Annotated in this window: 775 protein-coding genes, 8 tRNA genes, 3 rRNA genes, 34 pseudogenes and 3 riboswitches (2 of these 823 only partly in view); of the genes and pseudogenes, 505 read left to right on the forward strand and 315 right to left on the reverse strand. The window is 70.3% G+C overall.

Features of this window, described 5'->3' with window-relative positions; all coding sequences use genetic code 11:
* From OG878_RS30910 to OG878_RS30930, 5 genes are all read left to right on the forward strand, one after another.
* Nucleotides 1-2009: the 3' portion of a molybdopterin-dependent oxidoreductase gene (locus tag OG878_RS30910; protein WP_328889817.1), read on the forward strand. The gene continues 262 nt to the left of window position 1, outside the view; only the last 2009 of its 2271 coding nucleotides appear in the window; its start codon lies off the left edge, out of view; the stop codon is at nt 2007-2009.
* A gap of 121 nt (nt 2010-2130) precedes the next feature.
* Nucleotides 2131-3552, forward strand: a complete 1422-nt coding sequence (locus tag OG878_RS30915) for a CitMHS family transporter (protein WP_328889818.1) — start codon at nt 2131-2133, stop codon at nt 3550-3552.
* Between the two features lie 2 nt (nt 3553-3554).
* Nucleotides 3555-4808 carry an MFS transporter gene (locus tag OG878_RS30920; RefSeq protein ID WP_328889819.1) on the forward strand — a complete coding sequence of 418 codons (1254 nt, stop codon included), beginning with the start codon at nt 3555-3557 and terminating at the stop codon, nt 4806-4808.
* Between the two features lie 136 nt (nt 4809-4944).
* Nucleotides 4945-6318 carry an ABC transporter ATP-binding protein gene (locus OG878_RS30925; RefSeq protein WP_328889820.1) on the forward strand — a complete coding sequence of 458 codons (1374 nt, stop codon included), beginning with the start codon at nt 4945-4947 and terminating at the stop codon, nt 6316-6318.
* 75 nt (nt 6319-6393) lie between these two features.
* On the forward strand, nt 6394-8280 hold the full coding sequence (locus tag OG878_RS30930) for an ABC transporter ATP-binding protein (RefSeq protein WP_328889821.1): 1887 nt from the start codon (nt 6394-6396) through the stop codon (nt 8278-8280).
* A gap of 25 nt (nt 8281-8305) precedes the next feature.
* Here the strand turns inward: OG878_RS30930 and OG878_RS30935 are convergent, their stop codons facing one another.
* The 3 genes from OG878_RS30935 to OG878_RS30945 form a co-directional block, all read right to left on the reverse strand.
* The gene (locus OG878_RS30935) at nt 8306-11614 is read right to left on the reverse strand and encodes an ATP-binding protein (RefSeq protein ID WP_328891442.1); all 3309 of its coding nucleotides are present in this window, start codon (nt 11612-11614) and stop codon (nt 8306-8308) included.
* A 158-nt stretch (nt 11615-11772) separates the two neighbouring features.
* Nucleotides 11773-14709 (reverse strand): FG-GAP-like repeat-containing protein, encoded by a 2937-nt coding sequence (locus OG878_RS30940; protein ID WP_328889822.1) that lies wholly within the window; start codon nt 14707-14709, stop codon nt 11773-11775.
* Nucleotides 14709-17276, reverse strand: coding sequence for a S8 family serine peptidase (locus tag OG878_RS30945; RefSeq protein WP_328889823.1), 2568 nt, complete (start codon nt 17274-17276; stop codon nt 14709-14711). The genes OG878_RS30940 and OG878_RS30945 overlap by 1 nt, the downstream gene beginning before the upstream one ends.
* A gap of 314 nt (nt 17277-17590) precedes the next feature.
* Between OG878_RS30945 and OG878_RS30950 the strand changes: the two genes are divergently transcribed.
* From OG878_RS30950 to OG878_RS30960, 3 genes are all read left to right on the forward strand, one after another.
* Nucleotides 17591-18985: an aldehyde dehydrogenase family protein gene (locus tag OG878_RS30950; RefSeq protein WP_328889824.1), complete on the forward strand. Its 1395-nt coding sequence runs from the start codon at nt 17591-17593 to the stop codon at nt 18983-18985.
* Nucleotides 18986-19025: 40 nt separating this feature from the next.
* A complete protein-coding gene (locus tag OG878_RS30955; protein WP_328889825.1) occupies nt 19026-20105 on the forward strand; it encodes a Zn-dependent alcohol dehydrogenase in 1080 nt (359 codons plus the stop codon).
* Between the two features lie 221 nt (nt 20106-20326).
* Nucleotides 20327-21664, forward strand: coding sequence for an MFS transporter (locus OG878_RS30960; RefSeq protein ID WP_328889826.1), 1338 nt, complete (start codon nt 20327-20329; stop codon nt 21662-21664).
* 111 nt (nt 21665-21775) lie between these two features.
* Here the strand turns inward: OG878_RS30960 and ppk2 are convergent, their stop codons facing one another.
* From ppk2 to OG878_RS30975, 3 genes are all read right to left on the reverse strand, one after another.
* Nucleotides 21776-22807: a polyphosphate kinase 2 gene (gene ppk2 / locus OG878_RS30965; RefSeq protein ID WP_328889827.1), complete on the reverse strand. Its 1032-nt coding sequence runs from the start codon at nt 22805-22807 to the stop codon at nt 21776-21778.
* Entirely contained in the window at nt 22734-23753 is a 1020-nt protein-coding gene (locus OG878_RS30970) for a DMT family transporter (protein WP_328889828.1), read from the reverse strand. Before OG878_RS30970 ends, ppk2 begins: the two co-directional genes overlap by 74 nt.
* Before the next feature lie 83 nt (nt 23754-23836).
* On the reverse strand, nt 23837-24511 hold the full coding sequence (locus tag OG878_RS30975; protein ID WP_328889829.1) for a TetR/AcrR family transcriptional regulator: 675 nt from the start codon (nt 24509-24511) through the stop codon (nt 23837-23839).
* A gap of 65 nt (nt 24512-24576) precedes the next feature.
* Between OG878_RS30975 and OG878_RS30980 the strand changes: the two genes are divergently transcribed.
* Nucleotides 24577-25728 (forward strand): acyl-CoA dehydrogenase family protein, encoded by a 1152-nt coding sequence (locus tag OG878_RS30980; RefSeq protein ID WP_328889830.1) that lies wholly within the window; start codon nt 24577-24579, stop codon nt 25726-25728.
* Nucleotides 25729-25771: 43 nt separating this feature from the next.
* On the opposite strand, the gene OG878_RS30985 is transcribed toward OG878_RS30980, so the two are convergent.
* Nucleotides 25772-26347 carry a hypothetical protein gene (locus OG878_RS30985; RefSeq protein ID WP_328889831.1) on the reverse strand — a complete coding sequence of 192 codons (576 nt, stop codon included), beginning with the start codon at nt 26345-26347 and terminating at the stop codon, nt 25772-25774.
* 130 nt (nt 26348-26477) lie between these two features.
* Here OG878_RS30985 and OG878_RS30990 point away from each other — a divergent pair, with 130 nt between their 5' ends.
* Both OG878_RS30990 and OG878_RS30995 read left to right on the forward strand, forming a co-directional pair.
* The gene (locus OG878_RS30990) at nt 26478-26768 is read left to right on the forward strand and encodes a YiaA/YiaB family inner membrane protein (protein WP_277325330.1); all 291 of its coding nucleotides are present in this window, start codon (nt 26478-26480) and stop codon (nt 26766-26768) included.
* A 95-nt stretch (nt 26769-26863) separates the two neighbouring features.
* Complete coding sequence (locus OG878_RS30995; protein WP_328891443.1) at nt 26864-27487, forward strand: TetR/AcrR family transcriptional regulator; 624 nt, start codon at nt 26864-26866, stop codon at nt 27485-27487.
* A 42-nt stretch (nt 27488-27529) separates the two neighbouring features.
* Here the strand turns inward: OG878_RS30995 and OG878_RS31000 are convergent, their stop codons facing one another.
* The gene (locus OG878_RS31000) at nt 27530-27991 is read right to left on the reverse strand and encodes a MaoC family dehydratase (protein WP_277325328.1); all 462 of its coding nucleotides are present in this window, start codon (nt 27989-27991) and stop codon (nt 27530-27532) included.
* A gap of 149 nt (nt 27992-28140) precedes the next feature.
* Between OG878_RS31000 and soxR the strand changes: the two genes are divergently transcribed.
* Nucleotides 28141-28614: a redox-sensitive transcriptional activator SoxR gene (gene soxR, locus OG878_RS31005; RefSeq protein WP_328889832.1), complete on the forward strand. Its 474-nt coding sequence runs from the start codon at nt 28141-28143 to the stop codon at nt 28612-28614.
* A gap of 31 nt (nt 28615-28645) precedes the next feature.
* Here soxR and OG878_RS31010 read toward each other — a convergent pair whose 3' ends face one another.
* The gene (locus OG878_RS31010) at nt 28646-29257 is read right to left on the reverse strand and encodes a hypothetical protein (protein WP_328889833.1); all 612 of its coding nucleotides are present in this window, start codon (nt 29255-29257) and stop codon (nt 28646-28648) included.
* Between the two features lie 249 nt (nt 29258-29506).
* Here OG878_RS31010 and OG878_RS31015 point away from each other — a divergent pair, with 249 nt between their 5' ends.
* Entirely contained in the window at nt 29507-32335 is a 2829-nt protein-coding gene (locus OG878_RS31015) for a penicillin acylase family protein (RefSeq protein ID WP_328889834.1), read from the forward strand.
* A gap of 235 nt (nt 32336-32570) precedes the next feature.
* On the opposite strand, the gene OG878_RS31020 is transcribed toward OG878_RS31015, so the two are convergent.
* On the reverse strand, nt 32571-33848 hold the full coding sequence (locus OG878_RS31020; protein ID WP_328889835.1) for an exo-beta-N-acetylmuramidase NamZ family protein: 1278 nt from the start codon (nt 33846-33848) through the stop codon (nt 32571-32573).
* Nucleotides 33849-34032: 184 nt separating this feature from the next.
* Here OG878_RS31020 and OG878_RS31025 point away from each other — a divergent pair, with 184 nt between their 5' ends.
* From OG878_RS31025 to OG878_RS31040, 4 genes are all read left to right on the forward strand, one after another.
* Nucleotides 34033-34797 carry an SDR family oxidoreductase gene (locus OG878_RS31025; protein ID WP_328889836.1) on the forward strand — a complete coding sequence of 255 codons (765 nt, stop codon included), beginning with the start codon at nt 34033-34035 and terminating at the stop codon, nt 34795-34797.
* On the forward strand, nt 34794-36470 hold the full coding sequence (locus OG878_RS31030; RefSeq protein WP_328889837.1) for a class I adenylate-forming enzyme family protein: 1677 nt from the start codon (nt 34794-34796) through the stop codon (nt 36468-36470). The genes OG878_RS31025 and OG878_RS31030 overlap by 4 nt, the downstream gene beginning before the upstream one ends.
* 41 nt (nt 36471-36511) lie before the next feature.
* The gene (locus OG878_RS31035) at nt 36512-37105 is read left to right on the forward strand and encodes a TetR/AcrR family transcriptional regulator (RefSeq protein WP_328889838.1); all 594 of its coding nucleotides are present in this window, start codon (nt 36512-36514) and stop codon (nt 37103-37105) included.
* 425 nt (nt 37106-37530) lie between these two features.
* The gene (locus tag OG878_RS31040; RefSeq protein ID WP_328889839.1) at nt 37531-38658 is read left to right on the forward strand and encodes a hypothetical protein; all 1128 of its coding nucleotides are present in this window, start codon (nt 37531-37533) and stop codon (nt 38656-38658) included.
* A gap of 89 nt (nt 38659-38747) precedes the next feature.
* Here OG878_RS31040 and OG878_RS31045 read toward each other — a convergent pair whose 3' ends face one another.
* Complete coding sequence (locus tag OG878_RS31045; RefSeq protein ID WP_328889840.1) at nt 38748-39962, reverse strand: acyl-CoA dehydrogenase family protein; 1215 nt, start codon at nt 39960-39962, stop codon at nt 38748-38750.
* Between the two features lie 8 nt (nt 39963-39970).
* Entirely contained in the window at nt 39971-40993 is a 1023-nt protein-coding gene (locus tag OG878_RS31050) for a phosphotransferase family protein (protein ID WP_328889841.1), read from the reverse strand.
* Between the two features lie 152 nt (nt 40994-41145).
* Between OG878_RS31050 and OG878_RS31055 the strand changes: the two genes are divergently transcribed.
* Together OG878_RS31055 and OG878_RS31060 are read left to right on the forward strand one after the other, a co-directional pair.
* Nucleotides 41146-42435, forward strand: a complete 1290-nt coding sequence (locus OG878_RS31055; protein WP_328889842.1) for a glucarate dehydratase family protein — start codon at nt 41146-41148, stop codon at nt 42433-42435.
* A 104-nt stretch (nt 42436-42539) separates the two neighbouring features.
* Nucleotides 42540-43475 carry an NADP-dependent oxidoreductase gene (locus tag OG878_RS31060; RefSeq protein ID WP_328889843.1) on the forward strand — a complete coding sequence of 312 codons (936 nt, stop codon included), beginning with the start codon at nt 42540-42542 and terminating at the stop codon, nt 43473-43475.
* 73 nt (nt 43476-43548) lie between these two features.
* Here the strand turns inward: OG878_RS31060 and OG878_RS31065 are convergent, their stop codons facing one another.
* From OG878_RS31065 to OG878_RS31080, 4 genes are read right to left on the reverse strand one after another with little or no spacing between them, the layout of a single operon-like run.
* Complete coding sequence (locus OG878_RS31065) at nt 43549-43860, reverse strand: DUF202 domain-containing protein (protein ID WP_328889844.1); 312 nt, start codon at nt 43858-43860, stop codon at nt 43549-43551.
* Nucleotides 43857-44252 carry a YidH family protein gene (locus OG878_RS31070; RefSeq protein WP_328889845.1) on the reverse strand — a complete coding sequence of 132 codons (396 nt, stop codon included), beginning with the start codon at nt 44250-44252 and terminating at the stop codon, nt 43857-43859. Before OG878_RS31070 ends, OG878_RS31065 begins: the two co-directional genes overlap by 4 nt.
* A gap of 9 nt (nt 44253-44261) precedes the next feature.
* Nucleotides 44262-44807: an NUDIX hydrolase gene (locus tag OG878_RS31075; RefSeq protein ID WP_328889846.1), complete on the reverse strand. Its 546-nt coding sequence runs from the start codon at nt 44805-44807 to the stop codon at nt 44262-44264.
* Nucleotides 44808-44858: 51 nt separating this feature from the next.
* On the reverse strand, nt 44859-45752 hold the full coding sequence (locus OG878_RS31080; RefSeq protein ID WP_328889847.1) for a DMT family transporter: 894 nt from the start codon (nt 45750-45752) through the stop codon (nt 44859-44861).
* Nucleotides 45753-45967: 215 nt separating this feature from the next.
* Here OG878_RS31080 and OG878_RS31085 point away from each other — a divergent pair, with 215 nt between their 5' ends.
* The gene (locus OG878_RS31085; protein WP_328889848.1) at nt 45968-47626 is read left to right on the forward strand and encodes an FAD-binding dehydrogenase; all 1659 of its coding nucleotides are present in this window, start codon (nt 45968-45970) and stop codon (nt 47624-47626) included.
* A 22-nt stretch (nt 47627-47648) separates the two neighbouring features.
* On the opposite strand, the gene OG878_RS31090 is transcribed toward OG878_RS31085, so the two are convergent.
* On the reverse strand, nt 47649-48095 hold the full coding sequence (locus tag OG878_RS31090; RefSeq protein WP_328889849.1) for an ASCH domain-containing protein: 447 nt from the start codon (nt 48093-48095) through the stop codon (nt 47649-47651).
* Between the two features lie 249 nt (nt 48096-48344).
* Here OG878_RS31090 and OG878_RS31095 point away from each other — a divergent pair, with 249 nt between their 5' ends.
* The 4 genes from OG878_RS31095 (at nt 48345) to OG878_RS31110 (ending at nt 52385) form a co-directional block, all read left to right on the forward strand.
* Nucleotides 48345-49304, forward strand: coding sequence for a hypothetical protein (locus OG878_RS31095; RefSeq protein WP_328889850.1), 960 nt, complete (start codon nt 48345-48347; stop codon nt 49302-49304).
* 87 nt (nt 49305-49391) lie between these two features.
* Nucleotides 49392-50954 (forward strand): APC family permease, encoded by a 1563-nt coding sequence (locus OG878_RS31100; protein ID WP_328889851.1) that lies wholly within the window; start codon nt 49392-49394, stop codon nt 50952-50954.
* 137 nt (nt 50955-51091) lie between these two features.
* The gene (locus OG878_RS31105; protein WP_328891444.1) at nt 51092-51757 is read left to right on the forward strand and encodes a molybdopterin-dependent oxidoreductase; all 666 of its coding nucleotides are present in this window, start codon (nt 51092-51094) and stop codon (nt 51755-51757) included.
* The gene (locus tag OG878_RS31110; protein ID WP_328889852.1) at nt 51699-52385 is read left to right on the forward strand and encodes a cytochrome b/b6 domain-containing protein; all 687 of its coding nucleotides are present in this window, start codon (nt 51699-51701) and stop codon (nt 52383-52385) included. The genes OG878_RS31105 and OG878_RS31110 overlap by 59 nt, the downstream gene beginning before the upstream one ends.
* Here OG878_RS31110 and OG878_RS31115 read toward each other — a convergent pair.
* On the reverse strand, nt 52382-53779 hold the full coding sequence (locus OG878_RS31115) for a GntT/GntP/DsdX family permease (RefSeq protein WP_328889853.1): 1398 nt from the start codon (nt 53777-53779) through the stop codon (nt 52382-52384). The two genes, OG878_RS31110 and OG878_RS31115, sit on opposite strands and share 4 nt — an antisense overlap.
* 11 nt (nt 53780-53790) lie before the next feature.
* Nucleotides 53791-54300 carry a gluconokinase gene (locus OG878_RS31120; protein WP_328889854.1) on the reverse strand — a complete coding sequence of 170 codons (510 nt, stop codon included), beginning with the start codon at nt 54298-54300 and terminating at the stop codon, nt 53791-53793.
* A gap of 144 nt (nt 54301-54444) precedes the next feature.
* On the opposite strand from OG878_RS31120, the gene OG878_RS31125 reads away from it, so the two are divergent.
* Nucleotides 54445-55146, forward strand: coding sequence for a FadR/GntR family transcriptional regulator (locus OG878_RS31125; protein WP_328889855.1), 702 nt, complete (start codon nt 54445-54447; stop codon nt 55144-55146).
* Nucleotides 55147-55266: 120 nt separating this feature from the next.
* On the opposite strand, the gene OG878_RS31130 is transcribed toward OG878_RS31125, so the two are convergent.
* Nucleotides 55267-55995: a TetR/AcrR family transcriptional regulator gene (locus tag OG878_RS31130; RefSeq protein WP_328889856.1), complete on the reverse strand. Its 729-nt coding sequence runs from the start codon at nt 55993-55995 to the stop codon at nt 55267-55269.
* A gap of 100 nt (nt 55996-56095) precedes the next feature.
* Between OG878_RS31130 and OG878_RS31135 the strand changes: the two genes are divergently transcribed.
* The 4 genes from OG878_RS31135 (at nt 56096) to OG878_RS31150 (ending at nt 61172) form a co-directional block, all read left to right on the forward strand.
* Nucleotides 56096-57601, forward strand: coding sequence for an APC family permease (locus tag OG878_RS31135; RefSeq protein ID WP_328889857.1), 1506 nt, complete (start codon nt 56096-56098; stop codon nt 57599-57601).
* 46 nt (nt 57602-57647) lie between these two features.
* Nucleotides 57648-59291, forward strand: coding sequence for an amidohydrolase (locus OG878_RS31140; RefSeq protein ID WP_328889858.1), 1644 nt, complete (start codon nt 57648-57650; stop codon nt 59289-59291).
* A 166-nt stretch (nt 59292-59457) separates the two neighbouring features.
* On the forward strand, nt 59458-60543 hold the full coding sequence (locus OG878_RS31145) for an S-(hydroxymethyl)mycothiol dehydrogenase (RefSeq protein WP_328889859.1): 1086 nt from the start codon (nt 59458-59460) through the stop codon (nt 60541-60543).
* Nucleotides 60543-61172: an MBL fold metallo-hydrolase gene (locus OG878_RS31150; protein WP_328889860.1), complete on the forward strand. Its 630-nt coding sequence runs from the start codon at nt 60543-60545 to the stop codon at nt 61170-61172. Before OG878_RS31145 ends, OG878_RS31150 begins: the two co-directional genes overlap by 1 nt.
* 10 nt (nt 61173-61182) lie before the next feature.
* Here OG878_RS31150 and OG878_RS31155 read toward each other — a convergent pair whose 3' ends face one another.
* Together OG878_RS31155 and OG878_RS31160 are read right to left on the reverse strand one after the other, a co-directional pair.
* Nucleotides 61183-62118, reverse strand: coding sequence for a pseudouridine synthase (locus tag OG878_RS31155; protein WP_328889861.1), 936 nt, complete (start codon nt 62116-62118; stop codon nt 61183-61185).
* Nucleotides 62119-62289: 171 nt separating this feature from the next.
* Nucleotides 62290-65196: a glycoside hydrolase family 2 TIM barrel-domain containing protein gene (locus OG878_RS31160; RefSeq protein ID WP_328889862.1), complete on the reverse strand. Its 2907-nt coding sequence runs from the start codon at nt 65194-65196 to the stop codon at nt 62290-62292.
* 613 nt (nt 65197-65809) lie between these two features.
* Here OG878_RS31160 and OG878_RS31165 point away from each other — a divergent pair.
* From OG878_RS31165 to OG878_RS31175, 3 genes are all read left to right on the forward strand, one after another.
* A complete protein-coding gene (locus tag OG878_RS31165) occupies nt 65810-66649 on the forward strand; it encodes an SDR family oxidoreductase (RefSeq protein ID WP_328891445.1) in 840 nt (279 codons plus the stop codon).
* Nucleotides 66650-66854: 205 nt separating this feature from the next.
* Entirely contained in the window at nt 66855-68342 is a 1488-nt protein-coding gene (locus OG878_RS31170; protein WP_328889863.1) for a cytochrome ubiquinol oxidase subunit I, read from the forward strand.
* Nucleotides 68339-69382, forward strand: a complete 1044-nt coding sequence (locus OG878_RS31175) for a cytochrome d ubiquinol oxidase subunit II (RefSeq protein WP_328889864.1) — start codon at nt 68339-68341, stop codon at nt 69380-69382. Before OG878_RS31170 ends, OG878_RS31175 begins: the two co-directional genes overlap by 4 nt.
* A gap of 264 nt (nt 69383-69646) precedes the next feature.
* On the opposite strand, the gene OG878_RS31180 is transcribed toward OG878_RS31175, so the two are convergent.
* The gene (locus tag OG878_RS31180; RefSeq protein WP_328889865.1) at nt 69647-71470 is read right to left on the reverse strand and encodes a glycoside hydrolase family 15 protein; all 1824 of its coding nucleotides are present in this window, start codon (nt 71468-71470) and stop codon (nt 69647-69649) included.
* Nucleotides 71471-71835: 365 nt separating this feature from the next.
* Here OG878_RS31180 and OG878_RS31185 point away from each other — a divergent pair, with 365 nt between their 5' ends.
* The 3 genes and pseudogenes from OG878_RS31185 to OG878_RS31195 form a co-directional block, all read left to right on the forward strand.
* Nucleotides 71836-72756, forward strand: coding sequence for an aldose 1-epimerase family protein (locus OG878_RS31185; protein WP_328889866.1), 921 nt, complete (start codon nt 71836-71838; stop codon nt 72754-72756).
* A 96-nt stretch (nt 72757-72852) separates the two neighbouring features.
* A complete protein-coding gene (locus tag OG878_RS31190) occupies nt 72853-74643 on the forward strand; it encodes a cation:proton antiporter (protein WP_328889867.1) in 1791 nt (596 codons plus the stop codon).
* Between the two features lie 45 nt (nt 74644-74688).
* Nucleotides 74689-74793 (forward strand): annotated as a pseudogene (locus OG878_RS31195) (hypothetical protein); the annotation flags it as partial.
* Between the two features lie 266 nt (nt 74794-75059).
* Here OG878_RS31195 and OG878_RS31200 read toward each other — a convergent pair.
* Nucleotides 75060-75147: transfer RNA gene (locus tag OG878_RS31200), tRNA-Leu, on the reverse strand.
* A gap of 183 nt (nt 75148-75330) precedes the next feature.
* Here OG878_RS31200 and OG878_RS31205 point away from each other — a divergent pair.
* The 3 genes from OG878_RS31205 (at nt 75331) to OG878_RS31215 (ending at nt 78017) form a co-directional block, all read left to right on the forward strand.
* Nucleotides 75331-76656, forward strand: a complete 1326-nt coding sequence (locus OG878_RS31205; protein ID WP_328889868.1) for a M20/M25/M40 family metallo-hydrolase — start codon at nt 75331-75333, stop codon at nt 76654-76656.
* Between the two features lie 141 nt (nt 76657-76797).
* A complete protein-coding gene (locus OG878_RS31210; protein ID WP_328889869.1) occupies nt 76798-77031 on the forward strand; it encodes a chaplin in 234 nt (77 codons plus the stop codon).
* Between the two features lie 137 nt (nt 77032-77168).
* Nucleotides 77169-78017, forward strand: a complete 849-nt coding sequence (locus OG878_RS31215) for a chaplin (protein ID WP_328889870.1) — start codon at nt 77169-77171, stop codon at nt 78015-78017.
* A 70-nt stretch (nt 78018-78087) separates the two neighbouring features.
* Here OG878_RS31215 and OG878_RS31220 read toward each other — a convergent pair whose 3' ends face one another.
* A complete protein-coding gene (locus OG878_RS31220; RefSeq protein WP_072484370.1) occupies nt 78088-78276 on the reverse strand; it encodes a DUF5703 family protein in 189 nt (62 codons plus the stop codon).
* A 47-nt stretch (nt 78277-78323) separates the two neighbouring features.
* On the opposite strand from OG878_RS31220, the gene OG878_RS31225 reads away from it, so the two are divergent.
* The gene (locus OG878_RS31225; protein WP_328889871.1) at nt 78324-78983 is read left to right on the forward strand and encodes a hypothetical protein; all 660 of its coding nucleotides are present in this window, start codon (nt 78324-78326) and stop codon (nt 78981-78983) included.
* Nucleotides 78984-79056: 73 nt separating this feature from the next.
* Here OG878_RS31225 and OG878_RS31230 read toward each other — a convergent pair whose 3' ends face one another.
* Both OG878_RS31230 and OG878_RS31235 read right to left on the reverse strand, forming a co-directional pair.
* A complete protein-coding gene (locus OG878_RS31230; protein ID WP_328889872.1) occupies nt 79057-81321 on the reverse strand; it encodes an ATP-dependent RecD-like DNA helicase in 2265 nt (754 codons plus the stop codon).
* A complete protein-coding gene (locus OG878_RS31235) occupies nt 81318-82301 on the reverse strand; it encodes an aldo/keto reductase (protein ID WP_328889873.1) in 984 nt (327 codons plus the stop codon). The genes OG878_RS31230 and OG878_RS31235 overlap by 4 nt, the downstream gene beginning before the upstream one ends.
* 140 nt (nt 82302-82441) lie before the next feature.
* On the opposite strand from OG878_RS31235, the gene OG878_RS31240 reads away from it, so the two are divergent.
* Together OG878_RS31240 and OG878_RS31245 are read left to right on the forward strand one after the other, a co-directional pair.
* Nucleotides 82442-83491, forward strand: a complete 1050-nt coding sequence (locus OG878_RS31240) for an LLM class F420-dependent oxidoreductase (protein ID WP_328889874.1) — start codon at nt 82442-82444, stop codon at nt 83489-83491.
* 210 nt (nt 83492-83701) lie between these two features.
* On the forward strand, nt 83702-84490 hold the full coding sequence (locus OG878_RS31245; protein WP_328889875.1) for a ferritin-like domain-containing protein: 789 nt from the start codon (nt 83702-83704) through the stop codon (nt 84488-84490).
* Nucleotides 84491-84523: 33 nt separating this feature from the next.
* On the opposite strand, the gene corA is transcribed toward OG878_RS31245, so the two are convergent.
* A complete protein-coding gene (corA, locus tag OG878_RS31250) occupies nt 84524-85519 on the reverse strand; it encodes a magnesium/cobalt transporter CorA (protein WP_328889876.1) in 996 nt (331 codons plus the stop codon).
* A gap of 60 nt (nt 85520-85579) precedes the next feature.
* Between corA and OG878_RS31255 the strand changes: the two genes are divergently transcribed.
* From OG878_RS31255 to OG878_RS31275, 5 genes are all read left to right on the forward strand, one after another.
* Nucleotides 85580-86278 carry a histidine phosphatase family protein gene (locus tag OG878_RS31255; RefSeq protein WP_328889877.1) on the forward strand — a complete coding sequence of 233 codons (699 nt, stop codon included), beginning with the start codon at nt 85580-85582 and terminating at the stop codon, nt 86276-86278.
* Nucleotides 86279-86386: 108 nt separating this feature from the next.
* A complete protein-coding gene (locus OG878_RS31260; RefSeq protein ID WP_328889878.1) occupies nt 86387-86977 on the forward strand; it encodes a DUF3090 domain-containing protein in 591 nt (196 codons plus the stop codon).
* Nucleotides 86941-87786, forward strand: a complete 846-nt coding sequence (locus OG878_RS31265) for an SCO1664 family protein (RefSeq protein WP_328889879.1) — start codon at nt 86941-86943, stop codon at nt 87784-87786. Before OG878_RS31260 ends, OG878_RS31265 begins: the two co-directional genes overlap by 37 nt.
* A 313-nt stretch (nt 87787-88099) precedes the next feature.
* Nucleotides 88100-89329: a cysteine--1-D-myo-inosityl 2-amino-2-deoxy-alpha-D-glucopyranoside ligase gene (gene mshC / locus OG878_RS31270; RefSeq protein WP_328889880.1), complete on the forward strand. Its 1230-nt coding sequence runs from the start codon at nt 88100-88102 to the stop codon at nt 89327-89329.
* Nucleotides 89330-89438: 109 nt separating this feature from the next.
* Nucleotides 89439-92483 carry an NPCBM/NEW2 domain-containing protein gene (locus OG878_RS31275; RefSeq protein WP_328889881.1) on the forward strand — a complete coding sequence of 1015 codons (3045 nt, stop codon included), beginning with the start codon at nt 89439-89441 and terminating at the stop codon, nt 92481-92483.
* A 65-nt stretch (nt 92484-92548) separates the two neighbouring features.
* On the opposite strand, the gene OG878_RS31280 is transcribed toward OG878_RS31275, so the two are convergent.
* Nucleotides 92549-93616, reverse strand: a complete 1068-nt coding sequence (locus tag OG878_RS31280) for a PAC2 family protein (RefSeq protein ID WP_328889882.1) — start codon at nt 93614-93616, stop codon at nt 92549-92551.
* A gap of 256 nt (nt 93617-93872) precedes the next feature.
* On the opposite strand from OG878_RS31280, the gene OG878_RS31285 reads away from it, so the two are divergent.
* The 5 genes from OG878_RS31285 (at nt 93873) to OG878_RS31305 (ending at nt 99702) form a co-directional block, all read left to right on the forward strand.
* On the forward strand, nt 93873-95219 hold the full coding sequence (locus OG878_RS31285) for an enolase C-terminal domain-like protein (RefSeq protein WP_328889883.1): 1347 nt from the start codon (nt 93873-93875) through the stop codon (nt 95217-95219).
* Nucleotides 95216-95995 (forward strand): SDR family NAD(P)-dependent oxidoreductase, encoded by a 780-nt coding sequence (locus tag OG878_RS31290; protein ID WP_328889884.1) that lies wholly within the window; start codon nt 95216-95218, stop codon nt 95993-95995. The genes OG878_RS31285 and OG878_RS31290 overlap by 4 nt, the downstream gene beginning before the upstream one ends.
* Nucleotides 95996-96083: 88 nt before the next feature.
* Complete coding sequence (locus OG878_RS31295; RefSeq protein ID WP_328889885.1) at nt 96084-97124, forward strand: sugar ABC transporter substrate-binding protein; 1041 nt, start codon at nt 96084-96086, stop codon at nt 97122-97124.
* 2 nt (nt 97125-97126) lie between these two features.
* Entirely contained in the window at nt 97127-98653 is a 1527-nt protein-coding gene (locus tag OG878_RS31300; RefSeq protein WP_328889886.1) for a sugar ABC transporter ATP-binding protein, read from the forward strand.
* A complete protein-coding gene (locus OG878_RS31305; protein ID WP_328889887.1) occupies nt 98650-99702 on the forward strand; it encodes an ABC transporter permease in 1053 nt (350 codons plus the stop codon). Before OG878_RS31300 ends, OG878_RS31305 begins: the two co-directional genes overlap by 4 nt.
* Before the next feature lie 57 nt (nt 99703-99759).
* Here OG878_RS31305 and OG878_RS31310 read toward each other — a convergent pair whose 3' ends face one another.
* The 5 genes from OG878_RS31310 to OG878_RS31330 form a co-directional block, all read right to left on the reverse strand.
* Complete coding sequence (locus OG878_RS31310; protein ID WP_328889888.1) at nt 99760-100431, reverse strand: FadR/GntR family transcriptional regulator; 672 nt, start codon at nt 100429-100431, stop codon at nt 99760-99762.
* A gap of 312 nt (nt 100432-100743) precedes the next feature.
* Nucleotides 100744-102354, reverse strand: a complete 1611-nt coding sequence (locus tag OG878_RS31315; protein WP_328889889.1) for a glycerol-3-phosphate dehydrogenase/oxidase — start codon at nt 102352-102354, stop codon at nt 100744-100746.
* Between the two features lie 5 nt (nt 102355-102359).
* A complete protein-coding gene (gene glpK, locus OG878_RS31320; protein WP_328889890.1) occupies nt 102360-103886 on the reverse strand; it encodes a glycerol kinase GlpK in 1527 nt (508 codons plus the stop codon).
* Nucleotides 103887-103941: 55 nt separating this feature from the next.
* Nucleotides 103942-104733 (reverse strand): MIP/aquaporin family protein, encoded by a 792-nt coding sequence (locus OG878_RS31325; protein ID WP_328889891.1) that lies wholly within the window; start codon nt 104731-104733, stop codon nt 103942-103944.
* A 230-nt stretch (nt 104734-104963) separates the two neighbouring features.
* Complete coding sequence (locus OG878_RS31330) at nt 104964-105728, reverse strand: IclR family transcriptional regulator (RefSeq protein WP_328889892.1); 765 nt, start codon at nt 105726-105728, stop codon at nt 104964-104966.
* 239 nt (nt 105729-105967) lie between these two features.
* Here OG878_RS31330 and metH point away from each other — a divergent pair, with 239 nt between their 5' ends.
* From metH to OG878_RS31345, 3 genes are all read left to right on the forward strand, one after another.
* Nucleotides 105968-109480: a methionine synthase gene (metH, locus tag OG878_RS31335; protein WP_328889893.1), complete on the forward strand. Its 3513-nt coding sequence runs from the start codon at nt 105968-105970 to the stop codon at nt 109478-109480.
* 120 nt (nt 109481-109600) lie between these two features.
* On the forward strand, nt 109601-110302 hold the full coding sequence (locus OG878_RS31340) for an HAD family hydrolase (protein ID WP_328889894.1): 702 nt from the start codon (nt 109601-109603) through the stop codon (nt 110300-110302).
* 363 nt (nt 110303-110665) lie between these two features.
* Complete coding sequence (locus tag OG878_RS31345; RefSeq protein ID WP_328889895.1) at nt 110666-112267, forward strand: ABC transporter substrate-binding protein; 1602 nt, start codon at nt 110666-110668, stop codon at nt 112265-112267.
* A gap of 45 nt (nt 112268-112312) precedes the next feature.
* On the opposite strand, the gene OG878_RS31350 is transcribed toward OG878_RS31345, so the two are convergent.
* Both OG878_RS31350 and OG878_RS31355 read right to left on the reverse strand, forming a co-directional pair.
* Complete coding sequence (locus tag OG878_RS31350; protein WP_277325265.1) at nt 112313-112984, reverse strand: response regulator; 672 nt, start codon at nt 112982-112984, stop codon at nt 112313-112315.
* A 9-nt stretch (nt 112985-112993) separates the two neighbouring features.
* Nucleotides 112994-113839, reverse strand: coding sequence for a RecB family exonuclease (locus OG878_RS31355; RefSeq protein WP_328891446.1), 846 nt, complete (start codon nt 113837-113839; stop codon nt 112994-112996).
* 171 nt (nt 113840-114010) lie between these two features.
* Here OG878_RS31355 and OG878_RS31360 point away from each other — a divergent pair, with 171 nt between their 5' ends.
* The 3 genes from OG878_RS31360 to OG878_RS31370 all read left to right on the forward strand — a co-directional run bounded on the left by OG878_RS31360 (nt 114011) and on the right by OG878_RS31370 (nt 117114).
* Nucleotides 114011-115255, forward strand: coding sequence for a site-2 protease family protein (locus OG878_RS31360; RefSeq protein WP_328891447.1), 1245 nt, complete (start codon nt 114011-114013; stop codon nt 115253-115255).
* A 115-nt stretch (nt 115256-115370) separates the two neighbouring features.
* Nucleotides 115371-116276, forward strand: coding sequence for a tRNA (adenine-N1)-methyltransferase (locus tag OG878_RS31365; RefSeq protein ID WP_030918422.1), 906 nt, complete (start codon nt 115371-115373; stop codon nt 116274-116276).
* 256 nt (nt 116277-116532) lie between these two features.
* Nucleotides 116533-117114: a hypothetical protein gene (locus OG878_RS31370; protein WP_328889896.1), complete on the forward strand. Its 582-nt coding sequence runs from the start codon at nt 116533-116535 to the stop codon at nt 117112-117114.
* Between the two features lie 39 nt (nt 117115-117153).
* Here the strand turns inward: OG878_RS31370 and OG878_RS31375 are convergent, their stop codons facing one another.
* Nucleotides 117154-117465 carry a ferredoxin gene (locus OG878_RS31375; protein WP_277325263.1) on the reverse strand — a complete coding sequence of 104 codons (312 nt, stop codon included), beginning with the start codon at nt 117463-117465 and terminating at the stop codon, nt 117154-117156.
* 241 nt (nt 117466-117706) lie between these two features.
* On the opposite strand from OG878_RS31375, the gene arc reads away from it, so the two are divergent.
* From arc to prcA, 6 genes and pseudogenes are all read left to right on the forward strand, one after another.
* The gene (gene arc, locus OG878_RS31380) at nt 117707-119473 is read left to right on the forward strand and encodes a proteasome ATPase (RefSeq protein ID WP_328889897.1); all 1767 of its coding nucleotides are present in this window, start codon (nt 117707-117709) and stop codon (nt 119471-119473) included.
* A 236-nt stretch (nt 119474-119709) separates the two neighbouring features.
* Nucleotides 119710-121221, forward strand: a complete 1512-nt coding sequence (gene dop, locus OG878_RS31385) for a depupylase/deamidase Dop (RefSeq protein WP_356122202.1) — start codon at nt 119710-119712, stop codon at nt 121219-121221.
* Between the two features lie 120 nt (nt 121222-121341).
* Nucleotides 121342-121560, forward strand: a complete 219-nt coding sequence (locus OG878_RS31390; RefSeq protein ID WP_037701567.1) for a ubiquitin-like protein Pup — start codon at nt 121342-121344, stop codon at nt 121558-121560.
* Between the two features lie 91 nt (nt 121561-121651).
* Nucleotides 121652-121849: pseudogene (locus tag OG878_RS31395) on the forward strand (endonuclease domain-containing protein); the annotation flags it as partial.
* Nucleotides 121801-122646, forward strand: a complete 846-nt coding sequence (prcB, locus tag OG878_RS31400; RefSeq protein ID WP_328889899.1) for a proteasome subunit beta — start codon at nt 121801-121803, stop codon at nt 122644-122646. The pseudogene OG878_RS31395 and the gene prcB, both read left to right, overlap by 49 nt.
* A gap of 59 nt (nt 122647-122705) precedes the next feature.
* Nucleotides 122706-123524, forward strand: coding sequence for a proteasome subunit alpha (prcA, locus tag OG878_RS31405; RefSeq protein ID WP_328889900.1), 819 nt, complete (start codon nt 122706-122708; stop codon nt 123522-123524).
* Between the two features lie 55 nt (nt 123525-123579).
* On the opposite strand, the gene OG878_RS31410 is transcribed toward prcA, so the two are convergent.
* The gene (locus OG878_RS31410; RefSeq protein ID WP_328889901.1) at nt 123580-124611 is read right to left on the reverse strand and encodes a LacI family DNA-binding transcriptional regulator; all 1032 of its coding nucleotides are present in this window, start codon (nt 124609-124611) and stop codon (nt 123580-123582) included.
* 141 nt (nt 124612-124752) lie between these two features.
* On the opposite strand from OG878_RS31410, the gene OG878_RS31415 reads away from it, so the two are divergent.
* The 12 genes from OG878_RS31415 (at nt 124753) to OG878_RS31470 (ending at nt 136808) form a co-directional block, all read left to right on the forward strand.
* Nucleotides 124753-126012, forward strand: a complete 1260-nt coding sequence (locus OG878_RS31415; protein ID WP_328889902.1) for an MFS transporter — start codon at nt 124753-124755, stop codon at nt 126010-126012.
* A 9-nt stretch (nt 126013-126021) separates the two neighbouring features.
* The gene (pafA, locus tag OG878_RS31420; protein WP_328889903.1) at nt 126022-127383 is read left to right on the forward strand and encodes a Pup--protein ligase; all 1362 of its coding nucleotides are present in this window, start codon (nt 126022-126024) and stop codon (nt 127381-127383) included.
* A 126-nt stretch (nt 127384-127509) separates the two neighbouring features.
* Entirely contained in the window at nt 127510-128454 is a 945-nt protein-coding gene (locus OG878_RS31425) for an FKBP-type peptidyl-prolyl cis-trans isomerase (RefSeq protein ID WP_328889904.1), read from the forward strand.
* A 43-nt stretch (nt 128455-128497) separates the two neighbouring features.
* Nucleotides 128498-128869, forward strand: a complete 372-nt coding sequence (locus OG878_RS31430) for an FKBP-type peptidyl-prolyl cis-trans isomerase (RefSeq protein ID WP_277325255.1) — start codon at nt 128498-128500, stop codon at nt 128867-128869.
* A gap of 137 nt (nt 128870-129006) precedes the next feature.
* On the forward strand, nt 129007-129960 hold the full coding sequence (locus tag OG878_RS31435) for a helix-turn-helix transcriptional regulator (RefSeq protein ID WP_277325254.1): 954 nt from the start codon (nt 129007-129009) through the stop codon (nt 129958-129960).
* A gap of 15 nt (nt 129961-129975) precedes the next feature.
* Nucleotides 129976-130932: a helix-turn-helix transcriptional regulator gene (locus OG878_RS31440; protein WP_328889905.1), complete on the forward strand. Its 957-nt coding sequence runs from the start codon at nt 129976-129978 to the stop codon at nt 130930-130932.
* Nucleotides 130933-130950: 18 nt separating this feature from the next.
* Nucleotides 130951-131220, forward strand: coding sequence for a hypothetical protein (locus OG878_RS31445; RefSeq protein WP_328889906.1), 270 nt, complete (start codon nt 130951-130953; stop codon nt 131218-131220).
* Between the two features lie 42 nt (nt 131221-131262).
* Nucleotides 131263-131460, forward strand: a complete 198-nt coding sequence (locus tag OG878_RS31450) for a hypothetical protein (protein WP_266745226.1) — start codon at nt 131263-131265, stop codon at nt 131458-131460.
* A gap of 240 nt (nt 131461-131700) precedes the next feature.
* A complete protein-coding gene (tatA, locus tag OG878_RS31455) occupies nt 131701-131991 on the forward strand; it encodes a Sec-independent protein translocase subunit TatA (protein WP_277325251.1) in 291 nt (96 codons plus the stop codon).
* Nucleotides 131992-132054: 63 nt separating this feature from the next.
* Nucleotides 132055-133005, forward strand: a complete 951-nt coding sequence (gene tatC / locus OG878_RS31460; protein WP_328889907.1) for a twin-arginine translocase subunit TatC — start codon at nt 132055-132057, stop codon at nt 133003-133005.
* Between the two features lie 18 nt (nt 133006-133023).
* Nucleotides 133024-133914, forward strand: a complete 891-nt coding sequence (locus OG878_RS31465; protein ID WP_328889908.1) for a diacylglycerol kinase — start codon at nt 133024-133026, stop codon at nt 133912-133914.
* Between the two features lie 50 nt (nt 133915-133964).
* The gene (locus tag OG878_RS31470) at nt 133965-136808 is read left to right on the forward strand and encodes a DEAD/DEAH box helicase (protein ID WP_328889909.1); all 2844 of its coding nucleotides are present in this window, start codon (nt 133965-133967) and stop codon (nt 136806-136808) included.
* Nucleotides 136809-136970: 162 nt separating this feature from the next.
* Here OG878_RS31470 and atzF read toward each other — a convergent pair whose 3' ends face one another.
* From atzF to OG878_RS31490, 4 genes are read right to left on the reverse strand one after another with little or no spacing between them, the layout of a single operon-like run.
* On the reverse strand, nt 136971-138632 hold the full coding sequence (gene atzF / locus OG878_RS31475) for an allophanate hydrolase (protein ID WP_328889910.1): 1662 nt from the start codon (nt 138630-138632) through the stop codon (nt 136971-136973).
* A 9-nt stretch (nt 138633-138641) separates the two neighbouring features.
* Nucleotides 138642-142166, reverse strand: a complete 3525-nt coding sequence (locus OG878_RS31480; RefSeq protein WP_328889911.1) for a 5-oxoprolinase/urea amidolyase family protein — start codon at nt 142164-142166, stop codon at nt 138642-138644.
* Nucleotides 142163-142786 (reverse strand): urea amidolyase associated protein UAAP2, encoded by a 624-nt coding sequence (locus OG878_RS31485; protein ID WP_328889912.1) that lies wholly within the window; start codon nt 142784-142786, stop codon nt 142163-142165. Before OG878_RS31485 ends, OG878_RS31480 begins: the two co-directional genes overlap by 4 nt.
* Nucleotides 142783-143601 (reverse strand): urea amidolyase associated protein UAAP1, encoded by an 819-nt coding sequence (locus OG878_RS31490; RefSeq protein ID WP_328889913.1) that lies wholly within the window; start codon nt 143599-143601, stop codon nt 142783-142785. The genes OG878_RS31485 and OG878_RS31490 overlap by 4 nt, the downstream gene beginning before the upstream one ends.
* Nucleotides 143602-143760: 159 nt before the next feature.
* Between OG878_RS31490 and OG878_RS31495 the strand changes: the two genes are divergently transcribed.
* Nucleotides 143761-144393 carry a TetR/AcrR family transcriptional regulator gene (locus OG878_RS31495; protein WP_328889914.1) on the forward strand — a complete coding sequence of 211 codons (633 nt, stop codon included), beginning with the start codon at nt 143761-143763 and terminating at the stop codon, nt 144391-144393.
* A 250-nt stretch (nt 144394-144643) separates the two neighbouring features.
* Here OG878_RS31495 and OG878_RS31500 read toward each other — a convergent pair whose 3' ends face one another.
* The 6 genes and pseudogenes from OG878_RS31500 to OG878_RS31525 all read right to left on the reverse strand — a co-directional run.
* Nucleotides 144644-145099 carry an SPW repeat protein gene (locus OG878_RS31500; protein ID WP_328889915.1) on the reverse strand — a complete coding sequence of 152 codons (456 nt, stop codon included), beginning with the start codon at nt 145097-145099 and terminating at the stop codon, nt 144644-144646.
* Nucleotides 145100-145209: 110 nt separating this feature from the next.
* Nucleotides 145210-145416, reverse strand: a complete 207-nt coding sequence (locus OG878_RS42370; protein ID WP_443049182.1) for an ADP-ribosylglycohydrolase family protein — start codon at nt 145414-145416, stop codon at nt 145210-145212.
* A 335-nt stretch (nt 145417-145751) separates the two neighbouring features.
* Nucleotides 145752-147320 (reverse strand): amino acid permease, encoded by a 1569-nt coding sequence (locus tag OG878_RS31510; protein WP_328889916.1) that lies wholly within the window; start codon nt 147318-147320, stop codon nt 145752-145754.
* 49 nt (nt 147321-147369) lie between these two features.
* The gene (locus tag OG878_RS31515; RefSeq protein ID WP_328889917.1) at nt 147370-148389 is read right to left on the reverse strand and encodes an isopenicillin N synthase family dioxygenase; all 1020 of its coding nucleotides are present in this window, start codon (nt 148387-148389) and stop codon (nt 147370-147372) included.
* Entirely contained in the window at nt 148389-149237 is an 849-nt protein-coding gene (locus OG878_RS31520) for a hypothetical protein (protein ID WP_328889918.1), read from the reverse strand. The genes OG878_RS31515 and OG878_RS31520 overlap by 1 nt, the downstream gene beginning before the upstream one ends.
* A 189-nt stretch (nt 149238-149426) precedes the next feature.
* Nucleotides 149427-149537 (reverse strand): annotated as a pseudogene (locus OG878_RS31525) (fasciclin domain-containing protein); the annotation flags it as partial.
* Between OG878_RS31525 and OG878_RS31530 the strand changes: the two are divergent.
* Nucleotides 149538-149858: pseudogene (locus tag OG878_RS31530) on the forward strand (DUF1295 domain-containing protein); the annotation flags it as partial.
* Between the two features lie 16 nt (nt 149859-149874).
* Here OG878_RS31530 and OG878_RS31535 read toward each other — a convergent pair.
* The gene (locus OG878_RS31535; RefSeq protein ID WP_328889919.1) at nt 149875-151239 is read right to left on the reverse strand and encodes a cryptochrome/photolyase family protein; all 1365 of its coding nucleotides are present in this window, start codon (nt 151237-151239) and stop codon (nt 149875-149877) included.
* A 12-nt stretch (nt 151240-151251) separates the two neighbouring features.
* Nucleotides 151252-151523 (reverse strand): annotated as a pseudogene (locus tag OG878_RS31540) (anti-sigma factor); the annotation flags it as partial.
* Nucleotides 151524-151698: 175 nt separating this feature from the next.
* Between OG878_RS31540 and OG878_RS31545 the strand changes: the two are divergent.
* From OG878_RS31545 to OG878_RS31555, 3 genes are all read left to right on the forward strand, one after another.
* Entirely contained in the window at nt 151699-152361 is a 663-nt protein-coding gene (locus OG878_RS31545) for a PadR family transcriptional regulator (protein ID WP_328889920.1), read from the forward strand.
* A gap of 234 nt (nt 152362-152595) precedes the next feature.
* Nucleotides 152596-153609, forward strand: coding sequence for an ATP-binding cassette domain-containing protein (locus OG878_RS31550; protein ID WP_328889921.1), 1014 nt, complete (start codon nt 152596-152598; stop codon nt 153607-153609).
* Entirely contained in the window at nt 153606-154385 is a 780-nt protein-coding gene (locus OG878_RS31555; RefSeq protein ID WP_328889922.1) for an ABC transporter permease, read from the forward strand. The genes OG878_RS31550 and OG878_RS31555 overlap by 4 nt, the downstream gene beginning before the upstream one ends.
* 116 nt (nt 154386-154501) lie before the next feature.
* On the opposite strand, the gene OG878_RS31560 is transcribed toward OG878_RS31555, so the two are convergent.
* Together OG878_RS31560 and OG878_RS31565 are read right to left on the reverse strand one after the other, a co-directional pair.
* Entirely contained in the window at nt 154502-155344 is an 843-nt protein-coding gene (locus tag OG878_RS31560; protein WP_328889923.1) for a siderophore-interacting protein, read from the reverse strand.
* 46 nt (nt 155345-155390) lie between these two features.
* On the reverse strand, nt 155391-156299 hold the full coding sequence (locus tag OG878_RS31565; RefSeq protein WP_328891449.1) for a 5'-3' exonuclease: 909 nt from the start codon (nt 156297-156299) through the stop codon (nt 155391-155393).
* A 227-nt stretch (nt 156300-156526) separates the two neighbouring features.
* Between OG878_RS31565 and OG878_RS31570 the strand changes: the two genes are divergently transcribed.
* The 4 genes from OG878_RS31570 (at nt 156527) to OG878_RS31585 (ending at nt 161712) form a co-directional block, all read left to right on the forward strand.
* Nucleotides 156527-157654: a quaternary amine ABC transporter ATP-binding protein gene (locus OG878_RS31570; protein WP_328889924.1), complete on the forward strand. Its 1128-nt coding sequence runs from the start codon at nt 156527-156529 to the stop codon at nt 157652-157654.
* Nucleotides 157647-160274 (forward strand): ABC transporter permease/substrate binding protein, encoded by a 2628-nt coding sequence (locus OG878_RS31575; protein WP_328889925.1) that lies wholly within the window; start codon nt 157647-157649, stop codon nt 160272-160274. The genes OG878_RS31570 and OG878_RS31575 overlap by 8 nt, the downstream gene beginning before the upstream one ends.
* A gap of 152 nt (nt 160275-160426) precedes the next feature.
* On the forward strand, nt 160427-160972 hold the full coding sequence (locus OG878_RS31580) for a helix-turn-helix domain-containing protein (protein WP_328889926.1): 546 nt from the start codon (nt 160427-160429) through the stop codon (nt 160970-160972).
* 23 nt (nt 160973-160995) lie between these two features.
* Nucleotides 160996-161712: a helical backbone metal receptor gene (locus OG878_RS31585; RefSeq protein ID WP_328889927.1), complete on the forward strand. Its 717-nt coding sequence runs from the start codon at nt 160996-160998 to the stop codon at nt 161710-161712.
* Here the strand turns inward: OG878_RS31585 and OG878_RS31590 are convergent.
* A complete protein-coding gene (locus OG878_RS31590) occupies nt 161651-162793 on the reverse strand; it encodes a TDT family transporter (protein WP_328889928.1) in 1143 nt (380 codons plus the stop codon). The two genes, OG878_RS31585 and OG878_RS31590, sit on opposite strands and share 62 nt — an antisense overlap.
* 70 nt (nt 162794-162863) lie before the next feature.
* Here OG878_RS31590 and OG878_RS31595 point away from each other — a divergent pair, with 70 nt between their 5' ends.
* Nucleotides 162864-163793, forward strand: a complete 930-nt coding sequence (locus OG878_RS31595; RefSeq protein WP_328889929.1) for a LysR family transcriptional regulator — start codon at nt 162864-162866, stop codon at nt 163791-163793.
* A gap of 260 nt (nt 163794-164053) precedes the next feature.
* A complete protein-coding gene (locus tag OG878_RS31600; RefSeq protein ID WP_328889930.1) occupies nt 164054-165025 on the forward strand; it encodes an aminoglycoside phosphotransferase family protein in 972 nt (323 codons plus the stop codon).
* A gap of 18 nt (nt 165026-165043) precedes the next feature.
* Here the strand turns inward: OG878_RS31600 and OG878_RS31605 are convergent, their stop codons facing one another.
* Nucleotides 165044-165739, reverse strand: coding sequence for a gamma-glutamyl-gamma-aminobutyrate hydrolase family protein (locus OG878_RS31605; RefSeq protein WP_328889931.1), 696 nt, complete (start codon nt 165737-165739; stop codon nt 165044-165046).
* Nucleotides 165740-165848: 109 nt separating this feature from the next.
* Here OG878_RS31605 and OG878_RS31610 point away from each other — a divergent pair, with 109 nt between their 5' ends.
* The 4 genes from OG878_RS31610 (at nt 165849) to OG878_RS31625 (ending at nt 170387) form a co-directional block, all read left to right on the forward strand.
* Nucleotides 165849-167210, forward strand: a complete 1362-nt coding sequence (locus tag OG878_RS31610; protein ID WP_328889932.1) for a glutamine synthetase family protein — start codon at nt 165849-165851, stop codon at nt 167208-167210.
* Between the two features lie 8 nt (nt 167211-167218).
* Nucleotides 167219-168583 (forward strand): aldehyde dehydrogenase family protein, encoded by a 1365-nt coding sequence (locus OG878_RS31615; RefSeq protein WP_328889933.1) that lies wholly within the window; start codon nt 167219-167221, stop codon nt 168581-168583.
* A 6-nt stretch (nt 168584-168589) separates the two neighbouring features.
* Nucleotides 168590-169378 carry a 3-oxoacyl-ACP reductase gene (locus OG878_RS31620; protein ID WP_277325223.1) on the forward strand — a complete coding sequence of 263 codons (789 nt, stop codon included), beginning with the start codon at nt 168590-168592 and terminating at the stop codon, nt 169376-169378.
* A gap of 97 nt (nt 169379-169475) precedes the next feature.
* Entirely contained in the window at nt 169476-170387 is a 912-nt protein-coding gene (locus OG878_RS31625) for a DUF2510 domain-containing protein (RefSeq protein WP_328889934.1), read from the forward strand.
* A gap of 18 nt (nt 170388-170405) precedes the next feature.
* Here OG878_RS31625 and OG878_RS31630 read toward each other — a convergent pair whose 3' ends face one another.
* The gene (locus OG878_RS31630; protein ID WP_328889935.1) at nt 170406-171608 is read right to left on the reverse strand and encodes an amino acid deaminase/aldolase; all 1203 of its coding nucleotides are present in this window, start codon (nt 171606-171608) and stop codon (nt 170406-170408) included.
* Between the two features lie 531 nt (nt 171609-172139).
* On the opposite strand from OG878_RS31630, the gene OG878_RS31635 reads away from it, so the two are divergent.
* Both OG878_RS31635 and mycP read left to right on the forward strand, forming a co-directional pair.
* Nucleotides 172140-173027 (forward strand): hypothetical protein, encoded by an 888-nt coding sequence (locus OG878_RS31635; RefSeq protein WP_328891450.1) that lies wholly within the window; start codon nt 172140-172142, stop codon nt 173025-173027.
* Nucleotides 173024-174229 (forward strand): type VII secretion-associated serine protease mycosin, encoded by a 1206-nt coding sequence (mycP, locus tag OG878_RS31640; RefSeq protein WP_328889936.1) that lies wholly within the window; start codon nt 173024-173026, stop codon nt 174227-174229. Before OG878_RS31635 ends, mycP begins: the two co-directional genes overlap by 4 nt.
* An 83-nt stretch (nt 174230-174312) precedes the next feature.
* Here the strand turns inward: mycP and OG878_RS31645 are convergent, their stop codons facing one another.
* A complete protein-coding gene (locus tag OG878_RS31645) occupies nt 174313-175239 on the reverse strand; it encodes a serine hydrolase (protein WP_328889937.1) in 927 nt (308 codons plus the stop codon).
* Between the two features lie 120 nt (nt 175240-175359).
* Here OG878_RS31645 and OG878_RS31650 point away from each other — a divergent pair, with 120 nt between their 5' ends.
* Nucleotides 175360-176091, forward strand: coding sequence for an SseB family protein (locus OG878_RS31650; protein ID WP_328889938.1), 732 nt, complete (start codon nt 175360-175362; stop codon nt 176089-176091).
* 94 nt (nt 176092-176185) lie between these two features.
* Here the strand turns inward: OG878_RS31650 and OG878_RS31655 are convergent, their stop codons facing one another.
* Nucleotides 176186-176548 carry a DUF1844 domain-containing protein gene (locus OG878_RS31655; protein WP_277325217.1) on the reverse strand — a complete coding sequence of 121 codons (363 nt, stop codon included), beginning with the start codon at nt 176546-176548 and terminating at the stop codon, nt 176186-176188.
* Nucleotides 176549-176904: 356 nt separating this feature from the next.
* On the opposite strand from OG878_RS31655, the gene infC reads away from it, so the two are divergent.
* The 9 genes from infC (at nt 176905) to OG878_RS31700 (ending at nt 186896) form a co-directional block, all read left to right on the forward strand.
* The gene (infC, locus tag OG878_RS31660; protein WP_277325216.1) at nt 176905-177603 is read left to right on the forward strand and encodes a translation initiation factor IF-3; all 699 of its coding nucleotides are present in this window, start codon (nt 176905-176907) and stop codon (nt 177601-177603) included.
* 120 nt (nt 177604-177723) lie between these two features.
* On the forward strand, nt 177724-177918 hold the full coding sequence (gene rpmI, locus OG878_RS31665) for a 50S ribosomal protein L35 (RefSeq protein ID WP_030918579.1): 195 nt from the start codon (nt 177724-177726) through the stop codon (nt 177916-177918).
* Nucleotides 177919-178032: 114 nt separating this feature from the next.
* On the forward strand, nt 178033-178416 hold the full coding sequence (gene rplT / locus OG878_RS31670) for a 50S ribosomal protein L20 (protein WP_003970214.1): 384 nt from the start codon (nt 178033-178035) through the stop codon (nt 178414-178416).
* A 134-nt stretch (nt 178417-178550) separates the two neighbouring features.
* Complete coding sequence (locus OG878_RS31675; protein ID WP_328889939.1) at nt 178551-179393, forward strand: TrmH family RNA methyltransferase; 843 nt, start codon at nt 178551-178553, stop codon at nt 179391-179393.
* A gap of 132 nt (nt 179394-179525) precedes the next feature.
* On the forward strand, nt 179526-180656 hold the full coding sequence (locus OG878_RS31680) for a sensor histidine kinase (RefSeq protein WP_328889940.1): 1131 nt from the start codon (nt 179526-179528) through the stop codon (nt 180654-180656).
* A 145-nt stretch (nt 180657-180801) separates the two neighbouring features.
* Entirely contained in the window at nt 180802-181941 is a 1140-nt protein-coding gene (pheS, locus tag OG878_RS31685) for a phenylalanine--tRNA ligase subunit alpha (RefSeq protein WP_328889941.1), read from the forward strand.
* On the forward strand, nt 181941-184454 hold the full coding sequence (gene pheT, locus OG878_RS31690) for a phenylalanine--tRNA ligase subunit beta (protein ID WP_328889942.1): 2514 nt from the start codon (nt 181941-181943) through the stop codon (nt 184452-184454). The genes pheS and pheT overlap by 1 nt, the downstream gene beginning before the upstream one ends.
* Nucleotides 184455-184960: 506 nt before the next feature.
* Entirely contained in the window at nt 184961-186301 is a 1341-nt protein-coding gene (locus OG878_RS31695) for a transcriptional regulator (protein ID WP_328889943.1), read from the forward strand.
* A gap of 64 nt (nt 186302-186365) precedes the next feature.
* Nucleotides 186366-186896 (forward strand): NUDIX hydrolase, encoded by a 531-nt coding sequence (locus OG878_RS31700; protein WP_328889944.1) that lies wholly within the window; start codon nt 186366-186368, stop codon nt 186894-186896.
* A 95-nt stretch (nt 186897-186991) separates the two neighbouring features.
* Here the strand turns inward: OG878_RS31700 and OG878_RS31705 are convergent, their stop codons facing one another.
* The gene (locus OG878_RS31705) at nt 186992-187852 is read right to left on the reverse strand and encodes a 3-hydroxybutyryl-CoA dehydrogenase (RefSeq protein WP_328889945.1); all 861 of its coding nucleotides are present in this window, start codon (nt 187850-187852) and stop codon (nt 186992-186994) included.
* A 189-nt stretch (nt 187853-188041) separates the two neighbouring features.
* On the opposite strand from OG878_RS31705, the gene OG878_RS31710 reads away from it, so the two are divergent.
* Nucleotides 188042-189343 (forward strand): glycoside hydrolase family 10 protein, encoded by a 1302-nt coding sequence (locus OG878_RS31710; protein WP_328889946.1) that lies wholly within the window; start codon nt 188042-188044, stop codon nt 189341-189343.
* Between the two features lie 62 nt (nt 189344-189405).
* On the opposite strand, the gene OG878_RS31715 is transcribed toward OG878_RS31710, so the two are convergent.
* Together OG878_RS31715 and OG878_RS31720 are read right to left on the reverse strand one after the other, a co-directional pair.
* Nucleotides 189406-189618, reverse strand: coding sequence for a DUF1918 domain-containing protein (locus OG878_RS31715; RefSeq protein ID WP_328889947.1), 213 nt, complete (start codon nt 189616-189618; stop codon nt 189406-189408).
* Nucleotides 189527-190609, reverse strand: coding sequence for a DMT family transporter (locus tag OG878_RS31720; protein ID WP_328889948.1), 1083 nt, complete (start codon nt 190607-190609; stop codon nt 189527-189529). Before OG878_RS31720 ends, OG878_RS31715 begins: the two co-directional genes overlap by 92 nt.
* Here OG878_RS31720 and OG878_RS31725 point away from each other — a divergent pair.
* The 4 genes from OG878_RS31725 to OG878_RS31740 all read left to right on the forward strand — a co-directional run bounded on the left by OG878_RS31725 (nt 190608) and on the right by OG878_RS31740 (nt 194419).
* Nucleotides 190608-192086 (forward strand): aminotransferase-like domain-containing protein, encoded by a 1479-nt coding sequence (locus tag OG878_RS31725; RefSeq protein ID WP_328889949.1) that lies wholly within the window; start codon nt 190608-190610, stop codon nt 192084-192086. The two genes, OG878_RS31720 and OG878_RS31725, sit on opposite strands and share 2 nt — an antisense overlap.
* The gene (locus OG878_RS31730) at nt 192083-192529 is read left to right on the forward strand and encodes a GNAT family N-acetyltransferase (RefSeq protein ID WP_328889950.1); all 447 of its coding nucleotides are present in this window, start codon (nt 192083-192085) and stop codon (nt 192527-192529) included. Before OG878_RS31725 ends, OG878_RS31730 begins: the two co-directional genes overlap by 4 nt.
* A gap of 49 nt (nt 192530-192578) precedes the next feature.
* On the forward strand, nt 192579-193154 hold the full coding sequence (locus OG878_RS31735) for a histidine phosphatase family protein (protein WP_328889951.1): 576 nt from the start codon (nt 192579-192581) through the stop codon (nt 193152-193154).
* A 113-nt stretch (nt 193155-193267) separates the two neighbouring features.
* Nucleotides 193268-194419, forward strand: coding sequence for a serine hydrolase domain-containing protein (locus OG878_RS31740; protein WP_328889952.1), 1152 nt, complete (start codon nt 193268-193270; stop codon nt 194417-194419).
* Nucleotides 194420-194557: 138 nt separating this feature from the next.
* Here OG878_RS31740 and OG878_RS31745 read toward each other — a convergent pair whose 3' ends face one another.
* From OG878_RS31745 to OG878_RS31760, 4 genes are all read right to left on the reverse strand, one after another.
* The gene (locus OG878_RS31745; RefSeq protein WP_328889953.1) at nt 194558-194749 is read right to left on the reverse strand and encodes a DUF1059 domain-containing protein; all 192 of its coding nucleotides are present in this window, start codon (nt 194747-194749) and stop codon (nt 194558-194560) included.
* Nucleotides 194750-194842: 93 nt separating this feature from the next.
* Nucleotides 194843-195583, reverse strand: coding sequence for a Clp protease N-terminal domain-containing protein (locus OG878_RS31750; RefSeq protein ID WP_328889954.1), 741 nt, complete (start codon nt 195581-195583; stop codon nt 194843-194845).
* A gap of 229 nt (nt 195584-195812) precedes the next feature.
* Nucleotides 195813-196310: a peptidylprolyl isomerase gene (locus OG878_RS31755; RefSeq protein WP_328889955.1), complete on the reverse strand. Its 498-nt coding sequence runs from the start codon at nt 196308-196310 to the stop codon at nt 195813-195815.
* A gap of 185 nt (nt 196311-196495) precedes the next feature.
* Nucleotides 196496-196684 (reverse strand): hypothetical protein, encoded by a 189-nt coding sequence (locus OG878_RS31760; RefSeq protein WP_328889956.1) that lies wholly within the window; start codon nt 196682-196684, stop codon nt 196496-196498.
* 285 nt (nt 196685-196969) lie between these two features.
* Here OG878_RS31760 and OG878_RS31765 point away from each other — a divergent pair, with 285 nt between their 5' ends.
* Nucleotides 196970-198244, forward strand: coding sequence for a hypothetical protein (locus OG878_RS31765; RefSeq protein ID WP_328889957.1), 1275 nt, complete (start codon nt 196970-196972; stop codon nt 198242-198244).
* Between the two features lie 12 nt (nt 198245-198256).
* On the opposite strand, the gene OG878_RS31770 is transcribed toward OG878_RS31765, so the two are convergent.
* Both OG878_RS31770 and OG878_RS31775 read right to left on the reverse strand, forming a co-directional pair.
* Complete coding sequence (locus OG878_RS31770) at nt 198257-198757, reverse strand: SMI1/KNR4 family protein (protein ID WP_328889958.1); 501 nt, start codon at nt 198755-198757, stop codon at nt 198257-198259.
* Nucleotides 198758-199013: 256 nt separating this feature from the next.
* Nucleotides 199014-199571, reverse strand: a complete 558-nt coding sequence (locus OG878_RS31775) for a TetR/AcrR family transcriptional regulator (RefSeq protein WP_328889959.1) — start codon at nt 199569-199571, stop codon at nt 199014-199016.
* A 127-nt stretch (nt 199572-199698) separates the two neighbouring features.
* Here OG878_RS31775 and OG878_RS31780 point away from each other — a divergent pair, with 127 nt between their 5' ends.
* From OG878_RS31780 to OG878_RS31790, 3 genes are all read left to right on the forward strand, one after another.
* Nucleotides 199699-200382 carry an SDR family oxidoreductase gene (locus tag OG878_RS31780; protein ID WP_328889960.1) on the forward strand — a complete coding sequence of 228 codons (684 nt, stop codon included), beginning with the start codon at nt 199699-199701 and terminating at the stop codon, nt 200380-200382.
* Between the two features lie 66 nt (nt 200383-200448).
* Nucleotides 200449-201510, forward strand: a complete 1062-nt coding sequence (locus OG878_RS31785) for a hypothetical protein (RefSeq protein WP_328889961.1) — start codon at nt 200449-200451, stop codon at nt 201508-201510.
* Nucleotides 201511-201757: 247 nt separating this feature from the next.
* The gene (locus OG878_RS31790; protein WP_328891083.1) at nt 201758-202987 is read left to right on the forward strand and encodes an IS110 family transposase; all 1230 of its coding nucleotides are present in this window, start codon (nt 201758-201760) and stop codon (nt 202985-202987) included.
* A gap of 211 nt (nt 202988-203198) precedes the next feature.
* On the opposite strand, the gene OG878_RS31795 is transcribed toward OG878_RS31790, so the two are convergent.
* The 5 genes from OG878_RS31795 to OG878_RS31815 form a co-directional block, all read right to left on the reverse strand.
* Entirely contained in the window at nt 203199-203828 is a 630-nt protein-coding gene (locus tag OG878_RS31795) for a TetR/AcrR family transcriptional regulator (RefSeq protein WP_328889962.1), read from the reverse strand.
* Nucleotides 203825-204505 carry a DUF4166 domain-containing protein gene (locus OG878_RS31800; RefSeq protein WP_328889963.1) on the reverse strand — a complete coding sequence of 227 codons (681 nt, stop codon included), beginning with the start codon at nt 204503-204505 and terminating at the stop codon, nt 203825-203827. The genes OG878_RS31795 and OG878_RS31800 overlap by 4 nt, the downstream gene beginning before the upstream one ends.
* Nucleotides 204502-205293, reverse strand: a complete 792-nt coding sequence (locus OG878_RS31805) for a hypothetical protein (RefSeq protein ID WP_328889964.1) — start codon at nt 205291-205293, stop codon at nt 204502-204504. The genes OG878_RS31800 and OG878_RS31805 overlap by 4 nt, the downstream gene beginning before the upstream one ends.
* Before the next feature lie 315 nt (nt 205294-205608).
* On the reverse strand, nt 205609-206607 hold the full coding sequence (gene gap, locus OG878_RS31810) for a type I glyceraldehyde-3-phosphate dehydrogenase (RefSeq protein ID WP_328889965.1): 999 nt from the start codon (nt 206605-206607) through the stop codon (nt 205609-205611).
* A 103-nt stretch (nt 206608-206710) separates the two neighbouring features.
* Nucleotides 206711-207667, reverse strand: coding sequence for a GlxA family transcriptional regulator (locus OG878_RS31815; protein ID WP_328889966.1), 957 nt, complete (start codon nt 207665-207667; stop codon nt 206711-206713).
* Between the two features lie 227 nt (nt 207668-207894).
* On the opposite strand from OG878_RS31815, the gene OG878_RS31820 reads away from it, so the two are divergent.
* Entirely contained in the window at nt 207895-210105 is a 2211-nt protein-coding gene (locus OG878_RS31820; protein WP_328891451.1) for a HelD family protein, read from the forward strand.
* 188 nt (nt 210106-210293) lie between these two features.
* On the forward strand, nt 210294-211709 hold the full coding sequence (locus OG878_RS31825; protein ID WP_328889967.1) for an MFS transporter: 1416 nt from the start codon (nt 210294-210296) through the stop codon (nt 211707-211709).
* A 235-nt stretch (nt 211710-211944) separates the two neighbouring features.
* On the opposite strand, the gene rox is transcribed toward OG878_RS31825, so the two are convergent.
* Nucleotides 211945-213372, reverse strand: coding sequence for a rifampin monooxygenase (rox, locus tag OG878_RS31830; protein ID WP_328889968.1), 1428 nt, complete (start codon nt 213370-213372; stop codon nt 211945-211947).
* 1093 nt (nt 213373-214465) lie between these two features.
* Here rox and OG878_RS31835 point away from each other — a divergent pair.
* Both OG878_RS31835 and OG878_RS31840 read left to right on the forward strand, forming a co-directional pair.
* Nucleotides 214466-214741, forward strand: coding sequence for a hypothetical protein (locus OG878_RS31835; RefSeq protein ID WP_328889969.1), 276 nt, complete (start codon nt 214466-214468; stop codon nt 214739-214741).
* Between the two features lie 252 nt (nt 214742-214993).
* A complete protein-coding gene (locus tag OG878_RS31840; RefSeq protein ID WP_328889970.1) occupies nt 214994-215602 on the forward strand; it encodes a TetR/AcrR family transcriptional regulator in 609 nt (202 codons plus the stop codon).
* 72 nt (nt 215603-215674) lie between these two features.
* Here OG878_RS31840 and OG878_RS31845 read toward each other — a convergent pair whose 3' ends face one another.
* Nucleotides 215675-216439 (reverse strand): SDR family NAD(P)-dependent oxidoreductase, encoded by a 765-nt coding sequence (locus OG878_RS31845; RefSeq protein WP_328889971.1) that lies wholly within the window; start codon nt 216437-216439, stop codon nt 215675-215677.
* A gap of 406 nt (nt 216440-216845) precedes the next feature.
* On the opposite strand from OG878_RS31845, the gene OG878_RS31850 reads away from it, so the two are divergent.
* Nucleotides 216846-217517 (forward strand): DinB family protein, encoded by a 672-nt coding sequence (locus tag OG878_RS31850; protein WP_328889972.1) that lies wholly within the window; start codon nt 216846-216848, stop codon nt 217515-217517.
* 331 nt (nt 217518-217848) lie between these two features.
* Here OG878_RS31850 and OG878_RS31855 read toward each other — a convergent pair whose 3' ends face one another.
* On the reverse strand, nt 217849-218457 hold the full coding sequence (locus OG878_RS31855; protein ID WP_328889973.1) for a hypothetical protein: 609 nt from the start codon (nt 218455-218457) through the stop codon (nt 217849-217851).
* Between the two features lie 311 nt (nt 218458-218768).
* Between OG878_RS31855 and argC the strand changes: the two genes are divergently transcribed.
* From argC to OG878_RS31880, 5 genes are all read left to right on the forward strand, one after another.
* On the forward strand, nt 218769-219797 hold the full coding sequence (gene argC / locus OG878_RS31860; protein ID WP_328889974.1) for an N-acetyl-gamma-glutamyl-phosphate reductase: 1029 nt from the start codon (nt 218769-218771) through the stop codon (nt 219795-219797).
* 88 nt (nt 219798-219885) lie between these two features.
* Nucleotides 219886-221040 (forward strand): bifunctional glutamate N-acetyltransferase/amino-acid acetyltransferase ArgJ, encoded by a 1155-nt coding sequence (gene argJ, locus OG878_RS31865; RefSeq protein ID WP_328889975.1) that lies wholly within the window; start codon nt 219886-219888, stop codon nt 221038-221040.
* Complete coding sequence (gene argB, locus OG878_RS31870) at nt 221037-221966, forward strand: acetylglutamate kinase (protein ID WP_328889976.1); 930 nt, start codon at nt 221037-221039, stop codon at nt 221964-221966. Before argJ ends, argB begins: the two co-directional genes overlap by 4 nt.
* Entirely contained in the window at nt 221963-223174 is a 1212-nt protein-coding gene (locus tag OG878_RS31875; RefSeq protein WP_328889977.1) for an acetylornithine transaminase, read from the forward strand. Before argB ends, OG878_RS31875 begins: the two co-directional genes overlap by 4 nt.
* Nucleotides 223175-223184: 10 nt before the next feature.
* Nucleotides 223185-223721 carry an arginine repressor gene (locus OG878_RS31880; protein ID WP_328889978.1) on the forward strand — a complete coding sequence of 179 codons (537 nt, stop codon included), beginning with the start codon at nt 223185-223187 and terminating at the stop codon, nt 223719-223721.
* 16 nt (nt 223722-223737) lie between these two features.
* Here the strand turns inward: OG878_RS31880 and OG878_RS31885 are convergent, their stop codons facing one another.
* The 3 genes from OG878_RS31885 to OG878_RS31895 all read right to left on the reverse strand — a co-directional run bounded on the left by OG878_RS31885 (nt 223738) and on the right by OG878_RS31895 (nt 226027).
* Nucleotides 223738-224445 carry a L,D-transpeptidase family protein gene (locus tag OG878_RS31885; protein ID WP_328889979.1) on the reverse strand — a complete coding sequence of 236 codons (708 nt, stop codon included), beginning with the start codon at nt 224443-224445 and terminating at the stop codon, nt 223738-223740.
* A gap of 196 nt (nt 224446-224641) precedes the next feature.
* Nucleotides 224642-225229 carry a pyridoxamine 5'-phosphate oxidase family protein gene (locus OG878_RS31890; RefSeq protein ID WP_328889980.1) on the reverse strand — a complete coding sequence of 196 codons (588 nt, stop codon included), beginning with the start codon at nt 225227-225229 and terminating at the stop codon, nt 224642-224644.
* Nucleotides 225230-225382: 153 nt separating this feature from the next.
* Nucleotides 225383-226027 carry a HEAT repeat domain-containing protein gene (locus OG878_RS31895; RefSeq protein WP_328889981.1) on the reverse strand — a complete coding sequence of 215 codons (645 nt, stop codon included), beginning with the start codon at nt 226025-226027 and terminating at the stop codon, nt 225383-225385.
* 27 nt (nt 226028-226054) lie between these two features.
* On the opposite strand from OG878_RS31895, the gene OG878_RS31900 reads away from it, so the two are divergent.
* The 4 genes from OG878_RS31900 (at nt 226055) to OG878_RS31915 (ending at nt 230804) form a co-directional block, all read left to right on the forward strand.
* Nucleotides 226055-227248, forward strand: coding sequence for an argininosuccinate synthase (locus tag OG878_RS31900; RefSeq protein ID WP_328889982.1), 1194 nt, complete (start codon nt 226055-226057; stop codon nt 227246-227248).
* An 89-nt stretch (nt 227249-227337) separates the two neighbouring features.
* The gene (gene argH / locus OG878_RS31905) at nt 227338-228771 is read left to right on the forward strand and encodes an argininosuccinate lyase (RefSeq protein WP_328889983.1); all 1434 of its coding nucleotides are present in this window, start codon (nt 227338-227340) and stop codon (nt 228769-228771) included.
* Between the two features lie 71 nt (nt 228772-228842).
* Nucleotides 228843-229814 (forward strand): aldo/keto reductase, encoded by a 972-nt coding sequence (locus OG878_RS31910; RefSeq protein ID WP_328889984.1) that lies wholly within the window; start codon nt 228843-228845, stop codon nt 229812-229814.
* Nucleotides 229815-229913: 99 nt separating this feature from the next.
* Nucleotides 229914-230804, forward strand: coding sequence for a sigma-70 family RNA polymerase sigma factor (locus OG878_RS31915; RefSeq protein ID WP_328889985.1), 891 nt, complete (start codon nt 229914-229916; stop codon nt 230802-230804).
* A gap of 39 nt (nt 230805-230843) precedes the next feature.
* On the opposite strand, the gene OG878_RS31920 is transcribed toward OG878_RS31915, so the two are convergent.
* Nucleotides 230844-231359 (reverse strand): hypothetical protein, encoded by a 516-nt coding sequence (locus OG878_RS31920; protein WP_328889986.1) that lies wholly within the window; start codon nt 231357-231359, stop codon nt 230844-230846.
* Nucleotides 231360-231443: 84 nt separating this feature from the next.
* Between OG878_RS31920 and OG878_RS31925 the strand changes: the two genes are divergently transcribed.
* Together OG878_RS31925 and OG878_RS31930 are read left to right on the forward strand one after the other, a co-directional pair.
* Nucleotides 231444-231995: a TetR/AcrR family transcriptional regulator gene (locus OG878_RS31925; RefSeq protein ID WP_328889987.1), complete on the forward strand. Its 552-nt coding sequence runs from the start codon at nt 231444-231446 to the stop codon at nt 231993-231995.
* Nucleotides 231992-233536 (forward strand): MFS transporter, encoded by a 1545-nt coding sequence (locus tag OG878_RS31930; protein ID WP_328889988.1) that lies wholly within the window; start codon nt 231992-231994, stop codon nt 233534-233536. Before OG878_RS31925 ends, OG878_RS31930 begins: the two co-directional genes overlap by 4 nt.
* Before the next feature lie 128 nt (nt 233537-233664).
* On the opposite strand, the gene OG878_RS31935 is transcribed toward OG878_RS31930, so the two are convergent.
* Nucleotides 233665-234336 (reverse strand): lysophospholipid acyltransferase family protein, encoded by a 672-nt coding sequence (locus tag OG878_RS31935; protein WP_277325173.1) that lies wholly within the window; start codon nt 234334-234336, stop codon nt 233665-233667.
* Between the two features lie 235 nt (nt 234337-234571).
* Here OG878_RS31935 and OG878_RS31940 point away from each other — a divergent pair, with 235 nt between their 5' ends.
* The 3 genes from OG878_RS31940 to OG878_RS31950 all read left to right on the forward strand — a co-directional run bounded on the left by OG878_RS31940 (nt 234572) and on the right by OG878_RS31950 (nt 236970).
* Nucleotides 234572-235750 (forward strand): glycerophosphodiester phosphodiesterase, encoded by a 1179-nt coding sequence (locus OG878_RS31940; protein WP_328889989.1) that lies wholly within the window; start codon nt 234572-234574, stop codon nt 235748-235750.
* A gap of 121 nt (nt 235751-235871) precedes the next feature.
* Entirely contained in the window at nt 235872-236420 is a 549-nt protein-coding gene (locus OG878_RS31945; RefSeq protein ID WP_328889990.1) for a sigma-70 family RNA polymerase sigma factor, read from the forward strand.
* 46 nt (nt 236421-236466) lie between these two features.
* Entirely contained in the window at nt 236467-236970 is a 504-nt protein-coding gene (locus OG878_RS31950) for a GNAT family N-acetyltransferase (protein ID WP_328889991.1), read from the forward strand.
* A gap of 19 nt (nt 236971-236989) precedes the next feature.
* On the opposite strand, the gene OG878_RS31955 is transcribed toward OG878_RS31950, so the two are convergent.
* Nucleotides 236990-237421 (reverse strand): hypothetical protein, encoded by a 432-nt coding sequence (locus tag OG878_RS31955; protein WP_328889992.1) that lies wholly within the window; start codon nt 237419-237421, stop codon nt 236990-236992.
* 2 nt (nt 237422-237423) lie between these two features.
* On the reverse strand, nt 237424-237783 hold the full coding sequence (locus OG878_RS31960) for a hypothetical protein (RefSeq protein ID WP_277325168.1): 360 nt from the start codon (nt 237781-237783) through the stop codon (nt 237424-237426).
* Nucleotides 237784-237854: 71 nt separating this feature from the next.
* Here OG878_RS31960 and OG878_RS31965 point away from each other — a divergent pair, with 71 nt between their 5' ends.
* From OG878_RS31965 to OG878_RS32005, 9 genes are all read left to right on the forward strand, one after another.
* Nucleotides 237855-238502 (forward strand): HAD-IA family hydrolase, encoded by a 648-nt coding sequence (locus OG878_RS31965; RefSeq protein WP_328889993.1) that lies wholly within the window; start codon nt 237855-237857, stop codon nt 238500-238502.
* Nucleotides 238503-238894: 392 nt separating this feature from the next.
* The gene (locus OG878_RS31970; protein ID WP_328889994.1) at nt 238895-239974 is read left to right on the forward strand and encodes a methionine ABC transporter ATP-binding protein; all 1080 of its coding nucleotides are present in this window, start codon (nt 238895-238897) and stop codon (nt 239972-239974) included.
* Complete coding sequence (locus OG878_RS31975; protein WP_328889995.1) at nt 239971-240642, forward strand: methionine ABC transporter permease; 672 nt, start codon at nt 239971-239973, stop codon at nt 240640-240642. The genes OG878_RS31970 and OG878_RS31975 overlap by 4 nt, the downstream gene beginning before the upstream one ends.
* A gap of 75 nt (nt 240643-240717) precedes the next feature.
* On the forward strand, nt 240718-241584 hold the full coding sequence (locus OG878_RS31980; protein WP_328889996.1) for a MetQ/NlpA family ABC transporter substrate-binding protein: 867 nt from the start codon (nt 240718-240720) through the stop codon (nt 241582-241584).
* Nucleotides 241585-241686: 102 nt separating this feature from the next.
* Nucleotides 241687-242364 carry a GNAT family N-acetyltransferase gene (locus OG878_RS31985; RefSeq protein ID WP_328889997.1) on the forward strand — a complete coding sequence of 226 codons (678 nt, stop codon included), beginning with the start codon at nt 241687-241689 and terminating at the stop codon, nt 242362-242364.
* A 119-nt stretch (nt 242365-242483) separates the two neighbouring features.
* Nucleotides 242484-243713, forward strand: a complete 1230-nt coding sequence (cbiE, locus tag OG878_RS31990; protein ID WP_328889998.1) for a precorrin-6y C5,15-methyltransferase (decarboxylating) subunit CbiE — start codon at nt 242484-242486, stop codon at nt 243711-243713.
* Between the two features lie 333 nt (nt 243714-244046).
* Nucleotides 244047-247379 (forward strand): nicotinate-nucleotide--dimethylbenzimidazole phosphoribosyltransferase, encoded by a 3333-nt coding sequence (cobT, locus tag OG878_RS31995; RefSeq protein WP_328889999.1) that lies wholly within the window; start codon nt 244047-244049, stop codon nt 247377-247379.
* 302 nt (nt 247380-247681) lie between these two features.
* Nucleotides 247682-248938, forward strand: a complete 1257-nt coding sequence (cobA, locus tag OG878_RS32000; protein ID WP_328890000.1) for a uroporphyrinogen-III C-methyltransferase — start codon at nt 247682-247684, stop codon at nt 248936-248938.
* 65 nt (nt 248939-249003) lie between these two features.
* A complete protein-coding gene (locus OG878_RS32005; RefSeq protein ID WP_328890001.1) occupies nt 249004-249822 on the forward strand; it encodes a TrmH family RNA methyltransferase in 819 nt (272 codons plus the stop codon).
* A gap of 21 nt (nt 249823-249843) precedes the next feature.
* On the opposite strand, the gene OG878_RS32010 is transcribed toward OG878_RS32005, so the two are convergent.
* On the reverse strand, nt 249844-251163 hold the full coding sequence (locus OG878_RS32010) for a serine/threonine-protein kinase (protein WP_328890002.1): 1320 nt from the start codon (nt 251161-251163) through the stop codon (nt 249844-249846).
* A gap of 206 nt (nt 251164-251369) precedes the next feature.
* On the opposite strand from OG878_RS32010, the gene OG878_RS32015 reads away from it, so the two are divergent.
* The 6 genes from OG878_RS32015 to OG878_RS42375 all read left to right on the forward strand — a co-directional run bounded on the left by OG878_RS32015 (nt 251370) and on the right by OG878_RS42375 (nt 255402).
* Nucleotides 251370-251627 (forward strand): hypothetical protein, encoded by a 258-nt coding sequence (locus OG878_RS32015; protein ID WP_328890003.1) that lies wholly within the window; start codon nt 251370-251372, stop codon nt 251625-251627.
* A gap of 189 nt (nt 251628-251816) precedes the next feature.
* Nucleotides 251817-252026 (forward strand): hypothetical protein, encoded by a 210-nt coding sequence (locus tag OG878_RS32020; RefSeq protein ID WP_328890004.1) that lies wholly within the window; start codon nt 251817-251819, stop codon nt 252024-252026.
* A gap of 405 nt (nt 252027-252431) precedes the next feature.
* Complete coding sequence (locus OG878_RS32025; protein ID WP_328890005.1) at nt 252432-253439, forward strand: phosphotransferase family protein; 1008 nt, start codon at nt 252432-252434, stop codon at nt 253437-253439.
* A gap of 68 nt (nt 253440-253507) precedes the next feature.
* Entirely contained in the window at nt 253508-253792 is a 285-nt protein-coding gene (locus tag OG878_RS32030) for a TFIIB-type zinc ribbon-containing protein (protein WP_277325154.1), read from the forward strand.
* A 166-nt stretch (nt 253793-253958) separates the two neighbouring features.
* Nucleotides 253959-255305 carry an L-lactate MFS transporter gene (locus OG878_RS32035; protein ID WP_328890006.1) on the forward strand — a complete coding sequence of 449 codons (1347 nt, stop codon included), beginning with the start codon at nt 253959-253961 and terminating at the stop codon, nt 255303-255305.
* Nucleotides 255286-255402, forward strand: coding sequence for an MFS transporter small subunit (locus OG878_RS42375; RefSeq protein WP_443049183.1), 117 nt, complete (start codon nt 255286-255288; stop codon nt 255400-255402). Before OG878_RS32035 ends, OG878_RS42375 begins: the two co-directional genes overlap by 20 nt.
* 85 nt (nt 255403-255487) lie before the next feature.
* On the opposite strand, the gene OG878_RS32040 is transcribed toward OG878_RS42375, so the two are convergent.
* From OG878_RS32040 to OG878_RS32060, 5 genes are all read right to left on the reverse strand, one after another.
* Nucleotides 255488-255562 (reverse strand) — tRNA-Val (locus OG878_RS32040).
* 23 nt (nt 255563-255585) lie between these two features.
* Nucleotides 255586-255657, reverse strand: a tRNA-Val gene (locus OG878_RS32045).
* A 19-nt stretch (nt 255658-255676) separates the two neighbouring features.
* Nucleotides 255677-255748: transfer RNA gene (locus OG878_RS32050), tRNA-Val, on the reverse strand.
* 1 nt (nt 255749) lies between these two features.
* Nucleotides 255750-255823: transfer RNA gene (locus OG878_RS32055), tRNA-Cys, on the reverse strand.
* 37 nt (nt 255824-255860) lie between these two features.
* Nucleotides 255861-255933, reverse strand: a tRNA-Gly gene (locus OG878_RS32060).
* 163 nt (nt 255934-256096) lie between these two features.
* Between OG878_RS32060 and OG878_RS32065 the strand changes: the two genes are divergently transcribed.
* The 3 genes from OG878_RS32065 (at nt 256097) to OG878_RS32075 (ending at nt 258865) form a co-directional block, all read left to right on the forward strand.
* Nucleotides 256097-257131 (forward strand): chorismate-binding protein, encoded by a 1035-nt coding sequence (locus OG878_RS32065; protein WP_328891452.1) that lies wholly within the window; start codon nt 256097-256099, stop codon nt 257129-257131.
* Nucleotides 257131-257952 carry an aminotransferase class IV gene (locus tag OG878_RS32070; protein ID WP_328890007.1) on the forward strand — a complete coding sequence of 274 codons (822 nt, stop codon included), beginning with the start codon at nt 257131-257133 and terminating at the stop codon, nt 257950-257952. The genes OG878_RS32065 and OG878_RS32070 overlap by 1 nt, the downstream gene beginning before the upstream one ends.
* A 73-nt stretch (nt 257953-258025) precedes the next feature.
* The gene (locus tag OG878_RS32075; RefSeq protein WP_328890008.1) at nt 258026-258865 is read left to right on the forward strand and encodes a GNAT family N-acetyltransferase; all 840 of its coding nucleotides are present in this window, start codon (nt 258026-258028) and stop codon (nt 258863-258865) included.
* Nucleotides 258866-258921: 56 nt separating this feature from the next.
* Here OG878_RS32075 and OG878_RS32080 read toward each other — a convergent pair whose 3' ends face one another.
* Nucleotides 258922-259437 carry a DsbA family protein gene (locus tag OG878_RS32080; RefSeq protein ID WP_328890009.1) on the reverse strand — a complete coding sequence of 172 codons (516 nt, stop codon included), beginning with the start codon at nt 259435-259437 and terminating at the stop codon, nt 258922-258924.
* 201 nt (nt 259438-259638) lie between these two features.
* Between OG878_RS32080 and OG878_RS32085 the strand changes: the two genes are divergently transcribed.
* The 3 genes from OG878_RS32085 to OG878_RS32095 all read left to right on the forward strand — a co-directional run bounded on the left by OG878_RS32085 (nt 259639) and on the right by OG878_RS32095 (nt 261946).
* Complete coding sequence (locus tag OG878_RS32085; RefSeq protein ID WP_328891453.1) at nt 259639-260094, forward strand: hypothetical protein; 456 nt, start codon at nt 259639-259641, stop codon at nt 260092-260094.
* A 555-nt stretch (nt 260095-260649) separates the two neighbouring features.
* Nucleotides 260650-261621 carry an acetylxylan esterase gene (locus OG878_RS32090; protein WP_328890010.1) on the forward strand — a complete coding sequence of 324 codons (972 nt, stop codon included), beginning with the start codon at nt 260650-260652 and terminating at the stop codon, nt 261619-261621.
* Nucleotides 261622-261790: 169 nt separating this feature from the next.
* The gene (locus OG878_RS32095; protein WP_328890011.1) at nt 261791-261946 is read left to right on the forward strand and encodes a hypothetical protein; all 156 of its coding nucleotides are present in this window, start codon (nt 261791-261793) and stop codon (nt 261944-261946) included.
* A gap of 27 nt (nt 261947-261973) precedes the next feature.
* Here OG878_RS32095 and OG878_RS32100 read toward each other — a convergent pair whose 3' ends face one another.
* Nucleotides 261974-262546, reverse strand: a complete 573-nt coding sequence (locus OG878_RS32100; RefSeq protein ID WP_328890012.1) for a CGNR zinc finger domain-containing protein — start codon at nt 262544-262546, stop codon at nt 261974-261976.
* 353 nt (nt 262547-262899) lie between these two features.
* On the reverse strand, nt 262900-263313 hold the full coding sequence (locus tag OG878_RS32105) for an SsgA family sporulation/cell division regulator (protein WP_003959770.1): 414 nt from the start codon (nt 263311-263313) through the stop codon (nt 262900-262902).
* 190 nt (nt 263314-263503) lie between these two features.
* Between OG878_RS32105 and OG878_RS32110 the strand changes: the two genes are divergently transcribed.
* Nucleotides 263504-264007, forward strand: coding sequence for a TIGR02611 family protein (locus OG878_RS32110; protein WP_328890013.1), 504 nt, complete (start codon nt 263504-263506; stop codon nt 264005-264007).
* A 54-nt stretch (nt 264008-264061) separates the two neighbouring features.
* Nucleotides 264062-264133: transfer RNA gene (locus OG878_RS32115), tRNA-Val, on the forward strand.
* Nucleotides 264134-264799: 666 nt separating this feature from the next.
* Here the strand turns inward: OG878_RS32115 and OG878_RS32120 are convergent.
* Entirely contained in the window at nt 264800-267286 is a 2487-nt protein-coding gene (locus OG878_RS32120) for an SCO7613 C-terminal domain-containing membrane protein (RefSeq protein WP_328890014.1), read from the reverse strand.
* Nucleotides 267287-267370: 84 nt separating this feature from the next.
* On the opposite strand from OG878_RS32120, the gene OG878_RS32125 reads away from it, so the two are divergent.
* Together OG878_RS32125 and OG878_RS32130 are read left to right on the forward strand one after the other, a co-directional pair.
* Nucleotides 267371-267817, forward strand: coding sequence for an SRPBCC family protein (locus tag OG878_RS32125; RefSeq protein WP_328890015.1), 447 nt, complete (start codon nt 267371-267373; stop codon nt 267815-267817).
* 39 nt (nt 267818-267856) lie between these two features.
* Nucleotides 267857-267928: transfer RNA gene (locus OG878_RS32130), tRNA-Val, on the forward strand.
* A 125-nt stretch (nt 267929-268053) separates the two neighbouring features.
* Here OG878_RS32130 and OG878_RS32135 read toward each other — a convergent pair.
* Nucleotides 268054-268779 carry a 3'-5' exonuclease gene (locus OG878_RS32135; protein ID WP_328890016.1) on the reverse strand — a complete coding sequence of 242 codons (726 nt, stop codon included), beginning with the start codon at nt 268777-268779 and terminating at the stop codon, nt 268054-268056.
* A gap of 212 nt (nt 268780-268991) precedes the next feature.
* On the opposite strand from OG878_RS32135, the gene OG878_RS32140 reads away from it, so the two are divergent.
* The 3 genes from OG878_RS32140 to thrS all read left to right on the forward strand — a co-directional run bounded on the left by OG878_RS32140 (nt 268992) and on the right by thrS (nt 272943).
* On the forward strand, nt 268992-269558 hold the full coding sequence (locus tag OG878_RS32140) for a DUF4365 domain-containing protein (RefSeq protein ID WP_328890017.1): 567 nt from the start codon (nt 268992-268994) through the stop codon (nt 269556-269558).
* A complete protein-coding gene (locus OG878_RS32145) occupies nt 269558-270838 on the forward strand; it encodes a hypothetical protein (protein WP_443049184.1) in 1281 nt (426 codons plus the stop codon). The genes OG878_RS32140 and OG878_RS32145 overlap by 1 nt, the downstream gene beginning before the upstream one ends.
* A gap of 128 nt (nt 270839-270966) precedes the next feature.
* Nucleotides 270967-272943, forward strand: coding sequence for a threonine--tRNA ligase (thrS, locus tag OG878_RS32150; RefSeq protein ID WP_328890018.1), 1977 nt, complete (start codon nt 270967-270969; stop codon nt 272941-272943).
* Between the two features lie 85 nt (nt 272944-273028).
* Here thrS and OG878_RS32155 read toward each other — a convergent pair whose 3' ends face one another.
* Nucleotides 273029-273706, reverse strand: coding sequence for a potassium channel family protein (locus tag OG878_RS32155; RefSeq protein ID WP_328890019.1), 678 nt, complete (start codon nt 273704-273706; stop codon nt 273029-273031).
* Nucleotides 273707-273772: 66 nt separating this feature from the next.
* Here OG878_RS32155 and OG878_RS32160 point away from each other — a divergent pair, with 66 nt between their 5' ends.
* The gene (locus OG878_RS32160; RefSeq protein WP_328890020.1) at nt 273773-274333 is read left to right on the forward strand and encodes an HIT family protein; all 561 of its coding nucleotides are present in this window, start codon (nt 273773-273775) and stop codon (nt 274331-274333) included.
* A gap of 69 nt (nt 274334-274402) precedes the next feature.
* Here OG878_RS32160 and OG878_RS32165 read toward each other — a convergent pair whose 3' ends face one another.
* Nucleotides 274403-276073, reverse strand: coding sequence for a hypothetical protein (locus tag OG878_RS32165; protein ID WP_328890021.1), 1671 nt, complete (start codon nt 276071-276073; stop codon nt 274403-274405).
* A 148-nt stretch (nt 276074-276221) separates the two neighbouring features.
* Nucleotides 276222-278447, reverse strand: a complete 2226-nt coding sequence (locus OG878_RS32170) for an elongation factor G-like protein EF-G2 (protein WP_328890022.1) — start codon at nt 278445-278447, stop codon at nt 276222-276224.
* A 268-nt stretch (nt 278448-278715) separates the two neighbouring features.
* Here OG878_RS32170 and pgsA point away from each other — a divergent pair, with 268 nt between their 5' ends.
* The 15 genes from pgsA to OG878_RS32245 all read left to right on the forward strand — a co-directional run bounded on the left by pgsA (nt 278716) and on the right by OG878_RS32245 (nt 294358).
* A complete protein-coding gene (gene pgsA / locus OG878_RS32175) occupies nt 278716-279387 on the forward strand; it encodes a phosphatidylinositol phosphate synthase (RefSeq protein WP_328890023.1) in 672 nt (223 codons plus the stop codon).
* On the forward strand, nt 279384-280319 hold the full coding sequence (locus tag OG878_RS32180; protein ID WP_328890024.1) for a phosphatidylinositol mannoside acyltransferase: 936 nt from the start codon (nt 279384-279386) through the stop codon (nt 280317-280319). The genes pgsA and OG878_RS32180 overlap by 4 nt, the downstream gene beginning before the upstream one ends.
* Entirely contained in the window at nt 280316-281476 is a 1161-nt protein-coding gene (locus tag OG878_RS32185; protein ID WP_328890025.1) for a glycosyltransferase family 4 protein, read from the forward strand. The genes OG878_RS32180 and OG878_RS32185 overlap by 4 nt, the downstream gene beginning before the upstream one ends.
* A gap of 264 nt (nt 281477-281740) precedes the next feature.
* A complete protein-coding gene (locus OG878_RS32190) occupies nt 281741-282286 on the forward strand; it encodes a hypothetical protein (RefSeq protein WP_328890026.1) in 546 nt (181 codons plus the stop codon).
* A 260-nt stretch (nt 282287-282546) separates the two neighbouring features.
* A complete protein-coding gene (gene pdxS, locus OG878_RS32195; protein WP_030968722.1) occupies nt 282547-283467 on the forward strand; it encodes a pyridoxal 5'-phosphate synthase lyase subunit PdxS in 921 nt (306 codons plus the stop codon).
* A 6-nt stretch (nt 283468-283473) separates the two neighbouring features.
* Nucleotides 283474-284067, forward strand: a complete 594-nt coding sequence (gene pdxT, locus OG878_RS32200) for a pyridoxal 5'-phosphate synthase glutaminase subunit PdxT (protein ID WP_328890027.1) — start codon at nt 283474-283476, stop codon at nt 284065-284067.
* A 62-nt stretch (nt 284068-284129) separates the two neighbouring features.
* Nucleotides 284130-284882, forward strand: coding sequence for a YebC/PmpR family DNA-binding transcriptional regulator (locus tag OG878_RS32205; RefSeq protein ID WP_328890028.1), 753 nt, complete (start codon nt 284130-284132; stop codon nt 284880-284882).
* Between the two features lie 195 nt (nt 284883-285077).
* Complete coding sequence (ruvC, locus tag OG878_RS32210) at nt 285078-285650, forward strand: crossover junction endodeoxyribonuclease RuvC (RefSeq protein WP_328890029.1); 573 nt, start codon at nt 285078-285080, stop codon at nt 285648-285650.
* A complete protein-coding gene (gene ruvA, locus OG878_RS32215; RefSeq protein ID WP_328890030.1) occupies nt 285647-286273 on the forward strand; it encodes a Holliday junction branch migration protein RuvA in 627 nt (208 codons plus the stop codon). Before ruvC ends, ruvA begins: the two co-directional genes overlap by 4 nt.
* A gap of 71 nt (nt 286274-286344) precedes the next feature.
* Entirely contained in the window at nt 286345-287418 is a 1074-nt protein-coding gene (ruvB, locus tag OG878_RS32220) for a Holliday junction branch migration DNA helicase RuvB (RefSeq protein WP_328890031.1), read from the forward strand.
* A gap of 165 nt (nt 287419-287583) precedes the next feature.
* A complete protein-coding gene (yajC, locus tag OG878_RS32225; protein WP_328890032.1) occupies nt 287584-288063 on the forward strand; it encodes a preprotein translocase subunit YajC in 480 nt (159 codons plus the stop codon).
* A gap of 147 nt (nt 288064-288210) precedes the next feature.
* Nucleotides 288211-289944, forward strand: a complete 1734-nt coding sequence (gene secD, locus OG878_RS32230) for a protein translocase subunit SecD (protein WP_328890033.1) — start codon at nt 288211-288213, stop codon at nt 289942-289944.
* A 1-nt stretch (nt 289945) separates the two neighbouring features.
* Nucleotides 289946-291046 (forward strand): protein translocase subunit SecF, encoded by a 1101-nt coding sequence (gene secF, locus OG878_RS32235; protein WP_328890034.1) that lies wholly within the window; start codon nt 289946-289948, stop codon nt 291044-291046.
* Nucleotides 291046-291597 (forward strand): adenine phosphoribosyltransferase, encoded by a 552-nt coding sequence (locus OG878_RS32240; protein ID WP_328890035.1) that lies wholly within the window; start codon nt 291046-291048, stop codon nt 291595-291597. Before secF ends, OG878_RS32240 begins: the two co-directional genes overlap by 1 nt.
* Nucleotides 291598-291871: 274 nt before the next feature.
* On the forward strand, nt 291872-294358 hold the full coding sequence (locus OG878_RS32245; RefSeq protein ID WP_443049281.1) for a RelA/SpoT family protein: 2487 nt from the start codon (nt 291872-291874) through the stop codon (nt 294356-294358).
* A gap of 96 nt (nt 294359-294454) precedes the next feature.
* On the opposite strand, the gene OG878_RS32250 is transcribed toward OG878_RS32245, so the two are convergent.
* Together OG878_RS32250 and OG878_RS32255 are read right to left on the reverse strand one after the other, a co-directional pair.
* Nucleotides 294455-295684 (reverse strand): DUF349 domain-containing protein, encoded by a 1230-nt coding sequence (locus OG878_RS32250; protein WP_328890037.1) that lies wholly within the window; start codon nt 295682-295684, stop codon nt 294455-294457.
* A gap of 201 nt (nt 295685-295885) precedes the next feature.
* Nucleotides 295886-296677: a peptidylprolyl isomerase gene (locus OG878_RS32255; protein ID WP_328890038.1), complete on the reverse strand. Its 792-nt coding sequence runs from the start codon at nt 296675-296677 to the stop codon at nt 295886-295888.
* A gap of 159 nt (nt 296678-296836) precedes the next feature.
* Between OG878_RS32255 and OG878_RS32260 the strand changes: the two genes are divergently transcribed.
* The 4 genes from OG878_RS32260 to OG878_RS32275 all read left to right on the forward strand — a co-directional run bounded on the left by OG878_RS32260 (nt 296837) and on the right by OG878_RS32275 (nt 301220).
* Nucleotides 296837-297523: an MBL fold metallo-hydrolase gene (locus tag OG878_RS32260; RefSeq protein ID WP_328890039.1), complete on the forward strand. Its 687-nt coding sequence runs from the start codon at nt 296837-296839 to the stop codon at nt 297521-297523.
* A gap of 14 nt (nt 297524-297537) precedes the next feature.
* A complete protein-coding gene (gene hisS / locus OG878_RS32265; protein WP_328890040.1) occupies nt 297538-298800 on the forward strand; it encodes a histidine--tRNA ligase in 1263 nt (420 codons plus the stop codon).
* Between the two features lie 335 nt (nt 298801-299135).
* The gene (locus OG878_RS32270; protein WP_328890041.1) at nt 299136-299771 is read left to right on the forward strand and encodes a vitamin K epoxide reductase family protein; all 636 of its coding nucleotides are present in this window, start codon (nt 299136-299138) and stop codon (nt 299769-299771) included.
* A gap of 66 nt (nt 299772-299837) precedes the next feature.
* Nucleotides 299838-301220 carry a replication-associated recombination protein A gene (locus OG878_RS32275; RefSeq protein ID WP_328890042.1) on the forward strand — a complete coding sequence of 461 codons (1383 nt, stop codon included), beginning with the start codon at nt 299838-299840 and terminating at the stop codon, nt 301218-301220.
* A gap of 17 nt (nt 301221-301237) precedes the next feature.
* Here the strand turns inward: OG878_RS32275 and OG878_RS32280 are convergent, their stop codons facing one another.
* Nucleotides 301238-301939, reverse strand: a complete 702-nt coding sequence (locus tag OG878_RS32280; protein ID WP_328890043.1) for a DUF2470 domain-containing protein — start codon at nt 301937-301939, stop codon at nt 301238-301240.
* A gap of 188 nt (nt 301940-302127) precedes the next feature.
* Between OG878_RS32280 and rpsD the strand changes: the two genes are divergently transcribed.
* Nucleotides 302128-302742 carry a 30S ribosomal protein S4 gene (gene rpsD / locus OG878_RS32285; RefSeq protein ID WP_277325114.1) on the forward strand — a complete coding sequence of 205 codons (615 nt, stop codon included), beginning with the start codon at nt 302128-302130 and terminating at the stop codon, nt 302740-302742.
* Between the two features lie 17 nt (nt 302743-302759).
* Here rpsD and OG878_RS32290 read toward each other — a convergent pair whose 3' ends face one another.
* Nucleotides 302760-305009, reverse strand: a complete 2250-nt coding sequence (locus tag OG878_RS32290; RefSeq protein ID WP_328890044.1) for an ATP-binding protein — start codon at nt 305007-305009, stop codon at nt 302760-302762.
* A 174-nt stretch (nt 305010-305183) separates the two neighbouring features.
* On the opposite strand from OG878_RS32290, the gene OG878_RS32295 reads away from it, so the two are divergent.
* From OG878_RS32295 to nusB, 13 genes are all read left to right on the forward strand, one after another.
* Nucleotides 305184-305633, forward strand: a complete 450-nt coding sequence (locus tag OG878_RS32295; RefSeq protein WP_328891455.1) for a DUF948 domain-containing protein — start codon at nt 305184-305186, stop codon at nt 305631-305633.
* A gap of 7 nt (nt 305634-305640) precedes the next feature.
* Nucleotides 305641-305994: a DUF6167 family protein gene (locus tag OG878_RS32300; protein WP_328890045.1), complete on the forward strand. Its 354-nt coding sequence runs from the start codon at nt 305641-305643 to the stop codon at nt 305992-305994.
* Complete coding sequence (alaS, locus tag OG878_RS32305; protein WP_328890046.1) at nt 305994-308663, forward strand: alanine--tRNA ligase; 2670 nt, start codon at nt 305994-305996, stop codon at nt 308661-308663. Before OG878_RS32300 ends, alaS begins: the two co-directional genes overlap by 1 nt.
* Nucleotides 308664-308671: 8 nt before the next feature.
* A complete protein-coding gene (gene ruvX, locus OG878_RS32310) occupies nt 308672-309145 on the forward strand; it encodes a Holliday junction resolvase RuvX (RefSeq protein ID WP_328891456.1) in 474 nt (157 codons plus the stop codon).
* Between the two features lie 94 nt (nt 309146-309239).
* Nucleotides 309240-311033 (forward strand): endolytic transglycosylase MltG, encoded by a 1794-nt coding sequence (gene mltG / locus OG878_RS32315; RefSeq protein ID WP_328890047.1) that lies wholly within the window; start codon nt 309240-309242, stop codon nt 311031-311033.
* Nucleotides 311030-311857, forward strand: coding sequence for a shikimate dehydrogenase (locus OG878_RS32320; RefSeq protein WP_328890048.1), 828 nt, complete (start codon nt 311030-311032; stop codon nt 311855-311857). The genes mltG (OG878_RS32315) and OG878_RS32320 overlap by 4 nt, the downstream gene beginning before the upstream one ends.
* A gap of 147 nt (nt 311858-312004) precedes the next feature.
* Nucleotides 312005-313189, forward strand: a complete 1185-nt coding sequence (gene aroC / locus OG878_RS32325; protein WP_277325108.1) for a chorismate synthase — start codon at nt 312005-312007, stop codon at nt 313187-313189.
* Nucleotides 313186-314832, forward strand: coding sequence for a 3-dehydroquinate synthase (gene aroB, locus OG878_RS32330; protein ID WP_328890049.1), 1647 nt, complete (start codon nt 313186-313188; stop codon nt 314830-314832). The genes aroC and aroB overlap by 4 nt, the downstream gene beginning before the upstream one ends.
* Complete coding sequence (aroQ, locus tag OG878_RS32335) at nt 314829-315269, forward strand: type II 3-dehydroquinate dehydratase (RefSeq protein ID WP_328890050.1); 441 nt, start codon at nt 314829-314831, stop codon at nt 315267-315269. Before aroB ends, aroQ begins: the two co-directional genes overlap by 4 nt.
* Nucleotides 315270-315407: 138 nt before the next feature.
* Nucleotides 315408-316229: a Pro-rich N-terminal domain-containing protein gene (locus OG878_RS32340; protein ID WP_328890051.1), complete on the forward strand. Its 822-nt coding sequence runs from the start codon at nt 315408-315410 to the stop codon at nt 316227-316229.
* Nucleotides 316230-316363: 134 nt separating this feature from the next.
* Nucleotides 316364-317470 (forward strand): aminopeptidase P family protein, encoded by a 1107-nt coding sequence (locus OG878_RS32345; protein ID WP_328890052.1) that lies wholly within the window; start codon nt 316364-316366, stop codon nt 317468-317470.
* Between the two features lie 49 nt (nt 317471-317519).
* Nucleotides 317520-318086: an elongation factor P gene (gene efp, locus OG878_RS32350; RefSeq protein WP_030918902.1), complete on the forward strand. Its 567-nt coding sequence runs from the start codon at nt 317520-317522 to the stop codon at nt 318084-318086.
* A gap of 2 nt (nt 318087-318088) precedes the next feature.
* Nucleotides 318089-318520 carry a transcription antitermination factor NusB gene (gene nusB, locus OG878_RS32355; RefSeq protein WP_030918905.1) on the forward strand — a complete coding sequence of 144 codons (432 nt, stop codon included), beginning with the start codon at nt 318089-318091 and terminating at the stop codon, nt 318518-318520.
* Between the two features lie 879 nt (nt 318521-319399).
* Here nusB and bldD read toward each other — a convergent pair.
* Nucleotides 319400-319900, reverse strand: coding sequence for a transcriptional regulator BldD (bldD, locus tag OG878_RS32360; protein ID WP_014157378.1), 501 nt, complete (start codon nt 319898-319900; stop codon nt 319400-319402).
* 198 nt (nt 319901-320098) lie between these two features.
* Here bldD and pyrR point away from each other — a divergent pair, with 198 nt between their 5' ends.
* The 14 genes from pyrR to OG878_RS32430 all read left to right on the forward strand — a co-directional run bounded on the left by pyrR (nt 320099) and on the right by OG878_RS32430 (nt 336779).
* Nucleotides 320099-320683, forward strand: a complete 585-nt coding sequence (pyrR, locus tag OG878_RS32365; protein ID WP_328890053.1) for a bifunctional pyr operon transcriptional regulator/uracil phosphoribosyltransferase PyrR — start codon at nt 320099-320101, stop codon at nt 320681-320683.
* A gap of 91 nt (nt 320684-320774) precedes the next feature.
* Nucleotides 320775-321752: an aspartate carbamoyltransferase catalytic subunit gene (locus OG878_RS32370; protein ID WP_328891457.1), complete on the forward strand. Its 978-nt coding sequence runs from the start codon at nt 320775-320777 to the stop codon at nt 321750-321752.
* Between the two features lie 2 nt (nt 321753-321754).
* Complete coding sequence (locus OG878_RS32375; RefSeq protein WP_328890054.1) at nt 321755-323041, forward strand: dihydroorotase; 1287 nt, start codon at nt 321755-321757, stop codon at nt 323039-323041.
* Nucleotides 323038-323619, forward strand: a complete 582-nt coding sequence (locus OG878_RS32380; protein ID WP_328890055.1) for a PH-like domain-containing protein — start codon at nt 323038-323040, stop codon at nt 323617-323619. The genes OG878_RS32375 and OG878_RS32380 overlap by 4 nt, the downstream gene beginning before the upstream one ends.
* Nucleotides 323616-324758 carry a glutamine-hydrolyzing carbamoyl-phosphate synthase small subunit gene (gene carA / locus OG878_RS32385; protein WP_328890056.1) on the forward strand — a complete coding sequence of 381 codons (1143 nt, stop codon included), beginning with the start codon at nt 323616-323618 and terminating at the stop codon, nt 324756-324758. The genes OG878_RS32380 and carA overlap by 4 nt, the downstream gene beginning before the upstream one ends.
* A complete protein-coding gene (carB, locus tag OG878_RS32390; protein WP_328890057.1) occupies nt 324751-328059 on the forward strand; it encodes a carbamoyl-phosphate synthase large subunit in 3309 nt (1102 codons plus the stop codon). The genes carA and carB overlap by 8 nt, the downstream gene beginning before the upstream one ends.
* A 64-nt stretch (nt 328060-328123) precedes the next feature.
* Nucleotides 328124-329233, forward strand: coding sequence for a quinone-dependent dihydroorotate dehydrogenase (locus OG878_RS32395; RefSeq protein WP_328890058.1), 1110 nt, complete (start codon nt 328124-328126; stop codon nt 329231-329233).
* The gene (pyrF, locus tag OG878_RS32400; RefSeq protein ID WP_328890059.1) at nt 329230-330069 is read left to right on the forward strand and encodes an orotidine-5'-phosphate decarboxylase; all 840 of its coding nucleotides are present in this window, start codon (nt 329230-329232) and stop codon (nt 330067-330069) included. The genes OG878_RS32395 and pyrF overlap by 4 nt, the downstream gene beginning before the upstream one ends.
* 244 nt (nt 330070-330313) lie before the next feature.
* Nucleotides 330314-330637, forward strand: a complete 324-nt coding sequence (locus OG878_RS32405) for an integration host factor (protein WP_003970367.1) — start codon at nt 330314-330316, stop codon at nt 330635-330637.
* A 38-nt stretch (nt 330638-330675) separates the two neighbouring features.
* Nucleotides 330676-331293, forward strand: a complete 618-nt coding sequence (gene gmk / locus OG878_RS32410; protein ID WP_328890060.1) for a guanylate kinase — start codon at nt 330676-330678, stop codon at nt 331291-331293.
* Between the two features lie 83 nt (nt 331294-331376).
* Nucleotides 331377-331649, forward strand: a complete 273-nt coding sequence (rpoZ, locus tag OG878_RS32415; RefSeq protein ID WP_003970369.1) for a DNA-directed RNA polymerase subunit omega — start codon at nt 331377-331379, stop codon at nt 331647-331649.
* Nucleotides 331650-331802: 153 nt separating this feature from the next.
* Nucleotides 331803-333005: a bifunctional phosphopantothenoylcysteine decarboxylase/phosphopantothenate--cysteine ligase CoaBC gene (gene coaBC, locus OG878_RS32420; protein WP_328890061.1), complete on the forward strand. Its 1203-nt coding sequence runs from the start codon at nt 331803-331805 to the stop codon at nt 333003-333005.
* A gap of 240 nt (nt 333006-333245) precedes the next feature.
* Nucleotides 333246-334469, forward strand: coding sequence for a methionine adenosyltransferase (metK, locus tag OG878_RS32425; protein ID WP_328890062.1), 1224 nt, complete (start codon nt 333246-333248; stop codon nt 334467-334469).
* A 165-nt stretch (nt 334470-334634) separates the two neighbouring features.
* The gene (locus OG878_RS32430) at nt 334635-336779 is read left to right on the forward strand and encodes a primosomal protein N' (RefSeq protein ID WP_328890063.1); all 2145 of its coding nucleotides are present in this window, start codon (nt 334635-334637) and stop codon (nt 336777-336779) included.
* Between the two features lie 156 nt (nt 336780-336935).
* Here OG878_RS32430 and OG878_RS32435 read toward each other — a convergent pair whose 3' ends face one another.
* Nucleotides 336936-337481 (reverse strand): hypothetical protein, encoded by a 546-nt coding sequence (locus OG878_RS32435; RefSeq protein WP_328890064.1) that lies wholly within the window; start codon nt 337479-337481, stop codon nt 336936-336938.
* Between the two features lie 229 nt (nt 337482-337710).
* On the opposite strand from OG878_RS32435, the gene fmt reads away from it, so the two are divergent.
* The 4 genes from fmt to OG878_RS32455 all read left to right on the forward strand — a co-directional run bounded on the left by fmt (nt 337711) and on the right by OG878_RS32455 (nt 342485).
* Nucleotides 337711-338643: a methionyl-tRNA formyltransferase gene (fmt, locus tag OG878_RS32440; protein WP_328890065.1), complete on the forward strand. Its 933-nt coding sequence runs from the start codon at nt 337711-337713 to the stop codon at nt 338641-338643.
* Nucleotides 338644-338915: 272 nt separating this feature from the next.
* Nucleotides 338916-340349 carry an RsmB/NOP family class I SAM-dependent RNA methyltransferase gene (locus OG878_RS32445; RefSeq protein WP_328890066.1) on the forward strand — a complete coding sequence of 478 codons (1434 nt, stop codon included), beginning with the start codon at nt 338916-338918 and terminating at the stop codon, nt 340347-340349.
* Nucleotides 340350-340607: 258 nt separating this feature from the next.
* Nucleotides 340608-341291 carry a ribulose-phosphate 3-epimerase gene (rpe, locus tag OG878_RS32450; RefSeq protein ID WP_328890067.1) on the forward strand — a complete coding sequence of 228 codons (684 nt, stop codon included), beginning with the start codon at nt 340608-340610 and terminating at the stop codon, nt 341289-341291.
* A 177-nt stretch (nt 341292-341468) separates the two neighbouring features.
* Nucleotides 341469-342485 (forward strand): sugar-binding transcriptional regulator, encoded by a 1017-nt coding sequence (locus OG878_RS32455; RefSeq protein ID WP_328891458.1) that lies wholly within the window; start codon nt 341469-341471, stop codon nt 342483-342485.
* Nucleotides 342486-342663: 178 nt separating this feature from the next.
* Here OG878_RS32455 and OG878_RS32460 read toward each other — a convergent pair whose 3' ends face one another.
* Nucleotides 342664-343686 (reverse strand): terpene synthase family protein, encoded by a 1023-nt coding sequence (locus OG878_RS32460; protein WP_328890068.1) that lies wholly within the window; start codon nt 343684-343686, stop codon nt 342664-342666.
* Between the two features lie 306 nt (nt 343687-343992).
* Between OG878_RS32460 and OG878_RS32465 the strand changes: the two genes are divergently transcribed.
* Nucleotides 343993-345459 carry a GuaB1 family IMP dehydrogenase-related protein gene (locus OG878_RS32465; protein WP_328890069.1) on the forward strand — a complete coding sequence of 489 codons (1467 nt, stop codon included), beginning with the start codon at nt 343993-343995 and terminating at the stop codon, nt 345457-345459.
* 227 nt (nt 345460-345686) lie between these two features.
* Here the strand turns inward: OG878_RS32465 and OG878_RS32470 are convergent, their stop codons facing one another.
* Complete coding sequence (locus OG878_RS32470; protein ID WP_328890070.1) at nt 345687-346745, reverse strand: GDSL-type esterase/lipase family protein; 1059 nt, start codon at nt 346743-346745, stop codon at nt 345687-345689.
* A gap of 158 nt (nt 346746-346903) precedes the next feature.
* Here OG878_RS32470 and OG878_RS32475 point away from each other — a divergent pair, with 158 nt between their 5' ends.
* The 3 genes from OG878_RS32475 (at nt 346904) to OG878_RS32485 (ending at nt 350212) form a co-directional block, all read left to right on the forward strand.
* Entirely contained in the window at nt 346904-347359 is a 456-nt protein-coding gene (locus OG878_RS32475) for an Lrp/AsnC family transcriptional regulator (protein WP_328890071.1), read from the forward strand.
* Nucleotides 347360-347648: 289 nt separating this feature from the next.
* On the forward strand, nt 347649-348446 hold the full coding sequence (locus OG878_RS32480) for a carbon-nitrogen hydrolase family protein (RefSeq protein ID WP_328890072.1): 798 nt from the start codon (nt 347649-347651) through the stop codon (nt 348444-348446).
* A gap of 59 nt (nt 348447-348505) precedes the next feature.
* Nucleotides 348506-350212 carry a flavin monoamine oxidase family protein gene (locus tag OG878_RS32485; protein WP_328890073.1) on the forward strand — a complete coding sequence of 569 codons (1707 nt, stop codon included), beginning with the start codon at nt 348506-348508 and terminating at the stop codon, nt 350210-350212.
* 58 nt (nt 350213-350270) lie between these two features.
* Here the strand turns inward: OG878_RS32485 and OG878_RS32490 are convergent, their stop codons facing one another.
* Complete coding sequence (locus OG878_RS32490) at nt 350271-350990, reverse strand: DUF5995 family protein (RefSeq protein ID WP_328890074.1); 720 nt, start codon at nt 350988-350990, stop codon at nt 350271-350273.
* Between the two features lie 242 nt (nt 350991-351232).
* Entirely contained in the window at nt 351233-352624 is a 1392-nt protein-coding gene (locus OG878_RS32495) for a uracil-xanthine permease family protein (protein WP_328890075.1), read from the reverse strand.
* A gap of 266 nt (nt 352625-352890) precedes the next feature.
* Here OG878_RS32495 and OG878_RS32500 point away from each other — a divergent pair, with 266 nt between their 5' ends.
* Complete coding sequence (locus OG878_RS32500; protein WP_328890076.1) at nt 352891-354186, forward strand: alginate lyase family protein; 1296 nt, start codon at nt 352891-352893, stop codon at nt 354184-354186.
* 50 nt (nt 354187-354236) lie between these two features.
* Here OG878_RS32500 and OG878_RS32505 read toward each other — a convergent pair whose 3' ends face one another.
* Entirely contained in the window at nt 354237-355463 is a 1227-nt protein-coding gene (locus OG878_RS32505) for an MFS transporter (protein ID WP_328890077.1), read from the reverse strand.
* A gap of 149 nt (nt 355464-355612) precedes the next feature.
* Between OG878_RS32505 and OG878_RS32510 the strand changes: the two genes are divergently transcribed.
* The 11 genes from OG878_RS32510 (at nt 355613) to OG878_RS32560 (ending at nt 366225) form a co-directional block, all read left to right on the forward strand.
* Nucleotides 355613-356803 carry an ROK family transcriptional regulator gene (locus tag OG878_RS32510; protein ID WP_328890078.1) on the forward strand — a complete coding sequence of 397 codons (1191 nt, stop codon included), beginning with the start codon at nt 355613-355615 and terminating at the stop codon, nt 356801-356803.
* 538 nt (nt 356804-357341) lie between these two features.
* A riboswitch (FMN riboswitch) is annotated at nt 357342-357472 on the forward strand.
* A 158-nt stretch (nt 357473-357630) separates the two neighbouring features.
* Nucleotides 357631-358731: a bifunctional diaminohydroxyphosphoribosylaminopyrimidine deaminase/5-amino-6-(5-phosphoribosylamino)uracil reductase RibD gene (gene ribD, locus OG878_RS32515; protein ID WP_328890079.1), complete on the forward strand. Its 1101-nt coding sequence runs from the start codon at nt 357631-357633 to the stop codon at nt 358729-358731.
* A complete protein-coding gene (locus OG878_RS32520) occupies nt 358732-359340 on the forward strand; it encodes a riboflavin synthase (RefSeq protein WP_328890080.1) in 609 nt (202 codons plus the stop codon).
* Nucleotides 359337-359981, forward strand: a complete 645-nt coding sequence (locus OG878_RS32525; protein WP_277325075.1) for a nicotinamide mononucleotide transporter family protein — start codon at nt 359337-359339, stop codon at nt 359979-359981. The genes OG878_RS32520 and OG878_RS32525 overlap by 4 nt, the downstream gene beginning before the upstream one ends.
* Nucleotides 359978-361267, forward strand: coding sequence for a bifunctional 3,4-dihydroxy-2-butanone-4-phosphate synthase/GTP cyclohydrolase II (locus OG878_RS32530; protein WP_328890081.1), 1290 nt, complete (start codon nt 359978-359980; stop codon nt 361265-361267). The genes OG878_RS32525 and OG878_RS32530 overlap by 4 nt, the downstream gene beginning before the upstream one ends.
* A gap of 29 nt (nt 361268-361296) precedes the next feature.
* Nucleotides 361297-361782, forward strand: a complete 486-nt coding sequence (gene ribH, locus OG878_RS32535) for a 6,7-dimethyl-8-ribityllumazine synthase (RefSeq protein ID WP_030919009.1) — start codon at nt 361297-361299, stop codon at nt 361780-361782.
* 35 nt (nt 361783-361817) lie between these two features.
* Nucleotides 361818-362090, forward strand: coding sequence for a phosphoribosyl-ATP diphosphatase (locus OG878_RS32540; protein ID WP_018524273.1), 273 nt, complete (start codon nt 361818-361820; stop codon nt 362088-362090).
* Nucleotides 362091-362163: 73 nt separating this feature from the next.
* Complete coding sequence (gene hisG / locus OG878_RS32545) at nt 362164-363012, forward strand: ATP phosphoribosyltransferase (RefSeq protein WP_328890082.1); 849 nt, start codon at nt 362164-362166, stop codon at nt 363010-363012.
* An 84-nt stretch (nt 363013-363096) separates the two neighbouring features.
* The gene (locus OG878_RS32550) at nt 363097-363561 is read left to right on the forward strand and encodes a PH domain-containing protein (RefSeq protein WP_328890083.1); all 465 of its coding nucleotides are present in this window, start codon (nt 363097-363099) and stop codon (nt 363559-363561) included.
* 184 nt (nt 363562-363745) lie between these two features.
* Nucleotides 363746-365116 carry a hemolysin family protein gene (locus OG878_RS32555; RefSeq protein WP_328890084.1) on the forward strand — a complete coding sequence of 457 codons (1371 nt, stop codon included), beginning with the start codon at nt 363746-363748 and terminating at the stop codon, nt 365114-365116.
* Nucleotides 365113-366225, forward strand: coding sequence for a hemolysin family protein (locus OG878_RS32560; RefSeq protein WP_328890085.1), 1113 nt, complete (start codon nt 365113-365115; stop codon nt 366223-366225). Before OG878_RS32555 ends, OG878_RS32560 begins: the two co-directional genes overlap by 4 nt.
* Before the next feature lie 113 nt (nt 366226-366338).
* Here the strand turns inward: OG878_RS32560 and OG878_RS32565 are convergent, their stop codons facing one another.
* The gene (locus OG878_RS32565; protein ID WP_328890086.1) at nt 366339-368258 is read right to left on the reverse strand and encodes an AAA family ATPase; all 1920 of its coding nucleotides are present in this window, start codon (nt 368256-368258) and stop codon (nt 366339-366341) included.
* A 359-nt stretch (nt 368259-368617) separates the two neighbouring features.
* The gene (locus OG878_RS32570; protein ID WP_328890087.1) at nt 368618-369247 is read right to left on the reverse strand and encodes a uridine kinase family protein; all 630 of its coding nucleotides are present in this window, start codon (nt 369245-369247) and stop codon (nt 368618-368620) included.
* Nucleotides 369248-369422: 175 nt separating this feature from the next.
* On the opposite strand from OG878_RS32570, the gene OG878_RS32575 reads away from it, so the two are divergent.
* Both OG878_RS32575 and OG878_RS32580 read left to right on the forward strand, forming a co-directional pair.
* On the forward strand, nt 369423-370796 hold the full coding sequence (locus OG878_RS32575) for a peptidase C39 family protein (protein WP_328890088.1): 1374 nt from the start codon (nt 369423-369425) through the stop codon (nt 370794-370796).
* A gap of 116 nt (nt 370797-370912) precedes the next feature.
* Entirely contained in the window at nt 370913-371062 is a 150-nt protein-coding gene (locus OG878_RS32580; protein ID WP_328890089.1) for an SCO1431 family membrane protein, read from the forward strand.
* Between the two features lie 69 nt (nt 371063-371131).
* Here OG878_RS32580 and OG878_RS32585 read toward each other — a convergent pair.
* Nucleotides 371132-371658, reverse strand: a pseudogene (locus OG878_RS32585) (glycosyl hydrolase family 18 protein); the annotation flags it as partial.
* Between the two features lie 558 nt (nt 371659-372216).
* On the opposite strand from OG878_RS32585, the gene OG878_RS32590 reads away from it, so the two are divergent.
* A complete protein-coding gene (locus tag OG878_RS32590; protein ID WP_277325064.1) occupies nt 372217-373389 on the forward strand; it encodes an acyl-CoA dehydrogenase family protein in 1173 nt (390 codons plus the stop codon).
* A 492-nt stretch (nt 373390-373881) separates the two neighbouring features.
* On the opposite strand, the gene OG878_RS32595 is transcribed toward OG878_RS32590, so the two are convergent.
* Complete coding sequence (locus tag OG878_RS32595; protein WP_328890090.1) at nt 373882-374280, reverse strand: hypothetical protein; 399 nt, start codon at nt 374278-374280, stop codon at nt 373882-373884.
* Between the two features lie 203 nt (nt 374281-374483).
* Here OG878_RS32595 and OG878_RS32600 point away from each other — a divergent pair, with 203 nt between their 5' ends.
* The 4 genes from OG878_RS32600 (at nt 374484) to fxsA (ending at nt 378592) form a co-directional block, all read left to right on the forward strand.
* Nucleotides 374484-374924, forward strand: coding sequence for an Lrp/AsnC family transcriptional regulator (locus tag OG878_RS32600; RefSeq protein ID WP_277325062.1), 441 nt, complete (start codon nt 374484-374486; stop codon nt 374922-374924).
* A 67-nt stretch (nt 374925-374991) separates the two neighbouring features.
* Entirely contained in the window at nt 374992-376638 is a 1647-nt protein-coding gene (locus tag OG878_RS32605; protein ID WP_328890091.1) for an amidohydrolase, read from the forward strand.
* A gap of 539 nt (nt 376639-377177) precedes the next feature.
* Nucleotides 377178-377945, forward strand: a complete 768-nt coding sequence (locus OG878_RS32610; RefSeq protein ID WP_328890092.1) for a polyprenol monophosphomannose synthase — start codon at nt 377178-377180, stop codon at nt 377943-377945.
* A gap of 56 nt (nt 377946-378001) precedes the next feature.
* Nucleotides 378002-378592, forward strand: coding sequence for an FxsA family membrane protein (gene fxsA, locus OG878_RS32615; RefSeq protein WP_328890093.1), 591 nt, complete (start codon nt 378002-378004; stop codon nt 378590-378592).
* Nucleotides 378593-378916: 324 nt separating this feature from the next.
* Here the strand turns inward: fxsA and OG878_RS32620 are convergent, their stop codons facing one another.
* The 4 genes from OG878_RS32620 to yczE all read right to left on the reverse strand — a co-directional run bounded on the left by OG878_RS32620 (nt 378917) and on the right by yczE (nt 382443).
* Nucleotides 378917-379291 carry an RNA polymerase-binding protein RbpA gene (locus tag OG878_RS32620; RefSeq protein WP_007262928.1) on the reverse strand — a complete coding sequence of 125 codons (375 nt, stop codon included), beginning with the start codon at nt 379289-379291 and terminating at the stop codon, nt 378917-378919.
* Between the two features lie 265 nt (nt 379292-379556).
* Nucleotides 379557-380933: an MFS transporter gene (locus OG878_RS32625; protein ID WP_328890094.1), complete on the reverse strand. Its 1377-nt coding sequence runs from the start codon at nt 380931-380933 to the stop codon at nt 379557-379559.
* 44 nt (nt 380934-380977) lie between these two features.
* Nucleotides 380978-381742 carry a glycerophosphodiester phosphodiesterase family protein gene (locus OG878_RS32630; protein WP_328890095.1) on the reverse strand — a complete coding sequence of 255 codons (765 nt, stop codon included), beginning with the start codon at nt 381740-381742 and terminating at the stop codon, nt 380978-380980.
* Nucleotides 381739-382443 carry a membrane protein YczE gene (gene yczE / locus OG878_RS32635; RefSeq protein ID WP_328890096.1) on the reverse strand — a complete coding sequence of 235 codons (705 nt, stop codon included), beginning with the start codon at nt 382441-382443 and terminating at the stop codon, nt 381739-381741. Before yczE ends, OG878_RS32630 begins: the two co-directional genes overlap by 4 nt.
* A 102-nt stretch (nt 382444-382545) precedes the next feature.
* On the opposite strand from yczE, the gene OG878_RS32640 reads away from it, so the two are divergent.
* Nucleotides 382546-384045 carry an SCO1417 family MocR-like transcription factor gene (locus OG878_RS32640; protein WP_328890097.1) on the forward strand — a complete coding sequence of 500 codons (1500 nt, stop codon included), beginning with the start codon at nt 382546-382548 and terminating at the stop codon, nt 384043-384045.
* 73 nt (nt 384046-384118) lie between these two features.
* On the opposite strand, the gene OG878_RS32645 is transcribed toward OG878_RS32640, so the two are convergent.
* Together OG878_RS32645 and OG878_RS32650 are read right to left on the reverse strand one after the other, a co-directional pair.
* Nucleotides 384119-385750: an ATP-binding protein gene (locus OG878_RS32645; RefSeq protein ID WP_328890098.1), complete on the reverse strand. Its 1632-nt coding sequence runs from the start codon at nt 385748-385750 to the stop codon at nt 384119-384121.
* A 39-nt stretch (nt 385751-385789) separates the two neighbouring features.
* Entirely contained in the window at nt 385790-385984 is a 195-nt protein-coding gene (locus tag OG878_RS32650) for a hypothetical protein (RefSeq protein ID WP_328628654.1), read from the reverse strand.
* A gap of 313 nt (nt 385985-386297) precedes the next feature.
* Here OG878_RS32650 and OG878_RS32655 point away from each other — a divergent pair, with 313 nt between their 5' ends.
* The 9 genes from OG878_RS32655 (at nt 386298) to OG878_RS32695 (ending at nt 403295) form a co-directional block, all read left to right on the forward strand.
* Nucleotides 386298-386690 carry an ankyrin repeat domain-containing protein gene (locus OG878_RS32655; protein WP_328890099.1) on the forward strand — a complete coding sequence of 131 codons (393 nt, stop codon included), beginning with the start codon at nt 386298-386300 and terminating at the stop codon, nt 386688-386690.
* Between the two features lie 217 nt (nt 386691-386907).
* Complete coding sequence (locus OG878_RS32660) at nt 386908-388326, forward strand: HEAT repeat domain-containing protein (protein ID WP_328890100.1); 1419 nt, start codon at nt 386908-386910, stop codon at nt 388324-388326.
* A gap of 141 nt (nt 388327-388467) precedes the next feature.
* Nucleotides 388468-389700, forward strand: coding sequence for a glycosyltransferase family 4 protein (locus OG878_RS32665; protein WP_328890101.1), 1233 nt, complete (start codon nt 388468-388470; stop codon nt 389698-389700).
* Nucleotides 389697-390860 carry a glycosyltransferase gene (locus tag OG878_RS32670; protein WP_328890102.1) on the forward strand — a complete coding sequence of 388 codons (1164 nt, stop codon included), beginning with the start codon at nt 389697-389699 and terminating at the stop codon, nt 390858-390860. Before OG878_RS32665 ends, OG878_RS32670 begins: the two co-directional genes overlap by 4 nt.
* 248 nt (nt 390861-391108) lie before the next feature.
* Complete coding sequence (locus OG878_RS32675) at nt 391109-391981, forward strand: SGNH/GDSL hydrolase family protein (protein WP_328891459.1); 873 nt, start codon at nt 391109-391111, stop codon at nt 391979-391981.
* Nucleotides 391978-395631: a hydantoinase B/oxoprolinase family protein gene (locus tag OG878_RS32680; protein ID WP_328890103.1), complete on the forward strand. Its 3654-nt coding sequence runs from the start codon at nt 391978-391980 to the stop codon at nt 395629-395631. Before OG878_RS32675 ends, OG878_RS32680 begins: the two co-directional genes overlap by 4 nt.
* Before the next feature lie 159 nt (nt 395632-395790).
* Nucleotides 395791-397317 (forward strand): hypothetical protein, encoded by a 1527-nt coding sequence (locus OG878_RS32685; RefSeq protein WP_328890104.1) that lies wholly within the window; start codon nt 395791-395793, stop codon nt 397315-397317.
* Between the two features lie 121 nt (nt 397318-397438).
* Complete coding sequence (locus OG878_RS32690; protein ID WP_328890105.1) at nt 397439-398359, forward strand: hypothetical protein; 921 nt, start codon at nt 397439-397441, stop codon at nt 398357-398359.
* A 52-nt stretch (nt 398360-398411) separates the two neighbouring features.
* A complete protein-coding gene (locus tag OG878_RS32695) occupies nt 398412-403295 on the forward strand; it encodes a hypothetical protein (RefSeq protein ID WP_328890106.1) in 4884 nt (1627 codons plus the stop codon).
* 26 nt (nt 403296-403321) lie between these two features.
* Here OG878_RS32695 and OG878_RS32700 read toward each other — a convergent pair whose 3' ends face one another.
* Nucleotides 403322-403765, reverse strand: coding sequence for a hypothetical protein (locus OG878_RS32700; RefSeq protein ID WP_328890107.1), 444 nt, complete (start codon nt 403763-403765; stop codon nt 403322-403324).
* A gap of 401 nt (nt 403766-404166) precedes the next feature.
* Here OG878_RS32700 and OG878_RS32705 point away from each other — a divergent pair, with 401 nt between their 5' ends.
* The 4 genes from OG878_RS32705 to OG878_RS32720 are packed head-to-tail and all read left to right on the forward strand — an operon-like array spanning nt 404167 to nt 408519.
* Nucleotides 404167-407046, forward strand: a complete 2880-nt coding sequence (locus tag OG878_RS32705) for a sensor histidine kinase (protein ID WP_328890108.1) — start codon at nt 404167-404169, stop codon at nt 407044-407046.
* The gene (locus OG878_RS32710; protein WP_328890109.1) at nt 407043-407486 is read left to right on the forward strand and encodes a roadblock/LC7 domain-containing protein; all 444 of its coding nucleotides are present in this window, start codon (nt 407043-407045) and stop codon (nt 407484-407486) included. The genes OG878_RS32705 and OG878_RS32710 overlap by 4 nt, the downstream gene beginning before the upstream one ends.
* Nucleotides 407487-407495: 9 nt before the next feature.
* On the forward strand, nt 407496-407933 hold the full coding sequence (locus OG878_RS32715) for a DUF742 domain-containing protein (RefSeq protein ID WP_328890110.1): 438 nt from the start codon (nt 407496-407498) through the stop codon (nt 407931-407933).
* Nucleotides 407914-408519 carry a GTP-binding protein gene (locus tag OG878_RS32720; RefSeq protein ID WP_328890111.1) on the forward strand — a complete coding sequence of 202 codons (606 nt, stop codon included), beginning with the start codon at nt 407914-407916 and terminating at the stop codon, nt 408517-408519. Before OG878_RS32715 ends, OG878_RS32720 begins: the two co-directional genes overlap by 20 nt.
* A 93-nt stretch (nt 408520-408612) precedes the next feature.
* On the opposite strand, the gene OG878_RS32725 is transcribed toward OG878_RS32720, so the two are convergent.
* The 4 genes from OG878_RS32725 to OG878_RS32740 all read right to left on the reverse strand — a co-directional run bounded on the left by OG878_RS32725 (nt 408613) and on the right by OG878_RS32740 (nt 411611).
* Complete coding sequence (locus tag OG878_RS32725) at nt 408613-409803, reverse strand: lipid-transfer protein (RefSeq protein ID WP_328890112.1); 1191 nt, start codon at nt 409801-409803, stop codon at nt 408613-408615.
* A complete protein-coding gene (locus tag OG878_RS32730) occupies nt 409800-410288 on the reverse strand; it encodes a Zn-ribbon domain-containing OB-fold protein (RefSeq protein WP_328890113.1) in 489 nt (162 codons plus the stop codon). The genes OG878_RS32725 and OG878_RS32730 overlap by 4 nt, the downstream gene beginning before the upstream one ends.
* Nucleotides 410289-410337: 49 nt before the next feature.
* A complete protein-coding gene (locus OG878_RS32735) occupies nt 410338-410685 on the reverse strand; it encodes a DUF962 domain-containing protein (RefSeq protein WP_328890114.1) in 348 nt (115 codons plus the stop codon).
* A 119-nt stretch (nt 410686-410804) separates the two neighbouring features.
* Entirely contained in the window at nt 410805-411611 is an 807-nt protein-coding gene (locus OG878_RS32740; protein WP_328890115.1) for a M15 family metallopeptidase, read from the reverse strand.
* A 121-nt stretch (nt 411612-411732) separates the two neighbouring features.
* Between OG878_RS32740 and OG878_RS32745 the strand changes: the two genes are divergently transcribed.
* Nucleotides 411733-412248, forward strand: a complete 516-nt coding sequence (locus tag OG878_RS32745; protein ID WP_328891460.1) for an NUDIX domain-containing protein — start codon at nt 411733-411735, stop codon at nt 412246-412248.
* Nucleotides 412249-412254: 6 nt separating this feature from the next.
* On the opposite strand, the gene OG878_RS32750 is transcribed toward OG878_RS32745, so the two are convergent.
* Nucleotides 412255-414609 (reverse strand): glycoside hydrolase family 31 protein, encoded by a 2355-nt coding sequence (locus OG878_RS32750; RefSeq protein WP_328890116.1) that lies wholly within the window; start codon nt 414607-414609, stop codon nt 412255-412257.
* A gap of 220 nt (nt 414610-414829) precedes the next feature.
* On the opposite strand from OG878_RS32750, the gene OG878_RS32755 reads away from it, so the two are divergent.
* Both OG878_RS32755 and OG878_RS32760 read left to right on the forward strand, forming a co-directional pair.
* Entirely contained in the window at nt 414830-416809 is a 1980-nt protein-coding gene (locus OG878_RS32755; protein WP_328890117.1) for an acetoacetate--CoA ligase, read from the forward strand.
* A gap of 67 nt (nt 416810-416876) precedes the next feature.
* Nucleotides 416877-417803, forward strand: a complete 927-nt coding sequence (locus OG878_RS32760) for a hypothetical protein (RefSeq protein ID WP_328890118.1) — start codon at nt 416877-416879, stop codon at nt 417801-417803.
* Between the two features lie 61 nt (nt 417804-417864).
* On the opposite strand, the gene ptsP is transcribed toward OG878_RS32760, so the two are convergent.
* Nucleotides 417865-419535 carry a phosphoenolpyruvate--protein phosphotransferase gene (gene ptsP / locus OG878_RS32765; RefSeq protein ID WP_328890119.1) on the reverse strand — a complete coding sequence of 557 codons (1671 nt, stop codon included), beginning with the start codon at nt 419533-419535 and terminating at the stop codon, nt 417865-417867.
* A gap of 74 nt (nt 419536-419609) precedes the next feature.
* A complete protein-coding gene (locus OG878_RS32770) occupies nt 419610-420059 on the reverse strand; it encodes a PTS sugar transporter subunit IIA (protein ID WP_328890120.1) in 450 nt (149 codons plus the stop codon).
* Nucleotides 420060-420738: 679 nt separating this feature from the next.
* On the opposite strand from OG878_RS32770, the gene OG878_RS32775 reads away from it, so the two are divergent.
* The 13 genes from OG878_RS32775 (at nt 420739) to OG878_RS32835 (ending at nt 435936) form a co-directional block, all read left to right on the forward strand.
* A 16S ribosomal RNA gene (locus OG878_RS32775) occupies nt 420739-422264 on the forward strand.
* A gap of 297 nt (nt 422265-422561) precedes the next feature.
* Nucleotides 422562-425685, forward strand: a 23S ribosomal RNA gene (locus OG878_RS32780).
* 79 nt (nt 425686-425764) lie between these two features.
* A 5S ribosomal RNA gene (gene rrf, locus OG878_RS32785) occupies nt 425765-425881 on the forward strand.
* Together the 16S, 23S and 5S rRNA genes form the textbook arrangement of a ribosomal RNA operon.
* 144 nt (nt 425882-426025) lie before the next feature.
* A complete protein-coding gene (locus OG878_RS32790) occupies nt 426026-426634 on the forward strand; it encodes a CDP-alcohol phosphatidyltransferase family protein (protein ID WP_328890121.1) in 609 nt (202 codons plus the stop codon).
* Nucleotides 426635-426747: 113 nt separating this feature from the next.
* The gene (locus tag OG878_RS32795) at nt 426748-429243 is read left to right on the forward strand and encodes a mannose-1-phosphate guanyltransferase (RefSeq protein WP_328890122.1); all 2496 of its coding nucleotides are present in this window, start codon (nt 426748-426750) and stop codon (nt 429241-429243) included.
* A gap of 97 nt (nt 429244-429340) precedes the next feature.
* The gene (locus OG878_RS32800) at nt 429341-430261 is read left to right on the forward strand and encodes a DUF881 domain-containing protein (RefSeq protein ID WP_328890123.1); all 921 of its coding nucleotides are present in this window, start codon (nt 429341-429343) and stop codon (nt 430259-430261) included.
* Nucleotides 430258-430590, forward strand: coding sequence for a small basic family protein (locus OG878_RS32805; RefSeq protein WP_003970459.1), 333 nt, complete (start codon nt 430258-430260; stop codon nt 430588-430590). Before OG878_RS32800 ends, OG878_RS32805 begins: the two co-directional genes overlap by 4 nt.
* Before the next feature lie 5 nt (nt 430591-430595).
* Nucleotides 430596-431384 (forward strand): DUF881 domain-containing protein, encoded by a 789-nt coding sequence (locus tag OG878_RS32810; RefSeq protein ID WP_328890124.1) that lies wholly within the window; start codon nt 430596-430598, stop codon nt 431382-431384.
* Nucleotides 431385-431574: 190 nt separating this feature from the next.
* Nucleotides 431575-432348, forward strand: coding sequence for an FHA domain-containing protein (locus tag OG878_RS32815; protein WP_328890125.1), 774 nt, complete (start codon nt 431575-431577; stop codon nt 432346-432348).
* 17 nt (nt 432349-432365) lie between these two features.
* On the forward strand, nt 432366-433109 hold the full coding sequence (gene ftsR, locus OG878_RS32820; RefSeq protein WP_328890126.1) for a transcriptional regulator FtsR: 744 nt from the start codon (nt 432366-432368) through the stop codon (nt 433107-433109).
* Nucleotides 433110-433162: 53 nt separating this feature from the next.
* The gene (locus OG878_RS32825; protein WP_030921587.1) at nt 433163-433636 is read left to right on the forward strand and encodes a bifunctional nuclease family protein; all 474 of its coding nucleotides are present in this window, start codon (nt 433163-433165) and stop codon (nt 433634-433636) included.
* Nucleotides 433637-433804: 168 nt separating this feature from the next.
* On the forward strand, nt 433805-434419 hold the full coding sequence (locus tag OG878_RS32830) for a MerR family transcriptional regulator (protein ID WP_328890127.1): 615 nt from the start codon (nt 433805-433807) through the stop codon (nt 434417-434419).
* 56 nt (nt 434420-434475) lie between these two features.
* Complete coding sequence (locus tag OG878_RS32835) at nt 434476-435936, forward strand: DNA polymerase IV (protein WP_328890128.1); 1461 nt, start codon at nt 434476-434478, stop codon at nt 435934-435936.
* On the opposite strand, the gene OG878_RS32840 is transcribed toward OG878_RS32835, so the two are convergent.
* Nucleotides 435861-436229: a PRC-barrel domain-containing protein gene (locus OG878_RS32840; protein WP_328890129.1), complete on the reverse strand. Its 369-nt coding sequence runs from the start codon at nt 436227-436229 to the stop codon at nt 435861-435863. The two genes, OG878_RS32835 and OG878_RS32840, sit on opposite strands and share 76 nt — an antisense overlap.
* Before the next feature lie 111 nt (nt 436230-436340).
* Nucleotides 436341-436438, forward strand: a riboswitch (glycine riboswitch).
* Between the two features lie 194 nt (nt 436439-436632).
* Here OG878_RS32840 and gcvP point away from each other — a divergent pair.
* On the forward strand, nt 436633-439518 hold the full coding sequence (gene gcvP, locus OG878_RS32845) for an aminomethyl-transferring glycine dehydrogenase (RefSeq protein WP_328890130.1): 2886 nt from the start codon (nt 436633-436635) through the stop codon (nt 439516-439518).
* Nucleotides 439519-439602: 84 nt separating this feature from the next.
* Here the strand turns inward: gcvP and OG878_RS32850 are convergent, their stop codons facing one another.
* Together OG878_RS32850 and OG878_RS32855 are read right to left on the reverse strand one after the other, a co-directional pair.
* Nucleotides 439603-439809 (reverse strand): DUF5999 family protein, encoded by a 207-nt coding sequence (locus OG878_RS32850; protein ID WP_328890131.1) that lies wholly within the window; start codon nt 439807-439809, stop codon nt 439603-439605.
* 319 nt (nt 439810-440128) lie between these two features.
* Nucleotides 440129-440725, reverse strand: a complete 597-nt coding sequence (locus OG878_RS32855) for a hypothetical protein (RefSeq protein ID WP_328890132.1) — start codon at nt 440723-440725, stop codon at nt 440129-440131.
* A gap of 483 nt (nt 440726-441208) precedes the next feature.
* Between OG878_RS32855 and OG878_RS32860 the strand changes: the two genes are divergently transcribed.
* Complete coding sequence (locus OG878_RS32860) at nt 441209-442717, forward strand: glutamate-cysteine ligase family protein (RefSeq protein WP_328890133.1); 1509 nt, start codon at nt 441209-441211, stop codon at nt 442715-442717.
* A gap of 222 nt (nt 442718-442939) precedes the next feature.
* Here OG878_RS32860 and OG878_RS32865 read toward each other — a convergent pair whose 3' ends face one another.
* The gene (locus tag OG878_RS32865) at nt 442940-444730 is read right to left on the reverse strand and encodes a substrate-binding domain-containing protein (RefSeq protein ID WP_328890134.1); all 1791 of its coding nucleotides are present in this window, start codon (nt 444728-444730) and stop codon (nt 442940-442942) included.
* 184 nt (nt 444731-444914) lie between these two features.
* Between OG878_RS32865 and OG878_RS32870 the strand changes: the two genes are divergently transcribed.
* Nucleotides 444915-445694: a CPBP family intramembrane glutamic endopeptidase gene (locus OG878_RS32870; RefSeq protein ID WP_328890135.1), complete on the forward strand. Its 780-nt coding sequence runs from the start codon at nt 444915-444917 to the stop codon at nt 445692-445694.
* Nucleotides 445695-445753: 59 nt separating this feature from the next.
* Here the strand turns inward: OG878_RS32870 and OG878_RS32875 are convergent, their stop codons facing one another.
* The 3 genes from OG878_RS32875 to OG878_RS32885 form a co-directional block, all read right to left on the reverse strand.
* Nucleotides 445754-446575, reverse strand: coding sequence for a PhzF family phenazine biosynthesis protein (locus OG878_RS32875; RefSeq protein ID WP_328890136.1), 822 nt, complete (start codon nt 446573-446575; stop codon nt 445754-445756).
* An 84-nt stretch (nt 446576-446659) separates the two neighbouring features.
* Entirely contained in the window at nt 446660-447481 is an 822-nt protein-coding gene (locus OG878_RS32880) for a class I SAM-dependent methyltransferase (protein ID WP_328890137.1), read from the reverse strand.
* A gap of 213 nt (nt 447482-447694) precedes the next feature.
* Nucleotides 447695-448120, reverse strand: coding sequence for a nuclear transport factor 2 family protein (locus OG878_RS32885; protein ID WP_328890138.1), 426 nt, complete (start codon nt 448118-448120; stop codon nt 447695-447697).
* A gap of 86 nt (nt 448121-448206) precedes the next feature.
* Here OG878_RS32885 and OG878_RS32890 point away from each other — a divergent pair, with 86 nt between their 5' ends.
* Nucleotides 448207-448773, forward strand: a complete 567-nt coding sequence (locus OG878_RS32890) for a TetR/AcrR family transcriptional regulator (RefSeq protein ID WP_328890139.1) — start codon at nt 448207-448209, stop codon at nt 448771-448773.
* A gap of 641 nt (nt 448774-449414) precedes the next feature.
* Here the strand turns inward: OG878_RS32890 and OG878_RS32895 are convergent.
* On the reverse strand, nt 449415-449708 hold the full coding sequence (locus OG878_RS32895; protein ID WP_328890140.1) for a hypothetical protein: 294 nt from the start codon (nt 449706-449708) through the stop codon (nt 449415-449417).
* A gap of 188 nt (nt 449709-449896) precedes the next feature.
* Between OG878_RS32895 and OG878_RS32900 the strand changes: the two genes are divergently transcribed.
* Nucleotides 449897-450499: a PadR family transcriptional regulator gene (locus OG878_RS32900; protein WP_328890141.1), complete on the forward strand. Its 603-nt coding sequence runs from the start codon at nt 449897-449899 to the stop codon at nt 450497-450499.
* Nucleotides 450500-450563: 64 nt separating this feature from the next.
* Here OG878_RS32900 and OG878_RS32905 read toward each other — a convergent pair whose 3' ends face one another.
* The gene (locus OG878_RS32905; protein WP_328890142.1) at nt 450564-450995 is read right to left on the reverse strand and encodes a type II toxin-antitoxin system Rv0910 family toxin; all 432 of its coding nucleotides are present in this window, start codon (nt 450993-450995) and stop codon (nt 450564-450566) included.
* Between the two features lie 78 nt (nt 450996-451073).
* Entirely contained in the window at nt 451074-451268 is a 195-nt protein-coding gene (locus OG878_RS32910) for a hypothetical protein (RefSeq protein WP_328890143.1), read from the reverse strand.
* A 245-nt stretch (nt 451269-451513) separates the two neighbouring features.
* On the opposite strand from OG878_RS32910, the gene OG878_RS32915 reads away from it, so the two are divergent.
* From OG878_RS32915 to OG878_RS32925, 3 genes are all read left to right on the forward strand, one after another.
* Nucleotides 451514-452044 carry a Clp protease N-terminal domain-containing protein gene (locus OG878_RS32915; protein WP_328890144.1) on the forward strand — a complete coding sequence of 177 codons (531 nt, stop codon included), beginning with the start codon at nt 451514-451516 and terminating at the stop codon, nt 452042-452044.
* Nucleotides 452045-452125: 81 nt separating this feature from the next.
* A complete protein-coding gene (locus OG878_RS32920) occupies nt 452126-453181 on the forward strand; it encodes an EamA family transporter (protein ID WP_328890145.1) in 1056 nt (351 codons plus the stop codon).
* Between the two features lie 159 nt (nt 453182-453340).
* Nucleotides 453341-454297, forward strand: a complete 957-nt coding sequence (locus tag OG878_RS32925) for a DMT family transporter (protein ID WP_328890146.1) — start codon at nt 453341-453343, stop codon at nt 454295-454297.
* A 106-nt stretch (nt 454298-454403) separates the two neighbouring features.
* On the opposite strand, the gene OG878_RS32930 is transcribed toward OG878_RS32925, so the two are convergent.
* Nucleotides 454404-455099, reverse strand: coding sequence for a pyridoxamine 5'-phosphate oxidase family protein (locus OG878_RS32930; protein WP_328890147.1), 696 nt, complete (start codon nt 455097-455099; stop codon nt 454404-454406).
* Nucleotides 455100-455134: 35 nt separating this feature from the next.
* Between OG878_RS32930 and OG878_RS32935 the strand changes: the two genes are divergently transcribed.
* Nucleotides 455135-456466, forward strand: a complete 1332-nt coding sequence (locus OG878_RS32935; RefSeq protein WP_328890148.1) for an aminotransferase class I/II-fold pyridoxal phosphate-dependent enzyme — start codon at nt 455135-455137, stop codon at nt 456464-456466.
* On the opposite strand, the gene OG878_RS32940 is transcribed toward OG878_RS32935, so the two are convergent.
* Nucleotides 456457-457476, reverse strand: coding sequence for a DMT family transporter (locus tag OG878_RS32940; protein ID WP_328890149.1), 1020 nt, complete (start codon nt 457474-457476; stop codon nt 456457-456459). The two genes, OG878_RS32935 and OG878_RS32940, sit on opposite strands and share 10 nt — an antisense overlap.
* 74 nt (nt 457477-457550) lie before the next feature.
* On the opposite strand from OG878_RS32940, the gene OG878_RS32945 reads away from it, so the two are divergent.
* Nucleotides 457551-458480 carry a LysR family transcriptional regulator gene (locus OG878_RS32945; RefSeq protein WP_328890150.1) on the forward strand — a complete coding sequence of 310 codons (930 nt, stop codon included), beginning with the start codon at nt 457551-457553 and terminating at the stop codon, nt 458478-458480.
* 55 nt (nt 458481-458535) lie between these two features.
* Here OG878_RS32945 and OG878_RS32950 read toward each other — a convergent pair whose 3' ends face one another.
* Complete coding sequence (locus tag OG878_RS32950) at nt 458536-459006, reverse strand: pyridoxamine 5'-phosphate oxidase family protein (protein ID WP_328890151.1); 471 nt, start codon at nt 459004-459006, stop codon at nt 458536-458538.
* Between the two features lie 137 nt (nt 459007-459143).
* On the opposite strand from OG878_RS32950, the gene OG878_RS32955 reads away from it, so the two are divergent.
* Nucleotides 459144-459797: a cysteine hydrolase gene (locus tag OG878_RS32955; protein ID WP_328890152.1), complete on the forward strand. Its 654-nt coding sequence runs from the start codon at nt 459144-459146 to the stop codon at nt 459795-459797.
* Here the strand turns inward: OG878_RS32955 and OG878_RS32960 are convergent.
* On the reverse strand, nt 459781-460233 hold the full coding sequence (locus OG878_RS32960) for a Rieske (2Fe-2S) protein (RefSeq protein WP_328890153.1): 453 nt from the start codon (nt 460231-460233) through the stop codon (nt 459781-459783). The genes OG878_RS32955 and OG878_RS32960 overlap by 17 nt on opposite strands.
* 65 nt (nt 460234-460298) lie before the next feature.
* On the reverse strand, nt 460299-462449 hold the full coding sequence (locus OG878_RS32965; RefSeq protein WP_328890154.1) for a prolyl oligopeptidase family serine peptidase: 2151 nt from the start codon (nt 462447-462449) through the stop codon (nt 460299-460301).
* A 100-nt stretch (nt 462450-462549) separates the two neighbouring features.
* On the opposite strand from OG878_RS32965, the gene OG878_RS32970 reads away from it, so the two are divergent.
* The 7 genes from OG878_RS32970 (at nt 462550) to OG878_RS33000 (ending at nt 468636) form a co-directional block, all read left to right on the forward strand.
* Nucleotides 462550-463434, forward strand: coding sequence for a HipA family kinase (locus OG878_RS32970; RefSeq protein ID WP_328890155.1), 885 nt, complete (start codon nt 462550-462552; stop codon nt 463432-463434).
* Complete coding sequence (locus OG878_RS32975; protein WP_277324998.1) at nt 463431-463814, forward strand: DUF3037 domain-containing protein; 384 nt, start codon at nt 463431-463433, stop codon at nt 463812-463814. Before OG878_RS32970 ends, OG878_RS32975 begins: the two co-directional genes overlap by 4 nt.
* A gap of 203 nt (nt 463815-464017) precedes the next feature.
* On the forward strand, nt 464018-464779 hold the full coding sequence (gene fabG, locus OG878_RS32980; RefSeq protein ID WP_328890156.1) for a 3-oxoacyl-ACP reductase FabG: 762 nt from the start codon (nt 464018-464020) through the stop codon (nt 464777-464779).
* A 20-nt stretch (nt 464780-464799) separates the two neighbouring features.
* Complete coding sequence (locus tag OG878_RS32985; protein WP_328890157.1) at nt 464800-465555, forward strand: SDR family oxidoreductase; 756 nt, start codon at nt 464800-464802, stop codon at nt 465553-465555.
* A gap of 118 nt (nt 465556-465673) precedes the next feature.
* A complete protein-coding gene (locus tag OG878_RS32990; protein ID WP_328890158.1) occupies nt 465674-467254 on the forward strand; it encodes an ABC transporter substrate-binding protein in 1581 nt (526 codons plus the stop codon).
* 78 nt (nt 467255-467332) lie between these two features.
* Nucleotides 467333-468016, forward strand: a complete 684-nt coding sequence (locus OG878_RS32995) for a uracil-DNA glycosylase (protein WP_328890159.1) — start codon at nt 467333-467335, stop codon at nt 468014-468016.
* A gap of 128 nt (nt 468017-468144) precedes the next feature.
* A complete protein-coding gene (locus OG878_RS33000; RefSeq protein ID WP_328890160.1) occupies nt 468145-468636 on the forward strand; it encodes a hypothetical protein in 492 nt (163 codons plus the stop codon).
* Here the strand turns inward: OG878_RS33000 and OG878_RS33005 are convergent.
* The 3 genes from OG878_RS33005 to OG878_RS33015 form a co-directional block, all read right to left on the reverse strand.
* Complete coding sequence (locus tag OG878_RS33005) at nt 468624-469076, reverse strand: hypothetical protein (RefSeq protein ID WP_328890161.1); 453 nt, start codon at nt 469074-469076, stop codon at nt 468624-468626. The genes OG878_RS33000 and OG878_RS33005 overlap by 13 nt on opposite strands.
* Before the next feature lie 140 nt (nt 469077-469216).
* On the reverse strand, nt 469217-469729 hold the full coding sequence (locus OG878_RS33010) for a DinB family protein (protein ID WP_328890162.1): 513 nt from the start codon (nt 469727-469729) through the stop codon (nt 469217-469219).
* A 41-nt stretch (nt 469730-469770) separates the two neighbouring features.
* A complete protein-coding gene (locus OG878_RS33015) occupies nt 469771-470448 on the reverse strand; it encodes a TetR/AcrR family transcriptional regulator (protein WP_328890163.1) in 678 nt (225 codons plus the stop codon).
* Nucleotides 470449-470528: 80 nt separating this feature from the next.
* Here OG878_RS33015 and OG878_RS33020 point away from each other — a divergent pair, with 80 nt between their 5' ends.
* The 3 genes from OG878_RS33020 (at nt 470529) to OG878_RS33030 (ending at nt 473170) form a co-directional block, all read left to right on the forward strand.
* The gene (locus OG878_RS33020) at nt 470529-471749 is read left to right on the forward strand and encodes an FAD-dependent monooxygenase (RefSeq protein ID WP_328890164.1); all 1221 of its coding nucleotides are present in this window, start codon (nt 470529-470531) and stop codon (nt 471747-471749) included.
* On the forward strand, nt 471746-472645 hold the full coding sequence (locus OG878_RS33025; RefSeq protein WP_328890165.1) for a Gfo/Idh/MocA family protein: 900 nt from the start codon (nt 471746-471748) through the stop codon (nt 472643-472645). The genes OG878_RS33020 and OG878_RS33025 overlap by 4 nt, the downstream gene beginning before the upstream one ends.
* Before the next feature lie 177 nt (nt 472646-472822).
* Nucleotides 472823-473170: a hypothetical protein gene (locus OG878_RS33030; protein ID WP_328890166.1), complete on the forward strand. Its 348-nt coding sequence runs from the start codon at nt 472823-472825 to the stop codon at nt 473168-473170.
* Here OG878_RS33030 and lnt read toward each other — a convergent pair.
* The 4 genes from lnt to OG878_RS33050 all read right to left on the reverse strand — a co-directional run bounded on the left by lnt (nt 473165) and on the right by OG878_RS33050 (nt 478556).
* Nucleotides 473165-474772 carry an apolipoprotein N-acyltransferase gene (gene lnt / locus OG878_RS33035; RefSeq protein WP_328890167.1) on the reverse strand — a complete coding sequence of 536 codons (1608 nt, stop codon included), beginning with the start codon at nt 474770-474772 and terminating at the stop codon, nt 473165-473167. The genes OG878_RS33030 and lnt overlap by 6 nt on opposite strands.
* A 190-nt stretch (nt 474773-474962) precedes the next feature.
* A complete protein-coding gene (locus OG878_RS33040) occupies nt 474963-475460 on the reverse strand; it encodes a nuclear transport factor 2 family protein (protein ID WP_328890168.1) in 498 nt (165 codons plus the stop codon).
* A gap of 112 nt (nt 475461-475572) precedes the next feature.
* Nucleotides 475573-476436 (reverse strand): universal stress protein, encoded by an 864-nt coding sequence (locus OG878_RS33045; protein ID WP_328890169.1) that lies wholly within the window; start codon nt 476434-476436, stop codon nt 475573-475575.
* A 314-nt stretch (nt 476437-476750) separates the two neighbouring features.
* Nucleotides 476751-478556 carry a pectate lyase gene (locus OG878_RS33050; RefSeq protein ID WP_328890170.1) on the reverse strand — a complete coding sequence of 602 codons (1806 nt, stop codon included), beginning with the start codon at nt 478554-478556 and terminating at the stop codon, nt 476751-476753.
* A gap of 434 nt (nt 478557-478990) precedes the next feature.
* On the opposite strand from OG878_RS33050, the gene OG878_RS33055 reads away from it, so the two are divergent.
* A complete protein-coding gene (locus tag OG878_RS33055; RefSeq protein ID WP_328890171.1) occupies nt 478991-479815 on the forward strand; it encodes a hypothetical protein in 825 nt (274 codons plus the stop codon).
* A gap of 252 nt (nt 479816-480067) precedes the next feature.
* On the forward strand, nt 480068-480226 hold the full coding sequence (locus OG878_RS33060; protein ID WP_328890172.1) for a hypothetical protein: 159 nt from the start codon (nt 480068-480070) through the stop codon (nt 480224-480226).
* 143 nt (nt 480227-480369) lie between these two features.
* Here OG878_RS33060 and OG878_RS33065 read toward each other — a convergent pair whose 3' ends face one another.
* The gene (locus tag OG878_RS33065) at nt 480370-480570 is read right to left on the reverse strand and encodes a CsbD family protein (protein WP_328890173.1); all 201 of its coding nucleotides are present in this window, start codon (nt 480568-480570) and stop codon (nt 480370-480372) included.
* Between the two features lie 454 nt (nt 480571-481024).
* Here OG878_RS33065 and OG878_RS33070 point away from each other — a divergent pair, with 454 nt between their 5' ends.
* From OG878_RS33070 to pdxR (OG878_RS33090), 5 genes and pseudogenes are all read left to right on the forward strand, one after another.
* Nucleotides 481025-481231: a hypothetical protein gene (locus OG878_RS33070; RefSeq protein WP_328890174.1), complete on the forward strand. Its 207-nt coding sequence runs from the start codon at nt 481025-481027 to the stop codon at nt 481229-481231.
* A 236-nt stretch (nt 481232-481467) separates the two neighbouring features.
* Nucleotides 481468-482907 (forward strand): cytochrome ubiquinol oxidase subunit I, encoded by a 1440-nt coding sequence (locus OG878_RS33075; protein WP_328890175.1) that lies wholly within the window; start codon nt 481468-481470, stop codon nt 482905-482907.
* Nucleotides 482904-483905 (forward strand): cytochrome d ubiquinol oxidase subunit II, encoded by a 1002-nt coding sequence (locus OG878_RS33080; protein WP_328890176.1) that lies wholly within the window; start codon nt 482904-482906, stop codon nt 483903-483905. The genes OG878_RS33075 and OG878_RS33080 overlap by 4 nt, the downstream gene beginning before the upstream one ends.
* A pseudogene (locus tag OG878_RS33085) lies at nt 483896-484608 on the forward strand (3'-5' exonuclease); the annotation flags it as partial. The gene OG878_RS33080 and the pseudogene OG878_RS33085, both read left to right, overlap by 10 nt.
* 961 nt (nt 484609-485569) lie before the next feature.
* Complete coding sequence (gene pdxR / locus OG878_RS33090; RefSeq protein WP_328890177.1) at nt 485570-487009, forward strand: MocR-like pyridoxine biosynthesis transcription factor PdxR; 1440 nt, start codon at nt 485570-485572, stop codon at nt 487007-487009.
* A gap of 125 nt (nt 487010-487134) precedes the next feature.
* Here the strand turns inward: pdxR (OG878_RS33090) and OG878_RS33095 are convergent.
* Nucleotides 487135-487670: pseudogene (locus tag OG878_RS33095) on the reverse strand (LOG family protein).
* Between the two features lie 575 nt (nt 487671-488245).
* Between OG878_RS33095 and OG878_RS33100 the strand changes: the two are divergent.
* Both OG878_RS33100 and OG878_RS33105 read left to right on the forward strand, forming a co-directional pair.
* Entirely contained in the window at nt 488246-490735 is a 2490-nt protein-coding gene (locus OG878_RS33100) for a SpoIIE family protein phosphatase (protein ID WP_328890178.1), read from the forward strand.
* A gap of 489 nt (nt 490736-491224) precedes the next feature.
* A complete protein-coding gene (locus OG878_RS33105; protein ID WP_328890179.1) occupies nt 491225-492304 on the forward strand; it encodes a PP2C family protein-serine/threonine phosphatase in 1080 nt (359 codons plus the stop codon).
* A 190-nt stretch (nt 492305-492494) separates the two neighbouring features.
* Here the strand turns inward: OG878_RS33105 and OG878_RS33110 are convergent, their stop codons facing one another.
* Entirely contained in the window at nt 492495-493076 is a 582-nt protein-coding gene (locus OG878_RS33110; protein ID WP_328890180.1) for a GNAT family N-acetyltransferase, read from the reverse strand.
* Here OG878_RS33110 and OG878_RS33115 point away from each other — a divergent pair.
* The 3 genes from OG878_RS33115 to OG878_RS33125 all read left to right on the forward strand — a co-directional run bounded on the left by OG878_RS33115 (nt 493027) and on the right by OG878_RS33125 (nt 495552).
* Nucleotides 493027-493395, forward strand: a complete 369-nt coding sequence (locus OG878_RS33115; RefSeq protein ID WP_328890181.1) for a GNAT family N-acetyltransferase — start codon at nt 493027-493029, stop codon at nt 493393-493395. The genes OG878_RS33110 and OG878_RS33115 overlap by 50 nt on opposite strands.
* 391 nt (nt 493396-493786) lie before the next feature.
* A complete protein-coding gene (locus OG878_RS33120) occupies nt 493787-494092 on the forward strand; it encodes a DUF427 domain-containing protein (RefSeq protein WP_328890182.1) in 306 nt (101 codons plus the stop codon).
* A 533-nt stretch (nt 494093-494625) separates the two neighbouring features.
* A complete protein-coding gene (locus tag OG878_RS33125; RefSeq protein ID WP_328890183.1) occupies nt 494626-495552 on the forward strand; it encodes an NADP-dependent oxidoreductase in 927 nt (308 codons plus the stop codon).
* A 541-nt stretch (nt 495553-496093) separates the two neighbouring features.
* On the opposite strand, the gene pdxR (OG878_RS33130) is transcribed toward OG878_RS33125, so the two are convergent.
* Complete coding sequence (gene pdxR / locus OG878_RS33130) at nt 496094-497437, reverse strand: MocR-like pyridoxine biosynthesis transcription factor PdxR (RefSeq protein ID WP_328891461.1); 1344 nt, start codon at nt 497435-497437, stop codon at nt 496094-496096.
* 1022 nt (nt 497438-498459) lie between these two features.
* On the opposite strand from pdxR (OG878_RS33130), the gene OG878_RS33135 reads away from it, so the two are divergent.
* The 8 genes and pseudogenes from OG878_RS33135 (at nt 498460) to OG878_RS33170 (ending at nt 506627) form a co-directional block, all read left to right on the forward strand.
* Nucleotides 498460-499737, forward strand: coding sequence for an MFS transporter (locus OG878_RS33135; RefSeq protein ID WP_328890184.1), 1278 nt, complete (start codon nt 498460-498462; stop codon nt 499735-499737).
* A 316-nt stretch (nt 499738-500053) separates the two neighbouring features.
* Nucleotides 500054-501991, forward strand: a complete 1938-nt coding sequence (locus OG878_RS33140) for a SpoIIE family protein phosphatase (protein WP_328890185.1) — start codon at nt 500054-500056, stop codon at nt 501989-501991.
* A 491-nt stretch (nt 501992-502482) separates the two neighbouring features.
* Nucleotides 502483-503154 (forward strand): TetR/AcrR family transcriptional regulator, encoded by a 672-nt coding sequence (locus OG878_RS33145; protein WP_328890186.1) that lies wholly within the window; start codon nt 502483-502485, stop codon nt 503152-503154.
* Nucleotides 503155-503844: 690 nt separating this feature from the next.
* Nucleotides 503845-503946 (forward strand): annotated as a pseudogene (locus OG878_RS33150) (hypothetical protein); the annotation flags it as partial.
* Between the two features lie 268 nt (nt 503947-504214).
* Nucleotides 504215-504379, forward strand: a pseudogene (locus OG878_RS33155) (sigma factor-like helix-turn-helix DNA-binding protein); the annotation flags it as partial.
* Between the two features lie 363 nt (nt 504380-504742).
* Nucleotides 504743-505327 carry an RNA polymerase sigma factor gene (locus tag OG878_RS33160; RefSeq protein WP_328890187.1) on the forward strand — a complete coding sequence of 195 codons (585 nt, stop codon included), beginning with the start codon at nt 504743-504745 and terminating at the stop codon, nt 505325-505327.
* A gap of 596 nt (nt 505328-505923) precedes the next feature.
* Nucleotides 505924-506307 carry an MmcQ/YjbR family DNA-binding protein gene (locus OG878_RS33165; RefSeq protein ID WP_326607657.1) on the forward strand — a complete coding sequence of 128 codons (384 nt, stop codon included), beginning with the start codon at nt 505924-505926 and terminating at the stop codon, nt 506305-506307.
* Between the two features lie 8 nt (nt 506308-506315).
* The gene (locus OG878_RS33170) at nt 506316-506627 is read left to right on the forward strand and encodes an MmcQ/YjbR family DNA-binding protein (protein ID WP_328890188.1); all 312 of its coding nucleotides are present in this window, start codon (nt 506316-506318) and stop codon (nt 506625-506627) included.
* 303 nt (nt 506628-506930) lie between these two features.
* Here the strand turns inward: OG878_RS33170 and OG878_RS33175 are convergent, their stop codons facing one another.
* Together OG878_RS33175 and OG878_RS33180 are read right to left on the reverse strand one after the other, a co-directional pair.
* Nucleotides 506931-507335: an LmrA/YxaF family transcription factor gene (locus tag OG878_RS33175; RefSeq protein WP_328891462.1), complete on the reverse strand. Its 405-nt coding sequence runs from the start codon at nt 507333-507335 to the stop codon at nt 506931-506933.
* A gap of 5 nt (nt 507336-507340) precedes the next feature.
* Nucleotides 507341-507754, reverse strand: coding sequence for a Rid family hydrolase (locus OG878_RS33180; protein ID WP_328890189.1), 414 nt, complete (start codon nt 507752-507754; stop codon nt 507341-507343).
* 533 nt (nt 507755-508287) lie between these two features.
* Here OG878_RS33180 and OG878_RS33185 point away from each other — a divergent pair.
* The 5 genes from OG878_RS33185 to OG878_RS33205 all read left to right on the forward strand — a co-directional run bounded on the left by OG878_RS33185 (nt 508288) and on the right by OG878_RS33205 (nt 513491).
* A complete protein-coding gene (locus tag OG878_RS33185; RefSeq protein ID WP_326607661.1) occupies nt 508288-508842 on the forward strand; it encodes a carboxymuconolactone decarboxylase family protein in 555 nt (184 codons plus the stop codon).
* 521 nt (nt 508843-509363) lie between these two features.
* Nucleotides 509364-510188 carry an isocitrate lyase/PEP mutase family protein gene (locus OG878_RS33190; RefSeq protein ID WP_328890190.1) on the forward strand — a complete coding sequence of 275 codons (825 nt, stop codon included), beginning with the start codon at nt 509364-509366 and terminating at the stop codon, nt 510186-510188.
* A gap of 60 nt (nt 510189-510248) precedes the next feature.
* Nucleotides 510249-510896 carry a nitroreductase family protein gene (locus OG878_RS33195; protein WP_328890191.1) on the forward strand — a complete coding sequence of 216 codons (648 nt, stop codon included), beginning with the start codon at nt 510249-510251 and terminating at the stop codon, nt 510894-510896.
* Nucleotides 510897-511572: 676 nt separating this feature from the next.
* Nucleotides 511573-512472: an NADP-dependent oxidoreductase gene (locus tag OG878_RS33200; RefSeq protein WP_328890192.1), complete on the forward strand. Its 900-nt coding sequence runs from the start codon at nt 511573-511575 to the stop codon at nt 512470-512472.
* Between the two features lie 674 nt (nt 512473-513146).
* Nucleotides 513147-513491: a molybdenum cofactor biosysynthesis protein gene (locus tag OG878_RS33205; protein WP_328890193.1), complete on the forward strand. Its 345-nt coding sequence runs from the start codon at nt 513147-513149 to the stop codon at nt 513489-513491.
* Here the strand turns inward: OG878_RS33205 and OG878_RS33210 are convergent.
* Nucleotides 513488-514605 (reverse strand): annotated as a pseudogene (locus OG878_RS33210) (IS630 family transposase). The gene OG878_RS33205 and the pseudogene OG878_RS33210 sit on opposite strands and share 4 nt — an antisense overlap.
* Before the next feature lie 79 nt (nt 514606-514684).
* On the opposite strand from OG878_RS33210, the gene OG878_RS33215 reads away from it, so the two are divergent.
* Complete coding sequence (locus tag OG878_RS33215; protein WP_328890194.1) at nt 514685-515770, forward strand: IS630 family transposase; 1086 nt, start codon at nt 514685-514687, stop codon at nt 515768-515770.
* Between the two features lie 54 nt (nt 515771-515824).
* On the opposite strand, the gene OG878_RS33220 is transcribed toward OG878_RS33215, so the two are convergent.
* From OG878_RS33220 to OG878_RS33230, 3 genes are read right to left on the reverse strand one after another with little or no spacing between them, the layout of a single operon-like run.
* Nucleotides 515825-516133: a DUF6510 family protein gene (locus tag OG878_RS33220; protein ID WP_328890195.1), complete on the reverse strand. Its 309-nt coding sequence runs from the start codon at nt 516131-516133 to the stop codon at nt 515825-515827.
* Nucleotide 516134: 1 nt separating this feature from the next.
* Complete coding sequence (locus OG878_RS33225; RefSeq protein ID WP_328890196.1) at nt 516135-516881, reverse strand: ferredoxin reductase; 747 nt, start codon at nt 516879-516881, stop codon at nt 516135-516137.
* On the reverse strand, nt 516851-517450 hold the full coding sequence (locus OG878_RS33230; protein WP_328890197.1) for a sulfite oxidase-like oxidoreductase: 600 nt from the start codon (nt 517448-517450) through the stop codon (nt 516851-516853). Before OG878_RS33230 ends, OG878_RS33225 begins: the two co-directional genes overlap by 31 nt.
* A gap of 919 nt (nt 517451-518369) precedes the next feature.
* On the opposite strand from OG878_RS33230, the gene OG878_RS33235 reads away from it, so the two are divergent.
* Nucleotides 518370-518804: an RraA family protein gene (locus OG878_RS33235; protein WP_328891463.1), complete on the forward strand. Its 435-nt coding sequence runs from the start codon at nt 518370-518372 to the stop codon at nt 518802-518804.
* Between the two features lie 246 nt (nt 518805-519050).
* On the opposite strand, the gene OG878_RS33240 is transcribed toward OG878_RS33235, so the two are convergent.
* A complete protein-coding gene (locus tag OG878_RS33240; RefSeq protein ID WP_328890198.1) occupies nt 519051-521390 on the reverse strand; it encodes an ATP-binding SpoIIE family protein phosphatase in 2340 nt (779 codons plus the stop codon).
* A gap of 298 nt (nt 521391-521688) precedes the next feature.
* Between OG878_RS33240 and OG878_RS33245 the strand changes: the two are divergent.
* Nucleotides 521689-521793 (forward strand): annotated as a pseudogene (locus OG878_RS33245) (peptide-methionine (R)-S-oxide reductase MsrB); the annotation flags it as partial.
* Nucleotides 521786-522034 carry a peptide-methionine (R)-S-oxide reductase gene (locus OG878_RS33250; protein WP_328891464.1) on the forward strand — a complete coding sequence of 83 codons (249 nt, stop codon included), beginning with the start codon at nt 521786-521788 and terminating at the stop codon, nt 522032-522034. The pseudogene OG878_RS33245 and the gene OG878_RS33250, both read left to right, overlap by 8 nt.
* A 37-nt stretch (nt 522035-522071) precedes the next feature.
* Here OG878_RS33250 and OG878_RS33255 read toward each other — a convergent pair whose 3' ends face one another.
* Both OG878_RS33255 and OG878_RS33260 read right to left on the reverse strand, forming a co-directional pair.
* Entirely contained in the window at nt 522072-522944 is an 873-nt protein-coding gene (locus OG878_RS33255) for an IS3 family transposase (protein WP_328884813.1), read from the reverse strand.
* The gene (locus OG878_RS33260; protein WP_390838786.1) at nt 522941-523252 is read right to left on the reverse strand and encodes a transposase; all 312 of its coding nucleotides are present in this window, start codon (nt 523250-523252) and stop codon (nt 522941-522943) included. Before OG878_RS33260 ends, OG878_RS33255 begins: the two co-directional genes overlap by 4 nt.
* Before the next feature lie 525 nt (nt 523253-523777).
* On the opposite strand from OG878_RS33260, the gene OG878_RS33265 reads away from it, so the two are divergent.
* Nucleotides 523778-524062, forward strand: coding sequence for a hypothetical protein (locus tag OG878_RS33265; protein ID WP_328890199.1), 285 nt, complete (start codon nt 523778-523780; stop codon nt 524060-524062).
* Nucleotides 524063-524493: 431 nt separating this feature from the next.
* On the opposite strand, the gene OG878_RS33270 is transcribed toward OG878_RS33265, so the two are convergent.
* The 3 genes from OG878_RS33270 to OG878_RS33280 form a co-directional block, all read right to left on the reverse strand.
* Nucleotides 524494-525231 (reverse strand): flavodoxin family protein, encoded by a 738-nt coding sequence (locus OG878_RS33270; RefSeq protein WP_326813871.1) that lies wholly within the window; start codon nt 525229-525231, stop codon nt 524494-524496.
* A 535-nt stretch (nt 525232-525766) separates the two neighbouring features.
* Nucleotides 525767-526339 (reverse strand): HD domain-containing protein, encoded by a 573-nt coding sequence (locus OG878_RS33275; protein ID WP_328890200.1) that lies wholly within the window; start codon nt 526337-526339, stop codon nt 525767-525769.
* 12 nt (nt 526340-526351) lie between these two features.
* Entirely contained in the window at nt 526352-527467 is a 1116-nt protein-coding gene (locus OG878_RS33280; RefSeq protein WP_328890201.1) for a helix-turn-helix domain-containing protein, read from the reverse strand.
* A 212-nt stretch (nt 527468-527679) separates the two neighbouring features.
* Here OG878_RS33280 and OG878_RS33285 point away from each other — a divergent pair, with 212 nt between their 5' ends.
* Complete coding sequence (locus OG878_RS33285; protein ID WP_328890202.1) at nt 527680-528216, forward strand: hypothetical protein; 537 nt, start codon at nt 527680-527682, stop codon at nt 528214-528216.
* Between the two features lie 274 nt (nt 528217-528490).
* Nucleotides 528491-529138, forward strand: a complete 648-nt coding sequence (locus OG878_RS33290; protein WP_328890203.1) for a hypothetical protein — start codon at nt 528491-528493, stop codon at nt 529136-529138.
* Between the two features lie 396 nt (nt 529139-529534).
* Here the strand turns inward: OG878_RS33290 and OG878_RS33295 are convergent.
* Nucleotides 529535-530727, reverse strand: a pseudogene (locus OG878_RS33295) (UDP-N-acetylglucosamine--N-acetylmuramyl-(pentapeptide) pyrophosphoryl-undecaprenol N-acetylglucosamine transferase).
* A 350-nt stretch (nt 530728-531077) separates the two neighbouring features.
* Here OG878_RS33295 and OG878_RS33300 point away from each other — a divergent pair.
* The 5 genes from OG878_RS33300 to OG878_RS33320 all read left to right on the forward strand — a co-directional run bounded on the left by OG878_RS33300 (nt 531078) and on the right by OG878_RS33320 (nt 536223).
* Nucleotides 531078-531590 carry a hypothetical protein gene (locus OG878_RS33300; RefSeq protein WP_327123589.1) on the forward strand — a complete coding sequence of 171 codons (513 nt, stop codon included), beginning with the start codon at nt 531078-531080 and terminating at the stop codon, nt 531588-531590.
* A gap of 428 nt (nt 531591-532018) precedes the next feature.
* On the forward strand, nt 532019-532249 hold the full coding sequence (locus OG878_RS33305) for a hypothetical protein (protein WP_328890204.1): 231 nt from the start codon (nt 532019-532021) through the stop codon (nt 532247-532249).
* A 131-nt stretch (nt 532250-532380) separates the two neighbouring features.
* Nucleotides 532381-534936 carry a tetratricopeptide repeat protein gene (locus tag OG878_RS33310; protein ID WP_328890205.1) on the forward strand — a complete coding sequence of 852 codons (2556 nt, stop codon included), beginning with the start codon at nt 532381-532383 and terminating at the stop codon, nt 534934-534936.
* 116 nt (nt 534937-535052) lie between these two features.
* Nucleotides 535053-535211, forward strand: coding sequence for a recombinase family protein (locus OG878_RS33315; RefSeq protein ID WP_327123586.1), 159 nt, complete (start codon nt 535053-535055; stop codon nt 535209-535211).
* A 385-nt stretch (nt 535212-535596) separates the two neighbouring features.
* On the forward strand, nt 535597-536223 hold the full coding sequence (locus OG878_RS33320) for an N-acetylmuramoyl-L-alanine amidase (RefSeq protein ID WP_328891465.1): 627 nt from the start codon (nt 535597-535599) through the stop codon (nt 536221-536223).
* Nucleotides 536224-536432: 209 nt separating this feature from the next.
* On the opposite strand, the gene OG878_RS33325 is transcribed toward OG878_RS33320, so the two are convergent.
* Entirely contained in the window at nt 536433-537305 is an 873-nt protein-coding gene (locus tag OG878_RS33325) for an undecaprenyl-diphosphate phosphatase (RefSeq protein ID WP_328890206.1), read from the reverse strand.
* Nucleotides 537306-537548: 243 nt separating this feature from the next.
* A complete protein-coding gene (locus OG878_RS33330) occupies nt 537549-538262 on the reverse strand; it encodes a TVP38/TMEM64 family protein (RefSeq protein ID WP_328890207.1) in 714 nt (237 codons plus the stop codon).
* A 136-nt stretch (nt 538263-538398) separates the two neighbouring features.
* Between OG878_RS33330 and OG878_RS33335 the strand changes: the two genes are divergently transcribed.
* The 4 genes from OG878_RS33335 to OG878_RS33350 all read left to right on the forward strand — a co-directional run bounded on the left by OG878_RS33335 (nt 538399) and on the right by OG878_RS33350 (nt 541626).
* Nucleotides 538399-538566: a hypothetical protein gene (locus tag OG878_RS33335; protein ID WP_328890208.1), complete on the forward strand. Its 168-nt coding sequence runs from the start codon at nt 538399-538401 to the stop codon at nt 538564-538566.
* A 92-nt stretch (nt 538567-538658) separates the two neighbouring features.
* On the forward strand, nt 538659-539834 hold the full coding sequence (gene tuf, locus OG878_RS33340; RefSeq protein ID WP_328890209.1) for an elongation factor Tu: 1176 nt from the start codon (nt 538659-538661) through the stop codon (nt 539832-539834).
* A 78-nt stretch (nt 539835-539912) separates the two neighbouring features.
* Nucleotides 539913-540758, forward strand: coding sequence for a patatin-like phospholipase family protein (locus OG878_RS33345; RefSeq protein WP_328890210.1), 846 nt, complete (start codon nt 539913-539915; stop codon nt 540756-540758).
* 22 nt (nt 540759-540780) lie between these two features.
* The gene (locus OG878_RS33350) at nt 540781-541626 is read left to right on the forward strand and encodes a spermidine synthase (RefSeq protein WP_328890211.1); all 846 of its coding nucleotides are present in this window, start codon (nt 540781-540783) and stop codon (nt 541624-541626) included.
* On the opposite strand, the gene OG878_RS33355 is transcribed toward OG878_RS33350, so the two are convergent.
* Together OG878_RS33355 and OG878_RS33360 are read right to left on the reverse strand one after the other, a co-directional pair.
* Entirely contained in the window at nt 541588-542910 is a 1323-nt protein-coding gene (locus tag OG878_RS33355) for an MFS transporter (RefSeq protein WP_328891466.1), read from the reverse strand. The two genes, OG878_RS33350 and OG878_RS33355, sit on opposite strands and share 39 nt — an antisense overlap.
* 123 nt (nt 542911-543033) lie before the next feature.
* Nucleotides 543034-544110, reverse strand: coding sequence for a hypothetical protein (locus OG878_RS33360; protein ID WP_328890212.1), 1077 nt, complete (start codon nt 544108-544110; stop codon nt 543034-543036).
* A 141-nt stretch (nt 544111-544251) separates the two neighbouring features.
* Between OG878_RS33360 and OG878_RS33365 the strand changes: the two genes are divergently transcribed.
* On the forward strand, nt 544252-544689 hold the full coding sequence (locus tag OG878_RS33365) for a DUF4442 domain-containing protein (protein WP_328891467.1): 438 nt from the start codon (nt 544252-544254) through the stop codon (nt 544687-544689).
* Between the two features lie 157 nt (nt 544690-544846).
* Nucleotides 544847-545506: a DedA family protein gene (locus OG878_RS33370; RefSeq protein WP_328890213.1), complete on the forward strand. Its 660-nt coding sequence runs from the start codon at nt 544847-544849 to the stop codon at nt 545504-545506.
* A 103-nt stretch (nt 545507-545609) separates the two neighbouring features.
* On the opposite strand, the gene OG878_RS33375 is transcribed toward OG878_RS33370, so the two are convergent.
* Nucleotides 545610-546140: a gamma carbonic anhydrase family protein gene (locus OG878_RS33375; RefSeq protein WP_328890214.1), complete on the reverse strand. Its 531-nt coding sequence runs from the start codon at nt 546138-546140 to the stop codon at nt 545610-545612.
* 191 nt (nt 546141-546331) lie between these two features.
* Here OG878_RS33375 and OG878_RS33380 point away from each other — a divergent pair, with 191 nt between their 5' ends.
* A complete protein-coding gene (locus OG878_RS33380; RefSeq protein ID WP_277324972.1) occupies nt 546332-547069 on the forward strand; it encodes an acyltransferase in 738 nt (245 codons plus the stop codon).
* A gap of 57 nt (nt 547070-547126) precedes the next feature.
* Here OG878_RS33380 and OG878_RS33385 read toward each other — a convergent pair whose 3' ends face one another.
* A complete protein-coding gene (locus OG878_RS33385; protein ID WP_328890215.1) occupies nt 547127-547993 on the reverse strand; it encodes a DMT family transporter in 867 nt (288 codons plus the stop codon).
* Between the two features lie 93 nt (nt 547994-548086).
* On the opposite strand from OG878_RS33385, the gene OG878_RS33390 reads away from it, so the two are divergent.
* Complete coding sequence (locus OG878_RS33390; protein ID WP_277324970.1) at nt 548087-548659, forward strand: helix-turn-helix domain-containing protein; 573 nt, start codon at nt 548087-548089, stop codon at nt 548657-548659.
* A gap of 44 nt (nt 548660-548703) precedes the next feature.
* Nucleotides 548704-549264 (forward strand): YbaK/EbsC family protein, encoded by a 561-nt coding sequence (locus tag OG878_RS33395; protein WP_328890216.1) that lies wholly within the window; start codon nt 548704-548706, stop codon nt 549262-549264.
* A gap of 102 nt (nt 549265-549366) precedes the next feature.
* Here the strand turns inward: OG878_RS33395 and OG878_RS33400 are convergent, their stop codons facing one another.
* A complete protein-coding gene (locus tag OG878_RS33400; RefSeq protein WP_443049282.1) occupies nt 549367-550173 on the reverse strand; it encodes an aminoglycoside N(3)-acetyltransferase in 807 nt (268 codons plus the stop codon).
* A gap of 97 nt (nt 550174-550270) precedes the next feature.
* Complete coding sequence (locus OG878_RS33405; RefSeq protein WP_328890218.1) at nt 550271-550696, reverse strand: CoA-binding protein; 426 nt, start codon at nt 550694-550696, stop codon at nt 550271-550273.
* A 59-nt stretch (nt 550697-550755) separates the two neighbouring features.
* Between OG878_RS33405 and OG878_RS33410 the strand changes: the two genes are divergently transcribed.
* The 3 genes from OG878_RS33410 (at nt 550756) to OG878_RS33420 (ending at nt 556020) form a co-directional block, all read left to right on the forward strand.
* Nucleotides 550756-551382 carry a YigZ family protein gene (locus tag OG878_RS33410; protein WP_328890219.1) on the forward strand — a complete coding sequence of 209 codons (627 nt, stop codon included), beginning with the start codon at nt 550756-550758 and terminating at the stop codon, nt 551380-551382.
* A 397-nt stretch (nt 551383-551779) separates the two neighbouring features.
* On the forward strand, nt 551780-552946 hold the full coding sequence (locus OG878_RS33415; protein WP_328890220.1) for an exonuclease SbcCD subunit D: 1167 nt from the start codon (nt 551780-551782) through the stop codon (nt 552944-552946).
* Entirely contained in the window at nt 552943-556020 is a 3078-nt protein-coding gene (locus OG878_RS33420; RefSeq protein ID WP_328890221.1) for an SMC family ATPase, read from the forward strand. The genes OG878_RS33415 and OG878_RS33420 overlap by 4 nt, the downstream gene beginning before the upstream one ends.
* On the opposite strand, the gene OG878_RS33425 is transcribed toward OG878_RS33420, so the two are convergent.
* The gene (locus OG878_RS33425) at nt 556010-556456 is read right to left on the reverse strand and encodes an Lrp/AsnC family transcriptional regulator (protein ID WP_328890222.1); all 447 of its coding nucleotides are present in this window, start codon (nt 556454-556456) and stop codon (nt 556010-556012) included. The two genes, OG878_RS33420 and OG878_RS33425, sit on opposite strands and share 11 nt — an antisense overlap.
* A gap of 93 nt (nt 556457-556549) precedes the next feature.
* Between OG878_RS33425 and OG878_RS33430 the strand changes: the two genes are divergently transcribed.
* Entirely contained in the window at nt 556550-557038 is a 489-nt protein-coding gene (locus OG878_RS33430; protein WP_328890223.1) for a rhodanese-like domain-containing protein, read from the forward strand.
* A 171-nt stretch (nt 557039-557209) separates the two neighbouring features.
* Here OG878_RS33430 and OG878_RS33435 read toward each other — a convergent pair whose 3' ends face one another.
* Complete coding sequence (locus tag OG878_RS33435) at nt 557210-558895, reverse strand: DUF885 domain-containing protein (protein WP_328890224.1); 1686 nt, start codon at nt 558893-558895, stop codon at nt 557210-557212.
* Between the two features lie 358 nt (nt 558896-559253).
* Nucleotides 559254-559760 carry an Lrp/AsnC family transcriptional regulator gene (locus OG878_RS33440; RefSeq protein WP_328890225.1) on the reverse strand — a complete coding sequence of 169 codons (507 nt, stop codon included), beginning with the start codon at nt 559758-559760 and terminating at the stop codon, nt 559254-559256.
* 59 nt (nt 559761-559819) lie between these two features.
* On the opposite strand from OG878_RS33440, the gene OG878_RS33445 reads away from it, so the two are divergent.
* Nucleotides 559820-561031: a trans-sulfuration enzyme family protein gene (locus OG878_RS33445; protein WP_328890226.1), complete on the forward strand. Its 1212-nt coding sequence runs from the start codon at nt 559820-559822 to the stop codon at nt 561029-561031.
* Here OG878_RS33445 and OG878_RS33450 read toward each other — a convergent pair.
* From OG878_RS33450 to OG878_RS33470, 5 genes and pseudogenes are all read right to left on the reverse strand, one after another.
* On the reverse strand, nt 560967-562415 hold the full coding sequence (locus OG878_RS33450; RefSeq protein WP_328891468.1) for a GNAT family N-acetyltransferase: 1449 nt from the start codon (nt 562413-562415) through the stop codon (nt 560967-560969). The two genes, OG878_RS33445 and OG878_RS33450, sit on opposite strands and share 65 nt — an antisense overlap.
* A gap of 240 nt (nt 562416-562655) precedes the next feature.
* Nucleotides 562656-562826 (reverse strand): hypothetical protein, encoded by a 171-nt coding sequence (locus OG878_RS42380; protein WP_443049185.1) that lies wholly within the window; start codon nt 562824-562826, stop codon nt 562656-562658.
* A gap of 119 nt (nt 562827-562945) precedes the next feature.
* Nucleotides 562946-563167: pseudogene (locus OG878_RS33460) on the reverse strand (SWIM zinc finger family protein); the annotation flags it as partial.
* 83 nt (nt 563168-563250) lie between these two features.
* Nucleotides 563251-564831 carry an alkaline phosphatase D family protein gene (locus tag OG878_RS33465; protein WP_328890227.1) on the reverse strand — a complete coding sequence of 527 codons (1581 nt, stop codon included), beginning with the start codon at nt 564829-564831 and terminating at the stop codon, nt 563251-563253.
* A gap of 201 nt (nt 564832-565032) precedes the next feature.
* Nucleotides 565033-565863 (reverse strand): alpha/beta fold hydrolase, encoded by an 831-nt coding sequence (locus tag OG878_RS33470; RefSeq protein ID WP_328890228.1) that lies wholly within the window; start codon nt 565861-565863, stop codon nt 565033-565035.
* A 199-nt stretch (nt 565864-566062) separates the two neighbouring features.
* On the opposite strand from OG878_RS33470, the gene OG878_RS33475 reads away from it, so the two are divergent.
* Together OG878_RS33475 and OG878_RS33480 are read left to right on the forward strand one after the other, a co-directional pair.
* Entirely contained in the window at nt 566063-566947 is an 885-nt protein-coding gene (locus OG878_RS33475) for an RNA polymerase sigma-70 factor (protein ID WP_328890229.1), read from the forward strand.
* Between the two features lie 256 nt (nt 566948-567203).
* Nucleotides 567204-567971 carry a GntR family transcriptional regulator gene (locus OG878_RS33480; RefSeq protein ID WP_328890230.1) on the forward strand — a complete coding sequence of 256 codons (768 nt, stop codon included), beginning with the start codon at nt 567204-567206 and terminating at the stop codon, nt 567969-567971.
* Nucleotides 567972-568015: 44 nt separating this feature from the next.
* On the opposite strand, the gene OG878_RS33485 is transcribed toward OG878_RS33480, so the two are convergent.
* From OG878_RS33485 to OG878_RS33495, 3 genes are all read right to left on the reverse strand, one after another.
* The gene (locus OG878_RS33485; protein ID WP_277324953.1) at nt 568016-569173 is read right to left on the reverse strand and encodes an ROK family transcriptional regulator; all 1158 of its coding nucleotides are present in this window, start codon (nt 569171-569173) and stop codon (nt 568016-568018) included.
* A gap of 99 nt (nt 569174-569272) precedes the next feature.
* Entirely contained in the window at nt 569273-569923 is a 651-nt protein-coding gene (locus OG878_RS33490) for a response regulator transcription factor (protein WP_328890231.1), read from the reverse strand.
* Nucleotides 569924-569932: 9 nt separating this feature from the next.
* Nucleotides 569933-571102, reverse strand: coding sequence for a sensor histidine kinase (locus OG878_RS33495; protein WP_328890232.1), 1170 nt, complete (start codon nt 571100-571102; stop codon nt 569933-569935).
* Nucleotides 571103-571210: 108 nt separating this feature from the next.
* Between OG878_RS33495 and OG878_RS33500 the strand changes: the two genes are divergently transcribed.
* The 3 genes from OG878_RS33500 to OG878_RS33510 all read left to right on the forward strand — a co-directional run bounded on the left by OG878_RS33500 (nt 571211) and on the right by OG878_RS33510 (nt 573481).
* Nucleotides 571211-572149: an ABC transporter ATP-binding protein gene (locus OG878_RS33500; RefSeq protein ID WP_328890233.1), complete on the forward strand. Its 939-nt coding sequence runs from the start codon at nt 571211-571213 to the stop codon at nt 572147-572149.
* Nucleotides 572150-572151: 2 nt separating this feature from the next.
* Nucleotides 572152-572889, forward strand: a complete 738-nt coding sequence (locus OG878_RS33505; RefSeq protein WP_328890234.1) for an ABC transporter permease — start codon at nt 572152-572154, stop codon at nt 572887-572889.
* A 157-nt stretch (nt 572890-573046) separates the two neighbouring features.
* Complete coding sequence (locus OG878_RS33510) at nt 573047-573481, forward strand: hypothetical protein (RefSeq protein WP_328890235.1); 435 nt, start codon at nt 573047-573049, stop codon at nt 573479-573481.
* A gap of 32 nt (nt 573482-573513) precedes the next feature.
* On the opposite strand, the gene mug is transcribed toward OG878_RS33510, so the two are convergent.
* From mug to OG878_RS33525, 3 genes are all read right to left on the reverse strand, one after another.
* Nucleotides 573514-574071 carry a G/U mismatch-specific DNA glycosylase gene (gene mug / locus OG878_RS33515; RefSeq protein ID WP_328890236.1) on the reverse strand — a complete coding sequence of 186 codons (558 nt, stop codon included), beginning with the start codon at nt 574069-574071 and terminating at the stop codon, nt 573514-573516.
* A gap of 19 nt (nt 574072-574090) precedes the next feature.
* Nucleotides 574091-575533: an adenylosuccinate lyase gene (purB, locus tag OG878_RS33520; protein WP_328890237.1), complete on the reverse strand. Its 1443-nt coding sequence runs from the start codon at nt 575531-575533 to the stop codon at nt 574091-574093.
* Between the two features lie 110 nt (nt 575534-575643).
* Nucleotides 575644-576933, reverse strand: a complete 1290-nt coding sequence (locus tag OG878_RS33525; RefSeq protein WP_443049186.1) for an APC family permease — start codon at nt 576931-576933, stop codon at nt 575644-575646.
* Between the two features lie 375 nt (nt 576934-577308).
* On the opposite strand from OG878_RS33525, the gene OG878_RS33530 reads away from it, so the two are divergent.
* The 3 genes from OG878_RS33530 to OG878_RS33540 all read left to right on the forward strand — a co-directional run bounded on the left by OG878_RS33530 (nt 577309) and on the right by OG878_RS33540 (nt 580045).
* Nucleotides 577309-577935 (forward strand): RNA polymerase sigma factor, encoded by a 627-nt coding sequence (locus tag OG878_RS33530; protein ID WP_328890238.1) that lies wholly within the window; start codon nt 577309-577311, stop codon nt 577933-577935.
* The gene (locus tag OG878_RS33535) at nt 577932-578702 is read left to right on the forward strand and encodes a hypothetical protein (RefSeq protein WP_328890239.1); all 771 of its coding nucleotides are present in this window, start codon (nt 577932-577934) and stop codon (nt 578700-578702) included. The genes OG878_RS33530 and OG878_RS33535 overlap by 4 nt, the downstream gene beginning before the upstream one ends.
* 194 nt (nt 578703-578896) lie before the next feature.
* Nucleotides 578897-580045: a glycosyltransferase gene (locus tag OG878_RS33540; protein WP_328890240.1), complete on the forward strand. Its 1149-nt coding sequence runs from the start codon at nt 578897-578899 to the stop codon at nt 580043-580045.
* 220 nt (nt 580046-580265) lie between these two features.
* Here the strand turns inward: OG878_RS33540 and OG878_RS33545 are convergent, their stop codons facing one another.
* From OG878_RS33545 to OG878_RS33560, 4 genes are all read right to left on the reverse strand, one after another.
* Entirely contained in the window at nt 580266-581108 is an 843-nt protein-coding gene (locus OG878_RS33545; protein WP_328890241.1) for an SGNH/GDSL hydrolase family protein, read from the reverse strand.
* Nucleotides 581109-581284: 176 nt separating this feature from the next.
* Nucleotides 581285-582304: a hemolysin family protein gene (locus OG878_RS33550; protein WP_328890242.1), complete on the reverse strand. Its 1020-nt coding sequence runs from the start codon at nt 582302-582304 to the stop codon at nt 581285-581287.
* Nucleotides 582301-583638, reverse strand: coding sequence for a hemolysin family protein (locus tag OG878_RS33555; RefSeq protein WP_328890243.1), 1338 nt, complete (start codon nt 583636-583638; stop codon nt 582301-582303). Before OG878_RS33555 ends, OG878_RS33550 begins: the two co-directional genes overlap by 4 nt.
* A 236-nt stretch (nt 583639-583874) precedes the next feature.
* Nucleotides 583875-584318 carry a GNAT family N-acetyltransferase gene (locus OG878_RS33560; RefSeq protein ID WP_328890244.1) on the reverse strand — a complete coding sequence of 148 codons (444 nt, stop codon included), beginning with the start codon at nt 584316-584318 and terminating at the stop codon, nt 583875-583877.
* A 411-nt stretch (nt 584319-584729) separates the two neighbouring features.
* Here OG878_RS33560 and OG878_RS33565 point away from each other — a divergent pair, with 411 nt between their 5' ends.
* The gene (locus OG878_RS33565) at nt 584730-584885 is read left to right on the forward strand and encodes a hypothetical protein (protein ID WP_328890245.1); all 156 of its coding nucleotides are present in this window, start codon (nt 584730-584732) and stop codon (nt 584883-584885) included.
* Nucleotides 584886-584902: 17 nt separating this feature from the next.
* Here the strand turns inward: OG878_RS33565 and OG878_RS33570 are convergent, their stop codons facing one another.
* Entirely contained in the window at nt 584903-585787 is an 885-nt protein-coding gene (locus OG878_RS33570; protein ID WP_328890246.1) for an LLM class F420-dependent oxidoreductase, read from the reverse strand.
* A 120-nt stretch (nt 585788-585907) separates the two neighbouring features.
* On the opposite strand from OG878_RS33570, the gene OG878_RS33575 reads away from it, so the two are divergent.
* Together OG878_RS33575 and OG878_RS33580 are read left to right on the forward strand one after the other, a co-directional pair.
* Nucleotides 585908-586135 carry an antitoxin gene (locus tag OG878_RS33575; protein WP_328890247.1) on the forward strand — a complete coding sequence of 76 codons (228 nt, stop codon included), beginning with the start codon at nt 585908-585910 and terminating at the stop codon, nt 586133-586135.
* On the forward strand, nt 586132-586503 hold the full coding sequence (locus OG878_RS33580) for a fic family toxin-antitoxin system, toxin component (protein WP_328890248.1): 372 nt from the start codon (nt 586132-586134) through the stop codon (nt 586501-586503). Before OG878_RS33575 ends, OG878_RS33580 begins: the two co-directional genes overlap by 4 nt.
* A gap of 68 nt (nt 586504-586571) precedes the next feature.
* Here OG878_RS33580 and OG878_RS33585 read toward each other — a convergent pair whose 3' ends face one another.
* From OG878_RS33585 to bioB, 4 genes are all read right to left on the reverse strand, one after another.
* Nucleotides 586572-587249 carry a class I SAM-dependent methyltransferase gene (locus OG878_RS33585; protein ID WP_277324935.1) on the reverse strand — a complete coding sequence of 226 codons (678 nt, stop codon included), beginning with the start codon at nt 587247-587249 and terminating at the stop codon, nt 586572-586574.
* Nucleotides 587250-587392: 143 nt separating this feature from the next.
* Nucleotides 587393-588088 carry a dethiobiotin synthase gene (gene bioD, locus OG878_RS33590; RefSeq protein ID WP_328890249.1) on the reverse strand — a complete coding sequence of 232 codons (696 nt, stop codon included), beginning with the start codon at nt 588086-588088 and terminating at the stop codon, nt 587393-587395.
* 3 nt (nt 588089-588091) lie between these two features.
* Complete coding sequence (locus OG878_RS33595; protein ID WP_328890250.1) at nt 588092-589396, reverse strand: adenosylmethionine--8-amino-7-oxononanoate transaminase; 1305 nt, start codon at nt 589394-589396, stop codon at nt 588092-588094.
* The gene (bioB, locus tag OG878_RS33600; protein ID WP_328890251.1) at nt 589389-590573 is read right to left on the reverse strand and encodes a biotin synthase BioB; all 1185 of its coding nucleotides are present in this window, start codon (nt 590571-590573) and stop codon (nt 589389-589391) included. The genes OG878_RS33595 and bioB overlap by 8 nt, the downstream gene beginning before the upstream one ends.
* Nucleotides 590574-590717: 144 nt before the next feature.
* Here bioB and OG878_RS33605 point away from each other — a divergent pair, with 144 nt between their 5' ends.
* Nucleotides 590718-591860 carry an 8-amino-7-oxononanoate synthase gene (locus OG878_RS33605; protein ID WP_328890252.1) on the forward strand — a complete coding sequence of 381 codons (1143 nt, stop codon included), beginning with the start codon at nt 590718-590720 and terminating at the stop codon, nt 591858-591860.
* A gap of 33 nt (nt 591861-591893) precedes the next feature.
* On the opposite strand, the gene OG878_RS33610 is transcribed toward OG878_RS33605, so the two are convergent.
* A complete protein-coding gene (locus OG878_RS33610; protein WP_328890253.1) occupies nt 591894-592100 on the reverse strand; it encodes a DUF397 domain-containing protein in 207 nt (68 codons plus the stop codon).
* Between the two features lie 27 nt (nt 592101-592127).
* Nucleotides 592128-592985, reverse strand: a complete 858-nt coding sequence (locus OG878_RS33615) for a helix-turn-helix domain-containing protein (protein WP_328890254.1) — start codon at nt 592983-592985, stop codon at nt 592128-592130.
* Nucleotides 592986-593189: 204 nt separating this feature from the next.
* On the opposite strand from OG878_RS33615, the gene OG878_RS33620 reads away from it, so the two are divergent.
* Nucleotides 593190-593621, forward strand: coding sequence for an ATP-binding protein (locus OG878_RS33620; RefSeq protein ID WP_277324928.1), 432 nt, complete (start codon nt 593190-593192; stop codon nt 593619-593621).
* A gap of 65 nt (nt 593622-593686) precedes the next feature.
* On the opposite strand, the gene OG878_RS33625 is transcribed toward OG878_RS33620, so the two are convergent.
* The 3 genes from OG878_RS33625 to OG878_RS33635 all read right to left on the reverse strand — a co-directional run bounded on the left by OG878_RS33625 (nt 593687) and on the right by OG878_RS33635 (nt 595621).
* Entirely contained in the window at nt 593687-594166 is a 480-nt protein-coding gene (locus tag OG878_RS33625; protein ID WP_328890255.1) for a C40 family peptidase, read from the reverse strand.
* Between the two features lie 3 nt (nt 594167-594169).
* Nucleotides 594170-594342: riboswitch (cyclic di-AMP (ydaO/yuaA leader) on the reverse strand.
* Nucleotides 594343-594669: 327 nt separating this feature from the next.
* Nucleotides 594670-594978, reverse strand: coding sequence for a hypothetical protein (locus tag OG878_RS33630; protein WP_328890256.1), 309 nt, complete (start codon nt 594976-594978; stop codon nt 594670-594672).
* Nucleotides 594979-594985: 7 nt separating this feature from the next.
* Nucleotides 594986-595621, reverse strand: a complete 636-nt coding sequence (locus OG878_RS33635; RefSeq protein WP_328890257.1) for an ATP-dependent Clp protease proteolytic subunit — start codon at nt 595619-595621, stop codon at nt 594986-594988.
* 94 nt (nt 595622-595715) lie between these two features.
* Here OG878_RS33635 and OG878_RS33640 point away from each other — a divergent pair, with 94 nt between their 5' ends.
* Entirely contained in the window at nt 595716-596009 is a 294-nt protein-coding gene (locus OG878_RS33640; RefSeq protein WP_328890258.1) for a type II toxin-antitoxin system Phd/YefM family antitoxin, read from the forward strand.
* A gap of 131 nt (nt 596010-596140) precedes the next feature.
* On the opposite strand, the pseudogene OG878_RS33645 reads toward OG878_RS33640, so the two are convergent.
* Nucleotides 596141-597129 (reverse strand): annotated as a pseudogene (locus OG878_RS33645) (ABC transporter permease).
* A 104-nt stretch (nt 597130-597233) separates the two neighbouring features.
* Between OG878_RS33645 and OG878_RS33650 the strand changes: the two are divergent.
* The 8 genes from OG878_RS33650 to OG878_RS33685 all read left to right on the forward strand — a co-directional run bounded on the left by OG878_RS33650 (nt 597234) and on the right by OG878_RS33685 (nt 604228).
* Nucleotides 597234-597851 carry a TetR/AcrR family transcriptional regulator gene (locus tag OG878_RS33650; protein WP_328890259.1) on the forward strand — a complete coding sequence of 206 codons (618 nt, stop codon included), beginning with the start codon at nt 597234-597236 and terminating at the stop codon, nt 597849-597851.
* A 139-nt stretch (nt 597852-597990) separates the two neighbouring features.
* Nucleotides 597991-598293, forward strand: coding sequence for an urease subunit gamma (locus tag OG878_RS33655; protein WP_199919267.1), 303 nt, complete (start codon nt 597991-597993; stop codon nt 598291-598293).
* Nucleotides 598294-598305: 12 nt separating this feature from the next.
* Nucleotides 598306-598617, forward strand: coding sequence for an urease subunit beta (locus OG878_RS33660; protein ID WP_328890260.1), 312 nt, complete (start codon nt 598306-598308; stop codon nt 598615-598617).
* Nucleotides 598610-600331 (forward strand): urease subunit alpha, encoded by a 1722-nt coding sequence (locus OG878_RS33665; RefSeq protein WP_328890261.1) that lies wholly within the window; start codon nt 598610-598612, stop codon nt 600329-600331. Before OG878_RS33660 ends, OG878_RS33665 begins: the two co-directional genes overlap by 8 nt.
* Nucleotides 600332-600344: 13 nt before the next feature.
* Nucleotides 600345-601007 carry an urease accessory protein UreF gene (locus tag OG878_RS33670; protein WP_328890262.1) on the forward strand — a complete coding sequence of 221 codons (663 nt, stop codon included), beginning with the start codon at nt 600345-600347 and terminating at the stop codon, nt 601005-601007.
* Nucleotides 601008-601043: 36 nt separating this feature from the next.
* Nucleotides 601044-601721 carry an urease accessory protein UreG gene (ureG, locus tag OG878_RS33675; protein ID WP_328890263.1) on the forward strand — a complete coding sequence of 226 codons (678 nt, stop codon included), beginning with the start codon at nt 601044-601046 and terminating at the stop codon, nt 601719-601721.
* Nucleotides 601718-602482, forward strand: coding sequence for an urease accessory protein UreD (locus tag OG878_RS33680; RefSeq protein WP_328890264.1), 765 nt, complete (start codon nt 601718-601720; stop codon nt 602480-602482). Before ureG ends, OG878_RS33680 begins: the two co-directional genes overlap by 4 nt.
* 168 nt (nt 602483-602650) lie before the next feature.
* On the forward strand, nt 602651-604228 hold the full coding sequence (locus tag OG878_RS33685) for an alpha/beta hydrolase (RefSeq protein ID WP_328890265.1): 1578 nt from the start codon (nt 602651-602653) through the stop codon (nt 604226-604228).
* A 70-nt stretch (nt 604229-604298) separates the two neighbouring features.
* On the opposite strand, the gene OG878_RS33690 is transcribed toward OG878_RS33685, so the two are convergent.
* The 3 genes from OG878_RS33690 to OG878_RS33700 form a co-directional block, all read right to left on the reverse strand.
* The gene (locus tag OG878_RS33690; RefSeq protein ID WP_328890266.1) at nt 604299-605348 is read right to left on the reverse strand and encodes an NAD-dependent epimerase/dehydratase family protein; all 1050 of its coding nucleotides are present in this window, start codon (nt 605346-605348) and stop codon (nt 604299-604301) included.
* A gap of 64 nt (nt 605349-605412) precedes the next feature.
* Complete coding sequence (locus tag OG878_RS33695) at nt 605413-606123, reverse strand: lysophospholipid acyltransferase family protein (protein ID WP_328890267.1); 711 nt, start codon at nt 606121-606123, stop codon at nt 605413-605415.
* 327 nt (nt 606124-606450) lie between these two features.
* Entirely contained in the window at nt 606451-607341 is an 891-nt protein-coding gene (locus OG878_RS33700; RefSeq protein WP_328890268.1) for a helix-turn-helix transcriptional regulator, read from the reverse strand.
* 258 nt (nt 607342-607599) lie between these two features.
* Between OG878_RS33700 and OG878_RS33705 the strand changes: the two genes are divergently transcribed.
* The 4 genes and pseudogenes from OG878_RS33705 to OG878_RS33720 all read left to right on the forward strand — a co-directional run bounded on the left by OG878_RS33705 (nt 607600) and on the right by OG878_RS33720 (nt 610107).
* Nucleotides 607600-608616 (forward strand): zinc-dependent alcohol dehydrogenase family protein, encoded by a 1017-nt coding sequence (locus OG878_RS33705; protein ID WP_328890269.1) that lies wholly within the window; start codon nt 607600-607602, stop codon nt 608614-608616.
* An 88-nt stretch (nt 608617-608704) separates the two neighbouring features.
* Nucleotides 608705-609370, forward strand: a complete 666-nt coding sequence (locus OG878_RS33710) for an SDR family oxidoreductase (RefSeq protein ID WP_328890270.1) — start codon at nt 608705-608707, stop codon at nt 609368-609370.
* A gap of 77 nt (nt 609371-609447) precedes the next feature.
* A pseudogene (locus OG878_RS33715) lies at nt 609448-609621 on the forward strand (carboxymuconolactone decarboxylase family protein); the annotation flags it as partial.
* Between the two features lie 72 nt (nt 609622-609693).
* Nucleotides 609694-610107 carry a (R)-mandelonitrile lyase gene (locus tag OG878_RS33720; RefSeq protein WP_328890271.1) on the forward strand — a complete coding sequence of 138 codons (414 nt, stop codon included), beginning with the start codon at nt 609694-609696 and terminating at the stop codon, nt 610105-610107.
* A gap of 261 nt (nt 610108-610368) precedes the next feature.
* Here OG878_RS33720 and OG878_RS33725 read toward each other — a convergent pair whose 3' ends face one another.
* From OG878_RS33725 to OG878_RS33755, 7 genes are all read right to left on the reverse strand, one after another.
* Nucleotides 610369-610692, reverse strand: a complete 324-nt coding sequence (locus tag OG878_RS33725; RefSeq protein WP_328890272.1) for an SDR family NAD(P)-dependent oxidoreductase — start codon at nt 610690-610692, stop codon at nt 610369-610371.
* Nucleotides 610693-610875: 183 nt separating this feature from the next.
* Nucleotides 610876-612711 (reverse strand): glycoside hydrolase family 15 protein, encoded by a 1836-nt coding sequence (locus OG878_RS33730; protein ID WP_328890273.1) that lies wholly within the window; start codon nt 612709-612711, stop codon nt 610876-610878.
* A gap of 387 nt (nt 612712-613098) precedes the next feature.
* Complete coding sequence (locus tag OG878_RS33735; protein WP_328890274.1) at nt 613099-613257, reverse strand: hypothetical protein; 159 nt, start codon at nt 613255-613257, stop codon at nt 613099-613101.
* A gap of 66 nt (nt 613258-613323) precedes the next feature.
* Nucleotides 613324-614274: a cytochrome c oxidase assembly protein gene (locus tag OG878_RS33740; protein ID WP_328890275.1), complete on the reverse strand. Its 951-nt coding sequence runs from the start codon at nt 614272-614274 to the stop codon at nt 613324-613326.
* Between the two features lie 111 nt (nt 614275-614385).
* Nucleotides 614386-615411 carry a 6-phosphofructokinase gene (locus OG878_RS33745; protein ID WP_277324907.1) on the reverse strand — a complete coding sequence of 342 codons (1026 nt, stop codon included), beginning with the start codon at nt 615409-615411 and terminating at the stop codon, nt 614386-614388.
* 140 nt (nt 615412-615551) lie between these two features.
* A complete protein-coding gene (locus tag OG878_RS33750; protein ID WP_328890276.1) occupies nt 615552-616280 on the reverse strand; it encodes a type 1 glutamine amidotransferase in 729 nt (242 codons plus the stop codon).
* Between the two features lie 34 nt (nt 616281-616314).
* Nucleotides 616315-617553 (reverse strand): Mur ligase family protein, encoded by a 1239-nt coding sequence (locus tag OG878_RS33755; protein WP_328890277.1) that lies wholly within the window; start codon nt 617551-617553, stop codon nt 616315-616317.
* Nucleotides 617554-617667: 114 nt separating this feature from the next.
* Here OG878_RS33755 and def point away from each other — a divergent pair, with 114 nt between their 5' ends.
* The gene (def, locus tag OG878_RS33760) at nt 617668-618213 is read left to right on the forward strand and encodes a peptide deformylase (protein WP_328890278.1); all 546 of its coding nucleotides are present in this window, start codon (nt 617668-617670) and stop codon (nt 618211-618213) included.
* A 13-nt stretch (nt 618214-618226) separates the two neighbouring features.
* Here def and OG878_RS33765 read toward each other — a convergent pair whose 3' ends face one another.
* Nucleotides 618227-618877: a TetR family transcriptional regulator gene (locus OG878_RS33765; RefSeq protein ID WP_328891470.1), complete on the reverse strand. Its 651-nt coding sequence runs from the start codon at nt 618875-618877 to the stop codon at nt 618227-618229.
* Nucleotides 618878-619062: 185 nt separating this feature from the next.
* Here OG878_RS33765 and OG878_RS33770 point away from each other — a divergent pair, with 185 nt between their 5' ends.
* Nucleotides 619063-620289, forward strand: coding sequence for an acyl-CoA dehydrogenase family protein (locus OG878_RS33770; RefSeq protein WP_277324902.1), 1227 nt, complete (start codon nt 619063-619065; stop codon nt 620287-620289).
* Between the two features lie 41 nt (nt 620290-620330).
* On the forward strand, nt 620331-621422 hold the full coding sequence (locus OG878_RS33775; RefSeq protein WP_328885146.1) for an IS630 family transposase: 1092 nt from the start codon (nt 620331-620333) through the stop codon (nt 621420-621422).
* Between the two features lie 202 nt (nt 621423-621624).
* On the opposite strand, the gene OG878_RS33780 is transcribed toward OG878_RS33775, so the two are convergent.
* The 3 genes from OG878_RS33780 to OG878_RS33790 are packed head-to-tail and all read right to left on the reverse strand — an operon-like array spanning nt 621625 to nt 623339.
* Entirely contained in the window at nt 621625-622113 is a 489-nt protein-coding gene (locus tag OG878_RS33780; RefSeq protein ID WP_328890279.1) for a glutathione peroxidase, read from the reverse strand.
* Nucleotides 622114-622162: 49 nt separating this feature from the next.
* Nucleotides 622163-622744, reverse strand: coding sequence for a GNAT family N-acetyltransferase (locus OG878_RS33785; protein WP_328890280.1), 582 nt, complete (start codon nt 622742-622744; stop codon nt 622163-622165).
* A 13-nt stretch (nt 622745-622757) separates the two neighbouring features.
* Nucleotides 622758-623339, reverse strand: a complete 582-nt coding sequence (locus tag OG878_RS33790) for a helix-turn-helix domain-containing protein (protein WP_328890281.1) — start codon at nt 623337-623339, stop codon at nt 622758-622760.
* Nucleotides 623340-623488: 149 nt separating this feature from the next.
* Here OG878_RS33790 and OG878_RS33795 point away from each other — a divergent pair, with 149 nt between their 5' ends.
* The 3 genes from OG878_RS33795 to OG878_RS33805 all read left to right on the forward strand — a co-directional run bounded on the left by OG878_RS33795 (nt 623489) and on the right by OG878_RS33805 (nt 626519).
* Nucleotides 623489-623935, forward strand: coding sequence for a DUF7144 family membrane protein (locus OG878_RS33795; RefSeq protein ID WP_443049187.1), 447 nt, complete (start codon nt 623489-623491; stop codon nt 623933-623935).
* Nucleotides 623936-624037: 102 nt separating this feature from the next.
* Nucleotides 624038-625549, forward strand: a complete 1512-nt coding sequence (locus OG878_RS33800; RefSeq protein ID WP_328890282.1) for an MFS transporter — start codon at nt 624038-624040, stop codon at nt 625547-625549.
* Nucleotides 625530-626519, forward strand: coding sequence for a glutathione S-transferase family protein (locus OG878_RS33805; protein ID WP_328890283.1), 990 nt, complete (start codon nt 625530-625532; stop codon nt 626517-626519). The genes OG878_RS33800 and OG878_RS33805 overlap by 20 nt, the downstream gene beginning before the upstream one ends.
* A gap of 60 nt (nt 626520-626579) precedes the next feature.
* On the opposite strand, the gene OG878_RS33810 is transcribed toward OG878_RS33805, so the two are convergent.
* The 3 genes from OG878_RS33810 to OG878_RS33820 all read right to left on the reverse strand — a co-directional run bounded on the left by OG878_RS33810 (nt 626580) and on the right by OG878_RS33820 (nt 629448).
* Nucleotides 626580-627146 carry a hypothetical protein gene (locus OG878_RS33810; RefSeq protein WP_328891472.1) on the reverse strand — a complete coding sequence of 189 codons (567 nt, stop codon included), beginning with the start codon at nt 627144-627146 and terminating at the stop codon, nt 626580-626582.
* 20 nt (nt 627147-627166) lie between these two features.
* A complete protein-coding gene (locus OG878_RS33815; RefSeq protein WP_443049188.1) occupies nt 627167-628657 on the reverse strand; it encodes an ATP-binding protein in 1491 nt (496 codons plus the stop codon).
* A gap of 101 nt (nt 628658-628758) precedes the next feature.
* On the reverse strand, nt 628759-629448 hold the full coding sequence (locus OG878_RS33820) for a response regulator transcription factor (RefSeq protein WP_328890284.1): 690 nt from the start codon (nt 629446-629448) through the stop codon (nt 628759-628761).
* 247 nt (nt 629449-629695) lie between these two features.
* Between OG878_RS33820 and OG878_RS33825 the strand changes: the two genes are divergently transcribed.
* From OG878_RS33825 to OG878_RS33845, 5 genes are all read left to right on the forward strand, one after another.
* Nucleotides 629696-630616 carry a DUF3152 domain-containing protein gene (locus OG878_RS33825; protein ID WP_328890285.1) on the forward strand — a complete coding sequence of 307 codons (921 nt, stop codon included), beginning with the start codon at nt 629696-629698 and terminating at the stop codon, nt 630614-630616.
* A gap of 355 nt (nt 630617-630971) precedes the next feature.
* Nucleotides 630972-631856 carry a hypothetical protein gene (locus OG878_RS33830; protein WP_328890286.1) on the forward strand — a complete coding sequence of 295 codons (885 nt, stop codon included), beginning with the start codon at nt 630972-630974 and terminating at the stop codon, nt 631854-631856.
* 364 nt (nt 631857-632220) lie between these two features.
* Nucleotides 632221-633627: a peptidoglycan-binding protein gene (locus OG878_RS33835; RefSeq protein WP_328890287.1), complete on the forward strand. Its 1407-nt coding sequence runs from the start codon at nt 632221-632223 to the stop codon at nt 633625-633627.
* Nucleotides 633624-634346, forward strand: a complete 723-nt coding sequence (locus OG878_RS33840; RefSeq protein ID WP_328890288.1) for an ABC transporter ATP-binding protein — start codon at nt 633624-633626, stop codon at nt 634344-634346. Before OG878_RS33835 ends, OG878_RS33840 begins: the two co-directional genes overlap by 4 nt.
* A complete protein-coding gene (locus OG878_RS33845; protein ID WP_328890289.1) occupies nt 634343-635698 on the forward strand; it encodes an ABC transporter permease in 1356 nt (451 codons plus the stop codon). The genes OG878_RS33840 and OG878_RS33845 overlap by 4 nt, the downstream gene beginning before the upstream one ends.
* 128 nt (nt 635699-635826) lie before the next feature.
* Here the strand turns inward: OG878_RS33845 and OG878_RS33850 are convergent, their stop codons facing one another.
* Entirely contained in the window at nt 635827-639672 is a 3846-nt protein-coding gene (locus tag OG878_RS33850) for a S8 family peptidase (RefSeq protein WP_443049189.1), read from the reverse strand.
* 448 nt (nt 639673-640120) lie between these two features.
* Between OG878_RS33850 and OG878_RS33855 the strand changes: the two genes are divergently transcribed.
* On the forward strand, nt 640121-640300 hold the full coding sequence (locus OG878_RS33855; RefSeq protein WP_328890291.1) for a hypothetical protein: 180 nt from the start codon (nt 640121-640123) through the stop codon (nt 640298-640300).
* 137 nt (nt 640301-640437) lie between these two features.
* Here OG878_RS33855 and OG878_RS33860 read toward each other — a convergent pair whose 3' ends face one another.
* From OG878_RS33860 to OG878_RS33900, 9 genes are all read right to left on the reverse strand, one after another.
* The gene (locus OG878_RS33860; protein WP_443049190.1) at nt 640438-641793 is read right to left on the reverse strand and encodes a diacylglycerol/lipid kinase family protein; all 1356 of its coding nucleotides are present in this window, start codon (nt 641791-641793) and stop codon (nt 640438-640440) included.
* Between the two features lie 22 nt (nt 641794-641815).
* The gene (locus OG878_RS33865) at nt 641816-641959 is read right to left on the reverse strand and encodes a hypothetical protein (protein ID WP_328890292.1); all 144 of its coding nucleotides are present in this window, start codon (nt 641957-641959) and stop codon (nt 641816-641818) included.
* Nucleotides 641960-641985: 26 nt separating this feature from the next.
* Entirely contained in the window at nt 641986-642645 is a 660-nt protein-coding gene (locus tag OG878_RS33870; protein WP_328890293.1) for an HdeD family acid-resistance protein, read from the reverse strand.
* Between the two features lie 388 nt (nt 642646-643033).
* On the reverse strand, nt 643034-643231 hold the full coding sequence (locus tag OG878_RS33875; protein ID WP_328890294.1) for a hypothetical protein: 198 nt from the start codon (nt 643229-643231) through the stop codon (nt 643034-643036).
* 125 nt (nt 643232-643356) lie between these two features.
* Nucleotides 643357-643887, reverse strand: a complete 531-nt coding sequence (locus OG878_RS33880) for a hypothetical protein (RefSeq protein WP_328890295.1) — start codon at nt 643885-643887, stop codon at nt 643357-643359.
* A gap of 10 nt (nt 643888-643897) precedes the next feature.
* Complete coding sequence (locus tag OG878_RS33885; protein WP_328890296.1) at nt 643898-645535, reverse strand: MFS transporter; 1638 nt, start codon at nt 645533-645535, stop codon at nt 643898-643900.
* A 224-nt stretch (nt 645536-645759) separates the two neighbouring features.
* The gene (locus OG878_RS33890; protein ID WP_443049191.1) at nt 645760-648498 is read right to left on the reverse strand and encodes a LuxR C-terminal-related transcriptional regulator; all 2739 of its coding nucleotides are present in this window, start codon (nt 648496-648498) and stop codon (nt 645760-645762) included.
* A gap of 312 nt (nt 648499-648810) precedes the next feature.
* A complete protein-coding gene (locus OG878_RS33895) occupies nt 648811-650247 on the reverse strand; it encodes a DUF2252 domain-containing protein (RefSeq protein WP_328890298.1) in 1437 nt (478 codons plus the stop codon).
* Nucleotides 650248-650353: 106 nt separating this feature from the next.
* On the reverse strand, nt 650354-651040 hold the full coding sequence (locus OG878_RS33900; protein ID WP_328890299.1) for a hypothetical protein: 687 nt from the start codon (nt 651038-651040) through the stop codon (nt 650354-650356).
* A gap of 70 nt (nt 651041-651110) precedes the next feature.
* Between OG878_RS33900 and OG878_RS33905 the strand changes: the two genes are divergently transcribed.
* On the forward strand, nt 651111-651341 hold the full coding sequence (locus OG878_RS33905; RefSeq protein WP_328890300.1) for a DUF6011 domain-containing protein: 231 nt from the start codon (nt 651111-651113) through the stop codon (nt 651339-651341).
* 9 nt (nt 651342-651350) lie between these two features.
* Here OG878_RS33905 and OG878_RS33910 read toward each other — a convergent pair whose 3' ends face one another.
* The gene (locus tag OG878_RS33910) at nt 651351-652223 is read right to left on the reverse strand and encodes an acyl-CoA thioesterase (protein WP_328890301.1); all 873 of its coding nucleotides are present in this window, start codon (nt 652221-652223) and stop codon (nt 651351-651353) included.
* Nucleotides 652224-652272: 49 nt separating this feature from the next.
* A complete protein-coding gene (locus OG878_RS33915) occupies nt 652273-654786 on the reverse strand; it encodes a DEAD/DEAH box helicase (RefSeq protein ID WP_328890302.1) in 2514 nt (837 codons plus the stop codon).
* Nucleotides 654787-654925: 139 nt separating this feature from the next.
* Here OG878_RS33915 and OG878_RS33920 point away from each other — a divergent pair, with 139 nt between their 5' ends.
* Nucleotides 654926-655717 (forward strand): metal-dependent hydrolase, encoded by a 792-nt coding sequence (locus OG878_RS33920; RefSeq protein ID WP_328890303.1) that lies wholly within the window; start codon nt 654926-654928, stop codon nt 655715-655717.
* Between the two features lie 202 nt (nt 655718-655919).
* The gene (locus OG878_RS33925; RefSeq protein WP_328891475.1) at nt 655920-656456 is read left to right on the forward strand and encodes an HAD domain-containing protein; all 537 of its coding nucleotides are present in this window, start codon (nt 655920-655922) and stop codon (nt 656454-656456) included.
* 30 nt (nt 656457-656486) lie between these two features.
* On the opposite strand, the gene OG878_RS33930 is transcribed toward OG878_RS33925, so the two are convergent.
* Together OG878_RS33930 and OG878_RS33935 are read right to left on the reverse strand one after the other, a co-directional pair.
* Complete coding sequence (locus tag OG878_RS33930; protein WP_328890304.1) at nt 656487-658268, reverse strand: ABC transporter ATP-binding protein; 1782 nt, start codon at nt 658266-658268, stop codon at nt 656487-656489.
* Nucleotides 658265-660226: an ABC transporter ATP-binding protein gene (locus OG878_RS33935; RefSeq protein WP_328890305.1), complete on the reverse strand. Its 1962-nt coding sequence runs from the start codon at nt 660224-660226 to the stop codon at nt 658265-658267. Before OG878_RS33935 ends, OG878_RS33930 begins: the two co-directional genes overlap by 4 nt.
* 198 nt (nt 660227-660424) lie before the next feature.
* Between OG878_RS33935 and OG878_RS33940 the strand changes: the two genes are divergently transcribed.
* Nucleotides 660425-661162, forward strand: a complete 738-nt coding sequence (locus OG878_RS33940) for a L,D-transpeptidase family protein (protein WP_443049192.1) — start codon at nt 660425-660427, stop codon at nt 661160-661162.
* Between the two features lie 58 nt (nt 661163-661220).
* Here the strand turns inward: OG878_RS33940 and OG878_RS33945 are convergent, their stop codons facing one another.
* Nucleotides 661221-664145: an FAD-binding and (Fe-S)-binding domain-containing protein gene (locus tag OG878_RS33945; protein WP_328890306.1), complete on the reverse strand. Its 2925-nt coding sequence runs from the start codon at nt 664143-664145 to the stop codon at nt 661221-661223.
* Nucleotides 664146-664264: 119 nt separating this feature from the next.
* The gene (locus OG878_RS33950; RefSeq protein WP_328890307.1) at nt 664265-664708 is read right to left on the reverse strand and encodes a MarR family winged helix-turn-helix transcriptional regulator; all 444 of its coding nucleotides are present in this window, start codon (nt 664706-664708) and stop codon (nt 664265-664267) included.
* A 117-nt stretch (nt 664709-664825) separates the two neighbouring features.
* Between OG878_RS33950 and OG878_RS33955 the strand changes: the two genes are divergently transcribed.
* Nucleotides 664826-666631, forward strand: a complete 1806-nt coding sequence (locus OG878_RS33955) for an ABC transporter ATP-binding protein (protein ID WP_328890308.1) — start codon at nt 664826-664828, stop codon at nt 666629-666631.
* A gap of 60 nt (nt 666632-666691) precedes the next feature.
* Here the strand turns inward: OG878_RS33955 and OG878_RS33960 are convergent, their stop codons facing one another.
* Complete coding sequence (locus tag OG878_RS33960; protein WP_328890309.1) at nt 666692-667744, reverse strand: NAD(+)/NADH kinase; 1053 nt, start codon at nt 667742-667744, stop codon at nt 666692-666694.
* Nucleotides 667745-668486: 742 nt separating this feature from the next.
* On the opposite strand from OG878_RS33960, the gene mltG (OG878_RS33965) reads away from it, so the two are divergent.
* The gene (gene mltG / locus OG878_RS33965; protein WP_328890310.1) at nt 668487-669329 is read left to right on the forward strand and encodes an endolytic transglycosylase MltG; all 843 of its coding nucleotides are present in this window, start codon (nt 668487-668489) and stop codon (nt 669327-669329) included.
* A gap of 37 nt (nt 669330-669366) precedes the next feature.
* Here the strand turns inward: mltG (OG878_RS33965) and OG878_RS33970 are convergent, their stop codons facing one another.
* The 6 genes from OG878_RS33970 to OG878_RS42385 all read right to left on the reverse strand — a co-directional run bounded on the left by OG878_RS33970 (nt 669367) and on the right by OG878_RS42385 (nt 674717).
* Nucleotides 669367-670494, reverse strand: a complete 1128-nt coding sequence (locus tag OG878_RS33970; RefSeq protein ID WP_328890311.1) for an NAD(P)-binding domain-containing protein — start codon at nt 670492-670494, stop codon at nt 669367-669369.
* A gap of 38 nt (nt 670495-670532) precedes the next feature.
* Nucleotides 670533-671741 carry an LLM class flavin-dependent oxidoreductase gene (locus OG878_RS33975; RefSeq protein ID WP_328890312.1) on the reverse strand — a complete coding sequence of 403 codons (1209 nt, stop codon included), beginning with the start codon at nt 671739-671741 and terminating at the stop codon, nt 670533-670535.
* Complete coding sequence (locus OG878_RS33980) at nt 671738-672766, reverse strand: ABC transporter substrate-binding protein (RefSeq protein WP_328890313.1); 1029 nt, start codon at nt 672764-672766, stop codon at nt 671738-671740. The genes OG878_RS33975 and OG878_RS33980 overlap by 4 nt, the downstream gene beginning before the upstream one ends.
* A gap of 54 nt (nt 672767-672820) precedes the next feature.
* Nucleotides 672821-673579: an ABC transporter ATP-binding protein gene (locus tag OG878_RS33985; RefSeq protein WP_328890314.1), complete on the reverse strand. Its 759-nt coding sequence runs from the start codon at nt 673577-673579 to the stop codon at nt 672821-672823.
* On the reverse strand, nt 673552-674436 hold the full coding sequence (locus OG878_RS33990) for an ABC transporter permease (protein ID WP_328890315.1): 885 nt from the start codon (nt 674434-674436) through the stop codon (nt 673552-673554). Before OG878_RS33990 ends, OG878_RS33985 begins: the two co-directional genes overlap by 28 nt.
* A gap of 197 nt (nt 674437-674633) precedes the next feature.
* Nucleotides 674634-674717: a putative leader peptide gene (locus OG878_RS42385; RefSeq protein WP_311307964.1), complete on the reverse strand. Its 84-nt coding sequence runs from the start codon at nt 674715-674717 to the stop codon at nt 674634-674636.
* Between the two features lie 92 nt (nt 674718-674809).
* On the opposite strand from OG878_RS42385, the gene OG878_RS33995 reads away from it, so the two are divergent.
* Entirely contained in the window at nt 674810-675235 is a 426-nt protein-coding gene (locus tag OG878_RS33995) for a secondary thiamine-phosphate synthase enzyme YjbQ (RefSeq protein WP_328890316.1), read from the forward strand.
* Between the two features lie 890 nt (nt 675236-676125).
* Here the strand turns inward: OG878_RS33995 and OG878_RS34000 are convergent.
* From OG878_RS34000 to OG878_RS34010, 3 genes and pseudogenes are all read right to left on the reverse strand, one after another.
* Nucleotides 676126-676500, reverse strand: a pseudogene (locus OG878_RS34000) (AMP-binding enzyme); the annotation flags it as partial.
* 570 nt (nt 676501-677070) lie between these two features.
* Nucleotides 677071-677649, reverse strand: coding sequence for a CoA-binding protein (locus OG878_RS34005; RefSeq protein ID WP_328890317.1), 579 nt, complete (start codon nt 677647-677649; stop codon nt 677071-677073).
* Nucleotides 677646-678818, reverse strand: a complete 1173-nt coding sequence (locus OG878_RS34010; protein ID WP_328890318.1) for an ATP-grasp domain-containing protein — start codon at nt 678816-678818, stop codon at nt 677646-677648. Before OG878_RS34010 ends, OG878_RS34005 begins: the two co-directional genes overlap by 4 nt.
* Nucleotides 678819-678917: 99 nt before the next feature.
* Between OG878_RS34010 and OG878_RS34015 the strand changes: the two genes are divergently transcribed.
* The 5 genes and pseudogenes from OG878_RS34015 to OG878_RS34035 all read left to right on the forward strand — a co-directional run bounded on the left by OG878_RS34015 (nt 678918) and on the right by OG878_RS34035 (nt 685128).
* Nucleotides 678918-679943 (forward strand): ATP-binding SpoIIE family protein phosphatase, encoded by a 1026-nt coding sequence (locus OG878_RS34015; protein WP_328890319.1) that lies wholly within the window; start codon nt 678918-678920, stop codon nt 679941-679943.
* A pseudogene (locus tag OG878_RS34020) lies at nt 679919-680495 on the forward strand (serine/threonine-protein kinase); the annotation flags it as partial. The gene OG878_RS34015 and the pseudogene OG878_RS34020, both read left to right, overlap by 25 nt.
* A gap of 199 nt (nt 680496-680694) precedes the next feature.
* A complete protein-coding gene (locus OG878_RS34025) occupies nt 680695-680868 on the forward strand; it encodes a hypothetical protein (protein ID WP_328890320.1) in 174 nt (57 codons plus the stop codon).
* 301 nt (nt 680869-681169) lie between these two features.
* Nucleotides 681170-681472: pseudogene (locus OG878_RS34030) on the forward strand (DUF2201 family putative metallopeptidase); the annotation flags it as partial.
* A 662-nt stretch (nt 681473-682134) separates the two neighbouring features.
* Nucleotides 682135-685128: a GH59 galactosidase gene (locus tag OG878_RS34035; protein WP_328890321.1), complete on the forward strand. Its 2994-nt coding sequence runs from the start codon at nt 682135-682137 to the stop codon at nt 685126-685128.
* A 51-nt stretch (nt 685129-685179) separates the two neighbouring features.
* Here OG878_RS34035 and OG878_RS34040 read toward each other — a convergent pair whose 3' ends face one another.
* Nucleotides 685180-686367 (reverse strand): substrate-binding domain-containing protein, encoded by a 1188-nt coding sequence (locus OG878_RS34040; RefSeq protein WP_328890322.1) that lies wholly within the window; start codon nt 686365-686367, stop codon nt 685180-685182.
* 199 nt (nt 686368-686566) lie between these two features.
* Here OG878_RS34040 and OG878_RS34045 point away from each other — a divergent pair, with 199 nt between their 5' ends.
* The 6 genes from OG878_RS34045 to OG878_RS34070 all read left to right on the forward strand — a co-directional run bounded on the left by OG878_RS34045 (nt 686567) and on the right by OG878_RS34070 (nt 693265).
* On the forward strand, nt 686567-687586 hold the full coding sequence (locus OG878_RS34045; protein ID WP_328890323.1) for a hydroxyacid dehydrogenase: 1020 nt from the start codon (nt 686567-686569) through the stop codon (nt 687584-687586).
* A 52-nt stretch (nt 687587-687638) separates the two neighbouring features.
* Nucleotides 687639-688907 (forward strand): ABC transporter substrate-binding protein, encoded by a 1269-nt coding sequence (locus OG878_RS34050; protein WP_328890324.1) that lies wholly within the window; start codon nt 687639-687641, stop codon nt 688905-688907.
* Entirely contained in the window at nt 688904-689848 is a 945-nt protein-coding gene (locus OG878_RS34055) for a carbohydrate ABC transporter permease (protein ID WP_328890325.1), read from the forward strand. Before OG878_RS34050 ends, OG878_RS34055 begins: the two co-directional genes overlap by 4 nt.
* Nucleotides 689845-690756: a carbohydrate ABC transporter permease gene (locus OG878_RS34060; protein WP_328890326.1), complete on the forward strand. Its 912-nt coding sequence runs from the start codon at nt 689845-689847 to the stop codon at nt 690754-690756. The genes OG878_RS34055 and OG878_RS34060 overlap by 4 nt, the downstream gene beginning before the upstream one ends.
* Before the next feature lie 3 nt (nt 690757-690759).
* Nucleotides 690760-691536: a hypothetical protein gene (locus OG878_RS34065; RefSeq protein ID WP_328890327.1), complete on the forward strand. Its 777-nt coding sequence runs from the start codon at nt 690760-690762 to the stop codon at nt 691534-691536.
* Between the two features lie 61 nt (nt 691537-691597).
* Nucleotides 691598-693265 carry a heparinase II/III domain-containing protein gene (locus tag OG878_RS34070; protein ID WP_328890328.1) on the forward strand — a complete coding sequence of 556 codons (1668 nt, stop codon included), beginning with the start codon at nt 691598-691600 and terminating at the stop codon, nt 693263-693265.
* 1013 nt (nt 693266-694278) lie between these two features.
* On the opposite strand, the gene OG878_RS34075 is transcribed toward OG878_RS34070, so the two are convergent.
* Nucleotides 694279-697056, reverse strand: a complete 2778-nt coding sequence (locus OG878_RS34075; RefSeq protein WP_328890329.1) for a glycoside hydrolase family 15 protein — start codon at nt 697054-697056, stop codon at nt 694279-694281.
* Between the two features lie 256 nt (nt 697057-697312).
* Here OG878_RS34075 and OG878_RS34080 point away from each other — a divergent pair, with 256 nt between their 5' ends.
* The 4 genes and pseudogenes from OG878_RS34080 (at nt 697313) to OG878_RS42390 (ending at nt 701912) form a co-directional block, all read left to right on the forward strand.
* The gene (locus OG878_RS34080) at nt 697313-698533 is read left to right on the forward strand and encodes an ROK family transcriptional regulator (protein WP_328890330.1); all 1221 of its coding nucleotides are present in this window, start codon (nt 697313-697315) and stop codon (nt 698531-698533) included.
* A 291-nt stretch (nt 698534-698824) separates the two neighbouring features.
* The gene (locus OG878_RS34085; protein ID WP_328890331.1) at nt 698825-700714 is read left to right on the forward strand and encodes a carbohydrate-binding protein; all 1890 of its coding nucleotides are present in this window, start codon (nt 698825-698827) and stop codon (nt 700712-700714) included.
* 68 nt (nt 700715-700782) lie between these two features.
* Nucleotides 700783-701577, forward strand: a pseudogene (locus OG878_RS34090) (ROK family protein); the annotation flags it as partial.
* Nucleotides 701578-701705: 128 nt separating this feature from the next.
* A complete protein-coding gene (locus tag OG878_RS42390; RefSeq protein ID WP_443049193.1) occupies nt 701706-701912 on the forward strand; it encodes a hypothetical protein in 207 nt (68 codons plus the stop codon).
* Between the two features lie 98 nt (nt 701913-702010).
* On the opposite strand, the gene OG878_RS34095 is transcribed toward OG878_RS42390, so the two are convergent.
* The 6 genes and pseudogenes from OG878_RS34095 to OG878_RS42395 all read right to left on the reverse strand — a co-directional run.
* Entirely contained in the window at nt 702011-702937 is a 927-nt protein-coding gene (locus OG878_RS34095; protein ID WP_328890332.1) for a carbohydrate ABC transporter permease, read from the reverse strand.
* A gap of 3 nt (nt 702938-702940) precedes the next feature.
* Nucleotides 702941-703843 carry a carbohydrate ABC transporter permease gene (locus OG878_RS34100; protein WP_328890333.1) on the reverse strand — a complete coding sequence of 301 codons (903 nt, stop codon included), beginning with the start codon at nt 703841-703843 and terminating at the stop codon, nt 702941-702943.
* An 88-nt stretch (nt 703844-703931) separates the two neighbouring features.
* Nucleotides 703932-705254 carry an ABC transporter substrate-binding protein gene (locus tag OG878_RS34105; protein ID WP_328890334.1) on the reverse strand — a complete coding sequence of 441 codons (1323 nt, stop codon included), beginning with the start codon at nt 705252-705254 and terminating at the stop codon, nt 703932-703934.
* Between the two features lie 51 nt (nt 705255-705305).
* On the reverse strand, nt 705306-707042 hold the full coding sequence (locus tag OG878_RS34110; protein ID WP_328890335.1) for an alpha-glucosidase: 1737 nt from the start codon (nt 707040-707042) through the stop codon (nt 705306-705308).
* A gap of 74 nt (nt 707043-707116) precedes the next feature.
* On the reverse strand, nt 707117-708304 hold the full coding sequence (locus tag OG878_RS34115) for an ROK family protein (protein WP_328890336.1): 1188 nt from the start codon (nt 708302-708304) through the stop codon (nt 707117-707119).
* Between the two features lie 452 nt (nt 708305-708756).
* Nucleotides 708757-708949, reverse strand: a pseudogene (locus OG878_RS42395) (IS110 family transposase); the annotation flags it as partial.
* Between the two features lie 389 nt (nt 708950-709338).
* Between OG878_RS42395 and OG878_RS34125 the strand changes: the two are divergent.
* Nucleotides 709339-709929: a hypothetical protein gene (locus tag OG878_RS34125; protein WP_328890337.1), complete on the forward strand. Its 591-nt coding sequence runs from the start codon at nt 709339-709341 to the stop codon at nt 709927-709929.
* A 39-nt stretch (nt 709930-709968) separates the two neighbouring features.
* Here the strand turns inward: OG878_RS34125 and OG878_RS34130 are convergent, their stop codons facing one another.
* Together OG878_RS34130 and OG878_RS34135 are read right to left on the reverse strand one after the other, a co-directional pair.
* Nucleotides 709969-710520: a TetR/AcrR family transcriptional regulator gene (locus OG878_RS34130; protein ID WP_328890338.1), complete on the reverse strand. Its 552-nt coding sequence runs from the start codon at nt 710518-710520 to the stop codon at nt 709969-709971.
* On the reverse strand, nt 710517-712019 hold the full coding sequence (locus OG878_RS34135; protein ID WP_328890339.1) for an MFS transporter: 1503 nt from the start codon (nt 712017-712019) through the stop codon (nt 710517-710519). Before OG878_RS34135 ends, OG878_RS34130 begins: the two co-directional genes overlap by 4 nt.
* Nucleotides 712020-712355: 336 nt before the next feature.
* Here OG878_RS34135 and OG878_RS34140 point away from each other — a divergent pair, with 336 nt between their 5' ends.
* Nucleotides 712356-714587 (forward strand): serine/threonine-protein kinase, encoded by a 2232-nt coding sequence (locus OG878_RS34140; protein ID WP_328890340.1) that lies wholly within the window; start codon nt 712356-712358, stop codon nt 714585-714587.
* A gap of 698 nt (nt 714588-715285) precedes the next feature.
* Here the strand turns inward: OG878_RS34140 and OG878_RS34145 are convergent.
* The 5 genes from OG878_RS34145 to OG878_RS34165 form a co-directional block, all read right to left on the reverse strand.
* A complete protein-coding gene (locus tag OG878_RS34145; protein WP_328890341.1) occupies nt 715286-716305 on the reverse strand; it encodes a TolB-like translocation protein in 1020 nt (339 codons plus the stop codon).
* Nucleotides 716302-717582 (reverse strand): MFS transporter, encoded by a 1281-nt coding sequence (locus tag OG878_RS34150; protein WP_328890342.1) that lies wholly within the window; start codon nt 717580-717582, stop codon nt 716302-716304. Before OG878_RS34150 ends, OG878_RS34145 begins: the two co-directional genes overlap by 4 nt.
* Before the next feature lies 1 nt (nt 717583).
* Complete coding sequence (locus OG878_RS34155; protein WP_328890343.1) at nt 717584-718474, reverse strand: alkaline phosphatase family protein; 891 nt, start codon at nt 718472-718474, stop codon at nt 717584-717586.
* A gap of 553 nt (nt 718475-719027) precedes the next feature.
* Entirely contained in the window at nt 719028-719567 is a 540-nt protein-coding gene (locus OG878_RS34160; RefSeq protein ID WP_328890344.1) for a nucleoside-triphosphatase, read from the reverse strand.
* 338 nt (nt 719568-719905) lie between these two features.
* Nucleotides 719906-721003, reverse strand: a complete 1098-nt coding sequence (locus tag OG878_RS34165; RefSeq protein WP_328890345.1) for a baeRF2 domain-containing protein — start codon at nt 721001-721003, stop codon at nt 719906-719908.
* A 35-nt stretch (nt 721004-721038) separates the two neighbouring features.
* Between OG878_RS34165 and OG878_RS34170 the strand changes: the two are divergent.
* The 13 genes and pseudogenes from OG878_RS34170 to OG878_RS34230 all read left to right on the forward strand — a co-directional run.
* A pseudogene (locus OG878_RS34170) lies at nt 721039-721421 on the forward strand (transposase); the annotation flags it as partial.
* Nucleotides 721422-721459: 38 nt separating this feature from the next.
* Entirely contained in the window at nt 721460-722527 is a 1068-nt protein-coding gene (locus OG878_RS34175; RefSeq protein ID WP_328891478.1) for a penicillin acylase family protein, read from the forward strand.
* Complete coding sequence (locus OG878_RS34180) at nt 722521-723276, forward strand: penicillin acylase family protein (RefSeq protein WP_328890346.1); 756 nt, start codon at nt 722521-722523, stop codon at nt 723274-723276. Before OG878_RS34175 ends, OG878_RS34180 begins: the two co-directional genes overlap by 7 nt.
* 306 nt (nt 723277-723582) lie before the next feature.
* Nucleotides 723583-723729, forward strand: coding sequence for a hypothetical protein (locus OG878_RS34185; RefSeq protein WP_328890347.1), 147 nt, complete (start codon nt 723583-723585; stop codon nt 723727-723729).
* Between the two features lie 639 nt (nt 723730-724368).
* Entirely contained in the window at nt 724369-724938 is a 570-nt protein-coding gene (locus OG878_RS34190; protein WP_328890348.1) for a dihydrofolate reductase family protein, read from the forward strand.
* Nucleotides 724939-724946: 8 nt separating this feature from the next.
* Nucleotides 724947-725888 (forward strand): GNAT family N-acetyltransferase, encoded by a 942-nt coding sequence (locus OG878_RS34195; protein WP_328890349.1) that lies wholly within the window; start codon nt 724947-724949, stop codon nt 725886-725888.
* Between the two features lie 100 nt (nt 725889-725988).
* The gene (locus OG878_RS34200; RefSeq protein ID WP_328891479.1) at nt 725989-726657 is read left to right on the forward strand and encodes a CatB-related O-acetyltransferase; all 669 of its coding nucleotides are present in this window, start codon (nt 725989-725991) and stop codon (nt 726655-726657) included.
* Nucleotides 726658-726837: 180 nt separating this feature from the next.
* On the forward strand, nt 726838-727731 hold the full coding sequence (locus OG878_RS34205) for a Vgb family protein (RefSeq protein WP_328890350.1): 894 nt from the start codon (nt 726838-726840) through the stop codon (nt 727729-727731).
* An 86-nt stretch (nt 727732-727817) separates the two neighbouring features.
* The gene (locus tag OG878_RS34210) at nt 727818-728165 is read left to right on the forward strand and encodes a YciI family protein (RefSeq protein ID WP_328890351.1); all 348 of its coding nucleotides are present in this window, start codon (nt 727818-727820) and stop codon (nt 728163-728165) included.
* A gap of 228 nt (nt 728166-728393) precedes the next feature.
* A complete protein-coding gene (locus OG878_RS34215; protein ID WP_328890352.1) occupies nt 728394-731078 on the forward strand; it encodes an ATP-binding protein in 2685 nt (894 codons plus the stop codon).
* A 247-nt stretch (nt 731079-731325) separates the two neighbouring features.
* On the forward strand, nt 731326-732324 hold the full coding sequence (locus OG878_RS34220) for a L,D-transpeptidase (protein ID WP_328890353.1): 999 nt from the start codon (nt 731326-731328) through the stop codon (nt 732322-732324).
* 246 nt (nt 732325-732570) lie between these two features.
* Nucleotides 732571-732816, forward strand: coding sequence for a hypothetical protein (locus OG878_RS34225; protein WP_328890354.1), 246 nt, complete (start codon nt 732571-732573; stop codon nt 732814-732816).
* A gap of 53 nt (nt 732817-732869) precedes the next feature.
* A pseudogene (locus tag OG878_RS34230) lies at nt 732870-733847 on the forward strand (MFS transporter); the annotation flags it as partial.
* Nucleotides 733848-733975: 128 nt separating this feature from the next.
* Here the strand turns inward: OG878_RS34230 and OG878_RS34235 are convergent.
* Nucleotides 733976-735046, reverse strand: coding sequence for a helix-turn-helix transcriptional regulator (locus tag OG878_RS34235; RefSeq protein ID WP_328890355.1), 1071 nt, complete (start codon nt 735044-735046; stop codon nt 733976-733978).
* A 217-nt stretch (nt 735047-735263) separates the two neighbouring features.
* Between OG878_RS34235 and OG878_RS34240 the strand changes: the two genes are divergently transcribed.
* Nucleotides 735264-738671 carry a pyruvate carboxylase gene (locus tag OG878_RS34240; RefSeq protein ID WP_328890356.1) on the forward strand — a complete coding sequence of 1136 codons (3408 nt, stop codon included), beginning with the start codon at nt 735264-735266 and terminating at the stop codon, nt 738669-738671.
* Between the two features lie 54 nt (nt 738672-738725).
* Here the strand turns inward: OG878_RS34240 and OG878_RS34245 are convergent, their stop codons facing one another.
* Entirely contained in the window at nt 738726-739946 is a 1221-nt protein-coding gene (locus OG878_RS34245) for a saccharopine dehydrogenase family protein (RefSeq protein ID WP_328890357.1), read from the reverse strand.
* Between the two features lie 135 nt (nt 739947-740081).
* Between OG878_RS34245 and OG878_RS34250 the strand changes: the two genes are divergently transcribed.
* Entirely contained in the window at nt 740082-740795 is a 714-nt protein-coding gene (locus tag OG878_RS34250) for a TetR/AcrR family transcriptional regulator (RefSeq protein ID WP_328890358.1), read from the forward strand.
* Between the two features lie 109 nt (nt 740796-740904).
* Here OG878_RS34250 and OG878_RS34255 read toward each other — a convergent pair whose 3' ends face one another.
* Nucleotides 740905-742431 (reverse strand): ArnT family glycosyltransferase, encoded by a 1527-nt coding sequence (locus OG878_RS34255; RefSeq protein WP_328890359.1) that lies wholly within the window; start codon nt 742429-742431, stop codon nt 740905-740907.
* Nucleotides 742432-742892: 461 nt separating this feature from the next.
* Between OG878_RS34255 and OG878_RS34260 the strand changes: the two genes are divergently transcribed.
* The 3 genes from OG878_RS34260 (at nt 742893) to OG878_RS34270 (ending at nt 745930) form a co-directional block, all read left to right on the forward strand.
* Nucleotides 742893-743387: a lamin tail domain-containing protein gene (locus OG878_RS34260; protein WP_328890360.1), complete on the forward strand. Its 495-nt coding sequence runs from the start codon at nt 742893-742895 to the stop codon at nt 743385-743387.
* Nucleotides 743388-743825: 438 nt separating this feature from the next.
* Nucleotides 743826-744689 carry an SDR family oxidoreductase gene (locus OG878_RS34265; RefSeq protein ID WP_328890361.1) on the forward strand — a complete coding sequence of 288 codons (864 nt, stop codon included), beginning with the start codon at nt 743826-743828 and terminating at the stop codon, nt 744687-744689.
* Between the two features lie 110 nt (nt 744690-744799).
* Nucleotides 744800-745930 (forward strand): PP2C family protein-serine/threonine phosphatase, encoded by a 1131-nt coding sequence (locus OG878_RS34270; protein WP_328890362.1) that lies wholly within the window; start codon nt 744800-744802, stop codon nt 745928-745930.
* A gap of 206 nt (nt 745931-746136) precedes the next feature.
* On the opposite strand, the gene OG878_RS34275 is transcribed toward OG878_RS34270, so the two are convergent.
* A complete protein-coding gene (locus OG878_RS34275) occupies nt 746137-748680 on the reverse strand; it encodes a polysaccharide lyase family 8 super-sandwich domain-containing protein (RefSeq protein WP_328890363.1) in 2544 nt (847 codons plus the stop codon).
* A gap of 165 nt (nt 748681-748845) precedes the next feature.
* On the opposite strand from OG878_RS34275, the gene OG878_RS34280 reads away from it, so the two are divergent.
* Nucleotides 748846-749766, forward strand: coding sequence for an adenosine kinase (locus tag OG878_RS34280; RefSeq protein ID WP_328890364.1), 921 nt, complete (start codon nt 748846-748848; stop codon nt 749764-749766).
* Between the two features lie 57 nt (nt 749767-749823).
* On the forward strand, nt 749824-750264 hold the full coding sequence (locus OG878_RS34285; protein WP_328890365.1) for a GNAT family N-acetyltransferase: 441 nt from the start codon (nt 749824-749826) through the stop codon (nt 750262-750264).
* Between the two features lie 20 nt (nt 750265-750284).
* Here OG878_RS34285 and OG878_RS34290 read toward each other — a convergent pair.
* Nucleotides 750285-750746, reverse strand: a pseudogene (locus OG878_RS34290) (alpha/beta fold hydrolase); the annotation flags it as partial.
* 149 nt (nt 750747-750895) lie between these two features.
* Entirely contained in the window at nt 750896-751363 is a 468-nt protein-coding gene (locus OG878_RS34295; protein WP_277324801.1) for a DUF5709 domain-containing protein, read from the reverse strand.
* 348 nt (nt 751364-751711) lie between these two features.
* Here OG878_RS34295 and OG878_RS34300 point away from each other — a divergent pair, with 348 nt between their 5' ends.
* Entirely contained in the window at nt 751712-752461 is a 750-nt protein-coding gene (locus OG878_RS34300; RefSeq protein WP_328890366.1) for a DUF4118 domain-containing protein, read from the forward strand.
* Nucleotides 752462-752515: 54 nt separating this feature from the next.
* On the opposite strand, the gene OG878_RS34305 is transcribed toward OG878_RS34300, so the two are convergent.
* The gene (locus OG878_RS34305) at nt 752516-754504 is read right to left on the reverse strand and encodes an amino acid transporter (protein ID WP_443049194.1); all 1989 of its coding nucleotides are present in this window, start codon (nt 754502-754504) and stop codon (nt 752516-752518) included.
* 323 nt (nt 754505-754827) lie between these two features.
* On the opposite strand from OG878_RS34305, the gene OG878_RS34310 reads away from it, so the two are divergent.
* Entirely contained in the window at nt 754828-755511 is a 684-nt protein-coding gene (locus OG878_RS34310; RefSeq protein ID WP_328890367.1) for a response regulator, read from the forward strand.
* Nucleotides 755512-755527: 16 nt separating this feature from the next.
* Nucleotides 755528-758071, forward strand: a complete 2544-nt coding sequence (locus OG878_RS34315; protein WP_328890368.1) for a sensor histidine kinase KdpD — start codon at nt 755528-755530, stop codon at nt 758069-758071.
* A 169-nt stretch (nt 758072-758240) separates the two neighbouring features.
* Here the strand turns inward: OG878_RS34315 and OG878_RS34320 are convergent, their stop codons facing one another.
* Both OG878_RS34320 and OG878_RS34325 read right to left on the reverse strand, forming a co-directional pair.
* Nucleotides 758241-760424 (reverse strand): discoidin domain-containing protein, encoded by a 2184-nt coding sequence (locus OG878_RS34320; protein WP_328890369.1) that lies wholly within the window; start codon nt 760422-760424, stop codon nt 758241-758243.
* Nucleotides 760425-760646: 222 nt separating this feature from the next.
* Nucleotides 760647-761558 carry a metallophosphoesterase family protein gene (locus tag OG878_RS34325; RefSeq protein WP_328890370.1) on the reverse strand — a complete coding sequence of 304 codons (912 nt, stop codon included), beginning with the start codon at nt 761556-761558 and terminating at the stop codon, nt 760647-760649.
* Between the two features lie 111 nt (nt 761559-761669).
* Between OG878_RS34325 and OG878_RS34330 the strand changes: the two genes are divergently transcribed.
* Entirely contained in the window at nt 761670-762662 is a 993-nt protein-coding gene (locus OG878_RS34330) for an aldo/keto reductase (protein ID WP_328890371.1), read from the forward strand.
* A 35-nt stretch (nt 762663-762697) separates the two neighbouring features.
* On the opposite strand, the gene OG878_RS34335 is transcribed toward OG878_RS34330, so the two are convergent.
* Together OG878_RS34335 and OG878_RS34340 are read right to left on the reverse strand one after the other, a co-directional pair.
* The gene (locus OG878_RS34335) at nt 762698-763093 is read right to left on the reverse strand and encodes a nitroreductase family deazaflavin-dependent oxidoreductase (protein ID WP_328890372.1); all 396 of its coding nucleotides are present in this window, start codon (nt 763091-763093) and stop codon (nt 762698-762700) included.
* A 221-nt stretch (nt 763094-763314) separates the two neighbouring features.
* Nucleotides 763315-763971: a hypothetical protein gene (locus tag OG878_RS34340; RefSeq protein WP_328890373.1), complete on the reverse strand. Its 657-nt coding sequence runs from the start codon at nt 763969-763971 to the stop codon at nt 763315-763317.
* Between the two features lie 200 nt (nt 763972-764171).
* Here OG878_RS34340 and OG878_RS34345 point away from each other — a divergent pair, with 200 nt between their 5' ends.
* Nucleotides 764172-766325: a hypothetical protein gene (locus tag OG878_RS34345; protein WP_328890374.1), complete on the forward strand. Its 2154-nt coding sequence runs from the start codon at nt 764172-764174 to the stop codon at nt 766323-766325.
* Nucleotides 766326-766726, forward strand: a pseudogene (locus tag OG878_RS34350) (IS5/IS1182 family transposase); the annotation flags it as partial.
* Between the two features lie 15 nt (nt 766727-766741).
* Here OG878_RS34350 and OG878_RS34355 read toward each other — a convergent pair.
* Together OG878_RS34355 and OG878_RS34360 are read right to left on the reverse strand one after the other, a co-directional pair.
* Nucleotides 766742-767329, reverse strand: coding sequence for a histidine phosphatase family protein (locus OG878_RS34355; protein WP_328890375.1), 588 nt, complete (start codon nt 767327-767329; stop codon nt 766742-766744).
* Between the two features lie 138 nt (nt 767330-767467).
* The gene (locus tag OG878_RS34360) at nt 767468-768040 is read right to left on the reverse strand and encodes a hypothetical protein (protein ID WP_328890376.1); all 573 of its coding nucleotides are present in this window, start codon (nt 768038-768040) and stop codon (nt 767468-767470) included.
* Between the two features lie 232 nt (nt 768041-768272).
* Here OG878_RS34360 and OG878_RS34365 point away from each other — a divergent pair, with 232 nt between their 5' ends.
* Nucleotides 768273-770165 (forward strand): APC family permease, encoded by a 1893-nt coding sequence (locus OG878_RS34365; protein ID WP_328890377.1) that lies wholly within the window; start codon nt 768273-768275, stop codon nt 770163-770165.
* Between the two features lie 139 nt (nt 770166-770304).
* Here OG878_RS34365 and OG878_RS34370 read toward each other — a convergent pair whose 3' ends face one another.
* Nucleotides 770305-772251: a discoidin domain-containing protein gene (locus OG878_RS34370; RefSeq protein ID WP_328890378.1), complete on the reverse strand. Its 1947-nt coding sequence runs from the start codon at nt 772249-772251 to the stop codon at nt 770305-770307.
* A gap of 198 nt (nt 772252-772449) precedes the next feature.
* Here OG878_RS34370 and OG878_RS34375 point away from each other — a divergent pair, with 198 nt between their 5' ends.
* From OG878_RS34375 to OG878_RS34385, 3 genes are all read left to right on the forward strand, one after another.
* Nucleotides 772450-773472, forward strand: a complete 1023-nt coding sequence (locus OG878_RS34375; RefSeq protein ID WP_328890379.1) for a LacI family DNA-binding transcriptional regulator — start codon at nt 772450-772452, stop codon at nt 773470-773472.
* A 246-nt stretch (nt 773473-773718) separates the two neighbouring features.
* Nucleotides 773719-774642 (forward strand): SDR family oxidoreductase, encoded by a 924-nt coding sequence (locus OG878_RS34380; protein WP_328890380.1) that lies wholly within the window; start codon nt 773719-773721, stop codon nt 774640-774642.
* Nucleotide 774643: 1 nt separating this feature from the next.
* Nucleotides 774644-775510 carry a MaoC/PaaZ C-terminal domain-containing protein gene (locus tag OG878_RS34385; RefSeq protein WP_328890381.1) on the forward strand — a complete coding sequence of 289 codons (867 nt, stop codon included), beginning with the start codon at nt 774644-774646 and terminating at the stop codon, nt 775508-775510.
* A 90-nt stretch (nt 775511-775600) separates the two neighbouring features.
* On the opposite strand, the gene OG878_RS34390 is transcribed toward OG878_RS34385, so the two are convergent.
* Nucleotides 775601-776395, reverse strand: a complete 795-nt coding sequence (locus OG878_RS34390; protein WP_328890382.1) for an acyl-CoA thioesterase domain-containing protein — start codon at nt 776393-776395, stop codon at nt 775601-775603.
* A 120-nt stretch (nt 776396-776515) separates the two neighbouring features.
* The gene (locus OG878_RS34395) at nt 776516-777148 is read right to left on the reverse strand and encodes a TetR/AcrR family transcriptional regulator (RefSeq protein ID WP_328890383.1); all 633 of its coding nucleotides are present in this window, start codon (nt 777146-777148) and stop codon (nt 776516-776518) included.
* A 298-nt stretch (nt 777149-777446) separates the two neighbouring features.
* On the opposite strand from OG878_RS34395, the gene OG878_RS34400 reads away from it, so the two are divergent.
* The 5 genes from OG878_RS34400 to OG878_RS34420 all read left to right on the forward strand — a co-directional run bounded on the left by OG878_RS34400 (nt 777447) and on the right by OG878_RS34420 (nt 783840).
* Nucleotides 777447-778619 carry an acyl-CoA dehydrogenase family protein gene (locus tag OG878_RS34400; RefSeq protein ID WP_328890384.1) on the forward strand — a complete coding sequence of 391 codons (1173 nt, stop codon included), beginning with the start codon at nt 777447-777449 and terminating at the stop codon, nt 778617-778619.
* Nucleotides 778616-779770: an acetyl-CoA acetyltransferase gene (locus OG878_RS34405; protein ID WP_328890385.1), complete on the forward strand. Its 1155-nt coding sequence runs from the start codon at nt 778616-778618 to the stop codon at nt 779768-779770. Before OG878_RS34400 ends, OG878_RS34405 begins: the two co-directional genes overlap by 4 nt.
* A gap of 5 nt (nt 779771-779775) precedes the next feature.
* Nucleotides 779776-780174 (forward strand): Zn-ribbon domain-containing OB-fold protein, encoded by a 399-nt coding sequence (locus OG878_RS34410; protein WP_328890386.1) that lies wholly within the window; start codon nt 779776-779778, stop codon nt 780172-780174.
* Entirely contained in the window at nt 780171-782294 is a 2124-nt protein-coding gene (locus OG878_RS34415) for an acetate--CoA ligase family protein (protein ID WP_328890387.1), read from the forward strand. Before OG878_RS34410 ends, OG878_RS34415 begins: the two co-directional genes overlap by 4 nt.
* A 217-nt stretch (nt 782295-782511) precedes the next feature.
* Nucleotides 782512-783840, forward strand: coding sequence for an MFS transporter (locus OG878_RS34420; protein ID WP_328890388.1), 1329 nt, complete (start codon nt 782512-782514; stop codon nt 783838-783840).
* 2 nt (nt 783841-783842) lie between these two features.
* Here OG878_RS34420 and OG878_RS34425 read toward each other — a convergent pair whose 3' ends face one another.
* The 8 genes from OG878_RS34425 to OG878_RS34460 form a co-directional block, all read right to left on the reverse strand.
* Nucleotides 783843-785333 carry an MFS transporter gene (locus OG878_RS34425; protein WP_328890389.1) on the reverse strand — a complete coding sequence of 497 codons (1491 nt, stop codon included), beginning with the start codon at nt 785331-785333 and terminating at the stop codon, nt 783843-783845.
* Nucleotides 785334-785472: 139 nt separating this feature from the next.
* Nucleotides 785473-788343: an NHLP bacteriocin export ABC transporter permease/ATPase subunit gene (locus OG878_RS34430; protein ID WP_328890390.1), complete on the reverse strand. Its 2871-nt coding sequence runs from the start codon at nt 788341-788343 to the stop codon at nt 785473-785475.
* 1 nt (nt 788344) lies between these two features.
* On the reverse strand, nt 788345-790624 hold the full coding sequence (locus OG878_RS34435; RefSeq protein WP_443049195.1) for an NHLP family bacteriocin export ABC transporter peptidase/permease/ATPase subunit: 2280 nt from the start codon (nt 790622-790624) through the stop codon (nt 788345-788347).
* Complete coding sequence (locus tag OG878_RS34440; RefSeq protein ID WP_328890392.1) at nt 790621-791427, reverse strand: HlyD family efflux transporter periplasmic adaptor subunit; 807 nt, start codon at nt 791425-791427, stop codon at nt 790621-790623. The genes OG878_RS34435 and OG878_RS34440 overlap by 4 nt, the downstream gene beginning before the upstream one ends.
* A 73-nt stretch (nt 791428-791500) precedes the next feature.
* A complete protein-coding gene (locus tag OG878_RS34445) occupies nt 791501-791728 on the reverse strand; it encodes a type A2 lantipeptide (RefSeq protein ID WP_328890393.1) in 228 nt (75 codons plus the stop codon).
* Nucleotides 791729-792828: 1100 nt separating this feature from the next.
* On the reverse strand, nt 792829-793527 hold the full coding sequence (locus tag OG878_RS34450; RefSeq protein ID WP_328890394.1) for an HAD family hydrolase: 699 nt from the start codon (nt 793525-793527) through the stop codon (nt 792829-792831).
* A 25-nt stretch (nt 793528-793552) separates the two neighbouring features.
* Nucleotides 793553-794038: an Lrp/AsnC family transcriptional regulator gene (locus OG878_RS34455; protein ID WP_328890395.1), complete on the reverse strand. Its 486-nt coding sequence runs from the start codon at nt 794036-794038 to the stop codon at nt 793553-793555.
* 90 nt (nt 794039-794128) lie between these two features.
* Nucleotides 794129-795547, reverse strand: a complete 1419-nt coding sequence (locus OG878_RS34460; RefSeq protein ID WP_328890396.1) for an APC family permease — start codon at nt 795545-795547, stop codon at nt 794129-794131.
* Between the two features lie 627 nt (nt 795548-796174).
* On the opposite strand from OG878_RS34460, the pseudogene OG878_RS34465 reads away from it, so the two are divergent.
* From OG878_RS34465 to OG878_RS34485, 5 genes and pseudogenes are all read left to right on the forward strand, one after another.
* Nucleotides 796175-796555 (forward strand): annotated as a pseudogene (locus OG878_RS34465) (FUSC family protein); the annotation flags it as partial.
* A gap of 294 nt (nt 796556-796849) precedes the next feature.
* Nucleotides 796850-797593: pseudogene (locus tag OG878_RS34470) on the forward strand (IS5 family transposase); the annotation flags it as partial.
* A gap of 4 nt (nt 797594-797597) precedes the next feature.
* Entirely contained in the window at nt 797598-798053 is a 456-nt protein-coding gene (locus OG878_RS34475) for a hypothetical protein (RefSeq protein WP_328890397.1), read from the forward strand.
* Between the two features lie 362 nt (nt 798054-798415).
* Nucleotides 798416-798661, forward strand: a complete 246-nt coding sequence (locus OG878_RS34480; protein ID WP_328890398.1) for a hypothetical protein — start codon at nt 798416-798418, stop codon at nt 798659-798661.
* 350 nt (nt 798662-799011) lie between these two features.
* Nucleotides 799012-800403 carry an IS1380 family transposase gene (locus OG878_RS34485; protein WP_328885304.1) on the forward strand — a complete coding sequence of 464 codons (1392 nt, stop codon included), beginning with the start codon at nt 799012-799014 and terminating at the stop codon, nt 800401-800403.
* Between the two features lie 310 nt (nt 800404-800713).
* Here the strand turns inward: OG878_RS34485 and OG878_RS34490 are convergent, their stop codons facing one another.
* Nucleotides 800714-802474: a hypothetical protein gene (locus OG878_RS34490; RefSeq protein ID WP_328890399.1), complete on the reverse strand. Its 1761-nt coding sequence runs from the start codon at nt 802472-802474 to the stop codon at nt 800714-800716.
* Nucleotides 802475-802742: 268 nt separating this feature from the next.
* On the opposite strand from OG878_RS34490, the pseudogene OG878_RS34495 reads away from it, so the two are divergent.
* A pseudogene (locus OG878_RS34495) lies at nt 802743-802976 on the forward strand (HNH endonuclease); the annotation flags it as partial.
* Nucleotides 802977-803531: 555 nt separating this feature from the next.
* Here OG878_RS34495 and OG878_RS34500 read toward each other — a convergent pair.
* Both OG878_RS34500 and OG878_RS34505 read right to left on the reverse strand, forming a co-directional pair.
* A complete protein-coding gene (locus OG878_RS34500; protein ID WP_328890400.1) occupies nt 803532-804599 on the reverse strand; it encodes a CU044_5270 family protein in 1068 nt (355 codons plus the stop codon).
* Nucleotides 804596-805249 carry an RNA polymerase sigma factor gene (locus OG878_RS34505; RefSeq protein ID WP_328890401.1) on the reverse strand — a complete coding sequence of 218 codons (654 nt, stop codon included), beginning with the start codon at nt 805247-805249 and terminating at the stop codon, nt 804596-804598. The genes OG878_RS34500 and OG878_RS34505 overlap by 4 nt, the downstream gene beginning before the upstream one ends.
* A gap of 124 nt (nt 805250-805373) precedes the next feature.
* Here OG878_RS34505 and OG878_RS34510 point away from each other — a divergent pair.
* Together OG878_RS34510 and OG878_RS34515 are read left to right on the forward strand one after the other, a co-directional pair.
* Nucleotides 805374-805709, forward strand: a pseudogene (locus OG878_RS34510) (hypothetical protein); the annotation flags it as partial.
* Nucleotides 805710-805734: 25 nt separating this feature from the next.
* Nucleotides 805735-806955 (forward strand): annotated as a pseudogene (locus OG878_RS34515) (damage-control phosphatase ARMT1 family protein).
* A gap of 925 nt (nt 806956-807880) precedes the next feature.
* Here OG878_RS34515 and OG878_RS34520 read toward each other — a convergent pair.
* From OG878_RS34520 to OG878_RS34540, 5 genes are all read right to left on the reverse strand, one after another.
* Nucleotides 807881-808762 (reverse strand): ABC transporter substrate-binding protein, encoded by an 882-nt coding sequence (locus OG878_RS34520; RefSeq protein WP_328890402.1) that lies wholly within the window; start codon nt 808760-808762, stop codon nt 807881-807883.
* A 325-nt stretch (nt 808763-809087) separates the two neighbouring features.
* On the reverse strand, nt 809088-810227 hold the full coding sequence (locus OG878_RS34525) for a muconate/chloromuconate family cycloisomerase (RefSeq protein WP_328890403.1): 1140 nt from the start codon (nt 810225-810227) through the stop codon (nt 809088-809090).
* 54 nt (nt 810228-810281) lie between these two features.
* Nucleotides 810282-811214: a PDR/VanB family oxidoreductase gene (locus OG878_RS34530; protein ID WP_234432993.1), complete on the reverse strand. Its 933-nt coding sequence runs from the start codon at nt 811212-811214 to the stop codon at nt 810282-810284.
* A gap of 263 nt (nt 811215-811477) precedes the next feature.
* Nucleotides 811478-812251: a dioxygenase family protein gene (locus OG878_RS34535; RefSeq protein ID WP_052190296.1), complete on the reverse strand. Its 774-nt coding sequence runs from the start codon at nt 812249-812251 to the stop codon at nt 811478-811480.
* A 417-nt stretch (nt 812252-812668) separates the two neighbouring features.
* The gene (locus OG878_RS34540) at nt 812669-813598 is read right to left on the reverse strand and encodes a LysR family transcriptional regulator (RefSeq protein ID WP_052190278.1); all 930 of its coding nucleotides are present in this window, start codon (nt 813596-813598) and stop codon (nt 812669-812671) included.
* Between the two features lie 462 nt (nt 813599-814060).
* Here OG878_RS34540 and OG878_RS34545 point away from each other — a divergent pair, with 462 nt between their 5' ends.
* From OG878_RS34545 to OG878_RS34580, 8 genes are all read left to right on the forward strand, one after another.
* Nucleotides 814061-815740, forward strand: a complete 1680-nt coding sequence (locus tag OG878_RS34545; protein ID WP_328890404.1) for a cytochrome b5 domain-containing protein — start codon at nt 814061-814063, stop codon at nt 815738-815740.
* 807 nt (nt 815741-816547) lie between these two features.
* Nucleotides 816548-817438, forward strand: coding sequence for an NAD(P)H-binding protein (locus OG878_RS34550; RefSeq protein WP_328890405.1), 891 nt, complete (start codon nt 816548-816550; stop codon nt 817436-817438).
* A gap of 319 nt (nt 817439-817757) precedes the next feature.
* Nucleotides 817758-818540: a CoA transferase subunit A gene (locus OG878_RS34555; protein ID WP_328890406.1), complete on the forward strand. Its 783-nt coding sequence runs from the start codon at nt 817758-817760 to the stop codon at nt 818538-818540.
* Nucleotides 818540-819184 carry a CoA transferase subunit B gene (locus OG878_RS34560; RefSeq protein ID WP_030980847.1) on the forward strand — a complete coding sequence of 215 codons (645 nt, stop codon included), beginning with the start codon at nt 818540-818542 and terminating at the stop codon, nt 819182-819184. Before OG878_RS34555 ends, OG878_RS34560 begins: the two co-directional genes overlap by 1 nt.
* Before the next feature lie 559 nt (nt 819185-819743).
* Nucleotides 819744-820517, forward strand: coding sequence for a dioxygenase family protein (locus tag OG878_RS34565; RefSeq protein ID WP_052190296.1), 774 nt, complete (start codon nt 819744-819746; stop codon nt 820515-820517).
* Nucleotides 820518-820876: 359 nt separating this feature from the next.
* The gene (locus tag OG878_RS34570; protein ID WP_030975775.1) at nt 820877-821635 is read left to right on the forward strand and encodes a dienelactone hydrolase family protein; all 759 of its coding nucleotides are present in this window, start codon (nt 820877-820879) and stop codon (nt 821633-821635) included.
* Nucleotides 821636-821819: 184 nt separating this feature from the next.
* On the forward strand, nt 821820-822935 hold the full coding sequence (locus tag OG878_RS34575; protein ID WP_063756398.1) for a maleylacetate reductase: 1116 nt from the start codon (nt 821820-821822) through the stop codon (nt 822933-822935).
* Between the two features lie 406 nt (nt 822936-823341).
* Nucleotides 823342-823626: a muconolactone Delta-isomerase family protein gene (locus OG878_RS34580; protein WP_030975779.1), complete on the forward strand. Its 285-nt coding sequence runs from the start codon at nt 823342-823344 to the stop codon at nt 823624-823626.
* 337 nt (nt 823627-823963) lie between these two features.
* Here the strand turns inward: OG878_RS34580 and OG878_RS34585 are convergent, their stop codons facing one another.
* The 3 genes from OG878_RS34585 to OG878_RS34595 are packed head-to-tail and all read right to left on the reverse strand — an operon-like array spanning nt 823964 to nt 825648.
* A complete protein-coding gene (locus tag OG878_RS34585) occupies nt 823964-824476 on the reverse strand; it encodes an Imm21 family immunity protein (protein ID WP_328890407.1) in 513 nt (170 codons plus the stop codon).
* A 10-nt stretch (nt 824477-824486) separates the two neighbouring features.
* Nucleotides 824487-825227: a HEAT repeat domain-containing protein gene (locus OG878_RS34590; protein WP_328890408.1), complete on the reverse strand. Its 741-nt coding sequence runs from the start codon at nt 825225-825227 to the stop codon at nt 824487-824489.
* Nucleotides 825228-825255: 28 nt separating this feature from the next.
* The gene (locus tag OG878_RS34595; protein ID WP_328890409.1) at nt 825256-825648 is read right to left on the reverse strand and encodes a CPCC family cysteine-rich protein; all 393 of its coding nucleotides are present in this window, start codon (nt 825646-825648) and stop codon (nt 825256-825258) included.
* Nucleotides 825649-826190: 542 nt separating this feature from the next.
* On the opposite strand from OG878_RS34595, the gene OG878_RS34600 reads away from it, so the two are divergent.
* Both OG878_RS34600 and OG878_RS34605 read left to right on the forward strand, forming a co-directional pair.
* Nucleotides 826191-826376 carry a helix-turn-helix transcriptional regulator gene (locus tag OG878_RS34600; RefSeq protein ID WP_328890410.1) on the forward strand — a complete coding sequence of 62 codons (186 nt, stop codon included), beginning with the start codon at nt 826191-826193 and terminating at the stop codon, nt 826374-826376.
* 254 nt (nt 826377-826630) lie between these two features.
* A complete protein-coding gene (locus OG878_RS34605; protein WP_328891481.1) occupies nt 826631-828142 on the forward strand; it encodes an FUSC family protein in 1512 nt (503 codons plus the stop codon).
* Nucleotides 828143-828368: 226 nt separating this feature from the next.
* On the opposite strand, the gene OG878_RS34610 is transcribed toward OG878_RS34605, so the two are convergent.
* Nucleotides 828369-829526, reverse strand: a complete 1158-nt coding sequence (locus OG878_RS34610) for a tyrosine-type recombinase/integrase (RefSeq protein ID WP_328890411.1) — start codon at nt 829524-829526, stop codon at nt 828369-828371.
* 84 nt (nt 829527-829610) lie between these two features.
* Between OG878_RS34610 and OG878_RS34615 the strand changes: the two are divergent.
* Nucleotides 829611-830765, forward strand: a pseudogene (locus OG878_RS34615) (FUSC family protein); the annotation flags it as partial.
* Nucleotides 830766-830902: 137 nt separating this feature from the next.
* The gene (locus tag OG878_RS34620) at nt 830903-831955 is read left to right on the forward strand and encodes a lactonase family protein (RefSeq protein WP_328890412.1); all 1053 of its coding nucleotides are present in this window, start codon (nt 830903-830905) and stop codon (nt 831953-831955) included.
* Nucleotides 831956-832089: 134 nt separating this feature from the next.
* Here the strand turns inward: OG878_RS34620 and OG878_RS34625 are convergent, their stop codons facing one another.
* A complete protein-coding gene (locus OG878_RS34625; protein WP_328890413.1) occupies nt 832090-833013 on the reverse strand; it encodes a sirohydrochlorin chelatase in 924 nt (307 codons plus the stop codon).
* Nucleotides 833014-833156: 143 nt separating this feature from the next.
* A complete protein-coding gene (locus OG878_RS34630; RefSeq protein ID WP_328890414.1) occupies nt 833157-834164 on the reverse strand; it encodes an N-acetylglucosamine kinase in 1008 nt (335 codons plus the stop codon).
* Between the two features lie 381 nt (nt 834165-834545).
* Between OG878_RS34630 and OG878_RS34635 the strand changes: the two genes are divergently transcribed.
* A complete protein-coding gene (locus tag OG878_RS34635) occupies nt 834546-835223 on the forward strand; it encodes a uracil-DNA glycosylase (RefSeq protein WP_277324737.1) in 678 nt (225 codons plus the stop codon).
* 185 nt (nt 835224-835408) lie between these two features.
* Here OG878_RS34635 and OG878_RS34640 read toward each other — a convergent pair whose 3' ends face one another.
* The 5 genes from OG878_RS34640 to OG878_RS34660 all read right to left on the reverse strand — a co-directional run bounded on the left by OG878_RS34640 (nt 835409) and on the right by OG878_RS34660 (nt 839689).
* Nucleotides 835409-836197, reverse strand: coding sequence for a VOC family protein (locus OG878_RS34640; RefSeq protein ID WP_328890415.1), 789 nt, complete (start codon nt 836195-836197; stop codon nt 835409-835411).
* Nucleotides 836198-836466: 269 nt separating this feature from the next.
* Complete coding sequence (locus OG878_RS34645) at nt 836467-837012, reverse strand: TetR/AcrR family transcriptional regulator (RefSeq protein ID WP_328890416.1); 546 nt, start codon at nt 837010-837012, stop codon at nt 836467-836469.
* Nucleotides 837013-837024: 12 nt separating this feature from the next.
* Nucleotides 837025-837606, reverse strand: a complete 582-nt coding sequence (locus tag OG878_RS34650) for a sugar O-acetyltransferase (RefSeq protein ID WP_328890417.1) — start codon at nt 837604-837606, stop codon at nt 837025-837027.
* Between the two features lie 335 nt (nt 837607-837941).
* Nucleotides 837942-838886 (reverse strand): ornithine cyclodeaminase family protein, encoded by a 945-nt coding sequence (locus OG878_RS34655; protein ID WP_328890418.1) that lies wholly within the window; start codon nt 838884-838886, stop codon nt 837942-837944.
* The gene (locus OG878_RS34660; protein ID WP_328890419.1) at nt 838883-839689 is read right to left on the reverse strand and encodes an IclR family transcriptional regulator; all 807 of its coding nucleotides are present in this window, start codon (nt 839687-839689) and stop codon (nt 838883-838885) included. Before OG878_RS34660 ends, OG878_RS34655 begins: the two co-directional genes overlap by 4 nt.
* A 128-nt stretch (nt 839690-839817) precedes the next feature.
* Here OG878_RS34660 and OG878_RS34665 point away from each other — a divergent pair, with 128 nt between their 5' ends.
* The 4 genes from OG878_RS34665 to OG878_RS34680 all read left to right on the forward strand — a co-directional run bounded on the left by OG878_RS34665 (nt 839818) and on the right by OG878_RS34680 (nt 844336).
* A complete protein-coding gene (locus OG878_RS34665; protein WP_328890420.1) occupies nt 839818-841164 on the forward strand; it encodes an amidohydrolase family protein in 1347 nt (448 codons plus the stop codon).
* Nucleotides 841161-842234: a dipeptidase gene (locus tag OG878_RS34670; protein WP_328890421.1), complete on the forward strand. Its 1074-nt coding sequence runs from the start codon at nt 841161-841163 to the stop codon at nt 842232-842234. Before OG878_RS34665 ends, OG878_RS34670 begins: the two co-directional genes overlap by 4 nt.
* A 384-nt stretch (nt 842235-842618) precedes the next feature.
* On the forward strand, nt 842619-843101 hold the full coding sequence (locus OG878_RS34675; RefSeq protein ID WP_328890422.1) for an ATP-binding protein: 483 nt from the start codon (nt 842619-842621) through the stop codon (nt 843099-843101).
* Nucleotides 843102-843154: 53 nt separating this feature from the next.
* Nucleotides 843155-844336 (forward strand): PP2C family protein-serine/threonine phosphatase, encoded by a 1182-nt coding sequence (locus OG878_RS34680; protein ID WP_328890423.1) that lies wholly within the window; start codon nt 843155-843157, stop codon nt 844334-844336.
* Between the two features lie 257 nt (nt 844337-844593).
* On the opposite strand, the gene OG878_RS34685 is transcribed toward OG878_RS34680, so the two are convergent.
* The gene (locus OG878_RS34685) at nt 844594-845010 is read right to left on the reverse strand and encodes a VOC family protein (RefSeq protein ID WP_328890424.1); all 417 of its coding nucleotides are present in this window, start codon (nt 845008-845010) and stop codon (nt 844594-844596) included.
* Between the two features lie 420 nt (nt 845011-845430).
* Between OG878_RS34685 and OG878_RS34690 the strand changes: the two genes are divergently transcribed.
* Nucleotides 845431-845904 carry a DUF5990 family protein gene (locus OG878_RS34690; protein ID WP_328890425.1) on the forward strand — a complete coding sequence of 158 codons (474 nt, stop codon included), beginning with the start codon at nt 845431-845433 and terminating at the stop codon, nt 845902-845904.
* A 126-nt stretch (nt 845905-846030) separates the two neighbouring features.
* Here OG878_RS34690 and OG878_RS34695 read toward each other — a convergent pair whose 3' ends face one another.
* The 3 genes from OG878_RS34695 to OG878_RS34705 form a co-directional block, all read right to left on the reverse strand.
* Nucleotides 846031-847119, reverse strand: coding sequence for a WD40/YVTN/BNR-like repeat-containing protein (locus OG878_RS34695; RefSeq protein ID WP_328890426.1), 1089 nt, complete (start codon nt 847117-847119; stop codon nt 846031-846033).
* A gap of 154 nt (nt 847120-847273) precedes the next feature.
* Nucleotides 847274-848107 (reverse strand): hypothetical protein, encoded by an 834-nt coding sequence (locus OG878_RS34700; protein WP_328890427.1) that lies wholly within the window; start codon nt 848105-848107, stop codon nt 847274-847276.
* Between the two features lie 308 nt (nt 848108-848415).
* Entirely contained in the window at nt 848416-849474 is a 1059-nt protein-coding gene (locus tag OG878_RS34705) for a LacI family DNA-binding transcriptional regulator (protein ID WP_328890428.1), read from the reverse strand.
* A gap of 215 nt (nt 849475-849689) precedes the next feature.
* Between OG878_RS34705 and OG878_RS34710 the strand changes: the two genes are divergently transcribed.
* From OG878_RS34710 to OG878_RS34770, 13 genes and pseudogenes are all read left to right on the forward strand, one after another.
* Nucleotides 849690-850937: an extracellular solute-binding protein gene (locus tag OG878_RS34710; RefSeq protein ID WP_328890429.1), complete on the forward strand. Its 1248-nt coding sequence runs from the start codon at nt 849690-849692 to the stop codon at nt 850935-850937.
* A gap of 2 nt (nt 850938-850939) precedes the next feature.
* Nucleotides 850940-851869, forward strand: coding sequence for a carbohydrate ABC transporter permease (locus OG878_RS34715; RefSeq protein ID WP_328890430.1), 930 nt, complete (start codon nt 850940-850942; stop codon nt 851867-851869).
* Between the two features lie 4 nt (nt 851870-851873).
* A complete protein-coding gene (locus OG878_RS34720; RefSeq protein ID WP_443049196.1) occupies nt 851874-852767 on the forward strand; it encodes a carbohydrate ABC transporter permease in 894 nt (297 codons plus the stop codon).
* A gap of 52 nt (nt 852768-852819) precedes the next feature.
* Nucleotides 852820-855210: a glycoside hydrolase family 3 N-terminal domain-containing protein gene (locus OG878_RS34725; protein ID WP_328890431.1), complete on the forward strand. Its 2391-nt coding sequence runs from the start codon at nt 852820-852822 to the stop codon at nt 855208-855210.
* 95 nt (nt 855211-855305) lie between these two features.
* Nucleotides 855306-856406, forward strand: a complete 1101-nt coding sequence (locus tag OG878_RS34730) for an endo-1,4-beta-xylanase (RefSeq protein ID WP_328890432.1) — start codon at nt 855306-855308, stop codon at nt 856404-856406.
* 37 nt (nt 856407-856443) lie between these two features.
* The gene (locus tag OG878_RS34735) at nt 856444-857712 is read left to right on the forward strand and encodes a glucarate dehydratase family protein (protein WP_328890433.1); all 1269 of its coding nucleotides are present in this window, start codon (nt 856444-856446) and stop codon (nt 857710-857712) included.
* Nucleotides 857713-857773: 61 nt separating this feature from the next.
* Nucleotides 857774-859315, forward strand: a complete 1542-nt coding sequence (locus OG878_RS34740) for a sodium:solute symporter family protein (protein WP_328890434.1) — start codon at nt 857774-857776, stop codon at nt 859313-859315.
* Nucleotides 859316-859409: 94 nt separating this feature from the next.
* The gene (locus OG878_RS34745; RefSeq protein WP_328890435.1) at nt 859410-862592 is read left to right on the forward strand and encodes a glycosyl hydrolase 115 family protein; all 3183 of its coding nucleotides are present in this window, start codon (nt 859410-859412) and stop codon (nt 862590-862592) included.
* A gap of 29 nt (nt 862593-862621) precedes the next feature.
* Nucleotides 862622-863002, forward strand: coding sequence for a hypothetical protein (locus OG878_RS34750; RefSeq protein ID WP_328890436.1), 381 nt, complete (start codon nt 862622-862624; stop codon nt 863000-863002).
* A 161-nt stretch (nt 863003-863163) separates the two neighbouring features.
* Nucleotides 863164-864261, forward strand: coding sequence for an NADH:flavin oxidoreductase/NADH oxidase (locus OG878_RS34755; RefSeq protein WP_328890437.1), 1098 nt, complete (start codon nt 863164-863166; stop codon nt 864259-864261).
* Nucleotides 864262-864355: 94 nt separating this feature from the next.
* Nucleotides 864356-864481, forward strand: a pseudogene (locus tag OG878_RS34760) (hypothetical protein); the annotation flags it as partial.
* 257 nt (nt 864482-864738) lie between these two features.
* Nucleotides 864739-865166: pseudogene (locus OG878_RS34765) on the forward strand (glycoside hydrolase domain-containing protein).
* Nucleotides 865167-865402: 236 nt separating this feature from the next.
* A complete protein-coding gene (locus tag OG878_RS34770; RefSeq protein WP_328890438.1) occupies nt 865403-868657 on the forward strand; it encodes a LamG-like jellyroll fold domain-containing protein in 3255 nt (1084 codons plus the stop codon).
* Nucleotides 868658-868850: 193 nt separating this feature from the next.
* Here the strand turns inward: OG878_RS34770 and OG878_RS34775 are convergent.
* A pseudogene (locus OG878_RS34775) lies at nt 868851-869405 on the reverse strand (AbfB domain-containing protein); the annotation flags it as partial.
* A gap of 275 nt (nt 869406-869680) precedes the next feature.
* Entirely contained in the window at nt 869681-872125 is a 2445-nt protein-coding gene (locus tag OG878_RS34780; protein ID WP_328890439.1) for a beta-L-arabinofuranosidase domain-containing protein, read from the reverse strand.
* Between the two features lie 545 nt (nt 872126-872670).
* Between OG878_RS34780 and OG878_RS34785 the strand changes: the two genes are divergently transcribed.
* The 6 genes from OG878_RS34785 (at nt 872671) to OG878_RS34810 (ending at nt 879997) form a co-directional block, all read left to right on the forward strand.
* A complete protein-coding gene (locus tag OG878_RS34785; protein ID WP_328890440.1) occupies nt 872671-873756 on the forward strand; it encodes an ABC transporter substrate-binding protein in 1086 nt (361 codons plus the stop codon).
* A gap of 181 nt (nt 873757-873937) precedes the next feature.
* Nucleotides 873938-875698: a sugar ABC transporter ATP-binding protein gene (locus OG878_RS34790; protein ID WP_328890441.1), complete on the forward strand. Its 1761-nt coding sequence runs from the start codon at nt 873938-873940 to the stop codon at nt 875696-875698.
* The gene (locus OG878_RS34795; RefSeq protein ID WP_328890442.1) at nt 875695-876669 is read left to right on the forward strand and encodes an ABC transporter permease; all 975 of its coding nucleotides are present in this window, start codon (nt 875695-875697) and stop codon (nt 876667-876669) included. The genes OG878_RS34790 and OG878_RS34795 overlap by 4 nt, the downstream gene beginning before the upstream one ends.
* The gene (locus OG878_RS34800) at nt 876666-877730 is read left to right on the forward strand and encodes an ABC transporter permease (protein WP_328890443.1); all 1065 of its coding nucleotides are present in this window, start codon (nt 876666-876668) and stop codon (nt 877728-877730) included. The genes OG878_RS34795 and OG878_RS34800 overlap by 4 nt, the downstream gene beginning before the upstream one ends.
* Nucleotides 877731-877819: 89 nt before the next feature.
* Nucleotides 877820-878863 carry a LacI family DNA-binding transcriptional regulator gene (locus OG878_RS34805; RefSeq protein ID WP_328890444.1) on the forward strand — a complete coding sequence of 348 codons (1044 nt, stop codon included), beginning with the start codon at nt 877820-877822 and terminating at the stop codon, nt 878861-878863.
* Between the two features lie 51 nt (nt 878864-878914).
* Complete coding sequence (locus tag OG878_RS34810) at nt 878915-879997, forward strand: aldose epimerase family protein (RefSeq protein WP_328890445.1); 1083 nt, start codon at nt 878915-878917, stop codon at nt 879995-879997.
* Between the two features lie 50 nt (nt 879998-880047).
* Here OG878_RS34810 and OG878_RS34815 read toward each other — a convergent pair whose 3' ends face one another.
* From OG878_RS34815 to OG878_RS34825, 3 genes are all read right to left on the reverse strand, one after another.
* A complete protein-coding gene (locus tag OG878_RS34815; protein WP_328890446.1) occupies nt 880048-883068 on the reverse strand; it encodes a carbohydrate binding domain-containing protein in 3021 nt (1006 codons plus the stop codon).
* A gap of 256 nt (nt 883069-883324) precedes the next feature.
* Nucleotides 883325-884857: a glycoside hydrolase family 3 protein gene (locus OG878_RS34820; protein WP_328890447.1), complete on the reverse strand. Its 1533-nt coding sequence runs from the start codon at nt 884855-884857 to the stop codon at nt 883325-883327.
* 83 nt (nt 884858-884940) lie between these two features.
* Nucleotides 884941-885861 carry a GNAT family N-acetyltransferase gene (locus OG878_RS34825; RefSeq protein WP_328890448.1) on the reverse strand — a complete coding sequence of 307 codons (921 nt, stop codon included), beginning with the start codon at nt 885859-885861 and terminating at the stop codon, nt 884941-884943.
* 168 nt (nt 885862-886029) lie between these two features.
* On the opposite strand from OG878_RS34825, the gene OG878_RS34830 reads away from it, so the two are divergent.
* Both OG878_RS34830 and OG878_RS34835 read left to right on the forward strand, forming a co-directional pair.
* Nucleotides 886030-887106 carry a serine hydrolase domain-containing protein gene (locus tag OG878_RS34830; RefSeq protein WP_328890449.1) on the forward strand — a complete coding sequence of 359 codons (1077 nt, stop codon included), beginning with the start codon at nt 886030-886032 and terminating at the stop codon, nt 887104-887106.
* Nucleotides 887107-887181: 75 nt separating this feature from the next.
* The gene (locus tag OG878_RS34835; RefSeq protein WP_328890450.1) at nt 887182-888129 is read left to right on the forward strand and encodes a MurR/RpiR family transcriptional regulator; all 948 of its coding nucleotides are present in this window, start codon (nt 887182-887184) and stop codon (nt 888127-888129) included.
* 63 nt (nt 888130-888192) lie between these two features.
* Here the strand turns inward: OG878_RS34835 and OG878_RS34840 are convergent, their stop codons facing one another.
* Complete coding sequence (locus tag OG878_RS34840; protein ID WP_328890451.1) at nt 888193-889101, reverse strand: N-acetylmuramic acid 6-phosphate etherase; 909 nt, start codon at nt 889099-889101, stop codon at nt 888193-888195.
* Between the two features lie 287 nt (nt 889102-889388).
* On the opposite strand from OG878_RS34840, the gene OG878_RS34845 reads away from it, so the two are divergent.
* From OG878_RS34845 to OG878_RS34870, 6 genes are all read left to right on the forward strand, one after another.
* Nucleotides 889389-891221: an ABC transporter substrate-binding protein gene (locus OG878_RS34845; RefSeq protein WP_328890452.1), complete on the forward strand. Its 1833-nt coding sequence runs from the start codon at nt 889389-889391 to the stop codon at nt 891219-891221.
* 132 nt (nt 891222-891353) lie between these two features.
* A complete protein-coding gene (locus OG878_RS34850) occupies nt 891354-892352 on the forward strand; it encodes an ABC transporter permease (RefSeq protein WP_328890453.1) in 999 nt (332 codons plus the stop codon).
* Nucleotides 892353-892354: 2 nt separating this feature from the next.
* A complete protein-coding gene (locus OG878_RS34855) occupies nt 892355-893266 on the forward strand; it encodes an ABC transporter permease (protein WP_328890454.1) in 912 nt (303 codons plus the stop codon).
* Nucleotides 893266-894360 carry an ABC transporter ATP-binding protein gene (locus OG878_RS34860; RefSeq protein WP_328890455.1) on the forward strand — a complete coding sequence of 365 codons (1095 nt, stop codon included), beginning with the start codon at nt 893266-893268 and terminating at the stop codon, nt 894358-894360. Before OG878_RS34855 ends, OG878_RS34860 begins: the two co-directional genes overlap by 1 nt.
* Entirely contained in the window at nt 894357-895373 is a 1017-nt protein-coding gene (locus tag OG878_RS34865) for an ABC transporter ATP-binding protein (protein ID WP_328890456.1), read from the forward strand. Before OG878_RS34860 ends, OG878_RS34865 begins: the two co-directional genes overlap by 4 nt.
* 78 nt (nt 895374-895451) lie before the next feature.
* Nucleotides 895452-896606, forward strand: coding sequence for an anhydro-N-acetylmuramic acid kinase (locus tag OG878_RS34870; protein WP_328890457.1), 1155 nt, complete (start codon nt 895452-895454; stop codon nt 896604-896606).
* Between the two features lie 166 nt (nt 896607-896772).
* On the opposite strand, the gene OG878_RS34875 is transcribed toward OG878_RS34870, so the two are convergent.
* From OG878_RS34875 to OG878_RS34885, 3 genes are read right to left on the reverse strand one after another with little or no spacing between them, the layout of a single operon-like run.
* Complete coding sequence (locus tag OG878_RS34875; RefSeq protein WP_328890458.1) at nt 896773-898803, reverse strand: S9 family peptidase; 2031 nt, start codon at nt 898801-898803, stop codon at nt 896773-896775.
* An 11-nt stretch (nt 898804-898814) separates the two neighbouring features.
* Complete coding sequence (gene lysA, locus OG878_RS34880) at nt 898815-900248, reverse strand: diaminopimelate decarboxylase (RefSeq protein WP_443049283.1); 1434 nt, start codon at nt 900246-900248, stop codon at nt 898815-898817.
* Nucleotides 900179-900802 carry a cupin domain-containing protein gene (locus OG878_RS34885; RefSeq protein ID WP_328890460.1) on the reverse strand — a complete coding sequence of 208 codons (624 nt, stop codon included), beginning with the start codon at nt 900800-900802 and terminating at the stop codon, nt 900179-900181. Before OG878_RS34885 ends, lysA begins: the two co-directional genes overlap by 70 nt.
* Before the next feature lie 114 nt (nt 900803-900916).
* Here OG878_RS34885 and OG878_RS34890 point away from each other — a divergent pair, with 114 nt between their 5' ends.
* The 20 genes from OG878_RS34890 (at nt 900917) to OG878_RS34985 (ending at nt 922079) form a co-directional block, all read left to right on the forward strand.
* Nucleotides 900917-901819, forward strand: a complete 903-nt coding sequence (locus OG878_RS34890) for a MurR/RpiR family transcriptional regulator (RefSeq protein ID WP_328890461.1) — start codon at nt 900917-900919, stop codon at nt 901817-901819.
* Nucleotides 901819-903180 (forward strand): M20/M25/M40 family metallo-hydrolase, encoded by a 1362-nt coding sequence (locus OG878_RS34895; RefSeq protein WP_443049284.1) that lies wholly within the window; start codon nt 901819-901821, stop codon nt 903178-903180. Before OG878_RS34890 ends, OG878_RS34895 begins: the two co-directional genes overlap by 1 nt.
* A 146-nt stretch (nt 903181-903326) precedes the next feature.
* Nucleotides 903327-905171 (forward strand): ABC transporter substrate-binding protein, encoded by a 1845-nt coding sequence (locus tag OG878_RS34900; RefSeq protein ID WP_328890463.1) that lies wholly within the window; start codon nt 903327-903329, stop codon nt 905169-905171.
* 73 nt (nt 905172-905244) lie between these two features.
* Nucleotides 905245-906306 (forward strand): ABC transporter permease, encoded by a 1062-nt coding sequence (locus OG878_RS34905; RefSeq protein ID WP_328890464.1) that lies wholly within the window; start codon nt 905245-905247, stop codon nt 906304-906306.
* Nucleotides 906303-907208 (forward strand): ABC transporter permease, encoded by a 906-nt coding sequence (locus tag OG878_RS34910; protein WP_328890465.1) that lies wholly within the window; start codon nt 906303-906305, stop codon nt 907206-907208. The genes OG878_RS34905 and OG878_RS34910 overlap by 4 nt, the downstream gene beginning before the upstream one ends.
* Before the next feature lie 2 nt (nt 907209-907210).
* Nucleotides 907211-908203, forward strand: a complete 993-nt coding sequence (locus tag OG878_RS34915; RefSeq protein WP_328890466.1) for an ABC transporter ATP-binding protein — start codon at nt 907211-907213, stop codon at nt 908201-908203.
* Complete coding sequence (locus OG878_RS34920; RefSeq protein WP_328890467.1) at nt 908200-909183, forward strand: ABC transporter ATP-binding protein; 984 nt, start codon at nt 908200-908202, stop codon at nt 909181-909183. Before OG878_RS34915 ends, OG878_RS34920 begins: the two co-directional genes overlap by 4 nt.
* Nucleotides 909173-909970, forward strand: coding sequence for a hypothetical protein (locus OG878_RS34925; RefSeq protein WP_328890468.1), 798 nt, complete (start codon nt 909173-909175; stop codon nt 909968-909970). Before OG878_RS34920 ends, OG878_RS34925 begins: the two co-directional genes overlap by 11 nt.
* The gene (gene menC / locus OG878_RS34930; RefSeq protein ID WP_328890469.1) at nt 909967-911097 is read left to right on the forward strand and encodes an o-succinylbenzoate synthase; all 1131 of its coding nucleotides are present in this window, start codon (nt 909967-909969) and stop codon (nt 911095-911097) included. The genes OG878_RS34925 and menC overlap by 4 nt, the downstream gene beginning before the upstream one ends.
* Nucleotides 911098-911101: 4 nt before the next feature.
* The gene (locus OG878_RS34935) at nt 911102-912241 is read left to right on the forward strand and encodes a M20/M25/M40 family metallo-hydrolase (protein ID WP_328890470.1); all 1140 of its coding nucleotides are present in this window, start codon (nt 911102-911104) and stop codon (nt 912239-912241) included.
* The gene (locus OG878_RS34940) at nt 912238-913176 is read left to right on the forward strand and encodes a S66 peptidase family protein (protein WP_328890471.1); all 939 of its coding nucleotides are present in this window, start codon (nt 912238-912240) and stop codon (nt 913174-913176) included. Before OG878_RS34935 ends, OG878_RS34940 begins: the two co-directional genes overlap by 4 nt.
* A 327-nt stretch (nt 913177-913503) precedes the next feature.
* On the forward strand, nt 913504-914112 hold the full coding sequence (locus OG878_RS34945; protein WP_328890472.1) for a helix-turn-helix domain-containing protein: 609 nt from the start codon (nt 913504-913506) through the stop codon (nt 914110-914112).
* A 107-nt stretch (nt 914113-914219) separates the two neighbouring features.
* A complete protein-coding gene (locus OG878_RS34950) occupies nt 914220-915536 on the forward strand; it encodes an MFS transporter (RefSeq protein WP_328890473.1) in 1317 nt (438 codons plus the stop codon).
* Nucleotides 915537-915549: 13 nt separating this feature from the next.
* The gene (locus OG878_RS34955) at nt 915550-916941 is read left to right on the forward strand and encodes an FAD-dependent oxidoreductase (RefSeq protein WP_328890474.1); all 1392 of its coding nucleotides are present in this window, start codon (nt 915550-915552) and stop codon (nt 916939-916941) included.
* The gene (locus tag OG878_RS34960; RefSeq protein WP_328890475.1) at nt 916938-918125 is read left to right on the forward strand and encodes a CaiB/BaiF CoA transferase family protein; all 1188 of its coding nucleotides are present in this window, start codon (nt 916938-916940) and stop codon (nt 918123-918125) included. Before OG878_RS34955 ends, OG878_RS34960 begins: the two co-directional genes overlap by 4 nt.
* Nucleotides 918122-918919 (forward strand): enoyl-CoA hydratase-related protein, encoded by a 798-nt coding sequence (locus OG878_RS34965; protein ID WP_328890476.1) that lies wholly within the window; start codon nt 918122-918124, stop codon nt 918917-918919. The genes OG878_RS34960 and OG878_RS34965 overlap by 4 nt, the downstream gene beginning before the upstream one ends.
* Before the next feature lie 13 nt (nt 918920-918932).
* Nucleotides 918933-919286, forward strand: a complete 354-nt coding sequence (locus OG878_RS34970; RefSeq protein ID WP_328890477.1) for a dihydrodipicolinate synthase family protein — start codon at nt 918933-918935, stop codon at nt 919284-919286.
* Nucleotides 919287-919291: 5 nt separating this feature from the next.
* Nucleotides 919292-919825, forward strand: a complete 534-nt coding sequence (locus OG878_RS34975; RefSeq protein ID WP_328890478.1) for a hypothetical protein — start codon at nt 919292-919294, stop codon at nt 919823-919825.
* Nucleotides 919825-920604 (forward strand): SDR family oxidoreductase, encoded by a 780-nt coding sequence (locus OG878_RS34980; protein ID WP_328890479.1) that lies wholly within the window; start codon nt 919825-919827, stop codon nt 920602-920604. Before OG878_RS34975 ends, OG878_RS34980 begins: the two co-directional genes overlap by 1 nt.
* A gap of 35 nt (nt 920605-920639) precedes the next feature.
* Nucleotides 920640-922079 carry an aldehyde dehydrogenase family protein gene (locus OG878_RS34985; protein WP_328890480.1) on the forward strand — a complete coding sequence of 480 codons (1440 nt, stop codon included), beginning with the start codon at nt 920640-920642 and terminating at the stop codon, nt 922077-922079.
* Nucleotides 922080-922315: 236 nt separating this feature from the next.
* Here the strand turns inward: OG878_RS34985 and OG878_RS34990 are convergent, their stop codons facing one another.
* Nucleotides 922316-922746: the 3' end of an ABC transporter substrate-binding protein gene (locus OG878_RS34990; protein WP_328891483.1), read on the reverse strand. 1375 nt of this gene lie beyond the right edge of the window; only the last 431 of its 1806 coding nucleotides appear in the window; the start codon falls outside the window, past its right edge; it ends in the stop codon at nt 922316-922318.

A 922746-nucleotide genomic window follows, 5' to 3' on the forward strand; every position in this document is an offset into this window, starting at 1 on the left:
CGTTCGACGCGATCGCCGCCGCCCTCCCCGCACTGAGCGCGCAGCACGGGCAGCAGGCCGTCGGGCTCGTCCTCGGCAACCCGAACGTGCACACCATGGCCGGCGCGCTCTACCCGCCCGCCCTGCTCGCCGCGCTCCGCACCCGGGCCTTCTTCACCGCGAGCACCCTCGACCAGATGCCCAAGCACGTCTCCAGCGGACTGCTCTTCGGCGACCCGAACGCCATCGCGGTGCCGGACCTCGACCGCACCGGCCATCTGCTGCTCCTCGGCGCCAACCCGCTGGAATCCAACGGCAGTCTCTGCACGGCACCCGACTTCCCGGGCAAGCTCAAGGCGCTGCGGCGTCGTGGCGGCACCCTCACCGTCGTCGACCCGCGCCGCACCCGCACCGCCCGCCTCGCCGACCGGCATGTCGCCATCCGCCCCGGAGCCGACGCCCTCCTGCTCGCGGCACTCACCCACGTGCTCTTCGAGGAGAAGCTCACCGACCCCGGCGCGCTCGCCGACCATCTCGCAGGAATCGACGAAGTAGCCGAGGCCGTCCGGGAGTTCACGCCAGAGGCGGTTGCCGGGGCGTGTGACGTGGACGCCGCGACCATCCGTACGATCGCCCGCGAGCTGGCCGCCGCCCCCACGGCCGCCGTCTACGGGCGCATCGGCAGTTCCACCGTCGCGCACGGCACCCTCGCCAGCTGGCTCGTCGACGTCCTCAACATCCTCACCGGCAACCTCGACCGCCCCGGTGGCGCCCTCTTCCCGCTCTCCGCCACCTCCCGCGCTCCCCGGCCCGCCGCTCCCGGCAAGGGCTTCACCCTCGGACGGTGGGCGAGCCGCGTCTCCGGACATCCCGAGGCCAAGGGCGAACTGCCCCTCGCCGCCCTGGCCGAGGAGATCGAGACCCCGGGGGAGGGACGGATCCGCGCCCTGATCGTCCTCGCCGCCAACCCCGTACTCTCCGCACCCGACGGCGACCGCCTGGACCGGGCGCTCGGCGAGCTGGACTTCATGGTGAGCGTCGACCCCTACCTCAACGAGACCTCGCGCCACGCCCATGTGGTGCTGCCCCCGCCGCCGCCCTCGCAGAGCGCCCACTTCGACTTCGCGTTCAACGCGCTCGCCGTGCGCAACCAGGTCCGCTACACCCGTCCCGCCGTCCCGCTCGGCGACGGCCTGATGGACGAGAGCGAGATCCTCGCGCGGCTCGTCCTCGCCGTCTCCGGGATGCACGGAACGGACGCGTCCGCCGTCGACGCGACGATCATCGACCGGGTGCTGTCCAAGGCCGTCGCCGATCCGCTCTCACCCGTGCACGGCCGAGTCCCCGCCGAACTGGCCGCCGCGCTCACCGGCCGCACCGGACCGGAACGCCGGCTCGACCTGATGCTCCGCCTCGGCCCGTACGGTGAAGGCTTCGGTGCCGACCCCGACGGCCTCACCCTGGACCGGCTGCTCGCCCACCCGCACGGCATCGACCTCGGCCCGCTCCGGCCCCGCATCCCACAGGTCCTGACCACCCGCAGCGGCCGCATCGAACTCCTCCCCGCGCCGATCGCCGCCGACCTGCCGCGGCTCCGCAGCGCCCTCGCCCACCGGCCGGGAGCCGACGCGCTCGTCCTCGTCGGCCGCCGCCATCTGCGCTCCAACAACAGCTGGATGCACAACGTCGCCGCGCTGGGCGGCGGTACGAACGTCTGCACCCTCCAGATGCACCCGGCCGACGCGGCCCGGCTCGGCCTCGCGGACGGCGCCGCCGCCACGATCACTGCGGCCGGCGGCGCACTGACCGCACCCGTGGAGATCACCGAGGGCGTACGGGCCGGTGTGGTGAGCCTCCCGCACGGATGGGGACACGACCGGCCCGGCACCCGGATGTCCGTCGCCTCCGTGGTCCCCGGCGTCAACGTCAACCAGCTCCTCGACGGCACTCTGCTCGACCCGCTGTCCGGCACCGCCGTTCTCAACGGCATCCCCGTCGCGGTGGCCCCCAGTGCCGCACCAAGTCGCTGACCTGGGGTTTTGCTCGTATTGCTCACGTGTCAACGTCTTGTTAACGCTACGAGGGGCGACCTAACGTCATCCGGACCGCCGACTCCGGTGGGAGTTCAAGGGTGAACGATAGGTATCCCACATGCTGACAATCCTCGGCTTTGCCATGATTGCGACCTTTCTGGTCCTGATCATGATGAAGAAGATGTCGCCGATCGCGGCGCTGGTCCTGATCCCCGCACTGTTCTGTGTCGCCGTCGGGAAGGGGGCCGAGCTCGGCGACTACGTGATCGACGGCGTGGGCAATCTCGCGCCGACCGCCGCGATGCTGATGTTCGCCATCGTCTACTTCGGTGTGATGATCGACGTCGGTCTCTTCGATCCGATCGTCCGGGGCATCCTGCGCTTCTGCAAGGCCGACCCGATGCGGATCGTCGTCGGTACGGCGGTTCTCGCCGCGATCGTCTCGCTGGACGGCGACGGCTCCACCACCTTCATGATCACCGTCTCGGCGATGTACCCGCTCTACAAGCGCCTCAAGATGAGCCTGGTCGTGATGACCGGTGTCGCCGCCACGGCCAACGGTGTGATGAACACCCTGCCCTGGGGCGGTCCCACCGCCCGCGCCGCCACCGCGCTCAAGCTGGACGCGGGCGACATCTTCGTCCCGATGATCCCCGCGCTCGGCGTCGGACTGCTCGCGGTCATCGCCCTCGCGGTCGTCCTCGGCCGGCGCGAGCGCAAGCGGCTGGGCATCCTCACCCTCGACGAGGCCGTGGCCCAGGAGCCCGAGACCGTCCTCGTCGGCGCGGGAGCCGGCGGCGGCGACCGCACCCGCAAGGCGTCCGGCGGAGCGGGTACGGGCGCCGATGCCGAGCGCACCACGGTGGCCCACGACGGCGATGCGGACGACGACGAGGGCTTCAAGGGTCTCGACCCGAACCGTGCCACCCTGCGGCCCAAGCTCTACTGGTTCAACGCCGGGCTCACTGTCGCCCTCCTCACCGCGATGATCATGGAACTGATGCCGATCCCGGTGCTCTTCCTGCTCGGTGCCGCGCTCGCCCTCACCGTCAACTTCCCCCACATGTCCGACCAGCGGGCCCGCATCGCGGCCCACGCCGACAACGTCCTCAACGTCTCCGGCATGGTCTTCGCCGCCGCAGTCTTCACCGGTGTGCTCTCCGGTACCGGCATGGTCGAGCACATGGCGGACTGGCTCGTCGGCGCGATCCCGGACGGCATGGGCCCGCACATGGCGCTCGTCACCGGCATCCTGAGCATTCCGCTCACCTACTTCATGTCCAACGACGGCTTCTACTTCGGCGTCGTCCCCGTGCTCGCCGAGGCCGGTGCCGCCCACGGTGTCTCCCCGCTGGAGATCGCCCGCGCCTCCCTGGTCGGCCAGCCGCTGCACATGTCGTCCCCGCTGGTCCCCGCGGTCTACGTGCTCGTCGGCATGGCGAAGGTCGAATTCGGCGACCACACCAGGTTCACCGTCAAATGGGCCGCGGTCACCTCCCTGGTGGTGCTCTGCGCCGGCCTCCTCTTCGGCATCATCTGATCATGACCGACACGACCGAGCCCGGCAGGAGCTGGCTGCTGCGCCTCGTCATCGCCTTCGCCTTCGCGCAGGGGGCGGTGTCGATGGCGCGGCCCGCCGTCTCCTACCGGGCTCTCTCGCTCGGCGCGGACGAGCGCGCCATCGGCGTGATCACCGGGGTGTACGCGCTGCTGCCGCTCTTCGCCGCCGTCCCGCTCGGACGCCGGACGGACCATGGCAGGTGCGCACCTCTGCTGCCCCTCGGTGTCGTCCTGATCGCGGGCGGCTGCGCCCTCAGCGGTACGTCGGGCTCCCTCCCGGCGCTCGCGGCGTGGAGCGGTGTGATGGGGCTCGGCCACCTCTGCTTCGTCATCGGCGCCCAGTCGATCGTCGCGCGGCAGTCCTCCGCGGCCGAACAGGACCGCAACTTCGGCCACTTCACCATCGGTGCCTCCCTCGGCCAGCTCATCGGGCCGATCGCCGCGGGGTACGTCATCTCCGAACGGGACGGTGCCCTGGCCCGTACGAGCGCACTCGCCCTGGTCGTCTCGGCGGCCGTCGCCGCCGCGTCGTTCGTCTCGCTCCGGCGCATCGAGCACCGCACCGCGCCCGGCGCCCGCGCGGCGGCCCGGGCCGACAAGGTGCCCGTCGGCCGCATCCTGCGTACCCGCGGTGTTCCGGCCGGCATCTTCATCAGCCTCGCCGTGCTCTCCGCGACCGACATCCTCACCGCCTATCTGCCGGTCGTCGGCGAGCACCGCTCCATCGCCCCCGCCACCATCGGCCTGCTGCTCAGCCTGCGGGCCGCCGCCACCATCGCCTGCCGTCTGGTGATGACGCCGATGCTGCGCGTCCTGGGCCGTACGACGCTGCTCACGGCGACCTGTCTGCTGGCCGGTCTGCTCTGCGCGGGCATCGCCCTGCCGGTCCCCGTCTGGGCGCTCGCCACGATGCTGGCCGTGCTCGGCTTCTGTCTCGGCGTCGGCCAGCCGCTGTCGATGACCACCGTCGTCCAGGCGGCCCCGGCGGAGGCACGCTCCACCGCGCTGGCCCTCCGGCTGACCGGCAACCGGCTCGGCCAGGTCGCGGCCCCCGCGTCCGCCGGTGCGATCGCGGGCGTCGCGGGCACCGCCGCGCCGTTCGTGATGCTGGGTGCGCTTCTCCTCGCGGCGGCGGGGCTGGGGATCCGCGGAGGGCGTGCCCGTACGGCCGGCGCGGCCCCGGTCGTGTCCGGGTCACGGCCCGGAAATCCCTCGTTGAACCGGAATCGCGCCTGACACTTCCGGCTCATCCACCCCAGTACTGCACAACCTTTGCACGAGTCATTCCCACCACCCCGACCGGTGGGCTAATTTCAGCGCACTGCAGCCGCTCCCCACCGCGCCACTTCACCAGCCACCCGGGCGGAACCACATGACTCGCGCGATCTCCCTGCACAACGTCAGCAAGGCGTACGGACGGTCCCCACGTGCCGTCGACCGCTTCTCGCTCTCCATCGACCCCGGCGAATTCGTCGTCCTGCTGGGCCCGTCGGGGTGCGGCAAGTCGACCGTGCTCCGCATGATCGCCGGCCTGGAGGAGATCACCGAGGGCGAGCTCCTGCTCGACGGCGAACCGGCCAACGACATAGAGCCCCGCGAACGCGGCATGGCCATGGTTTTCCAGAATTTCGCGCTCTACCCGACCATGACCAACCGGGCCAACATCGGTTTTCCGCTGAAGCTGGAGAACCCGCGCCAGGACAACAGGGAGCGCATCGAGAACACGGCCAGGCTGCTCGGCATCGAAAGCGTCCTCGACCGCTACCCCGGCCAGCTCTCCGGCGGTGAGCGCCAGCGCGTCGCCATGGGGCGGGCCATCTCGCGCCAGCCCTCCGCGTTCCTGATGGACGAGCCGCTCTCCAACCTCGACGCGAAGCTGCGCAACCATCTGCGGGCCGAAATATCGCAGCTCACCAGGGAGTTGGGCGTCACCACCGTCTATGTGACGCATGATCAGTCCGAGGCGATGTCCCTCGGCGACCGGGTCGCCGTGATGCGTGGCGGACGGCTGCAGCAGGTCAGCCCGCCGCGCGAGGTCTACGCCCTGCCGGAGAACGTCTTCGTCGCCGCGTTCATCGGCACCCCGCGCATCAACCTCCTCCAGGCCGTCGTCCACGCCCCCCTCGAAGGGCGCATGTCGATCGACCTCGGCCGCCAACGGCTGCCGCTGCCCGAACCGCTCAGCCCCGACCACCAGTTGCTCCGCATCCAGCAGGGTCGCCAGATCATCGTCGGACTGCGCTCGGAGGCGGCCAGAATCGCCGCGCCCAGCCAGGCCCGCCCCGGCGAGGTCGCACTGAGCGGCATCGTCGAGCACGTCGAGTACCAGGGCCACGAAGCGCTGGTCCACCTCAACACCGGGTCACAGCCCACCGTGGTGCCCGACCTCGAATCGGCCCGCCCGGGCCGGGCCGCCCCGCGCCGCCGCCGCGCCGCCGGTGGTGCCGGATCGCGCGGTGGAGTCGGCGTCCTGGAACGGCTGAGGGAACGCGCCACCGGCCACATCAGCGGCCCCGTCGTCACCCTCGACGATCCGGTCCCCGATTTCGAGCAGCCCGCCACCCGCAGCCCCGACCGCCCCGCGATCACGTCCAGCGACCTCGTCGTCCGTACCGGCCCCGACATGCGGCTGCGCATCGGCGGACAGGTCCCGCTCCTGGTCGACCTCGCGCATCTGTACGTCTTCGACCACTACGGCCGCCGGATCTGCCCCCTGCCCAAGGACATTCCGGGCCTCGACGTGTAGCCCGTCTCCGCAGGACCGGTCCGCGCGGACCGGGACGGTTGACCTCAAGTCCGCTGGAGGTCGTACGTTCCTTCCATGAGTATGGAAGCCACCGCGTGGACGCAGCTCCACAACGTCATGACCGCGCAGCAGGACCGCCGCCCCTTCGACCGCACCACCTTGCGGCGCATCGCCGCGTTCGCCCGCCCGCACCGGCGCCGGGTCGCCCTGTTCCTGGCGCTGAGCGTGGCGACCGCGCTGCTCGCGGTCGCCACCCCCGTCCTTGCCGGGCACGTCGTGAACGCGATCGTGACCGGCAAGGAGGCGGGGACCGTCACGCGGCTGGCCGTGCTCATCGCCGTGATCGCCGTCGCGGAGGCGGGACTCGGGCTGGCCGGCCGCTGGCTGTCGGCGACCCTCGGTGAAGGGCTGATCCTCGACCTGCGGACCGCCGTCTTCGACCATGTGCAGCGCATGCCGATCGCGTTCTTCACCCGTACCCGCACCGGCGCGCTCGTCAGCCGCCTCAACAACGACGTCATCGGGGCCCAGCGCGCCTTCAGCAACACCCTGTCGGGCGTCGTCAGCAACGTGGTCACACTGCTTCTCACCCTCGGCGTGATGCTCAGCATCTCCTGGCAGATCACCGTACTCGCGCTGGTCCTGCTGCCGGTGTTCGTGCTGCCCGCACGCCGGATGGGAACGCGGATGGCGAGACTCCAGCGCGAAGCCGCGGCCCACAACGCCGCGATGGGCACCCGGATGACCGAGCGCTTCTCCGCGCCCGGCGCGACCCTGGTCAAACTCTTCGGCCGGCCCGCCGACGAGTCTGCCGAATTCGCCGCCAGGGCGGGCCGCGTACGGGACATCGGGGTCCGCACGGCCATGGCCCAGTCCGCGTTCATCACGGCGCTCACCCTGGTGTCGGCGCTGGCACTCGCCCTGGTCTACGGGCTCGGCGGGTACTACACGCTGCGCGGCCGACTGGATGCCGGAGAGGTCGTCGCGCTCGCCCTTCTGCTGACCCGGCTGTACGCGCCCCTCACCGCTCTCGCCGGAGCACGCGTCGAGGTGATGAGCGCGCTCGTCAGCTTCGAGAGGGTCTTCGAGGTCCTCGACCTCAAGCCGCTCATCGAGCAGAAGCCGGATGCGCGGGCGGTACCGGAGGGGCCGGTGTCCGTGGAGTTCGACAACGTGCGCTTCGGCTACCCGTCCGCCGACAAGGTCTCCCTCGCCTCGCTCGAGGACGTCGCCACCCTGGACACCCGGGGCGGTACCGAGGTGCTGCGCGGGATCTCCTTCCGCGCCGGACCCGGCCAGACGGTGGCCCTGGTCGGATCGTCCGGCGCGGGCAAGTCGACCATCGCCCAGCTGCTGCCCCGGCTGTACGACACGGACGAGGGTTCCGTACGCATCGGCGGCATCGACGTACGCGACCTGACCGCCGACACCCTGCGCGACACGCTCGGCATGGTCACCCAGGACGGCCACCTCTTCCACGAGTCGGTCCGCGCCAACCTCCTCCTCGCCCGCCCCGGGGCCACCGAGGAGGACCTCTGGGACGCACTGCGCCGCTCGCGGCTGGACGGCCTGGTCGCCGCGCTGCCCGACGGCCTCGACACCGTCGTCGGCGAACGCGGCTACCGGCTCTCCGGCGGCGAACGCCAGCGGCTCACCATCGCCCGGCTGCTGCTGGCCCGCCAGCGTGTTGTGATCCTCGACGAGGCCACCGCCCACCTGGACAACACTTCCGAGGCGGCCGTCCAGGAGGCCCTGGCCGAGGCGCTCCAGGGACGCACCGCGGTGGTGATCGCCCACCGGCTCTCCACCGTACGGGCCGCGGACCTCATCCTCGTCGTGGAGAACGGGCAGATCGTGGAGCGGGGTACCCACGACGAACTCCTTACCGAAGGAGGCCGGTACGAGGAGCTCTACCGCACCCAGTTCGAGCGTCCGGGCGCGGAGCCGGCGGAGCTCGGCTGACAGGCGGGGCCGCCGGTGCCGAGGGTCAGCCGGGGAATCCCGGACGGGTGGCCCAGTCTGCCCCGGCGGCCTGCTCCACCGCGAACGCCCCTGCCGGATAGGGGAGTTCCGCCGCGAGGGCGGCAGCCCGGCCGAACTCCTCGCGCGCCTCCCGGGCCCGGCCCAGTGTGGCGAGGGCCGCCGCGTGAACCGTGCGGGCGTCGGTCGACGACAGCTGCTCGCCTGCCCTTTCGGCGCGTGCGGCCTCATCCGCCGCCAGTCGCACCGCACGCTCGGGGCGTCCCGACAGCAGCTCCGCCCACGCCAGCAGTGCGGCCGAGCCGGGACCGCTGTCGTCGGCCGGCAGGGCCAGAGCCTCCCGCGGGCGGCCCGCGCGCACCAGGAGTTCGGCCTGCGCCGTCCGTACCTCGTACACCGCCTGCCGGTCGCCCTGCGCCTCGGCCACTTCCGCGGCGCGGGCCAGCAGCTCCGCGGCGCCCGGTTCATCCGTCCTCATCCGGAACCGGGCCAGTGCGGCCAGCGCGTACGGCGTGCACCATGCGGGCTGCCCGTCGGTCTCCCGTGCCGCGGCCTCCGCATGCTCCCGCGCCTCCGTGAACTCCCGTAGCAGCAAATGGAGTTCCGCGAGGTTGGCCCGCTCGAAGGCGACCGCGGTCGGGTCGCCGGTGTGCTCGGCGAGCCGCTGGGCCCGCCGGCCGAAGGAGACCGCCTCGGCCAGCCGGCCCGATCGCCGGGCATGCTCGCGTAGTACGGAGACGACGGTGGCCAGCAACTCCTGGTCGCCGTACGCCTCGGCATGCGGCAGGGCCAGATCGGCCGCCTCGCGGGCCTGCGCGAACCGGCCCGCGAGACCGAGCGAGGTCGCCTGCATCCCCAGGGCCCGGGCCAGCAGCCCCCGGCGTTCGCTGCCCGCGATGGCGTCCGCGGCGTCCTGCGCGGTACGGGCGGCGGTGTGCGCCGACGCATACCGGCCGGTCACGAACCGCAGGACCGCCGCCGCCAGATGGTGGGTCGCGGCGGCCAGCGGCAGGGTGCGCGGACCGGGCGGGTAGGTGCGCAGCAGCTCCTCGCCCTCGTCGGTGCCGCGGTACTTCACCAGCACCTCGGTCAGCCGGGCGGCGGCCAGCACCTGACCGTCCTCGTCGCCGCGCCGGACCATGTCGTCCAGCGCCTCGCGCAGCACCGCCGCCGCCTCCTGGTAGCGGGCCATCCGGCGCAGCACGACGGCGCGGTCGATCCGTGCCTGCGCCGCGTCTGAGGCCAACGCGTCGAGCCGGGCGGTCAGTTCGGCGTAGTAGCGGTCCGCAGTGTCATTGGCGCACAGGGCGGCCGCACGCTCGGCGGCCTGCCGCAGATAGTGGGTGGCCCGCGGGTCGTCGGCGCGGGCCAGATGCGAGGCCAGGGTGTCGACGGCGTCCGGCCTGCGCCGCAGCACCGCCTCCGCGTACGCCGAGTGCAGCTGCCGGCGACGGGCCGCGGACAGGCCGTCGTAACAGGTCAGCCGCACCAGCGGATGCCGGAACGCGAGACCGGGCATGGGCCGGCCGCCGACCACCACGGTCCGCTCCGCCACCACCGACGCCGCGACCGCCGCGTCAACGGCGTCCGTCGCTTCGGCGGACGACAGGGGCGGATGGAGCCCGTGCTCGGCCATGTCGAGCACCTCGGACAGCGCGGCGCCGCCGCCTGCCACGGAGACGGCCTCCACGACCCGGCGCGCCGCCGGTCCCAGCCGTGCCAGCCGGGCGGCCACCAGCTGCCGCACGCCCTCCGGCGCGCTGAGCGCGGCGGGGTCCGCACCCTCGTGGACGGTCCGGGCCAGTTCCAGGGCGAAGAGGGGGTTGCCCAGCGACAGCTCCCAGACCCGGTCGAGCCCGGTCCTGGCACCTGCGTCCGCCGCGATCGCCAGACACTGCGCACGGTCGAGCCGCCCCAACTCCAGCGTGCGGGCCAGTCCTTGACGCACCAGCCCGTCCAGCGCGGTGCGCCTGGGGTCCACCGCCGCGAACTCCTCGGCCCGGTACGTCACGGCGAACCGCCAGTCCGCGCCGGTGGCCACCGCCCGCCGGGCCAGATGACTGAGCAGCTGGTACGTCCCCGCGTCGGCGGCGTGCAGATCGTCCAGCACGAGCAGCACCGGCGCGGTGGCCGCCAGATCGCCCAGCAGCCCGGCCGTCGCCCGGAACAGCCGGTCGCGCTGTTCCTCCGGGCTGCGTTCCGCCCCCGCATCGATCTGGCCCAACGAGGGCAGCAACGAGGCGAGTTCGGGGTACTCGCCACCGATCCTGGCCCGTTCGGCGGACGGCCGGTCGGCCATCCAGGCGTCCAGTGCCTCGACGAAGGCGCCGTACGGCGTGTGGCCCTCGGCGTCATGGCCCGCGCCCCACAGCACGGTCGTCCCGTCCTCGGCCGCCCGCCGGGCCGCCTCCGCCGCCAGCCGGGTCTTGCCCACCCCGGCCTCACCGCCGACGAGGCGCACCGGGGGCCCGTCGGCGGCCAGCAGCACGCCGAGTTCATCGGCCCGGCCCCGCAGCGGCGGGCCCGGCGGGGTGCGTATCGCGGCCGGCAGCACGGGAGCGGACACGGCGGGAAGCAGGGTCGTGGACGCGTCCAGCGCGAGCAGATGCAGCTGTTCGGTGGCTGGGCCCGGGCGTACGCCGAGCTCCGCGTCGAGCGCCTCCCGGCACAGGTGGTACTGGCGCACGACCTGCCGGCGGAGCCCCTGGCGCAGATAGGCGTCCATCAGCACCCGGTGGGCACGCTCCTCGGCCGGCGCGGCGGCCACGGCACGCAACGCCACCTCGGTGGCCAATTCGGTCTCGCCGTCCGCGAGATGGGCCTCGGCGAGCGCCAGCCGTACCCGGTCGCACATCGCGGAGAGCTCCTCGCGCCGGGCCTCGGCCCAGGGTGCGTACCGGTCCTCGGGCAGCAGCTCGCCGGTGAACGCGGCGAGCGCGGCGGCCAGCGCCTCGGCCGTACCGTCGGCCAGGGCGCGCTCGGCCAGGGTTTCGGCCTCGTCGGCGTCGATCATCACGGTCTGCGGATCGAGCCGCAGCAGTGTGCCCTCGCCGGTCAGATAGGAAGAGGAGGCGCGGGGGGCCAGCTCCGGTTCCAGGGCGCGGCGGGCGGCGTGCAGGGCCACGCGCAGGCTGCCGAGCGCGGACGACGGGTCGGCGTCGGGCCAGCAGATGTCCATGGCCTGTTCGCGGTGGAGGCTGTGGCCGGGCGAGATGGCGAGGAGCTTGACGAGGGCGCGGGCGCTGGGGCGGGGCCACTTGTCGGCGAGTGGCGCACCGCCATCACGTTCCACCTTGAAGCCGCCGAAAAGGTACACACGAAGCAAAGGGGGTTCCCCGGTGGAACCTGCGTCGTGTGTGAATGCCCTGGCCATAGGGGCAGTAACTGTAATCGCTGCGGCTGTGAACGGCTGCAGGCCCCCGGGTCGAGGACTCGGGGGCCTGCGGTGACCCCGGCGGGGTCAGGGGCTACGGATCAGGACGGGTCGATCGTCGCCGTGATCGTCTGGCGCATCGCGGTGAACGGCGCGGTGAGGCCGCCGCCCTCGAGCCCCGCCGTGCGGTCGATACCGAACTCGTCGGAGTTGAGCGAGACGATCTCGTCGACGCCGTCACCGGTCAGGTCGCCGGTGAAGACGTCCTTCCCGCCCAGCGCGCCGAGGTGGACCGGGGGTACCGGGTAGTCCACGCCTGCGGTGAGGATCGACGGGTCGTACGTGCTCAGGCCGCCCTGCTCACCCGAGACGAGGATGCGCCGGCCACCGGGTCCTGTCGCGAAGGACGCCTTCTGCGAGTCACCCCAGGTGTACACCCGCGAGTCCTTGCCGTTGGGACCGAACGTGCGCAACGCCACCTGGCTGGCCATGGTCAGGCCGTCCGGCCCGGTCAGCCAGTTGCCGAGACCCCAGGGGCCGCCGCCGATGCCTTCGTGGAGCAGCTCGCCGGTGCGGCCGTCCCGGATCTGCACCAGCGTCACCAGCGCGCCAATGGAGGAATCCCTGGTGAAGGAGGTGAAGACAACCGCGTGCCCGTCGGCGTACGGAATGCCCGACGAGGCGAACGTGCCGGCCTGCAGCGGAGCCCCGTAGAGCTTGCCGTCCGTGCCGGAGCCCGGCTGCGGGGTGAACGACCAGTCGACTGCACCGGTCCTGCCATCCAGGGCGACACCACCCACCACGCTGGTGAGCATGCTGTCCCCGGTGATCTTGCTGGCGTACTGCGCGTACACCTTGCCGTCGGCGAACGACACGTCCGCGAAGACGACGTCGCCCGCGGACGCGGGCGCGGCGTACTCCCAGAGCTTCTTGCCGGAGGCGTCGTAGACGCGCACCTTGTCGGTGGCCACGACGATCTCGGCCTTGCCGTCGCCGTTGATGTCGGCGGCGGCGACGGTGCGGACGAACTGGCCGCCGCCGTCGATCTTGGTGAGGACCTTGCCCGTACGGGAGTCGAGCACCGCGGCAGCCGAGTCCGCGGCAACGATCGTCTCGTCGCGGCCGTCACCGTTGACGTCGGCCTTCACCAGCTCGTGCACCTGGCCGGGGACGGTGGCCGTCCACAGCAGCTTCGGCGTGCTGGACACCATCGAGGGGCCGTCGTAGGCGAAGACGCCGTTGGAGAGGCCGCCGAGGATCAGGTCCTGCTTCTTGTCGCCGTTGATGTCCGTGGAGACGGAGGCATAGACCGCGGAGCGCAGCGGGAGAAGGTTCTCCTGCTTGCCGCTGCCCATGTTGTACGTGCGGACGTTCTCGTTCGTGTCCACCGTGCGCAGGTGCCAGCCGTTGTTCTTGTAGAACGGCTGCGACCACATCTGCGAGACGGTCGCACCGCGCTGCTCCCAGCGCACCGAGCCGTCATTGCCCGCCAGTACGGCGAGACGGCCGTAGCGCCCGGAGCTGCGGTTGAAGGCGGTCTCGCTGTCCTTGTCGTCCTGGTAGGAGGCGATGACCTTGTGGTCGACCACCTTCAGGCCCCAAGCGGCGCCCGTGTTGTGCGAGTTGGCCGGATCGCGCTTGACGGTACGCGACCACAGCTCGCTGCCCGTGTCGCCGTCCAGGGCGCGCACGGAGTTGGTGTTCAGGTACCTGCCGGTGTAGTCCAGCGTGGCCTCGCTGACCGTGTACTCGGGCTTGGAGCCGCCCTTGAGGTCACCGATGACCAGGTCGAGCGGCACCGCGTTGATGCGCCGGTCGACGGTGGTGCGGGTGCCGTCGGCGAGCGCGTACGAGGCGATCTCGTAGACGAGGCCGTCGGTCGGGTCCGACTGCTCCAGCGCGACGATGGTCTTGCGGGCGGCGTCGTAGTGCAGCTGGCGCGAGTAGAGGCGGTTGGTCTGCTTCCACTTGACGCTGCCGTCCTTCGAGTCGAACACCATGGTGGTGCCGAACGGGGCAGCGGTGGCGCTCAGCTTGCGCTGGTCCCACGAGGCGGCGAACAGGCCGGAGTCGCCCAGCGGCTCCAGGCTCGCCCAGCCCGAGCCGAGGAAGGCGCCGGTGTCGTACGACCAGGTGTCGGAGGGGGTGAGCGCTCCGTCGGCGTACGAGAAGCGGATGCCGCTCAGCGTGGTCGTGGAGGTCTTGGGCGCGTTCAGGTTCCAGTACGGCGAGTCCGCGACGATCAGCGTCTTGCCGACCAGCTTGATGTTGTACGCACCCGTGTACAGCTTGGACCACAGCGTCTTGCCGGTCTTGCCGTCCAGGACCGTCACGAAGGTGCCGGTGGGCAGCGTGGAGCCGGGAGAGGTGAACGGACGGTAGGGGTAGGCGCCGACGCTCGCGGTGAAGACCACGTCGTCCACGCCGTCACCGGTCAGGTCACCGGTGGCGTAGCCGTCGTCGGCGGACAGCGTGGAGGGGCCGACCGCGTTGTACCCCATGGAGATGCGCGCCGGGTACGGCTCGCTCTGCCAGGGACGGACGTTGGTGACCTTCCAGTCCGTGTAGAGCGACGCGTTGTCGCGCTTCCAGACCTGCTTGCCGTCGGCGGTGAAGCGCTGGACGATGCCGAGCGCGTCGAGCGCGAAGTAGTCACCGTCGGTGCCGGCCACCGGGGTGGTGTCGACCATGGCGTAGTCGCCCTCGATGGACGACTTCGGGTTGATGGCATAGGAGCCTGCGGTCGCGTCGGCGGTGGTGCCCGTGCCGCTGGGGTCCGTGGTCGCGTCCGTGGTGGGCGCCGTGGCGGCGTCCTCACGGGTGCCGACGCCCTGCGGGTCGTACGCCTGGTCGGGCGCGTCGCCGTACGGGTTGAGCTGGGCGTTGACCGACAGGTCGGCGGCCTGGCTGTCGGTGAGCGTCAGCAGCCCGCTGTCACCGTCGTCGGCGAACGCGACGGTCGGCGCGGCACTCAGTACCAGTCCGGCTGCCACCAGGGCGGAGGCGAGGCGTACGCCTCTACGGTTGATGTTCTTCATCACGCGGCCTTCGGGGAGAAGCGGATCGCGGAGGCGTCCGTGAGGACGGACTCGTTGAGGGAGTACTGGAGGGCGTCCGTGCCGGCCTGGTTCTCGATGCCGACGGTGGCCGAACCACCGGTGCTTCCAAGGGCCTTGTACTGGAGAGTGATGGCCCCGGTCGCCTCGTCGAAGACAGCCTCGAAGGTGAGGCGTACCGACGTGTCGGAGACGAGCGCGGCGTTGTTCCAGACGATCGCGAACCTGCGGTTGCCCGTGGTGCCCGTGGTGGCCGTCTGGACACTCGACTTCTTGTCGAGCGTCAGGTCGTCCCAGAACGCGGCCACGATGCCGTCGGGCTGATCGGCCAGGGGCAGCGCGGTGTTGGCGTAGTCGCCGAGTCGCGGCGCCAGGAAGTTCACCAGTCCGTTGGTGGTGACACCGGCGCTGGTGTACGAGACTCCGTAGTACGTCACCGCGAACGGCAGGGCGACGGACTTGGCGTTCTCGTCACCGGACAGGTCGACCTTGGTCTGGCCGCTGATCCAGCTGTACGCACCGGGGGTGCAGGAGTACGTGCCGGCCGCGTCGGTGCGCGGCGGCAGGGAGGCCGTGACGGTCTCGTTGCCGTCGACGGTCAGCGCGCCGGACCAGGTGCCGTTGCACATCACCGGGGCGGCGGGCATGGCCGACAGGTGGAAGGAGCCCTCGGCGACGGACGGGAAGGTGTACGTGCCGTCGGCGCCGGTGGTGACCGGGGCGAGGGGCGCGTCCGTGAACTTCACCGTGGCGCCCTTGAGGGGCTTGCCCGAGACGTCGAGGACCGTACCGGAGACGGAGTGGTGCGCGACGGCGGTCAGCGGCAGGTCGAGCGTCATCGTCTCGCCGACGGTGATGGTGACCGTGTCCGTGCGGGTGGCGAAGCCGTAGCTGGTGGTGGTGACGGTGTACTCACCGGCGGGCAGGTGCAGCCTGTACGCACCCTTGGTGTCGGTGACGACCGACCGCTGGAAGTCGGCGTTCTGCGCGGTCACGGTGGCGTTCGGCGCCGCGCCCGTGGCCTGGTCCGTCACGGTGCCGGAAAGGGTGCCGGCGGAGCGCGGGGAGTCGGCGATCGACGCCAGGATGTCCAGCTTTCCGCTGCCCCAGACGTTGTTCATGGCCGCGGTGCCACCGCAGTGCGTGTCGTCGACGTCGACGGAACCCTCGTCGAGGAGCGCCCGGGTCTCGTCGATGTTCCCGATCAGCGACGGGGCCGCGGACCACAGGAGCGCGACGGCGCCCGCGACGTGCGGGGTGGCCATGGACGTACCGGAGATGGTGTTGTACGAGCTGCCCGGCCACGTCGAGCGGATGCTGACGCCCGGCGCGGAGATGTTCGGCTTCATCGAACCGTCGAAGGCGGAGGGGCCGAAGCCCGAGAAGCGGGCGATCTTCCCGGTGGAGTCGTACGCACCGACACCGTACGAGTCGGCCTGCGAGCCCGGAGCGTGCCCGGTCGAGCAGGTGGTGCCGTCACCGTCGTTGCCCGAGGCGAAGGCCTCGAAGATCCCGGCGGCGTTCCAGGCCTGGACGATGTCCTGGTAGAAGTTCGTGTCGCCGCCGCCCCAGGAGTTGTTGACGATGTCGGGGGCGAGGTCGGGGCGCGGGTTCTGACCGTTGTGGTCGGTCGGCGCCAGGATCCACTGACCGGCGGCGAGCAGATTGTCGTCCGCGCACCGGTCGGTCTCGCAGCCCTTGGCGGCTATCCACTTGGCTCCGGGTGCGACACCGACCCCGCCCTGGCCCACCATGGTGCCCATGGTGTGGGTGCCGTGACCGTTGTTGTCACAGGGCGCGCTGGTCGGGCACTGGCCCGTCGGGTCGTACCAGTTGTAGTCGTGGTTGAAGGTGCCGTCCCCCAGGTTGCCCCGGTAGTTGCCCACCAGGCTCGGGTGGTCGAACTGCACACCCGAGTCGACGCTGGCGATGACGATGCCCTCGCCGCGGTCGTTGTACTGGTCCCAGACCTGGTCGGCCTTGATGTCCTTGACGCCCCACTCGGGGGTGACCGCCGTCGCACCGGAGTCGGCGTCGATCTCGGTGCCCGGAGTCGTGGTCGCCTCGAGCTTGTCGAGCTGGTAGGACCGCTCCTTGACGAGGCTCGCGACGTCCGCCCGCTTGGCCAGCTCGTCGACGAGCTTCTGGTCACCGGTCACCTTGACGGCGTTGGTGATCCAGAACGACTCGTAGCCGACCTTCTCCTTGTCGAGGAAGGCGGAGAGCGACTTCTGCGAGCTGTTCGCCTCGGCGCGCAGCGCGGTGTAGGCGGCCTGCGCCTTCTCCTTGTGCGAGTGCTTGCCCTTGGCGGCCGACAGGTCTGCCTGCTGCTTCAGTACGACGAAGAAGGTCGACTCCTTGCCCTTCGCGACGGCGTCGCGCAGAGCGGAGTCGATCTTGCCGGCACCGATGCCGCTGCCGGACCCGGCAGCGGCATCGGTGCCCGTTTGGGCGAAGGCGGGGGCAGGACCGATGAGGACGGCCGCCGCCGTGATCGCGGCCGCCGCCCACGCGGCGGTTCTGCGCCGGGGAGATAGGGGCAGTTGCATGGGAGTGCTCCTCCTGGGTGGTACGGGGGAGCCCGCACCGGACCGCGACTACGGGGGAGTGCGGAGGAGGCGGGCTGATCCCGGACGCTAGGAGGAGGCCGTTACTGGCGAATTACTGGAGCTCGGAAGCGCCGGCGGACGAACAGCGGCGGAACGTCGCACGGACCGCCGGGGCACCGGCGGACAGACTGCCGGACGGATTGCCGGACGGATTGCCGGACCAGGCGTGACCGGCGTCTCTGGCATGTGAAAACTAACGGCGCTAGTTTGGGCGCGGACGACATCGTCCGTACCCAGGCCCGGGAGGAACAGCCATGAAGGCCCACGACGGCATGTACATCGGCGGGGAGTGGCGGCCCGCCGCAGGACGGGACACGATCGCGGTCGTGAACCCGGTGGACGAGCAGGTCATCGCCCATGTCCCGGCCGGAACGGCCGAGGACGTCGACGCCGCGGTACGGGCCGCCCGCGCCGCGTTCCCCGGCTGGGCCGCCACCCCGCCCGCCGAACGCGCCGCACGGATCGCCGCCCTGCGCGATGTCCTGGTGGCCCGCCAGGACGAGATCGCCGCCACCGTCACCGCCGAACTGGGCGCACCGCTCCCGCTGTCGCAGGCGGTGCATGCGGGTGTGCCGATCCTGGTCGCCGGTTCGTACGCCGAACTCGCCGCCTCGTACCCCTTCGAGGAGAAGCACGGCAACTCCACCGTCCTGCTGGAGCCCGTCGGTGTCGTCGGGGCGATCACCCCGTGGAACTACCCGCTGCACCAGATCGTCGCCAAGGTGGCTCCGGCGCTCGCGGCCGGCTGCACGATCGTGCTCAAGCCCGCCGAGGACACCCCGCTGACCGCGCAGCTCTTCGCCGAGGCCACCGAGGAGGCCGGCCTGCCCGCCGGTGTCTTCAACCTGGTCACCGGTCTCGGCCCGGTCGCCGGACAGGCCCTCGCCGCGCACGAGGACGTCGACCTGGTGTCGTTCACCGGCTCCACCGCCGTCGGGAAGCAGATCGGCGCCACCGCGGGCGGCGCGGTCAAGCGCGTCGCGCTGGAGCTCGGCGGCAAGTCCGCCAACGTCATCCTGCCCTCGGCCGATCTGGCCAAGGCTGTCAACGTGGGCGTCGCCAACGTGATGTCCAATTCCGGCCAGACGTGCAGCGCCTGGACCCGGATGCTCGTCGACGGCGAGCGCTACGAGGAAGCCGTCGCTCTCGCCGCCGCGGCCGTCGCCAAGTACGTACCGGGGGAGCGGGTCGGCCCCGTCGTCAACGCCAAGCAGCAGGCCCGGGTGCGCGGTTACATCGAGAAGGGCATCCAGGAGGGCGCCCGGCTCGTCGCCGGAGGCCCCGAGGCCCCGCTCCCGGCCGGGTACTACGTCAGCCCCACCGTGTTCGCCGACGTCACCCCGGAGATGACCATCGCCCAGGAGGAGATCTTCGGCCCGGTCGTCTCGATCCTGAAGTACGAGGACGAGGACGACGCGCTCCGGATCGCCAATGGCACGGTGTACGGGCTCGCGGGCGCCGTATGGGCCGCCGACGACGCGGAGGCCCTCGCCTTCGCCCGCCGGATGGACACCGGACAGGTCGACATCAACGGCGGCCGGTTCAACCCGCTCGCCCCGTTCGGCGGCTACAAGCAGTCCGGCGTCGGCCGCGAACTCGGCTCGCACGGCCTGGGCGAGTACCTCCAGACCAAGTCCCTCCAGTTCTGAACCACCCCCGATGCACTCCCGATCAGCAAGGAGCCGGTCCGTGGTCCGCGCCGCCGTACTGCCCGCCGTCGGAGCCCCCCTGGAGGTCACCGACATCGAACTCCCGGAGCCCGGCCCCGGACAGGTGAGGATCCGTCTCGCCGCCGCCGGGGTCTGTCACTCCGACCTGTCCCTGTCCAACGGCACGATGAGGGTGCCCGTCCCCGCCGTCCTCGGTCATGAGGGAGCGGGCACCGTCCTCTCCGTGGGCGAGGGCGTCACCCATGTCGGGCCGGGCGACGGTGTCGTCCTCAACTGGGCGCCGTCCTGCGGCACCTGCCACCACTGCGGGCTCGGCGAGGTCTGGCTGTGCGCCGACGCGCTGACGGGTGCGGGCAACATCCACGCCCGTACTGCCGACGGCACCGAACTCCACCCCGGCCTGAACGTCGCGGCGTTCGCCGAGGAGACGGTGGTCGCCGCGAACTGTGCGCTTCCCGCCCCCGACGGCATCCCGCTGACCGACGCCGCGCTGCTCGGCTGCGCGGTCCTCACCGGATACGGCGCGGTCCACCACAGCGCCCGGGTCCGGGCCGGCGAGACGGTCGTCGTCTTCGGTATCGGTGGCGTCGGTCTCGCCGTGCTCCAGTCCGCCCGGATCGCCGGAGCCTCGAAGATCATCGCCGTCGACGTCTCCCCGGAGAAGGAGGAGCTCGCCCGCCGGGCGGGTGCAACCGACTACGTCATCGCCTCCGACACCACGCCGCGCGCGATCCGCAGGCTCACCGGAGGGCAGGGCGCGGACGTCGCCGTCGAGTGCGTCGGCCGGCCCGCGACCATCCGCGGTGCCTGGGACTCCACCCGGCGCGGCGGTCGCACCACCGTCGTCGGCATCGGCGGCAAGGACCAGCAGGTGACCTTCAACGCCCTGGAGATCTTCCACTGGGGGCGCACCCTCTCGGGCTGTGTCTACGGCAACGCGGACCCCGCGCGGGACCTGCCCGTCCTGGCGGACCACATCCGCGCGGAACGGTTCGACCTCAGCGCCCTGGTGACGGAGCACATCACTCTCGACGGCATCCCGGCCGCGTTCGACAACATGATCGCGGGCAAGGGCGGACGGGCCCTGGTGGTCTTCTAGGACCTCTCGCCGATGCCGGGAAGCGACCCCGGCCGCCTCGGCGGCGGCCGGGGATTTCGGCGTGCCCCGCCTTCCTCGTCGCGGTCGCCTGAATGTCATATGCAGGTAAAAACTGCTGCTGCACGACCCGTTGACCTCCATACCGTCCGGTCAGTACGGTCCCCGGACCGGCGGATCAGCCCCGCCGGACCCCGTCCCCGCACCCACCGGAGTGTGCACGCATGGACACACCGCCAACCGCTCGCCCAGGCACCACCGACACTGTCCCGGCCGCCACCGAAACGCGGGCCCGCCGCAAGGTGGCAACCGCCGCGGCGCTCGCCTCCGCCGTGGAGTGGTACGACTACTTCGTTTTCGGCATCGCCGCCGCCCTGGTCCTGGGGGACCTCTACTTCCCCGCGGGCAACGGATCGGCCGGTGTCCTCGCCGCGTTCGCGACCTTCGCCGTGGGCTTCCTGGCCCGTCCGCTCGGCGGCATCATCGCGGGCCAGCTCGGCGACAAGCGCGGTCGCAAGCCCATGCTCGTCCTCGCGCTCACCCTGATGGGCCTGGCCACCACGGGCATCGGCCTGCTCCCCACGTACGAGACGATCGGCATCGCCGCTCCGGTGCTGCTCGTCACCCTGCGCGTCGTCCAGGGCATCGCGGTCGGTGCCCAGTGGGGCGGCGCCATGCTGATGGCCACCGAGTACGCCCCCGAGGGCAAGCGCGGCGTCTACGGAAGCCTCGTCCAACTCGGCGTCCCCATCGGTGTGGTGACCGCCAACACCGTCTTCCTCGTTGCGGGCGCCGTCACCAGCGACAGTGAGTTCGCCGCCTGGGGCTGGCGGCTGCCGTTCCTGATCGGCCTGCTGGTCCTGGTCCTCGCCTGGTACATCCACACGCGCGTCGAGGAGACCCCCGAGTTCCGCGAGGCCGAGAGGAAGCTGGCCGAGCAGGAGGCGAGCCGCTCCGCACGCTCCCCGCTGCGCACCATCGTCCGGGAGCACCTCGGCACGGTCTTCCTCGCGGGCGGCTCATTCGCGGTGAACACCGCGACCTTCTACATCATCATCACGGGCGTCCTGGACTACACGACCCGGGAGCTCGGCATGAAGCGCGAGGCCGTCCTCGCGGTCTCGCTCTGCATCAGCCTCACCCAGCTCGTCCTCATACCGGCTTCGGCCGCGCTGTCCGACCGCATCGGACGGCTGCGGATCTACGCGCTCGGGGCGGCCGGGCTCGCTGTGTGGGCGGTGCCGATGTTCCTGCTCATCGACACCAGGTCGTTGCTCTGGCTGGCCGTTGCCACCTTCGTCACCAGCTGCTTCCTCAGCATCATGTACGGGCCGCAGGCGGCGTTGTTCGCCGAGCTGTTCACGGCCGAGATGCGCTACACCGGCGCCTCGCTCGGCTACCAGATCGCGGCGGTGTTCGGCGGCGGCCTCGCCCCGTTCGTGATGGTGCTGCTGCTGGAGGCGACGGGCACGTCGATGGCGGTGGCGGCCTACATCATCGGCCTGGCTGTCATCGCCCTGATCTCCATCAAGGTCCTTGCAGGACGGGCGAGTTCACGCTGATCGCGACTCCCGGACCCGGTCCGGCCCCGGCACCGGTGCCTCCCCCACCGGTGCCGGAGCCGTGATCGCGGGCAAGGGCGGCCACGCCCTCGTGCTGTTGCGGCACCGGGCTCACGCCGTCCGCCCGGCCTCCGCCCGGTGCGTGGTGAGTAGCCGGGCATCCATCTCTCCCTGCTCGAAGAGCCGGGAGGCCGGGCCCACGATCAGCGGGTCCGGCTCGCGGACCACGCTTGTGTCCTTGTCCGGGTAGTCGAAGCGGTGCAGCACATGCCGGATCGCCTCCAGCCTGGCCCGCTTCTTGTCGTTGCTCTTCACCACGGTCCAGGGCGCGTCCGCCGTGTCCGTGTGGAACAGCATCGTCTCCTTGGCCTCCGTGTACGCGTCCCACTTGTCCAGCGAGGCGAGGTCGACCGGGCTCAGCTTCCACTGCCGTACCGGATCGATCTGGCGGATCATGAACCGGTTGCGCTGCTCGTTGCGGGAGACGGAGAACCAGAACTTCACCAGGTGGATGCCGTCCCGGGCGAGCATCCGCTCGAAGCCCGGTGCCTGGTGCATGAATTCGAGGTACTCGCGGCTCGTGCAGAACCCCATCACCCGCTCCACACCCGCCCGGTTGTACCAGGAGCGGTCGAAGAGCACGATCTCCCCGGCGCTCGGCAGGTGCGCCGTGTACCGCTGGAAGTACCACTGGGTCCGTTCGCGTTCGGTGGGCTTCTCCAGCGCCACGACTCGAGCGCCACGGGGGTTGAGGTGCTCGGTGAAGCGGCTGATCGTGCCGCCCTTGCCGGCCGCGTCGCGCCCCTCGAAGAGAATGATGAGCCGCTCGTTGTGCTCCTTCACCCAGTGCTGGAACTTGAGCAGCTCGATCTGCAGCGCGCGCTTGTCCTTCTCGTATGCCTTCCGGCCCAGCTTGTAGTCGTACGGATAGTCCTCGCGCCAGGCGTCGCGCGCCCGGCCGTCGGGCATCACCAGGACCGGCTCGTCGTCCCCGCTGTCGGTCACGCCCAAGGCTTCCAGCTCGGCGCCGCCGTGCCGGGCCGCCCAAGCGAGAGCGGCCTCCCTGTGGTCAGCGTCGTCGGCCGCCTTCTTCTTTTTCTTCACTTTCCTGCGGCTGCTCGGATCCCTGGCGCTCCGGGTCATGACGGGGTCCCTCCACCGGCTGTGCCGGACTATTTCGGGTCCGTCCAGTCTGCGGACGCATCCGGGACACCGCCACCCCTGCCAGACAGAGCAGGCCGCCACCGACCGTGAACAGCGCGGGCACCTCGTCGAGCAGCAGCCACGACATCAGCACCACCAGTGCGGGCACCGCATAGGTGGTGGCGCCCATCCGGCCGGCCGTGGTGCGGGCGAGTGCATAGGCCCAGGTGGTGAAGGCCAGGGCGGTGGGGAAGACGCCCAGATAGATCATGTTCAGCGTGGCGGACACCGGCGCGTCGGCCGCCTCGGAGACCAGCACGCCGGAGAAGGGCAGACAGGCGACCGTACCGACCAGGCAGCCGAACGCGGTGATCTGCAGTGCCGAGCCGTGCCGCAGTGCCGGCTTCTGGGCGACGACCCCGGCCGCGTACGCCACCGCCGCCAGCAGGCAGAGTGCCACGCCGAGCACCGAGGAAACCCCGTGTCCCGACATGGAGAGGCCGACCACCACGGCGCCCGCGAACGACACGGCCATTCCCACCAGCAGCATGCGCGGCAGACCCTCGCCCAGCAGCCGGGCGCCGAGCAGGGCGATCAGGATCGGGCCGATGTTCACGACCATGGCCGCCGTGCCCGCGTCGACCTGCTGCTCGCCCCAGTTGAGCACCACCATGTAGAGCCCGAACCAGAGCAGTCCGGACGCCACGATGCCCGGCCACGCCGCCCTGGCCGGCAGCCCCTCGCGGCGTACGAGAAGGATCACGCCGAGCGTGAGTGAACCCGCCAGCAGCCGGCCGAGTGCGAGCGCACCGGGGGAGTAGGCGTCGCCCGCGCTCCGGATGGAGACGAAGGCGGAGGCCCACAGCGCCACGGTGGTGCAGGCCGCGGCGGTCGCCCGCCGGTCGGGGCCTGCTTGTGTGGAGGCCGGTGCGGGTGTCGTCGTCATGCGCTCGACTCTAAACGAACAACGGTTCGACTCTCGCCGAATTGTTGAGCGGGGTGAGCCGGAGGATATCCGCTCGGGAGACGTCAGGAATGCTTCGGTGCCGGCCGGGCCGCATCCGGGGTGCGGGGCGGCCGGTACTGCAGGGCGAGGCCGTCGAGCAGGGCCCGCAGCCCGGTCTCGAACGCACCCTCGTCGACCTGCTGGCGGCGTTCGGCCAGCAGGTGCGCCTGGCCGAGGTGCGGATAGTCGGCGGGGTCGTACGCCGTCTCGTCGTCGACGAAGCCGCGCGCGAACGAGCCCAGTGCCGAGCCGGTGATGAAGTACCGCATCAGTGCGCCGATGTACGTGGCCTGGGCGGGCGGCCATCCCGCGCGGACCATGGCGCCGAAGGCCGCGTCGGCGACCCGCAGCCCGGCCGGACGGCGGCCGGGGCCCTGGGCCAGTACGGGGACGATGTGCGGGTGCGCGGTCAGCGCCGCACGATAGGAGACCGCCCAGTCGTGCAGGGCGGCACGCCAGTCGCGGCCGTCGGACTCGTCGAACATCGACAGATCGACCTGTGCCGACACGGCGTCCGCGACCGCGTCCAGGATCTCGTCCTTGTTGCGGAAGTGGTTGTACAGCGAGGGTCCGCTGACCCCGAGTTCGGCCGCGAGCCGGCGGGTGGAGACGGCGTCGAGCCCCTCGGCGTCCACGAGTGCGCTCGCCGCCTCGACGATGCGGTCTCTGCTGAGGAGGGGCTTGCGCGGTCGGGCCATGCGGCACATAGTAGGGCCTGCCAACGAAAAACTAGCAGTGCTAATTAAAAGCGGGAGGACCGAGGATGAACCTGGAGCTCAGCGAGGAGCAGGAGGCCGTCCGCCGGCTGGCCGAGGACTTCGTCGCCCGCGAGATCGCCCCGCATGTCGTCGAGTGGGACCGTGCCGAGAATGTCGACAGGTCGATCGTCAAGAAGCTGGGTTCCGTCGGCTTCCTCGGGCTGACCGTTCCCGAGGAGTACGGCGGCTCGGGCGGCGATCACCTGGCCTACTGCCTGGTCACCGAGGAGCTCGGCCGCGGTGACTCCTCGGTCCGCGGCATCGTCTCGGTCTCCCTCGGCCTGGTCGCCAAGACGATCGCCGCGTGGGGTGACGAGGAGCAGAAGCGGCGGTGGCTGCCCCGGCTCACCGCGGGGGAGGCGATCGGCTGCTTCGGACTCACCGAGCCGGGCACCGGCTCCGATGCCGGGAACCTGACGACGAAGGCCGTCCGCGACGGTGACGTCTATGTCATCAACGGCACCAAGATGTTCATCACCAACGGCACCTGGGCCGATGTCGTGCTGCTCTTCGCCCGCACCGGCGACACCCCCGGCCACAAGGGCATATCCGCCTTCCTGGTGCCCACCGGCACCCCCGGACTCACTCGCCGCACCATCCACGGCAAGCTCGGCCTGCGCGGCCAGGCCACCGCCGAGGTGGTGCTGGAGGACGTCCGCATCCCCGCCACCGCGCTCATGGGCCCCGAGGGCAAGGGCTTCTCGATCGCCATGTCGGCCCTGGCCAAGGGGAGGATGTCGGTCGCGGCAGGCTGCGTCGGGATCGCCCGGGCCGCCCTCGACGCCGCCGTGGGGTACGCGGGCGAGCGCGAGCAGTTCGGCAAGCCCATCGCGGGCTATCAGCTCGTCCAGGAACTGATCAGTGACATCGCGGTGGACGTCGACGCCGCACGGCTGCTGACCTGGCGGGTCGCCGACCTGATCGACCGCGGCGAGGAGTTCGCCACGGCCGCGTCCAAGGCGAAGCTCTTCGCCTCCGAGGCCGCCGTCCGTGCGGCCAACAACGCCCTCCAGGTCTTCGGCGGCTACGGCTACATCGATGAGTACCCGGTCGGCAAGCTGCTGCGCGACGCCCGCGTGATGACGCTCTACGAGGGCACCAGCCAGATTCAGAAGCTGATCATCGGGCGGGCGCTCACGGGGGTCTCCGCCTTCTGAGCGGGACCCGGGCCCGGGGCGCGGTGTCCGTACGGGGTGCGTCCTACCCGGTCGGGGAGTCCGGCCGGATCCCGTACGCGGCGAGCCAGGCCAGAACCTCGCTCCGGGACGCGCGGACGAGGCTGCCCCCGGTGAAGCGCGCGTCGTCGGTGACCTCGGCGACGCACTCCGGGGGAGGCGCAAATGCTTCCGCCTCCGCGTCGTCGGTGAACTCCGCCTCCGCCATGACCAGGCCGTGCAGCGGAGGGCCGAATACGTCGACGCCCAGGGGAGGGATGCTGAAGCGCGTCTTGACCAGCACCGCGGCCGGCAGGGAGGCGAGCAGCCGATATTCGTCCAGGGACAGGTACATGTTCGTCGTCAGGCCCTGAACGGGTCCCGGCAGGCCGGTGGGCACCTTCTGGGTGAGCTTGTACGTACGGGCATCGAGGTCCGGACTCTCCACGCACCTCAACCGCAGACGTGTGCCCACCAGATAGCGATCGGTGAGCGACCGGACGGCGACGGCGGACGACGGGCTCGGCGGCCCCGCGAGCAGGAACCGCCTCTCCCGTTCGACCCGCGCGTACTTCCCGTCACGGACACGTTCTCCGTCTACCGCACCGCTCTTCCCGGTCATGGAAGAAGCTTGGCAGCACCTACCGCCCCGACGCCTGCGCCGAGCTCCGATCACCCGAACGGGCGACTGAGTACCGAACTGAGTACGGGGGCGGATGTGGCGGGCGCCACAGCGGCCGATGCTGTCCACCATGAGTGAGACGACAACGGTCAAGCAGCAGAGCACCGCGGCCTTCTACGGGCAGGCCGTCGCATCCTTCGGCGTGGCGATGGGCGCGGTGGCCCTCGGCATCTACTTCCTCGATGCGAACGCCTGGGTGCGGGGCTTCCTCGCCATCGGCGTCCTCTACCTCGTCACGTCCTGCTTCACCCTGGCCAAGGTCATCCGGGACCGCCAGGAGGCGGGGCAGATCGTCAGCCGGGTGGACCAGGCCCGGCTCGAGAAGATCCTTGCCGAGCACGATCCCTTCCAGAAGCTCTGACGCTCCCGGTCACCGGAACCCGCGGACATTCCCTAAGCGCTTGCTCAGGTTCGGGGTATGGTGTGCGTCCTGCTGAAGGGAAGGGGTCGGTGACGATGAGCACGGCGGAGGAGACCGGCGGCGACAGCGCGCCGTGGGGCGAAGTGACGCCGGAGGCGGCCAGGCGGCTCCTCGTCGCGGCCGTCGACGCCTTCGCCGAGCGCGGGTACCACGCGACCACCACCCGTGACATCGCGAGCCGCGCCGGGATGAGTCCCGCGGCGCTCTACATCCACTACAAGACGAAGGAAGAGCTGCTCCACCGGATCAGCAGGATCGGTCACGACCGGGCCCTGCTGATCCTGGAGACGGCCGCGGACGGTGACGGCACGGCGTCCGAGCGGCTCGCCGACGCCGTGCGCTCCTTCGTCCGCTGGCACGCCGAAGGGCACACCACCGCCCGCGTGGTCCAGTACGAACTCGACGCCCTCGGCGCGGAGCACCGCACCGAGATCGTCGCGCTGCGCCGCAGGAGCGATGCGGTGATCCGCCGGATCATCAGCGAGGGCGTGCAGGCGGGGGAGTTCGACGTCCCGGACATCCCGGGCACCACGCTCGCCGTGCTCTCGCTGTGCATCGATGTGGCGCGCTGGTTCAGCGCGCAGGGGAGCCGGACGCCGGACGAGGTCGGCGCACTGTACGCCGACCTCGTCCTGCGCATGGTCGCGGTCCAGCGGTAGGGCGGGGCCGGGCCCGCGGGCCCGGCAGCCCGGTCCGCGGGCTCAGAAGTAGTAGCGCGACACCGACTCGGCGACGCAGACCGGCTTGTCGCCGCCCTCGCGCTCGACCGTGACGACGGCCGTGACCTGGACGCCGCCGCCGGCCTCCTCGACGCTCTTGAGGGCGGCCGTCGCCCGCAGCCGCGAGCCCACCGGCACGGTGGACGGGAAGCGGACCTTGTTGGTGCCGTAGTTGATGCCCATCTTCATGCCCTCGACCCGCATGATCTGCGGGACGAGCGCCGGCAGCAGCGAGAGCGTGAGATAGCCGTGCGCGATCGTCGTGCCGAACGGGCCGGCCGCGGCCCGCTCCGGATCGACGTGGATCCACTGGTGGTCACCGGTGGCGTCGGCGAAGAGATCGACCCTCTTCTGGTCGATCTCCAGCCAGTCGCTGTGACCCAGCTGCTCGCCCACCCCGTCGCGCAGCTCCTGCGCGGACGTGAAGATCCTCGGCTCTGCCATGTCCCTGGTCCTGCCTTCCCGCTCTTGACCGTCCGTCGTCATGCGTGGTCATTCATCGCCTACTGTCTAAGCGCTTGCTCAGCATGGTTGGGCAGTGCGTTCCTGTCAACGACGGACCCTTCCCGAGGAGTGCACGTAGGGTTCGAGGGGTGCCCCAGATCCCACAGACACTCCAGGAACTCACGGTCGGCCAGCTTTCCGCGCGCAGCGGCGCCGCCGTTTCGGCCCTGCACTTCTACGAGAGCAAGGGCCTGATCAGCAGCCGCCGCACCAGTGGCAACCAGCGCCGCTACAGCCGGGACGCGCTGCGCCGGGTCGCGTTCGTCCGCGCGGCCCAACGCGTCGGCATACCGCTGGCCACGATCCGCGACGCGCTGGCCGAGCTCCCGGAGGAGCGCACCCCGACCCGCGACGACTGGGCGCGGCTCTCCGGGGCGTGGCGCTCCGAACTGGACGAGCGGATCAAGCAGCTGGGCCGGCTGCGCGACCACCTGACCGACTGCATCGGCTGCGGCTGCCTGTCGCTGGAGACGTGTGTGCTCTCCAACCCGAACGACATCACCGGCGACACGATCAGCGGCTCCCGTCTCATGCCGGAGCGCAGGTCCGCGGACTGCCGATAGCGGCGGCCCGGGCCGCCGCCCCGGCGCTCCCTCATGCCGCGGACGCCAGGCCCGTCCGCCGCAGCCGCCGCGCCCTCGCCAGCGCCCCCGGCGTGAGCACGGGCTGCGGGACCACGATCCCGCAGCCCGTGCAGACCGGCCCCGACCGCGGCTCGTGGCCGAGGTCATGACGCCAGACGATCCCGGTGGCCGCACACACCGGGCAGGCCGTGCCCGGCTCCGACTCGAGGGCGGCGATCAGCCGGCCCAGCACCTCGCCCAGCGGTGCGGTCGGATGGACCGCCGGATCACCGCAGCGCGCCACCCCGTTCCCGCCCCAGATGCGCCGGTGCCAGTCGTCGAATGCGCCCGGCCGGCGCAGTCCGTCGTGCTTCTCGCGCCTGCGGCGCTCGGCGAACCCCGCCTCGTACCCCAGCCAGACGGCCCGGGCCTCCTCCAACTCCTCCAGGGCGTACACCAGTCGCACGGGGTCGGGAGCCCGGTCCTCGGGCTCGATCCGGTGCCGGGTGCACAGATGGTTCCAGGTCGCCCGGTGACCGTAAGGGGCAAACCTCTCCAGGCACTTGCGCAGCGAGTACCGCCGCAGCGCCAGGTCGACCCGCGGATCGCGGACCTGTCTCGCAAGACTCCGGAAACCGGCCATTGCACTGCCACCTCCGTCGCTCGTACTTCGACGTCAAGGAATGGACGTACGACTACCCGATCCGGCTCCATCGATGGCTGATGCGCGTCCATCGACTGAGACGGCCCTCGTCACAGGAGGCCGGCCGGTCTCATGCCGGGCCGGGGCGAGGCGACGTGTGATGATTCGGAAGAGGTGACCGATGCTCACCTTACCGACGAGTCATACCGTCAGTAACCTCCGGCGCACAGGCCTTCCGGAGGAGCGCGCATGCCCCCACGCACCGTCACGTCCAGAGCCGCGGCCATCGCGGCGGTCGTAGCCCTCGGTACCACCCTGCTCACGGCCTCGCCGCAGTCCGGCGCCGAGGCAGCGGAACCCGTCCCCGTCGCCGACTACTGCCAGGGGCAGTGCGACGACATCCTGCCGCCCGGCGAGAACGGCAACGCCACGCTCGTCGAGATCCTCGGCAACCAGGCGTTCGGTACGCACCCCGCGCACAGCGACGACCAACTCGACCGGTACAACGGCCTGGTGGCCGGGCACACCGGTCTCACCGACCAGAAGCTGACCGACTTCTTCAACGACGCCTCGTTCGGCGTCCCGAAGGACCAGGTCGAGTCCGTCGTCTCGCCCCGCGCGGACGTGACCATCACCCGCGACAAGGCGTCCGGTGTGCCGCACGTCAAGGGCACCACCCGTTACGGCACCGAGTTCGGCGCCGGGTTCGCGGCCGGGCAGGACCGGCTCTGGCTGATGGACCTCTTCCGGCACATCGGGCGCGGGGAGTTGACCTCCTTCGCCGGCGGCGCCCTCGCCAACCAGGGTCTGGAGCAGCAGTTCTGGCCCCAGGCTCCGTACACCGAGTCCGATCTCGAAGCCCAGGTCGACCACATCAGGACCCACGAGGGCGCCCCGGGCGAACAGGCCATGGCCGACGCCCAGGCGTACGTCGACGGCATCAACGCATACCGCGAGAAGTCCAAGAAGGGCCGCTACTTCCCCGGCGAGTACGTTCTCACCGGCAAGATCGACGCGATCACCAACATCGGTGAGATACAGCCGTTCAAGCTGACCGACCTGATCTCGATCGCCTCCGTCGTCGGCGGCCAGTTCGGCGGCGGTGGTGGCGGCGAAGTACAGGCGGCGCTCTCGCTGCTGTCCGCACAGCAGAAGTACGGGGTCGCCGAAGGCACCGAGGTCTGGGAGTCGTTCCGGCAGCGCAACGACCCCGAGGCCGTGCTGACGATCCACGACGGGACGTCGTTCCCCTACGCGGGCAAACCCGCCGAGGCGCGCGGCACCGCTCTTCCCGACCCGGGCTCCGTCACCGCCGAGCCGCTCGTCCACGACCGCACCGGCTCCGCCGGCACGAACGCGAAGGCCCCCGTCAGGGCGCCGGCTGCGCTCAAGCAGGCCCAGGGCATCTACGACGACGGCGTCATCCCCGAGGGATCGCTGCCCGGCTCCGGCTCCGGCGCGCAGCGGCGCGGCATGTCCAACGCCCTGCTGGTCTCCGGCCGGCACACCGCGAGCGGAAACCCGATCGCCGTGTTCGGCCCGCAGACCGGCTACTTCGCACCCCAGCTGATGATGCTTCAGGAGCTCCAGGGTCCCGGCATCAGCGCGCGTGGTGTCTCGTTCGCCGGCGTCGGCATGTACATCCAGATGGGCCGCGGCCAGGACTACGCGTGGAGCGCCACCTCGGCGGGCCAGGACATCACCGACACGTACGCCGTCGAGCTGTGCGAGCCGGACGGCTCCACGCCCACCAAGGACTCCACGCACTACCTCCACCACGGCACCTGCACCGCGATGGAGACACTGGAGCGCACCAACTCGTGGACGCCGACCGTGGCCGACTCCACGGCGAAGGGTTCCTACCGGATGCAGGTCCGGCGGACCGCGTACGGCATCGTCACCCACCGCGCCACCGTGGGCGGCAAACCCGTCGCGTACACCTCGCTGCGCACCACCTACCGCCACGAGGCCGACTCGATCATCGGCTTCCAGCTGCTCAACGACCCGGCGTACGTGACCGACGCCGCCTCCTTCCAGCAGGCGGTGAGCAACATCGACTACGCCTTCAACTGGTTCTACGCCGACTCCCGCACGGCCGCCTACTACAACAGCGGCATGAACCCGCTGCGCGCCGCGGGCGTGGACCCGGCCCTGCCCGTCAAGGCCGAGAAGGCGTACGAATGGCAGGGCTACGACCCGGTCGCCAACACCGCCGACTACACCCCGTTCGCCGCGCATCCGCACTCCAGCGGCCAGGACTACTACGTCTCCTGGAACAACAAGCAGGCCGAGGGGTACGCCTCCGCGGGCTTCGGCCTCAGTGCGGTGCACCGGGCGGATCTGCTCGACGAGCGGGTGGCGAAGCTGGTGGAGCAGGGCGGCGTCACCCGCGCCTCGCTCACCCGGGCCATGGCGGACGCCGCCCTCACCGATCTGCGCGGCGAGCAGCTCCTGCCCGAACTGCTGAAGGTGCTCCGCTCCCAGCCGGTCACCGACCCGGAACTGAACGCGGCGATCCAGAAACTGGAGTCCTGGCGGGCTTCGGGCTCGCAGCGCAAGGAGACGAGCCCCGGCTCGCACACGTACACCGACGCGGACGCGGTACGGATCATGGACGCGTGGTGGCCGAAGCTGGTCCAGGCAGAGTTCGGGCCTGGTCTCGGCGCCGACCTGTACGGGGCGCTGACCGCCGCCCTCGCCACCGACGAGTCCCCGGCCGCCAGCCACGGCCCGAGTGGTGCGCACAGCGGCTCGGCGTTCCAGTACGGCTGGTGGGGCTTCGTGGACAAGGACCTGCGCCAGGTCCTCGGTCAGCCGGTCAAGGGGCCGCTCGCCAGGACGTACTGCGGGAACGGCGACCTGAGCGGCTGCCGCGACACCCTGCTCGCCTCCCTGAAGCAGGCGGCCGCCGAACCGGCCACCGAGGTCTACCCCGGTGATGACACCTGCAAGGCCGGCGAGCAGTGGTGCACGGACTCGATCGTCCACCGGGCGCTGGGCGGAATCAGCCAGAAGGCGATCCACTGGCAGAACCGCCCGACGTACCAGCAGGTGGTGGAGTTCCCCGCCCACCGATAGAGCGTGGCCACGGGCCGCGCGCCCTCGATCGCCGGGCGGGCTCACTCCTCGGGCCCGTCCGGCGGCCGACCGCAGCGCGCAGTGAACCACCCCGGCCCGCAAGGCGGTTCACCGCATCCCGTGCGGCGTCCGAGGACGGAAGCGCACGCCGGGCGGGCCCGGGCCTCCGGGCCCGCCCGGCGAACCACCGCAGCGCGTCCGGCGACGGAAGGGCCGGCCGCCGGACGCCCCGGGCTCACCGGTACTGCAAGTACTTCTTCCGCATCGCCCGGAACGCGGCGAGATCCGCCGCCCAAGCCCCCACCACCTCATCCGTGTCCGCGCCCGCGTCGATCATCGTGCGGACCCGCGTGTTCCCGGTGAGCTTGTCGATCCAGTTGTCCGAGCGCCACGCGAACCCGCTCCACGACTGCTTCGCCGTTATCAGCAGTGCGATCCCCGTGTGTACCGGGTCGAACACCTCCCGGTCCTGCACGTGCAGCTGCACCCCGCCGACCGTCTTTCCCTGGAACTTGGAGAACGTCGGCGCGAAGTACGCCTCACGGAACGCGACTCCGGGCAGGTCCAGCGCGTTGGCGGCCTCGGCCCACCGGTGGTCGATGCCCTCCGCGCCGAGGAGTTCGAACGGCCGCGTCGTGCCGCGCCCCTCGGAGAGGTTCGTGCCCTCGAAGAGGCAGGTTCCGGAGTACACCAGTGCGGTGTCGGGCGTCGGCATGTTCGGGCTCGGCGGTACCCACGGCAGCCCGGTCTCGTCGAAGAAGTCCGAGCGCCGCCACCCCGACATCTTCACGATGTCCAGCTCGACCGGCCGCTCGGCCAGGAACTCCGCGTTGAAGAGCAGCGCCAGCTCGGTGACCGTCATGCCGTGCGCTTGTGCGATCTCCCGGCGCCCCACGAACGTCGAGAACGCCGGGTCGAGGACCGGCCCGAGTGCCGCCCGCCCGGTCACCGGGTTCGGCCGGTCCAGCACGACGAACCGCTTGCCCGCGAGGGCCGCCGCCTCCATGCAGTCGTACAGCGTCCAGATGTATGTGTAGAAGCGCGCGCCCGCGTCCTGGATGTCGAAGACGATCGTGTCCACGCCGGACGCGGTGAAGACATCGGCGAGCGGCTGCCCGCTCTTCAAATACGTGTCGTAGACAGGGAGCCCGGTCGCCGGGTCGTCGTACCGCCCCTCGGAGCCACCCGCCTGCGCGGTGCCGCGGAAGCCGTGCTCGGGCCCGAAGACCGCGACCAGGTTCACCCGCTCGTCCGGGTGCATCACATCGACGATGTGGCGGACATCGGAGGTGATCCCGGTCGGGTTGGTGACGACCCCGACCTTCTGTCCCTTCAGCAGCGCGTAACCGTCCGCGGCCAGCCGGTCGAAGCCGGTGCGGAGCTGGTTCCGCCCGGCGCCCTGTCCCTTGCCGGGCACGGGTCCCGCTGCCGCCGTTCCGGTTCCTGCAGCCGTCGCTGCGACGGCTCCCACTGCACCACCGGCGGCCAGCAAACCGCGTCTGGACAGGCTCATTCGGCTACCTCCATGATCGCTTCAACTGTCATGGTCACGCACGCTAGCGCGCGGAAGCGCTCCGCGGAACGTGCCGGACGCTACTGCTGTGACAGGAGTGGCGACAACCTGGGCCAAGCCCTTCCCCGACGACATACCGACTGGTTAGTCTGCTGGGGACGTCGGCTGAGAGAGGTGGAACCCGATGAGTACGGTGCAGGGCGCGGGCGTGGTGGTCACCGGAGCCGGAGGCGGCATCGGCGCCGCTCTGGCCCGCAGATTCGCCGCGGAGGGTGCGAGGGTCGTCGTCAACGACCTCGACGAGGCCCGGATCAAGGCGCTGGCCGAGGAGATCGGCGGCACCGCCGTCGCCGGTGACGCCTCACGGATCGTGGACGCGGCCCGGGACGCGCTGGACGGCACCGTCGACATCTACTGCGCCAACGCGGGCCTCGCCTCGCCCGGTGACGTCTTCGCCGACGAGGAGGTCTGGGCGGCGGCCTGGGACGTCAATGTGATGGCCCATGTCCGCGCGGCCAGGGCCCTGCTGCCGGACTGGCTCGAGCGCGGCAGCGGCAGGTTCGTCTCCACCGCGTCCGCCGCCGGGCTGCTGACGATGATCGGCGCGGCGCCGTACAGCGTCACCAAGCACGGGGTCGTCGCCTTCGCCGAATGGCTCTCGCTGACCTACCGCCACCGCGGCATCAAGGTCCACGCGATCTGCCCGCAGGGCGTGCGTACGGACATGCTCACCGCCGCGGGTTCGGCCGGCGAGCTCGTGCTCGCCCCCAGTGCCATCGAACCGGAGGCCGTCGCCGACGCGCTCTTCGACGCCATGGCCGAGGACCGCTTCCTCGTCCTGCCGCACCCCGAGGTCGCCGGGTACTACCGGGCCCGCACCAAGGACACCGACCACTGGCTCGGCAGTATGAACCACCTTCAGCAGAAGTGGGAGGAGACCGGCGCATGACCGAGTCCGACACCGACACAGGGTCCGTCTACACGGCGAAGCCCTGGATCTCCCTGCTCAGCGAGGCCCAGCGGGCCCCTGTCAGCCCCGCCCCGACCCTGGTGCACGCCTTCCGCGCCTCCGTCGCCCGTGCTCCCGAGCACCCGGCGCTCGCCTACTTCGACGGACGGCTCGGTTACCGCGAGACCGACGTGCTCTCCGACTCCGTGGCCGGGCATCTCGCCGCGAAGGGTGTGGAGCGCGGCGACCGGGTCGCGATCATGCTGCAGAACTCCCCGCAGTTCGTGCTCGCCCTGCTCGGTGCCTGGAAGGCCGGCGCGACCGTGGTCCCGCTCAACCCGATGTACAAGTCCGGCGAGGTCGGCCATGTACTGAAGGACGCCGAGGTCACCGCGCTGATCTGCGCGGACCGGGCGTGGGAGGCGTATCTGCGGGACACCGCTGCGGACGCCCCGTCCGTGCGGTTCGCGCTCACCGCCTGCGAGCTCGACCTGCAGAGCCGGAACGACGAACGGGTCCTGGATTTCGAGCGGCTGCCCGTCCCCGGCGACACCGACGACCTGGTGGCCGTCGCCCGCAGCGGGCTCGCCGCCCCCGACGGCCGTGAACTCGACTCCGCCGATGTGGCGCTGATCAGCTACACCTCGGGGACCAGCGGCACCCCCAAGGGCGCCATGAACTCCCACGGCAACATCATGGTCAACGCCGAGCGCCAGCGCACCGGACACCCGGTCGCCGAGGGCTCCGCGTACTTCGCGCTCGCCCCGCTCTTCCACATCACCGGCATGGTGTGCCAGCTGGCGGCCTGTCTCACCAACGCCGGCACGCTCGTCCTCGCGTACCGTTTCCACCCCGGTGTCGTCCTCGACGCGTTCGCCGAGCACCGTCCCGCGTACACCGTCGGTCCGTCGACGGCCTTCATGGCGCTCGCCGCCACCCCGGGCGTGACACCCGAGCACTTCGCCTCGTTCCGGATGCTCTCCTCCGGCGGCGCACCGCTGCCGCCCGCGCTCGTGGAGAAGTTCCGGGACGGCTTCGGCCCGTACATCCGCAACGGTTACGGCCTCACCGAGTGCACGGCGCCCTGTGCGTCCGTACCGCCCGAGCGGGAAGCCCCCGTCGACCCGGTCTCCGGGACGCTCTCCGTCGGTGTTCCGGGCCCTGACACGGTCGTCCGGATCCTCGACGAGAACGGCGACGAGGTGCCGTTCGGTGAGCAGGGCGAGATCGCCGTCCGAGGCCCCCAGGTCGTCTCCGGCTACTGGCGGCTGCCCGAGGCGACCGCTGCCGCCTTCCCCGACGGTGAGCTGCGGACGGGCGACATCGGCTTCATGGACCGCGACGGCTGGCTGTACGTCGTCGACCGCAAGAAGGACATGATCAATGCCTCCGGCTTCAAGGTCTGGCCGCGCGAGGTGGAAGATGTCCTGTACACCCACCCGGCCGTGCGGGAAGCGGCCGTCGTCGGCGTCCCCGACGCGTACCGCGGCGAGACGGTCCGGGCGTACGTCAGCCTGCGGCCCGGAGCGGTGATCGAGCCCGGTGAGCTGGGTGCGTACTGCAAGGAGCGGCTGGCGGCGTACAAGTATCCGCGCGAGGTCGAGATCCTGGCCGAACTCCCGAAGACGGCTAGTGGGAAGATCCTCAGGCGGGAACTGCGTTCGGCGCAGTAGCGCAGCGTATGCACGGATCGGACGGAAGGCAGGTGGCGGCAATGGCCAGAACGACGGACGGGAACGATGCCCCGGTTCCGCAGCGGCTGCTGGCCGCCGCCACCAGGCTCTTCGCCGAGCGGGGCTACGACCGCACGTCGGTCCAGGAGATCGTCGAGGCGGCGGGCGTCACCAAGGGTGCGCTCTACCACTACTTCGGGTCCAAGGAGGATCTCCTCCAGGAGGTCTACGCCCGGGTGCTGCGCCTCCAGCAGGAGCGGCTCGACGCCTTCGCCGACGCCGATGCGCCGGTCGAGCAGCGACTGCGGGACGCGGCGGCGGACGTCGTCGTCACGACGATCGAGAACCTCGACGACGCGTCGATCTTCTTCCGGTCCATGCACCATCTGAGCCCGGAGAAGAACAAGCAGGTGCGGGTGGAGCGGCGCGGCTACCACGAGCGGTTCCGGGCGCTGGTGGAAGAGGGCCAGCAGAGCGGGGTGTTCTCGACGGCCACCCCGGCGGATCTGGTGGTGGACTACCACTTCGGCTCGGTGCACCACCTGTCGACGTGGTACCGCCCGGACGGCCCGCTCAGCCAGCAGGAGGTCGCCGACCATCTGGCGGATCTGCTGCTGCGCGCGCTGCGACCGTAGGCACCGGGGCGGTGGTCGCCGCCTCGTCCTCCATCGCCGGACGGGCTTGAGTTCCCCCGCCCGTCCGTGGCTGTGAGTGCGTCCGGGCGACCCGTTCCGTCCTCGATCGCCGGACGGGCGCGAGGGCCGGCCGTGGCGCGGCCGTGTCCGTTGCGAGTCCGGGACGCGGGCCGCGGGCCTGATCGTGCCCGCACGGCACCATCGAGCCCGTCCGGCGTTCGAGGACGTCATTCGGCCTGTCCGGCTGCCGAGGACGGGAGCGGCGACCGTCCGGCTCCGGCTCCCCGAGCGAGGTCCAAGGCCCCACGGCCACCGACCGCTGCGCCTTGCCCCGGTACGCACTCTTGCCGACTTGGTCTGTACCTGCCACGCTGCCTGCGCCGCCCCCCGCGTCCCGTCGGCCACTTCCTCCCCCGGAGGTTCGGATGCGCCCCCACGTGCCCCGCTTCAGCAGACTCCGCCCCAGGCCGCTCCGCCGGCCCCTGCTTGCCGTCCTGAGCCTGCTCCTCGCCGTGCTCGTTCCGCAGTCCCCCACGGCCTCGGCCGCCACCGTCACACCGCCGCAGATCTACGGAGCCTGGCACTGCAGCGACGATGCCTGTACCTGGGGCACCGTGCGCAGCGCCGCCGACTTCGACTCCAAGAACCACTGGCTGATCGACCGCGGCGACGGGCGCCCCTCGGTCAACCTGGTGGTGCTCAGCTTCGTGGAGCCGCAGCGACTGCTCCACCGTACGGACGACGCGACCACTGCGGGCGGGCTGCCCAAAGGTATGACCCGCGAGGTCGTGCAGTACTTCACCTCGCACGGCATCCGCGTAATGCTCTCCATCGGCGGCATCACCTACACCGACGCATGGGACGCGGCGCTCGCCGAAAACGCCACTCAACTCGGCCTGAACGCCGCCGTCGTGGCGAGCGACCTCGGTGTCGGCATCGAGATCGATTACGAGCAGAACACCGACCCCGACCTCACCGGACTTCAGTCCTTCGTCGACGCCTACCGCTCCGTCCACCCCTACGATGCGTCGGGCAGCGATCCGGCCGCCCGGCTCACCATCGATACGGCCGCCGGCGACCGCTGGCTGATCGGCATCAACCGGAAGGCGACCGCCGACTGGCTGCGCACCGACACCCCGGTCCTGGACTACGCCAACGCGATGGTGTCCGCGCGCCAGCCGTCGGCGAGTACGGCGATCGCCAACTGGCAGGAGCACGTGGACGGCAAGCCCACCTACGCGCCGCCCGTTCCGCCGCTCGCTCCGGCCAAGTTCACCGGAGCGGTCTACATCAGTGACCAGACCAAGTCGCTGCCGGAGTGCACCGACTTCGCGAACTCGCTGCAGAAATCGACGGGTACGTTCGAACAGAGTGTCGTGCCGAACGGGGCCGGGACGACCTCCGGCATGCTCGGCTACATGTTCTGGGCCGCAGAGCGGCCCTCCACGCGCGGCACCGGCACCCAGCCGCCCAACACCTGCGAGGGCGGCGTGGGCGTCGGCGCCACCACGTACGGCATTGCGCTGCCGATGCCTGCGCTGCGCCAGAGCTGAATCTCTCCACCCGCGGGCCGGACGGGCGGAATCCCAGCCCGTCCGGCCCGGGGGCAGGGCGCGGCTGCAGCCCGCCGTCCCGCCCGCTACTACAGGTACTTCTTCAGCTCGCGCCGCGCCAGCGACCGCTGGTGCACCTCGTCCGGCCCGTCCGCCAGCCTCAGCGTCCGCGCTCCCGCCCACAGTTCCGCCAGCGGGAAGTCCTGGCTGACGCCGCCTGCGCCGTGCAGCTGCACCGCCTGGTCGAGGATGTCGACCACCGCCCGCGGGGTGGCGATCTTGATGGACTGGATCTCCGTGTGAGCCCCGCGGTTGCCCACCGTGTCCATCAGCCATGCCGTCTTCAGCACCAGCAGCCGCAGCTGCTCCACCGTGACCCGCGCGTCCGCGATCCAGTTCTGCACGACGCCCTGCTGGGCGAGCGGCTTGCCGAACGCCGTACGGGACACCGCCCGCCTGCACATCAGCTCGATGGCCCGCTCGGCCATCCCGATCAGCCGCATGCAGTGGTGGATCCGGCCGGGGCCCAGCCGGGCCTGCGCGATCGCGAAGCCGCCGCCCTCCTCGCCGATCAGGTTCGCGGCGGGCACCCGCACATCGCTGAACACGACCTCCGCGTGACCGCCGTGGTAGTGGTCCTCGTACCCGTACACCTGCATCGCGCGCCGCACTTCGAGGCCGGGCGTGTCACGCGGGACGAGGATCATCGACTGCTGGCGGCGGATGTCGTCGCCGTCCGGGTCGGTCTTGCCCATCACGATGAAGATCCGGCAGTCCGGGTTCATCGCCCCGGAGATGTACCATTTGCGGCCGTTGATGACGTAGTCGTCACCATCGCGCACGATCCGGGTCTCGATGTTGGTCGCGTCCGACGACGCCACCTCCGGCTCCGTCATGGCGAACGCCGACCGGATCTCCCCGGCCAGCAGCGGCTCCAGCCACTGCTTCTTCTGCTCGTCCGTGCCGAACTGGAACAGCACCTCCATGTTCCCGGTGTCCGGCGCCGCGCAGTTCAGCGCCGTCGGCGCCAACTGCGGTGAGCGGCCGGTGATTTCGGCGAGCGGCGCGTACTGGAGGTTGGTCAGCCCGGCACCGTACTCCGCGTCGGGCAGGAAGAGGTTCCACAGGCCCTGCTTGCGCGCCTCGGCCTTCAGATCCTCGACGATCTGCGGGGTGTCCCACGGGGAGGCGAGCAGCGCACGCTGCTCGTGCGCGATCTGCTCGGCCGGGTACACGTGCTCGTCCATGAAGGCGAGCAGCTTGCCGCGCAGCTCCTCCGTACGGGCGTCGAATGCGAAGTCCATGGGGGTGATCAGCCTTCCTGGAGGGTGGTGAGACCGTGCTCGATGAAGACGGGGACGAGCTCGCCGATGCGGTCGAACCCGGCGCCGACGGTCTGGCCGAGGGTGTAGCGGTAGTGGATGCCCTCCAGGATCACGGCGAGCTTGAACCACGCGAACGCCGTGTACCAGGAGAGGGAGGAGGTGTCCCGCCCGGAGCGGGCGGCGTAGCGCTCGATCAGTTCGGCGGGGGTGGGGTGGCCGGGCGCGCCGCTGGTGGTGGAGACCGGGGACCCCGACAGACCGAGATCCGCGCTGTACATCGCCAGCAGTCCGACGTCGGTCAGAGGGTCGCCGAGCGTGGACATCTCCCAGTCGAGGACTGCCTTGATCTCGTCGTCCGGGCCGATCAGGACGTTGTCCAGGCGGTAGTCGCCGTGGACGACGGCCGCCACGGGGGAGACGGGCAGCTCGCGGCCCAGGGACGCGTGCAGCTCGTCGATGCCGGGCAGCTCGCGGTTGCGGGAGGCGTCCAGCTGCTTGCCCCAGCGGCGCAGCTGCCGGTCGAGGAAGCCCTCGGGGCGCCCGAAGTCCCCGAGCCCCACGGCCCCGGGGTCCACCGCGTGCAGATCCACCAGTGTGTCGACCAGGCCGAGGACGGCCGCCCGGGTGCGCTCGGCGCCGAGCGGGACGAGTTGTTCGGCGGTGCGGTACGGGGTGCCGTCGACGTGCTCCATGACGTAGAAGGGCGATCCGATGACGGTGTCGTCCTCGCAGAGCAGCACGGGCTCGGGCACCGGCACGGCGGTCGGGTGCAGCGCACTGATCACCCGGTGCTCGCGCTTCATGTCGTGTGCGGTGGCGAGGACATGGCCGAGCGGCGGCCGGCGGACGACCCAGCGAGCGGTGCCGTCCGTGACGAGGTACGTCAGGTTGGAGCGGCCGCCCTCGACGAGCCGTGCCTCGAGCGGTCCGTTCACCAGCCCCGGCCGCTCGCGGTCGAGATGTCCGCGGAGCCGGTCCAGGTCGAGACCTGGCGGGTGGACTGAGCTCATCGTGCGCACCTCCGGGGTGAAAAGACGTCGGTGTTCATGATGCCGACCAGTCGGTATGTCGTCCAGTGGGTTCCCGGAATCCGGTACGCGGTCTCGGGCCCGAGCGACCCCGCACCCTGGCGTCGAGTCGTATCCCTGAATAGGGTTCACGTATGAATGCCGCGCTGCTGATCGACGAAGTCCGGCTGATCCCGATCCTCATAGCCGATCCGCCCCTGCTCAACACCCAGGGCGTCCACCAGCCCTACACCCCGCGGCTCATCGTGGAAGTCATCACGCGGGACGGGACCACCGGCATCGGGGAGACCTACGGCGACGGCAAGTACCTCGAACTCGCCGCACCGCTCGCCCAGGCCCTGGTCGGCCGCTCGGTCAGCGATCTGAACGGACTCTTCGCCCTCGCCGAGGAGGTGTGCGGTGATTCACGCGCCGCCGATGCGCGGGTCGACGCGGGCGGGCTGCGCGGCGTCCAGACCGCCGACAAGCTCCGGCTCTCCGTCGTCTCGGGCTTCGAGGTCGCCTGCCTGGACGCCCTGGGCAAGTCTCTCGGCCTGCCTGTGCACGCCCTGCTCGGGGGCAAGGTCCGCGACAGCGTCGAGTACAGCGCGTACCTCTTCTACCGCTGGGCCGCCCACCCCGAGGGCGGCGAGCAGGACGACTGGGGCGCCGCCCTCGACCCGGCCGGAGTCGTGGCCCAGGCGCGGCGGTTCGCCCGCGAGAACGGTTTCTCCTCCTTCAAGCTCAAGGGCGGCGTCCTCGAACCCGACCAGGAGATCGCCGCGGTCCGCGCCCTCGCCGAGGCGTTCCCCGGACAGCCGCTGCGACTCGACCCGAACGGCGCCTGGTCCGTCGAGACGTCGCTGTACGTCGCCGAGCAGCTGAAGGACGTACTCGAATACCTGGAGGACCCGGCGAGCGGCACGGAGCTGATGGCCGCCGTCGCCGCGGGCACCGACGTGCCGCTCGCCACCAACATGTGCGTCACGACCCTCGCCGAGGTCCCGGAGGCCTTCGCCCGTGGCGCCGTCCAGGTCGTGCTCTCCGACCACCACTACTGGGGCGGCCTGCACCGCACCCGTGAGCTGGCCGGGATCTGCCGCACCTTCGGGGTCGGGCTCTCCATGCACTCCAACACCCACCTCGGGATCAGCCTGGCCGCGATGACCCATGTCGCGGCCACCGTCCCCAACCTCGACTACGCCTGCGACAGCCACTACCCGTGGCAGACCGAGGACGTCATCATTGCCCGCCATGTCTTCGAGGACGGCCGGCTGACCGTTTCCGACGCCCCCGGGCTCGGCGTGGAACTCGACCGGGAGCGGCTGGCCGTACTGCACCGGCGCTGGCTCGCCGACGACGGCACGATGCGCGAGCGCGACGACGCGGCGGCCATGCGCAAGGCCGAGCCGGAGTGGGTGACGCCGACGATCCCGCGCTGGTGAGGCGGGGCGGCCCGGGGCCGGGGTTCGGATGCTCGGACCTGGGCCGTCACGAACGCGTGCTTGCCTGAGTTGCGGGCGGCCTGAGCAGCCCGGATGGTCGGATGATGAAGGCGATCAGCTACAGCGCGTACGGCGGTGCCGACGTCCTGGAGTACGGCGAGCGGCCCGACCCGAAGGTCGGCCCGGACAGCGTGCTGGTGAAGGTGCGGGCCGCGGCCGTCAACCCGGTCGACTGGAAGGCCAGGGAGGGGCATCTCCAGTCGCAGCTGGAGGCCGTCTTTCCGGTGATCCCCGGCTGGGATGTCTCCGGCGTCGTCGTACAGCCGGGCATCGCCGTCGACGAATTCGCGGTCGGTGACGAGGTCATCGGCTATGTGCGTGAGGACTTCCTGTCCCGCGGCACCTTTGCCGAGTATGTCGCCGCCCCCGTGCGCACCCTCGCCCGCAAGCCGCTGAACCTGAGCTTCGAGGAGGCGGCGGGGCTGCCGCTGGCCGGCCTCACCGCGTACCAGGTGCTGCACCGTTGGCTGAAGATCCAGGACGGGGAGACCGTGCTCGTCCACGCGGCCGCGGGCGGAGTGGGCTCGCTGGCCGTGCAGCTCGCCCGGCACGCGGGCGCCCGCGTCATCGGCACCGCCGGCGCACACAACCACGACCACGTGCGACAGCTCGGCGGCGAGCCGGTGGAGTACGGCGAAGGGCTCGCCGACCGGATCAGGGCCCTGGCCCCCGACGGGGTCGACGCCGCCTTCGACACCGTCGGCGGCGAGGCCCTGCGCGTATCCGCGGACGTACTGAAACCCGGGGGCCGGCTGACGTCCATCACGGACGGCGAGGTCTTCTCGTACGGTGGCCGCTACGCCTTCGTACGGCCGGACGCGACGGACCTCGCCCAGCTGGGCGAACTGGCCGAGCAGGGCGTCGTCTCGGTCCACGTCGACCGGACCTTCCCGCTGGAACAGGCCGCGGACGCCTACCGGCTCAATGAGGAGGGGCGTACCCGGGGGAAGATCGTCGTGACCGTCCCCTGGGACGGCTGACGGCCCCGGGCGGAAATCCCCGGCAGACGGCCCGACGGCCCGGCAGGCGGCCATCGCCGCGGTAGCGGCCCCTTCAGAAGAGCATCGCCGTGGCGAACACCGCGAGGGCTACTGTGCACGCTGCTGCGGTCAGCGCCCCGCGCGGCGACAGCGGCTGCGGCCGGGCAGTCCCCATCCCGAGCACCCGCCGGTGCGCCACGTACAGAAAGCCCAGCCAGGCCAGCACGCTCAGCGACAGGGCGACGACGCCGGCCGGGGTCGCACCGGCGTGCAGGGCCTGCTTGCCCGCCAGCAGGGCGACCACCGTGCAGGACAGGGTGGTACGCCGCCACGCCAGCCGGGTCCGTTCCGGCTGCAGCCCGGGGTCCCGCTCGACGGCGGTCACCGGCCCTCCCAGCCGAAGACGACCACCACCACCATCGCGAGGGCGACGACGGCGACCGCGAGACCCAGCAGAGTCGGGAAGCGGGAGACCGGCAGGTCCTCGCCGCGCCGCATCGCCCGCTCGCACCGCACCCAGTGGTTGACCGCCCGCAGCGCGCACAGCACACCGGCCGCGAGCAGCGCGAGCGCCAGCCCCGCCCTGACCCCCCAGACCAGCTCCGGCAGGAACTGATCGACGGCGAAACCGCCGCCGATCAGTGCGAGGGCCGTCCGGATCCAGGCGAGGAAGGTGCGCTCGTTGGCGAGCGAGAAGCGGTAGTCGGGGGTGTCGCCCTCTTCCCGGATCCGCTCGGGTGCGAACCAGAGCCGAAGGCCTTGCACGAAGTCGTTCACGTCCGAACCCTAACCAGCGCTTTGTCGCCGATCGCCCGCCGGGGCCCGGCCTGCCCGGAACTCCCGCAGCCGGTGGTACGCGTCCAGACCGTCCGGTACCCACTGCCACTTGCCGAGCCGCTCCGTCAGCTCGTCATCGGTGAGGAAGGTGTGCCAGGCGACCTCCTCCACCTGGGGGTTCACAGGCAATGCGCACCGCACCTGGTAGATGTACGACCACCAGGTGTGCCCCGCGCCCGCGTAGAGGAACTTGAAGAGCGGCTCGGGGCGGGGGAGCCCGCTGACACCGAGCTCCTCCTCGGCCTCGCGCAGCGCCGCCTCGTCGTACGACTCGCCGGCGCCGACCACCCCGCCGACGAACATGTCGTAGTGCGAGGGGAAGACCAGCTTGGTCGAGGTCCTGCGGTGCACGAAGAGCCGGCTCTCGGCGTCCCGGGCCTCGATGAAGACGCAGCGATGGCGCAGGCCCCGCGCGGTCGCCTCACCGCGCGGGGCCTGTCCGACGACCTCGTCGTTCTCGTCGACGATGTCCAGGATTTCGTCAGCAGCAGTCATGAGCCCATCCAACCCCAGGTCCGGGACCCAGGGGGGACGCCGGCGACCGGTTCACTGCGGCAGGAGGCTGCGCTTGTGGCGTTGGTGACCGTGTCCCTCCGGCATCGCCGGATGCAGCCCCAGCAGCACGATTCCGACGACGATCGCCGCCAGCCCGGCCGCCTGCCAGGCCAGCGCGCCCGCATCGGTGCGCACCTGGTCGCCGAGGAAACCGATCCCGCAGGCGATCCCCGCCAGCGGCTGGGAGGCCGTCAGCGCCGGCAGTGACATCCGCAACGGCGCCGTTTCGAACGCGCTCTGTACCAGGATCAGACCCGTCACACCCAGCACCACCACCGCGTACGGCTGCCAGCTCGTCACCAGCGTCGCCCATCCGCCGTCCGACAGCCGCTGCCCGCTCATCCGGGTCAGCGCGTCCTGGAGGCCGTACAGCAGCCCGGCCGCCACCGCGAGCAGGGCGGGGGCCGCAACGTGCCCCGAGCGCTTGGCGAACGCGGTGAGTATCAGGGCTGTGCCGACGACCACGCCGACCACCAGCCAGTGCCGGAGCGGGTTCGTGATCATCTCGCCGCCCTGCGGCCGTCCCCCCAGCAGGAAGGCGGTGACCCCTCCGGCCAGCAGCCAGAGCCCGGCCCAGCCCTGTCTGCCGAGCCGCTGCCCGGTGCGATGTCGCGACAGGGCCATGGCGAAGAGCAGATTGGTCGCGAGGAGAGGTTCGACGACGGAGACCTCACCCTTTCCCAGGGCCAGCGCCCCCAGGGCCATGCCGCAGACCATGAGGCCGACCCCGGCCAGCCAGCTCGGCACGGCCATCAGGTCGAGCAGCAGCCTGGGGGAGAGATAGTCCCTTCTCGGGGCGTGCCGGGCGGCGGCCTGTTGCAGGACAAAGCCGAATCCCAGACAGCAGGCGGCGCTCACGGCGAGTACGAGCACCAGGACCGACACGCTTCTCTACCTCAAGTCCGGCCAGGAGAGGGTGATTTGTTTCGACGATAGCGCTTCCGGGCGGAGGACGCGGCCTGAGCGCGGCCGACCGGGCGGTTGACGGGGCGGCGACCGATGCCGAAGATCTGACGCACCAGTAACTTCTGGTGCCCGGACCGGCATGCTCTTCGGCCACCCCGACTGTCCCCGACTCGCCCCGACAAGGATGGAACTCCATGGCGTACGACGCTGATGTGATCGTGATCGGGGCAGGGCTCGCCGGTCTTGTGGCCACGGCCGAGCTCGTCGACGCGGGCCGTACGGTGATCCTGCTCGACCAGGAGCCCGAGCAGTCGATCGGCGGCCAGGCGCACTGGTCCTTCGGCGGTCTCTTCCTCGTCGACTCACCCGAACAGCGCCGCATGCGGATCAAGGACAGCCACGAGCTGGCCCTGCAGGACTGGCTCGGCACGGCCGGCTTCGACCGCAAGGAGGACGACTGGCCGCGGAAGTGGGCCGAGGCGTACGTCGACTTCGCGGCCGGTGAGAAGCGGTCCTGGCTGCACGCCCAGGGGCTGCGGTTCTTTCCCGTCGTCGGCTGGGCCGAACGCGGTGGCTACGACGCCAACGGCCACGGCAACTCCGTACCCCGCTTCCACATCACCTGGGGCACCGGGCCCGGTGTCGTGGCCCCCTTCGAACGCCGGGTGCGCGAGGGCGTCGCCAAGGGGCTCGTCCAGCTGAAGTTCCGCCACCGGGTCACCGGCCTCGGCCGCACCGCGGGCGCCGTCGACACCGTGACCGGCGAGACACTCGAACCGAGCGGCGCCCAGCGCGGCACCGCGAGCAGCCGCGAGGCGACGGGTGCCTTCGAGCTGAGGGCCCAGGCGGTGATCGTGACCTCCGGCGGCATCGGCGGCAACCACGACCTCGTCCGCGCCCAGTGGCCCGAGCGGCTCGGCACCCCGCCGGCGAAAATGCTCTCCGGGGTCCCTGCCCACGTCGACGGACTGATGCTCGGCATCACCGAGGAGGCCGGTGCCCACCACATCAACCGCGACCGGATGTGGCACTACACCGAGGGCATCGAGAACTGGAACCCGATCTGGGCCAAGCACGGCATCCGGATCCTGCCCGGACCCTCCTCGCTCTGGCTGGACGCCCGCGGGAAGCGGCTGCCGGTCCCGCTCTTCCCCGGCTTCGACACGCTCGGCACCCTCGAACACATCACGAGGACCGGCTACGACTACACCTGGTTCGTGCTCGACCAGAAGATCATCGGCAAGGAGTTCGCGCTCTCCGGCTCCGAGCAGAATCCCGACCTGACCGGGAAGTCCGTCCGCGGCGTGATCGGCCGGGCGCGCGCGGACGTGCCGGGCCCGGTGAAGGCGTTCATGGACCACGGGGTGGACTTCGTCGTCGAGAAGGACCTCGACGCGCTGGTCCGCGGCATGAACGCGCTCACCGGCGAACCTCTGATCGACGCGGAGGAGCTGCGCCGCGAGATCACCGCGCGGGACCGCGAGATCGCCAACCCGTTCACCAAGGATCTCCAGATCACCGCGATCCGCGGGGCCCGCGCCTATCTGGGCGACAAGCTGATCCGTACGGCGGCGCCGCACCGGATCCTGGACCCCGCGGCCGGTCCGCTGATCGCCGTCCGGCTGAACATTCTCACCCGCAAGTCGCTCGGCGGCCTGGAGACGGACCTCTCGTCCCGGGTGCTCACGGCGGACGGCACGCCGCTCGCCGGGGTGTACGCGGCGGGAGAGGCGGCCGGTTTCGGCGGTGGCGGGGTGCACGGATACCGCTCGCTCGAAGGGACGTTCCTCGGCGGCTGCATCTTCTCGGGCCGGGCGGCGGGCCGAGCCGCGGCCGAGGCGGTCGGCAGCTGAGGGCTGCGGTCGTCGGCGCCCGTCAGCCCTGGGCGCCGACGACGGGATCGAGCAGTTCGACGACCCGGAACCGTTCGGCGACGATCAGCGTGTCGTCGTCGACCGTGAAAGCCAGGTCGCCGAGGGCCTCCCGCATCTCCTCGCCCTGCCAGAACCGCTCGTGGGTCGCGCGCCATTCGGCCACCGAGGTGTCGCCCTCGCCCTCGTCGATCGCGTGCTGGAGGTCGACGTCCCCGAGCCGCAGGATCCGTACCTCGGTCACCTCGACGACCGCGATCTCGCGGCCGGCCGAGTCGATCACTGCCGACCGCTCGCCCACCGGGGGCAGCTCCTCCCTCTCCGCCTCGTACTCCGCCAGCAGCCCCGTCGTCGACACCTTCGCGCCGGAGAGCACCGCGGCGACGAGCCGGTCGCGCAGCGGCCCGGGAAAGGCGAGGAGAAAGGGCTTGAGAGGCTCACGGTTCGACATGGCGCAAGTCTGGCATGTCGCGTCGTGTGCGTGACGACGGCTCAGGAACGTCGAGTTCCGGCCAACTCAGCTGAAAATTACTGGAGTTGATCCAAGCCGACTCTTGACGCGGAGCCGCGCCTACCGCTTGGCTGGCCGCGTTCGAAAATGCGCGCGCTCCATGTGTGCCGCTACGCGCACCCCGTTCTCGTCACAGCTGTGACCTCCCCGTCCGTCCCTGCTCGTCCCGTGTCGTAAAGGAAGCCAGCGGTGTCCCCGCCCCCGCCGCCCCTGGGCCGCTCCCGAAGACGGGGCGGGCATCCCGGCCACCTCTTCGACCCGGCGCTCGACGACACCGAACTCGTCGAGGTGCGAGGGCAGTTCGCCCAGGGACGGTGGGCCCGGGCCCGTTTCCTCCTGGCCGGGACCGGCAGCGACTGGGACCGTCGCGGCCATCGCGTCGTCGCCCTCGCCGAGACACCGTCCGCCGCCGGCTGGGCCCGCGACTGGCTGCTCGCCGAACCCGACAGCACCGACGCCGCCACCCTGCTCGCCTGCGCCGTCGTGGTCCGCGCCCTGCAGGGCAAGGAGACGCCCGAGGCGGCCCGCGAGGCCTGCCTGCACGCCGCGCGACTGGCCCCCGACGACCCCACGCCCTGGCTGGGGCAGCTGATGCTGGCCCGTGTGCACGGCACCCAGGAGGAGGCGGGGAAGCTCTTCGACGCGGTCCGCATCCGTCACGCCGACCACCACCACGCGCACCATCTGATGACGGCCCGGCTGGCCGAGAACCATCCCGACAGCGGTCAGGACCCGCTGCACGAGGTCTACGACTTCGCCGCCTGGGCCGCCGAACAGGCGCCCGCCGACTCGCCGCTCGCCGTCCTCCCGGTCGTGGCGCACGCCGAGCGCTACCGCGTCCTGGTCGCCGCCGGCAGCGAATCCGGCGACCCGGTGAGCTCCGGGCACTGGTCGGGGCGAAGGGCCCGGCAGGTGATGAAGGCCGCGTTCGACTGGTGGCTGGAATGGGAGCGCGAGGACCACCCGCGCAACCGCGCCGACCTCAACTTCCTGGCCCACGCCAAATTCTGCGAGGGCAGGCCCGCCGAGGCCGCCGCCCTCTTCCTCCGCATCGGGCCCCACGCCACGGCCGCACCCTGGTCGTACGCGGGCCGGGACCCGTACCAGGCCTTCCTCACGGCGCGGGCCACCGCGCTCGGTACGCCGTGAGGAGCCACCCGTCGCAGAGCCACCCGCTGCTGTGCACCTCTCAGTGTTTCTCCCCTGTTTCTCCTCAACGAAGGGACGACCCCCGCCATGTCGACGGGCAGTTCGAGAACGAGTGAGACCGGCGTGGCCGGGGATCCGGGCGGCATCAGCACCTACAAGGGCGAGGAGCGGGCCCTGCGCGCGGACCGCCTCGGCACCGCGGGTCTGCTGCTCTCGGTCCTCGCCGCCAGCGCGCCCCTGATGGTCGTGGCCGGGGTGATGCCCACCGTCTTCGGCGTGATGGGCATCGTCGGCCAGCCGCTGCTGTACGTCATCCTCGGCATCGTCCTGATGCTGTTCAGCGTCGGGTACGCGGAGATGAGCCGGCACGTCCACAACGCCGGTGCCTTCTACGCGTACATAGCCCGCGGGCTCGGCCCGACCGCGGGCGCCGGTGCCTCGCTCGTCGCCCTCGTCGCGTACAGCGCCATGCAGGTCGGCATCTACGGCATCCTCGGCTTCGAGGTCTCCGGGCTCTTCGCCACCTACCTCGAGATCGAACTGGCCTGGTGGATCCCGGCCGTCGTCGCCGTACTGATCGTCGGTGTCCTCGGCTGGCTGAAGATCGACCTCAATGCCAAGGTCCTCGGGGTGCTGCTGGTCGTCGAGTGCGCCCTCGTCGTGATCTTCGACATCGCCGCGGTCTCCAAGCCGGGTCCGGAGGGCCTGTCCCTGCACGCCTTCGATCCCGGCACCCTCACCGGCGCGGGGCTCGGCACCGCACTCTGTTTCTGCATCGCCGCGTTCGTCGGCTTCGAGCAGGCCCCGGTGTACGCGGAGGAGACCAGCCGTCCGCAGATCGTCGTCTCCCGGGTGATGTTCCTCGCCGTCGGCTACGCCGCACTGTTCCTCGCGCTCAGCTCCTGGGCGCTGACCGTCGCCGCAGGCCCCGGCTTCATCGCGGACTCCTCGCTGAAGGAGGGCCCCGCCCTGCTGTTCGGGCTCACCGGGGAACGGCTCGGCACGACCTTCACCGACGTGCTGCACGTCCTCTTCGTCACCGGCATGTTCGCCGCGCTGCTCAGCTTCCACAACGTCGTCGCCCGCTACGCGTTCGCGATGGGCCGCGAGAGACTGCTGCCCGCCGCGTTCGCCCGTACGAACAGGTCCAGCGGCGCCCCGGGCACCGGCTCGCTGCTCCAGTCCGTCGTCTCCCTGGTCATCGTGCTGGCCTTCGCGGTCACGGACGACATGCCGGTCGGTGACCCGACCGCCCCGGTGCTGCACCTGTTCACCTGGATGGGCAACGTCGGCGCGCTCGGTGTCATCGTGCTGATGGCCGCAGCCTCGTTCGCCGTGATCGCGTTCTTCGTCAAGCGCGGTGCGGGCCGGGCGCAGCTGTGGCGGCTGATCGCCTCCGGTCTGGCCGGTACGGCGATGGTGGCCATCGCCGTCTTCACGGTCAGGGACTTCGACGTACTCGTCGGATCCGGTCCCGGCTCGGTGCTCAACTGGCTGCTGCCCGGCGTCATCGTGGCCTCGCTCGTCATCGGCCTGGTGTACGGGGCGGTGCTGCGCTCGACGAAGCCGGAGGTGCACGCCAGGATCGGGCTCGGCAACGAGGCGTTCCAGCTGGAGAAGGCGGCCGGGAGCGGTTCGGTCCACGCCTGAGCCCGGTCGCCTTACCGAAATATGACGGAGGCCCGCCGCCCCTGGTGGCGGGCGGCCGCGGGTGCTCGAATGGACGGGTGAACAGTCGTCCTCCCGATGCCGAAGGCGCACCCGTCGGCCGCCGCCTCGTCCTCACCATGCTCGGTCTCGGCGCCGCCGGCGTCGTGGCGGCGCCCGCCCTGCAGCGAGTGATGGAATCAGGGCTGGGCGCGGTCGCCGACAAGGACCCCACCGGCCTGACCGGGCTGCTGCCCAACGGCGGCGGCTTCCGCTACTACTCCGTCGCGTCCTCCGTGCCGAGGAAGAGCGCCGCCGACTACCGGCTGACGATCGACGGCCTGGTCGACCGGCCCGCCACGTACACCCTGGAACAGCTCGGGGCCCTGCCGCAGACCCGGATGGTCCGCGATGTCCAGTGCGTCACCGGCTGGCGGGTGCCCGAGACCCCGTTCGAGGGCGTCCGGCTCTCCGCGCTGCTGGACGCGGCCGGGGTACGGCCCGGGGCGAAGGCGATCCGCTTCACCTGCTTCGACGGTGCGTACACCGAGAGCCTCACCCTCGACCAGGCCAGGCGCCCCGATGTGATGGTCGCGCTGCGCATGCAGGACAAACCGGTGGCCCATGCGCATGGCGGCCCGGTCCGCCTCTATGTCGCCCCGATGTACTTCTACAAGTCGGCGAAATGGCTCTCCGGGATCACCGTCACCGACTCCGTGAAGCCCGGTTACTGGGAGGAGCTCGGGTATGACGTCGATGCCTGGGTCGGGCGGTCCAACGGCCGCGACGACGCCCCCACCGGCTGAGGCCGCCGGCCGGATCCGCCGCTTCAGCCGGGCCGAGCGCTGGGTGCACCGCACCACCGCCTGGCTGATGCTGCTGTGCGTGGCGACCGCGGCCTGCCTGTACGTGCCCCAGCTCGCCGAACTCGTCGGCCGCCGCCATCTCGTCGTCACCGTGCACGAATGGTCCGGGCTGCTGATCCCCGTGCCGCTGCTGGCCGGTCTCGCCTCCCGGGCGCTGCGCGCCGACCTGTCCCGGCTCAACCGGTTCGGGCCGCACGACCGGCAGTGGCTACGGGCCGTGCGCCGCCGCGATCACCGGCCGGGATCGCGGCCGGCCGGGAAGTTCAACGCGGGACAGAAGCTGTACGCGGCCTGGATCGCCGGAGCCGTGCCGGTCATGACCGGCACCGGACTGCTGATGTGGTTCACCGGTCTGGCCCCGCTGATGTGGCGCACCGGCGCCACCTTCGTCCACGACTGGCTGGCGCTCGCCATCGGGATCGTGCTGGCCGGACACATGGCGAAGGCGCTCGCCGACCCGGAGGCACGCCGTGGCATGCGCACCGGGTCGGTCGAGCGCCCTTGGGCGCGGGCCGAACACCCGCTGTGGGAGGAATCCACCGAGAGGCCGGAGGATCCGAAGCGCTAGAGGATCAGCGACAGCAGCAGGATGAAGGCCAGCGAGACCACGGAGATGATGGTCTCCATCACCGACCAGGTCTTCACCGTCTGGCCGACGCTCATCCCGAAGTACTCCTTCACCAGCCAGAACCCCGCGTCGTTGACGTGGCTGAAGAAGAGCGAGCCCGCGCCGACGGCGAGGACCAGCAGCGCCGCGTGCGACGTCGACATGTCGGCGGCGAGCGGGGCGACCAGACCGGCCGCCGAGATCGTGGCCACGGTCGCGGAACCCGTCGCGAGCCGGATCGCGACGGCGATCAGCCAGCCCAGCAGCAGCGCCGGGATCGACCAGTCCTTGGAGAAGTCCAGGATCATCTGGCCCACACCGGCGTCGATGAGGGTCTGCTTGAAGCCACCGCCGGCACCGACGATCAGCAGCACACCCGCGATCGGGGCGAGGGACTTCTCGACGGTGGTCGAGAGCCGCGCCTTGGTGAAACCGGCCGCCCGGCCCAGCGTGAACATGCCGACTATGACGGCCGCGAGGAGCGCGATCAGCGGCGAGCCGATCACGTCGGTGACCCGCTGGACGTGGTTCTCCGGGTTGTCCACGACGATGGCGACGAGGGCCTTGGCCAGCATCAGCACGACCGGCAGCAGGATGGTCGCCAGGGTGGCGCCGAAGCTGGGGCGGTGCTCCAGCTCCTCGGACGGACGCTGCGGGACCATCTTCTCCGGCGCCTTGATGTCCACCCAGCGGGCCGCATAGCGGGAGAAGACCGGACCGGCGATGATCACCGTCGGGATGGCGACCAGCACACCGAGCGCCAGGGTGACACCCAGGTTGGCGCCGAGGGCGTCGATCGCGACCAGCGGGCCGGGGTGCGGCGGGATCAGCCCGTGCATCACGGAGAGACCGGCGAGGGCCGGGATGCCGATCCGCATCAGGGAGTAGTTGCCGCGCTTGGCGACGAGCAGCACCACCGGGATCAGCAGCACGATGCCGACCTCGAAGAAGAGCGGCAGACCGATGATCGAGGCGATGAGGACCATCGCCCACGGCATGGCGCGCCCGCTCGCCTTCGCAAGGATCGTGTCGACGATCTGGTCCGCGCCGCCGGAGTCGGCGAGCAGCTTGCCCAGAATCGCGCCGAGCGCGATGAGGACGCCGACGCCCGCGACCGTCGAGCCGAGGCCGGCGGTGAAGCTGGCGATCGTCTTGGCGGGCGCGGCACCGGCGAAGGAGCCGAGCGCCAGCGAGCCGATGGTCAGCGCCAGGAACGCGTGCAACTTGAACTTGGTGATGAGCAGAACGATGACGGCGATGCCGGCCAGGACGGCAATGCCCAACTGCGCATTGCCGGCGGAAGTGATCGGTTCGACGGCATCCGCTGCCAGCGTCTCGACGCTGAGACTGGTCACGGTGATGGTCCTTAGGCTCCGAGCCGGCGCAGCGCGGCGACGGCTCGCTGGGTGATTTCTTCGGGGGTGCCGGACACGTCGACGGCGACGCCGGCCTCGTCCTCCTGCAGCGGCTGCAGGGTGGCGAACTGCGAATCGAGCAGGGTGGTCGGCATGAAGTGGCCCTTGCGCTCCGCCATCCGTCCCTCGATGAGGGCGCGGTCGCCGGTCAGATGGAGGAAGACGGCACCGGGGGCCTCGGCCCGCAGCCGGTCGCGGTAGACCCGCTTGAGCGCCGAGCTGCTGACGACGCCGCCGAGCCCGGCCCGGCCGTGCGCCCACTGCCCGATCGCGTCGAGCCAGGGCCACCGGTCGGCGTCGTCCAGCGGGGTGCCGGCCGACATCTTGGCGATGTTCGCCGCGGGGTGGAAGTCATCGCCCTCGGCGTACGGAACGCCGAGTTCGGCGGCGAGCAGGGGACCGATCGTGGTCTTTCCGGTCCCTGCTACGCCCATCACCACGACGACGTGGGGGGTGCTCATTGATGGTGCCTCGCTGTCTCCGTCGACGTCTTCCTCGACATCGGTCCGTCGCGCTACTGAAACCCATACGTACGACTTATTCAAGATGGTGTGACATAAACGTCGTACTTTTTGTTCCCGAGAGGCGCCCCGTAGGCTTTGTCCATGACCACACAGGGCCCCGGGCTGCATACACACGTGCTGGACACCCTGGGCCTGGAGATCGCCGCGGGGGACTTCCCGCCGGGCCAGGTGCTGCGCACCGACGAGCTGGCCCAGCGCTTCGACGTCTCGCGCACGGTCGTACGCGAAGTGATCCGGGTCCTGGAGTCCATGCACCTGGTCGAGTCCCGGCGCAGGGTCGGTGTGACCGTGCAGCCGACCGAGGCCTGGAACGTCTACGATCCGCAGGTCATCCGGTGGCGCCTGGCCGGCGCCGACCGGCCGCGCCAGCTGCGCTCCCTGACCGTGCTGCGTTCGGCGATCGAACCGGTCGCCGCCGGGCTCGCCGCCCGGAACGCCACGCCGGAGCAGTGCGCGGCCCTCACCGAATGCGCGCTCGGCATGGTCGCGACCTCACGCGGCCAGCAGCTGGAGCGGTATCTGGAACACGACATCGCGTTCCACCGGATCGTGCTCAACGCCTCCGGCAACGAGATGTTCGCCCGGCTCGGGGACGTCGTCGCCGAGGTACTGGCGGGGCGCACCCACCACCAGGTGATGTTCGAGGACCCCGACCCGGCCGCGGTCACGCTTCACGTACGGCTCGCGGAGGCGGTACGCGAGGGGCATGCGGCGATGTCGGAGCGGCTGACGAAGGAGATCGCGGTGGGCGCCCTGCACGAGCTGGACGTCCTCGCTCCCTGAGCTCGTGCCTCAAGGCGTCCTGCACGACTTGGGGTGTCCCCGGCGGCCGGAGCTCGCGCCCCGGAGGTCCTGCGGGGGCTGGACGTCCTCGCGCCCCTGAGCCCCGGTGGGCCCGCGGCCTCACACGGCGGACGGGTCCGCTGTCACATGCTGCAGCCGCGCCGCCGCCGCCGCGAGCATCATCTCCAGTGCCGCCGGATAGCCGCTGCGGCCCATCTCCGCCACCAGCACCGACGCGGTCGCCGCGATATGCGGATGCGTGGTCCGCTCCAGTCGTGCGTACGTCTGCGGCCACGTCTGCACCTCCAGCGCGCGGGCCCGCTCCGACAGCACCAGCGTCGACGCGTCCAGCGCTGCGAACGACAGCGTCTGGTCGACGAACACGTGGTAGATCCGCACCGCCTCGCCGTCCGGGAAGCCCGCCCCGCGCAGAATCCCGAGGATGGTCTCCACCGCCTGGATCTCGTGCGTGCGGCCGGTGACCCGGGCGCACGTCAGCAGGGCCGCCTGCGGATGGGCCAGATAGTCGGCGTGCATCCGCAGCCCCAGGTCACGCAGGTCGGCCCGCCAGTCCCCGGTCGCCCGCCAGCCGGACAGCGTACGGCCGATCAGCTCGTCGGCCACCGCGAGCAGCAGCTCGTCCGTGTCCCGGAAGTACCGGTAGATCGCGCTCGGATCGCACCCCAGGGCGGCGCCGAGCCGGCGCACGGTGAGCGCCGCCGCTCCGTGCTCACCGATCAGCCGCAGCGCCGTCTCCACGATCAGCTGTTCCGACAGCACCGTGCCCTGCTTGGTGGGACGCCTGCGGCGCCGCGCCCCCTCCGCCACCACCCGCTCGCTCGCGCTCATGCGGCGCACCTTATGACAACAGCGTTGACGTGCGGAACCCCCGAGGAGTTCGATGTGCCGCCATCGGGGCCGAAGAGTGCCCCTCGGCGAAGGAGCCACCGTGACGGACTCACCCACCCCCTACGGCAGCGATCCACCGGGAGCCGTGTCCCTCAGGAAGAGTCTCGGAGTCGTCGACGGATTCGCCATCGCCGCGTCCTCCACCGCCGCGACCACCAGCATCGGCATCGGTCTCGGCGTCACCGCGGGCGCCGTCGGCCTCCATCTGCCGATCATCATGCTGCTCGGATTCCTGCCCGTCCTGGCCATCGCGAGCGCCTACTCCCGGCTCAACAGGGTCGAGCCGAACATGGGCAGCGGCTATGTCTGGGTCGGCCGCTCGCTCAGCCCCTGGCTCGGCTTCCTCGTCGGCTGGATCGGCATCGTCTCCACGGTCGTCTTCCTCTCGTACACCACGACGGTCACCGGATCCGCCCTGCTCCAACTCGCGGGCGAGGGCGGGCTGCACACCCTCGCCGGGCTCCGCCTCGACCCGGACTCCACCGCCCAGTCGACCGCCCTCGGCATCGCCGTCCTGATCGCCGTCACCCTCACCGCGATCACCGGCACCCGGTCCGCCGCGAACCTGCAGAAGTACCTTCTCGTCTTCGAGTACGTCGTACTGCTCGGGTTCTGCGGGTACGGACTGTTCGTCGGCCCGCACCCGTTCAGCCTGGACTGGATCAACCCGTTCACCATCCCCTCCGGACAGCAGCTCGCCCAGGGGCTTCTCCTCTCGGTCTTCTGCTACTGGGGGTTCGAGTCCTCGTTCAGCGTCAACGAGGAGGTCCGCGACCCGCAGGACGCCTCCAGGGCCGGGCTCACCACCCTCTTCACCATGCTCGGCCTCTTCCTCCTCGGCTCCTTCGCCTTCCAACGCGTCCTCTCGCTGGACGAATTGACCGGGCACGGTGCGCAGGGGCTCACGTACTTCGGAGACCGGCTCGCCGATCAGCCGCTCGCCGCGCTCCCGCTGATCGCCCTCACCTTCTCCGCCGTGGCCTCCCTCCAGTCCGGCGTGATCCCGACCGTGCGCGGCATGTTCGCGATGAGCCGGGACCGCACGCTCGGCCCGCTCTGGACCAAGGTCAGCCCGCGGTTCGGCACACCGGCGGCGGGAACGGTCGCGATCGGCTGTGTCGCCGCCGTCATCGCCGTTCTGTCGCTGGTCATCCCGAAGGTCGGTGACCTGATCCTGGCGTCCGTCAACGCGATCGGCGTCGTCGTCTCGGTCTACTACGCGCTCACCGCGCTGGCCGCGGCCGCCCGCTTCCGCGGCCTGCTGCGAGAGAGCCCGTCCGAGGCGCTGCGCGCCGTCGTGCTTCCGGTGCTCGGCGCCGTCGTACTGCTCGGCCTCGGCGGCTATCTCTGCTGGACCTTCTACATCTCCGCCGACCACTTCGCGATCAGTCCGGACAACGGCTGGTTCATGCTCTTCTGCCCGGCGGCCATGCTGGTGACCGGCGTGGGCGCGGCAGCCTGGGCCAAGTGGATAAGGAAGTCACCGTATTTCGTCACGGGCCGCTCCCTCGCCCCTGCCGAACCCGCGGTCACCGAAGCGGCCTGAACCCGAAGCGCGCCACCCCACGACTCCCACGGAAACGGAACCACTGATGCACCACACCCCCGCCGATCTCGTTCTCACCGGCGGCCCCGTCCTCACCATCGACTCGGCCCGCAGCCGCGCCACGACTGTGGCCGTCACCGGCGACCGCATCACCGCGGTCGGCCACGACGAGGTGCGTGGACTGATCGGCCCGAAGACCGAAGTCGTCGACCTCGCCGGGCGGCTGCTCGTTCCCGGCTTCCAGGACGCGCACATCCACCCCGTCACCGCAGGCCTCGAACTCGCACAGTGCAACCTCACGGACTCCCGGACGGCGGCGGACACCCTCGCCGCGGTTCGGGCCTACGCCGACAGCCACCCGGACCAGGAGTGGATCACCGGCGGCGGCTGGTCCATGGAGGCCTTCGACGGCGGCAGCCCGACCCGGGACCGGCTCGACACCGCCGTACCCGACCGCCCCGTCTTCCTGGTCAACCGCGACCACCACGGCGCCTGGGTCAACACCCGTGCCCTCATGCTCGCCGGCATCACCCGCGACACCCCCGACCCGGCCGACGGCCGTGTCGAACGCGACGACCGGGGCGAGCCCACCGGACTCCTCCAGGAGGGCGCCATGGACCTGGTCGCCCGGCACACCCCGCGTTCCACCCCCGCCGACCGGCTCGCCGCTCTGCTCCGTGCCCAGCGTCTCCTCCACTCGTACGGGATCACCGCCTGGCAGGACGCGATCGTCGGCGTCTACGGCTCGATGGACGACGCCTCCGACGCCTATCTGACCGCAGCCCGCGACGGCTCGCTCACCGCCCGGGTCGTCGGCGCCCTCTGGTGGGACCGCGAGCGTGGCTCCGAGCAGATACCCGAACTCGTCGCCAGGAGGCGGGAGCTGACGGGCGGCCGGTACCGGGCCGGCTCGGTGAAGATCATGCAGGACGGGGTCGCCGAGACGGGCACCGCCGCCCTGCTCACTCCGTACCTCGACGCCTGCGGCTGCGCCACCGCCAACAGCGGCACCAGTTTCGTCGACCCCGTCGAGCTGCGCCGGTACGTCACCGAACTGGACGCCCTCGGCTTCCAGACCCACTTCCACGCCCTCGGTGACCGCGCGGTGCGCGAGGCACTCGACGCCGTCGAGGCCGCCCGCACCGTCAACGGCCGCACCGACACCCGGCCCCACCTCGCCCACCTCCAGATCGTCCACCCCGACGACATCCCGCGGTTCCGTGAGCTCGGTGCCACAGCCAACATCCAGCCGCTCTGGGCCGCCCATGAGCCGCAGATGGACGAGCTGACCATCCCCTTCCTCGGCGACGAACGCGCGGCGCTGCAGTATCCGTTCGGCGCGCTGCTGCGGTCCGGTGCGACAGTCGCGGCGGGCAGCGACTGGCCGGTCAGCAGCGCCGAGCCGCTGCACGGCATCCACACCGCGGTCAACCGGATCGCCCCGGACGGCGAAGGTCCGGTCTTCCTGGCAGGCGAGCGCATCGGACTCACGGCTGCCATCGCCGCGTACACGGCGGGATCGGCCCATGTGAACCACCTGGATGACACCGGCTCCATCCGTACCGGAGCCCTCGCCGACCTGGTGGTCCTGGACCGCGACGTGTATGCGGGCCCGCCCGAGGAGATCGGCGCCACCCGCGTCCTCCAGACGTACGTCGGCGGACGCCGGGTCCACGACACCGAGGCCTGACACACGGTGGGCGGCTCCCGCGGAACCTCCGGTGGGGCCGCCCGACGCGCGCCAACGCGCCATCGCTGCCGGGACACCCGCACAGCGCGTACGGTTGTTCGCGTTCGATCATCGGCTATCGGTCGGACATCTCAGAAGCCGGGACCGTCACGAAGGAGACCGCGGTATGGCGCAGCAGGTACAAGGGGTCATTGCACCGGGGAAGAACGAGCCGGTACGCGTCGAGACGATCGTGATCCCGGACCCCGGCCCCGGTGAGGCCGTCGTGAAGATCCAGGCGTGCGGCGTCTGCCACACCGACCTGCACTACAAGCAGGGCGGCATCAACGATGACTTCCCGTTCCTGCTCGGCCATGAGGCCGCGGGCATCGTCGAGTCCGTCGGCGACGGCGTCACCGACGTCGAGCCCGGCGACTTCGTCATCCTCAACTGGCGTGCGGTCTGCGGGCAGTGCCGGGCGTGTCTGCGCGGCCGCCCCTGGTACTGCTTCAACACCCACAACGCCCAGCAGAAGATGACGCTGCTGGACGGCACCGAGCTGTCGCCCGCGCTCGGCATCGGTGCGTTCGCGGAGAAGACCCTGGTCGCCGCGGGCCAGTGCACCAAGGTCGACCCCGAGGTCTCCCCGGCCGTCGCCGGGCTGCTCGGCTGCGGCGTCATGGCGGGCATCGGCGCCGCCATCAACACCGGCGCGGTCGGCCGCGGCGACTCGGTCGCCGTCATCGGGTGCGGCGGGGTCGGCGACGCGGCCGTCGTCGGCGCGCGGCTGGCCGGAGCGGCGAAGATCATCGCGGTGGACATCGACGACCGCAAGCTGGACACGGCGAAGAAGATGGGCGCCACCCACACCGTCAACTCCCGCTCCACCGACCCGGTCGAGGCGATCCGCTCCCTGACCGGCGGCAACGGAGCCGACGTCGTCATCGAGGCGGTCGGCCGCCCGGAGACGTACAAGCAGGCCTTCTACGCCCGCGACCTCGCCGGCACCGTCGTCCTGGTCGGCGTCCCCACCCCCGAGATGCAGCTCGAACTGCCGCTCCTCGACGTGTTCGGCCGCGGCGGCTCGCTCAAGTCCTCCTGGTACGGCGACTGTCTGCCCTCGCGCGACTTCCCGATGCTCATCGACCTGCACCAGCAGGGCCGGATCGACCTCGGCGCATTCGTCACCGAGACCATCGGACTCGGCGACATCGAGCAGGCCTTCACCCGGATGCACGAAGGCGACGTGCTGCGCTCGGTGGTGGTCTTCTGATGGCCGCCCGCATCGACCACCTCGTCACCTCCGGCACGTTCGCCCTCGACGGCGGCGAGTGGGACGTCGACAACAACGTCTGGATCGTCGGCGACGGCGCCGAGGCGATCGTCATCGACGCCGCCCATGACGCCGCCGCCATCGAGGCTGCGCTCGCGGGCCGCACGCTGCGCGCCATCGTCTGCACGCACGCCCACAGCGACCACATCGACGCGGCTCCGGCCCTCGCCGACGCCACCGGTGCACCGATCCTGCTGCACCCCGACGATCTGCCGCTGTGGAAGCAGACCCACCCGGACCGCACCCCCGACGCCGAACTGGCCGAGGGGCAGGAGCTGGAGATCGCGGGGACCGCGCTCCAGGTCCTGCACACGCCCGGTCATGCCCCGGGAGCGGTCTGCCTGTACGCCCCCGAGCTGGCCACCGTCTTCACCGGGGACACGCTCTTCCAGGGCGGGCCCGGCGCCACCGGGCGGTCGTTTTCGCACTTCCCGACAATCGTCGCGTCGATCAGGAGCCGGCTGCTCGCCCTGCCGGCCGGGACCACCGTCCGTACCGGACACGGCGACTCCACGACGATCGGCGCGGAGGCCCCGCACCTCGACGAGTGGATCGCCCGCGGTCACTGACCGCCGGGACTCACCGGTCCGGCCACGCCGAGAGCCGCAGCCCGCTTTCGAAGCGGCGCGGCCCACCCGTGACCGGATCGGTGAACTCCAGTACCCGCGCCAGGAGTTGCAGCGGACGGGTCCAGTCGTCCGCGGCGCCCTCCGGCTCCACCACCGGATAGACCGGATCGTGGACGAGCGGCAGCCCCAGGCTGTTCATGTGCACGCGCAGCTGGTGGGTCCGCCCGGTGGCGGGCACCAGCCGGTAACGGCCCAGTCCCTCACGGTGTTCCAGCAGCTCGATCCGGCTCTCGCTGTTCGCCTCGCCCGGCTCCTCCCGGGCGGCGATCACTCCGCGCTCCTTGACGATCCGGCTGCGTACCGTACGCGGGAAGGCGATCGAGGGGTCGTACGGTGCCACCGCCTCGTACTCCTTGCGCACCCGCTTGTCCCGGAACAGCGTCTGGTACGCCCCCCGGTCCTCGGGCCGGACGACGAAGAGCACGAGGCCCGCGGTGAGCCGGTCCAGCCGGTGCGCGGGCTGCAGCGACGACAGCCCCAGCTCCCGGCGGAGCCGCGCCACGGCGGTCTCGGTGATGTGGCGGCCGCGTGGTGTCGTCGCGAGGAAGTGCGGCTTGTCGGCGATGACGAGATGCGCGTCGCGGTACACGACGCCGACCGGGAACGGAACCGGCTCCTCGGGAGCGAAGTCCCGGTGGAACCAGAGATACCGGCCCGCCGTGTACGGCTCGTCGGGGGCCACGGGCCCCTGCAACGAGACGAACCTGCCCCCGGCGAGCATGCCGTCCACCCGGTCCGCCCCGATCGCACCGGCGAACCGCGCCAGCAGATGATCGCGGACCGTCGCCCACTCACCGTCCGGATCCTCCGGGAGCCGCAGCCGGACCGGATCGATCCCGTCCCGCTGCGGCAGGGGCGCCGGCGGAGGCTTGGCGCGGCCTCTCATCGCGGCGGCCCTGCCGGTGCGTCGGCGCCCGGGGCGCTGCGGCTGACGGTGCTGATGGTCATGGTGCCGACCATCCTGTCACGCGTCGCCGCAGGTCACCGACGGCTGTACGGTCACACCCCACCGGTACCGGTCACGCCCCACCGGCAGCCGGACGGCCACGCGGTGCCGTCACCGTCCGCGGCCCCTGTCCGACCCCACCGCCGAGAACACGAACGAGAACTCCGCGGCCGCCGCGTCGAGCCGGAACTGCGGAAGCACTCCCGGCCCGCACGACTGCGACCCGATGCCCTGCACCGCATGGTCCAGGTTGACCCAGACGGTCTCACCGGCCATCAGTTCCGGTCCGTGCTCCGCCGCATCCAGTTGCTCGCTCGTCCACCGCCGCGCGGTGAACCAGAACGGCACACCCCCTTCGGCCCGCAGTCCCGCACCGTCGCCGTGCGTCAGCTCCGCCCACCGGACATCGGCCCGCGCACCGTTCTCCTGCGGCCGGACGTACGGGGTCTGCATCGCGTCCACGGGCATCTCCCACCACCCGAGCACCGACGCCGCCCGGGTGTCCGGGTACGCCTCGCCGGGCCCGCCGCCGAACCAGCGCGCCCGGCCGTACGCGGCAGGCAGCCCGAACCGGATCCCGAGCCGGGGCAGCGGCACCCGCCACTCGCCCTCCGGCACCACGGACACGGTGAGCCCGAGCCGCGCCCCGTCGGCGGTCCACCGGTACGCCGTACGCAACCCCAGGTCCACCCCGGCGGGCGCCACCCGTGTCCGTACGGTCAACGACTCCTCGTCCACCTCGACGGCGTCGATCCGGTGCCGCATCCGGTGCAGCCCCGATTCCCGCCAGCGCAGCCCGTACCGCTCGTCCGGCTGCCAGGCCGCACCGTTGTCGTTGTCGGTGGGCGCCCGCCACACATCCAGCCGCAGCCCCTGCACCGGCACGCCGCCGAGCCGCACCGGCGCCCCGGTCGCCGCGTCGAAGACCCCGCTGCCGAGCGTGATCACCCCCGCGCCCGCCTCCGGCCGCGACCCCACCACGGCCGCGGCCGGGACCGCCGCATCGACCTCCACCTGCCCCCACGCCATCACATGCCCGCGCCCGGCCCATGCGGTGTCCTCGGCGAGCAGCGCCCGTACGGTCCACACACCCGCGCCGTTCCCGGGAAGCCGCACCTCGGCGTGGGCTCCGGGGGTCAGGGCGGGCACGGTGAGCGGACCCGAACCGCGGAGCTCGCCGTCCACCTCGTGCGACCAGACGAACTCCAGACGGTCCAGCCCTGCGAAGTCGTACCCGTTGCCGATCCTGACCGTGCCCGCCGTCGTCCCGGCCTCGATCCGTACCGGCTCGATGACCTTCTTGTACTCGATCAGCCCGGGGGAGGGGGTGCGGTCGGGGAAGAGCAGCCCGTCGCAGACGAAGTTGCCGTCGTGGAGTTCCTCGCCGAAGTCCCCGCCATAGGCGAAGCCGTGCTCCGGGTGGGCGAGACCGTGGTCGATCCACTCCCAGACGAACCCGCCCTGGCAGCGCTCGTACTGCTCGAAGAGCCGCTGGTATTCGCTCAGCCCGCCGGGGCCGTTGCCCATCGCGTGCCCGTACTCGCACATGATGAACGGCATGGCGCGCCGCCGGGCGTCCAGTTCCGGGTCGCCCCATGGGTCCTCGGCCCGCTTCCCGATCAGCTCGACCTCCGCGTGCGTCGGATACATCCGCGAATAGACGTCGACGTCCTTGCAGGACAGGTCGCCCTCGTAGTGCACCAGGCGGTCCGGGTCCCGGCCCTTGATCCACTCGGCCATGGCGGTCAGCCCGCGCCCCGTCCCGCACTCGTTGCCCAGCGACCAGATGATCACCGACGCGTGGTTCTTGTCGCGCTCGACCATCCGCGCGGCCCGGTCGAGGAGCGCCGGGGTCCACCGTTCGTCGTCGACCGGGTTGTTGCGCCACTCCAGGTCGACAAAGCCATGAGTCTCCAGATCGCACTCGTCGATCACCCAGAGCCCGAGCTCGTCGCAGAGATCCAGGAACGCCGGATGCGGCGGATAGTGGCTGGTCCGTACGGCATTGATGTGGTGCCGCTTCATCAGCACCAGATCGCGCCGCATCGTCTCCGCGTCCACGGCCCGCCCCGTCTCCGGGTGGAACTCGTGCCGGTTCACCCCACGGAACAGCACGCGCCGACCGTTGATCTTGACGACCCCGTCCTCGACGACGACGGTACGGAAGCCGATCCGCAGCGGGACGCGCTCGCCGGCGGTCACCAGCTCGCCGTCGTACAGCCGTGGCGTCTCGGCGGTCCACGGCTCGACCGGCACGGTCACCGCCTCACCCGTCGCGACGTCGACCCCCAGCTCGGGCACGACGACCCGGCCCCTGGTCCCCTCGCACTCCACCCGCAGGGTCCCGGCCCCGGCGCCGTGGTCGTAGCCGGCGTGCACGAAGAAGTCCCGGGGCGCGTGCTGGGGCCGGTGCAGGAGTGTGACGTCCCGGAAGATCCCGGGCAGCCACCACTGGTCCTGGTCCTCCAGATAGCTCCCGGACGACCACTGATGCACGCGGACGGCCAGGACGTTGCCCTCGGCCCGCACGATGCCGCCGACCGCGAACTCGTGGGGCAGCCGCGACCCCTTGAAGTCCCCCAGCTCCTCGCCGTTGAGCCAGACCCGGGCGGCGGACTCCACCCCGTCGAACCGCAGCACGGCGTCGCCGCCCGCAGGCCACCCGTCGGGCAGGTCGAAGGTGCGCAGATGGTCCCCGGTCGGGTTCTCGGTCGGTACGTGCGGCGGGTCGACCGGGAACGGGTAGACGACATTGGTGTACGCGGGCGCTCCGCCGGCCCCCTGCAGCACCCAGTGCCCGGGCACCGCGACCGTTCGCCACCCGGACGCGTCGAACCCGGACCGGGCGAACGACGTGTCCTCGGCGGTCGCGGTCGGCGAGAGCCGGAAGCGCCACTCCCCGTTCAACGACATCCGCGGGGCGTCCGAACCGGCATACCAGGACCGGGGCGGCAGCCCGCCCGATCCGGGGGCCACGTCCACGTGCCAGGGGAGGGAGTAGCTCGGTGTACGGCTCATGATGCTCCTTGCTCGGCAACACCTGCGTCGCTGCTGGACGTTAGCCACGCTCGGAGCGCTTCGACAGAGGGCCGAAGGGCGGGCGCCGGATCTCCGTGGCCCCTGTGGTGCGGCCGCCTCGCGGACGTCGCGGCCACACGGCGCGGGCCCGTGCCGTGAGCGTGCGGTCCTTGCGCGGACCGGCCCCGCGCCGCAGTGCCCGCCGGGTCCTGAGCGTGAGCCTCCCCACCGGGACCAGGACCACGATGTGCAGCAGCGGGCGCCGGGCCCCGGTGGAGCCGGAGAGCGCGCGGGGGGCGCCGGGCCGGGCGCCGACGGGGGAGACGACGTGCGGTGCGGAACGCCGGGGGGCCTGGGCGGGGCATTGGCCCGGTTGCGTGACATTCCCGTCCCGTCGGGACCGCCCTGCGTGCCGGGTCCGGGCTGCCCGTCGCGTTCGGTGTTCCCTTCCTGAAGAAGGTGGCGCGGTGCGGAAAGGCTCGCTCCGGTCCTGGCGGGACGGTGCGGTGACCCCGCGTCGCCCTTCCCGTGAGCGACTGCCGGTCCAGCGGCCCGTCCGGCGGCGATGTCCGCCGGCCGGCGGGCCGCCCCGAGTGCCGAAGGAGAAGCCGTGGTGGCTGGAAGTACCGGTGAGGTCCGGGCCGCACTGTCCGCGCGGCTCGTGGCAGGGCAGAAAGCGCTGGTGACCGGGGCCGGTTCGGGCATCGGCAGGGCGACCGCGATCGCACTCGGGCGGGCCGGTGCGGATGTCGTGGTCAACTACGTCGTCGGCGAGGACGAGGCCGAGAAGGTCGCCGCGGAGATCAGGGGATTCGGGGTCCGCGCCTACGCCCACCGGGCCGATGTCTCCGACGAGGACCAGGTCGTCGGCATGGTCACCCGCATGGTCGAGGAGTTCGGCACCATCGACATCATGGTGGCCAACGCGGGCCTCCAGCGGGATGCGCCGAGTGTGGAGATGACGCTCGCCCAGTGGCAGAAGGTCATCGACGTCAACCTCACCGGCCAGTTCCTCTGCGCGCGGGAGGCCACCAAGGAGTTCCTGCGGCGCGGCGTCGTACCGGAGGTCTCCCGGTCCGCCGGGAAGATCATCTGCATGAGCTCGGTCCACCAGATCGTCCCCTGGGCGGGCCATGTGAACTACGCCTCCTCCAAAGGCGGCGTCGGCATGATGATGGAGACCCTCGCACAGGAACTGGCCCCCCGGGGAATCCGTGTGAACGCCATCGCGCCCGGCGCCATCCGCACCCCCATCAACAGGAGCGCCTGGGACACCCCCGAGGCCGAGGCCGACCTCCTGCGACTGATCCCGTACCGCCGGGTCGGGGAGCCGGACGACATCGCCAACGCCGTCGTCGCGGTGGCGTCCGATCTGCTCGACTACGTCGTGGGCGCCACGCTGTACGTGGACGGTGGAATGACACTCTTCCCCGGCTTCGCCACCGGAGGCTGACACCCGGCCGGCAGCCCGGGCCGCGCCCCGCCCAGGAGTGGACCCGGCGGGGGCGTCGCCGGTCCGCCACGGCCCGGGCGCTGGGAAGACCTCACCGCAGGAGCACCGGCCGGCCACCCGCCGCGGCCGCCGGTCGACACCGGGAGCGCCGCGCATCCGTATCCCTCCCGTCCGACGCCTCCGGGCGCGAACCATCGAGGCGCACATGCACACAACAACGGCCCTTCTGGCGAACGCCGTCCCGCCGCAGCTCCTGCCGGCCCGTCAGCTGATGGCCTTCACCCTGGCCTCGCACATCCTGCTCGTGCCGTTCGGGGTCGCGCTGCCGTTCATCACCCTGCTGATGCACTACCGCGGGCTCCGCCGGGGCGACGACGTCGCCCTCGGACTCGCCCGGCGGTGGTCCGCCGTGATGGCCGTGCAGTTCGCCATCGGGGTCGTCACCGGCACCGTGCTCTCCTTCGAGTTCGGCCTGCTCTGGCCCGGCATGATGGGCCGCTGGGGAGACGTCTTCGGCCTTGGATTCGGCGTCGAGGCGTGGGCGTTCTTCCTGGAGGCCGTCCTGATCGCGATCTACCTCTACGGCTGGCGCCGGCTGAAGCCGTGGACACACTTCCTGCTCGGCGTGCCGCTGCCGCTGGCCGCCCTCCTGGGCGCGTTCGGCATCATCGCGGCCAACGCATGGATGAACACCCCGCAGGGCTTCACCCTCGACGCCGCGGGCAGACCCGTCGACGTCAGCGTCCGGCAGGCCGTCTTCACACCGATGTTCGGCCCCGAGTACTGGCACTTCGCGGTGGCCATGTTCCTGACCGCCGGATACGTGGTCGCCGGCGTCTATGCGGTCGGCCTGCTGCGCGGGCGCCGGGACCGGTACCACCGGCTCGGCTTCGCACTGCCGTTCACGGTCGCCGCGATCCTCACCCCGATCCAGTTGCTGCTGGGGGACGCCATCGCCCGGTCCGTCTTCCACAAACAGCCGGTCAAGTTCGCCGCCACCGAACTCGTCTGGAAGACGGACACCCATGTGCCGGAGTACGTGTTCGGGCGGCTCCATTCCGACGGCACGGTCTCCGGCGGCCTGAAGATCCCCCAACTCGACTCGATCCTCGCCGGGTTCAGGCCCAGCACCCGCGTCACCGGCCTGAGCTCCGTGCCGCCCGAGGACCGTCCGACGGCCCTTCAGGCCACCGTCGTCCACTGGGCCTTCGACATCATGGTCGCCATCGGCAGCCTGCTGATCCTGCTCGCGCTCTGGTACGCCTGGTGCTGGTGGCGCCATCGTGACCTGCCGCACTCGCGCTGGTTCTACCGGTGCGCCGCGGTCGCCGGGGTCGCCTGCCTGATCAGCGTGGAATGCGGCTGGATCACCACCGAGGTCGGCCGTCAGCCCTGGATCGTCTACCAGCACATGCGGGTCTCGGAGGCGGTGACCGCCACCCGGGCGGGCTCGCTGTGGACGATGCTCGCCGTCGTCGTGGTCGTGTACGTGGCCGTCTTCGCCGCCTTCCTCGCCGTGCTGCTGAAGATGCGGACCCGATGGCGCATCGCCGACGCGAGCGCGACCCCCGCCACCGCGCCGCAGACACCGGAAACGGACACCCCCTACGGGCCACGGGGCGAGCCCCTGCCCACGGTCACCGGCGCCGCGCCCGGCGAGGGCCAGGGCCGGACTCCCGGCGGTGCGTCATGATGCCGGACCTCATCGCCTGGGTTCTCGTGCTCGCCGTCGCCGCCTATGCGTGCGCAGGCGGCACGGACTACGGGGCCGGATTCTGGGACCTGCTGGCCGGGGGAGCGGAGCGTGGCGAGCGCCCCCGCCGGCTGATCGACCACGCCATGGGGCCCGTCTGGGAAGCCAACAACGTCTGGCTGATCTTCGTCCTGGTCGTCATGTGGACCGGGTTTCCCACCCTGTTCCAGGCCGTCTTCGAGGCCATGTGGCTGCCCCTGGCCCTCGCCGCCGTCGGCCTCGTGCTGCGCGGCGCGGGCTTCGCCCTGCGCAAGCCCGCCCGCCGGCTCACTCGAAGGCGCCTCTACGGCGCGGCGTTCGCCGTCTCCTCGCTCGTCACCCCCTTCTCCCTCGGCGCCGTGCTCGGCGGCATCGCGTCCGGCCGGGTCGCGGTCGGGACCACGGCCTCCGCCGAGGCCTGGGCCAACCCCACCTCCGTCATCGCCGGCCTGCTCGCGGTCGCCGCCGCAGCGTTCCTCGGTGCCGTGTTCCTCTGCTCCGACGCCCGCCGGTTCGGCGCCGACGACCTGGTGGGGTACTTCCGTCGCCGCGCACTGACCGCCCTCGGAGCCATCGTGGTGCTCGCCCTGATCGGCCTGCCCGTCACCCACAGCGATGCCCACTTCGTCTGGGAGGGCCTCACCGGAGGGCTCGGCCTGCTGCTGGTCCTGCTGGCCGCGGTGTGCGGCCTCGTCACCGCCGCTCTCCTCGTGCGCCGCTCCTACCGGTGGTGCCGGTACACCTCCGTGGCGAGCGTGGCCCTGACCGTCCTCGCGTGGGGCTTCGCGCAGCGTCCCTATGTGCTGCCCACATCCCTGACGGTGGCCGACGCGGCCGGCGCGCAGCACACGCTGCAGTGGCTGGTGATCGTGACGGTCGTCGCGATCGTGCTGATCGGGCCCGCCCTGGTCCTGCTCTACTGGATGGACACGCACGGCGAACTGGACTCTCCCACCGACGCCGACACACGGGCCGGCCGGGCACCCGGCGACCCGTTGTAGACCTCCCGCCGCACGTCGGCGGAGCCGGTTCGGCGATGTGGCCGCCGTCCCTCAGGGCGTCGGCCATGGCGGTCAGGGACGGATTTGCCGCGCCGATGCCCGGGAAGAAGCCGGTGCCGACGACATGGAGGCTGTCCAGGGCACCACGGCCGGAAGTGCCCGGGGCCGGCGGACGCGCGCGGCTGTGCGGCCATGTGCCGTGATCGTCCCGGAGGGCCGGCTGCCCGGGCGAGCGGTCTTCCGGCGGCCGGCGGGACGCCAGGGTCAGCGGCCCTCCTCGCGGTCGAGCGCCTCGTCGAGCGTGGTGGCGGCCATGATCAGGGACAGGTGCGTGAACGCCTGGGGGAAATTGCCGAGTTGCTCCCCGCTCGGGCCGATCTCCTCGGCGAAGAGCCCGACGTGGTTGGCGTAGGTCTGCATCTTCTCGAAGGCGTATCTCGCCTGGGCGAGCCGGCCCGCGCGCACCAGCGCGTCGACGTACAGGAAGGTGCAGAGGCTGAACGTGCCCTCGGAGCCGCGCAGTCCGTCGGGTGAGGCCGCCGGGTCGTAGCGGTAGACGAGGCTGTCCGAGACGAGTGTGCGGTCGATGGCGTCCAGCGTGGACAGCCAGGCCGGGTCCTTGGGGGCGATGAACTCGACTCTCGGCATCAGCAGCAGCGAGGCGTCCAGTACACCGCCGCCGTACTGCTGGACGAAGGCCTTCTCCGATTCGCTCCAGCCGCGTTCCATGACCTGGTCGAAGATGGCGTCCCTGGCCTTGGTCCACCCGACGGTGTCGGCGGGCCTGCGGAAGACGTCCGCCAGGCGGAGCCCGTGGTCGAAGGCGACCCACGACATCACCCGGCTGTATGTGAAGTCCTTGCGGCCGCCGCGGGTCTCCCAGATGCCCTCGTCCGGCCGGTCCCAGGCGCCGGCGAGCCAGTCGAGCGTCCTGGTGAGCGCCTTCCACCCCGCGTAGGTGGACTGCCGGACGATTTCGCGCCCCTGGGACAGTGCGTAGACGGCCTCGCCGTAGATGTCCAGCTGGAGCTGGTCCGCGGCGCCGTTGCCCGCACGGACGGGATACGAGCCCCGATAGCCCTCGAAGTGCTCCAGGGTCTCCTCGGGCAGGTTCGGGTCACCGTCCACCCGGTACATGGTCTGCAGCGGCTCCCCACCGGCGCCTTCGCGTTCATGCAGCCGGGCGACCAGCCAGTGGACGAACGCCGTCGCCTCCTCGACGAAGCCGAGGTCCAGCAGCGCCCGAACGGACAGCGAACCGTCGCGGATCCACGTGTAGCGGTAGTCCCAGTTGCGTTCTCCGCCCACCTGCTCCGGCAGGCCCATCGTCGCCGCGGCGACCATGGCTCCGGTGGGGGCGTGGATGAGCAGTTTCAGTGTGATGGCCGAGCGGTGCACGAGCTCGGGCCACCGGCCCCGGTAGCGCGATGTGCGCAGCCACTTCTTCCAGAAGTGGATGACGTCCCAGCTCTGGGCGGTGATCCCCTCGACGGTCAGGGGCGGGGGAGCCTCGCCGCCCGGAGCGCAGACAGTGAACACGGCGCTGCCGGTCTCGCCCGCCGTCAGCGTCACCGTGCCCCGCACGTCCCGGCCGTCGCGCTCCAGCGGGAAGGTGCTCTGCAGATGAGCGCTGATGCCGGGGGCCCGGAAGAGCGCGCCCCCCGGGCCGACATCGAGCTCGTGCTCGGCCCGGCCGTAGTCGAATCGCGGCCGGCACCGGAGCGTGAAACCGACCGTGCCCCGTACGGCCCGCACCACACGGACGAGGGTGTGCCGGTCGGTGGCGACACCCGTCCGGTCGGGCGGCATGTAGTCGATCACTTCGCCCACCCCCTCCGGCGACATGAACCGGGTCACCAGGACCGCCGTGTCGGGGTAGTAGAGCTGCTTGCAACTGATGTCGGAATGCTCCGGCGCCAGCTGGAAATACCCACCGCGCTCGGCGTCGAGCAGTGCGGCGAAGACGCTGGGCGAATCGAACCGGGGGGCGGCGAACCAGTCGATGACCCCCCGGGACGAGACGAGCGCGGCAGTCTGCAGATCGCCGACCAGCCCGTGCTCGGCGATCGGTGGATAACGTTCGTCCATCGTGTCTCCGGCGGGTAGGAAGCCCCCGACCCCACTATCCGGCAGATCGGATCCCGGCGCCTGGGCTGCACGGTCCACCGGCGCCTGCCCCGTCAGGCCGTCCACCGCCCCTCCGGCGGGCTTCGGGGCATGACCCGCTCGACCGCTCTGCGGTCCCCGCGCAGGGAGTGGGGCAGCCGGACCGTGTACCGCCACGCATGCCCCCGGTGGGCGAACCTGCCTGGCCATTGGGGGCAGGGCGCCCGTGTCCCGCTTGACTCGGCAGATCGTTGTCCGCACGCTCCCGAGAGGCGGCCGACGGACCGGCCACCACCCAGCCCGGGCGTGCGGGCCGTCCGCCTTCGGGTATACCGAGGAGGCCACGCGTGCACGAGAGCCGGACCGGGCGGCAGCTGACTCTCCGCCATGGGGACCGGAGGGCCGTCGTCGTCGAACTCGGCGCGGCCCTGCGTCATTACGCCGTCGGCGACCGGCTCGTACTCGACGGCTTCGCACCGGACGACCGGATCACCGGCGGGCGCGGTCAGATCCTCGCGCCGTGGCCCAACCGGATCCGGGACGGCCGCTACCGCTGGGACGGGCAGGACCAGCAACTGCCACTGACCGAACCGAAGAACGCCAATGCCATCCACGGCCTGCTCCGCTGGACATCGTGGCGGACCGTCGAGGCGCAGGACGACCGGGCGGTGCTCGACGTCTCCGTGTGGCCCCAGCCCGGCTACCCCTTCCACCTCCTGGTCCGTGCCGAGTACACCCTGGGTGACGACGGCCTCGCCGTGGCCGTCACCGCACGCAACCTCGGCGACGACGCCGCTCCCTACGGGGTCGGCCAGCACCCCTACCTCAGGGTCGGCACCGGGACCGTGGACGACGCGCTGCTGACCGTACCGGCGCGGACATGGCTGCGCACCGACGAGCGGGGGCTGCCGGTGGCCGCCGAACCGGTCGAGGGCACGCCCTACGACTTCCGTACGCCACGCACCATCGGGAGCCAGCAGCTGGACACCCCGTTCGCGGAACTCGACCGGGATGCGCGCGGGCGGGCCGTGGTGAGCCTCGCCCATTCCTCCGGCGCGTGGGGTACCGACGTATGGCTGGGCGAGGGAACCGATCACGTTCAGCTGTTCACCGGCGACACCCTCCCCGAAGGGGAGCGGCGCCGGTCCGTTGCCATCGAGCCGATGTCATGCCCGCCGGATGCGTTCCGCAGCGGTACGGGACTCGTCGTTCTGGGGCCCGGTGAGGAGCACACGGTCCGCTGGGGGATCACCCCGTGGCAGGAATGACGGTCGCGCCGTGGTGCTCGGTCCCGCCCGGTCCCCGGACCGCCGGCCGGAGCATCCACCGGTTCCTCGGAGGACCCGGCACCACGGAGGTACTGCATGACGACGAATCAGGTCCTCATCGGCGTGGGGCTGACCCTGGTGCTTGCCGTCGGGTCGCAGATCCTGGCGGGCCGGCTGCGTATCCCGGCACTCATCGTGCTGCTGCCGGTCGGGTTCGCCGCCGGCGCGCTGGTGGACGAGCTCGATCCGCAGCGGCTGCTCGGCCCGGCGTTCTCCCCCCTTGTGTCGCTCGCCGTCGCGGTGATCCTCTACGACGCCGGCCTCGGGCTCGATCTCAGAAGGCTCAAGGGCCACACCCGCCGCGTCGTCGTCAGGCTGATCTGGGTCGGAGCCCTGATCACCTGGGTCCTCGGCACGCTGCTCGCCGTGCCGCTGCTCGGCATGGACCGGCGGGCGGCCCTCATGCTGGGCGCGATTCTCGTGGTCTCCGGGCCGACGGTGGTCGGGCCGCTGCTCGGCTTCGTCCGGCCGAAGGAACGGCTGCAGCACATCCTGGTCTGGGAGGGCTCCCTCATCGACCCGGTCGGCGGCATCCTGGGCGCCCTCGTCTTCCACCTGGTCAGCGCGAGCACTCAGCGTCATGTCGGCAGTGGAGCCGTCGAGTTCATCGCGAGCGTGGGGGTCGGACTGGCGGGAGGCGTCGCCGGAGCCGGGCTGCTGTGGGTGCTGCTGCGCGGGCTCCGGCTCGGCGAGATCCTCGGGACCACGGCCCAGCTCGCCGCAGTGATCGCGGTGGCGGCGTTCTGCGACGTCGTCCGTGAGGACTCCGGGCTCATCGCCGCCGTGATGATGGGTCTGGCCGTCGCCAACCTCCCGCAGTTCGACGTCCCGGCACGCCGGCCCTTCTTCGAGACCCTGGTCAGTCTGATCCTCGGTCTGCTCTTCATCTCGATCTCGGCCACCGTCACCCCGCAGTCGCTGCGGCACGTGGTACTTCCCGCGCTGGGGCTCACCGCTGTGCTCGTACTCCTGGTCAGGCCGCTGGTGGCGTTCGTGTCGACGCTCGGCACGGACCTGACCAGGGGCGAGCGGGGCTTCATCGGCTGGATGGCGCCCCGCGGCATCGTCGCGGCGGCGACCGCCTCGACGTTCTCCGCCACCCTGGTCGCGAAGGGGATCGGCGGGGCCTCGAAGATCCTGCCGGCCACCTTCGTCGTCATCGTGGCCACGGTGACGCTGTACGGGCTGACGGCATCGGCCGTCGCCCGGCGCCTGGGCGTCGTACGGCCGTCCCGCTCGCGTCCGCTGCTGGTCGGCGGCGAGCCATGGGTGGTGGACCTCGCGATGGCCCTGCGGACGGCGGGGCTGGAGGTACTGATGTGGGCCGGCCCGGATCGCCAACGGGAGCGCATCGGCCGGGCCGGGCTCGAACTGGCCCCGGGTGAACTGCTGGCTGCCGCCACGGGGGAAGAGGCCGAGGTGGAAGGCATCACAGCGGTGTTCTTCCTGACCGCCGAGGACGATTTCAACGTGCTGGCGGCCACCGTCCTGCGCGGCAGCATCGAGGGATCCGTCCATCGCGTCGGGTCCCCGCGCGAGAGCCTGGGGGTCGTGACCCCGTTCACCGGCGGCGAGATCCTCTTCGGTGCGGAACTGACCGGGGCGGCGCTGACCCGCAGGTACGAGGAAGGGGCGTCCATCGTGACCCGGCCGGCGGACCGGGCCGCGCCGGCCGACTGGGACCTGCTGTTCCTGGTCCGGGGCGACGGGCGGCTCACACCGGTCACCGAGGCGAGCCGCCCGCTGCCCCGGCCGGGCGACGTCGCCGTCCTCCTGACTCCCGCCGCGGCCGGCGGCCGGTCCGCTCACCTCGCGGCCGGGCCGTGACACCGGCGGAAGCATCCGGTCCGAAGCCGACAGCCCTGGGGGGACATACGCCACCCCGGCGACGGTGGGCATGTCGTCAGCCAGGTCCTCCAGGCGCTCGCCGCCGACCCGGACGTCCTCGACTCCACGGTGCTGTTACTCGACCCCGACGAAGACGACGGGTACTTCGGCCGTGTGCCGCCGGCGAGAGGGCCGGTACGACTTCACGATCACCGTGACCACCGATGCGGGCTGGTCGCAGAGGTTCACCGGCCACATCGAGACCGGCGCCGCCACCGTCACCGGCTGACGGGTTCCGCCGCACATCCGCGCCGTCCGGCCCCGGCATCTTGCCGCACAACGCGATGTGGCTCCAGTGCAAGCACTGGAGCCACATCGTGTGAGAGAAAGAGAAACGATCTTGCGAACGTTCCTTCTGGTGTCCGAGGGGGGACTTGAACCCCCACGCCCGATAAAGGGCACTAGCACCTCAAGCTAGCGCGTCTGCCATTCCGCCACCCGGACAAGGTGTCTGTCTCGCGGGCCGTGCCCGTTCCGACGTGGAAAACAATAGCAAACATTCGGGGGTGCTCGATCACGCCACTGGCCGCGTGAACGGCGCATGACGAGGCATGGGCGGCCTTGGGCCGGCGGGCGGGGCGCGGGAGGATGAGGGGGAGCACCTGGGTGACAGTGGAAGGAAGCAGTGTGAGCGAGACGCATACGGTCGGCGGCCCCGCCGGCGAGGACGAGGTCGTGGACCTCTGCCGCGAGCTGATCCGGATCGACACCAGCAACTACGGAGACCACTCGGGCCCGGGCGAACGGGTGGCCGCCGAGTACGTCGCCGAGAAGCTCGCCGAGGTCGGGCTCGAGCCGAAGATCTTCGAATCGCACAAGGGCCGCGCCTCGACCGTGGCCCGGATCGAGGGCGAGGACCCGTCGAGGCCCGCGCTGCTCATCCATGGCCACACCGATGTGGTGCCGGCCAATGCCCATGACTGGACGCACCACCCGTTCTCGGGCGAGATCGCGGACGGCTGCGTCTGGGGACGCGGCGCGGTCGACATGAAGGACATGGACGCGATGACCCTCGCCGTCGTCCGTGACCGGATGCGCAGCGGCCGCAAGCCCCCGCGCGACATCGTGCTGGCCTTCCTCGCCGACGAGGAGGCCGGTGGTACGTACGGGGCGCGGCATCTCGTCGACAACCATCGCGACCTCTTCGACGGCGTCAGCGAGGCGATCGGCGAGGTCGGCGGCTTCTCCTTCACCGTCAACGAGAAGCTGCGGCTCTATCTCGTCGAGACGGCCCAGAAGGGCATGCACTGGATGAGGCTCACCGTGGACGGCACCGCCGGGCACGGTTCGATGACCAACGACGACAACGCGATCACCGAGCTCTGCGAGGCCGTCGGGCGACTCGGGCGGCACAAGTGGCCGGTCAGGGTGACCAAGACCGTACGGTCCTTCCTCGACGAGCTGTCCGACGCGCTCGGCACCCCGCTCGACCCCGAGGACATGGACGCCACGCTCGCCAAGCTGGGCGGCATCGCCAAGATGATCGGCGCCACCCTGCGCAACTCCGCCGCCCCGACCATGCTGGGTGCCGGCTACAAGGTGAACGTGATCCCGGGACAGGCCGTCGCCCATGTCGACGGCCGCTTCCTGCCCGGCTTCGAGGACGAGTTCCTGGCCGACCTGGACCGGATCCTCGGCCCGCGGGTCAGGCGCGAGGACGTGCACGGCGACAAGGCGCTGGAGACCACCTTCGACGGCTCGCTGGTCGATGCGATGCAGGTCGCGTTGAAGGCGGAGGACCCGATCGCCCGGGCCGTCCCGTACATGCTCTCCGGTGGCACCGACGCCAAGTCCTTCGACGACCTCGGCATCCGCTGCTTCGGTTTTGCTCCGCTGAAGCTGCCGCCGGAGCTCGACTTCGCGGGCATGTTCCACGGTGTGGACGAGCGCGTTCCGGTCGATGGCCTGAAGTTCGGTGTACGTGTGCTCGACCGGTTCATCGACAACTGCTGAATTATCCCGCGGTAATCGCCAGCGTGTGCGTACGTGACCGGAACGAGTGAAAGGATCCATGCGCTCGTAGCTCCATTACTTTTTCCTCGTTACAGGTGATGCGGTCCGCGGCTGGGGCCGTATTGCCAACTAGGAGGAATAATGATCAAGAAGATCGTCGCCGCTGCAGCAGTCACCAGTGGTCTGGTGCTGGCCGGTGCGGGCATGGCCGTCGCCGACTCGGGCGGCCAGGCCGCCGCCATCGGCAGCCACGGCTTGCTGTCGGGCAACCTGATCCAGGCCCCCGTGCACGTGCCGGTGAACGTGTGCGGCAACACGATCTCCGTGATCGGGCTGCTGAACCCCGCCTTCGGCAACGCCTGCGTCATCCGCTGAGCCTGAGCGTCAACCCGTAAGGGTTTGAGTCCGGTCGCCCCGGAGTGCACGCCATGCACGCCGGGGCGACCGGGCACTCCGCCCCCGCACGGTCAGGTCCGGGGGTATTTCCGGAAGGTAGAAGGCAGGAACAACCTATGCGACAGGTCACGCGTAAAGGCCTGATCACCATGGCGGCCGCGGGCGGAGTGCTCGCGCTGGGTGGTGGCTATGCGCACGCCGACGCGGGAGCGGACGGCGGCGCATCGAATTCCTCGGGGGTGCTGTCAGGGAATTCGGTACAGATCCCGGTGCATGTACCGGTCAACATCTGCGGAAATTCCGTGAGTGTCGTCGGACTCCTCAATCCGGCGGCCGGAAATTCCTGCCGAAACGGTTCGGGACATGCGGTGCCGGGCCGGCATGATTCCGACGCCCACGCATCGGGCACCCACGGATCCGGCAGCCAGGAATCGGACCACCGGCCCCCGGGCCTGTCGGATCCGGAGCACTGGGCGGACCACGGAGTGGGTACGGGCAAGCACCGGGCCGATGGCCACGAGGGCCACAAGGGCCACGGCTACGGGGGCCACGGTCACGGCGGTGGGGCGAACGCGGAGGGGTACACGAGCGGCTCGCACGGCATCCTCTCGGGCAACGACGTCCAGGTACCCATCGACATCCCTGTGAACGCCTGCGGCAACAGCATCACCATCGGCGGACTCCTCAACCCTGTCGGCGGCAACGAGTGCGAGAACGGGACGGACGACGACACCCCGGTCACGCCCGAGACCCCGGTCACGCCTGAGACCCCGGTCGCTCCCGAGACCCCGGTCACTCCGGACGAGCCCGAACCGGTCCCCGCTCCCAACACGCCGGAGCCCCAGACCGTCCAGCTCGCACACACCGGGGCGGGCGGGCTCGACCTGCTCATCCCGGCGAGCGCGGGTCTGCTGCTGGCTGGTGCAGGAACGGTGCTCTACCGCCGCTCCCGCACGGCCGCGTAGCGGTACACGTCGGAACCGGCACAGGCGGTACGGACCGAGCGGGCCCCGCGGATGCGGGGCCCGCTCGTTTTCACCAGGTGGCCCGTAGCTGGCGGATGATCCGTCGGCGCAGCCGCACCCTGCGGCTGCCGTCATGGCGCAGCGTCAGTCGGTCCAACTCCCAGTGCCCGTACTCGGCATGGTCGGTCAGCAGGCGGGCTGTCTCCTTCCGGGACACCCCGCGCGGCACGTACACGTCGACAAATTCGTATTCCGGCATCGCATCTATTGTGCGGGCAGAGGCTGTGTACGGATAGCGTCTGCACTATGTCTGATGCTGCGCAGCCCACCGCTGCCGAGGTACGCGCCGCCGCCGAAGCCGTCAAAGCCGCGCTCGACCAGCACCTCGAGGCGGTCGAGCGCCGGTCGGGGGACGACGACCCGGCCGTCTACGACGCGTTCAACGCACTGGCCGCTGCGGCCGAGGTCTACGACGAACTCCTCTACGACCGCTATGACGAGGTCACTCCCTTCGAGATCCCCGGTGCGGGCGACTCCCTGCCGCCGTACACCGGCCCCGAGGAGCCGAATGCGCTCAGCGTGCTGATCCGCCGTGACTACGCGGTGGTGGAGCCGCCCCGGCTGCTCGCACAGGCGCAGCGCATCGCGGACGCGGACCCGGACGACCGCGACAAGCGGACCGGCGCCGTGGTCGGCAGCAGCGTCCATGCGGCGCTCGGGGTGCTCTTCGGCGAGTACGAACCGGACGAGATCGCCTCCCGGCATCAGGAGTTCGGCCTGGAGGAGGGCGACTCCACACTCTGGGTCGCGGCGGCCGAGGAGCTTCCGGAGGCGGGGGAGTGGCTCAGTGCCCCCTTCGACGACGCCGACCCTCAGAGGGTGGTCTGCCGCTTCGACATCAGCTCCGTCTTCGATGAGGACGAACTCGACGAGGAGCTGGACGACCTGGCGAACAACAGCTCCTGACCGCGTCCCGTCCCGTACGGAGCCGGATCGAGGGGGCCGGCGCCCTGTGCCGGGCGCCGGCCCCCTCCGGCAGTCAGACGGCGGCCGGCGGCCATGCCTCCAGCAGGGCGCGCAGCCGGGTCGTGCGGTCCTGGGACGGAGACTGGGCCACCGCGTGCGGCAGCGCCTGGTCCACCCCGTGCACCACGGACAGATGCCGCTCCGCACGGCTGAACGCGGTGTACACCCACGCCCGGCTCAGCCCCTGCGCGGCGTCACCGGGCAGCACGACGACCACCGCGGGCCAGCGCATCCCGGCCGCCTGGTGGGCGCTGAGGGCCCAGCCGTGGCGTACGGACGACTCGACCCGCTCCTGGGGCACGACGACCGGCGTGCCCGCACAGTCCAGGTGCAGGCCCTCGGCGTCGGCCGAGACGACCACACCGGGGACGGTCCTGCCGGGCGTCGGGATGTGCACGGCCCGGTCGCCCGGGTCGAAGCCGCCGAACCGCCCGGGGCCGGGGTTCAGCCGCTGCTTGAGCGCCGCGTTGAGCGCCCGGGTGCCCGCCGGGCCGCCGTGTCCGACGGTGATCACCTGGGTGTCCGCCGGCGGTACGCCGATGGCGCGCGGGACCGAGTCGGCGACCAGCTGCACGGTGCGGTGCACCGCCTCGCCCGCGTCGTGCACGGGGACGATCACCACTTCCTTGCCGGGTGCCGCCACCTGGTTGAGCTCGCCGATCCCGATGCCGGAGACCAGCTCGCCGATGGGACCGGGATCCGGCGTGCGGGACACGACCTGCGGGCATGCCCGGGCGGCCAGCACATCCGCGAACACCCGGCCCGCGCCTGCCGACCCCAGCACCCCGGGATCGCCGCTCAGCACCAGCCGGGTGCCGTCGGCGAGGGACTCCACCAGGATCGCGGCCGTCTCGACGTCCAGCTGCGGGGCGTCCAGCACGACCAGCAGGTCGACGGCGATCGCCCCGTCCTCGTCCCGGCCGGGGCCCTCCGTGCCCGCCAGGACTCCGGCGAGTGTGACGGCCGCCGACGGGTCGTCGAGCGCCTCGGCCAGCCGCCGCCTGCCGTCCACGCTGTGGGTGGCGCCGAGGGCCCGCAGCCCCAGGGAGCGGGCAGCGGCGATCAGTGCGGCGGGCTCGGCCCTGGCCGCCTCGCCGCCGGTGTGCACGACGAGTCCACCGGCTGCCACCGTGCGGATCAGCTCGGCCGCCGACGGGGAACCGGCGGCCGCGGCCTGCTGCGACCAGTCGGCGTCCTTCTCAGCGGCGTTGACCAGCCGGGCCAGACCGTCGGCGAGACTCTCCTCGGCGAGCGCATACCGGTCGAGGCCGAGCAGCACCTGTGGGGGCTCCTGCCCGGTCACGGCGCCCGCCCCGGTCTGCTCACCGGACTCCGCCAGTCCTTCGGCGTCCTCGTCGTCCTGCTCGTCCGGACCTTCCTGGAAGACCAGCACGACACCCTCGGCGACGGCGTTCTGCACGGCTGCCTCGGGGTCGGTCACCGCACGCTCGGCGAGCGCGGCACGGACCGCGGAGGCGTCCAGCGCGGTGTGGCCCTGCAGCGCCGCGCGCTCCAGCAGCCAGCCGACCAGCGCCGCCGTCCGCCGTTCGTCGTCCGGACCGCAGGCGGCGCCCAGCAGCGCCCGGGCGAAGCCGTCGGCCTGCTCCGGCCGGACACCGGGGACGGCCAGCAGCTGCCACGGGTCCTCACGCAGCACATCGGCCGCCTGCGCGCCCAGCGATTCCGCCGCGGGGGCTGCCAGCGCCTCCGGGGCCCCGCCGTCGGCCAGGACGACCGCGACGTCGGCGACGGCCTCCGCGGAGGCGCCCTGCGGCACGCGGACCGGCTCGGGTGCGCGGGGGCGCACCGGCGCGGGAGCGGCAACCGCCCGGCGGGGGGCGGGCGCGGGCGAGTCGAAGAACGCCGTGCCGGACTTCTCGCCGCTCTCCACCGCCCGTACCGCCGCCAGCAGATCGGCGGCCTGTCCGCTCAGCTTGGTGCCCGCCGCGATGGGACCGTCCTTCTCGGCCTTGCGCTTCTCGATCTTCTCCCGCAGCTCACGCTGTGCAGCGAGTTCGGCCTCGGCCTCGGAGAGCGCGGCAGCGGACTCGCCGTCGGCCGCCTCGCCGGCGTCGGATGCGCCGGCCGCGTCCGCTCCGCCGGACTCCTCCGTCCCGTCCGGCTCCACGGCCTCGGCGGCCGTCGCCGCCCCGCTCACGTCGGCCGCCGCATCCTCTGCGGAAGGGCCGGGTGCGGCGGCGGCAGCAGGGTCCACGACGTCGGTGTCGTCGGTGGCGGCCGGGGGACCGGGGGTTTCCCCCCGGGGAAGCGCAGTCACAGCGTGCTCCAGTCCTGGTCGGGATAGCGGTGCACGGGCGCCGACACATCGTCGAGCGCCTGGCAGATCTCGTCAGGAAGACTAAGCGCCTCCACTGACAATGCCTCCGTGAGCTGCTGCGCGTTGCGCGCGCCGACGATCGGGGCCACCACCCCGGGCCGGTCCCGGACCCACGCGAGCGCCACCTGCAGGGCCGTCGTGGCCAGGCCGTCGGCCGCTGTCGCCACCGCGTCCACGATGCGGCTGGCCGGGTCGTCGAGATACGGCTCGACGAACGGGGCCAGCAGCTCCGAGGCGCCGCGCGAGTCCGCCGGGGTGCCCGTCCGGTACTTCCCGGTCAGCACTCCGCGGCCCAGCGGGGACGACGGCAGCAGCCCCATGCCCAGATCGAGGGCGGCCGGCAGCACCTCGCGCTCCACGCCCCGCTGCAGCAGCGAGTACTCCATCTGCGTACTGGCCAGCCGGGTGCGCACGCCGGACGAGGCGAGCTGCCACGTCGCGGCCTTCGCCAGCTGCCAGCCGCAGAAGTTGGACACCCCCGCGTACCGGGCGCGGCCGGTGGACACCGCCCAGTCCACCGCCTGAAGGGTCTCCTCCAGCGGAGTCACCGGGTCGAAGGCGTGGAGCTGCCACAGGTCCACATGATCCGTACCGAGACGGGCCAGCGAGGCGTCCAGCGCGTCCAGCAGATGCCCGCGCGAGCCGTCGAAGCGGCGGTACGGATCGGCCACGCTGCCCGCCTTCGTGGCGATCACCAGATCCTGCCGCGGCACCAGTCCCTCGACGAGCCGCCCCAGCAGATATTCGGCCTCACCACCGCCGTACACATCGGCCGTGTCGACCAGGGTGCCACCCGCCTCCCAGAAGACTTTCAGCTGTTCGGCGGCGTCGTGCTCATCGGTGTCCCGGCCCCAGGTGAGGGTGCCGAGCCCGATCCGGGACACGCGAAGGCCGGTGCGGCCGAGATGCCTCTGCTCCATGGGCGCTGAGATTACTGGCCATGGCCCCACTCGGCGGAGGCCTGTGGACAACCCGGCACGCGGCCGCCCCTGCCGGATCCCACGGACGCGCGCTAGAGTCCCCGGCACAGGGACGTTACTGATCAGTAAAGGGAGCGGCTATGCGGCTCGGCATCAATCTCGGTTACTGGGGCGCGGGAATGGACGGCGACAACCTCGCCGTCGCCCAGGAGGCCGACCGGCTCGGTTACGACGTCTGCTGGGCGGCCGAGGCGTACGGCTCCGACGCCCCGACCGTGCTGACCTGGGTCGCCGCCCAGACCGAGTCCATCGACGTCGGCTCGGCCATCATGCAGATCCCGGCCCGCCAGCCGGCCATGACGGCGATGACCGCCGCCACCCTGGACTCGCTCTCCGGCGGCCGGTTCCGCCTCGGCCTCGGCGTATCGGGGCCGCAGGTCTCCGAGGGCTGGTACGGCGTCAAGTTCGACAAGCCGCTGGCCCGCACCCGTGAGTACGTCGAGATCGTCCGCCGGGCGATGTCCCGCGAGCGGCTCTCGTACGAGGGCGAGCACTGGACGCTCCCCCTGCCGGACGGCCCGGGCAAGCCCATCAAGCTCACCGTCCACCCGCAGCGCGAGCACATCCCGCTCTACATCGCTGCGATCGGCCCGAAGAACCTGGAGCAGACCGGCGAGATCGCCGACGGCGCGCTGCTGATCTTCCCGTCCGCCGAACACCTCGAGGACACCGCCGTCAGGCACCTGCGGGCGGGCCGCGAGAAGGCCGGGAAGACCATGGAGGGCTTTGACGTCTGCCCGACGCTGCCGCTGGCCGTCGGTGACGACGTCAACGGTCTCGCCGACATGTTCCGCCCCTACACCGCGCTGTACGTGGGCGGCATGGGCAGCCGCAAGCAGAACTTCTACAACCAGCTCGCCCAGCGCATGGGGTACGAGAAGGAAGCCGCCGAGATCCAGGACAAGTACCTGTCCGGCGACAAGAGCGGTGCCGCGGTCGCCGTACCGCACCAGCTCATCGACCAGACCACCCTGCTCGGCCCGGTCGAGCGGATCGCCGAGCGGATGCAGGCGTACGCCGCCGCCGGTGTCACCACGCTGACCCTCGCCCCGGCCGGTTTCACGCTCGACGAGCGGCTGGCCGCCCTGCGCGCAGGTACGGACGCCCTGGAGCGGTCCGGCCTGGCGTAACCGTCTGCGCGGATCCACAAGGAGACAGCACTGCGGCCGTGGTGGGGGCTCGGGGGTCTTCCCCGCCACGGCCGTCTCCCAGCACAACGCGCCACGCCGCCATCGGTTACGCATCGCCCGTTCGGCCCTGTCGCGCGGGGCTCCTGTTGCCGACCTCCCCGTACCGCACTTGACTTTCCTTCCGCGGACACCGGTACGGAGGCACCAGCGATGCTCTCGGTAAAGACGCTGTTCCAGGAGATCCTCGACAACGACGAGTCGTTCCGGCTCTTCTGCTCCATCGCTGCCGGCGGCGAGTCCCAGGGAGGCTGGGAGAACGGCCGGATCGCAGCCCTCGCCCCCGTGAGCCAGCGTGCCCTGGTCCCCAAGATCGCCAGACACGGCGCCGACGAGGACAAGCACGGCCGGATCTTCAACGCTCTGCTGAGGAAGCGCGGGCTGCGGCCGGCCGACGTGCCGCACGAGACCAACTACACGATGCTCCTGGAGCGGTACGGCATCGGCCTCGCGCACGAGCAGCTGAACGGCGACGAACCGCTCACCGAGCAGGACATCATCACGTATCTCGCGCACAGCCGTGTCACCGAGCAGCGTGCCTCCGAGCAGATGGCCATGCTCCGCAAGCACTTTGCCCACCACCCCGACCTGGGCCGCGCGGTGAAGCTGATCTCCAACGACGAGGACAACCACCTCGCGTACTGCCACGAGGAGTTGCTCCGCCTCGCCCGGTCCGGACACGGCCGCTCGATCCAGCGCATCCTGCGGGAGTGCGCGCTCACCGAGATCCGGGTGTACCGCGATGTCAGCCTCGCCGTGATGGGCCACATGGGACGCATCCTGGGCTGGTCCCGGGCCAGGGCGGCGGTGCTGGCCGCCGGGATCCATGGCGTGTACGCGTACGAACGCCTCGTCGGCTGGCGGCGCATGGTCAGCCTGGCACCGCCCGAGCGGCGCGATGCGCTGGGCGGCCCGCCGGTGCCGGCCCCCGAGTACGCCTGAGCGCTGCCGCGGACGCCGGGTCCGCTGCCCCCGTCAGAGCCAGCCGCGGCGCTTGAACCCGCGGTGCAGACCGACGACCGCACAGATCATCAGCACGATGACCGCCGGGTAGGTCCACACCCAGTGCAGCTCGGGCATGTGGTCGAAGTTCATGCCGTAGATCCCCGCCACCATGGTCGGAACGGCTGCCATGGCAGCCCAGGCCGAGATCTTCCGCATGTCGTCGTTCTGCCGCAGCCCCGTCTGCGCCAGATGCGCGGAAAGGATGTCCGAGAGCAGCCGGTCCAGACCCTCCACATGCTCGTTGGCGCGCGTCAGATGGTCGTTCACGTCCCGGAAGAACGGCTGCGAGTGCTCGTCGACGAACGGCACGGTGGCGCCCGCCAGTCGGATCATGGGCGCGCTCAGCGGGCCGGTGGCCCGGCGGAACTCGAGCACCTGCCGCTTAAAGGTGTAGATGCGCGAGGCGGTGTTCTTGGTGTCCACGGAGGCGCTCGGTGCGAACACCTCGGCCTCCAGCTCCTCCAGGTCGACCTGGAGCTCGGCGGCCACATCGATGTAGTGGTCGACGACGGCGTCGCTGACCGCGTACAGCACCGCGGTCGGCCCGTGCCTGAGCACCTCCGGTTCGGCCTCCAGCCGACGGCGTACCTGGGCGAGCGGCGCACCCTCCCCGTGCCGGACCGTCACGACGAAGGAATCACCTATGAAGATCATCAGCTCGTCGGTGGTCACCGTGTCGCTCTCGGGCTCGTACACCACCGGTTTGATGACTGCGAAGAGCGAGTCGTCGTAGACCTCCAGCTTGGGCCGCTGGTGTGCGCACAGCGCGTCCTCGACAGCCAGCCGGTGCAGCCCGAACTCGCTGCTGACCAGGTCGAACTCCTTCTGCGTGGGCTCGTGCAGCCCGATCCAGAGAAACGCGTCCCCGGTGGCCCGTGCCTGGTCGAGGGCATCGGAGAAGTCGGCGGGTCCGTCGGTACGACGCCCGTCCCGGTAGATGGCACAGTCCACGATCACGGCGCGCATTCTTCCTTGCTCCGGTCCCTGACGCATCTCCTGGGGGACGTCGGGCCTACGCTGGCTCGTATGCCCACCCTGATCCTCGTACGGCACGGACGCTCCACGGCCAACACGGCCGGGGTGCTCGCGGGCCGTACCCCCGGAGTCTCCCTCGACGAGCGCGGCGTCGCCCAGGCCGCCGCACTGCCCGGGCGACTCGCCTCACTGCCGCTCGCCGCCGCCGTCAGCAGCCCCCTGCAGCGTTGCCGGGAGACCCTGCAGCCGCTGCTCGACGCCCGGCCGGGGCTGCCGCTGCACACCGAGGAGCGGATCAGCGAATGCGACTACGGCGACTGGGCGGGGCGCAAACTGGCGGAACTCACCGACGAGCCGCTGATGGCCGTCGTGCAGCAGCACCCCTCGGCCGCGGCCTTCCCCGGCGGTGAGTCGATGCGCGCCATGCAGGCGCGGGCGGTCGACGCCGTGCGGGACTGGAACGCCCGGATCGAGGCCGAGCACGGCGAAGGGGCCGTGTACGTGATGTGCTCGCACGGCGACATCATCAAGTCCCTCGTGGCCGACGCGCTCGGGATGCATCTCGACCTCTTCCAGCGGATCCAGGCCGAACCCTGCTCGGTCACCGCGATCCGCTACACCCGGCTGCGGCCCTTCCTGCTGCGGCTGGGCGACACCGGCGACTTCGCCTCGCTGGAGCCGCGTGAGCAGAGCGCCGGCGCCGATGCGGATACGGATGCGGCGGTCGGCGGCGGCGCTGGGGCGCCGTGATCAGTTCGCGCAGTAGGGTGGACGCGCCGTAGGCGCCTCTCCGGGGACCCCCTCCCCCCGGACACCGGCCGCCGCCTCATCGCCGTCAATACTCAAGGGAGACAGGACGTGTCCCGTCAGGTGTTCCTCTACGACCCCCCGGACCGTTTCGTGGCCGGTACGGTCGGGCTGCCTGGACGTCGTACGTTCTTCCTGCAGGCCTCCTCAGGCGGACGTGTCACCAGCGTGGCCCTGGAGAAGACCCAGGTGGCCGCGCTCGCCGAGCGGATCGACGAACTCCTCGACGAGGTGGTGCGGCGCACCGGCGGGAACTCGCCGGTGCCCGCCGTGGCGCCGATGGATGTCACCGACACCGCGCCCCTCGACGTGCCCGTCGAGGAGGAGTTCCGGGTCGGCACGATGGCGCTCGCCTGGGACGGCGAGGAACAGCGCATGATCGTCGAGGCGCAGGCCCTGGTCGAGCTGGACGTGGACTCCGACGACGATCTCGCGGCGGCCGAGGAACGCATGCTGCAGGACGAGGAGAACGGTCCGCCGATGCTCCGGGTCCGGCTCAGCGGGGCGCAGGCCCGCGCGTTCGCCAAGCGCGCCCTGGACGTCGTCAACGCCGGGCGCCCGCCGTGCCCGCTGTGCAGCCTGCCGCTCGACCCGGAAGGACACGTATGCCCGCGCCAGAACGGATATCGCCGGGGGGCCTGACGCACCCCGAGCTGATCACCCTGCTCACCAAGGGCCGGCTCACCGTGCGCGGTCGGATCCGCGGTGCGTCCAACGCGGTGCTCTACTGCACGGTCGCGTACGAGGGCGAGGAGCGCACCTGCGTGTACAAGCCCATCGCCGGGGAACAGCCGCTGTGGGACTTCCCCGACGGCACGCTCGCCCAGCGGGAGGTGGCCGCGTACGAGATCTCGGAGGTGACGGGATGGGGGCTGGTGCCGCCGACCGTACTGCGGGACGGGCCGTACGGGGAGGGAATGTGCCAGCTGTGGATCGACGGGCCGCCCGAGGAATCGGCCGACGGTGAGCCTGCGCTGCTGGCGCTCGTCGAGGACGAGGAGCCGGCGGAGGGGTGGAAGGCCGTTGCTCTCGCCGAGGTGGGCGAGGGGAGGACGGCCCTGCTGGTGCACGCGGACGATCCCCGGCTGCGGAGGCTCGCGGTGCTCGACGCGGTGATCAACAACGGTGACCGCAAGGGCGGGCATCTGCTGCCCGCGCCGGGCGGCCGTCTGTACGGCATCGACCACGGTGTGACGTTCAACGCGGACGACAAGCTGCGGACGCTGCTGTGGGGCTGGGCCGGCGAGCCGTTGACGGCCGAGGCCGTCGAGGTGCTGGGCCGGCTGGCGGCCGAGCTGATGCCGGGGACGGCGCTGGTCACCCGGTTGGCGGAGCTGATCACTCCGGAGGAGATCGAGGCGCTGCGGGGGAGGGTGGAGGGCTTGCGGTCGGCGGGGCGGCATCCGGAACCGAGCGGGGGGTGGCCGTCCATACCGTGGCCGCCGGTGTGAGGGGATGAGGTTCCCCTGACCGCCCCTTTCCCTGACCGGGCCCGGTCAGGGGCCCCGCTGCCCCTCCGCGGCCTCCCGGACCGCCTTCCAGGGGCTCCGCCCCTGGGGTGGCCGGATCGAGTCCGTCCGGCGATCGAGGCCGTCCTTCGGCCCGCCGGGCGTTCGACGGCCTCTTTGAGGGGCCCAGGGACCGTGCCCCGGGCCGGAATCGGGAGGGGCGGGGAGAGATCGTCCCGCACGCGCAAGACCGTCTCTCCGGCCAGGATCCCCCTCCGGTTCGTATCCGGAAGCATCGTCCGGTTACGCTCATGACATGCATGCCTGGCCCGCTTCTGAGGTCCCCGCCCTGCCTGGCAAGGGCCGCGACCTTCGGATCCACGACACCGCGACCGGCGGACGGATCACCCTTGACCCCGGTCCCGTCGCCCGCATCTACGTCTGCGGCATCACGCCGTACGACGCGACCCACATGGGTCATGCGGCGACCTACAACGCGTTCGACCTCGTTCAGCGCGTGTGGCTCGACACCAAGCGGCAGGTTCACTATGTCCAGAACGTGACCGACGTGGACGATCCGCTGCTGGAGCGGGCCGTGCGCGACGGGCAGGACTGGACCGAGCTCGCCGAACGCGAGACGGCCCTCTTCCGTGAGGACATGACCGCCCTGCGCATGCTCCCGCCGAAGCACTACATCGGAGCGGTGGAGGCGATACCCGGCATCGTCCCGCTCGTCGAACGGCTCCGGGACGCCGGTGCCGCCTATGAGCTCGACGGCGATGTGTACTTCTCCGTCGAGGCCGACCCGCACTTCGGCGAGGTGTCCAACCTGGACGCCGAAGCGATGCGACTGCTCTCCGCTGAGCGCGGTGGCGACCCCGAGCGCCCGGGGAAGAAGAACCCGCTCGACCCGATGCTGTGGATGGCCGCCCGCGAGGGCGAGCCGAGCTGGGACGGGGCCTCGCTCGGCCGCGGCCGGCCCGGCTGGCACATCGAGTGCGTGGCCATCGCCCTCGACCACCTCGGCATGGGCTTCGACGTCCAGGGGGGCGGGTCCGACCTCGCCTTCCCGCACCACGAGATGGGTGCCTCGCACGCCCAGGTGCTGACCGGCGAGCACCCCTTCGCCCAGGCGTACGTGCATGCCGGCATGGTCGCCCTGGACGGCGAGAAGATGTCCAAGTCCCGGGGCAACCTGGTCTTCGTATCGGCGCTGCGCCGCGACGGTGTCGACCCGGCCGCGATCCGGCTGGCCCTGCTCTCGCACCACTACCGGTCGGACTGGGAGTGGACCGATCAGGTGCTCGCCGACGCCGTCGAGCGGCTCGGGCGGTGGCGTTCCGCCGTCTCCCGGCCCGACGGGCTCTCCGCCGACGCGCTGGTCGAGGAGGTCCGCGAGGCCCTCGCCGACGACCTGGACGCACCGGCGGCCCTGGCCGCCGTGGACCGCTGGGCCGAGCGCCAGATCGCCGAGGGCGGTACGGACGAGGGTGCACCGGGTCTCGTCTCGCGCACCGTCGACGCGCTGCTGGGCGTCGCGCTGTAAGAACCTGCTCACTTCTGCCTGTTGACCGGCCCTGGACTTCGTCATGAAGTTCAGGGCCGGTCCCGTTTTGTCCATGGTCAAATGCTTGGTCATGCGCTAAAAGCTCTCTATGCAATCATCAACGCGCATCAGAGTGGCGGCAGTTGCAGCTCTGCTGGGACTGGTCGCCGTGTTCGCGGGACCCGGCAGCGCCCAGGCCGAAACCGCCGCGCCCGAGGCCACGACGGTCGGTGATCTGAGCGGATTCTCCGCGGACGGGTCCGTCTACCACCTCACGGCCGGTTCCGCCGAGGCCCGGGTCAGCTTCGTCTCTGACGAGACCTTCCGTATCGAACTCGCCCCGGACGGCACGTTCTCCGACCCGACCGGCGACGACATAGTCCTGCCGCAGGGCGCCCCGCCGCGCACCCGGTGGAAGGAGAGGAGCGACCGTTACGAACTGTCGACGGACCGCGTCACGCTGCGCGCCTACAAGTCGCCGCTGCGCTTCGAGCTCCACCGGGCCGACGGCAGCCTCGTCTGGTCCGAGGCCAAGGGGCTGAGCTGGGACGGGGAGCGGACCACCCAGACCCTGGCCCGCGGCGCCGACGAGCAGTTCTACGGCGCCGGGATGCAGAACGGGCGCGGCAACACCTCGCACCGCGACAAGACCGTCGAGGTCGGCGTCGACTACGACTGGGACGACGGGGGCCACCCCAACTCCGTGCCGTTCTACCTCTCCTCGGCCGGATACGGCGTCTTCCGCAACACGTACGCACCCAACACCTATGCGTTCACCGACCCGGTGACCACCAGTGCACAGGAACAGCGCTTCGACGCCTACTACTTCGCGGGCGATGCCAAGGACGTCATCGGGCAGTACACGAAGCTCACCGGCAAGCCCTTCCTGCCCCCCGTGTACGGGATGGAGATCGGCGACGCGGACTGCTACCTGCACAACGCCAACCGCGGCGAACGCCGCACCCTGGACGCGCTGAAGACCGCCGACGGTTACGTCGAGAACGACATGCCGAACGGCTGGATGCTCGTCAACGACGGCTACGGCTGCGGTTACGAGGATCTCGCCGAGGCCGCCAAGGGCCTCCAGGACCGTGGCATGCAGCTCGGGCTGTGGACCGAGGACGGCATCGACAAGATCGCCGACCAGGTGAAGGCCGGTCAGCGGGTCGCCAAGCTCGATGTCGCCTGGGTCGGCTCGGGCTACAAGTTCGCCCTCGACGGCTGCAAGGACGCCTACCAGGGCATCGAGGACAACAGCGACGCCCGTGGCTTCACGTACGCCCCCGAGAGCTGGTCCGGCGCACAGCGCTGCGGCGTCCAGTGGTCCGGCGACCAGTACGGCACCTGGGACTACATCCGCTGGCAGATCCCGACCTACGCGGGCGCCACGATGTCCGGACTCGCCTACACCACCGGTGACGTCGACGGCATCTTCGGCGGCAGCGCCAAGACGTACACCCGTGATCTCCAGTGGAAGATGTTCCTGGGCACCACGATGACCATGGACGGCTGGGCGGCCAGCGACAAGCAGCCCTACCGGTACGGCGAGCCCTACACCTCCATCAACCGCGACTACCTCAAGCTCAAGGAGTCGCTGCTGCCCTACCAGTACTCGTACGCACACCAGGCGACCGAGACCGGCGTCGGCATGGTCCGCCCGCTCGTCCTCGAATACCCGGACGACCCCAGAGCGGCGACGGACGCGGCGAAGTACGAGTTCATGTCCGGTGAGGACTTCCTTGTCGCGCCCGTCTACCAGGACAGCACCCGGCGCGACGGGATCTATCTGCCGAAGGGCACCTGGATCGACTACTGGAGCGGCCGCACGTACGAGGGGCCGACCACCGTCGACCACTACAGCGCTCCGCTCGACACCCTGCCGCTGTTCGTGAAGGCCGGCGCCAGTGTGCCGATGTGGCCGGGCATCCGCTCGTACCAGGACCGCACCGCGGACTCCCCGCTGGCCTGGGACATCTACCCGCAGGGCCGCTCGTCCTTCACGCTGTACGAGGACGACGGCGTCACCCGTCGGCACCGCGACGGGCAGTACGCCACCCAGCGGGCCGACGTCGAGGCGCCGGTCCGGGGACCGGGCGACATCACCGTGGACATCGGTGAGAGCAAGGGGAACTTCGCCGGCAAGCAGAGCATGCGCCCCTACGAGTTCACGGTGCACACCGGATCGGCTCCGAGTGCCGTCAAGCTGACCGGCAAGCTGCCCCGGCTGAGCTCGGCGGCCGCGTACAAGGCCGCGAAGCAGGGCTGGTGGTACGACCAGGACGACCGGGGCGGTGTGGTGAAGATCAAGACCGCGTCGCTCAGCACCGGCAAGAAGTTCAGGCTGAGGCTGGAGAACACCAGTGCCGTCGGCGGGAAGAAGGCGTCCGCCACGGCCGTCGTCTCCGCGCCGGACGGGCAGGAGGCCGGGGCGGGAGTCACGGGCACCGTCGCCGTCGACGTCACCGCGGGCAGCGAGGATGTGACGGACGCCGCGGTCACCCTGGACGTTCCCGAGGGCTGGCAGGTCACCCCGGCCGCGGCCGTGGACCGGATCCCGGCGGGCACCACCCGGCGGGTCGTGGTGGCGGTCACCCCGGCGAAGGACGCCGCAGCGGGGGAGGCCCGGATCACTGCGGTCGCCCGCTACCGGGCGGCGGGTGAGACCCGCACCACCGTCCAGCGGTTCGCAGCCGCGGTGATGCCCCAGCCGCCGACGGCGGACGCCTGGGCGAGCGATCTGGTGTGGCTGACGTCCGTCAACGGCTACGGGCCGGCCCAACGCGACCGCAGCAACGGTGAGTCGGGCGCGGCCGACGGGCACACCCTCACCCTCGCCGGGAAGACCTACGAGAAGGGGATCGGGGTCCACGCCGACTCCGACATCGAGGTCTACCTCGGCGGGCGCTGCACCAGGTTCACCGCGGATGCGGGGATCGACGACGAGATCAACGGCTACGGCGAAGTGGCGTTCTCCGTCGAGGCGGACGGCAAGGTGCTGTGGACGTCGCCGAAGGTGACCGGGGCGTCGGCGACCGTGCCGGTCGAAGTGGACGTCGCGGGTGCGCGCCATGTGCACCTGAAGGTCACCGACACCAATGGTTCCAAGACCGGTGACCACGGGGACTGGGCCGCGGCGCGCTTCAGCTGCTCCTGACAGCGCAGTGCCGGGCGGGTTCTGCCCGCCCGGCACTCCTGCGGCCGTGTCCACCGACCGTACGGTCAGTCCTCCGACGAATCCTCGGGGCCGGTGTCCTCCTCGGAGGACTGCTCTCCGGCGGGCCCCTGGCCGGCTGATCCCCTGCCGGTGGCCCCCTGGTCGGTCCCGGGCGGTGGCCCCGCCTCCGGCTTCGGCGGCTTCGGCGGCCTGGTGCGGCCGCTCGACGTGTCGCGCAGATACGACCCGTCGCCGCTCTCCGTCGCATGGCCTCCCGGCCCCTGGCCGGGCGCGATGTCCCGGCGCCGCAGATACCGCTCGAACTCCCGGGCGATGGCCTCGCCCGATGCCTCCGGAAGCTCCGCGGTGTCCCGGGCCTCCTCCAGCGTCTGCACGTACTCGGCCACTTCGCTGTCCTCGGCGGCCAGTTGGTCGACCCCGAGCTGCCAGGCCCGCGCGTCCTCGGGCAGTTCGCCCAGCGGGATGCGCACCCCGATCAGGTCCTCCAGGCGGTTCAGCAGCGCCATGGTCGCCTTCGGGTTGGGTGGTTGCGACACATAGTGCGGCACCGCGGCCCACAGGCTCACCGCGGGCACACCCGCGTGCGTGCAGGCCTCCTGGAGGATGCCGACGATGCCCGTCGGCCCCTCGTACCGGGTCTCCTCCAGGTCCATGGTCCGCGCCAGATCCGGATCGGAGGTGACTCCGCTGACCGGCACCGGGCGGGTGTGCGGGGTGTCGCCGAGCAGCGCGCCCAGCACCACCACCATCTCCACACCCAGCTCATGGGCGAAGCCCAGGAGCTCGTTGCAGAACGAGCGCCAGCGCATCGACGGCTCGATACCGCGGACCAGGACGAGATCACGGGGCTTGTCCCCGCCGATGCGGACCACGGAGAGCCGGGTGGTGGGCCAGGTGATCTTGCGCACCCCGCCGTCCAGCCAGACCGTCGGGCGGTTGACCTGGAAGTCGTAGTAGTCCTCGGCGTCGAGCGCCGCGAACACCTCGCCCTTCCATTCCCGGTCCAGGTGTGCGACCGCCGAGGAGGCGGCGTCACCTGCGTCGTTCCACCCCTCGAACGCGGCCACCATGACCGGGTCGATCAGCTCGGGTACCCCCTCGAGCTCGATCACCCAGGCCTCCTTCCGAAGTTCCCTTGCGTACGCACCAACCTTAAGGCTTCCGGCCTCTCGGGCCGCAGTCCCTGTGCACGGCCGGGTGAACCTGGCCTCAAGAGGTGCATCACCGGCCCAACCGGGGCAGAGGTTCCTGGATTCATCCGAGCTGTGACGGGGAGATTTCGTCCCGACCCTGGACTTTGAGGCTCTCGCACCGCTATACATCGGATGACCGAAACAGAGGTCCGATGTTATTCCCCTGGGGGTGCACATGAGTCAGACCGTCACGGACTTCGAGGTCCACGACATCCGCTTTCCGACCTCGGAGCAACTGGACGGCTCGGACGCCATGAACCCCGATCCCGACTACTCCGCCGCCTATGTCGTGCTGCGTACCGGCACCCCGGAGGGCCCGGACCGTTCCGGAGCCGCCACCGAGGGCCATGGCTTCTGCTTCACCATCGGACGCGGCAACGAGGTCATGGCAGCCGCCATCGAGGCGCTGCGCCCGTACGTGATCGGGCGCCCGGCGCCCCGTACCGCGGCCGACCTCGGGGAGCTGCACCGCGAACTCACCCATGACTCGCAACTGCGCTGGCTCGGCCCCGAGAAGGGCGTGATGCACATGGCGGCCGGCGCCGTCGTCAACGCCGCCTGGGACCTGGCCGCCAAACAGGCGGGCAGGCCCGTCTGGCAGTTCCTCGCCGAGATGACACCGCAGGAACTCGTCTCCCTCGTCGACTTCCGCTACCTCACCGACGTCCTCACCCCCGGCGAAGCACTCGACATCCTGCGGGCCGCCGAACCGGGCCGCGCCGAGCGCGCCGCACGGCTGCGTGCCGAGGGCTATCCCGCGTACACCACCTCGCCCGGCTGGCTCGGCTACTCCGACGACAAGCTGGTCCGACTGGCGAAGGAGGCAGTCGCCGACGGCTTCACCCAGATCAAGCTGAAGGTCGGCGGAGACCTCGGTGACGACGTCCGCAGGCTCGCCCTGGCCCGCGAGGCCGTCGGGCCCGAGGTCCGGATCGCCGTCGACGCCAACCAGCGCTGGGACGTCGCCGACGCGGTGGAGTGGATGACCGCGCTCGCACCTTACGACCCGCACTGGATCGAGGAGCCGACCAGCCCCGACGACATCCTCGGCCACGCCGCCGTACGGGCCGGCCAGCCGGTCAAGGTCGCCACCGGTGAACACGTCGCCAACCGCGTCGTGTTCAAGCAGATGCTCCAGGCCGGCGCCGTCGACTTCGTCCAGATCGACGCCGCGCGCGTCGCCGGCGTCAACGAGAACCTGGCGATCCTGCTGCTCGCCGCCAAGTTCGGCGTGCCGGTCTGCCCGCACGCGGGCGGCGTCGGACTGTGCGAGCTGGTGCAGCACCTGTCGATGTTCGACTACGTCGCCGTCTCCGGCAGCTGGGAGAACCGCGTGATCGAGTACGTCGACCATCTGCACGAACACTTCGCCGACCCCACCGTGATCGAAAGAGGGCGCTATGTCGCCCCCCGTTCGCCGGGCTTCTCCGCCCGGATGCTCCCCGCGTCGATCGCCGCACACCATTACCCGGAGGGCCCCGTATGGCAGGCCCGCCGCACACCCGAGGAGGCCGGCCGATGAGCGGTACAAGGGACTTCGAAGGGATGTCCGCCCTGGTGACGGGTGGCGCATCGGGCATCGGGGCCGCCGTCGCGACCCTGCTGCTGGAGCGCGGCGCACGCGTCGCCGTGCTCGACCGGGAGACGGCAGGCGCCCCCGAGGGCACGCTCGCCCTCAAGGCGGACGTCACCGACGACGGCGCCGTGCGGGACGCGGTCGACCGGGCCGCCGCCGAACTCGGCGGTCTGCACACCCTGGTCTCCAACGCGGGCATCGGTTCCATCGGCACCGTCGAGGACAACTCCGACGACGAGTGGACCCGTGTCCTCGACATCAACGTCCTCGGCATGGTCCGCACCGCCCGGCACGCCCTGCCCCATCTGCGGCGCGCGGCGGCCGACCGGCCCGGCGCCGTCTCCATCACCCAGACCTGTTCCATCGCCGCGACCGCCGGACTGCCGCAGCGCGCGCTGTACAGCGCCAGCAAGGGCGCGGTCCTGTCGCTGACCCTCGCCATGGCCGCCGACCACGTCCGCGAGGGCGTCCGCGTCAACTGCGTCAACCCCGGCACCGCGGACACCCCGTGGATCGGCCGGCTCCTCGGCCAGGCCGACGATCCGGTCGCCGAACGCGCCGCCCTCAACGCCCGCCAGCCGCTGGGACGGCTGGTGTCGGCCGACGAGGTGGCCGCCGCGATCGTCTACCTCGCGAGCCCCGCCGCCGCCTCCGTCACGGGCACGGCACTTGCCGTCGACGGCGGCATGCAGGGGCTGCGGCTGCGGCCCGCCGCCGACTGACCCCGCTCCACCAGCTCCTGAGCCGCACCATGCACCAGTCTTTGCCGACCGACCACCGAGTCAGTACTCCACAAAGGACGGGACACCAATGAGAGTGCGTACGACGAGTGCGGCCGCCTGCGCCGTACTGCTGGCTGTGACGGCCCTCGCGGGCTGCAACCGGGAGTCCACCGACGACGGCGCGGGCGCCGGGAAGGTCGGCATCGACCTGCCGCGCAGCGACAGCGACTTCTGGAACTCCTACCAGAGCTACATCGAGAGCGGAGTGAAGGCCGGCGAGGTCAAGGCGCTGCCGCTGACCAACTCCCAGAACGACATAGGCAAGCTGGTCGCCAACGTCCAGACCTTCACCGACCAGGGTGCCAAGGCCATCGTGATGGCCCCGCAGGACACCGGCGCCATCGCCGAGTCGCTGAACACGCTGAACGACAAGAAGATCCCCGTCGTCAGCGTCGACACCCGCCCCGACGAGGGCAACGTCTACATGGTGGTCCGGGCCGACAACAAGGCGTACGGCACCAACGCCTGCAAGTACCTCGGCGAACAGCTGAAGGGCAAGGGCAAGGTCGTCGAATTCCAGGGCGACCTCTCCTCGATCAACGGCCGCGACCGGTCCGAGGCGTTCAAGTCCTGCATGGACAAGGACTACCCGGACATCGAGGTCTTCGAGCTGGCCACCGACTGGAAGGGCGACGTCGCATCCGCCAAGCTCCAGTCGACGCTCGCCGCGCACCCCGACATCAACGGCATCTACATGCAGGCCGGCGGTGTCTTCCTGCAGCCGACGCTCGCGCTGCTGGAGCAGAAGAAGCTGCTGAAGCCGGCCGGCACGGCGGGTCACATCACGATCATCTCGAACGACGGCATCCCGGAGGAGTTCGACGCCATCAGGGCGGGCAAGATCGACGCGACGATCTCCCAGCCCGCCGACCTGTACGCGAAGTACGCGCTGTACTACGCCAAGGCGGCGCTGGACGGGAAGACCTTCAAGGAAGGCCCGACCGACCACGACTCCACCATCATCAAGATCCCGAACGGGTTCGAGGACCAGCTCCCCGCGCCCCTGGTGACCAAGGACAACGTCGACGACCCGAAGCTGTGGGCCAACCAGCTGGAGAAGAAGAACTAGCCATGAGCGACCAGGCACCACCACCTGCCGTAGAGGCGGAAGGCGTCGTCAAGCGCTTCGGGCCCACCGTGGCGCTCGACGGTGTGCGGCTCACCGTGCGGCCCGGCGAGTCCCATGCGCTCGTCGGACGCAACGGCGCGGGCAAGTCGACCCTGGTCAGCGTCCTGACGGGACTCCACAAGGCGGATGCGGGGACGGTCCGCTTCGGCGGTGAGCCCGCACCCGCCTTCGGGGACACCGCTGCCTGGCAGTCGAAGGTCGCCTGCGTCTACCAGAAATCCATGGTCGTCCCCGAGCTGACCGTCGCCGAGAACCTCTTCCTCGGCCGGCTGGACGAGGGCGCACGGTGGATCAGCTGGGGCAGGCTCCGCAGGCGCGCGGAGCAGCTCCTCGCCGAGTACGGGGTACAGGTCGACCCCCGTACCCGGGCCAGGGATCTCGCCGTCGAGCAGCGGCAGTTCGTCGAGATCGCCCGGGCGCTGTCCTTCGGCGCCCGGCTGATCATCCTCGACGAACCGACCGCCCAGCTCGACGCCCGTGGCATCGGGCGGCTCTTCGACAAGCTGAGGGAACTGCAGAGCGAGGGAGTGGCGTTCCTGTTCATCTCCCACCATCTGCAGGAGGTGTACGAACTGTGCACCGCGGTGACCGTCTACCGAGACGCCCGCCATGTCCTGACCGCTCCGGTCGCCGAGCTCGGCAAGACCGAACTGGTCGCGGCGATGACCGGCGAGCAGGGCGCCGCATCCGCCGCCTGGCACGCGGGCGGCGGTACGGCTGCGGCACGGGTCGAGTCGGCGGAGCCCGTACTGCGCGCCGAAGGGCTCACCCTGGAGGGCCAGTTCGAACCGCTTGACCTCGAGGTCCGCCCCGGCGAGGTGCTCGGCCTCGCAGGATCCGCGGCCAGTGGCAACACCGCGCTCGGCGAGACGCTCGCCGGGATGCGCAGGGCCGGTGGTGGCACGGTCCGTGTACAGGGAAGAGCCGTGCGGCCGGGGAGCGTGCCGCACGCGCTGGACGCCGGAATCGGCTACATCCCCGAGGACCGGCACGACCAGGGACTCGTCCTGGGGCGCAGCGTCGCCGAGAACGCCACGCTCACGGTCACGGACCAGCTCGGGCCGTGGGGGACCGTACTGCCCTCCCGGACCCGGGAGTTCGCACAGTCGATGATCGAGTCGCTGGACATCAAGACACAGGGACCCGAACAGCCCGTCGCCGGGCTGTCGGGCGGCAACCAGCAGAAGGTGGTGGTGGCCCGGGCGCTGGCCCGCAGGCCGAGCGTGCTGGTCGCGGTCCGGCCCACCGCGGGTGTCGACGTCAAGTCCAAGGACTCGCTGCTCGGAGTCGTGCGGCGGGTCGCCGACGAGGGCAACGCCGCCGTGGTCGTCTCGGACGAGCTGGACGATCTGCGGGTCTGCGACCGGGTGCTCGTCCTGTTCCACGGGCGTGTGGTGGCAACGTACGCAAGCGGGTGGGCCGACGGGGAACTCGTCGCCGCCATGGAAGGTGTGGGGGAAAGGGAATGACCGGCACGATACGGCCGTCGGCGGCCGACGACATCGACGGCGGGCTCAAGGGCGGGCTCGGCGGCGACAGCCCGCTGAGCCGGCTCAGGCTGATCCGGTGGAGCGACTTCTCGCTGGTGCCGGTGATTCTGGTGCTGATGGTGATCGGGTTCATCGTCTCGCCGGTGTTCCTCACCTCCGACAACCTGATAGGTGTCGTCCAGCAGTCCTCCGAACTCAGCCTGCTGGTCCTCGGCCAGGCACTCATCCTCATCTGCGGACGGATGGACCTGTCGCTGGAGTCGACGATCGGCATCGCGCCGGTCGTCGCGATGTGGCTGGTCCTGCCCACCGAGGGCGGCCGATTCGCCGGACTCGGCCTGCTGCCCACGTGGTCGGCGATCCCGCTCTGTCTGCTGGTGGGCCTCGCGATCGGCGCGATCAACGGCTTTCTGATGCTGAAGCTGCGGGTCAACGGATTCATCGCCACGCTCGGCATGCTCACCATGCTGCGCGGACTCCACATCGGCATCACCGAGGGCAAGTCCATCACCGACGTCCCGGAGTCGTTCCGCTACCTCGGCAAGAGTCAGTGGCTCGGCGCACCGGCCGCGGTCTGGATCTGCCTGGTGCTCTTCGCGATCGGCGGCGCGGCGCTGGCCTGGCTGCGCCACGGACGCTCGCTGTACGCGATCGGCGGCAATCCGGAAGCGGCGCGGGCCGCGGGCATCCGGGTCGACCGGATCACCTGGATCGTGCTCGCCGTCGGCAGCCTGCTGGCGGCCTTCGCGGGCATTCTCTACACCGGCCACTACGGGGCCGTCGCCGCGACGCAGGGCAACGGCTGGATCTTCCAGGTGTTCGCCGCGGCGGTCATCGGCGGCATCAGCCTCAAGGGCGGGCGAGGCACGCTGTTCGGCGCGCTGACCGGCGTACTGACGCTGCAACTGGTGGTCAATGTGATGACCCTGGGCGGCGTCCCGGCCCTGTGGAACCAGTTCCTCAACGGCGCGATCATCATCGTCGCGCTGGTCATCTCGCGCTTCGCGAGCGGTGAGAAGCAGGACTGATCCGGGTTCCGTACGGGCCGGTGCGCGGGGTTCTGCGCGCACCGGCCCGTATCCGTGTCAGAGCGTCGACCGCAGCCACTGCTCCACGCTCGCCACATGCACTGTCGCCCAGGACCGCGCAGCCTCCGTGTCCCGGTCCCGCAGGGCCGAGACGATCGCCCGGTGTTCCTGCAGCGTGCGGCTGACCGCGTCCTCCTGCGTCAGCCCGCGCCAGACGCGGGCCCGTGTCGTCGGGCCGGAGAGACCGTCGAGCAGTGAGCAGAGCACCGAGTTCCCGGACGACTGCACGATGCCGCGGTGGAATTCGAGGTCGCTGGCGACCAGCTCCTCCACCGAGGGCTGCGCGCCCAGCGCGTCCAGCTGTTCGCTCAGCGCATCCAGTTGTGCCTCGCTGATCCGGGTCGCGGCCATCGCCGTCGCCGCCGGCTCCAGGATCCGGCGGACCGCCAGGAACTCCAGCACCGTGTCGTCGCGGTGGAAGTCCACCACGAAGCTCAGCGCCTCCAGCAGCAACTGCGGGTCGAGACTGGTGACGTACGTGCCGTCGCCCTGGCGGACGTCGAGAATGCGGATCAGCGACAGGGCGCGGACCGCCTCGCGCAGTGAGTTGCGGGACAGCCCGAGCTCCGCCGCGAGTTCGCTCTCCTTGGGCAGGCGGTCGCCGGGCCGTAGCGCACCCGAGACGATCATTCCTTTGATCTTCTCGATCGCCTCGTCGGTGACAGCCATGACGGTCCTCCTGGATTCGGGCAGCATCGGACCCCGGAACAAGACATCCGATGTCTCTCATCATTATGGGGTCCGAAACAGGTGGATGAACCGGGTCTGCGGCAGGACGTGACGGATCGCTCAGTCGCGGAGCGCCGGTCCGCCACGCGCCGGGCCGTGCCGGACGCGCGGCGGACCGGCGTACGGTCGCTGCGCCGTCGCCGCCCCTTCGGCGCGGGCAGGAACTCGCCCTCCCGGCCGTCAGGGAGGACATGCGGGGGCGGGGGCGGCTCCCCCCGTGGAAGCCACCCCCGCCCGCGCACGCCGTGTGTCTCAGCCCCTGTCGGCCAGCAGGTCCTCGACCCTGCCCCGGATCTCGTCCGTGGCCAGGCCGCGGATCGTCAGCGTCGTCCGGCGGCGCAGCACGTCGTCGGCCGTCTCCGCCCACTCGTGGTCGCGCGCGTAGGCGACCTGAGCCCAGATCTCCGGCGCGTCCGGGTGGATGCGCTCGGCCAGCGCCGGGTTCTCGTTCGCCAGCCGCGCGATGTCGAAGGAGAGCGAGCCGTAGTGGGTGGCGAGGTGCCGTGCGGTGTCGGCGGACATCCGCGGTCCGGGTGTTCCGCCGTCGATCAGCAGCCGGTGCGCGACCGCGTTCGGGTTGGCGATACCGGGCAGCGGGAGCTTCTTCGGCAGATGCGCCATCGGCTCCATGTCGTCGGCCAGCGGGTGCCCGGGAAGCGCGGCCAGCTTGTTCATCACCGTGCGGCCGATGTGGCGGAACGTCGTCCACTTGCCGCCCGCGACCGAGAGCATCCCGCCGCGGCCCTCCGTCACGACCGTCTCGCGCTTGGCCTTGGAGGTGTCGCCGGGACCGCCCGGCAGCACCCGCAGACCCGCGAAGGAGTACGTGATCAGATCGCGCGACAGCTGCTGGTCCCTGATCGAGAACGCCGCCTCGTCCAGGATCTGCGCGATGTCCTTCTCGTTGACCGCGACGTCCGCCGGATCGCCCTCGTACTCCTCGTCCGTCGTACCGAGCAGCAGCATGTCCTCCCACGGCAGGGCGAACGTGATGCGGTACTTGTCGATCGGGGTGGCCAGCGCGGCCTTCCAGGGGCGGGTGCGCTTCAGGACGAGGTGCGCGCCCTTGGACAGACGTATCGAAGGCGCCGCGTTCGGGTCCTCCATCTTCCGCAGGTGGTCGACCCACGGTCCGGTGGCGTTCAGCACGAGCCGGGCGGTGACGCCGAACTCCGTGCCGTCCGTGCGGTCCTCCAGCTCGGCACCCGTCACCCGGCCCCTGGTGAACCGCAGCCCGGTCACCGCGGCGTGGTTGAGGACGACCGCGCCCGCGTCGACGGCCGCGCGAACCGTCATCAGCGCCATCCGGGCGTCGTTCATCTGGTCGTCGCCGTAGACCGCGACGGCCTTCAGATCGTTCGTGCGCAACTCCGGCACATCGCGCTGCGCCTTCGCCGGGCTGATCACATGGCCGACGCCGTCACCGAACGCGGACAGCGCCGAGTACGCGAACACACCCGCACCCAGCTTGGCCGCGCCGTGCGGCCCGCCCTTGTAGACGGGCAGGTAGAAGGTGAGCGGGTTGGCCAGGTGCGGGGCCACCTGACGGGACACCGCACGCCGCTCGAAATGGTTCTCCGCGACCAGCTTCACCGCGCCGGTCTGCAGGTAGCGCAGGCCGCCGTGGAGCAGCTTGGAGGAGGCGGAGGAGGTGGCGCCGGCGAAGTCGCCGGCGTCCACCAGGGCCACCCGCAGCCCGGACTGCGCGGCGTGCCAGGCGGTCGAGATGCCCAGGATGCCGCCACCGATCACCAGGAGGTCGTACGTCGCCTTGGAGAGCTGCTCCCGGGTCTCGGCGCGGCTCGGAAGGGAGCCGTGGGCCGGGTGCGTCCCGAGTGCGGGGACGCTCTGCAGGGTGGTCATGTCGATTACTCCTCGTCTTCGATCCAGCCCATGGTCCGTTCCACGGCCTTGAGCCAGCTCTTGTACTCGCGGTCGCGGGCGTCCGCGGCCATGCGGGGGGTCCATTCGGCGGCCCGGCGCCAGTTGGCGCGCAGCGCGTCGGTGTCCGGCCAGAAGCCGACGGCGAGACCGGCGGCGTAGGCGGCGCCGAGGCAGGTCGTCTCGGCGACCATGGGGCGCACCACGGGTGCGTCCAGGAAGTCGGCGAGCGTCTGCATCAGCAGGTTGTTGGAGGTCATTCCGCCGTCGACCTTGAGGGCGGTCAGTTCGACACCGGAGTCCTTGGTCATGGCATCGGTGATCTCGCGGGTCTGCCAGGCGGTGGCCTCCAGGACGGCACGGGCGATGTGCGCCTTGGTGACGTACCTGGTCAGACCGGCGATGACGCCGCGGGCGTCGGAGCGCCAGTACGGGGCGAACAGTCCGGAGAAGGCGGGCACGAAGTACGCGCCGCCGTTGTCCTCGACCGACAGGGCCAGGGTCTCGATCTCGGCCGCGGAGTTGATCAGGCCCATCTGGTCGCGCATCCACTGCACCAGCGAGCCGGTGACGGCGATGGAGCCTTCCAGGGCGTAGACCGGCTTCTCGTCGCCGATCCGGTATCCGACGGTCGTCAGCAGCCCGTTGTACGAGTTGACGGGGGTCTCGCCGGTGTTCATCAGCATGAAGGTGCCGGTGCCGTACGTGGACTTGGCCTCGCCCTCGGAGAAACAGGTCTGGCCGAAGAGGGCCGCCTGCTGGTCACCGAGCGCGGACGCGACCGGGACACCGGCCAGGGCGCCGCCCTTGGCGGTGCCGTACACCTCGGCGGAGGAACGGATCTCGGGCAGCACGGCGGCGGGGACGTCCATCGACTGGAGGATCCGCTCGTCCCACTTCATGTCGTGCAGGTTCATCAGAAGCGTGCGCGAGGCGTTGGTGACGTCCGTGACGTGGACGCCGCCGTCGGTGCCACCGGTCAGGTTCCAGATGACCCAGGAGTCCATCGTGCCGAAGAGGATGTCGCCGCGCTCGGCGCGCTCGCGCAGCCCCGCCACGTTGTCGAGCAGCCAGCGGACCTTGGGGCCGGCGAAGTACGAGGCGAGCGGCAGCCCGGTCTCGCGGCGGAAGCGGTCCTGCCCGACGTTGCGGCCGAGCTCCTTGCAGAGCGCGTCGGTGCGGGTGTCCTGCCAGACGATCGCGTTGTGGACGGGCTCACCGGTGTTCTTGTCCCAGAGCAGCGTGGTCTCGCGCTGGTTGGTGATACCGATCGCCTTCACGTCGGCGGGGGTGATGCCCGCCTTGGCGACCGCGCCGGCCACGACCTCCTGGACGTTCTCCCAGATCTCGGTCGCGTTGTGCTCGACCCAGCCCGGCTTCGGGAAGATCTGCTCGTGCTCCTTCTGGTCGACGGAGACGATCCGGCCGTCCTTGTCGAAGATGATGCACCGGCTGGACGTGGTGCCCTGGTCGATGGCCGCGATGAACGGTCCGGTGGTGTGTGCGTCGGTCACGGTGTGCTCCTGGAGATCTGTGAGGTCTGAGGGGTACGGCTGCAGGCTGTACGTCTCACGCGAACGCGAGGTTGTACAGACCGCCCGCGATCGCACCGCCGAGGAGGGGGCCGACGACCGGGATCCACGCGTAACCCCAGTCGGAACCGCCCTTGTTCGGCAGCGGCAGCAGCGCGTGCACGATACGCGGACCGAGGTCGCGAACCGGGTTGATTGCGTAACCGGTCGGGCCGCCGAGCGAGAGACCGATGCTGACGACGACCAGGGAGGTGATCAGCGCGCCGAGCGTGCCGAGTCCGTTGCCGTCGTTGTTCAGACCCTGGGTGAGGATCGCCAGGACCAGCACGACGGTGGCGATGACCTCGGTGACCACGTTCTGCACGGCATTGCGGATCTCCGGACCGGTCGAGAAGATGCCGAGCACCGGACCGGCCTTCGGGGCGGCGGTCTGATCGACCATGCCCTCTTCACTGGGCGCGCTGTGCAGCGTCTCCGGATCGGTCAGATGGGCCCGGAACTGTCCGTAGTACGTCAGCCAGACCAGCACCGCGCCGATCATTGCGCCGAGGAGCTGGGAGCCGAGATACAGGGGTACGTCGCTCCACGCGGTGCCGCCCTTGATCGCGAGGCCGATCGTGACCGCGGGGTTGAGGTGCGCCCCCGACACGCCGCCGGCCAGATACGCGGCCGTCAGCACCGCGAAACCCCAGCCGAAGGTGATCGAGAGCCAGCCGGCGTTCTGGGCCTTGGAGTGCTTGAGGGTGACGGCGGCACAGACACCGCCGCCGAGCAGGATGAGCACGGCGGTACCGATGGTCTCGCCGATGAAGATGTCGGAGCTGGACACCCGCGACTCCTTTGTCGTTCGTCCAGGGAAGCCGAACCCCGGGTCCCTCCGGTGGTTCGCACCCTCAGGTGAGGGCTTCACCGGCCCTGGCGCTGTCACACCCTAACGCGTATTTCCGGTAGGTGTTCGACAATGCCGACCGATGAACGGCAGTGTTTCCCCCGAGTGAATGAGGCGTCAAGGGTTGTGTGTCGTATAACGCGATCGTTACCGATGATCCGCCAGAACGGTCAGAAGCGCCCGGCGCCGAGATCCCGGGAGACGGCCCGTGCACAGTCCCGGACGGCCGCCACCAGCTCGGGCCGCAGCTCGCCGCCGGAGCAGACCCGTTCCACCGCGCCGGTCACGGCCACCGCGCCCACCGGCATCCGGCGCCGGTCGTGGATCGGCGCGGCCACCGCGGCCACGCCCTCCCAGGTCTCCTCTATGTCGGCCGCCCAGCCGCGGGCCCGGGTCAGATCGAGCACCGATTCGAACTCCTCCAGGTCGGTGACGGTCCGCGGGGTGAAGGGCCGGCGCTCGGTCTCGAGGGCCTCGGTGTGTGCCACCGGGTCGTACGCCGCCAGTACCTTGCCCAGCGCCGTGGAGTGCAGCGGCTGCATCGCCCCGACCTCCAGGACCTGCCGGCTGTCGTCCGGCCGGAACACGTGGTGCACGATGAGGACGCCCTGCTGGTGCAGGACGCCGAGGTGCGCGCTCTCGCCGCTGGAGCGGGCCAGGTCGTCCGTCCAGACCAGGGCGCGGGCCCGCAGCTCGTGGACGTCCAGATAGCTGTTGCCGAGCCGCAGCAACTCGGCGCCCAGCTGGTAGCGCCCGGATGCCGGGTCCTGCTCGACGAAGCCCTCGTGCTGAAGCGTGCGCAGGATGCCGTGCGCGGTGCCCTTGGCCAGGTCCAGGGAGGAGGCGATGTCGGAGAGGCCCAGCCGACGTTCGCCGCCTGCCAGCAGACGCAGCATCGCCGCCGCCCGCTCGAGCGACTGGATGTTCTTGGCCATGGCGCCGTACTCCTCCACTATGATTCGACAATGCTGAACACTATCGGCCGATGTCGACCGATGCTCGGCCGCGCGAACAACACGCTTCGCTGTCCCGACCCGGACATCCCCCGCACAGCGTGCAGTCCGTTCCGTGGGACACAGTGACGCTCCGAGGCGCCGCCCGGCTACTCTGGCGACGTGCGGCTTCTTCCGAAAGCCGCAAAGCCGACAGCCGTCGCATCCCAGGGAGCACATCCATGGCCTCGTCACCGCCCCTTTCCGCTGACAGCCGGAACCGAGCCGAAGCCCTCCGCGAGGCGCTCGCCACCCGAGTGGTGGTAGCCGACGGTGCCATGGGCACCATGCTCCAGGCACAGGACCCCACCCTCGAGGACTTCCAGAACCTCGAAGGCTGCAACGAGATCCTCAACGTCACCCGCCCGGACATCGTGCGGGCCGTGCACGAGGAGTACTTCGCGGTCGGCGTGGACTGCGTCGAGACGAACACGTTCGGTGCCAACCTCGCCGCCCTGGGCGAGTACGACATTCCCGAGCGGGTCCACGAACTCTCCGAGGCCGGCGCGCGCATCGCCCGCGAGGTCGCCGACGAGTTCACCGCCTCCACCGGTCAGCAGCGCTGGGTGCTCGGCTCCATGGGCCCGGGTACGAAGCTGCCGACGCTGGGCCACGCCCCGTACGGCAAGCTCCGCGACGCCTACCAGCAGAACGCCGAAGGCATGATCGCCGGAGGCGCCGACGCCCTCCTGATCGAGACCACCCAGGACCTGCTGCAGACCAAGGCCTCGATCATCGGCGCCCGCCGCGCCCTGGCGGCCACCGGCGTGAACCTGCCGGTGATCTGTTCCGTCACCGTCGAGACGACCGGCACGATGCTGCTCGGCTCCGAGATCGGCGCGGCGCTGACCGCCCTGGAACCCCTCGGCATCGATCTGATCGGCCTGAACTGCGCAACCGGCCCCGCCGAGATGAGCGAGCACCTGCGCTACCTCGCCCGTCACTCGCGCATCCCGCTGTCCTGCATGCCCAACGCGGGCCTCCCCGTCCTCGGCAAGGACGGCGCGCACTACCCGCTGTCCCCGGCCGAGCTGGCCGACGCCCAGGAGACCTTCGTCCGCGAGTACGGCCTCTCCCTGGTCGGAGGCTGCTGCGGCACCACCCCGGAGCATCTGCGCCAGGTCGTCGAGCGGGTGCGCGGCGTCGCCGTCACCCCCCGCACCCCGCACCCCGAACCGGGCGCCGCGTCCCTGTACCAGACGGTCCCGTTCCGCCAGGACACCTCGTACCTCGCGATCGGCGAACGTACGAACGCCAACGGATCCAAGAAGTTCCGCGAGGCCATGCTGGAGGCCCGCTGGGACGACTGCGTGGAGATGGCCCGCGACCAGATCCGCGAGGGCGCCCACATGCTCGACCTCTGCGTCGACTACGTCGGCCGCGACGGGGTCGCGGACATGGAGGAGCTGGCCGGCCGCTTCGCCACCGCCTCCACCCTCCCGATCGTGCTCGACTCCACCGAGCTGCCCGTCCTGCGGGCCGGCCTGGAGAAGCTCGGCGGCCGGGCCGTCCTCAACTCCGTCAACTACGAGGACGGGGACGGACCCGAGTCGCGCTTCGCCAAGGTCACCGCGCTGGCCGCCGAGCACGGCGCCGCGCTGATCGCCCTGACCATCGACGAGGAGGGCCAGGCCCGTACCGTCGAGCACAAGGTCGCCGTCGCCGAGCGGCTCATCGCGGACCTGACCGGAAACTGGGGCATCAAGGAGTCGGACATCCTGATCGACGCCCTGACCTTCACCATCTGTACCGGTCAGGAGGAGTCCCGGGGCGACGGCATCGCCACCATCGGGGCCATCCGCGAACTGAAGAAGCGCCACCCCGACGTACAGACCACGCTCGGCCTGTCCAACATCTCCTTCGGGCTCAACCCGGCCGCCCGTGTCGTGCTGAACTCCGTCTTCCTCGACGAGTGCGTCAAGGCCGGTCTCGACTCCGCGATCGTGCACGCCTCCAAGATTCTGCCCATCGCGCGCCTGGACGAGGAGCAGGTCAAGGTCGCCCTCGACCTCATCCACGACCGCCGCGCCGAGGGCTACGACCCCCTCCAGAAGCTCATGGAGCTCTTCGAGGGCGTGAGCACGAAGTCCATGAAGGCGGGCAAGGCCGAGGAGCTTCTCGCCCTTCCGCTCGACGAGCGCCTCCAGCGCCGCATCATCGACGGCGAGAAGAACGGCCTGGAGACCGACCTCGACGAGGCACTGCAGACCCGGCCGGCGCTCGACATCGTCAACGACACGCTGCTCGAAGGCATGAAGGTCGTCGGCGAGCTCTTCGGCTCCGGCCAGATGCAGCTGCCGTTCGTGCTCCAGTCCGCCGAGGTCATGAAGTCCGCGGTGGCGTACCTGGAACCGCACATGGAGAAGTCCGACGCGGAGGGCAAGGGCACCATCGTGCTGGCCACCGTCCGCGGTGACGTCCACGACATCGGCAAGAACCTCGTCGACATCATCCTGTCCAACAACGGCTACAACGTCGTCAACATCGGCATCAAGCAGCCGGTCTCCGCGATCCTGGAAGCCGCCGAGGAGCACCGCGCCGACGTCATCGGCATGTCCGGCCTCCTGGTGAAGTCCACCGTGATCATGAAGGAGAACCTGGAGGAGCTGAACCAGCGCAAGCTGGCCGCCGAGTATCCGGTGATCCTCGGGGGCGCGGCTCTCACCAGGGCCTATGTCGAACAGGACCTTCACGAGATCTACGAGGGCGAGGTCCGCTACGCCCGCGACGCGTTCGAGGGGCTGCGCCTGATGGACGCCCTGATCGCGGTCAAGCGCGGCGTTCCCGGCGCCGTGCTCCCCGAACTCAAGCAGCGCCGCGTCCCCAAGCGGGACGGCGCGGTGCTCGAGGTCGACGAGCTCGAGGGCCCGGCACGCTCCGACGTCGCCACCGACAACCCCGTCCCCGAGCCGCCCTTCTGGGGCACCCGTGTCGTCAAGGGCATCCAGCTCAAGGAGTACGCCTCCTGGCTCGACGAAGGCGCGCTCTTCAAGGGCCAGTGGGGCCTCAAGCAGTCCCGCGCCGGTGACGGACCGACGTACGAGGAACTCGTGGAGACCGAGGGCCGCCCGCACCTGCGCGGCTGGCTCGACAAGCTGCACACCGAGAACCTGCTGGAAGCCGCCGTGGTCTACGGCTACTTCCCCTGCGTCTCCAAGGGCGACGACCTGATCCTGCTCCACGAGGACGGCTCCGAGCGCACCCGCTTCACCTTCCCGCGCCAGCGCCGCGGCCGCCGCCTCTGCCTCGCCGACTTCTTCCGTCCCGAGGAGTCCGGTGAGAGGGATGTGATCGGCCTCCAGGTCGTCACCGTCGGTTCGAAGATCGGCGAGGAGACCGCCAAGCTTTTCGAGGCCAACTCCTACCGCGACTACCTGGAGCTGCACGGCCTCTCCGTCCAGCTGGCCGAGGCCCTCGCCGAGTACTGGCACGCCCGGGTCCGCTCGGAGCTCGGCTTCGGCGGCGAGGACCCCGCCGACGTCGAGGACATGTTCGCGCTGAAGTACCGCGGGGCGCGCTTCTCCCTCGGCTACGGCGCCTGCCCCGATCTCGAGGACCGGGCCAAGATCGCCGACCTGCTCCGGCCCGAGCGGATCGGGGTCCACCTCTCCGAGGAGTTCCAGCTGCATCCGGAGCAGTCCACCGACGCGATCGTCATCCATCACCCGGAGGCGAAGTACTTCAACGCGCGGTGACCACACGTCCGACGCACGGACGCGGGTCGAGTCGTACACTGGTCGGTCCAGTGCAGGCCGGTCGCCTTTTCCTCCGGAAATGGTGACCGGCCTTCTCGTCCCTCGTGGAAGGTGTGCCGCATGACAAGTACGGTCTCCGCGTCCTTGACCCGTACGGCCGAAGGCGCCGCCCTTCAGGCCGTCTTTCTCGACATGGACGGCACCCTGGTCGACACCGAGGGTTTCTGGTGGGACACCGAGGTCGAGGTCTTCTCCGAACTCGGCCACCGGCTGGACGAGGCGTGGCGGGACGTGGTGGTCGGCGGCCCGATGACCCGCAGCGCCGGCTATCTCATCGATGTCACCGGCGCGGACATCACTCTTGCCGAGCTGACCGTGCTGCTCAACGACCGCTTCGAGGCGCGCATTGACCACGGTGTGCCGCTGATGCCGGGCGCCGCCCGGCTGCTCGCCGAGCTGGCGGCCCACGAGGTGCCGACGGCCCTGGTCTCCGCCTCGCACCGGCGCATCATCGACCGGGTGCTGGACTCGGTCGGCCACCACCACTTCTCGCTCACCGTCGCAGGCGACGAGGTCACCCGGACCAAGCCGCACCCGGAGCCCTATCTCACCGCCGCCCTCGGCTTCGGGGCCGCCCCGGAGCGCTGTGCGGTGATCGAGGACACCGCGACCGGAGTCGCCGCGGCGGAGGCCGCCGGCTGCTGGGTCGTCGCCGTGCCGTCCGTGGCGCCGATCGCACCCGCCTCCGGCCGGGTCGTGGTGGGTTCGCTCGAAGAAGTCGATCTCGCCTTTCTGCGGGGACTGGTCACCGGAAGGCATTGATTCATCTACCGAGAGTATTTCTGTGAATAAACAGCAAAACTCTCGGCGCTGCGGTGTGCGTATTTCGTCGCACGTACGTGTGTGTGCGGCGGGTGCACTCCACGGAAGAGAAGTGGTCCGGGCGTGACCTTTGTCACGTCGAAGGCCAGTCGGCTCTCTCAAGATCGACCCGGTTGACCGTTTTGATCCACCCAACTGTCCTGATTCGTTCTGCCCTGTACAGAACCTTCCTCACCCGGGAAATCGACTCGACGTCTCTTTCCTTCACCATTCGATTACGCATCGGAGAACACCGGTCCGGCATTAGCGGCGGCGCGCACTAATGTCGTTTTCTCACCGGCCGGATGAGGGAGAACGTCCAAGATGAACCGCAAGACTCTGGTGCTGCCGGCCGTCGTCGGCCTGCTCGCGCCCGTACTCGCTGCGTGCGGCGGGACGGAAGGCGGGAGCGATGGCAAGGCCGCCATCGTTGTCGGCACCACGGACCAGTTCGTCGCCACCGATGACAACCCCGCGCCGCTCGACCCCGCCATAGGCTACGAAGCAGGCGTGTGGAACGTCCTGCGGCAGACCGTGCAGACCCTGACCCACGTCCCGCGCGGCGGCGGTGAACCCGTCCCCGAGGCCGCCAGCAGCTGTACCTTCACCGACCGGGAGAACGAGAGCTACCGCTGCAAGCTGCGCTCCGGCCTCACGTTCGCCGACGGCACGGCCGTGACCGCCGAGGACGTCAAGTACTCGATCAACCGGGTCATCGACATCAAGTCCGACAACGGACCCGTCGGTCTGCTCGCCAACATCGACACGATCGAGACGAACGGCGACGACGAGGTCGTCTTCCACCTGAGCACGCCGGACGCGACCTTCCCGTACAAGCTCGCCACGCCGGCCGCAGGCATCGTGCAGAAGAGCAAGTACCCGGCGACTTCCCCGCGCAACGGCTTCCAGGTCGACGGCTCCGGCCCGTACACGATGAAGCCGGAAATCAAGAACGATCAGGTCGTCAAGGTCGTCTTCACCAAGAACCCGCGCTACAAGGGTGATCTGAAGGTCCTCAACGACAAGGTCGAACTGGACCTCTTCCCCGACGCCGCCGCCATGGGCAAGGCGCTCGACGACCAGAAGATCGACATGATGACCCGCACCATGTCGCCCGAGCAGGCCCAGCAGATGCTGGAGAAGCCGAAGGAGGGCATCAAGCTCACGGAGATGCCCGGCCTCGCCATCAGCTACCTCGCGTTCGACACCACCGATCCCGCGATGAAGGACCGGGCCGTGCGTCAGGCCATCGCCCAGGTCGTCGACCGCGGCCAGATCGCGGGCCAGGTGTACGGCACCACCGCGGAGCCGCTGTACTCGCTGATCCCGTCCAGCATCACCGGGCACACCAACTCGTTCTACAACAAGTACGGCGAGCCCAGCGCGACCAAAGCCGCCGCCATCCTGCAGGCCGCGGGTATCGACACGCCGGTGAAGTTCACCCTGCACTACACGACCGACCACTACGGCCCCGCCACCGCCACCGAGTTCAAGGCCCTGCAGAAGCAGCTCAACGACACCGGGCTGTTCGACGTAACGGTCGAGGGCACCCCCTGGGCGAAGTACCGCCCTGCCCAGAAGCGCGGCGACTACGCCGTCTACGGCATGGGCTGGTTCCCGGACTTCCCGGACCCGGACAACTACACGGCGCCGTTCCTCGACAAGAACAACTTCCTGAACTCGCCCTACGAGTCCACCGAGGCCCAGAAGACGCTGATCCCGCAGTCCCGCCGGGAAGCCGACCGGGCCTCCGCCGGCAAGACCTTCGAGAAGCTCCAGGACATCGTCGCCGACGACGTCCCGGTACTCCCGATCTGGCAGGGCAAGCAGTACGTCGCCTCCCGCGACGGCCTCACCGGCGTCGAGTGGTCGGTCAACTCCTCGGCCGACCTGCAGCTCTGGGAGCTCGGCCGCGGCACCGTCTGAACCACGGCGCCACCCCGGCGCCCCGTCCCGGCCGCACCGGCCGGATCACTGGGCGCCGGGGCGCACCAGCCCGCTCTCGTACGCGTACACCGCGGCCTGCACCCGGTCACGCAGCCCCAGCTTCGTCAGCACATGGCCCACATGCGTCTTGACTGTCGTCTCGCTGACGAACAGATCGGCGGCGATCTCCGCATTCGACAGCCCGCGTGCCACCAGCTTCAGGACCTCCACCTCGCGCTCCGTCAGCGTGTGCAGCGTGTCCGGCACGGAGTCCTCGCCCGACGGCAGATGGTCGGCGTACTTGTCCAGCAGCCTGCGCGTGATGCTCGGGGCCAGCATCGCCTCGCCCGCCGCGACCACCCGGATCGCCTGCACCAGTTCGTTGGCCGGAGCGTCCTTCAGCAGGAAGCCGCTGGCCCCGGCGCGCAGCGCCTCCACCACGTACTCGTCGAGATCGAACGTGGTCAGCACGAGCACCTTCGCCGGACCGTCCCGGCCCGGGCCCGTGATCTGACGCGTCGCCTCGACACCGTCCATCCGCGGCATGCGGATGTCCATCAGCACCACGTCGGGCTGCAGTGCCCGCACCTGATCGAGAGCCTGGAGACCGTCACCGGCCTCACCCACCACCGCGAGATCTCCCTCGGCCTCCAGAATCATCCGGAAGCCGGTGCGCAGCAGCGGCTGGTCATCGACCAGTAGGACGCGGATTGCCACCAGATCTCCTCAATGTCCTTCGACGGCCGCCGGCCGACCGGCCTCGGCGCGGGCCGGGCCCATTGTGCCCTGGACACCTTGCCCCGACTCCGCCGGGCGTACCGACAGCGGGTATACCGGGGGAGTCCCGCCGAATTCCGGACAGACCGCCTGGTGGTCGCACCAGCCGCAGAGCTTCGTCGGCCGCGGCCGCCACTCGCCCGTCTCCGTGGCCAGCCTGATCGCGTCCCACAGGGCCAGCAGCTTCCGCTCCACCCGCTCCAGATCCGCCACGACCGGGTCGTACGTCATGATGTCGCCGCTGCCCAGATAGACCAGCTGCAGCCGGCGCGGCACCACGCCCTTCAGCCGCCAGATGACCAGGGCGTAGAACTTCATCTGGAACAGGGCGCCCTCCGCATACTCCGGCCGCGGTGCCTTCCCCGTCTTGTAGTCCACGATCCGGACCTCGCCCGTGGGCGCCACGTCGATCCGGTCGATCACCCCGCGCAGCCGCAGCCCCGACTCCAGCTCCGTCTCGACGAACAGCTCCCGCTCGGCCGGCTCCAGGCGCGTGGGATCCTCCAGCGAGAACCACCGCTCCACCAGCCGCTCCGCCTCCGCCAGCCATCCCGAGAGCCGCTCGCCCTGCGGATCCTCGGCGAACAGCTCCGACAGCTCCGGCTTCGACTCCAGCAGCCTGTCCCACTGGCCGGGGATCAGCGCCGTCGCCCGGCCGGCCGTGCGCTCCGCCGCCGGATTGTCGAACAGCCGCTCCAGGACCGCATGGACCAGCGTCCCCCGGGTAGCCGCCTCGCTGGGCTTCTCCGGCAGCCTGTCGATGACCCGGAACCGGTACAGCAGAGGACACTGCATGAAGTCACTCGCCCGCGACGGCGACAGGGACGAGGGCGGCTGCGACGGCCGGGGCACGGAAGTCATGACGAAGACCCTACGGCCCCCCACTGACACTCCGCGGCATACCATCGACCACAGACCCTCGCACACTGCATGATCGTGCCGGACGGCACCGACCGAAGGGACCCCGTGGACGAGAGCGGCGACAGCGGGCAGCCGCAGCCCGGCGCCGGGGGAACCGACCCCGCGCCCGAGAACGGCAAACCGCAGCGCCCCCGAGAGCCGGGCGGCGGCCTGCTGATGGGCCGGCCCTTCGGTGTGCCGGTGTACGTCGCGCCCAGCTGGTTCCTCGTCGCGGCTCTCATCACCTGGGTCTTCGGCGGCCAGCTCGACCGCGTGCTGCCCGAGCTCGGCGGGGCCCGCTATCTGGTCTCCCTCTTCTTCGCGATCGCGTTCTACGCCTCCGTGCTCGTCCACGAACTCGCCCACACCGTGGTGGCGCTGCGCTACAAGCTCCCCGTGCGCCGCATCCAGCTGCAGTTCTTCGGCGGCGTCTCCGAGATCGAGAAGGAGTCCGAGACCCCCGGCCGCGAATTCGTCCTCGCCTTCGTCGGCCCGCTGCTCTCGCTGGTCCTCGCCGGCGTCTTCTACGTCGGCATGAAGTTCGTCGAACCCGGCACCGTCCCCGGTGTCCTGCTCGCCGGCCTGATGATTTCCAACCTGATCGTCGCCGCCTTCAACCTGCTGCCGGGACTGCCGCTCGACGGCGGCCGCATGCTCCGCGCCGTCGTCTGGAAGATCACCGGACGCCCCATGAGCGGCACCGTCGCGGCGGCCTGGGTCGGCCGCGCCCTCGCCGTCACCGTCCTCATCGGACTCCCGCTCCTCACCCACACCGGGGGATTCGGGAACAACACCGACGAGATCAGCGGCATGGACACCGTCACCGACGCCCTGCTCGCCGCGATCCTCTGCGCCATCATCTGGACCGGGGCCGGCAACAGCCTGCGCATGGCCCGGCTGCGCGAGCACCTGCCCGAGCTGCGCGCCCGCGCCCTCACCCGGCGAGCCGTCCCCGTCGAGGCCGACACCCCGCTCTCCGAAGCACTGCGCCGCGCCAACGAGGCGGGCGCCCGCGCCCTCGTCGTCGTCGACGGGCACGGCGATCCGAAGGCCGTCGTCCGGGAGACCGCCATCGTCTCCGTCCCCGAACACCGCCGCCCCTGGGTCGCGGTCGGCTCCCTCGCCCAGGACCTCACCGACGGCATGAAGATCTCCGCCGAGCTGTCCGGCGAGTCGCTCCTGGACACCCTCAGGAGCAGCCCCGCCACCGAATACCTCGTCCTGGAGGAGACCGGCGAGATCTACGGTGTCCTGTCCACCGCCGACGTCGAACGGGCCTTCGTCGCCGCGATGGCCCGGCCCGCGGCCTGAGGGCTGTCCGGACCGGGCGGGATCAGGGCGAGCCCGGCATGATCCGGAAGAGAGGCCGCCGGGGGCTGTCCGGGCGGGCGGTCGGAGCCCCGGGAAACACCGGTACGCTGGTCACATGTCTGAACCGACCGGTGCCGCCCGCCGACGCGGGCCCTTCAAGGTCGGGGACCAGGTCCAGCTCACCGACCCCAAGGGACGCCACTACACCTTCACGCTCGAAGCCGGAAAGAACTTCCACACCCACAAGGGTTCTTTCCCGCACGACGAGCTGATCGGTGCGCCCGAGGGCAGTGTGGTCCGAACCACGGGAAACGTCGCCTACCTCGCGCTGCGCCCCTTGCTCCCCGACTACGTCCTGTCCATGCCCCGCGGCGCCGCCGTGGTCTACCCCAAGGACGCGGGGCAGATCCTGGCGTTCGCCGACATCTTCCCCGGCGCCCGCGTCGTGGAGGCCGGTGTCGGCTCCGGCTCGCTCTCCACCTTCCTGCTCCGCGCCATCGGCGACCAGGGCATGCTGCACTCGTACGAGCGCCGCGAGGACTTCGCCGAGATCGCCCAGCAGAACGTCGAGCGCTACTTCGGCGAACCGCACCCGGCCTGGCAGCTCACCGTGGGTGACCTGCAGGACAACCTCTCCGACACCGACGTCGACCGCGTCATCCTCGACATGCTCGCCCCCTGGGAGTGCCTGGACGCAGTCGCCAAGGCGCTCGTGCCCGGCGGCATCCTCTGCGCGTACGTCGCGACCACCACCCAGCTCGCGCGGACCGTCGAGTCCATCCGCGAGATGGGCTGCTTCGCCGAACCGCAGCCCTGGGAATCGATGATCCGCAACTGGCACGTCGAGGGCCTGGCCGTCCGCCCGGACCACCGCATGATCGGCCACACCGGCTTCCTCGTGACCGCCCGCCGCCTCGCGGACGGCGTGGAGGCCCCGCTGCGCCGCCGCAGGCCCGCCAAGGGCGCGTACGGCGAGGACTACGACGGTCCCGGCAGCCAGAGCGGCTCGTCCCGCGGCTGATCCCGCACAACGCACCGGCGCCGCCGCCGAGTTCCACGGACCGACCCGGGAACTCGGCGGCGGCGCCATTTCGTTGCGGGTCCGGACGCCGCCGGCAGAGGACCGCCCGCCCCGGAGTGCGATCCGTACCCACCCCACCGTTCCACTGTCCTGTGAGGTGTGGCACGATGCTGGCCACCCCCACCCACGGCCGACGCCCCACCGGTCCCGCCGTCCACAGGCATCGCCGAACCAGGAACCACAGGAGACATCCCGCGTGCAGACCTCCGACCTCCCGGACCTCGCGCACACCGACACCACGCCGATGCACTGGCTGGCCACCGCGACCGCCATGGCCGCCGTCATCGCCGCAGCGGGCATGCTCCAGCCCGACGCCGCCACCGCCTCGGCCTCGACCTCCCACCGCACGACCGCGGAGCACGGCACCGCGTCTGCCGCGGCCCCCGATCCGGCCCGCGCGACCTTCCCGCTGGAGTGCGGGACGGTGGACACCACCGTCGCCGACCAGGTGCCGGGCGACCTCGACGGCGACGGCCGGCCCGAGACCGTCGCGGTGGTCCACTGCGACGCGGGATCCGGTACCCCGCCGAGCGGCGTCTACGTCCTCACACAAGGAAGCGGGGCCGCACCCCGGGTCGTCGCGACCCTGGTGGACCCCGCCCGGAGAATGAGCGTCGACGATCTCACCGTGCGTGACGGGATCATCTCCGCCACGCTCCTCGGCTACTCCTCGGCCAATGTTCCGCGCTGCTGCCCCGACCAGCAGGAGAAGGTCACCTGGCAGTGGCGGAACGGCGCCTTCGTCCGTGCCGGGCAGAGCGGTGCGAACAGCATCTGACCGGTCACGCGCTGCAGCCGGCCGACCGGACCGGCGGTATCAGGCGGCCTCGGGTCCGTAGATCTCGACCCTGTCCGAAACGCGCCGTACATGAATACAGTCGCCGGGGCACTCCTTCGCCGAGTCGACCACGTCCTGGAGGAGCGGCAGCGGTACCGGCGTCGTCGCTCCCTTGTCCTGCAGCAGCTCGTCCGCGCTGCTCTTCACGTAGGCAAGACCGTCGATGTCCAGCTCGAAGACCTCAGGTGCGTACTGCACACAGATGCCGTCTCCCGTGCAGAGGTCCTGGTCGATCCAGACCTCGAGATCCTGCGCATCGCCCCCGGTCGGAGTGTCCTGCTGCACGGTCATTTCTCCTGCCGTTCCCTGCGTATCCGAACCAAAAATGGCCAGCCCTGACGGGTGTTGAACGGTTCGACGATACAACCGGCCGCTTTCCGATGTTGAAGGGTGGGTATTCCCCTGGCGTGAGGGAGAGCGCAAGGGTGAAGATCGGACACACTCCGGAGTCTTTGTGATCTAGGGGTTTCAATCATCACCCACCCAGGTAGGGTCAGGAAGCGTCCAGCTCCCCTTGGAGGAGGTGAGGACCGTGGCAGCCCACGACGACGACATCAACCGCGGCATCCGGCCCGGGCGGGGGTCCGATGACCCAGCCGGCCAGGTCGCCTATCTCGAGCAGGAAATCGCCGTCCTGCGACGTAAGCTCGCCGACTCTCCGCGCCATACGAGGATTCTCGAAGAGCGGATCGTCGAGTTGCAGACCAACCTCGCAGGCGTATCGGCACAGAACGAGCGGCTCGCCAACACCCTGCGCGAGGCCCGCGACCAGATCGTGGCCCTCAAGGAGGAGGTCGACCGGCTCGCGCAGCCGCCGGCCGGCTTCGGAGTCTTCCTGCAGGGCAACGAGGACGGCACCTGCGACATCTTCACCGGGGGCCGCAAGCTCCGGGTGAACGTCAGTCCCAGTGTCGAGCTGGACGACCTCCGGCGCGGCCAGGAGGTCATGCTCAACGAAGCGCTCAACGTGGTCGAAGCCATGGAATTCGAGCGGGCAGGGGACATCGTCACTCTCAAGGAGATCCTCGAGGACGGCGAGCGGGCCCTGGTTCTCGGGCACACGGACGAGGAACGGGTGGTACGGCTCGCCGAACCGCTCCTCGACATCAACATCCGGCCCGGCGACGCACTGCTGCTCGAACCCAGGTCCGGCTATGTCTACGAAGTGGTGCCGAAGAGCGAGGTCGAGGAGCTCGTCCTCGAAGAGGTGCCGGACATCGACTACAACAAGATCGGCGGTCTGGGAGAGCAGATCGAGCTGATCCGGGACGCGGTCGAACTCCCCTACCTCCACCCCGACCTCTTCAAGGAGCACGAACTGCGGCCGCCGAAGGGCATCCTGCTCTACGGTCCGCCCGGATGCGGCAAGACCCTCATTGCGAAGGCCGTCGCCAACTCCCTGGCCAAGAAGGTCGCCGAGGTCACCGGGCAGCCGGCCGGCAAGAGCTACTTCCTCAACATCAAGGGCCCCGAGCTCCTCAACAAGTACGTCGGCGAGACCGAGCGGCACATCCGCCTCGTCTTCCAGCGTGCCCGGGAGAAGGCGAGCGAGGGCACCCCCGTCATCGTCTTCTTCGACGAGATGGAGTCCCTCTTCCGCACCCGCGGATCCGGCGTCAGCTCGGACGTGGAGAACACCATCGTCCCGCAGCTGCTCGCCGAGATCGACGGTGTGGAGGGCCTGGAGAACGTCATCGTGATCGGCGCCTCCAACCGCGAGGACATGATCGACCCGGCGATCCTGCGCCCGGGCCGCCTCGATGTGAAGATCAAGATCGAGCGTCCGGACGCGGAGGCCGCCAAGGACATCTTCGCGAAGTACCTCACGGCCTCGCTGCCTCTGCACGCGGACGACCTCTCCGAGCACTCCGGCTCCAAGGAAGCTGCGGCGCACGCCATGATCCAGTCCGTCGTCGAGCGGATGTACACCGAGTCCGAGGAGAACCGCTTCCTCGAAGTCACGTACGCCAACGGCGACAAGGAAGTCCTGTACTTCAAGGACTTCAACTCCGGCGCGATGATCCAGAACATCGTCGACCGGGCCAAGAAGATGGCCATCAAGGCCTTCCTCGACCAGGGCCAGAAGGGCCTTCGCGTCTCCCATCTCCTCCAGGCATGCGTGGACGAGTTCAAGGAGAACGAGGACCTTCCCAACACCACCAACCCCGACGACTGGGCCAGGATCTCCGGCAAGAAGGGCGAGCGGATCGTCTTCATCCGCACGCTCGTCACCGGAAAACAGGGCGCAGACACCGGTCGCTCCATCGACACGGTGGCAAACACCGGGCAGTACCTGTAGAACGCAGACCGGCTGCGGATGCCCGGCCGGGCATCCGCAGCCGGTTGCTTTCCGGACAGCTCCCACGACACCGGAGCAATGACGTAATTGATCTCCCCACCAGCGCAGAGGCGCTCTAGGCTCTTCCGTACCGCCCAGTCGCGCAGTGCGGGGGCGGGCACCGCACACGCACCGGACAAGCAGCGGTACTTGAGCGCCGATCCCGGAAGGGAACGCCGCCGGGCAAGGAGGGCCGCATGACCGTACGGCGAGTAATGGGCATCGAGACGGAGTACGGGATCTCCGTGCCCGGCCACCCCAACGCCAATGCCATGCTCACCTCGTCCCAGATCGTCAACGCCTACGCGGCGGCGATGCACCGGGCGCGACGCGCCCGCTGGGACTTCGAGGAGGAGAATCCGCTGCGAGACGCGCGAGGCTTCGACCTCGCCCGCGAGACCGCCGACGCCAGCCAGCTGACCGACGAGGACATCGGCCTCGCCAACGTCATCCTCACCAATGGTGCCCGGCTCTACGTCGACCATGCGCACCCCGAGTACAGCTCGCCGGAGATCACCAACCCGCGTGACGCCGTCCTCTGGGACAAGGCCGGCGAACGCATCATGGCCGAAGCCGCCGAACGCGCGGCCCAGCTCCCCGGCGCCCAGCCGATCCACCTCTACAAGAACAACACCGACAACAAGGGCGCCTCCTACGGCACGCACGAGAACTACCTGATGAAGCGGGAGACCCCGTTCTCCGACATCGTGCGGCACCTGACCCCGTTCTTCGTGTCCCGCCAGGTCGTCACCGGCGCCGGCCGCGTAGGAATCGGCCAGGACGGCCATGAGCACGGCTTCCAGATCAGCCAGCGCGCGGACTATTTCGAGGTCGAGGTCGGCCTCGAGACCACACTCAAGCGCCCCATCATCAACACCCGCGACGAGCCCCACTCCGACGCCGAGAAGTACCGCCGCCTCCATGTGATCATCGGCGACGCGAACCTGTCGGAGATCTCCACCTATCTGAAGCTCGGCACCACGGCGCTCGTGCTGTCGATGATCGAGGACGGCTTCATCAACGTCGACCTCGCCGTCGACCAGCCGGTGCGCACCCTGCACCACGTCTCCCACGACCCCTCGCTGCAGCACCTGATCACACTCCGCAGCGGCCGGACACTCACCGCGGTGCAGCTCCAGATGGAGTACTTCGAGCTCGGCCGCAAGTACGTCGAGGAGCGGTACGGGGCGGACGCCGACGAGCAGACCAAGGACATCCTGATCCGCTGGGAGGACACCCTCAACCGGCTGGAGAACGATCCGATGAGCCTCTCCGGCGAGCTCGACTGGATCGCCAAGCGGGAGCTCATGGAGGGCTACCGCCGCCGCGACAGCCTGGACTGGGACGCGGCCCGGCTGCACCTGGTGGACCTGCAGTACGCCGACGTGAGGGCCGAGAAGGGCCTCTACAACCGTCTGGCGGCCCGCGGGAAGATGAAGCGCCTGCTGGACGAGAACGAGGTCGAGCAGGCCCGTACGAAGCCCCCGGAGGACACCAGAGCGTACTTCCGAGGCCGCTGTCTCGAACAGTACGCGGACGACGTCGCCGCGGCCTCCTGGGACTCGGTCATCTTCGATCTGCCGGGCCATGACTCGTTGCAGCGGGTACCGACCCTGGAACCCCTGCGCGGGACCCGTAACCACGTCAAGGAGCTCCTGGACCGCTGCCGCACGGCGGAAGAGCTCGTGCGGGTGCTGTCCGGCGGCTGAAACAGGCGCCGACTGGGAATCATCGAGATGGTCCCCGGGCGTTGAGAGAACTACCGGGCCAATGTCGGACCTCGTAGGTAGGGTCTGATCAAGTGCTTCGAACCGAGCGGGGTGAGCTACATGGCGACCAAGGACACCGGCGGCGGACAGCAGAAGGCGACGCGCTCCACCGAGGAGGTCGAGGAGCAGGCGCAGGACGCGCAGGCTGCCGACGACCTCAAGGAGCGACAGGAGAAGCTGAGCGACGATGTCGACTCGGTTCTGGACGAGATCGATGACGTGCTTGAAGAGAACGCGGAGGACTTTGTGCGTTCCTTCGTTCAGAAGGGTGGACAGTAGTCCACCCATGTGAACACGGGGTGCGAGGTGGTGCGCGCGGTACGGGCGAGGGCGGCCCGTACCGCGCGGCCACAACCGGCACCGCGGAGCCCGCGGTTGCCCCGAAGTTCATGTGGATCACGGCTACGGGACGGGTAGGGTCCGTGGCGTACTGTGCTTCAACTGCAATTCGGCCATCGGCACGTTGGGAGATGATCCTGACACCTTGCGCAGGGCCATCGCTTACCTGGAGGGAAACGCGTGGAAGCCAACACTCGTAGCACCGGGCGTCTACCAGCTGCCTTCCTGACGCCGGGATCCTCTTCGTTCATGGACTTCCTGTCCGCGCAGTCGCCCGAGACGCTTCCCGGCAACCGGCACCTGCCGCCCCTGCAGGGAGCCATCGAGGCGCCGCACGGGACGACCATCGTCGCCACGACGTTCCCCGGCGGCGTGGTGCTCGCCGGTGACCGGCGCGCGACCATGGGCAACATGATCGCGCAGCGTGACATCGAGAAGGTCTTCCCGGCCGACGAGTACTCGGCGGTGGGCATCGCGGGCACGGCCGGTCTCGCGGTGGAGATGGTGAAGCTCTTCCAGCTGGAGCTGGAGCACTTCGAGAAGGTCGAGGGCGCCCAGCTCTCCCTGGAGGGCAAGGCGAACCGGCTCTCCACGATGATCCGCAGCAATCTGGCCATGGCCATGCAGGGCCTCGCCGTGGTCCCGATCTTCGCCGGCTTCGACCTCGACCGCGAGAAGGGCCGGATCTTCTCGTACGACGTCACCGGCGGCCGCTCCGAGGAGCTCGGCTACGCGGCCACCGGCTCCGGGTCGATCTTCGCCCGCGGCTCGATGAAGAAGCTCTACCGCGAGGACCTGACGGAGGAGCAGGCGCTCACCCTGGTTGTCCAGGCGTTGTACGACGCCGCGGACGACGACTCGGCGACCGGCGGTCCGGACGTGGCCCGGCGGATCTACCCGATCGTCACCGTCATCACCGACGAGGGCTTCCGGAAGCTCACCGAGACGGAATCCTCGGAGGTCGCCCGGCAGATCCTGGAGCGCCGGATGGAACAGCCCGACGGCCCGCGCGCCGCGCTGCTCTGATCCCGGTTCCCGGGCTTCCTCCGATGTACTCGTCACTGACAGAAAGGGACGGATAGCCGGTGTCGACGCCGTTCTATGTCTCACCTCAGCAAGCCATGGCCGACCGGGCGGAATACGCCCGGAAGGGCATCGCCCGTGGTCGCAGCCTGGTTGTGCTGCAGTACGCCGACGGCATTGTGTTCGTCGGCGAGAACCCGTCCCGTGCGCTGCACAAGTTCAGCGAGATCTACGACCGGATCGGTTTTGCCGCCGCCGGTAAGTACAACGAGTACGAGAATCTGCGCATCGGCGGCGTCCGCTATGCCGACCTGCGCGGATATACCTACGACCGTGACGATGTGACGGCCCGTGGGCTGGCCAACGTCTATGCGCAGACACTGGGCACCATTTTCTCCAGTGCGGCCGAGAAGCCGTACGAGGTGGAACTGGTGGTGGCCGAAGTGGGTGCCAGGCCCGAGGGCGACCAGATCTACCGGCTGCCGCACGACGGCTCGATCGTGGACGAGCACGGTTCCGTCGCGGTCGGCGGCAACGCGGAGCAGATCAGTACGTTCCTGGACCAGCGCCACCGTGACGGGATGACGCTGGCCGAGGCGCTCAAGCTGGCCGTACAGGCGCTGTCCCGTGATCCCAACGGGAGTGAGCGGGAGATCCCCGCCGAGCGTCTCGAGGTGGCGGTCCTGGACCGTACGAGGCCTCAGCAGCGGAAGTTCAAGCGGATCGTCGGCCGGCAGCTCGCGCGGCTGCTGGAGGCCGACGGAGGGGCCACGCCGACGGACGCCCCGTCGGACATCGAGGACGGCGACGGGGGCGACGCCCCCACCGACGTCACGAAGCCCTCCGGGACCGGCGAGTCGCCGGAGTCGTCCGAGGAGTAGCACGTCCGCCTGTCCCTGTGCCCCGGTCCGCCGTCCCCGGTGGGCCGGGGCACGGTCATGACCCGGGCGGCGGGGGTGCGGAGGAGCCGCGCACGACCAGGTGCACGGGCAGGCTGCCGGGTTCGGCCGGGCGGCCGTCCAGGACGGCCAGCAGGGCGTTCATGCCGCGCTCGCCGACCTGTTCCGCGGGGAGCCGCACGGTGGTGAGTTCGGGTTCGACGGCGGTCGCCAGGGCCAGGTCGTCGAAGCCGGTGACGGAGACGTCGTCGGGGACCCGCAGCCCGAGCCGACGGGCCGCCTTGCAGGCGCCGGCGGCCAGGATGTCGTCGTCGCAGATGATCGCGGTCGGCCGGGGTCCGGGAGCGGCCAGCGCGTGCTCCGCGGCCTCCCGGCCGGCCCGCACGTCGAGCGCCGCCCCCACGGTCCGTACGTCGGCGCCGGGCGCCTGCCGCACGGCGTCGCGGACGGCCCGGGCGCGGACGGCGAAGGTCCAGGAGTCGATGGCCGACGCCAGGTGGAGGAAGCGGCGGTGGCCGAGCGTCAGCAGATGCTCCGTCACCTGCCGTATGCCGTCCGCGATGTCGAGGTTGACCCGGGCCGCGACGCCCGGGTCCGCGGGATCGCTGTCCAGCATGACCAGGGGGAGGTCGGCGCCGCGCAGGGCGCCGAGGGCGTCGGCGGCCATCGAGGAGGCGATGACCCCGTCGAGTGCGGCGCGGGCGGAGGCGAAGGGGTCGCGGGCCGGGCCCATGCCCTCGGGGGAGGGGTACAGGACGACCCCGAAGTCGTGCTCGGCGGCGACCGCGGCCGCACCGGTGTAGACGCGGGCGAAGAACTCGCTGGTGAGGGCGGGAACGACCAGCAGCGCCGTCCTCGTGTGCCCCAGGCGGAGGCTGCGGGCGGCGAGGTTCGGCCGGTACCCGAGGTCCTGGGTGGCGCTGCGGACGCGCTCGGCCGTGGCCTCGGAGACCCTGCCGCGCCATTTGCCGCCCAGGACGAGGGAGACGGTCGCCTGCGAGACGCCTGCGGCCCGCGCGACGTCGCGACTGGTGGGCCGGGCCGGGGCGGGCTGGGGTGCGCTGGTCACGCAGACCTCCGGACTGGTCGGGTGGGGCGCTGGTGCGTGCGGCGAGGTGGACTGTGGACTGGGCACATGGTACGTATGAACCTCGACGTTATACGTAAAACCTCGGCGTCGGAACAACGTCCGAGGGAGAAGGAGCGGGACATGGCCGCGGGATTTCTGGACATCCTCCGGGCGAGGCATGCCGCGCGGCTGCTGGTCGGCACGCTGGTGGGCCGGCTGCCGAGCGGCACCGCGCACATCGCGATCGTCCTGTTCACCCGCGCCGAGGGCGGCAGCTACACCCTCGCGGGGGCGCTCGCGGCGGTGTACGGCCTCGCCACGGCGGCGGGGCAGCCGCTGCTGGGCCGGGCCGTGGACCTGTACGGCCAGCCGCGCGTCCAGCTCCCCGCTGCCGTGCTGTCCGCGCTGGGCATGGCCGTGCTGGCCCTGGTGGGCCTCGGATCGCTGCCGCTCGCGTACGGGGCCGTGATCGTCGCCGGAGTCTGCACCCCGCCGCTGGAGGGCGGCCTGCGAGCGCTGTGGCCGACGGTCCTCGGGCGTGAGGACCGGGTGCACCGCGCCTACGCCATGGACGCGGTGGCCCAGGAGGTCATGTTCACGTTGGGGCCGCTGCTGGTGACGGTGCTCGTCGCACTGTGGTCGCCCGCCGCCGCCCTGCTCGTCATCAACGCGATCGGGGTGCTCGGGGCGCTCTCCGTGGTCGTCTCGGAGCCGTCCCGCACCTGGCGTTCGGCGTCTCGCGAGGCGCACTGGCTGGGCGCTCTGCGCTCGCCGGGCCTGCTGGCGCTGCTCGGTTCGTTCTTCTTCGTCGGGCTCGCCCTGGGTTCGATCACGGTCGCGGGTGTCGCGTACGCCGACGACCACGGCCGGGAGTCGGTGTACGGCTGGCTGATGGCCGCGCTCGGACTGGGCGCGCTGATCGGCGGTTCGGTGTACGGGGCGCGGCAGTGGGCCGGGCCGCCGGAGCGCCGGCTGCGGGTCATCGTCGCGCTGCTGGCCCTCGGCTATCTGCCGCTGATGCTGACGCCCGGCGTGGGGGCGATGACGGCGCTGGCCGCGCTGGCCGGGGTGTTCCTGGCACCCGCGATCGCCTGCTCGTTCCTCGTGGTGGACCGTCATGCTCCGCAGGGGACGGTGACGGAGGCGTTCTCCTGGCTCGTGACGACGTTCGGGGTCGGCGCGGCGGCGGGAACCGCCGTGGCGGGCCCCGCCGTGGAGCTGGGCGGGACCGCGTGGAGCTTCGCCGTCGCGGGTGCCGGTGGGGTGGCCGCGCTGCTGGTCCTGCTGGCCACGGGAAAGGTCCTCGCAGCTCCCGGGCGTACGCCAGTTGCTGTGCGGGTATCGGAAAATGATCGAAACGGTGCTATCGAACCCGGTTTCAGCTCGGGCCATCAGGCGTAATGTTCAGTCATGGACCGCCGCATTTTCGGGCTGGAGAACGAGTACGGCGTCACGTGCACGTTCAGGGGACAGCGCCGACTGTCTCCTGACGAAGTGGCGCGCTACCTCTTCCGCCGTGTTGTGTCATGGGGCCGCAGTAGCAACGTCTTTCTGCGGAACGGCGCCCGCCTCTACCTCGACGTGGGATCGCATCCGGAATATGCAACCCCCGAATGCGACAACCTGACCGAGCTGGTCACCCACGACAAGGCAGGCGAGCGCATTCTCGAAGGCCTGCTCGTCGATGCCGAACGCCGCCTGCACGAGGAGGGAATCGCGGGCGACGTCTATCTCTTCAAGAACAACACCGATTCGGCGGGAAACTCCTACGGGTGCCACGAGAACTACCTCGTGGCACGGCACGGAGAATTCTCCCGGCTCGCGGACATCCTCATTCCCTTCCTCGTCACGAGGCAGCTGCTCTGCGGGGCGGGCAAGGTGCTGCAGACCCCGCGTGGCGCGGTCTACTGCGTCAGCCAGCGTGCCGAGCACATCTGGGAGGGCGTCAGCTCCGCGACGACGCGCTCCCGTCCGATCATCAACACGCGCGACGAACCGCACGCCGACGCGGAGCGGTACCGCCGCCTCCACGTCATCGTCGGCGACTCGAACATGTCCGAGACGACGATGCTGCTCAAGGTCGGCGCGACGGATCTGGTGCTCCGCATGATCGAGGCGGGCACGGTGATGCGCGATCTGACGCTGGAGAACCCGATCCGGGCGATCCGCGAGGTCAGCCACGACACCACCGGGCAGCGCAAGGTGCGCCTGGCCAGCGGCCGTGAGGCGTCGGCCATCGAGGTGCAGCGCGAGTACTACGAGAAGGCCGTGGACTTCGTCGACCGCCGGGGCATCCGCACCGGCACCGTCGCCCAGGTCCTGGAGCTGTGGGGCCGTACGCTCGACGCGATCGAGGCCGAGGACCTCGACCGGATCGCCACCGAGATCGACTGGGTGATGAAGTACAAGCTCATCGAGCGGTACCGGGCCAAGCACAACATGACGATGTCGCATCCGCGCGTCGCGCAGATAGACCTCGCCTATCACGACATCCACCGCCGGCGCGGGCTGTACTACCTCCTGGAGCGCAAGGGGCAGGCCGCCCGCATCTGCAACGACCTGAAGATCTTCGAGGGCAAGTCGGTGCCCCCGCAGACCACCCGTGCGCGGCTGCGCGGCGACTTCATCCGAAGGGCGCAGGAGCAGCGGCGGGACTTCACCGTCGACTGGGTCCATCTCAAGCTCAACGACCAGGCGCAGCGCACGGTGTTGTGCAAGGACCCGTTCCGTTCGGTGGACGACCGGGTGGAGAAGCTGATCGCGGGCATGTGAGCCGGCACAGGACGCGCTACGGCACGTGCGCGACTCGGGCCCCGTACGTTCCTCGTGCGGGGCCCTGCGCACGCCCTAGAGTGTCGGGGACTGAACCATCTGTGTCGTCTGAGATCTGAGGAACCAGTGCGCCGACTTGCCGGCCTTCTCGTTGTCCCCCTGCTGCTTTTGACGGCGGCGTGCGGGAGCGACAAGGGCTCCGACTCCGATTCCGCCACCGCTTCGAAGAACGGATTCCCCGCGATCACCGCGGGTGCGAAGTTCGGCGAGAAGCCCACCCTCTCCAAGGGAGAGGGTGATCCGCCCAAGGAGCTGAAGACGACTGTCATCAGCGAGGGGACCGGCGCGAAGCTGAAGAACGGCGACGCGATCCAGGTCAACTATCTCGGGCAGGCGTGGGACTCCACGAAGCCGTTCGACAACAGCTTCGACCGCAAGCAGCCGTTCGATCTGACGCTCGGTGCGGGCATGGTCATCAAGGGCTGGGACCAGGGGCTCGTCGGCCAGAAGGTCGGCAGCCGGGTCGAGCTGGTCATCCCGCCGGACCTCGGTTACGGCGCGCAGGGCCAGGGCGACATCAAGCCGAACGCAACCCTCGTCTTCGTCGTGGACATCCTGAAGGCGACGACGATCCCGGCCTCTGCCGAGGGCACCCCGGTCGCCCAGGACAACACCGGCCTGCCGAAGGTGGGCACCAACACCGACGGCAAGGCACCGACCGTCAAGATCCCCGAGAAGACCGACCCGCCGAAGAAGCTGGTCTCCAACTACATCCTGGAGTCCAAGGGCGAGGTCATCAAGGAGACCGACAGCGTCGTCGTGAACTACGTGGGCCTGCTGTGGAAGGACGGAAAGACGTTCGACAGCACGTACACCACGGGCAAGACCCAGACCTTCCCGCTGGCGCAGGTCACCCTCAAGGGGCTGAAGAACGGTCTGATCGGCAAGAAGATCGGCAGCCGTGTGCTGCTGGTCATCCCGCCGGACCAGGCCTTCGGCGACAAGGCGCAGCAGTCCATCCCCGCCAACTCCACCCTGGTGTTCGCGGTGGACCTGCTCGCAAAGATGTAAGACTGTCCCGGTTGCCCAGTTCATCTTTTTGAGGAGCAGTTCAGTGAGCATCGAGAAGCCCGAGATCGACTTCCCGGGTGGCGAGCCGCCGGTCGACCTGGAGATCAAGGACATCTGGGAGGGCGACGGCGAGGTCGCCAAGGCCGGCGACATGGTCAAGGTCCACTACGTGGGCGTGGCCTTCTCCACCGGCGAGGAGTTCGACGCTTCGTGGAACCGCGGCACCCCGCTGCAGTTCCAGCTCGGTGTCGGTCAGGTCATCTCCGGCTGGGACCAGGGCGTGCAGGGCATGAAGGTCGGTGGCCGTCGTCAGCTGACCATCCCCGCGCACCTCGCCTACGGTGACCGCGGCGCCGGCGGCCGGATCGCCCCCGGCGAGACGCTGATCTTCGTCTGCGACCTGGTCGCCGTCTGATCCGTCCCCGGACGCATCACGAGGGCCTGTGCTGAACTGCACGGGCCCTCGTTCCGTAAGCACGGGCCCTCGCTTTTGTCCGGGCACCTCGGAGCGGTACGGTCGATCGTCGTAGAGCAAGGAAAGAAGGGGCGTCGATGGCCATTGCCAAGGCCGAGCGGCTGATGAACCTGGCGCTGTGCCTGCTGGGGACCCGGCGCCCGCTCAGCAAGCGCGAGCTGCGCGGTTCCATCGAGGCCTATCTGGAAGCGGCCTCCGACGACGCTTTCAACCGGATGTTCGAGCGCGACAAGGACGATCTGCGCGAGCTCGGTCTGGTCATCGAGACCGTGGACAACCTGGACGGCGACACGGGCTACCTGGCCCGCCGGGACAGCAACCGGCTGCCGCCGATCACGCTGGACGCGGAGGAGGCCGCGGCGCTCGGCCTGGCCGCGAAGGTCTGGCAGCAGGCGCGGCTCGCCGGCGCGGCCAGCGGTGCGCTGCAGAAGCTGCGCGCCGCGGGGATGCCGGAGGCCGAGGACGCGTACGAGGTGCACAGCGCGCTCGAACCGCGCATCCCGGTGCACGAGGCCGCCTTCGAGCCGCTGATGCTGGCGTGCCGGGACCGTCGTCCGGTCACCTTCGACTACCGCAAGGCCAACGCCGCCCGGCCCGAGCAGCGCCAGGTCGAGCCCTGGACGCTGGAGTGCTGGCGCGGGCACTGGTACCTGGCGGGCTTCGACCGCGAACGTGGCGCCGAGCGGGTGTTCCGGCTGTCCCGGATCACCGGCAGGGTCCGCTCACGGGCCGGGGCGTTCACGGCCGAGGTGCCGGATGTGGTGACCGTCCGGGAGACCGTGGAGAGCTGGGCCGGGGAGACGGCGACCCGGACCGCCCGGATCCGGCTGCGGTCCGGGTCCGGTTACCCGCTGCGCTCGCGCGCGATATCGGTGCGGGAACTCGGCGACGGCTGGGACGAGTTGGAGATTCCGTACGGACACGGCCTGGACGCCTGGCTCGTCGAGTTCGGACCGGATGTCGTCGTGGAGGAACCCGCCGATCTGCGGGCCGATGTGGTGGACCGGCTGCGTGCCGTGGCCAAGGACTGAGGAGGGACCGTATTCATGGCGACGAACGCGATCGACCAGACGCGCCGGATGCTGTCCCTGGTGACGTATCTGCGGGAGCGCCCCGGCGCCCATGTGCAGGACGTCGCCCGTGCGTTCGGGATCACCGAGGACGAGCTGATCTCGGACCTCGATGTGCTGCCCATGTGCGGGACGAGCTTCCGCGGCGGCGACCTCCTGGACATCGACACGGACGGCGACCGGATCTGGTGGCACAACCCGGACGACGTGGCCGAGCCCCTGCGGTTCGCGGCGGACGAGTCGACGGCGCTGCTGGTCGCCGCGCGGGCCGTGGCCACGCTGCCGGGGCTGCGGGAGAGCGACCGGCAGGCGCTGCTGAGGGCCACCGCCAAGCTGGAGACGGCGGCCGGTGAAGCGGCGGCGGCGAGCTCCCGGCTCTCGGTGACCTTCGAGTCGGAGGGCGGTGTCTTCGCCGACGTCGACCGGGCGATCTCCGAGCGGCGCAGGCTGTGGCTGCGCTACTACTCGCCCGCGCGCGACGAGCTCACCGAGCGCGAGGTGGACCCGATCCGGCTCTTCGCCGTGGGGCACACGTACATGGAGGCCTGGTGCAGGCTCTCCGAGGACCGGCGTACGTTCCGGCTTGACCGGGTCGCGGAGATCCGGCTGCTGGACGAGCCGTCCGCGCCGCCGGAGCTGGAGCTGCGGGATCTGTCCGAAGGGCTGGTGCAGCCGGCGGCCGAGGACCCCGAGGTCGTGATCGAGGTGGGACCCGGTGGCCGGTGGGTCGCCGAGTACTACCCGCACGACAGCGCGGAGGAACTGGCCGACGGCGGACTGCGGATCACGCTGCGCACGCCCGATCCGGCTTCGTTGCGCAGGCTGGCGCTCCGGCTCGGCGGGGAAGGACGCATCGTCGCCCCGCACGACCTGGCGCGGAGCGCGCAGAGTGCGGCCCGCGCGGCGCTCGCCGCCTACGACGGCCCGGCCTGAGCGGATACCTGAGGAGATATGAGCAGTATGTCTGTGATGTCAGGTATCTCGACGGTCGTGGTGCCCGAGTCCGTCCGGTTCAAGGCCGCCTGCCCGGACTGCCGCGGGCGCTTCGAGCTCGCCGCGGGTGCGCTGCGCCTGGCGATCGGCGGCAGCCGCCGTACGACCTTCTACTCCTTCACCTGTCCCGAGTGCGGGGCTGCTGTCCGCAAGCCGGCCGGGGAGCGGATCATCGAGCTCCTGACCGGAGGCGGGGTGCGGACACTCCGCCTCCACGCCGGGCCGTAGTACTCCGCGCCCGGTCCACCTAGACATACAGAGGCTCTGCGCATGTTCTGGCCCATGCTCGCCATCGCACTGGGATTCCTCGGCATCGCCGTCCTCGGCGTGCTGGCCGTCAAGGTCTTCGTCGAGGCCCAGCGCCTGGGACACCAGGTGACCCGCACCACTCAGCGCATCAACAGGGCCGCCGAGGATCTCGAACGTGCCGCCACCGATCTCGCCGCCACCGGCGAAGCCCTGCGGTAGGGGCCGGTCGGTGGACCGGCTCGGTCCACCGGTCAGACACGGCCTCCAGTTTCCCGGGTTCGGGGGGTACGCTGCTCTGGCGGCCCTGAGAGCGAGGCGTGGGCCGTAATCGCAAGGATGCATGGGTATTGCCCTGCGTTTACTCCTGCGGGATACGATCGCTGACAGTACGAAGATCGGACGTCTGTCCGACGCTCGATCAGCCCCACCCCTGCTGCCTCGGTGAGAAGGTACACGCATATGTTCGGAAGGCTCGGCGCACCCGAGATCATCCTGATCCTCGTCGTCATTGTTCTGCTGTTCGGCGCGAAGAAGCTTCCTGACATGGCTCGCTCGCTCGGCAAGTCGGCCCGCATCCTCAAGAGCGAGGCCAAGGCCATGAAGTCCGAGGGCAACCCGTCGGCCACCCCCGCGGAGCCGGCGAACGACGCCGCCCAGGACCACACGGCCCCGCGCACGATCAAGGCCGCGCCCGGCGATGTGACGAGTTCGCGGCCGGTCGCCGAGCCGACCGACTCGACCAACCGCTGACAACCGGGCCGACGCAGGCACCGTGAAACGGTGACGGCCTGCTGCACGAGATGAGGACGTGGGTTGCTCAAGTCTGCCCGCAAACAGGAGACGGACCCCGAGGGCCGCATGCCCTTGGTGGAGCACCTGCGTGAGCTGCGCAACCGGCTGGCGAAGGCGCTGCTGGCGATCGTCGTCGTCACGATCGTCGCTGCCTTCTTCTACAAGGGGATCATCGAGTTCTTCACCAACCCGGTGCTGAAGGCGGTCGGTTGCGACGCGAGTTTCGCGGAACTCGCCAAGAAGGAGGACGGCACCTGTGCGCGCATCGTCCTGAACGGCCTGCTGACGCCGTTCACCCTTGCGCTCAAGGTCTCCCTGATGGCCGGCGTCGTCCTTTCGTCGCCGATCTGGCTCTACCAGCTGTGGGCGTTCATCGCCCCGGGTCTGCACAAGCACGAGAAGAAGTACTCGCTCGCCTTCGTGGGCGCTGGCTTCCCGCTCTTCCTCGCCGGCGGCTTCTTCGCGTACAAGACGCTGCCTACGATGGCCAAGGTCCTGCTGGACTTCTCGCCGGCCGGCCTGGACAACCAGCTGCCGCTCGACGACCTGCTGGACCTGATCACACGCATGGTGGTGGTCTTCGGGCTCTCGTTCGAACTGCCGCTGCTGCTCGTCATGCTGAACCTCGGCGGGGTCATCACCGGCAAGCGGATGCTCGGCTGGTGGCGCGGAATGATCATGGGTATCACCGTCTTCGCCGCGCTGGCCACACCCAGCACGGATCCGCTCACCATGCTCGCCCTCGCCGGGCCGATCTGGATCCTGTACTTCTGCGCGACGGCGCTCTCGCTCCTCAACGACCGCCGCAAGGCGTTGCGTGAGGCCGAGGGGCCCGATGACGACGAGGCGTCGGAGCTGGACCTCACGCCCGAGGACATCGGTGAGATCGAACCGGTCTCGTCGGTCAGGTCGCTGCCCGCACAGTCGGGTCCGGACCGTGACCGGGTGAACGGTTACGACGACATCACCTGATCTTGTAAGGTCCCCCGGGTGACCAGCGAGATCACCCTCTTCGTCAATCCCACCGCGGGACGCGGCCGGGGCGCGCACGCCGCGCAGCCGGCCGCTTCCGCGTTGCGGGACGCCGGATTCTCCGTACGAACGGTCCTGGGCGAGGACGCCGACGACGCGTTGCGGCGGGCCCGTGAGGCCGTGGCCGGCGGCACCGGGGCACTGATAGCCGTGGGCGGGGACGGCATGATGTCCCTCGCCCTGCAGGCCGTCGCCGGGACCAGGACTCCGCTCGGCGTGATCGCCGTCGGCACCGGAAACGACTTCGCCCGTGCTCTCGGCCTGCCGATACGGGAGCCCGCCGCCGCGGGACGGCTCGCCGCCGAGGCGCTCAAGAGCGGGGCGATCAGGACCATCGACCTCGGCCGGGCCGGCGACCGGTGGTTCGGGACCGTGCTCGCCTCCGGCTTCGACTCCCGGGTCAACGACCGGGGCAACCGGATGCGCTGGGTCGGCGGCCGGTTCAAGTACGACCTCGCGATCCTTGCCGAACTCGCCGCGTTCAAGGCGATCCCGTACCGCATCAGGCTGGACGGCGGACCGGTCCAGGAGATCGAGGCGACGCTCATCGCCGTCGGCAACGGCTCCACCTACGGCGGCGGGATGCGGATCTGTGCGGACGCCGTCATGGACGACGGGCTCTTCGACGTGACGGTCGTCGGGGACTGCAGCCGGACGACGCTGCTCAAGGTGTTCCCCCGGGTCTACAAGGGAACGCACCTCGACCACCCCGTGGTCACCGTGCACCGGGTCTCGTCGATCGAGTTGGCCGCCGCCTCCGTCACGGCCTACGCGGACGGCGAACCTCTGGGCGCGCTGCCGCTCACCGCGACGTGCGTGCCGGGCGCTGTCAGGGTTCTTGCACAGTGAAATAAAGATCGCGCTGACTGTCAGGGGTGACGGGTAGGCTCGTAAGCAAGATGACAGAGGACCTCTCACCAGCTGAGCGATACCAGGCCTTCCGGATCCGCGCCGCCGAGCAGGCCACGGCTCTGGCGCCCTTCCGCGAGATGTACGAGTTCGGTCTGGACCCCTTCCAGATCGAGGCCTGCAAGGCCCTGGAAGCGGGTAAGGGGGTGCTGGTCGCGGCCCCCACCGGATCGGGCAAGACGATCGTCGGTGAGTTCGCCGTGCATCTCGCGCTCCGTCAGGGCCGCAAATGCTTCTACACCACGCCGATCAAGGCCCTTTCCAACCAGAAGTACACCGATCTGGTCAAGCGCTACGGCGCGGACAAGGTCGGCCTGCTGACCGGCGACAACAGTGTCAACGGCGACGCCCCGGTGGTCGTCATGACCACCGAAGTGCTGCGGAACATGCTGTACGCAGGCTCGCAGGCGCTCGCCGGCCTCGGCTATGTGGTGATGGACGAGGTGCACTACCTCTCCGACCGCTTCCGCGGCGCGGTGTGGGAAGAGGTGATCATTCATCTGCCGGACTCGGTGACGCTGGTGTCGCTGTCGGCGACCGTGTCCAACGCCGAGGAGTTCGGCGACTGGCTGGACACCGTCCGCGGTGACACCGAAGTGATCGTCGCCGAGAGCCGGCCCGTGCCGCTCTGGCAGCACGTCCTGGCCGGCCGCCGGATGTACGACCTCTTCGAGGAGGAGACCGACCATGGCGGCCGTGGCGCCGGCCGCCGCGAGGTCAACCCCGACCTCGTCCGGCTCGCCCGCATGGAGAATCAGCGCGGGTACAACCCGCGTGAGCGCCGCCGCGGAAAGATGGTGCGCGAGGCGGACCGCGAGCGCGAGCGGCGCCAGCGCAGCCGGATCTGGACGCCGTCCAGGCCCGAGGTCATCGACCGGCTGGACGCGGAAGGGCTTCTGCCCGCGATCACGTTCATCTTCAGCCGGGCCGGCTGCGAGGCTGCCGTGCAGCAGTGTCTGCATGCCGGACTGCGGCTCAACGACGATGCCCGGCGCCGGCGGGTCCGGGAGATCGTCGAGGAGCGGACCGCGTCCATTCCCACCGAGGACCTGCACGTCCTCGGCTACTACGAATGGCTCGAAGGGCTGGAGCGGGGCATCGCCGCGCACCACGCGGGCATGCTGCCGACGTTCAAGGAGGTCGTCGAGGAGCTGTTCGTCCGCGGACTGGTCAAGGCGGTCTTCGCGACGGAGACCCTCGCCCTCGGCATCAACATGCCCGCCCGCTCCGTGGTGTTGGAGAAGCTCGTCAAGTGGAACGGCGAGCAGCACGCCGACATCACCCCCGGCGAGTACACCCAGCTGACCGGCCGCGCCGGGCGGCGCGGGATCGACATCGAGGGCCATGCGGTGGTGCTGTGGCAGCGCGGCATGGACCCGGGCGCGCTGGCCGGACTCGCCGGTACGCGTACCTATCCGCTGCGGTCCAGCTTCCGGCCTTCGTACAACATGGCCGTCAACCTGGTGCAGCAGTTCGGGCGGCACCGGTCGCGCGAGCTGCTGGAGACCTCGTTCGCACAGTTCCAGGCCGACCGGTCGGTCGTCGGGATCTCCCGGCAGGTGCAGAAGAACGAGGAGGGCCTGGAGGGCTACCGGGAGGGCATGACCTGCCACCTCGGTGACTTCGAGGAGTACGCGCGGCTGCGCCGCGAGCTCAAGGACCGGGAGACGGAGCTCGCCAAGCACGGCGCCTCGCAGCGGCGGGCGGCGGCTGCGGCGTCCCTGGAGAAGCTGAAGCCGGGCGATGTCATCCACGTTCCGACCGGGAAGTTCGCCGGGCTGGCGCTCGTGCTGGACCCGGGGCTGCCGGCCGGGCGGGTCAACGGGCACCGGGGGCTCGAGTACTACGACGGGCCGCGGCCGTTGGTGCTGACCGTCGAGCGGCAGGTCAAGCGGCTCGCCTCGATCGACTTTCCCGTGCCGGTCGAAGCGGTCGAGCGGATGCGGGTGCCGAAGTCGTTCAACCCGCGGTCGCCGCAGTCCAGGCGCGACCTGGCGTCGGCGCTGCGGACGAAGGCAGGGCACATCGTGCCCGAACGGCACCGCAGGGGACGGGCCGAGGCCGCGGACGACCAGGTGATCGCCCGCTACCGGGCCGAGTTGCGGGCGCATCCGTGCCACGGGTGCGCCGAGCGCGAGGACCACGCGCGGTGGGCGGAGCGGTACCACCGTCTGCAGCGGGACACGAAGCAGCTGGAGCGGCGGATCGAGGGGCGGACCAACACGATCGCCCGCACGTTCGACCGCATCGTCGCGCTCCTCACCGAACTGGACTATTTGCGGGGCAACGAGGTCACCGACCACGGGCGGCGGCTCGCCCGGCTCTACGGCGAGCTGGACCTGCTGGCGAGCGAGTGCCTGCGGGCCGGCGTCTGGGAGGGGCTGAACCCGGCGGAGCTCGCCGCATGTGTCTCGGCGCTGGTGTACGAGGCGCGGCAGGCGGACGACGCGGTGGCACCGAAGCTGCCGTCCGGGCCGGCCAAGACGGCGATGGGCGAGATGGTCCGCATCTGGGGGCGGTTGGACGCCCTGGAGGAGGACTTCAAGATCAACCAGGCGGAGGGGGTCGGACAGCGGGAGCCCGATCTCGGGTTCGCCTGGGCGGTCTACATGTGGGCGTCGGGGCGGACGCTGGACGAGGTGCTGCGCGAGGCGGACATGCCGGCGGGGGACTTCGTGCGGTGGTGCAAGCAGGTGATCGACGTGCTGGGGCAGATCGCGGCGGCGGCGCCGTCGGCCGGGGCGGCGGACGGGAGCAGTTCCGTGGCCCGGAATGCGCGCAAGGCCGTGGATGCCGTGCTGCGGGGCGTTGTGGCCTACAGCTCGGTGGGGTGACGGGAGCCGGGCGGGGGTGGCGCCTGCGGGAGCCTGTTCTCCTGCCTGCCCTTCCCGGAGACCGGGTGCTGTCCTGGGTCCCGGTCCCCAGGCACCGGACAGGCCGAATGACGCCCTGGAACGCCGGGCGGTCAGGGGGCTGCGGGCCGGGGGAGCGGGAGGTCAGGGGGCGGTGGACCCTGGCCGGGCCAGGTAGGCACGCCAGCTGCCGTACTGCGTGATATCCGTTCCCGCGGCCAGTGCGTACGGCTCGCAGAGGAAGCCGGGGGCCGTGGTGCCGTCGGCCAGGTCCACTCGGCCCAGGGTCATGGGCGACGGGAGCTCCGCCGTGAGGCGCCCCAGTCCCTCGGCGGGCAGCTGCCAGACCTCCACCTCGATCGCGGCGCCGCCCTCGCCCACCCGTTCCAGGCCCGGCTTGGGCGGATCGGTGCGCAGGGCGTGCAGGCGGTAGACCGGGGCCGTCGTCGTCGTGTGGAGCAAACGCGCGCCCAGGGACAGGAGCTGGGGGTTCAGTGGCTGGCCCGTCAGATGGGCGCCCGCGACCGCGAGCCTGGTGGGCGCGGTGAGGAGCGCGGTGATGCGGGCCAGACGTTCGTCCGTGTGAGCCGGGCCGATCAGCATCACGCCGAAGGGACGTCCGGCCGCGTCGCCGGCGGGGGCCGCCACCGCGCACAGGTCGAAGAGGTTCGTGGAGTTGGTGAACCGGCCCAGGCGCGCATTGGCGCCCAGCGGGTCCGCTGCCACCTCCGTGAACGTGGGGTGACCCGGTGCGGTGGGCAGGAGGAGGGCGTCGGCGTCGGAGAGGGCCGCCATGGCGGCTTCGCGCAGGACCGCCAGCCGCTCCCGGTCGGCGAACAGGCGGTGGGCCGGGACGGACCGGGCCGCCGTGATGATCCCGGCGACGGTGGGGTCGAGGTCGTCGGCGGGGGCGGTGTCGATGAAGGCGCCGACCGCCGTGTACCGCTCGGCCACGAACGCTCCCTCGTACAGCATCGCGGCGGCTTCGAGGAACGGGGTCAGGTCCACCGGCTGGAGGTGTGCGCCCGCCGCGCGGAGGCGGTCGGCCGCTGCCTCGTACGCCTGCGCCCAGCCGGGGTCCAGTTCCCCCAGCTGCTCGGTGGCCGGGACCGCGATCCGCCAGGGGCCCGGTGTCCGGGCGGGGACGGGGTGCGGTGCGGCCGTGGCCGTCAGGGCGAGTGCCTGCTCGGCCTCGGGGAGCGTACGCGCGAAGACGGTGACGCAGTCCAGGCTTGCGCAGGCCGGGACCACGCCGTCGGCCGGGACCAGGCCGCGGGTCGGCTTCAGGCCGACGATGCCGTTGAACGCGGCCGGGACCCGGCCGGAGCCCGCCGTGTCCGTACCGAGCGACAGGTCGGCGATGCCGAGGGCCACGGCGACCGCGGAACCGGAGCTGGATCCGCCGCTGATGCGGGACGGATCGTGCGCGCTCCGGACCGCTCCGTACGGGGAGCGGGTACCGACCAGACCCGTGGCGAACTGGTCGAGGTTGGTCGTGCCGATCACCAGGGCGCCGGCCGCGCGCAGGCGGGCCACCGCCGGGGCGTCGGCCGTCGGCTTGTACGCGTACGAGGGGCAGCCCGCAGTGGTGGGGAGGCCGGCGACATCGATGTTGCCCTTGACGGCCAGCAAGCGGCCGGCGAGGGGCAGGTGTTCACCTGCGGCCACGCGGGCGTCGAGGGTTCGGGCCTCGGCCTCCACCTCGGGAAGGGGGCGCAGGTCGATCCAGATCTCGGGGCGGTCGACGGCCTCGATCCGGGCATGGGCGGCGCGGACACGGGCCAGGACGGATGCGGGCGTGGTCATGTGTGCTCCTCAGTTCGCGGCGGACGGGGCCAGGACCAGCAGGGCCGTGCCCGGTTCCACCTGGGCGCCCGGACGGGTGAGGACCTCCACGACGACGCCGTCCGCCGGGGCGTGGACCCGGGACTCCATCTTCATCGCCTCCAGGGCGAGAAGCGGCTGCCCCGCCGTCACCGCGTCGCCCGCGGCGACGTTCAGCTGCCAGACCGACGCGGCGAATTCGGCCTCCACGAGCCGGCCGCCCGGGGGCACGGTCACCTCGGCGTCCGGTGGCGCCGGCTCCGTGGCGGCCTCGGCCCGCGCGAACTCGCCCGCCTCCTCCCAGGCGTGGCGTTCGGCGGAGAACGCCGCGCCTTGGCGGGTGCGGAACTCGGCGATCGATGCGGCGTTGTCGGCCAGGAACCCCTCGTACCGCGCCAGGGAGAACTCGCCCTCCTCGATCCGCGGTACGAACCGGCCGGATGCGATGTCCGCGCGGAGCTCCAGGAGCTCGTCCGCCTCCACCGGATACCACTTGATGCGGTCGAAGAACCTCAGCAGCCACGGTGAGCCGGGCTCGAACGCCCCGCGCTGCTGCCATCCCGACCACACCTGAGTGGTGCGCCCGACGAACTGGTAGCCGCCCGGCCCCTCCATCCCGTAGATGCAGAGGTAGGCGCCGCCGATGCCGACCGAGTTCTCCGCCGTCCAGGTGCGGGCCGGGTTGTACTTGGTGGTGACCAGGCGGTGGCGCGGGTCGAGCGGGGTGGCGACCGGTGCGCCGAGATAGACGTCGCCGAGGCCCAGTACCAGGTACTCCGCGTCGAAGACCGTGCGGTACACGTCGTCGACGGAGTCCAGGCCGTTGACCCGGCGGATGAACTCGATGTTCCACGGGCACCAGGGGGCGTCGTCCCGTACCCCCGCCATGTACCGGGCGATGGCTTCGCGTGTCGCCGGATCGTCCCAGGACAACGGCAGATGCACGGTCCGCGACGGGACGGTCAGGGCGTCGGTGGGCGGGAGCGCCGACTCGGTGGCGTGGAGGAGTTCCAGGAGCCGCTGCTGGGGCAGGAGCTCGGGGTCCGTCTGGATCTGGAGCGAGCGGATGCCGGGGGTGAGACCGGTGATGCCGGGTACGGCCGCTGCGGTCAGCGCCGCCATCAGTGCGTGCACCCGCATCCGCAGGGCGAGATCCAGCTGCATCGGGCCGTACTCGACCAGCACGTTGTCGTCGCCGCTGCGGCGGTACGTGACGTCGTCGTCCCGGTACAGGATTCCGCCGTCGACGATGTCCGGGCGCCGCTCGCCGGTGATCGTGACCGGTGTGAAGCGGACCGTGTCGCCGGGCCGCAGCTGACCCAGCTTCCAGCGCTCGCCCGTCACCACCGTCGCCGGGCAGACGAAACCACCGAGCGACGGCCCGTCGGGACCGAGCAGCACCGGCATGTCGCCCGTGTAGTCGACGGCGCCCACGGAGTACGGCGTGTCATGGATGTTGGACGGATGGAGTCCGGCCTCGCCGCCGTCGGTGCGGGCCCAGCGCGGCTTGGGGCCGACCAGCCGGACACCGGTGCGGGCCGAGTTGAAGTGGACCTTCCAGTCGGCGGCGTAGAAGTCGTGGATGTCCTCCTCGGTGAAGAACTCGGGTGCGGCGTGCGGGCCTTCGGCCGCGCCGATGTGCCAGGTGCCGCCGATGTGCGGACGGTCGGCGTCCGGCACGGAGGTGCTCGACGGCCGCACTGCGCCGCCGTGCAGGACGTCTCCCGTGCGCAGGGCGCGGCCGCCGTGTCCGCCGAAGCCGCCCAGGGTGAACGTCGCCGCGCTGCCGAGGAAGCCGGGCACGTCCAGCCCGCCGCCGGCGAAGAGGACGTACGTACGCAGACCGTGCCCGTCTGGCGCGCCGACCGCGAGTGTGGCGCCTGCCGGCACGGTGAAGGGGTCCCACAGGGCGACCGGTTCGCCGTCGACCGTGACGGGAGCGGGCGCGCCCGTCACGCAGACCGTGGTCGGGTGGGTGAACCGCAGAGCCGGTCCCTGAAGCGTGCATTCGAGGCCGGGTGCGCCCGCGTCATTGCCGAGCGCGGTGTTGCCGAGCCGGAACGACAGATCGTCCATCGGGCCCGATGGCGGGACCCCGACCTGCCAGTAGCCGGTGCGGCCCGGCCAGTCCTGCACGGTGGTGAGGGTGCCGCCGGAGACCACCTCGATGCGCGGGGTCGGGTCGGTGACGGTGGCGAGCGTGGCCGTGGAGTGGGCGGCGGTACGCACCCGGTCGTCGGCGAGCGCGGCCCGCACCAGGCCGAGGTTGGTCTCTATGCCGTCGATCCGGGTGGCGGCGAGTGCCGTGTCCAGCCGGGCGAGGGCCTCGGCGCGGTCGGCACCGTAGGCGACGACCTTCGCCAGCATCGGGTCGTACGACGTCGTCACCTCCGTCCCCGTCTCGACCCAGGTGTCGACACGGACTCCCTCGGGGAACGCCACCCGGGTCAGCAGGCCCGCCCCGGGGCGGTGGTCGCGGCTCGGGTCCTCCGCGTAGATCCGGGCCTCGACGGCATGGCCGCGCGGCGCATCCGGGTCGCGTACGACATCCGTGTCGCCCTGGGCGAGGCGCAGCATCCACTCGACGAGGTCGACGCCGTGGATCTCCTCGGTGACCGGGTGTTCCACCTGGAGGCGGGTGTTGACCTCAAGGAAGTACGCCTCCGCGCGCGCCGCGTCGTACACGAACTCCACAGTGCCCGCCGAGCGGTAGCCGACCGTCGCACACAGATCCTGTGCGGAGGCGGCGAGTTGCTTGCGGACGTGCGGCGGGAGTCCCGGGGCGGGCGCCTCCTCGAGGACCTTCTGGTTGCGGCGCTGGAGCGAGCAGTCACGGTCGCCGAAGGTCACCACCCGGCCCCGGCCGTCGCCGAAGACCTGCACCTCCACATGGCGGGCGTCCTCGACGAGACGTTCGAGGAAGACACCGGCGGAGGAGAAGGACGCGGCGGCGACCCGCTGCACCCGCTCCCAGGCGTCGGCGAGTTCGTCGGCGGACCGGCAGGCCGACATCCCGATACCGCCGCCGCCGCCGGTCGCCTTGAGCATCACGGGATAGCCGATGCGGCCGGCCGCCGCCAGCGCCGACGGCAGATCGGGGAGCAGTCCCGTGCCCGGCGCGAGCGGTACGCCCGCGGCCTCGGCGGCCGCGCGCGCGGTGTGCTTGGCGCCGAACAGCTCCAGCTGCTCGGCGGTCGGGCCGACGAAGACGATTCCCGCGTCCTCGCAGCGCCGGGCGAACCCGGCGTCCTCGGAGAGGAATCCGTAGCCGGGGTGGATGGCCCCGGCCCCGGTGTCCTTCGCGGCCTTCAGGACCAGGTCGGCGTCGAGGTACGACTCCTTGGCGGGCGCGGGTCCCAGGCGTACCGCCGTGTCGGCGAGGCGCACATGGGGCGCGGAGCGGTCGGGGTCGGAGAAGACCGCGACCGTGCGCAGTCCGAGGCGGCGGGCGGTACGGATGATCCGTACGGCGATCTCGCCCCGGTTGGCCACCAGGAGGGTGTCGAAATTCGTCATGCGGTGGCCTCGCTGATGGTGGCTTCGACGGCCGTCGGCTCGAAGCCGTTGCAGGGGTTGTTGATCTGGGGGCAGTTGGAGACCAGGACCAGGACGTCCCGTTCGGCGCGCAGGGTGACCCGCAGACCGGGGGCGGAGATGCCGTCGACGATGCCGAGCGTGCCGTCCTTCTCCACGGGGACGTTCATGTACCAGTTGATGTTGGAGACGAGATCGCGCTTGCCGAGCCCGTGCCTGGCCCCTTCCGCGAGGAAGTTGTCCACGCAGGCGTGCTGCGACCAGGTGTGGTGCCCGTAGCGCAGGGTGTTGGACTCCTTGGAGCAGGCGCCGCCGACCGTGTCGTGCCGGCCGCAGGTGTCCTCGGTGACCGTCATCAGCGGGGTGTGCTCGTTGGACAGCAGCACGCTGCCGGTGGTCAGGAAGATGCTGCCCTGCGCGTGGACGGTGTCCGGCGCGCTGTAGCGGACGGCGGTGTCGTGGGCGTCGTACACCAGGAAGTCCACGGCCTGGTTGCCGTGCAGATCGGTCAGCGTGAGCTGTTCACCGGCGCGGACGACGGCGGACCAGGCGGCCCGCGCGGGAATCACGTCCGAGCGGCGGACGGTGGCGGCGACGGTCATGCGAGCCCCCTGGCGGTGAGGTGGTCGAGCGTGTTGAGGAAGGCCCGGTGGCCCTCCGGGGTGGAGTCCCAGAGCGGGTCCCCGGGCGCCGTCGGGCGGGCGCGCCAGGCCAGCACCTCCAGCGGGGTGCAGACGTAGCCGGGGCGCGGGTCCAGCGGATGCGGGACGTTGGCGATGAGCACGGTCAGGTCCTGCTCGGTGCGGAGCGTCACCGCTGCGCCGGGCCCGGCGGAACCGGTGAAGTCGAGGGCGCCGTCCTCACGTACCTCGACCCCCTGGAAGAAGGAGAGCGACGGCGGCAGATCGCGCGGCCCGAGACCGTTCTTCGCGGCGGCCAGCTTCAGCAGCTCGCGGCCTGCCGGGGACGGCGACTGCGGGGTGCCGTCGCCGTACCGCGCGGTGTTGCGGACCAGGGTCGAGGTGCCGCACAGCGCGTCGTGCCGGCCCGAGCTGTCGGCGATGACGGAGGCGAGGACCCGCCCCTGGTCGGAGAGGAGCAGCCGGTCCGCGCCCAGGTAGGCGTTCCACTGGACCTTGACCGTGTCCGCGGCGTTGAGGCGTTCCCAGGGCCGCCCGTCCACGTACAGCAGCAGATGGGCGCAGGCGTCGCCCGCGAGATCGGTGAGCCGGAGCTCGGTGCCGCGGGCGAGCACGCGGTGGGTGTAGTTGCCCCCTGCCACGGTCTCCGCCCACACGGGCGCGCCGGGGGCGGCCGCGGGCCAGTCGCTCGCGGGCACCACCGGCATGGTCGCGGTGCGGGTGCCGTGCTGGGCGCGGGCGTGGTCCCGTGCTCCCTGTGTCGTCGCTGTCGCCATGGCTGGACCTCCGGCTCGGCGTGCTGTGTCGATCACGCATTTCTGTCGCACGACAGAAATTAGGGCGCGGTCGAGTCGGGGTCATTGCCCGTCGGTTGCACGGGAGTTACCGACTGCTCACCAAGATCGGAACGGGCGTGGATGTGCGACGATCGGCCCATGTCCACCACCGGGAGAAGGGTCGGCCGTCCGCGCGCGCAGCAGCGGCCGGACAGCGGGCTGTCCGCGCGCGAGGAACTGCTGACCGCCGCCGCCGAGCTGTTCACCACCCGCGGATACGCGGCGACCACCACCCGGGCCGTCGCCGAACGGGCCGGCATGCGCCAGGCGACGATGTACCACTACGTGGCGGGCAAGGAGGACCTTCTCGCGGAGCTCCTGGAATCCACGGTCACGCCGTCACTGGCCCTGGCCGGGAGACTGCTCGCCGACGAGGCGAGGCCCGCCGAGGACCGGCTGTGGGAGCTCTGCCGCTCGGACGTGGCGCTGCTGTGCGGCGGGCCGTACAACCTGGGTGCCCTGTACGTGCTGCCCGAGGTGCGGGCCGAGCGGTTCGCCGGCTTCCACCGGGTACGGGGCGAGCTGAAGGAGGCGTACGGAACGCTGTTGGAGGCGACCCGGGCGGGGGCGGCGCTGGACGAGGGGGAGCTGGCGCTCCGTACCGATCTGGTCTTCGGGCTGATCGAGGGTGTGATCCTGGTCCGTCGCTCGCGGCCGGAACGTCCGGTGGCCGCGTTCGCGGCGGCGACGGCCGATGCGGCGTTGAGAGTCGTGGGGACGGTGCCCGGCTGACCGGCTGACCCTGCCGGGAGCGGTGTGCCTTCGGGGCCGGGCCATGCTGCGGCCGGCGCGCGTGGTGAGGACGGGTCATGTTGCGGCCGGCCCACGTGGTGCGGACGGGGCATGCCTCGGCCGGCCCGCACGATGCGGACCGGCCGACGGCCATCCGTCCTCCGTCCGTCCCGGCGGCGATCCGCCGGGCATGTGCTGAGGGCCTCTCGTCCCAGATCACGCAGGGCGCGCCTGATCCGGACGCAGGACCCTAGGTCCGACCGGTCCGACCGGTCCGACCGCTCTTCATCGAGGCGCCGACGCAGACCAGCCCGAGCAGGAGAGTCAGACCCCCGATGATGACGTTGTTGAGGATGACGCCCAGGTCGGGGCTGTTGCCGACGATCCACGTCGACAGGATCATCCAGATGCCCATGGCGCAGATGGCCCAGCTCAGGCCGTACATCCGGGCCGGCATCACGGTGAACCCGAGTCCCAGTACCGCGATCGCGATCCCCATGATCAGGTTGTGCTGCACGAGTGTGGGCTGGCTTGCGGTGAAGTGCAGCACCCACGGTGAGATGGCGCAGTAGAGACCGACGAGGAACACCGGTGCGTCCACGAGTGCCACATCGCGACCGCCGAGCACGCGGTCATATCGTTCCCGCATTTCGGAGACATCCGGGTGACTGGTTATGTCAGCGCGGGTGTGCGAGACGTTGGACATGAGAGTCGTCTCCTTCGATCCTGAAGGCCCGACCGCGGAGGGTGAAGTGCGGTGGGCGCCTCCTTCCACCATTCTGCGCTTATCTGGGCCTTATGTGCACATTTCAGCCACTATGGAATGTGCGAATCCAGGCGGCGGGCCAGGGCCGTCAGCTGGGCCGCTCGCAGGACCCGGCCCCCGTACCCCGGCAGCGGCACATGCAGCGGCTCCGTCCAGCGCGAGGGGATCGCACCGCTTCCGTGCACCGCTCCGGCCAGGCCACCGGTGACGGCCGCGACCGTGTCGGTGTCCCCGCCCGCGTCGATGGCGGCCGCCATCGCGGCCTCGAAGGTGTGTCGTACGCAGCGCCCAGACAGCGGTGCCCAGGCACGGCCATACCGCGCCGTTGAACTCCGTCGCCATGCCGGGGTGCCAGTCGGGTGCGAGGACGGTCGCCCAGCGTTCGCGCTGGTCGTCACAGACGGCGGCCAGCGCGCCCGGGACGGCGGTGAGCGGGTCGTCGCCGTTCAGCGCCACGCGGATCAGGTCATGGAGGACGGCGGTGCCCTCCCAGGCGGCTCGGTCGCCGTGCGCAGCGTGGCGCACCGGGCCGCCGGATCGAGCGCACAGCTCGTGCCCCCGCCGGTCGGCGAGGACATGGCTGCGAGGGCGGTCAGGCGCCTTCCGACAGCAATGCCGAGGGCGCGCCCTTGACCGCAACGTGCCCCCGATGTGCCCTCCAGCCACGCCAGACAGCACCGAGTACCACCGTGACCAGCAAGAACAGGACCGTGAACCACTGGAAGTACCAGTGCCCGCCCGCGGGGTCGTACACCGCTGCCCGCGGCCAGGCCAGGTTGACGGTCATCGCCAGCCCGTAGAGCAGCGCGAGCGCATTGACCGTGATGCCCCAGCGCCCCAGCGAGAACAGCGGCCGTCCCGTCTCGTCCACGGCATCCGTCCGCGCGGCGAACGTACCGCGCAGCCGGCGGACCAGCAGGGGGCCCGTCACCATCGAGTACGCGAGGTACAGCATCACGATGCAGGTGGTGCCGAGGGCCAGGAATGCGTCGGGCGAAGCGAAGTTGAGCAGCAGCAGGACCGCCGAGAGCACGCCCACGACCACCGCGGGGGCGGTCGGCATCCCGGTGCGCGCATTGACCTTCGACAGCAGGCCGGAGCACGGCAGCTGACCGTCGCGGGCCATCGAGAACAGCATCCGGCAGGCCGCCGTCTGCACCGCGAGGGTGGCCACGGCGATTGCGATCACGACGTCCACCAGGAGCACCCGGCCGACTCCGTCACCGAGGCTGCTGGTCAGCACATAACTCATGCCGTCGACCGCGAGACGACCGTCGGTCAGACTGGGCGCCGCCAGCAGCCCGCCCAGCACCAGCAGCCCGCCGAGGAGACCGGCAGCGCCCAGGGCGGAGAGGATCGTGCGCGGGGCGGTACGGCGCGGATTGCGGGTCTCCTCGCTCATCTCGCCCGCGCTGTCGAAACCGATCATGACGTACGCGGCCGTGAACGAACCCACCAGCAGCGCGCCGAACACCCCCGTCCCGGCGCCGTCGGTGTGGAAGGTGACGGACGGGGTGCGTTCGGAGTGGGTCAGCAGCAGGACGACGATCAGGACGGCGCCGATGATCTCGGCGGTGACACCGACCCGGTTGATCGCCGACATCACGCGGTTGTCGACGATGTTCACCAGCGTGGTCAGGACCAGCAGGGCGGTGCCGAGCAGCGCCGCGTTCGTGGCACCCGTCGGCGACAGCGGGGCGGGGTCGCCGCCGATCAGCTGGAATCCCGACCAGATGGGCGGCATCACCATCTGCAGGGCCAGCGCGGCCGCGGCGACCACCACGATCTGGCCGATGACCATGATCCAGCCCGCGAACCAGCCGAAGGTGAGGTTGGACAGGCGCGACGACCACTGGTAGATCGCGCCGGATATCGGGTAACGGGCGGCGAGTTCGGCGAAACAGGCGGCGACCAGCAGCTGGCCGATCAGCACTGCGGGCCAGGCCCAGAAGAAGACGGGGCCGCCGAAGGAGTAGCCGACGGCGAAGAACTGGAAGACCGTCGTCAGGACCGAGATGAAGGAGAAGCCGGCGGCGAACGAGGCGTAGCGGCCGAGGCTGCGGTGGAGCTCCTGGCGGTAGCCGAACTCCTGGAGGGGAGAGCCGGATTCGGCGGGGACGGGCGGATCGGGGAGTACGTCGGTGGGGGCGGTGACGGACATGGCAGCACCTGCTCTCAGGGACGGGGAGGGGAGGGGAGGGGAGCGCCGTTCAGGCGCGAGGGGCGTGGCGTGCTTCCTGGCCGAAGGAGGAGAGGGGCAGGGCGCCCGCGGGCAGGGTGATCTCGCCGGCGGCCAGCCGTTGCCGGAGATAACCGAAGGTCTGGACGGTCTGCGCGTAGAGGTGTTCGCCGGCGACGACACCGGGGCGCGCGGGCCGGCCGGGGCCGGTGGAGCCGGGCAGCGGGGCGATGGGGGTGTCGTAGTCGACCGTGCAGAACAGCGGGAAGGAGTAGCGCTCCTCGGTGACCCTGCGGACGCGGTGCGAGGTGGCGGCGAACTCGCCGTTGGTCCAGAGCTCCAGCAGGTCACCGGTGTTGACGACGAAGCAGTCGTCGAGCGGCGGTGCGTCGATCCACTCGCCGGCCCCGTTCATCACCTCCAGGCCGGGGGCGGTGGGGCGCAGCAGGGTGAAGCATTCGTAGTCGGTGTGGGCGCCGATGCCGGGGCGGTCCTCCGCCGTCGGGTCGTACGGGTAGTGGATCAGCCGGAGCTGACTGGTGGGGCGGGTGAGATACGGGGCGAACGCGTTCCGCGGCAGGCCGAGCGCCTCGGCGAAACCCCCGAACAGGGTGTGGCCCAGGGCGAGGGCGGCGTCGTACCAGGCGGTGACCGGCCCACGGAACCCGGACAGCGCCGGCCACTGGTTGGATCCGAGCAACGGACCGGTGGTGTCGGGGAGTTCGAGGGAGAGATCGAAGGCTTCCTTGCGGTCGGCGGTGGCGCCTGCGAAGACTTCCTCGCCCTCGGGGACGTAACCGCGATGGTTGGACGACTTCCCGATCCAGCAGGCCATCTTCTCCTCGACGGGCTGGGCGAAGAACGCCTTCGCGGCATCGAGCAGCCGGTCGAAGAGCGCGGGGTCGATTCCGTGACCCGAGAGGTAGAGGAAGCCGGTCTCGCGCGCGGCGCGCCCCAACTGGGCGACTGTGCGGGCGCGTTCTTCGGGGTGGCCGGTGCGCAGGGCCGTGATGTCCACGACCGGGAGCTCGGTGAAGGAGGTCGGGGACATCAGCGGTTGCCTTCCGGTACGGGCGCAGACGCGGTGAGGGCAGTGGATCCGGCGGAGTGGAGCGCGGCGAGGAGTCCCTCGGCGGCGGTGATCTCGAAGGCCCGGGTGTACGGGGTGCCATCGGCCCGCGCGTCGCTCACCAGCAGTCCCGCACAGCCGTCGAGCGTCGGGGCCGGTACGGCGCCCACCCGGTGCGGCAGCGTCGAGCGCTCGACGGCCCACCTGCCGTGGTCGATGCGCCCGAGGGAGAGCTCGAAGTCGAGGACGGCCCGGGCCCTGCCGATGTCGGCGGCGCCTTGTACCAGTTCGGCCGGCGAGGTATCGGTGGGCACCGCTTCGGGCCGGTCGCGCACCAGGGCGAACCGGTCACCGGCCCGGACCAGCAGGCCCGCACAGCCGGTCTCCGGATCGAACATCTCGACGGCGGCGGACGGGCCGGCGGTGCGCACCGGGCGCCAGTGTTCGAGGTACGGGACGTGCACGCCCGTCTCGACGAGCACGGCGCCCTCGCGGCGCAGCCGCCCGGCGTCCGGGAGCGCGACGGGCGCGAAGTCGAGCGTGCGGGCCCAGTGGAACACATCGGAGCGCTGCCGCAGCCGTCCCGCGAAGGCCTCCTGACGGGTGAGCGCGAGCAGCTCTTCGAAGCGCAGGCCGGACAGGGAGGTGACGCCGGTGTGGCGAGGATGGTTCGCGGGCTGCCGCAGATCCGCGTACCGGGCGGGGCCCTGTACCCAGGTCACGCCGGTGGTGGTGTCCCGGCGTCCGTCCGCGTCGACGAGCAGCGAACGGCGCCAGACACCGGTCAGTTCGGGGACGGAGGGCGGGAGGGTGTGCGGCTTCGCGGACATGGCGGCCCCTTGCGGCGCAGCGGCCGGAGCCGCATTCCTGTCGGATGACAGAAATTAGGGAGAGCCTGTTTCCGCCGAATGACACGGCCGTGTCCGTGCGGCGCCGAAGTGCTCACTGCGGTCGTGCACGGCAGTGACCGGCCGGGGCGGTGAAGCAGCCCCCGGCCGGCCGGTGGTGTCCCTGTGACGCTACTGCGGGGGCATCAGGACGGTGTCGACGATGTACACCGTGGCGTTGGCGGTCGGGACGTTGCCGCAGACGACCTTCGAGGTGTCATTCACCGTGTACGTCATGGCCGAGCGGTCGGCGACCGGCAACTGGCCCGTCTCAAGGCCGATCCTGCCCACCGGGGGCGGATCGTGGACCGCGGCCTGTGGTCGTGGACCCGCCACCCCAACTACTTCGGTGACTTCTGCGTCTGGTGGGGACAGTTCCTGATCGTCTGCGCGGAGCCGGCCGTGGCGGCGGTCGCGCTCGTCTCGCCGCTGGCGATGAGTTTCCTGCTGATCCGGGGCAGCGGGAAGGCGCTGCTGGAGCGGCATATGGCGGGGCGGCCGGGCTGTGCCGAGTGCACCGCCCGGACCAGCGGGTTCTTCCCGCGGCCGCCGAGGAGGGGGTGACGTCGGCAGTCGGCGGTCAGTCGAGGCCGCGCGCCCGTTCGAAGCGGGCGCGGGCCTCGGTCAGCTTCACCACAGGGTCCGGGTAGCCGAGCCGCGCCCGGTCCGGGCCGGCGAGTTTCCACGGCTCGTGGACCGCCGCGCCCTCCATGCCTGCCAGTTCCGGCACCCAGCGCCGTACGTACGTGCCGCGTGGATCGAACCGCCTGCCCTGGACCACCGGATTGAGCACCCGGTTGGGGCGGGTGTCCGTACCGGTGCCCGCCACCCACTGCCAGTTGAGCTGATTGTTGGCCAGATCCCCGTCGACCAGGAGATCCAGAAAGTGCCGGGCACCGATGCGCCAGTCCACGTACAGCGTCTTCGTGAGAAAGCTCGCGACCAGCATCCGGCCCCGATTGTGCATCCAGCCCTCGTGCGCCAGCTGTCGCATCGCCGCGTCGACCAGCGGATAGCCGGTGAGTCCGGCTCGCCAGGCCTCGATCTCGTCGGGGTCGGACCGCCACCGGTCGCCCCGCGGACGGTAGTCGGCCCACGCGGCATCCGGCCGGGCGGCGAGCACCTGGTGGTGGAAATCCCGCCACGCCAGCTGCCGCACGAAGGCGTCGGCGCCCGGTCCGCCCTTCTCGCGCGCCCGGTGCACCAGTTCGGCCGCGGAGAGGCAGCCGAAGTGCAGATACGGCGACAGCCGGGACGTCGCGTCCCCGCCGAGGTCGTCGTGGCCGGTCCCGTAGTCGGCCATCGGGCCGTGCAGCCAGGAGGTCAGCAGCCTGCGCCCTGCCGCCTCGCCGCCCTCGGCAACTCCCGGGGAGACGCCCGTCACCTCCGCTCGCGCCGGCAGCGGCGCGGACTTCGCGGCGTCCGGCACCCGTACCGTCCGCGGACTCGCCAGGGTGCCCCTCACCCCCGCCTCCTCCCAGCGGCGGAAGTACGGGGTGAACACGGCGAAATGGTCACGGCCCGCCGGGAGGACCCGGCCCGGGGCGAGCGCGGTGATCACTGCGTCATGGACGTGCAGCGTGCAGCCGACGGCGCCGAGAGCCGTACGCAGCCGCTCCTCGCGTTCCCTCGCGTACCCGCTCACCCCGGCCGCGATGTGCAGACTTTGCGCACCCGTCTCCCCGACCACGGCGCAGGCCGCGGCGACCACGTCGGCACTGCGGACGACGAGCCGGCCGCCGCGGCGGCGCAGCCCCGCGTCGAGGTCGACGAGGCAGTCGGCGAGGAACGCCCGCCGGTTCGGCACGTCGAAACCGGCCCGGCGGATGCCGTCGTCCTCGACGAAGAGGGGGACGACGGCATCCGTCTCGCGCACTGCCGCGGACAGTACGGGGTTGTCGTGCAGCCGCAGATCGGAGGTGAACAGCGCCACCGAGACGGTCATGGCAGGGGCCTCTCATACGGTCGGGAAGGTCAGCAGCGCCAGCGGCGCGGAGGTCGGCTGCGCGGAGCCGCCGGCCGGCTCGACGGTGATTCCTATGGCCGACGCTCCGTCGACCGGTCCGTCCAGCAGCACGGTGCCGCTCGTCGCCGCCCGGTTCATCAGCCCTGCGGACCGCATGGTCCGTGGTCGTCGAACCACAACTGGTACACCGTGCCACGGGGCGGCGGCTCCATCCGCGAGGCCACGAACACGGCCCGGTTCTCGCTCCGCGAGACCACGACCGTGTACGCGCATCGGTTGAGTGGGGTGATTCGGAGCCGACGTCAGCGCGGATTGGTCGGTGGGCGAAATCCTTCCACGCCGCGCCGAATTCGCGATACATCGCGGTTGACGCGTAAGAGTGATCGCGATATGTTCGTGAACGAGTATTCGACGGCGAAGTGAAGGGCGGTGGGGAAAGTGGCCAAGCGCCGCAAGCTCAGCAACCCACTGGCGCTGACGGTGATGGTTCTGCTCGCGGAGCGGTCCATGCATCCGTACGAGATCGCCCAGACGCTTCGCCGGCGAGGCAAGGAACACAGCGTCAAGATCAATTTCGGCTCGCTGTACACCGTCGTCCAGAACCTGGAGAAGCACGGCTACGTCGAGGTCGCCGGTGTGCAGCGTCAGGGCAACCGTCCCGAGCGCACGCTCTACGGCCTCACCGAGTCGGGGCGCGCCGAAATGGTCGACTGGCTCTCCGATCTGCTGGCTGCGCCGGCCGCCGAGTACCCGGTCTTCGAGACCGCGCTCTCGCTGCTGCCGGTCCTGCCGCCGGAGGACGTGGCGGATCTGCTGGAGACCCGGGAAGCGGCACTGGAGCTCCAGTCCGCGGCACTCCGGGGTGTCCTCGGCCGGCTGACGGAGAAACTGCCCCGGGTGTTCGTCGTGGAGACCGAGTACCAGCTCCACATGATCGACGCGCAGCTGGGGTGGATCAAGAAATTCCGCACGGAGCTCGACGACGCCACGATCAGCGGCATCGAGGAGTGGAAGTCCTTCCACGAGACCGGTGAAGTGCCGCAGGACTGGCAGGACCTGGACGAACAGGAGATCGTCCTCGACCCGGAGCGGAAGACGTAGCGCAGTACCTCACAAGCAGCAGGAGCACTACCGGAGAAAAAGTACCGGAGACGAGGAAAGACCCTGACGGAGGCTGTTGGAGCAGCGCCCGCCAGGGTCTCGAACCCCGGACCGGCCACGCCGTGAGGGCGAGCCGGGCGATCGAGGTGCGGCACACCCAGGATAGCCCGGCGCTCTTCGCGCGGATCGGTTCGGCATGCCCGAACACCCCGCTGACCACAGGAGAGCTCTGTCATGAGCACCCGTGCGCCCGCAGTAGAGGCGCGACAACTGATCAAGACCTATCCCGGCGAAGTCACCGCACTGAACGGCATGGACCTCACCGTCGGTGCCGGCACGGTCTTCGGACTCCTCGGCCCCAACGGCGCCGGCAAGTCCACCACCGTGAAGATCCTCACCACCCTCGCCCGCCCTGACTCCGGCGCTGCGACGGTCGCCGGACACGACGTCCTGCGCCACCCCGACCGGGTCCGCCGCGCGATCGGCGTCGTCGCCCAGAGGTCCGGCGCCGACCCGGTCGCCACCGGCCGGGAGAACCTGCTGCTGCAGGGCAGGCTCTACGGGATGCGGGGCGCCGCGGTGCAGCGCCGCGCCGACGAGCTGCTGGACCGCTTCGATCTCGCCGACGCCGCCAAGCGCCAGGTCAAGGGGTACTCCGGGGGGATGCAGCGCCGTCTCGACGTGGCCCTCGGTCTGGTCCACCGGCCCGAGGTGCTGTTCCTCGACGAGCCCACCACCGGACTCGACCCCGAGGCCCGTGCGGCCATGTGGGACGAGATCTCCCGACTGGCCGGCGACGAGGGCCTCACCATCGTGCTCACCACGCACTACCTGGAGGAGGCCGACCGGCTGGCCGAACGCATCGCGATCGTCGACCGCGGCCGGATCGTCGTCGAGGGCACCCCCGACGAGCTCAAGGGCGAACTCCGGGGCGATGCCGTGCACATGGAGCTGTGCGCCGAGGGTGACCGTACGGCGATCGCCGCCGCCCTCGCCGCGGTGCCCGGGGTGTACGAGGTACTGGCCGACGGCCGCCGGGTGAGCGTCCGCGCCGAGGACGGCGCAGCCGCCGTCCCTGTCCTGCTGACCACCCTGGAGCGGGCCGGAGCCTCGGTCGTCGCCGCCACCGTCGCCCGCCCCTCCCTCGACGACGTCTATCTGCGCTACGCCGGACGCCGCTTCTCCGAGGCCGAGGCCGCAGGTGACGGGCAGGCCCTCGCTCCGATCGCCGCAGGAGGCGCCCGATGACCGGTCGGACCCTCGCTCAGACCTGGTACATGACTCAGCGTCAGCTGATGGCGATCGTCAGGCAGCCGGTCTTCCTGGCCATCTCCCTGATCCAGCCGGTGATCTGGCTGTTCCTGTTCGGCAACCTCTTCAAGAAGGTCGTCGAGCTCGGCGGCTTCGGCACCACGTCCTATCTGGACTACCTGATCCCGGGCATCGTGGTGATGAGCGCGCTCGGATCGAGCATGTGGGCCGGGATGGGGACCCTGGAGGAGATCGAGCGGGGCACGCTCAACCGTTTCCTGACCACTCCGGTCAGCCGGAACGCGCTGATGAACGCCAACGTCGTGCAGAACGGCATCAGCACCGCCGTGCAGTCGGTGATCATCGTGCTGCTCGGCTGGGCTGCCGGCGCCAGGTATCCCGGCGGCGCCGGTGGCCTGCTGATTCTCCTCGTCGCGTCGATCCTGCTCGGCACCGTCTTCGGCGCGCTCTCCAACGCCCTGGGGATGCTGGTCCGCCAGCGTGAGTCGATCATCGGCATCAACACCTTCCTGCTGCTGCCGCTGACCTTCCTCTCGTCCTCGTTCATGGCGCCCAGCCAGATGCCGTCCTGGATGCGGAACATCGCCGACTTCAACCCGGTCAACTGGGCGATGGTGGCGGGCCGTTCCGCACTCACCGCCGACCCCGACCGGGGCCTGGTGCTCAGCCGCGGGGGAGCGCTGCTGGCCCTCTCGGTGGCGGCGGTGTGGCTGTCGACCCGCACCTTCCGCTCGTACCAGAAGTCCGTCTGACGGCGGACGCCGCGGCGGGAGTGACGCGAGCGCCACGGCGTCGAGCCGGTCCGGGAACCTCGTCCCGGACCGGCTCGGCCGTACAGGCCGGCAGCGGCCCCACGGGTCGCCGGAACCTACGCGGCGATCTCCTGCTCGCGCTCCACCTGCGCGTTCCACTCCCGCTTCACCGAGCGCCACGCGTCGTCGTTCTGGCCGAGGCGCCAGTAGCCGGAGATCGACAGCTGCGACAGCGGTATCTTCCGGTCGAGGCGCAGATGGCGGCGGATCTCCTTCACGAAGCCCGCCTCGCCGTGCACGAACGCCTGCACCTCGCCCGCCGGGAAGTCCAGCGACTTCACCGCCGCGGTCAGGGCCTCGCCGACCGGCCGGTCACCGCGGTGCAGCCAGGTGAGCCGCACCCCGTCGGCCGTCCCGACCTCCTGCTCCTCGGAGGCGTCCGCCACCTCGATGTACGCGTGCGCCACCGCGCCCGCGGGCATCTGCTCGAGCGCCGCGGCGATCGCCGGCAGGGCGCTCTCGTCGCCGGCCAGGAGATGCCAGTCCGCCGATGCGTCCGGCCCGTAGCCGCCGCCGGGGCCCAGGAACGTCACCGGGTCGCCGGGGGCCGCCCGCAGTGCCCACGGGCCTGCCAGGCCCTCGTCGCCGTGCACCACGAAGTCGATCGTCAGCTCGCGGGCGGCCGGGTCCCAGAACCGGACCGTGTAGGTGCGGGTGGTGGGCCACAGCTCGCGCGGGTACTCCTCGCGGATGCGGGCCATGTCGAAGGGGTGCGCATAGTCGGCACCCTCGGGGGCGAAGCAGAGCTTGACGTAGTGGTCGGAGAACCCGGACAGCGCGAAGCCGGCCAGGCCGTCACCGCCGAGCACCACGCGCATCATGTGCGGCGTGATCCGCTCGGTGCGCACGACCTGGGCCCCCTGCGCCGTGGGTGCCTGCCGCGCCGGTCGTTCTGCCACGAGGTTCTCCCTGGTCCGAATGCTTAGGCTTACCTAAGCTAGCACTTCATGCCCGGAGCGTGGACAGCAGGCGCTGCAGGGCCCCGCCGAGCCCCCACCGGTCGGCCAGAGCCTCGAGGGCGGCGGGATCGCGCGGCTCGGTGGGCAGCGCCGGATCGAACGCGGGCAGCGGTACGTCACCGGCGACCCGGACCACCGTCGGTGCGACGGCCACATAGTCGCGCGCCTCGTCGAGCCGCTTGCGCTGCGAGGGGGTCAGCCGGGCCGCCGGATCGTCCACCGCGGCCATGATCCCGGCGAGATCACCGAAGGCGTCCAGCAGCTTCGCCGCCGTCTTCTCGCCGATGCCGGGGACGCCCGGCAGGCCGTCGCTCGGGTCGCCGCGCAGCAGCGCCAGATCGGCATAGCCGGAGCCGTCCACCCCGTACTTCTCACGCAGCCACGCCTCGTCCGTCAGCTGCAGCGACCCGACGCCCTTCAGCGGGTAGAGCACCCGCACCCCGCGGGCGTCGTCGACCAGCTGGTAGAGATCCCGGTCGCCGGTGACGATGTCCACCGGGCCGGTGGCGAGGCGGGTGAGCGTGCCGATCACGTCGTCCGCCTCGTAGTGCGCGACACCGACCCGGGCGATACCGAGCGCGTCGAGGACGTCCTCGATGACCGGAACCTGCGGGGCCAGCGTGTCGGGGGTCTCCTCCTCGTCGGGCAGCCCTTCGGCGGTCTCCACGGCGACGCGGTGCGCCTTGTACGAGGGGATCAGCTCGACCCGCCAGTGCGGCCGCCAGTCCGCGTCCATGCAGGCCACCAGTTCGTCCGGCCGGTGGTCCTGGACGAGCCGCGCGATGAAGTCGAGCAGTCCGCGCACGGCGTTGACGGGCGTGCCGTCCGGTGCGCGCACCGAATCGGGGACGCCGAAGTAGGCGCGGTAGTAGAGGGAGGCGGTGTCGAGGAGCATCAGGCGTCGCGTCACACCCCGATCATGCCGCACCCCACTGACACCGACCGGAAGGTGAACTGGGTCACTCTTCCGTTTGGCTTGTTTCGGTGCGGGCAGGCGCGCCACCGGAGCGGATCACGTCGCAGTTTCAACTACTGCATGTGCCAAGCGGACCGATTCCGCACCGCTCCACGGTCTGCCGGAGGGGGTGGCAGACCGTTTTCGGTTCAACGCGTGAGGTGTATGTGTCAAGGCTGCAAGCCGACCACCTGTACAAGGTGTTCGGCAGACGACCCGATCAAGCCGTGCGGAAACTCGAGAGCGGCACGGACCGCGACGAGCTGCGCGCCGACGGAACGACCGCAGCGGTGATCGACGCCTCGTTCACCGTCGAACCGGGGCAGATCTTCGTCGTGATGGGTCTGTCCGGATCCGGCAAGTCCACGTTGCTGCGGATGCTCAACGGACTGCTGGACCCCACAGCCGGACGCGTACTGTTCGACGGCCAGGACCTGACCGCCCTGAGCCCCCGCGAACTCCGCCACGTCCGCTCCTCGAAGATCAGCATGGTCTTCCAGCACTTCGCCCTCTTCCCGCACCGCAGCGTCCTGGAGAACGCCGCGTACGGCCTGGAGGTGCAGGGTGTGCCGCGCGCCGAGCGCGAGCAGCGCGCCGCCGAGGCGCTGGAGCTGACCGGCCTCGCCGGCTGGGAGAAGTCCTGGCCCGACGAGCTCTCCGGCGGCATGCAGCAGCGTGTCGGCCTGGCCCGCGCGCTCGCCACAGACGCCGATCTGCTGCTGATGGACGAGTCCTTCAGCGCGCTCGACCCACTGATCCGCCGCGACATGCAGGACCAGCTGCTCGAACTGCAGAAGAGGCTCAAGAAGACCATCGTCTTCATCACGCACGACCTCAACGAGGCCATGCGCCTCGGTGACCGGATCGCCGTGATGCGGGACGGAAAGATCGTCCAGCTCGGCACGGCCGAGGACATCCTCGTCACCCCGGCCAACGACTACGTCGCCTCCTTCACCCAGGACGTCGACCGCTCCCGGGTGCTGACCGCGGGCGCCGTCATGGCCGAGCCGCACACCGTCCTGGGCACCGAGGCGGATGACGGCACGGAGCTCCGTACCCCCGCGGACATCCTCCGGTCGGCGCCGGCCACGGTCTCCGAGTCCACCCCGATCATCGAGCTGTTCACGCCCTGCTCGCGCAGCGGAGTCGCGGTCGCCGTCACCGACGCCGACGGCAAGCTCGTCGGGGTCGTCCCCCGGTCCCGGCTGCTCGCCGTCCTCGGCGAGCCGATGAGCCCCATCGAGGTCCCGCCGGCTGCCGCCACCACCGCGAAGAAGGTGGCCGCCGATGCCTAGGATCCCGCTCGGTGCATGGGTGGACAGTGCGGTCGACTGGCTGCAGACCCACCTGGCCTGGCTCTTCGACGCGATCAGCTCGGTCGTCAGCGGCATGTTCGACGGCATAGCCGCCGTACTCTCCGCCCCCTCCCCGCTGCTCTTCGCGGGCATCCTCGCCGTCGTCGCCTGGTGGCTGCGCGGTCTCCTCGCGGGCGTACTGGCCTTCGTGGGCTTCGCACTCATCGACTCGATCGAGTTGTGGGACGAAGCGATGGACACCCTCACCCTGGTGCTCGTCGCCACCCTCGTCACACTGGTGCTGGCCGTGCCGCTCGGCATCTGGGCGGCACGCTCGAAGACCGTCTCCGCGGTGACCCGGCCCGTCCTCGACTTCATGCAGACCATGCCCGCCATGGTCTATCTGATTCCCGGCGTCATCTTCTTCGGCGTCGGCGTCGTCCCCGGCATCATCGCCACCATCATCTTCGCCCTGCCCCCGGGCGTCCGGATGACCGAGCTCGGCATCCGTCAGGTCGACGGCGAACTCGTCGAGGCGGCCGAGGCCTTCGGCACCACCTCGCGCAACACCCTGCTGCGGGTGCAGCTGCCGCTCGCCCTGCCCACGATCATGGCGGGCATCAACCAGGTCATCATGCTGGGCCTGTCCATGGTGGTCATCGCCGGCATGGTCGGCGGCGGCGGCCTCGGCGGCTCCGTGTACCGCGCCATCGGCAACGTCGACGTCGGCCTCGGCTTCGAGGCGGGTGTCTCCATCGTCATCCTCGCCATGTACCTGGACCGGATGACCGGCGCGCTCGGCCGCGAGGTCTCCCCGCTGGCCCGCCGCGCGCTCGCCAGGGCCCAGTCGGTGGCCGGCGGACTGAAGATCTGGAACTACCGCCCGCAGCCCGCCGTCGCGGTCGTCGGCGTCGTCGTCCTCGCCCTCGTCGCAGGCGGCATGGGCATGTTCGGTACGGCGAAGCAGGACACCGGTGCGGCCACCGCGGCCACGGACATCGGCAAGGGCAAGAAGATCACCATGGGATACATCCCGTGGGACGAGGGCATCGCCTCCACCTTCCTGTGGAAGGAACTGCTGGAGCAGCGCGGCTTCGAGGTCGACGTCAAGCAGTACGAAGCAGGCGCGCTCTACACCGGTATGGCGGGCGGCCAGATCGACTTCGAGACCGACTCCTGGCTCCCGGTCACCCACGCCACGTACTGGAAGAAGTACAAGGACCGCCTGGAGGACATGGGTTCCTGGTACGGCCCCACCTCCCTGGAGCTGGCCGTCCCCTCGTACGTGAAGGGCGTCGACTCGCTCGACGACCTCAAGGGCAAGTCGTCCGACTTCAAGGGACGGATCGTCGGCATCGAGCCGAGCGCCGGTGAGACGGGCCTGCTCAAGGACAAGATCCTGCCGGGCTACGGCCTCGACAAGGAGTACAAGGTCGTCGACGGCTCGACGCCGTCGATGCTCGCCGAGCTGAAGCGCGCGTACGCCAAGAAGGAACCGATCGTCGTCCCGCTGTGGTCGCCGCACTGGGCGTACAACCAGTACGACCTCACCAAGCTCAAGGACCCCAAGAACCTCTGGGGCAAGGGTGACGGCATCCACACCCTGACCCGCACGGGCTTCGCCGACGACAACCCCGAGGTCGGCAAGTGGCTCAAGAACTTCAAGATGAGCGAGGACCAGCTCACGAGTCTTGAGGCGAAGATCCAGACGACCGGCAAGGGCAAGGAGCAGGACGCTGTCCGCGCCTGGCTGAAGGACAACCCTGGCGTCGCCGACAAGTGGACGCCCGTGGCCAGGGCGGCGAAGGGCGCGAGCGGCAAGGACGAGCGCGACCGCACCGTCGAGATGGCCTGGTTCCCCTGGGAGGAGGACATCGCCGCCACGTACCTGTGGAAGGCCGTCCTGGAGGAGCGCGGCTACAAGATCGACCTGAAGCAGTTCGAGGTCGGCCCGATGTATGCCGCGATGTCCCGCGGCCAGCTCGACGTGCAGTTCGACGGCTGGCTGCCGTACACCCAGAAGAACTACTGGAACACGTACGGCTCCCGGCTCACCGACCTCGGATCGTGGTACGGGCCGACCTCGCTGGAGATCGCCGTCCCCTCGTACGTCAAGGGCATCACGTCGTACAAGGACCTCAAGGGCCGCGGTGACGAGTTCAAGAACCGCATCATCGGCATCGAGCCCGGCACCGCGACCATGGCCAACCTGAAGAACAACGTGCTGCCTGCCTACGGCCTCGACAAGGAGTACAAGGTCGTCGACAGCTCCACGCCGTCGATGCTCGCCGAGCTGAAGCGTGCGTACGCCAAGAAGGAGCCGATCGCGGTCATGCTCTGGACGCCGCACTGGGCGTACAACGAGTACGACCTCACGAAGCTGAAGGACCCGAAGAAGGCCTTCGGCAACGGCGACACGATCCGGACGATCGCGAGCAAGGACTTCCCGAAGAACTACCCGCAGCTGACCAAGTGGTTCAAGGACTTCAAGCTCAGCGAGCAGCAGCTGGCCGGACTGGAGAACGAGATCCAGCAGCGCGGTACGGGTCACGAGGAGGAAGCCGTGAAGGCCTGGATGGACAAGAATCCGGGCATCGCCGACACGATGGCTCCCCAGTAGGGAACCGGAACAGCCGGAAGGGGTGGGCGCCGCCATGAGGGCGGGTCCACCCCTTCCGGCTGTCGCGATGTTCATTTACCGGCCGTCCTTGCGTAACCGTGTGCGTAAGGTGCTGGCAGCCGGAAGGATGACGAGTCGGGAGGGAGCTGGACATGGACGACAAGGAATCAATCCGCGTGGGCGCCGCGGTCCGCCGGCGGCGCAGATCCCTGGGGCTCACACTGGCCGCGGTCGCGAGCCGCAGCGGCCTGTCCGTGCCGTTCCTCAGCCAGATCGAGAACGAGCGGGCCCGGCCAAGCGCCCGGTCGCTGGACCGGGTGGCAGACGCCCTGGAGACCACCACGGCACGGCTGTGCGCCGCTGCCGACTCGGCGCGTGCCGTCGAGGTGGTCCGGGCGGGTGCGGGGGACGGGGTGCGCCGAGTGGTGCGCGGACGGCACCAGCTCAGCGCGCTGGAGTTCACCGGGGAGATCGACCTCGGCCGCGAGTTCCAGCACCGCAACGACGAGGTGATGTACGTGGTGGACGGTGCCGCGGAGGTGGAGGCGGAGGGGCAGGCCTACCGGCTGGAGCGCGGCGACACGCTGTTCCTGTCGGGCGGGGTGCGGCACCGCTGGCGGGCCACGGTGCCGGGGACCCGACTGCTGCTCGTCGCGGTCGCCGAACACGTCGACGCCACGAACGACCCGAGACGCTGAGGCCCGCACCGGTGTCCGTTCCCGTGCCCGCGCTCCGCGTCGTCTCCCTGGTCCCCTCGCTCACCGAGGCCGTCGCCGCCACCGCCCCCGGCCTCCTCGTCGGTGTCACCGACTGGTGCACCCACCCCGCCGGCCTGACCGCCGCGCGTATCGGCGGCACCAAGAACCCCGACGTGGCCGCCGTCGTCGCGCTCCGCCCCGATCTCGTCCTCGCCAACGAGGAGGAGAACCGTCCGCCCGACCTCGCCGCACTCCGCACCGCGGGCATCGAGGTCCTCACCACCGAGATCCGCACCCTCGACCAGGCCTTCGCCGAACTGGACCGGGTCCTGGTGTCCGGCTGCGGTCTGGCCAGGCCCCGCTGGCTCGACGAGTCCGAGACCGCCTGGGCGGCGCTCCCGCCGCCGGGCGCACCGCGCCGCGCGATCGTGCCGATCTGGCGCAGACCCTGGATGGTGCTCGGCCGCGACACGTTCGCGGGCGATCTGCTGGCCCGGCTCGGCGTCCGGAACGTGTACGCGGACCACCCCGAGCGCTACCCCCGCATCCCGCTCGACGAGCTGAACGCGACAGGTGCCGACCTGGTCGTACTGCCCGACGAGCCGTACCGCTTCACCGCGACCGACGGACCGGAGGCCTTCCCCGCACTGCCCGCCGCGCTCGTCGACGGGCGCTGTCTCACGTGGTACGGGCCGTCACTGGCCGGGGCGCCTGCGGTGCTGCGAGCAGCGCTCCGCTGAACAGCCCGCGCACCGTGCGCAGCCCGGCTGTCGCCCAGGCCGCCACCAGCAGTACATACAGTGCGACGGCCAGCCAGGTGAACGCCGTCAGACCGGTGTGCCGGGCCAGCCCCGCCGCGCCCGTGACGCACGTACCGACCGGGAAGGTGAAGCCCCACCAGGTCATGCCGAACGTCATGCCGTCCCGTGCGGCCCGCACCACCATCGCCGCGGCCAGCGCCAGCCACAGCAGCGCGAACCCCATCACCGGCACCCCGTACAGCACCGCGAACGCCCCGAGCGCGGAGACGTACGGCGCCCGGATCGCGCCCGGCGCCACATCGGCGAGCTGATTGACCGCGGTCGTCGACTGCCCCAGCGGACCGAGGACCAGGAACAGCGTGGGGGCCAGGGCGAGCGGCAGCGGCCCGTGGTGGACCAGCCGCGCGAAGATCAGCGGCAGCATCACCAGCGTCGCCAGCAGGCTCAGCCCGAACATCGCGTAGCAGGCGAGCAGCATCGCCTCCCGCCACTGACCTGCAGGCAGTTCCGGCACCAGCAGCGGGCCGAGCGCCGCGGAGACCATCGGCGCCACCACCGGCAGCAGCCACACCGGCGACGCGGTCCCGGGCGCCGGCCGGTGGCGCACGACCATCAGATACGGGATCGCGACCGCGGCGACCAGGCCGACGGCCGTGCCCGCGGTGTAGAGCACCACGTCCACGGCGAGGGCCGCCCGATGCCCGACGACGTCCCCGCCGACCACCATCGTGGAGCCGCCGACGGCCAGCAGCGCCATCGAGAGGCAGCCGTAGAACGGGGCGACGGCCGGGTCGAGGAGATGGGCGCGGGCCTGGTCGCGGTGGGCGATCCAGTGTCCGGTGCGGCCGGCGAGAACGGCGACGAGAAGCACCGCCGCCAGCATCCACACCAGCACGCAGGCCGTACGCAGTCCGGGGATGTGCACGGGCAGCGCCGCACCGGCGCTCGCGACGATCGAGGTGCCCATCACCGCGGCGTACCAGTTGGGGCCCAGGTACCTCAGGGACGGGAACCGCAGAGCGGTGGAGTACGGGGTGAGGACGCGCGGAAGGATGGCCATGCCACGATCCTGTTTCCGGGTGCCCCCTCCCACCAGGGATCTCGTCTCTATGAGGTCATAAGCTGGCTTTATGCCCAGCGACGCACCGGCACCGGTCCCTCTCTCCCACCGGGTTCCCGATCTCGGAGCCCTGGAGCTGCTGCTCGCCGTGGCCCGGCACGGCAGCCTCGGGCGGGCCGCGCGGGACGTCGGCATCAGCCAGCCCGCCGCCAGCAGCCGCATCCGGTCGATGGAGCGGCAGCTCGGCGTGGCCCTCCTCGACCGCTCGCCGCGCGGCTCCCGGCTCACCGACGCGGGCGCGCTCGTCACCGACTGGGCGCGTCGGATCGTCGAGGCCGCCGAGGCATTCGACGTGGGGGCACAGGCGTTGCGCGACCGGCGCGACTCCCGGCTCCGGGTCGCCGCCTCCATGACCATCGCCGAGTATCTGCTGCCCGGCTGGCTGATCGCGCTGCGCACCGGACGGCCGGACACCGCGGTCTCGCTGCTCGCCGGCAACTCGACGGCGGTCGCGCAGCGGCTGCGCGCCGGGGAGGCCGATCTCGGATTCGTGGAGGGCCTGTCCGTGCCGGAAGGCCTCGACGGCACGGTCATCGCCCACGACCGGCTCGTCGTCGTGGTCGCCCCGTCGCATGCCTGGGCCGCCCGCCGCAGCCCGCTGACCCCGCAGGAGCTGGCCGGGACCCCACTGATCCTGCGCGAGCGCGGCTCCGGCACCCGGCAGGTCCTGGACGCGGCGCTCGCCGTGCACGGCGGTCTGGCGCAGCCCCTGCTGGAACTGTCGTCGACGACCGCGGTGAAGGGAGCGGCGGAGAGCGGCGCGGGGCCGTGCGTACTGAGCGAACTGGCCCTGGGGGAGGAACTGTCGTCGCGCCGACTCGTGAAGATCCCCGTGGCGGGAGTGCGGTTGCGACGCCAGCTGCGCGCGGTGTGGCCCTCGGGCCACCGCCCCACGGGGCCGGCGCGCGACCTGCTGTCACTGACGGCGGGCGGTGGCTAGTGCTGTGACCGGAAGGGTCTGCCGGGAGGCTCGCGGCGTCCGGTGCGGTGCATCGCAAGGCGGAGCATCGCCCGCGTACTGGATGTACTCGGGTGTTGCGACAGCGCGGCGAGGTGCCGTGCCGGGCGGCGCGAGCCGGTGAACCTCTCCGGTCACAGCACTGGCTGGAGGGCGGGCCGTCAGGAACACCGGGGAGGCGTGACGCCCCGCGCCCGCCAAACCGGTTGGCCGGGCCCCGTCCGGGGGCCGAAGATGCGCAGATGGATGTCACCGCGCCGCCCGCGACCGGCGTACGCCACCGATGGGCCGACCTTCCGGACTCCGTGCGCAGCGCCGTCGAGACGATCCTCGGCGCCCGCGTCGTCGACGCACGGAGCCAGAGCGGCGGCTTCTCGCCGGGCGTCGCAGCCCGGGTCCGCCTCGCCGACGGCCGGCGAGCGTTCGTGAAGGTCGTCAGCGCCGAGACGAACCCCACCAGCCCCCCTCTGCACCGCGCCGAGGCCCGCAACACCGCGGCTCTCCCGACCGGCGTTCCCGCACCACGACTGCTGGGCTCGTACGACGACGGAACCAGCGTCGCCCTCGTCCTCCAGGACATCGACGGCCGCCAGCCCCGCATCCCCTGGATCCCCGCCGAGCTCGACCGCGTCCTGTCCGCAATCGGCGAACTGAACCGGACTCTGACCCCGGCCCCCATCGACGCGCCCGCCGTGGCCGACAGCGAGGCCGAGTCGTTCACCGGCTGGCGCACCCTGCGCGCCGCGCGCGACGCCGGACAGCCGCCGACCGGCCGGCTCGACCCATGGGCGGTACGCCACCTCGACGTGCTCGCGGAACTGGAGTCCGGCTGGGCCGGGCCCGCCACCGGCGACAGCCTCGCCCACGGCGATCTGCGCGCCGACAACATCCTGCTCACCGACGACAGGGTCGTGTTCGTCGACTGGCCCCACGCGCTGCGGGCCGCGCCCTGGTTCGATCTGCTGCTGATGCTGCCGAGCGTGGCGGCCCAGGGCGGCCCCGACCCGGACACCGTGTTCACCACCCACCCTCTGGGACGCGCCGCCGACCCGGAAGGTGTGAACGCGGTGCTGGCCGCGCTCGCCGGCTACTTCGTCGCGCACTCGCTGATGCCGCACCCGCCGGGGCTGCCGACCCTGCGGGCGTTCCAGGGCGTGCAAGGGACGGCGGCGCTGTCATGGCTGCGCGGCAGGCTCGGACGGCGCACGCCGTAGCCATCGGCCGGCGAACGGTCAGCCGCGCGCCGCCTCCGCCACCAGCGCCCGCATCACCCGCAGGTCGTCACCCATCTCCGGATGCCACTGCACCCCCAGCGCCCACTGCGGCCCCGGGGACTCGACGGCCTCCACCGTTCCGTCCGCCGCGTGCGCCGACGCCACGAGGCCCGGAGCAAGCCGGTCCACGGCCTGGTGGTGGTAGGTCGGCACGGGGGAATCCTCGGGCACGATCGACGCGTAGCGCGTCCCCGGGACCGGCGTCACGACGTGCTCGCCGAAGGCCCCGACCGCGCCCAGCGGGCTGGTGTGCCCGTCCAGGTGCTGAACGAGCGTGCCGCCGAACGCCACATTCATCAGCTGCATGCCGCGGCAGATGCCCAGCACCGGCGTACCGGAGTCCAGGGCGGCTCCGATCAGGGCCAGCTCCCAGGCATCGCGCTCCGGCGCGGGCGGCCCGGTCCGCGGATGTCGGTCCGCCCCGTACCGTACGGGGTCCACATCGGGCCCGCCCGCGATCACCACCGCGTCGAGCCGGGCCACCACCGAAGCCGCGAGGTCCGGATCGTCCGGCGGGAGAACTGCAGCCAGACCGCCCGACTCGCGGACCAGACGTGCGTAGCCCGCCGGCAGCAGCGTCGCGGGCAGGTCCCACACGCCCCAGCGCGCCGAAGCCTCCAGATAAGCGCTGATTCCGATCAGCGGACGGTTCATCCGATCCCTCTCTCGCACGGCACGCGGAACGCATCGGCACCGTATCCAAATCCCTTGCGCTACCCATAGGTTTGGATCATCTTCCGGCCTGCGAGGAGAGGATCCGCCCGTGTCCGACCGAACAGCCCCGCTCGCCGTCGAGGAACTGCGTGTCCTTGTCGGAAACGGTGAGATCGACACCGTGGTCCTGGCCTTCCCCGACATGCAGGGAAGGCTGCAGGGCAAGCGGTTCGCCGCCGGCTTCTTCCTCGACGAGGTCCTGGAACACGGCACCGAGGGCTGCAACTATCTGCTCGCCGTCGACACCGACATGAACACCGTCGACGGCTACGCCATGTCCTCCTGGGAGCGCGGATACGGCGACTTCGCCATGCACCCCGACCTCACCACCCTGCGCCGCGTCCCGTGGAACGACGGCACGGTCATGGTCATCGCCGACCTCGCCTGGGAGGACGGCTCGCCCGTCGTCGCCGCGCCCCGCCAGATCCTGCGCCGTCAACTGGAGCGCCTCGCCGGGCACGGCTTCACCGCGCACGTCGGCACCGAGCTCGAATTCATCGTCTTCAAGGACACCTACGAACAGGCGTGGGACCGCAACTACCGCGGCCTGACCCCGGCCAACCAGTACAACATCGACTACTCGGTCCTCGGCACCGGCCGTATCGAGCCCCTGCTGCGCCGCATCCGCAACGAGATGGCGGCCGCGGGCCTGACCGTCGAGTCCGCGAAGGGCGAGTGCAACCCCGGCCAGCACGAGATCGTCTTCCGGTACGACGAGGCCCTGGTCACCTGCGACCAGCACGCCGTCTACAAGACCGGCTCCAAGGAGATCGCCGCCCAGGAGGGCGTCGCACTCACCTTCATGGCCAAGTTCAACGAGCGCGAGGGCAACTCCTGCCACGTCCACCTCTCCCTCGAGGACGTGGACGGGCGCAACGTCATGGCAGGCGAAGAGGGCGGCATGTCACCGCTGATGCGCCACTTCCTCGCCGGACAGCTCGCCGCGCTGCGCGAGTTCTCCCTCCTCTACGCACCGAACATCAACTCGTACAAACGCTTCCAGCCCGGCTCGTTCGCCCCGACCGCGGTCGCCTGGGGCCACGACAACCGCACCTGTGCGCTCCGCGTCGTCGGCCACGGCCGCTCGACCCGGTTCGAGAACCGGCTGCCCGGCGGTGACGTCAACCCGCACCTCGCCGTCGCCGGACTGATCGCCGCCGGCCTGCACGGCATCGAGCAGAAGCTCGAACTCCCCGACCCCTGCGAGGGCAACGCCTACACCGCCGCATACGACCACGTCCCCACCACACTGCGCGAGGCCGCCGAACTCTGGGAGAAGAGCGACCTGGCCAGGGCGGCCTTCGGTGAGGACGTGGTCGCGCACTACCGCAACATGGCGCGCGTCGAACTCGAGGCCTTCGACGCCGCGGTGACCGACTGGGAGCTCCGCCGCTCCTTTGAACGTCTGTGAGGCACTCCGTGACCACCGAGCACCAGGTACTCAACCCGGCGACCGAAGAGGTCGTCGCGATCGTCCCCGCCACCACCGCGGCCGAAGCCGGCACCGCCGTGCGCCGCGCCGCGGCCGCCCAGCGCACCTGGGCGGCGATGGCCCCCGCCGACCGCGCCCGCCTGCTGCGCCGCTTCGCCGCGGCCGTCGACGAACACCGTGAGGAGCTGGCCCGGCTGGAGGTCCGCGAGGCCGGCCACACGCTCGGCAACGCCCGCTGGGAAGCCGGCAACGTCCGCGATCTGCTCGAATTCGCCGCCGGGGGTGTCGAGCGGCTCAGCGGCCGGCAGATCCCGGTCCCGGGCGGCATCGACCTCACCCTGCTCGAACCCCTCGGCGTCGTGGGCGTGATCGCCCCGTGGAACTTCCCGATGCCGATCGCCGCCTGGGGCGTCGCCCCCGCCCTCGCGGCAGGCAACGCCGTCCTCCTCAAGCCCGCCGAGACCACCCCGCTCACCGCACTGCGACTCGCCCAACTCGCCCTGGAAGCGGGCCTGCCCGGGCATCTCTTCCAGGTACTGCCCGGAGCCGGTGCCGAAACGGGCAACGCCCTCGTCGAACACCCCGGTGTCGCCAAAATCGTCTTCACCGGCTCGACCCGGGTCGGCAAGCAGATCATGGCCAGGTGCGCCGAGCGCGTGAAGCGGCTCACCCTCGAACTCGGCGGCAAGAGCCCCAACATCGTCTTCGCCGACGCCGACATCGAGGCAGCCGCGGCCGCCGCCCCCATGGCGTTCCTCGACAACGCGGGCCAGGACTGCTGCGCCCGCACCCGCATCCTCGTCCAGCGCGCCGCCTACGACCGCTTCCTCGATCTCCTCGCCCCGGCCGTCGCCTCGGTCGTCGTCGGTGACCCGGCCGATGAGAAGACCCGGATGGGGCCGCTGATCTCCCGGGCCCAGCTGGACCGCGTGGGGTCCTACGTCCCCGAGGGCGCGTCCGCGATCCGGGGCTCTGCTCCCGAGGGCCCAGGCTTCTGGTTCCCGCCCACCGTGCTGACCGATGTACGCCCCGATTCGCCCGTGGCCACCGAAGAGGTCTTCGGGCCGGTCGCCGTCGTCCTGCCGTTCGAGGACGAAGCCGACGCCGTCCGGCTCGCGAACGCGACCGAGTACGGTCTCGCCGGCTCCATCTGGACCCGTGACGTCGGCCGCGCGCTGCGCGTCTCTCAGGCGGTCCAGGCCGGGAACCTGTCCGTCAACTCGCACTCCAGCGTCCGCTACTGGACCCCGTTCGGCGGCTACAAGCAGTCCGGTCTCGGCCGGGAACTGGGCCCCGACGCCCTGACCGCCTTCACCGAAACCAAGAACGTCTTCCTCAGCACGGAGGCCTGAACCAGCATGACGACCGACACCGAGAACATCTGCCGCCGCCTGGTCGGCCGCACCGCCGTCATCACCGGTGCCGGCAGCGGCATCGGCCTCGCGACCGCGCGCCGTCTGGCGTCCGAGGGCGCCCACATCGTCTGCGCGGACATCGACGAGACCGCGGGCAAGGCCGCGGCCGACGAGGTCGGCGGACTTTTCGTACGGACCGATGTCACCGACCCCGAACAGGTCGAGGCGCTCTTCAAGGCCGCCCACGACACCTACGGGTCCGTCGACATCGCCTTCAACAACGCGGGCATCTCGCCGCCCGACGACGACTCCATCCTCACCACCGGACTGGAGGCATGGAAGCGCGTCCAGGACGTCAACCTCACCTCCGTCTACCTCTGCTGCAAGGCGGCCCTTCCCTACATGCGCCGCCAGGGGCGCGGCTCGATCATCAACACCGCTTCGTTCGTGGCGATCATGGGGGCGGCCACCAGTCAGATCTCGTACACCGCCTCCAAGGGCGGCGTGCTCGCCATGTCCCGCGAGCTCGGTGTCCAGTTCGCCCGCGAAGGCATCCGGGTCAACGCGCTCTGCCCGGGGCCGGTCAACACCCCTCTGCTTCAGGAGCTGTTCGCCAAGGACCCGGAGCGCGCGGCCCGCCGGCTCGTGCACATCCCGGTCGGGCGGTTCGCCGAGGCGACCGAGATCGCTGCTGCGGTCGCCTTCCTCGCGAGCGACGACTCCTCGTTCGTCAACGCCTCCGACTTCGTTGTGGACGGCGGCATTTCCGGCGCGTACGTCACGCCCGTCTGATCGGGCCCGGTCGCGGGACCGCCCGGGATCCCGCGACCGCTCATCCCCAACAGCCCACCCCCGGACCGGTGTCGGCGGCGAACCCTAGAGTGGAGGGATGAGCAACGCGACACCACCCGGCTGGTACCCGGACACATCCGCCCCGGGCACCGACCGGTGGTGGGACGGCTCGGCATGGACCGCGCACACCCGCCCGAACACCCCGGCACAGCAGCAGCCGGTCCCACCCCCGTACGCGAGCGGAGGCAGCGGTGGCGGGGGCGGTGCCCGGACCGTGGCGATCGTGCTGGCCGCCCTGGTCGTCGTCGGCGCGGCCGTCACCGGGGCCGTCCTGCTGGGCAGGGGCGACAGCGGTGCGGAGCCCAAGGCGTCCGGGCCGACAGGTTCCGCCCCGCTCCCCAGCGCCACCGCCACGACCGGAGGGGAAGGGCCGGCGTCCGACCCGAAGCTGCTCGTCGACCAGCTCAACGGCGTCACCCTGCCGATCCCGGACGGCTGGGAGAAGCCGGAGAGCACCGTCGAGAAGGCGCTCACCATGCGCACGGTCGACTCCTACACCTGCCCCGGCGCGTCCTCGGCCTTCTGCTACCACGGCACGGTGACCACCCGGACCGCGAACGAGACGGACACGACGTCCCCCGAGGTCCTGGCCGAACGGGACATCGCCGACGCGGCCGACAGCGCGTACGAGGAGAACATCGTCGGCGTCCGGATCCACGGCGGCATCACGTCCCACGAGCAGCTGAGATCCGCATCGGTCAGCGTGGCGGGCCGCACGGGCTACGAGGTGCGCTGGCGGGTCCACACGGCCAAGGGCCCCGGCGGCTATGTGCAGTCGCTCGTCTTCCCGTCGACGGTCGGCAGCGAGTCACCGGTCGTCGTGCGCTACGCCTTCGACGCGGCACCGGACGGTCCGCCGCTCGCCCTCATGGACACCCTCACCCGGGCCATCCGGCCGATCGACGACAGTGCGACGAGCGGCGGCGTCGGCAGCTCCGTGGCCCCCTGATACCGGTCGGGAGGAAAGTCAGAGGAACGTCTGTCCCTCGCCCCGGTACGTCGGCACGGTCGCCGTCACCCGGTCGCCCTCGATCAGCTGCAGCTCGTTGAAACGCTCGCACAGCTCCCCGGCCTTCGCGTGCCGGAACCACACCTTGTCACCGATCAGCAGATCGTCGGCCGGGGCGCCGAGCAGCGGCGTCTGCACCTCGCCGGGACCTTCCTGCGGGTCGTAGCGCAGCCCCTCGGGCAGATACGGAACGGGCAGCCGGTCCGCGCCCGCGGCCCCGGACGCCGGGTAGCCGCCGCCGAGCACCGTCACCACGCCCACTCCGGGCCGCCGCACCACGGGCTGCGCGAACAGCGCCGCCGGGCGGGCCGTGAACGACGTGTAGTTGTCGAACAGCCGCGGTACGTAGAGCCCCGACCCGGCCGCGATCTCGGTCACCGCCGCCTCCGCCGCCGTGTGCTGCACGCTGCCGGTGCCACCGCCGTTCACGAACTCCAGGTCCGGTGCCACCGCCCGCACCGCCCGGACCACCTCGGCCCGCCGGGCCGCCAGTTCCTTGCGGCCCGCGGCCTGCATCAGCCGGATCGCCCGGGAACGCAGCGGCCGTCCCGCGACCGCATCCCCGACCCCGGCGATATGTCCCTCGTACGCCATCAGGCCGACCAGCCGGAAACCCGGCCTGCGCACCACCGAGCGGGCCAGTTCCGCGAGCTGCGCGGGGGAGCGCAGCGGCGAACGCAGCGCTCCGATCCTGACCCGGCCGCCGAGCAGCTGCAGCGACGTGTCCAGTTCCAGACAGACCCGGATCTCCTCCCGGCCGCCGGCCCGTGCCGCGTCGATCAGCTCCAGCTGCGCATGGTCGTCCACCATCACCGTCACCGCGGCGGCCAGCTTGGGGTCACCGGCCAGTTCGGCGAAGGCGGCCCGGTCGGCCGACGGATAGGCCAGCAGTACGTCGTCGAAACCGGCCCGGGCCAGCCACAGCGACTCGGCCAGCGTGAAGGACATGATCCCGGCGAACCCCGGCCGTGCGAGCACCCGCTCCAGCAGCGCCCGGCAGCGCACCGACTTGCTCGCGACCCGGACCGGTTTCCCCGCCGCCCTGCGGACGAGGTCATCGGCGTTCGCATCGAAGGCATCCAGATCGACCACGGCGATCGGGGCGTCGAGATGGGCGGTGGCCCGGTCGTAACGGGTCCGGTCAGCGGCACGCGCAGTCATGGCCGCAGCTTGCCAGACACCTCTACCACTGGGTAGGGGGACGATCGGGGCAGATCCCCCGGGGTGCGGCGCCCGACTCCCACCGGGCCCGCCGCAACCCGTAGAGTTACGGCATGCGGTGACCAACGGACCTGCCTGCGAAGGTGATCCGTGGGCGGTACGGAACGTGGACCAGGGGGGCGGATGAGTACCGAGGCGCAGCGCGCTCCCGTCCCGCCCCGACCGACGACGCCACCACGTCCGGCTGCACCGCCGGACGAACCGCAGCAGACGTCACGCGCCGGCCACGGCCCGGCTCCGGCCGCCCCCGCAGCCGAGCGCACTGCGCCCGCCGCCCTCGCACCGGCGCCCCCGGCCGCAGCCCCCGCCTTCCCGCACACGCAGGGGCCGGTCCCGGCGCCTTCGCAGGAGCCCGGACCGAACCCGGTGGAGACGACCACCAGGCTCCGTGTCGTGCCCTCGGCCCCAACCGCCCCGCCCAGGCCCGGGACGCCGCCGTCCGCGGCGACCCGGCGCCGGCCCGTCGGTGCGGTGGATCTCACCCCGCGGCCCGGCGCGACCCCGCCGCACCCCGGTGGCCACGTCCCGCAGGTCCACTCCCACCCGTACCCCCGGCCCGAGACGCCCGCCGAGACCACCACCCGGCTGCGCCCGGTCCGCACCCGCCACCCCGCACGGGCCGCCGCCGCGGCGGCCTGCGTCGTGCTCGGGCTCGGACTGATCGGCGGAGCGGCCACCGGGAGCTGGCTCACCAGCGACTCCTCGGCCGACGGCGACGCGCGCAACTCCTACGCCACGGCCCGCACCGCCTGGCACAACGCCCCCGTGGACACCCTGTTCCCCCGCACCCTCAAGGGGGACGGTGCCGGGCCCGGCGGCGCGGACCGGGTCTGGACCCGGATGGCCGTCGCCCCGGACGGCGGCTGCACGACGGCCCTCGACCCGCTGCTGCTCAAGACGCTCCGCCCGGTCGGCTGCGAGCGGCTGCTGCGCGCCACGTACAGGGACGCCACCTCCAGCAGCGTCACCACGGTCGGAATGATCTTCACCGAGGGCGACACGGAGGCCATGCGAGCGCTGAGCACCCGGTTCTCCGACCAGCATCTCGACGCGCGCACCGACCTGATGCCCCGTACCTACGCGGTCGAGGACACCGTTGCCGCAGGGTTCGGCGACCGGCAGCGCGCCAGCTGGACCGTCCATGTGCTGACCGAGGTGCCGGTCGTCGTGTTCGCCGTCTCCGGGTTCGCGGACGGGCGCGCGGTGACCGACCCGCAGCCGGCCGAGAAGGCGCTGGCCGCGGACGCGACCACGGCCGCCGCACAGGCCGGCCTCGGCCATGAGGCCAAGGGCATCGCCGACCGGATCGAGCGCGGGCTGCGCCGGACCGTCACCGACCTCTCGGAGAATCAGCAATGAGCAGCCCCCGACGCCGTCGTCGCGCCCTCGGCGCGCTCTGCGCCGCCACGGCGTTCACCCTGCTCCCGGCCGCCCCCGCCCATGCGGACACCATCAGGCCGCAGCAGTGGGGACTGCAGGCGCTCCACACCGACCGGGCCTGGCAGACCACCAAGGGCAAGGGCATCACCGTCGCCGTCGTCGACACCGGGGTCGACGACAGCCTCCCCGACCTCGCGGGCCAGGTGCTGCCCGGCAAGGACATGATCGGCTTCGGCGCCGAGCCCGGTGACCGGGCCTGGGCCCGGCACGGCACCGCGATGGCCGGGATCATCGCCGGCCGCGGTCACGGCGTCGGGCGCGCCGACGGTGTGCTCGGCATCGCCCCGGAGGCGAAGATCCTCCCGGTCCGGGTGATCCTGGAAGCTTCCGACCCGTCCCGCGCCAAGGCCCGCGAGTCCCGCGGCACGGCCCTGGCCGACGGCATCCGCTGGGCCGCCGACCACGGAGCGGACGTCATCAACCTCTCCCTCGGCGACGACAGCGCGTCCGCGCACCCGGAGGGCGGTGAGGACGCCGCCATCCAGTACGCGCTGAGGAAGGGCGCCGTCGTCGTCGCGTCGGCGGGCAACGGGGGCGAGAAGGGCGACCACATCTCGTACCCCGCCGCCTACCCGGGCGTGATAGCGGTCGCCGCCGTCGACCGCTACGGCACCCACGCGGCGTTCTCCACCCGCCACTGGTACGCCACCGTCAGCGCCCCCGGCGTCGACATCGTCGTCCCTGCTCCCGACCGCCACTACTACATCGAGTGGGGCACATCGGCCGCCTCCGCATTCGTCTCCGGGGCCGTCGCGCTGGTCCGGGCCGCCCATCCGGGGCTGTCGCCCGCCCAGGTGAAGAAGCTCCTCACGGACACCGCCCGCAACTCCCCGGAGGGCGGCCGTGACGACTCGCGGGGGTACGGCATCGTCGATCCGGCCGCGGCGATCGACGCGGGCGGCAAGCTCCGGCCGGCCGGTCTGCGGGCGGAGTCGGCCGAGGCAGACGACTCCGTGAAGGCCGGTTACCGCAAGCAGTACTTCGGGCCGGGCCCCACCGCGCGGCACGAGGACGGCGGCCCCGCAGGCTGGCTCGCCCCGGCCGCGGGCGGCCTCGGCGCCGTGCTGCTGGCGCTGGCCGTGCTGCTGTGGCGCAGCAGGAACCCTTCCGCACGCCGCTGAAGCGGCCCGGGCCCGCCCCGGCGACCCCCGGGCTCCCGGCCCCTCCGGACAGCCGCCACCCCGCGGGCCGGTTCATGACGCGCTCATCGCGCCCGTTCCAGTACGCCCACGGCGGCCTTCGCGACCGACTCGACGCGCGCGATCCCCGTGGCCATCGTCCGCTGCCCCGTGGACAGCACCGCCATCAGGTACGTGTGCCCGTGGGCCGTCACCTGCCCGATGCTGTTGATGTCCCACAGCCCGGTGGCGCTGCGCGGCATCCACCCGTTCTTCAGCGCCCATCGGCTGCCTGCCGCGGACACCCCCCAGTGCTGATCGGCCGAGACGTTCCGCATCAGCCCCTGCAGATACGAACGGGAGTCCTCGGTCAGCTTCGAGTCCGTGCCGAACACGGTCCTCAGCAGCACCAGCTGATCCGCCGCCGTGGTCTGCGTCAGTCCCCACCGGGGCGCCGCGGTCGTCATGGTCAGGCCGAAGCGCCTGTTCGCCGCGTCGAGCCCGGCCGCCCCGCCGATCGTCTGCATCAGTGCGGTCGCGGCGTCGTTGTCGCTGTGCTCGATCATGGTGACGGCACGGCTGCGTTCGTGGGCGGTGAGGTCCCGCCCGTGGTCCTGGGCCTGGAGCAGCAGCGCCGCGAGGATGTCGACCTTGACGATGCTCGCGGTGGCGTACATCCGGCTCCCGTACACCGCACCGGGCCCGTCGAGGGCGTCCAGCACGGCGACCGACACCCTGGACCCACCGTTGAGTCCCCTGGACCCGCCGGTGGACCCGCCGGCGAGCGGCGACACCGCCGCGGCCAGCTCCGCGTCCAGATCCACCCCGGGCTCCTCGCTCGTCACCGCCTGGGCGGGCGGGCCCGGAGCCGGCGCCGCCGCGGCCGACGACGCGGACGCGACGGGGCCGGGCCCCGGATCCGACACCAGGCCCACCAGATACATGCTGCCCGCGACGGAACCGGCCAGCAGCAACACGGTCGTCACGGAAGCGGACAGTGCGGACGTACGCATTTTCGTACTTGTCTTCGATATCGGCAGGGGTAGGGAACCGGACGCCACGAAGAGCGCCTGACAGCGGGCCGTGGTCCACCTGAGGGCCTCGTGAAAAACCGCACCGACTACGCTCGCCCTGTGGCGCAGAAGAACATTCCGGACTCCGGTTACTCCGACGACGATGGCACGGCCGACCCCGTATTGACCGCGGCACTCGCCGCCTGGGCCGATGACCGTACGGCCATCGGCCCAGTGCTCGAAGCGCTCAGGGGGGCCCGGCTCCTGGTCCCCGTCGTCGCCGTCCTCGGGGAGGTGGAGGAGGACGAGGAGAGCGGGCTGCGCCGGGAGAAGACCAGCGACATGGCCGTGCCCACCCTCCAGGCGGGCGACCGCCGTGCCCTGCCCGCCTTCACCTCGACCGCGTCCCTGGCCCGCTGGGACCCGCAGGCCCGCCCTGTCGCCGTCCCTCTGCACCAGGCGCTGCAGGCCGCCGCGCACGAGAAGGCGGACACCGTGGTGCTCGACCTGGCCGGCCCCGTCGCCTTCGAGCTGACCGGCTCCGCGCTGCTCGCCCTCGCCGAGGGCCGTACCAGCGCCGACCCGCTGGACGATCCGGCGGTCACCTCCGCGGTACGGGAGGCGGTCGCCGCCGAGCCCGCAGTGGTCCGTGCCCATCTCGTCCCGGGCCCGTCCGGCGGCACCCTCGCCCTGTTCCTGGCGCCCGACGCGGTCCCGGCCGAGGCGGCCCAGCGCGTTGCGCAGTCGCTGGCCGCCGACGAGGTGCTGCGCGCCCGGCTGGTGCGGGGCCTGGACCTGGCGCTGCTTCCGGACGGCGCGAACATGCCCGGTGAGCCGCTTTTCGCACGCTGATCTCCCGACCGGCCCGCGTACGCGGTGAGCCCCCTGCCCGGCCGGGCAGGGGGCTCACGTTCGTGGAATGGGGAAACGGACGGGCGGCGGGTGCTCAGCCGAAGACGGGACCGGTGTACTTCTCGCCGGGGCCCTGACCCGGCTCGTCCGGAACGAGCGACGCCTCGCGGAACGCGAGCTGCAGCGACTTCAGACCGTCCCGCAGCGGCGCCGCGTGGAACGAGCTGATCTCGGTGGTGCTCGCGTCGAGCAGGCCGGCCAGCGCGTGGACCAGCTTGCGGGCCTCGTCGAGGTCCTTGTGCTTGTCGCCGTCCTCGGTCAGCCCGAGCTTCACGGCGGCGGCGCTCATCAGATTGACGGCGACCGTCACGATCACCTCGACCGCGGGGACCTCCGCGATGTCGCGGGCCATGTCGTCGAAGTCGGGGGTTTCACTGCTGGGGGTCGCGTCACTCATGCGCCATACGATAGGCGCATGCCCCTGCGCCCCCGCCCGCGGGAGTGCCGACGGCAGCTGTGACCCTGCGCACGGGTTCGCACCACCCCGGGGGAGCTGCTAACCTTGTGTAACGACCGGCTGGGCAGCTATGTGCCCGGCCCACAAGTGGAGGCTCCGATCTCCCACCTGGCCGTCCTGTAGGACGGCGGGTCACCGGTCAGGTGGCGCCCATCGTTCCGTACGGACGATGGAGCCGCCCGATGCGCCCCGCGGTTGACCGCGGCGGTGTTCCGGTTTGCCAGGAGCCCCGCCTGTGTCCCGTCCGGGGCATTTTTGATGCGCTGGTGCGGTTGGTCTCACGAAACAGACGTTGCGTGGCTGTCCGCCAGACGGCCGCGTGGTGCTACCGAGGAGGATCCATCAGCGCCGAGCCCCGCATCAACGACCGGATTCGCGTTCCCGAGGTGCGACTTGTCGGTCCCAGCGGCGAGCAGGTCGGGATTGTTCCGCTTGCCAAGGCCCTGGAACTCGCACAGGAGTACGACCTCGACCTGGTCGAGGTGGCGGCGACCGCCCGTCCGCCCGTGTGCAAGCTCATGGACTACGGGAAGTTCAAGTACGAGTCGGCCATGAAGGCCCGTGAGGCGCGCAAGAACCAGGCGCACACGGTCATCAAGGAGATGAAGCTCCGGCCGAAGATCGACCCGCACGACTATGACACCAAGAAGGGTCACGTCGTCCGGTTCCTCAAGCAGGGCGACAAGGTCAAGATCACGATCATGTTCCGTGGTCGTGAGCAGTCCCGCCCCGAACTTGGCTTCCGACTGCTTCAGCGTCTCGCTTCGGATGTCGAGGAGCTCGGCTTCATCGAGTCGAACCCGAAGCAGGACGGCCGGAACATGATCATGGTTCTGGGCCCGCACAAGAAGAAGACCGAAGCCATGGCCGAGGCCCGTGAGGCCCAGGCCGCCCGCAAGGCGGGGCGTCAGGGTTCCACCCCCGACGCCGAGGCTGCCGAGGCTCCCGCCGAAGCGCAGCCCGAGGCTCCGGGCGAAACACCTTCCGAGGCGTGACCTCAGGGGGCGCCATCCAGGCGGCCCCGGGTCCCCTCGGGATCCCCACCAAGATCTGACGCCCCTGCTGTCCGGTGCCCGCACCGAGAGGGGCGCCACTGACGAGGAGAGAACGGCGCGATGCCGAAGAACAAGACGCACAGCGGTGCCAGCAAGCGCTTCAAGATCACCGGCTCCGGCAAGGTGCTCCGTGAGAAGGCCGGCAAGCGCCACCTGCTCGAGCACAAGTCGTCCAAGAAGACCCGCTCGCTGACCGGCACGGTCGTCGTGGCTCCGGCCGACGCCAAGAAGATCAAGAAGCTTCTCGGCAAGTGAGGCCCGGCCCCCGGTGAATCCGGGGGCGCGACCTCTGTCACACCGGGACCAATTCGTTTCCGGGCTGGGTGAGTCGATACCGTGAACACCAGCCCCGCTACAAGGAGTTAACAAGTGGCACGCGTCAAGCGGGCAGTCAACGCCCACAAGAAGCGCCGGGCAATCCTCGAGGCCGCCAGCGGTTACCGCGGTCAGCGCTCGCGCCTGTACCGCAAGGCCAAGGAGCAGGTCACCCACTCCCTGGTCTACAACTACAACGACCGCAAGAAGCGCAAGGGCGACTTCCGTCAGCTGTGGATCCAGCGCATCAACGCCGCTGCCCGCCAGAACGGCATGACGTACAACCGCCTCATCCAGGGTCTGAAGGCCGCCAACATCGAGGTGGACCGCAAGATCCTGGCCGAGCTCGCGGTCAACGACGCCAACGCGTTCGCCGCCCTCGTCGAGGTTGCCCAGAAGGCCCTCCCGAGCGACGTCAACGCCCCGAAGGCCGCCTGATCCAGGGCACACTTCTTGGCTTCTGAGCCGGACCCGCAGGCGCTCGGCGTCTGCGGGTCCGGTGCGTTGCACGACGTGCTCCGTATCTCCGCACCGATCCGAACCTCCGCACGCAGAGAGGCCCGCCGCCGACCATGGGCACCCCCGAACTGATCTCCCCGCGATCGCCGCGCGTCGCCGCCGCCCGACGGCTGGCCAGGCGCAACTTCCGCGGCAAGGAGCGACGGTTCATCGCCGAGGGGCCGCAGGCCGTGCGCGAGGCCGCCGAACACCGCGGCAGCGACGGTGAGCCGACCCTGCTGGAGCTCTTCGCCACCGTCGAGGCGGCCGAGAGGTACGCCGACATCATCGCCGCCGCCCACACCGCCGGCGCCCGGGTGCACCTCGCCGACGGTGACACGCTCGCCGATGTGTCGCAGACCGTCACCCCCCAGGGGCTGATCGGCGTCTGCCGGTTCCTCGACACGCCGTTCGAGGCCATCGTCGCCGCGAAGCCCACGCTGGTGGCCGTCCTCGCCCACGTACGCGACCCCGGGAACGCCGGTACGGTGCTGCGCTGCGCCGACGCCGCGGGCGCCGACGCCGTCGTCCTCACCGACGCCTCCGTGGACCTGTACAACCCCAAGTCCGTGCGTGCGTCGGTCGGTTCGCTCTTCCATCTGCCGGTCGCCGTCGGTGTCCCCGTCGAACAGGCCGTCCAGCGGCTGCGGGACGCGGGCGTGCGGATCCTCGCCGCCGACGGCGCGGGCGACGACGACCTCGACGACGAGCTCGACGCGGGCACCATGGGCGGGCCGACCGCCTGGGTCTTCGGCAACGAGGCCTGGGGCCTGCCGGAGGAGACCCGGGCGCTCGCCGACGCCGTCGTACGCGTACCGATTCACGGCAAGGCCGAGAGCCTCAATCTCGCCACCGCCGCGGCCGTCTGCCTGTACGCCTCCGCGCGCGCCCAGCGCCCCCGTCGTACCACCGGCTGACCGCCCCCTTACCCCGCCCCCGGCGCATCGCAGCAGTGCGCCCCCGCAGGGTGTCGCTCCGTCACCGGCGACTAGTAGGGTGACGAACTCGGGGGCCCACTGCACCGGTGCGAGAGGTGGGGTAACGGGAATATGGCTGTCGGCACGAGCGGGCCGCGCGGGACGCACATCGACCGCGCGCAGAGCACCACGGCCGTCACCGCTCACGCGGACACGGCCGCAGCCGTCGATCCGGACGACCTGCCCGACGGCCTCGTCATCGCCGACGAGTCGGGCCGGGTCATCTGCTTCAACGCCGCCGCCACCCGGATCACCGCCGTCCCCCGGGCTGCCGCCCTCGGCCGCCCGCTCGACCACGCACTGCCGCTGGAGGACCTGAAGGGCCGCCGCTGGTGGGCCCTGACCGATCCGTACGGCGGCCTCGCCACCCGGGTCGGCCAGCCCGAGCGGAATCTGCTGCTCCCCGGCGGCCGCGAGGTCCTGGTCTCCGCCCGGTACGTACGCGAGCGCCCCACCGGACCCGTGCGCCGGCTCGTGATCAGCCTGCGCGGCACCGAGGCCCGCCGCCGCACCGAGCGCAGTCACGCCGAACTGATCGCGACCGTCGCCCATGAGCTGCGCTCCCCGCTGACGTCCGTCAAGGGCTTCACCGCGACGCTGCTCGCCAAATGGGAACGGTTCACGGACGACCAGAAGAGGCTGATGCTGGAGACCGTCGACGCCGACGCCCACCGTGTCACCCGGCTCATCGCCGAGTTGCTCGACATCTCCCGGATCGACTCCGGACGACTGGAGCTGCGCCGCCAGCCGGTCGACCTCTCCGCCGCCGTCGAACGCCACATCCAGGCCCTCACCGCGGCCGGCCAGGCCCCCGACCGATTCCTCGTCCGCACCCGGCAGCCGCTGCCCGCCGTATGGGCCGACCCGGACAAGGTCGATCAGGTGCTGGGGAACCTGCTGGAAAACGCGGTGCGCCACGGCGAGGGAACCGTCACCATTGAGGTCGCACCCGCGACCAGCGACGAGAAGGGAACGGCCGTCACCGTGAGCGACGAGGGCCCCGGTATCCCCGAGGAGTCGATGGGCCGCGTCTTCACCCGTTTCTGGCGCGGGAGCAAGCGGGGCGGGACGGGCCTGGGCCTCTACATCGTCAAGGGCATCGTGGAGGCGCACGGCGGCACGATCACGGTCGGCCGCGGGCCCGGCGGCGGCGCCGAGTTCCGATTTATTTTGCCCGTGGGGGCGCCGGCCTACCTGGCTTGAGCCGCCCGCGGGCTTCTTCCACCCTCAGCGACCTTTAGACTCGACCTTTGGCACCTCTGTGTCCTCCAGTCGTCGAGCGGGGCCACGGGGGTCCGGGGTATCCCCCGGTAAGAGCAGTATCAGCCAATCGGAAGCACGGGAAGAGATGTCGGCACCGAACAAGTCGTACGACCCAGTCGAGGTCGAGGCACTGAAACCGGAAGAGATCGAGCGCATGCGGGACGAGGCGTTCGCCGCCTTCGCCGCCGCGGGTGACCTCGACGCGCTCGCCCAGGCGAAGACCGCGCACACCGGTGGAACCTCGCCGCTGTCGCTCGCCAACCGGGAGATCGGCGCACTGCCGCCGCAGGCCAAGGCCGAGGCGGGCAAGCGCGTGGGCCAGGCCCGCGGGGCCGTGAGCAAGGCACTCGCCGCCCGTCAGACGGAGCTGGAGGCCGAGCGGGACGCCCGTGTGCTGGTCGAGGAGGCGGTGGACGTCACGCTGCCGTACGACCGCACCCCGGCCGGCGCCCGCCACCCGCTGACGACCATCATGGAGCGCGTCGCGGACGTCTTCGTGGCCATGGGCTACGAGGTCGCCGAGGGCCCCGAGGTCGAGGCGGAGTGGTTCAACTTCGACGCACTGAACTTCGTGCCCGACCACCCGGCCCGGCAGATGCAGGACACCTTCTTCGTCCAGGGCACCACGCCCGACGGGAAGCCGACCACGGGCGACGAGTCCGGCATCGTGCTGCGTACGCACACCTCGCCGGTCCAGGCCCGCACCCTGCTCGACCGCGAGCCGCCCGTCTACGTCGTCTGCCCTGGGCGGGTCTACCGCACCGACGAGCTCGACGCGACGCACACCCCGGTCTTCCACCAGATCGAGCTGCTGGCCGTCGACGAGGGCCTCACCATGGCGGACCTCAAGGGCACCCTCGACCACATGGTCCAGGCGCTCTTCGGCCCGGAGATGAAGACCCGGCTGCGGCCGAACTTCTTCCCGTTCACCGAGCCGTCCGCCGAGATGGACATGGTCTGCTACGTCTGCCGCGGCACGTCCGTCGGCAACCCGGACCGCCCCTGCCGCACCTGCGGCAGCGAGGGCTGGATCGAGCTCGGCGGCTGCGGCATGGTCAACCCCAAGGTGCTCATCGCCTGCGGCGTCGACCCCCGGAAGTACAGCGGATTCGCCTTCGGGTTCGGCATCGAACGGATGCTGATGTTCCGCCACAACGTCGAAGACATGCGAGACATGGTCGAGGGTGACGTCCGGTTCACCCGGCCGTTCGGGATGGAGATCTGATGCGCGTCCCGCTTTCCTGGCTGCGGGAGTACGTCGACCTGCCGGCGACGGAGACCGGCCGTGACGTACAGGCCAAGCTCGTCGCCGTCGGCCTCGAGGTCGAGACCGTCGAGCAGATCGGCGCCGGCCTCAAGGGCCCCCTGGTCGTCGGACAGGTACTGACCATCGAGGAGCTGGAGGGCTTCAAGAAGCCCATCCGCTTCTGCACCGTCGACGTCGGCACCGCCAACGGCACCGGTGAGCCGCAGGAGATCGTCTGCGGAGCCCGTAACTTCGCCGTCGGCGACAAGGTCGTCGTGGTCCTCCCCGGCGCCGTGCTGCCCGGCGACTTCGCGATCGCCGCACGCAAGACGTACGGCCGGACCTCGCACGGCATGATCTGCTCCACCGACGAACTCGGTATGGGCGACGACGGCACGCACGGCATCATCGTGCTGGCGCCGGAGCACGAGGTCGGCACCGACGCGATCGAGCTGCTCCAGCTCGTCGACGAGGTGCTCGACATCGCGGTCACCCCCGACCGCGGCTACTGCCTCTCCATGCGCGGCGTCGCCCGCGAGACCGCCATCGCGTACGGGCTGCCGCTGCGCGACCCGGCCCTCCTCGACGTGCCCGCGCCGAACGCGTTCGGCTACCCGGTGAAGGTGGCCGACCCGACCGGCTGCGACCGGTTCACCGCGCGCACCGTCGTCGGCCTGGACCCCGAGGCGCGTTCCCCGATCTGGATGCAGCGCAGGCTGCAGAAGGCCGGGATGCGCCCGATCTCGCTCACCGTCGACATCACCAACTACGTGATGCTGGAGCTCGGCCAGCCGCTGCACGCCTACGACCGCACCCGTGTCGACGGGCCGATCGGGGTGCGCCGCGCCCAGCAGGGCGAGAAGCTCACCACGCTCGACGGCACGGTCCGCGTCCTGGACGCCGAGGACCTGGTCATCACCGACAACCGCGGGCCGATCGGTCTCGCGGGTGTCATGGGCGGCGCCAACACGGAGATCGCCGACGCCCAGAACGGTGAGAACACCAGCACCGAGGTCGTCATCGAGGCCGCGCACTTCGACGCGATCTCGATCGCCCGGACCGCGCGCCGTCACAAGCTGTCCTCCGAGGCGTCCAAGCGCTTCGAGCGCGGCGCGGACCCGGAGGCGGCGGCCGCCGCCGCGCAGCGCACCGTCGACCTGCTGGTGCTCCTCGCGGGCGGCACCGCCGAGGCGGGTGTCACCGAGGTCGCGGTTCCGTCCGCGCCCCGCACCATCGCGATGCCCGCGGACCACCCCGACCGGGTGGCCGGGGTCGTGTACGGCCGCGAGACCGTCGTACGGCGCCTCCAGGAGGTCGGCTGCGACGCCTACGGGCAGGACGAGCTGCTCGTCACGGTCCCGTCCTGGCGGCCCGACCTGAGCGAGCCGAACGACCTCGCCGAAGAGGTCATCCGGCTGGAGGGGTACGAGAACCTTCCGTCGACGCTGCCGACGCCGCCGTCCGGGCGCGGGCTCACCGACCGCCAGCGGCTGCACCGCAGGGTCGGCCGGGCGCTCGCCGGAGCCGGCTACGTCGAGGCGCTGAACTACCCGTTCATCGGGGACGCCGTCCTCGACCAGCTCGGGTTCGACGCCGACGACGCCCGCCGCCGTACGGTCAAGCTCGTCAACCCGCTCTCCGACGAGGAGCCGGCGCTGCGCACCACGCTGCTGCCGGGCCTCCTCGGCGCGCTGCGGCGCAACGACGGCCGCGGCAGCCACGACCTGGCTCTCTTCGAGACCGGTCTCGTCTTCAGGCCTACGGGCGACGAGACCCAGGCCGTGCGCCTGCCCGTCGACCACCGGCCCAGCGACGAGCAGATCGCCGAACTGAACGCGGCGCTGCCGCGGCAGCCGCGCCGTGCCGCGGTCGTCCTCGCGGGCGCCCGTGAGCAGGCCGGCTGGTGGGGCAAGGGCCGCCCGGTGGACTGGGCGGACTCCATCGAGGCCGCTCGTGCCATCGCCCGCGAGGCGGGTGTCGAGCTCACCGTCCGCAACGATCAGCACGCGCCGTGGCACCCCGGCCGCTGCGCCGCACTGTTCGTCACGGCGAACGACGCGGAGGCCCTCGTGGGGCACGCCGGTGAGCTGCACCCGCGTGTCATCAAGGAGCTCCATCTGCCGGAGCGGACCTGCGCCATGGAGATCGACCTCGACCTCCTGGAGCAGGCCGTCGACGGTGCGCTCCAGGCGCCGCGGATCTCCACCTTCCCGGTGGCGACCCAGGACGTCGCGCTCGTCGTCGCGCAGGACGTGCCGGCCGCCGAGGTGGAGCACGCGCTGCGTGCGGGTGCCGGTGAACTCCTCGAATCGCTGCGGCTGTTCGACGTCTTCACCGGTGAGCAGATCGGCGAGGGCAGGAAGTCGCTGGCGTACGCGCTGCGGTTCCGGGCGCCGGACCGCACGCTGACCGTCGACGAGGCCACGGCCGCCCGCGATGCGGCGGTCGCCCTGGCTGCCGAGCGGACCGGTGCGGTGCTGCGCGGAGCGTAGCGGCCGACCGCGACGCCGTCGGGCCGCGCGGTGTCCTCGGCCGGACGGGCCTGGAACCAGGTCCGTCCGGCGGCCGGGGACGGACCGGCCGCAGAAGTGAGGAGGGGGCGTATCCGGCTACCGGGTACGCCCCCTCCTTCTGTGCTCGCCGAACGACGGCGGGACCGCACGCGGGCTCCGGCCCGGCCCGGGGGAACCCGGGTTCCGGTACGGCCCCGCAGCCACCCTCCGATCAGTGGGCAGTGGGTCGTGCGATCCGGCGCCGTCCGTACTGCCACGGAGTGTCGGGCAGGTCGGCAGTGTGAACGGCGCGGGTGCGGGTCGTCGACTGTACGAGGGGGAGCAGACGACCCGGCCGCCTCTTGCGAGGCGACTGATTCAACCGATCCGCGGCCCGGCGCAACAGCGTGCGCAGCGGGACGGTTCGGGCATTCCGTTCACACCCCGTGTGAAACGTGCTCCACTGGGGCGACACGTCACGAGGCGTGTCCGGCGGAGGAGGGGCAATGGAGCCCAACATTCTGCTCGAGGCCCTGATCGACGAGGCGGGTGTCTCCCGTGCGGGTCTCGCCGCGCACGTCAACCGGGCCGGGCGCGCCCGAGGGCTGTCCCTGCGGTACGAACACACCGCCGTGGCACGCTGGCTGAGGGGCCAGCGCCCTCGTGGCCGGGTGCCCGACCTGATCTGCGAGGTGCTCGGCAACCGGCTCCACCGGCCCGTTTCGCTCGACGACATCGGCATGGCGTCGCCCGGCACCGGCACGCCCGTACCGGGCTGCACGCTCACCGGGTTCGTCGAACGGGCCACCGCAGTGTGGCGCTCCGACGAGCAGCAGCGCCCGCCCGTACACGCTGCAGCCGCCGTCACCGGCACGTCGGCGGTGATGCCCGTGTGGGAGTGGGAGAACCCGCCGGAGGACGCCGATGTCTCCCGTGACGGTACGACCCGCGTCTCGATGGCCGACATCGTCATGCTGCGTGCGGCCCGTTCCCACTACGAACTGATGTACCGCAGGGCCGGCGGCGTCGCGACCCGTTCCCGCATCGTCGGCTTCCTCAACGCGGAGACCGCCCCGCTGCTGCGCGGCGGTTACAGCGACGTGCTCGGCCGCCGGCTGCACCGGGCTACGAGCGGGCTGGTGGCCGTGGCGGGCATCTGCGCCTACGACTCCGACGCCCACGGACTCGCCCAGCGCTACTTCCACCAGGCGCTGCGGCTGGCCAAGGCGAGCGGGGACCGGGGGCTCGGCGCGTATGTGATCGCCCTGCTGGTCAACCAGTCGCTGTTCCTCGGCGAGTACCGGCAGTCCGTCGCGTTCGCGGAGGCGGCACTGCGGGCCGCCGGGCGCGACATCACGCCCGCGCTGGCCGCCGACCTGTACGCGATGCAGGCCAAGGCGTACGCGCATCTGGGCGACGGCCACAGCGCCATGGAGCGCATCCGGTGCGCCGAGTCCGAGGCCGGGTGCATCACCCCGGGGCACGAGCCGGACGAGACGGGTTACGTCGAGCCCGGCCTGGTCAATGTGCAGGTGGCGGAGGCCCTGCTGCGCCTCGGTGATCTGTCGGGTGCGCGGGAGCACGCCGCCGTGGCGGTACGCACCCCGGCGCACGACCGGGGGCGCGTGCACCGGCTGGCCATGCTGACCCATATCGAGCTGCGGCAGGGGGAGGCGGACCGGGCGGCCGGTACGGCGACGGAGATGGCGCAACGGGCCGGAGGCATGGAGTCCCAGCGGCTGCGGGACCGGTTGCGGGCGGTGCGCGAGGACCTGGTCGCGAGCGGCTGCGCCGACGCGGGGCGGGCCGCCGAACTCATCGACGGGGCGCTGCGCGTGCCGCTCTGATGTTCCCCTCCGGGGCCGCTCCTGCTGCGATGTTGTCACCAACGTGTCGGAAGGTGGCAGAACTGTGCAGTGGACGAATCTGAACGAACAAACGGTGTATGAAAACCGCTGGTTCCGGGTCAATCTGGCCGATGTCGCACTCCCCGACGGCCGTCGTCTCGACCACTACCTCGTGCGGCTGCGCCCCGTCGCCGCGGCAACCGTCGTCAATGAGGCCAACGAGGTGCTGCTTTTGTGGCGGCACCGGTTCATCACGGACAGCTGGGGCTGGGAACTCGCCGCGGGCGTCGTCGAGGACGGTGAGGACATCGCTGCCGCGGCCGCCCGGGAGATGGAGGAGGAGACCGGCTGGCGCCCCGGGCCGCTGCGGCCGCTGCTGACCGTGGAGCCGTCGAACGGTCTCACCGACGCCCGCCACCACCTCTACTGGGCGCAGGAGGCCAGCTGGACCGGCCCACCCCAGGACGACTTCGAGTCGTCGCGGCGGGAATGGATACCGCTCAAACTGGTGCCCGACATGATCGTCCGGGGCGAGGTCCCGGCCGCCAACATGGTGGCCGGGCTGATGATGCTCCATCACTTACGGCTCGGCTGAGGCCGGATCGCCGGGCCCGGCCCCGCGTGCGCGCCACGCACGCGGGGCCGGCCGGGGGATGCCCCGGCCGGCCCCGCATGGGCTCGCTCGGTGGCTCAGGCGTACGGGTAGAAGCCCGAGCCCGTCTTGCGGCCGAGCCGGCCCGCGTCCACCATCCGCTGGAGCAGCGGGGGAGCGGCGTACAGCGGCTCCTTGAACTCGGCGTACATCGAGTCGGCGACCGAGGCCACGGTGTCCAGACCGATCAGGTCCGCGAGCTTCAGCGGGCCCATCGGGTGGGCGCAGCCGAGCTCCATGCCGTTGTCGATGTCCTCGCGGCTGGCGATGCCCGACTCGAACATCCGGATCGCGGACAGCAGATACGGGATCAGCAGCGCGTTGACGACGAAGCCGGAGCGGTCCTGGGCGCGGATCGGGTGCTTGCCGAGCACGTCCTGCACCAGGGCCTCGGCGCGCTTCACCGTGTCGTCCGAGGTGGTCAGCGCGGGAATCAGCTCGACGAGCTTCTGCACCGGGGCCGGGTTGAAGAAGTGGATACCGATGACCTGATCCGGGCGGGAGGTCGCGACGGCCAGCTTCACCAGCGGGATGGAGGAGGTGTTGGAGGCGAGAATCGCGTCCCGCCGGGTCACCACCTGGTCGAGGACCTGGAAGATCTCGGTCTTGACCTGCTCGTTCTCCACGACGGCCTCGATGACGAGATCGCGGTCGGCGAATTCCCCGAGGTCGGTGGTGAAGCTGAGGCGGCCGAGTGTCTCGTCACGCTCCGCCTCAGTGATCTTGCCGCGTTCGGCGGCCTTGGAGAGAGAGTTGTGGAGCCGGGTGCGACCGATCTCCAGCGCCTCGCCGGTGGTCTCGGCCACCTTGACCTCGAGGCCGCTGCGGGCGCACACCTCCGCGATGCCTGCGCCCATCTGGCCACAGCCCACCACTCCGACGCGTGCAATGTCGGCCATAGAGTCCGTCACCTCGTGCCTTTCGCTGATCTCCGTTCGGTGGGTCCCGTCTGATTCCGGGCCCCGCCTCGACCCCCCGACGTTACTCCGCGGTCTATTGATCATGACGGGCCGGGGCGGGCATGCTCTGCGTTACGCCTGGATACCAAGGTGACGGACGAGAGCACAGAGACGGCAGGTGGCAACAAAATGCGACAAATTGCCCGACGAGGCTTTGTGGCAGGTGCGGCCGGGGTGGTCGCAGGGGTGGTGGCAGGAGCCGCCGGGACAGGTGAGGCCATTGCTGCACCGCTGGAAGGGGGAGTTCCGGCGACCCGGTCGGGTGCGTCGCCCGAGTACGGCAAGGGTTCCCGCCGCGTCGCCCGGCGTGAGCTGCGCGGGATGTGGGTCGCCACCGTGGCCAACGTCGACTGGCCCTCGGTCCCCGGCCTCTCGGCGGCGGAACAGCAGGCGGAGCTGATCGCCTATCTCGACGAGGCGGTCGAACGGCGGCTGAACGCGGTGATCTTCCAGGTGCGGCCGACCGCGGACGCACTGTGGCCCTCACCGTACGAGCCGTGGGCCCAGTACCTCACCGGTGTACAGGGCCAGGACCCCGGCTGGGACCCGCTGGGCACCGCCGTCCGCGAGGCGCACCGCCGCGGCCTGGAACTGCACGCGTGGTTCAACCCGTACCGGGTCGCCAACCACACCGACCTGTCCAAGCTGGTACCCACCCATCCTGCACGCCTGCACCCCGAATGGGTCCTGCCGTACGGCGGGAAGCTCTACTACAACCCGGGCGTGCCCGAGGTCCGCACTTTCGTCCAGGACGCCATGCTCGACGCGGTCCGCCGCTACGACATCGACGCCGTCCACTGGGACGACTACTTCTACCCCTACCCGGTCGCCGGACAGGTCTTCGACGACGACGCGACGTACGCGAAGTACGGTGCGGGCTTCCCGGACAAGGCCGCCTGGCGCCGCGACAACACCGACAAGCTGGTGCGCGAGATGGCCGCGCGGATCAAGGACATCAAGAAGAACGTCCAGTTCGGCATCAGCCCGTTCGGTGTCTGGCGCAACGCCGCGACCGACCCGCTCGGCTCGGACACCACGGCCGGCGTGCAGACCTACGACAATCTGCACGCGGACACCCGCGGCTGGGTCAAGAAGGGCTGGATCGACTACATCTGCCCGCAGATCTACTGGAACATCGGCTTCGCCGCCGCCGACTACGCGAAGCTGCTCCCCTGGTGGGACGACGTCGTACGGGGCACGGGCGTCGATCTCTTCATCGGCGAGGCGCTCTACAAGGCGGGCGACCCGGCCCAGCCCGCCGCCTGGCAGGACCCGGCGGAACTCTCCCGCCATATCGACTTCGCGGCCGCCTACGACCAGGTGCGCGGCCATGCCTACTTCTCCGGCAAGGATGTCGTGACCGACCGGATCGGCGCGATGCAGCACGTGGTCACCGACCACTACCGCAACAGGGTGCGCCCGCCTCGCTGACCCGAGGGCCGGAGGGGGCGCACCGTGCGGTGGCGCGGTCGGGGATGGTCCGCCCGGGGGCCCTACAGGGTCTCCGGGCCCCGGCGACGGACCACGGTGTGCTGGACGACGGCGTCGGGACCTGGCGAAACCAGGTGTTCGTGTCCGTCGTCGGCGCGGACGCGGTAAGGGGGAGCGCCCCCGTCACCGAGCACTTCGACGATCTCTGCGACCTTGTCGGGCTGGCCCACGGTCCTGCCGTGCGTCAGCAGCCGGTCGCCCGGGTGTGCCTCCATCGGGAGTGACCTCCTCACGGGTGGCGGTCCTTGTCGACAAGTCTATGACCCTATGTGCTCGCGCACCGGCCGGACTGCGCCGGGCCCCCGCACGCTGGGTGGCCGCGATGCAGACGAGGACGGCAAGTGCCGCCACCGGAGCGGCCGCGGAGACCTTCTCCCCCAGCAGCAGGAACGACCACACCAGGGTCAGCAGCGGCTGCGCGAGCTGAAGCTGACTGGCCCGTGGAACGCCGATCGCCGCCATGCCGCGGTACCAGACGTACAGACCGACGAAGGCCGACCCCGCAGCCACCCACACCAGGCCGATGATCCCGTGCACGGTCGGCCGCACCGGCTCGAAGCAGAGCGCGACCGCCGCGCCCGCCACCATCGGCGGCGCCGCGAGGATCAGCGCCCAGCCGATCACCTGCCAGCCCGGCATCACCCGGGCCAGCCTGCCGCCCTCCGTGTACCCCGCCGCGCACACCAGCAGCGCGCCGAACAGGTAGAGATCACTGACCGAGAGCGCCCCGCCGCTCTGCTGCACGGTGAAGACGATCACCACGGCCGCCCCGGCCAGCGCCGCGATCCAGAAGGGACGCGGCGGGCGCGTTCCGGTCCGCAGCGACGAGAACACCGCCGTGGTCAGCGGCAGCAGCCCCACCACGACGGCTGCGTGCGACGACGTGGAGGTCTGCAGGGCCAGTGACGTCAGCAGCGGAAAGCCCAGCACGACACCGCCCGCGACGACCGCGAGTCCGCTCCAGTGGCGGCGGTCCGGCACCGGGACCCGTCCCGCGAGCAGCACGCCGCCCGCGATCAGCGCCGCGAGCAGGCTGCGCAGGGTCACCAGTGACCAGGGGCCGAAGCTCTCCAGCCCCCAGACGGTCGACGGAAACGTCAGTGAGAAGGCGACGACGCCGAGCCCGGCGAGAAGAGTGCCGCTTCTGACTGATGTAGGGGCAACCGCTATCGATGCGGAGTGGGTAGCGCTATCCTGTTCTGTCATGCAAGAGCGTAGCAGCGTTGCCGAACTGGCCAGTTCCCTTCGCGGTGAGCTGAACCGCTACTCGGTGGGTGAGAAGCTGCCGTCCAGTCGGGCCCTGGTGGCGCGCTTCGGGGTCAGCCCCGTGACCGTCTCCCGGGCCATCGCGCAGCTCGCCGCCGAAGGGCTCGTCGTCACCCGCCCCGGCTCCGGCGCCTTCCGGGCGCAGCCCCGTACCGACGTGCCCCCGCCCGGAGACACCTCCTGGCAGGAGGTCTCCCTCAGCGGCGACGGCGGCCCCGAGGTCGTGCCCCGCACCGTCGACGCCTCCGGTGTCCTGGTCACGCTCGCCGCGCCGCCCCCTGGCGTCATCGAACTGAACGGCGGCTATCTCTACCCCTCGCTCCAGCCCGAACGGGCCCTCGCCGCCGCTCTCGCCCGGGCCGGCCGGCGCCCCGGAGCCTGGGGCCGGCCCCCCACCGACGGGCTCACCGAGCTGCGCGCCTGGTTCGCCCGAGAGATCGGGCCGTCACTCACCGCCGCCGACGTACTCATCACCGCGGGCGGCCAGAGCGCCCTGGCCACGGCCCTGCGCGCGCTCGCCCCGCCCGGCGCCCCCGTTCTCGTCGAATCGCCCACCTACCCGGGCATGCTGGCGGCCGCCCGCGCCACCGGACTGCGCCCGGTGCCGGTACCGGTCGACGCCGACGGGGTGCGGCCCGAACTGCTCGCAGCCGCCTTCCGGGTCACCGGCGCCCGCGTCTTCGTCTGCCAGCCGCTCTTCCAGAACCCGACCGGCGCGGTCCTCGCCCCGGACCGGCGCAGGGCGGTCGTCCGGATCGCCCGCGAGGCGGGGGCGTTCGTCGTCGAGGACGACTTCGCCCGCCGTCTCGTGCACGACGACGCGGGCCCGCTGCCCGCACCCCTCGCCGCCGACGACCCCGACGGCGTCGTCGTGCACGTCTGCTCGCTGACCAAGGTCACCTCGCCCAGCCTGCGGGTGGGGGCGCTGGCCGCCCGCGGCCCGGTGCTGGAACGGCTGCGGGCCATCCAGGTCGTCGACAGCTTCTTCGTCCCGCGCCCGCTCCAGGAAGCCGCGCTCGAACTGGTCGGTTCCCCGGCCTGGGGCCACCATCTGCGCTCCGTGTCGACGGAGTTGAAGAACCGGCGGACCGCCATGACGGCCGCGCTGCGGCTGGAACTGCCCGACTTCTCGCTCCCGTACGTCCCCGCGGGCGGCGGCAGTCTCTGGCTGCGGCTGCCGGACGCCGAAACCGGTCCGGACGAAGCGGCGCTCGTCTCGGCCGCCCTGCGCGCGGGCGTCGCGATCGCGCCCGGCCGCCCCTACTACTGCGCCGAACCCCCGGCCGCCCAGGTGCGGTTGAGCTTCGCCGCAGTCGCAGGAGCGGGCGAGATCGCCGAGGGCGTAAGGCGGATGCGCATCGCCTGCGACGAACTCTTCGCCGCCCCCGGACCGCAACCGCCTATCCTCCGGACATGACTGACATCCCCCGACAGCGGTATGAGATCTCGTCCGATCCGGCCCGGCTGGACCCGGCCCGGATCCACCACTGGCTCTCCACCGACGCCTACTGGGCTCTCGGCCGCACCCGCGAGAAGCAGGACCTGGCCATCGCCGGATCGCTCAACTTCGGCGCGTACGACACCATTTCCGGCGAACAGGTCGGGTACGCCCGGGTAGTGACCGACCACGTCAGCTTCGCCTGGCTCTGTGATGTGTACGTCGACCGGCCGGCCCGCGGCCAGGGAATCGGCACCCGGCTCGCCGCCGCTGTGCGCGACCACCTCGCCCCGGCCGGCATCCGCAGGCTCACACTCGCCACCGACGACGCCCACGGGGTCTACGAGAAAGTCGGCTTCAAGCCGCTGAGGAACCCCGAGAAGTGGATGTACCTGCGGTTCGACGCCCTTGGAACCGTCTGACCCGGCGCCCTCTTGACCTGGGCGGCGTTTCAGCTCCACGATCTCCGCCATGAGTGTTCGAGTCTCGCTCGTCGCCGCGGCGCGCAGCTCCTCTCGGCTCGCCGAGCGCTTCGACGACGACCGGCCGCTCGACCAGGCCGGCTGGCACGAGGTGCAGCTCGCCGCGCAGGCCCTGGTGCCCCTGGGCGCCGCCGAACTGCGCTACTGCTCACCGACGCCACGCAGCCGCGCCACCGGGGAGGCGCTCGGCTACGCCCCGATGGCCCAGCCGGCTCTGCGCGACTGCGACATGGGCCGCTGGCGTGGCTTGACCCTCTCCGACGTGGCGGCGCGCGAACCGGCCGCGGTGGACGCCTGGCTCGCCGATCCGCGCTCCGCACCGCATGGCGGCGAACCGCTGCTCGCGTTCATCGCACGGATAGGGGGCTGGCTGGACACCCGCCCCGCGCAGGAGGGTGCGATCGTCGCCGTCGCCGAACCGGCCGTCGTCCGGGCCGCTCTGGTCTACGCGCTGAAGGCGCCGCCGTCGACGTACTGGAACGTCGACGTCCGCCCGCTCTCCACGGTCACCCTCACCGGCCTGCCGGGCCGCTGGAGCCTGCGCCTCGAAGCGGGCGCCCGCTGATGTGATGAACCGGCCCCGGCGGGTGCGCGACGTCTTCCCGCCTGTCCGACCAGTCGGTATGTTGCCCGTCATCGACCCCGCATACCCGGCATGCCCGGACGAGGGAGGCTTTCGTGCCGCAGATCCACGGCCACTGCGACGACCGATTCTCAGGCGTGCGCGCCGCATTCGTAGCGAATTTCAGCGAGCGTGACGAACTCGGCGCCGCCGTCACCGTCCTGGTCGACGGCGAACCCGTGGCCGATCTCTGGGGCGGCTGGGCGGACGGCGCCCGCACCCGCCCCTGGGAGCGGGAGACTCTGGTCAACGTCTGGTCCACGAGCAAGGGCCCGACCGCGCTGTGCGCCCACATCCTCGCCGACCGGGGACTGCTCGACTTCGACGCCCCCGTCGCCACGTACTGGCCGGAGTTCGCCGCGGCCGGCAAGGAAGCCGTTCTGGTGCGCCACCTGCTCTCGCACCGTTCGGGCGTGGCCGGACTGCGCGAGCCGCACAGCCTGGCCGACCTGTACGACTGGGACCTGACCACGGCCCGGCTGGCCGCCACCGAGCCCTGGTGGGAACCCGGAACCCGGTCCGGCTACCACGCGCTCTCGTACGGCTTCCTGGTCGGCGAGGTCGTGCGCCGGATCACCGGCCTGCTGCCGGGAGAGTTCCTCCGCCAGGAGGTCACCGGACCGCTCGGCATCGACTTCACCATCGGCCTGCCGGAGAAGGAGGCGGACCGTGTTGCGGAACTCGTCGTCCCGAAGTCCGCCGCGGGCGCCCAGCTGGAGCTGTTCGCCCGGATGGAGCCGGTGGCCGTCGCCTCGCTGCTCAACCCGCCCAGCGGTGCGGCCGCCGCCAACACGCCCGAGTGGCGGGCCGCCGAGATTCCCGCGGCCAACGGCCACGGCACCGCCCGCGCCATTGCCGCGCTGTACGGGATCTTCGCCGGGCGGGGCAGGCTCGGGGACCGGCGGATCCTCTCCGAGGTGGCCGCCGAGCGGGCCAGGGAGGGTCAGGGGAGCTGTCGGGACCTGGTCCTCGGTATCGGCTTCGACCACGACACCGAGATTGCGCTCGGACTGTGGCTGAGCGGCCCCCAGGGTTCGTACGGTCCCAACCCGCGCGCCTTCGGCCACGACGGCGCCGGCGGCTCGTGCGGCCTCGCCGACCCCGAGTCGGGCGTCGCCCTGGGGTACGTCATGAACCGGATGGGCCCGCGGATCGCCGACGACCCGCGCAAGATGGCGCTGATCGAGGCGGTGTACGACGCACTCTGACCCGTCGCCGGACCGGCTTCCCGGCGCTCACCGGCCTCGGTGCGGCCGGGACGCCGGGCATCCGCCATCGGGGGGCGTGCGCCGCGGCGGACCCCCCTGTGTCCGTGAGTGTTCGTCCGTGTTCGTGCGGGATACGGCTCAGGCAAGCTCCGTGGCCTCGTCCTGCAGTCCGGCCCTGATCTGCTCCCGCGTTTCCCGGTCATCCGCATGACCGTGCACCGGCGCGGCCAGATCGCTGGTGGCGCGGACCACTTCCTCCGGCTCGCCGGAGAGGGCAAGGGTGCATTTCGTCTCGCTCGGGAACTCCCGGGAGTCGGCAACCTTTCGCATGAGGCACCTCCTTGCTCCCCTCCACTCTATTGCGGCCGTTCGCGCAGGGGAGGGGAGCGCGGACTCTGCGCGCGAGGGGAGGGCCGGGGAGGGTCATTCCCCCTTGTGTGCGGCGACGGCGAGTGTGACGGCCTCGAGGAGGGCGGTCTCCGCGGCCGCCTTGTCGAGGCCCAGCTCGCTCAGCACGCCGGTGCCGTCCTCGTGCTCCAGCAGGGCGAGCAGGATGTGCTCCGTGCCGATGTAGTTGTGCCCCATCCGCAGGGCCTCCCGGAACGTCAGCTCCAGCACCTTGCGCGACCCGGCGTCGTAAGGGATGAGCTCCGGGACCTCGTTTGCGGCGGGCGGCAGCGAGTCGGCCGCGGCCTGCCGGACGGAGTCCAGCGGGATGCCCTGGGCCTTGATGAACGCCGCGGCGAGTCCTTCCGGCTCGCTGAGCAGCCCCAGCGCCAGGTGCTCGGGCCGGATCTCGTCGTTGCCCGCGGCGCGGGCCTCGTTCTGCGAGGCCATCACGACGTTCCGCGCCCGCGGGGTGAAGCGGCTGAACCCCTGGCTGGGGTCGAGATCGGACGGTTCGCCCGGGTCCTTGGCGACGAAGCGCTTCTGGGCCGCCTGCCGGGTGACGCCCATGCTCTTGCCGATGTCCGTCCAGGAGGCCCCTGAGCGCCGGGCCTGATCGACGAAGTGGCCGATCAGGTGGTCGGCCACGTCACCGAGGTGGTCGGCGGCGATGACCGCGTCCGAGAGCTGCTCGAGCGCGTCGGAATGGACCTTCTTGATGGCCTCGATCAAATCGTCGAGCCGGACCGGATTGGTCATGCGTACGGGATTCGTCATGCGTCAACCTTAGGTTGACAGTCGGACAGTGTCAACCTTCAGTTGACACTTGAAGGGAAAGTGGATGCCACGACGCACAGAGCGCGCCGGACCGGCGGAAAGCCGGTCCGACGCGCTCGGATGCGGGTCGCAATGCGGGGGAGCGGGTGTCGCGTCCGGAGGGGGCCCGGAGCCATGGCGGCGATCCCGGGCCAGGCGCCTCAGGCGCGCCCGCGAGTCCCTCGTACGGTCAGAGGACGCCGCAGTCGGCGATGGTGATCTTCGCCCGGGTCTTGCCGCTCTGCGAGCCGTAGCTCTCGATCTTCTTGACCAGGTCCATGCTCTCCTGGCCGTCGACCTCGCCGAAGACGACGTGCTTGCCGTCCAGCCACGACGTCACGATCGTCGTGATGAAGAACTGGGAGCCGTTGGAGTTCGGGCCCGCGTTCGCCATCGAGAGCAGGCCGGGCTTGTTGTGCGTGAGCTTGAAGTTCTCGTCGGCGAACTTCTCGCCGTAGATGCTCTTGCCGCCCCGGCCGTCGCCGCTGGTGAAGTCGCCGCCCTGGAGCATGAAGTCCGGGATGACGCGGTGGAAGGACGAGCCCTTGTAGCCGAAACCCTTCTCGCCGGTCGCCAGCGCGCGGAAGTTCTCCGTCGTCTTCGGGACCACGTCGTCGAACAGGTTGAAGGTGATCCGCCCGGAGGGCTCGTCATTGATGGTGATGTCGAAAAAAACCTTGGTCGTCATGGTTCCATCCTGACATCCGGCCCGTCGGCCACCAGCAGACGGGGTGGCCCGAGAGCCCGTTCGCCCTGGTGACGCCGGGGCGCCCCGGCGTGGCGGCCCGGTGCGCCGGGACCGACGAGGCGTGAGCGAGCGGCCGAGCTCCCAACGGCAGATCGTGCGCGGGTGCCGGGGACATGGCGCTGCGCTCACACAACGTGCCCGGCGAGTGCGTGGACCGTGATCTGCGCGGACCTCTGCGCCGTCTTCCTCGCCGACGGCACGTCGATGCTCGACGCACGGCCGGCCGTGGCCGTCGTGACCGCGGGAGCGACGAGCCGTACCGGGCGTACGGCGGTGGGTTCCGCACGGTCCCGGCCGGTGTCCACGCGATTCACGTGAACCTCATGGGTGTCCATCCGGACTCCGGGGATGCCGCCGCGGCGGCCGAGGAGGATTCCGGCGGCGTCTTCCGGCGCCGGTGAGACCCGACGGCCGAAGTGTGACCGTCGTCCAGGGGTGACGCCCGGAACCGGACCCTGCCATCCATGACGGTCCGTCAAGCATGCGGCAGAGGAGCGAATACGTGTCCATCATGACAGCTCAGTGGCTGTTTTCGTAGGGCTAACGGCACAGCCGGACAGCCTTGTTCGAGCCGTTCCCCGGCTCGCAGAATCACGGTCATGAATCCCACCCGGAGAGTTGATCAGGACGCCGTGCTGCGCGCACGGACCATGCTGCTCGGATCGGGCGAACTGAGCCTCGTACAGCAGCTCGAGGCGTACCGAGTGCTCGCGGAGGTGAGTCCGCGGGCCTATCTGCCCAAGCTGTGCCGGGCGTTGCTCTCGCGTGGCTACGCAGGCGAGTTCCGGTCCCGGCCGGACATACAGCTGGCCCTGCATGCCGAGGCGGCTTCCGCGGCCCGGCGTATCGACACCGCCGAACCGAAGCGGACCGCACTTCTCGTCGATGCCCTGGACGCGTACCAGCACGCGCTGTACGCCGCAGGCCGGCGGGCGGACGGCCTGGCCGTCTGCGAGGAGATGGCTGCTGCGGGGCGGCGCGGATTCGAGGAGGGTCAGGTGACGAGCCCTGCGCGCGGACACAGTCGGCTGGCCGCAGTGCTGGCGGAGGAGGGGCGCCACCGTGAGGCCGCCGAGATCCACGCGAGCTCCGTCCGGCCGGGGGACCCCGACGACGCCGGCTTCTGGAGCAGGGTCGAGTGGGCGGCCGAACTGGACGCAGCCGGACAGCGCACCGAGGCGCTGGAAGCTTTCGGGAGGCTCGTGGCCCTGACCCGGCGCGACTGCGAGGCGGACGGCACCCCGCCGGCCATCCTGATGTGGGAGCTGGTCCACCACTCCGACATGCTGGACACCGCAGGGCTCAGGTCCGAGGCGGATGCGGCCCGGAAGGAAGCACTCGTCCTCCTCGAAGAACTGGGGCGGACCGGCGAACGCAAGAGCGGGAGCAACGTCCTCCACTGGTGGACCTGCCTGCTCGCCCTCTCGGGCCGTCCGGCGGAGCCGCCGGCGTCCTCGCGGACTCCGGCGCCGCCCTTCGGCTCCCACATCCACCTCTGGTCGCCCGACGTCGTGCATACGTACTTCGAAGGCATCCCGGCCCTCGAAGCGGCGGCGGCCGCCCTGGCCGAACCGGCCAGGACCGACCCGCACCACCGTCTTGCCGAGCTGATCGCCGTACACCGCAGGCTCACCATCCGCACGGCGCTCTTCTGGACGAGGCGCACCGACCGCATCCTGCAACCGCTCCGTCCGGTCTTCGACGAGGGCGTGACGCTCGCGCGCCGGCTGGCCGACCTGCCCGCTGCGGGCCCGGACCTCGGCCGGGACGCCCTGCGCAGGGCCCTGACCGACCGGTCCATGTTCCTCGTCGCCGCGCAGCAGTACGGCGAGGCATACGAGGACTTCCGGGAGGCCACCGGGCTGCTGGACTGAGCGAAGGCCGGTTCAGCCGGCCTCATCCAGCCATGCCGTGTACCAGTCGTAAAAGTCCGGGCCAGGGCTCAGACCACCCCAGTCGGGGTCGTCGCACCACACCTGCCCGGCGCTCTCCCCGGTGACGACCAGGCGGGAGAACATCCCGCATCCCTGCTCCGCGATGACGAGACTGCCCTGCACCGAGTAGCCGGCGCTGCCCGCCCTGCCGGGGCCCGGCCAGGCCCGCGTGTGCGGAAACGGCACGGACAGGAAGCCGGCCAGCCGGCTCTCCTCGCGAGTGCCGTGCACCGCATCCGCCTCGTCCAGCTCCTCGGTGAGTCCGAGTACGCCGTAGTGGGGTCCGGCTCCTCCGTCAGCGACGTCCGTGAGGAAGCTGCGGTAGGAGCCGGGCAACCGGACGCCGTACTCGCGCTCGAGGGCTTGGACCCGCTGTTCCGTCAGGGGAGACCGCAGGCGGTATCCGTGGTGGCCGGCGGCGAAACGCCGACGCCCGGGGTCCTGTTCCGCCAAGGCCGCGATACGGGTCCGTACCCGAGCGCCGTCCCAGAGCCTCCCCGTGCCGACGGCCGCTGGATGCCCCGTCGCGCCCGTCGGCACAAGACCCCCCGTTTCCCGCTCGCCGCCCGGCGGCCGATGTACCTGCCCAGCAGGCGAATCCGTGACCGGCGGCAGCGTACCTCCGACCGCGAGCAGAACTTCGCCCGCGGTCGGTGCGACAGCTGCGGAGAGGGGGAACTTTCACCGGTACCCGGGGCGGGGTTACCGGTCAGCTGTCGTCCGACAGGGCCGTGTGGGCGGCATGGAGGATCTCGTCGGACAGCGGGGAGCCGTGGGTGGCGCGAGCCAGCAGGAGGGCGCCGACCATGGTGGCCAGGCGGGCCAGGCCGTCTTCGTCGTCGGTGGAGAGCCACTCGGCGAACTCGCGCACACCCTCGGTATAGATCTCGCGGGCGGCGTCGCCCGTGTCGCGGGACACATCGGCGGCGAGTGCGGCGGCGGGGCAGCCGCCGGCGGCGTTGTCACGGTGGTGGGCGGACAGGTAGTAGTCGATCAGCGACTGGCGGGCGTCATCCTGCTGTCCGTGGTGCTCGTCGAGCTCCGTGGCGCGGCGTGCAGTCAGTTCGGTGAAGGCGTGCGCGGCCGCCTCGCCGATCAGGGCCTCCTTGGATGCGAACTGTTTGTAGAAGCCGCCCTGGGTCAGTCCGGCCGACTTCATCAGGTCCGCCACGCTGACGCCGGTTCCCTTCTCGCGGAACAGCCGGGACGCCGTGGTGACCACGCGCTCCCGGTTCTCCTGTGCCTGTGCCTGGGAAACGCGGCCCACTGGGCACCCCCTTCGATTGGATGTCGGTTGCAATCTATCCTAGTGCTCTGTTTAGATTATTAGCGAAATCTATTTTCGGCCGCGGCCCGCGCGACGAGTGGCTGCCGCGACCGGCACAAGGGGAATCATGGAACTGAAGGACTCTGTAGCCGTCGTCACCGGCGCCAACCGGGGCCTGGGACGCCGGCTGACCACGCAGCTCCTCGAGCGCGGCGCGAAGGTGTACGCGGCGACGCGCCGTCCGCAGAGCGTGAACGTGGACGGGGCGGTACCGCTGCACCTGGACCTGACCGACGCCGCGTCCATCGAGGCCGCGGCACGCATCGCGTCGGATGCGACGGTGCTGGTCAACAACGCCGGAATCTTCACCCCCACCGCGCTGATCGCCGGAGAGGAGGAGGCGGTCCGGCTCGAGATGGAGACGAATTACTTCGGCCCGCTCGCGGTGACCCGGGCCTTCGCGCCGGTGATCGAGGCCAACGGCGGCGGCGCCGTACTCAACGTGCTGTCGGTCCTGTCCTGGCTGCACCTGCCCGCGTCCGGGGCCTACTCCGCGGCCAAGGCGGCCTCCTGGGCGCTGACCGGCGCGGTCCGCCAGGAACTGGCTCCGCGCGGCATCACCGTGTCCGGACTGTACGTCGGCTTCATGGACACCGACATGGCCGCCCAGGTCCCCGCCGACCAGAAGACCGACCCGGCATCGGTGGCCGAGCAGGCCCTGGACGGGCTGGCGAAGGGGCTCCCCGAGATCCTCGCCGACGAGGTCAGCCGCCAGATCAAGCAGAGCCTGGCCGCGCCGCCCGCCGCCTGACGCGGCATGGTCCCGCGTCCAGACGGCCTCACGGCCCACCACCTACAGGAACACCGGAGTTACTTGATGACACCCACCGTCGGCCCTGCCTCGGCCCGCACCCAGGAGACAGCCGCACCGTCCGGCCCCGTTCCCGCAGAGGCGTCGGCGCCACGCCGCCAGGGCCCGGGGAAACGGCCGCCGTTGCGGACTTGGCTGCAGCCCGCGCTGATCGCCCTGGTCATCGTCTCGGCCTTCATCGGCTGCTACGTCGGGCTGCAGCGCGATCCGAAGCCGCACCAGCTGCCGGTGGCGGTCGTGGGCAGCGCCCTCGCGCACGAGATCGAACAGTCGCTCGGCGACAGCGTCGACGTGCACCCGGTGGCGAATGCGGCCACGGCCCGCCATGCCGTGGAAGGACACGACGTGGTGGCCGCGCTGAGTTCCGACGGCGCAGACCGGCTGAATCTGGAGGTCGCCGGAGCGACCGGCAAGTCCACCACGGGCGCGGTCGAGAGCGTGGTGTCCGCGTACGCCGCCGGATCCGGCCGGCACGTCACCACGACGGACGTGGTGCCGCTCGCTCACTTCGACGCGCGAGGTCTCGCCGGGTTCTACGTGTCGTTCGGCGTCACGCTCGCCGGATTCGTCCTGGCCCAGAACGCGCTCGGCATGGCGAACCTACTGCACCTGCGGCACCGGTTCTGGCTGCTCACAGGCGTCTCGGTGGCGATCGGCACGGTCGCGGCGACCATTGCGGGTCCCGTCCTGGACGCGGTGCCTGCCCCGTTCCTCCCCCTGGCGGCCACCCTCGCGCTGCTGGCGGCCGCAGCGGCGTTCACCACCAAGCTGCTGGGCACCTACCTCGGCCCCGTCGGAGTCCCGGTGGCGACGCTGCTCCTGCTCACGGTGGGCAACTCCACCAGCGGCGCCACCATCAGCTCCGACCTGCTCCCGGCCGTGGCCCGAGCCGTCTCCGCACTGCTGCCGCCCGGCGCGGCGGTGCGGGCGGTGAGCGATCTGAGCTACTTCGACGGCGCCCACGCAGGACTGCCGCTCCTCACCCTCGCCCTCTGGGCCGTGTTGTCCGCACTCCTCGTGGCCGTCAAGTCCCGGCTGCGCCCCGCCCGGTCCATCACACCTGCCTAATGGGATTCATCGGGCCGTGAGAGAGACTACGGTCCGTAGCCGCCAGCAGGTGAGCACTCTCCATGCCGGAGCCATTCGAGCTCTGTGGTCAGACCGTGCCCCTGCTGGTCGGCCGGGAGGCCTGACTGCTGATGGGATGGCGTGCCCGCCGGGCGGTTGGGCGTGAGCACTGGATCCATTAGGGCGCGAGCCGTGCCTTCCGTCGGCTGCAGGCAAGTACCGGACGAGGGCAAGGAGTTGAGTGTTGTTGCTGTTCATAGGCGATGACTGGGCCGAGGACCACCACGATGTCGAGCTGCAGGACGAGACAGGCCGGAAACTGGCCTCAGCCCAGCTGCCCGAGGGTGTGGAGGGCATCGCCAAGCTGCACACGCTTATAGCCCGGCACGGCGGCGAGGACCTGGAGTCCGAGAAGGTAGCGGTCGGGATCGAGACCGACCGCGGCCCTTGGGTGCAGGCGCTGATCGCAGCCGGCTACCGCGTCTACGCGATCAACCCGCGCCAGGCCGCGCGGTTCAAGGAACGGTACGGCACCTCCGGGGCCAAGAGCGACAAGGGCGACGCACACGCGCTCGCCGATATGGTCCGCATCGACGGCCCCCAGCTGCGACCCGTCGCAGGCGACAGCGACCAAGCCCAGGCCGTCCGCGTGGTCGCCCGCGCCCACCAGACCCTGATCTGGGAACGCACCCGCACCTTCCAGCGGCTGCGCAACACACTGCGCGAGTACTTCCCGGGCGCGCTGACTGCCTACGCGTCCCTGGAGCTGACCAGCACCGATGCCCTGGAACTGCTGGTCAAGGCGCCCACCCCGGAGCAGGCGGCGAAGCTCACGAAGCCGCAGATCACCGCGGTCCTGGCCCGGCACCGACGCCACCACCGCGACCAGAAGGCCGGCGCGATCCAGGCCGCACTCCGCGAGCCCCAGCTCGGCGTCGCCACCCCGGTCGCGGCCGCCTACGGCGCCGCCGCGACCGCGCACGCCAGGCTCCTGATCGCCCTGAACGAGCAGATAGCCATGATGGAAGAGCAGGTGAGCGCGCATTTTCGTGAGCACCCGGACGCTGAGATCTACCTGTCGATGCCCGGCATCGGCGCGATCACCGGCGCCCGGGTGCTGGCCGAGTTCGGGGACGACCCCACCCGCTATGCCTCCGCGAAGGCCCGCAAGAACTACGCCGGCACCAGCCCGATCACCCGTGCCTCCGGCCGAACACACGCCGTTCAGGCCCGCTACGCACGCAACAACCGCCTCGCTGACGCCCTGCACCGGCAGGCGTTCTCGGCGCTGAACACCTCGCCCGGAGCCCGGCGCTACTACGACAAACAGCGCGCCCGCGACGCGGGCTACAACCCCGCCCTGCGTCAGCTCGGCAACCGCCTCGTCGGCATCCTCCACGGATGCCTCAAGACACGCACCCCCTACGACGAGTCCACCGGGTGGTCACACCACGCGACCCTCTCGGCCACCACTTGACACCAAAACGGCATGGGATGTCTGACCCGGCGAGCCCGCTCCCGTCCGGCGCGTCCCCGCCCGGTGGGAGCGCGCCGGGCGCACCGCGATGTCGCCATGGGCCTGCCCTGGGTCCTGGGCCGTCCGGGCCGCCGTCCGGCTCATGACGCGATGCGCCGCCGCGCGTCTGCCTGCCGCTCGAATCCTGGATCCGCCCCAGGCGGATTACCGCTCAGCGTGCGGTGCGGCGCAGCCGGTGGCGGACCGCGCGTTGGGCGACCGGCCCGAGTTCCTCCAGCGCGGTGACGAACACGGCAAGCTGGGCCAGCGCGTCGAGGGCGCGCCCGGCGCCCTCCCGGTCGACACCCTCGTACAGCTCCAGGCCGACGAAAGAGGCGGCGAGGGCACGGGCCAGGCCCGCGGAGTCGGTGAACTCGGCGATCGGCGTACCGGTCAGCACCCGACGCAGAACCCCCTCGATCTCGTCCATCCACAGTTCGAGTCCGGCGGCGGTGGCGGGCGCGAGCCGCGGCTGCGTCTGGGCGCCGGCGAGCAGCTGGCCCAGGAAGGCGACATGGCCGGCCTCCCGCTCCTCGATGTGCATCTCACGGCCGAAGGTGAGGAGTTCGGCGAGGCTGGAAATGCTGTGGAGCCGGTCGCGGTAGCGGGCCACGCGCTGCTCGGCGCCGTGGCGGCAGGCGGCGGCAAGGAGCTCGTCGACCGAGCCGAAGTGATAGAAGACCAAGGCCTGGTTGACACCGGCGGCGGCGGCGATGGAGCGGGCGGACGTCTTGGCGATGCCCTGCTCGGCGAGCGTACGCAAGGCTCCCTCCAGCAGTTTGGCCTTGGTGTCCGCGCTCATACGCGTATCTCCTCACGTACCGGGCGCAGCCCGGCGCGCACCCCGTGGGAGCGTATGTCGGTGTACTCGGCGGTGAACGACCCGTCGTACCCGAAGAGCGGGCCGAAGCGCCGATTGGTCACCCGTACTCGGATGCGGAAGCACCCGGCCGCGTCGTCGTACGACTCGTGCACCTCCGCGTCGCCGCCGAGGAACCCGGGCACGCGCACGTCCACCGGGCCTTCCCGGAAGCGGTGTTCCCCGGACCGGATGAGCAGCGACCCGTCGGGCCGGGCGGTCGGATGCAGATCGCTGGCCAAGTGCTGGTGGGTGCCGAGGTAGTCGAGGACACAGTTGCGCTCAGGACTGTGAATCATCGTGGCGTCGAACCGCCGTGTCCCGCCGGGCAGCGCGAACGTCCGCACGAAGGTGACGGTCTCCCGGCCGTACGAGTCGAGGTAGGGAACGTTCTCGATGGTGAACGGGACGTGGCGGCCGGTGCGCGGGACGAGGATGTTGCGGCTCGCGCCGAGGGCGAGGAACGGCTTGACGAAGGCCCGCCCGTGCCAGATCCGCTTCATCACCCCACGGCCCACGCACGCCTCGCCGCTGTCGAGACCGACCGAGAAGCGCCGCTGCAGATGAGGGTGGAGCCGGTCGAAGTCGTCCCCCATGACGCGGCGGAAGATCGAGGTCATGGGAGCTCCAAGGTGGTGAGAAGACCGGGCACGGTGCTGCGCGCGGGCGGGGTGCGCAGACAACGCCGCGCGGCGGGTGTACCGGCGAAGGGCGGGGCAAGCAGTGCGACCGCGGCGAGCGCGAAGGCCCCGAGGGCGATCGCCGGCCCGACGACACCGCCGAGCAGGTCCGGGCCGTCTCCCGTCATGGCCGTCAGGGGCGGCGTGTCACCCGGTCCGGTCGGGCGGATCAGCCACAGACAGACGGTCGCCGCTGTGGCGACGGCCAGGGCCCTGGCCGTCAGTTCGAGTACCGCGTGGGCCAGAGAGCGCGCCGGGCTGATCCCGCGTTCGCACCACAGGCGCAACCGGTCGAAGGACCACGCGGTCGCCCAGCCCATCAGCGGCCGGAACACCAGCCGGTCGGCGAGGGCGCCGAAGCGCCCCCAGCGCGGTCGGTAGTGGTATCCGGTCAGGAAGCGGACGCCGTCGGCCACGGGGACATAGCGCCAGTAGCCGCTGCCCCTCGCGAGGAGCGAGAGCGGGTGCGGCGAGGCGAACCGGAGCGCGGAGACCCGCTCGCCGCCGGCCTGGTGGCGCTCCCCCGCGGAGACACCGGTGCCGGCGACGGTCAGGAAGGGCAGTACGCGGGTGGCGTACCGGAAGCGCTGCGGCTCGCCCGGTGCGCACGGGAGGTGGTCGATCTCGGTGAACCGCAGATCCCACCGCCGGTGCTGGGCCGGGTCCTGGGTCCGCTGCCAGAGCGTCTCCAGGTCCACGCGCAGGTGTGCCTCGACGTAGATCCCCACAATCCCCCCTTGAGCGACTGCTCAACGCGAACATACGCGTGTTTGAGCAGTCGCTCAATACGGGGTGCCGAAAAAAATCCCGGCTGTGGCGGGCCGGGATTTTTCAGCGGCCGTCGGGCCGAGTGACGCGCAGTCGCCCCCCTTCCCGGTCCGGCACGGCGCGTCGCGGCTGTGGTGCGATGCGTGCTGCGGTTTCGTCCGACTCGGCCGAGACGGGGGAGGAGCAGGCGGACATGACGTCCGATGCCTGTGACCGAATCCGGCGGGAGGTACTGGGCAGCCGGTCTCCGGCGGTGAGTACCGCCCGGGGTCCGTTCAGCGACTGGCGAGGAGCGTGAGCGTGTCGATCACGCGGTTCGAGAAGCCCCACTCGTTGTCGTACCAGGCCACCACCTTGATGTGGCGGCCTTCGACGCGGGTGAGGGCGGAGTCGAAGATCGACGAGGCCGGATTGCCCGTGATGTCGGAAGACACGAGCGGGTCGTCCGAGTACTCGAGCACGCCGGCCAGCGGCCCCTGCGCTGCAGCGCGGTACGCCGCCAGTACGTCGTCGCGCGTCACGTCGCGGGCAACGCTCGTATTGAGCTCGACGATCGAGCCCACCGGAACCGGCACGCGGATCGAGTCGCCCGACAGCTTGCCCTCGAGGTTCGGCAGCACGAGGCCTATCGCCTTGGCGGCGCCCGTCGTGGTCGGCACGATATTGACCGCGGCGTTGCGGGCGCGGCGGGCGTCGCGGTGCGGACCGTCCTGCAGGTTCTGCTCCTGCGTGTAGGCGTGCACCGTCGTCATGAAGCCGTGCTCGATGCCGGCGAGTTCGTCGAGTACCGCGGCGAGCGGCGCAAGGGCGTTGGTCGTGCACGACGCGTTCGAGACGATCGTGTGCAGGTCGGGGTCGTACGCGTCGTTGTTGACCCCGTACGCGAGGGTGACGTCGGCGCCGTCCGACGGCGCACTGACGAGCACCTTCTTCGCGCCCGCGTCGAGGTGGGCGCGGGCGGCCGCAGCCGACGTGAAGCGGCCCGTCGCCTCGAGCACGATGTCGACGCCGAGTTCGGCCCACGGCAGCTGCTTCGGTTCCCGCTCGGCGAGCACCGTGATGCGACGGCCGTCGACGACGAGGGTGTTCCCGTCGACGGTCACCGGGCGGCCGAGCCGGCCGGCCGTGCTGTCGAAGGCGAGCAGCCGCGCGAGAGTGGCGGGCTCCGTGAGGTCGTTGACGGCGACGATCTCGAGGTCGCTGTCGCGTGCGAGCAATGCGCGCAGCACATTGCGTCCGATGCGGCCGAATCCGTTGATGGCGATGCGAGTCATGAGCGATGTCCCTTCGGTTCGCCACTAGATTCGCGCCCGGAATCCTCCCGCGACAGCGGCGTGAACGCCACGGTCCAAAAGGATCTCGCCACGCGAGGGCGGGCTATTCGCCCTGGGTGAAGGTGCGCCGGTACTCGCTCGGGGTGGTGCCGAGAATGCGCTGGAAGTGCAACCGCAGATTCGCACCCGTGCCGAGACCGACGTCGGCGGCGATCTGCTCGACGCTCCGCTCCGAACGCTCGAGCAGCTCACGGGCCACGTCGATCCGGGCCCGCATGACCCATTGCATCGGCGTGTACCCCGTGTCCTCGACAAAGCGTCGCGAGAACGTGCGGGGCGACACCGCCGCATGCTGGGCGAGCACATCGAGGGTGAGGGGCTCGGCGAGCCGGTGCAGCACCCACTCGCGGGTGACGGCGAACCGCTCGCCGAGCGGCTCGGGCACGCTGCGCGGCACATACTGCGCTTGGCCGCCACTGCGGTAGGGGGCCGCGACCAGGCGCCGGGCCGCGTAGTTCGACGCGGCCACGCCGAGGTCACGGCGGAGAATGTGCAGGCACAGGTCGATGCCCGAGGCGGCGCCGGCCGACGTCAGCACGCTGCCCTCGTCGACGAACAGGACGTTCTCGTCGACCTGGACGAGCGGATGCTTCGCCACGAGCGCCCGCGTGTAATGCCAGTGGGTCGTGGCGCGCTTGCCGTCGAGCAGGCCCGTGGCGGCGAGCGCGAACGCGCCCGTCGAGATGGCGGCGAGCCGCGCCCCCCTGTCGTGGGCGGCGATCAGCGCGTCGATCACGGCCTGCGGCGGGTCGTCGCGGTCCGGGAACCGGTAGCCGGGGACGAAGACGATGTCGGCCCACACAAGCGCGTCGAGCCCGTGGGTGACGTGGTACGACAGGCCGTCGCCGCCGGTCACGAGGCCGGGTGCCGCGCCGCACACCCGCACCTCGTACGGCATGCTCGCGCGGGTCGTGAAGACCTGCGCAGGAATGCCGACATCGAGCGGCTTCGCACCCTCGAGCACAAGGACGGCGACGCGATGCAGGCGGGAGGCTGACACGGAAAAGAGGGTACGCGGGGAGCGCGCGCGGCTGCGTCCGCCGTGACCCCGGGGCCGAGGCCCTGCTCCCCGAGCACAGGAAATCCCCGTTCCGCAATTGCGGAACGGGGATTACCTCACGTATATTGAGTGGTTCTGTGTACCCACAGAAAAAGCCCCTCACCCGGGGCCACTAGAAACACCATATCCGGCAGGGAGCGATTTTGTCAACTCGCGAAAACGTCGAATTGCAGAAGGAGCAGGAATTCATCGACCGGGTCTACGACCGTGTCGACACACTGCGCGGGGTCACCGCGCAGCATGTCGAGGAGGCGTTGACCCCGGTGGGGAACGGCCTGCAGGCCCGTCTCGAACGCGATGTGCTTGTCGCCGAGCGCTCCGGTCTGCTGGCAGCCCTGAACGCGGTGGACGGCTCGCTGTGCTTCGGCCGCATCGACCTCCGCGACGGTGCCGCGCACCATATCGGCCGTATCGGAATTCGTGAGGACGACACCGCACACACTCCTCTGCTGATCGACTGGCGGGCACCGGTCGCCCGGCCCTTCTATCTCGCCACCGGACATACGCCCATGGGGCTGCGCCGGCGCAGGCACATCACCACCGAGGGCCGCACGGTGACCGAGCTGCACGACGAGATCCTCGATCTCGGCGACCGCGAACGCACCGGTTTCGAGGACCCGAGCGGCGACGCCGTGCTGCTCGCCGCGCTCGGCTCGGCCCGCACCGGTCGCATGGGCGACATCGTGCGGACCATCCAGGCGGAGCAGGACCGCATCATCCGTGCTCCGCACCGTGGTGTCCTCGTCGTCGAGGGTGGCCCCGGCACCGGCAAGACGGCGGTCGCGCTGCACCGTGCGGCCTTCCTGCTGTACGAGCACCGTGAGCTACTGGCCAAGCGCGCGGTGCTGGTGGTGGGCCCCAATGCGGCCTTCCTGCGCTACATCGGCGAGGTGCTGCCCGCCCTCGGCGAGACCGGCGTCATGCTGGCCACGCAGGCCGAGCTCTTCCCCGGTGTCCACGCCCGCGGCACCGATACCGCCCGCGCGGCAGCCGTCAAGGGCGGCGCGGGGATGGCGGAGGCGCTCGCCCTCGCCGTAAGCGACCGGCAGGGGCTGCCCGAGCCCGGCGCGCCGATGGTCATCCCGCACGACGACGGGGAACTCGTCCTGGACTGGGAGATCGCCTACCAGGCCAGGCAGGCGGCCCGTGAGACCCGTCTGCCGCACAACCTCGCCCGTCCGTACTTCGCGTTCCACGTCGTCGACGCCCTCACCGCACAGCTCACCGAACGCATCGGCGCGGACCCGTACGGCGGCCCGAACTTCCTCGGTGCGGACGACATCGCCCAGCTCGGCAAGAGCGTCGCCGCGAGCGAGGCGGTGCATGCGGCCGTCGGAGAGCTGTGGCCGCTGCTCACCCCCGAGGAGTTCCTCGCCGGTTATCTGGCCGAACCGGTGTACGTACCGCAGGAGGACGCCGAGGCCATCCGGCGCGTTCCCGGTGACGGGGAGTGGACCCCGGCCGATGTGCCGCTCCTCGACGAGGCGGCCGAGCTGCTCGGGGCCGACGACAGTGCCGAGCGGGCCGCCGCCGAGGCCGAGCGCCAGGAGCGGGTCGCCTATGCGCAGGGCGTCCTGGAACTGTCCCGGGGTTCGGAGACGTACGAGTTCGAGGACGAGGAGTCCGAGCGCCTGGCCGCCCACGACATCATCGACGCCGAGCGGATGGCCGAGCGGCAGGAGGAGGCCGATCACCGGAGCGCGGCCGAGCGGGCCGCCGCCGACCGGACCTGGGCGTTCGGGCACATCATCGTCGACGAGGCGCAGGAACTGTCACCAATGGCGTGGCGGCTGCTGATGCGCCGGTCACCGACCCGCTCGCTGACCCTGGTCGGCGATCCGGCGCAGACCTCCGAGGAGGCGGGCGTCGGTTCGTGGGAGAGGATCCTGGAGCCGTACGTCGGTGACCGTTTCGAGCATGTGAGGCTGGGGGTCAACTACCGTACGCCCGCGGAGATCATGGAGCTGGCCGCGAGGGTCGTACGGGCCCAGGACCCCTCGTTCGAGCCGCCCGGGTCGGTGCGGTCCACCGGTGAGACGCCGTGGACGCGGGATGCCGGTGCGGATCTGGCGGGCGCGGTGGCGCGGGCCGTCGCGGAGCTGACGCCCGAGGAGGGGCGCCTCGCAGTGATCGCACCGCGTGCGCTGCACGAGGAGATCGCGGCCCCGCTCGACGGAGTCACGGCCGGCGCCGAACCCGACCTCACCCGTCCCGTGGTTCTGCTCGGCCCGCGTGAGGCCAAGGGGCTCGAATTCGACCATGTCCTGGTCGTGGAACCGGGGCGGTTCGGAGCCAGTGACCTGTACGTGGCGCTGACCCGGGCGACGCAGCGCCTGGGCATCGTCCACCGGGAGGAACTGCCCGAGGCGCTGCGCTGACCGGTGCGGCGGCGGGCGCCCCGACCGGTGAGACCGAGCACCGTGCCCGGCCGGACCGGCCGAGTGCGGTGCTCGGCAACCGGCATCCCCCGTCGCACGGTTGACGAGGCGGTTCGGCGTGCGAGCCCGGCACGCCGCCGGACTGCTCAAGTCACGGCAGGCGTTCGTCCCGGACATACCGTGTCGTCATGGTGCACGCCGGTGGTACCCAGGCCGAGCGGCCGGACGGGCCTGCGGCTTCGGGCCGGTCCCTGGCACCGCTTCTCGCGGTCTGCGCGGGCTACTTCATGGTCATCCTGGACGTGACCGTCATCAACGTCGCCGTTCCGGTGGTGGGACGGGAACTGTCTGCGTCGCTCACCGGGATCCAATGGATCACGGACGGCTACACCCTGGTCTTCGCCGGCCTGCTGCTCACCGGCGGCGCACTGGGGGACCGGTTGGGCAACCGCCGGCTCTTCTGTACCGGGGTGGTGGTGTTCATCGTCGCCTCGGTCGGCTGCGGACTGGCACGGAGCGCCGGGATCCTGGTCACCGCCCGGCTGCTGGAAGGACTCGGCGCGGCACTGATCGTGCCCGGCTCCCTCGCCCTCCTCCAACAGGCCTATCCCTCACCTGCCGAGCGCTCCCGGGCCTTCGGCCTGTGGGGGTCCATGGCCGGCATCGCAGCTTCCGCCGGGCCCCTTCTGGGCGGCCTCCTGGTCTCCACCGTGGGCTGGCGCTGGGTGTTCTTCATCAACCTGCCCGTCGGATGTGCCTGCCTGTTGCTGACGCTGCGCCATGTACCGGCGTCGGCGCGTCGCGCTGACCGCCCCGTGGACTGGCCGGCCCAGTGCGCCCTGATCGCGATGGTGGCCCTGCTGATCTCCGTCCTCAACGAAGCCGGGCGGCGTGGCTGGACGGACCCGCTGATCCTCGCCGGCGCCGGTCTGTGCCTGCTGGCAGCCGTCGCGTTCGTCCTTCGCGAGCGCCTGGCCCGCAACCCCGTGCTGCCCCTGCGACTGCTGCGCTCACGCCCGATGAGCGGGGGATCGGCCATCGGCCTGCTGTTCAACTTCGCCTTCTACGGCATGATCTTCACCGCCAGCCTGTACTTCCAGCACCACCGCGGCCTGAGCGCGCTGCGCACCGGGGTCGCCCTCTTCCCGGCCGTGGCGATGACGATGTTCGCCTCCGTCCTGTCCGGGCGACTGGCCCGCCGCACCGGACACCGTCCGCTCGTGGTCACGGGCATGTTCGTGGGAGCGGCAGGTCTGGCCGGCTGGGCCGCCGCAGGACGTAACCCGGACTACCTGCTCCTCGTGGCGCCGATGATGGCTGCGGGCTTCGGCACGTCCTTCGCCCTCACCGGATCGACGGCCACCGTGATGTCGGCCGCGCCGGACACGTACTCCGGCACCGCCTCAGCCCTGTTCAACACCGCCCGGCAGATCGGCAGCGCCGCAGGCGTCGCGCTGGGAGGCTCGCTGCTGGCTTCCGCAGCCAGTTTCACCACCGGGCTGCGCACCGGCATGGCCGTCGGCGCGGCCGCGTACCTGACGGCCGCCGCCCTCGCGCTCTTCTGCATCCCACGGAAGCACCCCGCGACGTCGCCGGCTGAATGACGACGGGCCAGGGCAGGCATGCCGGACGTGATGTCCGCTGCCGGTGTGATCCAGCGATTCGGCCGGCCCGTCGGCGCTCGACTCCGCCCCGCCGTGGTCGGGCCGGTCCGGTGACGCGGCCCTCGGCCGGGATCGGTGTTCTTCGCGGGGGGCTTCGAGCCGACGGGGTAGGGCACCGTGCCGCGCCGAACCCGGCCGGAGACGGGCCCCGCCCTTGCGAGCCACGACTGCGCGCTCAGCCGACGGCAGCGCCGAACCATCTGGGCAGATGACCGAGCAGATCCTGCTGGTCTTCCCCGACCCACGCCACGTGGCCGTCCGGCCGCAGCAGCGCCGCGGGCACGTCCTGTTCCTCGCTGACGTCGACGACGTGGTCGACCCGGTCCGCCCAGCCCGCCACCGAGAGCCGACCGGTCCGGTCGAGCAGCAGTCCGCGGCCGCCGTGCATCAGCTCGTAGAGGCGACCCCGCTTCAGCTTCACGTCCCGCAGCCGCCGGCCGAGCAGTTCGTGGCCCTCGCCGAAGTCGTAGCGGACCCCGACCGCGGTGATGATCCCGGTCACGTACCGGTTCACCTCCTCGAAGTCCATCAGCTTCGAGAACAGCTCCCGCAGCGCTGTCGCACCCGGATCGGTCCCCATCAGCGCGATCTGCGCGCGGGTGTTGTCCAGCACGCGGGCGCCCACCGGGTGCCGTTCGGCGTGGTAGCTGTCGAGCAGCCCCTCCGGTGCCCAGCCGTCGACCGCGGCGGCCAGTTTCCAGCCGAGGTTGAACGCGTCCTGCACGCCGAGGTTGAGCCCCTGCCCGCCGGTCGGCGGGTGAATGTGTGCCGCGTCGCCGGCCAGCAGCACCCGGCCGACCCGGTAGCGCTCGGCCTGCCGGGTGGCATCGCCGAACCGGGACAGCCAGCGCGGCGAGTGCACGCCGAAGTCGGTGCCCGCGGTGGCCCGCAGCTGCCGCTTGAACTCCTCGAGGGTCGTCGGGGCCGTGCGGTCCTCGGACACCCCCTCGGCGGGCACGACGAGGCGGTACGTCCCTTCTCCGAGGGAGGCGGCGCCGAAACGCAGTTGGGTCCTGCGGACTTCCTCGACGACGGCGGCAACCGTCGCCGGATCCTCGGTCAGCTCCATCTCGCCCAGCAGCGTCTCGACCGTGGCCGGCTCGCCGGGGAAGCCGACGCCGAGTTGCCTGCGCACCGTGCTGCGGCCGCCGTCGCAGGCGACGAGGTAGCGCGAGCGCAGCTGCGTGCCGTCCGCCAGCTCGACGGTCACCCCGCCCTCGTCCTGGCTCAGCCCGACCACTTCGCAGCCGCGCCGGATCTCGGTACCGAGCTCGAGGGCACGCTCGTTGAGCAGCTGCTCGGTGACCGGCTGGGAGGCGGCGACGCCGTACGGGTGAGCCGTGTCCAGCCGGTCGGGCCACGACTTCAGGATGCCGCCGAAGAGACCGCCGACCTGGAACTTCTCACTGACCGCGAGGAACCGGTCCAGCAGACCTCGCTGATCCATCATCTCGACGCTGCGCGCGTGCAGCCCCTGTCCGCGGGACTCCTTGGTCGGCTCGGTCAGCTTCTCCAGCACGACCGTGTGCACACCGTGCAGCCGCAACTCGCCGGCCAGCATCAGGCCGGTCGGTCCGCCGCCGACCACGATCACGTCAATCATGAAAACGCCCATTCAACGAGATTGGATTTCGGCCGGCTGCTCTCTGCATTCCGGTGGCGCGCACACCTGCACCTGCGCGCCGAGTCCCCGCAATTGCACCGCGATTCCCGCCGGCGGTTCGACCTTCCGCGAGACCTGAGCATCGCCAGAGGTGTGCGTACTTCGCTCATCCCTGATTTCCGCAGGTTCTGGCTTCGGCTGGAGATTCTGCAACACGACCCCGGCCTTGCCGCAAGGCCCCCTGTGCGCTATATCTTGATAGTGGCAAGGAGTGGGCAACCTCCTTGCCTTTGTTTTTTGTCGTCCGCTGTAGACGTTCTTTCTTCGCCTCTTCGCCTCTTTGGCAAGGCAGATCAGAACGTCGTCGAGAGCGTGGCCGTTCTCGTGGATCGATCGCCGCGCGAGCGCTGGGCACAATGGGCTGAATCGATCGCGGAGTCCGGGCCGGAGCACGAACTTCTCGCGGCAGGACCGGGCTGATGTGTTCGCCCCACTCGATCACCGCTCACCCATGGTCGTCCGGAACCTGGACGGGCCGGAGGGCGCCCCGGTGACGGGGCCTCAGGTGCCGGCTGCGCGCGACAGCCCCGCCCGCCGCCCGAGCTCTCACCTCGCTCGGCCGGTGTCGCGGCCTCCGGCGACTGCGTGGCCCGGCTGTGCACACGGCGTGCCCGGCCGCCATCGGATCTGATCGGCTCGTGGCGAGGCGCCCCCCGTCGTACGGTGGAAGCAGCAGGTGGCGCGCCTCCGCAGCACTCTGCGGTGGTGTCCGTCTCGCCACGGGCGGCGCACCATTCTGCGGCCGTTCCCATCGGCCGCCCCGGGGCCGGATGCAGTGAGCGGCTCCCCAACGCTTCTCACCGGAGGGGAACCGTCCTGCGTGCCATCCTGACGTGCGAGTTCAAGGAAGCCGGGATCGGTACGAACGGCCAGTACGCCGTCGAGCTCCCGTCAGGTCGAGGCGGCCGCGCCGCTGCTTAAGCACCGTAGGAGAGGAGAAGCCCTCGTCGAGCACCGCTCGGCGCCGTTCCCACACGGTTCGGGCACCGCCGTGGCCGGGCCGCGTGACAATCCCGGAAAGCAGGTGCGTCCCATGCGCACGTCGACCCGCGTCGCCGGTGTCCTCACCGGCCTGACCCTCATGCTCGGCGCCACAGCTCTCGCCACCCCTGCCGCCCAGGCGGACATCCCCGCCTGCACGAACATGGCCGCCCAGTCGGGTGTCGGCGTCACCGACGCCGTCACGACGGCGTGCCACCGTGGCGTGAGCGGCGACCTGCAGGGCTGTGTGAACGGGCTGACCGCGGCCGGAGTGCCGGGCGGCGCTGCGAACGGCGCCTGCCGATTGGCAGCCCACGAACCCCGATAGGCCCGCCCGTCACGGTCAGCGCCGGGCGGCGCACGAACGTCGGGCCTGCGCCCGGCGGATCGCCGCCGGATCCGGGCCCGACGGCACGTGCCCGTCCAACCATGAGTGCCGTGTGAGAAGAGGAGTCCGTCGGAGTCGGGTGTCGCAGGACCGCGTCCGGGGGTCAGCCTCCGCGTTCATGGCGCGGATGCCCCGTAGATCGATGCCGCACGACTATAATGGACTACTCAGTCCATTATAAGGAGGTGGGTCGTGCCGGGGGAGCTGACGGCGAAGGGGAAGGCGACGCGGAGCCGGATCGTCGAGGGGGCCGCGGCGGTGCTGCGGGAGAAAGGTGTCGCCTCGGCGACGCTGGACGACATCATGGCGCGGACAAGCACCAGCAAGAGCCAGCTGTTCCACTACTTTCCAGCAGGCAAGGACGAACTGCTCGTCGCGGTGGCCCAGTTCGAGGCGGACCAGGTCCTGGAGGACCAGCAACCCTATCTGGGTCGCCTCGACTCGTGGGAGGCTTGGGAGCAGTGGCGGGACGTGGTGGTCAAGCGCTACGAAGCGCAGGGGGACCAGTGTCCGCTCGGGTCGCTGTTCCTTCAGGTTGGGCGTTCGACTCCCGGGGCGCGGGCGATCGTGATCGAGCTGCTGCGCCGCTGGGAGGAGAGCCTCGCGGTGGGCATCCGGGCGCTGCAAGCGGCCGGCACGCTTCCCGCCGAGCTCGATGTCGACGCGAGGGCCGCGGCGCTTCTGGCCGGGATTCAAGGAGGCGTGTCGATCCTGCTGTCGACGGGCCGGTCCACGCACCTGCGCGCTGCTCTCGATCAAGGGATCGCGGACCTGCGCCGCGCAGGCCGCGCCGTGGCGTGACCTGCGCGGTGGTTGTGCACGGGTGGGGGCGGCTTCACAGAAACCACCCGCCTCCGGGGGCGGTGTCATGCGTCAACCGGCGATGACGGCGACGGTGGTGCGGCCGCCGTCGACGTCGAGCACGATGCCGTGCACGAATGAGGACTCGTCACCGGCCAGGTACACGGCGGCGTTCGCGATAGCGTCGGGGGTGCCCATCCGGCCCGCGGGGGTGCCCTTCATCATGATCTCGCCGGGGTGGACCTCTCCCGGTGCGGACGTCTGCACCACACCCGGGGAGATCGCGTTCACCCGAACGCCCCGCTCCCCGAACTCCGCCGCCCAGGCCCGGGTCAGCGTCTCCACGGCTCCCTTGGTGGAGCTGTAGAGGGCGCCAATCGGAATGCCCAGGCGCGCAATCCAGGAGCCCAGGTTGATGATCACCCCGCCGCCGGCCTCCACCATGGCGGGTGCGACGGCAGCGGTCAGGAAGAACGGGGCCTTCACGTTGACCGCGTAGACCCGGTCGAAGGTCTTCTCGTCGGTGGTCGCCGTGGTGTCGCCGGGGTAGATACCGGCGTTGTTGACGAGGACGTCGATACGGCCGCCGAGGAGTTGCGTCGCCTCCTCGGCCAGCGCCTGCGAGGCGGCGGCGCTTCCATCGAGGTTGGCCTGCACGAAGCCGGCGCGCCCGCCGCGTGCGCGGATCCCGTCGACGACCTCCTTGCCGCGCTCGGCGCTGCGGCCCGAGACGGCGACGTACGCCCCCTCGGCGGCGAAAGCCTCCGCGATCGCCCGCCCGATGTTGCTGGTCGCTCCGGTCACCAGGGCGGTCTTGCCCTCAAGCCGCATGGACATGGTTCACTCCGTTGATTGGTTCTCCACCGTGAACCCGAACGGCCGGGCCGCATGCAGCCTTCGACCGGACGGGGCGGCCCTGGAGAGCCAGGGCGCAGTGCCACTGTGCGACGACAAAAATGGACCTGCAAGTCCAAAACGGAGGGTGTTCCGGCCCGCAGGCCGACGCGGATTCGATCCACCCGCGGTCCACCCGGGGCGGGGCCGTGCGCCTGCCGGAGCCGAAGGCGATACCGGGCGCGGCAGGGATGTCAGTGGAACCCGTGGCGGGTGACCGCCTCTGACTGCAGGACGGGTAGGCCTGCGAAGGTGGCGCCTGGCCCGTGGGCCGGTTGCGGGCGCGGTCTGTGTGGCGGTCGGTCCGACGGTGAGGTGGTGACAGTGACGTCGGCGTGCTGTGTTCCATGTGAAAACGCTGGGCTGCGCGGTGACGCCGACGAGGCGGCGGCAGTTGACCGAGCCGACCGACCTGTCCATCCTGATCATCCCGACCGCCCCGGAACCACTGTGCCCTGGAGCTGACATGGCTGACGTGATCGTGCCCGACCCCGTCACGCGCGACATTCTCGCGATCTTCGAAAACGTGCGATTCCGGCTGTTCGAGCGCCTGGAGGACTTGACCGACGCCGAGTACCACTGGGAGCCGGTCAGCGACTGCATCAGCATCCGCCCCGGCGACGACGGTGTCTTCCGCGTCGCCACGCTGTTTCCGGAATCGAGTCCGGAGGCACCGGACCCCTTCACGACGATCGCCTGGCGCATCTGGCACATCGGCAGCCTCTGCCTGCGCGGCTATGTGATCCACTTCTTCGAGGACGTTCCCGAGCTCGGCGACCGCCACGAGTGGCCGGGCACCGCGAAAGAGGGCGTCCAGGCGCTGGCCGAGGACTGGGACCACTTCATCTCCCGTATCGCAGCCCTCGGCGACAAGCGCCTCCTGGCGCCGATCGGCATGGGCCCAGGCGGTTGGGCCGATGAGACCTATCTGAAGCTCGCGCTGCACGCTCTGAAAGAGGTCACACATCACGGCGGCGAGATCGGCCTGCTGCGCGACCTGTACCTGCGCGAAGGCGTCTGATCCTGGCGGTGGGCGACCTTGTCCGGCGGCCGGGGTGCGGATGGCCGGATCGTCGATCCGGTGGCGCTCGTCGAGATCGATGACGTCGTGGGTCACCGGGTGCCCTGCGCGCTGTGGCGTCCGGCGAACTGAGCACGTTCGTCTGTACCCGGCCGGGGAGCAGGACGCGTACGCCGACACCTAGCGGATTGACATGTTGGTACTCGATTCGACCTTCAGGACGAGGGTGCCGATCACTTGGTGAGCGGGTCTCCGCCGTCGATCTCCTGGGCCGGCTTGTCTGCGTACTCAGTAAGGTGTCGCCGCAGAGCCGCATAGTGAGGGCCCGGATTCAGGCGTCCGGCGAGTTGATGCCAGGTGGTCGGACGCCGCGCCGCCCATGCCCGGCGGATCTGCTCGGGCTGGGCCTGTTCGAGGGGCCGGGGAGCGAAGAGGTGCTCCCCGGCGATGATGCGCGGCCAGATGAAGATGGACGCGTGATGTCCCGGAGCCGGGTTGGGCAGGTGCGTGCGTGATGTGCGAAGAACCGTGCCCAGGAGGTGCGGCTTTCCCGGGTGTGGAAAGCGGCGTCGAACAGGCCGGTGATCCGCTGCTGGGTGTTGTCGGCGAACAGCAGCTTGCCGGCGATGCCCATCAGCAACACCTCGCTCATACCGTTCGTGAAGTCCAGGGCCAGCGGTGAGCGCCGCTCTTCCAAGCTCTCGAATCCGTGCATCCGGCCCGTGGTCAGCACGAACTTCAACCCCGGCCGATGCCGCTGACTGGCCCTCCAGGTGAAACCACGCACCGGTGCCGAGGCGAGCGCGCGAAAGCCCGCCAGGTCCTGAACCGGGCAGACCACTTTCGCTCGGGACGCCTTCCACACCGTTGTCCACCGACGCGCCCACCCGCGCCCCTTCTCCAGCCGCGCAGCCGCCTCAGCGGCGACGGCGTACGGCACGACGAGATCATCAAGGGTGCACTCGTGCGACCACACCGGCCCCGCCTCGACTGGCAGCGTACGGACCGATACCTCCATGCCCCCAGAACAACCCGCCCGAACGGCCCCGCGTGCCACTTACTACGAAAACTGCGCAGGTGAGAGCAGCGACCGCTACCCTGCGGGCCACCCCCAACGCTTACCCGGGCCAACTCGGCCGCCCACGGGCCGGCACAAAAACCCAGTCTCAGCGGGACGCTGTGCGCGCGCGAGGGGCGTTGCATAAACGTGCGGCTTTGCGTATAGTCATGCCATCGACGAGGAGGATTTCGGTGGCGGTACGTGCAGCGGTAGCAGGGGCAAGCGGATACGCCGGCGGGGAGCTGCTCCGTCTGCTGCTGGTTCATCCCGAGGTCGAGATCGGTGCTCTCACCGGGAATACCAACGCGGGCCAGACGCTCGGATCCCTGCAGCCGCATCTGCGGCCCCTCGCCGGGCGGGTGCTGCAGCCGACCACCCCCGAGGTCCTCGCCGGGCACGACGTCGTCTTTCTCGCACTGCCGCACGGGCAGTCCGCCGCCGTCGCGGAGCAGCTCGGTGACGAGGTGCTCGTCGTCGACATGGGCGCCGACTTCCGGCTGAACGACGCCGCCGACTGGGAGAAGTTCTACGGATCGCCGCACGCCGGGACCTGGCCCTACGGTCTGCCCGAACTGCCCGGGGCCCGCGCCGCGCTGGCGGGGTCGAAGCGGATCGCGGTGCCCGGCTGCTACCCGACGGCCGTCTCCCTCGCGCTCTTCCCGGTGTACGCGGCACAGCTCGCCGAGCCCGAGGCCGTGATCGTCGCCGCGTCCGGTACGTCCGGGGCGGGCAAGGCGGCCAAGCCGCACCTGCTCGGCTCCGAGGTGATGGGCAACATGTCCCCGTACGGCGTCGGCGGCGTGCACCGGCACACCCCCGAGATGATCCAGAACCTCAGCGCCGCGGCCGGTGAGCCGGTCAGCGTCTCGTTCACGCCGACCCTCGCGCCCATGCCCCGAGGCATCCTCGCCACGTGCAGTGCGAAGGCGAAGCCCGGCGTGAGTGCCGACGCGGTGCGCGCGGCGTACGAGAAGGCGTTCGCCGACGAGCCGTTCGTGGATCTCCTGCCCGAGGGGCAGTGGCCCGCCACAGCGTCCGTCTACGGTTCCAACGCCGTACAGATCCAGGTCGCCCACGACGTCGCGGCGGGCCGGATCATTGCGATCAGCGCCATCGACAACCTCGCCAAGGGCACTGCGGGCGGCGCCCTGCAGAGCATGAACATCGCTCTCGGACTCGCCGAGGACACGGGACTTTCCACGATCGGAGTGGCTCCGTGAGCGATGCACGCGCAGCCGCCGGGCTGCGGACAACGACGAAGGCCGCGCCGCTGAGGCGCGCGGCCGGAGAAGCGAACGAGGAGATGCAGTGAGCGTCACGGCAGCACAGGGATTCTCGGCGGCGGGCATCGCCGCGGGGATCAAGGAGAGCGGCAACCCGGACCTGGCCCTCGTGGTCAACCGCGGCCCGCGTCGCGCCGCCGCGGGCGTCTTCACCTCCAACCGCGTCAAGGCCGCCCCCGTCCTCTGGTCGGAGCAGGTCCTCAAGGGGGGCGAAGTCACCGCCGTCGTACTCAACTCCGGTGGCGCCAACGCCTGCACGGGCCCGCAGGGATTCCAGGACACCCACGCCACCGCCGAGAAGGCCGCCGAGGTCCTCATCGGTCACAGCGCCGGTGAGATCGCCGTCGCCTCGACCGGGCTGATCGGCACACTGCTCCCGATGGACAAGCTGCTGCCCGGCATCGAGAAGGCCGCCGCGGAGCTGAGCGAGCACGGCGGCGAGAGGGCCGCCATCGCGATCAAGACTACGGACACCGTCCACAAGACCGCCGTCGCGGGCGGCGAGGGGTGGACCGTCGGCGGTATGGCCAAGGGCGCGGGCATGCTCGCGCCGGGACTTGCCACCATGCTGGTCGTCCTCACCACCGACGCCGATGTGGACGCGGCCGGACTCGACTCCGCGCTGCGCGCCGCGACCCGCACCACCTTCGACCGGGTCGACTCCGACGGCTGCATGTCGACCAACGACACCGTGCTGCTGCTGGCCTCCGGCGCGAGTGGGATCACCCCTGGGCAGGACGAGTTCGCCGAGGCCGTACGGGCCGTCTGCGCCGATCTGGCCCGGCAGCTGATCGGCGACGCGGAGGGCGCCTCCAAGGACATCCGGATCGAGGTCGTCAACGCCGCGACCGAGGAAGACGCCGTCGAGGTGGGCCGTTCCATCGCCCGCAACAACCTCCTCAAGTGCGCCATCCACGGCGAGGACCCCAACTGGGGCCGGGTCCTCTCCGCGATCGGCACGACGAAGGCCGTTTTCGAACCCGACCAGCTCAATGTCGCGATCAACGACGTCTGGGTCTGCAAGAACGGCAGTGTCGGCGAGGACCGCGGCCTCGTCGACATGCGCTACCGCGAGGTGAAGATCACCGCCGACCTCGCCGCCGGTTCCGAGTCGGCCGTCATCTGGGCCAACGACCTCACCGCGGACTACGTCCACGAGAACAGCGCGTACAGCTCATGAGCACGGCGCGGAAGCACACCGCACTCCCGAAGGCGCAGATCCTCATCGAGGCGCTGCCGTGGCTGACCCGGCACAACGGGAAGACCGTCGTCATCAAGTTCGGCGGAAACGCCATGGTCGACGACGAGTTGAAGGCGGCCTTCGCCCAGGACGTCGTCTTCCTGCGGCAGGCCGGCCTCAAGCCCGTCGTCGTGCACGGCGGCGGGCCGCAGATCAACGCCCAGCTCGACAAGCAGGGCCTGGTCAGCGAGTTCAAGGCCGGGCTGCGCGTCACCACGCCGGAAGCGATGGACGTCGTACGGATGGTGCTGGCCGGACAGGTCCAGCGCGAGCTCGTCGGCCTGCTCAACCAGCACGGCCCGCTCGCCGTCGGCATGACCGGTGAGGACGCCCGGACCATCACGGCCACCCAGCACCGGCCTCTCATAGACGGTGAACTCGTCGACATCGGCCGGGTCGGTGAGATCACCGCGATCGACACCGGGGCCATCCAGGCGCTGCTGGACGACGGCCGGATCCCGGTCGTCTCCTCCATCGCGCGCTCCGCCGACGACAATCACGTCTACAACGTCAACGCCGACACGGCGGCCGCCGCACTCGCCGCCGCGCTGAACGCCGAGACGCTGATGGTCCTCACCGACGTCGAGGGTCTCTACGAGGACTGGCCCAACAGCGACGACGTGATCAGCAGGCTCACCGCCGGCGAGCTGGAGAAGCTGCTGCCGGACCTGTCCAGCGGCATGGTCCCGAAGATGCAGGGCTGCCTGCACGCCGTACGCAACGGTGTCGAGACCGCCCGTGTCATCGACGGCCGGGTCCAGCACTCGATCCTGCTGGAGATCTTCACCGACGAAGGTGTCGGCACGATGGTCGTGCCCGACGCACCCGACTCACCCGAAGCACCCGACGCACAGGGGGAAGCATGACCAACGCCGAGCTTTCGCAGCGCTGGCAGGGCTCGCTCATGGACAACTACGGCACCCCGCGGCTCCCTCTGGTCCGCGGCGAGGGCGCCCATGTGTGGGACGCCGACGGCACCGAGTACCTCGACTTCGTCGGCGGTATCGCGGTGAACGCGCTGGGCCACGCCCACCCCGCCGTCGTCGAGGCCGTCTCCACCCAGATCGCCTCCCTCGGCCATGTCTCCAACCTCTTCATCGCCGAACCGCCCGTCGCGCTCGCCGAACGGCTCCTGCAGCTCTTCGGCCGGACCGGACGCGTCTACTTCTCCAACTCGGGCGCCGAGGCCAACGAGGCCGCCTTCAAGATCGGCCGGCTCACCGGCCGGTCCCATATGGTCGCGACCGACGGCGGCTTCCACGGCCGGACCATGGGCGCCCTCGCGCTCACCGGCCAGCCGAAGAAGCGGGAGCCCTTCCTCCCGCTGCCCGGCGATGTCACGCATGTGCCGTACGGCGATGTGGACGCCCTCCGGGCCGCGGTGACCAACGACACCGCGCTGGTGATCATCGAGCCCGTCCAGGGCGAGAACGGTGTGGTCGTCCCGCCCAAGGGCTACCTGGAGGCCGCCCGGGAGATCACCCGGGCCACCGGCACCCTGCTCGTCCTCGACGAGGTGCAGACCGGTGTCGGACGGTGTGGCCAGTGGTTCGAGCACCAGGCCCACCAGGGCGTCGAGCCCGACATCGTCACCCTCGCCAAGGGGCTCGGCGGCGGACTTCCGATCGGCGCCACCGTCGCCTTCGGTGCGACGGCCGACCTGCTCAAGCCCGGCCAGCACGGCACGACGTTCGGCGGCAACCCGATCGCCTGCGCCGCCGGTCTCGCGGTCCTGGACACCCTCGCCGCCGACGGTGCACTGGACCGGGTGAAGCGGCTCGGCGAGAAGATCCGGGACGGCGTCGAGGGGCTGGGGCACCCATTGGTCTCCCACGTCCGTGGCTCCGGCCTGCTGCTGGGTATCGTGCTCACCGAGCCCCTCGCGCCTCAGGTGCAACAGGCGGCTCAGGGAGCCGGACTTCTGGTGAACGCACCCGCCCCCGATGTCGTGCGGCTCATGCCGCCGCTGATCATCGGTGACGCGGAGGTGGACGCGTTCCTCGAGGCACTGCCCGGCGCTCTCGACGCGGCACACGGGGACGGACGATCGGGAGAGAAGAGCTCCGGAGAATGAGGCGACGACGATGACCGAGGCGCAGGAATCCGAGTTCGGCGGGCCGTCCGTACCGCAGACCCGCACGGCACGCCACCGCCGGATCGTGGACATCCTGAACCGGCTGCCGGTGCGCTCGCAGAGCCAGCTGGCGAAGCTGCTGGCCGATGACGGACTGAGCGTCACCCAGGCGACGCTCTCCCGCGATCTGGACGAACTCGGCGCGGTGAAGATCCGCAACACCGGCGGCGAGCTGATCTACGCGGTGCCGAGCGAGGGTGGCTTCCGCACCCCGCAGGCACCGCTCGGCGAGTCCGCCAAGGAGGAGCGGATGCGGCGTCTCTCCAGCGAACTGCTCATCTCGGCGGAGGCCTCGGCCAACCTCGTGGTGCTGCGTACGCCTCCGGGCGCGGCCCAGTTCCTCGCCTCGGCCATCGACCAGGCCGAACTGCACGACGTCCTCGGCACCATTGCGGGCGACGACACGCTTATGCTGATCAGCCGCGACCCGGCGGGTGGTCAGGCGCTCGCCGACCACCTGCTGCGGCTGGCGCAGAACGAGCGGTGAGCCACGCCGGCCCGGCTCAGTAGCGGGTGATCGCGGTCGGGCCCGAACGGGTCCCGATCGCGATGTGCGGACGCCGGGCCGGATCCGCCCAGGCCAGGATCCGGTCCATCGCGCCCGCCGGTACGGAGACACAGCCGGCGGTCGCACCGTCCCCGTTCACGTGCAGAAATATCCCCGCACCCCGCCGGCGGACCGGCCGGTGGTAGTTGAACCCGACGACCAGGGCGCGGGCGTACTGCACCGGGTACGTGATCAGGTGTTCGGCCTCGCCCGCCCGGCAGTCCGCGGGCCGCGGTTCCACCCAGCGGTTGCAGGCGCGGGCCTTGTTGTCCTGGCACCACCAGGAGCGGTCGCTGACCCGGCGGTACGGATAGCGGGTTCCGCCCGGCGCCGCCTCGACCCCGAAGGCGTACGGAAGGTCGTACAGGCCGGCGGGCGTGGTGTCGGTGCTCTGCCTGCGCGTCGCCCCCTCGGCCAGCCCCTTCGCGCCGAACCGGGCGCGCGCCGACCCGGCCGCCACCCAGCGACCGCCTCGCAGGTCCCACCAGGTGACCGTGCCTGTCGTGGACGTGGTGTGCGCGGCCTCGGCGGTGATCAACTGGGCGCCGCCACCCGTGTCGGCCATGCGGTCGGCGAGCGGGCGCCCGGGGAAGGGAGCGGCGGCCGTGAGCGTGGCGGTGGACAGGGCCAGCGCGGCGGAGGCGAGTGCGAGAGCGGGGCGCATGCTGTCCGACCGTATGCGGGCCAGGGGCGTTCCGCCGCCGGGGCGGAGCCGAACGGGGGTGGACTCCGACGAGGCGTGGCCCGAGGCGTTCTGCGACGGGCAGGCCGGGGACTGCTCCGGCCGGAAGCACCCGGCGGCTTCGGGTCCGCTCCGTGAACGTGCCGTACCGACCGGCCGCCCGGGAGGACGAGAACGGTCAATCCGTCCGCACGGGGAGCGGCAACGGCAGGGCGGGCAGCCCGTCCAGGCTCTGGGCCACATGCTCCTTGCGTTCGCAGTACGCGTTGAACTCGTCGTCCGACTGGCGGTTGAAATGCTCGGCATGCATGGTCCGCTCCTCGCGGTAGTCCATGAACGGCACAGCGAAACCGCAGGCGTCGCTGACCCGCCGGGCCCGCACCACGATGATCGCGCGGGCCCCCTGCCCGGTGGCCGCCTCCTTCGCGAAGTGCGCGATGTACTCGGACCAGCGCGGGTCGTCCCGGAGGACCACCTCGCCCTCGCCGTGCACCCGCAGCACCTTCGGCGGCCCGCTGAAGGCACACCACATCAGTGTGATCCGCCCGTTCTCCCGCACATGCGCGATGGTCTCGGCGCCGCTCCCGCCGAAGTCCAGGTAGGCGAGCGTCAGTTCATCGATCACGACCAGGGTTCCCGCCCGCCCCTTGGGGGACACATTCACATGCCCGTCCCCGGCCAGCGGGGCGGTCGCGGTGAAGAAGACCGGCTGTTCCTCGATGAATGTGCGGATGCGTCCGTCGATACGTTCATACAGCTTTCCCATGCGGCGATTATCGGCACCCATGCGGCGCCCGGCGGAGGCATTTCAACCGGTGGGACGCTGCTGCCGGACCAACCGCGCGGACATGGGCGCGCAACAGCCGCGCCGCCGCCGCACGGAGCGCACACGGCCGGTCGCCCCGGTCCTGACGAGCAGTCACTCGTGCGGTATCCGGTCGGCGTCCGGCAGCAGAGCCTGTGTCACCGCCCGGACAACGGCGGGTGACGGGTCGCCGAGGAGGGGCCGCAGCCTTTCGTGCCGCACCGCGTCGAGCGCGCGCAGACCGGTGACGGCGTGGACGCGGACTGCGGCTGCAGGATGCGTCACCAGGGACCACAGCGCCGGGGCGTCCTTCCTGGTGCCGCACTCGCCGAGCCCGGCGAGGGCCGCGGGACGGGCGGCCGGGTCGGTGCACATCGACCGGTAGAGAGGGAGCGGATCGATGCCGCCCTGCCGCAGTACATAGCGGGCACAGGCCCCTACGACCCCGGACCGGTCGGCGAGGAACACCGCGGCCTCGTCATGCCGCCCGGCCCGCCGCAGCGCGGTGACACCGACGGCCCGCACCCGGGGCGACCGCGCGGACAGCAGCGGGTCCAGCACCTCGTCGTACGCCCCGTCCCGCATTCCCGCGATCGCGGCCTCCGCGCACAGTGTCTGGACGGGCCCATCGTCCGAGGCGGCGGCTGCGGTGCGAGCCGGCGCGGCCGGGGCGAGGAGACGGCCCGGTTCGGGCGTTCGGGTGAGCCGTTCACCAGCAGCTTTGACAAATAATACGGAGGACTGCATAGTTATACCCATCAGTGATTGCACCGTAAGGAGAAACCCGTGACCGAGCGCGTCGTACTCGCCTACTCGGGCGGCCTGGACACCTCCGTCGCCATCGGCTGGATCGCCGAGGAGACGGGCGCCGAGGTCATCGCCGTTGCCGTGGACGTCGGCCAGGGCGGCGAGGACCTGGACGTCATCCGTAAGCGTGCGCTCGCCTGCGGTGCCGTCGAGGCCGAGGTCGCGGACGCCAAGGACGAGTTCGCCGAGGAGTACTGCCTCCCGGCGATCAAGGCCAACGCCCTCTACATGGACCGCTACCCGCTGGTGTCGGCGCTCTCCCGGCCGACCATCGTCAAGCACCTCGTCGCCGCCGCCAACAAGCACAACGCCGGCATCGTCGCCCACGGCTGCACCGGCAAGGGCAACGACCAGGTCCGCTTCGAGGCCGGCATCTCCGCGCTCGGCCCCGACCTGAAGTGCATCGCCCCGGTCCGTGACTACGCGATGACCCGGGACAAGGCGATCGCCTTCTGCGAGGAGAAGAACCTCCCGATCGCGACCACCAAGAAGTCCCCGTACTCCATCGACCAGAACGTCTTCGGGCGCGCCGTCGAGACGGGCTTCCTGGAGGACATCTGGAACGCGCCGATCGAGGACATCTACGAGTACACCGAGAACCCGGCCACCCCGCGCGAGGCCGACGAGGTCGTCATCTCCTTCAAGGAGGGCGTCCCGGTCGCCGTCGACGGCAAGCCCGTCACCGTCCTCCAGGCCATCCAGCAGCTCAACGAGCGGGCCGGCGCCCAGGGCATCGGCCGGATCGACATGGTCGAGGACCGGCTCGTCGGCATCAAGTCCCGCGAGGTGTACGAGGCCCCGGGCGCGATCGCACTGATCACCGCCCACCAGGAGCTGGAGAACGTCACCGTCGAGCGCGAACTGGCCCGCTACAAGCGGCAGGTCGAGCAGCGCTGGGGCGAGATGGTCTACGACGGCCTGTGGTTCTCCCCGCTCAAGCGCGCCCTGGACGGCTTCATCAACGAGGCCAACCAGCACGTCACCGGCGACATCCGGATGACGCTGCACGCCGGCCGCGCCGTCGTCACCGGCCGGAAGTCCAGCGAATCGCTGTACGACTTCAACCTCGCCACCTACGACTCGGGCGACACGTTCGACCAGTCCAAGGCGCAGGGCTTCATCGAGATCTTCGGCCTCTCGTCGAAGATCGCCGCCAAGCGTGACCTGGCCTGACGCCACCCCGTTTACGTCACCGCCTCCCCGTTGCTCCGCGGCGGGGAGGCGCTCGCACATCCACCCTCTTGTCTCTTGAGGAGCACGCAGTGAGCAATGGCAACGGCAACGGCGACGTACGCCTCTGGGGCGCCCGCTTCGCCGACGGTCCGGCCGAGGCGCTGGCGAAGCTGTCCGCCTCCGTCCACTTCGACTGGCGGCTCGCGCCGTACGACATCGCCGGCTCCCGCGCCCACGCGCGCGTCCTCAACAAGGCGGGGCTGCTCACCGAGGACGAGCTGACCCGGATGACCGCCGGTCTCGACCAGCTGGAGGCCGATGTCGCCGACGGGTCGTTCACCGGCACCATCGCCGACGAGGACGTCCACACCGCGCTGGAGCGCGGCCTGCTGGAGCGTCTCGGCCCGGACCTCGGCGGCAAGCTGCGCGCGGGCCGGTCGCGCAACGACCAGGTCGCCACGCTCTTCCGGATGTACCTGCGTGACCACGCCCGGATCATCGGCGGTCTGATCGCCGAGCTCCAGGACGCGCTGGTCGGCCTCGCCGAGGCCCACCCGGACGTCGCCATGCCGGGCCGGACGCACCTCCAGCACGCCCAGCCCGTCCTCTTCGCCCACCACGTCCTGGCCCACGTGCAGTCCCTGTCCCGGGACGCCGAGCGGCTGCGGCAGTGGGACGAGCGGACGGCCGTGTCCCCGTACGGCTCCGGCGCGCTGGCCGGCTCCTCGCTCGGGCTCGACCCGGAGGCGGTCGCTGCGGACCTCGGCTTCGAGCACGGTTCCGTCGCCAACTCCATCGACGGCACGGCCTCCCGCGACTTCGTCGCCGAGTTCGTGTTCATCACCGCGATGATCGGCGTGAACCTGTCCCGGATCGCGGAGGAGATCATCATCTGGAACACGAAGGAGTTCTCCTTCGTCACCCTGCACGACGCCTTCTCCACCGGCTCCTCGATCATGCCGCAGAAGAAGAACCCGGACATCGCCGAGCTGGCCCGCGGCAAGTCCGGGCGCCTGATCGGCAACCTGACGGGCCTGATGGCCACACTGAAGGCCCTCCCGCTCGCGTACAACCGCGACCTCCAGGAGGACAAGGAGCCGGTCTTCGACTCCTGCGACCAGCTCGAGATCCTGCTGCCCGCCTTCACCGGCATGATGGCCACGCTGACCGTCAACCGCGAGCGGATGGAGGAGCTGGCCCCGGCCGGCTTCTCGCTGGCCACCGACATCGCCGAGTGGCTGGTCAAGCAGGGCGTGCCGTTCCGTGTCGCGCACGAGGTCGCGGGCGAGTGCGTCAAGGAGTGCGAGCAGCACGGCATCGAGCTCGACGAGCTCACCGACGAGCAGTTCGCGAAGATCTCCCCCCACCTCACCCCCGAGGTCCGCACGGTCCTCGACGTGCCGGGCGCGCTCGCCTCCCGTGACGGCCGCGGCGGTACGGCCCCGTCGGCCGTCGCCGTGCAGCTCGCCGAGGTCAAGCACGACCTGGCGGCGCAGCACGCCTGGGCGACGGCCCGCCGGTAGGTGCGCGAACGGCATCGCGGGCTACGTTGGTCGGGAAGGAAAGACGGAACCCGACCCACGAGGAGCCCGCGATGCCCTTCAGCCGCCTGGCTTCAGCGACGACCCCGACCGCCCACATCGGGCTCGGCCTGGCCGCGGTCGGCAGGCCCGGCTACATCAATCTCCACCGCGACCGGGACCTGCCCGGGACCCGCAGTGTCGACGCACTGCGCGAGCTCACCCTCGAGCTGCTCGACGCCGCCTACGCGCAGGGCGTCCGCTACTTCGACGCCGCCCGCTCCTACGGCCGCGCCGAGGAGTTCCTCGGTGACTGGCTGACCCTCCGCCCTGACGTGAGCGATGTCGTCGTCGGCAGCAAATGGGGCTACACCTACACCGCCGACTGGACCGTCGACGCCGAGGAGCACGAGGTCAAGGACCACAGTCCGGCCGCCTTCGCACGCCAGCGCGCCGAGACCGAGGCGCTGCTCGGTGACCGGCTCGACCTCTACCAGATCCACTCGGTGACGCCCGACAGCCCGGCCCTCACCGACAAGGAACTGCACGAGCGGCTCGCTGCACTCGCCGCCGACGGCGTCACCGTCGGCCTCTCCACCAGCGGCCCCGCCCAGGCGGACGCGATCCGGAGGGCCCTCGCCGTGACGGTCGACGGCGAACCCCTCTTCCGTACCGTCCAGGCCACCTTCAACGTCCTGGAGACATCGGCCGGACCGGCGCTCGCCGAGGCGCACGACGCCGGGCTCACCGTGATCGTCAAGGAGGCGCTGGCCAACGGCCGGCTTGCCGGGACGGAAGCTCCCGCCGTCGTCCAGGAGATCGCTGCCACCGCGGAACTCGGCAGTGACGCGGCCGCGCTCGCGTTCGTCCTGCGCCAGCCGTGGGCCGGTGTCGTCCTCTCCGGCGCGACGACCGTCCTGCAGCTCGCCGGCAACCTCCACGCGCCGCTCCTCGACCTCGACGAGCAGCGGCTGACCCAGCTGGACACGCTGGTGGAGGACCCCGAGGCGTATTGGCGCCACCGCGCCGGGCTGCCCTGGAGCTGACCGGCGCAACGCACCACGAGCCGGTGAACCCCGGTCCTGTCACATCTGCCCGCTGCGCAACGTCAATGCTGTGACGGAACGCTACGGAGGAATGGGCCTGTGGACGAGCACGAGTTTCTGGCGGAACGCTTCGAGGAGAGCCGGGCCCATCTGCAGGCCGTGGCCTACCGGATGCTCGGCTCGTCCGCCGACGCGGACGACGCCGTCCAGGAAGCCTGGATCCGGCTCAGCCGCACCGACGGCCGGCAGATCGAGAACCTGGGCGGCTGGCTGACCACGGTGGTCGGCCGGGTCTGTCTGGACATGCTGCGCTCGCGCCGGTCGCGGCGCGAGGAGTCCCTGGAGGCACGGGTGCCCGGCGACGACGCCCCCGCTCCGGTCCTCGGCCCTCAGCCCGGCAGCGACCCCGAACAGCAGGCGCTGGTGGCCGATTCGGTCGGGCTGGCGCTGCTGGTGGTGCTGGAGACGCTGGACCCGGCCGAACGGCTCGCCTTCGTGCTCCACGACATGTTCGCGGTGCCGTTCGACGAGATCGGCCGCATCGTGGACCGGACTCCGGCCGCGGCCCGGCAGCTCGCCAGCAGGGCCCGCCGCCGCGTCCAGGGTGTGGACCGGCTGCCGGACCCCGATCTCATCCGGAAACGGGAGGTCGTCGACGCGTTCCTGGCCGCTGCCCGGGGCGGCGACTTCGATGCGCTGGTGGCCGTGCTGGACCCGGACGTGGTGGCGCGGTCGGACGGCGGTGCCGGCGCTCCCACGGTGGTGCGCGGGGCCGTTTCGGTCGCCCGCCAGGCGATCATGTTCGCGCCGTTCGCCCGGTCGGCGCAGCCGGCGCTCGTCGACGGGGCCCCGGCGGTCATCTCGATCACCGAGGGGCAGAGGTTCTCCGTCATGCGCTTCACGATCGAGCGGAGCAGGGTCGTCGAGCTGTATGTGATCAACGATCCGGCCCGCCTTCCCGAGCTGGACCTGGTCGTTCTGAACGACTGACGGCGGAGTTCCCGCAAGGACCGGGACGGACGGCGTGCCTTACCCGTCCCGGTCCGCCGCCCACTGCGCCAGCGCGTCGAAGTCCGCCTGCTCCAGACCGGTCCAGGGGTCTATCCGGCGCAGCAGCGCGTCGCGCTGTCCCTGCCCGGTGATCCACGCCCGGTCCCGCTCGGTGATCTCGTCGTCGACCCAGGCGAACGGCCGTCCGGCCGCGTACTCCACGACGTACTGCGTCTTCCAGAACGTTCCGTCGGGTGCCCCGCCGTGCATCGTCGGCCAGTCGATGTACGGCAGCGGCGGCAGCCCGAGATGCGGGGCGACCCACTCGTTGGCCTCGTCCTTCCACGTCGTCGCCCAGACCAGGGTGTACCGGTCGGCTAGCGCCAGCAGTGCGGTGCCGTGGTCCGGATTGAGCAGGACGGGCAGGGCGGGGCCGTCGGTCCACCCCGTCGGCCGCATCCGATGGACCAGGTATCCGTCCGGCGGCCGGCGGAGTGACAGCGCCGCGTACGGATTGAGCGGACCGTCGATGTCGATCAGCAGCAGCGGCTTCATGGCGCCATGGTCCCCTCTCCCGGAGAGGGGGGCGATGGATTATTCAATGAGACAAATATGTCTCATCTGGGTTACTGTCGTCTCATGACTCTCGACCGTGCGCAGGTGTTGCGCAGCGCCGCCTCACTCCTGACCCGGAAATCGACCGCCACCATGGACGAGGTCGCCAGGGCCGCGGGCATCGGACGCGCCACCCTGCACCGGCACTTCGCCGGACGGGACGCCCTGGTCAGGGCGCTGGAGGAGTTGGGGATCCAGGAGTTCGAAGCGGCTCTCGACGCCGCCGCGCTCGACGAGGGGACCTCGGAGGAGGCGCTGCGCCGGCTGATCGCGGCCGTGCAGCCGAGCGCCGGACTGCTGTCCTTCCTCGTCACCGAGAACCAGCTCTTCGAGGGCGACCAGGTGAACGAGGGCTGGGACCGGCTGGACGCGCGGGTCTCCGCCTTCTTCCGGCGCGGCCAGGAGCGCGGCGAGTTCCGCATCGACCTGACCCCCGCCTGGCTGACCGAGGCCCTGTACGGGCTCGTTTCCACCGGCGCATGGGCCGTTCAGGCGGGCCGGGTGGCAGGACAGGACTTCGCGTACATGATCGTCGAGTTGCTGCTCGGCGGAGCACGCCGGAGCGTGGAGCAATGACCGGCATCGACCAGCAGGCACGGACCACCGACGAGCTGCGCCGCCCCGGTCGGTGGATCGCGCTGGCCGTGCTCGTACTCGCCGTACTGCTGGTGGCGATCGATGCCACCGTGCTGGGCCTGGCCACACCGTTCCTCACCGAGGATCTCGAGCCGACCGGCACCCAGCTGCTCTGGATCGGCGACGTCTACTCGTTCGTCATCGCCGGGCTCCTGGTCTCCATGGGCAGCCTCGGAGACCGCATCGGCCGCAAGAAGCTGTTGCTGAGCGGTGCCGCCGCGTTCGGCGCGGTCTCCGTGCTCAACGCGTACGCGAGCAGCCCCGAGATGATGATCCTGGCGCGGGCACTGCTCGGTGTCGCGGGCGCCACCCTGATGCCGTCCACCCTCGCCCTGATCCGGAATCTCTTCAACGACCCGCGCGAGCGCTCCTTCGCGATCGGTGTCTGGGGCGCCATGGCCTCCGCGGGCGCGGCCGTCGGCCCGGTCGTCGGAGGGTTCCTGCTGGAGCACTTCTGGTGGGGGTCGGTCTTCCTGATCAACCTGCCGGTGATGGCGGTCCTCGTGGTCGTCGGCATCAGGTTGATCCCCGAGTCCAAGAACCCGGCGCCGGGCCCCTGGGACCTGATCAGTGTGGGGCTCTCCCTGGTCGGCATGGTCGGCGTCGTGTACGCCATCAAGGAGCTGGCCGCGCACGGCGGGAGCTGGGAGGTCGCCGTCGCCGGTGTCGGCGGTACGGCCCTGCTCTGCTGGTTCGTGCGCAGGCAGCTCACGCTGGCCGATCCACTGCTGGACATGCGGCTCTTCCGTCACCGCGGCTTCTCGGGCGCGGTCCTCGCCGACCTGCTGACCATCCTCGGCCTGTCCGGGCTGGTCTTCTTCCTCTCCCAGTTCCTCCAACTGGTCCAGGGGCGCGGTCCGCTGGAGGCAGGACTCGCCGAGCTGCCGGCCGCCGTCGGCGCGGTGACCTGCGGGCTGATCGCCGGCCGGGCCGCCCGCCGCTTCTCGGTGCGGTTCGTGGTGTCCGCCGGGCTCGCGGCGGTCGGCGTCTCGCTCGCCGCGGTCACCCTGGTCCACAAGGAGACCGGCTATCCGCTGATCGGGCTTCTGCTGCTGGTCGTCGGCATCGGCGCGGGATTCGCCTTCACCGTCACCTCCGACGTGATCCTCTCCAGCGTCCCGAAGGAGCACGCGGGGTCCGCCTCGGCGGTCTCCGAGACGGCGTACGAACTCGGCGCGGCCCTCGGCATCGCTCTGCTCGGCTCCATCGTCACCGGCGTCTACCAGGACTTCGTCACCCCGCCCGGCGTCCCGGCCGGGGCCGCGGCGGCAGCCCACGACTCACTGGGCGGCGCCGTCGAAGCGGCCCAGGGTCTCCCGGCCGGGCAGGGGCACGCCCTGGTCTCGGCGGCGCAGGAGTCGTTCGTCGACGGGCTGCACATCGCCGCGGGAATCGGTGCGGCGGTCCTGCTGGCGACGGCGGCGGCCGCATGGTTCCTGCTGCGCGGCCAGGCGCTGGACGAGGAGATCGAGCACCCGTAGGGCCCGTCCGGCGCAGAGCCCGGCCGGCCGTGCGCGCCTTCGGCCGTAGGAGTGGTCAGGGGATGCGGAAGGGCCCGTACCGCCGAGCGGGGGTACGGGCCCTTCGGATGTTCCGGGGATCCGCCGGGTCAGGCGGCCTTCGCCTTCGTCGCATACATGTCGACGTACTCCTGGCCGGACAGCCGCATCACCTCGGCCATCACGGAGTCGGTCACCGCCCGCAGCACATAGCGGTCGCGGTCCATGCCCTCGTAGCGGGAGAACTCCATCTGCTCGCCGAAGCGGACCGTCACCTTGCCGGGCCGGGGGAGTCCCGCACCGCCGGGCTGCAGCTTGTCCGTGCCGATCATGGCGAACGGAACCACCGGCGCACCCGTCATCAGCGTCAGCCGTGCGATGCCCGTACGGCCCCGGTAGAGCCGGCCGTCGGGGGAGCGAGTGCCCTCGGGGTAGATGGCGAACGCCTTGCCCTCCTCCAGCACCCGACGGCCCGTCATCAGCGCCGCGACACCGCCGCGCCCGCCGTCCCGGTCCACCGGGATCATGCCGCAGCCCGTGAAGAACCAGGCCATCAGCCGGCCCTTCAGCCCCTTGCCCGTCACGTACTCGTCCTTGCCGATGTAGAACACCGGCCGGTCGCAGCAGATCGGCATGATCATCGAGTCGATGAACGTCAGGTGGTTGCCCGCGAGGATCACCGGACCGTCCCCGGGGATGTTCTCCACGCCCTCCACCTGGGGGCGGAACATCAGGCGCAAGAGCGGTCCGAGCACTGCCTTGATGAGTGCGTGTCGGGACAACGGTTCCTCCGGTGCAGGGGCCAGGGCCGGCCGAGGTGCGGGATCGTGACGGTATATGCAGGTGAGGACGATACTCGCGGGTACTCGCCGATCGCACATCGGGTTCATCCAGTGGATACGCACTGTTGACGTGTGTTTCGGCTGTGTTCGTCCACGGGATGCCACCCGGATGGCGCAGCTCCCTACGCTCGGGCCTCGCTCGACGGTGCCACACATCACATGCGAGGGAGCAATCATGACAGAGCGCGCGCAGGCGAACCCCGGTCGTCGGACCGTCCTGGGAGCGGGGGCGGCCGTACTCGGAACGGCCGCCCTCTCCCTGTCCGGCACGGCGAGCGCCGCCGGGAACACGGCCGGGGCCCCCGCGGAACTGTCCGGCGGCCACGGCCACCGTCTGGACCTGCCGGTGCCCACGGTGATCGGACACCGCGGGACCAGCGGCTACCGCCCCGAGCACACACTGGGCTCGTACCAGCTGGCCCTCGACATGGGCGCACACATCATCGAGCAGGACCTGGTACCCACCAAGGACGGCCATCTCGTCTGCCGTCACGAGAACGACATCACCGCCACCACCGATGTCGCCGACCACCCGGAGTTCGCGAGCCGCAGGACGACGAAGAGCGTCGACGGTGTCTCCCTCACCGGCTGGTTCACCGAGGACTTCACCCTCGCCGAGCTGAAGACGCTCCGCGCCAAGGAGCGTATCCCGGGCAACCGCCAGAAGAACACGCTCTACGACGGCCGCTGGGAGGTCCCCACCTTCGAAGAGGTACTGCAGTGGGCCGACCGCGAGGGCCACCGGCGCGGAAAGCAGGTCTGGCTGTACGTCGAGACCAAGCACCCCACCTACTTCCGCGGCCTCGGCCTCGGTCTGGAGGAGCCGCTCGCCAAGCTGCTGCGGCGCTACAACCGCCACCGTGCGCAGTCGCCGCTCATCCTCCAGTCGTTCGAGCCCAGCAGCATCCAGCGGCTGTCGAAGCTCGTCGCCACCCCGCGTGTCGTTCTGCTCTCCGGAGCGGGATCGCGTCCCTGGGACTTCGTGGCGACCGGCGACCCGCGTACGGTCGACGACCTCGTGAAGCCCTCCGGGCTGGCGTGGATGGCGTCCTTCGCGCAGGGCATCGGCCCCACCCTGGACCTGATCATCCCCAAGGATGCGTCGGGCCGGCTCGCCACTCCGACCACTCTGGTGAAGGACGCGCATGCGCAGGGCCTGATCCTGCACCCGTACACCATGCGCAACGAGAACACCTTCCTGCCGGCCGACTTCCGGCGCGGTACGGACCCCAATGCCTACGGCGACGCATTCGGTGCGTTCCGGGCGTACTTCGCGTCGGGCATCGACGGGATCTTCTCCGACAACCCGGACACGGCTCTGCTCGCCGCGGCGGACTTCACCAGGAACCGGTAGCCCGGAGCGCCACCAGGACCTGACGCATCCCCCGCGTCAGCACCCGACCGGGGCATGCCCCGGTCGGGTGGTGCGTCCCGCGGACGGCAACCGGCCGCCGCGGGTCCGCGTCGGGTGGGGCATGACACTTCTCGCAGCCGCCCCCGCCGCGGCCCCCGCGTCCGTCGTCCACGCCCTGCACCCCCTCGTCAGCGCCGAGGCGACGGCCGAGGCGAGCGACGCGGCGGCGGGCGCAGCCGTCGAACCCGCCGATCTCGAACAGGCGGTCTGGCTGCGGCTGCTGGAGCTGCTCGCGGATCAGGGGCCGCCGGCCGACCCGGCCCGCTGGGTCCGCGACACCGTACGGGCGGAGGCGCGCCGCGCCCGCCGTGCCGCCCGGCGCGAACGTCCGTACACCGACGGGACCACCGCGGATCCCGCCCGCTGCCCCGAGCGGTCGGCGGTCGGTGCCGACGAACGCAGGGCGCTGCACGCCGCGGTGGAACGGCTGCCCGGACGGTGTGCCCGGCTGCTGGCGGAGATGCTCTCCCCGGGCGATCCCACCTACCGGGAGATCGCAGGGAAGTTGGGTATGTCACAAGGCAGTTTGGGCCCGATCCGTTCCCGATGCCTTGGATGTCTGCGCAGAATGCTCGCGGCGGAGGTTGTCGTTCCTGAAGTGCGGGGATAGGAGCGTTAGACAACCGGTGGATCAGTTGAGCGGGAGGCATGCACACATGGGCATGAGCGTGATCATCTCGGCGGCTACGGCGGAGGACGCCGAACAGATCTTGAAACTCCAGTACCTCTGCTTCCAGAGCGAGGCGGAGCTGTACGGGAACTACCGGATCGACCCGCTGGTGCAGACCCTCGAATCGGTCCGCAGCCAACTGACCGCGCATCTCGTGTTCGTGGCGCGGCTCGGCGACGAGGTCGTCGGTGCGGTGTGCGGGTCCACCGACCCGGACGGCACCGGCGAGATAGCGCGGCTCTGTGTCCACCCCCGGCTCCAGCGGCACGGCCTCGGCGCCCGGCTGCTGAAGGCCGCGGAGTCCGCACTCGCGGACGAGCGGTCGGCCACCCGCTTCCGGCTGCACACGGGGCACCGCAGCGAGGTCAATCTGCGGCTCTACCGGAGGGCGGGTTACGCACCCGTGGGCAACACCACCGGTCAGGACGGCGTCCGGCTGGTCCAGTTGGAGAAGGACGCCGCCGCACCGGCCTACGTGGCCAGCGCCTGAGCGGCGACGGGCCCGGACGTCACCCGTTCTTCGAGCGGCGCAGCCAGATCATCCCGGTGACCGGCAGGATCACCGGGATGAACAGGTAGTCCCTGCCCAGGTACGACCAGACGGTGGCGTCCGTGAAGGCCGACGGCTCGACCAGCGTCCACGTACCGACGATCAGCACGCCCGCGAGCTCGGCGGCGCAGCACACCAGCGCCGTCCTGCGGGCCCTTTCGCCGCCGCGCACCAGCGAGTACGTGATGAAGCCGTACACCAGGGCGGCGACGGCAGACAGCACGTACGCGAGCGGCGCCTTGCCGAAGTCCAGGATCATCTGGACGATCGAACGGGAGGCGGCCGCCACGGTGAACACCCCGTAGAACCAGACCAGTACGCGGCCGGGGCCGGCGCTCAGCTCGAACCGGGCCTTCTGTGCGGAACCGGAGGTGGTGTCGGTCTCGGTCACGGTCAGCTTCCCCAGATGTCGTAGAGCCGTACTTCCAGAACAGCCAGCACGACCGCGCCGGCCGCCACCGTCACCGAACCCCACCGGGTCCGCTCGGTCAGCGACAGAAAACCTGCCGCGGGCACGGCTGCGAAGGCCCCGATCAGGTAGCAGATGAAGATCGTCATGCCCTGCTCCGGCCGGTGGCCCCCGGCCAGCAGCACGATCCCCACCACCAGCTGGGCCAGCGCCAGCAGCGACACCACGGCCATTCCGATGAAGTGCCAGTCCTTGGTCGGCTGGTCCCGGTAGGCGGCGAATCCGCACCAGGCGGCGAGGGCGAGCGCGGTCACGGCGACCGCGATCGTCAGGGCGTCAAGCATGAGCTGAGGGTATTACGGACCAAATGGCCCGCTGCGTGCGCCCCCGGGCCCGGGGACTAGGGTCGGCGACCATGAAGATCCACGCCGAGGCCCTGCTGTTCGACAACGACGGAACGCTGCTCTCCTCCATCGAGTCGGTGTTCCGCTGCTGGATCCGATGGGCCCAGGAGTACGGCGTCACGGCGGAGGACTTCACCGGCGTCGAGCTGCACGGCCGCACGGCCGTCGAGATCATCGCCGATCTGCTGCCCGAGGACCGGGTCGACGGTGCCCTGGCCCGTATCGAGCAGCTGGAGATCGAGGACGTCCCCGGCGGGGTCGAGGTGCTCCCGGGCACCAAGGAACTGCTCGGTTCGCTGCCCGCGGACCGCTGGGCCGTCGTCACCTCCGCGACCCGGCCGCTCGGCGAGGCACGGCTGCGCGAGGCCGGGATCGACTTTCCTGTGATGATCGCCGCCGAGGACGTCACCCGTGGCAAGCCGGACCCCGAGCCCTATCTGCTCGCGGCCCGTCGCCTCGGCATCGACCCGGCCCGCTGCGTGGTCTTCGAGGACGCCCCCGCAGGGCTGCGGGCCGCACGGGCCGCAGGGATGAGGACCGTGGCCTTGACCACAACACACGACCGCGAAGAGCTGGCGGCGGACGCGGTCGTCGCCGACCTCTCCGCCATATCGGTGCAGGTCACAGCCGTAGGACTGGAGATCTCCACCGCGAACTGAACCGGATGGCGCGACCATCCACGCCTGTCCGCTATTCGGACGGGTGGGCCTGGCGGATCATCGCTTCTGTTTTACTTGCCGCATGACCACGACGAGCGAACGCATCCTTGCGACCGAGGCGATCACCACGCCCGGTGCTCGTTGTATGTGTCGAATGCGCGCCTTCTGAGGGCCCCCGCCTGAGTCTCGCGCCCCGAAGCGAGATCGAGCTCCACGCCGTCCGTACCGAGCGGAACGAGCCTGCCCGAGCATGTGCTGCCCCCGGCCATCCGCCGCCCGCAGCAGTGCCGAGACACACCGGCCCGAACACCCGAGTCCGAACAGTCTCTTCAGACGAATGCCCCGTGCCCGGCGGACACCGCGCCGCGCACTCGACAGTGACGGAAACCCCTGTGATCACCACGACGGGCCTCACGAAGGTCTACCAGGCGCGCGGCCGTGAGGTCACCGCCCTCGACGGCGTCGACCTGCATGTCCGCGAAGGCGAGGTGCACGGCGTCATCGGACAGAGCGGCGCCGGCAAGTCCTCCCTGATCCGCTGCATCAACCTGCTGGAGCGCCCCACCTCGGGCACCGTGACCGTGGCCGGCCAGGACCTCACCGCTCTCGCGGGCCGGGGCCGCCGCGCCGGCAAGGAGCTCCGCGAGGCGCGCAGCCGGATCGGCATGGTCTTCCAGCACTTCAACCTGCTGGCCTCGCGCACGGTCCAGGACAACATCGAGCTCCCGCTGGAGATCCTCGGCGTCTCCGGCCGCGACCGGACCCGCAAGGCGCTCGAACTTCTCGACCTGGTCGGCCTCGCCGACAAGGCGAAGGCGTACCCCGGCCAGCTCTCCGGCGGTCAGAAGCAGCGCGTCGGCATCGCCCGCGCACTGGCCGGTGACCCCAAGGTGCTGCTCTCCGACGAGGCGACGTCCGCCCTCGACCCCGAGACCACCCGGTCCATCCTCCAGCTGCTGCGCGATCTCAACCAGCAGCTCGGCCTGACCGTTCTGCTGATCACGCACGAGATGGACGTCGTCAAGACGATCTGCGACTCGGCCGCCCTCATGCAGAAGGGGCGCATCGTCGAGTCCGGCACCGTCGCGGAACTGCTCGCCACCCCCGGCTCCCAGCTGGCCCACGAGCTGTTCCCGGTCGGCGGTACGGCCTCCGGCCCCGACCGCACGGTCGTCGACGTCACCTTCCACGGCGAAGCCGCGACCCAGCCGGTGATCTCCCAGCTCGCCCGTACGTACAACATCGACATCTCGATCCTGGGCGCCGCGATGGACACCGTCGGCGGCAAGCAGATCGGCCGGATGCGCATCGAGCTGCCCGGCCGCTTCGAGGAGAACGTCGTGCCGATCGGCTTCCTGCGCGAGCAGGGCCTGCAGGCCGAGATCGTGGACACGGCCGTCGCCGCGTCCGTCCCCGTACAGACCCCCGCCGTACTCACCCAGACCCCGCTCGCCAAGGAGGTGGCCAAGTGACCTGGTCCGAAATGCAGCCGCTGCTGTCCCAGGGAACCTTCGACACCCTGTACATGGTGCTGTGGTCCGCGGTCGTCACCGTCCTCGTCGGCCTGCCGCTCGGTGTGCTGCTCGTCCTCACCGACAGGGGCGGACTGCTCCAGAACACCGTGGTGAACAAGGTCATCGGCGTGATCGTGAACATCGGCCGTTCGCTGCCGTTCATCATCCTGCTCATCGCCCTGATCCCCTTCACCACCTGGGTCGTCGGCACCTTCATCGGACCGACCGCGATGATCGTGCCGCTGGCCGTCGGCGCCATCCCGTTCTTCGCCCGGCTCGTCGAGACGTCGGTCCGCGAGGTCGACCACGGGCTCGTCGAGGCCGTCCAGTCGATGGGCGGATCCATTCCGACGATCGTCCGCAAGGTCCTGCTCCCGCAGGCCCTTCCGTCGCTCGTCTCCGGCGTCACCACCACCGTGATCGCGCTCATCGGTTACTCCGCGATGGCCGGTGCGGTCGGCGGCGAAGGGCTCGGCGCCAAGGCCGTCACCTACGGATTCCAGCGCTTCGACAACCAGTTCATGCTCATCACGGTCGCCCTGCTGATCGTGATCGTGACCGTGATCCAGCTGATCGGTGACGTGGCCGTGCGCCTGCTGGCACGCCGGGGCCGCACCGCCTCCTGAGACTTTCTCTCCGCTCACAGGCCCGAACTCCTTGTCCGGGCGCACCACCTTCACCACCAGAAAGAGGCACTTTTCGTGCGTAAGAACATCAAGATCACCGCAGCTGCCGCTGCCACCGCCGCTCTCGCCTTCGGCCTCACCGCCTGCGGCACGTCGTCCGACCCGGCCTCCAAGAGCGAGACCGGTGCCAACGCCGACACATCCGAGGCGCTCGTCGTCGCCGCGTCCCCGACGCCGCACGCCGACATCCTGAACTACATCAAGAAGAACCTGGCCGCCAAGGCGGGCCTCAAGCTGGAGGTCAAGGAGTTCACGGACTACGTCCTGCCGAACACCGCCACCGAGACCGGCCAGGTCGACGCCAACTACTTCCAGCACCGGCCGTACCTCGACGACTTCAACAAGAAGAACAACACCCACATCGTCCCGGTCGCCAATGTGCACCTGGAGCCGCTCGGCCTCTACTCCAACAAGGTCAAGGGCCTGGGGGACATCAAGCCCGGCCAGACGATCGCCGTGCCGAACGACACCACGGACGAGGGCCGCGCCCTCCAGCTGCTCGCCGCGAACGGACTGATCACTGTCAAGGACGGCGTCGGCACCAACGCCAAGATCAGTGACATCACGGACAAGAAGGGCCTGGAGTTCAAGGAGCTGGAGGCCGCAACCGTGCCCCGCGCCCTGAACGATGTCGACGCCGCCGTCATCAACGGCAACTACGCCATCCAGGCCAAGCTCAAGCCCGCCAAGGACGCCATCGTGCTGGAGAAGGCGGAAGGCAACCCGTACGCCAACCTGCTCGCCGTGAAGAAGGGCAACGAGAAGGACCCCCGCGTCCAGAAGCTCGTGAAGCTCCTCCACTCCGACGAGGTCAAGAAGTTCATCGAGGACACCTACCAGGGCTCGGTCATCCCCGACTTCGGCCCCCTCGCCGCCTCCTGACACCCGAACCGTACGAGCGTGGCCGAGCCCCGCGCACCCCACCGGGGTGCGCGGGGCTCGGCCGTGCGCACCCGGCCATGCACAACGTCCGCCCGATGCTGCATGCTGTGCCTTTACACGGTCTTCGGCATGGAGCTGCGCATGACTTCCACCTTTCCGTCCATCTCCATCAGCACGGATCGGTTGGTGCTGCGCCCGTTCGACATGACGGACGTCCCCGCGTACATCGAGATGATGAACGACGAACTCGTCACCGCCTGGACCGATGTGCCCCACCCCTACACCGAGGTCGACGCGGAACGGTGGGTGCGCAGGATCGCTCCCGCACAGCGCACCGGCGGCGACGGCATCGTCTTCGCCGTGACCGAATTCCTGACCCAGCGGCTCGTCGGCTCGGTCCGCCTCCAGCACACCGACTGGCGCACCCTCGCGACCGAGGCCGCGTACATCACCGCCCCCTGGGCCCGCGGTGAGGGTTACGCCACCGAGTCCGTGCTGGCGCTCGCCCAATGGCTCTTCCGTGACCAGGGCTTCGAACGCATCGAGCTGCGCACCGCCGCCGACAACACCGCCTCCCAGCAGGTGGCCCAGAAGCTCGGCTGCATCAGCGAGGGTGTCCTGCGCAACGCCCGGATAGCGCGCACCCAGACCGAGGACGGCGGCTGGACCGACTTCAGGACCGATCTGATCGTCTGGGGCCTGCTTCCCGAGGACCTCGAGGGCGTCGCCGAGCAGCTGGCCGACGCGGGCGGCTACGGCGGCTACAACGACTGGAACTGAGGCCGGAGCCGGCGCCGGGGACCGCGCTGGTCCGGACCTGTGGGGGACCAGGTACTCTCACCCTGCCCGCCGCCTCGTGGGCATTCCCACCTGCGACGACTCCAGGAGACTGACGACAGATGGCCGATCGGGTCACGGTGATCGGCTGGGACGGCTCGCCGCTGACCGCAGCGGCCACGGCCGCTCTCTCGGCCGCCACCCTCGTCGCGGGCGCCGCACACCACCTCGCACTCCCCGAAGTCCCGGCGACCGCCGAACGGATCCGCCTCGGCTCCATCGACCTGGCCGCCCGCAGGATCGCCGGCCATCGCGGCAGCGCCGTGGTCCTCGCCGACGGCGACCCCGGCTTCTTCGGAGTCGTACGCAATCTCCGCGCACCCGAACACGGCCTCGAAGTCGAAGTCGTGCCGGCGGTGTCCGCCGTCGCCACCGCGTTCGCCCGCGCGGGAATGCCCTGGGAGGACGCCCAGATCGTCGTCGCCCACCCCCGCACCCTGCGCCGCGCCGTCAACGTCTGCCGCGCCCACCACAAGGTCGCCGTCCTCACGTCGCCCGGCGCGGGCCCCGCCGAGCTCGCCCTGCTCCTCGAAGGCGTCCACCGGACCTTCGTCATCTGCGAGGAACTCGGCACCGCACGCGAGCAGGTCACCGTCCTCACCTCGGACAAGGCCGCCGACCACGTCTGGCGCGACCCGAATGTCGTGATCGTCATCGGGAGCGGCCCCGAACAGCAATCGACCGGATCCTGGATCGCCGGACGCCATCCCCATGGCGTACGCGGCTGGGCGCTGCCCCCCGCGGCGTACTCCGGGGGCGCCGCGGACCCTGACGGGGAGTGCGGCGAAGGCGAGTCCGCAGGGCTGCGGGCCGCTCAACTCGCCCGCCTCGGCCCGCGCACCGGCGACCTCGTCTGGGATGTCGGCTCCGGCGGCGGGGCCCTGGCCGTCGAGGCGGCACGGTTCGGCGCGGCGGTCCTGGCCGTCGACAGCGACCCCGGCGCCTGCGCCCGTACGGCAGCCGCGGCCCGGGCCTTCGGCGTACAGGTCCAGGTCGTCCAGGGCCGTGCTCCCCATGTGCTGGAGCGGCTGCCCGAGCCCGATGTCGTACGCATCGGAGGGGGCGGAGTCCCCGTCGTCACGGCCGTCGCCGACCGCCGGCCGGAGCGCATCGTCACCCACGCGTCGACCCGGGACGAGGCCGAGGCCCTCGGCGCGGCACTCTCCGGGAACGGGTACACCGTCGAGTGCTCGCTCCTCCAGTCCGTCGAACTCGACACGGCCGCATGGTCGGAGCGCGAACGCTCGGTCGTGTTTCTGCTCTCGGCGCTGCGCTCGGACCTCGCCCCGTGACCCGGTCGGCATACGGCGCGGGGTAGGCTGGCCGATCGTTGTACCGCACCCGTTCGTTCGTCGCTTCGTTCGTCAATGTCCGGAAAAGGGGACCGTTTTGGACCCCGTTGTGGTACAGCGGACCCGGGGGGTGCGCAACGTGGCGCAGTCCACATCGAGCCGTGGCGGAACTGCCTGCCGCGGCGGCGAACGGCCGCGAGAATGTTGGATGTCCGCGACCGATTCGTGCCGCGCGGCGAGCCCGCTCGTTCTTCATGACGAGCACCGGCGTGCCGTGGTCGGGCGTCCCGGGCGAAGGGCCGAAGGAGCACTGACGATGGGCGAGGGGTACGCATGAGTGACACCGGCCAGATCCCGGGCGAGGGACTGCCGGAGAACGCAGGCATGGTGGAGCAGCCGGGCGTCCCCGCCCCGGGTGCGTACACCTACCTCGATCCCTCCGAGCATGCGTCCGAGGACGACGACCTCCTGCTGATGCCGAGCGCCCAGGGCGCCTGGAGCGAACCGCATGGCGCACCGGCCGGTCAGCCGGTCGACAACGGGGCCGTGCACACACCGGCTCCGCAGGGCGAGCAGGCGGCGTACCGGACGCAACCGCAGGTGCACATGGGCAGCATGCACGCTGCGCACGCGCAGGGTCCCGTACAGGTCCAGGAAGTCCCGGACCCCGCGGTGTACGCCGTGCAGCAGGCCGTCGCCGGGGCGATGACCGAGACCGGACAGGGCACCCACGAGTCCGGCGGCCGTGACTCGGGCGCCGTCGACCTCAACGGCGTACGTATGCCGGCAGCGCCCCCCGCGGCGGTCGCGGTCGCGCAGCCCGCCGCCCCCGTGCGTCGGCCGCTGCACCGCGGCCCGGCCTCGGGCGACCCGACTCCGTCGTACGGCGGGACGCCGACCGGCGGCGTGGTCCGCTCGCTCGCCGACCGCGGTCCCGCGGAGGCGCCGCAGACCCCGATGGCCGCGCGGCACTCGGGACCGCCCACCACCGGTCCCGAGTACCTCGACCTGCCGGGCCCGCAGCTCGGAGAGATCCCGTCGCAGCCTGCGAGCCCGTGGGTGGCCCAGGCACCGGAGCAGGCCGCGGCACCCGTGCCCGTGGCAGTGGCTGCCGAAGCCGTGACGGCACACACCGCCGCAGAAACGGTCGTGCCGGAGGCCGTCGTCCCGGAGCCGGCTGCCGAACCGCTGCTGGTCGCCGAGCAGGTCGGGGCCGCACCGGTCGCCGCGCCGGAAGCCGTGCCCGTCGCTGCCGGGGCTCTCGTGGACGCCGCGCCCGTGGGGCAGTTCGTGCCCGTGGAGGGATCCGTGCCGACCACCCCCCACCTCGCCCCGACGCCGGTCGTGGAACAGGTCCTCGTGGAGCCGGCCCTTGCGGAGCAGCCCGTCGCCGAGCAGGCCGTCATCGAGGAGCCTGTCGCGGAGCAGGCCTTCGCCGAGCACCCTGTCGCGGAGCAGCCCGTCACCGAGCAGGCCGTCATCGAGCACCCCGTCGCGGAGCAGGCCGCGCAGCCGGAAGCCGTCGTCGAGCCCGTATCCGTACCCGAGCCGGTGGCCATCGCCGTCGAGCCCGTACCGGATCCGGTCGTCGAGACCCCCGAGTCCCTCGAAGCCGTGCCTGTGGTGGCCGATGCGCCCGCGCCCGAGGCGGTGGCCGTCCCTGAACCGGTGGCCGCCCCCGAGCCCGTATCCGTTCCCGAGCCGGTCGCGGCCCCGCAGGACTCCGTCCTCACGCCTGCCGCCGAGGCCGCCCCCGAGCCGGTTCTCGTGCTGGAGCCCGAGACCGGCCCCGAGGTCATCGAGACGCCGGACCTCACGGTCACCGACGCGCCCGCACCGGACCCGGAGCCCACCGAGCCCGTCGAGCCCCCTGCCGCGGCCGCCCCGCCGGCCGAGGCACCGCAGCCCGCCGACCGCGACGCCGCCCCGGCCTCGGCACCGGCCCCCGGCTACGACGACGCCGAGCGCGAAGCCGTGCTCCGCGTGATGCGCGAGCGCCGCGACATCCGCAACGGCTTCCGCAGCGACCCCATCCCGCACGAGGTCCTGCTCCGCGTCCTCGAAGCCGCGCACACGGCGCCCAGTGTCGGCCACTCGCAGCCCTGGGACTTCGTCGTGATCCGGTCGGCGGAGACCCGCCGCTCCATGCACGAACTGGCGCAGCGTCAGCGCGACGCATACGCCAAATCGCTGCCCAAGGGCCGGGCCAAGCAGTTCAAGGAACTGAAGATCGAGGCCATCCTCGACACCCCGGTGAACATCGTCGTCACCGCCGATCCCACCCGCGGCGGCCGCCACACCCTCGGCCGGCACACCCAGCCGCAGATGGCCCCGTACTCCTCGGCGCTCGCCGTCGAGAACCTGTGGCTCGCCGCCCGCGCCGAGGGCCTCGGCGTCGGCTGGGTCAGCTTCTTCGACGAGCGCGAGATGGTCCGCGCCCTGGGTCTGCCCGAGCACCTCGAAGTCGTCGCGTACCTCTGTGTCGGTTACGTCGACGAGTTCCCCGAGGAGCCCGAACTGATGCAGGCGGGCTGGTCCAAGCGGCGCCCGCTGTCCTGGGTCGTCCACGAGGAGACGTACGGCCGTCGCGCCCTGCCCGGCGAGGAGCCGCACGACCTGCTGCAGGAGACCATCTCCAACATCCGTCCGCTGGACGCCAAGGCGCTCGGTGAGGCCTGGGAACGCCAGAAGCGGATGACCAAGCCGGCCGGTGCGCTCGGCATGCTGGAGATCATCTCCGCACAGCTGTCCGGCCTTTCCCGGATGTGCCCGCCGCCGATCCCGGAGCCCGCGGCCGTCGCGATCTTCGCGGGGGACCACGGGGTGCACGCCCAGGGCGTCACCGCGTGGCCGCAGGAGGTCACCGGCCAGATGGTCGCCAACTTCCTCGGCGGCGGCGCGGTCTGCAACGCGTTCGCGTCCCAGGTCGGCGCCGAAGTGTGTGTGGTCGATGTCGGCGTCGCCACGGAGCTGCCCGCGACACCCGGCCTGCTGCCCCGCAAGGTGCGCGCCGGCACGGCCGACTTCACCACCGGCCCCGCCCTCACCCGCGAGGAGGTCCTCTCGGCCATCGAGGTCGGCATCGAGACCGCCCGCGACCTGGTCGCGGCGGGCAACAAGGGCCTGCTCACCGGTGAGATGGGCATCGCCAACACCACCGCGTCCGCCGCACTGATCTGTGTGTACACCGGCATGGACCCGGCCGAGGTGACCGGTCGTGGCACCGGCATCAATGACGAGATGCACGCCCGCAAGGTCGACGTGGTCCGCCGGGCCCTCGAACTGCACCAGCCCGATCCCGCCGACCCGATCGGCGTGCTCGCCGCGGTCGGCGGCCTGGAGCATGCCGCGATGGCCGGCTTCCTGCTGGGCGGTGCGTCGCTGCGTACGCCCGTCGTCCTGGACGGGGTGAGCGCGGGCGCCGCGGCCCTGGTCGCCCGGGCGATCGCCCCCGAGGCCCTCGCCGCATGCATCGCCGGTCACCGCAGCGCGGAGCCCGGCCATGTCGCGGCGCTCAACAAGCTGGGCCTGCGCCCGCTGATCGACCTCGACCTCCGCCTCGGCGAAGGGACGGGCGCACTGCTGGCGCTGCCGATCGTGCAGAGCGCGGCGCGGGCGATGCACGAGGTGGCGACGTTCGACTCGGCGGGTGTCACGGAGAAGTAGCCCGGCCGGCTCCGCCGGCCCGCCCGGGCATCGGTCCGGCCCGGGTGGTTCCTCCGGACCGTCCGGGCGTCGGTCCGGACCGTCCGGAGCCGCGGTTTCGGGACGGGGCGGGTGGGGGACAGCTGCGCGCAGCCGTCCCCCACCCGCCCCGTCCCGGGCCACCCACCCGCACCGCACTCGGCCCTGCAACGGGCCATGCTCCACCCCGTATCGTGGACCCACGCCTCCACAAACCCGCACGTCACAGCCGCTCCACCGCCGCAGCGGCCCGCACCCCGCACTGTTCGAGGAGCCTGCACCGCATGGCCGAGCACGCCGATCACCCCGCGTACCCCGTCGGACTGCGCCTGAGCGGGCGCCGCGTCGTCGTCGTCGGCGGCGGCCAGGTCGCTCAGCGCCGCCTCCCCGCGCTCATCGCGGCGGGCGCCGACATCACCCTCGTATCGCCGTCCGCGACCCCGTCCGTCGAGGCGATGGCCGACGCCGGCGAGATCCGCTGGGAGCGCCGGCGGTACGCGGACGGCGATCTGGCCGACACCTGGTACGCGCTCATCGCCTCCGACGACGCCGCAGCCAACGACGCGGCGTCGGCCGAGGCCGAGCGCACCCGCACCTGGTGCGTGCGCAGCGACAACGCCGATGCCGCCACCGCCTGGACTCCGGCCACCGGCCGCAGCGAGGGAGTGACCGTCGCCGTCCTCTCCACCGACGCGCAGGGCCGTGACCCGCGCCACTCCGCCGCCGTCCGCGACGCCATCGTCGAGGGCCTGCGCGACGGCACGCTCGCCGCGCCGCACCACCGCACCCGACCCGTCCCCGGCGTCTCCCTGGTCGGTGGCGGCCCCGGCGACCCCGACCTGATCACTGTCCGCGGGCGGCGCCTCCTTGCCGAGGCCGATGTCGTCATCGCCGACCGGCTCGGCCCGCGCGACCTGCTCGATGAACTGCCGCCGCACGTCGAGGTGATCGACGCCGCGAAGATTCCGTACGGCCGCTTCATGGCCCAGGAGGCGATCAACCAGGCACTCATCGAGCACGCCAAGGCGGGCAAGGCCGTCGTCCGGCTCAAGGGCGGCGACCCGTTCGTCTTCGGCCGGGGCATGGAGGAGGCGCAGGCCCTCGCCGCCGAGGGCATTTCCTGCACGGTCGTCCCCGGCATCTCCAGCTCGATCTCCGTGCCGGGTGCGGCCGGCATCCCCGTCACCCACCGCGGCGTCGCTCACGAGTTCACCGTCGTCAGCGGCCATGTCGCCCCCGACGACGAGCGTTCGCTGGTCGACTGGGCGGCCCTCGCACAGCTGCGCGGTACCCTCGTGCTGCTGATGGCCGTCGACAAGATCGGCGCCATCGCCCAGGCCCTCATCGGCCACGGCAAGTCCCCCGACACCCCGGTCGCCCTCGTCCAGGAGGGCACCACCGCGGCGCAGCGCCGGGTCGACGCGACCCTTGCCACCGTCGCCGAACGGGCCGCCGCCGAAGAGGTACGCCCCCCGGCCGTGATCGTCATCGGCGACGTCGTCGCGGTCGGTACGGACACCCTCCCGAACCCCGCCGAGTAACCAGCGGTAACAGATCTTCTTCCAAGCCGTTGGCACCACACACCGGACAAGGCAGTATCGAACCTGTGGCTGATCTCATCACCGTCGACGACCCCGACGACCCGCGCCTGCGCGACTACACGGGCCTCACAGACGTCGAACTGCGGCGCAGGCGGGAGCCCGCCGAAGGCCTCTTCATCGCCGAGGGCGAGAAGGTGATCAGACGCGCCAGGCACGCCGGGTACGAGATGCGGTCCATGCTGCTCTCGGCGAAGTGGGTCGATGTCATGCGCGACGTCATCGACGAGGTCCCGGCACCGGTCTACGCGGTCAGCCCGGAGCTCGCCGAACGCGTCACCGGCTACCACGTGCACCGCGGCGCTCTCGCCTCCATGCAGCGCAAACCGCTGCCGACGGCCGACGACCTGCTGACGAGGACCCGCCGGGTCGTCGTCATGGAGTCGGTCAACGACCACACCAACATCGGGGCCATCTTCCGCAGCGCCGCCGCCCTCGGCATGGATGCGGTGCTGCTCTCTCCGGACTGCGCCGATCCGCTCTACCGGCGCTCCGTCAAGGTGTCCATGGGTGCGGTCTTCTCCGTCCCGTACGCCCGTCTCGACACTTGGCCCAAGGCCCTCGAGACCGTACGGGAGGCGGGCTTCAAGCTCCTGGCGCTCACCCCCGACGACAAGGCCAGCAGCATCGACGAGGCGGCGCCGCACCGGATGGACAAGGTGGCGCTGATGCTCGGCGCCGAGGGCGACGGACTGTCCACCCAGGCGCTGGTCGCGGCCGATGAATGGGTACGCATCCCGATGGCGCACGGCGTCGATTCGCTGAACGTGGGCGCGGCCGCCGCCGTGGCGTTCTACGCCGTGGCGACAGGCCGCCCGCAGGACTGACCGGGCGCCGGCCGGCGCCCGTTACTGCTGCCGCGGCAACAGTTGTCGCTCGTGCTGCTCGTGCTGCTCATGCAGTCCCGGGTTCTGTGAGGCGCCGAGCCCACGGGCCGGTCCCTGGCACCCCTGCGCCGCCGCGATCCCCAGCGCCACCAGTAGCGTCACCACGACGAAGACGACGAGACGCTGCCGCAGCAGCCGCGGGTTGGCCGGCCGGCGGCCCGTCGAAGTCGTACGGGTCCCGGGCCGGGTGCCCGGCCGCCCCTTCGTGCCGTTCGTTCCGTTGGTGGTCTGGGGACGCTTGCCGGAGCGCGTGGTGTTGCGCGGCTGCTGCGGCCGCGAACCGCCGGTACGCGGCGAAGCGGCGCGTGCGGGCGCGGTCTGCCGGCTCTGCGGACGGGGCGCCGGAGGGCTCCCCGCGCGCCGGGTCTGCTGTTCGGTGTACGGGCCGTCGAGCCGGCCGGTCGGCCGTTCCAGCTCCTGGGCCGAGCGCTGTACGGGCGGCCGGCTCTCGTGCAGCCCCTGCGCCTCACGGGCCGCGATCTCCTTGAGCCGCATGGAGAGTTGAAGCGTGCTCGGCCGCTCCTCCGGGTCCTTCGCCAGACAGGCGCTCACCAGGGGCGCCAACGCGTCGTGCACGTCGAACAACTGAGGTTCCTCGTGCACCACGCGGTACAGCATCACCTCGGAACTGCCGTGCCCGAAAGGCGAATCGGCTGTTGCCGCGTACGCCAGCGTGGCACCCAGCGAGAACACGTCCGTCGCGGGTGTGACCGCCGCGCCCCGCACCTGCTCGGGCGCCAGGAACCCGGGCGATCCCACCGCCGTGCCGACATGCGTGAGTGTGCTCGCCCCGGTCGCCCAGGCGATCCCGAAGTCGATGATCCGGGGGCCCTTGGGGGAGAGAAGGATGTTCGACGGCTTCAGATCACGGTGGACGACACCGGCCTCGTGCACCGCCACCAGCCCCTCGGAGAGAGCCGCCCCGATCGACGCCACCTCGGCCGCCGACAGCGGGCCCTCCTCGGCCACCTTGTCGTGCAACGAGGGGCCGGGGACGTACTGCGTGGCGAACCACGGGCGGTCCGCCTCCAGATCGGCCGCCACCAGCCGCGCCGTGCAGCCGCCGCGGATCCGTCGCGCCGCCGACACCTCGCGCGCGAAACGCGAACGGAACTCCTGGTCCTCGGCGAGATCCGGGCGGATCACCTTGAGGGCCACCCGCTGGCCACGCCGGTCCGAACCCAGGTAGACGACCCCCATGCCGCCCGCCCCGAGTCGCCGGTGCAGTCTGAACGAGCCGACGACACGCGGGTCCTCGCGCCGGAGCCGCATCATCGCCATCGTCTGCCCATCCCCGCTGCCTGGTCCGCCTGACGTGGCACAGCTTACGTACCCGTGGCCCGGCGCGCTCAGAGGCCGCGCCCTCGTCCGCCCATCGATTGTCAGTGCCGGATGGGAAACTTGAAGGGTGGTCAGGGAGCTGCGGATCCACGCTGCCTGGCCCGTGCGAGATCTCAAAGGACCGTCGCAGAAGGGGGATTGGATCAATGAAGGGCGATCGAGTCGAGATAGTCGTGGATGCCGGAGACACGACGCGTACCTACGAAGTGGTGGCCGGCAGGGCGGGCCGCAGGGTCGAGACGGCCATCAGCCGAGGGGTGGTCGAAGTGAGCGAAGTCACGCGGAGCGGCTCTGTCGTCCGCACCGCCCGCTTCATGGCGAACAGGGTGCTCGCCCTCGTCGAACATCCGATTCCCCGGGAGGACGCATCCGAGAGCCCCCTGAGGGATGACCCCAAGGCCTGACCCCCGATCTCCACCCAGGGGAGTACGCCGACTACCGACGGCTCATCCTCCGGGAGGCCCGGCAATCGGTACGCGGGCATGATGTCCCGCGCCACCGGGGTCCCTAGTGTTGAGGTCAAGCGGTGGGCGTAGCACTCGTCCCCCGAGGTCAAACGCCCGCCGCTCCCACAACAGGTCAGGAGAGGAACCATGGCGGACACGGCAGCGCGGACGGTGATCCGCACGCAGGGACGCAGGGCACAAGCCGCGTTCGGCAGCCGCCCGTCGTCCGGTACGCGCCACCCGCTGGTGGCGACGGCCATGGTTCTTCCTCTGGCGGCCCTGCTCGTAGTCGTCTTCGGCGGCTGGGACGCAGTGGTCACACAGGCGTCGTCCGTGGGCGTGATGCTGGGGCGCTGAGCGGCGCTCCGCGGGTCCGGAAGAGCGGTCCGGACCGGGACATCCGGCCAACAACCCCGTGGGGACGGGGGTGCGGCGGACGGCAGCGTTTGTCCGGTCAGCTGGGGAGCTGACCGGACATCGCGCTGTCCGGGGGCTTTCACGTCGCGCCAAGGGCTGTCCCGTCACCCCTGGTGGGCGCACGACGGCAGTTGCGGCACCTCGCTGCGTTGCCGGAACGCCCGAATACGGCCCCGCACGAGGACGCTCCTCCGCCGTGCGATGCACCACATCCGACGCCGCACGCTGATCCACCAGGGGTGACGGGACAGCCCTTGGGCGCCGTCCCGCGGCCTGCGCGGTGGCCCGTACGCTGGGCGGCGGCCCGGGTGGACCGGGTCGGACCTGTTGCCACCGGGGGAGACCGTGACCACCGCAGTCGTCCGCGCGCTGGGTGCCCTCGCCCATGACGCGGTGCACCCGTCCGCCGACGCCGGGGGCCCCTGCGCCTGCCCCGCACCGGCGGTGCTCGCGGACCGTGCCGACGGCACCGTCGTCCGCAGCGGCCCGGTGGTCGCGAAGGCCCACGCCCCGGGGACCGACACCGCGGCCCTGACCGCCCGGCTGGCACTGGCCTCGTCCGCCGCCCTGGCCGGCGTCCTCCTGCCACCCGTGTCCCGGCCGTCCGGGCCCGCCACCCCCACCGTCACGGTGCACGGCCGCACCGTGACCCTCTGGCCCCACGGCGACCCCGTCGACCCGGCCGACCCCGACGCCGCCCCCTGGGAGGAGGCCGCCGGCCTCCTGGCCAGGCTCCACCGCACCTCGCCCGTGGCCGCGTCCACGCCCACGGGCCCGCCCGTCCCGGCGCTCCCCACGATGCGCGGCCCCGCGAAGGCCGCACGCGCCGTGGCCCGGATGCACGCGGCCCGGCCCGACGACCCGGCCACCGCCCCCGTACGCGAGGCATGGCGGCGCCTGCCCGCCTGGGCCCGAGACGAGGCCGCCACGCCCCCGCACCGGTCGCGTTTCCTCTGCCACGGCGATCTGCATCTCGGCCAGCTCGTCCGCCATCCCGCCCCGCACGGCCCCTGGCTGCTCATCGACGTCGACGACCTGGGCCTCGGCGACCCCGCCTGGGACCTCGCACGCCCCGCCGCCTGGTACGCGGCCGGGCTGCTGCCCCCCGAGGTCTGGCTGCGCTTCCTGGACGCCTACCGAGCGGCCGGCGGGCCCGCGATACGCGCCGAGGGCGACCCCTGGCCCGAACTTGACGTGCCCGCCCGTGCCCTGACGGTGCAGACCGCCGCGCTGGCGTTCGTCAAGTCCGCCGCGCAGCGGCGAACTCCGGACGAGGTGGAACAGACGATGATCGATGCCTGTGCCCGAATTGCCTCCCTCCCGCCCGAGTTGACCGCCGAACACTCGTCGTAGGGTGAACCGATCGTCTCCGGGCATGAATTCCGGGGACGGCGAACCGACGGCGAGGAGCTGAGCCGACCATGCAGTGTCCCAAGTGCCACGCGCAGATGCAGACGTACAACCGCAACGGCATCCAGATCGAGCAGTGCAGCGGCTGCCGGGGGATATTCCTCGACTACGGCGAGCTGGAGACCCTGACCCGCATCGAGGCGCAGTGGACCCAGCAGGCCCCGCCCGCGCCGCCCGCCCCCCAGGCCTACCCGGCAGCGCCGGCCCCCGCCTGGGGTGCCCCGCAGCACCACGGCGGCCACCACGGCGGTCACTACCGGCACAAGAGCTTCGGTCACATGCTCTTCTCCTCCTGACCGAGCGGACACGGAGCGGGCCCCGGACACCGTGTGTCCGGGGCCCGCTCCGTGCACGGCCGGGCCGCCGCGGATGCAACCCGCCCCCGTCCGCTGTGAATACCGTCGACAATTTCTTTGTCCGGCATCTAGGCACCGGCATGGTTGATCCTTAAAGTTCCGGCCCATGACCTTCCTCCATCGGTCCCGGACCGTCGCGCCACCCGGCTGGAGCCGCTGGCTGGTTCCGCCTGCCGCGCTCGCCGTGCATCTCTCGATCGGGCAGGCCTACGCCTGGAGCGTGTTCAAGCCCCCGCTCGAATCAGCACTCGACCTTTCCGGCACCGCCAGCGCCCTCCCCTTCCAGCTCGCCATCGTCATGCTCGGCCTCTCCGCGGCCTTCGGCGGCACCCTCGTCGAACGCAACGGACCGCGCTGGGCGATGTTCGTGTCCCTCGTCTGCTTCTCCTCGGGCTTTCTCGTCGGCGCCCTCGGCGTGGCCACCGGTCAGTTCTGGCTGGTCGTCCTCGGCTACGGCGGGATCGGCGGTATCGGCCTCGGCATCGGTTACATCTCGCCGGTCTCCACGCTCATCAAGTGGTTCCCCGACCGCCCCGGCATGGCCACCGGTATCGCCATCATGGGCTTCGGCGGCGGCGCGCTGATCGCCTCGCCCTGGTCGACCGCGATGCTCGACGGCTTCGGCACCGACAGGGCGGGAATCGCGACCACCTTCCTGGTCCACGGTCTCGCCTACGCCGGTTTCATGGCGCTCGGAGTCTTCCTCGTCCGGGTGCCCCCGGACGGCTGGCTGCCGGCCGGCTGGCAACCGAAGGAGGAGACCCGTCGTCTCGTCACCACGGCCCAGGTCTCCGCACGCAACGCGCTGCGCACACCGCAGTTCTGGTGTCTGTGGGTGGTGCTCTGCATGAACGTCACCGCAGGCATCGGCATTCTGGAGAAGGCCGCCCCGATGATCTCGGACTTCTTCGCGGACTCCTCCGCTCCGGTCACGGCCTCCGCCGCGGCGGGCTTCGTCGCCCTGCTCTCCCTGGCCAACATGACCGGACGGCTCCTGTGGTCCTCCACCTCGGACCTCATCGGCCGCAAGAACATGTACCGCGTCTATCTCGGCGTCGGCGCCCTGATGTATCTCGCGATCGTCGAATTCGGCAGCTCCAAGCCGCTCTTCGTCTGCTGTGCGCTGGTGATCCTCTCCTTCTACGGAGGCGGATTCGCCACGGTCCCCGCCTATCTGCAGGACCTCTTCGGTACGTACCAGGTGGGCGCCATCCACGGCCGGCTGCTGACCGCCTGGTCGACCGCCGGTGTCCTCGGTCCGCTGATCGTCAACTGGGTGGCGGACGCGGGGGAGCGGGCGGGACGGAGCGGATCCGGCCTCTACACAACATCACTGACGATCATGATCGGGCTGCTGATCGTCGGCTTCGTCGCCAACGAGTTCGTACGCCCCGTCCATCCACGCTTCCACGAGGCAGCGGAGAGGAAGTCCCGTGCCCACCAAGAGTCGTAGAACACTCACCGCCGTGGTCTGGCTCTGGGTCGCCGTGCCGTTCGCCTACGGGCTGTACGAACTGATCCTCAAGGCCACCCAGCTCTTCACCGACTGACCCCAGCCGGCCGGCCGGAGCGGACGGCGCCGGAGTTCCGCAGCAACGACGAAGCCCCGGTCGTGGAGACGACCGGGGCTTCGGCTGGTGCGCGATACTGGGATTGAACCAGTGACCTCTTCCGTGTCAGGGAAGCGCTCTCCCGCTGAGCTAATCGCGCAGGGTGAACCTGCGTGTACTGCGTGCGCGATACTGGGATTGAACCAGTGACCTCTTCCGTGTCAGGGAAGCGCTCTCCCGCTGAGCTAATCGCGCGGGGATCCTTGCGGACCAGTGGACGATACTGGGATTGAACCAGTGACCTCTTCCGTGTCAGGGAAGCGCTCTCCCGCTGAGCTAATCGTCCTTGGAGGTGGAGACGGGATTTGAACCCGTGTAGACGGCTTTGCAGGCCGTTGCCTCGCCTCTCGGCCACTCCACCAGGAGTGCAGGGGTTCGGGAAAAGATCCCCCACTTCGAGCGGACGACGAGATTCGAACTCGCGACCCTCACCTTGGCAAGGTGATGCTCTACCAACTGAGCCACGTCCGCTTGTCGGTTCCGTTTCACTTGCGTGTCCCGGCGACGTGTTGAACTCTAGCGGATTCCCGGGCCAGTACAAAAACGCGTTTGTGCAGCGTGCTGCGGTGGCTGCGCCCCGGCGCAGGTCACCGTGTGCCGTCCTAGACTCAGCAGCGTGCACGACCTCGCTCCAATGGCCCGCTTCGGCGGCCTCGTCGCGTCCGATCTGCAGGACGTGACCAGTGATCCCGCAGCCCTCGACTCGTCCGGCTTCTGGGCCGTATGCGCCGATTTCGAGGGCGGCCTCGTCTGCGCCCGCTTCGGCACCGTACGGACCGCGCCGGTGCCCGCGCCCGTGCCCGGAGCCTGGCGCGGGCCGGGGGCCGGTGACTGGACCTCGTCCCTGGACCGCGCCGCGTACACCGCCGGCGTACGCCACATCCGCGCGTGCATAGCGGCCGGCGAGGTCTACCAGGCCAACCTCTGCCGGGTGATGACCGCGGTGCTGCCGGACCCGGCCGCCGCGGACGTCGACGCCCTCACCGCGCTGCTGGCGCGCGGCAACCCCGCCCCGTACGCAGGAACGATTCGGCTGCCTGCGCACGGCGTGGAGATCGCCACCGCGTCACCCGAGCTCTTCCTGAAGCGGGACGGCCGCACGATCGAGTCAGGACCGATCAAGGGCACCGGCCGCACCGAGGACGACCTGCTGGAGAAGGACCACGCCGAGAACGTGATGATCGTCGACCTGGTCCGCAACGACCTGGGCCGCGTCTGCGCCACCGGAACGGTCACGGTCCCCGACCTCTGTGTGGTGGAGAAGCACCCGGGACTCGTCCACCTCGTCTCCACCGTGCGGGGCCGCCTCGCCGACGGCGTCGGCTGGCCCGAGCTGCTCGCCGCCGCCTTCCCGCCCGGTTCCGTCACCGGGGCACCCAAGTCCAGCGCCCTGCGGATCATCGACTCACTGGAGACCGCACCCCGGGGCCCCTACTGCGGCGGCATCGGGTGGGTCGATGCCGATCGCTCCACCGCCGGCCTCGCCGTGGGCATCCGGACCTTCTGGGTCGACCGGACCGGAGCCGCCCCGGTTCTCCGGTTCGGCACCGGGGCCGGTATCACCTGGGGCTCCGACCCGGAGCGCGAGTGGGACGAGACCGAGCTCAAGGCGCACCGGCTGCTCGCTGTAGCGTCGGGCGCCCAGCAAGCGACGGGAAGGACCGCGTGATGAGGATTTGGGTCAACGGCGCACTGCACGACGCCGCCGACGCCCAGGTGTCCGTGTTCGACCACGGACTGACCGTGGGCGACGGCATCTTCGAGACGGTGAGGACGACCGCCGGCCGGCCCTTCGCCCTCACCCGGCACCTCGACCGGCTGACCCGCTCGGCCCGCGGCCTCGGACTGCCCGACCCCGACCTCGACGAGGTGCGCCGGGCCTGCGCCGCCGTCATCGACGCCAATCCCATGGAGCTCGGCCGGCTGCGCATCACGTACACCGGCGGGGTCTCCCCGCTCGGTTCCGACCGCGGCAACGAAGGCACCGGCCTCGTCGTCGCACTCGGCGAGGCAGCACGGCGCCCCGACACCACCGCGGTGATCACCGTCTCCTGGACGCGCAACGAACGCGGCGCGCTCGTCGGGCTCAAGACCACGTCGTACGCGGAGAACGTGGTCGCTCTCGCCCGCGCCCATGAGCAGGGCGCCTCGGAGGCGCTCTTCGCCAACACGGTCGGGCAGCTCTGCGAAGGCACCGGATCCAACGTCTTCGTCGTGCTCGACGGACAGCTGTACACCCCGCCGGTCGCCTCCGGCTGCCTCGCCGGGATCACCCGCGCACTGGTCGTGGCATGGACCGGGGCGCGCGAGACCGACCTGTCCATGGAAGTCCTGGATCTTGCCGAGGAGGTCTTCCTGACCTCCAGCCTCCGGGACGTCCAGGCCGTCCACCGGATCGACGGCCGGGAGCTGCCCGGCACACCCGGACCCGTGACGGCGAAGGCCATGCGGATCTTCGACGAGCGTGCGGGGAACGACCTCGATCCGTGAGCCCGGGTCCGTGCCCGGCCCGGATCCGCAAAATCGGGTGACGGTCCGGGGCGCAGCGGATAGAACACCGGTGATGACCACGACCCTCCGGCCGACCGGGCCGATCCAGCAAGGCGCCGACGGCGCGCGGAGCCGCGCGTACGACGTGTGCGACAACGGACGGCCGGTCGGCGCCGTCGAGATCGGCACCGATCCGGAGTTCGGGGCGACGGCAGGGGTGCTGCGCTCCCTGCGGATCGACGAACCCCACCGCAGGCGCGGCCGCGGCACCATCGCCGTACTGGCCGCCGAGGAGGTGCTGCGCGGCTGGGGGTGCTCCCGGCTGGAGCTCTCGGTCGGGTCGGACAACACGGCCGGACAGCGGCTCGCCGCCGCGCTCGGCTGCACCGAGCGCAGCAGGAACATGATCAAGGACCTGCCGCGCAACCCCCCTGTCCTGCCCGACCGTGTCACCGGGCGGCCGATGACGGAGGCGGAGTTCGAACAGTGGGCGACCACCGCCGTCACGGGCTACGCGCAGACATGGATCGAGCGCGGCGTCCCGGCGGACGAGGCTCTGCGCAAGGCCGAGATCTCCCACCGGACGCATCTGCCGCACGGACTCGCCACGGAGGGCGCCCATCTGCACACCCTGGTCCATGAGGGCGACGGTGTGGTGGGACATGTCTGGGTGTCGGGTTTCGAGATGCACCCGGGGACGCTGGTCGGGTACGTCTTCGACGTCGAGGTGGAGGAGACGTTCCGCGGCCGGGGGTACGGCCGGGCGCTGATGCTGGAGGCGGAACGCATCGCGCTCGCCGCCGGGCACGAACGCATCGGGCTGCACGTCCTCTCGTCCAACACTCCGGCGGTCCGGCTGTACGAGTCGCTCGGTTACACGGTGACCCAGTACAACCTCGTCACGCCGCTGTAGCCCCGCCGGGCCCGGCCCGGCGGCGCAGCGGGACGGTCACCGGTCCGTGGTCACGGTCAGCCCTGCCCCGCGATCAGGCGGTCGGCGATCTCCTCGATCCGCTCGCGCAGCCCGTCCTGGCTCGTGCCGCCGTCCAGCCGCTCGCCGCCGATCACATACGTGGGGGTGCCGGTCACGCCGATGGCCTTGCCCTCGGCCTGGTCGGCGTCGACGATCAGCATGTGCCGTCCGTCGATCAGGGCGGTGTCGAACTCCTCGGCGTCCAGGCCGAGTTCGCGCGCCACCTCGATCAGCACCGGCTCGCCCGAGCGGCCGAGCTCGTCGGTCCTGGCGAGTACGGCCTCGATGTACGGCCAGTCCATGCCCTGTTCCGCGGCCTCCTCGGCCGCCTGGGCGGCGGCATAGGCGTGCTTGTGCTTCTCCAGCGGGAAGTGCCGCAGTCGCACGTCGAGCCGGTCGCCGTACCGGGCGCGCAGGGCGTGCACATCGGTGAGGGCGCGGTGGCAGTCGGGGCACTGGAGCTCGCACCAGACATCGAGGACGACCGGGGCGGCGGGAGTGGAATCGCTCATGGGACCAGTCTCCCAGGGCCCGCACACCCATCCCAACCGGCATCCGCCTCGGCCCCGGGGCGGTGGGTGACCGGCCACCCATCGGCACCTGGGGAGGACTCCGGCCCTGAAATGTCCCTGATGCGGTCCTGGATCATGGCCGCGGGGCGGGTGGGCGGTGCAGGATGGAAGGGACGTTTCCCCGTGCGCCTGGAGGCCCCGATGCTTGCCGAGACCATTTGCTCCGCGGTGTCCGCGGCGGGCTTGGGCATCGCCGCCGTGACCGCGTACCGGAAGCGATTCCTCACCGCGACGCGGATCGCCGCCTACTCCCTGATCCCGATCGGCCTGGTGCTGACCGGTGTGGTCCAGTGGGTCACCGATATCGCGTTCCAGCCCAGCGTCTGGCTCGGCTTCGGGCTGCTCGGGGTGGCCTGGCTGCTCTTCATGACCACGCGTGCCATCGAACGGCGCGGCGTCGGTACCCGCAAGGAGCGCAAGGCCGCCGCGCAGGCGGCGCAGAGCGGTGCCGTCGCACCGGCAGCGTCGGTGCCCTCACTCGGGAGCGGTGTGCCCGCGGACCGGCCGCAGACGAAGCCGAAACAGAAGCAGGAGGCCGGCGCCCCGGGCGAGGACTTCAGCGACATCGAGGCCATCCTGAAGAAGCACGGCATCTGAACCCAGGACCGCGAGCGGCCATCGACGGTGAGGCAACGTGAGTCGCCGCGAAATCGCAGGTGAACCGGTCCACGCCTGATCCTTGACGCTCCACGGGAGCGGGGCTAGCGTCCCCGACGGGTTGGGGGAACGAATCGGGCTGGGGCAGGGCGAGTGGCGCGTGTGGCAAGGATCGAGGACGTGGCCCGGCAGGCCGGAGCCTGCGCGGGCGCCGTGTCGCATGTGACCGGCCGATCCGAAGCAGGGCCGTCGCAGACCCGGGCCCGCCGGGTCCGGTGCGTGCGTCCGCGAGGCGTCGCAGTGCCGTCGTGGGGGGACTGCTCGGGCTCGCTCCCCGTCCACCCGTGGAACTCCTGCTGACGGAGGTGGGCGACGGGAACGGCATGCACGGCCACCGCGGCGGGGTGCTCCAGCCGGAGCGGGCCTCGCGCGCCCCGGCACGGCGCCGTACCCACCTGCCGAAGACGCCCGGTTCCTCCGGCTCGCTCCCGGGATTCGCTCCCCGTCCGTCCCCGCCTTCCGTCCTTTCTTCCACATGACCGAAACGGAGAACCCGTGCCCCTGTTCGATCTGCCCCTGGACCAACTCCGCGACTACCGCCCCGAGTCCGGCGAGCCCGTCGACTTCGACGCCTTCTGGAAGCGCACCCTCGACGAGTCCTCCGGATTCCCGCTCGATCCCGAATTCCGGCCGTACGACGCCGCGTTGAACAACGTCGACGTGCACGATGTGACCTTCTCCGGCTGGGGTGGTCACCGTATCCGCGCGTGGCTGAACGTTCCGGCGGGTGCCGAGGGCCCCCTCCCGTGCGTCGTCCACTACCTCGGTTACGGCGGTGGCCGCGGACTTCCGCACGACCACCTGGTGTGGCCCGCGGCCGGCTGGGCCACCCTGCTCGTCGACACCCGTGGCCAGGGCGCCGTCAACAGCCACTCGGCGGGTTCCACCCCCGACCCGCACGGCGGTGCCAATCCGCAGTCGCCCGGCTTCATGACCCGCGGCATCCTCGACCCCGAGGAGTACTACTACCGGCGCGTCTTCACCGACGCGGTCCGCGCCGTGGAGGTGGCCCGCACCCACCCGTCCGTCGACCCGGACCGCATCGTCGTGCACGGCGGCAGCCAGGGCGGCGGCATCGCCCAGGCGGTGGCCGGGCTCAGCCCGCATGTGAAGGCCGCGCTGATAGACGTACCGTTCCTGTCCCACTTCCGGCGGGCCGTCGAGATCACCGAGAAGGATCCGTACCAGGAGATCGTGCGCTTCCTCGCCACGCAACGCGGCGAAGCCGAGCAGGTGTTCCGTACGCTGTCCTACTTCGACGGCATCAGCTTCGCCGCCCGGGCCACTGTCCCGGCGCTCTACTCGGTGGCGCTGATGGACACCGTCTGCCCGCCGTCCACGGTCTTCGCCGCCTACAACCACTGGGCGGGTCCGAAGGAGATCGAGGTCTACCCCTGGAACAATCACGAGGGCGGCGCATCGGCCCACCGGGCAGTCCAGCTGCGCATGTTGCGCGATCTCGGCTGAGCGGTGCGGAACAGGGGGAGCGGCGGGGGAAACCGGGCGTGGTCCCGAATGTGTGACGGCGGGTCGGACGCCGGAGCGAATCCTCCCGGCCACGTGAAGAGTGAACTCCCGTCATAAAAAGGCGTGTTGATCGCCGACGGAGTCCGTTCTGCGCCATGATCGTCCCGAGATGGTGGACACCTCCCGGGGCGATACCCCCGCACCCCCTGCCGAAGAGCCGCGTGGCTGCCTCTTCGCGCTGTCCCAGCCCCCTCTGATGATCTTCCTCACGGTGGTCGGCGGCCTGCTGCTGATGGCCGCGTTGCATGATCTCTTCCTGCTGTGAGCGGGCGATGAGACCGGCGGCGAGCGGTCAGCCGGCCGCCTCCCTGCGGCGTGCCCGGTACGCGGCGACATGCAGTCGATTACCGCAGGTGCGGCTGGAGCAGTACCTGCGGGAGCGGTTGCGGGACAGATCCACGAACGCGTCCCGGCAGTCCGGCGCCTCGCAGCGCCGCAGCCGCTCCTGCTCGCCCGCGACGACGATGAAGGCCAGCGCCATGCCGCAGTCGGCGGCGAGATGGTCGGCGACAGAGGCGTCCGGCGCGAAGTAATGGACATGCCAGTCGTAGCCGTCGTGATTGCTGAGCTGCGGTGTGGTGCCCGCGGCGGCCACGAGACTGTTGACGAGACCGGCGGCGATTTCGGCATCGTGCGTCGCGAAGATCTCCGCGAACCGGGTCCGTACATCCTGTACAGCCCGCAGGTCCTTCTCGCTGAGGTCGCCGACGCCGCTGATGCGATGCCGCCGGGTGAATTCGTACAGCGCTTCGATGTCGGCGAGACGGTCGCTCTGTCCGGCCTCCTGCTGGTCGGTCGTCTGTGCGGTGTTCACCAGATCGACCACCGTTTCGAGGGCGATCCGGGTGTCGTGGGGGATCAGCACGCTTTCGCTCCCTGGCCTCCGGCGAGCGGGGCGCCCGCCGATGCGGGCTGACTCTACTGGCTCGGCAAAGTCGCACATCGGTACGAGAGGGGCGTGGGGCCCGCGAGGAGTGCTTGCCGGCTACGGGGGGCGCCAGGGGGCCCTGGGAGGCGTACAGGGGCGCAGGAGGGCGCGCTGGGCCCGCTGCGCGCGTATCCATGGACCGGGTGTGCGCCGGTATGCGCGGTGGAACATGTGCCGACGCCGTCACCACGGTGGATTCCGTGGTCACGGCGTCGGTGTCTGCCCTATGTGGTTGTCTGCGCGGCGCCGTCGCCCCGAGTCGGACGGCGCTGTGCAGCTCTCGACCTGGCTCAGCTCTCGGCCAGGATGTGTGAGAGCTCCGTGTCGAGGTCGAAGTGGCGATGCTCGGTGCCTGGTGGCACCGCGGCGTCGGTCCGCTTCAGGAACGACTCCAGGGCCCTCGCCGGGGCTTCGAGCAAGGCTTCGCCCTCTGGAGAGCTCAGCGCGATGCAGACGACGCCCTGGCCGTGACTACGAGATGGCCAGACACGTACGTCTCCGGTGCCGGTGGGCCTATGCAGCCCCTCGGCAAGGAGGTCGCGGGCGAATACCCATTCGACCGTCTCCTCCGCTCCGGTGTGGAAGGTGGCGTGCACGGCATACGGATCGGCCGTGTCATACCGCAGGCCCGCGGGTACAGGCAGTGAGGACTCGCTCGACACAACGAGGCGCAGGTGCAGCTCGCAGCTGACCGTGGTGTTCATAAGCGCCAGGGCCTTTCGCTCAGTGTGCGCTCGGGGATTCGCACGTCGGCGAAATCGACATGCCACCTACGGTGGCGTTGTAAACCCCTCTGACCTTTTTGTGATCCTTCGGATAGCTCGTACAGCGGTGTGTAACTTTGGGTCATTCGCCCATTTCGGTGACAAAGCCTGTTCCGGTAAGTTGGGCCACATGAATGCGGAGAGTGACGCGCGGGACGAGGCTGCCGACGCGGCGGCCCCGGCACCCGCTACGGGGGACGTGACAGGGGGCGTGACGCCTGACGTCACGGAGGGTGTGACGAAGGACGACGCCGCGGCGGAACGGGAGCTCGGATCGCGGGCGCCCGGATTCATCAAGGCGTCCAGGGCGCTCCACCTGAGCTGGCAGGTCGGTGTCTTCGTGGCCGGCCTCGCCGTGGTCGTGGCGGGCATCATCATGCTGCCGCTGCCCGGGCCGGGCTGGCTGGTGATCTTCGGCGGCATGGCGATCTGGGCGACCGAGTTCGTCTGGGCGCAGCTGGTGCTGCGGTGGACCCGCCGGAAGGTCACCGAGGCGGCCCAGAAGGCGCTCGATCCCAAGGTCCGGCGGCGGAACATCATCCTCACCGCCGTCGGGCTGGTGATCGTCGCGGTGCTGGTCGGGATCTATGTGTGGAAGTTCGGCATCACGATGCCCTGGAAGATCCGCGAGTGACCCGGGGGCGGTCGTAGAGCACCGCTGACATGCGGTAATGTTTGCGGTGCGTCCGGGCGATTAGCTCAGTGGGAGAGCGCTTCGTTCACACCGAAGAGGTCACTGGTTCGAAACCAGTATCGCCCACCCGGACAGAGGGCCCGTGAGACAGGACAGTCTCACGGGCCCTCTGCATGTTCCGCGCGTGGCGCCCGGGCCCGCTGTGTGCCGCCGCGGACGGGCGAGACGCTTCGGCCGGAGTGAAGGGGCGGGGCGGTCGTCACGGCGGGCCCCGCCGGCCGACGGGACGATCGCACCGTCCGGGAAGCAGCGTCCGCGTGCGCATCAAGGGCAGGATGTGCTTCCCCGGCTCCCGGTCGGCGCATTCCGGGGAGACGTTCAACACCGTGACCGTCGTGGGCAATTCGTCCTGCGGTTTCCACAACTCGGCCGCAATTCAGCGCAGGTGCGACGACAGGTGCGTCCCAAGGGCTGTCCCGTCATCCCCGGTGGATCAGCGCGCGGCGTCGGATGCGGTGCATCGCACGGCGGAGGGGCGTCCTGATGCGGGGCGTATTCGGGCGTTCCGGCAATGCGGTGAGCTGCCTCAGCTGGCCTCGTGCGCGCCAGGTATTACCTGGACGTCCTCGGGCCACGCCAATTCCCGGGCCGAGTCCGTAATTCCCCGCACGGAGAATCGTCCGTACCCGAGTCGGCAGGCGGACGCCATGGGGCAGGCGCCCTGGCCGGTGACCGGATCCCGGCCCGTAACCTATGAGGAACGCCCGGGCCGGCCCGCAGACCGGACCCGGGTCAGTGCATCCGCCGCAGTGCGTCCTTCAGCCGCCGCGCATCGCGCAGCCGCTGCTCGTACGTCGCCCCGACCACCAGCAGCAGTGCACCGGCCAGCGCGGGCGGCAGCCAGCGCGGCAGCACACCGGCCACCTGGACCACGTACGGCGCCAGTTCGTGCAGAGCGTCCAGAGCGAGCACCGCACCACCGAGCAGCAGCAGGGCCTGCAGTCGCACCCGCGCGCCGGCCAGCGTGAGCACCAGCGCCGCCACACCCAGCAGCAGCGGCCGCACCCACGACGGGTCGACCCAGGCCGCGAAGAGACTCGGAACCAGCGTCGCCGCCAGGCCCGCCCCGTACGCCGTCCACGAGGACGCCGCCGGATCGCGGCGCCGTCGCAGCGCACCGACCGCCAGCGCGGGGATCGTCACCGGCAGGGAGTACGCCTCCGGGGCCGACACGTCCGAAGCCGACAGCCGCACCCATGTCGCCAGGACGAACAGCGCCACCGCCACATACCCGGCCACCGGCCGCCGTTCCGCACGCACCGCCGTGCCCGCCGCCAGCACACCGCACAGGGCGAGAACCAGGGCGAGGAACCGACCGTCCGGCACGGCCATCACCACCGCCACCGCGCCCGCGAAGGCGCCGGTCAGCTCGACCGGCAACGCCGAAGGACCGCCCCGCAGCCGTGTCCCGATCAGGACCGTCGCCGCCGGGACCACCAGCATGACCGGCGCGGCCCGGTACGTCGCAAGCTCCAGCGACGCCCCCACCGCACCGGCGAGCACCATGGCGCAGACCACGGCCGCACACGCCTGCAGCGCCTGCACCACCCGGGTCGCCCGCGCCGCCGGCGACGACTCGGCACGCGTTCCCGCCGACGCCGCCCCGAACAGCACCAGCAGCGTTCCGAACACCGCATACGTGGCGGGCTCCGCGGCCAGCGACAGCACTCCCGCACTCACCGCCCCGGCCACACCGCACACCAGCGCGGCCCATGCGACCGGGTCCGCCCCGCGGCGCATGCCCCGTACCGCCAGGGCGAGCAGCGCCGCGACGAGCACCGACTGCACCGCCACCGCGGCCGGGTACGCGGCGTCCAGCACGACCGGCAGCACCAGCAGCCCCGCCCACCCGAGCACCAGCGCACTCGCACCCACCACGCTCCGCCACGCCTCTCCCGGGGCGACCACCGGCCCGGCCATCCGCGTGCACCACGCCCACCGGCGGTACGCCGCTCCCGCCAGGCCGGCCGGCACCAACAGCACCACGGGCACCGTGGAGAGCTGAGACCACTCCATTCCCGCCATCCCCAGCGCACCGCGAACGCCGCCCTCGGGCGCACCCGCCCACACCGCGGACAGCCGCGACACCGGACCCGCCAGCGTCACCCCGACCGCCGGCGCCGCGGCGAGCATCGACCCCGCGACCACCACCAGAGACGCCCACAGCACTCCCTGCCCGGCCGGCCGCGGCAGCGGAGCCCGTACCGACGCCAACAGCAGCAGACCGCACAGCAGATACGCCGGAACCGTCCAGTCCGCCGACGCCCCCGCACGCAGTACACCGCCCACCCCGGCCACCACGGCAAACCCTGCGATCAGCCCGCCGGCCACCGCGAACCCCTTCGGCGCCCGCCACGCTCCGAGCAGCGCGACCGCCGCCCCGGTCAGCAGCAGCACCCCGGGTGCCACCGCCGCCGCCGGTGTCCCGGCCGTCACCGACTGCACCAGAGCCACCAGGGATCCGGCCAGTCCCGTCACACAACCACCGACGGCCGCGGTCGTCCGCACCCCAACGCCCCTGCCCCACAGGGCGATCACACAGTCGAGCGCCGCCGTCAGCACCAGTGCCCAGCCGAAGGCCGACGCCTGGGCGTCCGCCGACCACGCCCAGAGCACCAGCGTGAACTGCACGCTCACCACCGCTGCCGGGCGTGGCAGTCGCAGCCGGCCGAGCGCCAGCCCGTACACCGCCCACAGAACGGCCAGCACCGCCGAAGCGGCCGCGGCGAATCCGAGTCCGCCGGCGTCCGGCGCCGCCACCCGGTGCAGTGCATACGCGTCCAGCACCATCAGCACCAGCGCGAGCGCGCCCAGCGCCTCGGCCGTCGACGACAGCCCACGACGCAGCAGCACGGCGGGTGCGGCCAGCGCGACGACCGTGACCAGGGCGAGCACCGCAGAGCGGCCGCCGATCCCCATGTGACCCCAGCTGACCAGGGTGAAGGCGATCGCCGCGATCGTCAGGAGCAGACCGCCCAGGGTCAGAAGCACATTCTGCGCACTGCGCCGGGCCACCGGGGCCGCCGCGGCGGATGCCGCCGGCGACGGCGGTGCGAATGGAGCCGCGGCCGGTGGAACGGCAGGCAGTGCGGCCGGCGGCTGCAGAACACTCAGCAACCAGGCGCGACGGGTCAGCAGCTGCATCCGGCGGGCGTCCAGCCGGACCAGTTCGCGATCGAGGAGCGCCAATTCCTCCGCGGGCGACGGCACATGTGTCATAACCGGGAGTGTGGCGCGGCCCACACGTGCGGACATGCGCGCGGATACTCAGCTGTGGGACTGAGTACGCGCAGACTGGGACCCATGGACTGGAGCCACTACCGCTTCGTGAGCGTCTGGGACGTATCCGCCCCGCCCGCTGCCGTGTACGCGGTCCTCGAACGCGCCGAGGACTACCCGCAATGGTGGCCCCAGATCCGCCAGGTCGCCGGCGTCGACGACACCACGGGCACCATGCGGATCCGCTCCTTCCTCCCGTACGACCTCGTCATGACCGTCCGCGAGAGCCGCCGCGACCCCGCGGCCGGGGTGCTCGAGGCGATCCTCGGCGGTGACCTCGACGGCTGGGCCCGCTGGACCGTCACCGCACACGGCACCGGGACCCGTGCCACGTACGAGCAGGAGGTCCAGGTGCGCCGGACGGTGATGCGGCTCCTCGCGGTGCCGGGACGTGCGGTGTTCCGGGCGAATCACGCCCTGATGATGCGTGCCGGACGCCGTGGACTGGTGGCCCGTCTCGAAGGAGTTTGAACGACACCCGCCGAGGCCTGTATGGTTCAGTCCGTTCCCGGGCGATTAGCTCAGTGGGAGAGCGCTTCGTTCACACCGAAGAGGTCACTGGTTCGAACCCAGTATCGCCCACCCCGGGAGAGGCCGGTCCGTCAGCAGCACCGACGGACCGGCCTCTGCGTGTGCGGGCAGCGTCCACGGAACCGGCCGCCGCACGTCGGGATCGCGCTCACGCAACGGTCACCGCATCCCCGGGCTCATGCCGCCGCGGGCAGCTCCGGGCGCAGCGGCCAGGCCGGATCCACCGCCTCCGGCGTCCCGCTCTTCGCGAACCACGCCTGCAGGCCGCGCGCCTGTGCCGCATGCCACACCGCCTGCAACGCATGCAGCTCCGCCGGGGAGAGCCGCTCCAAGCGGGACGAGAACCGGCGTCCCACCGCCCGCACCAGCTCCAGCGAAGCCGCCGCATCGGCCGCCGCGTCATGGGCGCCGTCCAGCACCACCTCGTACAGCGCACAGAGGTCGGTCAGGGTGCGCCGGCCCTTGCGGTAACGGTCCAGATGCTTGTCGAGGACGCGTGGATCCAGCACGCACAGCGGCGTGTTCCCCAGATACCCGGCCAGCGACGACGCCCGGTGCCGCTTCAGCTCCCGGTCCAGCAGCGTCAGATCGAAAGGCGCGTTCATCACGACGAGCGGCCGGCCGGCCGCGCACTGCTCGGCCAGCGCCCGGGCTATCTCCTCCACCACCGGTGCGGGCCACCGGCCGTTGCGCTGGAGGTGGTCGTCGGTCAGGCCGTGGATCTCGGTGGCCCCCACGGGCACCGGCACCCCCGGATTCACCAGCCAGCGGGTGACGCGCATACGCCCGCCGGTCGCGTCCTGGATCACCAGAGCGGCCGAAACGATCCGGTCCTGCTCGACGTCCACGCCTGTTGTCTCGGTGTCAAAAGCGGCCAGCGGCCCCTCATACCAGTGCGTCATCCCCGAACTCCTCGCGCCCGACCGGCAGATGGCGTGATTCCCCTGCCCGATTCGGTGATACCCGGGCCCTTTGCCTGATACGCCGTTTGCGGGCCCCTCTGTGCGGTGACAACACAGGTGACGGGCAAGGAATTTGCCCCGAGGACTCGCCGACCCTGAGAACTCGCCACACGAACGAACCGATCGGCACAGCCCGGAAGGCATACGGAGCCATGGCGCTCGCGCAGCCCGACCCGAGCGGGCTGCTGCCCCAGCGGATCGCACCGCTGCGCGGCACACTCGCCACCACCGCCTGCATGGAGACCCTCCAGGTGGGCTACCTGCACGCGGTCGCGGCCGCGGCGGGGTGTTCCCTGTCGCAGCCTTTTCCCGACAACGGCATCGACTGGCATGTCAGCCACGGCGCCCCCGGCCACACCGTCGACGACGAGGTGACCATAAAGGTGCAGCTGAAATGCACCTATCAGATACCCCCGCACCCACCCGGACCGTCGTTCGCCTTCACGCTGGACAACGCCCACCTCGTGAAGCTCGCCCGGACGCCCGTGTCGGTGCACAAGATCCTGGTCGTGATGATCGTGCCGCGCAGCCAGGACGACTGGCTGCGGGCCGGCCACGACCGGCTCGACCTGCGGCACTGCTGCTACTGGACCAACCTGGCCGGCCACGCGGTGACGGGCCGGCACAGGACCACTGTGCGGATCCCGACCACGCGCATATTCGACGACCGCGCGCTCTGCGAGATCATGACGCGGGTCGGGGCGGGAGGGAGACCCTGATGCACCGGCCGATGGACGAGCCCGTCGACGCAGTCATGCCGTCGGGCACGCGACCACACCCCAGCGAGACCATGGGCCACTGGCCCACCGTGGTGCCGCCCGTCGGGGACATCCCCGATCCCGCCCGCGTCGACCCCGCGGTCCTCGGCGCCCTGCTGGACCGGCACGGCTGGCGCCGCCGTGGCGGCGCGGCGGGACGGTACAGCCGGTGGACCCCACCGGGAAGTGCGACGCCCTCCGGCGGCACGAGCCTTCTCGTACCCGACACCACGGCCTTCCCCGACAGCGAGGACCTCCTCGCCGAGGCGCTCACCGCGCTCGCCCGCAGCGCCGCGCCCTCGGCCCGTGACGTCCTGGTCTCCCTCGCCGTGCCCAGCGACGAGATCCGCTGGTGGCGCGATGTCCCCGACGGTACGGCCGGCCCCGCGGGCGCCGCCGGAGCCGCCAGCTGGAGCGGCGCCGACCAGCTGCGCGCCGGAGCCCGGCAGGTCCTCCTCGCCGGGGCGCTCGCCGTACGGGGGCGCGCCGGCTTCCACGGCGCACGCCACCGCAGAAGGGCCCTCGCCGCGCTCGAAGGCGTCCTCGTCGGACCCGCCCCGGGTGGCCGCGACCTCACGGCGTACCTCCCGGTCGCCCCGGGCCGGGCCGTCGCCGTACGGCTCTACCACGCCCTGCACGCCACCCGCGAGGCCATCGACTTCCAGCGCGCCACCGGTGGCATGGAAGCCTTCGACAGCGCCGTCGAGGCCGGTGTCAGCCGGGAGCTGACCCAGGCCGTCATCGCTCTGGTCCGCGGTTCGGAAGGAACAAGGATCGCCCTCGCCTGGGCACCCGCCGCGGGAACCCCCGAAGGCTGCCCCGCCCGCCCCGAACCGGTGGAGTTCTCCCCCGGCGACCTGCCGGCCCTGCGGCTGGCGGGAGCCCGTTACATCGAGGACGAACCGGCCGTCACCGTACGGATCACCGGGGCTGTCGTCCGGATGCGCCGCTCAGGACCGCGCGGCGCCGGGATCGTACGGCTGCGGGTCCTGGCGGGCGCGGAGGTCCCGCACGTGAGACTGGAGCTCGACGAGGAGGCGTACCGGATCGCCGGCCACGCCCATCTGGTCGGACTGCCGATCCGGGTGGAGGGGCGGCTGGAGAGCCGGGACGGCTTCCGGCGGCTGACCGGGGCCTCGCAGGTGGTGCCCGTACAGGTCGACGAGGCGGAACGGGACCGGCTGATGAAGTCGCTGCAGGAGAACCTCGACTTCTTCGAGGAGGCCTGCACGGGCGAATAGACGCACCGTACCGGGCAGCCGGGCGGCCGGAGCGAACCCTTTCGCGAAGGGGGCCACCGGCTCGGTACGATTCGTCTTGCGTGCGCAGTGGAATATGGCGCGCACCCCCCTTCAGTCAGGAGAGACCGGTGTCAGACGTCCGTGTGATCATCCAACGCGATTCCGAGCGGGAAGAGCGCGTGGTGACGACGGGCACTACGGCTGCCGAGCTCTTCCCCGGCGAGCGCACCGTCGTCGCCGCGCGGGTGGCCGGTGAGCTGAAGGACCTCGCGTACGTCGTCGCCGACGGCGAGGTCTTCGAGCCCGTCGAGATCTCCTCCGAGGACGGGCTGAACATCCTCCGGCACTCCACCGCGCACGTCATGGCGCAGGCCGTGCAGGAACTCTTCCCCGAGGCCAAGCTCGGCATCGGCCCGCCGGTCAAGGACGGCTTCTACTACGACTTCGACGTCGAGAAGCCGTTCACGCCCGAGGACCTCAAGGCCATCGAGAAGAAGATGCAGGAGATCCAGAAGCGGGGGCAGCGGTTCTCCCGCCGGGTCGTCACCGACGAGGCCGCCCGCGAGGAGCTGGCCGGCGAGCCGTACAAGCTGGAGCTCATCGGCATCAAGGGCGCGGCCTCCACGGACGACGGTGCGGACGTCGAGGTGGGCGGCGGCGAGCTGACCATCTACGACAACCTGGACGCCAAGACCGGTGACCTGTGCTGGAAGGACCTCTGCCGTGGTCCGCACCTGCCGACCACCCGGAACATCCCGGCGTTCAAGCTGATGCGGAACGCCGCGGCGTACTGGCGGGGCAGCGAGAAGAACCCGATGCTCCAGCGCATCTACGGCACCGCGTGGCCCACCAAGGACGAGCTCAAGGCGCACCTGGAGTTCCTGGAGGAGGCCGCCAAGCGCGACCACCGCAAGCTCGGCAACGAGCTGGACCTCTTCTCCTTCCCCGACGAGATCGGCCCCGGCCTCGCCGTCTTCCACCCCAAGGGCGGCATCATCCGCCGGGCCATGGAGGACTACTCGCGCAAGCGGCACGAGGAGGAGGGCTACGAGTTCGTCTACTCCCCGCACGCCACCAAGGGCAAGCTGTTCGAGAAGTCCGGCCACCTGGACTGGTACTCCGAGGGCATGTACCCGCCCATGCAGCTCGACGACGGGGTGGACTACTACCTCAAGCCGATGAACTGCCCGATGCACAACCTGATCTTCGACGCGCGCGGCCGCTCCTACCGTGAACTGCCGCTGCGCCTCTTCGAGTTCGGCACGGTGTACCGGTACGAGAAGTCGGGCGTCGTGCACGGCCTGACCCGCTCGCGCGGCTTCACCCAGGACGACGCGCACATCTACTGCACCAAGGAGCAGATGGCGGAGGAGCTCGACAAGACGCTCACCTTCGTCCTGAACCTGCTGCGCGACTACGGTCTGACCGACTTCTACCTGGAGCTCTCCACCAAGGACCCGGAGAAGTTCGTCGGCTCGGACGAGATCTGGGAAGAGGCCACCGAGACGCTGCGCCAGGTCGCCGAGAAGCAGGGCCTGCCCCTGGTTCCGGACCCGGGCGGCGCCGCGTTCTACGGCCCGAAGATCTCGGTCCAGTGCAAGGACGCCATCGGCCGCACCTGGCAGATGTCGACCGTGCAGCTCGACTTCAACCTGCCGGAGCGCTTCGACCTGGAGTACACCGGCCCGGACGGGACCAAGCAGCGCCCGGTCATGATCCACCGCGCACTGTTCGGCTCCATCGAGCGGTTCTTCGCCGTGCTGCTGGAGCACTACGCGGGTGCGTTCCCGGTGTGGCTGGCCCCGGTCCAGGCGGTCGGCATCCCGATCGGCGACGCGCACATCCCGTACCTCCAGGAGTTCGCGGCGGCGGCCAGGAAGAAGGGGCTGCGGGTCGAGGTGGACGCCTCGTCCGACCGCATGCAGAAGAAGATCCGCAACCAGCAGAAGGCCAAGGTGCCCTTCATGATCATCGCGGGTGACGAGGACATGGCCAACGGCGCCGTCTCCTTCCGTTACCGCGACGGATCGCAGGAGAACGGCATCCCGGTCGACGAGGCCATCGCCAAGATCCAGAAGGCCGTCGAGGACCGCGTCCAGGTCTGACCGGCCGCAAGGCCACCGGGGCCCCCGCAGAGCCAGGGTCTTTCGTTCGGATCATGCGAGCCCGGCATGATCCGAACGAGGGGCCCTAGCCGCTCTGCGGGGGCCCCTGCTCGTCCTCCCGGGTGAACACCTGCACCAGCCACGAGGAGAACGAACCCGTCACCGCCCCCAGCAGCGCCAGGCCGCAGACCATCAGCCCCACCGCGATGGTCCTGCCGCTCGGCGTGACCGGCGTCACATCCCCGTAGCCGACCGTGGTCAGCGTCGCGCTCGCCCACCACACCGAGTCGCCGAACGTACGGATCGTGGCGCCCGGAGCATCGCGCTCCTGGTGGTACACGGCCAGCGCGGCCGAGAAGCCGAGCAGCGCCGCTGTCATACCGGCGTAGGCGATCACCCGGGCGTGCAGGCTCAGCCTCGGCTGCGCCCTGCGCCGCTGGATCGCCGTGTAGACCTCGATCAGGCGCAACGGCCGCAACAGTGGGAGCACCAGCACCACCGTGTCCAGCCAGTGGGTGCGGAGGAACCGCAGACCCTGGCCGCTGAGCCGGATCCGTACGACGAAATCCACGGCGAAGAGCAGCCAGGTGAGCCAGACCAGGGCCAGGGCGAGGTCGCGCCAGGGCTGGGCGTCATGGGGGGCGAGGACCCGGCCCGCGTACCCCAGGAGGAAGACCAGCGACGCGGCGAAGAGCGGTCCTTCGGTGCGCTGCTCCCAGCGCCTGAACCGGAGGGGGGTGGAGGCACTGGGCCGGTCGCTCATCGCCTCAGCATCGCCGTCCGCCGGCCGGTGCCGCCCCGGCGACACGCTCCGCGGGAGTGAAGCAATATGCTGATCGGCATGACGACTGAGCCGGAGCAGCAGATCGGAGTGGGGACGCCCGACGCGTTCCAGCGCCTGTGGACGCCTCACCGGATGGCGTACATCCAGGGTGAGAACAAGCCGACCGGCCCGGAGGCCGGCGACGGTTGTCCGTTCTGTGCGATCCCGGCCAAGTCGGACGAGGACGGACTGGTCGTGGCCCGCGGCGAGAAGGTCTATGCCGTGCTGAATCTGTATCCGTACAACGGCGGGCACCTCATGGTGGTGCCGTACCGGCACGTCGCGGACTACACGGAGCTGGACGGTCCGGAGACGCTCGAGCTGGCCGATTTCACCAAGCGGGCGATGTCGGCGCTGCGGGCGGCCTCGGGGGCGCACGGCTTCAACATCGGGATGAACCAGGGGTCGGTGGCGGGCGCGGGCATCGCTGCCCATCTGCATCAGCACCTGGTGCCGCGCTGGGGTGGCGACACGAACTTCATGCCGGTGGTCGGCCACACGAAGGTGCTGCCGCAGCTGCTCGCGGACACCCGGAAGATGCTGGCCGACGCATGGCCCGCGGTCTGAGCCGAGTGGTAGGCGTGTGGGGCGTCCCGGACCGGTCCGGGACGCCCCACACGCGCATCCGGTGCATCTTCATGCGTCGTACATGTCGGCCTTCTTCGGTGTGGGGTCCTGCACGAACCCGCTGAGAATCGTGGAGCGGTTGTCGAAACGCTCCGTGTCGACGCCGTGCTCGTCGAGGACGCGCAGTGCGGCGCTGTGCACGGTCCGCAGCACGGGGGTTGCGGCGCGTATGGCGTCGTCCGCCATGAAGCGGTGGCGCCACGGCTTCTCGGCCCAGGCGTGGCGCAGACCGAACGGCTCCGGGAGAGTGATCTTGCCGCCCAGGTAGTCGAGCAGGGGCGGATACCAGGTGAAGGGTGCGCGCAGAGCCAGACGGACGACCTCCTTGGGCTCCACCAGCGGGAGCGTGACCTTGCGGGTCTCCCAGAACCTGACGGTCTTGTTGACCGTCTTCTCCTTGGCTTTCGGCTTGCTCGTGAAGAGCGAGTGGACGGGGCCCAGGGCGTGCCCGGTGACCTCGATCCGCAGCGTTTCGTGGAGCACCGTGACAGTGATCATCATGGTGATCACCAGCTGGCCGTCCCAGAGGGTGAACTGGACGCCCAGGTAGTGCCGGTCACCGCCGCCGAACTGCTGGTGGTTGCAGATCCGCTGTATCTCGTGCGGCTTGATCTGGAAGGTGGCGACGTCCTCGCCGTCCGGCCGGGAGACCTCGTCGGCGTTCTCGCCGACGGGCGAGACGATCCAGTGCGTGACCGACGGCGTGGGGAAGCCGCCCGTGTGCAGCGGGCCGCGTTCCAGCATCTTGAGCTGGTCGTGGATGACGCGTATCAGGTCCCAGCTGCGGAACTGGTGGAACTCCTTGCCGGGCTCCTTGGAGACGAGTTCTTCGGCGAGCTGCCAGCTGCCCCAGCGGGTGCCCATGCCGAGGATCCCCTTGGGGCCCGCGTAGAACACGGAGTTGGACTGCTGCTCGGCCGCCAGCTTCTCCAGGCCCTGACGGAGCGCCTCGCGGGCGGTCTCGTTCGGGTTCTTCGGCACCGCCTCGGGGATCTTGGCGATGACGCCGCCGCCCGAGAGCAGCCCCTCCCAGCGGGCGCGCATGTCCTTGGCGGAGCTCTCGGCGATCCGCTTGGCGATCAGCCAGCCGATGACGGGGGCGACGATCATCGCGCGCAGGTACAGCGCGAGAAGACCGGTGACGGGCAGTTTGACCAGGAAGACCAGGGCCACGATGCCGATGAGCGGGAGCAGCGCGGTGCCGAGGGCGCCGAGAGCCTTGTCCTTGGTGCCGTTCAGGCCGTCGCGCAGCCGGAAGGCGAGCACCCACAGCAGCAGTCCCGGCAGGAAGACGAAGCCGAAGAGCGCGGTCACCAGGGTGAGTCTGGTGTCCCGCGCCTTACGGAGCCGGGTCGCGGACAGGCAGTGCTCGACGACGGTCTGCGGGTCCGTGCCGAAGGACTGGATGAGGGCCTTGCGGGCCCCGCCCAGCATGCGTTCCTGGACGGCGCGGGAGAACGCTTCGCCGAGGTTGGGGGTGAAGTACCTGCTCTTGAAGAGCTTGGAGCGGCCTTCCTGGATCTTGGAGATGTGCCACTCGCTGTTGGCTTTGAGTATGTCTTCCACCGGGCTGTCGCGGTATGCGGCGGAGGCGAGGGCGTTCGTCGCCACCGCCTGTCCGGCCGCCCCCTGGAGCGGGATCTGCGCTCCGGGGGAGAAATCGAATCCGTCGTTGGCCACTGTCGCCCCCACTCGCCGCCAAGGATCTGCTCCTGCGGCTGTTTTCCCAACTGCCGTGCCCGGCACACCTTCTGAGCTGGGACCACAGCGTATCGTCCGGATCGTGACTCCGCCCGCCCCTGTGGACAGGAGCGGGCGGCGCCACCGGCTACGCGCCGATCGAGGTGGTTTCCTGTTCGCCACGTATGCGCTCGGCGAGCTGTGGGGGCATCGGCTCGTGCCGGGCGTACGACCGGTCGAAGCGGCCGGTGCCGTGCGACAGGGAGCGCAGGTCGACCGCGTACCGGCCGATTTCCAGCTCGGGCACCTCGGCCCGTACGAGCGTGCGTCCCGGCCCCGACTGCTCGGTGCCGACCACGCGCCCGCGCCGCCCCGAGAGATCGCTCATCACCGGTCCCACGTAGTCGTCGGGGACCAGCACCTGGACCTCGCAGACGGGTTCGAGGAGCTGGATGCGGGTGTCGGCGGCCGCTTCCCGCAGGGCCAGTGCGCCCGCTGCCTGGAACGCGGCGTCGGACGAGTCCACGGAGTGCGCCTTCCCGTCCCGGAGGGTGATCCGTACGTCGACGAGCGGATGGCCGGCCGCCACTCCGCGGGCGGCCTGGGCGCGTATGCCCTTCTCCACGGACGGGATGAACTGGCGCGGCACCGCACCGCCGACCACCTTGTCGACGAACTCGATGCCCGAACCCGGGGGCAGCGGCTCCACGTCGATCTCGCAGATGGCGTACTGGCCGTGTCCGCCGGACTGTTTGACGTGCCGGCCGCGGCCGGCCGACGGGCCGGCGAACGTCTCGCGCAGGGGCACCCGGTGCGGTACCGCGTCGACCTGCACCCCGTACCGGGTGCGCAACCGGTCCAGCGCCACGTCCTGATGGGCTTCGCCGAGGCACCACAGAACGACCTGGTGGGTGTCCTGGTTCTGTTCGAGGCGCATGGTCGGGTCCTCGGCGACGAGCCGTGCGAGCCCCTGGGAGAGCTTGTCCTCGTCCGCCTTGCTGTGCGCCTCGATGGCGAGGGGCAGCAGCGGGTCGGGCATGGTCCAGGGCTCCATCAGCAGCGGATCCTCCGGGGCCGAGAGGGTGTCGCCGGTCTCGGCGCTGCCCAGCTTGGCGACGCAGGCCAGGTCCCCGGCGATGCAACTGGTCAGCGCGCGCTGCTGTTTACCGAACGGGGCGGAGAGCGCGCCGACGCGGACCTCCGCGTCATGGAAGGGGCGGGGCTCGTGACCGGGGTCGGTGAGGCCGTGTCCGAGGACGTGGACGGTCTCGTCGGGACGCAGGGTGCCCGAGAAGACGCGGACGAGCGAGACACGTCCGACGTACGGGTCGGAGGCGGTCTTGACCACCTCTGCGACCAGCGGTCCTTCCGGGTCGCAGACCGGGGCGGGGAGCAGAGCGCCCTGCGGGGTGGTGACGTCGGGCATCGGGCGTTCCAGCGGGGTCGGGAAGCCGCCGGTGATCAGATCCAGGAGTTCGACGGTGCCGATGCCCTGGCGCGCGCCGTCGGTGGCGGGTGCCGCGGCGAGGACGGGGTGGAACGAGCCGCGGGCGACGGCGCGCTCCAGATCGTCGATGAGGGTCTTGACGTCGATGTCCTCGCCACCGAGGTAGCGGTCCATGAGCGTCTCGTCCTCGCTCTCGGCGATGATCCCCTCGATCAGCCGGTTGCGGGCGTCCTGGAGCGGGGTGTGCTGGTCGTCGGCGGGCGGGGTCTCCTTCCGCTCGCCGGAGGAGTAGTCGAAGATCCGCTGCGAGAGGAGTCCGGTGAGCCCGGTCAGCGGGGCGTGCCCGTCCGGGCCCTCGGGGCCGAGCACCGGGAGATAGAGCGGCAGGACGGCGTCGGGGTCGTCGCCGCCGAAGATCTCGGCGCAGACCCGGGTCATCCCGTCGAAGGAGGTGCGTGCGGTGTCGAGGTGCGTGACGACGATCGCGCGCGGCATGCCGACGGCGGCGCACTCCTCCCACACGGCGCGGGTGGTGCCCGCCACGGAGTCGGCCTCCTGGGCCGCCGAGACAACGAAGAGGGCCGCATCCGCTGCTCGCAGACCGGCCCTGAGTTCCCCGACGAAATCGGCGTATCCGGGGGTGTCCAGCACATTGATCTTGCAGCCACCCCATTCGACGGGGACGAGGGAGAGCTGTACGGAGCGTTGCTGGCGGTGCTCGATCTCGTCGTAGTCGGAGACCGTGGCGCCGTCCTCGACCCGGCCGGCCCGGTTGACCGCTCCGGCGGTCTGTGCGAGGGCTTCGACGAGGGTGGTCTTGCCTGATCCGCTGTGGCCGACCAGCACCACATTCCGTATGGCGGAGGGCCGGTCGGCCGTCGCTGCTCTGCCGGCGGCCCCGGTGTGTGCGTGAGCCTTGTCGCCCATGATGTGCCTCCCGGTGGTGTGCGCTGTGCGGGGAGCTTGCCTGGCGCGTGGAGGGGGAGATGGAAGGGCACGGGAACGTGGAGCCGCCGCGGCGGCTTCGCGACGCCCGCGGTAATTCGAGCTTTCCACTCACGTCGGGTTGCGTCCATACGTCGTACGCCGAGGCACCCGGACGGGTGCCCGGAGGATGGACCGTCACGGGCGTGACTACGATGGGCCCGCCGGTGGCCGAAGGGGTCGCGCGGCCCAGCGACCCCTCGGGAAGGCCATGCTGAACAAGTACGCGCGTGCATTTTTTACGCGTGTCCTCACACCGTTCGCCGCACTGCTGCTCCGTCTCGGCGTGAGCCCCGACGCGGTCACGCTCATCGGTACGGCCGGAGTGATGGCAGGTGCGCTGGTCTTCTTCCCCATGGGGGAGTTCTTCTGGGGCACGATCGTCATCACGGTCTTCGTCTTCTCCGACCTCGTCGACGGGAACATGGCCCGGCAGGCCGGTATCTCCAGCCGCTGGGGCGCGTTCCTGGACTCGACCCTGGACCGGGTGGCCGACGGGGCGATCTTCGGCGGGTTCGCGCTCTGGTACGCGGGCAACGGGGACGACAACGTGCTGTGCGCCGTGGCGATCTTCTGCCTGGCGAGCGGCCAGGTGGTGTCGTACACGAAGGCACGCGGCGAATCGATCGGCCTGCCGGTCGCGGTCAACGGTCTGGTCGAGCGTGCCGAACGGCTGGTGATCTCGTTGGTGGCGGCCGGGCTGGCCGGTCTCCACAGGTTCGGTGTGCCGGGCATCGACATCCTGCTGCCGATCGCGCTGTGGATCGTCGCCGCCGGCAGCCTGGTGACGCTCGTGCAGCGGGTGGTGACGGTGCGCCGCGAATCCGCGGAGGCCGACGCGGCCGCCGCCGCGGCGGACCGGGGGAGCGAGGCCGCACAGTGAGCGGCGACCGGGGGGAGTCGAGCGCCGGGCTGACCGACCGGCTGACCGACACGCTGTACGGGCTCGGCTGGGGCGCGGTCAAGAAGCTCCCCGAGCCGGTCGCCCGTGCCCTCTTCCGCACCCTTGCCGACCAGGTGTGGAAGCGGCGCGGCAAGAGTGTGCTGCGACTGGAGTCGAATCTGGCGAGGGTGGTGCCGGACGCGAGCCCGGCCCGGCTCGCCGAGCTCTCCAAGGCCGGGATGCGCTCGTACATGCGCTACTGGATGGAGTCCTTCCGGCTGCCGACATGGAGCCCGGAGCGGATCAAGGCCGGCATAGAGGTGAAGGACGCCCACCGGCTGATCGAGGGCCTCGACGCCGGACGCGGGGTGATCCTCGCCCTGCCGCACCTGGCCAACTGGGACCTGGCGGGAGCCTGGGTCACCACCGATGTGAAGGTGCCGTTCACCACCGTCGCCGAGCGGCTGAAGCCCGAGTCGCTGTACGACCGGTTCGTCGCGTACCGCGAGGGGCTCGGCATGGAGGTCCTGCCGCACACCGGCGGCTCCGCCTTCGGCACACTGGCGCGGCGGCTGCGTGACGGGGGCCTGGTCTGCCTGGTCTCCGACCGCGATCTCTCCGCCTCGGGGGTGGAGGTGACGTTCTTCGGCGACACGGCCCGGATGCCCGCCGGGCCCGCGCTGCTGGCCCAGCAGACCGGCGCGCTGTTGCTGCCCGTGACGCTCGGGTACGACGAGACGCCCGTGATGAAGGCGCGGATCCACCCGGCCGTCGAGGTACCCGCGTCAGGTACCCGCGCCGAGAAGACGTCTGTGATGACACAGGCGCTGGCCGATGCCTTCGCCACCGGAATCGCCGAGCACCCGGAGGACTGGCACATGCTGCAGCGGCTCTGGCTCGCCGACCTCGAACCCCGTGGGGAGCAGCCGTGAAGATCGGCATCGTCTGCCCGTACTCCTGGGACGTACCGGGCGGTGTGCAGTTCCACATCCGGGACCTGGCGGAACATCTGATCCGCCTCGGTCACCAGGTGTCGGTCCTCGCGCCCGCCGACGACGAGACGCCGCTGCCGCCGTACGTGGTGTCGGCGGGCCGGGCCGTGCCCGTCCCGTACAACGGCTCCGTCGCCCGGCTGAACTTCGGATTCCTGTCCGCGGCGCGGGTGCGCCGCTGGCTGCACGACGGCACCTTCGACGTGATCCACATCCATGAGCCCACCTCGCCGTCGCTGGGGCTGCTGGCCTGCTGGGCCGCGCAGGGGCCGATCGTCGCCACGTTCCACACCTCCAACCCGCGCTCGCGGGCGATGATCGCCGCGTACCCGATCCTGCAGCCCGCACTCGAGAAGATCAGCGCGCGCATCGCGGTGAGCGAGTACGCGCGCCGGACCCTGGTCGAGCATCTCGGCGGTGACGCGGTGGTCATTCCGAACGGGGTCGATGTCGGCTTCTTCGACAAGGCCGAGCCCAAGCCCGAATGGCAGGGCGGGACGATCGGCTTCATCGGGCGCATCGACGAGCCGCGCAAGGGCCTGCCCGTCCTGATGAGGGCACTGCCCGCGATCCTCGCGGCCCGCCCGGACACCAGGCTCCTGGTGGCGGGCCGGGGCGACGAGGAGGAGGCGGTCGCCTCGCTGCCCGGGGAGATGCGCGAACGCGTCGAATTCCTCGGCATGGTGAGCGACGAGGACAAGGCGCGGCTGCTGCGCAGCGTGGATGTGTACGTCGCGCCCAACACGGGCGGCGAGAGCTTCGGGATCATCCTGGTCGAGGCACTGTCGGCGGGCGCACCGGTCCTCGCCAGCGATCTCGACGCGTTCGCCCAGGTGCTGGACCAGGGCGCGGCGGGCGAACTGTTCGCCAACGAGGACGCGGACGCGCTGGCGGAGGCGGCGACCCGGCTGCTCGGCGATCCGGGGCGGCGCGCGGAGCTGAGTGCGCGGGGCCGCGCGCATGTGCGACGGTTCGACTGGTCGACGGTGGGGGCGGACATCCTCGCGGTGTACGAGACGGTGACGGACGGGGCCGCATCGGTGGCGACGGACGAACGCACGGGGCTGCGGGCCCGGTTCGGGCTGGCCCGCTCCTGACGTGGTCGGCGCCGGGGGTCCTGCGGGGCTCGCCCCGGTGACGCCGAGGCCCTTCTCGGGGCCGCCTGAGGGGCGTTCTCCGACTGCCTCGGCCGCGGGGGGTCCGCTGGTGTCACCGAGCTGTCAGAAGCCGTCCCAAGGCTGCCTCGGGTCCCTCTCGGCGCCGCTCAGGGCAGACCGCCCGGAACCGGCCGGCGGCTGAGTCCCCGGGGGCCGCGGGCCTCAGGGCCGGACGGACCGCGCCCGACGGTAGCCTTGCCGCCCGTGACCGAAACCCTCATCTGGATCGTCGTCGCGCTCGTCGCGATCGGCCTGTACCTCAGCTGGACCGCCGGACGGCTGGACCGGCTGCACACGCGGATCGACGCCGCCCGTGCCGCCCTCGACGCCCAACTGCTGCGCCGCGCCTCGGTCACCCAGGAACTGGCCACATCCGGAGTCCTCGACCCGGCCGCCTCCATCGTGCTGTACGAGGCCGCGCACGCGGCCAGGCAGTCCGAGGAGGAACACCGCGAGGTCGCGGAGAGCGAGCTCAGCACCGCGCTGCGCGCAGTGTTCGGCGAGCCGGCACAGGTGGAGGCCGTGAAGGAGATCCCCGGCGGCGAGGAAGCGGCGTCCGAGCTGGCCGCAGCCGTGCGCCGGGTCCCGATGGCGCGGCGGTTCCACAACGACGCGGTGCGCGCGGCGCGTGCGCTGCGCCGGCACCGTACGGTGCGCTTGTTCCGGCTGGCCGGGCACGCGCCGTTCCCGCTGGCCTTCGAGATGGACGACGAGCCGCCGGTCGCGCTGGCGGACCGCCCGGTCAGCTGACCTCGCACGGGCAGCCGGCGCCCGAACACGGCTGCCCCGCCGCGCGCCTCCGGAGGGCCGCCCGTCGCGCACGAGACGGCAGCCGCCCATTCCCCCGGACGGCCCACCGTGCGTCCCGTGCACGGCCCTGCACGCCCCTGGACGGCCAAAACGATCCACCGGCCTGCCATTGGCCCTTGCTGTGGACTGGTTGCGCAGAGTTTGCTGAGCAGCGCATCAATCAGCACGTTCAGCATCTTTTCTCCGAGTGAGGTCGATCCGTGTCCACGCTTCCCACCACCCCGCAGTCCACCGACTCCCCGGCGACCGGCACCGCCCGCGTCAAGCGCGGCATGGCCGAGCAGCTCAAGGGCGGCGTGATCATGGACGTCGTCAACGCCGAGCAGGCGAAGATTGCCGAGGACGCGGGCGCCGTGGCCGTCATGGCCCTGGAGCGGGTGCCCGCCGACATCCGCAAGGACGGCGGCGTGGCCCGGATGTCGGACCCGAACATGATCGAAGAGATCATCGAGGCCGTCTCCATCCCGGTGATGGCGAAGTCCCGCATCGGCCACTTCGTCGAGGCCCAGGTCCTGCAGTCCCTCGGTGTCGACTACATCGACGAGTCCGAGGTCCTCACCCCGGCCGACGAGGTCAACCACAGCGACAAGTTCGCCTTCACCACGCCGTTCGTCTGCGGCGCCACCAACCTGGGCGAGGCGCTGCGCCGGATCGCCGAGGGTGCGGCCATGATCCGCTCGAAGGGCGAGGCGGGCACCGGCAACGTCGTCGAGGCCGTCCGCCACCTGCGCCAGATCAAGAACGAGATCGCCCGGCTGCGCGGCTACGACAACAACGAGCTGTACGCCGCCGCCAAGGAGCTCCGCGCCCCGTACGAGCTGGTCAAGGAGGTCGCCGAGCTCGGCAAGCTGCCCGTCGTGCTCTTCTCCGCGGGTGGCGTCGCCACGCCGGCCGACGCCGCGCTGATGCGCCAGCTCGGTGCCGAGGGCGTCTTCGTCGGCTCCGGCATCTTCAAGTCCGGCGACCCGGCCAAGCGCGCCGCCGCCATCGTGAAGGCCACCACCTTCTACGACGACCCGAAGATCATCGCGGACGCCTCCCGCAACCTGGGCGAGGCCATGGTCGGCATCAACTGCGACACCCTGCCCGAGACCGAGCGCTACGCCAACCGCGGCTGGTAGTCACTGATGAGCGACACCCCTGTGATCGGAGTCCTGGCTCTCCAGGGCGACGTACGGGAGCACCTGATCGCCCTGGCCTCGGCGGACGCCCTGGCCAGGCCGGTCCGGCGCCCCGAGGAACTCGCCGAGGTCGACGGTCTCGTCATACCCGGCGGCGAGTCCACCACGATGTCCAAGCTGGCCGTCCTGTTCGGCATGCTGGAGCCCCTGCGCGAGCGGGTACGCGCCGGAATGCCGGTCTACGGCACCTGCGCAGGAATGATCCTGCTGGCCGACAAGATCCTCGACCCGCGCTCGGGCCAGGAGACCATCGGCGGCATCGACATGATCGTGCGCCGGAACGCCTTCGGGCGGCAGAACGAGTCCTTCGAGGCGGCCGTCGAGGTCACCGGGATCGAGGGCGGTCCGGTCGAAGGCGTCTTCATCCGGGCCCCCTGGGTGGAGTCGGTCGGCGCACAGGCCCGGGTCGTGGCCGAGCACGGTGGTCACATCGTCGCCGTACGGCAGGGAAACGCCCTGGCGACGTCATTTCACCCGGAACTGACCGGGGACCACCGAGTTCACGCGCTCTTCGTCGACATGGTGCGCGCAGTCAGCTGACTCGATCCCGGTAGGATCTCTCGGGTTCGTTAAGAAATTGGTGACGCGAAGGAGACAGGCAGATGTCCGGCCACTCTAAATGGGCTACGACGAAGCACAAGAAGGCCGTGATTGACGCCAAGCGCGGCAAGCTCTTCGCGAAGCTGATCAAGAACATCGAGGTCGCTGCCCGCACCGGCGGTGTGGACCCCGAGGGCAACCCGACCCTCGTCGATGCGATCCAGAAGGCGAAGAAGAGCTCCGTCCCGAACAAGAACATCGACTCCGCGGTCAAGCGCGGTGGCGGTCTCGAAGCGGGCGGCGTCGACTATCAGACGATCATGTACGAGGGTTACGGCCCGAACGGCGTCGCGGTGCTCATCGAGTGCCTCACCGACAACCGCAACCGTGCCGCCTCCGACGTACGGGTCGCGATGACCCGCAACGGCGGCTCGATGGCCGACCCGGGATCGGTCTCGTACCTCTTCAACCGCAAGGGCGTCGTCATCGTCCCCAAGGGCGAGCTGACCGAGGACGACGTCCTCGGAGCGGTGCTCGACGCGGGCGCCGAGGAGGTCAACGACCTCGGTGAGTCCTACGAGGTCGTCAGCGAGGCCACCGACATGGTCGCGGTCCGTACCGCGCTCCAGGAGGCCGGTATCGACTACGACTCGGCCGAGGCCAACTTCCTGCCCACCATGCAGGTCGACCTGGACGAAGAGGGCGCGCGCAAGATCTTCAAGCTGATCGACGCGCTGGAGGACAGCGACGACGTGCAGAACGTCTTCGCCAACTTCGACGTCTCGGACGAGGTCATGGAGAAGGTCGACGCCTGAGTCGGAGGACGACGCCTCCCCGCCCGGCGGGGACGACCCGGACACGGGCGGCGTCCGGCCGCCGTACAGATGGCACCCTCCGCGCAGGCGGAGCCGACGGGCCGACGGGGACACACCCCGTCGGCCCGTCGCATTGTCAGTGCGAGCCGATAGCCTGCGGGAACAGTTGACCGATCGGCAGAGGGGGCGCGCTTCATGCGGGTACTGGGCGTGGACCCGGGGCTGACCCGGTGCGGCGTCGGCGTCGTCGAAGGCGTCGCGGGCCGCCCGCTGACGATGCTCGGCGTCGGTGTCGTGCGCACCCCGTCCGACGCGGAGCTCGGCCACCGGCTGGTCGCCATCGAGCGCGGCATCGAGGAGTGGCTCGACGAGCACCGGCCCGAATTCGTCGCCGTGGAGCGGGTGTTCAGCCAGCACAACGTCCGTACGGTGATGGGCACCGCCCAGGCCAGCGCGGTCGCCATGCTCTGCGCGTCCCGCCGCGGCATCCCCGTTGCCCTGCACACCCCCAGCGAGGTGAAGGCCGCCGTCACCGGCAGCGGCCGTGCCGACAAGGCGCAGGTGGGAGCCATGGTCACCCGGCTGCTGAGGCTCGACGCCCCGCCGAAGCCCGCCGACGCCGCCGACGCCCTGGCGCTGGCCATCTGCCACATCTGGCGGGCGCCCGCGGTCAACCGCCTCCAGCAGGCGCATGCGGCCGCCGCGGCGGCCCGCGCCCCGCGTGTTCCCCGTACACCCGCAGCTCCCGTCCGGAAGGTCCCCCGATGATCGCCTTCGTCAGCGGCCCCGTCGCCGCACTCGCCCCGACCACGGCCGTGATCGAGGTCGGCGGCATCGGCATGGCCGTCCAGTGCAGCCCCCAGACCCTGGCCGGCCTGCGGATCGGCCAGGAGGCCCGGCTGGCCACCTCCCTCGTCGTACGGGAGGACTCGCTCACCCTCTACGGCTTCGCCGACGACGACCAGCGCCAGGTCTTCGAGCTGCTGCAGACCGCCAGCGGCGTCGGCCCCCGGCTCGCCCAGGCGATGCTGGCCGTGCACAGCCCGGACGCCCTGCGTCTCGCCGTGTCCACCGGCGACGAGAAGACGCTCACCGCCGTGCCCGGTATCGGCAAGAAGGGCGCGCAGAAGCTCCTCCTCGAACTGAAGGACAGGCTCGGCGAGCCGGTCGGCACCCATATCGGCCGCCAGGCCAACGGCACCGCCGTCTCCGCTTCCTGGCGCGACCAGCTGCAGGCCGCCCTGATCGGCCTCGGCTACGCGACACGTGAGGCCGACGAAGCGCTCGCCGCCGTTGCCCCGCAGGCCGAGGCCGCCCTCGCCGAGGGGGCTCAGCCGCCCGTACCGCAGCTGCTGCGCGCCGCACTGCAGACCCTCAACCGCGCACGCTGACCCGACGCGACACCCTGACGCACGGGCAGCGCACGGCCCGGCACCGAAACACCCGAGGCGGGACTGACCGAATGAACTGGGACGAGACCGGACCCGACACCGACGAGCGGCTCGACGAGCGCCTCGTGGACGCCGGAGCGGACGGCGAGGACACCGCGGTCGAGGCCGCACTGCGGCCGAAGGACCTCGACGAGTTCGTCGGTCAGGAGAAGGTGCGCGAGCAGCTCGACCTGGTACTGAAGGCGGCCCGCGCCCGCGGCGCGACCGCCGACCACGTCCTGCTCTCCGGCGCTCCCGGCCTCGGCAAGACCACCCTTTCCATGATCATCGCGGCCGAGATGGGCGCCCCGATCCGGATCACCTCCGGTCCCGCCATCCAGCACGCGGGCGATCTCGCCGCGATCCTCTCCTCCCTCCAGGAGGGCGAGGTCCTCTTCCTCGACGAGATCCACCGCATGTCACGGCCCGCCGAAGAGATGCTCTACATGGCGATGGAGGACTTCCGGGTCGACGTCATCGTCGGCAAGGGCCCCGGCGCCACCGCCATCCCGCTGGAGCTGCCGCCCTTCACCCTGGTCGGCGCCACCACCCGGGCCGGACTCCTGCCGCCCCCGCTGCGCGACCGCTTCGGCTTCACCGGCCACATGGAGTTCTACGCCCCCGCCGAGCTGGAACGTGTCATCCACCGTTCCGCACGGCTCCTCGACGTGGCGATAGACGCCGACGGCGCCGCCGAGATCGCCGGCCGCTCCCGTGGCACGCCCCGTATCGCCAACCGGCTGCTGCGCCGCGTCCGCGACTACGCCCAGGTCAAGGCGGACGGCCGGATCGACCGCACCGTGGCCGCCGCGGCGCTCGGGGTGTACGAGGTCGACGCCAGGGGCCTGGACCGGCTGGACCGGGCGGTGCTCGGCGCGCTGCTGAAGCTCTTCGGCGGCGGCCCAGTCGGCCTGTCCACCCTCGCGGTCGCCGTGGGGGAGGAGCGCGAGACCGTCGAGGAGGTCGCGGAGCCCTTCCTGGTGCGGGAAGGTCTGCTGGCCAGGACACCGAGGGGCCGGGTCGCCACCCCCGCGGCCTGGACTCATCTGGGCCTCGTCCCCCCGCCTCACGGCGGAAAGGGACAACAGGACCTTTTTGGGGCGTGATGCGTCACAGGTTGGCCCACATCAGGAACCACGGTGCCATGCTGGGCGTTGTTCCATCGATGCGGACTCGCTTAGACTCCGCCGATGCCGTCCGTACAGGGCGGCATACCCACCCCCGTAGATCAGGCCGCATTTCAGCGCGGTCGTGCGAAGGAAACTCGTCCCGTGAATCCCGTGACTCTCCTCCCCTTCATCGTGCTCATCGGGGCCATGTTCCTGATGACCCGGTCCGCCAAGAAGAAGCAGGCTGCCGCCGCGCAGATGCGCAACGAGATGCAGCCCGGCACCGGCGTCCGGACGATCGGGGGCATGTACGCCACCGTCAAGGAGCTGCACGACGACACGGTTGTCCTCGAGGTCGCACCCGGCGTCCACGCCATCTACGCCAAGAACTCCATCGGCGCCGTCCTCGACGACGCGGAGTACAACCGGATCGTCCACGGTGACGGCGACGACATCGACGGCGCGATCGTGCCGGACGACGCCTCGTCGCTGACCGAGGCGGCCGAGGCCGACGAGGACTCCTCGGACAACGCCAAGATCGACCTGGGCAAGAAGGCCGAGGCCGACGACGTCGAGCCGAAGGACGCCGAGGCCGACGAGAAGTCCAAGGACAAGGCCGACGGCGAGGCCGACGCCAAGTAGGTCACGACCTGGGGGATGCTGTGAGCCGACCGGCATCCGGCATCCCCCGGAACGTGCGATCTTCTGCGGGGGCAGGTCCCCACAACACTTCGTGGCCGCTCGGGCGCGTACCCGGCGCGGGGCGGTTGGACAGGGAGAAACGAGAAGGTGGCAGCACCGAAGAAGGGCCGAGGGCCGTCCGGCGGTCAGGGCAAGCCAGGGCGTGCCCTGGCTCTGATCCTGATCGCGCTGGTCGCGCTCACCGGCGGGATGTTCTTGTCCGGTCACACCACGCCTCGGCTGGGTATCGACCTGGCGGGCGGCACGTCGATCACGCTCAAGGCGAAGAGCCAGCCCGGTAAGCCGGACGCGATCAACCAGACCAACATGGACACCGCGGTCAGCATCATCGAACGCCGTGTCAATGGTCTGGGTGTCTCCGAGGCCGAGGTCCAGACCCAGGGCCGGGACAACATCATCGTCAACATCCCCAAGGGGACGAACTCGAAGCAGGCCCGGGAACAGGTCGGTACGACCGCCCAGCTCTACTTCCGGCCCGTGCTCGCCGTGACCGCAGGCCAGGCGACGCCCACGGACACCGCCAGTCCCTCGGCCTCCGGCTCGCCCGCGCCGAGCGCCTCGCCCAGCGCGAAGGCGACGACCTCCGGCTCGAAGGCCACTCCCTCGGCGAGCGCCACGACGCAGGGCCGCGCAGTCACCGGCGCCCTGAAGAAGGACACCTCGCCCAGCCCGAGCGCCTCGGCGCCGAAGGCGTCCGCGAGCCCGTCGGCCTCGGTCGACGCGGCCACCGCCGACCTCCAGAAGCGGTTCGCCGCCCTGGACTGCTCCACGAAGGCCGGCCGCGCGAAGGCCGGTGCCAACGCGAAGCCCACCGACACCACGATCGCGTGCAGCTCCGAGGGTGACGCCAAGTACGTCCTCGGCCCGGCCGCCGTCTCCGGTACGGACGTCGACAGCGCCAAGGCCACGATCGACCAGCAGCGCGGCATGTGGATCGTGCAGATGGACTTCACGAGCAAGGGCTCGAAGAAGTTCCAGGAGATCACCTCGAAGCTGTCCACGCAGCAGTCGCCGATGAACCAGTTCGCCATCGCGCTCGACGGCGAAGTCGTCTCCGCGCCCCAGGTGAACGAGACGCTCAGCGGCAGTGCCGAGATCTCCGGCAGCTTCACCCAGCAGTCCGCCCAGGACCTGGCCAACGTGCTGTCCTACGGTGCGCTCCCGCTCTCGTTCAACGAGGAGACCGTCACCACGGTCACCGCGGCGCTCGGCGGCGAGCAGCTGCGGGCGGGCCTGATCGCCGGCGCCATCGGCCTGGCCCTGGTCGTCATCTACCTGGTCGCGTACTACCGCGGTCTGGCCCTCATCGCGCTCCTGAGCCTCCTGGTCTCCGGCATCCTGACCTACACGCTCATGGCGCTGCTCGGCCCGGCCATCGGCTTCGCGCTCAACCTTCCCGCGGTCTGCGGCGCCATCGTCGCGATCGGTATCACAGCGGACTCGTTCATCGTGTACTTCGAACGCATCCGCGACGAGATCCGTGAGGGCCGCACCCTGCGTCCCGCCGTCGAGCGGGCCTGGCCGCGCGCCCGGCGCACGATCCTGGTCTCCGACTTCGTGTCGTTCCTCGCCGCCGCGGTGCTCTTCATCGTCACCGTCGGCAAGGTCCAGGGCTTCGCGTTCACGCTGGGTCTCACCACTCTGCTCGACGTGGTCGTGGTGTTCCTCTTCACCAAGCCCGTCATGACGCTGATGGCCCGCACGAAGTTCTTCTCCAGCGGCCACCCGTGGTCCGGTCTGGACCCGAAGCGGCTCGGCGCCAAGCCGCCGCTGCGCCGCTCGCGCCGTGTCCACGCCCCCACCGACCCGAAGGAGGCGTGAGATGTCGCGACTCGGCAGTCTCGGCGCCCGGCTCTACCGCGGCGATGTCGGTTACGACTTCATCGGCAAGCGCAAGATCTGGTACGGCGTCTCGATCCTGATCACCATCACGGCCATCCTCGGCCTGGCAGTCAGTGGCCTCAACATGGGCATCGAGTTCAAGGGCGGCGCGGTCTTCACCACGCCGAAGACCAGCGTCTCCATCGCTCAGGCGGAGGAGGACGCGGTGGCCGCCTCCGGTCACCAGGCGATCGTCCAGAAGCTCGGCAACGGCGGCCTGCGCATTCAGATCAGCGAGGTGGACACCGCCAAGTCCGACCAGATCAAGGCGCAGCTCTCCGAGGACCTCGGGGTCCCCGAGGAGAAGATCGCCGCCGACCTGGTCGGCCCCAGCTGGGGTGAGCAGATCGCCAACAAGGCCTGGACCGGCCTCGGCGTCTTCATGATCCTCGTGGTGATCTACCTGGCCATCGCGTTCGAGTGGCGCATGGCGATCGCGGCCCTGGTCGCGCTGATCCACGACATCACGATCACGGTGGGTATCTACGCCCTGGTCGGCTTCGAGGTCACCCCGGGCACCGTGATCGGTCTGCTGACGATCCTCGGTTACTCCCTGTACGACACGGTCGTCGTCTTCGACAGCCTCAAGGAGGGCACGAAGGGGATCACCAAGCAGACCCGCTGGACGTACAGCGAGATCGCCAACCGGTCGATCAACGGCACCCTGGTCCGCTCCATCAACACCACCGTCGTGGCGCTGCTGCCCGTCGCCGGCCTGCTGTTCATCGGTGGCGGTGTCCTCGGCGCAGGCATGCTGAACGACATCTCGCTGTCGCTGTTCGTCGGCCTCGCCGCCGGTGCGTACTCCTCGATCTTCATCGCCACCCCGCTGGTCGCCGACCTCAAGGAACGCGAGCCGCAGATGAAGGCCCTGAAGAAGCGGATTCTCGCCAAGCGCGCGGCAGCCGCCGCCAAGGGCGAGTCCGCCGAGGACGAGCAGTCGTACGACGACGACGTCCCCGCGGACGCCGCACCCGCCGCTGCGGTGGTCGGTCAGCGTCAGCAGCCCAGGGGCCACGGCCGGACTCCGGGGAAGCGTTGATGACCAGCACCACCGGGAGCATCAGGGAACTGCTGCTCAGCCGGATCCGTGACGTGGCGGACTACCCGAAGCCGGGCGTGATGTTCAAGGACATCACCCCGCTGCTCGCGGACCCGGTCGCGTTCACGGCCCTGACCGACGCCCTCGCCGAGCTGTGCGTCCGGCACGGCGCCACGAAGATCGTCGGACTGGAGGCGCGCGGCTTCATCCTGGCCGCACCGGTCGCGGTCCGGGCCGGGCTCGGCTTCGTACCCGTCCGCAAGGCGGGGAAGCTCCCCGGAGCCACGCTCAGCCAGGCGTACGAGCTCGAGTACGGCACCGCGGAGATCGAGATCCACGCCGAGGACCTCGTCCCCGGCGACCGGGTCATGGTCATCGACGACGTCCTCGCCACCGGCGGCACCGCCGAGGCCTCGCTGGAGCTGATCCGGCGGGCCGGTGCCCAGGTCGCGGGCGTCGCGGTCCTCATGGAGCTCGGCTTCCTCGGCGGCCGCGTCCGGCTCGAGGAAGGGCTCGGCGGTGTCCCGCTGGAGGCTCTGATCACCATCTGAGCGCCGCCCCCGGCAGCGGAACGTAACGGTCCGTACGCGGACGGCACACCTGCTCACACAGGACGGGCACCCGGGAACAGCCGGGTGCCCGTCCCGCGTTGTGACGGGTCCCACCGTCCCCGGGGGAGGTCCGGCCGCAGGGTCGATACCATGGCCTTTCCGGGTGTCCGGATCCGCACGAGGAGTGCTCTTGCCAGACGAGGCCCAGCCAGTCGCCGCCCCGCAGCCCGACAAGCCCGCGGCGGTCCCAGCCACGCCCGAAAAGAAGCAGCCCGTGGCGAAGGAGAAGCCGAAGCCCCCGGCCCCCGAACCCGTCAGTGGTCCGGCGCAGGCGGCCATCAAGGCGAACGGGGCCGTCGGCCGGCCTGCCCCCGCCGCTCCGTCGCCGGCCGCCGAGAAGCCCCCGGCCAAGCCCGTCGCGAGGCCGGTGGCCCCGGCCGGCGCCGTGGCGCGCTCAGGCGGTTCCTCCAACCGGGTGCGGGCCAGACTCGCCCGCCTCGGGGTGCAGCGCTCCAGCCCGTACAACCCGGTGCTCGAACCGCTGCTGCGGGCCGTCCGCAGCAACGACCCGAAGATCGAGACCGCCACGCTGCGCCAGATCGAGCGCGCCTACCAGGTCGCGGAGCGCTGGCACCGCGGCCAGAAGCGCAAGAGCGGCGACCCGTACATCACCCACCCGCTGGCCGTCACGACGATCCTCGCCGAGCTCGGCATGGACCCGGCGACGCTGATGGCGGGGCTGCTGCACGACACGGTCGAGGACACCGAGTACGGCCTGGACACACTGCGCCGCGACTTCGGCGACCAGGTCGCCCTGCTGGTCGACGGCGTCACCAAGCTCGACAAGGTCAAGTTCGGCGAGGCCGCGCAGGCCGAGACCGTACGCAAGATGGTCGTCGCGATGGCCAAGGACCCGCGGGTCCTCGTCATCAAGCTCGCCGACCGGCTGCACAACATGCGCACGATGCGTTATCTCAAGCGGGAGAAGCAGGAGAAGAAGGCCCGCGAGACGCTCGAGATCTACGCGCCCCTGGCCCACCGCCTGGGCATGAACACCATCAAGTGGGAGCTGGAGGACCTCGCCTTCGCGATCCTCTACCCCAAGATGTACGACGAGATCGTCCGCCTCGTCGCGGAGCGTGCGCCCAAGCGTGACGAGTACCTCGCCATAGTGACCGACGAGGTCCAGGCCGATCTGCGGGCCGCCCGGATCAAGGCCACCGTCACCGGACGCCCGAAGCACTACTACAGCGTCTACCAGAAGATGATCGTGCGGGGCCGGGACTTCGCCGAGATCTACGACCTGGTGGGCATCAGGGTCCTCGTCGACACCGTGCGCGACTGCTACGCGGCGCTCGGCACCGTGCACGCGCGATGGAATCCGGTCCCCGGCCGGTTCAAGGACTACATCGCGATGCCCAAGTTCAACATGTACCAGTCGCTGCACACCACGGTGATCGGTCCCAGCGGCAAGCCCGTCGAGCTGCAGATCCGCACCTTCGACATGCACCGCCGCGCCGAGTACGGCATCGCCGCGCACTGGAAGTACAAGCAGGAGGCCGTCGCGGGCGCCTCGAAGGTGCGCACCGACGTCCCCAGGAGCCCCGGCAAGGGGGCGCGGCAGGACACCGTCAACGACATGGCGTGGCTGCGCCAGCTCCTGGACTGGCAGAAGGAGACCGAGGACCCCAGCGAGTTCCTGGACTCGCTGCGCTTCGACCTGTCGCGCAACGAGGTCTTCGTCTTCACGCCCAAGGGCGACGTCATAGCGCTGCCCGCGGGCGCCACACCGGTCGACTTCGCGTATGCCGTGCACACGGAGGTCGGCCACCGGACCATAGGAGCACGCGTCAACGGGCGGCTCGTACCGCTCGAATCGACCCTCGACAACGGCGACCTGGTGGAGGTCTTCACCTCCAAGGCGGCCGGCGCAGGGCCGTCCCGCGACTGGCTCGGCTTCGTCAAGTCGCCGCGCGCCCGGAACAAGATCCGCGGCTGGTTCTCCAAGGAGCGCCGCGACGAGGCGATCGAGCAGGGCAAGGACGCCATCGCGCGCGCCATGCGCAAGCAGAACCTGCCGATCCAGCGGATCCTGACCGGCGACTCCCTGGTCACACTCGCCCACGAGATGCGCTACCCCGACATCTCGTCGCTGTACGCGGCGATCGGTGAAGGCCATGTCGCCGCCGCGGGCGTCGTGCAGAAGCTGGTGCAGGCGCTCGGCGGCGAGGACGCGGCCAACGAGGACCTCGCCGAGAGTTCACCGCCGTCCCGCAGCCGGGGCAAGCGGCGTTCCAACGCCGATCCGGGTGTGGTCGTCAAGGGCGTCGAGGACGTCTGGGTCAAGCTGGCCCGCTGTTGCACCCCCGTCCCCGGCGACCCGATCATCGGGTTCGTCACCCGCGGCAGCGGTGTCTCCGTGCACCGCGCCGACTGCGTCAACGTCGACTCGCTGTCGCAGCAGCCGGAGCGGATCCTCGAGGTCGAATGGGCACCCACCCAGTCCTCGGTCTTCCTGGTCGCCATCCAGGTCGAGGCCCTTGACCGGTCGCGTCTGCTCTCCGACGTCACGCGCGTCCTGTCCGACCAGCACGTCAACATCCTGTCGGCGGCGGTGCAGACCTCGCGCGACCGGGTGGCCACCTCGCGCTTCACCTTCGAGATGGGCGACCCGAAGCACCTCGGACACGTCCTGAAGGCCGTACGGGGCGTGGAGGGCGTCTACGACGTCTACCGCGTCACCTCGGCCCGCCGGCCGTAACGCGCACCCACCGGGGCGGCAACGCGCACCGTGCACACGAGGAATGGGCTCCTGTACGCCACGTACAGGAGCCCCTTCCTCATGCGGTGACCGGTTTCAGCCGCCGAACTCCTCCAGGCCCTTCAGCGCCTGGTCCAGCAGCGCCTGGCGGCCCTCCAGCTCACGGGCCAGCTTGTCGGCCCGGGCGTTGTTGCCCGCGGCGCGCGCCGTGTCGATCTGCGTGCGCAGCTTGTCCACGGCCGCCTGCAGCTGACCGGTCAGACCCGCGGCGCGCGCACGCGCCTCAGGGTTCGTCCGGCGCCACTCCGACTCCTCGGCCTCCTGGAGCGCCCGCTCCACCGCCTGCATCCGCCCCTCGACCTTCGGGCGGGCGTCACGCGGCACGTGGCCGATGGCCTCCCAGCGCTCGTTGAGGGCACGGAACGCGGCCCTGGCCGCCTTCAGGTCCGTCACCGGCACCAGCTTCTCGGCCTCGGCCGCGAGCTCTTCCTTCAGCTTGAGGTTCTCGCCCTGCTCCGCGTCCCGCTCGGCGAAGACCTCGCTGCGGGCGGCGAAGAAGATGTCCTGCGCACCGCGGAAGCGGTTCCACAGATCGTCCTCGGCCTCGCGCTGGGCGCGGCCCGCCGCCTTCCACTCCGTCATCAGGTCGCGGTAGCGCGCGGCCGTCGTCCCCCAGTCCGTGGAACCGGAGAGCGACTCGGCCTCGACGACCAGTCTCTCCTTGACCTTGCGGGCGTCCTCACGCTGGGCGTCCAGCGAGGCGAAGTGGGCCTTGCGTCGCTTGGAGAACGCCGAGCGCGCGTGCGAGAAGCGGTGCCACAGCTCGTCGTCCGACTTGCGGTCGAGCCGCGGCAGGCCCTTCCACGTGTCGACGAGCGCCCGCAGCCGCTCGCCCGCCGAGCGCCACTGCTCGCTCTGCGCCAGCTCCTCGGCCTCGACGACCAGCGCCTCCTTGGCGTGCTTCGCCTCGTCGGTCTGCTTCGCCTTCTGGACCTTGCGCTCCTCGCGACGGGACTCGACCGTCGCGACCAGTGCGTCCAGCCGCACGCGCAGCGCAGCGAGGTCACCGACCGCGTGATGCTCGTCGACCTGCTGACGCAGATGTTCGATGGCGGTCGTCGCGTCCTTCGCCGACAGGTCGGTGGTTTTCACCCGCCGCTCGAGGAGGCCGATCTCGACCACGATGCCCTCGTACTTGCGCTCGAAGTAGGCCAGAGCCTCCTCGGGAGATCCGGCCTGCCACGATCCGACGACCTGCTCGCCATCGGCTGTACGCACGTACACGGTGCCCGTCTCATCGACGCGGCCCCACGGGTCGCTGCTCACAGCGCCTCCTCCACCTGATGCCTGTGAGGGGGTTCGCCCCCCTGGCATCGTCCACAGTTTCCTGGGGCGGGCTGCGCGCCCGCCCTGCACAACGCCAATCTAGGCGACCGGCCACCCGGCTGTCCGCACTCAGCGCGGGCGAATTCTCCGGCCCGCGCCGCGAGCCGGCCCGGCGACGCCGGGCCGGCCGCCGCGGTCGCCTCAGGCCTTGCCGACGGTCGCCTTCGAGATGGTGACGGCCTTCTTCGGAGCACCGTCGGCCGCACCGCCGGTGACACCCGCGGTCCCGACCGCCTTCACGGCCTTCAGCGAGGCGGCGTCCATCGTGCCGAACGGCGTGTAGGTCGGCGGCAGCTTGCTGTCCTTGTACACCAGGAAGAACTGGCTGCCGCCGCTGTGCGGCTGACCGGTGTTGGCCATCGCCACGGTGCCCGCCGGGTACGTGACGGTACCGTCCGCGCCCGCCTTGCCCAGCGCGGTCAGGTTCTCGTCCGGGATCGTGTAGCCGGGGCCGCCCGTGCCGTCGCCCTTCGGGTCACCGCACTGCAGGACGAAAATGCCCTGCGTGGTGAGCCGGTGACACTTCGTGCCGTCGAAGAAGCCCTTGTCCGCGAGCGACTTGAACGAGTTCGCCGTGTGCGGGGTCTTCGCCGCGTCCATCGTGAACGCTATGGCGCCCTGGTTCGTCTTCAGCGAGAACGTGTACTTCGCCTTCTTGTCGATCTCCATCGCCGGCTCGGGTGCGCTGCTCTCGCTCGCCGAGGGCGACGGGGACGCGGACGGGGCCGCGCTTGCCGCCGCGTCGCTCTTGCCCTTGTCGTCCCCGCTGAGCGAGACGTACGTGGCAGCACCGCCGACCACCACCACGGCCAGCGCGGACGCGATGACGGCGGTGAGTCGCCTGGTCCTGCGGCGGGCCTCCTCCCGGCGCTGCTGCTGCCGCTCGAACTTCTCCCTGGCGAGCTGCCGCCGCCGCTGATCGCTGCTGACCACCGGGTGATCTCCTTGTACGTCGTGTGATCGGGCCTGGGTTGCCCCGTACCGTATATGGGTTAGCTGTGGAATGAGGAGCGCCGGTAGGCTCTGAACTGCCGCGACCCTCTCGAATGCAGTCCGCGGCATCCCTCCGCCGGACGAACATTAAGGACGATCGTGCTCATTGCCGGGTTCCCCGCCGGGGCCTGGGGGACCAATTGCTACGTGGTCGCCCCCGCCGCAGGCGAGGAGTGCGTCATCATCGACCCGGGCCACCAGGCCACCCAGGGAGTCGAGGACGCGCTCAAGAAGCATCGGCTGAAGCCCGTCGCCGTCGTCCTCACCCACGGACACATCGACCATGTCGCCTCGGTCGTGCCGGTGTGCGGCGCGCACGGCGTCCCCGCCTGGATCCACCCCGAGGACCGGTACATGATGAGCGACCCGGAGAAGGCCCTCGGCCGCTCCATCGGGATGCCGCTCATGGGCGAGCTGACGGTGGGGGAGCCGGACGACCTCAAGGAGCTGAGCGACGGTGCGCAGTTGTCGCTGGCCGGTCTGGATTTCCGCGTCGCGCATGCGCCCGGCCATACCAAGGGGTCGGTGACGTTCAGGATGCCCGAGGTCGCGGACGTACCGCAGATCCTCTTCTCGGGCGACCTGCTCTTCGCCGGCTCCGTCGGACGTACCGACCTGCCCGGCGGCGACCACGCCGAGCTGCTCGAGTCGCTGGCCCGTGTGTGCCTGCCGCTCGACGACTCGACCGTGGTGCTGTCCGGCCACGGCCCCCAGACGACCATCGGCCGCGAGCGCGCCTCGAACCCGTATCTGCAGGGTGCGGACGCGCCCCGACGAGGAATGTGACGAGAGTTAGAACCGTGAGCACCTTCAAGGCCCCCAAGGGCACGTACGACCTGACCCCGCCCGACTCCGCCAAGTACCTCGCGGTGCGCGAGGCGATTGCCGCACCGCTGAAGAACTCCGGCTACGGCTACATCGAGACGCCCGGCTTCGAGGACGTCGCGCTCTTCTCGCGCGGGGTCGGTGAGTCCACCGACATCGTCTCCAAGGAGATGTACACCCTCACCACCAAGGGCGGCTCCGAACTGGCGCTGCGCCCCGAGGGCACCGCGTCCGTGCTGCGCGCCGCGCTGGAGGCCAACCTCCACAAGCTCGGCAACCTGCCGGTGAAGCTCTGGTACTCCGGCTCGTACTACCGCTACGAGCGCCCGCAGAAGGGCCGCTACAGGCACTTCTCGCAGGTCGGCGCCGAGGCGATCGGCGCCGAGGACCCGGCGCTGGACGCCGAGCTGATCATCCTGGCCGACCAGGCGTACCGCACCCTGGGCCTGCGGAACTTCCGGATCCTGCTGAACTCGCTGGGTGACAAGGAGTGCCGCCCCGTCTACCGGGACGCGCTCCAGGAGTTCCTGCGCGAGCTCGACCTGGACGACGAGACCCGCCGCCGCATCGAGCTCAACCCGCTGCGCGTCCTCGACGACAAGCGCCCCGAGGTCCAGAAACAGCTGGTGGGCGCACCGGTGCTGCGTGACTACCTGTGCGACGCCTGCAAGGCGTACCACGAGGAGGTCCGCGACCTGCTGACCGCGGCGGGCGTCGTGTACGAGGACGACGAGAAGCTCGTCCGTGGCCTCGACTACTACACCCGGACCACCTTCGAGTTCGTCCACGACGGACTCGGCTCGCAGTCCGCGGTCGGCGGCGGCGGCCGTTACGACGGCCTCTCCGAGATGATCGGCGGCCCGGCACTCCCGTCGGTCGGCTGGGCACTCGGCGTGGACCGCACGGTGCTCGCGCTGGAGGCCGAGGGCATCGAGCTCGAACTGCCCGCGTCCACCAGCGTCTTCGCGGTGCCGCTCGGCGAGGAGGCCCGACGGGTCCTGTTCGCCAAGGTGACGGAGCTGCGCCGGCTGGGCGTCGCCACCGACTTCGCGTTCGGCGGCCGCGGCCTCAAGGGCGCGATGAAGAGCGCCAACCGTTCCGGCGCGCGTTTCACCGTCGTCGCCGGCGAGCGTGATCTTGCCGAGGGCGTGGTCCAGCTCAAGGACATGGAGTCGGGTGAGCAGCAGCCGGTCGCGCTCGACGCGCTGGTCGCCGAGATCCAGCAGAAGCTGGCCTGATCCACCGTCTGTGCCTGTGCCCGCCCGGTCCCGCCGGGCGGGCACAGTGCGTCTCCGTCGCGGGTGTCGTCAACCTCACGAGCCGGGTTTCACCCCTGCGCATGAACGGACCGGGAAGGTCCGTCGCGGCCGGGGCGCGGGGGCGGCGTCCGTGGCGCGCCGGATCGTCGTCCGTAACGCCTGCGCAGCCCCGTACGGCCGGGGGCGGGCCGGGCGCGGAGAATGCGTGGACGCCGCTTCGTCTGCACACCTTTATGTTCATCGAACGGATGACTGGTGGGGTGGTGCGGCACAATGACCATGCCCAGCAGGCCACTCACTGATGGAACGGCGATATGACGACTGCAGCGGTTGACCACCCCTCACCCGACCAGGACGAGGTCAGCGGGAAGAGGACCATCGGCGGCGGTCGAGCGTTCGCGCTGCTGCTGGTGATCACCGGTGCCGCCGGCCTCCTCGCCGCCTGGGTCATCACGATCGACAAGTTCAAGCTGCTCGAGGACCCCACCTTCACGCCGGGCTGCAGTCTCAACCCCGTCGTCTCGTGCGGCAACATCATGAAGAGCGCGCAGGCGTCCGTCTTCGGGTTCCCGAACCCGATGCTGGGACTCGCCACGTACTCCGTCGTCATCGGGATCGGTCTGGCCCTGCTCGCCGGCGCTCGTTTCCGCAGCTGGTACTGGCTCGGCCTCAACGCGGGCACGCTCTTCGGCGTCGGCTTCTGCACCTGGCTGCAGTACCAGTCGCTGTACAACATCAACTCGCTCTGCCTGTGGTGCTGCCTGGCCTGGGTCGCGACGATCTTCATGTTCTGCTACGTCACCACGCACAACATCAAGCACCGGATCGTGCCCGCGCCGAACTGGCTGCGCAACGGACTGACGGAGTTCCACTGGGTACCGCCGGTCCTCTGGGTCGGCATCATCGGCATGCTGATCCTGACCCGCTGGTGGGACTTCTGGACCAGCTGACCGGACGGGCCGGGAGCGGGGACCGGCCCGGCGGCGCTGTCAGTGCCGTGACATAGGCTTCAAAACGTGGAGCCCGACCTCTTTACCGCAGCTGCCGAAGACCGCCAGGAGAAGGACCCGTCCAGCAGCCCCCTCGCTGTCCGGATGCGTCCCCGTAGCCTCGACGAGGTCGTCGGACAGCAGCATCTGCTGAAGCCGGGCTCCCCGCTGCGCCGCCTCGTCGGCGAAGGGAGCGGCGGACCCGCCGGCCCGTCGTCGGTGATCCTCTGGGGTCCGCCCGGTATCGGCAAGACGACGCTGGCGTACGTGGTCAGCAAGGCCACCAACAAGCGCTTCGTCGAGCTCTCCGCGATCACCGCGGGCGTCAAGGAGGTACGGGCCGTCATCGAGGGCGCCCGCCGTGCCACCGGTGGCTACGGCAAGGAGACCGTCCTCTTCCTCGACGAGATCCACCGCTTCTCCAAGGCCCAGCAGGACTCACTGCTGCCGGCCGTGGAGAACCGCTGGGTGACGCTGATCGCCGCGACGACCGAGAACCCGTACTTCTCGATCATCTCGCCGCTTCTGTCGCGCTCGCTGCTCCTGACCCTCGAATCGCTCACCGACGACGATCTGCGCGCCCTGATGCACCGCGCCCTGACCGACGAGCGCGGTCTCGCCGGTGCGGTCACGCTCCCCGAGGACGCGGAGGCGCATCTGCTGCGCATCGCGGGCGGCGACGCGCGGCGCGCGCTGACGGCGCTGGAGGCCGCGGCCGGCGCGGCCCTCGCCACGCAGGAGAAGGAGATCACCCTCGCCACGGTCGAGGCGACCGTCGACCGGGCGGCCGTGAAGTACGACCGGGACGGCGACCAGCACTACGACGTGGCGAGCGCGCTGATCAAGTCGATCCGCGGCTCCGACGTGGATGCGGCGCTGCACTATCTGGCCCGGATGATCGAGGCGGGGGAGGACCCGCGGTTCATCGCCCGCAGGCTGATGATCTCCGCCAGCGAGGACATCGGCCTCGCCGACCCGACGGCGCTGCCCACGGCGGTCGCCGCCGCGCAGGCCGTCGCGATGATCGGTTTCCCCGAGGCGGCGCTCACCCTCAGCCATGCCACGATCGCGCTGGCGCTCGCCCCCAAGTCCAATGCGGCGACGCTGGCGATCTCCGCGGCCCAGGCGGACGTGCGGGGCGGCCTCGCAGGCCCGGTCCCGGCCCATCTGCGCGACGGCCACTACAAGGGGGCCGCCAAGCTGGGACATGCCCAGGGCTACGTCTATCCCCACGACGTCCCCGGCGGTATCGCCGCCCAGCAGTACGCCCCGGACGCGGTCCGCGGCAGGCGCTACTACCGGCCCACGCGCTACGGCGCCGAGGCGCGGTACGCGGACGTGGTGGACCGAGTCCGCGACCGGCTCGGCCGCGAGGACCGCGACGGTTCGGACGGTGCGACGGAGCCGTAGGGCTCGCCGGCGTACGTTCAGCGGGCGGCAGCATCGAAGAGGGTGTGCATCGCGTGGCGCAGCTCGGTGATGTCGCGCACCGGATCGGGGAACTCGAAGCGTGCGTCGAAGCACCGCCCGTCGGCCTCGCAGAGGCGCACCCGCAGCCCGTGCCGGTCGAGCGCGACCGGCACGACGGCGGGCCGGTGACCGGCGCAGCCGCCGGCGGTCCGTTCGCCCAGCAGGCCGCTGAGCATCGCCAGCTGTTCGCCGTGCGCCGCGTGCAGATGCTGCAGCAGCTCCGCCTCGTGGGCGACGAGCGGGTCGGCGGCCGCGTCCCGGAACTCCTCCGGCTCGACGTGCTGGGCGCCCCACAGATCGTCGACGTACGCCTCGCCGGTCTCCAGCCGCAGCATCATCCGGCCGGGCCCGGCCATGCCCGGTACGCTGGTGAGCTGGCCGGAGACCCGGCCGCGGCCGCGGATGCGGTGCGGCACGGAGACCGGTGCGACGTCCGTGATCTCCAGCACGGCGGTGAGCTCGTCGTCCTGGGCGTGCGTCGCGGCCCGTACGGCGGGGGAGTCGGCGGGGAATTCGAGGAACACATCCCCCTCGGGACCGACGCTCCGGTCGAGCGGCACCAGCTGGTCGAAACCGGTTGTGGTGAGCCCGGGGATGAGCAGCACCGCCGAACAGGTACTCTGTACGAGAGTTCGTGTGCGCTCGGCTGCTGACGGCATCCGAGTGTTTTCAAGCCCGCTGGGACGCGGCTGACCACGATCTGATCGGTCCTCCGTCGTATCGGCGCCTTCGTTGGCGTCGACGCTGTCAGTGCTGTCCGTGACGTGTGTGGTGTTCCCAGGGCGAGACATGCGATCTCCTTGAGTAAGGTGAGCCTAACCTAACCCACAACGGAGGTCTGGAGAACGTGCCTAATCAGTCGCGTCCCAAGGTCAAGAAGTCTCGTGCGCTCGGTATCGCGCTGACGCCGAAGGCCGTCAAGTACTTCGAGGCCCGCCCCTACCCGCCGGGCGAGCACGGCCGTGGCCGCAAGCAGAACTCGGACTACAAGGTCCGTCTGCTCGAGAAGCAGCGTCTGCGCGCCCAGTACGACATCAGCGAGCGCCAGATGGCGCGTGCATACGACCGTGCCAAGAAGGCCGAGGGCAAGACGGGCGAGGCGCTCGTCGTCGAGCTCGAGCGCCGTCTCGACGCGCTGGTCCTGCGTTCGGGCATCGCCCGCACGATCTACCAGGCCCGCCAGATGGTCGTCCACGGCCACATCGAGGTCGACGGCCGCAAGGTCGACAAGCCGTCCTTCCGCGTCCGTCCCGACAACGTCGTGACGGTCCGCGAGCGCAGCCGCGACAAGCACCCCTTCCAGGTGGCCCGCGAGGGTGGTTACGCCCCCGACGGCGAGACCCCGCGCTACCTGCAGGTGAACCTGAAGGCCCTGGCCTTCCGCCTTGACCGGGACCCGAACCGCAAGGAGATCCCGGTGATCTGCGACGAGCAGCTCGTCGTCGAGTACTACGCCCGCTGATCCAGGCGTAGCCGCTCTCACCAGCGCTCAGGCCCGCCCCTCCCCGTCGTCGGGGAGGCGGCGGGCTTCCGCGTTCTGTCGTCCCGGGCGGGTACCGGACCGGGACCGGGCCGCTGCCCCTGCACACCCGGGCGGCCCACCGGCCGGCTCGCCAGCGCCCTGGTCACGGCAGTGTCCGGATCCAGTCGCGCACCCGCCAGCCGCCCCGACTCGTACGGTGCGTCGCCCAGTGCCCGCCGCGCCAGCGCCTCGCACTCGGCCCGGGGTCTTCCGTAGTACGCCGAGCCGAAGAGCGGCAGCCCCACCGACGGCCAGATGCGCTCGGCTGCCCCTTGCAGCACCGCCGCCTCCGCCGCATCCCCCTCGATCGCCGTGACCAGGGCCAGCAGCTCCATCGTGAGCACGGAGCCGAGCAGGTCGTGGAAGGCGTGGCCGATCGCCAGGGACTCCCTGAGCAGTTCCCGGGCACCGTCCGGCCGCCCCTGCTGCAGCTCCGCGTACGCCAGCACATAGAGCGCGTACGAGAGGGCCCAGCGCTCTCCGCGGTCCTCGCAGACCTCCCTGACCTCCTCGCAGATCGCCGCCGCGGCGGCCAGGTCCCCGCGGAACCCGACCGCCATCGCCAGTTCGATCTGGGCCATCAGCACATTGCTGTTCAGCTCGCCCAGATCGCGGTAGCGGTCCAGCGCGTCCTGCAGCAGTTCCTCCGCGCGGACCATGTCGTCCGTGACGAGCGCCAGGCAGCCCGTGCGGTGCACCGCGTACGCCTGCGCCGCCCGGTCGCCGGTCCGGTCCGCCTCCTCCCGGCACTCCTGCAGCGCGGAGATCGCCCCGATCGGGTCCCCCTGCAGCACCGCCACGTGCCCGAGCACCCACAGTGCCTTGAGCCGGGAGGGCTCGTACGGCGTCTCCTCCTCCAGGACGTGGTTCAGCCAGTGCCGCCCCTCCGAGAGGCGCCCGCAGCCGACCCACAGGAACCAGAGGGTGCCCGCCAGGTACTGCGCGAGATGGGCCTCTTCCGGGCTTTCCAGTGAACACTCCATCGCCCGGCGGAGATTGGGCAGTTCGCACTCCGCCCGGGCCGCCACCTCGCCCTGCCGCGGGCTGAACCAGTCGAGCTCGCACCAGGTGGCGAGCCCCAGGTACCAGTCACGGTGCCGACGCCGCAGCCGGTCCGTGTCGCCGGTGGCCGCCAGCCAGTCGGCGCCGTACTCGCGCACCGTGTCCAGCATCCGGTAGCGGGTGCCCACGGCCGAGTCCTCGCGCAGGACGACGGACTGCGCCAGCAGCCCGGTCAGCACATCGAGCACCGACTCGGCCGGCAACTCGGGCCCGCTGCAGATGTACTCGACGGCCTCCAGGTCGAACTGCCCGGCGAAGACCGACAGCCGGGCCCACAGCAGCCGCTGCTCCGGGGCGCACAGCTCATGGCTCCAGCCGATGGCCGTACGGAGTGTCTGATGACGCGCCAGTGCACTGCGGCTGCTGCCGGTCAGCAGCCGGAAGCGGTCGTCCAGGCGCTGCACCACCTGTTCCGTGGACAGGGCGCGCAGCCGTCCGGCGGCCAGCTCCAGCGCGAGCGGGATCCCGTCCAGCCGGCGGCACAGTTCCTGCGCCGGTCCGCGGTTCTCCTCGGTCAGCCGGAAATCCGGCCGCACCGCCACGGCCCGCTCCGCGAACAGCGTCATCGCGTCCTCGTCGTCCATCGGCGCGAGCGGGTAGGTCCGCTCGCCGTCCAGCTCCAGGGGCAGCCGTCCGGCGGCCAGCACCTGCAGCCGCGGCGCGCGACGCAGCAGCGCGCACACCAACTCGGCGCAGGCGTCGACGAGATGCTCGAAACCGTCCAGTACCAGAAGGAGTTGACGCTCGGTGAGATGTTCGAGGAGCGTCGTGCGGGGCGGGCGGCTGGTGTGATCAGTGAGTCCCAGCGCGTCGATCATGGAGTGTTCCAGCAGGCCGGGGTCGTGGACGGTGGACAGCTCCACCAGCCAGACCCCGTCGCAGTACCGTTTCTCCAGAAGTGCTGCAGCCCTGGTGGCACACCGGGTCTTTCCGACGCCGCCCACCCCGACCACGGTGACCAGCCTCGACTCCGCCAGCAGCCGGCCCAGATCGGCCAGCTGCTCGTCGCGCCCCACGAATCTGTTCAGTTCCGCCGGGAGATTGCCGCGGGCCGTGGTGCCGGAGCCCGGATGGTGAGGGGAGTCGTCCGCGGAATCCTCGGGGGAGTCGTCGGGGGAGGGGCAGGGGCGCTGGGAGCGTCGCATGAAACACGCAGAGTACTGGTCCGGAAGCTCTCCGTACAATCTCCTTTGTGCAACTACCGCCCCGCCCACCAGTAATGCGGTAGGGGGCGTGCCCCCTGGCGCGATAGGGTCGGGAGACGACGATTCGACAATCTTTCGACAGCTGGGGAGCGGTGCAACGTGTCCGGTGGAGAGGTGGCCGGGATCCTGGTGGCCGTCTTCTGGGCGATCCTGGTGTCGTTCCTCGCCGTCGTACTGGTGAGGCTGGCCCAGACGCTCAGGGCGACCACCAAGCTCGTGGCGGAAGTGACCGAGCAGGCCGTTCCGCTGCTCGCCGACGCCTCCGCGACCGTGCGCTCCGCGCAGACCCAGCTCGACAAGGTCGACGCGATCGCGGCGGACGTCCAGGAGGTCACCTCCAACGCCTCGGCGCTCTCCACCACTGTCGCATCGGCCTTCGGCGGACCGCTCGTCAAGGTCGCCGCATTCGGATACGGAGTGCGTCAGGCCATCGGCCGCCGGACCGCTCCGGAAGCCGAACCGGCCCGCCGGGCGCCCCGTCGCACGGTGATCGTCGGCCGCACGGTGCCGTCCGCGCGAGCCAAGAAGCAGGGCGGCAGAAGCTCCCGCGGATCGAAGGACTGACGCAGCGATGTTCCGCCGTACGTTCTGGTTCACCGCCGGCGCAGCCGCCGGTGTCTGGGCCACCACCAAGGTCAACCGAAAGCTCAGGCAGCTGACCCCCGAGAGCCTCGCCGCGCGCGCCGCGGACAAGGCGATCGAGAGCGGTCACCGGCTCAAGGACTTCGCCCTCGACGTCCGCGACGGCATGGTCCGCCGCGAGGCCGAACTGGGCGAGGCGCTCGGCCTGGAGGCACCGGTCGACCCCGCACTCCCCGTACGGCGTTCCCGTGCGGTCGAAGCGGCCGAGCCCGCTCCGGCCGCCGACGCCACCGCCTACCGCAAGCTCCCCTACAACTCGTACAACCGGAATGAGGACCACTGATGGAGTCGGCTGAAATTCGTCGCCGCTGGCTGAGCTTCTTCGAGGAGCGCGGGCACACCGTCGTGCCTTCGGCGTCGCTCATCGCGGACGACCCGACTCTGCTGCTGGTCCCCGCGGGCATGGTCCCCTTCAAGCCGTACTTCCTCGGTGAGGTCAAGCCGCCCGCCGCCCGCGTCACCAGCGTGCAGAAGTGTGTGCGTACGCCGGACATCGAAGAGGTCGGCAAGACCACCCGGCACGGCACCTTCTTCCAGATGTGCGGGAACTTCTCGTTCGGCGACTACTTCAAGGAAGGCGCCATCAGCTACGCCTGGGAGGCTCTCACCACCTCCGTGGCGGACGGCGGCTTCGGTCTCGACCCCGAGCGGCTGTGGATCACGGTCTACCTCGACGACGACGAGGCCGAGCAGATCTGGCGCGACAAGATCGGCGTCCCGGCCGAGCGCATCCAGCGCCTCGGCAAGAAGGACAACTTCTGGTCCATGGGCGTCCCCGGCCCGTGCGGACCCTGTTCCGAGATCAACTACGACCGCGGCCCCGAGTTCGGCGTCGAGGGCGGTCCGGCCGTCAACGACGAGCGGTACGTGGAGATCTGGAACCTCGTCTTCATGCAGTACGAGCGGGGCGCCGGTGACGGCAAGGAGGACTTCCCGATCCTCGGCGACCTGCCGTCCAAGAACATCGACACCGGTCTCGGTCTCGAGCGCCTCGCGATGATCCTGCAGGGCGTGCAGAACATGTACGAGACCGACACCATGCGCGTGGTCATGGACCGCGCCACCGAGCTCACCGGCGTCCGCTACGGAGCCGAGCACGCTTCGGACGTCTCGCTGCGCGTCGTCGCCGACCACATCCGTACGTCCGTCATGCTCATCGGCGACGGCGTCACCCCCGGCAACGAGGGCCGCGGTTACGTGCTGCGCCGCATCATGCGCCGCGCCATCCGCAACATGCGTCTGATGGGCGCCACGGGCACGGTCGTCAAGGACCTGGTCGACGTCGTGATCAACACGATGGGGCAGCAGTACCCGGAGCTCATCACCGACCGCAAGCGCATCGAGACCGTCGCCCTCGCCGAAGAGGCCGCCTTCCTCAAGGCACTCAAGGGCGGCACCAACATCCTCGACACCGCCGTCACGGAGACCAAGGCCGCCGGCGGCACGGTCCTCGCCGGCGACAAGGCGTTCCTGCTCCACGACACCTGGGGCTTCCCGATCGACCTCACCCTGGAGATGGCCGCCGAACAGGGCCTCGCCGTGGACGAGGACGGCTTCCGCCGCCTGATGAAGGAGCAGCGGGACCGCGCCAAGGCCGATGCCCGGGCCAAGAAGACCGGCCACGCCGACCTGTCGGCCTACCGCGAGGTCGCCGACAGCGCCGGGGCCACCGACTTCACCGGCTACACGACGACCGAGGGCGAGTCGACCGTCGTCGGCCTCCTCGTCGACGGTGTCCCCTCTCCCGCCGCCTCCGAGGGCGACGAGGTCGAGATCATCCTCGACCGCACCCCGTTCTACGCCGAGGGCGGCGGCCAGCTCGCCGACCAGGGCCGGATCAGGACCGACACCGGCGCCGTGATCGACGTCCGCGACGTGCAGAAGCCCGTCCCCGGCGTGCATGTCCACAAGGGTGTCGTCCAGGTCGGCGAGGTGACGGTGGGGGCTTCCGCCCACGCCGCCATCGACCTGACCCGCCGTCGCGCCATCGCCCGTGCCCACAGCGCCACGCACCTCACGCACCAGGCGCTGCGCGACGCTCTCGGCCCGACGGCCGCCCAGGCCGGTTCGGAGAACTCGCCGGGCCGCTTCCGCTTCGACTTCGGATCGCCCGCCGCCGTCCCCGGCACGGTCCTCACCGACGTCGAGCAGAAGATCAACGAGGTCCTCTCGCGGGAGCTCGACGTCCAGGCCGAGGTCATGTCGATCGACGAGGCCAAGAAGCAGGGCGCCATCGCCGAGTTCGGCGAGAAGTACGGCGAGCGGGTCCGCGTCGTCACCATCGGCGACTTCTCCAAGGAGCTGTGCGGCGGTACGCACGTCCACAACACCGCCCAGCTGGGTCTGGTGAAGCTGCTCGGCGAGTCGTCCATCGGCTCCGGTGTGCGCCGTATCGAGGCCCTCGTGGGCGTCGACGCGTACAACTTCCTCGCCAAGGAGCACACGGTCGTCGCTCAGCTCCAGGAGCTGGTCAAGGGCCGTCCCGAGGAGCTGCCCGAGAAGATCTCGTCCATGCTCGGCAAGCTGAAGGACGCCGAGAAGGAGATCGAGAAGTTCCGCGCGGAGAAGGTCCTCCAGGCCGCCGCCGGGCTCACCGATTCCGCCAAGGACGTACGCGGTGTCGCCCTGGTCACCGGTCAGGTGCCGGACGGCACCTCCGCCGACGACCTTCGCAAGCTGGTCCTCGACGTCCGGGGCCGCATCCAGGGTGGCCGTGCGGCCGTCGTGGCCCTGTTCACCACGGCCAACGGCCGCCCGCTGACCGTCATCGCCACCAACGAGGCCGCCCGCGAGCGCGGTCTCAAGGCCGGCGACCTGGTCCGTACGGCAGCCAAGACCCTCGGCGGCGGTGGCGGCGGCAAGCCGGACGTCGCCCAGGGCGGCGGCCAGAACCCGGCCGCTGTCGGCGAAGCCATCGCCGCTGTCGAACGCCTCGTGACCGAGACGGCGTGACGGGACGGATGACGGACATGCGCCGCGGTCGTCGCCTCGCGATCGACGTCGGGGACGCCCGGATCGGGGTCGCCTCGTGCGACCCCGACGGGATCCTCGCCACGCCGGTGGAGACCGTGCCGGGACGCGACGTCCCGGCCGCCCACCGGCGGCTGGGACAGATCGTCGAGGAGTACGAGCCCATCGAGATCATCATCGGTCTGCCCCGATCCCTGGGCGGCGGTGAGGGGCCGGCCGCGGCCAAGGTCCGGGCCTTCGCCCAGGAGGTCGCCCGCTCGGCCGCACCCATTCCGGTGCGATTGGTGGACGAGAGGATGACCACAGTGACGGCGAGCCAGGGGCTGCGTGCCTCGGGTGTGAAGTCCAAGAAGGGCCGGTCTGTCATCGACCAGGCTGCCGCTGTGGTGATCCTCCAGAACGCTCTGGAGTCGGAGCGGGCGTCAGGTAAAGCTCCGGGCGAAGGCGTCGAAGTGGTTGTCTGATCGCGATACGGTAACGTTCCGCGCGATGCGGCGGTGTTCGAACAAACACTGCACAGCGAAGAGGCGGAACCTGTCTCGCGGCTCTAGGGGATCGATGACTGAGTATGGCCGGGGCCCCGGCTCCGAACCGTGGCATCCCGAGGATCCCCTGTACGGGGACCAGGGATGGGGAGGCCAGCAGTCTGCCCAGAACCAGTACGGCGGCCAGCAGCAGCCCTACCCGCAGGACCCCTACGCCCAGCAGCAGCCGCAGCAGACGTACCCCCAGCAGCCGCAGCAGTACGGCTCCCCGCAGGATCCGTATGCGCAGGGGCCCTATGCGCAGCCGCAGCAGCCGCATGACCCGTATGCACAGCAGGCTCCTCAGCAGTCGCACGACCCGTATGCACAGCAGGCCCCCCAGCAGTCGCACGACCCGTACGCGCAGCAGGCTCCCCAGCAGTCGCAGTACGACGGCGGCTGGGGCACCGGCCAGCAGCCCGTCGCGATGCCCTACGACGGCCATCCGCAGGACCCGTACGGAAACCGGTCGGCGGGCTACGGCGCGGAGCAGGACTACTACGGCACCCCCGAGGCGTACCCGCCGCCGCAGCCCCCGGGCCGGCGCGAGGCCGTGGCGGAGCAGGCCCCGCCACGGAACCCCGACTGGGACCCGGACGTGCCGGAGGAGGAGACGCACCCGTTCTTCACGGGCGTCGACGACGACCGGGCCGGCCGGAGCCCCCGCGACGACGATGACGAGTACGACGACGACCCGCGCGATCCGCGCAGGGACGGTGGCAGCGAGCGCCGGGGCAAGGGGAAGAAGAAGGGCCGCAACGGCTGTGCCTGCCTCGTCGTCTCCCTGGTCCTCGTCGGCGGACTCGGCGCGGCCGGCTATGCCGGATACACGTACTACCAGAACCAGTTCGGCCCCGCGCCCGACTACTCGGGCCAGGGCTCCGGCACGGTCGAGGTCGAGATCCCGAAGGGCGCTCTGGGCAACGAGATCGGCAACATCCTGAAGGAGAAGGGCGTCGTCAAGAGCGTCGACGCCTTCATCTCGGCGCAGGTCGAGAACCCCAAGGGGAACTCGATCCAGGCGGGCGTCTATCTGCTCAAGAAGCAGATGTCCGCGGCCGAGGCCGTGAAGATGATGGTCGACCCCAAGAGCCAGAATCTGCTGATCATTCCTGAGGGCACGACCAACAGGAACGTCTACAAGCTGATCGACAAGAAGCTCGGCCTCAAGGCCGGCACCACCGGCGACGTCGCCAAGAAGAACGCCGGCAGTCTCGGGCTGCCGGACTGGGCCGAGGACGACCCGGTCGTCGACGACCGGCTGGAGGGCTTCCTCTACCCGGCGGCCTACCCGGTCACCAACGAGATGAAGCCCGAGGCCGTCCTCAAGAAGATGGTCTCCCGGGCCAACGAGGAGTACGACAAGGCCGACCTCGAGCCGAACGCCAAGAAGCTGGGCCTCAAGAGCCCCTGGCAGCTGATCACGGTCGCCAGCCTCGTGCAGGCAGAGGGCAAGTACAAGCGGGACTTCGACAAGGTCGCGCGGGTCGTCTACAACCGGCTCAAGCCCAACAACACCGAGACCTACGGGCTGCTCGACTTCGACTCCACGGTGAACTACGCCAAGGCGCAGAGCACGCTGGACACGGGCCCGGTGTCGGACCTGCGGAAGTTCAAGGACCCGTACAACACGTACTACGTCCACGGTCTGCCGCCCGGTCCCATCAACAACCCCGGCGCGGCCGCTCTCCACTCGGCGATCAACCCCACGCCCGGGCCCTGGTACTACTTCGTCTCCGTCACCGAGGACAAGACGCTGTTCGCGACGACCAACGAAGAGCACGAGCGCAATCGCAAGAAGTACGAACAGGAGAAGTCGGGGCAGTGAGCACCATCCGCCGGGCAGCCGTACTCGGCTCGCCCATCGCCCACTCGCTCTCCCCGGTCCTGCACCGTGCCGCATACGCGGAACTCGGCCTCTCCCACTGGTCGTACGACCGCTTCGACGTGGACGAGGCCGGGCTTCCCGGCTTCGTCGAAGGGCTCGACGCCTCCTGGGCCGGCCTGTCACTGACCATGCCGCTGAAGCGCGCGATCATCCCGCTGCTCGACTCGGTCAGCGCGACCGCGTCCTCCGTCGAGGCCGTCAACACTGTGGTCTTCACCGAGGACGGCCGCCGTGTCGGCGATAACACCGACATCCCCGGCATGGTCGCCGCGCTGCGTGAGCGCGGCGTCGAGAAGACCGAATCCGCCGCCGTCCTCGGCGCCGGAGCCACCGCGTCCTCCGCGCTCGCCGCACTGTCGGAGATCTGCACGGGACCGGTCACCGCCTATGTACGCAGCCGCGAGCGCGGCGACGAGATGCGCGGCTGGGGCGAGCGGCTCGGCGTCGACGTACGGATCGCCGACTGGGCGGACGCGCAGCAGGCGCTGCACGCACCCCTGGTGATCGCCACCACGCCGGCCGGCACCACGGACGCGCTCACCGGTGCGGTGCCGGCGACTCCCGGCACGCTCTTCGATGTGCTGTACGAGCCCTGGCCGACCGGACTTGCCGCGGCCTGGTCGGCCCGGAGCGGCGCAGTCGTCGGAGGTCTCGACCTTCTGGTTCACCAGGCCGTTCTCCAGGTCGAGCAGATGACAGGGTGCTCGCCCGCCCCTCTCGCAGCCATGCGCCAGGCCGGCGAAGCGGCACTCGCCACCCGCTGACCCCACACCCCGAGGGGCACCGATCCGTCCGTCAGCTGGACCGGCGGCCTGGTCGGGGGCCCGGGCGTGGGAGGATCGAGGCGGCGGGCCAGGGCCGCGCACCCGGTCGCGCCGTTGCAGTTCCAGGCGCGAGCATGAGGAGCACCGTTGAGCAGGTTGCGCTGGCTGACCGCGGGGGAGTCGCACGGCCCCGCACTCGTGGCGACGCTGGAGGGTCTTCCCGCCGGTGTCCCGATCACCACGGAGATGGTGGCGGACGCACTCGCCCGGCGGCGGCTCGGCTATGGCCGCGGGGCGCGTATGAAGTTCGAGAAGGACGAGGTCACCTTCCTGGGCGGGGTGCGCCACGGGCTCACCATGGGGTCCCCGGTCGCCGTGATGGTGGGCAACACCGAATGGCCGAAGTGGGAGCAGGTCATGTCGGCCGACCCGGTCGACCCCGACGAGCTGGCCGCGCTGGCCCGTAACGCCCCGCTGACCCGTCCCCGCCCCGGTCACGCCGACCTCGCGGGGATGCAGAAGTATGGCTTCGACGAGGCCCGGCCCGTCCTGGAGCGCGCCAGCGCCCGGGAGACCGCGGCCCGGGTGGCGCTCGGCGCCGTCGCGCGGTCGTACCTCAAGGAGACCGCGGGCATCGAAATCGTCAGCCATGTGGTCGAGCTGGCCGCGGCCAAGGCGCCCTACGGTGTCTATCCCACGCCCGCCGATGTCGAGAAGCTCGACGCCGACCCGGTGCGCTGCCTCGATGCCGCGGCGAGCAAGGAGATGGTCGCCGAGATCGACCAGGCCCACAAGGACGGCGACACCCTCGGCGGTGTGGTCGAGGTGCTGGCGTACGGGGTGCCGGTCGGCCTCGGCTCGCACGTGCACTGGGACCGCCGTCTCGACGCCCGCCTCGCTGCCGCCCTCATGGGCATCCAGGCCATCAAGGGTGTCGAGGTCGGCGACGGCTTCGACCTGGCCCGGGTCCCCGGCTCGAAGGCGCACGACGAGATCCTGGTCACCGAGGACGGCATCAAGCGTGCGTCCGGCAGGTCCGGCGGTACCGAAGGCGGTCTGACCACCGGTGAGCTGCTGCGGGTCCGCGCCGCGATGAAGCCCATCGCGACCGTGCCCCGCGCGCTCGCCACCGTCGACGTCGTCACGGGTGAGCCCGCCAAGGCCCACCACCAGCGCTCCGATGTCTGTGCCGTGCCGGCCGCCGGGATCGTCGCCGAGGCGATGGTCGCGCTGGTCCTGGCCGACGCCGTCGCGGAGAAGTTCGGCGGCGACAGCGTCCCCGAGACGCACCGCAACGTGCAGTCGTACCTCGACCACCTCCAGATCCGATGAGCGGCCCGCTGATCGTCCTCGTCGGCCCGATGGGCGTCGGCAAGTCCACGGTCGGCGAGCTGCTCGCCGACCGCCTTGGCAGCACCTACCGGGACACCGACGCGGACGTGGTGGCCACGGCGGGCAAGCCGATCTCGGAGATCTTCTACGACGAGGGCGAGGAGCACTTCCGCGAGCTGGAGCGACAGGCGGTACACACCGCACTCGCCGAGCACACGGGCGTCCTCTCCCTCGGCGGCGGAGCCGTACTCGACGAGACGACCCGCGTCCTGCTCACCGGCCACCCCGTCGCCTATCTGTCGATGGACGTGGAGGAGGCCGTCAAGCGGGTCGGGCTGAACACGGCGCGCCCGCTGCTCGCCGTCAACCCGCGCCGGCAGTGGCGTGAACTGATGGACGCGCGCCGCCATCTGTACACCGAAGTGGCGCGGGCGACCGTCGCCACCGACGGGCGCACCCCCGAAGAGGTCGCCCAGGCGGTCCTCGACGCACTGGAACTGCCGGAGCGCGCGGGCGACCCCGCCGCGCCCGGCCGGGAGAACACACACATGACGGACCAGGCACCCACGCGCATCCAGATCGCCGGAAGCGCGGGCACCGACCCGTACGAGGTGCTGGTCGGCCGGCAGCTGCTCGGCGAGCTGCCCTCGCTCATCGGCGACCGCGCCCGGCGCGTCGCAGTCCTGCACCCCGAAGCCCTCGCCGAGACCGGTGACGCGGTCCGTCAGGACCTCGCAGACCAGGGCTACGAGGCCATCGCCATCCAGCTGCCGAACGCCGAGGAGGCCAAGACCGTCGAGGTCGCGGCGTACTGCTGGAAGGCACTCGGCCAGACCGGCTTCACGCGCACCGATGTCATCGTCGGTGTCGGCGGGGGCGCCACCACCGATGTGGCCGGGTTCGTCGCGGCCACCTGGCTGCGCGGAGTGCGCTGGATCGCCGTGCCGACGACCGTGCTCGCCATGGTCGACGCGGCAGTCGGCGGGAAGACCGGCATCAACACCGCCGAGGGCAAGAACCTCGTCGGCGCCTTCCACCCGCCGGCCGGGGTGCTCTGCGACCTCGCCGCCCTCGACTCGCTGCCCGTGAACGACTACGTCAGCGGCATGGCCGAGATCATCAAGGCCGGCTTCATCGCCGACCCGGCGATCCTCGACCTGATCGAGGCCGACCCGGAAGGCGCCCGTACGCCCGCCGGACCGCACACGGCCGAGCTGATCGAGCGCTCCATCCGGGTCAAGGCCGAGGTCGTCTCCAGCGACCTCAAGGAGTCGGGGCTCCGCGAGATCCTCAACTACGGTCACACCCTCGGCCACGCCATCGAGAAGAACGAGCGCTACAAGTGGCGCCACGGTGCGGCCGTCTCCATCGGGATGGTCTTCGCCGCCGAGCTGGGCCGGCTGGCCGGCCGACTCGACGACGCCACCGCCGACCGGCACCGCGCGGTCCTGGAGTCCGTCGGGCTGCCCCTCACCTACCGCGGCGACCAGTGGCCCAAGCTGCTGGAGAACATGAAGGTCGACAAGAAGTCCCGCGGCGACCTGCTGCGCTTCGTCGTCCTCGACGGACTGGGCAAGCCCACCGTCCTGGAGGGCCCCGACCCGGCCGTGCTGCTCGCCGCGTACGGGGAGGTGTCGGCATGACCCGCAGGGTCTTCGTGCTGAACGGGCCGAACCTCGGCCGGCTCGGCTCCCGCGAGCCCGACGTGTACGGAGCGACGTCGTACGCCGGACTCGTCGATGCCTGTCAGGCGCTCGGCAAGGAGCTCGGCTTCGACGTCGACGTCCGGGAGACCAACGACGAGGGCGAGCTGATCCGCTGGCTGCACGAGGCCGCGGACGGTTCGGTTCCGGTCGTTCTCAACCCGGGGGCGTTCACCCACTACTCGTACGGAATGCGGGACGCGGCCGCCCAGCGCACCGCCCCGCTGATCGAGGTGCACATCTCGAACCCGTACGCACGGGAGGAATTCCGCCACCACTCCGTGGTCGCGCCGGTCGCCACGGGCACCGTGGCCGGATTCGGGATCGGCTCCTACCGGCTCGCACTCCGCGCCCTCGCGGACGAACTGACCGACTGACAGACGGGCGCACCGGTCGGCCCACGGGTCGACGGGGCACTCCGTACCGTCCCCGGCCGTTGTCTCCACGGCGGCCGGGGACGGTACGGTTGCCGTTCCACCAGCGCCAGTTGCCTGTACGAGACGGAGTGGCACCGGATGCAGCACGCAGTGGGGGCCCCGCTGCCGCCGCCCGAAGGACCCGGAAACGGACCTGCCGGCTGGACGCACCAGGCCCAGCACCCCGGCCATCCCGGTCCGCCGGGGCCACCGCCCCCTCCTGCGCCCCAGGGCCAGGGCTGGGCCGGGCCCGCCCCGCACCACGCCCCCGCACCCGTCTCCCGGGAGACCACCGGGCACATCCAGCTGCCCCCCGGCGGACCTGTCCCCCTGCCCGCACCACCGACAGAACCGGGCACGGGCACGGCGACCCTCGCCGTTCTTCTGATCGGTCCCGCGGGCGCCGGCAAGACCACCGTGGCCAAGCTGTGGGCCAGCCGCCGCCGGGTCCCGACGGCACACGTCAGCCTCGACGATGTCCGCGAATGGGTCTGCTCCGGCTTCGCCGACCCGCAGGCCGGATGGAACGACCACTCGGAGGTCCAGTACCGTCTGGCCCGCCGCACCTGCGGCTTCGCCGCCCGCAACTTCCTGGCCAACGGCATCTCCTGCATCCTCGACGACGCGGTCTTCCCCGACCGTCCGGTCGTGGGCCTCGGCGGCTGGAAGCGCCATGTGGGCCCCGGTCTGCTGCCCGTGGTGCTCCTCCCCGGCCTGGAGATCGTGCTGGAGCGCAACGCCGCCCGCAGCGGCAACCGCCGCCTGTCGGACGAGGAGGTCGCCCGGATCCACGGCCGGATGGCGGGCTGGTACGGCTCGGGGCTGCCGATCATCGACAACTCCACGTACGACGTGGAGACCACGGCCCGCGTCCTCGACGACATTCTCGCCCGCTCCATAGCCAGCCCGCCCACATGGTGACGACGGGGCGGACGGTGCCGCTCCCGCACGGCTGAGCCCTGCCCCGCCCCGCCGCTGCGGCCCGGCGGCCGCGGCCCCCCCCGGTCGGGTGCGCTGACCGCGCAGCCCGGGGCTCCCGCTCGTAGGCTCGTGGCATGTCAGAGGTGTACACCGTCCGCCGCGGGCTGCTGCGCGACCGGTGCGCCGCCGTCGGATCCGCGGCCGCTCTCGTCTCCCGCCCCGCCAACGTCCGCTACCTCGCCGGTGGCGCGCCCCCGGGCGCCGTGCTGCTGCTCGGCCCCGAGGAGGACGTCCTGCTCTGCCCCCACGCGCCGACCGGCGATCCTGTCCAGGGGCACACCGATGACCAGCTGCGGCTGGCCCTGCTGCCCGCCGCCGACGGCGATCCGGTGGTCGCCGCCGCCGACCTGGCCACCTCCTCCGGCGCGGAATCGCTCTCCGTCGAGGAGCACGATCTGACGGTGTCCCGTCATCGGGCCATGCACGCGGTCGCCCCGCGGCTCCAGCTGGCCGACCTCGGCGCCACGGTGGAGCAGCTGCGCATCGTCAAGGACGAGGAGGAGATCGCCTGCCTGCGGATCGCCGCCGAGATCACCGACCAGGCGCTCGGGGAACTCCTCGAGTCGATCCTCGTCGGCCGCACCGAACGGCATCTCGCCCTGGAACTGGAACGGCGGCTGGTGGACCACGGCGCCGACGGACCCGCCTTCTCGACCTCCGTCGCCACCGGACCCAACTCGGGCCAGGGCCGTCACCGGCCGTCGGACCGGCGCGTGGAGGAGGGAGATTTCCTCTCCGTCTGCCTCGGCGCGAACTACCGCGGCTACCGGTGCGAGATCGGCCGCACGTTCGTCATCGGGACCGCGCCGGCCTCCTGGCAGATCGACCTGTACGACCTGGTTTTCGCCGCTCAGCGGGCCGGACGCGAGGCATTGCTGCCCGGCACCGCGTACCGCGATGTGGACCACGCGGCCCGTCATCTCCTGGACTCCGCGGGCCACGGCGAGTGCCTCGCACCCTGGACCGGGCACGGCGTGGGGCTCGAAATCGACGAGGACCCGCAGCTGGCACCGGCAGCCATGGGTAAACTGGACGCTTGTGTGCCGGTCACCGTCGAACCGGGGGTCCACCTCCCGGGCCGGGGCGGGGTCCGGATCGATGACACGCTCGTCGTGCGCCCCGAGGCGGACGGCGGACCCGAGCTACTCACCATTACGACCAAGGAGCTGCTCGCGCTCTAGCGCGCATCCTCGGTCGTCCACCAGCTTCAGTCCAGGAGATTCCGCAACCGTGGCTTCCACGAACGACCTCAAGAACGGCCTGGTGCTCAAGCTCGACGGAGGCCAGCTCTGGTCCGTCGTCGAGTTCCAGCACGTCAAGCCCGGCAAGGGCCCGGCCTTCGTGCGCACCAAGCTCAAGAACGTGCTCTCCGGCAAGGTCGTCGACAAGACGTTCAACGCCGGCGTGAAGGTCGAGACGGCCACCATCGACCGCCGCGACATGCAGTTCTCGTACATGGACGGCGAGTACTTCGTCTTCATGGACATGGACACCTACGACCAGCTCATGGTCGACCGCAAGGCTGTCGGCGACGCCGCCAACTTCCTGATCGAGGGCTTCACCGCCTCCGTGGCCCAGCACGAGGGCGAGGTCCTCTACGTCGAGCTGCCGGCCGCCGTCGAGCTGACCATCCAGCACACCGACCCGGGCGTGCAGGGCGACCGCTCCACCGGCGGCACCAAGCCCGCCACGCTGGAGACCGGTTACGAGATCGGCGTCCCGCTCTTCATCACCACGGGTGAGAAGATCAAGGTCGACACCCGCACGGGCGACTACCTCGGCCGGGTGAACAGCTAACCGTGGCTGCTCGGAACACGGCCCGCAAGCGAGCCTTCCAGATCCTCTTCGAGGCCGACCAGCGCGGTGAGTCCGTGCAGACGGTCCTCGCGGACTGGGTGCGGCTCTCGCGGTCCGACACCCGTCAGCCGCCCGTCACCGAGTACACGATGGAGCTCGTCGAGGGGTACGCGCAGTACGCCGACCGGATCGACGACCTCATCATCACCTATGCCGTGGACTGGGAGATCGACCGCATGCCGGTCGTCGACCGGAACATCCTGCGGCTCGGTGCGTACGAGCTGATCTGGGTGGACGGGACGCCGGACGCGGTGGTGATCGACGAGGCGGTCCAGCTCGCCAAGGAGTTCTCCACCGACGATTCCCCGTCCTTCGTGAACGGCCTGCTGGCCCGTTTCAAGGACCTCAAGCCGAACCTTCGCCGGGAGGCCTAGCCTCCGGCGGCGTTCAGCCCACGAAGGGCCCACGGTCACGTGACCGTGGGCCCTTCGGCGTGCGGGGCCCCTGGTCGGGTCGTCGTTCGTGGTGGTGTGCCCCTGTCTCGGGGCGGGGGGTTCCGTCCTCAATCGCCGGACGGGCTTGGGGTGTCCGCCCCGGGTCGGGAGTTTGCCGTCGCCTTTCTCCGGTGGGTGGTGTCCGGGGCCCCTCCGGGGCGGGCGGTTCCGTCCTCAATCGCCGGACGGGCTTGATGGCCGGCGCCGTTCTCCGGGGGTGCGGTCGCCTTGGTTCGGTGGGTGGTGGTCCGGGGCCCCTCCGGGGTGTCTCCTCAAACGACGAACGTTCGGGTTCGTCGTCGGGGGAGCCCGGGTCTTTGTTCGTCGTCCTGCGGGGACCCCCCTGCACGTCCCCGGACCGGCCGGTGCGCGCCTGCGGGCGGGTGGGCCTTCCTGTCACGACCACCGGGGGGCCTTCTTGTTACGACCTCCGCGGCGTCTTCTTGTTACGACATCCGGGGGCGGGGGCCTGTTACGACCACCGGGGTGCAGACGCGGGTGATACATGGGTGGGGCCGTGCAGGGGAGTCCCCGCAGGGGCTGGCGCAGCTGCCGGGCTCGTCCGCGTTGCCGGCTTCCGCGCCAGTCCGGAGGAGACGCCCCGGAGGGGCACCACCCGCCCCACCACCGGGCAGGGGCGACGGCGCCCCCACGGCCCGGGGCGGACACCCAAGCCCGTCCGGCGATTGAGGACGGAACCTCGAACCCCGAACCCCGCACCGCAGGGATCGCGGCAGCAAAAACGCCGGGGTGCCCGGGGCCCGAATGGGGACCCGGGCAACCCGGCGTTACGTTTCTTCGGGGCTTGGGACCCGCTCGTCAGCCCTCGTCGTGGGCGACCGCGCGACGCGCGTCCGCGTCCAGGACACCCCAGCTGATCAGCTGCTCCGTGAGCACGGACGGCGACTGGTCGTAGATCACGGCCAGCGTGCGCAGGTCGTCCTGGCGGATCGAGAGCACCTTGCCGTTGTAGTCGCCGCGCTGGCTCTGGATGGTCGCCGCGTAGCGCTGCAGCGGGCCGGCCTTCTCCGGCGGCACATGGGCGAGGCGTTCCAGGTCCAGGACAAGCTTCGGCGGCGGCTCGGCGGCGCCGCCGGGCGTCGTACCGGGCAGAAGCTCCTGCACCGGGACACCGTAGAAGTCCGCCAGCTCGGCGAGACGCTGCACGGTCACGGCACGGTCGCCGCGCTCGTACGAACCGACCACGACGGCCTTCCAGCGGCCCTGGGACTTCTCCTCCACGCCGTGGAGGGAGAGGCCCTGCTGGGTGCGGATGGCACGGAGCTTGGCCCCGAGCTGTTTTGCGTATTCGCTGGACATAAGGCTCCCCGGACGAAGTCTGGTAACTCACTGTGAGGTTACGCAGCGTTACTTGGATGCGTCAAGCCGAATGGTCCGGACCGGCACCTCCCGGGGGGTGTGACCAGGGCTCTGGGTGAACCCTGGTAACGTTGATGACGCAATTTTCGACGTCCTTTAAGGTCCGTCCAGTGAGGCGGAGAAGGAGGTCCGTTTCTTATGGACGCACAGCACGAAGCCACCGGCAATGCGGCACGCCCCGTTCTGGAGGCTCCCGACATTGCCCGAGCACTGACTCGAATCGCCCACGAAATCGTCGAACGCGCCAAGGGCGCCGACGACGTGGTGCTGCTCGGAATCCCGACGCGAGGTGTTTTCCTCGCCGGCCGGCTCGCCGACAAGCTCGAGGAGATCACCGGCCGGAAGATGCCGGTCGGCTCGCTCGACATCACGATGTACCGCGACGACCTGCGGATGCGCCCGGCGCGCGCCCTGGCCCGCACCGAGATTCCCGGCGAGGGCATCGAGGGCCGGCTGGTCGTCCTGGTCGACGACGTGCTCTTCTCCGGCCGCACGATCCGCGCCGCGCTCGACGCGCTCGGCGACATCGGCCGGCCCCGTGCGGTGCAGCTCGCGGTCCTCGTCGACCGCGGTCACCGCGAACTTCCGATCCGTGCCGACTACGTCGGCAAGAACCTCCCCACGTCGCTGCGGGAGACGGTCAAGGTCCAGCTCGCCGAGGAGGACGGCCGCGACGCCGTGCTGCTCGGTGTCCAGCAGACCGCCCCGGCAGGCGCGCAGTAGCCGTCTTCACCCGTACGGCCCACGTCGGGCCGTACGGCGGCTTCCGCACGCCTGCATGCCTGATCCCTCCAGTCACCCGGAGAACACCCAGATGAAGCGCCACCTCATCTCGGCCGCCGACCTCACCCGCGACGACGCCGTGCTGATCCTCGACACCGCCGAGGAGATGGCCCGCGTCGCGGACCGGCCGATCAAGAAACTCCCGACCCTGCGCGGCCGTACCGTCGTCAACCTCTTCTTCGAGGACTCGACGCGTACCCGGATCTCCTTCGAGGCGGCCGCCAAGCGCCTCTCCGCAGATGTCATCAACTTCTCCGCGAAGGGCTCGTCCGTTTCCAAGGGCGAGTCGCTCAAGGACACCGCGCTGACGCTGGAGGCGATGGGCGCGGACGCCGTCGTCATCCGGCACGGCGCCTCCGGTGCCCCGTACCGCCTCGCCACCTCCGGCTGGATCGACGGTGCGGTCGTCAACGCCGGTGACGGCACCCACGAGCACCCGACCCAGGCCCTCCTGGACGCCTTCACCATGCGCCGCAGGCTGGTCGGGGCCGATGCCGGGCTCGGCCGTGACCTGGACGGACGCCGGATCACGATCGTCGGCGACATCCTGCACAGCCGGGTCGCCCGCTCCAACGTCCACCTGCTGCACACTCTCGGCGCCCACGTCACTCTGGTGGCCCCGCCGACCCTCGTCCCGGTGGGTGTCGAGCAGTGGCCGTGCGACGTCAGCTACAGCCTTGACGACGTGCTGGCGAAGTCCGACGCGGTGATGATGCTGCGTGTGCAGCGCGAACGGATGAACGCCGCGTACTTCCCGACCGAGCGCGAGTACTCCCGCCGCTACGGTCTGGACGGTGAGCGCATGGCGAAGATGCCCGAGCACGCCATCGTCATGCACCCCGGCCCGATGGTCCGCGGCATGGAGATCACCGCCGAGGTCGCCGACTCCGACCGCTGCACGGTCGTCGAGCAGGTCGCGAACGGCGTCTCGATCCGCATGGCTGTCCTGTATCTGCTGCTGGGCGGCTCCGAGCCCGCCACCCCCTCCCGTACCGAGGAGAACAAGTAACCATGAGCAAGATCCTTATCCGCGGCGCGAAGATCCTCGGTGGCGAGCCCCAGGACGTCCTGATCGACGGCGAGACCATCGCGCAGGTCGGCACCGGCATCGACGCCGGTGACGCCATGGTGGTCGAGGCCGAGGGGCAGATCCTGCTGCCCGGCCTGGTCGACCTCCACACCCACCTGCGCGAGCCCGGCCGCGAGGACTCCGAGACCGTCCTCACCGGCACCAAGGCGGCGGCTGTCGGCGGCTTCACCGCCGTGCACGCCATGGCCAACACCTTCCCGGTCGCCGACACCGCCGGCGTCGTCGAGCAGGTCTGGCGGCTCGGCAAGGAGTCCGGCTACTGCGATGTGCAGCCGATCGGCGCCGTCACCGTCGGCCTGGAGGGCAAGCACCTCGCCGAACTGGGCGCGATGCACGATTCGGCCGCTGGAGTGAAGGTCTTCTCCGACGACGGCAAGTGCGTCGACGACGCCGTGATCATGCGACGTGCGCTGGAGTACGTGAAGGCGTTCGACGGCGTCGTCGCCCAGCACGCCCAGGAGCCCCGCCTCACCGAGGGCGCCGAGATGAACGAGGGCATCGTCTCCGCCGAGCTCGGCCTCGGAGGCTGGCCCGCCGTGGCGGAGGAGTCGATCATCGCCCGCGATGTGCTGCTCGCCGCCCACGTCGACTCCCGGGTGCACATCTGCCACCTGTCGACCGCCGGCTCGGTCGAGATCGTCCGCTGGGCCAAGTCCAAGGGCTGGAACGTCACCGCCGAGGTCACCCCGCACCACCTGCTCCTCACCGACGAGCTCGTACGGTCGTACAACCCGGTCTACAAGGTGAACCCGCCGCTGCGCACCGAGACCGACGTGCTGGCCCTGCGCGAGGCGCTCGCCGACGGCACGATCGACTGCGTCGCCACCGACCACGCCCCGCACCCGCACGAGGACAAGGACTGCGAGTGGGCCGCGGCCGCCATGGGCATGGTGGGTCTGGAGACGGCACTCTCCGTCGTCCAGCAGACGATGGTCGAGACCGGCCTGCTCGACTGGGCGGGCGTCGCCGACCGGATGTCGTTCCGTCCGGCCGCCATCGGCCGGCTCGACGGACACGGCCGTCCCGTCGCGGCCGGTGAGCCTGCCAACCTCACGCTGGTCGATCCGGCATACCGTGGAGTCGTGGACCCCGCGGGCTTCGCCTCCCGCAGCCGCAACACCCCGTACGAGGGGCGCGAGCTGCCGGGTCGCGTCACCCACACCTTCCTGCGGGGCCGTGCCACGGTCGTCGACGGGAAGCTCGCGTGACATCACTCACCCCCTTGTACCAGCTGGCCGCCGAACAGAAGTCGGCGGACGTGACCGACTGGTCCGCCCGCATCAGCTGGGTGATCGGCCTGATCGTCTTCATCGCCTTCGTCTACTGGCTGATGCGCCAGGGATGGAAGTGGCGGGGGAGCCTGCAGTCCGATCTGCCGGAGCTCGCCTCCACACCGGAGGGGTACGCGGACGGCCGGCCGCTGCTGACCATGACCGGTCGCTACCACGCCTCGACGACCGCCGGGCAGTGGCTCGACCGGATCGTCGCCCACGGGCTCGGCACCCGCAGCCGGGTCGAACTGACCCTCACCGAGCAGGGCCTCGACGTCGTACGGCCCGGGGCGGCCGACTTCTTCGTCCCGGCCGCCGCACTGCGTGACGCCCGGCTCGACATGGGCATCGCGGGCAAGGTCCTGCCCGAGGGCGGCCTGCTCATCATCACCTGGGCGCACGGCGACAAGCTGATCGATTCCGGCTTCCGCTCCGACCACTCGGCCGAACACCCGGCCTGGGTCGACGCCATCCACCACCTCACCGACAGCACTACGGAAGGCATCGCACGATGACGACCTCCACTCGGGGAGCCGCCAAAGCTCCCGCCGTACTCGTCCTGGAGGACGGCCGCGCCTTCCGCGGCCGCGCCTACGGGGCGGTGGGGGAGACCTTCGGCGAGGCGGTGTTCTCCACCGGCATGACCGGCTACCAGGAGACGCTGACCGACCCGTCGTACCACCGCCAGGTCGTCGTGATGACCGCCCCGCACGTCGGCAACACCGGTGTGAACGACGAGGACCCCGAGTCGCAGCGGATCTGGGTCGCGGGCTACGTCGTCCGGGACCCCGCCCGGGTGCCCTCCAACTGGCGCTCGCAGCGCTCGCTGGACGAGGAGCTCGAGCGCCAGGGCGTCGTCGGCATCAGCGGCATCGACACCCGCGCCCTCACCCGCCACCTGCGCGAGCGCGGCGCCATGCGCGTCGGCATCTTCTCCGGCGACGCCGTCGCCGACGAGGCCACGCTGCTGGCCCGCGTCAAGGAAGCCCCCGAGATGGTGGGCGCCGACCTCTCCGCCGAGGTCGCGACCAAGGAGACGTACGTCGTCCCCGCCATCGGCACCAAGAAGTTCACCGTCGCCGCGATCGACCTCGGAATCAAGGGCATGACCCCGCACCGGATGGCCGAGCGCGGCATCGAGGTGCACGTCCTGCCCGCCACCGCCACACTCGACGAGGTGTACGCGGTCGAGCCCGACGGAGTCTTCTTCTCCAACGGCCCCGGCGACCCGGCCACCGCCGATCACCCGGTCTCCGTCATGCAGGGCGTCCTTGAGCGGAAGACCCCGCTCTTCGGCATCTGCTTCGGCAACCAGATCCTGGGCCGCGCCCTGGGCTTCGGCACCTACAAGCTGAAGTACGGCCACCGCGGCATCAACCAGCCGGTGCAGGACCGCACGACCGGCAAGGTCGAGGTCACCGCGCACAACCACGGCTTCGCCGTGGACGCCCCGCTGGACAAGGTGTCCGACACGAAGTTCGGCCGCGCCGAGGTCTCCCACGTGTGCCTGAACGACCAGGTCGTCGAGGGGCTGCAGCTCCTCGACCAGCCGGCCTTCAGCGTCCAGTACCACCCCGAGGCAGCGGCCGGCCCGCACGACGCCGCGTACCTGTTCGACCGTTTCGTTTCCCTGATGGAGGGCCAGCGTGCCTAAGCGCTCCGATATCCAGTCCGTCCTGGTCATCGGCTCCGGCCCGATCGTCATCGGACAGGCCGCCGAGTTCGACTACTCCGGCACCCAGGCCTGCCGCGTCCTCAAGGCCGAGGGCCTGCGCGTCATCCTGGTGAACTCCAACCCGGCGACGATCATGACCGACCCGGAGATCGCCGACGCCACGTACGTCGAGCCGATCACCCCCGAGTTCGTCGAGAAGATCATCGCCAAGGAGCGCCCCGACGCGCTGCTTCCGACGCTGGGCGGCCAGACCGCGCTCAACACCGCGATCTCCATGCACGAGAACGGTGTGCTCGAGAAGTACGGCGTCGAGCTCATCGGTGCCAACGTCGAGGCCATCAACAAGGGCGAGGACCGCGACCTCTTCAAGGGCGTCGTCGAGGCCGTCAAGGCCAAGATCGGCTACGGCGAGTCCGCCCGCTCGGTCATCTGCCACTCCATGGACGACGTGCTCAAGGGCGTCGACACGCTCGGCGGCTACCCCGTCGTCGTGCGCCCCTCCTTCACCATGGGCGGCGCCGGTTCCGGTTTCGCGCACGACGAGGACGAACTGCGCCGCATCGCCGGGCAGGGCCTCACGCTCTCCCCGACCACCGAGGTGCTCCTGGAGGAGTCCATCCTCGGCTGGAAGGAGTACGAGCTGGAGCTGATGCGCGACAAGAACGACAACGTCGTGGTCGTCTGCTCCATCGAGAACTTCGACCCGATGGGCGTCCACACCGGTGACTCGATCACCGTCGCCCCGGCGATGACCCTCACCGACCGCGAGTACCAGCGGCTGCGCGACATCGGCATCGCGATCATCCGCGAGGTCGGCGTCGACACCGGCGGCTGCAACATCCAGTTCGCCATCGATCCGACCGACGGCCGGATCATCGTCATCGAGATGAACCCGCGGGTCTCCCGCTCCTCGGCGCTGGCGTCCAAGGCCACCGGCTTCCCGATCGCCAAGATCGCCGCCAAGCTGGCCGTCGGTTACACGCTCGACGAGATCCCCAACGACATCACCGAGAAGACCCCGGCCTCCTTCGAGCCGACGCTCGACTACGTCGTGGTCAAGGCCCCCCGGTTCGCCTTCGAGAAGTTCCCGTCCGCCGACTCCACCCTCACCACCACCATGAAGTCGGTGGGCGAGGCCATGGCGATCGGCCGCAACTTCACCGAGGCGCTGCAGAAGGCGCTGCGCTCCCTGGAGAAGAAGGGCTCGCAGTTCACCTTCACCGGCGAGCCCGGCGACAAGGCCGAGCTGCTCGCCGAGGCGGTCCGGCCGACCGACGGCCGCATCAACACGGTCATGCAGGCGATCCGGGCCGGCGCCGGCCAGGAAGAGGTCTTCGACGCCACGAAGATCGACCCCTGGTTCGTCGACCAGCTGTTCCTGATCAAGGAGATCGCCGACGACCTGGCCGCCGCCGACAAGCTCGACCCCGAGCTGCTCGCCGAGGCCAAGCGGCACGGCTTCTCCGACGCCCAGATCGCCGAGATCCGCGATCTGCGCGAGGACGTCGTCCGCGAGGTGCGGCACGCGCTCGGTATCCGCCCGGTCTACAAGACGGTCGACACCTGCGCCGCCGAGTTCGCCGCGAACACGCCGTACTTCTACTCCTCGTACGACGAGGAGAACGAGGTCGCGACCCGTACCAAGCCCGCGGTGATCATCCTCGGCTCGGGCCCCAACCGCATCGGCCAGGGCATCGAGTTCGACTACTCCTGCGTCCACGCCTCCTTCGCGCTGAGCGACGCCGGTTACGAGACCGTGATGGTCAACTGCAACCCGGAGACGGTCTCCACCGACTACGACACCTCCGACCGCCTGTACTTCGAGCCCCTGACGCTCGAGGACGTGCTGGAGATCGTGCACGCCGAGTCCCTCGCGGGCCCGATCGCCGGTGTCGTCGTCCAGCTCGGCGGCCAGACCCCGCTGGGCCTGTCGCAGGCGCTCAAGGACAACGGTGTGCCGGTCGTCGGCACCTCCCCGGAGGCGATCCACGCCGCCGAGGACCGCGGCGCCTTCGGCCGCGTGCTGGCCGAGGCCGGCCTGCCGGCCCCGAAGCACGGCACCGCCACCACCTTCGCCGAGGCCAAGGCCATCGCCGACGAGATCGGCTACCCCGTCCTGGTCCGCCCGTCGTACGTGCTCGGCGGCCGCGGCATGGAGATCGTGTACGACGAGGCGCGCCTCTCCTCGTACATCGCCGAGTCCACCGAGATCAGCCCCACCCGGCCGGTCCTGGTCGACCGCTTCCTCGACGACGCGATCGAGATCGACGTCGACGCGCTCTACGACGGCACCGAGCTCTACCTCGGCGGCGTCATGGAGCACATCGAGGAGGCCGGCATCCACTCCGGCGACTCCGCCTGCGCGCTGCCCCCGATCACCCTCGGCGGCTACGACATCAAGCGGCTGCGCGCCTCCACCGAGGGCATCGCCAAGGGCGTCGGCGTCCGCGGACTGATCAACATCCAGTTCGCGCTCTCCGGCGACATCCTGTACGTGCTGGAGGCCAACCCGCGCGCCTCGCGCACCGTCCCCTTCACCTCGAAGGCGACCGCGGTCCCGCTCGCCAAGGCCGCCGCCCGCATCTCGCTGGGCGCGACCATCGCGGAGCTGCGCGAGGAGGGCCTGCTGCCGAAGAACGGCGACGGCGGCACCCTGCCGCTCGACGCGCCGATCTCCGTCAAGGAGGCCGTCATGCCGTGGTCGCGGTTCCGCGACATCCACGGCCGGGGCGTCGACACGGTCCTCGGCCCGGAGATGCGCTCCACCGGTGAGGTCATGGGCATCGACTCGGTCTTCGGCACGGCGTACGCCAAGTCGCAGGCCGGCGCGTACGGCCCGCTGCCCACCAAGGGCCGTGCCTTCATCTCCGTCGCCAACCGCGACAAGCGCTCGATGATCTTCCCCGCGCGCGAGCTCGTCGCCCACGGCTTCGAACTGCTGGCCACCTCCGGCACCGCCGAGGTGCTCAAGCGCAACGGCATCCACGCCACGGTCGTGCGCAAGCAGTCCGAGGGCGTCGGCCCGCAGGGTGAGAGGACCATCGTCCAGCTCATCCACGACGGCGAGGTCGACCTCATCGTCAACACGCCGTACGGCACGGGTGGCCGCCTCGACGGCTACGAGATCCGTACCGCGGCCGTCGCCCGGTCCGTGCCCTGCCTCACGACGGTCCAGGCGCTCGCCGCCGCCGTCCAGGGCATCGACGCACTCAACCACGGAGACGTCGGCGTACGTTCCCTCCAGGAACACGCGGAACATCTGACCGCGGCGCGCGACTAGCAGGCCCAGCAGGGGGACACCGGAAACGGTGTCCCCCTCTCTGTGAGGACACCGAGGACACCCGATGTACAAGTTCTTCTTCCAGCTGGTCTTCAAGCGGATGGACCCGGAGCAGGCCCACTACCTGGCCTTCCGGTGGATCCGCCTCGCGGCCCGCATCCCCGTGCTGCGTACGTTCGTCGCGGCGGCGCTCGCCCCCCGCTACCAGGAGCTGCGCACCGAGGCACTCGGCCTGCGCATGCACGGCCCGTTCGGCCTCGCCGCGGGCTTCGACAAGAACGCCGTCGCGATCGACGGCATGTCCATGCTCGGCTTCGACCACATCGAGATCGGCACGGTCACCGGCGAACCCCAGCCCGGCAACCCCAAGCAGCGGCTCTTCCGCCTCGTGGCGGACCGCGCGCTGATCAACCGCATGGGGTTCAACAACGAGGGCTCCGCGGCCGTCGCCGAGCGCCTGGCCGCCCGCAAGCCGGTCTTCAGGACGACGGTCGGCGTCAACATCGGCAAGACCAAGGTCGTGCCGGAGGCCGAGGCCGTCGGCGACTACGTCAAGTCCACCGAGCGGCTCGCCCGCCACGCCGACTACCTCGTCGTCAACGTCTCCTCGCCCAACACGCCCGGCCTGCGCAACCTGCAGGCCACCGAGGCCCTGCGCCCGCTGCTCACCGCCGTGCGTGAGGCGGCCGACCGGACCGTCACCGACCGCCGGGTCCCGCTCCTCGTCAAGATCGCCCCCGATCTCGCGGACGAGGACGTCGACGCGGTGGCCGACCTCGCGGTCGAGCTCGGCCTGGACGGCATCATCGCCACCAACACCACCATCGCCCGCGACGGCCTCGGGCTGAAGTCCGCGCCGTCGCTGGTCAAGGAGACGGGCGGACTCTCCGGCGCACCCCTCAAGGCGCGCTCCCTGGCGGTCCTGAGCCGTCTGTACGCCCGCGTGGGCGACCGGATCACCCTGGTGGGGGTCGGCGGCATCGAGACCGCCGAGGACGCCTGGCAGCGGATCCTCGCCGGTGCCACCCTCGTCCAGGGCTACAGCGCCTTCATCTACGAGGGCCCGTTCTACGCCCGCGCGATCCACAAGGGCCTGGCCGCGCGCCTCGCCGCCTCCCCGTACGCCACCCTCGCCGAGGCCGTCGGCGCCGACACCCGGAAGGTCATGAAGTGACCCTCGAACCATTCGGCGCGCGCCTGCGCCACGCCATGGACACCCGCGGGCCGCTCTGTGTCGGCATCGACCCGCATGCCTCGCTGCTGACCTCCTGGGGTCTCAACGACGACGTCGCGGGCCTGGAGCGGTTCACCCGTACCGTCGTCGAGGCGCTGGCCGACCGGGTCGCGGTCCTCAAGCCGCAGTCCGCGTTCTTCGAAAGGTTCGGCTCGCGCGGCATCGCCGTTCTGGAGAAGGCCGTCCAGGAGGCGAGGGCGGCCGGCGCGCTCGTTCTGATGGACGCCAAGCGCGGGGACATCGGCTCCACCATGGGCGCCTACGCGGCGACCTATCTGGAGAAGGGCTCGCCGCTGTTCTCCGACGCGCTCACCGTCTCGCCGTACCTCGGCTTCGGATCGCTGCGCCCGGCGCTCGACGCGGCCGTCATCTCGGGTGCGGGCGTCTTCGTCCTCGGCCTCACCTCCAACCCGGAGGGCGCCGAGGTGCAGCGCGCCACCTCCGCCGACGGCCGCTCGCTGGCCCAGCTGATGCTCGACCACGTGGCGGCCGAGAACGAGGGCGCCGCACCGCTTGGCTCGGTCGGCGTTGTGATCGGCGCCACACTCGGCGACGCGGGCGTGAATCTTGCGGTCAACGGACCGCTGCTGGCGCCGGGCATCGGTGCACAGGGCGCCACCCCCGCCGATCTGCCGGGTGTCTTCGGCGCCGCGGTGGGCAATGTGCTGCCGAGCGTGAGCCGCGGCGTACTGCGCCACGGACCGGATGCGGCAGGGCTGCGCGAAGCCGCCGAGCGGCTCACGGACGAGGTCCGTGCGGCCGTCTCGGAAAGCTGACCATGCCACGTAACAGCGTGTTGGTGGAATCCTGACCAAAAATCTCGGTTGTTATGCCTTAAATGTCCCAGTCGGGCAAGGCTGACCAGGACTTTTCGTTGGTTCTCGCTGACTCGGGCGGCCTTGGCCGCTAGTCTCCGTCGAGAGCCACGTGCACAGGTTGTTCGTTGCTCACCAGGTGTGGGGCGATCACGTTCCTCACCGGGTCCGTATCCGACAGATCGACATCCGAGGTGACGTAGGCGTGGCTCTTCCGCCCCTTACCCCTGAACAGCGCGCAGCCGCGCTCGAAAAGGCCGCCGCGGCTCGCCGGGAGCGGGCCGAGGTCAAGAATCGACTCAAGCACTCCGGCGCCTCGCTCCACGAGGTCATCAAGCAGGGCCAGGAGAACGACGTCATCGGGAAGATGAAGGTCTCCGCCCTGCTCGAGTCCCTGCCGGGCGTGGGCAAGGTCCGCGCCAAGCAGATCATGGAGCGGCTCGGCATCTCCGAGAGCCGCCGGGTCCGGGGTCTCGGCTCCAACCAGATTGCCTCCCTGGAGCGAGAGTTCGGCGGCTCTCCCGCCTGACGTTCTCAGGCACCCCCGAGAACGGGGATAATCGCTCCATGGCTGCAACATCCCGGGGGACGTCCCCCGTACCCCCGGACGTACGTCCGCGGCTGACCGTGCTCTCCGGCCCCTCGGGGGTCGGCAAGAGCACGGTCGTCGCCCATATGCGCAAGGTCCACCCCGAGGTCTGGCTCTCGGTGTCGGCGACGACCCGCAAGCCGCGCCCCGGCGAGCGCAACGGCGTCCACTACTTCTTCGTGGACAACGACGAGTTCGACAAGCTGATCGCCAACGGCGAACTGCTGGAGTGGGCCGAGTTCGCCGGCAACCGGTACGGCACGCCGCGCCGGGCCGTGCTCGAACGCCTTGAGGCGGGCGAGCCGGTCCTCCTGGAGATCGATCTCCAGGGAGCGCGGCTGGTCCGCCAGTCGATGTCCGACGCCCGGCTGGTCTTCCTCGCTCCGCCGAGCTGGGACGAGCTGGTGCGCCGGCTCACCGGCCGAGGGACCGAGGCGCCTGAGGTCATCGAGCGACGACTCGCGGCTGCCAAGATCGAACTCGCGGCCGAATCCGAGTTCGATACGACGCTGGTCAACACCTCCGTCGAGGACGTGGCGCGTGAGCTGCTAGCCTTGATGCTTCAGGCTTCCGCCCGCCGTGAGAGCAGCGACTGACGCAGCCGACCCGGAGCAGCATCCCGGCGGAATCCGCACTGTCAAAGATCTCTTTGATTTTTACCCCCTTCGGAAGGCAGAGAGTGTCCTCTTCCATCACCACGCCCGAGGGCATCATCAACCCGCCGATTGATGAGCTCCTCGAGGCCACCGACTCGAAGTACAGCCTTGTGATCTACGCCGCCAAGCGTGCGCGTCAGATCAACGCGTACTACTCGCAGCTCGGCGAGGGCCTCCTCGAGTACGTCGGTCCGCTCGTCGACACCCACGTGCACGAGAAGCCGCTGTCGATCGCGCTCCGCGAGATCAACGCGGGCCTGCTGACCTCCGAGGCCATCGAGGGCCCCGCGCAGTAAGCAGGAACTGCACTTCACCACAGGCCCGGCGGTCACCACCGTCGGGCCTGTGGTGTGTCCGGGGCCACGGGAGCGCCCCTGACGCCGTGAGGCAGCATGGGGGTGTACGTATCCGAGTACGTACACGTACGTATCCGAGTGCGGGGAGACGCAGTGGACAAGCCGAAGGTCGTTCTGGGTGTCAGCGGGGGCATCGCCGCCTACAAGGCGTGCGAGCTGCTGCGGCGGCTGACCGAATCCGGTCATGACGTACGGGTCGTCCCGACCTCGTCCGCGCTCCACTTCGTGGGCGCCGCCACCTGGTCGGCGCTCTCCGGCCACCCCGTGTCGACCGAGGTCTGGAACGACGTCCACGAGGTGCCGCACGTACGCATCGGCCAGGACGCCGACCTCGTCGTGGTCGCCCCCGCGACCGCCGACATGCTGGCCAAGGCCGCCCACGGCCTTGCCGACGACCTGCTCACCAACACGCTGCTCACCGCCCGCTGTCCGGTGGTCTTCGCGCCCGCCATGCACACCGAGATGTGGGAGCACCCCGCCACCCGGGAGAACGTAGCCACGCTCCGCCGCCGGGGCGCCGTCGTCATCGAGCCCGCCGTCGGCCGGCTCACCGGCGTGGACACCGGCAAGGGCCGGCTGCCCGATCCCGGTGAGATCTTCGAGGTCTGCCGCCGGGTGCTGGCCCGCGGGCCCGTCGCACCCGACCTGGTGGGGCGGCATGTGGTGATCAGCGCGGGCGGCACCCGGGAGTCGCTCGATCCGGTCCGCTACCTCGGCAACCGCTCCTCGGGCAAGCAGGGGTACGCGCTCGCCCGCACCGCGGTCGCCCGCGGCGCCCGGGTCACGCTCGTCGAGGCCAACACCGGGCTGCCTGACCCGTCAGGTGCCGACGTCGTCCGGGTCGGCACCGCGGTGCAGCTGCGCGAAGCCGTGCTGAAGGCCGCGGCCGACGCCGATGTCGTGGTGATGGCGGCCGCGGTCGCCGACTTCCGCCCGGCCGAGTACGCCGAGGGGAAGATCAAGAAGAAGGATGGCCAGGAGCCCGCCCCGATCGTGCTCGTCCGCAATCCGGACATCCTTGCCGAGGTCTCCGCCGAGCGGGCCGCGCCGGACCAGATCGTCGTCGGTTTCGCCGCCGAGACGGACGACGTCCTCGCCAACGGCCGGGAGAAGCTCCGCCGCAAGGGCTGCGATCTCCTCGTCGTCAACGAGGTGGGGGAGCGCAAGACCTTCGGCTCGGAGGAGAACGAAGCGGTGGTGCTCGCGGCCGACGGCGGCGAGACGCCGGTCCCGTACGGCCCCAAGGAAGGGCTCGCCGACACGGTCTGGGACCTTGTGGTGGAACGTTTCGCGTAAATTTCACGTTTCACCCGTGAGGAGTCCAGAACCCGCCGAATGCGGGCACGCGGGGCGCCCCGAGAGAGTGATTTTCCCACCGCGACCGGCAGTGCCGCTGGTCACAGAACTCCCAAAGGGCGAGACACGTTGTCCGACAACCGACAGCGACCGATAAACTGGGCCCCGGACCGTGCCGGGCGCAGCTCCCGGCCGTCCGCCAATGATCAGCCAGCAGCCGCTGCAACCCCAGGGAGCGATGTGTCCCGCCGTCTCTTCACCTCGGAATCCGTCACCGAGGGTCACCCCGACAAGATCGCTGACCAGATCAGCGACACCATTCTCGATGCCCTCCTGCGCGAGGACCCGACTTCGCGCGTCGCCGTCGAGACCTTGATCACCACCGGTCTGGTGCACGTCGCGGGTGAGGTCACGACCAAGGCCTACGCCGATATCCCGACGCTGGTACGCAACAAGATCCTGGAGATCGGCTACGACTCGTCCAAGAAGGGCTTCGACGGCGCCTCCTGCGGTGTCTCGGTGTCCATCGGCGCCCAGTCGCCCGACATCGCCCAGGGTGTCGACACCGCCTACGAGAAGCGGGTCGAGGGTGCCTCCCGGAGGGCCGAGGAGGACGAGCTCGACAAGCAGGGCGCGGGCGACCAGGGCCTGATGTTCGGCTACGCCTGCGACGAGACCCCGGAGCTCATGCCGCTCCCGATCTACGTCGCGCACCGGCTCTCGCGCAGGCTGTCCGAGGTCCGCAAGAACGGGACAATCCCGTACCTGCGCCCCGACGGCAAGACCCAGGTCACCATCGAGTACGACGGCGACAAGGCCGTCCGTCTCGACACGGTCGTCGTCTCCTCGCAGCACGCCAGCGACATCGACCTGGACTCGCTGCTCGCCCCCGACATCCGCGAGTTCGTCGTCGAGCACGTCCTCGCGCAGCTGATCGAGGACGGCATCAAGCTGGACACCGACGGCTACCGGCTGCTGGTCAACCCGACCGGCCGTTTCGAGATCGGCGGCCCGATGGGCGACGCCGGTCTGACCGGCCGCAAGATCATCATCGACACCTACGGCGGCATGGCCCGCCACGGCGGTGGCGCCTTCTCGGGCAAGGACCCGTCGAAGGTGGACCGCTCGGCGGCGTACGCGATGCGCTGGGTCGCCAAGAACGTCGTCGCGGCGGGCCTCGCGGCCCGTTGCGAGGTGCAGGTTGCGTACGCGATCGGCAAGGCCGAGCCGGTGGGCCTGTTCGTCGAGACGTTCGGCACCGCCACGGTCGAGACCGAGAAGATCGAGCACGCCATCGGCGAGGTCTTCGACCTGCGCCCGGCCGCGATCATCCGCGACCTCGACCTGCTGCGTCCGATCTACGCCCAGACCGCGGCGTACGGCCACTTCGGCCGCGAGCTTCCCGACTTCACCTGGGAGCGCACGGACCGCGTGGACGCACTGCGTACGGCGGCCGGTCTGTAGGCCTGCCGCTCTTCGCCCGTACGCCGGGGCCCGGACGCCGCACGCGGTGTCCGGGCCCCGGTGCGTGCGGCCCCGGCCGGGCACGGAGAAGGGTTCTCGGGCGTGACTGTGCAGTCGCACCGTCCGCCCGGGCCGCTGTCAGTGCTGTCTGGTAGGAATTTGGCTGTGAGCAGCGACAACAAGCAGTCCGCGGAGCCCGAGGGCGGGGCGCCGGAGCAGCTTGCGCTCATTCGGGAGACAGTGCGGAAGGCGAAGGTGCCGCGGGCCAAGCCGCGGACCTGGCGGGGAGCCGCGCTCGCCAAGGAACTGCCCGTCGCCCGGGTGCTGGTCAACAAGGGCGTGCTCCATCTCGACCAGTATTTCGACTACGCCGTGCCGGAGGAGCTCGACGCCGAGGCACAGCCCGGGGTGCGGGTGCGGGTGCGGTTCGGCGCCGGGGGGCGCAACGTCCGCGGCGGACGGCGCGAGGGCGGTGGGCTGATCGACGGGTTCCTCGTCGAGCGGCGTGCCGAGTCGGACTACCCGGGGGCGCTCGCCGCGCTCGCCTATGTCGTATCGCCCGAGCCGGTGCTCGGACCCGAGCTTCTCGCCCTGTCGCGGGCCGTGGCCGACCGGTATGCGGGCAGTCTCGCCGATGTGCTCCAGCTCGCCGTGCCGCCCCGGAACGGGCGGGCCGAGTCCAAGCCGTCTCCGCAGCCGCTGCCGCCGCCTCCGGCGCCGTCGGCCGGGACCTGGGAGCGGTACGAGCAGGGGCCCGCGTTCCTGCGGGCGCTGGCCGAGGGCGGAGCGCCCCGGGCCGTGTGGACCGCACTGCCGGGGCCGCACTGGCCTCAGGAGATCGCCCGGGCCGTCGCCGCGACCCTGGCCTCGGGGAGGGGCGCTCTCGTCGTCGTACCGGACGGGCGCAGCGCCGGGCGGGTCGACGCCGCGCTCACGGACGTGCTGGGGGCCGGCCGCCACGCGCTGCTGACCGCCGATTCAGGGCCCGAGAAGCGGTACCGGGAGTGGCTCGCCGTACGGCGCGGATCCGTGCGGGCGGTGGTCGGGACACGGGCCGCGATGTTCGCACCGGTCGCGGACCTGGGCCTGGTCGCCGTGTGGGACGACGGCGACTCCAGCCACAGCGACGACAACGCCCCGTTCCCGCACGTCCGGGAGGTCCTGGAACTGCGGGCCGCGCACGGCCGGTGCGCGTTCCTGCTCGGGGGGACGAACTGCACGGTGGAGGCGGCCCAGCTGGTGGAGAGCGGCTGGGCGCTGCCGCTGCGCGCGGATCGCGAACAGCTGCGGATCGCGGCGCCGCTGATCCGTACCGTCGGCGACGGCGAGCTGGCACGGGACGGGGCGGCCCGGGCGGCGCGGCTGCCCAGCCTCGCCTGGCAGACCGTACGGGACGGGCTGCGCAGCGGACCGGTGCTCGTGCAGGTGCCGCGCCGTGGGTACGCACCGCGGCTGGCCTGCGAACGCTGCCGCGAACCCGCCCGGTGCCGGCACTGCGCGGGCCCCCTGGAGGCGCCGGACCAGCAGGATCTCGACTGCGCCTGGTGCGGCCGGGCCGAAACCGCCTGGCACTGTGCCGCCTGTGGCGCGGGCCGGCTGCGGGCCCGGATCGTCGGCGCCCGCAGGACCGCCGAAGAGCTGGGGCGGGCGTTCCCCGCAGTGCCCGTGCGCACCTCCGGGCGCGACCATGTCCTGGAGTCCGTGCCGGACGTGCCCGCGCTGGTGGTCAGCACCCCCGGCGCCGAGCCCGTCGCCGAGGGGGGTTACGCGGCCGCACTGCTGCTGGACGGCTGGGCGATGCTCGGCCGCCCCGACCTGCGGGCCGGCGAGGAGGCGCTGCGCCGCTGGACGGCCGCCGCCTCGCTGGTAAGGGGGCAGCCGGAGGGCGGCACGGTGGTCATCGTCGCCGAACCGACACTGCGGCCGGTCCAGGCGCTGGTGCGCTGGGACCCGGTCGGCCACGCCCGCCGGGAGCTGGCGGAGCGTGCGGAGCTGGGCTTCCCGCCGGTCTCCCGGATGGCCGCGGTGACCGGTCCGCCGGAGGCGCTCGCCGCCTTCCTCGCCGCCGCCGAACTGCCACCGGAGGCCGAGGTGCTCGGACCCGTTCCGGTGCCCGCCGCCGAGCCGGGCCGGCCCCGAAGGCCGTGGGACGCACCGGTGGGGGCGAGCTGGGAGCGGGTCCTGCTCCGGGTGCCGCCGGGCAGCGGTGCGGCGCTGGCCGCCGCGCTGAAGACCGCGCAGGCGGCGCGGATGGCCAGGGGGAATGGCGATCCGGTACGGATCAGGATCGATCCCCCTGACATCGGCTGACGCAGGGGAACAGCGGTCGGTGCTGCCGCGCCCGTACAGGTGCTGCAGGTGCGCCTGTACACGTCCTGAAGGTGCGTGGCCTGCCGCCCCCGAACGGCAGGCCACATACGACTGCCCCTCCGTGCGCCCGGCACGGTGGGGCAGAGGGGGGATCGGTCAGCCGTTGCGCGGCCCGGGGAAGGCCCCGGGACGCAGGTCCTCGCGCAGGGACGGGCGGTCCGATGAGGGCTGCGGCGGCATCGAGCGCGCCGCGGGTACGGCGGGCAGCGCCGGGGCCGTGCCCGACCCGGGCGTCACGGGCAGCGGACGCCCCACCGCGGTTTCGGCGGACAGGTCCGCCCCCGGCTGCGGGGTGGTGCGGCGGGCACCGTAGCGGCGGTGGACCGCCTGCTTGGTGACTCCGAGGGCGGAGCCCACGGCATCCCAGGAGAAGCCCAGTGAGCGGTCGAAGTCCACTGCCGCCGTCACGAGGGTCTCGACGCTGTCCCGCAGTTCCTGGGCCAGTCTGACGGTGGGGGCCGGGGCCCTGCCGTAGACGACGAAGCCCGTGGAGGGGCCGGAGCGGCGCGGACGGTAGACGTTGCCCAGTTGGGCCGTGAGCGTGCGCAGTGCGTCCACCTGCCGCCGGACCCGCTCGATGTCCCGCACCAACAGATGCAGGCTGGCCCGCGCTTGGGCGTCGTGGGTTGCGTGGTCGGCCATGAAGAAGCCTCTCGAACCGGCGTGGAAAGGGGCCGGGCCGCACCGTGGCGGCCCGCTACGGTCAATCTCTCTTGACCAACGCGTCACCGGGGGCTGTGGTCACGCTTCAGGGGCGTACGCGCATATACGCGGGGCGCACGGCCATGCGTACGCCCCCGGGCGGTTGCCGCCTAGACTGGTGCGTTGCTCGTCACCGTAACGTTTCGGCCTGAGAGGCAGTCAGCCACCCATGAAGCTCGTCTTCGCAGGCACCCCCGAGGTAGCCGTACCCGCACTGGACGCCCTGATCTCCTCCGGCCGGCACGAAGTCGCCGCCGTCGTCACCCGCCCCGACGCACCCGCCGGGCGCGGCCGCCGACTGGTTGCCAGCCCCGTCGCGGAGCGCGCCGAGGAGGCCGGGATCGAGGTGCTGAAGCCCGCCCGGCCGCGCGACGAGGGCTTCCTCGCACGGCTGCGGGAGATCGCCCCGGACTGCTGCCCGGTCGTCGCCTACGGGGCGCTGCTGCCCAAGACCGCACTCGACATCCCCGCCCGGGGCTGGGTCAATCTCCACTTCTCGCTGCTTCCCGCCTGGCGCGGCGCGGCCCCCGTCCAGCACGCGGTGATGGCCGGCGACGAGGTCACCGGTGCCTCGACCTTCCTGATCGAGGAGGGACTCGATTCCGGACCGGTGTACGGCGTCCTCACGGAAGAGGTGCGGCCCACGGACACCAGCGGGGACCTGCTCACCCGGCTCGCGTTCGCCGGCGCAGGGCTGCTCGCCGCGACCATGGACGGCATCGAGGACGGCACCCTGCACGCCGTGCCGCAGTCGGAGGGGGGCGTCACGCTCGCCCCGAAGATCACCGTCGAGGACGCCCAGGTGCAGTGGTCGGCGCCCGCACTGCGGGTCGACCGGGTGGTACGCGGCTGCACCCCGGCTCCCGGAGCGTGGACGCTCTTCCGGGGGGAGCGCCTCAAGCTCATTCAGGCCGTGCCCGTCCTGGACCGCGCCGACCTGGCGCCCGGCGAGCTCTCGGCCGGAAAGAACCATGTGTACGTCGGTACGGGATCGCATGCCGTCGAGCTGCTCTGGGTCCAGCCGCAGGGCAAGAAGCCGATGCGTGCCGCGGACTGGGCGCGCGGGGTGCGGATCGCTCAGGGGGAGCTGATCGGGTCCTGAGGGCTGTCCCGTGATCCCCGGCGGGCGCACGACGGCAGCTGCGGCACCTCGCCGTGTTGCCGGAACGCCCGAACACGCGCCGTACGAGGACGCTCCTCCGCCGTGCGATGCACCACGTCCGACGCCGTGCGCCGATCCACCAGGGACGACGGGACAGACCGCAGGGCCACTCGCCTCCGGCGGCCCTCCCTCGGCCGGTGGGCGGGCTTGATCCGTGGGCGACGTTACGCTGGGAGGGTTCGTCCCCTCACCCTCAGCGGAGCACCTTTCACGTGAACGACCAGCAGCGTCGCCGTCCCGCCAAGCCGCACCGCCGCCCCCAGAAGGACCCGGTCCGGTTCCTCGCCTTCGAGGCGCTGCGGGCGGTCGACGAGCGGGATGCGTATGCCAACCTCGTCCTGCCTCCCCTGCTGAAGAAGGCCCGGGCCAAGGGCGACTTCGACGCCAGGGACGCGGCGCTGGCGACGGAGCTGGTCTACGGGACGCTGCGGCGCCAGGGAACGTACGACGCGATCGTCGCGGCCTGCATCGACCGGCCGCTGCGTGAGGTCGACCCGCCGGTCCTCGACGTCCTGAACATGGGCGTGCACCAGTTGCTCGGCACCCGTATCCCCACCCACGCGGCGGTCTCCGCCAGCGTGGAGCTGGCCCGGGTGGTGCTCGGCGAGGGGCGAGCCAAGTTCGTCAACGCCGTACTGCGGAAGGTCGCCGCGGACGACCTCGACGGCTGGGTGGCACGCGTCGCCCCGTCGTACGACGAGGACGCCGAGGACCACCTTGCCGTCGTGCACTCGCATCCGCGGTGGATCGTCTCCGCCCTCTGGGACGCGCTGGGCAGCGGCCGCGCCGGGATCGAGGACCTGCTCGAGGCCGACAACGAACGGCCCGAGGTCACCCTCGTCGCCCGCCCCGGCCGCTCCACCACCGATGAGCTGCTCACGGCCCTGGGCGACGAGAACGGCCTGCCCGGCCGCTGGTCGCCGTTCGCCGTACGGATGGCCGAGGGCGGCGAGCCCGGTGCCCTGAGCGCCGTGCAGGAAGGCCGGGCGGGGGTCCAGGACGAGGGCAGCCAGCTGGTGGCCGCCGCCCTTGCCAACGCGCCGGTCGACGGCAGCGACACCCGGTGGCTCGACGGCTGCGCCGGACCCGGTGGCAAGGCCGCCCTCCTTGCCGCCCTCGCCGCCGAACGGGGCGCCGCTCTGCTCGCCGCCGAGAAGCAGCCGCACCGGGCCCGGCTCGTCGAGCGTGCGCTGGCGGGCAATCCGGGCCCCTACCAGGTCGTCACCGCCGACGGCACCCGCCCGCCGTGGCGGTCCGAGTCTTTCGACCGTGTCCTGATGGACGTACCGTGCTCCGGCCTGGGCGCGCTGCGCCGCCGCCCGGAGGCCCGCTGGCGCCGCCGGGCGGAGGACCTGGAGAGTTTCGCGCCGCTGCAACGTGGTCTGCTGCGGGAGGCGTTGAAGGCCGTGCGGGTCGGCGGGATCGTCGGATACGCGACGTGCTCGCCGCATCTCGCCGAGACCCGCGTGGTCGTCGAGGACGTGCTCAAGGGCCGCGGCGGTGAGCCGGTCGAGGCGGAGTGGGTGGACGCGCGCCCGCTGATGCCGGGCGTGCCCGCGCTGGGCGACGGGCCCGACGTCCAGCTGTGGCCGCATCTGCACGGTACGGACGCCATGTATCTGGCCCTGCTGCGACGTACCGCCTGAGACCGGGGGCGGCGGCTCGGCAGGTGCCCGGGCGCGGGCCCGACGGCATTGCGTGACGGAACCCCCGGCCGTGCGGTGGGCCCTGCGGACCAGGGTCCGCCGCCGCAGGGCCGGTGCGGCCTCGGAACGGCCCCGGGCGGGTCGAAACGTCCGGATCACGCAGCCCCGCCCCCTGGATTTCGCGAACTGTAATGATCCCGTGAGGCTTTGGTCCGCACCGGGGCGGGGAAGCGCCGCGGAACATGGCAGGCTTGGCACATGGCCCAGATCAACCCGAGCATCCTGTCCGCCGACTTCGCCCGCCTCGCCGAGGAGGCGAAGGCGGTCGAAGGCGCCGACTGGCTCCACGTCGATGTCATGGACAACCACTTTGTGCCCAATCTGACCCTCGGCGTGCCGATCGTGGAGTCGCTCAGCCGGGCCACGGATATCCCGCTGGACTGCCACCTGATGATCGAGGCCCCGGACCGCTGGGCGCCGCAGTACGTCGAGGCGGGAGCCGGTTCGGTCACCTTCCACGCGGAGGCCGCGGCAGCGCCCGTACGGCTGGCACGGGAGATCCGGGCCAAGGGCGCCCGCGCCTCGATGGCGCTCAAGCCCGCGACGCCCATCGAGCCGTACGAGGACCTGCTCCCCGAGCTCGACATGCTGCTGATCATGACGGTGGAGCCGGGCTTCGGCGGCCAGGCCTTCCTGGACATCATGCTGCCGAAGATCCGCCGTACCCGGGAACTGATCTCCAAGCACGGTCTGGAGCTGTGGCTCCAGGTCGACGGCGGTGTCTCCGAGTCCACCATCGAGCGGTGCGCCGAGGCCGGTGCGGATGTCTTCGTCGCCGGTTCGGCGGTGTACGGAGCCCAGGATCCGGCCGAGGCGGTACGCGCCCTGCGTGCCCAGGCGGACGGGACCATCGCCTCGGCGGCCTGGGCGTGCAACCACTGACGCCGCCTGCGGCGTCGGCAGTGACGGGCCGAACCCGCTCCGGCCACCGGTTGCCGGTCGGTCCGGCCACGTGCAGATGAACGCGGTCCGACGGGACCGATCAAGGACCGCCGGATCTGACAGGATGAACGGCGTATCGAGCGTGTGAACAGCAGTGAGGAGATCGCGGTGTCTGCTATGTCGGCGGGACGGTCCGCCCTGCGGATGGGGCCCGCGGAGCTGGTCCAGGCGGCGGCCATGGCCCGCCGCTTCTACCTCGAGGGAAAGTCGAAGATCCAGATCGCCGAGGAGTTCGGCGTCAGCCGCTTCAAGGTGGCCCGGGTTCTGGAGACGGCGCTCGAGCGTGACCTCGTCCGGATCGAGATCCGCGTCCCCGCGGAGCTGGACGCGGAGCGTTCCGACGCGCTGCGGTCCCGCTACGGGCTGCGGCACGCGGTCGTCGTCGAGTCTCCCGCGGAGGAGCAGGACGACGCCGCCGACCCGGAGAACCTGGGCGAGGTCGCAGCCGAGCTCCTCGGTGAGCTGGTGAACGAAGGCGATGTGCTGGGCCTGGCCTGGGGCCGGTCCACCATCCACATGGCGGCGGCCCTCGACCGGCTGCCGCCGTGCACGGTCGTGCAGCTGACCGGCGTGTACGACGCGGGAACCGCCGAGCGCGGCTCGGTCGAGGCGGTCCGGCGGGCCGCGCAGGTGTCCGGCGGCGAGGCCCACCCGATCTATGCGCCGATGCTGCTGCCCGACCCGGCGACGGCCGCCGCGCTGCGCCACCAGACGGGCATCGCCCGTGCCTTCGAGTACTTCGACAAGGTGACGGTCGCCGCGGTTTCGATCGGCTCCTGGGAGCCGGGCATCTCCACCGTCCACGACATGCTCAGCGACGAGGAGCGGGCGCACTACGCGTCGCTCGGCGTCGCCGCCGAGATGTCCGCGCACCTCTTCGACACGGAGGGGCGCCGGGTCGGCCGCGACCTCGGCGAGCGGTGCATCACCGTCGAGGCGGACCGGCTGCGGCGGATCCCCGAGGTGGTGGCGATCGCGGGCGGTCAGCGCAAGGCCGCGGCGATCGGGGCGGTCCTGCGGTCCGGTCTGGTCACCAGCCTGGTGACGGACACGGCCGCCGCCGACTATCTGCTCACGGAGTCCGCCGCGCCGAAGCGGCCCGCGCTGGAGCGTGCCGACCCTGACGGGAACTGAGCCGGAGCGGGGGCGGACGGCACCCTGCACCGGGGCGGGGGGCCGGCGTGGCGCTGAGCCGGCCGGTGGCCGGTGCGGGGGCTGACCGGAGCGGGTGACGGACGGTGCCCCGTGCGGGGCCGCCTGTCCGCTGCTGCGTCTGCGGCCGCCGGCGGGACCGATCCGGCACGCTCCCGGGTCAGTTCTGCCGCAGGCCCAGGACCGTCGGCTCCAGGTACTGCTGTGGCTCCTTGTACTGGCTGACGTCCGCCGGGTTGTACCGCGGGGTCTGCCGGGACCAGTCCAGATTGCCGCGCATCCAGCTGCGCATCCCGTCCAGATACGGGACGAGCATCCCGGACAGCAGCGGATAGGCCGCGATCAGTTCGGACTCGGCCTGCAGGAAGCGGTCCGTCTCGGTGGCGATCTCCGCACAGACGTGGTCGAGCGCCTGCTGCTTGCCGTATCCGCGGTGGTGCCGGACCAGATGGACGAGGTTGTGGATCTCGCCGAGGACCTGCTCCTTCTCGTACGAGTACACGTCGTTGGCCCAGCACACGACATTGCACGAGGCTTCCAGCGCGACGATGAACCGGGGATCGTTGTGTATCGACTCGGGCGCCTCGATGCCGGCGACGATCTCTATCAGGTCCATGCAGACGTGTATGGCGCCGGTGTGCCGCCGCTTGGTGATGTACGCCTCCTCGGACGGCACGACACCGTCGGCCCGGTTCCCCGCCTCCCAGGTGGTGGCCGTGGTGAGGTACGTGATCAGGTGCCAGGCGAACCGGCGCAGCCAGTGCGCGGCCGCATTCGGCGTCGTCCGTTCCCACAGGTCGGTCAGAGCGACCACGGCGGCAGGCAGCTCCTCCTTCGGCAGCGGCCCGGTGACGGCGCCCTCGACCACGGCCCGCATCAGCGCGACCACGTCGCGCACCCGGTCCGGGCTGCGGCCGAGATGCCCGTCGTCCAGCTGGTCGTCGACGAGGAACAGCCAGACGAACCAGTCGGCGACGAGATCGAGATTCTCGGCGTTCGCGGTCGGATAGACCATGCCGACGAACGCGCCGAAGTCGGCTTGCTCGAAGCGTTCCCTGGCTGAATCCCTGTGTACCAGGCCCGTGCTGCGCGTCCAGTCGTCGAGATGCGCACGGGTGCGGGCCACGTGCGGATTCGTCCGCTGGGGGAACGGGCAGTAGATGTCCGGCAGTTCGCTCTCCACGGGCGGGTCTGGATCCTCTCCGGTCGTACGTGGGACGGAAGTTGGGGCCGTACCGCCTGTTCCTCGGGGCGTGGTGGTGACCCGCGGGACCTGCGCGTTTGAAGCTACCTGACCCCCTGTCATCAGGTCCAGGGAAGATGATCGTGAATGGTTGAAAGCTGCTCGGGTAGGGTCTGTGGGCAAGGCAGGTTCCACTTGCCCGGGACTCCCCGCACGCCGTCCTTGTAGGAACGCACGAACGTGGGAGTCGTTTGCTGTGTCTTCGAGGCAGCGACCTGCGCGGATTCGTATGAAAAAATGAGACTTATGCGTTTTCTTGAGCCCGGCACCGGTCGTTACACAGAGTCCCCCTCGGTCCCGTACGACCTCACGTACGACGATGTCTTCATGGTTCCGGGCCGCTCAGCGGTCGGTTCCCGCCAGGGGGTCGACCTCTCCTCTCCCGACGGCTCCGGCACGACCATCCCGCTCGTCGTCGCCAACATGACGGCGATCGCGGGCCGCCGGATGGCTGAAACGATGGCCCGCCGCGGCGGTCTGGTCGTCATCCCGCAGGACATCCCGATCGACGTCGTCACCGACGTCATCTCCTGGGTCAAGACGCGCCATCTCGTGCTCGACACGCCGATCGTGCTGGCCCCGGGGCAGACCGTCGCCGACGCCCTGTCCCTGCTGCCGAAGCGTGCGCACGGCGCCGGCGTCGTGGTCGACGAGGAGCAGCGGCCCGTCGGCGTCGTCACCGACCACGACCTGACCGGCGTCGACCGCTTCACCCAGCTCTCCGAGGTCATGTCCAAGGACCTGGTACTGCTCGACGCGGACATCGACCCGCGCGACGCGTTCAACAAGCTCGACGGGGCCAACCGCAAGCTCGCCCCCGCGGTCGACGCGGACGGCCGGCTCGTCGGCATCCTCACCCGCAAGGCCGCCCTGCGCGCCACGCTCTACACCCCGGCCACCGACGCCGAGGGCAAGCTGCGGATCGCCGCCGCCGTCGGGATCAACGGCGATGTCGCGGGCAAGGCCAAGCAGCTCCTCGACGCGGGCGTCGACACCCTCGTCGTGGACACCGCGCACGGCCACCAGGAGTCCATGATCAGCGCGGTCCGCGCGGTCCGGGCGCTCGACCCGCAGGTGCCGATCGTCGCGGGCAACATCGTCGCCGCGGAGGGCGTACGCGACCTCATCGAGGCCGGCGCGGACATCATCAAGGTCGGTGTCGGACCCGGCGCCATGTGCACCACCCGGATGATGACCGGTGTCGGCCGGCCCCAGTTCTCGGCGGTGCTGGAGTGCGCCGCCGAGGCGAAGAAGTACGGCAAGCACGTCTGGGCGGACGGCGGCGTCCGCCACCCGCGCGATGTCGCCATGGCCCTTGCCGCAGGTGCGTCCAACGTGATGATCGGCTCCTGGTTCGCCGGCACGTACGAGTCGCCGGGCGACCTCCAGCAGGACGCCAACGGCCGCTTCTACAAGGAGTCGTTCGGCATGGCGTCCGCGCGCGCCGTGAAGAACCGTACGTCGGACGAGTCGGCGTACGACCGGGCCCGCAAGGCGCTCTTCGAGGAGGGCATCTCCACCTCGCGGATGTTCCTGGACCCGGCCCGCCCCGGCGTCGAGGATCTGATCGACTCCATCATCGCGGGCGTCCGTTCCTCCTGCACGTACGCCGGTGCGGCGTCCCTGGAGGAGTTCGCCGAGAAGGCGGTCGTCGGCGTGCAGAGCGCCGCCGGTTACGCCGAGGGCAAGCCGCTGCACGCCAGCTGGAGCTAGGGCCTCTCGTTCGGATCATGCCGGGCTCACGGGCGCCGGCACGCACATCTGCCGCGTTGTCGTCAGTTTTCCCCGAGCTCGCGGCTTCGCTCGAGCAGGGGAGACCCCCTTCGCTCCGCGGCGGGCCGCTCCCTGATCCGGCCTGATCCGAACGAAAGACCCTGAGGCCCGTCCCGCGCCCCCTGCGGGCGCACGACGACAGCCGCGGCACCTCGCTGCGTCGTCCCTCAGGGGCTGCCGCTTCGAGGACCACGTCCGGGCCGCTGCTGCGGCCCGGACGCCTTCGGCGGCCGGAGGGCGGGCGCGCGCACCAACGGGGCGAGCGCCTCGGTGACGGCTGCCGCCAGACGCGCATGCCCCGCGTCGTCGGGGTGGAGGCCGTCCACAAGGTGCTCCGGCCCCAGTACATCCCGTCCCGGCAGCACCGACAGCCGCGAGTCGCCCGCCCGGACGAGACTCGCCCCCGCCCGCTCCAGGGCCGCCCGCAGCTCGGACAGTGTGGCCCCGAGGGCATTCGGGGTGTCCTCGGCGTCCGGGCACAGCAGCGGTGAGACGAGCAGCAACGGCGTCCCGGGGTGGCCCACGCGTACCAGGGTGACGAACGCGCGCACCGTCTCGTACAGCAGCGGCGCCGAGAACGGCACCCGCGACCAGCAGTTCGTACCGAACGCCAGGGTCAGCGCATCGGCCGGAAGCGCCGCGATCTGCTGGGCGACGCACAGCTCCCCGCGGGCCGACCCCGCGTATCCCAGATTGACCGGGTCCAGCCCGAGCGCCCGGCCGGCCACCGCGGGCCAGGCGTGGGCGGGGCGCGTCGACCACCAGCCCTCGGTGATCGAGTCGCCGTGCACCACCCACCGCGGCCGCTCCGGGGCGGGCAGCAGACGGCCGCCCGCCGCCCGCACACCGAGAATCAGCGAGGACTGCGTCTGCGGCGGGTGAACGGTGAACGGGCCTTCCCCGGAAGGGAGTCCGATCACCACGACCGCCTCCTCGGCCGGCTCCGCGCAGACCTCCGAGACGCACCGGTCGCCCCGCCAGAGCGCGAAGACGGGTGCCGGACCGTGCAGCGCGTGCCCCGGGTCCGGCACCGTCGTGCGGCAGCGGATCTCCACCGCACGCGCGCCGGGCGCCAGGAACTCCAGTCGCACCCCGACGGGCAGTTGCGCCCGCTCGCCGGTGTCCCACGGCAGCCGCGCCCGGTCGGCCGGGTCGGCCCGCACCACGCGTACACCGTCCCGCCAGGCCACACCGCGCAGGAAGGGGTCGGGATCGAGCCAGGTCATCAGGTCTCCGTTCGGCAGGGATGCTCATTGCACCCCTACCCCGCTGCGCCGCACCGGCGTCCCTGCGGCCGTGTCCGTCACCACGTGTTCTACTTCGGGTGCGGCACGGCGCTGCCGCCACCCCGGACCGCCCATCGCAGAGAAGTGATCCACCCGAAGTGCGACTGAACGATCTCGACGAACGCATCGTCCACGCCCTCGCCGAGGACGCCCGCCGCTCCTACGCCGACATCGGCGCGATCATCGGCCTGTCCGCGCCCGCGGTGAAACGCCGCGTCGACCGGTTGCGGGCGGAGGGGGCCATCACCGGCTTCACCGTGCGGGTGGACCCGGCGGCGCTCGGCTGGGAGACCGAGGGGTTCATCGAGATCTACTGCAGCCGCAACACCTCACCGGAGGCGATCAAGAGCGGTCTCGCGCGCTATCCGGAGATCGCGTCGGCCTCCACGGTCACCGGGGAGGCCGACGCGATCGTCCAGGTCTTCGCCGCCGACATGCGCCACTTCGAGCAGGTGCTGGAGCGGATCGCGGGTGAGCCCTATGTGGAGCGCACCAAGTCGGTGCTGGTGCTCTCACCGCTGCTGCGGCGTTACTCCCCGGGGACGCCGGGCTGATCCGCCGGCTCCCGGCAGGACCACGGCCGCCCGGCGGCCGCCAGGGGCTCCCGCCCGCTCGGCGCCGGCCTTCCTCGCCTCACGCAGCGCGCTCCGGACCACCCTTCGGCACGAGACCGAAATCACCCCTCTGACCTGCAGCGACGCTCTACGCAACGAATCACCGCCGGACCGGTGGATCGCGCAATGGATCGACGGTCGGCGCGCAACGCTCGCGCCTTGTCCGGCTGGATTCCCGGCCCTTACCGTCTATACGTCCCCGCTCCGCCCGCACCCGCCGAGGTCTGCCATGCCGTCGTTGCGTACCGCCCTGCTCCAGAGCTCCGGACGTCCGGGCTCGGTGGCCGAGAACATCAAGGTGCTCGACGAGGCGGCCGGACGCGCGGCAGCCGCCGGGGCCCGGCTGCTGGTCTGCCCCGAACTGTTCCTCACCGGCTACGCCATCGGTGACGACGTACCCCGGCTGGCCGAGGCCGCCGACGGCCCGTCCGCGCGGACCGTCGCCGACATCGCCGTACGGCACGGGCTGGCGGTCCTGTACGGCTACCCGGAGCGCGCGGGCGAACTGATCTTCAACGCGGCGCAGCTGATCGGCCCGGACGGCACCCGGCTCGCCGGGTACCGCAAGACCCACCTCTTCGGCTGCTTCGAGCAGCAGTGGTTCACCCCGGGCGACCAGCCCGTCGTCCAGGCCGAACTGGACGGCGTGCGCATCGGGATCATGATCTGTTACGACGTCGAGTTCCCGGAGAACGTACGGGCGCACGCCCTTGCCGGCACCGACCTGCTGCTCGTGCCGACCGCGCAGATGCACCCCTTCCAGTTCGTACCCGAGTCCGTCGTGCCGGTCCGCGCCTTCGAGAGCCAGATGTATGTCGCGTACGTCAACAGGACAGGCCCGGAAGGCGAGTTCGAGTTCGTCGGGCTGAGCTGTCTGGCCGGCCCCGACGGCACCGTCCGCACCCGCGCCGGACGTGGCGAGGAGCTCGTCGTCGGCGACGTCGACCCGGAGTTCCTGAGCGCATGCCGCGCCGCCAACCCGTATCTGCGCGACCGCCGCCCCGGTCTGTACGGCTCCCTCGTCTGAAGCCCGCGCCCCTCCCGCTTCCTCTCACCCGTGTTTCCCGTGCAAGGAGTCCGTACCCCATGACGTCCACGGTGCCCAACGCCGTCCAGCACACCGACGCGCAGCCGCCGATCACCATGTTCGGGCCGGACTTCCCCTATGCGTACGACGACTTCCTGGCCCACCCGGCGGGGCTCGGCCAGATACCGGCGACCGAGCACGGGGCCGAGGTGGCCGTCATCGGCGGTGGGCTCTCCGGCATCGTGGCCGCGTACGAACTGATGAAGATGGGCCTGAAGCCGGTCGTCTACGAGGCGGACCAGATCGGCGGGCGGCTGCGCACCGTCGGCTTCGACGGCTGCGACCCCTCGCTGACCGCCGAGATGGGCGCGATGCGCTTCCCGCCGTCGTCCACGGCGCTGCAGCACTACATCGACCTGGTGGACCTGGAGACCAGGCCGTTCCCCAACCCGTTGTCCCCCGCCACCCCGTCCACCGTCGTCGACCTCAAGGGCGAGTCGCACTACGCGGAGACCATCGACGATCTGCCGCAGGTCTACCGCGATGTGATGAACGCCTGGAACGCCTGTCTCGAGGAGGGCGCCGACTTCTCCGACATGAACCGTGCGATGCGCGAGCGCGACGTCCCGCGGATCCGGGAGATCTGGTCGAAGCTCGTCGAGAAGCTCGACAACCAGACCTTCTATGGCTTCCTCTGTGCCTCCGACGCCTTCAAGTCGTTCCGGCACCGCGAGATCTTCGGCCAGGTCGGCTTCGGCACCGGCGGCTGGGACACCGACTTCCCCAACTCCATCCTGGAGATCCTGCGGGTCGTCTACACCGAGGCCGACGACCACCACCGCGGCATCGTCGGCGGCAGCCAGCAGCTCCCGCTGCGCCTCTGGGAGCGCGAGCCGCGCAAGATCGTGCACTGGCCGCTCGGCACGTCGCTGTCCTCGCTGCACGACGGGGAGCCCCGCCCCGCCGTGACCCGGCTGCACCGCACCGCCGGGAACCGGATCACCGTCACCGACTCCACCGGCGACATCCGTACCTTCCGGGCGGCGATCTTCACCGGCCAGTCCTGGCTGCTGCTTTCCAAGATCGACTGCGACGACGCGCTGTTCCCCATCGACCACTGGACGGCGATGGAGCGCACCCACTACATGGAGTCGTCCAAGCTGTTCGTCCCCGTCGACCGGCCGTTCTGGCTGGACAGGGCCGTCGACGGCAGCGGAGTTCCCACCGGGCGCGACGTCATGTCGATGACGCTCACCGACCGGATGACCCGGGGCACGTACCTCCTCGATGACGGACCCGACAAGCCGGCCGTCATCTGTCTCTCGTACACCTGGTGCGACGACAGCCTGAAGTGGCTGCCGCTCTCCCCGAACGAGCGCATGGAGGTCATGCTGAAGTCGCTCGGCGAGATCTACCCGAACGTCGACATCAGGAAGCACATCATCGGCAACCCGGTCACGGTCTCCTGGGAGAACGAGCCCTACTTCATGGGGGCGTTCAAGGCCAACCTGCCGGGCCACTACCGCTACCAGCGGCGGCTGTTCACCCACTTCATGCAGGACCGGCTGCCCGCCGACCAGCGTGGGCTCTTCCTCGCGGGCGACGACATCTCCTGGACGGCCGGCTGGGCCGAGGGCGCCGTGCAGACCGCGCTCAACGCTGTCTGGGGCGTGATGACGCAGTTCGGCGGCGCCACGGATGCGACCAACCCCGGCCCCGGCGACGTCTTCGACGACATCGCCCCGGTCGAACTTCCGGAGGACTGAGCGGGGGCTGCGCGGGCCGGGGGAGCGCCCGTGCCGGGACCCCCGGCACGGGCGGGCGTCAGCGCCAGGGGGTGAGCAGGCAGCGCCCCACCAGGCCGGCGCCCGCGTCCATCCGCTGGCGGAACTCCTCGGCGAGCAGTGGGAGATCACGCAGCCGCCACAGCACCCGGGCCGCCGACCAGGCCGCCTCGCGGGCCCGCTCCAGACTCCACGAGCCGAGCAGATGGGTGAGCGGATCCGCGACCTCCAGCAGATCGGGGCCCGGCATCAGATCCTCCCGGATCTGCTCCTCCAGCAGCACGAGGAGATCGCCGACCTGGTCGAACTCCTCCTCCAGGTCCGGCGGAGCGCACTGCAGCGCACGGCAGGTGTCCACGACGGCGAGGGCCAGATCGTGGCCGATGTGCGCGTTGATGCCCGCCAGCGCGAACTGCAGCGGCCGTACGCCGGGATGGCGCCGGTACTGGAACAGCGGACGCCAGCAGTCGGGCGGCCGGTGCCCCGCCGCCGCGGCGTCGACGGCCGCCAGGTAACGCTCGGCGAACCGTACATCCAGGGCGGCGGCGGCCCGCCGGTCCTGGAACACGCCGTCGCCGATCTGCCGGTCGATGGTCTCGGTGACCGTCAGATAGACGTGGTTGAAGACCGCCACCCCGTCCGTCGGCGGCCAGTCCGACCGGAAGCCACGCATCCGCGCGATGACCGCGGCGACATCCGACGGAGCCGTGACGGGACCGGTCCGGTCCGCGAACTGCTCCCACTGCTTGAACTGCACCATGGGGGCAGCGTCCCAGCCGTTGACCCGCCACGGCGCCGACGGGCCGCGGGTTCATCGGAACGGGCGAACGCCGGCAGAGCCATCGGTGCCCCGAGGGCCGGCCCCGGGCCGTTCCGGACGGGTGGGCGCGGCCGTTCGCGGTCGGGCGGCCGAGTCCCGCGAGCCTGCGCAGATGGGGCGAGGCCCGGGCACATCACCTGCCGGCCGAGGCCCGCAGCGGGGACGAGTGCCCCCGCCGGCGCCTACTGCGTGGGCGGCTTCGTGTCGTCGTACGTGGACGTCCCCGCGTCCAACAGCGGCTCCTGCGGCTTCAGATGGGCCGGGGCGAAGGCGCGCAGTACGTGGTAGCCGGTGATCACGACGATGGTGCCGAGGGCGATGCCGCTCAGCTCGAAGTCGTCGGTGATCTTCAGGCTGACCCCGCCGACGCCGATGATGATGCCCGCGGCGGCCGGCACCAGATTCAGCGGGTTGCGGAGGTCGACATTGCCGCTCATCCAGATCTGGGCGCCCAGCAGGCCGATCATCCCGTACAGGATGACGGTGATGCCGCCGAGGACGCCGCCCGGGATCGCGGCGACGACCGCACCGAACTTGGGGCAGAGCCCGAACAGCAGAGCGAAGCAGGCGGCGGCCCAGTACGCGGCGGTGGAGTAGACCCGGGTCGCGGCCATGACGCCGATGTTCTCGGAGTACGTGGTGTTGGGCGGACCGCCCACGGCGGTGGAGAGCATGGATGCTGCGCCGTCCGCCGCGATGGCGGTGCCGAGCTTGTCGTCGAGCGAGTCACCGGTCATCTCGCCGACGGCCTTGACGTGCCCCGCGTTCTCCGCGATCAGCGCGATCACCACCGGCAGCGCGACCAGGATCGCCGACCACTCGAAGCTCGGGGCGTGGAAGGACGGCAGTCCGATCCAGTCGGCCTTGGAGACGCCCGACAGGTCGAGCCGCCAGTGGTCGACCGCCTCGGCGCCGCCCGCCGGTGAATGGATCTTGCCGAAGACCCGGTCGAGGACCCAGGACAGCACATAGCCGAAGACCAGGCCGAGGAAGATCGCGATGCGCGAGAAGAATCCGCGCAGGCACACCACGGCCATTCCGGTGAAGAGCATGACCAGCAGCGCGGTCCACTGGTCCTGCGGCCAGTACGTCGAGGCGGTGACCGGCGCCAGGTTGAAGCCGATGAGCATGACGACGGCACCGGTCACCACGGGCGGCATCGCCGCGTGGATGATCCGGGCGCCGAAGCGCTGCACCGCGAGACCCGCGAGGAAGAGCGCCACGCCGACGACGAAGACCGCCCCGGTGACGACGGCGCTGTCCCCGCCACCGGCCCGGATCGTCGCGGCCACGCCCACGAAGGAGAGCGAACAGCCGAGATAGCTGGGCACCCGGCCGCGCGTGGACAACAGGAAGATGGCCGTCGCGACACCGGACATCATGATCGCGAGGTTCGGGTCCAGGCCCATGAGCACCGGGGCGACGAACGACGCGCCGAACATCGCGACCACGTGCTGGGCGCCGAGCCCGAAGGTCCGGGGCCAGGAGAGGCGCTCGTCGGGCCGGACCACGGCCCCCGGTGCGGGGGTCTTTCCGTCGCCGTGCAAGGTCCAGCGCACGCCGAGGCCGCCCATGGTCGCTCCCTGTGTGTCCGTGTGTGGGTCTGTGCGGTGCCCGGTGCCGTGTGCGTACGGCCCGGCGCCACCGCGGAGAAGATCAGCGCCATGTTAATGCCGCAGCGGCGTCGGCCCGTGTCCGGGCTACGTCGCGCGAGCCCTGCCCGTGAATCCCATCCATGAATCCTGCGCGAAGCATTGTCACTCCGAACAGGCGGCTCTACGCTCGCACGGCCTTGTCCATGAACATCATTCACATATCTGATTCATGAGGGGAGTGCTCGATGAGTGGAACACCTCGTCGGCGTCTCGGAGCTTTGCTCACCGCCGCGGTCGCCCTGACCGCCGTACTGGTGCCGGCCGCCTCCTCCGCGGCCGCCACCGCCCACGGTCACCGGCCGCCGCCCCGGGTGCCGAGGACCGTGGTCATCGACGGCCACCGCATTCAGCAGACGAAACTCCGGCTCGACCACGGCGACCGGGCTCTGCGCACGGCCGTGGACGCGCTGACCGTGAAGGCGGACAGCTGGCTGGGCCAGGGCCCCTGGACGGTCGTGGACAAGCCGAAACCCGCGCCGGGCGGGGACCCGCACGACTATCTGAGCCAGGCCCCGTACTGGTGGCCCTCCCAGCCGAAGACCGCGGAGAACCCGTGGGGCTGCCCGTACGTCCAGCGCGACGGCGAACGCAACCCCGAGGTCGACACCGGCACCGACCGGCCCGACATCGGCAAGGTCTTCAACTCGGTCACCACGCTCAGCCTCGCCTGGTACTACACGGGCAGGAAGCAGTACGCCGAGCACGCCTCCGACATCCTGCGCACGTGGTTCCTCGACCCGGCGACCCGGATGAACCCCAACCTCGACCACGGCCAGTTCATCCCCTGCAAGTACGACGGCCGGGCCATCGGCATCATCGACTTCTCCCAGCAGTACACCTCGGTCCTGGACGCCATCGCGCTCCTGGACACCGGTGCGCCCGGCTGGTCGAAGAACGACCGGACCGGCATGCGGGCCTGGAACACGTCGTTCCTGGACTGGCTGGTGAACTCCGACTTCGGCAAGCAGGAATCGGCCGCCCAGAACAACCACGGCACCTTCCAGGACATGCAGATCGCCGGACTCGCCCTCGCCACCGGCGACGAGGCCCTCGCCCGCAAGGTCGTCCTCGACGCGCGTGCGCTGCGGATCGACCCGCAGATCGCCGCCGACGGCACCCAGCCGCAGGAGCTGGCGCGGACCCGCAGCTGGCACTACTCGACCTTCGACCTGGTCGCCTACACCCGGCTCGCAGCGATCGGCAGGCAGGTGGGCGTGGACCTGTGGGCGTACGAAGGGCCGCAGGGACAGAGCCTGTTCAAGGCGGTCGACTATCTGCTGCCCGCCGCGACCGGGGCGGTCGCCTGGCCGCACCCGGAGCTGGAGTTCTACCGGTACGCCGCGAGCGACATCGTGCACGCGGCCGCCGACGCCGGTGACCGGCAGGCCCGGGCCGCCGTACCGCAACTGGAGGCACCGCCGGGCGGCGACCTCTGGGCGCTGCGGCCTGCAGCCGAGCAGCTCGACTCGATCGCCGGCTGAAAGCCCGCGGGCGGGGCTCCCCCCGGAGCCCCGCCCGCGGAACGAGCCCATCAGGCCCGGGGCTCGGCCGCCGTCTCCGGTACCCCGGCCGCCTTCGCCGCGACCTGGCGGTCGCCCGCCCGCAGCACCCCGGCCCCCAGCACCAGACCGAACGCCAACACCGTCACCAGGCCGAACGACACGACCAGCGAGGTCGCCTCGGCCAGCGAACCGATCGCCGACGGGGCGATCAGCCCCGAGGTGTACGTGATCGTGGCAACGCCGGCGATCGCCTGGCTCGGGTTCGGCCCGCTGCGCCCCGCCGCCGCGAACGCGAGGGGGACGACCACGGCGACACCGAGGCCCAGCAGCCCGAAACCGCACATCGCCGGAACCACGCCCGGCGCGAAGACCACCAGCACACCCCCGACGGTTGCCAGCAATCCGCCCACTCGCACGGTCCTGACCGCACCGAACCGGTCGACGACCTTGTCCCCGGCGATCCGGGCCACGGCCATCGTCAGCGCGAACGCCGTCGTGGAGGCGGCCGCGAGCCCGGCGGAGCTGTCCATGATGTCCCGGAGGTAGACCGCCGACCAGTCCAGGCTGGCGCCTTCGGCGAACACCGCGCAGAACCCCACTGCGCCGATGATCAGCGCCGACCTGGGGGGCAGGGTGAACCGCGGCGGCGGCTCCTGGTCCCGTTCGCTGCGCAGGTCCAGTACGCCCTGGCAGGCGACCAGGCCGAGCACGGTGAGCGCGAGAGCGGCGAGGACGTGGTGCAGCCGGGCGTCGGTGCCGGCATGGGCGGCCACGGTGCCCGCCGCCGAACCGATCAGGGCGCCCACGCTCCACATGCCGTGCAGCCCGGACATGATCGACTTGTCCAGGCGGTTCTCCACCTCGACGCCGAGGGCGTTCATGGCCACGTCCGACATGCCGGCGGACGCCCCGTAGACGAAGAGTGCCGCGCACAGGGTCAGCAGGTTCGGTGCCAGTGCGGGCAGTACCAGCGCAAGCGTCCACAGCGCCAGCAGCCCGCGCAGGGCGGTTCTGGCGCCGAAGCGATGACTGATCGCACCGGCCAGTGGCATGGCGAGCGAGGCGCCGATCGCCGGGAAGGCCAGGGCGATGCCCAACTGCCCGGCACTGACACCGGCGTGGTCCTGGATCCAGGGCACGCGGGTGGCGAAGCTGCCGGTCACCGCGCCGTGCACGGTGAAGACCGCGGCGACGGCGATCCTGGCCCGCCTCACCTGCTCCGTGCCGAAGACCGTCTCTGTGGATTGCGTCGTCATGCCGCCGTGCCCTCCCCTGGGAATTCTCGGTCGCGGTCGATCTCCGCGCCTGTCGTCACGGTGCGGACAGTAAACTATCAGGAACCCTGCCTGATAAATAGACCGTCAAGGTCTCTCACCGCACGGCAGTGATCTGGAAGGATCCTGGCATGCCCGCATCACCGAGCACCGCCCGGGCCATCAACGACCGGCTCGCCCTTCGACTGCTCCAGGAGGACGGCCCCCTGACGGCCACCCAGCTCAAGACCCTGACCGGACTCTCCCGCCCCACCGTCGCCGATCTGGTGGAGCGGTTGCAGGGCGCCGGTCTGATCCGGGTGGTCGGTGAGAGCGGTGCCGAGCGACGCGGCCCCAACGCCCGGCTGTACGGGATAGTCGCCGACCGCGCCCACCTCGCCGCCCTGGACGTGCGCACCGACAGCGTCGCCGTCGTCGTCGCCGATCTCCTCGGCGTCACGCTCGCCGAGGCCACCCTGCCGATCGGCAGCGACACCGGCACCGAGGCCGCCGCCGAACAGGCCGCCGCGCTGCTGGAGCGCACCGCGCGCGAGGCGGGTGCCGCGCCGCTGCACAGCGTCGGAATCGGCGCGCCCGGCCTGATCGACCCGGTCACCGGCGAACTCCGCGACACCAGCGGACTGCCTGCCTGGCACCGCCGTCTGGTCCGGGTGCTGCAGCATCGGCTGCCCGCGACCGTGCTGGTCGAGAACGAGACCAACCTCGCCGCCGTCGCCGAGCACCGGGCCGGCGCAGCCCGCGGCCGCGACACCTTCGTCCTGCTCTGGCTCGGTCACGGCATCGGCGCAGCGGTCATGCTGGACGGCAGGCTGCGCCGCGGAGCGTCCGGCGGTGCGGGCGAGATCGGCTTCCTGCCCGTACCGGGCGCGATGGGGGTCCCCTCCGCGGTCAGCTGCGACGGCGGATTCCACTCCCTGGTGGGCTCGGCACCGGTCGTCGAGCTGGCCCTGGAGCACGGCATCGACGTGCGTGCGCGGATGGACTCCGGGGAACAGGAGCCGGCCGCCGCGTTCGCCGTACGGGCGGCCCTGGCGGGGGAGGAGGACAGCGAGGCGTTCCTGTCCGCCCTCGCCGACCGTCTCGCGGTGGGCGCCGCCGCCGTCGCCTCGGTGATCGACCCCGGCTGCGTGGTTCTCGCCGGCGAGGTCGGCCACGCGGGCGGTGAGGCGCTGGCCTCCCGGGTCGAGGAGCGGCTGGCCATGATGTCCCCGCTGCGTACGGAGGTCAGAGCCGGACTGCTGGGCGGCTCGGCCGTTCTCAGGGGCGCGCTTCTCGCCGCCCGCGAGGCGGCTCAGGACGAACTGTTCGCCCCGGGCGGCTGAACGGTCCGGCGGGGCCGGCTGCGGCGCTTTCCGCGGGACGGGCGGGCGCCGACCCGGGACGGCCGCGCCGGCCGCCGATGAGGACGCGGACGGCCGTTCACCCCGGACGGCGCTGGAATCGCTGCGCGAGGAACTCCTCGAACGCGGCCTTTCCGACGGCCCGTTCGGGTGTCAGGTGCCCGCCGCGCCGGTACCCGGCATCGCCTGGCCCGTCGCACGGACCGGCGGCGCACGGCTGCGCATGGCGGCTCAGGATCCGGACCCCATGGGCACCGGCGCAGCCTGTCCGTCACCCGGCGGACGCGTGTTCCCGTACCGCCGGTCACCGGAATCCTCGTCCTGGGGCCGGCGTGCCAGAAAAGGTGGCTCGGGACCGGATGCAGGGTGACTGGGCCCACGCAGGGCGGGGCGTCGGCGATCCGGTGCCCTGGGCGGGCGACCGGTCGGGCGTGCGTGCGAGGCCGTCTGTGAGGCACCCCACAGCCGCTCGCCCGTTTGGCCCAGGACCGGGCATGGCAGACTGATCCTGTACCAGCAGCAGCGCACTCCGGGGTCGGTGCAATTCCGAACCGGCGGTTACAGTCCGCGACCCGTCCGCATCCAGCGGCCGGTTGACCAGGTGAGATTCCTGGACCGACGGTTAAAGTCCGGATGGGAGGCAGTGCGCGGCGGGCCGTCACAGGTATGCCGCCGTCGGCGGACGCGCTTCCGGATCTCCGGAACACCCGCGTCCGTGTCTTCGGTTTCGGCGTTCCTCGTTGCGTTCCGCTTCATCTGTCGTCATCGACAGGCCCCGGAGTCCGTGCCCGAAGAGGCAGGAGGACCCGGTGGACACCGCAGCCGACAGCACCGCCATGCGCCGAGCGATCACGCTCGCCGCCCGCGGACTTGGCTCCACCAGCCCCAACCCGGTCGTCGGCTGTGTGATCCTCGACGCCGAAGGACGCCCGGCCGGCGAAGGCTTCCACCAGCGCGCCGGCGGGCCGCACGCCGAGATCCACGCCCTGCGCGCAGCGGGCGAGAAGGCGCGGGGCGGGACCGCCTACGTCACTCTCGAACCCTGTAACCACACCGGTCGCACCGGCCCCTGCGCCCAGGCGCTGATCGAGGCCGGCGTCAGCCGTGTGGTGTACGCGGTCGCCGACCCGAACCTGCAGGCCACCGGGGGTGCGGACACCCTCCGCGCGGCCGGTGTCAAGGCCGAGCAGGGGCTCCTCGCCGACGAGGCAGAGGCCGGCAACGCCGCCTGGCTGACCTCGGTGCGGGTCGGCCGCCCGTACGTCGTGTGGAAGTACGCGGCGACCCTCGACGGCCGGATCGCCGCCGCAGACGCCACCAGCCGCTGGATCACCTCTCCCGAGTCGCGCGCCGACGTCCACCGGCTGCGCGCCGAGGCCGACGCCGTCGTGGTCGGCTCCGGCACCGCACGTACCGACGACCCCCAGCTCGGTGTCCGAGGCGTCGAAGGCGCCGTACAGCCGCTGCGGGTGGTCGTCGACACCGGCGCCGACGCGGTACGCCCGGGCGCCCGCGTCCTCGACGGCACGGCGCCCACCCTGGTCGCGGTCGCCGAGGACGCCGACACCGGCCATCTCCCCGAGGGAACCGTCCTGCGGCTGCCGCGCGCAGCCACCGGCCGCGGCCTGGACATCCCGGCCCTGCTCGCCGCGCTGTACGCGCGCGGCGTCCGCTCCGTACTCCTCGAAGGCGGCCCGACCCTGGCCGGGGCCTTCGTCGCGGCGGGAACGGTCGACAAGGTCGTCGGCTATCTCGCTCCCGTGCTCCTCGGCGCCGGCCCCGCGGCCCTCGCCGACGCCGGAATCTCCACCATCGCCCAGGCGTTGCGCCTCGATGTGACCGAGACCGTTCGCATCGGCCCCGATCTGCGCATCACCGCCGTCCCCGGCCCTGCCCGGAAGGGAAACTGAGTGTTCACCGGAATTGTCGAAGAACTGGGTGAGGTCACCGCCGTCGAGAAGCTCGGCGACGCCTCCCGATTCCGCCTGCGCGGTCCCGTCGTCACGGAAGGCGCCAAGCACGGCGACTCGATCGCCGTGAACGGTGTGTGCCTCACGGTCGTCGAGCTCGGTGAGCACGAGTTCACCGCCGATGTGATGGCCGAGACGCTCAACCGCTCCAGTCTCGGCGCGCTGGAGACCGGCTCCAAGGTCAACCTGGAGCGCCCCATGGCGCTCGGCGGCCGGCTCGGCGGGCACATCGTCCAGGGCCACGTCGACGGCACGGGCCGCATCCTCGAGCGCAAGCTCTCCGAGAACTGGGAGCTCGTGAAGATCTCCCTGCCCGCCGGCCTGACCCGCTACGTGGTGGAGAAGGGCTCGATCACCGTCGACGGCGTGAGCCTGACCGTCGTCGACGCCGGACCCGACTACTTCACCATCAGCCTGATTCCCACCACCCTCGAGCTGACGACGCTCGGCATCAAGGGGGCCGGTGACCCGGTCAACCTCGAGGTGGACGTCCTTGCCAAGTACGTCGAGCGGCTGCTCGGCGACCGGGGCCGGGAGGACTCCAAGTGAGCGCCTTCGACTGGCTCAACTCCGAGGCGTTCGCCCTCTTCGGCCAGCACATCAAGTGGTCCGACATGATCGGCAATATCATCGGACTGATCGCCCTCGCGCTCGGCTGGCGCCGCTCCCTGTGGACCTGGCCCGCCCAGCTGCTGTCCGGCGTCATCCTGCTGGTCGCCTTCGCCTCCGCCCATCTCTCGGGCAGCGCGGGCAAGCAGCTGGTGGTCATCGTCGTGGCCGCGTGGGGCTGGTGGTCGTGGAACCGCGGCCGGCAGCAGGCCCAGGACGGCTCCGTCGCCGTACGGTTCGCCACCTGGCGCGAGCGCGGCTACCTGGTCGGCGGCGCCGCTCTCGGCACCCTCGCCGTGGGCGGGCTGTTCACCGCCTACCCGTCGCTCTCCTGGGACCCCTGGCCGGACGCGTACATCTTCGTCGGCACCGTCGTCGCGATGTACGCCCAGGCGCGCGGCATGGTCGAGTTCTGGTTCGCCTGGCTGCTCGTCGACCTGGTCGGCGTCCCGCTGAACTTCGCGAACGGCTTCGCGTTCTCCGGCTTCGTCTACGTCATCTACGGCGCCCTCGTCCTGTGGGGCATGCGCGACTGGTGGCTGCGGACGCGGACCCCCGCTCTGGAAGGAGCCCCGGCATGAGTGCCCAGCCCACCTGGTACAGCCACGACAACACCGAGGACCTGTCGCTGGACCCCGTCGAGCAGGCGATCCGTGACATCGCGGCCGGACGCCCCGTGGTCGTCGTCGACGACGAGGACCGGGAGAACGAGGGCGACCTCGTCATCGCGGCCGAGATGGCCACCCCCGAGATCGTGGCCTTCATGATGAGCGAGTGCCGCGGCCTCATCTGCGCGCCCATGGAGAACGACGAGCTCGAGCGGCTCGAACTGCCGCAGATGGTCGCGCACAACACCGAGTCGATGCGCACGGCCTTCACCGTCTCGGTCGACGCCTCCGCGGCGCACGGCGTGACCACCGGCATCTCCGCCGCCGACCGGGCCACCACGCTCCGGATGCTGGCCGGCGGCCAGGCGGGTCCCGCCGACTTCGTGCGCCCCGGCCACATCTTCCCGCTGCGCGCCCGGTCCGGCGGCGTGCTCGTCCGCAACGGCCACACCGAGGCCGCCGTCGACCTGGCCCGGCTCGCCGGGCTGCGGCCTTCCGGCGCGATCGTCGAGATCGCCGGCGAGGACGGCGTGATGCTGCGCCTGCCCGAGCTCGTCCCGTTCGCCCGCAAGCACGGCCTCACGATCATCTCGATCGAGGACCTGATCGCGTACCGCCGCTCCTCCGAGCCGACCGTGCGCCGTGAGGCCGAGGTCCGGCTGCCGACGTCGTTCGGTGATTTCACGGCGTACGGCTACCGCTCAACCGTCGACGGCGTCGAGCATGTCGCGCTCGTCCACGGCGACCTCGGCGACGGCGACGACATTCTCGTCCGGGTCCACTCCGAGTGCCTGACCGGCGACATCTTCCAGTCCCAGCGCTGCGACTGCGGCCCGCAGCTGCACGCATCCATGCAGCGCATCACCGACGAGGGCCGCGGCGTCGTCGTCTATCTGCGTGGCCACGAGGGCCGCGGCATCGGGCTGGTGTCCAAGCTGCGCGCGTACGAACTCCAGGAGCGCGGCGTCGACACCCTCGACGCCAACCTGGAGCTCGGCCTGCCCGCCGACGCCCGGGACTACGGGGCGGGCGCCCAGATCCTCAAGGACCTCGGCGTCCACGGCGTCCGGCTGATGACGAACAACCCCGACAAGACCGCCGCGCTCCTGCGGCACGGTCTCGCGATCACCGGACGCGAACCGATGCCCGTCCAGGCCGGCGAGCACAACCTGCGGTACCTGCGCACCAAGCGGGACCGCATGGGACACGACCTGCCCTGGCTCGACACCGCCTCGGTGTCGACCTGCGGCAACCAGTAACGAGCACGGAAACGAACGGTAGGAGAGACATGAGCGGCAAGGGCGCACCCGAACTGTCCGTACGCAACTGCGGTGACCTGCGAGTGGCGGTGATCGCCGCCCAGTGGCACGAGAAGGTCATGGACGGCCTCGTCGACGGCGCGCTGCGCGCCCTGCACGACCTCGGCATCGACGAGCCGACCCTGCTCCGGGTCCCCGGCAGCTTCGAACTCCCGGTCGTCGCCAAGGTTCTGGCCGGCCGCGGCTACGACGCGATCGTCGCTCTCGGCGTGATCATCCGCGGCGGCACTCCCCACTTCGAGTACGTGTCCCACGGCGTGACCAACGGCCTCACCCAGGTCGCCGTCGACACCGGGGTCCCGGTCGGCTTCGGCGTACTGACGTGTGACACCGAGGAGCAGGCACTCGACCGGGCCGGTCTCGAAGGGTCCAACGAGGACAAGGGGCACGAAGCGGTCACCGCGGCCGTCGCCACCGCCGCCACGCTGCGCACCGTCAGCGAGCCCTGGCGCTGAGCGAGGGGGCGGCACCCCGTACTCTAAGAAGCATCATGGCGAACAAAACCTTCGAAGAGCTCTTCGCCGAGCTGCAGCTCAAGGCCGCCAACGGCGACCCCTCCACCTCCCGCACCGCCGAGCTGGTGGACAAGGGGGTCCATGCCATCGGCAAGAAGGTCGTCGAGGAGGCCGCCGAAGTCTGGATGGCCGCCGAGCACGAGAGCAAGGACGCCGCCGCCGAGGAGATCTCGCAGCTGCTGTACCACGTCCAGGTGATGATGGTCGCCCGCGGGATCTCTCTCGACGACGTCTACGCCCATCTCTGAGTACGACCTCTCCACTGCCCTGACATCCGCACGTCCGTACAAGACTCCCTCCTCGCAAAGGAAACCTGACCTCATGCTGCGCATCGCCGTCCCCAACAAGGGTTCACTCTCCGGGCCTGCGATGGCGATGCTCCATGAGGCCGGCTACCAGCAGCGCAAGGAGTCGAAGGAACTCGTCCTCGTCGACCCCGAGAACGAGGTCGAGTTCTTCTACCTGCGGCCGCGCGACATCGCGATCTACGTCAGTTCCGGCCGTCTCGACATCGGCATCACGGGACGCGACCTGCTGCTGGACTCCGGGGCCGACTCCGAGGAAATCCTCCAGCTCGGCTTCGCCCGCTCCACCTTCCGTTACGCCACCAAGCCCGGCACGGCCCACGGCCCGCAGGACTTCGACGGCATGACGATCGCCACCTCCTACGAGGGCATCGTCGCCAAGCACCTCGCCGACGTGGGCGTCAATGCCTCCGTCGTCCACCTCGACGGCGCGGTCGAGACCGCCATCGAGCTGGGGGTCGCCCAGGTCATCGCCGACGTGGTGGAGACCGGCACCAGCCTGCGCAACGCCGGGCTCGAAGTGATCGGCGAGCCGATCATGAAGTCGGAGGCCGTCGTCATCCGCCGTACGGGTGCGCCCCAGGACGACCCCAAGGTGCAGCAGTTCCTGCGCCGCCTGCAGGGCGTCCTGGTCGCCCGCAGTTACGTGATGATGGACTACGACTGCCGCGTGGAGCACCTGGAGCGCGCCGTGGCCCTCACCCCGGGCCTGGAGTCGCCGACCATCTCCCCGCTGCACCACGAGGGCTGGGTCGCCGTCCGCTCCATGGTCGCCGCCAGGGAGGCCCAGCGGATCATGGACGACCTGTACGAGCTCGGCGCCCGCGCCATTCTCACGACGGCCATCCACGCCTGCCGCCTCTGACGGCCGGACGGCCGGCGACCCACCCGGGGAGCCGGCCCCCGGACCCTCTGGATGCCCGACTTCACCGGAAGACAGAAGAACACCATGTCCGCCCCCGCGCCCCGGCCCGAACTCCCCGAACTCCCGGTCACCTTCAGGCCGACCCGTACCCGGGTCGTCCTGCTGACCGTGGGAGTGGCGATGTTCGTCGTCATCACCGTCATCGCGATGAGCCTCGAGCAGCTGAGCCCGGGGGAGCGGAGCAGCTTCATCCTCACCGCACTGCTCTTCTTCGCCGTGCTGGCGCTGCTCAGCCGCCCCAAGGTCGTCGCCGACGACCACGGGGTGACCGTGGTCAATCTCACCCGCACCCGGCGGCTGTCCTGGGCGGAGATCGTCCGCGTCAACCTGCGCGTCGGCGACCCGTGGGTCTTCCTCGACCTCAGCGACGGGACCAGCATGCCGGCCCTCGGCATCCAGCCCGGAATCGCCAAGGAACAGGCCATCCGCGATGCCCGTATGCTCCGTGCGCTCGCCGAGAACCACGGCACCGGTACCGACAACGGCTGAGCCCCCTGCCCCGCAGGGCCACTTCTTGATTACTCTGGAGGTCGGCGGCGCCCCGTGCGCCCCGCCCCGCACCGAGGGTCCTTGAGGCCGGCGGGGCTTTCCTTCGACCCAAGGAGTGACTCCCTCCAGCAATGGACGGATCGTCCGGTAGTACCTGCGCCGCCCCTTCCCAGGAGGCGGCGGCATGACCACCCCCCTGCTGCTCCTCAGTGCGGCATTCCTTCTCATCCTCGCCAACGGATTCTTCGTGGCAGCCGAGTTCGGGCTCGTCACGGTCGAGCGGCCGGACGCCGAGCGCGCCGCCGCCGAGGGCGACCGGCGGGCCCGTACCGTCGTCGACGCCCTGCGCGAGCTCTCCTTCCAGCTCTCCGGCACCCAGCTCGGCATCACCATCACCTCACTGGTCGTCGGCATGCTCGCCGAACCGGCCCTCGCCCAGCTGCTGGCCGGCCCGCTCACCGCGACCGGACTCCCCGGCGGGGCCGTGCCGGGTGTCAGCGTGGTGATCGGGATGCTGATCGCCTCCGCGGTCCAGATGGTGATCGGCGAGCTCGTACCGAAGAACTGGGCGGTCTCCCGGCCGCTCCAGGTCGCCCGGTTCGTCGCAGGCCCCCAGCACCGCTTCGCCAGTGCGCTGCGGCCCGTGATCACCCTCCTGAACACCGCCGCCAACCGGCTGGTACGGCTGCTCGGTGTCGAGCCCACCGACGAGCTGGCCTCCGCCCGCACCCCCGGTGAACTGGTCTCCCTGGCCCGTCACTCCGCCGAGGCCGGCACCCTCGAACAGGACACCGCCGACCTCTTCGTACGGACCCTGTCGCTCGCCGGACTCACCGCGCAGCACGTGATGACCCCGCGCGTGAGGGTCAGCGCCCTGCAGTCGACCGCGACCGCGGCCGACGTCCTCAACCTCACCCGCGCCACCGGCCTCTCCCGCTTCCCGGTCTACCGGGACCGGATCGACGAGGTCGTCGGCATGATCCACCTCAAGGACGCGCTCGCCGTACCCGCACAGGAGCGGCTGCGCACCACGGCCGGACGGATCGCCGTACCGCCTCTCCTCGTACCCGAGACCCTGCCTGTCGAACAACTGCTCCAACGCCTGCGCAACGAGCAGCCGATAGCCGTCGTGGTCGACGAGTACGGCGGCACCGCCGGAGTCGTCACGCTCGAGGACATCATCGAGGAACTCGTCGGCGAGGTCAGGGACGAGCACGACGCGGAAGGCGCCGACCGGCCCGAACTGGTGGCCGCAGCTCCGGAGGACGGCCGTCCCGCCTGGGACGCCGAAGGCAGCTGCCGGGTCCTCACCCTGCGCCGGATAGGTCTCGACGTGCCCGAAGGGCCGTACGAGACGGTGGCCGGGCTGGTCGCCGACCTCCTCGGGCGGATCCCCGCCCCCGGCGATCGGGCCGAACTGCCGGGCTGGCGGATCTCGGTCCGTGAGGTCGGTCACTACCGTGCCGAACAGGTGCGCTTCGTACGCACCGCCGATGAGCCCGAAGCGGTCGACGTGCCGTCGGTGGACCGCGGCGTCCTGGAGGTCGCACGATGAGCATCGTCCAACTGCTCTTCGCCGGGCTCCTCGTGCTGGCGAACGGTTTCTTCGTGGGCGCCGAGTTCGCGCTCGTCTCGGTACGCCGCAGCCAGATCGAGCCCCTCGCGGCGGCCGGCTCCGGCCGGGCCCGCCAGGTGCTGTACGGGCTGGAGAACCTGCCGCAGATGATGGCCGCCGCCCAGTTCGGCATCACCGTCTGTTCACTGACGCTCGGCGCGGTCGCCGAACCGACCGTCGCCCATCTGCTGGAGCCGGTCTTCCACGCGGCGCACCTGCCCGAGGGCCTCGTTCACCCGCTCGGCTACGTGCTGGCACTGGTCTTCGTGGTCTTCCTCCATCTCGTCATCGGCGAAATGGTCCCGAAGAACCTGGCCATGGCGGCGCCGGAGAAGACCGCGCTCTGGCTCAGCCCCGGCCTGGTCGGCTTCGCCCGGCTCTGCCGCCCGGTCACCTCCGCACTGGGCGCCTGCGCCCGGCTGGTGCTCCGGCTCTTCCGTGTCGAGCCCAAGGACGAGGTCGAGGCCGTCTTCACCAGCGAGCAGCTCAACCGGCTCGTCGAGGACTCCGGACAGGCCGGGCTGCTGGAACCCGAGGCGCAGGAACGGCTGGAGGACGCACTGGAGCTGGGCAGCAGGCCCGTCACCGATGTGCTGCTCGACCGGGCCAACCTGGTGACGGTGGACCCGTCGGTCACCCCGCACCGGATCGAGGAACTGACCGTACGGACCGGCTATTCGCGGTTCCCGGTCTGCGCGGAGGGCGGCGGCCCGTTCATGGGCTATCTCCACGTCAAGGACGTCCTCGACCTGGAGGACGGCGAGCGGGCCGTTCCGCAGCACGTGTGGCGCCCGATGGTGACACTGCGGGCCGAACTGCCCCTGGACGATGCGCTGACGGTGATGCGCCGGGCGGCCACCCACCTGGCCCAGGTCGCCGACGCGTCGGGCCGGGTGCTCGGGCTGGTCGCGATGGAGGACGTCCTGGAAATGCTGGTGGGTGAGGTACGCGACCCGGCACACCGGGTCTCGGTACCCCGCCGTACGGTCGAGGTGGCACCGGTGTCCCCGGGCACGGACGAACGTCAGCCCCTGGCGGCACGAGCCTGACGACAAGGCGCGGTCCCCTCGCCGGGCGGGCGCCGCACCCGGGCCCGCCCGGCGGTCGGGGACGAACCGGCCGCCGGGCGGCTCCGGTCCTCCACCCGCGGTCTCCCCCACCGTCACAGCCCCGGCGGCTCCTGCAGCCCCCGGTCCGCCGGCCCCCGGCCGGACAGCACCTCGCCGTAGGCCTGCATCAGATCCGGCAGCCGCAGCGTCGCCAGATCGTCGCGCGTGGGCACGGCCGCGTACCCCGACAGCCGCAGATCCCGGTACGCGCAGCTCTTCTCGTACAGCGTGCGCAGAAACCGGCCGTTGCCCAGCTCGTCGATCCAGCCCTGGTCGACGACATGGCCGCTGATCGAGCGCAGCTCATCCAGGGACTCCTCGTCCCACACGTCGTCGTTGTCGGCGGCCAGTACCTCGCCGATCGCGGTGAGCTCCAGCGGCCGGTAGCTGGGGAAGTCCACCCGGGTGGTGAAGCGGGAGGAGAGCCCGGGGTTGGTGGCCAGCAGCCGGTCCATGCCCTCCGGGTACCCCGCGAGGATGACGACGAGATGGTCCCGGTTGTCCTCGGCCCGCTTCAGAAGCACCTGCAGCGCCTCGTCCCCGTAGGCGTCACCCTTGGTGTAGCCGGAGTTGGAGAGGCTGTACGCCTCGTCGACGAACAGCACCCCGCCGAGCGCCGAGTCGATCAGCTCATTGGCCTTGACCGCTGTCTGGCCGAGGAACTCGCCGACCAGATCGGAGCGCTGGGCCTCGACCAGATGGTCCCCGCCGAGCAGACCCAGCGCGTAGAAGACCCGGCCCAGGATCCGGGCCACCGTGGTCTTCCCGGTTCCGGAGGGGCCCGAGAAGATGAAGTGCCGCTTCGGCGGCTGTACCGGAAGCCCCTGGCCGGCCCGCAGCCGTGCCATGTTCAGCTGCGCGGACAACGCCTTGACCTGGCGTTTGACGGGCTCGAGGCCGACCATTCGCTCCAGTTCCGCCAGCGCCTCGGCGAGCAGCACCGGATCGCTCGGCCCCGCGGGGAACGGCTGCCGGGAGGACTGGCCGGGCACGGCCGTCTTCTCCCGCGCTCCCGTCCCGTCGGCCGGAGGCGGCCCACCGGCGCCCGGGAGGTTCTGCGGTTCGCCCGGCCGAAGCTCCCGGCCGTCCACCAGATCGGTGCCGAGCAGCGAGTCACCGTCCGTCTGCGCTTCAGCGACCGTGCCGTCCACCCCGAACCCGGTCAGCGACACGGCGGCGAGACCGGACACCTCGTCGGTGCCCTCGAGGCCGTCGTAGTCCGCGATGGCGGCAAGCCGTGCGGAGGTGTCCATGAACGCGGGGTCGATCCGCTGGACCGCCCGGTAGAGCGGCAGGGCGGCCGCGCTGCGGCCGGTGCCCTCGTGCGCGCGGGCCAGCCAGTAGCGCAGTTCCTTGCGTTGCGGCTGTTCGCTGCGGCAGCGCATCAGCGCCGTCGAGAGCAGTGGCTCGGCCTGTCCGAACATCTCCAGGCGCACCCGCGCCATGCCGCCGAACAGCCCCGCTTCGATGCCGAGCAGCGGATCGTCGACCAGCTGCTCGGTATTGCGTACGAGCTGTTCCCAGTCCTTGACCAGATAGGACCGGCAGGCGTGCAGGAACCGCACCTGCGGGTCCGTGTCCACCGGTGGCAGTCCGGCCAACGCCCGGTCCAGCTCGGCGACATGCCGCCCGTCCAGCCAGTGCGATGCGTGCGCGAGCAGCAGATCGCGCGGGCTCTCCAGCACCGGTTGCACCCACCAGCCGAGCCAGTACCAGGAGTTGAGTGTGCGTCGATGGCGGGTGCGCTGTTCACCGAACCGGTCGCGGTGCCGGTACATCCGCAGTAATGCGGTCGTCGTGTCGATCCGCAGGGCGTGAAGGCCGAGCCAGGCGTCCGCCATGCCGGGATCCAGCCGCACCGCGGTTCTGAACTCCTCTTCGGCCTGCGGATAGGCGCCCATCGTGTAGGCGTCCACGCCGCGCAGCCAGGCGAGGTCGGCCGGGGCCTGTGCGCCCTGCGTGCCGATGTCCATCAGGTCCCCCACAAGCCGTGCCCCCAGGATGTCCCGCCGCACGACCGCCCGTCGAGGCGCGCTGAACCACTGTGCCGTGGACGGGAATTGACCGCACCGAGAGGCATCGTACCTGCGCAGGGAGTGCGCGACTAAGAGCGCCGCAGGCTGAACGGGAACCGTGACCGAGGGTGAGCGGAAGTGTGTGCACGGTCGTACCCGCCGGGATGTGCGGGCAGAACGAAGCCCCCGGTCACGGGGGAACAACCGGGGGCTTCGTGTCTGCGAGGGCTCCGAAAAGCCGCACATTGAGAACGTAAGACCTGTACGGCCGCCGGGTCAAGCAGAGTCGAGGCACTTCCGGGCTGTTTTCCGACTGCTCAGTATGTCGCTGCGGGAGGTTCACCGTGTGTGACGGAATGGTTCGCTCCTGCTGTCGCCCGGGGTCCCTCCAGCCACTCGTACCCCACCGGCAACTGCCGTACCAGAGCATCCGCGTACGGACGTGAGGGGTCGTCAGCGAAATGCCGCTCCTCGGCCGCGGTCCACCCGTCCCAGAACGCCGAGAGCGCCGGCCCGTCCCGCAGGCGCCCCCGCTCCCAGGCTGCGGCGGGGCCGAGCTCCATCCACCACAGGCGTGCGAGGAACGGGCGCAGCGCCCGGCGGCCGGCCCCCACCCCCTCGATCAGCACCACGGGCGCGGGCTCCAGCGTGCGCGGCGGGCCGAAGCGCCGGGTGGTCCAGTCGTACGGCGCGTAGCGCGCGCTCTCGCCGCGCGACAGCGGTCCGATCACCTGGTCCCGCAACCGGTCCACCCAGGCGAACAGCTCCTCGTGCGTGGCCAGATCGTCCAGGCGCAGCACGGGCGCGTCGCCGAGCGCGGCTGCCAGCCGGGACGCGAGGGTGCTCTTGCCCGACCCCGCGTGACCGTCGACGGCTATCAGCCGCACCGGTCCGCAGGACGGCGGCAGGGTGTGCAGCCGCGAGGCGTGTCGCGCGAGGTCGCTCATACGGGCCAGCCTACGAGGCCGTCCGACGCAACCGCAGGTCACGCCAGTGGACCAGACCAATATTGGTTTCGCGGCAGCACGCGAATCGCTGGCCGAATCCGGCGGCGACCCGCAATAGTTGGCGCATTGTCGTGCACCTGCAGCCCCTTTCCCCTGACAACCGGAGGTCTTGCCCATGAACCGACCGACCTCACGCAGAACCGTGCTGACCGCCGCGCTCGCGGTAGCGGCCGCAGCCACCGGAACGGCCTCGGCCGCCGGATCCGCGGCCGCCGCCGTCCGGCCCGCCGCCCCGGGGCACGCGCCCGCGGCGGCCGCTTCTCTCGTGGACAACCGCTCCTGGAGTACGTACACCGACTGGCGCAGCGGTTCCGGTGACGGGACCCGCGCCGTGGCGGGCCGCCGGCCCGGTCTGGTGATCGCCGCCCCGCGGGGACGTACCGATTACACCGACCCGCACACCGGGAAGACCGCCACCTGGGAGTACGCCACCTGGACCTCGCCCCGGCACCTGTCCGCCGTCCCGGCGACCGAGGTCATCGCGTCCTGGAATGCGCACACGCCGGCCGGCACCTGGATCCAGATCGAGCTGAGCGGCCGTTACTCGGACGCCACCGACACCCCGTGGTACGTGATGGGCCGCTGGGCAGCGGGCGACGGTGACATCCGCCGTACCTCCGTGGACGACCAGACCGACGGCAAGAGCTCCATCTGGACCGACACCTTCTCGGTGGACGACGCGGCGAGCGGGCTGCGGCTGGTCTCGTACCGGCTGCGGCTCACGCTGTACCGCACCCCGGGCAGCGGGCTGACGCCCACCGTGTGGCGGCTCGGCGCGATGGCCTCGGACATCCCCGACCGGTTCACCGTGGAGCCCAGCGTCCCCGGCCTCGCCCGGGAACTGCCCGTGCCTCGCTTCTCGCAGAGCGTGCACGCGGGCCAGTACCCCGAGTACGACAACGGCGGCGAGGCGTGGTGCAGCCCCACCTCCTCGCAGATGATCATCGAGTACTGGGGCCGTAAGCCCAGCGCCGAGGACCTTGCGTGGGTCAATCCGGACATCGCCGACCCGCAGGTCTGCCATGCGGCCCGCTTCACGTACGACTACCAGTACGAGGGCTGCGGCAACTGGCCGTTCAACGCCGCCTACGCCGCGACGTACGACGACATGAGCGCGGTGGTGACCAGGCTGAGCTCGCTGACGGACCTGGAGACCCTGATCCGGGCCGGCATCCCGGCCATAACGTCCCAGTCCTTCCTCAAGGAGGAGCTGACCGGGGCCGGGTACGGCACTTCCGGCCACCTCATGACCGTGATCGGGTTCACCGAGGACGGCGATGTGATCGCCAACGACCCGGCTTCGCCGAACGACGAGGCCGTGCGCCGGGTCTACAAGCGTCACGAGTGGGAGACGATCTGGCTGCGCACCAAGCGCTACAACGCGAGCGGCAATGTGTCGTCCGGCACAGGCGGCGTCTGCTACCTGTACTTCCCGGCGCATCCGACACCCGCCCAGAGGCGGGCTCTGCAGGCCGTCGGCATCTGCTGACGGGGGCCGGGCTCCCGGGGACAGTGACCGACATCATCTACCCCGGGAGCCCGTCCGGCTGGCACTGTGGACGGTCACGGGGGGACGTTCACTGCCGGACGACCGAGCGAGATGCCATGACCGCAACCAGCGCAGCCACCGTCACTGCCCGCCGCCGTGCGCGGACCGGAGGTCCCGAGGACCGGTCCAAGCTGGTGGAGAACATCCTTGGCTGGACGCTCGTCGTCGTCATCGCCATGTTCGTCACCCAGATCGGCCTCATGTGAGACGCATGACGGCCGCGGCAGGGCGGGAAGCCTCCATGGCTCCCCGCCCCGAACGCCCTGCTGCCGCGGTCAGTTGATCGCGTCGATCAGCTCACCGTCGCTGGTGTGGCCGCTCAACTCCCAGAAGCACGTGCCCCCCAGGCCCTGATGGTTCTTGTAGGACATCTTCGTGGCGATGGTGGCCGGGGTGTCGTAGCTCCACCAGTCGGTCCCGCATTGTGCGTACGCCGTGCCCGCCACGGTGCCGTTCGCCGGGCAGCGGTTCCTGAGGACCTTGTAGTCCTCGATGCCCGCCTCGTACGTACCCGGGGCGGCGCCGGTGGCCGTACCGCCCGGCGCGTCCTGCGTCACCGTTCCTAGCCAGTGCGCGTGAGTGAGTCGTGGGACCGACAGCAGCTCACAACCCCCGACCAGCCGCGGCCGTAGAACCCGATCCCCAACAGCAGCTTCGACGCGGGGGCGCCGAGAGCCCTGAGCTCGGTGAGGGCGGCGTCGGTGGTGAAGCCCTCCTTCGGGATGCCGGTGTAGGAGGTCAGCGGGGAGTGAGGAGCCGTGGGGCCCTGCGCGTCCCAAGCGCCGAAGAAGTCGTAGGTCATCCGACCACCTTGCTGCCGGCCGCTGTGGGGGCGGCTTCGGCGGGCGCGTGTGTCGTGGCCGGGCCGGCCGACGCCGGGCCTGCGGCGCCGAGGAGGGCGGCGGCGAGGGCTGCGGTGCAGACGGCTGAGGCGAGCGCCCGGAGCCGGGCGCGGGGACGGTGAAGTCCGGTCTTCGTGGCTCCTCGTGGGGGAGGGGGCTTACGAGTGGGGGGCAGGCGCCGATCTCACGCGAACTTGACATGCACGCGATAAGACCGACCGGTGTGGAACCGTAGATGGACTAGACCAGTTGGGTCAATGGTTCGGACCATTTCGAGGGCAATCCGGGCCCGCTCGGACCTCCGGCCACCTGCCCTGTCACCCCGTGACGGATACCGTCGGATCGTGCATACTCGACCCGCCACAGCCGCTGGCCAGCAGCTCTCGTAATCCGGGGGCACGGCATCGGTTGGGTAGTAGTGCTTGTCCGGGCCCGTGGTCCGGACAATCCCCCGGCGGCGCCGCCCACACCCCGCGCGTGCGACCGCCGCAACGCCCGACAGGGAGGAGAGCGCCGTCATGTCCGACCGTGCCCCGCAGTTGGTGGAGCGTCGACTGCCCACCGAGGAATCCAGGCAGCTCGTCGCGCTCGTCCGCGACATCAGTCAGCGGGAGATCGCACCGAGGGCGGCGGAGGAGGAGGACGCCGGCCGGTTCCCGCGTGAAGTCTTCACCCTGCTCTCCGAGTCCGGGCTGCTCGGTCTGCCGTACGACTCCGCCTACGGCGGCGGAGACCAGCCGTACGAGGTCTACCTCCAGGTCCTCGAAGAGCTCGCGGCCGCCCGGCTCACCGTCGGCCTCGGCGTCAGCGTCCATTCGCTCTCCTGCCACGCCCTCGCCGGATACGGCACCAAGGATCAGCAGGCGGAACACCTGCCTGCGATGCTGGGAGGCGGCCTGCTGGGCGCCTACTGCCTCTCCGAGCCCGCCTCCGGCTCCGACGCGGCATCGCTGAGCACGAAGGCCGTGCGGGACGGCGACGACTGGGTCATCACCGGCACCAAGGCGTGGATCACCCACGGCGGAATCGCCGACTTCTACACGGTGCTGGCGCGTACCGGCGTCGAGGGCGCCCGCGGCATCACGGCCTTCCTGGTCCCCGGTGACGCCGAGGGGCTGAACGCGGCCCTGCCGGAGAAGAAGATGGGCATGAAGGGCTCGCCCACCGCCCAGCTGCACTTCGACGGCGTACGGGTGTCCGACGCGCGCCGGATCGGCGAGGAGGGCCAGGGGTTCGCCATCGCCCTGTCCGCGCTCGACTCCGGGCGCCTCGGTATCGCCGCCTGCGCCATCGGTGTCGCGCAGGCGGCCCTCGACGAGGCCCTCGGCTATGCCACCGGGCGGCGGCAGTTCGGCCGCCCCATCGCCGACTTCCAGGGGCTGCGGTTCATGCTGGCCGACATGGCCACTCAGATCGAGGCGGGCCGGGCGCTCTACCTGGAGGCGGCCAGACTGCGTGACGCGGGCCGGCCGTTCTCCCGGCAGGCCGCCATGGCCAAGCTGTTCTGCACCGACGCGGCCATGCGGGTGACCGTCGACGCCGTGCAGGTCCTCGGCGGCTACGGCTACACCCTCGACTTCCCCGTCGAGCGGCTGATGCGCGAGGCCAAGGTGCTGCAGATCGTCGAGGGCACCAATCAGATCCAGCGCATGGTCATCGCGCGCCACCTCGCGGGTCCCGAGACGCACTGAACCGCAGCGGCCGGTCCGACCACACCGGTGTCGTCATGATCCGGTTCCACTCCTGGTCAAGGCGGCCCGGCAGGGTCCGGCCGGTGGACTCCCAATGGCTCAGCATGGCCCGGTAGATGGGCGGATCGGTCGAGTGCGGCACCGCGCGTGGTGGGGAAGGGGCGGACGCGGGCTGGGGCGCCGGCTGCGAACCGGGCTGCGGAACCGATTTTTCGGGGGCCGGAGCGGCGAGACGACGGCGACCGGGTCCGGCCGTTGAGTGCAGCAGGGTCATGCCCGGCCAACGCCGCAGGGCCGGGCCTGGTCACTGCCGAAGGGATTCGAGCGCCCGTTCGTCAGGGTCCCCCGCCTCGGAGGTCACCTGTCTCGCGGGCGTGCCCGATGCTGCCCGCACCACGCCGGTCCGGCCGTCGTGGTGCAGCGCAGATGCTGTCAGGTGCTGCCGGGGAACTCCCGGCGCAGGAGGGCCGCTTCACGCGGCGTCAGGTCGCGTCAGGCCGCGTTGCGGCGTATCTGCGGGACCCGGAGCGGGCGCGAACCGGCACCGCCGGCGTGCGAGAAGGGCTGCATCCTCCAGTCGAGCCCCTGAGGGAGCGTCAACAGCAGAGCCGTCTCCTGCTCCTGGAGTTCGAGCGACTCGTCGGCGGGACGCGCCTGTGCGGCGTCACGGCCCGTACCGGCGCACACCGTGAGGACGAACGGGTTCCACGGGGTCGGGCACAGCGCGTGCTCCGGCAGCACGTCCTCGTCGGCCAGCAGCGCGATCGGCTGTGCACAGTCCGGGCAGATCACCCGGTACATCTCAAAGGTGTCGTACGCGTCGGGAGCGGCGTCCTCGACGGGTTCGGCAGGCTCCGGTTCGGTACGTCCGGTGAGCTTCAGGCTCTGCATGGAGAATCTCCCCCTCAGGTGGGCCGACAAGGCGCCACGGCCTCGACCACAGCAAGCACTTCCCGTCGCGCATCGGCCGTAACCGCGAGGCTGCCGGCTACCTACCCGTAAACCTGTGGTGTTCGTCACATGGACGGCGCAGGCGCCCTGTTCGGAGCCCCTGCGACTGTGCCTGGAGGGACCCGGGGCCATAGGTTGACCGCATGGAGGAGCTGGACCGTCAGATTGTGGAGTTGCTCGTCAAGGACGGGCGGATGAGCTACACCGACCTGGGCAAGGCCACCGGCCTGTCCACCTCGGCCGTTCATCAGCGTGTCCGTCGGCTGGAGCAGCGCGGAGTGATCCGGGGCTATGCCGCGGTCGTCGACCCCGAGGCCGTGGGGCTGCCCCTCACCGCGTTCATCTCGGTGAAACCGTTCGACCCGAGCGCGCCGGACGACATCGCCGAGCGGCTTGCCGGAGTGCCGGAACTGGAGGCGTGCCACAGCGTCGCCGGCGACGAGAACTACATCCTCAAGGTGCGGGTCGCGACCCCGCTGGAGCTGGAGCACCTGCTCACCCGGATCCGCTCGCTCGCCGGAGTCTCCACCCGCACCACCATCGTCCTGTCCACCCCGTACGAGGCGCGCCCGCCGCAGATCTGAGCCCCGCCCGCGCCCGTCCGAGGGGGGCGCGGACCACGCCGCTCCCGGTACGCGCGAGACTGGTGCCATGACCGAGAGCACCGCCCCCCAGAGCGAACACCGCACCGTGCTGCTGCGCGGTGGAGACGTCCACAGCCCCGCCGACCCCTTCGCCACCGCCATGGTCGTCGAACGCGGCCATGTCGCCTGGGTCGGCTCGGAAGGGGCCGCCGACGCGTTCGCGAGCGGCGTCGACGAAGTGATCGACCTCGAAGGGGCGCTGGTCACCCCGGCGTTCACCGACGCCCACGTCCACACCACGTCGACCGGTCTGGCCCTCACGGGTCTGGACCTCTCGGGCGCCCGCACCCTTGCCGAGGCCCTCGGTCTCGTACGTGCGCACACGGCTGCGCACCCCGCGGGCCGGGTCGTGCTCGGCCACGGCTGGGACGCCACGCGCTGGCCGGAGCAGCGGCCCCCGTCGCGCGGCGAACTCGATGAGGCGGCCGGCGGCCGGCCGGTCTACCTGCCCCGGATCGATGTGCACTCCGCGGTCGTGACCACCGCCCTCCTCGATCTCGTCCCCGGCGTCACCGCACTGCCCGGCTACCACCCGGACGCGCCGCTGACCGGGGCCGCCCACCATGCGGTGCGCTCCGCGGCCCACCACGCGGTCTCGCCGCAGCAGCGCGAGGACGCCCAGCGTGCCGCCCTGGACCGTGCCGCCTCGCTCGGCATCGGCACCGTCCACGAGTGCGGCGGACCGCACATCTCCGACGAGGAGGACTTCACCGGGCTGCTGAAGCTCGCCGCCGGGCGGCCCGGCCCGCGGGTCTTCGGCTACTGGGCCGAGCAGGTCGGCGGCGAGAAGGACGCCCGCCGGATCCGTGAACTCGGCGCGGCCGGCGCCGCCGGGGATCTCTTCGTCGACGGCTCCCTCGGCTCGCACACCGCATGCCTGCACGAGTCGTACGCCGACGGTGCGGCCGGACACACCGGTACCGCCCACCTGGACGCGGTGCAGATCGCCGCGCATGTCGCCGCGTGCACCGAGGCCGGGCTGCAGGCCGGCTTCCACGCCATCGGCGACGCGGCGGTCTCCGCCGTCGTCGCGGGAATCCGGGCCGCCTCCGAAACAGTCGGCCTGGCCCGGGTCCGGGCCGCCCGGCACCGCATCGAGCACGCCGAGATGCTCACCCCCGAGACCATCGCCGCCTTTGCCGAGCTGGGTCTGACCGCCTCCGTCCAGCCCGCCTTCGATGCGGCCTGGGGCGGCGAGGACGGCATGTACGCGCAGCGGCTCGGCGCCGAGCGGGCCCGCACTCTGAACCCGTACGCGGGCCTCCTGCGGGCCGGCGTACCCCTCGCCTTCGGCTCGGACAGCCCGGTGACCCCGCTGGACCCGTGGGGGACCGTACGGGCTGCCGCGTTCCACCGGACGCCCGAGCACCGGATCTCCGTACGGGCGGGCTTCACCGCGCACACCCGGGGCGGCTGGCGGGCCGTCGGCCGCGACGACGCGGGCACACTGGTGCCCGGCGCCCCCGCCGACTATGCGGTCTGGCGCACCGACGAACTCGTGGTCCAGGCCCCGGACGACCGGGTCGCCCGCTGGTCGACGGACCCGAGGTCCGGGACGCCGGGGCTGCCGGACCTCACGCCCGGTACCGAGCTCCCGGTCTGCCTGCGAACCGTGGTGTTCGGGCAAACGGTCTACGTAAGGCCGAACGAGTGACGTCCGGAAATTGCGTACCGCCGATCGTAGGCGTCCTCGATTCCCCACGACCTGCGAATCCTCGCTACTGACCAGGCAAGTTCGGTAAAAGTCGCAGGTCAGACGGGTATTGACAGGAAGCGCCCGTGGGCCGGTAGGTTCGGCCGAGTCCACCACAGGACGTCCGACCGGTTATACCTCCACGCAGTCGTCGAACGCCGCTGGGTCATGGGGTGGTGCGCCGCACCGGCGCACCACCCTTGACAGCCAGGTTCAGCGCCCGCGCCTCGGGGGCGAGGGAAGGTGCGAACCGGACGGCAGGTGTGACCCGGGTGGGGCCCGGACGTTCAGTAGACAACGGCTCTCGGTCGACCCGCAGCCAGCGGGTCCCAGGTCGGCCCGAAGGACACCGGGCCCCGATCCGCAGTTCTGTCCGCGCTTCTGTCCGCACTTCCGTCCTTCTGTCCGGCCCGGCATCCGATCGCCGGCCACCGGGCCGGTCCACGGCCCCGATGTGATCGGTAGGGTGTGCATCTGCGTACGGACGTGAGGGGCAGTAAGTGAACGACGGCGGTCAGAGGCGATACGGCCCGCTCGGCAGAGCCTTGGTGATCATCCCGACCTACAACGAGGCCGAGAACATCAAGCCGATCGTCACCCGGGTGCGCACCGCAGTGCCGGACGCGGACATCCTGGTCGCCGACGACAACAGTCCCGACGGCACCGGCAAGGTCGCCGACGAGCTCGCCGCCGCCGACAGCCAGGTCCAGGTGCTGCACCGGCAGGGCAAGGAAGGGCTCGGAGCCGCATATCTGGCGGGGTTCCGCTGGGGCATCGAACACGGTTACGGCGTCCTCGTCGAGATGGACGCCGACGGCTCCCACCAGCCCGAGGAACTGCCCCGGCTGCTCACCGCGCTCAAGGGCGCCGACCTCGTGCTCGGCTCCCGCTGGGTGCCGGGCGGGCGGGTGGTCAACTGGCCCAAGTCCCGCGAAATGATCTCCCGTGGCGGCAGCACGTACTCCCGGCTGCTGCTCGGGCTGCGGACGCGGGACGTCACCGGTGGCTACCGGGCCTTCCGGGCGCAGACGCTGGAAGGGATCGGCCTCGACGAGGTCGCCTCCCAGGGCTACTGCTTCCAGGTCGACCTGGCGCGGCGCGCGATCGACGCGGGGTACCACGTCGTCGAGGTGCCGATCACCTTCGTGGACCGCGAGATCGGCGACTCCAAGATGAGCCGCGACATCCTCGTCGAGGCGCTGTGGCGGGTCACGGCGTGGGGCGTCACCGCCCGCGCGAACCGGGTCCTGGGCCGCAAACCCTCCTGAACGTCCTCACATCCCGCTTATCCCGTTCGGACGTACGTCCAGGCACACTGGGGACCATGACGACCGGCACACCGCCCCCGACCGCCCCGCGTCGGCGCTCGCGCGCCCGCACCTTCATCCCCCTCGCCGTCGCCGCCTGGGCGGTGCTGGAGATCTGGCTGCTGACCGTGGTGGCCGATGTGGCGAGCGGGTTCACCGTGCTGCTGCTTCTGGCCGGGGGCGTCGTGCTCGGCGCCGTGGTGATGAAGGCGGCCGGCCGCCGCGCCTTCCGCAACCTCACCGAGACGCTCCAGCAGATGCCGGGGCAGCCGGGCGCCGCAGCCGCGTCGCCGGCCGCCCCTGCGGGCAGCACGGGCGGCAAGGGCAATGGGTTCCTGATGCTCGGCGGGCTGCTGATCATGATCCCGGGGCTGATCTCGGACGTGGCGGGACTTCTGCTGCTGGTGCCACCGGTGCGGAAGGCGCTCGGCAGGTTCGCGGAGAAGACCCTTGATGCCCGGATGCGCGCGGCGACGCCGGGGAGCCTCTCGGACGCCTTCCAGCAGGCCCGGATCCACCGTCCGGACGGAAAGGTCGTCCAGGGCGAGGTCATTCGCGAGAAGAGCCCCGGCCGGGACGAAACCCCCCGCCCGCCGCTGACTCCCTGACCTCGGTCGGGTCGTGCGCATCCCTCGTGCTCGGGCGGCGTCGAGCCCGGAAATGAGCCGGCCCGGCCCCAAAACGAGGCCGTCCGGCGATCGAGGACATCTCTGACGCACGCGCGGTGTCCCCGCGCTCCTGCTCCCGATCTGCTCCCGCCCCTCGCCGCATCCGCCCACGGGCCGTCCGGTGCTCGGGGACGGAGAGCGGGCCGCCGGACGCCAGGGCATCCCGCGCAGATCGAAGCTTTGGGGCAGATCGAAGCCGCGGGCCGTGGCACACACATGGTGTGCCGCGGCCCGCGGCTTCGGTCTCGGTGCGGTGTTACGCGGTCAGGCAGACTTCCTGCTGTCCCGCGGGTGCACGGCGATGTTCATGGCTCCGGAGCGCAGAACCGCCAGCCTTTCGGCCAGCACCTCCTCCAGCTCCTCGCGTGTGCGCCGCTCCATGAGCATGTCCCAGTGCGTACGCGCAGGCTTGCCCTTCTTCTCCTCGGGGCCATCCCCGTCCACCAGGAGTGCCATGGCGCCGCACGCCTTGCACTCCCACTCCGGCGGAATTTCCGCCTCTACCGAGAACGGCATCTCAAAACGATGTCCGTTCTGGCATGCGTACTCCACCGCCTGGCGCGGGGCCAGATCGATGCCGCGGTCCGTCTCGTAGCTGGTAACCACGAGTCGCGTGCCGCGGAGAGCTCGCTCACTCATGAATCGTGCCTCCCGGGCTTGTCGCCCACAGGACAGGTGTCGCTGTCGTCGTCATCCGGTCAACGTCCGGTCGGCGGTAAAGATTCCCGTTGCCGGTCATGCGTCGCCCGTCGTGCCGCTGCTTTTTCAGGGTTGGGGTACCCACCAATGCCCGGTTTGTCACATCTGGTAGAAGTTGTCACCCAACGGTTTGGCTTCTTCCACTCGCAGTAACGGTCCTCCGGGCAGGCCAAAGGCGTACACTACCGGCCTTTCACTTCAACGTCTAAATCCGCTCCGGAACGGGATTCCCTGCCGCCGCGACGGCCTGCCGTACGGGCACCCTCGCGAGCAGTACCGAACCGACCACGAAGAAGATCACCAACGAGATGATCGCATCCCGATAGCTTCCGGTCAGCTGATACGCGAGACCGAACACCAGTGGCCCCAGCCAACTCAGTCCGCGGTCGCTCATCTCGTACGCGGAGAAGTACTCCGCCTCCTTGCCGCGCGGCACCAGATGCGAGAACAACGAGCGCGACAGCGCCTGGCTGCCACCGAGCACCAGCCCGATCGCCGAGGCCAGTACGTAGAAGAAGACCGGGGCGTCCGAGGGCAGGAAGTAGCCGGCGACGAGGATGAGGGTCCAGACGACGAGCGAGGCCAGGATCGTGCGCTTCGCGCCGTACGCCCGCGCCAGACGGCCCATCCCCAGTGCCCCCGCCACCGCGAGCACCTGCACCAGCAGCACGGCGGTGATCAGCGTCGTCTGGTCGAGGCCGAGCTCCTCGGAGCCGTACACCGAGGCCTGCGAGATCACCGTCTGGATGCCGTCGTTGTAGACGAGGTAGGCCAGCAGGAAGGAGAGCGTGAGCGGGTGCCGGCGCATGTCGCGCAGCGTGGCGCGCAACTGCCGCCAGCCGGAGCCGACCGCACCCTCGCCGCCGGACGCCACCCGCCGGTCGCGCAGCCGCCGCAGCGGGACGAGGGTGAAGGCGCCCCACCAGACCCCCGCCGAGGCGAGACAGATCCGTACCGCGTCGGACTCGGAGAGGCCGAACGAGTCGTGGCCCGTGTAGAGGACCAGATTGAGGACGAGGACGAGCGCCCCCGACGTATAGCCGAAGGCCCAGCCGCGCGAGGAGACCGCGTCGCGTTCGTCGGGCCCGGCGATCTGCGGCAGGAACGCGTTGTAGAGCACCATCGACACCGAGATCGACGCGTTCGCCACGATCAGCAGGAACGCGCCCAGCAGATAGCGGTGGCCGTCCAGGAAGAACATTCCGGTCGTCGCGGCCGCGCCCGTGTACGCGGCGGCCGCGAGCAGTGGCTTCTTGCGGCCCGTACGGTCGGCGGCGGCGCCCACGATCGGCATCATCACCACCGCCACCACGACGGACACCGAGACCGCGTAGGCGAAGAGCGAACCGGCGCGCACCGGTATGCCGAACGGGTGCACGAAACCGTCGGCGTCCGCGGCGGCCTTGGCCACCGACGTCAGATACGGCCCGAGGAACACCGTGAGGACGCTGGTCGAGTAGACCGAACACGCGAAGTCGTAGAAGTACCAGCCGCGTTGTTCGCGTCTGCGGCCCTCGGCGTCGGCGCCCTCGGTGGGGCGTTCCGGCGTCGGCTCAGCGGTGTCTGCGGTTTCGGCGCTCAACCCGCACCCCCTCGTGTTCCCGTGGGAACGCCGCCGGGCCGGCGTCAGGCCCAGGCCCCCCGCTCGCTCAGCACCGTACGCAGCGTCTCGATGTGATCGGTCATGATGCCATCCACACCGAGATCGAGGAGAGCTGCCATCCGCTCCGGTTCGTTCACCGTCCAGACATGGACCTGGAGCCCGCGCGCGTGGGCCTCCCGGACGAAGCGCCGGTCGACCACCCTGACCCCGTTCTGGCTCTCCGGGACCTGCGCGCACACCGCTCCGGCGCGCAGCGCGGCCGGTATGCCGTACGAGCGCAGACGCAGGCCGAGGACGCCGCGGGCGCCGTACGAGGTGGCGAGCCGCGGGCCCGCGAGGCGGTGCGCCCTGGCCACCCGGGTCTCCGAGAACGAGCCGACGCACACCCGGTCCCAGGCGTCCGTCCGGCGGATCAGATCGATCAGCGGGACCAGGGCCGACTCGGCCTTGATGTCCACGTTCCAGCGGGCGTCGGGGAATTCCTCCAGCAACTCCTCGAACAGCGGCAGCGGTTCGCGGCCCGCCACCCGGGCCTGCCGTACCTCGCTCCACGGCAGGTCGGCTATCCGGCCCCGGGCGTCCGTCACCCGGTCCAGGGTGGTGTCGTGGAAGGCGACCAGGCGGCCGTCCGACGTGGTGTGCACATCGGTCTCGAAGTACCGGTAGCCGGCATCCGCGGCCCGGCGGAAGGCGGCCGTCGTGTTCTCGATCCCGTCCGCCGCTCCGCCGCGGTGGGCGAACGGGATCGTCGCGGGATGGTCCAGATAGGGGTGGCGTAGGGAGGTCACTGCGGAAGTATGGCCTCCTCCGGTGACGGCGCGGTGACGGCGGTGGTGCCGGGCTCCGGCGCGGGGGCGACGGTCCCGTCGGCGGGATCTGCCCCGGGGACCGCGAAGACGCGCAGGAAGAGCTGGGCGAGCGGGCCGATGCTCACAGCGTAGAGGACCGTGCCCACGCCCAGGGAGCCGCCGAGCAGGAATCCGGTCGCCACCACCGCCACCTCGATCGCCGTGCGGACCAGGCGGATGGAGCGGCCGGTGCGCCGGTGCAGACCGGTCATCAGTCCGTCGCGCGGCCCGGGGCCGAACCGCGCCGCGATGTACAGCCCCGTCGCGACACCGTTGAGCACGATGCCCGCGGCCATCACCGCGATTCGCGCGGCGAGGCCGTGCACCTCGGGGACGAGAGCGAGCGTGCCGTCCATGGCGAGACCGATGGCGAAGACGTTGGAGACCGTCCCGAGGCCGGGGCGCTGCCTCATCGGGATCCACAGCAGCAGGACCGCCGCGCCGACGATGATCGCGACGACTCCGATGGAGAGCCCGGTGCGCTCGGCGAGCCCCTGGTGCAGCACCCCCCAGGGCTCGAGGCCGAGCCCGGCGCGGACGAGAAGGGCCGAACTCACTCCGTACAGGGCCAGGCCGACGTAGAGCTGGACCAGCCGCCGTGTGAGGTGCGGCCGGCGGCGCGGGACAGCGGTGTGGGACAAGACGTCCTCCCTGGTGTGGTGGCAGTGGACCGATGCATGACACTCTGGGGCGGTGGATTGGCTACCAACCATGGCCAATCCCGGGAAGGTGGACTGATTTACATGGCGCAGTGGACTTCGGCGGTCGGTGCCGCGCAGCTCGCCCGTCAACTCCAGGCCCAGCAGCAGAAGCCGATGGGCCCGGGCGCCCGCAGGCCGCCCGCCTATCGCGCCCTCGCCGACGGCATCCGGCTGCTCGTCCTCGAAGGCCGGGTTCCGGTCGCCGCCCGGCTTCCCGCCGAACGTGAACTGGCGCTCGCCCTCTCCGTCAGCCGCACCACCGTCGCCGCCGCCTACGAGGCCATGCGGGCCGAGGGGTTCCTGGAGTCCCGGCGCGGGGCCGGCAGCTGGACCGCGGTCCCGGCGGGCAACCCCCTGCCCGCACGCGGTCTGGAACCGCTGCCCCCGGAATCGCTCGGTTCGATGATCGACCTGGGCTGCGCCTCGCTGCCCGCGCCCGAACCCTGGCTGACCCGCGCCGTCCAGGGGGCCCTGGAGGAGCTGCCGCCGTACGCGCACACCCACGGCGACTACCCGGCGGGGCTGCCCGCGCTGCGGCAGATGATCGCCGACCGCTACACCGAGCGCGGCATTCCCACCATGCCGGAACAGATCATGGTCACCACCGGCGCCATGGGCGCGATCGACGCCATCTGCCATCTCTTCGCGGGGCGCGGCGAGCGGATCGCGGTGGAGTCCCCCTCGTACGCCAACATCCTGCAGCTGATGCGGGAGGCGGGCGCCCGGCTGGTGCCGGTGGCGATGGAGGAGGGGATCGGCGGCTGGGACATGAACCGCTGGCGGCACGTGCTGCGGGACGCCGCTCCTCGGCTCGCGTACGTCGTGGCGGACTTCCACAACCCCACCGGTGCGCTGGCGGACGAGAACCAGCGCCGTGCGCTGGTGGACGCGGCCCGCTCCGCCGGGACGGTCCTGGTCGTCGACGAGACCATGAACGAACTCCACCTGGACGACGACGTCGAGATGCCGCGCCGGGTCTGTGCCTTCGACCCGGCAGGCAGCACCGTGCTCACCGTGGGCTCGGCCAGCAAGGCCTTCTGGGCCGGCATGCGGATCGGCTGGGTGCGGGCCGCGCCGGATGTGATCCGCAGCCTGGTGTCCGCCCGGGCCTACGCCGACATGGGCACGCCGGTGCTGGAGCAGCTCGCGATCAACTGGCTGATGCGGACCGGAGGCTGGGAGGAAGCGGTGGAGATCCGCCGCGGCCAGGCGCGGGAGAACCGGGACGCGCTCGTCGCGGCGGTCCGGCGGGAACTGCCGGAGTGGGAGTTCCAGGTGCCGCAGGGCGGGCTGACGCTCTGGGTGCGTACCGGCGGACTCTCGGGGTCGAGGCTGGCCGTGGCGGGTGAGCGGGTGGGGGTGCGGGTGCCGTCCGGCCCGCGGTTCGGCGTCGACGGCGCCTTCGAGGGGTACGTACGGCTGCCGTTCACGGTCGGCGGGCCGGTGGCGGACGAGGCGGCGGTGCGGCTCGCGGCGGCGGCGCAGCTGGTCGGATCGGGGGCCGGCGCGGGGGCGGAGGCGCCGCGGACGTTCGTGGCCTGATCGCCGGACAGGGCCGGAGCCGGCAGGGCGACGGGTGGCGGACCGCGCGATCCGCCCCCGCCGCCCCGCGCACCTACTCGCTGAGCGTCAACTGCTCGGCCGTCAGGACGTTCTGCGCGGTCAGGGCGTTCTCCGGGGTCGACGGGTCCGGGATCGCCGCGTCCGCAGCGGTCGGATCGGGCACGTCCGCCTCGGCCGCCGTCTCCCGCGCGGGCAGCAGATCGAGCACGGCCTGCCGGTGCGCCTCGCTCGTCGCGTCGTCGTACGGGTCCGGGGTGGCCGGCACCTGGAGCCGCAGAACCGGACCGGTGCCGAGCCGTGCGTACCCACGGCCGAGCGGGACGTCCGGCGTCGGTGTGGTGTGCGGTTCGAGGCCGAGCACGGACTCGATCTGCCCGCGTGAGCAGGAGCCGAGGGCGACCCGGGCGCGGGTGTGCGTCCGCAGGGTCTCGCCGAGTGTGTCCAGGCTGTCGAACTGGTCGGCCGTCACCACGGTGACATTGGCCGCCCTGCCGTGCCGCAGCGGCACCTGAAGCAGCTCCTGCGGGTCGGGCCGCCCGTCGACGGCCGCGAGATGACCGAGGACACTGGGCCGGTCCAGCAGGATCCAGAGCGGGCGCCTGATGTCCTCGGGCGCGGGGTGCCCGGCCTGCCGGGCCCGGTTGGCGGCGATCAGCCGCCGCTCCGTCTCGTGGGCCGCCCACTCCAGTGTGGCCAGCGCACCGGCCAGTGCGCACTCGACGGCCATCACCCCGGTGCGCCCGGTCAGGCAGGCGTACTCACCGGTTCCGCTGCCTTCGATGATGACGATGTCACCGTGCTGGAGCGCCTGCACCGCGATGGAGCGCATCAGCGTGGTCGTGCCGCTGCCCGGCTGTCCCACGATCAGCAGATGCGGTTCCGTGGACCGGGCGCCGGTCCGCCAGACGACCGGGGGTGCGTCCCGGGTCTTCTCTCCGTCGGCCACCGGCACGGTGCGCTGTACCGCGTCGCCGTCGGTGAAGCCCAGCACGGTCTCTCCGGGGGCGGTGACGAAGCGCTGTGCGGCGATCGAGGTGGGCAGCGGGTCGAGCACGTTCATCACGAGCTGATTGCCCTCCTCGTCCCAGGCGAAGTGGTACTCGCGGCCGCGGCCCGACTTGGCGTGCAGCAGCTGCTCGATCCGGGTACGGGAGGCTGCTTCGCCGTCCGTGAAGTACGCGGGGTAGGCGACCCGGAGCCGGGTCACGCGCCCGTCCGCGTCGAACGCATAACCGCTGAAGGCCTTCTTCCATTCGCCGCCGTGGGCGAACAGCGGGCTGGGGTCGTCGGCCACCGAGAAGTACGGCACGAGCGCCTCGTACAGGGCCTGCAGCCGCCCCGTCTCGGCCTTGTCCGGGCCGGTCCTCACCGGCGGGCGACGGCGGCCCTTCCAGGCGGCGACGCCCATCACCGCGACCAGGGCGAGCAGAGGCCCGTAGGGGATGAGCGCCACCACGAATACGCAGACCGCGACAAGGAACAGCACGGGACTGCGCCGCTCCTTGGGCGTCGCGGCCCACTTCCGCCGTCCTGCGCCGACCAGCAGCCGCAGCCCACGCGCGACCGTGAACAGCGGGTGGAGGACGTCGGTGGCGTTGTCGGCGGCCGTGCGCGCGAGCTCGCGACCGCGAGTGATCGAAGCGCTGCCGCTGCTCAGAATGCGGGGGAGTGGTCGCCGGGCCACGTCGGTCTCCTGAGGTGGGGTGGGAGCGGTCGCGGAGGATCAGAACTTGATCCCGCCCAGCAGGCCGGCCAGGCTCGCGCCGCCCGCGGTGATGCTCGGTGCGATGGCGGTGCCTGCCAGATAGAAGCCGAACAGGGCGGTGACGAGGGCGTGCGAGCCCTTCAGACCGTCCTTCCTGAAGAACAGGAAGACGATGATGCCGAGGATGACGACGCCTGACATGGAAAGGTTCATGAGTGGTTCTCCTGTTTGGGGGGACAGTCACCATGAGTCCTTCCAGGCTCACAAAAAGTATCTATACGATAAAAGCTGCAATCGGGTGAAACTGCGATATTTTCACTGGAACGGCCGACCGGGGACGTCTCTCGGGCGGAATATCGGCACGGTGCACCACTCCTCGCTCACTGGGCGTGATCGTTTGCCGCGGCCGGACCGGGGCATGTGCGCTGCGTGGCAGTACCCTGTCGGTTCACTCGTACGGCCCCACGACGTACCACCCACCTGGCCGGCGGCAACAGAACCTGTTATTTGGAAGGCGGTCCGTCCGATGAGCGAAGTCCCGGATCCCGAGGTCGTGGAGCTGGCGACCAAGGTCTTCGACCTGGCGCGCCGCGGCGAGACCGAGACGCTCGCCGCGTACGTGGACGCCGGTGTGCCCGCGAACCTGACCAACGACCGGGGCGATTCGCTGCTGATGCTCGCCGCCTATCACGGGCACGCCCAGGCGGTCACCGCCCTCGTCGGCCGTGGCGCCGACCCGGACCGGGCCAACGACCGCGGGCAGACACCGCTCGCCGGAGCCGTCTTCAAGGGGGAGGGCGCGGTGATCGAGGCACTGCTCGCCGCAGGCGCCGACCCGGCGGCCGGAACGCCGTCCGCGCTGGACACCGCACGCATGTTCGGCAAGGCCGACCTGCTGGAACTCTTCGGCTCCCGCTGAGCGGGTTCGCGGTAAATGTGGTCGCGGTGACGAAATGGCTGGGTCATCATGACGTCGCGGGCCCGATCCGGGCCACCGACGAGAGGCAGAGGAAGATGGTCTACACCAAGCAGAAGACGGCGGTCGGCCGATCATGTTGCTGCGCGGCGTAGTGCCCCCCGGCACTTGGAACTGCACAGTCCCGGTTGCGTCGACAGCTTGATGTGAGGCTTTTCCCATGTTCGATCCGTTCATAGCGCCGAGCGGCACCCTGCTCGGCCTGCTGCAGAGGGGCCGCGGCGACGGCACGCTCCACGCGCTCGCCGCCCCGCGCGCCGAGGCCCTCGCGGCCCTCAACCACTGCGTCCTGAGCGATCCGCGGCACGACTGGCAGGTCGAGAACCGCTCCCTCTACTACGCACGCCTGTACCTCGACCTCGACGGCGGCATCGAGGAGATCGAGCGGCACCTGAGCGATCCCGACGACCACGTCGACACGGACGACTCACGGACCGGCCTGGCCCTCGCGGTCCTCGGCCACCTCGCCTCGTACGGTCGCGGCGACGCCCTGGCCCTGCTGCGGCGGTACGCGGCGACCGGCGCCAACTGGGCGTGGGCCCTCGACGAACTGGCCCTGCGCGACGACGACGCCGGACTCCGTGCCCTCGCCGTGCCCGTACTGGCGCGATTCCCGGCCACCGAAGAGGGCGCGGCCGAGCTCGCGGCCGCCGTGCGGGACGCATTCGAGCCCCGGCCCTGGCGGCTGTGGGCGGACGATCCGCGCGAAGCGGTCGGCGCCAGGGTCAGGTCAGCCTCGGAACAGGGCTCGTTCGACCGCTGGCAGCGGCAGATGCGGCCCGGCGGCCCACGACCCGGCTGGAGCGTCCAGGCCGTCTTCGACTGGGCCCAGCAGGGGCTGGACCGCGGCAGCCTGCTGCACGTGCCGGCTGCCCGCTGTCTCACGGCCGTCGCCGGTCCCGAGGACCGGCCGGTGATCATCGAGGCGGCCCGCAGCGGCCCGGAGGGCGCCCGTTGCGCCGCCCTGCACTATCTGTCCGAGGCCAGGGACCCGGCCGTGCTCGACCTGATCGAGGCCGCCGCTGCCGGCCCGTCGCGCACCGTCGCCGATGCGGCCGTCGCCGCCTTCGAGCGGATGTGCGGCGACGCGGCGGTGGACCGGGCCCGGCGCTGGGCCCGGCGGCCGGACACGCTCGGCGCCGCCGCCGCCGGAGTGCTCGCCTGCCGGGGCGGAGCCCAGGACGCCTCCCTCGTCCTCGCCGCCCTGCGCGACGCCGTACGCGGCGAAGGGCCGGACGCACCGCGCCTGTGGACCCTGGTCGACGGCGCCGGCCGGCTGGGCATCGTCTGCGCCGCCCCCGTCCTGCGCCACATCTACCGGGAGACGTCCTCCTCCCAGCTGCGCGGCCGGGCGGCCCGCGCACTCGCCGCCACCGACCCCTCCTTCGCCACCGGCTTCGCCGTCGAATGCCTGTGGGACTGCGAGGAGACCACGCGGGAGGTCGCCGCGCTCCACGCGGAGACCGGTGACATCAGGGTGGCCGAACGGCTGCGCCGACTGGCCGCCGACCCGGCCGAGGAGGCCGAGGTACAGACCGCCGTACGCAGCAGGATCGGCCCCGACACCCCCGGCGCCTGACCCGCGGCACGCACGGCAGGGCGCAGCGCTTCGGGGGAGCGCGGCCCACCGGGCCACGGAACGTCCAACGCTCATGGGACGTTCCCCGGGTGGAAAGATCCAAGTCGGCCCCGTCACGTCCGGCGCGACGACAACACGGGTATGCGTGTCGTCATCGTCACCGAATCCTTCCCGCCCGATGTGAACGGCGTGGCCCACTGCACCCTGCAGACCGCCCGGCACCTTGCCGCGCGTGGCCATGAGCCGCTCGTCATCGCCCCGGCCACGGCCGGTGCGCCGACCACCTTCCGGTCCTCCGGTGTGCCGGGGACCGCGCCCGCCGGCGGCGACCTCGCGGGCCCTCCGGCCTCCGCGGCCCCCCACCCGGATGCCACCGGCACCCCCGACCTCTTCGCATCGGACGCGCCCTGCCCCGTGGTGCGCGTCCCTTCCCTGCCCCTGCCCGGTTACTCGCAGGTCCGGGTGGCACTTCCGAGCCGCCGGCTGACGGCCGCCCTCGTCGCCCACCGGGCCGAACTCGTCCATCTCGCCGGACCGTTCGTGCTCGGCGTACGCGGCATGGCGGCAGCCGCCCGGCTCGGGCTGCCGGCCGTGGCCGTCTACCAGACCGATCTGGCCGGTTACGCCCGTACCTACCTCGGAGCCGGTGAGAACACGGCCTGGCGCCGGATGCGCGCCGTGCACGGCGCCGCCGACCGCACCCTCGCGCCCTCCACCGCGGCCATCCGTGACCTCACCGCCCACGGGGTGGAGCGGGTGCGGCTGTGGCCGCGCGGCGTCGACACCGTACGGTTCCGGCCGGGCCTGCGTGACGAGGCGCTGCGCCACCGTCTCGCCCCCGGCGGCGAGAAGATCGTCGGTTACGTCGGCAGGCTCGCCCCGGAGAAGCACGTCGAACTCCTCGCCGGTGCCGGCCGGTTGCCCGGTGTGCGTATCGTGGTCGTCGGGGACGGTCCCAGCGCCACCTCGCTGCGCGCGGCCCTGCCCGGCGCCGTCTTCCTCGGCCGCAGGACCGGGGACGACCTGGCCCGGCTGTTCGCCTCGCTCGACATGTTCGTGCACACCGGCCCGTACGAGACGTTCTGCCAGACGGTCCAGGAGGCCATGGCCTCCGGTGTGCCCGTGATCGCCCCGGCGGCGGGCGGGCCGCTCGACCTCGTCGACCACGGGCGGACCGGACTGCTGGTGGCGCCGCACGACGCCGACGCGGTACGGGCGGCCGTCGGCGCGCTCGCCGTGGACCCCACGCGGGCGTCGGCCTACGGGCGGGCAGGAAGGGCCACGGTCGAGGGCCGGACCTGGGAAGCCGTCGGCGATCAACTGCTGGACCACTACGACGAGGTGCTGCGCGGCCGGACGGCGGTGGCCGCATGACCGGGCACGAGCGGGGAACGGTCATCGTCCGCCTGGCGAACTTCGTCACCCCGTCCTCCGGCGGACTGCGCACCGCCTTGGACGAACTCGGCCGGGGCTATCTCGCGGCCGGGCACGAGCCGGTGCTCGTCGTGCCCGGCGACAGCGCGAGCGATGTACGGACCGCGCAGGGCAGGGTGATCACCCTCCCCGGACCGGTGCTCCCCGGCAGCGGCGGCTATCGCCTCCTGACGGTCCGCCGCAGGCTCCGCCACCTCCTGGAAACGCTGCGGCCCGACCGCCTGGAGGTCTCCGACCGCACGACCTTGCGCTGGACCGGCGAATGGGCCCGCCGCGCCCGGGTGCCCGCCGTGATGGTCTCCCACGAGACGGCGGACGGGGTGCTGCGCACCTGGGGCGTTCCGGCGGTCGCGGCCGGGCGGGCCGCCGACCGGCTCAACACCCTCAGCGCACACGCCTACACGCGGATCGTGTGCACGACGGAGTGGTCGGAGCGCGAGTTCATACGCATCGGCGCACGCAATGTGGTCCGCGCCCCGCTCGGCGTCGACCTGCGCCGCTGCCGCCCCGGCCGGCGCAGTACGGCCCTGCGTGCCCGGCATGTCCGCGGCCGGTCCGTGCTGCTTCTGCTGTGCTCCCGGCTCTCGGTGGAGAAACGGCCCGGCAGGGCCCTGGACGCGCTCGCCGTCCTCAACGGCCAGGGTGTGCGTGCGACGCTGGTGGTCGCCGGTGACGGGCCGCTGCGCGCGGGGCTGGAGAGCCGGGCGCGGGCGGAGCGGCTGCCGGTCGAGTTCCTGGGGCATGTGCGGGACCGGGAGCGGGTGGCGGATCTGCAGGCCGCGGCCGACATCTGCCTGGCTCCCGGCCCTGCCGAGACGTTCGGCCTCTCGGCCCTGGAAGCACTGGCCTGCGGCACTCCGGTGGTGGCGAGCGCGAGCTCCGCGCTGCCCGAGGTGATCGGCGAAGCGGGAGTGGCCGCTGCGGACAGCGGCGAGGCATTCGCCGCGGCCGTGCAGGAGTTGCTGGCGCGTCCGGAAGCGGGGCGGCGCGCGGCGGCGAGACAACGCGCCGAACTCTTCGGCTGGGACCGCTCGGTGGCGGCGTTCCTGGCCGCCCACGAGGTGCCGGACCGGGGCGGGATACCGGGGGTGCGGGCATGACGGGGGTGGAGGTGCGGAGGGAGGGTGTGGCGGGGCCGGCGGTTCCCGAGGTGGATGCGGTGGGGGAGGGCGTCGGGCGGGCCGGTGCCGCGAGGTCGCGGCCGGGTGCTTGCGCACCGCTCGTGTCACGCGCATCATCCGCACCGCCGGCGCCGAAGGGACGTCCGGTGCCGCTCGCACGGACCACGCCGCCTCCAGCGGGCACTCCGTCCGCACCACCGGGGCGGCCCGTCGCCGTCCGTCCGCCGATCCGCTTCGCCGCACTCGGGGACTCGTTCACCGAAGGAATCGGCGATCCCGTCCCCGGTGGCCGGCGCGGCTGGGCCGCGCTGCTCGCGGAGGGGATCGGTGACGGCCGCCGGGGCGTCGAGTTCCGGAATTTCGCCGTCAGCGGCTCGCTCGCCGGCGATGTCCGCGACGAGCAGGCCCCGGCTGCCGCCGCATTCCGGCCCGACCTCGCGTCCGTCGTCGTCGGCGTCAACGACACGCTGCGCCGGTCGTTCGACATCCGGCTCCTCGCCCGGCGGCTCGACGAGGCCTGCGCGCTCCTGACGGAGGGCGGAGCCGTGCTGCTGACGGCCTGTCTGCCCGACCCCGGCGCCGTACTCGGGCTGCCTGCTCCGCTCGGCCGCCCGCTGGCCCGGCGGCAGCGGGCGGTGAACTCCGTCGTCCACGCGCTGTCCGCACGCTACGACGCCGTCCATCTGCACGCCTCGGACGGGGCATGGATCCGGGACCGTTCGCTGTGGAGTGCCGACCGGCTCCATCCGGCCGAGCGCGGCCATCGCACCGTCGCAGCCGGCTTCCACGCGTTGCTCGCCGCCCACGGCGCCCCGCCCCGGCGCGAGCCGGAGCAGCCGCCGCCGAGCCGCGCCGACTCGCTGCTCTGGCTGGCCACGGCCGGCACCGGATGGCTGGTGCGCCGGAGCACCGATCTGCTGCCGCAACTGCTGTGCCTGGCAGGAGCGGAGGTGCGCCACTGGGCGCGCGGCACGACCGGACAGCTGGACCGGCGGGCCGACCTGGCGCTGCAGAGCGCGCTCGCCACCGTCACGTTCCCGACGCTGCCCGCCGAGCCGTCCACCCCGGCGTCCGTACGGCACGTCAGTATGGAGGGGTGACTGGACGCTGGGAGTTCTGGATCGACCGTGGGGGCACGTTCACCGACGTGGTGGGCCGCGATCCGGACGGTCGCCTGGTCACCCGCAAGCTTCTCTCGCACGACCCGGACCGCTACCGGGACGCCGCCGTGGCCGGGATCCGCCTGCTGCTGGGGCTCGGCCCCACCGACCCGGTGCCCGCCGACCGTGTCCGCAGTGTGAAGATGGGTACGACCGTCGCCACCAACGCGCTGCTGGAGCGGCGCGGCGAGCCGACCGTCCTGGTCATCACCGAGGGATTCCGGGACGCCCTGCGCATTGCGTACCAGAACAGGCCGCGCCTCTTCGACCGCCGCATCCTGCTGCCGGAGTCCGTGTACGACCGGGTGATCGAGGTCCCGGAGCGGATCGATGCGCACGGCGGGACCGTCGCGCCCCTCGACCTGGCAGCGACGGCGGAGCAGTTGAGAGCGGCGTGGGCCGACGGATTCCGCAGCGCGGCGGTCGTCCTGATGCACGGCTACCGGCACCCCGCACACGAGACGGCGGTCGCCGCCGCGGCCCGTGAGGCCGGTTTCACCCAGGTCAGCTGCTCCCATGAGGTCAGCCCGCTGATCAAGCTCGTGCCGCGCGGCGACACCACGGTCGTCGACGCCTACCTGTCGCCGATCCTGCGCCGGTACGTCGACGAGGTCGCCGGTGAACTGGACGCCATCCGGCTGATGTTCATGCAGTCCAACGGCGGACTGCGCGAGGCTGCGCACTTCCGCGGCAAGGACGCCGTGCTCTCCGGCCCGGCGGGCGGTGTCGTCGGCATGGCCCGTACGTCGGAACAGGCGGGTTTCGACCGCGTCATCGGCTTCGACATGGGCGGTACGTCCACCGATGTGTCGCACTACGCGGGCGAGTTCGAGCGTGAGCTCGGCACCCAGGTGGCCGGGGTGCGGATGCGCGCCCCCATGATGAACATCCACACCGTCGCGGCAGGCGGCGGCTCCGTCCTGCACTTCGACGGCCGGCGCTACCGGGTGGGACCGGACTCCGCGGGCGCGGTCCCCGGCCCGGCCTGCTACCGCCGCGGCGGGCCGCTCACCGTCACCGACGCCAATGTGATGCTCGGCCGGGTCCAGCCCGCGCACTTCCCCGCCGTCTTCGGGCCGGACGGAGATCTTCCGCTCGACGCCGATGTGGTGCGCGAGCGCTTCGGCGAACTCGCAGACGAGGTGGCCCGGGCCACCGGAACACGCCGTACCGCCGCCGAGGTAGCGGCCGGATTCCTGGAGATCGCCGTGCTCAACATGGCGACCGCGGTCAAGAAGATCTCCGTGGAACGCGGCCACGACATCACCCGCTACGCCCTCACCTCCTTCGGCGGGGCGGGCGGCCAGCACGCCTGCGCCGTCGCCGACGCACTCGGCGTCGACACGGTCCTCGTCCCGCCCCTGGCCGGGGTGCTGTCCGCCTACGGCATCGGTCTCGCCGACGCCAGCGCCATGCGCGAGCAGTCGGTCGAGGCCGAACTGGACGACGAGGGGACACGGACCCGGCTGACCGAGCTCCACGGGGAACTGGCCGCCCGCACCCGCGCCGAACTGCGCACCGACGGCCTCCGGGACAGCGCGATCCGTACACACGCACGGGTGTTCCTGCGCTATGCGGGTACGGACGCGAGCCTGCCCGTCGACCTGGACACCGCGCCCGCGATGACGGAGGCGTTCACGGCGGAACACCGCGCCCGCTACGGCTTCACCATGGACCGGCCCCTGCTCGTCGAGACGATGTCGGTCGAGGCGACCGGCGCGGCCGGCCGTCACGTACCGCACCCGGTGGACCGGTCGGCCCGTGAGGGCGCACCGCAACCGCACGACACGGTACGGATGTTCGCCGAAGGCAGATGGCAGCACACCCCGCTCCACCGGCGCGCGGCCCTGCACCCGTCGGACACCGTGACCGGTCCCGCCGTGATCGCCGAGGCCGACGCCACGACCGTCGTCGATCCGGGCTGGCAGGCCACCATCGGCGACACCGGCCATCTGCTGCTGACCAGGGCCCGTCCGCGCCCCGGCCGGACCGCGATCGGGACGCGGGTGGACCCCGTCATGCTGGAGGTGTTCAACAATCTCTTCATGTCGATCGCCGAGCAGATGGGCGTACGCCTGGAGAACACCGCCCACTCCGTCAACATCAAGGAGCGGCTCGACTTCTCCTGCGCTCTGTTCGACGCGGCCGGCAATCTGATCGCCAACGCCCCGCACATTCCGGTGCACCTCGGCTCGATGGGGGAGTCCATCAAGGAGGTGCTGCGGCGCAACGGCGACACGATGCGCCCCGGGGATGTGTACGCCATCAACGACCCGTACCACGGCGGTACGCATCTGCCCGATGTGACCGTCGTGACGCCGGTGTTCGACAGCCGCGAGACGCCCGGCGACGGTCGCCCCGGGCTGCGGTTCCTGGTGGCGTCACGCGGCCATCACGCCGAGATCGGCGGCATCACCCCCGGGTCGATGCCCGCCTTCAGCCGCACCATCGACGAGGAAGGGGTGCTGTTCGACAACTGGCTGCTGGTGCGGGACGGCACGTTCCGTGAGGCCGAGACCCGGGAACTGCTCACCGGCGCCGCGTACCCGTCGCGCGACCCGGACACCAATCTCGCCGACCTGCGCGCCCAGATCGCCGCCAATGAGAAGGGCATCGCGGAACTGCGGCGCATGGTCGACCAGTTCGGCCACGAGGTCGTCGACGCGTACATGGGCCATGTGCAGGACAACGCCGAGGAGTCCGTACGCCGGATCATCACCGAACTGCACGACGGTTCGTACCGTTACGAGACCGACAACGGTGCGGTGATCGAGGTCGCGCTGACCGTGGACCGTGCCACCCGCAGCGCTGTCGTCGACTTCACCGGCACGTCACCGCAGCAGCCGGGGAACTTCAACGCCCCGAAGTCGGTCGTCATGGCCGCCGTGCTGTACGTCTTCCGGACCCTGGTCGCCGACGACATCCCGCTCAACAGCGGCTGCCTCGAACCCCTGGAGGTCAGGATCCCGGAGGGCTCGATGCTGGCGCCCGTCCACCCCGCGGCCACCGTGGCGGGCAATGTGGAGACCTCCCAGGCCGTCACGGGCGCGCTGTACGCGGCGCTCGCCGTCCAGGCCGAGGGCTCGGGCACCATGAACAACCTGACCTTCGGCAACGACCGTGTGCAGTACTACGAGACGGTGGCCGGCGGGTCGGGCGCGGGCGACGGCTTCGACGGCACCGACGCGGTGCAGACCCATATGACCAACTCCCGCCTCACCGACCCCGAAGTCCTCGAATGGCGCTACCCGGTGCTGCTGGAGAGCTTCCAGGTGCGCGAAGGAAGCGGGGGAGCGGGCCGCTGGCACGGCGGCTGTGGGGTGGAGCGCAGACTCCGGTTCCTCGAACCCGTCACGGTGGCGCTGCTGTCCGGGCATCGCCGGGTCCCGCCGTACGGCATGGCGGGCGGCGAACCGGGCGCGCTGGGCAGCCAGCACATCGAGCGTGCCGGCGGGCAGGCGGTCACCTCGCTGAAGGGGTGCGACACGGCGGAGCTGGGCCCCGGCGATGTGCTGGTCCTGCGCACACCGGGCGGTGGAGGCTACGGGACACGGCGGCGCGGGGACCCGTCGGCGTCGGAACCTGCGTGACCTCCGTGGGGCTGCGAACGCCCGGACGGCCGCGGAGTGGTGCCTGTCACGTTCCGCCGCGCTGCGGCCGGCCGAGGTGAGGTCCGGCCGGCGATGGGGCAACCGGTAGCTTCTGCGCCGTTTCGACCGTTGTCAGTGTGAGGACCTAATCTGTGCAGCGTGACTTCGCCTGCCTACACGGACAACGCTGCGCCCCAGCTCAGCGCGGGGCCGCGGCCTGCCACGGGCCCGGCCGCCGACGAGGGGCTCGCGCGGCGGCTGCGCGCGCTCGCCTGCACGGCGCCGCTGCACGACCTCGACGTGCGCAAGGCGAATCTGGCCGGTGAGTACACGGTCTACGCGATGGCGGAGGTGGCGCTCGCCGTCATCGACCTGGTCACGCTCAACATGGACTTCGACACGGGCGCCGACCACGAACAGATAGTGACCAGGGTGCTCCCGCGCGTCGCGGCGCAGGCCCCGCGCCGCCCTGCCGCGGAGCATGAGCGGGTGGCCCGCTGGGTGCTCGAGAACCTGATCAACGTCGGAAGTGTGGACCGCGGTTTCCGTGCGGTGTACGGCACTTTCGGCCCCGACGGGGTCTATGTCCGCAGGGACTACGACTTCAAGCTGATCGAAGAGGTACCGGGATACGGCGGCAGCGTCTATCTGCGGGCCACCGACGAAGCGGTCAACGTCCTGGTCGGAGCCCTCGACACGGACGTCACCAGCGCCCAGATCGCCGCCGAGGTGAAACTGGAGGTCCTGATCAGCCGGGGCCGCCTGGCCGACGCGCAGCTCGCCGCCGAACAGGCCCGCTACCGCACCGTGCAGTACGCGCAGACCCTCCGCAAGACGCTGGAGGCGACCCGGCGCAACGTCAGGGCCGTCGACTGGCTCAACGCCGTGCCCGACATGATCGCCGAGGCGCTGGACCACGTGGCCGACCGCTACCGCCACGAGAACGCGATCCTCACCAACATCCGCAAGGCCCGGGACGAGGCGGAGGACCCGGAGCACAAGCGCCGCGCCGCCGAGCTCGTCGACATCGTCAAGGACTGCATCCGCCGCCACACCCAGCTCCAGTCCCGCCTGCTGGAGGCCGGACCCCTGTTCCGCGCCGAGCAGGACCGGCAGGCGTTCGCCACCCCCACGGCCAGGACCGGACTCGACCTGTACGGCCAGCTGGTCGCCCCGCTGCTGCCGCTCCCCGTCGAGCAGGCCACCCGCGTCACCGACGCGTTCTTCGCCCACGGCACGGGGCTGCGCACGCCCCCGTCGGTCCGGGTGGGCGACCTGGTCGACATGCTGCTCACCCCGCCTGTCGAGCGGGAGCACCTGGGCGCCGAGATGCCCGAACCGGACCTGATCGCCACACCGGACGACAGCAGGTTCAGCGAGGAGCAACTGGCGAGCGCCATGGACCTCCTCGACCTGGAGCACGACGCACCGCGCAGGCTCTCCGGGCTCCTCGCCGAGGCCCGGCGGCGCGATCCGGACCTGCCCTATCTGGTCGCCCTGCTGGCCGTCCACGCGGCATCCCCGCCGGTCGGCACGGCCTACCGGCAGGGAGAGCGGCGCCTGCTGTTCGCCGTCGACGACGGGACCGAGCTCGACGACCCGGAGTTCGGCGGCGCCGATCTGATCGTGGGCATGGCCCTGCTGGACGCGGCCGGAATGGCCGCGGACCGCTCGGAGGCGGCATGACCCGGCGCGGACGCCGGGTCCGCCCGCGTCCCCATCCCGCCCACCGCCGACCGGGCGCCCCCGCGTGCGCCGGCGCCGTCCACCCCGTACCACCGAACTTCCGCACCGAGGAGCGACCGTCGTGAGCGACCACCGCGCAGAACACACCGACGCGTGGGGCGAGCCGGCCGCCGGGTACGCAACCGACGGCGAAGCCGCCCACGAGACGGCGGCGCCCACCGCCGTCACCCCGGCCGACGCCGCCGACGCCGCCCGGCTCGTCGCCTTCGGGCTGCAGCCCAAGCTGCTGCCCGCCCGCGACGCCGAATACGCGGAGCTGCTGCGCCGATACCGGGAGGAGACCCCCTTCGCCAGGCTCGCCGACGCCGTGGCCACCGGACTCGGACTCGTCGTCCTGGAGGTGTCCACCCGGGCCGGTATGGCCGTGACGGCCGGCGAGGACTCGGTCTTCGCCGTCCGCATGGGCGACTACGCCCGCCGTGCCTCCTCCGACTCCGCCGACCGCTTCCTGCACGGACTGGCCCACCTCGCCGTCGCCGCCATGGCCTTCCCACGCCCCGAGGACCTCGCCGACGACGCGTACATCGGCCGGATCACGGTCAACGGCATCGACGCGTTCGTACGCCAGGCATGCCACCGCCTGGAGGAGCGCGCCGAGGAGCACGGCGACAACACCGACCCGGCGACCGACGCCCCCGGCCTGGAAGCGGCCTGGCGGATCTACGCCCGGCGCAGCGCGACCGGCGCGACGAAGGACGCCCGGCGGCTGGCAGGTTCGACCACCGGCATCGTCGGGAAGGCCGTCGCCTTCCTCACCGACTCCGGTTTCCTCCAGCGCACCGGGGACGACGCCGGAGGCGCATTCCGTACCACCGCCCGCTACCAGCTGCAGGTCCGTGACATGGCAGGCACCGCCGCCATGGCCGAACTGCTGGAGCTCGGCGTCGTACCCGTCACCGACGGCGCGGCGACGCTGCTGCCGCCGCCCGACGGCGACGACCTGGAACTGGCGGCCGACGCAGGTCTGCCCTTCCACGCCTGAGCGCCCCACCGCCGCCCCACTTCTGCTTTCCGAACGACGAGAGTCCGCCGCCATGTACGAGCTGTCCCGGGTCCGCCTCTACTCCATCGGGCCTGCCGGTGCGCGCTACGCCGACACCGTGCTTGACCTGCGCGGAGTGGGCGAGCCCGTGCCCCACCCCGCCCCGGCCCAGGCGGAGTTCTTCGAGGAGGAGCCATTCGGCCCGCCGCGCCGCCCCGCGCCCGCCGGTGTGCTCTTCCTGGAGAACGGCGGCGGCAAGTCCGTCCTGCTGAAGCTGATCTTCTCGGTGATGCTGCCGGGCCACCGCAACACCCTGGGCGGCGCCAGCTCCGGCGTCCTGCGCAAGTTCCTGCTCGCCGACGACTGCGGCCATGTGGCCCTGGAGTGGCAGCACACCCTCACCGGCGAGTGCGTGGTCGTCGGCAAGGTCAGTGAGTGGCGTGGGCGGCAGGTCTCCAACGACCCGCGGAAGTTCGCCGAAGCCTGGTACTCCTTCCGCCCCGGGCCCGGGCTCAGCCTCGACTCGCTGCCGGTCGCCGAGGCCACCGCCGTCGGCCGCCCCGTCGAAGGCACCTCCGGGGCCCAGGGCAGGCGACGCACCATGAAGGGCTTCCGGGACGCCCTCACGGACGCGGGCAAGTTCTACCAGCACCTCGATGTGTACTGGGAAGAGATCCACGACCGGTGGAACGAGCACCTCGGCGACCTCGGTCTCGACCCCGAACTCTTCCGCTACCAGCGCGAGATGAACGCCGACGAGGGCGAGGCCGCGGGTCTCTTCGCGGTCAAGAAGGACTCCGACTTCACCGACCTGCTGCTCCGCGCCGTCACCGACACCCGCGACACGGACGGCCTCGCCGACCTCGTCAGCGGCTTCGGCAACAAGCTGGGCCGCCGGGCCGAACTCACCGCGGAACGCGACTTCACCGCGGGCTCGGTCGATCTGCTCGGCCGGATCGTCGAGGCCGCGGACACCCGTTCCCGCACCCGTGACGTCCACGCGGGCGCCGAGCGTCGCACCCGTACCCTCGCGCGCAGGCTCTCCGCCCGCGCCGCCGAGGAGCGCGGCCGCACCGCCGACCTCGCCCAGCAGGTGACGGGCGCCGCACACACCGTCACCGCCGCCGAGGAGTCCCGCAGCCGCAGCGCGCTCATCGCCGCCGAACTCGCCTACCGGCACGCGTCCCTGGCGCTGGCCGCGGCCGAGAAGGGCGCCGCCGCCCAGCGCCGGGAACTGGTCGACGCCCGCACCCTGCACTCCGCCTGGCAGGCAGCCGAAGCCGTGCTGCGCCACCGCGCCGCCGGCGACCGGTCCGCGCGCGTCGCCGCCGCCATCCGCGAGGCCGAGCGCGACGCCGCACCGGCGCTCGCCGCCCGCGCCACGGCCGCCGCCGACCTCGTACGCGCCCTGCACACCGCCGCCGAAGCCGGCGAGCAGGTGGCCAACGAGGAGGAGGAGCGCTCCGACACCCTTCAGGCCGCAGGTGAGACGGCCCACCGGGACGCCACCACCGCCGCCACCGAGGCCCAGCGCGCCCGCAGCGAGGCCGGGCATCTGCGCCAGCGCCTCGCCGAGGTCGAGCAGGAGACCGCCGAGGCCGTACGGGCGGGCTGGCTCGACAACACCGCGCCGGACGCCGACCCGGCGCGCGCCGCCCTCGCGGCGAGCGACGCCGAGAAGTCCACCGTCGCCGCGTGGAACACCGCCAGGGAAGCCGCCGTCGGCGCGGCCGACCGGGCCAGGCAAGCGGCGGCCGCCGAGAGCCGGGCCGAGCTCGCCGCGGCGCGGGCCGCCGACGGTGCGCAGGCGGCGCAACAGTCGTACGAGGCCGAGTTCAGGGCCGCCGAGTCGATCGCCGCCGACCCTCGCCTCGCGGACCTGCTGGGCCTGCCCCAGTCTCACGGCACCGGAGTACCGCGGCCCCGCCGGGGCACCGCCGGAAACGAAACGGGCACGGCGGCGGACACCGCCGAAGCGCATGCCACCGGTCCTCATGACGCATCCCGCGACCGACACGAGGACTCCACGGTCGCCCGATCCGACCGGCCGGCGGCCGACCACGGCGACGGCGCCGCTCACGCCGTCGCCACCGAACGGCCCCTCACCGCCGAGGAGCTCGACCGCAGCGCCGACGAACTGCGGGACCTGCTCGATCAGGGCATCGCCGCCGCCGAACGGCGCCTCTTCGAACTGCGCACCGCGGCTGCCGACGACTCCCGCATCCTCGGCGCGCTCGGCGACGGCGGCCTGCTGCCGCCCGGCCCCGACGTCCTCGCCACCGTCGAATACCTCGGCGAGCACGGCATCCCCGCTCTGCCCGGCTGGCGCTATCTCGCCCAGGCCGTCGACCCCGCCGACCACGCGGCGGTGCTCGCAGCCCGTCCCGAGCTCGTCGACGGCGTGGTCATCACCGACACCGACTCGCACGCCCGCGCCCGCGAAGTCCTGGGCAGCGCCGCCCTGCTGCCGCGCTCCGCCGTGGCCGTCGGCACCACAGCCGCGCTGCTGGCCCCCGTACCGGCGGCCGGAACCGGCTTCGACGCGGACGGGGTGTTCCTCGTCCCGCCGAACCCCGCGATGCACGACGAGCACGCCGCCGACGAGGAGCGGCAGGCGCTCAGAAGCCGGGCTGCCGCACGCGACGAGGACATCCGCACGCTCGCGGCCCGCCTCACCGGCGACCGGTCGCTCGCCGCCCGCATCGGTTCCTGGCGCGCCGACTGCCCGCCCGGCATGCTCGCCGAGCTCGCCGAAGCCGCGCGCACCGCCCGCACGGCCGCCGAGACGTCCCGGGCCACCCTCGCCGAGGCCCGTACCGTGCGCGCCGAGGCCGACGAAGCCGCCGCGGACACCGCCCGTGTCCGCGACGAGCGCCAGGAGGCCGCCCAGCGGGCCCGTCGCGCCGCCGACGCCCTCGCCGGCCTGGCCCACCGTCTCCGCGAGCGCGCCGCCTGGCAGACCAAGCTGCGCGAACTGACCGAAGAGGCAGCCGAGTCCGAGGCCCGGGCCACCGTCTGCCTGGAACGGGCCCGCGCCGCCGACGAGGACCGCAGGGCCGCCCAGCGCGCCGCCGACGACGCCCGCCGCACCGCCCGCGCCCTGCGGGCCGAACGTGCCGAGATCGCGGGTGCCCCGGAGCACCTCCCGGAGCCCGAGGGCGACGCCCCGCGTCCCGCCCTCCCCGCCCTGCGCGAGGCGTACCGGGCCGCATCCCAGCTGTACGAGAAGGTGGGTGTCGGCGCCGACCTGCGCGCCGAACAGGCCCGCGCCGAGAGCGACGAGAGCGCCGCCCTCGCTGAGCTGGACCGGCTCACCAACAAGGTCCGCAGCCGGGCCGCCCAGCTCCTCGAAGGCACCGACGGCGCCGACGGCCCGTCCCGGCAGGCTGCCGCCGCCCGCGCCGAGTCCCTGGTCCAGCTCCTGGAGACCCGGGCGTCCACGGCGAGCGAGCAGCTCGGCCGGCTGCGCGGCGAGGCCGAGCGCCTGGCCCCGGCCGACGGCGAGACCCACCACACCGAGCTCCCCGACGAGCTGGCCCCCGCCGACGCCGAGCAGGCCCAGGACCTCCTGCGTACCGCCACCGCCGAACTCGGCACCGCCACCGGCGCCCTGGACACCGCCCGCGCCGTACACGGCGAGCTGCTGCACGCCCACCGCACCGCCGAGGCCTCCGCCGGCGGCTTCGACGAGACCGCGGCCCTCCTGCGCGACCTGCTCAGGGACCACGGCGCGGACGACGATCCCGAGTCCCCGGATCCGTACCCCGGCAGCCTCGACGAGGCACGGCAGTCCGCCGCCGAGACCCGCCGCTCACTGCGCGGCTGCGCCGCGGACCTCTCCGCGGCGGAGAGCGCGGTGCGCGAAGCGAGCGACGTGCTCGTACGGCACGCCAACTCCACCCGCTACGAACAGGTCCGTACCCCGGCCCGCCAGCAGATCCGTGAACTCCCGGCAGCCGCTCTGCCCGAGCACGCCGAGAAGTGGGCCGCCGCCTTCGCCCCCCGGCTCCGTGTCCTCACCGACGAGCTGGTCCAGCTGGAGCGCAACCGCGACTCCATCGTCGACCGGCTGCGCGGGCTCGTGGAGTCCGCGCTCACCACTCTGCGCTCCGCCCAGCGGCTCTCCCAGCTCCCCGAGGGACTGGGGGAGTGGTCCGGTCAGGAGTTCCTCCGGATCCGTTTCGAGGAGCCCGACCAGGCAACGCTCACCGAGCGGCTCGGCGAAGTGATCGACGAGGCCACCCGCGCCGCTCTCAGGAAGAACTCCGATCTGCGCCGCGACGGCATGTCCCTCCTGCTGCGCGGCGTCCAGGCGGCACTGGAGCCCAAGGGCATCGCCGTGGAGATCCTCAAGCCGGACGCGGTGCTCCGCGCCGAACGCGTCCCGGTCGGTCAGATGGGCGATGTCTTCTCCGGTGGTCAGCTGCTCACCGCGGCCATCGCCCTGTACTGCACGATGGCCGCGCTCCGCAGCAACGACCGGGGTCGCGACCGGCACCAGCACCGCCACGCGGGCACGCTCTTCCTCGACAACCCCATCGGCCGCGCCAACGCCACGTATCTGCTGGAGCTCCAGCGCGCGGTGTCGGACGCCCTCGGCGTACAACTGCTCTACACCACAGGCCTGTTCGACACGACGGCCCTCGCGGAATTCCCACTGGTCATCCGGTTGCGCAATGACGCGGACCTGCGGGCGGGCCTGAAGTACATCAGCGTGGAGGAGCATCTGCGCCCCGGTCTGCCGCAGCAGGACCCGAACGGTGAGACGGTGCACGGCGAGATCACCGCCACCCGCATGTTCAAGCGCACCCCGACGACGCCCGGGACGTCAGCGGTGACCGGGACCTCGGGGATCCCTCAGCAGACGCAGGAGACCCCTGCGACCCCGCAGGTCCCGGAATCCATCCGGACTCCCGGCGCCACGACCGACGACTGACCCCAACTCCCCGTCGGGGCGCGCGCTCAAGCCCGGGACAGGCTGCTCGCGCCCCGGCGGCGTATCCGCGCGCGCTCCCGCTCCGCCGCCCGGGCCGTCCGTCGCGCCGCACGCCGCTCCCGGCGCAGCTGCCGCGCCGAACTGCTCGGCACGGACACCACACCATGGCGCTGATTCCAGACCTGGCGGGTCACCCACACGTCCAGCACCGACCAGGTCGCGACCACCGTGCTGCCCACACTGCTCAGCAGCATGGGGAACGCCAGCCAGGAGCCCGTTATCGTGCACAGCAGAGCCACCATGGCCTGAATGATCGTCAGTGACATGATGAGCACGGCACGCACGGCCGCCGTGCGCACCGGATCCGGCATCCGCCACCGAATCGCGGGCTCCTCCACCCACAACGGCTGACGTGGGATCCGTGCCCCGCTCCCCGTCGACACCGGGCTCCGACGCTCTTCCGTGTCCAAGGACCCTCAACTCCCCACCGCTGTCCGACTTCAGGGTTGCTGCCCGGCATGCGCCGTTTCTACGCGGGCGGACCCCACCGTCCTGCCGTACGTGCGTTCCGCACTCCCCATCCCTCGTACAGACAGACGAATGGCCGACGCTGAAGATTCCCCCGATCCCTCATGGAACGCATAGTTCCAGCCAACTGATGGCTGAGCGGTTACGGGACTGCGTAGGGTCTCTTCTGCCGCTTTCGCGGAATTCATCTCCTGGAATGCCATGACAACTCGTGATCAACAATCGGGAGCGCGGCTGAAAACAGTCCGGACGTGTCTTCGAGTTGGCTGTGCGGCAGTAGTAGGCTCGCGCCGTTTATTGACGGAACACCACCCCGCTGTGCGGGGCCGAGCTGGGGGAGGCCATGCGCTTTCGCGGAAAGTCCATCCGCAGGAAGATCGTGGCGTTGCTGCTCGTGCCGCTCGTCTCCCTCACCGCACTGTGGGTCTTCGCCACCTTCCTGACCGGCCGTGAAGCCGGCGATCTGATGGGCGCGAGCAACGTCGTGGAGAAGGTCGGCCGACCCCTCGAGGACACCGTCCGCGGCATCCAGGACGAGCGCCGCCGGACACTCGTCTTCCTCGCGGACCCCCGCGCCTCCGATGCCCTTCCCCTGCTGCGCCGCCAACGGGCCGCCACCGACCGGGTCGTGGCGGACGTCAAGGAGAGCGCTCGCCAGAAGGGCATTCGGGACGCACTGGGCCCCGATGCCGAGGCGCAGCTCAATGCGGTCCTCGGTGCGGTCGAAGGTCTTGGCACACTCCGCGACTCGGTCGAGAGGCGCACCATCGACCGCGGCCAGGCGCTGGAGTTCTACAACCGTCTCATCGACCCCTGCTATCACTTTCTCACCGGCCTCCACATGACGGAGAACGGGTCGATGGACCAGCAGGTGCGTGCGCTGGCCGGCATCTCCCAGGCCCGCGAAATGCTCTCCCAGGAGGACGCACTGGTCGCCTCGGGGCTCATAGCCGGACGGTTCGACGCCCCCGGACTGAGGCAGATCTCCGACCTCGTCGCCAACCGCAAGCTGCTCTACGAGATCAACACCGACGTCCTCCCGCCGGCGGAGCGCCGACGCGTCGAGCAGTACTGGGCGAGTCCGGACAGCGAGCCGCTGCGCACGGCCGAGAACAAGATCCTTGCTGCCGGCCCGGCCGGCGCCCCCCGTGCGGTCGACGCCGAACGCTGGCAGGAGGTCGCCCCGCCGGTCCTCGACCGGCTGGCCAACGACTCGACCGAGATGAACAACCGCCTCCAGGACCGCAGCAGGCCGGCGGGCCGCAGCGTCCTCATCAAGGCCGGTGTCGCCGGTGTCCTCGGCTTCCTCGCCCTGCTCGTCTCCGTCTTCGTCTCCGTACGCATCGGCCGCGAACTCGTCCGTGACCTCTCCCGGCTCCGCAAGGACGCCCACGAGGTCTCCGGCGTACGGCTGCCGAGCGTGATGCGCCGCCTCGCCGCGGGCGAGCACGTGGACGTGGAGACCGAGGCCCCACATCTCAGTTACGAGAAGGATGAGATCGGCCAGGTCGGCCAGGCGCTCAACACCCTGCAGCGCGCCGCCGTCGAGGCCGCGGTCAAACAGGCCGACGTGCGACGCGGCGTCTCCGAGGTCTTCGTCAACCTCGCCCGCCGCAACCAGGTGCTCCTGCACCGTCAGTTGACGCTCCTGGACGCGATGGAGCGCCGCACCGAGAACACCGAGGAGCTCGCCGACCTCTTCCGCCTCGACCACCTCACCACCCGCATGCGGCGGCACGCCGAGGGACTCGTGATCCTGTCCGGCGCGGCGCCGTCCCGGCAGTGGCGCAAACCGATCCAGCTGATGGACGTCGTGCGGGCAGCGGTCGCCGAGGTCGAGGACTACGAGCGGATCGAGGTCCGCCGCCTGCCGCGGATCGGCGTCGGCGGTCCCGCCGTCGCCGACCTCACCCATCTCATCGCCGAACTCCTGGAGAACGCCACGGTGTTCTCGCCCCCGCACACCGCCGTCCAGGTGCACGGCGAGCGGGTCGCCAACGGCTTCACCCTCGAAATCCACGACCGCGGACTCGGCATGCCCCCCGAAGTCCTGCTGGACGCCAATCTGCGGCTCGCCGAGACCCCCGACTTCGAGCTCTCCGACACCGACCGGCTCGGCCTCTTCGTGGTCAGCCGACTGGCGCAACGGCAGAACGTCCGCGTCTCCCTGCAGACGTCTCCGTACGGAGGAACCACCGCCGTCGTCTTCATGCCGGCGGCTCTGCTCACCGACGCGCCGGAGACGCACGGCTCCGGATTCAGGCTCGACCGGCGCGCCGACAAGGCGATCGGCAGCGGCCGGCCGGGCGACGGGAGCCCGCGCAGCGACAAGGACCGACGGGACGGTGCAGCGGACCGGAGCACGGCCGGCGCGGGGCCCAGGAGCCTCGCCCCGGTCCCGGCCGGCCGCGTCGGCCCGTCCGTCCTGGACGGGCCGGTCGAGCTCGAAGGCCCGGTCGAGACCCTGGACTTCGCGACCGACCCCGTACTCGCCCCGGTACTCGACGGGGTGTCCGACATCGACGACACGGAGAGCGAGCGCGGCGGCATCTTCCGCGCCCGCGGCGTCCGCCGCGACGGCGACCAGCACCAGCAGGCCACGGATGACACGGCCGACGTCCGTGCGATGCGCCCGGACGGCCCGGTGCCGCTGCCCCGCCGCAAGCCGCCGACTCCGATCGGCGGCCGCCGGGCCGGCGAGACCGGCCGCGCACATCCCATGACCACCGGCCCGGAGCGCTCACGCGCCGGATCCGGCACGTCACCGCACGACCCCGGGGAGCCCGCCGCCGGCTCCCGGCACTCCGCCGCCGAGACCCGGCGGCCCACCGAACCCCGGCAGCCCACCGGCTTCCGGAGACCGACCGAGCCCGCCACGTCCGCACTCGCATCCGTGCCGGCACCGCCTGCGTCGACGCCATCGACCGCACCCTCCTCCCGCTCCGCCGTACCGTCCTCGCAGCCGGGGACCGTGGACGGACTGCCCCGCCGGGTCCGGCAGGCCAGCCTCGCTCCGCAGCTGCGCGACGTCTCCGGCGGCCGCGTTCCCGAGCCGGCCCGCACGGAGTCCGCCGAGGACATCGAGCGGGACGCGGACGAGGTGCGCACGCGCATGGCATCGCTTCAGCGCGGTTGGCAGCGCGGCCGCCGGCAGAACGCCGAGGACGTGACCGGCTCCGGTGAAACAGCGCAAGGAACCACTCCGGGAGGGGACGGTCGATGACCGCACCGAACGCCGCAGCACCCCACGCCGCACGCCAGGGATCCGGCGAACTCAACTGGCTCCTCGACGAACTCGTCGAGCGCGTCGGCTCCATCCGCAAGGCGCTGGTGCTCTCCAGCGACGGCCTTCCCACCGGCACGTCCAAGGACCTGACCCGGGAGGACGCCGAACATCTGGCAGCCGTCGCCTCCGGGTTCCACAGTCTCGCCAAAGGCGTCGGACTCCACTTCGACGCGGGCCGTGTCCGCCAGACCGTCGTCGAACTCGACGAGGCGTTCCTCTTCGTCACGGCCGCCGGTGACGGCAGCTGTCTTGCCGTGCTGGCCGACTCCGACTCCGACGTGGGCCAGGTGGCGTACGAGATGACGCTGATGGTCAAGCGAGTGGGGGCCCACCTGGCCAACGCCCCACGGACGTCCGGTCTGCACGCCGGAGGGTGAGTGGATGGCATGAGCGCTGACTCCTCCTGGGGAACGCACCCCGGAACCCCGGCCGCTCCCACCGACCCTCAGTCGTCGCGCTGGTACGACGCCGAGGCGGGGCCGGTGGTCCGTCCGTACGCGATGACCCGGGGCCGTACCAGCAGCGCGTCCCGCCATCGGCTCGACCTGATCGCCATCGTCGTCCCGGAGCCCGCGGCCGACGATCCCGGTCTGAACCAGACGCTCTCCCCGGAGCACGTGGAGATCGTCGAACTCTGCAGCGACATGCCTCAGTCGATCGCCGAGCTGGCGTCCGGTCTGGACCTCCCCGTGGGGGTGGTCCGGGTGCTGGTCGGCGATCTCGTCGAGGACGAGCTGGTGCACGTGACCCGTCCCGTTCCGCCGGCCGAGCTGCCGGACGTGAACATTCTTCGAGAGGTGATCAATGGCCTTCGGGCGCTCTAGCAGCAGCAAGCGGCCCGTGGAACCGGTCGCCCTGAAGATTCTGGTGGCGGGCGGCTTCGGCGTGGGCAAGACGACGCTGGTCGGCGCGGTCAGCGAGATCAGACCGCTGCGCACGGAGGAGCGGCTGAGCGAGGCGGGCCGTCCCGTGGACGACACGGCCGGTGTCGAGGCCAAGACCACCACCACGGTGGCCATGGACTTCGGGCGGATCACGCTCCGCGAGGATCTGGTGCTGTATCTGTTCGGCACACCTGGGCAGGACCGGTTCTGGTTCCTCTGGGACGAACTGGCCCAGGGTGCCCTCGGGGCCGTCGTGCTCGCCGACACCCGTCGTCTGGAGGACTCCTTCGCGGCCGTGGACTACTTCGAGCGGCGCGAGATCCCGTTCACCGTCGCGGTCAACTGCTTCGAGGGCGCGGACCGCTTCCCGGCCGAGACGGTCCGCGCAGCGCTGGACCTCGACCCCGAGGTGGCGCTGCTGATGTGCGATGCACGCGACCGGCACTCGGTACGGGACGTCCTGGTCGCGGTCGTCGAACACGCGATGGCCCGGGCGGACCGCCTGCGTGAGCCGGCCACCACCTGAGTACGGAGCATCGCCGGGCGCCATGAGGACCGGCCCGGTCCACCGCGTGCGGACCGGGCACCTCGGCGCGCGGTCCATGGCGGCCGGCGTGTCTCAGCGGACCGCGACGACCGCCGAACCGTGCCCGAACAGACCCTGATTCGCGGTGATCCCCGCACGCGCCCCGGGTACCTGCCGCTCCGCCGCGGCGCCGCGCAGCTGCCAGGTCAGCTCGCAGACCTGGGCGATGGCCTGCGCAGGCACGGCCTCCCCGAAGGAGGCGAGCCCTCCGCTCGGGTTGACCGGGATGCGTCCGCCGAGCGCCGTGGCCCCTTCGCGTACGAGCTTGGCGCCCTCGCCCGCCGCGCACAGGCCGATGTCCTCGTACCACTCCAGTTCCAGTGCGGTGGAGAGGTCGTACACCTCGGCGAGCGAGAGCTCGTCAGGTCCGATGCCCGCCTCCTCGTACGCCGCCCGGGCGATCGACGCGCGAAAGGTCTCCGGAGCGGGCTCCACGGCGACCGCCGAATCGGTCGCGATGTCCGGAAGGTCGAGCACCGCCTTCGGGTAGGTGGGCGTCACGGTGGAGACGGCACGGATACGGACCGGATCGGCGTGCCCGTGGCGGCGTGCGAACTCCATGCTGGACAGGACGACCGCCGCCGCGCCGTCGGACGTCGCGCAGATGTCGAGCAGCCGCAGCGGATCGGCGACCACGGCGGACGCGGCCACCTGGTCGGCCGTCACCGGCGCACGGTAGCGGGCATGGCGGTTCAACGCGCCGGCCGCCGCGTTCTTCACCTTGACCAGGGCGAAGTCGTCCGGAGTGTCCCCGTACAGGGCCATCCGGCGGCGCGCGTACAGCGCGAAATACGCAGGGTTGGTCGCCCCGAGCACCCGGAAGCGCAGCCAGTCGGGATCGTCCGGCCGGTCGCCGCCCGCCGGGGCGAAGAACCCCTTGGGCGCCGCATCCGCACCGACCACGAGCACCACATCGGCCATGCCCGCCAGGATCTGCGCCCTGGCGCTGTTGATGGCCTGGGCGCCTGACGCGCACGCCGCGTACACGCTGGTGACGCGGGCGCCCTGCCAGCCGAGCGCCTGGGCGAACGTCGCACCGGCCACATACCCCGGATAACCGCCGCGCACGGTGTCCGCACCGACCACCGACTGCACGTCCTGCCAGCCGATCCCCGCATCGCCGAGCGCGACCCGGGCCGCGACCGTGCCGTACTCGACGAAACTGCGCCCCCACTTGCCCCACGGATGCATCCCGGCACCGAGGACGGCCACATCCCCGGTCATGCGGCACCGTCCGCGGCCGCGCCCGGGACGGTGGGCACGGGTCGCCAGTGCCAGGTGGTCCACACGGTGTCCCCACCCGCCGGCGCGTCCCCGCCGAGGACGCCCGGAACCACCTCGACGGTCATTCCGACCGCCAGGTCCCGGGTGCCCACCCCCGGCGCCGCCTGCCCGAGTACCACCATGCGCTCGGCCGCGAGCTCGACGGCGACCAGGGTGTACGGCTCCCAGGGCGCGTCCGGGTCGGAGAGGTACGGGGCGGGGGGCCGGTAGCGGCCGTCGGTGTACGACCAGACGGTGCCGCGCCGCGAGAGAGGTACCTCGACCAGCTCACCGCCTGCGCAGCCGGGATTGCGGCAGAACACGTCCTGGCGCGGGAAGAAGACCGACGAGCAGGCCGAACAGCGTGTGCCCAGCAGCCGGAAGTCCTCGCCGGCGGTGTCCTCGGTGAACCATCCGGCCACCACGGGTGTGCGCGTGCGCGACATAGCCCCTCCCCGGCACTGGATCTGACGGAACGTCAGAAGTGTGCCACGGTCAGTCGTTGTCGGCGAGCCACTTGGCTGCGGTCTCCGCAAGCTCCCGGTCGCGTCCGGCCAGCATCATCCGGATCATCTGCACATCGCCGCGCAGTGACCACGCGGGATGGCCGAAGGTGGCCGGATTGTTCTTCTCGATCAGGAAATGCGCCGGCCAGGCCGTGCCGTACCCGATCAGGGGGAGCGCGGCCGCGTACCGCTTGCGGCCCCTGGCCAGGCCGTAGGCGGTGACCGCGAGACCGGTCAGGGTCCCCGTCAGGTGGACCCAGCGGGTGGCGGCCTTGGAGTGCATCGCCACGTAGTAGGGCCAGAACTCTTCGTACGAATCGAACGTCTGCTGTGACATACGGGCACCGTAACGGCTGGGAGGGCGACGGGATACGGCCGGCCAGGGTCCGGGGGGAAGGACGGGCGGCCGGGAACCGCGGGGACGGTCCCGGCCGCCCTTGCGTACGGCGTGCGGTCTCAGTGGCCCGCGACGGACCTCGTGGCCACCGGGAAGTCGAAGTAGGTGTCCGGGAACAGCTCGGGCTTGAAGGTGTAGTGCCACCATTCCTCGGCCAGATTCACGAACCCGGCGTCGGTGAGCGTCTTCTTCAGGAACTGCCGGTTGGCTCGCTGTACGCCCTGGATCCGCGGGTCGTCGGTGTGCGACAGCGTGTCGAAGCAGTCGAATCCCGTCCCCATGTCGACCGAATTATCCGGGAAGCGGTCGGCCTTCGGCGCGTAGCAGGGCACCAGTGTCTCGCCCGGCCGGTACGGCCGGGTCGGCAGCGCGGGCAGCTTGACCAGGGTCAGGTCCACCGTGCTGCCGCGGCTGTGCCCGGACTTCTCCGCGATGTAACCGTCCGCGAACAGCCGCGTCTTGTCGACCAGGGGGTAGAACTCGCCCTTCATGGCCTGGGCGTCGAGATCCTTCGCCCATCGCACGAAGTGGTCGACGGCCCGCTGCGGGCGGTAGCAGTCGTACACCTTCAGCGAGTACCCCTGGTGCAGCAGCTGTGTCTGCGCCCGGTGCAGGGCCTGGGCCGCGGGCCGGGTCAGGATGCAGACCGGCTGACGGTATCCGTCGACCGGCTCGCCCATGAAGTTGTGACCGGTGGGGTAGCGCATCTCCTGGATGATCGTGGGATCGACCGAGCGCAGCGCGACGAACTCCGCAGGGGCCTTCGGCTCGGCCTTGGCCTGCGCGGGAGGGGTGCCGACGGTGACGGCGAGGAGGGTGGCGGCAGTGGCTGCCAGGACGCGGACGGCGGAAACTAGAGATGTCATGCGCGCATCATCCACCAGGTGCGGAGATGCCTGCAGGACGATCGGATACAGTCCGCGCGTGTCCGCGTCCGAGAAGGCCGGGCAGGAGAGGGCGGAGAAGGTGGAGAAGGTGGAGCGACCGATGAAGGACTCCCACTGCAGCAGCTGCGGAGCGCCGTACCCCTCGCCCGGGTCCACCGGCACCTGGCCCCGCACCTGCACCGCCTGCGGCGCCACCGCCTACCGCAACCCGTTCCCCGTCGCCGTCGCCCTGCTCCCCGTCACCGACCGGGACGGCACCGCACTCGTCGTCATCACCCGCACCATCGAGCCCCGGCGAGGCGGCCTCGCCCTGCCCGGCGGGTTCATCGACCACACCGAGGACTGGCGGCACGCGGTCGTACGGGAACTGCGCGAGGAGACCGGCATCGAGGCCGACCAGCGGGACGTCCGCCTCGCCGACGCCCTCAGCTCCCCGGACGGCCACCTGCTCCTCTTCGGCCTGCTCCCGCCACGCCCGGCCGCCGAACTCCCGCCGTCCGCCCCCACCGACGAGACCGCCGGCCACAGCCTGCTCCACGCCCCCGCCGAACTGGCCTTCCCGCTGCACACCCTGGCCGCTCGCGCCTGGTTCGAAGGCCGCTACGACCACCGCTGACGCGCCTCACACCCCTCGCACCCGCACCGGGTGCACGACCTCACCTCCGGCCCCCTCCAGCTCCACCACGACCCTCCCGTCCACCAGCCGCGTCGTGTACCGCTCGGCCTCCGGCAGCTCCCAGCCGTCACCCCCGTCACGGACCACCACACCACCTCCGCTGTGCCCCGCGGGCGGAGCCCACACCTCCAGTTCCAGCCCCCCGTCCGCACCGCGCACCGGAATCACCGAACCCGCCCGGACCAGGACCGGCACCCGCGACAACGGTGCATCGACCAGCACCTGCCCCGGCCCCTCGTACGCCTCACCGGTCGCCGTGTCGTACCACCGGCCCCGCGGCAACTGCACCGCACGGCGGTCCGTCCCCCGCTCCAGCACAGGCGCCACCAGCAACGCGTCCCCCAGCAGGAACGCGTCCTCGCACTCCCGCAGCGCCCGGTCCCCGGGCTCCCCCCACCACACCGGCCGCACATACGGCGCACCCGTCAGCCGGGCCACGTGCGCAAGCGTCACGAAGTACGGGTGCAGCCGCTCCCGCTCCACCAGCGCCGCCCGCGCGTGCTCCAGCACATCGGGACCGAACTCCCAGGGCTCCCGCCGCCCCGCGTCCCTCGCCGCGTGCGTACGGAACAACGGCAGCCAGGCACCCAGCTGGAACCACCGCAGATACAGCTCCGGGGACGGCGACCCGTCGAATCCGCCCACATCGGGACCCGAGTACGGCACCCCGCACAGGCCGAGACCGAGCACCAGCGACAGCGAGGCCCGCAACCCCGGCCAGCCCGTCGTCACATCGCCGGACCAGGTGCCCCCGTACCGCTGCATCCCCGCCCAGCCCGAGCGCGAGAACAGGAACGGCCGCTCGTCCGGACGCAGCCGGCACAGCCCCTCGTACCCGGCCCGGGCCATGGTCAGCCCGTACACATTGTGGGCCTCCCGGTGATCGCCCCCGCGGCCCTCCAGCGCGTGCCGGGCCGAACGCGGCAACGTCGGCTCACCGAACGCCGCGAACGACACCGGCTCGTTCATGTCGTGCCACACGCCGGAGAACCCCTGTGCCAGACGCTCCTCGTACAGACCGCTCCACCACCGCCGGACCTGCGGATCGGTGAAGTCCGGGTACACGCACTCACCGGGCCACACCTCCCCACGCACCATCCGCCCCCGCGCGTCCCGGACGAACGCCCCGGCCCCGCCGACCGCCGAACCGGTATCGAACACCGGGTATCCCGGCTCCGTCTTCACCGCCGGATCGATGATCGACACCAGCCGCACCCCGTTGTTCTCCCTCAACTCCTCCGCCAGCTGCGGCAGATCCGGGAACCGGTCACGGTCCACGGTGAACACCCTGTGCCCGTCGTAGTGATCGATGTCCAGGTGCAGTACGGACAGCGGCAGACCCCGCTCCCGGTACCCGGCGACGATCCGCCGCACCTCCCGCGCACTGCCGAACCCCCACCGGGCGTGCTGGGGACCCAGCGCCCAGGACGGCGGCAGCGCCGGCGCACCCGTCAGCGCCGTCCAGCCCTGCAGCACCCGGGCCGGTGTACCCGCCACCACCCAGCAGCGCAGCGGCCCCCCGTCCATCCGCACCTCGCACATCCCCGGACGGTCGTGGCCGGACCCCGCGCCCTCCTCGCCCTCGCGCAGCGTCACCCGCCCCGCCCAGGTGTTGTCGTGGAACGCCAGATGCGTCCCCGCGTCCGAGACCACCACCTGCACCGGCATCGTCAGATACAGCGGATCGTCACCCGGCCCGAAGCGCCCGCCCGGATCGGTGTTCCACAGCTCGTACGCACCGTCGCGCAGCCGCGGCCCCGCCGCCCGGCCGCCCAGCCCGAAGAACCGGGCGTCCGCCGGCACCTCCGACCGCTGCACCCACCGGGCGGGACCACCCGCCACCGGCTCCCACCAGCGCGGCGGCAGTTCCCGCCGGAGCATCACACCACCCGGCGTACGCAGTTCCACCGCCCCGTGCCGCGACACCACCACCGTCAGCCGTTCCGAGACCACCTGCCAGCCGCCGTCCTTGTCCGGCTCCAGCACGGCCCGTGGATCCGGTTCCGGCGCCGGACCGGGCAGCGCGTACGACGGCAGCGGCTCCGCCCCGTCCCACGCCCAGAACACGGCGCCACCGGACGCGACCCGGATGCGCAACTCCGAACGGGCGAACCTCACCACACCACCACCGGGCCCGGGCTCCGCCCCCATCAGCAGACCCGGCACCCTGGCCCGCTCCGCACCACGGGACGGCAGCGCCCGCGCATCCGCACGCTGCCGCCGCCAGGCCGAGCGCACCGTGCGCAGCCCCTGCACCGAACCGACCATCTTCACCGAGCGCACCAGGTCACGACCGTTCATGCAGCTCACCCTGCCAGCTGACGGAGCGGCTGCGGGCTTCGTTCAACTTCCGTTCACCCGTGGCCGGACCACATGGCCGGGCAAGCAACCATGGGTGGGGAACCCTGGTGCGGAAGACGATCACATGGCATCGTCCGTGACAGCCGCCTCACGCGCACATCCCCGCCCGTGCGCGCGACACACGCAGACCCGCGTACCCGTACCGTCAGGGAGCCGACCCATGACCTCAGCAGCAGCGAACGAAGCCCCCCTCTGGCAGCCCGACCCCGAGCGCATCGCCGCCGCAGCGGTCACCCGCTTCCAGAGCTGGGCGGCCGAGCGATACGGAGCACCGGCCGAGGGCGGCTATCCGGCGCTGCACCGCTGGTCCGTCGACGAGCTGGACACCTTCTGGCGGGCCGTCGCCGACTGGTTCGACGTACGGTTCTCCACCCCGTACGAGACCGCCATCGGCGACCGCACCATGCCCGGTGCCCAATGGTTCCCCGGCGCCACCCTCAACTACGCCGAACACGCCCTGCGCGCCGGGGAGGACCCCCTGCACGCCGGCGCCCCGGCCCTCCTCCACGTCGACGAGACCCATGCGCAGTCCGCCGTCAGCTGGTCCGAGCTCCGCCGCCAGGTCGGCTCCCTCGCCGCCGAACTCCGTGCCCTCGGGGTCCGCCCCGGCGACCGCGTCAGCGGCTACCTCCCCAACATCCCGCAGTCGGTCGTCGCGCTCCTCGCCACCGCGGCCGTCGGCGGCGTCTGGACCTCCTGCGCCCCCGACTTCGGTGCCCGCAGCGTCCTCGACCGCTTCCAGCAGGTCGAGCCCGTCGTCCTCTTCACCGTCGACGGCTACCGCTACGGTGGCAAGGAACACGACCGCACGGAGACGGTCGCCGAGCTCCGCCGCGAACTCCCCACGCTGCGCGCCGTCGTTCACATTCCGCTGCTCGGCACCCCCGCCCCCGAGGGCACCCTCGCATGGTCCGCCCTCACCTCCACGGACACCGAACCCGTCTTCGAGCAGGTCCCCTTCGACCACCCGCTGTGGGTGCTGTACTCCTCCGGCACCACCGGTCTTCCCAAGGCGATCGTCCAGTCGCAGGGCGGCATCCTCCTCGAACACTTCAAACAGCTCGGTCTGCACTGTGACCTCGGCCCTGCCGACCGCTTCTTCTGGTACACCTCCACCGGCTGGATGATGTGGAACTTCCTCGTCTCCGGCCTGCTCACCGGCACCACGGTCGTGCTGTACGACGGAAGCCCCGGCTACCCCGACGTCAGCGCCCAGTGGCGGGTCGCCGAACAGACCGGCGCCACCCTCTACGGCACGTCCGCCGCCTACGTCATGGCGTGCCGCAAGGCCGGGATCCACCCGGGCCGCGACCTCGACCTCTCCCGCATCCAGTGCGTGGCCACCACAGGTTCCCCGCTTCCGCCCGATGGCTTCCGCTGGCTCCACGACGAAGTCGCCGAGGACCTCTGGATCGCCTCCGTCAGCGGCGGCACGGACGTCTGCAGCTGCTTCGCCGGAGCCGTCCCCACCCTCCCCGTCCACATCGGCGAACTCCAGGCCCCGTGCCTCGGTACGGACCTCCAGTCCTGGGACCCTGCGGGCAAGCCGCTCATCGGGGAGGTCGGCGAACTCGTCGTCACCAACCCGCTGCCGTCCATGCCGATCCACTTCTGGAACGACCCCGACGGCAGCCGCTACCGCGACAGCTACTTCGAGATGTACCCGGGCGTCTGGCGCCACGGCGACTGGATCACCCTCACCGACCACGGTTCGGTGATCATCCACGGCCGCTCGGACTCCACGCTCAACCGCCAGGGCGTACGGATGGGTTCCGCCGACATCTACGAAGCCGTCGAACGCCTCCCCGAGATCCGTGAATCGCTGGTCATCGGCCTCGAAGAGCCCGACGGCGGCTACTGGATGCCCCTCTTCGTCCACCTCGCCGACGGCGCCGCCCTCGACGACGGCCTGCGCGACCGCATCAAACGGACCATCCGCGAGAACCTGTCACCGCGCCATGTCCCGGACGAGATCATCGAGGTGCCCGGCATCCCGCACACCCTCACCGGCAAGCGCATCGAGGTTCCGGTCAAGCGCCTCCTCCAGGGCACAGCTCTGGCCAAGGCGGTCAACCCCGGCTCGATCGACAACCTCGAACTGCTCCACTTCTACGAGGACCTGGCTCGCACACGCCGCTGACGGACGGCACTGTCAGTGCCCGCGATTACTCTGAGTGAGCAATGTTCGATCGCGCACCGGGGGAGTCATGGCGCATACCAGGAACACCCACACCGCAAGGAACGCCGGCCACCGGCGGACCGGCACATCGATGCGACGCATGCTGCGCCGCGAAGCACCCAGCACCATCGGCCTCCTGGCCGACGAGCAGGACTTCGCGGCCATGCGGCGCTACCGCACCTTCACGTTCGACGACCACACCGTCTATCTGCAGCAGGTCGAGGGCCTGCTCAAAACGCTCGCGGCCCAGGGCATGCACACCACTGTGGCCCTCTTCGACCCGGAGGAGTACGCGGAGTTCTGTGCAGAGACCGGCCTCGCCCCGGACGCCACCACCAGCCGCAGCCGCTTCACCGCGGAAGTCGCCGCGACCGGAGCGACCGTCGCGTACGCCGGGCAGCCCCTCGACACCCTGATCCCGCTCCTTGTCGGCCGAGCGGCCCGGCAGGCCACGTGGGAGCACGCCACGATGCTCCTGGCCGGCCTCGGGGACTGTGCCGACTGCGGCCAGGACATCGGCCGTGCCGCTTTCGACCGGGCCTCCCACCTCCTGATGCGCACGCTGGAGACCGCGGGCCCCGGCATGCACCATCTGGTCTGCAGCACCCCCGTGGAGAGCGAACACCTCCTTGCCGTCCTCCACACCGAACGGGACACCACGGGACCGGCCCGCTTCGAGACGGCGGAAGGAACGGAGTTCGTCACCGTCCTCGCCGTCGGCGTCGCTCTCGAGAGCCCGGGCGGACTCGTGCTCCGTACGAGCAACCCCGGGATGCCCGACCGGGTCCACGGCTGGCGCCTGACCCGAGGCAGCCTCCTACCGCTCACCGCGGGCGAGGTCTTCAGCGCCTACTGCACCGACGCGGACACCGGTGATCCGGTCTCGCCGGAGTCCGGCGTGGAGTACTGCTCGGGCTTCGACATCGGCGCGGACCAGCCGGAGGAACACCATTGACACGTCGAAGGGGCTTCCCGCCATGTCCGGCGGGAAGCCCCTTCACGACCAGCTCTGCGGGCTACTCGCCCGACAGCACCGCCTGAGCCGCGAGCCGTGCCTCGTCGGCCGAGTCCGCCGCACGCGCGGCGGCCGCAGCCCGCTGGCACTGCGCGAGCGTGTGCTTCGCCAGCGTGGCGCGGACATAAGGAAGGGACGCGGCACCCATCGACAGAGAGGTGACACCCAGCCCGGTCAGCACACAGGCGAGCAGGGGATCGGCGGCAGCCTCACCGCAGACACCGCAGCTCTTGCCCTCGGCCTTGGCGGCATCGGCCGACAGGGCCACCAGATCGAGGAGCGCGGGCTGCCACGGATCCTGCAGCCGCGACACCGCACCCACCTGACGGTCGGCGGCGAAGGTGTACTGCGCCAGGTCATTGGTGCCCAGCGAGAGGAACTCGACCTCCTGCAGGATCGAGCGGGCCCGAAGAGCAGCGGACGGAATCTCCACCATCGCGCCGAACTTCGCCTGCAGCCCGGCCGCCCGGCACGCGTCGGCGAACGCCTTCGCATCCGTGCGGTCCGCCACCATCGGTGCCATGACCTCGAGATGGACCGGGAGGCCCTCGGCCGCCTTCGCCAGCGCGGTCAACTGGGTCCGCAGCACCTCGGGGTGGTCCAGCAGGGTACGGAGCCCCCGCACCCCCAGAGCCGGATTCGGCTCGTCCGCAGGCGTCAGGAAGTCGAGCGGCTTGTCCGCACCGGCATCCAGCACCCGCACAACGACGCGTCCCTCGGGGAACGCCTCCAGCACCGCCCGGTACGCCGCGACCTGCTTCTCCTCGGACGGCGCCTGCTTGCTGTCGTCCAGGAACAGGAACTCCGTACGGAACAGGCCCACGCCCTCGGCGCCGGCCTCGACCGCCGCCGGCACATCGCCGGGTCCGCCCACATTGGCGAGCAGCGGCACCTTGTGACCGTCGGACGTCGCGCCCGGACCGGTCGAAGCGGACAGCGCCGCCTTGCGGGCCACCGCGGCGCTCTCCAGCTCCGCGCGCTTCTCCTCGCTCGGCTCGACGAAGATCTCGCCGGTGCTGCCGTCCACCGCGATCACCGTGCCCTCCGCCAGCTCACCGGCACCGGGCAGAGCAACCACGGCCGGCACACCGAGCGCCCGCGCCAGAATCGCACTGTGACTGGTCGGCCCGCCCTCCTCCGTGACGAACCCGAGCACCAGCGTGGGGTCGAGCAGCGCCGTGTCGGCAGGCGCCAGGTCCCGCGCAATGAGGACGTACGGCTCATCGCTGTCCGGCACGCCCGGCATCGGCACACCCAGCAGCCGCGCGACGATCCGATTGCGCACATCGTCGAGGTCCGCGACCCGCCCCGCCAGGTACTCCCCGGCACCCGCCAGCAGAGCCCGGTAGGCGGCGAGCGCGTCGTACACCGCGCGCTCGGCGCTGCTGCCGACGGCGATACGCCGATCCACGTCGGCCATGAGCTCGGGGTCCTGGGCCATCATGGCCTGCGCCTCGAGCACCGCCTGCGCCTCGCCGCCGGCCAGATTGCCTCGCGCGATCAGGTCGGCCGCAACAGCGTCCACGGCCTGGCGAGCACGCCCCTGCTCGCGCTCCGCCTCCTCTGCGGGGATCTGTTTGGCAGGCGGCTCGAGCACAGCCGTACCCATGTGCCGAACCTCGCCGATCGCCACACCGTGGCTCACGCCGACGCCTCGCAGCGTTGTCTCCATTTCACCGTCTCCGTTTGTGCGGTGGCCCGTGCCACCGCGGTGGATGTACAGCCGGCGTCACTGCGCCGAACGCGTCACTGCCAGCCGAACAGGGTGTCGCCGACCTTGACATCGCCGTCCTCGCGGAGGTCGGAGAGGGAGTCGGCGGTGGCCTCCAGCGCCACGACCGGGCAGATCGGGGACTTGCCGGCCGCCTCGACGGCAGCGGGGTTCCACCGGACGATGTTCTGGCCACGCGTCACCGTGTCACCCTTGTTGACAAGCAGTTCGAAGCCCTCGCCATTGAGCTGAACAGTGTCGATACCCAGGTGCACCAGCACCCCGTGCCCGTCCGCGTCCACGACGACGAAGGCATGCGGGTGAAGGGAGACCACGATCCCGTCCACCGGTGAAACGGCTTCCGACGGCTCCCGCACGGGGTCGATGGCCGTTCCGGGACCGACCATCGCGCCGGAGAAGACCGGGTCGGGTACCGCAGCGAGTCCGATGGCGCGTCCGTCGAGCGGGGACGTCACAGTGGTCATGGGGAGCCTCCCAGGGTGGAGCTTCAATTGGGGCCGCCGCGGCTTGTAAGGGGACGGCGTACTGCTGAGCAGCGTAAGTCATAAGAAGTCCCGGTTCCGCCCGAGTCCAGCGGGTTCGCAGACCTAGGGGAGCACCGCGAACGATTTGCCTCGACTCCCAGCGGCCTGTACTGTCGTGCTCCTGCCTGGCCCCAGTGCGACGTTGAGTCCGGGGTCGGCGGCGACTATTCAGTCCAAACCCTAATCTCAATTCAGCTTCTGCATGCCTGCAGGGGTGGTCAAGGGAAACGGAATAGGCCTGATAGAGTCGGACTCGCCGGAAAGGGAAACGCGAAAGCGGAAACCTGGAAAGCGAAACCCGCTTCGACCGGGAATCGGACACGAAAGAGTCTGATAGAGTCGGAAACGCAAGACCGAAGGGAAAAGCCCGGAGGAAAGCCCGCGAGGGTGAGTACGAAGGAAGCGTCCGTTCCTTGAGAACTCAACAGCGTGCCAAAAGTCAACGCCAGATATGTTGATACCCCGGCCTGTTTCGGCAGGTTGGTGGTTCCTTTGAAAGTCCTGCCGGGCCCTTGTGGTTCCGGTGGGCAATTTACACAGCGAGGACGCTGTGGACGACCGGTCCTATTCCGACCGGTTGTTCCGCTCTCGTGTGTGTCGTCCCGATTACGGGAAAACATTCACGGAGAGTTTGATCCTGGCTCAGGACGAACGCTGGCGGCGTGCTTAACACATGCAAGTCGAACGATGAAGCCTTTCGGGGTGGATTAGTGGCGAACGGGTGAGTAACACGTGGGCAATCTGCCCTTCACTCTGGGACAAGCCCTGGAAACGGGGTCTAATACCGGATAACACTCTGTCCCGCATGGGACGGGGTTGAAAGCTCCGGCGGTGAAGGATGAGCCCGCGGCCTATCAGCTTGTTGGTGGGGTGATGGCCTACCAAGGCGACGACGGGTAGCCGGCCTGAGAGGGCGACCGGCCACACTGGGACTGAGACACGGCCCAGACTCCTACGGGAGGCAGCAGTGGGGAATATTGCACAATGGGCGAAAGCCTGATGCAGCGACGCCGCGTGAGGGATGACGGCCTTCGGGTTGTAAACCTCTTTCAGCAGGGAAGAAGCGAGAGTGACGGTACCTGCAGAAGAAGCGCCGGCTAACTACGTGCCAGCAGCCGCGGTAATACGTAGGGCGCAAGCGTTGTCCGGAATTATTGGGCGTAAAGAGCTCGTAGGCGGCTTGTTGCGTCGGTTGTGAAAGCCCGGGGCTTAACCCCGGGTCTGCAGTCGATACGGGCAGGCTAGAGTGTGGTAGGGGAGATCGGAATTCCTGGTGTAGCGGTGAAATGCGCAGATATCAGGAGGAACACCGGTGGCGAAGGCGGATCTCTGGGCCATTACTGACGCTGAGGAGCGAAAGCGTGGGGAGCGAACAGGATTAGATACCCTGGTAGTCCACGCCGTAAACGTTGGGAACTAGGTGTTGGCGACATTCCACGTCGTCGGTGCCGCAGCTAACGCATTAAGTTCCCCGCCTGGGGAGTACGGCCGCAAGGCTAAAACTCAAAGGAATTGACGGGGGCCCGCACAAGCAGCGGAGCATGTGGCTTAATTCGACGCAACGCGAAGAACCTTACCAAGGCTTGACATATACCGGAAAGCATCAGAGATGGTGCCCCCCTTGTGGTCGGTATACAGGTGGTGCATGGCTGTCGTCAGCTCGTGTCGTGAGATGTTGGGTTAAGTCCCGCAACGAGCGCAACCCTTGTTCTGTGTTGCCAGCATGCCCTTCGGGGTGATGGGGACTCACAGGAGACTGCCGGGGTCAACTCGGAGGAAGGTGGGGACGACGTCAAGTCATCATGCCCCTTATGTCTTGGGCTGCACACGTGCTACAATGGCCGGTACAATGAGCTGCGATGCCGCGAGGCGGAGCGAATCTCAAAAAGCCGGTCTCAGTTCGGATTGGGGTCTGCAACTCGACCCCATGAAGTCGGAGTTGCTAGTAATCGCAGATCAGCATTGCTGCGGTGAATACGTTCCCGGGCCTTGTACACACCGCCCGTCACGTCACGAAAGTCGGTAACACCCGAAGCCGGTGGCCCAACCCCTTGTGGGAGGGAGCTGTCGAAGGTGGGACTGGCGATTGGGACGAAGTCGTAACAAGGTAGCCGTACCGGAAGGTGCGGCTGGATCACCTCCTTTCTAAGGAGCACTTCTTACCAAGCTTGCTTGGTCAGAGGCCACTACGTCGGCAAATGTTCGACGGTGGTTGCTCATGGGTGGAACGTTGACTATTCGGCATGGTTCTTCGGGATCACTAGTACTGCTTCGGCGTGGAACGTGAATCGTGAGGGGTCGTGTCGGGCACGTTGTTGGGTATCTGAGGGTACGGCCGTCTGGTCGCCTTCAGTTGCCGGCCCCGGTAAAGCATCGTTTCGGCGGTGTGTGACGGGTGGTTGGTCGTTGTTTGAGAACTGCACAGTGGACGCGAGCATCTGTGGCCAAGTTTTTAAGGGCGCACGGTGGATGCCTTGGCACCAGGAACCGATGAAGGACGTGGGAGGCCACGATAGGCCCCGGGGAGCTGTCAACCGAGCTTTGATCCGGGGGTGTCCGAATGGGGAAACCCGGCAGTCGTCATGGGCTGTCACCCGCTGCTGAACACATAGGCAGTGTGGAGGGAACGAGGGGAAGTGAAACATCTCAGTACCCTCAGGAAGAGAAAACAACCGTGATTCCGGGAGTAGTGGCGAGCGAAACTGGATGAGGCCAAACCGTATGCGTGTGATACCCGGCAGGGGTTGCGCATGCGGGGTTGTGGGATCTCTCTTTTGCGGTCTGCCGGCCGTGAGACGAGTCAGAAACCGTTGATGTAGGCGAAGGACATGCGAAAGGTCCGGCGTAGAGGGTAAGACCCCCGTAGCTGAAACATTGACGGCTCGTTTGAGAGACACCCAAGTAGCACGGGGCCCGAGAAATCCCGTGTGAATCTGGCGGGACCACCCGCTAAGCCTAAATATTCCCTGGTGACCGATAGCGGATAGTACCGTGAGGGAATGGTGAAAAGTACCGCGGGAGCGGAGTGAAATAGTACCTGAAACCGTGTGCCTACAAGCCGTGGGAGCGTCGCGCATCGAGCTTGCTCGGTGCGTCGTGACTGCGTGCCTTTTGAAGAATGAGCCTGCGAGTTTGCGGTGTGTTGCGAGGTTAACCCGTGTGGGGAAGCCGTAGCGAAAGCGAGTCCGAATAGGGCGTTTTAGTAGCACGCTCAAGACCCGAAGCGGAGTGATCTAGCCATGGGCAGGTTGAAGCGGAGGTAAGACTTCGTGGAGGACCGAACCCACCAGGGTTGAAAACCTGGGGGATGACCTGTGGTTAGGGGTGAAAGGCCAATCAAACTCCGTGATAGCTGGTTCTCCCCGAAATGCATTTAGGTGCAGCGTCGTGTGTTTCTTGCCGGAGGTAGAGCACTGGATAGGCGATGGGCCCTACCGGGTTACTGACCTTAGCCAAACTCCGAATGCCGGTAAGTGAGAGCACGGCAGTGAGACTGTGGGGGATAAGCTCCATGGTCGAGAGGGAAACAGCCCAGAGCATCGACTAAGGCCCCTAAGCGTACGCTAAGTGGGAAAGGATGTGGAGTCGCAGAGACAACCAGGAGGTTGGCTTAGAAGCAGCCACCCTTGAAAGAGTGCGTAATAGCTCACTGGTCAAGTGATTCCGCGCCGACAATGTAGCGGGGCTCAAGCGTACCGCCGAAGTCGTGTCATTCGTACATATATCCCCAACGGGAGTACGGATGGGTAGGGGAGCGTCGTGTGCCGGGTGAAGCAGCCGCGGAAGCGAGTTGTGGACGGTTCACGAGTGAGAATGCAGGCATGAGTAGCGATACACACGTGAGAAACGTGTGCGCCGATTGACTAAGGGTTCCTGGGTCAAGCTGATCTGCCCAGGGTAAGTCGGGACCTAAGGCGAGGCCGACAGGCGTAGTCGATGGACAACCGGTTGATATTCCGGTACCCGCTTTGAAACGCCCAATACTGAATCAGGCGATGCTAAGTCCGTGAAGCCGGCCCGATCTCTTCGGAGTTGAGGGTAGTGGTGGAGCCGACGAACCAGACTTGTACTAGGTAAGCGATGGGGTGACGCAGGAAGGTAGTCCAGCCCGGGCGGTGGTAGTCCCGGGGTAAGGGTGTAGGGCGTGTGGTAGGTAAATCCGTCACACATGAGTCTGAGACCTGATGCCGAGCCGATTGTGGCGAAGTGGATGATCCTATGCTGTCGAGAAAAGCCTCTAGCGAGTTTCATGGCGGCCCGTACCCTAAACCGACTCAGGTGGTCAGGTAGAGAATACCGAGGCGTTCGGGTGAACTATGGTTAAGGAACTCGGCAAAATGCCCCCGTAACTTCGGGAGAAGGGGGCCATCACTGGTGATTGGATTTACTCCATGAGCTGGGGGTGGCCGCAGAGACCAGCGAGAAGCGACTGTTTACTAAAAACACAGGTCCGTGCGAAGCCGTAAGGCGATGTATACGGACTGACGCCTGCCCGGTGCTGGAACGTTAAGGGGACCGGTTAGCTGACTTTCGGGTCGGCGAAGCTGAGAACTTAAGCGCCAGTAAACGGCGGTGGTAACTATAACCATCCTAAGGTAGCGAAATTCCTTGTCGGGTAAGTTCCGACCTGCACGAATGGCGTAACGACTTCTCGACTGTCTCAACCATAGGCCCGGTGAAATTGCACTACGAGTAAAGATGCTCGTTTCGCGCAGCAGGACGGAAAGACCCCGGGACCTTTACTACAGTTTGATATTGGTGTTCGGTTCGGCTTGTGTAGGATAGGTGGGAGACTTTGAAGCAGCCACGCCAGTGGTTGTGGAGTCGCCGTTGAAATACCACTCTGGTCGTGCTGGATGTCTAACCTGGGTCCGTGATCCGGATCAGGGACAGTGTCTGATGGGTAGTTTAACTGGGGCGGTTGCCTCCTAAAGAGTAACGGAGGCGCCCAAAGGTTCCCTCAGCCTGGTTGGCAATCAGGTGTTGAGTGTAAGTGCACAAGGGAGCTTGACTGTGAGACCGACGGGTCGAGCAGGGACGAAAGTCGGGACTAGTGATCCGGCAGTGGCTTGTGGAAGCGCTGTCGCTCAACGGATAAAAGGTACCCCGGGGATAACAGGCTGATCTTCCCCAAGAGTCCATATCGACGGGATGGTTTGGCACCTCGATGTCGGCTCGTCGCATCCTGGGGCTGGAGTCGGTCCCAAGGGTTGGGCTGTTCGCCCATTAAAGCGGTACGCGAGCTGGGTTTAGAACGTCGTGAGACAGTTCGGTCCCTATCCGCTGCGCGCGTAGGAATATTGAGAAGGGCTGTCCCTAGTACGAGAGGACCGGGACGGACGAACCTCTGGTGTGCCAGTTGTCCTGCCAAGGGCATGGCTGGTTGGCTACGTTCGGAAAGGATAACCGCTGAAAGCATCTAAGCGGGAAGCCTGCTTCGAGATGAGTATTCCCACCCCCTTTGAGGGGTTAAGGCTCCCAGTAGACGACTGGGTTGATAGGCCAGATGTGGAAGCCCGGTAACGGGTGGAGCTGACTGGTACTAATAGGCCGAGGGCTTGTCCTCAGTTGCTCGCGTCCACTGTGTTAGTTCTGAAATAACGAACGGCCGTGTTGTTGTCCGGTGTTGGTTAATTTCATAGTGTTTCGGTGGTCATTGCGTTAGGGAAACGCCCGGTTACATTCCGAACCCGGAAGCTAAGCCTTTCAGCGCCGATGGTACTGCAGGGGGGACCCTGTGGGAGAGTAGGACGCCGCCGAACAATTATTCCGGGAAAGCCCCGCACCTCTGGTGCGGGGCTTTTCTGCGTTCACCGGTCCTTCCCTCACCCCCGTGCAAGCGGCCGCAGTGGCTGAGGGTAAGGTCAGGGGGCATCATTGGCACGTTCTTCACAGGAGGCCCCCGGGTGGAGGTCCAGGAGACTCGGGTTCAGACGGACCGAGTCCTCACCATCCCCAACATCCTCAGCATGGCTCGCCTTCTCGGGGTGCCGCTCTTCCTGTGGCTGATCCTTCGTCCCGAGTTCGGCGGCCCCAAGAGCGATGGCTGGGCCCTGCTGGTCCTGATGCTCAGCGGGATCAGCGACTACCTCGACGGCAAGCTCGCCCGACGGTGGAACCAGATCAGTAGTCTCGGGCGACTCCTGGACCCGGCTGCCGACCGCCTGTACATCCTTTCGACCCTCGTCGGACTGACCTGGCGGGAGATCCTTCCGCTCTGGCTCACTGCGGCCCTCCTCGCCCGTGAGCTGATGCTTCTCGTCATGGTGGGAATCCTCCGGCGCCACGGCTATCCGCCGCCCCAGGTGAACTTCCTCGGGAAGGCCGCTACGTTCAACCTGATGTATGCCTTCCCCTTGTTGCTGCTCAGTGACGCAAGTGGTTTGCTTGGCTCGCTGGCCGCTATTTTCGGATGGGCGTTCGCGGGGTGGGGTACAACGCTCTATTGGTGGGCAGGGATCCTCTACGTGGTTCAGGTCCGCCGGCTCGTCAAGGCGGATGTAGCAGCCGATTGAGCTCGTTGATGCGGTACCGCGCAGTGTGGCCGGTCCGCGGTTGATCTCTCAGATGTTGCCCCGACGGGCGAAGTCGGCCAAACCGTCGTCTCTGCAAGGAGGACGTTTCCGACATGAAGGCCGTCGTGATGGCTGGTGGCGAAGGCACTCGTCTTCGCCCCATGACCTCGAGCATGCCCAAGCCGCTCCTGCCCGTGGCCAATCGGCCGATCATGGAGCATGTGCTACGGCTGCTCAAGCGGCATGGGCTCAATGAGACCGTCGTAACCGTCCAGTTTCTCGCCTCTCTCGTCAAGAATTACTTCGGAGACGGCGAAGAGCTCGGGATGGAGCTCACCTATGCCAACGAGGAGAAGCCTCTCGGCACCGCGGGGAGCGTGAAGAACGCCGAAGAGGCGCTGAAGGACGACACCTTCCTCGTCATTTCCGGCGATGCTCTGACCGACTTCGACCTGACCGACCTCATCGCCTTCCACAAGGAAAAGGGCGGTCTCGTCACGGTGTGCCTGACACGGGTTCCGAATCCGCTGGAATTCGGAATCACGATTGTGGACGAGGGCGGCCAGGTCGAGCGGTTCCTGGAGAAGCCGACCTGGGGTCAGGTCTTCTCGGACACCGTCAACACAGGCATCTACGTGATGGAGCCCGAGGTCTTCGACTATGTCGAGGCCGACGTCTCGGTGGACTGGTCCGGCGACGTCTTCCCGCAGCTCATGAAGGAAGGCAAGCCGATCTACGGCTATGTCGCCGAGGGCTACTGGGAGGACGTGGGCACCCACGAGAGCTATGTGAAGGCACAGGCCGACGTCCTTGAGCGCAAGGTCGACGTCGAGATCGACGGCTTCGAGATCTCACCCGGTGTATGGGTCGCCGAAGGTGCCGAAGTACATCCCGACGCGGTACTGCGCGGGCCCGTGTACATCGGGGACTACGCAAAGATCGAAGCCGGCGTCGAGTTGCGCGAGCACACCGTCATCGGCTCGAACGTCGTCGTCAAGACGGGTGCGTTCCTGCACCGGGCCGTAATTCACGACAATGTCTACATCGGCCAGCAATCCAATCTGCGCGGATGCGTGATCGGCAAGAACACCGACATCATGCGGGCGGCCCGCATCGAGGACGGCGCGGTCATCGGCGACGAGTGTCTGGTCGGTGAGGAATCGATCATTCAGGGCAATGTACGGGTCTACCCGTTCAAGACCATCGAGGCAGGCGCCTTCGTCAACACCTCGGTGATCTGGGAGTCGCGCGGGCAGGCGCATCTGTTCGGCGCCCGCGGCGTCTCGGGAATCCTGAACGTGGAGATCACCCCTGAACTCGCCGTGAGGCTGGCCGGTGCGTACGCCACCACCCTCAAGAAGGGGTCGACCGTCACCACCGCGCGTGACCACTCCCGAGGCGCCCGCGCGCTGAAGCGAGCCGTCATCTCGGCGCTGCAGGCCAGCGCCATCGATGTGCGGGACCTGGAGAACGTACCGCTGCCGGTCGCGCGTCAGCAGACCGCCCGGGGGAGCGCCGGCGGAATCATGATCCGCACCTCCCCCGGAGTGCCGGACTCGGTGGACATCATGTTCTTCGACGAGCGGGGAGCGGACCTGTCGCAGGCGCGTCAGCGCAAGCTGGACCGGGTCTACGCACGTCAGGAGTACCGGCGGGCGTTCCCCGGGGAGATCGGCGATCTGCACTTCCCGTCGAGCGTCTTCGACTCCTACACGGGGTCGCTGCTGCGCAACGTGGACACCTCCGGTATCGCCGCCGCAGGGCTCAAGGTCGTCGTCGACGCGTCCAACGGCAGTGCCGGGCTCGTCCTGCCCAGCCTGCTCGGGCGGCTCGGCGTGGACGCGCTGACCATCAATCCGGGGCTCGACGAATCGCGTCCCACCGAGTCCGCCGACGCCCGGCGCTCCGGGCTGGTGCGGCTCGGGGAGATCGTGTCCTCGGCGCGGGCCGCGTTCGGCGTGCGCTTCGACCCGGTCGGTGAGCGGCTCTCCCTGGTCGACGAGCGAGGCCGGATCGTGGAGGACGACCGGGCTCTGCTGGTCATGCTCGATCTGGTGGCCGCCGAGCGGCGCAGTGGGCGGGTGGCGCTGCCGGTGACGACGACGCGCGTTGCCGAGCAGGTGGCTGCGTACCACGGCACACAGGTGGAATGGACGACGACGTCGCCCGACGATCTGACACGGGTGGGACGTCAGGAAGGCACCATCTTCGGCGGCGACGGGCGCGGTGGCTTCATCGTTCCCGAATTCAGCAGTGTCTTCGACGGTTCGGCCGCTTTCGTGCGGCTCATCGGGCTCGTCGCCCGGACGCAGCTCACGCTCAGCCAGATCGACGCCCGCATTCCCCGCGCGCACGTCCTCCACCGTGATCTGGCCACGCCGTGGGCGGTCAAGGGGCTGGTCATGAGGCGCGTGGTGGAGGCCGCAGGAGATCGCGATGTCGACACCACCGACGGTGTACGGGTCGTCGAGGCGGACGGGCGCTGGGTGATGGTGCTGCCGGACCCGGCGGAGGCCGTCACCCATCTGTGGGCGGAAGGTCCCGACGACGCCTCGGCGCAGGCGCTTCTCGACGAGTGGGCGGAGGTCGTGGAGAGCGCCGGTCACTGACGTTCCCCGGGTGCGCCGGGAGGTGCGGTACCGCGCCTCCCGGCGCTTGGGTGGGGCCATTCGGCGGTAGCAGGTGCAACGTGCGACGATGTGCGGCATGTCGCAGCAGCCCCCCGATCGGAGTATTGCTTCAGCATCCGCGCGCCCCGACGCGTCCATGTCGCTGCTGACCAATGTGATGCACCACAGCCTGGACGAGGGGTACGCCGAGGCCACCGCGCGCCGCAGGGCCGACGGGAGCGCGGGGATGCCGCGCACGGTGAAAGCGAAACTGGGCCTCGCGGCGGGTCTTGTGCTGGCTGCGCTCGTCGTCACCCTAGGCGCCGCGGAGGCACGTGTCTCGGCGCCCGTCCTCGCCAAGGAACGCGAAGAGCTCATCGACCGTATCGATGGCGAGACATCGGCGGCCGACACCCTCGAGTCACAGGTCGACCGGCTCCGGGACGATGTGAGCGAGCGTCAGCGTAAAGCGTTGGAAAAGCATGGCGGGGACCAGGGCGAGCTGGTGGCGCTGCTCTCCGGGGCGACGGCCGTGCAGGGGCCGGGTGTGAAGCTCGTCATCGATGACGCGAGGGAGTCCGATCAGGGCGGTGGCGGGCCGCGGGAGACCACCGGCTTCGCCGATACGGGGCGGGTGCGCGACCGCGACCTGCAACGGGTCGTCAACGGCCTCTGGCAGTCCGGGGCGGAAGCCATCGCCATCAACGGGCAGCGGCTGACCGCCCTGTCGGCGATCCGTGCCGCCGGCGACGCCATACTGGTCGACAACAGACCGCTCGTGCCGCCGTACACGGTGCTTGCGGTGGGGAACGGGAAGCGGCTCAGTACCGCGTTTCAAGGCAGTGCCGACGGCCTGTATCTGCAGGCGCTGAAGGACACGTTCTCGATCCGGACCAGCATCTCGGTCCAGGATCAGGTGCGCCTTCCGGCTGCGCCGAGCCTGATCGTACGAACAGCAGAGCCGAAGGCCGCAGACACCGGCGGTGGTGCGGCAGACACAGGGAAGGGCACATCGTGATCGCCGTACTGGGCCTCGTCGTGGGAGTCGTGGTGGGACTGTTGGTCCGGCCCGAGGTGCCGGCGGTGGTCGAGCCCTATCTTCCGATCGCTGTCGTGGCTGCGCTCGACGCGGTCTTCGGCGGTCTGCGGGCCATGCTCGACGGCATCTTCGTGGACAAGGTGTTCGTGGTGTCGTTCCTGTCGAACGTCGTCGTGGCCGCACTCATCGTGTTCCTGGGCGACAAGCTGGGCGTCGGCGCGCAGCTCTCCACGGGTGTGGTGGTCGTGCTCGGCATCCGGATCTTCTCCAACGCCGCGGCGATCCGCCGGCACGTCTTCCGGGCCTGAAGCCGATGAGCGACGAAGAACTCCCCCGTGACGAGGAGCGCGCCGGCGAGCAGCGGGCCGATGCCCCCAAGGAGCTCACCGGGCGCCAGCGGCTGATCGCCGGAGTCTGGCCGCCCCGGGTGACCCGGGCTCAACTCATCGTGGCGCTGCTGCTGTTCGTGCTCGGCCTGGGGCTGGCGATCCAGGTGCGGTCGAACAGCGACAACAGCGCACTGCGCGGCGCGCGCCAGGAGGATCTGGTCCGCATCCTCGATGAACTCGACGACCGTACGCAGCGTCTTGAGGATGAGAAGCAGCGTCTGGACGATCAGCGCACGGAGCTCGAGAACAGCTCGGACCAGGCCGAGGAGGCCCGTAAGCAGACGGTGGAGAAGGAGAGGCAGCTCGGCATTCTCGCCGGGACCGTGGCGGCACACGGGCCCGGGATCACGCTGACGATCAACGACCCGGGCGACGGGGTGGAGGCGGACATGCTGCTCGACGCCCTCCAGGAGCTGCGTGCGGCGGGCGCGGAGGCGATCGAGGTCAACGGCGTGAGGGTGGTCGCCAACACGTACTTCTCCGGTGATGGCGGCCACATCAAGGTCGACGACCGGTCCATCTCCGCACCGTACGTCTTCAAGGTCATCGGCAAGCCGCAGGATCTGGAGCCGGCGCTGAACATTCCCGGCGGCGTCGTGCAGACACTGGAGAAGGAGCAGGCCACTGTGCATGTGGCACAGGCGGACGACATCGTCGTGAACGCCTTGCGACCGGCGAAGCGGCCTGACTACGCTCGGTCGTCACCCCAGTGAGGCCGCCGGGTACGGGGGTCGGAGGACACAGGTACGAGGTTGCGGGGGGTCGCCGCATCGTATTGGTGAGGCGTGGTGGAAACTGTCGAGTGACTGGGGACGTTGTGAAGATGTCCGGGTCGGCAGGTGTGTTCATTCAGGGTTCGTCCTGCCCCACGGGCGGGTCTATTTCGGTCAAGGGGAATCGCCCGTGAAGTTGTTTGCGAAGTTGTTCGGCAAGAGCGCCCGCGACGAGGCTGCGCGCCATCGCGCACCGCGCCATGGCCAGGCCGATGAGCAGGGCACGGAGCGCCCGCTCTTCCGCGATGAGGTGGCGGGTGCGGGTGGTGACATTCCGGGTGGTTCCGGCGCGTCGTCTGTTGACCCTGCCGGTGCGGGCCGCATAGGTTTCGGAGATCCATCAACCTCGAGTGCGGGTGGAGGGTTTGCGTCCATGCCGGTCTGTACGAGGTGCGGCCATCGCAACGCCGAGGCCAGTCGTTTCTGCTCCAACTGCGGTGCGCCGCTGAGGGGTGGGGCTCCGTCCGAGCGTCCCTCTGAGACGACCTCCACCATCTCCATCTCCGGACTCGAGGCGTACGAGGCGGAGGCGACGGGGCAGACGTCCGTGCCGTCCCTCTCTCCCGAGGCCCAGGCCGCGGTCGACGCCCTGCCGCTCGGCTCGGCGCTGCTGGTGGTGCGCCGCGGCCCCAACTCCGGCAGCCGCTTCCTGCTGGACAGCGAGCTGACCACGGCCGGCCGCCATCCGCAGAGCGACATCTTCCTCGACGACGTGACGGTCTCGCGCCGGCACGTGGAGTTCCGCCGGAACGCCGACGGCAGCTTCACGGTCGGGGACGTCGGCAGCCTCAACGGCACCTACGTCAATCGTGAGCGCATCGACTCCGTCACGCTGTCCAACGGCGACGAAGTGCAGATCGGGAAGTACCGGCTGGTCTTCTACGCAAGCCAGCGAGGCATCTGACCCGTCAGGGAAGGTCCATGCTGAGAACACCGACGGGCGGTGCCGGTCACGGCACCGCCACCGCCGACGACCGTGCGCTGAGCATCGGCGCGGTGCTCCTGCAGCTGCGGGACGAGTTTCCCGAAGTCACCATCTCCAAGATTCGCTTCCTGGAGGCGGAGGGGCTCGTCGAGCCGCAGCGGACGCCTTCCGGATACCGGAAGTTCCGGCCCGACGATGTGGAGCGGCTGGCCCAGGTGCTGCGGATGCAGCGGGACCACTACCTCCCGCTGAAGGTCATCCGTGAGCACCTGGACGCTCTCGCCCGCGGCGAGCAGATCTCCCTGCCGTCCCCGGGCGGGCAGCGGGACCTCCCCGACGGTTCCTGGGATGCCGAGCCGGGACGCGCCACTGCTGCGCGGATCGGCCGTGCCGAGCTGCTGGCGGCCGCCGAGGTCACCGAGAGTGACCTCGAGGAGTGGGAGTCGTATGGCCTCGTCGCTCCGACGGCGGACGGCGGATACGACGCCGAGACCGTGACCGTGGCCAAACTTGTGGCGGATCTGGGGCGATTCGGTCTGGAACCGCGTCATCTGCGGGCCATGAGAGGGGCCGCGGAGCGTGAGGCCGGGCTGATCGAACAGGTGGTGGCGCCTCTGCGCCGACACCGGAATCCGCAGACCAGAGCACATGCGGAGGCCACGGCGAAGGAGCTTGCGGAGCTCTCCGTACGGCTTCATTCGGCGCTTGTGCAGACGGCTCTGCGGATCAGACTCCACTGATCACGGAGGAGCCCGACTACCCAAACCTGCCGAGCACGTCCTAGGGTTGCTGTGTGAACGAGCTCGACGTTGTGGGTGTCCGGGTGGAAATGCCCTCCAACCAACCGATCGTGCTCCTGCGTGAAGTGGGAGGCGACCGGTACCTCCCCATTTGGATCGGTCCTGGCGAGGCGACCGCGATCGCCTTCGCGCAGCAGGGCATGGCTCCGGCCAGGCCGCTGACCCATGATCTCTTCAAGGATGTGCTCGAGGCCCTCGGCCAGGAGCTCACCGAGGTCCGCATCACGGACCTCCGCGAAGGGGTCTTCTACGCGGAGCTGGTCTTCGCCGGCGGGGTCGAGGTGAGCGCGCGTCCGTCGGACGCCATAGCGCTCGCGCTGCGCACCGGCACGCCGATCTACGGCAGTGACGGGGTGCTCGACGACGCCGGTATCGCCATCCCGGACGAGCAGGAGGATGAGGTCGAGAAGTTCCGGGAGTTCCTCGACCAGATCTCGCCGGAGGACTTCGGTACCAACAGTCAGTGACCGTCCTGCGGGGTAGCCGTCAGCGCATCCGACAAGCCTTTCCCGGGAAGGAGACACGGGAAACCACTCTCAGGGTGATTATCACTCGGCGTGCCGAGTGTGGCGATCGTTGACGCACCCCGGGTGACTGCCTACCTTCGAGATGGCAGGTCAAGGACGGAGGTCGGCGTGAGAAGCAGCGGCGACGGTACGGCAGCAGGTGGGCCGTATCGGCAGCACGGAAGTACAGCCGGCCACACCATCAGGCAACCGGTTCAGCCGGCGGCCCTGGTAGGCGACGGGGCGGCGGCCGACGACATCGGCTACCGCGGGCCGACGGCGTGCGCGGCAGCAGGGATCACTTATCGGCAGCTCGACTACTGGGCGCGCACGGGGCTCGTGGAGCCGAGCGTGCGCCCGGCCTACGGCTCGGGCACACAGCGCCTCTACAGCTTCAGGGACGTCGTCCTGCTGAAGATCGTGAAGCGCTTCCTCGACACGGGCGTCGCCCTGCAGAACATCCGCACCACGGTCCAGCATCTGCGGGCCCGGGGATTCAGGGATCTTGAGCGGATGACGCTCATGAGTGACGGTGCGACCGTCTACGAATGCTCCTCGCCCGACGAGGTCGTGGATCTGCTCCAGGGGGGCCAGGGGGTCTTCGGTATCGCGGTCGGGGTGGTCTGGCACGATGTCGACGCCGCACTGTCGCAGCTGCACGGCGAGCGGGTCGACACCGGCGAGACGCTGATCGGCAACAATCCCACCGACGAACTCGCACGGCGGCGCAACCGCGCCGTCTGACGGGGGCGGATCCGGAGCGCGGCGATTGTCAGTGGTGTAGGGCAGCATCGATTGATGTGAGAGCCGCGCCCACCATCCTGCATCTCGACATGGATGCCTTCTACGCCTCTGCGGAGCAGGCGGCGAAGCCGAGTCTGCGCGGCAAGCCCGTGGTGGTGGGCGGGCTGGGGCCGCGCGGGGTCGTCGCCACCGCGTCGTACGAGGCGAGGCGCTTCGGGGTGCACTCGGCGATGCCGACAGCCCAGGCCAGGCGGCTGGCGCCCCATGCCGCCTATCTGGTGCCTCACTTCACCCTGTACCGGACGGTCAGCGACCAGGTGATGCACCTGCTCGGGCAGCTCTCGCCCCTGGTGGAGCCGCTCAGCCTGGACGAGGCCTTCGTCGACCTGGAGGCCGGCGGGGTGGCGGACGACACCGCGTCCGCGCAGGCCATCGGTGAGCAGTTGCGCGAAGCGATCAGAGCGGTCACCGGACTCACCGGCTCGGTGGGCCTCGCGGGCTCCAAGATGCTGGCGAAAATCGCCTCCGAGGAGGCGAAGCCGAACGGGCTGCTGCTGATCGAGCCGGGCACCGAGCGCGAACTGCTCGCGCCGATGTCGGTACGGATCCTGCCCGGTGTCGGACCGGCCACCGGGGACCATCTGCGGCGCGCTGGGATGACCACGGTCAATGACCTGGCCGTGGCGGGCGAGGCGGAGCTCGTGAGACTGCTCGGGAAGGCCCACGGCGTCGCCCTGCACCGGATGGCCCTCGGGTACGACAACCGGCCCGTCGTCGCGGAGCGCGACGCGAAGTCGGTCTCGGTCGAGGACACCTTCGACGTGGACCTGCACGACCGGGTCCGGGTCAGGACGGAGGTCGAGCGCCTGGCCGACCGGTGTGTACAGCGGCTGCGGGGAGCGGAGCGGTCGGGACGGACCGTGGTGCTGAAGGTCCGCAGGTACGACTTCTCGACGCTCACGCGGTCCGAGACGCTGCGGGGCCCCACGGACGACCCCGCGGTGGTCAGAGAGGCCGCTGCGCGGCTTCTGGAGGCCGTGGACACGACCGGAGGCGTACGGCTCCTCGGGGTGGGTGTCACGGGGCTCGCCGACTACACCCAGGAAGATCTCTTCGCGCAGGCGGCCGGTGAGCGTGCCGCGCCCGAGGACCCGGCCCGCGAGGACCCGGGCGCGGGCGCGGCCGACCGCGGGGAGGCCCCGGCGGACGGTGCACAGGAGCAGGTGACCGCCGAGCAGCTCGCGGCCCGGCGGTGGCCCGCCGGGCACGACGTACGCCATGACACCTTCGGCCACGGGTGGGTACAGGGCAGCGGAGTGGGCCGGGTGACGGTGCGGTTCGAAGAACCCGAGTCGCCGCCCGGCCGGGTGCGCACGTTCCGTGTCGACGATCCGGAGCTGCAGCCCGCCGACCCGCTGCCGCTGGTGCGCGACCCCGTGGACTACTCGTCCTGGCCGGCCAGCCTGCCGAAGTCGCGGTCCGGCGCCGGCTCCTCGGGCGGCGAGTCCAGACCGTAGTGCCGGTAGAGCTGCAGCTCCTGCTCCGGTGAGAGATGGCGGCCGACTCCGAAGTCGGGCGCGTCCTTGATCAGGGCACGGTCGAAGGGGATGCGCAGCGAGTTCTCGACGAATTCGCTCGGCTCCAGCGGGACGAAGGCATCCCTGCTGAACAGCCCGGTGCGCACGGCGGCCCACTCGGGTACACCGGTCGCATCGTCGAGATACACCTCGTCGACGGTGCCGATCTTGGTGCCTGCGCGGTCGAACGCCTTGCGGCCGATCAGGCTGCGCGGATCGATGTCGGTCTGCACGGTCCCTCCTTGGTCGCGGCTACTCCACAGCCACTACGAAAGTGCAGATCCGGGGTATCGGCCACTCGAGAACTCGAACACGAACCCCGCTGGTAGGCTGGCTATGGCTGATGACCCCGTGCGGGAGAGTCCACCGGAGCACATCCGGCAGGCGCCGAAGGAGCAAATCCTCCCCGGAATCTCTCAGGCCCCCGTACCGCATGGACGAGGTCACTCTGGAAAGCAGGGCGGGTTTCGTGGCGGCAGATGCCGGGACGGTTCCCTTCCTCACCGACGGTGAAAGCCGGTACGCCACTGGGCGGGCCGGTGAAGCTCTCAGGTTGAGATGACAGAGGGGGAGGCCGTCAGGGCACCCGCGCCGCGGTGCCCCTCGCAGGTCGTGACAGACCAGGAGGCCTCCACCATGACCCCCCGTCGCACTCCGCTCTCCCAGCTGGAGCAGGGCATCCCCTTCGAAGAGCGCCACATCGGACCCGATGCCGAGGCGCAGGCGAAGATGCTCGCCCAGGTCGGTTACGGCTCGCTCGACGACCTGACCGCGGCCGCAGTGCCGGATGTCATCAAGAGCGCCGAGGCGCTGCAGCTGCCGGCGGCCCGCACCGAGGCCGAGGTCCTGGCCGAGCTGCGCTCCCTCGCGGACCGCAACCAGGTCCTCGCCCCGATGATCGGACTCGGCTACTACGGCACGTTCACCCCGCCGGTGATCCTGCGCAACGTCATGGAGAACCCCGCCTGGTACACGGCCTACACGCCGTACCAGCCGGAGATCTCGCAGGGCCGCCTCGAGGCCCTCCTCAACTTCCAGACGATGGTTGCCGAGCTCACCGGGCTGCCCACCTCCGGTGCCTCGCTGCTCGACGAGGGCACCGCGGCCGCGGAGGCCATGGCGCTCGCGCGGCGTGTCGGCAAGGTCAGGAACGGCGTCTTCCTGATCGACGCCGACGCCCTGCCGCAGACCGTCGCCGTGATCCGGACCCGCGCCGAGCCGACCGGTGTCGAGGTCGTCGTCGCCGACCTCACCGAGGGCATCCCCGCGGAGATCGCCGAGCGCGGTGTCTTCGGCGTGCTGCTGCAGTACCCGGGAGCCTCCGGTGCGGTCCGGGAGATCAAGCCCGTCATCGACCAGGCGCACGAGCTCGGCGCGATCGTCACCGTCGCCGCCGACCTGCTGGCCCTGACCCTGCTCACCTCGCCCGGCGACCTCGGCGCGGACATCGCCGTCGGCACCACGCAGCGCTTCGGTGTGCCGATGGGCTTCGGCGGCCCGCACGCGGGCTTCATGGCCGTACGCGAGAAGTTCGCCCGCAGCCTGCCCGGCCGCCTGGTCGGTGTCTCCGTCGACGCGGACGGCAACAAGGCGTACCGGCTGGCCCTGCAGACCCGCGAGCAGCACATCCGCCGTGAGAAGGCCACCAGCAACATCTGTACCGCTCAGGTGCTGCTCGCCGTCATGGCCGGGATGTACGCCGTCTACCACGGCCCCGACGGGCTGCGGACGATCGCCCGGCGCACGCACCGCTACGCCACGATCCTCGCCGAGGGTCTGCGGGCCGCCGGCGTCGACGTCGAAACGGGCGTCCACTTCGACACGCTCACCGTGCGGGTCCCCGGCAGGGCGGCCGAGGTGGTCGCCGGCGCCCGCGAGCGCGGGGTCAACCTGCGGCTCGTCGACGCCGACGTCGTCTCCCTCGCGTGCGACGAGACCACCACGCGTTCGCAGATCGAGGCCGTCTGGGCCGCCTTCGGCACCGACGGTGACATCGAGGCGCTGGACGCCTCGGCCGCCGACGTGCTGCCCGAGGCCCTGCTGCGCACCGACAACTTCCTCACCCACCCGGTCTTCCACCAGCACCGCTCCGAGACCGCGATGCTGCGCTACCTGCGCAAGCTCGCCGACCGCGACTACGCGCTGGACCGCGGCATGATCCCGCTGGGCTCCTGCACCATGAAGCTGAACGCGACCACGGAGATGGAGTCGATCACCTGGCCCGAGTTCGGTGCGCTGCACCCGTTCGCGCCGGCCGAGCAGGCACAGGGTTTCCTGACGCTCATCCGTGAGCTGGAGGAGCGTCTCGCCGAGGTCACCGGCTACGACGCGGTCTCCATTCAGCCGAACGCCGGCTCGCAGGGCGAGTTCGCCGGCCTGCTGGCCGTGCGCGCCTACCACCGGGCCAACGGTGACGAGCAGCGGACCGTCTGCCTCATCCCGTCCTCCGCGCACGGCACCAACGCCGCGAGCGCGGTGATGGCCGGCATGAAGGTCGTCGTGGTGAAGACCGCCGACGACGGCGAGGTCGACGTCGAGGACCTCCGCGCCAAGATCCAGCAGCACCGCGACGAGCTGGCCGTGCTCATGATCACGTACCCGTCGACGCACGGTGTGTTCGAGGAGCACGTCGCCGACATCTGCGCCGAGGTGCACGACGCCGGCGGTCAGGTGTACGTCGACGGTGCCAACCTCAACGCGCTGGTCGGTCTCGCCAAGCCGGGCCGGTTCGGCGGCGACGTCTCGCACCTGAACCTGCACAAGACCTTCTGCATCCCGCACGGCGGCGGTGGCCCGGGTGTCGGCCCGGTCGGCGTGCGCGCGCACCTCGCGCCCTACCTTCCGAACCACCCGCTGCAGTCCGCCGCCGGCCCCGAGACCGGTGTCGGACCGATCTCGGCCGCTCCGTGGGGCTCGGCCGGCATTCTGCCGATCTCGTGGGCGTACGTACGCCTGATGGGCGGGGAGGGTCTGAAGCGTGCGACGCAGGTCGCCGTACTCGCCGCCAACTACATCGCCAAGCGTCTGGAACCGCACTACCCGATCCTGTACACCGGCCCGGCCGGTCTGGTGGCGCACGAGTGCATCGTGGATCTGCGGCCGATCTCCAAGGAGACCGGTGTCAGCGTCGACGACATCGCCAAGCGTCTGGTCGACTACGGCTTCCACGCGCCGACCATGTCCTTCCCGGTGGCCGGCACGCTGATGATCGAGCCGACCGAGAGCGAGGACCTCGCCGAGCTCGACCGGTTCTGCGACACGATGATCGCCATTCGTGAGGAGATCGAGAAGGTCGCCTCCGGCGAGTGGAGTGCGGACGACAACCCGCTGGGCAACGCCCCGCACACGGCCGCCATGGTCGGCGGTGAGTGGAACCACGGCTACAGCCGCGAGGAGGCTGTCTTCCCGGCCGGCGTCTCGGCCGCCGACAAGTACTGGCCGCCGGTGCGCCGGATCGACGGTGCGTTCGGTGACCGCAACCTCGTCTGCTCCTGCCCGCCGCTGGACGAGTACGACAACTGAACCACCCCTGGGGTGTGACGCGGACATGCGTCGGGGCCGGTGCGGAGATCTTCTCCGGGCCGGCCCCTGTTCGTACGGGCCGCGTCAGGCGGCCTTCATCACCCGGCCGGCGTCCAGCGGACGGTGCGGGGCGATGATCTGTCCGTCCGGGAGCAGCTCACCGGTGTCCTCGAAGAGCAGGACGCCGTTGCACAGCAGACTCCAGCCCTGTTCCGGGTGGTGCGCCATGAGGCGGGCGGCTTCCCGGTCGGCTGAGTCTGCGGACGGGCAGGGTGGCTGGTGCTGGCACATGGATGGGTTCTTTCGCTGCGTTGTAGTGAGTGTCCTGCGGCTTGACGATGTGTTCATGGCCGCCCCCCGTATCAATCGGTCCGGTCCCAGTGTTGCCCCACGGGCGTCAATCCGCAGGGATTTCGCAGCAGCGCTTGTCCTACTCTCATGACGCGTCACCCGGCCGGACGGTTCAACACAACTGCACTGTCCCTTCGGGTGGTTCGGAGTGGCCGGACCGGACTAGTCCGGATGGCCCCGAGTGCCCCTGCGCCGTACTGTGCCCCACCACCGGAAACGGTGGCGGGGCACAGTACGGCGAGCCGGAGGCGGGCTGTGGTCAGGCCGGTGAACCGAGCAGAGGGCCGGAGCGGCCCGGGGTGATGCGCAGGGTCATCACGGGGAGCAGATCGGCGACCCGGTGCGGACGGTGTGCAGCGATGCCCGGTGGTGCGGGGGCCAGCGGCACCAGAAGATCGGTGGGGGCGAGGGCGCCGGCCGACGCGTCGGCCTCGATGTCCTCGTGCAGCCACAGCGTCAGCATGTAGAGCTCAGGGATGGACAGCAGACGCGGCTGGTAGTGCGGCGTCAACGTCTCCGCCTGGCGCAGGGCGAGTTCGGTCGAGGCGATGTACGGGCCCTCGAAGAAGTGCGAGAAGGTCCAGCCGTCCGGGGTGAGCATGGTGTCGGCCGCCGCGACGGCCCGCTCCGAGCTGCGGATCAGGAAGCGCCACCCGGCCAGGCTCGTGCGCGGTGCGACCCCGCTCGGGCCGATCCGGTCCAGCACATGGACGGGGAGCGGGAGTTCGGGGCTCAGCGGTCCCTGGACGGACCGGAGAGCGGGGGTGCGGGCCTCGCGGACTGCGGTGGGTGAACCGAGTGCCGCGAGGACGCTGCGCAGGGCGGGCGCGGGAGCCGGGGGTACATGCAGCGGCATAGTGGGTCGCCTCTCACTTCGGAGACACGGTGATGCGTGGGCTGGGGCAGACGGCGCTGTCGGCGTGCGGGGCCAGAGGGGGCCGGTGACTGGGCCGGTGCGTCAACTCTCTGCCTCGTCCGCGGAGTTTATACGACAGGTGTTCACACGGTGTTTCCGCTAGCCGCCGCAGCTATTGCCGGCAAGGCGGTATCCGGACTTTATTATGCGGAGAATCTGCTGATTCGGCGTGCGTGGCGCAGTTGCTGCCTGGTGTTTTTTCCCGGCCGCGGTCGGCCGAAACACGTCGGCGTTTTCACCACCCGCCTCGCGGCGGAAACTGCGCAGTGCTCCATGCCGTCGGAATGTGCCCCGGGCCGCCGTCCTCAGATTACTCGGTCCGCGCTGTCCGTGGGGGCGTTATCGATCACCTGCCCTGGGCATTATCGACCGTGACGCGAGCGGCCTGGGGCGCGGGCCGCCCACTCGAGGAGGGACGCTTCGATGGGGGAGAAGGTCGTCGCGGGCACCTTTGACCTGTCCGATCGGCAGAGGTACCGGAGGAAGCTCCACCTGTGCCTGGAGGGGCTGGGGAGGCTCCTGGCGGAGCGGAGGTTCGACCGGCCGCGCAATCTGATGGGCATGGAGATCGAGCTGAATCTGGCAGGGGTGGACGGTCTGCCGCGGATGATGAATGCGGAGGTCCTCGAGCGGATCGCGAGCCCTGATTTCCAGACCGAACTCGGGATGTTCAATCTGGAAGTGAACATCGTCCCGCACCGCCTGGACGGACGCGTATTCGATCAACTGGCCGAGGAGCTCAGGACCGGTCTCGGATATGCCCACAGGAAGGCAGGGGAGATCGCTGCCGGAATCGTGATGATCGGAATACTGCCGACCCTCGGCCGTCAGGACCTGGTACGGGCGAACCTCTCGGACGGGGACCGCTACGCACTGTTGAACGATCAAATGGTGGCGGCGCGCGGCGAGGATTTCGCGCTCGATATCGAAGGTGTCGAACGACTGGTCTGTACCTCCACATCGATTACGCCCGAAGCGGCCTGCACCTCCGTCCAGTTGCATCTGCAGGTGACCCCGGCACGGTTCGCGGACGTGTGGAACGCGGCCCAGGCCGTCGCCGCCGTCCAGATAGCCCTCGGAGCCAACTCACCCTTCCTGTTCGGCAGGGAGCTGTGGCGGGAGTCCCGCCCGCCGCTCTTCCAGCAGGCCACCGACACCAGGCCGCCCGAACTGCAGAACCAGGGGGTGCGCCCGAGGACCTGGTTCGGCGAGCGGTGGATCGGCTCGGCCTACGAGCTCTTCGAGGAGAATCTGCGGTACTTCCCCCCGCTGCTGCCGATCTGCGACGAGGAGGACCCGCTGCGGGTCCTCGACGAGGGCGGAATACCGGGGCTCCAGGAGCTCGTGCTGCACAACGGGACGGTGTATCGCTGGAACCGGCCGGTGTACGGGCTGGCCGACGGTGTACCCCATCTCCGGGTCGAGAACCGCGTCCTGCCCGCCGGCCCCACCGTCACCGATGTGATCGCCAACGCCGCGTTCTACTACGGTCTCGTACGGGCACTCGCGGAACAGCCCCGTCCGGTGTGGACCAGGCTGCCGTTCGCCGCCGCGGCCGAGAACTTCGAAACCGCCTGCCGCAGGGGCATCGACGCCCAGCTGATCTGGCCCCGCCCGGGGCGGGCGGGCGGGCTGACCCGGGTGCCGGCCGTCGAGCTCGTGCGGGACGAACTGCTGCCGCTCGCCGCGGCGGGGCTCGATGCCTGGAACATCGAGCCCGCGGACCGCGACCACTACCTGGCGGTCATCGAGGAGCGCTGCAAGCGCCGGGTGAACGGCGCGTCCTGGCAGGCGGACACGTATCACTGCGGGCTGGACGCCGGGCTCGGACGGGAAGCGGCGCTCGCGGCGACCACGCGCCGGTACGCCGAGCTGATGCACAGTGGCGAGCCGGTGCACACCTGGCCGGTGGGCTTCCCGGACGGTTCCTGAGGGCTGTCCCGCAGTTCCTGGCGTGCGTACGACGGCAGCTGCGGCACCTCGGCGCGTTGCCGGAACGCCCGAATGCGCCCCGTATGAGGGAGCCCATCCGCCTTGGAGTGCACCACATCCGATGCGCGCGCGCTGATCCATCAGGGATGACGGGACGGCCGTCAGGCCGGCGTCGTCACTGTCCCGGGCCGCCGTTCGTCGCCCTTCCCGGCCGAGCGGCGGCTACTCCTGGGCGTCGAGGCTGCTCTGTCCGGCGGTCATCACGGCCTGGAGAATGACGGCCTGGATGTCGGCAGGGTCGGTGACCTGGTACCCGCCTCCGCCGGTCACCTTGGCTATCTCGTCCACCTCCTCGCGGTCGGCCTCGGGACCGACCGCGATGGCGAGGAGCGGTACCGGGCGCTCCGGGTCGGCGAGCCGCTTGAGCTCCGAGATCAGGCCGCTGCGCGAGATGGAGCGGTAGTCCTGGTTCGAGCCGTCGGTGAGGATCACCACGGCGTTGAACTTGCCCTTCACATAAGTTGCCTGAGCCGCCTTGTAAGCAGCGAGCGTGGTGTCGTACAGGCCCGTCGCACCATTCGGCACAGGCTGGAGCGCGGAGAACGCGGCAGCGAGCTTCTCGCGGTGCGTGCCGCCGCCCTTCACCGGGTCGCCGAGCCGGGCGGTCGGCACCAGCGTGCGGTAGTCCTTGTCGCCGTCGAGCGTGGTGGCGAACTCCCACAGACCGATCTCGTCGTTCGGGGTGAACTGGTCGAGCGCCTGTATCAACGACGCCTTCGTGACATCCATCCGGGACTGATTGCGCCCCGGAACGATGGTGGCCATGGAACCGGAGGCATCGACGACCGTGGTCAGCCGCGCGCTCTGCACCGTGATCGTCCACATGCCGAGCGTCTCCTGGAGCGCCTCGGTGGACGGGGGAACGGCGGACGGGGTGGCGTACGGCTGCGGTGCCCGGCCGCCCGCAGATGCCACCACCGCCTCGCCGGTCGTCCCGTCGGTCGCCCTGAAGCCGCGCTCCGCCAGGGTGTGCCGGGCGCTCTCCTGACCGAGCAGTGTCATGAACCGCAGTGCCGCACGGCTCTCGTCGGTGCTCAGCTTCGTCTCGTTGACCAGCGTGTACGGGTAGTCGAGCAGTGGTGTGCCGTCCTTCGGGTAGAAGAGATCGAGCTTGCCGCTCCCGGCCGAGGCGGCGTTGTGGGCGAATGCCGCCTGCTCGGAGAGCAGCACCGCCTGATTGCGCTGCGGATTGCCGCCCTCGGCGCCCGAGTCGTCCTGAGCCAGCGTCTCGAGCACCTGGGTGTCGCCGTCGGACATCCGCTGCGCGAGCAGTTTGGCGGTGGCCGCGACCCGGGTGTCGCTGTCTCCGCCCTGCTCGTCGGACGAAGCGGCGATGCTGGTGAGGGCCAGCAGACCGGTGGCACTGCGGGCCGGGTCGGCCGCCCCGAGGCGTACCTTGTCCGACTCCGTGGCCGAGGCCGTCAACTCGGCCCAGGAGTACTTCTTCCTCGGCCAGCCGAGGGTCTTCGCAGCCGACGGGAGCAAGGCGAGGGTCACCGGGGAGGAGGCGATGGAGTCCTCCGGGGTGATCGGAATGCTGTTGCCGCCGCCCTGGGCGCGGTCCAGCCAGAGGTCGGAGTCGGGCAGCCAGACCTGGTAGTCCGGGGTGCGGGTGCCGGCCGACAGGGCATCGGCGACCTTGTACGAGTCACGGGCGACGACCTGGACGTACAGGCAGCGCCCGTCTGATCGGACGCCGTCCTTGCGTGCCTGGTCGGCGACGGCATGCACGGCGGGGGCGATGTCGGGGGAGGCCACCATGGAGAGCCGTACCGCGGAGTCCTCGCAGGACTCGGAGAAGGACAACAGGCCGCCCTGGACCGCGACTGCCGTACCTGCCGCCACCGCGAGGACGACCATCGTGGCGAGAGCGACGGTGCGTCGGCGGCGTGGCCGGGAACCGCCCCCGCCGTCTCGCCTCGCGTAGTCGTCGGGCAAGCTGTGGCGTCCCATGTCGGTGGTGCCTCTCCTTGAGGATGAACAAGGAAAAGGGGGACCACACCCTCACCGATGGTGGTTGTCCCCCGGCCTGTCGCGCATGATCTTCGTACCTGCATTCGAGACCCTAGCGGGACGGGGAGCGGGATGAGACGCGAATGCACAACTGAAGGCGGGTGTACAGGTGGAGGAGGGGCGGGTGGCTGAATCTTTCCCCGGGGAGGCGGTGCCACGGAGGATCCTGCGATCCGAAACGGTGCTGGTACTGGCTCTCTCGCTGGGTGCCAGCGGGGTGTCCGCCCTGATCAGTTTTGTCGGATCACTGACAAAACCGGGTGGTCTGAAGGACCAGGCCGCGACACTCAACAGTTCGTACGCGCCCGGGCGGCCCTGGCTCGATCTCGCCTGGCAACTCTTCGGAATCGCCACGGCTCTGGTCCCCGTCGCGCTGGTGGCGCATCTGCTGATCAGGGAAGGGACGAGCCTGCGTGTCATCGGCTTCGACCGGAGCCGGCCCCGGTCGGACCTGGGGCGCGGCACGTTGATCGCGGCGGGCATCGGCAGCGCCGGGCTGGCCTTCTATCTGGTGGCGCGGGCCGCCGGGTTCAACCTCACGGTGGTCCCGGAGTCGCTCCCCGACGTGTGGTGGAAGTACCCCGTCCTGATCCTCTCCGCGCTGCAGAACTCCGTGGTGGAGGAAGTGATCGTCGTCGGGTACCTGCTGCGCAGACTCGGGCAGTTGGGGTGGACGCCGACGGCCGCCCTGGTGGCGAGTTCGGTGCTGCGCGGCTCGTACCACCTGTATCAGGGGATCGGCGGCTTCATCGGCAACATGGTGATGGGCGTCGTCTTCGTGCTGCTGTACCGGCGTTGGGGGCGGGTGGGCCCGCTGGTCGCGGCGCATGCGCTGCTCGACATCGGGGCGTTCGTCGGGTACGCGCTGCTGGCAGGGAAAGTGGGGTGGCTGCCGACGCCATGAGCAGGGGCGCGGAGGAAGGGGTGCGTGCGGATCGCTCCGTACGCACCCGTTCGCGCCGGTCAGAGCGTGGTCAGCAGTTCGCCGTCGACGACCGTCACCGCGCTGCCCGTCAGCAGGGTGCGCGGGCCGCGCAGCGATGTGCGCACCAGGCCGGAACGGGCCGAGGCCTGCAGGCCGGTCAGTTCGTCCCGGCCGAAGCGGGCCGACCAGAAGGGGGCCAGTGCGGTGTGCGCGCTGCCGGTGACCGGGTCCTCGTCGATGCCGACCCGGGGGAAGAAGCCGCGGGAGACGTAGTCGTAGCCACGGGACGGGTCCTCGGCGGCGGCGGTGGCGATGATGCCGCGCCGCGAGCAGGAGGCCAGCGCGGCGAAGTCCGGGGCCAGTGCGCGTACGGAGGTCTCGTCGGCCAGCTCGACGAGCAGGTCGCCGATGTGGTCGCCGGTGTCATGGATGGACAGCGGCTCGGCGCCCAGGGCGGCGGCCAGTCCGGCCGGGGCGTCGGCCGCCGTGAGCGGTGCCGTGGGGAAATCGAGCGTGAGTGAGCCGTCCGGGTGGGCGGTGGACGTGAGGATTCCGCAGCGGGCGGCGAAGCGCACCGTTCCGCTCGCCGCTTCGGTGGTGTGCAGGACGTGGGCCGTGGCCAGCGTGGCGTGCCCGCACATGTCCACCTCGGTGGCCGGGGTGAACCAGCGCAGCGCCCAGTCGGCCTCGCCGCCCGGCGGCAGCGGGTGCGCGAAGGCGGTCTCGGAGAGGTTCATCTCCAGGGCGACCTGCTGGAGCCGGCCGGCTTCGGGGAAGGCGTCGGAGTCCAGCAGCAGAACGGCCGCGGGGTTGCCGGTGAAAGGGCGGTCGGTGAACGCGTCGACAATGCGAATCCTCATGGCTCGACCGTAGAGCGTGCGGAGCGCCGCAGGCCAAGGCCAATTCGGGGATTCCGGCCTGGGACGGTGCGTGCCCCCCGAGGGTTACGGCCGGCGCCCCCACGCAGAGACGAGCGGAGCGGTGGCCAGATCGAGGCGCCCGGTGGCGACGTTCGCCAGGTGCCGGTCGATCTCCTCGTCGTCGGCGAGACCCGACGTCACGAGCTGGTCGCGGATCTGCCGCACGGTGGCGGCCTCCAGGACGGCGCACGCCGGTGAGGTGATCGGGAAGTACGCGTCGGCCTGCACATCGTCGAGACCTGCTTCGCGCAGCAGCCGCGGCAGGGTCCGGCCGTAGGCGAGGTCTGCGCCACGGGCCGCCATGAGCTCACGGAAGCCCGACCGCAGGCGATTGGCGAGGCGCTGCTCGGGGCCCGATTCGTCGGGGCACAACAACGGCTGCAACCCGGGGTCGGCGTCCTCCAGGAGGAGTACCCCACCGGGGCGCAGCGCCTGGATCATGCGGCGCAGTGCTTCGGCGCGGTCGGTGACGTGCACCAGGACCAGCCGGGCATGCACCAGGTGGAAGGCGCCGGGAGGCGGCGGATCGGCGGCGACGTCGTGGCGCAGCACCTCGACGACATCGTTCGCCGCCCCCTGCGCCCACGACACATCGATGTCCGTCGCGACCACGGCTCCGGTCGGACCGACCCGTGCGGCCAGCCCCGCGGGAACGGAGGGGCCACCGGCTCCGACCTCCCAGCACCGCATGCCCGTGGTGATCCCGAGCCGGTCGGCATGCCGGAAGGTCACCGGGTCGAAGAGTTCGGCGAGGGCGCCGAAGCGGATACCCGCTTCGGACTGCCGGTTGTCGAGCAGGTAGCCGTGGTCCGGGCCGTGCCCGCTCTCCGGGCCGGGTGCGGTCATGTCGCATCGCCTTCGTTCTGTGCCGTGTCGCGGCCAAGTATGCAAGTGTCCTGTCTCAATGAAGCTGGTCGTCCCCGCCTGCGCTGACCTGCGTGGACTGGATTGGGTGAGACGCGGAGACCGGGTTCGTCGAGACAGATCTCGGGGGCCGGGACTGAACAGGCTCAGTGCTGTCCGGCCTCCGGTCGGGTTGCCGCTGTACCGGTTCGGCCGTCACGCCCTGGCGCTGGCGACTCCTGAGCCGTCCATGTAGTCGCGGACTCGCGTGATCAGTCCGTTGCGGACGTGGAGTATCAGGAGTCCGGGGACGGTGAACGTGGTGGCCTTGGTCGTCAGTCTTCCCACCACGACATGCTCGGCGATGATCACTTCCGGATCGGCGGTCTCGTGGGCCGCGATCCTCCTGACCTCCTGCACCTGGGCGGGGCTGGTGCCCCAGGCTGCCCGGTATCCGGCGCGCACGGCCTCACGCCCCTCGTAACGCGGGGGGAAGCCGGGTGAGGCGAACGGGAACTCGTGCACCGCGTCGATGGTGTAGAGGTCAGCGAGATCGTCCGGGGACTTGTCGAGCATGGCCTGGTAGTAGCAGGTCAGCACCTCGTATGGGGTGCGAACAGCAGGTGTATCCAGATGCGACACGGGAGTCGTTCCATTCGCTCAACACTTGTTGACCCACTCACCGTAAGGTCGGCCGGAAGTTCGGTCAACGGTTGTAGAGTGAATCGGTGTCCACTCCTCGCCAGTCCCGTGCCGACCGCCGCCGAGCGACCGAGCTGCGCATCCTCGACAGTGCTCGGGAGCTCTTCGCCGAGAAGGGATTCGAGCGCACCACCATTCGCGCCGTGGCGGCCGCGGCGAGCGTCGATCCAGCTCTGGTCATGCAGTACTTCGGCTCGAAGCGGGAGCTGTTCAGCCAAGCCGTGCAGGCGCTCCCTGCCGCGCTGACAGCCACTGATACCGACGCGCTCGTCGAGCAGTTGCTGGCCTCGCTCGGCCTCAAGCTCGGCGGTCTTCCCGAGGGCACGTTGGCGATGATGCGGTCCATGCTCACCGACCAGGCAGCGGCCGATCACGTCCGTGCCGCTCTCGGTCGGCAGATCGACAGCGTCGGTGCCGCCCTGCCCGCTGCCGAGGATCCCGAACTGCGTGCCGCACTGGTTGTCACCGCGTTGCTGGGCGTGACCATCGGCCACCAGCTCCTCAGCCTCTCCTCGCTTCGTGCGGCCCCTGCGGATCGCATCGCCGCATTGCTCCGCCCGGCCATCGCGGCCCTGGCAGATCCGTCGGGATGAAGTCAACGTCCCCGTTGCCGGGAATGTGAGCAGGCTGTACTCAGGCTCCGCAGCGGTAGTAGGGGTGGAACGGGCTCCATCGTGTTTCCGCGTCGGCGACAGCTTCATCGTGCCGGCGCAGTGGCGGATCGTTTCGCGAGGGAAGGACGCGTCGTAGATCCTCGGGCTTCGGTGGAAGGCGACGACCTTGTGGGTGGAGAAATGCTGCTCAACCCATTGGATCAGGGGGTCCTTGCGGTCCTTGGGGACGTGGCCAAGAAGGATTTTGCGGGCAGTGATCTGCTCGACGAGCCAGGCGACGTAGCCGGTGGCTACGGCGCGGTGTTCCCACTCCCGGCCGGCGAGAAGTCCGGCGAGCGTCACGACTCGAGGGTGGAAGACCATCGTGAGCGTCAGGTCGGGAGAGGGGGCTGCCCCAGTGCCGTCGGTGAGGCCGGCAGCACCGCATCCGGTGTCCCCAGCCGCTCGAACCTCCACCCGGCCCGGGAGTAAACCAGGCGCCTCACCTCGAACGTTTCGGCATCCTTCGACTCGATCCACTCGTCCGCACGGACGTCGACGACCACCGCCGAGCCGTCCGCGTAGCGGATGAAGTAGCCCGGGGCGTGCCGACGCTCCCGCTCGCCGTCACGCCAGTGCAGTCAGAACGGCTGCGAGCCGATCCCCACCACGCTCGGGTCGAAGTCCATCAGCAGCAGCCGGTCCCGCTCCGGCCACGACTCGAAGCCGAGGTGCCGCCCGGTCGTCGCCGCCCAATACCAGCCCGGGAAGCGACGCTCACCGCGCGACCAGCGGAACGTACGTACCGGCGCGACATCCTCTGACCGGCTCGTGACGCAGTCCCGCAGCGGACGCCGACGACGCCCGTGTACCGCGTCGATGTACGACAACCCGACGCACGGCCCCGCCTGATCCAACCCAGCCGGTACAGCCATCCAGCGCACTCAGCCGCGCGACCGGGTTCGCTGAGACAGAAGCCCGAACGACTCGGTTCGGTTCGTTGAGAAAACGACTCGATTGAGTGAGACAGGACAGCAAGGCCCCGCCGAAGCAATTGTCGTCCGACCGGTTCCGATATATCGTTGACGCATCGCGACAGATCAACGATGGGAGGAACGCGGTGATGCGTTCACATGGACACGGACATGAGCACGGGCATGGGCACTGCGGGCCCGGTCATCAGGGTCGGGGCGACTTCGAGGCGCGTCGCGCCGCCTTCGGGCAGTTCGGTCCGCCGTTCGGTGGCGGCCCGTTCGGTGGCGGGCGCCGTGGAGGCGGCCGGGGCAGGGCGCGGCGCGGTGATGTGCGCGCCTCGATCCTGGCGTTGCTGAAGGACCGGCCGATGCACGGCTACGAGATGATCCAGGAGATCGGCGAGCGCAGCGGTGGGGCCTGGCGGCCCAGCCCCGGCTCGGTCTATCCGACCCTCCAGCTGCTGGAGGACGAAGGGCTGATCGTCAGCGCGAGCGAGGGCGGCAAGAAGCTGTTCACGCTCACCGACACCGGTCGCACCGAGGCGGAGTCGGGCCCCGAGGCGCCCTGGGAAGAGGCCGGGCGCGGGGTCGACTGGGAGGGTGTGAACGAGATCCGGCAGGCCGGCTTCGGCCTGATGGAGGCGTTCGGTCAGGTCTGGAGGACCGGCTCGGCCGGTCAGCGCCAGAAGGCGCTCACGGTGATCAATGACGCCCGCAAGAAGCTCTACCTGATCCTTGCCGACGAGGACTGACCCGACGGGTGCGCTGCGGGGGTCGCGCGGCCGAGCCGCGGGACCCCCGTCCGTCCGTACGTGGTCAGGTGGCGACCAGGCCGCCCAGTTTGCGCAGCGACTCGACGAGCGCGGCGGTCGCCGAGTCCTTGAGCTTGCCCGCCATCAGGGAGACCGCGGCGCCGGTGAACTCGCCGTCGATGCGGACGGTGGTGGCGTCGCCGTCGGGCGTCAGCGAGTAGCGCATGGCCAGACTGACACCCATGGGGCCCTTGCCCCTGGTCGTCAGCAGCCGGGCGGTCTCCAGCTCCTCCACCGTCCAGAGCACCTCTGCGGGGAAGCCCATGAGCTTCATGTTCTCCTCAAAGGTGGCCGCGAGTTCGAGCGGTGCCGGGCCGCCCTTGGGGAAGCTGGTGTGGGTGGCGTTCCACTGGCCGTACGCGGTGAAGTCCGTCAACTGGGCCCAGACCTTCTCGGCCGGCGCTTCGATGCGTGCTTCGGCACTCACTTCGGCCATGCGACCACCCCTTCTCATCGGGTTACGGTGTCGCGGAACGTAGCTGCAGTGGCGAGAACATTCAATACTGATGAACCGTCAGACCTCTTGGGTGCGGCTCGATCGCCAGATCAGTGCCGCGTCGAAGCGGTCGGACGCGCGCGGGTGCGGTCCGTCGTCATGACAGTGGAACGCCGCCCAGAACAGGTCGGCGGGCAGGGCGTCGCACGGTGCGTGGACCCGGTAGACGTACTCCCGCCCGTCGGTCGCCGGCAGGGCGACCATCCATGGCACTCCGGCGCTCCCCTCCGGCCGTCGCGAATGTGGTGTGGCGTGAGGGACGTGCGCGGGTCTGCTCGCGGTTGCTTCCGCAGCGCGAGGCAAGGCGGCGCGCGCCGTTTCCCGCGATCGTATCCATGAATGGCGAGATCTCATCCGTAAGGAGGAGGAACCGTTCTGATGTGCCCACCTTCGGTGGGATGTGCAAATGGGCCCCACCGGGGACGACCGGGGGCCCGGGGACTGATGGGGTGAGAGGTGTGCAAAACCGGACGCCGCAGATCCCTCAGCAGCCCGCACCGAGCCATGCCGGGCTCGATGCCGGACTCAGTGCGGAGCTGGCCTCGGTGGTGACGGGTGCGCGCAGGCGCGCACTGCGGGACGGCGACCGGCAGATCGACACGGCCCATCTGCTGCACTCCCTCATCGAGGCGGACCCGCAGGTCCGTGCCGCCTTCGACGGTGGACCGCAGCTGGCCAAGGTGCTCGGCTACCTGGTGCAGCGCTCCATCGGTTACGGGCTCCGCTGGCAGGCTGCGGTGGAGGACTCCGGCGCGATCGCCGCGGTGCCGGAGGCCGGGGTGGACGGCTGGTCGCCCTCGGCCGTGTCCGCCATGGAAGGGGCGCGCGCACGCGCGGAACTGCGCGGTGGCAGGCTGGTCGGGGGCCTCGATCTGCTCGCCGCGCTGGCGGCGGATCAGGAGTGCCGCGCCGTCGAGGTGCTGGGACGGGCGGGCGTCGACGCGGGACTGCTCGCGGAACGGATCGCGACGGCCTTGCGGCAGGGGTGACGGTGCCGGCGTGATGCGTATGACGCGCATGACAGGGGTGACCATGGTGACGCTCCTGACATCAGCTGTCATGATGTGCCGATGCACGCGTCTCAGGGGAGGAGCGCCGGCCTGGGACTAGCCCTGGCCTCGGCGTTCGCATTCGGTGGTTCAGGGGTGGCGGCCAAGCCGCTGATAGAGGCGGGGCTCGACCCGCTCCATGTGGTGTGGCTACGGGTGGCAGGCGCCGCCCTCGTCATGCTGCCCGTGGCCTGGCGCCACCGCGCTCTCGTGCGCAACCGGCCGGTTCTGCTGGTGGGCTTCGGACTGCTCGCCGTCGCGGGCGTCCAGGCCTGCTACTTCGCCGCGATCTCCCGTATCCCCGTCGGCGTGGCGCTGCTCGTCGAGTATCTGGCGCCCGCGCTCGTCCTCGGCTGGGTCCGGTTCGTCCAGCGCCGTCCGGTCACCCGGGCGGCAGCCGTCGGTGTCGTGCTCGCGGTCGGCGGTCTCTCCTGTGTGGTCGAAGTGTGGTCCGGGCTGAGTTTCGACGCTGTCGGGCTGCTCCTCGCCCTCGCCGCCGCATGCTGCCAGGTCGGCTACTTCGTCCTCTCCGACCAGGGGAGCCAGGACGGCGCGGCGGGTGCGGAGCCTCCGCATCCGGTCGGCGTCATCGCGTACGGGCTGCTCATCGGCGCGGTCGTCCTCACGGTGATCGCGCGGCCCTGGGGCATGGACTGGTCGCTGCTCGCCGGCAGTGCGGACATGAACGGGACGGATGTGCCTGCGTGGCTGCTGCTGGTGTGGATCGTGCTGCTCGCCACCGTGATCGCCTATGTCACCGGCGTGATCTCCGTGCGGCTGCTGTCCCCGGCGGTGGCGGGTGTCGTCGCCTGTCTGGAGGCGGTCATCGCGACCGTGCTGGCGTGGGTCCTGCTCGGCGAGCACCTCTCCGCCCCTCAGCTCATCGGCGGCTGTCTGGTGCTGATCGGTGCGTTCATCGCCCAGTCGTCGACGCCGAAGGCGTCTTCCGGGCCCGTGGCATCGGGGCCGGGTGAGGCGGTACGGGCCCAGGTGCCGGACGAAGGCCCCGGCGGGGCGCGGACCGCGGATCGTGCGGCCGCCGAGGCGGAGTTGTCCGCCGAGCGTGCCGCCACGTAACGTGTGCATCATGCACTTGACCGTACTTCCGCCGCCTGCCGCCTAGCGCGGGCGGCCACTCCTGACGAAGACCGGGCTCGGGCACTCCCCGAGTCGGATTGTCGCTGCCCGCGTGCGGAGCCGAGCGACCACCGTCCTGTCTTCCTCTGGAGAAGTCACGTGTCCCATCCTGCTTCAGGCCTGCCCGTCGGGCGGAGCCTGATCTATCTGATCGTCGCCGGAGTCGCCTGGGGTACCGCGGGGGCTGCTGCCTCGCTGATCTTCCGGGTCAGCGATCTCGGCCCGCTCGCCCTGTCGTTCTGGCGCTGCGCGGGCGGCCTGGTGCTGCTGCTCGGCGCCCTCGTGCTGAGGCCGCGGCGGGCGGCCGCCCCCGCCGAGTCGCGGCGACGCCGGCTGCTGCGCATCCTCGGGACCGGCGTCGGTCTCACCGTGTTCCAGAGCGCGTACTTCGCGGCTGTCGAGGCGACCGGCCTCGCGGTCGGGACCGTCGTCACCCTGGGGGCGGGGCCCGTCCTCATCGCGGTCGGCGCGCGGCTGACCATGGGGGAGCGGCTGGGCGGCGGCGGACTCGCCGCGGTGGTGGGCGCGCTCACCGGGCTCGCCGTGCTGGTGCTCGGCGGTGACGGCGGTACGGTGCGTCCCGCCGGGGTGGCGCTGGCGTTGCTCTCCGCTGCCGGTTACGCCGCCATCACCCTGCTGACCCGGTGGCTCGGCCGCGACGGCGGCGGTTCCGACGCGCTCGCCACCAGCGCCTGGGCGTTCGGGATCGGGGCGCTCGGGCTGCTGCCGATGGCGGCGGCCGAAGGGATCGTGCCGCACACCGCGGACACCGCCCAGGTGGTGTGGCTGCTGGTGTACGTGGCAGCGGTCCCGACCGCGCTCGCCTATGCCCTGTACTTCGCGGGCGCGGCAGTGGTACGGGCCGCGACCGTGTCCGTGATCATGCTCCTCGAACCGGTGAGCGCCGCCGTCATCGCCGTGGCCGTGCTCCGCGAGCAGCTCACCGCGGCCACCGTCATCGGCACGCTGCTTCTGCTCACGGCGGTGGCGGGGCTCGCTGTCGCCGAGACGCGCGGTGCGGCGAGTGCCCGCCGCCGGGCGGCCGTTCCCGCCTGACCGCCGGCCCGTCCGGCCGCGCGGCTCCGCTGTGCGCATGCTGCTGACCGGTCGTCAGGGGTGTGCGGGCCCACTCCCCTGTAGTGGGCCCGCACACCCGGACGGTTCAGAGAGCGGTCAGGTAGCCGGGCACGGCGATCGCCGGGTCGAGGTCGTCCGACGGCTGCGGCGCGCGGTATCCGCGGGCCAGCGGAACGACGCCCGCCCAGTGCGGCAGCGCCAGGTCGTCCGGCTCGTCGTTCGGCCCGCCGGTCCGCACCTTCGCGGAGACCTCGTCGAGATCGAGCCTGATCACGGCCGTGGCGGCGAGCTCCTTCTCGTTGGCCGGACGGGAGTCGGCGGTCCGGCCCGGCACGACGTGGTCGACGATCGCGTCGAGTGCGGTGCGCCGCTCCTGCGGGTCGGTCACCGTGCGGGCGACGCCGTGCACCACCACGGAGCGGTAGTTGATCGAGTGGTGGAAGGCGGAGCGGGCCAGCACCAGACCGTCGACATGCGTCACCGTCAGGCAGACCGGCAGGCCGGGGTCCGCCTTCCCGGCCGCCCGCAGGGGGCGCGAGCCGGTCGAGCCGTGTACGTACAGCCGCTCGCCGATCCGGCCGAAGAGCGTCGGCAGGACGACCGGGGCGCCGTCGCGGACGAAGCCGAGATGGCAGAGGTAGGCCTCGTCGAGTATCGAGTGGACCAGCTCCCGGTCGTACGAGGCGCGCTCCCGGGAACGGGTCGGGACGGTCCGCTCGGTCGGTTCGTACGGGGCCGCTGCCTCCGGGGCCGTGGTCTGCGGCGGTGCGGTGTCCGACATGGCCAACTCCATTGCACTAGTGCATAATCATGTTTGTGCTAGAAGAATATCGGATCACCGGGCGGCGCGCATCGGACATTGCCGCGAGTGTGGAGCGAGCGGTCGGGTCGGGCGAGCTCGCGCCAGGACAAGTGCTGCCGCCCATGCGGGAGCTGGCGGCCCGGTTGGAGGTCAATCCGAATACGGTGGCGGCCGCCTACCGCACCCTGCGCGAGCGCGGAGTGATCGAGACGGCCGGGCGCCGGGGAAGCAGGGTGCGCCCACGCCCCGCCAGTACGGCGCGCGGCTCGTTCAGGGTCGAGGCGCCGCCCGGTGTGCCGGATCTGGGGGCGGGGAACCCCGACCCGGAGTTGCTGCCGCCGCTCGGCGAGGCGTTCGCGGCCGCCACGCGTGCGTACGCGCAACGGCCAGGGATGTACGGAGAGGTACCCGTGGATCCGGAGCTCGCGGCTCTGGCGCGTGCCGCCCTCGATGCCGACGGCGTGCCGGCCGGGCCGGTGGCCGTCACCTCCGGATCCCTGGACGCGATCGAGCGGGTGCTCCTGGCGCATCTCAAGCCCGGTGACGCGGTCGCGGTCGAAGACCCCGGGTGGGGTTCCCTGCTCGATCTCATGCCGGCGCTGGGACTGCGTCTCGTGCCGATCGCGCTCGACGACGAGGGCCCGTTGCCCGACGCCGTCGAGCGCGCGCTGAGCGAAGGCGCCCGCGCGCTCGTCGTCACCGACCGCGCGCAGAACCCGACGGGCGCCGCCATCGGGGCCGCACGGGCGCAGGAGCTGCGGTGCGTTCTCGCCGGGCACCGAGGCGTGCTGCTGATCGAGGACGACCACGGCCACGCGATCGTCGACCTGCCGCTGCATCCGCTGGCGGGTGCCACCGACCGCTGGGCGTTCGTGCGTTCGGTCGCCAAGGCGTACGGACCGGACCTGCGGGTCGCCCTGCTGACCGGGGACGCGGTCACGGTCGATCGGGTCCTGGGGCGGCAGCGACTGGGTCCCGGCTGGGTCAGCAGGCTGCTGCAGCGGGCTGTGGTGCACCTGCTGGCGTCGGGCGCGGTGGACTCGGTCAGGGTCGCACGGGCGTACGGGGAGCGGCGCGATGCGCTCGTGCGGGCGCTGGCGGAGCGCGGTGTCGAGGCGCACGGCCGCAGCGGCATGAACGTGTGGGTTCCGGTGAGCGATGAGACCGGGGCGGTGTCCCGGCTGCTGAACGCGGGCTGGGCGGTGGCGCCCGGGGCACGGTTCCGGGTCGCCGCACCGCCGGGGATACGGCTCACCGTGTCACCCCTCGCCGCGGGCGACATCGAGCCGCTGGCCGACGCAGTGGCGGCAGCGGCGGGGGCGCCCCGGCCGGTGAGCTACGGCTGAGACGGGCCCGGGCGCGGTGCGGGCCTGCGCGTACGCGCCCTGCTCTGGGTGAGGGCGGCACCGGCAAGGACGATCAGCGCGCCGACCGGAGTGTTCCAGCTCAGCTGCTCACCGAGCACGGCGACCCCGGCCGCGGTGGCGATGACCGGGATGAAATAGGTGACCATCTGGGCGGTCGTCGGGCCGACCTCCTGGACCAGTCCGTACTGCATCAGCACCGCGAGCCCCGTGCCGAGCGCCCCCAGAGCGACGACGGCGAGTGTCGGCAGCAGCGGGAACCCGTCGGGCGCGGCCGTGAACAGGGGGGTGACCACTGCGATCTGCACCGTGCCGAGGAAGAGTTGGCTGCCGGTCAGGGCAAGGGTGGAGGAACCGCTGCCGGCCAGGGTCCTGCGGACGTAGATCCAGCCGACCGGATAGCTGAGGGAGGCGAGGAGCGCCATCGCCGTACCGCTGAAGTCCAGTCCGGAGAAGCCCTGCCAGGCGCCGAGGACCGTCAGCACGCCGAGGAAGCCGAGGCCGAGCCCGGCCACCCGGCGGCGGGTCGGCCGGTCCTCGGAGAGTGCGACGAGAGAGAGTGCCATACCCCACAGCGGCGACGTCGCGTTGCAGATGCCGGCCAGCGTCGACGGAATGGTCGTCTCGGCGTAGGCGAAGAGCGAGAACGGCAGGGCGTTGAGGAAGAACGCGGCGACGGCGAGATGACCCCAGGTGCGGGCGGTGCGCGGCAGGCGCTCGCGGCGCACCACCATGGCGACGGCCAGCACCGCCGTACCCGAGAGCAGCCGTCCGAGGGTGACCTGGAAGGGGGCGTACCCCTCGGTGCCGACCTTGATCAGAAGAAAGCTGAAGCCCCAGATCAGCGAGAGCGCCCCGAAGCGGATCCGCCAGTCCAGCGCGGGGCGCCGGGCAGCGGCAGGCGTGTCCGCCGGAGCGGCGGCCGGCCGGACAGAGGTGGATGGCACGGGGGCCGGTGCCGGAGCGGTGGTGGTCGAACGTGGGGCGGTCATGAGAGCAACAATGACGAATTCAACCGCGTAGGACAAGCGAGACTTCGTGAGATCGTCCGCGTAGCATTGCTTACATGTTGAACTTGGAGCGCCTGCGCACGCTGGATGCCCTCGCCCGGTTCGGTTCGGTCGGTGGCGCAGCCGAGGACCTGCATGTCACCACATCCGCGGTCTCCCAGCAGCTGGCGAAGCTGGAGCGCGAGGTGGGACAGCAGCTCCTCGCCAAGAACGGCCGCGGCGTCCGGCTCACCGACGCCGGCCGGCTGCTCGCCGACCACGCTGCGAAGATTCTTTCCCAGGTGGAACTGGCCCAGTCCGACATCGAGGCCCAGCGCGGCGAAGTGGTGGGTGAGGTCCGGCTGGCCGGCTTCCCGACCGCGGCGCGCGGGCTGTTCCCGGCGACGCTCGTCTCGCTGCGCGCGGACCACCCCGAACTGAGGGTACGTACGACGGAGTTGGAGCCCGAGGCCGGAATCCGCGCGGTGATACGGGGCGATGTCGACCTGGCGGTGGTGCTCGACTGGAGCAACAAGCGCTTGCCGGTTCCGGGCGGTCTCACCAAGGCCGAACTGCTCGACGACGCGCCGGACATCGCGATGCCGGCCGGTCATCCGCTGGCGGACCGGACCGAGGTGGGCCTGGAGGACTTCGCCGACGACGACTGGATCTCCTGGCCGGAGGGCGAGTTCTGTCACGACTGGCTGATGTTCACCCTGCGTTCGAAGGGAATCGAACCCCGCATCGCCCATCTTGCGGGCGAACACCACACCCAGCTCGCGCTGATCGCCGCCGGGGTGGGTGTCTGCGTGGCACCCCGGCTGGGGCGTGGGGTGGTGCCGGACGGGGTGCGGCTCGTGCCCGTACGGCAGAAGATGCGGCGGCACGTCCACGCCGTGTGGCGGACGGACGCCGACCGCCGGCCGTCGATCAGGGCGGCGGTCGCGGCACTGCGGGCGGCGGGCCGGAGCCTGGACGCACCGGTGAACGGCGACGGCGGGGGCTGACCCGGGACGGCGGGCATCGCGCCCGCACCCGGGAGGCGCGGCCGCGGAGGTGGTCTCAGGCCAGGTCCGCCAGCTTCCGGAAGTCCCATGACGTGATCGTCTTCGGGGTCAGCCGCAGCCATGCGTGCCGTCCGTCGTGCGGCATGACGTCCATGCCGAAGTACTTCTCCGCGAACAGCCGCTCCGGTCCGGTCAGTTCCGGGCAGGCTTCGCCGGTGCGCGGGGTCTCGCCGACGAAGACCGCCTCGCCGGAGAGCTCGACGCCGCGCAGTTCCCCGTACTCCGCGCCGTCGTCGACGACCACCGCGATTCTCGGGTCGTGGCGCAGCTGTGACGAGCGCAGGCTCCGGGTGATCGAGTACAGCCACAGCGAGGTGCCGTCCCAGACGAACCAGAGCGCCCCGATGTGCGGGCGGCCGTCGGCGGAGACGGTGGCGACCCGGCAGGTGCGCTGCTGGGTGAGATAGGCGTCGCGTTCCGCCTCCGTCATCATGATCCGACGGCCCCGTTGCTGAATGACGGCCATGGGACGTCTCCTCAGGTTGGCTGACTGTGTGTCAGAAATCATGAGGCCTCTTCCCTCCTGATGCAATGGCCGTTAGCCTCGCGCGCCCGGTCCGTCAGGAGAGGCCCGTCACCCGGAATCCACCGAGAGGGGCAGCCGTGCCGCCCAGGGAACAGCTTGCCGAGCAGCTCGATCCTGCCTCCACCGTCCTGCTGACGGTGGAGTGCCAGCAGGGCATCGTGGGCCCGGACAGCGCACTGCCCGAACTCGCCAGGGAGGCCCGGGCCTCCGGCGCCCTGCACAACGTCGCCCGACTGGTCGCCGCCGCCCACGAGGCGGGGGTGCAGGTACTGCACGCGGTCGCCGAACGGCGCCCCGACGGACGCGGTGCCAACCACAACGCCCGTATCTTCCGCGCCGCCGGCCGGCTGCCCGTACAGCAGCACTCCGGCACCGCGGCGGTCCGGATCGCCGCGCCCGTCGAGGTGGCGGACGAGGACATCGTCGTACGGAGACTGCACGGTCTCTCACCCGTCGCCGGCACAGGCGTCGACGCGCTGCTGCGCAATCTGGGCTGCCGCACCCTCGTCGTCACCGGGGTCTCGGCCAACGTCGCCATCCCCAACGCCGTCTTCGACGCGGTGAATCTCGGCTACACGGCGGTCGTGCCGTCCGATGCCATCGCGGGGGTGCCTGCCGACTACACCCCCGCGATGATTCGCAACACGCTCGCCCTCGTTGCCACCGTCACCACCACGAAGGAGGCACTGGGCTGCTGGCAGAGCCCCCGGAGGGCTATGAAGCGAGCATGATCGAGTCGCCCTCGACCTTGATCGACGCGGCGGGCAGCGGCTTGGGGGCCGGGCCGCCCGCCACCTCACCGGTCGCCGCGTCGAACTTGCTGCCGTGACAGGGACAGATGATGGCGCCTCCCGAAACGCTCGACACCGCGCATCCCTGATGCGTGCACTTCGACGAGAACGCCTTGAACTCCCCGGCCTTCGGCTGCGTGACCACGACGCCCTGGTCGGCGAAGATCTTCCCGCCGCCCTCCGGGATGTCGGTGGTCTTCGCGAGCACGCCCGAGCCGCCCGGACCCCCCTCCGCGGCCGGCTCGACGGCATCTGAACCGCCCGTGTCCTTGGAGTTTCCGCACGCGGTGAGTACGGCAGCCACCCCGACCGCACCGACACCTGTCACAACGGTGCGACGTCCGAGACGGACCTCGTGCTCCTGCGATGCGCTCATGCTGACTTTCCCTTCCGCGGTATTCATGTCTTCGACCAGGGGTACGCGCCGCCGAGGCCCGGTGTTCAACGTGCGAGGGACTTTACGAGGAAGTCCCGCTCCAGCAGCAAGAGGTTGCTCGCCGTCTCTTCCTGTGTGACCAGATGCCCCGACCCGGAGAGCGGCAGCACGGTGTGCGACCGCCCCGCGGCCAGCAGCGCGGCCGAGAACCGCAGCATGTGGGCGACGGCGACATTGTCATCGGCAAGTCCGTGCACCAGCATGAGCGGGCGCGTCAGCCGGTGGGCCTCGGAGAGCAGCGAATTTCGCTCGTACGCCTCCGGCTCCACATCCGGATGGCCGAGAAACCGTTCCTCCCAATGGGTGTCGTACAGCCGCCGGTCGGTCGGCGCCGCACCCGCCACGGCCGCGTGGAAGACCTCCGGGTGACGCAGCACGGCCGCGGCCGCGAGGTAACCGCTGAACGACCATCCACGCATCGCCACCCGGCCCAGGTCCAGTTGCGGGCAGCGCGCCGCCGCCGCGTGCAGCGCGTCGATCTGGTCCTCCAGGACAGCGGTCAACCGGTCGCCGCGCACCGACTTCTCCCAGGCCTCACCCCGCCCCGGGGTGCCGCGGCCGTCCGTGACGAGTACCGCGAACCCCTGCTCGGCGAACCACTGGGCGGTCGCGGCCCACCAACTGCGCACCGGCAGGACCAGTTGGAGGCCATGGCCCGCATACGGGCTGAGCAGCACGGGCAGCGGCCCGTCTCCCTGCCGGTGCCACGACGGCAGGTACAGGCTGCTGCGCAGCTCCCGCACCCCCAGGCTCAGCGAGAGGGGCCGTGCTGTGACCACGGGAGTCTCCGCGAGGACCGCGATCCGTCCCACGGTCGCGCCGTTTCGCACCACGGTGACCGTCTGCCCGTCCGGGGTGCGGCTGTCCAGCACTACCGTGGGACCGCCCACCGCGGCCGTGTGCACGCCGCGCTCGCCAGTGAGTCGCACGGGAGCGTCTTCGGACGAGCCGGCCGCACAGGACCAGACATGGATCTCCGTCGGCTCCTCGCTCGCGGTGAAGTACACCCGGTCCCCGACGGCGCCGAGAACCTCGCGGACCTCCAGACCCGGCGGAGTCGCACGGCCGCCGATCTCCAGCCCCTGGGTGTCGCCGCCCGGTTGTGCGGGAACGACGAGTGCCCCGGACGCAAGGCGACGCGGCGTTCCCGCTCGGAGTGCGACCCATGCACGGTCATGGGCGCGGTGCAGGACCCGGGTCCTTCCCGTGGCCGGATCCACCGCGAGGACATGGACCGAACGCTGGTCGCGCGTCTGCGCCGAGACGAGCGGCCCGTGCGTGTCCCAGCCGGCCGTCGCGACGTACTCGAACCGCGGGTCCGTCCACGTCCCGGCAGGATGGTCCGCGCCGGCCGCCACAGGCAGCCGGACCGCGATGCGCCCACCGGACACCCGCACCAGATGCAGGGACACTTCCGCGTTCGGCGTGCCCGCCGCCGGGTACGGCACCTCGCGCGGCGGCCGCTCCGGATGGGCCGGATCGCTGAGGTACCTTCGCTGCACCATGGCGGTGTCCACGCGTGCGACCAGCAGCGCATCGCCCGCCGGCGACCACCAGTAGCCGCGCGGGCGCCCGAGCGATTCCGCCGACACGTGGTCCGAGAGCCCGTACGTCACGTGCTCCTCCTCCGGGGTGACCGCTGCCCGGTCGTTTGTCCCGTCGCTCCGCACGATCCGCAGCGCGCCCGCGCAGACGTAGGCGATCAGGGTGCCGTCCGGCGAAGGGCGCGGATCGGTCACGGCGCCGGCGGTGGCGATCCGGTGCGGGGTGCCGCCGTCCGTCCGTACGGCCCACAGCTCACCGTCGAGTGCGAAGGCGACGAGCCGGACGTCCGCGTCCGTCGCGTACGACACGACCCCCGACGTCGTCTCACGGGCCCGCTCCCGGCGGACCAGTTCCTCCTGCGGGACCTCGCCGCCGTCCGCGCGATCGCGCCGCACGGCCGACGGGTCGGCGAGCATCCGCTCCGCGCCGTCCTCGTACAGCCACAGGCGGCCGACCGGATCGGCGCCGCCCGTCGTCCTTGTGAACAGCACCCGTTCGCCGTCGGGTGAGACCGTGAACTGCCGGGGCACGCCGAGCGAGAAGCGCCGGGTGCGGGCGGACTGGAGAGGCAGTCCGCCGGGGCCGGTTCCACCGGATCGGTCCGTGGTCATGTCGGAATTCCTTCCCTTGGTGATCGGCTGCTGCGACCGGGGGACGAGCGGGTTCGCAGCGCATGGAGGGATGACCGGTGCACCCCAGTAACCTGGGGCGATGCTCACCGAAGTCACAGCGACCCGCTACGTCACGCCGTTGCGTGAGGGCGGCTCGCTCCCGGGCATCGTCGAAGCCGACGATCTCGGTACGTACGTCATGAAGTTCACCGGCGCGGGGCAGGGCCGCAAGACCCTCGTCGCGGAGGCCATCTGCGGGGAGCTCGGCCGGCGGCTGGGACTGCGGGTTCCGGAACTCGTCACGATCCAGCTCGACCCGGTCATCGGGCTCGCCGAGCCGGATCAGGAGGTGCAGGAACTGCTCAAAGCGAGCGGCGGGCTGAATCTCGGAATGGATTATCTGCCCGGCTCGATCGGGTTCGATCCGCTCGCCTACCAGGTGGATCCGGCAGAGGCCGGGAAAATCGTCTGGTTCGATGCGTTGATCAACAATGTCGACCGATCGTGGCGGAACCCTAACATGCTGGTCTGGCACGGCGATGTCTGGCTCATCGACCACGGCGCCACCATGATCTGGCACCACAACTGGCCGGGTGCACAGGCATCGGCTGCCAAGCCGTACAACGCCTCCGACCATGTGCTCGCGCCCGTCGGCCCGGACATCGCGGCCGCGGCCGCCGAGCTGGCCCCGCTCGTCACCGAGCAGCTGCTGACCGAGGTGACCGCCGACGTGCCGGACGAGTGGCTGGTCGACGAGCCCGGCTTCGACACGACGGACGCCCTGCGCCGCGCCTATGTGGAGCCGCTGCTGGCGCGCGCCGCCACCATCCATGAGCGGATCTCGATGGACACACCCACGAAGACCGGGCCGTCCCAGGCGCCGGGATGGCTCACCGAGCGCCTCACGCCGTGGCCGCATCCCACGAAGAAGGACCGGGCGGAGCGAGCCGCAGCCGAGCAGAGCAGCAAGGACGGCGGCCGGTGAGCAAGCGCGAGGTCTTCGAGTACGCGCTGCTGCGCGTCGTGCCCCGGGTCGAGCGCGGTGAGTGCTTCAACGCGGGGGTGCTGGTGTACTGCCGCGCCAGATCCTTCGTGGCGGCCCGTACCCATCTGGACGAGAACAAGCTGAGGGCGCTGGACCCGGACGCGGACGTGGCCGGCGTACGGGCGGCACTGCGGGCGGTCGAGGGTGTCTGCGGCGGCGGCGACGCGGCCGGTCAGGCCGCCGGCGACGATGTTGGCCGGCGCTTTCGCTGGCTGATCGCCCCGCGCTCCACGGTCGTTCAGCCGAGCGCCGTGCACAGCGGTCTCACCACCGATCCGGAGGCCGAGGTCGAGCGGCTGCTCGACCTGCTGGTGCGCTGATCCGGCACCCGTCGGCGCCGTCCGTCTCCCCTGCGGTCGCGTCGCCGACGGGTGTGACATGCGCTGCTGTCCCCGTGGGCCGTTGACACCGAGTGCCAGGGCTTCTAGCGTCTCGTCTGCTGAAGGTACTAAGCGGTTGCTCAGTCATCGGGAAACTTCCTGACGTCCGCTGAGCCGCGATCCAAGGGCGAGGAGAACCAACCATGTCCACCACCGAGCAGCGCGTCGCCATCGTGACGGGAGCGGCGCGGGGCATCGGCGCCGCCACCGCCGTCCGCCTGGCGGCCGAGGGCCGCGCCGTCGCCGTACTCGACCTCGACGAGGCGGCCTGCAAGGACACCGTCGAGAAGATCACCGCGGCCGGAGGCACTGCACTCGCCGTCGGCTGCGACGTGTCGGACAGCGCCCAGGTGGAGGCCGCCGTCGCGCGCGTCGCCGCCGAGCTCGGCGCCCCGACGATCCTCGTGAACAACGCGGGCGTGCTCCGCGACAACCTGCTCTTCAAGATGAGCGAGTCCGACTGGGACACCGTGATGAACGTGCACCTCAAGGGCGCGTTCCTGATGGCCAAGGCTGTCCAGAAGCACATGGTGGACGCCAAGTTCGGCCGTATCGTCTCGCTCTCGTCCTCCTCGGCGCTCGGCAACCGCGGCCAGGCCAACTACTCCGCCGTCAAGGCCGGTCTGCAGGGCTTCACCAAGACGCTCGCCAAGGAGCTCGGCAAGTTCGGCATCACCGCCAACGCCGTCGCGCCCGGCTTCATCGTCACCGAGATGACCGCGCAGACCGCGGCCCGGGTCGGCATGGGCTTCGAGGAGTTCCAGGCCGCCGCCGCCACCCAGATTCCCGTGCAGCGCGTCGGCCGCCCCGACGACATCGCCAACGCCATCGCCTTCTTCACGGGCGACGAGGCCGGCTTCGTCTCCGGCCAGGTCCTGTACGTCGCCGGCGGACCGCTCAACTGACCGGAAGGGCAACGCAGATCATGACTGTGCAGGACAGCGGGAAGGTCGCGCTGATCACGGGCGCGAGCCGGGGGATCGGTTACGGCATCGCCGAGGCGCTCGTCGCCCGTGGCGACCGGGTGTGCATCACCGGGCGCGGTGAGGAAGCCCTCAAGGAGGCCGTCGAGAAGCTGGGCTCCGACCGGGTCATCGGCATCGCGGGCAAGGCGCACGACGAGGCGCACCAGGCGGCGGCCGTCGAACGCACCATGGAGGCGTTCGGCAGGGTCGACTTTCTGGTCAACAACGCCGGTACGAACCCGGTCTTCGGCCCGATCGCGGAGCTCGACCTGGCCGTCGCGCGCAAGGTCTACGAGACCAATGTGATCTCGGCGCTCGGGTTCGCCCAGCAGACCTGGAAGGCCTGGCAGAAGGAGAACGGCGGGGCGATCGTCAACATCGCCTCCGTCGCCGGCGTCTCCGCCTCGCCGTTCATCGGTGCGTACGGCATGAGCAAGGCCGCCATGGTCAATCTGACCCTTCAGCTGGCGCACGAGTTCGCTCCGGTCGTCCGGGTCAACGCCATCGCCCCCGCGGTCGTGAAGACCAGGTTCGCCGAGGCGCTGTACGAAGGCCGCGAGGCCGAGGCCGCCGCTGCCTATCCGCTCGGCCGGCTCGGTGTCCCCGAGGACATCGGGGGCGCCGCCGCGTTCCTCACGTCGAACCAGTCCGACTGGATCACGGGGCAGACGCTCGTCGTCGACGGTGGCATCTTCCTGAACGCAGGCGTGGGCTGAGCACCGCCTGATCCGGTTTCGCCCTGATTGACTCAAGTGCCCCGTCGGGCCTACGGATTGACCCGACGGGGCGCTGCGGTATGGTCTGCCGACCCATGGCTGATCGAGGAGCGTGCACGTGTTCTACCGGGCCAGGCTGCACGTCGTTGCAGCGCTTGCTTCCCTTTCATTGCTGGCCGGCTGCGGTCTGCTGTCCGACAACGGCTCGGCGAGCGAGCAGAAGATAGTCGTCGGCACCACGAGTGAGCCCTCCACTCTTGATCCGGCGGCGGCGTGGGACAACTCCTGGGAGCTGATGCGCAATGTCTTCCAGACCCTGGTGAGCTTCCCCACCGGCAGTACGAGCCCCGAGCCCGATGCCGCGGATTCCTGCACCTTCACCGACCGGACCAGCACGGCCTATCGCTGCAGGCTCAAGAAGGGCCTGAAGTTCTCCAACGGGGACGCACTCGACGCCGAGGCCGTGAAGTACTCCATCGACCGGATCTCGACCCTCAAGGTGAAGGGCGGCCCGGTAGGACTGCTCGGCTCGCTCGACCGCGTCGAGACTGTCGGTGACGACACGGTTGTCTTCCACCTCAACAAGCCCGACGCCACCTTCCCGTTCGTCCTGGCCACCCCCGCGATGTCCCTGGTGGCACCCGGCGACTACCCGAAGGACAAGGTCCGCGAGGACGGAAAGATCACCGGGTCCGGCCCCTATCTCCTGGACTCGTACCGGCCGGGCGACCGGGCCGAGCTGGTGAAGAACCCGAGCTACAAGGGGTTCGCCAACCGCAAGAACAACGCCGTGACCATCAGGTACTTCAAGGGGTCCACCCCCATGGTCGAGGCCCTGCGGAAGAACGAGATCGACGCCACCTACCGCGGCCTCACCGCCGAGGAGGTCGTCAGGCTCGAGGACAACAAGGAGAAGAACACCGAGCTGCAGCTCATCGAGACCGTCGGCGCCGACATCCGCTTCCTGGTCTTCAACCCCGAGGACCCGGCCGCCGGGAACCCGGCCGTGCGTCGGGCCATCGCCCAGCTCGTGGACCGGGACGCCTTGGTGGCCAAGGTCTACCAGGGCACCGCCGAGCCGCTGTACTCCATGGTGCCCAAGGGCATCGCCGGTCACACCACCAGCTTCTTCGACAGCTTCGGTGACCCGAACGTGGAGAAGGCCAAGGAGATCCTCACCGGGGCGGGCATCACCGAGCCGGTGGCCATGACGTTCTGGTTCACCACCGACCGGTACGGCTCCTCGACGGCCCCCGAGTTCGATGAGCTGAAGCGCCAGCTGGAGGCCTCGGGGCTGTTCCGGATCACGCTGAAGAGCGCCCCGTGGAAGACGTTCCAGGCCGGCTACACCAAGGGCGAGTACCCGGTCTTCGGCCGTGGCTGGTTCCCGGACTTCCCGGACCCGGACAACTTCATCGCTCCCTTCGTGGGCAAGGACACCGTCACCGGGATGCCGTACGTGAAGAACGAGATCACCCAGCACCTGCTGCCGCAGAGCCGTCAGGAGAGCGACCGGGGCGCGGTCAGCAAGCAGTTCGAGCGGGCCCAGAAGATCCTGGTCGACGACGTCCGGCTGCTGCCGCTGTGGCAGGGCAAGCTCTATGTGGCGGCGGGCGAGGACATCGGCGGCGGCGAGCGCGCACTGGACCCGCAGACGGTCATGCAGATGTGGGAGCTGTACCGCAAGGCGAGCTGGTAGGGCTCGCCCGGTCGATTGTCAGTGGGCCCCGGTAGGTTCTGTGGTCAAGAACCTATTTGCGTACCGGAGGTTGTTGACGTGACCGACACCGACCTGCTGCCCGAGTCCTGGCGCGGCGTTCTCGGCGACGAGCTGCAGAAGCCGTACTTCAAGGAGCTCGCCGACTTCGTCGAGGAGGAGCGGGCCAAGGGGCCGGTCTATCCGCCGCGGGAGCAGGTCTTCGCCGCACTGGAGGCCACTCCGTACGACAAGGTGAAGGTCCTGGTCCTGGGCCAGGACCCCTACCACGGCGAGGGCCAGGGGCACGGGCTGTGCTTCTCCGTGCAGCCCGGCGTCAGGACGCCGCCCTCCTTGCGGAACATCTACAAGGAGATGAACGACGAGCTCGGCCTGCCGGTCCCGGACAACGGGTATCTGATGCCGTGGGCCGAGCAGGGCGTCCTGCTGCTCAACGCCGTGCTGACGGTCCGCGCCGGAGAGGCCAACTCGCACAAGGGCAAGGGCTGGGAAAAGGTCACCGACGCGGTGATCCGGGCGGTGGCCTCGCGCCCCGACCCGGCGGTCTTCGTCCTCTGGGGCAACTACGCGCAGAAGAAGCTCCCGCTGATCGACGAGGAGCGCCATGTGGTGGTGAAGGGCGCGCACCCCTCGCCGCTCTCCGCGAAGAAGTTCCTCGGCTCCCGTCCGTTCACGCAGATCAACGAGGCGATCGCGGCGCAGGGGCACCAGCCGATCGACTGGCGCATCCCCGACCTGGGCTGACTGCGGGCACCTGCCCGACAGGCTCGGGCGCTTTGCCCGAGCCTGACCGGGTTTACCCGCACCAGCGACTAGCGTCGAGCCATCCGGAATCGAACGGGATCGGCTGGACGGGTGCGAGGGAGACTGCGGTGGCGGAGCAGCAGGAGGCGTCGAAGGACGCCGTCATGACCAGGATCGGCCAGGCGATCATGCTGCTGCACGGTGGTGACCGGGAAGAGGCCCGCAACCGATTCGGAGCGCTCTGGGCCGAGATCGGCGAGGACGGCGACGCCCTCCACCGTTGCACCCTCGCGCACTACATGGCCGACACCCAGGACGACCCCGGTGATGAACTCGCCTGGGACCTGCGGGCGCTGACCGCCGCCGAGGGGCTGACGGACGAGCGGGCGGACAAACACCGGGACACGCTCGCGGTCCGCGCCTTCTCTCCCCTGCTCCATCTCAGTCTCGCGGCGGACTATGCGAAGCTCCAGCGCCCGGATGCCGCCTGGATCCATCTGCACCGCGCCCGTCAGGCCTCCGACGTCCTCGCGGACGACGGAACGGACGACGGGTACGGGGGAGGGGTACGGGCGGCGATCGGGCGCCTGGAGCGGCGGCTGTGGGATCAGTGGCCGTAGGAGTCTTCGCAGATCCGGGACGGGGTGCTGCCGGCGGGCCAGCCGCCGTATCCCCGTCCGAGCGCGCAGACGTCCGCCCCGGTGACGGGGGAGGCCGGCATAGCCGGGACCGGTGCCGGTGCCACGCGCGGCGCCTGCCGCGGCCGCGGCAGGACCCCACCGGGATGCTCACCCTGCCGTGTGCGCTGCCCGGTGCGACGGGTGTCGGAGAGCGCTCCGGGGGCGGTCTCGGACGCCTGTGCGGAGGGCTTCGGATCCGGCAGGGATTCCAGGGTGTCCCGGACCGGTGGCCGGGCGATCTGAGGGGCCAGGTCCCGGGCGGGCCTGCTGGTCTCGGGCCGGGGCGCATGGCCCGGCTGGTGCTCCACGGACACGCAGCCGGAGACGGCAGTGACTGCCACCCCGACCAGGAGCTTCACGGCGATTCTGGTTCGTTGCACGCTGCAACTCTGCTGTGCGGGCCAGGCATTGCGGGAGTGGGGAAGCCGTGATTGGCCCGCACGAGTGACCCCGGTCGGCGCAGTCCCCGGCTGCCGCCGCCCCCGGGTGGGCCCGATGCGGACGGGCGACCCAGGCGGAATCAGTCGCCGGTCGCGCCGTCGATCCGCTCCCGGACGAGATCGGCGTGGCCGTTGTGCCGGGCGTACTCCTCGATCATGTGGGTGTAGATCCACCGCAGGTTGTACGGCTCGCCCTTGCGGCTCAGGCCGACCGACAGATCGTCGAGCCCGACGTTCGCGGCGATCTCCCGGGCCCGTGCGATCTCCTCCCGCCAGATCGCCCCGTCCTTCTCCCAGGTGTCTGCCTCGGTGAGGTGGAACTCGCCGTCCGGGTCCTCGTCCGTGCCGTAGACGGCCTTCACGTCCTCACCGGCCAGGACCTCGCGGAACCAGCCGCGCTCCACCTCCGCCATGTGTCGCACGAGCCCGAGCAGGCTGAGCTCCGACGGGGGTACGGACGCCTCCCGCAGTTGGGCGTCGGTGAGGCCTGCGCACTTCAGGGCGAGCGTGTCGCGGTGATAGTCGAGCCAGCCCTCGAGCATCGGGCGCTCGGCGGCCGTGAGGGCGGGCTCGGAGCGTTCGTCTGTGGTCATGCCGCGCATTCTTGCCCAGTGATCACGAATGGGCCAGGCGTTTAGCGGCCCAGCATGCCGCACAGCAACTCGGTGAAGCCGGTACGCAGTTCCTCCTCGGTGGGTACGGACCGGTGGTACGACCCGGCAGCGCAGGAGAACATCAGCCCCTCGCACCAGGCCACCAGAGACAGGGCATGGCGATCCGGCTCGGCCGAACCGGCCGCCGTCATCAGCGCCACCAGGGGGTCGCGGAACTGGCGGCCCATGGTGTCGAAGAACTCGCGCAGCTCGGGGCGCCGGGTGGCTTCCAGGGCGAGTTCGTAGCGGCAGATGAGCAGTTCGGGGTGACGGGTCAGATACCGGTGCAGGGCCAGTGCGAGACCGCCGACGACGGCGTCCAGACCGTCACCTGCCTGCCCTGTTGCCTTCCCTCCTGCTCCGTCGGTTGCTCCCGCTTCGGTTTCCGCCCTGTCGATCGGCGCGTCGCCGGGCATCGGGAGTTCTCCCGGGGCGAGCACCTGTGCCTCGCGCTCGGCCAGGCGTCGCACCGTCGCCTCCAGCAGAGCCTGCCGGGTGCGGGCGTGGTTGGACGTCGAACCCTGGGGGAGCCCGGCGCGCTCGTCGACGGCGCGGTGGGTGAGCCCCCGCATCCCGCGCTCGGCGAGCAGTGCCAGTGCGGCGTCGGTGATCAGGTCGGACCGGGAGGCGCCGGTGGTGCGGGGGGTGCTTGTGGCCATGGGGCCAAACCTACCGCTGCAACTACACCTGTAGTACGTTGGTGTCCTCACTACAGATGTAGTTTCGAGGAGGGCGAGTCATGACACAGCCCCATGCGGTCGTCATCGGCAGCGGGATCGGTGGGCTGACCGCCGCCGTGGCCCTGCACCGGCGCGGCTGGCAGATCACCGTCCTGGAGCGGGCAGCCTCACTGGAGCCCGTCGGCGCAGGTATCGGCCTCGCGCCCAACTCCCAGCGCGCCCTGGACGTCATCGGCCTCGGTGACAGGGTCAGATCCCTGGCCGCCTGGCAGGGCGACGGCGGTATGCGCACTCCGGGCGGCCGGTGGCTCGCCCGGACGAGCAGCGACGCCGCGACCGAGCGGTTCGGCGGATCGATCGTCCTCGTCCACCGCGCCACCCTGATCGACATCCTCGCCGCCGAACTGCCCTCATCCGCGATCCGTACCGGGGCGTCGGCGCAGCTCCTGGAGCCGGGCACCGCGGGCGGCGCCCGGGCGATCGTCGCCACTGCGGCCGGGAACTTCGAGGCCGATCTCGTCGTCGGCGCCGACGGCATCGACTCGGCCGTACGCTCCTGCCTCTTCCCCGCGCACCCCGGACCGTCGTACGCGGGCTTCACCACCTGGCGCGTCGTCGTCCCGGCGCCGGCGAAGCCCTTCGCCCCGCACGAGACCTGGGGCCGTGGCGCCCTCTGGGGCACCCAACCGCTCAAGGACGGCCGGATCTATGCCTACGCGGCCGCGGTCTCGCCCGCCGGGGCGCGGGGCGCCGACGGCGAGAAGGCCGAGCTGCTGCGCCGGTTCGGCGACTGGCACGACCCGATCCCCGGGATCATCGCCGCCGTCGAGCCCGGACAGGTTCTCCGCAATGATGTGCACCATCTGATCGACCCCCTGCCGGTGTTCCACCGCGGCCGCACCGTCCTGGTCGGCGACGGCGCCCACGCCATGGCGCCCACGCTCGGACAGGGAGGCAACCAGGCGATCGAGGACGCCATCGTGCTCGCCCACCATGCGGTGCCCGGCGGCGACCTGGCGGCGGCCCTGGCCGCGTACAGCGCGGACCGTGTCCCGCGCACCGGCGCCATCGTCCGCAAGGCCGCCCGGGCAACCCGGCTGATGCGTCTGACCAGCGCACCTGCCGTCGCAGTGCGCGACATCTCGATGTCGGTCATTGCCCGGTTCGGGCCCGGCCTCGTCCTGCGCACCTTCGACGGCATCGCGGACTGGCAGCCGCCGCAGCACACGTATGCTGCCTCGACGGATGACGCGCACACAGCGAGAGGGAGTTCCCTGTGAAGGTCGGCTGCATCGGGCTCGGCGACATCGCGCAGAAGGCGTACCTGCCAGTACTCGCCACGCTGCCCGGGGTCGAACTCCATCTGCAGACCCGCACCCCGGCGACCCTGGCCGCCGTCGCCGAGGCCCACCGGATCCCGCCGGAGCAGCGCCACACCGACCTCGACTCGCTGATCGCGGAGGGCCTGGACGCCGCCTTCGTCCACGCTCCCACCTCCGTGCACCCGGAAATCGCCGGGCGGCTGCTCGACGCGGGTGTTCCCACGTACGTCGACAAGCCGCTCGCCTACGAACTCGCCGAGTCCGAGCGGCTGGTGAACCTCGCCGAGGAGCGCGGTGTCAGCCTGGCCGTCGGCTTCAACCGGAGGGTCGCGCCCGGCTACGCGCAGTGCGCCGAGCACCCCCGCGAGCTGATCCTGATGCAGAAGAACCGGGTGGGCCTGCCCGAGGACCCGCGGTCCATGGTGCTCGACGACTTCATCCACGTCGTGGACACCCTGCGCTTCCTGGTGCCGGGCCCGGTCGAGCACACCGTCGTACAGGCCAGAATCCGTGAGGGCCTGATGCACCACGTCGTGCTGCAGCTGTCCGGCGACGGGTTCACCGCCATCGGTGCGATGAACCGCCTCAGCGGCTCGACGGAGGAGCGGCTCGAGGTATCCGGACAGGACTCCAAGCGCGAGGTGGTGAACCTCGCCGAGGTGATCGACCACAAGGGGCAGCCGAGCGTGCGGCGACGCGGGGACTGGGTGCCGGTGGCCCGCCAGCGCGGCATCGAGCAGAGCGTGCTGTCCTTCCTGGACGCCGTCCGGGCCGGAAAGCTGCTGAGCGCCCGGGACGCCCTGGAGACGCACGAGCTGTGCGAGCGCATTCTCCGCGACCTGGGCTGCGCGTAGGCCTCTCGTTCGGATCATCCTGGGCCCGCAGGGCGGACGGCGTCCGGTGGACTGCGCAGGACGGCCGACTGTCCGTGCAACCCGCAGTTCGGGACAGGGTCGATCCGCTCGGGATGCATCCCGCACAGGCCGGAGGCAGGCTGGGGGAATCGACCGCCGGCCCGTGGAGGTGACCTTGTGAAGCCCCACGACGAGCCACAGGGATGGGGCGCTCTCCAGCCACCCCCCGGCTACTACTCGGCGGACGGGCGGCCACCCGACGCGATGCAGCGCGGCCTGATCCTCGACTGGGCGGTCAATCAGCGGATCGCGAACGGCTGGCGGGTGGAGTCCCGGGCCGAGACGCAGGTGGTGATGGTCCGGGGACAGCCGCTGAACCACGTCCTGCACGCCCTTCTGATGGTGTTCAGCTGCTTCCTGTGGGGCGTCGTCTGGGCGGTGCTGGCGGTGACCAACAAGGTGGAGCGCGTCGCCCTGACCGTCGACGCACAGGGCAACATCGTCTCCGTCAACGCCCCGTCATAGACCGTGTGTCCGTGCCGTCGGACTCACCGGGCCGACCGGCGCCAGCGGGGCACGACGCCGCAGGGACCTGACACCCTCGTAGGCGCAGAACGCCGCCAGCACGCCCAGCGCGCCGTGCACCGGCCAGTCGCCCAGCCGCACATACAGCGTGGTGCCGGTGGCCAGCGGTACGTCGTACACGGCGGCCCCGCTCGTATCCGTCCCCATCGGTGAGCCGATGCGCGCGCCCCGCGGGCCGTACGCCGTGCTGATGCCGGTGAGCGTCGCATGCACCATCGGGCGGCCGTTCTCGGCGGCCCGCAGCGCGCCGAGCGACGCGTGCTGCTCGGGTGCCCAGGTGTGCTGGAACGAAGAGGTCGACGACTGGGCGATCAGGAGCTGGGCCCCGTCACGCGTCAGCCGCCTGCTCATGTCGGGAAACGCCGATTCGAAGCAGACCAGCGGCCCGATCCGCAGACGGTTCTCCGAGGCACGTACGTCGGTGGGGGATCCGGTGGACCGGCCCGCGCGAGACGGCTCGGGAACGGACATCACCACCTGGCGGGTGCCGCGCAACCGGTCCTCGCCCGCTGCCCTGCCCACCGACGTCACCCAGCCGAGCGCCGAACGGGCCGGGACGTACTCGCCGAACGGCACCAGGCGCATCTTGTCGTAGCGGTCCCCGGTCAGGCCGTCCGGTCCGACCAGCACCGCGCTCTTGAAGATCCCCGTCCGGCCCGACGCGCCGGTCTGCCGGGCATCCATGTTCACCAGCACATCGGCGCCGACCTCGCGCGATAGCTTCGCGATCCGCGCGGTCAGGTCCGGGCGCCAGGACAGATCCTGGCCGACGCTGCTCTCTCCCCACACCACCAGATCGAGGTCGCGGCCCGCCAGCGTGCGGGTCAGCTGCTCGCTGCGGGCGAAGCGGCGCGTGGCGCTGTCGGGTCCCCCGACCACCCCCGGCTGGACGACGGCGATCCGGGCCGTCCCCGCCTGCTGGGGCTGCGGTGCCCACGTCCATATCGCGCCCACGGCCAGGGCGCACACCACGATGCCGACCGCCGCAGCCGTCCGGGCGCGCGAGGTCACGAGCAGCAGGGCGACAGCGGTGTTCACCGCAACCACCAGGAGACTCACCAGCCACACGGCCCCGACCGATGCGACCCGGAGCGCCACAGGAACCTGCCACTGGCTCGCGCCGAGCAGCCCCCATGGACCGCCGAGCCCCTCCCAGGAGCGGGCCACCTCGATCATCAGCCAGCCGCACGGCACCACGATCAGGCCGGCCGCAACCCGTCGGCCGGAGGGGGCACCCCCGAGCATCCTGGACACCAGCAGGCCCCAGGGCGCCCACAGCAGACCGAGCAGCGCCGCGAGAACCACGATGAACACATGCAGGCTCGGCACCAGCCACTGGTGCACGGCGAGCAGGTAGCCCGCCCCGCCCAGCCAGCCGTCGAGCGCTGCCCGGCGCGGTGTGCCCGCCGACCGGATCAGCAGCAGCCAAGGCACCAGTGCGACATAGGCGAACCACCACAGCGACGGAGCGGGGAAGGCGAGCGCGGGCAGTGCGCCGGCGAGCAGCGCGGCACCCGAGCGCCACCAGGGCGCCCGGAGCATGTGCCGGTGTTGCTCACGACCGACGAGCCTCCCTTGCTCAGGAGGGCCCAGCTCCCCCTGCTCACGGTGGCCGACCGGAATCCGCATAGCGCGCCTCCTCGTCCTGCCGGGTGAGCAGGTGTTCCCTTCTTCTTCCCCAGTGTGGGGGGCGCGGAACGGGTGCGGCGAGGCCGGCGCCTTTCGGCGCGACTCAGCCCGTGGTGAGGGAGCCGGAGAGGGTGCGCCACTTCTCGTGGACGGTCACGGTACGGATCCGCCAGCCGACCTCCGTACGCAACAGTCCGAATGCGTACCGGCCGCCCGAGACGAAATTCGGCGCGACGGTGTCCGGGGGTGCATCACCGCCGCCGTCGGGCGCGCCCTGCAGCCGCATCGGGTTCAGGTAGTCGGCCTGCACCTCGGCGCGGTCACCCGGGTAGCCGCCCAGGTCCTGGAGGGCGATCCGGCGGTTGACGACCAGGTGCTGCCGTACGGGGAAGAGCCGCATCGTCTCCGCGAGCCACTGCGCGACCTCGGCCGCGGGCCCCTCCACACCGCCCGCACCGCGGTAGTCGGCGCGGCCTTCCGGGGTGAACAGGTCCCGGTAGTCCTGCCAGGCACCGTCGTCCACCGCCACCGCATAACCGGTGATCACTGCGTCGATGGACAGCTGGTCCATCACGGTCGCGAGAGCCACGCGCTGCGTCATCCGGCCAGTGTGTGCCCGCCGGCCGCGGAGGCCAAGGGGCGTGCACGCGCGGCGCACGGTCCAGTCGCCGTGCGGACCTCCGCGGCGTGGGTGCCGAACCAGCCGGACCGGGTCAGCAGGGGACCACGGCCACCGGCCCGACCGCGTGCGTGAGTGTCGTCTGCGCCACCGGGGACAGCCCGAATCCAAGATCCTCGCCGCCCTTGCGCCGCCCGATCACCGTGAGGGCGGCGGTCTCCGACGCCGTGACGAGGGTGTGGGACGCGGACCCGTGGACCGGCTCCTGTACCACGTCGATCTGCGGGTACTTCTCACGGCGGCCTGCGGTGAGCTCCGCGAGGGTCCGTGCGGCCGCGTCTGCCGCCGCGTCGCGGTCGAAGACGGGACCGCCGGAGAGCATCGACGAGAACATCGTCCAGCCGTGCACGATCCGCAGGCGCGCACCGGGCCGGGACGTGGCCGCCTCGAACGCGAAGTCCAGCACGGCCTCACTGCTCTCGTCGGCGGCCACCCCCACGACGATGTCCGTGAACGCCTCGCGTGTCTCCGCCTCGTCCTCGTCCGCCGCGCTGCTGTGGACGACGATGACGGGACACCTTGCCATCGAGGCCGTCGCCAAACTGTTCGAGCCGATCAGCAGCGACCGGAACCCGCCCAGCCCGCGCGAGCCCAGCACCAGCATCGACGCGTGCTCGCTCAGCGCGGTCAGTGCCGCCGTCGGGAAGTCCAGCGGGGCGAGGGTCGACGTGTGGAGGGCCGGAGCGACCTGTGCCACCCGGCCCACGGACTCCGCGAGCAGTTCCTCGGCCTCGCGCCGCTGAGCCTCCTGACTGGTATGCCGATCGAGCGGCCTGACATGCACGATCGTCAGCGGAAGCCCTCGCCCCACGGCGTCGCGCGCGGCCCAGGCGAGCGCCTCGAAGCTGTGCCACGAACCGTCGACGGCGGCGATCACAGGAAGCTCGGCGGTGGTCATGGAGTCCTCCAGAGTCCGGCAGTACCTGTCCCAGGCTGGTACGTGTACGGAGCACGCGGCGTGGACCTCCGACCGTGTCTGCCCCGTATTCCTCCGGTCGTGTTCCGTACGCTACGGCTGGTCGGCGTCCGGCGCAGGAGCAGCCGACGTGCGCACAGCGAAGTGCTGTGCAGCGAGGAAGCGCGTCGCGGAAGGGTACGGGCGGACGCCTTTCCGGTCTCTCCGGACCGTCGGCCGCGGGCCTTCTGCGACGCGCTTCAGGACGAGGGCGATCCGGTGAGGGTCGCACTCATGGCGGAGCGGGGACGGGTGGATCAGCTGCCGGCGACGTACGCCGTCAGAGTGCCGAGATTGTCGATGAAGTCCGATGTGGTGATGCCCAGGGGACTGGCCTGCGGCGTGTAGGGATCCTCCAGGGGCGGCTTGAGCGGGTCGTACGGCGAGGTGTCGTAGAGGTCACCCACATTGCGGCTCATATAGGCCTTGCCGTCGTAGGGCGTCGCGGGTGCCGGACCCCGGTAGGGATTGGTGATCGATCCGATCGGCGTCAGCCAGTGGTCCCGTGTGCCGAGCCCGTCGACGACGGCGTCCGCCTGCGCCTGTGTCACGGTCGGCAGCGACGGATCGGCGTCGCGGAACAGGTCGTCGAGACTGAGGTCGCTCATGGAGAAGTAGCCCGGCAGCTCACGCCTGCCATGGGCCGAGAGCGGCGAGCGGGCCTTGAGGTCGGCGACTTCGGACCGGCTCATCGCCATGAGCTCCTCGTACGTCGCGTGCAGCGCCGCGGTGTCGACCTTGCGTCCGCCGCCGTAGTGGCTCGGGGTGTCCAGGTGGTCGTAGTCGTTGTAGTAGGCGCCATTGCGGATGTTCGAGCCGAAGCGGTGCACGAAGCGAGCGCGGTTGGTGCCGAGTTCGACGAAGGTCGGATGTGTGCTGGACGCCAGGAGCGGGTTCTCCGCCTTCTGCTGATCCGTCAGCCGGCAGGTCTCCAGCCAGGCGAGGGCTTCCGGGACGCGACGCAGGAAGTCATGGTCACCGGTGAGCCGGAAGTAGGCGAAGAGCTGCTGGACATTGGTCTGAGTGGTGTGGGTGACCAGCGCCCGGGGTTCGTAGGAACGGGCACCGGCGGGAGCGCCGGCCGGGCGGCCGCCCGCCGCACGGGCGAGGTGCTGGAGGCCCCAGCCGGCCTGCGGGCCGGGCTGCTGCATGCGGTGGAGACAGGCCATGGCCCGCCGGACGTTGGGTATCAGGTCCCGGCGCCCGAGGGCGGTGACGCACATCAGCAGGAACTTGATGTTCTCGCCGAGCACGTTGTCGTTGAAGGTCACATGCCCGGTGTAGTCGCCGTCCTCCATGCCGTGCCGGATGCCGGAGGGCAGCCAGGACGGCAGTTCGTCCGGCCAGGGCGTCTGATCGGCGGAGCCGGAGAAGGCAGGGAACCGCTGGGGCCAGCCGCCGTCGGCGACACCGCCGCGGTACTGCGCGGCGACGACGAAGCGGATCGCGCGGTCCAGAGAGGCTTCGAACTTCGGGTGGGGGCGTTCCAGTTGGAGCCGGAGTATCAGTTGCGCGGCGGTGGAGGTCGCCGCGTCGTCGAAGGTGGCGTTGCCGTAGAAGTGCTGGAACTCCTCCAGCCGCCACCCGTTGGCTCCGATGGTCCTGTACCAGTCGCGCAGCGAGCCCTGGCCCGCCGTGTCATGGATGTAGTTCCAGCCGCCGCACGCCAGTTGGGCGTCGACAAGCGCCAGTCCGGTGCGCTTGGCCGCCCGGTAGCAGGCCTCCGATCCGGTGGCGTGGTAGGCGTCGAGCATGCTGTGGCCGACGGACGGGGTGCCGGGCGGCTGGATCCAGCACATGGTGCGCCGGGCTTCCATCTCGCCCCAGGTGGTGGAGAGGTCCGGGAGATAGCTCCAGACGTAACCGCCGCCGTAGGAGACGTGCTCGTCCATGAACGTGGTGACGCGGGCCACGGTCGCGGCGATGTCGCCGCGTGTCCGTGCGGGGGCGGGTCCGGTTGCGGTGGGTGGCGCGGTACTGGCGGCCGACGCGCGCCCGGCCGATCCGATCACAAGGGCTGCTGCCGGTGCGACAGCGAGGCGGGAGAAGGTACGACGGCTCACGGGCAGGTGCATCGAACGACTGCCTCCAACTCGGGTGGCGAAACGCGAAAACGGGCCGCGGGGAGGCGGTCCCGGACATGACGCAGCGTGATCCGATGATCTCGCTCTCCATGTCAAAGGAGTTCTAGCACCATGCGATGATGGAGCCAAGAGGCCATACACAACAACAGAGTTCACGTATGTGGAGCCCTGGATGAATTAATCGGGCATATGTAACTCATGGGTTCGCTCACCTGGACATCGACGATCGCGTTTGGCGGGCCGAGCCGAACTCGGCGGTCGTCACGCAGAGATAGGTGCACACCTCTTGAGTGACACGGCGACCGCGGCTCAGGGTCATCCGGTGGGGGGATCACCGGTACTCCATGCGGTGTACGGCGACTGCCTCCGGACGTACGACGACGGCCGGGCCCGCCCCGCGGGATGCTCCGGGCATGGAGAACCCTTCTGCAGCGGCCATCAGTACGGAACCGGCGCGCAGAGGCCGCGCCGGCTCGCTGCCGAGCACCCGTGCGTGGCACGGTCTGCGCCCGGTGGAACGCCTCTGTTACGCAACCGGATCGGCGCTCGTCGTCTCCGGGCTGCTGCACCTGGTCGTCCTCGCGGTGGACGGCGGTCCCTGGTCCGGCCCGGTGTCCTGGCGCAAACCCGTCACCTTCGGGCTCTCCTTCGGCCTGACGCTCATCGCGATCTGCTGGGTGGCTTCGTACGTACGCATGCACGCGCGCACCCGCACGGTGCTGCTCGCGGTGTTCGCCGCCGACTGCGTGCTGGAGGTCGCGGGCATCACGCTCCAGGCCTGGCGCGGCGTGCCGTCCCACTTCAACATGGAGACGCCCTTCGACACGGTGGTATCCATGACGCTGGCCGTCGGCGGGGCCGTGCTGGTCGTCGTCCTCACCGGCCTGGCGGTGGCCTCGTTCGCCCGTCGCCCGGAAGGACCCGCCGGTATGCCGCTCGCGCTGCGATCCGGTTTCGCGATCCTCGTCGTCGGGCTGCTGTCGGGGGCGGCGATGATCGCCCGCGGCGTCTATCTGACCCGTACCGGTCATCAGTCGGCGGGCTACGCCTCCACGGCGTCGCTCAAACCACTGCACGGGGTGGGCCTGCACGCGATCCTGGTGCTTCCCGTGCTGGCCAGGGTGCTGGCCGGCACGGCATGGAGCGCCCCCACCCGGCGTACCGTCGTGCGCGCCGCCGTGGGGTGCTACGCGGTGGCCGTCGCCGGGGCGCTGACATGGGCGGCCGTCGCGTACTGAACCGTCGTGCACGGAGGGTTGCGGGGTGGTCCGCCGAAGATCCCGCCCGGCGCCGGCGGCCAGGACGGTACGGTTGGCAGGCCCGGCGCTGGCGGCCGAACGTGTCCTGGTGGATACTCCCTGCAGGCACCGCCGGGTGATCCGGACGCCCTGGTGTGCCGCCTCATGGTGCACAGGCACCGCCACCGCACACCAGCCGTGGTCTTCTCGGGCTCAGGGCCCTCACAACGACCGCTATGCACAGGAGACTTGATGGCTGACGCTTCACCGCGCCAGGTACGACGGCGCACGAACGACGACGCCGCGGACATGGGTACGACGGTTGCCCTCGACCCCGTCGAGCCGCCGAGGCCGCAGTACGCGGGGTTGTTCGTCGCGCCCCCCGACCTGCCGGCGGCCGACACCGAATGACGCAGCCCCCTCCCGCTCCGGCGGGAAGGGGCAGTTTCATGTCCGCGGACGCGTCTCCTCGACCTTCACCGCGGTGAACCCGACGAGCTCACCCTCGGGCGTGGCCGAGCCCCCACCATCCAGCGGGGGCTCGGAGCCTGGACCTACTCGTCGTCTCTGATCAGCGGGTCCGTCGGGCCGGACTTTCCGGGCACGCGCTTGCGGGCGTCGTCCAATGCGTCTTTCGCGCGCCCCTTGGCCTGGTCGGCCTTGCCTTCCGCAATCTTGCCGCGGTCTCCGGTCACCTTGCCCAGAGTTTCCTTGGCCTTGCCCTTGATCTTGTCCTTGCTGCTTCCTGAGGTCACCGGGACTCCTCGGGTAGACGAATCCCCCTGACCAAGCTAGGGCACGTCGGGCCGGGCCGCCTCGTGTGGGACGCGGCATGAGGGCAGATGTCCCTGCCGCAGTGGTGCCGGCCGGGGGAGGGCGTCTTCGGCGGCCACGCGTGTGCGGGCGCGGCTGCACCGGATCGCGGCCGTGCGGTACCGAGCGGCAGTCGCCGAGCCCCCTGCGTGCGCCCCGCCGTCACCGTGACCGGGGCCGGGGCTGCCTCATGCCGAGGTGATCACGGCCAGGACCGCACGTGAGGCGGCCCGGGCCCCGGACCCTGCCGAGCGCCTCGAACCGGCGCCGCCGCTCGCCTCCGCTGCTCACGGACCTCACTTTCGTGACGGTGGAAGCGATCCGCACAACGTCGCCGGGACACCCGCGGAGGTTGTCGACCCCGCGCTGCTGGACTCCGTGAAGGGATGAGGGCCTATGACAGGAATCAGCGGTCGGGTCCGGCACCTGCGTGGTCTCCTGGCCGGGGCTGCCGCGGGCGCTGGCCGGATCACCGTCCCGGACGCGGTCGGGTACGTGGACATGGTGATCCGCGGCCGAGGAGCGAGCACGACACCCGAGGTCGCCGTGGAGCGGCTGTCGGAGACCCTGCACGTTCCGATCCCGGGCGACGGGAACACATGACCGACGCACGACATGCGCAGCTTCGAGCCGGCCCTGTTCCACCAGGCCCGGGCCGGCCTTGAGGTATACGGCATGCAGCTGCGGGTGCTTCACCGAGACTCCTCCGAGCATCGCTGGCTCCCGAGCCGCGCCAGGCCCCAGGGGGCCGGGGGTTTGGGTCATCCGCTCGGGTTAAAGAGCCTGGCAGAGCCGTGTCGGCAGGCGCCCCGATCACAGCGAGCGCGAGGATACGGGGCATGCCGTCAGCCTCATGCGCCACCACCGCAGTGCTGCAGGCGGTGGCGTCCGCGGGTGAGCCGTCACAGTTGCTGCCCGCTCGTGAACAGATGGCCTTCACACTCGGCTTCCACATCATCATCGTGCCGTTCGGTGTGGCCTTCACCTTCCTGATGCTCCTCGCCAACCATCGAGGACTGCGCCGCGGCGACAAGCAGGCCATGCTCCTGGCACGCCGCTGGTCGAAGGTTGCCGCGGTGCTGTTCGCAGTGGGAGCCGTGTCCGGCACCGTACTCACCTTCGAACTGGGCATCCTGTGGCCCGGACTGATGGGGCGGTACGGCGCCGCCTTCGGGTTCCCGTTCGCCATCGAGGGAATCTTCTTCTTCCTCGAAGCGATCTTCATGTCGTTCTACATCTACGGATGGGACCGGCTCTCGCCCTGGGCACACTTCTGGAGCGGTGTCCCGGTGGTGATCTCCAGCCTCGGTGGTGCCTCGGCCGTGGTGGCTGCCAACGCCTGGATGAACCAGCCCGGCGGCATCACCATGCGTGCGGGCCGCATCGTCGACGTCAGTCCGGCCAAGGTGTTCTTCAACGGCGCGTTCTGGTTCGAGACGATCCACATGCTGCTGGCGGCCTACATCGTCGCCGGCTTCGTCGTGGCCGGGGTGTACGCGGCGGGGATGCTCAAAGGAAGACAGGACGCCTACCACCGCACCGGCTTCCTCATCGGCTTCGTCGTGGCCGCCGTCACCGTGCCCGTGCAGATCTTCGTCGGGGACCTGGTCGCCCGTCAGGTGTTCGACTCCGAACCGGCGAAGTTCGCCGCCATCGAACTGCTTCCCGACTCCGGTGACCACGTCCCCGAGACACTCGGTGGTGTTCTGATCGACGGGAAGGTCCGCTACGGGCTGCCGATCCCGGACATGGCATCGCTTCTGGCCGGGTTCCACCCCAGCACCCATATCAACGGGCTCGACGCAATCCCCGCACCGGTGCGCCCCAGCGACGCGGGCGTGAGCATCGTGCACTTGGCGTTCGACATCATGGTGGGCGCCTCCATGGTTCTGCTGGCCCTGTCCGTATGGTTCGCCTGGCTGTGGTGGCGCCACCGCCGCGTCCCCACCAACGTCTGGTTCCTGCGGTGCGCCGCGCTGTCGGGCGTGGTGGCCTTGGTCTCCCTGGAAAGCGGCTGGGTGGTCACCGAAGTCGGACGGCAGCCGTGGACCGTGGTCGGACTGCTGCTGACACAGGACGCCGTCACCACCCACGGCAACCTGTGGCCCTTCTTCGGCGCGACCGTGATCATCTACGCCACCGTTGGCACAGGTGCCCTGCTGGTTCTGCGTGCCCTGCGCCGGCGATGGGCGGCTCAGGGCGACGACGATGTCCAGGTCCCCTACGGCCCCGAAGTCCCTGCTGGCTCCGCCGCGAGCCCGGAAGGCCGAACGCCATGACCAATGCGATCGGCGTCATCCTGTTCACCGGCGTCATCGCCTACGCCGTCTTCGGTGGTGCCGACTTCGGCGCCGGGTTCTGGGATCTGACCGCGGGCGGAGCCGTACGGGGCAGCGCCCCCCGCTCGCTCATCGACCGGTCCATCGGCCCGGTCTGGGAAGCGAACCACACCTGGCTCATCTATTGCCTGGTGGTGCTGTGGACGGGTTTTCCGCCCGCCTTCGCCGCCATCACCACGACGTTGTACATCCCGCTCGGCCTCGCGGCACTCGGCATCGTCCTGCGCGGGTCCGGCTTCGCCTTCCGCAAAGTGACGCTGCGCACCGCGCAGCAGCGTCTCACCGGGGTCCTGTTCGCGGTCTCTTCGGTGCTGACGCCGTTCTGCTTCGGCGGCATCGCAGGGGCCGTCGCCTCCGGCCGCGTCCCCAGCGCCGGCGGCGGCGCCCCGCTGTCCAGTTGGCTCAACCCCACCGGTGTGCTGGGAGGTGTCCTGGCGGTCGTCGTATGCGCCTACCTCGCTGCCGTTTTCCTCTCCTCGGCTGCCACGCACCCCTATCGGGATGAGGCTCTGCACCTGTACTTCCGGCGGCGGGCACTGGCGGCAGGCATCGCGGTGGGCATCGTCTGCATGGCCGGCGTCTTCGTCCTGCATGCGGACGCACCGCGCCTGTTCCACCAACTCACTACCCGCGGACTGGCTCTGCTGATCGTGTCCGCCGCTGCCGGACTCGCAGCCCTGGCAACACTCAGAGCCCGTCGGCCGCGCCTGCCGCGGCCGTTGGCGTCGCTGGCCGTGGCCACGGTGATCGCCGGATGGGGCGTCGCCCAGTATCCGTACCTCCTGGGCACCCACCTGTCCTTGACCCAGGCCGCCGCTCCCGACTCGACCCTGTGGGTGCTGGTCGCTGTGGCCTGCACCGCGGCCGTGCTGATCGCTCCCTCCCTGGCCGCCCTGTACGTGCTGCACGAACGGGACCGGCTGACTTCCTCCGCCTGACCTTCCGCTTCGGCCCCCACCTCGCCCGCGAAGCCAACCGCCGGCTGCACATCGCAGGCGCACCCATCCGCCTCACCGGCACACCGGCCGTGCCCACCGAACTCGGCCCCGTGGCCTGCCCCGACGCGGTCCTGTGCCGCACCAACACAGGGGCCAGGGCCCAAGTCATGGCCATGATGGCCAGCGGACAACGGGTCGCCCTGGCCGGGGGAGGAGACGGACTGCGTGCTCTTGCGCTGGCCGCCCGCGACCTGAAGGAAGGCCGCCGCACCACCCACCCCGAACTACTCCTCTTCCCGACCTGGGGAGAGCTCCAGGACTACGCAGCCCACGATCCGGCCGGACGCGACCTGCAGCCCTGGTCGACCTCGTTGACAAGCACGGCACCGACGCCATCCTGAACGCCCTGGCTGGCCTTGCTCCCGAGCAACACGCCGACGTGATCGTCTCCACCGCGCACAAGGCCAAGGGACGCGAATGTCCCTGCGTGAGAATCGCCGACGACTTCACCCCGCCGAAAGACAGTGGTCAAAAGGACGCCAACGGATGCGCCATTCCCGGGCCGATCGACGACAGCGAGGCCCGCCTCGCATACGTAGCCGTCACCCGTACCCGCCAGCGCCTGGACATGGACGGACTGGCGTGGATCGACCACCACCCGGATGGAAACCCGATGGACTCAACCGGTCGTCGCAACACCTGACCACAGAGGCGTTGCGCGGGAAGACAGGGGCGGTTCAGATCGCTTCCTGCCTCCACCCTGCCCGCACCAGCAGCCAAGCAGCCTCCTTGAGGGCGTCGTTGTCGCTTGCGTGCGCGGCAATGGCATAGAAGCGCATGGCCATGCGAAAAGGCCGCGGCCTCGTGCTGCCCGGGCGAGGGTTCGGCAATCACGGGAGGCGTGGTGCTCGATGAGGGCTTCCCACAAGACAGCCGGGACGAGGCTGGTGTCCCTGTCAGTGCGACCCTGTTGTTCGAGGTAGTCGACGAGGCGGTAGTGGGGGTGGGCAGGTGCAGACTGGCCACGACGGGGTCGGATCCGGGTGAGCGGGCCGCGGGCACCGTCTAGCGGGGCCGCGGTGCAGGCGAGGGCCTGTTCGAACCAGTCGTCCTCCAGCAGGTCCCACTGGGAGTCGGCGAGACAGCCTTCCGCGGCGGCTTCCAACAGAGGCAGCGGCAGGCCGGGAGGGTGGCCCAGTCGATGCGCATCCATGGCCGCTTCGATGAGGGCTCGCGCGGGGCCTGGCACATTTTGATAACGCTCTATCAAAGCAGGAGCGCCCGCCAGACACTGGCTGATCTGCCCGTGTTCCGCCCACCCAGCGACGTACGCCAGTCGCGGATCGTGCTGCGCCATCAAAGCCACGACTTGGAGGTCGGCGTCGATGAAGGCCACTGGCACGGGCAGGGCGTGACCGTTCAGCAGGCGGCGGGCTCGTGCGTGGAGGTCGTCAGCAGCGGGTTTGGGCGGGGTAGTGAGTGTGGCCCAGTGCTCGGGCCAAGTGCTGCCAATGACGAGAAGCGGGACCAGTCCGCGCTTGCGGCGAACACGCTCGCCGAACGACACGGCGCGCGGTCGTCACCGCGACGAGGCTGCGGTGGCGTGCAGCGCGGCCCAATGGGACGACTGGCCAGTCGATGGTATCGGAGTATGGTGCATTTACATGACGGATTCCCGGGCCAATTCCGCGGCCGGTCCGCCCCCCGCGTTCGGTGCCGACCTGCATCTGGAGCTGCGCGGATCCAGGCTGCGTGCAGGGCTCACGGACGCCTTGAGGGACGTAGTGCGGACGGGGCGTCTGGCGCCCGGCAGTCGGCTGCCGGCCTCCCGCTCACTCGCCGCGGATCTCGGCGTCTCGCGCAACACCGTGGTCGAGGCCTACGCCGAGCTGGTCGCTGAGGGCTGGCTCACCGCCCAGCAGGGCTCCGGGACCCGGGTGGCCACCCGGGTCGAGCCGCAGAGGGCCGCGCCCGACGCTTCTCGCGCGAGGCCGGACGAGCCCCGTCTCCGGTATGGCCTGTGGACCGGTGCACCGGACCTCGCGACCTTTCCGCGCTCGCAGTGGCTCACCGTGGCCCGCCGGGCTTTGACTGCCGCGCCACTCGACGCCTTCGGCTACGGCGACGCCCGCGGCCGGATGGAGCTGCGCACCGCACTCGCGGACTATCTGGCGCGGGCCCGCGGGGTGTACGCCGAGCCGGATCGGATCGTCATCTGTTCCGGTTTCCACCACGGTCTGGCGCTGATGGCGCAGGCGCTCAGGGTACGGCGGGTGCGAGGGGTGGCAGTCGAGGCCTACGGACTCGACCTGTTTCGCGACCTGCTGGCGAACGCCGGTCTGCACACCCCGCCGCTCTACGTCGATGACCATGGCGCACGCATCGACGACCTCGCGCGACTGCGCGAAGTGGGGGCGGTGCTGATGACCCCGGCGCACCAGTACCCGACGGGGGTCGCGCTCCGCCCGGACCGGCGCATGGCTGTCGTCGAGTGGGCACGTGCCACGGGCGGCCTGATCCTGGAGGACGACTATGACGGGGAGTTCCGGTACGACCGTCAGCCGGTGGGGGCCCTGCAAGGCCTCGATCCGGAGCGGGTGGTGTACTTCGGTTCCGTGAGCAAGTCCCTGGCGCCGGGGGTACGGCTCGGATGGATGGTGCTGCCGGAGGAACTCATCCCGGAGATCGTGACGGCCAAAGGACACGGCGACTACATGACGAGCGCCCTGGAGCAGCTGACGCTGGCGGAATTCATCGCCTCGGGCGCGTACGACCGTCATGTGCGCTCGATGCGGCTGCGCTACCGGCGTCGCCGCGACCAGCTGGTCGCGGTCCTGCGCCAGAGGGCTCCGGGCATTCGTGTGACCGGGATGGCTGCAGGACTGCAGACGGTCCTCGAACTCCCTCGTGGAACCGAGAGCTCTGTGGTCCAGGCCGCGGCCCGGCAAGGTCTGGCGATCAGGGGGTTGACGCAGTTCCGCTACGAAGTGGCGGACTGTGGATGGCGGTTGCCCGAACGGGACGCCCTGGTGGTCAACTACGCGGCGCCCTCGGAGAGCGCGTGGGCAGGCGCACTGGACGCACTGTGCAGGGTGCTGCCCTAGAAGCGGTTCCGAGGGCGGAGCGGACGCGCCTCTGTCCGGTTCGGGAGCGTCCCTGCCGAGATTCGAGGCGCCGGGGTTGTCGGTCTCAAGTGCCAGGCCGCCCGTTCCGGAGTCGGCGCGATCTCTCAGGCGGGAAGCCGTGCTGTCACGATCTCGCCATCCGTTCCAACGGACTTCTCCAGGTAGGCGAGTGCGCCGGCGGCCGTGTCGGCGACGAAGACCAGTTCTGCAAGGGGCAACGGCAGGAACCCCTGCTCGTCCATTCGCCGGAGCTGGAGTATCAGCCTGTCGTGGGAGCCCGCCGTGTTCAGCAGCACCACGGGCTCGTCGTACAGGCCGTGCTTCCTCAGCTCCAGGACCCCCAAGGCTTCGTCCAGCGTGCCCACGCCGCCGGGCATCACCACTACTGCGTCGGACACGGCGAGCAACCGTGCCTTCCGTTCAGCGAGATCCCTGGCGAACGTCATTTCGTCGGCGTCCTTCCTGACCCACTTCCGGAGACGCCCACACTCCGTCGGTGACGACCTTCATCAGCCCGGTATCGGATCCGCCCCACACCAGGGTGTGGCCGGCCCTGCCGATGAGGTCCCCCGAACTCGCGGGTCGGCTGGGTGTAGTGCTCGTTGACGTCAGTGGCTGAGAGGAAGACACCGATGTTCATCGGGGGCGGGCGCTGTTGCAGGCATGACCCGAGCGTATGAGCGCGTCCGCCCACACGTGTGGACCGCTTTCTGAGCAAAGACCGGGCCACTTCGCGTCGAACGGCGAGGCGGGCCCCTGGGTGCCGTCTGTCAGACCGATTGCCCCGCGAAGCCGGAGCGCCACGTCGCATGCTCGGGGCGCGACGTTCGGGAGCGGTTCAGTGTTCCAGCTCCATAGATCGTGATCTCGCTTTGTCCGCAGAATTGGACTGGGAATTTGTCATAGAAATGGACCGTACTCCTGTGCCGCCGGGTGCGTAGCGTTGCAGGCATGAACACGGACGAAAGCACACGGAAGCCCGCAGCGCCTCACCGCGCACACGCGCTGGTTGGCCGCGCCCAGGCCCCGACAGGTGTCCCGCCGGAGCACGCCTGGCGGGCAGAGACCACCGCCGCAGCCACCGTCGGGGGCAGTGTGAATGGGCTGTGAGCTGCCGTGCCTGGTAGCTCGATCACTCCTGCCCTGAATTTATCCATCCACTAGACAGCCGAGCAGCTTGGGGACCGCATCCGGGGGACACAGAAGGGAAGAGCAATGGGCAGTTCCGCAGAGACAGCAGTCTCCGAGGCTCAGACGGCCATCGAGACAGTTTGCCCAGCGATAGCTCTCCTCGACGCGCAGGGGACGGTGGTCGGATGGTCGCAGGCCGCTCAGCGGCTCGTGGGCTACTCGGCCGCGGAGGTGGTGGGGCGGTCCGCCGGTGTCCTGTTGGTGGCCGCTGACGACCGAGCAAAGGCTTCACAAGCCGCACAAGAGAGCACCCGCCGGGGCCGCTGGTCCGACCTCGCGCAGGTGCGCCACCGCGACGGCCGCAGCATCGACGTGCGCCTGTGCGTGTCATCTCTGTCCGGGCAGGACGGCCTGGAGTGGTGGGTGGTCTGTGCGACCGACAAGGCCTTGGTTCCCGCGTGGCCGGCCGAGGCCACAGTGGCGGAGCCACTCCTCGCTACGCTGCCGCTGCCAAGCAGCCCGCCGATCGGTTTCGTCATACGGGACACGCACCTGCGCTGCATCCAGGTGAACGACACCCAGGGCTCCAAGGACGGCATCCCTCTCCCCAAGCGGCTGGGCCGCAGGCTGACGGAGGCGGCGCCCGGGACGGAGGCCGAAACGCTGGAGGCAGTGATGCGCCAGGTGCTGGAGAGCGGCGACCCGGCGATCAACGTGGACTACCAGGCCTTCCTGCCGGTGAATGTGCGAAGCAACCGCATATTGACAGCGTCCTATTTCCGCCTCGACGACGCGCAGGGTCGCGCGCTGGGCGTGTGCGTCGTGAGCGTGGACGTCACCGACAGCCGACGGGCGCGAGAGCGTCTGGCAATCCTCGGCGAGGCCAGCAGGAGCATCGGCACCACTTTGGATGTCATGCAGACCGGGCAGGAACTGGCCGACCTCGCCGTGCCGTTCCTCGCGGACTACGCCACCGTCGACCTGACGGAGTCCGTCCCGCTCGGCGAGGAGCCCTTGGCCCATTTCGGCCCACAGGGCGGATACATCCCCGTCTTCCGCCGCGCGGGCCTGGCCTCGATCCACCCGGGAACGCCGGAGTCCCGGTTCGTCCGCGGAGAGCCGGTCTTCGTCCCGCCCACCTCGCCCTTCATCGGTGTTCTGCGCTCCGGGAAATCCCACTTCGAGCCCATACTGGACGCATCCCCGGGCACCTGGCTGGACCACCACGATGCGGCACGGGCGGAGAAGCTCCGCGAGCACGCCATGCACTCGTTGATGGTCGTTCCGATCCACGCCCGGGGTGCGGTGCTGGGCGTGGCGGTCTTCGTGCGGACGAAGGACCCCAGGCCGTTCGAGGAGGACGACCTGTTCTTGGCCGAGGAACTCGTCAGCTGGGCAGCGCTGGCCCTGGACAACGCCCGCCAATACGTGCGCGAACGTTCCGCGGCTCTCGCCCTGCAGCGGCTGCTGCTCCCTCACCGCGCCACAGGCGGCTCCGCCGCTGATGTGGCCTGGCGCTACCTGCCGGCCGACAGCCACCACGGCATCGGGGGTGACTGGTTCGACGTGATCCCCCTCTCCGGCGCCCGCGTCGCCCTGGTCGTCGGCGACGTGGTCGGACACGGCATCAACGCGGCAGCGGAGATGGGTCAGCTGCGCACCGCCATGCGCACCCTCGCCGACATGGACATGCCTCCCGACGAAGTACTGTCCCGCCTCGACGAGCAGGTTATCCGCCTCACCGAGGCGGAAGCCGACCCCCGGCACCCGGCCACCACCACGATGGCCGCCACGTGCCTGTACGCGGTCTACGACCCGGTCACCCGCACTTGCACCATGGCGGGGGCCGGCCACCCCCCGCCCGCGATCATCGACCCGTACGGCCACGTCACCTTCCCCGACCTGCCCACCGGAGCACCGCTCGGCCTCGGACTGGTCCCCTTCGAGTCCGTAACTTTGGAACTTGCCGAAGGAAGCGTGCTCGCCCTCTACACCGACGGTCTGATCGAGGCCCGCGGCCAGGACATTAGCGCGGGCATGAACCGTTTGCGCGCGGCCCTCGCACGGCCCGGCCTCACACTGGATGATCTGTGCTCTTCCGCGGTGGACACATTGCGGGCCAAGCCGCAGAGCGACGATGTCACTCTGCTTCTCGCACGGACCCGCTCGCTGAGCGCAGACCAGGTTGCCTTTTGGCAGTTCCCCAGCGACCTCGCCGTCGTCAGCCGTGCCCGAACTCTCGCTGCCCGCCAGCTGACCCAGTGGGGACTGGAACACCTAGCCGAGTCCACAGGGCTGATGGTAAGCGAGCTGTTCACCAACGCCATCATCCACGGCAAGGCCGACTGCAACAGCGACCGCACGATCGGCCTACGCCTCATCCGGCACGAGATGCTGACCTGCGAAGTCTCCGACGCTCACCACTGCCACCCGTTTGTGCGACACGCCCGCACCACCGACGAACACGGCCGCGGCCTCTTCCTCGTCGCTCAACTGTCCCGCCGATGGGGAACCCGCCAGATCCCGGACGGCAAAATCATCTGGGCTGATCAGCAACTGCCAGCCAGTGCGTGAAACCACTTACCCGTCCGACTCAAGCGCTTGGAGGCCAGTGCCTGGGCCCCGAGAAGACCGACAACTCGTGCGCACCATTTATGTGGCTGGAGAGCGGACGTACGCTCCCACGCCACGCCAGCGGCAGCCCGGTGACGGGGTGGAAAGTCCCGTCCGGCCCTCCCGCCTGGTCGCGAAACTCCAACGACTACATCGGAGGTTTCGTGAAACTCGGACCTCGTCCGCCCCAGAGATTGGGAGTGGATCTGCAACGTGGTCGAAGCAGCCAGAACGGCCGAAGCGGCCGGATACGGCAGTTTGTGGACGTACGAACGGCTGCTCTTCCCGGTGCCCTGTGCCCTGTTGCAGCTCGGTGGGCGTACCGAGCGGCGCGCTTCATTTGCCGTGCGCTCCGAACCTGGGAGAACAATGATGCAGAGCAGACCGCCTTTGCAGGCGACTAGGGCACTGAGCGGATGGCGGGGCTACCGATGGCTGACCCTGTGGTCCGTGCCGATCGTGGCGGTTCCGGTGGCCGACTGGTTCCTGCCGTCGGACATCCACCTCGCCCATGTGCTGGTCATCCCGCTCGCGCTCGCCGCCGCCTTCGCCGACACCCGCCGTACTGCCGTCACCGCTCTGCTCGCCCTGGCGGCGCTGGTCGTCGCGGGAGCCGAGCGACGCACGTTGACCACCGAGAACGTACTCGTGCAGATGCTGTCCCTGGTGCTGTTCTCGGCGCTGCTCCTGATCGCCACCCGTCTGCGCGAGCAGCATCAGCGCCAGCTGGCCATCGTGCGCCAGGTCTCGGAAGCCGCGCAGTCCGTGCTGCTGCGGCCACTGCCGCGACGCGCGGGAGCGGTGTCCCTGGCGTCGACGTACGTGGCCGCCCAGACCGAAGCCCGTATCGGTGGAGACCTGTACGCACTGCTCCGCGCGCCTGGCGCCACCCGGCTGATCATCGGGGATGCGCGCGGCAAGGGGCTCGGGGCCATCGGGGACATCGAGACCGTCCTCGGTGCCTTCCGCTTCAATGCGCACCGGCACTCCACTCTGTCCGGGCTCGCGTCCGGTCTGGAGTCCGATGTGCGCTGGGACCTGGGCCAGACGCACCGCGGGGATCCTGACGACTGGCCCGGTGAACGCTTCGTCACGGCGGCCGTGCTGGAGATCCCGGACGACCAGCCTTGTGCCCGTCTGATCAGTTTCGGCCATCTGCCGCCGCTCCTGCTGCACGGGGGGCACGTCACGCCCTTGGAAGTCGGCGTCCCCGCTCCGCCGCTGGGTCTTGGCGCCCTGACGGAGACTGAGTACGCCCCATTGACCTTCCGTTTCGCCCCGGGCGACCGGCTGGTGCTGTACACGGACGGAGTCACCGAGGCCCGGGACTGCATGGGCAGCTTCTACCCCCTCGTGGAGCGGGTGACGGCTTGGGCCGATCAGCGTCCGGATGCGCTCGTGCACAGGATTGGCGCGGACCTGCGGGCGCATACGGGCGGACCGCTCGCCGACGACATGGCCCTGATCGTGCTGCAGCGCGAGGGGGCGCGCGTCCGGGCCCGGAACTCCGAGAACCGCTGGGACTCTTGACGAAGGCGCGGCCCGCTTGAGGAAAATTCGCGACGGCGCCGGGCGCGCGCGAGCCCGGCGGGCTGTTCCCTGCCGGGCGCGGCGAAGCGCGCGGATGCGGGGCGCGCGGCTCAGTCGTGTTCGCGTCGGTCGACGCGTCGAAGTGACGATGAGCTCAGGCTCGACGGCAACGTGCAGGTACTTCGTAGTGTCAGTGTTCGCTGGTCGTGTCTCGCGCGGTGCGAGTGGCGATGAAGGCCGAGCGGCTGATGTCGACGGCGTCGTTCCACTCGGGGTGGTCTTGGACGTAGTCGGCGACGAAACCGCAGTAGATGCCAACCTTGGCCAGCCTTTGAGTCAGGTCTTCCAGGGCATAGCGCGCTAGGGCAGACGCGATGCCCCGATGCCGTTGATCTGGGTCCACATAAGAGTGGGTGAGCGTGGCACGTCCGCCGGCAGTCTCGTATGCCAGGGTACCGACGACCTGGTCATCGATCAGTGCCTCGTAGAGGCGGGTGGTTTCGTCCTTGCGTACCTCAACGGCGGCCGGTGATGCTGCATGTTCTCTTCTCGCCTCTTTCGTCTTCGGTCGGTGGTCCCGAGCAGTCCTCGCTGGTACATGAATGGACCATCGAGTCCAATTTACATAGGCCTTTGCGCGTAGAGAAGCACCGTACTGGACTAGAAGGTCCGAGGGGAATGTTTGAATGGTCGACGTGACGACACGCTGGAGAGGTAAGGCGATGAGCGGCGAAGAGCAGGTGCCGGTAACTGAGCAGCTGACCGACAACATGGATCGAGGCCGCTTTGAGCTCTGCCGTGACGACCACCTGGTCGGCTGGCTCTACTACACTCACCTGAAGCCCAACCGGTACGCTCTTCGGCACACTGAAGTCGAGACGAGCCATCAGCGCCAGGGTGTGGCGGGCGCGCTGGTGCGGCGGGTGTTCGACGAGATCCGCGCCCGCGGGGGCACGATCACCGCAATCTGCCCCTTCGTGGTCGACTACCTCTCGCGAAGAACCGCCTACGCCGATCTGGTCGACGCCCGGCACCCGGGCTACTCCGATCGTGCTGCTGCCGAGTCGGCACGGATGCCGGCTGGTGGCTGAGGCTACCGGGGCGCAATTAGCAGTCCCCTCGGAGGAGCCCCATTGCGGCCTCACGACGTGCTGCCTCGAGCACCTGGGCGGAGTACAGCGACGCAGCCGCAGGCCAGGGTGATTCGGCACGGCCGGCGAACGTCGATGAGCCCACGTCTCCCCGATCTCCCGTAGCGTCAAGACACGGGTAAGAAGCGGAGTCCACCCGACGCTAACCTCCGACCGAATGCGCGAGCTGGCTGTGACTGCACCGACTGGACGCCCGACTGAAGCCTGGCGTCTCAACCGGTGATCGCGACGTGGAGAGGCAAAACGCGAGGGATTGGTGCCTCTGTGCTCACGCGGGCGGACGCGAGGGCAGATGTGACCCAAGCAAAGGGATCGACGAGGGGAAGAACTGATGAAGGCAGTGGTTGGCGCGACCGTCGTGGCCGAGGCCGCGAGCGAGGCCGTAGTCAGTATCGAGGGAAATGTCTACTTCCCGCCGGACTCAGTTGCGGCCGGCGCGCTCCGCGATAGCCCAACCCCCTACACCTGCCCCTGGAAGGGGAGGGCGCAGTATCACGACGTTTTGGTCGGCGAGATCACCCTCCGGGACGGGGCTTGGTCTTACCCGAACATCAAGGAGTCGGCGTCGAGCCGTGTCGGTCGCGACTTCAGCGGCTACGTCGCCTTCGATGTACGCCAGGTCAGGATCGAGAACTGACAACGCACACCGACCACTGCCGGCAGAACAATTCCGTCGTTGAGTACTGAGACGGAGCCCGCACGACCTCAGCGGTGCGGACCCCCGGCCGTATGGCCGGCCGGTCAGGACGGACACCGCCGTGTACTTCTCCGGGTTGACTATCCACAGCACGCGGTCGATGTCATTCCTATCGTGCCTGGGCCGGGAGCGGCGGCGGTCAGCCCGATCGGAGGTGTTCTCGGCTGTCCATCTCGTCAGTTTCGCGGGGCTGAGTCTTCCGTCCCTCACAGCCAGTCTCCTGGCACCTTCATGGGGGCTGAAAGCCACGAGCTGTTTCTCGATCGGGTTCGCCGGGGTTCTGTCACTGGTTGCCCCTCATTCATACCGGTCGGTCACGTGCCGACGGACCTACCGGCCATGCCGTCCGTATCGGACCGGTGCTGGCAGCCGTCGCATGTCGGAGTACCTGCGAGAGCCAACGACACGACGGTAGAGATCCACCGACGTGATTGATAAATGCACTCTTCGGAAAGCCAGACAAGGGAACAGTCATGAAAGCCATCACCGCCCTGGACCGCGACGCCGGCATCAGCGGGCTGACTCTGACCGACCTGCCGTATCCCCATGCGTCCGAGAACGACGTCATCGTCCGGGTGCATGCCGCGGGATTCACCCGTGGAGAGCTCGATTGGCCCGGAACGTGGTCTGATCGCGCCGGCCGCGACCGTACTCCGAGCGTGCCCGGGCACGAGGTCTCGGGTGTGGTGGTGGAGCTCGGATACGGAACCACCGGCCTCACGGTCGGCCAGCGGGTCTTCGGACTGACCGACTGGGCCCGCAACGGCTCGCTGGCCGAGTACGTCGCCGTGGAGGCGCGCAACCTCGCCCCGCTGCCCGCAGATGTCGACTACACGGTGGCGGCGGCGCTGCCGATCTCCGGATTGACCGCCTGGCAGGGCCTGTTCGACCACGCGCGGATCATGACCGGCCAGAGCGTGTTGATCCACGGCGCCGGGGGTGGCGTCGGTTCGATCGCGGTGCAGCTCGCGCTGGAGACGGGAGCCCGGGTGATCGGCACCGGTCGGTCCGCCGACCGGAGCAATGTCCTCGCTCTGGGCGCGCATACGTTCCTGGATCTCGAGGCCAGCCGACTGGAGGGCGTCGGCGAGGTCGACGTGGTGTTCGACGTGATCGGCGGTGAGATCCTCGACCGCTCGGCCGCGCTCGTACGCGCCGGCGGCACGCTCGTCACGATCGCTCAGCCGCCCACCGTCCGGCCCGAGGACGGGCGGGCGATCTTCTTCGTCGTGGAACCCGACCGTGCGCGCCTCGCGGACCTGGCGCAGCGGCTCCGGGACGGGCGGCTCGATGTGCGGGTCGGCGCGGTGCACCCGCTGACCGAGGCAGCCGCCGCCTTCGCCCCGGAGCGGCGCGTCACCGGCAGGACGATCATCCGGGTCACCGAGGACCCGCAGTGATCACAGAGCGTCGCAACTCCGTGATCATCAGGAGGTGTTCAGCAGTTCCGACGGCAACCCGGCGCCCTCTTTGTTCGACAAAGAGGGCCAGGTCTGAGCTCCGACTCCAGGCCGCCAAGCGGTGACGGCCTGGTCCACCGAGTCAGGAAGCCCGGCAGGTCCCGTTGCCGAACGAGGTACGGGCGAACACGTCCCCGCCTCGTCAGCGGACAGGACCCGGGTCAACTCGGCCGTACCCAGGAACAGCGGGAAGAACCGGCCGGCGTTCCAACTGCGTTGATACATCGGCTCGTCCAGCACGAGCAGGCGGCATCCCTCCACCACGGGGATGTCGCCGGACAGCCCCTCGTTCGTGGCGTATCGCGTCCTCCGCCAGCTCCTCGAACGGGGAAGGGGGGCTGCAGGCCCGAGACCAGCGCCCGGCGACCAGCCAGCCGGGCTTCGCCCCGACCCCGAACTCGGCACCCGGCGCCTCCACCCGGTGCAGGCCCCGCAGGACGCTTCCGTCTGCGAACGTCCTGTCCAGGGCGTCGGGGGTGCGTCAGGAAAGGATCCGCATGAGTGCGGAGAGCGCCTGAGGCCACGCTGCGTCGGAGGGCACCCCGTATCCAACGACGAGGGCATCGGTCATGGCGTTCAGGGACCCTTCATGGCGGTATCGAGACAGGCCAGCCACTTTGATGCCCTGCCGGGTTGCCGACTGAAGGACCCGCTGCTCGGTCCCGGGCGGCAAAGCGATCACGGTGTGCAGGCCAGCCGGTGTCCCGATGACGCGCACCTTTGGGGCGTGCTGGGCCAGGGCTGTGACGAGAGCGTCTCGTCGATCGCGGTAGCGCCGACGGGCAGCACGTACGTGACGGTCGTAGGCGCCGGAGGTAATGAATTCCGCCATCGTCAGCTGGCTGAGTACCTCGCACGAGTCGATCTGCCCCTTGGCCGCCACGGCTTCCTCAGCGAGCGCGGGAGGCAGCGCCATCCAGGCCAGCCGCAGGCCAGGAGCAAGGGTCTTGCTGGCGCTACCCAGGTAGACCACGCAGTCGGGGTCGAGCCCTTGGAGCGCCCCGACAGACAGGCGGCCGAACCGGAACTCACCGTCGTAGTCATCCTCCAGGACCAAGCCGCCGGTCCGTCTGGCCCAGTCCACGACGGCCGTCCGGCGATCGCGCTGCAGCGCCGTGCCCACAGGGAACTGGTGAGCCGGTGTGAGTAGGACCGCATCGGTGCCGACTGGCGGCACCGGGTCGGTCCCGTGGGTATCGAAGGGAAGCAAGGGGGTCTTCAGCCCAGCAGCCGCCAGCAGCCCGCAGTACCTGTCCAGGCCGTAGGACTCGACGGCGACGTTCCTCGCCCCCCGCCCGGCCAGGACTCCGCTCAGGATTTGCAGGCCGTGGGAGACGCCAGCACAGATCAGTATGTGCTCCGGACTCACGTACACGCTCCGGGCTCGAGCGAGATGGTCTGCGAGTGCGGCCCGTAGTTCCGGCCGACCGCGGGGGTCGCCGTAGCCGAGCGCGTCGTCAGGGGCGGCTGCCAGGGCGCGGCGTGTGGCCTTCAGCCAGGCTGCACGAGGAAAAGCGGTGAGGTCGGGGTTACCTGGGATCAGGTCGTGGGAAAGGTCGCCGGACGGCTCGGCGGCCGAGCGCGCCAAGATCGGCCGAGTGTTCATCCTGTCTGCCACGAGCGTGCCCGAGCCCCCGCGCGCGGTAAGCCATCCTTCGGCGACGAGGTCGGTATAGGCGTCAGCCACGGTGTTGCGTGCAAGACCGAGATCGGCGGCGAGCTGGCGGGAGGAGGGCAGCCGTGTCCCCGGGGCCAGGTGGCCGGTGCGGACCGCTTCGCGCACGGCTTCGGCCAGCGCACGGCGTGCACCTCGTCCAGCTCGCATCACATCATTCTCAAAGGCCTGCCGTAGCTGTGCTGGACTGATCCTGGTGCGGGCGCCGAGATGCTCGACAGTAGCCGCATTGTTGATCGGAACATCAACCGGGCCGCCGGGCAGCACGTAGTCGATGGCCGTGGTGCGCTGGTTGTCGTTGGTCAGATCGGTAGTCACGACGCGAACCTCAACACTCGACGCGCTTGCTCTGATGGCGTTGGCGGTTTCGTCGAGTTGGTCGGCGGTGAGTGCGGTCTCGCCAACAAGTCCAGATGTCATGCATGAGGGTTCCTTTCAACGCGGAGTGTGGGATGGGCTCTCCCACGCCCCGTGGCGCATGGCGCGACTCCGATGAGCGAGAGGGGCTACCGGATTGCCTCTGTACCTGTCTGATGAGCGTCGATCCTTCACGCTGTCTTACCGAAATTTCGCTATCCCATTTGACGGCCGCCGCCCGACAGCAGGTCAGTAACCCCAACCACTCTGGTTAAACCGTTCGCTTGACCGGTCCAGTTGGTGGTAGCAGGTCAACTCCCCAATCTCGCGAGACTGAGTACTTCTGTCCAGACGTCGATTGAGCACGACCTGGCAAAGCCATCCGGCGCTCCGACGTGGTTGCCTGTCACGGCCTCCGAAGCGCGCGACACGTTTACCGCAGCACGGCCAAGAAAGTAGTGCCGACGGGTCACTGGCCCTAGACCGACTTGGCGCATCGTCGGCTCACCATCCTTAGGTGCGCCGCCCCTCGGCGTCGTACCACGCTCACCGGCGCAGGCAGCGGCGGGAGGGCGACGAGGAACGGGCGAGATCGCGACGTGGTTGGTAAGACGGCACCGCGGATCGACACTAACCAGTCGGACGCTGACATCCATTCGTTGTGACTTCTTGCTTACGGGTGGTGTCGCGTGGTGCGTCATTTGGCCGGAGTGTGTCGGCCTAGCTCTGCCTGGCGTCGGTGCCTTGGGCAGAGACAGAGCCTAGGACTTCCAGAAACTCCGGGGTGGTTCAGAAAAATAGAAAGGCACTGCTAGATGCAAGACGTGGCACCAGTGATCAACCTGGCGCGCGGGGGCAAATCACCCCGGCTGGCATTCTCATCTGCGGTTATCTCCCTGGTGGCCTCGTTTGCCGCGACGGCCGCACCGATCCCCCTGTTCAACACCTACCGGGCCGAGGACGGGTTCACCAACGCCAGCATTTCGCTGGCCGTCGTCACGTACTCCGTCGGCACTATCGCCACACTGTTGGTGCTGGGACGACTGTCCAATCATTTGGGCCGGCGGCTCACCGCGATCGCCAGCCTCGGACTGCTCCTGCTGGGCTGTCTGCTGCTGCTGAACGTGCACGACATCGGCACCCTGCTGGCCGGTCGGCTACTGATGGGCGTCGGTGCGGGGTTGGCCAGCAGCAGCCTCACCTCCTACATCGTCGTCGCCGCGCCCACCAGGCCGGAATGGTTGGCCTCCGTCGCGTCCAGCCAGGGACCCATGCTCGGCCTCACCTTCGGCGCCATCGCTTCCGGCGCCCTGGTCCAGTTCGCCCCCTGGCCACGCGATCTCATCTACCTGGTTTGCGCCGGTCTCCTCGTACTGGCAGCCGCACTCATCGTCATCAGCCCGGAAACCGCGAAGTCGACGCCGGGCGCTTGGCGATCACTGATACCCCGGGTACGCGTAGCGGCCCGGGTCAGACACCTGCTTCCTGTCGCGGCCGCGGTGTTCTTGGCCACCTGGGCGACCGGGGCCTTTTACCAGGCCTTCATGCCCGCGCTGGTCGCAGATCAACTCCACACCCACAGCCCACTCCTCCTCGGACTGGTGTTCGCTGCCTACATGGCCCCCAGCGTTCTCGGCGCTCCTATCGGCGGCCGGCTCACATCCGCGGCGGCCCAACGCATCGGCATGATCATCTTCCTGACCGGATGGATCGGCATCGTTGCAGCGATCGCCATCAGCACACTGGTGCTGTTCATCGCCGCAACTGTCGTCGCCGGCGCCGGTCAAGGCATCGCCATCAGTGCCGCCACCCGCGGCCTGCTGTACGGCAGCACACTCGCCGACCGGGCGCCGATCTTCAGCGCGATCTATCTCCTGTGCTACAGCGGCGCCGCCTTCCCCAGCCTCATCTCGGGCCAACTCTCGAACGCCCTCCCGCTAACGCAGATCGTCCTCGGATACGGCGGACTTGCCATCGTCGCCACCTTGTTCACCGTCCTCGCTGCACGCAACCCGCACGCCGACACGACCGGGACAGCCAGCACGGAGAGTAATGATGATTCTCACCGTCATCCAGGCCTCACCCGACCTTGAGCGGGTCGCCACCCGAGCTCGTCGACGCACGTCTATCGCGACAACCGGATCACCGACGGCGATATACCCCATTTCGTCGACGGCGATCAGTAGGTAGCGGCCCAGCTTGACCAGCTCTCCCGGGAGCCGGCCGATCTGGTGGGCGGCGGCCAGGCGGTCGACCCACAGGTAGCCGGATGTCCGCTGGTGGCCCGCTTTGTGCCATGCCCCTGCTGGTGGACGCTGCGGCAGATACTGTTGTTGAAGGACGACGAGGTCATATCGCTCGACGATGGGTAGTGAGCGGCGAATGGACGCCTCGGACGAAATTCTTCAGATGGCTACACCGTCGGCTCTTTTGACCCTGGACGGAGCTATCCGCAGCCTCAACGCGGCGATGGCCAGGACACTGGGCAGGTCAGTGGAGCAGTGCGTGGGTCGTGGCTTCGGTGATCTGTTGCCCGCGAGCCAGCTGACTGCGGTCGAGAGTCTCGTGGCCCACGCCGCCACGACGAAGACGGTTGCGATGCGGGTGCTGGAGTTCCCGGGGCCAGGTGCAGCATCTGTCGTCTGCCTTGTCGAGGCGCGACGAGTGAGTGATCCCGTAGGTGGTGAGCCGCTGGTGTGGGTGCACTCGTTGGACGCGGGAAACGACCAGGGCGGCCTGTTGATCCCGTTCCGTCTGGCGGCCAAGGCCGCCAACCTCGGTCTGTGCATGTATTCACCCCAGGAGCGCGAGCTGGAGTGGCTCGGTGGCGCACCCGCCTTGGCGGCGCTGTTCCCGAAGGCCGCCATGTCGTTGTCCGAGGTGGTTCGGCGAGTCCACCCCGATGACCGCGGGGCTGTGCGGCGGCTCGTGCGTTCGACGGCCGCCCGGTCCCCCTGGATCAGGTTGCGGTTCCATACCGAGCGCGATGGCTGGCACCTTCTGGTCTGCCGGGCCCGTCGGATCATTCTGGGGTCTGGCGGCCCTGAGCGGGTCTTCGGAGTGATCCGCGACGACACCGAGAAGGAAGCGCGCCGACGCGGAGCGTTGGTCGCGCTGAGGTCTGCGCGTCAGCGCGCCGACGAGATCGCGGCCTTCTCCTCCGCCGTGATGACCGCCGTCACGGAGCAAGAAGTACAGCAGGTCGTCCTGACCCGGCTGGCCGCGACCTTCGGTGGTACCGGCGCCGCGCTGGCGTTCATCACGAAAGGCCGCCTGCGCGTCTCCTCCGATGCCGGGATCCCGATACCGGTGGCCGCCCTGCACGGCCTGCCGCTGGACGCCCCGAGCGCGCTGCCCTATGTGATCCGCACTGGCGAGCCGCAGTTCATTCCCAACCAGGAGGAGTACATCCGCCGCTGGCCGCACGGGGCCATGGTGCCGTACTTCGACCAGCTCGACTCCGGCTACGCCATCTCGATCACCTCCCTCAGCCCGATCTGCGATCAGCCGCTCGGGGCCTGGTTGGTCACCTACGACAGCGAACACCACTCGTCCCCGGATGAGCGGGCCCTCATGAGTACTCTTGCCGACCTTGCAGGCCAGGCACTGAAACGCGTCAGGTTGCAAGAGGCACGAGTCGAGCTGGCCACGGCGCTCCAGCAGACCATGCTCCCCACGCTGCCCGGGCACCTCCCAGGCCTGGAGGTCGCCGCCCGCTACCGGCCGAGCCGCGACGGGCTCGACATCGGCGGAGACTGGTACGACGCCTTCGTCACGCCCGACGGTGCCATCGCCCTGGAGATTGGCGACACCCAAGGGCACGACGTGGACGCCGCCGCAGTCATGGGACAGGTGCGTGCCTCCATGCGTGCGATCGCCGCCCACGAACCGGATCCCGCAACCGTGCTGGCACGCACCAACGAGCTGCTCGTCACCATGGACACGACACGATTCTCCAGCTGCACCATGCTGCATATCGACCCGGGCGACGGACAGGTCACCGGCGCCAGCGCCGGCCATGTGCCGTTGCTGTACGCACGCGAGGACGGCAGCCACAGCATCCGTGAGCTGCCGGGCGGCCCGGTGCTGGGAGTCCTGCCCGACGCCGACTACTCCGAAGAGACCTTCACACTGGACAAGGACGCCGCGCTGGTCATGGTCACCGACGGCGTGGTCGAAGGACCGGCCCTGACACTGGACGCCGGACTGGAGCGAGCCGGAACACTGATCGGCGCGGCCCTCCACGACGGGCTGAACGCCGAGGAGACCGCCGACCGCATCCTCGACGCCGCGGTCGCGGTGGACCACCTCGACGACGTGGCCGTGCTGGTCATCCAACGCACATGACGGCGGCCGCGTCCTCACGCGTCCTCTGTACGGACCCACTCTGCAAGGTTCCCCCTCTCGGTCATTCGCCGAGCCGTGTGTTCTGGATGACTCAGCCAAGCCGGCCGCGGCAAGTGCCCTCCGGCCCTAATCACCCAAAGCCCTAGTTTGGAAGATTGCGTACGTGGATGACGCCTGGCTGCAGAGTCGCTGACCTGCGATGTCGTGCGGCGTTCCCCGTGGCTTCCCCTTGTCCACCGGGGTGCGTGGGGGTCCGCCGGTGCATCCAGTGGGCCGTTTCGGCTGCTCGGTCGAGTGGCCGACATGGTCGCCGCTCGGCTGTCGCGTCGACTGGGCGCCGGGTTCCAGCCTCCGGTCGTGGCTCGTCGGGGCGGCGAGGCCTGGGGCGATGGCCCAGGCCGGATAGGCCGAGAGCCGGAGGCAGGACAAAAAAAGGGACCTTGAGGTCCACTTTGAATCCTGCTAGCGTTCGCACCGGTAATCTGGTCAGTGTGGCGGAACAGGCGAGCGACAAAAACGGCTCCCGGTTGACTGAGCGCGGGCGGGCGACTCAAGAGCGCATTTTGAGGGCCGCCGCGGACATGATGTACGTCAAGGGTGTGGGTGCCACGACCCTCGACGATGTCAGGGCGGCCAGTGGAACGAGTAAATCTCAGCTCTACCGCCACTACCCCGACAAGGATGCGCTGGTGCGGGACGTCGTCGCGTTGCAGGCTGCAGAATTGCTCGAACGCCAGCACCAGCTACTGCGGCGGCTCAACTCCCTGCGCGGGCTGGAGCGCTGGCGGGACGCAGTGGTCGAACACAACGCGCTCCGAAACGGAGCGTACGGCTGCCCGCTCGGCTCCCTTGCAAGCGAGCTGGCCGATCGGGACGAAGAGGCACGCGCGGCGATCGCGCGGTACTTCGGCACCTGGGAAGGGCTGCTCGAGGCCGGGCTCGCGCGGATGAAGGACTCGGTAGTCCTCCGTGCCGACGCGGACGCTGGAGAGCTCGCCGCCGGCCTCATGGCCGCCCTTCAGGGCGGCTATCTCCTTGCCCAGACGGCCCGGAACGTCCAACCCATGAGGATCGCCCTCGACATGGCGATCGGCCACATCAAGACTTATGCCGTGCCTGCCGAGGACGGCAATCCGCCCGCAGGGGACACGGGAGGACGCTAAAACCGTCCAGGACGAGGCGGCGCCGAGAAGGCCCGGTGCGGCACCACAGGCGGTTGCGTCGCGGTCTCCCTACCGGCTCTGGGCTTCACCGTCCTCCCGGCAGGCTAGAGGCGCGACGGCGGGAGGACGTGTTCGTCCGCACGCCCCACTGCCCGCACGCGACCCCAGTTGCCAACGAAAAGCGGCGCCCCCTGCGTAAAGGCAGATCGCTTTCCGTCGAGCTCTCCGGCCGGACGAACGCGCACGGGCCGCCCGCTCGCCACTGCATGCCTTCCTCCACACCGGAGCCCACCGAATGGTTCGCCAACCGCCACCAGTCGCGGTTGCGCGAGCACGCCGCCGCCCGCGAGGACCGTGGGTGCGAGCCTGCTTGCTGTGTAATGAAGAGTTGCCCGACCGCGGCCAGGACGGCGCGGGCCTGGCATACCAGCGCAGCGCCATAGCAGCCGTATAGCGCGAGGTGCCAGTGGGCCTGGCCCAAAAAGGGGACCATTTAGTCCGGAAAATTGGAGCGATCTGCGGTACGTTTGGGGAAAGCGGTCCCTGGCGGACGGCCAAGCGGTCAAGCCTCACAAGGATCCCCAAGGCGGTAGGCACCATGTATGGGGCGCCCAGTTCTCAGTGCTCGACCCGGTCCGGCTACACAGACAGGGGGGCGAGACCGGAACCGGTCAGCCGAGGCAGTGCGCCGTGCTCGCTTCGCTGTTGCTCAGGGCAGGCAAGCCTGTAAGCCTCTCGAAACTGGTGGAGGACGTGTGGGGCGACGACGCCCGACCATCGGCCGTACGCTCCGAGCGCACGTACGTCTACAGGCTAAGGCAGGCACTTGGGGAGCAGAATGACCGCTCCGTGAGCCTGGTCGACGGGGGCCATCTGCTGCGCATCCAACCGGACGCTCTGGACCGGAACAGGTCCAAGGAAACGACGGCAATGGCGAGGGAGGCCCGCAGCATCGGCGACCTGTCGTCCGCGGCGAGCCCGCTGACCGAGAGCCTCGAGATGTGGAAAGGAGTGACCCTCGCCGGGGCCCAGGGCCGTTCGCGGGCCAGCAGCGCAGCGCCGGCCCGCTGTGTACCTCGCAGACGTCGAGGGCGGCCTCTCCCACCGCGAAATTGCAGAAACGATGGGAACCCCTGCGGGCACTGTGATGTCGCGCATCCGCAGAGGGTGCCAGCAGCTCCGCCAGCTGCTGCCGCAGTACACGCCCGGGCTGTGCACGGCGTGACCGCCTGCCACCGGCGTGGTGGGTCGCAGGCCTCCACGGTCAGCCTGCTCACCAACCAGTCGAAACAGTGCAGGAAAGCGCGCCACCCGCCGCGCGTGAGTCCCTTTTCGAAATACGTCGGAAACCCTGTCCGTGAATCGCAGGATGCGCGCACGGCGAAAGAAAAAACAGCGACTTCGCGAAGACGTCCTGTAGATGGTCTCGTGACTGGCTTGTCCGCACGAGATGACCTGGGGATTGAGAACCATGCACTCTGCAGATGTTAGAAAAACGTGCCGCTCGGCTGCCGGAACCAACGGCAGCCCCCCGGCAGCAGGGCCCCCCGCGGGCCGACGGCAGCTCGACCCGGAGTCCGCCGCCTGGGTGGAAGCCCTCGAGGGTGGCCGTGGGTCGCAGTACGAGCAGGCCTGCACGCAGCTGCACGAACTGCTGGTGCGGATCGCCATGGACGAAGTGTTCCGCCGGGGTCCCCGTTACCGAATTACCGGGCCCGAGCTGAACGATCTCGCCCACCAGGCGGCTGCCGACGCACTGATGAGAATCACGCACAAAATCCAGGAATTTCGAGGCGACGCCAGGTTCACCACGTGGGCGTTCCGATTCGTCGTACTTGAAGTGTCCAGCAAGCTGGGCCGCCATTTCTGGCGTGTTTCAAATACCTGGTTCGATTTGGACGAATGGGCGCAAGTGCCCGACCGCTCCGGTACCGACCCCGTCAGCCACTGGCAGGCGCGAGAGCTGGTCGAAGCCGCGCGCAACGCGGTCGAGACAGCACTGAGCGCCCACCAGCGGCAGGTCTTCACCGCTGTCGTCAACGGGGTCCCCCTGGAAACGCTCGCCAGTGAGCTGGAGACAAACCGTAACGCGCTCTACAAGACGATGTTTGACGCCCGTAAGAAACTGCGAGCTCAGCTGATAGCCAGCGGACATCTCAGCGCTGCGGACTGATGCAGCGGCAACGACGTCGGCCCGGGCAGCGCTGACGTGGGGGCTCGCACCGCAGCCGAATACGCCCCGGGAGCCTGGCAGTCGTCCTCCCGGCGCGGACGGGAATGACTGCGCCACCAGGAACTCACCTTCCCGAAGGACCGGAAGTAAGAAATCGCCACCCCCGGGCGCTCACCTCCGAAGGGGCCCACAGGGGCAGACTCTGACAAATAAGGACGGCGGCGCTCGTCGAGCAGACGGCCCTGGTGCGTACGTACCGAGCGCCTCGGAGACAGTGGAGGTTGAGATGGCGTCCGTAGAGCTCGGCGGCCCAGATGCGGACGATACCCGCGTTGGGTATGTCGACGGAAACCCGGACGTTTGATCAGGAAACGGTCCATCCGTGTGGACGGACGCGCGCATAGGCGCCGGTCATGACCAGCGCGGGTTTGGCCGCCTGCGTCGCACCGCCCGCGCAACTGTCTCCGCTCCCTGTCGGCTTCCGTCGATGTTGCCGGTGTACTGGCGCCGCCGTTCGTGGGGGCCATGCGATAGACGCCACCTTGAGCCTCGGCTGGCCGGTCGGGGCACTCGGATCAATAGAGGAGTTGATCACCTTGGACGGACAGGAGCTGCAGAAGATCGCGGGCGACTGCACTGTGGAACTGCCCGGCGCCGACCTTGAGCATCGTTTCGGCCCCGACTGGGACCTCTACAAGGTGCGCGGCAAGGTCTTCATGCTCATGACCGACATGCCGGGTCGCCCCGTCGTGATCCTGAAAGCTGATCCGGACGACGCCGCAGCCCTGTGTGAGCGGCATGCGGACATTACCCCCGGCTATCACATGAACAAGAGGCACTGGATCACGGTGGAAGGCGGGGGCGCCATCGACGAGAAACTGGTGAAGGAACTCGTGATGGACTCCTACCGTCTCGTGGTCGGCGGGCTTCCGAAGTCCGAGCAGCCCGTGGATCCGCGCACCTACGGCCGCCGCGTCTGACCTTCGTCATGCCCATCCGCGGCGAGAAGCTCCAGGATAGAGCGCGCGACGCAGCACTGGCGCTGCCCGGAGTCAGTCCCGGGCGCCCGTTCACCGACCAGCTGGACGTCTGCAAGGTGGCCGGCAAGGTCTTCCTGATCGTCACGGACGACCCGGACGAACGCATCGTCACCCTCAAGGCAGAACCGGAGTACGGGCGGCTGCTGCAGCACGAACACCCGTCGATCACCGCGGGCCTGCCAACCAAGCTTTCGTTACCCGGCACTTGGCGGAGTAGTCACACCGAGGTGGAGCGCCCTGGTCGCCACGCTTCCCGATAGGCCGATCACCCTCGCCATCGACGGACCTGCCGCCTGGACTGGTCTGCGGCCCTCAAGTTGCTGAACTCGGCGCTGGAGGGACGCGGGCTCGCCGCCTCGGCAACCGATCTCCGGGCCCGCCTCGCCCTCTGACCGCGGATCCTCGAGCGCACGGGGTCCGGGCTCGCCGACGACCTGGACTTCAACCGGCTCGCCAAAGGCACCCTTGCGTCCGCCGTGTTCTTGGACCGCGCAGGTATGCCCAACTTGGCTCAGGAGGAACTGACCGCCTGAGAAGTGTGTCGTGGAACTGCGAACGTGGGCTCAGCCCCGAGCGAAGGCGGCGATGTGGTCGAGGGCCATGTCCAGCGCGACGGCCATCGGCTCGGAGTTGTGAGCGTTCTGTGCGAGCACGTAACCACCCTGCAGAGCAGCCAGCAGACCAGTACCCAAGCGTTGTGGGTCCGCGTCCTCGGCGAGTACGCCGAGGACGCGGAGCCGGGTCAGTGTTTCGATGAGCATTCGCCGCCAGGCATCGAATGATGCGTTGAGCGCTTGGCGGGACCGCTCATCGTTGTCGGACATCTCAATCGACATTGCGCCCAGCGCGCATCCGTATGAGCCGTCCTGCAACGAGTTGGCGTGGACCAGGGCGTCACGCCAGCGGCGCAGACCGGTGAGGGTCTTCACGCCGCGCAGACGCTGCGGCACGGTGTCTCCCTCGGGCATGTCACTCACTCGTGCTGCTCCGCCGCGGAGCGCATCACGACCGCGGTGGCTTCGACCTCCAGGCAGAGACTGGGCCGGATCAGTTGTGGCACCAATACGAGCATATACGCCGGTCGGTGACTGATGATGTCCTTGCGAACCCTTACGTAAGCGCCGCTGTCATCGCGGTCTGCAAACCAGGACCGGACCAGGCCGACGTCGCTCAGTCCGGCGCCCACCCGCCGCAGCGCCTCGCACACGTTGTCCGAGGCTTGCCCGGCCTCCTCGGCGAAATCCTCCGGCAGGGTTCCGTCCGGCCGCAATCCCGAAGTGCCGGAGCGGACGACCTGCGAGGCGCCGGCCGGGATCGTGACCGCATCGGAGTGGGTGCCGATGCGGCGCGACGTCCTGGCGTCGATGGGCTGTGCTGCAGCGGTCATATCAACCAAAACCTCCGCGTAGACGGATGCGAGACGGAGGAGCAGGCAGATCCGAGAGATCTGCCCTCCCTCCAGCCCACCCTCATCTAATGTTGGACTAAATCGTCCACAAAACTCAGCGGCCAGGTCCTGAGCCGGACTACCTCGAGACGGTTTGGACTCTGTCATTCCGACCGGCCAAGTCGCCCGTTATGTCACCCTCATGTGGCGCTGACCTGCAAATTTAACGATCTGCTGCGACATCTGCCTGCGTGTAGGCAACCTGACGTGCGCGGTTCGTCCGGGGAGGGGTTGCGCAGAAGTTTCTGGTCTGTATAGTCCTTCTTAAGTGGTCTTCGAAGTGGCGAAGCGATCTGGATCTCGGAACCGACGGAGTTACCCCTCGCAATGCAGGTCACCAGGCGCCCGGCGCAAACGAGGCCACCGGCCAGGCTGCAGCCGGCGTAGGGCCCGCGACGGAGCTCCGAAGCACCACGAGCCCGACCTGGGCGCTACGACGACTACTCATACCCCCGATCGGAGGCCGATTCGCCGTGTCACGACTGAATGTTCCTTCTCCAGAGGATGTGCCTGACGGCGCGCAGCGGATACTCGACAACGTTGGTGCGCAGCTGGGCTTCGTCCCGAACATGTTCAAGACCATCGCGTCGAACCCGACCGTTCTTGAGGTCGTTACGAACCTGCAAGGCGCCTTCAGCCGGGTACTCGATGCGAGGACGCGGCACAGCATCGCGCTGGCCGTGTCTCAAGCCAACGGCTGCAGTTACTGCCTGGCGATGCACACCCATGTAGCGACCGAATTCGCCGGCATGTCGAGCGACGACATCGAGCTCGGCCGCATCGGGAGCTCCGTCGATCCCAAACGCGCCGCGGCCGCTCGCTTTGCGCAGCAGGTGGTCGAGAGCCGCGGGCGGGTCAGCGACGCCGAGCTCGCGGGTGTGCGGGGCGCCGGGTACACCGACTCGCAGATCCTGGCGATCGTCGCGGTGGCGGTGCAGTTCCTGCTCACCAACTTCATCAACAATGTCAACCAGACCGACATCGACATCCCCGCCGTCGACTCGGTCGCGACGACCGTGCCCCAGTGAACCCGCACCCGGGCCCGACAGCGCCCGGCGCGGCACACGAGAGCGTGAGCGAGCATGTGTGCCGCTCCTAGCTCGAAGTTGTGCTGCCGCTGGACGCCGACAAGATCACCAGCCTCTTCGCGGCGGAGGGGTCATCGAAACACCCCACTGCCATGCTGCGGGAGACCTGGGCCCTGCTGTGGGCCAGGACCGCGAGTCGATCCACGCTTTCTTCGCTGCCCGTCGCCGCGCAGGAGTCTTCGAGTACTGGGTGGCCTAACGCGACCCACTCACCGGCGGGCATCAGTTGACCTGGGAGTACGCGCGCCTGGCTGACGGGCGAACAGACGTCGAGTCCACGGACATCGTCCACGGATTCAGCGCGCATCATCTCGTCTGTTGGGGCTGGGGCGGCTTTAGGAAGCTCCGCGCCGCCGCCAACAACACCCCACCCACCGGTTGATCTTTGAAACCTCGACGCGCCCCAGGCGCGCAGCCGGCGAACCCCTCACCGAGTCAACGATCATTCAGGAAGGCTCGACATGCCGGGCTCCGAACTCTATGAGAAATTCATGGCGCTGCATACCCGCGACGGTGGCCTTGTCATGCCGAACGCATGGGACGGCCTCTCGGCGCTGATACTGGCCGATGCCGGTTTCGAGGCGATCGCAACATCGTCTGCGGCGATCGCCGCCACGCTCGGCCGCCTCGACGGGCGTCACGAAGTCATGCGCGAAGAGCACCTTGAGCATGCGCGACTGCTCGGCCGCCTCACCGGGCTGCCCGTCAACGGAGACTTCGAGGACGGATATGGCGACATGCCTGAAGACGTCGCCGCGACCGTTGAGGCCGCCGTGGAGTCCGGCCTGGCCGGTATCGGCGTGGAGGACACCTCGGGCGATCCCGAAAAGCCGATCCGCGACTTCGACGAAGCAGTCAAACGCGTACGTAGCGCCGTCGACGCTTCGAAGGGGCGCATCGTCGTTACCGGCCGCACCGACAACTTCATCCAGGGACGGCCCGACCTTGACGACACCATTCGGCGTCTGACGGCCTTCGCCGAGGCGGGCGCGGATGTGGTCTACGCGCCGTTCCCACCCGACCGCGAAGCACTCGTCGCGATCGTCACCGCGGTCGCCCCGACACCGGTCAACGTCCTGGTGTCTCCGTCGGACGAGGTGCTGACCGTCGCGGAACTGCAGCAGGCCGGGGTCAAGCGCATCAGCCTGGGTCCGCTGCTCTACACCCACGCGATGGGCGCACTCGAACAGGCCACGAAGGCGCTCCTCACGGGCGACCTCGCCTCGGCAACGACAGGTACGAGCTTCGCACGCGTCAACGAACTGCTTGCTCACGGCAAGAACTAACCCAAACAGCACAAATCGCTGACTCTTCACCCAGTGATTGCAACACAAAGGAAGGTTGCCATGAACCTCGACAAGCTCATGAACAAGCACCTCACCAGGTACTTCGACCCCAGCAAGACCATCCCGGAGGAAACACTTCAGCAAGTGCTGGGGTTCCTGCGCTCGACGCCGTCGTCGACGAACGTACAGCCCAACCATTTCTACGTCCTCGCCACGCCCGAAGGAAAGGAGCGGCTGGCGGCCAACCTCGGCGAACGATTCCAGGACAACAGCGAGAAGATCCTGAACGCCTCACACACCGTCATCCTCACCACCAGAGCGGATCTTCCCGACAGCCACCTCGATGAGGTGTTCAACAAGGAGAGGACCGACGGGCGGTTCGCCGACCCGGCAAAGCACGAGCTGTGGGAGTTCATGACCCGCGACTTCCTCAACCTGCGCAAGTACGGGTACAAGGACGTGAACCACTGGATGGAAAAGCAGACCTACCTGGCCATGGGTCTGACCATGATGGCGGCTGCTGAGCTCGGCGTCGAAGCCATGCCGCTCGAAGGGTTCGACCCGACCAGTGTCGACAAGGCGTTCAAGATCCGCGAGACCGGACACACCACGACAGTGCTGCTGGCCCTCGGCTACCCCGACCCCGCGAAGGTGTACGCCAGCCCGATTTCGCGCTTCGAAACCGACCGGCTGTTCACCTTCGTGTAAACATCCCGGCACCGGGAACGACTGTGGCCGAAGTCCGCAGGCCGCGGACGCTCCTGGTCCTTGAGGCCGGCCCACCCCAGACAACCAGGCCTGCGGCCGGCGCCGCCGGTCATCACGGCCCGCGCGATGTCGGTTGCGGTCGCCGGCCGGCGCCCCAACCGTTGGCGGCCGGGATGACCCAACAGCGTCGGCGGACCTCCCACTCGCCCGGCAGAGGGTTCTCCGACCCGCACCGTGGGGTCGCCGAACGGCTCAGCACGGAACTGCTGGCGGTAGGCGTCGACGAGATCCACACCGCGCCAAAGTAGACCGCGATCTCGCCGACGCCGATCGGGTCGGGCGGCACCTCTCGCAGCGTCTCGACATCCACGGCGTACCGCTCGTCGAGCGCCGCGGCCTCCGCGACACGCCCTTGACCTCAACAGGTTGAAACAAGCGCGGCGAGAGCGACGGAAGCGCGGACTGATGGCTACCTGCCGTCGGCGGCAACGCTGCTGTCTGAGGCGCCGGGGATCTGGGAACCGGTCGGTCGGACTGAGAGCGACAACAAAGATCTAGTGTGAAGGCGTGCGGAACGTCCAGTTCGACGCCGCTGCCGGATTTGGGTTTTCGGCCTGTACCTCCTGGTCGGCCGGACTGAGTGAGAGGACAAAGATTTACTGTGAAGGCGTGCGGAGTGTCCAGGGCCGAAAAGGAAGTCGCCCTGCTGGAGTTGCCCGAACCGTCATCTCCCGAGCCCGGTCAGATCCTGGTGGCGGTTGAGGCGGCCGGGGTCGGCCCGTGGGACGAGCTGGTAATCGACGCCAGTTGGGACGTGGGACTGCGTCCCCCGGCAGCACTGGGAGTCGAGGGCGCAGGCAAGGTGCTGGCCGTCGGTGCGGGTGTCACCGGGTTCGCCGTAGGCGACCGGGTGCTCGCGCACGAGGCGCCGCTGCCTGGAGGAAGCGGCTTCTGGGCCGAACGCGTTCTGATCAACGCGGAACACGCGGCAGCCTGCCCACCAGGGTTGGACCCCGCACACGCAGCGGCACTGCCAGTCAACGGGCTCACCGCGTTGCAGGCCCTGGAGAAGCTGGACCTCAGCCGAGGACAGCGACTCCTGATCACCAACGGAGGCGGGGGCACCGGAGCCCTGGCCATCCAACTCGCCGCAGCCAACGGCATCGAGGTGACCACAACCGCGTCTGCTACCGCCACAGAGCGCCTGGTTGGTCTGGGAGCGATGGAGGTCGTCGACTACCACGACCCGAACTGGCCGACCAAGGTACGCGGCGGGTTCGACGCTGCCCTCATCATCGCTGCCGGCACGGCTGACACGGCCCTGCCATTGGTGCGGGACGGCGGCCAACTGTGCTCCCTGACCTCGGACGCGCCTCCGGAGGAACGAAGCATCACGAGTTGGGACCTCTACATCGAGCCCAACGCCGCGCAGCTTGTCCAACTGGCAGAGCAGGCCGCGGCGGGAACCTTGAAACTCGCACCGGAACCCCTGCCGCTGAGCGAGGGACCGGATGCATTCACCCAGGTGGTTGCCGGACGCGCTGGCGGTAAGAAGATCGTGCTCATCCCAGCATGACCCGACCGGCACCGCCCGATCCCGATGCTGGGCCACGGTGCCCGCCAGGCGCGATCGAGAAGTCGTCAGGCTGAGATAGGAAGGTTCACCAGGCCGCAGCCGGTGGAGCGGGTTGCCAAGCCAATTGGGCGTGGGGCGCATCCGGTCGGGCATGGTGGCGTCGTGACGACGAGGTCAAAGTGGCAGGATCTGCTAGGAGATGTGCCGACGCGGCTGATCGTGCGTCTAGGCACTAACCGCGCGGAGCGCCGCCGACATGCGAAGCGGGTGCTCGCCACTGCAGGGGCCTCGGCGCGCGGTCGGCCTGAGAGCGGTGGACATCGCCGGGCGGGTGGGGACGGGGCGTCTGCGTTGGGATCTCGCAAGTCGCGGTGAGCCAGGCCGGAACTGACGGCGAAGCGGATGTTGCGCTGCGCGTGCTGACGTCCTAGCCCCGCAATAGGAGAAGTGGAGTCCGCCCCGACATGAGCCCGCCAAAAGCACTCTCGGACGAGGTGGAAGTGGTGCAACTCCTCGTGTCTCCAGTGCACCGGTACTCAGGGCGCCCGGCCGAGGGGCCGTCAACGGACCCGGTCGGCGGACTGGTGCACCAGGCCGAGGTGCGTCGGCACCTCGGAGTCGTCGGCGACCGGTACTTCGCCCAGGCGGCTCATCACGACGCGTCAGTGACGGTCATGGCAGCAGAGAGCCTGCCCTTGGACATCAACCCAGACGTCGACCTCCGGCAGATGCGGCGAAATATCCTGCTCCGAGGCATCGACATCGACGCATACATCGGCTGGACCGTCGAACTCGACAGCGGCGGCGGTCCCCTGATCCTTGCCGTCAACCGTGCTGCACGACCCTGCGCGTGGATGGACACAGTCATCGGCCCAGGCGCACAGCGGGCACTCCGAGGTAAGGGCGGCGTCCGATGCACACCGCTGTCGGACGGCGTGCTCCGTGTCGGCAGAGCGAGCTTCTGTGTCGTCAAGCCGTCCATCAGCCGTGTGAACAAGGTTGCAGGTCCCCACAGCTAGTGTTCTGCGCCAGAGATCCGTCGGCAGAAGCCGGCGAGGGCGTTGAGGATCTCTTCGGCGGTCTTGGTCCAGATGAACGGCTTGGGGTCTTCGTTCCAGTCCATGACCCAGGCTCGGATGTCGGCTTCCAGGGCGTGGATGTTCTTGTGTGCGCCACGACGGATCATTTGGTGGGCCAGGTAGCCGAACCACCGCTCGACCTGGTTGATCCACGAGGAGCCGGTCGGGGTGAAGTGCAGTTCGAACCGCGGGTGTTGGCCAGCCAGGCTCTGATCGCTGGAGCCTTGTGGGTGCCGTAATTGTCCACGAGCAGATGGACCTGCAGGTGAGCGGGCACCTCGTTGTCGATCCGGATCAGGCACTTGAACTCCACGGCCCGGTGCCGGCGGTGCAGGGCAGTAATGACTTCCCCCGTGGCGACATCGAATGCGGCAAACAGTGTGGTCAGGCCGTTGCGCACATAGTCGTGGGTACGCCGTTCGGGCATACCGGGCATCATCGGCAGCACCGGCTGGGACCGGTCCAGAGCCTGGATCTGCGACTTCTCGTCCACCGACAGCACCACCGCACCCTCGGGCGGGTTGAAGTACAGACCCGCGACGTCGTAGACCTTCTCCACGAACAACGGGTCCGTCGACAGCTTGAAGGTGTTCGCCAGATGCGGCTTGAGCTGGAACTGCCGCCAGATCCTGCCCACGGTCGACTTCGACAGGCCGCTGTGCTGAGCCATCGATGTCCGCGACCAGTGGGTGGCGTTCTTCGGTAGCTGTTCCAGCGTGGTGGCCACCACCGCTTCCACCTGATCGACGCTGATGGTGGGCGGCCGGCCCGGCCGGGGCTCGTCCACCAGCCCGTCCAGCCGCTCGACGAGGAACCGCCGTCGCCACTTGCGGACCGTGTCCGCAGCCACCCGCAGATCCCGGGCGACCGCGATGATCGCCGGCACCTCAGGTCCCGCATACGCCAGCACAATCCGCGCCCGCAAGGCCAGTGCTTGGGCCGACGTCGCCCGACGCGTCCACCGCTCCAACACCGCCCGCTCGTCATCAGACAGCAGCAACGGTTGAAGCTGCGGGCCCCGACGAGGAACTGACGCACCAGCAGCAGAAGTCACACAACTACTAACGATGAACTACTGGCGCAGGACACTAGTGTCCCGAGTCTTAGGAAAGCTTTAGAAGTATGCTTGGCTCATGGCGCGCATGGGCACGGTCGAAGTGGTCCTGACGGATGACGAGCGGGAGACGTTGCTGCGCTGGTCACGGCGGGCGACGTCCGCGCAGGCTCTGGCCTTGCGCTGCCGGATCGTCCTCGCGTGCGCTGACGGGTTGTCGAACACTGCGGTGGGCGCGGACCTCGGGATCCACCCGACCACGGTGGCCACATGGCGGAAGCGGTTCGCGGCCAACCGGCTGGAGGGCCTGGCCGACGAGAAGCGGCCGGGCCCGGCGCGCACGGTGACCGACGAGCAGGTCGAGGACGTGATCGTGCGGACCCTGGAGGCGACGCCGAAGGGCGCCACGCACTGGTCCACGCGCGAGATGGCGAAGCAGAGCGGGCTGAGCCAGTCGACGGTCTCACGGATATGGCGCACCTTCGGCCTCAAGCCGCACCAGGTCGACACCTTCAAGCTGAGCAAGGACCCACAGTTCGTCGAGAAGGTCCGCGACGTTGTGGGCCTGTACCTCGATCCGCCCGAGCGCGCCATCGTGCTCTGCGTCGACGAGAAATCGCAAATCCAGGCGCTGGACCGCTCGGCCCCGGTGCTGCCGATGATGCCCGGCATGCCCGAGCGCCGCACCCACGACTACCTGCGCGGAGGCGTCACCACCTTGTTCGCGGCGCTCAACACCGCCACCGGCGAGGTCATCGGCTCCCTGCACCGCCGCCACCGCGCCGCCGAGTTCAAGAAGTTCCTCGCCAAGCTCGACAAGGAGGTCCCCGCCGAGCTCGACGTCCACCTGATCTGCGACAACTACGCCACCCACAAGACCCCCGCCATCCAGAAATGGCTGCTCGCGCACCCGCGCTTCCACATGCACTTCACGCCCACCAGTTCGTCCTGGCTCAACCAAGTCGAGCGCTGGTTCGGACTGCTGACGGACAAGCAGATACGCCGCGGCGTCCACAAGAACGTACAAGCGCTGGAGAAGGACATCCGCGACTGGATCGCCCACTGGAACGAAGACCCCAAGCCGTTCACCTGGACCAGATCCGCCGACGAGATCTTCGAACGCCTCGCCGGCTACCTGAACCGCCTGCCGAACCCCAAATCCTAGATATGTAGTGCTCCTAAGACTCGGGACACTAGCAGGACGTAGTGCCCCGCACGCTCACTCCTCCCCCAGAGGGATCGCCAGCGACGCGGCGCCGCTCATGTCGAGCCAGGCAACGCCCTTTGCACGCACGACACGCAGTACGACCTGACCACACTGCTGGCAGCGTGCGACAAGGCCCGGAGCGTGCCCATACACGTGCAGACAGGCGAGCGGCGCCGTGCATCCACAGTGCGCGCATCGGCTCGTCGCGGCAGTCACGTCGACGACGAAGATCTCAGAGAGGGGCCCCGCCAGCGCATTTCCGTCGATGTACCCATCGGGGGCAATGGCCGCATCCGGATCGTTGGTCTCTACAAACACCATCTCAACCTCCGAAGCGTTCGGTGCGGACACGTTCTGGGGCGTGCCCGAGGAGCACCAAGTAGGCAGCTGCCTTCTCAACGAAGCCTGTGGGCCCGCAGACGTAGCAGGTCGGCTCAAAGTCAGGGGGCCAGCCGTTGCGGACCAGGTCATGGGGGGCGACACGCCCTGGCGGCCGCGGCGCATCCGGTGGGGCTTGCCGGGTGTAGAGGTATGAGATGTCCAGTCCCGGCGATCCCTCACGGAGCTCGGAGCGATACAGCAGCTCGTCCGGGCCCCGCACGGAGTACAGAAGCCGGAAGGGGGCTCTGCTGCCAGCCATTTCGCGTGCGCGAATCATGCACATCAGCGGTACAAGCCCCGAGCCGCCCGCAACCAGAAGGATCGGCTCTGTTTGATCCTGTCCCCAGACAAACCAGCCGCCGACGGGGCCTCGCAGTTCTAGTTGGTCGCCAGGTTTCAGTTCATCCACCAAGTAGGGCGACACCTCACCATCAGGCAGGCGCTGGATCGTAAGCTCGAGGCGCTGACCATCGGAGGCAGACGCGATCGAATAGCTACGTTGGGTGCTGTAGCCGTCTTCTGCAGTCAATCGCACGTCAACGTGCTGGCCAGCCAGGTGCCCCGGCCAGTCAGGTACGTCGAGCACCACTGTGACTGCTGTGGGCGACTCGACACGCCTGCCCGTCACCTCAGCAACCCGCCAGCAAAGCCGGTCGCCTAGTCTCCCTGGTACCGCTGTTCTCGCCATGGGTCTCCGTAGTTGTGGTAGCCGGCGGTTTCCCAAAAGCCAGGCGTGTCGCTCTCCAGCAGTTCGATCCCGCGCACCCACTTGGCAGACTTCCACAGGTACAGGTGGGGTACGAGCAGCCGGGCCGGCCCACCATGTTCGGGTGCGAGGTCGTCACCGTCGTAGCTGTAGGTGATCCACGCCTTGCCATCGAGCAGATCCTCGAGCGGGAGGTTTGTGGTGTAGCCCCCGTAAGAGGTAACGAGGGCGTACTCGGCGGCTGTCTCCACATCTGCGAGCAGAACGTCCAGGGATACTCCCCGCCACTCGGTGCCGAACTTCGACCACTTGGTCACACAGTGCAGGTCGACTGTCGGAGATTCCGACGGAAGCGCCATCAAGGCGGCCCAATCCCATGTATGCCGTCGTCCGTCCTCAGTGGTTACAGAGAGCTCCCAGCTGCTCTTCTCTACGTGAGGCGTCGGCCCGGCGGACAACACCGGGAAGTCATTGGTCTCGTACTGCCCAGGTGGCAGTTTCGTGCCTTCGGACGGCCTCCGGCCGTGAAATCCGCGCGAGATAATCGTCATGCTGGTCGTCCCTGTTTGTCGGTTTTCGTACAGTCGTTGCGACGGCTTTCTGATTAGCGTCTGCAGGAAGCTTTCTCTTACCCCCATGTCACCGGGCGGGCGAGGCACTCTCAGCGCCAGAGACAGTGGGACACGCCTGGAGAGTGGCCGCGAGCCCTAGGAGTCATGCATGCGCTCAGCAAGCGGGGAGGGGCGCCTGCACTCAACGCTACCTGGGTATCCAGGCAGGCGCCGCCGCTACCGTCCTGCGGAGTGGCTACTCGCCGCGTCTAGTAACACCGTGTCCTGCGAGTGAGCGAGTGGTCAGTGGCTCCGGGCCCGGAAGATTTCAAGTCCAGTGAGACGGTCGTGAGGCTATGAGGTTTGTGGTGCGGGTTCCCTGCGCTTGGCCGGGTCGTTGATCCAGGCCGTCTGGGGTATCTCGGGTGGGCTGGGGCGGCGGCCGAAGCGTTCGGGGTGGCGGGCGTATGCCTCGGCGAGGGTGACCGCGCGCTGGTCGCGGACCTCCTCGGCGGTTCCGAAGTGGACGGAGGTGGGGGTGTGCCAGCCGATGCCCGAGTGCCGATGCTCGTGGTTGTAATACGCGATGTCAGCCGCCCAGACCTGCTCGTCAAACTGTAATACGCGCGACTTGGCGGGCGAGAGCTGGACCTAAAAATTTGGGACGCTGGTTTGTAGGCGCGCGCAAAGGCGAGGCAGGGTGCCACGGCGTAGCGTTCATGAGGGAAGGTGCGTCGCCTGATTCGCCGCGAAAACGGCCTGGCAAGCGCTCTAACTCTTTGGCCCGCGACGGATGACTGTAGAGGAGAGACGGGACATGGAGGACGAGACCCTGGCCGCGAAAACCGCCCGCTTGGGGTGCGCCACGCTCGTCGATGCCATAGGCCGAGTCCACAGTCACCGGGTTCACATTCCATCCATGGCGAGCCCCGACCCCAGCCGCACACTCTTCGGACGTGCAGCCACCATTTCCTTCATGCCATACCGCGAAGACCTGGTAGAGCCGGGCCGCGACTTCAGGTACTTCTTCTACGGGGCACTCGGCGGACGGGCGCCTACTCTGGGCCAAGTCCTCGTGCTTTCCAGCGGGGGCTACCCCGACGTGTCGCACGGCGGGGGCACCAAACTTTCCAGAGCAGACGGCCACGGGCTCGCCGGCGTCCTGGCCGACGGCCGGCTGCGGGACTTCGACCAGCTGCACGGTTACAGCTTCGCCACGTGGTGCCGAGGAGAGGCCGTCCGCTGGGGCGGCGACACGGTGATGCCCCATGCTTTCGGCATCGCCGTCGAGATTTCAGGCGTGTGTGTGAACCCCGGCGACTACGTCTACATGGACAACGCGGGGGCGTGGTGATCCCTTCAGCGAGCCTGCACCGGGTCTTGGATATCGCGGAGGAGGTCACAGCCGAGGAGGCCGCGGCTGCCAAAAACATCAGGGCCGAAGCAACGCAGCCAGACAAGTAGCTCCGGCACATCCTCCTGCAGAACGCCCCCGGCCGAAGAGTGCCCTCAGCACGCCGAGGGTTCTCTGGGCGGCCCTCAATGTGCTCCTGCTCGGCCGGGATTCCGGCGTACCGCTCCCTCCCTGCCCCTCAAGCCGTCAAGGGGCTCGAAGCCCGCTGGGGCCATCATGCGACAACTCCTGCTCCGTCCAGATGGTCTTGCCCGTCAGGTCACGCCGTACCCCCCATCGCAGGACGGTCTCCGCAACGATGAGCAGGCCGCGCCCGTTCTCGTCACTGGGATGGGCGTGCTGCAGGTGAGGAGCCACACTGCTGCCGTCTGACACCTCGCAGAACAGTGTCTCCCGCCGTATGAGCCGCAGCATGATGGGCGCTGAGGCGTGGCGCACAGCGTTGGTGACGAGTTCGCTGACGATTAGTACAGTCACGAACTTGATGTCCTCACCGATGCCCCACGCGTCCAGCTGCCGATCGACAAGGGCGCGTGCCGTGGCGACGATGGCGATGTCGCTTGCGAGGGCCCAAGACGCCATCTGGTCTGGCCCCAGCAGGCTAGTGCGCGCGATGAGCAGCGGGGCCGCGGCCGGCCAGGATGGCGCCAGGGCGTGTGCTGCCGCTTGGAAGCGCGCGTCCAGTTCCAGACCCGGCGCCTCAAGAGCAGCCTGCAGTGCGGCAGAGGAGTCGCCGGGCTCGGGGAGGGCGCTCAAGGCGAGCAGGGTGTCCGGCTCGACGGGCAGCCGGACCTCTGAGTACTTCGCTCGGGGTTCTCCGAGCCCCGGCCCCTGTACTTCGTGCAGCGCGTGGGGGCCCGATCCCGGAGATACAACGACTGGAGGGCAATGGCCCGCGCTGGCGAAGGTGACATCAGTCCGGGCCGGATCGTAGACAAGATACAGGCACGTGCTGCGCAAGTGCTCCTGTTCGTCTGGCGGGCAGGGTGCGAGGTCGACGACGAGGTCGTTGAGCCGGGTCAGCAGCTCCTGGGGTGGCGTCTCCAGAGCAGCTAGCGCTCGTATCGCTGAGCGCAGGCGGACGGCCGCCACGGCGGCGGACGCGCCCAGCGCGGTGGCGTCGCCGACGACGAGGGCTGTCCGGGCACCGGGCATGCGTATGACGTCGTACCAGCGGCCGTCGGCGCAGGCTGGGTCGAATCCGTGACGCACCTCTAGCGCTGGCGTACGCGGTACCGAGAGGGGCAAGGTGGCGCGGCGCAGGGCCACGGCGGTGTCCCGCTCGTGCGCATAGGTTTGGGCGTTTTCCAGGGCGGTCGCGGCGCGTCTCGCCAGCTCCTGGAGGAGGTCCAGGTCACCTTCCTGGAAGAGGCCGTGAGGCTCGCGCCAGCGGTAGACCGTCAGCAGTCCCAGGCCGGCGGCACGTGCGCTCAGCGGCACGACGGTCACCGAGTGGACTGCCAGGTCTCTTATGTAACGGGAGTTACGCGCGTCGTGGCCGAAGATCTCGGTGAACATCCCCCCTATAGGGCTCATCGCGAGCGCAGGCCCTTGCAGTGGGGTGTTGGTGCTGGGAAGAGGGGGGCACCGCGGCGTGCTGCCGCTCTGACCGTCGAGGGCACTGCCGGATTTCAGCGCCATCGCCGAGGCCACACGGCGCAGGGCACGCCGTGCCGGAGGGCGTGCCTCTCCTCTGACGACGTCATCTAGGACATCTACGGTGGCGGCGTCGGCCAGGCGAGGCACCAGGACGTCGGCTAGGTTTTGTGCCGTGCTGACCAGGTCCAAAGTGGCGCCTACCGTGGCGCCAGCGTCCGCCAGCAGTTTGAGCCGTTCGCGCTCGCCGTCGTTGGCGGTCTGGCCGTGCAGAGGTTGGAGGGTCAGGTGCCGCTGGGCGGCGCTGCTCGGGGTGCTGGTAGCTCGGCGGTCGCTGGACACGTGGACGCGCTGCAGCCTGGTGCCGGCGGGTAGCTCATGCTCCCGCTCGAAGGCCCGTGCGGCCTGCTGGCTCCGCCAGGAGAGCAGTATGACGGCTTCGCCGGGCTGGTCCAATGCTTCGAAGAGGTCCCAGGCGGCCAGGCCTTGGGTAGTGGTACCCAGGCCAAGGCGTTCGGCGCATTGCCGTGGGTTGTCCAAGGCGTGGTGTGCTTCCTGGCCCGCCATGCTCAGCACGGTCACCGCTGCCCCTTGCTCACCAGCGCTGTCAGGCTGCGGGGTGGGGGGTGACGGGGCCGCCCTCGTATCGAAGGCCACCTCGCCCGTCCGCAGGCGGTAGTCGAGGAGCGAGCCCAGGGCCTCCCCGCGACTACCGGGATGTTCTATCCTGGCCGTACGGCCCGTCTTACCGGCCCAGACGGCGAGTGACATGAGCCAGCCTTCACGGGTCGCGCTGCGGTATTCGTTGCGCTCGGCGGGCTCGCCGCCTCCCAGTGTGCGCTGCACTGCTGCGGCGTGGTCGCGGTAGGAGTCGAACTGACCCGGTTCCGGCTGTGCCTCGAACAAGACCGCGAGCATGGCGGGCTCCATCGGGTCGATGCTGCTGCACAGGGGGCCAATCAAGGCGGACGGGGGCCGGGGGCCGGGGCCTTCTCGTCTTCCCGCTCTCCCGGCTCCGGCGAGGGCGGTCCGGGCTATCAGGGACAGCGCCGATCACCTCCAGTCTAGTTTGCCGCCCTCCCAGCGCACGTCGGGCCGGGCGTCACCCGCCTTGGCGCACCTTCACGGGCAGCCTTGGCCGCCGTCGCCCCAGTGGTAAGAACACGGGCTGCAGACGACGCAGAACATGTGGGACTACTGACGCACCAGCGTTGCTTAGGAGGCAGACATGCCGGAGTACAGCAAGAGCCCGGAGCGCGTCTCGCAGCTCACCGACGAGCAGTATCGGGTGACCCAACAAGATGCGACGGAGCCTTCGTTCGTTAATGCCTACTGGGACAACAAGGCGCCCGGGATCTACGTGGACACCGTGTCCGGGGAGCCGCTGTTCGGCCTCGGTGGACAAGTACGACAGCCTGACTGGGTGGCCCAGCTTCACGCGGCCTATAGACCCCAAATACATCGTCGAGAACCCGGATATCAACCACGGCATGGTTCGTGTCGAAGTCCGGTCGGCACACGGTGACAGCCATCTTGGGCACCTGTTTCCCGACGGGCCAAGCGACAAGGGATGAGCTTCCTCCGCTTTGACGGACACCATTGGTGTGGTGGTCAGGCTGCGAGTGCGGTCTCGTACTCGGCGGGGCTGAGGTAGCCGAGGCTGCTGTGCAATCGGTGCAAGTTGTACCAGCCCTCGATGAAATCGAAGATCGCGGTGCGGGCGGCGGCCCGGCTGGGCCAGGCGGAGGTGCCGAGCAGTTCGCGTTTGATGGTCGAGAAGAACGACTCGGCGAGCGCGTTGTCCCAGCACTGACCGGTGCGGCCGACCGACAGTCGAATCCCGAACTCGCTTGCCAGCGAGGCGAATTGCTGACTGGTGTACTGGCAGCCGCGATCCGAATGGAAGATCACGGGATGGGTGGGGCGACGCTGCCGGCAGGCGTCTGTCAGCGCGTCGGCCACCAGCTCGGTTCGCAGGTGATCGGCGGTTGCCCAGCCGACCACGCGCCGGGAGGCGATGTCGATGACCGTGGCCAGATAGAGCCAGCCCTCCTCGGTCGGGACATACGTGATGTCGCCGCACCAGCGGGCATCGAGCCCGGTGCGGTCGGGCTGGAAGTCCCGGACGATGAGGTCGGGACGGAAGGCAGCCCTGGGATCAGGGATCGTGGTCAAATGCCGTCGTCTGCGGTGCCGGCCCTGCAGTCCTGCGGCCTGCATCAGTCGTGCGACACGACGGCGACCGCACCGGGCACCCTCGCGCATGAGCACGGCGTGCACGCGCGGGGCCCCATAGGTTCCGCGCGATTTCGCATGGACCTCGACAATCTGCTTGGTCAGCTCGGCATCCCGCACTGCACGGGGGCCAGGCAGGCCGGAGCGACGGGCATAGAAGGCGGTCCGGGAGACCTTCATCAGCTCACACGCCCGTTTGACGCTGTGACCTGCCTGCTTCTCCGCCTCGATGAACGGGTGCACCGTCACCGGGTCTCCTTCGCGAAGAAAGCTGTGGCCCGCTTGAGTACGTCGACATCCTCGCGCAGCCGGCGGTTCTCCCGCCGCAACGCGGCCAGTTCCTCGCGCTCACTGCTGGTCAGCCCGTTGCGCTCGCCCGCATCGACCTCGGCCTGCTTGACCCAGTCCCGCACCGCGGTCTCGGTCAGCTCGAAGTCCTTGGCGACCTGCCCGACCGAGCGGTCACCCCGTCGGCACAGCCCGACGATCTCGGCCTTGAACTCCGGCGTAAACGAACGACGAGGGCGGCGAGGCTTCTTCTTCCCCATGCTCTCCATGATGGACATCCTCCCGGGGCTGAACCCCTGATCTCGAATGTCCGTCAAAGCGGATCAAGCCCAGGAGGACTCCGGTACTGCATCAACTCCGCGTCCCTGCGCTTCATACCCGTCGAGGAACTCCAGAAGGAGGGGTACGGTCAGTACCTGGGCCTGTTCGACGCGCCTGAGGGCACGGCCGGCGCCTGACCCGCTCTTCCCGTGGCCGTCAGGCCTACACGTTGGGAATCCGGACCGCCTGGGTCGGCCCCCGTCACGCCGTTCCCGAGCAAGTCGTCCGCTCTTGGGGCGGCGCTGACAAGAAGGGACCGTCAGCACCCATGCAGAGCAGAATGGCAAATATGCGTCACGCCGAGGTTTCACAGCAACGCCAGTCGACTCCGGGCCTCCCCTGCAGCGCCGCTGTGCCTGCGCTGTCATTCAGACCCACGCCTATGGCTGCACTGGCTCAGCTCAGCTCAGGGACAGGAGGACTGCAAAGTGGTCAAGAACCTCGATGGCGTTTCCGCTGAGGACGGCGCCCGCGTGCCGGCCGAGCAAATCCCGGCCGCTGTCACCGCTGGGGACCTCGTCTACAGCGATGGCGCGACACAGACCTTCGACTCCGACGGGGTCACCCGCTATGTCGAGGGTGGACGTCAGACAGAAGGCACGTGGTCCATCGGCGAAGACGGCTTCTTCTACTCCTTCTGGCCGCCTACCTACCGAGCCTCCTACGACCTCCGGTGGATGGTGGAGAAGGGAGTGATCGTCGGCCTGCGGTTCCAGGACCTCAAGAGCAGGGCCAGCTTCGACGGGCGTTACCAGTGACCCCAGAGTCCCGGAACTCGTGCTAGCTCACGCCACCCGCTCACTTGAGGGCTGCCCTGTGGGCGGGCGGGCCTGTGGAGCCCTTGAGCCGACCAAGTGCCGGCATCGGCGAGAATTCCGAGGCCAGCAAGTGCGACACCTGCCGTTGAGCGAAGACACCCGGCTGTCGAACCGGTCGGGGATCCGCCATCGGCGGCGCGCCTGAAGCAGGCCAATCTTCCGACGGCCTCCGACTTGGGTACCGGTCAGGCAGCGATCGCGCGTAGTTTCCGTACGGTAAGACGCGAACCTGCGCCGTAGCGGCCTGGCCTGTAGCTACACTTCTCCCGCCGCGGGCCGCCGCCCCTCCCCCGTACCGGCTGCGGGTTGGATTCACTGCGGTCGCACGTCAGAACCGCAGCCAACTGTCTAAGGACAGTCGCACCTGCCGGTCACCTGTGCTCGGGGTTCTCCCAGTCGTGGCGGCAGCCCGCGTCCCAAGCGGTGCGCAGGTTGCCGTAGGCGGGGATGCCGCCGACATCCTTGAGCAGTCGCGCCAGGTGGAGGAGATTCCAAGTCATGAAGGTGGTGTTGCGGTTGGTGAAGTCGTTCTCCGGGCCGCCTGAGCCGGGGTCCAGGTACGAGGGGCCAGGCCCCGCTTCGCCGATCCAACCCGCGTCCGCCTGGGGGGGAATGGTGTAGCCGAGATGCTGGAGGCTATAGAGGACGTTCATGGCACAGTGCTTGACGCCGTCTTCGTTACCGGTGATCAGGCAGCCCCCCACCCGGCCGTAGTAGGCGTACTGTCCTGCGTCGTTGAGGAGACCGGAGCACGCGTACAGCCGCTCGATCACTTGCTTCATCACGGAGCTGTTGTCGCCCAGCCAGATCGGGCCGGCCAACACGAGGACGTCCGCCGCCAGAACTTTCTCGTACAGAGCGGTCCACTCGTCCGTCCGCCAGCCATGCTCAGTCATGTCAGGCCACACGCCGACCGCGATGTCGTGGTCGATGGCTCGCACAACATCGACGCTGACGCCTTGGCCCCGCATGATGGCTGCGCTGCGGTCGATGAGTCCCTGGGTGTTGCTCCGCTCCGGCGATCGCTTGAGCGTGCAGTTAAAAATAAGGGCGCGCAAGTCGTCGTAGCGTGCGGGCGGTGCACCGGCGTCTGACGGCTGCGCAGTCACTGAGGCCTCCGTTGCTCAGACCGTCATGCCTGTCACGACGGCGCAGTGCTGATCATCATGTAAGCCCCGTTTCGGTATCCGTCAGTGTGGCGTGGCTCGCTGCCGCTACCACTCCCTTGGCCGAACGCCACACCCAGGGGCTGGTGCCGTCTGCGTTGATGCGGGCCAAGGCGCTCGAAGTTTGTGCAGGTCAGACGGAAACCGCAGGTCAGTGTGCTGCTAGGGGCCCACTGTGCGTCGTAGCGGTTCTGTTCCGTCGCTTCGGCGTGGGCGGTGATCGCCGCCTACGCGCGGGCCGCGGTCTCCACCGTCGGCCGGTTCTCTTGCTGTTCGGCCCAGGCCGCACGCTCCAGCTCAATCAGTTCGTCACTCAGTTCGATTGCCACGGGGCGGGATCGTACTGGCGCAGCCCCATCGTCACGCAGAGGCACACGGTTCTCCCGTAGTCGGCCACCCGGCCGCACGCAGCCGAGAGGCGCGCAGTGGGCCCCGCCTCGACCAACGAGAGGGACCCACCGTCACCTGGCGGTCAGCTCTACTTCTCGCCCATCGCCGTGCGCAGCCAGTCCAGCGGCGCACCCTCCAGGACTGCGTCGGCGAGCTCGTTCGCGGTCTTCGTGGTGAGACGCCCGCGGCTGTTGTCGATCCACCGTTGGGCGTCGTAGCCCTGCGCCCTGTACTCGATCCCCTGGATCATGCACTCCAGTTTGTCGGCGTCCCGAGCGCAGACCGCTTCCGGAGATTCCTTCGCTTCATACTCGGCGACGACCTCGCGGATAGCGGACGCCAGTACCTCGGGCATGCCCGCGACCTGGTCGGCCGTGACCGCCTCGGGGTCGGCGCTCGGGGCGTACTTCTTGCCCAGGCGGTTCACGTCACCGGTGCGTGTCTCCTGCGAGTCGTGCCACACCGCGAGGAAGGCAGCCTTCGCAGGGTCAGCCCCTTCGAGCTTCGCGATGACCGACGCGATGAGGGCCGTGCGCCAGGAATGCTCCGCGACCGACTCGGGATCACGTACGCCAGCCATCCACCACCCAGTGCGCTTGGTCTGCTTCAGCGTCCCGGCCTCGTACAGGAACCTCGCCACCGCGGACAGGTCGTCTGCCACCTCGGACTCCTCTCACGCCTCGGCGAGGCGGATCGCGTACTGGATGCTCTCCAGCTCCCGACGAGCACGCGCCGAAAGCTCCCGGCTATCCAACATCACGGCGAGACGGTCGAGTAGGGCGCGGGCAGCCGCACCGGAGCGCAGCAGGTTGGGGCGGATCTGGAGGAGAGACCACACGGTGTGGATGTTCAGGTCGACGTAGCCGTGATGAAGCGCGAGACCGATAGACAGGTGTGTGAGGAGCTTTTCGCCGGACCATGGCCCGGGCGTGCGGACCGCAATGAAGTCGTCGGACAGTTGAAGGTGCGGAGTCTCACCGAGCCAGTAGGCCCAGTAGTTGAGGTTCGCGGCCTCGCCGGCCTCGTCACCTGTGAGGTCTTTGTCGATGAAGTAGCTCATGCGGTCGCGGTCGCCCTGCCTGGCGGCAACGGCTGCCACAGACCGACCGTTGAGCCAGCGCGTGAGCCAGTCCTGCGGTCGCTCCGTGCGTTGCTGATAGGCGAGCCACTCCGACGTGTCGGCCTGGTCGTCGTATCCGGAGAGGTAGAGAGCCTGACGGCGAAGGAGGAATTGCTTGTCGCTGCGGGCGTGCTCAGCGGTGCGCCGCATCTGTTGGAAGAACCGGGTCCGGTCGGCTAACGGGAGGGTTGGTCCGGAGGGCACAGGGCCGCGACGGGCCCGGGGAGGCTGGGGGAGCTCGCGCACGGGTTGGGGCGCGACGCCGCTGAGGGGCCAGGCCAGCACCTCGACCAGGTCGCGTTGCATCACCCAGGCGCCGAGCGGGCTCTCCTCGACGGGGATCTCTTCGTCCAGGGCGCTTGCGAGGAGGACGTCAGCCTCAAGGGCGCGTTCGAGGGCCTGAAGCAGGGAGGGCGCGGTCCCCATCTGCATCAGCCGGTGCCGGTGCATGAGCATTTGCCCGGTAGGCACGGCGGTGAGAGGGCGGCGCCCGGTCTCCCATCCGGCGATCGTGTCCGAGGACACCTTGAGGAGCTCGGCAGTCTCCTCCTGGGTGCGCCCCTGCTGCTCTCGTATCACGCGGAAGACGTAGCCCGAGATGACGCCCGTGCGGGGGCGTACGGATGATCCCTGACCACTGGTCAGGGTTTGTGGCGGGCTCGACTGCATGGCTGCCCCATTCCCCATTGCTGACGGCAGCCCACCTGTACTCGCGGTCACTTCAAGCGCTGAGCACGGCTTTCTACCGTCGTAGTCATCACCAGACGAGCCTAGTAGGGAGGCTCTCAGCAATGGGCACCGTTGCAGATCCCGAGGGCGCTAAGCCGGTTGACCACGTGCCGATCAAGCCTGGCGCTTCACCGTTCACTACGTCTGCTGAGTTGGCGCTCCAGGACGTCCTGGTACACACCCGCCATGAGCGGCAACTGGCGGTCAGCCACTGGCTCCTTGCGGCTGCCCAGGACATGAAAGAGGCCCGCAAGGAGTGGGCGGTGGGCGGGATCGCGCTCCTGCGATGCGGAGGTATCTTCTCCGCGATCCGCGTCCCGGCCGAAGTGGTGCACGCCGCCGCCGGGACGGAGGAGCTGCACAAGGTCAACGCCTATCTCTCGGCGGCGTTGATGGGCGGTCCGGTGTTCGTCGATGTCGCGTCGAGGCGGTACTACGTCCTCGTACCGGCGAGCGCCGCACACCAAGATGTGTGGAAGTCCAGGCTGGTGCCGGAAGCGGAGTGTCTTGGGGCCGGTTGTTTCCTCGGTGTCCCGACCCCGAGTGCGACCGCCCCGTCCGAGGCCCGCTCGTACTGGTGCGTGCCGATGGACAGTCCCGGCGAGCTCTGCGTCCCGCAGGCGGTCTCTCAGCTGGTGATGACCGGCCGGTACCAGCAGGCGGCGGCAGAGCGGGGAGCCGGTGAATGAGGCCCGCGCCCGCTCTGCCTGCTGGTTCCCCCGATCTTGTAAATCCTGCTGAAAGGACGTGCCTGGTGACCACAGCTGCCGAGCCCCGTACAGCTGAGAAGGCATTCCGCGCCTACCTGGGCCACACCGTGATCTGCGCCGACTGCCGTGGTGGCGTGTCGTGCGAGCCGAGGCGCCGGCTGCATCGCGCGTGGCGCGGACTCTGCCGACGGTGCGCCGTCTGCGGCACGACCAGCGTTCCCGGCCGCAGCGCCCCAGGGGCGACGATCCCGCTGTGCGACGGCTGCAAGCCCTCTCGGCAGGGCCGGTGAACTTCCCTCGGCCGCTCGTTGTTCCGTACATCGCGGCGTGGTCACAGGAGCAGGCCCGCAGCCCCGTGGTGATCGCTCCCCGCGGCGGCATCGCCTACCAGGATGAGGGCCCGTACGACCGGGATGCCGACGGCTACCTGTGGTTGCGGGCGCCGGCCAAGCAGGGGTGCGGGCGACCGGACTTCGGCAGGGTGCATCCGTTGCGGCAGCGGCGCGTCATGCGCCGACTGCTGTGTCAGGTCTGCGGCGGGTCGGCCGACCAGGATGAGCGGGGCACACTCTGGCTGCTGGAGGACCACCGCGCTGACTGGGACGGGTGGCCGAACGGTCTGCTGACGACGCACCCGCCGGTGTGTGCCCCGTGCGCCCGGGAGGCTGCCCGCTCCTGCCCCAACCTGCTCGGTCGGTCCGTGGCCGTACGGGTCGGGTCGTCCGAGGTGAGCGGGATATATGGAGTCCGCTATCTGCCAGGGAGCCCGTTGACGCCCCGGGTCGTGGAGTACGGCGACCCCGCCGGGCCGTGGGTGCTCGCCAGCCAACTGGTCCGGGCCCTATCGGACTGCACCATCGTCCTGGACGAGCTCGCTGACGTGTCGGCGCTCTCTCGATGACTCCCGCCCGCGACCGTTTCGCCGATCGGTCGCGGGCGGGTTCCCAAGGCCCAAGCGACGACACTCACCGTAGGTTCAAGATCACCTTGAGATTCCTTCCCGACCTGAAGCCGGCGGTGGCCCGGGTCGGAAAGGTCCATCGCCGTCCTGGATACCCGGCCGAGAGTCGGGGCCTCCTGGCGGCACCGAGGAACGGCGCTGTCAAAAGTGGATCAGCACGACACCGATACCAGGCTGCACGACTGCCTGGTGACGGACCGGCCGGGGTGCCTACGTGTGCTCGCACAGCCGAGCTGCTTCGGATTTCTCCTCGTCATCGCTGTGCTGCTCGCAGCAGGCGGCATTGCCGATCTACTTTCGTAGGCCCGACCACACTTCATTGGCCGCCCACGGGCCCTACGCCCCGGCTGCCGAGAGCACGACGTCGACCAGGCGCTCGGCGGCGTCGGGCCGCCCGTGCGACCGGGCACGCTCGGCCATAGCCGTGCGTTGGTGCGAGTCCGTCAGCAGTGGTGCCACGGCCGTCCAGAGCCGCTCGGCGGTCACGTCACCCACCAGCGTGACGGCGGCGCCGTTGGTCGCCAAGTGCTCAGCGTTGTGGACCTGCTCATTTCCGGCCGACGTGGCGAGGGGAACGAACACGGCGGCCTTGCCCAGCGCGGTCAGCTCGGCGATGGTCCCGGCCCCGCTTCGGGAGATCACCACATCGGCCAAGGCGAGTACGTCGGGGAGCTCGGCACCGACGTACCCGGTGAGGTGATAGCGCTCCGCGCTCTGCGCGGGCAACTGCGCTGTGTGCTGGCGCAGCCCGTCGACGTTGTCCGGGCCGCACTGGTGAATCACGTTGGCGTGGTCGAGCAGCCACGGCAGCGCGTCGCGCACGACGCTGTTGATCTGCTGGGCACCCTGGGCACCGCCGGTGACGTAGACGGTCGGCAGCCGCCGGTCGTAGCCGTGCCAGTTCAGAGCCTCGATCGCCTTGTCGGCCTGCCCGGTGAACACCTCGGGCCGGACAGGGTTTCCGGTGACCACCGTTGAAGCGCGTACCGCTTCCGAAAGGAGCGGCACGGTCGATTCGGAAGAGACTGCGACCCGGGTTGCTGCGACAGCCAAGGTCCGGTTCGCCAGACCCAGCCGCACGGTCTACTCGTGTACAACCAACGGGATTCGGCACAGCCTCGTAGCGGCCACACCCACCGGGACCGCGACGTAGCCTCCCGTGGCCAGCACCACGTCGGGACGGAAGGCGTTGATCGCTTGCGCGCCTGGAGGACACCGAGTGGGACGCGCCCCATGTCTGCCACGTTCGCCGGCGAGGCCAGCTTGAGGGGGTTCTTCGAGCGGCGAATCTTGCCCGTTGCGACTGATGTGAACGCGATCCCCTCGGCGGCGGCGCCGCGTGACTCCAGGCTGTCGGCCTTGCCCACCCAAAGGACTTCCAGCGCACCGCCCTGAGCCCCGAGCCGGGCCTGCAAGGTACGCACGGCTGTAAGAGCCGGGTACGTGTGTCCGCCGGTACCACCGCCCGTGACGATCAAGCGGAAAGGCCTCTCGACCCCGAACGAGGGGCGGTGAACGTCGCTGGTCATAGGGAGGGCTCCAGTCTGAATCGATCACTGTGCAGCCCCTGAGCGTGCCACATGCAAGCCGGTTCCGGACCGCACTCGTAGTGTGCGACATTCCGCGAGTTCCCCTGAGCCGTGCTGAGTCACTGGCCCTGTGGCCATGGGGTTCTTCCTCCCTCGGGTGTTCTGCAGCTCTGTGACGTAACTTCGGAATTCTCGAAGCGTTCTCACTCCGTCCGACCGATCAGCGGTCGGACTGAAGGTGAGGAGGCTCGGGTTGGCGCTGGCGGTCGTACGCGACCTACACGAGGCCGAGCAGGCATCGCAGTGAAACGCACTCGACCTGGGTAACCCACTGACGAGATCATGGACAGATGCCGTCGACCGAACCATCAGCCCGCGAGCTTGAGGACCGCGCCGTTCTCTGGAGCATGGGCGAGATCTGCGCAACCGATGTCGTCACTGCTGCCTGTGATGCACTCGTTGCCGGCCTCGACAGCCCTGCCCTGCGGACCCTGGCCTCGTGCACACGCGCGGAGGCGGATTACGACGTCCCCGACCTCCTTCCCCCAGCACTCGACGAACTGGGCCTCACCTTCCACCCAGTGGGCAGCGTTGCCGGAGAGGAAGCCGCCGTACGGGCACTTGCCGCCCGGATGCTGGCCGGCGAGCTGACGCCTCGCGAGCTGGCCTTCCGGATCCACCAGCGCTTCGGGCACGAGCTGCCTCTGGCCGAGCGACTCGCCAATCTGGACGACGAGTACGACCTCCTCGAATACGACGGCGACGGAACACCAGCCCAGATCGACGCCGATGTCTCGGCCGAAGCTCTTCGGCTTGCCCAGCATCCTCGTGTTCCAACCGAACCCACGGGTCCACCGGCCTGAAGCAGACCGGTGGACCCGTGGGTTCAGGCTGAAGGACCGGACCGGCCGTAGGCGTTGGCGCGGTCCGCCCTTCGCTGCAGTCGGGTCTGCGGTGTGAAAAGTGGTCCGCGGCGGTGGCGTTGGTGTCATGGTGGTGGCGGATGTGACGGCCCGGGCCGAGGGGGAGGCATGCAGCGAAGCGTCCGGTGGGTGGCGGCGGTATTGGTGACGGCTGCGGCCTTTGCGGTACCGACATGGCTGTGCGGGGCAGTGGTCCTGCCGCCTGCGCTGAAGGATCCCGCGATCCGGTGGGGTGTGGCCGCGGCACTCGGGGCGGCGCTGGCCGCGCTGGCCGCGGCGTGGGGCCACAGCTTCGCCTCTCGCACGGGGGGGAAAGTTCCCAGCCGGTGCCAGCCGGCGGCCCAGTCCAGGCCACTGGCGAGCGCGCTGTGGCGATCCACGGCAACTCGACGGGCGGCATCTCCACCGGCGACACCGGGGCATCCCGCACACCTGCCGACCTGCCGGCCCGCCAGGAGCCGGCCCCACCGGCCGCAGTACCGGCCCCGCCGTCGGCGCCGGGCTCGGTGACCGCGTCGGGGGAGCGCTCAATCGCCATCAGCGGCAACCCCGGGGGCAACATCTCCACCGGCGACCACCCGGGCGGGGGACAGGCGTGAAGGGGCCCTTCGGGAAACAGCCCCGGAAGCCGCAGACAACGCAGCCCACCGCCATTCCAGCTGGAGCCTCGGCATCTGGTGAGCGGTCCATCGCGATCGACACCGGCGGCGGCGACTTTCTCGGGACCGCTGTGAGCGGGGACAACGCCAGGGTCATACAGCTGCCGCCCGAGGCGCTGCTGCCTGCGGCTGAGGTGGATGCCCCACCGGGGCTGGATGACCTGCCAGTACGCCCGGGGCCGTTCGTCGGACGCACCCGTGAGCTGGACTGCCTTGATGCCGTGCTGACCGCCTCGGGCCAGGTGGTGGTGCAGGCCGTCGCCGGGCTGGGCGGGATCGGCAAGAGCACCCTGGCCGCCCACTGGGCCGCCACCCGCGCCCGCGGCCACGCCCCGATCCGGTGGATCTCCGCCGACAGTCCCGCGGGCGTCCAGCAGGGCCTGGCCGACCTGGCCACCGCCCTGCAGCCCGCCCTGGCCCAGGCACTGCCCCTGGAAGCGCTGGCGGAGCGCGCCTCGCAGTGGCTGGCCACCCACACCGGCTGGCTGCTCATCCTCGACAACGTCAATGACCCCGCCGACATCGCACCCCTGCTCGCCCGCGCCACCACCGGACGCATTCTGATCACCAGCCGACTCGCCACCGCCTGGCACCACGCCACCACCGTGGTCCGCCTGGACGTCCTGGACCCGGCCGAATCACTCGACCTGCTCACCCGCACCCTGACCGCGCACGGGCCCCGAGACCTGGACGGCGCTGCCGACCTGTGCGCCGAACTGGGCCACCTGCCCCTCGCCATCGAACAAGTGGCCGCCTACCTCGCGCAGAACCCGCTCACCACCCCCCGCGCCTACCTGCACCTCCTCAGCCAGTACCCGGCGGACATGTACCGGCAGGGGGCGGCCACCACCCCGGCCGAGCGGACCATCGCCCGCATCTGGCGTCTCACCTTGGACCGCTTAACCGCGCTCCAGCCGCTGGCCGCGGACCTGTTGTGCGTCCTGGCGTGGTACGCCCCCGAGAACATTCCCGCCACCGTGCTGGACGGCCTGGCTGGCCCGCCCGCCCTGAACCACGCGATCGGCCTGCTGAACGCCTATAGCATGATCACCGCCGACCCCGCCAGCGACACTCTGGCCGTACACCGCCTCGTCCAAGCCCTAGCCCGCACCCCTGACCCCGACGACCCCCACCGCACCCCTGCCGCCATCGACCAAGCTCGCAACCAGGCGGCCACTCAACTCTCCGAGGCGTGCCCGGCCTGGAACGTTCCCGCCGCATGGCCCACTTGGCGCACTCTGCTCGCCCATATCGACGCCTTGACCGGCCATGCCGCCGAAGCTACCGACACCGACACCACCGCGAACATCCACGACCACACCGGAGCCTTCCTCGACAACCAAGGCCAGACCGCCCGCGCCATCAGTTACTTCCAACGCGCCCTCACCAGCCGGGTCCGGGTGCTGGGTGCCGACCACCCGCACACCTTGAGCTCGCGCAACAACCTTGCTTACGCCTACCGGCATGCGGGCGACTTGGGCCGCGCCATCGAGCTATGGGAGCGGGACCTCACCCACTCGGTGCGGGTGCTGGGCGCGGACCACCGAGGCACCCTGACCTCCCGGCTCAACCTTGCCGGAGCCTACGAAGAGGCGGGGGACCTGGGCCGGGCGATCCCGCTGTACGAGCAGAACCTGGCCGCCATGATGCGCGTGCTGGGTGCCGACCACCCTGACACCTTGACCGCCAGCAGCAACCTCGCCGGCGGCTACCGGTCGGCGGGGGACTTGGGCAGGGCGATCCCGCTGTACGAGCAGAACCTGGCCGCCATGATGCGCGTGCTGAGCGCGGACCACCCTGACACCCTGACCTCCCGTAACAACCTCGCCGACGCCTACCGGGAGGCAGGGGACCTGGGCCGGGCGGGGCCGCTGTTCGAGCGGAACCTCGAAGCCCGGTTGCGGGTGCTGGGCGCGGACCACCCTGACACCCTGACCTCCCGCAACAACCTCGCCGGCGCCTACGAAGCGGCGGGGGACTTGGGCAGGGCGATCCCGCTGTTCGAGCAGACCTTCGAAGATCGGTTGCGGGTGCTGGGCGCCAACCACCCCAGCACCCTGACCTCCCGCGGCAACCTCGCCGGCGCCTACGAAGCGGCGGGGGACTTGGGCAGGGCGATCCCGCTGTTCGAGCAGACCTTCGAAGATCGGTTGCGGGTGCTGGGCGCCAACCACCCCGACACCCTGACCTCCCGCGGTATCCTCGCCGGCGCCTACCTGTCGGCGGGGGACCCGGACCGGGCGATCCCGCTGAACGAAGAGACCCTCGAAGATCGGTTGCGGGTGCTGGGCGCGGACCACCCCAGCACCCTGACCTCCCGTAACAACCTCGCCGGCGCCTACCAGGAGGCGGGGGACCTGGGTCGGGCGATCCCGCTGTTCGAGCAGACTCTCGAAGACACCGTCCGGGTACTGGGCCCGCACCACCCCAGCACCCTGAGTTCCCGGCTCAACCTCGCAGGAGCCTACGAGGCTGCGGGGGACCCGGGTCGGGCGATCCCACTCTACGAGCAGATCCTGGCCGACATGACGCGGGTGCTGGGCACCGGCCACCCAGTGACAGTGGAGGTCCGTCTAATGCTCGCTGCCGCTTTCGCCTCACGCGACGGCGGTGCCGAGCAGCCGTGACACCTATATCACAAGCATGGATGTGACACAGAAGGTCGACCGTCGACACGTGATCAAACCCTCGTCACGGCGTCAAGTTGTGGGACAGTCGCGGGATGGATCTTGCGTATTGCCGTGTGAGCACGACCGCTCAGGACCTCGACCGGCAGGTCGACGCGACGCGCGATGCCGGAGTCGCCGAAGAACACATCTACGTCGACAAGCGCACCGGCGCGAACATGGACCGCGAGGGCTTGAGGGCTCTGCTCGGCTTCGCCCGTCCCGGGGACCGTTGATCTCTACTCCCCGGTTTAACAAACCACCGCTAGAAGCCGCGCTGGGCGTTGGGTCACGGGCATACGTTTTCCCCGGGTCCGAGGAGAGGCCAGCGGACGGGATTGTGGATGTCGCCTCATAACTTTGGTTGTGGCCGTCCGCTGCAAATCAGCCAGCTTGGCGGCTGATGCAGGCTGGTGGAGCCCCGGGGGAACGGGTAGTGCAGGTCAGGACACCTTCGCGTTCGTTGTTTTCCCATGGTTTTCCCACGGGAAAACGGCGTCGTGCTGAAGCGGCTTCAAGCGGGCCGGAACGGGTCGATGCGGGCCAAGGCGTTGAAAGTCTGTGCAGGTCTGCAGGTCAGGGCGCTGTTGGGGGCCCGCTGTGCGGGGGCTCCGGCCGTTTCTGCGTATCTTCCTCCTGACCTGCGGAGACCGTCGAATCATCGAGGTCGGGAACTGGCTTACCCACAACCGGAACAGCAGGGGTGTGTGGGGGCGGGTGAACGGGGTGATGATCCATCACAGCGTGACGAAGGGCACCGCGGCCATGGTCGGGATCGTCCGCAACGCGTACGCGGACCTGCCGGGGCCGTTGTGTCACGGCATGATCGCGAAGGACGGCCGGGTCCACCTGATCGGCTACGGCCGCACGGACCATGCCGGGTTGGGGGACGGCGACGTGCTCCAGGCGGTCGTCGCCGAAAGGCGCCTGCCGTCGGACGACGAGACGAACACCGACGGGAATCGGCACTTCTACGGCTTCGAGTGCGAGAGCCTCGGCGACGGCAAGGACCCTTGGCCGGACGTCCAGCTCGAAGCGATTGAGAAGGTAAGCGCGGCGATCTGCCGTCACCGGCGCCCTCGGCGCCAACCCTCGCAAGGCGACAGCCACGGCTGGTCGGACGTCGAGAAGGAGTTGAGTGGCGTCATCGTGACCGCTGCGGTGGCCCTGGTCACGATCAGCCCGGACCCGGAGAAGGCGCTCGCCGAGCGCGCCCAGGGCCTACGGGCCCGCCTCGACCTGAACTGACCCGGACTCGGGCGCCGCGTAGAAGGGCCTGCACAGCTGCTTGAGGCTGTACAGGCCCTTCTACGCGGCGCCCGGATTTGCTGTCGCACAGCCTTTTTTGCCGGGCGTTTCCCAGTCTCCCGAGTGGGAGAAAAGTGGGAGACGATCATGACGCGTGGATGTGCGAAAGCGTCAGAATGCGCTAGATAGTGCTAGGTGTGGCGACTTGGTCAACCCGCGGACTCGCCCGCGTGCGGGCTCAGAACCTCGGCGCCGACCAGGATGAAGAGCAGAATGCCCAGAATGATCCGGTAGACCACGAACGGCATGAAGCTCCTGGTCGTGATGAACTTCATGAACCACGCGATGACGGCGTAGCCCACACCGAAGGCGATGACCGTCGCGAAGATCGTCGGACCCCATGACACATGTCCTTCGCCCGCGTCCTTCAGCTCGAAAGCACCCGAGGCGAGCACCGCCGGGATCGCGAGGAGGAACGAGTAACGCGCCGCCGCCTCGCGGGTGTAGCCCATCAGCAGGCCACCGCTGATCGTGGCGCCCGAGCGGGAGACACCCGGGATCAGGGCCATCGCCTGGCAGAAGCCGAAGATCAGACCGTCCCTGACGCCCAGTTCCTTGAGGGACTTGCGCTCCTTGACGGCCCGGTGCTTGCCACCGGTCTCGTCGCGGGCGGCGAGGCGGTCGGCGACACCGAGGACGATGCCCATGACGATCAGGGTGGTGGCGATGAGCCGCAGATCGCGGAAGGGGCCCTCGATCTGGTCCTTGAACGTCACGCCGAGGACGCCGATCGGGATGGAGCCGACGATGACCAGCCAGCCCATCTGTGCGTCGTGGTCGCTGCGCATCGACCGGTTGGTCAGCGACCGGAACCACGCCGAGACGATCCGCACGATGTCCTTGCGGAAGTAGATGAGAACCGCCGCCTCCGTGCCGATCTGGGTGATCGCGGTGAACGCCGCACCCGGGTCGTGCCAGCCGGCGAACGCTGCGGTGAGCCGCAGATGCGCGCTGGAGGAGATCGGCAGGAACTCGGTCAGTCCCTGAACGAGGCCCAGGACGAACGATTCGAACCAGCTCATGGGGCTTTGGCCATCCCGGAAGTCATCGTGCATCGGCCGACGGACGGCGGCGCCGTCGGCAACGTGCGGAGTGCGGTCAAGTGAGGGAAGGGCCACGGCGGGCCCGATGATCGTCGGTCGTGCGCGGGCAGCGTATCGCCCCCGGATGAACGGGGTGACGGCTGCCCCCGGCGGCCGGCCGGCTCCGCTGCGCGCCCCGACGTACCTCGGCGGCCGGCCGGCGCGGATCGCTCCGGCCTCCGGTCATCGCCCGCCGAAGGAGTGCCGCCTGCGCCAGGCGACGGCCGCCGCGCCGATCCCCGTCAGCACGATGAAACCCATCGCAGCCAGGAACGCGGGTGACGTCGGTGACGAGGCCGTGCTGCCCGCGACGACGTATGCCGCGGTGTTCGGGACGGAGCCGATTCCGGTGGCCATCAGGAACGGCGGACAACCCATGCGCGACACCGCGGCGCAGTAGTTGGCCGCGGCGAACGGCACACCCGGGAAGAGCCGCAGGGCCAGCATCGAACGGAAGCCGTGCCGGCTCAACTGTCCGTCCGCCGCCTTCAGCCAGCGCCCACGCAGCAGCGTACGCAGCGCGTCCTGTCCCAGGACCCTGCCGAGGCCGAACGAGATGCCGGCCCCCAGCACCGTGCCCACCAGCGCGGCGGCCAGACCGGCCTGTGAACCGAAGAGCGCACCCGCGGCGAGATTGAGCAGCGGCCGCGGTACGAACGCCACGGTGCACACGCCGTACGCGACGCCGAACAGCAGGACCGCGCCGCCGCCGCTGCTCAGCCGGGCCGGCCAGCCGGTGGCCAGCAACCGCTGCGGTTCGAGGAGCAGCATCATCGCCGCGGCGGACAGCAGCACGACCACGAGCAGTGAGAGCCGGGACCAGGGCGAGAGCAGCGCCCTGGCGCAGCGCGCGGCGAGGCCCGTGGAGGGCCGGGTGGCGGGGGAGGGGTCGAGCATTCGGGGAGACTAACCGACGACGGTGTGTGATCGCCGTAATGTGCCCCGGACGATCCGCCGCACACGCGCCGCCCGAAGCCGACGCGCAGCCGAAAACCATTCGACGGGTCCGCGGCCGTCGGCCATGATCTGACCCATGTTCCGGTACGCCTTCCTCGCAGCGCAGTCCGCAGTCGCGGTCGCGCCGGAGGCTGCCGTCATCCCTGCTGTCCACGCTGCCGCCGCACTCACCGCGGCAGCGGCCGCAGTCGACGCAGCAGCGTGCACCGCTGCCGCAGCGCCCCTCGGCGGCGCCCGAAGCTGACCCTCCCCCGACAGTCCGGCGGACCCCGCAAGGGGAGGGTCGGCGGGGCCCTGGGGTCTTCTCTCTCAGCTTCGAGTCACGAAGGACGAGCCATGCCCAAGACGGCATACGTGCGCACCAAGCCGCACCTCAACATCGGCACCATGGGCCACGTCGACCACGGCAAGACCACGCTGACGGCGGCCATCACCAAGGTCCTCAGCGACCGCGCCGGCAGCAGCACCTCCTACGTCTCGTTCGACCGGATCGACCGGGCGCCGGAGGAGGCGCAGCGCGGCATCACCATCAACATCGCGCACGTCGAGTACGAGACCGACACCCGGCACTACGCGCATGTCGACATGCCCGGTCACGCCGACTACGTGAAGAACATGGTCACGGGCGCCGCGCAGCTCGACGGGGCGATCCTCGTCGTGTCCGCGCTCGACGGGATCATGCCGCAGACCGCCGAGCACGTGCTGCTCGCCCGCCAGGTCGGCGTCGACCACATCGTCGTCGCCCTCAACAAGGCGGACGCGGGCGACCCGGAGCTGACCGACCTGGTCGAGCTGGAGGTCCGCGAGCTGCTCTCCGCGCACGGCTACGGCGGCGACAGCGTCCCCGTCGTCCGGGTGTCCGGCTTGAAGGCCCTGGCCGGCGATGCGCGCTGGACCGCGTCCGTCGAGGCGCTGCTGGACGCCGTCGACACGTACGTACCGATGCCGGTGCGCTACACCGACGCGCCGTTCCTGCTGTCCGTGGAGAACGTCCTGACCATCACCGGCCGGGGCACCGTCGTCACCGGAGCCGTCGAGCGCGGCACCGTGCGCGTCGGTGACCGGGTGTCCGTGCCGGGGACGGACATCGAGACCGTCGTCACCGGTCTGGAGACGTTCGGGAAGCCGATGGAGTCCGCACAGGCCGGTGACAACGTGGCGCTGCTCCTGCGCGGGGTGGAGCGCGACCGGGTCCGCCGCGGCCATGTGGTGGCGGTGCCGGGCAGTGTGACACCGAGCCGTCGCTTCACCGCGCAGGTGTACGTCCTGTCGGCCAGGGAAGGCGGCAGGACCACACCGGTCACCACCGGCTACCGGCCGCAGTTCTACATCCGGACCGCGGACATCGTCGGGAACATCGACCTCGGTGAGGCGGCGGTGGCGCGCCCCGGTGACACGGTCACGATGACCGTCGAGCTGGGCCGCGACACCCCGCTGGAGTCCGGCCTCGGCTTCGCGATCCGGGAGGGCGGCCGCACGGTCGGCGCGGGCACCGTCACCGGCCTGCTCTGATCCGTGCCCGTCCGCGCAGCGGCCCCGTCTTCCGCACCCACGGCAGGCGGGGCCGCTGCGATGCGCAAGACTGACGGCATGGCAGATATTGCACTGGTGCTGGGGTCCGGCGGTGTCACCGGAAGTGCCTGGGAGACCGGGATCCTGCACGGACTCGCCGAGGCGGGCGTGGACCTGTCGACCGCGGATCTGATCATCGGCAGTTCCGCCGGGGCCGTCGTCGGCGCCCAGCTCGCCTCCGGACGGCTCGGCCTGCCGGACCTGTACGCACGCCAGCTCGCCGGTCCGCAGGGCGAGACCGGCGGCAGGCTCGGCACGGGCACCCTCATGCGCTACGCCCGGGCCGTGCTGACGGCGGACACCCCGGAGGCGTACGGGCGGAAGCTGGCCCGCATGGCGCAGACCGCCCGGACCGAAGTCACCGCGGCCGAACGGCGGGCCGTGATCGCGAACCGGCTCCCGGCTTCCGAGTGGCCCGAGCGGCAACTGCGCATCACCGCCGTCCACGCGGCCACCGGTGAACTCCACACGTTCGACAAGGACAGCGGCATCCCGCTCGTGGACGCCGTCACCGCCAGCTGCGCCGTTCCCGCGGTCTGGCCGGTCGTCACCATCGACGGGCAGGACTGGATCGACGGCGGGGTGTACTCCCCGGCCAATGCCCATCTGGCCGCCGGATACGAGCGCGTCGTCGTCATCGCACCGACGGCGAGCGGGAACAAGGTGATCGTCCCGCCGCGCTCCCAGGCCACCGACCTCGAGGCGAAGGGCGCCCGGGTCGCCGTGATCACTCCGGACGCGCCCGCCAGAAAGGCGTTCGGGCGCAACCCTCTCGATCCGGTCCGCAGGGCGGCGGCCGCCCGCGCCGGACTCGCCCAGTCGGCCGCGCACACCGCAGCGGTCGCCGCGGTCCTCAGCAGCTGAACGGGCACCCCACAATGGAAGCGTGAACGAGCCGATACCTGTCATCCGGGACGTGGACCAGGGAACCGCCAGACTGCTTCCCGATGTGGACCGGGACCGGGCCTGGCTGCTCACGGTCGACGGCGCACCCCAGTCGTACGTCGACCTGGACGATCCGGTCCACCTGGAGTTCGAGTACACCCAGCGGCTCGCCCATGTCCTGGACTGCGCCGCCGAACCGGACGCCCCCCTCGACGTGCTCCACCTCGGCGGCGGTGCGCTCACCGTGCCGCGCTACGTCACCGCGACCCGGCCGGGCTCGCGGCAGGTCGTCGCCGAGGCCGACCGCGGCCTGCTTGCACTGGTCACCGAGCAGCTGCCGGTCCCCGAGGGCAGCGGCATCACCGTGCACGCGACCGACGCCCGAGGCCTTCTGGAGGAGACACCGCCCGGTTCCGTCGACGTCCTGATCGCGGACGTCTTCGGCGGCTCGCGGGTGCCCGCGCACTTCACGTCCGTCGAGTACGCGCAGGCGGCCGGACGGGCACTGCGGGACGACGGCGTCTACGCCGCCAACCTCGCCGACTGCACGCCCTTCGGTTTCCTCCGCTCGCAACTCGCCAACTTCGCGGCCGTCTTCGGCGAGCTCGCAGTGATCGCCGAACCGGCGGTGCTGCGCGGCCGGCGCTTCGGGAACGTCGTCCTGGTCGCCTCCCGCAGCCCCCTGGACACCGCGACGCTGGCCCGCCGCTGCGCCGCCGACGCCTTCCCGGCCCGGGTCGAGCACGGCGCTGCGCTCGAGCGGCTCATCGGCGGCGCCCGGCCGGTCCGGGACGCCGACGCGGTCGCCTCACCCGAGCCGCCCGAGGGCACCTTCGGCATCGGCTGACGGTACCTGCACCGCTGGGGCGTCCACGGCCGTGGACGCCGGTGCCTTCGCGGCCGCGGACGCCGCCACCGCGGCACCCGTCCGGCGGGTCAGGTTGCGCACGTCGGGTACGAACAGCACGGCCCCCGTGACCAGCACGATCAGCACCGCACAGCCCCACAGCGCCTGGCCCCGCCCGACCAGGCCCTCCACCGGGCCGGCGACCGCGGTGGCCAGCGGCAGCATCGCCACCGATCCGAACCAGTCGTACGCCGAGACGCGCGACAGCTTCTCCTCCGGGATCTCCTGATGCAGGGCCGTCATCCAGGAGACGCCGAACACCTCGATGGCGACGCCGCTGACGAACATCACCGCGCTGAGCCCGGCCACCGGCAGCGGCACCGCGAGCGCCGCCGAGGGCAGGGCCAGCGGGAAGACGCAGAGCGTCCCGGCGAGCAGCAGCCGCCTGGGTTTCCAGCGCATCATCAGCAGCGCCCCGCACAGGGTGCCCACCCCGAACGCGGCGAGTGCGAGGCCCCAGGGGCTGGCGCCGCCGAGCTCCTCGCGGGCGACCAGCGGCCCGTACACCGACTCGGCCGCCCCGACCACCGCGACCACCACCGAGAACTGCGCCACGATGGACCACAGCCAGGGGCGGCCGACGAACTCCTGCCAGCCCTCGCGCAGATCGGCGAGCAGTCCGCCGCCCGGCGCGCGCGACGGGATGTGGGCGACGTCGAGGAAGGCGCGCAGCGCCCCGGCGACCGCGAAGGCCGCAGCGTCGACGGCCAGCACCCAGCCCGGGTTCATCGCCGCGATCATGGCGCCGCCGAGCGCCGCACCACCGATGGCGGCGCCGTGCATCGACATCCGGAACAGAGCGAAGGCGCGGCTGGCCTGCTCGCCGCTGACACTGGACATCAGCATGCCTTCGGCCGCCGGGTTGAAGAACGCCTGCCCGGTGCCGCACGCCGCGGTGAGCACCATCATCTGCCACAGCTCCGGATCGCCGGCCAGGACCAGCCAGGCGAAGGCGGCCTGCGAGACGCAGTTCAGGGCGTTCGCCGCGACCATCACGCGGTGGCGCGGCATCCGGTCCGCGATCGCGCCACCGATGAGAAGGAAGACGACCAGGGGTGCGGTACGGGCGGCGGCGACCAGACCGACGTCACCGCCGTCGCCGCCGGACTCCAGAACGGCGAACGCCGACGCGATCAGTGCGCCGTGTGTACCCAGGCCGGTGATGACCGCGGCGGCGGTCAGCAGACTGTAGTTGCGACCGGCCCAGGCGGGGCGGCGGCGCATGCGGAGCGGGGGTACGGAAGCAGGAGTCACCAAGGGACTATCCCTGTCCGGACCCCGCCCTGCCAAATGCATTGCCTGATCCGGCCCCGGAGCGGGCCGGATCAGGCACAGGTCACCGGTGGATCAGGACTTGGCGACGTCCGTGAGCCGCAGGGTGCTGAGGATCTTCTGGATCGTGGTGTCCGGAAGCTCGCCCTCGACGTCCGCTCCGGCGTAGAGGATCCACGACGAGTACTCGCCGTTGCTGTTCTTGAAGGAGAACGCGATCGACTTGCCGTCGCTGTCGCATTTGTGCTTCTTGGTGACGCCGGGCGCGGTGGCCGTGACGACACTGCCGGTGACACCGGACTTGGTGGTGTACGGCTTGGGCTTGCCGATCTTGATGGTGCCCTTCGGCATGTGCTGCGCATAGGCCGCCCACACCCAGTTCGCGGCCTCGTTGGTGGCGGCCTCGTCGGTGGACTTGGCCCCCTGGGCGCCCTTGGTGCCGACGCCGGCCAGGCTCATGTCCTCCTTGGTGCCGTCCTTGTCGACGTCGTCGACGCACCACTTGCTCTTGTAGTACGCCGGTGCGGAAAAGCCGACCGCCGGCGAGCCGTCGCCCTTCTTGTCGTCCTCGAAGAAGGAGAACACCCCCGGAGCGGCGACCTCCCAGTCACCGGGCACGTCGAACTGGGTGCCCCACTTGGGGTTGGTGACGACCTTCCAGCCGGCGATGAGGGGCTTGGCGTCCCCGTCGGTGCCGCGCGGGTTCGCCTCGGGCGAGGACGTGGTGCCGGACGGCTTCGGGGAGGCCGACGCCTTCCCGTCACCGCGGACGTCCGTGCCGCCCTTGTCGTCCTTGTTCATCACCACGACGCCGGTGACCACGGCGGCCACCACCACGGCGGTGGCCGCGACGATCGCGACGACGGTCGTCGACTTCTTCTTGTTGTCACCGGGCTGCGGCGCACCGGGCGGACCGGAAACCGCGTACTGCGGCACGGTCGGCTGCTGGTAAGGATTCGGCTGCGGGTAACCCGGCTGTCCCTGCTGCGGGTAACCGGGCTGCTGCCCCGGCTGGCCCTGCTGATATCCAGGCTGCTGATATCCCGGCTGCTGATAGGGATTCGGCTGCTGGTAACCCGGTTGCTGATACGGGTTCTGACTCTGGTCCTGCGGGTTCTGCTCGCCCCCGGGCGGCTGCTGTCCTGGCCACATGGGGCGTAACGATAGAGGGGCTGCGGCCGGTCGGCTACGGCCGCCCCCGTGAGGGAACGGTCAAGGTGACCGCCGGGAGGCGAGAGGGATGGCCAAACGGCCCTACCCGTGAGTAACATGCGGCTCATGAGCGCTGAACAGATGACCGTCGGGGACATGCTCGTCGCGACGGTTCCGATGGCCCGGACCCTCAACCTCGAGTTCCTGGAGACCACCGCGGAGCGGGCGGTGGTCCGCATGCCCGACCAGGCCGACTACCACAACCACGTCGGCGGACCGCACGCCGGAGCGATGTTCACGCTTGCGGAGTCGGCGAGCGGAGCGATCGTCATCGCCGCCTTCGGCGACCAGTTGTCCCGTGCCGTGCCGCTCGCCGTGAAGGCGGAGATCGGCTACAAGAAGCTGGCGATGGGGGTCGTCACCGCGACCGCGACCCTCGGCCGGCCGGTGGCGGACGTCGTCGCCGAACTCGACGAGGGCAAGCGGCCCGAATTCCCCGTCACCATCGAGATCCGGCGTGCGGACGGCGCCGTGACCGGTGAGATGACGGTCGTCTGGACGCTCCGCCCGAACGCCTGAGGCCCCACAGTGCCCCACCTGGGCCGTCCTGCCCCGTGACGGGGACGGGGCGGCCCTTCGCGCTGTCCCGCCGGTGGCCCCGGCAGGTAGGCTTCCCGCCGTGTGCCGAGGAGCTTTCCCGGCGGGCGACGGCAGATCAGCACGGGAGGAACCGGCGTTGCACATCCAGGAGTGGCTGGAGACGGTCCCCGCGATCAGCGTGTACGTCCTGGTGGGCGTCGTCATCGGTCTGGAGAGTCTGGGCATTCCGCTGCCCGGTGAGATCGTCCTCGTCAGCGCCGCGCTGCTGGCCGCCGGGCACAGCGGCATCGACCCCGTGATCCTCGGCGCCTGCGCCACCGCGGGAGCCGTCATCGGGGACTCGATCGGTTACGCCATCGGCCGCAGGGGAGGCCGCCCCCTGCTCGCCTGGCTCGGCGGCAGGTTCCCCGGACACTTCGGTGTGGACCAGATCGCCATGGCGGAGCGGTCGTTCCGGAAGTGGGGCATGTGGGCGGTGTTCTTCGGCCGGTTCGTGGCTCTGCTGCGCATCTTCGCCGGACCGCTGGCCGGAGTCCTGCGCATGCCGTACTGGAAGTTCCTGATCGCCAATGTGCTGGGCGGCATCGCCTGGGCGGGTGGTACCACCGCCGTCGTCTACTCGGTGGGGATCGTCGCCGAGGCCTGGCTGAAGCGTTTCTCCTGGCTCGGGCTGGTGGTCGCGCTGCTGATCGGTCTGACCTCGATGCTGGTTCTCAAGAGCCGCGCGAAGAAGGCGGCGGCGCAGTCCGAGGAACGTGCCGCCGCCGAAGCGGCGTCCGTACCCGTCGCGGACTGAGCCCGTCGGTCCGGCTCATGGCTCCCGCGGTATTCGCCTGTGCATGACCGCCGGCGAATCCTGCGGCCCCGGCCTTCACGTGACGGCCGGCCCCTGAGGTGCTTCAGCCCGCGTGTGCCTCGCGGTGCGCCTTGGCCAGCTCGACGTACCCCACCGCGTTGAACTTGATGCCCTCCAGCTCCTCCTCGGTCAGCTGTCGCTTGACCTTGGCTGGCACGCCCGCGACGAGCGAACCCGGCGGAACGCGCATCCCCTGCGGGACCAGCGCCTGGGCCGCGACCAGCGAACCGGCGCCGATGTGCGCCCCGTTGAGGACCGTGGCACCCATGCCGACCAGGACGTCGTCCTCGACGGTGCAGCCGTGCAGTACGGCGTTGTGGCCGACCGAGACGCGCTCACCGACCGTGGCGGGGAACCCGGGGTCGGCGTGGACGGTGCAGTTGTCCTGGATGTTGCTGTCGGCCCCGATGGTGATGGAAGCGCTGTCGGCGCGCAGTACCGCCTGGTACCAGACGCTGGAGCCCGCGGCCATGGTCACCTCGCCGATCACGACCGACGTCGGTGCTGTGAAGGCCGTCGCGTCGATGTCCGGTTCGCGGCCGCCCATGCCCGTGATCAACGCCTGCTCTGCCATCGCCCGTTCCTCCGTGCTCCGGTTCGGCCGGCCGCATGGTCCGGCCGCGGTTGTTCGTGCGCGGTGGCTCGATCGCGGTTGCCGACCGAGCCAGGGGAACCGTATGCGACGGCCGTCCGCCTTCACGGAGTGGGGTGAACATCACAGGACACCGCGGTGACCGGCCCGGTCGCGCCGACTACCGTGAGCGAGTGCCGAAGAACAGCAACACGTTCTCATCCCTCACCGCCTGGCGCCGCCGCGTCCTGTCGCGGGCCGTCCACCGCGGCTGGCGTGCGATTCAGGAAGCGGGCGCCGTCACCGCGGAGCACCCCGGCGGACTGCGGTTCGGACGCATCGGCGAGGGGACCCGGCTCGCGTTCCCGCAGGGCACGGTCTTCGGTGAGCCGTGGATCGAGCTCGGCGGCCACTGCATCATCGGCGAGCAGGTCACCCTGACCGCGGGCCTGATGCCGGACCTGGACCTCGGCTCCGCACCGATCCTGACCCTCGGCGACGGGGTGGTGCTCGGGCGCGGCAGCCATGTGGTCGCCGACACCACGGTGACCATCGGTTCGAACACGTACTGCGGACCGTACGTCTACATCACGTCCACCAACCACAGTTACGACGACCCGCACGAGCCGGTCGGCAGACAGTGGCCGCGCATGGAACCGGTGGCCATCGGCCCCGGCTGCTGGATCGGCACGGGCGCGGTGATTCTCCCGGGGGCCCGGCTCGGGCGCAATGTGGTGGTTGCGGCGGGTGCGGTGGTGCGCGGCGAAGTGCCCGACCATGCGGTGGTGGCCGGGGCGCCCGCACGTGTCGTACGCAGCTGGGACCCGGCGAAGGGCTGGCAGCCGCCGCTGCGCACGCCCGCTCCGGTGCCGATCCCGGCCGATGTCACGCCCGAACAGCTGCTGGCCGTCGCGGAACTGGACGAAGGGTAGGAGGCAGGGTCTGCCCGACGCCGGGGGAGGGTTCCGGAGCCGACGGGGACCGGATCGCTATCCGGTGGCGAGCAGTACGGTCCCCACCAGGGCCAGACCGGCCCCCGCCGCCTGCACCCCGCGCAGCCGCTCGCCCAGCACCCCGCGCGCGGCCAGGGCCGTGACCACCGGATACAGCGAGGCCAGTACGGCGGCCACGGTGACCGGGCCGTGCTGCGCGGCGAGGGAGTAGGTGCCGTTGGCCGCGACGTCGGCGAGGCCGACGAAGGCCAGCGCGGGCAGTGCGGCGGCCACCACGGCCGCCCCGCCCTCCTCGGGCAGTGCGCGCGCACCGCGCCGTACCGAGACGTACAGAGCCGCACCGCCGACCGCGATGTTGGTGACACGCTGCACGAAGAGCGCCAGGAACAGTCCGGTGACCGTCGTGGAGGCGTGCGAGATCAGCGACATCACGGCCCCGAAGCCGAACGCGGCCAGCAGCGTCAGCAGCACCGCCTGCCGCTGCACCGGTGCCCGGCGCAGCTCCGGCCCGCCGGCCAGCACGATGCCCGCGATCGCGACGCCGACCCCGGCGAACTGCAGCAGTCCGGGCCGCTCGCCGACGATCAGCCCGACGGTCACCGGCACGGCGACGCCCAGCGAGCCCAGCGGGGAGACGACCCCCATCGGGCCGAGCGCCAGCGCCTTGTAGAAACTCAGCATGGCCACGGGGCCCACCGCTCCCGCGGCCACGGCGAACCAGAGCTGCGGTCCCGCCTCGCTCCAGCCTCCGGTCGCCACCACGACGACGCCCAGCACGAGAGCGGCCATGGTCTGTGACAACACGACCACGGTGAGCGCGGGTGCACGCCGGGTGAGCAGCCCGCCGCCGAAGTCGGCCAGCCCCCAGAGCAGGCTGGTGGCCAGGGCGAACAGTGCTGTCATGGCAGGCCTCGCAGTACAGTGCGATGAACGGTTGGGTGCACCACACCGTAGTGCAGTATTTTTGACTCTGTCATCCAGGATATTGGACGGAACGTGTCTGATCTCGACCAGCTCACCCAGTCGCTCGCGCGCAACCTCAAGCGCTGGCGCGGTGAACGTGGCTTCACCCTGGACGCCCTTGCCGCCCGCGCGGGGGTCAGCCGAGGCATGATCATCCAGATCGAGCAGGCGCGTACCAATCCGAGTGTCGGCACCACGGTGAAGCTCGCCGACGCGCTGGGCGTCAGCATCACCACCCTGCTCGACTACGAACAGGGATCACACGTGCGGCTGGTGCCCGAGAGTCAGGCGGTGCGCATGTGGTCCACCGAGGCGGGCAGTTCCACCACCCTGCTCGTCGGTACGGAGGCACGGGGGCCGCTCGAACTCTGGTCCTGGCGCCTGGTTCCCGGCGACAGCAGCGCCTCCGACCCGCACCCCGAGGGCACCGTCGAACTGCTCCATGTCACGGCGGGCGTCCTCACCCTCGTGGTCGACGGCGAGGAGCATTCCGTACCCGCAGGCAGCTCCGCCACCTTCGAGGCCCATCTCCCGCACGCCTACCGCAACGAAGGCTCCGAACCTGCCGAGTTCACGATGGCGGTGTCCATCCCGCCCGTACGCTGAGATGGTTGATCGCCCGTCGCGCGGTGGCTGTTAGCGTGGCGCGCATGCGTGCACCCATCGGAAACTTCGAGGATGCGGGCCCCGCCGTCGACCGCATCGGTCTTCTGACTCCGCCGGTCGCCAAGGCCGTGAGTCAGGGTTGGGGCGACGTCCCCGCCGACCGGATTCTCCACGTCGACACGGACCCGGCGATCGCCGACACGGCGGTCTTCGTCGCCCACCACGGCGCCGGCCTGCTCGACCGGTCGGCCAACTGCGTCGTCGTGGCCGGCAAGCGCGGAGGCGAAGTCACCCTCGCGGCCTGCGTCGTCCTCTCCCGCACCCGCGTCGACGTGAACGGGGCGGTCCGCAGGCACCTCGGCGCCCGTAAGGTGTCGTTCGCCTCCATGGACACGGCGGTCGGTGAGACCGGCATGGAGTACGGGGGCATCACCCCGGTCGGACTCCCGGACGACTGGCCGCTCCTGCTCGATCCCGCCGTGGTGGACGAGGAGTGGGTACTGATCGGCAGCGGCAGCCGCCGGGGCAAGCTGATCCTCCCGGGCAAGGCACTTGCGGCGCTGCCGAACGCGGTGCTCGTCGAGGGGCTCGGCGTCGACGTGTGAGGCCGCCGCGGTTCCACGCGGCGTCGGCGGCGGCCCGCGCCCGGACCCGAGGACCGGGCCGACGGCGTCGCGCACCAGGAACCGGCCGGACGCCGGGCCGGGTCAGCGCCGCGCCGCCCGGTGGCGGGGAAGGCTGCGCGCGGCGAAGTCCACCGCGTCGGTGAGCCGGAAGAGCCGGGCCGTCGCCGAGCCGACCGGGCCCGAGCGCACGAACGCGCCGTCGTCCGCGCGCTCGAACTCGGCTCCGAGCGCCGCGAAATCGCTGTCGTCCAGCGCGACGTCCTCGTACTCCCACCAGTGGCGTCTGCCTTCGGTGGTCACCACACAGCGGTAGGTGCGGCGCGGCGGGTCCGGCACGCGGTACTCGCCGAGGTGGAACGAGGTGCAGGTGTCGAACCCGGTGCCCAGCAGCAGCACTTGGGCCCGTACGTCGTAGAGGCCGGCCAGTGGGGAGTCCTCGCCGAGATGGCAGTCGGGGCGGTGGTGCGCGACGAGCTTCCCGGCCAGGGGACCCAGCGCGGTGAACGACGTCTGGGGGTGCTCGCTGCGTGCCGCCCCCGGCGTCAGCCGTACAGCCTCCGAGAGACGGCCCATCGACGGTGCTGCCGACGTCGCGGGATCGAAGGGCGGCATGCCGGCGCGCACCTCCGCCCGGGCCCGGTCGCTGAGACCCCGGACCCGTTCGAGATAGTGCGGGGACGTGTCGGAGTTCTCCGGTGTGAACGAGGGGACGACCAGGGTGCCGTCCGCGCCGAGCGTGTCCCGCAGTGCGCCGATCACGGCAGAGATCCCGCCGTGCACCGCCCCCACCGTGCGCATCGACGCATGCACCATGAGGACGCCGTTCCGCTCCACACCGAGCCGGGCCAGCTGATCGGCGAGCCCGCTTCGGGAGTGGGCCATGCCCATGGCGCACGGTGCACTGGTGACAGTCACAACCAGGCATTCTCCCAGCGGAGCGCCCTATGTGACACCCCGCACATTCGGCCGAGGAACAGTACGCCGCTTATCGGTCCAGAAGGGGTATTTCGATCGCCGGGCAATGGTCCATCACCATGTCGAGTCCGGCCGCCCGCGTGCGTTCGTACGCGGCCTCGTCGATCACTCCCAGCTGGAACCAGACCGCCTTCGCTCCGATCGTGACGGCCTCGTCGGCGACGGCGCCTGCACGTTCGCTGTTGACGAAGACGTCCACGACATCGACCGGGAACGGGATGTCGGCCAGTGACGCGAATCCCCTCTCGCCGTGCACCCGCTCCGCCTTGGGATGCACCGGGACGACGCGCTTGCCGAAACGCTGGAGGACCGCGGCGACGCCATAGGCCGCGCGTGACTCGTTGTCGGACAGTCCCACGACGGCCCAGGTGTCGCCGGTGTCCTGGAGGATCCTGCGGATCGTCTCTGCCCCGGTCTCTGCTGCGTCTGCGTACATGATCCGGACAACCGACAGCGGCCGCGGACCATTCCCGCCCGTGCGCATAGGGTGGCCGGATGCAGGAGCAGTACCGGACGGTCGCCCGCGCGGGCGTGCACGAGACCGAGATCAACCGATCGCGCTTCATCTGCGCGCTCGCCCCCGCCGCCACCGAGCAGGAGGCGCAGGACTTCGTCGCACGCATCCGCAGGGAACACCCGACCGCCTCCCACAACTGCTTCGCGTACGTCGTCGGCGCCGACGCCTCCGTACAGAAGGCCAGTGACGACGGCGAGCCCGGCGGTACCGCGGGCGTTCCCATGCTGCAGATGCTGATGCGCCGCGAGATGCGGTACGTGGTGGCCGTCGTCACCCGCTACTACGGCGGCGTGAAACTCGGTGCCGGGGGACTGATCAGGGCGTACGGAGGGGTCGTCGGCGAGGCTCTCGACGCACTCGGCACGATCACCCGCCGGCGGTTCCGGCTCGCCACGATCACCGTGGACCATCAGCGGGCGGGCAAGCTGGAGAACGATCTGCGCGCCACCGGGCGGGCCGTCCGCGAAGTCCGGTACGCGGAAGCGGTGATCATCGAGCTCGGGCTGCCGGACGCCGATGTCGAGGGCTTCCGGGACTGGCTGGCCGATGCGACGGCAGGTGAGGCGCTGCTGGAGCTGGGCGGCGAGGCGTACGGGGACGCCTGACGGGCGATCCGTCCGGGGAGGCTTTCCGGTCCGTGGTGAACCGCGTGCCGCCGCGGCCCACCCGGCCGGCCGGGCGCGGTCCCACGGTGGAGGCGCCGGGGTCCGGCCGCCGGGCGGTGCCGGCTCCGTTGCACCGGGGCTCGGAGCTGCTTGTCGCGGCCTGCGCCGGAACACGGGGTGGCCCGCACTTCTTTCACTGAGCCCGTCGGGGGCGGTGGGGTGTGATGGGAGACTGTGCGGGGTGAGGAAACAGGTTCGTGGGAGAACAGGGGCTCACCGGCGTTAGCGTGGTCGGTACCGACCGCGCGGACCCGTGCCGGTGCGGTGCGGCTCCGGTGCACCGCCGGTGCGGGTGCTGGGCACAAAGGAAGAGAAACATGCAGGTCGGAGCCAGCTCTTGAGGATTTTGCACACATCGGACTGGCACTTGGGGCGGTCGTTCCACCGGGTCTCCCTGCTCGACGCCCAGGCCGCCTTTCTCGACCATCTGGTGGCGACCGCGCGCGCACGCGAGGTCGATGCCGTCGTGGTGGCGGGTGATGTGTACGACAGGGCCGTACCCCCGCTGTCCGCCGTCGAGCTCTTCGACCGGGCCCTGCACCGTCTTGCCGCAGCCGGCGTACCCACGGTGATGATCTCCGGAAACCATGACTCGGCCCGCAGGCTCGGCGTCGGCGCAGGGCTGATGGGCCGGGCGGGTATCCATCTGCGGACCGACCCCGCGCAGTGCGCCACCCCCGTCGTCCTGCGGGACGAGCACGGCGACGTCGCGTTCTACGGGCTGCCCTATCTGGAACCGGCCCTCGTCAAGGACGTGTTCAAGGCGGAGCGGGCCGGACACGAGGCCGTGCTGACCGCTGCCATGGACCGGGTCCGCGCCGACCTCGCGACCCGGCCGGACTCCACCCGCTCCGTCGTGCTCGCCCACGCCTTCGTCGCGGGCGGTGAGCCCAGCGACAGTGAGCGCGACATCACCATCGGCGGTGTGGCCGCCGTTCCCGCCGGTGTCTTCGCAGGCGTCGACTACACGGCGCTCGGACACCTGCACGGCTGCCAGGCCGTCACCGAGCGGGTGCGCTACTCAGGCTCCCCCCTCGCCTACTCCTTCTCCGAGGCCGCCCACCGCAAGACCATGTGGCTGATCGACCTCGATGCCACGGGCACGATCGCCGCCGAGCGGATCGACTGTCCGGTACCCCGGCCGCTGGCCCGCCTCGGCGGCCGCCTCGACGCACTTCTCGACGACCCGGCGCTGGCCCGCCACGAGGCGGCGTGGGTGGAGGCCACCCTCACCGACCCCGTCCGTCCGGACGAGCCGATGGCCCGCCTCGCGGACAGGTTCCCGCACACCCTGAGCCTCGTCTTCGAACCCGAGCGGACGGCCGAGGACCCGCTCGCCTCGTACGCACAGCGCCTCAGAGGGCGCGACGACCAGCAGATCGCGGAGGACTTCGTGGCGCACGTCCGGGGCGGCAACGGCGCGGACGAACGGGAGCGCACCGTGCTGCGCGGTGCGTTCGAACACGTACGGGTGGACGACGCCGTGCGCGAGGTGAACCGTTGAGACTCCACGGACTCACCCTCACCGCCTTCGGTCCGTTCGGCGCCACCCAGGACGTCGACTTCGACGCGCTCTCCGCCGCCGGGCTCTTCCTCCTGCACGGACCCACCGGAGCCGGCAAGACATCCGTCCTCGACGCGGTCTGCTACGGGCTCTACGGCGCGGTGCCCGGCGCCCGCCAGAGTCCCGGAACCTCGCTGCGCAGCGACCACGCCCCGGCCGGCCTCCCCACCGAAGTGCGGCTGGACCTCACCGTCGGCGGACGGCGCCTGGAGATCACCCGGCGCCCTGCCCAGCTGCGTCCCAAGAAGAAGGGCGCGGGTTTCACCACCGAGAAGGCCCAGAGCTGGCTGCGCGCGTACGACCCCGAGCACGGCTGGCAGGCGCTCAGCCGGTCGCATCAGGAGATCGGTGAGGAGATCACCCAGCTCATCGGAATGAGCCGGGACCAGTTCTGCCAGGTGGTGCTGCTGCCGCAGGGCGACTTCGCGCGCTTTCTGCGCGCCGATGCCGAAGCGCGCGGCAAGCTGCTCGGCAGACTCTTCGACACCCGCCGCTTCGCGGCTGTCGAGGAACGCCTCACCGAACTGCGCCGTACCGCCGAAACGCAGGTCAGGGCGGGGGACGAACAGATCCTGGCCATCGCCCAGCGGATCGCTCAGGCCGCCGGGCCGGCGGCTGGGGAACTGCCTCTGCCGGACGTCCAGCCCGGCGAACCGGGGCTGGCCGAGGCCGTACTCGAGTGGGCCGCGGTTGCCCGCAGCAGCGCCCGGGAACGGCTCTGCATCGCGGAGTCGGTCCTGTCCACCGCCGAGGGCCAGCAGGCAGCAGCCCGTGAGGTGCTCGACTTGGAGCGCGAACTCGCCGGACTTCAGCAGCGGTACGAGGAGACGCGGCGCCGCGCCACCGAACTGGAAGCACGCCGCCCCGACCGCGACCGGCACCACGAGCGGCTCGCTCGCGCCCGCAAAGCAGAACTCGTCGCCCCCGCACTGGAGTTGCGCGACGAGGCGGAACGGAACCACCGCACCGCCTGCGTGGCCCGTGAGCGGGCCCGCGCCCAGCTTCCCGCCGACCTTGTCGACGCCGGTGCGGACCAGTTGGCGACCCTGGAGCGCAGGCTCCGGCAGGAGCTGGGCGGGCTCGACGCCGCGCGTCGGGCCGAACGGCGCAGCACGGAGATCGACGCCGAGCGGGCCGCACTGGAGCGGCAGGCCCGGGCCGACGACGAGCTGATCCAGGAAGCGGAGAGCTGGCTCGCCGGCTGGGAGTCCACCCGCCGCGGATTGCAGGAGGGCATCGAAGCGGCACAGGAGTCCGCGACGCGCGCCGAACAGCTGGCGGGACAGCTGGAACCGGCCCGCCGACGGCTGGACGCGGCCCGGCTGCGCGACGCGCTCGCGGCCGAGGCGGACGCCGCCGCGGACCGGCTGGCCGCGGCTCGCGAGCACGCTCTCGGCGCCCACGAGAGGTGGCTGGAGCTGCGCGAACGACGGCTGCGTGGCATCGCCGCCGAGCTTGCGGCACAGCTGGTCGACGGCGAGGCCTGCAAGGTATGCGGGTCGGGCGAGCACCCGAGTCCGGCCCGCGCGGGCGACGGGCACGTCGACCGGGCCACCGAGGAGGCGGCTCTCGATGCCCACCGGCGGGCCGAACAGGCCCGTACGGAAGCGGATCGGGAGCTCGGGGTCGTGCGCGAGAAGCACGCCGCGGCACGGTCCGCGGCGCGCTGGGCACCGCCGGCGCCGGGGGCGGACGCCTTCGGCGAGCAGGCAGACGTCGCCACGGCACCGGATTCCGACCCGACCGTCGCCGAACTCGAAGCCCGGGTCACCGGGTTGGCCACCGAGCACGCCCAGGCGCACCGCACCGCTGCCGGTATGCATGCCGCGCGCGAGGCTCTCGCAGCCGCCGAACGGGAACAGGGCGAGCGGCTCGAAGGGCGGCAGTCGGCCGAGCGCCGCGCCGCTGCGCGGACTTCGCGACGGGAGGGGCTCGACCGCGAACAGTCCGCTCTGGAAGCGGAGTTGGTGGCCGCCCGCGGTGAGTCGGACAGCGTAGCTGCGCACGCGGTCCTGCTGGAGCGCCGAGTCGTCCTGCTCGCCGGCGCCGCCGAGGCGGTGCGCGCCGAGGAGGAGGCGGCGCAGCGCCGCAAGGAGGCGGACGGCCGGCTCGCCGACGCCGCGTTCCGGGCCGGGTTCGACACCCCGCAGGCCGCCGCGGCGACCCTGCTGACCGCCCCCGAGCACCGCGAACTCCAGCACCTGATCGATGCCTGGCAGGCCGAGGCCGCCGCCGTCGCCGACCGGCTCGCGGAAACCGCGACCCGGGCCGCCGCCGAACGCCCGCAGGCGGCCCCCGACGCGGCGCAGGCGGCGTACGACGCCGCCGGGAGACAGCTCAGGGACGCCGCGGCCGCGCTGGCTGCCGCCCGCGAGCGCTGCACCGAACTGGGCAGGCTGTCGCGCCGCGCGGCGGACGAAGTGCGCAGGCTGGGCCCGCTGCGTGAGGAGTACGACCGCGTCGCACGGCTCGCCGGGCTCACCGCCGGCACCTCGGCCGACAACGAACGCAAGATGCGGCTGGAGTCGTATGTGCTCGCCGCCCGGCTCGAACAGGTCGCGGCGGCCGCCACCGCGCGGCTGCAGCGGATGTCGTCGGGCCGCTACACGCTGGTCCACTCCGACGCGCGTACCGGGGGCCGCCGCGCAGGCCTCGGGCTGCATGTCGTCGACGCCTGGACCGGACGCGAGCGGGACACGGCGACACTCTCCGGCGGCGAGACGTTCTTCGCGTCGCTCGCCCTGGCGCTCGGTCTCGCCGATGTCGTCACCGATGAAGCGGGCGGGGTCCGGCTGGACACGCTCTTCATCGACGAGGGGTTCGGCAGCCTGGACGACCAGACCCTGGACGAGGTGCTCGACGTGCTGGACTCGTTGCGCGAGCGGGACCGCAGCGTCGGCATCGTCAGCCACGTCGCCGATCTGCGCCGCCGGATTCCCGCCCAGCTCGAAGTGGTCAAGGAACGGCACGGATCCGCGGTGCGCCACCGCGTCGGCGACGGGGTCAGCGGCTGATGGCCCGCCGGGGCAGGGGCGAGGAGTAGACGACGCTGGTGGTGACGGAGCCGAGCGTGCCGATCTTTCCCGAGACCGCTTCCAGGTGGCTCATCGAGCGCGCGGTGACCTTCAGTACGAAACAGTCGTCGCCGGTGACATGGTGGGCTTCCACGATCTCGGGCGTGGTGTCGAGGAGATCGTGGAACGGCTTGTAGTTGCCGTTCGGATAGCGGAGCCGCACGAGGGCGAGAATCGGCAGCCCGAGCCGTTCCGGGTCCACCACGGCGGCGTAGCCACTGATGACGCCCGCATCCTCCAGGCGGCGCACCCGCTCCGTCACCGCGCTCGGCGACATGGCGACGGCGCGTGCCAGTTCGGCGAAGGTGGCTCGCCCCTCGCGTTGCAGGACGTCGAGGATGCGCCAGTCGGTGGCGTCCGGGGAATAGTCGGTCACACCCTCAGAGAACAGGGAATTCCCCGGAGGATCAAGCGGTGTGCCGAGGATCATGCCTTCCGGCACCGGGGCGCCGGCCGTAGATTTTCGGTCATGACTTCGCAGCTCACCGCATCCGCCGGCAACCCCGTCCTGCGTGTTCCGCCGGCCTCCCCGGCCGCGGCCGCCGCCTACTTCGGTGCCTCGCTCGCCTTTCACGCCGATGTCTCCGACGTCGCTGCCGCGCTCGCCGCCGGTGGTGACCCCGGCTTCGTGGTCCTCGACTCCCGGTCCACCGCCGCCTGGGACCAGGGGCACGTCCCCGGCGCCGTGCACCTGCCCACGGCCCTCATTGCCGAGCAGGCCCGGGACCTCCTGGACCCGGCCGTGCCGGTGGTCACGTACTGCTGGGGCCCCGGCTGCAACGGCGGCACCCGCGCCGCGCTGGCTCTCGCCGAACTGGGCTATCAGGTCAAGGAGATGCTCGGCGGGTTCGAGTACTGGGCGCGCGAGGGCTTCGAGTTCGAGACCTGGGAGGGGCGCGAGCGGCAGACCGCCGACCCGCTCACCGCGCCGGTCGACTCCGATGCATGCGGCTGCTGAACGGCGCGAGCCCAGGTATCGGTACGGTCCCGAGTCCGCTCCACCGGGGCGAGCGCCCCGCGGTCGGGTCGCCGGACACTCACCGGAGAGAGCGGATGCGGGTGGCCGCCGTCGGCCGGGCCCATGGCGCAGGGCCGGGGCCGGCCGACGGCGGCCGAGTGCCGTCCGGGGTCAGAGCTTCGACAGCTCGTCGACCAGATCGTCCAGGCCCAGCGATCCCTGCGAGAGGGCGGCCATGTGCCAGGCCTTGGCGTCGAACGCGTCGCCGTGCGCCTTGCGGGCGTTCTCCCGGCCGAGCAGCCAGGCGCGCTCGCCCAGCTTGTAGCCGATGGCCTGGCCCGGCATGGACAGATAGCGGGTCAGCTCGCTCTCCACGAACTCCGCCGGCCGGCCACTGTGGTTGCCGAAGAACTCCTGGGCCAGTTCGGGTGTCCACCGCTCGCCGGGGTGGAAGGGGGAGCCCGCGGGGATCTCCATCTCCGCGTGCATGCCGATGTCCACGATCACCCGGCAGGCGCGCATCATCTGCGCGTCCAGATAGCCGAGGCGGCGCTCGGCGTCGGGCAGGAAGCCGAGCTCGTCCATCAGCCGTTCCGCGTACAGCGCCCAGCCCTCGGCGTTCGCGCTGACCATGCCGATCGACGCCTGGTAGCGGGAGAGACTCTCGGCGACGTGCGTCCACTGCGCGATCTGCAGGTGGTGGCCGGGCACACCCTCGTGGTACCAGGTGGAGACCAGGTCGTACACCGGGAACCGGGTCTCGCCCATGGTGGGCAGCCAGGTGCGGCCGGGACGAGAGAAGTCCTCGGACGGACCCGTGTAGTACGGAGCCGCTGCGCCGCCGGGCGGTGCGATCCGGGACTCCACCTTCCGTACCCGCTCGGCGAGTTCGAAGTGCGTACCGTCGAGCGCCTCGATCGCCTCGTCCATCAGCCCCTGCAGCCAGGTCTGGACCTCGTCGACACCCTCGATGTGCTGTCCGTGCACATCGAGATGGGCCAGCGCCTCCCAGGGGCCGGCGCCCGGCAGCACCTTCTCGGCCTCGGCCTTCATCTCGCCGAGCAGCCGATGGTATTCGGACCAGCCGTACGCGTACGCCTCGTCGAGATCAAGATCGGTGCCGTTGAAATAGCGCGACCAGCGGGCGTACCGCTCACGGCCGACCGTGTCGGGCTGGCCCTCGACGGCGGGGGCGTACACGTCGCGCATCCAGTCGCGCAGCGCCACCATGGACTCCGTGGCCTGCCGAGCGGCGTCGTCCAGGTCGGCGCGCAGCGCGTCCGGGCCGGGAGCGACGAAGCTTTCGAAGAACCCCGTCCCCTCGTCCCCGACCCACTCGGACAGCTGGTCGATGAAGGTGGCTGTGGCTCGCGGACCGCCGTAGAGCTTGCGGTCCAGGCCGAGTGCGAGCGAGGCGCGGTATCCCTCAAGGGCCGAGGGGACCGCCTGCAGCCGCTCCACGACGGCCGCCCAGTCGTCGTCGGTCTCGGTCGGCGTCACCGTCAGCACCTCACGGACGGCGTGCGCCGGCGAGTGCAGATTGGAGACGGTGCGCAGGCTCTCGTCGGCCTCGTGGACGGCGAGTTCCGCAGTCAGGCGCTCGCGCAGCAGGCGGCCGCAGCGGCGCTCGGCGTCCGTGTCCGCCCCCGGCAGCTGCTCGGCTGCGTCGAGCTTCACGAGAGTGGTGCGGGCGAGCTCGGCAAGGGCTTCCTGGCCGGCAGGGGAGAAATCGGGGAGGCGGCGCGAGCTTTCCGTGACACCGAGATAAGTGCCCGCGATCGGGTCGAGTTCGATGAATGCATCGACATAGGCGTCGGCGACCTGGCGGGGCAGCGCGTTGTGTGAAGTGTCTGACATGCGGACATCCTCATACGGCGAGGGGTGCCGCGTCACTAAGGGCTGTCCCGTAATCCCTGGTGGATCAGCGCGCGGCGTCAGATGTGGTGCATCGCAAGGCGGAGGAGCGTCCTCATACTGGACGTATTCGGGCGTTCCGACAACGCAGCGAGGTGCCACAGCTGTCGTCGTGCGCCCGCCAGGGATTACGGGACAGCCCTTAGCGTGAGGGTCTCGACCTCCTGTCGCACAGGTGACAACCCGCTGACCGGACCCGTTCCTTCGGTCTTCATGGCCGGACTCGGCCGGCCCCGGTGGCCGGTCCTCACCGTCCCGCCACGGTGGCCGCGCTCGATCGCTGCCTCGGTGGCCGGCCCGGTCAGTCGGCCACTGCGGCCCGTCCGGGCGTCGCGGACGACGGTGGCAGCAGTGGCCCGCACTCCCACTGCTGGAATATCAGCCGGGTCTCCACCCGTGCCACCTCACGCCGTGACGTGAATTCGTCCAGCACCAGCCGCTGCAGATCCGCGGTGTCCGCGACGGCCACATGGACCAGGTAGTCGTCGGGGCCGGTCAGATGGAAGAGCGCACGGGACTCCGGCAATCCCCTGATCCGCTCGACGAACGGGCCGATGAGCTCCCTGCGGTGCGGGCGGACCTGCACCAGGAGCAGCGCCTCCAGGCCACGGCCGAGCCGGGCCGGGTCGAGCCGCAGCTGGTGGCCGAGAATTACTCCCGAGCGACGCAGTCTGGTCACCCGGTCCAGGCAGGTCGACGGTGCGACGCCGACTTCGGCGGCCAGCTCGCGGTAGGTAGTCCGGGCATCGTTCTGCAGCAACCGCAGAATGTGCAGGTCCACCGGGTCCAGAACGACAGAATCGGCCATGGGCCGAACGTAGCACGGCGTCTTACCGCCAGGACCCGGTGAGTGTTCAGAGTGGTGTCATGGACACTGAAGCCTCGATGCAGCCCCTGACGACATTCCGGTCCAGGGCCCTGGCCACCGAAGCCGTGCACGCCGGACGCGACGACCTGGCCGCACTCGGCCTGCACGCCCCGCCGATCGACCTGTCCACCACCTATCCCTCGTACGACTCCCGGGGAGAGGCGGAACGGATCGACGCCTTCGCCACCACGGGTGCCAGGCTCGACGGGCCGCCCGTCTACGCCCGGCTCGACAACCCGACCACGGCCCGCTTCGAGACGGCACTTGCCCGGCTCGAAGGGACCGGCAGCGCCGTGTCGTTCGCCAGCGGCATGGCGGCGCTCACCGCCGTCCTGCTGGCCCGCGCGAGCATGGGGCTGCGTCATGTGGTGGCCGTTCGCCCGCTCTACGGCTGCAGCGACCACCTCCTCGGCGCCGGGCTGCTGGGCACCGAAGTCACCTGGACCGACCCGGCGGGCGTCGCGGAGGCCATCCGTCCTGACACCGGTCTGGTGATGGTCGAGTCGCCGGCCAACCCGACCCTCGCCGAGGTCGACATCCGGGCGCTCGCGCACTCCTGCGGCTCGGTGCCCCTGCTCGTCGACAACACCTTCGCCACCCCCGTCCTTCAGCGCCCGGTCGAGCAGGGGGCCGCGATCGTCCTGCACAGCGCCACCAAGTACCTGGGCGGGCACGGCGACGTCATGGGCGGAGTCGTCGCCTGCGACGAGGAGTTCGCGGCCCGGCTGCGCCAGGTGCGCTTCGCCACCGGCGGGGTACTGCATCCGATGGCCGGATATCTGCTGCTGCGGGGACTCTCCACACTGCCGGTGCGGGTACGGGCCGCTTCCGCGACCGCAGCCGACCTGTCCCGCCGGCTGTCCGCCGACCCCCGCATCGCCCGGGTCCACTACCCGAAGGTGGGTGGGGCGATGGTCTCCTTCGAGGTGTACGGGGATCCGCACCGGGTGATCTCCGCGGTACGGCTCATCACGCCCGCGGTCAGCCTCGGCAGCGTCGACACCCTGATCCAGCACCCGGCCTCCATCAGCCACCGCATCGTGGCTGAGGGAGACCGGCGGGCCGCGGGTGTCGGGGACCGGCTGCTGCGCATGTCGGTCGGCCTGGAAGATGTCGAGGACCTCTGGGCCGACCTGTGTCAGGCGCTCAGTGCCCCGCCTGCTCGTACGGCGGCAGGGACCGTACCGGAGTCGCTTCCAGCCGGGCTGTGATGACGAGCGTGCCCTCCTCGATCTGGTAGTCGAGAGGCAGCGCGAGGGCTCGCATGGCGGCAACCATGCCCGTGTTGGACGCCTGGGTGACGGCGTACACACTCTCGCAGCCGGCCTCGATGGCGAGCGTCACCAGGCGGCCGAGCAGCTCCGAGCCGATGCCGCGGCGCTGCCAGTCGTCCTCGACGAGGAGGGCGACCTCCGTCTCGTCACCGTCCCAGAGCAGGTGGCCGAGGGCGACGAGCCGGCCGGAGGTCGTCTGCACGGCCAGGGTGCGGCCGAACCGGGGGCTCAGCAGGTGTTCCAGATAGCGGTCGGCGTCACGGACAGGACCGTGGTAGCGCAGCCGCAGCGTCCGTTCGGAGCAGCGGTCGTGCATGGCCCTGGCGGCGGCCAGATCGCTCTGGTCCGCGCGGCGCACGGTGATCTCGTTGCCCTCGGGGAGCGTGAGCACGTGCTCGCTGCGCGGGACACGGGGGCCGAGCCGGGCGTCGAGCTCGACCAGGGCGCGGGCCCGGGCGAACTCGGTCGGTGTGAACGGAAGATAGGGCCGCTCGACGGTGATTGCGCCGCCGGACGGGTCGCGCAGCCGCATCACGGTCTCCTCCAGCACCCCTTCGACCGGCGCGGTCTCGCCGGTCGCGCGGCCGGTGATCGACACTGCCGGGAGCGAGTGGATGGTGCAGCGCCCGAGCAACTGCCGCAGCGCGAGGGGGAGTTCGGCCGCATCGAGAGCGGTGCGGGTGGCGAGGCCCAGCATGCGTGTCGGAGCGTCCACCAGATCGTGCGCGTCGGCACGCTCGATCCAGGTGGAGTTGCCGCCCGCGGCGGAGATCTCCCGGCTCAACTGCTGGGCCTGGAGCGCGGCGGGGGCGCGCAGCAGGAACTCGTCGACCGTGCCCTCGGCCAGCGGGTGCGTCTGCAGCGTCAGGATGTCGACCCGGTGCCGGGCGAGCGCGATGCAGAGCGAGGCCAGACTGCCGGGGGTGTCCCGGACGGTGGTACGCATCCGCCACAGCACCGTGTCCTCGTGGGACAGTGCGCGGCCTGGGGCAGTGGGCGTGGCCACGGGCGCAGTGTCGGCGGTCGTGGTGCCGGTCCCCTGCGCGGCCGCGCGGACGTCGACGGAGCGGGACGCGTCCGCACTGCCGGGGCCGGCGGCCGGCGGCGGTGCGTGACTGTGCCGTCGTGCCCACCACGTGTGGAACGCGGCCGTCGCAGCCAGTGCCACGGCCGAGGCGATCAGCAGGTACGGCCCGTCCGGCTGGTGTCCGATGAGGTTGGCGATCGCGTCGGCCACCGCGACCGCGGTGAACAGTGCGGCCAGTTCGATCAGGTCGTGCCGCCAGTGGTGGGGGCGGCGTGAGCTCTTCGCGGATGTCACGTCAGTCATGGCTTCACTGTGACGGAGTGGTGTTGCCTGGTCACGAACGCCTTGTGACTGATGGGTTAAGTGTGGATCTGGTCCTCTATCACCGCTTTTTGGCTGGTTGATGTCTTGAGTCATGGCGATGGCGGCGGTGCGTGTGCGGGTTGCGGCAGCCGGTGAACGGTTCGCCGCGGGTGCGCGCGGTGGGGCGGGCCGACCGGAGGCCCGCCCCGCGTCACATCGGGACGCGTCCGGTTACGGCACGATGTCCACGGCTGCCGAGCCCGCACCCTGCTCCCGGGCGGCCTGCAGCCGCACGGCCTGGCGCACCAGCTGCGACGATCCGCCGCGCGCGGCCACTGCGGAGAGCCCGGCCATCGGTCCGGCCCCGACCGCACCGCAGCGCTCCGTGCAGTCGGCGGCCACGGACAGCAGGTCGCTCAGCCCGCGCGGAGCCTTCTCGTACGCCAGCAGCGGGGGCAGGACGGCGGACAGGACGGAGAGCACCGTTGCGCAGGCGCCGGTGGCGGCGGCCGTACGGGCGGACTCCGCTGGTAGTAGCGCGCCGACGCCACGTCCGCAACGGCCAGCAGACCGCGGGCGGCGATCCGCGGCGAGGCGAGAAAGCCGTCGAAGAACCGAGGATGGGGCTCGGCGCCGTGCGGAGTGAGACCGCCGGCGGTCTCCAGGCCGAGCAACTGCCCGACCTGGGAGGACTCCAGGGCGGAAGGGCGGGAGTAGGCCAGGGCCTGTACGGAACGGGTCATGCAAAAACCGTAGGACCCACCACTGACAACCGGCCCCGGACGGCCGCCCGCGCCCCCCGCCCATGGAGGTCAGCAGGGCAGGTTCACTGTCCCACGCGTCCCGGCTGCAACACCTTGCTGAACAGCACGGAGCCGCCCTGGGCCCGCAGCCGTACCGTCAACTCGCCGCTGTCACCGTCGATGTCGACCTCGCCGAAGAACTGCGGCGACTCCATCGGCGACACATTCGCCCGGTCGGGCGCGCGCACGAAGACCTGGTCGGGACCGAACGTGCCGTCCAGCGCAGTGGCGGGGAAGCCACCCGCGGCCAGCGGCCCCGACACGAACTCCCAGAACGGTGCGAAGTCCTTGAACGCCGCGCGCTCGGGGGCGTAATGCTGCGCCGAGGTGTAGTGCACATCGGCCGTCAGCCAGAGTGTGCCGGTGATCCGGCGGTGCTTGACGAACCGCAGCAGCTCCGCGATCTGCAGCTCACGGCCGAGCGGGGCGCCGGGATCGCCCTGGGCCACGGCCTCGAAGTCCGTCGCCCCGTCCGTGACGACCAGCCCCAGCGGCATGTCCGCGGCGATCACCTTCCACACCGCGCGGGACCGCGACAGTTCGCGCTTGAGCCACTCGAGCTGCTCGGCGCCGAGGATGCCTGTGGTGTCGTCGGGCTGCCGGCCGGGGGAGTTGGCATTGCGGAACGACCGCATGTCGAGGACGAACACGTCGAGCAGCGGGCCGTGCCGCACCACCCGGTGCACCCGGCCGTCACCGGACGACGTGTGCAGCGTGGACACCGGGAAGTACTCGCGGAACGCCTGCATCGAACGCGAGGCCAGGACGTCCACGTTCTTCTCGGTGTACCGGACGTCGTCCAGGATCTGGCCCGGATACCAGTTGTTGCGGACCTCGTGGTCGTCCCACTGGATGATCGAGGGCACCTGTGCGTTGAACTTCCTCAGGTTGTCGTCCAGGAGGTTGTAGCGGAAGTTCCCGCGGTACTCCGCGAGCGTCTCGGCGACCTTCGCCTTCTCCTCGGTGGTGATGTTGCGCCAGACCCGGCCGTCGGGCAGCGTCACGCTCGGCTCGATCACCCCGTCCGCGTAGATGTTGTCGCCACTGCAGAGAAAGAAGTCCGGGTCGAGACGGCGCATCTCGTCGTACACCTGGTAGCCACCGATGTCCGGGTTGATGCCCCAGCCCTGTCCCGCGATGTCGCCGGACCACAGGAAGCGGACCCCGTCCCGGCGGCGGGCGGGCGCGGTACGGAACGTCCCGTACACCGGCTCACCGGTCCGGCGCGGATCGTCCGGGGACGCGAGCGTCACCCGGTAGTGCACCTGTTCTCCCGCGGGCAGCCCGTACAGCGCCGTCGTGCCGGTGAAGTCGGTACCGGGACCGAGCAGAGGCCCGTGCCAGGTGTGGGACCGCCGGAACGACTCGGTGGCCGACGTCTCCACGATCATCCGTGCCGGACGGTCGGAACGCACCCAGACCAGGGCGGACGATGCGGTGACGTCACCGACCTGAACGCCCCAGGCCGCGCGCGGCCGTCCGGACAGAGCGAAGGCCGGGGCCGCCCCCGCAGCCACGGGGAGGGCGAGCGCGGCCGAAGCGGCCAGGGAACCGCGCAGCACAGCGCGGCGGTCCGGCGCAGAAATGCGTGGACGGTACGACATGAAGGTGCCTCCGGGGCAGCGGGACAGAGGTATGGGTGGCCGGTCGACCTGCCCCACCTTTGTGCCCGTCGGCGGCGAGCACACCAACCTCAGGTGAACAGCGGGCCGCACCCGTTTCCATGTCCCGTTCGCGAGCCTCCCGTTGGGCGCCCCGTGGCGCGACACGCCGGTGGGTGCGCCGGTCCGGGGGCTGCCGTCCGTTCAGCGACCGGTGTCGAGGATGACGCGTGCCACGAGTGCCGGATCGTCGTTCATCGGCACGTGTCCGCAGCCGGGCAGCCGCACCAGCCGGGCGCCGGGGATGGTGTGCTTGGCCCTGATCCCCTGCCGGCGCAGCAGCAGACGGTCGCGGCTGCCCCAGGCGACGGTCACCGGCAGCCCCGGCACATCGCCGGTGAACGCGACACTCCGTCCGACGTCGAGCGTCTCGTGGAATCCGGTCGCCTCGCGCAGGGCGAGGGTCTCCGCGACGACGGCCTCCGGCGAACGGCGGCCGGGCCGCGCGTAGATGGTGCTCGTCAGGGCCGCCCGCCCGGCCGCACTGCGCGAGAGCCGTTCGATCAACGGCAACGGCATTGCCCGTGCGCCCTGCCGCATCGCCCGCAGCGTTGCGAATGCGTAGCGCCGCTCGCCCTCCGTCCAGAACCCGGCAGGCGACAGCGCCGTCACCGACCTCACGAGCTTCGCACGGCCCAGCTCCAGGGCCAGCAGCCCGCCGAGCGAGTTCCCCGCGACATGCGGTCGGTCCACGTCGAGCGCCTCACAGAACGCACCGAGCACCGGGACCACGCTCCCGAGGTCGTACGGAACACCGTCCGGGAGAGCCGGGGAGACGCCGAAGCCGGGCAGATCCACGGCTATGACGTCCCGCTCCAGTGTCAGTACCGGCAGCACCGGATCCCATGCCTGATGGTGGTGTCCGATGCCGTGGAGCAGCAACAACGGCTCTCCGGAACCGGTCCGCCGGTACGCCACGGACACGGTCCGCGGTCCTCGGGGCGAGTCGGCGGTGAACGAGACCGTGGTGGCCATGAGGCTGCTCCCGGGGTGGGTCGCGTGTGGAAGTGAAGGTGTTCGAGCGCGCCGCCCAGCAAAGTGCCGGGCCGCAAAGGACTCTTCTCGAAAGGATTTAGACGTTCCGTCAACAACAATTACCGCTCAGTAGACCGCAGTTCAAGGGGGCCCGTGATTCTCCCTGGACACGGCACGGTGTGTCGGCTGGGATGGAACCGTGACAGCCGACATCGTGACCGACCTTTTCGAAGAACACCGCCCCGTCCTCACCGGGGTCGCCTACCGCATGCTCGGCCGCATCGCCGACGCCGAGGACGTGGTGCAGGAGGCATGGCTGCGCTGGTCGTCCGTGCCGCGCGAGGACGTACGCGAGCCGAGGGCGTTTCTCGTACGGATCACCACCCGCCTGGCCATCGACCGACTGCGACAGGTGCAGACGCGCCGTGAGGCGTACGTCGGGCCATGGCTGCCCGAACCGCTGGTCACCGACTTCGGGCCCGCGGTTCCCGACACCGCCGAACGGGCCGTGCTCGCGGACTCCGTGTCGGTCGCCGTGCTGGTCGTCCTCGAATCGCTCTCCCCGCTGGAGCGCGCCGTCTTCGTCCTGCGCGAGGCCTTCGGCTTTCCCTTCGCGGAGATCGCCGCGACCCTCGACCGGACCGAGGCGGCCGTGCGTCAGATCGCCGGGCGCGCCCGGCGGCACGTGGAGGAGCGCAAGCCCCGTTACGACGTCGACCCGGCCCAGCGCCGTGACCTCACGCAGCGGTTCCTCGCTGCCGCGGCGGGGGGCGACATCGAGGAACTGATGACACTGCTCGCCCCCGATGTGCGACTGGTCGGCGACAGCGGGGGAAAGACGAAGGCGCCGCTGCGGATAATCGAGAGCCGGGACAAGGTGGGCCGCTTCCTTGCCGCTGTCGCCCACGGCCAGTCCACGGACATGGACTTCCGGTTCATGGAGCTCAACGGCGGTCCGGCCGTACTGGTGCTTTCGGACGGCAAACCCGATTCCGTCTTCCAGGTCGACATCAGGGACGGCATCATCCAATGCGTGTATATCGTCCGTAACCCCGACAAGCTCGTCGGTCTGGCCGCCGAATAGTCACCGGACCTGCAACCCGCCCCGGCCGAAGCCCCACGGATCCGCCACCCGGACGTGGGGCTTCGTGCTGCGCGGGCCGCACGGCACCACGAACTTCCCGTGAACGCTCAGCGGCAGAGCCCTGCTTCGCTGCGTGACGGAACGAGGATTGGTCTTGACCAAGGGGGTGCACCGTCCTATGGTCTCAACGTTAAGACAGGAACCTTTAATAAAGAACGTCGCGGAAGTAAGACGCCGGGTGATTGCGGAGGACAGGGTGGGGACCACGCAGCTGGAATCGGTACAGGAGCCGAAGTACTGGCACCTCAAGACCGTGCTCAGTGAGGCACTCGACTCGGACTTTGCGGTAGGAGAGATCCTGCCCAACGAGCGTGAGCTCGCTGCCCGGTTCGGCGTCGCACGGGCCACGCTCCGGCAGGCTCTGGAGCAGCTCGAGCTCGAGGGCAGGCTGCAGCGCCGCCGCGGCGTCGGGACCACCGTCGCCCCGCCGCGCCTGGGTGTGGCCGTCTCGACCGCACAGCACGACTGGACCGGCGGCGGCGCCGGCGAGGCCTGGCAGGCCGTCGACTGCACGACCGCGGTGGCACCCGCACCGGTGCTGGCCATGCTCGACGTGGAGAGCGACGAGCCCGTGCACGTCGTGCGCCGGATCCGGGTCACACAGGGGCAGCCGGTCGCGGCGGAGCTGCTGTACGTGCCGTCGTCGTCCGTTCCCGAACTGTCCGCGATCGAGAGCCCGTCGGGGCCCGCGCGCGCCCGAAGCGTCGTGCGTGAACTGCACCGCCTCGGCCTCGACGGCCAGGACCGGTCGGTCGAGCTCGGTTCGGCACGTGCCGACGACGCCAAGGAACTCGACCGGCTCCCCGGCGCACCCGTGCTCGTTGTCACCACCCGCTACCTGGCGGCGGGAGGCACGGCTGCCGTCTCCGTCGCCACCTACCGGGCCGACACCTGCCGGCTCACCTTCGGCGACTCGGGCGACCTGGAGATCAGCCACTCCGGCCCGGAGCGCCAGGCGTCCTGAGGCCGGCCACGCCGGTGGCCCCCTGAACGCACGGCCCGCCGCACTCAGCGGCGGGCCGTCACCGTTCCCTCCACCGCGAACAGCTGCTCCTCGACGTGATCGAGTGCCAGCCGCAGCGCACCGGTGGCCACGGCCGCCTCGCCGAGGAGCGACAGAGCCACCCGCGGCGGCCGCAGACAGTAACGGTTCAGTTCGCCACGGAGCGGATCCAGGACGCCGTCGAGCCCGGCTGCCCAGCCGCCGATCACCACCAGCTCCGGGTCGAGCGCCAGCACCAGCGCCGCCACGTCGTGCACCAGACGCTGGATGAACCGCTCGACCGCCGCCGTCGCCCGCGCATCGCCATGCCGGGCCTGCGCGAACACCGCGGCGACCGCCTGCTCGTCCAGTGGGTCCAGCGGTGTGTCCGTCGTCGACAGCAGCTTCTCCGGCGTGGCCTCGCGGCCCAGCAGATGCAGCGCACCGATCTCGCCCGCCGCACCACCGAAGCCGCGGTGCAGCCGGCCGCCGATCAGCGAACCGGCCCCCGGACTCAGCCCCGCCAGGACGAACACGATGTCGTCGGACTCGGTGGCTGCGCCCTTCCAATGCTCGGCCACGGCCGCGGCATTGGCATCGTTCTCCACGAGAACCGGACAGCGGAAGGAGCGCCGCAGACGCTCACCGAGTGCGAGACCGGTCCAGTCCGGCAACGCCGTGCCCAGCCGTACGGTCCCGTCGGCCTCCACGATGCCCGGACTGCCCACCCCGACTGCACGCAGACTGCTCCGGGCCACCCCGGAACGCCGCAGGAGATCGGCGACCACGGCCCTGACCCGGTCGAGCCGGTCGTCCGCGCCTGCCGTCTCCGACACCTCGCGCGAACCGGCGCCGATGATCCGGCCGTCCAGTCCCGACAGAAGTGCGGAGATGCGGTGGGCGCCGATCTCGATGCCGAGCAGATGTCCCGCCTCGGCACGGAACCGGAACCGGCGGGCCGGCCTGCCCTGACGCCGGGCCCCACCCTCGTCCGGTGCGGATTCGACGACCAGCCCGGCCTCGAAAAGCCCCTCGATCACGCCTTCGACCGTGGGCCGGGACAGACCGGTGATCCGGGTCAGGTCCGTGAGCGTGGGGGAGTGGGCGCCCCGGAGGGCATGAAGTACCACCGCGGAATTGATCCGCCGCAACAGCGACGGGTCCCCACCGGTCAGCCGGCCCACGGTGTTCCCTTCCAGTTCGTGCGCATGTCAGGCGGATGCTACTCGCTGCCCGGGGGCAGAGCGACTGGGGGCCTCAGGACGATTCCGGCGGGGCCGACGTCAGCTCGGGGCCACAAACCCGGACTCGTAGGCGGCAATCACCGCCTGGGTCCGGTCCCTGGCCCCCAACTTGGCCAGCACCGCACTGACATGGGTCTTCACCGTCTCGACGCCCACCATCAGTTTGGCGGCGATCTCCGCATTCGACAGCCCCCGGGCCATCAGCCGGAGCACCGCGGCCTCGCGGTCGGTGAGCGATGCCCGCTCCATGGCGGCCTTGGCCTTGCTCGTCCCGTACTCGGCGGCGAGCTGCCGCACCGCGGCCGGGAACAGCAGCGACTCGCCCTCGGCGACCAGACGTACCGCATGCACGATCTCCGCGGGCCTGGCGCGCTTGAGCAGAAAGCCGTCCGCCCCGGCGCGCAGCGCCTCATACACGTACTCGTCGTTTTCGAACGTCGTCACCACCAGGATCTTCGGCGGATCAGGCACCGTGCGAAGCACCACCCGGGTCGCCTCGATGCCGTCCATCAGCGGCATCCGCACATCCATCGCCACCACATCCGGGCGCAGTGTGCGCAGGAGCGGGATCACCGCGGCGCCGTCCGCCGCCTCGCCCACCACCTCGATATCGGGCTGAGCCTCAAGTACCGCGCGCAGGCCCGCGCGTACGAGCGGTTCGTCGTCGACCAGGAGAACGGTAACCGGCATCCGGCCAGCCTAAGCGGTGTCCAGCGGAAGGCTCGCGTGCACCCGCCACTCACCGTCGTACGGACCCGTCTTGGCCTTGCCGCCCAGGAGCGCCGCCCGCTCACGTATGCCCCGCAGCCCGCTGCCGCCCCCCGGAGTACCGATCGCCCGGGTGAGGGGATTGGTCACTTCGAGCTCCAGCCACCGGTCCGTGACCGTGATCCTCACTCGCACGGGGACGGCCCCGGAGTGACGCAGCACATTGGTGAGGGACTCCTGCAGGATCCGGTAACCCTCGCGCGACACGGGGCCGGGCACCATCTCCACCGGACCGGTCACTTCGGAATCGACCTTCGCCCCCGATCCGCGGGCCGACTCGAGCAGCCGGTCCGCCTCGCCCAGCGTCGGCCGCTGACCCAACGGTGCCTCCGATTCGCGCAGCACCCGCAGCACCCGTTCCAGATCGTCCAGCGCGTCCCGGCCCGTCTCCTCGATGGCGGCCAGTGCCCGCTCGGTGAACTCCGGATCGTTCGCCGCCCGCGCCGCCCCGGCCTGCACGACCGCGACCGTCAGGGCATGCCCGATCGAGTCGTGGAGCTCGCGCGCAATGCGATTGCGCTCCAGAAGTTGCTCGGTGCGTTCCTCCAGCGCGGTCATCCGCTCCACCCGTGACCGGCCGAGCAGCCACCGTGCGGCGGCTGTGATTCCCTCACCGCACACCACGATGACCGCCACCAGAACCAGGAGGGGCAGTGGCGCCAGCAGGGCGTACCACCTGTGCGGCTCCACCCAGCGGAACAGCCATTCGTCGCTCGGCCCGGTGTCCGACGCGGTGAGCAGAAGGTCGACCGTCGTGGCGGGAAGCCAGACCGTCGCGAACGTCGCCACGACGGAGAACAGCAGCCGCACTTCCAGCCAGAACACGGTCCGCCAGCGGCCGGCCCATGTCGCCGCGGGAGCAGCCGAGATCGAGGCGTCCGGACTGCCCCGCTCCTCGGGGGTGAGCAACAGCTGGGCCTGAAGGCCCTCGGCGAGCCGCATGGCGGGCAGCAGACCCACAGGCACCGCAAGAATCATCGGCACCCATGGCGTATCCATGGAAATGAACAGCCACACGCTGACGATCGCGCTCGGGATGAGCAGATGGAGCCAGCGGGTGTAGGTGACAGGGGCGGTCAGCGGACCGAGGAAGCGGCGCATGCTGCCATCGTGTCAGTGCCCCCGAGTGCGGCGGCTCCCCCGAGCGAGGGAGATGATCCCCTCCGGTGGGGGAGGTCAGGAGCCGGGAGCAGCGGCCAGGCTGAGGACATGACCAGCATCGACGTGCATCAACTCACCAAGGAATACGGCACCACCCGCGCCGTGGACCGCCTCACGTTCAGCGTGCGACCCGGTCGCGTCACCGGCTTCCTCGGCCCCAACGGCGCAGGCAAGTCCACCACCATGAGACTTGTTCTCGGTCTGGACCGGCCGACGGGCGGCACGGCCACGATCGGCGGCCGTGCCTACGCCACGCTCGACGATCCGCTGCGCCGGGTGGGTGCGCTGCTCGATGCCCAGGCCGCCCACGGCTCGCGGACCGCGCGAAACCATCTGCTGGCTCTCGCCACCAGTAACGGCATAGCTCCCACCAGGGTCGAAGAGGTACTGGAGGAGGCGGGACTCGGCCGGGTCGGCAGCCACCGGATCAGAACGTTCTCGCTCGGCATGCGGCAGCGCCTCGGCATGGCGGCCGCCCTGCTCGGCGACCCGGAAGTCGTGGTGCTGGACGAGCCGTCGAACGGGCTGGACCCGGAAGGCATCGTCTGGATCCGCGGACTGATGAAGAGGCTGGCCCGTGAGGGCCGCACGGTTCTGGTGTCCAGTCACCTGATGAACGAGACGTCGTCGTTCGCCGACCATCTGGTGGTCCTCGGCCGGGGCAGACTCCTCGCAGATCTGCCGATGCAGGAGTTCCTCGACTCCCGCAGCCGGCCGCGTGTGCGCCTGCGCACGACCGAGTCCGGCCGGCTCCGTGATGCGCTGACCCGCAAGGGATTCGAGTTGTCGCAGGGCGACGACGGGCGTTGGACCGTCGAAGGGGCCAAGGCGGAGGAGATCGGTCCCCTGGCAGCCCGCGAAGGCATCCCCATCCTTGAACTCACCGACGAGCAGGTCACGTTGGAGCAGGCCTACCTCGACCTCACGGCCGATGCGACGCAATTCGCGTCCGCAGCCGCCTCACCCACGAACCGTCAGGAGGTCTGACCATGTCGACCGCCGCAGTGCTCCGTTCCGAGTGGATCAAGATCAGATCGGTGCGGTCCGTCGCCGGCTCGCTGATGGCGGTCTTCCTGGCGACACTCGCCGTCACCGTGCTCGCCTTCGCCACCGTCGGCCAGGCCGAGGCCGACGATCCCGGTGCCGATCTCGTCTTCGGTGCCTTCTACGCACTGAACTTCGGCCAGATCGCAGCCATCAGCTTCGGTGCGACCGCGCTCTCCTCCGAGTACCTGAACGGTGCGCTGAGGATCTCGCTGGCCGCGGTGCCACGCCGCGATCTCTTCTACGCAGCCAAAATGACCGTCGTCGGGACACTCGCCCTGGCTGTCGGGCTCGTGACCAGCTTTGCGGCGTTCCTGGTGGGCCAGATGTTCATGGGGGAGTACGCGATCGGGCTGGACGAACCAGGAGCACTCCGGGCTGCCCTCGGCGGCGGCATGTACCTGGCCCTGATGGCCCTGCTCGCCGCAGGCCTGACCGCTCTGCTGCGCAGTGCGGTCGCCGTGCTCAGCCTGCTCATCCCGTTCATCCTGATCGTCTCCTTCGTGGTGGGGGACATCGCGGGCGGCGTCGCGCAGTATCTGCCCGACCGGGCAGGACAGTTGGTGCTGCACCAGAATCCGGACGGCGGCCTGGGGCCGTGGACGGGGCTCGCGGTCACCGCTGCCTGGGCGGGCGCGGCTCTGCTGGCCGGCTGGTGGGCGATGCGGCGCAGGGACGCCTGAGGGCCGGACCGCCGATTCCCGAGGTCCTGATCTGCCTGCTGCCGCAGTCCCGGTGGGCCGTCGAGAACGCAGATACGCCACAGCCGAAGGCGGCTGAAAACCCCTCAGGGCTCGGACCAGGGCCCCGCTTGTCAGTGGCGGACGGTTTACTGACGGCATGACCAGCGCACACCACCTCCGCCTCATCGACGGGATGCGCACCCGGGACTTCCCCACGGAACGCATCTGGTCGGGCTCGGGAGTCAGCGGGCCCGGATACCACACGGTGTCCCTGCACGGGGATGCCGGGCAAGGGGACGACGAGGCGGCGCGGCTGGATCACCGGGCTCAGTGTCTGGCGGAGCACGACGCCCTGTTGATGCTGCTCACGGGGCGCTGGGGCGAGCCGCAATGGATCAGTCCGTGGAGTGCGCAGCAGCGGATGATCGCCGGTGAGGAGATACCGGAGCCCTGGCGCGAGGCGGTTGTACGCTGCGAGGTCCTGCAGTTGTGGCGCATCGAGGACCGGTGGATCGCGATGGGGCTCTGCACGGAGGAGGAGGGACCGGGGTGCGAGCTGTGCGTCCTGGTGACGGATGTCGATCCGCCATAACGCGGCGTCTGCGGCCCACTCCGGTCCGAACCTCAGCCCGGATGGCGGGGACCGTCCGCGTCGACGGCCGCGAGGAGGCGTCCGTACTCCTCGGCCATGGTCTGCACGGTCCAGTGGGCGTTCAGGCCGCTGGGGTTGGGCAGGGCCCAGACCCGGGCGCCGCCGATCGTCTGGTCCTGCGGGCCGATCTTGGCGCGCCGGTCGTCAAAGGCGGTCCGGTAGGCCGTGACGCCCACGACGGCGAGCCATCGGGGGCGCAGCTGCTCGACCTTCGCCGCCAGGATCAGTCCGCCCTCACGGAATTCTTCGGTGGTCAGTTCGTCGGCGCGCGCCGTGGCCCGGGCGACCACATTGGTGATGCCCAGGCCGTAGTCCAGCAGTTCACCCTGTTCCGACGGCTTCAACTGGCGGGGGGTGAAGCCCGACCTGTGGAGCACCGGCCAGAAGCGGTTGCCCGGCCGGGCGAAATGGTGCCCCGTGGCGCCGGTCATCAGACTCGGGTTGATTCCGCAGAACAACACACGCAGGCCGCCCGCGACCACATCGGGAACGGTGCGATCGCGGGCGGCCTGGAGCTCTTCGGGCGTCATCCGGTTGGGGTTCCGGCCGTCAGAGGATGGAGCCCGGCGTGTATCCGGCGGCCTCCGGGTGCTGCTTTGTGATCTCTTCGATCCGGGCGACGAGCGCGGCGACCTGGTCGCCCGCCGCACCCGTGAAGGAGAGCTTGTCGGCCATCAGGGCGTCGAGCTGGGCGCGGTCCAGCGGGATGCGGTCGTCGGCAGCCAGCTTGTCCAGCAGCTCGTTGCGCTCCGTGCCCTGTTCGCGCATGGCCAGGGCGGAAGCGACCGCGTTCTCCTTGATCGCCTCGTGCGCGAGCTCGCGGCCCACACCGGCGCGGACCGCACCCATCAGCACCTTCGTCGTGGCCAGGAACGGCAGGTACCGGTCCAGTTCACGGGCCACGACCGCCGGGAACGCCCCGAACTCGTCGAGCACCGTGAGGAAGGTCTCCAGCAGACCGTCGAACGCGAAGAAGGCGTCCGGCAGAGCCACCCGGCGGACCACGGAGCAGGACACGTCGCCCTCGTTCCACTGGTCGCCCGCCAGCTCGCCGGTCATGGAGGCGTAGCCGCGGAGGATCACCATCAGGCCGTTGACGCGCTCGCAGGAACGGGTGTTCATCTTGTGCGGCATCGCGGACGAACCGACCTGACCCGGCTTGAAGCCCTCGGTGACCAGCTCGTGCCCGGCCATCAGGCGGATCGTCTTCGCGACCGACGAAGGTGCGGCGGCCAGCTGCACCAACGCGGTCACCACGTCGTAGTCGAGCGAGCGGGGGTAGACCTGGCCGACCGAGGTGAACGCCTGTCCGAAACCGAGGTGGCCGGCGATGCGCTGTTCCAGCTCGGCGAGTTTCCCGGCGTCGCCGCCCAGCAGGTCGAGCATGTCCTGCGCCGTGCCGACGGGGCCCTTGATGCCGCGCAGCGGGTAGCGGCCCAGCAGGTCCTCGAGGCGCCCGTAGGCCACCAGCAGCTCGTCGGCGGCCGTGGCGAAGCGCTTGCCGAGGGTGGTCGCCTGGGCGGCGACGTTGTGGGAGCGACCGGCCATGACCAGCTCGCCGTACTCGCCCGCCAGCTTGCCGAGCCGGGCGAGGACGGCCACCGTACGGTCCCGCATCAGCTCCAGCGAGAGCCGGATCTGCAACTGCTCGACGTTCTCGGTGAGGTCCCGGGAGGTCATGCCCTTGTGGACCTGCTCGTGCCCGGCGAGAGCGTTGAACTCTTCGATCCGCGCCTTGACGTCGTGCCGGGTGACCTTCTCGCGCTCGGCGATGGAGACGAGGTCGACCTGGTCGAGGACACGCTCGTAATCGGCGAGGGCCGCGTCGGGCACCTCGATCCCGAGGTCCTTCTGAGCGCGCAGCACCGCCAGCCACAGCTGGCGCTCCAGCTTCACCTTCTGCTCGGGGGACCAGAGGACGGCCAGCTCCGTGGAGGCATAGCGGCCGGCCAGGACATTGGGGATGCGAGGCTTCGCAGACACAGCAGTCACGTGTCCAGATTCTACTGGCGGTTTCTGCAGGCCAGCGACGCGGCCCGGTTTGTGGCTTGCTACGAACGCGGCGTCCCGTGCGGGAGAGGCCGTCCGGCCGCGGTCCTCGTTCACCCCTGTCGCCGGTTTCGGCCACGCGGGGTCCGGCCCCTGCGCAGGCCGTAGACGGCCGTGCCGATCAGCGCCACCGCTGCGCCCGACAGCACCGACGGCACGGGAAGCGTGAGGGCGAGAACCAGGCAGCCGGCCAGACCGAGAACCGGAACCGCGCGTACGGGACGGCCCTCGGCCGGCGCGAGGGTGAGGGCGGCCGCGTTGGCGATGGCGTAGTACAGCAGTACGCCGAAGGAGGAGAACCCGATCGCGCCGCGGACATCACCGGTGGCAGCCACGAGGGCGGCGATCGCACCCACGGCGAGTTCGGCGCGGTGCGGGACGGCGAAACGGGGATGGACGGCGGCCAGGGAATGCGGCAGATGGCGGTCGCGGGCCATCGCCAGCGTCGTACGGGAGACGCCGAGCAGCAGGGCGAGCAGCGAACCGAGTGCGGCGACCGCCGCACCCACGCGGACGACCGGCACCAGTCCCGGGGCGCCCGCCGCGCGCACCGCGTCCGCCAGCGGGGCTGCGGCGTCGGCCAGCCGGGCCGGACCCAGGACCGACAGCACCGCGACGCCGACCGCCGCGTACACGATCAGCGTGATCCCCAGAGCCAGGGGGACGGCACGGGGGATCGTGCGGGCCGGGTCCCGGACCTCCTCGCCGAGGGTGGCGATCCGGGCGTAACCGGCGAAGGCGAAGAACAGCAGCCCCGCCGCCTGCAGCACCCCGCCCACCGTGGCGTCCGGACCCGGCGCGAGGCGGGACGCCTGGACGCCGCCGTCGGTCAGGCACACAGTGACGACGGCGGCGAGTACCGCGAGGACCACGGCCACGACTGCTCTGGTCAGCCACGCGGACTTCTGCACGCCCAGGCAGTTCACGGTGGTGAGCGCCACCACCGCGCCGACTGCCACAGCATGCGTCTGCCCGGGCCAGGCATAGGCGCCGACGGTCAGGGCCATGGCCGCGCAGGAGGCCGTCTTCCCGACGACGAAACTCCACCCGGCCAGGTAGCCCCAGAACGGACCCAGCCGTTCCCGCCCGTAGACATACGTCCCGCCGGACGCCGGATGGCGGGCCGCGAGCCGCGCCGACGACGTGGCGTTGCAGTACGCCACGACCGCGGCCACGGCCAGACCGATCAGAAGCCCCGACCCGGCCGCGCGGGCGGCGGGAGCGAGTGCGACGAAGACACCCGCACCGATCATCGAGCCCAGGCCGATGACGGTCGCGTCGAAGACCCCCAGACGGCGCCTCAGTCCAGCGGTGCCCCCCGCAGCACCAGCCAACGCAGCCACCCCTCACTCACCCCTTCCCGCACCTGCACCGTGTGCTCGGCGGCACCGTACAGCGCGAAGGTGACGCGACGGTGGACGACAACTGCCGCACGGCATGACCGGAGCCCCTCCGTGCCGCGACCGGGAGACGGGTGCCGCCGCCTCGAGACCTCACGCGGCGCGTCGTGATCGCGCCGGCCACCGCGTCCGATTCCCCACAGCCCCCTCGGCTCGCGCGAGTTGCAGGGATCCGGGGCGCAGCGAGGCTCCTCGCTGTGACATTTCTGTGCGCTGTCACGCAGAAGTACTTGAGAGGCTCGCGGGTCCTGGGGGACGGGCGCGGCGGGCGGTGTCTGGGCTGCGCGCGTCTGACGCAGCCGGTACGAAGAGGAAAGTGTGGCCAAGGGCGGGGAACAGCGCCGCGGGCAGGTGGACGATGCCGAGCTCGGCGCTGCGGTGGAGCGGGCCCAGCAGGGGGACGAGGAAGCCTTCGCAGTGGCGTACCGGCTGGTCCATCCCGGACTGCTCGGCTACGTAAGGGGGCTGGTCGGCGAGGACGGCGAGGACGTGGCCTCCGACGCCTGGCTGGAGATCTCCCGCGACCTGGGGCGGTTCCGTGGCGACGGGGCGGGATTCCGCGGCTGGACCGCCACGATCGCCCGGCACCGGGCACTGGACCATCTGCGCAGACAGAAGCGGCGGCCGCGTACCGCACTCCTGGAACAGGACGTTCTCGATCTGCCGGGCGGTCATGACACGGCCGCGGCCGCTCTGGAGGCCCTCTCCACCGAGCAGGCGCTCGCACTCATCAGGCAGTTGCCCCAGGAGCAGGCGGAGGCCGTGCTGCTGCGCGTCGTCGTCGGTCTGGACGGTCCCGCGGCGGCGCGAGTGCTCGGCAAGCGAGCAGGGGCCGTACGCACCTCCGCGTACCGCGGACTGAAGAGACTGGCGGAGCGCATGACTTCGGCCGGGACGGGCACTGTGACGTCTGCGACGCGCCGCACGCTGAGAGATGAGACATGAGAGACGAGACGCAGCGGACGACCGGCATGCCGGTGCCCCCCGAAGTGGCCGCCCTGCTCACAGCGGCACAGCGGGTGGGTGAGACCGGCCCCAGGGCCGAGGAGCGGGCGCTCGATGCGTTTCGCACGGCGCGCGACGAGGGCGCACACGTACCGGTCCCGCCCCTGCTCCGGCGTCGGCGTGACGACTGGCGACCGGTCGAACGGCGGCGCGGGGCGCGCTCTCTGCGGGCGATGGCCGCCGGCTTCGCGGCCGCGGCCATGCTGGGCGGGGTCGCGGTGGCCGCGGGTTCGGGAGCCGTACCGACACCGTTCGGCGACCGCGGTGACCAGCGGCCGCACCCCACCCACTCGACGAACGGCGAGCCGGACTCGCCCGGCGGCCGCCCCCGCGAAACGCCGATGCCGGGTGCGGACGGGACGCAGCACGGCGTGACGGACGCCGCAGGCACCGGGCCTGCGGCCGGACACCCGGGCCGGGCGCAGGACGACACGGGGCTCTGCCGTGCGTACCGCCTGGTGCAGGGGAGGGGCAAGGCCCAGGACGCGTCCGGGTTCGACCGGTTGTCGGCGACGGCCGGCGGGGCGTCGGCGGTGCCGGGCTACTGCGACAGACTTCTCGGCCCCCGGACAGCGCAGGAGAAGCAGGGCACCGGCAAGGGCCGGCGGCCGGAGCCCGGTTCAGGCGGCCCGGAACCGACTCCGAGCGGCCCGAAACCCGCGAAGGAGTCCAGGAGCGACACCCCGGACGACTCCGGCGCACGCTGAACCCGGACCGGCCGGCACCAACGGGACGACTTTTCGCATGGCAGAGTGCCAGGACCCCCGACGGCGGGACGGAGCGCGCCGACGGGTACATACGCGACAGCTAATCCGGGGCATGGCACCGGCGTGCCGCCGCCGCTCCGCGCGGACCCGTCACTAGGGTCGCCCGGACTCGTCCGTCCGGGATTGGTGTTGCCATGAAGCCGTCCATCTGCCTGTGCATGATCGTCAAGAACGAGGCCCACGTCATCGAGCGCTGCCTCGCCTCCGTTCGTGGACTGATCGACACCTGGGTGATCTCCGACACCGGTTCGAGCGACGGAACCCAGCGGCTGATCCGCAGCGCACTCGACGGCATTCCGGGCGAGCTCCATGAGGAACCCTGGGTGGACTTCGGTCACAATCGGACCCGGAACATCCGGCACGCCCACGCCAAGGCCGACTACCTGCTTCTCCTCGACGCCGATCTGGTGATCCGCAGGGAGGGCCCGCTGCCTCCGCTGACCGCCGACTCGTACCTGCTGCGGCACGAAGGAGCGACCGAATGCCGCAACAAGCGTCTGGTACGCGGCGACATCGCCTGGCGGTACCAGGGCGTCACCCATGAGTACCTCACCGCGGACCAACGCGACGACGAGCAGATTCTCGACGCGCTCGTGATCGAGGACCACGCCGACGGTGGATCACGGCACGACAAGTTCGAGCGCGACGCCCGCCTGCTCGGTGCGGAGCTCGAACGCGACCCCGCCAACACCCGCACGGTCTTCTATCTGGCACAGACCATGCGTGACCTGGGCGACACCGCGAAGGCAATCGCCCTGTACGAGCGCCGCGCCCAGATGGGCGGCTGGGGGGAGGAGGTGTACTACTCGCTGCTGCAGGCCGGGATCCTCAAGGCCGACTCCAACGACTGGCCGGCCGCCATGGACGCGCTCTCGCGTGCCTGGGAGTCGCGGCCGCAACGGCTCGAAGCCTGCTACGAACTCTCCTCACGGCTGCGCGGCCTCGGCCGTCACCGGGCCGCGCACGCGTTCGTGTGCGCGGGGCTGGACCGGGAACCGCCGGACGACCTGCTGTTCATCCAGCCGTGGGTGTACCGCTGGGGACTGCTCTTCGAGTACTCGATCAATGCCTACTGGGTCGGTGACATCGACGGATCGCTCAGGGCCTGCGACCGGCTCCTGTCGATGCCGGACCTCCCCGATGCGTGTCGCAGGCAGACGCTCACCAATCGCGAGTTCGCCGAACAGCGTCAGTCGCCCCGCCACGTGTCGTGGGCGTCACCCCCGGACTGGCGGCGGGGCCCGCACCTCAGGGACACCGGCTGCACCAGCTGCCATGCCTGACACAGCGAGCCCGGGTGGGCGGCCTCGGCCCGCCACCGCGACGACTGCTGGTGCTGTGACCGGAAAGGTTCACCGGCTCGCGGCGTCCGGCACGGCACCTCGCCGCGTTGTCGCATCGCCCGAGTACATCCAGTACATCCAGTACGCGGGCGATGCTCCGCCTTGCGATGCACCGCACCGGACGCCGCGAGCTTCCCGGCAAACCCTTCCGGTCACAGCGCTAGCCGGCGCCGTCCACCCGGCGCCACGTCGCCACCGGACCGGGAGCCCGGTGGTCCTCGGGGGTGACCCAGAAGGCCTTGCCCTGCTCGGCGCTGAACTGGGCACCTGCCCGTCCGTCCCCCGACGACCTGCCGGTCAGGCGCCGACCGATCCACGGCACGAGATGCTCCCGCGCGAAACGCAGATCGTCGACGCGCCGCGTCGCCCACCGTGGCGGTACGGACGCCGGGAGCGGCGTCTGCCAGTCGTGCTCCGCCGGAAGACCCAGCCGCTGCCAGACCGCCTCGGCGACCCTGCGGTGGCCGTCGGCGGTCAGGTGCAGCCGGTCGACGTCCCAGAGCCGGGGGTCACCGAGCGTCGGAGCCCCGTACAGATCGACGACCAGCGCGCCGTGGCGGTCCGCCAACGTGTCGACCAGGCTGAACAGCTCTTCCATACGGGGGCGGAAGCGCTCCATCACCGGGCCGTTGCGCCCGGGGCTGCGCATCAGAACCAGCTTCTTGCACGACGGTGCGAGACGCTCGACGGCCTCTTCCAGCTGCCCGCGCACCATGCCCATGTCGCACTTCGGCCGCAACGTGTCGTTGAGACCGCCGACGAGCGTGACGACATCCGCCTGCATGGCGGCGGCTGCATCGACCTGTTCGTCGACTATCTGCCGGATCAGCTTTCCACGTACGGCGAGATTCGCGTACCGGAACCCGGGGGAGCGGGTGGCCAGCCGGCCCGCGAGGACATCGGCCCAGCCCCGGTACGAGCCGTCGGGCAGAAGGTCTGACATGCCCTCGGTGAACGAGTCGCCGACCGCGACGAGACTGCTGTAGGAGGCATTCATTTCCATGGCGAAGCGATCGTATCGCGCCAGAGCCGGCGCCCTGCCGGAACGGGTGGCGAGGACGCGGAGGCTGCGGACAGGGACGGAGACCGGAGGGGGAACGGGACGGCCGCAGCCCGAAGCCTCGCGGCGTCCGCCCCGTGCCCGGACCCTCGGCCGCCCGCCCTGCCCGCACGGGGCGCTCAGCGGCCCTGCGACTGCCCCACCAGCTCGCGCAGCACGTCCTCCATCGTGACCATTCCGGCCAGCTTGCCGTCCTCGTCGACCACCGCCGCCAGATGCGTGCGGCTCCGCCGCAGCGCCGTCAGCGCGTCGTCGAGCGGTGTCGCGGCCCGCACCCGGGCGATCGGCCGCATCGCCGTGACCGGGAACGGCACATCGCGCGGCGTCGCGTCCAGGGCGTCCTTCACATGGAGATAGCCCAGGATCCGCTGCGCGCTGTCCATCACCGGGAAGCGCGAGAAGCCCGACTCGTACGAGAGCCGTTCCAGCTCCTCGGGCGTCGTCCCGACCCGGGTGTACACCACCCGGTCCACCGGCAGCACCACGTCGCGCACCGGGCGACGGCCCAGCTCCAGGGCGTGCCGCAGCCGCTCGGCCGCCCGGTCGTCGACGAGCCCGGCCTCGCCGGCGTCCTTCACCAGCCGGGCCAGCTCGTCGTCGGAGAACGTCGCGGCCACCTCGTCCTTCGTCTCCACCCGCAGGAGTTTCAGCAAGGTGTTGGCGAAGGCGTTGACCGTGAAGATCACCGGGCGCAGCGCCCTGGCAAGGGTGACCAGCGGAGGACCGAGCAGCAGCGCGCTCCGTACCGGCTCGGCCAGCGCGATGTTCTTCGGCACCATCTCGCCGAGCAGCATGTGCAGATACGTTGCCACGGCCAGCGCGATCACGAACGAGATCGGATGGATCAGTCCGTGCGGCACACCCACCACGTCGAAGACGGGCTCCAGCAGATGGGCGATGGCCGGTTCGGCGACGATACCCAGGACCAGCGTGCACAGCGTGATGCCCAGCTGCGCCGCCGCCAGCAGCGCCGACACATGCTCCAGACCCCAGATGACGCTCCGCGCCCGCCGGTTCCCCGCCTCGGCGTGTGGCTCGATCTGGCTGCGGCGTACGGAGATCAGCGCGAACTCCGCGCCGACGAAGAAAGCGTTGACGACCAGGGTCAGCAGGCCGATGAAGAGCTGGACAGCAGTCATCGTCCGGCCTCCGTCCCGTCGTCGGAACCGGGCAGTGGCGCGTGCAGCAGAGCCCGCGCGGCGCGGCGCCCCGAGGCGTCCACCACATCGAGCCGCCAGCCGGCCAGTTCGATGGAGTCGCCCACGGCCGGGATGCGCCCCACCTCCGTGGCGATCAGCCCGGCGAGCGTCTCGTACGGTCCGTCCGGCACCTGGAGCCCGATCGTCCGCAACTGGTCGGTGCGGGCGGCGCCGTCGGCCGACCAGAGGGTGCGCCCGTCGGCGTCCTCGCCGGCCGGTGCGAGGTCCGGTGTCTCGTGCGGGTCGTGCTCGTCGCGCACCTCGCCGACGACCTCCTCGACGATGTCCTCCAGGGTGACGACGCCGGCCGTGCCGCCGTACTCGTCGATGACGACAGCCATCGCGAGTTTGCCGGACAGCCGGTCGAGCAGCCGGTCCACGGTGAGGGTCTCCGGTACGAGCAGCGGCTCGCGCAGCATGTCCGACACGCGCGTGCGGTGCCTTGCGCCGGCCGGGATCGCCAGCACGTCCTTGATGTGTGCGACGCCGACGACGGTGTCGAGGCTGCCGCGGTACACGGGGAAGCGGGACAGTCCGGTCGCTCTGGTGGCGTTCGCGACGTCCTCGGCGGTCGCCTGCACCTCCAGTGCGGTGACCTGCACCCGCGGGGTCATCACGTTCTCCGCGGTGAGTTCTGCGAGATTGAGGGTGCGGACGAACAGCTCCGCGGTGTCCGCCTCCAGTGCGCCCGCCTTCGCCGAGTGACGGGCCAGCGCCACCAGCTCCTGCGGGCTCCGGGCGGAGGCCAGCTCCTCGGTCGGTTCGAGACCGAGGCGCCGCACGATCCGGTTGGCCGTGTTGTTGAGATGGGCGATGAAGGGCCGGAAGACCGCGGTGAAGGCCCGCTGCGGGGTGGCCACGGCCTTCGCCATGGCGAGCGGGGACGAGATCGCCCAGTTCTTCGGGACGAGCTCGCCGACCACCATCAGGAACAGCGTGGACAGCGCAGTTCCGAGTACGAGCGCCAACGAGGAGGCCACGCTCCGGGACAGGCCGAGCGCCTCCACCGGACCGCGGATCAGTTTCGCGATCGACGGTTCCGAGAGCATGCCGACCACCAGGTTGGTGACGGTGATGCCGAGCTGTGCGCCGGAGAGCTGGAAGGTGAGGCTGCGCACCGCCTTCATCGCGCTCGCCGCGCCGCGCTCGCCGCGCTCCACGGCCCGCTCGAGCTGGCCGCGGTCGACGGTGGTCAGGGAGAACTCTGCCGCGACGAAGGCACCGCAGGCGAGCGAGAGCAGTACCGCGACGAGCAGCAGGAGCACTTCGGTCATCGGTTCACCTCCGTCCCATGATCGGGCAGGGACAGGAGGATCGCTCGATGTCGGCGATCTCGGCTCGTACTGGGAGGCTCGCCCATGGGCGGACGCTCACACCTTTCGGAAGGGTCGGTCAACGGTGCACCCATAGTAAAGGATCAGCAAAGTCGTGTGCTCGGGGGTGCTCGCCGGGCCGCCGCGGCCGGTGTCCGCGGCGGCGAGCGATGCCGCGTCCGCATGCCGGCTGCGGATCAGGACGGACCGTGACCCTGTGCCCGGAGCGGCTTGACCCAGCGCCGCCAGCGGTCCTCGCGCCGGTATCCAGCCGCGGTCCATGTGTGGTGCGCCCGTTCGTTGGCTTCCAGCACCATGGCGTCGACCCGTCGTCCGCCCAGTGCGGTGAATCGTTGCTCCGCTGCATCCATCAGGGCGGTCGCGATGCCCTGCCGGCGGCAGTCCGGGTGCACGGCCAGTCGGTAGGCGGAGCATCGCCAGCCGTCGAAGCCGGCTATCACCGTCCCCGTGAGGAGGCCGTCGCGCTCTGCGAGGAGCAGGGCCCCGGGGTCTCTCGTGAGGAGTCGGGCCACGCCGTCGTAGTCGTCGCTGATGCTCGTTCCTTCCGCGGCCGTGTGCCAGAACTGCAGCACGGCGTCGATGTCCGGGAGGGTGGCGCAGCGGATGTGGAGATCACTCATGGGGCGAGCCAAGCAGAGCACCGAACTGTTCGGCCAACGGTTTCCGTACCGGGCAGGTGGCTCGGCCGGCGTTCCGGGAATTCGCCGGGCCTCGCTGCCCCGTGGACCGCTTCAGGGCGCCCGAGGTGCCGTCGGTGAGGGAGGAGGCGGGCGCGGTCATCGTGGCCGGGAATTTCCCCTGGCCCAACACCTTTACGGGGCGGCTGAGTTGCTGTGACAGACTTCTGAGACGCAGCGCTTCACCCCATCTGGGCAACCGAGTTCGGTTTGACGGCAGGGGTGTCCCATCCCGCTATCGACACCGGCAGGCCCCACTCCACCCGGGTCTGCGACGCGCTGTTCGGCGGCAACGGCAACCACCCGGTGGCTGAGTAACTGCCCATCGAGGCGAAGACCGGGTGCCATGCGTTCATGAACCGCGCGACGGCCCGGCCGGCCGGAGAGTGGGCGCAGTTCCTGGACATCGTGGGACCCGGGCCGGTCACCGCGCCCGAGTGGTTCCGCGGCACCATCCCTCCGGCCCCGGAGGAGAGCGGCGTCCACGTCGCGGTCGTCCGCGTGCCGTAGTGGAGATCGCCACGCGGTCAGCTCCCGGCGAGTTCCTCGAGGACCGGGGCGAACGCCTCCATGTCCCGCTCCAGAACTGTCAGGTAGGAGAAGCCGTAGCGCTCCCGCTGATCCCTGAGCTGTTCGGCCATCTGGCCGACCGTGCCCACGACGTACAGCGGCAGGGCCAGGGCCTGGTCCTCGTTGAGCCCAGGTGTCCTCGGCAGCACCTCGCGCACGGCTGCACGGCGGTCGCGTGTGATCCGGACGCACTGGATCAGCAGATTCAGCTCGGCAGGGCTCTCCCGCCCTGCGGCGAAGCGCCGGTAGGCGGCGACGCGCTCGTCGAGCCGGCCGGCGGTGAGGGGGGCGAGCTTGCCGGCCCGGTCGGTGACGGCTCCGGTGAACGCGACGATCTCCGCGAACCGCGCCGCCAACTGCAGGACCCGGTCCCCGTTCCCGCCGATCAGCAGCGGCGGCCGCGGCTTCTGCGCGGACCGCGGGAGCCCGGTCTCGTCGCACAGCAGGCGGTCCAACTCCTCGACCGTGTGCCGCAGATGGTCCACCCGGCCGACGGCGGAGAGGAACTCGATCCCCGCCCGGTCGTGCTCGTCGCCCACGTATCCGGTCCCGATGCCCAGTTCCAGGCGCCCGTCGGTCAGCGCATCCGTCCCCGCCGCCTCGCGGGCCAGCAGCGTCGGGTTCCAGAAGCCGGCGTTGAGCACGAACGTGCCGACGCGCGGCCGCTCCGTGGCCTCGGCGGCGGCGACCAGTGCGGGAAACGGGGCCGACGTGCCCAGATGGTCGGGGACCTGAATGACGTCGTAGCCGAGCTGCTCCGCACGCCGGCAGCGCGTACGCCACTCCGCCCCGCTGCCGGCGGGCGTCAGCAGGTTCACTCCGAATCGAAACGGCCTTGCCATGGCCTCTCCTCGCGCCGGGTTGATCGATGGATGGGACACACACTCTGCCAAGGGCGGGTGGCCCCGTGTGCCGAAACGCTCCTCTTGCCGGTGCTAGCAGTCCCGCGCTAGCGTGTAATCGTGCCCAAGACCCAGCTGAACGTACGAGTGGACGAGGCCACCGCCGAAGCGGCGCGGCAGCGCGCGCTTCAACGGGGGATGAGCGTGAATCGCTACATAGAGGAGCTGGTCAGACAGGACGCCGGCGAGGTCGGACATACGTTTGTCGAGGCTGCTGCCGACTTCATGAAGCAGTACGAGTCGGTGTTCGCCGAGGAGTTCGGCCCGGAGGGCAAAGGCACCCGTTGAACCTCCGGATCGACCTTTCCTGGCTGCTCATGGTCGCCGAGCACAAGACGCCCGGTGATCCACAGGTCGTCGACTGGGGCGCGCTCGTTGCCGCGGTCGCCCGCCACGAGGCGGAGATCTTCGGCAGCCCCGTCTACAGCGACCCGTACTCCAGGGCCGCCGCACTTCTGCAGTTGCTGCTCCATGTCCCGGCGCTGGAACACTCCAACGCGATGTTCGCCTCCGCCGTGGCGTACGGCTATCTCGTCGCCTCGGGGCTGAAGGTCATCACGTCGCCCGAGCAGGTGCGCGACCTGGCCCGGCTGGTCAAGGAGGGCAAGGCCGACGTCCGCGCCATCGCCGACGAGCTCCGCCAGTGGGGTCTGTGAGTCCTGCGTCCGGACAGGCTGCGTTGCGCGGCGCAGGGCGGGGCGGCGGGATCAGCCGGACCGACGCGTCAGTCCACCACCGTCGTCCGGCGGGCCACGCCCAGGATGCACGAGGAGGTGGGGAGCCGGATGCCCCACTCCGGCATCCTGACCCTGCGGTACTCCTCCACCACGAACCCGGCCCTCTCGATCGCGGCGAGGGTGTCGCGCGACGTATGGCACCCGCCGCAGACCAACGGCCACACCGTGCGGTCCAGCGCCCGCTGCGTGGCCGCCATGGCCCGGTCGTCGGCCCGCACGTGTTCGAAGAAGCGCAGCTCCCCGCCGGGACGCAGCACCCGCACGATCTCCGCGAGCGACCGTTCCACATTCCGCACGGTGCACAGCACCAGTGAGGCGACGGCCCCGTCGAACGCCTCGCTCTTCACCGGAAGCGCCTCGGCGCACCCCGGCACGACATCCACCGGGATGCCGGCGCGCAGCGCGGACCGGACCGCGAGCTGACGCAGGCACCGCTCGGGTTCGATCGCCACCACCTCGGAGACGGCGAGCGGGTAGTGGGCGAAGTTCAGGCCGTTGCCCACGCCGACGTCGATGATGCGTCCGGACAGACCGGCGAGCAGTTCCGCGCGGATGGCCGCCATCCCGGCCCTGGTCTCCGCCGCCACGCTCATGCGGGCGTAGAACCGGGCGAAGACCGGGTGGTACACCGCGTCCTTCGGGATCTTCGTGCTCCGCAGATGCATGACGAACCTCCTCGACAGGACCCGGCCGCACCGCACGGTTCGGTCGGTGGGAGGGCCCGACCGACCGGAGCCGCCCGATGCGAGAACCCGGCCGGCAAAGTACGGCTAACTTGATTCTCCCCCGTCCCGAGCCGCTCAGCCGCTCAATCGGCCACCCGGTTTCCGCCGAGTTCCGCTGTCAGCCAACTCGCCGCCCGGGCACGGAAGTCGACGGGCGCCAGTGCCCCCGCCCCGGCCGGCACCACACCCAGCAGTGGTGCGCCCGCCGCCACCGGCAGATCGCCGAGATTGCAGCGCGCGGCCAGGTCCGGCTCGGCGGGCATGCTGCCCACCACCACACCCGGGCAGCTGAGCCCCCGCGCCCGCAGTGCCTCCGAGGTCAGCGCGGTCGTGTTGAGTGTGCCGAGCCCGGCCGACGCGACGACCAGGACCGGAGCGGCCAGCAACCGGGCCGCGTCCGCGAGCGTGGCGCCCTTCTCGTCGTACCGTACGAGCAGCCCGCCGGCCCCTTCGACGAGCACCAGGTCGTGCTCGGCCGCGAGCTTTTCGGCCGCCTCCGCGATCCGTTCCGGGCGCACGGGCGCCATGCCCGCCCGCCGGGCCGCCGTGTCCGGCGCCAACGGCTCCGGGAAACGCGCCAGTTCGAGGCCGGTGACCGTCTCACCCGCCAGCCGGCGCACCTCGAACACATCGCCCGGCTCTCCCGGCGCGACACCCGTCTGAGCCGGCTTGAGCACGGCCACCGAACGCCCGGAGGCGACCGCCGCAGCGGCCAGCGCCGCCGTGACGACCGTCTTTCCGATCTCCGTACCCGTGCCGCTCACCACCAGTACCGGCATGTCTCAGCCCTCCCGCGCCGCCGCGCACACCGCACGGCAGATACGCGTCAGATCGTCGTCCTCGGTCACATACGGCGGCATCGTGTAGATGAGGTCCCGGAACGGACGCAGCCACACGCCCTCGCGGACCGCAGCCTCGGTGGCCGCAGCCATGTCCACGTCGTGATCGAGCTGTACGACGCCGATCGCGCCCAGGACGCGTACGTCCCGTACGCCGGCGAGGGCACGCGCACCGGCAAGACCGTCCCGCAGCCCCGCCTCCAGGCGTTTGACCTCCCGCTGCCAGTCCTGGCCGAGCAGCAGGTCGATCGAGGCAAGGGCCACCGAGGCGGCCAGCGGATTGCCCATGAACGTCGGCCCGTGGGCCAGCACCGGCACCTCGCCGCGCGAGATGCCGTCCGCCACCTGCGGGGTGCACAGCGTCGCGGCCATCGTCAGATATCCGCCGGTCAGCGCCTTGCCGACACACATGACGTCGGGGGAGACACCGGCGTGCTCGGCGGCGAACAGCTTTCCCGTACGTCCGAAACCACTGGCGATCTCGTCGAAGACCAGCAGCACGTCATGCTCATCGCACGCCTCGCGAAGCGCCCGCAGATATCCGGGGGAGTGGAAGCGCATCCCGCCCGCACCCTGCACCACCGGCTCCACGATCACCGCGGCCAGCTCATCGGCGTGGCGCGCGATCAGGTCCCGCAGATGCCGTACGTACGCCGCGTCCGGCTCCGCGTCGAAACCGCCCGGCGGCTCGTCGGCGAAGACCTGCCGGGGCAGCGCGCCCGACCACAGCCCGTGCATGCCGCCCTCGGGGTCGCACACCGACATCGGCTGCCAGGTGTCCCCGTGGTAGCCACCGCGCCAGGTCAGCAGCCGCTTCTTCGCCGGCCGTCCGGTCGAGTGCCAGTACTGGAGGCACATCTTCACCGCGACCTCGACCGACACCGAGCCGGAGTCGGCGAGGAAGACATGACGCAACGGTTCCGGCGTGATCTCGACGAGCCGGGCTGCCAGCCGCACGGCGGGCTCATGGGTGAGCCCGCCGAACATCACATGGCTCATCCGGTCCAGCTGACCGCGCGCCGCCTCGTTGAGTACCGGGTGGTTGTATCCGTGCACCGCCGACCACCACGACGCCATGCCGTCGACCAACTCGTGCTGCCCATGGGCCGGTTCGGCGAGCCGGAGACGTACCCCGGACGCGGACTCCACGACCAGCGGCTCCTGACGGCCCGGCATCGGGCCGTACGGATGCCAGACATGGGCCCGGTCCAGCGTCCGCAACTCCGGGAGGGAGAGGGGCTCAGGCATTGGGCGCGACATCCGTCCCCGCGCCACGACGGCGGACCGCCACCAGATCCGTGCGCGCGGCCGGAGCCTCGGCCTCGACGGACGAGGGCTCGTCGGCCCCCTCACCGCAGGGCGTACAGCCCCCGGAGTGCCCACCGCAACCGCCGCCGGTCCCCGGCTCGGCCCCCGCCTCCGTACGGTGCCGGGGCAGCGTCGTCGTGCCCGCGCCCTCCACCTCGAAACCGGCGTCCGCGATCATGTCGAGATCCGCCTGTCCCGCCTGGCCCTCGCTGGTCAGGTAGTCGCCCAGGAAGATCGAGTTGACCAGGTGCAGCGCGAGCGGCTGCATCGAGCGCAGATGCACCTCGCGGCCGCCCGCGAGCCGGACCTCGACATCCGGGCAGACGAACCGGACCATCGCCAGAATGCGCAGGCAGCGCTGCGGGGTGAGGTTCCACTCCTTGGCGAGCGGGGTCCCCTCGAACGGGATCAGGAAGTTCACCGGAACCGAGTCCGGGTCCAGTGTGCGCAACGAGAAGACGACATCGACCAGATCCGTGTCGCTCTCGCCCATGCCGGCGATCAGCCCGGAGCACGCGGAGAGCCCCGCCGCCTGCGCCTGCTGCACGGTCTGCACCCGGTCCGCGTAGGTGTGGGTGGTGGTGATGTCCCCGTACGTCCCCTCGGACGTGTTGAGGTTGTGGTTGTACGCGTCGGCGCCAGCCGACCGCAGCCGGTCCGCCTGTCCGTCGGAGAGCAGACCGAGGCAGGCACACACCTCGACGCCCTCGTTCTGTTCCTTGATCGCCTCGATGGTCTGCGACACCCGGTCGACGTCCCGGTCGGTCGGGCCGCGGCCGCTCGCCACCAGACAGACGCGCTTCGCGCCGCCCGCCACCCCGGCAGCGGCGGCCTTCGACGCCTCATCCGGTTTCAGCCAGGTGTACTTGAGGATCTCCGCCTTGGAGCCGAGGCGCTGCGAGCAGTACGAGCAGTCCTCGGGGCAGAGCCCGGACTTGAGATTGACCAGATAGTTCAGCTTCACGCGCCGGCCGAACCACTGGCGGCGCACCTTTCCGGCCGCGGCCACCACTTCGAGCAGATCGTCGTCGGAGGTCGCCAGCAGGGCGAGGGCTTCTTCGCGGGTCGGCAGCTCGCGCCGCAGTCCCTTGTCCACCAGCGTGTTCAGGAGGTCCATGGCGATGATCCTGGCCTACTCCACCACCCGCAGCCAAGGAGGAACCGGACAACAGGACCGGCAGAGGGTGTGTGTATTGCCACACCATGCCCGGCTGCGCCCCCGGTTAGGGTCTGTGAGCTGCCTACAAAAGGGACCGCCGACATGCCCTTCGCCCCGTTCGAATGGATCGACGACGAGGCCCGCCGCCGTGCGGATGCCGGACTCGTCCGCACGCTCCGCGCCCGGCCCGCCGAACCGGAACTGCTGGACCTTGCGAGCAATGACTACCTGGGCCTCACCCGGCACCCCGAGGTGACCGCCGCAGCCGCCGAAGCCGCGCACCGGTGGGGAGCGGGCGCCACCGGCTCCCGGCTGGTCACCGGCTCCACGGCACTGCACGCCGAACTCGAACGCGAACTGGCCGCATTCTGCGGTTTCGAGGCCGCACTGGTCCTCTCCTCCGGCTACGCGGCCAATCTCGCCGCACTCACCGCCCTCACCGGCCGGGGTTCCCTGATCGTCTCCGACGCGGGCAACCACGCCTCCATCGTCGACGGCTGCCGGCTCTCCCGGGCCGAGACCGCCGTCGTACCGCATGCCGACCCCGAGGCCGTCGGGAAGGCGCTGCACGCGCACGGCGGCCGCGCCCTGGCCGTCACCGACTCCGTCTTCTCCGTCGACGGTGACGCCGCACCGCTGCCCGAGCTGGCCGACGTCTGCCGTGCGCAGGGGGCCGCGCTGCTCGTCGACGACGCGCACGGTCTGGGCGTGCTAGAGGAAGGCGGACGCGGCGCCCTCGCCGCCACCGGTCTCGCGGGCGGCGAAGGGATCGTCGCCACCGTCACTCTCTCCAAGTCCCTGGGCAGTCAGGGCGGAGCGGTCCTCGGGCCGGCCCGGGTGATCGACCATCTGGTCAACACCGCCCGTACGTTCATCTTCGACACCGGGCTCGCACCGGCCGCGGCGGGCGCCGCCCTCGCGAGCCTGCGACTGCTGCGCCGCGAGCCGGAGCGGGCGGGCCGGGCCCGTACGGTCGCCACCGCCCTGTACGAACGGCTGACCGCGGCGGGGCTGACCGCCGTGCGCCCCGACGCCGCCGTCGTCTCGGTCCGGGCGCCTTCGCCGGACGCGGCGGTGCGCTGGTCCGCCGACTGCCGGGCGGCCGGGATGGCGGTGGGCTGCTTCCGGCCCCCGTCGGTTCCGGACGGGATCTCGCGGCTGCGGCTCACCGCCCGGGCCGATCTGACCGGTGCGCAGATCGACACCGCGGTCGAGACCGTGCTGCGGACGGCCCCGTCGGCCTGACCGCAGCCCCGGCCGGAACCCTGACCGGGTCGGTCAGCCGGCCGGACCGTCGGTCAGGCCGGCGACGAACGACGTCCAGGCCGCCGCGGAGAACCGCAGCGGGGGCCTGGACACATCCTTGGAGTCGCGCACGGCAAGCAGCTCCGGACCGAACGACGCTGCTTCCACGCAGTTGTTCATCCCGGTGCTGCGGCTGCTGCGCCGCCACTTCAACGTCTGCTGGGCGGGACAATCGGGCATCGGGCCCCCTCGGGCAGTCTGAGGTTCCTAACCGTCGCGGTCGATTGCGGCGATCAGGTCCAACGAGTGCTCCGGCGACAGCGCGTGTGCCTGCATCGTGGCGAAGGCCGAGCTGTACGCCTCAAGGTCTTCTTTCCGCTCCAGATAGAGGCTACTCGTCAAATGGTCGAGTACGACCACATCCAGATCAGAAGTGTGCGGAAAAGAGAAGATAACGAAAGGCCCGGTGAGCCCTACGTACCCACCCATCGAGAAGGGCAGCAACTGCAGTTTTATATGCGGTAGTTGTGACACCCGGGCCAGATGGCGCAGCTGGTCCCGCATCACCCGGCGCCCACCGACCTCGCGCCGCAGCACCGCCTCGTCGAGCACCGCGGTCAGCCGCAGCGGCGGATCGGTCCGCAGCACGCCCTGCCGGGCGAGCCGTACCTCCACCAGCGAGTCCAGCTGACCGGCGGGCAGGTCGTCCAGTGACGCACGGGTCACCGCCCGTGCATAGTCGGCGGTCTGCAACAGCCCCGGCACCACGGAGGTTTCCAGCGTGCGGGCGGTCCTGGCCTGGGACTCCAGACTGATGAAGTCCCGGTACTGGGGCGGGATGAGACCCCTGTAGGCATGCCACCAGCCGGTGCCGCCACCGCCCGCAGAGCCTGCGAGCATCTTCAGGAGCGTCCGCAACTGCGGGTCGTTCACACCGTAGGCATCCAGCAGCCGGCTCACATCGGCCGGTTTCACACTGCTGACCCCGGTCTCGATGCGGCTCACCTTCGACTGGTGCCAGCCGAGCATCCGCGCCGCGTCCCGGCTGGTCAGTCCGGAGGCATGGCGCAGACCGCGCAGCTCCTCCCCGAGCTTGCGGCGGCGCACCGCTGGTCCATGCTGCATGGGCGGCCTCCCTCCCCCTCGTGCCGAGGGGCCAGTGTGCCGCCCATGTGCGGGCTTCCGAGGCAGAGTTCACCGCATCGAGCGACAGATATATGCATATCTTGGTGGATCCCCGTCGCGGAGGGCAGCATCAATGGCACTCTGGCGCGAAGCGCATCCCGGACCGACCGCGGGTCGGTCCGGGTGGGAAAGGGACGGCTCGCCATGGCAGACCATCAAGAAGCACGTGTCACTCTGCCGAGCGAGCCGCTTTCGGTCTCCTCGGCCCGGAGATACGTGGCCGGCGTGCTCACCGACTGGGGCCTGGCCGATGACAGCGAGGTGGCCGACAGCATCCGGCTCATCGTCTCGGAGCTCGCCACCAACGCCGTCCAGCACACCTTCGGCCAGTCGCCCACGTTCACGGTGGACCTCCGGCTGGAGCGGGAGGAGCAGCTGCGCCTAGGGGTGACGGACAGCCACCCGCGCTGGCCCCAGCGACTGCCCGCCGCCGTGCGGCAGGACAACGGGCGCGGCATGGTGATCATCCGCTGTCTGGCCAAGGAGTGCGGAGGACAGCTCACGGTCACACCGACCGCAGAAGGAGGCAAGACCGTCTGGATCGAGCTTCCCTGGACCGTCCCCGTCCAGACCTGACCGCCCGGCCCGGGCCCTCGCGTCGCGTCGTGAACGGACGAGGGCCGGGCCGGCGGCACAAGGGATCAGCGGACCCGTCCGTACCAGACGCTCCTGGTCCAGATCTTCTCCAGCCGCACCACGGCACCGGACTTCGGGGAGTGCCAGATCCGGCCTTTGCCGGCGTAGATCCCCACGTGGTAGACGAAGCGGCCGTAGTGGAAAAAGACCAGGTCGCCGCGTTGCCGATGCCAGGACGAGATGTGCCGGGTCTTGTTGTACTGCTGCTGGGCCGTGCGCGGGAGCCTCTTGCCCGCCTTCTTGAACGCGTACTGCGTCAGACCCGAACAGTCGAAGCGGTGCGGGCCGGTGCCCCCGTACCGGTAGGGCGACCCCCTCTTCGACGCGGCGATCTTGAGCGCCTTCGCCGAATGAGTCACGGCCTGGGCCTGGGCCTCGGCCACGGAGCCGGGGGCGATCATGGGGCCGCCGACGGCGGCGAGCGTCAGAACCGTGGCCGTACCGGCCCGGGTGAGCAGAGACGGGACATGAACCTGCGCACTCATGCGCAACCCTTCGTCAGCCGCCTGTGAAGGATGACCTGTCGGGTTCGGGCTGGCGAAGTTGCCCGGCCGCACGCGGCGGCTTCACCCCGAGGGTCGACCGGATTCCCGGCCGACCCGTTGTGCTCGGGTCCTCCACTCCTGCCGATCCACTCCTGTCGACCAGGCATCCGGGCGGCGGCAGGACTCGGCGTCCACCCGGACCGCCCCGCCGCGGTGGCGGGGGCTTGTCGTCCCAGGGATCTTGACTCACCGACTGCCGGATTTCCGAGGTGGAAAGGCGCTGTGTGAACCTCATGACGAATGACCCGTTCGGGTGGACAGAGCCGCTTCGGGGTCTCGCCCGGTCGCCCTGATCGGTCCTGTACCAGCGGCGGAACAAGAGATTCCGCTTGCCGCCCACATCGGGAACGCAAGTTGAGCTGTCCCCCGCGCGGGGGATCTCCTACGCCGAAAGAGCGAGGAATTCTGATCGGCACGCCGGGCGTGTCGCGGAAGGGAATTGATCAACTCGTCGGGGCAGGGGGCACGGTGACCCGTTCGGCACGCCGTTCCCCGTCCAACACGCGCAGCGCCCGGGCCAATGTGGCAGCGTGGAGCTGTGCTTCACCGCGCTCGTGCATCAACGCGAGTGCGTCCCGCAGGGCGCGCGCCCGCGAGGCGAGGGCCTGCGCCGCGCGCAGCGCGCGATAGGTGTCGCTGCCGTGAGCCGGGTTGATCCGGCCCAGCTGGTCGAGGACTTCGAGGTAACAGTCGATGAACTCGCCCTCGGCGCACGTCAGTGCGGGCAGCGGCGCGAACTCCGGTGGCTGCATGGGACGTTCACCTCGCACTGTTCGGCGGGAGGAACGGCTTACGGTTCTCCAGGACGTGGTCCACCAGGCCGTACGCCTTGGCGCCCGGCGCATCCAGGATGAGATCGCGGTCGATGTCGGCGGCGATCCGCTCGGTCTCGTGGCCGGTGTGGCGGGCCAGCAGACCGGTGAGCAGCCCGCGGATGCGGTCCAGTTCCCGCGCCTCGATCTCCAGATCGGACGGCTGGCCCTGCACCGGTTCGGGAAGTGCGGGTTGCTGGAGGACCATCCTGGCTCCGGGCAGGGCGTGCCGACGGCCGGGCGTGCCCGCGGCAAGCAGCAGGGCCGCACCGGCTCCGGCCTGGCCGAGGCAGAAGGTCTGCACCTCGCACGCGAGGTACTCCATCGTGTCGTAGATCGCCGTCGTGGCGCCGAACGAGCCGCCGGGGGAGTTGATGTAGAGGGAGACGGGACGGTCGGGCGCAGCGTGTTCCAGGTACATGAACTGCGCGATCAGGTCGTTCGCGGCGGTGTCGTCGACCGTGGTGCCGAGGAAGACGATGCGCTCGGCGAGCAGCTTGGAGTACGGGTCGAGGGTGCGGGTCCCGTCGGTCGTGCGCTCGGTGAACTCGGGCAGCACATGGCGGGCGGCAGGGCGGAACATGGCGAGCCTCTCCTCCGGTGTCCGTGTCTGCGGGCAGCCTGCACAGGCGTCTGTGAAAAATGTACAGGACGTACAGACGGTTATGATGGGGACTATGGCCTACGAGATTCCGGTGACGCAAGCGCGAGCTGAGCTCGCCGAACTGATCAACCGCGTCGTCTACGGCGGTGAACGCGTCGTGGTGACGCGGCACGGCAAGCCGCTGGTGGCGCTCGTTTCGGCTGCTGACCTGGAACGACTCGAGAAGGGCGAGGCGGCCGCGGAGGAGCAGGTGATCAGCTCGGTCTCCTCGATGGGTACGGTCGCGTCCGCTCCGGGCGAACGACGGCGCTTCGGTATTGCGGCGGAACACCGGGGGCAGAGCGACCCGGGCGGCGGACGGCCGTGACGCCTGGGCGCCGCCGCGGGTGCCTCTCGGCGACGTCCCCGCGGACGCCCGTCGCCCGGTAACTCCGTCCCCGTGACGCGGAAGCCGCCGTGCATCCCCGTCCGCAGCGGGCCGGGGGGCGAGGGTGGGGCTCAGCCCGCCGGGGCCGCGGTCGCGGTGCCGAGTGCGGCGACTGCCGGCGCCGGCGCCCGACGCCGTGCGCCGACGAGTACAGCGGTCAGTCCGAGCGCCGCCCACAGGGCGAGCGTCAGCGCCGCGCCTCCCGCCGCCCTGCCGTCGAAGAACGCGACCGACCGCAGCAGCGACCCGCCCGCGCCCGGCGGCAGCAGCTGACCGATGGTGCCGACCGGCTCCGGCAGCAGCTCGGGTGCGCTGGTGACGCCGGAGAACGGGTTGCCCAGCAGCACCATCAGCAGGGCGCCGAGCCCGACTCCGGCCGGGCCGACCAGGGCGGCGAGTCCGGCCACGGTCGCGCCGACGGCCAGCACGGTGAGCCCGAGCGCCCCCGCCTCGGTCCACCAGTGGCCCGTGAGTACCCCGAGCCAGCTGTCCGTGACGGTCACGGCGGCGAGGCCCACAAGCGTCGCGACGCCGATCAGTGCGGTGGCGGCCCGGCCGCCGCGCAGCCCCAGCATCGTGACGGCGGATCCGGCGGCGACACCCGCGATCGCCAGCGGCAGGATGCTCGCGCCGAGCACGCTGCCGCGCGGATCCCCGGCCGGCGCAGCCACGACATCCGTGACCTGCATCCGGCTGCCCGCCGGGGCCCCGGCCGTGACGGCCTTGCCCAGCAACTGGGCCACCGTCGGACTTGCCGCGGACGCGGTCAGCAGCTGCAGGCCCTTCGGTGTCATCACCACCGCGCCGTATACGGCCCGGTCCTCGATGGCGGCACGGGCCGCGGCGCGTCGTCGTAACGATGGATCTCGAAGGCGTCGCCGTGCTCCTCGAGCTGCCGCTGGAGCCTGTCGGCGGCCGGTGCGGAGCCTGCGATGCCCACGGGGAGTTCGCGCGGCGCGATCCGGGCGGCGGGCCAGGTGAAGGCCCAGAGCGCAAGGGTCACCACCACGGGGACCAGGAGCACGACCGCCACCATGCGACGGTTCGGAGCGGCGGACATGGAAGGCCTCGATTCAAAAAGAAGGATCGTTCGTTTTATGAAGCGCACTGTCCCTGTCGGTGCTCGGGCTTGTCAAGAATGAATGTTCGTTTTACGTTGGATGTATGGCTCGCGTATCCCAGGCGCATCTCGACGCCCGACGGCGGCAGATTCTCGACGGCGCTGCGCGCTGTTTCGCCCGCAACGGCTTCCATGGCACCTCGATGCAGGACGTGCTCCAGGAGGTCGGGCTCTCCGCGGGTGCGGTCTACCGCTACTTCAGCGGCAAGGACGACCTGATCGCGGCCATCGCGGGGGAGGCGGTCGGCGGTGTCCGTCAGGCGTTCGAGGAGGCGGCCCGGGTCAGCCCGCCGCCCACCCCGGACGTGCTGATCGGGCGGGTGACGCGCACGTTGTTCGATGGTGACCGGGAACTGGACCGGCGCGCCTATGCCGGGCTGATCGTGCAGGTGTGGTCCGAGACCCTGCGCAGTGAGCGGCTTGCGGCCACGCTCAGCGAGGCGTACGGGGGCCTGAAAGCGGCCTGGGCCGAACTGGTCGAGGTGTACCGCGAGACCGGCGTGCTGTCCGCCGATGTGCCGTCCGACCATGTGGCGCGCACTCTGATCGCCACCGCCCAGGGCTTCATCGCCCAGTTGGCGATGTTCGGTGACGCCACGCCCGAGATGCTGGAGGACGGCCTGCGCGGCCTGATGTCCATGGACCTGCAGCCGATCAGTTAACGCGCCGGAAAAACTTCCGCCCTAACCTGCAATACCTTGCCGTGAGACACCGGTCTTGCGTTCAACGGTCTGTTGAGCGCGATGAAGGTCTCGCTACGCCCAGGACCGGTACCGGGCGGAGGACTGTGAGGTGGATGCGTTGCAACTGACCCCGCATGAGCAGGAACGCCTGCTCATCCATGTGGCCGCCGATGTGGCTGAGAGGCGCCGGGCGCGCGGACTCCGGCTCAACCATCCCGAGGCGGTCGCGCTGATCACCGCACATCTGCTGGAGGGCGCCCGGGACGGCCGAACGGTCTCCGAACTGATGGCGTCCGGACGCAAGGTGCTCACCCGCGACGACGTCATGGACGGGATTCCCGAGATGATCCACGACGTCCAGGTCGAAGCCACCTTCCCGGACGGCACCAAGCTCGTCACCGTCCATGACCCGATCGTCTGACGGGCGGCGCCGATGATCCCCGGAGAGATCCTTTACGCGGACGGGCCCGTGCCGCTCAACGTGGGCCGCACCGTCACCCGCCTCACCGTCCTCAACGCCGCCGACCGTCCCGTCCAGGTGGGCTCGCACTACCACTTCGCCGAGGCCAACCCGGGCCTCGAGTTCGACCGTGCGGCCGCCCGCGGCCTGCGGCTGAACATCGCCGCGGGGACCGCGGTCCGCTTCGAGCCCGGCATCCCCGTCGACATCGAACTCGTGCCCCTCGCCGGACGGCGCATCGTCCCGGGCCTGCGCGGCGAGACCGGAGGCGCTCTCGATGGCTGAGCTCCACCGCGCCGTGTACGCGGACCTGTTCGGGCCCACCACCGGCGACCGGATCCGGCTCGCCGACACCGATCTGCTCGTCGAGATCGAGGAAGACCGCTCCGGCGGCCCCGGACTCGCCGGTGACGAGGCCGTGTTCGGCGGCGGCAAGGTGATCCGCGAGTCGATGGGCCAGGCGCGCACCACCCGCGCCGAAGGAGCCCCCGACACGGTCATCACCGGCGCCGTCGTCATCGACCACTGGGGCATCGTCAAGGCGGACATCGGCATCCGCGACGGCCGCATCGCCGGGATCGGCAAGGCAGGGAACCCGGACACGATGGACGGTGTCCACCCCGGTCTCGTGATCGGCCCGGAGACCGAAATCATCGCGGGCAACGGCAAGTTCCTCACCGCCGGTGCCATCGACGCGCACGTCCACTTCATCTCGCCGACCCTTGTCGACCAGGCCCTCTCCGCGGGTGTCACCACGCTCGTCGGCGGCGGCACCGGACCGGCCGAGGGCACCAAGGCGACCACGGTCACCCCGGGCGCCTGGCACCTTGCCCGGATGTTCGAGTCGCTGGAGAGCTACCCCGTCAACATCGGACTTCTCGGCAAGGGAAACACGATGTCCGGCGAGGCCATGCGGGCCCAACTGCGCGGCGGCGCCCTCGGGTTCAAGATCCATGAGGACTGGGGGGCCACCCCGGCCGTCATCGATGCCTGTCTGAACGTGTGCGAGGAGAGCGGCGCGCAGCTCGCCATCCACACGGACACCCTCAACGAGGCCGGTTTCGTCGCCGACACCCTCGCCGCGATCGCCGGGCGCTCCATCCACGCGTACCACACCGAAGGCGCCGGCGGCGGGCACGCCCCGGACATCATCACCGTGGTCTCCGAGCCGTACGTCCTGCCCAGCTCCACCAACCCGACCCGGCCGTACACCGTCAACACCATCGAGGAACACCTCGACATGCTGATGGTCTGTCACCACCTCAACCCGGCCGTGCCGGAGGACCTGGCGTTCGCGGAATCACGGATCCGGCCGTCCACCATCGCGGCCGAGGACGTGCTCCACGACCTCGGGGCGATCTCCATCATCTCCTCCGACTCCCAGGCGATGGGCCGCATCGGCGAGGTCGTCCTGCGCACTTGGCAGACCGCCCATGTGATGAAGAAGCGCCGTGGCCCGCTGCCCGGCGACGGCCGGGCCGACAACCACCGGGTGCGTCGCTATGTCGCCAAATACACCATCAACCCGGCGGTCGCCCAGGGCCTCGACCGGGAGATCGGCTCCGTCGAGACCGGCAAGCTCGCCGATCTGGTGCTGTGGGACCCGGCGTTCTTCGGCGTGAAGCCGCAGACCGTCATCAAGGGCGGCCAGATCGCGTACGCACAGATGGGCGACGCCAACGCGTCCATCCCCACCCCGCAGCCGGTGATGCCCCGGCCGATGTTCGGTGCATTCGGCCGGGCGCCGGCCGCCAACTCGTTCAACTTCGTGGCGAACGCCGCCATCGAGGACGGGCTGCCGGAACGCCTCGGGCTCGGCAAGCGGTTCGTGCCGATCACCAGCACCCGAGGGGTCACCAAGGCGGACATGCGGGAGAACGACGCGCTGCCACGCGTCCAGGTCGACCCCGACAGCTTCGCCGTGACCATCGACGGCGAACCCGTCGAGCCCGCACCTGCGGCCGAACTCCCCATGGCCCAGCGTTACTTCCTCTTCTGAGGACGGAAAGAACATGACGCGCGCAGCTCTCCTCGTCCTCGCCGACGGCCGGTTCCCCGCCGGAGGTCACGCCCACTCCGGTGGCGCCGAACCGGCCGTCGAGGCGGGACGCATCCGTGACGCCGACGATCTGGCCGCCTTCTGCCGGGGCCGGCTGCACACCACCGGACTCACCTCCGCGGCGCTCGCCGCGGCAGCCGCCCACGGTCTCGACCCGCTCGCACTCGACGAGGCCGCCGACGCCCGCACCCCGTCGCCCGCCCTGCGCACGGCAGCGCGCAAACTCGGCCGACAGCTCATGCGGGCCGCCCGCGCCACCTGGCCGAGCCCCGAACTCGCCGCGCTCGCCGAGGCCCGGCCGCGCGGCGCCCACCAGCCCGTCGTGCTCGGCCTCACCGCACGCGCGGCGGGCCTCGGGCCCGAGGACGCCGCGTACTGCGTGGCGTACGAGACGGTCAGTGGGCCGGCCACCGCGGCGGTCCGGCTGCTCTCCCTGAACCCCTTCGACGCCACCGCCGTCCTCGCCCGCCTCGCACCCGAACTCGACCGGGTCGCCGAACAGGCTGCCGCCGCCGTGCACCATGGCATCGACGCGTTGCCCGCAGCCTCGGCACCGCTGCTCGACATCACCGCCGAGGCGCACGCTGCCTGGCCGGTCCGTCTGTTCGCCTCGTAGCACCGATCGCACCGCACCCTTCAGGAGCCGCACCGCATGCACCTCGACCACTCTCACGACGGACCCGCCGCTGTCGGCGCCGACGCCGCACGCCCCGACGGCACCCGCCGCGCCCTGCGCATAGGGCTCGGTGGACCGGTCGGCTCCGGCAAGACCGCGACCGTGGCAGCGCTCTGCCGCGCGCTGCGCGATCAGCTGTCCATCGCCGTCGTCACCAACGACATCTACACCCGTGAGGACGCCGCCTTCCTGCTGCGCAACGCCGTACTGCCGCCCGAGCGCATCCAGGCCGTCGAGACCGGCGCCTGTCCGCACACCGCCATCCGCGACGACATCTCCGCCAACCTCGAAGCCGTCGAGGACCTGGAGGACGCCGTCGGTCCCCTCGACCTGATCCTCGTCGAGTCCGGCGGTGACAACCTCACCGCCACCTTCTCCAAGGGCCTGGTGGACGCCCAGATCTTCGTCATCGACGTGGCGGGCGGCGACGACATCCCGCGCAAGGGCGGCCCCGGCGTGACGACCTCGGACCTCCTCGTGATCAACAAGACGGACCTCGCCCCGTATGTCGGCTCCGACCTGGACCGGATGGCACGGGACGCCGCCGACCGGCGTGGCGGACTTCCCGTCGCCTTCACCTCCCTCACCTCCGGCGACGGCGTCAAGCCGGTCGCGGACTGGGTGCGGGCGCAGCTCGCCGCCTGGACCGCATGAGCGTCCAGGCGACCGCCCGGATCACCGCCGTCGCCGACGGCCGGGGCGCCACGGTCCTTCCCGTGCTCGAGAGCGACGGGCCGCTGGCTCTGAGGCGGACGAGGGCCGCCCTCGCGGCGTGCGCCCGGGTCACCGTCGTCGGCGCGATGAGCGCACCACTGGGCGGGGACCGGCTCGCCATCGCGGCACGCGTCGAGGAAGGCGCCCGGCTCACCGTCGACTCCGCAGCGGCGACCGTGGCGCTGCCCGGTCCCGGACCGGGCGTCCAATGCGCCACATACGACATCGAGTTGGAGGTGGGAGAAGGAGCGGAACTCAACTGGCTTCCGGAGCAGCTCATTTCGGCGCACCGCAGTGAGCTGCGCGTGAACACCCGGGTCGAACTCGCCCCGACCGCACGACTGGTGCTGCGCGAGGAACAGATCCTCGGCCGCCATGGTGAGACGACCGGGACTCTCATCAGCCGCCTGACCGTCCGCCGCGCCGGCCGCCCGCTCCTGGATCAGCAAGTCGCATACGGGCCGGGGGCACCCGGCGGCTGGGACGGCGGCGCCGTGCTCGGCGGACATCGGGCGGTCGGGCAACTCCTCGTCGTGGACCCGGCATTCGACGAGAAATGTCCCGCCGCACGGCTGCTGGGACCGACCGCCGTGCGCACGCCGCTCGCCGGTCCGGCGGTACTGGTGACCGCGGTGGCCCCGGACGCACGGGTGCTGCGCACCGTTCTGGACGGCGCGCTGGACGAGGTGCTGGGCGCCTGACGCCGGTGCGCACCGCTCAGCGGGACACGGGTGTCCGGTTATCGATTCGGTAAAGAAGTGGGTGTACAGCCTGTTCTCAGGAACCCCACAGACGACAGGATCCGCGGGAGGCTCCAATGTGAAGTGCGCTGCTCTCTGTGGCGCTTCGGACAATGGGGGAGGTTCCACTTGAGACGCACAGCAGTGCTCGGCTCGGCCGGCACTCTGATTGCGGGCACGCTCATAGCGAGCGCGATCGCCGCACCGGCGGCCACGGCCGACGGCCGTCACCACAGCGGTTCGGAGGCGCGCGGCGTCCAGATCGCCGCCGTACGGGCGGCCCACGCCGGTATCGACTGGAAGGACTGCCCGGCCGACTGGGCCCTGGCCACGCCGATTCAGTGCGGCTGGGTCACCGTGCCGCTCGACTACGCCAAGCCCGACGGCAAGCAGATCAAGCTCGCCGTCGACCGGCACGTCAGCACCGGCACGACGGACGAGCGGCAGGGCGCACTGATTTATAACCCGGGGGGTCCCGGCGGCTCCGGGCTGCGCTTCCCCACCCGGATCACCAACAAGAACCCGCTCTGGACGAAGACCGCGAAGGCGTACGACTTCGTCGGCTTCGACCCCCGCGGCGTCGGCCACTCGGCGCCGATCTCCTGCGTCGACCCGCAGGAGTTCGTCAAGGCCCCGAAGGCCGACCCGGTGCCCGACAGCGAGGCCGACAAGCGCGCCCAGCGCAAGCTCGCCGCCGAGTACGCGGACGGCTGCGCCGAGCGGAGCGGCGACATGCTGCCGCACATGACCACGCCGAACACGGCACGCGACCTGGACGTCATCCGCGCCGCGCTCGGTGAGAAGAAGCTCAACTACCTGGGCGTCTCCTACGGCACCTACCTGGGAGCGGTCTACGGCACGCTGTTCCCGGACCACGTCCGGCGCATGGTCGTCGACAGCGTGGTCAACCCGGCGAAGGACAACATCTGGTACCAGGCCAACCTGAACCAGGACATCGCCTTCCAGAAGCGCTGGGACGACTGGGAGGCCTGGGTCGCCAAGAACGACGCGGCCTTCCACATCGGTTCCACGCCGGCCCAGGTCGAGCAGGAGTGGCTCAAGCTCCGTGCCTCGGCCAAGAAGAGCCCGATCGGCGGCGTCGTCGGACCCGCCGAGCTCATCGGCTTCTTCCAGAACACGCCGTACTACGACTCCACCTGGGTTCTCGTCGCCCGGACCTGGAGCGACTACCGGGCGGGCGACACCCAGGCGATGGTCGACGCCGCAGGCCCCGACATGTCGGACCTCGCGGGGAACGCCTCCTCGGAGAACGGCAACGCCGTGTACACGGCCGTCGAGTGCGCGGACGCCAAGTGGCCCACCAGTTGGCAGAAGTGGGACCGCGACAACACCCGGCTGCACAAGGACTACCCGTTCATGACCTGGGCCAACGCCTGGATGAACCTGCCCTGTGCGACCTGGTCGGCCAAGCAGCAGACCCCGCTGGAGGTCAAGACCGGCAAGGGCCTGCCGCCGGTCCTGATCGTGCAGTCCACGCGTGACGCCGCCACCCCGTACGAGGGCGCCGTCGAGCTGCACAAGCGCTTCAAGGGATCGCGTCTGATCACCGAGAAGGACGCCGGTTCGCACGGTGTCACGGGCCTGGTCAACCCCTGCATCAACGAGCGGGTGGACACCTACCTGCTCACCGGGCTGACCGACCGGCAGGACGTGACGTGCACCCCGCACGCCACGCCCACGCCGTAGCGGGCTGAGTGACCTGGACGGGCGGCCGGACGAGCACCACCGGCCGCCCGTCCTCACGTACGGGCCCCTCTCACCTGCCGAGGTCGTACTGCTCCAGCCAGGCGTCCTCCGCCGCATAGTCGAACAGGCCCTCGCCGTACACCCGCAGCATGGCCGGGAAGGCGTCGCGCCAGTCCCGGCCGTCCAACTGCCCGGCCAGCCACTCGACAGTCTCCGGCAGCGACTCCGCGTACCCCGTCACCGGCCGGTAGCCGAGCTCCTTCCCGGCAGCCGTCATGTCGTACACGACGGGATGGGCGATGGTCCACGGCGTCTCGCCGACCTCGCCCCTCGGAGGCGCGCCCTCCACCAGTACCGTCTCCGTCTCCCTGCCGAGCACCTCGTCGATCGCCGACGCGATCTCCGCGACCGTGGGTGCCTGCGGATCGGCCGCGTTCAGCACCCGCGACCCGGGCTGCCGTGCGGCGAGCCGGATCAGCTCGGCCACATTGGACACATGGACCGGATGGAAGCGGCCGGTGCCGTTGTACGCCAGCACTCGCCGCGTGCGCCCGTCCAGCAGCCGCTTCACGAAGTACAGCTCGCGCGGCGTACGGCAGTACGGGCCGTGGATCGCACCGGCCCGCAGCAGCGTCACCGGCAGCGTGTCGCCTACAGCGAGCAGCTCCCGCTCCAGCCGGACCTTCCTCGTTGAGTACGTGGCATCCCCGGGTGCCACCGTGCGCTGGGTCTCCGCGATCGGCACCGGATACTGCGGGGCGCCGTCGGGCTCGTTCTGGGTGTCGAAGCCGCGGCCGCGAGCGTCCTCGTACACCGCGCCGCTGGAGATCACGACGGCCGATCCGATCCGGTCGGCGAGCCCGGCAAGCTGCCGGGCGTGCTGCTCGCCGTATGCCACCATGTCGACCAGGACGTCACAGCCGTCGCCCAGCGCCGCGGCCAGTGCCCCCTCGTCGTCCCGGTCGAGGGCCGTCGTCCGTACCCCGTCGGCCCATCGCTCGTCGCGGCCACCGCCGCGCGAGACCGCGGTCACCTCCCAGCCGTCCTCCGTGAGCGCGCGCACCGCGGCCCGCCCGATCTGTCCCGTGGCCCCGAGTACCCATGCCTGTCCGTTGCTCATGGGAGGAACGCTAGGCGGTGCCGCGCCGGTTGGGCATGAGGGTTCGCCGATCGCGGATTCGCGGTCAGCGTCGCAGTCTCGGGAACTTCTTCGTCTGGGCGGCCTGTGCGGCTTTCACCTTGACGGCGTACTCGTCGACGTACTCCTGACCGGAGAGCCCGAGGATCGCGTACATGATCTCGTCGGTGACCGCCCGGATCGCCGCCTTCTGATCCCCCATGCCGGCGTAGCGGGAGAAGTCCAGCGGCTCACCGAAGCGGATGGTGACCTGCTTGATGCGCGGGACGACCTTGCCAGGAGGCTGGATCTCGAACGTACCGACCATGGCGCACGGCACCACCGGCACCTGCGCCTTGATCGCCATCACCGCGACACCGACCTTGCCCTTGTAGAGCCGGCCGTCGTGCGAACGGGTCCCCTCCGGATAGATCCCGAGCAGTTCGCCCTTGCTCAGCACGCCGAGCCCTTCATCGATCGCGGCCTGCCCCGCGTTCTTGCCGGACCTGTCCACCGGGATCTGTCCGGCGCTGCGGAAGAACGCGGCGGTCAGCTTCCCCTTCAGCCCGGGACCCGTGAAGTACTCCGCCTTGGCGAGAAAGGTGATGCGCCGTCGGATGATCGCGGGCATCAGGAAATGGTCGGAGAACGACAGATGGTTACCGGCGACGATCGCCGCGCCCTCCTCCGGAATGTGCTCCAGTCCCTCGATCCTGGGCCGGAACAGCAATCGCAGCAGCGGCCCCAGAATGACGTATTTGAGCACGTAGTAGAACACGGCGTCTCTCCACTCTCTACCGGATCGGCTCTGGGAACGGGTGTTCAGGACGGAGGTGATCGATCGTAGCCCGACCATTCGCCGAGGGCGCCGCCGAGGACCCAGGCGGCCGTCGTGAGGGGCGGGGTACGGGCGATGGCCCGGCCATGCCGGTTCGCCCTGAATGGCAGCTGGACCGCCTCTGGGATCTCAGGCCCGGTGTCAGCTTCTGCTGCCGCTGCCTGCGCTGTTCCGCGCTGTCTCACCGTGGCCGCCCGGACCGTGTCTCACGAGCGAGGCCGGGACCCGAACCGGTGCAATTCTTCAGCAGTTGCTCGTTGAACCGCGTCAGTCCGCTGTGCGCTGCTGTGTGGGGGCTCGGAGTTCCTGGGTGGCGGCCCAGGAGGCGAGCAGGAGCAAGCCCTCTTCGGAAGGCGACCCGGGTTCGGCGGCGTAGATGGTCAAGGTCAGACCGGGTTCGGCGGCCATCTCCAACCCTTCGTAGGCGAGCGTGAGTTCGCCGACGGCCTGGTGGTGGAAGCGTTTGGTGCCGGTGCCGTGATGGCGAACATTGTGGGCGCCCCAGCGGGTGCGGAACTCGTCGCTGCGCGTGGACAGCTCGCCGACCAGGTCGTGGAGGTCCTTGTCGTGGGGATTGCGGCCGGCTTCGGTGCGCAGGATGGCGACAGCGACGTCGGCAGCCTGCTCCCAGTCGGGGTAGAAGCGGCGCGAGGCAGGGTCGAGGAAGTTGAAGCGCGCGAGGTTCGCCTGGTTGGACGGGCAGGCGTAGACGTCGCTGTAGAAGGCGCGGGCGAGTTGGTTGGCGGCGAGCAGGTCCATGCGGCCGTTGCGAACGAATGCGGGCCCTGCGGTGATGGCGTCGAGGGTCCATTGCAGGCTGCGGTGCGGGGCCCACTGGCGGGTGGTGCGGCGCCGAGGCCGGGTAAGGGCGTCGGAGCCGTCGGCGGCCTGAGCCAGATGGAGTAGGTGGGCGCGTTCGGCGTCGTCGAGCTGGAGGGCACGGGCGACGGCTTCCAGTACGGCCGGGGAGACGCCGGCGAGGGTGCCGCGCTCCAGCTTGGCGTAATACTCCACGCTCATGTCGGCCAGGGCGGCGACCTCGCTCCTGCGCAGGCCCGGCACACGGCGCCGGCTGCCGGAAGGCACGCCCGCCTGCTCGGGGGTGATCTTGGCTCGCCGCGAGGTCAGGAACTCGCGGACCTCTTCACGGTTGTCCACACCCCCGACGGTACGTCCCGTTCGCCGCGGAAGGGGTGTACTGCCGGTACACCCCTTGACGGTGACTCGCTGCGCGCGCGTGGAGCGGGTTACCTGGATGACGTGGTGCTTCTTCGGCCGTGCACGAAGGCCGGAGGGAAGCCCCGCACCCGGCCTGCGGGCGGCGGATCGCCGTCCGGGACCGGGTCCGCATCTGCACGCGGCGCCCGTCGGCGCACCCCGGCGGCGCGCTCCACGGCACGCAAAGGAATCCCTCTCATGCGCGGAGCAGTGATCCACGCCCCCAGCGACGTCCGCTTCGAGACCCTGGACGACCCGAAGATCCTCGACCCCACCGACGCGATCATCCGCACGGCTGTGACCTGTGTGTGCGGCTCGGACCTGTGGCCCTACCGCGGTCTCGAGCCGATCGGTGATCCGCACCCGATGGGGCACGAGTACGTCGGCCTCGTCGAGGAGGTCGGTGCCGAGGTCACCTCCGTCAAGCCCGGCCAGTTCGTGATCGGCTCTTTCGCGACCTCGGACAACACATGTGCGAACTGCCGCAACGGCTTCCAGTCCAGCTGTCTGCACCGTGAGTTCATGAGCACCTGCCAGGCCGACTACGTCCGCATCCCCCACGCGCAGGGCACTCTGGTCGCCACCGACGGGACGCCGGACGAGGAGCTGTGGCCCAGCCTGCTGGCCGTCTCCGACGTCATGGGCACCGGCTGGTGGGCCGCCGAAGCCGCCGGAGTGAAGCCCGGCGCGACCGCCGTGGTGGTCGGCGACGGCGCAGTCGGCCTGTGCGCAGTGATCGCCGCGAAGGAGATGGGCGCGGAGCGCATCATCGCCATGTCCCGCCACGAGAGCCGGCAGAAGCTCGCCCGCGAGTTCGGCGCCACCGACATCGTCACCGAGCGCGGCGAGGAGGGCGTGGCCCGGATCAAGGACCTCACCGCCGGCATCGGTGCCGACAGCGTGCTGGAATGCGTCGGTACCGGCGAGGCCATGCAGCAGGCCCTCCACTCGGCCCGCCCCGGCGGGAACGTCGGCTTCGTCGGCGTCCCCCACGACGTCTCCATCGACGGCCAGGAACTGTTCTTCTCCCATGTCGGCCTGCGCGGCGGCCCTGCCCCCGTGCGCCGCTACCTGCCCGACCTCATCGAGCTCGTCCAGTCGGGCCGCATCGACCCGGGCAAGGTCTTCGACCTCACCCTGCCTCTGGACCAGGTCGCCGAGGGCTACAAGGCCATGGACGAGCGCCGCGCCATCAAGGCCCTCCTCAAGCCCTGACCTGCGTAGCCCGTATTCCTGCCCGGGGCGGGGCCGCACTCCCCGCCCCGGGCCTCGCACAGCGTCGTGATCGGTTGGAGGACTCACCATGACCACCTATGCGCTCGTCGGTGCCGGACCCGGCCTGGGGCTGGCCTCTGCCCGCCGCTTCGGCGCCGCCGGGCACACCGTCGCCCTGCTCTCCCGCAGTGCCGGGCACCTCGACGACCTCGTCGCCGGCCTGGACGGCGACGGCATCCAGGCCCGCGGCTACACCGCCGACGTCCTGGACCCCGCTTCCCTCACCATTGCCCTGCGGACCGCCGCCGACGAACTGGGAACGGTGGAGGTCCTCCAGTTCAGCCCGGTGCCCCGCGCCGACTTCATGAAGCCGGTCCTGGACACCACCCCCACCGATCTGGACGATCCGCTGGCGTTCTCGATCAAAGGCCCTGTCACCTGCGTGAACGCGGTCCTGCCCGGCATGCGCGCCCTGGGGCGGGGCACGCTGCTGTTCGTCAACGGCGGCAGCGCGGTGCGCCCGCATCCCGAGCGGGCCGGCACGTCGATCGCCTTCGCGGGCGAGAGCGCGTACGCGCACATGCTCCACGACGCCCTTGCGGCGGAGAACATCCACATCGCCCAGCTGATCGTCCCGGGCGCCATCCGCCCCGACGCCGAGCACTCCAGCCCCTCCGTGCTGGCTGAGCGCCTGTACGCCCTGCACACCGACCGGGACGGCTTCAGGCACTACGCCGAGCCGATGCCCGACTGAACCCGGAGACGGCGCCCTGTCCCGCACCGCGCTGCGCCGTCGGCGCGGTCCGCGGCCGTGCTGCTGCTGTCCGTCACAGCGTGTACCGCAGCGAACAGCTGCCCTACCACCTGGCCGTGGCGCTGGAGAACGGCCTGAGTGTCGAGGAACTGTCCGAAGCCATCACCCACCTGGCCTTCTACGCCGGCTGGCCCAACGCCATGACCGCGATCAACCAGCTCAAGAAGATCACTGACGAACGCGACGCCTGACACCGGCCGTCCCCTCGCCGGCACCCCGCACCCCGCACCCCGCACTCGCGACTGCACGAAGGAACAACTGACGTGGAACACATCACCGCCACTCCCACCGCCAAGGCCCCGGCCGAGCGCTTCTCCGGCGATGTCTACCTCAACATGATCGAGACGCCCACCGAACCCGCCCGCCTTGCCTCGGCACTGGTCCGCTTCACCCCCGGCGCCCGCACCAACTGGCACTCCCACGCCAACGGCCAGACCCTCTACATCACCGACGGCATCGGCCTGGTCGGCACCCGCGACGGCAACGTCGTACGCGTCTGCGCCGGCCAGACCGTCAAGTGCCCGCCCGGGGAAGAGCACTGGCACGGCGCCACCGACACCACCCTCATGGCGCACATCGCCATGGTCGTCGGCGACGCCGATGGCGACGGCACCACCTGGCTGGAACCCGTCACCGACGAGCACTACAGCGCATCCTGCACCTCCGCCGGCCGCTGAGCCCCGCCGACAGGGCCACCTCGACGAATGCCTGACCACCGCCGTCACTCGGTCGGCACGGAGGTGTCCGAGGCCATGGCGACCGCTCACTTCCTCCGTGGTGGTGTTCAGGGCGCGTGCGAGCTGAGCGACGGAAAGGTCGCCGCCGGGTGCGACCTGACGCAGCTGAGCGGCACTGACGCTGATTCGTCGAGGCGCCGCCGAGAGGCCGACCGCCAACGGCTTCCACACCCTCGGTGTGCTGGCTGCCCTGCCAGGCCGTCATGGGGATGCCCCACCTCGACGGTCAGCCTGACGGCCGGAGCGGGCGTGCGCGCCACCGAGGTTGTTGACCAGGGCGTCGATCCTGCCGTGCCGGTCCGCGGCAGCCTGGATCAGCAGGCCGGCTCCGTCGGCGCCGGCCAGATCGACGGGGACGAACGCGACGTCGTACTTCTCCTGCAGCGCGGCGATCTCAGGGGTTTCCGTACGGCTGCCGACGACGACGCGGGCGCCCTCGCGGGCGAATGCCTCGGCGATGGCAAGGCCGATGCCCTTGCTCGCACCGGTGACAACGGCGACCTTGTCCGTGAGGTTCAGATCCATCGACATGCACTCCTACGTCGGCGACTTGCCACGTCAAATCCCATTGAATCGGGCATATCGATTGAGTATTGCGCCGGGATCACCGTGAGTGCCGTGCGCCACGAGGCCTATGCCGGAGATCCCCGCGTACCCACGCGAGAGAAGCCCGTGAGGCCGGCGCTTCGCGTCATCGTCCGGCGGGACTCAGCCCAGGGCCCGGTCGAGGTTGAACGCGGCGCTGATGAGTGCCAGGTGGGTGAAGGCCTGGGGGAAGTTGCCCATCTGCTCGCCGGTGCGGCCGATCTCCTCGGCGAACAGCCCGAGGTGATTGGCATAGGTGAGCATCTTCTCGAAAGCGAGCCGGGCCTCGTCCACGCGGCCGGCGCGCGAGAGCGCCTCGACGTACCAGAACGAACAGATCGAGAATGTGCCCTCCTCGCCCCGCAGTCCGTCCGGGCTGGCGTGGGGGTCGTAACGGTAGACCAGGGAGTCCGACACCAGTCCCTCGCCCAGCACGTCCAGAGTGGAGAGCCATTTCGGGTCCGTCGGAGAGATGAACTTGGCCAGCGGCATCATGAGGACCGCGGCGTCGAGGACGTCTTCGCCCTCGTGCTGGACGAATGCCTTCCGCTCGGTGGACCAGCCGCGCTGCATGATCCGCCGGTAGATCGTGTCGCGGGCGTGGGACCAGCGGAGCATGTCCGCGGGCAGCCCGCGATGGGTGGCGATCCGCATCGCCCGTTCGATCGCGACCCAGCACATCAGCTGCGAGTACAGGAAATTCTGGATCTTGCCACGCGTCTCCCAGATGCCCTCGTCCGGCTGGTCCCAGTTGTCACAGACCCAGTCGACCAGACTGCCGACGGTGTCCCAGTGCTCGCTGGACAGCGGCTGGCCCCATTTGTCGTAGAGATACAGCGAGTCGATGAGGGCCCCGTAGATGTCCAGTTGGAGCTGGTTGACGGCGTTGTTGCCGATCCGGACAGGTGCCGAGCCCAGGTGGCCTTCCAGATGGGACAGCTCCTCCTCGGGAAGTTCGCTGCGGCCGTCGATGCCGTACATGATCTGCAGGGGGCCGCTGGCGGTCTCCTTGAGGCAGATCCTCTCGGACAGGAAGCGTACGAAGGCCTCGGCCTCGTCGGTGAAGCCCAGCCTGAGCAGTGCATAGATGCAGAACGCGGCGTCCCTCACCCACACGTACCGGTAGTCCCAGTTGCGCTCGCCGCCGATCTGTTCGGGCAGGCTGGTCGTGGGAGCGGCGACGATGGCACCGGTCGGCACGTACGTGAGGAGCTTGAGGGTGAGCGCGGAGCGGTGCACCATCTCCCGCCAGCGCCCCCGGTACCGGGACTGGGACAGCCATGTGCGCCAGTACCGGACCGTGGCGCCGAAGAGCGCCTCCGCCTCCAGGACCGCACAGCCCCGGGGCTCCACCCCGTCGCCGATCCGGTCGAGCGCGAAGACCGCGGCCTTGCCCTCGTCCAGCGTGAAAGAGGCCGTGGCGTCGGGACCGTCGATGTCGACCGGAACACTGGACGTCAGCGCGAGCGAGAGTTCCGGGGAGTCGAAGACGGTCTGGCCCTGCTGCTTGCTCACCGTATGCGTGCGCCGGCCGTAGTCGAACCGGGGGGCCACGCGCGCGGTGAACGGCATCGACCCTCGCACACAGAGCACCCGCCTGATCAGACGGTGGCGGTCCGCCTCGCGCGAGTCGTCGACGATCGGCATGAAGTCCTGGACCTCGCCGACACCGTCGTCCGCGAAGAACCGGGTGATCAAGATGTTGGTGTCGGGGAAGTAGAACTGCTTCGTCCGGGCGGGCACATCCGGGGAGAGCTCGAAGGCACCGCCGCGGTCGGCGTCCAGGATCGCCGCGAAGACGCTGGGCGCGTCGAATCGTGAGCAGCAGTACCAGTCGATGGTGCCGTTCGTGCCGACGAGCGCGGCCGTGCGAAGGTCGCCGATCAGGCCGTGCTCAGCGATGGGCATGTAGCGCGGCGCGTCGGCCCTGCAGGGCCGGAGGCTTTCACCTGTGGCCATCTGACCTCCCCCGTTCTCGGGAGCGGGACCATTGGATTCAGGCTACCTCCGAGCGCTTGCAGGCAGCGACCGCACCGGCCGCCCCGTACCTTCGCGGGTCGGACCGCCGACGCCACAAGGAGCGCCGGCTTCCTGCATGGGCGACATCGAGACGGACGAGGAGCGGGCACGGCCCCTGCTGCGTGAGCAGATCCGGCCCCGCGGGACCGGGCCTGCGTCGGCTGGTGCGCAGGCCGGGTCCGCTCGGTCGTGTGCCGCCGGACGGCAGGGGGCCGCCGGCGGAGTACTCGGGACGGCGGCTGACGTGCTCGCATGTCAACCGCCCGCGGAGGCGACCCGCGCCGTGTGCTGCAGGCCTGCTCTCAGTCGCCCCGGCCGGGGCGCCGCTCAGGTGTCGCGCGTGGCAGCCATTCCCACGGTGAGCAGCCCGAGGACCACCCAGCCGAACCAGAGCCAGCCGTTGCTCCCCAGCGCCACCGTGTAGGCGGTGACCACCACCAGGGCTCCGACGGTGAGTATCCCCATCGTCTTCGTGGATCCGGACATGCGCGCACCCTCCTCGTCGGCCGCGCGGCCGTGGACCCCATCGTCACCCGGAAGGGGTGTCCACCGCTACTGTCCGCGCGCCTGCAACGATGCGAGATAGGCGTTGTACGCCTTCAGCTCCTGGTCGCCGTCCCGGTCGGCGGCGCGGTCCGCGCGCTTCGCCGTCCGCTGCTCGGACCGGTACCACTGGAAGACCAGTGCGATCAGCACCAGTACCGAAGGGATCTCGCTGAAGGCCCAGGCGATGCCGCCCGCCCAGTTCTGGTCGCTCAGTGCGTCGATGCCGAGCGAGGCCGGCGGGTGCTTGTACGTCTCCACCATCGGCGAGGTCGCCATCATCAGGGCGATGCCGAAGAAGGCGTGGAACGGCATTCCCGCGAACAGCTCCAGCATCCGCATCACATAGCCGGGCCGGTGCGGTCCCGGGTCGACGCCCATGATCGGCCAGAAGAAGACCAGACCGACCGCGAGGAAGTGCACCATCATCGCGAGGTGCCCGGTCTTCGAGCCCATCAGGAAGTCGAACAGCGGGGTGAAGTACAGCGCGTACAGGCTGGCGATGAAGAGCGGGATGGTGAACACCGGATGCGTGATGATCTTCATGTACCGGCTGTGCAGCAGCATGAGCAGCAGCTCGCGCGGGCCCTTGCGGCCACGGCCCGCGACGGGCAGGGCGCGCAGCGCCAGGGTCACCGGTGCGCCCAGCAGCAGCAGGATCGGCGACAGCATGCTGATCACCATGTGCTGGACCATGTGCACGCTGAACATGACCATGCCGTAGTCGTTGAGCCTGGTGCACATGACCAGGGCGATGGTCAGTACGCCGATGACGAAGAAGACCGTCCGGCCGACCGGCCAGCCGTCGCCGCGTCTGCGCAGCCGCAGCACGCCGTACCCGTACAGGCCGATCGCGAGGACACAGCCGATCAGGAAGAACGGGTCCGCGGAGAAGACGAGCCCACGTCCCAGCGTGAACGGCGGCAGATCCGTGGTCATGCCGTGCCCGCTGTGATCCATCTGTTCACTCCCGATGGGGACGTCCCCGTTTCGTGCCGGTTGTCCCGACCAGAGTAGAACTGCCCCCGGCCGCAGCTGCGGCCGGGGGCAGTCGTCACGTACCGGTGTCGCTCAGAGCACGCACTCCGCTTCGGCGTACCGCTCGGCCGGGACCGTCTTCAGCGTCTCCACGGCCTGTGACAGCGGCACCATCGTGATGTCCGTGCCTCGCAGCGCCGTCATCATGCCGAACTCGCTGCGGTGCGCGGCCTCGACCGCGTGCCAGCCGAAGCGGGTCGCCAGGACCCTGTCGTACGCCGTCGGCGTGCCACCGCGCTGCACATGGCCGAGTATCACCGGGCGGGCTTCCTTGCCCAGGCGCTGCTCCAGCTCGACCGAGAGCTGTGTGGCCACTCCGGTGAAGCGCTCGTGCCCGTAGACGTCCGTGGCGCCGGCCTCGAACTCCATGGAGCCGGCGCGCGGCTTGGCGCCTTCGGCGACCACGACGATGGCGAACTTCTTGCCCGCCGAGAAACGCTTGCCGACCAGCTCGGTCAGCTCGTCCATGTCGAAGGGGCGCTCCGGCACGACGATGGCGTGTGCGCCGGCCGCCATGCCCGAGTGCAGGGCGATCCATCCGGTGTGGCGGCCCATGACCTCGACGATGAGCACCCGCTGGTGCGATTCGGCGGTGGTCTTCAGGCGGTCGAGGGCCTCGGTGGCGACACCGACCGCGGTGTCGAAGCCGAACGTCACATCGGTCGACGCGATGTCGTTGTCGATGGTCTTCGGTACGCCGACGATCGGCAGCCCCGCTTCGGAGAGCAGATTGGCCGCCTTCAACGTGCCCTCTCCGCCGATCGGGATGATCGCGTCGAGACCGAGATCGGCGACATGGCTCCTGGCCTGCTCGACGCCGCCCCGCAGATGCGCGGGCTGGACCCGGGAGGAGCCGAGGATCGTACCGCCACGCGCGAGGATGCCACCGACCGCGTCGAGGTCGAGCTTGCGGTAGTCGCACTCCAGGAGGCCCCGCCACCCGTCGTGGAAGCCGATGACCTCGTCGCCGTGGTCGACCACCGCGCGGTGCACGACGGAGCGGATGACGGCGTTGAGGCCGGGGCAGTCGCCGCCGGAGGTGAGCACACCAATTCGCATTGCCCGGGAAACCTTTGCAACGTGGGCCGACGACCGGACTGCGTCGTCCGGCTGGATCCCCGCCACCCTACCGGCGCAGGGTGGCGGGACCGAACCAGGCGTCCGCCTGGTGGACTCCGCTCAAGTGAGCGAAGAGCACGTCAGGCGGGCTGGGTTGCCGAAGCGATGCGCTCGGCGCGCAGCGCCTCGTACCAGCGGTCGTCCGTCGGGGGCAGGGCGTTGACGTCGAGAGCCAGCTTCAGCAGCAGGTCCGCGATCATCGGGTTACGGGCCATCACCGGCCCGTGCATGTACGTACCGAAGACCGTGTCGTTGTACGCGCCCTCGGTGCCGTCACCCGTGCCGTTGCCCCGGCCGAGCTGGACCCGGGCGAACGGCCGTGCCGTCGGGCCCAGATGGGTGATGCCCTGGTGGTTCTCGAAACCGGTCAGCTGCGGCAGGCCCAGCTGAGGGTCGATGTCGGCCAGTACGTCACCCACGCAGCGGGCACCCTCGCCACGCGTGGAGACCACGTCGAGCAGCCCGAGGCCGGCCTCGCGCTCGCCGAGATCGTTGATGAACTCATGGCCGAGGATCTGGTAGCCGGCGCAGACCGAGAAGATGATCGCGCCGTTGGACGCGGCCCGGCTGAGACCGCCGTCGCGGCGCAGCCGCTCCGCGGCGAGCCGCTGCGGCCGGTCCTCACCGCCGCCGATCAGATAGATGTCGCCGGACGTCGGGACCGGCTGGTCACTGCGCACGTCGACGCGCTGCACGTCGAGACCGCGCTGCCGCGCCCGCCGCTCCACCACCAGCGCGTTGCCCTGGTCGCCGTAGGTGCTCAGCAGGTCGGGGTAGACCCAGACCAGACGCAGACCGTTGTTGCTCATGCTTCGTCCTCTCCGGAGGTGGCCCGGGCCGGGGTCAGTTGCCGACACGGCGGCGCAGATCCTGGAAGGCGGTGTAGTTGGCGATGACCTCGATGCGGCCGGGCGGGGCCTGCTGCACGGCCTCGTCGAGGCTCGCACAGACCCGGAAGTCGAGTCCGGCCACTTCGAGGCGGACCGCGAGATCCAGCTTGCGGTCGCCGAGCACGAAGATCGGGTGGCCGGCCAGCTGGGTGTAGTCGACGTCCCACAGCCACGACGTGTCCGTGCCGTCCGCGCCACGGGCGTTGACGGAGAGGATCACCGGCGTGGGCGGCGGGTCGATCAGGGAGAACGTCTCGAGCCAGCCCGCCGGGTTCTTCGCCAGCAGGAGCCGCAGCTCACGGCCGAGGAAGGTGACCACGTCGTAGCGGCCCGCCACGGCCTGCACCTGGTACATGCGCTCCAGTGCGACCTGCGGCGGCACGCCGAAGACGGCGGCGACGGCCGCCGAGGTGGTGGCGTTCGCCTTGTTCGCCCGGCCGGGCAGCTGGAGGTGGATCGGCCAGGCCGAACCGTGCGGGTCCAGGACGTAGTCGCCGTGCAGCACCCAGCTCGGCGCGGGGCGGCGGAAACCGCACTCGCCGCAGAACCAGTCGTCGCCGGGGCGCTGCATCACACCACCGCAGGACGGACAGGACCAGGCGTCGTCCTTCCATGCCTGACCGGCCGCGACCCACACGACATTGGTGGAGGAGGACGCCGCCCAGACGATCAGCGGGTCGTCGGCGTTGGCGACGACCACGGCCTTGGAGCCGGACAGCCCCTCACGCCACTTCTCGGCCAGCATCCGGGTCTCCGCCGCACGGTCCAGCTGGTCGCGCGAGAGGTTGAGCAGCGCGATCACCTTGGGCGTCGTGTCCCGCGCGACGCCGGCGAGGTACTTCTCGTCGACCTCGATCACGCCGTACCTCGCGTCCGAGCCACCGGCCAGCGCCGAGGTGATGCCCGCGGGCATGTTGGCGCCCAGTGCGTTGGACACGACCGGACCCGCCGCCCGCAATGCTTCGGCGATCAGCCGGGTCGTCGTCGTCTTGCCGTTCGTCGCCGACACGAGGATCACGTCCAGGTGCTGCGCCAGCCGCCCCAGCAGGTCGGGGTCGAGCTTGAGCGCCACCCGGCCGCCGATCACCGATCCGCTGCCGCGCCCCGCAGCGCGCGACACCGCCGCAGCGGCCTTGCCCGCCGTCACCGCCAGCTTGGCCCGCGGCGACAACGGCTCCGTGTTGCCTGCCATCGTCCTAGATCCTCCTTGCATCGGTCCGCGCCCAGCCTATCGATGTCCGGAGCGGCGGCCGCACCGCGGCACCACCGGGAAGGTGGAGGTCACGTGGAACGTACGCTTACGGCCATGCGAAACCGCCCGATCCCCGGCAGTTCCGGACTCGTCCGCGCCCTGAGTCTGCTCGGCGACCCCGTGCTGCACAGCGCCTGCGAGGACGTCACCGACTTCGGGCCCTCGCTCGGCAGGCTCGTCGAGGACATGTTCGCCACGATGTACGCCGCGCAGGGGGTGGGGCTCGCCGCCAACCAGATCGGAGTCCCGCTGCGGGTGTTCGTCTACGACTGTCCGGACGACGACGACGTCCGCCACCTCGGACATCTCATCAATCCGAAACTGGTCGAGGCGGACGGCATCACCGTGCGCGGCCCGGAGGGCTGTCTGTCGCTGCCAGGTCTCGAGGCGGGCACCCCGCGCTTCGACCATGCGGTGGTGGAGGGGATGACTCTCGAGGGGGAGCCGGTGAGGATCGACGGCACCGGCTGGTTCGCACGCTGCCTGCAGCACGAGTGCGACCATCTCGAAGGCTCCGTCTACACCGACCGGCTGACCGGGCTGCGCCGGGCGCGGGCGCTGCGCGCGGCCCGCCGGGCGCCGTGGGGGCGTACGGACTGACCGCCGCGTGCGGTCAGAAGCCGGGGCCGCCCGGCCGGTCGTCGACGGCGGCCAGCCTGCCCCACAGCAGATCGGCCAGGCTACGCACCAACTGGGCGCGTGAGCAGGGGCGTTCGCCCAGCCACCAGTCGCCCGCCGCATGCATCATGCCGACGATGCCATGGCCCCAGATGCGGGCCATCTCCTCGCTGTCCGGGCCCAGGTCCACCCGCTCGGCGATCACCAGGGCGAGCTCCTCGCCGAGCCGGCGCAGCAGCGGGGCCGAGTGCCGTCCGACGTCGAAACCCTGCTCGGGGGAGGGGGCCGCGTCGTCGGACGGGTGCATCAGGAAGCGGTAGACCTGCGGGCGGGCCTCGATCGCCGCGAGATAGGTGTCGAGCGTCGCTTCGACCCGCCGGCGGCGCTCCGCGGGGGCGTCCAGCGCGGCCCGCAGTGCGCTCAGCAGGGCGTCGGTGTGGCGCTTGGCGAGCGCGCGGTAGAGGCCGCCCTTGTCGCCGAAGTGCCGGTACAGAATGGGCTTGGTGATCCCGGCCTCTGCGGCGATGGCGTTCATCGAGGCCTTCGGCCCGTCCCTGAGTACCACGCGGTCGGCGGCCTCGAGCAGCTCCCGGCGGCGCTGTTCGGCCGCGGTCCGCTGTCGCTCGGCCTGTCGTGTGGTCTCCATGTCGCTCTCTCCCCACCCCTGGCCGTGCTCGTGGCCATGCAAGTCCGTCATGCCTGCGCAACGTAACACCCTGCCCTGCGGTGGTGCTGATCGGAGCGGATCGGTTGACAGAGGCTACTAGTCGGTAACAGACTGCTGTTACCGCAAGTAACGACTTGTTTTTGCTGCAGTGCATGGAGGGGAACATGGCCGAGTTCACGCTCGATCTCAACGACGACCAGAAGCAGGTCCGTGACTGGCTTCACGGGTTTGCCGCGGATGTCATCCGCCCGGCCGCCTCGGAGTGGGACGAGCGTGAGGAAACGCCCTGGCCCGTCATCCAGGAGGCGGCCAAGATCGGAATCTACTCCCTCGACTTCTACGCCCAGCAGTTCTTCGACCCGACCGGGCTCGGGATCCCGATGGCGATGGAGGAGCTCTTCTGGGGCGACGCCGGCATCGCCCTGTCGATCGTCGGTACGGGCCTGGCGGCCGTCGGCGTCCTCGCCAACGGCACCGAGGAGCAGATCGGCACCTGGATTCCGCAGATGTACGGCGATGCGACCGATGTGAAGGTCGCCGCCTTCTGCTCGTCCGAGCCGGACGCGGGCTCGGACGTCGCCTCGATGCGCACGCGTGCGGTGTACGACCAGGCCAAGGACGAGTGGGTGCTCAACGGCACCAAGACCTGGGCGACCAACGGTGGCATCGCCAATGTCCATGTCGTCGTCGCCGTGGTCGACGCGGAGCTCGGCTCCAAGGGGCACGCCTCCTTCATCGTGCCGCCGAACACCCCCGGCCTCTCGCAGGGGCAGAAGTTCAAGAAGCACGGCATCCGGGCCTCGCACACGGCGGAGGTCGTCCTGGAGGACGTCCGGGTCCCCGGCCACTGCCTGCTCGGCGGCAAGGAGAAGCTGGACCAGCGCCTGGCGCGGGCCCGCGAGCGTGCCCGGTCCGGCGGCGAGCGCGTGAAGAACGCGGCGATGGCCACGTTCGAGGCGTCCCGCCCGGCGGTCGGCGCCATGGCGGTCGGCACCGCCCGGGCGGCGTACGAGGTGGCGCTCGACTACGCCAGGACGCGTACCCAGTTCGGACGGCCGATCATCGACAACCAGGGTGTCGCGTTTCAGCTCGCGGACATGCGCACGCAGATCGACGCGGCCCGGCTGCTGGTCTGGCGTGCTTCCTGGATGGCGACCACCGGCAAGCCGTTCGAGTCCGCCGAGGGCTCCATGTCCAAGCTGTACGCCAGCGAGACGGCGAAGAAGGTCACCGCGCAGGCGATCCAGATCCTCGGCGGCAACGGCTTCACCCGTGAGTACCCGGTGGAGCGGATGCACCGGGACGCGGCGATCTACACCATCTTCGAGGGCACGAGCGAGATCCAGCGGCTGGTGATCGCCCGCACGCTCTCGGGCATGCCGATCCGCTAGTGTCCCGAGTCTTAGGAAAGCTTTAGAAGTATGCTTGGCTCATGGCGCGCATGGGTCGGCCGACGGTCGAAGTGGTCCTGACGGATGACGAGCGGGAGACGTTGCTGCGCTGGTCACGGCGGGCGACGTCCGCGCAGGCTCTGGCCTTGCGCTGCCGGATCGTCCTCGCGTGCGCTGACGGGTTGTCGAACACTGCGGTGGGCGCGGACCTCGGGATCCACCCGACCACGGTGGCCACATGGCGGAAGCGGTTCGCGGCCAACCGGCTGGAGGGCCTGGCCGACGAGAAGCGGCCGGGCCCGGCGCGCACGGTGACCGACGAGCAGGTCGAGGACGTGATCGTGCGGACCCTGGAGGCGACGCCGAAGGGCGCCACGCACTGGTCCACGCGCGAGATGGCGAAGCAGAGCGGGCTGAGCCAGTCGACGGTCTCACGGATATGGCGCACCTTCGGCCTCAAGCCGCACCAGGTCGACACCTTCAAGCTGAGCAAGGACCCACAGTTCGTCGAGAAGGTCCGCGACGTTGTGGGCCTGTACCTCGATCCGCCCGAGCGCGCCATCGTGCTCTGCGTCGACGAGAAATCGCAAATCCAGGCGCTGGACCGCTCGGCCCCGGTGCTGCCGATGATGCCCGGCATGCCCGAGCGCCGCACCCACGACTACCTGCGCGGAGGCGTCACCACCTTGTTCGCGGCGCTCAACACCGCCACCGGCGAGGTCATCGGCTCCCTGCACCGCCGCCACCGCGCCGCCGAGTTCAAGAAGTTCCTCGCCAAGCTCGACAAGGAGGTCCCCGCCGAGCTCGACGTCCACCTGATCTGCGACAACTACGCCACCCACAAGACCCCCGCCATCCAGAAATGGCTGCTCGCGCACCCGCGCTTCCACATGCACTTCACGCCCACCAGTTCGTCCTGGCTCAACCAAGTCGAGCGCTGGTTCGGACTGCTGACGGACAAGCAGATACGCCGCGGCGTCCACAAGAACGTACAAGCGCTGGAGAAGGACATCCGCGACTGGATCGCCCACTGGAACGAAGACCCCAAGCCGTTCACCTGGACCAGATCCGCCGACGAGATCTTCGAACGCCTCGCCGGCTACCTGAACCGCCTGCCGAACCCCAAATCCTAGATATGTAGTGCTCCTAAGACTCGGGACACTAGCACGGTGCCGCGGGGCGTGCCGCCGGGGTGGTTGCGGTGCCTTCGGCCCCGGTCCGTCCTCGATCGCCGGACGGACCCGATTCCGTGTCCGGCGGACCGGGACGGCGCCCGCGGGGGCGAGGTCGTGCCGGGCGGGCCGAAAGCCGGCCCGCCCGGCACGACGCCGTTCATCAGGCGGAGAGCAGGGCCTCGATCGCCGCCACGAGTTCCGGGGCCTCCGGCTCCGTGCGGGGGCGGATACGGGCCACCGCCTCGCCGGCCGGGGAGATCAGGAACTTCTCGAAGTTCCACTGGACGTCACCCGCCTCGCCGTCCGTGTCCGCGAGCTGCGTCAGCTCGGCGTACAGCGGGTGCCGGCGGTCACCGTTGACGTCGACCTTCTCCAGCAGCGGGAAGCTGACCCCGTACGTCGTGGAACAGAACGTCTGGATCTCCTCCGCGCTCCCGGGCTCCTGGCCCGCGAACTGGTTGCACGGCACACCGAGTACGGTGAAGCCGCGGTCACCGTAAGTCTTCTGAAGTCGCTCCAGGCCCGCGTACTGCGGGGTGAGCCCGCACTTGGAGGCGACGTTCACCAGCAGGACCGCCTGGCCCCGGTAGGCGCCCAGGGTGGTCGGCTCGCCCGCGAGCGTGTGAAGGGGGATGTCGTGCAGCGTCATCAGGATCTCCTCGTCAGTGGCTTGCCCGGCCATTGTCCAGCCTGCGCCTTCATCGGGGCGAAGCCGGCCGCTCCGTTGTCCGGATCGCCTTGTAGTAGAAGGTGGTCGGTCGCAGGGCTCCGGCCGGGTCGCCGGCGTAGTCCGGAATCGAACCGCACTCCGTCCAGCCCGCCGAACGGTAGAGCCGCTCGGCGGGGCTGCCCGTCTCGGTGTCCAGGACCAGCAGCGTCAGACCGGCCTCGGCCGCGGCCCGCTCCGCGGTGGCGAGCAGCGACCGTCCCAGTCCGTGGCCGCGCATCGACGGGCGCACCATCACCTTGGTGATCTCCGCGCGATGACGGGAGTTCGGCAGCTGGGCGAGGTTCAGGCCGATCGTTCCGGCCACCCGCTCGCCGTCCCGGGCGATCCAGACGCGGTGGTGCCCCGCGTCGACCGACGCGGCACGCCCCCGCCACCAGTCGGCGGCGGCATCGCGGTCGAGGGGCGCCAGGAATCCCACCGAGGCGCCGCCGGCCACGGTCTCCACCAGGAGAGCGGCCAGCTCATCGGCGTACGTGATCAGCTCGGGGCCGGAGACGGGGACGATCTCGGTGCCCGGGACGGACTCGGCGAATGCGGTGGCCTCGGTCATGACACGGGTCCTTTCACGGCAGAACGATCATCACGGCATAGCGGACCGGGTCCGGGCCCGGACAGCGGAAGTGCGAGGGGCCGTTCAGCCGGAACCGCAGACAGTCCCCGGGGCGCACGGTGTGCACGGTGTTCTCGACGGTGATCTCCACCGTCCCCTCCAGCACCCAGATGTGGTGTTCCAGACCGGGTACCGGCGCGTGCTCGTACGCGATGCCGGCGCCCGGGTCGAGCGTCCCCTCGATGATCTCGGCGCGCAGACCGGTGTGCGGCGGCGAGACCGAGCGGCGCACGAAGCCGGACGCTTCGTCCCGCCACACCGGCTGCCGCTCTACGGGCACCAGCTGTGGTGGCTCCGTCTCCACCTCCATCAGCAGCCGCGACATCGTCCGCCGGAACACCGTGCACAGCCGCCCCAGCTGGGCGGCGGTCGGGCTCAGCTCGCCGCGCTCCAGGCGCGACAGCGTCGAGCGGCTGACACCGCTGCGCCGGGACAGTTCGTCCAGCGGCCAGCCGCGCTCGGCGCGGAGCTCGCCCAGCCGGGCGGCCAACCGGGCGTCGACGGAAGCCGGTTCCACCTCTTCGGTCCTTCTCACACCGGAGACAATATCCCTGATGTGAGAGATCCAGGGGTGCAGTCCGCCGGAATGCCGACCAGGTGAGGCCATGCCACGCTGTGACGGGGGGACACGGACGGTCAGGCCCACCCGGGCCGGCCGGATTGCCGCCCGAGGAGGCGACCGACATGGCCAGTAACGCCACCGCGCCCAAGACAGGCAAGGCCGACCCGGATCCGTGGTACGGGCCCACGTCCGGCACCACCGTCCTCGCGGCAGCTCTGATGATCTTCGGGGGAGTGATGGCGATCCTCGAGGGGATCGCGGCCATCGCCAAGGACGACCTGTTCGTCACGACGCGTCACTACGTCTTCCAGTTCAGCCTGTCGGGCTGGGGCTGGGTCCACCTCATTCTGGGCATCGTCATCGTCCTCGCCGGCTGCGCCGTACTCACCGGAGCCCTGTGGGCACGCTACTTCGGTGTGGTCGTCGCCGGGCTCGGCGCGATCGCCAACTTCCTGTGGGTGCCGTACTACCCCTTGTGGGCGATGACGCTGGTGGCGGTCAACATCTTCATCATCTGGGCGCTGTGCACGGGCCAGCACCGAGAAGCACACAAGGGCTCGGCGGCCTGACCCGGACACCGCCGTCGGGGACCTCCGCCGCGACGGCGGTGTTTACGGCAGTCGGCCCTGTCACGGGTGAGGAATCGCGACCGGCCGCCTAGTGTGCGAGTCATGCCGGAGAGCGCGACGTCCCAGGGTGGCGCGGCGGGGCGCGAGTTGGCCCCGGCGCCCGACCCCCGCCGCTGGCAGGCACTTGCCGTGTGCCTGGTGGCAGGCTTCATGACGCTGTTGGACGTGTCCATCGTCAACGTCGCCCTGCCGTCGATCCGCAACGACCTGCGGAGCCCGGAATCAGATCTGCAATGGGTCCTCTCCGGCTACGCCCTCGCCTTCGGGCTCCTCCTCATCCCCGCCGGGCGGCTGGGCGACGCCCGGGGGCGCCGTGTGGTGTTCCTGGCGGGGCTGGCCGTGTTCACGCTGGCGTCGGCGGCCTGCGGAGCCGCCCACTCCAGTACCTGGCTGGTGGTCGCCCGGGTGATCCAGGGCTTCGGCGGAGCCTTGATCTCTCCGCAGATCTCCGCGTTGATCCAGCAGATGTTCTCCGGCCAGGAGCGGGGCCGTGCCTTCGGCATGTTCAGCACGGTGGTCGGTATCTCGACTGCCGTCGGCCCGCTGCTGGGCGGGCTGCTGATCCAGGCGGCGGGACGCGAGGGGGGCTGGCGCTGGGTCTTCCTCGTCAACCTGCCGCTCGGCATCGTCTGCTTCCTGCTCGCCCGGCGCCTCCTCCCGGACACACCGGCGGCGGGCCGCGTGCGGCCGAGAGACCTCGACCCCGTCGGCGTACTCCTCCTGGGTGCGGGCGTGCTGGCCCTGCTGCTGCCCTTCGTCCAGGAGCAGCAGTGGTCGGGCGACGGGAAGTGGCTGCTGGTGTTCGTTGCCGCGGTGCTGCTCGCCGCCTTCGCCGGCTGGGAGGCCCGGTGCGGCAGGCACGGCACCGTGCCCGTCCTGGACCTGTCGCTGTTCAGGCTGCACTCCTACTGGCTGGGCTGTCTGCTGAGCCTGATGTACTTCGCCGGATTCACCTCGATCTTCTTCATCAGCACCCTCTATCTGCAGGCCGGCCTGCACTGCACCGCGCTCCAGGCCGGACTGGCCATCACACCGTTCGCTCTGGGGGCGGCCGCCGCCGCGGGACCGGGTGGCCGGATGGTCAGCCGCTACGGCAGACCGCTGGTCGTCGTGGGGCTGTCCATGGTGGTCGTCGGACTCGCGGCCACGGCCTTCGCCGTACACATCGTGCCGGGCCGCAGTGTCGCCTGGGCGATGGCGGCCCCGTTGCTCCTGGCAGGGGTGGGCAGCGGCCTCGTCATCGCTCCGAACCTGACCCTGACCCTGTCCCAGGTGCCGGTGGTCGGCGGGGGGAGCGCCGCGGGGACGCTCCAGACCGGCCAGCGTGTCGGCTCCGCGATCGGGATCGCCGCGGTCGGCTCGGTCTTCTTCGCACGGCTGCCGTCCGAGGGCTGGAGGAGCGCGTTCGACAGCGGGCTCATCGTCTCGATCGCCTTCGTACTGGGGGCACTGGTACTGGCGATGACCGATGTGGCGATCTCCCGGCGGAAGGCGAGACGTCAGGACGGCCCGTCCGGCTGGAAGGGAGACCACGATGAGCAACCCCACCGGTAGTGGACCCGACGGCAACGCAGCATACGGACACAAGCCCTTCAAGCGGTCCAGGAGCCACTTCGCCGACCGGATCACCGCCGACGGCCGGGACGGCTGGCCGGTCGAGGCGGGCCGTTACCGGCTGGTCGTCAGCCGGGCCTGCCCCTGGGCGAGCAGGGCTCTCGTCTCCCGGCGGCTCCTCGGCCTGGAGGACGCCCTCTCGCTCGCCGTGGCCGACCCGATCCAGGACGACCGCAGCTGGCGCTTCACCCTGGACGAGGGCGGCCGGGACCCGGTACTCGGCATCTCGTACCTCAGTGAGGCGTACGAGGCGCGCGAAAGCGGCTACTCCGGCGGTGTCAGCGTGCCCGCGATCGTGGACGTACCCAGCGGGAAACTCGTCACCAACGACTTCCAGCAGATCACCCTGGACCTTGCCACGGAGTGGACCGCGCTGCACCGGCCCGGAGCGCCCGATCTCTACCCCGAGCGGCTGCGGGACGAGATCGACGAGGTCATGGGCGGTATCTACCGCGACGTCAACAACGGCGTGTACCGGGCCGGATTCGCCAGCAGCCAGGACGAGTACGAAACCGCGTACTACGACGTGTTCCGCAGATTCGACCTGGTCTCCGGACGCCTCAGGAGCCGGCGGTACCTGGTGGGAGAGACGATCACGGAGGCCGACATCCGGCTCTTCACCACGCTCGTCCGCTTCGACGCCGTCTACCACGGCCACTTCAAGTGCAACCGCTCGAAACTGACAGAGGACCCGGTGCTGTGGGCCTACGCCAGGGACCTCTTCCAGACCCCGGGATTCGGCGACACCGTCGACTTCGACCACATCAAGCAGCACTACTACCGGGTGCACACCGGCATCAACCCCACCGGCATCGTGCCGCTGGGCCCCGACCCGACCGGCTGGCGGACCCCGCACCACCGCGAGCAGCTCGGCGGCCGCCCGTTCGGCGACGGCACCCCACCTGCGTAGGGGCTACGGACCGGTCGAACGACGATTTCCACGGGTACCGGGGCCGTGCCCGGGCCACTCCTACGGCTGGACAGGGTCGGGACACGAGTCGTCCGACTGCTTCATCGCCCATCCGTCCCCGAGCACATGGACGCTCGTGTGTCCGGGGGAGCGTTGCGCATTGACGGGCGGAGTTGCAGTGGCGCCGTCCCGATTCGTGTCCGCGGGCAGCGCGGAGAACGTCACAGCGACGTGAGCCACCGTGCACGCCAACTGCCGCATGGCCAGGTGGCTGAAGGGGGGGACACCTTTGGGGAGCTGGACGGAGATGGTGTTGTCGCCGCTGATCGCCACTTTCGGTGTATCCGTCAAGTGGGGCAGCTCCGTGGTGGCCGTGACGGCCTCGCTCGCGTTCGGTCCGCCGAACAGCAAGTGCACGACGGTCCCGAAGTCCCCAGGGCCGCGCACCTTGCGAAGATACGGCGCCAGATCACCGTGGTGCAGGAAATAGACGGAGACGAGGGTTGGCGTCGAGGGCTGTGGACCGGGGGAGAACATGCCGCTCGCCGGTGCGCCTGCCTGGATGACGTCGGACGGGGGGACTCCGCACGCCGAGAGCGTGAGCGCGGCCGTGAGTCCGGTCAGCATTGCCGCCACGCGCGAGCCCCTCACCAGGCACTCCCGGTGGCGTCGTCGGCGGTCGCGGAGTCGCGGTGCAGGGGGAGTGCGACCGTGAACACCGCGCCGCCCTCCGGCAGGTTCGCCGCGCTGATGCGTCCTCCGTGCAGGCGCACGTTCTCCGCCGTGATGGCCAGGCCCAGACCGCTGCTCTCGCTTCTGCTCCGTGTGGTGCTCGCTTTGTAGAAGCGCTCGAAGATGTGCGGCATGGCTTCCTCGGCGATCCCCGGTCCGTTGTCGGTCACTTCGATGACGGCCCACGCCACGTCCGCACGCTCCTCTCTCACACCCATGCTCAGCCGTACCGGCGGATTTCCGTGCCGCAGCGCGTTGCCGATCAGGTTGGCCATGACCACGTCGAGCCGGCGCGGATCCACGCGCGTCCTGAGCACGCCTGGTCGGGGCAAGCTGGTCTCCACCTGGCCCTGCCACCCCCGGGCGGCGAGGGTGTGCTGTACGAACTCGGCCAAGTCGATCTCGTCCAGGTTGAGTTCAGCCGCGCCCGCGTCGAAGCGGGAGATCTCCATCAGGTCGTTCACCAGCACGCTCAGCCGACTGGTTCCCTCGCTGATGAGCTGCAATGCCTCGCCGGTCTCCCGGTCCAGGTGCAGCGCCTTCTCGTCCAGCACGTCGGTGACCGCCGACATCGCCGCCAGCGGCGTGCGCAGTTCATGGGAGACGTCCGCGACGAAGCGTCGCGCCTGGGCCTCCAGGCGGCGCAACTCAGCGACCGACTCCTCCAGCGCGGCTGCCGTGTGGTTGAAGGATTCAGAGAGGTCGGCCAGTTCGTCGGAGCCGTTGACGGCCAGCCGGACGTCGAGGTGCCCCTCGGCCATCCGGCGCGTGGCCCGGCGCAACGCCCGTACAGGGCGGAGAACGCCGCTCGCGGCCAGCAGCGCCAGGACGACGGCGAGGCACAGCGCCACCAGGGTGGCGTGCTCGATGGCGCTGACCATGGCTTCGACGTAAGCCTGTTCGGTGTTCTGCGGTACCACCAGGTACATCACGAGCCCCGAGAGCTTGGGCTCCGTACCCTCGCCGCTGTTGTACGTGACCGGCATTCCGACGACGAGGTAGGGATGCCCGTCGGCGTTCACCCGCTGGAACACCGCGGCACGTGTGGTAGCCACGGACCGGCGCAGTTGCGGGCTCAGCATGTCGAAGTCGGCACTCGGCGCGGAGACGCGGAGGCTGCCGTACGTGGCCAGTACTCGCCATCCTTGTGCCTGGTTGGCGTGGAGCACCTGGTTCACCGCCGTCTGCATGGCCGACTGGCTCGGCGGCAGGGGAGTGTAGACGGCCACGGCGTCGATGCTGGTCCGGAACTGGCGGATGACGGTGTCCTGGCTCTGCTGCAGCACCCCCGTGCGCGCCTCCCGGAAGGCGAGGGCTCCGGTGCTCAGGGCACTGGCCACGGCCACCAGGGCGAAGGCCGCCACCAGGCGGGAGCGCAGACCTCGTAGCGCAAGCGGGACGTGCACCAGGGCCGCCCGGAGGAACCGCACCGGCCTGGGGCCCTGCCCGGCTGCGACGGCCTCGCGTTTTCGTACGGCCTTTCGTGCCCGTACGGATCTCCGGCCGCTCACGGGGCACCGAAGCGGTAACCGAAGCCGCGTACGGTCTGGATGTAGCGGGGATCCCCGCCCAGTTCACCGAGCTTGCCGCGCAATCGCTTCACGCAGGCGTCCACGAGTCGTATGTCGCCGTGGTAGCTGTGCTCCCAGACCGCTTGCAGCAGCTGCTGGCGGCTGAACACCTGTCGGGGCGAGGCCGACAGGGTCAGCAGCAGCCGAAGCTCGGAGGGGGCGAGCGCGACGGGTTCACCGCGGTGTGTCACCACGAGCCCGGCCCGGTCGATGACCAGGTCGCCGTGCGACTCCGCCCTCGGGCGGACGGCTTCGGAGACCGTCGCGTCCTGCCTGCGCAGCACGGCCCGTATTCGCGCGTCGAGCACCCGGGCCTGCACGGGCTTGACCACGTAGTCGTCCGCGCCGGCCTCCAGCCCCACGACCACGTCGATGTCGTCCCCCTTGGCGGTCACCATGATGATCGGCACCTGGTCGCGATCCCGTATCCGCCGGCATACGTCGAGGCCGGACATCCCGGGCAGCATGAGGTCGAGCACGACGACGTCCGGATGGAAGGGGCGGAGCTGTTCCAACCCCTCTTCACCCGTTCCGGCGGCGAAAACGTCATGTCCCTGATGCCGCAACGCCAGCTGGACGGCCTTGCGGACATCTGGGTCATCTTCGACAAGTAGGACTCGTGGCACGTTGACAGTATGCACAGGTCGTGTTCGGTGACCGTTCTGGAGGAGGGGCCCTCTCGGGAGCTGTTACAGAAGGGTCACAACGGATGGGGATGTGCGGGCTGTCTCCGGTCGGCGTGCCGTCGGGCGGACAGCCCCGTCGAACCCGTCTGCCGGTACAAGCGGCGGGAGTCGTTGGAAGGTCACTCGTTACTCTTTCGTGATGATCCGAACCAATGGCGATCATCTGACCTGACCAGTCTCGGCTGCCATGCATTCGGCACGAGAGCGGGAATCCGCACCGCCCACCGGCAGCGCCGTGGCCTCCGACCGCGTCGGCCGCCGGCACCGGTCATCCCATCGCGGTGGCGGTCGGCGCCGCTCCGCCCACCGCCGGGGCCATCCGCGCCGCCGGGGCCGGAGCTATCTGGCCGGCGTGCTGGTGGCCGCCGGGCTGCTCGGCTCAGCGGCGTTCTTCCTGGACAGCGGACGAAGCGACGCGTCGAGCGATGCGCCGCGCCCGCGGAGCACGGTCATCACCCCCACCCCCACCCCCACCCCGACGCCCACCCCGACCCCGACGCCCACGCCGACGCCCACGCCCACCGAGATCGATGTCCCCTCGACGGGCACCGGCACGTTCGTCACCGCGCATGCCAGTGGCGCGAAGGTCGGTCGTGGTTCGCATCTGCTCCGCTACGTGGTGCAGGTCGAGACCGGGCTCGACATCTCACCGGCCCAAGCGGCCGACGAGATCGCCGACATACTTGCCGCCCCCCGGGGCTGGACCCACAACGGGGTCTCCTCGTTCCAGTTGGTGAGCGCGGGGGAGCCCTACGACCTCAAGGTGAAGATCGCGACACCGGGAACGGCGGACGCCCTGTGCTGGGAGGGCATCCACCAGGCCACCGAAGGCGAGTACAACTGCGAGATTCCCAACGGGGTGGTGGTGAACCTCAAGCGCTGGGTGAAGGGCTCGCCCACGTTCGACGGTCCGATCCATGACTACCGGGCGCTGATCATCAACCACGAGATGGGGCACTTCCTGGGCCACTCGCACACGACCTGCGCGGGGCCCGGGCAACTGGCCCCCGTCATGATGCAACAGATCAAGGGCCTGCACGGATGCATCGCCAACGCCTGGCCCTATGACAGGAGTGGTCACTTCGTCTCCGGGCCGCACGGGACGTGAACCGGCGGCGACCAGGCCCCTGACCGTGGGCACCCGGATCGGGGCGACGCATGGCGGGGTGCCGGAAAACCGGCGTTACAGCTTGGTCATGGTCCGAACCAGCGGCCATCACCTGCGGGCACCAGTCTTGGACTCAACGACAACACCCCGGTCGTCAAGGCCGGCGGGTGACTCCCACGTTGCAGCGTTCCGGTGCGAAGAAGCACCGGTGCTGTCGGCGTGAGCAAGTGGGCAGCGCCTCTCGATCCCAAGCTCCCCGTGGCTTCCCCACGGCCTGTCACGGGACATCAACACCCTCTCGATCGGACGGAAGAGAATGTCTGGATCCCGCACTGTTCGGAAACTGGCCGTAGCGGTGAGTCTGCTGCCGCTGCTGGCGGCCTGCGGCACCGAGGCGGCTTCTCACTCGGCGGGCGACGGAAAGGCCCCGGCCGGACCGTCGGGGCAACTCGACGTTCCCGCGGACGCCGGCGCGGACCTCAAGAAGCAGTACCTCATGGAGAACGCGATCGCGTCCTGCATGAAGAAGCAAGGGTTCACCTATACCCCCGAACCCCCAGTGGATCCCGCGTCCTCCTGGGCCCACGACGGGGCGGACTACGAGCTGACCAAGAAGTTCCGGCAGAAATACGGCTTCGGCTACTCCGCGGCCGCTGTCTACCCCGATGATCCCCAGGTGCCGGGCAGCAAGGCGGCGACCAAGCCCTCGGCCAACGCGGAATACGTCGCCACGCTCACGCCCGCGCAGAAGACCGCTTACGACAAGGCGATGGGTGGCCCCCCGGACCCGAAGGCCGGCGAAAAGAACTGGACCGGTTGCACGGGAACGGCCGACAAGAAGGCTTACGGCTCCGCATCGGCCCAAGAACGGAGCGCCGCAACTGCGTCCCGGAACCAGGCGAACGCGCAGGCACTCAACGGTGATCAGAAGCTGGTCGGCCTGGCGCAGTCGTACGCCTCGTGCCTGAAGCAGGACGGCATCCCTGTCACGACCACGCAACCGACCGGCATCGGGGAAATGGTGAAACTCCAGGCGGCCACGTCCCTTCCTGCCGGCGCCCGTGGGTCGGGCGCCGCTGCGGCCGGCACCTCCGAGGCACCCATGAGCAAGGAAGAGGCTCTGCCGCTGCTCACCAAGGAAATCGACCTGGCGATGAAAGACCTGGAGTGCGGCAAGGAATTCCGGGCCGCCTACTTCCCGAAGTTCCTGAAGGCACCGGGATCCACCGGTGCCGGGTGAGGCAGCACCGGAACCGGGTGAGCAGCCGTCCCCAGCAGCCGGGGAAGACAGCTTGAACAGGCTGTGACCAGCTGGTCGTCCGCGTCGGCCGCACGGGACAGCAGGGGAAAGAAACAGCCCGGTGCCAGCGATGGCACCGGACTGTTCGTCACCTGTTTCGCGGTCGGCATCACCCACTCCCGCGATCGAATGGAAGAGAAATGTCTGAATCCCGCACCGTTCGGAGACCGGCCGTAGCGGTAAGTCTGTTGCCGCTGCGCACCAGGGGCATCGCCTTGGCGATGCAGGACCTGGAGTGCGGCCAGGAATTCCGGGCCGTCCACGTCCCGGAGTTCCGGAAGGGCTCGTTCCACGGAGGTGCCGGATGAGGCAGCGCCGGAAACGTGAGACCAGTCGTCCCCAGCAGTTGGGGATCATCGTTGCCGCGGTGGCGCTGGTAGGAGTGGGCGGTTGGTTCGCCGGATCACAGATGCAGTCGCCGGCCGATGCGGCTGCCGCACACCAGGCTCCGAAGGCCGGACCGGTCACCGCCGCGGTCGAGCGGCGTTCGCTGACCGCGAGTGTGGTCGCCCAGGGCTCGGTGGAGTTCGCCTCACCGCAGAGTCTGCTCCTGGCCGGGCCTGTCGGTCCCCCGGACGCCGGCTCCGGGGCATCCGGGTCCACCGACGCCGTTGTCCAGCGGGTCACCAAGGCACCGGTCGCCGGGGCGGAGGTGAAGGAGGGCGATGTGCTGATGCAGGTGAGTGGCCGACCGGTGCTGGTGCTGCGTGGGTCGGTTCCGATGTACCGCACGCTGGGTCCCGGCACGTCCGGGGACGACGTCAAGCAGCTCGAGCAGGCCCTGGCCCGGCTCGGATTCAACTCCGGGGGGACGACCGGGAATTACGGGCAGGGGGACGCCGCGGCGGTGAGCCGCTGGTACAAGAGCAAGGGTTTTCACGCGCAGGAGCCCGGTGTCGTGGACAAGCAGCAGCTGGGAACGCTTGAAGCGGCTGTGACCAGTGCGCAGCAGGCCCTCCTCGCGGCCAGGAATCCGGGCAGTGGCTCCGGGGGGTCCAGCGGCGGCACCGGCACCGGTGGTGAATCCGGAAGGCTGCAGCTCAAGGCAGCACAGCAGCAGTTGGACGCGGCCAACGCCGCGCTCTTCGCCTTCCAGGCCGGCTACGGGACCAAAGTCCCCGCAGGTGAGGTCGTTTTCCTGCCGGATCTGCCGGCCCGGCTGGACAAGGTGTCCGTGAAAGTCGGTGACACCCCTTCCGGACCGGTCGGCACCGTGACCAGCTCCAAGGTCGTGGTGCAGGCCGTGGTGCCGAGCAACGATGCCAAGGTGCTCCACAAGGGCATGACAGCGCAGGTGGAGACCCCCGACGGCACGAAGGTGGAGGGGGAACTGGTGGCGCTCGGTGACGATGTGCCGAAGAACGATGCGGGGAAGGGTGAAATTCCGGCCGGCGCGTCGAGTGGCGGAGGTGATGATGCGTCGGCTCCTGTGCCGGTGCAGATTTCCATCCCGTCGGGCGAGCTGACCAAGAACGCCAACGGGTCCGCGAAGGTGACCATCACGGTGGGCGCGTCGGACGGTGACGTGTTGACGGTGCCCATCGCCGCGCTCCGCACATCGGCCGACGGGCAGGCCGAGGTGCAGGTCCTGCGCGGTAGCACAGTGGTGGATGTCGCCGTCGAGGCGGGTCTCTCCGCGGAGGGACAGGTGGAGGTCACGCCGTCCGGTGACGCCCTGAAGGAGGGCGATCACGTGGTGGTCGGGCAATGACCGAGCTGCCGGCGTCCGTCGTGCCCGACGCCGATACCGTCATCCAACTGGCTTCCGTCGAGCGGACCTTCGACTCCGAACCGCCGGTGCACGCCCTGCGGGACGTGAACCTGACCGTCCGGCGCGGCGAGCACCTGTCGATCGTCGGTCCGTCCGGTTCCGGCAAGTCGACCCTGCTCAACACCCTGGGGCTGCTGGACCGCCCCACCTCGGGCGCCTACTGGCTCGACGGCGTGGAGACCGGAACGCTCGGTGACCTGGAGCGCACCTCGCTGCGCGGCAGCCGGATCGGATTCGTCTTCCAGTCCTTCCATCTGCTGCCCTATCGGACGGTGGACGAGAACGTCATGCTGGCCGAGGCCTACCGTCGGCCGCGCCCCGGTCGCGGCCGTGCCGGCCGCCGCGCCAGGGCCGAGGAGGCATTGGAACGGGTGGGCCTGGCGCACCGGTTCGGCTTCCGGCCGGACAGGCTCTCCGGTGGTGAGAGGCAGCGTGTGGCGATCGCCCGTGCGCTGATGAGCGAGCCCGCTCTGCTGCTCTGCGACGAGCCCACCGGCAATCTCGACAGCGAGAACACCGAGTCGGTGCTGGACCTCTTCGACGAACTGTGCGACCAGGGCATGACTCTGGTCGTGATCACCCATGAAGAGGCGGTCAGCAAGCGGGCCAACAGGCGGGTAAGGATCAGCGACGGACGGCTCACGGAGGAGAACCGATGAGGGCCCGAGCACGCGTCCTGGAGCCGGCGGCCCCAGTGGATCCGGCAGACGCGGTGGACCCGCAGATCGCCGACCGGTACGCCGGTGGACGGCACACCGCTCGCCGGGGACGTGCACGGCGCCGCGGCAGGGGCAGGGTCATCGGGCGTCCCTGGATGGATTTCAGGGACCTGTGGACCGAGGCGCTGGCGGGGGTACTCGCCCGTCCGATGCGCTCCGCCCTGACCACACTGGGCACGGTTCTGGGCATCACCACCCTGGTCATCACCATCGGGGTCTCGTCCACGGCGGGCAATCAGATCGTCGGCCGGTTCGACGCCCTCACCGCCACCTCGGTCACAGTGGTGGTACCCCCGCCACCGCCGTCGGCAGACCCCGTCCCACTCGTGGACTGGCCGGGTGTCGACGCGGTCCGGCGGCTGGCCGGAGTCGCTTCGGTGGCGGCGATCGCCGACTCCACTGCAACCGCGAGCGTCCAGGTACGCGCAAATGACGTGGTGTCCCCCGGGGACGTCACCGGCCAGACCATGGCGGTCCTCGCCGCTTCCCCCACGCTGCCCGCCGCGGTGCGCGGCAGGATGACCACCGGACGCTTCTTCGACGATGGCAACATCGCCAGGCACGACCGGGTGGCGGTGCTCGGCGACCAGGCCGCACGACTCCTCGGCATCAGCTCGATACAGGACTCTCCCGCGGTCTTCCTGAAGGGCCAGGCCTACACCGTGATCGGGATACTCGGCGGAGCCGAGCGGGAGCAGCAGCTCTCGACCGCGGTGATCCTTCCGCCCACGACAGCCGAGGACCAGCTGGGCCTGGAAACGGTGACCCGGGTACTGATCAACACCGCACTCGGCGCGGCGAAGCAGGTTGCGCACCAGGCACCGATCGCGCTGGCTCCCGGAGCGGAGGACGCCCTCGTCGTCACGGCACCGCCCGACCCGGCCAAGGCACGCAAGGGAGTACAGGGCGACGTCAACGGGCTGTTCCTGGTGCTCGGACTGGTCTCGCTGGTGGTCGGGGCCATCGGTATCGCCAACGTGACGCTGGTGACGGTCATGGAGCGGATCGGGGAGATCGGACTGCGCCGCGCTCTCGGCGCCTCGCGACGGCAGGTGGCCGGCCAGTTCCTGGTGGAATCGACGACCATCGGACTCCTCGGCGGCGTCATCGGTGCCGTCCTGGGCATGGTCGTCGTGGTGACCGTCTCCGCCATCAGGGACTGGACCCCGGTCCTGGACGTCCGTCTCGCTCTCGGAGCCCCGGTCGCCGGGGCCCTCGTCGGACTCCTGGCCGGTCTCTACCCGTCACTGCGGGCCTCCCGCATGGAGCCCGTCGACGCTCTGCGCTCCTGACTGATCGTTTCAGAACGAAATCGGCCAAGACCGGTGCACATCCGCCGGCGCGGCGGGTGCCAGGGTCCACAGTCCCTGGCACCCGCCGCGGTTCAGCCCGGTCGGTCCGCGCTAGCGTGCTCGGCGACTCATGCGGCACCGCGCTGCAGGTAGGCGCGGTCCACCGTCTGCCGGACGGAGTTGCCGGCCGCGTCCTTCGCAGTCACGCGCAGCGTGACATACGCGTCGCCGTGCACCCGGGAAGGCCGCTCCACGCCGGCGGTGAAGCCGCTGCCCCTGCGGGCCGTGGTGGAGGTGGTCCAGGTGCGCCCGTCGTCGTAGGACGTCTCGACCTTCAGCGTCACGCCGCGCGGCGCCGCCATGCCGTCCTGCATGCGGACGCTCAGGCCGAGTGTGTGCTTGCGCTGCGAGCCCACCGCGTTGCGGGCGTCGACCGGCACGTCGTAGTCGACCTGGAGCATCGGCAGCAGCGCCGTGTCGGCTGCGGTGCCCGAGCGGAACGTCCACGAGGTGCGCGTGCCGGTGCCGAAGAGCCAGTCGTCCTGGACGCGGGTGGTCGCCAGGTCGAGCCGGAACTCGGCCTCGCCCGCGGGCACCTCGAAGTCGCCCCAGGCGCCCTGGCTCGAATCGGCGATCTTCTGGCCGTTGCGGTACAGCACGGCCGTGGCCGTGTCGTCCACCGCGGCCACCCCGGCCCCGGCACCGGCTCCGGTGCCCACACCGGAGCCGAAACCGCCGAGTTCGTAGAACGACCAGTGGCCGGCGCCGGAGTCGTTGAACTCCGGCACGTAGACGGACAGGGTGTTGCCGTTGCGTACCGACGGCAAGCCCGCGCCAGTCGGGATCGAGGGGCGGACCACCGCGCCGAACCACCGCTCCGTGGCGTGCTGACCGGCCCGGTAGGTACGCGGCACATTGTTCATGCCGGCCCCCAACGGAATGTCCATCCCGAAGACGACATTGTGGTGCACGGTGTGGCGCCACAACGTGTCCCCGCCGGTCACGTACTCCACACGCTCCTGGCCTGTCGGCACCTCACGGCTGTACTGGTTCCAGGCGGTGTCCTGGTACGGCCGCCACCCGAAACGCTGCTCGCTGGCCCAAGGCGACGCACCCGTGCGGGTGTAGGTGCTGCGGACCACCGCGCTTTCGCGCTCGGAGACGTTGTACACCAGGTTCTTGGGAACCGAACCCTTGGCGACCTGCATCACGTCGTACAGGTACGGGCTGCGCACCGTGCCGGAGAACTCCACCGTGGTGGCACGCTTGTTGATGCTCTTGAGCACCGCGGTGCCCTCCGCCGTACCGGCACGCATGGTGGGTACGGCGATCCGGTCACCGGTCGGGCTCCACCGCGTCCAGGGGTAGAAGCCGTCCTCCACAACCAGCATCAGCGCCTTGGCCCCGGCGTCCGCCGCGGCCGTCGCGAGCGCCCGGTCGTCGGAGAAGTCCCAGCGGACGACGGCAAGTTTGCCGCGCACGTGTGCGGCGCGCAGCTCGGCGGCCGTACCCTTGCCGGCGTCCACGGCGGTCAGCCGTGCTCCCTTGTCGCTGAAGGCCGGGGAGGCGTTCACGTAGTACGGGGTGAAGCTCAGCGAGCTGCCGGGGACCTTCGCCCGCAGCTGCGGGGCCACCATCTGCCAGCGCGAGGTGTACTCGAAGTCGCCGTCCGTGACGCGCGCGGTGGGGCTGACGTAGAGCCGCTTGGCGATGTCGAAGAACATCACGCCTTGGATCAGGCCGTTGCCGTCTATCTTCCGGTACGTCTGGTAGCTGAGGATGCCGTGCTGTTCGGCGGGGCGTGGCGTGCGGATCTTCACCTCGGTGACCTTGGAGGCGTCGAGCGTCACCGCCGTGTCCTTGGTTACCTTCACCTCCGGGTTGACGACCTCGCGCAGCTCCTGCCCGTCGGCGGCTCTGTCCAAAGTGCCGAAGCTGAGCTGGTAGGTGCCCTCCTCGACCTCGGCGACGGCCGGCTCCACGCTCGTGTATTCCACGAATCCGTCGGCGCCCCAGATCACCGGCGCGGCGCCCTCGATGACCTTGCCGTCGCGGTCGCGGGCGACCACGGTGAGCTTGTGCTTGGGTGCGTGCACGCTCAGGGAGACGGTGGTGTGGGTGAGCACGGTGCCGTCGGCGGACTTCGCGGTGAGGTAGCCGTAGTAGTTGCCGCGGGCGGCCTTCGCCGCGTCGACACTCAGCGGCACCTCGGCCGTGGCGCCGGGCGCCAGCTTCAGGGTGCCGGAGCCGAGGGAGACCACGCCGGCGGGGAGGCCCCGGCCGGTGCCGGTGGCCAGGTTGACGGTCAGCGCGAGCGTGACCTCGCGGTCACCGGTGTTGGTGTAGCGGACGGTGGCGGCGTTGCGGGCGCCGCCCGCCGCACCGGTCTCCACGGCCGGAAGCGACAAACTGCCGGTGGCCGTGACCGGGCCCATGGCGGTGGCCAGGTCGATGCGGCCGCCGCCCTGCTCGGTAACCTTGGTGCCGGACACCGTGTGCGAGGTGCTGACCAGGGCGTCCTTGAGCTGCTGCGCGCCCCAGTTCGGGTGCTGCTGGGCCAGCAGCGCGGCGGCGCCGGCGACATGCGGTGTCGCCATCGAGGTACCGGACGCGGCCGTGTAGTTGGCGTCGACGGGGGTGCCCATGGTGGTGCCGGACGCGCGGGCGGCCACGATGCCGACGCCGGGAGCGGTCACATCGGGCTTGACCGCCCCGTCACCGAAGCGGGGGCCGCGGCTGGAGAAGGAGGCCAGGGAGTCGTCGCGGTCGACGGCGCCGACGGTCAGCGCGGCGTCGGCCGCACCCGGCGAGCCGACGGTGACCGGACCCGGGCCCGAGTTGCCCGCGGCCACGACGAAGAGCGTGTCGGAGGACGCGGTCAGGGTGTTGACGGCCTGGCTCATCGGGTCGGTGCCGTCGGTCTGGATGGGCGCGCCGAGGCTCATGTTGACGACCTTGGCGTGCTGGGTGGCCGCCCACTCCATGCCGTCGATGACCTGCGACTCGGAGCCTGAGCCGTCGTCGCCCAGCACCTTGCCGACCAGCAGGTCGGCCTTCGACGCGACACCGCGGCGGGTTCCGGAGGACGCGGCGCCGGTGCCGCCGACGATCGAGGCGACGTGCGTGCCGTGGCCGAAGTGGTCGTCGGTGCTCGTGCTGTCGGAGAAGTTCTTGGCCTGAGCGATGCGTCCGGCCAGGTCGGGGTGGTTCGCGTCGACACCGGTGTCCAGGATCGCCACCTTCACGCCCTGGCCCTCGTAACCGGCTTTCCAGGCGGTCGGGGCGTTGATCTGCGCGGTGCTGCGGTCCAGCACCGCCTTGACCTTGCCGTCCAGCCAGATGCGGGGCGTGGCGGCGATCCGGGCCGCGCCCGTCGTGTCGCCGGGCAGCAGTGTCTTCCAGAAACTGGCCAGGTCGTCGTCGGCGACCCGCAGCGACCGGGCGCCGATGCTGGGCAGGCTGCGTGCCGGAGCCGAGGGCAGGTTGAGAGCGGCCAGCCGGTCGGACACCGTGGCCGCCGCCCGCTCGGACTTCGCGGTCGTCTTCGCCACGTCCGAGGTGGCGCCGGAGGAGACGATGAGCGGGAGCGCGGCGGTGTGGTCCTGGTCGTAGCCCTGGGCGATCAGGGCCGTCACGTCGAAGAGCCGACGGTCCAGCGTGCCGGCCATCACCAGGTCCATCGCGTCCGACGGAAGCACCGTCAGCGACCCTTTTTGCTCCAACGTCCGGAACACGACACGCTCGCGTCCCGGTCCGGGCTGCACCGAGGCGGTGTGCCGTCCGCCGGGCAACGGCGTCACGGTCACCCGGTCACCGGTCACCAGCCGGACGGTCGCAGAGTGAGCCCCTGACACGTCGGTGGGACGAGTGTCGGACCCCATGGGCGCCGTTCGCGTCTCGGCGGTCGCCGGCACGCCTCCGGCGACCAGCATCAACCCTGTCGATATTGCCGCCGTCAGGCGGGTCCATGCCATCAGCTGAAGACCTTTCGTCCAGATGTTGTCACAACCTGTGCGAAAGAATCCGCTGATGAAGCCGGACGTGTCACTGGCCTCACGTGGCACACCTGCGACATGTCACAACGGCGACACGAGCCTTCTGCGCGCCTGTTCCACGTGAAAGCCCGAGTCCGGCCGCTGAACTGCAGTGCTCCACGCAGACGCTGTGGTCCGTCCTGCATGCTGTGACCTGTGCATCCCGCAAGCTGTCAGCCGTTTTTCCCGACCGGACCCAGCAGTCCGCGCGTAGTCATGATCCGCTGCCGCAGCCGGACCCGCGGGAATCCGACGTTCAAGAGCTCTTCAAGTTCTGCTGCCCACAGCCCTGAACCAAGATGCTCGAGCGCACCAGGATCCGGCCCCACCGCAGGCGGCCCGCCTTGTCGAACCGACCTGCTCTGCGGATGACGCGGTGGTGCACCGTGTGACCGAGCGTCGAGCACGCCAGTCGTGGGCGGCGCTCGCAGCGGGGACGGAGGACATCGGGCTGCGACTGCACCCCGACAACACCAAGCTCGTCCGCTGCAAGGACAGCGGACTGCCAGGCCTGGCGGTTGTGCGCAGGTCAGCGCTGTTCTTGCAGGTCAGCGCCGCTTCGGTGTGATCGGCGGTCCTCGCTGGGGTGGCTTGCCCTCGGCCATCCGCTCACGCCCGGAATCGCCTGGACCACTCGTCCATGGCCTGCCCGAGTCAGCTGTCGCGGCCACCATGAACCAGCCCCGAGGCGGAAGGCTCGTGCTGTTATCGGCCCGAGAACAGACGACCCAGCGCCAGTCGTGCCACGCGCGGCCAGTCGGCCGCCGCCCCGCGGATCCGCGGGGCGTGGGGGCGACGGCGCGGCACACGGACCCGGAGTGCCCCGGGCGCGCTGCGGCACACGACGGGTGACGGCAGAACGACGTGTTCTCCGTCGATGCCGACAGGGAGGGTGTCCGTGTCGGCATCGACGACAACCACGCCGGCGCTCAGCCGGACGAGTCCCCCGGACCGCCGCGGACCGCGCACCAGGCGCGCCGCCTGACCGGTGTTGCCGACCCGCACGCACACGACACCGAGCAGTCCCGAGTCCAGCCGCTCCCTGCGCCCCGGATGGGCCGCGTCGACGGCACGTCCGTAGGGATTGTTGCTCACGAGCAGCGCCTGAAGCGCATCGACGTACGTCCGGTCGGCCCGCGTCCGCAGCCTGGGCGCGTTCTCGCCGGTGAGGAGGCCGGGGAGGGTTCGCAGGGCTGTGCGGGCTTTGGCATCCCGGTACGCGGGGTCAGTGACGACGGACGCGTATGTGCCGAACGAGGCGTTGTTGACGAAGACCCGGTCTGCCGCGTACCCGAGGTCGATGCGGAGTTCGACACCGAGCGTCAGGGCTTCCAGGGCGGCCGCCGGATCGTCGCGGTCGAGGCCGAGATCGAGGGCGAAGTGGTTGCGGGTGCCGGCGGGAATCACCACGAACGGCAGGTCGTGGCGCGCCGCGACCTCGGCCACCAGCGCCTGGGTGCCGTCGCCGCCCGCCACCGCCAGCAGATCGGCTCCCTCGGCGACGGCCTGCTGGGCCAGCCCGGCGACATCCTGGCCTGCGTCGAGCAGGGCCACCCGGCAGCCTGCAGCCCGGGCCTTCTCCACCAGGCCGAAACGCCCCACCTTGCCGCCGCCGGAGCGCGGATTCATAAGGACCCAGGGGGCGTGGGGCGCCTCGGCGACAGCCTGTTCGGGCGCGGTGTGACCACGTGCCAGGGCCGTACGTGCCGCCATGACGGACAGTAGCCACAGGCCCAGGGACAGCAAGGCCGGCCCCAGCATGCCGAACGTGGCATACAGGGCGAGGACAGCGACCGGAGCGGTCACCGACAGAGCCGCCCCGAGGGCGCGGAGCGCACCGGTGTGCGCCAGGGTCCACCACACCCCGACGGCGGCGAGTGCCAGTGCGGCGATGCCGGCCAGCGCCCACAGAACGCTCCGCAGACCGGCGGCGACGAGCGGTACCAGGATGCTGCCCAGCAGGGCGAGCACGGCGAGGCGGGCGCGTCCGGCGTCGCCCTCGCGCGAGGCCGAGGCCCTTGCCTTTCGCGCCCTGCTGACATCCCCGCTCTGTGGCCCCACTGGTCGGCCCTCCGTTTCCCTCTCACGCCTTGTGCGTCGAACGTGCCTCCGGCAGGTCGTGGATCTTGGCGCACTGAACCACGCTCAGGGCCCAGATGATGAAGCCCGGCATCGCGATCACCACGACCGACCACTCCGGGTGACCCGAGGACGTGGTCGGGGCCATGGCTGCTCCTTCCGCGACCGGTGCGGTCAGGCCGTGGTGGCGGGCGCGCCTGGCCTGCGCGGGCGTGCTCGGCGGAACGCGGCCCGCCAGGCGAGGGCGACCACCGCTTCGGCCAGTCCGAGCAGGATCAGCCAGAGGCCGAGCAGCCGGGTCAGGGCCCGGGCCGACTCGGTCGGCAGGGCGAGGACCACGATCCCTGCGACGATGGCGAGCACCGCCGTTCCCAGGACGACGCCGCGGTGCGGCAGGTCCTCGGCCGTGAGGGCCGTGTAAAGGGTGAGGATCCCGGACACGAGCCAGACGCCCCCGACGACCAGCGAGAGCGCGGCGATCGTCTGCAGCGGGTTGCGCAGGCAGAGGACCCCGGCCAGGACGTACAGCACCGCCAGCAGGAGCCCGGGCAGCCGTTCGTGCCCCTGACGCGCGAAGACGGCTACGAACCGGAACGCACCGGTCACCAGCAGGTACAGGCCGACGAGGACGGCCAGGACGTGCAAGGTCGCCTCTGGCCAGACCATGACCAGGACGCCCGGTACGAACGTCGCGACAGCCGAGCCCAGGAGCCAGGTCCAGGAACCGCCGAGCCGTGTGAGCGCGAATGCGGTTCCCTCTCCCGGACCGGGGACCTCCCCGTCGCGCTGGTGTTCCTGCCCGGTAGGCGATGCCGGGTCACGCGGCATGGTCATGGCTCCTCCTTCCGCGAAACGGCCGGACGCCTTCGCATCTGCCGCCGCGCGGTGTGGGCGGGACTCCAAGCGGTGTGCGTGGGACGCCGGGCGGTGCGTGTGCACGAGAGACCGTGTGCGCTGCGCAGCCGCTCTGGCTTCACTGTCACGCCTGCCACCGGGTGCCGGGTCACCCGCCACGGGTGATCTGTCTGGCGCATCGCGCGGCCCCGGGCCGTGTCCGCGAAGTCGCGCCGTGCGCCAGGCGGGACAGGCGGGACTCTGCGACTCGGCCCCGACCGTTGGGCTGTGCCTGCTCCGCCGTTCTGCCGGATATACGGGGCGGTGGCGGGCGGAGCCGCTCTGACGCGAGAGGTCGTGCACGGGCGGCTCGCACCGCCCGCCACCCTCACTCCGGCACCTGCCGCATCTCCATGACGCGCAGACCCAGCGACTGGCAGCGAGTCAGCAGGCCGTACAGGTGAGCCTCGTCCACGACCGTGCCGAAAAGGACGGTCTGGCCGGACATCACCACGTGGTCCATCTCCGGGAACGCGTTGGCCAGCGTCTCCGAGAGGTGTCCCTCGACTCGGATCTCGTAACGCACGAGCGGTCCTCCCACCGGACTTGCCTGGACGCACTTCACCGACTGGCTCGGGACAGGCGGACGGCACCCGTCCCTGCGATCCTCCGCCGCTGCGAACCTCACGGACCTCACCCCGCACAGGTGACTCAATGAGTCAGAAAGATCTTGAAAGAGATGATCAGCAGGCCCAGCAGCAGGTTGACCGATGCGGTGATGGCCACCAGCCGCCGTGAGGCGCCGGCGCGGCGGGCCGCGGCGATGGACCAGCCCACCTGCCCTGCGACGGCTACAGACAGTGCCAGCCAGAGGGCACCGCGTACGTCCAGCCCCAGCAGCGGGCTGACGGCCACCGCGGCGGCCGGCGGGACAGCGGCCTTGACGATCGGCCACTCGGCACGGCACACGAGCAGGATCCCCCGACGGTCCGGAGCGTGCTGGGCGAGCCGTGCCCCGAACAGATGGGCATGTACGTGCGCGATCCAGAACACCACGCCGGTGAGCAGCAGCAGCAGCACCAGCTCGAAGCGGGGGAACGACCCCAGGGAGCCGGCACCGATCACCACGGAGGCCGCGAGCATGGAGCCGTAGACGCCACCCGTGTAGTCGGCGCGTGTCCGGCGTTCGGCACGGCGCGCCTTCCGCTCCGCCGGCCCGCCCTCGGCTCTCGTCCTGTCCACCGGTGGCCGCCTACGCTCGGTCCGTGGATCCGTTCGCCCCGGCCGGAGCGGCACCGGAACCGGGCTCAGGCGGGCGGCCGCTCCGTGCGGTCGGCAGATGCGATGTCATCAGGAAACTGACGAGAGCGACGCCGCCCGTGGCCAGGATCGCCGCCTTCAGACCGTCGAGCTGCGCCGAGGCATAGGAGTCCGTGACGGCTTCGACTTCGGACGGTGGCAGTCCGGCCCGCTCGGCCCCCGAACGCACCTGGTCGGTGGAGACGAAGGTGATCCCGGCCTCGAGGCGGACACCGACCTGCTCGCGGGTTCCCGCGGACAGCCGCGGTTCGTCCGCGACCTGCGTGGTGAAGGCGTGGGCCAGCGCGCCGACCAGGATCGATCCGATGAGCGCGGTGCCCAGCGCCGAGCCCAGGTTCTGGGCCGTGAACTGGAGTCCTCCCGCCTCGCTGCGTTCCTCCTCGCCGACGCCGGACTGGACGATGTTGCCGAGCTGCGAGGCGAGCAGGCCGATGCCCACACCCAGCAGGGCCATCGCCCCGGCGAACTGCGCGTCGTCGATGACAGGGTCGATGGTGGCCAGCAGCCACACGACGGCCGCCGCCAGGATCGCCAGGGCCAGCCGTACCACCCGGCGCGGCCCCATCACCCGCCCCAGCGGGGACGCGCACAGGGAGGTCACCAGCATGGTGGCGGACACCGGTAGCAGGCGCAGGCCCGTCTGGAAGGCGTCGAAACCCTGTACCACCTGCAGGTACAGCGGGATGGCGAAGAACAGACCCAGCAGAATGAGGTTCTGGCTCAGCAGGGTCATCAGGCCGGCCCGCAGCACGGGTCTCCTCAGCAGGGACAGGTGCACGAGGGGGTCGGTGCCCCGGTCTTCCCGCCGCCGCTCCCAGTGCCGGAAGACGGCCAGGACGGCCACGCCGGCGCCGACGACGAACAGTGTCGGGGCGAAGCCGAAGACGGTGAAAGGAGGGTTACGGGGCTGCACCCAGCCCCAGGTACTGCTCTGCAGCACGCCGAGTACGCCCAGCGCCAGCCCGACCGCGGAGAGCGCCGCGCCGACGCCGTCGAGCCTCGGCCGCGGTCCGGCCCGGGCGGGAGACGGGATCACCCGGCGGCACAGCAGGACGGCCAGGACGACCACGACCTCGCCGGCGAAGACGAGCCGCCAGGTGAGGTACGTCGTCGTCCAGCCGCCCAGCATCGGCCCGACCGCGATCCCGGCGCCGGCGAGACCCCCGATGACCGCATAGGCGACGGCCCGGTCCCGGCCGCGGTACGACTCCGCCACCAGGGCGGCCATGGCAGGCAGCACCATGGCGGCGCCGAGTCCCTCGATGACGGACCAGCCCAGCGTGAGGACCCACAGCGTGGGCGCCACGGCGGTCAGCGCGGACCCCACGCCGTAGACGACCAGCCCCACGAGGAACATGCGGCGCCGCCCCAGGATGTCTCCGAGCCTGCCACCGACGATCATGAACGCCGCCATGACCAGCGCGTACAGGGTGATGACGGCCTGGATGGCGGTGACCTCGGTGTCGAAGTCCTCCACCAGTTGGCTGATGGACACGTTCATGACTGAGGTGTCCAGAACCATCAGGAACTGGGCCGTACCGAGGGCGACCAGGGCCCACCAGTGCTTCACGCTGTCCCACCTCGCCGAAATCGGGCCCTGTACGCCGGCGGAGCCGGTCGACCGGCGACCGGCAGATGTTCCGCGTTCCTGCGATCACCTCCGACGTACGTTCCTCCCATCGCACCCGATGCGGGCACCGCGCGCCTCACCCGTCACGGGGGAGGTCCGCCCCTGGCGCCTGCCTGCGCCGCCACCGGTGGGCGGGGTGCGCACCGAGGCCTTCCCCGGGTCCGTCACAGAAGTCCGAGGTCGCGTGCCCGGCGCACCGCGTCGTTGCGCCGGTTCACGGCCAGCTTCCGGTACACGCTTTTGAGGTGGGTCTTCACCGTGTTGACCGAGACGTAGAGATCGGCGGCGATCTCCTCCGTGGACATCATCCGGGCCAGCCGCTGAAGGACGTCCCGCTCGCGTCCGCTCAGCTCGACAGCGACCAGAGGCGGGGACCCGGGCTCCGGCCGGAGCAGTTCACCGCCCCGGCGCGGCGGGCCGGGGCTGAGCCAGCCCTGTGCCAGCTCGTGCAGCGGAGCCGAGGCCAGCAGAGGCCGGATCCACGCTCCGGCCCGGAGGAACGGGCGCCGCAGCCGATCGCGACGTGCGTCGAGGAGCGCCCGCGCGACGAGCTTGCGGGCAGTGACCGCGTCTCCTGCCTCCGCTGCGGCCCGGGCCTTGACCAGTGCCGCCCCCACGGTCACCGCAGGGCCGGACCTGCCATCGGTGCGGATGTTGTCGAGCAGGCGCACGGCGGCATCGGTGCGTCCTGCCGCGATCTGGATCGCTGCGGCCTCCACGGCGCATACCCCTTGGTCACCCAAGACGCCTCGGAGCGCCTCGGCCGCGCTGTCCGGCCGCCCGTCGGCGAGATGAGCGGCGGAGGCGACGACGGCCGCGCGACTCGCGACCCAGGGCGAGGCCACGACGGCGGGGACCGCCAGGTTCGTCGCCTCGACGGCGGCGCGCGCCTCTCCTCTGTCCAGGAGCAGCCGGGAAGCGGCGATGGCCCGTGCCGCCGCCGGCACCGGATCGCGTGTTCCCGCAGGTGTCCGGGCAGTTTCCTCCAGGAGGTCCTCGGCCCTACCCAGTTCGTGACGGTCCACGGCCACAGCGGCCAGGACCAGCCGGCCGATACCGGAACCGTACGGCTGGGGCAGGCCGCCCCGCTCCCCCTCGGAGACCGCGGCCAAGGCCCTGCGCTCCGCCCGGCCGGGCCAGCCGTTCAGATAGTCGATCAGAGCGAGGTGCCCCATGGCCTCCTCCCGGGGCAGTGCGGTGGCGGCCCCGCCCGCAGCCGCGGCCGCTTCGGTCAGGGCGGCGCGCGCGTCCTCGTAACGCCCCGCCCACAGACGCGCCGAGCCGAGATGGGTCAGCAGGAGAGCGATCAGTTCGGGGTGCTTGTCCAGCAGACGGGCCGGGATCTCCTGCCGCAGCTCGGAGGCTGCTTCGGCGGCCCTCTCGGCCTGCGGCGTACTACCGGTCAGCCGGGCGGCGAGCGCTTCCAGCAACGCACAGCTCAGCCGCACCTCCGCCAGGTTCGGCGTGTCGTCCGCCAGATGCCCCTCGGCGCGGCGCAAGCGGCCCAGACCGTGATCCAGGTCGTGCCGGGACAGGGCGTGGGCCGCCCGGACGAGGTCTGCCGCCGGGCTTCTCGCTTCGGGCCCCATGCAGGCGAACACATGGGCCGGAGCACCCGAGCGCAGACCCGTGAAGAGCTGGCCGATCGCGAGGTCGTCGACCAGGGCTCCGGCGGCCAGGTCCCAGTCGCCGGCGGCGGCGCCGTGGGCGAGTGTCTCGGACAGAAGCCCGGAACGGCGCAGCCACCGCGCGGCCCGCCTGTGCAGTTCCGGTTCCAGGCCGGGCATGCGCTCGCGCAGGTGGGCCCGGAGGATCTCCCGGAAGAGCGGATGGAGCCGGTACCAGGAGTGACCGAGCCGCTCGACGAACGCGTTCTCGCGGTGCAGCCCGGCAAGGATGGGTTCGGCGTCGGTCCGCAAGGTCAGCGCGTCGGCCAGCTCGGGGCGGAAACGCTCCAGGACGCTGACGCGCAGCAGGAGGTCCTGCGTCTCGTCCGTTCGACCCCGCAGGACCTCAGCCAGCAGGAAATCCGCGACCGCGCCGTGGTCCGCCTCGAACTCCTTCAGATAGAGCTCCGGGTCGGCGCTCTCGCACGCGGCCAGGGCGGACAGGCGCAGTCCGGCGGCCCAGCCCCGCGTGCGCTCCACGAGGGCACGTACGGCGTCAAGCGGAAGGACCAGACCGTGCAGTTCCAGCAACGTGACGGCCTCCGCCGGAGTGAAGGCCAGCTCGGCGCCACGGATCTCCGTGAGCTCCCCGGCCGCCCGGTAGCGGTGCAGAGGCAGCAGAGGCTCGGTGCGGGTGACGAGGACGAGGCGCAGCCCCTGCCCGGCGTGGTGCAGGACGAACTCCAGCTGCTCAGCGACTTCCGGAGCGGTCATCCGGTCGTACTCGTCGAGCACAAGGACCACGGGCCGCTCACGTGCGTTCAACTCGGCGGCGAGTGCTGTCAGCAGCCTGCGGTCCACCCCGTCGGCATCCGCGGGCGCCCAGGCCACTCCGGACGCCGGAGCGCCGCAGGCCCGCAGGGACTCGACGACGTACGCCCAGAAGACCCCGGGACGTCGGTCTCCCGCTTCGCCGGTGAGCCAGGCGACGGGCTGGCGCAGACCGGCGGCCCAGTCGGCGGCCAGCAAGGTCTTTCCCGCCCCGGCTGCGCCGTTGACCAGCGTCAACGGCGTTCGGAGAGCCTGATCGAGATGGTCGAGAAGCCGCTTGCGCCGCAGGAACGTGTCGGGCCGCGAGGGAAGGGCGAACCGGGTGCGCAGGAACGGATCCCCCAGGGGATCGGGGCAGGAACCGGCTGGAACGATCGACACGTGCACTCCTCGTTCGTCCCGGTCGGTCCCGGCAACGACGCTCACCACCCCTGTCAGCCAGGGTCGCGCCACGGGTGGAGTCATCCATCGCCAGCATCCCAGCCTCACGCCCGGTGCGCCCGGTGGCGAAGGTGCTGCAACGGCTCGCGGAATGCGCAGACGGTCGGCCGGCCACTCGCTCACGCTGCCGTAGCCGTCAGGGGCCCGGCGGCGCGGACGCCCCGATGGGCTCGGCCGACATACTCATTGTCTCCTTGGCGTCGGAGCCCTCAGGCAGGCGCCGGCCCGCGAGCGTTCAGAACGTGATGGTGCGCGAGGGCGTTCCGCCTGGGATGCCGGACCGGAGCCCTGCGGTGAGTACCGCACTTCACTCCCATGGACCCGGGCGGCGTACGGTCACCGCCGGTCGCCCTCCGGCTCGGACGCCGGAAGCCGGCCGGCGCGTACCGCCTCGACCAGCGCCTGGTGGTCCCGCTCGTTCCGGTCTGCATACGCCTCGGCGAACTCGTCGAGCGCACGGTCGAACGCCTCGCCGCGGCCCAGATACGCGGCGATGGCAATGCGGTCGCCGGATCTCGCGTGGGCGCGGGCCAGCGTGGAGCCGCAGACCTCGCCGTACGTCCTCAGGCCGGCCGGCGTCATCGACTCCGGCTGGAGGCCGCCCTTCCAGTCGCGCAACTGGCGTACGTAGAAGTCGCGGCGCCGCCCGTCCATCCCCTCCGCCCGTTGCCAGCCGAGGAAGATGTCGCTCGTGGCCTGCATCAGCCGCTGCCCCGCGACCACCCGCTCGCCCTGGTTCCGGTATCTGGCGGGGCCGGCGTACGGGGCGAGCACCGACGGACCGGCCTCCTTGGCCTGCAGGAAGAGCGGGTCCCGGCCGTCCCTGCCGGTCAGAAGGATGATCCAGCACCGGGTGCCGACGCTGCCCACCCCGACCACCTTGCGGGCGACGTCCACGAGCCGGAAGTCGCCGAGCAGGGCACGCCGGTCCGACGAGAGACTCCGGCCGTAGTCCTTGATCAGCCTGCCCAGCCGTTCCTCCAGCGCGTCGCGCTCGACCTCGGGCAGCAGATCCGCGACGGGCACGATCAGCGGCGGGTCCGCGACGATCCGGACCCGCCCGCCCACCACCTCGGTGAGCTTGTCGAAGGCCTGCAGGCTGTCCCGGGTACAGGCCCTGGCCATGGCCCGGTCCAGGTTCCTGCGGCCGCGCGTCGCCAACTCCCGGACCGCCACGGCCTGCAGGCGGTCCGCGTCGGTCCTCGCGTACCAGACGCCGAGGTTGGTCATGCCCGCGAACCGGATCATCGACTCGCGGTACGCGCGCACCGTCGCCGGCACGATGCCGGAGCGCTCCCGGTCCGTGAAGCCGTTCGCCCGTCCGGCGACGGCGAGACTGGCCGCCAGCCGCTTGACGTCCCACTCCCACGGACCGGGCAGCGTTTCGTCGAAGTCGTTGATGTCGAAGAGCAGTTGCCGTTCCGGGGAGGCGAGCAGACCGAAGTTCGACAGATGGGCGTCCCCGCACAGTTGGGCCCTGATCCCGGAGTCCGCTGTGGTGGCCAGGTCGGCGGCCATGATCGCGGCGGCGCCCCGGTAGAAACGGAACGGCGACTCGGCCATCCGGCTGTAGCGGATCGGGACGAGCTCGGGAATCCGGTTCGCGGACTGGGCTTCGAGCACGTCCAGCGGGTCCGGCCGGCCGGACGACGGTGCGAACCCGGCGTGGCTCGACCGGGGCGCGCCACGGCGGGCGGCCTTCCCACGGGCCGCGCGTTCGCCGGGTGTCAGGTCCGGTGCGGCACGGAGCGTCGACGCGCTGGCCTGGCTCATCGAGGACCCTCCTGACCGATTACTCTCCGATCATCGCGGGTCGCCCCGGTTCCGGCATCATCTGGCGGCGCCGTCGCCCGGGGCGGGTCCCGGGGCCTGCCGCCGATCACTTCCGCCTGTCGTCCCAGGGGGCGCCCAGCCAGCTGTCGAAGCTGCGCAGAAGCGCCACCAGAGCCGCGCCCAGCCGCCAGTCGCACCACTGGGCGTGCAGAAGGACCTGGTCGTCCTGGAACTCCAGCGGGGTCTCCTTGCCGGTACGCCAGAAGATGCGGCGCGGCCCGCGCGCGACGTCGCCGCCACCGGCGACGACGCTGCCCACGCCGATGGCCACCTGGACGGGGAACAGCAGCCACCACACGTACCACCAGAAGATCCGGCCCTTGTAGCCGACGGCCTCGGGGCAGCCGGGCTGGGTGACCGTCCACCGTGTCCGCAGACCGCTGCCGGAGAGAGCCTTCTCGCGGACGAACGTTCCGAGGGGCTCGCCCTGCGGGCCGAGCACCCGATACGTCGCCACACCGTCGTCCGCGGACGCGGTGACCAGCGTGGCCAGTCGCGCCTGCCGCTGCGGATCGGCCCACAGGACGAAGGAGCGTGCCCCGCTCTTGCGTGCCTCCAGGTACGCCGGTATGCCGCCCGGCGGCAGTTCGCGCTCCGGATACGCGACGTCCCGGGCCGAATCTCCGGGTGTGTCGGCGTATCTGATGACATGGCCGACCGGATCGACGCCGTCCGGTGCGACGGCCTTCTTCTTGTCCTGGGGGACCGGTTCCAATGTCAGCACGCTGCTCACCCGACGAACTCCTCCGCTGTCTGTCTTCCGGAAGTCGCAGAGTAGACGGCGGACTTGAGAGGATGGGTGCGTGGAGTCCCCTGAACCGTTCCCCGGGACGGACATCGAGCCCCTGCCCGGGACCGGAGGGGCTGCGGGGCGCCGACCGGTCCGTTGCCGGCTGTGCGGCCGCCCGCTCACCGGTGCGGACTCGCGCCGCACCGGGCTGGGTCCCGCCTGCGATGCCAAACTCCACCCTGCCGCACCGGATATCCGCACCCGCCGCCACGACGTCGAACAGGACCCGCTGCCCGGCATCTGAACGGCGGGTCTACGCGCCCAGGCGGCGGAACAACCCCTCCTGCACCACGGACACCAGCAGATTGCCGCCACGGTCGTAGATCCGGCCGCGGGCCAGCCCCCGGCCGCCCGTGGCGATCGGCGACTCCTGGTCGTACAGGAACCACTCGTCGGCCCGGAAAGGCCGGTGGAACCACATCGCGTGGTCCAGCGACGCCATGTCGAAGCCGCGCGGTCCCCACAGCGGCTCCACCGGGATGCGCACGGCGTCGAGCAGCGTCATGTCGCTCGCGTACGTCAGCGCGCAGGTGTGCACGAGCGGATCGTCGCCCAGCGGGCCGACCGCGCGCATCCAGACCGCGCTGCGCGGGTCCGCGTCCTTGATCTCCTCCTGCGTCCAGCGCAGCCGGTCGACGTACCGGATGTCGAACGGCTGGCGCCGCGCCATCCGCTCCAGCGCGTCCGGCAGCGCCCCCAGATGCTCGCGCACCTCCTCGGCCACGGTCGGCAGCTGCTCGGGGTCCGGGACACTCCGGGCGGCCGGCAGCTGATGCTCGAAGCCCGCCGTCTCCGGCCGGTGGAACGACGCCGTCAGATTGAAGATCGTCCGGCCCTGCTGGACGGCGGTGACCCGGCGGGTGGTGAACGACCGCCCGTCCCGCACCCGCTCGACGTCGTAGACGATCGGCACGCCGGGACGGCCGGGCCGCAGGAAGTACGCGTGCAGCGAATGGACCGGCCGGTCACCGTCGGTGGTGCGGCCGGCCGCCACCAGCGCCTGCCCGGCGACCTGGCCTCCGAAGACCCGCTGCAGGGACTCCTGGGGGCTGCGCCCGCGGAAGATGTTGACCTCGATCCGCTCCAGGTCGAGCAGGTCGACCAGGCGCTCGGCGGGGTTCGTCATGCGGTTCGTCTCCACTCTCGCAAAGTTGCCGTCGGCACGGCCGTCGCGTCTACAGCTGGCCGACCGAGGTGACCCGCACGACCGCCCGGCCCTCCTCGTCGGAGGCCGCCAGGTCGATCTCCGCGCTGATGCCCCAGTCGTGGTCGCCGTTCGGGTCGGCGAACGTCTGCCGCACCCGCCATACGCCGTGCGCGGCGTCCTCGTCGATCTTCAGCAGTTTCGGCCCGCGCGCGTCCGGACCGGTGCCCAGGTCCTCGTACTCGTCCCAGTACGCGTCCATCGCCTCGCCCCAGGCGTCCTCGTCCCAGCCCGCGTCGCCGTCCAGCTCGCCGAGCTCGGCGACCTTGTCCAGCGCGGCCAGCTCCACCCGGCGGAACATCGCATTGCGGACCAGCACCCGGAAGGCGCGGGCATTGGCGGTGACCGGTTTGACCTCGTCGGCCCGCTCCTGCGCCTGCTCGGCGGTCTCCACCTCCGGGTTGGCGAGCTGCTCCCACTCGTCGAGAAGACTGGAGTCCACCTGCCGGACCATCTCACCGAGCCAGGCGATCAGATCCTCCAGGTCCTCGGACTTCAGGTCGTCCGGGATGGTGTGCTCAAGAGCCTTGTACGCGCTCGCCAGGTAGCGCAGCACGATTCCCTCGGTGCGGGCCAGCTCGTAGTTCGAGGTGAACTCCGTGAACGTCATGGCGCGTTCGTACATGTCACGGATCACGGACTTCGGCGAGACCGGGTGGTCACCCACCCACGGGTGGCTCCTGCGGTACACGTCGTACGCGTGCCACAGCAGCTCGCTCAGCGGCTTCGGGTACGTCACGTCCTGGAGCCGCTCCATGCGCTCCTCGTACTCGACACCGTCCGCCTTCATCTGGCCGACCGCTTCGCCGCGCGCCTTGTTCTGCTGGGCGGCGAGGATCTGCCGCGGGTCGTCGAGCGTCGACTCGACGACGGAGACCATGTCCAGGGCGTACGACGGCGATTCGGTGTCGAGCAGGTCGAACGCGGCCAGCGCGAACGTGGACAGCGGCTGGCTGAGCGCGAAGTCCTGCTGGAGATCGACGGTGAGCCGCACGATGCGCCCCTCCGCGTCCGGCTTGTCGAGCTGCTCCACGACGCCGCCGTCGAGCAGGGAGCGGTAGATCGCGATGGCCCGGCGGATGTGGCGCAGCTGCGCCCGGCGCGGCTCGTGGTTGTCCTCCAGCAGCCGCCGCATCGCCTCGAAGGCGTTGCCGGGGCGCGCGATCACGGACAGGAGCATCGTGTGCGTGACCCGGAAGCGGGAGGTCAGCGGCTCCGGGTCGGACTGGATCAGCTTGTCGAACGTGGTCTCCGACCAGGCGACGAAGCCCTCGGGGGCCTTCTTGCGGACGACCTTGCGCTTCTTCTTGGGGTCGTCGCCCGCCTTCTTGACGGCCTTCTCGTTCTCGATGACGTGCTCGGGCGCCTGCGCGACGACGAAGCCCGCCGTGTCGAAGCCGGCCCGGCCCGCGCGGCCGGCGATCTGGTGGAACTCACGGGCGCGCAGGGTGCGGACCCGGGTGCCGTCGTACTTGGTGAGCGCCGTGAACAGCACCGTACGGATCGGGACGTTGACGCCGACGCCGAGCGTGTCCGTACCGCAGATCACCTTCAGCAGACCCGCCTGGGCCAGCTTCTCCACCAGCCGCCGGTACTTCGGGAGCATGCCCGCATGGTGCACCCCGATGCCGTGCCGCACGAAGCGGGAGAGGTTCTGGCCGAACTTCGTGGTGAAGCGGAAGTTGCCGATCAGATCGGCGATCTTCTCCTTCTCCTCCTTGGTGCACATGTTGATGCTCATCAGCGACTGCGCCCGCTCGACGGCCGCGGCCTGGGTGAAGTGCACGATGTAGACCGGCGACTGCCGGGTGTCCAGCAGCTCGGTGAGCGTCTCGGTGATCGGGGTGAGCCGGTACTCGTAGCTCAGCGGTACCGGCCGGGTCGCCGAGCGGATCACGGAGGTGGGGCGGCCGGTGCGCCGGGTCAGGTCCTCCTCGAACATCTTGACGTCGCCGAGCGTGGCCGACATCAGAACGAACTGGGCCTGCGGAAGCTCCAGCAGCGGGATCTGCCAGGCCCAGCCGCGGTCCGATTCCGCATAGAAGTGGAACTCGTCCATCACGACCTGGCCGATGTCGGCGTACTTGCCGTCACGCAGCGCGATGGAGGCGAGCACCTCCGCGGTGCAGCAGATCACCGGGGCGTCCGCGTTGACGGAGGCGTCACCGGTGAGCATCCCGACGTTCTCCGTACCGAACAGCTTGCACAGGTCGAAGAACTTCTCCGAGACCAGTGCCTTGATCGGGGCGGTATAGAAGGTGACCTTGTCCTGGGCCAGCGCCGTGAAGTGCGCACCCGCCGCGACCAGGCTCTTTCCGGAGCCGGTGGGGGTGGAAAGGATCACGTTCGCCCCGGAGACCACCTCGATCAGCGCCTCCTCCTGGGCAGGGTAGAGGGTGATGCCCTGGGTCTCGGTCCATGACGAGAAGGCCTCGAAGAGGGCGTCCGGGTCGTCGGTCGGGGGCAGCTGATCGATAAGGGTCACGCCCCCATCTTGCCTGCCTTCCGCCCGGATGAGGGAACCGGGCGACCGCACGAAGATCACGGACGATAGGCTGCCCACTCAACTCGGCCGCACCGCAACGGCGATCGCGACCGGACGGACTCTGGGGGCGGGAAGAACCATGATGGGACCGGCACACTCTCTGTCAGGGGCGGCGGCCTGGCTGGGGGTGGGTGCCGCGGCGGCCGCCGCGGGCCATACGATGCCGTGGCCCGTTCTGGTCGTCGGCGCGCTGATCACCGCGGGCGCCGCCCTGGCACCGGACCTCGATCACAAGTCCGCGACCATCTCGCGCGCCTTCGGACCGGTCTCCCGCGGACTCTGCGAGATCGTCGACAAGCTCTCGCACGCCGTCTACAAGGCGACCCGGGGCCCCGGTGACCCGCGCAGGAACGGCGGTCACCGGACCCTGACGCACACCTGGCTGTGGGCGGTCCTGATCGGCGCCGGGGCCTCCGCCGCGGCGATCACCGGCGGCCGGTGGGCGGTCCTGGCGATCCTCTTCGTCCACCTGGTGCTCGCCGTCGAAGGGCTGCTCTGGCGGGCCGCCCGGATGTCCAGCGACGTGCTGGTGTGGCTGCTCGGCGCGACCGGCGCCTGGATACTTGCGGGCGTCCTGGACAAGCCGGGCAACGGCTCGGACTGGCTCTTCGCGGCCCCCGGCCAGGAGTACCTCTGGCTCGGACTGCCGATCGTCCTCGGCGCCCTCGTCCACGACATCGGCGATGCACTGACGGTGTCCGGCTGCCCGATCCTGTGGCCGATCCCGATGGGCCGCAAGCGCTGGTACGCGGTGGGGCCGCCGAAGGGCATGCGGTTCCGGGCCGGCAGCTGGGTGGAGCTGAAGGTTCTGATGCCGGCGTTCATGGTGCTCGGGGGAGTGGGCGGAGCGGCCGCCCTCAACTTCATCTGAGTGGTCGTGGCCGACGCGGACCCCCGTGGTCCGCGTCGCACGCCGTCCCGCCGCCGGGGAGACCGTGCTCGGCAGCGACCCGACACTCCCACCGGGCGGCAACGGCGCCGATCAGGCCGTCGCCGTTCCCGGGCCCGGCGACGGAGCGATCCACCACCGGCGCCCGCGTCGCATCCGCCCGGAGAGCCGGTACCGTGCAGCCGTGACCGGATCCGCCCAGCGCCCGCTTCTCTTCCTCGATGTCGACGGGCCGCTCATTCCGTTCGGAGCGACGCCGCAGCAGCGCCCGGACGGGTATCCGACGTACCGCACGGGGGCGGCGGCACCCGGGCCGGCCGAGTTGAATCCCCTTCTGAGCAGGATCGATCCCGCGCTCGGGCCTCGGCTGACGGCGCTGGGCTGCGATCTCGTCTGGGCCACGACCTGGATGGACGAGGCGAACGAGTGCATCGCACCGTGGCTCGGCCTGCCGGAGCTGCCTGTGGTGGCCTGGCCGGAGCCGGCGTACGAGGACCCACTCGACTGGTGGGACGGGCTGCAGTGGAAGACGCGCCACCTCGTCGACCGGGCGGCAGGGCGCACCTTCGTCTGGGTCGATGACGAGATCACCGGCACGGACCGGGCGTGGGTGGCCGCTCATCACCCGGGGCCGGCCCTCCTCCATCGCGTCGACCCCGCCCAGGGGCTCACCGACGCGGACTTCGCCGCTCTGGGGGCGTGGCTGCGCGCGAACCGGTGACGGTCCGCGCACCACCTCCGCCTTCTCCGCTCAGCCGTGCCAGGACCGCCACAGCGCCGCATACGCGCCGTCCGCCGCCACCAGTTCGTCATGGCTGCCCAGCTCGCTGATCCGGCCGTTCTCGACCACCGCGATCACATCCGCGTCGTGCGCGGTGTGCAGCCGGTGTGCGATCGCCACGACCGTGCGGCCGTCCAGCACCCGGGCCAGCGAGCGCTCCAGATGCCGGGCCGCCCGCGGGTCCAGCAGCGACGTCGCCTCGTCCAGCACCAGCGTGTGCGGATCGGCCAGCACCAGCCGGGCCAGCGCGATCTGCTGCGCCTGTGCCGGGGTCAGGGCCAGACCGCCCGAACCGACCTCCGCGTCCAGCCCCTTGTCCAGCGCCTTCGCCCAGCCGTCCGCGTCGACCGCAGCGAGCGACGCCCACAACTCCGCGTCCCCGGCATCCGTACGGGCCAGCAGCAGGTTGTCGCGCAGGGACCCGACGAACACATGGTGCTCCTGGTTGACCAGGGCCACATGCGTCCGTACCCGCTCCGCCGGCATCCGGGACAACTCCGCGCCGCCCAGCGTGACTTCACCGCTGCGCGGGGCGTAGATCCCGGCCAGCAGCCGGCCGAGCGTGGACTTGCCCGCACCGGACGGGCCGACCAGTGCGAGGCGCGTGCCCGGAGCGACGTCGAGCGACACCCTGTGCAGGACGTCGACCCCCGTGCGGTAGCCGAAGTGCACCTCGTCCGCCCGGACGTCGCGGCCGTCCGGGGCGACCTCCGTGTCGCCCGCGTCCGGCTCGATGTCCCGTACGCCGACCAGCCGGGCCAGTGACACCTGCGCGACCTGGAGCTCGTCGTACCAGCGCAGGATCAGGCCGATCGGGTCGACCATCATCTGCGCGAGCAGCGCACCGGTCGTCAGCTGTCCGACGGTGAGCCACCCCTCGATGACGAACCAGCCACCGAGCATCAGCACCGCGCCGAGGATCGTCACGTACGTGACGTTGATGACGGGGAAGAGCACCGACCGCAGGAACAGCGTGTACCGCTCCCAGGCCGTCCACTCCTTGATCCGCCGGTCCGACAGCGCCACCCGTCGCGCACCGAGACGGTGCGCCTCCACGGTCCGTCCGGCGTCCACGGTCTCCGCGAGCATCGCGGCGACCGCCGCGTAACCGGCGGCCTCCGAGCGGTACGCGGAAGGAGCCCGGCGGAAGTACCAGCGGCAGCCGAGGAGCAGCACCGGCAGTGCGATCAGCACCGAGAGCGCCAGCGGCGGAGCCGTCACGGTGAGCGCACCGAGCAGGAGCCCCGCCCACACCACGCCGATCGCCAGCTGCGGTACGGCCTCGCGCATCGCGTTGGCCAGCCGGTCGATGTCCGTGGTGATGCGGGAGAGCAGATCACCGGTCCCGGCGCGCTCCAGGACGCCCGGCGGCAGCGCGACCGACCGCACGAGGAAGTCCTCGCGCAGATCGGCGAGCATCTCCTCGCCGAGCATCGCACCGCGCAGCCGCATCATCCGCGTGAACACGGTCTGCACGACCAGCGCGCACGCGAACACTGCGGCGGTGCGCTCCAGATGGAGGTCGGCGACCCCGTTCGACAGGTCCTCGACCAGTCCGCCCAGCAGATACGGTCCGACGATCGAGGCGATCACCGCGACCGCGTTGAACGTGATGAGCACGGCGAACGGCTTGCGGTGGCGCCGTATCAGGTCCCGTACATAGCTCCGTACGGTCGTGGGGCTGCCCACCGGCAGGGTCGTCGCCGACTCCGGGGCGGCCGGGTCGTACGCCGGTTGAGCGACGCCGATCATGCCCTCTCCTCGATCTCTTCGATCGCCTTGATCTCCTCGATCGCGTCGATCGTGCTGGTCGTGACTGTCGTGGTCTCTTCCGACGCGGTCCGGTCCGTGATCTCGTCGTCGGTCTCGCGGGTGACGACCGCGCGGTACCGCGGTTCGGTGTGCAGCAGTTCGCGGTGCGCACCGACCGCGACGACCGTGCCCTCGTGGACCAGCACCACCCGGTCCGCGAGGTCGAGCAGCAGCGGCGACGAGGCGAACACCACGGTCGTACGACCGGTGCGCAGCGCCTTGACACCGGCGGCCACCCGGGCCTCGGTGTGCGAGTCGACGGCGGACGTCGGCTCGTCCAGAACGAGCGCCTCCGGGTCGGTGACCAGGGAGCGGGCCAGCGCGAGCCGCTGCCGCTGGCCGCCGGAGAGCGACCGTCCGCGCTCGGTGATCCTGGTGGTCATCGGGTCGCCGTCGGCGACGGCCGAAGCCTGCGCCAGCGCGTCCAGGACATCACCGCACTGGGCGGCCGCCAGCGCGTCCTCGGCGGTCACCCGGCCGGACGACGGCACGTCGAGCAGCTCCCGCAGCGTCCCGGAGAGCAGCACCGGGTCCTTGTCCTGGACCAGTACCGCGGTCCGGGCGGCCTCCAGCGCAAGCTCGTCCAGGGGTACGCCACCGAGCAGGACCGAGGGGACTCTGTCCGGTGCGCCCTTGCGGGAGCCGTCCGCCGGGCCGGGACCCGAGGCGCCTTCGGAGCCGTCGTCCGTCCGGTCGGCCTTCGCGCCGGCGTCCGGGGCGTCGCCCTGCGCACCGGTCTCCGCACCCGTCCCGGCGTGCCCGCCGAGCCGTTCGGCCAGTCGGCCCGCTTCGTCCGGATCGCCGCAGACCACCGCGGTGAACAGGCCCGACGGAGCCATCAGCCCGGTGACCGGGTCGTACAGATCGCCGGACGGTACCGCGTCGACCGTCGACGGCTCGGCGATGCGGTGCAGCGAAAGCACCCGGACAGCCCGCTTCGCGGACGGCCGCGAGAAGGAGTACGCCATCGCGATCTCCTCGAAGTGCCGCAGCGGGAACAGCATCAGCGTCGCCGCGCTGTACACCGTGACCAGCTGACCGACCTCGATCCGGCCCTCGCGGGCCAGCGTTGCTCCGTACACCACCAGGGAGATCAGCAGCATGCCGGGCAGCAGCACCTGGATCGCCGAGATCAGCGACCACATCTGCGCGCTGCGCACCGCGGCCCTGCGGACCTCCTGCGAGGCGCGCCGGTAGCGGCCGAGGAACAGCTCCTCACCGCCGATGCCGCGCAGCACGCGCAGACCGGCCACGGTGTCCGACGCCAGCTCGGTGGCCTTGCCGGCCTTCTCGCGCTGCAGGTCGGCGCGCCGGGTGGCGCGGGGGAGAAGCGGCAGCACGGCCAGTGCCAGCAGTGGCACCGCGAGCGCCACCAGGGCGCCCAGCGACGGCAGGTACAGGACGAGCCCGACGCAGATCAGCACGAGAGCGCCGGCGGCAGCGGCGAAGCGGGAGAACGCCTCGACGAACCAGCCGATCTTCTCGACGTCGCCGGTGGACACCGCGACGACCTCGCCCGCGGCGACCCGGCGGGTCAGTGCGGCGCCGAGCTCCGCCGTCTTGCGGGCCAGCAACTGCTGGACGCGGGCCGCCGCGGTGATCCAGTTGGTCACGGCCGTCCGGTGCAGCATGGTGTCGCCGACCGCGATCAGCACGCCGAGCACCGCGATGAGCCCGCCGGACAGGGCGAGCCGGCCGCCCGAACGGTCGACGACCGCCTGCACGGCGAAGCCGACGGCCAACGGCAGCCCGGCGATGGAGCACTGGTGCAGCAGGCCCCAGGACAGGGATTTGAGCTGCCCGCGGATCTGGTTGCGGCCGAGCCAGAGCAGGAAGCGCGGGCCTGACCGGACATCGGGATCGCCAGGATCTGCGTACGGAAGATCGCGAATGTGCATGATGTCCCAAGGCTCGGAAGGGCGGAGGTCTGCGGAAGACCTCGAGGATCGGGTGAGGGGACCAAACCGTGCAAGGTTCGCGTCCTGCCGGGGTTGGAGGCAAACGGTTTTTCGCTCGGCGGTAAAGATTCGGCCCGTGTCCGCGGCGGGTCACAGGCGGTGATCCCGCCGCCGGGCCGGTGGTGCGAGCATGGACGGATGCGAATAACCGGTCCGGTACGAATGGCTGTCGCGGCGGCGGCCTGTGGTCTCATGCTCACGCCCCTGACGGCCTGCGGCGGTGCGCAGGCCGGGCAGAATGACGACACGCATGCCGGCAGCGCGGCGAACCGGAAGGAACCGACCGCCGACCTGAAGCGCATTCCCGACGTGGGCGACCGGCTCTACACGCAGATACCCGAGAACGCGCGTCAGGTCGTCGCGGTCTACGGCGAGGGCAAGAACTCGGCCGACTCCACCGTTGTGCTGTACACGAAGCAGGGTGCCACCTGGGACACCACCGCCAGGTGGAAGGCCCACAACGGCAGGAAGGGCTGGACCACCGACCATCACGAGGACGACAAGCGCAGCCCGGTCGGCGTGTTCACGCTCACCGACGCAGGCGGTGCCCTTGCCGACCCGGGCGCCCTTCTCCCGTACACCCGGTCGGCGTCGATCCAGGCCCCGCGCTACTGGTCGAAGCCGTACTGGCACGACTTCGACTACGTCATCGCGATCGACTACAACCGCGTCAAGGGCACTGCGCCCAACGACCCGACGCGCCCGCTGGGACAGTCGAAGGGCGGCAGCATCTGGCTGCACATGGACCACGGCAGCGGCACCTCGGCCTGTGTGAGCCTGTCCAAGTCCGCCATGCTGACGCTGCTGCGCACGCTCGACCCGAAGCAGCACCCGGTCGTGGTGATGGGCGACAAGGCGACGCTCGGGGCGGCGTGACCGCTCCACCCCGCCCGACCGCGGACATCCGTATGTGCGCGGTCGGGCGGGGGACGCGTCAGGGCCGCGTCGCCCGCTCGAGCTCCATCAGGACCGAGTAGTACGAGCGCCCCGTGGCCCGGTCCATGCCGATCTCGCACATCCGGTTGGCGGAGAGATAGGCGTCGTACTCCCGGGAGTTCACCTCGGCGGCCTCCTTCGCCGTCGCCGACGCCGTCAGCTCCTTGTGCAGCATTCCGCGGTCGCCCGCGAACGCGCAGCATCCGGCGTCGTCCGGGACGACGACCTCCTCCGCACACGCCTCGGCGACCGTACGCAACTGCTCCACATCACCCAGATGCTGCATCGAGCACGTCGGGTGCAGCACCGCCGAACCGGTCTTCCGCAGGACCGTCAGCTCCGGCAGCAGCTCGTCGGCAGCCCACACGAGGGAGTCGACGATGGTCAGCTCCCGGTGCAACTCCCGGTTGTCGTCGGTGAGATAGGGCACCACCTCATGGGTGATCCCCAGCGTGCACGACGACGCGTCGACGACCAGCGGCAGTCTGCCGCCCGCCGTCCAGCCCCACGCGGCCTCCACGATGCGGTTGGCCATCACCGCATTGCCCGCGTCGTACCCCTTGGAGTGCCAGATCGTCGCGCAGCAGGTCCCCGTCACGTCCTCCGGGATCCACACCGGCTTTCCGGCGCGGGCCGAGACGGCGACGACGGCCTGCGGCAGCGAAGGACCGCGGTGGCCTTCCGGGTCGCCGAAGATGCGGTTCACGCACGCCGGGTAGTACACGGCGCTCGCTCCGGTCCGCGAGGTACGGGGCAGCTGCCGCGCCGCGGCGCCGGGGATCTCCGGCAGCCACTCGGGCACCAGATCGGGGCGTACGGCCTTGCGGGCGAGCCCGGTGACGGTCTCCAGGAGCCGGTCGCCGATCTTGTCCGCCGCGGCGACCGCCAGCCGCGCCGAGACCTCCACCGCCTTGAAGTTCTTCGCGGTGACTGCAGCGATCCGCTCCTCCCGCGGCGAGTGGCGCCGGTGGCGGAAGTCCTTCATCATGGCGCCGGTGTCGATGCCGACCGGGCAGGCGAGCTTGCAGGTGGAGTCGCCCGCACAGGTGTCGACGGCGTCGTACCCGTACGCGTCCAGCAGGCTGGACTCCACCGGCGAACCGTCCGGCTGGCGCATCATCTCCCGCCGCAGCACGATCCGCTGGCGAGGCGTCGTGGTCAAGTCCTCACTGGGGCAGGTCGGTTCACAGAAGCCGCATTCGATGCACGGGTCGCCGATCGCCTCGACTTCGGGGATGGTCTTCAGACCGCGCAGATGGGCCTTCGGATCGCGGTCGAGGACGATCCGCGGAGCCAGCACCCCGTCGGGGTCGATGACCTGCTTCGTACGCCACATCAGCTCCGTCGCCTTGGGGCCCCACTCCAGTTCCAGGAACGGTGCGATGTTGCGCCCGGTGGCGTGCTCCGCCTTGAGTGAGCCGTCGAAGCGCTCCACGGTCAGCCGGCAGAAGTCGTCCATGAACGCGGCGTACCGGTCGACGTCGGCCGGCTTCGCCGCGTCGAAGGCGAGCAGGAAGTGCAGATTGCCGTGTGCGGCGTGGCCCGCGACGGCGGCGTCGAAGCCGTGTTCCCCCTGCAGCCGGAGAAGGGCCTCGCAGGCGTCGGCGAGCAGCGACGGCGGGACCGCGAAGTCCTCCGTGATCAGCGTCGTGCCCGACGGGCGGGAGCCTCCGACCGCGGTCACGAACGCCTTGCGGGCCTTCCAGTAACCGGAGATGACCTTGGCCTCGCGGGTGAACTCATTGGTGATCGAGGCGACCGGCGTGACCAGGTCCAGCCCCTTGACGACCGCGGCCGCCGCCCGCTCGTACGCCTCCTGCCCCGGCTCGTCCGGAGCCCGGAACTCCACCAGCAGCGCCGCGGTCTCCCTGGGCAGCTCGGCCCAGTCCGCGGGCACGCCCTGCACGCTCACGGATGCGCGCAGCGTATTGCCGTCCATCAGCTCGACGGCGATCGCCCCCGCCTCGTTGAAGCGGGGCACGGCAGCCGCCGCAGCGGTCAGCGAGGGGAAGAAGAGCAGCGCGCTGGAGACCTTCCGGTCCAGTGGCAGGGTGTCGAAGACGACCTCGGAGATGAAGCCGAAGGTGCCCTCCGAGCCGACCATCAGCCCGCGCAGGATCTGAACCGGGGTCGAGCCGTCCAGGAAGGCGTCGAGCCGGTACCCGTTGGTGTTCTTGATCTCGTACTTGGCGCGGATTCGGGCGGTGAGCTCCGCGTCCGCCTCGATCTCCGCCTTCAGGGCCATCAGCCCCTCGCACAGGTGCGGTTCTGCATGCACCAGCAGTTCGTCCGCCGCCGGGTCGGCGGTGTCGACGACCGTGCCGCTCGGCAGCACGAAGGTGAGCGAGGAGACGGTGCGGTACGAATTCCGGGTGGTGCCCGCGGTCATTCCCGAGGCGTTGTTGGCGACGACCCCGCCGATCGTGCACGCGATGGCGCTGGCCGGGTCGGGGCCCAGCAGCCTGCCGTACCTGGCGAGGGTGGCATTGGCGCGCATGACCGTCGTCCCGGGGCGGATGCGCGCCTGCGCGCCGTCGTTCAGGACCTCGATGCCCGTCCAGTGGCGGCGGACGTCCACGAGTATGTCCTCGCCCTGCGCCTGGCCGTTCAGGCTGGTGCCGGCAGCCCGGAAGACGACCTCGCGGCCCTTGCCGTGCGCGTACGACAGGACCGCCGAGATGTCGTCGATGTCCTCGGGGACCACGACGACCTGCGGGACGAACCGGTAGGGGCTGGCATCGGAGGCGTACTTCACCAGGTCGGAGACCTTCCACAGCACCTTCTCCGGCCCGAGCAGCGCGGTCAGCTCCTCGCGCAGCCGTTCGGGTGTGCCGGCCGCCCGGTCGTCGGGGACCCGGTCGTGGGACGCGGTGCGCGGCACGGCGGGGCGGAGGGCTTCCGGCTTCGGCTCCAGTAGCGGCATGGCGACGGTCTCCTCGGCGGATCGGTGCGGTTCTCCCCCCTTTCTATCAGCGAAGATCCGCACCGCTCACGATCGGTACGACTATCGGGCAATGCCCGCCAGGGATGACGGGGCGGCCCTTAGCAGCGGCGCTCCGGTATCCCGGCGACCAAGGCGGACAGCAGCCCGCCGAGCACCTCGCGCTGGTCGGCGGTCAACGGAGCCAGGATCTCCTCCGCGGCCGCCCGGCGCGCGTCGCGCAGAGACCGGAGCGTGGCACGGCCCTCGTCGGTGAGCGCGATCCGCACCACCCGGCGGCTGTCCGGATCCGGGGTGCGGCGCACCCGGCCGCTCGCCTCCAGCGCGTCGACCAGGCTCGTCACGGCGCGCGGGACGACGTCCAGACGCTGCGCGAGATCGGCCATCCGGGGCGGTCCGTCGTAGTGGGCGACCGTGCGCAGCAGTCTGAACTGTGCGGGGGTGATGCCGATCGGCTCCAGCTGGCGGCTCTGGATGCGCTGGAGCCGGCGGGTGAGCCGCAGCAACTGCTCGGCCAGCAGGCCGTCGGAGTCGGGGGAATCCATGGGGGAACAATATCAGGACTCCGCTCATTGTGAGTATAGGTAACAATGAGCTATGCTCTCAAAAACTTGACTGCCGCCCGTGGCCGTCTCATTCCCTCATGCCTGTCGAAGGAGCCCATGAAGCCCGACGAACCCACATGGACGCCCCCGCCCAGGGACGGCGCGCAGCCGCCCGCCGAGCTGCGCCGCATCCTCCGCCTCTTCCAGCCGTACCGCGGCCGGCTCGCGCTGGTCGGAGTGCTCGTCGGCGCCTCGTCGCTGGTGTCGGTGGCCTCGCCGTTCCTGCTGCGCGAGATTCTCGACACGGCCCTTCCCCAGGGTCGTACGGGACTGCTGTCATTGCTCGCGCTCGGCATGATCGCCACCGCCGTGATGAACAGTGTCTTCGGCGTCCTGCAGACCCTGATCTCCACCACGGTCGGCCAGCGCGTCATGCACGACCTGCGCACGGCGGTCTACGCCCAGCTGCAGCGGATGCCGCTGGCCTTCTTCACCCGGACGCGCACGGGTGAGGTGCAGTCCCGTATCGCCAACGACATCGGCGGCATGCAGGCGACCGTCACCTCCACCGCCACCTCGCTGGTCTCCAACCTCACCGCGGTCATCGCCACCGTCGTCGCCATGCTGGCGCTCGACTGGCGGCTCACCCTGGTCTCGCTCGTCCTGCTGCCGGTCTTCGTCTGGATCAGCCGCCGGGTCGGCCGGGAGCGAAAGAAGATCACCACGCAGCGCCAGAAGCAGATGGCCGCCATGGCGGCGACGGTCACCGAGTCGCTCTCCGTCAGCGGCATCCTGCTCGGACGGACCATGGGCCGGGCGGACTCGCTCACCAAGGGCTTCGCCGAGGAGTCCGAGCGCCTGGTCGACCTCGAAGTGCGTTCCAGCATGGCCGGGCGGTGGCGGATGTCGACGATCGGCATCGTCATGGCCGCCATGCCCGCCGTCATCTACTGGGCCGCGGGCGTCGCCCTGCAGACCGGCGGACCGGCCGTTTCCATCGGCACGCTCGTCGCCTTCGTCTCGCTCCAGCAGGGCCTTTTCCGGCCGGCCGTGAGCCTGCTCTCCACCGGAGTGCAGATGCAGACATCCCTCGCGCTCTTCCAGCGGATCTTCGAGTACCTCGACCTCACGGTGGACATCACCGAACCCGAGACGCCCGTGCGGCTGGAGAAGATCCGCGGCGAGATCCGCTTCGATGACGTCGACTTCAGCTACGACGAGAAGAGCGGTCCGACCCTCACCGGCATCGATGTCACCGTGCCGGCCGGAGGCAGCCTGGCCGTCGTCGGACCCACGGGCTCCGGCAAGTCCACGCTCAGCTACCTGGTGCCGCGGCTGTACGACGTCACCGGCGGCCGGGTCACGCTCGACGGCGTCGACGTGCGTGACCTGGACTTCGACACGCTGGCCCGGGCCGTCGGCGTGGTCTCCCAGGAGACGTACCTCTTCCATGCCTCGGTCGCCGAGAACCTGCGCTTCGCCAAACCGGACGCGACCGACGCCGAGATCGAGGCAGCTGCCCGCGCGGCACAAATCCACGACCACATCGCCTCGCTGCCCGACGGCTACGACACCCTGGTCGGCGAGCGCGGCTATCGCTTCTCCGGCGGTGAGAAGCAGCGCCTGGCCATCGCCCGCACGATTCTGCGCGACCCGCCCGTCCTGATCCTCGACGAGGCGACGAGCGCACTTGACACCCGCACCGAATTCGCCGTGCAGGAAGCGATCGACGCACTGTCGGCCGGGCGCACCACGATCACCATCGCGCACCGTCTCTCCACCGTGCGCGACGCGGACCAGATCGTCGTTCTGGACGGCGGCCGGATCGCCGAGCGCGGCACCCACGAAGACCTGCTCCAGCTGGACGGCCGCTACGCCGCTCTGATCCGCCGGGACACCCAACTTGCTTCGGTGGCAAGCTGATCTCCGGCACTCATGGGCAGACCACGGGAGTTGCGGACGGTTTCATGTGCTCGCCCGGTATCAGTCCACGGGAGGAGGCAGCCGCATCCCGACCAGGTCCTCGGGCACATCCGCGTTGGGTGCCGCGAACAGTGGCGAAGCCGCACCGTCGGACACCGTGGCAGGAGCATCGGCGAGCCGGAAGCGGTTGCGCAGCCGCTGGTAGAAGTCGGCGGGACCGAGCCGGATCAGATGTATCCGGCACGGTGACGGGTACACACCGATCCAGTCGCCGGGGTCGAGCACTCCCCGCAGTTCACCGTCGATGCTCACGGCGACCTGTCCCGAGTGCGGCAGGACCCGCGCGGCAACGGGCTCGTTCGCCGCGGCCACCACCGTGCGGTTGAAGGCCATGTGCGGGGCGACCGGGGTGAAGACCACGGCTTCCACCCCTGGTGAGAGCACGGGACCACCCGCCGCGAAGCTGTATGCGGTGGAGCCGGTCGCCGTCGCCACGATCGCGGCGTCCGCGGAGTACGACGCCAGCAGATGTCCTGCGATGTAGACGGCGACGTTGATCTGCCGGTCCCGGGCGAGCTTCTCCAGAACGATGTCATTGAGCGCGGTGACGTCCAGGGCCACGCCCCAGCCGGTGTCCTCACGAAGCAGCGTCGGCGGCGGCAGGGCAGGTCCGCGGCCGTAGCGCAGAAGGGCATCGATGCCCTCAGGGATTTCCAGGGTGCGTGATGTACGAAGGGTGAGGGTCAGGCGTTCCTCCACGCTGACATCGTCCCGGAGCACGGCGTCCAACGCCTTCAGCACGTCGTTGACCGGGACCTCGGTGAGGAAGCCGACGCGGCCCAGATCGATGCCGAGGACCCACGCGCCGTCCTTGGCGGCGATCCGGGCGCCCCGCAGGAACGTGCCGTCCCCGCCGAGGGTGACGATCCCGTCGGGGTGCCCCGCGGCCTCGGCCTCCTCCTTACCGCCGTGCCGCGGTATTCCCTGACGCCAGACGTCGATGTCGGTGCAGGGGATCCGGTGCCGGTCGCACCAGGTGTGGACGGCGCGGGCGGCCGTGACGGCGGCGGGGCGTCCTTCGTGTACCACCAGGCCGAGCCTCTTCAGGGCCATGCCGTGCCTGCCTCTCTCAGCGCCCCACCGGCCCGCGTTGCGTGCCGGTGCCCGCAGTTCCTTGTGGGGACGGGGCCCGGGTACGCGGGCGGTGTGCGAGGTTGCAGGGGCGATCGGGGCCCTCTCCAAGGGCTCCTGACCGGTGGCGACGACCATCGGTCAGGAGCCGGGCCGCACGCCCCTGATCCGGATCGGCTGTCTGAGGGGCTGTGTCCGACCGCGGAGATCACCACGTGCGCCCGCCGAGTCCGGCCGGGTGGCCGCGGCCGAAAAGGCAACGCCTCGTTCCACTGAACACCCCGTTCCCAAGGGCCGCAAGCCGTGCAGAGCGCCGTGCACACCCGTCATGGAACGGCAGGTCGACGGGGTGGACGCGCTCGCCGAAGCTGCGGCCCGGTCCAGAAGCTGCGGCCCGGCCAAGAGGCGGCCCGAACAGGACAGCCGCAAGGCCGACCACCGCGTCGCGCGGTGGTCTGCGCGATGGCGGGCTCACCGATTGCACGGGATCCGAATCCACCGGAACCGATGCCACGAGAGCCGGAAGCCACCCCAGGAAGACATCAGCCACGCCCACTGGAGCGCAGATCGCCGACCCTGCCGTCAGCGCCTTTGTAGCCGCCGTCAACACGCGTTCCAGCGAACATCCGATCCCCTGTCGCGTGTTCACTTCGCGTGCAGCGAACCCTGCGCCGCGCCGTGCGGGGGGCGCTTGCCCGGGGCCGGCCCGGGATAGCGTGCGCGCATGGTGAACGAGTCCCCGGGCGCGCGGACCCGTCGCGGGATCCGCGCGCCCCGGCGCGGGCGGCTGGCGCTGTCCGTAGGCGTCGTCCTCGGCGTTGCGGCAGCCGTCCTCGTGCCGCTGCTGACGAGGGAGGCGAACGTCGGCCCGCAGCGCACCCTCGTCATCCCCGAAGGGTGGCGGGCCTCCCAGGTGTACGCGGCAGTCGACCGGTCCCTCGACGTGGTGCCCGGCACGACCGAGAAGGCCGTCGGCAGGGCCGAACTCGCCCTGCCGGCGGAGGCGAAGGGCAACCCCGAGGGCTACCTGTTCCCTGCCACGTACCCCGTCACCTCCGGCACCACCCCGACGAGTCTGCTGAGGTACATGGCCGACACGGCGAGGCAGCGATTCGGCGCGCACCACATCACCGCAGGGGCGTTGCGCAACAACGTCTCCGTCTACCGGACCGTGACGATCGCCAGCATCGTGCAGGCCGAGGTGGACACCGCCGCCGACATGGGCAAGGTGGCCCGGGTCATCCAGAACCGGCTGGCCGGGGGCATGCCGCTCCAGATGGACGCCACTCTCAACTACGCGCTGAAGCGCAGCACTCTGGACACCACCATCGGCGACACCAGGATCGACAGCCCGTACAACACCTACGAGCACACGGGCCTGCCGCCGACCCCCATCGGCAATCCCGGAGAGCAGGCGATGCACGCGGCCCTCACACCCACGCCGGGCCCCTGGCTGTACTTCGTGACGGTCGCACCCGGGGACACCCGGTTCACCGACAGCTACGCCGAGCAGCAGCGGAACGTCGAGGAGTTCAATCGCAACCGGCTGGGCACGAGCGGTGGCTGAAGGGCGGTCGGAGGCGACGCGCCATCGCGGCGCGTAGTCACACGGCAACGACGGCGGGTTCTTCCCCATGCCCGGCGGTTGCGTCCTCGGCGGCCTCCAGCAGGCGCTTGATCCCTCGCACCGCCGCCCGCCCCGCCCGGTTGGCCCCGACGGTGCTCGCGGACGGCCCGTATCCCACGAGATGGATACGCGCATCCCGTACGGCCCGCGTTCCCTCGACCCGGATGCCACCGCCGGGCTCGCGCAGCCGCAGCGGCGCAAGATGGTCGATGGCGGCCCGGAAGCCGGTCGCCCAGAGGATCACATCGGCGTCCACGGTCCGGCCGTCGTCCCAGGCCACTCCGGTCGCAGTGATGCGGTCGAACATCGGCAGCCGGTCGAGCACCCCCTCCGCGCGGGCGCGCCGCACGGCGTCGTTGAGAGGCAGCCCGGTCACGCTCACCACGCTCTGCGGCGGCAGCCCTTGTCGCACTCGCTCCTCCACCATGGCCACGGCGGCCCGCCCCTGGACCTCGCTGAACGGCCCTTCCCGGAAGACCGGCGGCCGACGCGTCACCCAGAAGGTCTCCGCCGCCACTTCGGCGATCTCCATCAGATGCTGTGTGCCGGAGGCCCCGCCACCCACCACGATCACCCGTTGCCCGGCAAACTCCCGGGGCCCCGGGTAGTTCGCGGTGTGCAGTTGGCGGCCCCGGAAGGTCTCCTGGCCCGGGTAGCGCGGCCAGAACGGCCGGTCCCAGGTACCCGTGGCGTTGATCAGGGCGCGCGCGGCGTACGGACCCTCCGAGGTCTCGACGAGCAACCGCCCACCGACGCCCTCCCGTACCGCGCTCACCTCCACGGGCCGGTGGACCCGCAGGCCGAAGGTGCGCTCGTACGCGTCGAAATATGCGCCGATCACCTCCGACGAAGGCCGGCTGTCGTCCGCGCCGGTCAGCTCCATGCCGGGCAGTGCGTGCATGCCGTGGACCTTGCCGTATGTCAGTGACGGCCAGCGGAACTGCCATGCGCCGCCCGGCCGGGGCGCGTGGTCGAGCACGACGAAGTCGCGGTCCGGCTCCAGGCCGGCGCGCCGCAGATGGTAGGCGCCGGACAGACCTGCCTGTCCGGCGCCGATCACGACCACTTCCACGGCGCGCGCTGCGCCGACCCCAGAGTTGTTCACCCTTCTACCAACTGTGGGGGAGTCCCGGATCTTCCCGGTCAGCGGCCCCCGGCGATCAGCAGCGGTGCGCCGCCCGGTGCGGACGCCGGGCGCCCGTTCGCCGCCGGCACCCCGAGCAGCGGCGAGGCCGGAACCGTGGACAGCAGCCCGCGCCTCGCCAGCTCCGGTGTGACGCCCTCGCCGAACCAGTACGCCTCCTCCAGGTGCGGGTAGCCGGAGAGCACGAAGTGATCCACACCCAGCGCGTGGTACTCCTCGATCCGGTCCGCGACGTCCGCATGACTGCCGACCAGCGCGGTGCCCGCACCGCCCCGGACCAGACCCACACCCGCCCACAGGTTGGGCGAGATCTCCAGCTCGTCACGCGAGCCGCCGTGCAGCGCCAGCATCCGCTGCTGTCCCACCGACTCGCTCCTCCCCAGCGCCTGCTGCGCGGCGGCGATCGTCTCCGGATCGAGATCGCCGAGCAGCCGGTCCGCCGTCGCCCACGCCTCCTTCGCCGAATCGCGCGAGATGGTGTGCAGCCGGATCCCGAACCGGACACGGCGGCCCTGCTCCTCCGCGAGCCCGCGGATCCAGTCGATCTTCTGCTTCACCGCGGCCGGCGGCTCGCCCCAGGTCAGATACACATCGGCATGCGCGGCGGCCACCGGCCCGGCCGCCGCCGACGACCCACCGAAGAAGATCTCCGGCAGCGGGTCCGGCGGCAGCGCCGTCAGCCCGCCCTCGACCTGATAGTGCTCGCCGTCGAAGTCGTACGGCTGTCCGCTCCACACGCCCCGCACCACCGAGAGGAACTCGGCGGTCCGCGCATAGCGACGGTCGTGGTCCAGGTGGTCACCGAACCGCCGCTGTTCGGTCGAGTCGCCGCCCGTCACCACATTGAGCAGCAGCCGGCCCCGGGTGATCCGCTGATACGTCGCGGCCATCTGTGCCGCGAGCACCGGCGAGATCACCCCCGGCCGGAACGCGACCAGGAACTTCAGCCGCTCGGTGTGCTGCGCCAGCGCCACCGTCGTCAGCCAGGCGTCCTCGCACCAGGTGCCGGTCGGCGTCAGCACCGCCTCGAAACCCAGTTGCTCGGCCGCCTTGGCGATCTGTGCCAGATACTCGATATCGGGCGCGCGCACCCCGCTGACCGGAGTGATCCGGTCCCGCTTGATCCCTCCGTCGGTGTACGCATGCCGGTCGACGAGCGTGCGGCCGTCACCGCCGGTGGGCAGGAACCAGTGCAGATGAACATTCATGACGAGGCCTTTCTGTACGAGCGGGGGGCTGCCGTGGACGCGGGCAGATCGCGGTTGAACCGGGTGTCGACGTAGTCCTTGAAGACGAACCGGCGGGGAATGAGCTTCAGATCGGCGAAGGTGTCGGCGATCTGCTGTTCGGACGCGATGGCAGCCGCGTCGACGGCCACGGGCACCCGCGTCCCGTAACTGCGCTTCACGGCGTCGAGCGCCACGTCGTACGGCAGCCCGGTCTCCTTCGCCCAGACCTTCGCCCACGCCTCGGGATGCTTGAACACCCAGTCCTGCGCCCGCCTCAGACGGTCCAGCAGATCGCCGATCGCCTTGGACTTCCCGGCATCCTTCAGCGCGGCGGGCGAGGCGACCTGGAAGCTCAGACCGTTGACGAGCCCTTCACCGGTGGTCAGCACCCGGGCGTTCCCGCCGCGCAGGACCTGCGACGTGTACGGATCCCAGATCGACCAGGCGTCGACCTTGCCCCGGCTGAACGCGGCCAGTGCATCAGCCGGCTGAAGGTACTTCAGCCGTACGTCGGAGACGGTGAGCCCGGCCGCCTTCAGCGAGGCGACGAGCTGGAAGTGGGCGGAGCTGCCCTGGGCCACCGCGATGGACCTGCCCTTGAGCTGCGAGGGCGTCTTCAGCGGAGAGTCCTTCGGCACGACGATCGCCTCGCCCGCCGACGAACCGTGGCCGGCGCCCACCACCACGATCTTCGAATCGGACCCCGCGGCGAAGACAGGTGGGGTGTTGCCGACGCCCCCGATGTCCACGGCACCGGCGTTCACCGCCTCCAGAAGTGGTGGTCCGGAGGTGAAGGTCGACCATGTGATCCGGTAGCCGAGGTCGTCGAGTTCTCCGGAGGCCCGCAGGATGGCCTCGTACCCCCCTTTCTGATCACCGACGTCGAGGGTTACATCGCCCTTGCCGTCGGTGCGGTCCGCAGTGGACGCGGACGAGACGCCACCGCAGGCGGTGAGCAGCAGGGCGAGCGGCAGGAGGAGAGCGGGCAGGGTGCGGCGTCTCATGACTTATCTCTTTCCGAAGGTCGAACCGATGGAGGATGTGTGCTGGTCAGCTGGTCAGGCGGCCTCGGCCGGAAAGGCTTCCTCCGCGACGCCCAGCTCGGTCAGCAGCCGGGAGCGCAGCGCGGCGAATTCCCCACTGCCCACGGTGCGCGGACGGTCCAGGTCCACACGGGTCTCGTACGCGATGGCGCCGTCGCGCATGACCAGCGCGCGGTCGGCGAGCAGCAGCGCCTCGTCCACGTCATGCGTGACGAGCAGCACTGCGCAGCCGCGCCGCCGCCAGAGTTCGGCGACCAGTTGCTGCGCCTTGATCCGGGTCAGCGCGTCGAGCGCTCCGAACGGCTCGTCGAGCAGCAGCAGATCGGGTTCGCGCACCAGGGCACGCGCCAGCGACGCCCGCTGCGCCTCACCACCGGAGAGCGTCCTGGGCCACGCCCCGGACCGCTCGCCGAGCCCGACCTCCTCCAACGCCCGTTCGGCCACCTTCCGTTCGGGCTTGCCCGGCAACCCGAGCAGTACATTGCGCCAGACCCGCTTCCACGGCATCAGACGAGGCGACTGGAAGGCGACGGCCCGTCTCCTCGGCACCAGCACCGTGCCCGTGATGTCCCGGTCGAGACCGGCCAGCACCCGCAGCAGAGTCGACTTCCCGCAGCCGCTGCGCCCGAGCAGTGCGGTGAACTCCCCGGCGCGCAGGGTGAGATCGAGCCCGTCGACGACGGCCCGGCCGTCGAAGGAGCGGGTCAGCCCCTCCACCCGTACGGCAGGGTCGGAGGACCGCGGGCTCACTGGCCCTTGAACGTCGGTCGCCATTGCAGCAGCAGCCTTTCGAGTATCCGGACGATGACATCGGCGGTGAGGCCGAGGAAGGCGTAGACGACCAGGCAGACGACGATGACGTCGGTACGGAAGAACTCCCGGGCCTGGTTCATCAGGAAGCCGATCCCGGCGTCGGCGTTGACGGACTCGCCGAAGACCAGCGCCAGCCAGGCGGTGGCGAGCGAATAGCGCAGACCCGTCATGGCCCCGGGCAGCGCACCCGGGAGCACCACATGCCGGATGAGACCCCACCGCCCGAGCCCCAACGACTGGCCTGCCTCGATGAGTTGGTCGTCCACGCCCCGGATCCCGGCGTACACATTGAGATACAGATGGAAGGCCACGCCGAGCGCGATGAGCGCCACCTTCGGGGCCTCGCCGATCCCCAGCCAGATGATGAACAGCGGGATCAGCCCCACCCAGGGGACCGTCCGCAGCATCTGCACGGTCGCGTCGACCAGGTCCTCACCGAGCCGGGACAGTCCGGACACCAAGGCCAGCGTGATGCCGACGACACCTCCGAGCACCAGTCCCACGGCGACGCGCTGGAGCGAGATCGCCATCGCCGACGGCAGGGTTCCGTCGCTGATCAGATCCCGGCCCGCTCGGGCGATGGTGCCGGGGGCGGCGAGCACGTCCGGATGGAGCACACCGGTGGCGCTGAGCACCTGCCACAGCACGAGCAGCAGCACCGGTCCGATGGCGCGCCGCAGAGGGCGGGGCACGGAGCGCAGCCGCGAGCCGCGGGCGGACGCCGGCACGACGGGCTCCAGTTCGACCGCCCGGCACAAGGGCGATGTATCGATTTCCTCTGATATATCCGGCGGGGCGAGGGCATGACCAAGGGACATGAGAGCTCCACGAGCAGTCCACGGACGGGCGGAGGCACACCTCGCCCCCGGCCGCGGCACCGCTACGGAGCGGGAGCTACGACAGAGGAGGGAAGAGGTGGCGTACGACGGGGTGCCGACGGCAACAGGCCGGCGCTCACACCAGGTGCGGGCCGAAGGAGCCCTTGCTCACCTGCGGGAAGCGTGCCGAAAGAACGTCAGCAGCCGCGGCAACACGCGGCGGAGGCCACCCGCAGCAGGTCGATGTGACCGCGCGAAGTGAGCAGAGCTGAACGGAACATGTCGCCGAACGTAGCGACGCACCTCGGAACCGGTCAATGCCGTCTCGGCACGTGGACGCGCCATCGCACGCCACGAGCGAGAAGATGTCGGCATGTCCCATGCCTTCACCACCAGCGTTCTGAACGTGACCACCGGCGCGACCGAAACGGTTGCCGACCTGACGCGCGACTGCGAAGAGTTCCTCACCCGCGCCTCCGGTGGCCGGGACGGTCTGCTCAACATCTTCGTCCCCCATGCCACCGCCGGAATCGCCATCCTGGAAACCGGCTCGGGCAGCGACGACGACCTCCTCGCCACCCTCCACGCGCTGCTGCCCGCCGAAAACCGCTACCAGCACCGCCACGGCAGCCCGGGCCACGGCCGCGACCACGTACTGCCGGCCTTCGTCGCACCGCACGCCACGCTGCCGGTGATCGGAGGACGGCTGGAACTCGGTACGTGGCAGTCGGTGTGCCTGGTCGACACGAATGTCGATAATGCGAACCGTCAGGTGCGGCTGAGCTTCCTCGGCCAGTGAGTTGCTTCGGTGGGACTGTAGAGCGAAAGTCCGGCCGCACCAACTGAGCAGCGTGCGTAGGTGCCGCATGGGCTGCGAAGCTGCCAGCAGGTTCTTCGTCTGCTGGTGATACACGTCGTGCCTGTCGCTGACCAGCGGAAACAGTGAGTCTGGCGCTCTTCGTGGGCGAGGTGGTCCGGGAATGGTCCGGATCTTGATGCCACTCGGCGATGGTTGGCTTCGTATGCGAGGCAGAAAAGGACGGGGGCGAACAGCGAGCGCCCAGGCCGCTGCAATGGGTCCGTCCTGCTTCGGACCGGCGAAGGACGCCTCGGAGGGTGACAGCTATCGGGAGACCTCGAACGCATGGTGTTCGTCGGCAGCAGAAGCAGGCGCCCGTCCATCAGCGGTACCGGGGCCACCGCGGTCACCCGTCCAGGTGGCACAGGTCGTAGGGGCCGTCGCCGGGGGCGTCCGGCCTATTCAGGGGCGGGGGACGAAGCCACCCCGCAGCGCGCCGCGAAGCCCCCACGGCCGTCCCCAGCGGTAGCCGCAGCGGCTTCGTCCGTGGAAGTCCAGCAGGCTGAGAGGTCCCTTCGGGTCCCGGACCCCGGTGCCACCTCGCTCAGAAGGGGTTCGCCGGGCCCGACTCGCCCGAGCGCGTGACGCTGCTGACGGCGAAGCGGGACGCAGGTGTCCCGTGGTTCCAGCTGTGGGGTGGCGCGCCGATGATCGACCGCCTGTGGGACGAGGCCCCTACCGGTACGGCTACGAGCTGGACCGAGTTCCTACGCAGGCTCATGGCTGACGAGTTCGACGAATGCCCCCGAAGCGACCTGTCTCTGGGCGGCGGGTGGGCACCTTCGTGAGAGAGGGCGGCGTCACCGGCTGACGCCGCCCTGCTGCACGGGCTACGCCTTGTCCACCAGGACGACCTCCAGCTCGCCGTCGGCGTACTGGGCCCGGATCAGTTTCTTGTCGAACTTGCCGACGCTGGTCTTGGGCACCGCCGGAATCAGTGACCAACGCTCCGGCAGTTGCCAGGAGGCGACCCGCTCGGCGAGGAAGGCGCGTAGCGCGGTGAAGTCGACCGAGGCACCGTCACGCAGCACCACGGTGGCCAGCGGACGTTCGCCCCACTTGTCGTCGGGTACCGCGACCACGGCGGCCTCGGCTACATCGGGATGGTCCACCAGGTGGTTCTCCAGTTCCTGGGAGGAGATCCACTCGCCGCCGGACTTGATCACGTCCTTGGCCCGGTCGGTCAAGGTCAGGTAGCCGTCGGGGCCGTGGCCGAGCTGTCGAGGGAGCACGCTGTATGCGCGGCGAACGAACACGGACGGCCAGGGGACGATGGCCTCCTCGATCGCCATCCCGGTCCTGATACCGCCTGCGCGCGCGTGCTGCCGGACGATCTTGTCGGGACCGCCCGTCGCCACGGCAAAGGTGCAACGCCTGGCCATCTTCGATTCGTACCGCGGTCGGCCGGGGCTGTCCGCGGTGCCGGCGCCTACGGCCAGGGCCGACCGGGCAGCTCCGAGGTCGGGCTCGATCACGGGGAGGTCCTCCTGTCCGTGAGCGACGCCGGTGCACGAAGCGCCCCGGCCGGGAGAACTTCCTGGAGGTACGCGCGCACTTCGTGCGTCGAGCGGGCGACACGGACCCCCGCGTCCCTGAGCGCTGCGATCTTTTCCTGGACGGTCGCCCCGCCGGCCCCGCCGGCCCCGCGCAGCGCGTGCCCGAACGGCAGGGAATCCGACAAGGCGTCGCCTGCGCGTCCCACCACCATCGCGACTCGCCGAAGACCAGCACGGCCCGGGTCAGCGGGTCCTGGGCCACCAGCTCGACCCCTTCGGTCAGGGGCGTACCGACCTCGGCACGCCGCCGATCGACACCTGCACGCTGGTGCCCCAGCCCCAGGTCCGCACGAACATGCCCAGCTCGGAAGCCATGCCGCCACTGCGGGAGACGATTCCGACCGGACCGGGGGCGAATCGCTGCCACGGCTCATCGCCGCCCGGGCAGCCGATCCGGCCCACGCCCGGCACCACGATCCCCTGGGAGTTCGGCCCGATCACCCGGCAGTGGCCCCGGCGGGCGACCTCCAGGACCCGCAGCCAGTGATGCTGCGGAATCTTCTCCGAGCTGACCACGACCAGTTCGATCCCCGCCTGCGCCGCCTCCACGACCGCATCCGCCGCGGCCTGCGGCGGCGCGTAGCTCATCGCCACCCTTGCGCCCGTCACGGCGACGGCCTGCGCGACTGTGTCAAAAACGGGCACCCCGTGCACCTCGGAGCCCCCCATGCCGGGGGTCACGCCGGCCGCCACACGCACGCCCGAATCGAGCATCCAGCGGGTCTCCAGCCGGCCTTGCGTGCCGGTGATGCCCTGTACGAGCAGCCCCGGACCGGTTTCCAGAAGTCCTCGGATCATCGGGCGAAGCCCTCCCATGCCTGGGGCGCTCGGCCCATCGCGGAGATCAGCAGGTCGCAGGCGTCTTCGAGCGACGCCGCGTGGTCGAGTACGAGTGCTCCCGGCAGCCCCGCCTTCAGCATCTCCCGAGCCTCGGCCTCGTGCGGCCCGGCCAGCCGGACCACCGTCGGCACATGCCCAGCATCGAATCCGGCCGCCTCGGCGGCCTGGATGAACTCCTGGGCCAGCTCGCGAGCGTCGACCAGGTTCAGCACCGCAGCTCCGAACAGCGCCCCGCGGATCCCGGGGACGGACAGGGCGGAACGGAACAGCGCCTGCATCTTGGCGCTCCCGGCACCCGGCGAGGCGTCGAGGTAGCAGGCCGGGAGGACGCCGTTCTCGTACAGGTAGTCCAACCCGACAAGACCCGCGCCTCTCCCACTGATCAGGTAGGCCACGTCCCCGTCGAGCTCGATGAACGCCACGCCGGGACGGTGGGGCTCGGCGGCGTCCGCCTCACGCACGGCGATCTCGCGCGGCGAGGGAGCCCTGTGCGGGGCAATCACGGGCTCGACCAGCACATCCGGCCGGAATCCCCTGGCCGCTGCCCGGCCGTGAGGGTCGAATTCGACCGCCACGCCGACGGCGACCAGACGGTGCTCGTCCCACCGGAAGGGGTTGACCTCGACAAGAACTGCTTCGGCGGCGCAGAAGGCGGTCCAGAGGATCTGCAGCGCGTGAGCGAGTGCACTGCGCAGTTGCCGGTCCTTGACGTCAGCCCGGTCGAGCAGGCTGACGACCTCGTGGTCGTGCAGGCCCTCTGACAGGCGGACCTTCACCGCAGCCGCCTGACGCGCGTCGAATCCGACTCCGCCGGTAACGCTCGCCCGCACGACGGCGCCGTACGAAATCTCGTCGAGCGCGATGGAGAGGCAGCATTCGCCCCCCTCGACGTACTCCTCCACGACGGCAGGCGTACCGCTTCGAAGAGTCGCGGCGACAGCGGCCGACAGCTCGTCCGAGGACCGGCAGATGTGCACGAGACCGGCCGGCCCCTTGCCGCCGCCGACGATGTCGGGTTTCACCACCCACGGTGGCCCGAACATCGGCTCGTGCGGTGCCAGGATCCGCCCATCCGTCACGACGACCAGCTCGGGCGTCGTGACGCCGAGCCGACGCAGCCACGGCATCGCAGCGCTCTCAGCGGCGAGCACACCATCGCCACGACGCTCGAACGGCGTCTCCTCCCCGACCGCGCCGTCCCGCAGACCGCCCTGGGAACCGCCGGTATGCCCATCCCTTCCGAGGGCGCGGTGGGGTGGTGCGACACTATCGCCCTGCCAGGTGCCCGAACTGCCCTGGTCGTCGGCGAGATCGCGGGGCAGGGCATCCACGTCACCGCAGCCGTGGGGCAACTGCGCACCGTCGTCCGCTCCCTGGCCGCATTCGACCTGGAACCCGACGAACTACTCGCACGTCTGGACGACACGGCAAGTCTCCTGGCCGCCGAACGCGCATCGCTGCCGTCAGGCGACTCCCTCCATCACGAAGTATTCGCGGCCACCTGTACATATGCCATCTACGACCCCTTGGCCCTCACCTGTGCGGCCGCCAGCGCCGGCCCCCCGACCTTCGCCATCATCCTCCCCGACGGGACCACCCGGATCCCCGACATCCCGGCCGGTCCACAACTGGGTGCCGTCGACAGGGCACCGTTCGCCGCAAACTCCTTCGAGATTCCCGAAGGCGGCATGCTGGCCATGGCGAGCCCCTCGACCCTGAGCGCGCTTCCAAGTGATCCGGAGCTCCTACAGCGCCCGCCGGCAGGCGCCGATCAGTCCTTGGAAGAGATCCTCGACGCCATCGTGTCCAGGCTGCTCGCCACCGACGCCGGGTCAAGGGCCGCGGCAGTCCTCCTTGCCCGCCCCCGCGGCTTCCCCAGCGAATGCGTTGCCACCTGGCAGCTCAGGGCCGACCCCACCGCCACAGCCACCGCCCGACACCACGTCCACGCTCAGCTCGCCACCTGGAACGTGGATGAGGAAACGGCCTTCAACACCGAACTCATCGTCAGCGAACTCGTCACGAACGCCGTCCGCCACGGCAGCCCCCCGACAGAATTGCGCCTGATCTACGGCCGCACCCTCACCTGCGAGGTGCGCGACACCAGCCCTGCTGCACCACATCTTCGCCACGCCCGGACAGTCGACGAGGGCGGTCGTGGGCTGTTCATCGTCGCCCAGATTGCTCAGGTCTGGGGCACTCGCTACAACGCCGACGGCAAAACCATCTGGACGGAGCAGACGCTCACGTGATTGCAGCCGGCCCGCCGCAGCGCCAGGGCCGGATCATTGGCCGCCTCGGCTCGCGCGGTACGGGCACCGTTCACGCCGGCCTCGACCCGGACGGGCTGCGGGTCGCAGTCAAGGTCATCCATGCCGAGCAGGCCGAGGACCCAGAGTTCCGGGCCCGCTTCCGCCGCGAGGTTCAACTCTCCGCCCGCGTTCAAGGGCCGTGTTTCGCAGCAGAACCCAACGCCGAGTTCCCGTGGCTGGCCACCGCCTACGCCTCGGGTCCCACTCTCAACCAGCACCCTGCCGCCCACGGCCCTCTCGCCGGCGGAACCTTGTACGCCTTTGCCGCCGGCACCGCCCAGGCCCTCGAGGCCATCCACGCATCCGGCGCCGTCCACCGGGACGTCAAACCGCAGGACGTCATCCTTACCCCCGCGGGCCCTCGCGTCCTGGATTTCGGCATCGCCCACGCCGCCGACGGCACCTCTGTGACTCGAACCGGCGTGATGACGGGGACGCCCCGGCTGGATCAGCCCCGAGCACTACCGCACCGGAGTCACCGAAACGGGAGGTCAAGGCACTGCGCCCCAGAAACCGCAAATCGAGCGCCACCAAACACTTCTGGCGGGAACACAATGAACTGTGTGGGGATCGCTGCGGCGGAGCTGCTGGAGAGCGCGGCCGTCGGAGGAGGCGTGGCGCTGCGACGCCCATTGTTTCCGCTCCGTGGCCAGGGGCAGGCGGATGAGTGAGTGCCTACGAAAGGACCGACATGAGTGTCGGAGAGAAGGCCAAGGCCAAGACCGAGCAGGTTGTCGGGAAGGCCGTGAGGAAGGTGGCCCACGCGGTGGGCAACGAGACCACCGCGGCCAAGGGAGCCGCGCTGGAGGCCCGGGGCAAGGCCCGGGACATCAAGGAGAGGTCGAAGGACAGGTTCAGGCGCTGACCACGCCACACGTCGTGGGCGGAGCCGGTGCGAGGTTCTTTTCCGAGCAGGGCCGGCGGTGCGCAGCTGGGCCTGGCGCTGCAACGGCTTGACCCTGCACACATCGCGTCGCACCGGCCCGCTCCGGCGCGCACGCATGCGGCGGTGGCCTCTGCCGCTCGTGCTCCGGCGCTGATCTCCGGACGCACTCAAGCGGAACCCGGCCTTCGCCGCTGTCACGGCTTCCGTCTGCAGACAGGCCACGTGTGTCTTGACCCCGGCCGGGGGCCCGGCTGCCGTCACCTCCAACGGCACCGTCCACCTGCTGCCGGCCGGGCTGATCCAGGAGATCTGGGCACTGGCCCACCCGCCCGTGCCGTGGGATGCGAGGCTCGCCCGCTGCTTTGACGAGTACGTCCCCCGAGCGGAATCCGTACGGTCCTACGCTCGCCGGGCGCGGCGGCAGGCGTCGACACCGGACATCCCGCGCGCGGGCCGGAACTTCCCTCCTCAGGAGACGCCACGCTGCACCTTCGGAGTCGTTCTCGACACCTCCGGATCGATGAACAGCGCCGTGCTCGGCAAGGCACTCGGCGCCATTGCCTCGTACGCGGAGGCACGCGACGACGGCGTGACCGCGGTGCAGGTCGGCCTCGCCGCCAACCCTCCCTACCGGCCGAGCTCGTCGGCCGGCCGATCGGGGCGGCGGACGACGAGATCGCCTGGAACTCGCGTATCGCCCCGGCCTCACCGGGACGCAGGTGACCGCCCTGGTCGCGCGCTTCCCCGACACAGCCTTCCCCTGGCACATGAGAGGCGTCTGACGGCGGCAGGTGGATTCCGTGGTGTTTCCGGACGGACCGGCCGGCTCTCCTCGCCGAAGGGGTGGGGCCGCCGGAGGGGGCGCGGCTGTTCGCCGGGTCACGATCCTGAGTACCCGCGCAGCGGCTGCGGGCCAGGTGATACGTCGAGACGAACGGCTACAACTCTCTCGACGCCCGTCCACCACGACGGGCCGGCCATCGCCGTCGGCCAGACCGTCGTCGACACCGGTGGTCTCCAGGCGAGCCATCTCGGTCCGTCGGAGGGTACGCGCTGCCTTCAACCAGCAGGCGGTGAAGGTGAATCGGCCACCCGAAGACGAGTAGCGCGCCCGACCCCGATGTTCGAGTGCGAATGAGTGTGGTCGTGTACGGGTGATCCGTAGAGGGCCTGAACGGCGTCGTTGTGTCATGTTCCCGCGCCCGAGCCAGGACGAGGCAGACGAGGCAAAGGAAACGAAGCTGGATGCGTACACAGAAGACGCGCACGCAGAAGACGCGCACGCAGATGAAGACGCGTGCGCAGAGAAGGTTGAGATGGGCGTCGCTCGCCGCGGCCGCTGCCGTGACGCTGGGGACGGGACTGGTCGCCGCGCCTCCCACGCACGCGGCAGACGACCCGGTCGAGGTCATGGTCGACGGTGACGACGTGCGTGCCGACAACGTGAACGGCCTGACGTACAAGGGCCTCGGCGTGCTCAGCTGCAACAGCACAAGCAATTTGCTGATGGACTACAAGGCCGAGCACCCCGAGCGGTACTGGCAGCTCATCCGCGTGCTGTTCGGCGGTGAGAATCCCCTCGTCAATCACGTCAAGGTCGAGATGGGGTCGGACACGAACACCTCGACCGGCGCCGACCCGGCGACCATGCGCACACGGGACGAGCTCGCCGACGCCTCCCGTTCCCCGGGCTTCCAGTTGGCCGCCGACGCCAAGACGGTCAACCCGAAGCTCAAGGTCTCGATTCTGCGCTGGGAAATGCCCCAATGGGTCCAGCTGGAATGGAACATGGGCACCGGCACCGACGAGATGTACCGCTGGTACAAGGAGACCATCCTCGACGTCTACGAGAAGTACGGGTACATGATCAATTATGTCAACCCGGACAAGAACGAGACCCGCTCGCCGGACATCCCGTTCATCAAGTGGTACAAGAACGCGGTCGTGAACGACACGGACTTTGCAAGCGAGCGCTACGGAATTCCGGCCGGTGAGCGGGAAGCGGTCGCCAAGGCCTATCACCGCATCAAAATCGTCGCCTCCGACGAGAACAACAGCCTCAACATGGGCCCGGCGATGCTCAGCGACGCCGATCTCTTCGGAATCGTCGACGCGACGGGCTACCACTACACCACGGAGGACCGGCGCGAGGGCGCCGCAGACAGCTCCACCTATCTGCCGTACACGAAGCTGGCGACCGGCGGCAACACGTACGGCCAGGACAAGGAGGTCTGGTACAGCGAGGGGACCGCCTCGTTCGGCTACACCGACTACCGTGTCAACAACAACGAAGGCCCGAACGGTGCCAGCACCGGAATCGGCGGTGTGCAGAGCGCTCTCGACGTCGCCAACCGCCTCGTCAAGAGTTACGCGAATTCCAAGCGCACCCACTACATCTTCCAGCCGGCGATCGGTTCCTTCTACGAGGGCGCCCAGTACAGCCACAAGGAACTGGTCAGCGCACGCGACCCGTGGTCGGGATATCTCCACTACGACGCGGCGCTGTACGTGATGCAGCAGTTCACCGGGTTTGCGAAGACGGGCTGGGAGAACGACACGAACACGGCGGGCATCTGGCGCACGGTTCCCGAAGCCAGTTACAGCGGAGTGATCGGCACCGAGAATCTCGACGGCTCCAACGGCGCCCCCAGCTACATGACGCTCGCCGATCCTGAGAAGAAAAACTTCTCGACCGTCGTCGTCAACGACAGTGACCAGCCGAAGACGTACCGGATCAAGGCTGAGAATCTGCGGCTCGGCAGCGACCGCACGATGGAGGTGTGGGAGACCCGAGCGGCCGACGCCGGGCAGCGCTACGACGCCAACTTCAAGCACCTGGTCGACGAGATCCGGCCGGATGCCGATGGCGCGTACACGTACACCGTGAAGCCGCGGTCCATCACCACCCTGACCACGCTCGACAAGAGCGCCGACGCGTCCACGAATCAGCGCCTGCCCAAGTCCGGGGAACGCGCCGTCCTCGACAGCGACGAGAGCGGCAAGCGCGGCGACACCCACGACACGTACCTGTACGCGGACGACTTCACGTACGACGAAGAGGGAAGGGTCGAGGTCGGCAGGACGTTCCAGCCGTACCTCGCCTCGCGCGGGAACCAGCCCCGCTACATGGTCGACCAGACCGGCGCATGGGAGGTGGGCGGCGACGGAGTGCTGTACCAGTACATGGACCAGTCGATGAAGGACGCCGCCGCCTGGAACAAGAACACCCCCAACACCACGGTCGGCGACTTCCGTTGGGAGAACTACAAGGCGTCGGTCGACGTCTCCTTCCCCGACCCGGACGGCGGTCTCGCGGCCCTGGGCGTGCGCCAGCAGAAGGGCATGGCGATCAGCGACGCCGCCTACAACCTGCGCATCGGTCCCGACGGCGCCTGGACGTTCTACGAGTACGGCACGGCCCGCGCGCAGGGCAAGGTCGCGGCGGCCGACGGTTACCGCCTCGCTGTCGAGGCGAAGGGGGCGAAGGTCACCGCCTTCGTCGACGGTAAGGCGGTCGCGACCTACGACGACCCGACCCCGCAGACCGAGGGCCGCGTCAAGCTCGGGAGCGGCTTCCAGAGGACGGGCTTCGACAACCTGAAGGTCGAGAGGGTCGACGGCTACACGCCGTACGCCAGCGCACAGTTGGACAACATGGACAGTGCGGTCACGTACGAGGGCATGTGGAGCCGGAAGGCCTCGCTCGGCGACGCGATGGACTGGTACCGCTCGACGTCGACGAGCACGACGGCCGGCGCGTCCTTCACCGTCCCGTTCCGCGGTACGGGGGTCGACGTCATCGGTGGCAACGACGGCAGCGCCGTCCTCGACGTCTATGCCGACGGCGAACTCGTCGCCAGGAACGCGAAGACCGCCGCCACCGACAAGCGCCTGGCGGCGTACGCGCTGCGCGGCCTGCCGGACGGCAAGCACCGGCTGAGGTTCGTCCTGAAGTCGGGGACGCTCGTCCTCGACGCACTCAATACCTTCTCCGCCTCTCACGAGGAGGACGGCGCGGTCGACACGGCGCCGATCCACCGTGCCCTCGCGGAGGTCGCGGGGCCGGAGCAGGGGGCGTACACGGCCGCGTCGTGGGACGTGTTCGCGCATGCCGTCGCCGCCGCGAAGTCCGCCGTGGCCGGACAGGACGGCCTCGACACCGTCGGCGTCGAGCAGCTCGCGAGCAGGCTGCGAACGGCGTACGACCAGTTGGCGCGCAACGAGGACGCCGCGCAGTAGAAAGCTCTCGTACAGGGCGAGCGGTCCCGGCGGAGGCCTCACCGGGGCCGCTCAGGCCGGTTCGCGGCGCCGCGTCGTGGGCGCGGGCATGGAGTGCGGTGCGGCCGGTAGCGACGAGGCACGGATCATCAACTCCGGAAGAATGAGCGCCCGTTGGGCCGGGCGGCGACTGCCTTCGAGCAGGCGCGCCAGCATCATCTCGACGGCCGTGCGGCCCACGAGTGCCTTGGGCGGCCGTACTGCTGTGATGGGCGGGTCGGCGAGATGGGCGACCTCGTCGTCGTAGCTGACGATTGCCAGGTCGTCGGGGACGCGGATGCCCTGCTCGGTCAGGTACTGGACCACCGAGAGTGCGTCGGGGTCGCTGTGCACGATGAGCGCGGTGATGCGGGAGCGGTGGCAGCCTTCCAGGATGTCACCGATGATCCGGCGGTGTCCCGGGACGTCGAGGGCAACGCTCTCGCGTATCAGGAAGTCAGCGGACAGACCGAGTTCGGCGCAGGCGCGGTGCCACCCCACGGCGAGGTGCGCCGAGGTGGGGCTGCCCTTGGACAGCACGAGCCCGATATTGCGGTGGCCGAGCGTGTGCAGATGCCGGACCGCCATCTCCAGCCCGGTCGCGTGATCGCTGCGCACCCATTCGAGCTGGTGCGGCGTCGGGGTCCAGTCAGGCGTGTTGCGCTCCACAAAGACCACGGGGACCGGCAGTTTGCCGATCCAGTCGATCATCTCGTGCATGCCGGGGCCTTCCAGGTTCGGCGCGAGGAGCAACCCCTGCACCTGCCCGGATTCGGTCAGCCGGACGATCTGTCGGCGGTCCTCCGCCTGGTCGTAACTGGAGCCCCGCAGCTGGACGTTGACGCCATGCGCCGCCGCGGCGTTGCGGACGCCACTGACGATGTGCGGCCAGTAGAAGTCCAGCGAGGGGACCACCATCCCGATCGTGTACGCGGGCATCGCGAGCCGCCTCCGCCGCACCGGCTCCTGCTCCAGGGCAGAGGGCAGCGTGGCCCCGCCATGCACCCGGGTCAGCAGGCCGCGCTCGGCCAGCGCCGCGATGTCGCGCCGGATCGTCAGCTCGCTGACCGAGAGGTCCTGCGCGAGATCGCGTACGCGAACAGCGCCGTGCAGCCGCAGCTGGTCCATCAGCCGTTCGCGGCGTTGCAGCGCGAACAGCTGGTCGGCCCTCGCGGAAGATCCCGCGGGTCCCTCGGGCCCGGTGAGCCGTGTCGACGCCATGGCGCATCCCCTCCCGTCCGGTACTGAGCCCGGGCGATGTTCGAGTCTGTTCGGCTCGTTTCGTCTGTGGTCGAGCTCTGGTGGGTCTGTGTGGGTGACCACTATCTCTGACTCAGCGTCTTCTGGCTGGAACTCGCCGGAAACACGGATGGCACCTGCTGTTTGAGCGGGCGCCCAAAGGCAGAGGAGCCCGCACCGCATGCAGACCAAGGCCCGCGCTCTGGTCGTGATGAGCAGGTCCAGCTTCGAGGCACACTTCGACCAGGACCGGCTGCGCCGCCTCGCCGACCTCGTGACCCTGGACGAGCCCTGCTGGACGGACGACCTCGACAGTGCACGGTCGCGCGAACGCCTGGCCCGCGCCGAAGTGCTGATCACGTCGTGGGGCGCGCCCGCTCTCACACCGCAGCGGCTCGCCGCGGCACCCCGCCTGCGGGCCGTGCTGCACGGGGCGGGCAGCGTGCGCGACCTGGTCGGGCAGGAGGTGTGGCGGCGCGGGATCCGGGTGACCAGCGCCGCCGACGCCAACGCCGTACCGGTGGCGGAATACACCCTCGCCGCGATCATCTTCGCCGGGAAGAAGGTCCCGTTCCTCGCCGCCGACGAGCAGCGCGCGTACGAGGGCTGGGGCTCGGTCACCGGCTACGGCGACCTGTCCAACTTCCGGCGGACCGTCGGCATCGTCGGCTTCTCGCGGATCGGCCGTCAGGTCGTCGAGCTGCTGCAGGTGCTGCGCGGCACTACCTGCCTGGTGGCCGACCCGTACGCCGACCCGGAGGAGGTGGCGCGGGCCGGTGCGAGGCTCGTACCGCTGGAAGAGATGCTGCCGCGGGTCCACGTGCTGTCCGTGCACGCCCCCGAGCTGCCCGAGACCCACCACCTCATCGGTGCCGAACAGCTGTGCATGCTTCCCGACTTCGCGACGGTCATCAACACCGCGCGCGGCTCGCTCGTCGACCCGGACGCGCTGGCCGCCGAGTGCGCTGCCCGCCGGCTCTTCGCGATCCTCGACGTCACCGATCCCGAACCGCTGCCCGCCGACTCGCCGTTGCGCCGACTCGCCCGCGTGATGATCACGCCGCACATCGCCGGGTCCCTGGGCACCGAGATCGGCCGGCTGACCGACCACGTCCTCGACGAACTCGCCCGCTGGGTCGCCAGCAAGCCGCTGCGGGCCGAGATCACCGCGGAGAGCTGGGCCCTGGGCCTGAGCGCCTGACTCCGACCCGCTTGCTCCACCGTCCTCAACCACTCAAAGGAGAGCTGCCGCAATGAAGTTGACGAAGAACCTCGCCCGTATCGCGCCGTTGGTCGTCGCCGCGACCCTCACTGCCACCGCCTGCGACGCCAGCGGCACGGTCGGCACCTCGTCGTCCAAGGGCAAGACCGTCGTGAAGATCGCGTTGTGGAACTACAAGACCACGCCCGAGTTCAAGGCCCTGATCGACGGCTTCGAGGCCAAGAACCCCGATATCGACGTCCAGCCGGTCGACATCCTCGCCGACAACTACCCGGAGAAGGTCACCACAATGCTTGCGGGCGGTGACACCACCGACGTCCTGACCATGAAGAATGTCACCGACTACGCCCGCTACGCCACCCGCAACCAGCTCCTGCCGCTGACCGACGAGGCGGCCAACCTGGACAAGGCGTCGTACTCCGGTCTCGACGACTACAACCTCAAGGGCAAGTACTACGCGCTGCCCTACCGCTCGGACTTCTGGGTCCTCTTCTACAACAAGGACATGGTCGGCAAGGAAGACCTGTCCAAGCTGACCTGGGACGACTACGCGGAGCTGGCGAAGAAGTTCACCAAGGGCTCCGGCTCCGACAAGGTCTACGGCACCTACCTGCACACCTGGCGCTCCGTCGTCCAGGCGATCTCCTCCGCGCAGACCGGCGGCGACCAGCTCGGAGGCGACTACGCGTTCTTCAAGGACCAGTACGAGATGGCCCTCGGCCTGCAGAAGGCGAAGGCGACCCTGCCGTTCTCCACAGCCTCCAGCAACCAGATCACCTACGACTCGCAGCTGACCACCGGCAAGGCCGCCATGGTCCCGATGGGCTCGTGGTGGGCGGCCGCGCTGCTCGCCGAGAAGGCGCAGGGCAAGAACGACATCACCTGGGGCATGGCGCCGATGCCGCAGGTCAAGAACGACGGCAAGACCGTCACCTTCGGTTCGCCGACCGCGTTCGCCGTCAACAAGAAGGCCCGCGACGCGGACGCCGCCAAGAAGTTCGTCACCTGGGCCTCAGGTCCCGAGGGCGCCGCCGCCGTCGCGAAGATCGGCGTCACGCCCGCGTACACCAGCGACAAGATCCTCGACACCTTCTTCTCCGTCGACGGCATGCCGACCGACGCACTGTCCCGCAAGACGATGCAGCCGACCACGGTGCAGCTGGAGATGCCGGTCAGCGACAGGACCTCCGACATCGACCAGATCCTCAAGGAGGAGCACGAGATGATCATGAGCGGCGAGAAGTCCGTCGACGAGGGCATCAAGGAGATGGACAAGCGTGTGAAGGACGAAGTCCAGTGAGTGTCGTCGCACCCCCCGTCACCCAGCACGCGTCCGCCGGCGCTTCCGCGGCCCGCCAGGCCGCCGCGGAGCGCCGGCGGCGCCGCAACCTCCTGGTCGGCTGGTCGTTCATCCTGCCGAACTTCCTCGGGTTCGCCGCCCTCACCCTCGTCCCGGTAATCGGCGCGCTCGCTATCTCCTTCACCGACTGGGACTCCTACTCCACCCCGAAGTGGGCGGGCCTGGACAACTTCCAGCGGCTGTGGACCGACTCCAACTTCTGGGCCGCGCTGCAGAACACCCTGTACTACGCGGCAGGACACATCCCGCTCACGCTCGTGGTGTCGCTCGGCCTCGCCGTGCTGCTCAACCAGAAGCTGCGCGGCGTGCACGTCCTGCGGACCGCCTTCTTCTTCCCGTACATCACCTCGCTCGTCGCCGTCGCCGTGGTGTGGAACATGCTGCTGAGCCCCGAGTCGGGGCCGGTCAACCAGTTCCTGACGTTCCTCGGCATCGACCACCCGCCGGGCTGGACCAGCTCCCAGGACTGGGCGATGCCTGCGCTGATCATCACGAGCGTGTGGCGGGACATGGGCTACTACATGGTGCTGTTCCTGGCCGGACTGCAGACCGTCCCGGCCGAGCTGTACGAGGCGGCCCGCATGGACGGCGCGGGCCTCTGGCAGCGGTTCTGGCACGTCACCCTGCCGGGGCTTCGGCCCACGACCTTTTTCGTCACCGTCATGATCACGGTCTCCAGCTTCAAGGTCTTCGACCTGGTGCAGGTCATGACCGAGGGCGGGCCGGGCCGCTCCACCCTCGTCCTGTCCCAGCTGATCTTCCGTGAGGGCATCACGCAGGGCCGCTTCGGCTACGCCTCGGCGGTCTCCCTCGCGCTCTTCCTGATCTGCCTGGTGATCACGCTGATCCAGTTCCGGATGCAGCGAAGGAGCGAGCGATGAGCACCACCGTGCTGCGCAAGGACGGCAGCGCGCCCACGGACCCGGCTCCCGCAGGCTCTCCGGCGGAGCCCCGCGCCCGCAGCGGCGCGGTGGTGGTCACCGGGCAGATCGCCCTGTACGTGCTTCTCGCCGTGGTGGCCCTTGCGGTTCTCCTGCCGTTCATCTGGATGCTGATCTCGTCGGTCAAGGATGACCGCGATGTCTTCACGGTGCCGATCCAGTGGATCCCCGAAGAGTTCAAATGGGACAATTTCACCACCATCTGGACGCGGGTGCCGTTCGCCGCCTACCTCGGCAACTCGTTCTTCCTGAGTATCGTGATCACGTTTCTGCAGGTGCTCACCGGCAGCTTCGCGGCGTACGGCTTCGCCAAGATGCGCTTCCCGGGCCGGGATTTGCTGTTCACCGGCTACATCGCGACGATCGCAGTGCCGTGGCAGGCGTACATGGTGCCGCAGTACGTGATCATGCAGAAGCTCGGCCTGGTGAATTCGTACACGTCACTCATCCTGCTGCAGGCGTTCGGCGCGTTCGGAGTCTTCCTGATGCGGCAGTTCTATCTGACGATCCCGGACGAGATCAGCGAGGCGGCCCGCCTCGACGGCCTGACCGAGTACGGCATCTGGGCGCGGATCGTGCTTCCGCTGTCCAAGCCGGCCCTCGCGAGCCTCGCGCTGCTGACGTTCGTGAACACCTGGAACGACTACATGGGCCCGTTCATCTACCTCACCGACAACCGCCTGTGGACGGTGCAGTTGGGGCTGCGCGCCTTCGTCGGGCAGTACAACGCGGAGTCGGCGATGATCATGACGGGTTCGGTGCTCTCCGTGGTGCCGGTCCTGGCGGTGTTCCTGCTCGGCCAGCGCTACTTCGTGCGCGGCATCGCGACAACCGGTGTGAAGGGCTGAGGGGTGGAGAAGATCGAGGCGAGCCGGCATCCGCGGCTCAATGTCGCCTACGGTTCATGGGAGTTGATCTGGGCGCACGTCCACCGTGTCCTGGTCGTCAACCTCGGGATCGCCGTGACGAATCTGCCTCTGCTGGCCGCGCTGCAAGTGACCCATCAGCCGTGGCGGCACCCGGTGTTCTTCGTGCTCTTGCTGCTGACGCTGCCGGGGCCGTCCCTCGCTGCCGCGTTCGCGTACCTCGGCGCGACAACCGGGGACGAGCGGGCGCCGGTACGGCTGTTCGCCCGGGCATACCGACAGCTGTTCCGGCGAGCGGCGCTGGTCTCGGCACCCTTCGTGCTGCTCGTGATTGCGGCCGTCGCGGATGTCGTGACACTGCGAACATTCGTGCTTGGAACGGCAGTCGTGCCGATGGCGGTGGTGGTCGCGCTGGTGGCTGTCGCGGCGTGGCCGGTCGCGCTCGCGCATGTGGCCGGGGGCGGGGGCATCGGGCGGCGGCTCTTCCTGCTGGCGTCGTACGCAGTGGTCCGGCACGGGCTGCTGGCTCTGATGAACCTCGTGCTGGGGATCGTGGTCCTGTTGCTCGTCAACCAGGCGCCGCTGTTGGGGCTCGCGGTGTTGCCTGGCTGCGTGCTGTTCGTGTTGTGGCGCAACTGCCGGGTCATGGCGGTCTTCAGTGATCCGGGCGCGGCGAGCGATCCTGTCGTACGAGAGGGGAGGCGTGATGTCACCGACAGCTTCCGGTCGGGCGCGGGACCGGAAACATCCGCTGGACACTGACCGGTTGGGCGGGCTGCATGCCCGTATCCGGTTGGCGGCGGACTCCGCGCGGAGCACGCGCATGCCGGACCTGCCGTTCTCCGTGTACCGCCGCTTCGACGACGACGGCGACCGTCTGGCATACGAGGAGCTGTACTTCCGGCGCCGAGCACTGGTGACTTCCCTCGCCGCCGAGGCCCTGGTTGACCCAGCAGTCCAACTCGGCGCTTTGGCGGATGCGTTGTGGTCCGTCTGCGACGAGTACACCTGGGCGCTGCCCGCCCACGAGATGCATGCGACCCGCCTGGGCCGGGGCATGGACCAGTGCCTCGACCTGTTCGCCGCGCTCACCGCGCAGCTGCTCGCCGAGACGGTCCAGGTCTGCGGCGACCGGCTCGATCCCCGGATCGCCGCCCGCGTGCGCGACCAGGTGGACTACCGGGTGCTGTCCCTCCTCGCCGACGACGAACGCCCGCTTCTGTGGGAGGGCTGGGCACACAACTGGGCAGCCGTGTGTGGCGGTTGCGTGGGGCTCGCGGCACTGGCCCTGTGGGATCCGGGGCCACGCCTGACCCGAGTCCTCGACCGGTGCCGACGCGCTCAACTCACGTACCTCAGTGGCTTCGGCGACGGCGGGGGCTGTGCGGAAGGGGTGGGCTACTGGGTGTTCGGGTTCGCGCACTTCGTCTACTTCGCCGAGGGGCTGCGGGAGTTCACCGGGGAGGATCTGCTCACGCACCCCAAGGTGTCGGCCATCGCCCGCTTTCCGGGCAAGGTGCATCTGGGCGGCGGGCTGTTCCCCGCCTTCTCGGACGGGGACGAACGGCCTCGCGTGCCCGCCGGTCTCGCCCGACAGCTCGCGCGGAGGCTCGGGGTCCGGGTCCCCGTCGAGGCCGTGGAGGCCACGGACAGCGGGGCGGACCTCTCACGGGACTGGGCCGACCTCTCCCGAACCCTGCGCTGGGGCGCCCCGGGCCCCGCCCTCGCGCCGGAATCCGAGCCGCCCACGGCGTACCTCCCCGACCTCGCCTGGCTGGTCGACCGGGGACAGGGCGTGGCCTTCGCGGCCAAGGGCGGCCACAACGGCGAGCCGCACAACCACAACGACCTCGGCCAGTTCGTACTGGCGGCCCGGGGTGAGGTGCTGCTCGCCGACCTGGGCGCCGGCGAGTACCGCAAGGGGTACTTCGACGAGGCCACCCGCTACGCATTCCTGCACGCTTCCTCGCGCGCGCACTCCGTTCCCCGCGTCGACACGCGCGAGCAGTCCGCGGGCGGCGCCCGCGCGGCCCAGGTCCTGAAGCTCCACCTCCACGCGCACGGCGCGGACTTGACCCTCGACCTCGCCGGCGCTTACGAGGTGCACGGCTTGACAGCGCTGCGCCGCGCCTTCTCCTGGCACCGCGACACCGGGGAACTGCTGCTCGTCGACGAGGTGGAGGCAGAACGACCGGTGCCGCTGGAGGAGGTGTTCGTCAGCCGGCTGCGCCCCGAACTCCGCGCGGACGGGGCGGTGTGGACCGGAACCGCGGCACGGGTTCACCTCGGCCTGCCGGAAGGCTGTGTCCCGCACGTCGAAACAGTGCACACCACCGACCATGAGGGTGCCCCCGACACGGTCCACCTCCTGCGGCTCGGCTTCGACCTCGTTGAGCGGCGGGCCCGGTTGCCGTTCCGTTTCACCGTCGGCTCTGCTGTCGGCGGGGCTGGCCCTCCGGGAAACACCAGCGGAGGGTCCCTGCTGGCGTGAAGGTGTACGGGAACAGCAGGCCTACATGCCCACGGATCAGGAGAAGGAGGCAGATTTCCTGAGGGTTGTCCCGTAATCCCTGGTGGATCAGCGCGCTGCGTCAGATGCGGTACATCGCGGGGCGGAGGGGCGTCCTCACACTCGGTGTATTCGGGTGTTCCGGCAACGCGGCGAGGTGCCGTAGCTGTCGTCGCGCGCCCGCCGGGGATTACGGGACAGCCCTTAGGCATAGAGGGTCCTGATCGGCGACTGCACGAAGGGTTCGGGTTCAAGTGGTTTCCGGCACCTGACCTCCCCGAGGTGGGGCCGAAGACGTTGACCGACCGGCACTGTGGCATCCATGAAATGGCCCTCGCCAACGCGGCTACAAGCCTGACGCGAAGGAGCAGGACGCCTACGATGCCGCCGTCAACGAGGGCCTCGGCCGCGTCAGTCCATGCCCGATCCGCGGTAGCAGCGCAGCTCGGTATCATCCGGGTTGTCTTAACGGAGGTTGGTGGATACGAACAGGGACAATCCCAACCGTCAGGTTCGTCTGAGCTTCCTCGGGTGACCAAGGTCGATCCCGGGGGCCGTGCCGCCGATTCTCCGTGCCATGCGTGCGCGAACGGAGAAGAACTTGTCCTTTTGGCGTGACCGCAGGGCACCCGCACCTGCGCGTCTTCGCGATCAACACCGGACAGCATCTGCCGCGACGGAGTCATCCCGCACCGGTGGATCGACAACATCACCGTCAGCGAAATGGTCCCCGGGATCAACCCGGTCCTGCGCATCTACTACGCGGCCGACCCCGGCTGAGCCTCAACGATCCTGATGGCCCGGCGACCTGACGGTCGCCGGGCCATCAAAGAGCTCGTCGGCAGGCGTCAACACCTCTCTGGAGTCGCGTGGTTGCCGTTGCCGCCCATGCACGTACCCCAGGTGGGTACAACGAAAGGACCAGAAAACCGCACGGGGACGGTCGGAGCCGGAATCCGGAGCTTCCGGCGGCCCTGACCGTCCCCGTGCGGTCACTAACGGACGTTGCCGTAGATCGACGGGGCGCCGGCACCGGTCAGCCGGTAGCGCAGGCTGACCGTGTCGGCCTCGGTCCAGGCCAGGGTCGTCGGGTTCTGCCGCGCCAGAGCAATGGTGATCGGGACGGTCGATCCGTCAGCGGCCGCTCCGCTGGTCAGTGCCGAGCGCGGGATGACGACCTCGATCCGACCGGTCGCGGGGTCCCACTGCGGGGCGATGACCGACGTGATGGCGGAGTCGTTGACCCAGGAGCCGCCGGACACGTGGAAGTGGTTGTAGGTCGCCGAGTCCGACGTGCGGCCGACCATGAAGGCTGCGGGCCGGCTCAGGGGCGCCCCGTACAGGGCCGAGGTGCTGGTGGATGTGCCCGTGCTGCCGGAGTAGTCGCCCGCATAGACGTTGACCGAGAACTTCGACGTGGCCTGGTAGCCGGGGAGGGTGCCCGAGGCGTTGTCGATCCGCACGTAGACGTTGTTGTCGTCGTTGGCCACGGCGACGTTGCGGATGTCGGTGCCGGCGTCGGTGCCGGCGTCGGTGCCGACCGGCGAGGCGTAGTACGGGACTGCGGCCCACTGCGGCCAGTCGCCGGCGGTACCGGCTTTCACGGTGAGTCCGGCGTGCGCCCCGGCCTTGCTGACCGGCGCGTAGCTGCGGGTGTCGGCCTGGCCGGTGTAGCCGAGTGCGGCCAGGACGTACCAGGCGCCTGTGACCGGCTCGACCATGGTCGAGACGATCGGCTTCTGGCTCACATTGGACACCGCCTCTCCCGGAGGCATGTAGCCGACCGCGGTGCGGCCGGCGTACCAGGTCAGCTCCTGCAATGCACCGGCCTGGTCCCCGGTGTAGTGCGCGTACAGGGCGAGGTACATGCTCATCTGCGGCCAGCTGGGCTCGGCGGCCAGGGCCTCGTTGCCGGCCGGGCTGTAGGGCGAGTTGTAGTAGAACCCGTCGCCGGTGTAGCGGGCGATGCCGTAGGTGTCGTGGGTGAGCGTCGCCTTGATCTTGGCGACGTGGGAGGCGGCACGGCTGCTGGCGGGGTCGACGGCGCCGCTGACGAACAGCATGTCCGACGAGGCGTCGACGGTGACCCGCCCGGTGTTGTCGAGGTTGACCGCCCGGTTGTAGTAGGCGTCGGGGGAGTTCCACAGACCGGCCGGGCTGTTGAGCGAGGAGGACTGGAGCGCGGTGGAGATCGAGGCTGCGGTGTCGCTCCAGGCGTCGGCGTCGGTGGTGTCGCCCTTGCTCTGGGCGATGGCCTCGGCCCCCCAGAGGCCCGCGATGTACAGCGACTGGGTGAAGGTGTTGTACTCCTGGGTCTCCTCCCAGATGGAGGCGTCGGCCGGGCCGAGACCGTTGCCGGCCATGTGGGTGGCGACGAAGTTCGCGGCCTTGGTGATCTGCGGCCACAGGGCGTCCCGGAAGGCGTTGTCGCCGGTCTCCTGCCAGTGCCGGTAGGCCCCGACCAGGAAGATGCCGATCCCGTCGTGTTCGGGTTCGACGAAGTCGACGTGCTGTCCGGTCCAGTTGTCGTAGGTGGTGCCGAACGACCCGTCGGCGTACTGGATGCCGGCCAGCCAGCGGAAGTACTTGTCCGCCTCGGCGTGGTGTCCCGCGGCGTCCAGGGCCATCGCGGTGACCGCGGAGTCACGGACCCAGGTCTTGTAGCCGTAGGCGATCGGGTTGGTCGCGGCGGGGAACGTGCCGAGCGCCGGATTCTGCGTCTGCTTGATCGCCACCAGAGCCCGGTCGTAGGCCGTGGACAGGCCGGTGTCGGTGAAGCTGACCCGCTTGCCGGCGTCGAGCCAGTTGGTGTACGCGGTGGTGGTGGCGTTGTTCCAGTAGGCGCCGGACTGCGCACGGGCGGTGTCGGCGGCGGCCAGGGAGTTCGCGGCGGTGTCCGCGATGGCCAGGTAGAACGACGTGGTCACGGTCTGTCCGGCCGGAACGGTGACGCGCTTGGTCAGCGCGGCGTCGACGTCGGTCGCGGTGACGGAGTCGTTGCCCGGCAGCGTACCGGTGGCGTCGAAGGCAAACCACGGGGCCACCGTGGCAGAGCCGGTGCTGGAGACGGTGTCGTCGCCCACCTGGTGGCTCGTCGGCGCACCGAACGAGCCGAGGACCAGGTGGTACTGGCCGCTGGCCGACATGTCGATGACTGCGGCGTTGCGGGTGGCATCCCAGGTCGCATGGACGGTCCTGCCCGACCCGGCCCCGGTGTTGTTCACGTGGAGCGAGTCGAGGACGTTCATGTCGACCGCGGACGTCCCCGGGTTGGTGAGCCGGTAGGTCACCACGGCGAAGTGCTGGTCGGGGACGAAGGCGTAGTCACGGCCGATCGAGACCGATGTGGCGGAGCCGGCGTACGGGCCGTAGTCGGAGCGGAGCACACCTCCGGAGTCCAGATAGCCACTGGCGGAGCCGAAGTTGTGCACCTGGTCGTACTTGGTTCCGTGGGTCTCGTCGCGGAAGAACCCGGTGTAATCCTTGATCTGGTTGACCGCGGACGACGCCTGCGCACCGTTCGGCGAGTAGTGCAGCTCGGCCAGTCTCGGCCCGAACTGGGAGCTGGTGTCCGTCTGGGCCAGCTGCGACGCCATCCACAGGCCCGTGGTGTCGGTCCAGTTGTTGGCATACAGGCTGCGGGCCGTCTCCGCGCTCGGCAGGGTCGGCGAGGCCGCCGAAGCGCCGCCGGGCAGCGTGACCAGAGCGGTCAGCGACGAGGCAAGGACGGCGAACGCCGTGCCGAGCCGACTGATTGTTCGTGGTCTTCTCACGGTCGCTCCCTGAGGTCGGGGGATATCCGGTGGCAGATCCGCCGGCACGCACACCTGCAGCCCGGCATGACGGGCCGTCAAGCGGGGTGAATGTTCACCAGGTTGATTCACAGCGTCAAGCAAAAAAACCTGCACGCCGCCAACGCGAGCCGCGGAAGCCGGGAAAAAGGGGCAATCACCCTTTGTTGTAAGGCGGTTGCTTGACTCCGAAAAACAACGTCCTTACGCTCAGCCACATCTCGAGCGAAGGGCCGTCATGACCATCACGGAACCGCCGCCCCGCTCCGGACGCGACGGACAGCGTGCCGCCGGTGCGCGGGAACGCCACCTGGGCGCGATCTTCGAGACCGTGCTCACCCGGGGTCCCCTGTCGCGCCGGGACGTCGCCCGGATGACCGGCCTTTCACCCGCATCGGTCACCAAGTTGGTGAAGCCGATGATCCATCACGGGTATGTGACGGAGCAGGACCCGGAGGCCGGCGTGCCCGGCCGTCCGCAGATCCCGTTGGCGATCAACCCGGACCGGCACTACGCGGTCGGTCTGAAGCTGATGAGCTCAGAGATCGTCGGAGTGGTCGTGGACCTCCAGGCCCAGGTCCAGTCCTCGCACCGGCTGAAGTTCGAGGACCGCAGCCTTCAGGGAGGCCTGGCGACGATCGAGAAGATAACCGGGGTGCTGCTGGGCCGCTGCCCGGTGCCGTCCGACCGCCTCCTCGGCATCGGTATCGGCCTGGGCGGCCACGTCAACGGGCCGGCCGGCGTGCTGCACCGGTCGCCGTTCTTCTCCTGGCGCGACGCACCGCTGCAGAAGCTGGTCTCCGAACGGCTCAACCTGCCGGTCGTCATCGAGAACGATGTGAACACCCTCGCCGTTGCGGAGCAGTGGTTCGGCGCCGGAAGCGCGTTCTCCAGCTTCCTCGTCGTCACCGTCGGCACCGGCATCGGGTGCGGGCTGGTCCTCGACGGGCGCCTGTGGCACGGCGTCAGCGGAGTCGCGGGCGAGTTCGGCCACATGATCGTGGATCCCGACGGCCCCGCATGCCACTGCGGGAAGCGTGGCTGCCTGGAGAGCGTGGCCGGCGGCGAGGCGATCGTGCGGGCCATGTCCGGCGCCACCGGGCCGCGGATCACCAAGGTGTCCCAGGTCGCGAACCTCGCCCACGCCGGCGACCCGGCTGCCCGAAAGGCCTTCACCCAGGCCGGCGTCGCGCTGGGCCGCGCGATCGCCACACTGCTCAACCTGATCAACCCGCCTTTGCTGATCCTGTCAGGCGAGGGTCTGGCGGCCTCGGACCTGTTCATCGACGCCCTGCGTGAGGAGGTCGAGCGCAGCGTCTTCTCCACCGCCGCCCGCGACTGCACCCTGCTCGTCCGGCCTCAGCCCGACGAAGCATGGGCCCGGGGTGCGGCCGCAACCATGCTCCGCCACGGCGTCCTGTCGTCGCTTCGCGCCCTGACCGACGAGGCCCTGATGTGACCTGGCTCCCTCCGCCTGCCCACGGGCGCGCCGATCCACGACCTCCCACCTGTCGCCCGTGAACGACAGGCTCCCAATTTTTTTCGCCGAGCAAGAATTCATGCCGTGCCGAAATGGGATCGCTCCACCAGGAAGCAGCCACGAGTGCTGATATCTACCGCCTCGTCATCAACTGTTCCTGGAAAGAAAGTTGGCCTTACTTCATTGACGCAAAAAATAGCGTGCGACACACTCCCGTCATCTGTACGCAACCGGGGCGACGAGGCCCCGGCCCTCCCTGGATGGAGCCCCATGGCGATCTCCCGGCGATCCCTCATGACCGGCCTCGGAGCCGCGACGGCAGGAGTGTTTCTGGCCCCGGCGCCGTCCGCCCTCGCGGCTGCGCCGATGAGCACGGGGGCACTCGCGGCCGCCGCCGCGGCGGCGCTGCCGGTGACGAGTCGCAACAGCATCTACACCCGGAAGGGTGTCGGTCCGCTGTACTGGAACATCTACGGCTGGTCCTTCCCGCACAACGCACCGATCCCCGAGGCCGAGTGGCAGGCCAACATCGACTGGCTGGCCGCCGACTTCGCCCCGTCCGGCTACAAGATGGCCTGCACCGACGGGTGGGGCGCCTGCACCAGCTTCACCGCCAACGGCTACCGGACCACCTTTGACGACGAGTGGCAGCACGACTGGTCGTACTGGGTGAACTACCTCGCAGCCCGGGGCATGACCCTCGGCGTCTACCACAACCCGCTGTGGGTCCACGCGAACGTGGTTGCCGACCCCTCGTACACCGTGGTGGGCCGTCCCGACATCAAGGTCGCCGACATCACCGTCCCCGGCGACATCTTCGGCAAGGACGTCGGCTTCAACGACCAGTACTGGGTGGATGTGACGAAGCCGGGTGCCAAGGAGTACGTCCAGGGATACGTCAACCACTTCAAGAACCTGGGCGTCACCTATCTGCGGATCGACTTCCTGTCCTGGTACGAGACCGGCACGGACGCGGGTGTGGGCACCGTGGGGACCAGCCACGGCAGTGCCGACTACGAGACGGCGCTGCAGTGGATGCACGAGGCGGCCGGTGACGGGATCGAACTGTCTCTGGTGATGCCCCATCTCTTCAACGACGCCCGGAACGAGATCAAGTACGGCGACATGGTCCGCATCAATGCTGATGCGGACAGTGGCGGATGGGCGCGGCTGAGCGGCGGTCGGCAGAGTTGGCAGGACGCATGGCCCAACTGGTTCAACCCGTTCTGCGGCTTCACCGGGTGGGCGCACCGCTCGGGCCGCGGCCAGCTCATCCTCGACGGCGACTTCCTGATGATGAACACCTTCGCCGACGACGACGAGCGGCGCACCGCCATCTCCCTGATGACGGTGGCGGGCTCGCCGCTGGCCATCTCGGACCTGCACAGCAACATCGGCGGCAACGGCTGGGTGTACACCAACCCCGAGGTCCTGGACATCCACAACAAGGGTCTGGTCGGCAAGCCGGTCTTCTACAGCGGCACCCCGTACTCGCAGGACGGCACCTCGCGCGACACCGAGCGCTGGGCGGGGCAGCTCCCGGACGGCTCCTGGGTGGTGGCGCTGTTCAACCGCAACGACACCAGTACGGTCACCAGGACCATCGACTTCGCTGGACACCTGGGCATCTCCGGTCCGGCGAGCGTGCGGGACCTCTGGGCCCGCACCGACCTGGGCTCCGACACCAGCGTCTCCGCCGCCCTGGCACCCCACGCGTGCAAGCTGGTCAAGGTGGTTCCGCAGTCGGCGACCAAGCGTTACCACGCGGCCTTCGCTGCCTGGGGCGGCGGCGCCAACTTCAACAACAACCACGCCGGGTATGCCGGCATGGGCTTCGTCGACAAGCTGGAGGCCGGCAGCGAAGGCCCCACGGTGACTTTCGCGGTGCAGGCTCCGTCTGCCGGCAGCTTCACCATCGGCTACCGCTATGCGAACGCCACCGGCGGCACGGGCACCATGACGGTGTCCGCGCAGAAGGAGAACCGCACACAGGTCAGTGGCCCCTTCCAGGTGTCCCTCCCCGCACTCGCCGACTGGGACACCTGGGGCACCGTGACCGGAAGCATCCAGCTGGCCGCCGGAGTCAACCTGATCACCATCGGCCGCACCGGCTCGGACACCGGGGCGATCAACCTCAACTACATCGAACTCAACGTCTGAACGCGGTTCGGACCGACCGTCGATAATCGACAGCGTCGACTGAACCGTGCGGGGAGAGGGGTGTGGCGATGGGGGCACGGATCGAGGTGGCCGATCTGGCCGGCGAGCGGACCAGATCCGAGATCTTCGCTCTGGCACTGACCGAGGGCCCCTCTCCCGCACCGCCCTGTCCGACGCCTGGGCCTCGTCCCCTCGTCTATCACGCGCGTGCTGCCCCCGCTGCTCGCTCAGGACTACCTGCGGGAGACCGACGCACCGCCTCAGGGACGCGGGCGTCCCCGGCGCCTGCTCGAGGTCACGCGGAGCGGCACCTGGTCGTCGGCATCAAGATCGGCCCCAGCCAGGTGTCGGGCGTGGTCACCGACCTGGCCGCGCGGGTACTGGCCGGGGCCACGAAGCCGATCGCCGACTGCACGCCGACAACTGCCCTGCCCGCCGCGTCGGCCTTGGCCGACCGGCTCCAGCCGGTGCCGCATACCAGGGACCGCCTGCTCGGTGTCGGCCTCGACGGCCATGTGGATCCGGCCCGCGGGGTCTGCCTGTACTCGTCGCTGCTCGACCGGCACAAGGTGGACGTGGCGGGCCCCGTGTCCGCCGCCACCGAGTTGCCCGTGATCGTGAACAGCGCCGTCAACGCCCTTGCGGTGGCCGAGCACTGGTTCGGTCACGGCAAGGGCGTCGACTCGTTCGCCGTGGTGACGGTCGTCCCCGGCATCGGCTGCGGTCTGGTGCTGGGCGGCGAACTGTTCTGCGGAAAGGGCGGCCTGGCCGGCGAACTCGGTCATCTGCCGCTGGACCCGGCCGGGCCGATGTGCAGCCGCGGCTGCCTGGAGGCCCTCGCCAGGGACCGCGCAGTGCTCCGGCACATCCATGACGCGGGGGTGTCCGACTGCGCCACGTTCGGCGACGCCGTCGCGCTGGCCCGGTCGGGGTCCCCGAGGCGGGCACGGCGCTCGGCCGGAGCCTGGCCGACCTGTGCAACATCTTCGACATGGAGAAGATCGTCATTGCGGGCGAAGGCGCGCTCTCCCACGACCTGTTCGGCCCCGCGATGCACGCGGCGTTCCGGTCGCGCGCCTTCTCCGACGCCGCGCGCCACTGCGCCGTCCACGTGAACCCGGTCCGTGACGACATCTGGGCACGTGGCGCGGCCTGCCTCGTCATCGGGGAGACAGCCGGCGCCTCCAGCTACCGCTGATCCCCTCATCCGCCGCACCGTGACGGCTCCGCCCCGGATCCGTCGGCGGGAGGCGTTGCCCGACCGGGTCCGGGGCGGCTGCGACCGGCAGCGACGGGTTACTTGACCGCGCCGGCCGTGAGCCCGCGGGTGAGGGAGCGCTGGAACAGAAGGAAGAACACCACCATCGGAACGACCCCGAGGAGGGCCGCGGCGCTCATGGCCGTCGGGTCGCTGGTGTACTGGCCCTTCATGCCCGCCAGTCCGAGCGGGACGGTCTGGTTCACATTGGAGATCAGCAGGACGAGCGGGTAGAGGAACTCGTTCCAGCTCCAGACGAAGAAGAAGATGCACATCACGGACAGGGTGGGCCAGCTCATCGGCAGGATGATGCGCCGCAGGATGGTCCATCGGCCGGCGCCGTCCAGGGCAGCGGCCTCGATCAGCTCACGCGGGAAGCTCGCATACACCGAGGAGAGCAGATAGGTACCGAAGGCGCTGTAGGTGACCCCGACGAGCAGGGTGTAGCCGAGCTTGGAGTCGTACAGCCCCAGCTCCTTGAACAGGTAGTAGAGGGGATAGACGAGCCCCTCCTGCGGCAGCACGTTCACGCCCAGGAAGAAGACGAGGAAGGCGGTACGCCAGCGGACGCGGCCGATCCCCAGGGCGTAGGCGTTGAAGAGGGCGAGGACGACGGCGATGACGACGACGCCGAGGCTGGTCTCGACACTGTTGAGGAGCTTCTGGGTGAAGTCGACGCGCTGCCAGACGTCCTGGACGATCGCCCAGTTCCACTCGGTGGGCCAGGACAGCGTGCCATGGGAGCGGAAGTCGGCGCTGGTCTTGAACGCGTTGACCACGATGACCAGGAACGGGGTGAGGAAGGCCAGGACGAAGACGCCGACCGCGGACACGACGGCGTAGGAGCCCCGACCGCGGCGCGGCCGGAATGCCCGCAGCTTCGCCCGCTCCCGGTGCCCGTGCACGGCGGTCCCGCCGGCGTTCTGCGTGGCTGCGGAGGCCTTGGTGCTGGTGTCGGTGCTCATGGATCATCCGTCCTCGCGGGCCTGGCGGGTCAGGAACGAGCCGGCGATGACCAGGACCAGCACCGTGATGGTGCTGGAGATCGCCGAGCCGTAGCCCACGTCGGCGCGCTCGAAGAAGTTCTGGTAGGCGAAGTAGGAGGGGACCAGCGTCGCGTTGCCTGGTCCACCGCCGGTCAGGACGAAGATCTGGGCGAACACCTTGAGCCCGGCGATGGTGGTGGTGACCAGGACGACGTAGAGCTCCGGCCGGAGCAGAGGCGCCGTGATGCGGACGAAGCGCTGCCACCAGGAGGCGCCGTCCAGGGAGGCTGCCTCGTACAGCTCGGGGTCGATGCGCTGCAGTCCGGACAGGAACAGCACCAGCGGGTAACCGAGCTGCATCCACACCAGGACCGCGAGCACCGCCCACAGCGCGAATTCGGGATCTCCCAGCCAGTTGGCGGCGAGCCCCTTCAGACCGACCTTCTCCAGCAGGCTGTTGACGGCGCCCTCAGGGGCGAGTATCCAGCCCCACATCAGGCCGGAGACGGCAACCGGGATGACCTGCGGCAGATACAGCCCGGCACGGTAGACGTTGACGATGCCGTCGCCGTGCTTCTTGCCGATGTAGTCGAAGAGCAGCGCGGACAGGAAGAGGCCCAGCAGAGTGGGGACGACGGCGACGCCGACGATCACCAGGGCGATGTTCCGGAACGATGCCCAGAAGTCTGCGTCGTGCAGCAGATTTGCGTAGTTGTCCAGGCCGGTGAAGACAGGGCTGCCGATGCCCTGCCACGCGGTGAGACTGAAGTAGAACGTCATCACCAGTGGCACGGCGAGGAAGAGCAGGCTCAGCAGCAGCCCCGGCGCGAGGAAGACGGCATAGCCACGGGTCTGGAGCCGTGGACGACGTCGGGTGGTTTTCACAGATGCTCCTTGAAGGGGCTGGGCGGCGGCCCGGGTGCAGGCCGCCGCCCCTGGTGTGACTGCCGGCTGGTGGGCCGGGCCGGGAGCCTCAGTGCCGGGAGGCGATGTACTTGTCGTACGGTGCGCTGAGCTGGTCGAGGACGGAGTCGGTGCCGGCTCCGTTCATCAGGTTCTGCGTGGCGGACAGGAAGGTGTCGTAGAAACCGGGCACCGGCCAGTCGGGGTAGAAGGCCAGCCCGTTGCGGTCCTGGTACTCGTTGAACGCCGTGATGAGACCGCGGGAAGCAGTGTTGGAGATGTCCTCGGCCTTCGCGGCGAGAGGCACATTGCCTTCCTCGCCGATGAGCTTCTGGATCTTTGGGGACATGGTGATGTCGATGAAGTCCTCGGCCAGCTTCTTGTTCTTGGCCTTGCTGGGGACGACCCAGTTGTTGCCACCGGCACCAAGGGTCTTCTCACTGCCCGGGTAGGGGGCGGTGGACCACTTGAAGTTCTTGATGTCGCTGGTCAGGCCACCGAACCACCAGTTGCCGCCGACCATGATCGGCCGCTTCTGGGAGACGAACTGCTCCGTCATGTCGTTGCCCTTGAGGCCGACGTCGTTCTTTTCGAAGTAGCCCTTGCCGACCCACTCCTTGTACTTGTTGACGGCGTACGTCCACTCGGGGCCGTGGAAGTCGACCTTGCCCTGGTAGCGCTGGTAGTTGTCGACCCAGGTGTCGTTCGCCTGGGACAGGGCGAGCAGGTAGAGCCAGTGCATGGCCGGGTGGTCGTTGCCGGCGTTTGCCAGCGGAGTGACGCCGGCCTTCTTGAACGCGGCCAGCGCCGCCTCGAAGCTCTTGAAGTCGGTGGGCTTCGCGATGTTGTACTTCTTGAACAGGTCGTCGTTGTAGTACGTGAGCACGAACTCGCCGTAGTTCGGTATGCCGTACCACTTGTCGCCGCCCATCTCGCCCTTGCTGTCGTAGCGGGCGGTGACCGAGGCGCTCTGGCTGATCTTGTCGGACCAGCCACGCTGCTTGGCGACGGCGGTGAGGTCGGTGAGCAGGCCCTGCTTGGCCAGCAGGCCGGTGGTGGCGTTGCCCTTGTTGTACTCCATGACATCGGGCGCCTTGTCGGAGTTGAGGATCATCCCGGCGTTCTGCTGGATCTGGTCGAAGGTCTTCTGCTCGAAGACCACCTTCACACCGGGGTGACTCTTCTTGAACGTGTCGATGGCCGCGGACCAGGCGTTGGCAAGAGCACTGTCCTTGGCCTCGTAGTGCCACAGGTGAAGCGTCTTGCCGTCGCCGGCGGCGCTGCTGTCGCTGCCGCAGGCGGCGGTCAGCGGTGTCATGAGCGCCAGGGAGGCGGCGGCGATCAGGATGCGGGAGCTTCTGCGGGCACGGGGCCGCGCGGAGGTTGTGGCCACGGGAGTTCCTTCGGTGGTTGCGGAGGCGGGGAACTGCGGAGGTGGGATGGGTCAGGAAGCGGTGCGTCGGTGAACGCGTGCTTCCCAGGGCTGAAGCGTGTGCCGGGCGGGCAACGGCTCCACGGCCGCGACATTGGCGAGAAGCGTCTCCGTGCCGGCCCAACCGTCGGGGACGGCCACCTGGACGGACTCACCACTGATGTTGGCGAGGACCAGGAGCTCGGTGCCGTCAGCGGCGTGATGGCGGGTGAAGGCGTAGATCCGCTCGTCGTCGGGATGGAGCATGCGGAAGTCGCCGTGCGTGAGGGCAGGTTCGGTGTGCCGCAAGCTGATCAGGCGTCGGTAGTAGTGGAAGACCGAGTCGAGATCAGCACGTTGGGCCTTGGCATTGACCGTGCGATGGTCGGGGTTGACCGCGATCCAGGGGGTCCCGGTGGTGAAGCCGCCGTGCGCGGAGGCGTCCCACTGCATGGGGGTGCGGGCGTTGTCCCGGCTGCGGGCCCGCAGCGCGGCCAGCACCTGTTCCGGGTCGGCACCGGCGGCGATCTGTTCGCGGTAGTGGTTGAGCGATTCGATGTCGCGGAAGTCGTCGATGGTGGCGAACGGGGCGTTGGCCATGCCCAGTTCCTCGCCCTGGTAGATGTAGGGCGTGCCGCGGTGCAGGTGCAGCACCGTGGCGAGGAGTGCGGCCGACCTGACGCGGTGCTCGGGGCTGTCGTCGCCGAAGCGGGAGACCGCGCGGGCATGGTCGTGATTGTTCCAGTACAGGCTGTTCCAGCCGGTCTCGGCCAGGCCCTCCTGCCAGCGCCCCAGACTCACCTTGAGGTCGGTCAGCCTGAGCGGGCGCGGGTCGAACTTGCCCCCGGGGCCTAGGTCGAGAGAGACGTGCTCGAACTGGAAGACCATGTCCAGTTCCCGGTTGGCGGGGTCGGTGAAGCGCCGCGCCTCGTCGATGGTGACGTCCGGCATCTCGCCGACGGTCAGCAGCCGGCGGGGGTGCCCGGCCAAGACCTCCCGGTGCATCTCGGCGAGGAACTCGTGGATGCGCGGGCCACAGACGTACGACGCGCTGCCGTCGCCGTAGCTCCCGTGGTCCGGAACCGGGCCGTCGGGCAGGGCGGGGTCCTTGGAGAGGAGGTTGACGACGTCCATCCGGAAGCCGTCGACCCCGCGCTCCAGCCACCAGCGCATCATCGCGTACACGGCCTGCCTGACCTCGGGGTTCTCCCAGTTCAGGTCGGGCTGCTTGCGGGCGAACAGGTGCAGGTAGTACTCCCCGCTCGCCTCGTCGTGGGTCCAGGCCGGGCCGGAGAAGAACGAGCCCCAGTTGTTGGGCTCCGCTCCGGGTGCGCCGGGCTCCTTGCCGGGCCGGGGCGGACGCCAGATGTACCAGTCGCGCATGGGTCCCGCGGGGCCGCCATCGCGCGAGGCCGTGAACCAGGGGTGCTCGTCGGACGTGTGGTTGACGACCAGATCCATGACCAGCTTCATGCCGCGCCCGTGGACCGCGGCGAGCAGCCGGTCGAAGTCGTCCAGCGTGCCGAAGAGCGGGTCGATGTCCTGGTAGTCGCTGATGTCGTAGCCGTTGTCGGCGTGCGGGGAGGGATAGACCGGGGACAGCCACAGCACGTCGACACCCAGCTCGGCCAGGTAGTCCAGGTGCTCGATGATGCCCTGCAGATCACCGATGCCGTCGGCGTCGGAGTCGGCGAAGCTGCGCGGATAGATCTGGTAGACCACCGCGTTCTGCCACCATGCGGGAGCAGCACTGGAGTCGTTCTGGGGCACGTCGATACCTCTGCATGTGGGGCGTGTGAGCTGGCATTTCGGTCGGCAGCCGGCGTGTTCCGGTCGACCGGGTGTTACGAGATGGCGGCGCGTACGGCTTCGCGGATGACCAGGCAGGCAGCGCCGCGTGCCCAGAGATCGTGCTGAACGGGGTCCACGAGGACCCGGCAGTCACGAGCGGCATCGGAGAAGGCGTACGCCTCCAGCGCCTCGGTCATCGCGGGGCCGAACAGGTCGTAGGCCGCGGCTCCTTCGCCGGCAATGATGATCTTTTCCAGGTTCAGCAGGTTGCACAGACCGGCCAGGCCCCGGCCCAACGCGGTTCCTGCCGCGGTGAAGGCCGCACGGGCCGTCGAGCCTGCGGACGAGCGGTCGCTGCGGGCGAGGTCGACCGCGTCACTGATGCCGGTGCAGTCGTCGATGCCGCCGTCGCGCAGGTGACTCAGGACGGCTCGGTCGCTTGCGAGGGCTTCGAGGCAACCACGCATGCCGCAACTGCACATCGGCCCCGACGGGTCCATGGGCAGGTGGCCGAGTTCGCCCGCCATGCCGGTGACACCCGAGTAGAGGCTGCCGCCGAGCAGCAGCCCGCAGCCGACGCCTGCGCCGACGGTGACCACGGCAAAGGAGTCCGTGTCCCTGCCCTGGCCGAACCACCGCTCCGCCACGACGAGGGTGTTGACGTCGTTGTTGACGGCGACCATCAGACCGGTGGCCTCGGACAGCGGCCCCGCCACGTCGACCTTGGTCCAGTCGAGCAGTGCGGAGTACCGGCATATCCCCGTCTCGGAGTCCACATGGCCGCTGACCCCGACACCGACGCCGAGCACCGGACCTGCCCCCTGCGGAGCCTTCGCCAGGAGGTCCATGGTCAGGGCGGCAGCAGCGGACAGCGCGGTGTGCGGGGAGCAGTCCGCGATCAGCACTTCGCCGCGGGTCAGCACGTTCGCGGCCATATCGGTGACCACGCCGGAGATCTGCGCGGGACCGATCTTGATGCCGACGACGATGTGCTTGTCCGGGTTGACGTGGAGCATCCGCTGCGGCCGCCCCCGGCCCTGTGGCGGCGCGACGGTCTCACGCAAGTAGCCGTGCTCGAGCAACGGAGGCAGCATCCTCGACACACTGGACGGCACCAGGCCGAGACGCTCGGCGAGCCGGGAGCGGGAGATCGGCCCTGCGGTCAGCACGGTCGCGAAGATCTCCGCGCGGGTCTGCTCGCCGATGAGATCCGGCAGCGGGATCCGGGCTGGGCTCGTCACCCTGTACCTCCAGAAGGTCGGTGCGACTGCACGGGGTGCGTGCGGCTGACGAGAGTGTGTCGTCGGTGTTTTCCGTGCGTCAAGAACAAAAAAATGGCTTTACCTAACCGTAACCGCCGCGGCTCGCCTGCAGGTTGATGCAACGAGAGATCGTATCTTCGGGCATATCGGGTGAAATGGTCCCTCCGCTCGGAGGGATGCCGGTGATTTTCTTGCGGGGATGAACAATTGAACGTCCATCAGCGCTCGGAACGTCCGCCCGATATGCGTGCCCGCTCCGGCGACACAGCCCCCCAATTGCCGGTCGCGCTTGGGGCCTCGACGAGCAGCTGATTCTCGTCGGATCGAATCCCTGCGGATCGATCAGAGTGGCGGACATACTCGGTATCCGGGCGTGAAGGGCGTCCACGCGGCTGTGCGTGGCCGGGACCGCGACGGGGTGGCCATGATGTTTCGCGGGCGGCGTAGCGTTTTGAGGAAGCGGACGATCTGACGTCGGGTCATACCCTGCTTGAGTCGGCCTTCGCAGTACTCCTGGGTGCGTGGATTGCAGCGCAAGCGGGTCTGCACGATCCGGTGCGGGGCGGCGTTTGCCTGCCGGTCACCGGCGCGGTTGAGGCGACGGTACTGCCGGCTTCCCGAGGAAGGCGCGGCAACTGGTCCATCCGCAGACCCTTGAACGTCTCAACCCACAACGCCTCGACCCTCAGCACCCCACGCACAGATAGGAAATAGCCAGACCAGAGCCCTGTACAACACGCCATAACTGATCGTTTGAGAATGAGGTTTTGAGGCGTCTCAAGCAGATGATGCTGCAGGCGAGTTGGAGCAGAGGGAGGTAGAGGTCGGCGCGTATCTCGTAGCGGATGCGGACATGCGAGCCGTCGATCGCGGCGTCGCCTATCTCGCTCGTCTTCGACCGGCCGGAGCCCCTGCGCCGCATCAGGCAACCTTTGCCCTGTTGTGATGTGACGCGCCGTCCGGGTGCTGTGGTGGACGGCGCGTGGGCGTCAGTCTGTCCGGGTGGCAGAACTTTGGCGGCCGCGGCGGGCGTGGTCGCGGTGGGCCTCTGCGCCTTCACGATGCTGCGGCAGCCCGACTGGGCGGTCGCAGTCGACGCGCACAGCGGCGGCTCGGTGCGCCGGCCGGGACTGGTGCTGAGCTCCGGCCGGGTGGGCAGTGCGCTGCTCGGCCTTGTGGTGGCCGGCAAGTTCAGCCGCTGGACACTGCTCGTGGCATTCCTGGCGATGATACCCGGCAACTTCGCGAGCGGGAGCCACGGCTGGTTCAGCGATGCGGCAGTCCACGAGGGGCCCCTGCTCGGCGAGTTGGCGGCGAATGCGGCCTTCGGCGTGCTGGCGACGTACTTCCTGGCACTCGCCTGTTCGGAGCGGCGCGAGCCCGACACGATCACTGGTGAGGTGCTGCGGATGGAGTCGCGCAAGGGCAAGGATGTGGCCCGGTCCCGGCCCCCGACGAGGGAACACGGACCTGACCACCGCCTGGGTGCTGCCCGCGGCCTCGCAGGGCATCGCGCCCGGTGCCCAGGTGCGGCTGACGGTCTCGCGGGGCACCCGCACCATCCGCTCCGCGGAGTTGGTGAGGGCCGCGACGCCGGAAGGTGACCGAGTGAAGGCCGCCAAGCAGGACGCCTCGTAGGGCGCTCAGCGGCCCTGGCCGAGCATGTCCAGCACCAGCTGGACGACCTCGTCCGTGTCGGCCTCGGCCAGCGTCCTGAGCGCGCCGCAGTGGCGGGACAGGACGACGCCCACGAATGCCGCCACCGTCATTTCCGCCCGCAGCTGGGGCCGGTCCAGGCCCTCGCGGGTGAAGCGTTCGCACAGCGGGTCCACCAGTCGCCAGTGCAGCATGTCCATGGCGGCGGCCTGGACCGCGGGGTCCTCCAGCGGGGTGACCGCGGCCCGGAAGACCGGACCCGGGCCGCGCTGGTCGACGCCGTTGACCAGCATCAGGTTGCGTTCGGGTTTCAGCAGGTCGGCCGGCCTGGCGCTGGCCCGGTCCAGGTCGAGCACGGCGATGTACAGCTGCGCCTTGCCGCCGAAGTAGCGGGCGATCAAGGCCGGGTCGACACCGGCTCGTTCGCCGATCTCCCTGGTGGTGCTGCGGTCGAAGCCGCGTTCGGCGAACAGGCCTGCCGCCGCAGCCAGCAGCAGCTGCCGACTGCGGGCGGAGTCCCGCTGCTTGCCGGGGCTCACCGGCCGGACCGGCCCGGTGCCGCGGTGACACTGTCCTCGGCGGACTCGGCGTCCGCGATGCTCTCGTCCATCAGCAGTTCCTCGTCCAGGGTCACGGGGCGCTCCGCCGCGGCAGAGCGCCGCGGCAGAACGATCGTAACGACAGCGGTGACCACCCAGATCGTGCAACCCAGCCAGGCGGCAGTCTGGTACCCGCTGTTGGCCGGCAGCAGCTGGCCGGAGGCGGTGTGAGCCTCCAGGACGACGGCGCTCAGGACGCTGCCGGTGGTGTAACCGATGGTGCGCACCACCTGGTTAAAGCTCATGGCGCTGCCGGTCTCGTGCGCGGGCACGGCGCTGACGATCAGTCCCGGCATCACCGCGAAGGTGCAACCGACACCGAGTCCGGCGACACCCATGATCACGAACAGCTCCCACAGACTGCCCCGGGCGAGCAGGAACAGCACCATCGACAGCAGCGAGATCCCACAGCCGATCGGCAGCACCATTGCCGTGGAGGTCCGCCGGGTCAGCAGCGGCACCAGCTTGCTGGAGGCCACACTGGCGGCTGAGAACGGCAGCAGCACCAGCCCGGTGACCCATACCGAGGTGCCGAAACCATAGCCGGTGGCGCTCGGGGTCTGCACGAAGCGGGTGACCATCGACATCATCATGTACATCGCCACACCGGCTATCAGCCCGGCGACGTTGGCGGTCAGCACCGATCGGTTGCGCAGCGTCCGCAGGTCCACCAGCGGGTGGGGAGTGCGCAGCTCATGGAAGCTCCAGCCGGTCAGCAGCGCCAGCGCGAACAGGACCAGGCCCAGCACCCGGGCCGAGGTCCAGCCCCAGACCTCGCCCTCGCTGAGCGCGAGCAGCAGCGAGGCCAGTCCGACGGCGAGGAGCACCGCCCCCGGGGCGTCCAGCGGCCGCTTCTCCCGGCCGTCGACCTGGGGCACGACCAGCGCGGCGGCCAGGAGGGCGAGACCGCTGATGATCGCGCCGAACCAGAAGCCCGCGTGGATGCCCATCGACTCGGTGATCAGCCCGGTGAGCGGGTAGCCGAGGCCGACACCGGCCACGGTGGTGATGGAGAGCAGCGCCACCGCCGGGCGTGACCGCTCGGCCGACAGCACATCGCGTGCGGTGGCGATGGCCAGCGGGATGAGCCCGAGGCCCACCCCCTGCAGCGCGCGCCCGGCGACCAGGAAGCCGAACCCCAGCGGCAGCGCCGCCAGCACACTGCCGACCAGCACCACCGCGATCGCCCCCAGCACCACCCTCCGTCGGTGCGGCCCGTCGCCCAGTCGTCCCATCACGGGGGTGGCGACCGATCCGACCAGCAGCGTGATCGTGAGCGACCACTGTGCGTCGGCCAGCGACACATGGTCCACGGCGGCGATGGTCGGCACCAGTGGAGCCCCCAGGCTGCTGATCACCGCAACCACCGTGCCGAGGAATACCAGCACCGGAACCAACGCACGCTGCCGCAGGTCGGGCCCTGCGTGTCGGGCAGGCATCGACTTTCTCCCCAAGCTTGTCATCAAATGATGTCTCCATATGATGACATAGCTGCGACGCTCGTCCTGTACAGCGGCTTCCCCAAGCGTCTCCAACGTTGCGGACGGCCCTGGCCTCGTGGCCGACACCCCGCGCGGTCCGACCCTCACCGGCGGTCTGCCCTTCTTCGGGGGAGCCGGGAACAACTACTCCCGGAAGTGGTCACGCACGTTGGGAGGGCTCCCTGGCCGTCACCCGCTTGGATCCGCCGTACTGCCCTGCGGCTAGGTTGTGTGCAGGACAGGTACGCAGGCCCGTGGGCAGCAGAGGGGCACGGGGGACGGGAGGTCGGAAGGGTGTCGCTGCGCGGAGGTGATCCAGCTGAGATCGGCGGTTATCCGCTTGAGGCGCGGCTCGGCTCGGGTGGCATGGGCACGGTCTTTCTGGCCCGTACGAGTTCGGGGCGACCTGTCGCGATCAAACTGATCCACCAGCAGTTCGCGGCGGACGACGAGTTCCGCATCCGTTTCCGGCAGGAGGTGGCTGCGGCGAGGCGGGTGAGCGGCGCGTTCACCGCCGCGGTGGTCGACGCTGCCCCTGAGGCCGATCAGCCGTGGATGGCGACGACCTATATCGAGGGGCACACGCTCGCCCAGCGCATCGCCACGAACGGCCCGCTGAACGGAGCGGAGCTGAGAAGGCTTGCCATCGGGCTGGCGGAGGCGCTGCGCGACATCCACCGGGTGGGGGTTGTCCACCGTGACCTGAAGCCCTCGAACGTCGTGCTCTCGCCCGAGGGCCCGCGCGTCATCGACTTCGGCATTTCGCGCGCCGTGGACCAGCAGACGCTGACGATGACAGGGCGGGTCATCGGTACGCCGCCCTTCATGTCGCCGGAGCAGTTGCAGGCGCCGCGAGATGTGGGGCCGCGGTCCGATGTCTTCTCGCTGGGGACGCTGCTGGTGTACGCAGCGACGGGCCACGGGCCCTTCGACGCGGACAGCCCGTACATGACGGCGTATCAGGTGGTGCATGAGGAGCCGTCGCTGGGTGCCGTGCCGGTGGCTTTGCGCACGGTCGTCGAGTCGTGCCTGGACAAGGAGCCCGAGGGGCGCCCCTCGGCGGACGAACTCCTCGTGCTGCTGCGGGACCTGCCGGCCGACCTCGGCGCGGCCGACGCGAACGGGGTCGGCGCGGGCCGCACCCGCGACATGATCACCCAGCATCACTTCGCGACGCGGGCCACCCCGGCGCCCACTGCCCCGGCGGGTGCCGGTACAGGGAGCACCGGCACCCCCACCGGCCGCCGTCTGCGCCGCCGATGGCGGCCTGTGCTCGCGGCCGTGGTGGCGGTGGCAGCGATCGGCGGGGGAGTCGCCGCGTTGAAGGCGGGCGGCTTCGGGGAGAACGGTGGCGGCGACAAGGGCAACAGCGTTGCGGTGCCGGGTGCCGCACTTCCGGAGGGCTTCGAGCCGTGGCGCAGGACTGTGCAGGGCGGTCTCGAGGACATCCCTGACGAGCTGCGTTGCGTCGCGCGCGGCGACGCGCTGTTCTGTGGGGGCGGAGGAGTTGTCGCGACCCGTATCAGGGCCCTGGACGGCTCGCGGGTGTGGACGGCGAAGAGCCCGGGCGTCCCCGTCCAGGGCATGCACCTGGTGGGCGCCACCGACGACACGGTGCTCGGTTACCGCTTCGCCGCCCAGGATGCCCCGCACGACCCACCCAGCGAGGTGGTGGCCATCGACGCGGACAACGGCCGGGAGCTGTGGTCCGTACCGTCCGGCGCCCGGTCGACGGCCGTCACGGGCCGCACTCAGGACGCCATTGTGGCCGGCTCCGCCGTCGTGACGGTCGACGCCTCCAACTCCCGCCTCGAGGCCCGGGACGCGCACAGCGGCAAGGTCACCTGGACGACGTCGTTCCCCGCGGGTACGCAGTGCGCTCCCGTCCCGATGGGCCCACAGCTCGTCGCGATGTGCGCGACGGATGCGGAGGTGGATGCCTTGGAGGTGCGCCACCCCACCCTGTACACGGTCGACCGTGCCTCGGGGATGCTGGGCAGGCCCATCGCGGTGAACGGCCCCGCCGTGCCGATGGGCGTCGCCCACGGCAGGCTCGTACTCCTTCAGGAGCACATGGAGGGAACGGCGCTGGCCGGGTACGACGGGGTGGCGCGGGTCGACCCGGCCTCGCGGAAGGTCACGTACTCCCGACTGGCCAAGAACTACGCGGGGACGCCCGGCATGGCGGACGGCACCGTCTACGTGAGCGGGCAGACCGGTCTCGTCACGGCCCTCGACCCCGCGACCGGCCGGAAGAAGTGGTCGCGGCAGACGAGCGTGGAGGGCGCGTCGGGTCCCGTGGCGGGAGCCGGTGCGCTGTATTTCAGCTCGGCCACCGGCCGGGTGGTCGCGCTGTCGCCGTACGGTGGCAAACCCCTGTGGACAACAGATCCGCAGGCCGATGGTTTGACGGGCGAGCAGGGTGCAAGCCCGCGCGTGACCGTTGCGGGGCGTGTGGTGATCGTGGCCGCGGCCAAGAACACTCTCTTCGCCTTCGACGCGCAGAAGCCGCCGAAGTCGGGCTGACCCCGGCGGCGCCGCACGCCGGCCGCCTTCCTTGCCGTGCGGACACCTCAGCGGCTCACTCGGTCGTCTGCGCGGCGAGGTGGCGTCTTGTGGGAGTGCGCCGCGCCCGTAGTGCTTCTGGTGCCGACGAGCTCGCGCATGGTTGGCGGTGGCGTGTCTGGACGCTGCTGATCGAGCCCAACGGCTGCCGCGGTGTCACCGATGGAGTGAGCCCCGTCGGCCTGCGCCGGGGCAGGCCGGGTGTCCCACTCTGCAAACATCAACGCCGTTGGTACGCCCCTCCGGGCAGAGGACCAGGTCCTGCGGCTGCGCTTCGACCCCGTGTTCCCGGAGGGCCGATGGGGCGCCGCACCCGGCGATCGTCGAGGGTGTGGGTGCGTTCGACGGCAGGAGTACCCGCCGGCGCTCGTCGGTGTTCACTGTGCCGTAGCCGTCGCCGGGGCAGCCCCATGGAGCATTCTCCCGGACGGCTACGAGGCCCCGGAGACCGTCACTGCCATGGACATCCCCGAGGTGGGTGATCAGGGTGATCTTCCCGTATCCGGAGGGTGCGGCGGCACAGGCGGGAAGGCCGTCGTCGCCGTTGGGGTCCTTGGCGGGGGTTGCCCCGGTGGGTGCCCGACATGGAGTGGCCGAGGTCGCAGGCTGCGCCTCCGGCCGTTCCTGGTGAAACACGGTGGTGACGGTGGGGTCCGTGTTCACAGGTATGCCGGGGACACGGCCGCGGTCAGTACGCGGTGCGGGCGGGCGGAGCCGTCTGCCGCCACCTCGTAGAGATCCGCACCGAAGTCGCCAGGCAGCGCGTAGGTCACGGTGGTGTCGTCCTTCCAGACCACCTGGTCGTCCACGCTGCGGGTCTCGGCCAGCGGGTGGTCGGCCAGCGTGCGCAGGTCCAGGACGTGGAGGCGCCAGGGGGCGTCGGCGGGCAGCCCTTTGTCGCGGCTCTTGTAGGCGATGCGGGTGCCGTCGGGGGAGAGGGAGGGGCACTCCACATTGGTCCGGAGGGTGGTGAGGGTGCGGGCGCGCAGATCGCCCCGGATCAGGTAGGTATGTCCCTTCGTGGCGAGTGTCGCGTAGAAGTGCCGGTCGTCCGAGGCGAAGGTGACGCCCCAAAAGTTGACGTCCGCGGCTCGGTAGGGCCGGCCGTCCTTGCGTATCGCGAAGCCCTCCAGGGTCGGGGTGAGCCTGCCGGTGTGGGTGTCGAGGATCGCGGCGCGAGTGGAGAAGTTCGTGCCCGCGTAGCTGTCGCCGCCCACGAAGACCGTCCAGGTGGCCAGCCGGCCGCTGGGGGAGACACGGGCGCGGGAGGGGATGCCGGGGATCGAGTAGTGCGCGCGTTCTTCCAGCCGCCGGTCGAGGATCGTGGCCCGGTAGGTGTCCTGGATCGCCCCGTGCACGGCCTGGAGACAGACTCCGGTGCCCGAAGCCGCGTAGAAGCGCAGGCACTTGACACCCGAGGCGGTGCGGGCGTCGGCGGGCGCCGCGACCGGCACAGTCGTCAGCTCGTCGCGATGCGGCCCCCACGCCATGTTCCGGAAGGCGATCCGGTGCTCGTCGGTGAGCGTGACCCGGCCCGCCGCGACGGTCGGCCCGCCGGGCTTCGCCACGTCACGGCGGTCGGACCTGGCTGCGGCGTGCAGCACGGAGGCGGTGGCGACGACCGCGAGCACGGTGACCGCGCAGACGAGGACGAGGAGTCTGGTGCGCAGGCGCGTCATGCGGAAACCTTCACGGCCGGGCCGATACGGAGTGAGAAGGCGGCACACACGGCGAGTGCGACCGCGGTCGCGAGCAGCGCGGTGCGGTCACCCCAGGCGGTCCATGCCGCGCCGAAGGCCAGCGAGCAGACGAACCTGGCGAGAGCCTGTCCGGTCTGTATCAGGGCGAGGCCGGACGAGCGCAGTTCCTCGGGCACGCTCTGCGAAGCCGCCGCCATCAGGACCCCGTCCGTGGCTGCGTAGAAGGTGCCGTGGAGGACGAGCACCACGTACGGGAGCGCTGCACCGTGCCACGACGAGAGCAGCAGACCGTACGCGCCGAGCAGCGCGCCGTGCCCGGCGAGGAACACCCGCCAAGGACCGACCCGGTCCGCGAGCCGGCCCAGGGGCAGGGCGAGCAGCAGAAACGCGGCGGCGGTCCCGACCGGCAGCAGGGCGAACCAGCGGTCGGGTACCCCGAGGCGGTTCCGGAGCAGCAGGTAGACGAACGAGTCGCTCACGGTCGCGAGGCCCAGCAGCAGCGCGCAGACGGCGATGCGCCGGATCGTGCGGAGCCGAAGCAGCGCGAGGGCCGCGCGCAAGGTGGGGCGGGGGTGTTCGGCCGCCTGCGCGGTGCGCGGGGTTCCGGTGCCGGAGGGTACGAACAGCACCAGCACCAGCACGCCCGCCACCGCGACACAGAAGCTCACCGTGAACACCGCGTCGTAGCCGTCGACCGTGGCGCGCAGGATCAGGAACGCGGCGACCGGTCCGAGCAGGGCGCCCGCAGTGTCCATCGCGCGGTGGACGCCGAAGGCACGGCCGCGGGCCTCCGGCGGTGACGACAGCGAGATCATCGCGTCACGCGGCGCGGTGCGCAGCCCCTTGCCGGTGCGGTCGGCCGCCAGGACGAGACCGATGGGCGTGAGGGTGTGGGCCATGAGGAGGAGAGGTTTGCAGAGCGCCGAGACGCCGTAGCCGACGGCGGCGACGAACTTGTGGCGCCCGCCTCCCCGGTCCGCGAAGTGACCGCCGACCAGCCGCACCAAGGCGGAGAACCCGTTGTAGACGCCGTCCAGCAACCCGAAGCCGAGTGGGCTGAGGCCGAGCCCCGCCACCAGATAGAGCGGCAGGACCGCCGTCACCATCTCCGAGGACACGTCGGTGATCAGACTGACCGTGCCCAGCGCCAGCACGGTGGGAGCGACCGCCACGCGCCGCCGGGCCGTCTCCGTGCCCGGCCCGGCGGCGCGTTCGGCGGACCCCGCACGGGCGGCGCGGCTGTCCGCTACATACATGTCAGGACGTCCAGACCCCGGTGATGTCCTTGGCGGACGCGGCGTTCCCCGCGTGCCCGAGGCCGTGCATGTCCTCCAACGTGCGCAGGAGGTCGTAGTGGTTGTACGTGGTGGAGGAGGTGGCGCCCGGAGTCACCTGCTGCCCGTAGAGGACCGTCGGGATGCGGTTGCCGCTGAGCCGGTTGTCCTCGTCGAAGGTGACGACGAGCAGGCTGTTGTGGGTCTTTGCCCAGGTCGCGTAGGCGCCGAGGTTGGTCTTCAGCCAGGTGTCACCGCTGGACACCGAGCAGTCGTGCATGTCGCTGCACAGGTTGGGAACGACGAAGGAGACCTGCGGCAGTTTTGTGTAGTCGGTGGGGAACTGCTTGAACGTGTACGCGGACGAGGTGGGGACGTTGCTGAAACCGAACCACGGGTTGTGCTTGCGGGCGTACGTACCGCTGCTGCACGCGGTCGAACCCTGGCTGGGCAGCGTCTCGTTGTAGCTCGCCCAGCTCTTGCCCGACGCGATCAGCTCGGAGGCAAGGTTGGCGTTGCTGGAAAAGCCAGGGGTGTAGCAGCTGTCGTCCGTGATGCCCTGGGTGGAGCCGGAGAACAGGGCGAAGTAGTTGGGCTGGCTGGGGTGCGTCTCGGCGTACGAGGCGCTCAGATTGGCGCCCCCACTCTTCAGTGAGTTGATGTACGGGGCGCTCGAGGAGCCGATGACCTGGCTGTAGGCGTGGTTCTCGAAGACGACGACGATCACGTGATCGGGGGTGGGCACGCCGGCCGCGGCCTGCGCGGACGACGAGCCGCCGATGCCGGTCCACAGGCCGACGGCGGCCACGGCGGTGAGGGCCAAGGCGCAGGTGAGGGCGGTGCGACTGCGGCGGAACACGGATCTGCCGGGCACTGGGGGCCTCCGGTTGGGGAGTGGGGAGTGACAGGGGCGGTGCAGGCAGAGCATGCTCACGCCAAGAATCATTTGGTGCACCTCACCGCGCTGGAGTCATGAAGATCGGGTGAACTGTGCGTTCCCGTGTGCTCGGTACGGGTCCGGCGGCCGGCTGCCGCATGAAGCCGATGGTGACCCCGAGTGCGACGCAGGTCAGGCGCACCTGAGACGCGAGGACCACTGCGAAGACGAGGCCGGTGATCCCGATGCCCGGCAGTGTGTCGAGGCGCAGCACACACCGGACCCGCCGGTCCTGCTGCGGGCGCAGTCCGCTGACCGCACCCCGTCGCGCACACGACGCCGACCGACCCGGCCGGAGCCGACAACGCCGCCGCCGAGGCCCGCCCCGTGGCCCGCGCCGAGGACTGCGCCGTCTTCGGCGCCCCCCGCTCCCCCCGAACCGACCTCACCTCCACCGTCACCCTCGACGGCCGGGCGACAGCTACCTCACCGCGGACGCCCTGCGACGGACACCGCCAGGACTTTTGCCCCCTCCGCCTGGGTGAGGGTCTTACAGCGTCCGGGGCTGTTGCAGCCGGGCCGCGAGCTCCCCCGGCAGGACGTCCCGGTTTGCCGGAGTGAGCTGGACGACTTCGATGTCGGCACGCCGCTTGAGGGCGTCGGTGAACGGATCGCGGTGCGCGTGGACCGTGGCGACGACGTCGATCTCTGCGACGAACAGCGCGTCGACCGCGTGCCGGAATGCCGTGCACTCCAGTTCCATCCGCCCCAGCTCGTCGATGAGCACCAGCCGCCCTGCAGCCTCCTCGGTTGCTTCAGGCCGAAGCGACGGCAGCGCCAGTCGTTCCATGACGCCCAGGTCGACGCCGTATTTGCCCACCCGTGGCGGACCGGGCAGGTCGACATGGGCGAGTACCTCCCGCCGACCTGCCAGAGTCTCCAGGGCGAATCCGACGCGGGTGCCGGACTGCCGGATCTCCTCGGTGGTGAAGCCGGTGGCCGCGTGGGCGGGCAGCAGCGCGGCCAGCCGACGGAGGGCGGTCGTCTTGCCCGCGCCAGGGCGGCTTTCGAGCAGGATCCTTGTCGGCACCCTGCCATCTTCGCCCCCGCCTACGGCGGCGGCCCGGGCGGGCTCGGCCGATCGGGGGCTTCGGGGTGCGGGCCGGCGCCGGTGCCGCCGTTGCGGGAATGGCGGCGCGCATGAGCGGAATCGAACTCGGCGGCACCGCGTTCGACGACACAACGGTGATCCCCCGTCGGTACAGCGCGGCATGTTGCTGATCTCGACCGCACTGTCCATCGGCACCAGGACACGGGTGTCCGGGCAGTGGACGGCGGCGCAGCCGGGCGCGGTCGGGTGGGCGATCAGCCGGAAGTCCTCCGCGCGGCGCTCTGCGGGGGCGACCCGGGAGGCGCAGCGCGCCGGCGTCAGGACGGGGTGCCCGGGTCGGTGTACCGCAGCAGGGCGCCCACGCCCTCGTCCAGCCTCAGCTTGCTCTCCGGTACGACGACCAGCTCGGCACCGGTGCCGACGAGGGCCCGGACGAGGGCCTCGTCGGTGCGCTCCTCGCGTGGGGAACGCACGCCGAAGGACATCAGCTCCGCCTCGGTCAGGGCGAGCTGAGTGGGCTGCGAGCCGGTCCAGAGCCGCAGCGAAGACCCTGGCGGCCGGTTCAGCAGCAGTGCGGCGACCTGGCCGCGCTGGAGGGCGGCGACGGTGGAGGCCAGCCCCTCCGTCATCGGCCCGTCCAGGGCACGCCGGCCGATGAAGATGTCCGCGAGTTCCCGGTCGTGTGCGGCCATGTGGCCGCGGAAGACGCCGTCGAGCTGCGGCTCCAACAGGGCGCGTCCGGTGTCGGTGGGGGTCCGGCCGCGCACGCGTACGACCTTGTCCCGCAGGGTGTGCGGCAGGCGGCGGATCAGTACGTTGCACGCCCACTCGTCCCCGCCCACGACGATGGCGTCGGCATGGGCGCGCCGCGCCCGTTCGTCCAGCTGGTGGCCGAGCCGCAGCGCGGTGTGGTGCCAGGTCGCCACCGCGACCCTGCGGTGCAGCCGCTCACCCGGGGTGACTGTGGACGCGGGCCAGGTGCCGGTCTCCGCCTCCAGAGTCACCCAGCCGTGGGTCTCGGCGGTCGGAAGGCCGCGGTAGTGGACGACCACGGCCATGTAGGGGATCTCAGGAACGTGCTGGGTGACCAGGGGCATCGCGTCCGGCAGGGTGCTGTACCGCGCGGAGTCGTGCTCGGGCGGCCTGGGCAGCTCCCCGTCCAGGACGAGCGTGCCGTGGGCGGCGAAGATGGCCTGACCGTGCACACCCGGCACCTCTGTATCGGCGCCGACCACCTCCTCCAGTACGTTCAGCAGCGCCCGGTCCGAGCCCTGACGGGAGAGGCTCTCGCGCAGCCGCCCCCAGCGCAGCGCGATCGCCCGCTCGGGATGCTCGACGTCTCGGGAGGTGTCCAGGTACACGGAGGCGAACGGGCCCGGCTCCGCGTAGAGGGGATTCAGGAACGACAGCCTCATCGCCACTCCTCGTCGATGGTCTCCCTCCTTTGATGATGCGCGCCCCGGGGGAGCGATGGAGTTCGACGAGCGGCGCAGCGGTACGGAACGCGGATCGGTCGGGCGCCGGCCGGCAGCAGCCGGCCCATCGTGAACATGGTGGCGGCGACCAGGCCGTCCAGCGGCAGTCCGGTGATCCAGACATCACGATCGTCATGGACGCCGCTTACGACGTCACCCGCCTGGCCCGGGTGCTGCGCGACCTGCCCGTCGAGCTGGTCGGCCGGATCCGCGGAGACCGGGTGATGGGACTGCCGAATCCGGCCCGCGTCTACGACCCCAAGGGCGGCCGGCCGCCCAAGCATGGGCCGGAGTTCCGCTTCGCCAAGCCCCGACCTGGCCCGAGCCGGCGGTCGTGACGGCCACCGACACCGCCAGAAGCAGTATGCGAAGTGCCCGGCGTGGCTGCGCACGTTGATGCAGGCCTGGGCGGGCGGACTCAACTACTACCTCGCGACACACCCCGAGGTGCGTCCGCGCGTGCTCGACCGGTTCGAGCCGTGGATGCCGTTGAGCTTCTCGGAGGGCAGCATCGGCGGCGACATCGAGTCGGTGCTGCTCACCCAGCTCGAAGCCTTCTACGGCGAGCGGGACGTGCCGATGACCGACGAGGAGCGCGGGCTGGTGCTGCGTGAACCCACGGGGTCGAACGGCATAGCCATCGCGCCGAGCCACACACGGGACGGCCACGCGCTGCTTCTGATCAACCCGCACACCAGCTTCTTCTTCCGTGCGGAGCAGCATGTGACGAGCGGCGAGGGGCTCAATGTCTATGGTGCTGCCACCTGGGGGCAGTTCTTCATCTACCAGGGCTTCAACGCGCACACGGGCTGGATGCACACGACGAGCGGCGTCGACAACATCGACGAGTTCGCCGAGACGATCGTGACACGGGCCGACGGAACCCGCTCCTACCGCTACGGCGACGAACTGCGCCCCGTCACCACGAAGACGATCACCTTGTCCTTCCGTACCGCGACGGGCGGGCAGCAGGAGCGCAGCTTCACCACGTTCGCCACACACCACGGCCCGATCGTGCGCGTGGCGGACGGCAAGTGGATCGCGTGTGCGTTGATGAACAAGCCTGTCGAGGCGCTGAAGCAGAGCTTCCTGCGCACCACGACGCGGGACTACACGCAGTACCTCAAGGTCGCGGGACTGAAGGCGAACAGCTCGAACAACACACTCTTCGCTGACTCGAGGGGTGATGTCGCCTTCCTGATGCCGCAGTTCATGCCGGTGAGGGACGACCGGTTCGACTATCTGAAGCCCGTCGACGGCAGTGATCCGGCGACCGACTGGCGTGGACTGCACAGCCTGGCCAGCATGCCGCAGGCTGTGAACCCGAAGAACGGCTGGGCGTTCAACACCAACAACTGGCCCTGGACCGCCGCCGGCGCGGACAGCCCGACGCGGCCGACTATCCACGCTACTTCGACCGGGTCGGCGAGAACCCGCGCGGGCCGCAGGCGGTCCGGGTGCTGACCGCGCGCGACGACTTCACCCCGCAGACGCTCATCGAGGCCGCGTTCGATCCGTACCTCACCGCCTTCGCGCGGCTGGTGCCGGGGCTCGTCGCCGCGTGGGACCGACTGCCCGAACACAACGGGCAGAAGGCGAAGCTGGCCGATCCGATCAGCCTGCTCCGCGACTGGGACCACCGGTGGGCCGCGGAGTCGACCGCGACGTCGGTGGCCGTGTTCTGGGGTGAGGACCTGTGGGCCCTCACGTCCCAGGCGGCGGCGGGAGCCGGGATGTCGGTATGGGACTACATGGCCGACCGCGCCACGGACACGCAGCGGCTCGGGGCGCTCGAGACGGCGGCACAGCGGCTGCGGCGGGACTTCGGCAGCTGGAAGGTGCCGTGGGGTGAGATCAACCGATACCAGCGCAACGACGGTGCGATCGTCCAGGAGTTCAGCGACGCCAAGCCGAGCATCCCCGTGCCCTTCGCTTCGTCGCGATGGGGCTCCCTCGCCTCGTTCGGGGCCAAGGCTTACCCGGGAACCAAGCGCTACTACGGCACCAGCGGCAACAGTTTCGTGGCGGTGGTGGAGTTCGGGCCGCGACTGCGTGCCTGGGCGGTGACGGCGGGCGGGGTGAGCGGGCATCCCGACTCGCCGCACTTCGACGACCAGGCCGAACGCTACGCGAGCGGCGACCTGCGGCTCGTCTACTTCTATCCCGGTGACCTCGACGGCCATGTCGAGCGGAGGTACCGGCCCGGCAGGTGACCGGTCGCCCGGGAACGGGCGCGGTGGGGTGTGCGGTGTGCTCTGCGCAATCGGGGCTGCCCGGCATCGCGGAGCTTCCCTGCACGTATGCGTGGGGTTGCCCGCGTACCGCAGTCGCGCGCATCGGCGCCCGCGGGCCTGACCGGGGGCAGGCCGTATCGCCGGGGGCGAGGGGTTGCAGGTTCACATCCTGTTGTCTCGACGTGGCGTACAGGACGTCGGCCGTGCAGGCGGACGCCTGCACGGCCGGTGAGGGCGGCCTGGTGCTGTTCCTCAGGATGCGGTGCACTCCCCACCGGATCACCCGTGACACCACCGTCGTCCTCGACGCCCGCGAGGCCCACCGGCTGGATCCTCGCCCCGGTGTACGACGTGCCGGTGGACGGCATGAACACCCTGCCGGCGCAGAGCGGCATCAGGATCGGCCTGTCGGTCGAGGGCCACGCCGGGTAGACCCCGGGCGCGATCACGGCGGCCTCGCTGTCCTACTCCTACGACGGCGGCACCACCTGGACCGAGGCGCCGACCCAGCGGCAGGGCGGCAAGTGGACGGCCGTCCTCGACCACACCGGCGCCGCCGGCATGCAGGTCATGGCGAAGGCCACCTTCACCGAAGCCAACGGCAACGAGGTCACCCAGACCATCACCCGCGCCTACGACGTTCGGTAACCGCACAGTCCGGCCGGGCGGTCTCCCGCAACCGACGGCCCACCCGGCCACCTGCTGTTCCCGCCCGTGATCATCACAACGCGGCCGGTCCGCATGGGACCCTGAGCACCCAAGGCGTACGACACCGGACGGGGCCGGGCACCAGGGTGGTGGGCGTCGGTGCCGGAGCCGGCCCCCTCGGCGTAGCGTTCCGGCGCGTGGTGAGGGTCGCATCCGTTCTCGCCGACACAGTGGCCGGCCTGCCGAGGCTGCTTCTCGAGCACGCGCCGCCTGACAGCCGCCGTCGATACGCCTACTGATGCCGGCCCGGGCAAGTCCCGGTCGTGACGGGTCACATTACGTCGGGTTGACCGATGCCCTCCGGAAGCCGACTGCCTAGTGTCGTGTCGTCCCTGGCAGCAACGGATCGAAAGCGGGCCCCGCATGCGTCGGCTCACGTACTTCATCGGCTGCAGTATCGACGGCTTCATCGCCGGTCCGGGCGGGCAACACGACTCCTCCGGATTCGACGGCGACCTCAAGGCCGCGATTCTCGCCGAGTGTCCCGAGACCATCCCGGACCACGTCCGAAGGTCCCTGGGCGTCGGCGGCACGGCCAACAAGAAGTTCGACACGGTCGTCATGGGGCGCGGCGCCTACGAATCGGCTCGGGCAGCCGGTCCGACCGGTCCGTACCCACATGTGCGGCAGTACGTGTTCTCCTCGACCCTGATCCGGCCCGGCCCCGAGGTCCATGTCGTTGCCGGCGACCCGGTCCAGATCGTGCGCGGGCTGAAACGGGAGCCCGGCATGGGCCTCTGGCTGTGCGGCGGTGCTGTGCTGGCCGGTCAGTTGCTCGGCGAGATCGACGAGTTGATCGTCCACCGCTACCCAGTGGTATTCGGCGACGGCATTCCCCTCTTCCGCACCTCGTTCGCCCCTTCCCACTTCACCCTGACCGGGTCCCGGGTCTTCACCACAGGGTCGACCGTCACCACGTACGTCAAGCAGTAGGAGAACACGTGTTGTTTCGACCCACGACCGAGGCCGATCTGGAGCGCGTCGTAGAAGTGATCGTGGATGACCCGGTGGGCTGGATAGACGCCGACCGCTACCGGGCCGAGATGCGGCAGGGGATGTACCGGCCCGAGTGGACCTGGATCGCCGAGGACGACGGGCGGGTGACGGCGCGAGCCCTGTGGTGGGGGCGGACGGACAGCGCTCACCCCATCGCCCTGGACTGCCTGCACGTCGACCCCGCATGCGCCGACCGGGCGGACGTCGCGGCAGGGCTACTGACCGCTGGGCTGCGGGCGTTCGCCTCTCAGGGCGCGCCCGAACCTCCGCTGTACAACCTGACGCTGCCCGTGGGCTGGCGTGACGACCCCGCTGCGGCGGCAGCCGTCGAATGGCGGGGCCGAGCTGCGGCACGGGCTGGGCTCACGCGGGAAGTGGAACGGCTGCGCCTGGAGTGGACACCGGATTCCGGTCTCCCCCCGGCCAGGGGAGAGCTGACCTTTGCCCCGGCGTCGGACGAGGAGTTCCTGCGGCTGTTCCGGCGGATAGCTGTCGGCAGCTTGGACGACGAGACCCGCAGAAACGTGGAGGCCAAGGGCGCCGAAGCCACCGCTCGGGGCGAAATGGACTTCTACCTCGGTTGCCCCGGCCGGCGTGATTGGTGGAGGCTGGCCTACGCCCCCGACGGGCAGGTCGTCGGGCTTGCTCTCCCGTCCGCGACGCCGTACGCCCGCAACGTCGGTTACCTGGGTGTCGTACCCGAATTCCGTGGCCATGGGCACGTGGACGCTCTGCTCGCCGAGATCACCCGCATGCACGCGGACACGGGCACCGAGCTGATCACGGCCACGACAGACACCGGCAACGCGCCGATGGCCGCAGCCTTCGACCGCGCCGGCTACCGGATCACAGAGATCCGCATGATCTATTCAGCGCCGGCGGCATGAGGGCGGAGGCGACACACCCTGCATCCGACAGACCGGACGGCCCTTGCCGCCGTACGAAGTCGCCTGGGCGAGCGCCTCTTTCAGACCGCCGACTCTATCGATGGAGGACGTTGCGTTGTCTCCCGATCCGAACACCGTTCACCCGCTGCCTGCCCATGACCGCGTGGTGTTCCTCCGACCGGTGATCACTTCACCGAAGGTCCTCGTGGGCGACTACACCTATTACGACGACCCCGATGGCGCCACCGACTTCGAACACCGCAACGTGCTCTACGCCTACGGGCCGGAGCGTCTGGTCATCGGCAAGTACTGCGCCATCGCCGCGGGCACCAAGTTCCTGATGGCCGGCGCCGAGCATCCGACGATGGGGGTGTCCGCGTTCCCCTTCACCATGTTCGGTGGCCGGTGGGCCGAGCAGACGCTGGACATCATCACCGCGATGCCGAGTCGTGGTGACACGGTCGTCGGCAACGACGTCTGGTTCGGCCACCGGGTGACGGTGATGCCCGGCGTGCGGATCGGAGATGGTGCCATCATCGCGGCCGGCGCTGTGGTCACCAGTGACGTGGGGCCTTACACGATCGTGGGCGGCAACCCGGCCCGGCTCATTCGTCAGCGCTTCGCCGACGACGACATCAAGCGTCTCCTGCACGCCGCGTGGTGGGACTGGCCCACAGAGGTGGTCGCCGAACACACCCGCACCATCATGGCCGGGACCCCGGAGGAGATCGAAAGTGTCGGCAACCGGCTCGACGGAAAAGTCAGTTGATCAACAGCCGTTCGGGCGAGGACCTGCAGGACGCAAGCCGCGCATGGGGTCGTTGCGTTGACCACCGTGCGTGATGCTGCAAGCCCTGCTCGTTGTCTGCGTGCGTACAGAACGGCGGTCGCAGGGTCGGCCAGTGGGGGCGCGGAGCGCGCGCCATGAGAATGAGGAGGGAGAGCCTGAATGGCTGTGCTCATCGAGGAGTTCGCCGTCGCCGAGGCAGGCAGCGGACCGTACGCGCTCACCAGCGGCCCGGATGGGGCGCTCTGGTTCACCATGGTCCACGGCGGAAGCATCGGACGGCTTGTGCCCGGAGGTGAGCTGTCGACCCACCAACTCGATCCGGAATGCGGTCCGACGATCATCGTTGTCGGGCCGGACGGCGCCTTGTGGTTCACCGAGCACCGGGCGCACCGCATCGGCCGGATTGCTCTCGACGGCACGGTGACGGAGTTCGCGCTGCCTACAGCGCAGTGCGGGCCGTTCGGGATCGCCGCCGGGCCGGATGGGGCACTGTGGTTCACCGAGACCGCTGGCGACCGTATCGGCCGGATCACCACCGACGGCCATGTGACCGAGTTTTCGCTGCCGGCCACCGGGGCCTTCCCCTCTGCGATCACCGCAGGCCCGGACGACGGGATGTGGTTCACCCTGAACCAGGCCGACGCGATCGGGCGGATCGGCATGGACGGAGTGGTCACTCTGCACGCCCTGCCGACCGACTCCGCCGCCCCGGTGGGCATCGCAGCGGGCCACGACGGGGCGCTGTGGTTCGTGGAGATCGGCGCCGGGCAGATCGGGCGCATCACCCCGGACGGCCGGACCACCGAGTTCCCGCTGCCCGACCGCACGTCCCGGCCGCATGCCATCACCCCCGACAGCACCGGGACGCTGTGGTTCACCGAGTGGGCCGCCAACCGCGTCAGCTCCATCACCGCAGACGGGGCGATCACCGTGCACGAGCTGCCGACCGCCGGCTCGGAACCCCACGGCATCTCCGCCGGCCCGGACGGCTCTGTATGGGCAGCACTGGAGATCGGCGCGCTCGCCCGCATCACCACAAGGCCGGGCGCCTGACCCGAATCCGGGCGGCCGGGCGCACGTTGCTCGGGAAGCCTGAGCAACAGCCTTCCGGACGACACACGAAACGAAAAGAGAACCCCATGAAATTCGCACTCGTGATCTTCGAGACGAACGAGTCGCGCAACAGGATCCGGACTGACCGGGACACCCACCGAGAAGCCTACGAAAGCTGGATCGGGCAGATCGCGGCGGCGGGCAAACTGATCAGTGGCGATGCCCTGGAGACCGAGTACATCGCCGCGGTGACCGTGCGCAAGACCACCGACGGGGCGTCCACCGTGACCGAAGGGCCGGCGCACCCAGGTGAGGAGACCCTCGGTGGTTGGTTCGTGGTCGACGTTGCCGATCGCGAGGAAGCCGTAGAGCTGGCCACGGGCCTCCGTACCCCCGAGACGGTCGAAATCCGGCCTCTGCTCGAAACGGCCTGAACCGCACCACCGGCCACGCGGACAGAGAGATGCCCGGAAGGCGCGTATCCAAGGCCGATTGCTGCGAGCGCGGCCGAAGTCCCGGCGAGCGCTGCCCAGAAGGTCTTTGTGGGCAGCGCCGCAGTTCCGGAAGCCGGCACCTGGAACACCAGGGTCACAAACCCCCAGTCGTATAGTGGCGATCACGATGCCCGGTTGCGGCCGGGGACGCGGACCGGGGGGCGCGTGGTGCAGGGACGTGCAAAGGAGCAGTGCCACATCCGTCGGATACTCGCCGACGCCCATCGCGGGGAGAGCAACTGCCTGCTCCTGCACGGAGAGGCCGGCATCGGCAAGACCACCCTCCTCGAGTACGCCGTCGCCCAGGCCGAAGGCATGAGTGTGCTGCGGGTCGAGGGCATCGAGTCGGAGATGGAGCTGGCCTTCGGCGGGCTCCACCAGTTCTTCCTGCCGGTGTCGGATCGGCTCGACCTGCTGCCGCCACCGCAGGCCGGGGCCCTGCGGGCGGTCTTCGGCTTGTGTGACGAGACTGTGCGGGACCGTCTCACCATCGGGCTTGCGACGCTGTCGCTGCTCTCCGAGGCGGCCGCCGAAAAACCCGTGTTGTGTGTGGTCGACGACGTGCAGTGGCTCGACCAACCATCCGTGGATGCGTTGGTTTTCGCCGCCCGGCGGCTGCGGGCCGAAGGCGTCGTCATGCTCTTCGCCACTCGCGAAACCTCCTCGGCGAGCGGAACGAAGGCTCTGCCCCACGTGCCCCTCACCGGCGTCGACCGGCAGTCGGCCGCGTCGCTGCTGCCCGGCCTTGCACCCCCGGTCACCGAGTGGATCATCGATCAGGCCCGAGGCAACCCGCTGGCGCTGCAGGAACTGGCAGCGGCGCTGACCCCGGCTCAGCGGGCCGGGCAGCTGGGGCCGTTGACGCTGCCCGATGCGCAGTCGGCGCCACCGAGTCGACTGCAGGACGCCTTCGCCGAGCAGATCCGCCGCCTCCCCGACGCCACTCAGCGCATGCTCACGGTGGCCGCCGCGGACGACACCGGGGACCTGCCCACGGTGCTGGCCGCCGGAGCCAGGCTTGGCGGGGAGGTCAGGGATCTGGAGCCGGCCGAGCGTGCGGAGCTGATCTTCGTCTCCGCGCAGAGGCTGCGCTTTCGACATCCCCTCATTCGGTTCGCCGCCTATCAACGCGCCCCGCTGTCCCGGCGGCTGGCGGTGCACCAGGCGCTCGTCGCCGTCCTGGACGGTCACCGGCACGCGCACCGACGTGCCTGGCACCTGGCCGCCGCGGCGACCGGCCCGGACGAGCAGGTCGCCGGTGAGCTGGAGCGGGTCGCCGAGTGGGCAGGCAGCAGACAGGCCATGGCATCCGCGTCCGCCGCGTACGAGCGAGCCGCTCACCTCACCGCGGATACGTCGAGGCGCGCCCGCCGACTGATCAACGCCGCGCAGAAGGCGAGCGAAGCCGGCCAGGACGAACGATGCCGTGCTCTCACCGACCAGGTGCCCCTGCCTCTCCTGGACCCGGGCATGGCGGCGGACTTCACCCGCGTACGCTCCGTGGTCGAGCTGGGCTACGGCAGCCCGGGGCAAGCCGCCCGCCTGCTGGCCGAATGCACCGACGCGGTTTCCGCCAGCCGTCCCGACAAACTCGCCCCTCTGTTGACCGACGCCGTCCATGCGGCCTTCTCGGCCGGCGACGCAGCCCTCATGGTGGAGATCGCTCTGCGCACTCCCGGCCTGCCCGTGGTGGCTACGCCCGCGAAGCTGCTCGCCGGTGACATTCCCGGCGCGCTTCGGACGCTGGACGATCACGTGGAGGCCGCTCGCCTCGCCGGAAGCGGCCTCATGGACCGGTTGATGGCCGGGATTTACTGCCAACTGGTCGCCGACCACGAGAGGGCGCACGAGCTGGCCGCCGCGGCGGTCACCCACTGCCGAGAGCGGGGCATCGGCGGATGGCTGCCCACCACGCTGCATCTGCTTGCCCAGGCGGAGCTGGCACTGGGGCGGCACGACGACGCACACGCACACGCCGCCGAAGCACTCCGGCTTGCGGAGGCCTACGACCTGGACCACCGAGCCGCCCACCTGCGTGCCCTGCTCGCGGTGCTCGCGGCCGCCCGGGGGGAGGAGGAACATGCCCGGGAACTGGCCGGCCTGGCACTGGAATACACCCGCCCCCGCGACGTCGGACGGGCCACGGCGGATGCGCTGTGGGCGCTGGGGCTGCTCGACCTCGGCCTCGGGCGTGCTCGGGCTGCACTGGAACACCTGGAAGCGGCCCGGCAGGCAGCGGGTCACCCCCTCCTGGCCCGGCACCTGATGCCCGATCTGATCGAGGCCGCCGTTCGCGCGGGCCATCCGGAGCGGGCGAGGGAACCCGCGAATCAGCTCACGAGCTGGGCGGACGACCTCCAACAGCCCCACTTCACGGCGCAGGCCCACCGCTGCGCCGCCCTGACCGGTCCGGACGCGTCGGCCGAGAAACACTACGCAACGGCCCTTGACCTGCATACCGCGGGCTGTGACTTCGAGCGGGCCCGCACCGAACTGGTCTACGGCGAGTGGCTGCGCCGGGGCCGCCGCCGGCTTGACGCCCGCGACCATCTGCGTACGGCGAGGGAGCTCTTCGACAAGCTGGACGCACGGCCATGGGCCCGCCGGGCGGCCACAGAACTACAGGCTGCCGGCGAGACCCCTCACCCGGCCGATGTCATCGACTCACCCATCAGCCGCCTGAGCTCGCAGGAACGTGAAGTCGTCCGACTCGCAGCCACCGGGGCGACCAACCGTGAAATCGCCACCCAACTGTTCCTGAGCCCGCGCACCGTGGGACACCACCTCTACCGCGCGTTTCCCAAGCTGGGCGTCAGCTCACGAACAGAGCTCGCCGACCTGCTCGCCTCCTGACAGCAGCGAGGTGCGGTACTCAGCGAGCCCGCACCGCACAGGACGCGGGTGGTCCGCCGGCACCGCACCCCGGTCAGGCCCGGCGACCCGGGCGAACACCGCCCCGGCCTGCCCCGACCCGCATGATCAGGCCCGTGAGGCCGCAGGCTTGGCACGCGCTTTACACTCCGGTCCGCAACCGCGCTGGTCAACTGCTTGTCTCTATGAATGTTGAATCTCTGAAGCAGTGACGTGAGCGGAGCGGGACATGAGGCGGGGCAAAGGCGGCACGGGTATCGCGCTACTGGTGAGTGCGGTACTTCTGGGGGCGAGTGCATGCGGCGGAAACGCATCGGCCTCGGACGACTCCGACAACGGAGCGGCGAAGGGCGGCTCGTCGCCCAAGGCGACCGTCAGCGCGCACCCGTCGCCGACGCACCCCTCGGGTCCGCCGATGCTGCTGGAATCGATCGCTCCGCTGGACAAGGCGACGGTCGGTGTCGCGATGCCGGTCTCGGTGGTCTTCAGCAACCCGGTGGCGGCCTCGGCCCGCGCGAACATCGAGAAGCACATCAAGATCTCCGCCTCGGTCCCCACCACCGGCGCCTGGCACTGGATGGGCAACCAGCGGGTCGACTGGCGTCCGGAGAACTACTGGAAGTCCGGCACCAAGGTCCGGGTGGACGCCGACCTTCAGTACGTGCCCAACGGCAACGGCCGCTACGGCACCCACGCCTACACCCATTCCTTCACCGTCGGCGACGACGTCCGGGCGGATGCCTCGGTCAACGGTCACACCATGAAGGTCACCCGTAACGGGGCCCTGGTGCGCACGCTCTCCATCAATGCGGGCAGCACCGAGTACCCCACCTGGAACGGCACCATGGCAGTGATCGACAAGCAGGAGAAGGTCCACATGACCTCCTGCAGCGTCGGCATCAGCTGCACCAAGGGCAGCGCGAACTACTACGACCTGACCCTGCCCTGGGACGTCCACCTGACCCAGTCGGGCACCTACGTCCACTTCTCCACCGGCGACACCAACCCCGGCAGCGGCAGCGCCCGCGGCTCGCACGGCTGCATTCACCTCTCGTTCTCCGACGCGAAGTGGTTCTACGGCCAGGTCAAGCAGGGCGACCCGGTGACCGTCACCGGCTCCCCGCGCGCCAAGGCCTCCGCCGACAACGGTTACGCGTCCTTCAACCTGTCGTGGTCGCAGTGGCTGTCCGGAAGTGCGAGCGGCGAGCAGACCACCAGCACTCTCTGAGGGCGGCCTCCTGTTGCGAGCGCCGCAGGGTGAGGGTGTCTGCGCTCGTCCGACGACGTGAGGCGTCGGGTCGGCGAGGGCCGAGGGGTACGCAGCAAGCCCTCCGGCCCCGACCCCGGAGACCTCTGCCCATGACTGCTTTACTCTCCCGCCCGCGTCGCCCGGCTTTCGGGCGGCGCGGGCGCTTCGCGTTTCTGGGGGTGGCCGTGCCGGCCGCCATGGGCATCGGCGCCATGGCAGTTCGCCGTGCCGCTCGACGAGTTCGTGGCAGAGGACCTGCGCTGCGTCGAGGTCATCGGCGACTGCGACCTGGCCGTCGAAGCACTCAACTCCTCCGGCCCGCAGGAGAGAGGCAGCCGCGCGTGCGCCGCTGGATGCGAGCCCGGTGTCCCCGGTGTTCATGAGCGAGCGGTGAAGCAGCGGCGGAGGTCCTTCGGCCGCCGTCTCGCCAGGGCCTCGGCCACAGGTGAACCGGGCCGGGAGTCCTTCTGACGTCAGGGACTTCGCTGACAGAAGACGTCAGTGAACCTCCGGACACTGATGCCATGATCCTCAGCCACCACCCCCGCCGGGCCGAGCCGCTGCTCGTGTCCGCCGCCTTCGCCACCGCCCTCGGGAACAATGTCCAACTCATCGTCGGTGCCCTGCTCGTGATCAGGGAGCAGCAGACCATGATGGCCGTCGGCTGGCTCTTCATCGCCGTCGCCGGTCCGCAGGCGGTGCTGTCGCCCTTCTTCGGACGGCTGGCCGACCGCTTCGACCGGCGGACCCTGTGGATCGGCTGCGATGCCACCAGCGCGGCGCTGGCGCTCGGGCTGCCGCTGTGGCTGGCCTGCGGTGGCGCCCCCGGGCCCGGGATCTACAGCGCCAATCTGGGGCTGGCCGTCGTCAGCGCCCTGTTCTTTCCGGCCAGCTCCGCGCTGATCAAGGAACGGGTCCCGGCTTACCGGCTGCGGCGGTTCAACGCCCGCTACGAGATGGGGACCCAGGCGGGGATGCTGCTGTCGGCGACGGTGGGCGGACTGTCCGTCCAGGCGTTCGGTGCCGTGCCGCTCCTGGTACTCAACGCCGGGACCTTCGTGGTCTCGGCGCTCTGTGCCGCCGCGATGGGGCGCCGCCCGGACCGGGCGCCGGCTGCGACCCCCGCCGGGGAGCAGTCGCCGGTGCCGGCAGCGTCGCGCGGGCCGCTGCGTGTGCGCCGCTTCATCCTGCTCTACGCCCAGGGGAGCGTGGTCGTCACGGTCTTCAACGCGCTGCTGCCCACAGCCTTCATCGGCGAACTCCACCTGGGTGCGGCAGCGTTCGGTTCCGTGGACGCCCTCGGGTGCCTCGGATTCCTGGCGGCCACCGGTGCCTACCGGATCGTCAGCAGACGCAATCCGGACTTGCGCATCGCCGTCGTGGGCTTTCTGCTCTGCAATGTCGCCCTGGTGCTGCAGAGTCAGTTCGGGATCGTCGGCTACCTGGTCGGGGTGCCGCTGGGTGCGTTCCTGTTCGGGCAGGCCAGGATCGCCTCCCGCACCATGCTGATGGACTCGGCCGACGAGGCCTCGGTGGGCAGGGCCTTCGGGCTGGCGAACGGTGGCGGGCTGGCGGCCACGGTCGGGGTGATGTTCCTGGTCGCGACGGTCACCGACCGCAGTGACACGCGCTACGGCTTCGGGGTACTCGCCGCCCTCGCGCTGCTGGCGACCCTGTCCGCGGGCCTGCTGCTGAGGGCGCCGGCCTCCGCCGGGCTGCGCACATCCGCCGGCCGGTACCGGTCGAGCACGGCCGCCGCCGCCCCCGCGATCCCGCGACGCAGTTCGTCGGGGGCGAGCACCTCGATGTCCGCACCCAGCGACAGCAGCGTCGGAACCGCCAGGTCGACCGACTCCAGTGGCACCGTCGCCGTCACCCAGCCGTCCGCGTCCGGCGGTCCTGCCGAGGCTTCGACGGCCCGGACCAGCGCCGCGTCCAGGCGGTCCGGCAGCGAGGACAGCAGCGCCGGTGCGATCCGGACGGAGGCCTGAAGCCGGAGCCTGCGGGCGTCGTAGGCGGTGAGGTAGTCCCGCCAGTGGGCGGCGAGGTCGAAGCCGTCGGGGCGCTCGAAGCCGTCCTCCCCGACGTCCAGGCGGAGGATCGACGAGACGCGGTAGGTCCTCACCGCGCCGCCCATTGCTGCGACGAGGTACCAGACACCCGCCTTGAGGACCAGGCCGTAGGGGTCGAGTTCGCGCTCGACCTCCTGCGGTTCGACCCAGCGGCGATATCGCACCTGGATCCGCCGCTGATTCCACACGGCATCGGCGAGCGCCGCGAGAGCGGACGGTGAGTCCTGTTCCCGGTACCAGCCGAGGGCATCGAGGTGGAACCGCTCACGGATCCGGCCGGCCCTGTCCCGCAGCGGGGCCGGCAGTGCTGCGGTCAGTTTCAGCTGTGCCGCCGCCAGCACCTCGCCCAGTCCGAGGTCGGCGGCTGGGCCCGGCAGCCCGGCCAGGAACAGCGACTCGGCCTCGTCGGCGTGCAGTCCGGTGAGCCGGGTCCGGTAGCCGTCGAGCAGCTGGTATCCGCCGCCGTGCCCGGCATCCCCGTAGACCGGGATGCCCGCGCCGCTCAGCGAGTCGATGTCGCGGTAGACGGTCCGGACCGAGACGCCCAGCTCCTCGGCGAGCTCACCGGCCGTCAGCCTGCCCCGGTTCTGCAGCAGGAGGACGAGGGAGAGGAGCCGTGCCGCACGCATGATCCGATCATTCCAGGTCCGGGCACGGGCCGGGTTCGGTTCCCGGACCCCGCCGAGGCCTGCCCGACCGCTCGATGAGGGCCTTCGCGCACCTGCGGACGAGCGACCGGCCGGTGGTGATTCGGCCCGGGCTGTTCTTGTGCTGGTGTAAACGGGGCATCAGTCACGAGGGCGCCCGTCGGGCGCGCATGTCGCGAACGTCATGAAGGGACCGTGCATGTTCCGGAAGGTACTTGTCGCGAACCGTGGTGAGATCGCCGTCCGCGCGTTCCGCGCCGCTTATGAACTGGGCGCGGGAACGGCGGCGGTGTTCCCGTACGAGGACCGCGGCTCGCTGCATCGTCTCAAGGCCGACGAGGCCTATGAGATCGGCCCGAGGGGGCACCCGGTGCGCGCCTACCTGTCGGTCGAGGAGATCGTGGGCGCGGCGCGCAGGGCCGGCGCGGACGCCGTGTACCCCGGGTACGGCTTTCTGTCCGAGAACCCGGATCTGGCCCGGGCCTGCGAGGATGCCGGGATCACGTTCATCGGTCCCGGCGTCGGGGTGCTGGAACTGACCGGGAACAAGGCGCGCGCGGTCGCCGCGGCCCGTGCGGCGGGCGTGCCGGTCCTGAAGTCGTCGCAGCCGTCGACCGACGTGGACGTGCTGGCGGCGGCCGCGGAGGAGATCGGTTTCCCGTTGTTCGTCAAGGCGGTTGCGGGAGGCGGCGGTCGCGGGATGCGGCGGGTGGACGACCCCGCGCATCTGCGCGAGGCCATCGAGGCGGCGTCGCGCGAGGCCATCGAGGCGGCGTCGCGCGAGGCCGAGTCCGCCTTCGGTGACGCCACGATGTTCCTGGAGAAGGCCGTCGTCGACCCCCGTCACATCGAGGTGCAGATCCTCGCCGACGGACACGGCGACGTCATCCACCTGTTCGAGCGGGACTGCTCGGTGCAGCGGCGCCATCAGAAGGTCGTCGAACTGGCCCCGGCACCCAACCTCGACCCCGCGATCCGGGAGCGCATCTGCGCCGACGCGGTCGCCTTCGCGCAGAGCATCGGCTACCGCAACGCCGGCACCGTCGAGTTTCTGCTCGACCGGGACGGCAACCACGTCTTCATCGAGATGAACCCGCGCATCCAGGTCGAGCACACGGTGACCGAGGAGGTCACCGACGTCGACCTGGTCCAGGCGCAACTGCGCATCGCCTCCGGCGAGACGCTGGCCGACCTCGGTCTCGCGCAGGACAGGATCCACCTGCGGGGTGCCGCACTGCAGTGCCGGATCACCAGCGAGGACCCGGCCAACGGCTTCCGGCCGGACACCGGCACCATCAGCGCGTACCGCTCGCCGGGCGGCTCCGGCATCCGGCTGGACGGCGGCACCGCATTCGTCGGCTCGGAGATCAGCGCCCACTTCGACTCCATGCTGGTGAAACTGACGTGCCGGGGCCGCGACTTCGCCACCGCGGTGCGACGCGCCCGGCGTGCGGTGGCCGAGTTCCGCATCCGCGGCGTGGCCACCAACATTCCGTTCCTGCAGGCGGTCCTCGACGACCCGGACTTCCAGGAGGGCCGCGTCACCACGTCGTTCATCGAGGAGCGCCCGCATCTGCTGACCGCGCGCCACTCCGCCGACCGCGGCACCCGCCTGCTCACCTACCTCGCCGACGTCACGGTCAACAAACCGCACGGCGCGCGTCCGCACCTGATCGACCCCATGACCAAACTGCCGGACACCGCGAACGGCGTACCGCCCGTCGGATCGAAGCAGAAGCTGACCGAACTGGGGCCGGAGGGCTTCGCGCGGTGGCTGCGGGAGTCACCGGCGGTCGCCGTCACCGACACCACCTTCCGGGACGCCCACCAGTCCCTGCTGGCCACCCGGGTGCGGACGAAGGATCTGCTGGCCGTTGCCCCGGCCGTGGCCAGGACTCTTCCGCAGCTGCTGTCGCTGGAGTGCTGGGGCGGCGCCACCTATGACGTGGCCCTGCGCTTCCTGGCCGAGGACCCGTGGGACCGCCTGGCCCGCCTGCGCGAGGCGGTACCCAACATCTGCCTGCAGATGCTGTTGCGTGGCCGCAACACGGTCGGATACACGCCGTACCCCACGGAGGTCACCACCGCCTTCGTCGAGGAGGCCACCCGGACCGGCATCGACATCTTCCGCATCTTCGACGCGCTCAACGACGTCCGGCAGCTGCGGCCGGCGATCGACGCCGTACGCGAGACCGGGTCGGCCGTCGCCGAGGTGGCCCTGTGCTACACCTCGGACCTGTCCGACCCGGCCGAGAAGCTCTACACCCTCGACTACTACCTGCGGCTCGCCGAGCAGATCGTCGAGGCCGGCGCGCACGTCCTGGCGGTCAAGGACATGGCCGGGCTGCTCCGGGCACCCGCCGCCGCGACACTGGTGACCGCGCTGCGCAGGGAGTTCGAGCTGCCCGTCCACCTCCATACCCACGACACGGCCGGCGGCCAGCTGGCCACCTACCTGGCCGCGATCGGCGCGGGCGCCGACGCCGTGGACGGAGCGGTGGCCTCGATGGCGGGCACCACCTCGCAGCCCTCGCTGTCGGCGATCGTCGCGGCCACCGACCACTCCGAGCGGCCGACCGGGCTGAGCCTGCGGGCGGTCGGCGACCTCGAACCGTACTGGGAGACCGTGCGCAGGATCTACGCGCCGTTCGAGGCCGGCCCGGCCTCGCCCACGGGGCGCGTGTACGACCACGAGATTCCCGGCGGCCAGCTGTCCAACCTGCGAGTCCAGGCACGGGAGTTGGGTCTCGGCGACCGCTTCGAGGACATCGAGGCGATGTACGCCGCGGCCGACCGTATGCTCGGCCGCCTGGTCAAGGTCACACCGTCGTCCAAGGTGGTCGGCGATCTCGCCCTGCACCTCGTCGGGGCGGGGGTCCCGCCCGAGCGGTTCGCAGCCGATCCCGGCGCGTACGACATCCCGGACTCCGTGATCGGGTTCCTCCGCGGCGAGCTGGGCGAACCGCCCGGCGGCTGGCCGGAGCCGTTCCGCAGCAAGGCACTCGCTGGCCGCGCCGCGCCCAGGCCCGTCGCCGAACTGTCCGACGGTGACCGCGACGGACTGGAGAAGGACCGGCGCGCCACCCTCAACCGGCTGCTGTTCCCCGGACCGGCGAAGGAGTTCGAGGCGCATCGCGACGCCTTCGGCGACACCGGCGTCCTGCCGAGCAAGGACTTCTTCTACGGCCTGCGACCGGGGGAGGAGCATGCGGTGGACCTCGAGCCCGGGGTGCGGCTGCTCATCGCGCTGGAGGCGATCGGCGAAGCGGACGAGCGCGGCATGCGCACGGTGATGGCCACGCTCAACGGCCAGCTCCGGCCGATCCAGGTGCGTGACCGCTCGGTGGCTTCGGATCTGCCGGCTGCGGAGAGGGCCGACAAGTCCGACCCGAAACACGTTGCGGCGCCGTTCGCCGGGGTGGTGACGCTGTCGGTCGCAGCGGGCGAGCGCGTCGAGGCGGGCGCGACCGTCGCGACGATCGAGGCGATGAAGATGGAGGCCGCCATCACGGCCCCAGTGGCCGGAGCGGTGCACCGTCTGGCCATCAACTCCGTCCAGCAGGTCGAGGGGGGTGACCTCCTGATGGTGATCGAGCAGCCCCGGTAAGAGGGATCGCCCGGGCGGGCTGCCGTCGCCCGCCCGGGTCGGGGCCAGGGACCGTCACTGCTCGCGCATGCCCCACGGAGAGCCGTACGCGCTGAGCAGGTCCAGGAAGGGGCGGGCGGGGAAGGCCTCCGGGCCGAGGACCCCGGAGCCGGTCCACGCGCCCGTGGCCAGGAGTTCGAGGGCGACGACCGGGTTGACGGCTGTCTGCCACACCACCGCCTGGGAGCCGTACTCGGCCATCGACCACTGGTTGTCGACCACGTGGTAGAGGTAGACCTCGCGCGGCGCGCCGTCCTTGGTGCCGCGCACCCAGGTGCCCGCGCAGGTCTTGCCGTGCATGCGCTCGCCCAGCGTCGCGGGGTCCGGCAGACAGGCGGCCACGACGTCGCGGGGCGACACCTCCACCGGGCCCGCAGCGCTCGGCACGGTCACCGGGTCCGTGCGGTCCAGGCCCAGGAGGTGCAGCGTCCTGAGGGTCTGGATGAACTCCTCGCCCAGGCCGTATTTGAAGGTGACGCGCCGTGCGTCGATCCAACGGGGGACGAGCAGCACCTCCTCGTGCTCCACGTTCACGCACTCGACCGGGCCGATGCCCTCGGGGAAGTCGAACACCTCCGGCCCGCTGAAGGGCGCGGTGGTGAACCAGCCGCGGTCCGCCTCGTAGACGACCGGCGGATTGAGGCACTCCTCGATGGTGGTCCAGATGCTGAAGGAGGGGGCGAACTCGTAGCCGTCGACGGTCAGGTTCGCGCCGTCGCGGATGCCGATCTCCTCGATCTCGTCGAAGAGTTCGTCGGCCGCGTACCGCGCGAAGACATCGGACAGCCCCGGCTCCACACCCATGCCGACGAGGGCCAGCGCGCCCGCTTTCTCCCAGTCGGCGGCCTGCGCGAACTGCGTGTCGCCGAGCATGACCCCGCACTCTTCGTACGGCCGCTCGGGGTGCGGGCGCGACAGGGACATCGCCATGTCGAGATAGGTTGCGCCGGCCGCGAGCGCCGCCCGGAAGAGGGGCATCACGAACCGCGGGTCGGTGGCATTGAGCAGGACGTCGCACCCGTGCCGCTTCAGCAGCGCCGTCACCGCCGCCTCGTCGGACGCGTCGACGTGCTCGGCGCGGAAGCGGCCCGCAGCGCCCGTGAGGGCAGCGACCGCCGCCTCGGCCCGGCTCAGGTCGTAGTCGGCCACGACCATCACGTCGAAGAACGAGCGCCGGGCCGCGATCCGGGTGATCGCGGTGCCCACACCGCCGGCTCCCACAAGCAGAACACGCATGACACGGACTTCCTCTCTGCGGAGACGGGGCGTGCCCGCGCGGACCGGAGGTGCGGCGCCCCTGCCGGGAGATCCAACGCCGCGTGGCCGGATAAGGTCAATGGCGTTGGCATAAGCGTGCACGAGGAGGCGGCGGTGGCGAAAGCTGTGGTGCCCGAGGAGAAACGGCGGCGCCGCCGTCCCACCAGGAGCGGTACCGTGCTGTCCGAGCAGCTGATTCTCGAGACCGCCCTGCGGATGCTGCGCGAGCACGGCAGTGCGGGGCTCACCGCCCGCCGTCTCGGCCTGGCCCTGGACGCCGACCCCAGCACCCTCTACCGGTACTTCCGCGGCATGGACGATCTGACCCTCGCCATCGGCGACGCTCTCATCGGGCAGGCCCTGCAGGGCTGGCGGCCCACGGGGGAGTGGCGGTCGGACCTGCGCGGCCTCGGGTTGCGCATCCACGCGGTGTACGTCGGGCATCCGCACGCGGCGCTGCTGACCGCGAACCGGGTCACCGGCAGGGCCCATGAACTGGCGGCCGACGAGGCCATCCTCGACGTGCTCCGCACGGCGGGGTTCCCGCTGCCGGACACGGTACGGATCTACCAGGCCTTCATCGACCAGACCCTGGCCTTCGCCGCGCTCGACGCCGCCTCGCTGGCCCTGCCACGCGAAAGTCTCAGCGCCGACGAGGACATGTGGCGCTCGACGTACGCCCGCCTGCCGCGCACCACCCACCCCCGGATCGCCGAGGCGGCGCCCCTCCTGGCGACCCGCATGCTCGACAGTGCCTATCCCACGGCCCTGGAGATGCTGCTGGACGGCGCCGCAAAGCAGTGGGAGGCACTGCGCGCCGAGGGGTAGAGGACCGTCCGGGGTCGTTGCAGGGCGGCCCCGCCGGCCGAGGCCGATCCCGGGGCCTTCCCGCTATCCCGGGCCCCCCGACCGTGCGGCCGGGGGCGCAGCCCAGGTGTCACCGGGACGGCCTTTTTGCTGCGGTGCTCTCCATGTGTTCGCTGGGTGCCAGGTGGACGGTGAGGGCTGGGCCCCCGCGCAGCGGTGGCAGGGATTCCTGCTGCCAGGCGCGGGCGTAGGCGGGTGCCCCGTGCCCGGGAGTCACGATCACCGCGACCGGCGTGCGGCGCGCTGCCGCCAGCAGACCGTCGGCGGTGATGCTTCCGTCGTGGCCGCCGATCTGCCGGGACGCGCAGCCGGCGTAGTAGCCGATCGGTACCGCGTCGTAACCGGTGACCACGCACGGTGGCCGAACTCCCAGAAGGTGCAGCTGGTCGGCGATCGCCGTGTACTCCTGCCGTGCCACGCGGCTGCGGCCGACGACATGGCCGAGTGTCCAGTACTGGATGGCGAAGTGGCCGGCCAGGGCGAACGCGAGCAGCACGGCGGCCGTCGGCCGCCATGCGGGGCGGGCAGCGAGAAACAGGGCGCGCAGGCACTCGGCGACCGGAAGCGCCAGCAGGGCGTAGGTGGGAAGCAGGAACCGGGGGGCGGCGTAGTCGATCATGAACAGATAGGGCGTCGCCATGGACGCCGCGACCAGGGTCGCGAGGACGGCGGCAGGGCGGCGCGTGCGGGCGGCGACGATGCCGCCCGCTGTGAGCAGCGGCAGCGCGAACCACCAGGCCGCGGTGGACCGGTGTCTCCAGGGCACCTCGCACGGGCGGCACAGAGTCCGCCCGTCCAGGGCTCGGATCTGATCGTCGACGGCGAAATGGCGGCCCACGCCTCCCTGGATCTCGCTGGCACGGTGCAGCCGGGCGGCGACGCCGCCGAAGTGCAGGTACGCCTCGATGATCCACGGGGCCGAGCCGAGGAGCAGGGCGGCCACGAGCACGGCCGGCACGGCCGGACGGCGCCAGCGCGGGACCACCAGGGCTGCCACGATCAGAGGCAGGACCAGGTAACAGGCGTCCGGTGGCCGCATGAGGGCGACCAGGGCCACACCGCAGCCGAGGCCGACGAGCGCCTTGCCGTCGGTCGTCCCCCTGACGGCTCGCAGGAAGCAGCCCACGGCGGCCAGCGCCCCCAGGGCGCACCACAGATTGGGCATCGCCATCGGGCCGTAGTACAGGGTGATCCACAGCCCGGCGAACATCGCGCCCGCCCCGGCGAGAACGGCGGATGGCAGGAGACGACGCCAGACCCACAAGGCGAGGAAGAGCCCGCATCCGGAACACAGCGCCAGATACACGTGCAGCGCAGCCGTGGAGGAGGTCAGCGTGGCCACCGGCGCGACCAGGTACGAAATCCCCCGGGCCCGGGGAGCACTGAAGAACGCTGCCGGGACATCCCGGCTGACCTGGCTGACGTAGACGGTCTCGTCCCACCCGAGTCCCGAGCCGGGCACCACCAGTACCAACTGGAGGAAGGTGAAGGCGGCGGCGACGGCCGCCAGCCAGGGAAACGGGCGATCGTACAGGTGGTCGGGATCGGCGAGCCGCATCTGCGCCACTCGCGGGTCGACGGCCAGTCGGTCGGGCATGGATCAGTCCTCCACGGCGCCGGGCTGCGGGCCGGGCTCTGTACGCAACTCTGCGAGTGCCGGCCGCAACCGACCAGATTTGATCGGCCATGTGGAGCACACACACGATGCCCATGAACGGGAGAGGCGGACGCGCAGCGGGCGGTTCACCTGGCGGGCACGGAGCAGCCTCCGGGCCGAAGGCCGCCCATACCTCGTCGCCGAGGGGGCCGGCGGCGGAGCCCTGCCGTCGACGAGCCACGGGCCGGTGGCGGTCCGAGCGATGGGAGGCCGCTGCCGCCACCGCAGGCCGGCACCGCCCTGCATCCCGACGCCAATTCACCAGCCGTGCCTCGTACTTGAGTGGAACCGGGCAATGCCCACACGGCCGTCTTCACGTATTAATCACGTTTTGGACATCTTACCATCACGGACTGTGTAGGCTCCAGGCGCTCCATCCGTACCAATTGGGGGGAAACCTGATGCGCATACGCCATGCCGTGTCCACTGTCGTCGCTGCCGGAACCATCGCGGTGGTCGCCACCGCCCCGGCACAGGCGGCCGAGTACTCGTCAGCGCTGAAGATCAAGGGTGTCCAGTACGACGCGCCCGGCTCGGACTCCAACAAGTGCTCCACCGGGAACACCAAGGAGGAGTACCTGACGATCAAGAACTACTCGTCGACGACGACCGTCAATCTCAAGGGCTACGTCGTCAAGGACGCCGTCGGTAACCGCTTCACCTTCTCGGCCGACCACTACCTGCAGCCCGGCGACTACGTGAGGCTGCGCGGCGGCCACGGCACCGAATCCGACGCCAAGAACGTCGCCTACCGCCAGAACTGCAACTTCATCTGGAACAACGACAAGGACACCATCTACCTGTACAAGCCGTCAGGCAGCCGGGCGGACGTCCACGCCTACACCAGGGCCGGCTCCGACCCCGACCGCAACGGCTACATCACCTACCACGGCTGACGCACCACCACAGCGCACCGCTGGGAACGGCGGCAGAGGGCGAGCGCTCTGCCGCCGGGGCGCCGGCGGACCTCCCGCTGTCCTCGGACGCTCCGGTCAGTGGCCGGCGGCGCTCTCCTCGACCCACCGGCGAGCCGGCCTCAGGCCGCCGGGACCGGCGGAAACTCACCATCGGCCCGTCCCGGCCCGGCTCTGTGTCCCGCCCGCAGTTCCGTGGGCGCTCAACTCCTTCGGCTCGCCCGGGCGAGCGCCGACCCCGCCTCTCCTTCGATGCCGGCCCAGGAGAGATTTCGGCCCCCGCCCCTGACGGGTACGGACGGCGCGACGCCTTCCGCGGCCACCTGCGACCGGCTGCGGGACCGAACGGTACGGTCTGGCGCAGCAGTTCACGACTGCGCGCGGAGTGTTTTTGACGGTCCGTCATGAGACCGTACGCGGATGACGTCATCACCGGCACTCGACGGCAGGGCGGCCCTGGTCACCGGAGCGTCCCGAGGTATCGGCCTCGCCACGGCGCAGACCCTGGGCGAGGCGGGAGCGGGGCTCTGCATCACCGCACGGGACCCCGGGGGAGTGGCCGCGGCCGTGGAACGGCTCGCCGCCACCGGCATCACGGCGGTCGGCTGCGCCGGCTCGGTCGCTGATCCCGCGCACCTGGCCCGGTGCACGGATCTCGTGATGCGGACGTTCGGCCGGCTCGACGTCCTCGTGAACAACGCCGCGACCAATGCGCCGTTCGGCCCGCTGATGGACGCCGACCCCGAGGTCTGGTGCGACGCCTTTGCGGTGAACGTGGAGGCGCCGCTGCGCCTGACCCAGCTCGCCTGGCGGGCATGGATGCGTGAGCACGGAGGCGCGGTCGTCAACGTCTGCACCGAGGGCACCTACGGCGTGGGGCCGCACGTCGGCGCGTACGGCACGAGCAAGGCCGCCCTGCTGCACCTGACCCGCCAGCTCGCGGGTGAGCTGGCGCCCGGTGTGCGGGTGAATGCGGTGTCGCCGGGGCTGGTGCGCACCGAGATGGCGCGGTTCGTGTGGGAGCGGTCCGAGGAGCGCATCGCCAGGAGCCTGCCGCTGGCCCGGATCGGCGAGCCGGAGGACGTGGCCCGGGCGGTGCTGTGGCTGGTCTCCGACGAGGCGGACTGGGTCACCGGCACGGACCTGCTCGTGGACGGCGGCACGAGAGTGCGAGCGGCCCTCCGGGCCGGATCCGGCGTGCCCACGGATGCTGTACGCGACGTTCTGGCGCACACGGACCCGTGGGGCGGTGCGGAGCCGGCCGGCGCGGATCCGGTGAGGTGAAGCACCGAGCAGTCGCCTCGATGAGGGACCGGCTGCGAGGCCCGGTGGGCGGCACACGGGCGGCGGGCGCCTGAAGGGCGGCCGCAGAGGGTGTGAGGTATTCCGGAACTATGACATCGCAGCGGCTCCAGCGCTCGCTCTGCGCGACCCGACGGCACCCGAAGGCTCTGGTCGCCATGCCGTTCGCTCTGATCGCCGCCGTCACCGTGATGGACGTGAGCGCGCCTCCGGACGTCCACCTGGGACCGTTTCTCGTGGCCGCGCCCGCTGTGACGTCGTCGTTCGCCGGCCCGCGGATGACCGGCTTCGTGGGTGCGGTCGCTGTGCTCGCCCAGTCCGTGGTGGCCTTCACGCGCACCAGCATCAACGACCTCAATCACACCTACCAGATCATCGCGCTGTGCCTGATCTCCGCGTTCGTCACAGTCTTTGCCCATCTGAGGGAACAGCACGAAAAGGAGATGACGCAGCTCCGATCGGTGGCCGAGGCGGCACAGCACGTACTGATGCAGCCCCTGCCCGGGCGCAGCGGTCCGCTGCGCATCGCCTCGCTCTACCTGGCCGCGGAGGCGGAGGCGCAGCTCGGCGGTGATCTGTACGCGCTGGCCCGCACGGCCGACGGCACCCGCGTGATCGTCGGCGATGCGCGCGGCAAGGGGCTCGACGCGATCGGTGAGGCCGCCGGTGTACTGGGCGCGTTCCGGGCCCTGGCGCACAAGGAGGCACACCTGCCCGATCTGGTGGGGCACCTGGAGGACGGGGTCACAGTGGACCGTAACGGCACCCTGGAAGGGGCCGGAGGCGGCGACGACGCATTCAGTGCGGAAGCCTTCGTCACTGCGGCCGTGCTCGACATTCCCGATGCCGCTCGCGAGGTGCGGCTGGTCAGCTGCGGCCATCCGCCGCCGCTGCTGCTCCGTGCGGGCCGGGTGCACTCGCTCGACGTGTACGAGCAGGCTCCGCCGCTCGGGCTGGCGCAGTTGCTCGCCCCCGCCTTCACCGAGCAGACGTTCGACTTCGACATCGGTGATGTCCTGCTCCTGTACACCGATGGCGTGATCGAGTCCCGCGACGCGTCAGGGTGTTTCTATCCCCTGTCCGAGCGGGTCGCGGCACGGCCCCGGGAGGATCCGGAAGCCCTGTTGAAGTACGTCTGCGCCGACCTCCTTCGTCACGCGGGCGGGTGCCTGGGCGACGATGCGGCCATGGTTGCCATCGAACGGCTCCCGGATGCCGTGTAACGGAGCCGCTGCGCGTCCGTACCCGCCGCGCGGACGGCCCCGCGCCGGCATGGGACGGCCGAAGGGGAGGGGCACCGTGTCCGCAGCCGGCCCGCCGCACGGATCGATGGCCTCACCCCACGCCGGGCGGGTGCGACAGGACGGCGGCGGGCGTCGTCGGACCTGACGTGACGCCACCGGTTCACGGCCACCGACAGCGGTGCGGTTCAGCCCTGCAGGGTGACCGTGAAGCTGCGTCCGTACCCGTGACGGGTGTCGAAGTCGAGCCGGGTCCCGCCGTGGACCGGGCTCACGCGCACCCCGTCGTCCGACGAGACCTTCCGCAGCGACCGTCCGTGGATCACGACAGCGACCGTGTCCCGGCCCATGGTCGGGTCGGAGACGGCGACGGTGGTCGGGCCCCGGTGCCCGTGGCGCTGCACGATCACCGAGGCCGCTCCGTCGATGCGCAGGCCTGCGGCCTCGTGGTGGCCGGGGGCGAACGTGTTGGCTGCCGTCAGACCGAGGCCGGCATGGGAAACGGCCTGCAGGCGCGTCGAGTTGGCCAGGACCCTGAGCGGTCCTTTCGCGTACGGCCCCAGCTGTGCCTCGGTCGCGTTCGGCACCAGCGCGTAGGCCAGCCGCACGGGTTCGGCCCCGGGCGCCCGGTCGACCGTCACGCCGACGACGGTACGGGTGACGGTGGTGTCCGGGTTCGACGTGCGGACGGCCCGGCGGCTGCGGACGACCTCGTCCAGGGAGACCCGCACCTTCGGGGTGTCGAGGAAGACATAGCCGACAGCGGTGCGCTGCATGGCGTTGGCGTACCGCAGCCAGCGCAGGTCACCGGTGCCCGCGCCGGTCCAGGGGCGGCCGTCGCACAGCATCCCGGTGAGCGAGATCCGGTCGCCGGGCAAGGCGGTGCGGGCGTCGACGGTCGTGGTCACGGCGCGCCCGGCAGGGTCACCGACACCTGCGGCCAGCACCACGATCTCCTCGTCCAGCAGGAACCACGACTTCGTGGCCGTCGCATTGCGGTAGACCACGAAGTCGTCCGGCAGCAGATGTCTGTCGCGCACGCCGACGTCGCTGGACTGCACCATCGCGGCCGCGGCGTACGCGCCGAGTACGGCGCCGCCGGAGTGGGGATCGGTGCCACGGGGGAAGTAGACGTACGTGTTCTGGGACTCCGACGACGAGGTGAAGTTCAGCGGATGCCCGGGGTTGTCGTAGTACGGCGTCCCGTACAGCTCGGGGACGGTCCGACGCTCCTCCACCGGAGCGGTGACACCGGCGAGACCGTACGGCGAGACCGTGGTGAAGTAGTCGATGCCGTACGCCTGCGACTGGTCCTGACCGGAGAGATAGAGGTAGTACGCCCCGTCGCCCTGGAACCACGGCATGAGGTTCTCGCCGCTCATGTACTCGTACTTGCTGATCCGGTCCGAGCTGCGGGCGAGCGCGAAGGCGAAACCGGGCCTGCGGTGCACGTGCCGGTCCATGGCGTTGAAGGCGACGCTGCGCGAGGCGGCATTGAGATCCTCGGCCGGTACGGAGGCGTCGCCGATGATGTCGGCGTACCGCACGACGCTGACCGGGGAGACGAAGCGCCCCGGATCGAGCGTGCCGCGCGACGTCGAACCGACGTACTTGACATAGCTCTTGAGGGCCATGGCGTCGTCGCCGCTCGCCAGCGAGGACAGATCGACGACGGCCTCGACGACCACACCGACATCGGTGTAGCCGCTGTCCGGACGTGACACCGCCCGCCCCTTGACGATCTCCATCATCCAGCCCTCGAAGATCAGCGGGGCGAAGCCGTTCTGCACCCAGCTCCGCACGGCCGGTACGAGCTCCTCGCCGTACGCGAATCCCGTGCCGTCCGTGATCTTCAGGGTCTGTACCACGCGGGTCAGGAGGCCCTTTCCGTACGAGCCCGTGTAGGCGACGGATGCGTGCTGGATGAAGGACCCGTCCGCGTAGTAGCCGTCCGTGACGCCGTGGGCGAGGTGGTACGGGTCGATGGTGGCGAAGACCGTCAGCTGGTCGGTGAGCGCCTTGCGGATACGGGCTTCGTCGCCGAGGAGCCCGCCCTGCAGGATGCGGTTGGTGGTGATGTCGGCGAGGTTGGCGCCGGTGTGGAAGCGCGAATCGAGATTCACGTCGCCGTCGACGCCGTTGCGGAGGTAGGCGTCCATGGAGGCCACGAACGTGTCCACGAGGCCGGGGCGGTAGGCCCGCACTTCGTCGGCGAGAAGGACCAGTGTCCTGCTGATGTGCTGGGAGAGGCCGATCTCCCAGTAGAACCAGTTGCCGTAGTAACCCGCGGACTGGTCGCCGTAGTAGTGGTCGTGCAGCCATCCGAGGCCGTCGAGCACGCGGCGCTGTACGGCGGTGTTCCGGTAGAGGTCGGAGGCGGTCCCGCCCGGTGGTGTGCGGGTGGCGAGGGCGATCTCGTAGAGCCGCTGGAAGGCGGTGTTGAGGCCGGTGTCGCTCGTGCCGAGTTTCAGACCGGCGAACAGCTCGCCCTCGACCGCGGCGTCCATCGACGCGAGATGCGACCGTGCCGCCTTCTCCACGGCGGCGAGCTTGGCGGCCGTCTCGGGGCGGGAGTTGGACTCGGCGGTACCGGCGAGGACGGCGACGGTGTTGGCCAGCAGGCGGGCGCTGTCCGCGGCGACGTCGGCGGCGGTCGCCGGCTGGGCGGGGAGTACCGAAAGGAGACCGGCGGCCGACAGAGCGGCCAGCAGACGTCTGCGGGTGATCTCCATATGGCTTTCTCCGCCCGTGAGTTGGTGGCCCGGCGCGCGGAGTCAAGCAGAGGCCCCGGCCGACGGCAAGGGGACGGGGCCGTCATGCCGTGACCGGGTCCGTACTCTTCGCCGTGGCGCAGCACCCGTTACGCTGCCCGGACTTCCTCACCTTCAGGAGAGCCGTTGAGCATCGAGACCGACATCCTCGTCCTGGGGGGTGCCGGTGTGGACACGCTGGTGTACGTCCCGCAGTTGCCGCTCCCGTACGCCGACAGCCACATGGTGCCTGCCATCGAAACACGGGCGGGACAGACCGGCGACTTCGTGGCGCTCGGCGTGCACGCACTGGGTCTGCGCACCCATCACATCGACATGATCGGCGACGATCACGCGGGCAGCCTGGTCCGCGCGCTCCACCGCGACCGGGGCATTCCGCTCACCGACATTCCGCAGCCCGCCGGCACCAAGCGCGCGGTGAACCTCGTCGGCCCCGACGGGCGGCGCCTGTCGCTGTACGACAACAGCCGCTCGCAGGAAGCGGACCGGCTGCCCCCGGAAACGGTGGGCGCCCTGGCGTCGGTCAGCCGCCACGCGCATGTCTCCATCACCTACCCCTGCGCCCACGCCCTGCCCACGCTGCGTGAGGCAGGCGTGAGCATCTCCACCGACCTGCACGACTGGGACGGCGTCAACACGTACCACGAGGCCTTCGCCTACGAGGCCGACGTGGTCTTCCTGTCGGCCGCGGCCCTCGCCGACCCGGAGAAGACCATGCGGCAGATCGCCGAACGGGGCCGGGCCGAAGCGGTTGTTGTCACAGCGGGAGCCGAGGGCGCTCATCAGCTGATCGGGGGCGAGCTGACCCGCATTCCGGCGGTCACGCCCCCGGCGCCGGTGGTGGACTCCAACGGGGCCGGCGACGCGTTTGCGGCGGGCTATCTCTTCGGCCGTCTGGCCGGCGAGCCGCCGCAGCGGTGCGGCCTGTACGGTGCGATTGCCGGGGCCCACGCCTGCACCGTCCCGGCGACGACGACCGATCCGATCAGCCGGGCCGAACTCCTCGCTCTCGCAGCGGCGCAGTGGCCGGACCGGCCGACGGCATGACGTGCCGGGAGACCGTTCGCGGTTGACGTTCCACAAGGAGCGCGGTTTCCTGCTGCGATGACTGATCTTCGTATCGAGCAGGTGGACGGCGATGTCCTGCTGCGCGACTGGCAGTACGTCCACAACACGATCATCGCCACAGCCGTGCTCTCCCTCGACGAGGTACGCGAGCGCGTCGAACGCAACCGGCTGGAGGTCGCGTATCTGGGCGACGTCCTTGTGGGCTGCTCGACCCTGCGTCCGCCCACGCGCGAAGCATCGGTGGCCACGGTGATCGCCAGGGTGCTCCCGGCCCACCGGAGACAGGGAATCGGCCGGGCACTCTACGCACGCGGGCTGGCGCAGGCGCGAGAGCTCGGCGCCGACGTCATCGAGACGGTGGTCCTGGAGTCCAATCCGGACGGGCTGCGGTTCGCGCAGGCGCAGGGATTCGTCGAAGTGGAGCGATACCTTCTGCCGGGCGACAGCGTCCGCTTCATCGACTTGAGACTGGCCTGAGCCCGGCGTCCACCGCCGACCGGGTGCGGCGTCGAGCCGCCCACGATGCGCGCGACCTGCTCATCCGTGAGCCCCTGGCCGGCGTAGTCAGGGGCGGCCAGAAGCCCCCGTTCGCCGCGATCGACGCCTCCACCATCGCGCGGCCGTCCGCCCAGCCCGACACGAACGACTCGCCGTCGGCCGGAACGGTGGAGCCGACGAACACCACACGGGCCAACCGGTCGCCGATCCGCCGCCTGGCCGACCGGGATGCCCGAACAGCTGTGACCGACCAGGACGACATCGCGCAGATCGAGGTGCTCGATCTCGTCGACGATGTCCTGTACACGGGTCTGCTGTCCGGCCGGCACATGCCGCTTCTCGGCGAGGCCGGACAGCGTCAACGGGTGCGCGCCGTGCCCGGCCGCCCGCAGCTCCGGCACGACCTCGTGCCATGCCGAGGACCCGGGCCATGCGCCTGCGATCAGTACGAATTCCGTCATGGTGAGAACGTGGCGCAGGGGTTCGGCAATCCGTGGCGGTCCCGTTCCTGACCCACCGTGAGGCGGGTGGCAGGGGGTGCGGCCGGTTCGGGGGCGGACGTCAGCGGCCCGCGCCGGCGGTGGAGCGCGCTCGGTGGTGCGGTGGGGGCCTACAGACCTTCGGGGGCGGGAACCACGTGCATCGCCGCCTCCTCGGCGGAGGCCGCGGCGCCGTCGATGCCGATGTCGAAGGCGATCATGTCCTTCTCGTCGTCCTCGTGCGCGCCCTCGTCGGGCGCGACGAGCCGTCCGGCCCGCAGGCCCCCGACCTCGTCGTCACGCACCTCGCCGTCGGTGTCCAGCACATCGCCGATCTCGTCTCCGTCGGGGACGGGCAGCTCCGGCTCCTCCTCGCTGAGGCGCTGGTCGAGGCTTTCCCCTTCGTGCTGCTCGGCCGCCGTGACACCGTGGTGTTCCACGCCCCACGGCCGCTCCGGGGGCGAATAGCCCGTGTCGAACGGGTCTGCGCCGGCCCGGTCGTCGAGGGTGTCGGCCGCATCGAGCAGGCCTGCATCGTCCTGGACCTCCGAGCCGTCCGGCTGGTAGACCTCGTCGCCCATCGTGGTGTCGACGTCCATGTCACCTCCCATGTCCGGAGTGAACCGTCGGGCTACGTCCATGCGCGTCATGCCCTCACTCTCATCATCAGCGGTGTCGGCCCTCGGGACGAGCCGAAGCGCACCGGCGCCCCGCTGCGGACGCGGAGCGTGAGGTCATGAGCAGTGGCATCGTGTGACCGGATTCATACGATGTGCGACGAAGGGCCGGAATGCCTGCGAGGGTCGTCGAGCGCATCCGCGTACGGGCCGGGGGCGCCGCCCGGCTGTCAGTGCCACATCAAAACGGGTGACGAACGCGTCAGGGCCGTGTCAACGCCGTTCGCCGCCGGGGCGAAGGGGAGACAGACTGGACGCAGGAGGTGCCGCATGAGCAGTCAATCGCTCCGGAACCGGCTCGCGCTCGCCGCTGCGCTGGTGGCGCCGCTGCTGGTCGCCCTGGTGCTGGTGCCGTTCCGCTCGGACCTGTCGAACGCCAATGCGGCCCTGATCCTCGTGGTGGTCGTCGTCGCGGTTGCCGCGTTCGGCAGCCGCATCGCGGGCGCGGTGGCCGCGCTGTCCGCCGCTGCGTGGTTCGACTTCTTCCTGACCCCGCCGTATCAGCAGTTCACCATCACCGGCGACGACGACATCGGAACGGCTGTGCTCCTCCTGGCCGTCGGTCTGATCGTCTCGCAACTGGCAGTCCGGGTCAGGCGGCTCCAGGTGATCACCGTGACGGATGCGGGCCATCTCGCCCGGATCCATGACACCGCCGAGCTGGCGCAGGCGACGACCTCCGCCGACGCGGTCGTCGCCCATGTGCGGGACGAACTCGCGGAGCTGCTGCAGCTGCGGGGCTGCCGCTTCGAGTACGGAACCCTGCTGGGCCGGCCACCGCGGCTGGAGCAGGACGGCAGTGTGTCCGTCGGACGCAGGCGCTGGGACGTCGAGCGCGACGGCTGGCCGGAGGGTGAGATCGAGCTCCGGGTCAGTGGGCAGGGCCACTACCTCGGCAGGTTCATGCTCGATCCCGCGCCGGGAACCGCACCGGCCCTGCAGTCCCGGCTGGTCGCGGTGACCCTGGCCGACCAGGCCGGCGCCGCACTGGACACGGCGAGCCGGACACCGGCCGGCTGAGTCCGGCCGCGACGATGACCGCGGCGGCCGGACGGGGGCACGGGACCGACCGGTTCAGCCGACGTGGATGCGGGGCCGGCGCGCCGGGTCGGGTTCCGCCCGGCGCAGTACCTCCCGGGTGACCGGTGCGACCTCGCCCTCGCCGAATACGAGGAAGCGCAGAAGATGGCTGACCGGGTGGCCCTCGGTCCAGTTGAAGTAGGCGTGCGGCACCTCCCCGGTGCGGTTGCGCAGCTCCATCAGTACCGCCGCAATGGTGTTCGGTACCACCGCGCTCTCCATGCGCAGCCTGCGTACGCCGTGCTTCTCGTCGCCGTGGACGGTCACCGCGGCGGTGAAGTCCGAGGAATCCTGGATGAAGACCTCCAGGAAGAGCACGGGGCGTCCGTCGGGGATGTGGGTCGTCTCGCGCTGGCTGTACTCCTTCGCGCGGTAGGCGACGGTGCTGTGTTCCTGCGGTTCGTTGGCGATGATCCGCAGCGGCCCGGCCGCCGCCGCCTCGTCGATCAGCCGCAGGGCGTTCTCGTCGAACGTCACCGCAGCCGCACGCAGTTCGAAGGCGCGGTGCACCCGGGAGGCGGACGACGTCAGCAGGATGGCGATGATGAACAACGAGGCGATCTTGATGCCGTCGGGCCGTTCGACCACATTGGTGACCAGGGTGTACGCGAAGACGGCGGTGATCGCACCGAAGCCGACGGCGGCCCACCGGTGGCCGCGGCGGTGCACGGCGACCGTCGACGCGAAGGACGCCGACAGCATGAGGACCAGCACGCCCGTGGCGTAGGCGCCGCTCTGGCCGTCCACATCGGCGTTGAACCACACGGTGATGGACACCGCGATCGCCGCGAACACCAGCACCAGCGGCCGCACCGCCCGGGTCCACTCGGGTGCCATCCCGTAGCGCGGCAGATAGCGCGGTACGAGGTTCAGCAGTCCGGCGAGCGCCGAGGCACCGGCGAACCAGAGGATGGCGATCGTCGAGACGTCGTACACGGTGCCGAAGGCCTCGCCGAGGTACTCGTGCGCGAGGTACGCCAGCGCGCGGCCGTTGGCCTGCCCGCCGCTCTTGAACTCGCCCTGCGGGATCAGGATCGTGGTGGCGAGGCTGGACAGCAGCAGGAAGCAGCTCATGATCAGGGCTGCCGTGGTCAGCAGCTTGCGGGTGCCGCGGATCCGGCCCGCGGGATTCCCGTAGGTGTCCGTCGGGTCCCCGGCCACCTGGGGCATCACGGCCACGCCGGTCTCGAATCCGGACATGCCCAGCGCGAGTTTCGGGAAGACGAGCAGCGCGACACCGACCATGGCGAGCGGTGAGGAGTGCTCGAGGGTCATGGCGTCCGTCCAGTCGCCGATCCTGACCGGATGGGTGAGGACCTGCCAGGCGGAGACGGCCAGCACGACGACGTTGAGGAGCAGGTACGTCGCGACGAGCGTCACCGCGATGCCGATCGCCTCCCGGAAGCCCTTGAGGAAGACCGCGGCGAGGGCGGCGACCAGGACCAGGGTGATCCAGACGTTCTCGCCGTGCAGCCAGGCCGGGGCGAAGGGGTTCTCCACGACATGTGCGGAGGCGTCGGCCGCCGACAGCGTGATGGTGATCATGAAGTCGGTGGCGGCGAACCCGAGGAGCACCAGCACGAAGAGCTTCCCCGCCCACCAGGGCAGCAGGCGCTCCAGCATGGCGATCGAACCCTCGCCGTGTGGGCTCTCCCTGGCCACCCTGCGGTAGACGGGCAGCGCGCCCAGCAGCGTCAGCGCGATCAGCACCAGCGTGGCCAGCGGCGAGAGCAGCCCGGCTGCCAGTGCGGCGATGCCCGGCTGATAGCCGAGGGTGGAGAAGTAGTCCACACCGGTGAGGCACATGACCCGCCACCAGGAGTGCCCCTTGTGCTCGGGGCTCGGTGCGCCGTGCGGCCCCGGGTGCCGTGCCGTCTGTTCGCTCAGCCCCTCCAGCAGCCAGGCCCGCCACCCGATCCGTTCCCGCAGCGTGACCTGTCCCGGTCCGGATCCGACCGGATCGGGCTCGTGCATGCCAGTCATGTGTGCTCTTCCTGCCGATCGGCCGTACGACGAGCAGCGAGTATCCAGCACATCGTCACCCGTCCGACGGCCGGGGGCGACCGCCACCGCCGGTCAGGAGTACGCCAGGCGCGTCAGTATCGCGTCAGTGGGCCCCCGATGGCCGTCAGTATCGCGTCAAGGGAGGGCGGACGCCCAGGTCACCGGGCATAGCGTCGCAGTCATGCCCCGGCCCGCCTCCCGCACCGGGGTCCATGACTCTCCAGGCTCATCGAGGAGGAATCCATGGCAGGGCCCGCAGCCCGGCCTGCATACTCGTCGGCCGGCGCCGCGGCCGGCCGCCGATGACACGCGTACTGGTGGCGGTGGACGACCCCCAGCTCGTACGGGCTCTCGTGATCAACATGCAGGCGCGTGCGTACGAGGTCGACACCGCACCCGACGGGAGGACCGCCCTCGGGCTCGCCGCCGAACGGCGGCCGGACGTGATGCTGCTCGATCTGGGTCTGCCCGACATCGACGGATTCGAAGTGATCAGGGGCGTGCGCCGCTGGACGCGCTTACCGATCATCGTGCTCTCCGCCCGGCGCGGGTCCGAGGAGATGATCGTCGCGCTCGACGCGGGCGCCGACGACTACATCGCCAAGCCGTTCAGCATGGACGAACTGCTGGCCCGGCTCCGGGCGGCCGTCCGCCGGACCGAAGCCGTACCCCACTTCGGCGAGCCGGACACGGTCACCACTGCCGACTTCACCGTGGACCTGGTCGCCAGGAAGGCCGTCCGAGCAGGACGCGAGATCCGGCTGACTCCGACAGAATGGCATCTGCTGGAGTTCCTGATCAGCAACCCGCGGCGGCTCATCACACAGCGGCAGCTGCTCCAGGAGGTCTGGGGCCTGTCGTACAGCAACAAGACCAATTATCTGCGGGTCTACATGGCCCAGCTGAGGCGGAAACTCGAATCGGACCCCTCCCATCCGCGATACCTGATCACGGAACCGGGCATGGGGTACGGCTTCGAGCCCTGACGATCGGGCGGGACACATGGGACGCGGGAAGCTCCGGATCTACCTCGGCTCCGCTCCGGGCGTGGGCAAGACCTACGCGATGCTCTCGGAGGGCCATCGACGGGTCGAGCGCGGTACGGACTGCGTCGTCGCGTTCGTCGAGCACCACAGCCGGCCGCGTACCGAAGTGATGCTGCACGGCCTGGAGCAGATGCCGCGCAAGGAGGTGGAGTACCGCGGCGCCGTCTTCACCGAGATGGACGTCGACGCGCTGATCGCGCGCCGGCCCGCCGTGGCCCTCGTCGACGAGCTGGCCCACACCAACATCCCGGGGTCGCGCAACGCCAAGCGCTGGCAGGACATCGAGGAGCTCCTCCAGGCCGGTATCGATGTCGTCTCCAACGTCAACATCCAGCATCTGGAGTCGCTGGGCGACGTCGTCGAGTCGATAACGGGTGTGCGCCAGCGCGAGACGGTGCCGGACGAATTCGTCCGGCACGCCGACCAGATCGAGCTGGTGGACATGTCGCCCCAGGCGCTGCGGCGCCGGATGGCCCACGGCAACATCTACAAGGCCGACAAGGTCGACGCGGCACTCTCCAACTACTTCCGCCCCGGAAACCTCACCGCCCTGCGCGAGCTGGCGCTGCTGTGGACCGCCGACCGGGTCGACGAGTACCTCCAGGAGTACCGGTCCGAACACCGGGTCTCCAAGATCTGGGGCTCGCGTGAACGCATCGTCGTCGGCCTCACCGGCGGACCCGAAGGCCGCACGCTGATCCGCCGCGCCGCCCGGCTCGCGGAGAAGGGCGCGGGCGGCGAACTGATGGCCGTGTACATCGCCCGCAGCGACGGTCTCAACTCCGCGTCCCCGAAGGAACTCGCCGTCCAGCGCACCCTCGTCGAGGACCTGGGCGGTACCTTCCACCACGTCATAGGGGAGAACGTCCCGTCGGCGCTGCTGGAGTTCGCCCGTGGCGTCAACGCCACACAGATCGTCCTGGGGGTGTCCCGCCGCAAGTCCTGGCAGTACGTGTTCGGACCCGGTGTCAGCGGTACGGTCGCGCGCGCCTCGGGCCCCGACCTCGACGTACACCTCGTCACCCACGATGCGATGGGCAAGGGCCGCGGACTGCCGATGACCCGGAGGAGCCGGCTCGGCCGCTCCCGGATCATCTGGGGCTGGCTGACCGGGGTGGCCGGACCCGCCCTGCTCACCGTCCTCCTCAGCAGCTTCGCTCCCGAAGTGGGGCTGGCCAACGACATGCTGCTGTACCTGTCGCTGACGGTCAGCGCCGCACTGCTCGGCGGGCTCCGGCCGGCGCTCTCCTCCGCGGTCTTCGGCTCCTTCCTGCTGAACTGGTACTTCACCCCGCCCATCCACACACTGACCGTTGCCGATCCGCAGAACATCGTGGCCATCGCGATCTTCGTGGGCGTGGCCGTCTCCGTCGCCTCCGTCGTGGACCTCGCGGCCCGCCGCACCCAGCAGGCGGCCCGGCTGCGCGCCGAGTCCGAGATCCTCTCCTTCCTCGCCGGCAGCATCCTGCGCGGCGAAACGACGCTGGACGCGCTGCTGGAGCGGGTCCGGGAGACGTTCTCGATGGAGTCCGTGGCCCTGCTGGAGCGGGAGAACGAGGTCGCGCCGTGGACCTGCGCGGGCAGTGTCGGTCCGAGGCCGGTCGGCCGTCCCGAACAGGCACATGTGGACATGCCCGTGGGCGACGACATGGCGCTCGCGCTCTACGGCCGGGTGCTGCCCGCGGAGGACCGGAGGGTGCTGGCCGCGTTCGCCGCGCAGGCGGCCGTCGTCCTGGACCGTCAGCGCCTCCAGAGCGAGGCCCAACAGGCACGCGGACTGGCCGAGGGCAACCGCATCCGTACCGCCCTGCTCGCCGCCGTCAGCCACGATCTGCGTACCCCGCTGGCGGGCATCAAGGCGTCCGTCACCTCGCTGCGTTCCGACGACATCGAATGGTCGGAGCAGGACCGGGCCGAATTCCTCGAAGGCATCGAGGCGGGCGCCGACCGGCTGGACCATCTCGTCGGCAACCTCCTCGACATGTCACGCCTGCAGACCGGCACCGTCACTCCGCTGATCCGTGAGATCGACCTCGACGAGGTGGTGCCGATGGCACTGGTCGGCGTACCGGAGGGCAGCGCGGCGCTGGACATCCCGGAGGATCTGCCGATGGTCGCCGTCGACAAGGGGCTCCTGGAACGGGCGGTCGCCAACGTCGTGGAGAACGCCGTCAAGTACAGCCCGGAGGGCAGGCCGGTGCTGGTGTCGGCCAGCGCCATCGCCGACCGCGTGGAACTGCGGGTCGTGGACCTCGGCCCCGGCATACCGGACGAGGCGAAGGACCGTGTCTTCGAACCCTTCCAGCGTTACGGTGACGCTCCGCGCGGCGCGGGCGTGGGCCTGGGCCTCGCGGTGGCCCGGGGCTTCACCGAGGCGATGGGCGGCACGCTGACCGCCGAGGACACGCCCGGGGGCGGTCTCACCATGGTCCTGACACTGCGCACGGAATCGGACCGGGCGGGGCAGCGGCCGGAACTTCCGGCCACCGCGACCTCGTAGGCGCGGTGTCCACCCGCCGCCCCGCCGCGTCCCGCCCCCGCAGCCGGCGGTGCTGCGCAGAATGCGCTCCAGTCCGTCGCCCGCGGTCCGCTCACGGTTGTGGGGCCCGGCAGTCGCTGCCGGGCCCCACGTCATCCGTTCACCTCACCAGGTCCTGGCCGGACCCTCCTCAGGGGAAGGACACCACCGTCGAGGGAACGGTCGAGGTGCCGGACGTGGGCGAACCCGTGCTGTTGATCACGTGTTCGTACTGTCCCTGGCCGCCCAGGGACACCACCAGCAGATCGTGGAACCTCACCCCGGACTTCACCGGGGCCTCGAAGCCGTGGTCCTGACGGATCGTCGGGTCCACGTTGAAGTAGCAGTAGCTGCCCAGGCCCCAGCCCTCGTGGTTGGCGACCGAGTCCGCGACCTTGTAGGCGGCATAGCCCTTGATGGTGCCGTTCTGCACGGCGGCCTGGTTCGGTGCGTCGTACGCCTTCTCGTTCTGGAAGAAGATCGTTCTGCCGTTCTCGCCGTACCACTGCACGTCGTACTTGTTGAAGTGCTCGACGAACAGGCCGGTGACGAGGACGTCGTCGCCGTTGACCCGCAGCCCGTAGTCGGCCCGGTTGGTCTCCCAGCCGACCCCCTCGCCGTGGTCCGCGCGCCAGATCCAGGTGTGGTCGACGATCGTGTCGTCACTGTTGATGACCATGCTGGTGGTGGCCTTGCCGGCGCCCGCGCCGCCGATCCGGACGAACACGTCCTGGACGGTGGTCGGATTGGCGGAGTGGTCGGCCGAGGCGCCGTCGGGGCCCACCTGGAGCAGCACCGAGGAGTTCTGCGGTCCGGCGTCGATCAGAAGACCGGCGAGTCTCACGCCGTCCACGTCGCCGACCCTGATCGCGGTCACGCCGTTGTCCGGGATGATCGTCGCGAGTCCCAGTCCGAGGACGACCGTGTTCGCCCGGTCGATGTCTATGGTCTGGTCCACGTGATAGACGCCGGGCGTGAACAGCAGGTGCAGGCCCTGCTGCACCGCCGCGTTGATGGTCTGCGCGGTGGCGCCGGGCTTGACCACGTAGAACTGGCTGAGCGGGATGGACTGGCCCTGTGGCGTACCGCTCCACGAGACACCGCGCGCATTGGTTCGCTTGGCCGGGACGAAGACCTTGTACTCGGCGCCGTCCAGGTAGAGGAACGGCTTCTCACGGGAGACCGGGGTGGTGTCGAGCGTGGTGTACGGAGGGTCGGGGAAGCTCTGCGCGGGTGCGCCCTCGACTCCGGAGAACGTCATGTTCCAGACGCCGTTGGTCCAGCCGCCGACCGAGCTGTCGCGGGTGTACCACTGCTGCTGGGAGTACGGTCCCACCTGGCCGTCGATCCTGCTGTCGGCGATGTAGCCGCCGCTGGCCCAGCCGTAGCCGTCGGGCGCAAGGTTGAGCCCGCCCTTGACGTGCATCCGTCGGAACGGTGCCGCCTGCGACACGGCCCAACGGTCCGTGCCGTTCACCGGGTTGAGCGCCAGATTCTCCGCTGAGCGCCAGAAGTTCTGCGTGGCGTTCCCGTTGAACCAGCCGGCGTCGACGGTCACGTCCCCGTTGAAGGTCGTGTCGTCCGGCTTGAGACCGAGCCCCGCGATGGAGGTGTAGAAGCCGAGCTGCGCATTGATGTTGTCGTACGTGCCCGGCTTGAACAGCAGCGCATAGCGCCCGTTCCCGAACTGCGCGGACTCCTGCTGCTTGAAGATCTCGTCGACCTTGGCCTGGATGCCGGGCGTCGACGGGTCGAAGACCAGCACATTGGGTCCGAGGTCGCCGCCGCCGGGGATCTGCGGGCCGCCGGTGTCGCCGGTGGTGCCGAACACCTGGAACTCCCAGAGCGAGTAGCCGTACGGGGTGGCCCGGGTGGTGCCGGTCAGCCGGACGTAGCGGGCGGTGCCGGAGACGTTCAGGGTCTCCGTGCCGCCGGGGCCGGTGGTGGTGGAGTAGGCGGTGGTCCACGTGGTGTCGTCGGTGGAGAACTCGATCCGGTAGCCGCTGGCGTAGGCCGCCTCCCACGTCAGCACGATCCGGGAGACCGAGGCGGAGGCGCCCAGATCGACCTTGATCCACTGCGGGTCGGAGAAGGCGCTCGACCACCGGGTGCTGTCGTTGCCGTCGACGGCGGAGGCTGCGGGGGTGCCGGCGTTCTCCTCGCTGGAGACGGTCACCGTTCTGCCCTGCGACAGCAGCGCGGGTGCCGCACCGGCAGGGGCGGCCGGGACGAACGCCAGCAGTGAGATGACGAGACCGGCGACGACGGCCAGCACGCCGGTACGTCGTCGGTCCGCCGAACGTACAGGTCTGCGGAGTACGGGGGGTGCATACATGGGGGTATGTCTCCTGGGTCGTGATGCGGGTGCACGACGCGCAGCATGAGAGCGCTCTCAGGCTGCGGGAGATACTTCTCTCTTGATTGGGACACGTCAATAGATGAGACAATAGTCGTTGTGTCAGGGCCTGTTGAGAACAAGAGTTGAACGAAGGGCGCTACCGATGACCCCGGGTCCGCGCCTGTCGGCGAGCGCAGGACTGCCGGCGGGCCGTTGGCTTCAGGGGATGTCGCCGGGCGGCGGCGGTGACAGCCGGACCCTGCGCAGTGGCTCGCGCGGCGGGCGGGCCCGCCACTCGCGCGGGTAGCCGATCGACACCTCTTCGAACCGCACCCCGTCGTAGTGGGTCACCCGGGGGATGTGCAGATGCCCGTAGACCACGGCAGCGGCACGGAAGCGGAGATGCCAGTCGCGGGTGAGTTCCGTACCGCACCACTGTGCGAACTCCGGGTGCCGCAGCACATCGGTCGGTTCGCGCACCAGCGGATAGTGGTTCACCAGGACCGTGCGGTGGTTGTCGGGGATGCCGGCCAGCCGGAGCTCGGTCTCCCGTACCCGCGCACGGCACCAGTCGTCGCGCGTCGGGTACGGGTCGGGGTGGAGGACGTACTCGTCGGTGCAGACGATCCCGGCCCGGTGGGCGATCTCCAGGGACTCGTCCTTGGTGGTCGCACCAGGGGCGCGGAACGTGTAGTCGTACAGCAGGAAGAGCGGCGCGACGGTCACCGGCCCGTTCGCGTCCTCCCACACCGGATAAGGGTCCTCGGGGGTGACGACGCCCAGACCGCGGCAGAGTTCGACCAGATGGAGGTAGCGTGCCTCGCCGCGCAGTTGCACGGGGTCGCTCGGGTGGGTCCACAGCTCGTGGTTCCCCGGGACCCAGACAACCTTGGCGAAACGTCCGCTGAGCAGCTTCAGTACCTGCTCGACGTCGGCGGCCTTCTCGGCCACGTCGCCCGCGACGATGAGCCAGTCGGCGTCGGTGCCGGGGCGCAGGGACGACACGATGTCACGGTTGTCGGCGTAGGCGACGTGCAGGTCGCTGACTGCCAGCAGCTGTCCGTCCGTGTGTCCGTTCAGGGCAGGAACTCCTCGTTCGCCGGTCGCAGCCGACAGCCACTGTAACGGCATCCCTTCCGGCGCGGCCAAGCTCCTTTCGGCGGAATGGAGTTCGACGGACGGCCAAAGGGCGGACGGGCATATGCCGTGCCCTCCCCGGCCGCCCCACCGCACCGGCGTAGCATGATCCCCATGGAACAGCGCACACTCGGCAGGACCGGTCGGAACGTATCCGTCGTCGGACAGGGCACCTGGCAGCTCGGTGGTGACTGGGGCGACGTCCAGGAGGCGGACGCCTTCGGCGTCCTGGACGCGGCCGTCGAGTCGGGCGTCACCTTCTTCGACACGGCGGACGTGTACGGGGACGGCCGCAGCGAACAGCTCATCGGCCGCTATCTGAAGGGCCGCCCGGACGCCGGCGTGTTCGTCGCGACCAAGATGGGCCGGCGCGCCGACCAGGTTCCGGAGAACTACGTCCTCGACAACTTCCGTGCCTGGAACGACCGCTCGCGGGCCAATCTCGGCGTCGACACGCTCGACCTCGTGCAGCTGCACTGCCCGCCCACCGCCGTCTACTCCTCGGACGAGGTCTACGACGCGCTCGACACCCTCGTGGCCGAACAGCGGATCGCCGCCTACGCGGTCAGCGTCGAGACGTGCGCCGAGGCGCTCACCGCCATCGCCCGCCCCGGCGTCGCGAGCGTCCAGATCATCCTCAACCCGTTCCGTCTCAAGCCCCTCGACGACGTCCTCCCGGCTGCCCGGGCGGCCGGTGTGGGCATCATCGCGCGGGTCCCGCTCGCCTCCGGGCTGCTGTCCGGGAAGTACACCAAGGACACCGTCTTCGCGCCCGAGGACCACCGCACGTACAACCGCCACGGCGAGGCGTTCGACCAGGGCGAGACCTTCTCCGGCATCGATTACGAGACCGGGGTGACCGCGGCCGCGGAGTTCGCCGGTGTCGCTCCCGAAGGGGCGACACCGGCCGGGACCGCACTGCGCTGGATCATCCAGCAGCCCGGCGTCACCAGCGTCATCCCCGGTGCGCGCTCCGTGGACCAGGCCCGCGCCAATGCGGCGGCCGCGTCGCTTCCGCCGCTCCCGGAGAGCACCCTGGACGCGGTCCGGGACCTCTACGACCGCCGGATCCGTGCAGAGATCCACCACCGCTGGTAAGGGGATCGGGCCGGCTGCCTCGGGGGCCGGCCCGGTCAGCCGGTGAGATCGACCCGTACGGTCAGCAGATTCGTGCCGACCGCCCGGACGGCGGCGCTGTTCAGGCGCGGCAACGTCCTGAGCCGCGCACGGGGGTCGTCCTGCGGGACGAGGTGCGCGGTCCCGGCGTGCCAGCGTCCCCTGATCCGGACCCTGACCTGCGGGTCGGCCTGGATGTTGCGTACGTACTGCGACTTCTCGCCGTACTCCGAGACCAGCCAGAACTCGTTGCCGACGCGGCGTCCGCCGACCGGCGTCCGGCGCGGCAGCCCGGACGAGCGTCCGGTGGTCTCCAGAAGTGTCTGATGCGGCAGCCGGCGGAGCAGCGGATTGCCGATCCGCCGCTGGAACGACGTGACAGCCCGGAACTTCATCTCGTGATACCGCGACATGCGTGACTCTCTCCGTCGGCGCCGGTGACCTCTCCGGAGGCCACGGTAGTGGGAGGCCGCCGCACGGAGCGCCCTCGCGTCCGGTCGAGTCGGTGCCGTCGACCGGGTGGGCCGAATGCGCCGCGGGTCCGCCGGTGCCGTCGAAGGCGGGCCCTCCTGGGGTGCCGTTGTGGGCACAGGGGTTGCGGCTCGTCGGGCTCGCGGAGCATCCCTGGCCGGGGTCAGGCTCCGGTCGCCGTCGTGCGAAGGAAGCGGTCGGCGCCCTTGGGCCCGGCCAGACGACCGAGTTCCAGCCAGGAGCCGTCCGCGAAGCGGATGCGGAACGCGGCGAAGCCTCGCGGCTGCCCCGCCTCCGCCTCGATGCGCGCCTCGCCGGCCCTGAATTCCGCCACGATCTCGAAGTCGTCGGCCTTGGTGGCCGCGAGACGGCGGCGCGGCGAGGCCGCGACACAGATACGGTCCCGGTCCAGCAGGACGAGCCGTCGTGGACTGGGCGACTGCGAGAACCAGCGCAGCATCAGCTGACCTGCCGTCAGATTCCAGTCCCCGTCGAAGATGCCGTTCCCGGGCCCCCGGTCCCTGGCCGGCGTCCCTTGCCGCCGGTTGGGGTCACTGCGCCGCGACCGGCCCTCGATCAGCCGGTCGATCTGCTGCCCGAGCATGTCGATCAGACAGATCGGGATGATGACGGCACAGAACACCACCGCGCCCACGTAAACCAGCAAGTGGTGGCGTCCCTTCAACCGCCCCTTGCCCGCCGCCCGGTGCACATCTCCGGGCGGCTTCGGTATGGACCGGGGGACGCTGCACCACACCAGGGCCGAGGGTTCCGTGCCCAGCACCTTCGTGGCTCTCCGGTGCACCTTGCGATTCGCCATGCCGCGATCCTAGGGGCGCGACCCAGGTACGCCTGCCGAAGCGGCCGCCCAGGAAGAATCGTCGTCGGACAGCAGCCGCGGGGGCCCATGAGCGTCTCAGCTGACCCGCGTGGGCGGTTGACGGCCCGTCCGCCGGTTGCGGGCAGCCCCGGCTGTGGCTGGACGTTCTGATGTCAGAGCTGCCTGGCACGATCGCCTGCATGGAACTCGCACGCGCGCTCGACGACCTGGATGCCCGCCCCTGGTCCGTCATCTCCCACGCCTACGGCAGCGCGGAGGATCTGCCCGACGTGTTGCGCGCTCTGGCCGGGACCGACCCGAGCGCGGCGGATGAGGCCGTGACCGAGCTCTACGGGAGCGTGTTGCACCAGGGGACCGTCTACGCCGCCAGCGCGGAGGTCGTGCCGTTCCTGGCCCGCATCGCGGCTTCCGGCCATCGGACGGCCGACGTACTGGAGTTGCTGGGCGGCATGGCCCAGAGCGAGGACGAGCACGGCGTGACGCCGGGAACGGTGCGGGCGGCCGTGGCCGAGCAGCTCCCCCTGCTGCTGCCCATGCTCGACGCTGTGGAACCGGGCGTCCGCCGGCGGGCCGCCTGGGCCGTGGCCCACACCCGCGCCGTCGATTCCGTCCTTCCCCCACTCCGAGCATGCTGGGACCGGGAGTCCGCCGCTCCGGTGCGCGCGGAGCTCCTGACCGGGATCTCCCGTCTCGATCCGGCGCTCGGCGCCGCCCTGGCCGCCACCGTTCTGGACATGTCCCACCCGGCCGAGCTGCGCATGGCCGCCGTCTTCACCGCCCTGGACGCGGACTCGCCCTGGACCGACGCACACCACACCACGATGCTGTCCCTTCTGCCCGCCGATCCGCTGATGGCGGACCACCTCGACCTCGAACGCAACGAACCCCTGGCCGCGGTCGTGGAGATGCTGCTGAGCCGGAACGGTGATGCGGGCCGGGAGGCAGCGTGTGTGCTGTTGGACGCCGGGCTCCGCGATGAGCGGGCAGAGGTCCGCGCCGAGGCCGTGTGGGCGGCTGACCGGGCCTGCATGCTCTCCCGGAGCGCCCCGAAGCTGCTGCTGCCAGGGCTCGTCTCGACGGCCGTCGACGACCGGGCGGTGGTCGCCGTGGCGTCCCTCCTGGGCCGTCTGGGGAGCGCCGCCGCGCAGGCCGCGCCGGTGCTTGCACCACTCGCCGGCCGCAACCCGGACCAGGACGACGACCTTGCGGACCGCGCTCTGGCCGCGCTCGTGCCGGTGGCCCCGGTACAGGCCGCGCCGCTCCTGGCCCGCGGGCTCGGACGACGACCTCGTACGCTCGACGCCGCTGCCGGATTCCGGGTGCCGGGCGACTCCGCTTTCCCCTACGACGGCGAACTCCTCGACGCCGCCCGTAGCCGCCTGTCCCGGCCGGGTGACCTGTGCGGCAACGAGCCACGGCACCTGACGAGCCTGCTCGCCGGGTGGGGTGCCCGGGCGGCTGAGGCACTGCCGGAGCTGTACGCGGCGCTTGCGCACTTTCCGGGCCAGGCAGCCCGAGCCATCACGTCGATCGCGGCCGCGTCGGTATCCGGCGAGCGCGCACGGGCGGCCCGGGAGTTGCGGGCCGCCGCCACGAACGGCTCACTCCCGGCGGCGAAGGCCCTGTACGACCTGACCGGGGAGGACCGCCTGTTGCTGAACTGTCTCACCCGCCGGCTTGCGGACGGCTCCCGCGAACTCAGGGAGGCGGCCGGGACGGCAGGCGCACTCGGCCCCCGGGCTGCGTCGCTGGCTCCGGCGCTGCGCGCGGCCCTCAGCGAGGTGAACGGCAGCGCCGTCATCCCCGTCCTGGACGCGGACACGGCAGTTGCCGAGGCGCTGTGGCGCATCACGGAGGACGCCACCGTGGTGGTCACGACCCTGGACTCCGTCTTCACCCGGGCAGCACAGAGCCCCTGGTCCCAGTGGTCCGCAGTACGGGCGGCCCGGGTGGCGGCGCTCCTGGGCCCTTCCGGCCGACCGCTGACGCCTCGTCTGAAGTCCCTCCTCGGTGACCCGGTGCAGGCGCCGGCGGCGGCACTCGCCCTCGCCGCAGTGGCGGACCCCGGCTCGCTCGACCGCACCGCACTCGCCACAGTCGTACTGGACTCCGCCGAGCGGGAGGCGGATCCGATGGGAGCGTGCGACGCGTTGGCGGCCCTGGGCGCCGGAGCCCTGACGCCCGACCACCTGCGCCGGCTGAGCGCTCTGGCCGAGGGCGACCCACGGGTGATCCGCTCGGGCGTGGAGAACCGGATCATCCGGCAGGACGAGGCCTTCCAGGACCGGGCACGCGAACTGCTGGCAGCCCTCACGGACCACGCCGGGCCCTGAAAGGGGGGAGCTGACGGGCCGAATCCTGAGGATCGGGGTAAGACGGGCTCAAAGTTCCACTGGATCACGGAGTGCACCGGTCTGCCCATCTTGGTCGGCGTCTCCGGCGCTCACACCCACGACAGCCAGGCGCTGGAGCCGCTCGTGTGCGGGATTCCGCCGATCCGCTCCCGTCGTGGGCCGAGGCGACGCCGTCCCGCCCTCCCTGCCGACACGACCACCTGCGACGATGGCTCCGCGCCCGCCGCATCACGCCGGGCATCGTCCGCAAGGGCGTCGAATCCTCCCACCGACTGGGCCGCTACCGCTGGACCATCGAACGCAAGGCCGAGCACTTCCTTGCCTTCGCCGGCATCGCCGCGACACTCGTCTGCTTCCGGCGCCTCTCGCGCCAGAGGTGACGCAGCGGGCTTCCCCTACGGGACGTTCCAGGCGGAGATGAAGGGCTGCCCTTCCTCGGTGGCCAGAAGGCTGAGAGTGCCTGGGTGCGGGTGGCCGAGCAGGCGGCTCGCGGACGCGTCGAGGCCGAGCCAGCGCACGGTGAGCACGCGCGCCAGATGGCCGTGCGCGACGACCGCGACGTTGCCGTCGCTCAGCAGCGGACGGATGCGGTCCAACACCGCGTCCGTGCGCGCGGCCACCTGCGCGAGCTGCTCGCCGGGGTGGTCGGCGTCGCCGGGAATGACGCCGTCCCGCCAGAGGTCCCAGTCCGGCCTCGACTCGCGGATCTGCTCGGCGGTCAGGCCTTCGTAGCCGCCGTAGTCCCACTCCAGCAGGTCGGCATCGGGCTCGGCACCGGTCAGGCCGGCCAGCTCGGCCGTCCGCATTGCGCGGCTCAGCGGGCTGCTGAACACGGCGACCGGACGGCGGTGGGCCAGCCTCGGAGCAAGAGCCCTGGCCGCAGCCTCGCCCGTGTCGGTCAGCGGAACGTCGGTCCGGCCGGCGTGCCGGCCCGACAGGCTCCACTCGGTCTGGCCGTGCCTGATCACTATCAGCTCACCCATAGCCGCGCACGCTATCTGATCTTGCCGCACGCCGAGACGGTTTCGTGGCCATCGCCACCGTCGCCTGCCCCTCATCATCTGCGGCAACATGCCGACCTATTGAGATGGCTCCCAAGGGCAGGGGGAAGGCGGGAGGTACTACTCCAAGCCGGAGACCTGGAACACCGTTCGGGCCGTCCTGAGGTCGATACGGTCTCCGAGCTGCCGCAGCGCGGTTGCCCCGCTGAGCAGCGTTCCGCGCTCGACGCACGCGCGGGCATCCTCCCCCAGCCGGTGCCACAGCGCCGGGTTGTCGACGAACACCTGGGGATCGACCTCGACCCGGCGGCCCTCGGTGTCGCGGAGCACCAGGCGTTGCGCGACACCGTCGGACCAGCGCACGGTCACGAGCCGGTCGGTACGGACGGCACGGGCCCGCAACAGCCCGCGGGAGGAGAGCCAGCCGGCGCCCGCGCAGACCCGCGGTTCCACGAGGACCAGGCACAGCGTCAGCGCGATGGCCGTCCACAGCGGCGCGCGCAGCCAGGTGAGACGGCCGGCGACCGCGTCGACCGCGAGCAGCAACCCCAGGAGGGCGGCGGCGCAGCCGATCGCGAATCGCACCTTGCCGGCCCAGGTCTCGTCGTACGCCGTCATACCCGCGGGGCGCAGGGCGCGGCCGCGGCGGTCGGGGTGCGGGCCGGGCACTGTGCGGGCGATCCGTCGTTGCATGGCGTCGAGGCTAGGGAGGGCGCCCCGGCCGGTCAGCGCCTTTTGACGAACCGCTGACGCCACGGCGGCATCTCCTGACGGATACCTGACGGCCCACCGGCGGCCGGCTGGAGACCCGTGTAAAGAACGCGTGAAGACGGGGAGGGCCGGCGCCAAGATCTCGCCAGGACGGGGCGCTTACGACCAGGGGCAGGCGCAGTCTGATCGGACCTGAACCGAAGGAGTTCGCTCCATGTCCGCCCTGACCACCGAGCCCGCACCCAGTGGTGCACAGCCCGGCGCCGAGGACCCCCCCGATACCGGCGCTCAGCACAAGCTCACCGCCGTCACCGGACTGGCGGCGCTCTCGCTCGACGCGATGGCCTCGGTGGCATACGGCCCCGAGGCCATCGTGCTGGTCCTTGCCGCCGCCGGGGCGCACGGGCTCGGCTTCACCCTGCCGGTCACCGTCGCGATCGCCGTTCTGCTGGCGGTGCTGGTGGCCTCGTACCGCCAGGTGATCGCCGCGTTCCCGGACGGCGGTGGCAGCTATGCCGTCGCCAAGGCATACCTGGGCCCGCGCACGAGCCTGGTCGCGGCCGCCTCCCTGGTCCTGGACTACGTACTCAACGTCGCCGTCGCGGTGACCGCCGGCGTCGCCGCGCTCACCTCGGCCTTTCCCGCGCTGTACGGCGACCGGGTCTGGCTGTGCCTCGTGGTCCTCGTGCTGATCACCGGGGTGAACCTGCGCGGGATCGTCGACTCGGCGCGCGCATTCGTCGTGCCGACCGTCGTCTTCGTCGGCTCGATCCTGGTGCTGATCGCCGTCGGGCTGTTCCGGGACGCCCCGGTCTCCACGGAGGCCGCCGCCGGGCACGCTTCCGTGCTTGCCGACAACGCCACCACCGTCGGCGCACTGCTCCTGCTGAAGGCATTCGCCTCCGGCTGCTCGGCGCTGACCGGCGTCGAAGCCATCGCGAACGCCGTCCCGTCCTTCCGGGCCCCGGCCGCCCGCCGCGCGCAGCATGCGGAGATCGCCCTCGGCGCGCTGCTCGGCGTGATGCTGATCGGGCTGTCCGTCCTGATCTCCCGCTTCGGACTGCAGCCGGTCGAGGGCGTCACCGTCCTCGCGCAGCTCGCCGACGCGTCGGTCGGCCACAACTGGGCCTTCTACGTCATCCAGTTCGCGACGATGACCCTCCTGGCGCTCTCGGCCAACACCTCGTTCGGTGGCCTTCCGGTGCTGCTGAAGCTGCTGGCCCGTGACAACTACCTCCCGCATGTCTTCGGGCTGAAGGCCGACCGCCAGGTCCACCGGCACGGCGTACTGACCCTTGCTGCTGTCTCCGCGGCGCTCCTCGTCTTCTCCGGCGGCGACACCAACACCCTGGTCCCGCTGTTCGCGATCGGCGTCTTCGTCGGCTTCACCATCGCGCAGACGGGCATGGTCCTGCACTGGCGGCGGTCACGTGGACCGCGCCGGGTGGGCAAGGCGCTCCTCAACGGTTTCGGCGCCCTGCTCGCAGGTGTCTCCGCCGTCGTCGTGACCGCGACCAAGTTCCACGACGGTGCGTGGCTGATCGTGGTCGCGCTGCCGGTGCTGGTCGCCGCGTTCGAGTTCGTCCACCGCGCCTACGGAAGGATCGGCGAGCGCCTCGGCGTCGGACGCATCCCCGAACCCCCGCACCGGGACCGTTCGTTGGTCGTCGTACCGGTCTCCTCGCTGACCCGTCTCACCAGCGAGGCGCTGACCGCGGCGGTGTCTCTGGGGGACGAGGTCAGGGCGGTCACGGTCTGCCACCCCGACCCGGAGGACCATGCCCTGAGCGAGGCGCTGGTACGGGACTGGGCACTCTGGGACCCGGGCGTGTCACTCGTACGGCTCGCCTCCGACCGCCGCTCGCTGGGCCGCCCGATCGCCGCGTACGTACGCGAGCTGGCCGCGGCCGAGCCCGGCACCCGGATCACGGTACTGATCCCCGAGGTCGAGCCCGCCCATCTGTGGCAGCGCGTACTCCAGAACCAGCGGGGCGCGGTGGTGGCGCATGCCGTACGCCGCGACACCCGCGCGGTGATCTGCCGGCTCCGCTTCCGGCTGGACCCCGGTCAGGAGCGGGTGCGGGCTCAGGAGCGTCACCGGGGCTGACGCGGGCGGCCGGAGGGTGCCGGCGGGTGAGACCGGGCGCGCCCCGGCTCTCGCTGGAACCAGAGGGACCGCGCGAACCGCCTGCCGGTGGTGGACCGGCAGGCGGTTCGGGACCCTGGCGCGGAGCTGGGGGCAGACGTCAGTTGTAGAGCCGGATGTCGGCGAGGCTCCACCAGCTGCCGGCCGTCCCCGTGGACGTCACCCGCAGATGGCGGGCGCGGGTGGCCGGGATGTCGACATCGGTGTTCTGCCCGGCCGCAGTACCGGCGCCGACATCACGCCAGTGGGTGCCGTCGTCGCTGACGGAGAGCCGCCAGGCCCTGGCGTAGTCGCCCAGGTTGTCCCCGCTGTCGAGGGCGACCCGGCTGAAGGCGGTACGCCGGCCCAGATCGATCTGCAGGTACTGCCCCGGCTCCTGCGACTCTCCGCTGGTCCAGCGCGTCGAGGCGTCGGCATCGATCGCCAGGCCGGCAGAACCCTGCCCGACGGGCTGGGAGTTCGCCGTCGCGCCGTCGAGGGAGAGCTCATGCAGCCGCGGGCTCAGGGCATGGGACCCCGGCCAGGTGAAGGTAGCCAGTGCGCCGCCCGGGAGCGTGTACTTGAAGGACCGGTCGCCCACCGCGACGGCGAACGTGCGGGGATCGTCGTTCTCGTTGTGGACGATCAGCGCGGTCGACCCGTCGGGGTTGCGGAAGGCGACATCGGTGATCTGGCCGTTCCAGCCGGTCGTGCCGAAATTCGTGCTGGCGACCCGGACCGCACCCGGCTTCACGAACTTCGAGAGATGGCCGATGGTGTAGTACTCGGCATTGGTCGTCACCGTGCCGTCCGTCTGCGTGGTGAGCAGGCCGGTGCAGGTGTCGCAGCCGCCGTTGTGCGGTCCGCCGGTGGCGTCGAGGGCTATGTTCCAGTCCGCGACGGACTTGGCCCAGTTGCGGGTGGTGCCCACCGTGATCGTCCGCGCGTGCCAGGTGAGAGTGGACCGGAAGAACTGCTCCGGTGTGTCGGCCTCCCCGTGGGAGCCCGAACACTCGGTGAACCAGACGCCCTTGTCGGGGTGTGCGTCATGCAGGGCGCTCTGTGCGCTCGGGTCGCCCGAGTAGCAGTGATAGGCCGTACCGGCGACCCACCGTGCCGCCTTGCTGTCCAGGATCTCGTAGGGGTAGTCGGTCTCGGGGCTCTCGCCCGGCGGGGTGGAGGCGGCGTCGCCGGGGTGGGTGCTCCAGTTGTGGTCGTAGGCGAGGATCTTGGTACGAGGGCTGGATCTGTGCAGCAGCGGCCCGAGTGCCTCGATGACCGCGGCCTCCTGGCGGACGGGCAGATCGGTGCCGGGGTAGGCGCTGGGCTTACGGTTCTGCGGCTCGTTCTGCACCGTGAGGTAGTCCACCGGAACGCCGGCGGCCGCGTACGCCTGCACGAACTTCACCAAGTAGCGGGCATAGGCCCGGTAGACGGCGGGGTCGTCCTTGAGCCGACCGCCGACCAGGGAACCGCCGGTCTTCATCCAGGCCGGGGGGCTCCACGGTGTCGCCATGACGGTGAGGGACGGGTTGAGGTGCTTCGCCTGGCGCAGCAGAGGCAGGATCTGCTTCTCGTCGTGCGCGATGCTGAAGTGCTTCAGTTCGTAGTCGGTCTGCCCCGCCGGAACGTCGTCGTACGTGTAGTGCTCCGGTGTCGCCGTGAAGTCCGAAGATCCGACGGGCTGACGCAGGAAGCTCACACCGATTCCCCGTTCGGGGTCGAAGAGCTGCTGCATGGCGTCGTTCCGGGCAGCGGGGGCCAATGCGCTGAGCACGCTCGCCGACGAGTCCGTGAGCGCCGCGCCGAAGCCGTCCATGCGCTGGTACGTGTGGGTGGGGTCGACGGTGATGGTGGTCCGAGCCGATGCGCCCGGCTGGAAGGTGACCGGTGCCCGCCGGTGGAGCAGCTCCGAGCGGTCCGTGGTGGTGACCCAGACCGCGGCCTGCGGGGCAGTGGCGTGGGCCGGCTGTTCTGCGGGCGCCTGGGCGGACGCCTGGAGGACGGTTGCGCCGGCCAGGCAGAGGGCGAGAGCAGTGGCCATGGCAGCGCTGCGGACAGGTCTCATTGTTCTCCTCGAAGGCAGGGGGTCCTTTGTAACAAAATGAAACGCATCTCGCGGAAACGGTGCAACGTGACTGGTGTGCGCTACAAATAAACGGAACCGTCTGCCGCAAGTCAAGATGCTGGACAATCAATTGGCAGCTCACGGCCACACAAGGGCAGGGGACAGGGAGTGTCGCAATGAAACGAAATTCTGAAACAAATGGCTAGGCCGAGGTCGACCGGGGTGACGGTCCGGGCCATCGCCGCCGAAGCGGGCGTCTCCATCGCCACGGTCTCCCGCGTGCTGAACGGTCACGCCCACGTGACGCCGCAGACCCGTGACGCCGTACGGGGGGCGGCCGAACGGCTCGGTGCCGACGCGACGTTCCCGAGCGCGGCCGGCCGGCCGGCCGGCGCCGTGCTCGTCCGCTGCCCGTACGTGCTCACGGACTACTTCGGCATCATCGTCTCGTCGATCACGGAGACCCTCGACCTGCACGGCAGGCAGGTCATCCTCAATGCCGGTGAAGGAAGCCGGGATTCGAGTGCGCTCGCCGGTCTCGCCGACCGGTCGGGGGCCGACGGCGCGATCCTGATCCTGCCGCCCGAGCCGAGCGGCGAACTCGTCGCCCTGCGCGCCCGCGACTTCCCGTTCGTGGTGGTGGATCCGCGCACACCTCTGCCGCGTGACATCGCCGGGGTGTCAGCCGCCCACTTCGCCGGAGCGCGAAGTGTGACGGCCCACCTCGTGGGACTCGGTCACCGCCGCATCGGTGTGATCGGCGGCCCGGACGAATGGATGGCGAGCCGGTCCAGGCGCGCCGGCCACGCCTCGGCGCTCGCCGATGCCGGTGTGCTGCCGTCCCCGGAGCTGATCAGCAGCGTTGAGCCCACCGCCGACGCGGGGCACGGCGCGGCGTGCCGACTGCTGGCACTGCCGCAGCGGCCGACGGCCCTGGTCGCCTTCAACGACAAGGCGGCCGTGGGCGCCCTGCGCGCAGCCCATGAGCATGGCTTGCGTGTTCCCGAGGACCTCTCGATCGCGGGCTTCGACGACGACTACTTCAGCAGCAGTGTCGTGCCGTCGCTGACGACCGTCCGGCAGCCACTGGAAGAACTCGGCCGGATGGCGGTGAGTCTGCTGACGCGGCTGATGGCCGGTCATGCCGTGGAGGCCCTGCACGTCGAACTCGCCACGGAGTTGGTCGTACGGGATTCCACCGGCCCGGTGACACACGCCTGACGGCAGGGCGCGGCCGGTCCGCCACCTGTGTCCCCTCGGGTGGCGACGGCCCGGCGGTACGCCTGCGCCGGATCATCGGTCCTGGTCGTGTGCAACATCGCCACAGGCCGTACGACCGAAGTCGCCACGCCTGCAGGAGGGTTGACATCGCTCTGCCGTACCGAGACGCTTTTTAGAAAGTGATTCTATCATTGGCCGGCTCGCGCAGGCACCGAGCCGGAACGGAGTTGCGGACGGGAGAGGCGTATGGGTGGCGTCGTGGAAGGACGGGTCGTGATCGTCACGGGGGCGGCCCGTGGGATCGGACGCGGGCACGCGCTGGAGTTCGCGCGCCAGGGTGCGAAGGTGGTGGTCAATGACCTGGGTGCGGAGGTCGATGGAACGGGTTCCTCGTCCGGGCCCGCGGGCGAGGTCGTGACGCAGATCCGCGAGGCCGGCGGCGAGGCCGTGGCCAACGGCGACGACGTGTCCGACTTCGAGGGCGCTCGCAGGCTTGTGGAGTCGGCGCTCACGCACTTCGGCGACCTGCACGTACTGGTCAACAACGCCGGCATCCTGCGCGACCGGATGCTGGTGAACATGAGCGCCGAGGAATGGGACGCGGTGATCAGAGTGCATCTGCGGGGTACGTTCGCCCCGCTGCGGCATGCCGCAGCGTACTGGCGCAAGCAGGCGAAGGCGGGCGTGCAGGTCGACGCACGGGTGATCAACACCACGTCCTCGTCGGGGATCTACGGAAATCCGGGGCAGGCCAACTACGGCGCGGCCAAGGCGGGCATCGCAGGGCTGACCGTGATCGCCTCGCGGGAGCTGGAGCGCTACGGCGTCGCGGTCAACGCGGTGGCGCCCGCGGCGCTCACCCGGATGACAGAAGGGCTGCGGCCCGGCCGCACGGCGGCGGAGCCGGGCACATTCGACGCGTCGGCGCCGGAGAACATCGCCCCGCTGGTCGTCTGGCTGGCCGGTCCCGCGGCGCGGGGAGTCACCGGCCGGGTGTTCAACGTGCGCGGCGGCATGATCAGTGTCGCCGAGGGCTGGCACGCGGGACCGTCCGCCGACAACGAGTCACGCTGGGAACTTTCACAACTCGACCATGTCATACCGGCATTGGTCGACAAGGCCCGCCCGAACGCGCTGCAGAACGGACGCGCGCCGGGGGAGGACTTCTGACATGCCCCTCGACCACGGTGTGATCGGGATCGAGTCCCCAGCGGTCGTACGGTCCTGGACCTCCAAGGACGCCCTGCTCTATGCGATCGGGGTCGGCGCCGGAATGGACGACCCGCTGCGGGAACTGGCCTTCACCACGGAGAATTCGCACGGTATCGGTCAACAGGTGCTGCCCACGTTCGCGGTGCTGGCCGCGCAGGGGGCCCGGGGCCGCAGCATCGGCGCCTTCGACCCGGCGATGCTCGTGCACGCAGAGCAGTCCTTCGACCTGCACCGGCCGCTGTCGACGGCCGGAACCGTGCGCGTCACCTCGAAGGTCACCGGGATGTACGACAAGGGCACCGGCGCGCTGGTCACCAGTGAGGCGGTGGCCGTGGATCCCGACACGGGCGATCCGGTGATCACCTCGCGCAGCGCCGTGTTCATCCGGGGGGAGGGCGGCTTCGGCGGTGACCGGGGACCGCGTGACAGCTGGCCGGAACCCGGTCGCGCGCCGGACCACCGGATCACCTGCCCGACCCGGCCCGAACAGGCGCTGCTGTACCGGCTGTCCGGTGACCGCAATCCGCTGCACTCCGATCCCGCCTTCGCCGCGAAGGCGGGGTTCGAGCGTCCGATCCTGCACGGCCTGTGCACCTACGGGGTGACCGGGCGCGCCCTGCTGCACACGCTGGCGGAATCGGACCCGTCCCGGTTCGCCTCGATGTCGGGCCGGTTCAGCAGTCCGGTGTATCCGGGCGAGTCACTGACCGTGTCCATCTGGAGGGACGGCGACACCGCCCGGTTCCGTACCACCAAGGCCGACGGAACAGTTGTGATCGATCGTGGGCGCGCCGCCGTCCGCGGGGGCGGCGGCGCGATCGCCTGACGGCCGTCGCGCCGGGGTGACACCGTGGACGACGTCTGCAGGACGACGCGGCTGCGGTGTCACCGGGCGTGCGGCCCGACGGGGGCACTCTCAGGTGCCTGCCCTGGGGTTGGCCACCGCCGTGGTCATGCAGTAGCCGATTGGGCCGGCGGTGTCGTGCAGTGTGCAGTGCCCGACGGCTACCCCGTCCTCGCTGGTGTGAGCAGTGGACTCCAGCCCGATGGCGTCGCTGAGCGGAAGCCTGCTCAGGCACAGGGTGTAGTCGGCGTTGATGAACTGCAGCCCGGCGTCGCCGGCATGAGCCAGTGGACTGGCCGTGTCGGCCGCCAGCGCTGCCCGCACGAACGGCGACAGTGCTTCGCCGGCCACCAGTTCGCAGGACTCCCGCAGCCAGGCACGGCGTCTGCCGCGGCCGTGCCGTTCACCGTTCACCGGGACGTTGTGCTCGTCGAACTTCCACACCGTCCAGGCCCCTTCACGCGGCGCGGGCAGTTCTTCAGGTGAGGGCGCGTCCCAGGGGGGCGTTGCAGGGACATGGCCGGACGGCTGTTCGCTGCGGCGCAGCAGGACGGCGCCGGCCCGCGCGACGACGCCGTTCGGGCCGTGGACGGTGGCGTCGACGACCCGGATGCGACGCCCGTCGCGCACCCGGAGCGTCTCCACCCGCACCGGAGCCATCGGCGCGTTGCGGAACAGGTCGACGGTCAGCCGGGTGAAGTGCAGTCCCTCGGCGGCGTGTTCACGCTCCAGGGCCCGGGCCGCCAGCGCGCCGAGCAGCCTGCCGTGCATCATGCCAGGGGCCCACCAGCTGCGCGCGTGCGCGGCAGGGACGAATGCGTCCCCGGCACGGGTGAAGAAGGCCTCCTGGTGTTCGGCCTGGGCCACGGGCATGTCCTTCCTGAAGAGCCGATGTACCTGCGTGCCGACGTACCGGCACACCGGGACGCGGGATCGCCGGTGTACCGACGGACCCGTCTCCTGTCGTCCCGATGCTCCGTCCGGCGGTCAGGTGTCCTGTCCGGGTGAGCCGAGCCTGCGGATCAGCACGATCGCCGCTTCGGTGATCTTGTTGGCCTGGCGCTTGTTCGGGCACGTCGCGATCTCGCGTCCCGCCTCGCCGATGATCGTGGTCAGCACCGCGACCGTGAGCCGGTCGATCGAGTCGAGACCGGCGCCGAGCAGCACTCCGTTCTGCCGGACCCACTCCCGGCTCCGTGTGCGCCGGACCAGTTCGAAGCCCGGCGGTCCGTCGCCGTCCATGAACAGCCTGGCCAGGTCGCGGCGCTGCCAGGAGCCCTCGAGAAAGGCGCGGGCGCCCACGATGAACAGGTCGAGCGGGTCCTCGCCCTCGCCCGCGGCCCGCGCCGCTGCGACCGCGGCCACCGCGTTCTGCTCGTGGGCGGCCTGGTGCTCCTCCCACAGCGCGAGGAAGAGCTCGGTCTTGCCACCGAAGTGGTGATAGAGGCTGCCCACGCTGGACCCGGCGCGTTCCACCACCGCTGCGATGCTCGCCTCGGCGAAACCCTGTTCGCAGAACACCTCACGCGCTGCGTTCAGCAGCACGCGGCGGGTCTCCGCGGTGCGGCTCCACTGCCAGGCGTTCCCGCCGGCTGCGGCGCTGCTCGCGCTTCGGGCCATGGGATCCCCTCCTTGCTCCGTTGTCGGCACCGACACCGTCCACCGTACCGAATCCAATCTTAGAATTTCATCTCTGAGTTCCATCGCTGTCCCGCGATGTGCCCGACCCGCCCTTCCCGCGTCGACGGTGACGCGGAGGCCGCCGTGATGGACGGCCGCTGCGTGAAACCCGGCTTGTGACACGTGTCTTGACACGCTCGTCCGGCCGGGCGCAGGCTGAGGCAATTCCTAGAGTTCCGTTCTAGAAAAGGATCCGGGCGATCGCCCGTGCCTCCTGAGAAGGAAAGGACACCGCTCGATGGTCGATTTCTCCCTCAGTGTCGAGGAACGTCAGATCCGGGACACCGTCCGGGCGTTCATCTCCAAGGAGGTGATGCCGCTGGAGCAGGAGGTCCTGCGCAACGAACGGGCGGGGCTTCCCGCGATCGCCCCGGACGTGCTTGCCGAGCTGCGGAACAAGGCGCGCCGGGCGGGCTTCTGGGGAATGAACACACCCGAGGAGTACGGCGGGATGAACCTGGGCGCCGTGATGTCCGCGATCCTGGTGATGGAGACCGGCAGGACGTACGTCCCGTTCAGCTTCGGCGGCTCGGCGGACAACATTCTCTACAGTGGCAACGACGAGCAGAAGCAGCAGTACCTCATCCCGACGATCGAGGGCGAGCGGCGGTCCTGCTTCGCGATCACCGAGCCGGGAGCCGGATCGGACGCACGCAACATCCGCACCCGCGCGGTGCGCGACGGCGGCGACTGGGTGATCAACGGAGAGAAGACCTTCATCACCGGCGGCAACGAGGCCGACTTCGTCATGGTGTTCGCCGTCACCGACCCGGACAAGGGCGCCGACGGCGGAGTGACCTGTTTCCTCGTCGACCGGGACATGGGCTGGAAGTCCGAACCGATCCAGACGATGGGCCAGTGGGGCCCCGCGGCGCTGGTCTTCGACGACGTGCGTGTTCCCGAGCGGAACGTACTCGGCGAAGTGGGCCACGGTTTCGCGCTGGCACTGCGGTGGATCGGCCAGGGCCGCTACATGATCCCGGCCCGTGCGATCGGCGCCGCCGAGCGGATGCTGCAGATGGCGATCGACTACGCCGGGATCCGGCACTCGATGGGACGCCCGATCGGCGACTACCAGGCGATCCAATGGCAGATCGCGGACTCGCAGGTGGAGATCGAGTCCACGAAGTGGCTCACCCTGTACGCGGCCTGGCGGGTCCAGCAGGGCATGGATGCGCGCCATGCCTCCTCCATCGCCAAACTCGACGGCGCGCTCATGGCCAACCAGGTCGTGGACCGCGTGCTGCAGATCCACGGCGGCATGGGCTACACCAAGGAACTGCCGATCGAACGCTGGTACCGGGAGTTGCGACTGCTGCGGATCTTCGAGGGCACCGACGAGATCCAGCGCCGGACCATAGCCCGCAACCTGCTCAAGGGCCATGTGCGGCTGGGCGGGATCGGCGAATGAGCCCCCGCAGGCGCGCGGCCATCGTGGGGGTGGCCGAGTCGGAGGTGGGCAGGACCCCGCACCTGACGGTGCTGTCCCAGCAGGCCGGGGCGAGCCGTGCGGCGCTGGCCGAGGCCGGGCTGGGCCCCCAGGACGTGGACGCCCTGTTCGTGGCAGGCAACTGGTCCTGGGCACCTGCGCTGACGCTTGCCGAGTATCTCGGGCTGCAGCCGGACTATCTGGACGGCACCAACATCGGGGGTTCGTCCTTCGAGGCCCACCTCGGCCATGCGGCGGCCGCGATCGAGGCCGGGGTGATCGACGTCGCGCTGATCACGTACGGCAGCACCCAGCGAAGCAGCCGCTCACGCAGCGCCCCGCGGCCGCCCGCGTCGCTGACCGAGCAGTTCGACCGGCCCTTCGGGCTGCCGCAGCCGGTCGGTGCCTATGCGCTGGCGGCCAACCGCTATCTCCACCAGTACGGTGCGACCGGCGAGCAGCTGGCCGAAGTGGCGGTGAGCGCACGACAGTGGGCGGCACTCAATCCGGACGCGTACTACCGTGACCCGATCACCGTCGACGACGTGCTCGACTCGCCGATGATCAGCGATCCGCTGCACCTGCTGGACTGCTGCCTGGTCACCGATGGCGGCGGCGCGGTGGTCGTGGCGGCCGAGGACCGGTGGCCCGACGTGGACACCCGTCCGATCGTGGTGCTCGGCCACGGTGAGACCACCACGCACAGCAGCATCGCCCAGATGCCGGACCTGACCGTCACCGGCGCGGCCCGTTCAGGTCCGACGGCGATGAAGATGGCCGAGGTGACCCACGACGATCTCGACCTGCTGGAGATCTACGACTCCTTCACCATCACCGTACTGCTGACCCTGGAGTCACTGGGTTTCTGCAAGCCGGGCGAGGCCGGGGACTTCGTCGCTCGCGGCCGTACCGCCCCCGGCGGCCCGGTGCCGATGAACACCAACGGCGGGGGGCTGTCCTACACACACCCCGGAATGTACGGGATCTTCCTGCTCATCGAGGCGACCCGGCAGCTGCGGCACGACTTCACCGGTGACCCGCGCCGTCAGGTCGACGGCGCTCAACTGGCCCTGGTGCACGGCACCGGAGGCGTGCTGTCGTCCACCTCGACCGTCGTACTCGGAAGGAGTTGATCACTGTGGCGGACCTTGCTCCGGATGTCGAGACGAGGCCGTTCTGGGACGGCATAGCCGCAGGGGAGCTGCGTCTGCAGCGCTGCGTCGCCTGCAGCCGTGCGGTGTTCTACCCGCGGGCGCTCTGCCCGCACTGCTTCGGTGACCGGTTGGAGTGGTTCGCCTCACCGGGAACCGGCACCGTCTACTCGTACACCGTCGCACACCGGGCGTTCAGCCCGTCAGCCGGGCAGCCTCCGTACACCGTCGCGCTGATCGACCTCGACGAGGGGGTACGGATGATGTCCAGGATCGTCGGCGGCGACCGGGTACGCATCGGCGACCGCGTCGAGCTGGAAATCACCCGCCTCGGCGGCGAGGATTCCCCGGCTCTGCCGTGTTTCCGGGTGGTGGAGGCGGCATGAGCGCGCCCACGCAGGCGGGCGCCGAGGCCATGCGCGCGCTGTTCGCCCCGAAGTCCATCGCCCTGGTCGGTGCCACGGACAAGTCGGGCTGGTCGCTGTCCACTTTCGACAACCTGCGCAACCACGGCTTCTCCGGACCGGTCCATCTGGTCAATCCCCGCACGGAGGTGGTGCACGGGCAGCGCGCCCACCGCAGCCTCTCGGAGATCGGCGAGCCGGTCGACATGGCGTACGTCATGGTGCCGACGCCGGCGGTGCTTCCCGTGCTGCGGGAGGGCGCCGGTCTCGGCATCCGTAGCTATGTGGTGCTCACCGCGGGCTTCGGCGAGACGGGCCCCGAGGGCAGGCGCAGGGAGGAGGAGATCCTCGACTTCGCCCGCGAGAACGGGTTGACCGTACTGGGCCCCAACGGCAACGGGTACATCAACGCCACGGCGGGGACGACCCCCTACGGTCTGCCCGTCCCGGCGCCGCTGGTCGCCGGCCCGGTGGGCGTGGTGCTGCAGAGCGGCGCGCTGGCCAGCTCCATCCTGGCCTTCGCCCAGGCCAGGAACGTGGGCCTGAGCCTGCTCACGTCCATGGGCAACGAGACGATGGTGTCGGTCACCGACGTCATCGACTACCTCGTGGACGACCCGGCCACCAAGGTGATCGCGCTGTTCCTGGAGTCGGTGCGGCAGCCGGAACGATTCGCCCGCGCCGCTCGCCGCGCCGCCCGGGCAGGCAAACCGATCGTCGCGCTCAAGATCGGGTCCAGCAGCATCGCCTCGCACACCGCGCAGGCCCACACCGGGGCCCTGGTGGGGGACGACAGGGTGATCGACGCCGCGTTCAGGCAGTTGGGCGTGGTGCGCGTCCGTTCGCTCGAGGACCTGATCATCACGTCCGGGCTGCTCGCCCAGGTCGGCAGGATCGACGGGCGGCGGATCGGAGTGGTGACGCCCTCGGGCGGGGCGTGCGAAATCATCGCCGACCGGGCCGAGCAGGAGGGCCTGGAGCTGCCGCCGTTCGCGCCGGAGACGGTGGCACGGCTGAAGGAGATCGTGCCGGGGTTCGCGACCGTGCAGAACCCCCTGGACGTCACCGGGTACGTCGTGGTGGACCGGACGCTGCTCGGCCGCGCGCTGGAGGTCGTCGCCGACGACCCGGGCATCGACGCGGTCATGCTGCTGTCCGACCTGCCCCGGGTGCGGCCGGCCGATCCGGCTCTGACGCTGGCGCACTTCGGAGCGACTGCGCAGCGCATCCGGGACGCGAACCGGCCGGTGATGGTGGCCGGCAACATCCTCACCGACATCACCGAATTCGGCCGCCGGGTGCAGGAGGAGACCGGCTTCCCGTACGTGGCCGGCGGGATCGAGCACGCGATGACGGCGATCGGCGCGGCCGTGCGCTGGTCCCGGGATCTGCCGGAGGCTGCGCGACCGGCGCCGCCGGCGCCGGTCACCCGACCGGCGGTGCACGGCCCGGCCTCCGGGGTATGGACCGAGTACCGGGCTTCGCAGCTGCTCGGCGACAACGGCATCCCGGTCGTTCCCTCCGTCCTGGCCGCCACCGAGGACGAGGCGGTGGCGGCAGCCGGCCGGTTCGGTTACCCCGTGGTGCTCAAGGCAGTCGCCGACGGTCTCGGGCACAAGAGCGACATCGGCGGGGTCCGGCTGGGACTGGGGGGAGCCGACGAGGTGCGGCAGGCCCACCACGAGGTGTGCGCCGCGATGCGCGAACGCGGACTCACGGGCATCGGCACGCTTGTGCAGCCACAGCGCAGCGGCGGCGTGGAGCTGCTCGTCGGCGTCGTCCGCGATCCTGCGTGGGGGCTGACCCTGGCCGTCGGCCTCGGCGGGGTGTGGGTCGAGGTGCTGCGCGACTCGGCGCTGCGGCTGCTGCCGGCCGGTGCCGACGACGTCCGTCGGGCGCTGGGTGAACTTCGCGGCGCCCGGCTGCTGGACGGCGCACGCGGGACGGAGCCCGCGGACCTCGACAAGGTGGCGGAGGTCATCACGCGGATCGCCGAACTCGCGCGTGGTCTGGGGCCCGGGCTCGAATCGCTGGAGATCAACCCGCTCCTCGTACAAGGGAGCCGGGTCGAAGCACTGGACGCGCTGATCACCTGGAACTGAGCCGCACGCTGCGGCACCTGTCCGAAGGCCGCCGCGGTCGCCTGCTGCGACCGCGGCGGCCTTCGCCCTGCCGGGCCCCGATGGGCATCCCGGGACGGCCGGCACCACGTCGAAAGTCACATTCCAGAGGGAAATTCTGTTCCGCGGCTCCCGCCTGCGCCCACGGGGCGAGACCGACGGAACCAGTCGGAAGTCCACTCGCAGAAAGGCCGGAGCAATGAGGCTCTCCTACGTGCGCGAACTCGACGAATACCCGACCGGCGGGCGCCGGATGCGCATCCTCACCATGGCGGTGCTCGCTGTCCTGATCGGGTCCTACGAGGGGCAGATCGCCCCCGTGGTTCCGCTGCTCCTGAAAGACCTGCACATGTCCCTGGCCACCTACGGCACGGTGTCCGCGCTGGCCACCGTCGCAGGTGCGCTCGCCTCGGTCCTCGGCGGACGGCTCACCGACAACCTGGGCCGGGTGCGTCTGCTCGTCCCGCTCATGCTGCTGACGACCGTCTGTTGCCTGGCGATGACCGCGGTGCACTCGCCGAGGCAACTGCTGCTGGCCCGCATCGCGCTGTCCGTCATCGACGGAATGGCCATGGCGGGCACCGCTCCGCTGGTCCGGGACTTCTCACCGCGGATGGGCCGTGCCCAGGCGTTCGGCTTCTGGACCTGGGGTCCGGTGGGCGCCAACTTCCTGGCTGCCGCGGTCGCGAGCGCCACCCTGCCGCTCTTCCACGACTCCTGGCGCTCGCAGTTCGTCATCATGGCCGTGGTCTCCCTCGTGGTCTCTGTCGTGATCGCGTTCAACATCGCCGACCTCTCGCCGCACCTGCGGGCGCGGATCCAGCAGACGGAACGACAGGCCTTCGCCCCGGCCGACCACAGCAGGCCGCCCCGGGCACGCGACCTGCTCACCCACCGCACCATCTGGGCGCACATCGTCGGCATCGGGCTGTGGCTGATCCTGTACCTGACGCTCTCTCTGTACGGCCCGACCATGCTCGGGCACGCCTTCGGCCTCAGCGCGGCGAGCGCGTCCGGGATCATGTCGGTCTTCTGGGTGCTCAACCTGCTCACCGTCGTGGTGAGCGGGCGGATCTCGGACCGTCTGCAGCTGCGCAAGCCGATCTGTGTGGCGGGGACCGCCGCGGCGGTGGCGATCACGGGCTATCTGGTGATGCTGATGGGGCGCGAGGACGTCTCCCATCTGCACCTGATGCTCACCGGCGCACTGCTGGGCGGCGCACTGGGTGTCGCCTACGGACCGTGGATGGCGAACTTCTCCGAGAACGCCGAGGACATCGATCCGCGGCTGCAGGGCAGTGCCTGGGGGCTGTTCGGTTTCGTCTCCAAGGGAGCGGCCGTCCTCGCGCTGTTCATCGTGCCGCGCGTGGTCGAGCACAGCAGCTGGCACGCCTGGATGATCACCGCGATGTGCTGCATGGTGCTGTTCATCCCGGCGGCGGTCATGTTCCACGGACCGTGGCGGCGTGCGGGCGCAGAGCCCATGTCCGTACTCGCGCCGACGGTCGGCCGGTCCACGGTCGACTGAGATCACGGAGCCTTGCCGACCGGCTCCTCACTCGGCCGGATTCCGCCGGCGGCGACGTCCGCCACCCGGTGCCGGCCGAGTGAGGCGATCACCGACAGTGCGGAGATCGCCGTCATCACCAGCAGGGCCAGCCGATAGCCGGTGACCAGCTGTGCGACTCCCTGTGCGGAGACGTCGGCGATCGTGCCGGCGAAGACGTACTGGCGCAGGCCGGCCGGCAGCGGGCTGGTCACGAGCGACATGGCCAGAGCCGTGCTGACCACGACGCCGGTGTTCTGCACCATCAGGCGCATCGCGTTGACGATCCCGATGCGCTGGGAGGAGACCCCGTCCAGCAGGGCTGTGGTGTTGGCCGGCATGAACATTCCCGACCCCGCGCCGATGAGGACCAGCCCGCAGGCGATCGGTGTGTAGCCGATGTCCTCCGAGATGTTCAGCAGCAGGACCAGCAGACCCGCGGTGCCGGCGGAGGTCCCCAGCAGAGCGATCGTGCGCGGCGTCAGCTTCGCGTGCAGCATCCCCGAGCACGCCGAGGCGATCATCGCCACCACCGGCAACGGCAGCACCTTCAGTCCGGCCGGCACCGGGGACTCGCCGCGCACCGCCTGGTAGAACAGGGCGATCAGCAACACCACCGCCATGCGCGCCACCGCGTTGAGGAACGAGGTGAGCAGGCCGAGCGCGAACGGCGGGTCCCGGAACAACGCCACGTCCACGACGGGATGGGGGCTGCGCCGCTCCACCCACAGGAACAGCGGTGCCAGCACGGCGCATACGGCCAGGCCGGCGAAGACCACAGGATCGGTCCAGCCGCTCTCACCGACCTGCGACAGGCCGAACAGCAGGCTTCCCAGGCTGATCAGCACGAGCAGGTTGCCCGCCGCGTCGATGCCGCGCTCATGCGCCCGGCTGCCCGTCCTTCGCAGCGCGACCGCACCCCAGGCCAGACACACCAGCCCGATCGGCACGTTGTACCAGAACACCCACTGCCAGCCGAGTCGGTCCGTCAGGAAGCCGCCGAGGGTCGGGCCCACCAGCTGCGCGACGGAGAACGAGGCGATGTAGATGCCCATGCCCCGTCCCAGATGACGCTTCGGGAACGCGTCGGCGAGCAGGGCCGCGCTGTTGGTCAGCAGCATCGCGCCACCGGCGGCCTGTACCGCCCGCAGGCCGATCAGGAACCACACGCCGGGCGAGAAGCCCAGCAGCAGGCTGGCCCCGGTGTACGTGGCCAGCCCGAGCAGGTACATGGTGCGCCGCCCGAACATGTCCGCCAAACGGCCGAAGGCGACCATCAGCCCCGTATTGGTCAGCATGAAGGACAGCAGGATCCAGTTGGCAGCCGTGGCGCTCGCATCGAAATGACGCACCACCTGCGGCAGCGCGACATTCAGCGAGCTGCTGCCCAGCGCCGTCAGGATGCTCGCCATGCTGACGACGGACAACGCGCGCCAGGCGTACCGAAGTTGTGCCTCCTCGCCGGTTCCGGACATGGGCGCTCCTCGCGGTATGTGAATTTTTAAATCAGAATACTAGAACTCCATTCTGTTCTGGGCGTCCTGGACGAACCAGGGCAGGGGGATTCCGCGGCTGCGCCGGGCGCGCCGCAACCACTGTGCGCGGGGGGTCGGTTCAGCGCATCTGGCGCCGGACCAGCTCGTGGAGCCGGCCGCCCGTGTCCGCGAGAAGCTCGGCGGGTGGCCCCTGCTGGACGACTCGGCCGTCCGACATGACGATCACCCGGTCGGCGTCGAGGACCGTGGAGAGCCGGTGCGCGATCATGATCCGGGTGGCGTTCAGTGCGCGGGTGCTCTCGATCACGATGCGCTGGGTCTCGTTGTCGAGCGCGCTGGTGGCCTCGTCGAAGAACAGGATGCGGGGCCGTCGCACGAGAGCCTGAGCGATCATCAGTCGCTGTCGCTGACCGCCGGAGATGGCGCCGCCGCCGGCGATCATGGTGTGCAGGCCCATCGGCATGCGCTTGATGTCCTCGGCCAGACCCGCCATCGCGGCAGCCTCCCACACCTCCTCCTGACTGAAGACCTCGGCGCCGCAGATGCAGTCCAGGATCGATCCGGTGAACGGCTGGGAGTTCTGCAGGACGACTCCGCAACTGCGGCGCACAGCCGCCTGGTCGAGCGAGGCCAGGTCCTGACCGTCGTAGAGCACACTGCCCGACACCGGCTTGTCGAAGCCGATGAGCATCCTCAGCAGGGTCGACTTGCCGCAGCCGCTGGGGCCGACGATCGCCACGAACTCGCCGGAACGCACCTGCAGGGACACCTCGTCGAGGACCAGTGGGCCGTCGTCGGTGTAGCGGAAGGAAAGGTTTCGCGCCTCGATCTCCCCGGACAGTACGCCGGGCTGGGTGCTGGCCCCACGCACCTCGGGTGCCTCGTCGAGCACCGGCTTGATCTGCTCGAACATGGGCAGAGCCGCCGCGGCCGAGACGAACGCACCCGTGAGCTGGGTGACCGATGTCAGCAGCATGGTCACGGACGTGCTGAAGGTCAGGAACGCGCCGGCCGACATCGACCCACGAGCCGGGCCCGCCAGCAGGACGAACATGGCCAGTGAACACAGCGGCAGATACACCGCGTTGAGGACGGTCGTCAGATTCTTGATCCGTCCCGCGCGCTGCTGCAGCTCACGGCTGCGCGCGAACTCCTGCGCCCACGAGGCGTAGGCGAAGCTCTCCGCCGCCGCGACCCGCAGCTTGGGCAGCCCTCGCAGCGTCTGGAACGCCTGGTTGTTGAGCTTGTTGCCGAGCTCGACCAGCCGACGCTGCCATCGCAGTTCCCACATTCCCATGGTGAGGAACACGACGGCGATGACGAGCAGCATCGCAATCGCCGCCAGCGCCAGCGGGACGCTGAAACAGAACAGCAGGACGAGGTTCATCGCACCGACCGTGCCGGCCTGCACAGCGACCGGTCCGATGCCGGACAGCACACGCCGGATGGCGCTGATTCCCATCGCGGCGCTGGCCAGCTCACCCGTGGAACGCCCGGTGAAGAACGTGGCCGGCAGCCGCAGCAGCCGGTCCCACACCGCGGGCTGGAGCGTGCTCTCGATACGGCCCTCCATGCGCAGGATGGTGAGGTTCTGCATCAGCATGAAGGCGGCCGAGACCACGCTCGTGATCACGATGGCCAGCGAGACCTGCACGATGAGGCTGTGCTCGGCGTTGGGTACGTAGACGCCGAGCACCTGTCCCGTCGCGATCGGCACCAGCGCACCCAGGGCGACCGTCACCAGTCCCGCCAACGCCAGATTGCGCAGATCGGCCCGGGTGCCGTGCAGGCTGAACCGCAGCAGCCGCCACTTGCCCATGGGCCGCTCCGGCAGCGGGCGGTAGAACATGACCGCGCGCTGTTCGAACTCGTCCGCATTGGCCGCGCCGACGCGGGTACGCCTGCCGGTCACCGGGTTCACCGCCTCGTATCCGCCGCGCCGCCACAGCAGGGCGACCGGCGCCCCACTGGCGGCCCGGTGGCCCACGAGGGGACCGGTGTTCTCCCGCCACCAGCGCCGGTCGAGCCGGACCGGACGCGTACGGATCCGCGAGCCGACCGCGACGCGCTCGACCGGGTCGATCCGGTCGCTCACCACACCGCTCCTCGACGGTTCCGACAGAGTGATACCGGCGGCCTCGGCCACGAGCCGGCACGCCGCGTACGTGGCGTCGTCGCCCGTGCCCACAGCACGCGACGTCGCCTTCCCGGAACGACCGATGGAGGAGACCAGTGTCCGGTCGGCCTCGTCGCGGACGGCTTCGCCGGCCTTGATGCCGGCCGCCGTGCGGTCCTCGTGCGCGAGCTCCATCCGTTCGATCCAGCGGTCCAGGGCGGACAGCAGGCGGTACTGCTGGTTCACCATGGCCTGCCACAGCGTGCCGTCGACGAGCAGATCGCCTGCCGCCTCGGCGCTGTACGCGGCGCCGTACTGCACGCTTCCGGGAGATACCGGCAGCCACAGGATGTCGTCGTTCGCCACCGTCTCGTCGACGGTCGTCCGGCCGTCCATCGGGGCCTCGAACAGGACCTGCCTGCTGCGCCCGACACCCAGCGCCACGGCGTGCTCCAGCAGGCTCAGAGCCGTGTCACCGGTGTCGTACCAGCTGGGGTACTGACCGCCGTGCGCCGCCGTGTCCGCGTACTCCGGGCGGTACAGCTCGCGCAGGGGGATGCGGCGCAGCACGCACTCCTGCAGAGGCCTGCCCACCAGGGTGTGCCGGGGGCCCTCGACGGGCCCCAGCAGCAGAGTCCCGGGTTCGAGCCGGCCGAGGAAGTGCCAGTGGCCCTGTTCGGCCGCGTCGACCGCGAACAGGTCCAGGGCGCCGCCGACCACGAGCCACAGCACCTGTGGCCCCTCCAGCGAGAGCGTGCGCAGACCGCGGCAGTCGACCTGCCGGCCGAGCCCGCCCAGGGCGCCGATGACCGCGTCGTGCTCCGCGGGGTACGGGTCGGGGCCCGTGCCCGCAAGATGGTGAAGGGATGTCACGTCAGTGCTCCTTGACCAGCTCGGCGTACGGGCCTCCGGCGGCGACCAGGTCCTCGTGCCGCCCCCGTTCCACGACGGAGCCGTGGTCGAGGACCACGATCTCGTCGCTGTCCCGGACCGTGCTCAGCCGGTGCGCGATCACGACACAGGCACAGCCGCGCCGCCGCAGGTTGTCGATGATGATCTGCTCGGTCTCCGCGTCCAGCGCGCTGGTCACCTCGTCGAGAACGAGGATGCTCGGCCTGCGCACAAGGGCCCGGGCGATCTCCAGCCGCTGCCGCTGTCCTCCGGAGAAGTTGCGGCCGTCCTGCTCCACCCGGCTGTGGATTCCGCCGGGACGCCGGGCGACGACCTCGTACAGCGCCGCGTCCTCGAGGGCGGCGACGACGGCGTCGTCCGGAATCGACGGGTCCCACAGCGCCACGTTGTCCCGGACGGTGCCCTCGAAGAGGAAGATGTCCTGGTCGACGAAGGAGACCGACGCGGCCAGCGCACTGCGGGGGATGTCCTCCAGACGCTGTCCGTCCACCCGGATCGTGCCCTCCCACGGGCTGTAGAGTCCCGAGATCAGGCGGGAGACCGTCGACTTGCCGCTGCCGGATCCACCGACCAGGGCCACCTGCTGTCCCGGCCCGACGGACAGCGAGAAGCCGGTCAGCAGCGGCTTGTCGAGTGGGCTGTAGCCGAACGTGATGTCCTCCAGGGTCACATGCCCCTTGAGCCTGCGTGTGCTCGCAGCCGGTTCGCGGCGCGTGTACAGCGAGTCCACCGGGAAGTTCTCGACGTCCTTGAGACGGGCCACGTCGGCGGCGAAGTCCTGGACCCGGCCCGCCACCGAGTTGAGCCGGGCGACCGGAGCGGTGAAACGGGTCACCAGAGCCTGGAACGCCACGAGCAGACCGATCGAGATCTGGCCGTCGACGGCGCGCAGCCCTCCGATCCACAGGATCAGGGCGCTGTTGAGCGTCGCGAGCGCAGGGGCGACGACACCCAGCCAGGCGCTCGGCACGCCGAGGCGCTGCTGTTCCTCCAGCGTGGTCGCGTGCTGCCCCGCCCAGCGGCGGAAGTACCCGTTCTCGCCACCGGTGGCCTTCAGCGTCTCGATCAACTGCAGGCCGGTGTAGGAGGTGTTGGTCAGCCTGGCGCTGTCGGCCCGCAGTTTCTGGGTGCGGGTGGCCCGCAGTCGTACGACGATGCGCATCGCCACCACGTTGAGCAGGGCCAGCCCCACCCCGATGACCGTCAGCTGCGGGTCGTACGTCCACAGCAGCACCGCATAGAGCAGCACGACGACCCCGTCCACGCCGACGGCTGTGAGGTCGCGGGCCAGGGTCTCGGCGACGACGTCGTTGGACTGCAGCCGCTGGACGAGATCGGCGGGGCTGCGCTGGGCGAAGAAGGTGACCGGCAGCCTGAGCAGATGCCGGAAGAACCGGGCGCTGCTGAGCGTGGAGGAGATGATGCGACCGCGCAGCAGGTTCGCCTGCTGCAGCCAGGTCAGCACGACCGTGAGCGCCACCATGGTGCCCATGGCCGCGAACAGGACGCCCAGCAGCGAGGTCTGATCGCCGATCAGGAACATGTCGATGTACGCGCGGCTCAGTGCGGGCAGCGTCGCGCCGACGGCCACGAGCAGCAGGCTGGCGAGCAGCGCGGCCAGCATCGTGCCCGAAGTGCCGCGCAGCCGCGCAGGCAGGGCGCTCATGATCCCGGGCTTCCTGCCTCCGCGACGGAAACCGTCCCCGGGCTCGAGGACCAGGACGACGCCGGTGAAGCTCGTGTCGAAGTCCTCGGCCGACACGAAGCGGCGGCCCTTGTCCGGGTCGTTGATGTGCACGCCCCGCCGTCCGAAGCGGCGTCCCATGCCGTCGTACACGACGTAGTGGTTGAACTCCCAGAAGAGGATGGCCGGTCCCTGCACCTCGGCGAGGGCCGCCGGTTCCATCTGCATGCCCTTGGCCTGCAGCCCGTAACTGCGGGCCGCCTTCAGTACGTTGCTGGCACGGGATCCGTCGCGCGAGACGCCGCAGGCGATGCGCAGCTCCTCCAGCGGTACATGGCGGCCGTAGTGGCCGAGCACCATGGCCAGTGAGGCCGCACCGCACTCCAGCGCCTCCATCTGGAGCACGGTGGGGCTGCGTACCGTTCGGGCCTTCTTGCCCTTCGGCTTCGGCCGCGGGGCCGAACGGCGCCTGCTGCCCGGTGCGTTGTCCGGGCGGTGCCGGCCGCGACCGGGGGGCGGAAGCTGCGATGCGGCAGGAGAGGGGTGCGGTGCGGTCACGGGAGCAGCCAATCGATCGGACGCTGGTCGGCCAGGTGGATGGCACCGGTGGCCAGGGTCATGGAGTCGATCGCGTACGGGGGGCCCTGCGCCGACGACCACCGGTAGCCGGACTTCGTGGCGGACGACCGGTCGAGCCGCACCAGGACGGCCACCGGCCTGCCGCTCCGTGAGAACTGTTCGCCCAGTTGCGCGTCGCCGAGGAAGCCGCTGATCTGCCGCTGCGTCTGGGACGTCCGGCCGACCGCGGCCACGCGCCCGCGCAGCACTCCGTACTGCTGGGACGGCACGGACTGGACGGTGAGATCCACGGCGGCGCCGACGGGAACGGCCGGCCCGCTGTCTCCCGGCACGTAGAGCATCACCATCAGCGGGTCGTCGGCACCGCGGGTCCGCTCCACGCTCGCCACGTCCGCGCCGGTGGTGACCACCGCACCGATCGTGGCCGTCAGTGCGGTCACCCGCCCTGCGGCGATCGTGCGGACGACCCGGTCGCCCTGTTCCGTACGGACCTTGAGCAGCGGTGCGTCGGCGGGGAGGGTCGCGCCCTCCTGGGCGAGCACGGCGGTGACCTGGCCCGCGACCGGGCTCTGCAGGACGTAACTGCCCTGTGCGTGAGTGAGGATGCCGGGGGCCCGGAGCGTGGAGGAGACGGATCCGGTCATGGCCCAGAAGCACGAGGCGGCCATGACGAGCACGGTGACGCTCAGGGCGAGCCGGCCCTGCGGACGGGCGAAACGTACCGGCAGGTCGAGTTCCTCCGGCGACTGCAGCTTGGAAAGGGCCTGTTGGCGGAACTGCACGGAACTCTTCCCTTACTGTCAGATGTGAGCAATGAGCCCCGGAACCACAAGGTTCCGGGGCTCACACGCCGTCTCAGAGACCGGCGATGAGGCCGGTGCCGAGGCCGCTGACCGCAGCGGTGTTCACGCCGGTGACCGACGAGGCGAGGCCGGTGACCGAGCCGACGATGCCGGAGACCGGGGCAACGGCGTCAACGGTGCCCGTGACGTTGCCGAGCAGGGTGCCGACGAGGCCGCCGGACACGTTGTCGAGGTCGTTGTCGGAGATCTCGAGGGTCTCGACCTGGGGGGTGTGGTTCATGATGGAGGCTGCCTTTCAGCTTGTTAATTCGCAGCGGTAACCGCTTGGTGTGGCTGCCGCATTGGGCAGGATCAAAGCACGTCGACGCCGTGCGCAGCGAATCGAACCGATGCTGATCAGGGCTTTTGTGTGGCACTGAAATACCCCTGCGTGCACATGTGTTCATGAGTCGAGGGCGACTCCTTCACAAGCTTCACCATCCTAATTCCCTTTGATTGAAAGTCCCTTTACAGGAATGGGGACACTCCTGTTCAAAGCGATCCGGCGCTGGTCCGGACCAGGGCTTCCGGCAGGGGTGGCGGTGACCGGACTGGGCATGAGGTGTGCAGGTTTACGAAAGGTGGGCGGCTGGACGAACCAGCAGGTGGGGAGCGGTGCGCCGGGGGTGTGCCGACCGGGCCCGAGGGCGCGGCCGGCCGGGCGCGGACCTGCGGCCGATGCGCGGTCCGGCTTGCTCCTGACGTGTGGGTGAGGGTTCGGCGTCGTGGTGCCCGCCGGGGCGTCCGGCCCGAGTGGGCCCCATCGACAAGGAGTTCACCCATGTCCGCTGCATCCCCGGTTGCGGCGTCGCCCCGTATCTCGTGAGACATCCGGCTGCTTGCCGTGCCCGGCGGTCTGCCGCGGCCGGAACACTTCCCCGTCGTACGACGCCTCTGTCACACCCCGGAAAGGGAGAAATACCGGTACGCAACCGGCACTTCCCGGTTTTCCCGGGAATCCGCACGATCGTCGGCGGTGGAGTGGAAGGGGCTCCCCTGCACGGAGTGCAGCCCGGAGACCCACTCCTCGGGATGGCCGCCGGCGAAGTGGCGGTGGCCGCGTCGGGAGCCGACGGGCCGCGCGAGCGGGAGCCGGCGTCGCGCCGGCTCGGCTGTCGGGAGTGCGCCGGCCGGGCGGACCGCCGAGGCGGCGCCAGAGCGTGCCGGCGTCTTCGTCGACATGTCGCGGCGGAGACCGGCTGCGGGCCGCGAACGTGGCGCGACCCGGCTCACGGTGCGCGCTCGTCGGCGCGTTGTCCGGACGGCTGTCGCCCCACGGCACCGGCGTCCGCCCGGAACGGCGCCGATCGCCTCGCCCGCCCGAGGGGAGGGCGGCACGGTCTACGAGGCCCGAGCTCCGACCATCCAGTCGTATGCGGCCTGCGCCGTGAACTCGCTCTGCCCACCGAGGAAGAGGAGCTCCGCCGCCGCGAACGCCGGTTCGCCGGCCGTCGACGCCACGGACGGGATCGCGATGCAGCGCATGCCCGCCGCATGCGCTGCGACCGCTCCCGGCGCCGCGTCCTCCAGCACCACACAGTCGGCGGGCGCCGCTCCCAGCCGCCGCGCCGCCTCGAGGAACACGTCGGGCTCCGGCTTGCCGTGCGCCACCTCGTCGGCGGACACGCGCACCGTGAGGTGGGCACCGAGCCCCGTGCCGGCGAGAACGGCCGCGATCGCCGCACGGGACGAGCCGGATGCCACGGCCATGGCGACCCCCTCCCCGTGCAGCAAGTCCACGAGCTTCCGCATCTCGGGGAACACCTCAGTCGAGGTACGTGCCAGCTCCAGATAGACGGCGTCCTGGGCCGCGAGCAGTTCGTCGACCGGGTCCTCGATCCCGTACTCGGCCCGCAGCGCCGCCAGCGTCTCGCGGGTGCTGATCCCGATGTACCGGGTGTGGTGCTCCCAGGTGAAGCCGGGTGCGCCGTGGCGGGCGAGGACCCGGCGCGCCGCCTCGTAATAGTTCGGCTCGCTGTCCACGAGGGTGCCGTCGAGATCGAAGACGACCGAGAGGGCGGAGGTGTGCCGATTGCTCATGGCACCCAGCATGCCAAGCCGGTGATCAGCCGGTCGGTCCGGCCGAGGCCCTGCCCACCGACTCGACCAGCGGCAGCAGCCGGTGCGGCACCCGCTCGCGCAGGGCCACCTCGGTACGGGTCCTGACCACGCCGGGCAGCTGGACCAACTGCTGGATCACATCCTCCAGGTGCCCGTTGTCGCGGGCCACGACGCGCGTCAGCAGATCCCCCCCACCGGTGGTCGAGAAGGCCTCGACGATCTCCGGGACGGCGGCGAGGGCCTCACCCACCTCGTCCAGATGCCCCTGGGTGACCTCCAGATGGACGAAGGCGAGCACCGGGTGGCCGAGCGCGGCGGGGGAGAGGACCGGGCCCGTACCGGTGATCACGCCGTCCCGCTCCAGCCGGTCGATACGGGCCTGGAGGGTGCCCCGCGCGACGGAGAGGATCCGCGCGTACTCACGCACGCTGGTCCGGGGCTGCTCGATGAGCAGCCGCAGGATGCGGGTGTCTAGGGCGTCCACCGCCATGGTCCGCTGGCCTCTTCCCGGTCGGTCGGTACGGGCTCCGACTGTACCAATGGCCCACCCGCACGCCCTCCGGCGGCGGAACCTCCTCGCTCAGACGCGGGCGTCCTCGGGGAGGGTGACCAGCCAGCGGGTGTCACGGCGGGGACGGAGGTAGAAGGCCCAGTAGAGGGTGGCCGCCGCCATGATGCCGCCGGTCCACAGCAGGTACGTGGCCTCCTGCCGGCTCAGGATGTAGACGAGCACCACGATCAGGGCCACCGGCATCGCCGGCCAGAGCGGCATCCGCCAGGCCGGCAGCTCCTTGTGCGACGTGCGGCGGGCCGCCAGCGCGGCGACCGCGACCAGGAGATACATGCCCGTGACGGAGACGCCGGTCACGCCGTACAGGGTGTCGAGGTTGACGAAGCACAGCGCCGCGCCCGGGACCCCGACCACCAGCGTCGCGACCCACGGGGAACCGAAGCGGCCGAGGCGGGCGAGCGCGTTGTTGACGGGCTGGGGCCACGCCTTGTCCCGGGCGGAGGCGAACAGCACCCGGGAGTTCTGGATGACCATGACGATGCCCGCGTTGATGATCGCGAGTGCGACGCACAGGCTCACGAACGTACCGACCGCCGAATTGCTCCAGGCGGTGACCATCCCGCCGATGTCGCCCGAGGTGAGTGCCGCGAGGTCGGGCGCGCCCATGGTGATCGCCACCACCGGGACGAGGATGACGGCCGTAGAGATGGCGAGGGTGGCCAGGACCGTACGTGCGACGTTGCGCCGCGGGTCCTCCAGCTCCTCGGAGAGATAGACGGCGGTGGAGAAGCCCTGTGTGATGAAGAGCGCGATGGCCAGACCCGATACGACCAGCATCGCCGTGACCGGGTGGGAGGCCCCGCCGTCGCCTGCGACCACACCGTGCACGAGGCTGCCGGCGCCGCGCTCGGTGTGGGCGAAGCCGAGCACCGCCACGACGGCCGCCGCGATCACTTCGAGAACGAGGAAGACGCCCGTGATCCAGGCGTTGGCGCGCAGGTCCAGCAGACCCGCGAGCGTGGCGAGCAGCATGACACCGGCGCCGGCGGCCTCCGCGGGTATGTGGACCAGCGGCGCGAGGTAGTCCGCCGTACCCATGGCGATCACCGGCGGCACGATCATTACGACCAGCAGCGACAGGACGAACACCAGCCAGCCGGCCAGTCGGCCGGTCATGGTGGTGACCATGGCGTACTCGCCGCCCGCGCTGGGGATCAGCGTGCCCAGTTCTGCGTAGCAGAACGCCACGGCGATACAGAGGAGCGAGCCGATCGCGATGGTGAGCGCGGTGGCGGTGCCGAGGTCGCCGAACAGGTCGGGCACGACCACGAAGAGCGTGGAGGCGGGCGTCACGCAGGACAGGGTGAGCAGCGTCCCGCCGACGACGCCGATGGAACGCTTGAGGGTGCGCGGGCCGTCCTGGCCGCCGGGATCTGCCGCTGCCGGTGCGGTGTCCGAGGTGACGGGCTGGCTGAGCATGTCGGTCATGAAGCGGTTCCGATCGACTGGGCGTGACGGCTGGCGGCGGGAGCGCTATCGCCTCCGTGGCTTGCTGCGCTGTTGGTTCCGTGTGCTCCCGGCGCTTTATGGAAACCTGTGGGATCCGTCACGTCAACCGTCAATTTCCTTCGGAATTCGTTGTGTACGCGCCTTCAGTTGGCGGTATTCGTGGACTGCCGCCGTTCTGACGCCGTGTTGACAACCGGCGGAATCGTCGCCGGGTCCTGCCTGTCGGCCTTCGAATGTCAGGCGTGCCGACGGGGATGCCTGTGATGTGTGAGGTGTGTGGGTGGTGTGTCGACGGAAGTGGCCGAGGGCCGGCCGCGACGGGAATCGCAGAGTGTCACCGGTCACGTTGCGTGGTTTTTGCCAGGGGGAGGGGCGCCGGGGAGCGGTTCCTCCGTCTCGGGAGGTTGTGGGCGGAGACCCCGCCTGCGTGGTCCATTGGCGCCCATCTGGCAAGCTGAATGGTCAATGTGCTGTGCCAATGGCACAGCAAAAATGGCATCGCTTGAGCCAGATGGTGTTCGGATGCTCTGATGGAGCCCAGTCGATGGCGCTGCGGAATTCCGCGGCGCCTTTTTCGTGCCGGGACAGAGCGGGGAGTCGTAAGCGGTGCTGAAGCGGATGTGGATGGCTCCGGACCCCGGGCGGCTGCGGCTGCGCCATGCGGCCCGGGCCGTCGTCGGTATCGGCCTTGCCGTGACCTTCTCGGGCCTCGTCGGCCACTCGCTCCCCGCGGCCGTGGCCGGCGGCCTCGCCGCACTTCTCGCCCTCTTCACGGTCACCGACGCCGAGGTCAGGGATCAGGCGCTCACCACCTCGCTGCTGCCCGTCGTCGGATTTCCGGTGCTGGCGCTGGCGACGGCGCTGCACGGCCATCCGCTCGCACGTGACCTCGCCTTCCTCGCCGTCGTCTGTGCCGGGGTGTACGCGCGCCGCTGGGGTCCGCGCGGCCATGCCCTGGGCATCTTCGCGTTCATGGCGTTCTTCGCGGTGTCAAGTCGGCGCTCGGTCGTCAGCCCTGTGTAGCGCGTGTCTCTGCTGGTCAAGCCTGGGTTCGAGCGGAGGTGTCGATCCGCGCGTGCGGGCAGGTGTACTCAACTGAATCAGGACGTACGCTGACCGATTGCTGATTTCCCTGACTAATCGTCAGCCTCCTCCTGGGCGTGCTCAACCAGCAGCGGCTGTCCCGACACCGGTCCGGCCGGTCTCCTGCGGGCCGAGACCGGCTCGGAGCGCGACTGCGGGGCCTCACCGTGGCCGAAGCCGGGAACGAACTCCTCCTGCGTCGCGACGGCGTGGTCCGAACACAGCTCGATGATCGTGCCGAGGATCTTCGTCGCGATCCTTTACCAGGGCAGGACCGGCTGCCAGTGGGACTATCTCCCGCACGACCTGCCGCCCAAGTCGGCCGTCTACTACTATTTCGCAGCCTGGCGCGATGACGGCACGGACGTGAAGATCAACGACCTGCTCCGCTGGCAGGTCCGCGAGAAGGCCGGGCGATCAGAGGATCCGAGCCTGATCGTGATCGACACCCAGAGCTTCCACGCCGCGGTGAACGTGCCCGCGGCCACGACCGGGAAGGACGCGGCCAAGAAGGTCCCCGGCCGCAAGCGTGGACTGGCCGTCGATGTCCTCGGCCTGGTCATCGCCGTCACCGTGCTGGCCGCCAGCGCCCACGACAACGCCTTCGGCATCGCGCTGCTCGGCCAGGTCGCCCCCATCGGCACCATCAAGAAGGCCCCGGTGGACCAGGGCTTCAAGAAGACCGTCGTCGAGCACGGCACCACGGTCGGCATCGACGTCGAGATCGTCGAACGCAACCCCACGGACAAGGGCACCGGCTTCGTCCCGCAGGCCAAGAGGTGGATCGTAGAGCAGACACTCGGCACCCTCATGCTGTTCCGGCGGCTCGTACGGGACTACGAGGGCAGGCCGAAGACCTCCGAATCCAGGGTGCACTGGGCCATGATCGACGTGATAGCTCGCCGGCTCACCGGCCAGACCACGCCCACCTGGCGCGGGTGACCACGTGGACGCCCAGGTCACGCCCCTCCTGGAGCGGATCGACGCACGCGAACGCGAGCTCGGTGACGCCGCGGAACAGCTCCGCACGCAGATCGACGAGCTCGGCGCGCGCCTGCGTGAACTCGACGAGGAGCTCGGGAACCTGGCGGTGACCCGCAAGACGCTCCTCTCCCTCCCTTTCCCGCGGACTGCCCGAGAGCCGGCCGAATCGCCGCCCGTCCTGCCGGCCCACCCGGCCTACCAGCAGATCCTCGACACCTTCGCAGATGCCGCCGGGCCGATGCGTGCCCGCGACCTTTGCGAATGCCTCGATCTCGCCGTCACGCCGAAGAACATCGAGAGCACCCGGCACAAGCTCAAGCGCCTGGTCAACATCGGCGTCCTCGCCGAGCCCGAACCCGGCGTATTCATCCAGCACCGGCCGAGCAGCCCCGTCACTCCGCGCCACCGACCCACCTGACCCAAGCCCGGAGTTGAATCGGCAAGACGGTCCGTAGACTCCTGTCTGCTGACTATCTGTGAAGATGAGGCTGTGGCGCAGATGGGCGGAGATCTCGGTGAGATGCTGGCGGCGGTTGCGAGTCGGCCTGATTGCCGTGTCCTGCCGCCGGGCGGAGGGCTGCAGGCGGAGGCCGGTCCCGTGGTCCCGACGGATCTGATCGAGCTCTCCCGGAACTGCGGTGGCCTGTGGTTGTTCAAAGGGGCAGACTTCCCGTGGCATGTCCATCCGGTGACCAGTCTGACTCCCGCTGGCCCGCGACTGCTGGGCGCCGCAGAGGCAGCGCAGATCGCTACTGACTATCCCGACGACCTGACGAACGGGTGCGCTTCGTCATCGCTGATGACGGCATCGGTAGTGCGACGGCTCCGCATGTGGTGATAGACCTGCATGCTGATCGGCTCGGCCGCTGCTATGCCGCTGGCTGGGACACCTTCGGGCTGGTCGGCGAAATGCCGATCGTCGCGGTGACCATCGCAGGGCTGATCAGCTGGCTGCTGGAGGCAGGCGGAGACCGCCCCGGTGGACACGACCGCGGGTATGGGGACGCCTATCAACCGGACCCGTGACCCATCACGATGGCTGGCCGCTCACTTCATCGAGCCGGACATTCTGGCTCAGAACGTCCTCTAATAGGTCCGCGGCAACCCCGAGCGCGAGTTGGCAAGGGGTGGTCGTGCGAGGTGGAGGCCTGCCGCCCTTCTGGGACACAGATCCCTGTGTCAGACCGGTCCCATCTGCCCGTGTCCTGCCAGGCGGAGGCCTTCGGTAGTTCCGGGACCTTGATCTCTTGTCTAAGCCTCGATCCACCGAGTGGCTCGCTTGCTGTGGATGAGCAATCAAGAAGAGGTGCCTGCTGACCTGCGATGATGGGAGTTCTGACGCTTCCAGCACGCACAATCAGCAAGGCACCTCGTAGATGCAAGTTTCCCATACTCCGGCAGCGGTCTCCGCTGCGTTCGATGACCCGAACCTGATCGCGTATGCCGGGCTGCTGCCGGTGCTGCGGCTGGCCGAGCGGTGCGGGCTGTCGCGGTTGGTGGCCGAGAAGGTGAAGCTGACCGGCGCGAAGAACGGGGCTGGGGCTGCGGCGGATGCCAAGGTCACCAGCATTGTGGGCGGCATGGCCGCGGGTGCGGACAGCATCGACGACCTTCACGTCCTGCGGCACGGCGCGATGCCGGCCGTGTTCGCAGGTGCCCGTGCCCCGTCCACGCTGGGCACCTTCCTTCGCTCGTTCACCCACGGTCACGCCCTCCAACTCCACGCTGTCCACCGCCGGTTCCTGGCCGCACTGGCCGCGCACACCCCCTTGTTGCCGGGCTCGGACGAGATGGCGTTCATCGATGTCGACTCCACCCACAAACGCGTCTACGGGCGGGCGAAACAGGGCGCCGAGTACGGCCGGTTCAAGGGCATCCGCACCCTGCACCCGCTGCTCGCCACGGTCTGCACCCCGCAATCGAGGCCGGTGATCGCCGGCGTGCGGATGCGACGCGGCAAAGCAGCAGACTCCCGCGGCGCCCCGAAATTCGTGAGCGAGGCCCTGGCCACCGCCCGCGAGGCCGGCTGCACCGGGACCCGAATCCTGCGGGCCGACTCGCAGTTCTACAACGCCGGTGTGATCGCCGCCTGCCACCGGGCCGGAGCCCACTTCTCGCTCACCACCAGCATGAACCCCTCCATCAAACGAGCCGTCCACAGCATCCCCGACGAGGAATGGCAGCACATCAGTTACCCGACCGCGGTGCCCGACCCCGCCACCGGTGAACTCATCTCGGACGCCGAAGTCGCCGAGATACCCCAATACACCGCCTTCGCGAGCCGCAAAAAGAGCGAGCAGATCACCGCCCGGCTGATCGTGCGCCGGGTCCGTGACCTCGCCAAACCCGCCGTCGTGGGTGAACAGGGCGAGTTGTTCCCCGTCTGGCGCTACCACCCCTTCTTCACCGACCAGCCCGCCGCAACCCTGCAGGCCGAGCGGGAACACCGCCACCACGCCGTGATCGAGCAGGTCATCGCGGACACCAAAGCCGGCGCCCTGGCCCACCTGCCTTCCGGGCACTTCCACGCCAACGCCGCCTGGCTCACCCTGTGGGCGATGACCTACAACCTGCTGCGGGCCACTGGCTCCCTGACCTCCGCCTTCCACGCCAAAGCCACCACCGCCACGATCCGCACCCACCTGGTCCACGTTCCGGCCCGGATCGCCCGCTCCGCCCGCCGCATCACCCTGCACCTGCCACACAACTGGCCCTGGCAGCACGCCTGGACACACCTCTTCCACACCGTTCACGGCCCACCCGGCTGACGCGAACAGCCCCTACCCGACCCGCCCGCCGCCAGGGCCCAACCGGAACCGAACCCGTGGAAAAGCTGGGCAGACCAGCGACTACAACCTGCCCATACCCGAGCGCCGACCTGAAACCGGCTCGAAACCGGTCACAAGATCACTCCCCAAACCACGTCGGTGGATCAAGGCTTAGCTAACCTCGATGTTGCGCCCTCCCGCGCTGTGCTGGATCAGCGCAGGCGGCCTTGAGTGCTGCTGCGGGCCCGTCTGCACCATTTCCCGCGAAGCAGCAGTCAGGCTCTGCGTCACTGCCGCTCCGGGCAGCGCGTCAACCGCCGAGTGCTATCCAGGTGTTGTGGAGTCCGGACCATTCGCCGGCGACGTGCCACCACGAGGTGTAAACGATCCCGTTGTTGCCGGTGATGAACAGATCGAGATGGTCAGGGTTCCGGGAAACCACACTCACCGGCGCACCAGCCGGGAAAACCCCACCAATCGGCGCCCAACCCTGATACCCAGACCACCCGCCGCCAGCAGCGTCCCACCACGAGGTGTAAACAACACCGTCCCTGCCGGTGATGAACAGATCGAGATGGTCAGGGTTCCGGGAAACCACACTCACCGGCGCACCAGCCGGGAAAACCCCACCAATCGGCGCCCAACCCTCGCGTCCGGACCATCCGCCAGTGATGTCCCACCACGAGGTGTAAACAACACCGTCCCTGCCGGTGATGAACAGATCGAGATGGTCAGGGTTCCGGGAAACCACACTCACCGGCGCACCAGCCGGGAAAACCCCACCAATCGGCGCCCAACCCTGATACCCAGACCACCCGCCGCCAGCAGCGTCCCACCACGAGGTGTAAACAACACCGTCCCTGCCGGTGATGAACAGATCGAGATGGTCAGGGTTCCGGGAAACCACACTCACCGGCGCACCAGCCGGGAAAACCCCACCAATCGGCGCCCAACCCTCGCGTCCGGACCATCCGCCAGTGATGTCCCACCACGAGGTGTAAACGATCCCGTCGTTGCCGGTGATGAACAGATCGAGATGGTCAGGGTTCCGGGAAACCACACTCACCGGCGCACCAGCCGGGAAAACCCCACCAATCGGCGCCCAACCCTCGCGTCCGGACCATCCGCCAGTGATGTCCCACCACGAGGTGTAAACGATCCCGTCGTTGCCGGTGATGAACAGATCGAGATGATCTGGATTCCGGGAAACCACACTCACTGGCGCGCCATCCGGGAAAACGCCTCCGATAGATGGCCATCTCCAGTCCGTAGTCGTTGCTGCCCAGGCTTCACCGTCGTGCCACCAAGATGTGTGAACGCGGCGATCTTTCCCTGTGCCAAACAGTTGAAGATAATCCGGCCTACGCGACACGGCACTTATAGACGCTCCTTTAGCAAACACGCCTGTCGCGGGCACCGGGTCTGGCCCGGCAGGCGAGACCCACTCGATCGTCGACCAATCTGAGTAATTGTAGCCCCCAAGCGTTTTGGCCACGCCGCCTTTAACCTGGAACATGTAGGTGCGAGCAGGGAAGATCAGTCCGCAATCTGCACTCTCGGTTCCGCCTCGTTCGAATTGAATGGAACCTCCACCGATAATTCCCCACCGGACGAGAATTTTGTCGTAGTGGATTGGGTTCGTCCACGTAAGGATCGCGACGTGGTTGGAATACCCTGAGACGGCGAGGGACTTGGGACCGCCAGTCGCAGTCACAGGAAGTCTGGGAACAAATAGCTGCCCGTCACCTTGCCTCGGAAGCGTGATGCCGATCGAGCCCCACTCGGGCACTCCATCATCCCATTGAAATCCAACGTTTACGGCCAGCTGACTGCCGGCATATGGCTCTAGCTCATCGGCAGTAAGGTCCACGGAGCGCTCGTCTCCGCCGAGGTGCTTACTTGGCCCACCCATCCCAAGTTCCACGATTACTCTATCGGGAGATTCAGGGTCGCCGAAGAAGTCATCCACTTCCCATTCGACAGTCACTACACCAGGCTGCACGCTCGCCGTCAGATTCGTCGGTGGTTTACGCGACACAATAGGCTCCAAGCGATGGAGTGGATTGCTCATTATTTCCATTCTGTGACCGATAGCACGGGACCGCCACCCGGCTGACAGTCAACCGTTCGACGCGATCGACCGGCTCCCGGTCGCCGAGGAACACCGCGGGGGCTACCAGCTGACGCTGTACAAGCACTGGAACCGCGGGGTGATCTCCTCGGACGGCTGTGACACCCGCAAGGAGGTTAGCCTCGCGGAGGCTGTCGACTCACCCGTCGTCGCGGCCAGCTGCAAACTGTTGTGCGGCTTGTGGCGCAGCGCGTACGACGGCCTGGTGGTGACGGACGCGGCGCGGCTCGACGTCGACCACTTCGTGCCGCTGGCCGAGGTCTTCGACTCCGAGCAGACGCCGTGGAGTGCCGAGCGGCGCGAGGCGTACGCGAACGACCAGGGCAGCCCGGACACGCTGATCGCGGTCTCGGCCGCCTCCAACCGGTCCAAGTCCGCCAAGGACCCGGCCGACTGGATGCCCACGAACGGGTCCTACCACTGCACGTATGGCGCGACGTGGGTAGGCACGAAGCTGCGCTGGGACCTGGCCGTCGACGAGAACGAGCGCCAGGCCCTCCTCGGCCTCGCCGAGGAGGGCCTGGCACCACTGTCGTCTATGAACCTGCCTCGCAGCTGTGAAATGCGGCCGGCCCGCACTGTGCGGGCCGGCCAGTCCCAAACCTGCTGGGTGAGCTCCTCGAGGACCAGCCCCTGGCCGTCGTCCGACGTAGGTCGGTTCCGGCCCCCGAGCGGCAACGACGGCGGCCAGGCGCGGTGCGGACAGCACGACCGGAGCTCCACGAGCCGAAGGCCTGCGCCAGGGCTCTGGTCAATCCGCGGCCCCGGCACTCGCCGTCCAGATGGGCCATGGCGTAGCCACGCTCATCGGGATGACGGGCCAGACGGGCCAGACGGGCCATCACCCAAGCGGTACGTGCGGAAGCGGACGACGACATCCCCATCATTCGCTTCAATCAAGCCATGGGGTTCCGTGGCGACCCCTACTCCGGGGGTCCTGCTGCCTGGTCGGGCAGCAGGACCCCCGGTTCAGCCCGTCCCCGTCAATAGGCCGGAGTCAGCTGGCGGTCTTCGCGGGTACCTCGTCATGCCGGTCGACAACCCCGCGTTCGATCACGGCGTCGATGCCGAACAGCACGTCACCCGTAGTACCGCTGGCGTTGGCCGCGTGGCTGATGAAGTACGACTGCGAGCCTGTGTAGGCGAGAGTGTCCTTGTTGAAGATCAACACGGACCGGGTGGCAGAGCCGGCGTCCCTGCGGGTGATGCCGATGCCGTGGCGTCCGGCCGCGTCGGCGGCGTCAGGGATCCAGGTGATGCCAGGGATCTTCGCGGCAGCCTTGTACAGCGCGGAGGCTGTCGCGGGCGGCATGATCGCGTTAAAGAGCAAGTCACCGACAGTCACGAAGACGGCCTCGTCCTTCGAATCCCCCTTCTCCACCCTGGTCTGGGTGTAGAGCAGCTTGAGCAGGGCGTCGGGGTCGGTAGGCAGCGAGGCAAGCCACGCGTAGGTGGGATACCACACACCGGGCCGCACGGGAGATGCGGTGGTCATAGGGCCCAGCTGACCAGGCATCATGGCGTCCTTCCCGCTCGAGCGGAGCCAGCCGGTCGTGGTCACCAGGCCGGGCTTCTGAGCCAGCCACCGTTCGTCCTTGTGCGCCGCACCGAGCACCACCGGGCCGCCGAAAGTGCCCTTGTTCTCGCGCACCAGGCGCCGGACATATACGAACTGGTTTTCCTGGACCGGCGTCGCGTCCGTCTTCATGGCCGCGTCGGCAATCCGGCCCAGGGTGACGGATGCGTTGGTAACCCGCGCCGGTGAGGAGACAGCGGACTTCGCCGCCGGGGCGGAGCTGTGGCCGCTGCCGGAAAATGTGACTACCAGAGCACCGGCCAGGGCCAGTGACGTGGCGGGCACCATCAAGGCCAGGCGCGGCAGCCGGCGGCGGGAGGGAGCGAGCGACGTCTCGCCGGCGGAGCTGTGATCGTGATCGATCTGCTGCATCAGAATGTCCTTGTGGTGAAGGTGGCGGCTCGGCGAGAGGTCCCAGTCGACCGGAGCAGCGAGCAGTTCTTCTGCCCCACTCCGGGCAAAGCCGGCGCGCGAGTTGTCGGCGTTCATCGGGTTTCCTCCTGCAGGAACAGTGCCGCGATTGCGGCTTCACTCTCTTTCTCTCCGCGACGGCCCCGCGGTTCCCGGTTCTTGCGAGACACCGGGCCGGAGCTGTCGCGGGCCAGACGCGCCCGGGCACGGGAGAGCCGCGACCTCACAGTGCCGACCGGAACGCCCAGCGCTTCGGCGGCCTGCTGGTAGTCCAGCCCGGCACCCACGCACAGAGCGACGACCTCACGGTCCGGGCGGCTCAGCCGACGCAGGGCGTCATGGACCAACTCGAGGTGGCGGGCATCGTCGATCCGGCCGGCCGTCTCGTCCGCGAAGTCCTCCACCGGCCGGGGCTCCGGGCCGCCCGCCAGGAAGGCGAGCCGCCGGCGAAGACCGCGGTTGACGTTATGCGCCTTATGCGATGCGATGCCCAGCAGCCACGGTGTGAGGGAACCACCCTCTGGATCCAACGCCTCCCGGGTACGCCAGGCGCCGAGGAAGGTCTCGGAGACGACTTCCTCGGCCTCCGACCAGTTACCGGTCAGCCTCAGGGCATGTCTGTAGACAGCGCGAGCGTTCTGGTCGTACAGGTCAGCGAACGCCGCACGGTCCCCCGCCCGCACGCGCGCTCGCAACGACTCACTGGGTTCTGTATGCCTCACACTCATAAACTCTCCGCCGACACGACCTCGTTCCCGTGTCCTGCGCCACACCACCGTGAAAAGGGAAGATCGAAATGCTCGTCGTGCGGGACGACGCCGGTCTCAGGGAGCCTAACGGGATCAGGTGGCCATCAATGCAGCCCGCACCCACGGCATCATCGACGTCCTGGCCGACGAGACCTCCCCTGCTGGGCAGATAAGGGCTACCAGGGCGCCGGCGGCACGGTGCGGGTGCCCTTCCGCGGCAAGCACCGCAACCTCGCCGCCAGCCAGCAAGCCGTCACTGTCGCTCACGCCCGCATCCGCGCCGTCGGCGAACAGGCCAGGCTGGCGCCTCCTGCTCAAACTCCGCTGCAGCACCGCCCGCGTCACCAGCCTTTTTCAGGCGTGCCTTCGGACCCCCGACGGGCGAAGTGCTGATAGGCAGCACCGCCAGCGTCATGGCCCTGGGATCATGGACACGTGAGTGAAATGCGAAGGGCTTGGACACCATGACAAAGAAGACCACCCGCGCTTCGGGCGAAGAGGCAGTTTGCGACCCCGGGCCAGTGGGTGCTCCGGTCATCCTGAGCAACGAGCCCGGCTCGTTCGCCTGGGGTGTGCTGGCCAAGCGCCACCCTGCCCTCATTCAGCAGGTGCGCGACGCCTTCCCGTACGGTCGCCGGCAGCACGAGGCCCTCGACACCCTGCGGGACGAGATCACCAACGGCGTCGTCGAACCGCTTGCCCCAGCGGAACACGACCACGTGCGCTGGGCGTACTGGGGGCAGGAGCACTTCGGGCGCTCGTGGTACGACGCCCCGTTCCTGTGGGCGGAGAGCTACTTCTACCGCAGGCTCCTCGCCGCCGTCGAGTACTTCGGGACCGGCCCATGGCAGGGAGTTGATCCGTTCGCGCCGTTCAAACAGGCCGAACTGCGAGGCGAAGCGGTGGAAGAGGAGCTGCGGGCCCTCGACGCGCTTGCCGACGCGCCGGCCGACGAGCGGGCCACGGCCCTGCTCCACGCCTCGCTCTGGGGCAACCGCGCGGACCTCGGCTTCCGCGTCTCGGCGGGGGAGCCGGCGATCGGTGACGCCGCTGCCTCCACGCTGGTCGTCGACGACAGCGCCGTGCTGTGGCAGCTCCTGCCCGCCGGAGCGTCCTCCACCGTCGCCGTGGTGGCGGACAACGCAGGACGAGAGCTCATTCCGGATCTGATCCTCATCGATCACCTCCTCGAATAGCGGCACGCCGAACGGGTTGTGCTTCATGTCAAGCCCTACCCCTACTACGTCTCCGACGCGATGACGGCTGACGTCGTCGACTGCCTCCGTCGCCTCACCGAGGCGCCCGGCGAAGCCGGCCGGATCGGCGGCCGACTGTGGAAGGCCATGGCGGCAGGAAGCCTGGAGGTCCGCACCCACCCGTTCTTCTGCGCTCCGCTGCCGTACGAGGGGATGCCCGAGGACCTTCGAGGCGAGTTCGAGAGCGCCACGCTCACCATCCTGATGGGCGACCTCAACTACCGTCGCCTGGTGGGCGACCAGCTGTGGGACGCCACGGTGCCCTTCACTGATCTCACCGCATACTTCCCGGGGGCCGTCGCAGCGCTCCGGACCCTGAAGTCCGACGTCATCGTCGGCCTGGAGAAGGGAACGCTGGACGGCCTCGAACGGTCCAGGGCTGCCTGGCGTACGAGCGGAACTCACGCGCTGATTCAGGTGCGACGGTAGAACGGGGGCGGGGTGAGCTCCCGCACGTCAGATCTCCTACCCAGAATGGTCTGCCACGCCGGCTCGGCTGCCTCGCTCTAATGCTTCCGTCATTGCCCGGTCAGGCCATCAGGAGTTGCCACCACCAGGGATGCTCTGGAGCTGCCGCCTTGATTGCGTCCGCCAGCCAGGTGTATGACGACGCGTCCAGAACGTCCCGAGGGAGCGGAACGCTGCGTTCGTCGGTCACGGCTGCACAGCCCTGATGCTCTCCGTTACGGGCAACGGCATGGCAGTCGATACGCCGGAGGATTTCGCGCGAGCCACCGCATCGCTGTCACGGCACACCGCGCGAATCAGCTGCTCGTGAAGCCGTTCCGAGGTCTCGTGAGAGGTGGGTGGAGGCGCCCGGGCGGCTGGTTCACCGAAGGAGACCGAACGCCACTGCCGCCGCTGTCGCGCCCAGGGCGGCGCCCGCGATCGTCTGGGCCGTCGTGTGGTCACGCAGGGCAACGCGCGACCAGCCGATGGCGGCCAGAGCAAGAACCAAGGGAGCTGGACCCGGTGGTCGCGGGCGGAGCGGTCGAGCAGGGCGGGTGGCCGGGCCGGGGCCTCGGAGTCGAGTAGCGGGCCCAGGGGCTGATTTCTTTGACGGGTCGGTCGATCGGATCCGTCTGTCCGCTGGGTGACCACTGATGCGATGGGGGATCGGATCGAGCCTGCCGACGACGGCTGATCCGGTGCGCGGTCGGTGGAGCCGACCACCGCCGTGTCCACACCTGAGGGCGGCCCGACCGGCACCCTTCGGTCCGACCGTGTCCGATCGATATCAGCGCACCGGCGCCTGCACACGCCAGGGGCGCTCATCGCGGCGGGCCGGCCCGGCGCAGAAGACCGGGCCGGCCGTACAGGACAGAACGTCCGCCGCCGCCTCATACGGAGAGGATCAGTGCGAGCCGGCGGTCGCGGTGGTGTAGAACTCGGCGGCGGTGAAGGTGGCGGAGACGCCCAGTTCGGCCGCGACAGCGGTGAGCCCGGCCTGGGCGGCGGCGAGGTCGGTGTGGCCGTCGGGGCTGAAATGCGGCGCGATGAACTTCTCGTAATGTGCCCGGATTTCATCCCCCGTGTGACGCCCGAGGAAGTTCCCCAGATACCGGAGCGTGGTGTCGGGGTCCTTCTGGATCACCTGCAGGGCGCGCCGGTGGGCTCGTACGACGGCCTGGACCGCCGGGCTGTCCGGGTCGATGGAGGTGGGGTCGACGGCCACGCCCACGGTGGGAATCCGGAAGTGGTCTCCCACGTAGGCCAGGACGTTCCAGCCGTACTCGGCGGCCAGCGCCTCCGGTGCCATGGTGTCGCCGACCATCGCGGCGTCGATCTCACCGGCCCGCAGACGGCGCAGATCCATGGCGTAGTCGCCGGGCCAGCGGACGACGGTCCGAACGTCGCGGTCCACGTCGAGCCCGGCCTGGCGCAGCACGATGCGGGTGAACACACCGGGGCCGGTGTGGGGAGGGGTGACCGCCAGCCGTTGGCCGGCCAGGTCGGCCAGGGAGGTCAGGCCGGGGCGGGCGAGGAACCAGAACAGCGGGCTGGCGGTGTTGACGTGGAGCGCGACCCAGGGGATGCCGTCATTCAGTCGCGACAGAACGGTCCGGCCGAGCCCGATGACCGCGCAGCGGCGCAGCTGCTGCGCGTCCCAGGTGCAGCCGTCCCGCAGCGAGACGTGGACGCCCTCGTCGGCGTAGAAGCCCTGCTGGTCGGCGATGTAGGCGACCAGTTCCTCGTGGGGGCCCCGCCCGACGTAGACGAGATCGATCGTGTGCATGAAGGTCTCCCTTGCAGCTGACGGTGTATCGGAAACGCCCGGCCGTGGGCCGGGTCGGCAGGCGGGGCCCGGAGTGGGCGACGGAACTCGTCGGTGCGGTGCCCGTGGGGTCCGGTGGGGCCCGAGCCCGGGCCCGTCCTGTGCGCGGAAGGGACCCGGGGGTCGCCCCGGGCGGGCTCGTCGCGGTCGGGCGGACGACGCTGTGCGCGGAGGCGGTCCGGTGCCGCCGGCAGTTGTCGATCTTGTCGCGATCGGGAGCGGTCGGCGAGTCCGGTTCGGGGGACCGTACCCGGCACTCTCCGACCCGCTCTTCGGGCGGAAGAAGCTATCCGTCGGAGGCGGTCCGGTGTCGCCGGTACTTGTCGACCTTGTCGCGGTCGAGGTCGACGCCGAGCCCTGGGCCTTCGGGCACGACGAGGCGGCCGTTCTCGTAGCGGACGGGGGCCACGGTGAGGTCGTCCCGCAGCAACAGCGGCCCGATGAGCTCACAGCCCATGTCGAGCTCCGGAACCGAGGCGAACACATGCGCGGCGGCCGCGGTGCCGATCGACGTCTCGATGGCGGTGCCACCGTAGCAGCGAAGACCGCCGTGGGAGGCGATGGTCGCCACCTCCACGGCCGCGCGGAGCCCACCGGCCTTGCCGATCTTGACGGAGACCGAATCACACGACCTCGCGGTGACGGCGGACATCGCGTCGACGGCGCGGCAGACGCTCTCGTCCGCCATGATGCGCAGGCTCCCCGTCCGCTCGACCAGCGAAGCCATCCCGGCGACGTCGCGCCGATCGATCGGCTGCTCCACGACGCTCACGCCCATCGCCTCCAGCCGTTGCACACAGGACACGGCGGTCCGGTAGTCCCAACTGCCGTTCGGATCGACCAGATAGTCGTGCTCGGTGCCGATTTTGGCGATGAGGCGGGCTGCCCGCTTGAGGTCCTCGTCGGGTGGCAGCGCACCGAGCTTCAACTTCAGGGCCGGGTGTCCCTGCCCGAGCCGCTCGATGGCCTCGTCGGCGACCTCCTGCTCGCCGCTCCCGCTCAACGCCCACCGTACGGGGATCCGCGTGCGCGCGGCCCCGCCGAGGAGGCGGTGAACAGGCACACCGAGGACGCGGCCGGTAGCGTCGAGCAGCGCCATCTCGACGGCTGCCTTGGCGAACTCGTTGCCGTGGCTCACCCTGTCCATCGCGGAACGGATCAGGGGAAGCGCGAGGCAGTCCATGCCCACCAGCGCCGGGGCCAGGTAGACCTCGATGAGTTGCTGCTGCCCCTCGATGCTTTCGCCGCTCCACCACGGACCGCCCGGCGACACACCTTCACCGATGCCGATGACCCCGGCGTCGGTGTGGACCTCCACCAGCAGGTAACTCTGGTGGTAGATCTCATGGTTGACGAACCGGTGTGGCCGGGAGGTCGGCAGGTCCACGATCGTGGTACGCAGCTTGGTAATCCGTAGCGTGCTCACGACTCTTCCATTCTTGAGCGATGTCTCTTACGGGCCGGGAAGGGAGTCCTCACGTCACTCGGGCAGTTCCAGGACGAGCTCCTCGCTCATCGCTCTGGACACACAAATCATCATCACCGAGTTCTCGGCGCGCTCCGATTCGCTCAGCACCTCGTCGCGATGGTGGGGCAGACCCTTGACCACCCGAGTCTCACACGTGCCACAGATGCCGTCCCGGCAGTCGAAGTCCAGGCCGTAACCCTCGCCTTCGAGGGCTTCGAGAATCGATTGGTCCGCGCCGACCCGTACCCGGTGCCCGGAACCGGACACGACCACGTCGAACGCGGAGTTTTCGGAGGTGTCCGCCCGCTGCGACGAGTGGAAGCGCTCGACCCTCACCGACGACGGATCCGGCGCCAGGTTCTCGACGGCTCCGGTCATCCCCTCCGGCCCACAGCAGTACACGGTCGAACCCCGGTGGCGGTCGAGGATCGGCTGCAGATCGAGCAGGCCTTCGTGCTCGTCATCGGCATGGATCGTGACCCTGTTGTCGGCCCAGGAGACGATCTCGTCGTGATAGGCCATCAGCGAGCGACGGCGACCGCAATAGACGAACTCGAATTCCGTGACACCGGCGGCACGCAGCTGTCGCAGCATGCCGAGGATCGGTGTGATGCCGATACCGCCGGCGAGGAACAGGTACCTTTCCGCGGGTTCCAGCGGAAAGTTGTTGTTGGGACCGTGCACCGGTACGACGGACCCGACGGGCAACTCGTCGTGGACGTAGGCGCTGCCACCGCGCGAAGTCGGTGACCTGTGGATGGCGATGGTCCAGGTGCCGTCGGACCGGTCTGCGCCGCACAACGAGTACTGACGGGTCAGGCCGGTCGGCAGGTCGAGGACGATGTGCGCACCCGGGTCCCATGCCGGCAGCGGCGCGCCGTCGGGATCGACCAGTCGGAGTTCGACGACATCGTCGGCGACCCGCGTTCGCACCTCGATCCTCACGTGTCGTTGTGTGTCTTTCCCGCTCATGCCTCTCCCGTCTGTGGCGCCTCTCGCATCATCTGCGCGCACGGCACGCCGTCGAGGTGTCCTCGGCAGAAGTGCAGGGTGGGGTGTCGCGAGTCCGCGGCGGCTTCCGCCGACTCGTGTCTCTTCTCGGCCGTACCGGCGAGTGCGCTGTGTCCGGCGTGCTCGGATCGGACGACGTCGTGCTCACCGGGCGCCGGCTCCGGTGCCCGGCCGGGGCACCGGAGCCTCGTTCGTGGTTATTCCGGCTGGAGTACGAACCCGAACTCGCCGAGCGTCCAACTGTCGCCGTCGATGTCGGTCTTGGTGAGGGGGATGATCAGGCCGGGCTTGACGCCCTCGGCGCAGTCGCTGTCGATGTAGGGGTCGCCCTCGAAGTAGAGCTGGGTGACGAGGGGCTTGTAGCCCTCGGCGGTGACCAGGAAGTGCAGGTGCGCGGGACGCCAGGTGTGGCGGCCCAGGACCGAGTTGAGGAGGTCGCCCGTCGGCCCGTTCTTGGGGATCTCGTAGGGGGCGGGGCGGATGCTGCGGAACTCGACGGCGCCGTCCTGGTCGACGGGGACGCGGGCGCGCAGGATGTAGTCCTCGGGCACGCCGGCGTCGATGAAGCTGTACAGGCCCTCGTCGGTGGCGTGCCACACGTCGACCGTCGCGGTGGCGAGGGGCTCGCCGGCGGGGCTGCGGACGGTGGCCTTGAACAGCAGCTTGTCGCCGGCCTCGTCGGGTCGCATGGGCAGCGTGTAGGGGCGCTCGGTGAGTACGGGCGCGCCGGGCTTGTAGTAGGGCCCCTCGATGGCGCTGGGGGTCCACGGGCCTTCGCCGTAGCTGTTGGTGTCGACGGTCGCTTCGAGGAAGGTGTCGGTCCACAGGGGCCACTCACCGGCCTCGCCCACCCGGATCAGGTACTGCGTTATCGCGGCGTAGTCCTCGTACCTAAGACCGTGACGGACGATGAAATTCCTCGTCAGCTCGATGAACTCGTCGAACAGGTCGACGACACGCTGATTGGCCATGTATTCCTCCTGAGGAGGTCGCGGGAAGGGGAATCCAGCGTTCTTGTTGCGGGCGACTGGATTTCACGGCAACGCTAACCGGCGGGTCGGGACGCGGACCAATACCGGATCGGAACAATGCCCGTGCCACACGGGTATCACGGTCCCGACGGGGTTCTTGCGGCATCGGTTTTCCGCGGGTGATCACTCGCCCCGGCCGTGGAGTCGTCACATCGGCTCGCAGGGGGACAGTGGGCCTTCGGCCCGTTGACGGTGTTGTGAAGTCGGCCGGTCGGTGCCGTCCGTGATCGGCCCGGCGGACGGAAAGTCCGGGAAGGCCGGTCGAGTGCCTCATCGGCGCGCGCGGGCCGCCGCCCACGCCGCCCCGCCCTTCGACGCTCGCCATCGACGGATCGAGGGGCGGGGCGAGTCGGGGCCTCAGATCGACACGCGCGGGCCGCTCTCCGCGGTGGTTTCGGGCTCGGACGAGGTGGCGGACACGTGGTCGAGGAAGGCCCGGACGAGCGCGGGCACATTGTCCGCGCGGTACAGGCAGCTGAGCCCCTCGGGCGGGGTGTCGGAGAGCGGCACGAAGCCCACTCCCGGCAGCGTGACCCTGGTCGCGGATCGGGGGACCACCGAACAGAACCCGGCCGAGGCCACATACCCCAGGGCGGTGAGGACGTCCCCCGCCTCTCTCACGACGGGTGCCGAGAACCCGGCCTGGGCGCACAGTTGGGTGACCGCGTCGGCGAAGCTGGGACGCGGGCCCGTGGGAAAGAGCACCAGCTGTTGCTCCCGCAGATCCGCCAACTCGGCTTCGCCGGCTTTCAGCAGCGGGTGGCCCTCGGGCAGCGCCAGGTAGAGGGGCTCGCTGGCCACACGGCGGACAACGAGACCCGGTTCGCTCCGGTACTGACGGCTGAACCCCAGGTGCATGCGTCCGTCCCGGATCGCGTCGGCCTGCACGTTCTTGGGGGCACGCTCGAGGACCAGGCTTACCGTCGGGCGGGTCTTGAGGAACCCCCGCAGCAGGCGTGGCACGGCGTCGAACATCGGGGACCCGAAGTAGCCCACCACCAGGGAGCCGGCCTGCCCCGCGTCCGCGAGCCGCGCACGGTCGATGGCGTACTCGGTCAGCTGCATGATCCGGTGGGCCCGGTCGAGCAAGACGGCACCGGCCTCCGTCAGCTCGACACCGCTGGGCGTGCGCATGAACAGGCTCACGCCGACACTCCGCTCGAGGCGGGCGATCCGCCGGGTCAGCGGCGGCTGGGTCATGTGCAGCCGAGCCGCGGCCCGGCTGACATTCCCCTCCTCGGCGACGGCGATGAAGCATTCGAACTGCCGGAGATCAACTGGAAGCACGCTGCCGACAGTACTGACTGGGGTCGTCAGGGTGAACCCTCGGGGAGTTTCTGACGGAACGGGAGTAGTGACCTTATAGCCCGGTGCGCGACGTATAAGACCTGAATACGCTGTCGGAGTTCCCGTGCGGGCCCGCTCGCTCACCGGATCTCCACACCGTCGAGCGCCGGCATGCGGGCGACTTCCGGCCCGCGCGTCACATCGCCTACCCCGTCGAACGGGTGGGGCGATATATCCGAAAAATTAACGAATGTCGCATACTTTCATGCATCCATGATTCCGAATGTGAAATACACCGTCGGCGAGAAAAGTCGAGTGGCGGGGTAGCGCCGTTCGCGGAAGGTATGAAGACGACCAGATCTCGGTATTGGACGGTGTGTGAGGCCCCTGCCTAACGTCTCCTCCAGCGCTCGGCGTGACTGCCCAAATCCTTCCTGAAATCCAAAACAGCCTGGAGGAAATATGCATGCTGTGATCATCGGCGGTGGAATGGGTGGGCTTTTCGCCGCTCTCGCTCTCCGCGAAGCAGGTGACACGTTCGATTCGATCGACGTCTACGAGGCGAGTGCGACCCCCACCACCGCGGGCGCGGGTCTGAACATCTCGCCGAACGGTGCGCGCCTGTGTCACTGGGTGGGCGTGGACCTCGACGGCGGTGACCCCAAGGGCCCTGACGGTGTCCTGGACGGCGGGCGCGCGGCGGTCCTGGAGGCGTCGCGGGAGATCCTGGTCGACGGATCGGTGTCCCGTAAGCCCATCCCCTACAACACGCCGGAGCAGCTGGCCGAGGGCGGCGGGTTCCACCACATGCATCGGCAGGACCTGCTGATGTGCCTGCACAAGCGGGTCAGCGAGCTCGGACCCGACTCGGGTGTGAAGTGCCCCATCCGCGTGCACATGGGCAAGCGCCTCGTCAAGCTGTCGCAGGACGAGAACTGCGGCACCGCCGTCTTCGAGGACGGGACGGTCGTCACCGGCGATGTCGTCATCGGAGCGGACGGAATCGGCTCGCAGGTGCTGAAGGAGACCTGGCCGGGCAAGGGGCAGCGTCGCTGGACGGACGTGGTGTGTTACCGCGGTCTGATTCCGCGCGACAAGGTCGCGGCGATGCGCAAGCCTGACGGCAGCCCGCTCGACCACAACCCGATCGACTCGTTCACGATGGACACCCGTCGGCACGACACCGCCTGGGTGATGACGTACTGGGTCCGCGGCGGGGAACTGCTCAACGTGTGGTACGGCGTGTACACGTCGGACTCGAGCGAGTTCCCCGAGGACTGGGCCGGATGGAAGCCGATAGACAACTCGGACATCCTGGAGACCACGGAGCGCGCGTTCGCGGGCGACCTCCGCAAGGACGACATCCTCGCCATGGGTGCCGCGATGGTGGAGCCCACGAAGTGGGGGCTCTACGACCGGGACGCGCTCGAGGAGTGGCAGGACGGCCGCATCTGCCTGCTGGGCGACGCGGCGCACCCGATGCTCCCGACGTTCGGTCAGGGAGTCAACCAGTCCCTTGAGGACGGGGCGGCTCTGAGCAGCTGCTTCAAGCTGCACGGCGACGACGTGTACAGCGCCCTGCTGCACTACGAGCGCGTCCGGCACTACCGGGCGAGCCGCTTCCAGTTCGCGTCCAAGTTCAACTTCAAGGTGCTGGAGCCCGAGGACACGCCGGAGCGCAAGGCGCTGCTCGCGGCGGCCGACGAACGGGACTTCCCCCTGTTCGCGCACGAGCAGCGCGCGGGCAACAACGACTCGTGGATCTACGACTTCGACGCGCGCAACATTGGTGACAAGCTCCCGAGGAAGAAGCTCGGTCCCTGGGACTTCCGCGACCGTGAGGTGATCGCCAACGCGCGCAAGGAAGTGATGCGCAACCTGTGGAAGCCGGAGAGGCCGGTGGAGGGTGGCCGGCAGATCACCAGGGCGGAGCTCGCGCAGCACGGCACCTTCGACGAGTGCTGGATCGTGATCGGCGGCAAGGTCTACGACTTCACCGAGTGGAAGGACCACCACCCGGGCGGGGCGTTCGTCGCCCGCATGTACGCCGGGCGCGACGCGACCGCGGAGTTCTCGGACTTCCACAGCAAGGCGGCGCTCAAGCACATGGAGATCTTCTGCGTCGGCGACCTGGTCGACTGAGGGTCCACGCCTGAGATCGGTGGAGAGGCACGGCCCCGCGCCACGAGGCTCGAGGCTCGGCCGTGTGACGCGGCCGGCCACGGCGGGCGGCCTCGCCTCGGGGGCCCGCTCGGCAGTCCTGGCACGTTCCTGGCCCGGCCCGGCGCGAGACACGACCGATCCGGTGGGCTGTCCATGGACTCGGCACCCGGCCCCATGGAGATCGCAGGGCGGGTGACGCGGTCGTTCCCCGAAAGCACGCCCGGGCACCCCGGTGGGAAAGTTTCCACCGGGGTGCCCCGCGCGCGATTCCGTAGCCGGAGGCGGCCGACGCCGCCGAACGCAGCCCAAAGAACGCCCCCTTCACGCTCGAGTGAGGCGTGCCGGTGCGGAGCCGCTTGTCGGTGGCCACGTGTAGGTTCCACCCTCCGGCGGACCCGAAGGACGTTCGGGCCGGGCCCGCATCACCACATGGATGCGGTCGGGTCGCCCCGCTGCCCACAGGTCATCGACGCGGTCCGAGGTCGGAGCCAGCGGCATCGGCAGGCATTCTCCCGCGACGCGTGGGACAGGATCTGCCCCACGTGCGGCGAGAGGCCGCGGAGCCGGGCGGCGGACCGCTCGCGCACCGACGATTCTCCGGAGGCCCGAGCCGCGGAGCCACGACCGCGTCCGCCACGGCGGCACAGCCGTGGTCGCCGCGTCGAACGTGGCCGACTGCGGCCATCCGCACCATCCACCGTCGCCCATCTGAAGTCCATTTCTCAGTGATCGGAAGCAGGGGTTGCGTGATCGACGGCGGCCCCGGATGGAGGAAAAGAGATGCCCTTGTCCAAGAAGAAACGTGCCACTGTCGCGGTCACCGGTGTGACAGGCGCCCTGGGCGGCCGGGTCGCGACCCGGCTCGCCGCCCACGAGGTCCCCCAACTCCTCATCGGGCGCCGGCCGGAGCTGCTGCCCGAACTGCCCGAAGCGCAGCGGCGAGGTCCGGCCTCCTACGCCGACGCCGGGGACATGCGCAAGGCGCTGTCCGGGGCCTCGACCCTCGTCCTGGTCTCCGGACACCGCACCGGACGCCGGCTCGAGGAGCACGCCACGGTCGTCCAGGCCGCGATCGCGGAGGGCGTCGACCGCATTCTGTACGTGTCCCTCGTCGGCGCCGGACCCACCGCCACCTACCTCAACGCGCGCGACCAGTGGATGACCGAGCGGTACCTGGCAGGCACCGAAATCCGCCACACCGTGCTGCGTGCCGGCTGGTACACCTCGACACCGGCGGCCCTCGCCGACGAGGAGTTCGTGGTGCGCGGCCCCGCGAGTACCGGCCGGGCGGCCTTCGTCACCCACGAGGACATCGCCGACGTCATCACGGCGGTCGTACTCGACGGGGACGACCGCTCCGAGCACGACGGAGCGACCCTCGATATCACCGGGCCGGATGCGCTCACCCTCGACGAAGCGATCACCCGGATCGCCGCGGCCACCGGCAGGCCGTATCGCTTCGAACCCGAGACGCTGGACGAAGCCTTCGCCCGGCGGTGGCGACAGGGCATCACCGGGGAACAGATCGAGACCTGGATCTCGTGGTACCAGGCGATCGAGAGGGGCGAGATCTCCACGGTCACCGACGTGGTCCCCCGGCTCACCGGTTCACCCGCGACCCCGATCTCGGACGCGGCCTGGTGGCCCGAGCCGAAGACCGCGCGCGGCGTCCGTTGAGGGACACGTCCCTGACCGACCTCCTTACGGGCGGCTGACCCGCGCGGGAGATCGGCGACCACCGGTGCCTCGACGGCGAACCGGACGTTCGTGCGCGCCGACGACGGCCCGCGACGGGGCCGTGTCGTAGCGAGGACGACCGGGGGCTTCGAGGTGCCCCGCCGCTCCCACCGCGCCGTGGGTCTTTGCAGCACGGCGGTCCACCGCCGTGCCGGTCGAGAGAGACCTCGACCCGGCGGGTTCGGCGGGGCACCACCCGCTCCCGTCCCGACCCGCTCGTCCAGAGAACCCGACCATCGCTCACGAGAGGCAAGCACGCATGGACAAAGTGGTTGGCACCGCCCGGGAGGCGGTGTCGGACGTGCCAACGGGCGCGTCGTTGGCGGTGGGCGGGTTCGGGTTGAACGGCGTGCCGAACATGTTGATCCAGTCGCTGTTCGAGCGCGGTGTGACGGGTCTGTCGGTCGTCTCGAACAACTGCGGGGCCATGGAGTCGGGCCTGGCGGTGCTGCTGGCGGCCGGCCGGATCAGCCGGGTGACGGGCTCGTACGTCGGCGCGAACAAGGAGTTCGCGCGCCAGTATCTGGCCGGTGAGCTGGAGGTCGAACTGATCCCGCAGGGCACGCTCGCGGAGCGGTTGCGGGCGGGCGGTGCCGGAATCCCGGCGTTCTACACCCCGGCGGGGGTGGGCACCCAGGTCGCGGACGGGGGGCTGCCCTGGCGTTACGACGGCTCGGGCGGTGTCGCGTTGGCGTCGCCGCCGAAGGAAGTGCGCGAGTTCGACGGCACCGAGTACGTACTGGAGCGAGGCATCCGTACCGACTTCGCCCTGGTCCGGGCGGCCAAGGGAGACCGGCACGGGAACCTGGTGTTCAACAAGTCCACCCGGAACTTCAACCCCCTGGCGGCGATGGCCGGTCGGGTGACCATCGCCGAGGTGGAGGAGTTGGTCGAGCCCGGCGCGATCGATCCGGACGCGGTGCACCTGCCGGGGATCTTCGTGCAACGGGTGGTGCCGCTCACCCCTGAACAGGCGGCGGACAAGAAGATCGAGCAGCGCACGGTGTCCGTGCCCGGGACACGCGAGAGGGTGAGCGGCTGATGGCCTGGAGCCGTGAGCAGGTGGCGGCCCGGGCCGCTCGGGAGTTGGGGAACGGCCAGTACGTGAACCTGGGCATCGGGCTCCCCACGTTGATCCCCAACCATCTCCCGGAGGGTGTGGAAGTCATCCTGGAGTCGGAGAACGGGATTCTGGGCACCGGCCGCTACCCCACCGAGGATCAGGTCGACCCGGATCTGATCAACGCGGGCAAGGAGACTGTGACGGTACTGCCCGGTGCTTCCTTCTTCGACTCGGCACTCTCGTTCGGGATGATCCGAGGCGGCCACATCGACGTGGCGGTGCTGGGCGCCATGCAGGTCTCCGCGCGGGGCGACCTGGCGAACTGGGCGATCCCCGGGAAGATGATCACCGGGATCGGCGGTGCCATGGACCTCGTCCACGGGGCCCGTACGGTCATCGTCGTGATGGCACACACCGCCAAGGACGGCTCACCGAAGATCCTCACCGAGTGCGCACTGCCTCTGACAGGGAAGCGCTGTGTGAACCGGATCATCACCGACCTGGGTGTCCTCGACGTCACCGACGAGGGTCTGGCGCTGATCGAGTGCGCGCCGGGTGTCGGAGTCGACGAGGTCATCGCCAAGACCGCCGCCGAACTGTCCGTCGCCGAGGGCCTGAAGTGACGACCGTACGCGTCGTCGACACCGTGTGGGCGAGCGGGGCGTCAACACGGCGCGCCGGCCGCGGTACGGCCTGACGCCCGGCCGCACGGCGGGCGTGAAGCTCCGCACGCGAAGCACCGAAGCAGCGCGACGGTCGCCGCGGTCGCGTGGGTGTGCGTCCGCTCGTGACGCGGGACGGACGGGAGACGATCGTCGGACCGCCCGCACCGTGTGCGGTGCCGGTCCCGTCGTTCGCGCCGACGGCGCGATCGCCGGTTCACCTCCACGGGGGAAGGTGAACCGGCGGTCGGCTCGCGTGTGTCCCTCCGCCGGGGCGAAGGGCCGCCATCGGCTCCCCAACTTACGTCGGTGAGAGCCACGTTGCGCGCGAGCCCGGCCGTCCGGGAGAGGTTCGCACGGCGCCGGTGAGACGGACGACGTGATACCCGTGTGGCGCGGGCATTGTTCCGATCCGGTATTGGTCCGCGTCCCGACCCGCCGGTTAGCGTTGCCGTGAAATCCAGTCGCCCGCAACAAGAACGCTGGATTCCCCTTCCCGCGACCTCCTCAGGAGGAATACATGGCCAATCAGCGTGTCGTCGACCTGTTCGACGAGTTCATCGAGCTGACGAGGAATTTCATCGTCCGTCACGGTCTTAGGTACGAGGACTACGCCGCGATAACGCAGTACCTGATCCGGGTGGGCGAGGCCGGTGAGTGGCCCCTGTGGACCGACACCTTCCTCGAAGCGACCGTCGACACCAACAGCTACGGCGAAGGCCCGTGGACCCCCAGCGCCATCGAGGGGCCCTACTACAAGCCCGGCGCGCCCGTACTCACCGAGCGCCCCTACACGCTGCCCATGCGACCCGACGAGGCCGGCGACAAGCTGCTGTTCAAGGCCACCGTCCGCAGCCCCGCCGGCGAGCCCCTCGCCACCGCGACGGTCGACGTGTGGCACGCCACCGACGAGGGCCTGTACAGCTTCATCGACGCCGGCGTGCCCGAGGACTACATCCTGCGCGCCCGCGTCCCCGTCGACCAGGACGGCGCCGTCGAGTTCCGCAGCATCCGCCCCGCCCCCTACGAGATCCCCAAGAACGGGCCGACGGGCGACCTCCTCAACTCGGTCCTGGGCCGCCACACCTGGCGTCCCGCGCACCTGCACTTCCTGGTCACCGCCGAGGGCTACAAGCCCCTCGTCACCCAGCTCTACTTCGAGGGCGACCCCTACATCGACAGCGACTGCGCCGAGGGCGTCAAGCCCGGCCTGATCATCCCCCTCACCAAGACCGACATCGACGGCGACAGTTGGACGCTCGGCGAGTTCGGGTTCGTACTCCAGCCGGAATAACCACGAACGAGGAAAGGCCACTCTGTCTCCTCGATCGCGCAGCGGTCGGGATGTCGGCCGGTCGCGAGCAGTCGGCTGTCGCCGAGTTCGCGGGCCGCACACGATCACCGCATCAGGCCCGGGCCGAGGCCCGCGCGGTCGCCAGGACCGCGCTCGTCTCGGCCCGCTCGCGTGCCCGGCGAGCGAATCGGTCGTGGCAACCCGGTGTCCAGAGCTCGGTGGAGAGCTCCGACACCGGCTCGGCCGACGGCCGATACCCGCGAAAGCGGGTTGGTGTTGCCGTCTTGGTATTGGCTTGCTCTCCACCCGTCTGGCTACGGTCGGCAAGGACCACGCAGTCGAGCTGAGCGGAGCGCGCCATGTGCCACAACCATTCGGAAGCACCCGAGTTGGGCGAGGGCCTGACCGTGACGACGTGTCGGACACCCGGCGTCGATCCTGTCCCCTACCTGCACTTCGGCAGCGAGGAGACCACCGACGCCGATGTCATCGTCCTGATGACCGACATCTTCGGAGTGAACCCGTTCTATCGCCACCTTTCGGGCCTGCTGGTGGCCGAGGGATACCAAGTGGTGATGCCGGACATGTTCCACCGGCTCGGCGCCGCGGCTCCGGGACGTGACGGCGCGCTGGCCCGCCGCGCGCGGCTGGACGACCCGTTGGCCATGGACGACGTGGAGCGGGTCATCGAGCGCACCACGGACGGCAATCGCCGCTTCGGTGTGTTGGGTTTCTGTATCGGCGGGAGCTTCGCCCTGCTGAGTGCGGCCACGCACCGCAACCAGATCACCGCGACCTACTACGCGTTCCCCAAGGGCTCGCCGGGTGCGAAGGTGCCGGTCACGGAACCGCTGGAGGTCGCCGGTTCGATCGCCGGGCCGGTTCTGGGCCATTGGGGTCGGCAGGACTACATCGATGCGGGTGAGGTCGAGGAGCTCGCGAAGGTACTCGAGACGGCTCCCGGCGAGACCGAGGTCAGGTGGTACTCCGACGCGGGGCACAGTTTCCTCGCCGGGCTGACCGAGAACCCTCAGAACTCCATGGGTGCGGCGGCGGACTCCTGGCGGCGGACGCTGGCCTTCCTCGGGTCGCACCTCACTCCGGCCACGCGTGGCTGACCCGTCCCACCGACCGGCCCCGCGCCGCGAAACGGTCGGCGCGGGCGCGTAGTCGACGGCGGGTGGCGAGCCGGACGGCTCGTCGCTTCCGGGAACGGGCGGCCGCAGGCGGTCCTGGTGGGCACCAGGCCGAGTATCCGGGGACTCGAACGACGGGCCCTGTCACATGAGGAGAACCTTTGCCATGATCGAGAAAGAGCCGTCTGAAGTTTCGGTGGGGCGCGCGGACTTCGTCCACCAGTGGCCCGCCTCACGCGTCGTGTTCGGACCGGGCAAGATCTCGGTCGCCGCCAGTGAGGCGGCTCGCTTCGGCACCCGGTTCGCCGTGATTCACGATCCGACCGCCCAGAGCGCCGCCGACCGGGTGGCGAGCGACGCGCGAGGCGGGGTCTGCGCGCGGATCGGCGAGGTCGCGCAGCACGTCCCCGTGCAGGCGGTGACCGAAGCCGTGGCCATCGTCCGGGAGGCGCGCGCGGAGGTATTGATCTGCATCGGCGGTGGCTCGGCCACCGGCCTCGCCAAGGGGGTGGCACGGGAACTCGGGTTGCCCTTGGTCGCCGTTCCGACCACCTACGCCGGCAGCGAGATGACCTCGATCTGGGGACATACGGAGGGCGGAAAGAAGACCACCGGGCGCGCGGAAACGGTCCGTCCCCGCACCGTGGTCTACGACCCCGAACTGACGCTGGATCTGCCCCCGGCGATCTCGGTGACAAGTGGCGTCAACGCGATCGCGCACTGTGTGGAGGCGATGTACGCCCCCGAATCGTCCCCGATGACGCGGGTGGCCGCCGCCGAGGGGATCCGGTCCATGAGCCGAGCCCTGCCCGGCATCCTCGACGAGCCTCGTGACGTCGGGGTCCGCGGTTTCGCGTTGCGCGGGGCCTGGCTTTCCGGCTGGTCGCTGGAGGTCTCCACGACCGGGTTGCACCACAAGCTCTGCCACATCCTCGGCGGCTTGCTGGACCTGCCGCACAGCCCTCTTCACACCGTGCTGCTTCCCTACGCCGTCGCGCACATCGCACCGGCCGCCGAGGCCGAAACCCGGATCGTGCTCGAAAGCCTCGGTCTGACGGGGCCCGTGACCGATGCCGGGGGCCTGATCTGGGAGCATCACCGACTCTTGGGGGCCCCCGCATCGTTGGCCGAGATCGGCATGCGCGAAGCCGATGTGGAGCGGACGATCGCCGAGGCATCGGCGGCGCTGGCCGATCGTCCACTCCCGCCGCGTCCGATCGGGGCCTCCGGCCTCCGCGACGTGATTCTGACCGCCTTCAAGGGTGACCGACCTGCGGCGTGACCCGTTTCCGCTGAGACGGGATGAGATCGAATCGGGGCGGACGCGTGGCGCGGGTACCACCTTCTCGGGCGGCGGGCCGCCGGGCCGCATGACCTCCCTCCTGCGGACACCGCAGCGACTCGATGCGCCGCGGAACAGCGACCGCCAGGCGGCAACAACCCTGTCAGCGATCAGGGGCAGGAGTCGGAGCGTTTGCCATCGTTATCAGTGCCCACTCCGCCAACATTCCGACCGGCGGCCCCACTTGAGGAACCCCGGATCGGCCGGTGCCGACAGGACAGGTTGTCCCGGCCCGGGGGCGCGCAGCAAGAACAACAGGTCTCCGGCACAAGAGCCGATCGTGAGATTCCCCGGAGACGTTCCGCAAGGCTCCGCGCCCGCCGAAACAACACGAGAGGAAGAAATCATGAATGAATTTCTGGTCGAGTTGACCATCAACGTGCCCGAGGGGACCGACCCGGCAGAGGTGGACCGGCGTCGCGCCGCCGAAGCGGTCCGTGCCAAGGAACTCGCCGCCGAGGGCCATCTGTTCCGGCTGTGGCGCCAGGCCGGGGAGCCTCGTGTCATCTCCGTGTGGCGCGCAGACGACGAGGCGGAGTTGCGCGAAAAGGTCCTGGGAAGCCTGCCCCTGTGGCCTTGGGTGTCCGCTGTGATCACCGCTCTGCAGCCGCACCCCAACGATCCCAGCTGAACCGTTCCGGGTCTTCCGGCACGGCACCACACTGCCCCGGCTCGGTGCGTCGATCAGGACCGCCGCACCGAGCCCGCAGTGCATGCCCCGAGGTGGAGAAGTCGGTGGTTCACAGACTGGTTCGACGGGCCCCTGGTCGGTTGCGCCCGGGGCGGTCGGTACACCTCACGGGTACCCGGTACCCAGAAGCAGCTGAGCCAGGGACTTTTCAGGGACTTTCAGCTCTGTCAGAGGGACATTCGCGGGACGATCCGGCGTGCAAACCGGTAAGGCCGTGACAGAGCCGAAAGTAGAGAAATGCCTGGTCAGCGCTCCTGTAGCAGCCATCGGCCCGCTGCTACGCCGCCCCTGACGTCCGCCGACCCTTGTAGTTGATCTTCATGGTATCCATGTCCGTCGCGGTGGAGCGAAGCCGGCCATAGCCGTACCCGCGCTCCTTCAAGGTCGTCTCCGCTCCGTCCTCGAAGAGGACGACCGGGCCGGCGGGAAGGGTCCACTGCACGGGGGATTGCCATTCGGCCAAGGTGAGGGCGGGTTCGAGTGCGGCGAGGATGTCGCTCTCAGAGTCGGCTCCGCTCCACCGGATGAAGAGCATGCGGTCCGGCAGGAAGGTTGTGGTGTCGGGACTGTCGGCCAGTACCAGGGCCTCGGCGCATCCCACGTGCAGCGTGCCTATGTAGTCGTCGATCTGGCAGGCCCGGTCGTAGTCGCCCCAGCCGCTGAACTCGTCTGCGCTCGTGGCCTCCGTATCCGTGCACCAAGAAGCCAGGGCCGATTCGGGCACGACGACCAGTGGGCCGCCACCGGATTCGACCCACAGCAACGGCTTGCGCGGAGTGGCATCAGACATGTCGGGAAGGCTAACTGGCGATCACCTGCGGGTGGAGATCGGTGTGGTCGATCCACGTAATGGTGACGACGATGTTCTCGTCGCAGGGGGCTTCTGTGGCTTCGAGCAGCGCCCATTCGCGGGCCGATTCGACCAACTCCGGCCAAGGTCTTTCCCAGTCGAGCTGCCAGTCCAGGTCGGGGCCGGAGATGCCGTATGTGCGATCGCCTTCGATCTTCCAGAACTGGCTGTATAGGACGAGTTGATCATGGTCGGCAAGCTCGTTGACGACCTCGATGTAGTGAGCAGACGGCCAGGCAGGCTCACCGAAGCTGGTCATGCTGCACAGTCGGGCCGCCGACAGGGGCACGACTGGATGGCGGGCCCCGAGTTCCGCGAGCGCAAACCGGAAGCCCACTGGCTCACTCCAGTCCGGCGGCGTCGCCCGCTCCATGCAGGCGCGGTACGCGCGCCACAAGGGCTCGACCGCGTCTCTGATCTCCAGATCCGCGAGGGCCAGTGCCGCCCACTCCCGCACGGTGCTGTTGTCACTGGCCAGCAACTCGATCAGTGCGGGGCCGCAGCGTGGGTCTGCGACCTCCTCGAAGACCTCGATGGCGGTCAGCTGGCCGAAGCTGCCGAGGGATGGCAGGCCATCGATGATGACGGGGATGGCGGGGCGTCCGATGTGGATCAGCTCGGCGCGGGCATCCATGGACTCGTCCGCAGCGCCGTCCATCTGCTGGACGAGGGCTGCGATGCGGGATGCCATGCGGGGTTCCTCTCGGGAGCGGGTGGGCTCAGTCTGCGTCAGGTGAGGTGTCTCGGCGCCAGAAGTTTGGCAGCCACCAGCACAGCACCGAGCGGTCCTCGGGCCATGGGGCTCGCTCCGCTGCGTCCCAGTCCTCGAAGGAGTCGCGGGCTTGATCGATGGGGCGCCACGCCGGATCGAGCGGCTCGTCTGGCGCCGGCGGCCGTACGTACTGCTGGCCATGGTGGTCGCAGGCGCCGAATGACCGGTAGTTCTGCTGGGCCTCGATGAGGGACACGCGGTTGGCTCCGCCAGCCATCGTGGGCCAACGGAACTGAACGCCGTCGTCTTCCCAGAAGCAGATGGGACAGATCTCGTAGGAGCCGGGCATCTCGTCGAGGACGAGATGCCCGCAGCACGGACACGGGAATGGGCTGCTCATCGGCGCAGTGTGGACGATGACTCACCCGCCTCACCACTGGGTTTCCGAGGTCACTCGGGCCACGCCTTGCGTGAGCGATGCGTGAGCGGACGGGGAAGCACACGTTGGATCAAGCGGCACGCGCGGAAACAGTGCCGTGCTCCTGACCAGGCAAGACAGGACACGGCGTGCAACCACGGCACTACCCGTCACGATCTTGCAGGCCCTCGTAATGCGTAGGTCTCATTACTTGAAGACGTGCGCCGACTGCACTCCAGGGCAGGCCCTGACATCGCTGAAAGCTAAGAATGCCCAGGTCAAGGCCCATCCTGTCAGCACATCGATGATGTTCGCCGGGAGACCGCCCCGCGCGGACTCCTTTTACTTTCACGGACACGTCGTGTCATAGGGCGGAGGGTGCGTGCGGTGGGGTTGCCATCCTCCTACTCGAAATCCTCGGCCACGCCAAAACGTATGTCGGTCGGATCATTCATCTGCCGGTGGCAGAGAACCGGTGGCAGAGAAGCTGTGGGCGCTGTGACGCGATGGCAGATTGGGTGGCTATGCCTGCGGAATTTATGGACGCCAAGACGACGGCGAAGTACCTGAACTTGTCGATCTCCTGGGTGTACCGCGACGCCCCCGCCCTCGGGCTCGTTCCGTACAAGTTTGGGCGTGGCCGCAACGCCAAGATCCAGTTCAAGGTTTCCGAGGTAACGGCCTGGGTTCGGCAGCAGAAGCTGCAGTGATCAGGGGGAGGTTCTGAGGCGGTGGCTGCCGTTCGCGCGTCGGCTTCGCGTGGGGGATTGGTCCGTTGGCTCTGCTGCGGCCGGGCAAGGTGACGTGATCCTGGGCCATTGGCCCAAAGGATTGGTCCTCAGTTGAACCATCAGCCCCCTAGATGCTGAGATGGGTCTGTCAATGGCGCTGCGGGTCCCCCGGGGATCTCTGCGGCGCCTTTCTCGTGTCTGCGCTGGTCTATGCGCGGAAGGGGCGGGGCAACTTGCTGAAGCGCGCGTTCGTCGCACACGATCCGGGGCGGATCCGGCTGCGGTTCGCGTCCCGGGCTGTGCTCGGCATTGGGCTCGCCGTCGCGCTGTGCGGGGCGGCCGGGTACTCGCTGGCGGCGGCCATTGCTGGTGGCCTGGCCGCGCTGCTCGCGCTGTTCACGGTGACCGACCCGACGGTGCGTGGGCAGGCGATTACGACCGCGTTTCTCCCCGTCGTCGGTCTCCCGGTGCTCACGCTCGCCGCCGTGCTGCACGATGTGCCCGTCGCGCGCGACCTGGCGTTCCTCGCCGTTGTGGGGGCGGGGGTGTACGCGCGGCGGTGGGGGCCTCGCGGGCACTCACTGGGCGTGTTCGGCTTTATGGCCTATTTCTCTGCGCAGTTCCTGCACACCGTGCCCGGCCAGCTGCCCGAGCTGTACGTGGCCGTGCTGCTGTCGCTCATTGCGTCGTCGGTGGTGCGGTTCGCGGTGTGGTGCTATGAGCGGCGGCTCGCGGCACCCGTAGCAGTCGCCCTCACTACCGGGGCGGCGGGGCTTGGGCGGATCACGACGCGGCAGGCCGTGCAAGCGACGTTTGGGGCGGGGTTCGCGCTCGCGGTGGGGCAGGTGCTCTCCGATCAGCGTTGGTACTGGGCGGTCGGCGCCACCTGGTGGGTGTTCGTGGCCACAACCTCGCGAGGTGAGACCGTCGTGCGCGGGTTCAGGCGATTCTTGGGGACGGTGCTCGGGATCGGGCTGGGCTTCGCCGTGGCTGTGCCGCTGCACCATGAGCCGGTCGTGGCCGCCGTGGTCGTGGCGATGAGCGTGTTCGGGATCTTCTATACCGCCGCTGTCTCCTATACCTGGATGATGCTGGCCGTGACCGTGATGGCGAGCATGCTGTACGGGCTGCTCGGCATGCTAGACGCTGGTCTGCTCATACTGCGGGTGGCTGAGACAGCGGCCGGGGCGTTCGGCGCTGTATTGGCGGTGCTGTTCGTGCTGCCGGTAACCACGCACTCCGTGACCGAGGCGTGGGTGGAGCGGGCACTGCGGTGCGTGCAGACGTGCACGGCGGAGGCCGCCGCCCGGCTAGCCGGGAACGAGGACGCTGCCCCAGCCCAGCGCGTTGTCGAACTGGAGGCGATCCTCGGCCGGGTGCGCTTGTCGCTTGCGCCGCTGGTGCATCCGCTCAACCCGATGAAGGCGCGCAAGCGACGGGCGCGGCATGTGCTCGCGCTGCTCGATGACTGCGCACGCGAGGTGCGCGGCCTGGCCTCCGTTGCTGCCGACCCGGAGGCCTCGCACGACATCCGGCTCGCCGCAGCCTGCTGGCGGGTGGAGGCCGCCGTCGAGGCCCTCACTGACGCGCCGACCGTCGGGCGGCCCCTCCGACTCGGCAACGCGACGGCCACCGAGCCGACGGGCGCCGAACCAGTGTTCGCCCACCTCCATGCGCTGGAGCGGGCCCTGCTCGAACTTGCCGTGCCCCTGCGGAGGGCCAGCCAAATTCCGGCCGGCGCCTGAGCCTGCGCGCGCGATGAGGTTGTCGAGGATCACCCCGACCCAGGGCGCTCCTCCTCGGCCCCTCCGACATCCGGGTCAGGGTGAGCACGATGGTGCGATCGCTCGCGCGGTACGGAGACCGTTCTGCTTCGCCGTGTCTGAGGACTTCGACCGCGCCGTACACGACGTTGTCGCACGCGCGACACTCTTCGCTACCCAGCTCCTGCGCGGCAGTGCAGCGCGTAGATCAGATACCGGTGTCGAGCAGCTTCGCGGCCCTGCCGATGGAGGACGGCATGAGGTGGCGGTAGCTGCGATACGTCACCTCGATGGACTTATGGCCCATCCACTCCGCAACATCCGTGATCGGAATACCCATGGCCAGGCAATTGGAAGCGAAGAAGTGGCGCAGGCTATACATGGTGTAGCCCGCAGTTATGCCAGCGGCGCGCAAAACCTTTTGCCATTTGTGGCGGAACGCATTTCCGCTGTAGTACGGGCTGCCGCCGACACCAGCCCCCGCACGACCGCCATTGGTCAGTAGGTACCCCTGTGAATCCGCAGGGTGTGTTTCCGCGTATTGCATCAAGTACGCGCGTGTCTTCGCGGGTATCGGCGTCTCGCGGAACGCGCCCCAGTTCCGGTGCTTGAGTGGCGCCGGTACACGTTGGCGCCCATGGATCTGGTCGCTGATCCGGTAAACGTCCTGTGAGACGAGCCCGTTGACGTTCGTGGCGTGCGCCTCGCCATTCCGTAGACCGCAGCCCGACATCATCTCCATGACAAGGCGCAGGTCTTCGTCGTGTGCGTGGTGCCGGATGAGATTGAGCTCCTCCAGCGTCGGGATCACGATGTCCTTGCGCTGATGGTCCGGAGGCGTAGCGTCCATGAACGGGTCCAGCGTCAGGGCGCCTCGACGTCGCGCAGAGTTGATGACCAGCCGCAGGACCTTGTACGCGTTCACCTGCGCCGCGCTGCCGACGTCGTCGAGCATCATGTCGCCGACGAAGTTGTCCACGGTGCTCGCGGTAAAAGTGCCGATCTTGCGCGACCCCAGGCGGGGCGCGATGTGTACCGTAAGCGCCCGCTCGTAGCTCTCGACGCTGTTGTCCTTGAGCCCACGAGCTCGGTGGCTGATCCAATTGGAGGCGAAGTCCTCAAGGCTCCGGGCGGCGATATTCTCGCCGTCGGAAGGGCCGGCCTTCTGCGCTCCCTTCTTCGACTGATACAGCTCCGTGAGCCTGGCTGTCGCCTTGTCCTGTGTCCCGTAGCCCGACTCCTCACGCTGCTTGCCGGCCGCGTCCCTGTAGCGGATCTTGTACGGGTGCGGGCACCGGGTCGGTGCCTTGCAGGTGCACTCCTTGAAGAACGTGCCCATGCCGCGTGCGAGGGTCCTGGCTGCCATGTACTGACTCCGTACTCGTGCTGACGTTTTACTGACCCCGGGGGCGTCAGTATGGCGCTGACCTGCGGCCGCGCCTAACGAACAGCGTTCATGGCGTTCTTCATGGCGCAGTTCCTGCACGCCGTACCGGATCAGCTGCCCGAGCTGTTCACCGCCGTCACGCTCTCCCTCATCACCTCCTCGGCCGTCCGCTTCGGCGCCTGGTGCTACGAGCGCCGGCTGCCGGTGCCCATCGTCCCCGCGCTCGAGGGCAGCGGCGGTCTGGCCCGGGCCACCACGCGCCAGGCGATCCAGGCGACCGCCGCAGGCGCCTTCGCGCTCGGCGTCGGACATCTGCTGTCCGCCGACCGCTGGTACTGGGCCGTCGGCACCGTCTGGTGGATCTTCGTGAACACCGCCTCACGCGGTGAGACGCTCGTTCGCGGCTTCCGCCGGGTCCTCGGCACGGTGGCGGGCATCCCTGCCGGGCTGCTGATCGCCGTGCCGCTGCACGGGGACACGTTGCTCACCGCGGTCCTGGTCGCCGTCTGCGTCTTCGGCATCTTCTACACCGCTGCCGTCTCCTACAGCTGGATGGTCTTCTTCGTGACCGTGATGGCCGGACTGCTGTACGGACTGCTCGGCGTACTGAACCCGGAACTCCTCGTCCTGCGGCTCACCGAGACCGGAGCAGGGGCTCTCGGCGCGGCGCTCGCCGTCGGCCTCGTGCTGCCCGTGACCCTCCACGCAACCACCGACGCCTGGGTCCAGCGGGCCCTGCGCTGCGTGCACGTGTGCACTGCCGAGGCCGCCGCGCGCCTGGCCGGCTCCCCGGCCGCCGACCCCGCCCCGCGCGTGACCGAACTGGAAGCGGTGCTCGGCCGGGTCCGGCTCTCCCTCGCCCCCCTCGTGCACCCCCTCAACCCGCTGCGCGCCCGCAAGGCACGCGCCCGGCAGATCCTTGCCCTGCTGGACCTCTGCGCCCGTGAGGTCCGCGGCCTCGCCGCCGTCGCCGCCGACCCGGACGCCTCGCACGACGCCCGGCTCGACGCGGCGTGCCACCGCGTCGAGGCAGCGGTGCTGGCTCTGGCGCAGCGCGGCCAGGACCGCAGCGAACTGCTTGCCGCGCCCGCGCAGGCGCCGCACCACCACCCCGGCGCCGAAGCCGCACTCAGCCACCTGCACGTCCTGGAGCGAGCCCTCGCCGAGCTCGCCGCACCCCTGCACACCTCGCCGCGCGCCCCGCTGGTCACGGCCTGACCTGCGGCGCCGCAGCGCCGGTCGACGGCATCACAGCCCTGGTCTAGACCGGAAGGGGTGCACTGCTACCGTCGCCCCGGGAGATTGCGGCGGCCCCGACCGCCGCCGCGATCCGTCGGCGGAGAGGGGCAGAAGCGGTGAGCAGGAACGGTGCCGGACGGGCATTCATCGGATCGTTCACGTCGGCGGGAGGGCGCGGGGTCACTGTTGCCGCCGTGGACCGGGAGACCGGGGGACTCACCGTCCTCGGCGTCACGGACGCCGTCCCCGATCCCTCGTACCTCGCTCTGGGCCCCGGTTCCACCGCCCTCTACGCGGTCAGTGAGACGGAGGCCGGCGCGGTCGCCGCGCTCGACATCACCGGCGATGAGCCGCAGCCCCTCGGCGAGATGCCGGTGGGCGGCAACGGCCCCACGCATCTGGCCTTCGCCGGTGGTCATCTGATCACCGCCAACTACGGCTCCGGCAGCGTCACCGCCCTCCCCGTGAGTACCGACGGAACGCTGGGCGCCGCCGCATCCGTACTCCAGCACGAGGGCAGCGGACCGCACACCGACCGCCAGCGCACCCCGCACGCCCACCAGGTGCTGCCCGACCCGTCGGGGAACTGGGTACTGAGCGTGGACCTGGGGACCGACTCCGTGCGGGTCTGCGCCCTGGACCCGGCCGCCGGGACGCTGCGGCTGCACGGCGAGACCGCGCTGCGGCCGGGCACCGGCCCGCGCCACCTGGCCTTCCATCCCGCGGGCGGCCACGCCTACGTCCTGAACGAGCTCGAACCGACCGTCACCGTCTGCCGCTGGGACGCGGCCGCCGGAGTCCTCGAACCGCTCGGCGAGAGCGCGGTCGCACCGGACGACGTGGTCGACGACGCGGAGGCGGTCGTCTACCCGTCCGAAGTGGTCGTCTCGCACGACGGACGGTTCCTGTGGGCCGCCAACCGCGGGCACGACAGTATTGCCGTGCTGGCCCTCGACGAGACCGGCGAGAAGGCGTCCCTGGTCACGACCGTGGACTGCGGTGGCCACTGGCCGCGCGACCTGGTGCTCGACCCGACCGGCCAGTGGCTGTACGCGGCCAATGAGCGGTCCGGGAACGTCAGCTGGTTCGCCGTGGACGCGGCGACCGGCATCCCGCGCCACGTGGGCTCGCTGACCGTACCGGCGGCCTCCTGCGTGGTCTTCGGCTGACGGACCCGCCGCCCGGCGCACAGCGCCGCACGCGGCGCGGCACCCGTCACAGCGCGCAGCACACGTCGGACCGCACACAGCGGGGCCCGTACCGGTCGAATCGGTACGGGCCCCGCTGTTCTGTTCCGGCCAGGTCAGAGGGCCTGGGCCCCCTGCTGCGCGGCAGGGGCGATCCCCAGCGACGTCATGTACATCGACAGCACGAGCTTGCCGATCGCCGGGTACGCGCCGAGCGGCTCGGCCGTCGGGCAGCCGGCTTCCTTCGCGGCGGCGTCCAGCAGGCCCTCCGCGATCTCGGGGCCCACCAGGTACGGCGCCAGGGCCAGCTGCACCGAACCGGAGCCCGTCAGCTGCTCGGCGATCGACGCGACGGAGCCCTCGACATCCAGGGCGGCGGCCATCACCGGGACAGCGAGCCGGGCCGCCAGCAGCATGCCGGTGATCCCGGCGGCCTGCACGGCCTCTTCGCCGCCCACCGTGGCCAGCACGATGCCGTCGGCGGCCGTGGCCACGGTGAACAGCCTGGCGCGGTCGGCGCGGGCCAGACCGGCCTCGGAGAGGCGTACGTGCAGCGCCTCGGCGAGCAGGGGGTGCGGGCCGAGCACATCGGTCAGCTCGACCTGCGCGCGGCTGTCCATGACGGCCTGGCGTATCCGCCGGATCAGGGCGCTGTCCGGTCCCGCGAGCAGCGGCACCACGACCGCCGCCGGACCCTCGGGCTCGGGGACCTCGCGGCCCGCGGCCTTCGCCTGCTCGAAGCGTGCGACGCGTTCGGTGGCACTGTCCGCGAGAACGGAGACCAGCGTGGGGTACTCGGCGTCGTCGCCGTCGAGGTAACCGATCCGGGCATTGAGACCGGGCAGCTCGGAACGGGCAATGCTGATCACTTCTTCGGCCAGGCTGCGGGTGGCCGGCGAAGGGGTACCGGGAACGGCGAGAACGAGCGCGGCAGCGCCCTCAGGCGCGACCACGGGCTCCGGGCGGCGGTGCCGTCCGGACTGGCGAGGTCGCGGCATTCGTACAGGCAGGCCGGAAGCGGGCCCAGTGGGGGTGCTCATGGCGCCGCATGCTACTGGTTTTGGGTACCTCCCTGTTCAGGGAGGGCCCAGTCGGGCGTTATCTGTCCGCTTTTATCCGATCAATGACTTTCCGGCCAACTGCCCTGCTCTGTCGGTCCTTGCTGCCGCACCTTCCCGGGCTCTCAGGCAGGTACGTACAGCAACGTCGGATGCGTCGGCAGCCGCAGGTCGCCGGTGGCCAGTGCCTCGGCGATGCGCAACGCGCCGGCCAGCGGATCACCCGATCCGGCGACCGGCCGTGCCTGCGGCAGCTGTTGCGCGAGCTCTTCGCGCAGCGGTACGAGGAGTGGGTCGCCCATCCGGAACAAGCCACCCGTCAGGGCCACTTCGCACGGTTCGCCATCCGCGCCGCGCTGCGGGCACACCGCCGCGGCCGCCTCCGCGATATGTCCGGCGGCGTCCCGCAGGATGCACGCGGCGACCGGATCGTCGTCGGCGCAGGCGGCGACCTCAGGGGCGAACGAGGCCAGCAGCGCAGGCCGGTCGGTGCGCGGATAGAGCAGACCGGGCAGGTCGGACGCCGGACCGAACACCGCTTCCAGCCGGGCCAGCAGCGCGGCCGATCCACCGCGCCGCCCGTCGTGTGCGCGCATCGCCGCATCGAGACCGGCCCGGCCGATCCAGGCACCGCCGCCGTTGTCGCCCAGCAGATGACCCCAGCCGTCGGCCCGGCGCCAGCTCGTCAGGTCCGTGCCCAGCGCGATCATGCCGGTGCCACCCGCCACCACCGCCCCCGGCCGCTGTCCGACCGCTCCGGCGTACGCCGTCACCCCGTCGGCGGCCAGCGCCAGGAGCCGGACCCCGAGCGTGCTCTCCAAGGCGGCCGGAAGCTCTGCGCGCAGCTGGTCCCCCAGCGTCCCCATACCGGCGGCACCGATCGCCACTGCGGCAAGGGGTGCGCCATCGGCGGACCGCTCCTGCTCACCGGCCTGCTCCCGCAACTCCCGGACGGCGGGCAGCAGTTGTTCCAGCAGGTGTCCGGCATCGATCCCGGCCGGCCCAGTACGCACCGGCTCGGCGCAGACCGCCGTGGCCACCGGCTTCCGGGCTCCGATCGCGCCGAGCGCCACCCGCAGCCCGGAACCGCCCGAGTCCACTCCGAGGACGTACCGCCCCGCGCCGGCGGTCACGGCAGCCGCCGGTCGGCCGGGTGCGCTCCACGGCGGTTCAGTGGTTTCTCGGTCCGGCCGGCCGGCCGTGCCCCGGAGAACCCGCGGTCGGTACGGCAGTCGAGTGGCTTGATCACTGGGCGCAAGGTGCACCGCTGCTTTCCGGCGAGTGCCTACGCGACCTCATGGACCGTCTCCAGGAAGAAGAAGAATGACGACCGCAGCCTATCCTGACCGCCGGGTAAGTGGGGCAGGGGGGCCGGTGGGATGCGGTGCATCCCGTCACGAACGGCACACAGGGAAAATGCTGAAGAGGCAGGTGGAGGGCGGTGCCTGCCGGTGAGCCCGAACTGCACAGGCCGGTCTGGGCGTGCGCGGTGTACGACTGTAGGGTGATGTTTCGTGGCAGCACGACCGTTGAACGAACTTGTTGAGCCCGGGTGGGCTGATGCGCTGAGCCCTGTGGCCGGCCGTATCGCTGCGATGGGGGATTTTCTGCGTGCCGAGATCGCGGCCGGCCGCACCTATCTACCGGCCGGCGCACACGTGTTGCGCGCCTTCCAGCAGCCCTTTGACGAGGTGCGGGTTCTGATCGTCGGTCAGGACCCTTATCCGACGCCCGGAATGGCCATCGGGCTCAGCTTCGCGGTCGCGCCCGACGTACGTCAGTTGCCGGGCAGTCTGGAGAACATTTTCCGGGAGCTGCACACGGACCTGGGGCTGCCCCGCCCGTCCAACGGTGATCTGACGCCCTGGACGCGGCAGGGCGTGCTGCTGCTCAACAGAGCGCTGACGACGGCACCGCGCAAGCCCGGGGCCCATCGTGGCAAGGGCTGGGAGGAAGTGACCGAGCAGGCGATCCGTGCGCTGGCCGCGCGCGGCAAGCCCCTGGTGTCGATCCTGTGGGGGCGTGACGCCCGTAATCTGCGGCCCTTCCTCGAGGACTACCCGGCGATCGAGTCGGCCCATCCCTCGCCGATGTCGGCGGACCGCGGGTTCTTCGGTTCGCGTCCGTTCAGCCGGGCCAACGACCTTCTGGTCCGGCAGGGCGCCCAGCCGGTGGACTGGCGACTGCCCTGAGCGGGCCGCCGGGCGGCTCCTGAACGTGCAGCCGGTGCGCGAGGTCCTTCCTGGACAGCCGCGTTCGGTGGGTATGGTCCGTGTTCTCCGGGCGGGTTGCTCCTTGGTGCGGGTGGTGCCCCTCGGGTCCGCGGCCGACGAGCGGCCGCGGACCCGAGCTGTTGGGGACGGCGGTTCTTCGTGACTCAGATGATCTTTGGCATGTCACCCTTCGTCGACTTGAGGTCGATCACGGAGAAGGTCGCGCCCTGCGGGTCGGAGACGGCCGCGAAGCGGCCGAACGGACTGTCGTGCGGGCCGAAGTGCACCTGGCCGCCGTGCTTGGTGACGGTGGCGATCGCGTCGTCGCAACTGTCGACTGCGAAGTAGACGTTGACGTACGGCGGGACCTCGGCCGGCCAGTCCTTCGTGATCTTCATCCGGCCGAGCACGGTGTCGTCGTCGAGGTCGTAGAGCTTGAAGTCGACGGCCTCGTCCTGCATGGTCCTCACGCCGTAGCCGAAGACGGCGGGGAAGAAGTCGTCGGCCTTCTCCACATCGCGTGTGGTGACCTCGGCCCAGCAGAACGCGCCGGCCTCGCCCTCCTTCTCGAAGCCCTTGTGCGTGCCCGGCTGCCAGACGCCGAAGATGACGCCGCTCGGGTCCTTGGCCAGCAGCATCCTGCCGAACTCGCCGACGGACATCGGCTCCATCATCAACTCGCCGCCGTTGTCACGGATCTTGGCGGCGGTCGCGTCGGCATCCGGTGAAGCGAGGTAGACGCTCCAGGCCGGCGGGCCTTCCCAGCCGGGCATCTGCGGGGAGAGGGCGGCGACATTCTTGTCGCCCGAGTACGCCTGCGTGTAGTTGCCGTACTCCTCCGACGACTCGCCGAAGGTCCAGCCCAGCAGTTCGCCGTAGAAGGCCTTCGCGGCCTCCAGGTCGGGGAACATCGCGTCGGCCCAGCAGGGCGCGCCTTCAGGTTTCACGGCCATGGTCTGACTGCCTCCTGGTAGGGGGAGATGACTGGTGTCCGGCTTGCCACGCTATTGGTTGATCTTGCTTCACGCGTGGCAAAGAATTCGAACATATGGTCAATTCTTCAGTTGCGGGCGGGCGCGGCGTGAAGGGCTGTCCCCTGGGCGCGGAATTCGGCCCGGCTCGCCAACTGCTGTGCCCCCAGGACATGCTGGGCAGCGCGGACTCGTGCCTGTGGGGGTGCGGTGTCAGGTCCGCACCCCCACAGGCCGTTTCAGGGCCGCTGTCAGGCGGTGGTGGTGATGCGTGTGACCGCCCGGCTGGTCAGGTCTCGGTCGTGGGGCGTGTCGTCCAGGGCTCGGTGCAGAGTGAGCCCCTCGATGAGTGCGTCGAGCTGGCAGGCCGTGTCCGGGTCGAAGTGCCGCTCCAGCAGTTGCCGGCTGCGGCGCATCCACGCCTGCGTCAACTCCCGGTATTCCGGGCGTCGGGCGGCGAGGGTGTACAGCTCCTGGGTGAGGATCAGGTCGCGTCGGGGCCCCGCGGAGAGCGTGTGGATGAGGTCGGTGACGGCCTCACGTGCCAGTTCGGGGCTGTCGGCGCGGCCGAGGTGTTGCTCGAAGACGGCCACGATGTGGTCGGCGAAGCGGGTGAAGGCTTCGCGAAGCAGGTCGTCGATGCCGGTGAAGTGGTAGGTCATCGAGCCGAGGGGCACCTCGGCGCGGGCGGCGATCCTGCGGTGGGACACCCCGGCGACGCCTACGTCGGCGATGTGGTCGAGGGTGGCGGTGATGATGCGTTCGCGACGCTGTGGATCCGTGTGTCCGGTGGCCATCGGTGACGGGCCTCAGAGGTTGCGGATCGGCCGGGCGGGGTTGCCGACGGCGACGACGTTCGCGGGGATGTCCTTGGTGACGACCGCGCCGGCGCCGACCACGCTGTTGTCGCCGATGGTCACACCGGGGCAGACGATGACGCCTCCGCCGAGCCAGACGTTGTCCCCGATGGTGATGGGGAGTGCGGCTTCGAGCTTGTCGCGCCGGGGCTGCGGCTCCAGCGGATGGGTGGGGGTGAGGAGTTGGACGTTGGGGCCGATCTGGCAGTCCTCGCCAATGGTGATCCGGGCGACGTCCAGTGCGGTCAGGTTGTAGTTGACGAAGGTACGGGCTCCGATGGTGATGTTGCTGCCGTAGTCGACCCACAGCGGCGGCCGCACCTCGATGTCCTCGCCCATGGAGGCGAGCAATTCCTCAAGGATCGCCCGGGCCTTGACGGGGTCCTCGGGAAAGGCGGTCTGATAGCGGGCGGCGAGTTGCATGGCGCGCCGCTGCCTGCGGGCGATCTCGGGGTCGTCCGCGATGTAGAGGTCGCCTGCGAGCATGCGTTCCAGGTTGGTGCGCGGGTCGTCCGCAAAGTAATCCGTCGACATGCGTACGATCGTACGCTCCGGGAGCTGGCGGCTGCCCTCGACATCGCCGCCTGCCGGGGCGCGGGTGCAAGTGAGGGATGGGTCGTGTCAAGGTCCTCTGCGCCTTTGACGCGTGAAACCCGCTGACGTGTGTGCGGTCCATGCAGCGGTTATCCCGAATTCACTCACCGGGGGTCTCCCGCTGTGTTGCGGAGACAGTCCGGACTCCGTCGCGTTGGGTGCAGGCACACAAGTCGCCCGGTTCTCCCACCGCGCGCGACCACACCCTGCCGCCGCTGGACCCGACATGGTCCGCCGGACGCACATGGGGATGCCCCGAAGCCCCGGACGGGCCCTCACAGCGCCAGGTGTGTACCGAGGTGCTGCTCGCGGGCGGACGCGTAGACCACTGCGGCCGCGGCGACGTCCAGTGCGGCATGACCGGTGGACTTGAAGACCGTCAGTTCGCCGGGATGGCGGCGGCCCGGGTGGCTGCCGTCGAGGATCGTGCCCAGCATCGTGGCTCGCTCGGGCGGGCGGCCCTGGAGTTCGTGCGCCCCGGCGGGTGGTGGCGAGGTGACCGCGCCGGTCCACTCCACGAAGAGCGATCCGTCCCGGACGGTCTCCGGGTCCAGCTCCGGTCCGTGGGAGCCTCCGACCGAACCGACATGGGCACCCTCGGCCAGCCAGGCGCGGCACAGCACGGGCTCGCGCGCGCCGGTGCAGCAGAGCACGACGTCCGAGCCGCGCACCGCGCCCTCGATGCTGTCGGCGGTGGCCTGCGGGTGCCTGGCGGCGAGGGCCCTGGCCCGGCCGGGGTCGCGGCCGCCGACCACCACGGGGGTCGTGGGGTCCTGCCGTGCGAGCAGGCCGAGCTGCTCGGTGGCCTGAACTCCCGTGCCCAGCACGGCGATCCGGGCCGCCCCCGGCGGTGCGAGCGCCCGCATGGCCAGTGTCGCGGTGGCGGCGGTGCGCACGGCGGTGACGGACTCCGCGTCCATCACGGCCAGAGGCCTGCCGTCCTGCTCGTCGAACAGGGCGACGACTCCCCGATGGGAACTGCGGCCCGTGTTCGCTGGGTCGGCGAACACGGAGACCAGCTTGGCGGCGAGACCGAGGCCGGGGACATGGGCGGGCATCACCCCGAGCAGCCCGGCCGGAGCCTGCGCGGCGACCCGCGGAGGGGCGGAGGCCGTTCCGCGGGCGATCGCGACCAGGGCGACGGTGAGAGCCTCGGCCAGCCGCTCCGGGTCGAGGGAGGCACGGGTCTGCGCCGCGTCCAGTACCAGCACCCCGCTCACTGCAGCTCCTCCGCCCGCGCGTCGGCGGAGACGGCGGCGGGCACGGAACCGGCCGGCCCGGCCGCCACCCCCAGCGCCTCGGACAGTTCGGCCGTGGCGATCAGCAGGGCGTTGCGCAACTCGGCCAGCAGGGGCTCCTGGAATTCGGCGGCCGGTCCGACCACCGTCAGCGCGCACAGCGGCTGTCCCGGCTCGGGTACGACCGCGCGGCTGACGGAGGCGACCAGGGCTTCGCTGCGTCCGCGCTCAACCGCGAAGCCGGTCCGTTCCACCCGCGCCAGGTCGGCGAGCAGGCCGTGCGGGCCGGTCATCGGGTGGCCGTCGTCCTCGGCAGGCCGCAGGTAGGGGCCGCGGGCCTCCGGAGGCAGCGCGGCGACCAGGGCCAGCGGACCGGCGAAACGGTGCACGGGCAGAGCCTCGTCACTGAGCAGGCTGATCATCTCCAGCCGGGAGGGGCGGACTGCGTCCACCACCCGTGAGCGGTCGTGCTCCAGCACCTGGAGGTTGACCATCATCCCGGTGTGCGCCGCCAGCGCCTCCATGGCCGGGCGGGACAGTGCGGCAAGCGAGTGGGCGGACGCCGTGCGCGACAGCCGCAGCACGGCCGCACCCGGCAGATAGTGGTCGCCGGTGCGCAGCACCCAGCCGCGCCGGACGAGGTCGGCGAGCACGCGGTAGGCGGTCGGACGGTGCAGTCCGACGGTCTCGGCGATCTCGCTCAGCCGCAGGGGGCGGTCGGACCGTGAGACGGCCTCCACCAGGTCAAGCGCCTTGTCGACGGCCGAACTGGAGGACCTCGGCACTCCGGACCACCCCTCTCCTCTTCTCGCCGGCATACCCGGACGGTAGCGTACGTTCCCACTGGCGGAATCATTATTACAACAGTTGTAATACCACAGCTGATGCCCGCAACGACGGAGAGGCGTAACCGATGGCTCACGAGGATGTCGGCGCTCCGGCCCCCTTCGCCGCCCCGGCGGAGGGCACCGTGGTGGTGTACCGGGGCGTGACCCTGATCGACGGCACCGGCGGCCCCGCCCGCCCGTCCACCTCGGTCGTCGTGGACGGCGCGCACATCCGGGCGGTCGCGCCGGACGGCGAGATATCCGCCGCGCTCCTCGCCGAGGCGCAGATCGTCGACCTCCGGGGTGCGTTCGTCGTTCCCGGCCTGATCGACTCGCATCAGCACATCGCCACCCCGCCGAACCGCCCGGTGGCCGAGGCGGCACTGCGCCGCCAGGTCTACGGCGGAGTGACCGCGATCCGCGACATGGCCGACGACCTGCGTCAGGTCGCCGACCTGGCCCGCGCCACCCTGGTCGGGGAGATCCCCGGACCCGACATCCACTACGCCGCGCTGACCGCCGGACCCGGCTTCTTCGACGACCCGCGCACCTGGCAGGTCTCGCAGGGGGCGGTGCCCGGTGCGGTCCCGTGGATGCAGGCCGTCACCGACGCCACCGACCTGCCGCTGGCGATCGCCCTGGCGCGCGGCACCCACGCCACCGCCGTCAAGATCTACGCCGACCTGCCGGCCGCCACCGTTGCGGCGATCACCACCGAGGCACACCGGCAGGGCCTTGGCGTGTGGGCCCACGCGGCCGTCTTCCCCGCCTCGCCCGGCGAGGTGGTGGACGCCGGGGTGGACGCGGTCTCCCACGTCCACCTGCTCGTCCACGAGTTCGCCGGCCGTCCGCTGACCACCTACAAGGACAAGCCCCCGGTCGACCGTGACCGCTTCGTCTCCGGCGACGACCAGGAGATGGCCGGGCTGTTCGCGCGTATGCGTGAGCGCGGCACCGTCCTGGACGCCACCAACTCGCTGTGGGACTGGCTGGCCGACGACGCCGACACCCCCGATGCGAAGGCGCAGGCCCGGGCGAACGCCGAGCTGTCGGCCGCGCTCACCGGCCAGGCGTTCCGGGCCGGCGTCGATATCTCGGCCGGCACCGACTACGAGACCGAGCCCGGGCAGCCGTACCCATCGCTCCACGACGAGCTGGTGTTCCTGGTCGAGCGCTGCGGCATCCCCGCCGTGCAGGCCATTCGCTCGGCCACCCTGGTCGGCGCGCTCAGCATGGGGACCGAGGACGTCATGGGCACCGTCGCCGAGGGCAAGCTCGCCAACTTCGTGGTGCTGCAGCAGAACCCACTGGCCGACATCCGGAACCTTCGCAGCATCTCCTGCGTGGTCAAGCGCGGACTGCGCCTCGACCGCGCCGACTTCACGCCGAACGATGACACGCAGGACTCGCCGGAAGGACGTACGGGCCGATGACCGCCGCACCCCGCGACATGCTCATCATCAACGCCCTGGGCGGGCTGGAGAATCCCAATGCCCCTGAAGCGGCCGAGGGTGCCGGCCAACTCATCCAGTCCATCGACGAGCTGGCGATCGATGCCCGCGCGCTGGCCGACGCCCATGCCTCCGGCGTGACCGCCGTCAACATCACCCTCGGGTATGTGATGGGTGACCTGCCGCCCTATGAGCACACCTTGCATGAGATCAGGGTCTGGGACGGCCTGATCCGCGCCAACTCCGACGACCTGCTGGGGGTCCGCACCGCCGCCGACCTGTACCGGGCCAGGACCGAGGGCAAGATCGGAGTGATCTACGGCTTCCAGAACGGCGTTGCCGTCGGCGACGACCTCAGCCGGATCGCCACCTTCCAGGAACTCGGAGTCCGCGTCTTCCAGTTGACGTACAACCAGGCCAACCACCTGGGCAACGGATCCATGGCCAAGGAGAACCGCGGCCTGACCCCGTTCGGCCGCGAGGTGGTCGAGGCCGTCAACGAGAGCCGGATGATGGTCGACCTGTCGCACAGCGGCGAGAACACCTGCCTGGAGGCGGCCCGGATCTCCACCCGACCGGTGTCGGTCAACCACACGGGGTGCCGTGCCCTCACGGACCTGCCGCGCAACAAGACGGACGAGGAGCTCCGGCTGGTCGCCTCGCGCGGCGGCTTCGTCGGCATCTACTTCATGCCGTTCCTCAGCCCCACCGGCCACGCCACCGCCGCCGACGTGGTCGAGCACATCGATCATGCGGTGAACGTCTGCGGCGAGGACGCCGTCGGCATCGGCACCGACGGACCGGTGACCGGCATCGACGACCTGGACGCCTACCGGGCCCGGCTCGCCGAGCACGTCGCCCGGCGACAGGCCGCCGGCGTCGGCGCCGCCGGTGAGCGCGCCGACACGTACCCCTTCGTGGTCGACCTGCGCGGCGTGGATCAGTTCCGCGAGCTGATACGGCTGCTGGAGAAGCGGGGCTACGGCTCCGAGCGGATCGAGAAGATCCTCGGCCGCAACTTCGCCGACTACGCCGAGCGCATCTGGGGCTGAGCGGGGCGGAAGGGGTACCGGAGGAGGCCCAGGACTGCGGGCCGGCATCCGCCCGACAGACGGCACGAGGGCCCGGCCGGGCACCCCGCGGAGGCATCGCATGCGGAGATCGTCCGGGTGGCTCACCCGGACGATCTCGGAGGCGGGTCTCGTCCTGCCCGTCCGGGGAGTACGTGGGCGTGACGTCCGTGTGGATGGGGATGGGACGAGTACACCTCGTACTTTCGGCCGGTCGACCGTGACCGAAAGGCTGAGCCTTCGGGGGCGCCTTCTTTTCTACGGTGGAGGGACCGAGCGGGAACTGCCGGACTCCGGCGACTCACCCGCGAGGGCCCCAGGTCCCCTCAGCCGCAGCCGCCCGCGGCCCCGACTCAGGAGTGCCGCATGACCACCTCCACCCATGCCCTGCTTGCCGAGCTCACCCTGCCGTCGCACCCGCGCTCCGCAGCCCGGGCCCGCCACGCGGTGGGAGTGCTCGTGGAGCACGACATCGAGGCGGCCGACCGCGTTCTGCTGCTGCTCTCCGAGGCCGTGGCCAATGCCGTCGAGCACACCTGCAGTGGTCACGTCCGGGTGGTGGCTGCGGTCGACGAGGTCTCCGGTGAGATCTTCTGCGGAGTTTTCGACACCGACCCGTGCATCCCCACCCCTGCCCAGTTCACGGAGGCGGAGGGTGCGGAGCCGGCCGAGTCCGGCCGGGGCCTGGTTCTGATCGACGCCCTCAGCGACGCCTGGGGTCATGTGCGCTGCCGCGCAGGCAAGTGGCTCTGGTTCCGCGTCCTGTCCGAACCCCGGACGACCGCAGGGGGCCGGTCCACCGCGCCGGCCGCCGCGAGGACCCGGACCCGTCTGTGCGGCGCAGCGTGAGGACGCGCCGTACAGCGCACTTCGCACCCTCCCCTCCTGAACGGACTGGACCGATGACTCTGCCGATCAGCTTTTCGCGCCCGCGGACGCTCGGCCGGCCGCGCCGTTCCACCGATACGTCCTCTGCCGGACGGGTGGGCGCCCCGTTGCCGGCGGCGTGGGTGCGGCTGCTGCCGGCTGCCCTGATCCTCGTCGACCTGGGCCTGGACACCACCATGTCGAGCCATGTGGCCGCCGGCTTCCTGTTCATAGCGCTCCCCGCGTTCGCCGCTTTCTCCATGGGCGTGGCCGCCACCGCCGCATTCACCGTTCTGGCGATCCTGCTCGAGATCGGAGTGGCCTGGCGCGTCGGGCACCAGTTCGAGCAGCACCATGTCACCGCCTATGCCGTCACCGCCCTGGTCGGCACGGTGAGCATGGTGCTCGCCCGCCAGCGGCTGAGGCAGAACCGGGACCTGGTGCGCGCCCGCACGGTGGCCGAGGCCTTGCAGAACGCCCTGCTCAAGCCGCTCCCGGAGCGGCTCGGTCCGCTCACTGCGGCCGCGCTCTACCGTCCTGCCGACGCCGACACCCTGATCAGCGGCGATCTCTACGACGTGGCCGAGACCCCCTTCGGCTACCGGGCGATCATCGGAGACGTCCGGGGCAAGGGGCTGGCCTCGGTACAGACGGTGGCTGCCGTGCTGGGCACCTTCCGGGAGACCGCGCACGAGGTCCAGGACCTCACCGAGCTCGCCGCCCGGCTGGACCGCCGGCTGCAGCGTGAGTCGGAGGCCGACGGCGACGGTGAACTGTTCGTCACCGCCACCCTGGTCGAGTACGACCCGGGGGCCGTTGCCATCACGCTGCTCAACCGCGGACATCTGGACCCGCTGTTGATCTCCGCCGAGGGCGTCCGTGCCCTGCCCACTTCCGCCGAGCTGCCGCTGGGACTGGGTAATCTGGCCGGCGCCGAGGCCGACGCGGAGCCGGTCAGCTGCCCGCTGCGGCCCGGTGAGGTGCTGCTGCTCCACACCGACGGTGCCAGTGAGGCGCGCGATGACAACGGGGTCTTCTACCCGATTCGCGAGCGGCTGGCCGAGCGTTTCGGCGGTGCGGCGGAGCCGACGCCGGCCGAGGTCGTCGCCCACCTCGCGCAGGACCTGGCCGAGTACACCGACCGCACCCGCGACGACCTGGCCGTGCTGGCCCTCGCCGGCGACGTGTGGACGAAGGCACTGGTCATGGCCCCGTGACGGGTACACCGTGCGGGTCCCGGCGTCCCGCACCCGCAGACATCTCCTGCGCCGGCAGGCGGCCAGGGAAGCAAGCCGCAGCATGTCGCCGCAACACTGAATCCCCCTCACGCGTCGACAGCAGCGTTCTGTCATGAACCGACCGCGACGCCACCGGGGCAGTCGCCTGTAGGACACAGCAGTGGGCGTGCAGCGCCGCACCCGAGGGGCCACGGCACTGTGCCGCGGCCCCTCACGGGATACGGTGCCGGGTCGCGTCAGGCCCCGGCCTCGCTGATGTTGACCATCCAGCCGATGCCGAACTTGTCCGTACACATGCCGAACACGTCGCCCCACATCTGCTTCTCCAGCGGCACCGCCACGTTGCCGCCGGCGGACAGCTTCTCCCAGTAGCCACGCAATTCGTCGGCGTCGTCGCCGCTCAGGCTCACGGCGAAGTTGTCGCCCGGCTTGTGCTCCATGCCCGGCGGGGTGTCGGCGCACATGAGGGTGAAGCCACTCGGGGTCTCCAGCATGCCGTGCATGACCTTGTCGGCGTACCCGGGGGGCGCCTCGGAGCCGAACTGGCCGAATGTGTGGACGTTCAGGGTGCCGCCGAAGACGCCCTGGTAGAAGTCGATGGCTTGCCTGGCGTCACCGGCGAAGCTGATGTACGGGTTGAGTCGAGAGGCCATAGTGTGATCCTTTCACGACGTTCTGTCAGCAACTGCACACTAAGGGCTGTCCCGTAATCCCTGGTGGATCAGCGCGCGGCGTCAGATGCGGTGCATCGCAAGGCGGAGGGACGTCCGCATACTGGGCGTATACGGGCGTTCCGACAACGCGGCGAGGTGCCGTAGCTGTCGTCGTGCGCCCGCCAGGGGTTACGGGACAGCCCTTAGCCACGGTCCGGCTGCTCGGTCGGCATCTGCGCAGACCGGGCACTGGTACGTGTCAAGACCGTGGCCGGCCATGCGAATCGTTGCGCGGTCACGTGGCGATGCCCTCGTCGGGAACGGTCCTCGTGCGGTCAAGCTCGTACGATCAAGCACGAGTTTCCGGAGCGGCGCAGACCGGGACACAGCGATGCGAACAATGACAGGGGGCTGACCGGTATGCGTATCCGTATCGACGCCGTCGACCTGCCCGGCCTCACCTGCTGCCCGTCCGTGGCGCCCGACGGTGACACCTCCACCTGCGGCAACGTCCATGTCGCCGTGCAACGTCGCGACCGCCCGGCGGAACTTCTCGATCCGCAGCCGGGCGACGCCGCGTCCGCGACCTGGATCCTGGAGTGCACCACGGTTGCCTCGCCGACCGGAACCGATGTGAAAGGCCCGTACGTCCAGGGCCGTCCGGGGGGCCGGTTCATCTACCTGTCGTGGGGCACGGTCGACGAGTCGGGCGCCTTCACGGTGTTCCGCCGCGCCAAGCTCATGCTCGACGCGGTCCCCTCCGAGGTGCTCGACGCCGCCGCACGCGGCGGCCTGCTGGTCGGACGCCTCGGCCTGACCGACGCGTGCGGGGCACCCCTGTGTGCACGGGTCGTACCTCCGGCCATCGCCTGGACCGCGGAACCCACCGAATGACAGCGCTCGTCACCCCGCACCGACACCGCCGTCGACGACCCAGGATGCACCAGCGCCGTCGGCAGCATCTCCCGCACCACACCGCGCCGGCACCCCGGCCACGGCCCGCTCGTACGACCGCAGTGATCAACCGCCGATGGTCGCCGCCCGGACACACAGCACATCCGGCAGATGCGAGGCGAGCTGCTCCCAGCTGTCCCCGTCGTCCCCGCTCGCGTACACCTCGCCGTTGCGATTGCCGAAGTAGACCCCTGCCGGATCGGCGTCGTCGGTGCAGAGCGCGTCGCGCAGCACCGTGCCGTAGTGCATCTCCTCGGGCAGTCCCGCCGACAGCGGCTCCCAGGTCCTGCCAGCGTCGCTCGTGCGGAACACCCGGCAGCGGTGCTCGGCGGGGACGCGGTCGGCGTCGGCATTGATCGGGAAGACGTACGCGGTCCCGGCCCGGCGCGGATGGGCGGCCGCGGCGAATCCGAAGTCGGACGGCAGCCCCTGGCCGATGTCCGTCCAGTTGTCCCCGGAGTCGTCGCTGCGGAACACACCCCAGTGATTCTGCAGATAGAGACGGTCCGGATCGGCGGCGTCCCGGGCGACCTTGTGGACGCACTGGCCGAACTCCGGGTTCGGATCAGGCAGGAAGACCGCCGACACCCCCTTGTTCGACGGGTCCCAGCTCGCACCGCCGTCCTTGGTGCGGAACACTCCGGCCGTGGAGACCGCGACGGTCACGGCCCGCGCATCCCTCGGGTCGGTCAGGATCGTGTGGAGTCCCTCGCCGCCCCCGCCCGGCACCCACTTCGAGCGCGTCGGGTGCTCCCACAGAGGGCGCACCAGCTCGAACGACTCCCCGCGGTCCTCCGAGCGGAACAACGCAGCCGGCTCCGTCCCCGCGTACACGACATCGGGGGCCTCCGGCCCGGCCGGGTGCAGCTGCCAGACCCGCTCCAGCGAGGCGCCGGTGAACTGCGGGAATTTGACCGCAGGTTGTTTCGGCTCGACCCATGTCGCGCCCAGGTCGTCGGAGTGGAAGACCGATGGCCCCCAGTGCGCACTGTCCCCGCCGACCAGGAGCCGGGGGACTGTCCCGCGGCTGTCGATGGCGATCGAGTAGATCGCCTGTGCGTTGAAGTGCGGGTCGCCGAACTCCCAGGCGCCATCACGCCTGCGGCCGATGAAAAGTCCCTTACGAGTCCCCACAGTGAGCAGTACGTCGGTCATGGCCGACACCTCCCGAAACGCCTTTGTCGCGGACAGGGGCCAGTCTGCACCCGGCCACTGACAGTGGGGTGCGGAGACGATGTTTGTGCAGGTCGGACGGGGGTGGCGGGCGCACTGCCGGGCCTCATGGCCTCCGGCGCTCCTGGTGGTGCGCTCAGAGCCCCAAGGCGTCGTCGGCCCACTCGAACGCCGACGCCTGGCCCGCGCCCGGCGTCTGTTCCGCCCAGATGACCTTGCCCTCCGCGGTGTAGCGGGTTCCCCAGCGGTCGGCGAACTGGGCGACGAGATACAGGCCGCGGCCGCCCTCGTCCGTCGTCGACGCATAGCGCAGATGCGGTACGGAGTGCAGCACCGCGGCGTGATGCTCGTACAGTCGCGTCATCTCGGCGGGGCCGAGGCCGTGCGTCTGCCGGCGCAGACGCCGGCTGACCAGCGCCGCTCCGCCGGAGGTGAGGGCAAGTGCGGTCACCGCGGCGCCGAAGAGCACCGGCAGGTCGCGGTCGGCCATTTTGTTCACGTTGGTGACCGTGATGCCTACGGACACCAGGCCGGCGGCCGAGCCGTCGGCCCTGGGTACCGGCACCACCGAGTTCACGGCCGGTCCCCGGCTCCCCTTGAAGGTCTCGGTGAATCCGTGCCCGAGAAGTGCCTCCTTGTACGGGCCGAGGATGTGCTTGCCTGTCAGCGCGGGATCGGGGTGGGTGTAGCGGAAACCGCGTGTGCTGGCCACGACGACGTACTCGACGCGGGTGCTTTTCCGGACCGCTTCCGCACGCGGCTGGAGCACCGCGGTGGGATCTCGGCTGTCCAGCGCCGCCACAATGCCCGGGGAGTGAGCGAACGTATCGGCTACGGCGTACGAACGGCTTCGGGCTTCCTGAACGGCGGCTCGCCGGCCCTGCACGACGAGTGAGACCGCCGCCGCGGCGACGAGCAGAACCACGAGCGCCAGCTCCAGCAGGAGCACCTGCCCGGCCACGGTGTGCACGCCGAGCAAGGTGTGGGAGCGTCCGGAGCGCGATGGCCAGAGCCTTGCCATATATCTGCCAAAGCGGCCCATAGCTCCTTTTTATCAGCTATGTCCGTACAAAAATTTGAATGCGTATCGCTGGCACGGGCAACGGGCGGAGCGGCTCCCCGGGGCGGGTTCGTTGCTGTGCCCCGGTCGGCGGGCGCTCCGCTGCGCCCTACCGGGCCGTAGCCGTCCGCACCGGCCACGACCTGCTGCCCGCCCCGGACGACCGCTCGCCGCTGTCGTGAAACTGCTGGGCGTCCGGCCGCAGGTCGGGCAGGGCGTCAGCGGCGGGGAGCCGCGGTGCTGCTGCGGACCACGAGGTTGGTGGCGAGGTCGACGCTGGTGGTCGCGGGCTGCCGGCCCCGGCTCATGTCGAGGACCAGCCGGGCGGCGGTCTCGGCCATCTCGATGAGGGGCTGGCGCACGGTGGTGAGCGGCGGTCCGATCCATCGCGTGAGCGGCAGGTCGTCGAAGCCGACGACGCTGAGGTCCTCCGGGATGCGCAGACCCAGCTCGCGCGCGGCCTCGTAGACGCCGAGCGCCTGCAGGTCGTTGCCGGCGAACACGGCGGTGGGCGGCTCGGGGAGCCGGAGCAGTTCCAGACCCGCCCTGTATCCGTCCTCGTGGGAGAACTCGCCCTCCCTGACCAGGTCGGGATCGATGGGGAGCCCCGCGGTCTCCATCGCCGCCCGGTAGCCGTCGACCCGGGCCCGACTGCACATCATCCGCGACGGGCCGCTGATGACGCCGATCCGCCGGTGCCCGAGGCCGGTCAGATGGCGGGTGGCCGCCAGTCCGCCCTGCCAGTTCGTCGTCCCGACCGACGCCACGTCGTCGCCCGGGTCGCCGGCCGGATCGACGACCGCGAACGGGATGTTGCGGCTGGTCAACTGGGCGCGCTGGGCCGCGGTCAGATCCGACAGCACCAGGATCACGCCGACCGGCCGACGGGCCAGCACGCCGTCCACCCAGGTCTGGCCGGGGGACAACCGGCCGGCGCTCTCGGAGAGCACCAGGCTCAGGCCCTCTTCCCGGGCGACGTTCTCGACGCCCCGGACGACCTCCATGGCCCAGCCGCTGTCGAGCTCGTGGAAGACCAGATCGATCAGCTGCGACTGTGCCGTGGAACCCCGCCTGCGGCGGTAGCCGTGAAGAAGCAGCAGCTCCTCCACGCGGGTGCGCGTACTGGGCGCGACGTCGGCGCGGCCGTTCAGCACTTTCGAAACTGTCGGAGCCGAAACTCCGGCTGCGCGCGCGATTTCGGCCAGCGTGGCGGTGCTCTCCGACGGCTCGCCGGCGGGCGCCTTCTCCTGAGGGGACTGGACCTTTGCAGGGCTCATGCGGGGAATCCTAGCTTCCCGCGAGCCCGAACGGGGAAGGGGTAAGGGTTTGGAAATACCTCCGCTTACCCTCTTGACGTGCCCGAAACGCGATCGTACGGTTCCGGCAACATTCGAAAGCCACCCCGAAACATTCGACAGAGGTGCGGTTCATGCGGTCGGGCATTTTCACTCAGGGCACACGTACGGCGAGATGGACCGCAACGGGTGCGGCCATGGTAATGGCCGGTCTGCTGGCGGGTTGCGGTACGAGCGAGGGCAGCGGTAGCGACGGTGGGACCATCACCGCCTACGTCTACGGCGATGACGCGGTCAAGGTTCAGCAGGCCGCGGTCACGAAGTTCAACAAGACCTCGAAGGTCAAGGTCAAGCTGGTCTCGGTGCCCGGTACCGACTACGTGAACAAGCTCCGAAGTGCGATGGGATCGCCCAGCGCCCCGGACGTCTTCTTCAACTGGGGTGGCGGCTCGATCAAGCCGTACGTCGACGCCAAGCAGCTCGTCGACCTCACCTCGACCGTGAACAGCGACGCCACGCTCAAGGACGGGTTCCTTCCGTCGATCATGACGGCGGGCAGCCTCGACGGGAAGATCTACGGGGTGCCCATGCGCGGCATGCAGCCCGTGATGCTCTTCTACAACAAGTCGCTCTTCGCCGAGAACAACCTCGAGGCCCCCAAGACCTGGGACGACCTGCAGAACGCCATCACCACCTTCAAGGCCAAGGGCATAACCCCCTTCGCTCTCGGCGGCGCCGACAAGTGGCCCGAGCTGATGTGGATGGAGTACCTGCTCGACCGGATCGGCGGACCCGAGGTCTTCCAGAAGATCCAGAACGGCGACACCTCCGGCTGGGGCGACCCGGCGGTGCTGAAGGCGGCCCAGACCGTCAAGCAGCTCGTCGACCAGGGTGCCTTCGGCAAGAACTTCAACTCGGTCGACTACGGCAACGGCGGCGCGCCCACGCTCCTCAACAAGGGCAAGGCCGCCATGCACCTCATGGGCTCGTGGGAGTACTCCACGCAGCTGGGCAAGGCGCCCGAGTTCGCCAAGAAGGACCTCGGCTGGACCGCCTTCCCGACCGTGGCCGGCGGCGTCGGCGACGCGGCGGACGTGGTGGGCAACCCGACCAACTACTGGTCGATCAACGCGCGCACCAAGCACAAGGACGCCGCGATCGCGTTCCTGAAGACGATGGCCTCGCAGGAGTACGCCAAGGCCCTGGTCGACAACGGGGACATCCCCACGACCTCCAACGCGGCCTCGATGCTCAGCACGTCGCCCAACCCGCAGTTCGCCAACGACCAGTACAGCCTGGTCCAGAAGGCGCCCAGCTTCACGCTCTCGTGGGACCAGGCGCTGGAGTCCCAGTACGCCACCCCGCTGCTCACCGAGCTCAGCAAGCTGTTCGCCGGCAAGTCCACCCCTGAGCAGTTCGTCGCAGCGATGAAGGCCGTCAAGTAAGCATGTCCCACCACACTCCGCACGTGAAGACGCGTGGGGGCAGGAAGACGGCCGTCGGAAACGTCGGCCGTCCTCCGGTCAGCTGGGCTCTGCCCGGCATCCTCTTCTTCGCCGTCTTCGCGATCGTCCCGCTGGCGATCGCCGTCTATCTCTCCTTCTGCCGGTGGGACGGGCTGAACTCCCCGACCCCGGCAGGCCTGGACAACTGGACCCGGCTGTTCAAGGATCCGGAATTCCGCCAGGCTGCCTGGCTGAGCCTTCTGCTGACCACCATCAGCTGGGCCTTCCAGACCCCTGTGGCACTGCTCCTCGGTGTCTGGGCGGCGGGCCGGCAGCGCAGCAGGGCCGTGCTCTCCGCGGTCTTCTTCGTCCCGCTGCTGCTCTCGACCACCGCCATCGCCATGCTCTTCCACGCCCTGCTGGACCCCAACTTCGGTGTGATCACGACGATTGGACCCTGGTTCGGGATCGACCCGAACATCATGGGATCGTCCACCGGCGCCCTGCTCACCGTGGCGTTCGTCGGCGGCTGGCAGTTCATGCCGTTCCACACCCTGATCTACCAGGGCGGCGCCCGGCAGATCCCCGAGGTGCTCTACCAGGCGGCCGAGATCGATGGCGCCGGCATGTTCCGGCAGTTCTTCCACATCACGCTGCCGCAGCTGCGCCACACCATTACGACCTCGTCGGTTCTGATGATCGTCGGCTCGCTGACGTACTTCGACACCGTGCTGATCATGACCAAGGGCGGTCCCGGCACGGACACCACGGTCCTGCCTTACCTGATGTACCGGACCGGCTTCCAGACCTACGACCTCGGCTATGCCGCGGCGATCGCCACGGCCCTGGTCGTGGTGGCCACCGCCTTGTCGCTGATCCTGGTCCGCTTCAGCGGTTTCGGGAACATGCGGTCCACCCGGGAAGGTATGTGACGAGATGTCAATCGACACCCGCCCCGAGGCGCCGGCCATGTCGCCCGCGGTCCGACGCCGTGCGGCCGTCACCGGCCGTCGCAAGCGCTGGGGCAACCCACTGGCCGGTCTGGGCTCCCTGGTCTGGCTCGTCATCGTGGTCGTACCGCTCTACACGCTGATCTCCTCGTCGCTGATGCACCAGGACGAGGCGCTCAACGGGGACCCGCTGGCCTTCCCCACGAATCCGACGCTCGACAACTACAGCACCGTGCTGGACAGCGGCTTCTCCACGATGCTCGTCAACACGGCGATCGTCGCCGTGTCCACCGTCGCCATCGTGCTGCTGCTCTCGGTGCCCGTCGCCTATGTGGCCGTGCGTACCCGCAGCCGGCTCTCCTCTCTCGCCTTCCGGACCTTCCTGCTCGGCGTGGCGATCCCGGCTCAGGCGGTGATCGTGCCGCTGTATCTGCTGATCGGCAAGATGGGGCTGTACGACACCCTGCCCGCGATCATCCTGCCGACCGCCGCTTTCGCGATGCCGGTGGCGGTGCTGGTACTCAGCGGCACCATGCGCGATGTCTCCGAGGAGATGTACGAGGCGATGTCGCTCGACGGTGCCTCGCCCCTGCGGATGCTGTGGCAGCTGGCGGTCCCCATGTCCAAGGCGGGCATCAGCACGGTGGCGATCTACACGGCGCTCCAGGCGTGGAACGGCTTCCTCTTCCCGCTGATCCTGACGCAGTCGGAGGAGAACCGGGTCCTGACCCTCGGCCTCTTCAACTTCATGACCCAGTTCGGAGTCAACATCCCCGCCGTTCTGGCCGCAATCGTCCTCTCCGTCGTGCCCATCTTCGCCGTGTACCTCGTGGCACGGAAGGCGCTGATCAACGGACTGATGGGAGTGGGCGGCAAGTAACGCACCCACGCCGCCCAGCACTACCGCACTCATGAGAGGAACCCCTGCCGCCATGGCAATCCCCCCTGCCCCGCATGCCCACCGGGCCGCCCGGTCCACCGCCGTCGACGGCCCTTGGCGCGACCCTTCACTCACCCCCGAGACGCGGGTGGCCGACCTCATCGCCCGGATGACGCTGGAGGAGAAGGCCGCGCAGCTGTACGGAGTATGGGTGGGCGCCGACGCGGACGGCGACGGGGTCGCGCCGCTCCAGAACGACATGGTCGACCCGGTCGACTGGGACGAGCTCACCACCCGCGGCCTGGGCCAGCTGACCAGGCCGTTCGGTACCGCCCCGGTGGACCCCGGTGTCGGCGCCGTCTCTCTGGCCCGCGCCCAGGAGCGGATCATGGAGGCCGGACGGTTCGGCATCCCGGCACTCGCCCATGAGGAGTGCCTTGCAGGCTTCACCGCCTGGGGTGCCACCGCCTACCCCGTCCCGCTGTCCTGGGGCGCCGCCTGGAACCCGGACCTGGTCACCGAGATGGCCCACCGCATCGGCCGCGACATGCGGTCGGTGGGTATCCACCAAGGGCTGGCACCCGTCCTCGACGTGGTGCGCGACCTGCGCTGGGGCCGGGTGGAGGAGACCGTCGGCGAGGACCCGTACCTGGTCGCCACCATCGGCACCGCGTACGTCCGCGGCCTGGAGTCCGCCGGGATCGTCTCCACTCTCAAGCACTTCGCCGGATACGCCGCCTCGGCGGGCGCCCGCAACCTCGGGCCGGTCCGGGCCGGTGCGCGCGAGATGGCCGATGTCATCCTTCCGCCCTTCGAGATGGCGCTGCGCGAAGGGGGTGCCCGCTCGGTGATGCACTCGTACGCCGAGATCGACGGCGTCCCTACGGCGGCCGACCCGACGCTGCTCACCGAACTGCTCAGGGACATCTGGGGGTTCGAGGGCACCGTCGTCGCCGACTACTTCGGCATCGGCTTCCTGGAGACCCTGCACAAGGTCGCCGCGGACCGCGCGGGCGCCGCCCGCCTCGCGCTGACTGCAGGGGTCGACGTCGAGCTCCCCACCGTCCGCAGTTACGGCGATGCGCTCGTCGCCGCCGTGCAGGACGGCGTCGTGGCCGAGGAGCTGGTCGACCGGGCGCTGAACCGCGTCCTGCTCCAGAAGTGCGAACTCGGGCTGCTCGACCCGGAATGGTCGCCGCTGCCGGCCGTGCTGATCGGGACGGACCCCGAGCAGGCACGTGACACCGTGGACCTCGACCCGCCGGAGAACCGGGCGCTCGCCCGGCAGCTGGCCGAGCAGGCCATCGTGCTGCTCGCCAATTCCGGCGATGCGCTCCCGCTGCGGTCGGACCGCCGGATCGCGGTCGTCGGACCGCGCGCCGACGACGCGCTGGCCATGCTCGGCTGCTATTCGTTCCCCAGCCATGTCGGCGTCTCGCACCCCGAGGTGTCCATGGGGATCGAGATTCCGACCGTCCTCGAAGCACTGCGCACGGAGTTTCCCGGTGCGGCCATCGATGCGGCGGCCGGCTGCGACGTGGACGGCACGGACACCTCCGGCATCGCCGCGGCGGCGGAGCTCGCCCGGGACGCCGATGTGTGCGTCGCCGTGCTCGGCGACCGGGCCGGACTGTTCGGGCGCGGCACCTCGGGTGAGGGCTGCGACGCCGCCGACCTCTCCCTGCCCGGTGTGCAGGGCGAGCTGCTCGATGCGCTGCTGGCCACCGGTACTCCGGTCGTCCTGGTGCTGCTGACGGGGCGTCCCTACGCACTGGGCCGCTGGGCGGACCGGACGGCCGCCACCGTGCAGGCGTTCTTCCCCGGCGAGGAGGGCGGTCCGGCGCTGGCCGGTGTGCTCTCCGGCCGTGTGAACCCCTCCGGCCGTCTCCCGGTCGGCGTTCCGCAGGGTCCGGGCGGCCAGCCGTGGACCTACCTGCAGCCGCCGCTGGGACTGGCCAACGGGGTCAGCAACCTCGACCCGACACCGCTCTACCCCTTCGGACACGGGCTGTCGTACACCTCGTTCGAGTGGGAGGCCGGAGCCTCCGCTCCCGCCGAGCTCCCGACCGACGGCTCCACCGACATCGAACTCACCGTCCGCAACAGCGGGGCCCGTGAGGGCGCCGAGGTGGTGCAGCTCTACGTGCACGACCCGGTCGCCCAGACCACCCGCCCGGAGTCGCGGTTGATCGGGTACGCCCGAGTGCCGCTCGCCCCCGGGCAGGCCCGCCGCGTGCGGTTCCACTTCCATGCCGATCTGGTGTCCTTCACCGGTATCGGTGGACGGCGGATCGTCGAACCCGGCGATCTCGAACTGCGGCTCGCGACATCCAGCGCGGCCTCCGACGTCAAGCAGACCGTGCAGCTGCGGCTCACCGGTCCCGAGCGCACGGTCGATCACCGGCGCCGGCTCGTCTGCGACACGTCGATCGAACTGATCTGAATCTGCCCGTTACTTGAGGGCCCGGGCCTCCCCGCTCCATCTGCGGGGAGGATCCCGAAACTTTCGAAGCGGTACATCCATCGAAGGGACATGTCATGCGCAAGGCAACTCAGGCTGCCGCCGTCGGCACCGCCGCCGCAGCCCTGCTGGTCTCCACGTTCACCGTCGCCGCCAGCGCCGCCCCCGAGAACGCCGCCCACCACACCAAGCCGAAGAGCGACGCCGCCGCCAACACCCTCGGCGCTCTGGGCAAGCGCGCCGACCTGCGGATCGGAACCGCGGTCGACATGTCGGCACTTGCCTCCGACGCCCCCTACCGGGCCAAGGCCGCGGGCGAGTTCTCCTCGGTCACTCCGGAGAACGTCATGAAGTGGGAGGCCGTCGAGCCTCAGCGCGGCACGTACAACTGGGCCCCCGCGGACGACCTGGTGGACTTCGCCAAGGAGAACGGCCAGCTGGTCCGCGGTCACACCCTGGTCTGGCACAGCCAGCTGCCGGCGTGGCTGAACAACGGCGACTTCACCGCCGATGAGCTGCGCGAGATCCTGCACCAGCACATCACCGACGAGGTGACGCACTTCAAGGGCAAGATCTGGCAGTGGGACGTCGTCAACGAGGCCTTCAACGACGACGGCACCATGCGCAACAGCATCTGGCTGCAGAAGCTCGGCCCCGGTTACATTGCCGACGCCTTCCGCTGGGCGCACCAGGCCGACCCCAAGGCCAAGCTCTTCATCAACGACTACAACGTCGAGGGCGTCAACGCGAAGAGCACCGCCCTCTACAACCTCGTCGTGCAACTCCGCAAGGAGCACGTGCCGGTCCACGGCGTCGGCATCCAGGGTCACCTGGACGTCCAGTACAACGCCCCGCACGACATCGCCGCCAACATGAAGCGCTTCGACGACCTCGGTCTGGAGACCGCGATCACCGAGGCCGACGTCCGCATCCCGATGCCCGCCGACAACACCGAGTTCGAGGCGCAGGCGGAGGCCTACGACGTCCTGCTGCGCGGCTGCCTGCTCACCGAGCACTGCACCGACTTCACGGTGTGGGGCTTCACGGACAAGTACTCCTGGGTTCCCGGTGTCTTCACGGGCGAGGGCGCGGCGAACGTGCTCGACGAGAACTTCAACGCCAAGGCCGCGTACAACGCGATGAGCGAGGACCTCAAGCTGGCCGCAGGCAGGGGCTGAAAGCACAGATGACCAACAGCACGGAGGAGGCTGGACAGTGACGGACGGCCTCCGGATCCATGCAGTGAAGATCACCCCGGTCGCCTTCCGTGACCCGGCCCTGCTCAACGCGGTCGGCGTGCACGAACCGTACGCCCTGCGTGCGATCGTCGAGGTCGACACCGGCGAGGGCCTCGTCGGCCTCGGCGAGACCTACGCCGACGAAGGGCATCTGAGCCGGCTGCGGGCCGTGGCGGGCGCCATTCTCGGAATGGATGTGTACGCGCTCGGCGCCCTGCACCGCAAGGTCGCCGAAGTCCTCTCCGGAGACAGTGGAGCCGGTGGCTCCGGACTGACCGGGATGATCACCACCAGCAGGGCCGTGGACCGGGTGTTCTCCCCGTTCGAGGTGGCCTGCCTGGACCTCCAGGGCAAGGCCGCCGGCCGCCCGGTCAGTGATCTGCTCGGAGGAGCGGTGCGGGAATCCGTACCGTTCAGCGCGTACCTCTTCTACAAGTGGGCCGCGCACCCGGGGCAGGTGCCGGACGACTGGGGCGCGGCACTGGATCCGGAGGCCGTCGTCGCCCAGGCGCGCCGGATGATCTCCGAGTACGGCTTCACCGCGATCAAGCTCAAGGGCGGTGTCCGGCCGCCCATGGAGGAGGTCGAGGCGGTCCTCGCGCTGCGCGACGCCTTCCCCGGCGTACCGCTGCGGCTCGACCCCAACGCGGCATGGAGCGTGGAGACATCGGTCGAGGTGGCCCGCCGCCTGGAAGGTGTCCTCGAGTACCTGGAGGACCCGACTCCCGATCTGGACGGCATGGCGCAGGTGGCCAGGCGGACCCCGATCCCGCTGGCCACCAACATGTGCGTCGTCGCGTTCGAGCATCTGGCGCCCGCGGTCGCGCAGAAGTCGGTCCAGGTGGTGCTCTCCGACCACCACTACTGGGGCGGCCTGCACCGTTCCAAGCTGCTCTCCGGCATCTGCGACACCTTCTCCATGGGCCTGTCCATGCACTCCAACTCGCATCTGGGGATCAGTCTGGCCGCGATGACCCATCTGGCGGCCGCCACGCCGAACCTCACCTACGCCTGTGACACCCACTGGCCGTGGAAGACCGAGGAAGTCGTGGAACCGGGCGCGCTGCGGTTCACCGACGGAGCCGTGCGGGTCCCGAAGGGGCCGGGCCTCGGCGTCGAACTCGACCGGGACTCGCTCGCGCGCCTGCACGAGCAGTACCTCGCCTGCGGTCTGCGCAACCGTGACGACACCGGCTACATGCAGCGGATCGACCCCCACTACGAGAAGAAGACTCCGCGCTGGTGAGCCGCGGCGGCCGTCGGCCGCCGCAACCGCCGCGCGTTCCACAGCAGTTCAAGGAGCATTCATGGCTTTGCTCGACTGGGTCGCCCTCGGCGGCTATTTCCTGGTGATGCTGCTCATCGGCCTCTGGTCGCACCGACGTGTCGGTGATGTCAGTGACTACTTCACCGGTGGCGGCCGGATGCCCTGGTGGCTTTCCGGCATCTCCCACCACATGTCCGGGTACAGCGCCGCCGTGTTCGTCGCCTACGCGGCCATCGCGTACAGCTACGGCATCACGGTCTACGTGTGGGCGTTCCTGCCGCTCGCCCTCGGTACCGCCGTGGGCGCCTGGCTGTTCGCGCCGCGCTGGAACCGGCTGCGGCAGCGGTACGCGGTCGCCTCTCCGCTCGAATATCTCGCCAAGCGCTACAACGTGCCCACCCAGCAGGCGCTCGCCTGGAGCGGCGCCCTGCTCAAGGTGTTCGACGTGGCCGCCAAGTGGGCGTCCGTCGCCGTCCTGCTCAATGTGTTCACCGGCATGTCGATGACGGCCGGCATTCTGATCACGGGCGTCGTCACCCTGCTCTACTGCACCGTGGGCGGGCTCTGGGCCGATGCGCTCACCGACTTCGGCCAGTTCGTCATCCAGGGCATCGCGGCGCTCGCCATGGTCTGGGTGGTGCTGGACCGTCTCGGTGACGGCATTTCCGGCCTCGGCACTCTCTGGCACAAGCTGCCCGCGGGCCACGGTCACCCGCTGGTCGGCCCCTACACCGCCACGTTCCTCGGCGCGTACGTCGTCGTGAAGCTCTTCGAGTACAACGGCGGCATGTGGAACCTGGCCCAGCGTTACATGGCCACCGACACCCCGCAGGCCGCCCGCCGTTCGGCCGGGCTGTCCGCGGTGCTGTACGTGATCTGGCCCGCGGTCCTGTTGTTCCCGCCCGTCGCCGCGGCTGTGCTGCTGCCCGATGTGGCCGACCCGCAGAAGATCTACGCGCTGATGGCGGAGTCCTATCTGCCGGCCGGACTGGTGGGTCTGACGCTCGCCGGAATGTTCTCGCACACGATGGCCATGGCCTCGTCGGACGCCAACGCGGTCTCCGCGGTCGTCACCCGCGACATCATCCCGGCGGTCGTGCGCCGCGCCAAGGACCTCCCGGCGGCCACCGGCCTGCTCATCGCCCGTGTGTGCACGGTCGTGTTCATCACCGTGAGCATGCTCGTCGCCATCGAGGCCGATCACTTCGGCGGTGTGCTCGGCATCATCGTCGGCCTGGTCGCGGCCGTCATGGGCCCGATCTCCATTCCGATGCTGCTCGGTCTGCTGCCCGCCTTCCGCAAGTGCGGCCCGCGCGCGGCCCTGGCCTCCTGGGCGCTGGGCCTGCTGGGCTACGTCCTGGTGAAGTTCGTGCTGGAGAGCACGGACCAGACCGTCATCATCGTGACCCCGCTGGTGACGTCGCTGGTCGTGTACGTCCTCGTGGGCCTCCTCAGCCCGGAGCCCGACACCACGGCCGACGCGATCGTGGCCGCGGTTTCCCCCGGACCCGACGGCGACGGCGACCGTGAACTCGTTGCTGCCGCGGTGCCGCAGGCCGCGGTGACGGGCGCGGGCGACTGACAGGGCGCCCGAACCCCGACCGTCCTCGCGGCAACTCTGCAAGGCATACACCCGTCCTATTTGTCATGAGTGTGAACAAATCAGGGAGAGCAGTATGGACAAGCATTCCCCGCAACACGCGAGCCGCAGATCGATTCTGGGGCTCGGACTGGGGCTCACCGCCCTGACGGCAACACCTCTCGGCTCGCTGATCGGCCTCTCGTCGGAGGCCCTGGCCGCCGCACCGGGCGCGGCCGGACTGGCGACCGACCCCGGCGCGTACATCTCCTTCACGCCCCGCTCCGGGAGCTTCCCACTGTTCAGGGCAGGTGTGGCGGCCCCGATTCTGGTCAGCGACCGCGACTTCGCGGGCGTCGTCCGGGTGGCCGACGACCTCCAGGCCGACATCGAGCGCGTCACCGGCGTCCGGCCCGTCCTGTCGCGCGGTGCGACCCCGAAGGGCCGCGAGATCGTCATCGTCGGAACCATCGGGCGCAGCCCGCTGATCGACGGACTGGTCGCCGCCGGCAAGCTCAACGTCTCCGGCATCAAGGGCAAGTGGGAGACCAGCCTCCAGACCATCGTCGAGAAGCCGCTGCCCGGCGTCGACCGAGCCTTCGTGATCGCGGGCAGCGACCAGCGCGGCACGATCTACGGCACGTACGACGTCTCCCGCGGGATCGGTGTCTCCCCCTGGTACTGGTGGGACGACGTCACCCCCGTGCACCGGGACGGGCTCCATGTCCTGCCCGGCCGCCACACCCAGGGCACCCCGGCTGTCCGGTACCGCGGATTCTTCATCAATGACGAGAACCCCGCGCTCGGCACCTGGGCTCCGGCCTTCTTCGGCCCCGGCAAGGCCCCCGGCTTCGAGGGCGGCTTCAACGCCGACTTCTACGCCAAGATCTTCGAAGTGATGCTGCGTCTGAAGGCCAACTACCTCTGGCCGGCCGTCTGGGGACGCGCGTTCGCCGAGGACGACCCGCAGAACCACGCCACCGCGAAGGCGTACGGCGTCGTCATGGGCACCTCGCACGAGGCGCCGATGATGCGCGGTATCGAGGAGTGGAACCGGCATGCCGTCGCCGCCGTACGGGACGGCGCGGGCAACATCACCACCCCCGGACACGACCCCTACGGCGGCACGGGCGAGTGGTCCTTCCGCCGCAACGCCGAGGCGATCAAGGCGTACTGGGCCGACGGCATCCGCCGGATGAAGGACGAGGACTTCGAGGGCGTCGTCACCCTCGGCATGCGCGGCAACGGCGACGTCAGTCTGCCCGACGGCGACGGCATCGAGCTGATGACCGAGATCATCGCCACCCAGCGGCAGATCCTGGCCGACGTCTCCGGCAAGGACGTCACCACGATTCCGCAGGTGTGGACGCTCTACAAGGAGGTCCAGCGGTACTGGGACCGGGGCCTGCGGGTGCCCGACGACGTCACCGTCGTCCTCACCGACGACAACTGGGCCAACGTCCGCAAGCTGCCCGACCTCAAGAACGACGCCCGCACCGGCGGTTACGGCCTCTACTACCACTTCGACTATGTCGGGGTGGGCCGCAACTACAAGTGGGTGGACACCACTTCGCTGCCGAACATGTGGGACCAGCTCCACCAGAGCGCCGCCTACGGGAACCACGGTCTGTGGGTCACCAACGTCGGCGACCTCAAGGGCAACGAACTGCCCACGCAGTTCTTCCTGGAGTACGCCTGGAATCCCGACCGCTGGACCCTCGACCGGCTGCCGGAGTGGGAGGAGCAGTACGCCCGGCAGAACTTCGGCGAGGAGCAGGCCGAGGACATCGCCGAGGTGCTCCGCACGTATGCGCAGCTGCAGTCCCGGCGCAAGCCCGAGCTGCTCAACCGCAGGATCATGCTCGACCCGGCCAAGGATCCCGCCAAGGACGCGTCGGCGATCGTCTACGACGACCAGGCGACCCCGTTCAGCCTCACCGACTACCGGGAGCTGGAGCGCGTCACCGAGGAGTGGCAGCGGCTCGGGGCCGACGCCGAACGGATCGGCCGCAGGCTCCCCGCCTCCGTCCAGGACGCCTGGTACGAGCTGGTCGGCTACGAGGTGCAGGCCACCGCCAACCTGTACGCCCTGCGTGAGGCCGAGTTCAAGAACCTGCACTACGCGGCACAGGGCCGGGCCCTCACCAATGACCTGGCGGCCGCTGCCGAGGCCCGCCTCGGCGACGACCTGGCGCTGGCGGACCGTTTCAACACCAAGGTCGCCGACGGGAAGTGGCAGGGCTTCCAGACCCAGCCGCACATCGACTACGGCGATGTGGCCCGCTACGGGCCGAACGCCCCCTGGCAGCAGCCCGAGCTCAACAACGTCGCCATCAAGGACGTGCTGTTCCCGGCGGTGAAGCGCATCGACCTGCCGGCCCGTGCCGAGATGGGCGTGGCCGTCGACGGCTCGGACAAGTGGTGGCCCGAGGAGAACTCCCCGGCCGTGCTGCCGTCCTTCAGCCCGTACCAGAGCCAGGCCGCGCAGTACATCGAGGTGTTCAACCGGGGCGCCGCCCCGTTCGACTACCGGATCCGCACAGGGGCTTCCTGGCTCATCGCCGACCGGGTCAGGGGGCGGGTCGACAAGCAGGACCGGATCACCTTCCGCGTCGACTGGTCACGGGCGCCCAAGGGTGCCACGGAGGTGCCCATCACGGTCAGCGGTCCGGACGGCCGCGAGGTCGTCGTCCGCGCCGTGATCGACCACCCCGAGGAGCGGCGCTCGCAGCTCGAAGGGTTCGTCGAGGCCAACGGGTACGTGTCCATCGAGGCGGACCACTACTCCCGGTCCGTGGGCAGCAACGGGATCACCTGGACGCGCATCCCCGGCATCGGCCGTACCGGCGCCGGCATGGAACCCTTCCCGGTCACCTCCGCCCGCCAGACCCCCGGCGGCGGCAGCCCGCGGCTGGAGTACAAGGTCAGCCTGTTCACGACCGGGCCGGTCACCGTGCATGCGTACCTGTCGCCCCGCAACAACGCGCTGGCGTCCGACGGCCTCACGTACGCCGTTTCCTTCGACGGCGACGCGCCTCAGAGCGTGAACGTCACGGCGGTGACGGGATCCGACGACGGCACCATGAACGTCCAGTGGGCGCGCAACACCTCCGACAACGTCAACCGCACCAGCACGGTGCACCACATCGGCCGGGCCGGTGTGCATGTGCTGAAATTCTGGATGGTCGACCCGACGGTGGTGCTGCAGAACCTGGTGGTCGACACCGGCGGCCTCAAGCCCAGCTACCTGGGCCCGCAGGAGAGCCTCCGGCTGAAGTGAGCCGTGGGACGGGCAAGGGGAGCAGAGCGATGAAGAGTGAGATCGAGGACGCCGACGGACACGGTGCGATCCTGGGCGTGACCCCCGTTGGGGCGGGGGTCGAGGTCCGGGTGACGGGTCCGGCGGGGGAGTTCTCACTGATCTGCACCCCTGCCCGGTCCCGGGAACTGGCTGCGGCTCTCGCCCGTGCGGCGGACGAGGTGGAGAGCGCGCAGTCGGCGGAGCCCGTCACCGTCACGGCGCAGGAGCTGCGCCGTGGTGACGTGCGGGCCGGCGACCGTGCCATGACGGTGGAATCCGTCAGGGTCGACGGGGCGATCGCCCAGGTCACCTGGAGGTCGGACGCCGGACGCAGCTGGACCCAGGGCTACGACGCCGATGCGGAGATCACTCTGCGGCGCCGTGCCTGAGTCGTGAACGGTTCGCGGATGAGGCCCTTCCCGGAAGAGAAACGGGGAAGGGCCTCATCCGCATGGGCGCGTTGTACGAGAGTCATCGTAATTTGACGTTCGTCGTACTACGGGATGTATCGTACTAGCGATCCTGTCGTCCCGGCGAAACGGAGACCGTCGTGAGTGCCCTGTTCGAGCCGTACACCTTGAGGTCGCTCGTCATACCCAACCGGGTATGGATGGCGCCCATGTGCCAGTACAGCGCGGAACCGGTGGGGCCGAACGCGGGCGTCGCGACCGACTGGCACTTCGCCCACCTCGCGGCACGCGCCATCGGCGGCACCGGACTGATCCTCACCGAGGCGACGGCCGTCAGCCCCGAGGGCCGGATCAGCCCCGCCGACCTCGGCATCTGGAACGACACCCAGGTGACCGCCCTCCGTCGGATCACCGCCTTCATCAAGAGCCAGGGCTCCGTCGCCGGCATCCAGCTCGCCCACGCCGGCCGCAAGGCATCGACCGCGGCCCCCTGGCTGGGCGGAGGGCCCGTGGGCCCGGACGAGCACGGCTGGCAGCCCGTCGCCCCCAGCCCGCTTCCGTTCGACGAGGGCCATCCCGTACCGCAGGAGCTGACCGTGGAAGAGATCCACGCCGTCGCCGAGCAGTTCCGCGAGGCCGCTCGCCGCGCCCTCGACGCGGGCTTCGAGGTCGCCGAGGTGCACGGAGCCCACGGTTATCTCGTCGGACAGTTCCTCTCCCCGCACAGCAACCGGCGCACCGACGAGTACGGCGGCAGCTTCGAGAACCGCGTCAGGTTCGCCCTCCAGGTCGTCGACGCCGTGCGCGACGTGTGGCCCGAGGACCTGCCCGTCTTCTTCCGGATCTCGGCCACCGACTGGCTCACCGAGAACGACGAGGACGACCGCGAGGGCTGGACCGTGGACGAGACGGTGCGGCTGGCCGCGGAGCTCCGGGCCCACGGCGTCGACCTGCTGGACGTCTCCAGCGGCGGTAACGCGCCGCATGCCCGGATCACCACGGGCCCCGGCTACCAGGTTCCGTTCGCCGCCCGGGTGCGGGAGGAGACCTCGCTGCCTGTCGCGGCCGTGGGGCTGATCACCGAGCCGCAGCAGGCGGAGAAGATCGTCGCCGACGGGCAGGCGGACGCCGTGCTCCTCGGACGGGAACTGCTGCGGAGCCCGTCGTGGGCGCAGCAGGCGGCACGCGAACTGAGCGCTGAGGTGCCCGTGCCGTCCCAGTACCTGCGCGCCGTCTGACACGACGAGCCCTCGCCGGACAATCCGGCGGGGGCTCGTTCCGTCGCATCCGTGCGGCGAGGCGGGGACGCTGGAGGACTCGCTGGCCGACGCGGTGCTCGGCCGCCGGGGCCAGCTGCTGGAACGTGACGAGCAGGCCGCGTATTCCTGGGAACGCGGCGACTGGTGGCGCAACGTGTTCGATCCCGCAGCCACCGACGGCTCCGGGATGACCGGCTGCATCCAGGCGCGCAACGTCGACGGGGCATGGGTGACCCCGTTCGACCCTGGGAGCGACCCCGGTTTCGCGCAGGCGCCAGAGCCACGTAGGCCTGGATGGTTCCGCAGGACGTCCAGGGGCCGGCGGCGGCCACGGGCGGCAGGGAACGGGTGGCTCAGCGGCTCGACGCCTTTCCGCGAGGCCGACGGATCCTGGTCGGTGAAGGGCGGCGACGCCCTGCGCCACGACCCGACCAGTGAGCCCGGCATCCACGCACCGTGGCTCTGCACCGTCCGGGGCAGCCGTGGAAGACGCAGGCGACGGTTCGTCAGATCCTCGACACCGTCCACGGCGCGGGTCCCGGCGGCCTGCCCGGCAATGACGACCTGGGCACCAGGTCCGCGTGGTGCGTCTTCTCGGCGCCGGGGCTCCACCTGCAGACGCCCGGCAGCGCCACGATGCTGCTGGGGCCCCGCTCCTTCCGGACGCGCTGATCGACCGTGCACACGGCAGGGACATCACGATCGGCGCCCCGGGCGCCGACGCCGCCCATCCGTACATCGACGCGGCTCGAGTCAACGGGGGTACCAGCGACCGGTTTTGGACGGATCCGAGCCTGGTCGCCCGTGGCGGCACCCTCGCCCTCCGGTTGGCTGAAGCACCCGATTCCAGCTGGGGCACGGCAACTTCCGGACCGCCGCGGTAGGGGGCGTACCGATCGGTTCCGGCTCCCGGCGAGCGGTCGCACGGCCTGCTCGCCGGGAGTCGGCCTTCATTTTCTATCGTTGAAAATTCTCTGTGCACGACCGTTGTGATGCGTTTGATGCTGTGGCTCAATGTTCGATTGTGTGCGTGCCTCGTTGTGTGCGAGGCACTTCAGCTCTCGACGAGGACGACGCCTTGAGACGACAACTGCCCCGCCCCCGAGTCCTGTTCAGATCGATGGCCTGTACGGCCGCGCTGCTGATTCCCCTCGGGGCCACACTGGTCCCTGCCGCTGCCGCCGCGCCTGCTGCCGCCGTCCCCGCGAGCGCCGCATCGACCGCCACCGCGAAGGCCTTCGCCGACGACGACCCGACCGCCGATGTGCACGGGCTGAAGGGCGAGTACTTCCGGATGTCCGCCCCGGGCGCCCGCGACTTCGCCGAGCTCGGCGGAGTCGCACTCGACCCGGAGATCAATTTTCCCGGTCTGACCGGGGCGTTCGAGTCCACTACGGGCAGGACGGAGAACACCACGGCCCGCTGGAGCGGCAGCATCACAGCCCCCGAGACGGATGACTACACCTTCGCCGCAAGCGGCGACAACGGCTTCAGGCTCTCCATCGACGGAAACGTCGTCATCGACCACTGGCTGCCGGACTGGGACAACGAGCAGACCAGCAAGCCCGTCTCGCTGACTGCGGGCGAGCCGCACCAGTTCCGCCTGGAGATGTTCCAGGACACCGGCGGCGCCAACATGTTCCTGCGCTGGTCCAGTGAGAAGCTCAAGAAGCAGATCGTTCCCGAGTCCGCCTTCACGCCGCCGGCCGACTTCGAGGTCTACCCGGTCGCGCTGAGCGTTGCCGAGGACGGACAGCGCCTGCAGGCGACCTTCAAGGACGAGGTCAAGAACCTCGGCTCCGTGGAGGGCCACCTTGCCGTCGAGGCCGACACTTCGCCCATGCCGGTGAAATCCGTGACCAAGGCGTCCGACAACTCCCACGCCGTGATTGTCGACCTGGCCGCGCCCGTCCAGAAGGGCCAGCAGCTCCGGGTGGCGTACGACGGGAAGGGCGGGCTCCAGGTCGGCGGCGAGACGGTTCCCCAGATCAGCCGTACGGCGAAGAACCTTTCCACGCACCGGCTGACCACGACCTGGGGCGACAAGCTCGACCGCAACCACCCGCTGCCCGAGTACCCCCGCCCGCAGCAGGTGCGTGGCCGGTGGAAGAACCTCAACGGCCCGTGGGAGTTCGCCGGCGCCACCGCCGACGAGCAGCCGGTCTTCGGCAAGAAGCTCGGTGAGCGCATCACCGTGCCGTTCCCGGTCGAGTCGCAGCTCTCCGGACTCGAACGCCACGAAGACCACATGTTCTACCGCAAGCTCGTGACCGTTCCCAAGAGCTGGTCCGTCGGCAAGGGCAAGGACGGCAAGCGGCTGAAGCTCAACTTCGGCGCCGTCGACTACCGGTCGGTGGTCTGGGTCAACGGCACGAAGGTCGCCGAACACACCGGTGGCTACACCTCTTTCAGCGCCGACGTCACCGACGCGATCAAGGGCAGCGGCCCGCAGGAGATCGTCGTCGCCGTCACCGACACCACCGGCCCCGACCAGCCGAAGGGGAAGCAGTCCGGCAACCCGGGCGGCATCGTTTACACCCCGTCCTCGGGAATCTGGCAGACGGTGTGGATGGAGCCGGTCGCCGCGGCCTCCGTGGACTCGCTGACCACGACGCCGGACATCGACAGGAGCACCCTCGCCCTGACCGTCAACTCCGCCGCCGCTTCGTCCGGCGCCCGCGTCACGGCGGTCGCCCGCGACACGAAGGGCCGGGTCGTCGGCACGGCCAGCGGCCGGGCCAACACCCCACTGAGCCTGCCCGTCAGCAAGCAGCACCTCTGGACCCCTGACGACCCGTACCTCTACGACCTCGACGTCACCCTGACGGACGGCCGTTCCAAGGACACCGTCGACAGCTACTTCGGGATGCGCTCCATCGGGATCGCGAAGGTGGGCGGCTACCAGAAGCTCGTTCTCAACGGGAAGCCGTTCTACTCGCTCGCCATGCTGGACCAGGGATTCTGGCCCGACGGTCTCTACACGCAGCCCAGCGACGCCGCGCTCACCTTCGACCTCAAGGCGCAGAAGGACCTCGGCTTCAACGCCGTGCGCAAGCACATCAAGGTGGAGTCCGCCCGCTGGTACTACCACGCCGACCAGCTCGGCCTGCTGGTCTGGCAGGACTTCGTCTCCAGTGACATCACCGGTGAGAAGGGCCGGCAGGCCTTCCTCTCCCAGGGCAAGGAGATGATGCAGCAGCTGCACAACTCGCCGTCCATCGGCGGCTGGATCGTCTTCAACGAGGGCTGGGGCGAGTGGGACCGCACCGAGACCGGGAAGATCGCCGAGTCGGTCAAGGCGGCCGACCCGTCCCGCGTCGTCAACGCCCACAGTGGTGTCAACTGCTGCTCGTCGAAGGGTGACTCGGGCAAGGGCGACATCATCGACCACCACGACTACCTCAACCGCGAGGCACCGTTCCCGGACGACCGTGCCGCGATGGACGGTGAGCACGGCGGCTTCACGCTCCGTACCGCCGGACACATGTGGCCGGGGGCGCCGGCCGCGATCTACAGCGGTGTGGCGGACAAGGACGCCCTGACGGCCAAGTACGTCGACAACACCCGCACGTACTACCTCGCGGCGGCCGACGCCGAACTGTCCGGCTCGGTCTACACACAGGTCACCGACCTGGAGAACGAGCTGAACGGACTGTGGACGTACGACCGGCGCGAGATCAAGGTCGACCCCGCGAAGGTGCGGGAGATCAACCAGCAGGTCATCGCCGCCGGCGCGGCCGCCGGTCACCGTGACGAGGTGAAGGGCGGCGCCCGCTGGCCGCTCGACGAGGGCAAGGGCACGACCTCCGCCGACCTCGGCCCCAACCACAGCAGCCTCACGCTGAGCGAGGGCACCTCCTGGACCACTGGTGTGCACGGCTCCGCGCTGAAGTTCAACGGTCAGGGGCAGTACGCGCAGACCAGCGGTCCCGCCGTCGACACGACCGGGAACTACACGGTCTCGGCCTGGGTCTCGCTCGACTCGCTCCCCGGCAACTACGCCACCGCGGTCAGCCAGGACGGCAGGCGGACGGAGAACCCGTTCTACCTCCAGTACGGGCAGGGGGCCTTCGCGTTCAGCACGCCGGGCGGCAACCGGGCACGGCTGGAGATGAAGCCGGCACTCGGCACCTGGTACCACCTTGTGGGTGTGCGCGACGGTGACGAGGAGAAGCTCTACCTCGACGGGAAGCTCGTGGCGGCCGCCGCGGCCGGTCCCGCCGACGTCAGCACCGGGCCGCTCTCGGTGGGACGCGCCCAGTACGCGGCGGAGAAGGGCGACTTCTGGAACGGCTCCATCGACCAGGTGAGTGTGTTCGACAGGGCGCTCACCGCCGACGAGGTGAGCGCGCTCCACGACAGTGAGCAGCCGTAGGGCTCCGGCGGACCGGTGGCTCCCGGCGGGGCGACTCGGTGCCCGCGCCGCCGGGAGCGGGCCCTTCCCCGGCGGTCGCCGGGAGCGGTTCATGACCGGATGCGCCACTCGCGTACGTGAAGCGGCCCGGCAGCGGCGGTGGTGCTGCCGCTGCCGGGCCGTGGTTCCCATGAGTGGGGGTGGGCGTTCGTGGTCAGGGCGCCCAGGGAGCGTCCACGGCCCACGTGGTGTCCTCGGTGAAGGTCGCCGGGTTGTCCCAGGTGTGGCCACCGCCCGGAGTGGCCAGCCACACCTCGGAGTCGATGTGGCGCAGATAACTGCCCGGGAGGTTGGCGCTGGTCAGCCTCACCCCGCCGGACCGGGCCACCGGGCACCAGGTCGCATCCGCCTTGAACAGCGCCGACCCGTCGTTCGCGTCGCGCCTGACCCGGAAGTCCCGGTGACGGAGGAACTCACCGGGATAGTTGCGGGACTCGAACGAATAGCAGTTGCCGTTGGCGAGACCGGTGACGATCTTCCACGTGGCGTCGCTCCTGAGGAGCGCGTCGCTGCCGCCGTTCACCACCGCGGTGAACGCCGGCCCGTCGTAGTGGCGCAGGTACCTGTCGGTGTACCCGGGCGTGGTGACCCGTAGCGACGTGTACTGCCCCGTGGGCAGCGTGACCGGCGGTGACGTGGTGCGGGAGGCGCTGATGAGTGCTTGGTTGGCGGCCTTCACCCGGGCGGTGTCCACCTCGACCACCTGACGGCCGTCGGGCACCTGAGCGGTCCAGGGCGTGGTCATCGGGGCCGGTTTCGGTGACCAGGAGGCGGCGTCGGCCGGCGCCGAGCCGGCTGCGACCAGCGCGGTGGCCACCAGTGCCAGCAGCCCGGTGCCGAGCGTGAAGCGCGTGGACAACCGTCTCCACCACGGCCGTCGGCGGGGGACATGCGCACAGTTCATCTTTCCTGCTCCGTCACGAGTGACGGGTACGCTCCCCGCGCCGGACCGGGGCGGGGAGCGAGAGCGAACGCCGGGAAAGATCAGAGCAGCTGCCAGAGGTGGTCGTCGGTGCCGTTGTCGTCGAACTGGACGACGTGGGCGCTGTTGTCCATGGACATGTTGTCCACGCCGAGGACCTTGCCGGAGTGACGGTTGCGGATGCGGAACCGGCCGTCTTCGTCGGGGACGAGCTGCCAGAGGTGGTCGTCGGTGCCGTTGTCGTCGAACTGGACGACGTGGGCGCTGTTGTCCATGGACATGTTGTCCACGCCGAGGACCTTGCCGGAGTGACGGTTGCGGATGCGGTACCAGCCGTCTTCGTCGGGGACGAGCTGCCAGAGGTGGTCGTCGGTGCCGTTGTCGTCGAACTGGACGACGTGGGCGCTGTTGTCCATGGACATGTTGTCCACGCCCAGGAGCTTGCCGGAGTGCAGATTGCGGATGCGGTACCAGGTGTCCGAGAGCCAGGGTGCGGCGTTCGGATCAGCCGTCGGGAAGGAGGTGATCCGCAGCCGGGCCGCGCCCATCGGAACGAGGGTGACCTCCTCCACCGGCTCCGCGCTGCGTGCCGGACTGTCCTGGAGCGGGGCCACCACGTGCTCGCTGTCGGCGGTCCACTCCGGAATCCGCCGGGCCCGGGCGGTCAGACTGAGCGGTGTGTCGTCGAGAGTGAACGGGTTGTCGTCCGTCGCCCGGGCGTTACGGCGCGTGCGGACCGACGCGGCCGGATTCTCCGCGTCGAGCACGAGGCCGTAGTTCCAGGGACTCGTGGCGTGGACCGCGTACTCGGGGAACGCATCCGTGCCGCCGATCCGCTCGTAGCGTTCGCCGATGCGCAGGGAGTACGTCAGCGGTCCGCGGTCGATGCTCACCGCGCCGTGGTTGTCCGCCCAGGTGCGCACGGTGGTGCGCTGCGGGAAGCGCAGGGTGACCCGGTCCCCGTCGGACCAGTTCCGCTCCACGCGCGTGAAAGCCGGCCCCGCCGGTGCGTCGACACGGCGCCCGTTGACCTTGATCTCGGGTGCGGAGCACCAGGCGGGAACCCTCAGCACCAGCGGGAAGCGCAGGTGCTTCGGTGTCCTCACGGTCACCGAGACCGTGTCCGTGAACGGATAGCCGGTCTCCTCGACGAGGGTGACCTCGGTGCCGTCGGCGACCTTCGCCGTCACCTCGCAGGCCGCGTACATGGCTGCGGCCAGGCCGCCGTCCGGGGTGGCGAGCCACAGCTCCTCGACGAAGTAGGGCCAGCCCATGCCGTAGTTGTGCGGGCAGCAGCGGTACTGGTCGACGCCCGGAAGGTACGCCTGCATCGCGAAGCCGTTCTGGAACTGCCGCCCGCTCTTGGGGACGTTGTCGAGATCGACGCTGTTCGCGCTCGTGATGTAGTGGATGGCCCGGCCCGACGGATCCAGTGACGCGGGCAGCGAGTTGAAGGCCAGCTCCTCGCAGCGGTCGGCCCAGAGCGGATCGCCGGTGATCCGGGTGAGCAGCTGATGGCTCGCCATGAACTCCACGATGCCGCAGGTCTCGAAGCCCTGCCGCGGGTCGCCGTGGCCGGGGCGGGCGTTCTCGTCCCCGGCGAAGCCGCCACCGGGGAACTGCCCGTACTGGTCCATCGCCCTGCCGTACGTCCCGTACGTGGCCCGGGTGTCGTCGGCGGAACCGCTGCGCAGCGCGTACTGGGCCGGCTCGCGAAAGCCCTGGGCGATGTTGACGTTGTGCAGGCTGACGAGGTTGTCGCCCCAGTCCGCCCCGTTGGCATGGATCTTGTCGGCCAGGTCGAGCAGGAAGGTGTCACCGGTTCGGTTGAAGAGCCAGTAGACGCTGTCCAGTCCGTCACCCCAGCGCAGGGCGATCCAGCTCGTGTTGAACGCCCCCGGACCCTGAGCGTTCATGAAGCGGAAGAATCTGCTGAGGAACGGGATGATGCGGCTGTCGCCGCTGTACTCCTGCCATGAACGCAGCGCCTGGACCAGCGGGAGGAAGGGCCAGAAGTCCGGGCCGCCGTTCAGTGAGGTACGCAGCGCCTTCGGACCGAAGAATCCGTCGGACTGCTGCGTGGTGAGGATCGCGTCGAACCAGCGGCGCACGGCTGCCAGGGCCTTGGCGTCCCCGGTGACGATGGCGAGGTCGGTGTAGCCGCGCAGCCAGTACGGGACCTCCTCCCAGCCGCCCAGCTCCGGGCGGACCCAGCCGGTGGCGGTGAAGTCGAGGAAGTGCGAGAACTCCTCGTACCGGCCGCACAACCCGTCGAGCTGGAGCCGGAGTTGCCCGGCCAGCCAGCCGCGTGCGGTGACCCGGCCCGGCGGAAGCCTGAGGAAGGCCGTCGGATGCAGGGGCGCGGCGTTGGGGGAGTAGTGGCCGCCGTGGGCGGCTGCCACGCGGTTCTCGGCGGCGGTTGCGGTCGTGGCCCACCGGCCGGCCGCGGGCGTGGCGGCCGCGGTGGCCAGTGCGCTCGTCATGAGCTGTCTGCGGTTCAGGGGCATACGGGGAGCTCCTGCTCTGCCGGCCGTGCGGGACGGGCGGCTCACGTCGGGGTCTCGGCTCATGTGCGGTCCTGCGTACGCGTGTTGCGGGCGCAGCGAACCGGCCCGCTGTTTCCGCGCATGACAAGGACTGCCGTCGCGCCGGACCGGGCCCGGTCGTCAACTGCATTGCAACGTTGGAAACTTGACGTCCGGCCGTATGACAGCACGTGGTTGGGCTGCTGTCCAGAGGTGGCGCACCGCTGGTCCGCAGGGCGTGGGCGGGTTGGCGGGGTGTCGCCGCCGGGAAGGGCGACACATTTTGGAAACGCGTCGCCAACACCCTTGCCGCCCGTGCCGCACCGCCTATATAACGTTGTAAACCGAGCCGCCGACAGGCCGCGGAGGCTCGTGCGACCGCAGCTTCACCAGCAGTTCTGTGCGTCTCGAAGCGGTGTCGTGAGGAATGCACCGGCATCCGCCGCCCGCCGGCTGATGCATCGTCCAGCCATGCCCGACCGCACGCCCGCCGGCGTGCCGTCATCCCGCCAAGGAGCGTCCCGCGCATGATGATCCAGCGTCGAACCCGTACCCTCGCCGCGGCCTGCCTGCTCGCGGCCACCGCCACGCTGGCCGCCTCCGGCTGCTCCAAGTCGGAGACCTCGAACAACGCCGGCGGCGACAGCAGCCAGGAAGCCCAGGCCGCCAAGACCCCCGAGGCCGCTTCGGGTTCCGGCTGCTCGCTGCAGACCTATGGCGCGCCGAAGCTGGACCTGAAGGACGCGGTCGTCGGCTTCTCCCAGTCGGAGAAGGAAGCCAATCCGTTCCGTATCGCGGAGACCCAGTCCATCAAGGACGAAGCCGCCAAGCTCGGTGTGAAGAAGCTGCTCACCACGAACGCGCAGTCGCAGCTTTCCAAGCAGATCAGCGACATCCAGGACATGCTGTCGCAGGGCGCCCAGTTCCTCATCGTCGCACCGCTGAACTCGGACGGCCTGGAGCCGGCCCTCAAGGCGGCCGCGGCGAAGAAGGTCCCCGTCCTCACCATCGACCGCAAGGTCAACTCCACCGCATGCAAGGACTACGTGGCCTTCCTCGGCTCCGACTTCGTGGAGCAGGGCAAGCGTGCCGCGGACGCGATGATCAAGGCGACCGGCGGCAAGGGCAAGATCGCCATCCTCCTCGGCGCGTCGGGCAACAACGTCACCACCGACCGCACCAAGGGCTTCGTCGACCAGATCAAGGCCAAGGCGCCCGACATGGAGATCGTCGCGCAGCAGACCGGTGAGTTCGCCCGCGACAAGGGGCAGCAGGTCATGGAACAGCTCATCCAGTCCAAGCCCGACATCACCGCCGTCTACGCGGAGAACGACGAGATGGGCCTCGGCGCCGTCACCGCGCTGAAGGCGGCCGGGAAGAAGCCCGGCAAGGATGTCAAGATCGTCTCCGTCGACGGCACCCGCAACGCCGTCCAGGCACTGGTCAACGGCGAGTACAACGCCGTCATCGAGTCGAACCCGCGTTTCGGCCCGCTGGCCTTCGCCACCGCGCAGAAGTTCTACGGCGGCGAGGAGATCCCGGAGAACGTGATCATCTCGGACCGCGCGTACGACGAGACCAACGCGAAGGCCTCGCTCGGCGGCGCGTACTGAGCCGAACGGCTCCGGCAATGGGGGGCGGGCCGGCCCGCGTATCGCACCGGGCCGGCCCGTATACGGCCGTCGCGCCACGGCCGTACCGGCCCGCACGTCCTCGTCCCCGCTCCCGCGCGCATACCCGTACCGCCCAGTCGCGCCCCCGGGCCCACATCGGAACATCGGAAGGCCACGAACCATGGCACCACCCGAAGCAGCACCTCGGACGACGGAGGCGACCGCCCCGCCCTCGGCCGACACCGTCCTCGAAGCCCGCTCGGTGACCAAGAGGTTCCCGGGCGTCGTCGCGCTCGACGACGTGTCCTTCTCCCTGCGCGCGGGGGAGACCCACGCACTGGTGGGGGAGAACGGCGCCGGAAAGTCCACCCTGATCAAGGTGCTGACCGGCGTGTACCGGCCCGACGAGGGCGAACTGCGGATGTCCGGCCGACAGGTCACGTTCGCGCGGCCGTTCGAGGCCCAGCAGGCCGGGATCTCGACGATCTACCAGGAGGTGAACCTCGTCCCGCTGATGAGCGTGGCGCGCAACATCTTCCTCGGCCGTGAACCGAAGAACCGCTTCGGCCTGATCGACTTCGCCCGGATGCACCGCGATGCGGCCGCCCTGCTGGACGGCTTCGGCGTACGCGTCGAACCCCGGCGGCCCCTGCACACCCTGGGTGTCGGCACCCAGCAGATGGTCGCGCTCGCGCGCGCCGTCTCCGTCAACGCCCGGGTCGTCGTCATGGACGAACCCACGTCGTCGCTCGAACCGCGCGAGGTCGAGACCCTCTTCAGGGTCATCGGGAACCTCCGGGACCAGGGCATCGCCGTCCTGTACGTCAGTCACCGCATGGACGAGCTCTACCGGATCTGTGACCGCGTCACCGTCCTGCGCGACGGCCGCCACATCCACACCGGCGACCTCGCCGCCCTCGACCGGATGCAACTGGTCTCGATGATGCTCGGCCGCGACCTCGCCGAGGTCCGCCGCAACGGCACGACCGGTTTCGCCGCCGAAGGACACGACGCGGCACGCACCCCCGTGCTCACCGCGGAAGGGCTCTCCCGCAACCACCAACTCCACAACATATCGCTGTCGTTGTACGCCGGCGAAGTGCTCGGACTCGGTGGTCTCCTCGGTTCGGGCCGCAGCGAGACGGCCAAGGCCCTGGCCGGTGCCCTGAGCCTGGACGCCGGTGAACTCACCGTCGGCGGCCGCAGGCTGCGCCGGCTCACCCCGGCAGGCGCCATCCGTGCGGGCATCAGTCTGCTGCCCGAGGACCGCAAGGCCGAGGGAATCGTCCCCGGTCTCTCCGTGCGCGAGAACATCGTGCTGGCCGCCATGCCCCGCCTCTCGCGCGCCGGTGTGGTCTCCCGAGCCAAGCAGGACCGCATCGTCGACATCTTCATGAAGCGCCTGCGCATCAAGGCGGCGAGCCCGGAGCAGAAGGTCGGCGAACTCTCCGGCGGCAACCAGCAGAAGGTCCTCCTCGCCCGCTGGCTCTGCCTCGAGCCCAAGGTCCTGCTGCTCGACGAGCCGACACGCGGCATCGACGTCGGCGCCAAGGCCGAGGTCCAGAGCCTGATCGACGACCTCGCACGCGAGGGGCTGGCCGTCCTGCTCATCTCCTCCGACATCGAGGAACTCATCGAGGGCGCCGACCGGATCGTCGTCCTGCGCGGCGGATCCGTCGCCGGCGAACTGACGGGTGACGAGGTCGGTGAGAGCCAGCTGCTCGAAGTACTCGCCGATCACGCACCGCCGCCCGCCCCCGAGGTGCACCCGGCGCCCGCTACCGACCCAGAGGTGCAGTCGGCGCCCTCGCGCGCCCCCGAGGTGCAGCCGGCGGCCGCTACCGACCCCGACGACCGGACGGCACCGGCGCCCGACCCCGGCGTGCCGTCGACACCGGAGCCCGACCGGAAGGCCCCGGCAGCACAGGAGGACCCGCGATGACCACCCAGGCCACTCTCGCCCCACCGGCCCGCCCGCTCGCGTGGCTGCGCAATCCCGCCTGGTACCAGGAGTACGGCGTGTACGCGGCCGTGGCCGTACTGCTGGTCTTCAACGCCCTGTTCACCGAACACTTCATGACGGCCGACAACCTCCGCACCCAGCTGGTCCAGGTCGCCCCGATCGTCATCGTCGCCCTGGGCATGGCCCTGGTCATCGGCACCGAGGGCGTCGATCTGTCCGTCGGTTCGACCATGGCGCTCGCCGCCGCCCTCCTCCCGCTCTACCTGGGTTACGGACTCGTGCCGGCGCTCGCCGTCGCGCTGCTCGCCGGCGCCGTCGTCGGAGCGGTCAACGGCGCCCTGGTCTCGCTGATCGGGCTGCAGCCCATCGTCGCCACGCTCGCACTGTTCGTCGGCGGCCGTGGTCTGGCCCTGGTCATGGCCGACGGCCAGCTGAAGCAGATCATCAACCCGGACCTGCTCTCGCTCGGCACCGGGTCCTTCCTCGGCATCCCGCTGGTCGTGCTCATCGCCGCCGCACTGGCCGCCGCCGTCGCGTTCCTGGTCCAGCGCACCACCTTCGGCCGCCAGATCGTCGCCGTCGGAGGCAGCCGGCCCGCCGCCGCACTTGCCGGCCTGCCCGTCCGCCGCGTGCTGATCGGGGTGTACGTGCTCTGCGGAGTGTTCGCCGCACTGGCCGGCATCCTCGCCACCGCCAGGCTCACGGCCAGCGACCCCTCCTCGCTCGGCACCCTCATGGAACTCTCCGCCATCACGGCGGTCGTCGTCGGCGGGACCCCGCTGAACGGCGGATCCGTCCGCGTCCTCGGCACCGTCGCAGGCGCCCTGCTGATGCAGCTGCTGCGGGCCACCCTCGTCAAACACGACCTGCCCGACTCCACCGCACAGATCGCCCAGGCGGCCATCATCATCGCCGCCGTCTACGTCGCCCGGGAGCGTCGGTCCCGATGAACAAAACCACATCCGCCCCCTCGGCCCCGGCGGTCGCCCCGCACACAACGCCCGCCCCGGCCGGCCGCAGCGTGCCCCGTCCGGTGGGCGACGGCGCCGAGCCGAAGGCCACGCAGCGGATCGCCGAACTCGTGCAGCGCCAGGGCGTCCTCGCCGTCCTGCTCACGGTCGTGATCGTCGCCTCGTTCGTGTACCCGACGTTCGCCACCCTCGACAACGCCCGCGGCGTGACCGTGCAGGCGTCCTTCCTCGCCGTCGTCGCCCTCGGCATGACGATGGTCATCATCACGGGCGGCATCGACCTCTCCGTCGGATCCGTCTTCGCGCTGGGCGGCGTGCTCGCCGCCTGGGCCTCGCAGTGGGGGCTCCTGCCCGCACTGCTCGTCCCGCTCGTGGTGTGCGCGGCGATCGGCCTGCTCAACGGGTTCCTGATCGCCCGTGCCGGGATGGCGCCCTTCATCGTCACGCTCGCCACCCTGCTCGGCGCCCGTGGCCTGCTCCTCGCCATCACCGACGAGGGGGCGACCACCTACCTGGTGCCCAAGGGATCAGCCTTCGCCGAGCTCGGACAGGGCAGTATCTGGGGCTTCGGCCACCCGATCCTGATCGCCCTGGTGCTGTTCGCGGGCGGCGGGCTGCTCCTGCAGCGCACCTCGTTCGGACAGACGCTCTTCGCCGTCGGCGGCAGCAGCGACGCGGCCACCCTGATGGGCCTGCCCGTCGCCCGCACGAAGATCCTCGTCTACACGCTCAGCGGTCTGCTGGCCGGCCTGGCCGGCGCGCTCAACGCGGCCAGGCTGTCCTCCGGCGTGACGATCATCGGCGTGGGCATGGAACTCGACGCGATCTCCGCCGTCGTCATCGGCGGCACCCTCCTCATCGGTGGGGCGGGATCGATCAGCGGCACTCTCTGGGGCGTCCTGCTGCTGGCCGTCATCCAGAATCTGATCAACCAGATCGGCACGCTCAACTCCTCGTACCAGTCGGTGGTCAGCGGCGGGTTCCTTATCGTTGTCGTCGTGGCGCAGCGTTATCTGGCGCGCAGCCGCAGAACCACCTGAACCGTGCCGGGCCCGGGTCCGCCGGGCCCGGGCCGGAGCAAGCCGATCCCCTGCGCGACACCGCGCGCCGAGACGAGTGAGGGAGTGCCGTGGGCGTCAGCCTCAAGGACGTTGCGCAACGGGCGGGCGTGTCCATCAAGACCGTGTCGAACGTGGTCAACAACTATCAGCACGTCACACCCAAGATGCGCGCCAAGGTGCAGCAGGCCATCGACGAGCTCGGTTACCGGCCGAACCTCACCGCGCGCCATCTGCGCAAGGGCCGCACCGGCATCATCGCACTCGCCGTGCCCGAGTTCGGCAACCCGTACTTCGCGGAGCTGGCCGGCGCGGTCGTCGACGCGGCCGCCCGGCACGACTACACCGTGCTGGTCGACCACACCGGCGGTCTGAGGGAGAAGGAGCTCCTGGTCAGTCAGGGTTTCCGGTCCCATGTCATCGACGGTCTCATCCTCAGCCCCATCCATCTGGAGACCGAGGACCTGATGGCGCGCAGCGAGACCGCGCCCCTGGTCCTGCTCGGAGAGCGCGAGTACGAAGCCCCTTACGACCACATCGCCATCGACAATGTGGCGGCCTCCCGCGACGCCGTACGGCACCTCATCGACCTCGGGCACCGCAGGATCGCCTTCCTCGGCTCCCGCACCGGACGTGAGCGCCAGCCCGCCCATCTGCGTCTGCGGGGGTGGCGCGAGGAACTCGCCGCCGCCGGCATCGAACCCGACGAGGCGCTGGTCGTGGTCACCGACGGATACGGACGCGAGGACGGGGCCGTCGCCATGGCGGCCCTTCTCGACCGCGGAGAACGGCCCGACGCCGTCTTCGCGTACAACGACCTCATCGCCATCGGCGCCATGCGCACCCTCTCCGAGCGCGGACTGAGCGTCCCCGGCGACGTCGCCGTCGTCGGCTTCGACGACATCGAGGAGAGCCTGTACGGAGCCACCACGCTCACCACCATCGCCCCGGACAAGGAAGCGATCGCCCGGCTCGCCGTCGACAGCCTCGTCGAACGGCTCTCCGGCAGTCCGGTGCCCGAACCCCGGCGGCCCCGCCCCGGCTACCGGCTCGTCGTCCGCGAATCGACCGTGCCGCAGCCGTCCGAGCGCCCTTCGCCCGACGCCTGTCCGTAGAATCCTGCCTGGTCAGTCGCCCGTCACCAGGTTTTCCGAAGAAGGAACGCGATGCCTCGCCCCACCGTGCACCACCAACCGTTCGGCGCTTCCCAGGGGCGTTCCGACGTCGAAGTCTGGACACTCGATTCCGGTACGGGTGTCCAGGCCGAGATCCTCACCTACGGCGGCATCCTGCACAGCCTGACCGTGCCGGACTCCACGGGAGCCGCCGTGTCGGTCGTCCGGTCGCTGGCCGGGCTCGACGACTACACGGGGAAGAACCCCTTCTTCGGCGCTCTCATCGGCCGCTTCGCCAACCGCATCGCCCACGGCCGCTTCACCCTCGACGGGACCACCCACGAGATCCCCGCCAACGACCGCGGCCACGCCCTGCACGGCGGCCCCGACGGCTTCCACACCAGAATGTGGCAGGCGACGGGGCACACCACCGACGACACCGCGGTCGTCCGGCTCACCCTGCACAGCCCCGACGGCGACATGGGGTTCCCCGGGGCGCTCGACGTCACCGCGACGTACACCCTCGACACTGCGGGCACACTCGCCATCGACTACACGGCGACCACCGACCGCGCCACGGTCGTCAACCTCACCAACCACGCCTACTTCAACCTCACCGCCGACGGCGACATCCTCGGCCACCGCCTCCAGGTGGATGCCGACACCTATCTCCCCGTCGACGCGGACGGCATCCCGCAGGGCCCCGCCGCAGACGTATGCGGCACGCCGTTCGACCTCACCGCCCCGCACACCATCGGGGAGCGGATCGCCCTGCCGGACGGACAACTGACCCTGGCGGGCGGCTTCGACCACTGCTGGATCGTCCGTGAGGACGGGACCCCGGAGACCCTCAGACGGGCCGCCCGGCTCAGCGCTCCGGAAACCGACCGGATCATGGAGGTCTGGACCACCGAACCCGGGGTCCAGGTCTACACCGCCAACCAGCTCGACGGCTCGCTCAACGGCACCGCAGGCCGGCGCCATGACCGGCACAGCGCGCTCTGCCTGGAGACCCAGCACCTGCCCGACTCACCGAACCGCCCGGACTACCCCAGCACCGTCCTGCGGCCCGGCGAGACCGCGTGCAGCCGCACCGAGTTCCGGTTCCCGCACCTCGCCGCCTCCACGCGCTGAGCCGCCGCCGGAGGTGACGGGCGTGCGCGCGGCACGCCCGTCACCCCTGCCTACTTCAGATAGGGACCGTCGGCCCCGATCTTGCCCGGGGCCGCGTTCCGGCCGCCGAGGTCGAGCACGTAGACCCGCAGATTGCCCTTGCCCGGCGCCGGGACGGCAAGCGTGCCGCCTGTCACCACCCGCGTGTCCCCGGTCACCGCGTCCTTGTAGGTGCCGTTGGGGATGCCGGTGTACGTGGCCGATCCGGTGACGGTCACCAGCGCGAAGCTGTCGACGCCGCTCGTGGCGTCGGTGTAGCGCCGCTTGTACGCCATCGATCCGGTGATGCCGTCGGTGGAGTACTGGCCCATCTGCAGGGCCGGCACCGCCCGCCGGATCTCGTTGAGCCGCTGCAGGTGCTTGACCAGGGGCTTGGCGAGCGTGTCGGCGACCTCTCCGGTGGCCGAGGAGACCTTGCTGAAGTCGGACGCCTGGACCGTCCCGGCGAGATGGTCTCCGTAGTACGCGCGGCCGGTGGTCGCCAGCGGGCAGGTCGGCCCGCAGTCGATCTTCTTGCCCGCCTGGAACTCGATCTCCGACCCGTAGTAGAGGGTGGGGATGCCGCGGAACGTCCACATCAGGGACATGTTCTCGGCCCATGCGTCGGTGCCGCCGGAGTAGCGCTCGCTGCTCTTGTTGGGCCCGTAGTCGTGGCTGTCCACGTACACGACGTTGTACGTGGCGTCGTTGTAACTGTCGTCGGAGTCCTTGCCGTTGTTGTACGCGTTGTTGGCATCACCGAAGTTCATGTGCATCCGCATGTCGATGACGTTCATGCCGGAGAACCGGCTGTGGTCCGGTGTGTGGTAGGCGTTTCCGTTCAGGAAGGCGTTGGCGGAGGTCGGCTGGGCCCCGGTGCCGAGCTGCTGCTCGTAGTCGTACATCTCCAGGGCGGCCTTCGCGTCGTCGGCGTCGTACTCCTTGCGCTCCTTCCAGGTGTAGAACTGCGCCGAGTGGTTGACCGAGCCGCGGTTCCACTTGTCGTTGACGAAGGCGGCGACCTCGCCGAAGACGAAGAAGTTTTTCGCGGCCTCCGCACCGAACTGCGACGTGACGCGTTCCTGGATCGCGGGCAGGAAGCGGCGGTTCCAGGTGGTGCGGGGAATGTGGACGGCGGTGTCGATACGGAAGCCGTCGACCCCCATGCCGATGTACTTGTCGTAGGCGCCGATCAGGTAGTTCTGGACGGGCGCGCTCTCGGTGTTGAAGTCGGCGAGATCCTCGTGCAGCCAGCAGCTGCGGGAGTCCTCGCCCTCCCAGTTCCCGATCCAGCAGTTGTGGTAGTACGTCTTCGGGAACATGCCCGAAGTTGGGCTCGGCCACTGGCAGTTGTAGACCCTGTAGCCCTCGGCGGAGGTGCCCCCGGTGGGCTTGCCCCAGTTGAGGCAGGTGTTGCCGGACGGCTCCGCGGTGGACCAGAGATCGCCGTTGTAGTAAGACTTCCCGGACTTGGACTCGACGTTCAGGCCGTCGTACTCGAAGCCCTCGTTCCTCTCGTCGTAGTACCAGCTCCACTGGTCGTCCCGGACCCCGTAGACGGTCGGGGTGAACAGGCCCTTGGCACCCCAGCGCGAGGAGTGGTTGTAGACGACGTCCTGGTAGATCTTCATGCCCTTGGCGTGGGCGGCGTTGATGAGGTCCTGGTACGAGGCGCCCGCGGACTCCAGGCGGGCGTCGACCTTGTAGAAGTCGTAGCCGTGATAGCCGTGGTAGTCGTAGTCGGACCGGTTCAGCACCACCGGAGTGATCCAGACGGCGGAGAAGCCGAGTCCCTTGATGTAGTCGAGCTTGTTCACCAGGCCCTTGAAGTCACCGCGGAACATGGGGTCGTTGTTCGCCGCGTTGCCGGACTTCACATGCTGGCTGCCGCCGCGGTTGTTGGAGCTGTCGCCGTCGTTGAACCGGGCCGTGAGCACGAAGTAGATCGGGTCCTTGCGCGGATCCGTGCCGAGCGGTGTTCCGGCCGCCGGTGCGGCCGGCCTGTCCCCGGTCGTGGCGGTGGCGGTGGTCGACGCCGGGGAGACGTTGCCCGCGGCGTCCACGGCCCTGACGGTGTAGCTGTACGCCGTCCTCTCCTCCAGGTTCGCGTCGGAGAGGACGGTGGAGCCGACGTCCGTCACCGTCGTGCCCTTGGTTCCGCCGGTACGGGTGACCTGGTACTTCGTCACCCCCCGGTCGTCGGTGGACGGGTCCCACGACAGCACCACGGAGACACCGTCGGCATCGGCGGTCACGTTCGACGGGACGGTCGGGGCCACCGTGTCCGGGGGCTCGGCGGCGCACGGGTCCTCGGCGCCGGCGGTGACCTTCTTGTCCTCGACCGTGGAAACGCCCGGCGGGATCGTGTAGTTGCTGCCGTTGTTGTTGTCCCAGACGCCGTTGCCGTTGTTGAACGCGGCCTGCATCGTGGTGGCGCCGCCCAGATCGACGGACCGCTTCATCCATCCCGTACAGGCTTGTTCCATGCCGACGCCCGGTACAGCGGTCCATGCCCCGCCCGCGGGCTGGTAGTGCAGGTTGGTGGTGGTCCAGCCGACCGTCGCCGTGGAGTAGTAGACCGAGGCGGTGTGGGTGTCGCCGGGAGTGGGGGACGGGTCCGGGTCGGTGCCGGCGCACGGATCGCTGTGGGCCACGACCCCGTCCTTGACGGTGAGGGTGCCGGTGCCCAGTGCGTAGTTGTTCCCGGCGTTGTTGTCCCAGACTCCCGAACCGTTGTTGAACGTGGCGGCGAGACCGTTCGCACTGCCCAGGCTGACGGTCTTCTTCACCCAGTCCGTGCACGCGGACTCCATCTGCACGCCGGGCACCGTGGTCCAGGACCCGCCGTCCGGGGCGTAATGGAGGTTGTACGCAGACCAGTTACGGGTTTTCGTGTAGTAGAAGACCGTTGCCGTGTTCTCCGTGGCCGCGGCCGGCGCGGCGGTGGCGGTACCGGCGGGGTGCGGTACCGCGGTGAGGAGCCCCAGAACCCCGGCAGCCGCGACGGCTGCCGCCAGGGGGCGTCTCAGCAGTCGGCGGGGGGTGCGTTTCATGCGAATCTCCAGGGGGAGGGCTGCGGCCGGCCGGCCACAGCAGCCAAGAGCGCGGCTGCTCAGCGAGCAGCCGCGGTCCCGCCGGAGAACCCTGACGCGCCTCGGGGTTCGGCGAGCAGTGCATCCCGTCAGCAAGTGCTGTCAGAATTTTTCTGCAATCTTTTGCGATGCGGAAGTTACCCGGGCATGACAGGTACGTAAAGGGCTGCGGCAGGCGCAGTTGCGACCGGTCGGCATTCCGGTGCGCACGCCCGGGTCAGTGTCCGGGGAGCGCCTGCCCCGCGAGGACCTCCGCGGCCGCCTGCCCGCAGACGCGGGCCGCGCCGTGGGTGTCGATGCGCACGGCGCCGCCGGGACCCGCGTGCGGGACGCCGAGTTCCACCGTGATCGCGTCGGGCCGGTGGGCGAGCAGAGCGCGCAGCCACTCCCGCACGGCGGGCCGGCGATGCGCGTCGCGGACGGCGAGGACGAGCGGCCGGTCTGCGGCCTCGGCGAGGATCCTGTCGGCGTGCGCCGGGTCGAACGGGGCGAGGGCGGGCAGCGTGGTGCGGACGGTCCCCGGCATGAGCGCGGTGAGGGCGGGCCCGAGGCCCCATGGCGTGCCGTCGCTCTGGACCAGGGTGCCGGGCACGCCGAACTCGACCAGGAGCGCGGGGGAGCGCAGTGGCAGAGCAGCCGGGTCGCCGACGGTGGTGCGCAGCGCGCGGCGGGCGGCGGACAGACCGAGCGACCGGTCCGGCACCGGGGCGGGAACGGCTTCGGCCAGGGCCCGCTGCCAGGCGGTGAACTCCGCGGTACGGGCCGCGGCCTCGGCGAGGCGCTCCTCGGTGAGTTCGCCGCGGGTCACGGCTTCGGCGATGGCGGAGCGCAGGCCGGCGAACTCGGTGTCACCGGACCCGTCACCGAGGCAGACGAGGTCCACCCCGGCGGCGAGCGCGCGGACGGTCGCGCCGGCCAGGCCGTAACGGGCGCGGACGGCCTGCATCTCGACGGCGTCGCTGACGACAAGCCCGTCGAAACCCAGCTCTTCGCGCAGCAGTTCGGTGATCACGCGGGGGCTGACGGTGGCAGGGCGGTCCGCATCGTAGGCGGGGATGAGCAGGTGGGCGGTCATCACCGCGCGGGCTCCGGCGGCGAGGGCGGCGCGGAACGGCGGCAGGGCCAGTTCCGCGATGCGGTCCGCGTCCATCGCGACGGTGGGCAGGTCGAGATGGGAGTCCGTGTCGGTGTCGCCGTGACCGGGGAAGTGCTTGGCGCAGGCGGCGATCCCCGCGTCGTGCATCCCTCGCACCCAGGCGGCGGTGTGCCGGGCGACCAGGCCGGGGTCCGCGCCGAAGGAGCGGACGCCGATGACCGGGTTGTCGGGGTTGGAGTTGACGTCGGCGTCGGGGGCGTAGTCGAGGCCGATGCCGACGGCGCGCAGTTCGCCGCCGATGGAGTGGGCGACGGCCGCGGTGAGCTCGGGATCGTCGATGGTGCCGAGGGCGAGGTTGCCCGGGTAGGAGGAGCCGGTCGCGGTCTCCAGCCGGGTGATGTCGCCGCCCTCCTCGTCGACCGCGATCAGTACGTCGGGATTCTCGGCGCGCAGCGCGGCGGTGAGCGCGGCGGTCTGCCCGGCGTCCTGGATGTTGCGGCCGAAGAGGAGGACCGAGCCCAGTCCGCCGGCCAGCCGGCGGCGGATCCAGTCGGGGGCGGTGGTGCCCTGGAATCCCGGTTGCAGCACCTGGTCGGCGAGGGCGAGGAGTTCACCGTCGGCGCGGGTGGGGCGGGTGGCTGGGGTGGCAGGCATGGCGGGTCCTCTCGGGCCGGGCGGCCGGGGTGGGTGGGTGGCTCGGCGGGCCGGGTGCGACCGGGGCCGGGGGAGGTCGCCGGTCAGACGTCCTTGCTGTACGTCCAGAAGACCCGGCCGAGCCTCGCGTCAACGCCGCGGGCGTAGAAGTGGATGGGGGCGGTCCAGCCGATCTCCGCCTCGTCGAGACCCGATGCGCGCTGGTCGGCGAGGCAGCGGCGCAGCAGGACGGTACCGACGCCGAGCCCGCGCTCGGAGGAGTCCGTGCCCATCGGGCCGAACCAGGTGCGGCGGTTGACGCCGTGGCAGGCGAAGCCCACGAAGACAGGGCCGTCGGCGCCTTCGCGAACGGCGACATGTCCGCGCGGCGGGTCGTAGGTGAGCGCGCGTGCGGCCTCGCCGTCCCAGCTACCGCCCCACTGGCGCATCCAGGCGAGGAACGGCTTCTCGTCCGCGGACGCAAGACGGCGGACACGCACCCCGGCGGCGGCCAGGCGCGCCTCGTCGTCGGCGGTGTCGAGCGGCGCGGTGCGCAGATCGACGCTCATGTTGAGGCCCTCGGGACCCCGGGTGTAGCCGCTGGACTCGGCCAGGCACACCGCGCGGGTGTAGCGGATGTCGATGCCGGGCCATGCGTAGTACGGGGGCCTGCCGCGGATCATCAGCCGCTCGGCCCCGGCGGCGACGAGGAGTTCCTCGGCGCGGGTCATCAGGGCGCGGCCGATGCCGCGGCTCTGTACCTGGGGCAGTACGGCGAGGAGCTCGATGTGGCCGATGGCGGGGGTGCTCGCGGTGGCGGGCCGGAGTGCGGCGAGGGCGAGGCCGACCGGTTCCCCGTCGGCCTCGGCGAGGATGCGCAGTTGCGGGCGATCCGCTGTCTGCGCCCACAGGAGATCGAACACGTCCTCGGCGTCGCTGTCGTGGACGAGTGCCGCTCGGGCGAGGGTTCGCAGCGCGGGAAGGTCGTGCTCGGTCGCAGTGCGTGCCACCGGAAGGTACGTCATGCCTGCTCACCTCGGGGGTAGCTCCGGGAGACACCGGATCGTAAGTGAATGACATTGAGGATCTATCTTGCGGTGGAAATTTACCAGCGGGATGATCGGGCTGTCAGCCCCCCGCACGTCTCTTCACCGCACCGCACCGCATTTCACCTCACCCGAAGGCAGGCAGTGATGACCGACCGCGAAGATCCCCCTGGTCCCGCCGATCCCGAAGACCTCGTCCGCAGCGCGGTGCAGGACGGTGTCGTACCCGGCGCCGTCCTGATCACCGGGCGCGGAGCGCACGGACCCGTCCGCACGGCCGCCTTCGGCACCACTGCCGACGGGCCGTTGGGACGTCCCGTCACCGCGGACACCGTCTTCGACGTGGCCTCGCTCACCAAGGTGGTGGCCACCACGCCCGCCGTGCTGCGGCTCGCCGACACCGGGGCGCTGCGGCTCGACGATCCGGTGCGCCGCCATCTGCCGGACTTCGCGGGGGCCGGCAAGAGTGAGGTGACCATCCGTCACCTGCTGTCGCACACCTCCGGACTGCCCCCGCACCGCGACTTCTGGAAGCTTCCCGGCGGCCCTGCCGACCGGCGGGCCGCCGTGCTCGCAGAGCCTCTCGAGGGCCTGCCGGACACCGCCGTCCGCTACTCCGACCTGGGGTTCATTCTGCTCGGTGAGATCATCGCCGCAGTCGCCGGACAGCCGCTCGACGCCGCCGTGCAGGAGCTGGTGCTCGATCCGCTCGGCCTGGCCGCCAGCCGCTACCTGCCGCCCGCCGCATGGCGGGAGAACATCGCCGCCACCGAGGCGCCGCCCGGCGGTGAGCCCAAATGCGGTGTGGTGCACGACGAGAACGCCGAGAGCCTGGGCGGCGTCGCAGGGCACGCCGGGCTGTTCTCCACCGCCCCGGACCTCGCGCACTACCTGCAGGCGTGCTGGCTGGCCGACGAGTCACTGCTGTCGGCCCGGGCCCGGGCCGAGGCACTCAGCCTGCAGACCGCAGGACTTGACGGTGCGCGGGGGCTGGGCTGGACGCTGCCCGGCGACGTCTGGGACCACATGTCCCCGCAGTGGCCCGCGACCGGAGCCGGGCACACCGGCTTCACCGGCACCAGCCTGGCTCTCGACCCTGTCAGCGGGATCTGGGCGGTGCTGCTGACCAACGCCGTCCACTACGGACGTGGTGCCCGCGCAAAGGAGTTGCGACGCGTGGTGCACGCCGCCGTCGCGGCCCGCGCGGGCGTGAACGCCCGGTGACGGGTCAAGATCCCGCATGGCACAAAGCCCGGACACTCAGCTACGCGTACCCCAACGAACCCGTAGGATTCCCACATGGCTGCCGCACGTGACCGACAGCGCGGAGGCGACGACGCCCCCAGGCGCTCCGCAGCGCCCACTCCGGAGCGCGCCACGCCGCCACAGACGGTGCTGGTGCAGATAAGGGCTCTGCTGCCTTCTCTCCCACCGTCCGAGCGGCGGGTCGCCGAAGCGGCGATCGCCGATCCGGTCGGGGTGGCCGGGAAGACCATCAGCGAACTCGCAGCGGAATGCAGCACCTCCGAGACCACCGTCGTCCGGTTCTGCCGGGCGGTCGGCCTCAAGGGCTACCCCGATCTGCGGATCAAGCTCGCCTCGGCGGCCGGCAGCGAGGACAGCGGTCCGTCCTGGTCCAGCGCCGGCAGCGACATCGGGCCCGGCGACTCGCTGGCCGACGTGGTCGGCAAGCTGGGCTTCGCGGACGCCCACGCAGTCGAGGACACCATCGCCCAGATCGATCTCAACGTCCTGCAGCGGGTGATCGACGAAGTGGTCGGGGCGGGCGCGGTGGATCTGTACGGCGTGGGCGCCAGCGCACTGATCGCCCTCGACCTCCAGCAGAAGCTGCACAGGATCGGGCTCCGGGCGTCCGCCTGGCCGGACCCCGACGGCGCGCTCACCTCCGCGGCGCTGCTCGGCCGGGGCGACCTGGCCATCGGCATCTCGCACACCGGGGCCACCACCGACACCGTGGCCGCGCTGGGCGAGGCATGGGACAACGGCGCCACGACCATCGCCATCACCAACTTCCCGCGCTCGCCGATCGCCGAGGTGGCCGACCACGTGCTGACCACGGCGGTCCGCGAGACCACCTTCCGGTCCGGTGCGATGTCCAGCCGGATCGCCGCCCTGACGTTGGTGGACTGCCTGTTCGTCGGTGTGGCCCAGCGCAACTACAGCCGTACGACACGGGCTCTGGAGCGCACGTACACGGCGGTGCACCGGCGCCGCGGGCCGCAGTGACGGCTCCCCGGCTACGAGGACGCCCCGCGACCCGAACGGGTCGCGGGGCGTCCTCCTGCATGCTCAGCCGAAGGTGCGCAGCGCCGTGCGAACGCTTCCGTCGCCGATCTCCAGGGCCTTGCGTGCCTGCTCCGGAGAGCACTCCGCGAGAAGGCCGACCAGGGCCGTCTTCAGCTCCCCTCCCGACGCGGCGAGGGCGGCTCCACAACGGTCCTCGTCCAGCCCGGTGGCCTCGACCAGGATGTTGAGGACCCGGCCGCGCAACTTGTCGTTGGTGGCGGCCACATCGACCATCAGGTTCGAGTACGTACGGCCCTGCGCGATCATCACCGCCGTGGACAGGTTGTTGAGCACCAGCTTGTGGGCGGTGGCCGCCTTCAGCCGGGTGGAGCCCGCGATCGCCTCGGGGCCGGTGTCCACCCCCAGGTGCACGTCCGCCCGATCGGCCAGCCCGGCCTCGGGGTTGGCGCTGACCAGCGCGGTGAAGGCGCCCGCCGCCCGGGCTGCGCGCAGCGCTCCGCCGACGTACGGAGTGCGGCCGCTGGCGGCGATCCCGACCGCGACGTCCCCCGGACCCACCTCTGCCGCGGCGGCCTCGCCGGCGGACTCCTGGTCCTCGAGGCCCTCCACCGGTTCGACCAGCGCGCGCAGACCGCCCGCGTGGTGGGCGACCACGATCCCGGGCGCGAGGCCGAAGGTGGGGATCAGCTCGGCGGCGTCCATGACCGCGAGCCGGCCCGAGGTGCCCGCGCCGAAGTAGTGCAGCCGGCCGCCCGCCCGGATCCGGCGCGCCGTCTCGTCCACCAGCCGGGCCAGGTCTGGCAGCACCGCGGCAACGGCCTCGGCAGGGATCCGGTCCTCGGCGTTGAGCAGGCGCAGTACATCGAGGGTGGGGACGTCGTCGATCTCGAGGGTGCGGGGGTTGCGGCGTTCGGTGGGGGCGTCGATTCGTACCGGAAGCTGCGGGTGCATCGCGGTTTCCTCTCAGAGGGGAGGTCGGGGGCGGACCAGCGCGCGTAACTTTGCCACACACATTGACGGTTGAGCGTAATTTTCTGCCTGCGGCTCGGTTCAGCCGCTGCGCACGCTCCGCAAGAAGCGCAGGTGGCTTGCCGGCCCCCTGCGTGGCGAAAAATTACGAAGTGGATTCAGCCAACGCAATTCATTGACATACCCGGGCTGCCGCTCCTACGGTCTGCTCACCCCCCAGACCAGCTCCCACACTCCACTCCTGCCTGTTCGATCGGAGACCACGCACTATGGCCCGGTTCAAGCACTTTGTCGCAGCGTCCGCCGCCCTTGCGACCCTCGGTACCCTCGCCGCGTGCGCACCGGATTCCGGTGCGAAGAACGGCGCCGACGGCGGTGGCGTCTTCACCACGGTCGACGCGAACAACCCGATCACCCCGGGCGCGCCGATGAACCCGTACAGCCCGAACGGGAACACGTTCCTCAGCTACAACTCGATGCGCCTCGGGTTCGAGAAGAAGAACCCGATGGACGCGAACGACGCCTTCCCGGGCCTCGCCAAGAGCTGGGAGACCAAGGGTGACACGCTGGTCGCGCACCTGCAGCCGGACGCCAAGTGGTCCGACGGCAAGCCGGTCACCGTCGAGGACGTCAAGATGTCCATGGCGATCGCGCTCACCCAGGGCACCGCCTCGGTCGGCTCCGGCCAGCTGAGTGAGGGTCTCAACGTCGCCTCCGTGACCTCCGCCGGCGAGCACGACATCGAGTTCAAGCAGGCCGCCGGGACCAACAACGCGAACTTCGCGAAGCAGATCCTGGGCCAGTCCATCGTCCCCAAGTCGGTCTACGGCCACCTCGTGCCGGCCGACATCTGGGACACCATCGCCGCCAGCCAGCAGGTGGACGCGGCCCAGGCGAAGGCCGCCCAGGCCGCCGTCGACAAGCTGAACGAGATCGGCAAGGCCATCGCGGCCTTCGCGCCGAAGAAGGACGTCTCGGCCGGCCCGTTCGTGGTCAAGCGCGTCAACCCCGGCTCGGCCATCCTCGTCCGCAACAAGTACTTCTTCGCCCTCGACAAGATCGCTCCGAGCCAGGTGGTCATCCGCCACTACTCCGGCAACGAGCAGATCTGGGGCTTCATGAAGAACGGTGACCTGGACGCCGCGCCCTTCACCGCCATTCCCACGAACGTCCTGAACCAGATCCTGGGCAAGGGCTACAAGCGCGCCGACGGCACCTCCTACGTCAACGCCTCCATCGCCTTCAACCAGAGCAAGGCACCGTACGACAAGAAGGAGGTGCGCCAGGCCCTGGCGTACATCCTCGACCGCGAGGCCATCACCAAGGTGGGCCAGCCGGTCGGCGGCATGGCCTCCACCGCCCCCGCCGGCATGATCCGCCAGTCGACCGAGCAGTGGCTGGGCGCCGACGCGGTCAGCAAGCTCAACCCGTACGCCCACGACGAGGCGAAGGCCGCCGAGCTGCTGAAGGGCGCCGGCCTGACGCAGAAGGGCGGCAAGTGGTACCTGGCGAACGGCAAGCAGTGGAAGATCACGCTGCAGACCGTCAACGGCTTCAGTGACTGGATCGCCGCCTCCACCGTCGTCGCCAACGAGCTCACCGCCTTCGGCATCGAGACCAAGCCGGCCCTCTCCGCCGACTTCGGCGCCTACCAGACGGACATGGCCGCCGAGAAGTTCGACGTCGGCTGGTGGCTGACCGCCGTCGGCGCCGACCCGCGCCAGAACTTCCAGCGCCTGTACGGCGAGAGCGACGGCTTCGTCGCCAACGGCAACAAGGTCACCCACACCGAGAAGAAGGGTGACGGCAACTGGATGCACGGCGACGAGACCTTCAAGGTCAACGGGCAGACCATCAACCCGGGTCAGCTCACGGCCAGCCTCGCCGGCCTCGGCACCGAGGCCAAGAAGCCGGTCATCACCCAGCTGGTCCAGGCCACCAACCAGGAACTCCCCGTCATCCCGATCTGGGACTACACCAACGTGAAGTTCACCTACGACAAGAACTTCACCAACTGGCCGAAGTCCGGGCAGGACGAGATCCTCGCCAACCAGCCCGGTGTGTGGATGATGCAGGGCTACATCCAGGCCAAGGGCAAGTGATCCAGGCCGGGTGACCCCACCTGGCAACTTCCGTATGGCGCAACACCGCGGGGCGGCAGCCGCACCAGGCCGCCGCCCCGCTCGCGCGCTGATCCACAACAACCCCTACGACAAGGAAGGAGGTGCAGGAACGTGAAGGGACTGGCGCGCACCATCGCGGTCCGGCTGGCCGGCGGCGCGGTCATGGTCTGGATCGTCGCCACGTTTACGTTCTTCCTCGTCCACGCCCTGCCCGGCAAGCCGGGCGACGTGGCGTACGAGAAGTACGTCGCCATGGGAATGAACTCCCAGGAGGCCAAGGCCAAGGCCTCGATCATCTACGGGTACACCTCGCAGGACCCGCTGTTCACGCAGTACACGCACTACATCAGCGACCTGCTCCACGGTCACCTCGGGATCTCGATCTCGTACAGCGGAGTGCCGGTCGCGGATGTCATCGGCGACGCCCTGCCGTGGACCATCATCCCCATCATGAGCGGCCTGCTGATCAGTTTCTGCATCGGTGTCAGCAGTGGTGTGGTCGCGGCGGTGAAGCGGTCGTCCCGCCTGGGCAGCGGGCTGAGCCTGGCCGCCTCGATGATCGCCGGCATCCCGTCGTTCGTGATCGCGATCCTGCTCATCACCGTCTTCTACACCAACCTGGGCGCCTTGCCGTACGGCGGCACCGTCTCCGAGACGCTGCTGGTGGACCCCGGATGGAACGTCGAGTACGTGTCGTCCGTCGCGTACCACGCGATCCTCCCGGTCGCCACGTACGTCCTCATCTCGTACGGCGGCTGGATGCTCAGCATGCGCTCCAGCGTGGTCTCCGTCCTCGGTGACGACTTCATCCTCGCTTCCGAGCTGCGCGGCATCACCCCCAGCACGCGGATGCGCTACATCGGCCGCAACGCGATCCTGCCGCTGTTCACCACGCTCGCCCTCTCGTTCGGCACGTTGTTCGGCGGAGCGATCCTGATCGAGGCCACCTTCAACTACCCCGGCGTCGGGCAGCTGCTGCTGAACAGCATCGGCAAGCGCGACTACCCCCTGATGACCGGTGCCTTCCTGCTGATCACCACCGCGGTGGTGCTTGCGAACATCGTCGCGGACCTCCTCTACTCCGTGATCGACCCCCGAGTGAGGCGCTGACCATGACGACCGCGACGCTCACCAAGCCGCCCCGTCCGGCTGATGCCCCCTCGGCCAGGCGTTCCCACTGGGCCGGAATCTGGCGCGTGCTCACGCGCAAGCCCGGCCGGATCATCGGCCTGTCCATCCTGGTGTTCTTCGTCCTGATGGGCACCTTCGGCCCGATGCTCTACGGCGACCAGCTCGCCATCGACCCGGACGCGATCTATCAGCCGCCGAGCGCAGGGCACTGGCTCGGAACCGACTTCGCCGGTTCCGACGTGCTCCAGGCCACTGTCGTCGGCAGCCGCTATGTGCTGCTCACCTGCTCGCTCGCCGCCCTGTTCGCCTCGACGATCGGTACGGCCGTCGGGCTCCTGGCCGGCTTCCACCGCGGCATGTCCGACTCCGTGCTGATGCGCGTCACCGACTTCGTGCTCACGGTCCCCGGCCTGCCGCTGCTCGTCGTGCTCACCACCATGTGGAAGTTCGACAGCCCGCTGGAGATGGGCTTCGTGCTCGGCATCGTCGGCTGGGGCGGCATCGCCCGCGCCGTCCGCTCCCAGGTGCTGAGCCTGCGCGAGCGCGGCTTCCTGGAGGCCGCACGCGGCCTCGGGCTGCCCAGCCGGCACATCATCGTGCGCGAGCTCCTGCCGAACATCGCGCCGTACGTGGCGATGCACCTGCTCCTGTCGGTCATCGGCTTCGTCGAGGCCCAGGTCGGGCTGTTCTTCCTCGGCATCGTGCCGTTCACCAGCACCAACTGGGGCGTGATGATCAACCAGGCGGTGTTTTCCGGAGGAGCGCTGCAGAGCCCCGAGGCGATCTTCTACCTGCTGGCCCCGCTCACCTGCATCCTGCTCCTGATCATGGGAGTGGTGCTGTTCCTCGACGCGATCGACGAGCTCTTCAACCCGCGACTGAGGGAACGCTGATGACCACGACAACGCAGAAGGCCACGCCCGAGGCCAGGGAGGCCGAGGTCCGCGTACGCGACCTCCGTGTCCACTACCGCATCAACGGTACGGAGTACCCGGCTGTCGCGAACGCCTCCCTCGACCTGCGCCGCGGTGAGATCACCGGCCTGGTGGGGGAGTCCGGATCGGGCAAGTCGACCCTGGCCCTGTCCCTGATGAACGCCGTGCCCGAGCCGGGCCGGATCGCGGGCGGCGCCATCCACGTCGACGGCATCGGTGACGTGACGACGCTCAACGCCAAGGCGATGCGGACGGTACGGGGCGCGGCGCTCGGCTACGTCTTCCAGGCGTCGCAGAACTCCATGAACCCGCTGAAGACCATCGGCAAGCAGATCCTGGACCTGGGCCGTTCGCACGACGTCAAGGATCTCCCGGGCCTGCTCTCCCGCGCCAAGCAGCTCGCCGAGCGGATGGGTCTGGACGGCAACCGCGTTCTGGACTCCTATCAGCACGAGCTGTCCGGCGGCATGCGCCAGCGCCTTGGCATCGTCTTCGCTCTCGTTCTGAACGCCAAGGTCCTCATCCTGGACGAGCCGACCACGGCTCTGGACGTGCTGTCCCAGTCTGCGGTGCTGAAGATCATCCGCCAGGTGCACGACGAGAACAACCTCAGCACGCTCATCGTCACCCACGACATGGGCGTGGTCTCGGAGCTCGCCGACAACCTGGCCGTGATGTACGGCGGGCGGATCGTCGAACACGGCCCGACGCTGGATCTCCTCCGCAACCCGACCCACCCCTACACCAAGGCCCTGATCGGCGCCACGGCACGCATCGTCGGCGACCCGGCCGCAGCCCGGGCCCTGCCGGGCCGTCCGCCGGACCTCACCACCATCCCGCAGACCGGCTGTGTGTTCCGCGAGCGCTGCGTCTTCGCCATGGACGTCTGTGCCGAACAGGATCCGCTGCTCGCCGACTTCAGGCCCGGCCACCGGCGTGCCTGCCACGCCGCCCCCGACGCCGTGACCCCAGCCCCCGCGACGCCCGTCCCCGCGGTCGCCACGGCGGCGGCGGGCGCGGATGCGGCAACCGAGAAGGGAGACGCGTCGTGATCGAGGCGCGCGGTATCACCCGCATCTACCGCACCCGCGGAGCCTTCACCGGCGAACGCACCGTGCACGCCCTGCGTGGGGTGGACTTCACCCTGCCGAAGGGGGGCGCGATCTCCTTCATCGGCGAGTCGGGCTGCGGCAAGACCACGCTCGGCAAGATCCTTACGGGGATCGAGACGTTCGACGGCGGAGAACTCGTCATCGACGGCGTGGAGTTGTCGAAGCTCAGCCCGCGCAAACGCGCCCGGTACTTCCGGCGCATCCAGATGATCCACCAGGACCCGTACTCCGCGCTCAACCCGACCCGGACGATCGAGCAGATCCTCGGGGACCCGCTGCGGATGCGCGCCAAGGAGACCGGCGGCGCGACGTCCCGGGTACGGGAGCGGGCCGCCGAACTCCTCGAACTGGTCGGCCTGGAGCCCGAGGGCGTGCTGCCGAAGTACCCGCACCAGCTCTCCGGCGGCCAGCGGCAGCGCGTGGTCATCGCCCGCGCGCTGACCGTGGACCCCGAGGTGCTGATCGCCGACGAGGCCGTGTCGATGATCGACGTGTCCATGCGGCTGGGCATCCTCGCCCTGCTCCACGACCTGCGCGCCCGGCTCGGCATCTCGCTGGTGTTCATCACCCATGACGTGGCCACCGCGCGGTACGTGGGCGAGGGCGGCGAACTGCACGTCATCTACCGCGGTCAGGTGATCGAGCGGGGCCCCACCGACGAGATCATCCAGGCGCCCGTGCACCCGTACACCCAGTGCCTGCTGTCGGCGATCCCCATCATGCGCGGTCTGGAGGAGCCGGGCCCGGACCGACTGGCGCCGCTGGCGCCGCTGGACGAGAAGGTGGCCACCGACGGCTGCCTGTTCGCGCCCCGCTGCCCCTTCGCCACCGAGCGGTGCAGCACCGACCGGCCCGGTCTCGAATCGGTGGGGGAGTCCGGGCAGCAGCACGCCTGCTTCCACCCCACGGCGAGGCGGGTGGTCGGCGTGGAGATCGAGCCGGCCGCCGTCTGACCCCCTACCCCGGCATCGGGCGGGTCCGCTCCCTCGACGGGGCGGACCCGCCCGCACCCATTTTCAGGAAGGAACCCCGTGAGAGTCCTGGGACTCAGCTCCGGCACCTCGCACGACGCGATCGACGCCGCCGTCGTCGAATTCCGCCTCGACGGCGACACCGTGCACGGCACCCTCGTCCACGCGGCCGCACACCCCTACCCGGCCGCACTGCGTGCCGAGATCCTGGACGCCCTGCCCCCGCGGCCCGTTTCGCTGGCCGGGGTGTGCCGCCTGGACACCCTGATCGGGCAGTCCTTCGCCGACGCCGCGACGGCGACGCTGGCCGAGGCCGGGCCGGTCGACCTGGTGTGCTCGCACGGCCAGACCCTCTACCACTGGGTGGACGACGGGACCGTGCGCGGCACCCTGCAACTCGGCCAGCCCGCCTGGATCGCCGAGCGCCTGGGCGTGCCGGTGGTGTCCGACGTGCGCACCGCGGACGTGGCGGCGGGCGGCCAGGGAGCGCCCCTGGTGTCGCTTCTGGACACGCTGCTGCTCGGTGGACTGCCGGGTCCCGCGGGGGCGTTGAACCTCGGCGGGATCGCCAATCTGACGGCAGTCGGGCAGGGCGCACCGGTCGCGTTCGACACCGGTCCCGCCAATGCCCTGATGGATGCGGCCGCGCTGGCCAGGACCGGCCGTCCGTACGACGAGAACGGCCGGCTCGCCGCCGCCGGCCGGGTGGACCCGGCGCTGCTCGCCGCTCTGCTCGCCGAGCCGTACTACCGGCGCGAACCGCCGAAGAGCACCGGCAAGGAGCTCTTCCACGCCGACTACCTGGCCGGGCACCTGGCCGGACGCCCACCGCTCCAGGCCGAGGACCTCCTGGCCACCCTGGCCGAACTGACCGCGCGCACGGTCGCGGACGCGGTACGGGAGCAGGGCCTGAAGACCCTGGTGGTGTCCGGCGGCGGCGCCGACAACCCGGTGCTGACCGAGCGGATCGGTGCGCTGCTGCCCGGGGTCGAGCTGCTGCGCTCGGACGCGCTGGGCCTGCCCTCGGCCGCCAAGGAAGCGGTGGCCTTCGCGTTGCTGGGCTGGTTCACCGCGCACGGCCTGCCAGGGACGCTGCCCAGCTGCACCGGGGCGACGGGGGCACGGCTGCTGGGCCGGATCACCCCGGGCCACGGGCCGCTGCGGCTGCCGGAACCCCTCGCCGAGGCGCCGGCTGCCGCCCGGTTCAGCTGCTGATACCGGACGTCCGGCCGCCGCCCGGTTCACCTGCCGGCCTCAGCCCTTGCGGCCTTGCGGGTCCGCAGGGTGACCGGCGCGGCGCAGCCGGCACCCGCGCCCCTGAGCGCGCCGAGGCCGGTGGGGCGGACCGGACCGCGACGCTCCCCGGGGCGCGGGAAGCGGATCAGTCCTGCGTCCTGGGCGCTGTGCCGAGTGTGTCCGAAAGATCGACACGGACGCCCATCGCGTGCGTGTACAGCTCCGCCTCGGCGTGCAGCGAGGCGCTCACGCTGGACGCCTGGCGAAAGCCGTGTCCCTCGCCCTCGAAGAGCAGATAGCGGTGCCACAGCCCGCGTGCGGCAACGGCGTCGACGATGCGCTCCGCCTGGTCGGGGCGGCAGATGAAGTCGTCGGCTCCCTGCAGCATCACCAGTGGGCTGGTGATCTGCCCGGCCTTGCGGATCGGCGACACCTGGTCGAACCGCTCCTGGTCCTCTGGCAGCTTCCCGACCAGATACTCCATATAGCGGGACTCGAAGTCATGGGTCTGTCCGTAGATCCAGGACTCCGGGTCACTGATGGGGTAGTACACCGCTCCGCAGCAGAAGGCGTCGGTGGAGGTCAGGGCCGCGAGGGTGGTCCAGCCGCCCGCCGAGCCGCCGCGGATCGCGGTACGTGCCGGGTCGGCGAGTCCGGCGGAGGCCAGATCCCCGGCGACCGTGACCGAGTCCTCGACGTCGGTGACGCCCCAGGTGTGCCGCAGCCGGTCGCGGTAGGCGCGGCCGTAGCCGGTGGAGCCGCCGTAGTCGACGGCGGCGACGGCGAAGCCCCGGCTGCAGAAGAGGGAGAACTCCGAATCGGGCGCTGCGCCGTTGGAACTGGTGGGCCCGCCGTGGACATGGATCAGCAGGGGCGGCGTCGCGTCCGCCGGGCCGGTGCAGTCCGGGCTGGTGGGCGGGTAGTAGACGTACTGCACCTCGCGGCCGTCCGCGCCCTTGGCGACCCGCCGTTCCGGCACTGCCCGCCAGTCGTCGTACGTGGTGTCGCGCTCACCGTTGCAGCGCACCGGAGCGCTGCCGTCGAGCGGCACCCGCAGCACCGCGCGGCCGAGCGTGGGGGAGGCCGCCAGTACCACCGCGGTGTGGTCGTCGGCCCACAGGTCGGAGCCGAACTCCGTCCACTCCGGTGCCAGATCACGCAGCGTGCCGTCTGCCGGGTCCCACAGCGCGAGCCGCTGATCGCCGACGCCGTACCGCAGCACCACTCCTGCCGCGGTGGCCGCGAACCAGCTCGCGCCGACTCGCCACAGGGCGCCCGCGCACTCCCGCTCCATGGGCAGTACGCATGCGGCGTCCCAGTTCCCGTCCGGCGCCGGGGTGATGCGGAAGAGGTTCGCCCAGCCCTCAGGGTCGGCCATCGCGTACAGGGTGCCGTCGGGCGCCCATGCGGCCTGCGATACGGACACCGCGCCGCCGCCCAGCACCCGCACCGGCTCGCCGGCGACTCCGTCGGTCAGCGCCGCGACCATGAGGTCGGTGGTCTCCCACGGCATCTGCGGGTGGTCCCAGCCGAGCCAGGCCAGGTGCTGCCCGTCCGGGCTGATCCTCGGGGTGGAAAGGAAGTGATGGGAGCGGCCTACCACGCGCAGCCGGTCCGGCGCGGTGGCGGCGGAGCCGTCGAGCGGCACGGCGACGATGTCGCGGCGGGTCCGCGGGGCCGGATCCTCGTCCGGCTGCCGGGCTGCCTGCGTGACCTCGCGGACCAGCCAGACCTCGGTGCCGCCGGGCGCGAACACCGGGTCCGCCCAGCAGGTTTCGTACTCGGGCGGGTCGGCGGGGGTCAGCGGTACCGGGGCTCCGGCACCGCCTGCTCCCAGCGGGGCCGCAGTGACCGAGTACAGCCGCTGGTCGCGATGGTCGGAGTGGACCAGCAGGTGCGGGGCCCCGTCCGAGCCGGTCCGGACCGCGTACGGGCGGCCGCCGTAGCCCAGCGAACGGTTGCGCACGCTGACACCCTCCGGCAGCACCGGCTCGGGAGCGTGCCCGGGGCCGGTGCGCATCAGCCGTACGGTGGCGGTCGCCGGGTCGTTGGAGCACCACCAGGTCTCCTCGCCGACGCCGGACGGCCAGCTCGTGGACCCGGAACCGGCCGCGACCGAATCGGCGGTCAGCGGTGAGGGCCACTCACCGTGGGGGAGTATGCGCGGGTCGCTCATCGGGAATCTCCTCACAGGTCTATGCCGGCGCCGGCGCCGTCGCGCAGCAGCAGGTCGGCAGAGGTCTCACGACGCACCATGAGGCGCGCCTGTCCGTCGCGGACGGCGACCACGGCAGGGCGCGGCTGGAAGTTGTAGTTGCTGGCCATGACGTGGTGGTACGCGCCGGTTGCGGGCACCGCCAGCAAGTCGCCGACGGCCAGGTCGTCGGGGAGGGCGATGTCGGGTACGACGATGTCGCCGCTCTCGCAGTGCCTGCCGACGACGAGGGAATGCACCGGCCGGCCGGTCAGCCTGCGGTTGGCGGTCCAGGCGGTGTACGTGGCCTGGTAGAGCGCGGGGCGCAGAGCGTCGCTCATGCCGCCGTCGACGGAGACGAAGCGGCGCTTGAGGCCCTGCTTGACCACACCGACTTCATAGAGCGTGACGCCGGCGGTGCCGATCAGCGAACGGCCCGGCTCGACCGCCAGCCGAACGGATCCCGGGTCGATCTCCTCGGCGACGCCGGCCCGCAGTGCGGCCACGAAGTCGGCGGGCGCCAGCCGTTGCACGCCGGGCACATAGGCGATGCCGGCCCCGCCGCCGAGATCCAGCTCGTCGATGCGGATGCCGTGCCGCTCCGAGAGCATGCGGACGAACGCGGCCACCCGCGAGGCCGCCTGTCGGATGCCCGACGGGTCGAGGATCTGCGAGCCCAGGTGGGAGTGGATGCCGGCCAGTCGCAGGGAGGGGATGCCGCTGACGGCGAGTACCGCCTGTTCGGCGAAGCCACCGTTGACCGGGAAGCCGAACTTCACATCGTCGCTGCCGGTGGCCATGTAGTCGTGGGTGTCGGCGGCAACGCCCGGCGCGATGCGCAGATACACGTCCTGGACGTGGCCGGCGTCCGCCGCGAATCCGGCGAGCCGGTCGATTTCCTCGGCGCAGTCGACGACGATGACCCCGACGCGGTGGCCCACGGCCGCACGGAGTTCGGCGGGAAGCTTGTTGTTGCCGTGCAGCACGATGTGCGCGGGGTCGAAGCCCGCGGCGACGGCGAGCTCGAGCTCGCCGAGGCTGCACACATCCAGGTGCAGCTGCTCCTCACCGACCCAGCGGACCATCTCCGGGCAGAGGAATGCCTTGGACGCGTAGTGCACGCGGTCCGCGCCGGACTCCCGCCACTGGCGGGCCCGCTCGCGGAAGTCGGCCTCGTCCACGACGTAGAGCGGGGTGCCGCAAGCCTGGGCGAGACCGGACATGGGCACGGAGCCTATGTGCAGTTCACCGCCCACGTCCTTGGCCGTGAGCGGCCAGACTTCGGGGGCTTCGTCCGGGCCCGCGGCGCGGGTCGGGGCGGCGTCGGGTGCGTTGTCGGCGGGTGGAACCACCTGCGTCACTCCTTCGTGAGGACGACGAGCAGGAGCAAGTCGTCGCTGGGCTGCGTGATGTGATGTTCTTCGGATGCGGCGAAGTGACAGGCGTCGCCCGGCTTCAGCACGCGCGCGGTGTCCGAGACGCGAAGCCGGCACTCTCCGGCCAGCACCACCACGAGTTCCTCGCCGGCGTGCTGGACCGGCCGCGCGTGATCGCCCGGTTCGCCCCTGATCAGGCGTGACTGGAGCGTGGTCGCGCCATGGGCCGTCAGGTTCCAGATTCCTTCACTTCCCGGCATTGAGGTCAGACCAGGAAGTGTCGTGAAACGTGCCGGAAACGGGTTGTTGTCCGTTATGTCGCCACGTTCGGCGCCGAGCAGTTCGTGCAGTTCGAGGCCGAGCACTCCGGCGAGTTGCGCCAGGCTGCGGACGGTCGGGTTCGCCGACCCGGATTCGATCTGCGAGACATACGCGGGTGAGAGGCCGGCCCCGGCCGCGGTGGCGGCCAGGGTCAGCTCTGCCGTCCTGCGCGCCGACGCAACGGTCTTGGCCAGTTGGGCGGTTGCCCGATCGGCGGCGGACGCCTCGGCCGGTGAACCGATGGCCGGCGGGGTGGGGGCTGGAGCATCCCTTGACTCAGGCATGCAGTGACAGTAATACTCGCGCCACCTTAGATCAATGTATCCGCCACCAGGTGATACTCAGGGAAGAAATCGCTGGTGGTGGCGGTGAAGTCCACGGCATGGAGGGAGGTATTGATGTCTGTCCTGACGCCCGACCCCGTGCTCCGCCTCTTGGAGCGCGCCGCTGCGCAATGTGGTCCCGGGGCGGCTCGGCTGTACGCCGTGCTTGCCGCGGACTTCCCCGCGGCGCTGTCGCGGCGCCCCGCTCAGATCCTGCGGGCCGCCGACGCGAACGCCGAGGATCTCGATCAGCTGCTCGCCATGGCGGGCTTTGCCGACACCGAGGACCTGCGCGCCTGCGCCGCTCGCGAGACGGGTCGCCGGCTGCCCGTACCCGACCAGCGCATCGCCGACCGCGAGGGCCGGCCCGGTGACCGCACCGCGTTGCCACGCATCCTCGCCCGCGAACAGGAGAACCTCGCCGGCACCCTCGACGCTCTGCACACCAACGGCGCCCTGGAACTCGCCGCACGTGCGGTGGTCGCAGGCCGTCGACGCTGGGTGTTCGGTGACATGAAGTCCATCGGGTACGCGGCTCTGATCGCCGCCGACCTCTCCTCCGCGCTCCGTGACGTGACCCTCGTCCAGCCAGGGGTGGGAGCGGCCGTCACCGCCCTCGCCGACGCCGGCGACCAGGACGTACTGATCACCTTCAGCTTCCACAGCTACAGCCGTCACACCGTGCGCGTGGCCCGTGAGTTCCATGCGCTGGGGGCCACCGTCGTGGCGATCACCGACGGATACGACAGCCCGGTGTGCGCGTACGCCACCCACGTTCTCGCGGTGAACACCCGAAGCGAGTCGCGCACCCACTCGCCGACCGCTGTCACCGCCACGGGCCATCTGCTCGCCTCACTCGCCGCGGCCGGCGCGAAGGGCGCGGCCCGTCGCGCCCAGCGCCGCCACGCACTCACCACGGCCCTGAGCGACGGCGAGGGCATCACCCCGCTCGGCCCGCCTGAAAGGACTGCTCCGTGATCCAGGAGCCCACCCACCCCTCCGCAGAACAGCTCTCCCACGACGAGGCGCTGGCCGCTGACACGATCGACCACTGCTCGCGGCTGATCCGCTTCGACACCAGCAACTACGGCGGAGGAGATTCCCGAGGCGAACGGGAAGCCGCCGAGTGGGTGGCCGAAGTCCTGACCGACGCCGGATACGCACCGCAGGTCCTGGAGTCGGAGCCGCGCCGCGCCTCCACCGTGGTCCGCATCCCCGGTGCCGACCCGCTGGCGCCCGCACTGCTGGTCCACGGCCACCTCGACGTGGTACCCGCCGAGCCTTCCGACTGGTCCTTCGATCCGTTCAGCGGCGAGATCACCGAGGGCGCGGTTCGCGGCCGCGGCGCCCTCGACATGAAGGACATGGACGCGATGATGCTGGCGTGCGCCACCGGCTTCGCCCGGACCGGCACCCGCCCGCCGCGCGACATCGTGATGGCGTTCGTGGCCGACGAGGAGGACACCGGCGCGTACGGAGCGGGGTTCCTCGTCGACAAGCACCCCGGACTCTTCGAGGGTGTCACCGCCGCCATCAGCGAGTCCGGTGGCTACAGCGTCCATCTGCCCAACGGCCGCCGCCTCTACCCGGTCGCCACGGGCGAGCGCGGCAGCGCCTGGATGACGCTCACTGCGCGAGGCGCCGCGGGACACGGTTCCCGCCGGAACCCCGACAATGCCGTCGCCACGCTGGTGCGCACCGTCGCCGAACTCGCCGCGCTCTCGTGGCCGGTGCACCTGATCCCGCCGGTCCGGGCGCTGCTCGACGGGCTCCAGGCGGAGCTCGGCGTCACCATCGACCCGGCGGACCCGGCGAGCGTCGCCCAGCTCGGCGCAGCCGCCCGGCTGGTGGAGTCGACCATGTCGAACTCCCTCAACCCGACCCGCCTGAACGCCGGTTACAAGCACAACGTGATTCCCAGCGAAGCCACCGCAGGCATCGACGGACGCGTCCTGCCCGGCGCCGAGGATGCCTTCTTCGCCACCGTGGACCAGGTGCTCGGTACCAAGGTGACCCGCGAGTTCGCCAGCTGGACCAAGCCGGTCGCCGCCGATCACACCTCGCCCGAGTTCGCGGCCATGGCGGACGCCCTGCGCGCCCACGACCCGCAGGCCCTGGTCCTGCCGTTCTGCATGTCCGGCGGTACGGACGCCAAGGCGTTCGCCCGCCTGGGCATCGCCGGCTACGGCTTCGCCCCCGGCACCACCCCGCCCGGCTTCAATTCCTGGGACTACGTACACGGCGTCGACGAGCACGTCCTCACCGACAGCCTCGCGTTCGGCGTCCGGGTCCTGGACACCTACCTGCGGGCGGACCCCTTCGCTTCCACATCGGGCTGACCCGACGGCCGCACCCGGCCGCACGGCAGGCGAGCCGCGCAGACACCGCCCCGGCTCGCCACAGCACGGCACCACACAGCACGTTCACCGGTACGGCGCGGACCCCACGTGGGCCGCTCGGTGCCCGCCCCCTGGAGTAGCACGACATGAGACACGCAATGGTCCGCGGCGCGATACGCCGACGTGGTACCGCCCTGGCCGCAGCCACCCTCACCGGCGCCCTGGCCCTCAGCTCGGTGGCCCTGGCCCCGGCAGCCACCGCCGAGAGCAAGGGCACCACCCTCCGCGCGGCGATGACCGGCAACGGCATCGACTCGCTGAACCCGTTCCTGGCGTACTTCGCCGGTTCGCTGGACGTCTTCAGCGCCGTCTACCCCTCGCTGAACTCCCTGAACACGGACGGTTCCGCCGCGCCGTACCTCGCCACCAAGTGGGAGCCCTCGGCCGACAAGCTCACGTGGACCTTCACCATCCGTGACGGACTGAAGTGGAGCGACGGCAAGCCGATCACCGCCGCGGACGCCGCCTGGACCCTGGAACTGATCCGTACCAACGAGGTCGCCGGCACCGCCAACGGCTCGCTGGTCGAGAACTTCGAGTCGGTCACCGCGCCCGACGCGACGACCCTGGTCATCAAGACCAAGAAGCCGCAGTCAAACGTACCGTTCGTGTCCATCCCGTACAGCGGCGTGCCGATCGTTCCCAAGCACATCTGGGAGAAGCACGTCGACGGGCTGAAGGACTTCAAGAACGACTCCGGTGACATCGTCGGTTACGGTCCCTGGACGCTCACCGACTACAAGCCCGAGCAGTACGTCAAGTACGACGCCACCAAGAACTTCGTCCTCGGCGCCCCCAAGTTCGACCACCTGGTCCAGCAGCGCTACAAGGCCGTCGACGGCGCCGTGGCCGCCCTGCGCAGCGGTCAGCTCGACTACGTGTCGGACCTGAACTCCACCCAGTTCAAGGCGCTGAAGAGCGACAAGAAGGCCGACACCTTCCAGAACGCCGGCCGCCGCTGGATGAGCGTCGCGCTCAACTCCGGCGCCCACACCCGGTCCGGCAAGGAGATCGGCAACGGCAACCCGGCGCTCGCCGACGACGCTCTGCGCCGTGCCATCGCGCTGGGCACCGACAAGCAGACTCTGGTCGACAAGGTCCTCGACGGCTTCGGCCAGGTCGGGGCCGGCTACATCCCGCCGACCTGGAAGCAGTGGGACTGGAAGCCCGCCGCCGGCCAGGAGCAGTCGTACGACGTCGCCAAGGCCAACACCCTGCTCGACGACGCCGGCTACACCAAGGGCAAGGACGGGATCCGCGTCTCGCCCAAGACGAAGAAGCCGCTGAAGCTGCGCCTGGGCACCCACGCCGACGCCGCCTCCGACACCCAGATCGCCACCTACCTCACCGGGTGGATGAAGGAGATCGGTGTCGAGCTGACGGTCCAGCCGATGAGTTCCACGAAGCTCAACGACGACCTCGCCAAGGGCGACTGGGACCTGTTGATGGACGGCTGGGGCACCGGCCCCGACCCCACGTACCTGCTGTCCATCCAGAGCTGCGACGCCCTGCCGCTGGATGACGGCACCGGTGGTTCCACGGACTCCTTCCACTGCGACAAGGAGTTCGACAAGCTCTTCCAGCAGCAGGTCACCGAGTTCGACCCGGCGCAGCGCGCGGAGACCGTCGGCAAGATGCAGGAGATCCTTTACGAGGCCGACAACAACGTGATCCTCTACTACGGCACAGGCATGACCGCGACGAATGCCCGCACCGTGAAGAACCTCGCGGTCGGCAAGGCCGACGCCGCAGGCATCTACCCGATGCAGTACACCTTCGGCCAGTTCCGCAACGCCACTCCGGTCTTCGCCGAGAAGGCCGCCTCCTCCGGTTCCGCCGCCATCTGGGGCGGCGCCGGTATCGCCGTGGTGATCATTGCGGGCGTCGCCTTCGGCCTCAAGCGCCGCTCGTCGGCCGGCGAGCGCGAGTAACCGCTCATTCCTTCCGCGCACCCGGTGACAGCACCGGGTGCGCGGTCCATCAGACCGAGCAGATCGAGAAATCATGACCACTACGTCCGACAGCGTGAGCGCCGTCGGCCCCGTGCCCGGGAGCGACGCGTCCGGCGACGCCTCCCGCCCGGGCACGGGGCGCGCCGCCTTCCTCCGCTTCCTGGGGGGCAAGCTCGCCGCAGCTGCCGTGAGCTTCGTCATCATCCTGGGCATCGGCTTCGTGATCTTTCAGCTGATGCCCGCCGATCCGGTCCAGACCATGACGCGCGGCCGTCCCACCAGCGACGCGCAGATGGCTCATCTGCGTCAGACGCTGGGCCTCGACCAGCCGGTGTGGGAGCGGTTCATCTCCTTCGTGAACGACACACTCCACCTGGAGCTGGGCCGTTCCTGGCAGTACCAGCAGTCCGTCTCGTCGCTCATTGCGGAGCGCGTCGGTCCCACCCTGCTCCTGATGGGCACCGCCACCGCGATATCCGTGGTGCTCGGCCTGTGGCTGGGCGTCCGCAGCGGGTGGCGGCACGGCAGCCTCTTCGACCGGATCACCTCTTCCGCCGCGCTCACGTTCTGGTCGGTCCCCACCTACTGGCTGGGCATGATCCTGCTGATCTGGCTCAGCGTCGGCCTGGATCTGTTCCCGTCCGGCGGCATGTCCGACGCGGCGCTCGGTGCCACGGGCTTCGACCATGTCCTCGACGTGGCACGCCACATGGTGCTGCCCTGTCTGACCATGGTGCTGGTGGTCTTCGCCCAGTACGTGTCGATCATGCGCTCGTCGATCATCGACGAGCTGGGCAGCCCGTACCTGCTGACCGCCCGGGCCAAGGGACTCGTCGACGACGCCGTACGCCGCAAGCACGCCGTGCCCAACGCGCTCCTGCCGTCGGTCACCGTGATCTTCCTTCATCTGGGCACCATGGTCGGCGGCGCGATCACCGTCGAGACCGTCTTCAGCTGGCCGGGACTCGGCTCGCTCACCATCGAGGCCCTCAAGGTGCCCGACATCCCCGTCCTCCAGGGCACGTTCATCATCTTCAGCGCCAGCGTGATCCTGATGAATCTGCTCGCCGACGTGCTCTACCGCTTCCTCGACCCCCGGGTGCGTGTGCGATGACGACTCCTGACACCACCATCACGACCGCTCCGGCCGGCTCACCTCCCCGGCTGGCCGCCTTCAGCCGCTTCGTCCAGGCCTACGCCAAGCGTCCGGCGGGACTCGTCGGGCTGGGCATCCTGCTCGTCTGCACGGCCCTCGCACTGGCCGCCCCGCTCTTCATCGGCCCCCGGCAACTGGACGTCACCAAGGTCGACGGCCCGCTGCTCGCCGCGCCCAGCGCCGACTACCTGCTGGGCACCGATCAGGCAGGCCGCTCCGTGGTGGATCTGCTGATCTGGGGCGCGCGCTCCTCGCTGTCCATCGGCGTCATCGCGACCGTGCTCACCATGGTGCTCGGCTCCGCGATCGGACTGCTCGCCGGCCACTATCCGGGCAAGCTCGGCAAGGCCCTGATGCACCTGACCGACTGGTTCATCGCGCTGCCCAGCCTGCCGCTCGCCATCTCGCTGGCCGCAGTGCTCGGCCAGGGAACGGCGTCCATTACGATCGCCATCGCGGTGACCTCCTGGACGTCCACCGCCCGGCTGGTGCGCGCCCAGACCCTCGCCGTGGAGGCCCGTCCGTTCATCGAGCGCGCGAAGGTACTCGGCGCCGGCAACCGGCAGGTGATGCTCCGTCACGTACTGCCGAACGTCGCCCCGCTGATCCTGGTCTCCGGAACGCTCACGGTCGCCTCGGCGATCCTCTCCGAAGCCACCCTGACCTTCCTCGGACTCGGCGACCCGACCGGAGTCTCCTGGGGTTCCATGCTCAACGCCGCCTTCTACCAGGGCGCCATGACCTCCGGCGCGTGGTGGTACGTCGGCACGCCCGGCATCGCCATTCTTGTCGTCGTCCTCGGCTTCACCCTCACCGGGCGTGCCGTGGAGCACGTCCTCAACCCGCGGATGGTGGGCTGATCATGACCCTGCTCGACGTACGCGACCTGTCCGTCACCTATCGCGACGGCAACCGCGACATCCCCGCCGTACGAGGCGTCAGCTTCACCCTCGACCGGGGCGAGACCCTCGGTGTGGCCGGTGAGTCCGGCTCGGGCAAGACCACCATGGTGCTCAGCCTGCTGCGGCTCCTGCCCAAGAACGCGAAGGTCACCGGACAGGTGCTCTTCCAGGGCGAGGACCTGCTCACCGCCAAGTGGTCCACACTGCGCGCGGTGCGCTGGAACGGTGCCTCCGTGGTCTTCCAGGGCGCCATGAGCGCCCTCAACCCCGTGCGCCCCATCGGTGAGCAGATCTGCGAGCCGATCCTGCTGCACGAGAAGGTGTCCCCGCGCGTGGCCCGCCGGCGCGCCGCCGAGCTCCTCGACAGCGTCGGCATATCCCAGCAGCGCATGGGCAGTTACCCGCACGAGTTCTCCGGCGGCCAGCGCCAGCGCATCATGATCGCCATGGCGCTCGCCTGCCGTCCCGACCTGATCATCGCCGACGAGCCCACCACGGCCCTCGACGTGATGGTCCAGGCGCAGATCATGGAGCTGTTCACCGATCTGGTGAGGGATTTCGGCGTCGGCGTGATCATGATCAGCCACGACCTCTCCGTACTCTCCGAGATGTGCGGGCGGCTCGCCGTCATGTACGCCGGCGAGATCGTCGAGACCGGTCCCTCGCAGCAGGTCATCGAAGCACCCGAGCACCCGTACACCGACGCCCTGTCCCGGGCGTTCCCCACCATCGGCGACCCCGCCTCCCGGTTCGCGCCCTCCGGACTGCCGGGCGACCCGCCGGACGTCTCGGCACTCGGCGACGGCTGTGCCTTCGCCGAGCGCTGCGCGCACGCCGTCGACGACTGCCGCACCCGGACCATGGAGCTGTGGCCCGCAGGCGACCGGCGCACCGCCGCATGCCTGCGCGTCCTGGACGCGCACACCCCCGCAACCGAAGGGAGCCGGTCGTGAGCACCGCGCCGACCCTGGAGGTCCGCGACCTCCACATCACCTACCCGGCGCGGGCCGGGCGTGGCCCCGCCCACGCCGTGGACGGAGCCAACCTGACCGTCGGCCAGGGCGAGATCGTCGCCCTGATCGGCGAGTCCGGCTGCGGCAAGTCCACGCTGGCCCGCGCGCTCGTCGGCCTCATCAAGCCCACCAGCGGCGAGATCCGCTACCAGGGCAAGCCCCTCACGTACTCGGCGAAGGCGCTCAAGGAGTACCGCCGCCACGCCCAGCTGGTCCTTCAGGACCCGGGTGGCGCCCTCAACCCCCGGCAGAACGTGTACGACGCGGTCGCGGAAGGACCCCGGCTGCACGGAATCACCGACGAGCTCAACTCCCGGGTGCACACGGCCCTCCAGCGTGCCGGGCTGCGCCCTCCGGAGCGGCTCCTCCACCGCTTCCCGCACGGGATGTCCGGCGGTCAGCAGCAGCGCGTGGTCATTGCGGGTGCGCTCGCCCTCGACCCTTCGGTGATCGTCGCCGACGAGCCGGTCGCCTCCCTCGACGCCTCGGTGCGCGGCGAGATCCTCAAGCTGATCCTGGAACTGCGCGACGACTTCGGCCTGTCCGCCCTGGTGGTCAGCCACGACCTGGGCCTGGCCTGGAACATCGCCGACCGGGTCGCCGTGATGTATCTCGGCCGGATCGTGGAGGTCGGCACGGTCGAGGAGGTGCTGCTGCACCCCAAGCACCCGTATACCAAGGCCCTGCTCTCGGTGCTGCCCGAAGCCGGACGCGACCAACGGCCGACCGTACTGACCGGTGAGCCGCCGGACCCGACCCGCATCCCGTCCGGCTGCCGCTTCCACCCGCGCTGCCCGCTCTGGGCTCAGCTGAAGGGCGCCGAGCGCGCCGCCGCGGCCTGCGACACGCGCGAGCTGCCCGTACTGACCGCCGACCCGGCGACCGCCCAGGCGGCCTGCCATCTCGCCCATGGCCGCTGACACCGCACTCGTCGTGCGCGACGTAGAAGGCTCTGCCGCCATGGCGGCCTGCATAGGTCTGTACACCGAGGTGATGGGGCTGCGCCCGGCCGACGGGGGCCTCAACCCCCGTCTGCTGACCGCGCTCCAGACCAACGGAGGCATCGTCGTCGCCGCGTACGAGAGCGGCGACCCGGCGCGGCCGGTCGGCTTCGCGTACAGCTTCCTGGCCCGCGAACCCGGCGGCGAGCTGTTCCAGTTCTCGCAGCTCGCCGTCGTCGCCCGCCACCTCCAGGGGCGGGGAGTGGGCCGGCTCCTCAAGTACGCCCAGCGCGACCGGGCACTGGCGATGGGTCTCACCCGTATCCGCTGGTCCTACGACCCCCTCAAGACCCGCAACGCGCACTTCAATCTGGACGTGCTCGGCGGACGGGTCTCTGTACTCAAGCCTTCCATGTACGGCGACGAGGGCTTCGGGGACGACACGGGCGAGCCCACCGACCGGTTCCTCCTCGACTGGGACCTGAAGCGCCTCCCCATGGTCCAGCCCGAACTGCCCGACCGCGCCTGGCAACCAGGCGAGTGTCTGGCATACGGCGACGACCTGCTGATCGCCGTACCCGCCCTCTGGGACCTGCACCGCACCGCAATAGGAGCGTCCGCAGCCACTGCCCTGCGCACCTCGCTCAGGGAAACTTTCACCGAGGCCCTTACCACCCATGTCGGGGTCTCCTGCCTGCGTGTCACCGACGACCTCGCGGTCTACCGGTTCGTCCCGCGCGGCACCGACCAGGAAGTCGCCTCATGACGATCACCATCACCGAGATCGAACTCTCCCTGGTGCGGCTGGACTTGATCCATGAGTTCGAGACCAGCTCCCACCGCAAGTCGCACCTCGACCACATCGTGGTCAGGGCCACCGCATCCGACGGCACGGTCGGCTGGGGCGAGTGCGCCTCGCCCAGCGACCCGTACTACTGCAGCGAATCCACCGAGAGCTGCTGGTACGTGCTGAGCGAGCACCTCGCCCCCATGGTCCTCGGCCGGCCCTGGGAGCACCCGGACGACGCGGCGGCCCTCACCACCAGGCTCTCGGGCAACCACTTCGCCCGCGCCGGGCTCGACATGGCCTGCTGGGACCTGTACGGGCAGGCCCGCGGCGAAACCCTCTCCACCCTCGTCGGCGGCACCGCCGAGCGGATCAGCGCGGGCGTCAGCCTCGGCATCGAGCCGACGGTCGACGCACTCCTTGCCCAGGTCGCCCGGCACGTCGGCGACGGCTACCGCCGGGTCAAGCTCAAGTGCCGCCCCGGCTGGGACCTCGAGCCGGTACGGGCGGTGCGCGCGGCCTTCCCCGGCGTCGCGCTCCAGGTCGACGCCAACACGGGCTACCGGGCCGACTCGCCCGAGCACCTGGCAGCCCTGACGGCCCTCGACGACCAGGGTCTGCTGATGATCGAGCAGCCCTTCGCCGAGGACGACCTGCTCGGCCACGCCGACCTCGCAGCCCGGCTCGACACCCCTGTCTGCCTCGACGAGTCGATCACCTCACCCGCGGTACTGGCCACCGCACTGCACCTGGGCGCCGCCGACATCGTCAACATCAAGGTGTCCCGGCTCGGCGGGATCGGACCCTCCGTCGCGGTGCACGACGTGTGCCGCGAGGCCGGAATCCCGGTGTGGTGCGGCGGTATGCACGAGTTCGGCATCGGCCGCGCCGCCAACCTCGCCGTCGCCTCGCTGCCCGGCTTCACGCTGCCCTCGGACGTGTCCGGATCCGACAAGTACTACCGCCAGGACATCGTCACTCCGCCGATCCGCGCCACCGAAGGCCTGGTCCCGGTCCCCGACGCCCGCCCGGGCCTCGGCGTCCATGTCGACGAGTCCCTGATCCAGGCGAATCGGCTGCGGCACGCCGTACTGAAGGAAGGCTGAGCCCGTGCGATTCGACGCCGCGCATCTGCGCGACCGGGCGCTCGCGCGCCTGGAAACCCTCGTCATGGCCGAGAGCCCGTCCGGGGAGCCCGAACTCCTCCAGATCGTCAACGCCGATCTGGAGGAGGCCTATCGGGCTCTCGGAGCCCGCGTCACCCGTGAGAGCGCACCGCACGGCGACCACCTGGTCTGCGAGTGGCCGGGCGCCGGCGGCGATGATGGTCACATCCTGCTCATCGGCCACAGCGACACCGTCCTTCCCGTCGGCACCACCGTCGATCGCCCGTTCACGCTCCACGAGGACGACGACACCGTCACCGGCCCCGGCGTGTACGACATGAAGGGCTCCCTCGTCGCCATCGAGCTGGCCTTCGTCCTGCTGCGCGAACACGGCCTCTCCCCGGTCCGCCCGGTGCGTCTGGTCGTCGTCAACGACGAGGAGATCGGCTCCCCGGACGGCCGCCGCATCATCGCCGCCCATGCCGCAGGCGCCTTCGCCGCGCTCGGCTTCGAACCGCCGCTGCCCGGCGGCACGCTGAAGACCGGCAGACGTGGTGTGGCCCGCGTCCGTATCGACGTCCAGGGCGTGGAGGCGCACGCCGGGCTCGACGCCTCGCTCGGCACCTCCGCGATCGACGAGCTCATCGACCAGATCGCCGCTGTACGCGGGGCCGTCCCGGCGCCGCCCGCGGCCGAGTTCAACATCGGCACCATCAGCGGCGGTACCCGCGCCAACGTCGTCGCGGGTGCCGCCCGGGCCGAACTCGGCCTGCGCTTCGCCACTCCTGCCGCCGAGGCCGCCGTTCTCGGCGCACTCGACGCCCTCACCCCGGTCCGCCCCGGCGCAAAGGTGACCGTCACCCGACTGTCGTACCGACCCGCCTGGGAGCGCGACCCGGCAAACCCCCTCGCTGCGCGTCTCGCTTCGCTCGCGGCCGAGCGGGGAACGGAACTGCTCACCGGCACCTCGGGCGGCGCCGGTGATACCAATCTCACCGGCTCGCTCGGTATCCCCACCGCCGACGGCCTCGGCCCGGACGGTGCGGGCGCCCACTCCATGTCCGAACGCGCCTCGGTCGCCTCCCTGCTGGACCGCGCCGCTCTGCTCGCCGCCTACCTCACCGCACCCGAGGAGTCCGTATGACCTCCCCCGAGAACACCGGCCTGATCCGCCCGCCCGCCCTCAAGGCGGGCGACCGGGTCGCCGTCACCGCCGCCTCGGGAGCGCCGCGCGCCGAGGACCTGGAGAAGGGCGTCGCAGCCCTGGAGGGTCTCGGCCTGATCGTCGACGTACTGCCCTCGGCGCGCGCCGCAGGCATTCCCCTCGACTACCTCGCCGGTGACGACGCCACCCGCGCCGCCGACCTCACCACCGCTCTCACCGACCCCCGCTACCGCGCCGTCTTCATGGCCCGCGGTGGCTACGGCGCCCAACGCACCCTGGAGGGCGTCGACTTCGCATCCATCGGCACCCCCGCGCCGCGCGTCCTGGTCGGCTACTCGGACGTCACCGCGCTCATCGAGGCGGTCGCGGTGCACCTGGGCTGGGTGTCGCTCTTCGGGCCGATGCCCGTCTCGGACGACTTCACGTCCGGTTCGTATGCCTTCGACACGCTGGCGCGGACGCTGTTCACCCCGGCCGAGGCCACCCGGATGACCTTCCCGGCAGCCCGCACCCTGGTCCCCGGAACCGCCGAGGGCGTCACCCTCGGCGGGACCGCGAGCCTGCTCTGCTCTTCGCTGTCCACCCCCACTTCGCGCCCGGCCCGCGGCGGCATCCTCTTCCTGGAGGACGTGGACGAGGAGCCGTACCGGCTGGACCGCATCCTCACGCAGCTGCGCCGCTCCGGTTACCTCGACGGGGTCGCGGGCATCCTCTGCGGCACCTTCACCGGCTGCGGTGACCCGGCCGAGATCGACGCCCTGCTCATCGACCGGCTCGGCGATCTCGGCGCCCCGGTCCTGGCCGGCGCCGACATCGGCCACGGTGTCCCGATGCAGACCTTCCCCGTCGGCGTGCAGGCCCGCCTCGACGCCGACCAGGGCACGCTCACCTTTGACGGCCCGGTGCTCGCCTGACCGGACCGACGGCCGTTGAGGCGCCCTTCGGGGCGGTGGCGGGACCACCGGATGAGGCAGTGATCAAGCGGCGGGGAGATGCTCCCCGCCGCTTCGGCCTGTCCTGACCAGGCCGGACCGTGCGTCGGCGACCGCTGCACGACGTGATACGGACGGCCGCTCACCGTTCGGTTGAAGTTCTTCACTCTGAAGGGTTGTTTTCAATCTAGTGAAGACCTTCAATATGACCAAGCCCGGATCGTCGAGGCCGCACACGCTCCGCCGAAGCGCTCGTTGCTCGACGGCGAAGCTCCTTCCGTCCCCACGCCACTGAGGCAGGTCGAAGCTGTGAGTGACGCAACCCACGTACCCCAGGACGGTCAGCCGGACCTGGATGCTCTCGTCGCCACAGTGGGAATCCAGATCAAGGCACTGCGCAAGCAGGCCGGTTACACCCTCGACGACCTCAGCCGAGGATCCGGTGTGAGCACCGGCCTCATCAGTCAGATCGAACGGGGCAAGGGCAATCCGTCCTTCGCCACCCTGGTCCAGATCGCCCACGGGCTGGACATCCCCATCGGCAGACTCTTCCATCTGACCGAGCAGATCAGCCCCGTGGTGCGGCGCGCCGAACGCCGCAGTCTCGATTTCCACGGCACCGATGGACTCGACGACGCCACCTACGAGTTGCTCACTCCTACGCTGAACGGCGCGCTCGAGGTCCTCTGGGTCGAGACCCAGCCGGGTCATGACACCAGCAGCACCCCGTTCCGCCACAACGGCGAAGAGTTCGGAATCGTTCTCTCCGGTGTCAAGGACGTCTATCTCGACGGCGTCCGGCACCGGCTCGAGGCCGGTGACTCGATCACGTACTCGTCGAGCATCCCGCACTGGTACGCCAACCCCGGCGACGAGCCGTCCACTTCCGTCTGGGTCATCACCCCGCCCAGCTGGTAGGCCCGGGGCTCCGCCGTACCCCGCTCCCTCAACGCCCCGGCCGTCGGCCCGGGCGCAGCTCCCGCACGGCCTGCGCCGTGCGCCTTTCACCGCGAGGTGCCCCCGCTATGGCATCGCTCCATGAAAGATCAGCTACTGCAGTCGGTACTCCCCTCTCCCAGCGGCGCGCACTGCTGGCCCTCGGCGGCGGCAACGCCGTCGAGTGGTACGACTGGATGGTCTACGGCCTGCTCGCGTCCTCCATAGGACCGCAGTTCTTCCCCTCCACCGACAGCCTGTCATCCACCATGTCCGCCCTGGCCGTCTTCGCGGTGGGGTTCGCCGCCCGGCCGTTGGGTGCCGTCGTGTTCGGCACGCTGGCCGACCGGCTGGGCCGGCGGCTGGTCATGCTGCTGTCCATCGGATCCATGGTCCTCACCACCACCGTCATCGCCCTGCTGCCCACCCACGCGGTCATCGGCGTGTGGGCCGGCGTGATCCTCCTCGCCTGCCGGATCCTGCAAGGGCTGTCCACCGGCATCGAGGCACCGCTCAACTCCGCCTACATCGTGGAGATGGCGCCGGAGGGCCGAACCGCCCGCTTCGGCAGCATCATCAGCATCTACGTCCAGGTCGGCATCGTCGGTGCGTCGCTGGTCTGCTTCCTCACCAGCGAGGCCGTCGGTCCCGAGGCCATGGGTGACTGGGGCTGGCGCATCCCGTTCCTGATCGGCGCCGTGGGCGGCCTCTTCTTCCTGTGGCTGCGCCGCTCCCTGCCGGAGACCCTGCACACCGCGGCGGAGGCCGCGGACTCCGCCACCGCCGGGACGCCCCGCAGGACGGGAGAGATCTGGGCAGAGGTGGCACACCACAAGCTGGCGCTGCTCACCGTCATCTTCGTCGTCGCAGCCGCCCAGGCGATCAACTACACCTGGACCACCGGGCTGCCCAACCTGGCCCGCTCCGCCTACGCGGAGGACCCCAGCACCGTGTTCGCGGTCACCACCCTGTCCGGGGTGGCTGTCGGCGCGCTCTACCCCCTGGTCGGCCGGCTCGCCGACCGGAAGCGGATTTCCCGCACCTTCATCGCCACCCGCCTCGCGGTCGTTCCGCTCGTGTTCGTCGTCCTCGCCTACCAGGGCAAGGGGATGACCACCTTCGCCCTCGTGATGCTGGTGGGCGCCCCGGTACTGGCCTTCACGATGGCCCTCTACAACACCGTGTCCGCCACGCTGATGCCGACGAGCTGCCGGGTCACCGGCGTCGGTCTCGGCTACGCCGTGGGCGTGGCCGGCTTCGGCGGCACCGCCCCGTACGTCCTGCTGTGGCTGCAGGACGCCGGCGCCGGATGGGCCTTCCCCGTCTACGTCGCCGTGCTGTGCCTGCTCAGCGTTCTGCTCTACGTGCTCGCCTTCCGCCGCGGTTCCGTTCGCGCCGGAAGCTGAAAGGAGTCCCACCATGTCCACAACAGCCGCGCCGTCCGGCGCACCTGTCCACGGACCCTCCGTCACACTTGACGCCATCGAGGCGCCGGTCGTCCGGCGCTCGGACGTGGTCGTGGTCGGCGGAGGCCCCGCCGGTGTGAGCGCCGCGGTCTCCGCCGCCCGCAGCGGGGCGAGCGTGACGCTGCTGGAGCGCTACTCGGCGCTCGGCGGACTCGCCTCCGGCGGCATGGTCCTCGTCCTGGACGACATGATCAACGGCGACGAGATCACGGTCACCGGCATCGTCGACGAGTACGTCGAGCGGATGGCGAAGCTGGGACTCGCGGTCTACCCGCCGGCCGAGGAGCGCGTCTCCTCCCAGGAGATGTGGAACAAGTGGGGTCGCTGGGGGGCATTCGACTTCCACTCCCACACCAGCCCCAAGCCGATCTGCTACGCGGTCGCCTTCGACCCCGACGGCTGGAAGCGCGTGTCCAACGACCTCGTCCGCGAGAGCGGGGTCGACCTCCGGCTGCACAGCTGGTTCTCACGGCCGATCGTCCAGGACGGCGCGGTCAAGGGCGTCGTCTGCGAGACCAAGTCCGGTCCGCAGGCGGTCATGGGCGATGTCGTCATCGACACCACCGGCGACATCGACGTGGCCTCCCGCGCCGGCGCCACGTACGACAAGGACAACTACCTCGTCACCCTGGTGTTCCGGCTCGGCGGCGTGGACACCGCGGCCGCGGAGCGCTTCGAGCAGGAGAACCCGCGGGAGGCCCGTGCGATCAACCGCAAGATCAAGCGGCTGCTCGGCGGGGCCTGGGAGCTGTGGTGGCTCAAGACGCCCGTACCCGGCGTGGTGTGGTGCAACGCGCCGCACATGACCGGCTTCGACGGCACCGACCCGGAGTCGCTCACCGAGGCCGAGTTCGAGGCGCGGAACCGTATCGGCAACGTGCTCGACCACATCAGGTCGGACCTGCCGGGCTTCGAGAGTGCGTATCTGCTCGACGTCGCCGAGCAGATGGGTGTCCGCCAGACCCGTCTGCTGCAGGGCGAGTACGTCGTCACCAAGGACGACGTCACCTCCCGTCGCCACTTCGCCGACAGCGTCTCGCGCGGCCGTGACTACTACACGCCGTACCGTTCGCTCCTGCCGCGCGGTGTCGACCAGTTGCTGGTCGCGGGCCGCCACTACTCGGCCACTCCCGAGGCACAGCGCATCTCGCGCGAGATTCCGCCCTGCATGGCCATGGGCCAGGCCGCCGGTATCGCCGCGGCGACCGCGGTCGAGCAGGGCGTGCTGGTACGGGACGTCGACCCGGCCGTCATCCAGAGCCGGATGCGCGACCAGGGCGCCGACCCGGGCGACGTCCCCGCCGAGAACGCCACCGTCGACGCGACCACGGAGGCCGGCGCATGAGCACCGTACAGCCGCTGAGCGGTATCACCGTCGTCGACTTCACCCAGGTCTTCATGGGCCCGTCGTGCACGCAGCTGCTCGGCGACTACGGCGCCGATGTCATCAAGGTGGAGCGGCCCGGTACGGGCGACATCGCCCGTACCTCGATTCCGGACCCGGCGGGCCTGGACAACCCCATCTTCCTGTCGATCAACCGGAACAAGCGGAGCATCAGCATCGACACCCGCACCGAGGAAGGCCTCAAGGCCGTCCAGGAACTGGTGCGCGGCGCCGATGTCGTGGTCAGCAACTTCCGTGCCGGTGTCATGGAGCGTCTCGGCCTCGGTTACGAGGCGCTCCGGGAACTGAGCCCGCGGATCATCTGGGCGTCCGGAACCGGCTTCGGCACCTCGGGGCCGTACGCGCACAAGGGCGGCCAGGACGCCATCGCCCAGGCGTACAGCGGTGTGATGTGGCGCAGGGTCGCCGAAGACGACCCCGTCACGCTCTACCCGACCACCCTGTGCGATTACACCACCGGGATGCACCTGCTCCAGGGCATCCTGCTCGCACTGCTGCATCGCGACCGGACGGGCGAGGGGCAGAAGGTCGAGGTGTCGATGTACGACTCCATGCTCCACATGCAGATGCAGGAGGCGTGCCAGCAGCTCAACCGCGGATCCGAGATCAACTGGGCCGCCATGCCGCTCACCGCGGTCCTTCCCACCACCGACGGTGCGTTGATCATGGTCGGTGGCTTCAAGGCCAACCCGCTCCATCACATCAGCCGCGCCCTGGAGCTCGACGAGGACCTGAGCGAGCGCGCCGAGTTCTCCACCCTGGAGGATCAGTTCGCCCACCGGCCCGAGCTGCAACGCATCTTCGCCACGGCAGTCGCCGGCAACTCCACCGACTACTGGGTCAAGCGCCTGGAGGAGGAGGACATCCTCTGTGCCCCGGTGCGCAGTCTGGAGCAGACGCTGGACGACGAACAGACCGCGGTCAACAACATGATCGTCGAGATGGACCACCCGGTCGCGGGCCGCATCCGCGCGCTCAATGCGCCCATCCACCTGTCCGAGGGCGCGGCCACGGTCCGCCGGGTGCCGCCGCAGCTGGGCGAGCACGGCGAGGAGATCCTCGGCGAACTCGGCTACGACACGCAGCAGATAGCCGTACTGCGCGAGAAGGGCGTCCTGCGATGAGCGACGTGAACACCGACGAGGTGCGCTACGAGCGCGACGGGCACGTCGCCCGGGTCACCATCAGCCGCCCCAAGGTGCTCAACGCCGTCGACGCGAAGACGCTGGCCCGGCTGAACGAGATCTGGGCCGAGATCGAGGCCGACCGTGAGGTCCGCGTCGTCGTGGTCACCGGCGACGGCGACCGGGCGTTCTGTGTCGGCGCCGACATGTCCGCCGACGCGGTCGACAAGACCGGCCTGCAGTACTGGGCCGACCTCGACCCCAACGGCTACGGCGGCCTGAGCCTGCGCACCACCCTCGACGTCCCGGTCATCGCCCGGGTCAACGGCTATGCGCTCGGTGGCGGTATGGAGATGGTGCTCGGCTGCGACATCGTCGTGGCCGCCGAGAGCGCCCGGTTCGGCCTCACCGAGCCGCGGGTCGGGCGGATCCCGCTCGACGGCGGCGTCTTCCGGCTCGTCCGCCGACTGCCGCACACCCAGGCCATGGGGCTGCTGCTCACCGGTCGCAAAGTGCCCGCCACCGAACTGCACCGGATGGGGCTGGTCAACGAGGTCGTACCGGCCGAGGAGCTGGACGAGGCCGTCGACCGCTGGGTCGCCGACATCCTCGCCTGCGCCCCCACCTCGCTCCGCGCCATCAAGCAGATGGTGCAGCGCACCGAGCACCTGTCGGCGCGGGACGCCCACGCGATGCGGCTGCCCGCCCTCACCGAGGCGCTCGACAGCGAGGACGGCAAGGAGGGCGTGCTCGCCTTCCAGGAGAAGCGCGCGGCCGTGTGGCCGGGCCGGTGAAGGAGAGCAACTCATGGTCGGCAATCTGTCCTCCGGCGTCTGGGGAGTGGTCGCCACACCGTTCCTCGGCCCGTCTCTGGAGGTCGACGGGAGCAGCCTGTCCCGGCTGGTGAAGCACTACGAGGGGATCGGTGTCACCGGCCTGACCGTGCTCGGCGTCTTCGGCGAGGCCGCCAGGCTGTCCGCCGAGGAGCGCCGCACGGTGCTCGAGGTGGTCGCCGCATCCGTGGAACTGCCGCTCGTCGTCGGCGTCACCGGACTCGCCACGGCACCGGTGATCGAGGAGGCCCGGCTGGTACGGGAGGTGGTCGGGGACCGCCTCGCCGGACTCATGGTCCAGGTCAACTCCCCGGACCCGCGCACCTGAACGCCGTGCACGACGCCACCGGCGCCGGCATCGTCGTCCAGGACTACCCGGAGGCCAGCAAGGTCGCCATCCGTACGTCCGACCTGGTCCGCGCCGTGCAGGCAGTGCCCTCGGCAGTCGGCGTGAAGGCCGAGGCCCCGCCGACCCCGGCGGCCGTCGCGGTCCTGACGGCCCAGCTCGGCGTTCCCGTCTTCGGGGGCCTCGGCGGGCTGGGTCTGCTGGACGAGCTGGCGGCCGGGGCCGCCGGCGCGATGACCGGTTTCTCCTGCCCGGAGGGCCTGGTCGCCTGTGTCGACGCCTGGCGCAGCGGCGGTTACGACGCCGCCCGCGAGGCGTACCTGCCGTATCTGCCGCTGGTCAACTTCGAGGCCCAGGCGGGAATCGGACTGGCTGTCCGCAAGGAGGCGATCCGGCGCCGCCGGCTCGTCGAGGAGTCCAGTGTGAGGCCGCCGGCCGCCGCCATGCCGCAGTCGCTGGTCCTGCAACTGGAGCGGCATCTGGAGGCCGCCCTGGCCGCTCTGCAGAAGGAGGTGCGGTGATGGATCTCGGAATCCGCGGACGTACCGCTGTCGTCGCCGCCTCCACCGGCGGCCTCGGCCGCGCGGTGGCCGAGGCGCTCGCGGCCGAGGGGGCCGCTGTCGTCGTCGCCGGACGGCGCGGTGACCTGGCGGAGAAGATCGCCGCCGGCCTGCCCGAAGCCGTGGGTGTCCAGGCCGACCTCACGGCACCGGACGGGCCGCGTGAACTGATCGAGGCCGCCCGCGCGGCCTACGGCGACCCGGACATCCTCGTGCTCAACGGACCGGGCCCGAAGCCCGGCCGCGCCGTCGACCTCGACGGCGCCGGGCATCACCTCGGAACGGCCGTGGACTCGCTCCTGCTGGCCCAGCAACGCCTGGTGGCACAGGTTCTGCCCGGTATGCGGGAGCGCGGCTGGGGGCGGATCGTCGCCATCGGCTCCAGCGGTGTCGCCGAACCGCTGGCCGGCCTGGTCCTCTCCAACGCCGGCCGGGCCGCCCTCGCGGCCTACCTCAAGACCCTCGCCACCGAGGTCGCCCGCGACGGAGTCACCGTCAACCTGCTGCTGCCCGGCCGGATCGCTACCGACCGGGTCGCACAGCTCGACGCCGCGCGCGCCGAGCGGGAGCAGCGTCCGGTTGCCGAGGTCGCCGCCGGCTCCCGGACCGCCATCCCGGCCGGGCGGTACGGCACGCCGGAGGAGTTCGCCGCAGCAGCGGCCTTCCTGTGCAGCGCGCCCGCCTCGTACATCACAGGAACAGCACTCCGGTGCGACGGCGGCCTCGTCCGCAGCCTGTGACCGGCCGGAATCCACCCGATGAAGGACCACCATTCATGAACACAGTGCATCGGATCAGCAACCTCATCGGGGGCAGGGACATCCCCGGTGAGGGTCACGAACGTCGCAACCCCGCGGACCCGTCCGACCTGGTGTCCGTCTCGCCGGCCTCCGGCGCGGATGCCGTGGACGCCGCGGTCACGGCGGCCCGCGGGGCCCAGCCGGGCTGGGCGGCAATGACCGCACCCGCTCGCGGCGCCATCCTGATGGACGCGGCGGAGATTCTCCGCGGCCGTCACGAGGAGATCGCCCGAGACCTGGTGCGGGAGGAGGGCAAGACCCTGGCCGAGGCCCGGGGCGAAGTCCGCCGGGCGATCGACGTGTTCCGCTTCTTCGGCTCCGAGGGCTGGCGGCTCGGCGGCGGGACGCTGCCGAGCTCGCAGCCCGACACCCTGGTCCACACCCGCCGCGAGGCGATGGGCGTGGTCGGACTGATCACCCCGTGGAACTTCCCGATCGCCATCCCGGCCTGGAAGACGGCGCCGGCCCTGATCGCGGGGAACGCGGTGGTGCTCAAGCCCGCCGAGCTCACCCCGGTGTCGACCCGTCACCTTGCCGACGCCCTGGTGCAGGCGGGTCTTCCGCCCGGCGTGCTGAACGTGGTGCACGGCGCCGGACCGGTCGTCGGTGCAGCGCTGGTGACCGACCCCCGCGTGGCGGCGGTGTCGTTCACCGGGTCCACGACGGTGGGCATGCACATCGAGCGCGCCGTTCACGAGCGGCGCGGCCGGGTGCAGGTCGAGATGGGCGGCAAGAACGCCTTGGTGGTGCTCGACGACGCGGACGTCGAGCAGGCCGCACAGATCGCCGCGGCCGGCGGTTTCGCCCTCACCGGACAGGCCTGCACCGCGTCCTCCCGCGTCATCTGCACCCCGGGCGTGTACGAGGCGTTCGTCGCGGCGCTCACCAAGCAGGCGGAGCGCTACCGTCCGGGCAACGGTCTGGCCGAGGGCACGTTGATGGGCCCGGTGGTCAGCGAACAGCAACTCACCGGTATCGCGGCGGCGATCCGGCGGGCCAGGGACGAGGGCGCGACCATCGAAGCCGGGGGTGGCGCCTCTCAGGGCCTGATGCTGGCACCCACCGTGCTCACCGGTGTCGCCCGGGACAGCGCCGTCGCGCGTGACGAGATCTTCGGCCCCGTGGTGGCCGTGCTCGTCGCCGAGGATCTCGACGACGCGATCGAGCTGGTCAACGACTCCCGGTACGGGCTGGCCGCAGGCGTGTGCACCCGAAGCCTCGCCCTCGCCCAGCGGTTCGCCGCGGGGGTGCGGGCCGGCGTGATCAAGGTCAACCGCCCCACGACCGGACTGGACCTGAACGTGCCCTTCGGAGGTGTGAAGGATTCGTCCAGCAACACCTTCCGCGAACAGGGCACAACGGCCACCGAGTTCTACTCCTGGTCCAAGTCCGTCTACCTGGGCTGGGACGACTGAGCCCCTGACGAGTCGCTCACCATCGCGGACCGCTGCGGCTGCCGGAACCTCCTGGAGGGCCCGGCAGCCGCAGCGGTTCAGTCGTTCGAGCGGAGTGCCGACACCGGTGGCGCCTTTGGTGCCGAACGGCTTCGGGCTGCTTCCGGTGGACGGTCTCCCGACCGGGCCGTACGCCGAACGCCCCGTACCCCTCTCGAACGAGAGAGGCACGGGGCGCTCCTGTTGTGACGTGCGAACTACTCGCGGTCGCCCGCGTTCGCCTTGCGGCGGCGGAGGGCCAGCACTCCGATGACACCGATCAGTGCCACACCGCCGACACCGGCTGCCAGGGTTCCGGTGGACATGGAGGACTCGGCGCTCTCGGTGGCCGGGGCTGCCTTGATGTAGTTCCAGAAGGCCAGCTGGGTGGGCATCACGCCTGCCGCGTCCGCCTTGCCGGAGACGAGGCCCTTGACGGTGTCGGTGCGCGCCGCGGCGAGGCCGTTGTCGTAGTACAGGATCATGTCCTGGTTGTGCCGGTAGAGGATGTCCTGCATCTCGCCGACGATCCGCGCGCGCTCGGCCGGATCGAAGGCCTGGATCTGCTCCTGGAAGAGCTTGTCGTACTCCTTGTCGCAGTGGAAGGCATCGGTGGAGCCGCTGGTGCCGTCGTCCTGCGGGCGGGTGT

Origin of the sequence: Streptomyces sp. NBC_00316 (assembly GCF_036158715.1) — a bacterium.
Classification (GTDB): Bacteria; Actinomycetota; Actinomycetes; order Streptomycetales; family Streptomycetaceae; genus Streptomyces.

Coding starts and splice junctions, on each gene's coding strand:
- OG878_RS33725 (WP_328890272.1), bottom strand. CDS start 610,692: ATGGATCTGAACCTCACGGACAAGGTCGCCGTTGTCACCGGTGCGAGC.
- OG878_RS31390 (WP_037701567.1), top strand. CDS start 121,342: ATGGCGACCAAGGACACCGGCGGCGGACAGCAGAAGGCGACGCGCTCC.
- OG878_RS34830 (WP_328890449.1), top strand. CDS start 886,030: ATGACCGACCGCGAAGATCCCCCTGGTCCCGCCGATCCCGAAGACCTC.
- OG878_RS32710 (WP_328890109.1), top strand. CDS start 407,043: ATGACCGCACCGAACGCCGCAGCACCCCACGCCGCACGCCAGGGATCC.
- OG878_RS34080 (WP_328890330.1), top strand. CDS start 697,313: ATGACCATCACGGAACCGCCGCCCCGCTCCGGACGCGACGGACAGCGT.
- OG878_RS31630 (WP_328889935.1), bottom strand. CDS start 171,608: ATGACTGCGCGTGCCGCTGACCGGACCCGTTACGACCGGGCCACCGCC.
- mshC (WP_328889880.1), top strand. CDS start 88,100: ATGCATGCCTGGCCCGCTTCTGAGGTCCCCGCCCTGCCTGGCAAGGGC.
- OG878_RS34040 (WP_328890322.1), bottom strand. CDS start 686,367: ATGGCGTCGACACGGCTCACCGGGCCCGAGGGACCCGCGGGATCTTCC.
- OG878_RS32340 (WP_328890051.1), top strand. CDS start 315,408: ATGCAGCACGCAGTGGGGGCCCCGCTGCCGCCGCCCGAAGGACCCGGA.
- OG878_RS31290 (WP_328889884.1), top strand. CDS start 95,216: ATGAGCGGTACAAGGGACTTCGAAGGGATGTCCGCCCTGGTGACGGGT.
- OG878_RS31305 (WP_328889887.1), top strand. CDS start 98,650: ATGACCGGCACGATACGGCCGTCGGCGGCCGACGACATCGACGGCGGG.
- OG878_RS42385 (WP_311307964.1), bottom strand. CDS start 674,717: ATGTTCCGTTCAGCTCTGCTCACTTCGCGCGGTCACATCGACCTGCTG.
- tuf (WP_328890209.1), top strand. CDS start 538,659: ATGCCCAAGACGGCATACGTGCGCACCAAGCCGCACCTCAACATCGGC.
- OG878_RS31150 (WP_328889860.1), top strand. CDS start 60,543: ATGGCCGCCCGCATCGACCACCTCGTCACCTCCGGCACGTTCGCCCTC.
- OG878_RS32950 (WP_328890151.1), bottom strand. CDS start 459,006: ATGGCCGTCATTCAGCAACGGGGCCGTCGGATCATGATGACGGAGGCG.
- OG878_RS34345 (WP_328890374.1), top strand. CDS start 764,172: ATGGAACTCGCACGCGCGCTCGACGACCTGGATGCCCGCCCCTGGTCC.
- OG878_RS31590 (WP_328889928.1), bottom strand. CDS start 162,793: ATGGCCATCCTTCCGCGCGTCCTCACCCCGTACTCCACCGCTCTGCGG.
- OG878_RS32205 (WP_328890028.1), top strand. CDS start 284,130: ATGTCCGGCCACTCTAAATGGGCTACGACGAAGCACAAGAAGGCCGTG.
- OG878_RS33040 (WP_328890168.1), bottom strand. CDS start 475,460: ATGACGCAGCGCGTGGCTCTCGCGACCGTGATGGACCAGCTGTCCATC.
- OG878_RS34690 (WP_328890425.1), top strand. CDS start 845,431: ATGCGTATCCGTATCGACGCCGTCGACCTGCCCGGCCTCACCTGCTGC.
- OG878_RS33330 (WP_328890207.1), bottom strand. CDS start 538,262: ATGCTCGACCCCTCCCCCGCCACCCGGCCCTCCACGGGCCTCGCCGCG.
- OG878_RS31285 (WP_328889883.1), top strand. CDS start 93,873: ATGAGTCAGACCGTCACGGACTTCGAGGTCCACGACATCCGCTTTCCG.
- tatA (WP_277325251.1), top strand. CDS start 131,701: ATGTTCGGAAGGCTCGGCGCACCCGAGATCATCCTGATCCTCGTCGTC.
- OG878_RS33740 (WP_328890275.1), bottom strand. CDS start 614,274: ATGGATCACAGCGGGCACGGCATGACCACGGATCTGCCGCCGTTCACG.
- OG878_RS30975 (WP_328889829.1), bottom strand. CDS start 24,511: ATGGCCCGACCGCGCAAGCCCCTCCTCAGCAGAGACCGCATCGTCGAG.
- OG878_RS31440 (WP_328889905.1), top strand. CDS start 129,976: ATGGCGACGAACGCGATCGACCAGACGCGCCGGATGCTGTCCCTGGTG.
- OG878_RS33930 (WP_328890304.1), bottom strand. CDS start 658,268: ATGATCGGCGTCGCTCAACCGGCGTACGACCCGGCCGCCCCGGAGTCG.
- OG878_RS34725 (WP_328890431.1), top strand. CDS start 852,820: ATGGCAATCCCCCCTGCCCCGCATGCCCACCGGGCCGCCCGGTCCACC.
- OG878_RS31025 (WP_328889836.1), top strand. CDS start 34,033: ATGAGTACGGTGCAGGGCGCGGGCGTGGTGGTCACCGGAGCCGGAGGC.
- OG878_RS33510 (WP_328890235.1), top strand. CDS start 573,047: ATGACCAGCGCACACCACCTCCGCCTCATCGACGGGATGCGCACCCGG.
- OG878_RS34260 (WP_328890360.1), top strand. CDS start 742,893: ATGCGCATACGCCATGCCGTGTCCACTGTCGTCGCTGCCGGAACCATC.
- ureG (WP_328890263.1), top strand. CDS start 601,044: ATGCACCTCGACCACTCTCACGACGGACCCGCCGCTGTCGGCGCCGAC.
- OG878_RS34450 (WP_328890394.1), bottom strand. CDS start 793,527: ATGAGCAATCGGCACACCTCCGCCCTCTCGGTCGTCTTCGATCTCGAC.
- OG878_RS31255 (WP_328889877.1), top strand. CDS start 85,580: ATGCCCACCCTGATCCTCGTACGGCACGGACGCTCCACGGCCAACACG.
- OG878_RS34640 (WP_328890415.1), bottom strand. CDS start 836,197: ATGGCCGTGAAACCTGAAGGCGCGCCCTGCTGGGCCGACGCGATGTTC.
- OG878_RS32345 (WP_328890052.1), top strand. CDS start 316,364: ATGTCAGAGGTGTACACCGTCCGCCGCGGGCTGCTGCGCGACCGGTGC.
- OG878_RS34875 (WP_328890458.1), bottom strand. CDS start 898,803: ATGAGCGACCCGCGCATACTCCCCCACGGTGAGTGGCCCTCACCGCTG.
- OG878_RS32880 (WP_328890137.1), bottom strand. CDS start 447,481: ATGACCGCACCCGGCCCGGAGAGCGGGCACGGCCCGGACCACGGCTAC.
- OG878_RS32105 (WP_003959770.1), bottom strand. CDS start 263,313: ATGAACACCACGGTCAGCTGCGAGCTGCACCTGCGCCTCGTTGTGTCG.
- OG878_RS33220 (WP_328890195.1), bottom strand. CDS start 516,133: ATGGTGTTTGTAGAGACCAACGATCCGGATGCGGCCATTGCCCCCGAT.
- OG878_RS31715 (WP_328889947.1), bottom strand. CDS start 189,618: ATGGAGGCACACCCGGGCGACCGGCTGCTGACGCACGGCAGGACCGTG.
- OG878_RS34910 (WP_328890465.1), top strand. CDS start 906,303: ATGACGACTCCTGACACCACCATCACGACCGCTCCGGCCGGCTCACCT.
- OG878_RS32455 (WP_328891458.1), top strand. CDS start 341,469: ATGTCGGCGGGACGGTCCGCCCTGCGGATGGGGCCCGCGGAGCTGGTC.
- OG878_RS34595 (WP_328890409.1), bottom strand. CDS start 825,648: ATGAGCAGCCCATTCCCGTGTCCGTGCTGCGGGCATCTCGTCCTCGAC.
- OG878_RS30945 (WP_328889823.1), bottom strand. CDS start 17,276: ATGCAACTGCCCCTATCTCCCCGGCGCAGAACCGCCGCGTGGGCGGCG.
- OG878_RS33735 (WP_328890274.1), bottom strand. CDS start 613,257: ATGTCCGGATCCACGAAGACGATGGGGATACTCACCGTCGGAGCCCTG.
- metH (WP_328889893.1), top strand. CDS start 105,968: ATGGCCTCGTCACCGCCCCTTTCCGCTGACAGCCGGAACCGAGCCGAA.
- OG878_RS33115 (WP_328890181.1), top strand. CDS start 493,027: ATGAGCGGCGAAGAGCAGGTGCCGGTAACTGAGCAGCTGACCGACAAC.
- OG878_RS31510 (WP_328889916.1), bottom strand. CDS start 147,320: ATGTCCGTCACCGCCCCCACCGACGTACTCCCCGATCCGCCCGTCCCC.
- OG878_RS32900 (WP_328890141.1), top strand. CDS start 449,897: ATGCGTTCACATGGACACGGACATGAGCACGGGCATGGGCACTGCGGG.
- OG878_RS32860 (WP_328890133.1), top strand. CDS start 441,209: ATGGGGGAGAAGGTCGTCGCGGGCACCTTTGACCTGTCCGATCGGCAG.
- OG878_RS32375 (WP_328890054.1), top strand. CDS start 321,755: ATGAGCAAGATCCTTATCCGCGGCGCGAAGATCCTCGGTGGCGAGCCC.
- OG878_RS31885 (WP_328889979.1), bottom strand. CDS start 224,445: ATGCGCCCCGCTCTCGCACTCGCCTCCGCCGCGCTGGCCCTGTCCACC.
- OG878_RS31695 (WP_328889943.1), top strand. CDS start 184,961: ATGGAGCCCAACATTCTGCTCGAGGCCCTGATCGACGAGGCGGGTGTC.
- OG878_RS34330 (WP_328890371.1), top strand. CDS start 761,670: ATGATCCCCATGGAACAGCGCACACTCGGCAGGACCGGTCGGAACGTA.
- OG878_RS34135 (WP_328890339.1), bottom strand. CDS start 712,019: ATGCCTGCCCGACACGCAGGGCCCGACCTGCGGCAGCGTGCGTTGGTT.
- OG878_RS34015 (WP_328890319.1), top strand. CDS start 678,918: ATGCCCATCCCTTCCGAGGGCGCGGTGGGGTGGTGCGACACTATCGCC.
- OG878_RS32010 (WP_328890002.1), bottom strand. CDS start 251,163: ATGGCGATGATGCGGCTCCGGCGCGAGGACCCGCGTGTCGTCGGCTCG.
- OG878_RS34900 (WP_328890463.1), top strand. CDS start 903,327: ATGAGACACGCAATGGTCCGCGGCGCGATACGCCGACGTGGTACCGCC.
- OG878_RS30920 (WP_328889819.1), top strand. CDS start 3,555: ATGACCGACACGACCGAGCCCGGCAGGAGCTGGCTGCTGCGCCTCGTC.
- OG878_RS34780 (WP_328890439.1), bottom strand. CDS start 872,125: ATGCCCCTGAACCGCAGACAGCTCATGACGAGCGCACTGGCCACCGCG.
- rox (WP_328889968.1), bottom strand. CDS start 213,372: ATGATTGACGTGATCGTGGTCGGCGGCGGACCGACCGGCCTGATGCTG.
- OG878_RS34360 (WP_328890376.1), bottom strand. CDS start 768,040: ATGCAACGACGGATCGCCCGCACAGTGCCCGGCCCGCACCCCGACCGC.
- OG878_RS33910 (WP_328890301.1), bottom strand. CDS start 652,223: ATGACGAACCCCGCCGAGCGCCTGGTCGACCTGCTCGACCTGGAGCGG.
- OG878_RS31800 (WP_328889963.1), bottom strand. CDS start 204,505: ATGACCTCGATCTTCCGCCGCGTCATGGGGGACGACTTCGACCGGCTC.
- OG878_RS34580 (WP_030975779.1), top strand. CDS start 823,342: ATGAATGAATTTCTGGTCGAGTTGACCATCAACGTGCCCGAGGGGACC.
- OG878_RS33560 (WP_328890244.1), bottom strand. CDS start 584,318: ATGAGTGATCTCCACATCCGCTGCGCCACCCTCCCGGACATCGACGCC.
- OG878_RS32080 (WP_328890009.1), bottom strand. CDS start 259,437: ATGAGCGATTCCACTCCCGCCGCCCCGGTCGTCCTCGATGTCTGGTGC.
- carA (WP_328890056.1), top strand. CDS start 323,616: ATGACGACCTCCACTCGGGGAGCCGCCAAAGCTCCCGCCGTACTCGTC.
- OG878_RS33445 (WP_328890226.1), top strand. CDS start 559,820: ATGGACACTGAAGCCTCGATGCAGCCCCTGACGACATTCCGGTCCAGG.
- OG878_RS34810 (WP_328890445.1), top strand. CDS start 878,915: ATGCCTCGCCCCACCGTGCACCACCAACCGTTCGGCGCTTCCCAGGGG.
- OG878_RS33055 (WP_328890171.1), top strand. CDS start 478,991: ATGGAGAACCCTTCTGCAGCGGCCATCAGTACGGAACCGGCGCGCAGA.
- OG878_RS34335 (WP_328890372.1), bottom strand. CDS start 763,093: ATGTCGCGGTATCACGAGATGAAGTTCCGGGCTGTCACGTCGTTCCAG.
- OG878_RS34915 (WP_328890466.1), top strand. CDS start 907,211: ATGACCCTGCTCGACGTACGCGACCTGTCCGTCACCTATCGCGACGGC.
- OG878_RS34680 (WP_328890423.1), top strand. CDS start 843,155: ATGACTCTGCCGATCAGCTTTTCGCGCCCGCGGACGCTCGGCCGGCCG.
- OG878_RS32570 (WP_328890087.1), bottom strand. CDS start 369,247: ATGAGCGACCTCGCGCGACACGCCTCGCGGCTGCACACCCTGCCGCCG.
- OG878_RS33125 (WP_328890183.1), top strand. CDS start 494,626: ATGAAAGCCATCACCGCCCTGGACCGCGACGCCGGCATCAGCGGGCTG.
- OG878_RS31090 (WP_328889849.1), bottom strand. CDS start 48,095: ATGTCGAACCGTGAGCCTCTCAAGCCCTTTCTCCTCGCCTTTCCCGGG.
- OG878_RS34555 (WP_328890406.1), top strand. CDS start 817,758: ATGGACAAAGTGGTTGGCACCGCCCGGGAGGCGGTGTCGGACGTGCCA.
- OG878_RS34300 (WP_328890366.1), top strand. CDS start 751,712: ATGAGCAGTCAATCGCTCCGGAACCGGCTCGCGCTCGCCGCTGCGCTG.
- OG878_RS33495 (WP_328890232.1), bottom strand. CDS start 571,102: ATGCGCCGCTTCCTCGGTCCGCTGACCGCCCCTGTCACCTACACCCGC.
- OG878_RS34485 (WP_328885304.1), top strand. CDS start 799,012: ATGCAAGTTTCCCATACTCCGGCAGCGGTCTCCGCTGCGTTCGATGAC.
- OG878_RS31240 (WP_328889874.1), top strand. CDS start 82,442: ATGCGGCTCGGCATCAATCTCGGTTACTGGGGCGCGGGAATGGACGGC.
- OG878_RS34445 (WP_328890393.1), bottom strand. CDS start 791,728: ATGAACCACACCCCCCAGGTCGAGACCCTCGAGATCTCCGACAACGAC.
- OG878_RS31880 (WP_328889978.1), top strand. CDS start 223,185: ATGACCGAGGCGCAGGAATCCGAGTTCGGCGGGCCGTCCGTACCGCAG.
- OG878_RS31720 (WP_328889948.1), bottom strand. CDS start 190,609: ATGACAGAACAGGATAGCGCTACCCACTCCGCATCGATAGCGGTTGCC.
- OG878_RS34165 (WP_328890345.1), bottom strand. CDS start 721,003: ATGAGGCTGTCGTTCCTGAATCCCCTCTACGCGGAGCCGGGCCCGTTC.
- OG878_RS31000 (WP_277325328.1), bottom strand. CDS start 27,991: ATGGCAGAGCCGAGGATCTTCACGTCCGCGCAGGAGCTGCGCGACGGG.
- OG878_RS32945 (WP_328890150.1), top strand. CDS start 457,551: ATGTTGAACTTGGAGCGCCTGCGCACGCTGGATGCCCTCGCCCGGTTC.
- ruvB (WP_328890031.1), top strand. CDS start 286,345: ATGAACTGGGACGAGACCGGACCCGACACCGACGAGCGGCTCGACGAG.
- OG878_RS34720 (WP_443049196.1), top strand. CDS start 851,874: ATGTCAATCGACACCCGCCCCGAGGCGCCGGCCATGTCGCCCGCGGTC.
- OG878_RS34420 (WP_328890388.1), top strand. CDS start 782,512: ATGAGGCTCTCCTACGTGCGCGAACTCGACGAATACCCGACCGGCGGG.
- OG878_RS34885 (WP_328890460.1), bottom strand. CDS start 900,802: ATGCCTGAGTCAAGGGATGCTCCAGCCCCCACCCCGCCGGCCATCGGT.
- OG878_RS31435 (WP_277325254.1), top strand. CDS start 129,007: ATGGCCATTGCCAAGGCCGAGCGGCTGATGAACCTGGCGCTGTGCCTG.
- OG878_RS33945 (WP_328890306.1), bottom strand. CDS start 664,145: ATGCCGCTACTGGAGCCGAAGCCGGAAGCCCTCCGCCCCGCCGTGCCG.
- ptsP (WP_328890119.1), bottom strand. CDS start 419,535: ATGGAGACAACGCTGCGAGGCGTCGGCGTGAGCCACGGTGTGGCGATC.
- pdxR (WP_328891461.1), bottom strand. CDS start 497,437: ATGCGAGCTGGACGAGGTGCACGCCGTGCGCTGGCCGAAGCCGTGCGC.
- OG878_RS33075 (WP_328890175.1), top strand. CDS start 481,468: ATGCCGTCAGCCTCATGCGCCACCACCGCAGTGCTGCAGGCGGTGGCG.
- bldD (WP_014157378.1), bottom strand. CDS start 319,900: ATGTCCAGCGAATACGCAAAACAGCTCGGGGCCAAGCTCCGTGCCATC.
- OG878_RS30990 (WP_277325330.1), top strand. CDS start 26,478: ATGAGTGAGACGACAACGGTCAAGCAGCAGAGCACCGCGGCCTTCTAC.
- OG878_RS31620 (WP_277325223.1), top strand. CDS start 168,590: ATGACGACCGACACCGAGAACATCTGCCGCCGCCTGGTCGGCCGCACC.
- OG878_RS31345 (WP_328889895.1), top strand. CDS start 110,666: ATGAACCGCAAGACTCTGGTGCTGCCGGCCGTCGTCGGCCTGCTCGCG.
- OG878_RS32095 (WP_328890011.1), top strand. CDS start 261,791: ATGGTGGACACCTCCCGGGGCGATACCCCCGCACCCCCTGCCGAAGAG.
- OG878_RS31485 (WP_328889912.1), bottom strand. CDS start 142,786: ATGACCGTCGCCGCCACCGTCCGCCGCTCGGACGTGATTCCCGCGCGG.
- OG878_RS33710 (WP_328890270.1), top strand. CDS start 608,705: ATGACCACCTATGCGCTCGTCGGTGCCGGACCCGGCCTGGGGCTGGCC.
- OG878_RS34890 (WP_328890461.1), top strand. CDS start 900,917: ATGTCTGTCCTGACGCCCGACCCCGTGCTCCGCCTCTTGGAGCGCGCC.
- OG878_RS34790 (WP_328890441.1), top strand. CDS start 873,938: ATGGCACCACCCGAAGCAGCACCTCGGACGACGGAGGCGACCGCCCCG.
- OG878_RS42370 (WP_443049182.1), bottom strand. CDS start 145,416: ATGGCGGCCGCCATCGACGCGGGCGGGGACACCGACACGGTCGCGGCC.
- OG878_RS31520 (WP_328889918.1), bottom strand. CDS start 149,237: ATGTCCGCGAAGCCGCACACCCTCCCGCCCTCCGTCCCCGAACTGACC.
- OG878_RS34800 (WP_328890443.1), top strand. CDS start 876,666: ATGAACAAAACCACATCCGCCCCCTCGGCCCCGGCGGTCGCCCCGCAC.
- OG878_RS31365 (WP_030918422.1), top strand. CDS start 115,371: ATGTCTGAACCGACCGGTGCCGCCCGCCGACGCGGGCCCTTCAAGGTC.
- OG878_RS31075 (WP_328889846.1), bottom strand. CDS start 44,807: ATGACTGCTGCTGACGAAATCCTGGACATCGTCGACGAGAACGACGAG.
- OG878_RS34710 (WP_328890429.1), top strand. CDS start 849,690: ATGGTAATGGCCGGTCTGCTGGCGGGTTGCGGTACGAGCGAGGGCAGC.
- OG878_RS31745 (WP_328889953.1), bottom strand. CDS start 194,749: ATGCGAAAGGTTGCCGACTCCCGGGAGTTCCCGAGCGAGACGAAATGC.
- mltG (WP_328890047.1), top strand. CDS start 309,240: ATGACTGAGTATGGCCGGGGCCCCGGCTCCGAACCGTGGCATCCCGAG.
- OG878_RS32970 (WP_328890155.1), top strand. CDS start 462,550: ATGCTCACCGAAGTCACAGCGACCCGCTACGTCACGCCGTTGCGTGAG.
- OG878_RS34985 (WP_328890480.1), top strand. CDS start 920,640: ATGAACACAGTGCATCGGATCAGCAACCTCATCGGGGGCAGGGACATC.
- OG878_RS31015 (WP_328889834.1), top strand. CDS start 29,507: ATGCCCCCACGCACCGTCACGTCCAGAGCCGCGGCCATCGCGGCGGTC.
- OG878_RS32760 (WP_328890118.1), top strand. CDS start 416,877: ATGGCGCATACCAGGAACACCCACACCGCAAGGAACGCCGGCCACCGG.
- OG878_RS34645 (WP_328890416.1), bottom strand. CDS start 837,012: ATGGCCACCGGACACACGGATCCACAGCGTCGCGAACGCATCATCACC.
- OG878_RS34845 (WP_328890452.1), top strand. CDS start 889,389: ATGGCCCGGTTCAAGCACTTTGTCGCAGCGTCCGCCGCCCTTGCGACC.
- OG878_RS31125 (WP_328889855.1), top strand. CDS start 54,445: ATGACCACACAGGGCCCCGGGCTGCATACACACGTGCTGGACACCCTG.
- cobT (WP_328889999.1), top strand. CDS start 244,047: ATGAGTGACACCGGCCAGATCCCGGGCGAGGGACTGCCGGAGAACGCA.
- OG878_RS33410 (WP_328890219.1), top strand. CDS start 550,756: ATGCAGGAGCAGTACCGGACGGTCGCCCGCGCGGGCGTGCACGAGACC.
- OG878_RS31950 (WP_328889991.1), top strand. CDS start 236,467: ATGGGCATGAGCGTGATCATCTCGGCGGCTACGGCGGAGGACGCCGAA.
- OG878_RS31625 (WP_328889934.1), top strand. CDS start 169,476: ATGAGCAACGCGACACCACCCGGCTGGTACCCGGACACATCCGCCCCG.
- OG878_RS34305 (WP_443049194.1), bottom strand. CDS start 754,504: ATGACTGGCATGCACGAGCCCGATCCGGTCGGATCCGGACCGGGACAG.
- OG878_RS33985 (WP_328890314.1), bottom strand. CDS start 673,579: ATGGCGACCGACGTTCAAGGGCCAGTGAGCCCGCGGTCCTCCGACCCT.
- OG878_RS34255 (WP_328890359.1), bottom strand. CDS start 742,431: ATGCCCGACCGACTGGCCGTCGACCCGCGAGTGGCGCAGATGCGGCTC.
- OG878_RS32665 (WP_328890101.1), top strand. CDS start 388,468: ATGCGTGTCGTCATCGTCACCGAATCCTTCCCGCCCGATGTGAACGGC.
- OG878_RS31575 (WP_328889925.1), top strand. CDS start 157,647: ATGCCTAGGATCCCGCTCGGTGCATGGGTGGACAGTGCGGTCGACTGG.
- OG878_RS31910 (WP_328889984.1), top strand. CDS start 228,843: ATGCCCTTCAGCCGCCTGGCTTCAGCGACGACCCCGACCGCCCACATC.
- OG878_RS33890 (WP_443049191.1), bottom strand. CDS start 648,498: ATGACTCCACCCGTGGCGCGACCCTGGCTGACAGGGGTGGTGAGCGTC.
- OG878_RS34940 (WP_328890471.1), top strand. CDS start 912,238: ATGACCTCCCCCGAGAACACCGGCCTGATCCGCCCGCCCGCCCTCAAG.
- OG878_RS32555 (WP_328890084.1), top strand. CDS start 363,746: ATGACCACCCCCCTGCTGCTCCTCAGTGCGGCATTCCTTCTCATCCTC.
- OG878_RS32865 (WP_328890134.1), bottom strand. CDS start 444,730: ATGGGACGCCACAGCTTGCCCGACGACTACGCGAGGCGAGACGGCGGG.
- OG878_RS34295 (WP_277324801.1), bottom strand. CDS start 751,363: ATGGACGTCGACACCACGATGGGCGACGAGGTCTACCAGCCGGACGGC.
- OG878_RS33080 (WP_328890176.1), top strand. CDS start 482,904: ATGACCAATGCGATCGGCGTCATCCTGTTCACCGGCGTCATCGCCTAC.
- OG878_RS31600 (WP_328889930.1), top strand. CDS start 164,054: ATGGATGTCACCGCGCCGCCCGCGACCGGCGTACGCCACCGATGGGCC.
- OG878_RS31020 (WP_328889835.1), bottom strand. CDS start 33,848: ATGAGCCTGTCCAGACGCGGTTTGCTGGCCGCCGGTGGTGCAGTGGGA.
- OG878_RS34825 (WP_328890448.1), bottom strand. CDS start 885,861: ATGACGTACCTTCCGGTGGCACGCACTGCGACCGAGCACGACCTTCCC.
- OG878_RS31515 (WP_328889917.1), bottom strand. CDS start 148,389: ATGTCCCCGACCTCCTTCACCGAGCTCCCGGTCGTGGACATCACGGCC.
- pdxR (WP_328890177.1), top strand. CDS start 485,570: ATGACGGATTCCCGGGCCAATTCCGCGGCCGGTCCGCCCCCCGCGTTC.
- OG878_RS33335 (WP_328890208.1), top strand. CDS start 538,399: ATGTTCCGGTACGCCTTCCTCGCAGCGCAGTCCGCAGTCGCGGTCGCG.
- OG878_RS31180 (WP_328889865.1), bottom strand. CDS start 71,470: ATGGACGAACGTTATCCACCGATCGCCGAGCACGGGCTGGTCGGCGAT.
- OG878_RS33555 (WP_328890243.1), bottom strand. CDS start 583,638: ATGACCGAAGTGCTCCTGCTGCTCGTCGCGGTACTGCTCTCGCTCGCC.
- OG878_RS33995 (WP_328890316.1), top strand. CDS start 674,810: ATGTCCCATGCCTTCACCACCAGCGTTCTGAACGTGACCACCGGCGCG.
- OG878_RS33070 (WP_328890174.1), top strand. CDS start 481,025: ATGACAGGAATCAGCGGTCGGGTCCGGCACCTGCGTGGTCTCCTGGCC.
- OG878_RS32985 (WP_328890157.1), top strand. CDS start 464,800: ATGACTGTGCAGGACAGCGGGAAGGTCGCGCTGATCACGGGCGCGAGC.
- OG878_RS33440 (WP_328890225.1), bottom strand. CDS start 559,760: ATGGCCGATTCTGTCGTTCTGGACCCGGTGGACCTGCACATTCTGCGG.
- OG878_RS31130 (WP_328889856.1), bottom strand. CDS start 55,995: ATGAGCGCGAGCGAGCGGGTGGTGGCGGAGGGGGCGCGGCGCCGCAGG.
- OG878_RS31890 (WP_328889980.1), bottom strand. CDS start 225,229: ATGGGAAAGCTGTATGAACGTATCGACGGACGCATCCGCACATTCATC.
- OG878_RS31875 (WP_328889977.1), top strand. CDS start 221,963: ATGACCAACGCCGAGCTTTCGCAGCGCTGGCAGGGCTCGCTCATGGAC.
- OG878_RS30995 (WP_328891443.1), top strand. CDS start 26,864: ATGAGCACGGCGGAGGAGACCGGCGGCGACAGCGCGCCGTGGGGCGAA.
- OG878_RS34590 (WP_328890408.1), bottom strand. CDS start 825,227: ATGGCATCCCGCATCGCAGCCCTCGTCCAGCAGATGGACGGCGCTGCG.
- OG878_RS34610 (WP_328890411.1), bottom strand. CDS start 829,526: ATGGCAGCCAGGACCCTCGCACGCGGCATGGGCACGTTCTTCAAGGAG.
- OG878_RS34245 (WP_328890357.1), bottom strand. CDS start 739,946: ATGCGTGTTCTGCTTGTGGGAGCCGGCGGTGTGGGCACCGCGATCACC.
- OG878_RS31725 (WP_328889949.1), top strand. CDS start 190,608: ATGCAAGAGCGTAGCAGCGTTGCCGAACTGGCCAGTTCCCTTCGCGGT.
- OG878_RS34625 (WP_328890413.1), bottom strand. CDS start 833,013: ATGAGCACCCCCACTGGGCCCGCTTCCGGCCTGCCTGTACGAATGCCG.
- OG878_RS34770 (WP_328890438.1), top strand. CDS start 865,403: ATGGCCTGTACGGCCGCGCTGCTGATTCCCCTCGGGGCCACACTGGTC.
- pdxT (WP_328890027.1), top strand. CDS start 283,474: ATGAGCGACACCCCTGTGATCGGAGTCCTGGCTCTCCAGGGCGACGTA.
- OG878_RS33705 (WP_328890269.1), top strand. CDS start 607,600: ATGCGCGGAGCAGTGATCCACGCCCCCAGCGACGTCCGCTTCGAGACC.
- OG878_RS34820 (WP_328890447.1), bottom strand. CDS start 884,857: ATGCCTGCCACCCCAGCCACCCGCCCCACCCGCGCCGACGGTGAACTC.
- OG878_RS34175 (WP_328891478.1), top strand. CDS start 721,460: ATGCAGGCCTGGGCGGGCGGACTCAACTACTACCTCGCGACACACCCC.
- OG878_RS31100 (WP_328889851.1), top strand. CDS start 49,392: ATGTCGACGGGCAGTTCGAGAACGAGTGAGACCGGCGTGGCCGGGGAT.
- OG878_RS34840 (WP_328890451.1), bottom strand. CDS start 889,101: ATGCACCCGCAGCTTCCGGTACGAATCGACGCCCCCACCGAACGCCGC.
- OG878_RS34275 (WP_328890363.1), bottom strand. CDS start 748,680: ATGGAGATCACCCGCAGACGTCTGCTGGCCGCTCTGTCGGCCGCCGGT.
- OG878_RS31445 (WP_328889906.1), top strand. CDS start 130,951: ATGAGCAGTATGTCTGTGATGTCAGGTATCTCGACGGTCGTGGTGCCC.
- OG878_RS31750 (WP_328889954.1), bottom strand. CDS start 195,583: ATGACGAATCCCGTACGCATGACCAATCCGGTCCGGCTCGACGATTTG.
- OG878_RS31985 (WP_328889997.1), top strand. CDS start 241,687: ATGCTGTGCCTTTACACGGTCTTCGGCATGGAGCTGCGCATGACTTCC.
- dop (WP_356122202.1), top strand. CDS start 119,710: ATGACCGTACGGCGAGTAATGGGCATCGAGACGGAGTACGGGATCTCC.
- OG878_RS31160 (WP_328889862.1), bottom strand. CDS start 65,196: ATGAGCCGTACACCGAGCTACTCCCTCCCCTGGCACGTGGACGTGGCC.
- OG878_RS34565 (WP_052190296.1), top strand. CDS start 819,744: ATGGCCAATCAGCGTGTCGTCGACCTGTTCGACGAGTTCATCGAGCTG.
- OG878_RS32590 (WP_277325064.1), top strand. CDS start 372,217: ATGTCCGACCGTGCCCCGCAGTTGGTGGAGCGTCGACTGCCCACCGAG.
- OG878_RS33120 (WP_328890182.1), top strand. CDS start 493,787: ATGAAGGCAGTGGTTGGCGCGACCGTCGTGGCCGAGGCCGCGAGCGAG.
- OG878_RS30940 (WP_328889822.1), bottom strand. CDS start 14,709: ATGAAGAACATCAACCGTAGAGGCGTACGCCTCGCCTCCGCCCTGGTG.
- OG878_RS33960 (WP_328890309.1), bottom strand. CDS start 667,744: ATGGCCCTGAAGAGGCTCGGCCTGGTGGTACACGAAGGACGCCCCGCC.
- OG878_RS32715 (WP_328890110.1), top strand. CDS start 407,496: ATGAGCGCTGACTCCTCCTGGGGAACGCACCCCGGAACCCCGGCCGCT.
- OG878_RS33935 (WP_328890305.1), bottom strand. CDS start 660,226: ATGCACATTCGCGATCTTCCGTACGCAGATCCTGGCGATCCCGATGTC.
- OG878_RS31275 (WP_328889881.1), top strand. CDS start 89,439: ATGCAATCATCAACGCGCATCAGAGTGGCGGCAGTTGCAGCTCTGCTG.
- OG878_RS32745 (WP_328891460.1), top strand. CDS start 411,733: ATGAAGGACTCCCACTGCAGCAGCTGCGGAGCGCCGTACCCCTCGCCC.
- OG878_RS32135 (WP_328890016.1), bottom strand. CDS start 268,779: ATGACGCACTGGTATGAGGGGCCGCTGGCCGCTTTTGACACCGAGACA.
- ppk2 (WP_328889827.1), bottom strand. CDS start 22,807: ATGACCCGGAGCGCCAGGGATCCGAGCAGCCGCAGGAAAGTGAAGAAA.
- OG878_RS34365 (WP_328890377.1), top strand. CDS start 768,273: ATGTCCGCCCTGACCACCGAGCCCGCACCCAGTGGTGCACAGCCCGGC.
- fabG (WP_328890156.1), top strand. CDS start 464,018: ATGTCCACCACCGAGCAGCGCGTCGCCATCGTGACGGGAGCGGCGCGG.
- OG878_RS34415 (WP_328890387.1), top strand. CDS start 780,171: ATGAGCGCGCCCACGCAGGCGGGCGCCGAGGCCATGCGCGCGCTGTTC.
- OG878_RS34520 (WP_328890402.1), bottom strand. CDS start 808,762: ATGCACACGATCGATCTCGTCTACGTCGGGCGGGGCCCCCACGAGGAA.
- hisG (WP_328890082.1), top strand. CDS start 362,164: ATGCTGCGCATCGCCGTCCCCAACAAGGGTTCACTCTCCGGGCCTGCG.
- OG878_RS31010 (WP_328889833.1), bottom strand. CDS start 29,257: ATGGCCGGTTTCCGGAGTCTTGCGAGACAGGTCCGCGATCCGCGGGTC.
- OG878_RS33765 (WP_328891470.1), bottom strand. CDS start 618,877: ATGGAGACCACACGACAGGCCGAGCGACAGCGGACCGCGGCCGAACAG.
- OG878_RS33140 (WP_328890185.1), top strand. CDS start 500,054: ATGGCTACACCGTCGGCTCTTTTGACCCTGGACGGAGCTATCCGCAGC.
- OG878_RS34750 (WP_328890436.1), top strand. CDS start 862,622: ATGAAGAGTGAGATCGAGGACGCCGACGGACACGGTGCGATCCTGGGC.
- cbiE (WP_328889998.1), top strand. CDS start 242,484: ATGGCCGATCGGGTCACGGTGATCGGCTGGGACGGCTCGCCGCTGACC.
- OG878_RS33365 (WP_328891467.1), top strand. CDS start 544,252: ATGACCGTCGGGGACATGCTCGTCGCGACGGTTCCGATGGCCCGGACC.
- OG878_RS33745 (WP_277324907.1), bottom strand. CDS start 615,411: ATGCGAATTGGTGTGCTCACCTCCGGCGGCGACTGCCCCGGCCTCAAC.
- OG878_RS32930 (WP_328890147.1), bottom strand. CDS start 455,099: ATGTCGGACACCGCACCGCCGCAGACCACGGCCCCGGAGGCAGCGGCC.
- OG878_RS31960 (WP_277325168.1), bottom strand. CDS start 237,783: ATGCTTGACGCCCTGACGATCGCGGTCGCCGTGACCGCGCTCGCCCTC.
- OG878_RS34145 (WP_328890341.1), bottom strand. CDS start 716,305: ATGACGCGCCTGCGCACCAGACTCCTCGTCCTCGTCTGCGCGGTCACC.
- OG878_RS31315 (WP_328889889.1), bottom strand. CDS start 102,354: ATGACCACCCTGCAGAGCGTCCCCGCACTCGGGACGCACCCGGCCCAC.
- OG878_RS31825 (WP_328889967.1), top strand. CDS start 210,294: ATGGTGCACGCCGGTGGTACCCAGGCCGAGCGGCCGGACGGGCCTGCG.
- OG878_RS33565 (WP_328890245.1), top strand. CDS start 584,730: ATGAACCGCGCGACGGCCCGGCCGGCCGGAGAGTGGGCGCAGTTCCTG.
- OG878_RS33690 (WP_328890266.1), bottom strand. CDS start 605,348: ATGAGCAACGGACAGGCATGGGTACTCGGGGCCACGGGACAGATCGGG.
- OG878_RS30915 (WP_328889818.1), top strand. CDS start 2,131: ATGCTGACAATCCTCGGCTTTGCCATGATTGCGACCTTTCTGGTCCTG.
- OG878_RS33755 (WP_328890277.1), bottom strand. CDS start 617,553: ATGGCAGGCAACACGGAGCCGTTGTCGCCGCGGGCCAAGCTGGCGGTG.
- OG878_RS31190 (WP_328889867.1), top strand. CDS start 72,853: ATGACGACGAATCAGGTCCTCATCGGCGTGGGGCTGACCCTGGTGCTT.
- OG878_RS32770 (WP_328890120.1), bottom strand. CDS start 420,059: ATGACCACTGTGACGTCCCCGCTCGACGGACGCGCCATCGGACTCGCT.
- ruvA (WP_328890030.1), top strand. CDS start 285,647: ATGATCGCCTTCGTCAGCGGCCCCGTCGCCGCACTCGCCCCGACCACG.
- OG878_RS34270 (WP_328890362.1), top strand. CDS start 744,800: ATGACATCGCAGCGGCTCCAGCGCTCGCTCTGCGCGACCCGACGGCAC.
- OG878_RS31340 (WP_328889894.1), top strand. CDS start 109,601: ATGACAAGTACGGTCTCCGCGTCCTTGACCCGTACGGCCGAAGGCGCC.
- OG878_RS32280 (WP_328890043.1), bottom strand. CDS start 301,939: ATGCCGTCAGCAGCCGAGCGCACACGAACTCTCGTACAGAGTACCTGT.
- OG878_RS34220 (WP_328890353.1), top strand. CDS start 731,326: ATGAGGCGGGGCAAAGGCGGCACGGGTATCGCGCTACTGGTGAGTGCG.
- OG878_RS34925 (WP_328890468.1), top strand. CDS start 909,173: ATGGCCGCTGACACCGCACTCGTCGTGCGCGACGTAGAAGGCTCTGCC.
- OG878_RS31055 (WP_328889842.1), top strand. CDS start 41,146: ATGAATGCCGCGCTGCTGATCGACGAAGTCCGGCTGATCCCGATCCTC.
- OG878_RS31595 (WP_328889929.1), top strand. CDS start 162,864: ATGCCCAGCGACGCACCGGCACCGGTCCCTCTCTCCCACCGGGTTCCC.
- OG878_RS32660 (WP_328890100.1), top strand. CDS start 386,908: ATGTTCGATCCGTTCATAGCGCCGAGCGGCACCCTGCTCGGCCTGCTG.
- OG878_RS32875 (WP_328890136.1), bottom strand. CDS start 446,575: ATGAGGATTCGCATTGTCGACGCGTTCACCGACCGCCCTTTCACCGGC.
- OG878_RS32810 (WP_328890124.1), top strand. CDS start 430,596: ATGAGCGACGAAGAACTCCCCCGTGACGAGGAGCGCGCCGGCGAGCAG.
- OG878_RS32110 (WP_328890013.1), top strand. CDS start 263,504: ATGAATGCGGAGAGTGACGCGCGGGACGAGGCTGCCGACGCGGCGGCC.
- OG878_RS32015 (WP_328890003.1), top strand. CDS start 251,370: ATGAAGGGCGATCGAGTCGAGATAGTCGTGGATGCCGGAGACACGACG.
- OG878_RS33620 (WP_277324928.1), top strand. CDS start 593,190: ATGGCAGACCATCAAGAAGCACGTGTCACTCTGCCGAGCGAGCCGCTT.
- OG878_RS32550 (WP_328890083.1), top strand. CDS start 363,097: ATGTCCGCCCCCGCGCCCCGGCCCGAACTCCCCGAACTCCCGGTCACC.
- OG878_RS33375 (WP_328890214.1), bottom strand. CDS start 546,140: ATGGCAGAGCAGGCGTTGATCACGGGCATGGGCGGCCGCGAACCGGAC.
- OG878_RS33020 (WP_328890164.1), top strand. CDS start 470,529: ATGACACAGCCCCATGCGGTCGTCATCGGCAGCGGGATCGGTGGGCTG.
- OG878_RS32300 (WP_328890045.1), top strand. CDS start 305,641: ATGTTCCGCCGTACGTTCTGGTTCACCGCCGGCGCAGCCGCCGGTGTC.
- OG878_RS33800 (WP_328890282.1), top strand. CDS start 624,038: ATGCCGGAGAGCGCGACGTCCCAGGGTGGCGCGGCGGGGCGCGAGTTG.
- OG878_RS31705 (WP_328889945.1), bottom strand. CDS start 187,852: ATGGCCGACATTGCACGCGTCGGAGTGGTGGGCTGTGGCCAGATGGGC.
- OG878_RS33595 (WP_328890250.1), bottom strand. CDS start 589,396: ATGCCTGAGCCCCTCTCCCTCCCGGAGTTGCGGACGCTGGACCGGGCC.
- OG878_RS32855 (WP_328890132.1), bottom strand. CDS start 440,725: ATGCCGCTGCATGTACCCCCGGCTCCCGCGCCCGCCCTGCGCAGCGTC.
- OG878_RS34730 (WP_328890432.1), top strand. CDS start 855,306: ATGCGCAAGGCAACTCAGGCTGCCGCCGTCGGCACCGCCGCCGCAGCC.
- OG878_RS31110 (WP_328889852.1), top strand. CDS start 51,699: ATGACGTCGATGCCTGGGTCGGGCGGTCCAACGGCCGCGACGACGCCC.
- OG878_RS33545 (WP_328890241.1), bottom strand. CDS start 581,108: ATGGAAATGAATGCCTCCTACAGCAGTCTCGTCGCGGTCGGCGACTCG.
- OG878_RS32740 (WP_328890115.1), bottom strand. CDS start 411,611: ATGACATCTCTAGTTTCCGCCGTCCGCGTCCTGGCAGCCACTGCCGCC.
- OG878_RS32730 (WP_328890113.1), bottom strand. CDS start 410,288: ATGTCGCGCACGCGCACACCCGTGGTGGCCGGATGGTTCACCGAGGAC.
- OG878_RS32155 (WP_328890019.1), bottom strand. CDS start 273,706: ATGAGCGACCGGCCCAGTGCCTCCACCCCCCTCCGGTTCAGGCGCTGG.
- OG878_RS34740 (WP_328890434.1), top strand. CDS start 857,774: ATGGCTTTGCTCGACTGGGTCGCCCTCGGCGGCTATTTCCTGGTGATG.
- OG878_RS33175 (WP_328891462.1), bottom strand. CDS start 507,335: ATGCCCGAGGGAGACACCGTGCCGCAGCGTCTGCGCGGCGTGAAGACC.
- OG878_RS34855 (WP_328890454.1), top strand. CDS start 892,355: ATGACGACCGCGACGCTCACCAAGCCGCCCCGTCCGGCTGATGCCCCC.
- OG878_RS33060 (WP_328890172.1), top strand. CDS start 480,068: ATGGCTGACGCTTCACCGCGCCAGGTACGACGGCGCACGAACGACGAC.
- OG878_RS31310 (WP_328889888.1), bottom strand. CDS start 100,431: ATGGCTGTCACCGACGAGGCGATCGAGAAGATCAAAGGAATGATCGTC.
- OG878_RS31480 (WP_328889911.1), bottom strand. CDS start 142,166: ATGACGAATTTCGACACCCTCCTGGTGGCCAACCGGGGCGAGATCGCC.
- OG878_RS34190 (WP_328890348.1), top strand. CDS start 724,369: ATGCGTCGGCTCACGTACTTCATCGGCTGCAGTATCGACGGCTTCATC.
- OG878_RS33630 (WP_328890256.1), bottom strand. CDS start 594,978: ATGCAGCCACCGGAGTTCGCGCCGCTGCCCGCACTGACGTGCGCCGAG.
- OG878_RS34670 (WP_328890421.1), top strand. CDS start 841,161: ATGACCGCCGCACCCCGCGACATGCTCATCATCAACGCCCTGGGCGGG.
- OG878_RS31730 (WP_328889950.1), top strand. CDS start 192,083: ATGACTGACATCCCCCGACAGCGGTATGAGATCTCGTCCGATCCGGCC.
- OG878_RS31235 (WP_328889873.1), bottom strand. CDS start 82,301: ATGGAGCAGAGGCATCTCGGCCGCACCGGCCTTCGCGTGTCCCGGATC.
- OG878_RS31580 (WP_328889926.1), top strand. CDS start 160,427: ATGGACGACAAGGAATCAATCCGCGTGGGCGCCGCGGTCCGCCGGCGG.
- OG878_RS34235 (WP_328890355.1), bottom strand. CDS start 735,046: ATGCGTGCGGCACGGCTCCTCTCCCTCGTCCTCCTGCTGCAGAACCGG.
- OG878_RS32705 (WP_328890108.1), top strand. CDS start 404,167: ATGCGCTTTCGCGGAAAGTCCATCCGCAGGAAGATCGTGGCGTTGCTG.
- OG878_RS33670 (WP_328890262.1), top strand. CDS start 600,345: ATGACGCGCGCAGCTCTCCTCGTCCTCGCCGACGGCCGGTTCCCCGCC.
- OG878_RS31785 (WP_328889961.1), top strand. CDS start 200,449: ATGACACCCACCGTCGGCCCTGCCTCGGCCCGCACCCAGGAGACAGCC.
- OG878_RS32640 (WP_328890097.1), top strand. CDS start 382,546: ATGGCGCAGTGGACTTCGGCGGTCGGTGCCGCGCAGCTCGCCCGTCAA.
- OG878_RS32020 (WP_328890004.1), top strand. CDS start 251,817: ATGGCGGACACGGCAGCGCGGACGGTGATCCGCACGCAGGGACGCAGG.
- OG878_RS31170 (WP_328889863.1), top strand. CDS start 66,855: ATGCACACAACAACGGCCCTTCTGGCGAACGCCGTCCCGCCGCAGCTC.
- OG878_RS33785 (WP_328890280.1), bottom strand. CDS start 622,744: ATGACCGAGGCCACCGCATTCGCCGAGTCCGTCCCGGGCACCGAGATC.
- OG878_RS34695 (WP_328890426.1), bottom strand. CDS start 847,119: ATGACCGACGTACTGCTCACTGTGGGGACTCGTAAGGGACTTTTCATC.
- OG878_RS34405 (WP_328890385.1), top strand. CDS start 778,616: ATGAGCCCCCGCAGGCGCGCGGCCATCGTGGGGGTGGCCGAGTCGGAG.
- OG878_RS34685 (WP_328890424.1), bottom strand. CDS start 845,010: ATGGCCTCTCGACTCAACCCGTACATCAGCTTCGCCGGTGACGCCAGG.
- OG878_RS33505 (WP_328890234.1), top strand. CDS start 572,152: ATGTCGACCGCCGCAGTGCTCCGTTCCGAGTGGATCAAGATCAGATCG.
- OG878_RS31795 (WP_328889962.1), bottom strand. CDS start 203,828: ATGAGCGCGGACACCAAGGCCAAACTGCTGGAGGGAGCCTTGCGTACG.
- OG878_RS31495 (WP_328889914.1), top strand. CDS start 143,761: ATGTCCACCACCGGGAGAAGGGTCGGCCGTCCGCGCGCGCAGCAGCGG.
- OG878_RS34505 (WP_328890401.1), bottom strand. CDS start 805,249: ATGAGTGTGAGGCATACAGAACCCAGTGAGTCGTTGCGAGCGCGCGTG.
- OG878_RS34675 (WP_328890422.1), top strand. CDS start 842,619: ATGACCACCTCCACCCATGCCCTGCTTGCCGAGCTCACCCTGCCGTCG.
- OG878_RS33100 (WP_328890178.1), top strand. CDS start 488,246: ATGGGCAGTTCCGCAGAGACAGCAGTCTCCGAGGCTCAGACGGCCATC.
- OG878_RS33770 (WP_277324902.1), top strand. CDS start 619,063: ATGGCCGAGTTCACGCTCGATCTCAACGACGACCAGAAGCAGGTCCGT.
- OG878_RS33240 (WP_328890198.1), bottom strand. CDS start 521,390: ATGGAGCCCGCCATGCTCGCGGTCTTGTTCGAGGCACAGCCGGAACCG.
- OG878_RS34455 (WP_328890395.1), bottom strand. CDS start 794,038: ATGGCGGTGGACGCCCTAGACACCCGCATCCTGCGGCTGCTCATCGAG.
- OG878_RS33385 (WP_328890215.1), bottom strand. CDS start 547,993: ATGACAGCACTGTTCGCCCTGGCCACCAGCCTGCTCTGGGGGCTGGCC.
- OG878_RS32160 (WP_328890020.1), top strand. CDS start 273,773: ATGCTGATCGGCATGACGACTGAGCCGGAGCAGCAGATCGGAGTGGGG.
- OG878_RS33775 (WP_328885146.1), top strand. CDS start 620,331: ATGGCGCGCATGGGTCGGCCGACGGTCGAAGTGGTCCTGACGGATGAC.
- pyrR (WP_328890053.1), top strand. CDS start 320,099: ATGGACGCACAGCACGAAGCCACCGGCAATGCGGCACGCCCCGTTCTG.
- OG878_RS33260 (WP_390838786.1), bottom strand. CDS start 523,252: ATGGAGAGCATGGGGAAGAAGAAGCCTCGCCGCCCTCGTCGTTCGTTT.
- OG878_RS34315 (WP_328890368.1), top strand. CDS start 755,528: ATGGGACGCGGGAAGCTCCGGATCTACCTCGGCTCCGCTCCGGGCGTG.
- atzF (WP_328889910.1), bottom strand. CDS start 138,632: ATGACCACGCCCGCATCCGTCCTGGCCCGTGTCCGCGCCGCCCATGCC.
- OG878_RS31040 (WP_328889839.1), top strand. CDS start 37,531: ATGCGCCCCCACGTGCCCCGCTTCAGCAGACTCCGCCCCAGGCCGCTC.
- OG878_RS33045 (WP_328890169.1), bottom strand. CDS start 476,436: ATGACCACCGCCGAGCTTCCTGTGATCGCCGCCGTCGACGGTTCGTGG.
- OG878_RS33585 (WP_277324935.1), bottom strand. CDS start 587,249: ATGCATCTGCGGAGCACGAAGATCCCGAAGGACGCGGTGTACCACCCG.
- OG878_RS34795 (WP_328890442.1), top strand. CDS start 875,695: ATGACCACCCAGGCCACTCTCGCCCCACCGGCCCGCCCGCTCGCGTGG.
- OG878_RS33805 (WP_328890283.1), top strand. CDS start 625,530: ATGAGCAACCCCACCGGTAGTGGACCCGACGGCAACGCAGCATACGGA.
- OG878_RS34400 (WP_328890384.1), top strand. CDS start 777,447: ATGGTCGATTTCTCCCTCAGTGTCGAGGAACGTCAGATCCGGGACACC.
- OG878_RS32495 (WP_328890075.1), bottom strand. CDS start 352,624: ATGGGCGGCCTCGGCGTGCGCTGGACCTTGCACGGCGACGGAAAGACC.
- OG878_RS34370 (WP_328890378.1), bottom strand. CDS start 772,251: ATGAGACCTGTCCGCAGCGCTGCCATGGCCACTGCTCTCGCCCTCTGC.
- mycP (WP_328889936.1), top strand. CDS start 173,024: ATGAGCAGCCCCCGACGCCGTCGTCGCGCCCTCGGCGCGCTCTGCGCC.
- OG878_RS34585 (WP_328890407.1), bottom strand. CDS start 824,476: ATGTCTGATGCCACTCCGCGCAAGCCGTTGCTGTGGGTCGAATCCGGT.
- OG878_RS31470 (WP_328889909.1), top strand. CDS start 133,965: ATGACAGAGGACCTCTCACCAGCTGAGCGATACCAGGCCTTCCGGATC.
- OG878_RS34665 (WP_328890420.1), top strand. CDS start 839,818: ATGGCTCACGAGGATGTCGGCGCTCCGGCCCCCTTCGCCGCCCCGGCG.
- OG878_RS32920 (WP_328890145.1), top strand. CDS start 452,126: ATGCACGCGTCTCAGGGGAGGAGCGCCGGCCTGGGACTAGCCCTGGCC.
- OG878_RS33300 (WP_327123589.1), top strand. CDS start 531,078: ATGCCGTCGACCGAACCATCAGCCCGCGAGCTTGAGGACCGCGCCGTT.
- OG878_RS34715 (WP_328890430.1), top strand. CDS start 850,940: ATGTCCCACCACACTCCGCACGTGAAGACGCGTGGGGGCAGGAAGACG.
- OG878_RS33835 (WP_328890287.1), top strand. CDS start 632,221: ATGAGGCAGCGCCGGAAACGTGAGACCAGTCGTCCCCAGCAGTTGGGG.
- OG878_RS34955 (WP_328890474.1), top strand. CDS start 915,550: ATGTCCACAACAGCCGCGCCGTCCGGCGCACCTGTCCACGGACCCTCC.
- OG878_RS30980 (WP_328889830.1), top strand. CDS start 24,577: ATGAACCTGGAGCTCAGCGAGGAGCAGGAGGCCGTCCGCCGGCTGGCC.
- OG878_RS31550 (WP_328889921.1), top strand. CDS start 152,596: ATGAGCACCCGTGCGCCCGCAGTAGAGGCGCGACAACTGATCAAGACC.
- OG878_RS33435 (WP_328890224.1), bottom strand. CDS start 558,895: ATGTCAGACACTTCACACAACGCGCTGCCCCGCCAGGTCGCCGACGCC.
- OG878_RS32505 (WP_328890077.1), bottom strand. CDS start 355,463: ATGACGACGCAATCCACAGAGACGGTCTTCGGCACGGAGCAGGTGAGG.
- OG878_RS33230 (WP_328890197.1), bottom strand. CDS start 517,450: ATGACGATTATCTCGCGCGGATTTCACGGCCGGAGGCCGTCCGAAGGC.
- OG878_RS31050 (WP_328889841.1), bottom strand. CDS start 40,993: ATGAGCTCAGTCCACCCGCCAGGTCTCGACCTGGACCGGCTCCGCGGA.
- OG878_RS31220 (WP_072484370.1), bottom strand. CDS start 78,276: ATGCCGGAATACGAATTTGTCGACGTGTACGTGCCGCGCGGGGTGTCC.
- aroB (WP_328890049.1), top strand. CDS start 313,186: ATGAGCGGCCCGCTGATCGTCCTCGTCGGCCCGATGGGCGTCGGCAAG.
- OG878_RS34395 (WP_328890383.1), bottom strand. CDS start 777,148: ATGGCCCGAAGCGCGAGCAGCGCCGCAGCCGGCGGGAACGCCTGGCAG.
- OG878_RS33400 (WP_443049282.1), bottom strand. CDS start 550,173: ATGGGCATGGCCCACTCCCGAAGCGGGCTCGCCGATCAGCTGGCCCGG.
- OG878_RS32560 (WP_328890085.1), top strand. CDS start 365,113: ATGAGCATCGTCCAACTGCTCTTCGCCGGGCTCCTCGTGCTGGCGAAC.
- OG878_RS33540 (WP_328890240.1), top strand. CDS start 578,897: ATGAAGCCGTCCATCTGCCTGTGCATGATCGTCAAGAACGAGGCCCAC.
- OG878_RS31225 (WP_328889871.1), top strand. CDS start 78,324: ATGTCTGATGCTGCGCAGCCCACCGCTGCCGAGGTACGCGCCGCCGCC.
- OG878_RS32480 (WP_328890072.1), top strand. CDS start 347,649: ATGCCGTCGTTGCGTACCGCCCTGCTCCAGAGCTCCGGACGTCCGGGC.
- OG878_RS32140 (WP_328890017.1), top strand. CDS start 268,992: ATGGCGCTCGCGCAGCCCGACCCGAGCGGGCTGCTGCCCCAGCGGATC.
- OG878_RS31945 (WP_328889990.1), top strand. CDS start 235,872: ATGACACTTCTCGCAGCCGCCCCCGCCGCGGCCCCCGCGTCCGTCGTC.
- OG878_RS32290 (WP_328890044.1), bottom strand. CDS start 305,009: ATGCGACGCTCCCAGCGCCCCTGCCCCTCCCCCGACGACTCCCCCGAG.
- OG878_RS31835 (WP_328889969.1), top strand. CDS start 214,466: ATGCGCACGTCGACCCGCGTCGCCGGTGTCCTCACCGGCCTGACCCTC.
- OG878_RS33250 (WP_328891464.1), top strand. CDS start 521,786: ATGCCTACTGGGACAACAAGGCGCCCGGGATCTACGTGGACACCGTGT.
- OG878_RS31330 (WP_328889892.1), bottom strand. CDS start 105,728: ATGGCCAAGAACATCCAGTCGCTCGAGCGGGCGGCGGCGATGCTGCGT.
- OG878_RS33235 (WP_328891463.1), top strand. CDS start 518,370: ATGGCGAGCCCCGACCCCAGCCGCACACTCTTCGGACGTGCAGCCACC.
- OG878_RS33780 (WP_328890279.1), bottom strand. CDS start 622,113: ATGACGCTGCACGACATCCCCCTTCACACGCTCGCGGGCGAGCCGACC.
- OG878_RS32965 (WP_328890154.1), bottom strand. CDS start 462,449: ATGACCACGGACCGATCCGGTGGAACCGGCCCCGGCGGACTGCCTCTC.
- OG878_RS34320 (WP_328890369.1), bottom strand. CDS start 760,424: ATGTATGCACCCCCCGTACTCCGCAGACCTGTACGTTCGGCGGACCGA.
- OG878_RS32030 (WP_277325154.1), top strand. CDS start 253,508: ATGCAGTGTCCCAAGTGCCACGCGCAGATGCAGACGTACAACCGCAAC.
- OG878_RS32170 (WP_328890022.1), bottom strand. CDS start 278,447: ATGGGCGACAAGGCTCACGCACACACCGGGGCCGCCGGCAGAGCAGCG.
- OG878_RS30970 (WP_328889828.1), bottom strand. CDS start 23,753: ATGACGACGACACCCGCACCGGCCTCCACACAAGCAGGCCCCGACCGG.
- OG878_RS32565 (WP_328890086.1), bottom strand. CDS start 368,258: ATGGACATCGGCACGCAGGGCGCACAGGCCCCGGCCGACCTCGCCTGG.
- OG878_RS34785 (WP_328890440.1), top strand. CDS start 872,671: ATGATGATCCAGCGTCGAACCCGTACCCTCGCCGCGGCCTGCCTGCTC.
- OG878_RS33660 (WP_328890260.1), top strand. CDS start 598,306: ATGATCCCCGGAGAGATCCTTTACGCGGACGGGCCCGTGCCGCTCAAC.
- OG878_RS32070 (WP_328890007.1), top strand. CDS start 257,131: ATGAGGATTTGGGTCAACGGCGCACTGCACGACGCCGCCGACGCCCAG.
- OG878_RS33535 (WP_328890239.1), top strand. CDS start 577,932: ATGAGAGACGAGACGCAGCGGACGACCGGCATGCCGGTGCCCCCCGAA.
- OG878_RS31265 (WP_328889879.1), top strand. CDS start 86,941: ATGCCCGCGCCAGAACGGATATCGCCGGGGGGCCTGACGCACCCCGAG.
- OG878_RS33360 (WP_328890212.1), bottom strand. CDS start 544,110: ATGTGGCCAGGACAGCAGCCGCCCGGGGGCGAGCAGAACCCGCAGGAC.
- OG878_RS31060 (WP_328889843.1), top strand. CDS start 42,540: ATGAAGGCGATCAGCTACAGCGCGTACGGCGGTGCCGACGTCCTGGAG.
- fxsA (WP_328890093.1), top strand. CDS start 378,002: ATGACGACCGGCACACCGCCCCCGACCGCCCCGCGTCGGCGCTCGCGC.
- OG878_RS32240 (WP_328890035.1), top strand. CDS start 291,046: ATGACCAGCACCACCGGGAGCATCAGGGAACTGCTGCTCAGCCGGATC.
- OG878_RS32800 (WP_328890123.1), top strand. CDS start 429,341: ATGTCGCAGCAGCCCCCCGATCGGAGTATTGCTTCAGCATCCGCGCGC.
- OG878_RS32850 (WP_328890131.1), bottom strand. CDS start 439,809: ATGTGCCAGCACCAGCCACCCTGCCCGTCCGCAGACTCAGCCGACCGG.
- OG878_RS34310 (WP_328890367.1), top strand. CDS start 754,828: ATGACACGCGTACTGGTGGCGGTGGACGACCCCCAGCTCGTACGGGCT.
- OG878_RS32960 (WP_328890153.1), bottom strand. CDS start 460,233: ATGAGCGCATCGCAGGAGCACGAGGTCCGTCTCGGACGTCGCACCGTT.
- OG878_RS33730 (WP_328890273.1), bottom strand. CDS start 612,711: ATGGCCACAGGTGAAAGCCTCCGGCCCTGCAGGGCCGACGCGCCGCGC.
- OG878_RS34095 (WP_328890332.1), bottom strand. CDS start 702,937: ATGAGCACCGACACCAGCACCAAGGCCTCCGCAGCCACGCAGAACGCC.
- bioB (WP_328890251.1), bottom strand. CDS start 590,573: ATGGACCTCCTGAACACGCTGGTGGACAAGGGACTGCGGCGCGAGCTG.
- def (WP_328890278.1), top strand. CDS start 617,668: ATGCGAAACCGCCCGATCCCCGGCAGTTCCGGACTCGTCCGCGCCCTG.
- OG878_RS34210 (WP_328890351.1), top strand. CDS start 727,818: ATGAAATTCGCACTCGTGATCTTCGAGACGAACGAGTCGCGCAACAGG.
- OG878_RS30985 (WP_328889831.1), bottom strand. CDS start 26,347: ATGACCGGGAAGAGCGGTGCGGTAGACGGAGAACGTGTCCGTGACGGG.
- OG878_RS31930 (WP_328889988.1), top strand. CDS start 231,992: ATGACCGGCATCGACCAGCAGGCACGGACCACCGACGAGCTGCGCCGC.
- OG878_RS34380 (WP_328890380.1), top strand. CDS start 773,719: ATGGGTGGCGTCGTGGAAGGACGGGTCGTGATCGTCACGGGGGCGGCC.
- OG878_RS33610 (WP_328890253.1), bottom strand. CDS start 592,100: ATGCCCGATTGTCCCGCCCAGCAGACGTTGAAGTGGCGGCGCAGCAGC.
- OG878_RS33170 (WP_328890188.1), top strand. CDS start 506,316: ATGCCCATCCGCGGCGAGAAGCTCCAGGATAGAGCGCGCGACGCAGCA.
- OG878_RS33190 (WP_328890190.1), top strand. CDS start 509,364: ATGCCGGGCTCCGAACTCTATGAGAAATTCATGGCGCTGCATACCCGC.
- OG878_RS34010 (WP_328890318.1), bottom strand. CDS start 678,818: ATGCCGTGGCTGCGTCGGCTCGGCGTCACGACGCCCGAGCTGGTCGTC.
- mug (WP_328890236.1), bottom strand. CDS start 574,071: ATGACGCCCGAAGAGCTCCAGGCCGCCCGCGATCGCACCGTTCCCGAT.
- OG878_RS32595 (WP_328890090.1), bottom strand. CDS start 374,280: ATGCAGAGCCTGAAGCTCACCGGACGTACCGAACCGGAGCCTGCCGAA.
- OG878_RS31295 (WP_328889885.1), top strand. CDS start 96,084: ATGAGAGTGCGTACGACGAGTGCGGCCGCCTGCGCCGTACTGCTGGCT.
- OG878_RS33430 (WP_328890223.1), top strand. CDS start 556,550: ATGACTTCGCAGCTCACCGCATCCGCCGGCAACCCCGTCCTGCGTGTT.
- OG878_RS31105 (WP_328891444.1), top strand. CDS start 51,092: ATGCTCGGTCTCGGCGCCGCCGGCGTCGTGGCGGCGCCCGCCCTGCAG.
- OG878_RS32720 (WP_328890111.1), top strand. CDS start 407,914: ATGGCCTTCGGGCGCTCTAGCAGCAGCAAGCGGCCCGTGGAACCGGTC.
- OG878_RS33280 (WP_328890201.1), bottom strand. CDS start 527,467: ATGCAGTCGAGCCCGCCACAAACCCTGACCAGTGGTCAGGGATCATCC.
- OG878_RS34575 (WP_063756398.1), top strand. CDS start 821,820: ATGATCGAGAAAGAGCCGTCTGAAGTTTCGGTGGGGCGCGCGGACTTC.
- OG878_RS32035 (WP_328890006.1), top strand. CDS start 253,959: ATGACCTTCCTCCATCGGTCCCGGACCGTCGCGCCACCCGGCTGGAGC.
- ruvC (WP_328890029.1), top strand. CDS start 285,078: ATGCGGGTACTGGGCGTGGACCCGGGGCTGACCCGGTGCGGCGTCGGC.
- OG878_RS31145 (WP_328889859.1), top strand. CDS start 59,458: ATGGCGCAGCAGGTACAAGGGGTCATTGCACCGGGGAAGAACGAGCCG.
- OG878_RS34240 (WP_328890356.1), top strand. CDS start 735,264: ATGTTCCGGAAGGTACTTGTCGCGAACCGTGGTGAGATCGCCGTCCGC.
- OG878_RS34005 (WP_328890317.1), bottom strand. CDS start 677,649: ATGATCCGAGGACTTCTGGAAACCGGTCCGGGGCTGCTCGTACAGGGC.
- OG878_RS31965 (WP_328889993.1), top strand. CDS start 237,855: ATGAAGATCCACGCCGAGGCCCTGCTGTTCGACAACGACGGAACGCTG.
- OG878_RS33990 (WP_328890315.1), bottom strand. CDS start 674,436: ATGTCCCTTGGTCATGCCCTCGCCCCGCCGGATATATCAGAGGAAATC.
- OG878_RS34905 (WP_328890464.1), top strand. CDS start 905,245: ATGACCACTACGTCCGACAGCGTGAGCGCCGTCGGCCCCGTGCCCGGG.
- OG878_RS33550 (WP_328890242.1), bottom strand. CDS start 582,304: ATGACTGCTGTCCAGCTCTTCATCGGCCTGCTGACCCTGGTCGTCAAC.
- OG878_RS33845 (WP_328890289.1), top strand. CDS start 634,343: ATGAGGGCCCGAGCACGCGTCCTGGAGCCGGCGGCCCCAGTGGATCCG.
- OG878_RS31450 (WP_266745226.1), top strand. CDS start 131,263: ATGTTCTGGCCCATGCTCGCCATCGCACTGGGATTCCTCGGCATCGCC.
- OG878_RS34560 (WP_030980847.1), top strand. CDS start 818,540: ATGGCCTGGAGCCGTGAGCAGGTGGCGGCCCGGGCCGCTCGGGAGTTG.
- OG878_RS31565 (WP_328891449.1), bottom strand. CDS start 156,299: ATGCTCCTCGACACCGCCTCCCTCTACTACCGCGCCTACTTCGGCGTC.
- OG878_RS31710 (WP_328889946.1), top strand. CDS start 188,042: ATGCGACAAATTGCCCGACGAGGCTTTGTGGCAGGTGCGGCCGGGGTG.
- OG878_RS32605 (WP_328890091.1), top strand. CDS start 374,992: ATGACCGAGAGCACCGCCCCCCAGAGCGAACACCGCACCGTGCTGCTG.
- OG878_RS34375 (WP_328890379.1), top strand. CDS start 772,450: ATGGCTAGGCCGAGGTCGACCGGGGTGACGGTCCGGGCCATCGCCGCC.
- OG878_RS32895 (WP_328890140.1), bottom strand. CDS start 449,708: ATGGCTGTACCGGCTGGGTTGGATCAGGCGGGGCCGTGCGTCGGGTTG.
- OG878_RS31535 (WP_328889919.1), bottom strand. CDS start 151,239: ATGACCGTCTCGGTGGCGCTGTTCACCTCCGATCTGCGGCTGCACGAC.
- OG878_RS32510 (WP_328890078.1), top strand. CDS start 355,613: ATGCCCGCATCACCGAGCACCGCCCGGGCCATCAACGACCGGCTCGCC.
- OG878_RS33195 (WP_328890191.1), top strand. CDS start 510,249: ATGAACCTCGACAAGCTCATGAACAAGCACCTCACCAGGTACTTCGAC.
- OG878_RS33635 (WP_328890257.1), bottom strand. CDS start 595,621: ATGTTCCGCCCTGCCGCCCGCCATGTGCTGCCCGAGTTCACCGAGCGC.
- OG878_RS31140 (WP_328889858.1), top strand. CDS start 57,648: ATGCACCACACCCCCGCCGATCTCGTTCTCACCGGCGGCCCCGTCCTC.
- OG878_RS34490 (WP_328890399.1), bottom strand. CDS start 802,474: ATGAGCAATCCACTCCATCGCTTGGAGCCTATTGTGTCGCGTAAACCA.
- OG878_RS32750 (WP_328890116.1), bottom strand. CDS start 414,609: ATGAACGGTCGTGACCTGGTGCGCTCGGTGAAGATGGTCGGTTCGGTG.
- OG878_RS34265 (WP_328890361.1), top strand. CDS start 743,826: ATGACGTCATCACCGGCACTCGACGGCAGGGCGGCCCTGGTCACCGGA.
- OG878_RS32530 (WP_328890081.1), top strand. CDS start 359,978: ATGAGTGCCCAGCCCACCTGGTACAGCCACGACAACACCGAGGACCTG.
- OG878_RS34745 (WP_328890435.1), top strand. CDS start 859,410: ATGGACAAGCATTCCCCGCAACACGCGAGCCGCAGATCGATTCTGGGG.
- OG878_RS32600 (WP_277325062.1), top strand. CDS start 374,484: ATGGAGGAGCTGGACCGTCAGATTGTGGAGTTGCTCGTCAAGGACGGG.
- ruvX (WP_328891456.1), top strand. CDS start 308,672: ATGACGGACATGCGCCGCGGTCGTCGCCTCGCGATCGACGTCGGGGAC.
- OG878_RS33615 (WP_328890254.1), bottom strand. CDS start 592,985: ATGCAGCATGGACCAGCGGTGCGCCGCCGCAAGCTCGGGGAGGAGCTG.
- OG878_RS31755 (WP_328889955.1), bottom strand. CDS start 196,310: ATGACGACCAAGGTTTTTTTCGACATCACCATCAATGACGAGCCCTCC.
- OG878_RS31030 (WP_328889837.1), top strand. CDS start 34,794: ATGACCGAGTCCGACACCGACACAGGGTCCGTCTACACGGCGAAGCCC.
- OG878_RS33680 (WP_328890264.1), top strand. CDS start 601,718: ATGAGCGTCCAGGCGACCGCCCGGATCACCGCCGTCGCCGACGGCCGG.
- OG878_RS33920 (WP_328890303.1), top strand. CDS start 654,926: ATGATGGGACCGGCACACTCTCTGTCAGGGGCGGCGGCCTGGCTGGGG.
- OG878_RS33605 (WP_328890252.1), top strand. CDS start 590,718: ATGCCCTTCGCCCCGTTCGAATGGATCGACGACGAGGCCCGCCGCCGT.
- OG878_RS31355 (WP_328891446.1), bottom strand. CDS start 113,839: ATGCAGTGTCCTCTGCTGTACCGGTTCCGGGTCATCGACAGGCTGCCG.
- OG878_RS31680 (WP_328889940.1), top strand. CDS start 179,526: ATGGCTGTCGGCACGAGCGGGCCGCGCGGGACGCACATCGACCGCGCG.
- OG878_RS30950 (WP_328889824.1), top strand. CDS start 17,591: ATGAAGGCCCACGACGGCATGTACATCGGCGGGGAGTGGCGGCCCGCC.
- OG878_RS34960 (WP_328890475.1), top strand. CDS start 916,938: ATGAGCACCGTACAGCCGCTGAGCGGTATCACCGTCGTCGACTTCACC.
- OG878_RS34425 (WP_328890389.1), bottom strand. CDS start 785,333: ATGTCCGGAACCGGCGAGGAGGCACAACTTCGGTACGCCTGGCGCGCG.
- menC (WP_328890469.1), top strand. CDS start 909,967: ATGACGATCACCATCACCGAGATCGAACTCTCCCTGGTGCGGCTGGAC.
- OG878_RS31300 (WP_328889886.1), top strand. CDS start 97,127: ATGAGCGACCAGGCACCACCACCTGCCGTAGAGGCGGAAGGCGTCGTC.
- OG878_RS32465 (WP_328890069.1), top strand. CDS start 343,993: ATGCGTTTTCTTGAGCCCGGCACCGGTCGTTACACAGAGTCCCCCTCG.
- OG878_RS31780 (WP_328889960.1), top strand. CDS start 199,699: ATGGAACTGAAGGACTCTGTAGCCGTCGTCACCGGCGCCAACCGGGGC.
- OG878_RS33640 (WP_328890258.1), top strand. CDS start 595,716: ATGGCCTACGAGATTCCGGTGACGCAAGCGCGAGCTGAGCTCGCCGAA.
- OG878_RS33355 (WP_328891466.1), bottom strand. CDS start 542,910: ATGCGCCGCCGCCCCGCCTGGGCCGGTCGCAACTACAGTCTGCTGACC.
- OG878_RS34570 (WP_030975775.1), top strand. CDS start 820,877: ATGTGCCACAACCATTCGGAAGCACCCGAGTTGGGCGAGGGCCTGACC.
- OG878_RS31735 (WP_328889951.1), top strand. CDS start 192,579: ATGAGTGTTCGAGTCTCGCTCGTCGCCGCGGCGCGCAGCTCCTCTCGG.
- alaS (WP_328890046.1), top strand. CDS start 305,994: ATGGAGTCGGCTGAAATTCGTCGCCGCTGGCTGAGCTTCTTCGAGGAG.
- OG878_RS32065 (WP_328891452.1), top strand. CDS start 256,097: ATGGCCCGCTTCGGCGGCCTCGTCGCGTCCGATCTGCAGGACGTGACC.
- OG878_RS34355 (WP_328890375.1), bottom strand. CDS start 767,329: ATGGGTGAGCTGATAGTGATCAGGCACGGCCAGACCGAGTGGAGCCTG.
- OG878_RS33325 (WP_328890206.1), bottom strand. CDS start 537,305: ATGAGCTGGTTCGAATCGTTCGTCCTGGGCCTCGTTCAGGGACTGACC.
- gap (WP_328889965.1), bottom strand. CDS start 206,607: ATGACTCGCATCGCCATCAACGGATTCGGCCGCATCGGACGCAATGTG.
- OG878_RS32725 (WP_328890112.1), bottom strand. CDS start 409,803: ATGACCGGGGATGTGGCCGTCCTCGGTGCCGGGATGCATCCGTGGGGC.
- OG878_RS33955 (WP_328890308.1), top strand. CDS start 664,826: ATGAAGCCCGACGAACCCACATGGACGCCCCCGCCCAGGGACGGCGCG.
- OG878_RS34535 (WP_052190296.1), bottom strand. CDS start 812,251: ATGGCCAATCAGCGTGTCGTCGACCTGTTCGACGAGTTCATCGAGCTG.
- OG878_RS34035 (WP_328890321.1), top strand. CDS start 682,135: ATGCGTACACAGAAGACGCGCACGCAGAAGACGCGCACGCAGATGAAG.
- OG878_RS32620 (WP_007262928.1), bottom strand. CDS start 379,291: ATGAGTGAGCGAGCTCTCCGCGGCACGCGACTCGTGGTTACCAGCTAC.
- OG878_RS30930 (WP_328889821.1), top strand. CDS start 6,394: ATGAGTATGGAAGCCACCGCGTGGACGCAGCTCCACAACGTCATGACC.
- corA (WP_328889876.1), bottom strand. CDS start 85,519: ATGCGCGCCGTGATCGTGGACTGTGCCATCTACCGGGACGGGCGTCGT.
- OG878_RS31920 (WP_328889986.1), bottom strand. CDS start 231,359: ATGAAGCCGCTGCTGCTGATCGACATCGACGGTCCGCTCAATCCGTAC.
- OG878_RS34340 (WP_328890373.1), bottom strand. CDS start 763,971: ATGGCGAATCGCAAGGTGCACCGGAGAGCCACGAAGGTGCTGGGCACG.
- OG878_RS32485 (WP_328890073.1), top strand. CDS start 348,506: ATGACGTCCACGGTGCCCAACGCCGTCCAGCACACCGACGCGCAGCCG.
- OG878_RS34950 (WP_328890473.1), top strand. CDS start 914,220: ATGGCATCGCTCCATGAAAGATCAGCTACTGCAGTCGGTACTCCCCTC.
- OG878_RS33135 (WP_328890184.1), top strand. CDS start 498,460: ATGCAAGACGTGGCACCAGTGATCAACCTGGCGCGCGGGGGCAAATCA.
- OG878_RS32120 (WP_328890014.1), bottom strand. CDS start 267,286: ATGACACATGTGCCGTCGCCCGCGGAGGAATTGGCGCTCCTCGATCGC.
- OG878_RS34965 (WP_328890476.1), top strand. CDS start 918,122: ATGAGCGACGTGAACACCGACGAGGTGCGCTACGAGCGCGACGGGCAC.
- pgsA (WP_328890023.1), top strand. CDS start 278,716: ATGCTGAACAAGTACGCGCGTGCATTTTTTACGCGTGTCCTCACACCG.
- OG878_RS31210 (WP_328889869.1), top strand. CDS start 76,798: ATGATCAAGAAGATCGTCGCCGCTGCAGCAGTCACCAGTGGTCTGGTG.
- OG878_RS33215 (WP_328890194.1), top strand. CDS start 514,685: ATGGCGCGCATGGGCACGGTCGAAGTGGTCCTGACGGATGACGAGCGG.
- OG878_RS42390 (WP_443049193.1), top strand. CDS start 701,706: ATGGAGAAGATCGTCATTGCGGGCGAAGGCGCGCTCTCCCACGACCTG.
- cobA (WP_328890000.1), top strand. CDS start 247,682: ATGGCCGAGCACGCCGATCACCCCGCGTACCCCGTCGGACTGCGCCTG.
- OG878_RS33570 (WP_328890246.1), bottom strand. CDS start 585,787: ATGGCAAGGCCGTTTCGATTCGGAGTGAACCTGCTGACGCCCGCCGGC.
- OG878_RS34970 (WP_328890477.1), top strand. CDS start 918,933: ATGGTCGGCAATCTGTCCTCCGGCGTCTGGGGAGTGGTCGCCACACCG.
- OG878_RS31605 (WP_328889931.1), bottom strand. CDS start 165,739: ATGAACCGTCCGCTGATCGGAATCAGCGCTTATCTGGAGGCTTCGGCG.
- OG878_RS33625 (WP_328890255.1), bottom strand. CDS start 594,166: ATGAGTGCGCAGGTTCATGTCCCGTCTCTGCTCACCCGGGCCGGTACG.
- OG878_RS34150 (WP_328890342.1), bottom strand. CDS start 717,582: ATGTATGTAGCGGACAGCCGCGCCGCCCGTGCGGGGTCCGCCGAACGC.
- OG878_RS31655 (WP_277325217.1), bottom strand. CDS start 176,548: ATGAGTGACGCGACCCCCAGCAGTGAAACCCCCGACTTCGACGACATG.
- OG878_RS33825 (WP_328890285.1), top strand. CDS start 629,696: ATGCATTCGGCACGAGAGCGGGAATCCGCACCGCCCACCGGCAGCGCC.
- pheS (WP_328889941.1), top strand. CDS start 180,802: ATGTCGGCACCGAACAAGTCGTACGACCCAGTCGAGGTCGAGGCACTG.
- OG878_RS31415 (WP_328889902.1), top strand. CDS start 124,753: ATGGCCGCGGGATTTCTGGACATCCTCCGGGCGAGGCATGCCGCGCGG.
- OG878_RS34285 (WP_328890365.1), top strand. CDS start 749,824: ATGACTGATCTTCGTATCGAGCAGGTGGACGGCGATGTCCTGCTGCGC.
- OG878_RS33395 (WP_328890216.1), top strand. CDS start 548,704: ATGCGTGCACCCATCGGAAACTTCGAGGATGCGGGCCCCGCCGTCGAC.
- OG878_RS31120 (WP_328889854.1), bottom strand. CDS start 54,300: ATGAGCACCCCCCACGTCGTCGTGGTGATGGGCGTAGCAGGGACCGGA.
- OG878_RS33225 (WP_328890196.1), bottom strand. CDS start 516,881: ATGGCGAGAACAGCGGTACCAGGGAGACTAGGCGACCGGCTTTGCTGG.
- OG878_RS34600 (WP_328890410.1), top strand. CDS start 826,191: ATGCCTGCGGAATTTATGGACGCCAAGACGACGGCGAAGTACCTGAAC.
- OG878_RS33015 (WP_328890163.1), bottom strand. CDS start 470,448: ATGGCCACAAGCACCCCCCGCACCACCGGCGCCTCCCGGTCCGACCTG.
- lnt (WP_328890167.1), bottom strand. CDS start 474,772: ATGCTCCGGGCGCCCTGGTGGCGCTCGGGTGCCGCGCTGCTCGCCGGC.
- OG878_RS34460 (WP_328890396.1), bottom strand. CDS start 795,547: ATGACCGACATGCTCAGCCAGCCCGTCACCTCGGACACCGCACCGGCA.
- OG878_RS34860 (WP_328890455.1), top strand. CDS start 893,266: ATGACCACGACAACGCAGAAGGCCACGCCCGAGGCCAGGGAGGCCGAG.
- rpe (WP_328890067.1), top strand. CDS start 340,608: ATGGCCCAGATCAACCCGAGCATCCTGTCCGCCGACTTCGCCCGCCTC.
- mltG (WP_328890310.1), top strand. CDS start 668,487: ATGGTGAACGAGTCCCCGGGCGCGCGGACCCGTCGCGGGATCCGCGCG.
- OG878_RS33180 (WP_328890189.1), bottom strand. CDS start 507,754: ATGACCGCTGCAGCACAGCCCATCGACGCCAGGACGTCGCGCCGCATC.
- OG878_RS34385 (WP_328890381.1), top strand. CDS start 774,644: ATGCCCCTCGACCACGGTGTGATCGGGATCGAGTCCCCAGCGGTCGTA.
- OG878_RS33465 (WP_328890227.1), bottom strand. CDS start 564,831: ATGTCGTACCGTCCACGCATTTCTGCGCCGGACCGCCGCGCTGTGCTG.
- OG878_RS31155 (WP_328889861.1), bottom strand. CDS start 62,118: ATGAGAGGCCGCGCCAAGCCTCCGCCGGCGCCCCTGCCGCAGCGGGAC.
- OG878_RS34325 (WP_328890370.1), bottom strand. CDS start 761,558: ATGCCGTTACAGTGGCTGTCGGCTGCGACCGGCGAACGAGGAGTTCCT.
- OG878_RS33865 (WP_328890292.1), bottom strand. CDS start 641,959: ATGGCCCCGACCACGTCCTCGGGTCACCCGGAGTGGTCGGTCGTGGTG.
- OG878_RS33850 (WP_443049189.1), bottom strand. CDS start 639,672: ATGGCATGGACCCGCCTGACGGCGGCAATATCGACAGGGTTGATGCTG.
- bioD (WP_328890249.1), bottom strand. CDS start 588,088: ATGCCGGTACTGGTGGTGAGCGGCACGGGTACGGAGATCGGAAAGACG.
- OG878_RS33975 (WP_328890312.1), bottom strand. CDS start 671,741: ATGAATGTTCATCTGCACTGGTTCCTGCCCACCGGCGGTGACGGCCGC.
- OG878_RS32735 (WP_328890114.1), bottom strand. CDS start 410,685: ATGTCACAGCAGACGTTCGATTCGTACGAAGAGTTCTGGCCCTACTAC.
- secF (WP_328890034.1), top strand. CDS start 289,946: ATGTCGCGACTCGGCAGTCTCGGCGCCCGGCTCTACCGCGGCGATGTC.
- OG878_RS34045 (WP_328890323.1), top strand. CDS start 686,567: ATGCAGACCAAGGCCCGCGCTCTGGTCGTGATGAGCAGGTCCAGCTTC.
- OG878_RS32755 (WP_328890117.1), top strand. CDS start 414,830: ATGACCTCAGCAGCAGCGAACGAAGCCCCCCTCTGGCAGCCCGACCCC.
- OG878_RS32580 (WP_328890089.1), top strand. CDS start 370,913: ATGACCGCAACCAGCGCAGCCACCGTCACTGCCCGCCGCCGTGCGCGG.
- OG878_RS33950 (WP_328890307.1), bottom strand. CDS start 664,708: ATGGATTCCCCCGACTCCGACGGCCTGCTGGCCGAGCAGTTGCTGCGG.
- OG878_RS32395 (WP_328890058.1), top strand. CDS start 328,124: ATGTACAAGTTCTTCTTCCAGCTGGTCTTCAAGCGGATGGACCCGGAG.
- OG878_RS32085 (WP_328891453.1), top strand. CDS start 259,639: ATGCTTGCCGAGACCATTTGCTCCGCGGTGTCCGCGGCGGGCTTGGGC.
- OG878_RS34085 (WP_328890331.1), top strand. CDS start 698,825: ATGGCGATCTCCCGGCGATCCCTCATGACCGGCCTCGGAGCCGCGACG.
- OG878_RS34200 (WP_328891479.1), top strand. CDS start 725,989: ATGGAGGACGTTGCGTTGTCTCCCGATCCGAACACCGTTCACCCGCTG.
- OG878_RS34650 (WP_328890417.1), bottom strand. CDS start 837,606: ATGTCGACGGATTACTTTGCGGACGACCCGCGCACCAACCTGGAACGC.
- OG878_RS31675 (WP_328889939.1), top strand. CDS start 178,551: ATGGGCACCCCCGAACTGATCTCCCCGCGATCGCCGCGCGTCGCCGCC.
- OG878_RS31215 (WP_328889870.1), top strand. CDS start 77,169: ATGCGACAGGTCACGCGTAAAGGCCTGATCACCATGGCGGCCGCGGGC.
- argB (WP_328889976.1), top strand. CDS start 221,037: ATGAGCACGGCGCGGAAGCACACCGCACTCCCGAAGGCGCAGATCCTC.
- OG878_RS34815 (WP_328890446.1), bottom strand. CDS start 883,068: ATGAAACGCACCCCCCGCCGACTGCTGAGACGCCCCCTGGCGGCAGCC.
- OG878_RS32470 (WP_328890070.1), bottom strand. CDS start 346,745: ATGACCTGGCTCGATCCCGACCCCTTCCTGCGCGGTGTGGCCTGGCGG.
- OG878_RS32145 (WP_443049184.1), top strand. CDS start 269,558: ATGCACCGGCCGATGGACGAGCCCGTCGACGCAGTCATGCCGTCGGGC.
- OG878_RS31375 (WP_277325263.1), bottom strand. CDS start 117,465: ATGACCGTGCAGCAGGACACTCCGACCGGGGGCGATGCGCAGGATCTC.
- OG878_RS33010 (WP_328890162.1), bottom strand. CDS start 469,729: ATGACCACAGACGAACGCTCCGAGCCCGCCCTCACGGCCGCCGAGCGC.
- OG878_RS31035 (WP_328889838.1), top strand. CDS start 36,512: ATGGCCAGAACGACGGACGGGAACGATGCCCCGGTTCCGCAGCGGCTG.
- OG878_RS33795 (WP_443049187.1), top strand. CDS start 623,489: ATGGCCAGTAACGCCACCGCGCCCAAGACAGGCAAGGCCGACCCGGAT.
- OG878_RS33470 (WP_328890228.1), bottom strand. CDS start 565,863: ATGGCCACCACGGTCTCGTTCACCGCCGACTCGCCCCGAGGACCGCGG.
- OG878_RS31085 (WP_328889848.1), top strand. CDS start 45,968: ATGGCGTACGACGCTGATGTGATCGTGATCGGGGCAGGGCTCGCCGGT.
- OG878_RS34980 (WP_328890479.1), top strand. CDS start 919,825: ATGGATCTCGGAATCCGCGGACGTACCGCTGTCGTCGCCGCCTCCACC.
- OG878_RS31645 (WP_328889937.1), bottom strand. CDS start 175,239: ATGCGTACGTCCGCACTGTCCGCTTCCGTGACGACCGTGTTGCTGCTG.
- OG878_RS34545 (WP_328890404.1), top strand. CDS start 814,061: ATGCATGCTGTGATCATCGGCGGTGGAATGGGTGGGCTTTTCGCCGCT.
- OG878_RS32540 (WP_018524273.1), top strand. CDS start 361,818: ATGGCGAACAAAACCTTCGAAGAGCTCTTCGCCGAGCTGCAGCTCAAG.
- OG878_RS32075 (WP_328890008.1), top strand. CDS start 258,026: ATGACCACGACCCTCCGGCCGACCGGGCCGATCCAGCAAGGCGCCGAC.
- OG878_RS32575 (WP_328890088.1), top strand. CDS start 369,423: ATGAACCGACCGACCTCACGCAGAACCGTGCTGACCGCCGCGCTCGCG.
- aroQ (WP_328890050.1), top strand. CDS start 314,829: ATGACCCGCAGGGTCTTCGTGCTGAACGGGCCGAACCTCGGCCGGCTC.
- fmt (WP_328890065.1), top strand. CDS start 337,711: ATGAAGCTCGTCTTCGCAGGCACCCCCGAGGTAGCCGTACCCGCACTG.
- OG878_RS31940 (WP_328889989.1), top strand. CDS start 234,572: ATGACAGAGCGCGCGCAGGCGAACCCCGGTCGTCGGACCGTCCTGGGA.
- OG878_RS34025 (WP_328890320.1), top strand. CDS start 680,695: ATGAGTGTCGGAGAGAAGGCCAAGGCCAAGACCGAGCAGGTTGTCGGG.
- OG878_RS33490 (WP_328890231.1), bottom strand. CDS start 569,923: ATGCCGGTTACCGTTCTCCTGGTCGACGACGAACCGCTCGTACGCGCG.
- OG878_RS34205 (WP_328890350.1), top strand. CDS start 726,838: ATGGCTGTGCTCATCGAGGAGTTCGCCGTCGCCGAGGCAGGCAGCGGA.
- ftsR (WP_328890126.1), top strand. CDS start 432,366: ATGCTGAGAACACCGACGGGCGGTGCCGGTCACGGCACCGCCACCGCC.
- OG878_RS34835 (WP_328890450.1), top strand. CDS start 887,182: ATGGCTGCCGCACGTGACCGACAGCGCGGAGGCGACGACGCCCCCAGG.
- OG878_RS33205 (WP_328890193.1), top strand. CDS start 513,147: ATGGCAGCAGAGAGCCTGCCCTTGGACATCAACCCAGACGTCGACCTC.
- gcvP (WP_328890130.1), top strand. CDS start 436,633: ATGACCCCCCGTCGCACTCCGCTCTCCCAGCTGGAGCAGGGCATCCCC.
- OG878_RS33810 (WP_328891472.1), bottom strand. CDS start 627,146: ATGCTGACCGGACTCACGGCCGCGCTCACGCTCTCGGCGTGCGGAGTC.
- OG878_RS32695 (WP_328890106.1), top strand. CDS start 398,412: ATGTACGAGCTGTCCCGGGTCCGCCTCTACTCCATCGGGCCTGCCGGT.
- OG878_RS33980 (WP_328890313.1), bottom strand. CDS start 672,766: ATGAGACGCCGCACCCTGCCCGCTCTCCTCCTGCCGCTCGCCCTGCTG.
- OG878_RS32905 (WP_328890142.1), bottom strand. CDS start 450,995: ATGGCCGAAGTGAGTGCCGAAGCACGCATCGAAGCGCCGGCCGAGAAG.
- OG878_RS32490 (WP_328890074.1), bottom strand. CDS start 350,990: ATGGTGCAGTTCAAGCAGTGGGAGCAGTTCGCGGACCGGACCGGTCCC.
- OG878_RS31490 (WP_328889913.1), bottom strand. CDS start 143,601: ATGGCGACAGCGACGACACAGGGAGCACGGGACCACGCCCGCGCCCAG.
- OG878_RS33500 (WP_328890233.1), top strand. CDS start 571,211: ATGACCAGCATCGACGTGCATCAACTCACCAAGGAATACGGCACCACC.
- OG878_RS34050 (WP_328890324.1), top strand. CDS start 687,639: ATGAAGTTGACGAAGAACCTCGCCCGTATCGCGCCGTTGGTCGTCGCC.
- OG878_RS32270 (WP_328890041.1), top strand. CDS start 299,136: ATGACGACTGCAGCGGTTGACCACCCCTCACCCGACCAGGACGAGGTC.
- OG878_RS34070 (WP_328890328.1), top strand. CDS start 691,598: ATGCCGGACCTGCCGTTCTCCGTGTACCGCCGCTTCGACGACGACGGC.
- OG878_RS34060 (WP_328890326.1), top strand. CDS start 689,845: ATGAGCACCACCGTGCTGCGCAAGGACGGCAGCGCGCCCACGGACCCG.
- OG878_RS32435 (WP_328890064.1), bottom strand. CDS start 337,481: ATGGCCGACCACGCAACCCACGACGCCCAAGCGCGGGCCAGCCTGCAT.
- OG878_RS33840 (WP_328890288.1), top strand. CDS start 633,624: ATGACCGAGCTGCCGGCGTCCGTCGTGCCCGACGCCGATACCGTCATC.
- rpmI (WP_030918579.1), top strand. CDS start 177,724: ATGCCGAAGAACAAGACGCACAGCGGTGCCAGCAAGCGCTTCAAGATC.
- OG878_RS34500 (WP_328890400.1), bottom strand. CDS start 804,599: ATGAACGCCGACAACTCGCGCGCCGGCTTTGCCCGGAGTGGGGCAGAA.
- OG878_RS33650 (WP_328890259.1), top strand. CDS start 597,234: ATGGCTCGCGTATCCCAGGCGCATCTCGACGCCCGACGGCGGCAGATT.
- OG878_RS33940 (WP_443049192.1), top strand. CDS start 660,425: ATGCGAATAACCGGTCCGGTACGAATGGCTGTCGCGGCGGCGGCCTGT.
- OG878_RS32795 (WP_328890122.1), top strand. CDS start 426,748: ATGAAGGCCGTCGTGATGGCTGGTGGCGAAGGCACTCGTCTTCGCCCC.
- OG878_RS34705 (WP_328890428.1), bottom strand. CDS start 849,474: ATGAGCCCTGCAAAGGTCCAGTCCCCTCAGGAGAAGGCGCCCGCCGGC.
- OG878_RS33110 (WP_328890180.1), bottom strand. CDS start 493,076: ATGTTGTCGGTCAGCTGCTCAGTTACCGGCACCTGCTCTTCGCCGCTC.
- OG878_RS33405 (WP_328890218.1), bottom strand. CDS start 550,696: ATGTACGCAGACGCAGCAGAGACCGGGGCAGAGACGATCCGCAGGATC.
- OG878_RS30925 (WP_328889820.1), top strand. CDS start 4,945: ATGACTCGCGCGATCTCCCTGCACAACGTCAGCAAGGCGTACGGACGG.
- OG878_RS33895 (WP_328890298.1), bottom strand. CDS start 650,247: ATGAGCCAGGCCAGCGCGTCGACGCTCCGTGCCGCACCGGACCTGACA.
- pafA (WP_328889903.1), top strand. CDS start 126,022: ATGGACCGCCGCATTTTCGGGCTGGAGAACGAGTACGGCGTCACGTGC.
- OG878_RS31845 (WP_328889971.1), bottom strand. CDS start 216,439: ATGTCCATGCGGCTTGAGGGCAAGACCGCCCTGGTGACCGGAGCGACC.
- OG878_RS33665 (WP_328890261.1), top strand. CDS start 598,610: ATGGCTGAGCTCCACCGCGCCGTGTACGCGGACCTGTTCGGGCCCACC.
- pheT (WP_328889942.1), top strand. CDS start 181,941: ATGCGCGTCCCGCTTTCCTGGCTGCGGGAGTACGTCGACCTGCCGGCG.
- OG878_RS31895 (WP_328889981.1), bottom strand. CDS start 226,027: ATGGGTATAACTATGCAGTCCTCCGTATTATTTGTCAAAGCTGCTGGT.
- OG878_RS33750 (WP_328890276.1), bottom strand. CDS start 616,280: ATGAGCAACAACGGTCTGCGTCTGGTCTGGGTCTACCCCGACCTGCTG.
- OG878_RS31555 (WP_328889922.1), top strand. CDS start 153,606: ATGACCGGTCGGACCCTCGCTCAGACCTGGTACATGACTCAGCGTCAG.
- OG878_RS32650 (WP_328628654.1), bottom strand. CDS start 385,984: ATGAACCTTTCCATGTCAGGCGTCGTCATCCTCGGCATCATCGTCTTC.
- OG878_RS32670 (WP_328890102.1), top strand. CDS start 389,697: ATGACCGGGCACGAGCGGGGAACGGTCATCGTCCGCCTGGCGAACTTC.
- OG878_RS31925 (WP_328889987.1), top strand. CDS start 231,444: ATGACTCTCGACCGTGCGCAGGTGTTGCGCAGCGCCGCCTCACTCCTG.
- OG878_RS31765 (WP_328889957.1), top strand. CDS start 196,970: ATGAATCCCACCCGGAGAGTTGATCAGGACGCCGTGCTGCGCGCACGG.
- OG878_RS31045 (WP_328889840.1), bottom strand. CDS start 39,962: ATGGACTTCGCATTCGACGCCCGTACGGAGGAGCTGCGCGGCAAGCTG.
- gmk (WP_328890060.1), top strand. CDS start 330,676: ATGGCTGCAACATCCCGGGGGACGTCCCCCGTACCCCCGGACGTACGT.
- ribH (WP_030919009.1), top strand. CDS start 361,297: ATGAGCGGCAAGGGCGCACCCGAACTGTCCGTACGCAACTGCGGTGAC.
- OG878_RS30960 (WP_328889826.1), top strand. CDS start 20,327: ATGGACACACCGCCAACCGCTCGCCCAGGCACCACCGACACTGTCCCG.
- OG878_RS33345 (WP_328890210.1), top strand. CDS start 539,913: ATGGCAGATATTGCACTGGTGCTGGGGTCCGGCGGTGTCACCGGAAGT.
- OG878_RS31175 (WP_328889864.1), top strand. CDS start 68,339: ATGATGCCGGACCTCATCGCCTGGGTTCTCGTGCTCGCCGTCGCCGCC.
- OG878_RS32125 (WP_328890015.1), top strand. CDS start 267,371: ATGGACTGGAGCCACTACCGCTTCGTGAGCGTCTGGGACGTATCCGCC.
- OG878_RS32500 (WP_328890076.1), top strand. CDS start 352,891: ATGAGTGGAACACCTCGTCGGCGTCTCGGAGCTTTGCTCACCGCCGCG.
- OG878_RS31245 (WP_328889875.1), top strand. CDS start 83,702: ATGCTCTCGGTAAAGACGCTGTTCCAGGAGATCCTCGACAACGACGAG.
- OG878_RS32370 (WP_328891457.1), top strand. CDS start 320,775: ATGAAGCGCCACCTCATCTCGGCCGCCGACCTCACCCGCGACGACGCC.
- OG878_RS33870 (WP_328890293.1), bottom strand. CDS start 642,645: ATGACCATGCCGCGTGACCCGGCATCGCCTACCGGGCAGGAACACCAG.
- OG878_RS32655 (WP_328890099.1), top strand. CDS start 386,298: ATGAGCGAAGTCCCGGATCCCGAGGTCGTGGAGCTGGCGACCAAGGTC.
- OG878_RS32940 (WP_328890149.1), bottom strand. CDS start 457,476: ATGACCGCCCCACGTTCGACCACCACCGCTCCGGCACCGGCCCCCGTG.
- OG878_RS31500 (WP_328889915.1), bottom strand. CDS start 145,099: ATGTCCAACGTCTCGCACACCCGCGCTGACATAACCAGTCACCCGGAT.